Source organism: Azospira sp. APE16 (genome assembly GCF_047901315.1).
Lineage (GTDB): Bacteria > Pseudomonadota > Gammaproteobacteria > Burkholderiales > Rhodocyclaceae > Azospira > Azospira oryzae.
Map to the genome: position 1 here is coordinate 2,446,152 of NZ_CP179682.1, position 911,099 is coordinate 3,357,250.

Annotated in this window: 817 protein-coding genes, 15 tRNA genes, 9 rRNA genes, 2 other RNA genes, 3 pseudogenes and 2 riboswitches (2 of these 848 cut by a window edge); of the genes and pseudogenes, 403 read left to right on the forward strand and 443 right to left on the reverse strand. The window is 64.8% G+C overall.

The features are described from left to right. The 3 genes from ACLSSQ_RS11750 to ACLSSQ_RS11760 all read left to right on the forward strand — a co-directional run. Positions 1 to 22 carry the end of a DUF935 domain-containing protein gene (locus tag ACLSSQ_RS11750; protein ID WP_416242777.1) on the forward strand. 1,538 nt of this gene lie to the left of the window's left edge, so the window shows 22 of its 1,560 coding nt (coding positions 1,539–1,560); the start codon falls outside the window, past its left edge; it ends in the stop codon at positions 20 to 22. Positions 23 to 615: 593 nt separating this feature from the next. Then, complete coding sequence (locus tag ACLSSQ_RS11755; protein ID WP_416242778.1) at positions 616 to 1,896, forward strand: PBECR2 nuclease fold domain-containing protein; 1,281 nt, start codon at positions 616 to 618, stop codon at positions 1,894 to 1,896. A 93-nt stretch (positions 1,897 to 1,989) separates the two neighbouring features. Next, positions 1,990 to 2,592: a phage virion morphogenesis protein gene (locus ACLSSQ_RS11760; protein ID WP_416242779.1), complete on the forward strand. Its 603-nt coding sequence runs from the start codon at positions 1,990 to 1,992 to the stop codon at positions 2,590 to 2,592. Between the two features lie 205 nt (positions 2,593 to 2,797). On the opposite strand, the pseudogene chrA reads toward ACLSSQ_RS11760, so the two are convergent. Beyond that, a pseudogene (gene chrA / locus ACLSSQ_RS11765) lies at positions 2,798 to 3,922 on the reverse strand (chromate efflux transporter); the annotation flags it as partial. Positions 3,923 to 4,102: 180 nt separating this feature from the next. On the opposite strand from chrA, the gene ACLSSQ_RS11770 reads away from it, so the two are divergent. Beyond that, entirely contained in the window at positions 4,103 to 5,782 is a 1,680-nt protein-coding gene (locus ACLSSQ_RS11770; RefSeq protein WP_416242780.1) for a diguanylate cyclase domain-containing protein, read from the forward strand. Positions 5,783 to 5,822: 40 nt separating this feature from the next. On the opposite strand, the gene ACLSSQ_RS11775 is transcribed toward ACLSSQ_RS11770, so the two are convergent. Both ACLSSQ_RS11775 and ACLSSQ_RS11780 read right to left on the reverse strand, forming a co-directional pair. Beyond that, positions 5,823 to 6,140: a DUF2325 domain-containing protein gene (locus tag ACLSSQ_RS11775; RefSeq protein WP_014237112.1), complete on the reverse strand. Its 318-nt coding sequence runs from the start codon at positions 6,138 to 6,140 to the stop codon at positions 5,823 to 5,825. Between the two features lie 150 nt (positions 6,141 to 6,290). Continuing rightward, positions 6,291 to 7,061: a rhodanese-like domain-containing protein gene (locus ACLSSQ_RS11780; protein ID WP_416242781.1), complete on the reverse strand. Its 771-nt coding sequence runs from the start codon at positions 7,059 to 7,061 to the stop codon at positions 6,291 to 6,293. A 262-nt stretch (positions 7,062 to 7,323) separates the two neighbouring features. On the opposite strand from ACLSSQ_RS11780, the gene ACLSSQ_RS11785 reads away from it, so the two are divergent. From ACLSSQ_RS11785 to ACLSSQ_RS11810, 6 genes are all read left to right on the forward strand, one after another. Next, on the forward strand, positions 7,324 to 8,829 hold the full coding sequence (locus tag ACLSSQ_RS11785) for a pyridoxal-phosphate dependent enzyme (RefSeq protein ID WP_416242782.1): 1,506 nt from the start codon (positions 7,324 to 7,326) through the stop codon (positions 8,827 to 8,829). 176 nt (positions 8,830 to 9,005) lie between these two features. Continuing rightward, the gene (locus tag ACLSSQ_RS11790) at positions 9,006 to 10,172 is read left to right on the forward strand and encodes a cystathionine gamma-synthase (protein ID WP_416242783.1); all 1,167 of its coding nucleotides are present in this window, start codon (positions 9,006 to 9,008) and stop codon (positions 10,170 to 10,172) included. 20 nt (positions 10,173 to 10,192) lie between these two features. After that, positions 10,193 to 10,978 (forward strand): enoyl-CoA hydratase, encoded by a 786-nt coding sequence (locus ACLSSQ_RS11795; protein ID WP_416242784.1) that lies wholly within the window; start codon positions 10,193 to 10,195, stop codon positions 10,976 to 10,978. A gap of 60 nt (positions 10,979 to 11,038) precedes the next feature. Next, positions 11,039 to 11,497 carry a CoA-binding protein gene (locus ACLSSQ_RS11800; protein WP_416242785.1) on the forward strand — a complete coding sequence of 153 codons (459 nt, stop codon included), beginning with the start codon at positions 11,039 to 11,041 and terminating at the stop codon, positions 11,495 to 11,497. A 26-nt stretch (positions 11,498 to 11,523) separates the two neighbouring features. After that, positions 11,524 to 12,810, forward strand: coding sequence for an O-acetylhomoserine aminocarboxypropyltransferase/cysteine synthase family protein (locus ACLSSQ_RS11805; RefSeq protein ID WP_416242786.1), 1,287 nt, complete (start codon positions 11,524 to 11,526; stop codon positions 12,808 to 12,810). A gap of 228 nt (positions 12,811 to 13,038) precedes the next feature. Further along, entirely contained in the window at positions 13,039 to 13,272 is a 234-nt protein-coding gene (locus ACLSSQ_RS11810; protein WP_416242787.1) for an FmdB family zinc ribbon protein, read from the forward strand. A 4-nt stretch (positions 13,273 to 13,276) separates the two neighbouring features. Here ACLSSQ_RS11810 and ACLSSQ_RS11815 read toward each other — a convergent pair whose 3' ends face one another. Next, positions 13,277 to 14,218: an alpha/beta fold hydrolase gene (locus ACLSSQ_RS11815; protein ID WP_416242788.1), complete on the reverse strand. Its 942-nt coding sequence runs from the start codon at positions 14,216 to 14,218 to the stop codon at positions 13,277 to 13,279. A 66-nt stretch (positions 14,219 to 14,284) separates the two neighbouring features. Beyond that, complete coding sequence (locus ACLSSQ_RS11820) at positions 14,285 to 14,641, reverse strand: DUF2917 domain-containing protein (RefSeq protein ID WP_416242789.1); 357 nt, start codon at positions 14,639 to 14,641, stop codon at positions 14,285 to 14,287. Between the two features lie 146 nt (positions 14,642 to 14,787). Between ACLSSQ_RS11820 and ACLSSQ_RS11825 the strand changes: the two genes are divergently transcribed. Beyond that, positions 14,788 to 15,750 carry a LysR substrate-binding domain-containing protein gene (locus ACLSSQ_RS11825; RefSeq protein ID WP_287874093.1) on the forward strand — a complete coding sequence of 321 codons (963 nt, stop codon included), beginning with the start codon at positions 14,788 to 14,790 and terminating at the stop codon, positions 15,748 to 15,750. Between the two features lie 27 nt (positions 15,751 to 15,777). On the opposite strand, the gene ACLSSQ_RS11830 is transcribed toward ACLSSQ_RS11825, so the two are convergent. Beyond that, positions 15,778 to 16,644: an AraC family transcriptional regulator gene (locus tag ACLSSQ_RS11830; protein WP_416242790.1), complete on the reverse strand. Its 867-nt coding sequence runs from the start codon at positions 16,642 to 16,644 to the stop codon at positions 15,778 to 15,780. A gap of 112 nt (positions 16,645 to 16,756) precedes the next feature. On the opposite strand from ACLSSQ_RS11830, the gene ACLSSQ_RS11835 reads away from it, so the two are divergent. Continuing rightward, on the forward strand, positions 16,757 to 17,653 hold the full coding sequence (locus tag ACLSSQ_RS11835) for a LysR substrate-binding domain-containing protein (RefSeq protein WP_416242791.1): 897 nt from the start codon (positions 16,757 to 16,759) through the stop codon (positions 17,651 to 17,653). A gap of 84 nt (positions 17,654 to 17,737) precedes the next feature. Here the strand turns inward: ACLSSQ_RS11835 and ACLSSQ_RS11840 are convergent, their stop codons facing one another. Then, a complete protein-coding gene (locus ACLSSQ_RS11840; protein ID WP_416242792.1) occupies positions 17,738 to 20,389 on the reverse strand; it encodes an EAL domain-containing protein in 2,652 nt (883 codons plus the stop codon). Between the two features lie 143 nt (positions 20,390 to 20,532). Between ACLSSQ_RS11840 and ACLSSQ_RS11845 the strand changes: the two genes are divergently transcribed. The 5 genes from ACLSSQ_RS11845 to ACLSSQ_RS11865 all read left to right on the forward strand — a co-directional run bounded on the left by ACLSSQ_RS11845 (position 20,533) and on the right by ACLSSQ_RS11865 (position 25,522). Next, positions 20,533 to 20,958 (forward strand): acyl-CoA thioesterase, encoded by a 426-nt coding sequence (locus ACLSSQ_RS11845; RefSeq protein WP_416242793.1) that lies wholly within the window; start codon positions 20,533 to 20,535, stop codon positions 20,956 to 20,958. A 236-nt stretch (positions 20,959 to 21,194) separates the two neighbouring features. Then, positions 21,195 to 22,694 (forward strand): NYN domain-containing protein, encoded by a 1,500-nt coding sequence (locus ACLSSQ_RS11850; RefSeq protein WP_416242794.1) that lies wholly within the window; start codon positions 21,195 to 21,197, stop codon positions 22,692 to 22,694. A 434-nt stretch (positions 22,695 to 23,128) separates the two neighbouring features. Beyond that, on the forward strand, positions 23,129 to 24,055 hold the full coding sequence (locus tag ACLSSQ_RS11855) for a branched-chain amino acid transaminase (protein WP_416242795.1): 927 nt from the start codon (positions 23,129 to 23,131) through the stop codon (positions 24,053 to 24,055). A 91-nt stretch (positions 24,056 to 24,146) separates the two neighbouring features. After that, on the forward strand, positions 24,147 to 25,067 hold the full coding sequence (locus ACLSSQ_RS11860; protein WP_416242796.1) for an alpha/beta fold hydrolase: 921 nt from the start codon (positions 24,147 to 24,149) through the stop codon (positions 25,065 to 25,067). After that, the gene (locus ACLSSQ_RS11865) at positions 25,064 to 25,522 is read left to right on the forward strand and encodes a GIY-YIG nuclease family protein (RefSeq protein WP_416242797.1); all 459 of its coding nucleotides are present in this window, start codon (positions 25,064 to 25,066) and stop codon (positions 25,520 to 25,522) included. Before ACLSSQ_RS11860 ends, ACLSSQ_RS11865 begins: the two co-directional genes overlap by 4 nt. Positions 25,523 to 25,622: 100 nt before the next feature. On the opposite strand, the gene ACLSSQ_RS11870 is transcribed toward ACLSSQ_RS11865, so the two are convergent. Genes ACLSSQ_RS11870 through ACLSSQ_RS11885 form a run of 4 tightly spaced genes read right to left on the reverse strand, consistent with a single transcriptional unit; the run spans position 25,623 to position 32,452 of the window. After that, a complete protein-coding gene (locus tag ACLSSQ_RS11870; protein WP_416242798.1) occupies positions 25,623 to 27,188 on the reverse strand; it encodes an efflux transporter outer membrane subunit in 1,566 nt (521 codons plus the stop codon). A gap of 17 nt (positions 27,189 to 27,205) precedes the next feature. Beyond that, positions 27,206 to 30,403, reverse strand: a complete 3,198-nt coding sequence (locus ACLSSQ_RS11875; protein WP_416242799.1) for an efflux RND transporter permease subunit — start codon at positions 30,401 to 30,403, stop codon at positions 27,206 to 27,208. A gap of 9 nt (positions 30,404 to 30,412) precedes the next feature. Further along, entirely contained in the window at positions 30,413 to 31,600 is a 1,188-nt protein-coding gene (locus tag ACLSSQ_RS11880) for an efflux RND transporter periplasmic adaptor subunit (protein ID WP_152089489.1), read from the reverse strand. 27 nt (positions 31,601 to 31,627) lie between these two features. Beyond that, positions 31,628 to 32,452 (reverse strand): alpha/beta hydrolase fold domain-containing protein, encoded by an 825-nt coding sequence (locus tag ACLSSQ_RS11885; protein ID WP_416242800.1) that lies wholly within the window; start codon positions 32,450 to 32,452, stop codon positions 31,628 to 31,630. 127 nt (positions 32,453 to 32,579) lie between these two features. Between ACLSSQ_RS11885 and ACLSSQ_RS11890 the strand changes: the two genes are divergently transcribed. Next, positions 32,580 to 33,587, forward strand: coding sequence for a LysR family transcriptional regulator (locus ACLSSQ_RS11890; protein WP_014237090.1), 1,008 nt, complete (start codon positions 32,580 to 32,582; stop codon positions 33,585 to 33,587). 326 nt (positions 33,588 to 33,913) lie between these two features. On the opposite strand, the gene ACLSSQ_RS11895 is transcribed toward ACLSSQ_RS11890, so the two are convergent. The 3 genes from ACLSSQ_RS11895 to ACLSSQ_RS11905 all read right to left on the reverse strand — a co-directional run bounded on the left by ACLSSQ_RS11895 (position 33,914) and on the right by ACLSSQ_RS11905 (position 37,491). After that, positions 33,914 to 34,774 (reverse strand): DNA adenine methylase, encoded by an 861-nt coding sequence (locus tag ACLSSQ_RS11895; protein WP_416242801.1) that lies wholly within the window; start codon positions 34,772 to 34,774, stop codon positions 33,914 to 33,916. A gap of 42 nt (positions 34,775 to 34,816) precedes the next feature. Then, positions 34,817 to 36,136 carry a hypothetical protein gene (locus ACLSSQ_RS11900; protein ID WP_416242802.1) on the reverse strand — a complete coding sequence of 440 codons (1,320 nt, stop codon included), beginning with the start codon at positions 36,134 to 36,136 and terminating at the stop codon, positions 34,817 to 34,819. Between the two features lie 290 nt (positions 36,137 to 36,426). After that, on the reverse strand, positions 36,427 to 37,491 hold the full coding sequence (locus tag ACLSSQ_RS11905) for a hypothetical protein (protein ID WP_416242803.1): 1,065 nt from the start codon (positions 37,489 to 37,491) through the stop codon (positions 36,427 to 36,429). A gap of 835 nt (positions 37,492 to 38,326) precedes the next feature. On the opposite strand from ACLSSQ_RS11905, the gene ACLSSQ_RS11910 reads away from it, so the two are divergent. The 3 genes from ACLSSQ_RS11910 to ACLSSQ_RS11920 are packed head-to-tail and all read left to right on the forward strand — an operon-like array spanning position 38,327 to position 43,463. Beyond that, positions 38,327 to 40,981 carry a transposase gene (locus ACLSSQ_RS11910; RefSeq protein WP_416242804.1) on the forward strand — a complete coding sequence of 885 codons (2,655 nt, stop codon included), beginning with the start codon at positions 38,327 to 38,329 and terminating at the stop codon, positions 40,979 to 40,981. Beyond that, complete coding sequence (locus tag ACLSSQ_RS11915; protein WP_416242805.1) at positions 40,978 to 42,093, forward strand: AAA family ATPase; 1,116 nt, start codon at positions 40,978 to 40,980, stop codon at positions 42,091 to 42,093. Before ACLSSQ_RS11910 ends, ACLSSQ_RS11915 begins: the two co-directional genes overlap by 4 nt. Next, the gene (locus ACLSSQ_RS11920) at positions 42,090 to 43,463 is read left to right on the forward strand and encodes a TniQ family protein (protein WP_416242806.1); all 1,374 of its coding nucleotides are present in this window, start codon (positions 42,090 to 42,092) and stop codon (positions 43,461 to 43,463) included. Before ACLSSQ_RS11915 ends, ACLSSQ_RS11920 begins: the two co-directional genes overlap by 4 nt. Before the next feature lie 221 nt (positions 43,464 to 43,684). On the opposite strand, the gene ACLSSQ_RS11925 is transcribed toward ACLSSQ_RS11920, so the two are convergent. The 6 genes from ACLSSQ_RS11925 to ACLSSQ_RS11950 all read right to left on the reverse strand — a co-directional run bounded on the left by ACLSSQ_RS11925 (position 43,685) and on the right by ACLSSQ_RS11950 (position 49,548). Beyond that, positions 43,685 to 45,208, reverse strand: coding sequence for a hypothetical protein (locus ACLSSQ_RS11925; protein WP_416242807.1), 1,524 nt, complete (start codon positions 45,206 to 45,208; stop codon positions 43,685 to 43,687). A 131-nt stretch (positions 45,209 to 45,339) separates the two neighbouring features. Next, the gene (locus ACLSSQ_RS11930; RefSeq protein ID WP_416242808.1) at positions 45,340 to 46,461 is read right to left on the reverse strand and encodes a protein kinase domain-containing protein; all 1,122 of its coding nucleotides are present in this window, start codon (positions 46,459 to 46,461) and stop codon (positions 45,340 to 45,342) included. Then, a complete protein-coding gene (locus tag ACLSSQ_RS11935) occupies positions 46,458 to 47,441 on the reverse strand; it encodes a protein kinase domain-containing protein (protein WP_416242809.1) in 984 nt (327 codons plus the stop codon). Before ACLSSQ_RS11935 ends, ACLSSQ_RS11930 begins: the two co-directional genes overlap by 4 nt. A 134-nt stretch (positions 47,442 to 47,575) precedes the next feature. Next, a complete protein-coding gene (locus ACLSSQ_RS11940; protein WP_416242810.1) occupies positions 47,576 to 48,700 on the reverse strand; it encodes a PP2C family protein-serine/threonine phosphatase in 1,125 nt (374 codons plus the stop codon). 403 nt (positions 48,701 to 49,103) lie between these two features. Then, positions 49,104 to 49,194 (reverse strand) — tRNA-Ser (locus tag ACLSSQ_RS11945). A gap of 60 nt (positions 49,195 to 49,254) precedes the next feature. Continuing rightward, positions 49,255 to 49,548, reverse strand: a complete 294-nt coding sequence (locus ACLSSQ_RS11950) for a hypothetical protein (RefSeq protein WP_416242811.1) — start codon at positions 49,546 to 49,548, stop codon at positions 49,255 to 49,257. A 92-nt stretch (positions 49,549 to 49,640) separates the two neighbouring features. Between ACLSSQ_RS11950 and ACLSSQ_RS11955 the strand changes: the two genes are divergently transcribed. Further along, positions 49,641 to 50,237, forward strand: coding sequence for a tetratricopeptide repeat protein (locus ACLSSQ_RS11955; RefSeq protein WP_416242812.1), 597 nt, complete (start codon positions 49,641 to 49,643; stop codon positions 50,235 to 50,237). A 21-nt stretch (positions 50,238 to 50,258) separates the two neighbouring features. Here ACLSSQ_RS11955 and ACLSSQ_RS11960 read toward each other — a convergent pair whose 3' ends face one another. From ACLSSQ_RS11960 to acs, 5 genes are all read right to left on the reverse strand, one after another. Continuing rightward, the gene (locus ACLSSQ_RS11960) at positions 50,259 to 50,525 is read right to left on the reverse strand and encodes a DUF4212 domain-containing protein (protein WP_014237077.1); all 267 of its coding nucleotides are present in this window, start codon (positions 50,523 to 50,525) and stop codon (positions 50,259 to 50,261) included. Positions 50,526 to 50,568: 43 nt separating this feature from the next. Next, positions 50,569 to 52,611, reverse strand: a complete 2,043-nt coding sequence (locus tag ACLSSQ_RS11965) for a sodium:solute symporter family protein (RefSeq protein WP_416242813.1) — start codon at positions 52,609 to 52,611, stop codon at positions 50,569 to 50,571. A 13-nt stretch (positions 52,612 to 52,624) separates the two neighbouring features. After that, positions 52,625 to 53,338: a PolC-type DNA polymerase III gene (locus tag ACLSSQ_RS11970; protein WP_014237075.1), complete on the reverse strand. Its 714-nt coding sequence runs from the start codon at positions 53,336 to 53,338 to the stop codon at positions 52,625 to 52,627. Beyond that, positions 53,335 to 55,245, reverse strand: coding sequence for a DUF294 nucleotidyltransferase-like domain-containing protein (locus ACLSSQ_RS11975; RefSeq protein ID WP_416242814.1), 1,911 nt, complete (start codon positions 55,243 to 55,245; stop codon positions 53,335 to 53,337). Before ACLSSQ_RS11975 ends, ACLSSQ_RS11970 begins: the two co-directional genes overlap by 4 nt. A 211-nt stretch (positions 55,246 to 55,456) precedes the next feature. Further along, positions 55,457 to 57,433, reverse strand: a complete 1,977-nt coding sequence (gene acs / locus ACLSSQ_RS11980) for an acetate--CoA ligase (RefSeq protein ID WP_205230941.1) — start codon at positions 57,431 to 57,433, stop codon at positions 55,457 to 55,459. 302 nt (positions 57,434 to 57,735) lie between these two features. Here acs and ACLSSQ_RS11985 point away from each other — a divergent pair, with 302 nt between their 5' ends. From ACLSSQ_RS11985 to ACLSSQ_RS12020, 8 genes are all read left to right on the forward strand, one after another. Then, positions 57,736 to 58,260: a TIGR00645 family protein gene (locus tag ACLSSQ_RS11985; RefSeq protein WP_014237072.1), complete on the forward strand. Its 525-nt coding sequence runs from the start codon at positions 57,736 to 57,738 to the stop codon at positions 58,258 to 58,260. 11 nt (positions 58,261 to 58,271) lie between these two features. After that, positions 58,272 to 59,804 (forward strand): fumarate hydratase, encoded by a 1,533-nt coding sequence (locus ACLSSQ_RS11990; RefSeq protein WP_014237071.1) that lies wholly within the window; start codon positions 58,272 to 58,274, stop codon positions 59,802 to 59,804. 27 nt (positions 59,805 to 59,831) lie between these two features. Beyond that, positions 59,832 to 60,599, forward strand: coding sequence for a hypothetical protein (locus ACLSSQ_RS11995; protein WP_014237070.1), 768 nt, complete (start codon positions 59,832 to 59,834; stop codon positions 60,597 to 60,599). A gap of 25 nt (positions 60,600 to 60,624) precedes the next feature. Beyond that, on the forward strand, positions 60,625 to 60,969 hold the full coding sequence (locus ACLSSQ_RS12000) for a RidA family protein (RefSeq protein WP_416242815.1): 345 nt from the start codon (positions 60,625 to 60,627) through the stop codon (positions 60,967 to 60,969). Between the two features lie 11 nt (positions 60,970 to 60,980). Further along, positions 60,981 to 61,766 carry a glutamate racemase gene (murI, locus tag ACLSSQ_RS12005; RefSeq protein ID WP_416242816.1) on the forward strand — a complete coding sequence of 262 codons (786 nt, stop codon included), beginning with the start codon at positions 60,981 to 60,983 and terminating at the stop codon, positions 61,764 to 61,766. Positions 61,767 to 61,843: 77 nt separating this feature from the next. Further along, on the forward strand, positions 61,844 to 62,317 hold the full coding sequence (locus ACLSSQ_RS12010) for a peroxiredoxin (RefSeq protein ID WP_014237067.1): 474 nt from the start codon (positions 61,844 to 61,846) through the stop codon (positions 62,315 to 62,317). Positions 62,318 to 62,339: 22 nt separating this feature from the next. Further along, positions 62,340 to 63,782 carry a PhoH family protein gene (locus ACLSSQ_RS12015; protein WP_416242817.1) on the forward strand — a complete coding sequence of 481 codons (1,443 nt, stop codon included), beginning with the start codon at positions 62,340 to 62,342 and terminating at the stop codon, positions 63,780 to 63,782. Between the two features lie 67 nt (positions 63,783 to 63,849). Then, positions 63,850 to 65,061: a transglutaminase-like domain-containing protein gene (locus tag ACLSSQ_RS12020; protein ID WP_416242819.1), complete on the forward strand. Its 1,212-nt coding sequence runs from the start codon at positions 63,850 to 63,852 to the stop codon at positions 65,059 to 65,061. Positions 65,062 to 65,243: 182 nt separating this feature from the next. Here the strand turns inward: ACLSSQ_RS12020 and ACLSSQ_RS12025 are convergent, their stop codons facing one another. The 7 genes from ACLSSQ_RS12025 to cysB form a co-directional block, all read right to left on the reverse strand. Next, positions 65,244 to 65,735 carry a flavodoxin family protein gene (locus tag ACLSSQ_RS12025; RefSeq protein ID WP_416242820.1) on the reverse strand — a complete coding sequence of 164 codons (492 nt, stop codon included), beginning with the start codon at positions 65,733 to 65,735 and terminating at the stop codon, positions 65,244 to 65,246. A 19-nt stretch (positions 65,736 to 65,754) separates the two neighbouring features. Beyond that, positions 65,755 to 67,188, reverse strand: coding sequence for a replicative DNA helicase (gene dnaB, locus ACLSSQ_RS12030; protein WP_043799125.1), 1,434 nt, complete (start codon positions 67,186 to 67,188; stop codon positions 65,755 to 65,757). Between the two features lie 143 nt (positions 67,189 to 67,331). Continuing rightward, positions 67,332 to 67,781, reverse strand: a complete 450-nt coding sequence (rplI, locus tag ACLSSQ_RS12035; RefSeq protein ID WP_416242821.1) for a 50S ribosomal protein L9 — start codon at positions 67,779 to 67,781, stop codon at positions 67,332 to 67,334. A 15-nt stretch (positions 67,782 to 67,796) separates the two neighbouring features. Then, the gene (rpsR, locus tag ACLSSQ_RS12040) at positions 67,797 to 68,015 is read right to left on the reverse strand and encodes a 30S ribosomal protein S18 (protein ID WP_232058886.1); all 219 of its coding nucleotides are present in this window, start codon (positions 68,013 to 68,015) and stop codon (positions 67,797 to 67,799) included. 25 nt (positions 68,016 to 68,040) lie between these two features. Next, positions 68,041 to 68,397: a primosomal replication protein N gene (gene priB, locus ACLSSQ_RS12045; RefSeq protein WP_416242822.1), complete on the reverse strand. Its 357-nt coding sequence runs from the start codon at positions 68,395 to 68,397 to the stop codon at positions 68,041 to 68,043. Between the two features lie 7 nt (positions 68,398 to 68,404). Continuing rightward, entirely contained in the window at positions 68,405 to 68,788 is a 384-nt protein-coding gene (gene rpsF / locus ACLSSQ_RS12050; protein ID WP_416242823.1) for a 30S ribosomal protein S6, read from the reverse strand. 135 nt (positions 68,789 to 68,923) lie between these two features. Then, positions 68,924 to 69,898, reverse strand: a complete 975-nt coding sequence (gene cysB, locus ACLSSQ_RS12055) for an HTH-type transcriptional regulator CysB (RefSeq protein WP_416242824.1) — start codon at positions 69,896 to 69,898, stop codon at positions 68,924 to 68,926. A 105-nt stretch (positions 69,899 to 70,003) separates the two neighbouring features. Here cysB and ACLSSQ_RS12060 point away from each other — a divergent pair, with 105 nt between their 5' ends. The 6 genes from ACLSSQ_RS12060 (at position 70,004) to cysN (ending at position 76,114) form a co-directional block, all read left to right on the forward strand. Then, positions 70,004 to 70,777, forward strand: coding sequence for a sulfite exporter TauE/SafE family protein (locus tag ACLSSQ_RS12060; protein ID WP_416242825.1), 774 nt, complete (start codon positions 70,004 to 70,006; stop codon positions 70,775 to 70,777). Positions 70,778 to 70,801: 24 nt separating this feature from the next. Next, the gene (locus ACLSSQ_RS12065; protein WP_416242826.1) at positions 70,802 to 72,478 is read left to right on the forward strand and encodes a nitrite/sulfite reductase; all 1,677 of its coding nucleotides are present in this window, start codon (positions 70,802 to 70,804) and stop codon (positions 72,476 to 72,478) included. Positions 72,479 to 72,506: 28 nt separating this feature from the next. Further along, positions 72,507 to 73,025, forward strand: coding sequence for a DUF934 domain-containing protein (locus ACLSSQ_RS12070; RefSeq protein WP_014237055.1), 519 nt, complete (start codon positions 72,507 to 72,509; stop codon positions 73,023 to 73,025). Next, positions 73,022 to 73,744: a phosphoadenylyl-sulfate reductase gene (locus tag ACLSSQ_RS12075; protein WP_416242827.1), complete on the forward strand. Its 723-nt coding sequence runs from the start codon at positions 73,022 to 73,024 to the stop codon at positions 73,742 to 73,744. The genes ACLSSQ_RS12070 and ACLSSQ_RS12075 overlap by 4 nt, the downstream gene beginning before the upstream one ends. 160 nt (positions 73,745 to 73,904) lie before the next feature. Then, a complete protein-coding gene (gene cysD / locus ACLSSQ_RS12080; RefSeq protein WP_416242828.1) occupies positions 73,905 to 74,840 on the forward strand; it encodes a sulfate adenylyltransferase subunit CysD in 936 nt (311 codons plus the stop codon). After that, a complete protein-coding gene (gene cysN, locus ACLSSQ_RS12085) occupies positions 74,840 to 76,114 on the forward strand; it encodes a sulfate adenylyltransferase subunit CysN (protein WP_416242829.1) in 1,275 nt (424 codons plus the stop codon). Before cysD ends, cysN begins: the two co-directional genes overlap by 1 nt. Before the next feature lie 170 nt (positions 76,115 to 76,284). On the opposite strand, the gene rlmD is transcribed toward cysN, so the two are convergent. Then, the gene (gene rlmD, locus ACLSSQ_RS12090; protein ID WP_416242830.1) at positions 76,285 to 77,580 is read right to left on the reverse strand and encodes a 23S rRNA (uracil(1939)-C(5))-methyltransferase RlmD; all 1,296 of its coding nucleotides are present in this window, start codon (positions 77,578 to 77,580) and stop codon (positions 76,285 to 76,287) included. Between the two features lie 123 nt (positions 77,581 to 77,703). Here rlmD and ACLSSQ_RS12095 point away from each other — a divergent pair, with 123 nt between their 5' ends. Together ACLSSQ_RS12095 and ACLSSQ_RS12100 are read left to right on the forward strand one after the other, a co-directional pair. Further along, on the forward strand, positions 77,704 to 78,177 hold the full coding sequence (locus ACLSSQ_RS12095) for a hypothetical protein (protein WP_416242831.1): 474 nt from the start codon (positions 77,704 to 77,706) through the stop codon (positions 78,175 to 78,177). A 148-nt stretch (positions 78,178 to 78,325) separates the two neighbouring features. Then, positions 78,326 to 78,574 carry a hypothetical protein gene (locus tag ACLSSQ_RS12100; protein WP_083833950.1) on the forward strand — a complete coding sequence of 83 codons (249 nt, stop codon included), beginning with the start codon at positions 78,326 to 78,328 and terminating at the stop codon, positions 78,572 to 78,574. Between the two features lie 93 nt (positions 78,575 to 78,667). Here the strand turns inward: ACLSSQ_RS12100 and ACLSSQ_RS12105 are convergent, their stop codons facing one another. The 4 genes from ACLSSQ_RS12105 to ACLSSQ_RS12120 all read right to left on the reverse strand — a co-directional run bounded on the left by ACLSSQ_RS12105 (position 78,668) and on the right by ACLSSQ_RS12120 (position 82,509). Then, positions 78,668 to 79,435, reverse strand: a complete 768-nt coding sequence (locus tag ACLSSQ_RS12105) for an MBL fold metallo-hydrolase (protein WP_416242832.1) — start codon at positions 79,433 to 79,435, stop codon at positions 78,668 to 78,670. Positions 79,436 to 79,447: 12 nt separating this feature from the next. Next, positions 79,448 to 80,581, reverse strand: coding sequence for an outer membrane protein assembly factor BamC (bamC, locus tag ACLSSQ_RS12110; RefSeq protein ID WP_014237048.1), 1,134 nt, complete (start codon positions 80,579 to 80,581; stop codon positions 79,448 to 79,450). A 13-nt stretch (positions 80,582 to 80,594) separates the two neighbouring features. Beyond that, entirely contained in the window at positions 80,595 to 81,473 is an 879-nt protein-coding gene (gene dapA / locus ACLSSQ_RS12115) for a 4-hydroxy-tetrahydrodipicolinate synthase (RefSeq protein WP_014237047.1), read from the reverse strand. 109 nt (positions 81,474 to 81,582) lie between these two features. Beyond that, on the reverse strand, positions 81,583 to 82,509 hold the full coding sequence (locus ACLSSQ_RS12120; RefSeq protein ID WP_014237046.1) for a histone deacetylase family protein: 927 nt from the start codon (positions 82,507 to 82,509) through the stop codon (positions 81,583 to 81,585). A 152-nt stretch (positions 82,510 to 82,661) separates the two neighbouring features. On the opposite strand from ACLSSQ_RS12120, the gene ACLSSQ_RS12125 reads away from it, so the two are divergent. From ACLSSQ_RS12125 to mltB, 4 genes are read left to right on the forward strand one after another with little or no spacing between them, the layout of a single operon-like run. Beyond that, entirely contained in the window at positions 82,662 to 83,603 is a 942-nt protein-coding gene (locus ACLSSQ_RS12125; RefSeq protein WP_152089511.1) for an AAA family ATPase, read from the forward strand. Between the two features lie 17 nt (positions 83,604 to 83,620). Next, a complete protein-coding gene (locus ACLSSQ_RS12130) occupies positions 83,621 to 84,595 on the forward strand; it encodes a DUF58 domain-containing protein (RefSeq protein WP_416242833.1) in 975 nt (324 codons plus the stop codon). After that, positions 84,592 to 86,598: a transglutaminase TgpA family protein gene (locus ACLSSQ_RS12135; RefSeq protein ID WP_416242834.1), complete on the forward strand. Its 2,007-nt coding sequence runs from the start codon at positions 84,592 to 84,594 to the stop codon at positions 86,596 to 86,598. The genes ACLSSQ_RS12130 and ACLSSQ_RS12135 overlap by 4 nt, the downstream gene beginning before the upstream one ends. Continuing rightward, the gene (mltB, locus tag ACLSSQ_RS12140) at positions 86,595 to 87,626 is read left to right on the forward strand and encodes a lytic murein transglycosylase B (protein ID WP_416242835.1); all 1,032 of its coding nucleotides are present in this window, start codon (positions 86,595 to 86,597) and stop codon (positions 87,624 to 87,626) included. The genes ACLSSQ_RS12135 and mltB overlap by 4 nt, the downstream gene beginning before the upstream one ends. A 52-nt stretch (positions 87,627 to 87,678) precedes the next feature. On the opposite strand, the gene rpoS is transcribed toward mltB, so the two are convergent. From rpoS to gyrA, 34 genes are all read right to left on the reverse strand, one after another. Then, a complete protein-coding gene (gene rpoS, locus ACLSSQ_RS12145; RefSeq protein WP_014237041.1) occupies positions 87,679 to 88,665 on the reverse strand; it encodes an RNA polymerase sigma factor RpoS in 987 nt (328 codons plus the stop codon). Positions 88,666 to 88,675: 10 nt separating this feature from the next. Beyond that, a complete protein-coding gene (locus ACLSSQ_RS12150; protein ID WP_416242836.1) occupies positions 88,676 to 89,584 on the reverse strand; it encodes a peptidoglycan DD-metalloendopeptidase family protein in 909 nt (302 codons plus the stop codon). After that, positions 89,581 to 90,255 carry a protein-L-isoaspartate(D-aspartate) O-methyltransferase gene (locus ACLSSQ_RS12155; RefSeq protein ID WP_014237039.1) on the reverse strand — a complete coding sequence of 225 codons (675 nt, stop codon included), beginning with the start codon at positions 90,253 to 90,255 and terminating at the stop codon, positions 89,581 to 89,583. Before ACLSSQ_RS12155 ends, ACLSSQ_RS12150 begins: the two co-directional genes overlap by 4 nt. Next, on the reverse strand, positions 90,255 to 90,995 hold the full coding sequence (gene surE, locus ACLSSQ_RS12160; RefSeq protein WP_130458162.1) for a 5'/3'-nucleotidase SurE: 741 nt from the start codon (positions 90,993 to 90,995) through the stop codon (positions 90,255 to 90,257). Before surE ends, ACLSSQ_RS12155 begins: the two co-directional genes overlap by 1 nt. 56 nt (positions 90,996 to 91,051) lie before the next feature. Then, positions 91,052 to 91,369, reverse strand: a complete 318-nt coding sequence (locus tag ACLSSQ_RS12165) for an H-NS family nucleoid-associated regulatory protein (protein ID WP_014237037.1) — start codon at positions 91,367 to 91,369, stop codon at positions 91,052 to 91,054. A 211-nt stretch (positions 91,370 to 91,580) separates the two neighbouring features. Then, positions 91,581 to 91,657, reverse strand: a tRNA-Pro gene (locus ACLSSQ_RS12170). 49 nt (positions 91,658 to 91,706) lie between these two features. Continuing rightward, a complete protein-coding gene (locus ACLSSQ_RS12175) occupies positions 91,707 to 92,075 on the reverse strand; it encodes a MerR family transcriptional regulator (protein WP_130458161.1) in 369 nt (122 codons plus the stop codon). Beyond that, entirely contained in the window at positions 92,059 to 92,361 is a 303-nt protein-coding gene (locus tag ACLSSQ_RS12180; RefSeq protein ID WP_014237035.1) for an integration host factor subunit alpha, read from the reverse strand. Before ACLSSQ_RS12180 ends, ACLSSQ_RS12175 begins: the two co-directional genes overlap by 17 nt. 12 nt (positions 92,362 to 92,373) lie before the next feature. Continuing rightward, positions 92,374 to 94,746, reverse strand: coding sequence for a phenylalanine--tRNA ligase subunit beta (pheT, locus tag ACLSSQ_RS12185; RefSeq protein ID WP_416242837.1), 2,373 nt, complete (start codon positions 94,744 to 94,746; stop codon positions 92,374 to 92,376). Positions 94,747 to 94,755: 9 nt separating this feature from the next. Then, positions 94,756 to 95,802 carry a phenylalanine--tRNA ligase subunit alpha gene (gene pheS / locus ACLSSQ_RS12190; RefSeq protein WP_014237033.1) on the reverse strand — a complete coding sequence of 349 codons (1,047 nt, stop codon included), beginning with the start codon at positions 95,800 to 95,802 and terminating at the stop codon, positions 94,756 to 94,758. Positions 95,803 to 95,937: 135 nt separating this feature from the next. After that, positions 95,938 to 96,297: a 50S ribosomal protein L20 gene (rplT, locus tag ACLSSQ_RS12195; RefSeq protein ID WP_014237032.1), complete on the reverse strand. Its 360-nt coding sequence runs from the start codon at positions 96,295 to 96,297 to the stop codon at positions 95,938 to 95,940. 15 nt (positions 96,298 to 96,312) lie between these two features. After that, on the reverse strand, positions 96,313 to 96,510 hold the full coding sequence (rpmI, locus tag ACLSSQ_RS12200) for a 50S ribosomal protein L35 (protein WP_014237031.1): 198 nt from the start codon (positions 96,508 to 96,510) through the stop codon (positions 96,313 to 96,315). Positions 96,511 to 96,619: 109 nt separating this feature from the next. Further along, positions 96,620 to 97,144 carry a translation initiation factor IF-3 gene (gene infC / locus ACLSSQ_RS12205; protein ID WP_083833949.1) on the reverse strand — a complete coding sequence of 175 codons (525 nt, stop codon included), beginning with the start codon at positions 97,142 to 97,144 and terminating at the stop codon, positions 96,620 to 96,622. Positions 97,145 to 97,193: 49 nt separating this feature from the next. Then, positions 97,194 to 99,110, reverse strand: coding sequence for a threonine--tRNA ligase (thrS, locus tag ACLSSQ_RS12210; protein ID WP_416242838.1), 1,917 nt, complete (start codon positions 99,108 to 99,110; stop codon positions 97,194 to 97,196). A 152-nt stretch (positions 99,111 to 99,262) separates the two neighbouring features. Further along, a tRNA-Val gene (locus tag ACLSSQ_RS12215) sits at positions 99,263 to 99,339 on the reverse strand. A gap of 83 nt (positions 99,340 to 99,422) precedes the next feature. After that, on the reverse strand, positions 99,423 to 99,866 hold the full coding sequence (locus ACLSSQ_RS12220; protein WP_416242839.1) for a rhodanese-like domain-containing protein: 444 nt from the start codon (positions 99,864 to 99,866) through the stop codon (positions 99,423 to 99,425). After that, positions 99,863 to 100,660, reverse strand: a complete 798-nt coding sequence (locus ACLSSQ_RS12225) for a 3'-5' exonuclease (RefSeq protein WP_014237027.1) — start codon at positions 100,658 to 100,660, stop codon at positions 99,863 to 99,865. Before ACLSSQ_RS12225 ends, ACLSSQ_RS12220 begins: the two co-directional genes overlap by 4 nt. A 5-nt stretch (positions 100,661 to 100,665) precedes the next feature. After that, positions 100,666 to 101,565, reverse strand: a complete 900-nt coding sequence (gene cysM, locus ACLSSQ_RS12230) for a cysteine synthase CysM (protein WP_130458157.1) — start codon at positions 101,563 to 101,565, stop codon at positions 100,666 to 100,668. A 3-nt stretch (positions 101,566 to 101,568) separates the two neighbouring features. Further along, entirely contained in the window at positions 101,569 to 102,561 is a 993-nt protein-coding gene (rfaD, locus tag ACLSSQ_RS12235; protein WP_014237025.1) for an ADP-glyceromanno-heptose 6-epimerase, read from the reverse strand. Positions 102,562 to 102,570: 9 nt separating this feature from the next. Next, the gene (rfaE1, locus tag ACLSSQ_RS12240) at positions 102,571 to 103,518 is read right to left on the reverse strand and encodes a D-glycero-beta-D-manno-heptose-7-phosphate kinase (protein ID WP_014237024.1); all 948 of its coding nucleotides are present in this window, start codon (positions 103,516 to 103,518) and stop codon (positions 102,571 to 102,573) included. Positions 103,519 to 103,531: 13 nt separating this feature from the next. Beyond that, positions 103,532 to 104,080, reverse strand: a complete 549-nt coding sequence (gene rfbC, locus ACLSSQ_RS12245; protein ID WP_014237023.1) for a dTDP-4-dehydrorhamnose 3,5-epimerase — start codon at positions 104,078 to 104,080, stop codon at positions 103,532 to 103,534. Then, entirely contained in the window at positions 104,077 to 104,967 is an 891-nt protein-coding gene (gene rfbA, locus ACLSSQ_RS12250) for a glucose-1-phosphate thymidylyltransferase RfbA (protein WP_014237022.1), read from the reverse strand. Before rfbA ends, rfbC begins: the two co-directional genes overlap by 4 nt. Continuing rightward, complete coding sequence (gene rfbD, locus ACLSSQ_RS12255; RefSeq protein ID WP_416242840.1) at positions 104,957 to 105,886, reverse strand: dTDP-4-dehydrorhamnose reductase; 930 nt, start codon at positions 105,884 to 105,886, stop codon at positions 104,957 to 104,959. The genes rfbA and rfbD overlap by 11 nt, the downstream gene beginning before the upstream one ends. Then, complete coding sequence (gene rfbB, locus ACLSSQ_RS12260) at positions 105,873 to 106,934, reverse strand: dTDP-glucose 4,6-dehydratase (RefSeq protein WP_416242841.1); 1,062 nt, start codon at positions 106,932 to 106,934, stop codon at positions 105,873 to 105,875. The genes rfbD and rfbB overlap by 14 nt, the downstream gene beginning before the upstream one ends. Before the next feature lie 10 nt (positions 106,935 to 106,944). Then, positions 106,945 to 108,270, reverse strand: coding sequence for a UDP-glucose dehydrogenase family protein (locus ACLSSQ_RS12265; RefSeq protein ID WP_205230920.1), 1,326 nt, complete (start codon positions 108,268 to 108,270; stop codon positions 106,945 to 106,947). A 52-nt stretch (positions 108,271 to 108,322) separates the two neighbouring features. Then, a complete protein-coding gene (gene lapB / locus ACLSSQ_RS12270) occupies positions 108,323 to 109,489 on the reverse strand; it encodes a lipopolysaccharide assembly protein LapB (protein WP_043799116.1) in 1,167 nt (388 codons plus the stop codon). Beyond that, positions 109,489 to 109,815, reverse strand: a complete 327-nt coding sequence (locus ACLSSQ_RS12275) for a LapA family protein (protein WP_152089526.1) — start codon at positions 109,813 to 109,815, stop codon at positions 109,489 to 109,491. Before ACLSSQ_RS12275 ends, lapB begins: the two co-directional genes overlap by 1 nt. Before the next feature lie 84 nt (positions 109,816 to 109,899). Further along, a complete protein-coding gene (locus ACLSSQ_RS12280; protein ID WP_014237016.1) occupies positions 109,900 to 110,202 on the reverse strand; it encodes an integration host factor subunit beta in 303 nt (100 codons plus the stop codon). Positions 110,203 to 110,316: 114 nt separating this feature from the next. Beyond that, a complete protein-coding gene (gene rpsA / locus ACLSSQ_RS12285; protein ID WP_014237015.1) occupies positions 110,317 to 112,023 on the reverse strand; it encodes a 30S ribosomal protein S1 in 1,707 nt (568 codons plus the stop codon). 199 nt (positions 112,024 to 112,222) lie between these two features. Further along, entirely contained in the window at positions 112,223 to 114,157 is a 1,935-nt protein-coding gene (locus tag ACLSSQ_RS12290) for a bifunctional 3-phosphoshikimate 1-carboxyvinyltransferase/cytidylate kinase (RefSeq protein WP_416242842.1), read from the reverse strand. A gap of 48 nt (positions 114,158 to 114,205) precedes the next feature. Next, on the reverse strand, positions 114,206 to 115,078 hold the full coding sequence (locus ACLSSQ_RS12295) for a prephenate dehydrogenase (protein ID WP_014237013.1): 873 nt from the start codon (positions 115,076 to 115,078) through the stop codon (positions 114,206 to 114,208). 57 nt (positions 115,079 to 115,135) lie between these two features. Then, positions 115,136 to 116,260 (reverse strand): prephenate dehydratase, encoded by a 1,125-nt coding sequence (pheA, locus tag ACLSSQ_RS12300; RefSeq protein ID WP_416242843.1) that lies wholly within the window; start codon positions 116,258 to 116,260, stop codon positions 115,136 to 115,138. A 3-nt stretch (positions 116,261 to 116,263) separates the two neighbouring features. After that, positions 116,264 to 117,394: a 3-phosphoserine/phosphohydroxythreonine transaminase gene (serC, locus tag ACLSSQ_RS12305; protein ID WP_416242844.1), complete on the reverse strand. Its 1,131-nt coding sequence runs from the start codon at positions 117,392 to 117,394 to the stop codon at positions 116,264 to 116,266. Next, complete coding sequence (gene gyrA / locus ACLSSQ_RS12310) at positions 117,394 to 120,015, reverse strand: DNA gyrase subunit A (RefSeq protein WP_416242845.1); 2,622 nt, start codon at positions 120,013 to 120,015, stop codon at positions 117,394 to 117,396. The genes serC and gyrA overlap by 1 nt, the downstream gene beginning before the upstream one ends. Positions 120,016 to 120,281: 266 nt before the next feature. On the opposite strand from gyrA, the gene ACLSSQ_RS12315 reads away from it, so the two are divergent. The 6 genes from ACLSSQ_RS12315 to ssrA all read left to right on the forward strand — a co-directional run bounded on the left by ACLSSQ_RS12315 (position 120,282) and on the right by ssrA (position 124,845). Then, complete coding sequence (locus ACLSSQ_RS12315; protein ID WP_416242846.1) at positions 120,282 to 120,923, forward strand: OmpA family protein; 642 nt, start codon at positions 120,282 to 120,284, stop codon at positions 120,921 to 120,923. Between the two features lie 70 nt (positions 120,924 to 120,993). Continuing rightward, the gene (locus tag ACLSSQ_RS12320; RefSeq protein ID WP_416242847.1) at positions 120,994 to 122,328 is read left to right on the forward strand and encodes a TRZ/ATZ family hydrolase; all 1,335 of its coding nucleotides are present in this window, start codon (positions 120,994 to 120,996) and stop codon (positions 122,326 to 122,328) included. 82 nt (positions 122,329 to 122,410) lie between these two features. Beyond that, positions 122,411 to 123,049, forward strand: a complete 639-nt coding sequence (ompA, locus tag ACLSSQ_RS12325) for an outer membrane protein OmpA (RefSeq protein ID WP_287874076.1) — start codon at positions 122,411 to 122,413, stop codon at positions 123,047 to 123,049. Between the two features lie 79 nt (positions 123,050 to 123,128). Then, positions 123,129 to 123,827 carry a bifunctional 2-polyprenyl-6-hydroxyphenol methylase/3-demethylubiquinol 3-O-methyltransferase UbiG gene (ubiG, locus tag ACLSSQ_RS12330; RefSeq protein WP_416242848.1) on the forward strand — a complete coding sequence of 233 codons (699 nt, stop codon included), beginning with the start codon at positions 123,129 to 123,131 and terminating at the stop codon, positions 123,825 to 123,827. After that, positions 123,820 to 124,479 (forward strand): HAD family hydrolase, encoded by a 660-nt coding sequence (locus tag ACLSSQ_RS12335; RefSeq protein ID WP_014237005.1) that lies wholly within the window; start codon positions 123,820 to 123,822, stop codon positions 124,477 to 124,479. Before ubiG ends, ACLSSQ_RS12335 begins: the two co-directional genes overlap by 8 nt. Before the next feature lie 39 nt (positions 124,480 to 124,518). Continuing rightward, positions 124,519 to 124,845: a transfer-messenger RNA gene (gene ssrA, locus ACLSSQ_RS12340) on the forward strand. Positions 124,846 to 124,966: 121 nt separating this feature from the next. On the opposite strand, the gene ACLSSQ_RS12345 is transcribed toward ssrA, so the two are convergent. The 5 genes from ACLSSQ_RS12345 to ACLSSQ_RS12365 all read right to left on the reverse strand — a co-directional run bounded on the left by ACLSSQ_RS12345 (position 124,967) and on the right by ACLSSQ_RS12365 (position 128,751). Then, the gene (locus ACLSSQ_RS12345; RefSeq protein WP_014237004.1) at positions 124,967 to 125,470 is read right to left on the reverse strand and encodes an AsnC family transcriptional regulator; all 504 of its coding nucleotides are present in this window, start codon (positions 125,468 to 125,470) and stop codon (positions 124,967 to 124,969) included. 166 nt (positions 125,471 to 125,636) lie between these two features. Beyond that, on the reverse strand, positions 125,637 to 126,143 hold the full coding sequence (locus ACLSSQ_RS12350; protein ID WP_014237003.1) for an Lrp/AsnC family transcriptional regulator: 507 nt from the start codon (positions 126,141 to 126,143) through the stop codon (positions 125,637 to 125,639). Further along, positions 126,136 to 127,164 (reverse strand): Lrp/AsnC family transcriptional regulator, encoded by a 1,029-nt coding sequence (locus ACLSSQ_RS12355; RefSeq protein ID WP_014237002.1) that lies wholly within the window; start codon positions 127,162 to 127,164, stop codon positions 126,136 to 126,138. Before ACLSSQ_RS12355 ends, ACLSSQ_RS12350 begins: the two co-directional genes overlap by 8 nt. 14 nt (positions 127,165 to 127,178) lie before the next feature. After that, positions 127,179 to 128,372, reverse strand: coding sequence for a cytochrome D1 domain-containing protein (locus ACLSSQ_RS12360; protein ID WP_014237001.1), 1,194 nt, complete (start codon positions 128,370 to 128,372; stop codon positions 127,179 to 127,181). Between the two features lie 25 nt (positions 128,373 to 128,397). Further along, positions 128,398 to 128,751: a c-type cytochrome gene (locus ACLSSQ_RS12365; protein WP_416242849.1), complete on the reverse strand. Its 354-nt coding sequence runs from the start codon at positions 128,749 to 128,751 to the stop codon at positions 128,398 to 128,400. Positions 128,752 to 128,998: 247 nt separating this feature from the next. On the opposite strand from ACLSSQ_RS12365, the gene ACLSSQ_RS12370 reads away from it, so the two are divergent. Beyond that, the gene (locus tag ACLSSQ_RS12370; protein ID WP_416242850.1) at positions 128,999 to 129,673 is read left to right on the forward strand and encodes a hypothetical protein; all 675 of its coding nucleotides are present in this window, start codon (positions 128,999 to 129,001) and stop codon (positions 129,671 to 129,673) included. 176 nt (positions 129,674 to 129,849) lie between these two features. Here the strand turns inward: ACLSSQ_RS12370 and ilvN are convergent, their stop codons facing one another. Next, a complete protein-coding gene (gene ilvN / locus ACLSSQ_RS12375) occupies positions 129,850 to 130,167 on the reverse strand; it encodes an acetolactate synthase small subunit (protein WP_416242851.1) in 318 nt (105 codons plus the stop codon). 1 nt (position 130,168) lies between these two features. Beyond that, positions 130,169 to 131,887 carry an acetolactate synthase large subunit gene (gene ilvB / locus ACLSSQ_RS12380; protein WP_416242852.1) on the reverse strand — a complete coding sequence of 573 codons (1,719 nt, stop codon included), beginning with the start codon at positions 131,885 to 131,887 and terminating at the stop codon, positions 130,169 to 130,171. A 105-nt stretch (positions 131,888 to 131,992) separates the two neighbouring features. Between ilvB and ACLSSQ_RS12385 the strand changes: the two genes are divergently transcribed. The 8 genes from ACLSSQ_RS12385 to ACLSSQ_RS12420 all read left to right on the forward strand — a co-directional run bounded on the left by ACLSSQ_RS12385 (position 131,993) and on the right by ACLSSQ_RS12420 (position 147,118). Further along, a complete protein-coding gene (locus tag ACLSSQ_RS12385) occupies positions 131,993 to 132,295 on the forward strand; it encodes a hypothetical protein (protein WP_157870610.1) in 303 nt (100 codons plus the stop codon). A gap of 196 nt (positions 132,296 to 132,491) precedes the next feature. After that, positions 132,492 to 132,743: riboswitch (cobalamin riboswitch) on the forward strand. A 128-nt stretch (positions 132,744 to 132,871) separates the two neighbouring features. After that, positions 132,872 to 135,718, forward strand: coding sequence for a ribonucleoside-diphosphate reductase subunit alpha (locus tag ACLSSQ_RS12390; RefSeq protein WP_416242853.1), 2,847 nt, complete (start codon positions 132,872 to 132,874; stop codon positions 135,716 to 135,718). Further along, positions 135,715 to 136,899, forward strand: a complete 1,185-nt coding sequence (locus ACLSSQ_RS12395; RefSeq protein WP_416242854.1) for a ribonucleotide-diphosphate reductase subunit beta — start codon at positions 135,715 to 135,717, stop codon at positions 136,897 to 136,899. The genes ACLSSQ_RS12390 and ACLSSQ_RS12395 overlap by 4 nt, the downstream gene beginning before the upstream one ends. A gap of 151 nt (positions 136,900 to 137,050) precedes the next feature. Beyond that, positions 137,051 to 137,305: riboswitch (cobalamin riboswitch) on the forward strand. A 203-nt stretch (positions 137,306 to 137,508) separates the two neighbouring features. Continuing rightward, on the forward strand, positions 137,509 to 139,788 hold the full coding sequence (locus tag ACLSSQ_RS12400; protein ID WP_416242855.1) for a TonB-dependent receptor domain-containing protein: 2,280 nt from the start codon (positions 137,509 to 137,511) through the stop codon (positions 139,786 to 139,788). Between the two features lie 14 nt (positions 139,789 to 139,802). Continuing rightward, a complete protein-coding gene (locus ACLSSQ_RS12405) occupies positions 139,803 to 140,411 on the forward strand; it encodes a MotA/TolQ/ExbB proton channel family protein (RefSeq protein ID WP_152089541.1) in 609 nt (202 codons plus the stop codon). Continuing rightward, on the forward strand, positions 140,389 to 140,730 hold the full coding sequence (locus ACLSSQ_RS12410) for a DUF2149 domain-containing protein (RefSeq protein WP_014236992.1): 342 nt from the start codon (positions 140,389 to 140,391) through the stop codon (positions 140,728 to 140,730). Before ACLSSQ_RS12405 ends, ACLSSQ_RS12410 begins: the two co-directional genes overlap by 23 nt. Continuing rightward, positions 140,714 to 144,694 (forward strand): cobaltochelatase subunit CobN, encoded by a 3,981-nt coding sequence (locus tag ACLSSQ_RS12415; protein ID WP_416242856.1) that lies wholly within the window; start codon positions 140,714 to 140,716, stop codon positions 144,692 to 144,694. Before ACLSSQ_RS12410 ends, ACLSSQ_RS12415 begins: the two co-directional genes overlap by 17 nt. A 210-nt stretch (positions 144,695 to 144,904) precedes the next feature. Next, positions 144,905 to 147,118 (forward strand): OsmC domain/YcaO domain-containing protein, encoded by a 2,214-nt coding sequence (locus ACLSSQ_RS12420; RefSeq protein ID WP_416242857.1) that lies wholly within the window; start codon positions 144,905 to 144,907, stop codon positions 147,116 to 147,118. 98 nt (positions 147,119 to 147,216) lie between these two features. Here ACLSSQ_RS12420 and cydX read toward each other — a convergent pair whose 3' ends face one another. From cydX to cydP, 4 genes are read right to left on the reverse strand one after another with little or no spacing between them, the layout of a single operon-like run. Further along, positions 147,217 to 147,312 (reverse strand): cytochrome bd-I oxidase subunit CydX, encoded by a 96-nt coding sequence (gene cydX, locus ACLSSQ_RS12425; RefSeq protein WP_014236989.1) that lies wholly within the window; start codon positions 147,310 to 147,312, stop codon positions 147,217 to 147,219. A gap of 21 nt (positions 147,313 to 147,333) precedes the next feature. Next, positions 147,334 to 148,473: a cytochrome d ubiquinol oxidase subunit II gene (gene cydB, locus ACLSSQ_RS12430; RefSeq protein WP_416242858.1), complete on the reverse strand. Its 1,140-nt coding sequence runs from the start codon at positions 148,471 to 148,473 to the stop codon at positions 147,334 to 147,336. A gap of 13 nt (positions 148,474 to 148,486) precedes the next feature. Continuing rightward, positions 148,487 to 150,034 carry a cytochrome ubiquinol oxidase subunit I gene (locus ACLSSQ_RS12435; RefSeq protein WP_130458127.1) on the reverse strand — a complete coding sequence of 516 codons (1,548 nt, stop codon included), beginning with the start codon at positions 150,032 to 150,034 and terminating at the stop codon, positions 148,487 to 148,489. Then, entirely contained in the window at positions 150,012 to 150,260 is a 249-nt protein-coding gene (cydP, locus tag ACLSSQ_RS12440; protein WP_130458126.1) for a cytochrome oxidase putative small subunit CydP, read from the reverse strand. Before cydP ends, ACLSSQ_RS12435 begins: the two co-directional genes overlap by 23 nt. 218 nt (positions 150,261 to 150,478) lie before the next feature. Between cydP and ACLSSQ_RS12445 the strand changes: the two genes are divergently transcribed. From ACLSSQ_RS12445 to ACLSSQ_RS12460, 4 genes are all read left to right on the forward strand, one after another. Then, positions 150,479 to 151,741: a sensor histidine kinase gene (locus tag ACLSSQ_RS12445; RefSeq protein WP_152089546.1), complete on the forward strand. Its 1,263-nt coding sequence runs from the start codon at positions 150,479 to 150,481 to the stop codon at positions 151,739 to 151,741. A 1-nt stretch (position 151,742) separates the two neighbouring features. Then, positions 151,743 to 152,306: a response regulator transcription factor gene (locus ACLSSQ_RS12450; RefSeq protein WP_014236984.1), complete on the forward strand. Its 564-nt coding sequence runs from the start codon at positions 151,743 to 151,745 to the stop codon at positions 152,304 to 152,306. A 159-nt stretch (positions 152,307 to 152,465) separates the two neighbouring features. Next, positions 152,466 to 153,404 (forward strand): ParB/RepB/Spo0J family partition protein, encoded by a 939-nt coding sequence (locus tag ACLSSQ_RS12455; RefSeq protein ID WP_416242859.1) that lies wholly within the window; start codon positions 152,466 to 152,468, stop codon positions 153,402 to 153,404. Positions 153,405 to 153,538: 134 nt separating this feature from the next. After that, a complete protein-coding gene (locus ACLSSQ_RS12460; protein ID WP_416242860.1) occupies positions 153,539 to 153,904 on the forward strand; it encodes a hypothetical protein in 366 nt (121 codons plus the stop codon). Positions 153,905 to 153,991: 87 nt separating this feature from the next. Here the strand turns inward: ACLSSQ_RS12460 and ACLSSQ_RS12465 are convergent, their stop codons facing one another. The 3 genes from ACLSSQ_RS12465 to ACLSSQ_RS12475 all read right to left on the reverse strand — a co-directional run bounded on the left by ACLSSQ_RS12465 (position 153,992) and on the right by ACLSSQ_RS12475 (position 156,561). Further along, the gene (locus ACLSSQ_RS12465) at positions 153,992 to 154,453 is read right to left on the reverse strand and encodes a hypothetical protein (protein WP_416242861.1); all 462 of its coding nucleotides are present in this window, start codon (positions 154,451 to 154,453) and stop codon (positions 153,992 to 153,994) included. Positions 154,454 to 154,491: 38 nt separating this feature from the next. After that, complete coding sequence (locus ACLSSQ_RS12470; protein WP_416242862.1) at positions 154,492 to 155,592, reverse strand: RNA methyltransferase; 1,101 nt, start codon at positions 155,590 to 155,592, stop codon at positions 154,492 to 154,494. Positions 155,593 to 155,667: 75 nt separating this feature from the next. Further along, positions 155,668 to 156,561 carry a LysR family transcriptional regulator gene (locus ACLSSQ_RS12475; RefSeq protein ID WP_416242863.1) on the reverse strand — a complete coding sequence of 298 codons (894 nt, stop codon included), beginning with the start codon at positions 156,559 to 156,561 and terminating at the stop codon, positions 155,668 to 155,670. Positions 156,562 to 156,714: 153 nt separating this feature from the next. Between ACLSSQ_RS12475 and ACLSSQ_RS12480 the strand changes: the two genes are divergently transcribed. The 3 genes from ACLSSQ_RS12480 (at position 156,715) to ACLSSQ_RS12490 (ending at position 161,568) form a co-directional block, all read left to right on the forward strand. Further along, on the forward strand, positions 156,715 to 157,431 hold the full coding sequence (locus ACLSSQ_RS12480) for a DUF554 domain-containing protein (RefSeq protein ID WP_014236979.1): 717 nt from the start codon (positions 156,715 to 156,717) through the stop codon (positions 157,429 to 157,431). A gap of 262 nt (positions 157,432 to 157,693) precedes the next feature. Continuing rightward, a complete protein-coding gene (locus ACLSSQ_RS12485; protein ID WP_416242864.1) occupies positions 157,694 to 160,213 on the forward strand; it encodes a response regulator in 2,520 nt (839 codons plus the stop codon). 158 nt (positions 160,214 to 160,371) lie between these two features. After that, positions 160,372 to 161,568, forward strand: a complete 1,197-nt coding sequence (locus ACLSSQ_RS12490; RefSeq protein WP_416242865.1) for an aromatic amino acid transaminase — start codon at positions 160,372 to 160,374, stop codon at positions 161,566 to 161,568. Between the two features lie 346 nt (positions 161,569 to 161,914). On the opposite strand, the gene ACLSSQ_RS12495 is transcribed toward ACLSSQ_RS12490, so the two are convergent. From ACLSSQ_RS12495 to rlmB, 8 genes are all read right to left on the reverse strand, one after another. After that, on the reverse strand, positions 161,915 to 162,541 hold the full coding sequence (locus ACLSSQ_RS12495; protein WP_416242866.1) for a hypothetical protein: 627 nt from the start codon (positions 162,539 to 162,541) through the stop codon (positions 161,915 to 161,917). A gap of 537 nt (positions 162,542 to 163,078) precedes the next feature. Continuing rightward, positions 163,079 to 163,519 carry a hypothetical protein gene (locus tag ACLSSQ_RS12500; RefSeq protein ID WP_416242867.1) on the reverse strand — a complete coding sequence of 147 codons (441 nt, stop codon included), beginning with the start codon at positions 163,517 to 163,519 and terminating at the stop codon, positions 163,079 to 163,081. A gap of 141 nt (positions 163,520 to 163,660) precedes the next feature. Next, positions 163,661 to 164,713: a hypothetical protein gene (locus ACLSSQ_RS12505; protein WP_416242868.1), complete on the reverse strand. Its 1,053-nt coding sequence runs from the start codon at positions 164,711 to 164,713 to the stop codon at positions 163,661 to 163,663. Between the two features lie 172 nt (positions 164,714 to 164,885). Beyond that, positions 164,886 to 165,134 (reverse strand): hypothetical protein, encoded by a 249-nt coding sequence (locus ACLSSQ_RS12510; protein WP_416242869.1) that lies wholly within the window; start codon positions 165,132 to 165,134, stop codon positions 164,886 to 164,888. A 619-nt stretch (positions 165,135 to 165,753) separates the two neighbouring features. Beyond that, the gene (gene ahpF, locus ACLSSQ_RS12515; protein WP_416242870.1) at positions 165,754 to 167,316 is read right to left on the reverse strand and encodes an alkyl hydroperoxide reductase subunit F; all 1,563 of its coding nucleotides are present in this window, start codon (positions 167,314 to 167,316) and stop codon (positions 165,754 to 165,756) included. A 184-nt stretch (positions 167,317 to 167,500) separates the two neighbouring features. After that, positions 167,501 to 168,070 (reverse strand): alkyl hydroperoxide reductase subunit C, encoded by a 570-nt coding sequence (ahpC, locus tag ACLSSQ_RS12520; protein WP_014236974.1) that lies wholly within the window; start codon positions 168,068 to 168,070, stop codon positions 167,501 to 167,503. Positions 168,071 to 168,444: 374 nt separating this feature from the next. After that, positions 168,445 to 169,011 carry a hypothetical protein gene (locus tag ACLSSQ_RS12525; protein ID WP_014236973.1) on the reverse strand — a complete coding sequence of 189 codons (567 nt, stop codon included), beginning with the start codon at positions 169,009 to 169,011 and terminating at the stop codon, positions 168,445 to 168,447. A gap of 77 nt (positions 169,012 to 169,088) precedes the next feature. Beyond that, a complete protein-coding gene (rlmB, locus tag ACLSSQ_RS12530; protein ID WP_416242871.1) occupies positions 169,089 to 169,850 on the reverse strand; it encodes a 23S rRNA (guanosine(2251)-2'-O)-methyltransferase RlmB in 762 nt (253 codons plus the stop codon). 192 nt (positions 169,851 to 170,042) lie between these two features. Here rlmB and ACLSSQ_RS12535 point away from each other — a divergent pair, with 192 nt between their 5' ends. Continuing rightward, entirely contained in the window at positions 170,043 to 170,951 is a 909-nt protein-coding gene (locus ACLSSQ_RS12535) for an HDOD domain-containing protein (protein ID WP_416242872.1), read from the forward strand. On the opposite strand, the gene ACLSSQ_RS12540 is transcribed toward ACLSSQ_RS12535, so the two are convergent. Both ACLSSQ_RS12540 and ACLSSQ_RS12545 read right to left on the reverse strand, forming a co-directional pair. After that, positions 170,939 to 171,073, reverse strand: a complete 135-nt coding sequence (locus ACLSSQ_RS12540; protein WP_416242873.1) for a hypothetical protein — start codon at positions 171,071 to 171,073, stop codon at positions 170,939 to 170,941. The genes ACLSSQ_RS12535 and ACLSSQ_RS12540 overlap by 13 nt on opposite strands. Before the next feature lies 1 nt (position 171,074). Then, positions 171,075 to 172,295, reverse strand: coding sequence for an MFS transporter (locus ACLSSQ_RS12545; protein WP_232058865.1), 1,221 nt, complete (start codon positions 172,293 to 172,295; stop codon positions 171,075 to 171,077). Between the two features lie 105 nt (positions 172,296 to 172,400). Between ACLSSQ_RS12545 and ACLSSQ_RS12550 the strand changes: the two genes are divergently transcribed. Genes ACLSSQ_RS12550 through ACLSSQ_RS12560 form a run of 3 tightly spaced genes read left to right on the forward strand, consistent with a single transcriptional unit; the run spans position 172,401 to position 174,283 of the window. After that, on the forward strand, positions 172,401 to 172,973 hold the full coding sequence (locus ACLSSQ_RS12550) for a LemA family protein (protein WP_014236968.1): 573 nt from the start codon (positions 172,401 to 172,403) through the stop codon (positions 172,971 to 172,973). Then, positions 172,970 to 173,875, forward strand: coding sequence for a GIDE domain-containing protein (locus tag ACLSSQ_RS12555; RefSeq protein ID WP_416242874.1), 906 nt, complete (start codon positions 172,970 to 172,972; stop codon positions 173,873 to 173,875). The genes ACLSSQ_RS12550 and ACLSSQ_RS12555 overlap by 4 nt, the downstream gene beginning before the upstream one ends. Before the next feature lie 36 nt (positions 173,876 to 173,911). Beyond that, positions 173,912 to 174,283 (forward strand): DUF1304 domain-containing protein, encoded by a 372-nt coding sequence (locus ACLSSQ_RS12560; RefSeq protein ID WP_416242875.1) that lies wholly within the window; start codon positions 173,912 to 173,914, stop codon positions 174,281 to 174,283. A gap of 45 nt (positions 174,284 to 174,328) precedes the next feature. On the opposite strand, the gene ACLSSQ_RS12565 is transcribed toward ACLSSQ_RS12560, so the two are convergent. Next, complete coding sequence (locus ACLSSQ_RS12565) at positions 174,329 to 175,216, reverse strand: LysR family transcriptional regulator (protein ID WP_416242876.1); 888 nt, start codon at positions 175,214 to 175,216, stop codon at positions 174,329 to 174,331. A gap of 137 nt (positions 175,217 to 175,353) precedes the next feature. Between ACLSSQ_RS12565 and ACLSSQ_RS12570 the strand changes: the two genes are divergently transcribed. The 8 genes from ACLSSQ_RS12570 to ACLSSQ_RS12605 all read left to right on the forward strand — a co-directional run bounded on the left by ACLSSQ_RS12570 (position 175,354) and on the right by ACLSSQ_RS12605 (position 185,609). Continuing rightward, positions 175,354 to 176,523 carry a mandelate racemase/muconate lactonizing enzyme family protein gene (locus ACLSSQ_RS12570; RefSeq protein WP_416242877.1) on the forward strand — a complete coding sequence of 390 codons (1,170 nt, stop codon included), beginning with the start codon at positions 175,354 to 175,356 and terminating at the stop codon, positions 176,521 to 176,523. A gap of 144 nt (positions 176,524 to 176,667) precedes the next feature. Beyond that, a complete protein-coding gene (locus tag ACLSSQ_RS12575) occupies positions 176,668 to 179,208 on the forward strand; it encodes an EAL domain-containing protein (protein ID WP_416242878.1) in 2,541 nt (846 codons plus the stop codon). Continuing rightward, positions 179,205 to 179,528, forward strand: a complete 324-nt coding sequence (locus ACLSSQ_RS12580; RefSeq protein WP_172974713.1) for a hypothetical protein — start codon at positions 179,205 to 179,207, stop codon at positions 179,526 to 179,528. The genes ACLSSQ_RS12575 and ACLSSQ_RS12580 overlap by 4 nt, the downstream gene beginning before the upstream one ends. A gap of 1 nt (position 179,529) precedes the next feature. Then, positions 179,530 to 180,393: an HDOD domain-containing protein gene (locus ACLSSQ_RS12585; protein WP_416242879.1), complete on the forward strand. Its 864-nt coding sequence runs from the start codon at positions 179,530 to 179,532 to the stop codon at positions 180,391 to 180,393. Next, positions 180,377 to 182,587: a PAS domain S-box protein gene (locus ACLSSQ_RS12590; protein WP_416242880.1), complete on the forward strand. Its 2,211-nt coding sequence runs from the start codon at positions 180,377 to 180,379 to the stop codon at positions 182,585 to 182,587. The genes ACLSSQ_RS12585 and ACLSSQ_RS12590 overlap by 17 nt, the downstream gene beginning before the upstream one ends. Next, positions 182,584 to 183,897 carry an HD domain-containing phosphohydrolase gene (locus tag ACLSSQ_RS12595; protein WP_130458105.1) on the forward strand — a complete coding sequence of 438 codons (1,314 nt, stop codon included), beginning with the start codon at positions 182,584 to 182,586 and terminating at the stop codon, positions 183,895 to 183,897. The genes ACLSSQ_RS12590 and ACLSSQ_RS12595 overlap by 4 nt, the downstream gene beginning before the upstream one ends. Next, a complete protein-coding gene (locus tag ACLSSQ_RS12600; RefSeq protein WP_130458104.1) occupies positions 183,890 to 184,432 on the forward strand; it encodes a response regulator in 543 nt (180 codons plus the stop codon). The genes ACLSSQ_RS12595 and ACLSSQ_RS12600 overlap by 8 nt, the downstream gene beginning before the upstream one ends. 13 nt (positions 184,433 to 184,445) lie before the next feature. After that, positions 184,446 to 185,609 (forward strand): ATP-binding protein, encoded by a 1,164-nt coding sequence (locus ACLSSQ_RS12605; protein WP_416242881.1) that lies wholly within the window; start codon positions 184,446 to 184,448, stop codon positions 185,607 to 185,609. Here ACLSSQ_RS12605 and ACLSSQ_RS12610 read toward each other — a convergent pair whose 3' ends face one another. Continuing rightward, entirely contained in the window at positions 185,610 to 187,532 is a 1,923-nt protein-coding gene (locus ACLSSQ_RS12610) for an ATP-binding cassette domain-containing protein (protein WP_416242882.1), read from the reverse strand. A gap of 104 nt (positions 187,533 to 187,636) precedes the next feature. Between ACLSSQ_RS12610 and ACLSSQ_RS12615 the strand changes: the two genes are divergently transcribed. Further along, positions 187,637 to 188,134, forward strand: coding sequence for a YbaK/EbsC family protein (locus tag ACLSSQ_RS12615; RefSeq protein WP_416242883.1), 498 nt, complete (start codon positions 187,637 to 187,639; stop codon positions 188,132 to 188,134). A 61-nt stretch (positions 188,135 to 188,195) separates the two neighbouring features. On the opposite strand, the gene ACLSSQ_RS12620 is transcribed toward ACLSSQ_RS12615, so the two are convergent. Then, complete coding sequence (locus ACLSSQ_RS12620) at positions 188,196 to 190,232, reverse strand: methyl-accepting chemotaxis protein (RefSeq protein ID WP_416242884.1); 2,037 nt, start codon at positions 190,230 to 190,232, stop codon at positions 188,196 to 188,198. 236 nt (positions 190,233 to 190,468) lie between these two features. Here ACLSSQ_RS12620 and ACLSSQ_RS12625 point away from each other — a divergent pair. After that, positions 190,469 to 190,543, forward strand: a tRNA-Arg gene (locus tag ACLSSQ_RS12625). 196 nt (positions 190,544 to 190,739) lie between these two features. Here the strand turns inward: ACLSSQ_RS12625 and ACLSSQ_RS12630 are convergent. The 4 genes from ACLSSQ_RS12630 to ACLSSQ_RS12645 all read right to left on the reverse strand — a co-directional run bounded on the left by ACLSSQ_RS12630 (position 190,740) and on the right by ACLSSQ_RS12645 (position 194,501). Continuing rightward, positions 190,740 to 191,741, reverse strand: coding sequence for an LLM class flavin-dependent oxidoreductase (locus ACLSSQ_RS12630; protein WP_416242885.1), 1,002 nt, complete (start codon positions 191,739 to 191,741; stop codon positions 190,740 to 190,742). Further along, the gene (locus ACLSSQ_RS12635) at positions 191,738 to 192,667 is read right to left on the reverse strand and encodes a DMT family transporter (RefSeq protein WP_205230329.1); all 930 of its coding nucleotides are present in this window, start codon (positions 192,665 to 192,667) and stop codon (positions 191,738 to 191,740) included. Before ACLSSQ_RS12635 ends, ACLSSQ_RS12630 begins: the two co-directional genes overlap by 4 nt. Before the next feature lie 69 nt (positions 192,668 to 192,736). Then, positions 192,737 to 193,819: an alkene reductase gene (locus ACLSSQ_RS12640; RefSeq protein ID WP_416242886.1), complete on the reverse strand. Its 1,083-nt coding sequence runs from the start codon at positions 193,817 to 193,819 to the stop codon at positions 192,737 to 192,739. A 97-nt stretch (positions 193,820 to 193,916) separates the two neighbouring features. Then, a complete protein-coding gene (locus ACLSSQ_RS12645; RefSeq protein ID WP_130458096.1) occupies positions 193,917 to 194,501 on the reverse strand; it encodes a TetR/AcrR family transcriptional regulator in 585 nt (194 codons plus the stop codon). A gap of 147 nt (positions 194,502 to 194,648) precedes the next feature. Between ACLSSQ_RS12645 and ACLSSQ_RS12650 the strand changes: the two genes are divergently transcribed. Next, positions 194,649 to 194,822 (forward strand): hypothetical protein, encoded by a 174-nt coding sequence (locus ACLSSQ_RS12650; protein ID WP_165397423.1) that lies wholly within the window; start codon positions 194,649 to 194,651, stop codon positions 194,820 to 194,822. A 66-nt stretch (positions 194,823 to 194,888) separates the two neighbouring features. On the opposite strand, the gene ACLSSQ_RS12655 is transcribed toward ACLSSQ_RS12650, so the two are convergent. Together ACLSSQ_RS12655 and ACLSSQ_RS12660 are read right to left on the reverse strand one after the other, a co-directional pair. Continuing rightward, positions 194,889 to 195,221, reverse strand: a complete 333-nt coding sequence (locus ACLSSQ_RS12655) for a YnfA family protein (protein WP_416242887.1) — start codon at positions 195,219 to 195,221, stop codon at positions 194,889 to 194,891. Next, positions 195,221 to 195,835, reverse strand: coding sequence for a TetR family transcriptional regulator (locus ACLSSQ_RS12660; RefSeq protein WP_416242888.1), 615 nt, complete (start codon positions 195,833 to 195,835; stop codon positions 195,221 to 195,223). Before ACLSSQ_RS12660 ends, ACLSSQ_RS12655 begins: the two co-directional genes overlap by 1 nt. A gap of 170 nt (positions 195,836 to 196,005) precedes the next feature. Here ACLSSQ_RS12660 and ACLSSQ_RS12665 point away from each other — a divergent pair, with 170 nt between their 5' ends. From ACLSSQ_RS12665 to ACLSSQ_RS12675, 3 genes are read left to right on the forward strand one after another with little or no spacing between them, the layout of a single operon-like run. Then, on the forward strand, positions 196,006 to 197,265 hold the full coding sequence (locus ACLSSQ_RS12665) for an efflux RND transporter periplasmic adaptor subunit (RefSeq protein WP_416242889.1): 1,260 nt from the start codon (positions 196,006 to 196,008) through the stop codon (positions 197,263 to 197,265). Positions 197,266 to 197,294: 29 nt separating this feature from the next. Further along, positions 197,295 to 200,429, forward strand: coding sequence for an efflux RND transporter permease subunit (locus ACLSSQ_RS12670; RefSeq protein ID WP_416242890.1), 3,135 nt, complete (start codon positions 197,295 to 197,297; stop codon positions 200,427 to 200,429). Beyond that, complete coding sequence (locus ACLSSQ_RS12675) at positions 200,426 to 201,928, forward strand: efflux transporter outer membrane subunit (RefSeq protein ID WP_416242891.1); 1,503 nt, start codon at positions 200,426 to 200,428, stop codon at positions 201,926 to 201,928. Before ACLSSQ_RS12670 ends, ACLSSQ_RS12675 begins: the two co-directional genes overlap by 4 nt. A 130-nt stretch (positions 201,929 to 202,058) precedes the next feature. Here ACLSSQ_RS12675 and ACLSSQ_RS12680 read toward each other — a convergent pair whose 3' ends face one another. Further along, complete coding sequence (locus ACLSSQ_RS12680) at positions 202,059 to 202,337, reverse strand: type II toxin-antitoxin system HicA family toxin (protein ID WP_130458093.1); 279 nt, start codon at positions 202,335 to 202,337, stop codon at positions 202,059 to 202,061. 323 nt (positions 202,338 to 202,660) lie between these two features. After that, positions 202,661 to 203,905, reverse strand: coding sequence for an HD-GYP domain-containing protein (locus ACLSSQ_RS12685; protein WP_014236942.1), 1,245 nt, complete (start codon positions 203,903 to 203,905; stop codon positions 202,661 to 202,663). Positions 203,906 to 204,080: 175 nt separating this feature from the next. On the opposite strand from ACLSSQ_RS12685, the gene ACLSSQ_RS12690 reads away from it, so the two are divergent. Next, complete coding sequence (locus ACLSSQ_RS12690) at positions 204,081 to 205,772, forward strand: ATP-binding protein (RefSeq protein WP_416242892.1); 1,692 nt, start codon at positions 204,081 to 204,083, stop codon at positions 205,770 to 205,772. Further along, complete coding sequence (locus ACLSSQ_RS12695) at positions 205,769 to 206,131, forward strand: response regulator (RefSeq protein ID WP_043798013.1); 363 nt, start codon at positions 205,769 to 205,771, stop codon at positions 206,129 to 206,131. The genes ACLSSQ_RS12690 and ACLSSQ_RS12695 overlap by 4 nt, the downstream gene beginning before the upstream one ends. A gap of 39 nt (positions 206,132 to 206,170) precedes the next feature. On the opposite strand, the gene ACLSSQ_RS12700 is transcribed toward ACLSSQ_RS12695, so the two are convergent. From ACLSSQ_RS12700 to ACLSSQ_RS12710, 3 genes are read right to left on the reverse strand one after another with little or no spacing between them, the layout of a single operon-like run. Further along, positions 206,171 to 209,251, reverse strand: coding sequence for a PAS domain S-box protein (locus tag ACLSSQ_RS12700; protein WP_416242893.1), 3,081 nt, complete (start codon positions 209,249 to 209,251; stop codon positions 206,171 to 206,173). Positions 209,252 to 209,256: 5 nt separating this feature from the next. Then, positions 209,257 to 210,420, reverse strand: a complete 1,164-nt coding sequence (locus ACLSSQ_RS12705; protein ID WP_416242894.1) for an FIST signal transduction protein — start codon at positions 210,418 to 210,420, stop codon at positions 209,257 to 209,259. A 41-nt stretch (positions 210,421 to 210,461) separates the two neighbouring features. Further along, entirely contained in the window at positions 210,462 to 211,502 is a 1,041-nt protein-coding gene (locus ACLSSQ_RS12710; RefSeq protein WP_416242895.1) for an HD domain-containing phosphohydrolase, read from the reverse strand. Between the two features lie 191 nt (positions 211,503 to 211,693). Here ACLSSQ_RS12710 and ACLSSQ_RS12715 point away from each other — a divergent pair, with 191 nt between their 5' ends. Further along, the gene (locus tag ACLSSQ_RS12715; protein ID WP_014236936.1) at positions 211,694 to 212,347 is read left to right on the forward strand and encodes a response regulator; all 654 of its coding nucleotides are present in this window, start codon (positions 211,694 to 211,696) and stop codon (positions 212,345 to 212,347) included. Positions 212,348 to 212,362: 15 nt separating this feature from the next. Here the strand turns inward: ACLSSQ_RS12715 and ACLSSQ_RS12720 are convergent, their stop codons facing one another. After that, the gene (locus tag ACLSSQ_RS12720; RefSeq protein WP_416242896.1) at positions 212,363 to 212,761 is read right to left on the reverse strand and encodes an Hpt domain-containing protein; all 399 of its coding nucleotides are present in this window, start codon (positions 212,759 to 212,761) and stop codon (positions 212,363 to 212,365) included. Positions 212,762 to 213,092: 331 nt separating this feature from the next. Between ACLSSQ_RS12720 and ACLSSQ_RS12725 the strand changes: the two genes are divergently transcribed. Further along, on the forward strand, positions 213,093 to 214,742 hold the full coding sequence (locus ACLSSQ_RS12725; RefSeq protein WP_130458087.1) for a methyl-accepting chemotaxis protein: 1,650 nt from the start codon (positions 213,093 to 213,095) through the stop codon (positions 214,740 to 214,742). A 13-nt stretch (positions 214,743 to 214,755) separates the two neighbouring features. Here ACLSSQ_RS12725 and ACLSSQ_RS12730 read toward each other — a convergent pair whose 3' ends face one another. Both ACLSSQ_RS12730 and ACLSSQ_RS12735 read right to left on the reverse strand, forming a co-directional pair. Then, a complete protein-coding gene (locus tag ACLSSQ_RS12730; protein WP_130458086.1) occupies positions 214,756 to 215,109 on the reverse strand; it encodes a hypothetical protein in 354 nt (117 codons plus the stop codon). A gap of 18 nt (positions 215,110 to 215,127) precedes the next feature. Continuing rightward, entirely contained in the window at positions 215,128 to 216,012 is an 885-nt protein-coding gene (locus tag ACLSSQ_RS12735) for a LysR family transcriptional regulator (RefSeq protein ID WP_416242897.1), read from the reverse strand. A 154-nt stretch (positions 216,013 to 216,166) separates the two neighbouring features. On the opposite strand from ACLSSQ_RS12735, the gene ACLSSQ_RS12740 reads away from it, so the two are divergent. Then, a complete protein-coding gene (locus ACLSSQ_RS12740; protein WP_130458084.1) occupies positions 216,167 to 217,066 on the forward strand; it encodes a DMT family transporter in 900 nt (299 codons plus the stop codon). Further along, the gene (locus ACLSSQ_RS12745; protein WP_014236930.1) at positions 217,054 to 217,263 is read left to right on the forward strand and encodes a 2-hydroxymuconate tautomerase family protein; all 210 of its coding nucleotides are present in this window, start codon (positions 217,054 to 217,056) and stop codon (positions 217,261 to 217,263) included. The genes ACLSSQ_RS12740 and ACLSSQ_RS12745 overlap by 13 nt, the downstream gene beginning before the upstream one ends. 102 nt (positions 217,264 to 217,365) lie before the next feature. On the opposite strand, the gene ACLSSQ_RS12750 is transcribed toward ACLSSQ_RS12745, so the two are convergent. From ACLSSQ_RS12750 to ACLSSQ_RS12760, 3 genes are all read right to left on the reverse strand, one after another. Then, positions 217,366 to 218,304 carry an EF-hand domain-containing protein gene (locus ACLSSQ_RS12750; RefSeq protein WP_416242898.1) on the reverse strand — a complete coding sequence of 313 codons (939 nt, stop codon included), beginning with the start codon at positions 218,302 to 218,304 and terminating at the stop codon, positions 217,366 to 217,368. A gap of 384 nt (positions 218,305 to 218,688) precedes the next feature. Beyond that, positions 218,689 to 219,966 (reverse strand): alpha/beta hydrolase family protein, encoded by a 1,278-nt coding sequence (locus ACLSSQ_RS12755; RefSeq protein WP_416242899.1) that lies wholly within the window; start codon positions 219,964 to 219,966, stop codon positions 218,689 to 218,691. Between the two features lies 1 nt (position 219,967). Then, positions 219,968 to 220,534, reverse strand: coding sequence for a Spy/CpxP family protein refolding chaperone (locus tag ACLSSQ_RS12760; protein ID WP_416242900.1), 567 nt, complete (start codon positions 220,532 to 220,534; stop codon positions 219,968 to 219,970). A gap of 215 nt (positions 220,535 to 220,749) precedes the next feature. Here ACLSSQ_RS12760 and ACLSSQ_RS12765 point away from each other — a divergent pair, with 215 nt between their 5' ends. Together ACLSSQ_RS12765 and ACLSSQ_RS12770 are read left to right on the forward strand one after the other, a co-directional pair. Next, positions 220,750 to 221,439, forward strand: coding sequence for a response regulator (locus ACLSSQ_RS12765; RefSeq protein ID WP_416242901.1), 690 nt, complete (start codon positions 220,750 to 220,752; stop codon positions 221,437 to 221,439). Between the two features lie 3 nt (positions 221,440 to 221,442). Continuing rightward, positions 221,443 to 222,867: an ATP-binding protein gene (locus ACLSSQ_RS12770; protein ID WP_416242902.1), complete on the forward strand. Its 1,425-nt coding sequence runs from the start codon at positions 221,443 to 221,445 to the stop codon at positions 222,865 to 222,867. Between the two features lie 139 nt (positions 222,868 to 223,006). Here the strand turns inward: ACLSSQ_RS12770 and ACLSSQ_RS12775 are convergent, their stop codons facing one another. Then, the gene (locus ACLSSQ_RS12775; RefSeq protein WP_416242903.1) at positions 223,007 to 223,162 is read right to left on the reverse strand and encodes a hypothetical protein; all 156 of its coding nucleotides are present in this window, start codon (positions 223,160 to 223,162) and stop codon (positions 223,007 to 223,009) included. Between the two features lie 34 nt (positions 223,163 to 223,196). Here ACLSSQ_RS12775 and ACLSSQ_RS12780 point away from each other — a divergent pair, with 34 nt between their 5' ends. From ACLSSQ_RS12780 to ACLSSQ_RS12805, 6 genes are all read left to right on the forward strand, one after another. Next, entirely contained in the window at positions 223,197 to 223,580 is a 384-nt protein-coding gene (locus ACLSSQ_RS12780) for an ArsR/SmtB family transcription factor (protein WP_416242904.1), read from the forward strand. A 3-nt stretch (positions 223,581 to 223,583) separates the two neighbouring features. Further along, positions 223,584 to 224,063 (forward strand): arsenate reductase ArsC, encoded by a 480-nt coding sequence (locus ACLSSQ_RS12785; RefSeq protein ID WP_130458077.1) that lies wholly within the window; start codon positions 223,584 to 223,586, stop codon positions 224,061 to 224,063. 51 nt (positions 224,064 to 224,114) lie between these two features. Next, positions 224,115 to 225,170: an ACR3 family arsenite efflux transporter gene (gene arsB, locus ACLSSQ_RS12790; RefSeq protein WP_416242905.1), complete on the forward strand. Its 1,056-nt coding sequence runs from the start codon at positions 224,115 to 224,117 to the stop codon at positions 225,168 to 225,170. A 98-nt stretch (positions 225,171 to 225,268) separates the two neighbouring features. Then, positions 225,269 to 226,429 (forward strand): phospholipase A, encoded by a 1,161-nt coding sequence (locus ACLSSQ_RS12795; RefSeq protein WP_152088807.1) that lies wholly within the window; start codon positions 225,269 to 225,271, stop codon positions 226,427 to 226,429. 101 nt (positions 226,430 to 226,530) lie between these two features. After that, the gene (locus ACLSSQ_RS12800) at positions 226,531 to 227,574 is read left to right on the forward strand and encodes an inorganic phosphate transporter (protein ID WP_416242906.1); all 1,044 of its coding nucleotides are present in this window, start codon (positions 226,531 to 226,533) and stop codon (positions 227,572 to 227,574) included. Positions 227,575 to 227,585: 11 nt separating this feature from the next. Further along, on the forward strand, positions 227,586 to 228,239 hold the full coding sequence (locus ACLSSQ_RS12805; RefSeq protein WP_014236918.1) for a DUF47 domain-containing protein: 654 nt from the start codon (positions 227,586 to 227,588) through the stop codon (positions 228,237 to 228,239). A gap of 61 nt (positions 228,240 to 228,300) precedes the next feature. Here ACLSSQ_RS12805 and ACLSSQ_RS12810 read toward each other — a convergent pair whose 3' ends face one another. Next, positions 228,301 to 228,621, reverse strand: a complete 321-nt coding sequence (locus ACLSSQ_RS12810; RefSeq protein ID WP_043798011.1) for a hypothetical protein — start codon at positions 228,619 to 228,621, stop codon at positions 228,301 to 228,303. A gap of 868 nt (positions 228,622 to 229,489) precedes the next feature. On the opposite strand from ACLSSQ_RS12810, the gene ACLSSQ_RS12815 reads away from it, so the two are divergent. The 5 genes from ACLSSQ_RS12815 (at position 229,490) to ACLSSQ_RS12835 (ending at position 231,754) form a co-directional block, all read left to right on the forward strand. Next, positions 229,490 to 229,912 carry a hypothetical protein gene (locus tag ACLSSQ_RS12815; protein ID WP_416242907.1) on the forward strand — a complete coding sequence of 141 codons (423 nt, stop codon included), beginning with the start codon at positions 229,490 to 229,492 and terminating at the stop codon, positions 229,910 to 229,912. 66 nt (positions 229,913 to 229,978) lie between these two features. After that, entirely contained in the window at positions 229,979 to 230,173 is a 195-nt protein-coding gene (locus tag ACLSSQ_RS12820) for a hypothetical protein (protein ID WP_130458072.1), read from the forward strand. Between the two features lie 11 nt (positions 230,174 to 230,184). Continuing rightward, a complete protein-coding gene (locus tag ACLSSQ_RS12825; RefSeq protein ID WP_416242908.1) occupies positions 230,185 to 230,580 on the forward strand; it encodes a hypothetical protein in 396 nt (131 codons plus the stop codon). A gap of 81 nt (positions 230,581 to 230,661) precedes the next feature. Further along, positions 230,662 to 231,426 carry a fused MFS/spermidine synthase gene (locus ACLSSQ_RS12830; RefSeq protein WP_416242909.1) on the forward strand — a complete coding sequence of 255 codons (765 nt, stop codon included), beginning with the start codon at positions 230,662 to 230,664 and terminating at the stop codon, positions 231,424 to 231,426. Position 231,427: 1 nt separating this feature from the next. Beyond that, the gene (locus ACLSSQ_RS12835) at positions 231,428 to 231,754 is read left to right on the forward strand and encodes a DMT family transporter (RefSeq protein WP_014236911.1); all 327 of its coding nucleotides are present in this window, start codon (positions 231,428 to 231,430) and stop codon (positions 231,752 to 231,754) included. Between the two features lie 11 nt (positions 231,755 to 231,765). On the opposite strand, the gene ACLSSQ_RS12840 is transcribed toward ACLSSQ_RS12835, so the two are convergent. After that, positions 231,766 to 232,911: an HD domain-containing phosphohydrolase gene (locus ACLSSQ_RS12840; protein ID WP_232058825.1), complete on the reverse strand. Its 1,146-nt coding sequence runs from the start codon at positions 232,909 to 232,911 to the stop codon at positions 231,766 to 231,768. A gap of 242 nt (positions 232,912 to 233,153) precedes the next feature. Here ACLSSQ_RS12840 and ACLSSQ_RS12845 point away from each other — a divergent pair, with 242 nt between their 5' ends. Both ACLSSQ_RS12845 and ACLSSQ_RS12850 read left to right on the forward strand, forming a co-directional pair. Next, positions 233,154 to 234,350, forward strand: a complete 1,197-nt coding sequence (locus tag ACLSSQ_RS12845; RefSeq protein WP_416242910.1) for a glycosyltransferase — start codon at positions 233,154 to 233,156, stop codon at positions 234,348 to 234,350. 140 nt (positions 234,351 to 234,490) lie between these two features. Then, positions 234,491 to 234,760, forward strand: a complete 270-nt coding sequence (locus ACLSSQ_RS12850; protein ID WP_014236908.1) for a hypothetical protein — start codon at positions 234,491 to 234,493, stop codon at positions 234,758 to 234,760. Positions 234,761 to 234,947: 187 nt separating this feature from the next. Here the strand turns inward: ACLSSQ_RS12850 and ACLSSQ_RS12855 are convergent, their stop codons facing one another. The 3 genes from ACLSSQ_RS12855 to ACLSSQ_RS12865 all read right to left on the reverse strand — a co-directional run bounded on the left by ACLSSQ_RS12855 (position 234,948) and on the right by ACLSSQ_RS12865 (position 238,067). Then, complete coding sequence (locus ACLSSQ_RS12855) at positions 234,948 to 235,748, reverse strand: ABC transporter ATP-binding protein (protein WP_014236907.1); 801 nt, start codon at positions 235,746 to 235,748, stop codon at positions 234,948 to 234,950. 2 nt (positions 235,749 to 235,750) lie between these two features. Next, entirely contained in the window at positions 235,751 to 236,641 is an 891-nt protein-coding gene (ntrB, locus tag ACLSSQ_RS12860; RefSeq protein WP_416244292.1) for a nitrate ABC transporter permease, read from the reverse strand. Positions 236,642 to 236,789: 148 nt separating this feature from the next. Next, on the reverse strand, positions 236,790 to 238,067 hold the full coding sequence (locus tag ACLSSQ_RS12865) for a CmpA/NrtA family ABC transporter substrate-binding protein (protein ID WP_416242911.1): 1,278 nt from the start codon (positions 238,065 to 238,067) through the stop codon (positions 236,790 to 236,792). A 520-nt stretch (positions 238,068 to 238,587) separates the two neighbouring features. Between ACLSSQ_RS12865 and ACLSSQ_RS12870 the strand changes: the two genes are divergently transcribed. Continuing rightward, positions 238,588 to 239,187, forward strand: coding sequence for a Yip1 family protein (locus tag ACLSSQ_RS12870; protein ID WP_416242912.1), 600 nt, complete (start codon positions 238,588 to 238,590; stop codon positions 239,185 to 239,187). Positions 239,188 to 239,232: 45 nt separating this feature from the next. Here the strand turns inward: ACLSSQ_RS12870 and ACLSSQ_RS12875 are convergent, their stop codons facing one another. The 5 genes from ACLSSQ_RS12875 to nirB form a co-directional block, all read right to left on the reverse strand. Continuing rightward, the gene (locus tag ACLSSQ_RS12875) at positions 239,233 to 239,628 is read right to left on the reverse strand and encodes a hemerythrin domain-containing protein (protein WP_416242913.1); all 396 of its coding nucleotides are present in this window, start codon (positions 239,626 to 239,628) and stop codon (positions 239,233 to 239,235) included. A gap of 122 nt (positions 239,629 to 239,750) precedes the next feature. After that, positions 239,751 to 240,326, reverse strand: coding sequence for an ANTAR domain-containing response regulator (locus ACLSSQ_RS12880; RefSeq protein ID WP_014236902.1), 576 nt, complete (start codon positions 240,324 to 240,326; stop codon positions 239,751 to 239,753). Between the two features lie 24 nt (positions 240,327 to 240,350). Beyond that, on the reverse strand, positions 240,351 to 240,719 hold the full coding sequence (locus ACLSSQ_RS12885) for a sirohydrochlorin chelatase (protein WP_130458066.1): 369 nt from the start codon (positions 240,717 to 240,719) through the stop codon (positions 240,351 to 240,353). 211 nt (positions 240,720 to 240,930) lie between these two features. Further along, entirely contained in the window at positions 240,931 to 241,239 is a 309-nt protein-coding gene (gene nirD / locus ACLSSQ_RS12890; RefSeq protein WP_014236900.1) for a nitrite reductase small subunit NirD, read from the reverse strand. Positions 241,240 to 241,311: 72 nt separating this feature from the next. Next, a complete protein-coding gene (nirB, locus tag ACLSSQ_RS12895) occupies positions 241,312 to 243,750 on the reverse strand; it encodes a nitrite reductase large subunit NirB (RefSeq protein WP_205230298.1) in 2,439 nt (812 codons plus the stop codon). Between the two features lie 455 nt (positions 243,751 to 244,205). Between nirB and ACLSSQ_RS12900 the strand changes: the two genes are divergently transcribed. After that, on the forward strand, positions 244,206 to 246,137 hold the full coding sequence (locus tag ACLSSQ_RS12900) for a diguanylate cyclase domain-containing protein (RefSeq protein WP_416242915.1): 1,932 nt from the start codon (positions 244,206 to 244,208) through the stop codon (positions 246,135 to 246,137). Between the two features lie 118 nt (positions 246,138 to 246,255). Here ACLSSQ_RS12900 and blaOXA read toward each other — a convergent pair whose 3' ends face one another. Both blaOXA and ACLSSQ_RS12910 read right to left on the reverse strand, forming a co-directional pair. Continuing rightward, complete coding sequence (blaOXA, locus tag ACLSSQ_RS12905) at positions 246,256 to 247,161, reverse strand: class D beta-lactamase (protein WP_416242916.1); 906 nt, start codon at positions 247,159 to 247,161, stop codon at positions 246,256 to 246,258. A gap of 15 nt (positions 247,162 to 247,176) precedes the next feature. Further along, on the reverse strand, positions 247,177 to 247,512 hold the full coding sequence (locus ACLSSQ_RS12910; protein ID WP_416242917.1) for a DUF1294 domain-containing protein: 336 nt from the start codon (positions 247,510 to 247,512) through the stop codon (positions 247,177 to 247,179). A 130-nt stretch (positions 247,513 to 247,642) separates the two neighbouring features. On the opposite strand from ACLSSQ_RS12910, the gene ACLSSQ_RS12915 reads away from it, so the two are divergent. After that, the gene (locus ACLSSQ_RS12915; protein ID WP_416242918.1) at positions 247,643 to 248,560 is read left to right on the forward strand and encodes an alpha/beta hydrolase; all 918 of its coding nucleotides are present in this window, start codon (positions 247,643 to 247,645) and stop codon (positions 248,558 to 248,560) included. Positions 248,561 to 248,653: 93 nt separating this feature from the next. Here ACLSSQ_RS12915 and ACLSSQ_RS12920 read toward each other — a convergent pair whose 3' ends face one another. Next, positions 248,654 to 249,787: an ABC transporter substrate-binding protein gene (locus ACLSSQ_RS12920; protein ID WP_416242919.1), complete on the reverse strand. Its 1,134-nt coding sequence runs from the start codon at positions 249,785 to 249,787 to the stop codon at positions 248,654 to 248,656. A 268-nt stretch (positions 249,788 to 250,055) separates the two neighbouring features. On the opposite strand from ACLSSQ_RS12920, the gene ACLSSQ_RS12925 reads away from it, so the two are divergent. After that, entirely contained in the window at positions 250,056 to 250,256 is a 201-nt protein-coding gene (locus ACLSSQ_RS12925; protein WP_014236893.1) for a tautomerase family protein, read from the forward strand. Positions 250,257 to 250,356: 100 nt separating this feature from the next. Here ACLSSQ_RS12925 and ybiB read toward each other — a convergent pair whose 3' ends face one another. From ybiB to ACLSSQ_RS13015, 18 genes are all read right to left on the reverse strand, one after another. After that, positions 250,357 to 251,340, reverse strand: a complete 984-nt coding sequence (gene ybiB / locus ACLSSQ_RS12930; RefSeq protein ID WP_014236892.1) for a DNA-binding protein YbiB — start codon at positions 251,338 to 251,340, stop codon at positions 250,357 to 250,359. Between the two features lie 31 nt (positions 251,341 to 251,371). Next, positions 251,372 to 254,137 (reverse strand): molybdopterin-dependent oxidoreductase, encoded by a 2,766-nt coding sequence (locus ACLSSQ_RS12935; RefSeq protein WP_416242920.1) that lies wholly within the window; start codon positions 254,135 to 254,137, stop codon positions 251,372 to 251,374. Positions 254,138 to 254,359: 222 nt separating this feature from the next. Continuing rightward, positions 254,360 to 254,779, reverse strand: coding sequence for a ClpXP protease specificity-enhancing factor (locus ACLSSQ_RS12940; protein WP_014236890.1), 420 nt, complete (start codon positions 254,777 to 254,779; stop codon positions 254,360 to 254,362). Positions 254,780 to 254,887: 108 nt separating this feature from the next. After that, on the reverse strand, positions 254,888 to 255,484 hold the full coding sequence (locus tag ACLSSQ_RS12945; RefSeq protein WP_014236889.1) for a glutathione S-transferase N-terminal domain-containing protein: 597 nt from the start codon (positions 255,482 to 255,484) through the stop codon (positions 254,888 to 254,890). Between the two features lie 82 nt (positions 255,485 to 255,566). After that, positions 255,567 to 256,280, reverse strand: coding sequence for a cytochrome c1 (locus ACLSSQ_RS12950; RefSeq protein ID WP_014236888.1), 714 nt, complete (start codon positions 256,278 to 256,280; stop codon positions 255,567 to 255,569). Between the two features lie 13 nt (positions 256,281 to 256,293). Next, positions 256,294 to 257,598 (reverse strand): cytochrome b, encoded by a 1,305-nt coding sequence (locus tag ACLSSQ_RS12955; protein ID WP_014236887.1) that lies wholly within the window; start codon positions 257,596 to 257,598, stop codon positions 256,294 to 256,296. A 3-nt stretch (positions 257,599 to 257,601) separates the two neighbouring features. Next, positions 257,602 to 258,198 carry a ubiquinol-cytochrome c reductase iron-sulfur subunit gene (petA, locus tag ACLSSQ_RS12960; protein WP_014236886.1) on the reverse strand — a complete coding sequence of 199 codons (597 nt, stop codon included), beginning with the start codon at positions 258,196 to 258,198 and terminating at the stop codon, positions 257,602 to 257,604. A 209-nt stretch (positions 258,199 to 258,407) separates the two neighbouring features. Beyond that, complete coding sequence (gene recR, locus ACLSSQ_RS12965; RefSeq protein WP_205230289.1) at positions 258,408 to 259,010, reverse strand: recombination mediator RecR; 603 nt, start codon at positions 259,008 to 259,010, stop codon at positions 258,408 to 258,410. After that, entirely contained in the window at positions 259,010 to 259,330 is a 321-nt protein-coding gene (locus ACLSSQ_RS12970) for a YbaB/EbfC family nucleoid-associated protein (RefSeq protein ID WP_202946006.1), read from the reverse strand. Before ACLSSQ_RS12970 ends, recR begins: the two co-directional genes overlap by 1 nt. An 18-nt stretch (positions 259,331 to 259,348) precedes the next feature. Further along, positions 259,349 to 260,995: a DNA polymerase III subunit gamma/tau gene (gene dnaX, locus ACLSSQ_RS12975; protein ID WP_416242921.1), complete on the reverse strand. Its 1,647-nt coding sequence runs from the start codon at positions 260,993 to 260,995 to the stop codon at positions 259,349 to 259,351. Between the two features lie 59 nt (positions 260,996 to 261,054). Further along, an RNA gene (gene ffs / locus ACLSSQ_RS12980) (signal recognition particle sRNA small type) lies at positions 261,055 to 261,153 on the reverse strand. Between the two features lie 228 nt (positions 261,154 to 261,381). Then, a 5S ribosomal RNA gene (rrf, locus tag ACLSSQ_RS12985) occupies positions 261,382 to 261,495 on the reverse strand. A gap of 100 nt (positions 261,496 to 261,595) precedes the next feature. Then, positions 261,596 to 264,481 (reverse strand): 23S ribosomal RNA (locus tag ACLSSQ_RS12990). Between the two features lie 225 nt (positions 264,482 to 264,706). Next, positions 264,707 to 264,782 (reverse strand) — tRNA-Ala (locus ACLSSQ_RS12995). Positions 264,783 to 264,796: 14 nt separating this feature from the next. Further along, a tRNA-Ile gene (locus tag ACLSSQ_RS13000) sits at positions 264,797 to 264,873 on the reverse strand. Between the two features lie 137 nt (positions 264,874 to 265,010). Then, positions 265,011 to 266,550: ribosomal RNA gene (locus ACLSSQ_RS13005) — 16S ribosomal RNA — on the reverse strand. The 16S, 23S and 5S rRNA genes sit together here with 3 tRNA genes alongside, the layout of an rRNA operon. A 145-nt stretch (positions 266,551 to 266,695) precedes the next feature. Beyond that, positions 266,696 to 266,772 (reverse strand) — tRNA-Met (locus ACLSSQ_RS13010). Positions 266,773 to 266,893: 121 nt separating this feature from the next. Then, positions 266,894 to 267,511 (reverse strand): ParA family protein, encoded by a 618-nt coding sequence (locus tag ACLSSQ_RS13015; RefSeq protein WP_130460200.1) that lies wholly within the window; start codon positions 267,509 to 267,511, stop codon positions 266,894 to 266,896. Between the two features lie 151 nt (positions 267,512 to 267,662). On the opposite strand from ACLSSQ_RS13015, the gene ACLSSQ_RS13020 reads away from it, so the two are divergent. After that, entirely contained in the window at positions 267,663 to 268,466 is an 804-nt protein-coding gene (locus ACLSSQ_RS13020) for an IclR family transcriptional regulator (RefSeq protein WP_130460201.1), read from the forward strand. Between the two features lie 582 nt (positions 268,467 to 269,048). Here ACLSSQ_RS13020 and ACLSSQ_RS13025 read toward each other — a convergent pair. From ACLSSQ_RS13025 to ACLSSQ_RS13035, 3 genes are read right to left on the reverse strand one after another with little or no spacing between them, the layout of a single operon-like run. Beyond that, positions 269,049 to 270,593: a hypothetical protein gene (locus ACLSSQ_RS13025; protein WP_416242922.1), complete on the reverse strand. Its 1,545-nt coding sequence runs from the start codon at positions 270,591 to 270,593 to the stop codon at positions 269,049 to 269,051. A 20-nt stretch (positions 270,594 to 270,613) separates the two neighbouring features. Beyond that, complete coding sequence (locus ACLSSQ_RS13030; RefSeq protein WP_416242923.1) at positions 270,614 to 271,483, reverse strand: hypothetical protein; 870 nt, start codon at positions 271,481 to 271,483, stop codon at positions 270,614 to 270,616. Position 271,484: 1 nt separating this feature from the next. Further along, positions 271,485 to 272,597, reverse strand: coding sequence for a hypothetical protein (locus tag ACLSSQ_RS13035; protein ID WP_416242924.1), 1,113 nt, complete (start codon positions 272,595 to 272,597; stop codon positions 271,485 to 271,487). A gap of 165 nt (positions 272,598 to 272,762) precedes the next feature. Between ACLSSQ_RS13035 and ACLSSQ_RS13040 the strand changes: the two genes are divergently transcribed. The 7 genes from ACLSSQ_RS13040 (at position 272,763) to ACLSSQ_RS13070 (ending at position 283,919) form a co-directional block, all read left to right on the forward strand. Next, positions 272,763 to 272,951, forward strand: a complete 189-nt coding sequence (locus tag ACLSSQ_RS13040; RefSeq protein ID WP_416242925.1) for a hypothetical protein — start codon at positions 272,763 to 272,765, stop codon at positions 272,949 to 272,951. A gap of 498 nt (positions 272,952 to 273,449) precedes the next feature. Then, the gene (locus ACLSSQ_RS13045; RefSeq protein ID WP_416242926.1) at positions 273,450 to 273,650 is read left to right on the forward strand and encodes a hypothetical protein; all 201 of its coding nucleotides are present in this window, start codon (positions 273,450 to 273,452) and stop codon (positions 273,648 to 273,650) included. Continuing rightward, positions 273,637 to 276,909, forward strand: coding sequence for a helicase-related protein (locus tag ACLSSQ_RS13050; RefSeq protein WP_416242927.1), 3,273 nt, complete (start codon positions 273,637 to 273,639; stop codon positions 276,907 to 276,909). Before ACLSSQ_RS13045 ends, ACLSSQ_RS13050 begins: the two co-directional genes overlap by 14 nt. Continuing rightward, a complete protein-coding gene (locus ACLSSQ_RS13055) occupies positions 276,906 to 277,589 on the forward strand; it encodes a DUF4391 domain-containing protein (protein ID WP_416242928.1) in 684 nt (227 codons plus the stop codon). Before ACLSSQ_RS13050 ends, ACLSSQ_RS13055 begins: the two co-directional genes overlap by 4 nt. A gap of 24 nt (positions 277,590 to 277,613) precedes the next feature. Further along, a complete protein-coding gene (locus tag ACLSSQ_RS13060) occupies positions 277,614 to 279,479 on the forward strand; it encodes a site-specific DNA-methyltransferase (RefSeq protein WP_416242929.1) in 1,866 nt (621 codons plus the stop codon). A gap of 10 nt (positions 279,480 to 279,489) precedes the next feature. Further along, positions 279,490 to 282,558, forward strand: a complete 3,069-nt coding sequence (locus ACLSSQ_RS13065) for a type III restriction-modification system endonuclease (protein ID WP_416242930.1) — start codon at positions 279,490 to 279,492, stop codon at positions 282,556 to 282,558. Positions 282,559 to 282,656: 98 nt separating this feature from the next. Further along, positions 282,657 to 283,919 (forward strand): hypothetical protein, encoded by a 1,263-nt coding sequence (locus tag ACLSSQ_RS13070; RefSeq protein ID WP_416242931.1) that lies wholly within the window; start codon positions 282,657 to 282,659, stop codon positions 283,917 to 283,919. Between the two features lie 264 nt (positions 283,920 to 284,183). Here ACLSSQ_RS13070 and ACLSSQ_RS13075 read toward each other — a convergent pair whose 3' ends face one another. The 3 genes from ACLSSQ_RS13075 to ACLSSQ_RS13085 all read right to left on the reverse strand — a co-directional run bounded on the left by ACLSSQ_RS13075 (position 284,184) and on the right by ACLSSQ_RS13085 (position 287,235). Next, a complete protein-coding gene (locus ACLSSQ_RS13075) occupies positions 284,184 to 285,098 on the reverse strand; it encodes a hydrolase or metal-binding protein (RefSeq protein WP_416242932.1) in 915 nt (304 codons plus the stop codon). 86 nt (positions 285,099 to 285,184) lie between these two features. Beyond that, a complete protein-coding gene (locus ACLSSQ_RS13080) occupies positions 285,185 to 286,189 on the reverse strand; it encodes a YqaJ viral recombinase family protein (RefSeq protein WP_416242934.1) in 1,005 nt (334 codons plus the stop codon). 77 nt (positions 286,190 to 286,266) lie between these two features. After that, entirely contained in the window at positions 286,267 to 287,235 is a 969-nt protein-coding gene (locus tag ACLSSQ_RS13085; protein ID WP_416242935.1) for a DUF932 domain-containing protein, read from the reverse strand. 1,159 nt (positions 287,236 to 288,394) lie between these two features. Between ACLSSQ_RS13085 and ACLSSQ_RS13090 the strand changes: the two genes are divergently transcribed. The 3 genes from ACLSSQ_RS13090 (at position 288,395) to ACLSSQ_RS13100 (ending at position 291,183) form a co-directional block, all read left to right on the forward strand. Beyond that, the gene (locus ACLSSQ_RS13090) at positions 288,395 to 288,658 is read left to right on the forward strand and encodes a helix-turn-helix transcriptional regulator (protein ID WP_416242936.1); all 264 of its coding nucleotides are present in this window, start codon (positions 288,395 to 288,397) and stop codon (positions 288,656 to 288,658) included. Positions 288,659 to 288,920: 262 nt separating this feature from the next. Further along, positions 288,921 to 290,009: a hypothetical protein gene (locus tag ACLSSQ_RS13095; protein WP_416242937.1), complete on the forward strand. Its 1,089-nt coding sequence runs from the start codon at positions 288,921 to 288,923 to the stop codon at positions 290,007 to 290,009. A gap of 160 nt (positions 290,010 to 290,169) precedes the next feature. Continuing rightward, entirely contained in the window at positions 290,170 to 291,183 is a 1,014-nt protein-coding gene (locus ACLSSQ_RS13100) for a hypothetical protein (protein WP_416242938.1), read from the forward strand. Between the two features lie 56 nt (positions 291,184 to 291,239). Here the strand turns inward: ACLSSQ_RS13100 and ACLSSQ_RS13105 are convergent, their stop codons facing one another. Together ACLSSQ_RS13105 and ACLSSQ_RS13110 are read right to left on the reverse strand one after the other, a co-directional pair. Beyond that, a complete protein-coding gene (locus tag ACLSSQ_RS13105; protein WP_014236874.1) occupies positions 291,240 to 292,448 on the reverse strand; it encodes a tyrosine-type recombinase/integrase in 1,209 nt (402 codons plus the stop codon). 164 nt (positions 292,449 to 292,612) lie between these two features. Next, a tRNA-Thr gene (locus ACLSSQ_RS13110) sits at positions 292,613 to 292,688 on the reverse strand. Between the two features lie 86 nt (positions 292,689 to 292,774). Between ACLSSQ_RS13110 and ACLSSQ_RS13115 the strand changes: the two genes are divergently transcribed. The 16 genes from ACLSSQ_RS13115 to ACLSSQ_RS13190 all read left to right on the forward strand — a co-directional run bounded on the left by ACLSSQ_RS13115 (position 292,775) and on the right by ACLSSQ_RS13190 (position 312,701). Next, complete coding sequence (locus ACLSSQ_RS13115) at positions 292,775 to 294,553, forward strand: GGDEF domain-containing protein (protein ID WP_416242939.1); 1,779 nt, start codon at positions 292,775 to 292,777, stop codon at positions 294,551 to 294,553. Then, complete coding sequence (locus tag ACLSSQ_RS13120; protein WP_416242940.1) at positions 294,554 to 295,651, forward strand: hypothetical protein; 1,098 nt, start codon at positions 294,554 to 294,556, stop codon at positions 295,649 to 295,651. A gap of 61 nt (positions 295,652 to 295,712) precedes the next feature. Continuing rightward, entirely contained in the window at positions 295,713 to 296,570 is an 858-nt protein-coding gene (locus ACLSSQ_RS13125) for a DUF1698 domain-containing protein (protein ID WP_416242941.1), read from the forward strand. A 10-nt stretch (positions 296,571 to 296,580) separates the two neighbouring features. Next, positions 296,581 to 297,786 carry a DegT/DnrJ/EryC1/StrS family aminotransferase gene (locus ACLSSQ_RS13130; RefSeq protein WP_416242942.1) on the forward strand — a complete coding sequence of 402 codons (1,206 nt, stop codon included), beginning with the start codon at positions 296,581 to 296,583 and terminating at the stop codon, positions 297,784 to 297,786. 2 nt (positions 297,787 to 297,788) lie between these two features. Further along, complete coding sequence (locus tag ACLSSQ_RS13135; RefSeq protein ID WP_416242943.1) at positions 297,789 to 302,099, forward strand: glycosyltransferase; 4,311 nt, start codon at positions 297,789 to 297,791, stop codon at positions 302,097 to 302,099. A gap of 51 nt (positions 302,100 to 302,150) precedes the next feature. Next, a complete protein-coding gene (locus tag ACLSSQ_RS13140) occupies positions 302,151 to 303,851 on the forward strand; it encodes a tetratricopeptide repeat protein (RefSeq protein WP_416242944.1) in 1,701 nt (566 codons plus the stop codon). Continuing rightward, a complete protein-coding gene (locus ACLSSQ_RS13145) occupies positions 303,848 to 305,512 on the forward strand; it encodes a tetratricopeptide repeat protein (RefSeq protein ID WP_416242945.1) in 1,665 nt (554 codons plus the stop codon). The genes ACLSSQ_RS13140 and ACLSSQ_RS13145 overlap by 4 nt, the downstream gene beginning before the upstream one ends. Positions 305,513 to 305,669: 157 nt before the next feature. Continuing rightward, positions 305,670 to 306,527: a flagellin gene (locus ACLSSQ_RS13150; protein WP_416242946.1), complete on the forward strand. Its 858-nt coding sequence runs from the start codon at positions 305,670 to 305,672 to the stop codon at positions 306,525 to 306,527. Between the two features lie 241 nt (positions 306,528 to 306,768). Continuing rightward, positions 306,769 to 307,617 (forward strand): flagellin, encoded by an 849-nt coding sequence (locus tag ACLSSQ_RS13155; protein WP_416242947.1) that lies wholly within the window; start codon positions 306,769 to 306,771, stop codon positions 307,615 to 307,617. 159 nt (positions 307,618 to 307,776) lie between these two features. Next, positions 307,777 to 308,100 carry a flagellar protein FlaG gene (locus tag ACLSSQ_RS13160; RefSeq protein WP_416242948.1) on the forward strand — a complete coding sequence of 108 codons (324 nt, stop codon included), beginning with the start codon at positions 307,777 to 307,779 and terminating at the stop codon, positions 308,098 to 308,100. A 37-nt stretch (positions 308,101 to 308,137) separates the two neighbouring features. After that, positions 308,138 to 309,454: a flagellar filament capping protein FliD gene (fliD, locus tag ACLSSQ_RS13165; protein WP_416242949.1), complete on the forward strand. Its 1,317-nt coding sequence runs from the start codon at positions 308,138 to 308,140 to the stop codon at positions 309,452 to 309,454. 52 nt (positions 309,455 to 309,506) lie between these two features. Then, the gene (gene fliS, locus ACLSSQ_RS13170) at positions 309,507 to 309,956 is read left to right on the forward strand and encodes a flagellar export chaperone FliS (protein WP_416242950.1); all 450 of its coding nucleotides are present in this window, start codon (positions 309,507 to 309,509) and stop codon (positions 309,954 to 309,956) included. Next, positions 309,957 to 310,292: a flagellar protein FliT gene (locus ACLSSQ_RS13175; protein ID WP_416242951.1), complete on the forward strand. Its 336-nt coding sequence runs from the start codon at positions 309,957 to 309,959 to the stop codon at positions 310,290 to 310,292. Between the two features lie 47 nt (positions 310,293 to 310,339). Beyond that, positions 310,340 to 311,524, forward strand: coding sequence for a flagellar hook-length control protein FliK (locus ACLSSQ_RS13180; RefSeq protein ID WP_416242952.1), 1,185 nt, complete (start codon positions 310,340 to 310,342; stop codon positions 311,522 to 311,524). Beyond that, on the forward strand, positions 311,502 to 311,822 hold the full coding sequence (locus tag ACLSSQ_RS13185) for an EscU/YscU/HrcU family type III secretion system export apparatus switch protein (protein WP_014236861.1): 321 nt from the start codon (positions 311,502 to 311,504) through the stop codon (positions 311,820 to 311,822). The genes ACLSSQ_RS13180 and ACLSSQ_RS13185 overlap by 23 nt, the downstream gene beginning before the upstream one ends. A gap of 66 nt (positions 311,823 to 311,888) precedes the next feature. Continuing rightward, positions 311,889 to 312,701, forward strand: coding sequence for a flagellar brake protein (locus ACLSSQ_RS13190; protein ID WP_014236860.1), 813 nt, complete (start codon positions 311,889 to 311,891; stop codon positions 312,699 to 312,701). 60 nt (positions 312,702 to 312,761) lie between these two features. Here ACLSSQ_RS13190 and ACLSSQ_RS13195 read toward each other — a convergent pair whose 3' ends face one another. The 20 genes and pseudogenes from ACLSSQ_RS13195 to ACLSSQ_RS13290 all read right to left on the reverse strand — a co-directional run bounded on the left by ACLSSQ_RS13195 (position 312,762) and on the right by ACLSSQ_RS13290 (position 340,847). Continuing rightward, positions 312,762 to 314,171, reverse strand: coding sequence for an HlyD family type I secretion periplasmic adaptor subunit (locus ACLSSQ_RS13195; protein ID WP_416242953.1), 1,410 nt, complete (start codon positions 314,169 to 314,171; stop codon positions 312,762 to 312,764). A 75-nt stretch (positions 314,172 to 314,246) separates the two neighbouring features. Next, positions 314,247 to 322,289, reverse strand: coding sequence for a hypothetical protein (locus tag ACLSSQ_RS13200; RefSeq protein ID WP_416244293.1), 8,043 nt, complete (start codon positions 322,287 to 322,289; stop codon positions 314,247 to 314,249). Positions 322,290 to 322,307: 18 nt separating this feature from the next. Further along, positions 322,308 to 323,195 (reverse strand): annotated as a pseudogene (locus ACLSSQ_RS13205) (heme utilization protein); the annotation flags it as partial. Between the two features lie 324 nt (positions 323,196 to 323,519). Further along, positions 323,520 to 325,193: a type I secretion system permease/ATPase gene (locus ACLSSQ_RS13210; protein WP_130459945.1), complete on the reverse strand. Its 1,674-nt coding sequence runs from the start codon at positions 325,191 to 325,193 to the stop codon at positions 323,520 to 323,522. Continuing rightward, the gene (locus ACLSSQ_RS13215) at positions 325,190 to 326,929 is read right to left on the reverse strand and encodes a type I secretion system permease/ATPase (RefSeq protein ID WP_416242954.1); all 1,740 of its coding nucleotides are present in this window, start codon (positions 326,927 to 326,929) and stop codon (positions 325,190 to 325,192) included. The genes ACLSSQ_RS13210 and ACLSSQ_RS13215 overlap by 4 nt, the downstream gene beginning before the upstream one ends. After that, entirely contained in the window at positions 326,926 to 327,696 is a 771-nt protein-coding gene (locus tag ACLSSQ_RS13220) for a DUF5672 family protein (protein WP_416242955.1), read from the reverse strand. The genes ACLSSQ_RS13215 and ACLSSQ_RS13220 overlap by 4 nt, the downstream gene beginning before the upstream one ends. Before the next feature lie 20 nt (positions 327,697 to 327,716). Next, on the reverse strand, positions 327,717 to 328,814 hold the full coding sequence (locus ACLSSQ_RS13225) for a hypothetical protein (protein WP_416242956.1): 1,098 nt from the start codon (positions 328,812 to 328,814) through the stop codon (positions 327,717 to 327,719). Positions 328,815 to 328,837: 23 nt separating this feature from the next. Next, positions 328,838 to 329,968 (reverse strand): DegT/DnrJ/EryC1/StrS family aminotransferase, encoded by a 1,131-nt coding sequence (locus ACLSSQ_RS13230; protein WP_014236853.1) that lies wholly within the window; start codon positions 329,966 to 329,968, stop codon positions 328,838 to 328,840. Continuing rightward, positions 329,965 to 330,381, reverse strand: a complete 417-nt coding sequence (locus ACLSSQ_RS13235; RefSeq protein ID WP_416242957.1) for a sugar 3,4-ketoisomerase — start codon at positions 330,379 to 330,381, stop codon at positions 329,965 to 329,967. Before ACLSSQ_RS13235 ends, ACLSSQ_RS13230 begins: the two co-directional genes overlap by 4 nt. A 9-nt stretch (positions 330,382 to 330,390) precedes the next feature. Continuing rightward, the gene (locus ACLSSQ_RS13240) at positions 330,391 to 331,110 is read right to left on the reverse strand and encodes a class I SAM-dependent methyltransferase (protein WP_043797979.1); all 720 of its coding nucleotides are present in this window, start codon (positions 331,108 to 331,110) and stop codon (positions 330,391 to 330,393) included. A 28-nt stretch (positions 331,111 to 331,138) separates the two neighbouring features. Beyond that, positions 331,139 to 331,567, reverse strand: coding sequence for a VOC family protein (locus ACLSSQ_RS13245; RefSeq protein WP_416242958.1), 429 nt, complete (start codon positions 331,565 to 331,567; stop codon positions 331,139 to 331,141). Next, on the reverse strand, positions 331,560 to 332,144 hold the full coding sequence (locus ACLSSQ_RS13250; protein WP_014236849.1) for a GNAT family N-acetyltransferase: 585 nt from the start codon (positions 332,142 to 332,144) through the stop codon (positions 331,560 to 331,562). The genes ACLSSQ_RS13245 and ACLSSQ_RS13250 overlap by 8 nt, the downstream gene beginning before the upstream one ends. Continuing rightward, positions 332,134 to 332,370 carry an acyl carrier protein gene (locus ACLSSQ_RS13255; RefSeq protein ID WP_043797977.1) on the reverse strand — a complete coding sequence of 79 codons (237 nt, stop codon included), beginning with the start codon at positions 332,368 to 332,370 and terminating at the stop codon, positions 332,134 to 332,136. The genes ACLSSQ_RS13250 and ACLSSQ_RS13255 overlap by 11 nt, the downstream gene beginning before the upstream one ends. A 10-nt stretch (positions 332,371 to 332,380) precedes the next feature. Continuing rightward, positions 332,381 to 334,081 (reverse strand): HAD-IIIC family phosphatase, encoded by a 1,701-nt coding sequence (locus ACLSSQ_RS13260; protein WP_416242959.1) that lies wholly within the window; start codon positions 334,079 to 334,081, stop codon positions 332,381 to 332,383. Positions 334,082 to 334,154: 73 nt separating this feature from the next. Next, positions 334,155 to 334,688 (reverse strand): class I SAM-dependent methyltransferase, encoded by a 534-nt coding sequence (locus ACLSSQ_RS13265; protein ID WP_130459952.1) that lies wholly within the window; start codon positions 334,686 to 334,688, stop codon positions 334,155 to 334,157. A gap of 3 nt (positions 334,689 to 334,691) precedes the next feature. After that, positions 334,692 to 335,738 carry a class I SAM-dependent methyltransferase gene (locus ACLSSQ_RS13270; RefSeq protein WP_130459953.1) on the reverse strand — a complete coding sequence of 349 codons (1,047 nt, stop codon included), beginning with the start codon at positions 335,736 to 335,738 and terminating at the stop codon, positions 334,692 to 334,694. Positions 335,739 to 335,776: 38 nt separating this feature from the next. After that, on the reverse strand, positions 335,777 to 337,654 hold the full coding sequence (locus ACLSSQ_RS13275; RefSeq protein ID WP_416242960.1) for a tetratricopeptide repeat protein: 1,878 nt from the start codon (positions 337,652 to 337,654) through the stop codon (positions 335,777 to 335,779). Between the two features lie 178 nt (positions 337,655 to 337,832). Next, positions 337,833 to 338,156, reverse strand: coding sequence for a flagellar hook-basal body complex protein FliE (gene fliE, locus ACLSSQ_RS13280; protein WP_014236843.1), 324 nt, complete (start codon positions 338,154 to 338,156; stop codon positions 337,833 to 337,835). A gap of 53 nt (positions 338,157 to 338,209) precedes the next feature. Next, complete coding sequence (locus tag ACLSSQ_RS13285) at positions 338,210 to 339,634, reverse strand: sigma-54-dependent transcriptional regulator (RefSeq protein WP_416242961.1); 1,425 nt, start codon at positions 339,632 to 339,634, stop codon at positions 338,210 to 338,212. A gap of 7 nt (positions 339,635 to 339,641) precedes the next feature. Then, positions 339,642 to 340,847, reverse strand: coding sequence for a sensor histidine kinase (locus ACLSSQ_RS13290; protein WP_014236841.1), 1,206 nt, complete (start codon positions 340,845 to 340,847; stop codon positions 339,642 to 339,644). 137 nt (positions 340,848 to 340,984) lie between these two features. Between ACLSSQ_RS13290 and fliF the strand changes: the two genes are divergently transcribed. The 13 genes and pseudogenes from fliF to fliR all read left to right on the forward strand — a co-directional run bounded on the left by fliF (position 340,985) and on the right by fliR (position 351,959). Beyond that, positions 340,985 to 342,736: a flagellar basal-body MS-ring/collar protein FliF gene (gene fliF, locus ACLSSQ_RS13295; protein WP_014236840.1), complete on the forward strand. Its 1,752-nt coding sequence runs from the start codon at positions 340,985 to 340,987 to the stop codon at positions 342,734 to 342,736. After that, positions 342,726 to 343,726 (forward strand): annotated as a pseudogene (gene fliG, locus ACLSSQ_RS13300) (flagellar motor switch protein FliG). The gene fliF and the pseudogene fliG overlap by 11 nt, the downstream one beginning before the upstream one ends. Positions 343,727 to 343,750: 24 nt before the next feature. Next, entirely contained in the window at positions 343,751 to 344,434 is a 684-nt protein-coding gene (locus tag ACLSSQ_RS13305; RefSeq protein WP_014236838.1) for a flagellar assembly protein FliH, read from the forward strand. A gap of 102 nt (positions 344,435 to 344,536) precedes the next feature. Next, the gene (gene fliI, locus ACLSSQ_RS13310; protein ID WP_416244294.1) at positions 344,537 to 345,865 is read left to right on the forward strand and encodes a flagellar protein export ATPase FliI; all 1,329 of its coding nucleotides are present in this window, start codon (positions 344,537 to 344,539) and stop codon (positions 345,863 to 345,865) included. Between the two features lie 47 nt (positions 345,866 to 345,912). Continuing rightward, on the forward strand, positions 345,913 to 346,365 hold the full coding sequence (gene fliJ / locus ACLSSQ_RS13315) for a flagellar export protein FliJ (RefSeq protein WP_416242962.1): 453 nt from the start codon (positions 345,913 to 345,915) through the stop codon (positions 346,363 to 346,365). A gap of 67 nt (positions 346,366 to 346,432) precedes the next feature. After that, the gene (locus tag ACLSSQ_RS13320; protein ID WP_416242963.1) at positions 346,433 to 347,518 is read left to right on the forward strand and encodes a flagellar hook-length control protein FliK; all 1,086 of its coding nucleotides are present in this window, start codon (positions 346,433 to 346,435) and stop codon (positions 347,516 to 347,518) included. A 64-nt stretch (positions 347,519 to 347,582) separates the two neighbouring features. Continuing rightward, a complete protein-coding gene (gene fliL, locus ACLSSQ_RS13325; protein WP_014236834.1) occupies positions 347,583 to 348,113 on the forward strand; it encodes a flagellar basal body-associated protein FliL in 531 nt (176 codons plus the stop codon). Positions 348,114 to 348,126: 13 nt separating this feature from the next. Beyond that, entirely contained in the window at positions 348,127 to 349,131 is a 1,005-nt protein-coding gene (gene fliM, locus ACLSSQ_RS13330; protein WP_014236833.1) for a flagellar motor switch protein FliM, read from the forward strand. Next, positions 349,124 to 349,561, forward strand: a complete 438-nt coding sequence (gene fliN / locus ACLSSQ_RS13335; RefSeq protein ID WP_014236832.1) for a flagellar motor switch protein FliN — start codon at positions 349,124 to 349,126, stop codon at positions 349,559 to 349,561. The genes fliM and fliN overlap by 8 nt, the downstream gene beginning before the upstream one ends. Before the next feature lie 154 nt (positions 349,562 to 349,715). Further along, positions 349,716 to 350,162: a flagellar biosynthetic protein FliO gene (gene fliO, locus ACLSSQ_RS13340; RefSeq protein WP_416242964.1), complete on the forward strand. Its 447-nt coding sequence runs from the start codon at positions 349,716 to 349,718 to the stop codon at positions 350,160 to 350,162. Next, positions 350,159 to 350,911: a flagellar type III secretion system pore protein FliP gene (fliP, locus tag ACLSSQ_RS13345; protein ID WP_416242965.1), complete on the forward strand. Its 753-nt coding sequence runs from the start codon at positions 350,159 to 350,161 to the stop codon at positions 350,909 to 350,911. Before fliO ends, fliP begins: the two co-directional genes overlap by 4 nt. Then, positions 350,908 to 351,177 carry a flagellar biosynthesis protein FliQ gene (gene fliQ / locus ACLSSQ_RS13350; protein WP_416242966.1) on the forward strand — a complete coding sequence of 90 codons (270 nt, stop codon included), beginning with the start codon at positions 350,908 to 350,910 and terminating at the stop codon, positions 351,175 to 351,177. The genes fliP and fliQ overlap by 4 nt, the downstream gene beginning before the upstream one ends. After that, positions 351,174 to 351,959 carry a flagellar biosynthetic protein FliR gene (gene fliR, locus ACLSSQ_RS13355; protein WP_416242967.1) on the forward strand — a complete coding sequence of 262 codons (786 nt, stop codon included), beginning with the start codon at positions 351,174 to 351,176 and terminating at the stop codon, positions 351,957 to 351,959. Before fliQ ends, fliR begins: the two co-directional genes overlap by 4 nt. Positions 351,960 to 351,972: 13 nt before the next feature. On the opposite strand, the gene ACLSSQ_RS13360 is transcribed toward fliR, so the two are convergent. From ACLSSQ_RS13360 to flgB, 12 genes are all read right to left on the reverse strand, one after another. Beyond that, on the reverse strand, positions 351,973 to 352,431 hold the full coding sequence (locus tag ACLSSQ_RS13360) for a hypothetical protein (RefSeq protein ID WP_416242968.1): 459 nt from the start codon (positions 352,429 to 352,431) through the stop codon (positions 351,973 to 351,975). Next, positions 352,431 to 353,399 carry a flagellar hook-associated protein FlgL gene (gene flgL, locus ACLSSQ_RS13365; RefSeq protein ID WP_416242969.1) on the reverse strand — a complete coding sequence of 323 codons (969 nt, stop codon included), beginning with the start codon at positions 353,397 to 353,399 and terminating at the stop codon, positions 352,431 to 352,433. Before flgL ends, ACLSSQ_RS13360 begins: the two co-directional genes overlap by 1 nt. A 56-nt stretch (positions 353,400 to 353,455) precedes the next feature. Then, entirely contained in the window at positions 353,456 to 355,618 is a 2,163-nt protein-coding gene (gene flgK / locus ACLSSQ_RS13370) for a flagellar hook-associated protein FlgK (protein ID WP_416242970.1), read from the reverse strand. Between the two features lie 64 nt (positions 355,619 to 355,682). Next, positions 355,683 to 356,714 (reverse strand): flagellar assembly peptidoglycan hydrolase FlgJ, encoded by a 1,032-nt coding sequence (gene flgJ, locus ACLSSQ_RS13375; RefSeq protein WP_416242971.1) that lies wholly within the window; start codon positions 356,712 to 356,714, stop codon positions 355,683 to 355,685. Positions 356,715 to 356,758: 44 nt separating this feature from the next. Next, a complete protein-coding gene (locus tag ACLSSQ_RS13380; protein WP_416242972.1) occupies positions 356,759 to 357,892 on the reverse strand; it encodes a flagellar basal body P-ring protein FlgI in 1,134 nt (377 codons plus the stop codon). Positions 357,893 to 357,914: 22 nt separating this feature from the next. Beyond that, complete coding sequence (locus tag ACLSSQ_RS13385; protein ID WP_416242973.1) at positions 357,915 to 358,583, reverse strand: flagellar basal body L-ring protein FlgH; 669 nt, start codon at positions 358,581 to 358,583, stop codon at positions 357,915 to 357,917. 20 nt (positions 358,584 to 358,603) lie between these two features. Continuing rightward, positions 358,604 to 359,386 (reverse strand): flagellar basal-body rod protein FlgG, encoded by a 783-nt coding sequence (gene flgG, locus ACLSSQ_RS13390; protein WP_416242974.1) that lies wholly within the window; start codon positions 359,384 to 359,386, stop codon positions 358,604 to 358,606. An 18-nt stretch (positions 359,387 to 359,404) separates the two neighbouring features. Further along, entirely contained in the window at positions 359,405 to 360,145 is a 741-nt protein-coding gene (gene flgF, locus ACLSSQ_RS13395; protein ID WP_416242975.1) for a flagellar basal-body rod protein FlgF, read from the reverse strand. A gap of 37 nt (positions 360,146 to 360,182) precedes the next feature. Then, positions 360,183 to 361,532 (reverse strand): flagellar hook protein FlgE, encoded by a 1,350-nt coding sequence (gene flgE, locus ACLSSQ_RS13400; protein WP_416242976.1) that lies wholly within the window; start codon positions 361,530 to 361,532, stop codon positions 360,183 to 360,185. A gap of 15 nt (positions 361,533 to 361,547) precedes the next feature. After that, a complete protein-coding gene (locus tag ACLSSQ_RS13405; protein WP_416242977.1) occupies positions 361,548 to 362,237 on the reverse strand; it encodes a flagellar hook assembly protein FlgD in 690 nt (229 codons plus the stop codon). Positions 362,238 to 362,256: 19 nt separating this feature from the next. Beyond that, a complete protein-coding gene (gene flgC, locus ACLSSQ_RS13410; RefSeq protein ID WP_416242978.1) occupies positions 362,257 to 362,661 on the reverse strand; it encodes a flagellar basal body rod protein FlgC in 405 nt (134 codons plus the stop codon). 10 nt (positions 362,662 to 362,671) lie between these two features. Further along, the gene (gene flgB, locus ACLSSQ_RS13415) at positions 362,672 to 363,085 is read right to left on the reverse strand and encodes a flagellar basal body rod protein FlgB (protein WP_416242979.1); all 414 of its coding nucleotides are present in this window, start codon (positions 363,083 to 363,085) and stop codon (positions 362,672 to 362,674) included. Between the two features lie 153 nt (positions 363,086 to 363,238). Between flgB and flgA the strand changes: the two genes are divergently transcribed. From flgA to ACLSSQ_RS13430, 3 genes are all read left to right on the forward strand, one after another. Then, on the forward strand, positions 363,239 to 363,961 hold the full coding sequence (gene flgA, locus ACLSSQ_RS13420) for a flagellar basal body P-ring formation chaperone FlgA (protein ID WP_416242980.1): 723 nt from the start codon (positions 363,239 to 363,241) through the stop codon (positions 363,959 to 363,961). Positions 363,962 to 364,073: 112 nt separating this feature from the next. Next, positions 364,074 to 364,367: a flagellar biosynthesis anti-sigma factor FlgM gene (gene flgM / locus ACLSSQ_RS13425; RefSeq protein WP_416242981.1), complete on the forward strand. Its 294-nt coding sequence runs from the start codon at positions 364,074 to 364,076 to the stop codon at positions 364,365 to 364,367. A gap of 15 nt (positions 364,368 to 364,382) precedes the next feature. Beyond that, the gene (locus ACLSSQ_RS13430; RefSeq protein ID WP_416242982.1) at positions 364,383 to 364,865 is read left to right on the forward strand and encodes a flagella synthesis protein FlgN; all 483 of its coding nucleotides are present in this window, start codon (positions 364,383 to 364,385) and stop codon (positions 364,863 to 364,865) included. Between the two features lie 65 nt (positions 364,866 to 364,930). On the opposite strand, the gene motD is transcribed toward ACLSSQ_RS13430, so the two are convergent. From motD to motA, 25 genes are all read right to left on the reverse strand, one after another. Beyond that, a complete protein-coding gene (motD, locus tag ACLSSQ_RS13435) occupies positions 364,931 to 365,791 on the reverse strand; it encodes a flagellar motor protein MotD (RefSeq protein ID WP_416242983.1) in 861 nt (286 codons plus the stop codon). Positions 365,792 to 365,795: 4 nt separating this feature from the next. Next, positions 365,796 to 366,536, reverse strand: coding sequence for a flagellar motor protein (locus ACLSSQ_RS13440; RefSeq protein ID WP_014236811.1), 741 nt, complete (start codon positions 366,534 to 366,536; stop codon positions 365,796 to 365,798). Further along, complete coding sequence (locus ACLSSQ_RS13445; RefSeq protein ID WP_014236810.1) at positions 366,529 to 367,269, reverse strand: RNA polymerase sigma factor FliA; 741 nt, start codon at positions 367,267 to 367,269, stop codon at positions 366,529 to 366,531. The genes ACLSSQ_RS13440 and ACLSSQ_RS13445 overlap by 8 nt, the downstream gene beginning before the upstream one ends. A gap of 12 nt (positions 367,270 to 367,281) precedes the next feature. After that, a complete protein-coding gene (locus ACLSSQ_RS13450; protein ID WP_416242984.1) occupies positions 367,282 to 368,172 on the reverse strand; it encodes a MinD/ParA family ATP-binding protein in 891 nt (296 codons plus the stop codon). Beyond that, the gene (gene flhF / locus ACLSSQ_RS13455; protein ID WP_205230979.1) at positions 368,165 to 369,544 is read right to left on the reverse strand and encodes a flagellar biosynthesis protein FlhF; all 1,380 of its coding nucleotides are present in this window, start codon (positions 369,542 to 369,544) and stop codon (positions 368,165 to 368,167) included. The genes ACLSSQ_RS13450 and flhF overlap by 8 nt, the downstream gene beginning before the upstream one ends. Beyond that, positions 369,541 to 371,622, reverse strand: a complete 2,082-nt coding sequence (flhA, locus tag ACLSSQ_RS13460; protein WP_014236807.1) for a flagellar biosynthesis protein FlhA — start codon at positions 371,620 to 371,622, stop codon at positions 369,541 to 369,543. Before flhA ends, flhF begins: the two co-directional genes overlap by 4 nt. Further along, positions 371,615 to 372,754 (reverse strand): flagellar biosynthesis protein FlhB, encoded by a 1,140-nt coding sequence (gene flhB, locus ACLSSQ_RS13465; protein WP_014236806.1) that lies wholly within the window; start codon positions 372,752 to 372,754, stop codon positions 371,615 to 371,617. Before flhB ends, flhA begins: the two co-directional genes overlap by 8 nt. A gap of 178 nt (positions 372,755 to 372,932) precedes the next feature. After that, the gene (locus ACLSSQ_RS13470) at positions 372,933 to 374,822 is read right to left on the reverse strand and encodes a chemotaxis protein CheA (protein WP_416242985.1); all 1,890 of its coding nucleotides are present in this window, start codon (positions 374,820 to 374,822) and stop codon (positions 372,933 to 372,935) included. A 12-nt stretch (positions 374,823 to 374,834) separates the two neighbouring features. Beyond that, positions 374,835 to 375,701: a protein phosphatase CheZ gene (gene cheZ / locus ACLSSQ_RS13475; RefSeq protein ID WP_416242986.1), complete on the reverse strand. Its 867-nt coding sequence runs from the start codon at positions 375,699 to 375,701 to the stop codon at positions 374,835 to 374,837. 3 nt (positions 375,702 to 375,704) lie between these two features. Continuing rightward, positions 375,705 to 376,097 (reverse strand): chemotaxis response regulator CheY, encoded by a 393-nt coding sequence (cheY, locus tag ACLSSQ_RS13480; protein ID WP_014236803.1) that lies wholly within the window; start codon positions 376,095 to 376,097, stop codon positions 375,705 to 375,707. Between the two features lie 18 nt (positions 376,098 to 376,115). Continuing rightward, entirely contained in the window at positions 376,116 to 377,054 is a 939-nt protein-coding gene (locus ACLSSQ_RS13485; protein WP_014236802.1) for a chemotaxis protein, read from the reverse strand. A 21-nt stretch (positions 377,055 to 377,075) separates the two neighbouring features. Then, positions 377,076 to 378,044 carry a chemotaxis protein gene (locus ACLSSQ_RS13490; protein WP_014236801.1) on the reverse strand — a complete coding sequence of 323 codons (969 nt, stop codon included), beginning with the start codon at positions 378,042 to 378,044 and terminating at the stop codon, positions 377,076 to 377,078. 179 nt (positions 378,045 to 378,223) lie between these two features. Next, on the reverse strand, positions 378,224 to 379,804 hold the full coding sequence (locus tag ACLSSQ_RS13495) for a methyl-accepting chemotaxis protein (protein WP_416242987.1): 1,581 nt from the start codon (positions 379,802 to 379,804) through the stop codon (positions 378,224 to 378,226). 161 nt (positions 379,805 to 379,965) lie between these two features. Then, a complete protein-coding gene (locus tag ACLSSQ_RS13500; RefSeq protein WP_165397535.1) occupies positions 379,966 to 381,720 on the reverse strand; it encodes an ATP-binding SpoIIE family protein phosphatase in 1,755 nt (584 codons plus the stop codon). 14 nt (positions 381,721 to 381,734) lie between these two features. Beyond that, positions 381,735 to 382,040: an STAS domain-containing protein gene (locus ACLSSQ_RS13505; RefSeq protein WP_416242988.1), complete on the reverse strand. Its 306-nt coding sequence runs from the start codon at positions 382,038 to 382,040 to the stop codon at positions 381,735 to 381,737. A gap of 68 nt (positions 382,041 to 382,108) precedes the next feature. Then, positions 382,109 to 383,134 carry a protein-glutamate methylesterase/protein-glutamine glutaminase gene (locus ACLSSQ_RS13510; protein WP_152090727.1) on the reverse strand — a complete coding sequence of 342 codons (1,026 nt, stop codon included), beginning with the start codon at positions 383,132 to 383,134 and terminating at the stop codon, positions 382,109 to 382,111. 6 nt (positions 383,135 to 383,140) lie between these two features. Next, positions 383,141 to 383,788, reverse strand: a complete 648-nt coding sequence (gene cheD / locus ACLSSQ_RS13515; protein ID WP_130459974.1) for a chemoreceptor glutamine deamidase CheD — start codon at positions 383,786 to 383,788, stop codon at positions 383,141 to 383,143. Further along, complete coding sequence (locus ACLSSQ_RS13520) at positions 383,763 to 384,641, reverse strand: CheR family methyltransferase (protein WP_014236795.1); 879 nt, start codon at positions 384,639 to 384,641, stop codon at positions 383,763 to 383,765. The genes cheD and ACLSSQ_RS13520 overlap by 26 nt, the downstream gene beginning before the upstream one ends. Positions 384,642 to 384,713: 72 nt before the next feature. Beyond that, positions 384,714 to 387,581: a methyl-accepting chemotaxis protein gene (locus ACLSSQ_RS13525; RefSeq protein ID WP_014236794.1), complete on the reverse strand. Its 2,868-nt coding sequence runs from the start codon at positions 387,579 to 387,581 to the stop codon at positions 384,714 to 384,716. Positions 387,582 to 387,651: 70 nt separating this feature from the next. Beyond that, positions 387,652 to 388,155, reverse strand: a complete 504-nt coding sequence (locus ACLSSQ_RS13530; RefSeq protein ID WP_130459976.1) for a chemotaxis protein CheW — start codon at positions 388,153 to 388,155, stop codon at positions 387,652 to 387,654. Positions 388,156 to 388,171: 16 nt separating this feature from the next. Continuing rightward, on the reverse strand, positions 388,172 to 390,631 hold the full coding sequence (locus tag ACLSSQ_RS13535) for a chemotaxis protein CheW (RefSeq protein WP_416242989.1): 2,460 nt from the start codon (positions 390,629 to 390,631) through the stop codon (positions 388,172 to 388,174). Between the two features lie 49 nt (positions 390,632 to 390,680). Continuing rightward, the gene (locus tag ACLSSQ_RS13540) at positions 390,681 to 391,046 is read right to left on the reverse strand and encodes a response regulator (RefSeq protein WP_416242990.1); all 366 of its coding nucleotides are present in this window, start codon (positions 391,044 to 391,046) and stop codon (positions 390,681 to 390,683) included. Positions 391,047 to 391,061: 15 nt separating this feature from the next. Further along, positions 391,062 to 392,222, reverse strand: a complete 1,161-nt coding sequence (locus tag ACLSSQ_RS13545; protein ID WP_416242991.1) for a methyl-accepting chemotaxis protein — start codon at positions 392,220 to 392,222, stop codon at positions 391,062 to 391,064. 113 nt (positions 392,223 to 392,335) lie between these two features. Then, on the reverse strand, positions 392,336 to 393,283 hold the full coding sequence (gene motB, locus ACLSSQ_RS13550) for a flagellar motor protein MotB (RefSeq protein WP_014236789.1): 948 nt from the start codon (positions 393,281 to 393,283) through the stop codon (positions 392,336 to 392,338). Between the two features lie 30 nt (positions 393,284 to 393,313). Then, entirely contained in the window at positions 393,314 to 394,171 is an 858-nt protein-coding gene (gene motA, locus ACLSSQ_RS13555; protein WP_014236788.1) for a flagellar motor stator protein MotA, read from the reverse strand. Between the two features lie 275 nt (positions 394,172 to 394,446). On the opposite strand from motA, the gene ACLSSQ_RS13560 reads away from it, so the two are divergent. Then, positions 394,447 to 394,995 carry an NUDIX hydrolase gene (locus ACLSSQ_RS13560; RefSeq protein ID WP_416242992.1) on the forward strand — a complete coding sequence of 183 codons (549 nt, stop codon included), beginning with the start codon at positions 394,447 to 394,449 and terminating at the stop codon, positions 394,993 to 394,995. Between the two features lie 14 nt (positions 394,996 to 395,009). On the opposite strand, the gene ACLSSQ_RS13565 is transcribed toward ACLSSQ_RS13560, so the two are convergent. Next, positions 395,010 to 395,735, reverse strand: coding sequence for an energy transducer TonB (locus tag ACLSSQ_RS13565; protein WP_416242993.1), 726 nt, complete (start codon positions 395,733 to 395,735; stop codon positions 395,010 to 395,012). 213 nt (positions 395,736 to 395,948) lie between these two features. On the opposite strand from ACLSSQ_RS13565, the gene ACLSSQ_RS13570 reads away from it, so the two are divergent. The 5 genes from ACLSSQ_RS13570 to ACLSSQ_RS13590 all read left to right on the forward strand — a co-directional run bounded on the left by ACLSSQ_RS13570 (position 395,949) and on the right by ACLSSQ_RS13590 (position 402,133). Continuing rightward, positions 395,949 to 396,596: an HNH endonuclease gene (locus ACLSSQ_RS13570; protein ID WP_416242994.1), complete on the forward strand. Its 648-nt coding sequence runs from the start codon at positions 395,949 to 395,951 to the stop codon at positions 396,594 to 396,596. Between the two features lie 348 nt (positions 396,597 to 396,944). Further along, positions 396,945 to 398,090, forward strand: a complete 1,146-nt coding sequence (locus ACLSSQ_RS13575; RefSeq protein WP_416242995.1) for a tyrosine-type recombinase/integrase — start codon at positions 396,945 to 396,947, stop codon at positions 398,088 to 398,090. 433 nt (positions 398,091 to 398,523) lie between these two features. Next, on the forward strand, positions 398,524 to 399,723 hold the full coding sequence (locus tag ACLSSQ_RS13580; protein WP_416242996.1) for a tyrosine-type recombinase/integrase: 1,200 nt from the start codon (positions 398,524 to 398,526) through the stop codon (positions 399,721 to 399,723). Next, positions 399,720 to 401,642 carry an integrase gene (locus tag ACLSSQ_RS13585; RefSeq protein WP_416242997.1) on the forward strand — a complete coding sequence of 641 codons (1,923 nt, stop codon included), beginning with the start codon at positions 399,720 to 399,722 and terminating at the stop codon, positions 401,640 to 401,642. The genes ACLSSQ_RS13580 and ACLSSQ_RS13585 overlap by 4 nt, the downstream gene beginning before the upstream one ends. Then, positions 401,639 to 402,133 carry a hypothetical protein gene (locus tag ACLSSQ_RS13590; RefSeq protein ID WP_416242998.1) on the forward strand — a complete coding sequence of 165 codons (495 nt, stop codon included), beginning with the start codon at positions 401,639 to 401,641 and terminating at the stop codon, positions 402,131 to 402,133. Before ACLSSQ_RS13585 ends, ACLSSQ_RS13590 begins: the two co-directional genes overlap by 4 nt. 118 nt (positions 402,134 to 402,251) lie before the next feature. Here ACLSSQ_RS13590 and ACLSSQ_RS13595 read toward each other — a convergent pair whose 3' ends face one another. Together ACLSSQ_RS13595 and ACLSSQ_RS13600 are read right to left on the reverse strand one after the other, a co-directional pair. Then, complete coding sequence (locus tag ACLSSQ_RS13595; RefSeq protein ID WP_416242999.1) at positions 402,252 to 402,947, reverse strand: HEPN domain-containing protein; 696 nt, start codon at positions 402,945 to 402,947, stop codon at positions 402,252 to 402,254. 67 nt (positions 402,948 to 403,014) lie between these two features. Then, on the reverse strand, positions 403,015 to 405,351 hold the full coding sequence (locus ACLSSQ_RS13600; protein WP_416243000.1) for an AAA family ATPase: 2,337 nt from the start codon (positions 405,349 to 405,351) through the stop codon (positions 403,015 to 403,017). A 115-nt stretch (positions 405,352 to 405,466) separates the two neighbouring features. On the opposite strand from ACLSSQ_RS13600, the gene ACLSSQ_RS13605 reads away from it, so the two are divergent. Continuing rightward, positions 405,467 to 405,631: a helix-turn-helix domain-containing protein gene (locus ACLSSQ_RS13605; protein ID WP_416244295.1), complete on the forward strand. Its 165-nt coding sequence runs from the start codon at positions 405,467 to 405,469 to the stop codon at positions 405,629 to 405,631. A 382-nt stretch (positions 405,632 to 406,013) separates the two neighbouring features. Beyond that, positions 406,014 to 406,724 (forward strand): DUF599 domain-containing protein, encoded by a 711-nt coding sequence (locus ACLSSQ_RS13610; RefSeq protein ID WP_014236784.1) that lies wholly within the window; start codon positions 406,014 to 406,016, stop codon positions 406,722 to 406,724. 12 nt (positions 406,725 to 406,736) lie between these two features. Here ACLSSQ_RS13610 and ACLSSQ_RS13615 read toward each other — a convergent pair whose 3' ends face one another. Further along, positions 406,737 to 407,093, reverse strand: coding sequence for a DMT family transporter (locus ACLSSQ_RS13615; protein WP_416243001.1), 357 nt, complete (start codon positions 407,091 to 407,093; stop codon positions 406,737 to 406,739). Positions 407,094 to 407,194: 101 nt separating this feature from the next. Then, positions 407,195 to 407,287: transfer RNA gene (locus ACLSSQ_RS13620), tRNA-Ser, on the reverse strand. 120 nt (positions 407,288 to 407,407) lie between these two features. Between ACLSSQ_RS13620 and mltF the strand changes: the two genes are divergently transcribed. After that, positions 407,408 to 408,844 (forward strand): membrane-bound lytic murein transglycosylase MltF, encoded by a 1,437-nt coding sequence (mltF, locus tag ACLSSQ_RS13625; protein ID WP_416243002.1) that lies wholly within the window; start codon positions 407,408 to 407,410, stop codon positions 408,842 to 408,844. Positions 408,845 to 409,018: 174 nt separating this feature from the next. Here mltF and serS read toward each other — a convergent pair whose 3' ends face one another. Genes serS through ACLSSQ_RS13640 form a run of 3 tightly spaced genes read right to left on the reverse strand, consistent with a single transcriptional unit; the run spans position 409,019 to position 412,068 of the window. Then, complete coding sequence (serS, locus tag ACLSSQ_RS13630; RefSeq protein WP_287874225.1) at positions 409,019 to 410,302, reverse strand: serine--tRNA ligase; 1,284 nt, start codon at positions 410,300 to 410,302, stop codon at positions 409,019 to 409,021. Between the two features lie 36 nt (positions 410,303 to 410,338). Next, a complete protein-coding gene (locus tag ACLSSQ_RS13635; RefSeq protein WP_416243003.1) occupies positions 410,339 to 410,704 on the reverse strand; it encodes a GxxExxY protein in 366 nt (121 codons plus the stop codon). A 38-nt stretch (positions 410,705 to 410,742) separates the two neighbouring features. Then, positions 410,743 to 412,068, reverse strand: a complete 1,326-nt coding sequence (locus ACLSSQ_RS13640) for a replication-associated recombination protein A (protein ID WP_172974788.1) — start codon at positions 412,066 to 412,068, stop codon at positions 410,743 to 410,745. Positions 412,069 to 412,428: 360 nt separating this feature from the next. Here ACLSSQ_RS13640 and ACLSSQ_RS13645 point away from each other — a divergent pair, with 360 nt between their 5' ends. Continuing rightward, positions 412,429 to 413,430, forward strand: a complete 1,002-nt coding sequence (locus ACLSSQ_RS13645) for an IS1595-like element ISCsp2 family transposase (protein ID WP_416243004.1) — start codon at positions 412,429 to 412,431, stop codon at positions 413,428 to 413,430. 62 nt (positions 413,431 to 413,492) lie between these two features. After that, on the forward strand, positions 413,493 to 415,052 hold the full coding sequence (locus tag ACLSSQ_RS13650; protein WP_416243005.1) for an IS91 family transposase: 1,560 nt from the start codon (positions 413,493 to 413,495) through the stop codon (positions 415,050 to 415,052). Between the two features lie 132 nt (positions 415,053 to 415,184). Here ACLSSQ_RS13650 and ACLSSQ_RS13655 read toward each other — a convergent pair whose 3' ends face one another. Then, complete coding sequence (locus ACLSSQ_RS13655) at positions 415,185 to 415,766, reverse strand: TetR/AcrR family transcriptional regulator (RefSeq protein WP_416243006.1); 582 nt, start codon at positions 415,764 to 415,766, stop codon at positions 415,185 to 415,187. A 209-nt stretch (positions 415,767 to 415,975) separates the two neighbouring features. On the opposite strand from ACLSSQ_RS13655, the gene ACLSSQ_RS13660 reads away from it, so the two are divergent. The 4 genes from ACLSSQ_RS13660 (at position 415,976) to ACLSSQ_RS13675 (ending at position 420,079) form a co-directional block, all read left to right on the forward strand. Further along, entirely contained in the window at positions 415,976 to 417,406 is a 1,431-nt protein-coding gene (locus ACLSSQ_RS13660; RefSeq protein WP_096825384.1) for a coniferyl aldehyde dehydrogenase, read from the forward strand. A gap of 30 nt (positions 417,407 to 417,436) precedes the next feature. Further along, positions 417,437 to 417,994 (forward strand): hypothetical protein, encoded by a 558-nt coding sequence (locus ACLSSQ_RS13665; protein WP_416243007.1) that lies wholly within the window; start codon positions 417,437 to 417,439, stop codon positions 417,992 to 417,994. A 91-nt stretch (positions 417,995 to 418,085) separates the two neighbouring features. Further along, the gene (locus ACLSSQ_RS13670) at positions 418,086 to 419,684 is read left to right on the forward strand and encodes a GMC family oxidoreductase (protein ID WP_074855360.1); all 1,599 of its coding nucleotides are present in this window, start codon (positions 418,086 to 418,088) and stop codon (positions 419,682 to 419,684) included. A gap of 104 nt (positions 419,685 to 419,788) precedes the next feature. After that, positions 419,789 to 420,079, forward strand: a complete 291-nt coding sequence (locus tag ACLSSQ_RS13675; protein ID WP_416243008.1) for a pantetheine-phosphate adenylyltransferase — start codon at positions 419,789 to 419,791, stop codon at positions 420,077 to 420,079. Here ACLSSQ_RS13675 and ACLSSQ_RS13680 read toward each other — a convergent pair. Continuing rightward, entirely contained in the window at positions 420,003 to 421,004 is a 1,002-nt protein-coding gene (locus ACLSSQ_RS13680) for an IS1595-like element ISCsp2 family transposase (RefSeq protein WP_416243004.1), read from the reverse strand. The genes ACLSSQ_RS13675 and ACLSSQ_RS13680 overlap by 77 nt on opposite strands. A 166-nt stretch (positions 421,005 to 421,170) precedes the next feature. On the opposite strand from ACLSSQ_RS13680, the gene ACLSSQ_RS13685 reads away from it, so the two are divergent. The 5 genes from ACLSSQ_RS13685 (at position 421,171) to ACLSSQ_RS13705 (ending at position 423,767) form a co-directional block, all read left to right on the forward strand. Next, positions 421,171 to 421,581, forward strand: coding sequence for a hypothetical protein (locus ACLSSQ_RS13685; protein ID WP_416243009.1), 411 nt, complete (start codon positions 421,171 to 421,173; stop codon positions 421,579 to 421,581). Positions 421,582 to 421,665: 84 nt separating this feature from the next. Next, positions 421,666 to 422,325, forward strand: a complete 660-nt coding sequence (locus ACLSSQ_RS13690) for a hypothetical protein (protein ID WP_416243010.1) — start codon at positions 421,666 to 421,668, stop codon at positions 422,323 to 422,325. Between the two features lie 72 nt (positions 422,326 to 422,397). Continuing rightward, positions 422,398 to 423,069, forward strand: a complete 672-nt coding sequence (locus ACLSSQ_RS13695) for an AbiV family abortive infection protein (protein WP_416243011.1) — start codon at positions 422,398 to 422,400, stop codon at positions 423,067 to 423,069. Between the two features lie 132 nt (positions 423,070 to 423,201). Then, on the forward strand, positions 423,202 to 423,465 hold the full coding sequence (locus ACLSSQ_RS13700) for a hypothetical protein (RefSeq protein WP_416243012.1): 264 nt from the start codon (positions 423,202 to 423,204) through the stop codon (positions 423,463 to 423,465). Beyond that, a complete protein-coding gene (locus ACLSSQ_RS13705) occupies positions 423,465 to 423,767 on the forward strand; it encodes a hypothetical protein (RefSeq protein WP_416243013.1) in 303 nt (100 codons plus the stop codon). The genes ACLSSQ_RS13700 and ACLSSQ_RS13705 overlap by 1 nt, the downstream gene beginning before the upstream one ends. Before the next feature lie 27 nt (positions 423,768 to 423,794). Here ACLSSQ_RS13705 and lolA read toward each other — a convergent pair whose 3' ends face one another. The 3 genes from lolA to ACLSSQ_RS13720 are packed head-to-tail and all read right to left on the reverse strand — an operon-like array spanning position 423,795 to position 427,451. Continuing rightward, positions 423,795 to 424,427 carry an outer membrane lipoprotein chaperone LolA gene (gene lolA / locus ACLSSQ_RS13710; RefSeq protein WP_416244296.1) on the reverse strand — a complete coding sequence of 211 codons (633 nt, stop codon included), beginning with the start codon at positions 424,425 to 424,427 and terminating at the stop codon, positions 423,795 to 423,797. Further along, the gene (locus tag ACLSSQ_RS13715; RefSeq protein ID WP_130459998.1) at positions 424,427 to 426,742 is read right to left on the reverse strand and encodes a DNA translocase FtsK; all 2,316 of its coding nucleotides are present in this window, start codon (positions 426,740 to 426,742) and stop codon (positions 424,427 to 424,429) included. Before ACLSSQ_RS13715 ends, lolA begins: the two co-directional genes overlap by 1 nt. Positions 426,743 to 426,791: 49 nt before the next feature. Then, on the reverse strand, positions 426,792 to 427,451 hold the full coding sequence (locus ACLSSQ_RS13720) for a Crp/Fnr family transcriptional regulator (protein WP_014236776.1): 660 nt from the start codon (positions 427,449 to 427,451) through the stop codon (positions 426,792 to 426,794). A gap of 155 nt (positions 427,452 to 427,606) precedes the next feature. Between ACLSSQ_RS13720 and trxB the strand changes: the two genes are divergently transcribed. Continuing rightward, positions 427,607 to 428,566, forward strand: coding sequence for a thioredoxin-disulfide reductase (trxB, locus tag ACLSSQ_RS13725; RefSeq protein WP_014236775.1), 960 nt, complete (start codon positions 427,607 to 427,609; stop codon positions 428,564 to 428,566). A gap of 18 nt (positions 428,567 to 428,584) precedes the next feature. Next, entirely contained in the window at positions 428,585 to 429,631 is a 1,047-nt protein-coding gene (locus tag ACLSSQ_RS13730; protein WP_416243014.1) for a Smr/MutS family protein, read from the forward strand. Positions 429,632 to 429,822: 191 nt separating this feature from the next. On the opposite strand, the gene glnK is transcribed toward ACLSSQ_RS13730, so the two are convergent. From glnK to ppa, 3 genes are all read right to left on the reverse strand, one after another. Further along, positions 429,823 to 430,161 (reverse strand): P-II family nitrogen regulator, encoded by a 339-nt coding sequence (glnK, locus tag ACLSSQ_RS13735; RefSeq protein WP_014236773.1) that lies wholly within the window; start codon positions 430,159 to 430,161, stop codon positions 429,823 to 429,825. Between the two features lie 74 nt (positions 430,162 to 430,235). Then, positions 430,236 to 431,861, reverse strand: a complete 1,626-nt coding sequence (locus tag ACLSSQ_RS13740) for an NAD+ synthase (RefSeq protein ID WP_416243015.1) — start codon at positions 431,859 to 431,861, stop codon at positions 430,236 to 430,238. Between the two features lie 118 nt (positions 431,862 to 431,979). Further along, on the reverse strand, positions 431,980 to 432,528 hold the full coding sequence (ppa, locus tag ACLSSQ_RS13745) for an inorganic diphosphatase (RefSeq protein WP_014236771.1): 549 nt from the start codon (positions 432,526 to 432,528) through the stop codon (positions 431,980 to 431,982). Between the two features lie 195 nt (positions 432,529 to 432,723). Here ppa and ACLSSQ_RS13750 point away from each other — a divergent pair, with 195 nt between their 5' ends. The 23 genes from ACLSSQ_RS13750 (at position 432,724) to ACLSSQ_RS13860 (ending at position 459,039) form a co-directional block, all read left to right on the forward strand. After that, complete coding sequence (locus tag ACLSSQ_RS13750) at positions 432,724 to 433,383, forward strand: energy transducer TonB (protein ID WP_130460000.1); 660 nt, start codon at positions 432,724 to 432,726, stop codon at positions 433,381 to 433,383. Positions 433,384 to 433,389: 6 nt separating this feature from the next. After that, entirely contained in the window at positions 433,390 to 434,133 is a 744-nt protein-coding gene (locus ACLSSQ_RS13755; RefSeq protein ID WP_014236769.1) for a MotA/TolQ/ExbB proton channel family protein, read from the forward strand. Beyond that, positions 434,134 to 434,565 carry an ExbD/TolR family protein gene (locus ACLSSQ_RS13760; protein ID WP_130460001.1) on the forward strand — a complete coding sequence of 144 codons (432 nt, stop codon included), beginning with the start codon at positions 434,134 to 434,136 and terminating at the stop codon, positions 434,563 to 434,565. Beyond that, positions 434,549 to 434,737, forward strand: coding sequence for a hemin uptake protein HemP (hemP, locus tag ACLSSQ_RS13765; protein WP_014236767.1), 189 nt, complete (start codon positions 434,549 to 434,551; stop codon positions 434,735 to 434,737). The genes ACLSSQ_RS13760 and hemP overlap by 17 nt, the downstream gene beginning before the upstream one ends. A 250-nt stretch (positions 434,738 to 434,987) precedes the next feature. Next, positions 434,988 to 437,300: a TonB-dependent hemoglobin/transferrin/lactoferrin family receptor gene (locus ACLSSQ_RS13770; RefSeq protein WP_416243016.1), complete on the forward strand. Its 2,313-nt coding sequence runs from the start codon at positions 434,988 to 434,990 to the stop codon at positions 437,298 to 437,300. A 1-nt stretch (position 437,301) separates the two neighbouring features. Further along, positions 437,302 to 441,390, forward strand: a complete 4,089-nt coding sequence (cobN, locus tag ACLSSQ_RS13775) for a cobaltochelatase subunit CobN (RefSeq protein ID WP_416243017.1) — start codon at positions 437,302 to 437,304, stop codon at positions 441,388 to 441,390. A 1-nt stretch (position 441,391) separates the two neighbouring features. After that, positions 441,392 to 441,664, forward strand: coding sequence for a hypothetical protein (locus ACLSSQ_RS13780; RefSeq protein ID WP_416243018.1), 273 nt, complete (start codon positions 441,392 to 441,394; stop codon positions 441,662 to 441,664). 24 nt (positions 441,665 to 441,688) lie between these two features. After that, a complete protein-coding gene (gene rpsD, locus ACLSSQ_RS13785) occupies positions 441,689 to 442,306 on the forward strand; it encodes a 30S ribosomal protein S4 (RefSeq protein WP_416243019.1) in 618 nt (205 codons plus the stop codon). 49 nt (positions 442,307 to 442,355) lie between these two features. Next, a complete protein-coding gene (locus ACLSSQ_RS13790; protein ID WP_287874233.1) occupies positions 442,356 to 442,847 on the forward strand; it encodes a MotA/TolQ/ExbB proton channel family protein in 492 nt (163 codons plus the stop codon). A gap of 79 nt (positions 442,848 to 442,926) precedes the next feature. Next, entirely contained in the window at positions 442,927 to 443,253 is a 327-nt protein-coding gene (locus ACLSSQ_RS13795; RefSeq protein WP_014236761.1) for a DUF2149 domain-containing protein, read from the forward strand. A gap of 4 nt (positions 443,254 to 443,257) precedes the next feature. Next, positions 443,258 to 443,977 carry an EAL domain-containing protein gene (locus ACLSSQ_RS13800; protein ID WP_416243020.1) on the forward strand — a complete coding sequence of 240 codons (720 nt, stop codon included), beginning with the start codon at positions 443,258 to 443,260 and terminating at the stop codon, positions 443,975 to 443,977. Position 443,978: 1 nt separating this feature from the next. Next, positions 443,979 to 444,485: an RNA polymerase sigma factor gene (locus ACLSSQ_RS13805; protein ID WP_416243021.1), complete on the forward strand. Its 507-nt coding sequence runs from the start codon at positions 443,979 to 443,981 to the stop codon at positions 444,483 to 444,485. Next, entirely contained in the window at positions 444,485 to 445,417 is a 933-nt protein-coding gene (locus ACLSSQ_RS13810; RefSeq protein WP_416243022.1) for a FecR family protein, read from the forward strand. Before ACLSSQ_RS13805 ends, ACLSSQ_RS13810 begins: the two co-directional genes overlap by 1 nt. A gap of 78 nt (positions 445,418 to 445,495) precedes the next feature. Next, the gene (locus ACLSSQ_RS13815; protein ID WP_416243023.1) at positions 445,496 to 448,327 is read left to right on the forward strand and encodes a secretin and TonB N-terminal domain-containing protein; all 2,832 of its coding nucleotides are present in this window, start codon (positions 445,496 to 445,498) and stop codon (positions 448,325 to 448,327) included. Positions 448,328 to 448,335: 8 nt separating this feature from the next. Beyond that, positions 448,336 to 449,445: a cytochrome-c peroxidase gene (locus tag ACLSSQ_RS13820; RefSeq protein WP_416243024.1), complete on the forward strand. Its 1,110-nt coding sequence runs from the start codon at positions 448,336 to 448,338 to the stop codon at positions 449,443 to 449,445. 28 nt (positions 449,446 to 449,473) lie between these two features. Continuing rightward, positions 449,474 to 450,892 (forward strand): trypsin-like peptidase domain-containing protein, encoded by a 1,419-nt coding sequence (locus ACLSSQ_RS13825; protein ID WP_416243025.1) that lies wholly within the window; start codon positions 449,474 to 449,476, stop codon positions 450,890 to 450,892. A gap of 102 nt (positions 450,893 to 450,994) precedes the next feature. Further along, a complete protein-coding gene (locus tag ACLSSQ_RS13830; RefSeq protein ID WP_416243026.1) occupies positions 450,995 to 452,119 on the forward strand; it encodes an alpha-hydroxy acid oxidase in 1,125 nt (374 codons plus the stop codon). 249 nt (positions 452,120 to 452,368) lie between these two features. Further along, positions 452,369 to 454,672, forward strand: a complete 2,304-nt coding sequence (locus tag ACLSSQ_RS13835) for a TonB-dependent receptor (RefSeq protein ID WP_287874236.1) — start codon at positions 452,369 to 452,371, stop codon at positions 454,670 to 454,672. Positions 454,673 to 454,751: 79 nt separating this feature from the next. Next, positions 454,752 to 455,432: a Fe2+-dependent dioxygenase gene (locus tag ACLSSQ_RS13840; RefSeq protein WP_014236752.1), complete on the forward strand. Its 681-nt coding sequence runs from the start codon at positions 454,752 to 454,754 to the stop codon at positions 455,430 to 455,432. A gap of 8 nt (positions 455,433 to 455,440) precedes the next feature. Further along, entirely contained in the window at positions 455,441 to 456,076 is a 636-nt protein-coding gene (locus ACLSSQ_RS13845; RefSeq protein WP_416243027.1) for a PepSY-associated TM helix domain-containing protein, read from the forward strand. Positions 456,077 to 456,109: 33 nt separating this feature from the next. Beyond that, on the forward strand, positions 456,110 to 456,634 hold the full coding sequence (locus ACLSSQ_RS13850; protein ID WP_416243028.1) for a DUF2271 domain-containing protein: 525 nt from the start codon (positions 456,110 to 456,112) through the stop codon (positions 456,632 to 456,634). A gap of 102 nt (positions 456,635 to 456,736) precedes the next feature. After that, a complete protein-coding gene (locus ACLSSQ_RS13855) occupies positions 456,737 to 457,540 on the forward strand; it encodes a DUF4198 domain-containing protein (protein ID WP_287874238.1) in 804 nt (267 codons plus the stop codon). A 146-nt stretch (positions 457,541 to 457,686) separates the two neighbouring features. Continuing rightward, positions 457,687 to 459,039 (forward strand): sulfite reductase subunit alpha, encoded by a 1,353-nt coding sequence (locus tag ACLSSQ_RS13860; protein WP_287874239.1) that lies wholly within the window; start codon positions 457,687 to 457,689, stop codon positions 459,037 to 459,039. Between the two features lie 119 nt (positions 459,040 to 459,158). Here the strand turns inward: ACLSSQ_RS13860 and ACLSSQ_RS13865 are convergent, their stop codons facing one another. The 3 genes from ACLSSQ_RS13865 to ACLSSQ_RS13875 form a co-directional block, all read right to left on the reverse strand. Further along, the gene (locus ACLSSQ_RS13865) at positions 459,159 to 459,635 is read right to left on the reverse strand and encodes a hypothetical protein (protein ID WP_287874240.1); all 477 of its coding nucleotides are present in this window, start codon (positions 459,633 to 459,635) and stop codon (positions 459,159 to 459,161) included. After that, positions 459,635 to 461,713: a TonB-dependent receptor gene (locus tag ACLSSQ_RS13870; RefSeq protein ID WP_416243029.1), complete on the reverse strand. Its 2,079-nt coding sequence runs from the start codon at positions 461,711 to 461,713 to the stop codon at positions 459,635 to 459,637. Before ACLSSQ_RS13870 ends, ACLSSQ_RS13865 begins: the two co-directional genes overlap by 1 nt. A 160-nt stretch (positions 461,714 to 461,873) precedes the next feature. Further along, positions 461,874 to 463,193 carry a DUF2325 domain-containing protein gene (locus ACLSSQ_RS13875; RefSeq protein ID WP_130460019.1) on the reverse strand — a complete coding sequence of 440 codons (1,320 nt, stop codon included), beginning with the start codon at positions 463,191 to 463,193 and terminating at the stop codon, positions 461,874 to 461,876. A 350-nt stretch (positions 463,194 to 463,543) separates the two neighbouring features. Between ACLSSQ_RS13875 and ACLSSQ_RS13880 the strand changes: the two genes are divergently transcribed. From ACLSSQ_RS13880 to ACLSSQ_RS13910, 7 genes are all read left to right on the forward strand, one after another. Beyond that, positions 463,544 to 464,095, forward strand: a complete 552-nt coding sequence (locus tag ACLSSQ_RS13880) for an iron transporter (RefSeq protein ID WP_014236744.1) — start codon at positions 463,544 to 463,546, stop codon at positions 464,093 to 464,095. Positions 464,096 to 464,098: 3 nt separating this feature from the next. After that, positions 464,099 to 465,649, forward strand: coding sequence for a carbohydrate porin (locus ACLSSQ_RS13885; RefSeq protein ID WP_014236743.1), 1,551 nt, complete (start codon positions 464,099 to 464,101; stop codon positions 465,647 to 465,649). Between the two features lie 9 nt (positions 465,650 to 465,658). Then, on the forward strand, positions 465,659 to 466,006 hold the full coding sequence (locus tag ACLSSQ_RS13890; protein ID WP_014236742.1) for a cupredoxin domain-containing protein: 348 nt from the start codon (positions 465,659 to 465,661) through the stop codon (positions 466,004 to 466,006). A 10-nt stretch (positions 466,007 to 466,016) separates the two neighbouring features. Next, positions 466,017 to 466,874, forward strand: a complete 858-nt coding sequence (locus ACLSSQ_RS13895; protein WP_014236741.1) for an FTR1 family iron permease — start codon at positions 466,017 to 466,019, stop codon at positions 466,872 to 466,874. Further along, positions 466,850 to 468,277 carry a 4Fe-4S binding protein gene (locus tag ACLSSQ_RS13900; protein ID WP_416243030.1) on the forward strand — a complete coding sequence of 476 codons (1,428 nt, stop codon included), beginning with the start codon at positions 466,850 to 466,852 and terminating at the stop codon, positions 468,275 to 468,277. Before ACLSSQ_RS13895 ends, ACLSSQ_RS13900 begins: the two co-directional genes overlap by 25 nt. Before the next feature lie 348 nt (positions 468,278 to 468,625). Beyond that, on the forward strand, positions 468,626 to 470,626 hold the full coding sequence (gene feoB, locus ACLSSQ_RS13905; protein ID WP_014236739.1) for a ferrous iron transport protein B: 2,001 nt from the start codon (positions 468,626 to 468,628) through the stop codon (positions 470,624 to 470,626). Beyond that, entirely contained in the window at positions 470,623 to 470,874 is a 252-nt protein-coding gene (locus tag ACLSSQ_RS13910; protein WP_014236738.1) for a ferrous iron transport protein A, read from the forward strand. The genes feoB and ACLSSQ_RS13910 overlap by 4 nt, the downstream gene beginning before the upstream one ends. Positions 470,875 to 470,951: 77 nt before the next feature. Here ACLSSQ_RS13910 and ACLSSQ_RS13915 read toward each other — a convergent pair whose 3' ends face one another. The 5 genes from ACLSSQ_RS13915 to hemN form a co-directional block, all read right to left on the reverse strand. Then, positions 470,952 to 471,158 (reverse strand): heavy-metal-associated domain-containing protein, encoded by a 207-nt coding sequence (locus ACLSSQ_RS13915; protein WP_416243031.1) that lies wholly within the window; start codon positions 471,156 to 471,158, stop codon positions 470,952 to 470,954. A 153-nt stretch (positions 471,159 to 471,311) separates the two neighbouring features. Further along, positions 471,312 to 473,747: a heavy metal translocating P-type ATPase gene (locus ACLSSQ_RS13920; RefSeq protein ID WP_416243032.1), complete on the reverse strand. Its 2,436-nt coding sequence runs from the start codon at positions 473,745 to 473,747 to the stop codon at positions 471,312 to 471,314. A 183-nt stretch (positions 473,748 to 473,930) separates the two neighbouring features. Continuing rightward, positions 473,931 to 474,359, reverse strand: coding sequence for a universal stress protein (locus ACLSSQ_RS13925; protein ID WP_014236735.1), 429 nt, complete (start codon positions 474,357 to 474,359; stop codon positions 473,931 to 473,933). 19 nt (positions 474,360 to 474,378) lie between these two features. Then, positions 474,379 to 475,065, reverse strand: a complete 687-nt coding sequence (locus ACLSSQ_RS13930) for a sulfite exporter TauE/SafE family protein (RefSeq protein ID WP_416243033.1) — start codon at positions 475,063 to 475,065, stop codon at positions 474,379 to 474,381. A gap of 129 nt (positions 475,066 to 475,194) precedes the next feature. Beyond that, the gene (gene hemN / locus ACLSSQ_RS13935; protein WP_014236733.1) at positions 475,195 to 476,592 is read right to left on the reverse strand and encodes an oxygen-independent coproporphyrinogen III oxidase; all 1,398 of its coding nucleotides are present in this window, start codon (positions 476,590 to 476,592) and stop codon (positions 475,195 to 475,197) included. Between the two features lie 151 nt (positions 476,593 to 476,743). On the opposite strand from hemN, the gene fnr reads away from it, so the two are divergent. Further along, a complete protein-coding gene (fnr, locus tag ACLSSQ_RS13940) occupies positions 476,744 to 477,490 on the forward strand; it encodes a fumarate/nitrate reduction transcriptional regulator Fnr (protein WP_014236732.1) in 747 nt (248 codons plus the stop codon). A gap of 96 nt (positions 477,491 to 477,586) precedes the next feature. On the opposite strand, the gene ACLSSQ_RS13945 is transcribed toward fnr, so the two are convergent. From ACLSSQ_RS13945 to ACLSSQ_RS13995, 11 genes are all read right to left on the reverse strand, one after another. Continuing rightward, complete coding sequence (locus ACLSSQ_RS13945) at positions 477,587 to 478,165, reverse strand: hemerythrin domain-containing protein (RefSeq protein WP_014236731.1); 579 nt, start codon at positions 478,163 to 478,165, stop codon at positions 477,587 to 477,589. Between the two features lie 10 nt (positions 478,166 to 478,175). Further along, on the reverse strand, positions 478,176 to 478,562 hold the full coding sequence (locus ACLSSQ_RS13950; RefSeq protein WP_014236730.1) for a SirB2 family protein: 387 nt from the start codon (positions 478,560 to 478,562) through the stop codon (positions 478,176 to 478,178). A 19-nt stretch (positions 478,563 to 478,581) separates the two neighbouring features. After that, positions 478,582 to 479,799 carry an NnrS family protein gene (locus tag ACLSSQ_RS13955; protein ID WP_416243034.1) on the reverse strand — a complete coding sequence of 406 codons (1,218 nt, stop codon included), beginning with the start codon at positions 479,797 to 479,799 and terminating at the stop codon, positions 478,582 to 478,584. A 15-nt stretch (positions 479,800 to 479,814) separates the two neighbouring features. Further along, positions 479,815 to 481,113 (reverse strand): hypothetical protein, encoded by a 1,299-nt coding sequence (locus ACLSSQ_RS13960; protein ID WP_416243035.1) that lies wholly within the window; start codon positions 481,111 to 481,113, stop codon positions 479,815 to 479,817. Between the two features lie 58 nt (positions 481,114 to 481,171). Then, the gene (locus ACLSSQ_RS13965) at positions 481,172 to 481,411 is read right to left on the reverse strand and encodes a DUF2249 domain-containing protein (protein ID WP_152090671.1); all 240 of its coding nucleotides are present in this window, start codon (positions 481,409 to 481,411) and stop codon (positions 481,172 to 481,174) included. Next, the gene (locus ACLSSQ_RS13970) at positions 481,408 to 481,860 is read right to left on the reverse strand and encodes a hemerythrin domain-containing protein (RefSeq protein WP_152090670.1); all 453 of its coding nucleotides are present in this window, start codon (positions 481,858 to 481,860) and stop codon (positions 481,408 to 481,410) included. Before ACLSSQ_RS13970 ends, ACLSSQ_RS13965 begins: the two co-directional genes overlap by 4 nt. 122 nt (positions 481,861 to 481,982) lie before the next feature. Further along, positions 481,983 to 482,723, reverse strand: coding sequence for an MBL fold metallo-hydrolase (locus tag ACLSSQ_RS13975; protein WP_014236725.1), 741 nt, complete (start codon positions 482,721 to 482,723; stop codon positions 481,983 to 481,985). Beyond that, complete coding sequence (locus ACLSSQ_RS13980) at positions 482,723 to 483,388, reverse strand: chemotaxis protein (RefSeq protein WP_287874243.1); 666 nt, start codon at positions 483,386 to 483,388, stop codon at positions 482,723 to 482,725. The genes ACLSSQ_RS13975 and ACLSSQ_RS13980 overlap by 1 nt, the downstream gene beginning before the upstream one ends. Continuing rightward, positions 483,385 to 484,548: an NAD(P)H-dependent flavin oxidoreductase gene (locus ACLSSQ_RS13985; RefSeq protein WP_014236723.1), complete on the reverse strand. Its 1,164-nt coding sequence runs from the start codon at positions 484,546 to 484,548 to the stop codon at positions 483,385 to 483,387. The genes ACLSSQ_RS13980 and ACLSSQ_RS13985 overlap by 4 nt, the downstream gene beginning before the upstream one ends. A gap of 120 nt (positions 484,549 to 484,668) precedes the next feature. Next, positions 484,669 to 486,426, reverse strand: a complete 1,758-nt coding sequence (locus tag ACLSSQ_RS13990) for a PHA/PHB synthase family protein (protein WP_014236722.1) — start codon at positions 486,424 to 486,426, stop codon at positions 484,669 to 484,671. 45 nt (positions 486,427 to 486,471) lie between these two features. Continuing rightward, entirely contained in the window at positions 486,472 to 487,896 is a 1,425-nt protein-coding gene (locus tag ACLSSQ_RS13995; protein ID WP_416243036.1) for an MBL fold metallo-hydrolase RNA specificity domain-containing protein, read from the reverse strand. Positions 487,897 to 488,013: 117 nt separating this feature from the next. Here ACLSSQ_RS13995 and ACLSSQ_RS14000 point away from each other — a divergent pair, with 117 nt between their 5' ends. After that, entirely contained in the window at positions 488,014 to 488,457 is a 444-nt protein-coding gene (locus ACLSSQ_RS14000) for a universal stress protein (RefSeq protein WP_014236720.1), read from the forward strand. 69 nt (positions 488,458 to 488,526) lie between these two features. Here the strand turns inward: ACLSSQ_RS14000 and ACLSSQ_RS14005 are convergent, their stop codons facing one another. The 11 genes from ACLSSQ_RS14005 to ACLSSQ_RS14055 form a co-directional block, all read right to left on the reverse strand. Next, the gene (locus ACLSSQ_RS14005; RefSeq protein WP_014236719.1) at positions 488,527 to 488,661 is read right to left on the reverse strand and encodes a DUF3149 domain-containing protein; all 135 of its coding nucleotides are present in this window, start codon (positions 488,659 to 488,661) and stop codon (positions 488,527 to 488,529) included. 17 nt (positions 488,662 to 488,678) lie between these two features. Beyond that, entirely contained in the window at positions 488,679 to 489,203 is a 525-nt protein-coding gene (locus tag ACLSSQ_RS14010) for a FixH family protein (protein WP_130460034.1), read from the reverse strand. An 18-nt stretch (positions 489,204 to 489,221) separates the two neighbouring features. After that, positions 489,222 to 490,634, reverse strand: a complete 1,413-nt coding sequence (ccoG, locus tag ACLSSQ_RS14015) for a cytochrome c oxidase accessory protein CcoG (protein ID WP_416243037.1) — start codon at positions 490,632 to 490,634, stop codon at positions 489,222 to 489,224. 139 nt (positions 490,635 to 490,773) lie between these two features. Then, entirely contained in the window at positions 490,774 to 491,673 is a 900-nt protein-coding gene (gene ccoP, locus ACLSSQ_RS14020; protein ID WP_014236716.1) for a cytochrome-c oxidase, cbb3-type subunit III, read from the reverse strand. Then, on the reverse strand, positions 491,670 to 491,858 hold the full coding sequence (locus ACLSSQ_RS14025) for a CcoQ/FixQ family Cbb3-type cytochrome c oxidase assembly chaperone (RefSeq protein ID WP_014236715.1): 189 nt from the start codon (positions 491,856 to 491,858) through the stop codon (positions 491,670 to 491,672). The genes ccoP and ACLSSQ_RS14025 overlap by 4 nt, the downstream gene beginning before the upstream one ends. A gap of 3 nt (positions 491,859 to 491,861) precedes the next feature. Then, the gene (gene ccoO, locus ACLSSQ_RS14030) at positions 491,862 to 492,482 is read right to left on the reverse strand and encodes a cytochrome-c oxidase, cbb3-type subunit II (RefSeq protein WP_014236714.1); all 621 of its coding nucleotides are present in this window, start codon (positions 492,480 to 492,482) and stop codon (positions 491,862 to 491,864) included. Positions 492,483 to 492,500: 18 nt separating this feature from the next. Then, positions 492,501 to 493,928 (reverse strand): cytochrome-c oxidase, cbb3-type subunit I, encoded by a 1,428-nt coding sequence (ccoN, locus tag ACLSSQ_RS14035; protein WP_416243038.1) that lies wholly within the window; start codon positions 493,926 to 493,928, stop codon positions 492,501 to 492,503. A 311-nt stretch (positions 493,929 to 494,239) separates the two neighbouring features. Then, on the reverse strand, positions 494,240 to 494,443 hold the full coding sequence (ccoS, locus tag ACLSSQ_RS14040; protein ID WP_014236712.1) for a cbb3-type cytochrome oxidase assembly protein CcoS: 204 nt from the start codon (positions 494,441 to 494,443) through the stop codon (positions 494,240 to 494,242). Between the two features lie 13 nt (positions 494,444 to 494,456). Beyond that, a complete protein-coding gene (locus ACLSSQ_RS14045; RefSeq protein WP_152090668.1) occupies positions 494,457 to 496,898 on the reverse strand; it encodes a heavy metal translocating P-type ATPase in 2,442 nt (813 codons plus the stop codon). A gap of 70 nt (positions 496,899 to 496,968) precedes the next feature. After that, a complete protein-coding gene (locus ACLSSQ_RS14050; protein ID WP_014236710.1) occupies positions 496,969 to 497,736 on the reverse strand; it encodes a 3-hydroxyacyl-CoA dehydrogenase in 768 nt (255 codons plus the stop codon). A 152-nt stretch (positions 497,737 to 497,888) separates the two neighbouring features. After that, positions 497,889 to 497,964, reverse strand: a tRNA-Thr gene (locus ACLSSQ_RS14055). Between the two features lie 222 nt (positions 497,965 to 498,186). On the opposite strand from ACLSSQ_RS14055, the gene uvrA reads away from it, so the two are divergent. Continuing rightward, positions 498,187 to 501,006 (forward strand): excinuclease ABC subunit UvrA, encoded by a 2,820-nt coding sequence (gene uvrA / locus ACLSSQ_RS14060; RefSeq protein WP_416243039.1) that lies wholly within the window; start codon positions 498,187 to 498,189, stop codon positions 501,004 to 501,006. 64 nt (positions 501,007 to 501,070) lie between these two features. Next, complete coding sequence (locus ACLSSQ_RS14065) at positions 501,071 to 501,388, forward strand: diacylglycerol kinase (protein ID WP_050804357.1); 318 nt, start codon at positions 501,071 to 501,073, stop codon at positions 501,386 to 501,388. A gap of 146 nt (positions 501,389 to 501,534) precedes the next feature. Here ACLSSQ_RS14065 and ACLSSQ_RS14070 read toward each other — a convergent pair whose 3' ends face one another. From ACLSSQ_RS14070 to ACLSSQ_RS14085, 4 genes are all read right to left on the reverse strand, one after another. Continuing rightward, positions 501,535 to 502,302, reverse strand: a complete 768-nt coding sequence (locus ACLSSQ_RS14070; RefSeq protein WP_416243040.1) for a phosphatase PAP2 family protein — start codon at positions 502,300 to 502,302, stop codon at positions 501,535 to 501,537. Between the two features lie 2 nt (positions 502,303 to 502,304). Continuing rightward, positions 502,305 to 504,056: a phosphoethanolamine transferase gene (locus ACLSSQ_RS14075; RefSeq protein ID WP_416243041.1), complete on the reverse strand. Its 1,752-nt coding sequence runs from the start codon at positions 504,054 to 504,056 to the stop codon at positions 502,305 to 502,307. 176 nt (positions 504,057 to 504,232) lie between these two features. Continuing rightward, positions 504,233 to 505,558, reverse strand: a complete 1,326-nt coding sequence (locus ACLSSQ_RS14080; RefSeq protein WP_416243042.1) for a sensor histidine kinase — start codon at positions 505,556 to 505,558, stop codon at positions 504,233 to 504,235. After that, positions 505,545 to 506,213: a response regulator transcription factor gene (locus tag ACLSSQ_RS14085; RefSeq protein ID WP_416243043.1), complete on the reverse strand. Its 669-nt coding sequence runs from the start codon at positions 506,211 to 506,213 to the stop codon at positions 505,545 to 505,547. The genes ACLSSQ_RS14080 and ACLSSQ_RS14085 overlap by 14 nt, the downstream gene beginning before the upstream one ends. Positions 506,214 to 506,415: 202 nt before the next feature. On the opposite strand from ACLSSQ_RS14085, the gene ACLSSQ_RS14090 reads away from it, so the two are divergent. The 5 genes from ACLSSQ_RS14090 (at position 506,416) to ACLSSQ_RS14110 (ending at position 509,508) form a co-directional block, all read left to right on the forward strand. Further along, positions 506,416 to 507,006, forward strand: coding sequence for a malonic semialdehyde reductase (locus ACLSSQ_RS14090; protein WP_416243044.1), 591 nt, complete (start codon positions 506,416 to 506,418; stop codon positions 507,004 to 507,006). Between the two features lie 58 nt (positions 507,007 to 507,064). After that, positions 507,065 to 507,247: a hypothetical protein gene (locus ACLSSQ_RS14095; RefSeq protein WP_130460040.1), complete on the forward strand. Its 183-nt coding sequence runs from the start codon at positions 507,065 to 507,067 to the stop codon at positions 507,245 to 507,247. Between the two features lie 41 nt (positions 507,248 to 507,288). Then, positions 507,289 to 507,453, forward strand: a complete 165-nt coding sequence (locus ACLSSQ_RS14100; RefSeq protein ID WP_014236701.1) for a hypothetical protein — start codon at positions 507,289 to 507,291, stop codon at positions 507,451 to 507,453. Between the two features lie 112 nt (positions 507,454 to 507,565). Beyond that, complete coding sequence (locus ACLSSQ_RS14105) at positions 507,566 to 508,252, forward strand: c-type cytochrome (RefSeq protein WP_416243045.1); 687 nt, start codon at positions 507,566 to 507,568, stop codon at positions 508,250 to 508,252. A gap of 233 nt (positions 508,253 to 508,485) precedes the next feature. Next, positions 508,486 to 509,508 carry a hypothetical protein gene (locus ACLSSQ_RS14110; RefSeq protein ID WP_416243046.1) on the forward strand — a complete coding sequence of 341 codons (1,023 nt, stop codon included), beginning with the start codon at positions 508,486 to 508,488 and terminating at the stop codon, positions 509,506 to 509,508. Between the two features lie 189 nt (positions 509,509 to 509,697). Here ACLSSQ_RS14110 and ACLSSQ_RS14115 read toward each other — a convergent pair whose 3' ends face one another. From ACLSSQ_RS14115 to ppc, 9 genes are all read right to left on the reverse strand, one after another. Next, positions 509,698 to 510,336, reverse strand: coding sequence for a hypothetical protein (locus ACLSSQ_RS14115; RefSeq protein WP_416243047.1), 639 nt, complete (start codon positions 510,334 to 510,336; stop codon positions 509,698 to 509,700). 539 nt (positions 510,337 to 510,875) lie between these two features. Next, a complete protein-coding gene (locus ACLSSQ_RS14120) occupies positions 510,876 to 511,106 on the reverse strand; it encodes a DUF3079 domain-containing protein (protein ID WP_152090662.1) in 231 nt (76 codons plus the stop codon). Positions 511,107 to 511,236: 130 nt separating this feature from the next. Further along, on the reverse strand, positions 511,237 to 511,854 hold the full coding sequence (locus tag ACLSSQ_RS14125; protein ID WP_416243048.1) for a methyltransferase domain-containing protein: 618 nt from the start codon (positions 511,852 to 511,854) through the stop codon (positions 511,237 to 511,239). 49 nt (positions 511,855 to 511,903) lie between these two features. Next, on the reverse strand, positions 511,904 to 512,212 hold the full coding sequence (locus ACLSSQ_RS14130) for a hypothetical protein (RefSeq protein ID WP_014236696.1): 309 nt from the start codon (positions 512,210 to 512,212) through the stop codon (positions 511,904 to 511,906). A gap of 63 nt (positions 512,213 to 512,275) precedes the next feature. Beyond that, positions 512,276 to 513,253: a VTT domain-containing protein gene (locus tag ACLSSQ_RS14135; RefSeq protein ID WP_416243049.1), complete on the reverse strand. Its 978-nt coding sequence runs from the start codon at positions 513,251 to 513,253 to the stop codon at positions 512,276 to 512,278. Between the two features lie 102 nt (positions 513,254 to 513,355). Then, entirely contained in the window at positions 513,356 to 514,849 is a 1,494-nt protein-coding gene (locus tag ACLSSQ_RS14140) for a DegQ family serine endoprotease (protein ID WP_416243050.1), read from the reverse strand. Between the two features lie 254 nt (positions 514,850 to 515,103). Next, complete coding sequence (locus ACLSSQ_RS14145; RefSeq protein ID WP_416243051.1) at positions 515,104 to 516,693, reverse strand: class I adenylate-forming enzyme family protein; 1,590 nt, start codon at positions 516,691 to 516,693, stop codon at positions 515,104 to 515,106. A 188-nt stretch (positions 516,694 to 516,881) separates the two neighbouring features. After that, a complete protein-coding gene (locus ACLSSQ_RS14150; RefSeq protein WP_416243052.1) occupies positions 516,882 to 517,514 on the reverse strand; it encodes an acetate uptake transporter in 633 nt (210 codons plus the stop codon). A gap of 275 nt (positions 517,515 to 517,789) precedes the next feature. Next, positions 517,790 to 520,597, reverse strand: a complete 2,808-nt coding sequence (gene ppc, locus ACLSSQ_RS14155; RefSeq protein ID WP_416243053.1) for a phosphoenolpyruvate carboxylase — start codon at positions 520,595 to 520,597, stop codon at positions 517,790 to 517,792. A 197-nt stretch (positions 520,598 to 520,794) separates the two neighbouring features. On the opposite strand from ppc, the gene hemC reads away from it, so the two are divergent. The 5 genes from hemC (at position 520,795) to ACLSSQ_RS14180 (ending at position 525,322) form a co-directional block, all read left to right on the forward strand. After that, positions 520,795 to 521,754 carry a hydroxymethylbilane synthase gene (gene hemC / locus ACLSSQ_RS14160; protein ID WP_130460048.1) on the forward strand — a complete coding sequence of 320 codons (960 nt, stop codon included), beginning with the start codon at positions 520,795 to 520,797 and terminating at the stop codon, positions 521,752 to 521,754. Positions 521,755 to 521,892: 138 nt separating this feature from the next. Beyond that, positions 521,893 to 522,660 (forward strand): uroporphyrinogen-III synthase, encoded by a 768-nt coding sequence (locus ACLSSQ_RS14165; protein ID WP_416243054.1) that lies wholly within the window; start codon positions 521,893 to 521,895, stop codon positions 522,658 to 522,660. Positions 522,661 to 522,687: 27 nt separating this feature from the next. Next, entirely contained in the window at positions 522,688 to 523,773 is a 1,086-nt protein-coding gene (locus ACLSSQ_RS14170; protein WP_130460050.1) for a uroporphyrinogen-III C-methyltransferase, read from the forward strand. Next, complete coding sequence (locus ACLSSQ_RS14175; RefSeq protein WP_416243055.1) at positions 523,770 to 524,972, forward strand: heme biosynthesis HemY N-terminal domain-containing protein; 1,203 nt, start codon at positions 523,770 to 523,772, stop codon at positions 524,970 to 524,972. Before ACLSSQ_RS14170 ends, ACLSSQ_RS14175 begins: the two co-directional genes overlap by 4 nt. Positions 524,973 to 525,082: 110 nt before the next feature. Then, the gene (locus ACLSSQ_RS14180) at positions 525,083 to 525,322 is read left to right on the forward strand and encodes a hypothetical protein (RefSeq protein ID WP_416243056.1); all 240 of its coding nucleotides are present in this window, start codon (positions 525,083 to 525,085) and stop codon (positions 525,320 to 525,322) included. Between the two features lie 175 nt (positions 525,323 to 525,497). On the opposite strand, the gene hemF is transcribed toward ACLSSQ_RS14180, so the two are convergent. The 7 genes from hemF to pepP form a co-directional block, all read right to left on the reverse strand. After that, positions 525,498 to 526,406 (reverse strand): oxygen-dependent coproporphyrinogen oxidase, encoded by a 909-nt coding sequence (hemF, locus tag ACLSSQ_RS14185; RefSeq protein WP_416243057.1) that lies wholly within the window; start codon positions 526,404 to 526,406, stop codon positions 525,498 to 525,500. Positions 526,407 to 526,483: 77 nt separating this feature from the next. Beyond that, positions 526,484 to 527,767, reverse strand: a complete 1,284-nt coding sequence (gene purD / locus ACLSSQ_RS14190) for a phosphoribosylamine--glycine ligase (RefSeq protein WP_014236684.1) — start codon at positions 527,765 to 527,767, stop codon at positions 526,484 to 526,486. 85 nt (positions 527,768 to 527,852) lie between these two features. Further along, the gene (gene purH / locus ACLSSQ_RS14195) at positions 527,853 to 529,418 is read right to left on the reverse strand and encodes a bifunctional phosphoribosylaminoimidazolecarboxamide formyltransferase/IMP cyclohydrolase (protein ID WP_014236683.1); all 1,566 of its coding nucleotides are present in this window, start codon (positions 529,416 to 529,418) and stop codon (positions 527,853 to 527,855) included. Positions 529,419 to 529,483: 65 nt separating this feature from the next. Beyond that, positions 529,484 to 529,723 carry a helix-turn-helix domain-containing protein gene (locus ACLSSQ_RS14200; RefSeq protein ID WP_014236682.1) on the reverse strand — a complete coding sequence of 80 codons (240 nt, stop codon included), beginning with the start codon at positions 529,721 to 529,723 and terminating at the stop codon, positions 529,484 to 529,486. A gap of 84 nt (positions 529,724 to 529,807) precedes the next feature. Beyond that, on the reverse strand, positions 529,808 to 530,839 hold the full coding sequence (dusB, locus tag ACLSSQ_RS14205) for a tRNA dihydrouridine synthase DusB (RefSeq protein ID WP_416243058.1): 1,032 nt from the start codon (positions 530,837 to 530,839) through the stop codon (positions 529,808 to 529,810). Between the two features lie 334 nt (positions 530,840 to 531,173). Next, the gene (locus tag ACLSSQ_RS14210) at positions 531,174 to 532,328 is read right to left on the reverse strand and encodes an FAD-dependent monooxygenase (protein WP_416243059.1); all 1,155 of its coding nucleotides are present in this window, start codon (positions 532,326 to 532,328) and stop codon (positions 531,174 to 531,176) included. Next, a complete protein-coding gene (gene pepP, locus ACLSSQ_RS14215) occupies positions 532,325 to 533,626 on the reverse strand; it encodes a Xaa-Pro aminopeptidase (protein ID WP_416243060.1) in 1,302 nt (433 codons plus the stop codon). Before pepP ends, ACLSSQ_RS14210 begins: the two co-directional genes overlap by 4 nt. Before the next feature lie 111 nt (positions 533,627 to 533,737). On the opposite strand from pepP, the gene ACLSSQ_RS14220 reads away from it, so the two are divergent. Next, on the forward strand, positions 533,738 to 534,010 hold the full coding sequence (locus ACLSSQ_RS14220; RefSeq protein ID WP_014236678.1) for a hypothetical protein: 273 nt from the start codon (positions 533,738 to 533,740) through the stop codon (positions 534,008 to 534,010). A 13-nt stretch (positions 534,011 to 534,023) separates the two neighbouring features. On the opposite strand, the gene murU is transcribed toward ACLSSQ_RS14220, so the two are convergent. Beyond that, entirely contained in the window at positions 534,024 to 534,707 is a 684-nt protein-coding gene (gene murU, locus ACLSSQ_RS14225) for an N-acetylmuramate alpha-1-phosphate uridylyltransferase MurU (protein WP_416243061.1), read from the reverse strand. Further along, entirely contained in the window at positions 534,707 to 535,708 is a 1,002-nt protein-coding gene (locus tag ACLSSQ_RS14230; RefSeq protein ID WP_205230826.1) for an aminoglycoside phosphotransferase family protein, read from the reverse strand. Before ACLSSQ_RS14230 ends, murU begins: the two co-directional genes overlap by 1 nt. Before the next feature lie 208 nt (positions 535,709 to 535,916). Here ACLSSQ_RS14230 and ACLSSQ_RS14235 point away from each other — a divergent pair, with 208 nt between their 5' ends. The 3 genes from ACLSSQ_RS14235 (at position 535,917) to pdxA (ending at position 541,518) form a co-directional block, all read left to right on the forward strand. After that, positions 535,917 to 539,117 (forward strand): LPS-assembly protein LptD, encoded by a 3,201-nt coding sequence (locus ACLSSQ_RS14235; RefSeq protein ID WP_416243062.1) that lies wholly within the window; start codon positions 535,917 to 535,919, stop codon positions 539,115 to 539,117. After that, positions 539,117 to 540,430 (forward strand): peptidylprolyl isomerase, encoded by a 1,314-nt coding sequence (locus ACLSSQ_RS14240; protein ID WP_014236674.1) that lies wholly within the window; start codon positions 539,117 to 539,119, stop codon positions 540,428 to 540,430. The genes ACLSSQ_RS14235 and ACLSSQ_RS14240 overlap by 1 nt, the downstream gene beginning before the upstream one ends. Positions 540,431 to 540,495: 65 nt before the next feature. Beyond that, positions 540,496 to 541,518: a 4-hydroxythreonine-4-phosphate dehydrogenase PdxA gene (pdxA, locus tag ACLSSQ_RS14245; protein WP_416243063.1), complete on the forward strand. Its 1,023-nt coding sequence runs from the start codon at positions 540,496 to 540,498 to the stop codon at positions 541,516 to 541,518. A 121-nt stretch (positions 541,519 to 541,639) separates the two neighbouring features. Here pdxA and ACLSSQ_RS14250 read toward each other — a convergent pair whose 3' ends face one another. The 5 genes from ACLSSQ_RS14250 to ACLSSQ_RS14270 form a co-directional block, all read right to left on the reverse strand. Further along, entirely contained in the window at positions 541,640 to 542,293 is a 654-nt protein-coding gene (locus tag ACLSSQ_RS14250) for a LutC/YkgG family protein (RefSeq protein WP_416243064.1), read from the reverse strand. A 14-nt stretch (positions 542,294 to 542,307) separates the two neighbouring features. Further along, positions 542,308 to 543,720, reverse strand: a complete 1,413-nt coding sequence (locus ACLSSQ_RS14255) for a LutB/LldF family L-lactate oxidation iron-sulfur protein (protein ID WP_416243065.1) — start codon at positions 543,718 to 543,720, stop codon at positions 542,308 to 542,310. A 65-nt stretch (positions 543,721 to 543,785) separates the two neighbouring features. After that, positions 543,786 to 544,514 (reverse strand): (Fe-S)-binding protein, encoded by a 729-nt coding sequence (locus tag ACLSSQ_RS14260; RefSeq protein ID WP_014236670.1) that lies wholly within the window; start codon positions 544,512 to 544,514, stop codon positions 543,786 to 543,788. A 186-nt stretch (positions 544,515 to 544,700) separates the two neighbouring features. Beyond that, entirely contained in the window at positions 544,701 to 545,351 is a 651-nt protein-coding gene (locus tag ACLSSQ_RS14265) for a response regulator transcription factor (protein ID WP_014236669.1), read from the reverse strand. Between the two features lie 4 nt (positions 545,352 to 545,355). Next, positions 545,356 to 548,061: a PAS domain S-box protein gene (locus tag ACLSSQ_RS14270; protein ID WP_416243066.1), complete on the reverse strand. Its 2,706-nt coding sequence runs from the start codon at positions 548,059 to 548,061 to the stop codon at positions 545,356 to 545,358. A 186-nt stretch (positions 548,062 to 548,247) separates the two neighbouring features. On the opposite strand from ACLSSQ_RS14270, the gene ACLSSQ_RS14275 reads away from it, so the two are divergent. From ACLSSQ_RS14275 to ACLSSQ_RS14310, 8 genes are all read left to right on the forward strand, one after another. After that, positions 548,248 to 549,456 (forward strand): ABC transporter substrate-binding protein, encoded by a 1,209-nt coding sequence (locus tag ACLSSQ_RS14275; protein WP_416243067.1) that lies wholly within the window; start codon positions 548,248 to 548,250, stop codon positions 549,454 to 549,456. Between the two features lie 214 nt (positions 549,457 to 549,670). Next, on the forward strand, positions 549,671 to 552,343 hold the full coding sequence (gene aceE / locus ACLSSQ_RS14280) for a pyruvate dehydrogenase (acetyl-transferring), homodimeric type (protein ID WP_130460062.1): 2,673 nt from the start codon (positions 549,671 to 549,673) through the stop codon (positions 552,341 to 552,343). Between the two features lie 20 nt (positions 552,344 to 552,363). Then, complete coding sequence (gene aceF / locus ACLSSQ_RS14285) at positions 552,364 to 554,031, forward strand: dihydrolipoyllysine-residue acetyltransferase (protein ID WP_416243068.1); 1,668 nt, start codon at positions 552,364 to 552,366, stop codon at positions 554,029 to 554,031. A gap of 12 nt (positions 554,032 to 554,043) precedes the next feature. Next, positions 554,044 to 555,789: a dihydrolipoyl dehydrogenase gene (gene lpdA / locus ACLSSQ_RS14290; protein ID WP_416243069.1), complete on the forward strand. Its 1,746-nt coding sequence runs from the start codon at positions 554,044 to 554,046 to the stop codon at positions 555,787 to 555,789. Positions 555,790 to 555,949: 160 nt separating this feature from the next. Continuing rightward, entirely contained in the window at positions 555,950 to 557,638 is a 1,689-nt protein-coding gene (locus ACLSSQ_RS14295; RefSeq protein ID WP_416243070.1) for a hypothetical protein, read from the forward strand. Between the two features lie 64 nt (positions 557,639 to 557,702). Next, complete coding sequence (gene rpiA, locus ACLSSQ_RS14300; RefSeq protein WP_205230835.1) at positions 557,703 to 558,374, forward strand: ribose-5-phosphate isomerase RpiA; 672 nt, start codon at positions 557,703 to 557,705, stop codon at positions 558,372 to 558,374. An 82-nt stretch (positions 558,375 to 558,456) separates the two neighbouring features. After that, on the forward strand, positions 558,457 to 559,167 hold the full coding sequence (gene phoU / locus ACLSSQ_RS14305; RefSeq protein ID WP_014236661.1) for a phosphate signaling complex protein PhoU: 711 nt from the start codon (positions 558,457 to 558,459) through the stop codon (positions 559,165 to 559,167). A gap of 117 nt (positions 559,168 to 559,284) precedes the next feature. After that, entirely contained in the window at positions 559,285 to 559,716 is a 432-nt protein-coding gene (locus tag ACLSSQ_RS14310) for a hypothetical protein (protein ID WP_416243071.1), read from the forward strand. An 84-nt stretch (positions 559,717 to 559,800) separates the two neighbouring features. On the opposite strand, the gene ACLSSQ_RS14315 is transcribed toward ACLSSQ_RS14310, so the two are convergent. From ACLSSQ_RS14315 to ACLSSQ_RS14330, 4 genes are all read right to left on the reverse strand, one after another. After that, positions 559,801 to 560,073: an oxidative damage protection protein gene (locus tag ACLSSQ_RS14315; protein ID WP_014236659.1), complete on the reverse strand. Its 273-nt coding sequence runs from the start codon at positions 560,071 to 560,073 to the stop codon at positions 559,801 to 559,803. A gap of 99 nt (positions 560,074 to 560,172) precedes the next feature. Then, on the reverse strand, positions 560,173 to 561,519 hold the full coding sequence (gene argA / locus ACLSSQ_RS14320; protein WP_014236658.1) for an amino-acid N-acetyltransferase: 1,347 nt from the start codon (positions 561,517 to 561,519) through the stop codon (positions 560,173 to 560,175). Positions 561,520 to 561,576: 57 nt separating this feature from the next. Then, positions 561,577 to 563,085, reverse strand: a complete 1,509-nt coding sequence (gene pap, locus ACLSSQ_RS14325) for a polyphosphate:AMP phosphotransferase (protein ID WP_014236657.1) — start codon at positions 563,083 to 563,085, stop codon at positions 561,577 to 561,579. A 3-nt stretch (positions 563,086 to 563,088) separates the two neighbouring features. Then, complete coding sequence (locus ACLSSQ_RS14330) at positions 563,089 to 563,838, reverse strand: 16S rRNA (uracil(1498)-N(3))-methyltransferase (RefSeq protein WP_130460069.1); 750 nt, start codon at positions 563,836 to 563,838, stop codon at positions 563,089 to 563,091. Between the two features lie 121 nt (positions 563,839 to 563,959). Between ACLSSQ_RS14330 and ACLSSQ_RS14335 the strand changes: the two genes are divergently transcribed. Continuing rightward, positions 563,960 to 564,520 carry a thioredoxin family protein gene (locus ACLSSQ_RS14335; RefSeq protein ID WP_130460070.1) on the forward strand — a complete coding sequence of 187 codons (561 nt, stop codon included), beginning with the start codon at positions 563,960 to 563,962 and terminating at the stop codon, positions 564,518 to 564,520. 14 nt (positions 564,521 to 564,534) lie between these two features. Continuing rightward, the gene (locus ACLSSQ_RS14340) at positions 564,535 to 565,347 is read left to right on the forward strand and encodes an inositol monophosphatase family protein (RefSeq protein ID WP_014236654.1); all 813 of its coding nucleotides are present in this window, start codon (positions 564,535 to 564,537) and stop codon (positions 565,345 to 565,347) included. Positions 565,348 to 565,367: 20 nt separating this feature from the next. On the opposite strand, the gene ACLSSQ_RS14345 is transcribed toward ACLSSQ_RS14340, so the two are convergent. Continuing rightward, the gene (locus ACLSSQ_RS14345; protein WP_014236653.1) at positions 565,368 to 567,911 is read right to left on the reverse strand and encodes a putative bifunctional diguanylate cyclase/phosphodiesterase; all 2,544 of its coding nucleotides are present in this window, start codon (positions 567,909 to 567,911) and stop codon (positions 565,368 to 565,370) included. A 180-nt stretch (positions 567,912 to 568,091) separates the two neighbouring features. Here ACLSSQ_RS14345 and ACLSSQ_RS14350 point away from each other — a divergent pair, with 180 nt between their 5' ends. The 5 genes from ACLSSQ_RS14350 (at position 568,092) to gap (ending at position 577,162) form a co-directional block, all read left to right on the forward strand. Then, complete coding sequence (locus ACLSSQ_RS14350) at positions 568,092 to 571,937, forward strand: EAL domain-containing protein (protein WP_014236652.1); 3,846 nt, start codon at positions 568,092 to 568,094, stop codon at positions 571,935 to 571,937. A gap of 69 nt (positions 571,938 to 572,006) precedes the next feature. Next, a complete protein-coding gene (locus ACLSSQ_RS14355; protein WP_014236651.1) occupies positions 572,007 to 573,005 on the forward strand; it encodes a class 1 fructose-bisphosphatase in 999 nt (332 codons plus the stop codon). A gap of 20 nt (positions 573,006 to 573,025) precedes the next feature. Next, entirely contained in the window at positions 573,026 to 573,901 is an 876-nt protein-coding gene (locus tag ACLSSQ_RS14360) for a phosphoribulokinase (RefSeq protein WP_014236650.1), read from the forward strand. Between the two features lie 185 nt (positions 573,902 to 574,086). Beyond that, a complete protein-coding gene (gene tkt / locus ACLSSQ_RS14365; protein ID WP_416243073.1) occupies positions 574,087 to 576,072 on the forward strand; it encodes a transketolase in 1,986 nt (661 codons plus the stop codon). A gap of 61 nt (positions 576,073 to 576,133) precedes the next feature. After that, the gene (gene gap, locus ACLSSQ_RS14370; protein ID WP_205230841.1) at positions 576,134 to 577,162 is read left to right on the forward strand and encodes a type I glyceraldehyde-3-phosphate dehydrogenase; all 1,029 of its coding nucleotides are present in this window, start codon (positions 576,134 to 576,136) and stop codon (positions 577,160 to 577,162) included. 151 nt (positions 577,163 to 577,313) lie between these two features. Here the strand turns inward: gap and ACLSSQ_RS14375 are convergent, their stop codons facing one another. Continuing rightward, on the reverse strand, positions 577,314 to 577,883 hold the full coding sequence (locus tag ACLSSQ_RS14375) for a hypothetical protein (RefSeq protein WP_416243074.1): 570 nt from the start codon (positions 577,881 to 577,883) through the stop codon (positions 577,314 to 577,316). A gap of 246 nt (positions 577,884 to 578,129) precedes the next feature. On the opposite strand from ACLSSQ_RS14375, the gene ACLSSQ_RS14380 reads away from it, so the two are divergent. From ACLSSQ_RS14380 to ACLSSQ_RS14400, 5 genes are all read left to right on the forward strand, one after another. Then, entirely contained in the window at positions 578,130 to 579,176 is a 1,047-nt protein-coding gene (locus ACLSSQ_RS14380; protein WP_130460074.1) for a type I glyceraldehyde-3-phosphate dehydrogenase, read from the forward strand. A gap of 55 nt (positions 579,177 to 579,231) precedes the next feature. After that, on the forward strand, positions 579,232 to 580,416 hold the full coding sequence (locus ACLSSQ_RS14385) for a phosphoglycerate kinase (protein WP_416243075.1): 1,185 nt from the start codon (positions 579,232 to 579,234) through the stop codon (positions 580,414 to 580,416). A gap of 190 nt (positions 580,417 to 580,606) precedes the next feature. Beyond that, the gene (locus tag ACLSSQ_RS14390) at positions 580,607 to 581,803 is read left to right on the forward strand and encodes an efflux RND transporter periplasmic adaptor subunit (protein WP_416243076.1); all 1,197 of its coding nucleotides are present in this window, start codon (positions 580,607 to 580,609) and stop codon (positions 581,801 to 581,803) included. 6 nt (positions 581,804 to 581,809) lie between these two features. Next, positions 581,810 to 584,881 carry an efflux RND transporter permease subunit gene (locus ACLSSQ_RS14395; protein ID WP_416243077.1) on the forward strand — a complete coding sequence of 1,024 codons (3,072 nt, stop codon included), beginning with the start codon at positions 581,810 to 581,812 and terminating at the stop codon, positions 584,879 to 584,881. A gap of 196 nt (positions 584,882 to 585,077) precedes the next feature. Beyond that, entirely contained in the window at positions 585,078 to 587,900 is a 2,823-nt protein-coding gene (locus ACLSSQ_RS14400; protein ID WP_416243078.1) for a PAS domain S-box protein, read from the forward strand. 60 nt (positions 587,901 to 587,960) lie between these two features. Here ACLSSQ_RS14400 and ACLSSQ_RS14405 read toward each other — a convergent pair whose 3' ends face one another. The 3 genes from ACLSSQ_RS14405 to mutL form a co-directional block, all read right to left on the reverse strand. Next, on the reverse strand, positions 587,961 to 588,335 hold the full coding sequence (locus ACLSSQ_RS14405; RefSeq protein WP_014236641.1) for a TfoX/Sxy family protein: 375 nt from the start codon (positions 588,333 to 588,335) through the stop codon (positions 587,961 to 587,963). Between the two features lies 1 nt (position 588,336). Beyond that, positions 588,337 to 589,284, reverse strand: a complete 948-nt coding sequence (miaA, locus tag ACLSSQ_RS14410) for a tRNA (adenosine(37)-N6)-dimethylallyltransferase MiaA (RefSeq protein ID WP_416243079.1) — start codon at positions 589,282 to 589,284, stop codon at positions 588,337 to 588,339. Positions 589,285 to 589,351: 67 nt separating this feature from the next. Then, a complete protein-coding gene (gene mutL / locus ACLSSQ_RS14415; RefSeq protein ID WP_416243080.1) occupies positions 589,352 to 591,205 on the reverse strand; it encodes a DNA mismatch repair endonuclease MutL in 1,854 nt (617 codons plus the stop codon). A gap of 156 nt (positions 591,206 to 591,361) precedes the next feature. Between mutL and ACLSSQ_RS14420 the strand changes: the two genes are divergently transcribed. The 11 genes from ACLSSQ_RS14420 (at position 591,362) to ACLSSQ_RS14470 (ending at position 604,197) form a co-directional block, all read left to right on the forward strand. Next, positions 591,362 to 593,080, forward strand: a complete 1,719-nt coding sequence (locus ACLSSQ_RS14420) for a putative bifunctional diguanylate cyclase/phosphodiesterase (protein ID WP_416243081.1) — start codon at positions 591,362 to 591,364, stop codon at positions 593,078 to 593,080. A gap of 7 nt (positions 593,081 to 593,087) precedes the next feature. After that, positions 593,088 to 596,087, forward strand: a complete 3,000-nt coding sequence (locus ACLSSQ_RS14425) for a PAS domain S-box protein (protein ID WP_416243082.1) — start codon at positions 593,088 to 593,090, stop codon at positions 596,085 to 596,087. Between the two features lie 25 nt (positions 596,088 to 596,112). Next, entirely contained in the window at positions 596,113 to 596,559 is a 447-nt protein-coding gene (locus ACLSSQ_RS14430; protein WP_014236636.1) for a response regulator, read from the forward strand. A 67-nt stretch (positions 596,560 to 596,626) separates the two neighbouring features. Continuing rightward, on the forward strand, positions 596,627 to 597,289 hold the full coding sequence (locus tag ACLSSQ_RS14435) for a DedA family protein (protein WP_416243083.1): 663 nt from the start codon (positions 596,627 to 596,629) through the stop codon (positions 597,287 to 597,289). 35 nt (positions 597,290 to 597,324) lie between these two features. Beyond that, positions 597,325 to 598,077 (forward strand): hypothetical protein, encoded by a 753-nt coding sequence (locus ACLSSQ_RS14440; RefSeq protein ID WP_416243084.1) that lies wholly within the window; start codon positions 597,325 to 597,327, stop codon positions 598,075 to 598,077. A 36-nt stretch (positions 598,078 to 598,113) separates the two neighbouring features. Beyond that, complete coding sequence (purN, locus tag ACLSSQ_RS14445) at positions 598,114 to 598,770, forward strand: phosphoribosylglycinamide formyltransferase (protein WP_014236633.1); 657 nt, start codon at positions 598,114 to 598,116, stop codon at positions 598,768 to 598,770. A 249-nt stretch (positions 598,771 to 599,019) separates the two neighbouring features. Then, positions 599,020 to 599,757, forward strand: coding sequence for a DUF3108 domain-containing protein (locus ACLSSQ_RS14450; RefSeq protein WP_416243085.1), 738 nt, complete (start codon positions 599,020 to 599,022; stop codon positions 599,755 to 599,757). A gap of 73 nt (positions 599,758 to 599,830) precedes the next feature. Continuing rightward, positions 599,831 to 601,159, forward strand: a complete 1,329-nt coding sequence (locus tag ACLSSQ_RS14455) for an RsmB/NOP family class I SAM-dependent RNA methyltransferase (RefSeq protein ID WP_416243086.1) — start codon at positions 599,831 to 599,833, stop codon at positions 601,157 to 601,159. Positions 601,160 to 601,168: 9 nt separating this feature from the next. Beyond that, positions 601,169 to 602,464 (forward strand): mechanosensitive ion channel family protein, encoded by a 1,296-nt coding sequence (locus ACLSSQ_RS14460; RefSeq protein WP_416243087.1) that lies wholly within the window; start codon positions 601,169 to 601,171, stop codon positions 602,462 to 602,464. Between the two features lie 102 nt (positions 602,465 to 602,566). Further along, entirely contained in the window at positions 602,567 to 602,902 is a 336-nt protein-coding gene (locus tag ACLSSQ_RS14465; protein ID WP_416243088.1) for a c-type cytochrome, read from the forward strand. Next, positions 602,902 to 604,197 carry an FCSD flavin-binding domain-containing protein gene (locus ACLSSQ_RS14470; protein ID WP_416243089.1) on the forward strand — a complete coding sequence of 432 codons (1,296 nt, stop codon included), beginning with the start codon at positions 602,902 to 602,904 and terminating at the stop codon, positions 604,195 to 604,197. The genes ACLSSQ_RS14465 and ACLSSQ_RS14470 overlap by 1 nt, the downstream gene beginning before the upstream one ends. 177 nt (positions 604,198 to 604,374) lie before the next feature. On the opposite strand, the gene dut is transcribed toward ACLSSQ_RS14470, so the two are convergent. Both dut and coaBC read right to left on the reverse strand, forming a co-directional pair. Beyond that, positions 604,375 to 604,824, reverse strand: coding sequence for a dUTP diphosphatase (gene dut, locus ACLSSQ_RS14475; RefSeq protein ID WP_130460089.1), 450 nt, complete (start codon positions 604,822 to 604,824; stop codon positions 604,375 to 604,377). A gap of 18 nt (positions 604,825 to 604,842) precedes the next feature. Continuing rightward, complete coding sequence (coaBC, locus tag ACLSSQ_RS14480) at positions 604,843 to 606,027, reverse strand: bifunctional phosphopantothenoylcysteine decarboxylase/phosphopantothenate--cysteine ligase CoaBC (RefSeq protein WP_416243090.1); 1,185 nt, start codon at positions 606,025 to 606,027, stop codon at positions 604,843 to 604,845. 47 nt (positions 606,028 to 606,074) lie between these two features. Between coaBC and radC the strand changes: the two genes are divergently transcribed. From radC to rpmG, 4 genes are all read left to right on the forward strand, one after another. Then, a complete protein-coding gene (radC, locus tag ACLSSQ_RS14485) occupies positions 606,075 to 606,752 on the forward strand; it encodes a RadC family protein (RefSeq protein WP_416243091.1) in 678 nt (225 codons plus the stop codon). A 120-nt stretch (positions 606,753 to 606,872) separates the two neighbouring features. Beyond that, positions 606,873 to 607,199, forward strand: coding sequence for a PilZ domain-containing protein (locus ACLSSQ_RS14490; RefSeq protein ID WP_014236624.1), 327 nt, complete (start codon positions 606,873 to 606,875; stop codon positions 607,197 to 607,199). 116 nt (positions 607,200 to 607,315) lie between these two features. Continuing rightward, positions 607,316 to 607,549, forward strand: coding sequence for a 50S ribosomal protein L28 (gene rpmB, locus ACLSSQ_RS14495; RefSeq protein ID WP_014236623.1), 234 nt, complete (start codon positions 607,316 to 607,318; stop codon positions 607,547 to 607,549). A 30-nt stretch (positions 607,550 to 607,579) separates the two neighbouring features. After that, positions 607,580 to 607,735 (forward strand): 50S ribosomal protein L33, encoded by a 156-nt coding sequence (gene rpmG / locus ACLSSQ_RS14500; RefSeq protein ID WP_014236622.1) that lies wholly within the window; start codon positions 607,580 to 607,582, stop codon positions 607,733 to 607,735. A gap of 252 nt (positions 607,736 to 607,987) precedes the next feature. Here rpmG and ACLSSQ_RS14505 read toward each other — a convergent pair whose 3' ends face one another. After that, positions 607,988 to 608,479: a disulfide bond formation protein B gene (locus tag ACLSSQ_RS14505; protein ID WP_416243092.1), complete on the reverse strand. Its 492-nt coding sequence runs from the start codon at positions 608,477 to 608,479 to the stop codon at positions 607,988 to 607,990. Positions 608,480 to 608,555: 76 nt separating this feature from the next. After that, positions 608,556 to 609,770 (reverse strand): fatty acid desaturase, encoded by a 1,215-nt coding sequence (locus tag ACLSSQ_RS14510; RefSeq protein ID WP_416243093.1) that lies wholly within the window; start codon positions 609,768 to 609,770, stop codon positions 608,556 to 608,558. 146 nt (positions 609,771 to 609,916) lie between these two features. Here ACLSSQ_RS14510 and ACLSSQ_RS14515 point away from each other — a divergent pair, with 146 nt between their 5' ends. From ACLSSQ_RS14515 to ACLSSQ_RS14540, 6 genes are all read left to right on the forward strand, one after another. Beyond that, positions 609,917 to 612,130, forward strand: a complete 2,214-nt coding sequence (locus ACLSSQ_RS14515; RefSeq protein ID WP_416243094.1) for a putative bifunctional diguanylate cyclase/phosphodiesterase — start codon at positions 609,917 to 609,919, stop codon at positions 612,128 to 612,130. Continuing rightward, entirely contained in the window at positions 612,127 to 612,414 is a 288-nt protein-coding gene (locus ACLSSQ_RS14520) for a hypothetical protein (protein ID WP_152090613.1), read from the forward strand. The genes ACLSSQ_RS14515 and ACLSSQ_RS14520 overlap by 4 nt, the downstream gene beginning before the upstream one ends. 31 nt (positions 612,415 to 612,445) lie before the next feature. Beyond that, positions 612,446 to 613,156 carry a winged helix-turn-helix domain-containing protein gene (locus ACLSSQ_RS14525; RefSeq protein WP_014236617.1) on the forward strand — a complete coding sequence of 237 codons (711 nt, stop codon included), beginning with the start codon at positions 612,446 to 612,448 and terminating at the stop codon, positions 613,154 to 613,156. Beyond that, complete coding sequence (locus tag ACLSSQ_RS14530; RefSeq protein WP_416243095.1) at positions 613,143 to 614,582, forward strand: ATP-binding protein; 1,440 nt, start codon at positions 613,143 to 613,145, stop codon at positions 614,580 to 614,582. Before ACLSSQ_RS14525 ends, ACLSSQ_RS14530 begins: the two co-directional genes overlap by 14 nt. A gap of 165 nt (positions 614,583 to 614,747) precedes the next feature. Next, positions 614,748 to 614,957 carry a hypothetical protein gene (locus tag ACLSSQ_RS14535; protein ID WP_416243096.1) on the forward strand — a complete coding sequence of 70 codons (210 nt, stop codon included), beginning with the start codon at positions 614,748 to 614,750 and terminating at the stop codon, positions 614,955 to 614,957. 636 nt (positions 614,958 to 615,593) lie between these two features. Further along, positions 615,594 to 615,791, forward strand: coding sequence for a hypothetical protein (locus ACLSSQ_RS14540; protein WP_416243097.1), 198 nt, complete (start codon positions 615,594 to 615,596; stop codon positions 615,789 to 615,791). A gap of 73 nt (positions 615,792 to 615,864) precedes the next feature. On the opposite strand, the gene ACLSSQ_RS14545 is transcribed toward ACLSSQ_RS14540, so the two are convergent. Next, positions 615,865 to 616,872, reverse strand: a complete 1,008-nt coding sequence (locus ACLSSQ_RS14545) for a sulfate ABC transporter substrate-binding protein (protein WP_416243098.1) — start codon at positions 616,870 to 616,872, stop codon at positions 615,865 to 615,867. 87 nt (positions 616,873 to 616,959) lie between these two features. Then, positions 616,960 to 617,463: a MarR family winged helix-turn-helix transcriptional regulator gene (locus ACLSSQ_RS14550; RefSeq protein WP_416243099.1), complete on the reverse strand. Its 504-nt coding sequence runs from the start codon at positions 617,461 to 617,463 to the stop codon at positions 616,960 to 616,962. A gap of 64 nt (positions 617,464 to 617,527) precedes the next feature. Here ACLSSQ_RS14550 and ACLSSQ_RS14555 point away from each other — a divergent pair, with 64 nt between their 5' ends. From ACLSSQ_RS14555 to ACLSSQ_RS14565, 3 genes are all read left to right on the forward strand, one after another. Continuing rightward, a complete protein-coding gene (locus ACLSSQ_RS14555; RefSeq protein ID WP_416243100.1) occupies positions 617,528 to 618,979 on the forward strand; it encodes a DHA2 family efflux MFS transporter permease subunit in 1,452 nt (483 codons plus the stop codon). A 131-nt stretch (positions 618,980 to 619,110) separates the two neighbouring features. After that, the gene (locus ACLSSQ_RS14560; protein WP_205231429.1) at positions 619,111 to 620,445 is read left to right on the forward strand and encodes a serine/threonine-protein kinase; all 1,335 of its coding nucleotides are present in this window, start codon (positions 619,111 to 619,113) and stop codon (positions 620,443 to 620,445) included. After that, complete coding sequence (locus ACLSSQ_RS14565; protein ID WP_130460098.1) at positions 620,442 to 620,915, forward strand: TssQ family T6SS-associated lipoprotein; 474 nt, start codon at positions 620,442 to 620,444, stop codon at positions 620,913 to 620,915. The genes ACLSSQ_RS14560 and ACLSSQ_RS14565 overlap by 4 nt, the downstream gene beginning before the upstream one ends. 72 nt (positions 620,916 to 620,987) lie before the next feature. Here ACLSSQ_RS14565 and ACLSSQ_RS14570 read toward each other — a convergent pair whose 3' ends face one another. Together ACLSSQ_RS14570 and purM are read right to left on the reverse strand one after the other, a co-directional pair. Next, on the reverse strand, positions 620,988 to 621,305 hold the full coding sequence (locus tag ACLSSQ_RS14570; RefSeq protein WP_014236608.1) for a c-type cytochrome: 318 nt from the start codon (positions 621,303 to 621,305) through the stop codon (positions 620,988 to 620,990). Positions 621,306 to 621,391: 86 nt separating this feature from the next. Further along, positions 621,392 to 622,441 carry a phosphoribosylformylglycinamidine cyclo-ligase gene (gene purM, locus ACLSSQ_RS14575; RefSeq protein WP_014236607.1) on the reverse strand — a complete coding sequence of 350 codons (1,050 nt, stop codon included), beginning with the start codon at positions 622,439 to 622,441 and terminating at the stop codon, positions 621,392 to 621,394. 75 nt (positions 622,442 to 622,516) lie between these two features. Between purM and ACLSSQ_RS14580 the strand changes: the two genes are divergently transcribed. The 11 genes from ACLSSQ_RS14580 to panD all read left to right on the forward strand — a co-directional run bounded on the left by ACLSSQ_RS14580 (position 622,517) and on the right by panD (position 631,447). Further along, on the forward strand, positions 622,517 to 623,596 hold the full coding sequence (locus tag ACLSSQ_RS14580; RefSeq protein ID WP_043797916.1) for an AI-2E family transporter: 1,080 nt from the start codon (positions 622,517 to 622,519) through the stop codon (positions 623,594 to 623,596). 16 nt (positions 623,597 to 623,612) lie between these two features. Continuing rightward, a complete protein-coding gene (hda, locus tag ACLSSQ_RS14585; protein WP_043798932.1) occupies positions 623,613 to 624,284 on the forward strand; it encodes a DnaA regulatory inactivator Hda in 672 nt (223 codons plus the stop codon). Between the two features lie 19 nt (positions 624,285 to 624,303). Next, positions 624,304 to 624,966, forward strand: coding sequence for an HAD family hydrolase (locus ACLSSQ_RS14590; protein ID WP_130460101.1), 663 nt, complete (start codon positions 624,304 to 624,306; stop codon positions 624,964 to 624,966). Positions 624,967 to 625,036: 70 nt separating this feature from the next. Next, positions 625,037 to 626,422 carry a polynucleotide adenylyltransferase PcnB gene (gene pcnB / locus ACLSSQ_RS14595; protein ID WP_416243101.1) on the forward strand — a complete coding sequence of 462 codons (1,386 nt, stop codon included), beginning with the start codon at positions 625,037 to 625,039 and terminating at the stop codon, positions 626,420 to 626,422. 15 nt (positions 626,423 to 626,437) lie between these two features. Beyond that, positions 626,438 to 626,911 carry a 2-amino-4-hydroxy-6-hydroxymethyldihydropteridine diphosphokinase gene (gene folK, locus ACLSSQ_RS14600; protein ID WP_152090606.1) on the forward strand — a complete coding sequence of 158 codons (474 nt, stop codon included), beginning with the start codon at positions 626,438 to 626,440 and terminating at the stop codon, positions 626,909 to 626,911. After that, the gene (locus ACLSSQ_RS14605; protein WP_130460104.1) at positions 626,908 to 627,267 is read left to right on the forward strand and encodes a DMT family protein; all 360 of its coding nucleotides are present in this window, start codon (positions 626,908 to 626,910) and stop codon (positions 627,265 to 627,267) included. The genes folK and ACLSSQ_RS14605 overlap by 4 nt, the downstream gene beginning before the upstream one ends. 99 nt (positions 627,268 to 627,366) lie before the next feature. Beyond that, positions 627,367 to 628,497 carry a methyl-accepting chemotaxis protein gene (locus ACLSSQ_RS14610; protein WP_416243102.1) on the forward strand — a complete coding sequence of 377 codons (1,131 nt, stop codon included), beginning with the start codon at positions 627,367 to 627,369 and terminating at the stop codon, positions 628,495 to 628,497. A 118-nt stretch (positions 628,498 to 628,615) separates the two neighbouring features. Continuing rightward, entirely contained in the window at positions 628,616 to 629,290 is a 675-nt protein-coding gene (locus ACLSSQ_RS14615; RefSeq protein ID WP_416243103.1) for a deoxynucleoside kinase, read from the forward strand. 4 nt (positions 629,291 to 629,294) lie between these two features. Next, a complete protein-coding gene (gene panB / locus ACLSSQ_RS14620) occupies positions 629,295 to 630,107 on the forward strand; it encodes a 3-methyl-2-oxobutanoate hydroxymethyltransferase (RefSeq protein ID WP_130460105.1) in 813 nt (270 codons plus the stop codon). A 56-nt stretch (positions 630,108 to 630,163) separates the two neighbouring features. Beyond that, on the forward strand, positions 630,164 to 630,988 hold the full coding sequence (gene panC / locus ACLSSQ_RS14625; protein ID WP_416243104.1) for a pantoate--beta-alanine ligase: 825 nt from the start codon (positions 630,164 to 630,166) through the stop codon (positions 630,986 to 630,988). Positions 630,989 to 631,066: 78 nt separating this feature from the next. Next, complete coding sequence (gene panD, locus ACLSSQ_RS14630) at positions 631,067 to 631,447, forward strand: aspartate 1-decarboxylase (protein ID WP_014236565.1); 381 nt, start codon at positions 631,067 to 631,069, stop codon at positions 631,445 to 631,447. A gap of 212 nt (positions 631,448 to 631,659) precedes the next feature. Here the strand turns inward: panD and ACLSSQ_RS14635 are convergent, their stop codons facing one another. Genes ACLSSQ_RS14635 through ACLSSQ_RS14645 form a run of 3 tightly spaced genes read right to left on the reverse strand, consistent with a single transcriptional unit; the run spans position 631,660 to position 635,429 of the window. Continuing rightward, entirely contained in the window at positions 631,660 to 633,039 is a 1,380-nt protein-coding gene (locus ACLSSQ_RS14635; RefSeq protein WP_416243105.1) for an NYN domain-containing protein, read from the reverse strand. A 48-nt stretch (positions 633,040 to 633,087) separates the two neighbouring features. Continuing rightward, complete coding sequence (locus ACLSSQ_RS14640) at positions 633,088 to 634,266, reverse strand: ABC transporter permease (RefSeq protein WP_014236563.1); 1,179 nt, start codon at positions 634,264 to 634,266, stop codon at positions 633,088 to 633,090. Between the two features lie 2 nt (positions 634,267 to 634,268). After that, positions 634,269 to 635,429 carry an ABC transporter permease gene (locus ACLSSQ_RS14645; protein WP_416243106.1) on the reverse strand — a complete coding sequence of 387 codons (1,161 nt, stop codon included), beginning with the start codon at positions 635,427 to 635,429 and terminating at the stop codon, positions 634,269 to 634,271. 215 nt (positions 635,430 to 635,644) lie between these two features. Between ACLSSQ_RS14645 and ACLSSQ_RS14650 the strand changes: the two genes are divergently transcribed. After that, positions 635,645 to 636,517, forward strand: a complete 873-nt coding sequence (locus tag ACLSSQ_RS14650; RefSeq protein ID WP_416243107.1) for a DUF2971 domain-containing protein — start codon at positions 635,645 to 635,647, stop codon at positions 636,515 to 636,517. 48 nt (positions 636,518 to 636,565) lie between these two features. Here ACLSSQ_RS14650 and ACLSSQ_RS14655 read toward each other — a convergent pair whose 3' ends face one another. Both ACLSSQ_RS14655 and adh read right to left on the reverse strand, forming a co-directional pair. Next, entirely contained in the window at positions 636,566 to 638,077 is a 1,512-nt protein-coding gene (locus ACLSSQ_RS14655) for a protein adenylyltransferase SelO (RefSeq protein ID WP_416243108.1), read from the reverse strand. A 103-nt stretch (positions 638,078 to 638,180) separates the two neighbouring features. Then, on the reverse strand, positions 638,181 to 639,701 hold the full coding sequence (gene adh, locus ACLSSQ_RS14660) for an aldehyde dehydrogenase (RefSeq protein ID WP_014236560.1): 1,521 nt from the start codon (positions 639,699 to 639,701) through the stop codon (positions 638,181 to 638,183). Positions 639,702 to 640,001: 300 nt separating this feature from the next. Between adh and ACLSSQ_RS14665 the strand changes: the two genes are divergently transcribed. After that, the gene (locus ACLSSQ_RS14665) at positions 640,002 to 641,942 is read left to right on the forward strand and encodes a sigma-54-dependent Fis family transcriptional regulator (protein ID WP_416243109.1); all 1,941 of its coding nucleotides are present in this window, start codon (positions 640,002 to 640,004) and stop codon (positions 641,940 to 641,942) included. 107 nt (positions 641,943 to 642,049) lie between these two features. Here ACLSSQ_RS14665 and ACLSSQ_RS14670 read toward each other — a convergent pair whose 3' ends face one another. After that, positions 642,050 to 642,814: an ABC transporter ATP-binding protein gene (locus tag ACLSSQ_RS14670; protein WP_287874349.1), complete on the reverse strand. Its 765-nt coding sequence runs from the start codon at positions 642,812 to 642,814 to the stop codon at positions 642,050 to 642,052. 35 nt (positions 642,815 to 642,849) lie between these two features. Then, the gene (locus tag ACLSSQ_RS14675) at positions 642,850 to 644,019 is read right to left on the reverse strand and encodes an efflux RND transporter periplasmic adaptor subunit (protein WP_416243110.1); all 1,170 of its coding nucleotides are present in this window, start codon (positions 644,017 to 644,019) and stop codon (positions 642,850 to 642,852) included. A 218-nt stretch (positions 644,020 to 644,237) separates the two neighbouring features. Here ACLSSQ_RS14675 and ACLSSQ_RS14680 point away from each other — a divergent pair, with 218 nt between their 5' ends. From ACLSSQ_RS14680 to sixA, 3 genes are all read left to right on the forward strand, one after another. Continuing rightward, positions 644,238 to 644,930 (forward strand): Crp/Fnr family transcriptional regulator, encoded by a 693-nt coding sequence (locus ACLSSQ_RS14680; RefSeq protein ID WP_416243111.1) that lies wholly within the window; start codon positions 644,238 to 644,240, stop codon positions 644,928 to 644,930. 140 nt (positions 644,931 to 645,070) lie between these two features. Next, on the forward strand, positions 645,071 to 646,594 hold the full coding sequence (locus ACLSSQ_RS14685) for a CHAD domain-containing protein (protein ID WP_416243112.1): 1,524 nt from the start codon (positions 645,071 to 645,073) through the stop codon (positions 646,592 to 646,594). A 28-nt stretch (positions 646,595 to 646,622) separates the two neighbouring features. Next, on the forward strand, positions 646,623 to 647,087 hold the full coding sequence (sixA, locus tag ACLSSQ_RS14690; protein ID WP_043797885.1) for a phosphohistidine phosphatase SixA: 465 nt from the start codon (positions 646,623 to 646,625) through the stop codon (positions 647,085 to 647,087). Between the two features lie 101 nt (positions 647,088 to 647,188). Here sixA and ACLSSQ_RS14695 read toward each other — a convergent pair whose 3' ends face one another. The 14 genes from ACLSSQ_RS14695 to ACLSSQ_RS14760 form a co-directional block, all read right to left on the reverse strand. Then, positions 647,189 to 647,584 carry a pilin gene (locus ACLSSQ_RS14695; RefSeq protein WP_014236553.1) on the reverse strand — a complete coding sequence of 132 codons (396 nt, stop codon included), beginning with the start codon at positions 647,582 to 647,584 and terminating at the stop codon, positions 647,189 to 647,191. Between the two features lie 170 nt (positions 647,585 to 647,754). Then, a complete protein-coding gene (locus tag ACLSSQ_RS14700; protein WP_152090581.1) occupies positions 647,755 to 649,344 on the reverse strand; it encodes an HD family phosphohydrolase in 1,590 nt (529 codons plus the stop codon). 10 nt (positions 649,345 to 649,354) lie between these two features. Next, positions 649,355 to 651,721, reverse strand: a complete 2,367-nt coding sequence (locus ACLSSQ_RS14705; protein WP_416243113.1) for a GspE/PulE family protein — start codon at positions 651,719 to 651,721, stop codon at positions 649,355 to 649,357. Next, a complete protein-coding gene (locus tag ACLSSQ_RS14710) occupies positions 651,721 to 652,803 on the reverse strand; it encodes a cyclic nucleotide-binding domain-containing protein (protein ID WP_416243114.1) in 1,083 nt (360 codons plus the stop codon). The genes ACLSSQ_RS14705 and ACLSSQ_RS14710 overlap by 1 nt, the downstream gene beginning before the upstream one ends. 7 nt (positions 652,804 to 652,810) lie before the next feature. Beyond that, complete coding sequence (locus ACLSSQ_RS14715) at positions 652,811 to 653,584, reverse strand: MBL fold metallo-hydrolase (RefSeq protein WP_014236549.1); 774 nt, start codon at positions 653,582 to 653,584, stop codon at positions 652,811 to 652,813. A 13-nt stretch (positions 653,585 to 653,597) separates the two neighbouring features. After that, on the reverse strand, positions 653,598 to 655,811 hold the full coding sequence (locus tag ACLSSQ_RS14720) for a CHASE2 domain-containing protein (RefSeq protein WP_416243115.1): 2,214 nt from the start codon (positions 655,809 to 655,811) through the stop codon (positions 653,598 to 653,600). 43 nt (positions 655,812 to 655,854) lie between these two features. Next, on the reverse strand, positions 655,855 to 656,583 hold the full coding sequence (locus ACLSSQ_RS14725) for an FHA domain-containing protein (RefSeq protein ID WP_416243116.1): 729 nt from the start codon (positions 656,581 to 656,583) through the stop codon (positions 655,855 to 655,857). A 22-nt stretch (positions 656,584 to 656,605) separates the two neighbouring features. Continuing rightward, entirely contained in the window at positions 656,606 to 657,433 is an 828-nt protein-coding gene (locus ACLSSQ_RS14730; RefSeq protein ID WP_014236546.1) for a Stp1/IreP family PP2C-type Ser/Thr phosphatase, read from the reverse strand. A gap of 16 nt (positions 657,434 to 657,449) precedes the next feature. Then, positions 657,450 to 659,966, reverse strand: a complete 2,517-nt coding sequence (locus ACLSSQ_RS14735; protein WP_130460123.1) for a CHASE2 domain-containing serine/threonine-protein kinase — start codon at positions 659,964 to 659,966, stop codon at positions 657,450 to 657,452. Positions 659,967 to 660,199: 233 nt separating this feature from the next. Further along, positions 660,200 to 661,171 (reverse strand): ornithine cyclodeaminase family protein, encoded by a 972-nt coding sequence (locus ACLSSQ_RS14740; RefSeq protein WP_416243117.1) that lies wholly within the window; start codon positions 661,169 to 661,171, stop codon positions 660,200 to 660,202. Positions 661,172 to 661,173: 2 nt separating this feature from the next. Next, a complete protein-coding gene (locus tag ACLSSQ_RS14745) occupies positions 661,174 to 661,875 on the reverse strand; it encodes a TerC family protein (protein WP_014236543.1) in 702 nt (233 codons plus the stop codon). A 211-nt stretch (positions 661,876 to 662,086) separates the two neighbouring features. Next, positions 662,087 to 662,983: a succinate--CoA ligase subunit alpha gene (sucD, locus tag ACLSSQ_RS14750; protein WP_014236542.1), complete on the reverse strand. Its 897-nt coding sequence runs from the start codon at positions 662,981 to 662,983 to the stop codon at positions 662,087 to 662,089. Positions 662,984 to 662,994: 11 nt separating this feature from the next. Then, entirely contained in the window at positions 662,995 to 664,155 is a 1,161-nt protein-coding gene (gene sucC / locus ACLSSQ_RS14755; protein ID WP_014236541.1) for an ADP-forming succinate--CoA ligase subunit beta, read from the reverse strand. 51 nt (positions 664,156 to 664,206) lie between these two features. After that, entirely contained in the window at positions 664,207 to 664,758 is a 552-nt protein-coding gene (locus tag ACLSSQ_RS14760; RefSeq protein WP_014236540.1) for a DUF2889 domain-containing protein, read from the reverse strand. A gap of 233 nt (positions 664,759 to 664,991) precedes the next feature. On the opposite strand from ACLSSQ_RS14760, the gene paaK (ACLSSQ_RS14765) reads away from it, so the two are divergent. After that, positions 664,992 to 666,308, forward strand: a complete 1,317-nt coding sequence (gene paaK / locus ACLSSQ_RS14765) for a phenylacetate--CoA ligase PaaK (protein WP_130460126.1) — start codon at positions 664,992 to 664,994, stop codon at positions 666,306 to 666,308. A 98-nt stretch (positions 666,309 to 666,406) separates the two neighbouring features. Here the strand turns inward: paaK (ACLSSQ_RS14765) and ACLSSQ_RS14770 are convergent, their stop codons facing one another. Further along, entirely contained in the window at positions 666,407 to 667,771 is a 1,365-nt protein-coding gene (locus ACLSSQ_RS14770) for an MATE family efflux transporter (protein ID WP_416243118.1), read from the reverse strand. A gap of 154 nt (positions 667,772 to 667,925) precedes the next feature. Between ACLSSQ_RS14770 and paaK (ACLSSQ_RS14775) the strand changes: the two genes are divergently transcribed. The 12 genes from paaK (ACLSSQ_RS14775) (at position 667,926) to ACLSSQ_RS14830 (ending at position 679,894) form a co-directional block, all read left to right on the forward strand. Then, positions 667,926 to 669,230 carry a phenylacetate--CoA ligase PaaK gene (gene paaK, locus ACLSSQ_RS14775; protein WP_416243119.1) on the forward strand — a complete coding sequence of 435 codons (1,305 nt, stop codon included), beginning with the start codon at positions 667,926 to 667,928 and terminating at the stop codon, positions 669,228 to 669,230. Between the two features lie 157 nt (positions 669,231 to 669,387). Beyond that, entirely contained in the window at positions 669,388 to 669,753 is a 366-nt protein-coding gene (locus tag ACLSSQ_RS14780; protein WP_014236536.1) for a response regulator, read from the forward strand. Between the two features lie 4 nt (positions 669,754 to 669,757). After that, complete coding sequence (locus ACLSSQ_RS14785) at positions 669,758 to 671,029, forward strand: methyl-accepting chemotaxis protein (protein WP_014236535.1); 1,272 nt, start codon at positions 669,758 to 669,760, stop codon at positions 671,027 to 671,029. Between the two features lie 9 nt (positions 671,030 to 671,038). Then, positions 671,039 to 671,347: an STAS domain-containing protein gene (locus ACLSSQ_RS14790; RefSeq protein WP_014236534.1), complete on the forward strand. Its 309-nt coding sequence runs from the start codon at positions 671,039 to 671,041 to the stop codon at positions 671,345 to 671,347. 9 nt (positions 671,348 to 671,356) lie between these two features. Next, positions 671,357 to 673,591: a chemotaxis protein CheA gene (locus ACLSSQ_RS14795; RefSeq protein ID WP_416243120.1), complete on the forward strand. Its 2,235-nt coding sequence runs from the start codon at positions 671,357 to 671,359 to the stop codon at positions 673,589 to 673,591. Positions 673,592 to 673,609: 18 nt separating this feature from the next. Next, on the forward strand, positions 673,610 to 675,232 hold the full coding sequence (locus tag ACLSSQ_RS14800) for a methyl-accepting chemotaxis protein (protein WP_130460130.1): 1,623 nt from the start codon (positions 673,610 to 673,612) through the stop codon (positions 675,230 to 675,232). 12 nt (positions 675,233 to 675,244) lie between these two features. Beyond that, entirely contained in the window at positions 675,245 to 675,802 is a 558-nt protein-coding gene (locus ACLSSQ_RS14805) for a chemotaxis protein CheW (protein WP_014236531.1), read from the forward strand. Further along, positions 675,802 to 676,614, forward strand: a complete 813-nt coding sequence (locus ACLSSQ_RS14810; protein WP_014236530.1) for a CheR family methyltransferase — start codon at positions 675,802 to 675,804, stop codon at positions 676,612 to 676,614. Before ACLSSQ_RS14805 ends, ACLSSQ_RS14810 begins: the two co-directional genes overlap by 1 nt. Continuing rightward, a complete protein-coding gene (locus tag ACLSSQ_RS14815; RefSeq protein ID WP_014236529.1) occupies positions 676,614 to 677,111 on the forward strand; it encodes a chemotaxis protein CheD in 498 nt (165 codons plus the stop codon). The genes ACLSSQ_RS14810 and ACLSSQ_RS14815 overlap by 1 nt, the downstream gene beginning before the upstream one ends. 8 nt (positions 677,112 to 677,119) lie before the next feature. Beyond that, a complete protein-coding gene (locus ACLSSQ_RS14820) occupies positions 677,120 to 678,247 on the forward strand; it encodes a protein-glutamate methylesterase/protein-glutamine glutaminase (RefSeq protein WP_014236528.1) in 1,128 nt (375 codons plus the stop codon). Between the two features lie 43 nt (positions 678,248 to 678,290). Further along, positions 678,291 to 678,908 carry a chemotaxis protein CheC gene (locus ACLSSQ_RS14825; RefSeq protein WP_014236527.1) on the forward strand — a complete coding sequence of 206 codons (618 nt, stop codon included), beginning with the start codon at positions 678,291 to 678,293 and terminating at the stop codon, positions 678,906 to 678,908. After that, positions 678,908 to 679,894 (forward strand): GGDEF domain-containing protein, encoded by a 987-nt coding sequence (locus ACLSSQ_RS14830; protein WP_130460132.1) that lies wholly within the window; start codon positions 678,908 to 678,910, stop codon positions 679,892 to 679,894. The genes ACLSSQ_RS14825 and ACLSSQ_RS14830 overlap by 1 nt, the downstream gene beginning before the upstream one ends. 6 nt (positions 679,895 to 679,900) lie before the next feature. Here ACLSSQ_RS14830 and ACLSSQ_RS14835 read toward each other — a convergent pair whose 3' ends face one another. From ACLSSQ_RS14835 to ACLSSQ_RS14845, 3 genes are all read right to left on the reverse strand, one after another. Next, the gene (locus ACLSSQ_RS14835) at positions 679,901 to 683,377 is read right to left on the reverse strand and encodes an EAL domain-containing protein (RefSeq protein ID WP_416243121.1); all 3,477 of its coding nucleotides are present in this window, start codon (positions 683,375 to 683,377) and stop codon (positions 679,901 to 679,903) included. 154 nt (positions 683,378 to 683,531) lie between these two features. Next, a complete protein-coding gene (locus ACLSSQ_RS14840; RefSeq protein ID WP_014236524.1) occupies positions 683,532 to 684,248 on the reverse strand; it encodes a fumarylacetoacetate hydrolase family protein in 717 nt (238 codons plus the stop codon). A 19-nt stretch (positions 684,249 to 684,267) separates the two neighbouring features. Further along, positions 684,268 to 685,014 carry a Nif3-like dinuclear metal center hexameric protein gene (locus ACLSSQ_RS14845; RefSeq protein WP_416243122.1) on the reverse strand — a complete coding sequence of 249 codons (747 nt, stop codon included), beginning with the start codon at positions 685,012 to 685,014 and terminating at the stop codon, positions 684,268 to 684,270. Positions 685,015 to 685,034: 20 nt separating this feature from the next. On the opposite strand from ACLSSQ_RS14845, the gene ACLSSQ_RS14850 reads away from it, so the two are divergent. After that, complete coding sequence (locus tag ACLSSQ_RS14850; RefSeq protein ID WP_416243123.1) at positions 685,035 to 686,189, forward strand: Do family serine endopeptidase; 1,155 nt, start codon at positions 685,035 to 685,037, stop codon at positions 686,187 to 686,189. Between the two features lie 23 nt (positions 686,190 to 686,212). Beyond that, the gene (locus ACLSSQ_RS14855; RefSeq protein WP_416243124.1) at positions 686,213 to 687,037 is read left to right on the forward strand and encodes a class II glutamine amidotransferase; all 825 of its coding nucleotides are present in this window, start codon (positions 686,213 to 686,215) and stop codon (positions 687,035 to 687,037) included. 69 nt (positions 687,038 to 687,106) lie between these two features. Here the strand turns inward: ACLSSQ_RS14855 and tatC are convergent, their stop codons facing one another. The 10 genes from tatC to hisB form a co-directional block, all read right to left on the reverse strand. After that, complete coding sequence (gene tatC / locus ACLSSQ_RS14860) at positions 687,107 to 687,982, reverse strand: twin-arginine translocase subunit TatC (protein ID WP_130460138.1); 876 nt, start codon at positions 687,980 to 687,982, stop codon at positions 687,107 to 687,109. Between the two features lie 7 nt (positions 687,983 to 687,989). After that, positions 687,990 to 688,373: a Sec-independent protein translocase protein TatB gene (gene tatB, locus ACLSSQ_RS14865; protein ID WP_014236519.1), complete on the reverse strand. Its 384-nt coding sequence runs from the start codon at positions 688,371 to 688,373 to the stop codon at positions 687,990 to 687,992. Positions 688,374 to 688,451: 78 nt separating this feature from the next. Continuing rightward, complete coding sequence (gene tatA, locus ACLSSQ_RS14870) at positions 688,452 to 688,676, reverse strand: Sec-independent protein translocase subunit TatA (protein WP_014236518.1); 225 nt, start codon at positions 688,674 to 688,676, stop codon at positions 688,452 to 688,454. Between the two features lies 1 nt (position 688,677). Beyond that, positions 688,678 to 689,037, reverse strand: a complete 360-nt coding sequence (locus tag ACLSSQ_RS14875) for a histidine triad nucleotide-binding protein (protein ID WP_014236517.1) — start codon at positions 689,035 to 689,037, stop codon at positions 688,678 to 688,680. A gap of 39 nt (positions 689,038 to 689,076) precedes the next feature. Further along, positions 689,077 to 689,400, reverse strand: a complete 324-nt coding sequence (locus ACLSSQ_RS14880; RefSeq protein ID WP_014236516.1) for a phosphoribosyl-ATP diphosphatase — start codon at positions 689,398 to 689,400, stop codon at positions 689,077 to 689,079. Continuing rightward, complete coding sequence (hisI, locus tag ACLSSQ_RS14885) at positions 689,397 to 689,804, reverse strand: phosphoribosyl-AMP cyclohydrolase (protein ID WP_014236515.1); 408 nt, start codon at positions 689,802 to 689,804, stop codon at positions 689,397 to 689,399. Before hisI ends, ACLSSQ_RS14880 begins: the two co-directional genes overlap by 4 nt. Positions 689,805 to 689,811: 7 nt before the next feature. Beyond that, a complete protein-coding gene (gene hisF, locus ACLSSQ_RS14890; RefSeq protein ID WP_130460139.1) occupies positions 689,812 to 690,573 on the reverse strand; it encodes an imidazole glycerol phosphate synthase subunit HisF in 762 nt (253 codons plus the stop codon). Next, positions 690,573 to 691,313 (reverse strand): 1-(5-phosphoribosyl)-5-[(5-phosphoribosylamino)methylideneamino]imidazole-4-carboxamide isomerase, encoded by a 741-nt coding sequence (gene hisA, locus ACLSSQ_RS14895; protein ID WP_416243125.1) that lies wholly within the window; start codon positions 691,311 to 691,313, stop codon positions 690,573 to 690,575. Before hisA ends, hisF begins: the two co-directional genes overlap by 1 nt. Positions 691,314 to 691,361: 48 nt before the next feature. Continuing rightward, positions 691,362 to 692,000, reverse strand: a complete 639-nt coding sequence (hisH, locus tag ACLSSQ_RS14900) for an imidazole glycerol phosphate synthase subunit HisH (RefSeq protein WP_014236512.1) — start codon at positions 691,998 to 692,000, stop codon at positions 691,362 to 691,364. After that, the gene (gene hisB / locus ACLSSQ_RS14905) at positions 692,000 to 692,587 is read right to left on the reverse strand and encodes an imidazoleglycerol-phosphate dehydratase HisB (protein ID WP_416243126.1); all 588 of its coding nucleotides are present in this window, start codon (positions 692,585 to 692,587) and stop codon (positions 692,000 to 692,002) included. Before hisB ends, hisH begins: the two co-directional genes overlap by 1 nt. Before the next feature lie 125 nt (positions 692,588 to 692,712). Here hisB and hisC point away from each other — a divergent pair, with 125 nt between their 5' ends. Then, the gene (gene hisC, locus ACLSSQ_RS14910; protein WP_205231125.1) at positions 692,713 to 693,801 is read left to right on the forward strand and encodes a histidinol-phosphate transaminase; all 1,089 of its coding nucleotides are present in this window, start codon (positions 692,713 to 692,715) and stop codon (positions 693,799 to 693,801) included. A gap of 152 nt (positions 693,802 to 693,953) precedes the next feature. On the opposite strand, the gene ACLSSQ_RS14915 is transcribed toward hisC, so the two are convergent. From ACLSSQ_RS14915 to hisG, 4 genes are read right to left on the reverse strand one after another with little or no spacing between them, the layout of a single operon-like run. Further along, positions 693,954 to 694,475, reverse strand: coding sequence for a chromate transporter (locus tag ACLSSQ_RS14915; protein WP_014236509.1), 522 nt, complete (start codon positions 694,473 to 694,475; stop codon positions 693,954 to 693,956). Next, on the reverse strand, positions 694,472 to 695,071 hold the full coding sequence (locus tag ACLSSQ_RS14920) for a chromate transporter (RefSeq protein WP_416243127.1): 600 nt from the start codon (positions 695,069 to 695,071) through the stop codon (positions 694,472 to 694,474). Before ACLSSQ_RS14920 ends, ACLSSQ_RS14915 begins: the two co-directional genes overlap by 4 nt. After that, positions 695,064 to 696,371: a histidinol dehydrogenase gene (hisD, locus tag ACLSSQ_RS14925; protein WP_416243128.1), complete on the reverse strand. Its 1,308-nt coding sequence runs from the start codon at positions 696,369 to 696,371 to the stop codon at positions 695,064 to 695,066. Before hisD ends, ACLSSQ_RS14920 begins: the two co-directional genes overlap by 8 nt. Continuing rightward, positions 696,368 to 697,018, reverse strand: coding sequence for an ATP phosphoribosyltransferase (hisG, locus tag ACLSSQ_RS14930; RefSeq protein WP_416243129.1), 651 nt, complete (start codon positions 697,016 to 697,018; stop codon positions 696,368 to 696,370). The genes hisD and hisG overlap by 4 nt, the downstream gene beginning before the upstream one ends. Before the next feature lie 122 nt (positions 697,019 to 697,140). Here hisG and ACLSSQ_RS14935 point away from each other — a divergent pair, with 122 nt between their 5' ends. Further along, entirely contained in the window at positions 697,141 to 698,028 is an 888-nt protein-coding gene (locus tag ACLSSQ_RS14935; RefSeq protein WP_416243130.1) for a cation diffusion facilitator family transporter, read from the forward strand. Positions 698,029 to 698,052: 24 nt separating this feature from the next. Here ACLSSQ_RS14935 and ACLSSQ_RS14940 read toward each other — a convergent pair whose 3' ends face one another. From ACLSSQ_RS14940 to ACLSSQ_RS14990, 11 genes are all read right to left on the reverse strand, one after another. Continuing rightward, a complete protein-coding gene (locus ACLSSQ_RS14940; protein ID WP_014236504.1) occupies positions 698,053 to 698,322 on the reverse strand; it encodes a nitrogen fixation protein NifZ in 270 nt (89 codons plus the stop codon). Between the two features lie 134 nt (positions 698,323 to 698,456). Continuing rightward, positions 698,457 to 699,710: a UDP-N-acetylglucosamine 1-carboxyvinyltransferase gene (gene murA, locus ACLSSQ_RS14945; RefSeq protein WP_014236503.1), complete on the reverse strand. Its 1,254-nt coding sequence runs from the start codon at positions 699,708 to 699,710 to the stop codon at positions 698,457 to 698,459. Continuing rightward, entirely contained in the window at positions 699,703 to 699,948 is a 246-nt protein-coding gene (locus ACLSSQ_RS14950) for a BolA family protein (protein ID WP_014236502.1), read from the reverse strand. The genes murA and ACLSSQ_RS14950 overlap by 8 nt, the downstream gene beginning before the upstream one ends. Before the next feature lie 3 nt (positions 699,949 to 699,951). Then, positions 699,952 to 700,707, reverse strand: a complete 756-nt coding sequence (locus ACLSSQ_RS14955) for an ABC transporter permease (RefSeq protein ID WP_416243131.1) — start codon at positions 700,705 to 700,707, stop codon at positions 699,952 to 699,954. Beyond that, positions 700,704 to 701,627, reverse strand: a complete 924-nt coding sequence (locus ACLSSQ_RS14960) for an ABC transporter ATP-binding protein (protein ID WP_416243132.1) — start codon at positions 701,625 to 701,627, stop codon at positions 700,704 to 700,706. The genes ACLSSQ_RS14955 and ACLSSQ_RS14960 overlap by 4 nt, the downstream gene beginning before the upstream one ends. Before the next feature lie 19 nt (positions 701,628 to 701,646). After that, positions 701,647 to 701,934, reverse strand: coding sequence for an STAS domain-containing protein (locus tag ACLSSQ_RS14965; protein ID WP_014236499.1), 288 nt, complete (start codon positions 701,932 to 701,934; stop codon positions 701,647 to 701,649). Beyond that, on the reverse strand, positions 701,934 to 702,563 hold the full coding sequence (locus tag ACLSSQ_RS14970; RefSeq protein ID WP_014236498.1) for an MlaC/ttg2D family ABC transporter substrate-binding protein: 630 nt from the start codon (positions 702,561 to 702,563) through the stop codon (positions 701,934 to 701,936). The genes ACLSSQ_RS14965 and ACLSSQ_RS14970 overlap by 1 nt, the downstream gene beginning before the upstream one ends. A gap of 97 nt (positions 702,564 to 702,660) precedes the next feature. Continuing rightward, positions 702,661 to 703,350 carry a VacJ family lipoprotein gene (locus tag ACLSSQ_RS14975; protein ID WP_416243133.1) on the reverse strand — a complete coding sequence of 230 codons (690 nt, stop codon included), beginning with the start codon at positions 703,348 to 703,350 and terminating at the stop codon, positions 702,661 to 702,663. A 113-nt stretch (positions 703,351 to 703,463) separates the two neighbouring features. After that, positions 703,464 to 703,934: an outer membrane lipid asymmetry maintenance protein MlaD gene (gene mlaD, locus ACLSSQ_RS14980; RefSeq protein ID WP_014236496.1), complete on the reverse strand. Its 471-nt coding sequence runs from the start codon at positions 703,932 to 703,934 to the stop codon at positions 703,464 to 703,466. Next, a complete protein-coding gene (gene mlaE / locus ACLSSQ_RS14985; RefSeq protein ID WP_014236495.1) occupies positions 703,934 to 704,716 on the reverse strand; it encodes a lipid asymmetry maintenance ABC transporter permease subunit MlaE in 783 nt (260 codons plus the stop codon). The genes mlaD and mlaE overlap by 1 nt, the downstream gene beginning before the upstream one ends. Continuing rightward, positions 704,709 to 705,530 carry an ABC transporter ATP-binding protein gene (locus ACLSSQ_RS14990; RefSeq protein ID WP_014236494.1) on the reverse strand — a complete coding sequence of 274 codons (822 nt, stop codon included), beginning with the start codon at positions 705,528 to 705,530 and terminating at the stop codon, positions 704,709 to 704,711. Before ACLSSQ_RS14990 ends, mlaE begins: the two co-directional genes overlap by 8 nt. Before the next feature lie 157 nt (positions 705,531 to 705,687). On the opposite strand from ACLSSQ_RS14990, the gene ACLSSQ_RS14995 reads away from it, so the two are divergent. From ACLSSQ_RS14995 to ACLSSQ_RS15050, 12 genes are all read left to right on the forward strand, one after another. After that, positions 705,688 to 707,151, forward strand: coding sequence for a sigma-54-dependent transcriptional regulator (locus ACLSSQ_RS14995; protein ID WP_152090551.1), 1,464 nt, complete (start codon positions 705,688 to 705,690; stop codon positions 707,149 to 707,151). Continuing rightward, on the forward strand, positions 707,141 to 708,586 hold the full coding sequence (locus tag ACLSSQ_RS15000) for an AAA family ATPase (RefSeq protein ID WP_416243134.1): 1,446 nt from the start codon (positions 707,141 to 707,143) through the stop codon (positions 708,584 to 708,586). The genes ACLSSQ_RS14995 and ACLSSQ_RS15000 overlap by 11 nt, the downstream gene beginning before the upstream one ends. A gap of 154 nt (positions 708,587 to 708,740) precedes the next feature. After that, a complete protein-coding gene (gene mshL, locus ACLSSQ_RS15005) occupies positions 708,741 to 710,645 on the forward strand; it encodes a pilus (MSHA type) biogenesis protein MshL (protein ID WP_416243135.1) in 1,905 nt (634 codons plus the stop codon). Then, positions 710,642 to 711,907: a tetratricopeptide repeat protein gene (locus ACLSSQ_RS15010; RefSeq protein ID WP_416243136.1), complete on the forward strand. Its 1,266-nt coding sequence runs from the start codon at positions 710,642 to 710,644 to the stop codon at positions 711,905 to 711,907. The genes mshL (ACLSSQ_RS15005) and ACLSSQ_RS15010 overlap by 4 nt, the downstream gene beginning before the upstream one ends. After that, on the forward strand, positions 711,904 to 713,610 hold the full coding sequence (locus tag ACLSSQ_RS15015) for a GspE/PulE family protein (protein ID WP_014236489.1): 1,707 nt from the start codon (positions 711,904 to 711,906) through the stop codon (positions 713,608 to 713,610). The genes ACLSSQ_RS15010 and ACLSSQ_RS15015 overlap by 4 nt, the downstream gene beginning before the upstream one ends. A 9-nt stretch (positions 713,611 to 713,619) precedes the next feature. Continuing rightward, positions 713,620 to 714,819: a type II secretion system F family protein gene (locus ACLSSQ_RS15020; protein WP_416243137.1), complete on the forward strand. Its 1,200-nt coding sequence runs from the start codon at positions 713,620 to 713,622 to the stop codon at positions 714,817 to 714,819. A gap of 3 nt (positions 714,820 to 714,822) precedes the next feature. Further along, the gene (locus tag ACLSSQ_RS15025) at positions 714,823 to 716,367 is read left to right on the forward strand and encodes a hypothetical protein (protein WP_416243138.1); all 1,545 of its coding nucleotides are present in this window, start codon (positions 714,823 to 714,825) and stop codon (positions 716,365 to 716,367) included. After that, complete coding sequence (locus tag ACLSSQ_RS15030; RefSeq protein WP_416243139.1) at positions 716,364 to 716,963, forward strand: hypothetical protein; 600 nt, start codon at positions 716,364 to 716,366, stop codon at positions 716,961 to 716,963. The genes ACLSSQ_RS15025 and ACLSSQ_RS15030 overlap by 4 nt, the downstream gene beginning before the upstream one ends. 18 nt (positions 716,964 to 716,981) lie before the next feature. Next, the gene (locus ACLSSQ_RS15035) at positions 716,982 to 717,485 is read left to right on the forward strand and encodes a hypothetical protein (RefSeq protein ID WP_152090543.1); all 504 of its coding nucleotides are present in this window, start codon (positions 716,982 to 716,984) and stop codon (positions 717,483 to 717,485) included. A gap of 3 nt (positions 717,486 to 717,488) precedes the next feature. Then, on the forward strand, positions 717,489 to 719,645 hold the full coding sequence (locus tag ACLSSQ_RS15040) for a hypothetical protein (protein WP_416243140.1): 2,157 nt from the start codon (positions 717,489 to 717,491) through the stop codon (positions 719,643 to 719,645). Continuing rightward, entirely contained in the window at positions 719,642 to 720,358 is a 717-nt protein-coding gene (locus ACLSSQ_RS15045) for a type II secretion system protein (protein WP_416243141.1), read from the forward strand. Before ACLSSQ_RS15040 ends, ACLSSQ_RS15045 begins: the two co-directional genes overlap by 4 nt. Before the next feature lie 88 nt (positions 720,359 to 720,446). Continuing rightward, the gene (locus tag ACLSSQ_RS15050; RefSeq protein WP_014236482.1) at positions 720,447 to 721,763 is read left to right on the forward strand and encodes an adenylate/guanylate cyclase domain-containing protein; all 1,317 of its coding nucleotides are present in this window, start codon (positions 720,447 to 720,449) and stop codon (positions 721,761 to 721,763) included. Here ACLSSQ_RS15050 and ACLSSQ_RS15055 read toward each other — a convergent pair. Continuing rightward, positions 721,753 to 723,456 (reverse strand): ATP-binding protein, encoded by a 1,704-nt coding sequence (locus tag ACLSSQ_RS15055; RefSeq protein WP_416243142.1) that lies wholly within the window; start codon positions 723,454 to 723,456, stop codon positions 721,753 to 721,755. The two genes, ACLSSQ_RS15050 and ACLSSQ_RS15055, sit on opposite strands and share 11 nt — an antisense overlap. 168 nt (positions 723,457 to 723,624) lie before the next feature. Here ACLSSQ_RS15055 and ACLSSQ_RS15060 point away from each other — a divergent pair, with 168 nt between their 5' ends. Further along, positions 723,625 to 724,302, forward strand: coding sequence for a prepilin-type N-terminal cleavage/methylation domain-containing protein (locus ACLSSQ_RS15060; RefSeq protein ID WP_014236480.1), 678 nt, complete (start codon positions 723,625 to 723,627; stop codon positions 724,300 to 724,302). Between the two features lie 45 nt (positions 724,303 to 724,347). Here ACLSSQ_RS15060 and ACLSSQ_RS15065 read toward each other — a convergent pair whose 3' ends face one another. Continuing rightward, the gene (locus ACLSSQ_RS15065; RefSeq protein WP_014236479.1) at positions 724,348 to 726,315 is read right to left on the reverse strand and encodes a monovalent cation:proton antiporter family protein; all 1,968 of its coding nucleotides are present in this window, start codon (positions 726,313 to 726,315) and stop codon (positions 724,348 to 724,350) included. Between the two features lie 103 nt (positions 726,316 to 726,418). Between ACLSSQ_RS15065 and ACLSSQ_RS15070 the strand changes: the two genes are divergently transcribed. The 7 genes from ACLSSQ_RS15070 to ACLSSQ_RS15100 all read left to right on the forward strand — a co-directional run bounded on the left by ACLSSQ_RS15070 (position 726,419) and on the right by ACLSSQ_RS15100 (position 731,533). Then, positions 726,419 to 727,408: a KpsF/GutQ family sugar-phosphate isomerase gene (locus ACLSSQ_RS15070; protein WP_014236478.1), complete on the forward strand. Its 990-nt coding sequence runs from the start codon at positions 726,419 to 726,421 to the stop codon at positions 727,406 to 727,408. After that, positions 727,408 to 727,920: a KdsC family phosphatase gene (locus ACLSSQ_RS15075; RefSeq protein ID WP_416243143.1), complete on the forward strand. Its 513-nt coding sequence runs from the start codon at positions 727,408 to 727,410 to the stop codon at positions 727,918 to 727,920. The genes ACLSSQ_RS15070 and ACLSSQ_RS15075 overlap by 1 nt, the downstream gene beginning before the upstream one ends. Beyond that, entirely contained in the window at positions 727,917 to 728,507 is a 591-nt protein-coding gene (gene lptC / locus ACLSSQ_RS15080; RefSeq protein ID WP_152090536.1) for an LPS export ABC transporter periplasmic protein LptC, read from the forward strand. The genes ACLSSQ_RS15075 and lptC overlap by 4 nt, the downstream gene beginning before the upstream one ends. A gap of 1 nt (position 728,508) precedes the next feature. Then, positions 728,509 to 729,117, forward strand: coding sequence for a lipopolysaccharide transport periplasmic protein LptA (gene lptA, locus ACLSSQ_RS15085; protein ID WP_152090535.1), 609 nt, complete (start codon positions 728,509 to 728,511; stop codon positions 729,115 to 729,117). 6 nt (positions 729,118 to 729,123) lie between these two features. Further along, the gene (locus ACLSSQ_RS15090; RefSeq protein WP_014236474.1) at positions 729,124 to 729,900 is read left to right on the forward strand and encodes an enoyl-CoA hydratase; all 777 of its coding nucleotides are present in this window, start codon (positions 729,124 to 729,126) and stop codon (positions 729,898 to 729,900) included. 281 nt (positions 729,901 to 730,181) lie between these two features. Beyond that, on the forward strand, positions 730,182 to 730,757 hold the full coding sequence (locus ACLSSQ_RS15095; RefSeq protein WP_014236473.1) for a phasin family protein: 576 nt from the start codon (positions 730,182 to 730,184) through the stop codon (positions 730,755 to 730,757). Between the two features lie 218 nt (positions 730,758 to 730,975). Next, entirely contained in the window at positions 730,976 to 731,533 is a 558-nt protein-coding gene (locus tag ACLSSQ_RS15100) for a phasin family protein (protein WP_014236472.1), read from the forward strand. A 131-nt stretch (positions 731,534 to 731,664) separates the two neighbouring features. On the opposite strand, the gene ACLSSQ_RS15105 is transcribed toward ACLSSQ_RS15100, so the two are convergent. From ACLSSQ_RS15105 to hrpA, 3 genes are all read right to left on the reverse strand, one after another. Further along, the gene (locus ACLSSQ_RS15105; protein WP_416243144.1) at positions 731,665 to 732,453 is read right to left on the reverse strand and encodes a competence/damage-inducible protein A; all 789 of its coding nucleotides are present in this window, start codon (positions 732,451 to 732,453) and stop codon (positions 731,665 to 731,667) included. Between the two features lie 36 nt (positions 732,454 to 732,489). Beyond that, positions 732,490 to 733,257: an EI24 domain-containing protein gene (locus tag ACLSSQ_RS15110; protein ID WP_416243145.1), complete on the reverse strand. Its 768-nt coding sequence runs from the start codon at positions 733,255 to 733,257 to the stop codon at positions 732,490 to 732,492. Positions 733,258 to 733,474: 217 nt separating this feature from the next. Further along, a complete protein-coding gene (hrpA, locus tag ACLSSQ_RS15115; protein ID WP_416244297.1) occupies positions 733,475 to 737,410 on the reverse strand; it encodes an ATP-dependent RNA helicase HrpA in 3,936 nt (1,311 codons plus the stop codon). 105 nt (positions 737,411 to 737,515) lie between these two features. Between hrpA and ACLSSQ_RS15120 the strand changes: the two genes are divergently transcribed. Beyond that, positions 737,516 to 739,210: a methyl-accepting chemotaxis protein gene (locus ACLSSQ_RS15120; RefSeq protein WP_416243146.1), complete on the forward strand. Its 1,695-nt coding sequence runs from the start codon at positions 737,516 to 737,518 to the stop codon at positions 739,208 to 739,210. Between the two features lie 9 nt (positions 739,211 to 739,219). Here the strand turns inward: ACLSSQ_RS15120 and ACLSSQ_RS15125 are convergent, their stop codons facing one another. Beyond that, positions 739,220 to 739,438 (reverse strand): hypothetical protein, encoded by a 219-nt coding sequence (locus tag ACLSSQ_RS15125; RefSeq protein WP_416243147.1) that lies wholly within the window; start codon positions 739,436 to 739,438, stop codon positions 739,220 to 739,222. Between ACLSSQ_RS15125 and ACLSSQ_RS15130 the strand changes: the two genes are divergently transcribed. From ACLSSQ_RS15130 to ACLSSQ_RS15140, 3 genes are all read left to right on the forward strand, one after another. After that, complete coding sequence (locus tag ACLSSQ_RS15130) at positions 739,425 to 739,886, forward strand: DMT family transporter (RefSeq protein ID WP_416243148.1); 462 nt, start codon at positions 739,425 to 739,427, stop codon at positions 739,884 to 739,886. The two genes, ACLSSQ_RS15125 and ACLSSQ_RS15130, sit on opposite strands and share 14 nt — an antisense overlap. 141 nt (positions 739,887 to 740,027) lie before the next feature. Beyond that, positions 740,028 to 740,318 (forward strand): hypothetical protein, encoded by a 291-nt coding sequence (locus ACLSSQ_RS15135; RefSeq protein WP_416243149.1) that lies wholly within the window; start codon positions 740,028 to 740,030, stop codon positions 740,316 to 740,318. A 68-nt stretch (positions 740,319 to 740,386) separates the two neighbouring features. Then, positions 740,387 to 741,205, forward strand: coding sequence for a hypothetical protein (locus ACLSSQ_RS15140; protein WP_416243150.1), 819 nt, complete (start codon positions 740,387 to 740,389; stop codon positions 741,203 to 741,205). 8 nt (positions 741,206 to 741,213) lie between these two features. Here the strand turns inward: ACLSSQ_RS15140 and crcB are convergent, their stop codons facing one another. Further along, the gene (crcB, locus tag ACLSSQ_RS15145) at positions 741,214 to 741,603 is read right to left on the reverse strand and encodes a fluoride efflux transporter CrcB (protein ID WP_416243151.1); all 390 of its coding nucleotides are present in this window, start codon (positions 741,601 to 741,603) and stop codon (positions 741,214 to 741,216) included. A gap of 120 nt (positions 741,604 to 741,723) precedes the next feature. Here crcB and ACLSSQ_RS15150 point away from each other — a divergent pair, with 120 nt between their 5' ends. The 9 genes from ACLSSQ_RS15150 (at position 741,724) to ACLSSQ_RS15190 (ending at position 750,927) form a co-directional block, all read left to right on the forward strand. Next, complete coding sequence (locus tag ACLSSQ_RS15150; RefSeq protein ID WP_416243152.1) at positions 741,724 to 743,505, forward strand: glutamine--tRNA ligase/YqeY domain fusion protein; 1,782 nt, start codon at positions 741,724 to 741,726, stop codon at positions 743,503 to 743,505. A gap of 36 nt (positions 743,506 to 743,541) precedes the next feature. Then, positions 743,542 to 743,757: a hypothetical protein gene (locus ACLSSQ_RS15155; RefSeq protein WP_014236461.1), complete on the forward strand. Its 216-nt coding sequence runs from the start codon at positions 743,542 to 743,544 to the stop codon at positions 743,755 to 743,757. A 15-nt stretch (positions 743,758 to 743,772) separates the two neighbouring features. Continuing rightward, on the forward strand, positions 743,773 to 745,794 hold the full coding sequence (gene siaA / locus ACLSSQ_RS15160) for a biofilm regulation protein phosphatase SiaA (RefSeq protein ID WP_416243153.1): 2,022 nt from the start codon (positions 743,773 to 743,775) through the stop codon (positions 745,792 to 745,794). Positions 745,795 to 745,817: 23 nt separating this feature from the next. Further along, positions 745,818 to 746,366: a biofilm regulation protein kinase SiaB gene (gene siaB / locus ACLSSQ_RS15165; RefSeq protein ID WP_014236459.1), complete on the forward strand. Its 549-nt coding sequence runs from the start codon at positions 745,818 to 745,820 to the stop codon at positions 746,364 to 746,366. 12 nt (positions 746,367 to 746,378) lie between these two features. Further along, positions 746,379 to 746,756, forward strand: coding sequence for a biofilm regulation phosphoprotein SiaC (gene siaC / locus ACLSSQ_RS15170; protein WP_014236458.1), 378 nt, complete (start codon positions 746,379 to 746,381; stop codon positions 746,754 to 746,756). 1 nt (position 746,757) lies between these two features. Beyond that, positions 746,758 to 747,534: a biofilm regulation diguanylate cyclase SiaD gene (siaD, locus tag ACLSSQ_RS15175; protein WP_014236457.1), complete on the forward strand. Its 777-nt coding sequence runs from the start codon at positions 746,758 to 746,760 to the stop codon at positions 747,532 to 747,534. A gap of 184 nt (positions 747,535 to 747,718) precedes the next feature. After that, positions 747,719 to 748,993, forward strand: a complete 1,275-nt coding sequence (locus ACLSSQ_RS15180; RefSeq protein ID WP_416243154.1) for a M48 family metallopeptidase — start codon at positions 747,719 to 747,721, stop codon at positions 748,991 to 748,993. 112 nt (positions 748,994 to 749,105) lie between these two features. After that, the gene (gene pyrF / locus ACLSSQ_RS15185) at positions 749,106 to 749,927 is read left to right on the forward strand and encodes an orotidine-5'-phosphate decarboxylase (RefSeq protein WP_416243155.1); all 822 of its coding nucleotides are present in this window, start codon (positions 749,106 to 749,108) and stop codon (positions 749,925 to 749,927) included. A gap of 184 nt (positions 749,928 to 750,111) precedes the next feature. Continuing rightward, positions 750,112 to 750,927, forward strand: a complete 816-nt coding sequence (locus tag ACLSSQ_RS15190) for a peptidoglycan DD-metalloendopeptidase family protein (protein WP_416243156.1) — start codon at positions 750,112 to 750,114, stop codon at positions 750,925 to 750,927. Between the two features lie 41 nt (positions 750,928 to 750,968). Here ACLSSQ_RS15190 and ACLSSQ_RS15195 read toward each other — a convergent pair whose 3' ends face one another. Next, a complete protein-coding gene (locus ACLSSQ_RS15195) occupies positions 750,969 to 751,100 on the reverse strand; it encodes a hypothetical protein (RefSeq protein ID WP_014236453.1) in 132 nt (43 codons plus the stop codon). Between the two features lie 78 nt (positions 751,101 to 751,178). On the opposite strand from ACLSSQ_RS15195, the gene ACLSSQ_RS15200 reads away from it, so the two are divergent. After that, the gene (locus tag ACLSSQ_RS15200) at positions 751,179 to 751,496 is read left to right on the forward strand and encodes a hypothetical protein (RefSeq protein WP_165397545.1); all 318 of its coding nucleotides are present in this window, start codon (positions 751,179 to 751,181) and stop codon (positions 751,494 to 751,496) included. Here ACLSSQ_RS15200 and ACLSSQ_RS15205 read toward each other — a convergent pair. After that, a complete protein-coding gene (locus tag ACLSSQ_RS15205; protein WP_416243157.1) occupies positions 751,388 to 751,828 on the reverse strand; it encodes a hypothetical protein in 441 nt (146 codons plus the stop codon). The two genes, ACLSSQ_RS15200 and ACLSSQ_RS15205, sit on opposite strands and share 109 nt — an antisense overlap. Before the next feature lie 177 nt (positions 751,829 to 752,005). Here ACLSSQ_RS15205 and ACLSSQ_RS15210 point away from each other — a divergent pair, with 177 nt between their 5' ends. Further along, positions 752,006 to 753,445, forward strand: a complete 1,440-nt coding sequence (locus tag ACLSSQ_RS15210) for a PLP-dependent aminotransferase family protein (protein ID WP_416243158.1) — start codon at positions 752,006 to 752,008, stop codon at positions 753,443 to 753,445. On the opposite strand, the gene fliD (ACLSSQ_RS15215) is transcribed toward ACLSSQ_RS15210, so the two are convergent. Next, positions 753,442 to 754,332: a flagellar filament capping protein FliD gene (fliD, locus tag ACLSSQ_RS15215; RefSeq protein WP_416243159.1), complete on the reverse strand. Its 891-nt coding sequence runs from the start codon at positions 754,330 to 754,332 to the stop codon at positions 753,442 to 753,444. The genes ACLSSQ_RS15210 and fliD (ACLSSQ_RS15215) overlap by 4 nt on opposite strands. Before the next feature lie 324 nt (positions 754,333 to 754,656). On the opposite strand from fliD (ACLSSQ_RS15215), the gene ACLSSQ_RS15220 reads away from it, so the two are divergent. After that, positions 754,657 to 755,088, forward strand: a complete 432-nt coding sequence (locus ACLSSQ_RS15220) for a MaoC family dehydratase (RefSeq protein ID WP_014236448.1) — start codon at positions 754,657 to 754,659, stop codon at positions 755,086 to 755,088. Positions 755,089 to 755,171: 83 nt separating this feature from the next. Here ACLSSQ_RS15220 and ACLSSQ_RS15225 read toward each other — a convergent pair whose 3' ends face one another. Together ACLSSQ_RS15225 and ACLSSQ_RS15230 are read right to left on the reverse strand one after the other, a co-directional pair. After that, entirely contained in the window at positions 755,172 to 757,097 is a 1,926-nt protein-coding gene (locus ACLSSQ_RS15225; RefSeq protein WP_130460175.1) for a DEAD/DEAH box helicase, read from the reverse strand. A gap of 184 nt (positions 757,098 to 757,281) precedes the next feature. Next, the gene (locus tag ACLSSQ_RS15230) at positions 757,282 to 757,491 is read right to left on the reverse strand and encodes a hypothetical protein (RefSeq protein ID WP_014236446.1); all 210 of its coding nucleotides are present in this window, start codon (positions 757,489 to 757,491) and stop codon (positions 757,282 to 757,284) included. 135 nt (positions 757,492 to 757,626) lie between these two features. On the opposite strand from ACLSSQ_RS15230, the gene ACLSSQ_RS15235 reads away from it, so the two are divergent. Continuing rightward, a complete protein-coding gene (locus ACLSSQ_RS15235) occupies positions 757,627 to 757,836 on the forward strand; it encodes a hypothetical protein (protein WP_014236445.1) in 210 nt (69 codons plus the stop codon). A 52-nt stretch (positions 757,837 to 757,888) separates the two neighbouring features. Here ACLSSQ_RS15235 and ACLSSQ_RS15240 read toward each other — a convergent pair whose 3' ends face one another. Next, entirely contained in the window at positions 757,889 to 758,299 is a 411-nt protein-coding gene (locus tag ACLSSQ_RS15240) for a hemerythrin domain-containing protein (RefSeq protein ID WP_014236444.1), read from the reverse strand. A gap of 162 nt (positions 758,300 to 758,461) precedes the next feature. Here ACLSSQ_RS15240 and ACLSSQ_RS15245 point away from each other — a divergent pair, with 162 nt between their 5' ends. Next, entirely contained in the window at positions 758,462 to 759,568 is a 1,107-nt protein-coding gene (locus tag ACLSSQ_RS15245; RefSeq protein WP_416243160.1) for an HD-GYP domain-containing protein, read from the forward strand. Here ACLSSQ_RS15245 and tcdA read toward each other — a convergent pair. Further along, positions 759,565 to 760,353 carry a tRNA cyclic N6-threonylcarbamoyladenosine(37) synthase TcdA gene (gene tcdA, locus ACLSSQ_RS15250; protein WP_416243161.1) on the reverse strand — a complete coding sequence of 263 codons (789 nt, stop codon included), beginning with the start codon at positions 760,351 to 760,353 and terminating at the stop codon, positions 759,565 to 759,567. The two genes, ACLSSQ_RS15245 and tcdA, sit on opposite strands and share 4 nt — an antisense overlap. Before the next feature lie 70 nt (positions 760,354 to 760,423). Between tcdA and corA the strand changes: the two genes are divergently transcribed. Next, positions 760,424 to 761,497 (forward strand): magnesium/cobalt transporter CorA, encoded by a 1,074-nt coding sequence (corA, locus tag ACLSSQ_RS15255; RefSeq protein WP_014236441.1) that lies wholly within the window; start codon positions 760,424 to 760,426, stop codon positions 761,495 to 761,497. 11 nt (positions 761,498 to 761,508) lie between these two features. Here the strand turns inward: corA and ACLSSQ_RS15260 are convergent, their stop codons facing one another. Next, positions 761,509 to 762,474 (reverse strand): MBL fold metallo-hydrolase, encoded by a 966-nt coding sequence (locus ACLSSQ_RS15260; protein ID WP_416243162.1) that lies wholly within the window; start codon positions 762,472 to 762,474, stop codon positions 761,509 to 761,511. Between ACLSSQ_RS15260 and ACLSSQ_RS15265 the strand changes: the two genes are divergently transcribed. Beyond that, a complete protein-coding gene (locus ACLSSQ_RS15265) occupies positions 762,473 to 763,435 on the forward strand; it encodes an alpha/beta fold hydrolase (protein WP_416243163.1) in 963 nt (320 codons plus the stop codon). The genes ACLSSQ_RS15260 and ACLSSQ_RS15265 overlap by 2 nt on opposite strands. 6 nt (positions 763,436 to 763,441) lie before the next feature. On the opposite strand, the gene ACLSSQ_RS15270 is transcribed toward ACLSSQ_RS15265, so the two are convergent. From ACLSSQ_RS15270 to ACLSSQ_RS15325, 12 genes are all read right to left on the reverse strand, one after another. Then, positions 763,442 to 763,786, reverse strand: a complete 345-nt coding sequence (locus ACLSSQ_RS15270; RefSeq protein ID WP_014236438.1) for an FKBP-type peptidyl-prolyl cis-trans isomerase — start codon at positions 763,784 to 763,786, stop codon at positions 763,442 to 763,444. 44 nt (positions 763,787 to 763,830) lie between these two features. Further along, entirely contained in the window at positions 763,831 to 764,391 is a 561-nt protein-coding gene (gene msrA / locus ACLSSQ_RS15275) for a peptide-methionine (S)-S-oxide reductase MsrA (RefSeq protein ID WP_416243164.1), read from the reverse strand. Between the two features lie 163 nt (positions 764,392 to 764,554). Continuing rightward, positions 764,555 to 764,668 (reverse strand): 5S ribosomal RNA (gene rrf, locus ACLSSQ_RS15280). A 100-nt stretch (positions 764,669 to 764,768) separates the two neighbouring features. Continuing rightward, positions 764,769 to 767,654 (reverse strand): 23S ribosomal RNA (locus ACLSSQ_RS15285). Between the two features lie 225 nt (positions 767,655 to 767,879). Next, positions 767,880 to 767,955 (reverse strand) — tRNA-Ala (locus ACLSSQ_RS15290). A gap of 14 nt (positions 767,956 to 767,969) precedes the next feature. Then, positions 767,970 to 768,046: transfer RNA gene (locus tag ACLSSQ_RS15295), tRNA-Ile, on the reverse strand. Between the two features lie 137 nt (positions 768,047 to 768,183). Beyond that, positions 768,184 to 769,723: ribosomal RNA gene (locus ACLSSQ_RS15300) — 16S ribosomal RNA — on the reverse strand. 345 nt (positions 769,724 to 770,068) lie between these two features. Further along, positions 770,069 to 770,182, reverse strand: a 5S ribosomal RNA gene (gene rrf / locus ACLSSQ_RS15305). Between the two features lie 100 nt (positions 770,183 to 770,282). After that, a 23S ribosomal RNA gene (locus ACLSSQ_RS15310) occupies positions 770,283 to 773,168 on the reverse strand. Between the two features lie 225 nt (positions 773,169 to 773,393). Then, a tRNA-Ala gene (locus tag ACLSSQ_RS15315) sits at positions 773,394 to 773,469 on the reverse strand. A gap of 14 nt (positions 773,470 to 773,483) precedes the next feature. Continuing rightward, a tRNA-Ile gene (locus tag ACLSSQ_RS15320) sits at positions 773,484 to 773,560 on the reverse strand. Positions 773,561 to 773,697: 137 nt separating this feature from the next. Further along, positions 773,698 to 775,237 (reverse strand): 16S ribosomal RNA (locus ACLSSQ_RS15325). A 568-nt stretch (positions 775,238 to 775,805) separates the two neighbouring features. On the opposite strand from ACLSSQ_RS15325, the gene ACLSSQ_RS15330 reads away from it, so the two are divergent. Then, the gene (locus ACLSSQ_RS15330; RefSeq protein ID WP_416243165.1) at positions 775,806 to 777,158 is read left to right on the forward strand and encodes a peptidoglycan DD-metalloendopeptidase family protein; all 1,353 of its coding nucleotides are present in this window, start codon (positions 775,806 to 775,808) and stop codon (positions 777,156 to 777,158) included. Positions 777,159 to 777,228: 70 nt separating this feature from the next. Here ACLSSQ_RS15330 and erpA read toward each other — a convergent pair whose 3' ends face one another. From erpA to rplM, 5 genes are all read right to left on the reverse strand, one after another. Further along, entirely contained in the window at positions 777,229 to 777,576 is a 348-nt protein-coding gene (gene erpA, locus ACLSSQ_RS15335; RefSeq protein ID WP_014236435.1) for an iron-sulfur cluster insertion protein ErpA, read from the reverse strand. A 44-nt stretch (positions 777,577 to 777,620) separates the two neighbouring features. Further along, the gene (locus tag ACLSSQ_RS15340) at positions 777,621 to 778,031 is read right to left on the reverse strand and encodes a bactofilin family protein (protein WP_014236434.1); all 411 of its coding nucleotides are present in this window, start codon (positions 778,029 to 778,031) and stop codon (positions 777,621 to 777,623) included. A gap of 20 nt (positions 778,032 to 778,051) precedes the next feature. After that, positions 778,052 to 778,552, reverse strand: a complete 501-nt coding sequence (locus tag ACLSSQ_RS15345; protein ID WP_416244298.1) for a DUF6776 family protein — start codon at positions 778,550 to 778,552, stop codon at positions 778,052 to 778,054. 443 nt (positions 778,553 to 778,995) lie between these two features. Further along, complete coding sequence (gene rpsI, locus ACLSSQ_RS15350) at positions 778,996 to 779,388, reverse strand: 30S ribosomal protein S9 (protein ID WP_014236432.1); 393 nt, start codon at positions 779,386 to 779,388, stop codon at positions 778,996 to 778,998. A gap of 9 nt (positions 779,389 to 779,397) precedes the next feature. Further along, positions 779,398 to 779,826 (reverse strand): 50S ribosomal protein L13, encoded by a 429-nt coding sequence (gene rplM, locus ACLSSQ_RS15355; RefSeq protein WP_014236431.1) that lies wholly within the window; start codon positions 779,824 to 779,826, stop codon positions 779,398 to 779,400. 500 nt (positions 779,827 to 780,326) lie between these two features. On the opposite strand from rplM, the gene ACLSSQ_RS15360 reads away from it, so the two are divergent. After that, positions 780,327 to 780,743 (forward strand): OsmC family protein, encoded by a 417-nt coding sequence (locus ACLSSQ_RS15360; RefSeq protein WP_130459322.1) that lies wholly within the window; start codon positions 780,327 to 780,329, stop codon positions 780,741 to 780,743. Positions 780,744 to 780,780: 37 nt separating this feature from the next. Here ACLSSQ_RS15360 and coq7 read toward each other — a convergent pair whose 3' ends face one another. Genes coq7 through ACLSSQ_RS15380 form a run of 4 tightly spaced genes read right to left on the reverse strand, consistent with a single transcriptional unit; the run spans position 780,781 to position 783,233 of the window. Then, positions 780,781 to 781,404 (reverse strand): 2-polyprenyl-3-methyl-6-methoxy-1,4-benzoquinone monooxygenase, encoded by a 624-nt coding sequence (gene coq7, locus ACLSSQ_RS15365; RefSeq protein WP_152090511.1) that lies wholly within the window; start codon positions 781,402 to 781,404, stop codon positions 780,781 to 780,783. A 21-nt stretch (positions 781,405 to 781,425) separates the two neighbouring features. Continuing rightward, the gene (locus tag ACLSSQ_RS15370; RefSeq protein WP_232058806.1) at positions 781,426 to 781,986 is read right to left on the reverse strand and encodes a CNP1-like family protein; all 561 of its coding nucleotides are present in this window, start codon (positions 781,984 to 781,986) and stop codon (positions 781,426 to 781,428) included. A 56-nt stretch (positions 781,987 to 782,042) separates the two neighbouring features. After that, positions 782,043 to 782,654 carry a CBS domain-containing protein gene (locus ACLSSQ_RS15375; protein ID WP_014236427.1) on the reverse strand — a complete coding sequence of 204 codons (612 nt, stop codon included), beginning with the start codon at positions 782,652 to 782,654 and terminating at the stop codon, positions 782,043 to 782,045. Positions 782,655 to 782,708: 54 nt separating this feature from the next. Beyond that, positions 782,709 to 783,233 (reverse strand): RNA pyrophosphohydrolase, encoded by a 525-nt coding sequence (locus tag ACLSSQ_RS15380; protein ID WP_014236426.1) that lies wholly within the window; start codon positions 783,231 to 783,233, stop codon positions 782,709 to 782,711. A 159-nt stretch (positions 783,234 to 783,392) separates the two neighbouring features. On the opposite strand from ACLSSQ_RS15380, the gene ACLSSQ_RS15385 reads away from it, so the two are divergent. Both ACLSSQ_RS15385 and ACLSSQ_RS15390 read left to right on the forward strand, forming a co-directional pair. Continuing rightward, entirely contained in the window at positions 783,393 to 785,105 is a 1,713-nt protein-coding gene (locus tag ACLSSQ_RS15385) for a proline--tRNA ligase (protein WP_416243166.1), read from the forward strand. Further along, positions 785,093 to 785,701 carry a lytic transglycosylase domain-containing protein gene (locus tag ACLSSQ_RS15390; RefSeq protein ID WP_130459324.1) on the forward strand — a complete coding sequence of 203 codons (609 nt, stop codon included), beginning with the start codon at positions 785,093 to 785,095 and terminating at the stop codon, positions 785,699 to 785,701. Before ACLSSQ_RS15385 ends, ACLSSQ_RS15390 begins: the two co-directional genes overlap by 13 nt. A 317-nt stretch (positions 785,702 to 786,018) precedes the next feature. Here the strand turns inward: ACLSSQ_RS15390 and ffh are convergent, their stop codons facing one another. Continuing rightward, positions 786,019 to 787,374, reverse strand: a complete 1,356-nt coding sequence (gene ffh, locus ACLSSQ_RS15395) for a signal recognition particle protein (RefSeq protein WP_130459325.1) — start codon at positions 787,372 to 787,374, stop codon at positions 786,019 to 786,021. Positions 787,375 to 787,419: 45 nt separating this feature from the next. Between ffh and ACLSSQ_RS15400 the strand changes: the two genes are divergently transcribed. The 15 genes from ACLSSQ_RS15400 to slmA all read left to right on the forward strand — a co-directional run bounded on the left by ACLSSQ_RS15400 (position 787,420) and on the right by slmA (position 799,837). After that, positions 787,420 to 788,259, forward strand: coding sequence for a cytochrome C assembly family protein (locus ACLSSQ_RS15400; RefSeq protein ID WP_416243167.1), 840 nt, complete (start codon positions 787,420 to 787,422; stop codon positions 788,257 to 788,259). Positions 788,260 to 788,534: 275 nt separating this feature from the next. Further along, positions 788,535 to 790,253 carry a type IV-A pilus assembly ATPase PilB gene (gene pilB, locus ACLSSQ_RS15405; RefSeq protein ID WP_014236421.1) on the forward strand — a complete coding sequence of 573 codons (1,719 nt, stop codon included), beginning with the start codon at positions 788,535 to 788,537 and terminating at the stop codon, positions 790,251 to 790,253. 24 nt (positions 790,254 to 790,277) lie between these two features. Then, complete coding sequence (locus ACLSSQ_RS15410) at positions 790,278 to 791,522, forward strand: type II secretion system F family protein (protein WP_014236420.1); 1,245 nt, start codon at positions 790,278 to 790,280, stop codon at positions 791,520 to 791,522. A 2-nt stretch (positions 791,523 to 791,524) separates the two neighbouring features. Beyond that, positions 791,525 to 792,379, forward strand: coding sequence for a prepilin peptidase (locus ACLSSQ_RS15415; protein ID WP_130459326.1), 855 nt, complete (start codon positions 791,525 to 791,527; stop codon positions 792,377 to 792,379). Positions 792,380 to 792,477: 98 nt separating this feature from the next. Continuing rightward, positions 792,478 to 792,750, forward strand: a complete 273-nt coding sequence (locus ACLSSQ_RS15420) for an FmdB family zinc ribbon protein (protein ID WP_130459327.1) — start codon at positions 792,478 to 792,480, stop codon at positions 792,748 to 792,750. Beyond that, on the forward strand, positions 792,729 to 793,370 hold the full coding sequence (locus ACLSSQ_RS15425) for a DUF502 domain-containing protein (RefSeq protein ID WP_014236417.1): 642 nt from the start codon (positions 792,729 to 792,731) through the stop codon (positions 793,368 to 793,370). Before ACLSSQ_RS15420 ends, ACLSSQ_RS15425 begins: the two co-directional genes overlap by 22 nt. 30 nt (positions 793,371 to 793,400) lie before the next feature. Then, positions 793,401 to 795,200, forward strand: a complete 1,800-nt coding sequence (gene aspS / locus ACLSSQ_RS15430; RefSeq protein WP_416243168.1) for an aspartate--tRNA ligase — start codon at positions 793,401 to 793,403, stop codon at positions 795,198 to 795,200. Between the two features lie 15 nt (positions 795,201 to 795,215). Further along, complete coding sequence (locus tag ACLSSQ_RS15435; protein ID WP_287875580.1) at positions 795,216 to 795,608, forward strand: ribonuclease domain-containing protein; 393 nt, start codon at positions 795,216 to 795,218, stop codon at positions 795,606 to 795,608. Between the two features lie 3 nt (positions 795,609 to 795,611). Continuing rightward, complete coding sequence (locus tag ACLSSQ_RS15440) at positions 795,612 to 796,058, forward strand: barstar family protein (protein ID WP_416243169.1); 447 nt, start codon at positions 795,612 to 795,614, stop codon at positions 796,056 to 796,058. Beyond that, positions 796,055 to 796,522, forward strand: coding sequence for a dihydroneopterin triphosphate diphosphatase (gene nudB, locus ACLSSQ_RS15445; RefSeq protein ID WP_205230101.1), 468 nt, complete (start codon positions 796,055 to 796,057; stop codon positions 796,520 to 796,522). Before ACLSSQ_RS15440 ends, nudB begins: the two co-directional genes overlap by 4 nt. Positions 796,523 to 796,690: 168 nt before the next feature. Beyond that, on the forward strand, positions 796,691 to 797,035 hold the full coding sequence (locus tag ACLSSQ_RS15450) for a hypothetical protein (RefSeq protein ID WP_416243170.1): 345 nt from the start codon (positions 796,691 to 796,693) through the stop codon (positions 797,033 to 797,035). Between the two features lie 85 nt (positions 797,036 to 797,120). Then, the gene (locus ACLSSQ_RS15455; RefSeq protein ID WP_416243171.1) at positions 797,121 to 797,552 is read left to right on the forward strand and encodes an Hsp20/alpha crystallin family protein; all 432 of its coding nucleotides are present in this window, start codon (positions 797,121 to 797,123) and stop codon (positions 797,550 to 797,552) included. A gap of 97 nt (positions 797,553 to 797,649) precedes the next feature. After that, the gene (gene argB / locus ACLSSQ_RS15460; RefSeq protein ID WP_416243172.1) at positions 797,650 to 798,531 is read left to right on the forward strand and encodes an acetylglutamate kinase; all 882 of its coding nucleotides are present in this window, start codon (positions 797,650 to 797,652) and stop codon (positions 798,529 to 798,531) included. Next, complete coding sequence (locus tag ACLSSQ_RS15465; protein WP_205230103.1) at positions 798,531 to 799,208, forward strand: pyrimidine 5'-nucleotidase; 678 nt, start codon at positions 798,531 to 798,533, stop codon at positions 799,206 to 799,208. Before argB ends, ACLSSQ_RS15465 begins: the two co-directional genes overlap by 1 nt. Before the next feature lie 32 nt (positions 799,209 to 799,240). After that, positions 799,241 to 799,837 carry a nucleoid occlusion factor SlmA gene (slmA, locus tag ACLSSQ_RS15470; protein WP_205230104.1) on the forward strand — a complete coding sequence of 199 codons (597 nt, stop codon included), beginning with the start codon at positions 799,241 to 799,243 and terminating at the stop codon, positions 799,835 to 799,837. 67 nt (positions 799,838 to 799,904) lie between these two features. Here the strand turns inward: slmA and hemB are convergent, their stop codons facing one another. Together hemB and yihA are read right to left on the reverse strand one after the other, a co-directional pair. Then, positions 799,905 to 800,915, reverse strand: coding sequence for a porphobilinogen synthase (gene hemB, locus ACLSSQ_RS15475; RefSeq protein WP_416243173.1), 1,011 nt, complete (start codon positions 800,913 to 800,915; stop codon positions 799,905 to 799,907). 189 nt (positions 800,916 to 801,104) lie between these two features. Continuing rightward, positions 801,105 to 801,863: a ribosome biogenesis GTP-binding protein YihA/YsxC gene (yihA, locus tag ACLSSQ_RS15480; protein WP_416243174.1), complete on the reverse strand. Its 759-nt coding sequence runs from the start codon at positions 801,861 to 801,863 to the stop codon at positions 801,105 to 801,107. Positions 801,864 to 802,089: 226 nt separating this feature from the next. Between yihA and ACLSSQ_RS15485 the strand changes: the two genes are divergently transcribed. From ACLSSQ_RS15485 to ACLSSQ_RS15510, 6 genes are all read left to right on the forward strand, one after another. Beyond that, the gene (locus ACLSSQ_RS15485) at positions 802,090 to 802,731 is read left to right on the forward strand and encodes a c-type cytochrome (protein ID WP_014236405.1); all 642 of its coding nucleotides are present in this window, start codon (positions 802,090 to 802,092) and stop codon (positions 802,729 to 802,731) included. Between the two features lie 178 nt (positions 802,732 to 802,909). Further along, positions 802,910 to 803,290: a hypothetical protein gene (locus ACLSSQ_RS15490; protein WP_416243175.1), complete on the forward strand. Its 381-nt coding sequence runs from the start codon at positions 802,910 to 802,912 to the stop codon at positions 803,288 to 803,290. A gap of 3 nt (positions 803,291 to 803,293) precedes the next feature. Next, complete coding sequence (locus tag ACLSSQ_RS15495) at positions 803,294 to 803,794, forward strand: RNA polymerase sigma factor (RefSeq protein ID WP_130459337.1); 501 nt, start codon at positions 803,294 to 803,296, stop codon at positions 803,792 to 803,794. Next, entirely contained in the window at positions 803,791 to 804,567 is a 777-nt protein-coding gene (locus tag ACLSSQ_RS15500; protein ID WP_416243176.1) for an anti-sigma factor family protein, read from the forward strand. Before ACLSSQ_RS15495 ends, ACLSSQ_RS15500 begins: the two co-directional genes overlap by 4 nt. 46 nt (positions 804,568 to 804,613) lie before the next feature. After that, positions 804,614 to 805,552: a protein-methionine-sulfoxide reductase catalytic subunit MsrP gene (msrP, locus tag ACLSSQ_RS15505; protein WP_416243177.1), complete on the forward strand. Its 939-nt coding sequence runs from the start codon at positions 804,614 to 804,616 to the stop codon at positions 805,550 to 805,552. Positions 805,553 to 805,564: 12 nt separating this feature from the next. Further along, positions 805,565 to 806,266: a sulfite oxidase heme-binding subunit YedZ gene (locus ACLSSQ_RS15510; RefSeq protein ID WP_416243178.1), complete on the forward strand. Its 702-nt coding sequence runs from the start codon at positions 805,565 to 805,567 to the stop codon at positions 806,264 to 806,266. 69 nt (positions 806,267 to 806,335) lie between these two features. Here ACLSSQ_RS15510 and ACLSSQ_RS15515 read toward each other — a convergent pair whose 3' ends face one another. Together ACLSSQ_RS15515 and bioB are read right to left on the reverse strand one after the other, a co-directional pair. Then, a complete protein-coding gene (locus ACLSSQ_RS15515) occupies positions 806,336 to 807,238 on the reverse strand; it encodes a methyltransferase domain-containing protein (protein WP_014236399.1) in 903 nt (300 codons plus the stop codon). 5 nt (positions 807,239 to 807,243) lie between these two features. Continuing rightward, a complete protein-coding gene (gene bioB, locus ACLSSQ_RS15520; protein ID WP_416243179.1) occupies positions 807,244 to 808,251 on the reverse strand; it encodes a biotin synthase BioB in 1,008 nt (335 codons plus the stop codon). A gap of 148 nt (positions 808,252 to 808,399) precedes the next feature. Between bioB and ACLSSQ_RS15525 the strand changes: the two genes are divergently transcribed. Further along, a complete protein-coding gene (locus ACLSSQ_RS15525) occupies positions 808,400 to 809,062 on the forward strand; it encodes a ComF family protein (RefSeq protein WP_416244299.1) in 663 nt (220 codons plus the stop codon). 21 nt (positions 809,063 to 809,083) lie between these two features. Next, positions 809,084 to 810,898 (forward strand): Wzy polymerase domain-containing protein, encoded by a 1,815-nt coding sequence (locus tag ACLSSQ_RS15530; RefSeq protein ID WP_416243180.1) that lies wholly within the window; start codon positions 809,084 to 809,086, stop codon positions 810,896 to 810,898. Here ACLSSQ_RS15530 and ACLSSQ_RS15535 read toward each other — a convergent pair. The 17 genes from ACLSSQ_RS15535 to ACLSSQ_RS15615 all read right to left on the reverse strand — a co-directional run bounded on the left by ACLSSQ_RS15535 (position 810,843) and on the right by ACLSSQ_RS15615 (position 828,837). Then, positions 810,843 to 811,331 carry a tetratricopeptide repeat protein gene (locus ACLSSQ_RS15535; protein ID WP_416243181.1) on the reverse strand — a complete coding sequence of 163 codons (489 nt, stop codon included), beginning with the start codon at positions 811,329 to 811,331 and terminating at the stop codon, positions 810,843 to 810,845. The genes ACLSSQ_RS15530 and ACLSSQ_RS15535 overlap by 56 nt on opposite strands. 646 nt (positions 811,332 to 811,977) lie before the next feature. Continuing rightward, positions 811,978 to 812,784, reverse strand: a complete 807-nt coding sequence (locus ACLSSQ_RS15540; protein ID WP_235832442.1) for an ExeA family protein — start codon at positions 812,782 to 812,784, stop codon at positions 811,978 to 811,980. Positions 812,785 to 812,833: 49 nt separating this feature from the next. After that, positions 812,834 to 814,528 (reverse strand): pilus (MSHA type) biogenesis protein MshL, encoded by a 1,695-nt coding sequence (mshL, locus tag ACLSSQ_RS15545; RefSeq protein WP_416243182.1) that lies wholly within the window; start codon positions 814,526 to 814,528, stop codon positions 812,834 to 812,836. A gap of 8 nt (positions 814,529 to 814,536) precedes the next feature. Then, positions 814,537 to 814,926, reverse strand: a complete 390-nt coding sequence (locus tag ACLSSQ_RS15550) for a hypothetical protein (protein ID WP_416243183.1) — start codon at positions 814,924 to 814,926, stop codon at positions 814,537 to 814,539. Beyond that, positions 814,923 to 815,576, reverse strand: coding sequence for a hypothetical protein (locus ACLSSQ_RS15555; protein WP_416243184.1), 654 nt, complete (start codon positions 815,574 to 815,576; stop codon positions 814,923 to 814,925). Before ACLSSQ_RS15555 ends, ACLSSQ_RS15550 begins: the two co-directional genes overlap by 4 nt. Next, positions 815,573 to 816,271, reverse strand: a complete 699-nt coding sequence (locus ACLSSQ_RS15560; protein ID WP_416243185.1) for a hypothetical protein — start codon at positions 816,269 to 816,271, stop codon at positions 815,573 to 815,575. Before ACLSSQ_RS15560 ends, ACLSSQ_RS15555 begins: the two co-directional genes overlap by 4 nt. Positions 816,272 to 816,280: 9 nt before the next feature. Then, the gene (locus ACLSSQ_RS15565) at positions 816,281 to 817,228 is read right to left on the reverse strand and encodes a hypothetical protein (protein ID WP_014236389.1); all 948 of its coding nucleotides are present in this window, start codon (positions 817,226 to 817,228) and stop codon (positions 816,281 to 816,283) included. Between the two features lie 67 nt (positions 817,229 to 817,295). After that, positions 817,296 to 821,927, reverse strand: a complete 4,632-nt coding sequence (locus tag ACLSSQ_RS15570; RefSeq protein WP_416243186.1) for a DUF6701 domain-containing protein — start codon at positions 821,925 to 821,927, stop codon at positions 817,296 to 817,298. A gap of 24 nt (positions 821,928 to 821,951) precedes the next feature. Continuing rightward, positions 821,952 to 822,431: a hypothetical protein gene (locus ACLSSQ_RS15575; protein ID WP_416243187.1), complete on the reverse strand. Its 480-nt coding sequence runs from the start codon at positions 822,429 to 822,431 to the stop codon at positions 821,952 to 821,954. Continuing rightward, positions 822,428 to 823,252, reverse strand: coding sequence for a type II secretion system protein (locus ACLSSQ_RS15580; RefSeq protein WP_014236386.1), 825 nt, complete (start codon positions 823,250 to 823,252; stop codon positions 822,428 to 822,430). Before ACLSSQ_RS15580 ends, ACLSSQ_RS15575 begins: the two co-directional genes overlap by 4 nt. Beyond that, positions 823,249 to 823,851 (reverse strand): type IV pilus modification PilV family protein, encoded by a 603-nt coding sequence (locus tag ACLSSQ_RS15585; protein ID WP_416243188.1) that lies wholly within the window; start codon positions 823,849 to 823,851, stop codon positions 823,249 to 823,251. The genes ACLSSQ_RS15580 and ACLSSQ_RS15585 overlap by 4 nt, the downstream gene beginning before the upstream one ends. Beyond that, positions 823,838 to 824,278 carry a GspH/FimT family pseudopilin gene (locus ACLSSQ_RS15590; RefSeq protein ID WP_416243189.1) on the reverse strand — a complete coding sequence of 147 codons (441 nt, stop codon included), beginning with the start codon at positions 824,276 to 824,278 and terminating at the stop codon, positions 823,838 to 823,840. Before ACLSSQ_RS15590 ends, ACLSSQ_RS15585 begins: the two co-directional genes overlap by 14 nt. A 113-nt stretch (positions 824,279 to 824,391) precedes the next feature. After that, positions 824,392 to 824,838 (reverse strand): type II secretion system protein, encoded by a 447-nt coding sequence (locus ACLSSQ_RS15595; RefSeq protein ID WP_416243190.1) that lies wholly within the window; start codon positions 824,836 to 824,838, stop codon positions 824,392 to 824,394. A 24-nt stretch (positions 824,839 to 824,862) separates the two neighbouring features. Further along, on the reverse strand, positions 824,863 to 825,393 hold the full coding sequence (locus ACLSSQ_RS15600; RefSeq protein WP_416243191.1) for a prepilin-type N-terminal cleavage/methylation domain-containing protein: 531 nt from the start codon (positions 825,391 to 825,393) through the stop codon (positions 824,863 to 824,865). Beyond that, entirely contained in the window at positions 825,390 to 825,878 is a 489-nt protein-coding gene (locus ACLSSQ_RS15605) for a hypothetical protein (RefSeq protein ID WP_416243192.1), read from the reverse strand. The genes ACLSSQ_RS15600 and ACLSSQ_RS15605 overlap by 4 nt, the downstream gene beginning before the upstream one ends. 53 nt (positions 825,879 to 825,931) lie before the next feature. Further along, positions 825,932 to 827,164 carry a type II secretion system F family protein gene (locus ACLSSQ_RS15610; RefSeq protein WP_416243193.1) on the reverse strand — a complete coding sequence of 411 codons (1,233 nt, stop codon included), beginning with the start codon at positions 827,162 to 827,164 and terminating at the stop codon, positions 825,932 to 825,934. Positions 827,165 to 827,166: 2 nt separating this feature from the next. Continuing rightward, positions 827,167 to 828,837: a GspE/PulE family protein gene (locus tag ACLSSQ_RS15615; protein WP_232058805.1), complete on the reverse strand. Its 1,671-nt coding sequence runs from the start codon at positions 828,835 to 828,837 to the stop codon at positions 827,167 to 827,169. Positions 828,838 to 828,961: 124 nt separating this feature from the next. Here ACLSSQ_RS15615 and trmL point away from each other — a divergent pair, with 124 nt between their 5' ends. After that, positions 828,962 to 829,426: a tRNA (uridine(34)/cytosine(34)/5-carboxymethylaminomethyluridine(34)-2'-O)-methyltransferase TrmL gene (trmL, locus tag ACLSSQ_RS15620; RefSeq protein ID WP_416243194.1), complete on the forward strand. Its 465-nt coding sequence runs from the start codon at positions 828,962 to 828,964 to the stop codon at positions 829,424 to 829,426. Between the two features lie 12 nt (positions 829,427 to 829,438). On the opposite strand, the gene ACLSSQ_RS15625 is transcribed toward trmL, so the two are convergent. The 6 genes from ACLSSQ_RS15625 to ACLSSQ_RS15650 all read right to left on the reverse strand — a co-directional run bounded on the left by ACLSSQ_RS15625 (position 829,439) and on the right by ACLSSQ_RS15650 (position 832,523). After that, positions 829,439 to 830,434, reverse strand: coding sequence for an NAD(P)H-dependent glycerol-3-phosphate dehydrogenase (locus tag ACLSSQ_RS15625; RefSeq protein WP_416243195.1), 996 nt, complete (start codon positions 830,432 to 830,434; stop codon positions 829,439 to 829,441). 14 nt (positions 830,435 to 830,448) lie between these two features. Further along, positions 830,449 to 830,898, reverse strand: coding sequence for an SH3 domain-containing protein (locus ACLSSQ_RS15630; RefSeq protein WP_232058906.1), 450 nt, complete (start codon positions 830,896 to 830,898; stop codon positions 830,449 to 830,451). A gap of 49 nt (positions 830,899 to 830,947) precedes the next feature. Further along, complete coding sequence (gene secB / locus ACLSSQ_RS15635) at positions 830,948 to 831,412, reverse strand: protein-export chaperone SecB (protein ID WP_014236376.1); 465 nt, start codon at positions 831,410 to 831,412, stop codon at positions 830,948 to 830,950. Positions 831,413 to 831,448: 36 nt separating this feature from the next. Beyond that, positions 831,449 to 831,715, reverse strand: a complete 267-nt coding sequence (gene grxC, locus ACLSSQ_RS15640) for a glutaredoxin 3 (protein ID WP_014236375.1) — start codon at positions 831,713 to 831,715, stop codon at positions 831,449 to 831,451. A gap of 10 nt (positions 831,716 to 831,725) precedes the next feature. Beyond that, the gene (locus ACLSSQ_RS15645; RefSeq protein ID WP_014236374.1) at positions 831,726 to 832,139 is read right to left on the reverse strand and encodes a rhodanese-like domain-containing protein; all 414 of its coding nucleotides are present in this window, start codon (positions 832,137 to 832,139) and stop codon (positions 831,726 to 831,728) included. A gap of 75 nt (positions 832,140 to 832,214) precedes the next feature. Further along, positions 832,215 to 832,523: an ArsR/SmtB family transcription factor gene (locus ACLSSQ_RS15650; protein WP_172974818.1), complete on the reverse strand. Its 309-nt coding sequence runs from the start codon at positions 832,521 to 832,523 to the stop codon at positions 832,215 to 832,217. Positions 832,524 to 832,897: 374 nt separating this feature from the next. Here ACLSSQ_RS15650 and ACLSSQ_RS15655 point away from each other — a divergent pair, with 374 nt between their 5' ends. The 4 genes from ACLSSQ_RS15655 (at position 832,898) to ACLSSQ_RS15670 (ending at position 837,103) form a co-directional block, all read left to right on the forward strand. Continuing rightward, positions 832,898 to 834,358, forward strand: coding sequence for a peptidoglycan DD-metalloendopeptidase family protein (locus ACLSSQ_RS15655; protein ID WP_152090904.1), 1,461 nt, complete (start codon positions 832,898 to 832,900; stop codon positions 834,356 to 834,358). Positions 834,359 to 834,374: 16 nt separating this feature from the next. Further along, positions 834,375 to 835,772: a S41 family peptidase gene (locus ACLSSQ_RS15660; RefSeq protein WP_043798861.1), complete on the forward strand. Its 1,398-nt coding sequence runs from the start codon at positions 834,375 to 834,377 to the stop codon at positions 835,770 to 835,772. Positions 835,773 to 835,805: 33 nt separating this feature from the next. Next, positions 835,806 to 836,228, forward strand: a complete 423-nt coding sequence (locus tag ACLSSQ_RS15665; RefSeq protein WP_014236370.1) for a hypothetical protein — start codon at positions 835,806 to 835,808, stop codon at positions 836,226 to 836,228. Between the two features lie 125 nt (positions 836,229 to 836,353). Further along, positions 836,354 to 837,103, forward strand: a complete 750-nt coding sequence (locus ACLSSQ_RS15670) for a HesA/MoeB/ThiF family protein (protein ID WP_130459358.1) — start codon at positions 836,354 to 836,356, stop codon at positions 837,101 to 837,103. Positions 837,104 to 837,227: 124 nt separating this feature from the next. On the opposite strand, the gene ribD is transcribed toward ACLSSQ_RS15670, so the two are convergent. The 4 genes from ribD to ACLSSQ_RS15690 all read right to left on the reverse strand — a co-directional run bounded on the left by ribD (position 837,228) and on the right by ACLSSQ_RS15690 (position 840,854). Beyond that, positions 837,228 to 838,325 carry a bifunctional diaminohydroxyphosphoribosylaminopyrimidine deaminase/5-amino-6-(5-phosphoribosylamino)uracil reductase RibD gene (ribD, locus tag ACLSSQ_RS15675; RefSeq protein WP_416243196.1) on the reverse strand — a complete coding sequence of 366 codons (1,098 nt, stop codon included), beginning with the start codon at positions 838,323 to 838,325 and terminating at the stop codon, positions 837,228 to 837,230. A 15-nt stretch (positions 838,326 to 838,340) separates the two neighbouring features. Beyond that, positions 838,341 to 838,820 (reverse strand): transcriptional regulator NrdR, encoded by a 480-nt coding sequence (gene nrdR, locus ACLSSQ_RS15680; RefSeq protein ID WP_043797837.1) that lies wholly within the window; start codon positions 838,818 to 838,820, stop codon positions 838,341 to 838,343. A 21-nt stretch (positions 838,821 to 838,841) separates the two neighbouring features. Continuing rightward, positions 838,842 to 840,092, reverse strand: a complete 1,251-nt coding sequence (glyA, locus tag ACLSSQ_RS15685; RefSeq protein WP_014236366.1) for a serine hydroxymethyltransferase — start codon at positions 840,090 to 840,092, stop codon at positions 838,842 to 838,844. A gap of 111 nt (positions 840,093 to 840,203) precedes the next feature. Next, on the reverse strand, positions 840,204 to 840,854 hold the full coding sequence (locus ACLSSQ_RS15690) for a histidine phosphatase family protein (protein ID WP_152090478.1): 651 nt from the start codon (positions 840,852 to 840,854) through the stop codon (positions 840,204 to 840,206). Between the two features lie 320 nt (positions 840,855 to 841,174). Here ACLSSQ_RS15690 and ACLSSQ_RS15695 point away from each other — a divergent pair, with 320 nt between their 5' ends. Next, entirely contained in the window at positions 841,175 to 841,762 is a 588-nt protein-coding gene (locus ACLSSQ_RS15695) for a TRAP transporter small permease subunit (protein WP_014236364.1), read from the forward strand. Between the two features lie 2 nt (positions 841,763 to 841,764). Continuing rightward, positions 841,765 to 843,231 (forward strand): TRAP transporter large permease, encoded by a 1,467-nt coding sequence (locus tag ACLSSQ_RS15700; protein WP_416243197.1) that lies wholly within the window; start codon positions 841,765 to 841,767, stop codon positions 843,229 to 843,231. A 140-nt stretch (positions 843,232 to 843,371) separates the two neighbouring features. Here ACLSSQ_RS15700 and ACLSSQ_RS15705 read toward each other — a convergent pair whose 3' ends face one another. The 3 genes from ACLSSQ_RS15705 to ACLSSQ_RS15715 form a co-directional block, all read right to left on the reverse strand. Further along, positions 843,372 to 844,172, reverse strand: coding sequence for a response regulator (locus tag ACLSSQ_RS15705; RefSeq protein WP_416243198.1), 801 nt, complete (start codon positions 844,170 to 844,172; stop codon positions 843,372 to 843,374). Between the two features lie 82 nt (positions 844,173 to 844,254). Further along, complete coding sequence (locus ACLSSQ_RS15710; protein WP_130459362.1) at positions 844,255 to 844,830, reverse strand: flavodoxin family protein; 576 nt, start codon at positions 844,828 to 844,830, stop codon at positions 844,255 to 844,257. A gap of 71 nt (positions 844,831 to 844,901) precedes the next feature. Beyond that, positions 844,902 to 845,612: a pirin family protein gene (locus ACLSSQ_RS15715; RefSeq protein ID WP_152090477.1), complete on the reverse strand. Its 711-nt coding sequence runs from the start codon at positions 845,610 to 845,612 to the stop codon at positions 844,902 to 844,904. 120 nt (positions 845,613 to 845,732) lie between these two features. Between ACLSSQ_RS15715 and ACLSSQ_RS15720 the strand changes: the two genes are divergently transcribed. The 4 genes from ACLSSQ_RS15720 to ACLSSQ_RS15735 are packed head-to-tail and all read left to right on the forward strand — an operon-like array spanning position 845,733 to position 850,931. After that, positions 845,733 to 846,644, forward strand: coding sequence for a LysR family transcriptional regulator (locus tag ACLSSQ_RS15720; protein WP_130459364.1), 912 nt, complete (start codon positions 845,733 to 845,735; stop codon positions 846,642 to 846,644). A gap of 38 nt (positions 846,645 to 846,682) precedes the next feature. After that, the gene (gene dnaE, locus ACLSSQ_RS15725; protein ID WP_416243199.1) at positions 846,683 to 850,138 is read left to right on the forward strand and encodes a DNA polymerase III subunit alpha; all 3,456 of its coding nucleotides are present in this window, start codon (positions 846,683 to 846,685) and stop codon (positions 850,136 to 850,138) included. A 48-nt stretch (positions 850,139 to 850,186) separates the two neighbouring features. Next, a complete protein-coding gene (locus tag ACLSSQ_RS15730) occupies positions 850,187 to 850,441 on the forward strand; it encodes a hypothetical protein (protein WP_416243200.1) in 255 nt (84 codons plus the stop codon). A gap of 4 nt (positions 850,442 to 850,445) precedes the next feature. Further along, on the forward strand, positions 850,446 to 850,931 hold the full coding sequence (locus tag ACLSSQ_RS15735) for a WbuC family cupin fold metalloprotein (protein WP_416243201.1): 486 nt from the start codon (positions 850,446 to 850,448) through the stop codon (positions 850,929 to 850,931). A gap of 53 nt (positions 850,932 to 850,984) precedes the next feature. Here the strand turns inward: ACLSSQ_RS15735 and ACLSSQ_RS15740 are convergent, their stop codons facing one another. From ACLSSQ_RS15740 to metG, 7 genes are all read right to left on the reverse strand, one after another. Next, positions 850,985 to 853,003: a TonB-dependent copper receptor gene (locus tag ACLSSQ_RS15740; protein WP_416243202.1), complete on the reverse strand. Its 2,019-nt coding sequence runs from the start codon at positions 853,001 to 853,003 to the stop codon at positions 850,985 to 850,987. 186 nt (positions 853,004 to 853,189) lie between these two features. Further along, positions 853,190 to 853,789 carry a peroxiredoxin gene (locus tag ACLSSQ_RS15745; protein ID WP_014236354.1) on the reverse strand — a complete coding sequence of 200 codons (600 nt, stop codon included), beginning with the start codon at positions 853,787 to 853,789 and terminating at the stop codon, positions 853,190 to 853,192. A gap of 120 nt (positions 853,790 to 853,909) precedes the next feature. Then, on the reverse strand, positions 853,910 to 854,503 hold the full coding sequence (locus ACLSSQ_RS15750; protein ID WP_014236353.1) for a hypothetical protein: 594 nt from the start codon (positions 854,501 to 854,503) through the stop codon (positions 853,910 to 853,912). A 12-nt stretch (positions 854,504 to 854,515) separates the two neighbouring features. Continuing rightward, entirely contained in the window at positions 854,516 to 854,803 is a 288-nt protein-coding gene (locus ACLSSQ_RS15755) for an acylphosphatase (protein ID WP_416243203.1), read from the reverse strand. Beyond that, positions 854,796 to 856,463, reverse strand: a complete 1,668-nt coding sequence (locus tag ACLSSQ_RS15760; RefSeq protein WP_416243204.1) for a SulP family inorganic anion transporter — start codon at positions 856,461 to 856,463, stop codon at positions 854,796 to 854,798. The genes ACLSSQ_RS15755 and ACLSSQ_RS15760 overlap by 8 nt, the downstream gene beginning before the upstream one ends. After that, on the reverse strand, positions 856,460 to 856,732 hold the full coding sequence (locus ACLSSQ_RS15765; RefSeq protein WP_109040418.1) for a hypothetical protein: 273 nt from the start codon (positions 856,730 to 856,732) through the stop codon (positions 856,460 to 856,462). Before ACLSSQ_RS15765 ends, ACLSSQ_RS15760 begins: the two co-directional genes overlap by 4 nt. Before the next feature lie 71 nt (positions 856,733 to 856,803). Then, positions 856,804 to 858,933, reverse strand: coding sequence for a methionine--tRNA ligase (gene metG / locus ACLSSQ_RS15770; protein WP_416243205.1), 2,130 nt, complete (start codon positions 858,931 to 858,933; stop codon positions 856,804 to 856,806). Between the two features lie 190 nt (positions 858,934 to 859,123). On the opposite strand from metG, the gene apbC reads away from it, so the two are divergent. From apbC to ACLSSQ_RS15805, 7 genes are all read left to right on the forward strand, one after another. Continuing rightward, complete coding sequence (gene apbC / locus ACLSSQ_RS15775) at positions 859,124 to 860,218, forward strand: iron-sulfur cluster carrier protein ApbC (RefSeq protein WP_416243206.1); 1,095 nt, start codon at positions 859,124 to 859,126, stop codon at positions 860,216 to 860,218. Between the two features lie 189 nt (positions 860,219 to 860,407). Next, positions 860,408 to 860,974 (forward strand): dCTP deaminase, encoded by a 567-nt coding sequence (gene dcd / locus ACLSSQ_RS15780; protein WP_014236347.1) that lies wholly within the window; start codon positions 860,408 to 860,410, stop codon positions 860,972 to 860,974. A gap of 71 nt (positions 860,975 to 861,045) precedes the next feature. Then, on the forward strand, positions 861,046 to 863,286 hold the full coding sequence (locus ACLSSQ_RS15785; RefSeq protein ID WP_014236346.1) for an arginine/lysine/ornithine decarboxylase: 2,241 nt from the start codon (positions 861,046 to 861,048) through the stop codon (positions 863,284 to 863,286). A 167-nt stretch (positions 863,287 to 863,453) separates the two neighbouring features. Beyond that, the gene (locus tag ACLSSQ_RS15790; RefSeq protein WP_416243207.1) at positions 863,454 to 864,776 is read left to right on the forward strand and encodes a surface lipoprotein assembly modifier; all 1,323 of its coding nucleotides are present in this window, start codon (positions 863,454 to 863,456) and stop codon (positions 864,774 to 864,776) included. A gap of 13 nt (positions 864,777 to 864,789) precedes the next feature. Continuing rightward, entirely contained in the window at positions 864,790 to 866,139 is a 1,350-nt protein-coding gene (locus tag ACLSSQ_RS15795; protein WP_416243208.1) for a FecR family protein, read from the forward strand. A gap of 28 nt (positions 866,140 to 866,167) precedes the next feature. Beyond that, positions 866,168 to 868,342: a hypothetical protein gene (locus tag ACLSSQ_RS15800; RefSeq protein WP_416243209.1), complete on the forward strand. Its 2,175-nt coding sequence runs from the start codon at positions 866,168 to 866,170 to the stop codon at positions 868,340 to 868,342. Further along, a complete protein-coding gene (locus ACLSSQ_RS15805; protein WP_416243210.1) occupies positions 868,339 to 869,076 on the forward strand; it encodes a FecR family protein in 738 nt (245 codons plus the stop codon). The genes ACLSSQ_RS15800 and ACLSSQ_RS15805 overlap by 4 nt, the downstream gene beginning before the upstream one ends. Positions 869,077 to 869,089: 13 nt before the next feature. Here the strand turns inward: ACLSSQ_RS15805 and ACLSSQ_RS15810 are convergent, their stop codons facing one another. From ACLSSQ_RS15810 to ACLSSQ_RS15820, 3 genes are read right to left on the reverse strand one after another with little or no spacing between them, the layout of a single operon-like run. Beyond that, positions 869,090 to 869,623 carry a dihydrofolate reductase gene (locus tag ACLSSQ_RS15810; RefSeq protein WP_014236341.1) on the reverse strand — a complete coding sequence of 178 codons (534 nt, stop codon included), beginning with the start codon at positions 869,621 to 869,623 and terminating at the stop codon, positions 869,090 to 869,092. Continuing rightward, entirely contained in the window at positions 869,610 to 871,265 is a 1,656-nt protein-coding gene (pgi, locus tag ACLSSQ_RS15815; RefSeq protein ID WP_014236340.1) for a glucose-6-phosphate isomerase, read from the reverse strand. The genes ACLSSQ_RS15810 and pgi overlap by 14 nt, the downstream gene beginning before the upstream one ends. Before the next feature lie 15 nt (positions 871,266 to 871,280). Continuing rightward, on the reverse strand, positions 871,281 to 872,075 hold the full coding sequence (locus tag ACLSSQ_RS15820; RefSeq protein WP_014236339.1) for a thymidylate synthase: 795 nt from the start codon (positions 872,073 to 872,075) through the stop codon (positions 871,281 to 871,283). Positions 872,076 to 872,317: 242 nt separating this feature from the next. Here ACLSSQ_RS15820 and ACLSSQ_RS15825 point away from each other — a divergent pair, with 242 nt between their 5' ends. Then, the gene (locus ACLSSQ_RS15825) at positions 872,318 to 873,835 is read left to right on the forward strand and encodes a hypothetical protein (RefSeq protein ID WP_014236338.1); all 1,518 of its coding nucleotides are present in this window, start codon (positions 872,318 to 872,320) and stop codon (positions 873,833 to 873,835) included. An 8-nt stretch (positions 873,836 to 873,843) separates the two neighbouring features. On the opposite strand, the gene mog is transcribed toward ACLSSQ_RS15825, so the two are convergent. Together mog and yjgA are read right to left on the reverse strand one after the other, a co-directional pair. Next, complete coding sequence (gene mog, locus ACLSSQ_RS15830) at positions 873,844 to 874,437, reverse strand: molybdopterin adenylyltransferase (RefSeq protein ID WP_416243211.1); 594 nt, start codon at positions 874,435 to 874,437, stop codon at positions 873,844 to 873,846. Continuing rightward, complete coding sequence (gene yjgA, locus ACLSSQ_RS15835; protein ID WP_416243212.1) at positions 874,434 to 874,991, reverse strand: ribosome biogenesis factor YjgA; 558 nt, start codon at positions 874,989 to 874,991, stop codon at positions 874,434 to 874,436. Before yjgA ends, mog begins: the two co-directional genes overlap by 4 nt. Before the next feature lie 77 nt (positions 874,992 to 875,068). Between yjgA and pmbA the strand changes: the two genes are divergently transcribed. The 3 genes from pmbA (at position 875,069) to ACLSSQ_RS15850 (ending at position 878,938) form a co-directional block, all read left to right on the forward strand. Further along, entirely contained in the window at positions 875,069 to 876,463 is a 1,395-nt protein-coding gene (gene pmbA / locus ACLSSQ_RS15840) for a metalloprotease PmbA (protein ID WP_014236335.1), read from the forward strand. 134 nt (positions 876,464 to 876,597) lie between these two features. After that, complete coding sequence (locus tag ACLSSQ_RS15845) at positions 876,598 to 877,689, forward strand: TRAP transporter substrate-binding protein (RefSeq protein ID WP_130459380.1); 1,092 nt, start codon at positions 876,598 to 876,600, stop codon at positions 877,687 to 877,689. Between the two features lie 160 nt (positions 877,690 to 877,849). Next, positions 877,850 to 878,938: a TRAP transporter substrate-binding protein gene (locus ACLSSQ_RS15850; protein WP_014236333.1), complete on the forward strand. Its 1,089-nt coding sequence runs from the start codon at positions 877,850 to 877,852 to the stop codon at positions 878,936 to 878,938. A 75-nt stretch (positions 878,939 to 879,013) separates the two neighbouring features. Here ACLSSQ_RS15850 and ACLSSQ_RS15855 read toward each other — a convergent pair whose 3' ends face one another. Genes ACLSSQ_RS15855 through ACLSSQ_RS15865 form a run of 3 tightly spaced genes read right to left on the reverse strand, consistent with a single transcriptional unit; the run spans position 879,014 to position 881,983 of the window. Beyond that, positions 879,014 to 879,637: a ParA family protein gene (locus ACLSSQ_RS15855; protein WP_014236332.1), complete on the reverse strand. Its 624-nt coding sequence runs from the start codon at positions 879,635 to 879,637 to the stop codon at positions 879,014 to 879,016. Further along, entirely contained in the window at positions 879,638 to 880,993 is a 1,356-nt protein-coding gene (locus ACLSSQ_RS15860) for a TAXI family TRAP transporter solute-binding subunit (RefSeq protein WP_416243213.1), read from the reverse strand. Positions 880,994 to 881,008: 15 nt separating this feature from the next. Beyond that, on the reverse strand, positions 881,009 to 881,983 hold the full coding sequence (locus ACLSSQ_RS15865) for a quinone oxidoreductase family protein (RefSeq protein ID WP_205230149.1): 975 nt from the start codon (positions 881,981 to 881,983) through the stop codon (positions 881,009 to 881,011). A 64-nt stretch (positions 881,984 to 882,047) separates the two neighbouring features. Here ACLSSQ_RS15865 and ACLSSQ_RS15870 point away from each other — a divergent pair, with 64 nt between their 5' ends. Continuing rightward, positions 882,048 to 883,349, forward strand: a complete 1,302-nt coding sequence (locus ACLSSQ_RS15870) for an HD-GYP domain-containing protein (RefSeq protein WP_416243214.1) — start codon at positions 882,048 to 882,050, stop codon at positions 883,347 to 883,349. Positions 883,350 to 883,498: 149 nt separating this feature from the next. On the opposite strand, the gene ACLSSQ_RS15875 is transcribed toward ACLSSQ_RS15870, so the two are convergent. Then, positions 883,499 to 885,706 (reverse strand): UvrD-helicase domain-containing protein, encoded by a 2,208-nt coding sequence (locus ACLSSQ_RS15875; protein ID WP_416243215.1) that lies wholly within the window; start codon positions 885,704 to 885,706, stop codon positions 883,499 to 883,501. Positions 885,707 to 885,956: 250 nt separating this feature from the next. On the opposite strand from ACLSSQ_RS15875, the gene ACLSSQ_RS15880 reads away from it, so the two are divergent. Beyond that, positions 885,957 to 886,316 (forward strand): hypothetical protein, encoded by a 360-nt coding sequence (locus tag ACLSSQ_RS15880; RefSeq protein ID WP_014236327.1) that lies wholly within the window; start codon positions 885,957 to 885,959, stop codon positions 886,314 to 886,316. A 103-nt stretch (positions 886,317 to 886,419) separates the two neighbouring features. On the opposite strand, the gene ACLSSQ_RS15885 is transcribed toward ACLSSQ_RS15880, so the two are convergent. Further along, positions 886,420 to 887,313 (reverse strand): SPOR domain-containing protein, encoded by an 894-nt coding sequence (locus tag ACLSSQ_RS15885; RefSeq protein ID WP_416243216.1) that lies wholly within the window; start codon positions 887,311 to 887,313, stop codon positions 886,420 to 886,422. Positions 887,314 to 887,456: 143 nt separating this feature from the next. On the opposite strand from ACLSSQ_RS15885, the gene leuS reads away from it, so the two are divergent. From leuS to holA, 3 genes are read left to right on the forward strand one after another with little or no spacing between them, the layout of a single operon-like run. Beyond that, positions 887,457 to 890,066 (forward strand): leucine--tRNA ligase, encoded by a 2,610-nt coding sequence (gene leuS, locus ACLSSQ_RS15890; protein ID WP_416243217.1) that lies wholly within the window; start codon positions 887,457 to 887,459, stop codon positions 890,064 to 890,066. Positions 890,067 to 890,076: 10 nt separating this feature from the next. Beyond that, a complete protein-coding gene (gene lptE / locus ACLSSQ_RS15895) occupies positions 890,077 to 890,583 on the forward strand; it encodes an LPS assembly lipoprotein LptE (protein WP_014236324.1) in 507 nt (168 codons plus the stop codon). Positions 890,584 to 890,587: 4 nt separating this feature from the next. Beyond that, complete coding sequence (gene holA / locus ACLSSQ_RS15900; protein WP_416243218.1) at positions 890,588 to 891,589, forward strand: DNA polymerase III subunit delta; 1,002 nt, start codon at positions 890,588 to 890,590, stop codon at positions 891,587 to 891,589. 47 nt (positions 891,590 to 891,636) lie between these two features. On the opposite strand, the gene ACLSSQ_RS15905 is transcribed toward holA, so the two are convergent. Beyond that, positions 891,637 to 891,909, reverse strand: coding sequence for a hypothetical protein (locus ACLSSQ_RS15905; protein ID WP_014236322.1), 273 nt, complete (start codon positions 891,907 to 891,909; stop codon positions 891,637 to 891,639). Between the two features lie 163 nt (positions 891,910 to 892,072). Here ACLSSQ_RS15905 and ACLSSQ_RS15910 point away from each other — a divergent pair, with 163 nt between their 5' ends. From ACLSSQ_RS15910 to ybaK, 5 genes are all read left to right on the forward strand, one after another. Further along, entirely contained in the window at positions 892,073 to 893,329 is a 1,257-nt protein-coding gene (locus tag ACLSSQ_RS15910; RefSeq protein WP_416243219.1) for a glutamate-5-semialdehyde dehydrogenase, read from the forward strand. Between the two features lie 136 nt (positions 893,330 to 893,465). Continuing rightward, the gene (locus ACLSSQ_RS15915; protein WP_130459389.1) at positions 893,466 to 894,047 is read left to right on the forward strand and encodes a chalcone isomerase family protein; all 582 of its coding nucleotides are present in this window, start codon (positions 893,466 to 893,468) and stop codon (positions 894,045 to 894,047) included. 56 nt (positions 894,048 to 894,103) lie between these two features. After that, positions 894,104 to 894,592 (forward strand): methylated-DNA--[protein]-cysteine S-methyltransferase, encoded by a 489-nt coding sequence (locus ACLSSQ_RS15920; RefSeq protein ID WP_130459390.1) that lies wholly within the window; start codon positions 894,104 to 894,106, stop codon positions 894,590 to 894,592. Between the two features lie 11 nt (positions 894,593 to 894,603). Next, on the forward strand, positions 894,604 to 895,527 hold the full coding sequence (xerD, locus tag ACLSSQ_RS15925) for a site-specific tyrosine recombinase XerD (protein WP_416243220.1): 924 nt from the start codon (positions 894,604 to 894,606) through the stop codon (positions 895,525 to 895,527). A 64-nt stretch (positions 895,528 to 895,591) separates the two neighbouring features. Beyond that, positions 895,592 to 896,098, forward strand: coding sequence for a Cys-tRNA(Pro) deacylase (ybaK, locus tag ACLSSQ_RS15930; protein ID WP_416243221.1), 507 nt, complete (start codon positions 895,592 to 895,594; stop codon positions 896,096 to 896,098). Between the two features lie 15 nt (positions 896,099 to 896,113). Here ybaK and ACLSSQ_RS15935 read toward each other — a convergent pair whose 3' ends face one another. Then, complete coding sequence (locus ACLSSQ_RS15935; protein WP_014236316.1) at positions 896,114 to 896,467, reverse strand: dihydroneopterin aldolase; 354 nt, start codon at positions 896,465 to 896,467, stop codon at positions 896,114 to 896,116. A gap of 84 nt (positions 896,468 to 896,551) precedes the next feature. Between ACLSSQ_RS15935 and plsY the strand changes: the two genes are divergently transcribed. Then, a complete protein-coding gene (plsY, locus tag ACLSSQ_RS15940) occupies positions 896,552 to 897,181 on the forward strand; it encodes a glycerol-3-phosphate 1-O-acyltransferase PlsY (protein WP_014236315.1) in 630 nt (209 codons plus the stop codon). Positions 897,182 to 897,221: 40 nt separating this feature from the next. Here plsY and tsaD read toward each other — a convergent pair whose 3' ends face one another. Further along, positions 897,222 to 898,250, reverse strand: coding sequence for a tRNA (adenosine(37)-N6)-threonylcarbamoyltransferase complex transferase subunit TsaD (gene tsaD, locus ACLSSQ_RS15945; RefSeq protein WP_416244300.1), 1,029 nt, complete (start codon positions 898,248 to 898,250; stop codon positions 897,222 to 897,224). Between the two features lie 113 nt (positions 898,251 to 898,363). Here tsaD and rpsU point away from each other — a divergent pair, with 113 nt between their 5' ends. The 6 genes from rpsU to ACLSSQ_RS15975 all read left to right on the forward strand — a co-directional run. Beyond that, positions 898,364 to 898,576, forward strand: a complete 213-nt coding sequence (rpsU, locus tag ACLSSQ_RS15950) for a 30S ribosomal protein S21 (protein ID WP_014236313.1) — start codon at positions 898,364 to 898,366, stop codon at positions 898,574 to 898,576. A 93-nt stretch (positions 898,577 to 898,669) separates the two neighbouring features. Further along, the gene (locus ACLSSQ_RS15955) at positions 898,670 to 899,116 is read left to right on the forward strand and encodes a GatB/YqeY domain-containing protein (RefSeq protein WP_416243222.1); all 447 of its coding nucleotides are present in this window, start codon (positions 898,670 to 898,672) and stop codon (positions 899,114 to 899,116) included. A 40-nt stretch (positions 899,117 to 899,156) separates the two neighbouring features. Beyond that, positions 899,157 to 900,911, forward strand: a complete 1,755-nt coding sequence (gene dnaG / locus ACLSSQ_RS15960; RefSeq protein ID WP_416243223.1) for a DNA primase — start codon at positions 899,157 to 899,159, stop codon at positions 900,909 to 900,911. 80 nt (positions 900,912 to 900,991) lie between these two features. Beyond that, on the forward strand, positions 900,992 to 902,962 hold the full coding sequence (rpoD, locus tag ACLSSQ_RS15965) for an RNA polymerase sigma factor RpoD (RefSeq protein ID WP_014236310.1): 1,971 nt from the start codon (positions 900,992 to 900,994) through the stop codon (positions 902,960 to 902,962). Between the two features lie 17 nt (positions 902,963 to 902,979). Beyond that, positions 902,980 to 903,056, forward strand: a tRNA-Ile gene (locus ACLSSQ_RS15970). Between the two features lie 365 nt (positions 903,057 to 903,421). Continuing rightward, positions 903,422 to 911,099, forward strand: the 5' portion of a protein-coding gene (locus ACLSSQ_RS15975) for a M10 family metallopeptidase C-terminal domain-containing protein (protein WP_416243224.1). It continues 2,669 nt past the right edge of the window; only the first 7,678 of its 10,347 coding nucleotides appear in the window; the start codon lies at positions 903,422 to 903,424; the stop codon falls past the right edge of the window.

A 911,099-nucleotide genomic window follows, 5' to 3' on the forward strand; every position in this document is an offset into this window, starting at 1 on the left:
CGGGCGGGCGGATATCACCTGAAAATGTCGGGATTTATGATGCAGACAGTCGCCGTCCTATTTGCTCGCTCGGATAGCCACTACAAGGAGCTGCCGGGCTGCGATGTGTACGACATGGAGCGCGACGCCCGCACCTACGACGGGCCGTGGTCGGTTGTTGCGCACCCGCCATGCCGCGCATGGGGCAGGCTACGAGCCTTTGCGAACCCGCGACCAGATGAACGAAACCTTGGGCGCTTGGCTGTGGCCCTGGTGCGTGAGTTTGGCGGGGTGTTGGAACACCCGGCAGGCAGCACGCTATGGGCGGCACAGCACCTGCCCGCACCCGGTAGCCGCGATTCCTTTGGAGGCTGGACCCTGGCAGCGCCTCAGAAGTGGTGGGGTCACAAGGCCGAGAAAGACACGTGGTTTTATGTGGTGGGCTGCGAGCCTGGGGACATTCCAGACCTGCCCTACGTTATGGGCGAAGCTGCCTACGTAGTACAGAGCCGGAAAAGGACCGACTACCGGCCACACATAACGAAAGCAGAACGGGAGCACCCCCCCCCACCGCTGGCCGTTTGGCTTGTCGAGTTGGCAAGGCGCTGTAAGGCGCACAAGAGAGGATAGCTGACCATGCCAGCATCACCTGAACAGCTTCCGTTTTCCGAAGCCATCGACTTCTTCAAGCAGAAAATCCGCCTGCCGTCTTCCGGCTGGACGGATATCTGGCAGGAGCAGCACAGCCACGGCTTTGTGGTGGCCGGTGCGGCCCATGACTCCCTGGTGGAAGACTTCTACAACGCCATTCGGCAGGCCAAGGAATCGGGCACCGGCTACCCGGCCTTCCGTAAGCAGTTCGATGAGATCGTGGCCAAGCACGGCTGGGCCTACAACGGCACTCCAGGCTGGCGCAGCAAGGTCATCTACGACACCAACGTCACCCAGGCGTACAACGCTGGCCGCTACCAGCAGATGATGGCCGTCAAGCATCTGCGGCCCTACTGGCGCTACCGGCACACCAGCTTTGAACATCCACGCCTTGAGCACAAGGCATGGAACGGCCTGATCCTTCCTGCCGATGACCCGTGGTGGAACACCCACATGCCGCAGAACGGGTGGGGATGCAAATGTAAGGTCGATTCGCTCTCCCGCCTGGAGGCCAGCCGCGAATGGGAGAAGAACGGCAAGAGCGGACCCGACGAAGCACCGCCTATCGAATGGGAAGAGCGTGTGGTGGGAAAGAACGGCAGCGCCCCGCGCACCGTGCGCACCCCAACGGGCATTGACCCCGGTTTCGCTTACAACCCCGGCAAGGTATGGCTGGAGCCGCAAACGGTGCCGCCCCTGCAAGGCTACGACGCGGTGCTGAAAGAGCGTGGGACGCCCTGGCCGACGGGCTTCACCCCGCCGCCGATGCCTAAGCCGACCGTGGTTCCGAAAGGAGCCCTACTGCCAGCCAACACGGCCCCCGAAGTGGCCGTGGCAGACTTCCTGGATGTCTTCGGGGCCACAATGGACGAAGGTGCAGCCTTCACCGATGCGGCAGGCAGCACGCTGGCCATCACCAAGGCGCTGTTCCAGGACGGAGCGGGGGAGTTCAAGTGGCTATCGAAGCCCGGCAAGGCCGCCCGCCTGGAGTACATCAACCTGCTGGCCATGACGGTCATTGAGCCAGACGAAATCTGGTGGGTCTGGGTGAAAGACCACGGCGACAAGGGCCGGTGGCGTCTCAAGCGCCGCTACCTGCGGGCCTTTGAGGTGGAAGGGACTGACGAATTCGGCGTGGCGGTCTTCGAGTGGGGAAAAACCGGTTGGACCGGCTCCACTACCTTCATGGGAACCCAGAAAACCGAGGCCGCCCGCGAGGCGTACTTTGATAAACAGAGGGCTGGAAGGCTGGTATTCAGCAAATAAAAAACGCGGCCTTTTCAGGGGCCGCGTTAGTTGTGGATCGGATACTGTGCAGTAGCGCCGAAGCGCAGTCTGACCTAACCACGGACACAGCATATGCAATTCACCATCGAATTTCAAGCCGACCACCTGGCCAGGGCCATGGAAGCCGTCCGCCTAGAAATCGCCACGCCCCAGCAGATGCTGGGCAGCCTGGGCGAATCGCTGCTGCGGGTGAATCAGGAGCGGCATGACCAGGGGCTGGCCCCCGACGGCACGAAATGGAAAGAAGCGTCGCCGATGACCATCGGCTCGGCGGTCTGGAAGTCCCAGGACGATTCGTTCCGCAAGAATGGCCAGATGAGCCTAGCCACGGCCAAGAAGGTGCAGGAGAAGAAGCGCCGAATCCTCTACGACCACGGCGACATGCTGGGGAGCTTCAATTACCAGGTGCAAGGAACCGAGTTGAAACTCGGGTTCAGCGATCAGAAGGCCGTGTGGCATCACTTCGGCACCGGCACCTACGGCCCCAAGGGGGCCGCCTACACAATCACTCCGAAGAAAGCCAAAGCGCTGGCCTTCGGTGGGCTGTTCAGAAATCGGGTGACCCATCCCGGCATCCCGGCCCGCCAGCTGGTCGGTTTCCCTTCTTCTGACCAGCGCCTGGTGGCAGACGTTATTGAGGATCACCTGACGGCTGTATTAAATCGGGTTCGGTGACCAATTAAACAGCCTTCGAACTAGGGTAATTTCCGTGTCGGCTTACTCAATTTCCCGCAGTTTCCACCTTGGGTTCCCGTACTTTCTCCCCAGAACTGTCCGGAAATCAGAGTTTCACACCCCATCCCGGATTCCTTGTAACCGTGGGGCCTCCCGGGCTATTTTCCCCTTCCCACGGTGTCCGGTTTCTCCCCCCTCCCTACTCGTGGGTGGATTCCACCAAGGGCCCGCCCAGCTGGATGAAGACGAAAGACGGCAGGAAGGTGAAGAAGGTCACCGCCAGGGCCGCCGCCGCCCCGGCCAGGAAGAGATGGTCAGCGCCGAACAGGGCCTGGCTCCAGCCGCCGACGAAGCCGACGAAGGTCACCACCATGATCAGGGGCCCCGGCGTGGTTTCCCCCAGGGCCAGGGCGTCGATCATCTGGGCCGGCGACAGCCACTGGTAATGCTCCACCGCCCCCTGGAAGACATAGGGCAGCACCGCATAGGCGCCGCCGAAGGTGAGCAGGGCCGCCTTGGTGAAGAACCAGCCCATCTGGCTCAGGGCACCATCCCAGCCGAACAGCCCCACCAGCCCAGCCATGGCCCCGGCCCACAGGCCCAGGCCCAGCAGCAGCACCCGGGCAAAGCGGCCCCAGGTGAAACGGGCATGGGCCGGCGGCGGCGTCTCGTCGTCGATGAGGGCCGGGCCGAAATGCTGCTTCGCCACTCCGTGGCCGCCCCCGGCCTGGAACCAGGCCGGCCGCCAACGCCCGCCCAGAGCCCCGAGCAGACCGGCCCCCAGGACGATGGCGGGGAACGGCAGCCCCAGGGCGAAGATGGCGAGGAAGGCGGCGGCGGCGATGGCCACCAGGGCCCGGTTACGCAGCACCCGGGAACCGATGCGCCAGGCGGCCAGGGCGACGATGGCCGTCACCGCCGGCTTGATGCCGTAGAGCACCCCGGCCACCGCCGGCACCTGGCCGAAGGCCAGGTACACCCAGGCCAGGCCGATCAGCAGCAACAGGGAAGGCAACACGAACAGGCCGCCGGCCATGAGGCCGCCCAGGGTGCGATGCATCATCCAGCCGATGTAAGTGGCCAGCTGCTGGGCCTCGGGCCCGGGCAGCACCATGCAGTAGTTGAGGGCATGGAGAAAGCGCCGCTCGGAAATCCAGCGCTTCTTCTCCACCAGGTCGCTATGCATGATGGCGATCTGCCCCGCCGGCCCGCCGAAGCTGATGCAGCCCAGCTTCAGCCAGTAGCGGAAGGCCTGGCCCAGGGAAACGGCAGGAGGAGCGGCAGCTCCCCCGGGTTCGGAGGAGAGGCTGACTTCGGGTGGGGCGGACATGGGTTCGGTCATGGGCAAGGAACGTGGGTCAAGGTTACGGCGCTGCCGTGACGATACTATTTAATCCGCTGCCGCGTGCCGGCCCAGGAGCCGCAGCCCATGGGGGAAGCCACGCCAGCATGGGCCGCCGGGAGGCTGGCGACGTACAATCCATTGGCATCCCTTCGGAGCCCTGTCAGTATGACCCTCGCCCCTCCCCCCGGATTCCGCACCCTGCTGCTGGTGGACGACGAACCGGCCCTGCTCAACGCCCTCAAGCGGGAATTCCGCAGCGCCCCCTATGAGGTGCTGACCGCCACCAGCGGCGAGGAGGCCCTGGCGGTACTGGCCGACCGCGACGTCCAGGTCATCCTCTCCGACTACCGCATGCCCGGCATGAGCGGCGTCGAATTCCTGGCCCAGGCCCGGGCCCTGCGTCCCGACGCCGTGCGCATGGTCCTTTCCGGCTATGCCGACATCGGTGCCGTCATCGCCGCCATCAACCAGGGCAACATCTACAAGTTCCTCAACAAGCCCTGGGACGGGGAGGAACTGCGGGCGGTCACCGCCCAGGCCTTCGCCCATCACGCCCTGGTGCGCCGCGGCGCCCAGTTTTCCCAGATTTTCGAGAACACCAGCGAAGGCATTTTCATCCTCGACCGGGAGGGACGCTTCGAAACGGTCAATGGCGCCTTCTGCGCCATCACCGGCTACAGCGAGGCCGACATCGTCGGCCAGGACCACCACTGCCTGCTGCTGCCCCAGCCGGGACGGCCGACGCCGGAATTCATGCAGGAACTGGCCGATGGCGGCCACTGGCGCGGCGAACTGTGGCTGCAGCGCCGGGACGGTCAGGTCTTCCCTGCCGCCCTGACCCTGTCGCCGGTGTGCGACGGCAACCGGCGGCTGGTCCAGGTGGTGGGCCTGTGCGCCGACATCACCGAACGCAAGGGAAGGGAAATCGCCCTCCTCGAAAGCGAAAAGCGCTTTCGGGATTTCATGGAATTCGCCCCGGTGGGCATGGCCATCGTCAATCTGGACGGCCGCCTGGGCAAGGTGAACCAGGCCCTCTGCCAGATTCTCGGCTACTCCCGGGAAGCCCTGGAGCGCCTCAGTTTCGAGGACCTGACCCCGGACGAGGACCTGGCCGCCGACCTGGCCATGTGGCGCCGCCTGCGCCAGGGCGAAATGCCGGTGTGGCAGGCGGAGAAGCGCTACCTGCGCAGCGACGGCAGCCCGGTGTGGGTGGAGCTGACGGCCGCCGTGCTGCGCAGCACCCAGGGCGTGGCCCAGTGCTTCGACGTCCAGGTGGAGGACATCAGCGAGCGCCGCCGGGACCAGGAGAAGATCCGCCAGCTGGCCTATTTCGACGCCCTCACCGGCCTGCCCAACCGGCGCCTGCTGCAGGACCGGCTGGAACAGGCCCTGCTGCGGGCCCGGCGCCATCAGCAGCAGGTGGGCGTACTGTTCCTCGACCTGGACCATTTCAAGCAGGTCAATGACGTGCATGGCCACGAAGTGGGCGACGAACTGCTCAGCGCCGCCGCCCGGCGCCTCACCCGCTGCGTGCGCCAGGGCGACACCGTGGCGCGCCAGGGGGGCGACGAATTCATCGTGGTGCTGGCCGAGGTGGGAGCTCCGGCAGGGGTAATCCGGGCGGCCGAAACCATCATCGCCAGCCTGGCGGCGCCCTATGAGCTGGGCCAGGCCCGCATCCGGGTGGACGTCATCACCGCCAGCGTCGGCATCGCCCTCTTCCCCGCCCACGGCAGCGACAGCCAGACCCTGATGAAACATGCGGACCTGGCCATGTACGCCGCCAAGCAGGCCGGTCGCAACGGCTACCGTATCTACGACGATGGTCTGGCGCCGGGAGTCTGAAAGCCCCGGGGCAGGCGACAGCTGCAAGGAGACGACCGGCTCACTGCCACGCCGCAGCCGGCTGGCGACCGATGAACTCGGCCAGCTTCTCCCGCATCTCCAGGGCCGAATGGCGGCAGTAGATCAGGGGCACGTCGCTCTTCTCCGCCTGGCGGCGCACGTGGCGCAGCAGTTCGTGGTTCACCCGGGCGCAGACCACCACCACCAGCCGGGTACGGGAGGGAATGACCCGGCGTGAATCGCCGGCCTTGCGCCCGCTCCAGTGCTCGGTGGGGGCATCGAGCAGGGCCGGCGCCAGGCGGGCCACTTCGTTTTCGATGGTGCGCACGTTGTCGGCGCCGACGATGAGCAGTGACATTGGGATCTCCTATCCTGATCCGCCAACCCCGGGACCACGGGCTCCAGGGAGTAAAGAATCGGTTGCGGCAGAGAAAGATTGCCCCGCCACAGATAGAGCATCCAATACTTATTACTGATGTTTTTATTCTTCAGAAGAATAAAAACATCACTATTGCCAAGGCAGGCCCCGCTGCCGCCAGCCGTTGAGGGTGCGCCGCCCCTGGGCGTCCTTCGCCCCTTCGAAGCCTTCCAGCACGTTGTACACCTGCCGGTAGCCCGCCTGCCGCAGCAATTCCGCCGCCCGGTGGGAACGCTGGCCGGAACGGCAGATGAGCAGCACCAGCGCCTGCGTCGCCACCTCCCGGCGCACCTGGGCGACGAAGTCCGGGTTCTCCTCCCAGTCCGGATAGCGCATGAATTCCACCTCCCGGGCCCCGGGAATGGCGCCCACCAGTTCCCGCTCGGCCTCGCTGCGCACGTCCAGTAGGCAGGCATCGGAACGCAGCTTGAGCAGCAGCCAGGCCTCTTCCGGCGTCAGGGCGCCGGCGTAGGCCAGCCGTTCCGCCACTCCCCGGGCATGGGCCCGGGCCAGGATCAGTTCATCTTCCATGGTGCTTTCCTCTCCATTTTTCCCTCCCTGCATCGATACCGTGTTCGCCGCCCCGACGGGCGGCCCCGGCAAGACCTGGGCACCGGGCCCGCTTCCCGGGCCGGACGGCAGTTCATGCACGCCGTAGCTGGCCAGACTTCCCAGGGCCAGCACGGCCCGGGCGTCGATGCCGTCCTGGGCCTCGATCAGCGCCTCCAGCCTGGGGACGGCCATGTCGGCCCGGAGATCGAGCAGGGCGCCGGGCCGGCCCCGGTGGATGCGGGCCAGCCGCTCGCCCAGGTCGGCGCAACGCGCAGCGGCGGGATGGCCTTGGACCAGATACAGGGGCATGACAACCTCATGGCGTGGGAATGGCTGCACTCTAGCCAGGGCTCTTCATGCACTGAAGTTCCATTTTTTTATTCCCTTATTCCCGAAAGGTCGAAAACCCAGTCAATGCTGGCCCTGGCGCCATCCCCGGGAGAGCCGGAAAAGGGGCCGATGATGCCGCCAGGGGCAAAATAGCTATAACCAACAGATATCAAATCATTCGCTTTTATTCTTTTTGTAAAAATCGGCTTGGAATTACAGTGGGCGACATCCCAGGAGCGCCATGACTGCCGCAACCGGCCACGGCGCCCCTTCCCGGGCCGGCCCCCATCTCCACCTGTCCCCGCCGGCCCCCTTCGTCTTCCAGCCGAACCGAGATTCCATGACCGATACCGCCGCCACCCTCGCTCCTTCCGCCACCCTGCCCCGCTCCAGCCTGGACCTGATCGGGGCCACCCCCCTGGTGGAAGTGACCCACTTCGACACCGGCCCCTGCCGTCTCTTCCTCAAGCTGGAAAGCCAGAATCCGGGCGGCTCCATCAAGGACCGGGTGGCCCGTTCCATGATCGACGCCGCCGAGAAGGAAGGCCTGATCAAGCCCGGCTCCACCCTGGTGGAGGCCACCGCCGGCAACACCGGCCTGGCCCTCACCCTGGTGGGTGCCCAGCGCGGCTACAAGGTGGTGCTGGTGGTGCCGGACAAGATGAGCCAGGAAAAGATCTTCGCCCTGAAGGCCCTGGGGGCCCGGGTGGTGATGACCCGCTCCGACGTGGGCGTCGGCCATCCCGAGTACTACCAGGAAATGGCCCAGCGCCTGGCCAGCGAGATTCCCGGCGCCTGGTATGTGAACCAGTTCGGCAACCCCAACAATCCCAAGGCCCACGAGACCGGCACCGGGCCGGAACTGTGGTCCCAACTGAAGGGCCGCATCGACGCCGTGGTCTGCGGCGTCGGCAGCGGCGGCACCCTCACCGGCCTGACCCGCTTTTTCCGCCAGAAATCGCCCCGGGTGAAGATGGTGCTGGCCGATCCGGCCGGCTCCGTGCTGGCCGACTACGTGGCCCACGGCTACATCAAGGAGGCCGGCTCCTGGCTGGTGGAAGGCATCGGCGAGGATTTCATCCCCCCCATCTGCGACCTCACCGGGGTGCGCGAGGCCTACACCGTGCCCGACGCCGAGAGCTTCGCCGCCGCCCGGGAACTGCTGCGCAAGGAAGGCATCATGGGCGGCTCCTCCACCGGCACCCTGCTGGCCGCGGCCCTGCGCTACTGCCGCACCCGCACCAAGCCGGAACACGTGGTCACCTTCGTCTGCGACCACGGCAACCGCTACCTCTCCAAGATGTACAACGACTTCTGGATGGCGGACCAGGGCTTCCTGCCCAAGGACGTGCGGGGTGACCTGCGGGACATCATCGGCCGCCGCGCCGACGAGGGCGCCGTGGTCACCGTGGCGCCGACGGATACGGTGCTCACCGCCTACGGCCGCTTCAAGCTCTACGACGTCTCCCAGCTGCCGGTGACCAACGACGAAGGCCGGATCGTCGGCCTCATCGACGAATCCGATCTGCTGCTGGCCATCACCAAGGACGAGGCCAACTTCCGCCAGCCGGTGAAGAAATTCATGACCAGCCGCCTCACCACCCTGCCCCCCACGGCCCCCATCAGCGACCTGCTGCCCCTCTTCGACCAGGGCCTGGTGCCCATCGTGGTGGACGGCGACCGCTTCCTCGGCCTGGTGACCCGCATCGACCTGCTCAACCACCTGCGGCGCAAGCTGAAGAGCTAAGAGCTGAATCTTTTTGCCACAGAGGGCACAGAGAACACAGAGATAAAACCCAAAGGACCGTTAGCTTGCCGGGGCGCAGAAAAAGCGCCCCCGGCATTTCTGGCGCCGATGGTTTTCCCCTCTGTGCTCTCTGTGTCCTCTGTGGCTCCGTTTTTAGATTTTTTCGAGCCTCCCCCATGACCCACAAACAAGGTTTTGCCACCCGCGCCATCCATGCCGGCCAGGAGCCGGACCCCACCACCGGTGCCGTTTCCATCCCCATCTACGCCACCTCCACCTACGTCCAGCCGGCCCTCAACGAGCCGAAGCAGTACGCCGGGGCCACTTTCGACTACGCCCGCAGCGCCAACCCCACCCGCCTGGCCCTGGAACGCTGCATCGCCGACCTGGAAGGGGCCAGCCACGGCTTTGCCTTCGCCTCGGGCCTGGCCGCCAGCGCCACGGTGCTGGAACTGCTGCCCGCCGGCAGCCATGTGGTGGCCTCCGACGACCTCTACGGCGGTTCCGTGCGCCTCTTCAACCGGGTACGCAGCAATTCCGCCGACCTCAAGGTGACCTACGCCGACTTCTCCAGCCGGGAGAGCATCGAGGCCGCCATTACCCCGGAAACCAGGCTGCTGTGGGTGGAAACCCCGAGCAATCCGCTTTTGAAGCTGGTGGATCTGGACCTGGTGGCCGCCATCGGCAAGAACCGGGGCCTCCTCACCGTGGCCGACAACACCTTCGCCAGCCCCTGGATCCAGCGCCCCCTGGAACACGGCTTCGACATCGTGGTGCATTCGGCCACCAAGTACTTGAACGGCCATTCCGACGTGATCGCCGGCGTGGCCGTCACCGCCAATCCGGAACTGGCGGAGCGCCTGGCCTTCCTGCAGAACGCCGCCGGCGCCGTGCTGGGGCCCTTCGATGCTTTCCTCGCCCTGCGCGGTTTGAAGACCCTGGCCCTGCGCATGGAGCGCCACTGCGCCAACGCCGAGGCCATCGCCCGCTGGCTGGCCAACCACCCGGCCATCGAGAAGGTCCATTACCCGGGCCTGGCAAGCCACCCCCAGCATGAACTGGCCAAGCGCCAGATGCGCGGCTTCGGCGGCATGGTCTCCGCCGTGGTCAAGGGCGGCCTGCCGGCGGCGAAGAAGCTGCTGGAACACACCAAAATCTTCGTCCTGGCCGAAAGCCTGGGCGGGGTGGAAAGCCTGATCGAACTGCCGGCCCTGATGACCCACGCCTCAGTCCCCGCTGAGCAGCGCCGCCGCATCGGCATCGACGACGGCCTGGTACGCCTTTCCGTCGGCGTCGAAGACGTGAAAGACCTGCTGGCCGATCTGGAACAGGCCCTCAAGTAACAACAAAAGGAGAACAGCACATGAGCGAAGAAGCCCTGGTACTGCGCCACGACAAGGACGGCATCGCCCGCCTCACCCTCAACCGCCCCGCCGCCCGCAACGCCCTCTCCCGGCCCATGATCGCCGCCCTGCAGGCCGAGTTCGACCGAATCGCCGCCGACCCGAGCATCGGCGTGGTGATCCTGGCCGGCAACGGCCCGGCCTTCTGCGCCGGCCACGACCTGAAGGAAATGCGCGGCGCCGACTACGGCGAACGCTATGCCGAAGACCTTTTCGAGGCCTGCGCCCGGCTCATGCAGCGCATCGTCAGCCTGCCCCAGCCGGTGATCGCCCGGGTGCATGGCATCGCCACCGCCGCCGGGGCCCAGCTGGTGGCCAGCGCCGACCTGGCCATCGCCACGGACGACGCCCGCTTCGCCACGCCCGGCGTCAATATCGGCCTCTTCTGCTCCACCCCCATGGTGGCTTTGTCCCGCAACGTCTCCCACAAGCACGCCCTGCAGATGCTGCTCACCGGCGACCTCATCGATGCCCCCACGGCCCTGCGTTTCGGCCTCATCAACGAGCACGTGTCCGGGGAACAACTGGATGTCGCGGTGGATGCATTGGCGGTTAAAATCGCCAGCAAGTCGCGCCACACCCTGGCCGTGGGCAAAGCCGCCTACTACCGCCAGGCCGAACTGCCCCTGGATGAGGCCTACGCCTACGCCAAGGGCGTCATGGTGCACAATCTCCAGGCCAGGGACGCCCGGGAAGGCATCGATGCCTTCATCGACAAGCGCCACCCCACCTGGTGCCACGGCTAACGCGGCAGACCCGAGGGGAACCCGGGGCCGCCCGCCCCACCCCTCACACGGAACACTTGCATGAGCGAACTTGCCACCCTGCGCCAGGTCTTGAAGGACAACCGCACCATCGCCGTGGTCGGCCTCTCCGCCGACTGGAACCGCCCCAGCTACTTCGCCGCCAAGTACATGCAGGAACGGGGCTACCGCATCATCCCGGTGAATCCCAAGTACCCGGAGATCCTGGGGGAGAAGTGCTACCCGGACCTCAAATCCATTCCCGAGAAGGTGGATATCGTAGACGTCTTCCGCAAACCGGAAGACTGCGTGCCCATCGCCCGGGAGGCGGTGGCCATCGGCGCCAAGGTCTTCTGGATGCAGTTGGGCGTAATCAATGAGGAAGCCCGCCACATCGCCGAAGCCGCCGGCCTCACGGTGGTCGAGGACCGCTGCGTCAAGATCGAATACGCCCGCCTCTTCGGCGGCCTCAATTTCATGGGCGTGAATACGGGCATCGTCTCTTCCCGTCGCCCCACCTGATCCGTCCGATTTCCCGAAAGCACACCATGGCCGACCACCAGTTCGGGTTCGACACCCTTTCCCTCCATGCCGGGCAGGTGCCCGACGCCGCCACCGGCAGCCGGGCCACGCCCATCTACCAGACTGCCGCCTACGTCTTCGATTCGCCGGAGCACGCCGCCAGCCTGTTCAACCTGCAGACCTTCGGCAACGTCTATTCCCGCCTGGCCAACCCCACGGTGGCGGTGCTGGAAGAACGCATCGCCGCCCTGGAAGGGGGCAAGGCCGCCGTCGCCACCGCCTCCGGCATGGCCGCCCAGATGGTGGCCCTGCTCAACCTGTGCGAGGCCGGGGACGAGATCGTCGCCGCCCGCACCCTCTACGGCGGCACCCACACCCAGTTGGACGTGAATTTCCGCAAGCTGGGCATCAACACCATTTTTGTGGACAGCGACGATCCGGAGAATTTCGCCAAAGCCATCACCCCCAAGACCAAGGTGATCTACGCCGAGACCATGGGCAACCCGGGCCTCAACGTGCTGGACATCGAGGCCGTGGCGAAAATCGCCAATGCCGCCGGCCTGCCCCTGTTCGTGGACAACACCTTCGCCAGCCCCTACCTGTGCCGGCCCTTCGAATGGGGCGCCGCCATCGTGGTGCACTCGGCCACCAAGTTCATCGGCGGCCATGGCACCACCCTGGGAGGCATCATCGTCGAATCGGGCAAGTTCCCCTGGGACAACGGCAAGTTCGCCACCATGACCGAGCCCAGCCCGGGCTACCACGGGGTGAAGTTCTACGAGACCTTCGGCAACTTCGGCTTCACCGCCAAGTGCCGCATGGAAGGCCTGCGCACCTTCGGCCCGGCCCTCTCACCCTTCAATGCCTTCCTGCTGCTGCAAGGGGTGGAAACCCTCTCCCTGCGCATGGATCGCCATTGCAGCAACGCCCTGGCCATCGCCCGGCATCTGGAAGCCCATCCCCAGGTGGAATGGGTCAATTACCCGGGCCTGCCCTCCAGCAAGTACCACAATCTGGCGAAGAAATACCTGCCCAAGGGCGCCGGCGCCGTGCTCACTTTTGGCATCAAGGGCGGGGCGGCCGCCGGGCAGAAGTTCATCGACAGCGTGGAATTCCTTTCCCACCTGGCCAACATCGGCGACGCCAAGACCCTGGTGATCCACCCGGCCTCCACCACCCACCGCCAGATGACCCCGGAACAGCAGACCGCCGCCGGCGTGCCGCCGGACCTGATCCGCCTCTCCGTGGGCCTGGAGACCCTGGACGACATCCTCTGGGATATCGACCAGGCGTTGGCCAAGGCGACGACCTGAAAAACTGCATAGCCACAGAGGACACAGAGGGCACAGAGTTGTGAACCCCGGGGGTGCAACGTCCCCGGGGAAGAAGTTGCTTGTATCGCTGACCGAAGGCCATTGACTGGGGGGACGTCCTCCCTCTGTGATCTCTGTGCCCTCTGTGGCCATTGCTTTTCCCCGGCACCCTTCTTGCATTTCTCGGGCATTCCCCTTCGATTGTCGTCATTGCGACAGGAGTGCCCCATGCCCCTCTACGACTACCAGTGCCAGGCCTGCCAGCACACTTTTGAACTGCTGGTGCGGGCCAGCACCGTGCCGGCCTGCCCGAAATGCGGCAGCGAGCAGCTGGAAAAGCTGGTCTCCCTCCCCGCCCCCCAGGGCAAGACAGCCGGCCTGGTGGCGGCGGGTCGGGCCCAGGCGGCCAAGGAGGGCCACTTCAGCAACTACTCGGCCAAGGAACGCCCCAAGATCGGCTGATTCCCTAAGCCCCGGCACCAGTTTCGGGCGCCAGGGTCTCCCGGGGCGCGCGGGTCAGGCTGCCGTCCTGCAACCAGGCCAGGGAGTCCTGCCACAGGGTGGGGCGGAAACGCTCGTGGAACCAGGCGAAGTGGCCGATGGCGTCCACTCCGGCCGCTGCCGGCGCAAGGTGCAGGTGATGGCGCCGGGCGCCCCGGTAATAGCCCAGCAGGCGGCGGATGGCCGCCGGGGTGCCGAAAGGGTCGTCCGTCAGGCTCACCGCCAGCATCTCGCCGCGGAAGCCGTCAAAATGGGCCAGGGGATCGGCCCCGCCCCGCACATGGCGTCGATAGGACTTCTCCAGGGAGGCCGGGCGGAAGGCCCATTCGTAGGCGGCTCCGGCGGGCAGGTCCTCATGCCAGCCCAGGCGCCGGGCCGGGAAGTAGCCGAGCACGGCGGTCAGCAGCGGCATCAGCACATGCCAGCGCAGCCACATGAGGGGCTTGCCCGGGCCGTAGTCGGGCCAGTAGGCGTACTGGCTGCCCACTGTGAAGGCCCGCTGCACCGCCGCCCCGGAAGGGGCCAGACCCAGCAGCAGGCCGCCGATGCTATGGGCCACCAGATGCAGGGGCAGGTCCGGATAGGCCTGCCGCACCCAGGCCAGGGCCGCTTCGCAGTCGTAACGGCCCCAGTCCAGCTTGGAGACGTGGCGCCAGCGGCGCAGGCTGCCCTGGCGGGAATCGCCGATACCCCGGTAATCGTAGGTCAGTACGGCAAAACCGTTTTCCGCCAGGAAGCGGGCGTAGCGGTGATAGTAGGCCGCCTTCACTGCGGTGGCCGGGTTGATCACCACCACCGCCCGGGGAGCCCCCTGGGGCTGCCAGTGGTGGGCGGCCAGGAGATAGCCGTCAGCGGCGGTGAGGCTCAAGGGGATGACGGTCGGGGCCGGCGGGATAAAGCGATCCATGGGAAGACTCGGCGGCAAGGTCTGGTTGCAGAATGGGACCGGCGGCAGGGCCTATGATTCCCGGCCTCAGGCCGGGCCGCAACCGCCCAGGCCGGACAGCTCGTGGGGCAGCAGGCTGGCGAGAAAGCCCCGCACCGGCTGCAGGGAAACCGTGGCCGGATCGTGCCCCCCACCGCCGAGGACAAAGCGGGCATCCTGGCAGGCCGAAACCACCAGACAGCCGTTGCCGGCCACCACATGGGCTTCGCCGGGCCGGAGAATCCGGTCGCCCCCGCCATCCTCCGTCAGCCACAACTCGCCCGTGCGGCACTCCAGGGTCTGGCCCCGGGCATCGGCCAGCACCAGCATTTCCCGCCGTTCCAGTTCCAGATGCAGCCACTGCGTTGTCTGGCCCGCTGCCTGGCCTTGCCGGATCGCTTCCATTTTCCTATCCTCCATTCATGCGCTTTTGATATGGCCATATCAGTACAGCCACGCCATGAATGAAGTATGGAAAGGCTATGCACAACATACAAACGGGAAATCCGCATTCAATTGATGCAATAAACGCATAAATACTCAACCCCGCCATGAGCCTGCCCCTGCACCGCCTGCCGCCCCTGGACCCCCTCAAGGGCTTCGTCGCCGCCGCCCGCCACCTCTCCTTCACCAAGGCGGGGGAAGAGCTGCACCTGAGCCAGTCGGCCATCAGCCGCCAGGTCCAGACCCTGGAGGAACAACTGGGCGTGGCCCTGTTCCAGCGCAGCACCCGGGCCCTGCACCTGACGCCGGAGGGCGAACGCCTGTTCCGCACCGCCAGCGAAGTGCTGGCCCGCCTGGGCAGCACGGTGGAGGACATCACCGCCAGCCGGAGCCTTCCCCGAGTCACCATCTCCGCCTCCATCGGCGTCGCCGCCCTGTGGCTGGTGCCCCGGCTTTCAGGCTTCCAGGCCCGCCATCCTGATATCGGCATCCGGGTCTCCGCCGACAACCGGGCGGTGGATCTGGAAGCGGAGGAAGTGGACGTGGCCCTGCGCTACGGCACCCCGGAAGCAGCCCCCGCCGGCAGTCTCAAACTCTTCGACGAAACCCTGGCCCCCGTCGTGGCACCGCCCCTGGCTGCGAGCCTGCCGGACGGCCCCCGGCTTTCCGCCGCCAACCTGCCCCATCTCACCCTGCTCTCCTTCGAGGACGGCCGGGACTATCCCTGGCTGCGCTGGGAAGGCTGGCTCAGCCAACTGGCCCCGACCCCGCCCGCCGCCAAGGCCCTGCTGCAGTTCAACCACTACGACCAGTGCATCTACGCCGCCCTGGCCGGCCAGGGCGCAGCCCTGGGCCGCCTGCCCCTGATCCGGGACCACCTGGAAGCCGGCCGCCTGATCCCCCTGGCCCCGCCCCAACCCACCCCGGGCCGACGCGCCTACTACCTGCTGCGCAGCCCCTCGTCCAAGCGCCCGGAGGTGGATGCCTTTGCCGAGTGGCTGATTGAACTCGTTAACAGCGACGGAAATGCCAGTACGGAAACGGGCAGTCAGTCGCCTTCCGGCAACTGACTGCCCGTTCCTGTCAGAGCGGACGACTTACTTCAGCGGCAGATAGATATCCGTCACCAGTTCATTCTCCGGCGTATCCGGCAGCAGGTTGAGGTAGTGGAAGAACAGGGGGAAGTCCCGCAGTTCCTCGCCGCTGCCCGGCAGCCAGTTGCGGTAGAGGGGATAGATGCTCTCGCCGATGCGCATGTGGGAGCCCAGGTGGCGCACCCGGGCGCAGCGGCCGCCGGGGATTTCCTTGGTGACGACGCCCTGGGCATTGGGCGGCACCCGGGCCTGGACTTCGCCGGCGATGTCGAAGCGGAAGCGGGACGGCTCGGTGGTGTCCGGGTTGTCGTAGGCGATGCCGAAGGTGCGGCTGCTGTCCTTGGGCGAGAGGCCGGTGGACTTGCGCCAGTCGATGAAGCGGGCAACCGAGTCGTTGACCTTCTCGGCGGGGCCCAGGTGTTCCAGGGCGGCAATCAGGGTGCTTTCAATTTCTACAATTTCAACCTGCACGGTGGCATTCCTTTCGGGTAGCCGGAACCGGTAGCGCTCGCTCCAGCCTTGCCAGTCGGGCTGCCGCCGGAACTGGCTGGGCGACTGGCCGAAGATGTGGCGGAAGGAGCGGGAAAAGGATTCCGGGTTTTCAAAGCCGGCCTCCAGGGCGATGTCGATGATCCGGATCCGGGGCTGGAAGGCGAGCTTGAAGGAAGCCCGTCGCAACCGCAGCAGCAGGAGATAGCGGGTCGCACTGGTGCCGAGAAAATCGGCGAATTGCCGATCGAAGTGGAAACGGGAGAAATGGGCGACCCGGCTCAGGCGCTCCGCCGTCAACGGCTCGTCCAGGTGGGCCTCGATATAGGCCAGCATCTTGTCAAAGCGCGCCGCGTAGCGGCTGATTCGGTCGTCGTTCATCATTTCCTCCTGTTCGCAGCACGCACTATGGGCGAAGGGGCGCAACAAATCCTGACCGTAATTGCTCAATGTATCCCGGCAAGCTGGCTTCACCGCCGGCTGCCGGGTCACAATGCAGGCTGGATTCCGACCCGCCGCCGCCATGCACGACCTGCCGCCCCTGCACACCCTGCCCGCCTTCGAGGCTGCCGCCCGCCTGGGCAGTTTTCTCGCCGCCGCCGAAGCCCTGCACCTGACGCCCTCGGCAGTGAGCCACCGCATCCGCCTGCTGGAAGAACACCTGGGCCAGAGTCTGTTCGAGCGGCGGCACCGGGCCATCGCCCTCACCGCCGCCGGCCGCCGCTACCTGGCCGTGGTGCGGGACACCCTGCTGCGCCTGGACGAGGCCAGCGCCGAACTGCGGGCGCCGGAGAAAACCCGCCTGCGCATTTCCGCCGCCCCGGCCCTGGGCAGCAAGTGGCTGGTAAGCCGGGTGGCGGCCTGGCAGCAGCAGCACCCGGAAACGGAATTCAGCCTGGGCACCGCCACCAGCCTGGCTCCCCTGCTGGCCGGCGAGGCCGACATCGGCCTGCGCTATGGCGAGGAGGAATGGCCCGGGCTGCTGGCCTGGAAGCTGTTCGAGGAGCGGGTCTTCCCCGTCTGCAGCCCGGCCCTGGCGGCCCAACTGCACACTCCAGCCGATCTGGACAAGGTACGCCTGCTACGCCACCCCCTGCTCTCCTGGCAGCGCTGGTTTGCCGCCGCCGGGGTCAAGCATGCCGAGCCCAAGGAGGGCCCACTCTACGAGGATGCCCTGCTGATGCTGGAAGCGGCGGTGGCGGGCCACGGCGTGGCCCTCATGGCGGAGACCCTGGCGGCTCCCTACCTGGCCGAGGGCCGCCTCAGCCGGCCCTTCGCGGCAGACTGCCCGGACCGCAGCTTCTACGTGGTGGCGCCGCCGGCAGTGCAGGAGAAGCGGGGCGCCATGGACTTCATCCGCTGGCTGGTGCGCTCGGCCAAGGCCGCCTAGGGCATGTCGCCGGAGGGCAGCGGGCGGCCGTCCGCCGTGCCCCAACAGTGAGGCCGACTCGCCAGCGGCGAACTCCCGCCCGTCTCAGTAGGCCATGCGCCCCGGCAGCAGCCCCGGCCAGCTGGCCAGGAAGCGCTCGAACTCATCCACCGGCAGGGGCCGGGCGAAGTAGTAGCCCTGGGCCTCGTCGCAGGCGAAGCGGCGGAGGCTCTGCAGCACCTCCACCGTTTCCACCCCTTCGGCCACGGTGCGCAGGTTGAGGCGGTGGGCCATTTCGATGATGGCGCGAACGATGGCCGCATCCTCCGCATCGCCGTCCAGGTTGCGCACGAAGGACTGGTCGATCTTCAGCTTGTTCACCGCCAGGCGTTTCAGATAGGCCAGGCTGGAATAGCCGGTGCCGAAATCGTCGATGGACAGGCGTACCCCCTGGTCCCGCAGGGTGCGCAGGGTGGACAGCACGGATTCGGTCTGGTTGAGCAGGGTGCTCTCGGTCAGCTCCAGCTCCAGCAGATGGGGCGGCAGGCCGCTCTCGGCCAGGGCCTCGGCCACGGTGCGCTCCAGGTCGCCGCGCTTGAACTGGATGGCGGAGATGTTCACGGCGATGGTCACCTCCCGTCCCAGCTCCCGCTGCCAGCGGGCCGCCAGACGACAGGATTCCCGCAGCACCCACTGGCCCAGGGGCACGATGAAGCCGCTGCTCTCGGCCACCGGGATGAAATGGGCCGGGGCAATCAGCCGGCTGCCGTCCTGCCAGCGCACCAGGGCCTCGGCCCCCACCACCTGGCCGCTGGCCAGGTCCACCTGGGGTTGCAGGTGCAGCACGAATTCATCGCCGTCCAGGCCGCGCTGGAAGTTGTTGCGCAGGCGCAGGGTCTCCTGGGCGTGCAGGTTCATGGCCTCGTCGAAGAGGCGGTAGGTGTTCCGGCCCGCGTCCTTGGCGTGGTACATGGCCGTGTCGGCCTTCTGCATCAGGGTGGTGAAGTCCCGTCCGTCGTGGGGGAAGACGGCGACGCCGATGGAAACGGAAGTGGACAGCTGGTAGTGCTCCAGGGCCAGGGGTTGTTCCAGACAGGCCAGCAGCTTGCCGATCACCGGGTAGATCACTTCCACCTGCTGCAGCCCGGGCATGATCACCAGGAACTCGTCGCCGCCGAAGCGGCTCACCGTGTCGCTCTCCCGCAGGTGGCTGCGCAGGCGGTCGGCCACGGCCCGCAGCACCTTGTCCCCCACCTCGTGGCCGAGGGAGTCGTTGATGGTCTTGAAGCCGTCCAGGTCGAGGAAGAGCAGGGCCACCTGTTCGCCGCGGCGGCTGGCGGCAGCGAGGGCCTGGTTGAAGCGGTCCTCGGCCAGGAGCCGGTTGGGCAGGCCGGTGAGGGCGTCGTGGTGGGCCAGGTATTCGATCTGGTCGGCGTGGCGCTTGCGCTCGGCGATGTCGGCAAAGAGCAGCACCGCGCCCTGGGCCACGCCCGCTTCCTGGGCCAGGGGATAGAGGTCGTACTGCACCGGGAAACGGCTGCCGTCGGCCCGGGCGAACAGCGCGTCGTCGCTGTGCACCGAGCGGTCCTCCTCCAGGCAGGTGCGCAGGGCGGCACCCGCATCGTCGGCGTGCACCTGCTGCAGGAAATCGCCCCGGGGCAGTTCCTCCCCGTAGCCCAGCAGGCGCCGGGCCGCCGGGTTGGCGAAGGTCAGCCGGCCTTGCCGGTCCAGGCCGCAGATGCCCTCGCCGGCGGAATCGAGCAGTTGCTGGAAACGCCGCTCGCTGCTGGCCAGCGCCTGGCTGGCCGCGGCCCGGCGCCGCTCCGCCCGGTCCAGGCGCCACAGCAGCAGCCCCAGGCCGGCGAGGAAAATCAGCTCGACGCCACTGGTAATGCCCAGGGTCAGGTACCAGGGCGCCAGGAAATCCTTGGCGGCGATGCCCACCGCCACGTAGAAGGGAAAGTCGCCGATGCGCTTGAAGGCGTATACCCGCTCCATCTGGTCGAGGGCCGCCCGGTAGCTGATGACGCCCTCCCGCTCGCCGGCCTCCACCCGCAGGTGCATGGGATTGTTGCTCAGGGTCTGGTTCACCGTGCCCGGCCGCTCGGGCCGGCGCAGCACCAGGCGGCCGTCGTCGGAGCGGCGGAAGGTAATGCCCCCCCGGGGCCCCAGGTCGATGGCGTCGAAGAGTTGCTGAAAATAGCGCATTTCCAGGGGCGCCATCGCCACCCCGGCGAAGCTGCCGTCGGCCCGGCGGATGGGCATGGCGACCACCAGCTGGGTACGGCCGGAAATGCGCCCCACCGCCACTTCGGAGAAAAACAGGCGGGTCTGGGGCTCCCGGCGCAGGGCCTGGAAGTAGCTGCGGTCCGCCACATTCACCCGGGGCCGGGTGACATCCGAGGCATAGAGCACATTGCCTTCCGCATCGATGATGCGCAGGCCGACGATCTCCGGAAAATGGCTGGCCCGCATGGCCAACTGCCGCTGCATGGCTTCGCCGTAGCGGGAAAAGGCCTTGGGATGCAGGGCCTGGCGCGGCAGGTCGGCCACCAGTTCCCCCAGGTTGGACTCGATGCGGCGCAGGGTGGCCTCGAGACGGGCCTCCAGCACGCCGGAGACATTGCGCGCATCCTGGGCGGCCTGGCGGTGTTCGCTGTAATAGGCCGAGCCGAGCAGGAAGGCGGCTGGCACCACCGTGCCGAGGACGGCCAGGATGAAGAAGACGAGGTAAAGCTTGGGCCGTTTGGCTGACATGCGTACGCCATGCAGATGATCACGTACGGGATGGTAGCAAACAAATGGCGCGGGCTTGGCAGCCATCCGGACCTGCGGCGATTTGTCCCGCCGCCGCCTTGGGTTAGCATCCGGCAGTCAGCCACTCACTCCCGACCCAGACCATGGCCCGCATCCAGATCGAACTGCCCGAACACTTTGCCTTTGCCACCGAGATTCCCCTCTACATCGGCCACATCAATTACGGCGGCCACCTGGACAACGCCCTGCTGCTGACCCTGGTGTCGGAAGCCCGGGTGCGCTTCTTCAAGTCCCTCGGCTACACCGAGCTGGACGTGGAAGGCGTGGGCATCGTGGTGGTGGACGCGGCCCTGCAGTACAAGGCCGAAGCCTTCCACGGCGAGACCATGGTGGTGGAAATGGCGCCGGCGGATTTCAACAAGTACGGCTGCGACCTGCTGTGGCGCATGAGCGACAAGGAAGGCGGCCGGGAAGTGGCCCGGGGAAAGACCGGCATCGTCTTCTTCGACTACGGCCCGCGCAAGGTGACCCGGGTGCCCGACGGTTTTCTAGCCAAGGTGCAGGCCTGAAGCCAGCCAGACCAGCACGATGATAAACTCAATGTCATAAAACAAGCGGCGCATCACTTGTTTGATGGTAACGACTCACTGGACTACCCCAGTCATTTGTAGCCTGTTCGGCATTTCGGGAGGTTGAGCATCTTCTGTTTCCCCCCGGTCACCGACGAGCCCTGACGATCATAACTTCGTGCCGATTTGGTTGAGAAACTGGAAGGCCACCGAAAGCTTGAGGCAAACACCCCATCATGAAAAGTGCACTCTTTGTCGACTTCGACAACGTCTATTCCGGCTTACGCCGTCTCGACCAGGAAACGGCCGACCAATTCGCTCGCAACCCAACAGTCTGGATGAACTGGCTCATCAAATCGCTGGAAATGCCAGAGCCGGTCTCCCCTGGCGCCAAACGACGGGTGCTGGTACGTCGCTGCTACCTGAATCCGCAGGCTTATCAGCGATTTCGGCCGTCATTCAACTTGGCCGGTTTCGAGATCATTGACTGCCCGGCCTTAACCAGCGAAGGCAAGACCAGCACAGACATCAACATGGTGCTGGACATCGTAGACCTGCTACAGCATGAAACCCGCTACGACGAATTTATCGTTTTCTCGGCCGATGCCGACTTTACTCCGGTGCTGCGCAAGCTGCGCCGCTGGGATCGGCGTACCACCGTACTGGCCATCGGTTTTCCTTCGGCGGCCTATCGTGCCTCGGCCGATTTGCTGATCGATCAGGACGAATTTGTCCGCAACGCTTTGATCTTCGAGGAATCACCGGTCCTTCCGCCCACTGAGGCCCTGCCTAGCGGACCTTCGGCCAGTGAATGCAAGCAGCTGGCACTACAACTGATCCAGCAGGCTGTTCAGGAAGCAACAACGCCAGTATCTCTGGCAAGAATTGCTTCCCTGCTGTTGAACCGGATTGAGGGATTAGATGCCTCCTCCTGGGCGGGGCTAGGCAGTTTCCGGGCACTAATTGATTCGCTGCGGCTCGATCCACTGGTCGTCTGCTGGGAATCCGGCGGAACCATTCGCGATCCACAGAGGCACGCATTGCCGGCCCCGCCAAATCATAGGCCTGCAAACGGAAAGCAGGCCAAGCTGGTGGATACCGCGATCGAGACCATCAGAAGTGAGGTCACCAAAGCCTCCCAACCTGTTTCTTGTGGCCGGCTCGCCACAATGTTGATCAGCCTTGATGGAAACTTGGCAACCGATTGGGCAGGCAAAGGCACTTTCCGCAGATTTGTAGAGTCACTCGACGTCAAACCCATTGAGTTCAATTGGAACGGCTCGGGCGGGGTTGCTTACGACCCCTCCAGGCCCCCTGATAGAATTAACCAAGCCTCCCAGACCGGTGCAGCCGAATGGACGGACAAAAATCTCTACAACATCGCCAAGCAGATTCACGAAGTAACCGATGTTCCATTGCTGACACCGGAGAAGTATCGCAATCTGATTACCCTGATCTCCAAGGATGTCGGAAAGACGCCATTTCATCTCATGGAAACCGGCAAGCGCGTACGCGATTCGTGCAAGGAAACAGGACTTCCTGTCAGTCGTGCCGATGTGACTCATGTGCTGCGGGGGTTAAGCATGCGTGGCCACTCATTCGACGATGGACCAAACGACGAGACCACACTGGCCAAGAAACTGGCTGATAACGTTCGTTCACTGTGTTTACGTGAGCAGTTCGTGCTGGATGAGCAGACAGACCAAGCTATTCACGACTGGGTCAGCAGCCAATAGGCGGAGAGTCATCAAATCGAGACAGAGAAACAGGACGAAATTCACTGTTTCGCGTTTGGCTGCCATCACGACGCTTACGCTACATCTAGGGATCCCAATTTTCTCGGGAGTCGCCATTTTTGCAAAAGGTGTCCACAAGACGGGTCGGAGTACGGAATCAGATCCTTCTTGAGCGCTAATCGAGTGAACTAATTTCATCTGACGCTAATTTAATTTGTTTGAATGGTGCCTCTCGGCGCCCCATCCTTGCCCTACCGCTGCATCCGCTGTGCCACCGCCGCCCCACCGGGCAGCGGCGGGCCGGCGCCCCGCCGTTCCATCCACGTCCGGAAACCCGCGCCGCCCCCACCCCCGGGCGGGCTTGGCCGCCCCTGCCGCCGGCAGGGGCTGTTTTTGCCCACGCTCTGCCCACACGACGTATTGGAGGAACTCCCATGTCCATGGAAAACCGCGACGGTTTCATCTGGCTCGACGGCCACTGGCTGCCCTGGCGCGACGCCAAAGTGCACGTCCTCAGCCACACCCTGCACTACGGTTACGGCTGCTTCGAAGGCATCCGGGCCTATGCCACGCCCCGGGGGCCGGCCATCTTCCGCCTGGAAGAACACCTGCGCCGCCTCGCCGATTCGGCCCACATCCTGGCCATCGACCTGCCCTGGCCCCGGGCAGAGCTGGCCCGGGTCTGCCGCGAGGCGGTCAGCCGCAACGGCCTCGACAGCGCCTACATCCGTCCCCTGGTCTTCCTCGGACCGGAGAAGGTGGGGGTGGACCCGGCCGGGGCCCAAACCCACGTCATGGTGGCGGCCTGGCCCTGGGGGGCCTACCTGGGCGGCGACGCCCTGGAGCAGGGCATCCGGGTGCGCATCTCCTCCTACGCCCGGCACCATCCCAATGTGCAGATGTGCCGGGCCAAGGCCATCTCCACCTACAGCAACTCCATCCTGGCGGTGCGGGAAGCCCGCCGCGACGGCTACGACGAGGCCCTGCTGCTGGACACGGAAGGCTACGTGGCCGAAGGCTCGGGGGAAAACCTGTTTCTGGTGCGGGATGGGGAACTGCTGGAGCCGGAAACCACCTCGGCCCTGGACGGCATCACCCGCCGCAGCATCCACGTCCTGGCCCGGGAGGCGGGCCTCACCCTGCGGGCCAAGCGCATCACCCGGGACGAGGTCTATTGCGCCGACGAGGTCTTCCTCACCGGCACCGCCGCCGAGGTGACACCGGTGGTGGAGGTGGACCGCCGCACCATCGGCACAGGCCAGCCCGGCCCGGTGACGCGCCTGCTGCAGCAGCGCTACTTCGCCTGCGTCCGGGGCGAAGACAGGGCCCACGCCGACTGGCTGACGCCGGCCGCCGCCTGACCCGGCGCGGCGTGCTCGCCGAGAAACACGCCGGCAGGCACGCCAGAAGCCGCACCTGGAGCGGACCGCGGCGGGGCATATCTGCTAAGGTATGCCCCGTCCCGATCCCCAGCCCCTGCCCGCCATGCCCCGTCTCGCCGTCAATGGAATCGAACTGGAAGTGCTGCTCGAAGGCCCGGCCGAGGCGCCGCCCCTGCTGCTCATCATGGGCCTGGGCGTGCCCCTCACCCGCTGGCCCCGGGCCCTGTGCGAGGCCCTGCTGCAACGGGGCTTCCGCCTGATCCGCTTCGACAACCGGGATGCGGGGCTGTCCACCCACCTGGACCATGCCCCGGTGCCCAATCTGGGCGCGGCGCTCCGGGGCATGCCCCTGGAACCCGCGTATACGCTGGACGACATGGCAGCCGACTGCGTCGGCCTGCTCGACGCCCTGGCCATTCGCCGGGCCCACATCGCCGGCGCCTCCATGGGCGGCGCCATCGCCCAGATCGTCGCCGCCCGCTACCCGCAGCGGGTGCTCTCCCTCACCAGCATCATGTCCAGCAGCGGCCACCCTTCCCTGCCGCCGCCCACGCCCGCCGCGGCCGCCGCCCTGTTCGCCCCCCTGCCCCGGGAACGGCAGCGGGACACCATCGTCGCCGACGCCCTGCAGCGCTACCAGGCCATCGCCAGCCCGGCCTACCCGGAAGACCCGCAACAACTGCAGGCCATGTTCGCCGCCGAATACGAGCGCAGCTTCGACCCCAGGGGCGTGGCCCGGCAGATGGCCGCCATCCTCGCCCACGGCGACCGGCGCCCCCTGCTGGCCGGCATCCGGGCGCCCACGGTGGTGCTGCACGGCGCCGCCGACCCCCTCATTCCGCCGGCCTGCGGCGAAGACGTGGCGGCCCACATTCCCGGCGCCGAACTGCGCCTGGTGCCGGGCATGGGCCACGACTTCCCCGCCGCCCTGGCCCCCGTCATCGCCGACGCCATCGCCGCCGCCGCGGCCCGGGCGACGCTTCAGCCGTGAACGCCGCTCGAAAAATCGTGGTGGAAATGGTCAAGGCAGCGGCGGCAGCAGCAGTGAAAAAGCCGCGTAAAAAGGCGGCGCAGGCAGCGGGCAAGGAAAGGGCGGAACGCCCCCCGGCAGCGTTGCCGGATACGTTGCCTGATTCCTTGCCTGATGCGTTGCCGGAAGAACCCGCAGAGGCACCGGCCGCCGGCCGGCCCTGGTTCCTCTATCTCATCGAATGCGCCGACGGCAGCATCTACACCGGCATCACCACCGACGTGGCGGCCCGTTACGCCGCCCACGCCGAGGGCAAAGGCGCCCGCTACACCCGGGCCCATCCACCGGCCCGGCTGCTGGGCTGGGAAGCCCACCCGGACCGCTCCGCGGCCTCCAAGGCCGAATACCGCATCAAGCGCCTGACGGCGGCGGCCAAACGGGCCTACGCCGCCGCCCTGCCCGCCACGCGGGACTGAGCGGGCATTACCGCGGCCCCTCTGCCAGGAGCCGCACCCCATCTTCCTCATAGGCATGGATGCCCGGAGACCCGCCACCGGCGCGCCTCCCGGCCATGCCTCAATGCGCCGGCTGTGCCCCATCCAGGCGGGCCAGGGGCGCCTCCGCCGGCGCCGGGAGTGCCGGGGCCGGCGTGGCCTCGCCCCCTTTTCCGGCATCCTCTACGCCGTCTTTCCCGCCCTCGCCCCAGCTGCCGCCGATGGCCCGGATCAGGGCCACCGTGGCCCGGGCCCGGTCGCCGTCCAGTTGCACCGCCGCCCGCCGCTGCTGCAGCACGCTGCGGTCCGCATCGAGAACACCGAGGTAGCTCAGGGCCCCCTCCCGGTATTGCAGCTGGGACAGCCGGGCGGCCCGGGCGGCGGATTGCACCGCCTGGTCCTGGGAGGCGGATTGCCGGTCCAGCAGGCGCAGGTGGGCCAGGTTGTCCTCCACCTCCTTGAAGGCCTGCAGCACGCTCTGGCGGTACTTGGCCGCCTCCTCGTCGAACACCGCCGTGGCCTGGTCCACCCCGGCCTGGCGGGCGCCGCCGTCGAAAATGGGCAGGGACAGCATGGTGCCCACCAGGGGGCCGAGGACGAAGGCGCGGCTGGACCACTTGAAGAGGTCCCCCAGCTCCGACGATTCGTAGCCCAGGGCGCCGGTCAGGCTGAGGCGCGGGAAGAAGGCGGCCCGGGCGCTGCCGATGCGGGCGTTGGCGGCCACCATGGCCTGCTCGGCGGCGGCGATGTCGGGCCGCCGTTCCAGCAGGGCCGACGGCAGGCCGGCGGGCACCCGCACCGTGATGCGGCCCAGGGGCGCCGGCGGCAGGCTGAAGGCGGCCGGGGCCTGGCCCAGCAGTACCGCCAGGGCGTGTTCGGCCACGGCCCGCTGGCGTTCCACACCCACCGCTTCGGCCTCGGCCCCGGCCAGCTCGGTGCGGGCCCGGGCCAGTTCCAGCTCGCCCACGTCGCCGGCATCGAAGCGGCGCTGGAACAGTTGCAGGGTCTGCTGGCGCAGGGCCACGGTGTCGGCGTAGAGGGCCGCCAGGGCGTCCAGCTCCCGCAGGGAGAAATAGGCCTGGGCCACGTCGGCCTGGATGGCCAGCTGCAGGGAATGGAACAGGGCCTGGCGCTGGGCCGCATCGGCGCCGGCCGCCGCCACCCCGCTGCTGACCCGGCCGAACAGGTCGGCCTCGTAGGAGACGCTGGCCTGGGCCCGCCACAGGGTGGCCGGGCTGGTCTCGGCCTCCGCCGGCAGGCCCTGGGAAGCCGGCGAGGGACGCTGGCGGGTGGGGCCGAAGCCGACCCCGACCTGGGGAAAGAGGGCCGAGCGGGCGTTCTGCTGCAGGGCCCGGGCCTGGGCCAGGCGGGCCAGGCCGGCCTTGAGGTCCTGGTTGGCGACGGCGGCCTGGGCTTCCAGGGTGTCCAGCACCGGATCGGCGAAGACCTTCCACCACTCGCCCCGGGGCTGGGCCTCCGCCGGCTCGGCGGTTTTCCACTGGCCCTCCGCCGGGGCTTCCTTGAAGGCGGCGGGCGTTTCCACCGCCGGGCGCTGATAGGGAGGCGTCACGGCGCAGCCGGCCAGGGCCAGCAGCAGGAGCGGCAACGCCGGCTTGAAGCTGGGGATTCGCATTGTGCTTGGGATCATGGTTCTCTCCTGCCGTCTCAACGGGGCTGTTCCAGGGACGGCACGGCGGTGATGGGGGCCTCGTGGTGGGCCGCGGAATGGAGCTTGTGGCGCTTGTCCAGGGTGCGCAGCAGGACGTAGAAGGCCGGCGTCAGGAAGAGGCCGAAGAAGGTGACGCCGAGCATGCCGAAGAACACGGCGATGCCCATGGCGTGGCGCATCTCGGAACCGGCGCCGCTGGACAGCACCAGGGGCACCACGCCCATGACGAAGGCGATGGAGGTCATGAGGATGGGCCGCAGCCGCAGCCGGCTGGCGTCGATGGCCGCCTGCATCGGCGTGCTGCCCTGCATTTCCAATTCCCGGGCGAACTCGACGATGAGGATGGCGTTCTTGCAGGCCAGCCCCACCAGCACCATCAGGCCGATCTGGGTGAAGATGTTGTTGTCGCCGCCGGTAAGCCAGACGCCGGTGAGGGCCGCCAGGATGCTCATGGGCACGATCAGGATCACCGCCAGGGGCAGGGTCAGGCTTTCGTACTGGGCCGCCAGTACCAGGAACACCAGCAGGAGGCTGATGGGAAAGACCCAGATGCCGGCGTTGCCCGCCAGGATCTTCTGGTAGGTGAGGTCGGTCCATTCGAACTTGACGCCCCGGGGCAGGGTCTCGGCGGCCACCCGCTCCACCGCCGCCTCGGCCTGGGCCGAGGAGAAGCCGGGGGCCGGGCCGCCGTTGATGTCGGCCGCGGTGTAGCCGTTGTAGCGCACCACCATTTCCGGACCGAAGCCGGTGCTGACCTTGACCAGGGAGGAAAGGGGCACCATCTCGCCCTGGTTGTTGCGCGTCTTCAGTTGCAGGATGTCCTCCGGCCGGGAGCGGAACGGCGCGTCGGCCTGGGCCCGCACCTGATACACGCGGCCGAAGCGGTTGAAGTCGTTCACGTAGAGGGAGCCCAGGTAGATCTGCATGGTGTCGAAGACTTCGGTGACGGAGACACCCTGCTGCTTGGCCTTGGTGCGGTCCAGGTCCACGTCCAGCTGGGGCACGTTGATCTGGTAGCTGGAGAACATGGGGCCCAGCTCCGGCGCCTTGGACGCGGCCGCCATGAAGGCCTTGGCCGCCCGGTCCAGCTCGGCATAGCCGAGGGCGCCCCGGTCCTCGATCTGCAGCTTGAAGCCGCCCAGGGTGCCCAGGCCCATCACCGGCGGCGGCGGGAAGACGGCGATGAAGGCTTCCTGGATGGCGGCGTACTTCTGGTTGAGTGCGCCGGCGATGGCTTCCGCCGACAGCTCCTTGCCGCGCCGCTCGTCGAAGGGCTTCAGGGTGGCGAAGACGATGCCGGCGCTGGAGCTGTTGGTGAAGCCGTTGATGGAAAGACCGGGGAAGGCGATGGCGCTCTGCACCCCGGGCTGGGCCAGGGCGATCTCCCCCATCTGGCGGATCACCGCCTCGGTGCGGTCGAGGGAGGCACCGTTGGGCAGCTGGGCGAAGCCGATCAGGTACTGCTTGTCCTGGGCCGGCACGAAGCCCCCGGGCACCAGATAGGAGAGGCCCACGGTGAGGCCCAGCAGCACCGCATAGACGCCCATGGCCGAGGCCTTGCGCGCCAGCACGCCGGTGACGCCGCGGCCGTAGTTGTCCGAGGCGCGGCGGAAGAAGCGGTTGAAGCCGGCGAAGAAGCCCCCCAGGTAGCGGTTCATCTGCCGCGTCAGCCAGTCCGGTTCGCTGCCGTGGCCCTTGAGCAGCATGGCCGCCAGGGCCGGGGACAGGGTCAGGGAGTTGAAGGCCGAGATCACCGTGGAGATGGCGATGGTCATGGCGAACTGCTTGTAGAACTGGCCGGTGAGACCGGTCATGAAGGCCAGGGGCACGAACACCGCCACCAGGGTCAGGGCGATGGCGATGATGGGGCCGCTGACCTCGCGCATGGCCCGGTAGGTGGCCTCCCGCGGCGTCAGCCCGGCCTCGATGTTGCGCTCCACGTTCTCCACCACGACGATGGCGTCGTCCACCACGATGCCGATGGCCAGCACCATGCCGAACAGGGACAGGGCGTTGATGGAATAGCCGAAGCCCAGCATCAGGGAGAAGGTGCCGACGATGGACACCGGCACCGCCAGCAAGGGGATGATGGAGGCGCGCCAGGTCTGCAGGAAGACGATGACCACCAGCACCACCAGGGCGATGGCCTCCAGCAGGGTATGCACCACGGCCTTGATGCTGGCGCGGACGAACTGGGTGGGGTCGTATTCGATGCGGTACTCCACCGAGGCGGGGAAATCCTTGGCCAGTTCGGCCATGGCCTCGCGTACCTGGGAGGAGACTTCCAGGGCGTTGGCGCCGGGGGACTGCATGATGCCCATGCCGATGGCCGGCTTGTTGTCGAGCAGGGAGCGCAGACCGTATTCGGCCGCGTCCAGCTCAACCCGGGCCACGTCGCCGAGGCGGGTGACGCCGCCCTCGCCGCTGCTCTTGAGCACGATGTCGCGGAATTCCTCCTCCGTCTGCAGGCGGCCCTGGGCGTTCACGGAAAACTGCAGGGGCACGTTCCCCGCATTGGGCGAGGCGCCGATGACGCCGGCCGCCACCTGCACGTTCTGCTCGCGGATGGCGCGCACCACGTCGCCGGCGGTGAGGCCGCGCTGGGCCACCTTCTGGGGATCGAGCCAGACCCGCATGGCGTAGTTGCCGGCGCCCCAGATGGAAACCTCGCCGACGCCGTTGAGCCGGGCCAGCCGGTCCTTGACGTTGAGCACGGCGTAGTTGCGCAGGTAGGTGGCGTCGTAGCGGTCGTCCGGGGAGAGCAGGTGCACCACCAGGGTCAGGGTCGGCGAACTCTTCACCGTGGTCACGCCCAGGCGCTGCACGTCCTCCGGCAGCCGCGGCAGGGCCTGGGAGACCCGGTTCTGCACCAGCTGCTGAGCCTTGTCCGGATCGATGCCGAGCTTGAAATACACCGTCACCGCCAGGTTGCCGTCGCTATTGGCCTGGGACTGCATGTACAGCATGTTCTCGACGCCGTTGATGGATTCCTCCAGGGGCGCAGCCACCGTCTCGGCGATCACCTTGGGGTTGGCCCCCGGATACTGGGCCCGCACCACCACCGAGGGCGGCACCACTTCCGGGTATTCGGAAATGGGCAGCTGGAAGACGGACAGCACCCCGGCCAGGAGGATGAGGATGGACAGCACCCCGGCGAAGATGGGGCGGTCGATGAAAAACTTGGAAATGTTCATGGCGCCGCCTCAACCCTTGTCCGCCGGGCTCGCCGCCCGGGCCACGCCGGCCGTCTCGCGACCGCCCATGGAGACCATCTGGGGCGCCACTTCGTCCCCCGGACGGACCCGCTGCAAGCCATTCACCACGATGCGCTCGCCGGCCTTGAGGCCGCTCTCCACCACCCGCAGGCCTTCCTGCACCGCCCCCAGGCGCACCTCCCGATAGGCGGTGCGGTTCTTGCCGTCCACCACCAGCACGAAGCGCTTGTCCTGGTCGGTGCCGACGGCCTTCTCGTCCACCAGCACCGCTTCCCGCGGCGCCTCGCTGCCCAGGCGCACCCGGGCGTAGAGGCCGGGCACCAGCCGCCCGTCCGGATTGTCGAAGACGGCCCGCAGGCGGATGGTGCCGGAGGTGCTGTCGAGGCGGTTGTCCACGGAACTCAGGCGCCCTTCCCGGCCGTGGCCGCTCTCGTCGGCCAGGCCCATGCGGATGGGCAGGCCCTTGCCCTGGCTGCCGCTGACGTATTTCAGATAGCTCTGCTCGTCCACGTCGAAGGCGGCGTAGATGCTGTCGGCGGAGACCAGGGTGGTGAGGGGCGCCGCATTGCCCGGCGCCACCAGGTTGCCCACCGTCACCTCGGCCCGGGACATGCGGCCGCTGATGGGGGCGGTGATGCGGGTGTATTCCAGGTTCAGCTCGGCCACCTTGAGGGCCGCCTGGGCCGCCTTGAGGGCCGCTGCGGCTTCCCGGGCGGCATTCTGCTTTTCCTCGAAATCGCGGCGGGAGACGGCGTTCTCGGCCAGGAGGCGTTCGCCCCGGGCAAGGTCGGCGGCGGTGTAGGCGGCCCGCGCCTCGGCACCGGCCAGCTGGGCCTGGGCCCGGGCCACCTCGGCGGCGAAGGGCCGGGGGTCGATGCTGAAGAGCAGGTCGCCCTTCTTCACCAGGCTGCCGTCCTTGAAATGCACCGCCGTCAGCACGCCGGACACCTGGGGCCGCAGTTCCACCCTTTCCACCGCCTCCAGGCGGCCCGAATAGGACTGCCAGTCGGTGACGGGGCGGCTGGCCACCTCCGCCACCTCGACGCTGGCGGCGGCCGGGGCCGCCATGGCCGGGGTACCGCCGGCATGGGCATAGAAGACGGCGGCAGTGCCGCCGAGGCCCGCCAGCCCGGCCAGGGCGGCGGCGATGATGAGACGCTTCTTGAGTTGGGGCATGACAGTTCCTCTCGAAAAGGGATGGTTTTATTGGTTGGGGGCGGCCGCCATCCCGGCACCAAGGCGGTGGCCGAGGAAGTGGGCGATCTCGGCCAGGGCCGGCGGATGGCGGGCCAGGGCGGCATGGGTGACGCCGGGGAAACGGGCCACCTGGGTAGGCACGCCGGCCTCGATCAGGGCGGCGGCGTACTGCTCCGCCTCCTGGTGCAGCACGTCGCACTCGGCGGTAAGCACCAGGGCCGGCGGCAGGCCGGCCTGGCGCACCGAGGCCAGGGGCGAGGCATAGGGATGGAGCCGCTGACGCGGCTGGGGCAGGTACTGGCGGTAGCAGGCGGCGCAGTCGGCGGCGCTGAGGTCGGAATTGAGGCGCTGGCCATCCCCCAGGCGGGTCATGCTCGGGTCCAGCATGGGCCCCACCAGCACCTGGGCGGCAATGGCCGGAGCGTTGCGGTCCCGGGCCATGAGGGTGAGGCAGGCAGCCAGATTGCCCCCCGCATCGTCCCCCGCCACCGCCAGGCGCGAGGCATCGCCGCCCAGGGCCGCGGCCTGCTGCGCCAGCCACAGGGCCGCGGCATGGGCATCTTCCGGCGCCGCCGGGAAAGGCCGGGCGGGCGCCAGGGCATAACCGACCGCCAGCACCAGGGCCGGCACCCGGGCGGCGAGGAAGCGGGCCGGCACGTCCGCATCGTCCAGGCAGCCGCCGACAAAGCCGCCGCCGTGGAAATAGAGCACGACGGGCAGGGGCCGGCCGCCTGTCCGGGGGCGGTACAGGCGCGCGGGAATGGCCCCTTGGGGGCCGGGAATGGTGAAGTCTTCGGCGAGGGTCGCCGGAGCGCCGGGTATCGCATCCATGGCACGGGGGCAGCCAAGGCTGCCGGAATTGGCAATGGGGCGATTCTCTGTGTTATCTACAACCGGATAAACATGTATATTTCGACAATACTATTCATCATCGGCAAACAATCGAGGAGTCGGCACCATGGACCGCTTTCAAGCCATGCAGGTCTTCACCCGGGTGGTGGACGCCAACAGCTTCACCCGGGCGGCGGAAACCCTGGGCCTGCCCCGGGCCACCGTCACCACCATCATCCAGAACCTGGAGGCCCTGCTGCAGGTGCGCCTGCTCAACCGCACCACCCGCCGCATCAGCCTGACCCCGGACGGGGCCGCCTACTACGAGCATTGCGCCCGCATCCTGGCGGAGGTGGAGGAGACCGAGGCCTCCTTCCGCGACGCCGCCCGGGGCCCCAAGGGGCGCCTGCGCATCGACGTGCCGCCACCCATCGGCCGCCTCATCCTCATTCCCCACCTGTGCGACTTCAGCAGCCGCTATCCGGACGTGGAGCTGGTGATCGGCATGGGGGACCGGGCCGTGGACCTGGTGCGGGAAGCGGTGGACTGCGTCATCCGGGTCGGCGAACTGCAGGATTCGAGCCTGGTGGCGCGGCGCATCGGCACCTTCCAGTCCATCACCTGCGGCGCCCCCGACTACCTGGAACGCTACGGCACGCCCCACAGCATCGACGACCTGCAGCAGCACCAGGCGGTACATTACTTCTCCACCCGCACCGGCCGCACCATCGACTGGGACTTCATCGTGGACGGGGTCTTCACCCCGGTGAAAATGGCCGGCAAGGTCTCGGTCAATGACGCCGAAGCCTACCTGGACTGCGCCCTGCAGGGCTTCGGCCTGATCCAGCTACCCCTGCTGATGGCCCTGCCCCACCTGGAATCCGGCGCCCTCAAGGAAGTGCTGCCCCACCTCACCCCCAGCCCCATGCCCATCTCGGTGGCCTACCTGCAGAACCGCCATCTGTCGCCCAAGGTCCGCGCCTTCGTGGACTGGGTCGCCGACCTCTTCGGCACCTGCCCCCTCCTCGGCGGCCAACGGGAAAGCAGCCCCCAATGCAGCTTCCCCACCCACCCCGACACCCTGACCCTGCGCGACATGCTGGAACAGCAGAACCGGGCCGAATGCACGCTCTGAGGACGGGACAAAAAGGGGAAGGTGAAAAAGAAAAAGGCCCTCGATCAACGAGTGTCGCGGAAATCAAAACCCTGCCAAGGGTCAGTACCATATCCTAGCCATTTTATGCCGCACTACCCCCTTGGGGGAGATAAGGAGATGGTCGTATTTGACCCATAACTCTGCCCCAGCCTTCAATCGGAAGGATAATACTGCCAGGCAACAAAAGGGCTTGTAATGGAATGGCGAAAACTAAACCAATTACAATCGATGTAAGTCGGCGCTGTGAGTATTGAATCAACGTGACTTGAAGATCAAGTTCGCCAGATATGCAAATCCACAACCCATCAGGCGGCGATAGGAGCCGTTTTTGCCAACCCCTCAGGGGCTTGCAGCCGCGGAGAAAGCACCATTAGCTCATTAGCCCGTCGCTTGACCTGAGCATAGTAAACGAGACTTTTTCTATAGATTGGGAGTCCGGCGTACAGCTCTTCAATCTGCGGTACATCGTCGTAAGTTAACATCCACGGACACTGCAACTGACGAATAGCATTCGCGAGACTGGCATGGTCTTCTGGAGAGTAGAAGTTGATATACAACTCCTGACCTTTGACGAAATATGGTGGGTCAATATTCATCAGGGACCTAGGAGGAAGCTCCCTCGACCATTGCGCGATGCACTCTGCGGCATCGAGCTGAGTCAACCGAACCACATCGCGGTGACGAGCAATCCGCTGAATTTTCCGGACTAACTCATTCCGATTAAACCGGCAATTTAGCTTGTACGTTCCTTCTTGAGACTTCCCACCAATCATCCCACCAAGCAGAATGCCCGAGCGATTAGTTCTGTTCATGAAAAGCGTAGCAAAAGCACGATCCAGCGCAGGAGCATGGCCATCCAAGAGTATGCCACGCTGGTAATGCCACTCGTCTATCGTAATCGGAGTTTCGACTATCCGTTCACACAGTTGTTCTGTTTGGTTAAGTACTGCATCCCAAAGAGCATATATGCACGGATCAATATCGTTAAGCCATACCTCTCCAACATGACCAGATAATAGCAATCGCCAAGCAAGTCCGGCGCCGCCGGCAAAAGGCTCAGCGTACACCCCCTTCTTAAGATTGTTTACATGCAGCAAATCACAAACAAACGGCGAGAGCTGTGTCTTGCCACCAGGATATCTCAATGGGGATTCAGTTGTAGGCATGACGGTAAGATAACGAAAACCGTCATGTTTGGCCAGCGCTTTCTAGATCCGTCCAAGCATTAATTTGAGCGAATCTTCCCAATTATCCCATGCAGCAATAAGACTCTTTCGAGTAGGTACATGGCCCGTATGAACGGCTGCTCCAAGGGTATGCAGGCTATATGCGGCATGTTCATTAGACATTGCAACGCGCATCGACTTTAAGCTGCTAGCAGGCACTCCCTCTTTACCAAGTTCTTCGACACAAACTTGCATCAGTTTCTGGTCTGACATTTGGGGCTGATGAACCTTGCGTTGTTTGGCATATAGCACCATGACTCGCTCTACAAAGGCACGCAACAAATAGTTCACCGCAAACTCGTGGTCATCAATAGGTGTACAACGGAACTCCTGCCTCAGACGAATGAGAGACTTATCCCCATGATTGAAGACAAAGTCTGTCGGCACAAGATATTTACGGTTGTCAGGATGCTGCTTTCCACGCGGTTTTTTTGCCTGAGGAGTTTTACTAGGCTTTGGAGGTTTAGTTGGCGATGGCAACAGTGTACGTGGCGCAACCCCCCGAACACTCAGTTCTCTAGCATAGCTTTCTCTATCTAACTTATTGGAACGAGAATGGACCAGCGGTGTGCTGCCATCAGCAAGAGGGAACGCGTCTTCTAGAAACTGGCGCAGTGCTGCATCTACTTCGGATGCGTCATGTGTGTATTGCAACTCCCGATTATTGCCGAGTCCTAGGGCCGCACGTACGAGAGGATTAGATAGATATCTGGTAAGTGTCGTGATTGCCAGCTGTTGCCGCTGTCCAGCATCTATCCAGCCTGATTCCTCTGCTCGATCTAGCACAGCCAGTGCTAACTGATTAGGAGACTCCACCTCAGCATAACGAGATTTCTGAGGAGAATCCCATGAACGCGTTCCTGCGCCATCTTGGGCACCAAGATGGCGTAGTCCAATCCAAGGACGAGCCGCATGACGATCTGAAAACAAAACAACGGAGAGCGTAGCAGGCACCTCGAAACGCTTTGCCAATGCTTCAAATGCCGTACGAGCCTCAACATTCGGTGCCTTATGAGGATCGTGCAACAATTTCAGCGCACATGCTCGGCGGTTGCCCTCCACCACAATGTAGTGTCCAGGATTGCCATTCATCTCAATGACCCCCGTACGGTCAAGCGGACTCAACGAACCTTTGGTAACGATATCTTTGGCGAGGTTATAGACTTGCTCATCCTTGTAAAGCTGCGCAATGATCTCATCCTCATCCTCAAGTGGATCATGCCTGGGATTTTGCGAATCAAGGTGCAGCCTGTTTAGAGAAACGCCGTCCAAGTTCCTAAATGTTGTGTGCGAATTCGCCATACTGAACCCCAGTAATTACTCAAACATCATCTTTTCATTCTATCTCACCTGATATCCAAAAACAGCTACTCGATTGATGGAGTCTCAGATTTCTGGGTCTTATTGATATCCGAGACCTATCCCCATACAACTCAAACGTCGCCTATTGGCCGGAAGCCGAGGAAGCCCTACCTCAGATAGCTTCGGAGGAATAAGGTGGCAGCCTAGTGCGCCACTAGGTGGCAACTTTGCGATGTCACTGGGTAGCCGTTTTGATGAGAATACTCAATATCATTAGAAATCCAGATTTATCACCGCTGGAAAAAAGTGTTCGGGGGCGGCCTTCTACCAAAGAGAAATCCAACATCCGATATGCCGAGAGATATCGCTTCTTTTGCCCGCTCGACTATACGTTTACGTCGCTCGTATTCTTGCAACAGTTTTTTCGGTATGTCTTGACTATCTGGATTAGGGCCATACTCAATATCCAAGCCAAACATCACTGCCCAGTTTCCTCTGGTAGAAGAAAGACGTCGCATACAGCGGACACGTGTTTCCCACGAAAGAGACTTACCCTTGTGAGCTGGATGATAGAACGGCGATAGATTCAAGAAGCAAGAGGCCCCTACATAGTCTGTTCTCTCAGGAAAGAAGCATTGCTCATCCCATGCAAGCATCGGAAAGATGCGGTCACAGTAGAGCTTGATGAGTTCCTTCCCAACTCCGTTTCGCTGAAATTCAATCCCCAAGAAAAGCAGCATCCAGTGAATTTCTCGACCCAAGAGAAATGCATCGTGGAAGCGCTCTAGCTCTACCGCCTCACGAAATAGAATTGTTAGGCAGGCTAGAGCATCCATGCTGGCCCGATCCGAGAGCTTACCGAGTAGACGTAGTCCTATCTTCTCCCGTTTATAGATTACGTCGAATTCCCTGTGCTCGATGTGGAACACGACCATTTGTATGTCGGGATTAAGCTCTCTGAGCCAAACTTCAACATGTGGACAAACAGGTTGCTCTAGTCTCAATGCCTCCCACAGCACATGGTTTAGTTTTCTAGCAGAGCCTTTGCATTCCTTTTCAACGTTGACGACCAGAGATGGGATTGGGACACGCTCTCCATGTGAGTATTTCTGCCATCTATGGGGATAGATCAATTTCCCATCTGCATTGCGTTTGAACGAGCCCTTCTCATCAAACCTTTTCTCTAAGGCATAGCTGGATTTTTCGCCCAGTTGGTGCCGAACTGTGTGGTACCAAAACACAGCACGCAACCCGTCCGCCACATCCTTTCTGGAACGTTTTTTGAACGGCTTCAGGTTTAGCGGGGTCCTGCTAAAGTCGTCTGCAATTTTTTGAATTTCTTTTAAATCAGTCACTTGGCCATACCTCCCACACCAACATAGAGTACAAAATTTAATAGTACTGTCTGGGATGGCTGAAATATAGGTGCATTTGTAGAGTATCGAATATGACTGGTTGTGACGGGAGCTGTGATGGCAGAGCTAGAAGATGCGAATTCCCTGGCTAGAGAGTTGGAAGATGACTTGACCGCTCGCTATGGGCCTGTGGTTTCCAACGAAACGCTACGGATTGCGCTTGGGTATCCATCTATGGAGGCACTTCGACAGGCCTTAGTTAGGAAGACCGTGCCAATCCCAATCTTCACGATGCCAAATCGAAGAGGGAAATATGCGCTAGTGAAGGATCTAGCTGCGTGGCTTGCAGCCAGTAGAGACGCCGCTGTTCGGGCAGGGGAAGGAAAAAGAGAAACCTAGGACTACTAGGGCAGGTAGCCGGCACTGTTCTCCATGACTTGCATGGGTATGCCTCTTCTACTCTGCAGGAAAAACCAGAAGGAGGTGTATTGATGATCAGCCAATAACCAAGTAGATGGTGAGGCCTTAAAAGCGCAAAAGGCTTGGGGCGGCAACCCCAAGCCTTTCACAGAACCCATCAGACTTTGAGACCTGATGGGCAAATTCTCCGCGCCACCTGGGCAGTTGTCAAGGTATTGACGACCGCCAGGCCTCCTTACGTCGTTCAGGCAGCTAGCACCCCAAAAATGCTTGATGGGGAAGTGCTTTCTCCTTGGGTGGCATCACCTCTTGTACAGCTTCCCGCTGATGAAGAGTGTGACTCCTTCCTAAGTGACGTCCGGAATCTAAAGATCTATCGGATAAGCACCCCCGAGATTGATTCAGGAGATTTGTCATGTTGTCAGAGGAACAGTTGCAGGAGCGCTTTATCCTGCAAAACATCCCATTGAATGGTCGAAAGATTGTTCAAGCAATCCGGCGCGGTGATCCTTCTCGCCGTGTTGGAGGCGGTAAGTTCAACGTCGCCTGTCGCTATTCCAGCCAGAAAATGGGTTGCGTCATCCAGGCGGAGAGTCATAAAAATGAACTCCCCTATCTCTATATCTGGGACCACGATGTAGAGACGGAGGAATTCTACGACCAGCCATCCCAGATCAAATTGCGGTACAAGGGTGCGGGTGGAAGACACTGCAGCCACCTAAGTACCCCGGACTATTTTCTGATCCAAAAGGGATGGATGGGATGGGTTGAATGTAAAACAGAAGAAGAGCTCCTAAAGCGCGAGGCGTCGGGTAGTGAGCTATTTCTCCGGAGCCCCGATGGCAAATGGCGTTGCCCTGCTGGAGAAAACTTCGCCAACCAGTATGGGCTTGGATTCCAGGTACTCTCATCCAAGGAAATCGACTGGATTCTCGTCCGCAATATTGGCTTCCTGTCTGACTATCTTGATACGGCCTGCCCAGCACCTGATCCACTTCAAGTTACATTGATCAAAAATCGGCTCAGGGGTGTCCATTGGATTCTGTTGGAGGCTCTCCTGAGCCAGGCTGACATTGGGGCAGACACCGTTTATAAAATGGTGGCGGATGGAATTCTCCATGTCGATCTAACGCAAGAGCTCTTGACTGAGCCCCAATACACGACAGTTTGTACCGATGTCATGAGTTTGGCTGCTTACCAAGGCCAGAGGAGGCTACAGACAGCGATAACCATGCCGGACATTGGAGCCATCGAATTGAAAGCTGGTGAAAGCTTTCTGTGGGATGGACAGCCTTGGAAAATCCTGAATGTTGGCGTTACTGAGATTTTTGTCGTCGACGAGCAGAAGACATGCTCCACTTTGTCACGAGAAGTCTTCGACGGCTTGGTCACCCAAGGAATCATCACCGGCATAGAGCGATCCATCGCCGATTGTCACCAGCGTGCAGCAGAACAGGTCCGCCATGCGGCGCCTATCGATCTGGAGGAAGCCAATCGTCGATATCAAGTTCTTGAGCATCCCGAATCATCCGTAATCCCAGCTCGGACCCTTCGGTCATGGCGTGCCAAGCAACGCGAAGGAGAGTTGGTCTACGGGAACGGGTATGTCGGACTACTTCCACGCATTAGCGCCCGAGGCAACCGAAATCGGAAAATTCCGGCATTGGTTATTGAGCTGATGCACGAAGTTATCAATGAGCTGGTGTTGAGCTCGGAGAGGATTTCAATCTCCATCGCTTACGGCGAACTCGTCAATCGTTGCGAGGACAAGGGTGTCCAGGCGCCTTCAGAAAAGACCTTTTCTCGCGAGATCAAGCGGCTCTCGGAAGAAGTAGTCAAGCGAGCCCGTGAAGGTGACAAGGCTGCGTACTCCATTTCAGAGTTCCACTGGGTAATTGACCAATCGACCCCACGACATGGTGAGCGACCTTTTGAGATCGGCCACATCGACCATACCGAACTGGACGAGCAACTGGTTGATAGTAGGACCGGGGAAAACCTGGGTAAGGCTTGGCTTACGATTCTAATCGATGCATATACTCGGATGATTCTTGGGTTTTTCCTAACCTTTGATCCTCCCAGCTATCGTAGTTGCATGGCCGTAATCCGGCATGCCCTGAAACAACATGGCCGTATTCCCAAGACCATTGTGGTGGATCAGGGAAAGGACTTCGAATCTGCCTATTTTGAATCCCTCTTAGCCCGTCTCGAGTGTCACAAGAAGTCCCGGCCAGCCTCGAAATCCCGCTTCGGCTCTGTCATTGAGCGCTTCTTCGGAGTGGCAAATCAGCGATTGATCCATAACCTAGTTGGCAACAACCAAGCGCTGCAGAAACCACGAAGCATGTCCCCGAGTCACGATCCGCGGAAACTGGCGGTCTGGACACTCCCTGAATTTACGAACCTATTTGAGCGATTCATTGACGACGCTTACGCCAATCTTATTCATCCCACGCTCGGAATTTCTCCGCGGGAAATGATGGCTCGTGGTCTCGCCCTATATGGCAATCGTCCTCACCTATTGATTCCTTACACCCCAGATCTCATTCTTCAGTGCCTGCCGTCGACACGGAGTGGCAACGCCATGGTTCGCCAGGGACGGGGTATCAAGATTCGCGGGATTCTCTATTGGCACGCGGCCTTACGCGATTCAGAAATTACCGGCACTCAGGTTCCAGTCCGCTACGACCCCTTCGACATTTCCAGGGCATACGCCTATGTCAAAGGTGAGTGGCATCTCTGCCGCTCGGAACACGCGTCTGTATTTGAGCGTCGGACCGAAGCTGAAATACAGGTCATTACTCAGGAAATACGAGCCCATCACGCTAACTATGGCATTCGTCGCCAAATCAACGGTGCGGACATGGCTGCTTTCGTGATCAAAGAGAAGAAAAACGAGGCCCTCTTGCGGCAGCAGCGCCGCGATGCAGAGCGCCGTGAGGAGGAATCTGATGTAGCACCTCCCCTTCCCGAACTGCTGGCACCATCAGACCCCCACTCACCACTTACGTTTGAGGACCAGTGGGCCAGCGTGGAGTTCTCCTTTGAAAACTTCGGAGAACTCAAATGAACATGAACGACCTGCAGCAAGATCCGATTACTTCTGCTATCGCCGGGTTCAGCGGACATATCTTTGCTCATCCCCATGCAGCAGCGACCTTCCGGGATTTGATGGATGCCATTTCCGCAGACTCTCTGCCCCAAATCGTCATCATTACCGGCCCTACCGGAGTTGGGAAAACCACGCTGATCCAGGCACTTGTCGACAAGATGGTAGAACGCTACCTACCCCGGATTGCCGCTGAGACAGACTTTGTACCGATCGTTTCGGTAGATGCCATCCCACCGTGCGCTACCAACTTCAGCTGGAAAGACTTCTATATCCGCCTTTTGACCGGGCAGAACGAGCCATTAGTCAATCGCAAGCTCCTAATCAGTCGGCAACTCACGCTCTTTCCAGAGCATCCTGCTGCCAACCCTCTGGAACAGTCAGTCACGGATGCCCTACGCCGGTCAGCTGAGGAATACCTCAAACGTCGTCGTACCAAGCTACTTATCATTGACGAGGCCCATCACCTCTTGTTGGTCACGAATCGTCAGCGCTTAGAGAACCAATTTGAGTCTCTGAAGATTTTGGCCATGAAGACCGGAACTACCATCGTTCTGGTCGGCACCTATCGACTCCTAGATATCCTTGACCAGAGCGGCCAACTCTCTCGTCGTAGCCAGATCATAAACTTTCCGCGTTACGACACGCGAAAGAAGTCGGATCAGGGAGAGTTCAGGAAAGCGCTCGCCTTCTTCGAATTGCTACTCTCAAAGCATATTCCTACGTCCCTCAATCAGGAGGCGGCCTACTTCTACATGAAGTCGGCAGGTTGCATCGGAATCCTGAAGGACTGGCTGACTCGCTGTCTTGAGCATGCATTGCGCGAGGAGGCTCAGAGGATTGATGCTGCGTTCGCTGAGCGGTATGCCCTCAAGAACCGGGCGCTGGTCACTATCGTCGAGGAGGCTTGCTGGGGTGAACAGAAGCTCTCGGATGTCGACGACCTTAAGCTCAGGGACCTCCTGGAAAATGGAGTGCTATTAAGCTCCAAAGAACCTTTCGGCCAGGGAACGCCTCGTCGAATTGGTAAACGCAAGCCGGTTCGCGACCCAGTGGGAGGAATTCGGCCATGACTCTGAATACGTTCGACAATGAACTGGTGACCGGCTACCGTTCTGATCGCCCTATTCCTGAACGTAGCCGGCTGTTTTCCCTAGCTCCGGTAGAGTTTCCGGTAGAGCAGCGGGAAAGCCTAATTTCTCTGCTAGTCAGAACTTGTGCTGCCCATTCGCTCAATCCTCGCCGAGTAGTCGCCGAAGTACTAGGGAAAGCAAAACCTGAATTAGAGCCCCTTGCCTACCCGAAATTCTTCAATCGGATGGCAGGCACTATAAACGGCCATGGCAAGTACGCTTCCTTATTTGTATCAGTCCTTGAAGCATCAACCGGACAACGGGGTTTATCCCGGCTGACGTTACTTCCCTGGCAGGACTTCTTTCCCCACAAGGGACAAGGAATGCTGTCTCCGACCCCTCGATGGTGTTCGGCCTGTCTCTTGGAGCAGCGTCGAAGTCGAGACGATGTTTACTTTCCGCTGCTGTGGTCACTGCAAGCCTACCGGGAATGCACAGTACATAACCGCCCATTGCAGGATCACTGCCCCCATTGTGGGAAGCTACAACCCTTCTTATCTCGGTATCCGGACCAGGCCATTTGCCACCATTGTTTGCGTTCGCTAATCCACCCCGACTACGCGATTTGCAATGAAGAACCTACTGCAACTCAGTTTGAGATTTGGGTCGCAAAGGCATTAGGTGACATGGTTGTAAGGCAAAGTACCTCTGATTTTGAGCCGTCGGTAGAAAAATTCCACGAAGTCATGAAGTCCATCGTCGAAACCACGAGCGATGGGAATCGAGCAGCGTTCTGCCAGGCCATCGGCTTCAACCGATATGCACTTAAGAATTGGCTGACCAAGGGAGAACGACCGTCCCTGCCCCAATTCTTGGCTTTCGGATATGCAGTTCAGGCATTGCCCATTGATCTAGCACGGGGGAATAGCGGCTTCCAGCCCTCACTTTCGGCACCAATGGTGCCCGGAAAATTGAAGGTCAGAGAACGTGGCCAGGATACTGATGAAACTAACCGAGCTGAACTCAGAAGACGGATTCAGAAGGATATACAGACCGAGCCACCACAGCCGGTATCGGCGATCGGAAAGCGCTACGGAGTTACTGCATCGTATCTTCGATACTGGTTTCCAGACATCTGCCTGAATATCAGTACCCGTTACAAAGAATTCCTCAGACTGCGTGGAAAAAAACGCTTGAACGACCAAATCCAACGTGTCCAAGACATCGTTCAGGCATTCCATGACCAGAAAAGCTATCCGTCACGACGCAAAGTAGATTTGATTCTTCGGAAGGAGAAGGCTTCGCTTAGGGAACGCGCGGTCCGTGATGCCTATCGGGCAGTACTAGTCGTTAGAATCGACCCAGCTTAAAAAAATACCGCTTTTCGACCTAACCGGCAGGTGCCCAATGTGGAAGTGCATCCGCAAGGTGCCAGTTACTTTCCGTTCAACCGCCATGCAACGGTGAACAACAGTTTCTCCATCCTGCGAACTGTAACTCCCGCCCCCAATTAGCCTTTGCGCTAATTTCCCTCCTGAAGACGTCGGCCCCCCTTCCGTGAGCGCCTTAAGCAGACCCACAATAGGGGCGCTCAGATTCCCTGCGGCAGCGTCGCGTCGACGAAAAGTACGAGATTCTCGCCAGCAAGATCCTTCAGTTCCTGCTTGTATATGAATATCTCTTGCTCAGAGCGACAGCCTACATACACCTTCCGGCCCTCCTCAACGAGCGGGCGCAAAGCTGCTGCAAGCTCGAAATGGCGGGAGGTCATCCGTATCCTAGTGCCATCGAGGTAAACGGTCCTACACCGAGAGTCGAAGGAAAACACCTCCGGCCGGCCATACAGCATCCCAATGCTCGATTCCCTTACACGCAGCAAGCACTTTTCGCGGGCTTCTCGCAGAGCGCTGGACGCCTTCACGAGATTGAAGGTGTACTTGTTTCCCTTGAGCCGCTTGCTCTTTCCTACAGTTAGCTCCATCGCCCCGGTTTCTTCCCCCAGTTTGAGTAGGGCCTGCACAGCCATGGCCCCTCCGCGCCCATCGGTCAAGCACCTGATGTCATAGAGTTGTCCGTCGTCCTCAATCACGACTTTGGTCGCGTAGAAGCTCACGAACGACCTGTTCGCCTTTCCGTGTCGCACTGCATTCTGGACGACCTCCAGGATCGCGGCAAGAAGGTGCCGCACAAAGTCGGCGCTGCATTCCCGGTCGGACACATACTGGCGAAGCTTGTACTCGGCGCGCAGGCCGATGCCGAATTCGAGATGATCCGTAAGGGCTTCCTTGCCAATCTCGCGGACGTCGAACTCGATCGTGTCGCCCGATAGTAGATCGTACAGGTGTGCTGTCTCGATCGAGGCACGCGGATGGTCGACGACCTCATGCCTCTGCAGGGTAACCAAGAGCGGCTCGATGACCACTGACGCCCTCCGCGCCGCCTCACCCTGCTTCTCGCGCGAAAAGTCATCCCCGCCGGCATCAGACACCGCCTTGACGACGAGCCAACGGGAGCCACTCTCGAGGAACCCAAAGGCTTCCATTTCCCCTCCTAGCAGCTCGGGGTACCGCTCAACTAGCCGCTCGCGCAAGCGGTCGCTCTTGTAGAGGGTCTCCAGGCTGGCCAGGGAACCAATCCGCACCCTTAGGTGGTCCTCAAGTTCTCGGACAACTGGCTCCTCGAGGGTCACAATGCTCACCAGCCTCTGGGCTTGGGGTACTTCTGCATCTCCCTCTGCATGTCGGATATTTAAGGCGACGACCTCTGTGGCGACAATACAGACCTCGGCACCGACATTCTTAGGATTGCCCCAGCAGAAGCCTGCTAGAACAGTCAGGACTGGCTTGGGGAAGTTGTTGTTTTTAAGCAGCGCGCTTGCTATGCGAGCAACAGACAGAGCCTTAGACACCCCACTCTCACCTGTCACGTGGAGCACAAATCGCCCACCCAGAGTACCCAACGAACACCCTGTGGTCTCGATCCCAATATCAGCCGTGCGCCGATCTCGCAGGACTGCGTTTATGGCTCTTTTTTCCTCGCTGTTGGAAGTGAGGAGGAGGACGTAGTTCTCATCAAGTGCTGGTGTCTGATGAGCAATTTTAATGACGTTGTCCATTTCTCGATGGCTTGTCATAGAAGTGAATCGCCCCTCATGATCGCCCTGCTGCCATAACCACTCGCTCGACTGAACTGATTTTTCCCCGTCGTCAAGCTCAGAGCACCGACACACTGGCCACTAGCGAGGTGCTATGGACTCTGCAAAAGTAGTACGGGAGAACAACGCTCCCTCGGCTTCCCAGCTGCTGTACCAAAGCTGACGCGCTGTCCGACCTGCGGTTTGACTCCAATGCTGAAGAATTCGCTGAGATGAAAGAAGACGGGGTCGCCACCATCAACAGATATGAAACCGGCATTTGCCTTCCGGCCGCTTGTATACGTGTGGGGGTAGGTCGTTATCACCCCCACCTTTCTGGGTGTTGCCGAATAGCAGAGAGCCTCACATCGTTGTACGACCTCATCTGCTGTTGGACGAAGCTTGGGATCAATCTGCAAACAACCGTGTACGAGAGCCCACAATTCCTGCTCAAGTTTCGCGGTTTCCAGATGCTGTCCAAACCATTCAGGGGGAGGCAACTCGACCTTTCCAGCCACTTCCGCCTGCGCCATTTTCATGATGGCGCCTTTGCCCACACCAAATGGCGGCTTTCCGAGTAACAAATGGCATGTAATTGCCCCGAAAGCCCAAATATCGGCTGGTTGCTCGGCACTAGCCCAGTCGTTCCAGCATTCCGGTGCCAAATATGGGACCGCCCCTAGAAGGGTACTCGATGAAGTTAAGGTGTTCTCATCTAGCTCAAATTTCTCAATCTCGGCTTCCAATTCCTTCTCGGCGAGCTTAGCAATTCCAAAATCAGTCAATTTAACGACGTCCATACGACCATCGGCAGACGTCATTATGTTGCTAGGCTTGAGATCGCGGTGACAGATACCAACCCTGTGCGCTGCCTGAAGCCCCTTCGCGATGTTATGAACCACCCAAGCGGTGAGTGACGGATCAAGAAAGATGAAGTCGCTCGCGAGTCGTCTTCCCAGGTCCACCCCTTCAATGAACTCCTCCACCAAACAACGGTTGGAACCTTCCTCGACGTAGTCAAGCGTGGCTGCTACATTCGGATGAACTACGCGGGCACCCATCTGTGCGCCCCTGCTAAAGCGCTTGTCGACAATTCCTTCACGTGGTGTTTTAAGTGCCACTACTCGCCCTAGAGCAAGATCGAAGCATCGATAGACCTCTTGCATACCGCCTTCAAGGTGGAAAGATTCAATTCTGTATCGCCCTGCGACAACGTTGTCAGCCTTAAACTTCATAGGACAACCTCCGGGTGCGATGAGAAGAATGTCACCCACTCTCTAGCCGGTCCAAGGTCGGGCGCACCAAATCCAATGACACACGCCTCGTGGAGGACGTGGCCCGGTTCGGTTGGTATGTTATTAATGCTGACCGAACCCTCTACCTCAGTGATCAAGAATCGAAGACCGTCGTAGTTCACTCTCAATCGGCCCAATGCGCCGATCTTCAACGTAACCGTTGGCTCTTTCACGGACAGCTCAAAAACTTCTTCAACGCCTTGCACAAAAAGACCGCGGTGCTTGTTTCGGCTGAGGTGCTTAGCTAGTACGGAACTGACCTCGTCCGCCGAGGGCCGGTTCTTTGGACACGGGTCAATACACGCATCGAGAATGTCGACAACTTCCTTGTGAAGACCGTCCGGCTGTTTGTCGGCAGTTGGCATCACGGTACCAACGGATGGGGCTCGCGCAGATTTTTGCGGGGGCTTTTCCATTAACTCTGGAGGAAAAATGGGATAGGCAAGTGCCCACGCACATATTCCTAAAGCGTATATATCCATCTCAGGGGTAATCGTAGCCCCTGCTACATACAGCTCTGGTGCGGCGTAAGTTAGAGTGCCCTTGTTCTGCTTTGTCTGGTACCCACCATCCGGTGACGATATGCCGAAGTCGAACAGTTTGATGACTCCAGCAGCAGATTCTTTAAAGTTATCGAGTTTAAGGTCGCGGTGAATAATTCCCACAGCATGAAGATCGCGAAGAGCGCATGCGAGCTGATAGAGTATCTTGAGATAACCCAGCGGATTGATCGCTGCCTCTTTATGAAACGCTGAAAAGTCCCGCCCACGGAGACGCTCTATAATAACGCCCGCAATTTCACCCTTTTCATTTGTAATGACGTCATATACCTCGACGACATGGCGAGACCGCGCTTTGCAAAGGCCTTTAATTTCGTTCTGAAGCTGAACGTTGTTTGCGGTGTCCTGCATAACCTTCATCAGAACGACTCGTCGGAGAAACGTATCCTCAAGTGGGATAACGGTTCCGAATCCCCCAGCCAGTACGCTCTTCGTCAGAGTCTTGTATCGCTGCGGCAGCGCCACCCCTTGGTCCCCTTCCTCTATTTCTTGGCTTACTCGCTTTTATTACGATCTTCGCTGGTCGTCACTTCGATTTTTGGCCTCCCCATTTTTGGATCGGCCGGCTCCAATCTTAGCTGTAATTCGTCTTGAGTCTTCCGGGATTCCTTCTTTACTACTTTCCTTTTTGGCTTTTCTGCCTTCCCACGCGCCTCAAGCGGCTTGGCTTCGCCTATCCAGGCGCTCGTCAAGAGCTTGATCTTGGCTAACGACGACCACAAGGTAATTTCCGGTTGTTGTCTACCGGTTGACGCCTGTATCGGTCCGCCATACAGCCTCTCTATATTGCCAATCGCAATCAGCGAAGCGTTGTCTACGCCACCTACCCAATTTGCAAGAGCAATGGCCCGCCGAATAGCATCGTTCGGAGTGGCAGAATTCGCGACTGTAGCCTCGAAGTCCCTTGCTGCACGCCACAAGCCATCTGAGCCCAGCACGGCACCGAGACGGAAGCGCTCACTGGTATATGTTTGGACGCGCAAGTCGTCGGCCGTTCTTCCGCCCTCGCCAATTGCTTGTGAAAGTCGGCCTTGCAGTCCGCGCGCCCGGATTAGAGCTGCAGGGTTGCCCGGTAAATCCTTCAGCTCATTCTCGATCGTGTCGTCGACCGTAACCTGATCAAGCTTGCTCGAATTCGTATCCCAGCTGTACGCGCGGCTATCGCCTACGTTGGCGCAGATGAGCTGCCCGCTGGTAGTGGCGAGGAGCATTACGAGAGTAGTCGCTCCCCGACCCTGAAGCTCTTTTCGGACTAGATCGTCGGCTCGCCTAACAAGAGCAACGGCAAGTTCCTTCAAGGAAGGGCGCACCCGCTGCTGGGCAAGGTCCGCAATGATGCTGGAAATGGTAAGAGCCGCTGCTTGGTCACCGGACTCAGAGCCACCGACGCCATCGCAAACCAAAGCAACTGTGTACGTTTCTGCGCAGGGGGTCGTGATTCTTGCGACTGCGATACGGTCTTCATTCCGGTCTCGCCTTAAACCGGGGTGTGTCGCCATTGCGATACCCAGTTCCTCTATGACCAATTGCGCGGCATGCGACCCGGCGATCTCATCCAGGATCGCGGTGTGGAGTGACGAAGCTCCGGCTGGGCATTTGTTCGAGGCTTGGATCATCATGCCCATATGTTACCTTGAATAGTTGGCTCCACATAAGGCCTTCGGGTAGCCGATGCTACGGGCAGGTCAATTGCGGTCGGAGACGTTACTCCAATGTGTGCCTATACCAATCAAGCGGTGTTCAAAGCAGTCGGAGAAGAGTTCACAGCAAGCAGATAGCTGTTGTTTGGCCGCGTTGTATCAAACGATTGCATTGGCCGATAAGAATACAAAAAGGCCACTCACAAGGAGTGGCCTTTTCATTTCTTTGGGCCCAAATGAAAAAAGCCAGACCATTTCTGATCTGGCTTCAATTCCCCTTTGCCAGGAAGCATATCTTTGCCACCAGGTTTCTGAAGCATAACCCTGCCTTCCGGCAAACTTATGGGCCAAGCGACAACGAGGGCCTTTTTGCAGTAATCCGTGGCGGAGAGGGGGGGATTCGAACCCCCGTCAGGGTATTACCCTGAACACGCTTTCCAGGCGTGCGACTTAAACCACTCATCCACCTCTCCGCGGAAGCCGCGCATTATAGCGAAGCTTTTGAATAACGCAAAACATTTTCGCCGGATCGCTCAATTTGCTTCCAGGGCGATGAGCTGGCGCAAATAGGCGAGGATGATCCACAGCCAGAAGAGGACGAAAAAAGTCAGCAGGGGCAGGTGCCGGTCCAGGATCACCCGGGGTGCCAGACGGCGCAGCAGCAGCAGGGCGGGACGGGTAACGATGCGGAACATCTGGTAGATGGGATTGCCCTCCCGGCGACTGCCGGCGAGGAGCGCCAGCACGCCCTGGCCGAGCAGACACAGCCCGGCCACTTCGATCAGGGCGCGCAGAACGCTGACAAGCAGGAGAGCGGCGGATACCATGGGTCCTCACACTGAAGGGGCCACGGCGCCATGCCGTGGGCTGACGGAATTTTATGCCAGGCGCGCCCGCAGCGCTGCACCGGGTACGGGAGATGAAAACGATGCTGCTTGGCCCCTGGTCCTATCGCCTGCACGGCTGGCTGCTGCACTTCCTCGGCCGGGATGGGGCGGCCTACGCCGCCTACCAGGAGGCTTTCCGCCATACCCCCGGGGCTGCCACGGCGGCCTGCCTGGGGTATCTTGCCGCCCGTCTGGAACGCCTTGAGGACGCCGAGGCCTGGTACGCCAGCGCCGCCTCCCTGGCGCCGGAGCGTGGTGAGCACCACTTCAACCTGGGTTACGTGCGGGACCGGCTGGGCCGGCCCCGGCAGGCCATCGCCGCCTTCGATACAGCCCTGCACCTAAATCCTCAACTGGACCGGGCCTGGTACGGCAAGGGGCTGGCCCATGCCACCCTGGGCGAACACGAAGCAGCGGCGACGGCCCTGGAAAAGGCGGTGGAGCTGCAGCCCATGAACGGCATCGCCTACTACCACCTGGGCATGGCCTACCACCATGCCGGCCGGCACCAGGAGAGCGAACGCATCGCCCGGCGCCTGGCAGCCTTCGAGCCCCGACTGGCGCGGCAGCTGATGCGGGATGGGGAGCATCCGCAGCTGCTCTCCCTGGTGGCCCACCTGGAGGCCTGAAACGCCCCGCCCGGGCGGACGCTAGTCGCGCCCCCCTTCATGGACGCCGTACTGGTGGTCCAGCCGGTTCATGTAGCGGGCGTAGAACCAGATGATCAGCACATAGACCACCAGGGAGCCCTGGGCCCCCATGTAGAAGCCCAGGGGAAAGCCCAGCACGGTGAACTCGTTGAGTTCCCGGGCGAAGTAGCTGACCACGTAGGTGACCAGGAACCAGATGGCCAGCAGCAGCGCCGTCATGCGCAGGTTCTTGCGCCAGTATTCCCGATGCCGATCTGTAAGTTGCATGGCTGTCCCCTGTGGCGGCGGCGCCCCGGAATGACCCGGGGCCTTAGCGCAGTTGCGGATAGTGCACCTGCTCGACGAAGTCCTGCACCTCCCGGGAGGGCGGCCTGGTCAGCAGACTGACGACGACGATGGTGAGGAAGCCCGCCGGCACGCCCCAGACGCCGGCCGAGGTGGACTGGATGCCGAACCAGGGCTCCATGCCGATGCCGCGCAGGCCGAGCCAGGGCACGGAATCGAACTGCACCCTCACCATGTAATAGACGGTGATGAGCAGGCCCACCACCATGCCGGAGACGGCGCCGGCCCGGTTGGCCCGCTTCCAGAAGATGCCGATGACCAGGGCCGGGAAAAAAGCGGCGGCGGCGATGGAGAAGGCCCAGGCCACCATGTAGAGGATGGTGGCGGGCCGCTGGGCCGCCACCGTGGCCGCCAGCACCGCCGTCACCAGCAGCAGGGACTTGGAAATGACCAGGCGCCACTGGGTCGAGGCCCGGGGCTGGATGATCTTGTAATAGACGTCGTGGGAGAGGGAACCGGCGATGGTCAGCAGCAGGCCGTCGGCGGTGGACAGGGCCGCCGCCAGGCCGCCGGCCGCCACCAGGCCGGAGATGACGTAGGGCAGGCCGGCGATTTCCGGCGTCGCCAGGACGATCACGTCCGGGTTGAGGGACAGTTCCGCCAGTTGCAGCAGGCCGTCGTGGTTGATGTCCTCGATGGCCACCAGCCCCACCTTGCCCCAGGCCGCCACCCAGGACGGCAGGTGGGCGATGGGGGTGTTGATCAGGGTCGAATAGACCTCGTACTTGGCGAACACGGCGTAGGCCGGGGCGGTGAAGTACAGCAGCAGGATGAAGAAGAGGGACCAGGTCACCGACTCCCGCGCCTCCTTCACCGTAGGCGTGGTGTAGTAGCGCATCAGGACGTGGGGCAAGGCGGCGGTGCCCACCATGAGGCAGAACATGAGGGTGAGGAAGTTGAGCCGTGCGGCCGAGGATTCGGCCTCGCTGCGCCCGGGGAAGGCCTCGGCATGGCGGATGGGCATGGCGCCCCGGTCGGCGGCGGCGTGCATGGCCGCATCCCAGCGCTCCCGTGCTTCCTCCGCGTTGGCCGGCAGGTCCCGCCGCAGCCGCTCCAGGGCCACCACCTCGCGCATGGGGGCGTTCTCTTCCTTGAGGGCGTTGATGCGCATGGTCAGGCGCTGCCGCTCTTCCGCCAGGGAAACGGGCAGGCGCATGATCTTCTCGTAGTAGGCGTCGGCCCGCTCCCGGTACAGGCCCCGCACCTCCTGCTCGGCCGGGGTCTCGAACAGCTTTTCCTCCAGCTTGCCCACTCCCTGCAGCACTTCCCCGTACACCAGCTGGGGCACCGGCACGCTGGTGATCTGGAAGGACAGCAGGGCCACCGGCGTCACGTAGGCGATGATGAGGATCACGTACTGGGCCACCTGGGTCCAGGTCACGGCCCGCATGCCACCGAGGAAGGAGCACACCAGGATGCCGGCGAGGCCGACGAAGACGCCGATCTCGAACTGCAGGCTGACGAAGCGGCTGGTGATCAGCCCGACGCCGTAGATCTGGGCCACCACATAGACGAAGGAGGCGATGATGGCCGCCGCCACGCCCACCAGGCGGGGCGCGTTGCCGCCGTAGCGCACGGCGAGGAAGTCGGGGATGGTGTATTGCCCGAACTTGCGCAGGTAGGGCGCCAGGAACAGGGCCACCAGCACGTAGCCGCCGGTCCAGCCCATGATGTAGGCCAGGCCCTGGTAGCCCGTCAGGTAGAGGGTGCCGGCCATGCCGATGAAAGAGGCGGCGGACATCCAGTCGGCCCCGGTGGCCATGCCGTTGAACAGGGCCGGCACCCGCCGCCCCGCCACGTAATACTCGGAGACATCGGCGGTGCGGCTCATGACGCCGATGGTGGCGTAGATGAGGATGGTGAACAGGAGGAAGGCGTAGCCGATCCAGCGGGGCGGCAGCCCCAGGTGCTCGAGGAAGGCGAGGACCGCGACGAAGGCCAGGAAGCCGACCGTATAAAGCAGGTAGTAGCGCTTCAGCTGCTGACGGAACCCCTTGGCGGTCGGCATGGCGCCTGCCTCCTCAGTTGCTGCGCCGCAGCCAGCGGCGGACCCGCTCGATTTCCATCATCCGCTCCGGGCATTCGGCGCCCCGCTCCGCCGCCCGGGCCATGGCCACCTGCAGCAGCTTGGCGGTGGCGTAGCAGTCGGAGACGGCGTTGTGGCGCTGGATGTTCTCGATGCCGAAGAGGTTGAGCCAGGCATCCAGGGCCACATTGGTGTCGATGCGGTCCTGGAACAGCTCGGGCATGATCCAGGCCAGGTCCAGCCACTGCTGCTCGAACTCGATGCCCAGGTACTTCTCCATGGCCCGGGCGATCATGGAGTGGTCGAACATGGCGTGGTAGGCCACCAGGGGGCACTTGCCGATGTATTCGAGGAACAGCAGCAGGGCATCCGCCGGCTCCATGCCCTCCCGCTGGGCCGAACCGCCGATGCCGTGCAGCAGGATGTTGGCGGTGTCGCTCACCACCTCCTGCTTGAGGATCACCTCGAAGGCGTCCTGGGTGTCGATGAGGCCATTGACCACGGCCACGGCGCCAATGGAAATGAGCCGGTCCTTGACCATGTTGAGGCCGGAGGATTCCACGTCCACCACCACGTAGCGTGTCTGGAAATGGGAGTGGTTGAGGTCCGGGTCCGGCAGCTGCTGCCAGCGTTCCAGGCGCTCCCGCTGCTCGGGCGAGAGCACCACTTCCGGCTTCTTGCTGCGGAAGAAACGGGCCAGCCAGCTCATACCTGGTAGTCCATCTTGATGCGGCTCTGCAGCTTGCGCACCTGGCGGAAGGATTCCTTGAGGATGCGCCGGTCCAGCTCATTGAGCTTGTCCGGATGGATGCGGTTGTCCCCGGCCTGGCCCGCCTCCGTCTCCAGGTGCTGATGCCGCAGGCGCAGCAGCTGGATGAAGTTGAAGGAGTCGATGATGGCGGCCATTTCCTCGCCGCTGATGCCCAGACGCTTGGCGCTGTGGCGCAGGCGCTGCACCGTGTTGCTGTTGTGGATGCCGGCGGCCAGGGCGTAGATGCGGGCGATGTCCACGAACAGGCGGGCGCCGTACTTCTTCAGGTCGATGGTGCCCGGATGCTCCGGGTCCAGATCGGTGACGAAGTCCCGGATCTTGCCCAGGGGCGGCTCCACGTCCAGGGCGTTGTGGGCCATCATCTTGAGGAAGCCCGGGTTGCTCGTGGTCAGGCTCAGCATCCACTTGCGCAGCCGCTCCCCCAGGCTGGGGTTGCCGTAGAGGGTGCGGAAATCGAAGAAGATGGTGGCGTTGAGCAGGGCCGCCGGATGGGGATGGCGCACCCAGTTGGTGAACTTTTCTTCCCACTCCTCCAGGGTCAGGCACAGGTCCGGGTTGCCGGCCATGATGTTGCCGGAGCAGAGGGGGAAGCCGCACTTGTCCAGGTCGTCGTTCACGTCCCGGGCGAAGTCCAGCAGCCGCATCTTCAGCTGCTCCTTGTCCATGAAGTCCGGGCACAGGTAGATGATGCCGTTGTCCTGGTCGGTACTGAAGGTCTGCTCCTCCCGGCCTTCCGAGCCGAAGGAGAGCCAGGCCCAGTCCACGCCGTAGAGGTCATGCTTGTCCAGGTTCAGCTCCAGCACCCGGCGGGTGATGGTGTCGTTGAGGGCGGAGATGAACTGGGTCACCTGCTCCGCGCCGACGCCCTGGGCCAGCATGTTGAGGGCCAGCTGACGCACGTCGTGGCTGGTCTGCAGCAGGGTTTCCAGGTCCGGCGCCGTCTCCACCGACTGGCGGATCTGGCGCAGGCCGACCCGCTGCAGGGTGAACAGGTCCCGCTCGGAAATGACGCCCTTGAGCCGCCCTTCCCCATCCACCACCAGCACGTGGCGGATGCCGTGCATGGCCATGGCCAGGGCCGCATCGTAGGCATAGACCGTATCCTGCAGGGTATGGGGGTCCTTCGACATGACCTTGCCGATGGGCTCCTCCAGGGCCACGCCGGCCAGCACCACCCGGTGCAGCACGTCGCTCTGGGTGAAGATGCCCACCGGCTTGCCTTCCGCATCGGTGACGATCATGGAGCCCAGGCGCTGCTGGCCCATGGCCTCCAGCACCTGGCGCAGGGGCGTTTCCGGCTGCACCGAGACGGGTTCCCGCTTGGCCAGCAGGGACAGGGGCGTGTTGAGGGACTGCTGCTCCGCCGCCCGCTGGGCGAACTGGACCTGCAGCTGCTGCCGGGACTGGTTGAGCAGGCTGGCGATGTACTGGGTGCAGAACAGGTTGAACACCGAGCTCATGCGCATCAGCTCGAAGAAATCGTCCGCCCCCAGCTGGTAGCAGAAGACATCCTCGATGGCGGTATAGCCGTTGGTGGAGGCCCGCTGGGCGGTGACGGCGCCGATGGGGAAGCATTCCCCCGGGCCCAGGGTCATGGCGTTGTATTCGGTGACATTGACCTCGCCGGCCTGGCGTGCCACTACCTTGCCCCGCTGGATGATGTAGAAGGTGCGGGCCGCCCCCATGTCCGGGGTCAGGATGGCCGCATCCTTGTGGTAATAGGCGAGTTTGAGGCGCTCGGCGAGGAAACGCAGGGCATCCCCTTCCATGCGGTCGAAGGGCGAATGGCGCCGCAGGAACTCCATGGTGGCGGACACCAGCATCTGGGTTGCGTTTGTGGACATTTTTTATTCTCTCCCTGCGCAACGTAGCAAATGAAGAGGCCGGCGCGAACAATATCGCGCCGGCCCGAAAGCGGTCTTTATAGTCTGCCGCTTGGTACAGAGTGTCGATGGCCGGTGGATCATGCCGGCTTCACGACTGGGTGGTCTCCTCCACGCCCCTCTGTATTTCAGTTGTTTTACCGCCGGGTCGCCCCGGCGGTTGGTTGCAGGCTCAGGCGCCGGCTTGTTTCAGTTGCTCCAGGATGGCCGGGTTTTCCAGGGTGGAAACGTCCTGGGTGACTTCCTCGCCCTTGGCCAGGGAACGTAGCAGACGACGCATGATCTTGCCGGAGCGGGTCTTGGGCAGGTTCTCACCGAAGCGGATGTCCTTGGGCTTGGCGATGGGGCCGATTTCCTTGCCCACCCAGTCCTGCAGCTCCTTGATGACGCGCTTGGCATCCTCGCCGGAGGGACGGGAGCCCTTCAGCACCACGAAGGCGCAGATGGCTTCGCCGGTCAGGTCGTCGGGACGGCCCACCACGGCAGCCTCGGCCACCAGGGGGTTGGCCACCAGGGCGGATTCGATTTCCATGGTGCCCATGCGGTGACCGGAGACGTTCAGCACGTCGTCGATACGGCCGGTGATGGTGAAGTTGCCGGTCTTGGCGTTACGCACGGCACCGTCGCCGGCCAGGTACAGGCGGCCGCCCAGGTCTTCGGGGTAGTAGGACTTCTTGAAACGCTCCGGATCGCCCCAGATGGTGCGGATCATGGAGGGCCAGGGCTTTTTCACCACCAGGAAGCCGCCCTTGCCCCACTCCAGCTCGTGGCCGGTCTCATCGACGATGGCGGCCTGGATGCCGGGGAACGGCAGGGTGCAGGAACCGGGCACCAGGGGGGTGACGCCGGGCAGCGGGGTGATCATGTGGCCGCCGGTTTCGGTCTGCCAGAAGGTATCGACGATGGGGCAGCGGCCGCCGCCGATCTCGTTGTAGTACCACATCCAGGCTTCGGGGTTGATGGGCTCGCCGACGGAACCCAGCAGGCGCAGGGAAGTCAGGTCGTACTTCTTCGGCAGGTCGGCGCCGGCCTTGATCAGGGAGCGGATGGCGGTGGGCGCGGTGTAGAAGATGGAGACCTTGTGGTCCTGGATCATCTTCCAGAAACGGCCGGCGTCCGGGAAGGTGGGCACGCCTTCGAAGACGATCTCGGTGGCGCCGCAGGCCAGGGGGCCGTAGGTGATGTAGGTGTGGCCGGTGACCCAACCGATGTCGGCGGTGCACCAGAAGACATCGTCAGGCTTGATGTCGAAGGTCCACTTCATGGTCAGGGCGGCGTGCAGCAGGTAGCCGCCGGAAGAGTGCTGGACGCCCTTGGGCTTGCCGGTGGAACCGGAGGTGTAGAGCAGGAACAGGGGATGCTCGGCCTCGACCCACTCGGGTTCGCAGACGTCGGACTGGCCGGCTTCGGCATCGGTCCACCACACGTCGCGGCCGGCCACCATGTTGCAGGCGCCGCCGGTGCGCTTGGCCACGATCACGGTCTTCACCGGGGAGTTGGCGCCGACCAGGGTAAGGGCTTCATCGACGGCGGGCTTCAGGGGGATGTTCTTGCCGCCGCGGGTCTGCTCGTCGGCGGTGATGACGGCCACGGCGCCGGCATCAAGGATGCGCTCTTCCAGGGACTTGGCGGAGAAGCCGCCGAAGACCACGGAGTGGATGGCGCCGATACGGGCGCAGGCCTGCATGGCGACGATGCCCTCGATGGACATGGGCAGGTAGATGATGACGCGGTCGCCCTTCTTGATGCCCTTGGCCTTCAGCGCATTGGCGAACTTGGCGACGCGGGACAGCAGTTCCTTGTAGGTGACCTTGGAGACGGCACCGCCGTCGGCTTCGAAGATGATGGCGACCTTGTCGCCCAGGCCGGCTTCGACGTTCTTGTCCAGGCAGTTGTAGGAAACGTTCAGCTTGCCGTCGGCGAACCACTTGTAGAAGGGAGCGTTGGATTCATCCAGCACGCTGGTGAAAGGCTGCTTCCAGACCACGTGTTCCTTGGCCAGACGGCCCCAGTAACCGGTGTAGTCGGTTTCCGCTTCCTTGCACAGGGCCTCGTAAGCGGCCATGCCGGAAATCGTCGCCCGCTTCACCACTTCTTCGGAAGGGGGGAAGACACGGTTTTCAACGAGAACGGATTCGATCTGGGACATACTCATCTCCTCTGCATTGTCTGCAATAGCAAAAATTGCTGCGTCGAGAGCTAAACGCCCTCCCTTTCGGGGGCGTGAGTCGCATTTTGTTTCTGGATTTTGCGACCCGCTGGTTTTCCGTGACCTGGAGCAAATCAACTGCCCGCAAAGCCCCGTGAATGGCCGCGATTAAACCCCCCCTTTCTTACAGTGCCCTTACACCTCCTCGCTGCGCCGCAGCATAAAAGAGCACCAAAATCAGCCACCTAGGCATGCTAAAATCCGCGCTCCCAACGGTTCCAACAACCTTGCAACGCACAAAGATGAATTCCAAATTCCAAAACAATATGGAGCGCCTGATCTTCTCCAGCCGCTGGCTGCAGGCCCCCCTCTACCTCGGACTCATCGTCGCCCAGGGCATCTACGTGGTTCAGTTCATGATGGAACTGTCCCACCTGGTGGCCGACATCGCCCACCTGGACGAAGCCAAGACCATGCTCATCGTCCTCGGCCTGATCGACGTGGTGATGATCGCCAACCTGCTCATCATGGTCATCATCGGCGGCTACGAGACTTTCGTCTCCAAGCTGGACATCGAGGGCCACCCGGATCAGCCGGAATGGCTGTCCCACGTCAATGCCGGCGTCCTCAAGGTAAAGCTGGCCACGGCCCTCATCGGCATTTCCTCCATTCACCTGCTGAAGAGCTTCATCAATGCCGCCCAGCTGGACGACCGGGTCCTCGGCTGGCAGGTGGGCATCCACGCTGTATTCGTCGTTTCCGCGTTCATGATGGCCGTTACGGACAAAGTCATGAATCAGACCCTCAACCTCCAATCCAAGCACTGAGGAAACCCAGCATGAGTTCCATTCGCCAGGAAGACCTGATCCAGTCCATCGCGGACGCTTTCCAGTACATCAGCTACTACCACCCCCTGGACTACATCAAGGCCCTGGGCGAAGCCTACGAGCGTGAGGAATCCCCCGCCGCCAAGGACGCCATTGCCCAGATCCTGACCAACTCCCGCATGGCCGCCGAAGGCCACCGCCCCATCTGCCAGGACACCGGTATCGGCATGGTCTTCCTCAAGGTCGGCATGAACGTCCGCTGGGACGACGCCACCATGAGCCTGCAGGAAATGGTCAATGAAGGCGTGCGTCGCGCCTACGCCAACCCGGACAACCCCCTGCGCGCCTCCGTGCTGGCCGACCCGGCCGGCGCCCGCAAGAACACCAAGGACAACACCCCGGCCGTGGTGCACTTCGAGATCGTTCCCGGCGACCACGTGGAAGTGATCTGCGCCGCCAAGGGCGGCGGCTCCGAAGCCAAGTCCAAGTTCGCCATGCTCAACCCCTCCGACGACCTGGTGGACTGGGTCCTCAAGAAGATCCCCGAGATGGGCGCCGGCTGGTGTCCTCCCGGCATCATCGGCATCGGCATCGGCGGCACTCCCGAGAAGGCCATGCTGCTGGCCAAGGAATCCATCATGGCCCCGGTGGACATCCATGACCTGCAGGACAAGGCCAAGAGCGGCGCCAAGCTGACCCGGGCCGAAGAACTGCGCCTGGAGCTGTACGAGAAGGTAAACGCCCTGGGCGTCGGCGCCCAAGGCCTGGGCGGCCTCACCACCGTGCTCGACGTCAAGGTGCTGGACTACCCCTGCCACGCCGCCAACCTGCCCGTGGCCCTGGTGCCCAACTGCGCCGCCACCCGCCACTGCCACTTCCACCTGGATGGTTCCGGCCCCGCCAAGATCGAGCCGCCCAAGCTGGAAGACTGGCCTGCCGTGACCTGGACCCCGGACCTGAAGGCCGCCACCCAGGTCAATCTGGATACCCTGACCAAGGAAGAAGTGGCCTCCTGGAAGCCGGGCCAGAAGCTGCTGCTCAACGGCAAGATGCTGACCGGCCGCGATGCCGCCCACAAGCGCATCGCCGACATGCTGGCCAAGGGCGAGAAGCTGCCGGTGGACTTCACCAACCGGGTCATCTACTACGTGGGCCCCGTGGACCCGGTGCGCGATGAAGTGGTCGGCCCCGCCGGCCCCACCACCGCCACCCGCATGGACAAGTTCACCCGCATGATGCTGGAGAAGACCGGCCTCATCTCCATGATCGGCAAGTCCGAGCGCGGCCCCGTCGCCATCGAGGCCATCAAGGACAACAAGTCCGCCTACCTGATGGCCGTGGGCGGTGCCGCCTACCTGGTGGCCAAGGCCATCAAGAGCGCCAAGGTGGTGGGCTTTGCCGACCTGGGCATGGAAGCCATCTACGAGTTCGAGGTGCAGAACATGCCCGTCACCGTGGCCGTGGATTCCTCCGGCACCAGCGTGCATGAGACCGGCCCCAAGGAATGGCAGGTCAAAATCGGCAAGATCCCGGTCAAAGCCTAAGCTCTCCGCTCAAGACCACCGACCGCCATGTGGCGTCGTCTACGCATCGCCGTACTGCTGCTGGTACTGGCGTCGGTGGCCTTTTCCGCCTGGCATGCCAAGGCCAACGCCACGGCATGGAAAGGCACTCTGCGTGTCGCCGTCTATCCCCTGGCGGCCGACGACAGTGCCGCCACCCGGCGCTATCTCCAGCGCCTCGGTGAGGACAGTTTCCAGCCCATCAGCGATTACCTGAACAGCGAAGCGGCGCGCCACGGCGTCACCACCCTGCGCCCGGTGGACATCACCCTGGGCGGGGAAATCCGCCAGCTGCCGCCACCCCGCCCCCAGGGGGGCAGCGTGCTCGACAGCATCCTGTGGAGCCTGCAGCTGCGCTACTGGGCCTGGAAACAGTCGCCGCCCACCAGCCCCAAGCCCCAGGTGCGCCTCTACCTGCTCTATCACGATCCGGCCCTGAACCCCCGGGTGCCCCATTCCAGCGGCCTGGAGAAGGGCATGCTGGGCGTCGTGCATCTCTTCGCCGACCCGCGCCAGACGGCGCAGAACCACGTCGTCGCTGCCCATGAGCTGCTACATACCCTGGGTGCCAGCGACAAGTACGACATGGCCACCGGCCTGCCCCTGCATCCCGACGGCTATGCCGCGCCGTTCCAGGAGCCGCGCTATCCCCAGAGCGAAGCCGAACTGATGGCCGGCCGCCTCCCCCTCGGCCCCGACCGGGCCCGCATTCCCGACTCCCTGGATGAAACCCTGGTGGGCCCCGCCAGTGCCCGGGAAATCGGCTGGCGCCGATAGTCCTCACCTTTTTCGGAAACATCCCATGCCCATCGAACGCTTCGGTAGCACGCCCCGCTACTCCGACGTGGTGATCCACAACGACACCATCTACCTGGTGGAAGTGGCCCAGACCCTGGAGGCTGATGCCGCCACCCAGACCCGGGAAATCCTGGCCAGCATCGAGCAGTTGCTGGCCAGGACCGGCAGCGACAAGAGCCGCCTGCTGCAGGTCACCATCTATCTGGCCGACATGGCCGACTACGATGCCATGAACGAGGTCTGGGATGCCTGGCTGCCCGCCGGCAGCGCCCCTTCCCGGGCCTGCGTCCAGACCCGCCTGGCCAAGCCCGGCTATAAAGTGGAACTGGTGGTGGTCGCGGCGCGGTAAAATCCCCCGCCATGATCGGCATCTTCGACAGCGGCATCGGCGGCCTCTCGGTCCTGGCCGCCATCGCCCGCAGCCTGCCCACGGCAGACCTCACCTACCTGGCGGATACTGCCCACGTGCCCTACGGGCCGCGCAGCGACGCCTTCATCCAGGGCCGGGTGCTGGCCATCGGCCACCATCTGGCGGGACAGGACTGCGGCCTCATCGTCGTCGCCTGCAACACCGCCACCGCCGCTGCCGTGCAGATGCTGCGCGCCGCCCTGCCCCACATCCCGGTGGTCGGCGTCGAGCCCGGGGTCAAGCCGGCGGCCAAGGCCAGCCGCAGCCGCCGCATCGCCGTCCTCGCCACCGAATCCACCGCCCGCAGCGAACGCCTGGCCCGCCTCATCCGGGACCATGCCGACGGCGTCGACGTGCTGGTGGAGCCCTGCCCCGGCTGGGCCACCCGGGTCGAGAGCCGGGACCTGCAGACCCCCGAATTCGTCGCCGAAGTCCGCCTCAAGATGCAGCGGCTGCTGGATGCCGGCGCCGATCAGCTGGTCCTGGGCTGTACCCACTATTCCTTCCTCACCCCCCTGCTGGCGCCCCTGGTGGCCGGCCGCGCCCAGCTGGTGGACGTGGCCGAGGCGGTGGCCCGCCAGGCTCAGCGCCTGGCCGGCGCTTCGGCCCAGGGCCAGGGCCGGCTGCTGTTGCAGGCCACGGCCCGGCCGGAACAGCTGCACGCCAGTCTGGCCGGACTGGGCCTGGGCTGGCTGGCCGAACGCTGCCGCGGCGAGGAACTGCTGGCCCGGGTCTGAGCCCCGTCGGCCCCTGGCGGCCTTGACCCGCTCCCGGGTTTGCTCCAACAATGGACAAAAAACCACGGAGCTCCAATATGGCCGATACCCCCCTCTCCCCCGACAGCAGCGTTCCCGACTTCTCCCTGCCGGCCACCGGCACCAGCCCCTTCACCCTCTCCGCCCACGCCGGCAAGACCGTCGTCCTCTACTTCTACCCCAAGGACAGCACCCCCGGCTGTACCACCGAAGCCCAGCAGTTCCGCGACCTGCACCCGCAATTCGTCGCCGCCGGCGCCCTGGTCCTCGGGGTATCCCGGGATTCCCTCAAGTCCCACGAAAATTTCCGTACCAAGCAGAACCTGCCCTTCGACCTGATCTCCGATCCGGACGAAACCCTGTGTTCCCTGTTCGGTGTCATGAAATTGAAAAACATGTATGGGAAACAGGTAAGGGGCATCGAGCGCAGCACCTTCGTCATCGACGGCAAAGGCAAGCTGCGCAAGGAATGGCGCGGGGTGAAGGTGCCCGGCCACGCCCAGGAAGTACTCGATTTCGTCACATCCCTCTGACCCTCGACCGACAGGACGCCCCATGGCCCGCAAACCCGCCGCGAGCAGCAAAACGGTAGCCTCCTCTTCCTCCACCGCCTCTTCCCGCTGCAAGATTTTCGTCCTCGACACCAACGTGCTGATGCACGATCCAACCAGCCTCTTCCGCTTCGAGGAACACGACGTGTTCCTGCCGATGATGGTGCTGGAGGAACTGGACAACAACAAGAAAGGCATGTCGGAAATCTCCCGCAATGCCCGCCAGGCCAGCCGTACCCTGGACGACATCCTGGCCCACGCCGGCGACGAGATCGAGGGCGGCATTTCCCTGGAAACCCCGTCCAGCAAGCTGGCCACCGGCCACCTGTTCCTGCAGACCGAGGCCATCAGTTCCGAACTGCCCCAGGCCCTGCCCACCTCCAAGTACGACAACCAGATCCTGGCCGTCGTCTTCCACCTGCAGCGCCGTTACCCAAAGCGCTCCGTGATCCTGGTGTCGAAAGACATCAACATGCGCATCAAGGCCCGCACCCTGGGCCTGGCCGCCGAGGACTACTTCAACGACAAGGTCCTGGAAGACACTGACCTGCTGTACACCGGCGTGCGGGAACTGCCGGCGGACTTCTGGGACAAGCACGGCCAGGGCATGGAGTCGGGCAAGCGGGAAGGCCGCACCTACTACCGCATCAAGGGGCCCCTCTGCTCCCACCTGCTGGTCAACGAATTCGTCTACCAGGAAGGTCCCCAGCCCCTCTACGCCCTGGTGCGCAACGTTGCAGGCAAGAGCGCCGAGCTGGAAACCCTGATCGACTTCACCCACCCCAAGAACAACGTCTGGGGCATCACCGCCCGCAACCGGGAACAGAATTTCGCCCTCAACCTGCTGATGGACCCGGAGGTGGATTTCATCACCCTGCTGGGCCAGGCCGGCACCGGCAAGACCCTGCTGACCCTGGCCGCGGGCCTGACCCAGGTGCTGGAGACCAAGCAGTACTCGGAGATCATCATGACCCGGGTGACGGTGCCGGTAGGCGAAGACATCGGCTTCCTGCCCGGCACCGAGGAGGAGAAGATGGCCCCCTGGATGGGTGCCCTGGAGGACAACCTGGACGTGCTCAACAAGACCGACGACGAGGCCGGCGACTGGGGCCGGGCCGCCACCCGGGACCTGATCCGCAGCCGCATCAAGGTCAAGTCCCTCAACTTCATGCGGGGCCGCACCTTCATCAACAAGTACCTGATCATCGACGAGGCCCAGAACCTGACGCCGAAGCAGATGAAGACCCTCATCACCCGGGCCGGCCCGGGCACCAAGGTGGTCTGCCTGGGCAACATCGCCCAGATCGACACGCCCTACCTGACCGAGGGTTCCTCCGGTCTCACCTACGTGGTGGACCGCTTCAAGGGCTGGACCCACTCCGGCCACATCACCCTGCAACGGGGCGAGCGTTCCCGCTTGGCTGACCACGCGGCCGAAGTGCTATAATTTTTCCACGTTTTCATCCCCCTAAAGCCGCACCTGGTGCGGCTTTAGTTTTTCCGGAGGACTGAGCATGAAGCGCCGTGCCTTTCTCGCGCTTGCCGGCGGCCTTGCCGTCGCTCCCGGTAGCGTCCTCGCTGCCAAGAAAACCAATACCAATACAAGTTCCAAGCCCGCCGCCAAGGCGACGGCCAAGAAGCCGGCCGGCAAGGCCGGCGCCAAGGCGGCTCCGGCCAAAAGCAACGCCCGGGGCAATACCGCCAACCTGCGTCCCTCCGCCCCCAACCAGCCGCCCGCCGGCCACGTCACCGGCATGCGCCCGGCCCCCCTGCCCCGCCCGCGCCAGCAGTCCTGGCGCCATTACGACCTGGTGGTCAAGGTCGCCGCGCCGGACAGCGGCCAGCCCCTGCGGGCCTGGATTCCCGTACCTTCGGAAAACGACTGGCAGCGGGTGGAAGACCTGGACTGGCAGGGCAACTACGGCAAGGCCGGCCTGCGCCGGGACGGGGACAGCGGCCTGCTGACCTTCTTCGCCGAATGGCCCGCCGGCACCCGGGCTCCGACCCTGGAACTGAAGCTGCGCCTGGGCACCCGCCAGCGCCTGTTCGACATCACCCGCCGCGGCGCTACGCCGGAGACGGAGGAAGTGCTCAACCAGAACCTGCAGAGCCTGGGCCCCTGGCCCCAGGACGTGCTGGCCGAGCTGGCCGAACGCATTACCGGCCGCATCCGGGAACCCATGCCCCAGGCCCTGGCCATCTACGACTGGGTGGTGGATCACGGCATCAGCTGCAGCGGCGCCCCCGAGTCCATCCAGGCCGCCCTCTGCGCCCGCAACGACGGCGGTGCCGGCCTGGCCGGCATCTTCGTCGCCCTGTGCCGGGCCTGCGGCATTCCCGCCCGCCGGGTCAGCGGCCAGCGTCTCGGCCCTTCCCGCCAGTCCCCCAGCCTGGGCGCCAGCGGCGACGTTTCCACCGCCCAGCACTGGCGCGCCGAATTCCACGCCCCCTTCTACGGCTGGGTGCCGGTGGACCCGGCCGATGCGGCCCTGGCCCAGCGCCAGGACGGGGACAGCGGCGCCCTGCGCAAGCGTCTCTTCGGCTTCTGGGAAATGAACTGGGCCGCCTACAGCAGTGCCGACGGGGTGCATCTGCCCCAGGGCCCCGGCGAATCCCTGCCGGTGGTGGACCGGCCCCTGCTGGCCCAGGTGGAGCGGGACGGCAGCGTGCGCCTGCTGGGCCGCCAGGGCGGCATCAGCCTGGAAGCCCGTCCCAGCGAGGGCTAGTCCCGGCAGACGCTTCCCTCCCACCAGGGGAAGCCATGGAAGGCAATAAGGACGCCATTCTCCAGGCACATGCGGCGGAGAATGGCGTCTTTTCTATATCTACGGGAATATGGCCGGAACAGCGCCGCCCCCATTGCCCCCCGGGGATGCAGCGGAGCGGGCCCGCCGCTCCGGTACGGCCTTCAGTAGATGCCGAGGGCCAGGCCTGCCGCCAGGGCGGCGCCCACTTCGGCGCAGCGATCCAGATCATCCGCCACCAGAATCTTGGGAGCCAGGATGGCCTCCGGCGTCTGGGCCCGGGTGCACACGATGAGGGGCTCGGCCACCGCCTTGAGGCGCCAGCCGGTGGCGATGCGCATCACCTGCCGGGCCGCCCCCTGGCCGTCGCTGCCGGCGCACACCAGGACGGCGCAGGGACGGCCGTTGAGGCGATCCAGGACGGGGTAGTAGCTGCGGTCGAAGAAATCCTTGAGACGGCCGGCCATGGCCCCCAGGTATTCCGGCGTGACGAAGAGATAGGCATCGGCCGCCAGCAGGTCCGCCGGGCCGACGCTGTCGGCATGGCACAGGCGCACCGTCACCAGCGGCTCGTCGCCGGCGCCCCGGGCGGCGGCTTCGGCCATGGCGGCAGCGCCGCCGGTCTGGGAGTGGAAGACGACGAGCAGGGTCTTCACGCCGAGAGCCCCGCCAGGATCAGTACTCGGGACCCCGGCTGCCCTGGAAGGCGCAGTTCTCGAAGCGGGTGTATTCGCCGAGGAAGGTGAGGTGCACCGTGCCGGTGGGGCCGTTACGCTGCTTGCCGATGATGACTTCGGCCTGGCCCGGATACTGGCTCTTTTCCTTGTTGTAGTAGTCGTCCCGGTACATCATCATGATCACGTCCGCATCCTGTTCGATGGCGCCGGATTCGCGCAAGTCGGACATCATGGGGCGCTTGTCGGTCCGCTCTTCCACCTTCCGCGACAGCTGGGACAAGGCGATCACCGGCACCGACAGTTCCTTGGCCAGGGACTTCAGGGCCCGGGAGATTTCCGACACTTCCGTGGCCCGGTTCTCGCCGCCGCCGGCCTTGGCGGAGACCATCAGCTGCAGGTAGTCGATCACGATCAGGCCCAGCTTGCCGCCGTACTGGCGCGCCAGGCGCCGGGCCCGGGCCCGCAGGTCCAAGGGGTTGAGGCCGCCGGTCTCGTCGATGTAGAGGGGCTTCTCGTGCATCTTGCCGAGGGCCATGGAGAGGCGGGACCACTCCTCGTCGTTGAGGCGGCCGGTACGCAGGCGGTGGGAATCGAGGCGCCCGAGGGACGCCACCATCCGCATGGCCAGCTGGGCGCCGCCCATTTCCATGGAGAACACGCCCACCGGCAGGCCCTGCTCCACCGCCACGTATTCGGCGATGTTGAGGGCGAAGGCGGTCTTGCCCATGGAGGGGCGGCCAGCGACGATGATGAGGTCGCCGGGCTGCAGGCCGGAGGTCTTGGAATCCAGGTCGATGAAGCCGGTGGGCACGCCGGTGACGTCGGAAGGATTGTCCCGGTCATGCAGTTCCTCGATCTTCTGCACCACCTCGTTGAGCAGGGGATTGATGTGCACGAACCCCTGCTGGGAATGGGCGCCCTTTTCCGCGATTTCGAAAACCCGGGTTTCGGCCTCGTCGAGCAGGGTCTTGGCATCCCGGCCCAGGGGGTTGAGGGCGCTGGAAGCGATCTCGTCGCCGGCCGTCACCAGCTGGCGCAGGATGGCCCGCTCCCGCACGATTTCGGCGTAGCGGCGGATGTTGGAGGCCGACGGCGTATTGGCCGCCAGCTCGCCCAGATAGGCCAGGCCGCCGGTATGTTCGGTCTCGCCAGCCGCATCCAGAGCCTCGGACACCGTCACCACGTCCGCCGGCTTGCCCAGGGAAAGCAGGCGCTGGATCTGGCGGAAAATGCGCCGGTGTTCGTCCCGGTAGAAGTCGCCCTCGGCGACCATGTCGCCCACCTTGTCCCAGGCCTGGTTGTCCAGCAGCAGGCCGCCCAGCAGGGACTGTTCGGCCTCCAGGGAATTGGGCGGCACCCGCAACTGGGCCAGGGCCGGATCGATGGGGGAATCGGAAGGGTCGGAGCGGGAGAAACGACGGGGCTTGTTCATGGCGAGGTCAATGTCGAGGAAGGGCAATTCTACTCTGCCGCCGCAGATTGCGGCCCTCTGCCGATGCCGGCAGAAAAGAAAAAGGCCTTACAGGATCAACCTGCAAGGCCTTTGCGCAAGACGCCCCGCAGGGCGCTTGAGGCTTAGTGCTCGCCGAGGACGGAGACGGTGATCTGGGCGATCACGTCGGTGTGCAGGGCGATATCGATGGGGTAGTCACCGATGGCCTTCAGGTGGCCGTTGGGCATGCGGATGGCAGCCTTCTCGACCTTCTGACCCTGGGCTTCCAGGGCTTCGGCGACGTCGAAGTTGGAGACGGAACCGAACAGACGGCCGTCCATACCGGCCTTGCGGCTGATCTGGACCATCAGGCCGTTCAGTTGACCGGCTTGGGCTTCGGCGGCGGCCAGCTTGTCGGCCTGGGCCTTTTCCAGCTCGGCGCGCTTGACTTCGAATTCAGCCAGGGCGGCGGGGGTGGCACGCTTGGCCTTGCGCTGGGGGATCAGGAAGTTACGGGCGTAGCCGTCCTTGACCTTGACCACGTCGCCCAGGTTACCCAGGTTGACAACCTTTTCCAGAAGAATGATTTGCATGTTTCTCTCTCCCGATTAAACGTGGTTGTCGGTGTAGGGCAGCAGGGCCAGGTAGCGAGCGCGCTTGACGGCGACGCCCAGCTGGCGCTGGTAGTGGGCCTTGGTGCCGGTCAGGCGGGCCGGCATGATCTTGGCGTTTTCAGCGATGAAGTCCTTCAGCAGGTCCACGTCCTTGTAGTCGATCTCGACGATCTTCTCGGCAGTGAAGCGGCAGAACTTGCGGCGCTTGAACATGCCGCCACCGCGGCGCTTTTTCTTGTCATCGTCCTTCTTCTTGAAAAACGGTCGAGCCATTTTCATTTCCTTCCAAAAATTCGATTCGTTCTACGTGCAACATGGGCTGCCGGCTGTTCTTGCTCTTCAGGGCGAGAAACCCTTCGAGTCTTACCGCCTTGCCGGGCCCGGCATTCTGCAGCCATTTGGCTGTGGTTCCCAGGGCAACGACGTTGACTTCACATTCGACCTTGCGGGGGTGGCCGGCTTCGATCATTTCTGATTCGTGGCGCAGGCGCCCTTCACTCACCGGCACGCCGGCGGGGGTGTAACGCAAGGGTTTGTGTTCGATCAGCGTCCCGGTGATGACTACGCGGTTTTCAGTCAGCTTCGCAGCAGCCAACGATTAATTAGGCAGCCGGGGCCGCTTCGGCAGCGGGGGCTTCAGCCTTGCCTTCGAGCAGGGACTTGGACTTCTCTTCCTTCATCATGGGGGAAGGAGTAGTCGTCGCAGCCTTGGTCTTGACGGTGAGGTGACGCAGCACGGCGTCGTTGAACTTGAAGGAATGCTCCAGTTCGTTCAGGGTCTCGCCGTCGCACTCGATGTTCATCAGCACGTAGTGGGCCTTGTGAACCTTCTGGATCGGGTAGGCCAGCTGACGACGGCCCCAGTCTTCCAGACGATGGATCACGCCGCTGCGGGTGGTCACGATCGAACGGTAACGTTCGACCATGGCCGGAACCTGCTCGCTCTGGTCCGGATGGACGATAAATACGATTTCGTAATGGCGCATGTATTCTCCTTTTGGCTAACAGCCCTCCGCCATGCGTTCGCAGGTAGGGCAAGGTTGGAAAGCCGGCGAGTATAACGTGGTTTTCCAAGGAAAATCAAGGAAAACAACGAACCCGGGAGAATCGGCAGCGACAGGTCAGAGCTGGTACTCGTCCTCGCCCCGGCTGGCGCCGCCGGAAAGGGCGCCTTCCATGGACTTTTCCACCGCCTTGCGCGTCAGGTGCGGCGCAAACAACTCAATGAAATCATATTCATAGCGGCGCAGGTAAGTCCCCCGGCGCAGGGCCAGGCGGGTGGTGTTGGACTCGAACAGATGGCCCGCATCCAGGGCCACCAGGCCGTTCTGCCGGCCGTCCCGCTCCGGGTCGAAGGCGATGCGGGCGATGATGCCCAGACCCAGACCCAGGGTGACGTAGGTCTTGATCACGTCCGCGTCGATGGCGGAGAGGACCACGTTGGGCGTCAGGCCGTGGCGTTCGAAGGCGCTGCTGATGCGGCCGCCGCCGGTGAAGGCCGGATCGTAGGTAATCAGGGGAAAACGGGCCAGTACCGAGAGGGAGAGGGGCCCCTGCTCCAGAATGGGGTGGCCGGCCGGGGCGATGACGCAGTGGGGCCACTGGTAGCAGGGCATGGTCACCAGGTTGGGCACGTGGTCCAGGGCCTCGGTGGCGATGGCGATGTCGGCCTCGCCGTTGGCCGCCCACTCGGCGATCTGGGTCGGGCTGCCCTGGTGCAGGTTGAGGCGCACCCGGGGATAGCGTTCGGTGAAGCGCTTTACCACTTGCGGCAGGGCGTAGCGAGCCTGGGTGTGGGTGGTGGCGATGACCAGGCTGCCGGAATCGCCGCCGGCGTATTCCTCGCCCACCCGCTTGAGGTTTTCCGCCTCCCGCAGGATGCGGTTGGATATTTCCAGCACCGCCTTGCCCGGCTCGGTGATGCCGGTGAGGCGCTTGCCGCTGCGCTCGAAGACGATGATGCCCAGTTCGTCCTCCAGCATCTTGATCTGTTTGGAGACTCCGGGCTGGGAGGTGTAGAGTGCTTCCGCCGCCTCGGAAACATTCAGTCCGCGGCGGGAAACCTCGACCAGATAACGCAGTTGCTGCAGCTTCATGACATAGCCTGCTAATAACTTTAGGTTATATCAATGTAGCACGATATTCTTTTGAGGCAAATAAACGGCTGTTACGATGCGCCCCACTTCACGACAAGGCGCACCATGGACTGGCTGTATACCCTCTCTGGATTCGTAGTCGGCGCCATCGTCGGTTTGACGGGCGTCGGCGGCGGTTCCCTCATGACCCCCCTGCTGGTGCTCCTGTTCGGCATCCACCCGGCCACCGCCGTCGGCACCGACCTGCTCTACGCTGCCGTGACCAAGGCCGGCGGCACCGTGGTGCATTCGCGCAAGGGGCATGTGGAATGGCGCATCGTCGGCCTGCTGGCCGCCGGCAGCATGCCCGCCACCGCCGTCACCCTCTACATCCTGGCCCACCTGCCCAAGCAGGGGCCGGAAACCACCGGCCTGATCTCCCTCTGCCTGGGCATCGCCCTGCTGCTCACCGCCTGTGCCATCATTTTCCGCAAGAAGCTGCAGTCCTACGCCCTGAGCCACGAAACTTCCTTCGTGCAACGGCATCAGACGCCTATCACCATCACGGTGGGCGCCACCCTGGGGGTGCTGGTGTCCATTTCCTCCGTCGGCGCCGGCGCCCTGGGCGTGGCCGCCCTGTTCTTCCTCTACCCCAAGCTGCCCGCCGTGCGTATCGTCGGCAGCGACGTGGCCCACGCCGTGCCCCTGACCCTGGTGGCAGGCACCGGCCACTGGCTCATGGGCAGCGTGGACTGGCAGCTGCTGACGGCCCTGCTGATCGGCTCCCTGCCCGGCATCTGGGTCGGCAGCCACATTTCGGCCAAAGTACCGGATAAAATCCTGCGCCCCATCCTGGCCACCATGCTGGTGCTGATCGGCGCCAAACTCATTGCCCACTAAGACTCTTTCGCCCGAGGCCCTACGATGTACCGTTACGACAATTATGACCACGCCCTCGTCCAGGAACGGGTAGCCCAATTCCGGGACCAGGTGCGCCGCTGGAAGGCCGGTGAACTCTCGGACGAGGAGTTCCGCCCCCTGCGCCTGCAGAACGGCCTCTACATCCAGCGCCATGCGCCCATGTTCCGCGTCGCCGTGCCCTACGGCATGCTGTCGAGCGCCCAGCTGCGCCGCCTGGCCAAGATCGCCCGGGACTACGACAAGGGCTACGGCCACTTCACCACCCGCCACAACCTGCAGTTCAACTGGATTCCCCTGGAGCGGGTGCCCGACGCCCTAGCGGAACTGGCGGAGGTGGAAATGCACGCCATCCAGACCTCCGGCAACTGCATCCGCAACGTCACCACGGACCAGTTCGCCGGCGTCGCCGCCGATGAAATCCTGGACCCCCGGCCCCTGTGCGAACTGCTGCGCCAGTGGAGCACCTTCCACCCGGAATTTGCCTTCCTGCCGCGCAAGTTCAAGATCGCCGTGAATGGTGCCCTGGAAGACCGGGCCCTGACCTGGTTCCACGACATCGGCCTGCACATCCGCAAGAACGAGGCGGGCGAAGTGGGCTTCCGCGTCATCGTCGGCGGCGGCCTGGGGCGCACCCCCATCCGCGGCCAGGTGGTGCGCGAGTTCCTGCCCTGGCAGGACATCCTCACCTATAACGAAGCCATCCTGCGGGTCTACAACCGCTACGGCCGCCGCGACAACGCCTACAAGGCCCGCATCAAGATCCTGGTGCAGGCCCTGGGCGTGGAAAAATTCGCCGAGCAGGTGGAAGCCGAATGGACCCACCTCAAGGGCGGCCCGGCCACCATCACCCAGGCCGAATACGACCGGGTGGCGGCCTTCTTCAATCCCCCCGCCTACGCGCAGCTGCCGGCCATCGACGAAAGCTTTGTCCAGGCCCAGGCCGAGCAGCCCGCCTTCGCCCGCTGGGTGGAGCGCAATGTGCGGCCCCACCGGGTGCCGGGCTACGCCGCCGTCACCCTTTCCCTGAAGAAGCCGGGCACCGCCCCGGGCGACGTCAGCGATGTGCAGATGGACCGGGTGGCCGACCTGGCCGACCGCTACAGCTTCAGCGAGGTGCGCGTCACCCACGAGCAGAACCTGGTGCTAGCCGACGTGCGCCAGGACGAGCTGCAGGCCCTGTGGCAGGACGCCAAGGCCGCCGCCCTGGCCACGCCCAACATCGGCCTCATCACGGACATGATCTGCTGCCCCGGCGGCGATTTCTGCGACCTGGCCAACGCCAAGTCCATCCCCATCGCCAACGCCATCCAGGCCAAGTTCGAAGACCTGGACTACCTCTACGACATCGGCGACATCGAGCTCAACATCTCCGGCTGCATGAACTCCTGCGGCCACCACCACGTAGGCCACATCGGCGTGCTGGGCGTGGATAAGGGCAACGAGGAGTGGTACCAGATCACCCTGGGCGGCCGTCAGGGCAACAACGCCCACCTGGGCAAGGTCATCGGCCCCTCCTTCCCCGCCGACGAAGTGGCCGGCGTGGTGGAAAAGCTGATCCGGGTCTACCTGGACAACCGCCACGAGGACGAGCTGTTCATAGACACCCTGGACCGCCTGGGCGTGGAGCCCTTCAAGGACAAGGTGTACGGCGACCGCCTCAAGGGCAAGAAAGCCGCCTGACCCATCGACACGGAATAAAGGAACGACCATGACCCGCATCATCAAGAACCGCGCCGTCGTCGAAGACAGCTGGAGCGTGCTGCGCCTGGCCGAAGGCGAGACGGCCGACACCATTGACCTGCCCCAGGGCCCGGTACTGGTGCCCCTCTCCGTCTGGCATGCCCGGAAATCCGCGCTGCTGGCCGCTTCCAGCCCTGCCGCCCCGGTGGGCGTGTGGCTGGCCGCCGGCGAAGGTCCCGAAAGCCTGGCCGACGACCTGGCCCAGCTGTCCGTGATCGCCGTGGATTTCCCCAAATTCACCGACGGCCGCGGCTACTCCGCCGCCCGCCTGCTGCGGGAGCGCTACGGCTACCAGGGCGAAATCCGCGCCATCGGCGACGTGCTGCCGGACCAGCTGTTCCTCATGGCCCGCTGCGGCATCGACGCCTTCGCCCTGCGCGCCGACAAGGACGCGGACAAGGCCCTGGCCCTCTTCGACACCTTCAAGACCCCCTACCAGGCCGCGGTGGACCAGCCCCAGCCCCTCTTCCGCCGGAGGGCCGCATGAGCGTCATTCCCGCCCAGTTCCGCGTCTCCGACGAGCTGCGGGCCGCCACTGCGGCCAAGGCGGAAGCCGCCAAGACCCTGCTGGCCCAGATCGCCCGGGACTTCTCCCCGGCCACCTTCGCCAACAGCCTGGGGGCCGAGGACATGGTGCTGACCGACCTCATCGTCAAGGCGGGCCTGCCCATCGAAATCTTCTCCCTGGATACGGGCCGCCTGCCCCTGGAAACCTACGACCTGATGGCCGCCGTGCAACAGCACTACGGCCTCAAGCTCAAGGTTTTCTACCCCCGCCACGACCTCACCGAGGAATACGTGCGGGCCAACGGCATCAACGCCTTTTACGAATCCATCGAACTGCGCAAGGGCTGTTGCTACGTGCGCAAGGTGGAGCCCCTGCAGCGGGCCCTGGCCGGCAAGCAGGCCTGGATCACCGGCATGCGCGCCCAGCAGGCCGCCACCCGGGACGGCCTGGCGGTGCGCCTGTTCGACGAAACCAACGGCCTGGAGAAGTTCAACCCCCTGGCCGACTGGAGCGAGAAGGAAGTGTGGGCCTATCTGCTGGATAATGGCGTGCCCTACAACAAGCTGCACGACCAGTTCTACCCCAGCATCGGCTGCGCCCCCTGTACCCGCTCCGTCACCCCCGGCGAGGACATCCGCTCCGGCCGCTGGTGGTGGGAAAATCCTGAAACGAAGGAGTGTGGCTTGCACAAGAAGTAAGTTGAAGGATTTCGTCGTAGGCTAACTTTGCAAAAGTTAAGGTGCGCTAGCACCGGCCGAAGACACAATCCCGAGACCAAGGAATGCGGCCTGCACAAGAAGTAGGCCTCGCCTGCAAGCTCCGCCGATCTTAGAAAACGTTGCGACCCGGTACTGAAAAATGACCACTCTGACCAAGCAAACCCTCTCCCACCTCGACTGGCTCGAGGCGGAGGCCATTCACATCATGCGTGAAGTGGCCGGCCAGTGCGCCAACCCGGTGCTGCTCTTCTCCGGCGGCAAGGACTCCATCTGCATGCTGCGTATCGCCGAAAAGGCCTTCCGCCCCGGCCGTTTCCCCTTCCCCCTGATGCACATCGACACCGGCCACAACTACCGCGAGGTGGTGGAATTCCGCGACAAGCGGGCCGCCGAGCTGGGCGAGCGCCTCATCGTGCGCTCCGTGGAAGACTCCATGAAGCGCGGCACCGTGGTGCTCAAGCATGAGGGCGAATCCCGCAACAAGCACCAGTCCGTGACCCTGCTCGAAGCCATCGAGGAATTCGGTTTCGACTGCTGCATCGGCGGCGCCCGCCGGGACGAGGAAAAGGCCCGGGCCAAGGAGCGCATCATGAGCTTCCGCGACGAGTTCGGCCAATGGGACCCGAAGAACCAGCGCCCCGAGCTGTGGAACCTCTACAACGCCCGGGCCCACAAGGGGGAGAACATCCGCGCCTTCCCCATTTCCAACTGGACGGAAATGGACGTCTGGCAGTACATCGAACGGGAAGGCCTGGAGTTGCCCTCCATCTACTTCGCCCACACCCGCCCGGTGGTGATGCGCCAGGGCGCCATCGTCCCGGTCAATGTGCCCCTGGTTTCCGGCGAGCTGACCAACCTGCCCAAGGCCGGCGAGGAAATCATCGACCTGCAGGTGCGCTTCCGCACCGTGGGCGACATCTCCTGCACCGCTCCGGTGGAATCCGACGCCGACACGGTGGAGAAGATCGTTCTCGAAACCGCCACCACCACCATCACCGAACGGGGCGCCACCCGTCTGGACGACCAGACCAGCGAGGCCTCCATGGAACAGCGTAAGAAGGAAGGGTATTTCTGATGTCCGCCCCCGAAAAAATTGAAGATCACGGCCTGCTGCGCTTCCTCACCTGCGGCAGCGTGGACGACGGCAAGAGCACCCTGATCGGGCGCCTGCTGTTCGACACCAAGACCATCCTGGCCGACACCCTCTCCGCCATCGAGCGCACCTCCCAGAAGCGCGGCATGGAAGCGGTGGACCTCTCCCTGCTCACCGACGGCCTGCAGGCCGAGCGGGAACAGGGCATCACCATCGACGTGGCCTACCGCTACTTCAGCACCGGCACCCGCAAGTACATCATCGCCGACGCCCCGGGCCACGAGCAGTACACCCGCAACATGGTGACCGCCGCCTCCACCGCCAATCTGGCCATCATCCTGGTGGATGCGCGCAAGGGCGTGCTGACCCAGACCCGGCGCCATTCCTACCTGGCCCACCTGGTGAACATCCCCCACCTGCTGGTGGCGGTGAACAAGATGGATCTGGTCAATTACGACCAGGCCGTGTTCGAGAAGATCAAGGCCGACTACCTGGCCTTCGCCGCCCAGCTGGGCATCAGGGACGTACGCTTCATCCCCCTCTCCGCCCTCAACGGCGACATGGTGGTGGACCGGGGCGAAGCCCTTTCCTGGTACAAGGGCCCGACCCTGCTGGAAATTCTCGAAGCCGCTCCCGGCGCCCACAGCGAGCAGGCCGAAGCCTTCCGCTTCCCGGTGCAGTTCGTCTGCCGCCCCCAGGACTCCGCCAATCCGGAACTGCACGACTACCGGGGCTTCATGGGCCGGGTCGAATCCGGCGAGCTGGCTGTCGGTGAAGCGGTCACCGTGCTGCCTTCCGGTCGGGAAACCAGGGTCAAGGACATCCAGATCGGCGGCCAGAGCATTCCCGCGGCCGTCTCCGAGCAATCCGTGACCCTGCTGCTGGAAGACGAGATCGACATCTCCCGGGGCGACATGATCGTGCGCAGCGCGGCCCAGCCCCAGGTGGTGAAGCAAATCGACACCACCGTCTGCTGGCTGGCGGAAACGCCCCTGGACCGGGCCCGCACCTACCTGATCCGCCACACCACCCGGGAAGTGAAGGCCAAGGTGGCCAGCATCGATTACCGGGTGGACGTGAACACCCTGGAACAGCAGGCCACGGACAAGCTGCAGATGAACGACATCGCCCGCGTCAGCTTCAAGCTGGCCCAGCCCCTGTTCATCGACCCCTACAGCCAGAACCGAGCCACCGGCGCCTTCATCGTCATCGATGAAAGCACCAACAACACCATCGGCGCGGGGATGATCGGCTGAGGTGGGTTAAGGGCTTTTTAGCCACAGAGGACACAGAGGACACCGAGATTGAGGCGTCCATGGGTCTGAAGTAGTAGGCACCCTGAAAGACAAGAGGGACGCCATTCTCCAGAGCATCAAGCTGGAGAATGGCGTCCCTTCTGCTTTCCGGGGAACCTGCTTTTTGGCGGCTATGCCTTCTCGAACAGAGCGATGGATTCCACGTGGGAAGTGTGGGGGAACATGTTCACGATGCCAGCGCCACTGAAGCGGTAGCCCTTCTGATGCACCAGGATGGCCGCGTCCCGGGCCAGGGTGGAGGGGTTGCAGGAGACATAGACGATGCGGCCGGGACTACCCTCCCCCAGGGCCTTGACCACTTCCACCGCCCCTTCCCGGGGCGGGTCGATCAGCATCTTGTCGAAATGGCCCAAGGCCCCGAGGGACTTGGGCGTGCATTCAAAGAGATTGGCGACGCCGAAGGAAACGTTGGCCGCCAGGCCGTTGGCCGCCGCATTCTCCTCGGCCCGCCGGGTCAGTTCCTTGAGGCCTTCCACCCCCACCACCCGGGCGCCACTGCGGGCGATGGGCAGGGTGAAGTTGCCCAGGCCGCAGAACAGGTCGGCGATGCGCTCCCCGGGCTGGGGGTCCAGCAGGCGCATGGCGCGGCGGATGAGCATCTGGTTGATGCCCGGATTGACCTGGGTGAATTCGGTGGGGGAAAAACGCATTTCCAGCCCGAACTCCGGCAGCAGGTAGGAGAGGTCAGGACCATCCACGGGATGGAAGCGGTAGGCCGAAGCTGGCCCCTTGGGCTGCAGGAAGAAAACGATGCCGTGCTCGTCGGCAAAGGCCCGCAGCAGCTTCTCGTCGGCCCCGCTGAGGGGCTCCAGGATGCGCAGCACCATCACCGTGCACTTCTCGCCCACGGCGATTTCCACCTGGGGCAGCCGGTCCCGGATCGAGAGGCGCACGAAGAGCTGGCGCAGGGGCACCAGCAGGTCGGAAACGTGGGCCGACAGGATGGGACAGGTATGCAGGTCGGCCACATAGCTGCTGCGCTTCTCGTGGAAGCCCACCAGCATCCCCTTGGATTCCACCATGCGCACGGTCAGCCGGGCCCGGTGGCGATAGCCCCAGGTGGGGCCGTAGATGGGGTTGTAGACCTGATCCGGCTTGAGCCGGGCCAGATGCCACAGATTGTTTTCCAGCAGGCGCTGCTTGGCCGCCACCTGGGCGGTGGGCTCCAGGTGCTGCATGCTGCAGCCGCCGCAGATGCCGAAATGGGGACAGCGGGGAGGAACCCGGGCGCAGGAGGGGCGCAGCACGGCGCTGACCTCCCCCACGGCGTAATTGGGTTTCTCCCGGAACAGGGCGTACTCCACCGTTTCCCCGGGGAGGGCGCCTTCCACGAACACGGTCTTGCCCTCCAGGCGCGTCACGCCCCGAGCGTCGTGGTCCAAGGATTCGATCTTGCCGACAGGCATGGGCCCATCCCCCGAAAAAAGGCGCCATTCTACCAGCGCGCCGGCAAAGGCAAAGCCAGCCGGCGGCGGCGGTTGCGCCGCCCCATGGCGGTTGCTATGGTAGGCACTCCACCGGAGCCCGCCATGCCTGAACGCCTTCTCACCAGCCGCACCGAACTGGATGCGGCCCTGCTCCAGCTGCTGCCCCTGGCGCAGCAGTCCATCCGCATCTTCGACGGCGACCTGTCCAGTTTTCCGCTGGAAAGCCCGGAGCGGATCGCCCTGCTGCAGGAGTTCCTGCGCCGCCCCAATACCCGCCTGACCCTGGTGCTGCAGCACCCCGGCCCCAGCCAGACCGGCTGCCCCCGGCTGGTACAGCTGGCGCGCCAGCACGGCCACGCCTTCACCTGGCTGCAGGCCCCGGAAAGCCTGGCCAACCTGCAGGACGCCATGGTCCTGATCGATGCCGAGCACGCCCTGCTGCGCTTCCACCGGGAACAGCCCCGGGGCAAATGCATCGAGGCCGATGCCCGGGCCTGCCACCCCTACGCCAAGCGTTTCGAGTCCATCCTGGCCGAAGGGTGCAGCGCGGTCGCCCATACCCCCCTGGGTCTGTGACAATCTGTTACATGCCAGGCGTATAGAAAAGGGCCTTGCAGGCTATACCCGGCTGAATTTACTGCTATAATGCCGCCCTGATTAGCCCCCCCTGGCTGATCAGCCTCAGGATTGTTTGGATCACACACTAATTGATAGGGAATAAACAATGAAGCACTCTCTCCTCGTTGCTGCTCTGGTTGCCCTGGCCGTTTCCGCTTGCGGCAAGAAAGAAGAACCCGTCGTCGCCGCTCCGGCCCCCGCTGCTGAAGCTCCCGCTGCTCCGGCCGCTCCCGCTGCTGCCCCCGCTGAAGCTGCCGCTCCCGCTGCTGACGCTGCCAAGCCCGCCGAAGGCGCTGCTGCTCCCGCCGCTGCTGCCCCCGCTGAAGCTGCTGCCGCTCCCGCCGAGAAGAAGTAATCTCGCTGTTGCGCAGTAGAAAAAAGCCGACCTCCGGGTCGGCTTTTTTATTGCCTGTTTTCCCCGGGCGAGAAGCAACTCCCCCAGGCCCCATCAGCAGAAGCTGCGCCACCCCACCCCGTTTTCCTGATCCGCCACCCCGATCCACTCCGCTGCACAGCCCAGGGCCCCGCTCAAGGCGGCCACGGCCAGTTCGGGCCGGTTGCACTTCTCGCTCAGATGGGCGGCCACCACATGCTGCAGGGCGGAAGTATCCAAACGGGTCAGCAATTCCGCCGCCACGTCGTTGGCCAGGTGGCCATGGCTGCCGCCGATACGGCGCTTGAGGAAGGGCGGGTAGACGGAAGCGGCCAGCAGATCCGGATCGTGGTTGCATTCGAGGAACAGGCCGTCGCAGGCCTGCAATACCTCCAGCACGTGGGAGGTCAGGCTGCCGCAATCGGTGAGCACGCCCAGGCGCCGGTTGCCGTCGCCAAAGACATACTGGACGGGCTCCCGAGCGTCGTGGGGTACGGTGAAAGGCAGGATTTCCAGATCGCCGACAGCCAGGGACTGCTGGCTGTCGATACGCCGTAGCTGCCCGTAGGCGGACTCGGACTCCGACAGCATGGTCGCGGTACCCGGAGTCAGCCACACCGGCAGGTTGAACCTGGCAGCCAGGCGCACCACACCGGCCAGATGGTCGGAATGCTCATGGGTGACCAGCACGCCGGCCAGGGTTTCCGGCTCCACCCCCAGGCGCTGCAACCGGTAAGTGACTTCCCGCAGGGAGAAGCCGCAGTCCAGCAGCACGCGCGTGCCACCGGACTCGACCAACAGACCGTTGCCCCGGCTGCCGCTTCCCAGGGAGGCGAAGCGCATGGCGGCGGTCGCTTACTTCAACTGCTCGTACAGCAGGCCCAGAATCTTCTTGGCGGTATCGGAACGGTCCACACCGCCTTCGCGGGAAAGCACCTGGACGGTACAACTGCTGCCCTGATCCTTGACCAGGATGCGGTACTGGATCTTGGAATCGGACTTGTCGTCACCCTTCCAGAAGGCCAGCTTGGACATGAAGCTCTTGTCGGCCTTCTTGTCGTCCACTTCCGGGTCCACATAACGGACGAAGAACAGACCCTTGGAGCGATCCCGGTCTTCCACGGTGAAGCCGACCCGATCCAGGGACAGGCCGACGCGGCGCCAGGCCCGGTCGAAGCGTTCCTGCAGTTCCAGGGCGCCCTGGCCGTCATCGGCCCGGGTCAGTTTGGCCCGCTCGACCTGACGGTCCTTGGCCGCAGCCACCATGGCCTCGGCCTTCTTCTCTTCCGTGCCGAACCGGACCATCAGGCGGCGCAGCATCTCCGCCTCCAGTTCCGGATCCGCTTCCCGGGGCTGCCAGCGGGTCTGGTCCTTGCCCTCGGAGATATACACCTCATACATGCCGCGATGGCTGATGAAAATATCCACGGTGCCCGGCTCGGCACCCGGTTCGATACGGGTGCGGAACTTGTCGCGCTCAGCGGTGGAATAGAGGGAGTCGAACATCTTGCCCAGGGTGCTGCGGATGATGTCCTCGCCGATCTTGGCGCGGTTTTCAGCCCAGTCGGTTTCCATCACGCCGGCCTCGGGCACTTCCACGTTGACCAGGAAGCCGGTCTCCTGCCAGAAGTCCTTGATCATGGGCCAGACCTGGTCAGGGGTGCCGGCCACCACCAGCCACCGCTGGGTACCGGAACGCTCGATGCGGGTCTTGTCCACCTGGGGCAGCACTTCGCTGCTCTTGGCGGAGCCCCGGGCCTGGGGATCCCGCTCGGCCGCATAGGCGGAGAAGGTGGCACTGCCGCGGCCGCCCGTATCCGGCACCGCATAGCGGTCATCCCGGGTGGGAGAGGTCAGGTCCGGAGGAATCTCCAGGGTCGGGGCCTTGATGGCCGACTTGTAATCAATCTTCTTCGATTCCGGCAGGATGCCGCTGCACCCTGCCAGCAGGAGGGACGCCACCAGGGGCGTGCAAACGATACGCTTCATGGGATTCCGTAACTTAGGCAAGCACGCCGGCCTGGCGCATGGCAGAGCGCACCCGCTCGTGGCATTCGGGCGAGAGGGTGGTCAGGGGCAGGCGGATGCCGCCGGGGATGAGGCCCAGTTGCTGCACGGCCCACTTCACCGGGATGGGATTGGCTTCGCAGAACAGATGGCGGTGCAGTCCCAGCAGCTTGAAGTGGATTTCCCGGGCCTTGGCCACGTCGCCGGCCAGGGCGGCGGCGCACATCTCGTGCATCAGGCGCGGCGCCACGTTGGCGGTGACGGAAATGTCGCCCTTGCCGCCCAGCAGGATCAGGGCCACGGCGGAGGCGTCGTCACCGCTATAGACGGCGAAGTCGGCCGGGGCGCGGGCGATCAGGTCGGCGCCCCGCTCCAGGTTGCCGGTGGCGTCCTTGATGCCCACCACGTTGTCGATCTGGGCCAGGCGCAGGGCGGTGTCGTTGGACATGTCCGCCACGGTGCGGCCGGGCACGTTGTAGAGGATCACCGGGATATCCACCGCTTCGGCGATGGAACGGAAATGCTGGTACAGGCCTTCCTGGGTCGGCTTGTTGTAGTAGGGCACCACGGAGAGGGCCGCATCGGCGCCGACGCTCTTGGCGAAGCGGGTCAGCTCGATGGCCTCGGAAGTGGAATTGGCGCCGGTGCCGGCGATCACCGGAATCCGGCCGGCCGCATGCTTGACCGTGGTACGGATCAGCTCGGCATGCTCGTCCACATTGACGGTGGGGGACTCGCCGCTGGTGCCGACGATGACGATGCCGTCCGTCCCTTCCTGTACGTGGAAATCGATGAGCTTCTTCAGGCTGTCGTAATCGAGACGGCCATCGTCGGACATGGGGGTGACGATGGCAACAATGGAACCGGTAATCATGGAGGTCACGAATTCGGGAAAAATGATCGCAGGATTCTACCCCGAAGATCAGGGCAGAAGTGTAAAGGAATGTGACCCGGGCCTGAGGCGCCCGGGTCCCGGGCAAGGCTCAGAGATCGGCCAGGGCCCGCAGGTGGGCGCAAACGCTGCGCGCCAGGGAGGAGAGGACGTAACCGCCTTCCAGCATGGAAACGATGCGCCCCTGGCAGTGGCGCTGGGCCACCGTTTTCAGTTGCTGGGTGACCCAGGCGAAGTCGGACTCCACCAGCTTCATGCTGCCCATGTCGTCTTCGTAGTGGGCGTCGAAGCCGGCGGAAATGAACAGCAGCTCGGGCCGGAACTCGTGCAGGCGGGGCAGCCAGATGTCGGAAACGACCATGCGGAAGTCCTCGCCGCCGGTACCGGCCGGCAGGGGCACGTTGCACATGTTGTCGGCAGTCCCGTCGGCCCCGCTGTAGGGGAAGAAGGGGTGCTGGAACATGCTGACCATGAGCACCCGCGGATCGTCCTTGAAGATGTCTTCGGTGCCGTTGCCGTGGTGCACGTCGAAATCGACGATGGCCACCCGCTTCAGGCCATGGACTTCCAGGGCATGGCGGGCCGCCACGGCGATGTTGTTGACGAAGCAGAAGCCCATGCAGTTTTCCCGCTCGGCGTGGTGGCCGGGGGGGCGGATGGCACAGAAGGCATCGGTGGCCTCGCCCTTCAGCACCAGATCCACGGCCATGACGCCGGCGCCGGCGGAGCGTTGGGCCGCCGTCCAGGTGTGGGGATTCATGGCCGTATCCGGGTCCAGGTGGGCGATGCCGTTTTCCGGGGCCGTGCGCTTGAGCCGCTCCAGGTAGGCCGGCGAGTGGGCGCGCAGCATCTGCTCCAGGGTGGCCAGGGGCGCATCGTAGTAGGAAAAATAGGGATCCAGCCCCTGGGCGATCATCTGGTCGCTGATGGCCGTGAGACGGGCGGGACATTCCGGGTGGTAGGACCCCATGTCATGCAACTGGCAGTCCCGATGGGTAATGAAGGCGGTGGTGGTCACGTAGGTCGTCCGAGCGTTGAGCGGCCCTGGGTGCGCTGTCTCCTGTACGGAGACGTCTCCTCCCGGTCCGGATTTTGGTTATGGATATAATCGTTCGTGCTGCTACCGTTCTCATCTGTGATTATTATCCCAACATCGGGAAGCCACAAGCCATGCCCCTTCCAGCCTCCCAGACCTCTCCGGGCGACGGCATCGCCGCCGTCCTCGATGCCGCCAACCGCGTCATCCTCGGCAAGGACACCCAGGTCCGGCTGGCCCTGGCCTGCCTGCTGGCCCGGGGCCACCTGCTCATCGAGGACCTGCCCGGCGTCGGCAAGACCACCCTGGCCCACACCCTGGCCCGGCTGCTGGGCCTGGACTTCCAGCGCATCCAGTTCACCAGCGACATGCTGCCGGCGGACATCCTGGGCGTCTCCATCTTCGACCGGGAACACGCCGACTTCCGTTTCCTCCCCGGCCCCATCTTCACCCAGGTGGTGCTGGCCGACGAAATCAACCGGGCCACGCCGAAGACCCAGAGCGCCCTGCTCGAAGCCATGGAAGAACACCAGGTGACCGCCGAAGGCATCACCCGGCCCCTGCCGGAACCCTTTTTCGTCATCGCCACCCAGAACCCGGCCCACCAGGTCGGCACCTTTCCCCTGCCCGAGTCCCAGCTGGACCGTTTCCTCCTGCGCCTGGAACTGGGCTACCCGGACAGCCGGGCCGAACGGGCCCTGCTCGAATCCGGCGGCCGCCGCAGCCAGGTGGCTGCGCTGGCGCCCTGCCTGACGCCCCCGGCCCTGGCCGGATTGCAGGACGAGGTGGCGCGGGTCCATGCGGCGCCGCCCCTGCTCGACTATGTGCAGGCCCTGGTGGAAGCCAGCCGGCGCGCCCCCGCCTTCCGCCACGGTCTCAGCCCCCGGGCCGCCCTGGCCCTGCTGGCGGTGTCCCGGGCCTGGGCCTACCTGGCCGGACGCCGCCAGGTGCTGCCGGAAGACGTCCAGGCCGTCTGGCCCGCCCTCGCCTGCCACCGCCTGCCCCTGGCCCAGGGCAGCGGCCATGCCAGTCCCGAGGAAGCCCTGGCCCTGCTGCGCGGCGTGGCCCTGCCCTGAACCGGCAGCCTGCCCCCATGGACCTGCGCGCCCTCACCCAGCGCTGGCAACGCTGGCTATTCCGTCTCCAGCCCGAGGGCGGCGCAGTCCGCCTGGAGCGGCGGCGCATCTACATCCTGCCTACCCGCAGCGGCCTCCTCTACGCCCTGGCCCTGGTGGTGATGCTGCTGGGGGCCATCAATTACGACCTGGCCCTGGGCCACGCCCTGGTGTTCCTGCTGGCGGGCCTGGGACTGGTGGCCATGGTGCATACCTTCCGCAACCTGCTCGGCCTGGGGCTCCAGGCCGGCACCGTGGCCCCGGTCTTCGCCGGCGAGCAGGCCCGCCTGACCCTGCACCTGGACCGCCCCGACACCCGGCCGCGACGGGCCCTGGCCCTGGACGCCGGCGCCGGCCCCATCCTGGCGGAACTGGACCTCCCGGACAGCAGCAGCGTCAGCCTGCCCCTGCCGCCCCAGCCCCGGGGCTACCGCCCCCTGCCGCGGCTGACCGTCGCCAGCGTCTATCCCCTGGGCCTCTTCCGCGCCTGGGCCTACTTTCTGCCCGCGGCCCGGCACCTGGTCTATCCCGCGCCCCAGTCCAGCCCCCTGCCCCGGGCCCGCAGCGTGCCCCAGGCCGGCGACAGCCGGGGCGGCAACGGCCAGGAGGACTTCGCCGGGCTGCGTCCGCGCCAGCCGGCCGACCCCCTGCGCCACATCGCCTGGAAGGCGGCAGCCCGGGAGCCGGCGGAACGGCCCCTGCCGGTGAAGCACTTTGCCGGCGGCGGCGCCGAGGAAATCCGCCTCGACTGGCAGGACCTGCCCCCCGGCTGCGACGTGGAACGGGGCCTCTCCCTCCTCACCGGCTGGGTCCTGGCGGCGGAAGCCGAGGGCCTGAGCTACGGCCTGCAGCTGCCCGGAGTGGACACCCCCCGGGGCAACGGCCCGGCCCACCGCCAGCGCTGCCTGGAAACCCTGGCCCTGTGGTCGCCCCCCGGAGCCAGGCAGCCATGATGTGGCGCCTGCCCTGGCGCCGGCAGCGCCGTCCGCTGCCGGCGCCCCTGCCCCACAGCGTGCTGCCCTGGCTGCTGCTGTGCGCCCTCGCCACGGCCGGGCCCCACACCCTGCACCAGCCCCTCTGGCTCACTGCCATTGCCGGCCTGGTCCTGGCCTGGCGCGCCTGGCTGTGGCTGCGCCAGCTACCCCTGCCGCCCCGCTGGCGGCTGTCCCTGGTGTCCCTCGGCAGCCTGGCCGCCATCGTCGTCGAATACCGCACCCTGCTCGGCCGGGATGCGGGTGTCAGCCTGCTGGTGCTGTTCCTGGCCCTCAAGCTGATGGAACTGAGGCAACGCCGGGACGGGGTGGTGGTGCTGATGCTGGGTTACTTCCTCCTGCTCACCCACTACTTCCACTCCCAGAGTATTCCCACCGGCCTGTGGATGCTCCTGGCCCTGGTGCTGCTCACGGCAACCCTGCTGCGCCTGCACGGCGACGACCGGGCCCGGCCCCTGGCCAGCCTGCGCTACGCCGGTGTGCTGACCCTGCAGGCCCTGCCCTTCATGCTGGTGCTGTACCTGCTCTTTCCGCGCATCTCCGGCCCCCTCTGGGGCCTGCCCCGGGACGCCCATGCCGGGCTCAGCGGCCTCTCGGAGACCATGGCCCCGGGCAGCCTGGCCAATCTCATCCAGAACGGCAGCATCGCCTTCCGCGTCCAGTTCCAGGGCGAGACGCCGCCCCGGGCCCAGCTCTACTGGCGCGGCCCGGTGCTGGACCATTTCGCCGACGGCGTCTGGCGCGCCCGCTTCCTGCCCCACCGCAAGCCCCAGGTGGAAGCCCGGGGACCGGAAGTGGCCTACGTCACCACCCTGGAACCCCACAACCAGCGCTGGCTGCTGGCCCTGGACAGCCCCACTGCCGTCCCCGCCGAGGCCAGCATCGGCTACGACCTGCAGGTGCTGGCGCCGGCGCCCCTGACCAGCCGCAGCCGGCAGGCCTTCCGCTCGGTGCTGGACTACCGCCACAACCGCCAGGAGCAGCCCCTGGTGTTGCAGCGGGCCCTGCAGTTGCCGGCAGAACGCAATCCGCGCACCCGGGAACTGGCGGAACAGTGGCGTCGCGCCGATCCCCGCCCGGCCAGCCTGGTGCAGCGGGCCCTGGCCCACTTCCGCCAGGAACCCTTCTTCTACACCCTGCGCGCGCCCCTGCTGGGACGGGACGGGGTGGACGAGTTCCTGTTCGCCACCCGCCGCGGTTTCTGCGAACACTACGCCTCGGCCTTCGTCGTCCTGATGCGGGCCGCCGGCGTGCCGGCCCGGGTGGTGACCGGCTACCAGGGCGGCGACATCAACCCGGTGGACGGCTACCTGACGGTGCGCCAGTCCGACGCCCACGCCTGGGCCGAAGTCTGGCTGGAAGACCAGGGCTGGCGGCGGGTGGACCCCACCGCCGCCATTTCCCCGGCGCGCATCGAGGCCGGCATCGCCGCCGCCCTGCCCGACGACGAAGCCCTGCCCCTGCTGGCCCGGGTGGACCTGGATTGGCTGGTGCGCCTGCGCCACCGCTGGGAAGCAGCCAACAACGCCTGGAACCAGTGGGTCCTCGGCTACACCCCGGAACGCCAGCGCCAGCTGCTCTCCCGCCTCGGCCTGCAGCAGCCGGACTGGCGCAATATGAGCGCCGCCCTGGCCGCCGGCTGCGGCCTGCTCTTGCTTCTGCTGACCCTGTGGAGCCTGGGCCGGCGCCCCCGCCTGGCCCCGGAAGAGCGCCTGTGGCAGCGCTTCTGCCGCCGCAGCGCCCGCCTCGCCCCGGACCTGGCGCGGGCCCCGTGGGAAGGCCCTCTGGCCTACGGCCGCCGGCTGGGACAGCGCCTGCCCACCCTGGCGCCCCAGGCCGAAGCCATTGCGGGGCTTTACGCCACCCTGCGCTATGGGCCACCATTGGCGCCCCGTGACCGACAACAACTGCTAGAACGGCTAGCCGCCTGCATCCGCGAGCTACCATCCCGGAGACCCTCTTGAAACATGCCTTGCGGCGCAGTGCCGCCCGAATCGCCCTATTCATCCCGCTCCTGGCCGCCCCCGCTTTCGCCGCCGGCGCCCGCCCCCAGGAAACCTTCGCCAACGACGAACAGGCCGCCGCCTTCGCCGCCGACATGGCCCAGCGCCACGGCTTCAGCGAGGCGGAACTGAAATCCCTGTTCGCCGCCACCGGCCCCAACGCCTCCGTGCTCAGCGCCATCCAGCCCGCCGCCAGCGCCGAACGCCGCTCCTGGCAGCGCTACCGGGAACGTTTCGTGAACGACCGCCGCAGCCAGCAGGGCCTGCTTTTCTGGCAGCGCCACGCCGCCACCATCGCCAAGGCCAGCGCCGTCTATGGCGTGCCGGAGGAAATCATCGTCGCCATCATCGGCGTCGAAACCGAATACGGACGCAATACCGGCCGCTATTCCGTGCTGCAGGCCCTGGCCACCCTGGCCTTCCGCTACCCACCCCGGGCCGAGTTCTTCCGCGGCGAGCTGGAAAACTTCCTGCTGCTGGCCCGGGAGAACCGCCAGTCGCCCCTCGAGATCAAGGGCTCCTACGCCGGCGCCATCGGCATTCCCCAGTTCATGCCCAGCAGCCAGCGCCGCTTCGCCGTGGACTTCGACGGCGACGGCCAGATTGATCTGCGCAACAGCCCGGAGGACGCCATCGGCAGCGTCGCCAGCTTCCTCGCCCAGCACGGCTGGCAGACCGGCGCCCCGGTGGCCCATCCCCTGCCCCTGGGCACGGAGCCCCCGGCGGAACTGACTCAGACCGACCTCACCCTGCGGCAAAGCGCCAGCGCCCTGCGCCAGGCCGGCCTGGCCGCCCCGGGCCCGGACGGGGCCCGCTATGCCATGGTGGACCTGGTGACGCCGGATGCGCCGACGGAATACTGGCTGGGGGAACAGAATTTCTGGGTGATCAGCCGCTACAACCGCTCCAGCTTCTACGCCATGGCGGTGTTCCAGCTGGGAGAGAAACTGCGGGAAGAAAAACAGGCCCTGCTGGCGGCCGGCCAGTAGGCAGGCCCGGGGCCACTGAGGGTCGGGCTGGGAGGCAGGAGGGGCGGGCCTGCTAGAGGATGCTGTCCCGGTCCACGCCGCCGCGCTTGATGATGCGTCGCAGCTGGCTCAGGGCCTCGCCCTGGATCTGCCGCACCCGTTCCCGGGTCAGGCCCAGGTCGGCGGCGATGGCTTCCAGGGTGGCGATCTCCGCCCCCTTCAGGCCGTAACGGCGCTCCACCACCTGGCGCTGCTTTTCCGGCAGCTGTTCCACCCACTGCAGCACCAGGTCGTTGAGTTCGTTTTCCTGCAGCACCCCCACCGGGTCGGCCCCGGCGGAATCGTCGGCCACCGAGTCCCCCACCGTGTGGTTGGGGTCGATGTCCAGGGGCGTATCGAGGGAGGCTACGTGCTCGTTGAGATGGAGGATGTGGCGGATGTCATCCACCGGCTTGCCCAGCAGGTGGGCCACTTCCTCCACCCGGGTCTCCCGGGACGGCGTCAGGCCGCGGGCCCCGTCCAGATGGCGCATGGCCCGCAGCACCACGTTGATTTCCTTGACCACGTGCACCGGCAGACGGATGGTGCGGGACTGGTTCATGATGGCCCGCTCGATGCTCTGGCGGATCCACCAGGTGGCGTAGGTGGAAAAGCGGAAGCCCCGCTCCGGATCGAATTTCTCCAGGGCATGGATGAGCCCCAGGTTGCCCTCTTCCACCAGATCGAGCAGCGGAATGCCCCGGTTCAGGTAGTGCTTGGCGATATTCACCACCAGGCGCAGGTTGTGCTCGATCATCTTCTGCCGGGCGGCGAATTCCCCGGCCTTGGCCCGGCGGGACCATTCCAGTTCCTCCGCCGGCGTCAGCAGGGGCTTGGCACCGATCTCGTTGAGATAGAGCTGGGTGACGTCGTTGAGCAGTTCATAGGCCGGCGGCGCCCCGTCGTCGCCCTCTGCCGCCGTTGCAGCGGCGGCCAGGGACTCGTCCTGGGCCTCGTCCGCGGCGAATGCCTCCTCCGCATCCCCGTCGGGAAAGTCAGCGGCGTCGGCGTCGTCGCGCACGGCAGACCTGTCAGCGCTTGGGCAGGTACTGGGTGGGATCCACCGGCTTGCCCTGCCGACGGATTTCGAAGTGCAGCTTTACCTGGTCCGTGTCCGAATTGCCCATCTCGGCGATCTTCTGCCCCCGGGTGACGGACTGGCCTTCCTTGACCAGGATGTTGTTGTTGTGGGCGTAGGCGGAGAGGAAGGTGGCGTCATGCTTGATGATCACCAGCTTGCCGTAGCCCCGCAGGCCGCTGCCGCTGTACACCACCTTGCCGTCGGCCGCCGCCAGCACCGGTTCGCCCAGCTTGCCGGCGATGTCCACGCCCTTGTTGGTGGCCTCGTTGAAGCCGGCAATGGACTTGCCGCCGGCGGGCCAGGCCCAGGTCACATCGGCAGCAGCGGGGGCCGCAGCAGCAGCCGGCGCCTCGCTGCGGACGGGTTCTGCCGGCTTGGCGGCAGCGCCCTGGGCATTGTTCTGGTTCTGGGCCTTGGCCCAGGCCTGGTCGGAATAGGCTTCCTTGCCGGCCTTGGGCTCCCGCTTGAGCGTGTCGCTGGCCGCAGCCGGCGCCGGGCCGCCGTCCAGGGAACGGCTTTCCACCACGCCGCCACCGATGGGCTTGGCCACCGCCGTGCCGGCAGCACCACCGTCGGGCGGCGTCACGCGCAGCTGCTGCCCCACCAGGATGCGATTGGGATTTTCCAGGTTGTTCCAGGCGGCCACGTCCTTGTAGTCCTGGCCGTTATCCAGGGCGATGCTGTAGAGGGTGTCGCCCTTCTTGACCGTGTAGAAGTCCTTGGAGGCGGCAGCCGGCTTGCTCGGCACCCCGCGCTCGACCACCGGCGCCGGCGCATGGCTGGCACAACCGGCCAGGAACAGCAGGGCCGCAATGCCGCTTAGGGTGGCGGCACGGAAGATAAAACCTGGCGTTTTCATTCGACTCCTGACAGCAGCGGCACGAAACGCACCGCGTCAAGCTTGGTCTCAAGGAACCCCTGGGGCGTGCGTTCGATCAGGTGCAGGGCTTGCTCGCCGGCCCCCACGGGCAGGACCATTCTGCCACCAACCGCCAGCTGCTGCAAAAGCGCGGGCGGCACCCGGTTGGCCGCGGCGGCGACGATGATGGTGTGATAGGGGGCCGCTTCCGGCAGCCCCAGCTGACCGTCGGCATACTTGAGGCGCACGTTGAACTGCTGCATCTGCCGCAGGTTCTGCTTGGCCCGTTCGATCAGGGGCTCGATCCGTTCCACGGCATAGACGTCGGGCGCCAGCTGGGCCAGCACCGCTGCCTGGTAGCCGCAACCGGCGCCGATCTCCAGGGTCTTGCCGAGACCGCCGGGCAGGCTCTGTTCACGCCCGGCCCGCAACAGCTCGATCATGCGGGCCACGATATAGGGCTGGGAAATGGTCTGGGAATGCCCCAGAGGCAGGGCCGTGTCCTCATAGGCCCGGTGGGCCATGGCCTCTTCGACGAAGATGTGGCGGGGCACGGCAGCCATGGCGGCGAGCACCGTCTCGTCCACGATGCCCTTGTCCCGCAGACGCTCCACCATGCGCATGCGGGTGCGCAGGGAGGTCATGCCGATACCGGAAACGCCCGTTGCCATCAGCGCAACCAGTTCCGCAGCTCGGGCAGCTGCTGATTGTGGGTCAGGTCGATCTGCAACGGCGTGACAGAGGCCCAGCCCTGGGCCACGGCATGGAAATCGGTGCCTTCGCCGGCATCCTGGGCGGCACCCGCAGCACCAACCCAGTAAACCGTTTCATTGCGCGGCGTGCGCGCCTTGACCACCGGCTCGGCCTTGTGGCGCTTGCCCAGCCGGGTCACGGCCACGCCCTTCAGTTCGGCGTAGGGCACATCCGGCACATTGACGTTGAGCAGGGCCGGCTGGCCAAGGGGGGCCTGCTGGAAACGCAGCACCAGATCCCGGGCCACCCGGGCCGCCGTCTCGAACTGGCTCGCTTCCTTGCCCACCAGGGAAACGGCAATGGCCGGCACGCCCAGCAGATGGCCCTCCGTCGCCGCCGCCACGGTGCCGGAATAGACGGTGTCGTCCCCCATGTTGGCCCCATGGTTGATGCCCGAGACCACCATGTCCGGCAGTTCGTCCAGCATGCCGGTGACGGCGAGATGGACGCAATCCGTCGGCGTGCCATTGACGAAATAAAAGCCGTTGGGGGCTCGCCGCAGGGACAGGGGCCGGTCCAGGGTCAGGGAATTGCTCGCCCCGCTCCGGTCCCTTTCGGGGGCGACCACGGTGATGTCGGCGATATCGGCCAGGGTACGGGCCAGCACTTCAATGCCGGTGGCGAAATAACCGTCGTCGTTACTGAGGAGAATGCGCATGGAACGGAACAGGGCTTTTTATTGTTGGCAGAAAGAAACTACCGGACCGGAGCTGATCAGACAGCCAGTTCCTCGATCTTGCGCCCGCCGTTCAGCCATTCCTGCACCCACTGGGGCTTGCGGCCGCGACCGGTCCAGGCCAGGTCGGCATTCTGGGGATGGCGGTATTTCACCTGGACGCTGCGGCCGGACTTGGCCTTGCCCTTTTCGCCGCCCTTGAGCAGCTGATCCAGGGAAAAGCCCCGGGATTCGGCAATCAGTTTCAATTCATTCAGGACTTTTTCCTTTTCCTGAACCTCGCGCTTTTTGATTTCCAGGGGAATTTGCTGTTGCAGAAGCTTCAGTTCGGCCAGGGACAGGGAAGAAATATCCATGTTTATTTCCTTTACGGAATAAGGGAATCGATTCGATGGCGACAATGCGGGCAGCTCATTGTCGGGCAACCGATTTTATATGGATTATTTTCCCTGCCGCAATCGACAACAGGAATAATTCTCCGCTGAAATCGGAAAAATGGAGAAACAAGGAGAAAAAGGAAAGCTGGAAATGAAAAAACCGGCCTGGGGCCGGTTTTTTCGGAACTACTGGTCGGGGCGGCGGGATTCGAACTCGCGACCCCTTGCACCCCATGCAAGTGCGCTACCAGGCTGCGCTACGCCCCGACTCGAGAAACGAAACTATACAGAAACGAATTAAATTTGTAAATAGCTTTCAAACACGAAGTAATTCAATAATCCCCAAAAGCTCCTGGCGCAAGGCCTGGGCAGCGGGAACGGTACTCTCCACGGATTCCGTGGCGCCATGCCCCTCTTCCAGGCGATTACGCGCACCGCTAATGGTAAAGCCCTGATTATAAAGAAGTTCGCGGATACGACGCACCAGCAGCACTTCGTGATGCTGGTAATAGCGGCGGTTGCCCCGGCGTTTCACCGGCCGCAGCTGGGTGAACTCCTGCTCCCAGTAACGCAGCACGTGGGGTTTGACGCCGCAAAGCTCGCTTACTTCACCGATGGTGAAGTAACGCTTGGCGGGGATGGGCGGCAACTCTTCCTTGCCGCTTTCCTTAGGACTGCTTTCCATCGTAGGACTGCTCCACCTCGGCCTTCAGCTTCTGGCTGGCATGGAAGGTAACGACGCGGCGGGCGGTGATCGGAATCTCCTCGCCGGTCTTGGGGTTGCGCCCGGGACGCTGGGGCTTGTCGCGCAACTGAAAATTACCGAAGCCGGAAAGCTTGACGCCTTCGCCCCGTTCCAGTGCATTGCGGATTTCCTCAAAAAAGGCTTCCACCATGTCCTTGGCTTCGCGCTTGTTGAGTCCGACCTTTTCGAAAAGCAGGTCGGCAAGTTCTGCTTTGGTGAGAGTCATTGTTTTCCCTGATCAGACACGGAGTTTGGCGGCAAATTGATGCTCCAGGAGGGCCACCAGCTGCTGCAGGGCAACATCCACTTCCGCATCTTGCAAAGTTTTTTGAGTATCTTGCATAACTATGCGGAATGCAAGGCTTTTCTTCCCTTCATCGACCCCCTTGCCGGTGTAGACATCGAACAGCTGAATGTCCTGAACCAGGGGCGGCCGTTGGGCTTTCAGGCCGTCCAGCAGGGACTGCAGGGCCATGCCCTTGTCCACCACCACCGCCAGGTCCCGCACCACGGCGGGGAAGCGGGAAAGCTCGGCATACTGGGGCAGACGTCCGGCCAGCAGGGGCTCCAGATCCAGTTCGAAGACCACCGGCGGCGACGGCAGGTCGTACTTCTGCACCCACTCGGGATGCAGTTCGCCAACCACCCCGATTTCCTTGCCATCCAGGAGCAGGCGGGCAGCACGGCCGGGATGCAGGGCCGGATGGGCAGCCTTCTCGAAACGTGCGGCAAAGGGCTGCAGCAGCGCCTCCAGGTCACCCTTGACGTCGAAGAAGTCCACCTTGCGGGCGGCGCTGCCCCATTGTTCGGGCAGGGCTTCGCCGGCGGCCAGGCCGGCCAGCTTCCAGGGCTGACGGTAGCCGGCCACGGGCTGGGCGGCGGCATCCTTGTGGAAGCTGCGACCGGTTTCGAAAATCCGTACCCGGCTCTGCTTGCGCTTCAGGTTGTTGGCCAGGGTGGCCACCAGACCACCGATCAGGGTGGAACGCATGACCCCCATCTGGCTGGCAATGGGATTGGCCAGGCGGATGGGATCGGCGTTGCCGCCGAAATCCTTTTCCCAACCTTCTTCGACGAAAGCGAAATTGACCACTTCCTGGTAACCGGCATCAGCCAGGACCTGGCGCAGGCGCTGGATCTGCCGCTTGCCTTCCGGCATGGGCAGCATGGCGGCCCGGGCCACCGGCGGCGGCGCCGGAATCTCGTCGTAGCCGTGAACCCGTACCACTTCCTCGATCAGGTCTTCCTCGATCTCGATGTCGAAACGGAAACTGGGAGGCGTCACCACGAAGTCGCCACCTTCCTGGACGAAGGGCAGACCCAGACGACCCAGCAGGGAGGCAATGGCCTCGGCACTGAAAGGCACACCCAGCACCTTGTTCACCCGGGCCGTGCGCAGACGCACCGGCTGACGCTGGGGCAGTGCGGCCACCGCTTCCGTCACGGGACCGGCCTGGCCATCACAAATATCGAGGATCAGGCGGGTAGCCCGCTCCAGGGCACGGACGGCACCGGCGAAATCGACGCCCCGCTCGAAGCGGTGGGAGGCATCGCTGGAGAAGCCGTAACGGCGGGCCTTGCCGGCAATGGCAAAGGGCGTGAAAAAGGCCGACTCCAGGAACAGGTCGGTGGTTTCCAGGGTGACGCCGCTATCTTCGCCACCCATGATGCCGGCCAGAGCCAGGGGCTTGGCATCGTCGGCAATCACCAGCACGTCGGCGTCGATATCGATGGTCTGCTCGTTGAGCAGCAACAGCTTTTCCCCGGCCTTGGGCAGGCGGGCGTGGATGGCCCCCTGGAGCTTGGCGTCGTCGAAGGCATGGAGGGGCTGCCCCAGTTCCAGCATGACGTAGTTGGTGACATCCACCACGGCGGAGATGGAACGGATGCCGCTGCGCTCCAGGCGCTTCTGCATCCACTCAGGCGTGGGCGCCTTGGCATTGATGCCGCGCACCACCCGGCCGGCGTAACGGGGGCAAGCCTCCGGAGCGTCCAGCACCACTTCCCGGCGGGCATCGCAAGCAGGCGCCACGGGTTCCACTACCGGATAGACAGCCGCCACGCCGGTCAGGGCCGACACTTCGCGGGCCACACCGGTGAGGGAGAGGCAATCGGCCCGGTTGGGCGTGAGCTTCAGGGTGAACAGGGTGTCGTCCAGGTCCAGGTAGCGGCGGATGCTTTCCCCAACGGGGGCATCGGCCGGCAGCACCAGGAGACCGGAAGCATCTTCGGCGATGCCCAGTTCCCGGGCGGAACACAACATGCCGGAAGACTCGACGCCGCGCACCTTGGCCACCTTGATCTTGAAGTCGCCGGGCAGCACGGCACCGGGCAGGGCACAGGGCACCTTGAGCCCGGCTGCCACATTGGGGGCGCCGCAGACGATCTGCACCGGACCGTTACCGGCATCCACCTGGCAGACGTTGAGGCGGTCGGCATCCGGGTGCTTCACCACTTCCAGGACATGGGCCACCACCACCTGGGTGAAGGCGGGCGCAACGGGGTCCTGCTCTTCCACTTCCAGGCCCGCCATGGTCAGCAGATGGGCCAGAGCGTCGGTGGACAGATCAGGATTGACGAAGGTACGGAGCCAGGATTCGGAGAATTTCACGATCAATCCTTAGACAAATTGCTTCAGGAAGCGCAGGTCGCCGTCGAAGAACAGGCGCAGGTCATTGACCCCGTAGCGCAGCATGGTAAGACGGTCCGGACCGAAGCCGAAGGCAAAGCCGGTGTACTTTTCCGGATCGATGCCGGCATGGCGCAGCACATTGGGGTGCACCATGCCGCAGCCGGCGATCTCCAGCCAGCGCCCTTCCAGGGCGCCGCTCATGAAGGCCACGTCGATCTCGGCAGAAGGCTCGGTAAAGGGGAAAAAGGAAGGACGGAAGCGCACCTTCAGGTCGTCGCTCTCGAAGAAGCGGCGCAGAAAATCGGCGACCACGCCCTTGAGGTCGGCGAAGGAAACATTCTCGCCGATCCACAGGCCTTCGACCTGGTGGAACATGGGGGAGTGGGTAGCATCGGAGTCGACGCGATAGACCCGACCCGGCGCAATGATGCGAATCTCGGGCATGGTCTCGAGGTGACCGTACTTGGCCACGTGGGCCTGCATGTAGCGGGCCTGGATGGGACTGGTGTGGGTGCGCAGCAGCACCCCCTCGGCAACGCCGCCCTGCTCGTCCTGCAGATAGAACGTATCGTGCATGGAGCGGGCCGGATGGTTTTCCGGCGTGTTGAGGGCGGTGAAGTTGTGGAAGTCGGTTTCGATCTCGGGACCGTCGGCCACTTCAAAGCCGATGGAGCGGAACAGGGCCTCGATGCGCTCCAGGGTACGGGTGACGGGATGCAGGCCACCCCGGGTTTCACCCCGGCCGGGCAGGGTCACATCCAGGGATTCCTCGGCCAGACGGGCCTCCAGGGCCGCGCGGCGGATGGCTTCGCGGCGGGCGTTGAGGGCACCCTCAACCTGTTCCTTGGCCTGGTTGATGGTGGCACCGGCCGCCTTGCGCTCTTCCGGAGCCAGTTTGCCCAGCCCCTTCAGCAATTCGGTGATCTGACCACTCTTGCCCAGATAACGGGCCTTGATCTGTTCCAGGGCATCCGGGTCCTGGGTGGCAGCAAAAGCCGCAAGGGCTTCGCTGACGATCTGTTCGAGATTCTGCATGGGCTCGCGTCGTTCGAATTCTGTTATCGCCCCGGATTTAGGGTGCCCGGGCGAAAAAGACACCAGAGATGCCGATACTGCCGGCACCAAGAAAAAAAGGAGGCAGAAGCCTCCTTTTTTCCGCTTGCTTAACGCTTAGGCGCCGAGGCTCGCCTTGGCCTGGTTTGCCAGAGCGGCAAACGCAGCCTTGTCGAACACGGCCAGGTCGGCGAGAACCTTGCGGTCCACTTCGATCTGGGCCTTCTTCAGGCCATTCATGAAGGTGCTGTACTTCAGGCCGACTTCACGGGCTGCCGCGTTGATACGGGCAATCCACAGGGCACGGAACTGACGCTTGCGCTGACGACGGTCGCGGTAGGCGTACTGACCAGCCTTCATCACCGCCTGCTTGGCGATGCGATATACGTTCTTGCGACGGCCGCGGTAACCCTTGGCCTGAACCAGAATCTTCTTGTGACGGGCGCGAGCCGTTACACCACGCTTAACTCGGGGCATCTTTAATCTCCTTGATTAGGCGTAGGGCAACATGGCACGGATGGAGGCCTTGTCACTGTCGTGAATGGCTTCGGTACCGCGCAGTTGGCGCTTGTTCTTGGTGGTCTTGGAGGTCAGGATGTGACGCTTGAACGCCTGACCGCGCTTGATACTGCCGCCAGCGCGGATTTTGAACCGCTTGGCGGCACCGCTCTTGCTCTTCATCTTGGGCATTGAATGCTCCTTGGTTTTAACATGATCCCAGGTGGCTTCCGACGGAAACGCTTGACTACCCGGCACCACTTATATCGCCCCCGAACGAGTCCGGAGGCGGGTACTGCAATTACACCTTCTTCTTCGGCGCCAGCATCATCACCATCTGGCGGCCTTCCATCTTCGGCATCTGCTCGACCTGTGCCAGCTCGAGCAAATCGGCCTTGATGCGTTCCAGCTGACGCATACCGATTTCCTGGTGGGCCATTTCACGGCCACGGAAGCGCAGGGTCACCTTGACCTTGTCTTCGTCTTCCAAGAAGCGGGTCATGTTCCGCAGCTTGATCTGGTAGTCGTTTTCGTCGGTACCGGGACGGAGCTTGATCTCCTTCACCTGTACCTGCTTCTGTTTCAGCTTGGCCTCGTGCTGCTTCTTGGCCTCGTGGTACTTGAACTTGCCGTAATCCATCACCCGGCATACCGGCGGCTTGGCCAGGGGAGCGATCTCCACCAGATCCACACCGGCCTCTTCGGCCATTTGCAGCGCCGCACGGATGGTTACGACACCAATCTGCTCGCCTTCTTCCCCGATAAGCCGGACTTCCGGCACCGTGATTTCTTCGTTGACGCGATGCGCCTTTTGCAGTGCGGCGATGGTTCAATCTCCACGAAAACAGGCCGCCCCATTCGGGGACGGACAAAAACTAAGCCGTGCTCTTACGCGCGGCGACTTCTTCCAGAAGCCGCTCGATCAGGCTTGCCATGGGCATTTGCCCCAGGTCCTGACCACCGCGGGTACGCACGGCCACCAAGCCGGCTTCCTTTTCCTTGTCGCCGATGACGAGCTGATAAGGCAACCGGTTCAAGCTATGTTCGCGTATTTTATAGGTAATTTTTTCATTGCGCAAATCCGCTTCGGCACGCAAACCTGCCTGACGCAGGGTTTTCACCACTTCGGCGGAAAAATCGGCCTGTTTTTCCGAAATATTCAGCACCACGGCCTGCACCGGCGCCAGCCACAGGGGCAAGGCACCCGCATAGTTTTCCACCAGGATGCCGATGAAACGCTCCAGGGAACCGAGGATGGCCCGATGCAGCATCACCGGTACATGGCGGGCATTGTCCTCGCCCACATACTCGGCACCCAGGCGACCCGGCATGGAGAAATCCACCTGCATGGTGCCGCACTGCCAGGAGCGCCCGATGGCATCCTTGATGTGGAACTCGATCTTGGGGCCATAGAAGGCACCCTCGCCGGGCAACTCATCCCATTCCAGGCCGGAAGCCTTGAGGCCGGCCCGCAGGGCATTCTCCGCCTTGTCCCAGATGTCGTCGGAACCGACACGGCTTTCGGGGCGCAGGGCCAGCTTCACCGCCACCTGATCGAAACCGAAGTCGGCATAGACCTTCTTCACCAAGGCGTTGAAAGCCCTCACTTCCGCTTCGATCTGGTCTTCGGTACAGAAGATGTGACCGTCGTCCTGGACGAAGCCGCGCACGCGCATCAGGCCGTGCAGGGCGCCGGAGGCCTCGTTGCGGTGACAGGAGCCGAACTCGCCATAGCGCAGGGGCAGATCGCGGTAGGAACGCAGATCGGAATTGAACACCTGCACGTGCCCCGGGCAATTCATCGGCTTGATGGCGTAATCCCGCTTCTCCGACTCCGTGGTGAACATGTTGTTCTTGTAGTGCTCCCAGTGGCCGGACTTCTCCCACATGCTGCGGTCGAGAATCTGGGGGCAGCGGATTTCCTGGTAGCCGTTGTCGCGATAGACCTGGCGCATGTACTGCTCGATTTCCTGCCAGATGGCCCAGCCCTTGGGGTGCCAGAAAACCATGCCCGGCGCCTCGTCCTGCATGTGGAACAGATCCAGATGCTTGCCGATGCGGCGGTGATCCCGCTTCTCGGCCTCTTCCAGCATGTGCAGGTAGGCTTCCTGGTCTTCCTTCTTGGCCCAGGCGGTGCCGTAGATGCGCTGCAGCATCTCGTTCTTGGAATCGCCGCGCCAGTAGGCACCGGCCACCTTCATCAGCTTGAAAACCTTGAGCTTGCCGGTGGAGGGGACGTGGGGGCCGCGACAGAGGTCCACAAATTCGCCTTCCCGGTACAGGGAAACATCCTGGTCGGCCGGGATGGCGGCAATCAGCTCGGCCTTGTACTTCTCGCCCTGCTCCAGGAAGAACTTGACCGCATCGTCCCGGGCCCAGACTTCGCGGCTCACCGGAATGTCGCGCTTAGCCAGCTCGGCCATTTTCTTCTCGATGGCCAGCAGGTCTTCAGGGGTAAAGGGGCGCTTGTAGGCGAAGTCGTAGTAGAAGCCGTTGTCGATAACCGGACCAATGGTCACCTGGGCTTCGGGAAACAGCTCCTTCACCGCATAGGCCAGCAGGTGAGCCGTGGAGTGGCGGATGATCTCCAGACCGTCCGCATCCTTGTCGGTAACGATGGCCAGCTGGGTATCACGCTCCATCAGGTGGGAAGTATCCACCAGCTTGCCGTCCACCTTGCCGGCCAGGGCGGCGCGGGCGAGGCCGGCACCGATAGAGGCGGCAACCTCGGCAACGGTCACCGGAGCATCGAAGGAGCGGATGGAACCGTCGGGCAGCGTGATATTGGGCATGATTTCTCCAGCCACATTAAATTCTGGACAAAAAAAAAGTGCGGACGGATCCGCACTTTTTTTCGACATAGGAACGAAGGCGAACCGCTTAGGCTTTCTGAACCAGGATAGTGCAAGTTCGGAAATTCACGGTACAGCTCCGTTCAAGGTGTTGGTAGGCGCGATTGGATTCGAACCAACGACCCCCACCATGTCAAGGTGGTGCTCTAACCAACTGAGCTACGCGCCTGCAAAGAAGGCCGAATTATAACGATCCCAGAGAATCGCGCAAGGGGCTGAGGAGACTTTTTTCGCTTCGCCCCACAAAAAAAATCAGCACAACCGTCCGGGCGAACATTTGGCCAGGGCCGGCGCCACTGCGGTGACGGGGCGCGACTCCTGGATCCAGGCGCGGATGCCCTGGCGCACGTTGTAGATCTTGCTGTAGCCGGCCTGCTGTTCGAGGAAGTCGCTGACGGCCCGGGTGCGGTTGCCGCTGCGGCAGATGAGGATCACCGGCTGCTCCGGACCTGCCACCGTCTTCAGCTGCTCCAGCCAGGCCGCCGGATTGGCGCGGCCGTTGGCATCGAAGAAGGTGAGCAGGCGGCTGCCGGGAATGACGCCGGTTTCCCGCCATTCGGGCTCGGTACGGATATCCACCAGGACCACGCCACTGGCCACCAGCCGGGCCACTTCGGCGCTGTCCACATTCACCACCTCGGCCCTGGCCGCGAACGCCGCCAGCAGAGCCAGGAGGAAGAGGAAGGCGTGCTTCACGCCGCTACCTCCGGCCAGGCGGCCAGGAATTCCTGCCAGTGGGGCTTGTCCAGCTTGGCCAGTTCGGCCTTGATGAAGGCCAGTTCGGCCAGATGCTCCTCCCGGCTGACCTCGCCCCGCATCAGGCGGAAGCGGGTGGACACCAGGTAGGTATTGACCACATCGGTCTCGCAGTAATCGCGGATCTCGTCGGCCTTGCCCTCCTGCCAGGCCTGCCACACCTTGCCGCCGTCCATGCCCAGCTTGCCGGGGAAGCCCATGAGCTTGGCCAGGTCGTCCAGGGGAGCGCTGGCCCGGGGCTGGTACATGGCCAGCAGGTCCATCAGGTCCAGGTGGCGGGTGTGGTAACGGCTGATGTAGTTGTTCCACTTGAAGTCCCGGGAATCGGCATAGTCGCCGTCGCCCAGGTCCCAGTAGCGGGGAGCCACGACGCCGTGGATCAGGCCCCGGTAGTGCAGCACCGGCAGGTCGAAGCCGCCGCCGTTCCAGGAAACGATCTGGGGCGTGAATTTCTCGATGCCGTCGAAGAAGCGCTGGATGATCTCCCCTTCGCCAATCTCGGGCGCCGCCAGGGACCACACCTTGAAGGCATCCCGGGCCCGCAGGGCGCAGGAGATGGTCACCACCCGCTGCAGGTGCAGGGGCAGGAAGTCGCTGCCGTTCTGGGCCCGGCGCTGCTGGAAGGCCAGTTCGGCCACCTCGTCGTCGGAGAGGTCGGCGGGAAGATCGTGCAGGCGGCGCAGCCCGGGCACATCCGGGATGGTTTCAATATCGAAGACGAGGACGGGAACCATGGGACTCAGGCGGGGAAAACGCCGGTGGACAGGTAACGGTCGCCCCGGTCGCAAACGATGGTGACGATGGTGGCGTTCTCCAGCTCCCGGGCCAGGCGCAGGGCCACGGCCAGGGCGCCGCCGGAGGAGATGCCGGCGAACAGCCCCTCTTCCCGGGCCAGGCGCCGGGTCATGTCCTCGGCCTCGGCCTGGGACACGTATTCAAGGCGGTCCACCCGGCTACGTTCGTAGATTTTCGGCAGATAGGCTTCGGGCCATTTGCGGATGCCGGGAATCTGGCTGCCCTCTTCCGGCTGGCAGCCGACGATCTGGATGCGCGGATTCTTTTTCTTGAGAAACTGGGAAGTACCGATGATGGTGCCGGTAGTGCCCATGCTGGAAACGAAATGGGTCACCTGACCCTTGGTGTCGCGCCAGATTTCCGGCCCGGTGCCTTCAAAGTGGGCCAGGGGATTATCCGGATTGGCGAACTGGTCGAGGATGATGCCCTTGCCTTCGTCGCGCATTTTCTCGGCCACGTCCCGGGCCAGTTCCATGCCGCCGTCCCGGGGCGTCAGGATCAGTTCGGCGCCGTAGGCACGCATGGTCTGGCGCCGCTCCAGGCTCTGGTTTTCCGGCATCACCAGGATCATACGGTAGCCGCGCATGGCGGCGGCCATGGCCAGGGCGATGCCGGTGTTGCCGGAGGTGGCTTCGATCAGGGTGTCGCCGGGCCGGATCTCGCCCCGCTGCTCGGCGTGGGAAATCATGGAGAGGGCCGGGCGATCCTTCACCGAGCCGGCCGGATTGTTGCCTTCCAGCTTGGCCAGGATGACGTTGCCGCGCTGGGCAATGGCCTCGCCGGGCAGGCGCTTCAGCTGCACCAGGGGCGTGTTGCCGACGAAATCTTCCAGGGTCTTGTACATGGCTCAGCGTCCGTTGAGGAATTGCACGTAGTCGGCGACGCCTTCAGCGACGGTGGCGAACTCGTCACCATAGCCGGCGCTGCGCAGCTTGCTGAGGTCGGCCTGGGTGAAGCTCTGGTACTTGCCTTTGAGGGCTTCGGGGAAGGCCACGTACTCCACCAGCCCCTGCTGCACCATCGCCTCCAGGGACAGGGCCGGCTTGCCCTCGGCGGCCCGGCAGCTGTTCACCGTGGCCACGGCCACGTCGTTGAAGCTCTGGGCCCGGCCGGTGCCCAGGTTGAAGATGCCCGACTTTTCCGGATGGTCGAGGAAGTACAGATTGACCTTGGCCACGTCCTTCACATAAACGAAGTCGCGCTGCTGCTCGCCGTTGGCATAACCGTCGCAGCCCTCGAACAGCTTGACCTTGCCTTCGGCCCGGTACTGGTTGAAATGGTGGAAGGCGACGGAGGCCATGCGCCCCTTGTGGCTCTCCCGGGGGCCGTAGACATTGAAGTAACGGAAGCCCACCACCTGGGAACCGGCTTCGGGCAGACGCTGGCGCACGATCTGGTCGAACAGGAACTTGGAGTAGCCGTACACGTTGAGGGGTGCCTCGTACTGCCGCTCTTCCTTGAAGACGCTGCTGCCGCCATAGGTGGCGGCGGAGGAGGCGTAGAGCAGCTGCACTTCCTGCTCCAGGCACCAGTCCAGCAGGGACAGGGAGTAGCGGTAGTTGTTCTCCATCATGTAGCGGCCGTCGGTCTCCATGGTGTCGGAGCAGGCGCCTTCGTGGAAGATGGCCTCCACGTCGCCGTCGAAGTGGCCGCAGAGCAGGCGCTCGAGGAACTCGCCCTTGTCCAGGTAATCGGCGATTTCGCAGTCCACCAGATTCTTGAACTTGTCCGCCTTGGTCAGGTTGTCCACGGCGATGATGCGGGTGATGCCCCGCTCATTGAGGGCCTTGACCAGGTTGGCGCCGACGAAGCCGGCGGCGCCGGTGACGATGTAGTACATGTGAATTCCTTAATTGGCGTCGGCCGCCAGGGCGGCCGACAGTTCCTCGCGACTGACGGTAGCGGTACCGAGCTTGCCCACCACCACGCCGCCGGCCAGGTTGGCCAGGTGGATGGCGTCGCCCCAGGGGGCGCCCAGGGCCATCATGGCGGCCAGGGTGGCAATGACCGTGTCGCCGGCACCGGAGACGTCGAACACTTCCTGGGCCCGGGCCGGCTGATGCAGCGCCTCGCCGTCGCGATAGAGGCTCATGCCCTCTTCACTACGAGTCACCAGCAGGGCTTCCAGTTCCAGTTCGCTGCGCAATTGCTGCGCCTTGGCCGCCAGCTGGGCCTCGTCGCTCCAGCGCCCCACCACCTGGCGCAGCTCGGAGCGGTTGGGGGTGATGACGGTGGCGCCGCGGTACTTGGAATAATCCTCGCCCTTGGGATCCACCAGCACCTTTTTCCCGGCCGCCCGGGCCAGGCGGATCATGTCGCCGATATGGGCCAGGCCGCCCTTGCCGTAGTCGGAAAGGATCACCACATCCACCCCGGCCAGGCGCTGCTCGAACTCGGCCAGCTTGGCCTGCAGCACCTCGTGGGACGGGGTGGTCTCGAAATCGATGCGCAGCAGCTGCTGCTGGCGGCCGATGACCCGCAGCTTGACCGTGGTGTCGATGGCTCCGTCGGGCAGCAGGGAGGCGGCAATGCCGCCCTCTTCCATCTGCCGCTGCAGGATGCGGCCGGCCTCGTCGTTGCCGACCACGGACAGCAGGCCGACCCGCGCCCCCAGGGAAGCGCAGTTGCGGGCCACGTTGGCGGCGCCGCCGGGACGCTCTTCGGAGCGCTCCACCTTGACCACCGGCACCGGTGCTTCGGGGGAAATGCGGGAGACATCGCCGAACCAGTAGCGGTCCAGCATGACATCGCCGACCACGAGAATGCGGGCGGCGGAAAAATCGGGAAGTTGGTGCATGTCGCTTGGCATATCAATCAAAAAGTTCGGCATCCGCCATGCTGGCGCCCTGGGCATCCTTGGCCGACAGGCGGGGCTCCAGCCCGTCCAGGGGCCAGTCCACGGCCAGCCCGGGGTCGTTCCAGGCAATGCAGCGCTCGAATTCGGGCGCGTAGTAGTCGGTGGTCTTGTAGAGGAATTCGGCGGTCTCGCTGAGCACCAGGAAACCATGGGCAAAGCCGGCCGGCACCCACATCTGGCGCTGGTTTTCCGCCGACAGCACTTCGCCCACCCACTGGCCGCAGGTGGGGGAACTGCGGCGGATGTCCACCGCCACGTCGAACACGGCACCGCTCACCACCCGCACCAGTTTTCCCTGGGGCTGGCGGATCTGGTAATGCAGGCCGCGCAGCACGCCCCGGGCGGAGCGGGAATGGTTGTCCTGAACGAAATCCGGATCACAACCGGTTAGCTCGGCGAAGGTGCGCCGGTTATAGCTTTCCATGAAGAAGCCCCGGGCATCGCCGAAAATCCTGGGTTCCAGGACTATCACCTCGGGAATGGCCGTCCTGATTGCCTTCACAGCCCCTGCTCCTTGAGCAGGGCCAGCAGGTATTGGCCGTAGCCGTTCTTGGCCAGGACCCGGGCCTGGGCATCCAGGGTGGCGTCGTCGATCCAGCGCTGGCGCCAGGCCACCTCTTCGGGGCAGGCCACCTTGAGGCCCTGGCGCTTCTCGATGGTCTCGATGAACTGGCCCGCCTCCAGCAGGGATTCGTGGGTGCCGGTATCGAGCCAGGCATAGCCCCGGCCCATGATTTCCACGTTGAGCTTGCCCGCTTCCAGGTAATGACGGTTCACGTCGGTGATTTCCAGTTCCCCCCGGGGCGACGGCTTGATGCCCTTGGCCACGGCGACGATATCGGTGTCGTAGAAGTAGAGGCCGGTGACGGCGTAGTGGGACTTGGGCTGCAGCGGCTTTTCCTCGATGGAGAGGGCCCGCTGCTGGGCGTCGAACTCGACCACGCCATAGCGCTCCGGATCGTTCACCCGGTAGGCGAAGACCGAGGCGCCGCTGTCCCGGCCGTTGGCCCGCTGCACCAGGGTGGCCAGGTCGTGGCCGTGAAAGATGTTGTCCCCCAGCACCAGGGCCGCCGGGGCGCCGTCGAGGAAGTCCTCGCCGATGAGAAAGGCCTGGGCCAGGCCGTCCGGCGAGGGCTGCACCGCGTATTGCAGGTTGATGCCCCACTGGGAGCCGTCTCCCAGCAACTGCTCGAAGCGGGGCGTGTCCTGGGGCGTGGAGATGATGAGGATGTCCCGCAGACCGGCCAGCATCAGGGTGGTCAGGGGGTAGTAGATCATCGGCTTGTCGTAGATCGGCAGCAGCTGCTTGGACACCGCCAGGGTGGCCGGATAGAGCCGGGTGCCGGAACCGCCGGCGAGAATGATGCCTTTACGGGGTTTAGTAGCCATTCTGGGCCTTCAGGGCGAGAAGCTGCATCATGCGGGAAAGATAGGGCTGCCAGTCGGGCATGGTCAGACCGAAACGGTCCTCCAGCTTGCGGCAGTCGAGACGGGAATTGAGGGGGCGCGGCGCCGGCAGCGGATATTCGCTGCTGGGAATGGGTGCGATGGCCTCGGCCCCCAGCTTGAGGGCGAAGCCGGGCGTCTGTTCGGCGGTGGCGACGATGGCCCGGGCAAAACCGTTCCAGCTCACCGGATTGGCCGCCGCCAGGTGGTACAGCTCGCAGCCCTGCTGGGCGCGCCCGCCGTCGAGCTGGGCCAGGACCATGCCGGTGACGGTGGCGATCATGGCTGCCGGCGTCGGGCTGCCGACCTGGTCGGCCACCACCTTGAGGCTGTCCCGCTCGCTCGCCAGGCGCAGGATGGTCTTGACGAAATTCTTGCCCCGGGCGCCGAAGACCCAGCTGGTGCGGAAGATGAGGCCGCGGCCACCCACGGCCAGCATGGCTTCCTCCCCTTCCCGCTTGGTCCGGCCATAGATGCCGAGGGGCGCCGTGGCATCGGACTCCACATAGGGTGCCGCCTTGCTGCCGTCGAAGACGTAGTCGGTGGAGTAATGCACCAGCAGGGCATCCAGGGCCTTGGCCTCCTCGGCCAGCAGGCCCACGGCCTCGGCATTGATGCGCCGGGCCAGTTCAGGCTCCTTTTCCGCCTGATCCACCGCCGTATAGGCGGCGGCATTGACGATCAGGCGGGGGCGCTGTTCCCGCACCACGGCCCGCAGCCGGTCCAGGTCGGCCAGGTCGCAAGTACGCCGGTCCAGGGCCAGCACCGGCCCCAGGGGCGCCAGGTCCCGCTGCAGTTGCCAGCCCAGCTGGCCCTGGCTGCCCAGGAGCAGGATGGGAGCCGACACCTCAGGCTTCCCCATACTGGCGGCCCACCCACTCCCGGTAGGCGCCGGAGGTGACGTTGTGCACCCACAGGGGATTGTCCAGGTACCAGCGTACGGTCTTGCGGATGCCGGTTTCGAAGGTCTCCGCCGGCTTCCAGCCCAGCTCCCGTTCCAGCTTGCTGGCGTCGATGGCATAGCGCCGGTCGTGGCCGGGCCGGTCGGCAACGAAAGTGATCTGGCTGGCGTAGGAGGCGCCGTCGGCCCGGGGCGACAGTTCGTCGAGCATGGCGCACAGGGTATGCACCACCTCCAGGTTGGGCTTTTCGTTCCAGCCGCCCACGTTGTAGGTCTCACCCAGGCGGCCGGCTTCCAGGACGCGGCGGATGGCGCTGCAATGGTCCTTCACATAGAGCCAGTCGCGGATCTGCTGGCCGTCGCCGTAGATGGGCAGGGGCTTGCCGGCCAGGGCGTTGTGGATGATGAGGGGAATGAGCTTTTCCGGGAAATGGTAGGGCCCGTAATTGTTGGAGCAGTTGGTGGTCAGCACCGGCAGGCCGTAGGTGTGGTGATAGGCCCGCACCAGATGGTCGGAGGCCGCCTTGCTGGCCGAATAGGGACTGTTGGGCTCGTAGCGGTGCTGCTCGGTGAAGGCCGGGGCCTCCTTTTCCAGGGAACCGTACACTTCGTCCGTGGACACGTGGAGAAAGCGGAAGGCCGCCTTGTCGTCGGCAGGCAGGCCGTTCCAGTAGGCCCGCACGGCCTCCAGCAGGCGGAAGGTGCCGACGATGTTGGTCTGGATGAAGTCCTCCGGCCCGTGGATGGAACGGTCCACATGGCTCTCGGCGGCGAAGTTCACCACCGCCCGCACCCGGTTCTGCTGCAGCAGTTCCAGAATCAGGTCGTAGTCGGCGATGTCGCCGCGCACGAAACGGTGCCGCGGGTCGCCGGCCAGTCCCTGGAGGTTCTCCAGATTGCCGGCGTAGGTCAGCTTGTCCAGGTTGATGACGGGTTCGTCCCCCGCCGCCAGCCAGTCGATGACGAAATTGCTGCCGATGAAGCCTGCACCGCCGGTCACCAGGATCATGGCGGACTCCTTATTGACGGCCGATGGCCTGGTAGTCGATGCCGAACTGGCGCACCTGCTTGGGTTCGTACAGGTTGCGGCCGTCGAAGATCACCGGCTGCTTCAGCTTGGCCTTGATGGCCTCGAAATCGGGACTGCGGAATTCCTTCCACTCGGTGACGATGAGCAGGGCATCCGCCCCTTCCAGGGCGGCCATGGGGCTCTCCGCATAGCTCAGGCGCGGCTCGTCGCCGAAAATGCGCCGGGCTTCATGCATGGCCACCGGATCGTAGGCCACCACGGTGGCGCCGGCGGCGAAGAGATCGGCCAGCAGGTAACGGCTGGGGGCCTCACGCATGTCGTCCGTATTGGGCTTGAATGCCAGGCCCCAGACGGCGAACTTGCGGCCGCTGAGGTCGTTGCCGAAACGCTTCACGGTCTTGGCGGTGAGCACGTGCTTCTGGGCATCGTTGGCGTCTTCCACCGCATTGAGGACCTTCATCTCCATGCCGGCGTCGAGGCGGGCGGTACGCTGCAGGGCCTGCACATCCTTGGGGAAGCAGGAACCGCCGTAGCCGCAGCCCGGATAGAGGAAGTGGTAGCCGATGCGCGGGTCGGAACCGATGCCCTGGCGCACCTGCTCGATGTCGGCACCCAGCTTCTCGGCCAGATTGGCCAGTTCGTTCATGAAGCTGATGCGGGTGGCCAGCATGGCGTTGGCGGCGTACTTGGTCAGTTCGGCGGAACGCACATCCATGACGATGAGGCGTTCATGGTTGCGCTGGAAGGGCGCATAGAGGGCGCGCATCAACTCGATGGCGCGCTCGTCCTCGGCGCCGACGACGATGCGGTCCGGCCGCATGAAATCCTCCACGGCGGCGCCTTCCTTGAGGAATTCCGGATTGGAGACGACGCTGTAGGCGATATCCGCTCCCCGGGCCTTGAGTTCGTCGGCGATGGCGGCGCGCACCTTGTCGCCGGTGCCCACGGGCACGGTGGACTTGTCCACCACCACCTTGTAGTCGCCCATGTGGCGGCCGATGTTGCGGGCGGCGGCGAGCACGTACTGCAGATCGGCGGAGCCATCCTCGTCCGGCGGCGTGCCGACGGCAATGAACTGGATGGTGCCGTGGGCCACGGCCTGTTCCACATCGGTGGTGAAACGCAGGCGGCCGGCGGCCACGTTGCGCTTCACCATGTCCAGCAGGCCCGGTTCGAAAATGGGAATGCCGCCTTCGTTGAGAATCCGGATCTTTTCCGGATCCACATCCAGGCACAGCACATCGTTGCCCACCTCGGCCAGGCAGGTACCGCTCACCAGGCCCACATAGCCCGTACCGACAACCGTAACTTTCAAATTATTCTCCCTGAAGGGTCATTGATCCGCCCAAACCGACGCATTCATGGGCTCAGGGGATCAGATCGAATTCTTCCGTGCGCCGGGGCGGATAGGTTTCCCAGCCGCCGCAGGCAGGACAGCGCCAGTAGAAGTGGCGCGCCTTGAAGCCACAATTATCGCACCGATAGCGGGCCAGCCGGCGGGTGTGGTTGTGTACCAGATTACGCACCAGCTCCAGGTCCGCCCGCTTCTCCGGCGGCACGCCAAGCAACTGGGCTTCCAGCAGGCGATCCAGGCCCAGCAGGGTCGGATTGCGCCGCAGTTCGTCCCGCACCAGGCGATAGGCTGCCTCCGGCCCCTCCGCATCCATCACCAGCTGGAATACGGTTTCCAGCAGATCGAGGGAGGGATAGCTGGCCAGATAGCCGCGCAGCAGCTGCAGCCCCTCTTCGCGCTGCCCCTGGGCCAGGTAGGCATCCTGCAGCTTGCGGGCGACGATGGCCAGATAGGCCGGATTCTGGCTCTCGATGCGCTTCCAGGCCTCGATGGCCGCCGCCAGATCGCCCCCCTGCTGCAACAGGTCGCCCTGCAGGACGCTGGCGCGCACGCAGTTGCGGTGCAGGGAAAGGGCCGAGTCCAGGTACTGGCGGGCGGAATCGGGCCGGGAATTGATCATCTCCCCGGCCGCCAGCTCGCAGTAATAGTTGGCGATTTCCTTCTGGGTGGCGTAGTCAGGCATTTCCTTGGCGATGGCGATGGCCTTCTGCCAGTCCTTCTCCTGCTGGTAGATTTCCAGCAGGTTGCGCTTGGCCTCCTCGTCCCGGGAGGTGCCGCGCAAACGGGAAAACACCTCTTCGGCCCGGTCCAGCAGGCCGGCCTTGAGGAAGTCTTGGCCAAGCTCGGAAAGGGCCTGCAGCTTCAGCTCCGGCGACAGGTCCACCCGCTCGATGAGGTTCTGGTGCATGCGGATGGCCCGCTCGGTCTCGCCGCGACGGCGGAACAGGTTGCCCAGGGCGAAGTGCAGTTCCACCGTCTGGGGATCCACCTTCACCACTTCGATGAAGGCTTCGATGGCCTTGTCCGGCTGCTCGTTGAGCAGGAAATTCAAGCCCTGGAAGTAGGACCGGGGCAGGGCCCGGGATTCCCGCACCAGATGCTTGATGTCGATGCGGGCGGCGGCCCAGCCAAGGACGAAAAACAGGGGAAAGAGCAGTAACTGCCAGTACTCGAATTCGATCATTGGGCCACGGCCTCGCCGGCAGGAGGCGGTTGCACGGCAGCGTCGCTGGCGACCGGCTTGAGCACGGCCTGGCGCTCCCGCTCCCGCGCCAGTTCACGGCGGGTGCGCGATAGTTCGCGGCGCAACTGGAACAGGGTGCCGAGCAGGGACAGGGCACCTAGGGCCGTCCCGGCGGCGAAGAAACCGAGCAGGATGATCACCAGGGGCGCCTGCCACTGGGTATCGAAGAAGAAGCGCAGACTCACCGGATCGCTGTTCATTGCCGCAAAACCCAGCAAGAAGAAGAAGATGATGAGCCGGATGATCAAGATCAGGGCGCGCATAGCCTTATCCGCAAGCAATAAAAAAGGCGGCAACCCTAGGGTTGCCGCCCGCAATCTACCACAGGACAGGGGGTAAGGTCAGCGTCAGGCGGAGAGAGAGGCCAGCAGCCCCAGGTCCACCCGTTCGCGCAGTTCCTTGCCTGCCTTGAAATGGGGTACGTATTTTTCCGGAACGCTGACTTTATCCCCGGACTTGGGGTTACGCCCCATTCGCGGCGGCCGGTAGTTCAGCGCGAAGCTGCCGAACCCCCGAATCTCGATACGGTCACCGTGGGCCAGAGCCTCGGTCATGGCATCGAGAATTTCCTTGACCGCGAAATCAGCGTCTTTCGCCACCAGTTGCGGAAACCGCATGGCCAGGCGGGCGATCAGCTCGGATTTGGTCATGCTTGAGCCTTAAAAAGCCATTGAGGGAAAGAAGCCCTCCAGCCCCACCCATCCCCGGTACCGATCCTGTCGGCGCAGCACCGGGAAGCCGGGAGGGGCATGGAAGGGGATTTCTTAGCCCTGGTTGGAGCCGTTCAGCTTGGCCTTCAGCAGCGCACCCAGGTTGGTGGTGCCGGAAGCGGCGGAGCTTTCGGAAGCGAACTTCTGCATGGCTTCGTGTTGCTCGGCCTGATCCTTGGCCTTGATGGACAGATTCACGTTGCGGGACTTGCGATCCACGTTGATGATCATGGCTTCGAGTTCGTCGCCGACCTTGACCAGCTGGGACAGATCTTCCACGCGGTCACGGGAGTACTCGGAAGCACGCAGGTAGCCTTCAACGTCGCCTTCCAGCTGCAGCACGGCACCCTTGGCATCAACGCTCTTCACCACGGCGCGCACGATGGTGTTCTTCTCGTGGGTGGCGATGTAGTTGGTGTAGGGGTCGCCTTCGAGCTGCTTGATACCCAGGGAGATGCGCTCCTTGTCAGTATCGATGGCCAGCACCACGGCCTGCACTTCGTCGCCCTTCTTGAAGTTGCGGATAGCTTCTTCGCCGGTGGTGCTCCAAGACAGGTCGGACAGGTGCACCAGGCCGTCGATGTTGCCGGGCAGGCCGATGAACACGCCGAAGTCGGTGATGGACTTGATCTGGCCGGAGACCTTGTCGCCCTTCTTGTGGTTCTGGGCGAACTCTTCCCACGGATTGGCCAGGCACTGCTTCATGCCCAGGGAGATACGACGACGGTCTTCGTCGATTTCCAGGATCATGACTTCCACTTCGTCGCCCAGCTGGACAACCTTGGTGGGGTGCACGTTCTTGTTGGTCCAGTCCATTTCGGAGACGTGAACCAGACCTTCGATACCCTGTTCGATTTCAACGAAGGCGCCGTAGTCGGTCAGGTTGGTAACCTTGCCGAACAGGCGGGTACCGGAGGGGTAACGACGGGAGATGCCCACCCACGGGTCTTCGCCCAGCTGCTTCAGGCCCAGGGACACGCGGTTCTTTTCGGTGTCGAACTTCAGCACCTTGGCGGTGACTTCGTCGCCCACGGCCAGCACTTCGCTGGGGTGACGCACACGGCGCCAGGCCAGGTCGGTGATGTGCAGCAGGCCGTCGATGCCGCCCAGGTCCACGAAGGCGCCGTAGTCGGTGATGTTCTTGACGATACCCTTGACGGTAGCGCCTTCCTGCAGGGTGGACAGCAGCTTCTCGCGCTCTTCGCCCATGGTTTCTTCCAGGACGGCACGGCGGGAAACGACCACGTTGTTACGCTTGCGATCCAGCTTGATGACCTTGAATTCCATGGTCTTGCCTTCGTAAGGAGTGGTGTCCTTAACGGGGCGGATGTCGACCAGGGAGCCGGGCAGGAAGGAGCGGACGCTGTTGGTCATGACGGTCAGACCGCCCTTGACCTTGCCGGTGATGACGCCGGTAACCAGGGTACCTTCGTTCAGGGCCTTTTCCAGATCGTTCCAGGCGGCGATGCGCTTGGCCTTGTCGCGGGAGAGGCGGGTTTCACCGAAGCCGTCTTCCAGCTGTTCGATGGCGACCTGCACGAAGTCGCCGATCTTGGCTTCGACTTCGCCGGCGTCGCTCAGGAATTCTTCGACCGGGATATAGGATTCGGACTTCAGGCCGGCGTTGACGACGACAAAGTTCTGGTCGACGCGAACGACTTCGGCGGTAATCACTTCACCGGAGCGCATCTCCTGGCGGGCCAGGCTCTCTTCGAATAGCGCAGCGAAGGATTCTTGGGAAATGGGGGAAGCAGTAGTCATGGAAAAGGTACCCTAACCGCCTGTACAAGCTGGCGGGAAAAGGTTGAACACCGCCACCGTTCCCCCTTCCTTCCGGCACCCTGCCCGACAGCGGGCGAAAAAATGCGGGAAAAAGGTTCCCGCTTCTTCCAGGAAGTCCGAACGCGAAAGGAATTTCCGATCAGGCTGACGAGGCAGAGGCGTGGAACGGTGACACCAGTCAGGATGCCGAACCGTACCAGTCGAGGACCTGGTCGACCGCCTGGTCGATGGTAAGCCCCGAGGTGTCCAGCAGGACGGCATCCTCATTCTGCTGCAAGGGCGCCACGCTCCGCTCACTATCGCGGCGGTCGCGCTCACGCAAATCCAGCAAAATGGCCTGCATGTTAGCAGGGAACCCTTTGCCGATCAACTGCTTATAACGCCTTTCCGCCCGTACCTCGGCAGAGGCGGTGAGAAAGACCTTGAGCCGGGAGTCGGGGAAGACCACGGAACCGATATCCCGACCGTCCCCCACCAGGCCGGCACCGCAGCGGAAGACCCGCTGGCGGAACAGCAGGGCGGCCCGCACCGCAGGCAGGGCGGCCACTTTGGAGGCACCCTGGGAAATTTCCTCGGTGCGGATGGCTCCTTCCACCTCTTCACCGGCGAGAAGAATGGAGCCTTCGCCGAAGACCACTTCCAGGCCGGCGGCCACTGCCGCCACCCCGGCTTCGTCATCCCAGTCCACCCCGGCCCGCTGGGCGGCCAGGGCCGTGAGGCGGTAGAGGGCGCCCGAATCCAGATAGCCGAAGCCCAGGGCCGCCGCCACCCGGGCCGCCACCGTACCCTTGCCGGAGGCGGAGGGACCGTCGATGGCGATCACCGGCACGCTGCGGGTGACCGTGGCCAGACGCTCGAAATAATCGGGGAAGGTCTTGGCCACACACTTGGGATCGTTGATGCGCAGGGGCGTGGCAAAGGCGGCCAGGGAGAAGCACATGGCCATACGATGGTCGTCGTAGGTGTCGATGGCAGCCGGTTTCAGGGCCGGCACCGGCGTCACCTTGAGGTAGTCCGGCCCCTCTTCGACGATGGCCCCCAGCTTCTGCAGTTCGGCGGCCATGGCGGCGATGCGGTCGGTCTCCTTGACCCGCCAGCTGGCGATGTTGCGCAGCACGGTGGTGCCTTCGGCAAAGAGGGCGGCGGTGGCCAGGGTCATGGCCGCATCGGGAATATGGTTGCAGTCCAGGTCGATGGCCTGGAGCTTGCCGCTGGCAGGAGCCCGGGCTTCGATCCAGTTGGGCCCCATCTCGATGCGGGCGCCCATGAGGGCCAGGGCTTCGGCGAAACGCACGTCGCCCTGGATGGAGTCCCTGCCCACGCCTTCGACCCGCAGGGGGCCGCCGCCGATGGCGCCGGCTGCCAGGAAATAGGAGGCGGAAGAGGCATCCCCTTCCACATAGACCGTGCCGGGAGAGACGTAGCTCACCCCGGCCGGCACGACAAAGGCCTGCCAGCCTTCACGTTGGACCTCCACACCGAAGCGGGCCATGGTAGCCAGGGTGATTTCGATATAGGGCTTGGAAATGAGCTCGCCCACCACCTCCACCCGGGTTTCGACGCCGGTCAGGGGCAGCGCCATGAGCAGGGCAGTCAAAAACTGGCTGGATACGTCGCCGCGGACCTGGAGCACACCGCCGGCGCGGATGCTTGCCGGGAAAATTTCCAGGGGCGGGAAGCCGTCATTGCCCAGGTAACGCACCTCGGCCCCCAGCTGGCGCAGACCGTCCACCAGGTCACCAATGGGCCGCTCATGCATGCGGGCCACGCCCTTCAGCACATAGTGGCCACCGGCCAAGGCCAGGGCGGCGGTGAGGGGACGGAAGGCGGTGCCCGCATTGCCAAGGAACAGCTCGGCCTCCTTCGCCGGGAAGGGACCGCCGACGCCGCTGATCCGGTAGGCCTCGCCGCCCAGGGACTCCACGCCCACACCCAGCTGCTGCAGCGCCTCCAGCATGCGTTCCGTATCGTCGGAATGGAGCAGGTCCCGCACCTCGGTAACGCCTTCGGCCAGGGCGGCCAGCAGCAGCACCCGGTTGGAAATGCTCTTGGAGCCGGGCAGACGGACGGCGCCGCCGGCGGAAACGAAGGGAGCGAGGTCGAGGAATTCCATGGTCACAACAGCCTTGAGGGGCCGGCGGAGAAGCCCGCCAGCCGGGGGTTAGCGCTTGCCTTCGGCCCAGTCGCGACGGGCCGTGCGGGCGGTATCGAAAATTTCTTCCAGACGGCGGCCGTCGCCGGCAGCCAGGGCTTGGTGCAACTCGTCGAGCTGGGCCCGGTAGCTGTCCAGTTCCAGCAGCAGGGCGTCCTTGTTGGCCAGGCAGATGTCCCGCCACATTTCCGGGTGGCTGGCGGCGATGCGGGTGAAATCGCGGAAGCCGCTGGCGGCAAAGGTGAAGAACAGTTCCTTGTTTTCCCGTACCGCCAGATCATGCACCAGGGCGAAGGAGAGCAGATGGGGCAGATGGGAAACGGCGGCGAAGACCCGGTCGTGCTCGGCCGGCGTCAGTTCGTAGATCTGGGCGCCGCACCACTCCCAGGCGGAACGGACCTTGGCCACGTTGAGCACGGAATTCTCCGGCAGGGGCGTCAGCACCACCTTGCGTTCCCGGTAAAGATCGGCCCGGGCAGCCGCGGCACCGGAATTTTCGGCCCCGGCGATGGGATGGGCCGGCACGAACTGGCCGATGCGCTCGCCAAAGGCGGCCCGGGCCGCAGCCACCACGTCGCCCTTGGTGGAGCCGCCGTCGGTGACCACCGTCTCCGGCCCCAGATAGGGCACGATGCGGGCCATGATCTCGGGCATCTGGCCCACCGGCGTGGCCAACAGCACCAGGTCGGCGTCGGACAGTTCATGGGCCGGGTTGATGCCGGCCCGGTCGATCACGCCCAGGTCCAGGGCCTGCTGCAGGGACTTGGGGCTGCGCCCAAAGCCCACCACCTCCTCCACCGCGCCGGCCGCCCGCAGGCCCAGGGCGAAGGAACCGCCAATGAGGCCCACACCGAAAATGACTACCTTGTTGAACTCGGCCATGACGCGCGCCTAGAGAGCTTGCACAAAAGAATCCACGGAACGCCGGGGAGGAAGGAATCAATAGACGGCGACCGGGTAGGACCCGAGCACCTTCAGGTAGGCCGCACGCCGGGCCAGTTCGTCCAGGGCCGCCTTGACCCGGGGTTCGTCCCGGTGGCCGTCCACATCGACGAAGAACACGTATTCCCACAGGGTGTGGCGCGCCGGCCGGGATTCCAGGCGGGTCAGGGAGACACCCGCGTCGGCGAAGGGCACCAGCAGGGTATGCAGGGCCCCCGTATTGTTGGGAATGGACATGATCAGGGAGGTCTTGTCCTTGCCCGCCGTGGAGGGGCCGGCGTCGTGGCGGCCCAGCACCACGAAGCGGGTGGTGTTGTTGGGCTCGTCCTCGATGCTCTCGGCCAGCCGGGGCAGGTCGTAGCGATCCGCCGCCGCCTCGCCGGCGATGGCCGCGGTGCCCTCTTCCTGGGCCGCCATCTGGGCCGCCTGGGCATTGCTGCCGACGGAGATGCGGGGCACGTTGGGCAGGTGGCGGTTCAGCCACTCATGGCACTGGGCCAGGGACTGGGCGTGGGAGTAAACCTTGGTCACCCGGTCCAGGGACGGGGCCTTGGTCAGCAGGTGCTGGTGAATACGCAGCACCACCTCGCCGCAGATTTTCAGGGAAGTGCCGAGCAGCAGGTCCAGGGTGCGGCCGACGGCGCCTTCGGTGGAATTTTCCACCGGCGCCACGCCGTAGTTGGCATGGCCGGCTTCCACTTCGCGGAAAACGTCGTCGATGGAGGCCTGGGGCAGGAGCCGGGCGGCATGGCCGAAATGCTTGGTGGATGCGCTTTCCGAGAAGGTGCCCAGGGGCCCGAGGAAGGCGATGCCGAGGGGCTGCTCCAGGGACAGGCAGGCCGACATGACCTCGCGGAAGAACCAGGTGACGCTTTCGCTGGAAAGGGGCCCCTGGTTCATGTCCTGGATGCGGCGCAGCACCTGGGCCTCCCGCTCCGGGCGGTAGATGAAGCCGGCGTCGCCGTGACGGGCCTTGATCTCGCCCACCTGCTGGGCGCAGCGGGCACGGCGGTTGAGCAGGTCGAGCAGCTGGGCGTCGATGGCGTCGATGTCCGTGCGCACCACGGACAGCTCGGCCAGCAGGGAGTCCTTGCCGTTGTCGCTATTCTGGCGGTCGCTCATGGTTCAGGCCCGGGACTTGGCGAAAGCATCCATGTACGCCACCAGGGCGCGAACCCCGTCCAGCGGCATGGCGTTGTAGATGGAGGCGCGCATGCCGCCAACGGACTTGTGCCCCTTCAGGGCCAGCAGGCCAGCTTCCTTGGCGCCTGCAAGGAACTCCGCATCGAGGGCGGCATCCCGCAGGGTGAAGGGCACGTTCATCTGGGAACGGCAGGCCGGGTCCACCGGATTGCGGTAGAAGCCGTCGCTGCCGTCGATGGCGGCGTAAAGCAGGCGGGCTTTCTCGGCGTTGATGCGGGCCATCTCGTTGATGCCGCCGATGCGCTTCAGCCACTGGAACACCAGCCCGGCCACGTAGATGGCGAAGGTGGGCGGGGTGTTGAGCATGGAGGCGTTCTCGGCCATGACCGCGTAGTCCAGGACCGTCGGCAGACTGGCCGGGGCCTTGCCCAGCAGGTCCTCGCGCACGATCACCAGGGTCAGGCCGGAAGGGCCGATGTTCTTCTGGGCACCGGCATAGATGAGGCCGTAGCGGGAAACGTCCATGGGCCGGGAGAGGATGTGGGAGGACATGTCCGCCACCACCGGCACCCCGGTGGGAACGCCGGCCAGGAAGGCAGCCTCGTCCAGCAACTCGACGCCGTGGATGGTTTCGTTGGTGCACAGGTGCAGGTAGGCCGCATCAGCGTTGACCTGCAATTCGGCAGAGGCCGGCAGACGGGTGAAACCGTCGGCCACGGCAGCCTTGTCTTCCGTGCTGGCGATGCAGCGGGCGGCGGTTTCACCGCAGACCCGCTGGGTTTCCTTGAAGGCCTTCTTGGACCAGGAGCCGGTAACGATGTAGTCGGCCGGCTGCTTGTCCTGGACGCCGGCCAGCAGGTTGAGGGGAACCTGGGCGAACTGCTGGGTGGCGCCGCCCTGCAGGAACAGCACCTTGTAGTTGGCCGGGATGCCCATCAGCTCCCGCAGATCGGCTTCGGCCCGCTGGGCGATGGACGTGAATTCTTTGCCCCGGTGGCTCATTTCCATGACGCCGCAACCAGCGCCCTGCCAGTCCAGCATTTCGTCCTGAACCTGCTCCAGCACCTCGGCGGGCAAAGCCGCCGGGCCGGCACTGAAATTCCACAAACGCATTACGCTTCCTCGCTGGCAGCGCTGTCCTCGCCGCCTTCAAGCATTTCGCCGTCCGCCAGTTCGTCGCCGGCCTCGGCATCGGTATCGCCTTCGCTTTCCGCCACCTTTTCCAGGCCGGACAACTTCTCGCCCGCATCCAGGGAAATCAGGGTGACGCCCTGGGTGGCACGACCCAGTTCGCGGATCTCGGCCACCCGGGTGCGAATCAGCACGCCGCCGGTGGTGATGAGCATGACCTCGTCCGCATCGGTCACCAGCTTGGCAGCGACGATCTTGCCGTTACGCTCGCTGGCGGCAATGGCCATGACGCCCTGGGTGCCGCGGCTGGAACGACGGAAGTCGCCCAGGCGGGTGCGCTTGCCGTAGCCGTTCTCGGTGGCCACCAGCACGGTTTCCTCTTCGCTTTCGGCCACCAGCAGGGAAATGACGCTCTGACCTTCCTGCAGCATCATGCCGCGCACGCCGCGGGACTGGCGGCCCATGGGGCGCACCTGGTCCTCGCCGAACCAGACAGCCTTGCCGCCATCGGAGACCAGCACGATGTCGCTCTGGCCGGTAGTCAGGTCGGCACCGATCAGGTAGTCGCCCTCGTCCAGATCGACGGCGATGATGCCGGCCTTGCGGGGATTGGAGAAGTTGGCCAGGGAAGTCTTCTTCACGGTGCCCTGGACGGTGCACATGAAGACGTACTTGTCGTCGGAGAATTCCTTCACCGGCAGGATGGCGTTGATCTGCTCGCCCTCTTCCATGGGGAACATGTTGATGATGGGCTTGCCCCGGCTGATGCGGCTGCCCTGGGGCACTTCATAGACCTTGAGCCAGTAGCAGCGGCCCCGGTTGGAGAAGCAGAGGATGTAGTCGTGGGTGTTGGCGACGAAGAGGTGATCGACGAAGTCGTCATCCTTCATGGCCGCCGCCTGCTTGCCGCGGCCGCCGCGGCGCTGGGCCCGGTAGTCGGCCAGGGGCTGGGACTTGATGTAGCCGGTGTGGGACAGGGTCACCACCATGTCCTGGGGCGTGATCAGGTCTTCGATGCCCAGGTCCTGGGCGTAGGCCACGATCTCGGAGCGACGGTCGTCGCCGAACTGGTCGCGGATGGCGGCCAGTTCCTCGCCGATGATCTCGGTGACGCGCTCGGGGCGGGCCAGGATGTCCATCAGGTCGGCGATCTTTTCCAGCAGTTCCTTGTAGTCGGCGACGATCTTGTCCCGTTCCAGGCCGGTCAGGCGCTGCAGACGCAGTTCCAGGATGGCCTGGGCCTGGACTTCGGTGAGGCGGTAGCCCTGGGCGGAGAGGCCGTACTCGAGCGCAATGCCTTCGGGACGGGTGGCATCCAGGCTGGCCCGGGCCAGCATTTCGGTAACGGTGGCGGAAACCCACATGCGGGCCATCAGCTCGCGGCGGGCATCGGCCGGAGTGGGCGCGGCCTTGATCAGGGCGATGATTTCGTCCACGTTGTCCAGGGCCACGGCTAGGCCTTCCTGGGTGTGGGCCTTTTCCCGGGCCTTGCGCAGTTCGAAGACGGTGCGTCGGTTGAGCACTTCGCGGCGGTGGGCGAGGAAGCACTCCAGCATCTGCTTCAGGTTGAGCAGGCGCGGCTGGCCATCCACCAGGGCCACCATGTTCATGCCGAAGGTGTCCTGCAGCTGGGTCATCTTGAACAGGTTGTTCAGGACCACTTCGGGCATCTCGCCCCGCTTCAGTTCGATCACCACCCGCATGCCGGACTTGTCGGACTCGTCCCGCAGGTCGGAGATGCCTTCGATGCGCTTTTCGTTGACCAGCTCGCCGATCTTTTCCAGCAGGGTGCGCTTGTTAACCTGGTAGGGCAGCTCGTCGATGATCAGTGCCTGGCGGTTGCCCTTGTCCAGGTCTTCCACGTGGGTCTTGGCCCGCATCACCACCCGCCCACGGCCGGTACGGTAGCCCTCGCGCACCCCGGCAACGCCGTAGATGATGCCGGCGGTGGGGAAGTCGGGGGCCGGAATGATGTCGATCAGCTCGTCGATGGTCAGGTTCGGGTTCTGCAGCAGGGCCAGACAGGCGGCCACCACCTCGCCCAGGTTGTGGGGCGGGATGTTGGTGGCCATACCCACGGCGATGCCGGAGGAGCCGTTGATCAGCAGGTTGGGGATGCGGGCCGGCAGGATCAGGGGCTCCTGCTCGGAGCCGTCGTAGTTGGGGCCGAAGTCGACGGTTTCCTTGTCGATGTCTTCCAGCAGCTGATGCCCGATGCGGGCCATGCGCACTTCCGTGTATCGCATGGCAGCAGCGTTGTCGCCGTCCACCGAACCGAAGTTGCCCTGGCCGTCCACCAGCATGTAGCGCAGGGAAAAGTCCTGGGCCATGCGCACGATGGTGTCGTACACCGCCGTATCGCCGTGGGGGTGGTACTTACCAATGACGTCGCCGACGATACGGGCGGACTTCTTGTAGGCCTTGTTCCAGTCGTTGCCCAGTTCATGCATGGCAAACAGGACCCGGCGATGCACGGGCTTGAGGCCGTCCCGCACATCCGGCAGCGCCCGGCCGACGATCACGCTCATGGCGTAATCCAGGTAGGAACGGCGCATTTCCTCTTCGAGGCTGATTGGCAGGGTTTCTTTGGCGAATTGATCCATAGGTCTCGGGCGGCCGCCGGAGCGGCTCTGGGAGGATTTCCGGTGGAAATGAAGGGGGAGATTCTAGCACGCCGACCTCCCCGCCGTCAGAACTCCCCCACGGCCGGGGATATCCCGGCGGAATCCCTTCCCGCTCCGCCGGAATCGGTTGTATCCCCCGAAAATCTTTGGTTAAATCGCCCATACATTGCCGTATGTGCAATGGTAGGCAAAGAAAGGCCCCCTAAGGCCACACCTGAGACACCACCCACGAGGAGGGACAAATCTTGAAAAAGCAGAACCTGACCACCATCATCGCCGCCCTGGGCGCCTTCGCCTGTGCCGCCCCGGCCCTGGCCCAGACGCCAACCGCCGCCTATCTCACCGACACCCGCAATGTGGTGGCCAAGAGCGGCTTCGGCCTGTGCTGGCGGACCAGCGCCTGGACCCCGGCGGCTGCCCTGGCCGAATGCGATCCAGACCTGACCAAGGCAGCCCCCGCCGCCGCCGCACCGGCCGCCGCCGCAGCCGCCAAGAAGTGCGACTTCACCGTCACCCTGCAGAGCGACGAGCTCTTCACCTTCAACAAGGCCGCCCTTACCGGCGCCGCCCAGAAACGCCTGGACAGCGACGTGCTGGGCAAGCTGGGCTCCTGCGCTTCCGTCTCCATGATCATGATCACCGGCCACACGGACCGCCTGGGCTCCCAGGCATACAACCAGAAGCTGTCCGAAAAGCGCGCCGATGCAGTTAAGGCCTATCTGCTGAAGAAGGGCGTGCCGGCCGACACGGTGGACACCATGGGTGCCGGCAAGACCCAGCCGGCCCAGGGCGTCAAATGTGATGACTCCCTGCCCCGGCAGAAGCTGATCGCCTGCCTGGCCCCCAGCCGCCGCGTGGTGGTCGAGGTCAAGGGCAGCGCCAAGTAACAGCAGTTGCAGACAGACGCCCCGCCCCATACGGCGGGGCTTTTTTTGTTCACTCACCACCCCACACCCGATGACCTCCTCCCCCACTCCCGCCGACAACATCGACCTCCTGATCGAGGCGCGCTGGATCATTCCGGTCAGGCCCTTCGGCGTCACCCTGGAAAACCATGCCGTCGCCGTCAGCGGAGGCAACATCGTCGCCGTGCTGCCCCAGGCGGAGGCCCGGGAACGCTTCACTTCGCGCAAGACGGTACATCTGGGCGAACAGCTGCTGATTCCCGGCCTGGTCAATCTGCACACCCACGCAGCCATGAGCCTGCTGCGCGGCCTGGCCGACGACCTGCCCCTGATGACCTGGCTACAGGAGCACATCTGGCCGGCAGAGGGACGTTTCGTCTCCCGGGAGTTCGTCCGCGACGGCACTCTGCTGGCGGCAGCCGAAATGCTGCGGGGCGGCATCACCTGTTTCAACGACATGTACTTTTTCCCCCGGGAAGCGGCCGCCGCCGCCCAGCAGATGGGGATGCGGGCTGCCCTGGGCCTGGTGGTGCTGGACTTTCCCAACGCCTACGCCAGCGGCGCCGAGGACTACCTGGAAAAAGGCCTGGCCGCCCGGGACGACCTGCGCAACGAACCCCTCCTCTCCTTCTGCCTGGCCCCCCATGCGCCGTATACGGTCTCCGACCAGACTTTCGAGCGCATCCTGCCCCTGGCAGAACAGCTGGACATTCCGATCCACCTGCACCTGCACGAAACCACGACTGAAATCGAGGAAAGCCTGAAGCAATACGGCGTACGTCCCCTGGAACGCCTGCGCCGCCTGGGCCTGGTGGGCCCCGGCCTGATTGCCGTTCACGCCGTCCACCTGCAAGCGGCAGAAATTGCCCTGCTGGCCACCCACGGCTGCTCCGTTGCCCACTGCCCGGCCTCCAACCTCAAGCTGGCCAGCGGCATCACCCCTGTTGCCGAACTGCTGCAAGCCGGCGTCAATGTCGGCATCGGCACCGACGGCGCCGCCAGCAACAACCGCCTCGACCTCCTGGCCGAAATGCGCCTGGCCGCCCTGCTGGCCAAGGGCGCCAGCAGCAACGCACAGGCCCTGGGCGCCCACCAAGCCCTGCAGGCTGCCACCCTTGCCGGTGCCCGGGCGCTGGGCATGGAAGACAAAATAGGTACAATTGAGTCTGGCAAAGCTGCCGACCTCTGCGCCATCGACCTTTCATCCCCCGAACTTTCCCCCTGCTACGACCCCGCATCCCACGCCGTATATGCGGCCGGGAGGGAGCATGTCTCCCACGTCTGGGTTGCAGGGCAATTAAGGGTGGAGAACGGCTCCCTGTGCGGAATCGGGAAAAATGATTTGATCAGCCTTGCCAAAGTATGGCAGAATAAAATCCGAGATTAGTCTCGGGCCGAACCCACGCAAAAATAAGGGGTTGCGCCGTTGCTGATTCAGCTGCCTTTCACGAACACGAGGTAAAAGAGAGATGACCAACAAATTCGCCAAAAAGTCCCTGCTGGTTCTGCTTGCCGCCGGCCTGAGCCTGGGCGCCACCATGGCCCAAGCCCAAACCACCGACAAGGGTGCCTACCTGACCGATACCCGTAACGAAGTTGCCCGCAGCGGTTTCGGCCTCTGCTGGCGCACCGGCTACTGGACCCCCGCCGCTGCCATCGCCGAGTGTGATGGCGATCTGGTGAAGGCCGGTGCCGCTGCCAAGGACGCCGGTGGCGTCAAGCCCGTCGGCGCCAAGATCACCCTGTCCGCCGACGCCCTGTTCGACTTCGACAAGGCCGTGCTGCGCGCCGAAGGCAAGTCCAAGCTGGACGAGCTGGTGACCAAGGCCAAGGAAATCAACCTGGAAGTGATCATCGCCGTGGGTCACGCTGACCGCATCGGCAAGGATGCTTACAACCAGAAGCTGTCCGAGCGTCGCGCTGCCGCCGTCAAGGAATACCTGGTGAGCAAGGGCATCGAAGCCAACCGCGTCTACACCGAAGGCAAGGGCGAAAAGCAGCCCGTGACCGCCGGCAAGTGCGGCAAGAGCGAAAAGAAGACCAAGGCCCTGATCGAGTGCCTGCAGCCTGACCGTCGCGTTGAAATCGAAGTGATCGGCACCAAGTAATCCTGCGCCGTTCCTGTAAAAAGCCCTGCATTCGCAGGGCTTTTTTCTTTCCTAGCCTCTCCCTTGCCATATTTCAGCCATGATTAACGCCGATCCCAACGAACTGCAGAAATTCAGTGACCTGGCCCACCGCTGGTGGGACCCCAAGAGCGAGTTCAAGCCGCTCCACGACATCAACCCCCTGCGTCTCGACTGGATCGACGCCAATGCGGGGCTGGCCGGCAAGAAAGTGCTGGACGTGGGGTGCGGCGGCGGTCTGCTCAGCGAAGGCATGGCCGAAAGGGGTGCCCAGGTGACCGGCATCGACCTTTCGGAAAAGGCCCTCGGCGTCGCCCGCCTGCACCTGCTGGAAAGCGGCCACAGCGTGGACTACCGTCACATTTCCGCCGAGTCCCTGGCAGCCGAAATGCCGGGCAGTTTCGACATGGTCACCTGCCTGGAAATGCTGGAGCACGTGCCGGACCCCGCCAGCACGGTGGCGGCCTGCGCCAAGCTGGTCAAGCCGGGCGGCCAGGTCTTCCTGTCCACCCTCAATCGCAATCCCAAGTCCTACCTGCTCGCTGTCATTGGCGCCGAGTATCTCCTGCAGATGCTGCCCAAGGGCACCCACGACTACGCCAAATTCATCAAGCCATCCGAACTGGCACGTCATTGCAAGGCAGCAGACCTGGAAGTGGCCGAAATCATCGGCATGACCTACAACCCCTTCACCCAGCGCTACAGCCTGGGGCAGGACACTTCGGTGAACTACCTGCTGCGCACCGTGCGCAATGCCTGAAGCGGTACTGTTCGACCTGGACGGCACCCTGGCGGACACGGCTCCCGACCTGGGAGCCGCGCTCAACCGGGTACGCCAGGACTACAACCTACCGCCCCTTCCCCTGGACACCCTGCGCCCCCACACCTCCCAGGGAGGCAGGGGCCTGCTGCGGGTCGGCATGGGCGTTACCCCCCAGGATGACAGCTACGCCGAACTTTACCGCCGCTTCATCCAGCACTATGAAGAGCGGCTCTGCCACCATACGACACTGTTCCCGGGCATGGCCGAGCTGCTCGCACAGCTGGAACAACGCCGCATTCCCTGGGGCGTGGTCACCAACAAGAGTGAGCGCCTGACCCATCCGCTGCTGCAACAGATGGATCTGGCTCACCGCTGCGCCTGCATTGTCTGCGGCGACTCGACCCCCAACCCAAAGCCGGCACCTGATCCCTTGCTGCTGGCAGCCCAATTGCTGGGTCTGCCCACCCAGGACTGCTGCTACCTGGGCGACGACCTGCGGGACATTCAGGCCGGCAACGCCTGCGCCATGATGACCATCGGCGTCCGCTGGGGCTATCTGGGCACGGAACACCCGCCGGAGACCTGGGGCGCCGACCACCTGATCGACCACCCCGACGAAGTATCGCCCCTGCTCGGCCCGGCCCGCTGAAAGCCAGTCGCCTCGCCGCGCCAGGATTACGGCAGATATCAGACCACCGCCCCTTGAAGTTCCGGGGGGCAGCCCCCATAATGCTGGTCATGGTTGTAATTCCGGCAATCTGGAGGCGTTCTGGACGCGGGTTCGATTCCCGCCACCTCCACCTAAGAGTTTCGGAGAGTTCTTAGGTGGGGGTGTACTGGCTTCGACAGGGCGGGCAAAGGTGCGCAGGCAACTCGTCAGGCGATCGACGTTAATGAAGCAAATCTCCAAACGCCAACGATGAGCGTTTCGCAATCGCCGCTTAAGGCTTTTGCCGAGGCTGCTTGAGCCTTGTTACCAAAGAAAAGCCGGTGGGGACTTCGGTCCCCATCGTTATTTCCAATTCCCAAAATGTAGCTTCCTCGCCTCAGGCAACGCCTGTTGTCTCTTTCCGAGAGCGTTGGTACAGCAGCTACTGAAACTCCCCCGTAAAGCAGCACCCGCAAGACCCAGGCAATCACTCGCCCAACCGCAAGCCGGTTTTTTTCAGGATGCGGGTGGAAAAGAGGATGTCCCGGGCACCCAGGGCGCCGGGGAACTCGGCCTGGATCAGGGTGGCGATGCGCCCGACTTCGGCTTCGACTTCCGCCCGGCTCTTGCCGTGGACCATGGCGAAGAGGTTGTAGGGCCAGGCCGGCGGATGGTCCGGTCGGCGATAGCAGTGGGTGACCGATTGCAGCCCGCCGACCCGCTTGCCGACGGCGTCGATCACCGCCGGGTCGATCTGCCAAACGCTCATGCCGTTGGCGGTGTAGCCGATGGCGTAGTGGTTGGGCACGGCGCCGATGCGGCGGATGGCGCCCGCTGCCAGCAGGCGGGCCAGTCGCTGCCGTATCTCGGTTTCGGCCACGCCCAGCTGCTCCGCCAGGACCAGGTAGGGACGCGGCACCAGGGGCAGGCCGGCCTGGGTGGCAAGCACGATGCGGCGATCCAGGTCATCCATGGGGAAAGTGGCGTCCATCAACGGTTTCCTGGCAGACAGCTTGCAGACGCCATACCCGTCCCCGACGGAACGGCATACCGGCATTGCCCCCGGACAGCACGGGCCGCCCGGGCGGAATGGGCCTGCAGCGTGAGCCAAAGCGCCACGACGGGTTGGGAAATGCTGAGATCGACGGTTGCGGCGTTCATGCCTGCAGCTTCATTTCGACGAAGTATTCCTTCTCTTTCGGGAAGGGATAGACCGGGTAGCCGGTGGCGGCCTCGATGGCCTGCACGGCGGCGTCGATGCCCTCAGGCGTTTCCGTCGCCAGCACGAACCACATGTTGAAGGCGTGCTCCCGGGCGTAGTTGTGGGCCACCTGGGGCAAGGCATTGACCTGTTCCGCCACCCGCTCGAATTCGGCGTCGGGCACAGCCATGGCGGCCAGGCAGAAGGCGCCGCCCAGGCGCTCGATCTGGAACATGGGGCCGAAGCGGGTGAGGATGCGGTCGTCCAGCAGGGACTGCAGCCGGGCCAGCAGCTCGGCCTCGCTGATGCCCAGCTTGGTTGCAGCCTCGGCATAGGGCTCCGGGCTCAGGGGGAAGTCGCCCTGGAGGGCGTTGATGATGCGCCGATCCAGTTCATCCGGCTCCCGGGCCGGCGCCAGGGCGGCGCGGCGGGAGGGTTTCGTCTTCTCCGCTGTATCAGCCATGGGCGGCCTGCCTATGGGTATCGGCATCAGCCCGGGGTGCCTGGGGTGCATAGCGGGCGCCGGTCTGCTTGTAGCGCCGGGTGGAAAAGAGCAGCTCGTTGGGGAAGGCGTCCAGCCCCAGGCGTTCGCCCAGGCCGCGGCGCAGTTCCACCACTTCCTCCCGGGCCTTGCCGTGGATCATGCAGAACAGGTTGTAGGGCCAGTGGGGCGCCATGGGGCGGCGGCGGTAGCAGAGGGTGACGCCGGGCTCGGCGGCGAGGCTCTCGCCCAGGGCACTCACCTCCCCTTCCGGCACGGCCCAGACGCACATGGCGTTGGCGGTGTAGCCCAGCTCATGGTGCCGCACCACCACGCCGAAGCGCTTGAGGATGCCCCGCTCCAGCCACTGGCCGAGCAGTTCCAGCAGACGCCCTTCCTCCAGGCCGGCCCGGTAGGCCAGGGCGCGGAAAGGCTGGGGCTCCAGGGGCAGGCCCTCCTGCAGCACCGGCATCAGCCCCTGCTCTTCCCGGGTCAGTTCGATGGGCTGCTCCAGGGAGGGCACCGCCGCCACCGGCTGGCGCCGGGCGCCGCCGCCGGCCAGGTCGAAACCCAGGTCGATGTGGAACTCTTCCACCAGGGGCAGGGAAATGACGGGGCAGCCGGTCTCGGCCTCGATGGCCGCCAGCACCGCATGCAGACGCAGGGCGTCCGGCGCGGTGGCGACGAACCACAGGTTGTAGGCGTGCTCCCGGGCGTAGTTGTGATTAACCTCGGGATGGGCGCTGACCCGGCCGGCCACCCATTCCAGCCGCTCCGGCGGCGCCTGCAGGGCGGCCAGGGTGCTGGCGCCGACCCGGCGCGGGGCGAAGACGGCACCGATGCGGTTCACCATGCCCTGCTGCTGCCAGTGACGGTATTGCTCCAGCACCTCCGCCTCGCTCAGCCCTTGGGCCGCACCGATGGCGGCAAAGGGCCGGGAGACCAAGGGGAAGTCCCGCTGGTAGTCGTTGAGCAGGGGGAAGCGGGCGGCGTTCATGGGCATGGACGGGCGAGGCGTCAGAAGCCGGTGCGGGCAGCGCGGCTGGTGAAGAAGATGCCGCTCGGGCTCTCCGCCTTCAGCTCGGCCACTGGCGCCTTGGTGCGGGTGTCGAAAACGGTGACCTTGTTATCGTCCCGGGCCGAGAGCCAGACGGCCTCGCCGCGGGGCGCGAATTCCATGTGCAGGATGGCCTTGCCCGGTTGCAGGGTGTGGGTCACCTTGCCTTCCAGGGTGTCGATGACCTGGACCCAGCCGTTGTCGGGGAAGGCGAAATTGACCCAGATCTCCCGCCCGTCGGGCCGGGCCATGACGAACACCGGCTGGCTCTTCACCGGGATGCGGGCCGTCTCCTTCCAGGTCTTGGTATCCACCACCAGTACCTCGTGGCGGCCGATGGCGGGCAGGTAGGCCTTGCCGCCGGCCACGGACCAGCCCCGCAGGTGAGGCATCTTGTACACCGGCAGGGGCTGCTCGCCCTTGCCGTAGCCGGCGAGAATCTTCTGCACGCCCTGCTCCGGCTGCCAGGTGTCGAGCATGGCCAGGCCGTCCTCGCCGAAGAGGCCGGCGATGTAGTAGCGGCCGTCCGGCGTCACCAGGGCGTCGTAGGGCTGCTTGCCGGCGGAGTATTTCTGCACCTTGGGCGCCTTCACATTGGAGAGGTCGGCCACCCAGATTTCCCCGGCTTCGAAGAGGGAAAAGGCGAAGCGGTTGCCCGACAGGTCGGCCAGGCCCACCACCTTGGAGCGCACCCCGTTCATGTCCACGGACGGAATGTCCGCCACCAGTTCCAGGGTCTCGGCGTCGAAGGCCTTGATGCCGCCCGGCTCGTAATTCTGGGCCACCACCAGCTTGCCGTCCTGGGAAATGGCACCGCCGATGGCGTTGCCGGCCTGGACGATGCGCTTGGCGATGGAGGCGTTGAGGATATCCACCTTGGTCAGACCGCCGTCACGACCGAAGACGTAGGCGTAGCGCTGGTCCCGGCTGAAGACCACGGAAGCGTGGGACAGGTCACCCAGCCCGGGCACCTTGGCCAGGGCCGTTTTCGAGGTGGTATTGACCACCTGCACCTGGCCGATGGAACGCTCGATCACCACCCCCAGGTCGCCGCTGCCCCGGGGTGCCGGGGCGCTGGCGCAACCGGTCAGGAGGGAGAGCAGGAGAACAGGCAGAAGAAAGCGGCGGGAAACGACAGGCGTGGCAGGCGTCATGGCGGTCTTTCGCGGGGAATTCAAATTATTCGTTGGGGAAGCCGACCTGGAGCTGCTGCACGATCCACTGGGCCTCGGCCTCGTTGATGATGCCCTTGAAGGGCGGCATGGGCGTGCCCGGCCGGCCATGCAGGATGGTGGCCACCATGCTCTCGGCAGGCCGCTGGCGGAAGGTCTCGGCAGTGAGGGCCGGCCCCAGGCCGCCCTTGAGGGTCAGGCCGTGGCAGGAACCGCAATCCTGACGAACCATATGCACCAATTCTTGGGCGCGGGGAGCGGGAACTGCCACTTCCGTGGCACTAACGGCAAGGGGCAGCAAGGCCGCGGTCAGGCCAAGGCCGCTCAGGCAAATGCAGGGGAAAGAAATGGCGGGCTTCATGGGCACCCATCTTGCCGCCCGGCCCACCGGGACACTTTGATAAGCATCAGCTTTCGATGCAGAAAGACCGTGGGGGTTGTAGGGGGAAATACAGACAAACTACAAACAAAGTCATTTGGGGAAAAAGCCGCCCCTCGCTGTTCAACCGCAAGGCAAAACCTTACACTGACAAAATGCAATACGCATACAGCTTTACAAGCTTACCTACCTGTACCCTTTTCCTGTTTAGCACTCTAACGAGGTAATGATGCGATTCAGATTTATACGATGTTCTTCAGCATTACTACTTTGCACCGCTCTGTCAGCCTGCTCAGTAATCGATATAAAAGACAATGTTGTTGGTAACCCGGAAGCTGCATCAGATACTTACGCCAAGAATAAAAATTCGCACGGTGTAGTGCTCCTTGATGTGAATTGGGGAAGGGTATGGGGTTGCGCGAAATATGAAAATGCGCAACTCGTCACCTTCGCCTTCGATCGAATGCCACTGAAGAGGAGCAACGCTGAACCGGCCGAATTTATCGTCACAACACCTGGACGCTTATCTGCCAAGCAAGCTTTTGAAAGCTATGCCTACCAAGTTCCGCCAGGTGAATATGCGTTGAGCCATTTCAAGATCAAAGTAGCGCAATCGGCTTCCAATGTAGGTTACTTTGTTGCAGGCCAAAATGATCTTCTCAAGGATGGGAAACCTTATGCGGGAAGCTTCCGCGTAGGCGCTGGCGAAACGGTCTATATCGGGAATTTCTCTCTCGACTGTTATAAGCAACCGACACTTTGGCGCTATTACACCGAAGGCAAAAGCAACTTCAAATCGCATATAGCGCAGTACGCAAACAAATACCCATTCCTCGATTTGGGTAACGTCACCTACAGGCTGTTTGACACCCAAGTCATTGGTCGTACTTACGAACTTAAATGAGAAGGTAATACATCCTAGCGTTGAAGGCTCCATTCCAAAGTCATCCGCCAGTGGGAGCCTCTACCTCAACGTTTATGAATTTCCACTCCTTTGAGTTCCTCGACTCGAACATCGAGTCTATAGAAAAGCTCCAGCACCAGCGCCCGCCGCTTCCTGAAGCGGGCGCTTAGTTCCCTTCAGCGGAAAAACTCCTCCAGCCGTTCAAAAACTGCATGATCCGCCCCATGGCGACGGACCGTGCGCACGTCTTCCAGCTTCTCCACCTGCTTCACCATCTGCTCGAGGCGCCGGTCTTCCAGGACCAGGAGCCAGATGCGGCTGATGCTGCCGTCGCCCACGGGCAGGCAGAGGATGCCTTCCACGTTGTAGGCGCGGCGGGAGAAGAGGCCCACCACGTGGGACATGACTCCGGCGTGGTTGTTCACTTCCAGTTCCAGCACGGTGCGCTGGGGGCGGGCCAGGGTGGCGTTTTCGTTTTTGCTGACGGCGTTCATCTCAGCCTCCAATCATGTCGGTGTTGGCGGCGCCGGGGGGCACCATGGGGTAGACCTTCTCGTTCATGTCGATGAAGGCGTGGATGAGGCAGGGGCCGGGCCGTTGCAGGGCCTGGCGCAGGGCGGCCCGGGGGTCGGCGGCGGTGTCCAGGTCCAGGGTGTCGATGCCGAAGCCTTCGGCGATCTTGAGGAAGTCGGGCTGGCCGGCGAATTTGGAGGCGAAGTAGCGCTTGCCGTAGAACAGCTCCTGCTGCTGGTACACCAGGCCCAGGGCGTCGTTGTTCATGAGCACGATCTTCAGGTTGGCGCCGGCTTCGGCAATGGTGGCCAGTTCCTGGATGTTCATCAGGATGCTGCCGTCGCCGGTGAAGCAGACCACGGTGCGCTCGGGCTCGGCCAGGGCGGCACCGAGGGCGGCGGGAACGCCGAAGCCCATGGTTCCCAGGCCGCCGGAGGTGAGCCACTGGCGCGGCCGGCGCAGGGGATAGGCCTGAGCCACCCACATCTGGTGCTGGCCCACGTCGGTGGCGATGGCGGCGGAATCGTCCAGGCAGTCGGCCACGGCCTGGATCAGGCCGTAGTGGCTGCGCGGGTCTTCCAGGTTGGGCCGCTGCAGGCGGAAGCGGGAGCGCAGGTCGCCCATGTGGGTGAGCCAGCGCTTGCGCAGGTGGGCCTCCACCAGGGGCGAGAGTTCTTCCAGCACCTCGCCCACGTCGCCGGCGATGCCCACGTGGGCGTTCTTGATCTTGTCCAGTTCGGAGGGATCGATGTCGATGTGGATGATCTGGGCCTTGGGGCAGAAGGCGGCCACCTTGCCGGTGGCCCGGTCGTCGAAGCGGGCGCCGACGGCGATGAGCAGATCGCACTCTTCCAGCAGCAGGTTGGTGTAACGGGCGCCGTGCATGCCCAGCATGTGGATGGAGAGGGGATGGTCCACCGGCATGGCGCCCAGAGCCATGAGGGTCATGGTGGTGGGCAGAGAGGCCTTCTCCGCCAGGGCCACGGCGGCCTCGGCGGCGCCGGAATGGACGACGCCGCCGCCCAGATAAAGGATGGGCCGCTCGGCGGCGTTGATCATGGCGGCGGCCTTCTCGATGGCCGCCATGTCCGGTGCCGGCTGGGCCTGGCGGCCGCCGGGGGCGGGCCACTGGCCGACCTCGATGGCCTGGGCCTGGACGTCCTTGGGAATATCCACCAGCACCGGGCCGGGGCGGCCGGAGGCGGCCAGGGTGAAGGCCCGGGGAATCACCTCCAGCAACTCCTCGGCGGAGTTCACCAGGAAGTTGTGCTTGGTGATGGGGATGGTAAGGCCATAGGTGTCCACCTCCTGGAAGGCGTCGGTGCCGATCATGCTGCGGGGCACCTGGCCGGTGATGGCCACCAGGGGAATGGAATCCAGCTTGGCGTCGGCGATTGCGGTCAGCAGATTGGTGGCACCGGGGCCGGAGGAAGCAAGGCAGACGGCGGGCTGGCCGCTGGCCCGGGCCATGCCCTGGGCGATGAAGCCGGCGCCCTGCTCATGGCGGGCCAGCACGTGGCGGATTTTCTCCGAGGCCGAAAGGGCGTCGTAGAAGGGCAGGATGGCGCCGCCGGGAATGCCGGAGACGGTGGTGACGCCCTGGCGTTCCAGCAGGCGGACGACGATCTGGGCGCCGGTAAGGGTTTCCGACGCCGGGGCGGCATCCGTCTGGCGGGCGGCTTGGGGGGCTGGGGCATTCATGGCTGGGCTTCTCCTTGCGTGATCCGGTTTGGCTTGCCGGTCGGAGGGCCCAAAAACAAAACCCCCGCCGGGCTGTCGCGCCGGCGGGGGTTTTGTGGAATTCGGTTGGTTTCTTTACCGGACTTCGCTCATCCCAGCGGCGCACGCGCGTACTACTACGACTACGCGTACTACAGCGCCTACTACGCCAATGACGGACGCGCCCGCGCCGGCCCGGGAGGGCAGCGTGTTGCAGCGGTCGAAGTCGGCGAAGTTGTACATGGAGCTGATAAAGGATTCGCGGTTGAAGGCGGAAAAAAATTTGCCGGTAAAAAAAGTTTTTGCCACTGCTCCGGCAAAAACGATCCGACGATTATGCAGAAATTCCGGCGGGGCATGCAACAGGAAATTCACAGTTTCTGTGGATAAGTCTGTGGGCCGTTCCGGGACAGTCGGTGAAAAGCCACAGTATTACTGGGGATTAAACACTCTGCCCGTTTTCTGGGCAAAATGCTCCCGGCTGTGGAAAAGACCCTGTCGCCAAATACACTATATGTAGTTGTCTATTACTCTCGTACTACTACCTGTAGTGTCCAACCCCTTGCCCTCCGCTTGAGGGCTGGGGTAAAGTCTCCTCCGCGACGGTTCCCCGATTTCGGGACAAATGGGAATCCGGTGCGGCGATCAAGGAAGTCGGGATCAGACGGATTCCCCGCGAATCCGCAGCGAACTTTCCGCCCATGCCGGAGCTGCCCCCGCAACTGTAAACGGCGAGTTCGATGTCCACGCGTGCCACTGGGAGGCAGTTCCACCGGGAAGGCGGGCATCGGGCCAGGACCCGTGAGCCAGGAAACCTGCCGTCGCCAATTTTTCAGTCTGACCAGGGGCGGGGTGCCCCCCGGTGGATCGGGATTGTCCGCTGTCGGCCGCCATGGGCGTGCCCGCCGGCGCCTCGGCAGTCCCGCCGCCCTGGGCCCCCGTTCCGTTGATAACGGGAGTTGCACGATGCAAGCCGGCCTCTTCGCCACCCACCAAGCGTCATCCCACCTGCCCTCCGACAATCTGGACGACAGCCTGCCCAACGCCGCCGATCTGGCTGGCCGGGCCCAGTCCTTCGAGGTCATCCGCCGCAACGGTTCGGTGGTGCCCTTCAATGCGGAAAAAATCTCCGTCGCCATGAACAAGGCCTTCCTGGCCGTGCACGGCAGCCAGGGCGCCGCCTCGGCCCGCCTGCGGGACCTGGTCTCCCGCCTCACCGCCATCGTCGTCCAGGCCCTCACCCGGCGCCTGCCCGGCGGCGGCACGGTGCATATCGAAGACATCCAGGACCAGGTGGAACTGGCCCTGATGCGCTCCGGCGAGCACGACGTGGCCCGGGCCTACGTGCTGTACCGTGAAAAGCGGGCTGCCGAACGGGCCGCCCAGGCGGCGGCCGCCCCCGCTGCCGCCGGCCCCCTGCTGCACGTGGTGGACGGCGACCACCGCTTCCCCCTGGACCGGGCCGCCCTGCTGCAGCAATGCCGGGAAGCCTGCCAGGGCCTGGCCGACGTGGCTGCCGAAACGGTGCTGGAGCAAGCCCTGCACAACCTCTACGACGGTGTGCCCCTGGCCGCCGTGCGCCAGTCCCTGGTACTGGCCGCCCGCACCCTGATCGAGCGGGAGCCGGGCTACAGCAAGGTGGCTGCCCGCCTGCTGCTGAGCAGCGTGCGCGTCGAAGTGCTGGGCGAGGAAGCCAGCCAGGAGGCCATGGCCGCCCGCTACGCCGAAGCCTTCCCCGGCCTCATCCGCACCGGCGTGGACGCCGAGCTGCTGGATGCCCGCCTCAAGGACTACGACCTGGAACGCCTGGCCGCCGCCCTCAAGGCCGAGCGGGACCTGCAGTTCGACTACCTGGGCCTGCAGACCCTCTACGACCGCTACTTCCTGCACGTGGACGAGCGCCGCATCGAGCTGCCCCAGACCTTCTTCATGCGCGTGGCCATGGGCCTGGCCCTCAACGAGATCGACCGGGAAGCCCGGGCCATCGAGTTCTACAACCTGCTCTCCTCCTTCGACTTCATGAGCAGCACGCCGACCCTGTTCAACAGCGGCACCCGGCACTCCCAGCTCTCATCCTGCTACCTCACCACCGTCTCCGACGACCTGGAAGGCATTTACCAGTCCATCAAGGAAAACGCCCTGCTGCAGAAGTACGCCGGCGGCCTGGGCAACGACTGGACCCCGGTGCGTTCCCTGGGGGCCCGCATCAAGGGCACCAACGGCAAGAGCCAGGGCGTCATCCCCTTCCTCAAGGTGGTGAATGACACCGCCGTGGCCGTGAACCAGGGCGGCAAGCGCAAGGGCGCCGTCTGCGCCTATCTGGAATCCTGGCATCTGGACATCGAGGAATTCCTCGAGCTGCGCAAGAACACCGGCGACGAGCGCCGCCGCACCCACGACATGAACACCGCCAACTGGATTCCCGACCTGTTCATGCAGCGGGTCATCAACGGCGGCGAGTGGACCCTCTTCTCCCCCAGCGACGTGCCCGACCTGCACGACAAGTTCGGCAAGGAATTCGAAGTCGCCTACAACGCCTACGAGGCCAAGGCCGACCGGGGCGAAATCCGTCTGTTCAAGCGCATTCCCGCCGTGCAGCTGTGGCGCAAGATGCTGACCATGCTGTTCGAGACCGGCCACCCCTGGATCACCTTCAAGGATGCCTGCAACCTGCGCTCGCCCCAGCAGCACGTGGGCGTGGTGCATAGCTCCAACCTGTGCACCGAGATCACCCTCAACACCTCCGATTCCGAGACCGCCGTGTGCAACCTGGGTTCGGTGAACCTGCCGGCCCACCTGATCCTGGTGGACGGCCAGCTGGTGCTGGACCAGGCCAAGCTGCAACGCACCATCCGCACCGCCATGCGCCTCTTGGACAACGTGGTGGACATCAACTTCTACGCCACCCCCAAGGCGCGCAACGCCAACGTGCGGCACCGCCCCGTGGGCCTGGGCATCATGGGCTTCTCCGACTGCCTGCACCGCCTGGGTCTGCCCTATGCCTCCGAGGCCGCCGTGGAATTCGCCGACCGCTCCATGGAAGCCGTCTGCTACCACGCCTACTGGGCCTCCACCGACCTGGCCGAGGAACGGGGCCGCTACTCCAGCTTCAAGGGCAGCCTGTGGGACAAGGGCATCCTGCCCATCGACTCCCTGCAGCTGCTGGAAGATGCCCGGGGCGGCTATGTGGAAGTGGACCGCAGCACCACCCTGGACTGGGACGCCCTGCGCGAGCGCATCGCCCAGGTCGGCATGCGCAACTCCAACTGCGTCGCCATTGCGCCCACGGCCACCATCTCCAACATCATCGGCGTCTCCGCCGCCATCGAGCCGGAGTACCAGAACCTCTACGTCAAATCCAACCTCTCCGGCGAATTCACGGTGGTGAACGAATCCCTGGTGCGGGACCTGAAGGCCCTCAACCTGTGGGACGAGGTGATGATCTCCGACCTCAAGTATTTCGACGGCTCCCTCGGCCCCATCGACCGCATCCCGGACGAGCTGAAGGCCCGCTACGCCACCGCCTTCGAGATCGACCCCACCTGGCTGATCCGGGCCGCCGCCCGCCGTCAGAAGTGGATCGACCAGGCCCAGTCCCTCAACCTCTACGTGGCTGCCCCCTCCGGCAAGAAGCTGGACGAGATCTACAAGCTGGCCTGGACCCAGGGCCTGAAGACCACCTACTACCTGCGCACCCTGGGCGCCACCGCCATGGAAAAGACCAGTTCCCCGGTGGACCGGGCCGCCGCCCCCGCCGCGCCCGAGCCCAAGTTCTGCTCCATCGACAACCCGGATTGCGAGGCCTGCCAATGAGCCAACTGCGTTTCGACGACTGGGACGACGCACCCACCGCCGCCCAGCCTACCCCGGCTGCAACGCCCGCCCGGCAAGCATCCCCAGCCCCCCTGCCCGCCCAGGCAGGAACGGCGTCGCCCCTGGCCGGCACCACCCCGGCAGCGGCGCCCCGCCTGCCTGCCGGCGGCATCTCCCTGGCCCCCATCAACCCGGAAGACAAGCGGGTGGTGAACGGCAAGGCCGACATCAACCAGCTGGCGCCCTTCAAGTACCCCTGGGCCTGGGAGTTCTTCCTCAACGCCAACCGCAACCACTGGACGCCCCTGGAAATCTCCATGGCCCAGGACGTGCACGACTACAACCACAAGCTGACGCCGGCCGAGCGCCACGTCTTCGAGAACGTGCTGTCCTACCTCACCACCTCCGACATCCTGGCCATGCGCAACATCGGCCTGGCGGTGATGGAGAAGATGAGCGCGCCGGAGCTGCAGATCTACCAGGCCCGCCAGGTCTATGAAGAGGCCCTGCACACCTGGACCTACCAGCACTGCATCGAAAGCCTGGGCCTGGACCAGAAGGAAATCTACAACCGCTACCGGGTGGTGCCGGAAATCCACGGCAAGATCGCCCTGGCCAACCGCCGCCTGGAGCGGGTGATGCGTTCCGACTTCGACCTGACGGACCGGGACAACCTGCACGAATTCGCCCTCTCCTACCTCTTCTTCGCCGGCATTTTCGAAGGCTGCTGGTTCTACAACGGCTTCACCCCCATCTTCGCCCTGCAGCGCCGGGGCCTGATGAAGGGCACCGCCGAGCAGCTGCAGTACATCATGCGCGACGAGGTGCTGCACTGCGCCTTCGGCATCCGGGTGGTGCGCCAGCTCCTGCAGGAAGAAAACCTGACCCTGGACCCGGTCCAGGTCAAGGCCCTGTGGGAAGAGGCGGAAGCCGCCGAGTCGGCCTACGCCGGTTACATCCTGCGGGAGCCCATCCTGGGCTACAACGCCGACCTGCACCGGGACCAGTTCCGCTTCATCGCCAACCGCCGCGCCCGCCAGCTGGGCCTGGCCGAGCCCTTCCCCGGCGCCGAGAACGTGCTGCCCTGGCTCGACGAACAGGCCAATATGCGCAAGGAAAAGAACTTCTTCGAAACCCGCGTCACCGAGTACCAGACCGGCGGCGCCCTGGCCTGGGACTGAGCCGGGCGGCAACCAGCGGCGTCGTGCCCTGGACGCTGCCCCGGCCTCTGGCGGGGATGGGGCAGCCCAGGACGCAGACTTTTGTCATAGAGGGGATTGGGGGTATGATCGCGCTCCTGATCGCCTGCAGTTGCGATCCCGGCTCCCCAGGGAGCCATTAGCAGTCAAAGGTGTCCGGCGGCAGCAGCCGCCGGGTGAAACGGGAACGAAGTAACGGCCATCACGGCCCCAAGCTTCGGCTGCCCCCGCAACGGTAAGCCAGTGCGGATGTTCCACGGCCCTCCTCCCCGGAGCGCCAGCCACTGAGCCAGCCCGTCGCCCCCTCACCGGGGCCGGCGACTGGCTTGGGAAGGCGGAACATCAAGACTGGCGAGCCCGGAGACCGGCCTTTGATTTTTGCGTGCCCGCCGTCCATGGAGGACGGTGCCGGCACGAACCTGCCACCGACCGCGGGGTTGCGGACGGAGCGGAGCATGAATCGAAGCGCCGGCCTTTCCCTCTGAGCCGAGTTTCTGCCGCCTGCCCTCGGGCCGGCGGTCGCGCCTCATCCTTTGTGCCCCCGTTTCCCGAAGCCCGGTTGGTAGCCATCGACTGGAGTCAGACAGCAACATGGGGAGCATCAACAACCAACAACCGCGGCGCCTCCTGGCCGCCGCCATCGCCGCCCTCTTTTCCCAGGCCGCCCTGGCCGCCGGAGAGCAGGGCGAGACGGAACTGGGCAGCGTGGTGGTGACCGCCTCGCGCATCGAGCAGACCACCCTGGAGGCCCCGGCCGCCGTCACCGTGGTGACGACCGACAAGCTGGACGCCTCGGGCGCCATGCGCATCGGCGACGCCCTTACCGCCAAGGTGCCCAGCTTCTACATGCGTAACGGCCTGGGCACCAGCACCCGCATCAACACCGCCCCCATCGTCTCCTTCCGCGGCCTCTCCGACGGCCGGGTGAAGATGATGGTGGACGGCATGAGTCTCTCCGACGGCAACGCCGGCGGCCTGGCCAGCCTGATGGGCATTCCCATGGGAGAGGTGGAACAGATCGAGGTGGTGCCCGGCTCCGCCTCGGCTCTCTACGGCAGCGACGCCATGGGCGGCGTGGTCAATGTCATCACCAAGGTGCCCACCAAGCAGGAAACCCGGGTCAAGGTCAGCCGGGGCTTCGGCGACGGCGAGCGCAATGCGGTGGAAGCCAGCTACCGCAACAAGTGGGACAACGGCGTGGCCGCCACCCTGGGCTTCGGCTACGAGGACATGGCCGGTTTCGCCGGCAGCGACCTGGTGGTGCTGCCGGTGGGCACCACCGGCAGCGGCGCCAACGCGGTCCAGGGCGGCCGGGCCACCACCACGGTGGATGGCAAGAAGGCCTATGTGGTGGGGGACCAGGGCGCCATTTCCTCCCACGCCAACAACCTGCATGCCAAGGTCTATTACAGCCTGGATGCCCAGTCCCGCTTTTTCGCCGGCTTCAACCGCAGCGAAAGCAGCATCGGCTTCGAGCGCTTCAACAACTACCTGAGCAAGAACGGCGCTCCCCTCGCCCTGCCCGCCAGCAACGTCTCCATCAACGGCGACAAGCTGGGCAGCATCAAGGAATCGAGCTTCTGGAATTCCAGCAATCCCAACTACCGCCAGGAGACCCGCTATTTCGCCGGTTTCGACGGCAAGCTGGGCAACGGCTACGACCTCAAGGCCAATGTGGGCTACTTCGACCGGGAGGCTTTCTATGTCGGTTCCGGTGGCGGTGCCACCTTCGATGGCGGCCCGGGCACCCGTACCAGCACTCCCAACACCACCCTGGATGCATCGGCCCAACTGGGTTTTGCCGTGGGTAGCAACCAATACTTGATCATCGGTATCGCCTCCAACCGGGCCAAGCTGCACCGCAAGGTATACCAACTATCGAACTGGCGCACCCCGGACAGCACCACCGGCGCCATCAATGAGCAATCCGATGGGAGTAGCAGTACCAACTCACTGTTCCTGCAAGATCAGATTTTCCTTGGTGACGACCTCACACTTTATCTGGGCGGACGCCATGACCGCTGGAGCACCCAAGGGGAGATGCAGCGATATGTTGGAACACTGACAGGCAGCTTGGACATGCAGGAACGTACCAAATCCGCCTTCTCTCCCAAAATGGCGGCAGTCTATCGATTAACCCCGGGCACCAGCCTGCGCAGTTCCTTGGGCAAGGCTTTCCGCGCCCCCTCCAACTATGAGATGTATGCCACGCCCAGCATCAGCAGCCGCCGCCTGCTGGTGGCCGATCCCGATCTAAAGCCGGAAACCTCCACCTCCTGGGACCTGGGCGTCGAGACAGCCCTGGCCGGCCAGGGCTCGGCCAAAGCCACCTATTACCGCACCCGGCTGCAGGACATGATCTACCGCAAACTCAGCCCTTACAGCGGCAGCCTGGCCGACGTGGACTTCTTCGCCGTGGCCACAAATGCCGGCGAAGCCAAGGTAGAAGGGATAGAACTGGCGGCGGAAATGCCCCTCGCCTCCTGGCTGCGGGCCTCCGCCAGCTACACCTGGACCGACAGCCAGATCACCCGGGACGAAAGCGGCACCGGCCTGCAGGGCAAGCGCCTGCGCTACGTGCCGAAGAACACCGCCTACTTCGCCCTGGACGCCCAGTGGCAACAGTGGCGCGCCTACCTCTCCGCCGCCTACACCGGCGAGCAGTTCAGCAAGGAAGACAACAGCGACGTCATCAAGAACGTCTACGGCGGCGTCAGCAAGTACTGGCTGGCCAACCTCAAGCTGAGCTACCAGTTCGACAGGAATTTCAAGGTCAGCGCCGGCATCAACAACCTCTTCGACAAGACCTACTACGAGTACTACCAGATGCCCGGCCGCAATGCCTTCATCGAGCTGAGCGCCTCGTTCTGACCCTGGGAGCCATCATGGAAATCGTCACCCTCATCGAGCAACTGCTCTACCAAGTCTCCACCGCCCTCTACCTGCCGGTGATCGGCGGCTGCGCCCTGCTGGTGGCCTACGTGCCCCTGCAACTGGGCATCACCCTGTTCGACGCCTGGCAGCGGCGCCGCGGCCATCTGCCGGAGGTGGAAAGCTTCAAGCTGCGCCTGGGCCAGCTGCGGCACCGCCTGAAGGGCTATCCGCGCCGCCTGGAGATCGAAGTGGAACGGCTACTGCAGGCCGAGGAACTGGAACTGTCGCGGCGCCTGGACCGCATCCGCTTCGTCATCAAGGTGGGGCCGGCCCTGGGCCTCATGGGCACCCTCATCCCCATGGGCATTTCCCTGGCCGCTCTGGCCGAAGGCAACATCCCCAAGATGGCCGGCAGCATGGTCACCGCCTTCACCGCCACCGTGGCCGGCCTGGGCGCCGGGGTCCTCGCCTATCTGCTGGCCCTCTCCCGGGAACGCTGGGTGCGGGCCGACGTGCGGGAAATGGCCCACGCCGCCGAACTGACCCTGGCGGAAAGCGGCCAGGCCCTCCCCCACCACCTGCAGACGGAGGCCGACGATGCGGTTGCTGCAGCGGCGTAGGCGCTTCTCCCTGGACGGAGAGGCCCTGGAAGACCCCATCGCCGGGGTCGCCAACCTCTTCGACGCCAGCATCGTCTTCATCGTCTCCATGATGATCGCCCTGTTCATGGCCTACAACATGATGGACCTGCTGGACCCCAGCTCCGAAGTGACCATGGTGAAGAAAAACGCCAACGGCGAGATGGAGATCATCACCAAGAAGGGCAACGAGATCAAAGCCGCCAAGGTCACCGACCAGAAGCTCTCGGGCCGGGGCGAGCGCCTCGGCACCGCCTACAAGCTGCCCGACGGGAGGATCGTCTATGTACCGGCCGACTGAGGGAAGGCGCCCGATCCTGTTCCACCTCCGGCACCTCTTCCTGGGCCTGGCCCTGCTGCTCCTGGGCCTGGCCGCCCAGGCCCGGCCCCTGTCATTGGTGCTGTTCCCCGGCGACCCGGCCACCCTGACGGCGGTCAATGCGGTGCAACAGCTACAGCAGGAGCCGGCCTTGAAGCAGGTGCGCTTCCACATCGCCTCCTCCTCCCAGCCCAGCCCGGCGGACCTGGAAGCCCTGGCCAAAGCCGACCTGGCCCTGATCTACAACATGGGCCGGGACCTGGCGAAGCAAATTGCCCCCGCCGTGGCCGAAATCAACCGGCGCGGCGCCAAGGCCTACGCCGTCGGCTCGCCCTTCGAGGAAGGGGAACGGGATGCGGGCCTGACCCGCAACGAGGAACTGCGGGCCTACGCCCAGGCCGGCGGCGTGGACAACTACGCCGCCATGCTGCGCCTGGCCCTGGCCCGGGAATTCGGCCTGCCCCTGGCGGCTCCGCCGCCCCGCCCCTTCCCCGCCGTGGCCCTGTGGAATCCCCGCAGCGGCCAGCTCTTTAGCCGCTTCGAAGACTACGCGGCGGACTACCTGCGGCAGCGCCCCGGCGCCGCCGAGCGGGTCTGGGTGGGCATCGTCTTCAACCGGGTCACGGCCCAGGCCGGCCGCTCGGCCCTGCTCGAAGCCATGGTGGAAAGCCTGGAGCGGCGGGGCTTCAACGTCGCCCCGGCCTTCGGCTTTCCTTCCGAAAATGCCGTCAAACAGTACTTCATCGACCCCAGGGGCAAGGCCCGGGTGGCGGCCCTGGTGGGCCTGGCCCTGAAGATGGGCAACGTGCCGGAGAAGACCGTCCCGCTCATGCAGGCCCTGGACGTACCCGTGGTCAATGCCCTCTCCCTCTTCAACCAGAGCCGCCAGGAATGGGAGGATTCGCCCATGGGCCTGAGCCTCAACGAGCGGGCCTGGCAGATCGCCGGAGCCGAATTCGCCGGCGCCGTGGCCCCCACCGTGGTGGCCTCCAAGGAGCGGCTGAGCGATCCTCGCACCGGCCTGGAGTACGTGGTGGAGGCCCCCATCCCCGAGCGCATCGAGCGCCTGGCGGACCGGGTGAAGAAATGGGTGGAGCTGCGCTACGAGCTCAACACCAACAAGCGGGTAGCGGTGATCTACTACAACTATCCGCCGGGCAAGGAGAACATCGGCGCCTCCTATCTCAACGTTTTGCCCCGCTCCCTGTGGCAGATCCTCTCCCGCCTGGAGCAGGCCGGCTACAACGCCCAGGGCCGCCCGGCCACGGAAGAAGCCCTGTTCGACGCCCTGCGGGAACACGGTACCAATATCGGCAACTGGGCCCCCGGCGCCCTGGAAAAAATGGTGCGCAGCGGCCACGCCATGCTGCTGCCGGTGAGCGACTACCGCAAATGGTTCGACCGCCAGCCGGAAAAGCTGCGCCGCGCCATGGTCCAGGCCTGGGGCGAGCCGGAAAACTCCAGGGTGATGTTGTGGAAGGACGGCAAGGGCAAGCCCCACTTCGTCTTCCCCGCCCAGCGCTACGGCAATCTGGTCTTCGCGCCCCAGCCTTCCCGGGGCTGGGAGGGCGATATCAAGAAGATGTACCACGACGTGGCCCTGCCGCCCCACCACCAGTATCTGGCCTTCTACCTGTGGCTGCAGAAGGGCTACCAGGCCCATGCCATGGTGCATGTGGGCACCCACGCCACCCATGAATGGCTTTCCGGCAAGGAGGTGGGCTTCACCGCCGCCGATCCGGGGGAGGCCATGGTGGGCGACGTGCCCCAGCTCTACCCCTACATCGTGGACGACATCGGCGAGGCCCTGCAGGCCAAGCGGCGCGGCATGGCCACCATCATCTCCCACATGACGCCCCCCTTCGACAGGGCCAGCCTCAACCTGGAGCTGGTCAAGCTGCGGGGCCTCATCGACGACTACGTGGTGGCGGCCCAGAAGAGCGAATCCGCCGCCGCGGCCGCCCTCGGCGAGATCAACGCCCAGGCCCGCAAGCTGGGCGTGCTCAAGGATATCGGCAAGGACACCCTAGCCAACGGCGAGGAGGTGGAGGAACTAGAGCACTACCTGAAGGAAGTGAGCGAACACCAGGCCCCCTATGGCCTGCACACCTTCGGCATCGCTCCGCCCAGGGAGATGCAGCGCAGCACCGCCGAGGCCATCCTGGCCCTGGCCGGCAAGCTGGCCCCGGCCGAATACCAGCGCCGCCTGGAAGCCCTGATGGCCAATATGGAAGCCAGCGGCAAGGCCGAGCTGGACGCCCTGGAGGCGGGGCTGGCCGGGCGCTACGTGGCCGCCGGCCGGGGCAACGACCCGATCCGCAATCCGGACTCCCTGCCCACGGGACGCAACCTCTACGGCTTCGACCCCTCCCGCCTGCCCACTCCGGGCACCTGGGAACAGGGCCGCAGCCTGGCCGAGAAGTTCGTCGCCGACTACCGGCAGCGCCACGGCCAGTACCCGGACCGGGTGGTGTTCAACCTGTGGAGCACCGAGGCCATGCGCCACGAGGGCGTCACCGAGGCGGAAATCCTCGCCCTGCTGGGAGTGAAGCCCCAATGGGACGAACGGGGCCGGGTCAGCGGCCTGGAGATCATTCCCCGCCGCGACCTGGGCCGGCCCCGGGTGGACGTCACCGTGGTGCCCTCGGGCCTCTACCGGGACGCCCTGCCGACCCTGATGCTGCTGGTGGACGAGGCCGTTTCCAAAGTGAAGGACCTGGAGGAGGACGACAACCCCATCCGTGCCAATGTGGGCAAGACCCGCCAGGCCCTGGAGCAGCGGGGCATAGCCCCGGCCGAGGCGGCACGCCTGGCGGCGGTGCGGGTGTTCACCGAACCTTCCGGCGCCTACGGCACCGGGGTGGACAACGTGGTCCAGGCCGCCAACACCTGGGATAAGGAAAGCCAGGTGGCCGACGTGTACTTCAACCGGGTCGGCCATCTCTTCGGCCAGGGCTACTGGGGCGACCGCCCCGGCGGCGCGGCCCTGGCGGTGGACATCTTCAAGATGGCCCTGAAGGACGCCAAGGCGGCCATCCATTCCCGCTCCTCCAACCTCTACGGCACCCTGGACAACGACGACGTGTTCCAGTACCTGGGCGCCACGGCCATGGCCATCCGTCAGGTGAACGGCAAGTCGCCGGAAACCCTGGTGCTCAACCTGGCCGACGGCAAGGGCGGCAAGCACGAGACCCTGGACAAGTTCATGGGCCGGGAAATGCGGACCCGCTACACCAACCCGGAATGGGTCAAGGCCATGCTCAAGGAAGGCTATGCCGGCGCCCGCTTCGTCATGAAGGTGACCGAGCACCTGTGGGGCTGGCAGGTCACCGTGCCGGAGGCGGTGGACGGCGCCAAGTGGCAGGAGATGTACGAGACCTACGTGGCCGACCGCAACCGGCTGGGCGTCAGGGACAAGTTCCGGGAAGCGAAGAACCTGCGGGCCTACCAGGCGGTGGTGGACAAGATGCTGGTGGCCATCAACAAGGGCTACTGGCAGGCCGAACCCCGGGTGAAGGCCCATCTGGAGCAGGTGAACCGGGAAGTCATCGCCGAAGCTGGCGTCGCCTGCAATGCCAACAGCTGCAGCAGCGCCGAGGTCACCGCCCTGGCCCAGGCCCAGGACGCCCGGGACATGGCCGAGGCCCGCAGCCTGCCCGCCCCGGGCAGCGGCGCCCGCGCCCCCGGCCGCAGCAGCGCCCTGCCGGCCGCCGCAAGCAAAGCCGCCCAGGCCGCACCGCCCCCCGGCGCCAAGGCAGCCGCCCAGCCGGCCCAGGCCAAGGCGGCGCCGCCCGCCCAGGCCGGCGAGCCGGTGCAAGGCTACGCGGTGCAGGAAAGCAAATCCGCCAACAGTCCCCTGCCGCCGGCCGTCACCCACTGGGCCCTGGCCGGCCTGGGGGCCCTGGTGCTGCTCGGCTTCGCCTGGCGCGCCCGGCGCCGGCCATGAGCACGGCCTAGGCCGGACCGTCCCCCTCCGGGGTGATCCTGCTGTCACCCCGGCGTTTGCGCGCAGCCTTCGGGCTGCGTTTTTTTTGCCGGGCTTTTGCCGAGCCTCCGCCGGGCCAGGGGGCCGGCCGAGGAATAGGGCTTTCCCCGGGAAACCCGGATAATGGCGGCCGCTTCGCTTTATTCGTCTGCACACATTTTTGGATTCGCCATGGAAATCAAGGTCAATTTTCTCGACAAGCTGCGCCTGGAGGCCAAATTCGACGACTTCACGGTCATCGCCGACCAGCCCATCCGCTACAAGGGCGACGGCTCGGCGCCGGGGCCCTTCGACTATTTCCTGGCCTCCTCGGCCCTCTGTGCGGCCTACTTCGTCAAGCTGTACTGCGAGACCCGCGGCATTCCCACGGAGAACATCCGCCTCTCCCAGAACAACATCGTCGATCCGGAAAACCGCTACCAGCAGACCTTCAAGATCCAGGTCGAGCTGCCGGCGGACATTTCCGAGAAGGACCGCCTGGGCATCCTGCGCTCCATCGAACGCTGCACGGTGAAGAAGGTGGTGCAGACCGGCCCCGAGTTCATCATCGAGGAGGTGGAAAACCTGGATGCCGACGCCCAGGCCCTGCTCACCGTCAAACCCGATGCCGGCCACCAGACTTACATCCCGGGCAAGGACCTGCCCCTGGAGCAGACCATCGCCAACATGTCCGCCTTCCTGGCGGGCCTGGGCATCAAGATCGAGATCGCCTCCTGGCGCAATCTGGTGCCCAATGTGTGGTCCCTGCACATCCGCGACGCCCATTCCTCCATGTGCTTCACCAACGGCAAGGGCGCCAGCAAGGAAAGCGCCCTGGCTTCGGCCCTGGGCGAGTACATCGAGCGTCTGAGCTGCAACCACTTCTACACCCACCAGTACTGGGGCGAAGAGATCGCCAACGCTCCCTTCGTGCACTACCCCAACGAGCGCTGGTTCAAGCCCGGCAAGAAGGACGCCCTGCCCAAGGAAATCCTCGACGAGTACTGCCTGGAGATTTACAACCCGGACGGCGAACTGCGGGGCTCCCACCTCATCGACACCAACTCCGGCAACGTGGCCCGGGGCATCTGCTGCCTGCCCTTCGTACGCCAGTCCAACGGCGAGGTGGTGTACTTCCCCTCCAACCTCATCGACAACCTCTACCTCAGCAACGGCATGAGTGCCGGCAACACCCTGGCCGAAGCCCAGGTGCAGTGCCTGTCGGAGATTTTCGAGCGGGCGGTGAAGCGGGAAATCCTCGAAGGCGAAATCGCCCTACCCGACGTGCCGCAAGAGGTGCTGGCCAAGTACCCGGGCATCGTCGCCGGCATCCGGGGCCTGGAAGAACAGGGCTTCCCCGTGCTGGTGAAGGACGCTTCCCTCGGCGGCCGGTTCCCGGTGATGTGCGTCACCCTGATGAACCCCCGCACCGGCGGCGTCTTCGCCTCCTTCGGCGCCCATCCCAGCATGGAAGTGGCCCTGGAGCGCAGCCTCACCGAGCTGCTGCAGGGCCGCAGCTTCGAGGGCCTCAACGACCTGCCCCGGCCCACCTTCGAAAGCCAGGCGGTGACCGAGCCCAACAACTTCGTGGACCACTTCATCGACTCCAGCGGCGTGGTCTCCTGGCGCTTCTTCAGCGCCAAGGCCGACTACGACTTCGTCGAATGGGACTTCTCCGGCCACGGCGAAGAATCCAATGCCCATGAAGCGGCCACCCTGTTCGGCATTCTCGAAGAGATGGGCAAGGAGGCCTACCTGGCGGTGTACGACCAGTTAGGTGTCACCGCTTGCCGCATCCTGGTGCCCGGCTACTCGGAAATCTACGGGGTGGAAGACCTGATCTGGGACAACACCAACAAGGCCCTGGCCTTCCGCGAGGACATCCTCAACCTGCACCGCTTGAGCGACAAGCAGCTGGCCGCCCTGCTGCAACGGCTGGAAGAGAGCGAGCTGGACGACTACACCGACATCATCGGCCTCATCGGCGTCGAGTTCGACGAGAACACGGTGTGGGGCCAGCTGACCATCCTGGAACTGAAGCTGCTGATCCATCTGGCTCTGGGGCAGCTGGCGGAGGCCCACGACCTGGTGGGCGCCTTCCTGCAGTTCAACGAGAACACCGTGGATCGGGGCCTCTTCTACCAGGCCATGAACGTGGTGCTGGAAGTGGTGCTGGACAAGGATGAAGGCGGGGACCTGGACCTGGCCGACTATGAAGCCAACTTCCGCCGCATGTTCGGCAACGAGCGCATGGACGCGGTGATCGGCTCGGTGCAGGGCACCCTGCGCTTCCACGGCCTGACCCCGACCAGCATGAAGCTGGAAGGGCTGGACCGGCACCAGCGGCTGATCGACAGCTACAAGAAGGTGCATGCCGCCCGGGCCAAGGTGGCGGCCGGCGGCTGACCCGGAACGGCGGCCCCGCATCGGCCGCCGCCCCACTCCCATAAAAAAAGGCCGGGCCCGAGGGCCCGGTGAAATTCGTTCCAGGGAGGGAACGAGCGCTATTCCTGCGTGTGCTTCGCTTCCAGCCACAGGGCGTTGACCACCGCCAGCAGCACGGCGAAACCCAGGCCGAGAATCCAGGTGAAATACCACATGGCATGTACTCCTTTGCTTGATTAGTAGAGGGCCTTGTCGTTGGCGACGATGTAGTCCCGGGGCACCTTGCCGGCCATCACCCGGTAGGCCCAGCCGGTGTAGGCGATGACGATGGGGGTGAAGATCAGGGCCACGTAGAGCATGACGTTGAGGGTCACGTAGCTGGAGGTGGCATCCCAGGCGGTGAGGCTGGCCTTGGGCAGGGTGGAGGACGGCAGCACGAAGGGGAACAGGGCGACGCCGGCGGTGAGGATCACCGCCAGGCAGGCCACGGAGGAGCCGACGAAGGCCACCAGGGTCTTGCCGGCCCGCAGGCAGGCCAGGGCCAGCAGCCCCCCCGCGTAGGCCAGGGCAGGCACGGCCCACAGCAGGGGATACTTCTGGTAGTTGGCGAACCAGGCCCCGGGCTGGCGCACCACTTCCTTCATCAGGGGATTGAGGGCACCGCCCACGTCGGCGATGGACTGGATGACGAAGCCGTCGAGACGGCCCACCCATACCCCGGCGGCGGAGAAGGCGGCCAGCAGCAGCACCGCCAGCACCGTACCGGCGCCCCTGGCGCGGGCCTGCAGCTCCCCTTCGGTGCGGTGGGCGAGGAAGGTGGCGCCCTGCAGGGCCAGCAGGGACAGGCTCACCACGCCGCAGAGCAGGGCGAAGGGATTGAGCAGGGCCCAGAAGCTGCCGGTGTAGAAGGAGCGCATGGTTTCGTCCAGGTGGAAGGGCACCCCCTGGAAGAAATTGCCGAAGGCCACGCCGAACACCAGGGCCGGCACCGCGCTGCCGGCGAACAGGCCCCAGTCCCAGGCGCTGCGCCAGGCCGGATTGGGCAGCTTGGAGCGGTACTCGAAGCCTACCGGACGGAAGAACAGGGCGAACAGCACCAGCAGCAGGGCCCAGTACATGCCGGAGAAGGCGGTGGCATAGACGAAGGGCCAGGCGGCGAAGATGGCGCCGCCGGCGGTGATGAACCACACCTGGTTGCCGTCCCAGTGGGGCGCCACGGTGTTGATCATGACGCGCCGGTCGGTGTCGTCCCGGCCGAGGATGGGCAGCAGGGTGCCGACGCCCATGTCGTGGCCGTCCATGATGGCGAAGCCGATGAGCAGCACGCCCACCAGCAGCCACCAGATGAGTTTCAGGGTCAGATAATCGAACAGCATCTCAGTCGTCTCCTCAGGCGTTGGCGGGCGCGGCGGCGGGCTGCAGGGCGGCGGGGCCGAGGCGGGCGTACTTGAACATCAGGTACATCTCGGCGACCAGCAGCAGGGTGTAGAAGCCGACGAAGCCGGCGATGGAGCCCCACAGGCTGGCGGCGGAAAGGCTGGAGGCCGACAGATGGGTGGGCAGCATGCCGAACACCGTCCACGGCTGGCGGCCGTACTCGGCGACGAACCAGCCGGACTGGATGGCGATCCAGGGCATGGGGATGAACCACAGGGCCCAGCGCAGCAGCCAGGTCTTCTGCTGGAAGCTGTTCTTGACGCTGTACCAGAAGGCCAGCCCCACCAGCAGCAGCATGGCAAAACCCAGCAGCACCATCAGGCGGAAGGTCCAGAACAACGGCGCCACCCTGGGCACGGAATCGTGGGCCGCCTGGTCCAGCATGGCCGGGGTGGCCTGGGCCAGGTCCGGGCTGTAGCGCTTGACCAGCATGCCGTAGCCCATGTCCTGCTGGTGCTTGGCGAAGGAGGCCTTGGCCGCTGCGTCGGCCGGATTCTGGCGCAGGGCCTCCAGGGCCAGTACCGCCTGCACGCCGCTTTCGATGCGCTGCCGGTTGGCGGCGCGGATTTCCTTGATGCCGGGCAGGGTCTCGGACACGGAGCGGGTGGCGATCAGGCCCAGCACGTAGGGAATGCGGATTTCCCAGTCGTTGGCCTGGCGTTCCTCATTGGGCCAGGCCAGCAGGTTGAAGCCCGCCGGCGCCGCTTCCGTCTCCCACATGGCCTCGATGGCGGCCAGCTTGGACTTCTGGGATTCGGACACGGCATAGCCGGACTCGTCCCCCAGCACGATCACCGACAGGCATCCGGCCAGGCCGAAGGCGGCGGCGATGCGGAAGGAGCGGCGGGCGAACTCCACGTGCAGGCCCTTCAGCAGATACCAGGAGGAAATGCCGAGCACGAACAGGGAGCCGGTGACATAGCCGGCGGCCACCGTATGCACGAACTTGGACTGGGCCACCGGGTTGAACACCAGGGCGGCGAAATCCACCAGCTCCATGCGCATGGTCACCGGGTTGAAGGTGGAGCCCACCGGGTCCTGCATCCAGCCGTTGGCGATGAGGATGAGCACGGCGGAAAGGTTGGTGCCGAGGGCCATGAGCACGGTCACCGCCAGGTGGCCGGCCTTGGACAGGCGCTGCCAGCCGAAGAAGAACAGGCCCACCATGGTGGATTCGAGGAAGAAGGCCATCAGCCCCTCGATGGCCAGGGGGGCGCCGAAGATATCGCCCACGTAATGGGAGTAGTAGGCCCAGTTGGTGCCGAACTGGAACTCCATGGTGATGCCGGTGGTGACGCCCAGGGCGAAATTGATGCCGTAGAGCTTGCCCCAGAACTTGGTCATGTCCCGGTAGATTTCCTTGCCGCTCATGACGTAAGCGGTCTCCATCACCACCAGCAGCCAGGACAGGCCCAGGGTCAGCGGGACGAAGAGGAAGTGGTACATCGCCGTGGCGGCGAACTGCAGCCGCGACAGGTCAACGACCGTCGAATCGATCATGGTGAACCTCCCTTATGGGTTGTTTTGTGGAACCGGTGAGCTGCTGGGCCATGCGCTGTTCATCCACGGCGACCCGGTAGGGGGCCACGTAGTTGAGCCACAGCACGCGCAGGAGAATGATCTTGAGCAGGAGCACCACGGCCAGGTGACAGGCCAGGCGGTGGCGGGCGAGGAAAGCGGAGAGGCCGCGGCGGGGCCGGGCGGACGAGACATCCTGAGCGGACAAGGGACACTCCCTTCCAGGCGGGGCGGCGAAGGCCCCGGGGAAAAAGGACGCCCCATTGCTGGGGCGTCAATCCTAGTCGTTAGTCCAGGCTTGGAAAGCTTAGACGGGGCGGATTCTGACCGCCGGCGGCGGCCTCGGGAAGTGACTAAATGTCACGCGACAAGCGGTCACGCCCTTGTCCATAATGCCGCCGTCGCCACCCCTTCGGAGCCGCCTGCATGCCCTCGCCAGCGCCCTTCCCGCCGCCCCGTCCCCTGCGCCGCCTGCGCCTCGACGCGGACCTCCTGATCGCCCTGCGCTGGGGCTCGGTGCTGGCCATGGCCGCCATCACCCTGGGCTTTCCCCGCCTGCTCGGCATCACCATCGCCCCCCTGCCCCTGCTGGCCACGGCCACCTTCCTGGCGCTGGTGAACGGCGCCGCCATGTTGCTGCGCCACTGGGACCGGGAGCCCATTCCCGCCATGACCCAGCTGATGGTGGACCTGCTCTCCTGGAGCATCGTCATCTACTTTTCCGGCGGCGCCACCAATCCCCTCATCTCCCTGCTGCTGCCCGTGGTGGCCATCGGCGCCGCCATGCTGCCGACCCTGCAGGCCTGGCTGCTGGGGGCCTTTTCCATCCTCACCTATTCCTTCCTGTGGAACTTCTACCAGCCCCTGGAAGTGAAGGACGCCACCATCGCCGTGCAGCTGCACCTGCTCGGCATGTGGCTGACCTTCCTCGCCTCCGTGCTCATCTCGGTGTGGTTCATCACCCGCATGACGGCCGCCATCCGCATCCGCGACCAGGCCCTGGCCCGGGCCCGGGAAAACGAGATCCGCAACGGCTGGGTGGTCTCCCTCGGCACCCTGGCCGCCGGCGCCGCCCATGAACTGAGCACGCCCCTGGCCACCATGAAGCTGGTGGTGGACGATCTGGTCGAGGATGCCGAACTGCCGCCCCGGACGCGCCAGGAACTGGCGGGCCTGAAACTGCAGATCGACAAATGCAAGAGCGCCCTCACCCGCCTCACGGCGGAGGCCGGCCGCCCCCGGGCCGAGGAGCGCCGCCAGCGGCGGGTACAGGACTGGCTGGAGGAATGCGCCCACGGCTGGCGGGCCCTGCATCCGGCCGCCAGCATCGCCCTGCGCATCGATGCAGAAGCCGCCGGGCGCCTGGTGGCCGCCGACGTTGCCCTGGAACAGGCCCTGCACAACCTGGTGGACAACGGCGTGCGCTTCAGCCCCGAGTGGCTCGAAGTCAGCGCCGCCGTGCATGGCCCCTGGCTCCACCTGGTCATTGCCGACCAGGGGCCGGGCATTCCCGAAGATGTCCTGGCCGCCGCCGGCCAGCCCCTGCCGGTGCATTCGGACTCGGGCCTGGGCATCGGCCTGCTGCTGGCCCGCAGCGCCATCCAGCGCTGCGGCGGCCAGCTCCATCTGGCGCCCCGGCAGCCCCGGGGCACCGACGTCACCCTCAAACTTCCCCTCAAGGATTGCTGACATGAATCCCGTCACCGACGCTGCCGATGGCAACGAATCCCCCCTGCTGCTGATCGTGGACGACGACCAGGCCTACTGCAGTGCCCTGGCCAAGGCCATGGGCCGACGCGGCTTCCAGACCATCGCCGGACACGACCCGGAGAGCGCCCTGGCCCTGGCGGCCCGGCACGAACCGGAGTACGTCGTGCTCGACCTCAACCTGGAAGGCAAGTCGGGCCTCAACCTGATCGAACCCCTGCTCGAATGCAGCCCCGGCGCCCGCATCGTGGTCCTCACCGGCTACGCCAGCATTCCCACCGCTGTCGGCGCCATCAAGCTGGGGGCCCTGGAATACCTGATCAAGCCGGTGGAGGCCGGCGACATCGTCAAGGCCCTCACCGCCGACCACTGGGAAATCCCCCCCATCGCCACGGACGAGCGCATGACGGTGCAGCGGGTCGAGTGGGAATACATCCAGCGCATCCTGCGGGAAAACGGCGGCAACATCACCGCCACCGCCCGCTCCCTGAAAATGCACCGGCGCACCCTGCAGCGCAAACTGGCCAAGCACGCCCCCGCCGCCTGAAGCCCATGGCGGCACCAGACCTGCACCGCGGCTACGATCCGCGGCCATCCGTCAAGCCTTGAAAAAGGCGGGAAAACCGAGGAACATCCGCCCCCTTCGTCGATCCGCGCCGGCCTGCCGCCGCGGATCGCGCCACTACCAACCGACGGCGGAGGGGCCATGGCCTTCAAAGACAATCCCGCGGAATTCCGCATCATCGACATCGCCCTGATCGAGCCCGGCCCGGACCACGTGCGCCAGCACTTCGACGAGGCCAGCCTCAAGGGCCTGGCCAACTCCATCGGCCGCAAGGGCCTGATCCATCCCCTGGTGGTGCAGCCGGCGGACGGCGCCGGGCGCCACGCCCTGGTGGTGGGCGAACGCCGCCGCCGCGCCGCCCTGCTGGCGGGCGAGACCGCCGTGCCGGTGCTGGTGCGGGCCTGCAGCCCGGAGGAAGTGCTGGAAGTGCAGGTCTTCGAGAACCTGGGTCTGGGCGTGCGCGCCGCCCTGGACCCGCGGGACATGGCCAACGCCATCCAGACCATTGCCGAGCGCTTCGAGAGCAAGGATGCGGCCGCCGAACACTTCGGCCGCACCGCCACCTGGCTGGCCCAGGCCACCGCCGCCGCCAACCTATCGCCCCAGGTCAGCGCCCTGCTCGAATCGGGCAAGATTTCCAGCACCAGCACCGCCATCCAGCTGGAGAAGCTGGCCCAGAAGAACGAGGCCAAGGCGGAAACCCTGATCGGCCAGATCGCCCAGCTGCCCGAAGGGGAGAAGCTGCCCAAGCAGGTGGTGGAAAAGGTCCTGGTGGAAGAAGGCCTGCGCCGCGGCAAGAAGCCGGACACCCCGCCGCAAGCCGCGCCGGATATGGTTCCCAGCCCGGCTGCAGCCCAGGCGGCAAGCCCCTCCCCGGCCACGGCCGAAGTGCCGCCCTGGGAAGAGGCCCCCGTCGCTCCCGCGGCGCCCGCCATGCCGGCGGCACCGGCGACGGAACGGCGCCGGGTCAATCCGGGCAAGGTGAAGATGGTGGCCGAAATCCTGGGCCTGGAAGCGGAAGACGAAGAGGCCGTGCTGGCCCGCCTGATCGACGAATTCCTGGCCCTCAAGGGCGCCTGAGGCGTTCCCGGCCGGGTGCCTGACTCGCCCGGCCGCAGCGGTAGCGCCACTGCGTGTAAAGGCAGGTCAAATCAGGTAAAAAGCCTTGCCGGGGCTGCGGGAGTGCCTAGACTTGGCGGTATCCGGAGGCCCCCATGAGTTCCATCACCGCCCTGTCATCCCTTTCCAGCCTGAGCAGCTACAGCAGCACCTACATCACCCAGGCCAGCAGCAGCGTGGCCGTGGCCCGGCTGGCGCAACAGGCTGTCAGCCTGTCCACCGCCTCCGGCGTCATCGCCGGCCTCTCCGGCAGCACGTCGGAAACCACGGTGGACAGTCTTTACAACTCCCTGGTGGCTGCTGCCAACCAGAACGTGGACGACGACAGTTCTTCCTCCAGCAGCACAACCAGCGCCAGCAGCACTAGCAGCACCTCCGGCATCTACAGCGCCGACGGCACCCTGAGCGCCGAGGATTCCCTGCTCTCGGCCCTGGTCGGCAATCTTTCCACCTACGCCTGAAGACCGGCCGGCAAGCGCTCCCGACCGCCATGCGGCGGGCCGCCTCCCCAGCCGGAAACCGTCCCCGTCGTTGCCTCGCGTCGAGTCTTACTTCACGTCAAACTCGAAGCGAGCGGCCACCTGGCCTTCCACCAGCACCTGCAGGCGGCGGTGGCCCGCCGGCTCGTTGGGGCCCACCGACCACTCGGCGTAGATGTGCCCATCCATGGGGGCCAGCAGGCGTTCGCTGACCTGGGTCCGCTTGTCGTTGGAGAGGCCCAGGTTGCGTGCCACTTCCTTCTCTTCCGCCGTGCCCTTGTTGGGCCGGGGCTGCACGTATTCCTCGCTGACCTTGAGGGTGCGCTTGCTGGTCTTGACCTCGATCACCCAACCGTAGCGCTGGCCCAGCACGTGGGGCACCACGTCGGTGGGAGTGAACACCAGGTCGCCCTTCTTCTCTTCAAAGATGCCGAACTCGGCGGCCACCACTTCCACCGGGGCTTCCGCCGGCGGCGCGCCGTGGGCCAGGCTGCAGACGAGGAGGAAGGAGAACAGGAATGGGCGCAGCATGGATGGCTCCAGTGGGTGTGGGGGAGGCGCCGCCGGCTTCAGGGGCGCGGCTGCCGGCGCCGGAGCGCCGGGCCGGAAATGGCCTGGGGCGCAGGGGCCTGGGGACTGCTCGGGTCCTCCGCCAGACTGCGGGCCCGCAGCTGGCCGCAGCCGCCGTCGATGTCCTGGCCGGCGGAATTGCGCAGTTTGGTCAGGATACGCCGCTGGTGCAGGTAGCGGGCCAGATGCCGGGCCCGTTCCCAGGCCGGGCGGCGGAAGGCGCCCTCGCCGGCCTCATCCTCCCCGCCGACGGCGTTGAAGGGGATCAGGTTCATGATGGCGTATTTGCCGCTGAGGAGGCGGACGATGCCGTCCATTTCCGCCTCGCTGTCATTGACCCCGTCGAGCAGGGTCCATTGGTACTGGATGGGGTAGCCGGTGCTGCGGGCATATTCCTCGCCCAGTTCCACCAGTTCCTCCGGCGTCAGGCGCGGGGCCTTGGGTAGCAGCTGGGCCCGCAGCTCGGCCCGGCTGGTGTGCAGGGAGAGGGCCAGGGCCGGCTTCACCGCCTGCTGGGGCAGGCGCTCGAAGACGCGACGGTCGCCGACGGTGGAAAAGACCAGGTTCTTGTGGCCGATGCCGCCGGCGCTGCCGAGCAGGTCGATGGCGGCCAGCACGTTGTCCAGGTTGTGGGCCGGTTCGCCCATGCCCATGAAGACCACCTTCTTCACCGGCCGCCGGGCCCGGGCCAGCACCACCTGGGCCACGATCTCGCCGCTGGAGAGCTGGCGCAGCAGGCCGTCCCGGCCGGTCATGCAGAAGGTGCAGCCGACGGCGCAGCCCACCTGGGTGGAGACGCAGACCCCGTCCCGGGGCAGCAGCACGCTTTCCACCGCCTGGCCGTCGCCCAGGCGCACCAGCAGGCGCGCCGAGCCGTCGGCCCCCGGGTGTTCGGAATGGACCCGGGCCAGGGCCTCCAGGTCGGCGGCCAGGGCCGGCAGTTCCTCGCGGATGGCCTTGGGCAGGTAGTCCTGGGCCTGGCGGCGGCGGGCGCCGGCATCCAGGGGCTGGGCCTGGAGCCAGGCGCGCAGCACCCGGTCCTCGTGGCAGGTCTTGGCGCCGAGGGCGGCCAGGCGTTGGCGGATATGTTCGAGTTGCATGGGGGCGGAATGCTAGCACCGCCGGCAGCGCCGGCATAGGCGCCGCGCCGCTTGCGGCTCCTGGCGGCGGTGCCCCTAGGCCCCGGGCTCGGCCCAGAGTTCCAGCAGGGCGCGCACCAGATCCGCGTCGTCGCCGCTGCGGGGGCAGACCAGGGACAGCTGGTAGTCCGGCAGGGGCACGGCCAGGTCATAGACGCGGAAGGCCGGATCGGCGCCCGCCGCCAGGCGCTCCACCTCCGAGGCCGGCAGCACCGCCAGGCCGCGGAAGCCCTGCAGCAGCAGGTCCCGCAGCATGCCGGCGTCGGAACTGTAGAGGGCCACCCGGGGCAGCAGGCCGGCTTCGTGGAACTGCTGCTGCAGGCGCTCGTAGGTGCCGATGCCGACGGAGCGGCGCAGCAGCAGCAGGGGATGGGCGGCCAGCTCGGCCAGGCCCAGGCGCAGCCCGGGGGCGAAGAGGTCGGCGGGGCCCAGGGCCACCGAGGGCGAGGCCCGCAGGCGGTGCACGTTGAAGCTGTCGGGCTGCAGGGGCGGCTGCATGAAGGCCAGGTCCAGCTGGCCGGTGCGCAGCAGGTGTTCCAGGTAGCTGGAATCCCCCACCACCAGGCCGATCTCCCGGGCCGGGAAGCGGGCCATGAGGGCCTCGCAGCGGGCCAGCCAGGGGGCGCGGCAGGTGGGCGAGAGGCCGATGCGCAGGGCCGGACCGCTCTGGGAGGCGAGGCGCAGCACCTCGTCCCGGGAGGATTCCACCGCCCGCAGGATGTCCCGGGCGCGGCGGTAGAACAGGCGCCCGGCCTCGGTCAGCTCCAGCTGCCGGCCCTTGCGCAGGAACAGGGGGGTGCCCAGTTCCTCCTCCAGCTCCTTCAGGCGCTGGCTGAGGGGAGGCTGGGCCATGTGCAGTTCCCGGGCGGCCCGGCTGATCTGGCCCTGCTCGACGATGGTGCAGAAGTAGTGCATGCGCTTCAGGTCCATGGGCCACCCATATCAATTCGATATTCCAGACAACGAAAACGGTATTTTATTCGCCACGCCGGAATCCTTAACATACCGGATTGCTTAATCAAGCCGCCACGTCATGCAGAGCCCCCCGCGGGCCGCCGGCGGCCTCCCCCGGAGAAACACCCCATGCTGGGACCCCTGGCCAACAGCGCCGCCCTGATCCTGGGCGGCCTCGGCGGCGCCGTGCTCGGCCGCCGCCTGCCCCGCCGCGTGCGGGAAACCCTGCCCCTGACCTTCGGCATCATCGCCGCCGCCATCGGCACCACCCTGATGAACAAGGTGCACGCCCTGCCGGCGGTGGCCCTGGCCCTGATCCTGGGCTCCCTGGCGGGGGAGCTGGCCCATCTGGAACGGGGCCTGGAGAAGGCCATCGGCTGGGCCCAGCGCCAGGCGGAAAGGCTCATGCCGGGGGAGAAGGGCAATCCCCGGGTGGAAGGCTTCGTCGGCAAGTTCGTCACTTTGCTGGTGCTGTTCTGCGCCAGCGGCATGGGCATTTTCGGCGCCACCCAGGAGGGCATGACCGGGGATGCCCACATCCTCCTGGCCAAGTCCATCCTGGACCTGTTCACCGCCCTCATCTTCGCCGCCGAACTGGGCCCGGCGGTGGCCCTCATCTGCCTGCCCCAGCTCCTGGTGCAGGGCGCCCTCTTCCTCGGCGCCGGCCTGCTGGTGCCCCTGGCGACACCGGAGATGCTGGCCGACTTCTCCGCCTGCGGCGGCGTCATCATGATGGCCACGGGCCTGCGCATCTGCGGCATCAAGTTCTTCCCCATCGTGAACATGCTGCCGGCCCTGTTCCTGGCCATGCCCTGCTCCCTGCTGTGGGCCCGCTGCTTCGGCTGAGCCCGGGGCCGCGCTGCGGCTGACAGCCGGCTGCCCGTTTCTCCCGCCGCCCGTTTCTCCCGCCACCCGCCTCTCCCGCCGAACGCATCGGCCCCGGCGCTGTCCGACCACTTTGGCCAGCACGCCGCTCCCGGCTTCCCTCCTGCCGTTTCATGACTTTTGCCCGCCGGAGCCGGGGCCGGCCTATGCCATACTGCTAGGCGAACGGGATGGAGCGCCATCCCCGCCGACCATTCTCGCCCTCCCCTTTCCAGGTGGCCCGATGACGCAGTTCCCCGCCGTCCCCGCAATCACCCGCCTGCTCGGCGCCCTGCTCCTGGCGTGCTGTGCGGCCCTGTCCGCCGGGCCCGCCGGTGCCGACGAGCCGCCCCTGCGGGTCACCAGCGACGACAACTATCCGCCCTACATCTTCCGCGACCCGAGCGGCCAGCCCGTGGGCTATCTGGTGGACCTGTGGTCCCTGTGGGAGCAGAAGACCGGCCGCCGGGTGCAGCTGATCGCCACCGACTGGGGCCGGGCCCAGCGCCTCATGGCGGAGAACGAGGCGGACGTGATCGACATGATCTTCCACACTGCCGCCCGGGATGCCCTCTACGAATTCTCCCAGCCCTACGCCAACCTGCCGGTGGGCATCTACAGCCACAGTTCCATCAGCGGCATCAGCAACACGGACAACCTCAAGGGCTTCCTCATCGGCGTCCAGGTCGGCGACGCCTGCATCGAGGAACTGCAGGGCAAGGGCGTCACCAACCTGCGCCAGTTCAAGAACTACGCGGAAATGATCGCCGCTGCCGTGGCCGAGGAGATCAAGCTTTTCTGCCTGGACCAGCTCCCGGCCAACTACTACCTCTACCGCCTGGATCTGCAGCGCCAGTTCCGCAAGTCCTTCGACCTCTACCAGGGGCGCTTCCACCGGGCCACGCGCAAGGGCGACACGGCCACCCTGGCGGTGGTGGAACGGGGCATGGCCCTCATCAGCAACGAGGAACGGGCGGCCCTGGAAAAGAAGTGGATGGGCTCGGCCATCGACTACGTGCCCTACATGCCCTACGCCCGGTACTTCGGCCTGGGCCTGGCCCTGCTGCTGGTCGCCGGCGCCGGCCTGGCCCTCTGGGTGCGGGTGCTGCAGGCGGCCGTGAAGCGCCGCACCGCCGAACTGGAGCGGCAGCGCAGCCACCTGCACACCCTGCTGCGGGGCATTCCCGATCCCCTCTGGCTGAAGGACGAGGCCGGCGTCTTCATCGCCTGCAACCCGGCCTTCGAACGCATGATGGGCCGCCCGGAGCAGGAGATCATCGGCTGCAGCGACTACGACTTCGTCAGCAAGGAACAGGCCGATTTCTTCCGCGACAAGGACCGCCAGGTGCTGGCCGCCGGCACGCCCCAGAGCAACGAGGAATGGATCACCCAGGCGGACGGCTCCGGCCAGCGCCTGTTCGAGACGGTCAAGACGCCCATCGTCGAGCCCCAGGGCAAGGTGCTGGGCGTCCTCGGGGTGGCCCGGGACATCACCGAGCGCAAGCGCCTGGAGGCCGAGGTCAGCAATTACAGCCACCACCTGGAAGAGCTGGTGGCCGAGCGCACCGAGGAACTGGCCCGGGCCCGGGATGCGGCCAATGCCGCCAACGTGGCCAAGAGCGCCTTCCTCGCCAACATGAGCCACGAGATCCGCACGCCGATGAACGCCATCATCGGCCTCACCCACATCCTCAAGAAGGGCGAGCCCTCGCCCCAGCAGCAGGACCGCCTGGACAAGATCGACGATGCGGCCAGCCACCTGCTGTCCATCATCAACGACATCCTGGACCTCTCCAAGATCGAGGCCGAGCGCCTAGTGCTGGAGGAACAGCCAGTGGAGCTGGGGCGCATCGTCAGCCACATCTTCTCCATGCTGGCCGAGGGAGCGCGCAAGAAGGGCATCATCCTCAAGTCGGAAGTCGATCCCCTGCCGCCCTACCTGCTGGGGGACCCGACCCGCCTGACCCAGGCCATCCTCAACTACGCCAGCAATGCGGTGAAATTTACCGAATGGGGCAGCGTCACCCTGCGGATCAAGGTGCTGGAGCTGACGCCGGCGGACGTCTTCCTGCGCTTCGAGGTGGAGGACACGGGCATCGGCATCGCCCCGGAAGTCCAGCCCCTGCTGTTCGCCCCCTTCCAGCAGGCCGACGGCAGCACCAGCCGCCGTTTCGGCGGCACCGGCCTGGGCCTGGTCATCACCCGGCGCCTGGCCCAGATAATGGGTGGCGATGCCGGCGTGGACAGCCGCCTGGGCTTCGGCAGCACCTTCTGGTTCTCCGCCCGGCTCAAGCTGGGCGAGGCCCGGGCCGCCCTGCCCGAGGACGGCCCCCGCCCCGATTCGGCCGAAGGCGAACTGCTGCAGCACTACCGGGGCACCCCCATCCTCCTGGCCGAAGACGACTCCATCAACCAGGAGGTGGCCCGTGAACTGCTCGAATACGCCGGGCTGCGGGTGGATATCGCCGCCGACGGCAACGAGGCCGTGGCCTGCCTGGAACGGGGGACCACGCCCTACGCCCTGGTGCTGATGGACATGCAGATGCCCGGCATGGACGGCCTGGAGGCCACCCGCCACATCCGCCGCCTGCCCGGCATGGAAAGCCTGCCCATCATCTCCATGACCGCCAACGCCTTCGGCGAGGACCGGGAACGCTGCCTGGAGGCCGGCATGAATGACTTCGTGCCCAAGCCGGTGAATCCGGAAGTGCTCTACGCCATGCTGCTGAAGTGGCTGCCCCGGCCCCAGACGCCCAACGCCTGAGCCATTTTTGCCGCCCGCCCCACGCTTTTGCTGGCCGTGGTGGCCCGGGCGGCTACAATAAGCCCCTGCCGCCACGGCCCCCTGCCCCGCTTCCGGGGCAATCCGGCCCGCCCGGCGCGGCCTCTTTCTGACCACTTCACCAACGGAACCAGCGCACCATGTTCGAACACGTCGACGCCTACGCGGGCGACCCCATCCTCACCCTGGTCGAAACCTTCCACAAGGACCCCCGGGCCACCAAGGTCAATCTGGGCATCGGCCTCTATTACGACGAACAGGGCCGCATTCCCCTGCTCGGCTCCGTGCGCCAGGCCGAGGCCGCCATCGCCGCCGCCCCCGCGCCCCGCTCCTACCTGCCCATGGAAGGCGCCGCCGACTACCGGGCCGTGGTGCAAAAGCTGCTCTTCGGCGCCGACAGCGCCGCCCTCAAGGCCGGCCGCATCGCCACCATCCAGACCCTGGGCGGCTCCGGGGCGCTGAAGATGGGCGCCGACCTGCTCAAGCGCTACTTCCCCAAGAGCGAAGCCTGGGTCAGCAACCCCACCTGGGACAACCACCGCTCCATCTTCGAAGGCGCCGGCATCGTCGTGCACGACTATCCCTACTACGACGCCAACACCGGCGGCGTGGACTTCGCCGGCATGGTCGCCTGTCTCAAGGGCCTGCCCGAGCAGAGCATCGTCCTGCTGCACCCCTGCTGCCACAACCCCACCGGCGTGGACCTCTCCCGGGAACAATGGCAACAGGTGATCTCCATCGTCGCCGAGCGCAAGCTGATCCCCTTCCTCGACATCGCCTACCAGGGCTTCGGCGACGGCCTCGATGAAGACGCCTACGCCATCCGCGCCCTGGCCGATTCCGGCCTGCCTTTCCTGGTCAGCAACTCCTTCTCCAAGAACCTCTCCTTCTACGGCGAGCGGGTCGGCGGCCTCTCCGTGGTGTGCAAGGATGCGGAAGAAGCCGGCCGGGTCCTGGGCCAGCTCAAGTTCACCGTGCGCCGCAACTACTCCAGTCCCCCTATCCACGGCGAACTGGTGACCACCATCGTCATGAACGATGCCGCCCTCCACGCCGAATGGGTCAAGGAAGTGACCGAGATGCGCACCCGCATCCAGGCCATGCGCCAGAAGCTGTATGAAGTGCTGACCGCCCGGGTGCCGGGCAAGGACTTCTCCTACTTCACCAAGCAGCGCGGCATGTTCAGCTACACCGGCCTCTCCCCCGCCCAGGTGGACCGCCTGCGGGAAGAGTTCGGCGTGTACCTGGTGCGCTCCGGCCGCATGTGCGTGGCCGGCCTCAACACCGGCAACGTGGCCTACGTGGCCGAAGCCATGGCAGCGGTGCTGCAAGGCTGACGGGATTTCCCCGGCGATCTGCCGGGAGAAGCAAAAGGGACGGCCCTCCCGGCGATGCCATTGCCGGGAGGGCCGTCTTTATTGGGGTATGGCGGGGTGGTTGGTTGGGGTTTCACGGCCTAATTATCGAGGCGCGGCCAGGTTTAATTCCTCAGGCGCGGGGGTTCTCTGAGTCTTCCGCAGTGATGGGTTTAGTGACCGCTGGGTTCCGCGCCTGACGCGCGGGCGTCCGTTCTTTTATCTCGCCAAAAGAACGGAGCCAACGGTGTCGGTACATGATGGCTAATGACGAAGGTCAGCGGCAGGTCGACAGCACAACTGGGCGACTGTCCGCTGGACCAGATTGCTAGGAAGAGGCATCAAGGACAAGGGTTTTCTCTCCCTGAAAGTAGTGAGATGGTATCTCGAGAGGAGCGAGCCATGGATTGCGATTACGGCCTGCTATGTCATAGACAAACATTGAGTTAAGCGGATCGTCGATAGGGCGACCATACCAGCGGGAACAATACAAAACTCCGTGAAACGTTACTCCTTGTTTTAGAGCGTGGCGGTTAGCGTCATAAGCCAATTCGTCGCAAAGGGAATACTGGCTGATTTCTCGAAGACGAAGATTCTCTCGATAGCGCTCAGCAGCGACAACCAAGTAGTCCTTTCTTAGAGAACGAAAGCGATTTACCACTTTGGAATTTGATCTTTCACCAGCCACTAAGCCTTGAGCTGGAGGGGGATCATGGTGTTCTAACCATTCGATCTGCTCGGGAGTCCTACGTACAACTAGTATTTCTTGACCTTCCCAATCAAAACGTAGGACTTCGCCAGGACGCAACGCTGACAAATCGACTTCGAACTTGTGCGAGGAAATGATCGCTTCAGTTGGCTTTAGTGAAAAAAACAGAATTCCAAAGAAACCGAATCCCCCTAGCAAGACGCCGATTGATACAGCGAAAGCGAGAAGGTATCGGCGCGTAACCATAGAGACCTAACGATGAAAGCAACCGGATGCCGTCGTGCAAGGCGGCCTACCCAAGCGACTTCGGTTGCCGACGTTCCGGATGACTGGATTGTTAGGCGAAGTGCACCAGTGCTTTTGTTGCACTTCAGCCGTGAAATCATGCCTTTGACCCAGGCTAACTCCGCCGAAACGCATGTGAGAGCCACCATAGCAAGGGAGAGCCACAGATGAAGACGAATATGGCACTTGCAATGACGCTATGGTTGAAGCCATAGGAATCAGTGCCACCAGGGATTTCGCCACCTGCCGGCCAAAAAGCAACAGTTACGGCTGGCGCGACAAGGGACTGAAGTCCAAGTAGGCTTAAACAGGCCATGATGAAGAATAGGACATGCCTAGAGATGCGCCGCGACAGAAGACTAGTACCAATGGCTGCGGTTATCAGCGGCATGAACATAAGGGCGGTGAGTAGGTACTCGTTCATAGACCTAACGTCGAAGGCAAGGGGCGCTACGCGGTTTTATCAGGCAGCATGCCCTGCACCGCAGGGTTGGGGGGCTATAGGCTAACGCCGAGCGCATTGAGTACCACCGCGACAAGCAGAACTATGACGATGGCGCCGGCCACCATGAGACTGAACTGAAACAAGATTGCGCCAGCACCGAGAGCCGACGCCACAGCCGAAAATCGCCACGGCTCGCGAGAGACAAAGGAAATGGCACCAAGAATCAAGGCAACCACTCCAAGCGTCACGGCTGCAGCGGCGAGAATTTGGTATGCATCCGCACGGTGTTGCGGCGCCTTGTACTCAACACCTTTCGCCTTCGCAACCACGCGGTCTTTTATCTTTTGTGCGGTATCGACGACCACCTTGTCGACCGGCTCGGGCGGCACGACAAGCGGAAGCACCCAGATCGGCAGCACAGCCGCAATTACAGCTAAACAGCCAAATAACGTTCCCACAATTCCAAGCCAGTGCATTCTCTGAGCGGTGGACATGCTCACCCCCCCCCAACGTGGAGGTAACTGGCACTGCGCGGCCTTATCGCGCAGCATCCGTTTTGACCGCCGGGTTACGCGGTATTTGCGAGGATAGAAGTCGCATAAGGTTGGTACTGCAGTACGCATCAGGATACGGGATCATCGGTTAATAGCGTCAAAGATGAATGCGGATGGGCTAATGACACTATCCACATTTACTCCGCACGCCCGATGATTTAGTTGATCCACAACATAAGTTTGCACACCGAGGACCGCACCAGAACGCCGGTCAGTTAGCGTGATCTGGTAGCGGATAGCGCTCTGGCTTATCGGCGCCTTGCGATACTCATCCGGCTTATCCACATCGAGGAATGCCAATACATCGGCACCCAGTTCGTCGACCCCGTAGTACGGCTGCCGGCCAGCGGGAAAACGATAGTAGGGGGCAGATGGGTTTATCGTTGCAGCGCCAGCGCCGTCGCCCGCTCGGCGTTCTGTAAATTCAAAACTAGCTTTCTTTGTTGCTTCTATGGAGTTGAGTTTGCTGAATCCGCCCAAACCCAGAATCCGCCCGTCTCCATCTACCTCAACTCTCCAGTAATGCAACCAACTCGAAATACGCTTAGGATCAAAATCATAGGCAATCGACCGGACAGGAGCCACCGGTTTTTCAAGTAACTTGACCCCGACCTCTCTGCATAATGCTGCGAATTCGCTCGTCTCATGGCTAAGCAGTTTGATCGGATCGTTTGGGGCGTATTTGAAGGAATCAACCCTGCGGAATGCGAAGAATGGAGGCATATAGTACTGTTCCCGAAGGTAAGATGCTTCATTCCTGTCCTTCAAGACATTTATCCTCGGATCGCGTTCATCGATGCCGTTTTGTGAGTACACGAACCGTGCGAATCCGGATTCGGCGGCACATAGTGCAAATATCTCTCCGCTGGCAAGCAAAGGCATTGAGAGATCTTTCTTTGAGTCACATCGCGTTGCCAAATAATCAAGTTTGAACTCTCCTTTGGAGAATTCAGTAACGACATACTTATCGCCTTTAGGAGCGATGTATAGTTCGGCGGCGTTGGCCTCAAGAGGTGGAAACTTCGAGGGCAACGACGCGAATTTTCCAACAAAAATGTCGTCGGCAATCGCATGATTTGCGAACGCCGCGAAAACGACGCCAATCAACACTGTGTAAAAGCGACGGTCGTGCATATAACTCGCTAGCATGGGGCTAACCTCCAAGATTCGTCTGCCTCAGGCCCTCTACGGGCGCTGCATGTTCTTGCCGCATAAGGTGGAAGCTCAGCCGAAGGGAGAAAAGCGCAGCATTTTGATGGTCGGCTGGAGCGGAAAGTTAGAGATGCTTGAGGAATAGAGCGTTTAGTTAGCGAAGTTTGGCAAAGAAATTGAATGCTGGAAGAAGCACAGTGCTGAGAATGGCAGCACGCCAAAGGTACTTGATGGCTTTTCCTTTCCAGCCCGGCAGAAACTGTTCGTATTTGCCTGCCTGCTGCCACATGTTTCCAGACCTAAGTTCCATTGGAAGCGGGTATTTCCATGCAACAAAGATAAGACTAAAGGCCACGCAGGCTATTAGTATGATTTCGCCAAAGCTATCGAAGAACAACTGCATGGTTCTCTAACTAGTAGTAGACGAAAAAAACGTTCAATAAAAATGAGACTGTCCAATATCCTGGAACACCGGACAGCCGAATCGATTGTGCCGCAACGAATTCAGTAAACCTTCCGTTTACTGGCCCTACTAAAAGTCCGTGAAACCGGGCAGCCTCAAAGTTACCGCCAGCACACTCACACCGCAACCAAAAGTTGCAAATCGCATATCCCAAGCAACTGAATCACCCAGCCCCAACCGGTGCGATCACCATCGCCACGCCACCGGTTTCCCATCCCCTTCCACCCCCGCCGAGCAGCGCAAGGCGGGCGGGGGGCTTTCGGCGAGGACTGTCTGAGGCCCGAAGGGCCGAGTTCCGCAGCCGCCCCGACCGACTGAGCAGCGCAGGGAAGCCCGCAGGGCCGGGGGTGAGGGTCGCCTTCTTGTTGGTTACTTGTTCTTGGCGAGACAAGAATAAGTAACCCGCGCGTCAGGCGCGGAACACAGCCGCAAAATCAACAAACCACGCCCGAAGACTCCCCCCCACGACAAACCAGCAAAACCCCATAACAAAAAACCCGCCCCGGAACCTCCGGGACGGGCTTCTTGCTGGCTTGCTACAGGAGAAACAGGAAATAACTCAGGCCGGGGCCGAGCTGCGGATCAGGTGGTCGAAGGCCGAGAGGCTGGCCTTGGCGCCCTCGCCCATGGCGATGATGATCTGCTTGTAGGGCACGGTGGTGCAGTCACCGGCGGCGAAGACGCCTTCGGCGGATGTCTCGCCCTTGGCGTTGATGACGATCTCGCCCCGGTCGGAGAGTTCGACGGCGCCCTTGAGCCAATCGGTGTTGGGCAGCAGACCGATCTGCACGAAGATGCCTTCCAGGGCGACGGTCTTTTCCTCGCCGCTGACCCGGTCCTTGTACTTGAGGCCGTTCACCTTCTGGCCGTCACCGGTCACTTCCGTGGTCTGGGCTTCGGTAATCACCGTGACGTTGGGCAGGCTGAGCAGCTTCTTCTGCAGCACGGCGTCGGCCCGCATTTCCTTGCCGAATTCCAGCAGGGTGACGTGGGCGACGATGCCGGCCAGGTCGATGGCGGCCTCGACGCCGGAGTTGCCGCCGCCGATCACGGCGACGCGCTTGCCCTTGAACAGGGGGCCGTCGCAGTGGGGGCAGTAGGCCACGCCCTTGGTGCGGTACTCGGCTTCGCCGGGCACGTTCATTTCACGCCAGCGGGCGCCGGTGGAGAGGATCACGGTCTTGCTCTTCAACACGGCGCCGTTGGCCAGGGTCACTTCGGCGGGCTGGCCGTTGGCGGCGGGCTTGAGGGCGGCGGCGCGCTGCAGGTTCATGATGTCCACCTCGTATTCGCGCACGTGCTGCTCCAGGGCCATGGCCAGCTTGGGGCCTTCGGTTTCCTTGACGGAAATGAAGTTCTCGATGCCCAGGGTGTCCAGCACCTGGCCGCCGAAGCGCTCGGCCACCACGCCGGTGCGGATGCCCTTGCGGGCGGCGTAGATGGCGGCGGCGGCGCCGGCCGGGCCACCGCCCACCACCAGCACGTCGAACACTTCCTTGTCGGAGAGCTTGGCTGCGTTCCGGGCAGCGGCGCCCGTATCCACCTTGGCCAGGATCTCGCCCAGTTCCATGCGGCCGGAGCCGAAGGCCTGGCCGTTGAGGTAGATGGCGGGCACGCCCATGATCTGGCGCTCTTCCACTTCCTGCTGGAAGACGCCGCCGTCGATCATCACCGCTTCCACATTGGGGTTGAGCACGGCCATGGTGTTGAGGGCCTGCACCACGTCCGGGCAGTTGTGGCAGGAGAGGGAAATGAAGGTCTCGAAGCTGAACTTGCCGTCCAGGCCCTTGATCTGCTCGACCACCTCGGCCTCCACCTTGGGCGGGTGACCGCCGCTCTGTAGCAGGGCCAGCACCAGGGAGGTGAATTCGTGGCCCATGGGGATGCCGGCGAAGTGGATGCGGGGGTTCTGGCCGGCCCGGGCGATGCCGAAGGAGGGACGGCGGGCGGCCTGGCCGTCTTCGCGCAAGCTCACCTTGTCGGACAGTTCGGCGATATCGGCCAGCAGGCTGCGCATTTCCTGGGCGGTGGCGGAATCGTCCAGGGAGGCCACCAGTTCGATGGGCTGGACGAGTTTTTCAAGGTAAGCCTTGAGCTGGGTCTTGATGCTGCTGTCGAGCATGGTCTTATCTCCCTAAGTCGAAGCGATGCTGTACGGAAACGGATGAAATACGGTGCGGCATGCAATGGAAAGGCGCCCGCATGGGGATGGATGTGCGGGAGCACACCCGGCGGGCGCCTTTGCGCTGCAATCCGCCGCGGCGGGCCCGGCTGGCCGGGCACCGCGCTGCGGAAGGAAGAAGGTCTTAGATCTTGCCGACCAGGTCGATGGAGGGAGCCAGGGTCTTGGCGCCTTCCTTCCACTTGGCGGGGCACACCTGGCCGGGGTTGGCGGCGGTGTATTGGGCGGCCTTCAGCTTGCGCAGGGTTTCGGAAACGTCGCGAGCGATTTCGTTGGAGTGGATTTCCAGGGTCTTGATCACGCCGTCCGGGTTGATGATGAAGGTACCGCGCAGGGCCAGGCCTTCTTCGGGGATATGCACGCCGAAGGCGTTGGTCAGCTGGTGGGTGGGATCACCGATCAGGGGGAACTTGGCCTTGCCCACGGCGGGGGAGGTTTCGTGCCACACCTTGTGGGAGAAGTGGGTGTCGGTGGTGACGATGTACACCTCGGCACCGGCCTTCTGGAATTCGGCGTAGTTGTCGGCGGCGTCTTCGATTTCAGTGGGGCAGTTGAAGGTGAAGGCGGCGGGCATGAAAATCAGGACGGACCACTTGCCCTTCAGGTCGGTGTCGGAAACGGTGATGAACTTGCCGTTGTGGAAGGCATTGACGTTGAAGGGCTGGATGACGGTGTTGATCAAGGAAGTGCTCATCGTTTTATCTCCTGAGTTGATGAAACAAAGTTGGGGTTGGGTGAGGCGATGGGTGAATAGTAAAGACCCCGGCGAAATTACTCTAATTGATTGTCTTCATATTTAAGATAGTCAATGACTATCACTGAATGAAACAGCTTCCGGCACGGTGCCCCGACCGTCGGCAGACGCCGACATGGGAGCGGATGAAGCCTGGGCTTAAGGGAGAAGGGACAGCGAAAGGCCGGCAGATGTTCCGCGGCAGCGGGGAAAGTCATCCACATTTCCTGTGGATAACCCTGTGGGAGAGCTGGGGGCAGTAGCCGCCAGGGCCCGCCGTTACTGGGATTGCCTTACCCTGCCACGAAAAGCGGCAGGGGCGGCGGAGGGCACATTCAGGCAGAGGCGCGCAAGACCCCGGGGAAAAAATATTCCGGGCCGTGGGGAGTGAGAACGAGATGGAAACGGAGGTTGCCGCTGCGGGCCGCCTCCTGGCTGACCAGGGCTTTCTGGGCCTTGGCGTCGCCGGCCAGGGCCTGGTACTGGTCCACGAAGGCCTGCTGATCGTCGGCAGCCTGCACGGTCTCGGCCGTGGCGGCGATGGCGGTGAAGCGCTGGGTCAGTTCGGCATTGGCGGCAAACAGGCGCTCGATCTGCTGACGGTCCGGAGTGTTGTTGACCACTGTCACATGCCCATCGGAAGCGACGGCCAGCATGGGTTCCGGCGAGGTGCGAAGCCCCTCTTCGCGGAATTTCTTGCCGACCTCGGCGGCAAAATCCGCCACCTCGGCGGACAGCCACTGCCGCGCGGCATCGACCTGCTGGCCGTCCACCGCTTCGGTCAGACTGGCCGCAACGGCTGGAAGCACCTGTTTTGGCGCGGCTTCCGGGGCGCTGCCGGCCCGTGCCTGGGCCTGATAGGCTGCCTGGGGAAAGGCGAGCGACGTGGCGCTCACGAACATGAAAAAGCCTCCGCATATGGTTTTGCGAAGGCTTATTGCAAGACGGATGCCAGCCGGGGCGGCGGGCCCCGGGGCGCTTAGGGCTGCAGGCGGCGGCGGGCTTCGTAGAGGCAGACGCCGGAAGCGACGGAGACGTTGAGGCTCTCGACGCTGCCGAACATGGGGATGCGCACCAGCTGGTCGCAGGTCTCCCGGGTCAGGCGGCGCATGCCCTCGCCCTCGGCCCCCAGGACCCAGGCGGTGCCCTTGGGCCACTCGGCGGTGTACAGGTCGCCGTCGGCCTGGTCGGCGGTGCCGATGATCCAGATGTCCCGCTCCTTCAGTTCGCGCAGGGTGCGGGCCAGGTTGGTGACGGTGATGTAGGGCACGGTCTCGGCGGCGCCGCTGGCCACTTTCAACACGGTGTTGGTGAGGCCCACGGAACGGTCCTTGGGAGCGATCACCGCATGGGCGCCCACTGCATCGGCCACCCGCAGGCAGGCACCCAGGTTGTGGGGATCGGTGACTCCGTCCAGGATCAGCAGCAGGGGCGGCTCCTCCAGGGTGTCGAGCACGTCGTCCAGGGTCACCTGGCGCTCGTTGGCGTCCACCTTGGCCACCACGCCCTGGTGCCGCTGGCCCGGGGCCAGGCCGTCGATACGCTTGGCGTCGGCTGGAATGACGCGGATGCCCTGGGCTTCGGCATGGCGCAGCAGGTCCTTGGCCCGGGCGTCCTTGCGGCTCTGGTCCAGGTACACCTCCTTCACCGCATCCGGATTGTGGCGCAGCTTGGCGATGACGGCATGGAAACCGTGGATGAGGCGGGTGGGGTGGTTCTTTTCGGGAGCGGCCTGGGACATGGGGAGGCAATCGGAAACGGTTCGGGCCGCCATTGTAGACCAAGGCCCGGGCCGGCCCCAGCCCGGCGCCGGCAAGAGAAATGCCTTGCCCGCCCCATAGGCCCCGGCTAGTATTCAAGTCGGCGGAACTGATGCCGTTAAATCAGTCAGTTGAAGGCTTTTATTACAGCGATTTTTTAACTACGGCCCATCATGCTCGATCACGCCCTTCCCAGCCTGGATTCCTGGGTCCTGTTCTTCTCCGAACAGGAACTGCCCGTCTTGCGGCACACCGTGCGGCGCCTGGAAGAGGCGCGGGAACGCATGGACAGCATCAGCGGCCGGGAGATCGCCAGCATCATCCTGCAGGACCCCATGATGACCGTGCGCATGCTGGCCTACATCCAGCCCCTGCGCGGCTCCCGCCTGCGCAACGACGTCACCACCATCGACCAGGCCGTGGTCCTTTTGGGTATCGAACCCTTCTTCAAGAAGTTCGAAAACCTGCCCATGGTGGAAGACACCCTGAAGGAGCAGCCCCAGGCCCTGCTCGGCCTCATCAACGTGGTCCGGCGCGCCCAGCGGGCCGCCCAGTACGCCTACGACTGGGCCCTGTGGCGGCACGACCTGAACATGGAAGAAATCGTGGTGGCCACCCTGCTCCACGAACTGCCCGAACTGCTGCTGTGGTGCTGCGCCCCCAAGCTGGCCCTGCAGATCAAGGCACTGCAGAAGTCGGACCGCGCCCTGCGCTCCGTCACCGCCCAGGAAACCGTACTCGGCGCCCACTTCGCTGAAATGCAGCAGGCCCTGTGCCGGGCCTGGAACCTGCCCGAGCTGATGCTCAAGCTCACCGACGAGGAACAGGCCAGCGCCCCCCGGGTGCGCAATGTCCTGCTGGCCGTCAATCTGGCCCGCCATTCCGCCAACGGCTGGGACGACGCGGCCCTGCCCGACGACTACCGGGACATCGCCGAATTCCTGCACGTCCATGTGTATACGGTGATGAAGAAAGCCGGCGCCCCCATCCCGCCGGAAATGGAAGCGGCGGAACTGGGCCTCAGCAACGAGGCCGAGGCCGGGACCGCCGACCCAACCGAGCCCCCGGCTCAGCCGCAGTAGCGCAGGTTGGCCAGGTCCAGCAGCAGTTCCGGCGCCTGGTAACCGAGAAAGATCAGCGCCAGCAGGGCGGCCGCCAGGGCCGCCCCCACTCCCCAGAAAAACCAGCGCCAGTGGCGGGCCATCTCAGGCCCCCGCCGGCTTCGGCTCGGCCCGCTGCACGGGCCGCTCGTCGATGGGCCAGCACAAGATGGCGGCGATCACCGAAAGACCGATGGAGAGCAGCCAGGCCAGGTCGTAGGAGCCGGTCTTGTCGAAGATCATGCCGCCCAGCCAGGCGCCGAGGAAGCTGCCCAGCTGGTGGCCGAGGAAGACGATGCCGGCCAGCATGGACATGAAGCGCAGGCCGAAGACCTGGGCGATGAGCCCGTTGGTGAGGGGCACCGTGGCCAGCCACAGCAGGCCCATGCAGGCGGAGAAGATCCAGATGCTGGCCACCGACAGGGGGGCCAGCATGAAGGCGCCGATGACCACCACCCGGGCGCCGTAGATCAGCATCAGCAGGTTCTTCTTGCTGCCCTTGCCGCCGGCCCAGCCGAAGAGGAAGGAGCCGAAGATGTTGAAGAGGCCGATGAGGGCGATGCCGGTCATGCCGACATTGGCGGAGAAGCCCGAATCCACGGCGAAGGACGGCAGGTGCAGCATGATGAAGGCGGTCTGGAAGCCGCACACGAAGTAGCTCCAGAACAGGTAGTGGAAACTCCGCTGCCCGCCCGCCTCCACCAGGGCGGCCCCGGCGGACTGGCCGGCGCCGCTTGCATGCTTGTGGCCGTCGGCCATGGCATAGGCCAGGGGCGCGATGAGGCCGACGCCGCAGGCCAGGAGGAACAGGGCGGCCTGCCAGCCGAAGCTGCTGATCAGGGCCTGGCCTATGGGCAGCACGGCGAACTGGCCGAAGGAGCCGCCGGCGCTGGCGATGCCCAAGGCCAGGCTGCGCTTTTCCGGCGTCGTGTGGCGGCCGATGACACCCATGATGACGGCGAAGGTGGTGCCCGACAGCCCCAGGCCCACCAGCACTCCGGCGGACAGATCGAGAGCCAGGCCGGTGCTGGAAACGGCCATCAGGGCCAGGCCCACGACATAGAGCAGGGCCGAGGCGGCGATCACCCGGCCGGCCCCGTAGCGGTCGGCGAAGGCGCCGGCGAAAGGCGAGCCCAGGCCCCACACCAGGTTCTGGATGGCGAAGGCGAAGGAGAAGACTTCCCGGTTCCAGCCCAGGGCGCCGGTCATGGGCTGCAGGAAGAGGCCGCCGGTATGGCGGATGCCCATGGAGAGGGTGAGGATGATGCAGCCGCAGACCAGGATCAGGGTCGGCGTGCGCCAGGCGGACGGGCTCGATGGGGACATGTTGTTTGTTCTCTGCAGCATGGGGTCCGCCATTATAGGCAGGCCGGGGACGGCACAGTTCAAAGCCGGTATTATTCCCACGTTAATCAACAGGGAGCGCTGACAATGAGCGTAGGCGGCATGATTTTCCTCGGTCTGGTGGTGGTGGCCCTGATCTACGGCATCACCCTCTACAACGGACTGGTGGGCCTCAAGCACGGCGTCGCCAAGGCCTGGGCCAATATCGACGTGCTGCTCAAGCAGCGCCACGACGAACTGCCCAAGCTGGTGGAGGTGTGCAAGCAGTACAAGGAATTCGAACAGAGCACCCTGCAACGGGTGATCGAGGCCCGCAGCCAGGTGCAGAGCGCCCGTCAGGCCCAGGATGTGGGCGCCCTGGGCGAGGCGGAAGGCGCGCTACGCCTGGGTCTTGGCCGGCTCTTCGCCGTCGCCGAGGCCTATCCCGAACTCAAGGCCAACGAGCACTTCATGCAGCTGCAGCAGCGCATCACCGCCCTGGAAAATTCCATCGCCGACCGCCGCGAGCTGTACAACGAGGCGGTGAACATCAACAACGTGCGGGTGGACCAGTTCCCCGACGCCATCATCGCCCGCCTCTTCCGCTTCGATCCCCAGCCCCTGCTGGAATTTGCCGCCGCCGAAAAGGCGGACGTGGACATCAAGCAGCTCTTCAGTTGATCCCCCGCCACTTCAAGCTCCACTGGCAGACGGGCCAGTGGATCACCTCGGGCGCCCAGCTGGCCCTGCTGGTGATCGGGGCCCAGACCGAATCGCCCCTGGGCTGGAGCGTCTGCCTCGGGCTGATGGCCCTGCTCAGCCTGTGGGCCTGGAGCGGCGCCCTCAAGCGGCGCCGGGCCATCGCCGACACCCCCACCTCCCGCATCGCTTCCGCCGCCCAGGGCTACGTCGAACTGCAGGGCAACGGCCGCCCCATGGCCGGTCTGCCCCTGGTCTCGCCCCTCAGCGGCGGCCGCTGCCTGTGGTATCGCAACACCACGGAGCAGAAGGATTCGGAAAACCAGTGGAAGGTCATCAACCGGGACGAAAGCGAGGCCTCCTTCGTCCTCGACGACGGCAGCGGCCTCTGCGCCGTGGACCCGGCCGGTGCCGAAATCCACACCCGGCACAAGCAGCAGTGGAGCGAGGGCGACTACCGCCATACCGAATGGACCCTGCGGGACGGCGACGACATCTATGTCCTGGGCGGCTTCCACACCCGGGGCGGCGGCGACGCCCTGCTGGACCCGGCGGAGGACCTGAAGCAGGTGCTGGCCGAGTGGAAGCGCAACCCGGAGGAACTGCACCGGCGCTTCGACCTCAACGGCGACGGCGAGCTGGACATGGAGGAATGGCGCCTGGCCCGCCAGGCCGCCCGGCGCGAGGTGGTACAGCTGCACCGCCAGGCCCGGGCCGTTCCCGACATCCACCTCATGGGCCGCCCCGATGGCGGCCGGCTCTACCTCATCGCCAACCTGGCGCCGGAAAAGCTGGCCCGGCGCTACGGCCTGTGGGCCCTCTTCCACCTGGCCGTCTTTTTCGCCGCCCTGGGCGCCCTGCCCTGGGTCTGGCAACAACTATAAAAAAACCGGGCACCGCCCATCCCCCAAGGAGACAACATGACCGTCCTCACCACCGCTGCCACTGTCGCCACCCTGCTGGTGGCCCTGCTCCACGCCTACATCCTGGTGCTGGAAATGTTCTGCTGGAACACCCCGAAGGGCCGCAAGGCCTTCGGCCTGACACCGGAGTTCGCCGCCGCCACCCGGGTCCTGGCCGCCAACCAGGGCCTCTACAACGGCTTCCTGGCCGCCGGCCTGCTGTTGGGGCTGCTGCCGGGCGAGGCTAGTTTCTCCATCCGCTGCTTCTTCCTCGGCTGCGTGGTGGTGGCCGGCATCTTCGGCGCCGCCACCGCCAGCCGCCGCATCCTCTTCGTCCAGGCCCTGCCCGGGGCCCTGGCCCTGGGGCTCAATCTGCTGGCGGCGCTGTAAGCCGCCCGCGCCCGGCCAGGGCCGGCGCACCAGGCCGGGTGGCCATCAGGGATTGAAGCGGGCCGCAAGGAAATCCAGGAAGGCCCGCAGCCGGGCCGAGAGATTGAGGCGGGGCGGGTAGATGGCGTAAAGGTCCGCCGGCGGCAGGGACCACTCGGCCAGCACCGCCCGCAGACGGCCGCTCTCCAGGTACTTGGCCGCATCCCATTCGGAGCGCACCACCAGGCCCTGGCCTTCCAGGGCCCACTGCTGCACCACGTCGCCGTCGTTGCTCGACAGGCCGCCCCGCACCTTCACCGCCACGCTCTCCCTGCCCTTGGCGAAGCGCCACAGGTGGTAATCCTCGTCGTTCTGACGGTGGATGATGCAGGCGTGGCGGACCAGTTCTTCCGGCGTCAAGGGCTCGCCGTGGGCCTCCAGGTAGAGGGGCGAGGCGCAGACGAAGCGGCGGTTGGACATGATCTTGCGCGCCGCCAGGCGGGCATCCGGCGGCTCGCCGAAGCGCAGGCCCAGGTCGAAGCCCTGCTCCGCCAGGTTGAGGGGCCGGTCGGTAAGTTGCAGCTGCACTTCCACCGCCGGGTGCTGGCGCACGAATTCGCTCACCAGGGGGGCGATGTGGCTGCGCCCGAAGCCCAGGGTGGCGTTGATGCGCAGCCGCCCCCGGGGCGCCGCCTTGCTGCCGGCCACCTCGTTCTCCAGTTCCCTTATGTCTTCCAGGATGGTCCGGGCCCGGGCCAGGAAGACATCCCCTTCGGCGGTCAGGCTCATGCGCCGGGTGGTGCGCTGCACCAGCCGCACCCCCAGCCGTGATTCCAGCTGGGCCAGGCGCTTGCTCAGGGCCGGGGCGGTGAGGTGGAGTTCCCGGGCGGCGGCGGCCAGGCTGCCCTGGCGGGCCAGGAGAACGAAGAATTCCAGTTCGGAAGCGGTGTTCATGGGGCGCCTCTCATTGATAACTTTTGTTCATCAATGTTGTGAATATGGATCAACTATAAACCACGGAAGAGGGACTAACCTTCGTCTCGTTCGCCGCCCGACCGGCCCCTGCCAACCGCTCCGAGAAGGAAAGCCCCATGCGCATCGTCGATATCCGGGAAGTGACCCGGCCCATCTCCTCCCCCATCCGCAACGCCTATATCGACTTCTCCAAGATGACCCTGTCCCTGGTGGCGGTGGTCACCGACGTCATCCGCGACGGCAAGCCGGTGGTGGGCTACGGCTTCAACTCCAACGGCCGCTACGGCCAGGGCAGCCTGATCCGGGAACGCTTCCGTCCCCGCATCCTGGAAGCTGCCCCCGATTCCCTGCTCGACGAATCCGGCAACAACCTGGACCCCCACAAGGTGTGGGCCTGCATGATGAACAACGAGAAGCCCGGCGGCCATGGCGAGCGCTCCGTCGCCGTGGGCACGGTGGACATGGCCGTCTGGGACGCGGTGGCCAAGATCGAAGGCAAGCCCCTCTACCAGCTGCTGGCCGAACGCTATGGCAACGGCACCCCGAAGCGGGAGGTGTTCGTCTACGCCGCCGGCGGCTACTACTGGCCGGGCCAGGACCTGCAGGCCCTGAAGAACGAGATGCAGGGCTACCTGGACCGGGGCTACAAGGTGGTGAAGAAGAAAATCGGCGGCGGCACCCTGGCCGACGACCTGAAGCGCATCGAGGCCGTGCTCTCCATCCTGCCTGCCGGCTGCAAGCTGGCGGTGGATGCCAACGGCCGCTTCGACCTGCCCACCGCCATCGACTACGCCAAGGCCCTCTCCCAGTACGACCTGTTCTGGTACGAGGAGGCCGGCGACCCCCTGGACTACGCCCTGCAGGCCGAACTGGCCGAGCATTACGAAGGCCCCATGGCCACCGGCGAGAACCTCTTCTCCATGCAGGACGCCCGCAACCTCATTCGCTACGGCGGCATGCGGGCCGACCGGGACTGGCTGCAGTTCGACTGCGCCCTCTCCTACGGTCTGGTGGAATACCTGCGCACTTTGGAGATGCTCAAGGAGCACGGCTGGAGCCCCTCCCGCTGCATTCCCCACGGCGGCCATCAGATGTCCCTGGCCATCGCCGCGGGCCTGGGGCTGGGCGGCAACGAATCCTACCCGGACCTGTTCCAGCCCTTCGGCGGTTTCCCCGATGGCGTGCAGGTGAAGGACAGCATCGTCACCCTGCCTGAACTACCGGGCATCGGCTTCGAAGGCAAGGCCGACCTCTACGCCGAGATGAAGGCCCTGGGCAAAGCCTGAGCAGGGACCGCCGCTTGCGGGCAGCCGGCCCGGCCTACCAGCGGCGGCCTGCCCCCGGGGGCACAGCGACTGGGGTTTGACCTAGGTGTATGCCAGCAGGGATATTTGCTACAAATACACCAGAAAATCCTCCCAGGCTGCCCCATGCCCCCTTTCACCCACGTCCCCTGCACCGGCCCCAGCGACGCCGTGGCAGAGCGCATCGCCCAGATGGCAGAGTTCCTGCCGGAAAGTCTGTGGCTAGTGGACGTGGCCTCGCGCCGGGTGATCTACGCCAACCCGGCCTACGAGAAGGTGTGGGGCGCCAGCCGGGAAAGCCTCTACCAGGACCGCCACGACTGGCTTCACCAGGTCCATCCGGAGGAGCAGCAGCGCCTGCGGGACGCCATCCGGCGCCGTCCCCACGGCGGCCTGGACATCCGCTTCCGCATTCTCACCGAGCGGGAGGAGGTGCGCTGGCTGCACATGAAGAGCTTTGCCATCGGCGACGGCCCCCGGCCCCACACCATCGGCGGCATCGCCTTCGATGTTTCCGACGTCCTGGCGGCCGAGGCCCGGGCCCACCACCTGACCCATTTCGACGGCCTCACCGGCCTGCCCAACCGCAACCAGTTCCGCGAACAACTGGTGGAAGCCCTGCGCCACGCCGAGCGCCGGCAGAGCCAGGCCGCCCTGCTCTGTCTGGGCCTGGACGGTTTCCAGAACGTCAATGAAAACCTGGGCTACCGCATCGGCGACGCCGCCCTGGCCCAACTGGCCCAGCGCCTGCGCCGGGACCTGCGCGGCGGCGACCTGCTGGGCCGCCTGGGAGGCGACCTGTTCGGCCTGCTGCTGACAGATGAGGGCGGCCTCGACATCTCCCAGGCCGCCCGCCGCCTGATCGACCTCACCGCCACCTCCCTCGAGGTTGAGGGCAGCGACGTCTATCTGGGTGCCAGCCTGGGCATCGCCCTCTATCCCTCCGACGGCACTTCCGCCGACCAGCTGCTGTACCGCGCCGAGACCGCCCTGCACGACGCCAAGCAGCACGGCGGCGGCACTTTCCGCTTCTTCGAGGCTGCCGCCAACGAGCGCCTGCGCAGCCGCCAGCAGACGGAACAGGCCCTGCGCCTGGCGGTGCAGGAAAACCAGTTCGTCCTGCATTACCAGCCCAAGGTCAGCTGCAACAACGGCACCATCATCGGCGCCGAAGCCCTGATCCGCTGGCAGCATCCCCAGCACGGCCTCATTTCCCCCGCCGAATTCATCCAGGCTATGGAGGAAAGCGGCCAGGTGGTGGCCGTGGGCCGCTGGGTCATGCACCAGGCCTGCCTCCAGGCCAGTCGCTGGCATGCCCGGGGCCTGGGCCCGTTCTCCGTGGCTGTCAATCTCTCGGCCCGACAGCTGCGGGAGGGCAACCTGGTGCAGCAGGTGCGCCAGGTCCTGGAGGAAACCGGGCTGGCCGCCCGCTGGCTGGAACTGGAACTGACCGAATCCATGCTGATGGAGGACGTGGAGGAGACCATCGCCACCCTGGGCGAATTGCGGGCCCTGGGCGTGCGCCTGTCGGTAGACGACTTCGGCACCGGCTATTCCAGCCTCTCCTACCTGAAGCGCTTCCCCCTGGATGCAGTGAAGGTGGACCGCTCCTTCGTCCAGGACATCGTCGCCGACCCCAACGACGTCTCCATCACCCGGGCCGTCATCACCATGGCTCATGCCCTGCAGATGAAGGTCATCGCCGAGGGGGTGGAAACGGAGGCCCAGCTCGCCCTGCTCATCGCCAACCGCTGCGACGAAATCCAGGGGTATTATTTCAGCCGGCCGGTTCCGGCGGAGGAGATGGAAATCATGCTGGAAAACGGCAAGACCATCCCCGAGGATCTGATCCATCCCCGGGAAAGAAAGCGCACCCTGCTCCTGGTGGACGACGAGGAAAACATCCTCTCCGCCATGAAGCGCCTGCTGCGCAAGGAAGGCTACGACATCCGGATCGCCAGCGGCGGCGAGGAAGGCCTCAAGCTCCTGGCCGAACACCCGGTGGACGTCATCATTTCCGACCAGCGCATGCCCGGCATGACCGGGGTGGAATTCCTGCGCCGGGCCAAGGTGCTGCATCCGGAAAGCATCCGCATCGTCCTCTCCGGCTATACCGAGCTGCAATCCGTCACCAGCGCCATCAACGAGGGCGCCATCTACAAGTTCCTGACCAAGCCCTGGGACGACGAGCAACTCAAGGAGCACATCGCCGAGGCCTTCCACCAGAAGGAACTGGCGGACGAGAACCGGCGCCTCTCCAGCGCCGTGCAGCTGGCCAACCGGGAACTCGAAAGCGCCAACGGCCGCCTGCAGCAGCTGCTGGAAGAGCGGGAGCAGCGCATCAACCGCAACGAGACGGCCCTGGACGTGCTGCACGAAGTGCTGGAAATCCTGCCCTGGCCCCTGCTCGGGGTGGACGACGAAGGCATCATCGTCACCATGAACGGGCAGGCCGAAAATCTCCTCGGTTCCCAGGGCGGGCTGCTGGGCGAGCCCCTGGACTCCATCCTGCCCCCGGCCACCTGCGACCTGTTGCTGCGCCAGGGGGTCAAGGAAACGCCCCTGCAGCTGCGCGAGCGCACCTTCCTGGCCCGCAGCCATTCCCTCGGCCTCGCCTCCGCCGGCCGGGGCCTGGCCATCACCCTGATGCCGACGAGTCCGTCATGAACCAGGAACCGCTCTGGCTACCCCTGGCCGAGGTGATCCCCGGCACCCCCCTGGCCGCCGACCTGGCGGACGGGGAAGGCCAGTTGTTGCTCACCGCCGGCTCCCGGCTCGATGCCCACCGCCTGCAGCAGCTGGCCCGCCAGGGCATCGCCACGGTACCGGTGCCGCCGCCCCCGCCGCCGCCCACCCCGGAGGAAATGGCCCGCCGCGAAGGGGAGGCCCGCCTGCGCATGGAGCGGCGTTTTGCCCACGCCGGACACGGTCAGGCCAGCCGGGCCCTGTTCCAGGTCCTGTTGCAGCGGCAACTGGAGATGCCCTGAGATGTCGCCCCAGGCCTGCCCTCCGCCGCCGGACCGGGACACCGTCGCCGCCCGCATCGCCGCCCTGCCCAGCCTGCCCAGCGTGGCGGCGGAGCTGCTCAGCGGCGACGCCATCGAGGAGCTGGACGTGGCGCCCCTGGCCCGGCGCATCGCCGCCGACCAGGTCCTGGCGGCCCGGGCCCTGCGGGTGGCCAACTCGCCCTTCTACGGCATGCCGGGCATGGTCGGCTCGATCCAGGAGGCCATCGTCGTGCTCGGCTTTCGCGCCGTGCGTTCCCTGGTCATTTCCGCCGCCGCCGTGCAGGCCCTCGCCAGCCTCAAACCAGGCCGCAATTTCTCGCCCCGCACCTTCTGGCGCCATAGCGTCGGCACCGCCGTGGCGGCCCGGCACCTGGCCATGCTCAGCGGCCGCAACGCCGAGGCCGCCTTCACCGCCGGCCTGCTGCACGACATCGGCCAGCTGGTGCTGTGCGTCGTCTTCCCCCGCCACTACGCCGCCGTCCTGACCCGCAGCCAGGGCCATGAACTGCCCCTGGTGGCCGCCGAACTGGAATACCTGGGCCTCACCCATGCCGAGGCCGGCGCCATGCTGGCCACCCGCTGGGGCCTGCCCCAGAGCATGAGGGAAGCCATCGCCCTGCATCATCAGCCCGACGAGGCCCGGGCCGACTCCCTGGTGGACCTGACCCATGTCGCCAACGTCCTGGCCCACGGCCTGGAATTCTCCACCCCCCTGGAAGAACCGGTGCCGCCCCTTTCCGACACGGCCTGGAACCGGCTCAACATCGACTGGGCCCGGCTGGCGCCGACCCTGGACCAGATCGCCAACGAGTTCGAGGATACCCTGCATGCCCTCCTTGCCTGATCCCGGTCCGATCCCCCCCGGCCTGCCCGAGCTGCTGCACGGGGAAGTGCTGCTGCGCCACCTGCAGGTGAGCGTGGCCGACGACCAGGGCGCCATCCTCTACGTGAACGAGCGCATGTGCGAAGCCTGCGGCTACCGGCCGGATGAGCTGCTGCAGCACAACTACAGCGTGCTGGCCACCGGCCGCCATCCGCCCGAGTTCTTCGCCGAGCTGTGGCAGACGGTGCGGGCCGGCTTCGAATGGCGCGGCGAAATGTCCAACCGGCGCAAGGACGGCTCCGAATACTGGATCGAGCTGACCGTGGTGCCCCTGCCGGCAGAAGGCAACCTGCCCCGCCGCTACGTCGGCCTGGGTTCGGACATCACCCGCATCGTCGAGGCCGAGCAGCAGCTGCGCAGCAGCGAGGCCCGCTTCCGCGGGCTCACCGAAACCATCAGCGCCGCCGTGATCCTCTACAAGGGCGGCCCCATGCTCTACGTGAACCGGGCCATGGAGCGCCTGACCGGCTACAGCCGGGCCGAGCTGCTGCAGATGAGCTTCTTCGACCTGGCCCATCCCTCGGTGCGCGACCTCCTGCAGGAACGGGCCGCCGCCCGGCTGCGCGGCGAGGCCATGCCGGCCACCTACGAGGCCCCTTTCGTCACCAAGGCGGGCAAGACCATCTGGATGGAGATCACCGCCGCCCGCATCGAATACGAGGGCGGCTACGCCGGTCTAGGCACGGCCATCGACATCACCGAACGCAAGCGGGCCGAGGCGGCCCAGCGCAGCACCCAGCAGATGCTGCAGCAGATCATCGACGGCGACCCGGTGCCCACCTTCGTCATCGACGCGGAGCACCGGGTGACCCACTGGAACGCGGCCTGCGCCCTGGTCACCGGCATGCCCGGGGAGAAGATCATCGGCAGCACCCGGGCCTGGTCCGGCTTCTATGCCGAAGAGCGGCCGGTGCTGGCCGAATTGGTGGTGGACGGCACCGCCGACAGCCGCATCACCGGCCTCTACGGCGACACCTTCCGCCGCTCCCCCATCATTCCCGGGGCCTACGAGGTGGAATCCTTCTTCCCCAATTTCGGCGACCGGGGCCGCTGGCTGTTCTTCACCGCCGCCCCCCTCAAGGATGCCCAGGGCCGCATCATCGGCGCCATCGAGACCCTGGTGGACGTGACCGAGCGCAAGGAAGCCGAGGAGGCCCTGCGCAATGCCCACGCCAAGCTGGAGATCCTGGTGGAGCGGCGCACCGCCCAGCTCTCCCTGGCCAAGCAGGCCCTGGAGGAGGATGTGCGGCGGCGGGAAGCTTCGGAGAATGAGCTGCGCCAGCGCAACGCCGAACTGCTGGAGGTGAACAAGCGCCTGCAGGAAGCCCAGGAGCAGCTGGTGCAGTCGGAGAAGATGGCCTCCATCGGCCAGCTGGCCGCCGGCGTCGCCCACGAGATCAACAATCCCATCGGCTACGTGCAATCCAACCTGTCCACCCTGGGCCGGTACCTGGAGGACATGCAGACGGTGCTCGACTCCCTGGCGACGGCGGTGGCCCAGCTGCCGTCCGAGCACCCGGCGGCCCAGGCCGTGGCCCGGGTCAAGCAGGACCTGGACTTCGACTTCCTGCTGGAGGATCTGCCCAGCCTGGTGACCCAGTCCCGGGACGGCATCGACCGGGTGCGCAAGATCGTCGCCGACCTGAAGGACTTCTCCCGTCTCGACGCCTCCCAGGACTGGCAGTGGGCCGACCTGCACCAGGGCCTGGATTCCACCCTCAACATCGTCAACAACGAGATCAAGTACCGGGCCGAGGTGGTCCGGGAATACGGCCAACTGCCGGAGGTGGAATGCCTGCCCTCCCAGCTCAACCAGGTCTTCCTCAACCTGCTGGTGAACTCGGCCCACGCCATGCCCGAGGGCCAGATGGGCCGCATCACCCTGCGCAGCGGCCACGACGAGCCGGCGCATCAGGTATGGCTGGAAGTGGAGGACAACGGCAGCGGCATCTCCCCCGAAAACATGCACCGCCTGTTCGATCCCTTCTTCACCACCAAGCCCGTGGGCAAAGGCACCGGGCTTGGCTTATCCTTGTCCTACGGCATCGTGCAGAAGCACCACGGCCAGATCACCGTCAGCAGCGAGCTGGGTAAGGGCACCACCTTCTGCATCGTCCTGCCGGTCAGCCAGCCAAAAGAGGGAGCAACCCCATGAGCGACGGCAACCTGCCCGTCCCCCCCGCCACCATCCTGTGCGTGGACGACGAGGCCAACATCCTCGCCGCCCTGCGCCGCCTGTTCCGCCCCGCCGGCTACAAGGTCCTGCTCGGCAACAGCGGCGCCGAGGGCCTGCAACTGCTGGAAGCGGAAAACGGCGAGGTGGACGTGGTCATCTCCGACATGCGCATGCCGGAGATGGACGGCGCCCGCTTCCTCGCCCAGGTCAGGGCCCGCTGGCCCAAGGCGGCGCGCATCCTGCTCACCGGCTACGCCGACATCGAATCCACCGTGGCCGCCATCAACCAGGGCGAGATCTACCGCTACATCGCCAAGCCCTGGAACGACAGCGAAGTCATGCTGACGGTGAAGGACGTGCTGGAGCGCAAGGCCCTGGAGCGGGAAAAGGCCCGCCTGGAAGAACTGACCCGGCGACAGAACGAGGAGCTGAAAAGCCTCAACGCCAGCCTGGAGGAGAAGGTCCAGGCCCGCACCCAGGAACTGGCCCTGGCCAACGAGAAGCTGAAGACCAGTTTCATGACCTCGATCCGGGTCTTCGCCAACCTCATCGAACTGCGGGAAGGCCGCATGGCCGGCCACTCCCGCCGGGTGGCGGACCTCTCGCGCAAGACCGCCAAGCAGATGAACCTGTCGCCCCGGGACAGCCAGGACGTGTTCCTCGCCGGCCTGCTGCACGACATCGGCAAGATCGGCCTGCCCGACCACCTGCTGGCCAAGAACGAACTGCAGATGACCCCGGAGGAGCGGGGCCTGTGGCGCAAGCATCCGCTCAAGGGCGAACAGGCCCTGATGGCCCTGGAGGACCTGCGGGGCGCCGCCCGCCTGATCCGCAGCCACCACGAACGGGTGGACGGCCAGGGCTACCCCGCCGGCGAAATGGAAGGGGCCATTCCCCTGGGGGCCCGCATCCTGGCGGTGGCCAACGACTACGACGGCCTCATCCAGGGCACCCTCAACGGCAAGAAGCTGAACGAGCAGGCCGCCCTGGAGTTCATCGACAAAAGCCGGGGCCGGCGTTACGACCCGGCGGTGGTGGATGCCTTCCTGGTGGTCTGCGGCGGCATCAAGGAGCCGCCGCCGGTGGGCCTGCCCCTGCTGCCCGCCGAACTGGAGCCGGGCATGGTCCTGGCCCGGGATTTCCTCAGCCGCGACGGCATCCTGCTGCTGGCCGCCGACTATGTCCTGGATGAAAACCTGATCCGGCAGATTCGCGAATACGAGAAGAGCGAATTCGGCGGCCGCATCACCCTCCACATCCATCCACCGAAGATCGTCGATCATGAATAACCGCCCACCCCGCATCCTGCTCGTGGACGACGAGCCCGCCGTCCTGTCGGCCCTGGCCCGTCTGCTGCACCGCCAACTGCCGGCCGGCCCCGAAGTGGAAACCTTTACCTCCCCCCGGGCCGCCCTGGCGCGGGCCTGGGAAGTGCCCTTCGCCCTGGTGGTGAGCGACTACCGCATGGCCGAGATGGACGGCATCGCTTTCCTCAAGGAATTCGCCGAAATCCAGCCCCATGCCCTGCGCCTCATGCTCTCCGGCGCCGCCGACTTCGACGTGCTGGTAAGCGCGGTGAATGCCGTGGGCCTGCACCGCTACCTGATCAAGCCCTGGGACGACGAGGAGGTATGCAGCGTGCTGCAGGGCGCCTATGCGGAATTCGGCCGCCAGGAGGCGGACCGCCAGCTGGCCCTGGAACGGCAGCGGCAGCTGGGCCAGCTGAGCCCGGAGGAAATCGAACGGCGCCGCCTGGAGGCGGAGGAACCGGGCATCACCCGGGTCAACTGGGGCCCCGACGGGGCCATCCATCTCGACGATTGAAGGGGCCGCCGCCATGCACCCCCTGCTCGAACGCCAGATTCGCCGCCACCTTGGCGAACACCCGGAAACGGTCCTGCCGCCCCCGGGCGATGCGGCCTGGGAGCACCTGTTCAACGCCATCGGCGAATCCTACGAGCAGCTGGACCGGGACCTGCTGCTGCGGGAACAGGCCCTCAACCTCACTTCGGAAGAACTCAACCGGCGCAACGACGACCTGCGCCGGGAACTGGCCGAGCGCACCGAGACGGAAGAGGCCCTGCAACGGGAAAAAGGCGAGCAGGCGGCCCTCATCACCCGGCTCGAGGATGCCAAGCGGCAGCTCCTGTATTCGGAAAAGATGGCCTCCATCGGCCAGCTGGCGGCGGGAGTGGCCCACGAGATCAACAACCCGGTGGGCTTCGTGCAGTCCAACATCAACACCCTGGCCGGCTACGTGGAGGACCTCTTCGCCCTCACCGACCTGCTGGAGGAAGTGGCCGCCGGCCTGCCCGACGACTCGCCCCTGGGGCGCAAGATCCGGGAAAGCTGCGAGCGCTACGACCTGGAATTCCTGCGGGAGGACGTGCCCAAGCTGCTCAGCGAATCCCGGGACGGGGTCAGCCGGGTGCGCAAGATCGTGCAGGACCTGCGGGACTTCTCCCACCCGGACGAAGGCAAGTTCGCCTGGATCGACCTCAACCCGGGCATCGTCTCCACCCTCAACATCGTCAACAACGAGCTGAAGTACAAGGCCGAGGTCATCACCGAGCTGGGGGAACTGCCCTTGATCGAGGCCAACCAGAACCAGCTCAACCAGGTCTTCCTCAACCTGCTGGTGAATGCGGCCCACGCCATCAAGGACAAGGGCGTCATCAACGTGGCCACGCGCCACCTGCCGGAAAGCGGGGAGGTCTGCATCAGCATCGCCGACACCGGCGCCGGCATCCCGCCGGAAAACCTGAAGCGCATCTTCGACCCCTTCTTCACCACCAAGCCGGTGGGCAAGGGCACGGGTCTGGGCCTCTCCCTCTCCTACGGCATCGTGCAGAAGCACCACGGCCGCATCGAGGTGGACAGCCAGGAGCGGGCAGGCACCCTGTTCCAGGTCTTCCTGCCCATCCACCAGCCGGCAGCCAGCGCCGCCGGGGAGGAGGCCGCTCCGGCGGCAGAGGCCACCGCCGCCGGGCAGCAGGCCTGATCAGCCCTTGCTCTTGGCTTCCAGCTCTTCCCAGCGTTCCAGCAGGAGCAGCAGTTCCTCGTCGATCTCCCCCAGTCTGGCGGAGCAGCGCTGGGCTTCCTGGGGGTCCCGCTGGTACAGGCCCGGGTCTTCCAGGCGCTGGCTGAGGCCGGCCTGCTCCGCCTCCAGGGCGGCAATGCGGTCGGGCAGGGCTTCCAGCTCCTTGTTTTCCTTGTAGCTGAGCTTCACCGGCTTGGCTTTGGCGGCCTTGTCCTCCTTCGGCGCCGCCGCCTTCTCTTCCCTGGCCTGGGCCTTGGCCGCCTGGCTTTCCTCCGCCTGGCGCCTCTGCTGGTAGGCAAACCAGTCGCTGTAGCCGCCGGCATATTCATGCCACACCCCGTCGCCTTCGGCGGCGATGGTCTGGGTCACCACGTTGTCGAGGAAGGCCCGGTCGTGGCTGACCAGGAACAGGGTGCCCGGGTAGTCCTGCAGCAGCTGCTCCAGCAGCTCCAGGGTTTCGATGTCCAGGTCGTTGGTGGGCTCGTCCAGCACCAGCACGTTGGCGGGGCGGGCGAAGAGGCGGGCCAGCAGCAGGCGGTTGCGCTCGCCGCCGGAGAGGGACTTCACCGGCGAGCGGGCCCGCTGGGGCGCGAAAAGGAAATCGCCCAGATAGCTGATGACGTGCTTTTTCTCGTTGCCGATTTCCACGTAGTCGGAGCCCGGGGAGATGACGTCGGCCAGGGCCGCCTCCTCATCCAGCTGGCTGCGAAACTGGTCGAAATAGGCCACCTCCACCTTGGTGCCCTGGCGCACGCTGCCCTCGTCGGGCTGCAGCTCGCCCAGGATGAGGCGCAGCAGGGTGGTCTTGCCGGCGCCGTTGGGGCCGATGAGGCCGATCTTGTCGCCGCGCATGAGGCGGGTGGAGAAGTCGCGGACGATGGTGCGCTCGCCGTAGCGCTTGGTCACATGGGTGAGTTCGGCCACCAGCTTGCCGCTCTTCTCCCCTGAGTCCAGGGCCAGTTCCACCTTGCCCTGGCGCTCGCGCCGGGCCGCCCGCTCGCGCCGCAGCTGCTCCAGGCGCAGCACCCGGCCTTCGTTGCGGGTGCGCCGGGCCTCCACGCCCTTGCGGATCCACACTTCTTCCTGGGCCAGGAACTTGTCGAACTTGGCATTGACCACCGCCTCGTCGGCCAGCATGCGTTCCTTGCGCTCCTGGTAGGCGGCGAAATTGCCGGGAAAGCTCACCAGCTGCCCCCGGTCCAGCTCCACGATGCGGGTGGCCAGGCGGTTGAGGAAGGCCCGGTCGTGGGTGATGAAGAGCAGGGTGACGTTGGCTTCGAGAAGCAGGTTTTCCAGCCAGGCGATGGCGCCCACGTCCAGGTGGTTGGTGGGTTCGTCCAGCAGCAGCACTTCCGGCGCCACGGCCAGGGCCTGGGCCAGGGCCAGGCGCTTCTTCTGGCCGCCGGAAAGGCCGCCCACCCGGGCCTCCGGGTCCAGGGAAAAACGCTGGATGGCAGCTTCGGCCTGGGCATTGACGGCCCAGGCGCCGCGGGCCTCCAGGTCGGTCTGCAACTGGTGCAGGCGGGCCAGCAGGACCTCATGGTCGGCCCCCTCTTCCGCCAGGCGGTGGGACACCTCATGGTATTCGGCCAGCAGGGCCGAGGTGTCGCCCATGCCGCCGACCACGGCCTGGAACACGCTCTGTTCCGGATCGAAGGGCGGCTCCTGGGGCACGTAGCCGATGCGGGCGCCGGGCTGGCGCCACACCTCGCCGTCGTCCAGGCCGCCCTGGCCGGCCAGGGCCTTGAGCAGGGAGGACTTGCCGCAACCGTTGCGGCCGATCAGGGCCACCCGTTCCCCCGGGTCCAGCTGGAAGTCGGCGTGGTCAAGCAGGGGCACGTGGCCAAAGGCAAGGCAGGCGGATTTGAGTTGCAGGTAGGGCACGGGAGGCAGCCGGTGGAAGCAAAGGCCGCTATTGTAGCCTTCCCCGATGCGGGCCACTCCCCGGGCTTGCCCGGCGGGGCGCCGCCGCCTTAAGCTTTGGCCCCATGAAACCTGCCAGCCACCCCACCGCCCTGCGCCTGCAGGCCCTGCTCCAGGCCGCCGGCCACGACGCCGCCGTGGTCGAGTTCGACCAGCCCACCCGCACCAGCGCCGAAGCCGCCCAGGCCATCGGCTGCAGCGTGGCGGAAATCGCCAAGTCCGTGGTCTTCCGCCGCCGCAGCGACGGCCGCGCCGTGGTGGTGGTGACCTGTGGCGACCAGCGGGTCAGCGAGAAGAAGGTCAAGGCCCTGGTGGGCGGCCCCATCGAGCGGGCCGAGGCGGAATTCGTGCGCCAGGCCACCGGCTACGCCATCGGCGGCGTCTCGCCCCTGGGCCAGCCCGGAGAGGTGATCCTGCTGCTGGATGCCCTCTTGCAGCGCTTTGCCACCGTCTGGGCCGCCGCCGGCACGCCCTTCTCCGTCTTCCCCCTGGCCCCGGCCGACCTGCAGCGCCTCACCGGCGCGCCCTGGGCCGACGTGCACCAGGAAGCGCCGGCCGCCTGAGCCGCCATAAAAAAGCCCGGCTGGTTTCCCCGCCGGGCCGCCATGGACGGGCTGAGCCGCCTTAGACCTTGAAGCGCTGCAGGGCCGTCTGCAGCTCCTGGGCCAGGGTCTGCAGGTTGCGGGCGTACTCGGTGTTCTGGGTGGAGGTGGCGCTGCCCTCTTCCGCCATCTGGGCGATCTGCTCCACCAGACGGGCGATTTCCTGGCTGACCACGCTCTGCTCCCGGGTGCTGTCGGCGATGTCGCGCACCGTGCTGACCGACTTCTCGGTATTGGCATCGATGACCTGCAGGGCCTCGCCGGCCTCCCGGGCCATTTCCACACCGGCTTCCACCTGACGGCTGACCACCTGCATGCCGGCCACGGCGCTCTGGGTCTCGCCGGTGATGGCGGCGATGGTGTCGGCAATTTCCTGGGTGGAGGAACTGGTGCGCTCGGCCAGCTTGCGCACTTCGTCGGCCACCACGGCGAAGCCCCGGCCCTGTTCCCCGGCCCGGGCCGCCTCGATGGCGGCGTTCAAGGCCAGCAGGTTGGTCTGGTCGGCGATTTCCTTGATCACGCCGACGATGCCGGAAATCTGCTGGGAGCGCTCGCCCAGGCTGTGGATGACCTCGGCGGAGCGGCCGATTTCGCCGGCGATGCGTTCCATTTCCTCCACCGTCTTCTGCACGATGCTGCGGCCCCGATGGGTGGATTCGGCGGCTTCCTCGCCCACCTGGGCGGCGTCGCCGGCGCTGGCGGCCACGTGGGAAATGCTGACGGACATCTGCTCCACCGAGGCGGCCATGCCGGAGGCGGACTGGGACTGCTGCTCCGCCGCTTCCATGGCCTGGTGGGAGGCATTTTCCACTTCGGAGGCGGCTGCGTTGACGCGACCGGCGGCGGCGGAAATCTCGCCCACCAGGCTGCGCACATTGGCTGCGGTCACGTTAAGGGAGTGCCCCAGGCGCTGCACCTCGTTGCCGCTGTTGCCATCCGCATCGCGCACGCTGATGGTCAGGTCCCCGGCGCCGAGGCGGTCCATCTGCACCATGAACTCGGACAGGGGCTTCAGGCGCACATTGACCAAGAAGAAGATCACGGCACAGGAAAGCAGGGCCGCGACGATGCTGGAAATGACCAGGAAATTGCGCAGCTTCATGCTCTCGGCGAGGAACTCGTCCTCCCAGGAGGCGCCCACCAAGCGCCAGCCCCAGCGGGAGGAGGTGCCGGCCACGCCCAGCTTCTTGCGCATCTTGCCGTTGGCGTCCTTCATCTCGTAGGTGAGCAGGCCGTCGGGGCCGGCCACGGCCTTGGCGATGCTGTCCCGGGTCTCCCCGTCCATGCCTTCCAGGGTCTTGCCGGCCAGGGTGGGGTGGGCCACGAATTCCACCAGGGTCTTGTCGTCCTTGGTCTGGCGGGCGATGTAGACGTAACCGGTATCGGCCACCTTGACCTTGCCGAAGAGGGCCCGGACATCCCGCAGTTCGCTGTCCAGCTTGATGCGCACGGAAATACCGCCGTAGACCTTGCCCTCCGCCGTCTTCAGGGCCTTCACCGTGCTGAAGTAGTAGGTGCCGTTGCGGATGGCCAGGCCACCGTAGTCCTTGCCCTGCAGGATGGCGTCGGCCACCGGGTCGCCGGCCTTGATTTCGGTGCCGTCCTGATAGACACCGTCCTTCTTCAGCAGGGTGGCGGCCCGGTACAGCTTGCCTTCATGCACGGCCAGAACGGCCGCATCCTCGCCGGTCAGTTCCTGGAAGGCCAGCAGCATCTTGCGGTTGGCGTTGAGCACTTCGCCGCCGGCCCGGATCACCGGCAGGTCCACATTGCCGGTGCGGACCATGCCCGAGCCCAGGTTGAAATCGCCGGGCAGCTGGCGACGGAAGAAATTCATTTGCCGCTCGCCCCGGGCCAGAACGCTGTCGAAGACGCTGTCCAGGGTGTCCTGCAGGATGCTCATCTGTTCCTTCAGGTCGGATTCGGCCAGGGCCACCGCCGAACGGGAAGCCATGGAGGTGGCCATGACGGTCATGGCAGTAAAGATGAGGAGTAGAAGGGAAGCCGCGACAATGATGATCTGTCGGGCGATGGGCAGTCTGCGGTATAGGTCGAGCATTTTTGAACCCCCTATTTATTATTGGTTGGCTACCCGCCAGGCGGGATGGCTGTGTGCCGGGGCCAGCTCACCGCCGCTGCATGTTTCAATATTATTAATCCCTGCTTTACTAAAGTAATACAACTATTTCACGCTATGACCTATGGCGAACCCCGGACCTGGCCCCAGGGAAAACCCTGGCCTGTGGCGCGGCTGGCGGCAGCCGGAGGCTGCGCGTACAATACGCGCCCGCGGCTGTCTCCGTAGTTAAATGGATATAACTTTCCCCTCCTAAGGGAAGATTAGTGGTTCGATTCCACTCGGGGACGCCAGTCCCGCCGCCCCACTCTGTAACACTCCGTAGCACTCCCCACCCAGCCCGTCCCGCCTCGTTCTGAGGCAATCCTGGGCCAGACTCCCTGCTAGCGCTTGCCCCCAGGCCACCCCGGCCTGAAACCCAGTATTGGCGAGCCCGCCGGCCTTGCACCGGCGGGAATGTCCGTCCTGCCTGCCCCGGCGGGCAGGCCTTCAGCCGGCCCAGGCCCGGGCTGCGATCTCCAGGGAGCGCAGGCGCAGGGCCGGCTCGAACACGTCGCACACCAGCATCAGCTCGTCGGCCCCGGTGCGGGCCTGCAGGGCGGCCAGGCCCCGGGCCACGGTATCCGGCCCGCCCACCACGGCGACGCCGAGGAAGCCGTTGATGGCGTCCCGCTCGTGGGCATGGAGGCTCTCCATGAAACCCTCCCGGGGCGGCGGCAGGCCGGCCCGGTCGCCGCGCAGGATGCCCAGCACCCGCTGCCGGCTGCTGCTGGCGAGGAAATCGGCGGCAGCATCGTTCTCCGCCGCCACCAGGGGCACGCCCACCATGACGTGGGGCCGGCGCAGGGTGGCGGAGGGCTGGAATTCGTGGCGGTAGAGGGCCACCGCCTGGTCCAGCATGGCCGGGGCGAAGTGGGAGGCGAAGGCATAGGGCAGACCCCGGGCCGCCGCCAGGCGGGCGGCGAAGAGGCTGGAGCCGAGCAGCCAGATGGGCACCTGGGTGCCGGCCCCGGGCACCGCCACCACGGCCTGGCCCGGCTGCAGGGGACCCAGCAGGCGCTGCAGTTCGGCCACCTCCCGGGGGAAGTCGGCCTCCGTCTCCACCCGGTCCCGGCGCAGGGCGCGCATGGTGGTCACGTCCGTGCCGGGAGCCCGGCCCAGACCCAGGTCGATGCGGCCCGGATAGAGTTCGGCCAGGGTGCCGAAGGCCTCGGCCACCACCAGGGGCGCGTGGTTGGGCAGCATGATGCCGCCGGCCCCGACCCGGATGCGGGAGGTGGCGCCGGCGATGTGCCCCACCAGCACGGCGGTGGCGGAGCTGGCGATGCCCGGCATGTTGTGGTGCTCGGCCAGCCAGTAGCGGGTGAAGCCGAGGGCTTCCACATGACGGGCGGTGTCCCGGGCGATGGCCAGGGCCTGGGCGATGCTGCCCCCTTCCCGCACCGTCACCAGGTCGAGCAGGGAGAGGGAGGCCTTGCCGGTGGTGGTCATGGATTTTTTCCTTCCGGCCCCGCCGCCGGGACCACGATGGGATTGCGTTTGCTGGCCAGCCAGCCGAAGAAGGAGAGCAGGGCCAGGCCGCCGCCGATGAGCAGGATGCCCGCCACCTCGCTGGCCTGGAACGCCTCGCCGAAGGTCAGGCGGGAGGAAAGGATGGCCACCACCGGGGTGCCCAGCACCGAGAGGCTGGCCTCCCAGGCCGGCACCCGGTCCAGGATGTAGATCCACAGCCACCAGCAGAGGGCCGTGCTGGCCACGGACATGAACATGAGGATGCCGACGTAGGACAGGTTCCAGTCCGTCGGATGTTCAGGAACGACCAGGGCCAGCAGGGTCAGGGGTACGGCGCCGATGATCATCTGCCAGGTGGTGAGCACCAGCAGGTCCACCGGCTGGGCACCGCGCAGGCGCTTGATGAGGATGGTGCCGACGGCCCAGCAGAGGGCGGCCATGAGGCCGAGGAACTTGCTGAAGAGGCTGGAGTGCATGTCCCAGGGCGCGATGATGAGCAGAAGGCCGGCCAGGGTGCTGCCGGCGGCCAGCCACTGCTTGCCCCGCACCCGCTCGCCCAGGATGGGCCAGGCCAGCAGCAGGGTCCAGATGGGCATGGTGAAGATGAGCACGGCGGTCTTGCCCGGCCCCCCTTCCACCAGGGCCCAGGTCTGGAAGACCATGAAGCCGGCCACCTGGGTCAGGCCGATGGCCAGGGTCTGGCCCGGGGCCACCAGCCTGAGGGGCTTGCCCAGCAGGCGCAGCACCACCACCAGGGCCAGGGCGGCGCCGATACATCGCTCCGCGGCGAAGGCGAAGGGGGCGGCATGGGCCAGGCCCTGCTTGGCCAGGACCCAGGTGTAGCCCCAGGTGAGGGAAAGGACGACCAGGGCCAGGAGCGGCAGCCAGCGGCGATAGGCGTTCATGGAAATTCCGTCAAAAGGATGAAGGCGCCGCGACGGCCGAAGCCGCCGCGGCGTGGGCTGGGCTGTCGCTCAGGCCAAGGCCGGGTAGTCGGTGTAGCCCTCGGCGCCGCCGCCGTACAGCTTGTCGGCCCGCAGTTCGTTGAGGGGGGCGCCGCTCTTGAGGCGGCGCGGCAGGTCCGGGTTGCTGATGAAGGGCCGGCCGAAAGCCACCAGGTCGGCATGACCACTGGCCACCGCCGCTTCGGCGCTGGCGCCGCTATAGCCGTTGTTCACCATCCAGGTGCCGCCGAAGGCCCGGCGCAGGGCCTCGTAGTCGAAGGCGGGAGCGCCTTCGGGCTGGCGCGGGCCGCCGGTCTCGCCTTCGATGACGTGCAGGTAGGCTAGACCCAGGGGCGCCACCTGCTCCACCACATGGCCGTAGAGGGCCTGGGGATTGCTGTCCAGGGGCGCAGCAAAGGTGGTGAGGGGGCTCAGGCGCAGGCCGGTGCGGCCGGCGCCGATTTCCCCGGCCACGGCCCGCACCACTTCCAGCAGCAGCCGGGCCCGGTTGGCGATGGAGCCACCATAGGGGCCGCTGCGGTCATTGACGCTGTCGCGCAGGAACTGTTCCAGCAGGTAGGTGTTGGCACCATGCACTTCCACCCCGTCGAAGCCGGCGGCGATGGCGTTGCGGGCAGCCTGGCGGTAGTCCTCCACCAGGGCCGGCAGTTCCTCGTCGGCCAGGGCACGGGGCACGGACACGTCCACGAAGCCTTCCTTGGTAAAGGTCTTGGTGGGGGCCGGACGGGCGGTGGAGGAGACCGGAGCGGCGCCGCCGGGCAGCAGGGAGGAGTGGGAGATGCGGCCCACGTGCCACAGCTGCAGGACGATGCGGCCGCCGGCGCCATGGACGGCGTCGGTCACCTGGCGCCAGGCCGCCACCTGCTCCTCGCTGTAGATGCCCGGGGTGTCCAGGTAGCCCTGGGCCATGGGGCTGATGGGGCTGGCCTCGGCGATGATGAGGCCAGCACTGGCGCGCTGGCGGTAGTACTCCACCGTCAGGGGGCCGGGCTTGTTGCCGGCGATGGCCCGGTTGCGGGTCAGGGGGGCCATGACGATGCGGTTGGCCAGGGAAATGTCGCCGACGGTGACGGGATCGAACAGGGAAGGCATGGATTGGCTCCTCGAAAAGGATGTTGCTGATTAGACCGGTCGTCTATGACTGCGAAACAATAAAAGGGCCGCCACCAGGGCGGCCCCGGGGGAAAACTCAGGGGGTCAGCATCTTGCGGGTGAAGGCCATGGCGTTCTCCAGGGCGGCCCGGTTACGGTGCAGCTTGCCCAGCAGGCTGGCGCCCAGCCACAGCTGGTACAGGGTCTGGGCCGTCTCCCGGGGTTCCAGGGGCGGCAGGGAGGCATCGGCCACGCCGGCTTCCACCAGGGCCGCCAGGCGTGCCACGATCTGCTCGGTACCGTCCCGCAGGGTGATGCGCATGGCGTCGGAGAGATCGGCCACTTCGGCACTGAGCTTCACCACCAGGCACTTCTGGGCATTGCAGGCGTCGCTCTGGGCATCCATCCAGCGCTGCCAGTAGCGTTCCAGCCGTTCCCGGCCGCTGGCGGCGGGGTCCCGGCTCAGTTCGTCGATGCGCTCCAGGTAGCCGGCGAAGTGGTCTTGCAGCAGGGCCTGACCGAACTGCTCCTTGGACTCGAAGTAGTGGTAGAAGGAGCCCTTGGGCACCCCGGCGGTCTTGAGGATTTCATTGAGGCCGACGGAAGAAAAGCCCTTGCCGGCGATGAGCCCCTTGCCGCTGTCCAGGATGTGCTGACGGGTATTGTCGTAGCGAGTGTTCATGGCCGCCACGATACCAACAATTAGACCAGTCGTCTAGCTGATGAATCGAGGCCGAAGGGAAGCCGCCATCGGCGTGACTTATCTCATACCCCGACGCCGGGAACGAGGCGATATACTTCGGTGATGAACCATCCAGCCGCGCCGACCATGGCCCCTCCTCCCACCTGCATCGACTGCAAGCACGCCCTGGAAGTGGCCGAAGAACCGGGCATGGTGGCCTGCACGGCCCACCTGGAGTACTTCCCCGCCGACCACCCGGCCACCTGCGCCGACTTCATCTACCACCCCCATCACCACTGTCTTTGTCGGCAGGAACACTGAAAAGGACCATCCGGTCGCAAAAAAGCCCGCAGCAGCGGGCTTTTTTCATGGCCGGGGCCACAAGGCTCAGGCGGAGCGGGGGGCGAACATGATGATGGCCATGCCGGCCAGGGCCACCGTGGCGCCGAGCCCGTCCCACAGGGTGGGGCGAATGCCGTCCACCAGCCACAGCCAGAGCAGGGCCACGCCGATGTAGACGCCGCCGTAGGCTGCGTAGGTGCGGCCGGCGGCCTGGGGATGGAGGGTCAGCAGCCAGGCGAACAGGCCCAGGCTGAAGGCCGCCGGCAGCAGCAGCCAGCCCGAGCCCCCTTTCTTCAGCCATAGCCAGGGCAGGTAGCAGCCGACGATTTCCGCCACGGCGGTGGCGACGAACAGCAGCAGGGTCTGCAGGGCGGGCATCAGGGACGCCGCAGCAGCAGGTGCTGGCGGATCATGTCCGGCACCTTGAGGCGCAGCAGGTCGCCGGGCTGGCTGGAGAGCCAGTTGTTGAAAAGGCCGGCGGTGAAGGACAGGGTGTCGTAGGCGGCCCCCTCCGGGTCCAGGCCGGGGCGCAGGTAGCCCTTGTCGGCAGCACGCTGGTAGGAGCGGATGAGCTTGGCGAGGAAGTCCATGCAGGGTTTGTTGACTTCCTGCAGCACCTGCGCAAATTCATCCACATACTCGCAGCGCAGGGTCATAATCTCGAAAACCTGACGGACTTCCGAACGTCCGTCGATGATGCGGAAAAACGCCAGCAGGCTCTGCTCGATGCCGTCGAGGGGATTCGGAAGATCCGGCGAATCCAGGTAGGCATCCACCTCGTTCAGCACCGCCAGGGAATCTTCCCGCATGGCGAAGAACAGTTCCGCCTTGTTCTCGAAATGCCAATAGACGGCGCCCCGGGTTACTCCGGCCACCCGGGCGATCTTTTCCAGGGACGTACGGCTGACGCCGCATTCGTGGAATACGCAGCGGGCCGCATCGATGATTTCGCGCCGGGTCTGTTCCGCCTCGGCCTTGGTTTTCCTGACCATGCTTCCTTCCTCTGGAACGGCGCCTGGCGCCGCTCCGCGAACCATTGGCCCCGCCTGCACACCAAGTGTTTGCCGGGCCGTTTGATACACAACGTTACAAATAGGTCGATTTACATACAACCTTGATTGTATATAATCATCAGCATAATTCAAAGTCCGGAGCTCCACTCATGTCGTCCACCCAACAATTCCCCGCCCCCCTCCTCCGCCTGCGGCCGGCTGCCGCCGCCCTGGTGCTGGCCCTCGGCCTGGCTGCCTGTTCCGGTGAAAACGCAGCCCCCCAGGGTGGCGCCCCCCAGGCCCTGCCGGTGACCGTGCTGGAAATGCAGCCCCAGAACCTGCCGGCCTCCCTGGAACTGATGGCCCAGACCGAAGGTGCCAAGGAAACGGAAGTGCGCGCCCGGGTGGGCGGCATCCTGATGAAGCGCCTGTACCAGGAAGGTGCCCTGGTGAAGGCCGGCCAGCCCCTGTTCCAGATCGACCGGGCGCCCTACGAGATCGCCCTGGCCGAAGCCAAGGCCAAGGCCGAGCAGACGGCCCGGGAAGAAGGCCGCCTGAAGGGCCTGCTGACCCGCCAGGCCGTCAGCCAGAAGGAATACGACGATGCGGCCTCCAACAACGCCATCGCCCAGGCCGCCCTGCGCCAGGCCCAGCTGAACCTGTCCTGGACCACCGTCACCGCCCCCGTTTCCGGCACCTCCGGCCGGGCCGTGAAGTCCGAAGGCAACCTCATCAACACCTCCGACGCCAGCCTGCTCACCTCCGTGTACCAGGCCAATCCGATGTGGGTGCGCTTCGGCCTCTCCGAGTCCGACACCGCCAACCTGCCCGGCGGCCAGCTAAAGGCCGAGATGGTCAGCGGCGTCGAACTGATCCTTCCCGACGGCAGCGTCTATGACAAGCCGGGCAAGATCAACTTCCTCGCCTCCACCATCGACACCACCCTGGGCACCCAGCAGCTGCGCGCCGAATTCGATAACAGCGACGGCAAGCTGCTGCCCGGCCAGTTCGTGCGCGTGCGCCTGCTCACCGGCAACCGGGAAGGCGTCTTCCTGGTGCCCCAGGCTGCCGTCATGCAGACCGAACAGGCCCGCCTGGTGATGGTGGTGGACGCCGAAAGCAAGGTCGCCCCGCGCCCGGTGCAGACCGCCGAATGGCGCGGCAAGGACTGGGTCATCACCGGCGGCCTCAAGGCCGGCGACAAGGTGATCGTGGACAACCTGATGAAGGCCCGCCCCGGTGCGCCCGTGGCGCCCCACGGTCCCCAGGCTGCACCCGGCGCCCCTGGCGCCGCTCCGGGCACCCCGGCCCAGGGCCAGCCTGCCGCCGCCAAGCCGGCCGATGCCGCCCCCGCCGCCGCGCCTGCCAAGGGCGCCGAGGGTGATGCCGCCAAGACGCCCGCCCAGCCTGCTGCCCAAGGCAAGCAATAAGCTGAGCCAGAAAGGGATTCGAACCCAACATGTCACGCTTTTTCATCAATCGACCGATCTTCGCATCGGTCATCTCCATCGTCATCGTCATCGCCGGGATCATGGCATCCCGGGTGCTGCCCATTTCCCAGTACCCGGAAATCGCGCCGCCGACGGTGATCATTTCCGCCTCCTACCCCGGCGCCTCCGCCGAAACCCTGGCCAAGACCGTCGCCGCCCCCATCGAGGAGCAGCTCTCCGGCGTTGAAAACCTGATGTATTTCAACTCCACGGCCTCCGCCAACGGCTCCCTCTCCATCACCGCCACCTTCGAGGTCGGCACCGATGTGGACATGGCCACGGTGAACGTGAACAACCGGGTCAAGATCGCCGAGCCGCGCCTGCCGGACGTAGTGCGCCAGTACGGCGTGACCGTGCAGAAGCGTTCCAACGACATCCTGATGGTGGCTGCCATCACCTCGCCGGAAGGCACCCGCACGCCCCTGTACCTGTCCAACTACGCCCTGGTCAATATCCTGGACGACCTGAAGCGCATCCCCGGCGTCGGCGACGCCCAGATCTTCGGCGCCCTGGACTACTCCATGCGGCTGTGGCTGCGGCCCGACCGCATGGCCCAGCTGGGGGTGACGACGACGGAAATCTCCAACGCCATCGCCGCCCAGAACAAGCAGAACGCCGCCGGCAAGATCGGCCAGGAGCCGGCCCCCAACGGCCAGCAGCTGGTCTACACGGTTACTGCCAAGGGCCGCCTGACGACGCCGGAGCAGTTCGGCAACATCGTCATCCGCGCCGACGGCCCCAAGGGCGCCCTGTATCTGAAGGACGTGGCCCGGGTCGAGCTGGGTGCCCAGAACTACGACGCCTCCACCGCCCTGCTGGGCAAGCCCGTGGTCGGCGTCGGCATCTTCCTGCAGTCCGGCGCCAACGCTCTGGACGTGGCCAAGAAGGTGAAGCTGCGCATGGACGAACTGAAGCAGAAGTTCCCCAGCGACGTGGATTACGTGGTCCCCGTCGACACCACCAAGTTCGTCCAGGCCTCCATCACCGAAGTGGTGCACACCCTGGTGGAAGCCCTGGTCCTGGTGGCCATCGTCGTCTTCGTCTTCCTGCAGAACTGGCGCGCCACGGTGATTCCCCTGGTGGCCGTGCCCGTCTCCCTGATCGGCACCTTCGCCGGCCTGTGGCTGTTCGGCTTCTCCATCAACACCCTGACCCTGTTCGCCATGGTGCTGGCCATCGGTATCGTGGTGGACGATGCCATCGTGGTGCTGGAGAACGTGGAACGCCTGATGTGGGAAGAGAAGATGGCGCCCAAGGAAGCGGCCATCGAAGCCATGCGCGAAGTTTCCAGCGCCGTGGTGGCCATCGTCCTGGTGCTGTGCGCGGTGTTCATCCCCGTCGCCTTCCTGGGCGGCATCGCCGGCATGCTGTACAAGCAGTTCGCCGTCACCGTGGCCATCTCCGTCACCCTCTCCGGCATCGTCGCCCTGACCCTGACGCCGGCCCTGTGCGCCCTGCTGCTGCAGCCCAAGCATGAAGAGCCGGCTATCTTCCGTCCCTTCAACCGCCTCTTCGAGCGCTTCACCAAGTCCTACACCGACACGGTGAACAAGACCCTGCATCACCGCATCATCGGCACCGTGGCCTGCGTCGTCATCCTCGGCGGCAGCTTCTTCATGTTCCGCGCCGTGCCCGGCGGCTTCGTGCCGGCGGAAGACCAGGGCTACCTGATCAGCGCCCTGATGCTGCCCGACGGCGCCAGCCTGCAGCGCACCCGCGCCACCGGCGACCAGTTCCAGTCCATGATCAAGCAGGACGAGGCAGTGGACCGGGTCTTCGTCATCGCCGGTAACGACATCATCGGCGGCGGCATGAAGCCCAATGCCGGCACCGTCTTCATCCCGCTGAAGGACTGGGACGAACGCAAGGCCGGCGCCGACGACCTGGCGAAGAAGTTCATGGGCATGGGCATGATGCTGCCGGACGGCCTCGGCCTGGTGTTCAACCCGCCCGCCATCCGCGGCCTGGGCAACGCCGGCGGTTTCGAAGCCTACATCCAGGCCCGCGGCGATGCCGATCCCCAGAAGCTTTCCGGTGTCGTGCAGCAGTTCATGGAAGGCCTGAAGAAGCGCCAGGAACTGGTGGGCATCAACACCTTCTTCCGCCCCACCTCGCCCCAGCTGAGCGTCGAGGTCAATGAAGCCAAGGCCATCTCCATGGGCATCGCCGTCAGCGACGTGTACCAGACGCTGCAGGCCACCATGGGCACCCTCTACGTCAATGACTTCAACCTCAACGGCCGCACCTACCGGGTGCAGCTCCAGGCCGACGGCCAGTTCCGCTCCAAGCCGGAAGACCTGGGCCGGGTGTACGTGAAGAGCAGCAGCGGTTCCATGGTGCCCGTCTCGGCCCTGATCAAGGTCAAGTCCGTGGTCGGCCCGGAACAGCTGGAGCGCTTCAACGGTTTCCTCTCCGCCAAGGTCATGGGCAGCTCCGTGCCCAAGGTCAGTACCGGCGACGCCATCAAGATCGTCGAGGAAGTGGCCAAGGAAACCCTGCCCGCCGGCTACGAGCTGGAATGGACCGGCCAGGCCTTTCAGGAAAAGCGCACCGGCACCACTTCCGCCGTTGCCTTCGGCTTCGGCATCATCATGGTGTTCCTGATCCTGGCGGCCCAGTACGAGAAGTGGTCCCTGCCCCTGGCGGTGATCCTGGCCGTGCCCTTCGCCCTCTTCGGCGCCCTGGCGGCAGTGATGATCCGCGGCATGCCCAACGACATCTACTTCCAGATCGGCCTGGTGGTGCTGATCGGCCTGGCGGCGAAGAACGCCATCCTGATCGTCGAGTTCGCCGCCCAGAAGCGGGCGGAAGGCCTCGGCGTGCTGGAGGCGGCCCTGGAAGGTGCCCGCCTGCGCTTCCGCCCCATCGTCATGACCTCCCTGGCCTTCATCCTCGGCGTCTTCCCCCTGGTCAAGGCCACCGGGGCCGGCGCCGCGGCGCGCAAGTCCATGGGAACGGGCGTGTTCGGGGGCATGCTGGCCGCCACCTTCATCGCCACCATCTTCATTCCCATGTTCTTCACCTGGCTGTCGGGCCGCCGTGCCAACCTGCCGGAAGGCTCCTACCACCACGTTGCGCACGATAACAAGGAGGAAGGCCAATGAGCCGCCCTGCATCCCACGCCCCCTTCGCCCTGAGCCAGGGCCTGGTCGCCACCCTGACCCTGCTGGCCCTCGCCGGCTGCGCCGTGGGCCCTGACTACAAGCGCCCCGAAGCCACCCTGCCGGAAGCCTACGTGGCCACCACCGAAGCCGCCCCGGCGGCCCAGGCGCCGGTGGAAAAGGAATGGTGGAAGCTGTTCCAGGACGCCACCCTGAACGACCTGGTGCGCCAGGCCCAGGAACACAACCACGACCTGCTGCTGGCCGTGGCCCAGGTGGAAGAGGCCGAAGGAGTGGCCCGGGAAGCGGGCGCCGCCTTCTTCCCCCAGATCGACGCCAACGCCAGCGGCGGCCGCAACGAGATCAGCATGAAGACTGATCCCCTGCCGGCGGCCAATACTCAGCGTCTGCGGGACAGCCGCAAGGCCAGCCTCAGCACCTCCTTCGAGATCGACGTGTGGGGCAAGCTGCGCCGCGCCAACGAGGCCGCCCGGGCCCAGCTGCTCTCCAGCCGCTACGCCCGGGACACGGTGGAATTGTCCGTCGCCTCCCTGGTGACCAATGCCTACCTCACCCTGCGCGCCGCCGACGCCGACCTGGCCCTGACCCGGGACACCGTGGCCACCCGGGAAAAGGCCCTGGACATCGTCAAGAGCAAGCAGGAAGCCGGCAGTGCCTCGCCCCTGGACCTGCACCAGGCCGAAAGCACCCTAGCCACCGCCCAGGCCCAGGCCGCCAGCCTGCGCCGGCAGCGGGCCGTGGCCGAGACCCAGCTGGCCCTGCTCACCGGCAAGCCCGACCTGAAGATCGCCGCCGGCGACCTGCGCCAGCTGCCCCTGCCGCCGGTGCCCCCGGCAGGCCTGCCCTCCTCCCTGCTGGAAGCCCGCCCGGACATCCGCCAGGCCGAGGAAACCCTGGTGGCGGCCAATGCCAAGATCGGCGTCGCCAAGGCCGCCCTCTACCCCAGCCTGTCCCTCACCGGCAGCCTGGGCAGCGAGAGCGCCGCCCTCACCAATCTGTTCACCTCGGCCGCCGGCGCCTGGTCCCTGGGCCTGGCCGCCACCATGCCCATCTTCGACTTCGGCCGCAATGCGGCCCGGATCGACCAGGCCACGGCCAAGCAGAAACAGGCTCTGATCAGCTACCAGAAGACGGTGCAGACCGCCTTCAAGGAAGTGAACGACGCCCTGGTGGGACTGCGGGAAAACGGCGAAGGGGAACGGGCCCAGGAGAAGCGGGTGCAGGCCACCCAGAAGACCCTGGAACTGGCCCAGCTACGCTACGAGGCCGGCTATTCCGCCTTTCTCGAAGTGCTTGACGCCCAGCGCAGCGCCAACGACGCCCTGCTGGACTACGTCAGCACCCGCCAGGCCCGCCTGACCTCCGCCGTGGACCTGTTCAAGGCCCTGGGCGGCGGCTGGAAGGACGACTTCAAGGCCGAATCCCTGAAGAACTCCGGCAACGACCAGGCCGCCGCGCCGGTGGCCAAGGCCGGCCAGTAAGGCTCAAACCCCCGAGGCCGGCACCCCCGCCGGCTTCTTCAGCCCCTCCCGCATGCGCCGGAGGGGCTTTTTTTTAATGGGTAGGGAACAGCGTCCCGTGGTGCCGCACGACGCGGCTAGGCCCTGCGCCTCAGTCCGGCCCCTTTTCGTAGGCGGAAAGAGAAACGCCGGCATGCCCCAGGAATTCCCGCAGCTGCTTGATGTCGGTCTTGGAGCAGGTGGAACTGTTGTGGGGATGGTGGAAGAAGCCTTCCACCTTGTTCAGCACCACCCGGTAGCGGGCGCCGTGGGTCGGCTCGACGGCGGCCCCCAGATGGTGCAGCAGGGATTCGACCTCGCGCCAGTGGATGTTGGCGCTCAAGGGGTCCTGGAAAATACTGCGCAACAGGTTGGCGTGCTTGTGGCTCATGGCAGTACTCCGCAAGGGAAGATCACCGCCCCATTCTACGCGCCGCGCCGGGCCAAGCTAGCCGTCTTTGCGAGCGCCAAAGAAAAAGCCCATGCAAAAATCGCATGGGCTTTCCGTTGCTGCCTCCCTGGCCCTTCAGGCTCGGGAATCCGGCTTTTCGCCGTCGTTGGTGCTACCCGGTAATCTCAAAAGACAAGCCTATCTGCAACGGTCATAGGGTCTCCTTGAAACACGGCGACTGCCAACTGCCATCGTGGGTGCCGCCAGCCACGACACAGTTCCAGACTAGCACAGCCGCCACGGAAAGCCTACGGGGAAAATCCTTACGGCGCTCCTTCGACGTAGTAGTCGATGCGGCCCCGGGGCGCCAGATACTCCACCACTTCCAGGGGCATGTTGGCCGGATTGAGGGTGCTCTCCACGTTCAGCTCGGCTTCCTTGAGGTCGAGCATGAGGGCCTCATGGCGGGGAATATCGGCGTCGTAGAGCATCACCAGGGGCTGCAGCAGGCGGTTGGGGTTGCTTTCCACCACTAGGCCCACGGCGCCGTTGGAGAGGGTGACGAAGGTGCCGGGCGGATAGACCCCCAGCACCTTGACGAAACGTTGCAGCAGATCCGGATCGAAGGCCCCGCTTTCCTTCTTGAAGAGATGGCCCAGGGCCTCCGCCGGGGTCTTGGCGCTCTGGATGTCGAAGGGGTTGCACAGGTTGTCGTAGCGATTGGCCAGGGCAGCGATGCGGGCCAGACGGGGAATCTTGTCTCCGGCCAGGCGGTTGGGGAAACCGTTGCCGTCCCAGCGCTCATGGTGGCAGGCAATGATGTTGCGGGCCGGCACGGCCATGCCCTTGGCCCCGGCCACGGCCTTGATGCCGTAGCCCACGTGGGCCCGGTAGTACTCCTCTTCCGGCGGGGTGCGGGTGGTGGCGCGCAGGATGCGGGGAGGAATCTCGGTCTTGCCGGCGTCGTGCAGCAGGGCGCCCACCCCCAGGTATTTCATCTCCTCTGCCGACAGCTCCGCCGCCTTGCCCAGCAGCAGGGACAGCACCATGACGTTGATGGAGTGGAAGGCCAGGCCGGCCTCCCGCACCTTCTGGCTCATCAGCTGGATGACCACGCTCTCCGAGCCCATCAGGCCATCGACGATGCGGCTGGCCAGCTTCTGGGCTTCGGCGTGGGCCTCCGCCGGCTGGGGGCCGAGGGTCTTGAGGATTTCCGAGGCGGCGCTGATTTCCTGATCGTATTCCCGCTCGCGCCGGGCCAGGCGTTCCCGCTGGCGCCGCACCCGCTCCATGCGCAGCTTCTTCTCGTCGAGCATGCCGGCCAGGGCCGCCGCACCGAAATCCACCTCTTCCGGCGCGGCGCTGCGGGCTACTTCGGGCAGGGGCACGGTGGTGCTGCGCTGGGGATCCCAGGGCACGTCCTCCAGGCCCATTTCCTTCAGGACCTGGATCTGCTTCTCGCTGGAGATGCGGAACTCGTTGAGCAAAAAGGGATGGCGCACCCAGCCCACATGGGACAGGGAGATGAAGAGGCCGGGCTGGAGCCGGTTGATGCTGACACGCTGCATGGCTATCGGTGAGTGAGGGCTGGCGGCATTGTAGACCACGTAAGGGCTGGCGGCACGAGGAGAAATGCCCTTTTTCAGGGAGATTTCCCGGGGTCCGACCTAGGGTTTCACCCGGGACCGTATTTTGTCCGTTTCAATATACTGGAATCCGTTATCCGGATACCCACGTCATCCCTTGAAGCTGACTCCGATGCCCGACCTGTCCCGCCCACCCGCCAGCAATCCCCACTCCGCCTCGGCCCAGGGGCGGCGCCTGGTGTGGACCTTCGCCCTGGCCCTGCTGGTGCTCAACTGGTGCGCCATCACCTTCAAGATCCACAACGAGGAAAGCCTGGAAATCGCCTCCATCAACCAGGACAACCTGAACCTGGCCCGGGCCCTGGAAGAGCACACCCTGCGCACCCTGAAGAGCGTGGATCAGGCGGTGATGTTCCTCAAGTACCAGTACGAGCGGCATCCGGAGAAGGTGGACATCGCCGCCTACGTGCGGGACGGGATGATCTTCTCCAACCTCTTCAACCAGCTGGGCATCATCGACGAGCACGGCCAGTACATCCTCTCCAACCTGCCCAACCACAAGGTGCTGGACCTCTCGGACCGGGAGCACTTCCGCGTGCACATCGCCCGCGACACGGGCCAGCTCTTCGTCAGCAAGCCAGTGCTGGGGCGGGCCTCGGGCAAATGGTCACTGCAGCTGACCCGCCGCATCAACAAGCCGGACGGCAGTTTCGGCGGCGTCGTGGTGGTCTCCCTGGACCCCCTCTACTTCACCCAGCTCTATGCCGACGTTAACCTGGGTCCCCACAGCGTCATCACCCTGCTGGGGCTGGACGGCATCGTCCGCGCCCGCAAGTCGGGCAAGGATGAACAGGTGGGCCAGAGCCTGGCCAACAGCCCCATCCTGACGGCAGCCAGCAAGGAGGCCAGCGGCACCCTGGAACTCACCAGCAGCATCGACAAGATCGACCGCTTCTTCGCCTACCGGGTCCTTTTCGACTATCCCCTGATGGTGATCGTCGGCAGCGACCGCAACGAGGCCCTGGCCGAAACCCGGCACCGGGCCTGGAGCTACCTGGCCTTCGGCGGCCTCGTCACCCTCACCGTGCTGGCCTTCTCCTGGGGCATCGGCCTGCTGCTGGCGCGCCTGGAACAGAGCCGGGCCAAGGCGGAAGAGGCCAACCGGCTCAAGTCCGAGTTCCTCGCCTCCATGTCCCACGAACTGCGCACGCCCCTCAACGGCATCATCGGCTATGCCGAACTGCTGCAGGAAAGCACCGACGACCAGGACCTGCGGGAATACGCCGGCACCATCCACAGCAGCGGCAGCCACCTGCTGGAACTGGTCAACTCCATCCTCGACCTGGCCAAGATCGAAGCGGGGCGCTTCGAACTGGCGCCGACCCTGGAGCCGCTCCAGCCCCTGTTGCAGCGGGTGGTGCAGGCCCACCAGCCCCAGGCCGACGGCAAGGGCCTGGCCCTGAACCTGGAAATCGACCGGGACGTGCCCCGGCAGCTGCTGTGCGACCACCTGCGCCTGACCCAGGTGCTCAACAATCTGGTGCACAATGGGGTGAAATTCACCGATCGGGGTACAGTGGACGTGAGCGTGCGCAGGGATGGCAAGCGCATCCGCTTTGCCGTGCGCGACAGCGGCCCCGGCATCGCCCCGGCGGATCAGGAGACGATCTTCGACAAGTTCCGCCAGGGCGAAAGCTTCGCCACCCGGCGCCAGGGCGGCAGCGGCCTGGGCCTGGCCCTGTCGCGCCAGCTGGTGGAACTGATGGGCGGACGCCTGACGCTACAATCCGAACCGGGCCGGGGCAGCGAGTTCTACTTCACGCTGCCCATCGGCGAGAAGGAGGAATGATGAAAGTGCTGGTGGTAGACGACCACAAGGTCAATCGCATGTTGCCCCGCGCCATCCTCAGCAAGCTGGGGATCGAGGTGCTGGAAGCGGACTCCGGCGAGGCGGCCCTGGAATGCCTGGCCCGGACGCCGGAGGTGGATCATGTGCTGCTCGACGTGAGCATGCCCGGCATGACCGGCATCGAGGTCTGCCAGCGCCTGCGGGAAGAGGAAAGGACCCGGGGCCTGCACATCATCGCCTACACCGCCCACGCCTTTGCCAGCGAGAAGAACCAGATCATGGAAGCGGGTTTCGACGACCTGCTGATCAAGCCCATCAACCGGGAAGGCCTGTTGCAGGCCCTGGGCATGGCCCAGTAGGGTTCCGCCGCGCCGCCTCCCGCGGCGACAGCGCCGCCCCTAGCGGTCGAACTGCTGCAAGCCCTGCAGCAACGCCTCCAGCGCCAGCCGCAGTTCCGCCAGATGGGCCGGCTGCACCGCTTGATGGGGCGCCAGGCGCTCCACCTCGGCCGCCTGCTGCACCAGCGGCGAAGGGCCGAAATTGGCCGCCGCACCGCGCAGGGAATGGGCCACCCGCCCCAGGCGCTCCCAGTCAGCCGCGGCCAGGGCCTCCTCCATCGCCGCCATTTCCAGCCGTGCCAATCCGGGAAAGACGTCGCCGATGATCTGAAGCACGTCCCTGTCGGCCCCTTCCAGCATCCTGCCGTAGTCGAAGCCCCCCTCTTCCTGCCCGGGCCGGGCCAGACCCGCCAGCACTTCCTGCAGGTCCTTCTGCTGCAGGGGCTTCAGCAGGTAGCCGTCCATGCCGGCCGCCAGCCCCCGTTGCCGGTCCTCCCGCCGCGCCGCCGCCGACAGGGCGTAGATGCGCAGAGGCGCCAGGCCCCTGGCCTGTTCGTCGGCCCGGATCAGGCGGGTCGCCTGCTCGCCCCCCATCTCCGGCATCTGCATGTCCATCAGCACCAGGTCGAAGCGCCGGCGGGCCGCTGCCGCCACCGCCTCCCCGCCGTGGCGAGCCAGGGTCACCCGGTGGCCCATGCGTTCCAGCATGTTGCGCATGAGCTGCTGGTTGACCGGGTGGTCTTCCGCCAGCAACACCTCCAGGCCTGCCGGCGGCGTGCCGGCAGCCTCCGCCACCGTGGCGGGGACCCCGGCCACGGCGGGCTCCAGCAATGCCTGCAGGCTGCGCCACAGCTCGTCGGCCAGGGCCGGCTTGCCGAGGTAATGTCCCACGCCCAAAGCCTTGCAACGGGCGATCTCCTGGCGCATGCGGCTGGGGCTGAGCAGCATCAGCAGCGGCACCCGGCCGGGACTCCGGGCCAGGTGCTCGAGCAGGTCCCCAGCGTCGCCGTCGACCGGACGGGAATCGGCCACCACGCCGTCCCACTGCCCCTGTTCCAGCAAGGCCAGCCCTTCGGCACCGCTGGCCGCAGCCACCACCGTCGCCCCCCAGGACGCCAGCAGCCCCTGCAGGCGACAACGCTGGCGGGCATTGGCCACCACCAGCAGTAGGGCCGGCTTGCCGGACAGGCGGCGTTCCGGTTCTGGCGCGGCCGCCCCGTCCGTCGGTAGCTGCAGGGTGAAATGGAAGGCGCTGCCCTGGCCGGGCACGCTGTCCACCCAGATGCGCCCCCCCATCAGTTCGCACAGGCGGCTGCAGATGGTCAGTCCCAGGCCGGTGCCGCCGAAGCGCCGGGTGGTGGAACTGTCTTCCTGGGCGAAGGCCTCGAAGATGTGCTCCTGCTTTTCCGGGGCAATGCCGATGCCCGTGTCGCTGACGCAAAAGTGCAGCACCTGCCCCGCCGCCCCGGGTTCAGCCAGTTCCACCGCCACCTCGATCTCGCCCCGCTCGGTGAACTTGATGGCGTTGCCCAGCAGATTGAGCAGGATCTGGCGCAGGCGCCCCGGATCGCCGAGCAATCGCCGCGGCACCCCGGGACCGCGCCGGGCCAGCAGTTCCAGGCCCTTCTGGTCGGCCCGCACCGCCACCGTGCGCAGGGCATCGGCGCAGACCTTCTCCAGGTCGAAGGGAATCAGTTCCACATCCAGCCGCCCGGCCTCGATCTTGGAGAAGTCCAGGATGTCGTCGATGATCGACAGCAGGGCGTTGGCGGACATCTGCACCGCTTCCAGATAGTCCCGCTGTTCCTCGGTCAGCTCCGTATCCAGGGCCAGCTCGGTCATGCCGATGACCCCGTTCATGGGGGTGCGGATTTCGTGGCTCATGTTGGCCAGGAAGTCGCTCTTGGCCCGGTTGGCATTCTCGGCCGCCTCCTTCGCCCGCAGGATTTCCGCCTCCCAGCGCTTGCGCTCGGAGATATCCATGATGGTGCCCACCAGACCGCGCACGCTGCCATCCGGCCGGGTCAGGGCCGCCTTGTTGTAGAGGGTGTCGTAGCGGGCGCCGGCAGGGGTGATGAGCTCGATTTCGTAGCTCTGCCGCCCGCCCCGGGCAAACACCTCCTCATCCCGGGCCACGTGCTGCTCGGCCAGTTCCGGCGGCAGCAGGTCCCGCACGTGGCGGCCGATCCAGAGGCTCGGCTCGATGCCGAAGAAATCGGCGAAGGCCTTGTTGAAGCCCTGGTAACGGCCCTGGGTGTCCTTGAAATAGAGGGGAACCGGCAGGGTGTCGAGCACCTGGCGGGAAAAGTGCAGTTGCTCGTCCAGACGCGCCTCGGCCAGTTTGCGCGCCGTGATGTCGGTGCGGATGGCGATGTACTGGTAGGGCACGCCCAGGTCGTCGAAGAAGGGCACCACGGTGGCGCTGACCCAATACAGGCGGCCGTCCTTGCTGCGGTTGCAGACCTCGCCCTGCCACACCCGGCCATGGACGATGGTGTCCCACATCTCCTGGTAGAAGGCGGGGGGATGGATACCGGACTTGACCACCCGGTGGTTGCGCCCCACCAGTTCCTCCCGGGAATAGCCGCTGATTTCGCAGAAGCGGTCATTGGCCTCGATGATGAAGCCTTCCACGTCGGTGACGCTGACGATGGCGTGCTGGTCCAGGGCGAACTTCTGCTGCTCCAGGCTGGAATGGGCCTGGTGCAGGCGGATGCGGCTCGACTCCCGCTCCCGCACCAGGGTGTCCATCAGCTGGGAGAGGGATTCCAGGCTGGCATCCTCCGGGCTCAGGGCCGGCAGGCCCATCTGGCCGAGGAGGCGGTTGGCGGTTTCCCGCAGGGAAGCGATGGACTGCTCCCGGGCCACCAGCTCCTGCTCCTGGCGGGCATAGGCCCGGTTCAGATCCTCCGACGACAGTTCCAGGCTGCGGGTGCGCAGGGCCTGGTCCCGCTCCGCCTGGGCATAGGCCTCCCCCACCCGGCGCAGGAAGGCGGGCAGGCCCGCCAGGGCCACCGCCACATCCGGCGCGATGTCCTCCCGGGCCGCCAGGTGCAGCAGCTTGTCGCACAGGGGTTGCAGCTCCGCCTCGCCCGCCACCCCGAGGGAGCCTTTCAACTGGCGCAGCAGCAGGCGGTGCATGGCCCTCAGACCTCGGTCAGCAGGGTGATGGTCATGGTCTGGTTGTGCAGGCGGCAGGAATCGGGGCCAACGGCGCCTGGGGCCGCATTGAAGGGGCTGATCTCGCCGTAGGAATAGAAGCCGGTGAGGGTGCAGTTGCGGCCGAAAACGTCGGCCACCGCTTCCACCTCCTCGTCCACCCGGCCGCCCAGCACCAGTTTGCGTCCGACGCAGCTGACCAGGATCGCCAGGGCCTCCCCGGGCACCATGGCCCGGGCCATTTCCGCCGCCCGCTGGGCCCCGTCCACCAGGGCATTGGGATTGGCGTGCATGAGCTTGAGGTAGCCGTCCGGATCGATTTCGCCGGCCAGGATGAGGCTGCCGGAGGCTTCATCCACCCCCAGGATGGTGCGGATCAGGCCGACGCTGGAGCGGTCCTTGTCGGCCATGGAAAAGGGGAAGAGCAGGCCCGAGGCGGGCAGGTCCCGGGCGTATTCGCCCAGGTAGCGCTTGTAGATGTCGAGGGCCGGCTCCCCGTCCAGTTCGTAGAGCACGTTGTTCTCGCAGCGGGTGACCTTGCGCGCCGGGCCGAAGGGCTCCCAGCCGCCGAAGGAGCCGTGGCCCACCCGCAGGGCCTGGCCGTAGAGCCCCACCGCCACCACCCGGTGCTCGGCCGCGCCCTGGGAGGACAGCACCCAGGTGCGGGAAAAGGCGCCGCCATCGCCGGCCAGGCCGCCGCTGACGGCCACGCCGGGCGGCAGTTGGCGGCTCATGCCGGCCACCAGGGCGCTGCCGTTGATGGCCACGCCCTGGGCAAAGACCAGCACCGCCCGCAGCCCCTCTCCCGGCAACTGGGCCGCCAGGCGCTCGCCGGCGGCACCGGAATCGGCCATGCAGGCCAGCTCCGTGGTCACCTCCCGCACCGCGGTGGCGTCGAAATGGACGGCGGTGACGACGATGCTGCCTTCGCACACTTCCTCGCCGACGATCTCGCCGGCAGTGCTGCAACCGATGCGCAGGGCACCGGGAAAGACCTCGGCCAGGAGAGCGGTGAAAGCGCCATCGGCCAGACGTTCGGCGGCAAAGAACACCAGCAGCAACTGGGGCTCGATGGCCTGCAGGGGCGCCAGGGCGGCCCGGATGTGGGCCGGCTCCCGGGCCACGGGAAGGTGGATCTGAAGAACGCGCATGACTGATTCCTCCTCTGCTCTTTTCTTGTCTTCTCTCGATGCTACTGGTCCTGGAAGCGCTCCCGGATTGCCAGCACTTCGTCCCACGCTGCCAGGAAGGCTTCGACGCAGCGGGGGTCGAAATGGCTGCCGGCATTCTGCTCCAGGTATTCCCGGGCCTGGGCCAGGGGCCAGGCCTGCTTGTAGGGACGGGGCGAAGTCAGGGCGTCGAAGACGTCCGCCACCGCCACGATGCGCCCCAGGAGCGGAATGGCCTCGCCCTTGAGTCCCTGGGGATAGCCGCTGCCGTCCCACTTCTCGTGATGGGCCCGGGCGATCACCGCCGCCATCGCCAGGACCGGGGAACGGGCCTGGCGCAGTATTTCGTAACCCTGCTCGGCATGCTGCTGCATGATCATAAACTCGGCCGGGGTCAGGCGCCCGGGCTTGAGCAGGATCAGGTCCGGCGTCCCCACCTTGCCCACGTCGTGCATGGGCGCCGCTTCCAGCAGCATCTCCAGCTCCGCCGGCGCCAGCCCCAGCTGGCGGCCGATGAGCACCGAATAGTGGGCCATGCGCAGGATGTGGGCGCCCGTCTCCGGGTCCCGGTATTCGGCGGCCTTGGCCAGGCAGACGATGGTCTCCCGCTCCCGCTCCAGGAGGCCGGCGGTGGCCTTGGCCACCTCCTCCGCCAGCCAGGCCGCCCGGTCCGCCAGCTGCCGCTGGCTGCGGCGCAGGGCGCACATGTTGCGCACCCGGGCGAGGAACTCGTCCTTGTCCACCGGCTTGTTGAGAAAATCGGAGGCCCCTTGCTCCAGGGCCCGACAGCGCACGTCCCGCAGGTTGTTGGCGGTGACCATGATCAGCGGCACCTCGGCCATGCCCGGCAGCTGGCGGAAGTGGCGAATGAATTCCAGGCCGTCCGGCGCCGGCATCATGTAATCGACCACCACCACGTCCGCCTGCCCCTGTTCGCACCAGGCCAGGGCCTCGCTGGAGGAAAGGAAGCCACGGACCCGCACCCCCTCGATCCGTTCGGCGAGGACGCGGAACAGGGTCAGGTTGATTTCGGAATCGTCGATGACGACCAGATTCAGCTCCACGGTGTGACCTTCCCGGCGACGTTGGCGATGGCAGATGCGCCCATTATGGAACCGGCCCCCCGGGCCGATTGTGCATAACTTCCTGCCGGGCTGCCGCGGCCTGTGGGAACATGCCGGGCACCTGACAGGATGCTACACTTGGCCATCAGGTTCCCATCCCTCCAACGGCCCCCATCCGATTGCCAGCCCCTATGACGGACACAACGCCTGCCATCCGCCTGCTGCTCGCCGACGACCAACTGCTGGTGCGTGCCGGCATCCGCTCCCTGATCCAGACCCTGCCCGAATACGTGGTGGTGGCCGAATGCGCCGACGGCCTGGAAGCCCTGGAACGGACCCAGGCCCTGAAACCCGACGTGGCGGTACTGGACATCGACATGCCTAACCTGTCGGGCATCGAGGCCATGCGCCAGATCCGCACGGTATCGCCGGAAACCAAGCTGATGGTGCTCTCCGGCATCGACCGCCGCGAGGTGGTGGAGGCGGCCCTGGAAGCGGGGTGCCACGGCTACCTGCTCAAGGATTTCGTCCTCGCCGAGCTGCAGCTGGCCCTGGACAAGGTGATGGACGGCAGCTGCTACCTGTCGCCGAAGATCCAGCAGCAACTGCTGGACGCCATGCGCACGGACCGCCGCGAAATGCTGCCGCCGCCCCAGCTGACGCCGCGCCAGGAGCAGATCCTGCGGCTGGTGGCCCTGGGCCGCACCACCAAGGAAATCGCCCGGGAACTGAGCATCAGCCCCAAGACCGTGGAATTCCACCGGGCCCAATTGATGGAGCGCCTCGGCGTGCGGGATGTGGCGGGCATGACCCGCTATGCGATGCAGCACGGCATGGTCTCCTGAAAACGCGGCCGCCCCTCAGTCGTCCACGGCTGCCAGGGAACGGTTGAAGGCGGTCATTTCCGCCGCCACCTGCTGCAGTTCCTCCCGCCACAGGGCACTTTCATCCACCCCGGCCGGCACCGCCCCGGCCAGCAGCAGGGCCTCGATCTCCCGCGCCCGCGCCACGATGCGCCCGGTGGCGAAAATGGCGCAAACCCCCTTGATGCGATGCACCGTACGGCGCAACGGCTCCGGCATGCCGGACTCAGCCGACTCGGCCAGGGCCTGGTCCAGCTCGCCCAACAGCTGGGGGAAGTTGTCGAGGAAGGTCTGCACCAGATCCCGCACGCTGTCCCGGTCGCCGTTGAGCATGCGCAACAGCCCTTCCGGATCGCAGGCCGGCGAGGAAGGCGGGGGGGCAACGGAATCGGTCATGGCATGGGCTCCAGCAAGCGGGGTGCGCTCGGAATTTTACGGCAACGGCATCAGGGCGACGGCAGGCCGTAGCGGCCATGCCGCAAACCGGCGTCTCCGGCCCGGCCGGGGACGGGGACAACGGTCCGTCCTTCCATTCGCGACGCTCCTGCGACAAGTTCGTGCAGTTTTGCCAAAGATGAAAAGCAGGGGAACTGGGGTATCACCTAGGGCCTAACCGGGGCGTTACCCGAGCTGGCACGCGCCTTTTCCGCTGGCATCCTCCACCGCATCGACAAGATCCCCGCCACGGGGACGCCGTCCTGCAGTCCCACCGGAGGAGACTACCATCGTGTTTGCCAATCTGCGCCTGAAAAGCCGGATGTTCATCCTGATCGCCCTGGCGGTATTCGGCATGGGCACCATCACCATCCTTGGAGCCCTGGGCGTCAGCCGGGACCTCCACGAGGGCCACCAACAGACCGTCAGGGCCGCCGTGGAAGCGGCCTACAACATCATCGCCGGCTACCAGGCCCTGGAGAAGGCCGGCAAGATGAGCCGCAGCGAGGCCCAGAAGGCCGCCGCCGAAAGCGTGCGCATGGCCCGCTACGGCGGCGCCGACGGGCGCTCCGAGTATTTCCACATCTGGACCCCGGAAGGGGTGACGGTGATGCACCCGATCCGCCCCGAATGGGAAGGCAAGGACGTCACCGGCGAGGTCCGGGACGTCAAGGGCCGGCCGACCCTGCGCAACATCATCGACGGCGCCATCAAGCAGCCGGACGGCGCCTTTGTCGAGACCCTCTTCCCCCACCCCGGCCAGCCGGCGGAGAAGGCGGTGGACAAGCTGCAGTACGTGAAGCTGTTCGCCCCCTGGGGCTGGGTGGTCGGCAGCGGCATCTACCTGGACGACGTGCAGGCCGAAGTGCGCCAGCGGACCCTCGAGGATTCCCTGATGGCGCTGGTGCTGCTCGCCCTGGTCGCCGCCGGCACCTACCTGGTGGGCCGCAGCGTGCTGCAGCAGGTGGGGGGCGAACCGGGTGTGGCCATCGACCTCATGCGTCAGGCGGCCGACGGCGACCTGACGGTCCGGGTCGAGACGGCGCCGGCCGGGTCCATGCTGGCTTCCTTCAGCCACATGGTGGCCTCCCTGCGCCAGGTGGTGAAGGAGATCGGCAGCAATTCGAGCCAGCTGACCCACAACGCCGAGCGCATCAGCACCGCCGCCCGGGAAGTATCCCTGGCCGGGGAACAGCAGTCCGACGCCACGTCCGCCATGGCCGCCGCCATCGAGGAGCTGACCGTGAGCATCAATCACATCTCCGACAACAGCCGGGATACGGAACGCAATTCCAGCGAATCGGCCCAGCTGGCGGCCGAGGGGGAAACCCGGGTGGCCAATGCGAGCGGCGCCATCAAGGCCATCGCCGGCACCGTCAGCGACGCCTCGGGCCGCATCCGGGACCTGGAAACCCAGACCCGGGAAGTCTCCGGCATCGCCTCGGTGATCAGCGCCATCGCCGCCCAGACCAACCTGCTGGCCTTGAACGCCGCCATCGAGGCGGCCCGGGCCGGGGAACAGGGCCGGGGCTTCGCCGTGGTGGCAGACGAAGTGCGGCAGCTGGCGGAACGGACGGCCAAGGCCACGGTGGAGATCGAACAGATGATCAGCCATATCCAGACCGACACGGACATGGTGGTGCAGGCCATGGGGGCGGCCCTGCCCCAGGTGGAGAGCGGCGTCGCCCTGGCCGAGGAGGCGGCCCAGTCCCTGCGCCAGATCCGCGAAGGGTCGGAACTGACCCTGCACCGGGTGCGGGACGTGGCCGAGGCCACCATGGAACAGAGCAGCGCCAGCACCAGCATTGCCCAGCGGGTGGAGCAAGTCGCCCAGATGGTGGAGGAAACCAGCGCCGCCATGAAGAACACGGCGGAAACGGCGGAGGCGGTGGAGCAGATCGCCAGCCGCCTCGACGCCCTGGTGCAGCGCTTCCGCACCTAGGGCGGCAACTGCCTCAGGCCGGCGGCTGGCCGCCCGCCCGGTTACCCTGGCCCGACTCGGCCCAGAGGGCCCGGGCGAAGGCCTTCCAGGCCGGCCCGCCGTGGGTCAGCACGCCCTCTTCGGCGCTTTCCTGCATGGTGCGCAGCATCAGGGCGGCAAAGGCGAACAGCTCGGCCTTGGCCTGTTCCTGGTGATTGCAGCAGGCGGCTGCCGCCCGGCTGGCATCCCGGGCATGGTCCAGGGCCTCCCGGGCCAGCAGGCGCACCTGGGTCTCGTTGTTCCAGTCGATGCCGAGGACGATGCCGCGGCGGACGATTTCCGTCTCCAGCTCGTTGGCATCGCTCTGAAAGTTTTCAAAACCGCTCATTTCCGACTCCCGGCCGCCTCAGGCGGCCTGTTCCAGACTTTGATCGACGCTGCCGGCCAGCTGCTCCACCAGGGCGCCGACGGCGGGGATGGCGGCGCCGCGCCGCCACAGGGCCACCGTATTCACCAGGCCGCTGCGCCCGGGCAGGGGATGGGCCGCCAGCAGGTCGGCGCCGGAATAGTTCTCCAGCACCGCCCGGGGCAGCAGGGCCACCCCCATGCCGGCCACCAGGCAGCCGAGGATGGCGTGATAGGAGGAGACCTCCACCACCCGTTCCGCCAGGATGCCGTCCCGGGCCAACCAGTCTTCCAGGCGCTTGCGGTAGGCGCAGCCGGGGGCAAAGGTGATGATGGTGCTGGCCGCCAGGTCCCGGGCCGAATGCACCGGGCCGTGGCCGGCCTCGGTGACGATCACCAGTTCTTCCTCGAACAGGGCCCGCTTCTCCAGCCGGGGGTCGTCCACCGGCTCGGCCACCAGGCAGGCATCCAGCTCGCCGGCCAGGACCTCGGCCACCAGGCGGCGGGTGTCGCCGGTGCTCAGTTCCAGACGCACTTCCGGATAGGCCCGGTGAAAACCGGCCAGGGGCCCGGGCAGGCGCACCGCCGCCGTGCTCTCCATGGAGCCCAGGCGCAGGCGGCCCCGGGGCGTGGCGTCCTGCACCGCATGGCGGGCCTCCTCGGCCAGGTCCAGCAGGCGCTCCGCATAGGCCAGCAACTGGCGGCCGGCGGCGGAGAGGTTGAGGCGCCGCCCCTCGCGCACGAACAGTTCCACTCCCAGGTCCGCCTCCAGCTGGCGCACCCGGGTGGTGACGTTGGACTGCACCCGGTTGAGGCGCACCGCCGCCCGGGTGATGCCGCCCTCCGCCACCACGGTGCGGAAGATGTGCAGATCTGCCAGTTCCATGAACGCCGCTCCTTGCCCCCTTGCCCGGGGGCCTCGATTCAAATCTCAAACGAAGAATATAAAAATCTTAATAATTCATTTTTCAAGAACATGATGCGCCGCTACAGTGCTCCTGGCAAGACCATAAAAACACCCCAACCCCAGGAGACAACCCATGGACAACCAGCATCTCCGGCGCGGCTATTTCTACGCCGCCCTGACCGTCGCCGTCTGGTCCGGCTTCATCCTCGTCTCGCGCCTGGGCGGCAAGAGCCCCCTCACCGCCTGGGACGTGACCGCCCTGCGCTTCGGCACCGCCGCCCTGATCCTCCTGCCCGTGTGGCTGTGGCGGCGGCCCCGGCTGAACTTCAGCTGGCGCATGGTGATCCTGGCCGTCACCGGCGGCTGCGGCTACGGCGTCCTGGTCTATGCCGGCTTCAAGCTCACCTCCGCCGCCCACGGCGCCGTGCTGCTGCCCGGCATGCTGCCCTTCCTGGTGGCCCTGATGGCCTGGCTGGTGCTGGGGGAACGTCCCTCGCCCCAGCGCTGGCTCGGCCTGGTGGGCATCGCCGCCGGCATCGCCTGCCTGGCCACGGACAGCTTCGGCAGCAGCGTCGGCGACTGGCGCGGCGACCTGCTGATCCTGGCCTCCAGCCTCTCCTGGGCCATCTACACGGTGCTGGTGCGGCGCTGGCAGGTGGCCCCCTGGGATGCCACCCTGGGCGTCGGCCTGGTCTCGGCCGCCCTCTACCTGCCGGTCTACGTGCTGTGGCTGCCCCACAACCTGGCCGCCGCCAGCCTCTCCACCATTGCCCTGCAGGCCGCCTACCAGGGCGTCCTGGCGGTCATCGTGGCCATGATGTTCTTCATGCGCGCCGTGGCCATCCTGGGCCCCACCAAGGTCGGCACCCTGATGGCCCTCATTCCCGCCATCGCCGGCACCGCCGCTGCCCCGCTCCTGGGCGAGCCCCTGTCCCCCTGGCTGATGGCCGGCCTGGTGCTGGTCAGCCTGGGCGCCTGGGTCGGCAGCCAGACCCGTTTTTTTGTCAGAAGGAACGCCGTATGCCCTACGTAAATATCAAGATCACCCGGGAGGGTGCCACCGCCGAACAGAAGGCCACCCTGATCCGGGGCGTCACCCTGCTGCTGCGGGACATTCTGGGCAAGAACCCGGAAACCACCGTGGTCACCATCGACGAGGTGGACACGGACAACTGGGGCATCGGCGGCGACAGCGTCACCGTGCGCCGGGCCCGGGAAAGGCAGGGCTGAGGCGGGCCCGTCCCATGGAGACAGAATTGCTCGCCGGGGATGGAACACTCCATGAAAAAAGGGCGCCCGCCAGGGCGCCCTTTTTTTGCGGCAGCAGGCCGCTCAGGCAGAGGTGGAAATGGAACTCAGCAGCTGGGAGAAATTGCTGCCACTGCCGCTGCCGTAGGACTGCACCAGGTCCATGATCCGCTTCAGTACGGCGGCTTCGTTGGAGGCCGAAGTGCTGCCGGAATCGCTGGAGGAGGAGCTGTCGCTGGAGGTCTGGGTGGACTCCTGATAGGCCATCGCCTCCTGCTGGGTCACCTTGCCGTCGCCATTGGCATCGGCCGCATCGAAGTTGCTGGAGATGGTGTTGAGCAGTTCCGACAGCTTGCTGTCGGAGGTGTCACTGGCCATGGATTTCACCTGATCCAGAGTCAGGCCTTCGTCGCCACCGCGACCACCGGGAGGCGGGGGCGGCATGCCGTTGGCCGCAGCCGTGGCGCTACCGGAACCGGCTGCATCGGCGGACTCCTGGTAGGCCATGGCTTCCTGCTGGGTCACCTTGCCGTCGCCGTTGGCATCGGCAGCATCGAAGTTGGCGGCCAGGCTGTTCATCAGTTCCGACAGGTTGCTGTCGTCGGTGGAGCTGGCGATGGCGCTCAGTTCGTCCTGGGTGTAGCCCTCGTCTTCTTCGCCTTCTGCAGGCGGAGGCGGCGGCGGGCGCATGCCGCCGCCCTGGGCGGCACTCATGCGGCTGGCGTTGAACTGGCTGTCCAGTTCGTCGGCCAGTTTCTGCAGGGTGGAGGACATCTCATCCTTGGTGACCTTGCCGTCCCCGTCCCCGTCCAGGGTGCTGAAGACGTCGTCCACGCTGGCCGAAGAGTCAGAACCGAGACCGCTGAGGGCGGACTCCAGATCGCTCTTCTCCAGGTAACCCTGCCCCTTGGTATCGAGTTTGGAAAAAATATCCTCGACCATCTTCGACGGATCGGGACGCCGATGGCTGCTGACGCCGGCGTATTGCGCCGCGCTGCTGCCTACGCTGGAAATGCTGGACATGACAGTTCCTTTCAGGGAATGACTCAAGCGGATTCATGCAATGGACGGCCTCGCCGTCATGGGCAAAGAACAACTGCCACCGGGAGTTCCGTCGCTACAGTTCCTACGCAAGGATTCGGCCTGAAAAGGCCTGAATTTAGGCCTAAAAAGGTAAATGATGGTTAAGAATGGTTAAGAGAAATCCGATCGTCGAAAAACCGTGAGTACTTGAAAAACTCAAGCGCCGGAAAAGGCTTCTTCCTAACCACTCAGATACGACTAACAAAAAAAACTATTCTTTATAAATCAATATATTGGAATGCTTAACAAAACTTAACAATCGACAAAATCCGTCTATCGCGCACAAACGGCAATACTTGCCGAATGGCTGGAGAATATTGCCGCTCACCGCCGTTGCAGCCGGGCGGCTTCGTCGAGCCAGGCGGGGGCATTGCGTTCCAGCCATTCCCGGGCGATGGGGTCCTGCCGCACCTGCTCGTCCAGCCAGGCGGTGCTGACGTGCTGAACGTAGAGGCGCTGGCGTTTGCCGTTGTTGCCGCCGCCCATGCCCGGACCGCCGCGATCGCCACCATCCATGCCGCCCCCCGGCCCCCCCATGCCGCCGGAAGGACCGCCACCCATACCGCCACCCATACCGCCACCGGGACCGCCCATGCCGCCCCCCATGCCGCCTCCGGGGCCACCCATGCCGCCGCCCCGTCCGCCGCCCATGCCACCACCGGCACCGCCGGATGCGCCATCGGGAGCCCCCTTGCCAGCCGTTGCCCCAGCGTCATCCGCACCACCGGCAAAGAGGCGGTGGTTGGCGCCGTAGAGCAGCAGCAGGGTGGCCCGGCCTTCCGGCAAATAGCGGAAGGGCGCCTGCCGTGCCGCCGGATTGGTCATCAGGCCATAGCTGTCGCTGTCGTCGGAGCCGGTCACCAGCAGCACCGGCGCGGTTACCGCCCCGTAGCGCTGGGCGAAGCCGCCGGCCAGGCCGTCCACATGGGGGCTCAGGGCCAGCACCGCCGCCACCCGCTCCAGGGGCGGCACCAGGGCGGTGCCGTTGCGCCCCCGTTCCCCGGCCAAAGCCAGGGCCGTCTGGGCGCCCAGGTCGTAACCGGCCAGCACCGGGCTGCCCGTATCGAGGCGGGTCCAGGGCCCCTGACCGGCGCCCTGGCGCCGGCGGACTTCGGCCAGCACCCGCGTCACCAGGCGCGCCCGGCGTTGCAGGGCAGGCTGGGCAAAGGCTTCCCGGGCCAGGTTCTGGAAATCCGCATTGCGCGCCCGTTCGCTGCGCAGGGCCGCCGGCCCCTGCTCTTCACCCTGCAGGGAGAGCACGCCATAGCCCGCCTCCGCCCACTGCTGGCGCCAGGCCAGGCCGGCATCGGCACTCTCCCCCAGGCCCGGCATGTAGAGCAGCAGGGGGAAGGGGCCGCTTTCCCTGGGCATGAGCAGGGCCACATCGACGCTGTCCTCCTCCAGGAACCAGGTCTGGCGCAGGCTTTCGCTGCCGAAATGCCGTTCCGGGCGATAACCCCGCTCGGCCAGGCGCCGTTCCGCGCTGTCGTCGGGCCGGGGCCGGGAATTGCCGCAGGCGGCGAGCATGCTCAGCAGCAGGGCACCGCCACCAAGGGAGAGGAAGCGCCGGCGCGGCACGAAGGGAGGATTGCGCAAGGCCATGTCAGCTCCGGCGGGGTTCGGGCCGGGATTCGGGACGACCGTCGCGCGGAGAGACAGGCTCGCCGCCCCGACCGGATTCCCATTGCCGCTCCCGCTTCTGCCGCAGTTCCTCGACCTGGCGCCGCTGTTCCGGCGTCAGCACCTCCAGGGCCTGGCGTTCGCCGCGCAGGCGCAGCAGGGTCACTTCCGCCCAGGCCTTGGCCCGGGCATCCACCAGGCTGCGCAGGCGGCCTTCGTCGCCCCCGGCGGCGGCGCGCAGGTCCGCTTCGGCCTTCTGCAGGGCCTTGCCCTTGTCGCGCATGACCCGGGCCTGGTTGAGGAAGAGGTCGAACAGCTTGTCCTTCTGGGCCTCACTCAGCTGGATCTCCCGGGGGAAGGGCATGGCCGGGCCGAAATCGGCGCCGGGAAAGCCCCCCGGGCCCATGCCGTCGCCGTGGCGGTGTTCGCCCTCGGGCGGCTGCATGGGGCAATGCCCCGGCCCGTCCATGGGGCCGTCGGCGCGGGCGGAGAAGGAAGCGGCCAGGCTGAGCGCCAGCAGGACCGAGACAACGGTGGATCGCAGATTCATGATCGGACTCCTCAGGGGAAAACGGTGGAAAGGTCGGGAAGCTGGCTGCTCCGTGACGGAGGTGGCGGTCTCGACGTGGAGCCATGGTCGTACCGGCGGCGGTAAAGGGCGGTTCGCCCACTGTAAAGGCTGGTAAAACTTGTAACTGCAAGGCCGGAGAGGCACTTGCGGCGGCTATCATGGCGTCCGTAATCCCCTGTTAATTCGAGACAAGCATGACCAAGCTGCTACTGGTAGACGACGACACCGAACTGGCCAACATGCTCCGGGAATATCTGGAGCGGGAGGACTTTTCCGTCACCCTGGCCCACGACGGCGAAGCGGGGGCCGCCGCCGCCCTTTCCGGCGATTACGCCCTGGCGGTGCTGGATGTGATGATGCCCAAGGCCAGCGGCATGGACGCCCTCTCCCGCATCCGCGCCGCCAGCAACATGCCGGTGATCATGCTGACCGCCAAGGGCGACGACATCGACCGCATCATCGGCCTGGAGATGGGCGCCGACGACTACGTGCAGAAGCCGTGCACGCCGCGGGAACTGGTGGCCCGCATCCGGGCGGTGCTACGCCGCTTCCAGACCAGGGAGAGCGCGGACGACATTCCCGCCCAGATCCGGGTCGGCCCCCTGACCCTGTGGCCCGCCCGCCGCGCCGCCCAGTGGGGCGAGGCGCCCCTGACCCTGACCAGCACCGAATTCAACCTGCTCCAGGTCCTGGCCCGCAACGCCGGCAAGGCCGTAAGCAAGCCGGACCTCTCGGAGCAGGCCATGGGCCGGCCCTTGAGCCGCTTCGACCGCAGCATCGACGTGCACATGAGCAGCATCCGCCACAAGCTGGGCCTGCGGGAAGACGGCCGCACCTGGATCCAGACGGTGCGCGGCATCGGCTACCAGCTCACCCGGGAGTAGGGTTTGAGCCGCCTCTTCTGGAAGTTCTTCGTCACCTTCTGGCTGACCCTGCTCACCGCCAACATCATCGTCGGCGGTCTCATCTGGCTGCACCGTTCCGCCGAATTCGAGCAGCAGCAGGGCAACCGGCCCGGCCAGCCGCCGACCTTCATGCTCGGCGTCGCCGCCAGCCTGCTGCAGCACGACGGGGAGGAATCCCTCAAGCAGCTGCTGCGGGACTGGCAGCAAAGCCATCCGGAGCCCATCTATGCCGTAGACGCCCAGGGGACGGACCTCCTCGGCCGGCCTGTCCCGGAAGGCGCGCTGGACAAGGCCCGCCAGGGCATCCGTGACGGACAGCCCGGCCCCTGGCGCCTGGCGCAGCGCTCCATGAGTTCCCCCATTCTCCTCTTCATGCCCGGCGGCCCCTTCCGCCCGGAGGACCTTTTCGGCCCCGGCGGCGGCCCGCCGGAAGCGCACCTGCTGGGGGAACCCGGCGGCCCGCCGCCGCCCCACCGGAACATGGGTCCCAAGCCCCCCCTGCCCTGGCTGCTCATCGCCACCGGCCTGGTAGCCAGCCTGGCCTTCAGCGCCCTCCTGGCGTGGACCATCGTCGGCCCCATCCGCCGCCTGCGCCAGGGTTTCCGCGCCGTCGCCGCCGGCCGCCTGGAAACCCGCCTGGGACAGGAGTTCGCCAAGCGCAAGGACGAGATCGGCGAACTGGGCCAGGAATTCGACGCCATGGCCCAGCAGCTGGAAGCCCTGATGGCCACCCAGCGCCGCCTCTTCCACGACGTCTCCCACGAGCTGCGCTCGCCCCTGGCCCGCCTGCAGGCGGCGGTGGGCCTGGTGCACCAGGACCCGAGCCGCATCGCCGGCGCCCTGGAGCGCATCGAGCGGGAAACCCAGCGCCTGGACGAGATGGTGGATGAACTGCTGACCCTGGCCCGCCTCGACTCCGGCACCTCCGGCCCCCTGGCCGATGAAATCGATCTGCCGGCCCTGCTGCACAGCATCGTGGACGACGCCGCCTTCGAGGCCGAAGCCCAGGGCCGCCACGTGGACTTCCAGGACCGCTGCGGCGAGGCCCCGGCCTACATCCGCGGCCGCCCGGAACTGCTCGGCCGGGCCCTGGAAAACGTCATCCGCAACGGCATCAAATACACCGCCCCCGGCACCCGGGTCACGGTGGAGGCCGAACGGGACGGGGACAGCCTCCGGGTCCGCGTCGCCGATGCCGGCCCGGGCGTGCCCGAAGCGGAACTGGACGCCATTTTCGTCCCCTTCTTCCGCGGCGCCGACCGGGAGCAGCAGCGGGGCTACGGCCTGGGCCTGGCCATCGCCCGCCGCGCCATCCAGGCCCACGGCGGCAGCATCCGGGCCAGCAACCGCCCCGATGGCGGACTCCAGGTGGAAATCCGCCTGCCCCTGCAGCCCATCCCGGCCTGAGCCCCTCGCCCCGACGGCCCCTGCGCCGTCGGAGCATCCGCAGCAGGGCCCCTGGCGTGGCCGGTGACCCGTCACCGATTTCCGCACTTTTTTCCCCAGACGCCTACTGCTCCAGCCCTGCCCCAGCCCAACCAGCAGATCACTTGCCGGCCCATTGCTCGCCCCGCTTGCGGGGCCGGCTGCCGAGCCAGTTGCCGGCCATCTTTCCTCCTGCGCCGCCCGCCGGCACGGGCCATTCACCGTCGGCCCCTGCCGCCGTCCCCACCTTCATCACCGCCTTCATCGCCACCGTCACACATATATTTCAATAGTTCTTGTACAATTGCAGAATGAACCAGGACATCGCCACCACCGTTTTCGAATCCCTGGCCTCCGGCATCCGCCTGGAGGCCTTCCGCCTGCTGGTGAAGCAGGGCACCGCCGGCATGGTGGCGGGAGAAATTGCCGCCACCCTGGGGCTGCCGCCCAACAACCTGTCCTTCCATCTCAAGGGCCTGGCCCAGGCCGGGCTGGTCAGCGTCACCCAGGAAGGGCGCTTTCAGCGCTACCGGGCCAACCTGCCCCTGATGCTGGAACTGATCGCCTACCTCACCGCCGAGTGCTGCGGCGGCCATCCGGAACAGTGCGCCGCCCTGGGCCAGGCGGCCGGCTGTTCCCCCGCCCTGCTGCCAGCCCTGCAGGGGCAGTCGCCCAACGACCAGGAGCAAGTCTGAGCCATGAACGTCCTTTTCCTTTGCACCGGCAATTCCTGTCGCTCCATCCTGGCGGAGGCCACCTTCAACCATCTGGCCCCGGCCGGCTGGCGGGCCATGAGCGCTGGCAGCCAGCCCACCGGCCAGGTCCATCCCCGCTCCCTGGCCCTGCTGGCCCGGGAAGGCATCCCAACCGCCGCCTGCCACAGCAAGTCCTGGGAGCAGCTGCCCGAAGTGCCGGACCTGGTCATCACCGTCTGCGCCAGTGCCGCCGGCGAGACCTGCCCGGCCTACCTGGGGCCGGCGCTGCGCTGTCATTGGGGGGTGGAGGATCCGGCCCATGCCAGCGGCAGCGAGGCGGAAATCGAGGCCGCCTTCGCCACGGCCTATCGCATCCTGCGCCACCGCATCGAAGCCTTTTTCGCCCTGCCCCTACAGCAACTGGCGACCGATCCGGAACGCTTCAAGGCCGAACTGCAACGCATCGGCCAGCTCCTCCCCTGACCGGCCTGCCGCCCTGACCGCCAGCCCCGCCCCATCAACGAAAGCCCCGCCATGAACCAGCCCTGCCCGGCCCCCCGGCCAGCCATGAACCTGTTCGAACGCTACCTGACCCTGTGGGTGGGCCTGTGCATCGTCACCGGCATTCTCCTCGGCCAGGCCCTGCCCCAGTTCTTCCAGGCCGTTGGCCGGCTGGAGGTGGCCCGGGTGAACCTGCCGGTGGGCCTCCTGATCTGGGTCATGATCATCCCCATGCTGGTCAAGGTGGATTTCTCCGCCCTCGGCGAAGTGCGCCAGCACGTGCGGGGCATCGGCGTCACCCTGCTGGTGAACTGGCTGGTCAAGCCATTCTCCATGGCCTTTCTCGGCTGGCTGTTCATCCGCCAGCTGTTCGCCCCCCTGCTGCCGGCCGAACAGATCGACAGCTACATCGCCGGCCTCATCCTCCTGGCGGCGGCCCCCTGCACCGCCATGGTCTTCGTCTGGAGCCGCCTGACCAACGGCGACCCCTTGTTCACCCTGTCCCAGGTGGCGGTGAACGACAGCATCATGGTGCTGGCCTTCGCCCCCCTGGTGGCCTTTCTCCTCGGCCTCTCCGCCATCACCGTCCCCTGGGCCACCCTCATCACCTCGGTCGTGCTCTACATCGTCATCCCGGTGCTGCTGGCCCAGGCCTGGCGCCGCTCCCTGCTGGCCCGGGGCCCGGCGGCCTTCGACGCGGCCATGGCGCGCATCGGCCCCTGGTCCATGGCCGCCCTGCTGGCTACCCTGGTGCTGCTCTTCGCCTTCCAGGGCGAGGCCATCCTGGCCCAGCCCCTGGTCATCGCCCTGCTCGCCGTGCCCATCCTGATCCAGGTGCTGTTCAACGCCGCCCTGGCCTACGGCCTCAACCGGGCACTGGGAGAAAAGCACAACATCGCCTGTCCCTCGGCCCTCATCGGCGCCTCCAACTTTTTCGAACTGGCGGTGGCGGCGGCCATCAGCCTGTTCGGCTTTGCCTCCGGCGCCGCCCTGGCCACGGTGGTGGGCGTGCTCATCGAAGTGCCAGTGATGCTGCTGGTGGTACGCATCGCCAACGGCAGCAAGGACTGGTACGAGCGCCGCAGCTGATTTGCGCCCTGAAGGCGGCCTCCCGCCGCCCGCCTGATTACCTGCTTTTACAGCCGCAGGGGCTTTGCCCGCGAACCATCCTCTGCCATCATCCGACCATGACTTCCCGCCGCCCCAAGAAGATGAGTGCCGCTCCCCGCCTGTTCCTGCTGGCCGCCCTGGCGGCCGCCGGCCCGCTGCAGGCGGCGCCCGCCTGGCTCATCGCCAGCGACGATGAAAACGCCACCGCCGGCCGGGCACTGCGTCTGGAAATCGCCAAACCGGCAGCCGCGGCAGGCTGGCCCGGGGCCATGAGCCTGCGCCTGGTGGTTGGCGAACGCATCCTCAACCTGCCCCTGCGGCCGGCCGGCGCCGTCTCGCCCGACGGCGCCCGGCGCCCCTACCTGGCCCAACTGCCGGAGGACATCGCCGGCCTGGTACGGGTCGAACTGGCGGACCGGGATTCCAACCGCCTGGCCCTGCTGGCGGCGGCGCCGGCCCCCGGCACGCCGGCACCGGCGGCGGAACCCCAGCCTGAAGGCGTCGCCGCCAACGACTATCCGGACGAGCCGGTGATTTCCGCCAACGAGCCCATGTACCTGGTGCTGGGCAGCCGCGGCGGCGTCAATGCCCGTTTCCAGCTGAGCTTCAAGTACCGCCTGGTGGAACCGGACGGCGCCATCGGCCAGGCCCTGCCCTGGCTGCGCAACCTGCACTTCGGCTACACCCAGACTTCCATCTGGGACCTGGCGGAGGAATCCAAGCCCTTCCGCGACACCAGCTACCGCCCCAGCCTGTTCTGGCAGTGGAACCTGGGGGAAGGCAATTCGGGCCTGCGCCCTACCCGCCTGCGGGCCGGCTACGAGCACGAATCCAACGGCAAGGACGGCAGCAGTTCCCGCTCCATCGACATGCTTTTCGCCCAGCCCACCTGGCGCTGGGATTTCAACGGCGGCACCAGCCTCAGCTTCTCGCCCAAGTTCTACGGCTACCTGGACAAGGAAGACAACCCGGACATCGCCCGCTACCGGGGCCACGCCGACTGGATCGCCCGCTACGGCAAGGACGACGGCTGGATGCTGGCGGCCCAGGTGCGGCGCGGCACGGCGGGCAAGGGCAACGCCCAGCTGGACCTCTCCTACCCGCTGCGGGAAAGCATCTTCGCCCGGGCCGGCGGCTTCCTCCACTTCCAGCTCTTCTCCGGCTACGGCGAGAGCCTGCTGGACTACAACCGGGAACGGGAGACCCAGGTCCGCGTAGGTTTCTCCATCGTGCGCTGAAGATCGGCTTCTGGTGCGGCGCAGCACCGGGTCGGGGGATTTGCAGGACGGCCATCCTGGGGTAATGTCCGTCATACCACCGACACAATGAGAACAACAACGTGGACCTCCTCTTCTGGCTCGCCGTCGCCACCGTCGTGGTGGTGCTCTGCTTCGACTACACCAACGGCTTCCACGACGCCGCCAACATCGTCGCCACCGTCATCGCCTCCCGGGCCATGACCCCGGCCCAGGCGGTGATCATCGTCGGCATCTTCGAATTCCTCGGCCCCCTCCTGGGCGGCACCGCGGTGGCCAACACCATCGGCTCCTTCGTCCGCCTCGACGGCATCGATCCGGCCAGCGCCCTGACCATCCTGCTGTGCGGCCTGCTCGGCGCCATCGTCTGGAACCTGCTGACCTGGTGGCGCGGCATTCCCTCCTCCTCCTCCCACGCCCTGGTGGGCGGGCTGGTGGGCGTGGTGGTGGTGTCCGCCGGCGCCGACCAGGTGGTGTGGGGCTTTCGCGCACTGTTCCATGATGGCCACGTCAGCGGCGTGATGAAGGTCCTGCTGGCCCTGCTGCTCTCCCCGTTGATCGGCTTCTGGTGCGGCTACGCCGTGCAACGCCTGATGCACGCCCTGCTGCTGGCGGCCAAGCCTGCCGCCAACCGGGGTCTGAAGGGCGCCCAGTTCCTCACCGCCGCCGGCCTGGCCTTTTCCCACGGCGCCAACGACGCCCAGAAGAGCATGGGCATCCTCACCCTGGTGCTGCTGCTGGGCGGCTTCATCCCCACTTTCACGGTGCCCTTCTGGGTCATCCTGGCCTGCGCCTCGGCCATCACCCTGGGCATCCTTTCCGGCGGCTGGCGCATCGTGCGCACCCTGGGCTTCGCCATCTACCGGGTGCGCCCCCTGCACGCCCTCAATTCCCAGCTGACCTCGGCCGCCGTCATCTTCGCCGCCTCCCTGGCCGGCGCCCCGGTCTCCACCACCCACGTGGTGGCCACCTCCATCATGGGCATCGGCGCCTCGGAGCGGCCCCGGGCGGTGCGCTGGAACAAGGCCAAGGAAATCGCCACCACCTGGGTCATCACCATCCCCGGCGCCGCGCTGGCCGCCATCCTGATCTACGCCGTGCTGCGCCTGTTCCTCGGGCCGGCTTAAGGAGAACCACCATGGACAGCAACGACGACGACCGCCAGAAGCCCATCTTCCGCCGCCTCTTCGACCGGGTCTTTCCCAAGGTGCCGGATTTCTTCCGCCTGCTGGCAGAACAGGCGATCCAGGTGAACCACACGGCCAACCTGCTGGTGGAATACATGGAGACCGGCGATGCGGCCATCGGCCAGCAGATCCGCCAGGACGAGCACGAGGCGGACCGGCTGAAGATCCGCAACCTGCACACCCTGAACGAGGCCTTTTCCACCCCCATCGACCGGGAGGACATCTACCGGGCGATCCTGGACATGGACGAGGTGGTGAACTACTGCAAGACCACGGTCAGTGAAATGAGCGTGCTGGAAGTGACGCCGGACAAGTTCGACCTGGAAATGGCCCTGCACCTGAAGGAAGGGGTGGATGCCCTGGTCGCCGGCTTCACCAAGCTGGCCACCCAGCCCGGCGCCGCCGCCCTCGATGCGGACATGGCGCGCAAGGCCGAGCGCAAGGCGGAGAAGTCCTACCGCCGCGCCATCGCCGCCCTCTTCCAGGGCGACGACTACATCACCATGTTCAAGCGGCGGGAAATCTACCGCCACCTCTCCAACGCTGCCGATCGCATGGCCAACTGCGCCAACACCCTGCACGACATCGTGGTGAAGATCACCTGACAGCGCCCCGGGCCGGCCCCCAGCCGGCCCCTGTCGGCAGCCCAGCCTGCCGGCTGTCCCCTCACACGGCCAGCTCGACCAGGCTGTTGACCCGCTCCGGCTTCAATTCCCCATCCTCCCCCAGCAGGTCGTAGACCAGCAGGATCAGATGCACCCGCTTCTGCAGCGGGATGGTGGCCCCCAGGACCGCCAGCCGCTCCTCCACGGACTGTATGGCCCGGGCCAGGCGCAGGGATTCGGGCGGTACCGACTGGTCGTTCAGATGCATCGAGCCCTGGCCCGTAAGCAGCCAGTTGGCATTGATCCCGGCGCGGATCAGGCCGGCGATGGCTTCGGCGCCGGGCAGAGCCAGTTCGATCTCGTATTTGCGGTAGGTGCTCAAAGGAATACCAGATATGGAACATATCTCGACCTGTTTCAGGCCTAAGACTGCCCGCACTTCCTTCAACCTTTGCCCAAGCAATATTCCAGGAGCCATTATTATCTTTTTATAAATCAGATTGTTAACAATTAATGAAGGCCCCGGGCGCCAACCCGTATGCATCCAAATATGGCATTGACAACATTCCACATTTGGCATTAAATACTATCGTGGTCATAGTTATCCTTTGTTATCAGGAAAATCGGCCCATGCCGACTTTTCGCACAAGGGTTACCTGGGCACCGGGAGAGCAAGACAGCAAGAATCAGCAACACCGATTCCCAGACTGTTCAAGGGAGCACAGACAGGAAGGCCGGCCAGCCTAGTTTGCCGGCCTCCGGCGCTGCGCCTTCGCAGGCAGTTCAATGTATCGCCTTTTTCCCCCGCCCAACAACTCGGGTAAACCTTAGGTAATCCCGAAGAAACACGGGCTTTTCCCCTGAATCACGCTGTTGCGACAGTTTCCAGCGATGGGAGACAGGGCACTGCTTCCCCAATTTCTTCGGCATATAACACGGAAAAAGATGACCGGAAGCGGCAGATGAATATTCGCAATCGATTATAGCAACAGGCCACCAGCCACTACCGAACGCAGATCAGGATCAAAAGAACATTTCGACAGGTGAGGTCCCCGCGATGAACGCCAGGCAGAACAGCAGTCCGCCCTCCGCGACAAAGCCGCAGCAGCTTCCCCATCCCCCTCTGGACCCGGAGGCGGTGGAGCTCATGGTGCGGCAGTGCATCCGCCACACCTGGTACATGATCGCGGGCTTTCTCGCCTCTTTTGGACTGATGTCCCTGCTTTTTGTTCTCCGCTAGGAGCCGGCCGATGCCAGTCACAAGCGCAAGACTGACGGGGCTGGACGACCAGGGTTCCCCCCTGGTGATCAAGATCGACCAGGTGCTGGCCTACCGGGACCGCATCCACCACGCGCGCTGCCGGGTGGCCGCCAACCAGACCCTGGACGCCCTCAAGGATATTGGCGTTTCCGCCCGGGTTTTCGGAAAACTGACCCAGCCCGGCAAAAAACTGCCTTATCCCTCCCCCATCGAACTTTGCATCGTGGAGCCGGCGGCGGCGGACGGGGAACTGGCCTCCACCGTTGGCCAGACCATCCGCGACGTGGCCGGCCCCCTGGGCGTGCGCGTCCTGTGGCTGGAGCAGCTGACGCCGAAGATGCGCCTGCACATCCTCGAGCACGGCCGCAGCAGCCTGGGCGCAGGCAATGACAGCCCCTGCAGCTCACCTTAAAACGACACTTCTGGCAGTTCGAGTACCCAGTTATGGATTCATCCGCCACAGATACGGGAGGGAGTCATGGCCAAACACCGGAGCCGCCACCGGCAAGGCAGAAAAGGGAATGAAACGGTCGCCACCGGCAAGGACGGGCACCTGTTCGACTTTGCCGAAATCGACGCGCTGCTGAACAAGAGCTATCGCCGCACCTGGCTGGTCCTACTGGCCCTGGGGGGAGCCTTTTTCACCCTCTCGGCCATGGCCATGCTCAACTAGGCGATACCACCATGACCTCTCCGGCACCATTGATTCAGGAAGCCCTGCCCGGCGGCGACTTTGGCCCGGGCGACAAGCGGCAGCAGTACCGCAACCGGCTCTGCCGCGCGCGCAGTGCCGCCGCGGCCAACCGGGCGGTGGCCCTGCTGGCGGAAATGGGCATCAAGTCCCGTATCTTCGGCCCCCTGACCAGGAACCGGGAGGATTTTTCCCCGGGCAGCGGCATCGACCTGTGCGTCTTCGACGAGAACCCTCTCAACGGCCCCGAAGGCCCCCGTTACCGGGACATCATGCTGGCCGTCAGCACGGCGGGTGAAGGCCTGCTGATCCAGGTCCACTTCCTCTCCCAGCTCTCGCCGCCCCTGGCCCGCACCGTGCAAAGCACCGGCCTGCCCCGGATCAACTGAGGCGGAACGGCTCCACGCCGGGACTAGCCAAAAGCGGCCATCCGGGCCAAGATGTGGCCCCTTTGACCAGCGACCACTCCCATGAGCCATCCGCGTCATGACATCGACGTCAGCGAAGAAGCCGGCGTCCGCTATCTGCATTTCGGTTCCGACTGGGTCCAGGGGGCCATGCGCATCGCCCGGCCCTGGAACCTGGAACTGGCCTACACCCGGGAAATGATGGCCGGCCTGCTGCTGCGGCAGGAAACGCCCTGGCCCCGCCACGCCCTGCTGGTCGGACTGGGCGCCGGCTCCCTGACCAAGTACATCTACCGCCACCTGCCCCAGACCCGCATCACCGTGGTGGAGATCAATCCCGAGGTGGAGCTGGTGGCCCGTTTCCACTTCAAGCTGCCCCAGGACCCGGCACGCCTGACCATCCACATCGATGACGGCGCCGCCTTCATGGCCGCCAGCCAGGAACAGTACGACCTGATCCTAGTGGACGGCTTCGACCCCGACGCCCGGGCCGGCGGCCTGGATACCGCCCCCTTCTACCAGCACTGCCGGGAACGGCTGACAGCCGACGGCCTGCTCAGTATCAACCTGCTGGGACGCAACCGGGGCTTTGCCGCCAGCGCCGAACGCCTGCGCCAGGCCTTCGACGGCCGCGCCCTGGTCTTCCCCTCCTGCGACAGCGGCAACGCCATCGCCTTCGCCGCATCCGGCAATCCGGTCACCGTCGGTCTGGACGAACTGCGGACCCGGGCCGAAACGCTGAAGCGGGAAACCGGGCTCAACCTGCTGCCCACCGTGACCCGCCTGCAGATGGCCGGCAGCCTGGCCGGCGGACGCCTGAGTCTGTGACATGCACTGGCTGCACCTGGCCATCGCCATCGTCGCCGAAGTCATCGCCACCTCGGCCCTGAAAGCCGCCGCCGGCTTTACCCGGCCCCTGCCCTCCCTGGTGGTGGTGGCCGGCTACGGCCTCGCCTTCTACTTTCTCTCCCTGACCCTCCGGGTCATTCCCATGGGCGTCGCCTATGCCGTGTGGTCGGCCGTTGGCATCGCCCTGGTCTCCCTCATCGGCTGGCTGGTGTACGACCAGCGCCTGGACGCTCCTGCCTTGCTGGGGATGGGCCTGATCGTCGCCGGCGTCGCCGTGATCCAGCTCTTCTCCCGCACCGCCCACTAGGGGGCGGCCCCTCAGCCGAGGAAGTCCTCGGCGAACTGGCCCTGGATGCGGTCGATCTCGCTGCGGTTGCGCAGCAGGGCATCGACGCAGTCGTGATCGAACTTGCGCCCGGCCATTTCGGCCAGCATGGAAAAGGCCTGGTCGTTGCTCCAGGCCTCCTTGTAGGGACGCTCGCTGGTGAGGGCATCGAAAACGTCGGCCACGGCGACGATGCGGGCCTCCACCGGGATGTCGTCGCCCCGCAGGCCATGGGGATAGCCGCTGCCGTCCAGGGACTCATGGTGGTGCAGGACGATGTTGCGCAGCATTTCCGAACGCTGCATGCCCTGGATGCCGAAATTTTCCAGCATGGAATCGACGATCTGCCGCCCCTTCACCGTGTGCTGCTGGATCTGCACAAACTCCTCGGGTTCCAGTCGACCCGGCTTGAGCAGCAGGGAATCTGGCACCGCCACCTTGCCGATGTCGTGCAGGGGCGCGAAAAGGTACAGGTACTCGACGAAGGCATCGTCCAGCTTGAAGCGGGGCGCCACTTCCTGGGCAATGATGCGGGAGTAGTGGGCCATGCGCTCCAGGTGGGCCCCCGTCTCGAAATCCCGGATCTGGGCGATCTGGGTCACGGTGCGCACCGAGGCCATCAGGGTGCGCAGGCAGGCCAGTTCGTTGACCACCACCAGGGACAGCTGGTGCCCCACCATATTCAGGTGGTGCAGGGCCTGGGCGTCGAACACCCACTTCTGCCGGGAATTGAAGAAGAGAAAGCCGTAGAGAGCGCCGTTATGGGCCACCGGCATGGTGTAGCTGGCGCCGTAGCCGCTGCTGCGCACCCGCCGGGAATGCTCCCGCACCAGATCCTGGGACAGCACGTCCATGTCGTTGATGACCCGGGGGCGCCGGGAGGTGGCGATTTCCGTCAGGGACGAGGAGGCCGACAGCTTGCTCTCGTAGAAGGAAAGGGGCGCTTCCCCGTCGCTGGAATGGAGGAAGGTTTTCAGGTTGTCCGTCAGGGGCTCGTAGGAGGCGACGGCAATACGGTCGATGAATGGCAGGGACTGGCGCAGGTGGTCGTGAATCCGCTCCAGCTTCTCTTGCAGGGGCAGGGACTGGTGCAACAGGTCCAGCCCGTCTTCATGGGAGAAGACAGGCAGGTCCGGCAACAGCGCTGGAGGCTGGACAAGGGAAGAAACCACGGTCACGGTCGGATACCACCACACAGAGCGAAAGGCATTATACGAATCATAATCATCAAGCCGCAATATGACGGGTTGCTGACAAGCTGGATTATCCGGCGCAAGCAGACAGGCGCTGGGAAAAAAATGCAGCAAAAAACCTGCCACAAAACGGAAACGGCAGCGTAACCCCCGCATCGTATGGTCGGATTTTTCCCTGGGAAGACGCCATGCACGTACTGATGCTTTCCGATGTGTATTTCCCGCGCATCAACGGGGTTTCCACCTCCATCGAGACTTTCCGCCGGGAATTCGAGGCCGCCGGGGACCGGGTCACCCTCATGGTGCCCGACTACCCGGGCGCCCAGGCCGAGCCCGGCATCATCCGCATCGCCTCCCATCGCCTGCCCCTGGACCCGGAAGACCGGCGCATGGAATTGCGCACCATCCTGGCCCACGAGGAACAACTTCGGGGCATGGACATCGACCTGATCCACATCCAGACCCCCTTCATCGCCCACTACGCCGGCACCGCCCTGGCCAAGCGGCTGGGGGTTCCCTGCGTCGAGACCTACCACACCCTGTTCGAGGAATATTTCCACCACTACATCCCCTTCCTGCCCAAGGGCATGCTGCGGGGGCTGACCCGGCGCTTTTCCCGGCGCCAGTGCAATGCCCTGGACGGGGTCATCGTCCCCTCCACCGCCATGGCCGAGCGCCTGCAAAGCTACGGCGTCACCACGCCTCTGCGGGTGGTACCCACCGGCATTCCCCTGCAACAGTTCGGCCAGGGCGACGGCGCCGCCTTCCGCCAGCGCCTCGGCCTGGCGCCAGAAACGCCGGTGGCCCTGTTCGTCGGCCGGGTGGCGGGGGAAAAGAACATCGACTTCCTCCTTCAGGCCCACCGCCTGGCCCTGCTGCGCCTGCCGGAACTGCATCTGGTGGTGGCCGGCGAGGGCCCGGCCCTGGCGGGTCTGCGGCGGCTGGCGGAGGCCCTGGGCACCAGCGACAAGGTCCGTTTCGTCGGCTACCTGCACCGCCGGGACGAGCTGCCGGCCTGCTATGCGGCGGCCGACGCCTTCGTCTTCGCCTCCCGCACCGAGACCCAGGGCCTGGTGCTGCTGGAGGCCATGGCCGAGGGGGTGCCGGTGGTGGCCCTCTCCATCATGGGCACCCGGGACATCCTCATGCCGGCGCGGGGCGCCGTCTCGCCGCCCGACGATCCGGCGGAGTTCGCCGAGGCCCTGGCCAACCTGCTGCAGAACCCGGAACAACGCCAGCGGCTGGCCCGGGAAGCTCGGGAATACGTGCAGGAATGGTCGGCCCCTGCCTGTGCCGGGCGCCTGCGCCAGGCCCTGGCGGAATTGCTGCAGAGCCGCATGAATACAGGGCCCCTGACCCCTTGCACATCTTCGCCAGTGGACTAACATGAGGGTGTTCTCCCACCCATTACACCCGCACAAAGGGGGGACGGTCCTACAACAACAAAATGCTTTCCTGGCCGCCCGACCGGCAACACCGGGGCCGAGCCCGACAGACCGTCTTAGCAACACAGGAGGAGAATCCCATGCTGTCCTTAAAAGACTGCCTCGACTTCTGCGACATGGAGCAGGAAGAAATTTCTGCCATCGCCCAACACGAGCACATTCCCGTCATCGTCGCCGCCGAGCTGTGCGACACCCTGCTGCATACGGAAGAAGGGGTGCGCGATCTGCACTCCATGCTCCTGGACAACATCGCCACCGCCCTGGAACACGGGGAAGTGGAACGGGCCAACGAGCTATCCCGCACCTACCAGCACTTCCAGACCAGCCACCCTTTGGCGCCCAGAGCCTGAGGCGCTATTGACCGGCCCCAAGCCGGCCGGGATTCGGCGCCTTCTACTCTCCCCGGCGACCGAATCCCACCTTCTTCCTGCACCCTGCGGCAGTCCTTACGCCGCTTCCACCCACCTGCGCCGGCAGCGGCGATCCGGCCCGTGAGCCCCGGATCGCCGCCCGGCGGCAGAGACCCGGGACCACGCCTCAGGCCGCCAGCACTTCCTTGTGGGCCTGCTTCTCGTAGAGGAACTCCAGCACCGCCGCCCGGGCGGCGATGTATTTCGGGTCGTTGGCCAGGGCCAGGCGATTGCGCGGCCGCGGCAGGTCCACGCTGAGGATTTCGCCGATGGTGGCGGCCGGGCCGTTGGTCATCATGACGATGCGGTCCGACAGCAGCACCGCCTCATCCACATCGTGGGTGACCATGACCACGGTGGCCTGGGTGGCATCGCAGATCTTCATCAGCTCGTCCTGCAGCTTGGCTCGGGTCAGGGCATCCAGGGCGCCGAAGGGCTCATCCATGAGCAGCACCTTGGGCTGCATGGAAAGGGCCCGGGCAATGCCCACCCGCTGCTTCATGCCCCCGGAAATCTCGTGGGGGAACTTGGTCTCGGCGTGGGTCAGGCCCACCAGGGCCAGGGCGTCGTGGGTGCGCTGCTTCAGCTTGGCCTTGCCCTCCTTGGCAGCGAAAACCCGCTCCACCGCCAGGTAGACGTTGTCGAAGCAGGTCAGCCAGGGCAGCAGGGAATGGTTCTGGAACACCACCCCCCGCTCCGGCCCGGGGCCGGCGATCTCCCGGCCGTCGCAGATGAGAGCACCATCCGTAGGCCGGGTGAGGCCGGCGATGAGGTTGAGCAGCGTGGACTTGCCGCAGCCGGAGTGGCCGATGAGGGCGATGAACTCCCCCTGGCGGATGGACAGATCCACGTCGCGCAGGGCGACGAACTTGCCTTTCTTGGTATCGAAGGTCTGGCCGACGGCTTCGATCTGGACGAATTTTTCCATGCTTACTTCTCCTCGTAGCTGAAGCGGTTGGCCAGCAGCACCAGGGCCTGCTCCAGCAGGAGCCCCACCAGGCCGACGACAAAGATGGCGATGATGATGTGTTCGACGTTGAGGTTGTTCCACTCGTCCCACACCCAGAAGCCCAGGCCGACGCCACCGGTGAGCATTTCCGCAGCGACGATCACCAGCCAGGCGACGCCGATGGAAAGGCGCACCCCGGTGAGCATGTAGGGCAGCACGGCGGGAAAGAGGATCTTGGTAAACACCTTCCACTCCGGCAGGTCCAGCACCCGGGCCACGTTCAGGTAGTCCTTGGGAATGCGCTGCACGCCCACGGCGGTGTTGATGATCATGGGCCAGATGGAGGAGATGAAGATGACCCAGATGGCCGCCGGGTTGGCCGCCTTGAACACCAGCAGGCCGATGGGCAGCCAGGCCAGGGGTGAGACGGGCCGCAGCAGGCTGATGATGGGCGACATCATGCGGTTGAGGAAATCGAAGCGCCCCAGCAGGAAACCGGCGGGAATGCCGATGAGGGCGGCCATGCCGAAGCCGATGCCGACCCGTTGCAGGGAGTTGAGGATGTTCCAGCCGATACCCATGTCGTTGGGCCCGTTCTGGTAGAAGGGATCGGCAAAGAGCTGCACCGCCGAGGCCCAGGTCTTGGCCGGGCCGGGCAGCTGGGGGCTGGTCATGGAGACCAGGTACCAGAGGCCGACGAAGACGGCCAGGCCGATCAGGGGCGGCAGCACCACCTTGAGCACACCCACCAGGGCCTCGTTGCTGCGCCGGCCGGCGGCAGCCCGGGCCGGCTCCTGCGCCGATGGCGGCACCGGGGCCGCCGTCACGGAGGCGGCCGAGCCGCTCCCCACACTGCTGTCATTCATGGCCATGGCGGCTGCTCCCTGGTCTGTTGCATCGTTCGTCGGGCTGGCCGCCAGCGCGGTGTTGCCCTGAATCAAAGTCATCGTCGTCATGATCATTCCCCCATGCACGGATGGAGGCGGCCCCCGGCCCCGCCGGGACGGCCGCCGGTTGCTCTTAGGCGCGCACCTTGAAACTGGCGGCGTATTTCCTCGGGTCCTTGCCGTCCCACACCACGCCGTCGATCAGCTTGGAGGAACGCAGGTCGCTCTTGGGCACGGCCACCCCGGCCTTCTCCGCCGCCTGGCGGTACAGGCCCACCTGGTTGATGGCCTTGGCCACGCCCAGGTAGTCCGGATCGTCCTTGAGCAGGCCCCAGCGGCGGTGCTGGGTGAGGAACCACATGCCGTCGGAGAGGTAGGGGAAATTCACCTGGCCGTCGTTGAAGAACTTCATGTGGTTCTTGTCGTCCCAGGTCTTGCCGATGCCGTTGCTGTAGCGGCCCAGCATGCGGTCCAGGATCACGTCCACATCCGTATTGACGTAGGCCTTGGCGGCAATGGTCTCGGCCGTCTCCCGGCGGTTGGCCAGGGAAGCGTCGATCCAGCGGGATGCCTCCAGGATGGCGGCGGTGACGGCCACGGCGGTCTTCGGGTGCTTGGCCGCCCAGTCGGCGGTGGTGCCCAGCACCTTTTCCGGATGGTCGGTCCAGATGTCCTGGGTGGTGGCGGCGGTGAAGCCCACCTTGTCGATGATGGCCCGGGCGTTCCAGGGCTCGCCGACACAGTAGCCGTCCATATTGCCCACCCGCATGTTGGCCACCATCTGGGGGGGCGGCACGGTGATGGTCTTGACGTCCTTCATGGGGTTGATGTCGTGGGCCGCCAGCCAGTAGTAGAGCCACATGGCGTGGGTGCCCGTGGGGAAGGTCTGGGCAAAGGTGAATTCCCGCTTCTCGCTGCTGATCAGCTTCTTCAGGGCGGCGCCGTCGGTGACGCCCTTGTCCTTCAGCTGGCTGGAGAGGGTGATGCCCTGGCCGTTGTTGTTGAGGGTCATGAGGCTGGCCATGTCCTTCTTCGGCCCGCCGATGCCCAGGTGCACGCCGTAGATGAGGCCGTACAGCACGTGGGCCGCATCCAGTTCCCCATTCACCAGCTTGTCGCGCACGGCGGCCCAGGAGGCCTCCTTGGTGGGCACGATCTTGATGCCGTACTTCTTGTCGAAGCCCTTGGCCGCGGCCATGACCACGGAGGCGCAGTCGGTCAGGGGAATGAAGCCGATCTTCACCTCGGTCTTTTCCGGTGCGTCGGAACCGGCGGCAAAGGCGGCGGCACGCAGACCGGGAGTCAGGCCCATGAGCGCTGCTCCCAGGCCCAGGAGGCCGGCGGATTTGACGAACTCGCGGCGTTCCGCCGCCACGGCATCGGGTGCCTCGAATTGCTTTTGCTTGGACATTCCATGCTCCTTGACCTCAGAAAAAAGAAAAGGCGTCACACCCGCGTGAGAGGAGAGAGAACACGCGGATGGACGCCTTTGTCCGTTTGCCGGTCAGGGCTTCACTGCGCTGCCCGGCGTTGCTCGAACCGCCATTGGTCCGACTTACGACCTAGTTCAGCAACCACCGTGCCAGGCAACGAAAATATCGAAAATACAGTTTCAATTCATAACGATAGATAGATTTTCACCGCCCCGGAAAAATCCATCCGCGGCACCGGAGCGCACTGCTGCGGTGCGCCATGGCGTGACCGCCGCACAAGAAGGGGGAACCCGGGCCGGCGAAGGCCGTGACCACGGCGGGAGGATAACGGAATGGGGAGCGACCGCGGGGGAGGAAAGGGGAACGGCGAAAGCGCCGCCCCCATCTATGACCAAACGCCTAAAGACACTGGCATCCGATGTTCTTATGATTATCGGGTTGTTGATGGCATGCAACACAAAACAATGCTCCCGCACGTATCGGGAGCGGGAGGGAAACATGGATATCCAGCAACAGCCCATGGAAGCCCCGCGTTTACTGTCGGGCTGGATGATGGGCAGTGCAGGCACGCAGGAAAACCACGACATCCTTTGGGACGACGTGGAGCATCTGCCCTCCGCCGCCGTCAGTTTTCTCCTCATCGCCCTGCCCCTCTCCCTGCTGCTGCCGGTGATGGCCAACTTCGCCGGCAACGCCTACGGCAACCGCATCATCGCCGGCTTCATTGCCCCCAGCTGGGAACGCCTGCTGCTCATCCTGGCCTGGGAACTGCTGATGGTGCCCCTGCTGGCGGGCGTCGCCCACCTGGCCGGGCGCTTCTTCCAGGTGCCGGTGAACCGGCGCCAAGCCTTCCTGGTGGTGACCCTCAGTACCATTCCCCTATGGCTAGCCTCCCTGGCCCTGGCCGTGCCCAGCCTGATTTTCCTCCTCATCACCGGCATGGTCGCCCTGGCCCTTTCCAGCTACGCCATGTACCGCTGCATCCGCCGCCTGCTGGCGGTCGAGGACGACTGCCTGGCCACCCTCTTCTGCGGCGTCATCATGGTCTGCGCCCTGCCGGCGTGGACCGTCATCCTGGCCCTGGTCCTGATCCACTAGACCAGGGCGCCATCGCCCCCGCCGGGGCCGCGTCCCGGCACGACCTCAGCCGACGGCGAAGGCCGGGTACTCCTGGGCCTTCTCGAACAACTCCCGTTCCTCGAAACGCACGTGGTCGCTCAGGGCTGTGGCGAAGGCTTCCAGGGCACCCCGGTCGCCCCGGCCGATGCGCTCGGCCAGGCCCCGCAGCTGGGCGTGCTCGGCCAGGGTACGGGCCACCAGCTGGTGCTCGCCGGCGGCTTCCAGCCAGGGCAGCAATTCCTCTTCCTCGCGCTGGAAGTGGGGTTCCAGCTCGGCGGCGAAGAGGCTCGACATCTGGCTTGCCAGGGCGCTCATGGCCGCCTGGTCGGCCGCCAGCACGGCCTTGCGGCAATCCAGGGACAGCTTGAGGGCGGTGTGGTGTTCGCGGGACAACTGCAACAGGGCGGGATGGCGTTTCATGGCGGACTCCCGGAAAGGGTGATGGGAGACAGTATGGCGCCGGACGGGGAACCAGGGCCAGGATGCAAATCAAACCCGGCATCACCCGGGTCAAAGCCAGGGGTGGGCCGGCAGCCCGGCCTTCAGAGCAGGACCTTGGCCATCTCGATGACGTCCCGGGAGACCCGGGAGATGCTCTGGCCCCGGTCCATGGCCAGGCGGCGCAGGGCGTGGTAGGCCTCTTCCTCTTCCATCTTGCGGGTCTTCATGAGCAGGCCCTTGGCCCGTTCGATGATCTTGCGGTCGGACAGCTTCTGCGTGGTTTCCGCCAGTTCCCGGCGCAGGGCCAGGGTTTCCTCGAAGCGGGCCCGGGCCACCTCGACGATGGGCTTGATGCGGGCCGGGTCCAGGCCATCCACCACGTAGGAGGAGACGCCGGCCTTCATGGCCTCCCGGATCAGGCCCGAATCGTCGTCGTTGGCGAAGATGATCACCGGCCGGGGCATGTCCCGGTTCATGGCGGAAAGGTGTTCCAGGGTGTCCCGGCTGGGGCTGTCGGTTTCGATGAGGATGACGTCGGGCTTCAGTTCCTCCACCCTTCCCGCCAGGTCCAGGGACGAGGCCAGCACGGCCGCCACCTGGTGGCCGGCCTTGACCAGGCCGGCGCAGATGTCGGCGGCCCGGCTCTGGGATTCATCGATGACGAGAACGCGCAGCATGGGTCGGTGGATTCCTGAAAAGACCTAGTCGAGGGCGAGGATGTGCTCGGCCATGGCGTCGATCACGCCCGGGGCTTCGCCGATGGCGCCGGCGATGTGGATGCTGAGCTGGGGATGCTGGCGTGCCGCGGCTTCCACCTGCAGGGGCAGGTCCCGCTTCAGGTGGCCGCTCTGGGCCATGAACATGGGCGCCAGGCGGATGCTGGTGACGCCCTCGTCGGCCAGTTGGGCGACGCACTGTTCCAGGGTCGGCTCCATGAATTCGAGGAAGGCCAGGGCGACGCGGCGCTGGGGCTCCCGCGCCTGGATGGCGCGCTGCACGCGCTGCATGGGCTCGGCCCACTGGGGGTCCCGGGCGCCGTGGCCGAAAAGGATGAGGGCAGTTTGGGTCATGTCTGGATTATGGGTGAAGGCAAGGGGCGAGGGAATTGATCGATATCGCCTTTTGTCGCAGCCGGCAAAGGCCGCTACGCCCCCTGCTTCGGCCGCCGGAAGGGCCATTGGTTCCATGCCATTGCCAGGAGGCAGCAGGGACGGAGTTCTCCACCATGGCATGGCCGTCAGGCCCGTCCCTTCTGCCTCTCCGGGCATGGCCGTTTCCCCGTCAGGCCTGGAGCCAGACCCGGCCGTCTTCCACCTTCACCTGGAAGCGGGCGGTACAGCCCTGGTCCGGCGCCACCGCCTCGCCGCTGGCCAGCTCGATGTTCCAGCTGTGCAGGGGGCAGGTCACCCGCTGGCCGTGCACGATGCCCTGGGAGAGGGGCCCGCCCTTGTGGGGGCACTTGTCGTGGAGGGCGAAGACGGCATCGCCGTCGGTGCGGAACACGGCAATATCGCCGCCCGGGTGCTGCACCACCCGGGAACCCAGCAGGGGGATGTCTTCCAGGGCGCAGAGGTTTTTCCATTGGCTCATTTTTCGTTCCTTAAAACCGTTTTGCCACAGAGGGCACAGAGAACACCGAGAAAATCGTGCCGGCCTGCCGGCTCAGAAGGTCAGGGGCTCGAATTCGCGGCGTGCCGGCGTTTCCTGATGTTCGGCCCAGGGATCGGCAGCGTCCTTCAGGGAATCGAGCAGACGGGCGTGCAGGGCCTTGCGGTTGTCCTCGTCCTCCACCACCAGGCGCTTGACGTGGTCCAGGCCCACCCGCTGCACGTAATGCACGGTGCGCTCCAGGTAGAAGCCCTCTTCCCGGTAGAGCTGGAGGAAGGCGCCGGAGTATTCCTTGACCTCTTCGGCGGTGGCCACCTTGCACAGGAACTGGGCCGCCTCGGTCTTGATGCCGCCGTTGCCGGCCACGTGGATTTCCCAGCCCGAATCGACGGCGATGATGCCCACGTCCTTGATGCCGGATTCGGCGCAGTTGCGCGGACAGCCGGAGACGGCCAGCTTCACCTTGTGGGGGCTCCACATGTCGAACAGCATCTTCTCCAGCTCGATGCCCATGCCGGTGGAGTCCTGGGTGCCGAAGCGGCAGAACTGGCTGCCGACGCAGGTCTTCACGGTGCGGATGGACTTGCCGTAGGCGTGGCCGGAGACCATGCCGGCCTGGGCCAGGTCGGCCCACATGTGGGGCAGGTCCTCCTTCTTCACCCCCAGGAGGTCGATGCGCTGGCCGCCGGTGACCTTGACCATGGGCACCTGGTACTTGTCCGCCACGTCGGCAATGGCCCGCAGTTCGTTGGGCGTGGTGACGCCGCCCCACATGCGCGGCACCACTGAATAGGTGCCATCCTTCTGGATGTTGGCGTGGGCCCGCTCGTTGATGAAGCGGCTTTGCGGATCGTCCCTGGCCTCGTGGGGGAAGGTGGAGATGAGGTAGTAGTTGAGGGCCGGGCGGCACTTCTCGCAACCGTTGGGATTCTTCCAGGCCAGGGCTTCGATCACCGCCGGAATGGAGGTCAGGTGCCGCTCCCGGATAGCCTGGCGCACGGCCCCGTGGCTGTGCTCGGTGCAGCCGCACATGGGCTTCTCGGCGCTGCTGGCGGCCTGGTAGGCGCCGCCCACGGTGGAAGCCAGGATCTGCTCCACCAGGCCGGTGCAGGAACCGCAGGAGGCGGAAGCCTTGGTGTGCTTGCGCACCTCGTCCAGGGTGAACAGCCCCTTCTCCTTGATGGCCTTGACGATGACGCCCTTGGTGACGCCGTTGCAGCCGCACACCTCGGCGCTGTCGGCCATGGCCGCCGCTTTGTTGTGGCCCTGGTGGCCCGTGTCCCCCAGGTTGCTCTGGCCGAACATGAGGTGGTCGCGGATCTGGCTGACGTCCTTGCCCTCCCGCAGCAGCTGGAAGTACCAGGAACCGTCCGCCGTGTCGCCGTAGAGCACGCCGCCCACCAGCTTGTTGTCCTTCAGCACCAGGCGCTTGTACACGCCGCCGGCCGGGTCGTGCAGGACGATGTCCTCGGTATCGCTGCCGCCCATGAAGTCGCCGGCGGAAAAGAGGTCGATGCCGGTGACCTTCAGCTTGGTGGAGGTCACCGAGCCCTGGTAGCGGCCGATGCCGTAGCCCGCCAGGTGGTTGGCGCAGACCTTGGCCTGCTCGAACAGCGGCGCCACCAGGCCATAGGCGATGCCGCGGTGGCTGACGCATTCGCCCACGGCGTAGATTTTGGGATCGTAGGTCTGCAGGGTGTCGGAGACGACGATGCCTCGGTTGCAGTGGATGCCGGAAGACTCGGCCAGGGCCGTGTTGGGGCGGATGCCCACCGCCATCACCACCAGGTCGGCGGGAATCTGCATGCCGTCCTTGAAGCGGATGGCTGCCACCCGGCCGCTCTCGCCGGCGATTAGGGCTTCCGTGTTTTTCTGCAGCAGGAATTTCAGGCCCCGCTCCTCCAGGGACTGCTGCAGCATGCGCCCGGCCACCTCGTCCAGCTGACGTTCCAGCAGCCAGGGGCCGACGTGCACCACGGTCACGTCCATGCCCCGCAGCTTGAGGCCGTTGGCCGCTTCCAGGCCCAGGAGGCCGCCGCCGATGACCACCGCGTGACGATGGGTCCTGGCCGCCTCGATCATGGCGTCGGTGTCGGCGATGTCCCGATAGGCGATCACCCCCGGCAGGTCGTTGCCGGGGATGGGCAGCATGAAGGGGTTGGAGCCGGTGGCCAGCAGCAGGCGGTCGTAGGACTCCACCGTGCCGTCCTCGGCGACGACCTGGCGCCTGACCCGGTCCACCTTGGTCACCTTCTTGTTGAGGTGCAGCTTGATGCCGTTGTCGGCGTACCACTGCAGATCGTTGAGGACGATCTCGGGCACCGTCATCTCGCCGGCCAGGACCGGGGAGAGCAGGATGCGGTTGTAGTTGGGATGGGGCTCGGCGCCGAAGACGGTGATGTCGTAGTGGTCCGGGGCGATCTTCAGCAGCTCTTCCAGGGTGCGCACGCCGGCCATGCCGTTGCCCACCAGCACCAGTTTGGGTTTGTTCATGAAGCACTCCTTCGGTCGCCGGCTTCCGGGGTGCGGGACGGGCCTCGGACTGCGCCCGCGCCATTGCGGTACGCCGTCGTGCCCTCCCGCAGCGCCATCAGGCAGCGAGAGAAAACATTGAAGGGCAGTGCTTCACGTTGACCCCGAGGGCCACACCACCGGCAGTCCCGCCGCCCAGGCGACAGGAGTACGCCGGAGATTTAGCAATCGCCATGCCATTTCGTAAGCACATGATTTAAATTGGATAACACCAAACCCACTGCCCGCGCCACCGCACACAACTGGTGCATCGCCGCCCCGCCCTGCCCCGCCAGCGGGCGCCCGGCACCGTCCCTCGGCTGCCGCCCGCCGCCGGTCCCCTGCTGGCCCAAAGGCCTATTTGAGGAAGTCCGGGCCCATGCCAGAATGGGCCGACAGACGAGTGCTTCGTGCGCCCCATCCCAATGGAGAACGCCATGGCTCCCGAAAACAGTACCGCCCCCCCCAGCCGCCCGCCCCTGGTGCGTCCCGGACGCAGCCTGCTGATCGGCTGGCTGCTCCTGGTGGCCATCATCATCGGCCTGGTCTTCCGGGAAATCGGCGAAACCCGGGAACGCCTCTACAACGCCGCCTGGGACAACCTCAGCACCCTCAACCTGGCCCTGCTGGAACAGATGGAGCGGGCCATCACCGCCACCGACCAGGCCCTGCTCAACGCCCGCCAGGAAGTGGCCGCCATGCCGCCCCTGGTGGCGGAGAAAAACCCGGCCCGGCGCGAGGAGCAGGCCCGGCACCTGCACCAGCTGTTGCGCAGCCAGGTCACCGCCACCCCCTTCGTCACCAACCTGGTGCTGGTGGACGCCCAGGGCAATGTGCTGGCCCACTCGGCCCGCCACCCGGTACCCGCCATGAACGTGCGGGAGCGGGAATACTTCCGCCGCCTGCGCGACACGGCCGAAGCCGAGCCCCTCATCTCGCCCCCCACCCGCACCCTGCTCGACGGCTCCCAGCGGCTCATCTTCTCCCGCCGTCTGGTGGGGCCCCGGGGCCATTTCGCCGGCGTCATCCTGGCCAGCGTCAGCCTGGCCGATGTGGTCTCCTTCTACCGCTCCGTGCTGCACCTGCCCGGCGGCGCCGTGGCCCTTTACCACAGCAACGCCACCCTGCTCGCCCGCTACCCGGAAATGCCCGACAGCCTGGGCCATGCCTACCCGGAACAGGACCTGTTCCTGCGCACTCCCGGCCGCGGCACCAGCGGCACCCTGCTGGAAACCAGCTCCATGGACGGGCGCCAGCGCCTGAAAAGCTTCCGCGAGGCCAAGCGCTATCCCATCCTGGTCTCCGTCTCCCAGGAGGAAAGCGAACTGCTGCGCCCCTGGCGCGCCACCACCCTGCACATCATCCTCATGGGCCTGGGCAGCATCGTCCTCTGCTCCCTCTTCATCGGCCTCATCTGGCGCCAGCTGCAACGCCTGGAGGAACAGGCCCGGGCCCTGCGGGAAAGCGAAGGGCGCTTCCGCAACCTGGTGGAACGGGCCGGCGACGCCCTTTTCCTGCACGACCCCGGCGGCCGCATCGAGGACGTGAACCAGCAGGCCTGCGACAGCCTGGGCCTGCCCCGGGAGGAGCTGATCGGCAGCAACATGGACGCCTTCGAGGTCGGCATTCCCGCCGCCGAACTGCACCAGCTGTGGCACAACCTAGACACCAACGCCCCGGTGACCCAGGAAGGCCGCCACCGCCACCGCCTGGGCCACGAATTCCCGGTGGAGATGCGCATCGGCGCCTTCGCCTCCGGCGGCCGCCGCCTGATCCTGACCCTGGCCCGGGACGTCACCGAGCGCCAGGCCTACCAGGAAAAGCTGCGCCAGCAGGCCCTGCACGACGGCCTCACCGGCCTGCCCAACCGGGTCCTCTTCAACGACCTCCTGGGCCAGCTGCTGGCCCAGTCGGAACGGCAGGAGCGGGCTTTCGCCCTGCTCTTCGTGGACCTGGACCATTTCAAGGAAGTGAACGACACCCTGGGCCACGCCGCCGGCGACCGGCTGCTGCAGGAAGCGGCGGCCCGCCTGCGGGGCTGCCTGCGCAAGGCCGATACGGTGGCCCGCCTGGGGGGCGACGAATTCGCCGTGCTCCTGGCGGAGGTGGCGGGGGCCGAGGATGCGGAACAGGTGGCGGAAAAGATCGTCGCCGCCATGAACCGGCCCTTCCCCCTGCCGAACGGCGAGGGCCACGTTTCCGCCAGCATCGGCATCGCCCTCTACCCGGAAGCCGGCAAGGACGCGGAAACCCTTCTGCGCCACGCCGACTGGGCCATGTACCAGGCCAAGTCCGGCGGCCGCAACGGCTACCGGCGCTACCGGCACGTGGTGGGGGAAACGACTCTGGGCCAGGGCCTGGGGCTGTAAGCCGTCGGCTCGGGCAGCACCCGGCTGGGAACCAGGTGGGACGGACCTGACGGCGGCGGCATCGCCGGGAGCCCTATCCCGCGGGCCTCACCGTCATGGCAGGCCCCTTAGGCAGGTCCTATTTGCCTGGCAGGGCGGTGCCGGGCGTGGCGGGAGACACGGCCCCGGTCATCGCACCCGAGGCATTCGCCCCACTCGCCCCACTCGGCAAAGCCGGCGCCGCCGGCAGGGCGCCGATGGCCGTCAGGATGGCCCGGGCCACCCCTTCCCGCTTCGGCAGATCCGCCATCCGCCCCGGCGTATCCAGGTTGAGGGCGAAGAACACCGGCCCCTGGGGCCACTCCACCCAGCCCACCCACCAGCCGATGCGGCCGTCCCAGCCGGTCTTGGCCCGCAGGATCCAGTCGCGGCCGGCCTCCACGATCATCACGTCCTTCACCAGCCGCTGGTGGGCCAGGGCCAGCGGCAGCTGGTTGCGGTAGAGGCGCTCGAGAAAGGCCACCTGCTCCTCGGCGGAAATGCGTAACTTGCCGTCCAGCCAGTAGCCGTCCTCGCCGCCGGACGGCTCGGCGTTGCCGTAGTCCATGGCCTCCAGCAGGCGCCGGGCCCGGGCCTCGCCGATCTGCCGGGCAAAGCCCTGGTACACCCAGACCACGGATGCGCGCATGGAGGAACGCAGGTCCTGGTCCCGGTTCCAGGCCGGGATGGCGCGCTGTACCCCGTCCCAGGGCAGGACCTGGAATTCGTCCCGCAGCACGCCGCTCTCCAGGGCCATCAGGGCATGGGCGATCTTGAAGGTGGAGGCGGGCACATAGCGCCGCGCCGCCCGCTCCGCATCGTAGCGCCACAGGCGGTGGCCGCCGCCGCGCCGGTCCGCCACCACCATGGTGCCGCGGGCCTCGGCGGCGGCGAAGAAGGCGCCCCACTCGTGCCGCTCGTCCGCGGTTTCCGCCCGGGCGGCAACGCCGCCCCCCAGCAGGAGCAGACAGAAAACCAGGGACCGGATTACATGGAATTTCATCATGGGCGCCTCACGACCTCAGCCCGGCACGGGGATGGCCGGCATGGAAAAGGGAAAACCGCCGCCCGGCCCCAGCCGCCACAGCAGCAGGGCCAAAACCGCCAGATTGACCGCCACCGTCAGCCAGAACCAGGTACGGAAGGGCTGCTTGCGGCTCTTGTGACGCAGCCAGGCCTGGGCCAGCCAGGCTCCCGGCCAGCCGCCGAGCAGGGCCAGGCCGTGCAGGGTGGCCTCGCTGATGCGCCAGGCACGGCGCCGGGCCGCCGACTTGTCCCAGGCGTACACCAGCAGGGTGAGCAGGCTGAGGGCGGCGTAATGGAGCGGCAGCAGGAAGAGGATGGGGGTGGATGACAAGGCAGGCTCGCGGCAAGGGTGCGGCATGGGGCGCATGACGCCGGGAAAACTGGCGGATAATGCGCCTTCCCGCCCCTCCCGCACAACCGGGAGGCCACCGCCGCACTTTGCCCTGCCCACCGGATCCGCCATGCCCAGCCTCAAAGCCCGCGCCGTCATCTTCCTGCTCAAGCACCGCCACTGGTTCCGCCTCAAGGCCCGGCGCGAGACCATCACCTTCGACACCTCCATCCCGGCCCTGCGGGCCCAGGTGGAAAAATCCGGGGTGATCTTCGGCAAGCTGCCCCCCGACATCGTGGTGGACAGCTTCAACCTGGGCAGCATGAGCCTGGAGTGGATCCGCCCGCGGGACGACGCCGGCGGCAGCGCCATGCTCTATTTCCACGGCGGCGGCTACGTCATGGGCTCCCACCGCTCCCATCGGGCGGCGGTGGCCAAGTTTGTCGCCGGCAGCGGCGTGCCGGCCCTGGTCTTCGATTACCGGCTGGCCCCGGAGCACCCCTTCCCGGCCGCCCTGGACGACGCCCTGGCGGCCTGGGAGTGGCTGCTGGCCCGGGGCCAGGACCCGGCCAGGGCCGTCTTTGCCGGCGATTCGGCCGGCGGCGGCCTGCTGCTGGCGGCCCTGCTGGCCCTGCGCGACAAGGGCCGGCCCCTGCCGGCGGCGGCGGTGGCCCTGTCGCCGTGGACCGACCTCACCAGCAGCGGCCCCTCCTACCAGGAATCGGACCCCCTGGCGCCGGACGGCTGCTGGGAGGTTTTCAGCCGCTACTACGCCGGCGAGCGGGACCGGCGCGAGCCCCTCATCTCGCCCCTCTTCGGCGACCTGCAGGGCCTGCCGCCCCTGCTGCTGCATGCCGGCGGCGCCGAGATCATGCGCGACGACGCCATCAGCTTCGCCGCCAAGGCCCGGGCGGCGGGCGTGGAGGTGCGGCTGGAATTGGGAGAAGGCATGTTCCACTGCTACCCGGCGGTGGCCCCCCTGTTCCCCGAAGCCACGGCGGCCCTGGCCGACTGCTGCGCCTTCATCCGCCAACACGCCAGGGGCTGAGGGGCACCGGCCTGGAAAGCAGAAGGGGCGGCCTTTGCAGCCGCCCCTTGTCGTTCAAGCCCGTCCCTGCTGGCTGCCAGGGCAGGCCCTGTTTCAGCGCAGCAGCCGGCCGCTGTTGCCGACGATGGTCACTTCGGAGAAGCGGGAGCCCAGGTGCTTGCCGGAGAAATCCAGGAGGAAGCCCCCCGCATCCCAGGGCGCCATGGATTCCAGGGCGCTCACCAGCTTTTCCCGGGTCGGCTGGGGCCCGGCCCGGCGCAGGCCTTCCACCATGGCCTTGGCGGCGATGAAGCCTTCCAGGTTGGTGTAGGTGATGCCGCCCTTGGGCTTGAGCGCCGGCGGCAGGGCGTCGAACTCGCGCACCACGCCGCTGGAGGCGCTCCAGGGGTAGGGCGTCACCTGGGAGATGGCGATGCCCGCCGCCTCCGCCCCCATCTCCGCCTGCAGGGCCTTGTAGCCCACCACGGAAAGGGCGAAGAACTGGGGCTGCTTGCCGGTGGCCCGCATCTGTTTGACGAACAGGGCGGTGGGCTTGTAGGTGCTGATCATGACCACGGCCTGGGTGTCGGCGGCGGCGATGGTCTTGACCGCCTCGGTCACGTCGTTCTTCACCTTGTCGAAGCTGCCGCTGGCGATGACCTTCAGGTTGCGCTTCTTCAGGGCCACTTCCACACCCTTGAGGCCGGCCTTGCCGAAGGCGTCGTTCTGGTAGAAGACGGCGATGTGGTTGATGCCCAGGGTGGTCAGCTGGTCCACGATCTTTTCCGTCTCGTCGCCGTAGCTGGCCCGCAGCCAGAAGGTCTGGGGCGAGGCCTGCTCCCGCAGCTCGTCGGCCCCGGTGTAAGGCGCCACCGAGGGCACGCCCCGCTCGTTCACCAGGGGCATCAGGGCCGTGTAGTTGGCGCTGCCGAACATGCCGAGAAAGGCGAAGACGCCCTCCTTGTCCAGCAGCTGCTTGGCGTTCTCCACGCTCTTTTCCACCACGTAGCCGTCGTCCAGGGTCACCAGCTCGATACGGCGGCCGTGGATGCCGCCCTTGCTGTTGATCCACTTGAGATAGGCCTGGGCCCCGTCCCGGTACTCGCTGCCCAGTTCGGCCAGGGGCCCGCTGAGGGGCAGGGACTGGCCCAGCTTGATGACATTGCCCTGCTGGGCATGAAGCGACGTCGCCAGCAGGGCCCCACAAACGAAATAGAGCCCCGTGAGGGCTCGCCGTAGCGCCTTCATCCACAATCTCCTTTGGTGTCTCGATGCCGCCTGGTAGGGGACCGGTATGCTCCGGTTCGGGCCTCGTTCGCTGACGGGCTGACCACAGTCTAGGAAGGGACGCAGCGGGAGATTGTCATCTGCACGACAATTGGCCCCAGGCCCCGCCAGGCCTGCATCGGCGGCGGGCGGCGGGAGGCCGGCAAGGCCCGGCAGCGATGACCGGAGCATCCGCCGGCGCCTTTTCCATGGCACCATGGCCGGCCCCCAACCGACCCGAGGAGATCCCATGCCCTACGTCAATATCCAGATCACCGCCGGCGCCAGCCGGGAACAGAAGGCCCGCCTGGTGGCGGAAGTCACCGACAGCCTGGTGCGGGTGCTGGGCAAAAAGCCGGAACACACCCACATCGTGATCCAGGAAATCGCCGAGGAAAACTGGGGCTTTGCCGGCCTGCTCACTGACGACTGGAAGCGGCGCCAGGGCTGAGCCCGAAAAACAAAACCCGCCTGGCGGCGGGTTCGGGCGGGGCGCGGCCCCACGGCGGCGGCCGGTGGCGCAATTGCGCCACGGCCAGGGCCGGGACGCTCTAGACCGTGGTCAGGCCGTTGCCTTCCACCGCCACGATGGCCTTGGCCTGGTTGAAGTCTTCCGCATAACCGCTGGCGTAGAGGCAGCAGGCCAGCTGGTTGGCCAGGGGCAGGGGCAGGCTGGCCTGGCCGTCCAGCACCTTGCGGATCCACTGGGCGGTGACCTTGGCGTCGCACTCCTCCGGCAGGTTGGGCAGGGCCTTGAGGCTTTCGTGCTCGGCCTCGAACAGCACCTCGCACTGCTCCTCGTGCAGGTACTCGATGCGCGGGCGGCGCTTGGGGTTGGCGAAGGGCTCCCCTTCCGAAGCCCGCAGCAGCAGGGCCCGGCCGCCGCCATAGGAGAGGATGTCGCGCATCAGGTCCATGTAGGCCGGATGGGTGGCGGCCCCCAGCAGGACGCCGCCGCCCTTGAAGGGGTCGAGCATCTTCACCAGGCTGTGGGCGCTGTTGCGCAGGCCCAGGCGGCTGCGCAGGGAGAGCAGGTTGTGCAGCCCCGGGCTGAGCACGTTGAGGGGCACGAAGGCCACGCCGTAGCCGTCCATGGCCTGCTGCACGGCGCTATGGCTGGCGCAGGGCATCAGGCCCAGTTCGCGGAAGACGTGGGCTGAGGTAACCCGGCCATAGCCTTCGAGCAGGCCGTGCACCAGCACCGGCACGCCGAAGCGCTGCAGCAGCAGGGCCAGCAGGGGCGTCAGGTTGGCCCCCTTGCGGGCGCCGTTGTAGCTGGGAATGACCACCGGCCGGATGCGCCCGGGTGGCGGCCGCAGGGCATGCACCCGCTCGCTGGCGGCGGCCAGGAAGCCGATCATTTCCTCGGCGCTCTCGCCCTTGACCCGCAGGGCGATGGTGATGGCCCCCAGTTCCAGTTCGGGCACACCGCCGTCGAGCATGGCGCCGTAGAGCAGCTGGGCCTCCTCCTGGGTCAGGTCCTTGGCGCCCTCGGCGCCGCGGCCGAGTTCTTTGATGAAGTGGGCGTAATTCATGGGCGTCTCCCCGGTTTTCCTTGTCTTTCCCTCAGGCAGCCTGGGGGGATGTCTTGGCAACGATGATTTTCTTCACTTCGGGCAGGCAGCCGCCGCAGAAGGTTCCGCATTTTAGCTCGTTCTGCAGGCCGTCCAGGTCCAGGCCCCTGGCGATGCCGGCCTCGATCTGGGCCTGGGTGATGTCGGCGCACTTGCACACCACCGGGCTGGCGCGCAGCAGCTTGGCCGGCGGCGTGCTGATGGGGGCCACCGCCCAGCGCAGCAGGTCCGGGTCCAGCACGTCGTCGGAGATGGCGTTCTTGAGCCAGGCCAGGGCCTGGGTCTCGCCAGCCAGGCGCACCCCGAGCAGGTGGCCGTCCCGGGCCAGGGCCCGCTTGCCGATGTGGCGGCGGCGGTCGGCGTAGACGATGGCGCCCTCCTCCCGCTCCAGGTCGAAGAGGGCATCGATCTCCCGGATCTGGGCCTCGTCCAGGGGCGCCTCTGCCGCGGCGCGGAACACCACCAGGGGCTGGCCGCGGCCATAGAGGCCGACGCTGGCGTAGGGGAAGTGGGGCAACAGGCGGCGCGCCCTTTGCAGCAGGGCCAGGCTGGAGGCCAGGGCGTCGGGCCCCTCTCCGGCCCGCACCACGGCCAGGGGCCAGGGCAGGTCGGCCTTTTCCACCTGCACCGGGGCGTGTTTCAGCTCGGGCTGCAGGGAAATGGGATCGCAGGCCGGGCCGGTGAAGGCGTTGGCGCCGGCGCCGTGCATGAAGCGGCTGCCCCAGTGCATGGGCAGCCAGGCCCGGCCCTTCTTCAGGCCGGCCACGGCGGCCACCCGCAGCACCAGGCTGTCGCGGCCGTTGCTGACCCGGGCCAGGTCGCCGTCCTCCAGGCCCCGGTGGCGCAGGTCGCAGGGATGCATGGCCAGCACCGCCTCCTCGGCGCCGTGGAACAGGCGCGGCACGGTGCCGGTGCGGCTCATGCCGTGCCACTGGTCCCTCAGGCGGCCGGAAAGAAGGCTGATGGGCTGGTCCACATCGGTGGACTCGGCCACCTCCTGGTGCTGCACCGGAACGAAGCGGGCGCGGCCACTGGGCGTGGGGAAGCGGCCGTCGGCGTAAAGCCGGGGCAGGCCAGCCTCGGCCCCTGCGGGGAAAGGCCACAGCTGGGGCCCGCGCTGCTCCAGGAGGCCGTAGGAGAGGCCGGTGATGTCCAGGTCCCGGCCCCGGGTACTGTCCCGGTGCTCGTTGAAGATGGCTTCGGGGCGACGGTAGGGGAACAGGCGGCGGGCCTCTTCGCCCCGGCCCAGTTCATCCCCCAGGCGGTGGGCGAAATCGACGGCGATGGCCCAGTCGGCCCGGGCCTCGCCGGCCGGCGCCACGGCGGCCCGCACCCGGGAGATGCGGCGCTCCGAATTGGTCACCGTACCCTCCTTCTCGCCCCAGCTGGCGGCGGGCAGCAGCAGGTCGGCGTAGGCGGCGGTGTCGGTATCGCCGTAGGCTTCCTGCAGCACCACGAATTCCGCCGTCTCCAGGGCGGCCCGCACCCGGGCCTGGTCCGGCAGGGAATGGGCCGGGTTGGTGCAGGCGATCCACAGGGCCTTGACCTCGCCCCGGCCCACGGCCTCGAACAGCTGCACGGCGGTGAGGCCGGGCTTGGCCGGCACTTCGGGCACGCCCCAGAAGCGGGCCACTTCGGCCCGGTGCTCGGCGTTGCCCAGATCCCGGTGGGCAGAGAGCAGGTTGGCCATGCCCCCCACTTCCCGGCCGCCCATGGCGTTGGGCTGGCCGGTGAGGGAGAAGGGGCCGGCGCCGGGCCGGCCGATGTGGCCGGTGGCCAGGTGCAGGTGGATCAGGGCGGCGTTGTTGTGGCTGCCGTGGCGGGACTGGTTGAGGCCCTGGCACCAGAGGGACAGGCTGGCCTTGGAGAGGCCGAACCAGCGCGCCGCCTGGACGATGTCTTCGGCCGGGATGCCGCAGATCTGGGCCGCCACGGCGGGGCTGTAGTCCGCCGCAATCGCTTCCAGGGCGACAAAGCCTTCGGTGTGGGCGGCGATGTAGTCCCGGTCCACCAGGTTCTCGGCCAGCAGCACGTGCAGCATGGCGTTGTAGAGGGCGATGTCGGTGCCGGGCTTCAGGGCCAGGTGCAGGTCGGCGATGGCGGCCGTCTCGCTGCGACGGGGGTCGGCGACGATGATCTTGAGTTCGGGATTGGCCTCCCGGGCATCCTCGATGCGGCGGAAGACGATGGGATGGGCGGCGGCCGGATTGGCGCCGGTGATGAACAGGCACTGGGCCAGGCCGATGTCCTCGTAGCAGTTGGGCGGCGCATCCACGCCCAGGGTCAGCTTGTAGCCGGAGGCGGCGGAGGACATGCAGAGGCGGGAGTTTGTATCGATGTTGTTGCTGCCGATGAAGCCCTTCACCAGCTTGTTGAAGACGTAGTAGTCCTCGGTCAGCAGCTGGCCGGAGACGTAGAAGGCCACCGCCTCCGGTCCGTGCTCGGCGATGATGGCGGCGAAACGGCGGGCCGCCACGGCCATGGCCTGCTCCCAGCTCACCCGCTGGCGCGGCTGGTCGCGGCGGGTGCGCACTTCCGGATAGAGGGCCCGGTTGGCCTGAAGGGTGCCGGGGGCGGCGGTGAGGTGCAGGGTCGCCCCCTTGGCGCAGAGGCGCCCCTGGTTGGCCGGGTGCTCCGGGTCGCCGCGCACGTCGGTGATGCGGCCGTCGCGGCTGTCGATGAGGACGCCGCAGCCGGTGCCGCAGTAGCAGCAGGTGGAAGGGGTGACACTGGGGGGGAAGTGGCTTTCATTTGGCATGGTCTGGGCTCCTGCCCCAACACAGCAACAGCCATGCCACCATTAATAATCAATGGGTTACTAATAAACAACAGCGAATCCGCCAGGCGAACGGCTGGATTTCGGCCCCAGCTTGGCGCATCCCGCGCCAGCTTGGTGCGCCAAAGAAAAACCGCCTCGGCTTGGGGCGCGAGGCGGTTTCCGGTGGAGCGGCGGGGAGTACCTAAGAAGGAAAACCCCCGCTCACTTCACCCGCTGCAGGTGGGGACGACCGCTGGGCGGTGCGGCCGGCGGCTCCGGCGGGGTCTCGTCGCCGGCATCCGCCACCACTTCGCCCTCGCCTTCACCTTCTTCATCCACCTCGAAGGCCATGCCGGCCCCGTTTTCACGGGCGTAGATGGCCACCACATTGCCCACCGGCACCGACAGATCCCGGGCCACACCGCCGAAACGGGCGGCAAAGCTGATCAGTTCGTTGCTCATGTTGAGGTGGGAAGTGGCGTCGCCGCTGATGTTGAGGACGATCTGGCCGTCCCGCACGTACTCGCGGGGCACCAGGGTCCGGTCATCCACGGCCACTGCGATGTAGGGGGTAAAGCCGTTGTCCACGCACCATTCGTAAATGGCGCGGATCAGGTAGGGCTTGGTGGAGGGCAGTTGCATGACAGTCTTCCGCTGAATGGCGCCGACCGGTCCGGCCGACGCACCGGCACCGCAGGCGCCGGCCTGGAGAAAAGACGGGGACACCGTGGCGGCGCCCCCGTCAGTTCGTTACTTGCGCATCACCTTTTCGGAAGGCGTCAGGGCATCGATGAAGCCCTGGCGGCTGAAGATGCGCTCGGCGTACTTCATCAGCGGCGCGGCGGTCTTCGGCAGGTCGATGCCGTAGTGGTCCAGGCGCCACAGCAGGGGGGCGATGGCCACGTCGAGCATGGAGAACTCGTCGCCCAGCATGAACTTTTGCTTGGCGAACATGGGAGCCAGCTCGGTCAGGCGGTTGCGGATTTCGGTCCGCGCCTTGTCGGCGGTCTTGGCGTTCTTTTCCAGGGGCTCGATGTAGGCAAAGATTTCCCGTTCCATGGTGGACAGCAGCTGGCGCGCCCGGGCCCGCATGATGGGGTCGGCCGGCATGAGCTGGGGATGGGGGAAACGCTCATCGATGTATTCGTTGATGATGTTGGGTTCGTACAGGATCAACTCGCGCTCGACCAGCACCGGCACCCGGTTGTACGGGTTGATGACGGCGATGTCTTCGGGCTTGTTGAAGAGGTCCACATCGATCACCTGGAAGTCCATGCCCTTTTCGAACAGGACGATGCGGCAGCGGTGGCTGAAGGGATCGGTGGTGCCGGAGTAGAGGTTCATCATGACTCGTTACCTCAAAAAGGAATCGGCACCGCCGCCGGGAAAAGCCCCGATCGGCGATGCCGTAGCCTGAATGTCAGGCGGGTTAGTGCACGTCTTTCCAGTACTCGCGCTTGAGAGCGTAAGCAACGACGAAGAGCACGCCGAGGAACAGCAGGACGGCAATGCCCAGCTGCTTGCGCAGACCGGAAACGGGTTCACCGATGTACACCAGGAAACCGACCAGGTCAGCGATTTGCTTGTCGTACTCGGCGGCGGACAGCTTGCCGGGCACGGCCAGTTCCAGCTTGTGGGTCTCGTGGTTCAGCACTTGCTGACCCTGCAGTTCCCACAGGATGTGCGGCATGCCGACGTTCTCGAACACCACGTTGTTCCAGCCGGTGGGACGCTTGTCGTCACGGTAGAAGGAACGCAGGTAGGTGTAGAGCCAGTCGGCGCCGGGACCGGCTTCGGAAGCGCGGGCACGGGCGATCAGGGTCAGGTCGGGCGGGGTGGCGCCGAACCATTGCTTGGCTTCGTCCGGACGGATGGCGACGCGCATGGGTTCGCCCACCTTGTCGGCGGTGAACAGCAGGCTGTCCTTGATCTGCTGCTCGGTCAGACCGATGCCGGTCAGCCGGTTGTAGCGCATGAAGGAGGCGCCGTGGCAGTTCAAGCAGTAGTTCACGAACAGCTTGGCGCCGTTTTGCAGGGCCGCGTTGTCGCCGGAAACGTCCGGAGCCTTGTCCAGATGCACGGCGGCGCCGCTGGCCAGCGCCATCAGGGGCGCGAAGAGCAATGCAGTAAGCAGTTTTTTCATGTCGCTCTCGTCCTTATTTCATGGTCACACGCTCGGGTTCCGGCGTGTACTTGTCCACCTTGGAATACCACGGCATCAGCAGGAAGAAGCCGAAGTAGATCAGGGAGCAAACCTGGGAGACCTTCTCGCCCCAGTAGGAGGGCGGCTGGGTACCGAGGTAGCCCAAGATCACGAAGCAGATCACGAACAGGGTCAGGAAGGTCTTGTAGATCGGACCGCGGTAGCGGATGGACTTGACCGGGCTGCGATCCAGCCAGGGCAGGAAGGCGAAGATCACCACGGAAGCGCCCATGGCCACCACACCCCAGAACTTGGCATCCAGGCCCAGGATCGGCCACACCATGGCGCGCAGGATGGAGTAGAAGGGGGTGAAATACCACACCGGAGCGATGTGGGGCGGGGTCTTCAGGGGATCGGCCGGAATGAAGTTGTTGTATTCCAGGAAGTAGCCGCCGCCTTCGGGTGCGAAGAACACCACGCAGGAGAAGACCATCAGGAAGACCACGACGCCGACGATGTCCTTGACGGTGTAGTAGGGATGGAAGGGAATGCCGTCCAGGGGATGGCCGTTCTCGTCCTTCAGCTTCTTGATCTCGACGCCGTCGGGGTTGTTGGAACCGACTTCGTGCAGGGCCAGGATGTGGGCGGCGACGAGGCCGATCAGCACCAGGGGCATGGCGATCACGTGGAAGGAGAAGAAACGGTTCAGGGTTGCATCGCCCACCACGAAGTCACCGCGCAGCCAGACGGACAGGTCCGGTCCGATCAGGGGAATGGCGGAGAACAGGTTCACGATCACCTGGGCGCCCCAGAAGGACATCTGGCCCCAGGGCAGCAGGTAGCCGAAGAAGGCTTCGCCCATCAGGCACAGGAAGATGCCGACGCCGAACAGCCAGATCAACTCGCGGGGCTTGCGGTAGGAACCGTAGAGCATGCCGCGGAACATGTGCAGGAAGACGACGATGAAGAAGGCGGAAGCACCGGTGGAGTGCATGTAGCGGATCAGCCAGCCCCAGGGCACGTCGCGCATGATGTACTCGACGGAGGCGAAGGCCACGGGCACGCCGGCGGCGTTCAGGGAAGCATCCGGCTTGAAGTGCATCACCAGGAAGATACCGGTGACGATCTGCAGCACCAGGACCAGCAGGGCCAGGGAGCCGAAGAAGTACCAGAAGTTGAAGTTCTTCGGTGCGTAGTACTCGGACAGGTGGCCCTTCCACATGGAAGTGGCGGGGAAGCGGGCATCAACCCACTCCAGCACGTTGCCGCCGATGGAACCGTCGGACTTGTACTTTTCGAAATTGGTATTGGCAGCCATTCCTTACGCCCCCTTCTTGTCTTCGCCGATCAGGATGCGGGTATCGGACAGATACATGTGCGGCGGAACTTCCAGGTTGGTCGGAGCCGGCTTGGCCTTGTAAACGCGGCCGGCAAAGTCGAAGGTGGAACCGTGGCAGGGGCACAGGAAGCCGCCCAGCCAGTCACCGGACATGCCCTCTTCGGCGCCGTGCTTGAACTTGGCGGAAGGAGAACAGCCCAGGTGGGTACAGATACCCACGGCCACCAGCACTTCGGGCTTGATGGAGCGGGTTTCGTTCTGGCAGTAGGCGGGCTGCTGCTCTTTTTCGGACTTGGGATCGGCGACGGCATCGGCCAGCTTGGGCAGGGTGTCCAGCATGTCCTTGGTGCGGTTGATGATCCACACCGGCTTGCCACGCCATTCCACGGTCATCATCTGACCCGGTTCCAGCTTGGAAATATCCACTTCCACCGGAGCGCCGGCTGCCTTGGCGCGTTCGGACGGCAGCATGCTGGCGACGAACGGCACGAGTGCCGCCACCGCCCCGGCCCCGCCCACGGCCGCGGTAGCGACGATCAGACGCCGCCTGCCGCAGTCCACTTTGTTCTCTTTGCTCATAGCGCAGATCCCTAGAACGTTGAAATTAAAATTCAGAACAGCAATTCGGTAACGCCTTCGGCGAGGCAAAAATGATCCTGGCCGAACAAAACCGGAAGATTATACTCGAATCCACCTACGGACTGGAACCGGGCCGGGAACTCAATGTCGTCAAATGCGTCGAAAGCCGCTCCAAACCTGAGCCCGGTCAAGAATCGGACCCGCCAGGGCTAGGCTTCCACGTTTTTCCGCTCCCGCATGGCCTGGGCCAGGGTGCCGGCATCCACGTATTCCAGCTCCCCACCCACCGGCACCCCCCGGGCGATCCGGGTCACCTTGATGCCCCTGCTGCGCAGCAGTTCGCTGACGTAGTGAGCGGTCGCTTCGCCTTCGTTGGTGTAATTGGTGGCCAAGATGACCTCCTGGACCTCGCCATCGCAGGCCCGGGCCAGCAGACGGTCCAGCTGCAGCTCCCGGGGACCGACACCGTCCAGCGGCGACAAGCGCCCCATGATGACGTAGTAGAGCCCGTTGTAGGCCTGGGTCTGCTCCATCATGTTCATGTCCACCGGCGTTTCGACGACGCACAGCAGGCTGGCATCCCGCTTGGGGGAGGCGCAGCGCTCGCAGATATCGGACTCGGTGAAGGTGTTGCAGCGGCTGCAATGGCGAATGGCCTCCAGCGCATGGGACATGCCGTCTGCCAGGCGGCGGGCGCCCTTGCGGTCCCGCTGCAGCAGATGGTAGGCCATGCGCTGGGCCGATTTCGGCCCGATCCCCGGCAAACAGCGGAGGGCCTCGATCAGTTCTTCGAGGCTGGATGGGGTGCTCATCAGAAGGGCAGCTTGAATCCGGGGGGCAGGTTGAGGCCGGCGGTGAAGCCGGACATGCGTTCCTTGCTCAGCTCCTCGCCACGGCGCACAGCGTCATTGACGGCGGCAGCGATCAGGTCTTCCAGCATTTCCTTGTCGTCCATGACCGAGGGGTCGATCGTGACGCGGCGCACGTCGTGGGAACAGGTCATCAGCACCTTGACCATGCCGGCACCGGCCTGGCCTTCCACCTCGACGCGACCCAGCTCTTCCTGGGCCTTCTTCATGTTTTCCTGCATTTGCTGGGCCTGCTTCATCAGGCCGGCGATGCCGCCTTTCATCATTTTCGTGGTCCTCAACTAGATGGGTTTGATGGATGATTCAATCAGCGTGGCGTCGAAGATGTCGATCATCTCACGCACAAAGGGGTCCTGCTCGATGGCGGCGACAGCCCGGTCCTGGCGCTCCTCCCGCTCCTGCTGGAGAATCGCCGCCGGCGTCAGCGTGCTCACCTCGGCCACTTCGATCTGCAACTGCAGCGGGCGGCCACAGTATTCGCCCAGGGCCTGCTGCAGCCGATCCTGGGCCGCCTTCATGATCAGGTGGCGATGGGCCGGTGGCAAACGCAATTGCACCACGTCCCCGCCCAGCTTCAGCAACTCGCAATGCTGGGCCAGGGCCCGTGCCATACCGGACAACTGTAAGCTGTCAAGAATCGACTGCCAGTCACCTGGAGCCTCGCTATCAGCGGCGACAGCCTGTGCCGCCGGCATCGTCTCCGCAGGAGTGGCTAGCGGCTGTACGACGGGGGCTTCTGCAGCTCGGGCCGGGACGGAAATTCGGGAAGGAGCCGCCTTAACCGCGGGAGCCTGCGCCCGCGGGGCGGCCAACGCTTTTCCCGGGGATGGGCCCTCCCCAGGCTGGCGCGGCGCAAAGGCATGCAGACGCAACAGGGTCATGACGAAACCGGCATGGGGGTCGGGGGCCATGGGTAGTTCATGGCGACCATGCACGCTGATCTGGTAGGCCAACTGCACCGTCTGAGCGTCGATGGCACCTGCCAGTGCGAGTAAGCGGCTGCGGTCCGGCGTATCCTCGGCAATGGCAGCCGGGGCCAGCTGAGCCACCTGCAGACGGGTCAGCATGGCAGCCAGATCCTGCAGGGCACTGTCGAAGGATAGGCTGCGCTCCGTCATCAGATCGGCCACACTCAGCATGGCACTGACATCGCCCTGGGCCATGGCTTCCAAGAGGGTGAACAGGTAATCCTGATCCACAGTGCCGAGCATGTCGCGCACCAGGGACTCCTCCACCTTGCCGGTGCCATGGGCAATCGCCTGGTCGAGCAGCGACAGGGCGTCACGCATACTGCCGTTGGCAGAGCGGGCCAGCAAAGCCAACGCCGGCGCCTCGAAGGGGACGGATTCAGCCTCAAGGATGTGGGAAAGATGGCCGGTGATGGCCTGGGGCGGCATCTGCTTCAGATTGAACTGCAGACAGCGGGAAAGAACCGTCACCGGAATTTTCTGGGGATCGGTGGTCGCCAGGATGAATTTGACGTGCTCGGGTGGCTCTTCCAGGGTCTTCAACATGGCGTTGAAGGCCGAATTGGAAAGCATGTGCACTTCGTCGATCACGTAGACCTTGAAGCGGCCCCGGGTAGGCGCATAGACCGCGTTCTCGAGCAGCTGGCGCATCTCATCGACCCGGGTATTGGTGGCCGCATCGACCTCGAGAAGATCTACAAAACGCCCCGCATCGATTTCCTGGCAGGCAGAACATTGCCCGCAAGGAGTCGCCGAGATACCGGATTCACAATTGAGGGATTTGGCCAGGATGCGGGCCAAGGTGGTCTTGCCGACACCACGGGTGCCGGTGAAGAGATACGCGTGGTGGAGCCGCTGCTCGGTGAGGGCATGGGTCAACGCACGGACCACATGCTCCTGGCCGACCAGGGTGGAAAAGCTTCGAGGGCGCCATTTGCGCGCCAGAACCTGATAGCTCATGCCGAATAGTCTCGCACGACAGCGGCACCCGACCGCCCATGGCGGCTGCCGGAAATGAAAGTGGCGAGCCTTACCCCCGGCACTTGCAGTAAGTAGCTGTGGCTGCTTCCTTCCGGACCTGACCAGGTTCACCACCCTGCAATGCGGGGAGACCCGCCGGTGCGAATTCTAACATAGCTGATCGGCGTTTCTCGCCCACCAGCGCTTTTTTTCCGTCACTCGAACGAGTAACCAGTCATCCGCGAAATTTCGATATCACAAGCCGATATCTGGACTCGGCAAGAGCCGACGGCAGAGCATCTAAGCCGTTTTTGAGTGGAGGGGAATTTAGTGAGGTACAAATAGAAACACCCCAGCCACATAGTAGCTGGGGTGTTGTAAGGGGAGCCTGGCGGTGACCTACTTTCGCACATGAAGTATGCACTATCATCGGCGCAACTCTGTTTCACGGTCCTGTTCGGGATGGGAAGGGGTGGGTCCAGAGCGCTATGGCCGCCAAGCGTAACTTGTTCGCTCGCCGTCGAGTGACGTCGAGCGCAAAATGGGAGAAGGTTAAATGTGATTGCGTTTCAAACTGAAGCGCTTTGATCTCAGAGTTATAGGATCAAGCCGCACGGGCAATTAGTATCGGTTAGCTTAACGCATTACTGCGCTTCCACACCCGACCTATCAACGTGGTGGTCTTCCACGACCCTTTAGGGGGCTCGAAGCCCCGGGGAAGTCTAATCTTGAGGCGAGTTTCCCGCTTAGATGCTTTCAGCGGTTATCTCTTCCGTACTTAGCTACCCGGCGATGCGACTGGCGTCACAACCGGTACACCAGGGGTACGTCCACTCCGGTCCTCTCGTACTAGGAGCAGCCCCCCTCAAACTTCCAGCGCCCACGGCAGATAGGGACCAAACTGTCTCACGACGTTTTAAACCCAGCTCACGTACCTCTTTAAATGGCGAACAGCCATACCCTTGGGACCGGCTACAGCCCCAGGATGAGATGAGCCGACATCGAGGTGCCAAACACCGCCGTCGATATGAACTCTTGGGCGGTATCAGCCTGTTATCCCCAGAGTACCTTTTATCCGTTGAGCGATGGCCCTTCCATACAGAACCACCGGATCACTATGACCTGCTTTCGCACCTGCTCGACTTGTGGGTCTCGCAGTCAAGCACGCTTATGCCATTGCACTATTAGCACGATGTCCGACCGTACCTAGCGTACCTTCGTACTCCTCCGTTACCTTTTGGGAGGAGACCGCCCCAGTCAAACTGCCTACCATGCACGGTCCCAGACCTGGATTCACAGGCCATGGTTAGAACCTCAAACAAACCAGGGTGGTATTTCAAGGACGACTCCACCAGAACTAGCGTCCTGGTCTCACAGTCTCCCACCTATCCTACACAGATCGGTTCAAAGTCCAATGCAAAGCTACAGTAAAGGTTCATGGGGTCTTTCCGTCTAGCCGCGGGGAGATTGCATCTTCACAAACATTTCAATTTCGCTGAGTCTCAGGAGGAGACAGTGTGGCCATCGTTACGCCATTCGTGCAGGTCGGAACTTACCCGACAAGGAATTTCGCTACCTTAGGACCGTTATAGTTACGGCCGCCGTTTACCGGGGCTTCGATCAAGAGCTTGCACCCCATCACTTAACCTTCCGGCACCGGGCAGGCGTCACACCCTATACGTCCACTTTCGTGTTTGCAGAGTGCTGTGTTTTTATTAAACAGTCGCAGCCACCATTTCACTGCAACCCCATCGAGCTTCGAGAGCAAGTCTCTACACCCTACCGGGGCGCACCTTATCCCGAAGTTACGGTGCCAATTTGCCGAGTTCCTTCTCCTGAGTTCTCTCAAGCGCCTTAGAATTCTCATCCTGCCCACCTGTGTCGGTTTGCGGTACGGTCCCAATGTAACTGAAGCTTAGAGGCTTTTCTTGGAAGCTTGGTATCAATCACTTCGCGCTCAAAGAGCGCTCGTCGTCACGCCTCAGCTTAGCCCCCCGGATTTGCCTAAGGGGCACGCCTACACGCTTAAACCGGGACGTCCAACACCCGGCTGACCTAACCTTCTCCGTCCCCCCATCGCATTACATTGAGGTACAGGAATATTAACCTGTTTCCCATCGACTACGCTTTTCAGCCTCGCCTTAGGGGCCGACTCACCCTGCGCCGATGAACGTTGCGCAGGAAACCTTGGGCTTTCGGCGAGGGAGCTTTTCACTCCCTTTATCGCTACTCATGTCAGCATTCGCACTTCTGATACCTCCAGCATCCCTCACGAGACACCTTCAACGGCCTACAGAACGCTCTCCTACCATATCCAAAGGATATCCGCGATTTCGGTGCATAGTTTGAGCCCCGTTACATCTTCCGCGCAGGACGACTCGACCAGTGAGCTATTACGCTTTCTTTAAAGGATGGCTGCTTCTAAGCCAACCTCCTGGCTGTCTGAGCCTTCCCACCTCGTTTCCCACTTAACTATGTCTTTGGGACCTTAATCGGCGGTCTGGGTTGTTTCCCTCTTGACACCGGACGTTAGCACCCGATGTCTGTCTCCCAAGCTCGCACTCTACGGTATTCAGAGTTTGCTATGGCGAAGTAAGTCGCGATGACCCCTTCAACCATTACAGTGCTTTACCCCCGTAGGTGATACTTGAGGCACTACCTAAATAGTTTTCGGAGAGAACCAGCTATTTCCGGATTTGTTTAGCCTTTCACCCCTATCCACAGCTCATCCCCTAACTTTTCAACGTTAGTGGGTTCGGACCTCCAGTGCGTGTTACCGCACCTTCATCCTGGCCATGGATAGATCATCCGGTTTCGGGTCTACGCCATGCTACTTAACGCCCTTATCAGACTCGGTTTCCCTACGCCTTCCCTACTCGGTTAAGCTCGCAACATAACGTAAGTCGCTGACCCATTATACAAAAGGTACGCAGTCACCCCACGAAGGGGCTCCCACTGTTTGTATGCATGCGGTTTCAGGATCTATTTCACTCCCCTCCCGGGGTTCTTTTCGCCTTTCCCTCACGGTACTGGTTCACTATCGGTCGATTACGAGTATTTAGCCTTGGAGGATGGTCCCCCCATATTCAGACAGGGTTTCACGTGCCCCGCCCTACTTGTCGCAAACTTAGTACCACGATCCTGTTTTCGCGTACGGGGCTATCACCCACTACGGCGACACTTTCCAGAGTCTTCCGCTAACAGATTCGCTATCACTTGCAGGCTGTTCCCATTTCGCTCGCCACTACTTTGGGAATCTCGGTTGATTTCTTTTCCTCCGGCTACTTAGATGTTTCAGTTCACCGGGTTCGCCTCCACTGACCTATGTATTCAGTCAGGGATACTCCTTGCGGAGTGGGTTTCCCCATTCGGACATCTCTGGATCAAAGCTTCGTTGCCAGCTCCCCAGAGCTTTTCGCAGGCTTGCACGTCCTTCATCGCCTGTAATCGCCAAGGCATCCACCACATGCACTTAGTCGCTTGATCCTATAACTTTGAGGCCTCTTCCGAGGCAGTTATAAGCAACTCAGTTTGTGTTTGTATCGCGCTAGCTGTAACGCGATACGATGCAATCACAATGTATATCTGGCTTGGTTTCGGCTCCAGATATACAACCTTCTCCATTTTGTTAAAGAGCAAACAGCATTGACCAAGAGGTCAGACCTAAGCATCCGTGCTTACGTATGAGCTCTTGCAGACAACCGAAGGGGTTGGTGGAGGCAGACGGGATCGAACCGACGACATCCAGCTTGCAAAGCTGGCGCTCTCCCAACTGAGCTATGCCCCCGCCTGATGAAGCGTTGGTGGGTCAGGTAGGAATCGAACCTACGACCCCCGCCTTATCAAGACGGTGCTCTAACCGACTGAGCTACTGACCCAAACTTCTCTTATCGAAGGGTCAGTAGAGGACCCGGAGTCAGTACGCCTGCGCGCTACTCCTGCTCCTGGCCTTTCCCTCATGCTGTTACTTGAACAACCGATAGGTTGTAGATGCTTGGAGGATGCTTTTCTCTAGAAAGGAGGTGATCCAGCCGCACCTTCCGATACGGCTACCTTGTTACGACTTCACCCCAGTCATGAATCCTACCGTGGTAATCGCCCTCCTTGCGGTTAGGCTAACTACTTCTGGTAGAACCCACTCCCATGGTGTGACGGGCGGTGTGTACAAGACCCGGGAACGTATTCACCGCGACATGCTGATCCGCGATTACTAGCGATTCCGACTTCACGCAGTCGAGTTGCAGACTGCGATCCGGACTACGATCGGCTTTCTGGGATTGGCTCCACCTCGCGGCTTGGCAACCCTCTGTACCGACCATTGTATGACGTGTGAAGCCCTACCCATAAGGGCCATGAGGACTTGACGTCATCCCCACCTTCCTCCGGTTTGTCACCGGCAGTCTCATTAAAGTGCCCAACTAAATGATGGCAATTAATGACAAGGGTTGCGCTCGTTGCGGGACTTAACCCAACATCTCACGACACGAGCTGACGACAGCCATGCAGCACCTGTGTCCAGGCTCCCTTTCGGGCACCAATCCATCTCTGGAAAGTTCCTGGCATGTCAAGGGTAGGTAAGGTTTTTCGCGTTGCATCGAATTAATCCACATCATCCACCGCTTGTGCGGGTCCCCGTCAATTCCTTTGAGTTTTAACCTTGCGGCCGTACTCCCCAGGCGGTCAACTTCACGCGTTAGCTGCGGTACTAAAAGGTTTAACCCTTCCAACACCTAGTTGACATCGTTTAGGGCGTGGACTACCAGGGTATCTAATCCTGTTTGCTCCCCACGCTTTCGTGCATGAGCGTCAGTACTAACCCAGGGGGCTGCCTTCGCCATCGGTATTCCTCCACATCTCTACGCATTTCACTGCTACACGTGGAATTCTACCCCCCTCTGCCGTACTCTAGCCTCGCAGTCACAAACGCAGTTCCCAGGTTGAGCCCGGGGATTTCACGTCTGTCTTACGAAACCGCCTGCGCACGCTTTACGCCCAGTAATTCCGATTAACGCTCGCACCCTACGTATTACCGCGGCTGCTGGCACGTAGTTAGCCGGTGCTTCTTATGCGGGTACCGTCATCAACAACGGATATTAGCCGTTGCCATTTCTTCCCCGCCGAAAGAGCTTTACAACCCGAAGGCCTTCTTCACTCACGCGGCATGGCTGGATCAGGGTTGCCCCCATTGTCCAAAATTCCCCACTGCTGCCTCCCGTAGGAGTCTGGGCCGTGTCTCAGTCCCAGTGTGGCAGATCATCCTCTCAGACCTGCTACGGATCGTCGCCTTGGTGAGCTTTTACCTCACCAACTAGCTAATCCGACATCGGCCGCTCCAAGAGCGCGAGGTCTTGCGATCCCCCGCTTTCCTGCTCACAGAATATGCGGTATTAGCGTAACTTTCGCTACGTTATCCCCCACTCCTGGGTACGTTCCGATGTATTACTCACCCGTTCGCCACTCGCCACCAGGAGCAAGCTCCCGTGCTGCCGTTCGACTTGCATGTGTAAGGCATGCCGCCAGCGTTCAATCTGAGCCAGGATCAAACTCTTCAGTTTAATCTCTGCTTAAAACTCGCTTGACGGATATATTCAAGTTTCCTTGACTACATCTTTGTGCAAGCGCTTGATTCATTTGTCCGACCTAAGCCGGAACACCCAACCAAGCACCTACACCTATCGGTTGTCCTATTTTTTAAAGAGCTGGTTGCGGGGGCAGGATTTGAACCTACGACCTTCGGGTTATGAGCCCGACGAGCTGCCAGACTGCTCCACCCCGCGTCCGTCAGAGAAGCGAGATATTATCGCTTTCTCTACACCTCGTCAACCCCTGCCGGTTTGTTTCTTGCTTTGCTTTCGCTTGGCTGCACCGGCCGGTGCGTCGAGGGAGGCGAACTATAGCCTAGTCGGAGAGCCACTGCAAGAGGGAATCCCACTGTTCGTGATCTCGCTTGAACTTGGCGCGGGGAGGGTCAAAGACGGAAAGCCCTGCGGCAGCTACGTTTACGTAGTTCTGGGTGTTGCGCAGATAACTAACAATGGGAATATCGAAATGACGCAAAAACTCTTCCAGCATCACTGCCGCACGGGTTCTGGGATCCACCCGCATGGCAACAATACCCAGCATCTGCCGCCGACCGCGGGTTTCCTGGCGCAATGAATTGAGAAAATCCTCCGTTGCCGCCATATCAAATATGGAAGGCACCACCGGAACGATAACCTTATCGACACGACGCAGGTAGTCGGAAAGCTTATAGCCCTGCAGGCCGGCCGGGGCGTCCAGCACCACCTGATCCACATCCTGGGGCGGATTGAACATCACCTGATTACCCGCGAAGTATCCGGTCACCGGTGCCATCTCCGGATCGCGGAAGGCCATCCAGCGCAGGGAGGATTGCTGGCGATCCAAATCGCACAAGGTAACCTTGTTGCCCTGGTTGGCGAAATAGCCGGCCAGATTTGTCGCCAAGGTTGTCTTGCCACACCCCCCCTTCGGATTGGCCACCAGAATTGCTTGCATACCCACCCCTTTCTCACTCGATAAAAGCCGAACTGGCATTTGGGCCACGACGGTCTCGGATGATTATATGCGAAGGTACTGACAGCGGCGGCTCCCCGATTGGGCGCACACGGATGTAATATGGCGACCGGGTTTGCTACTTAAGTCATATATGGAAAAGCCAAAAACCAAGGACCGCCAGGGAATTCAATCCATCGAAGTGGGGGGCAAGTTATTGCAGGCGCTGGCTGCCAATGGCCGCGCCATGATGCTGCGGGACCTGGCCAAGGCTGCCGGCATGCCCGCCGCCAAGGCCCACCGCTACCTGGTCAGCCTCATTCGCATGGGCCTGGTCGAGCAGGACCAGACCAGCGGCCGCTATGACCTGGGCAGTTTCTCCCTGGAACTGGGCTTGGCCGCCATGGGCCGGCTGGATCCGGTTCGCCTCGCCACCCCGATATTGGAGGACCTCTGCGAGCGCCTGGGTGAAACCGTTGCCCTGGCCGTATGGGGGAATCATGGTGCCACGGTGGTCCGCCTGCTGGAGGCCGGCGGACCGATCACCGTTGCGTTGCGCGCCGGTACCGTCCTGCCGCTGGCCAGTTCGGCCACGGGTCGGGCGTTTGCCGCCTTTTTCCGTTCCCCCTACCTGCGCCAGCTGCTGGAAGTCGAAATCAAGGCGAACGCGGAAGCGAACGGCACCACCCTGGCAGCTGCGCGCCGGGAAATGGACGGCCTGCTGTCGGAAATCCGCAACCAGGGCATTGCCCGAGCCAGCGGCAGCTACTCTCCGGGTATCAACGGTTTCAGTGCGCCGGTATTCAATCAGACGGGCACCATGGTGGCGGCGATCACTTCCCTGGGCCCGATCGGCAACTTTGCCAGCGACTGGGACAGCAACATTGCCGCCGCCATCCGGCAAGCCGCCCAGGATTTATCGCACCGGCTGGGTTATCACGAACCGGGCCCGGCCTGAGCAGGCAAACAGGGAAAAGAGAGAGGGATGGTGGGTACCGGGATAAAACACGAATACGTAGTAATTTGTTTAATATAATTTTTGACACTTAACACATACTACTGATACCCCCAAACATACCCCCACCCGCCTGCTGCTTTTTGATTGAACAGCAGTTCACTCCGATGCCAACTTACAGGCTCCATCCACATTCTTACACCAATACATACTGCCCGAATCGTCAAGCGGTTGGCTGATACGTTGCCACCATCAATCGGCTACAGGCCAGAGGCAAAAGCAAATTGCCACCGTATCTGGTGATCGGCCAGCACACGATCCGGAATGACGTGGCTGTCGTTGAGGACCGGCTGACACTTCGACAGCATGGCGGGAGATAGTGCCATGGCCCCCACCAAATACTGCACCTATGGCTGGCAAAACGCTTTTGCGAAAGCACTTAATCTGCACACCGGCTACAACCAAGGATTGATTAGGCTACTGCTCCAGAATCCCGCTTTCCCCCGTTGGGGAAAGCGGGATTCTTCTCGACTATCGATGTGAGCGGCTGAATATCAGGATTAGTTAGCGAATCCGCATGGCTGATCACAACTGCAACGTTTGTCTGGATCGCAGATGCGTCTTCAGATCGCCGGTTGTTTCGAAGCGCAACTCTACGCCCATTGCGGCGGCAATCTGCTGCAGACCGTTGTGTATGCTTTCCCCACGCAACAAGGCAGTGGATAGCGCGTCAAAACCTGTCTGTAGTGCCACTTCCTTTTCGGAAAAAAACTTGCTGAACGTCGCTTGAAGCTTGGCTTGGTACGCATGATGGTCAGCAAGGAGCCGGTCACACATTTTCTTGGTTTCGCACCGAAGTTGGTCTGATGCCTCTAACGACCTGACAGACTCTTGAAGGGCGTTATAGAGCGAGCCACTAAGCATCGAAGCAACCATACCTCCGATCATGCCCCCAACTAGGATGCCGAGACCGGGACCGGCTAAGGCCAGACCAGTAACCGCCATGCCGCCGAGCATCCCTCCGAGCGCAGATCCTGCCATCGACATTCCGAGCATGCAGCCTTCGCGAGTGATTTGAACGACAAATTGCTCTGCGGTCATTTCCCCCTTGGCAACCATCAAGGCATTCTTGGCCAAAATTACTCCAGTCTGGATCATAGTGACTGGCAGATTGGACTTACCTATATTTTGCAGCACCTGCTTACTGGAGGCCTGCATGACGCCGCTGACCATCGTAGTCGCATAGGTAATGCCGTAGGAGGTCGCTGCAGCCTTCCCTGTGTCGAGCATAACTTCAACAATGGCTTCGTCTATTTCCTTGTCGGATAGTAGGATTTGGCTGACGTTACTCAGCGCGCTCGCGCCACCACCCCATAATGCGCCCACCTTTGCACCTTCAATTCCGCTAAGGTGGGCGACTCTGGCGGAGTCTTTCAGCACAGTCTTGGTTGGATGCAGCCGAGCGTCCATTGCTTCTTCGGTAGATATCTTGGCACTTCGTAAGCGGCGTTTGGCACTTTTCAGTCGGTCGATTTTCTCTTGAAGATGCCGTGCCCTTTCCTCATCTCCCGCAGCCCTTCGGTTTTTCAGTTGCTTTTCCAGCTTTGCGAGATTGTCCGACCAGCTCCTTACAATGTCGTCGAATTGGTCCGATGGAACAACTAACTCCATGGCGGCATACTTTTCAAAAATGTCCGGACTACCGTGAAGATAGGAATATTTCTCAACTGTCGAGTGCATCTTCATCTGACCGGCGCCGACGAAACTGCCGTCAGCATCCAGCACAACGTGATGAGTACGTGTGTTGATTCGCGCAACATCCGCTTGCGTGTGATTCACATGGCCCATGTCATCCAACCGTGCGAGCCGTGAAGAGTTGCCATTGATGACATTTTCGGAATTGCTACGAGCTACGTGAACCGCTTCGGCCGAAAAGCCTCGCTGTTGCATTAGATTTTGTTCCAAATATTCAGCATTCAGCTTGCTCGAACTGATCTTCTGCAGGTAATCATGAATCTTGAAGCATTCCGAAGTCGCTTCTCCGAAACGACGCAGATCCCGTTGCAACGACTGCTCCATCGCCAGCCTGAATGCTTTTTGGTCCAATTGCTCCTCTGCGTCGAACGCCATATTCAGCCCCCTTACGCCTCTTAGGCAACAGCCACATCGATGCCGCGTTCCGAATCTTCGATACCCAAAAAGTTCTGCATCATTGTCGCTGTCGCCACGTCCTCTTCCAGTTGACGCATGACATCCGTGAGCAAAGCGCCTTCGCCATCGATCAGGGGCTTGCCGATGAGTTTGTTTAGCAACATTGCAGCATTGACTGCATCGCGTACAGTTTCGGTTAATGATTCGACTTGCTTGGTTAGCCCGAGCGCCTTACGCTGCAAAGCCTCCATTGCCAGTGGAAAGTCCTTTGCCAATTGCTCAACCTTCGAGCTGAATCGAACGGAACCCTCCTCAAAATCACGCACCTTTCCAAAGTAGGTTATTGCGGCCGTAAGGTTTTTCTGCGCCCGGCGATAACAAAATATCATCGCAGAAAGCAGACCGAGTAAGGCCCCTCCAATGGCTATGAGGGCGTTTAACTGCTGAGAACTAATTGGCCCAAGAATTTGCAGAAGAATAAACGCCCAGACACCGCCGAGTATCACAACTAGCCCGACCTTTTTCAAAGCAGGAAAGGGGGTACAAAACTGCGTAGTAACGGAAAACGTGGGAAATGTTGCGATGAAGCGCTCGGCCTGCGCGGTGTTTGGGGGGATGTCTTTCAGGCCATTTATTGAAGGATCGTAAAGGTCAAAGAAATCCTTCAAGGAATCTCGGTATAAGGTCGTTCGCAGGTCATCGAGCTTTTCCAGCATCCCTTTGGCTTTGCCTTTGGAGGACTCCAACGCAGCGGTTGTTCTCTGAAGTGTTTGGTCCGCCTCCGCCATGACTTTCATTGCCTTGACGTCAACATCTTGTCCGAAAAAAAAGAGGCTAGATAACTGAAAATCACGTTTTGCTTGACTCATTTCAGGCCTCAATGTTCGCAAGGGTTGGGGAATGATTGGCACTAACACGGATATGTCCTGCGCCGTCATCCTCTGACGACGATGTGTTCGGCACTGGGTCAGCATTGATGATCGCCTGATAGGCAGAGCGACTTTCGGGTCTGTACTGACCGCGGGCATCAACAAATTCCAAATACAGACAATCTTGAAGCTCGCGGGCTTGCTCAACTGTTCTCTGAATGGCATAACGCATTTTGCTGTTCTGCATCCTCACCACGGCTTCCATGCTGAGAACGGCACGATGAAGGAGCTTTGCAGCCTGCTCAATTTGGTCGAGTTGAAGAATGAAGGTGTTGCTCTGAGCAACAAATACATCAACTTGGTCGCTGTAGTTCAGAGCTTCGTTAAGCTGCTTTTTTGCGGCATTCTGGCCGAAGTACATTGCTACGATCGCCGCCGGTATGAGGGCAATCCCACCCAACACCGCTGCTCCCCCTATTGTGCCCAGCCCTCCAGCCGCTGCCGCTCCACCGCCCAGCCATGCAAGAGTTGCGTTGGTCGCTGCCACACCTCCCAGCGAACTGATAGCCGTGCCGGTGGATGCTGTGCCAACAATCCCTGCCAGACCATAAGCCCCATATGCCGCTGCTGCGCCACCAAGTGCCCCCATGGTGCCACCGAGCATCATCTCTTTCACGTACCCAGGCGCGGGAAGCATTTTGGTGATGTTGGACTTAATTTCGTGATCGACGAACTGATCCGGCGTTGCGAATTCCTGCTTGGTGATCGCGGCAATAGTTTCGTAAAGATTAACGAAATCCGTTATCGCTCCTTCATGGGCTGACCTCCGCAGCTCCCCCAGAGATTCAAGCGCTCCATTGGTGCTTTTGCGCTTTTCTTCTAGTCGGCACTTGGCGTCGAATTCATCCTCTTTTGCATTCTTAACAATTCGTTCGCTTCGCCGACGCTCTTGCCCCCCACCCGTTATGAAATTGCCAACGGCTGCAGCTCCACTTTTTATCCCTTCCCACCATCCCATGGTTACTCCCCTTGTTGTATCGAAGCTGGGCAATTCAGAAATTGACGATTGAGCGTTTGAAAACTTTTGATCTAAATAAGCCAGCAAGATCGCCACGTTGGATACTTTTTTCTATCTTACACAAGTAAAAAAATGGCATGTGCATCCGACAATTATTACAGAATTGCTCATCCGATCTTGTTCAACCACCCGACAACCAATTGATTGGTAGTGGTTTAGTAGAGTCGATCCCCGGTCTAATCCAGCACCTAAGGGTCGCGAATGATCAACATTGTCGTCACCCCCGATGCGGGCCCGCCCGGCAATCTCCTTCTTGCCCTTACCGGACTTATTACCCTTCTTGTCGCTTCCCTTGCTGCTGGCTGGTTCAGGCTTCGCCAGCATTTCCGTATCTGGGCTGATAAATACCTCAACGGATTGTGTCTCCAGCATCTTGGCTTTCCAGGTTGACGCGCTGCGGGGGTGATTCCGGCGCCGGCCTGAGCAGCGATTGATGACGAAGACAGGCACAAACAAATCAGCCAATATTCACAGAGCTCAATGACCTAAAGGCCTTCAGGAAGTACTTGGCTGGGATGGTCTGCTTGAGGTCGGCACCGTTCAGGCAAGCCTCCATATTGGCGAACAGAATGATCTCATGGCCGAAGTAGCCCCCACCCTTCCCTGGTTCTGCCTGTATTTGATTCGCCATGACGTGGCTGTCGTTGAAGCCTGGCTAGCTGCGCGGCAAGGACGACCCCTTGAGCGCGTTGAGAATCCCCGCTCCTGGCCTGCCAAAAACTCCGCAAAAAAGCTATTTGGTAAGCGGGTGCTGCCCGCCACTCCGGCCAGATGATGATTTTGCCGCTTACCGCCAGGGGTAAGCGGCTTCTTCATTTCTCACATCAGCGCTATGCAACCAACGCAAAACGCAGTACATTCGCAGGACACCAAACCTAGGACTACGTCATGAGGCGTCCCAAGGACAAAACCCTGTCCATCCGCACGTCGGCGGACATTAAGCAACTGCTGGGCATGGCTGCTGAAAAAGAGCACCGATCCATCGCATCGATGATGGAAGTGCTTATCCTGAACTACGCGCAAGAGCATGGTTTAAAGGCGGACGTACAGTCCACCGAAAATAAGAAGGGATGCGATGGAGCTCATTGACAACATCAGTCGCCTCCTTGGCGACGACCTGAAGCAAACCCTCAAGCCAGGGGCGAAATTAAAGATCGCCGCATCCTGCTTTTCTATGTACGCCTTCGAAGCCCTCAAGGCGGAACTGGAGAAGATCGAAGAGCTCAATTTCATTTTCACGTCACCAACCTTCGTTGCCAATGAAGCCACCGACAAAATCCGTAAGGAGCGTCGGGAGTACCACATTCCCAAAGTGGACCGTGAGCGCAGCCTGTACGGCAGTGAATTTGAAATCCAGTTGCGCAACAAACTGACCCAGCGTGCGATTGCCAAGGAGTGCGCTGACTGGATGCGGCGCAAGGCCCGCTTCAAGAGCAACCGGACCAAGGCCCCGATGCAGCAATTTGCCTGCGTGCAGACTCAGGGGGAAGACACCGCCTACATGCCGCTGCATGGTTTCACGGCAGTTGACCTGGGCTACCAGCAAGGCAATGCCGTATCGAATCTCGTCAACAAGATGAATGAGCCGACTTTTGCGGCCACCTATCTCAGCTTGTTTGACCAAATCTGGAACGCCCCCGAGAAGCTGGAAGATGTGACGCAGCAAATCTGTGACCACATCGCCTCTGTCTATCAGGAGAACTCGCCCGAGAGCATCTACTTCCTGATGCTCTTTAACATCTTCAGCGAGTTCCTGGATGACATCGACGAAGACGTACTGCCCAATGACCGCACCGGCTACCAGGACACACTGATCTGGCAGAAGCTTTTCAACTACCAGAAGGATGCAGCCACCGGAATCATCAACAAGCTGGAAACCTACAGCGGCTGCATCCTGGCCGACAGCGTAGGCTTGGGCAAAACTTTTACTGCGCTGGCCGTGATCAAGTATTACGAACTACGTAACCGTTCAGTGCTGGTCCTTTGCCCGAAGAAGCTAGCGGACAACTGGCTCAACTACAACCGCAACCTGAAGACCAATATCTTCGCCAAGGATCGGTTCAATTACGACGTGCTGTGCCATACCGACCTCAGCCGCACCAACGGTGAGTCGTTTGGTACACCGTTGAACCGCATCAACTGGGGAAACTACGACCTCGTGGTCATCGATGAATCGCACAATTTCCGCAACAACGATGCCTACAAGGATAAGGAGACGCGCTACCAAAAGCTGATGAACAAGGTCATCAGAGAGGGCGTGAAGACCAAAGTGCTGATGCTCTCGGCCACCCCGGTCAACAACCGCTTTGCCGACCTGCGCAATCAATTGGCATTGGCCTACGAGGGCGACTCGGAAAACCTCAGCAATAAGCTCAAGACCAGCAAGAGCGTGGAAGAGATTTTCCGGAGCGCACAGGCCGCGTTCACAGTTTGGTCGACGCTTCCTCCAGAAGAGCGCACAGCTCGCGCCATTCTGGATTCGCTGGACTTTGATTTCTTCGAATTGCTGGACAGCGTGACTATCGCTCGCTCCCGCAAGCACATCCAGACCTTCTACGACACAAAGGACATCGGCCAATTCCCCGAACGCCGCAAGCCGCTTTCTTTCCATTGCGCACTGACCCAGCGCACGGACGTGATGGGCTTCAACGAGATTTTCGAACAGCTTTCACTGCTGAAGCTGTGTGTCTACACGCCAGCGGCCTACATCCTTCAAAGCCGGGTCAAAAAATACATCGACCTCTACAACACCCAATCGGGCGACAAGAAGGAAAACCTCAGCTTGTATGGTCGCGAGAAGGGCCTACAGGCCCTAATGACCACGAACCTGCTCAAACGCCTGGAAAGCTCCATCGAATCCTTCCGGCTGACCTTGCGCTCGCTGCGTGGCAATCACGCCAACACGCTGGCGACTATCCGCCGCTTCAACGAAGGTGGCGGTGCCGCCGATATCGCTGACCTCTCGGAAGTCCTAGAAAACCTGGATGCCGAAGACGACGATCTGTCGATGCTGAACGGAGGCGAGATTGGCGGTAGGGTCAAGATCAGCTTGGACGACATGGACTTGCCCTCTTGGGAGCATGACCTGAGCGTTGATCTGGAGATCATCGATGCCCTGCTGGCCTCGATGAACAAGATCACACCCGAGGACGACGCCAAGCTGCAGCATCTAAAAGCGCAAGTACTGGGCAAGATCACCAACCCGATTAACCCTGGCAACAAGAAGATCATCATCTTTACGGCTTTCGCCGATACCGCTGATTACCTCTACGCCAACCTTGCGCCGGAGTTGCTGGCACAGCAGCAACTCCATAGCGCCAAGGTGACGGGTACTGGCTCGCCCAAGTCCACACTCAAGAAGAGCTACGACTTCCAGGAACTGCTGACCCTGTTCTCGCCCCGCTCTAAATCGAAGGCACAAGTGCTGCCGCAAGAGCCCGCTGAGATCGACTTGCTGATCGGTACGGACTGCATATCCGAAGGCCAGAACCTTCAAGACTGCGATTACCTGATCAACTACGACATCCACTGGAACCCGGTCCGCATCATTCAGCGTTTCGGGCGTGTCGATCGTATCGGCTCGCCTAACGCCAGCATCCAGTTGGTGAATTACTGGCCAGACATCTCGCTCGACGAATACATCAACCTGAAAGAGCGGGTTGAAAGCCGGATGATGATTGCCGATGTGACGGCGACCGGGGACGACAACGTGCTCTCCGCACAGGCCAACGATGTCACCTACCGCAAAGAACAACTGCGCCGCCTTCAGGAGGAGGTGATCGAGCTGGAAGACCTGAAAACTGGCGTGTCCATCACTGACCTGGGGCTCAACGACTTCCGAATGGACTTGCTCAACTACGTGAAGGCACATGGCGAACCCAGCCATGTGCCTAACGGTATGCACGCCGTCGTGCCCGCGAATCCTGTCTTGGGTCTGGAGCCGGGGGTGATCTTTACCTTGCGCAACCGCAACCCCGAGGTCAACGTCAACCAGCACAACCGGCTGCACCCGTACTACCTCGTCTACATCGGGTGCGACGGCAAGGTCATCAACGATCACACCGAAGTGAAGCGCCTGCTGGACCTCGTGCGCAGCGGCTGTAAGGGGCATGCTGACCCCATCCCCATAGCCTGCCAATCCTTCAATAAGGAAACAAGCGACGGCAGGAACATGCAAAGCTACTCTGAGCTGCTGAGCAAGGCCATTAGCTCCATGATCGAAGTGAAGGAAGAAAAGGATCTAGACAGCCTCTTCAGCGGCGGCAAGACCACGGCGCTTACCAATACCATCAGCGGCCTGGATGACTTCGAACTCATCACTTTCGTTGTGATTCAGGAGGCTGGATGAGCGTCTCTCCAGTTCTGCACCTGGCGCTGATCAACTACCCGAAGCAGGCTACATTCGGGCGCGTACTTCCCAAGAACAAGATTTACGAGCACAGCGGGGCAAACACCCGCCTGAAAGACCTGTTCGTGGAACAGGTCGAGCAGATCGTGTGGCAGTACAAACTTGCGCCAGAAACCATCAACCTACCCGCTAAGCCGGGCGTACCGGAAGTGCAGGTTTTCCGCATAGCGCTGAAGACGGCGGAACTGTCCGCCGATGTACTGAAGTGCATCGACGGTGCCGTGCAGTTCCCCATCGTCTTCGAGTTGGAGCACGAGGGAAAGATCAAGGTCATTGCCGCGCACAAGCGGCCGAGCGAGGTGGACGCCAGCAAATGGGTGGTCAGCGATTACTTTTCGACGGGGTGGATACCGGCCAACAGCGAGCGCAGCGACATGCCGCTGGTACTGGACTTGGCAGGGCTCTACGAGGCCTTACTACAAAGGCTGATTCCGCTAGCCCCTCGCGACCAAGAAAGCTTTTCTGCCTTGATCGAGCGTCTGGAGGGCGTGAGGGCTAAGCAGCGTGAAATCGAGAAAGTCCGCGCCAAGCTGGCAAAAGAAAAGCAATTCAATCGCAAAGTGGAGATCAACGCCACTTTGCGTCAACTGAACAACGAACTTGAGGAACTGAGCCACTAAAGCCGATGGCCAGAGGAAAAGAATATGGACAAACTGAAAATGCATTCACCCGATCTGACACAAGACAACATCGCCCGCATTCGTGAGCTGTTCCCCGGATGTGTGACCGAGGCGAAGGGTGAAGACGGCAGCGTGAAGCTGACCGTAGACTTTGACCAACTGCGTCAAGAGCTTTCTGGCTCAATCGTTGAAGGGCCACAGGAACGCTATCACCTGAATTGGCCGGGCAAGCGGGAGGCGCTTTTGACGGCGAATGCGCCGATTGCCAAGACGCTGCGCCCCTGTCGCCATGAAAGTGTGGACTTTGATACAACGAGGAACCTGTTCATCGAGGGTGACAATCTCGATGCGCTGAAGCTGCTGCAGGAAACATACCTTGGCAAGGTCAAAATGATTTATATAGACCCGCCATACAACACTGGGAGCGACTTCATTTACTCGGACAACTTTGTGGTCGATCCTGAGACACACAAACTCCGCTCTGGCGAGAAAGATGAAGCAGCACAAAGGTTAATTGCAAATACAGATGCAAACGGCAGATTTCACTCAGATTGGCTATCCATGATGATGCCGAGACTCAAGTTGGCGCGAAATCTCTTGCGAGACGATGGGGTTTTATTTGTCTCAATACACGATGTTGAACTTGCAAGCCTAAAGAAATTATGTGAGGAGATCTTTGGGGCCGAGAACTTTGTTGGACAGGTTACATGGAAAGCGCGGGTTAAGCCTGTAAATATTGGCGAAGCGAAATACCGCCCTCAAAAAGAAGTCGAGTATGTCCTGATGTACCAGAAGAGTTATGTTCCTAGAACGTTCTTCCCGCTGTTCACAGGTGGTGAACGCTCTTATCCACATGAAATTGATGGTAGAAAATATCGTTTAACCACAATCCTAAAATCGAATCGCGGCGCCAATTTTCGATCAACCATGTCTTTTTCTTTGGGAGATTACTCTCCCCCGGAGGGCCAGCGCTGGCAAGCTGGTGAGGACGTCATTCATCAGCTTAATAACGACGGATATATCGAGTTTCGTGAAGGGACTCCTTTTAGACGCTATTTTGAAGATGAAGAGGGAGCCGAGCATGATCCGTTTTATTGCTTCATGGAGGTTGATTGGTCGTCCACCTCTGAAGCGGGAAAAAGCCAACTAAACGAAATTCTGGGGAATCAACATGGCTTTGATACTGTAAAACCTGTCCGACTGATAAAAACCCTTATTCAAGCCTGCACCTCGCGACAGGATAATCACTTAGTGATGGATTTCTTTGGGGGCTCTGGCACAACTGCGCATGCTGTGATGCAGCTAAATTCAGAGGACGGCGGAAATCGGGAGTTCATGGTGGTTCAAGTATCTGAACCCTCAATAACCAAGTCTGGCATCGCAAAATACGAAACGATTGCCGAACTATGCAAAGAGCGCATTCGTAGATCGGGGGCTGCTGTTCTAGCTAGCGACACGCATGATGGGTGGAACAGAGACATCGGTTTCCGTGTTCTCAAAATAGCCTCATCCAACATGGCAGACATTTACTATGCGCCGGACTCCTTGGACAAGGCTAACCTCGATCTCTTCGTGGATAACATCAAGCCCGACCGAATGGCCGAAGACCTTCTTTTCCAAGTAATGCTGGACTGGGGTGTCGATCTAGCATTGCCCATCGCCAAACAAGCCATCCAAGGGAAAGAAGTCTTCTGCGTCGATGGCAACGCTCTGATTGCCTGCTTCGATGCCCATGGCGGCATCGATGAAGGCTTCGTCAAGGAGCTGACGAAATATCAACCGCTGCGCGTGATTTTCCGAGATGCGGGCTTCAGGGACAGTGCCGTCAAGATCAACGTCGAACAGATTTTCAAATCGCTCTCGCCTTCCACCGAAGTGAAATGCATCTAAGGGGTTGGTGATGAAAATTAAATTCAAGACGCAGCCCTACCAAACCGCTGCCGTGCAGGCGGTGGTGAATTGTTTCAAGGGACAAACACCGCAGCATGGCGGGGTTCGCTATCGCCTGGACCCCGGCGTGAAGAAGGCAGCATCGGTGAGCCACCAATCTGCTCTTGACCTCGAAGCAGAACCGGTAGCCGACCAGGAGGCCGCTTTCCGCAATCCGGATGTAACCTTGTCCGAATCTGCCCTGCTGGACAACATCCAGCAAGTGCAGCGCTTGCAGAACTTGCCGGTATCTGCTGAGTTGGCTAAGACCAAGGTCAGCAAGCTCAATCTCGATATCGAGATGGAAACCGGCACGGGCAAGACCTACTGCTACATCAAGACCATCTTCGAGCTGAACAAGCAGTACGGCTGGAGCAAGTTCATCATTGTGGTTCCCAGCATTGCCATTCGTGAAGGGGTGGCAAAGTCGCTGGAAATCACGGCAGACCACTTCCTGGAGACGTACCAGAAGAAGGCCCGCTTCTTCATCTACAACTCCAAGGCGCTGCACCATCTGGAGAGCTTTTCGTCCGATGCGGGCATCAACGTGATGGTGATCAACGTGCAGGCCTTCAATGCGACGGGCAAGGACGCCCGCCGCATCTACGAAGAGCTGGACGACTTCCAGTCACGTAAGCCGATCGACGTGATCAGCGCGAATCGCCCCATCCTCATCCTGGACGAACCCCAGAAGATGGAAGGCGGTAAGACACTGGATTCGCTGATCAATTTCAAGCCATTGATGGTGCTGCGCTACTCGGCCACCCACAAGACCACGCACAACAAAATCCACCGGCTGGACGCACTGGATGCCTACAACCAGAAGCTGGTGAAGAAGATCGCCGTGCGTGGCATCTCGGTCAAAGGCTTGGCGGGCACCAATGCCTATCTATACCTGCAAGGCATCGACGTTTCCACCAAGAAGCCACCCGAGGCGCGTGTCGAGTTCGAGCGGAAGTTCGAGAGTGGGATCATCAAGCCCGTAGTGAAGAAGCTATCCAAGGGCGACAACCTCTTTGTGTTGTCGAACGAGCTGGACCAGTACCGTGGCTATGTGGTGTCCGACATCAACGCTATTACCGACACCTTGAGCTTCACCAACGGTGTCGAGTTGCAGGTAGGCGAAGCAGACGGCGACGTGAACGAAGCCGCGCTGCGCCGCATCCAGATTCGAGAGGCGATCAAGGCGCACTTCGACAAGGAACAAGCCTTGTTCCAGCAGGGCATCAAAGTGCTGACCCTGTTCTTCATCGACGAAGTAGCAAAGTACCGTGACTACAGCGCTGCCGATGAAAAGGGCGAATACGCCCGCGTATTCGAAGAGGAATACCAGCTCTACCTGAATGAGGTGCTGGACCTGGACGAAACACCTTACATCAAGCACCTCAAGGGAATTTCCGTCGAGAAGACTCACAACGGCTATTTCTCGATCGACAAGAAAACCAAGAAGCTGGTGGACCCGGAGATGGGCAAGAAGGCTACCGAGGCCGACGATGTAGACGCCTATGACCTGATCCTGAAGGACAAAGAGCGCCTGCTCTCCCTGAACGAGCCGGTACGGTTCATCTTCTCGCATTCGGCGCTACGTGAAGGCTGGGACAACCCGAACGTGTTTGTCATCTGTGCCCTCAAGCACAGTGACAACACGATTTCTCGCCGTCAGGAAGTGGGGCGTGGTTTGCGCTTGTCGGTGAACCAGCATGGTGACCGGATCGACCACCCCTCCATCGTCCACGATGTGAACGTGCTGACCGTTGTGGCGAGCGAAAGCTACAAGGACTTCGTGGCCGCATTGCAACGAGACATCAGCGAATCGCTGTCTGCGCGTCCGCGTGTCGCCGATAAGGCTTACTTCACCGGCAAGGTACTCAACACCACGGAAGGTCCGATTACGGTTTCAGATGATCAAGCCACTGACATCGAGTTCTACCTGATCCAGAACGGCTATGTCGATAAGAAGCGCAACATCACCGAGAAATACCATCAAGCCAAGAAGGACGGCACGCTTGAAGCGTTGCCGGACGAACTGCTGCCGCATGCTGAGCAGGTTTTCCAGCTGATCGACAGTGTGTTCAGCGAAGGCAAGATCATGCAGCCAGAAGATGGGCGCAAGGCTAAAAAGCTGGAGCCCAACGCCAACTTCGAAAAGCAGGAATTTAAGGAGCTTTGGGCCAGGATCAACCGCAAGGCCGCCTACAGCGTGCAGTTTGATTCCGAGGAGCTTGTTACCAAGGCGGTCAAAACGCTGGATGAACATCTGCGCGTGACGCCGTTGCAGTACACCATTCAGCGCGGGGAGCAGTCTGCGCAGGTTACATACGACGGCATGAAAAACGGTGACGCCTTCGTGCTGAAAGCGACGGAGACGGAGCAAAACACCCACTCCATCCATTCAGCCGTGAAGTACGACCTCATCGGCAAACTGGCTGAAGGTACGCAGCTCACGCGGCGTACCGTGGCGGACATCCTGCGCGGTATCAACGTGGCTGTGTTTGCTCAGTTCAAGACCAACCCCGAGAACTTCATCGCCGAAGCGGTGAGGCTGATCAACGAGCAGAAGGCGACGGTGATCATTGAGCACCTCGCCTACGACCCGGTGGCCGATCAGTTCGATTTAGACATCTTCACGGCGGGGCAGACCAAGCAGGACTTCAGCAAAGCCGGGGACAAGCTCCAGCGCCACATCTACGACTACGTGCTGACCGACTCCAACATCGAACGCGAGTTCGTCAAAGAGCTGGACACCTGCACCGATGTGGTTGTTTACGCCAAGCTGCCGCGTGGCTTCCTGATTCCTACCCCCGTTGGTGACTACAACCCGGACTGGGCCATTTCCTTCAAGGAAGGGGCCGTCAAACACGTGTACTTCGTGGCGGAGACCAAGGGCTCCATGTCGTCGATGGTTCTCAACGAGATAGAGAAAACCAAGATTCGTTGCGCCCGCAAGTTCTTCGATGAGATCAACAAGAAGTACGCGCCTGAAAACGTGAAGTACGACGTGGTGAATAGCTTCAGCAAGCTGATGGAACTCGTGAAGTAACCTTAGCTGAATTGAACGATGAAAGGGAGCGGAAATTGAGTAAACGGCTACTGATCTTGGGGGCTGGCGTAGATCGCACATCAGGTATTGATTTTCCCTTGGCGAACACCCTGCTTGCCGACGTAACGCGTTACCTCGACGGTCCTGGAAAAGACGTCGATGTAGCATTGAGAGAGATGCTCCCTGGCTTGCGATTTAGCTTTAACAGCATGATCGCTCGCGCCGTGGACAAGATTGCGACCCGAGAACCTCATGAGCAGAAAGCCATGGTTCAACGTGTTCAAGACGCAATTGCTCACCTTGGGGCAGAGCAACAGGCGGTCCGCAAACACGGAGAGCTGATCATTCGTCTGTTCAACAAGCTGGCCATGATTGCAGAGGAAAGCCAGCTGGATGAGGAAACTGAAGCACTTATCAGGGAGGTCTTCCCGAAAGATGCGGATGAGCTGATAGACAGCGACTCCATCTTGGATATCCACAAGCTCTCACTATCGGACACCTTTAAGACTGTACTCAAACGCACCTTGAAATTGGGTCTCAGCACGGAACGGCACGAAGTTGCCGCAGCGCTGGGGGCCGATATGCTCAACATCGAGACACTCCTGATCGAGAAGTTTCTCGGCTTCTACAACGACAAGCCTGCCGACATCAAGAACTACATCTACATCGCCTGGGCACTTTGGGCTTATCTGGTGGCAAAGCAAAAGGAGGTCCTGGATGCGCATGGAGACAAGGCTCTGCCTTTCTACGGAGGGATTCCCGGTGACGTTCGTGCTATTACGTTGAACTACACCGCTTTCCTGGAACAAAGCCTCGGTGACTCCAAGACCATCTACTTCCACGGTGGCCTGGGAAACTACGTTCGGATGGATACCCGAGACTTGCTACCAGTAGATGACATCCTTAAGTGCGATCCCGCCCAATTCATTCGCGAGGTTGTTGTACCGAACGTTGACGTCAATCACGAAGACTTGAGACTTCAGCGACACGTCATCCCAGCACTTGTGCCTCCACTGCGTCTCAAGCCAATCCTTTCCCATCAATATATTGAGCTTTGGAGCCGAGCATCGGATTGGGTTAAGGAAGCCGAGCATGTGGTTGTCGTTGGATACTCATTCAACAACGCCGATGAGCACTTCAACGATATATTGCGTTGCCATCCTGATCGACGCATCGATATCGTGGTGCCTGAAGCCACATCCCCGGCATTCGTCGCCAGGATGGAAAAGGTGTTTGGTACCGCAGCCAATCAATACAACACAATAAAAGTAAACGGTTTCAGTGCGTTAAAAGCCAAGAAGGTTCGGCTGATTTCAGCCAAGGCAGGTGACGTAAATTTGGCCGATTTGTTTGAGGAGTAGAGAGCCGAAAAAAAAGCAAAGGAAATTAGGACGGAGGCAGGAGGGGGAAATCCCCCTCCCATCACAGTCAAGCCGCAACTGGGCCTCAACTCTTTGCCTCTACCCACCGCTCCTTTGATGCCATCCAATGGCCATAGACAGTCACTAGGCAAACCGATTTAGAACCGGCAGCAAAAGCGAAGGCGTATGAAGTCAGCCTTTCAAGGGGTGATTGATTCCACATGAGAAACTCCTCCATCGATCAGTTACGCTGTTAAATTAACGTTACTGGCTCAAAGCTAGGGCCTTAACTTCCAACTTTTGGCCTAAGTTTGTCGCGGAAGCTGTCGGGTTACCTTCGCGGGAGGATTGGACACTTTCAGGGCTATTTTCTCCCGGCGATTCCGGATAGAACTCTTCAACCACTGCCTCAGTCTCTTCCTCGCTGTCTTCAAAGACCCCGTTGGCCAAACCAGTACGTACTGCCGCCTCCAAGGCCACCTGGTCAAAGCCAGAGGCTTGGCGCTCTGCATCAATCCGCTTAGCCTCTAGCAGGGCATCCGCAACAGTCACGCCACTGCGTAGCGTGATATCCACGTAGTAGATCGGCGCCCCCAGGCTCTGCCGGGTGGATTTTCCCCGCAACCTCAGCTCCAGGGGCAGGCAGGACAGCTGGTTACCTGAAATCGCCTGGAAATACTGCAACCGAGCGATCAGAGTGCGGATGCTGTTAAAACCCGTGGTCCGGAAAACAAAGCATCCCAAAGGATCATCATCACTGATCAAGACATTAAGTCGACCGTAGGGCTTGCAGGCACCACCGGCTCCGAATGGGCACCCTTCCGGAGCCGGACAAGGATGATTCTCGATGCTCATCTTTCCCAGTCGCTTGCAGGTTTCCCCGTCACCAACGCAGACCGGCCGGCCGCTCTTCCGGTCGAACAGGGTATATTCGGCACGGAAATTTAGATCAGGGGCGTTGAACAGAAAACGGATAGGGATGCTACGAATCTTGCCGCCCTGAGCCTTGCGCAGTCCTTCATCGTAAGGATGGGGAAGCCAGCCTTCTCTACCTTGGACCTGGCTGGTCAGGGTGAATTGGTCGTCCTTCTCGGGAAGCCGTTTGCCATTCTTCTCGATGACCTTGCCAATCGAGATACGGCCAATGATGGGAGGCGTAATCGCCAATCCTTTGAGCATTGGATTTCTCCTCGTTGAAAAAAATACCGCAGGGCCCGTTTAGGGCGCCGCGGTAGGAAATGGATGAAGGGTTGGGAGGTACGGAGCTAGCCGATCAGGAAACGTCGGCTACCAGGTTTGGTAGTGGCGTACTGCTGTTTGAACTCTGGATGCTCCTGGAGCAACCGGGTGACATCGAGGGTTACGCTGTCCTTGGCCTTCTTCCAGCTCACTGAACCGGTTTCGAAGATGGCCCGACTGGCATCGCCCATGGCCTGCTGCAGCGCTTGCTTGAGTTGGGCTTCCACCTTCTCCTGCTCGGCGATGCTTTGCCGGATACTCACCAGGTCCGCGAAAGCGGCTGACAGATTGCGTTCTTGCCTGAAATCCAACTCCTGACCGCTGTCTTCCGGATAGAGACAGCGCAAGGCCAATTCCGCCGACTCAGAACCATCTGCCGGCGGCGGGATATCATCCTCCACGTAGTGCCAGAAGCGCCGTTCCAGCTGAATCAGGCGCTCGATCAACGCCTCGTTGCGTTCGATACAATGGACTTCGAGATGCTGACCACCGAGCAACACCGCCACATCCGCCGCCCGCTTACCGGTGACGGCCAGCTGGTGATGGACCTGCAACTGGACATACTCAGGAACTCCGCCTTTCCATAGACGAGCTCCGTTGATACCCGCTGTCTTGCATTCGAGGATCTGTACCTCTTCCGTACCGATAACTTCCCGGTCGATATTGGCGAGCATCCAGGCCTTATCAGGGTCGGGATGTTGAAGGATGGCATTGATGCGCCGCACCCGATGACCAGTACGCTTGGTGTAATGGGCCGCGACGATGGGTTCAAGGAGGGTTCCCCAGTAAGTTGGGCTCTCCTCGTCATTCGGGTCGATCTTGGGGAGATTGCCATCACGACCAGTCTTCTCCATCCAAAGCTCCAACTGGGACTTGTAAGGATTTAGCCCGCAGGCACTCGCGGCATCCGACCCCCCAATACCTCGCGTCCGGACAGTCAACCAGTCTTCCCGGGGTAGTTCCTTGGTTTTGATCAGGCGCAAGGCCGGCCGTCCTTGGGTTGAAACAGCGTTAACTGCTTGTACTTGCATGAAATCACCTCATGGAAACAACGATGCCCAGCCCGCCAAAAGCGGTACTGGGCATCATAGGTAGGGAAGAAACTGACTTAGGCGACGAGCTGCAGAGCGGCATCCAGTGCACGTTGCTTGATGGCCGCCCCCTGGCCAAACCAGGCGGAATCCATCCGGTACTCGTCGCTGCGCGCCCGGCGCTCGTGGTCCACGTATTCCGTCACGGCGTTGAGCAAGCCCCAGGCGGTTTGCTTGGCCGCCTCCAACTCCGATCCCCGCCCTTGGCCTTCATAGAGAGCCTGAACCCGTTTCAAAGCTCGCTCGTTGGCGAGTTTTAAGGGTTCAGTAGCGCTAGCAGGGGCTTCACAGATCACCTTGAGGAAGTAGTTCATAGCCTCATGGCTCTTGACCTTGCGTTCAGCCAAGGTCCGCATGCGGTACATGAAGCCATCCCAATGGGAAACTGCGATCCCGAGTTGCTGCTTGATGGCTTGGGGATCGAATCGAGTATTGTGGGGCACCTTGATTGCCTGGGTAGCCCCATTCACGGCAATGGTTAGGGTGTTGTTGCAGACGACCCGTATCGTGGTGGGCGTTGCTGTAGTGGCGAGGGTACCGTCGCAGCTCGTAGCCAAGAGAAGATAACCAGTGACCTGGTCGCTCCCCTTCAAAACGCTGGACTGGCCAGTTTTGGCCAGGGCCCAGAACTTCTTGCCCCCCTTGAGTACCCCGGCTGTCTCCAGCTCATAACCGGATACCTCAGTGAGATCCCGGTAGAACTCCAGGACTTCACGAGGTTGAACCACCTGGTAGCGCTGAGAGACAACAGAAAGTGCGTCTTTGGTATCCGAGCGATAGAGCACCTTCTGTTCGGGGAAGGAATGGATCGAGCCCAGATTGCCTGCCGTATCAGCCATAAAGCGAACTGGGGTCTCCATGATCTGCCAGTCCATACCGGCTTCACGCTGCCAGACTTCGATGGGCTGTTTGGCGGGAAGATGATTGCCAAGGCCATGCCAGGGCTCAGCGCCGACATACGCCATTTGTTGAACGAGATGGGCCATGGAAGGCTCCTTTCTATAGAGAAAAGACGTGATCGGTCCTCCGCAAAGGACGGATGGACCGATATGTGTCAGGAACAAAAACGGACGGGAAGCCAGCCAACTACTGGCTAGGGATAGGTAGGAAACCTAATGGGAGATGGGCAACTACAGATCAGCGGTGGGAATGCTGAAGATGTAACCACAAGCAAGGCAATGGTGATTATCGAGCACTCGCTCATCAACCATTTCTCCCAGCTTGGCGCCAGCGATACCTCCAGTAGTCCCTCCGATAAGGGCCCCGGTGAGGGCACCAAGAATTCCCCCTACGACCATACCGGGAGGACCGGCAATGGCTCCAACGGTCGCACCGACCTCGGCACCAGACCAGCAACCGACAGCTACGCTTAGAGCGCCACCACAGGTGCCGATCAGGCCACCTGCTTTGCGGCCTCGGTTAAGGCTGACGATACGTGAGGACATGCAGTTTGGACAGTGATTGGACATAAATTCCCCTTGATGAATGGATAAGGAACAGGGGAAGAAACGGCATATAACTAACCCTAGAGCAGGGTTAATCAGTGACGGTTAGGGCAATACCGTCCCCTGTTCATAGGGGTGATATGTGACTGAAGTTTTTTTGAATCCCGCTGGCCGTACAACATCAATATTCATATACTGACTTACCCTCAGATCCGCTGACCAGAAGGCTTTCCAGATAGCAACAGAGTTGCTCTACCTGCTTACCCACTGACATCTTGCGACTGCGCTAACAGTGACATGAAAAACAACAGATGCCCAAAAGAGCACTTGCATAGTTTGCGAATTTTCGATAAAAATACGGCCAACTGGCATTGCATGTCAGTTGCACAGTTCTCCCGAGCGATACAGTGGGGAGAGCATCTCAACCGCAACGGTTGATCTCTAGGAGGCGCCCCCGCTCAGGGCGCTTCACTGTCTCAGGCGACCCCAGTCGCGCTGTGTTAACCAACGCCGTTCCCGGCCTTCTTGGCCCATGTCGGCACCCCGTATTCCCCATTTGGTTTTGCGCTTGCCCCTTACGGCAGGGTCTCTCTTGGTCTATTCCTGGAGTGCCTGGCCTCTGGTGGCGCCGCGAATTTAACAATTGCGATCTCTCTCCACCGGCATGCATGCCGCAGACAGAGAGACTACGAGGTTAGCTATGGCACGCAGCGCACTGTATTTATTACGCCTTTCTGAAGTCATCAAACGAGTTGGACTTGGTCGGTCAAGCGTCTACGCCAGGCTGGATTGCGATTCAAAGTACTACGACCCTACGTTTCCACGCCCTGTTTCCCTATCCCCCGTTGGACGCGGAACGGTAGCCTGGGTCGAGGATGAAATCGACACCTGGATTAGGCAACAGATCAGCAAGAGCCGCAATGGCGACACCCAAGACCAGTCGTCAAGAATTCACAGCGACTAGGGGAGGTCGCACCGTTAAGTCTGTATATCCCCGCGCATGAGAGCAATGCCCGTACTACGGGCAGATTCCCATCTGAGCCCCTTTTGCCGAAGAGGAATTCAGCTTCTTCAATTCCGCATGTATATAGGATTGAATATAGATTAAATATTAAATATCAATACGATACAAAGAACACAACACTTTAAATAGGGCACATATGCAGAAGTCCCAATGGTCTGGTCATTGATGCTTCTGAACGTGGAAAAGTACAGGATGCACGACCATGAAACCATATGAGAAACAACTTGCTCACGATGTACTGCTGCAATCGATCATCACTGACTTTCACTACCCACGAACTGCCCCACAGGGGGGCCTTTACTGGGATCGTAGCTGGGCACTGAGCGAGCTCCTCTTTAATCAACTTCACATTGAGGGAATGTTGTGCGATGCACTGAAGCGGTCAGAAGGGAACGTCTTTGTGCTGGACAAAACCTTGGAGAGTACAGTCCTCCAGAAAACGTACCGAGCAGGGGAACTGTTCTATGCATGGGTAAGTCAGGAAATCCCCTTGCTACCACCTAATTATGAACTTCCTGAACAGTCAACTTTACTGAGCGCTACTGCACGTCGTCTTGGTTTCGGAATGTGTCTATTTTCAAAGGCCGATCCACTAATCATCTTGAACAACGACGGTCTGCGGCAAGGGGAACTAATCAATTCCTTTGGACGACGGGTATATGAACAAATGACCAAAGCAGGCACCAAGAACAGTGAAAGCGTCCGGAAGCGAAGCATTTCCACTGCCTTGAAAAAGACCGAACGGTACTTTGATCGCTTATCCCATAACCATGGGGAAGCAGTAGGCTGCTTACGACTGGAACTCCACCATTCCCCAGAACTGCGTCTGGAAGCAAGCACACGCCAACTAAATGCCTTTATCACAACACTACAGCCCCACTACGGCCCAGAAGAGCTTTTCGGGTACTGGTGGAAGAGACGGTATATGCCTGAATGTGGCTATGGCTACCACTTCATCCTGTGCTTTAACCCCCGTAAAGTCGATTGGGAAAGGCTCTTTACCGCCATTGCTCAGAAGTGGAACCAAGCCACCGAAGGACATGGCCTAAGTGTTTACTGGTCACACTCACCGGAGAACCACCGAAGCTGGGGATCATTGAGCTTTTCCCGACTTTCTCATGCCCACCCCTTGGAACCTGTAATGGATAGCCTTCGGATGATGTTGATGAGTGAGCGCTATCTGCGCTTAACGCCCCACCATAAATACGATCACTACGGCATGGGCGACCTTCCCACTGCATTAACACTTGATGAGTGTTGGTGCGCCAATTCCAAGCTAGTTGCGGCCTAGCGAGAAAGGGGTCGGAATGAACTTAGGGCATCGCTACAAAACTTCCGATGTCATTACCCGAGACCTTTGTCGCAAAGTCTATGGTGATTTCTCAGACGCTCTCTTCGTTACTGACAAAGAGAGCTCATCTCGTCTCACCCGAAAGTTCTACGCAACCGTGATGACTGACTTAGTCTCCTTTGTGGAAGATGCCACCCAAAGTAAGGAGATTCCATTTTTGCCACATATGGCGGGATCCGGCAGGTCTGGATACGACTTTACTCCACTTGCTGAGCGCTATTTCCATAGGCTTCCTGTCTTTATCACAACAATTGGCATGCTTTCGAGTAAATATCGTTACAGCGAGCATATCGAAGCATTCAATGACGCTTGGATTAGCTTACACCTTCATGACCTAGGAATGATCTGGCGAGATATTTGGTCCACCTCCATGGCCAGGCACCCCAGTGGAAGATCATTTGGGGAAATATTCAATGCAATCGTTGAGAAGCTCCGCCATACGTGGACTCAAAACGGTTACAGGGAGCGTTTCCGACGACGGGTCTATGAGTCGAACAGGCGTACTCAACAATACAAGAACTACATCAACGCCTGGTTCGAAAAACAGGCAACGATCAATTTCTGTCGCATCGACCTGTACTACAGGAAAGAGCTCTGGAATGACATAACCTTCGAGAAGCTCAGCACTGACCTTGATCACCTTTGTGCAAATTTTAGGTGCAACACCATATTTCGAGGTCTGAGAGGGTACATCGCCAAGATTGAATACGGCTTAGGGAAAGGCCCCCATATCCACATGATTTTTCTATTCGACACCGAGGTAAAACAAGGTCGTTGTCACATCTTCCACACCCAAAAAATCGGTGAATATTGGGTCAAAACCATCACTAAAAAAAGTGGCGAGTACTGGAACTGCAATGCAAAGGCCAGCCAATATGAGCGGTTAGGAAAACTAGGGATCGGGCCAATTCATGTCAGCGACAAGAAACGACGTCACAATTTATCTGAAATCGTGATCCCTTATCTATGCAAAACAGACCAGTTTGTACGTCCAGAATTTGCCCCCCGAAATCGCCTCATGCGTCGAGGCAAATGGCCGCGCGCAGAGCCTAAAAAATTGGGTGCTCCCAGAAAAGCTCGAAACACTGACGACAGTCACTTCTCCCCCCTATAGTCATAGAGGGGGGAGCAAGTCACCTTCCACCATCTACATATCCGAAAAACTGGCAGTTACGCCACTCCAAGATTGGGAGAAATCACATTTTCTTTTAGATTATCAAGGTAATTAGCCCATTCCTGCATCATTACCCTGCGCTCTTTTAAAAATTTGGTTCGGTTGTATGCCGTTCCCAAGTTATCCGGTACGCGATGAGCCAGTTGGTGCTCAATTACCTCGGGTTTAACATGTAATTCTTCAGCCAAAATAGTACGTGCCATGGCGCGAAAACCGTGACCAGTGATATCCGTTTGAGTGTTATAGCCCATCCGGCGCAATGCGGCATTAATGGTTGCGCCACTCATCGGATTGGCCCGGTCCCGCCCAGGGAAAACAAAATCGCCACGACCCGTCAGCGCATAAAGTTCACGAAGAATCCCTATTGCTTGGGTTGCCAGTGGTACAAGATGCTGGGTTTGGGTCTTGGTAACAAGATAACGCCACTCACCTCGCTCTAGATCAAAGTCTCTCCACCGCGCATGGCGCAACTCCCCTGGGCGAACAAAAAATAGTGGAGCCAACTTCAAAGCACAGAGGACAACAAAGGTTCCTGAGAAGGCATCAATAGCCCTCAACAACTCGCCGACTTTTTCTGGTTCAGTAATTGCAGCGAAATGAGAAACCTTAACCGGAGGGAGTGCGCCACGGAGATCACCAACTGGAGACCGTTCAGCCCTTCCCGTAACTACCGCATAGCGAAATGCCTGCCCTGACACGCGTAAAGCAAGATGGGCCGTCTCTATCACACCTCTTGCTTCGATCCGGCGGACCACAGCCAACATCTCTGGAGCAGTGATATCCGCTATTGGCCGCGCACCGACCCATGGAAAAACATCCCTTTCAAAGAGTCGGATAACCTTATTGGAATAGCTGGCCGACCAACCTACCGACTTCTTTGCCCACCATTCACGGGCCACGGCCTCGAAGGAATTAGCCGCATTGGCAACCATGGCCATCTTCGTTGCCTGCTTGTGAAATCCGGGGTCGACTCCGTTTGCCAAAAGACGACGAGCATCATCCCGACGCTCTCGTGCCTGCTTCAAGCTCACCTCTGGATATACCCCCAACGCAAGTAGCTTTTCTTTTCCCAAAAAGCGATACTTCACGCGCCAGTACTTGGATCCATTGGGGTTTACGAGAAGGAACAAACCCCGCTCGTCCGAGACTTTATAAGGTTTATCAGCGGGCTTGGAGGCCTTGATTGCAAGTTCGGTCAGCGCCATTTGGGGGTACATCACTCAGAGAGGCAACAAGATACCCCACCTTATACCCCCAAACCCCTCTGGATTTCAATGGGCGCCATTGAACACATCGGACAAAAAAAAGGCCGAAACCCGCATAAATACTTGGAAATTCGGCCTTAGTTGGACAGCTTTGGGATGGTTACTGGTGCCGGGTACCGGAATCGAACTGGTGACCTTCGCATTACAAGTGCGCTGCTCTACCTACTGAGCTAACCCGGCGGGGCCGCCATTATAACCGAGGCATGCCCCCTGACGTGCTGTCGCATATAGAATAGGCTGCAATCTTCGAGCAAGACTCAAATTCCATGGCTGCCCTCTCCAATCCCTCCGAAATTGCTCGTGAAGTCCTCCGGCAACTGGCCGTCCGGCGCATACCGCCGACTCCGGACAATTACTTCACTCTCTACAACGAAATTGCCGAACACCCGCCGGGGGATGAGCCGTTCCCGGAAAAGCAGTGCAAAAGCCTGGCGGCCGCCCTCGACCGCAGCCGACCGGCCCAGCAGCGCCTTGCCAGGTCTTTCGACGAGGCGATCCGGGACAAGAGTTGGGAACGCTTCCAGAACACCTGGAAGGCCTTCTGTACCGAAGCCAGCAGCGAACCGCCGCCCTGGAGCGACCTCATTGCCGAACTGATCCGGCAATGGGAAACCCATCATGCCGGCCTGACGCCCGGCAAGAAACGGGACTCCCTGGAACACGTGCTATCCAGTGCCGGCAAGGATCCGGACCTGCTCTTCACCCGCCTGAAAGGGCTCCTCACTTCCTGGAACCAGAATGCGGACGCCGGCGGCACACCCCTGGCCGACGCCCCCGAGATGGCAGCGGAGGACAACGGTGCCGATGCTGTCGCCGCGACCACAGCACCGGCCAGCGCCGACAACGCCCTGGTCGGCGAACTGCGGGAGCTGTTTGCCTTCACCCTGGAAACGGCCGTCGCCACCCAGCTGGTGGAGTCGCCCCAGTTGGTGGAAGAAGCCCGGACCCTGGCCAGCGCCGTGCGCCGAGCCCAGGACACAAAGGCCCTGAAAAAGCTGCTGGACAAGCTCAAACAGTTCGCCTTCCGCCTCGAACTGCTGGCGGATGACCAGCGGGAGCTGCGCACCGGCCTGCTGCATCTGCTGCAACTGCTGATCGAGAACGTCAGCGAACTGGTGGAAGACGACCAGTGGCTGCATAGTCAGATCGAAATGGTGCGGGACATCGTCACCAGCCCCCTCTCCCTGCGCACCATTGACGACGCCGAGCAGCGCATCAAGGAAGTCATCTTCAAGCAGAGCCAGCTCAAACACAGCCTGAGCGAAGCCCAGGAGGCCCTGAAGCACATGCTGGCGGGCTTCGTGGACCATCTGGCCGATTTCGCCGACTCCACCTCCGACTACCATGACAAGGTGGAGGCCTGTGCCCAGCGCATTGCCACGGCCAACAACATTGCCGACCTGCGGGCCGTCATCGACGAAGTGATGCACGAAACCCGCATCATCCAGCTCAATGCCCAGCGCTCCCGCGACGAACTGCGGGCCACCCAGCAACGGGTACGGGAATCGGAACAGCGGGTGGCCGAACTGCAGGGCGAACTGGACAAGGCCAGCACCCTGGTGCGCCACGACCAGCTCACCGGCGCCCTCAACCGCCACGGCCTGGAAGAAGCCTTCGCCAAGGAAACGGCCCGCACCCAGCGGCGGCGCACCTCCCTCTGCCTGGCCATCCTGGACATCGACAACTTCAAGAAGCTCAACGACAGCCTGGGCCACGATGCCGGCGACGCCGCCCTAATCCACCTCATCACGGTCATCAAGAACACCATGCGCCCCACCGACCTGGTGGCCCGCTTCGGCGGCGAGGAGTTTGTCATCCTGCTGCCGGACACCGGCCTGGAAGACTCGACCCACGCCCTGCAACGGCTGCAGCGGGAGCTGACCAAGCACTACTTCATGCACGACAACCAGAAGCTGCTGATCACCTTCAGCGCCGGCGTCACTGCCTACCAGCCCGGCGAAGACCAGGCCGCGGCCATCAAGCGGGCAGATACGGCCATGTACGAAGCCAAGCGCACGGGCAAGAACCGGGTGGTGACGGCCTAAATGCACTTCCTCATCCTCTCCGGCGCTAACGAACGGGCCATCGTGGCGGCGGCACGGGACCTGCAAAGCCAGGGAGTCGGCTTCTCCATCATTGCCAGGCCAAGCAAGGATCCCATCGCCGGAACTTTCCTGGCGCCCCACATCGTCGCCACCCGCAGCATTGACCGCCTGGACATCGACGATCTGGTCCAGACCCTCGGGCGGATCAGACATCAGTTGCCTGATCGGCTCATCTATCTCCCCGCCTCCGAAGCCCTTAACCGGCTGGTGCTGCAACACCGGCAGCGACTGGAACAGGAATGCAGCCTGGAAATTCCCCTGCCGGACCTGGAAACCTACGCCACCCTCTCCGACAAGGCCCGCTTCAATACCCTGGCTCAGGACTTTGGCCTGGAGCTACCCCCGAGCGAACTGGAGCCCCGCACAGCCCCCCTGCCGCTGGTGGCCAAACCCCACAGCGAATTCTCTCCCCACACGGGCGCCAAGCTGTACCCGGTCCTGATGTTCGACGAGGTCCAGCGTCAGGCCTTCTTCGCCGAGGAGGAGGAAGAGGACTACTTCTATCAGCGCTATGTGGACGGACAGAGCCACTACTACCTCTTTTTCTTCAACCACCAGGGACACGCCTACAGCCTGTTCCAGGAAAACATCGCGCAACAGCCCAACGGCAAATCCATCGTTGCCGCCCAGACCTGCCCCTGCCCTTCCGGGGATTTCCTGGAGAAAATCACCGCCTGCATCCGCTCCACCAGCTTCTTCGGCTTCTGTATGGTTGAAGCCATCACCCTGAACGGCAAAAGCTACCTCATCGAGCTTAACCCCCGCCTATGGGGTCCTCTGTCCCTGGCCATCCATGCGGGTTTCCACATGCACTGGCTGGGGAAGCCCGAAAGCGCTGCCCAGCCAACCCCTCTTACCTCCCCGGCCCGCTACACCTGGTTCTCCGGCATGTTGCGCACTCGCCTCAGTGGTGGTCAGCTGCGCTGGTATCCTGGGAAAAAACGCCTCTTCTTCAGCCACCTGCCGAGCTTTCTACGCGGCGATATCTATTTACAAAAATTCAATACGTTAGGAATGGCGGCAAGGGAATTGCTTTAACTTTCTCCATTCCTCCATCAGCCGGCAAGAATTGCCGGGGAAGCCAGAAAGCGAAACCGCCATGACCGACGCCCACGCCCGCTCCCTCAGCCAGGACAGCCTGCTCGCCCTTTGGCATTCCGCCGGCAAGCACGGGGTTTATCAACAACTTCCCCAGTTTCTCAGCGACGACTTCGGCGGCATTCAGGCTCCCATTGACGAGCGCTGGCGCGGCGACCGTTCCCGTCTCGCCTACCTGCGCACCTGCGTCGACTTCAACGGCCTGCGCATCGTGGACATCGGCGCCAATACCGGTTTCTTCAGCCTGACTCTGGCCCACGACGATGGCGCCAGCGTCACAGCCGTGGAGCCGGACCCGGCCAATCGCGACTTTCTCAAGGCCGTGGGCCAGCACTACGGACTGCAGCATCTGAGTGTCAGCGACGCCCCGGTGACGCTGGATACCGTCGGCAATCTGCCCCAGTCCGATCTGGTCCTGTTGCTCAACGTCCTGCATCATGCCGGCGACGACTTCGACCGGGCCTACGTCCCCGAAGCTGCTGCCCTGCAGGGCTATATGACTGACTACCTGGGCCGTCTGGCCAAGACCACCCGGGCCATGATCTTCCAGCTCGGCTACAACTGGTGCGGCAATAAGGCCACGCCGATTCTCCCGGTACGCCACCCCTTCGACATGCTGGACTATCTGCGCCCCATCTTCGACCAGGCCGGCTGGCACATGGACCGGGTGGCAGTGCGTTTCGACACCGACGACCGGCGCATGGTGGAGCTGGAGCCCTACGCCGGGCAGCCGACCCTGGCGCCCGGCTCCGCCGCCTTGGCAGAAGTGCCAGGCGTACGCGCCCTGCTGGAAACCCGGCACCTGCCGGAAATCAGCGAGTTCTACGCCCGCCCCCTCATCATCTGCAGCGTCCGCTGAGGCGCCAGCCATGGACCAAACCTCCGCCCCTCCCCAACTGGCTGCACTCGGCGCACCGCCGGCCTTTGCCACCCCTCTCTATGTGGGCACTCCCAACGTGGGCGACAAGGCCCGGGTGCTGGCCCGCATCGAGGAAGCACTGGACCACCGCCGGCTGACCAACTTCGGCCCCCTCACCCGGGAATTCGAGGCACGCATCGCCGACTACTGCGGCGCCAAACACTGCATCACGGTCTGCAACGCCACCATCGGCCTGGAACTGATGATCCGGGCCCTGGACCTGAAGGGCGAGGTCATCGTCCCGGCCATGACCTTCGTCGCCACGGCCCATGCCCTGCAATGGCAGGAAATCACCCCGGTGTTCTGCGACATTGATCCGGTCACCTGCAACATCGACGCCGCCGCCGCGGAACGTATGATCACCCCCCGCACCAGCGGCATCATCGGCGTCCATCTGTGGGGGCGGGCCTGCAACGTGGATGCCTTGCAGACGCTGGCGGACCGGCACGGCCTGGCCCTCGGCTTCGACGCAGCCCATGCCTTCGGATGCACCTACAAGGGCCGCCGCGTGGGCACCTTCGGCCGGGCGGAGGTCTTCAGCTTCCACGCCACCAAGTTCATGAACAGCTTCGAGGGCGGCGCCATCGTCACCAACGACGACGGCCTGGCGGAACGACTGCGCCTGATGGAGAACTTCGGCTTTTCCGGCGTGGACCAGGTCACCTACATCGGCACCAACGGCAAGATGACCGAGGCCTGCGCCGCCATGGGCCTGACTTCCCTGGAATGCATCGACCAGTTCGTCAGCGCCAACCGGCGCCACTTCGAGACCTACCAGGATGAGCTGGCCGGGCTGCCCGGCGTACAGGTGATGGACTTCCCCGGCGATGAAGTCACCAATTTCCAGTACGTCATCCTTCGCCTGGATGCCGAAAAGACCGGCATTTCCCGGGACCACGTCTGCACTGCCTTGCACCGGGAAAACATCATCGCCCGGCGCTACTTCTACCCAGGCGTCCATCGCATGGAGCCCTACCGCTCCTACCAGCCCCACGCCCATCTGATGTTGCCCCAGACCGAGCGCATCGTGCATGAAGTTCTGGCCCTGCCGACGGGCACCTCCATTTCCACCGCCGACGTGCAGCTCATTTGCCGCCTGCTCAAAACCATCCTGGCCCATCCGGCCGAAGTCACCGCAGCCCTCCAGAGAACTTGACCATGGATAAACACCAAGACACGACTCCCCTTCGTCTGCACATCGGCTGCGGTGACCGGATACTGCCCGGCTTCGTCAATATCGACATCATCCCCGGCGCCGAGCTGCAACTGGATGCGCGCAATGGCCTGCCGTTCCCGGATGAAAGTTGCGACTACATTTTCAGCGAGCATTTCATCGAGCACCTGAGCCAGAGCGAAGGCACTCGCCTGATGCGAGAGATGCGCCGGGTGCTCAAACCCGGTGGCGTCGTTCGCTTGGCCACACCGGACCTGCAGGGCATGGCCGACGATTACCAGCAACAGCGGATCCATGAAGACTGGCTTCGTTTCGGCTACAGTTGGACGCGAACCGGAGCCGAGCGTTTCAACCTAGGTATGCGCGAATGGGGGCACAAGTGGGTGTACGACCAGGAAGAACTGCAGCGGGTCGCCGCCCTGGCCGGCCTGGAATGCCAGGAGCGCTGCAGCTACGGTGAAAGCCGGCACGAAATCCTGCGCAACCTGGAACACCGCATCGGCTCCCGCCTGATCCTGGAATTCACCAAGCAGGACCGGCGCCTGGCGGCCGACGCCACACCCATGGTGAGCATTCCCATCCCGGCCTATCGCGCCACCTACTTCGAGGCGGCCCTCACCAGCGCCCTCACCCAGACCTGGAAAAACCTGGAAATCATCGTCTGCGACGACTGCCCGGATGACAGTGTGGCCGCCATCGTGCACAAGTACGAGAGCGATTCCCGCCTGCGCTACATCCGCAACCCCCAGAACCTGGGGGGCTACCAGAACCTGATCCAATGCCTGGAGGTGAGCCAGGGCGAGTTTGTCAAATTCCTCAACGACGACGATCTGCTGGCACCGGACTGCATTGAACGCTTTCTGGAAGCCTTCCGCACCTATCCGGACGTGACCCTGGCCTTTTCCAAGCGCCACCTGATCGACGCCCAAGGCATCATTCTGCCGGACGAGGCCTTCAATGCCCGCCTCTCCAACGAAGACTGCCTGATGGACGGGCAAGGTCTGGCCGCTTCTGCCGTTGCCCTGGCCGCCAACATCATCGGCGAGCCCAGTACCGTCATGTGCCGGCGCTCCGACCTGGCGAAGATCAAACCCCACTTCATGACTTTCGGCGGCTACGAGCAGATCCGCGTGGTCAACGATCTGGCCGCCTGGTTCAATCTGCTGTCCATCGGCAACGCCGCCTATTTCGCCGCCCCTTTAAGCTCTTTCCGCCGCCACGCGGAACAGCGGCAGATGGCCGCCGACATTCCAGAGTTGGCTGGCCGCGGCTGGCAACAACTGTCCGATGCCGCCTGCCGCCTGGGCCTGGCCAGCTTTGAAAAACTGGAGCCCTTGAAGAGCCGCAAGGCAGATCAGCAGGAATGGGCAGCAGACATCGCCCAGCCGATCAACCGTGCCATGTCCGCCATCTGGACCACCCCCACGCCCAATGCCAAGGAAGACCAGGAAGAGAGCGTCTCCAAGCCGGCCATGGTGTGGAACAACAAAACCATCCTCAATGCCTGGAGCGTGTTGACCCAGCCCGAGATTCTCGAAACCGGCCCCCAGCCTGTCTCCATGGAAAGCAACTACAGCCTATGGCTGCAGAAGCACAGCCTGGAGGAAATCCATGCCGAAGTGCACGCCGAGCGGATGGTCACCAAATGGCCCCACCGCCCGCGCTTTCTCATGCTCATGCCTATTCGCCAGGGCGAGCAGGAACGGGTGGCCAAGACCATCGGCTCCCTGGAAAAGCAGCTCTACAACCAGTGGCAGATCATTTTCATCGCCGACTTTGATGCCCCCTCGCCCATCTTCAGCGAATCCGACGTGCTCGGCTGGCTGCGCCTGGACACCATGGAGGATGAAGAACTGCTGGCCAATGCGGTCAACGCCCTGATCGCGGAGGTTCCCTGCGAGTGGCTGACGCTGCTACCGGCCGGTGCCGAATTCGAACCGAACCTGCTGCTGGCTCTGGGCGACTATGCTTTCCTGCATCGCCGCTGGCACGCCATCTACACCGACCACGACCAGATCGCAGCCAATGGCCACCGCTATGCCCCCAAGTTCAAGCCGGACTTCAATCTGGATTACCTGCGCTCCATGGATTACATCGGTCCCAGCTGCTGGTTCCGCCGGGAATCCCTGCTGGAGGTAGGCGGCCTCACCCCCTACCCGGGTGCCTGGCACTACGACGCCATCTGGCGCCTGCATGATCAGGTAGGGCCGGATGCCATCGGTCACATTGCCGAACCCCTGCTACACCTGCCCAACGGTGCCGGCGATCACCCCCTGGCCCAGGCCTCGCGCCAGGTATCCGTGGAAAACCACCTGGCCCGCCTCGGCATCCCGGCCACGGTGCAGCCGGGCGCCATCGACCAGACCGTCCGCATCGAATATGCCTACGACCAGTCGCCCCTGGTTTCCATCATCATCCCCAACCGGGACGCGGTGTGGTATCTGAAGCCCTGTCTGGAAGGGCTATTCGAGAAGACCGACTACGCCAACTTCGAAGTCATCATCGTCGACAACCAGACGGACGACCCGGATACCCTGGACTACTACGACGAACTGACCCGCCGCTACGGCGAGCAGGTACGCGTCGTCGCCTACGATCACCCCTTCAACTTCTCCGCCCAGTGCAACCTAGGAGCCCAAGCTTCCCGCGGCGAATACCTGCTGCTGCTCAACAACGACACGGAAATCGTGCAGAGCAACTGGCTCAGCCGCTTGGTTTCCTACGCCCTGCGCCCGGAAGTCGGTGCCGTCGGGGCCCGCCTGGTGCTGCCGGAAAATGCCAAGATCCAGCACGCCGGCGTCATCGTCGGCATGGACCGACTGGCCTCCCACGGCTTCATGCTGCAGGACATGAACGAAGCCGGCTACATGAACCGCCTGCAGGTGGACCAGAACTACAGTGCCGTCACCGCCGCCTGCATGCTGATCCGCCGCAGCATCTATGAAGACGTGGGAGGTATGGATGCGGAACACGCACCGGTGCTCTTCAACGATGTGGACCTTTCCCTGAAGATCCGCGAAGCCGACTACCTGATCGTGTGGACGCCCTCGGTGACCCTGGTGCACCACGAGAGCAAGTCCCTGGCGACCGAAGCCCAGACCATCCAGCGGCGGGCCAACGCCTACAAGCGGGACGCGGCGACGGCCGACGTCATGCACCAGCGCTGGAAGAAGTGGATCGGCAACGACCCGGCCTATAACCGCCACCTGTGCCTCAACGCCAGCCACTCCTTCACCGTGGATCCGGTACTGGTGGCAGACTGGGACCGCAACTTCCACGACCGCAAGCGGGTCCTCTCCTTCCCCCTTGCCGGCGGCGTCGGCGAATACCGCTTCATCGCCCCGCTCAAGAGTCTGTCCCGGGAAGGACGTCTCCAACCGACCCTGATCCAGACGAAGAAGTACCACGAGCTGCGCTATCCGACCATGCCCGAGCTGACCCGGTTGGACCCGGACATCCTCATGCAGCAGGTGGACTATTCGGCTGCCTTCCTGGAGTGGCAGGAGTTCTACCGCAAGCACCGTCCCGACATGCTGTCGATCATGATGATCGACGACCTCATCACCCACATGCCGGAAGACAATCCCAACTACCGCATCATCCCGCGGGATGGCCGCAGTCGCCTGCGCAAGCTATTCAAGCACTGCGACCGGGTCATCGTCAGCACCCAGCCCCTGTTCGACTTCGTCAAGGAACTAACCGACGAAGTGCGCCTGGTGCCCAACACGTTGCGGGACGACCTGTGGGGCCATCTCACTTCCCAACGACGGGTCGGCAAAAAGCCCCGGGTCGGCTGGGCCGGCGCCCAGCAGCACAAGGGCGACCTAGCCATCATCACCGAAGCGGTGAAGCAAACCGCGGACGAGGTGGAATGGGTGTTCTTCGGCATGTGCCCGGACGAAATCCGCCCCTACGTCGCCGAGTACCACCAGTTCGAAGTGGGAGTCGAAGCCTATCCGGCCAAGCTAGCCGCCCTCAACCTGGACCTGGCGGTGGCCCCCCTGGAACTGCATCCCTTCAACGAGGCCAAGAGCAACCTGCGCCTGCTGGAGTACGGTGTGCTCGGCCTGCCGGTGGTGTGTACCGACATCTATCCCTATCGTACGGACGATGCCCCGGTAACCCGGGTCGCCAACGAAACCGACGCCTGGGTCAACGCCATCCGGGAACGGGTGCATGATCTGGATGCAGCGGCCCGGGAAGGCGATACCTTGCGCCAGTGGGTACGTCAGAACTACATGCTGAGCGGCCAGCTGGACAACTGGTTCCGGGCCCTGACCGACCCGCGCCGCTGATTCCCCCCAGGGGGCGGCCCCGGTGCCGCCCCCTACCCGTCAAGAGAACCGATGCCACCTTCCCCCACCACTCCGGAAGCCCTCTCCGCCTGCTTCACCCGGGCCGTCCAGGCGCAGCAGCGGGGCGACCGCGCCACGGCTGAAACGAACTATCGCGCCATTCTCGCCGCCGTCCCCAACCATCTGGATACGGCCCACAATCTGGCCATCCTGCTCGGCGACCAGCAGCGCCATGCCGATGCCCTGGCCCTGTGGCAGGGCGTACTGGAGGCCCTGCCGGACAGTATCGACGCCCGTATCGAGGCAGCCATGACTCGCATCCGCATGGGCGATGCGGCTGGCGCCAAAGCCGACCTGACCCAGGCAGCAGCGCTGCAGCCGGCAGATGACGACACCTGGCGCCGCATCGCCAGTGGTTTTGTCCTGCTGCGCAACTTTGCCGAAGCGGTGGATGCCTATACGGCGGCTCTCAATTGCAATCCGCAGGAGCCGCGCAATTACACGGCCTTCGCCTCCCTCTGCTCCCACCTGGGGGAATACGCGGTGGCTCGGGAACTGGCGGAAAGCGCCACCCGCATTGCCCCCGACCTGCTGTGGGCCTGGGTGGAGCTGGGCAACGCCCAGATGAAACAAGGCCAGGCAGCCGCTGCCGCCGCCAGTTTCAGCCAGGCCATCCGCATCGCTCCCCAGGACCCGGTGGGCTACTGCAACCTGGCCATCACCCAGATGGAATCCATGGACCTGGCCGCCGCCCGCCTCACCCTGGACCAGGCCCTGGCCCTGGACCCGGAACACCCCCTGGCCCGCTGGAACCGGGCCCTGGTGCTGCTCACCCTGGGCCAGCTGCGGGAAGGCTGGCCCGATTACGAATACCGGCGCCAGTCCAATATCCAGGGCGTCATCTACCGTCCCACCACGCCCCAGTGGCGCGGCGAGCCCATCGCCGGGCAGCGCATCCTGCTGCTCTGCGAACAGGGCCTGGGCGATTCCCTCCAGTTCATCCGCTATGCCGCCCTGCTGAAGCAGCGTGGCGCCTGGATTGCGGTGCGCATCCAGCCCCCCCTCAAACCCCTGTTTGCGGAACTGGACTGCATCGATGCCCTGATAGACGAGAGCGAAGCGGTGCCCGACACCGACTGGCACTGTCACCTGCTCTCCCTGCCCCTGGCCTTCAACACCGGGCTGGACGACATCCCCGCCAGGACGCCCTATCTGCGCGCCCCCCAGGTCAGCGCCGAGCGTTGGCAGCTGCGCCTCGCCGAGGTGCCCCGACCCCGGGTCGGCCTGGTCTGGGCCGGCGGCCGCCGCCAGCATATGGCCGATGCCGTGCTCCTCGATGCCCGGCGCAGTCTTCACCTGAGCCAACTGCTGCCCCTGGCCCAGGTGCCCGGCATCAGTTTCGTCAGCCTGCAAAAGGATGAAGCCGCCGCCCAGATTGCTGAGGTGGCCGGGCAGTGGCCCATCCTTGATTACAGCGGCGAACTTTCCGACTTCGCCGAAACAGCGGCCCTGGTGGAACAGCTGGATCTGGTCATCAGCGTCGATACGGCAGTGGCCCACCTGGCTGGTGCCCTGAACAAGCCCGTCTGGCTGCTCAACCGCTGGGATACGGACTGGCGCTGGCTGCTGCAGCGGGACGATTGCCCCTGGTATCCCAGCCTGCACCAGTTCCGCCAGCCCGGCCCCGGCGACTGGGAGAGCGCCATCGCCCAGCTGACAGCGGCGCTGAAGCAGTGGCACCAAGCCAGATGAGCACCGCCGAGAGCTACCTGCAGCGCGGCGCCGATCTCTTTGCCCGGGGCGAACTATCCGCTGCGGCCGCCGCCTTTGCCGCAGCCGCCGAACTGGCTCCCGCCGTCTGGCAAACCCATTACAACCTGGGCATGTGCCACGACCGCCTAGGTCAATGGGAAGCGGCCCTGACGGCATACCAGGAGGCCCATCGCCTGGCACCGACGGAAATCGCCTGCATCACCAACCTGGCCGCCTGCGCCTTCAATCTCGGCCAGTACGAACAGGCGCTGCAACTGGCCCTGCGCCATGTACAACTGGAACCGCTCAATCCCCTGGCCTACGACAACCTGGGCCAGATCTTCCAGCGCCTGGGCCAGTATGACAGCGCAGCCCAATCCTTCCGCAACGCCCTGATGTTGGCACCGGAGCATCCGGCCATCCACAACAATCTGGGACTGCTGCTGCAATCCCAGGACCAGACGGAAGAGGCCCGCCAGTCCTTCCTCAAGGCCCTGGAGCTGGCGCCGGGTCATGTAGACGCCATCACCAACCTGGGCGCCCTGCATTTGGCCCAAGGAGAAGTCGAGGCAGCACTGGAGCGCTATCGCCAGGCCCTGGTACTCACCCCGGACTCCGCTGCCGCCTGGACCAACCTGGGCAATGCCCAGAAAGCGGCTGGCCGCTACGCCGAAGCCCTCGCAGCCCACCAGAAGGCCGTGGCCCTGGCGCCCCAGTATGCCCTGGCCCACTGGAATCTTGCCCTCACCCTGCTGGCGGCGGGCCAGCTGCAGGCAGGCTGGTCCGAATATGAATGGGGTCCGGCCGTCGGTACCCGCACCCGCTTTGCCAATCGGCTGCCTCGCTGGCAGGGCGAAGCACTGGGCAAGCGGCACCTGTTGCTGCGAGCGGAACAGGGACTGGGCGACACCTTGCAGTTCTGCCGCTTCATCCCACAGCTACAGAAGCTAGCCCCCCACATCACCCTGGAATGCCCTGCCAGCCTGGTCCCCTTGCTGCGGCAACTGCCCGGACTGGCAACAGTGGTACCGCAAGGCCCGGATCTGCCGGAAGACGCCTGGGGTTGCGACTGCTATCTGCCCCTGATGAGCCTGCCCCATGTCCTGCATGCGGGACTGGAGGACCTGCCGGGAACCATGCCGTATTTGAAGGCACCAGCAGAGAGGCTGCCATGGTGGCAACAACAGCTGGGACGTCGCCGCGGACTACGCGTCGGGCTAGCGTGGGCCGGCAATCCGGCTCATCCGAACGACCGCTGGCGCTCCTGCCCGCCCGCGGATATGGCTGTCCTAGGCGAAATTCGCGGCGTTGAGTTCATCAGCCTGCAACTACCCCCCTCTGCCCCCCCCTTGCCGCTCCGGAATCTGGCAGCAGATATCGGGGACTTTGCCGATACGGCCGCCATTGTGGCCGAACTGGACCTGGTAATCTCCGTAGATACGGCAATCATCCACCTCGCCGGCGCCCTGGGCCGCCCGGCCTGGCTGCTTCTGGCTGCCGATGCCGACTGGCGGTGGCTACGGGAACGGCAAGACAGTCCCTGGTATCCGAGCCTGCGGTTATACCGGCAAAAAATGCCGGGGCAATGGTTGCCGGTTCTGGAAGCGGTGGCAAAAGACCTGTCAAATCTTGCCGGCGGCGTGATAACGCCCCGTGCATGAGCGTAAAGATGCCCTATCCACGGCCATTTCGAGGGCACACACAAAACACTGCCGGATAGCTGAAATATCGATGGCACGCCAGTTGCTTTAAGAGAGCCAGAACGGCATTTCCTATGGGAAATCAGCCGTATCAAATCTCTCTGGTAAGGAGCTAACAATGGCACTCATCGTCAACACCAATATTGCGTCGCTCAATGCGCAACGCAACCTGAGCACTTCCAATTCCGCTCTGGCCACCTCTCTGCAACGCCTGTCCTCCGGCCTGCGGGTGAATAGCGCCAAGGACGACGCCGCCGGCATGGCCGTCGCCGAAAGCATCACCAGCGGCATCCGCGGTAACAACCAGGCCATCCGCAACGCCAACGACGGCATCTCCGTCGGCCAGACGGCCGAAGGCGCCCTGGGCCAGATCGCCAACAACCTGCAGCGGATTCGCGAAATCTCCGTACAGGCTGCCAACGGTTCGATCAGCAACAGCAACCGCAGCCAGCTGCAAAAGGAAGTGGACCAGCTGACCCAAGAAATCAGCCGTATCGTTCAGACCACCGAGTTCAACGGTACCAAGCTGCTCTCCGGCGCTGCCACCATCACCTTCCAGATCGGCTCTAGCGGCACCACTGACAACCAGGTTTCGATCTCCACCACCAACCTGGCCCAGGCCGGTAGCGCCGGTCTCAACAGCTTCAGCGGCGGCCTGACGGCGACCGGCACCATCAACGTCACCACCTCCGCCGGCGCCTCTGCTGCCCTGTCGAAGCTGGACTACGACATTGCCCAGATTGCCAACCTGCGCTCCACCTACGGTGCCGTGCAGAACCGCTTCGAGGCCGTGATCGCCAACCTGCAGAACTACGTGGAAAACCTGACCGCCTCCAAGAGCCGCATCATGGATACGGACTTCGCTGCGGAATCCGCCCAGCTGACCCGTAACCAGATCCTGCAACAGGCCGGCACCTCGATCCTGGCCCAGGCCAACACCATTCCCCAGTCGGCACTGACGCTGCTGCAAGGATAAATATAGGCCGATAACGGCCACACAATTACCAGAGAGCATTCCAGGCACCGCCTGACTTCCCCGCCCGGGCCAAGCCCGGACAGGAAGGCAGCGGTGCCTTTTCTTTTTTTAACAAAAAATTTCCGAAGTTCAGGGCTAAAGTTCTACAGAGAGGGTCCGATAACAGTTTCAAAGGCGGCGGGCTTAGCCACCGATCCTTCGCTAGAAATAGCAAACTTTTAACGGAATCAAGGAGATAGTCATGGCAATCGTCGTCAATACCAATATTTCGTCCCTGAACGCACAGCGCAACCTGTCCACCACCAACAACGCCCTGGCCACCTCCCTGCAGCGCCTGTCTTCCGGTCTGCGTGTGAACAGCGCCAAGGACGATGCGGCCGGTTCCGCTATCGCCGAAGGTCTGACCAGCGCCATCCGGGGCGGCAACCAGGCTATCCGCAACGCCAACGACGGTATCTCCGTCGGTCAGACGGCTGAAGGCGCCCTGAGCCAGATCGCCAACAACCTGCAGCGGATTCGCGAAATCACCGTGCAGGCCTCCAACGGCTCCGTCAGCGACACCAACCGCAGCCAACTGCAGAAGGAAGTGGACCAGCTGACCCAGGAAATCAGCCGTATCGTTCAGACCACCGAGTTCAACGGTACCAAGCTGCTCTCCGGCGCTTCCACCATCACCTTCCAGGTGGGTTATAGCGGTTCCTCTGACAACCAAGTGAGCGTGGATACCACCGACTTGGCTGGCGCCGGCACCCTGAACACCTACAGCGGCGGCCTGACCGCTACCGGCACCGTCAATGTGACCACCTCCGCTGGCGCCTCTGCCGCCATCGCGAGCCTGGACTCCGACATTGCCCAGATCGCCAACATCCGCGCCACCTTCGGTTCCGTGCAGAACCGTTTCGAGGCTGTGGTGTCCAATCTGCAGAACTATGTGGAGAACCTGAGCGCCTCCAAGAGCCGTATCGTCGATGCCGACTTCGCCTCTGAAACTGCTACCCTGACCCGGAATCAGATTCTGCAGCAGGCGGGCACCTCCATCCTGGCTCAGGCAAACACTGTCCCGCAGAGCGCGCTGACCCTCCTGGGTTAATCCGCAAGCGGCAGTAGAAGTAAATAGCCGGGGTGGTAGCGGGCCTTGCTCGATACCCCCCGGCTTTGCATGAAGGAGACGAAAATGGACCTAAGCCCCATTAGTTCTGGCGTCCAAGCTAGCTACACACCCCCCAAGACGACCAACACGAAGTCGCCTGTGGAAGCTGGCACTGCCACCGCAACACCCTCTGCAGACACGAATCCCCAGGCCTTGAAGAAGAAAGAGGAAGTCGCACCGCCCTCTTCCAAGGACGACCGGAAAAACGAGTTGCAACAAGCCACCGAGCAAGCCAATCAGGCAATCAGCGGTTTGGGTAGCGACCTGAAGTTTTCCGTGGATGAAGATACCGGGATTGATGTCGTGAAGTTTATCGACACCGAAACCAAGGAAGTGATCCGACAAATTCCGGCACAAGAAATGCTTGTAATCGCAAAACGTCTCGACGAATTGCGGGGTCTGCTGATCAAGGACCAGGCCTGATTCGTTCGCTCACTCAGGACTTGTAACGGAGGAAAAAATGGGTATTTCTAGCGCAGGTGTTGGCTCCGGACTGGATGTCGAAAGTCTGATTACCCAGCAGGTCCAGGCTGAACGGACCAATCTGACGGCCATGGAGACGAAGAAGGAAACCTTCAACTCCCAGATCAGTGCTTACGGACAAATCAAGAGTTCTCTCGAAGCCTTCAAGACTGCGGTCGGCAACCTGAAGGAGAGTTCCGATTTTTCCGTTTCCAAGGCCACCTCCTCCAATACAGACCTGCTTACCGCAACGGCCGATTCCACGGCTGCCGCGGGCACCTACGACATCAAGGTGACCCAGCTGGCCCAGGCCGGTGTTCAGGCGTCGGCCAGCCAGGCCAGTGCCAAGACGGCCATGGGCGCCTCAGGCACTTTCACCCTGACCGCGGGTGACAAGAGCTTCGACATCACCCTGGAGAGCACCGACACCCTGGAAAACATCCGGGACAAGATCAATTCGGCCGTTCTCACTGGCGATGACGAAACCCAGGAAGTGGCCACGGCCACCATCGTCAACACCGGTAACGGATACAAGCTGGTTGTCGCCTCTTCCGAAAGAGGCACCGAAAACGCCGTCTCCATCGACAGCAACCTGAGCACTGCTCTCGGCGGCTTTACCGCCACCCAGACTGCCCAGAACTCCAAGTTCACGGTTAACGGCCTGGAAATCGAACGTGCCACCAATAGCGTGGATGACGTCATCGACGGCGTCACTCTCAATCTGGTGAAGGCCGACACCACCACCTCCCTGACCCTGACCGTGGGCAAGGACACTGACGCCATCACGACCAAGGTCAATGCGTTCATTTCCGCCTACAACAGCCTGGCCAGCACCATATCCGACCTGCACAAGAAGGGCGGAACCCTGGAAGCCGACAATACGGCAACCTCCGTGCTGTACCAATTGCAAAGCGTATTCAATGTACCGGCAAATATCGCCGGCAGCGATGTCAATTACCTGGCCCAGGTAGGCATCAGCTTCAAGAAAGACGGCACCCTGGCCCTGGACAGCACTGCCTTCACCAAGGCGCTGAAGAACAATGGCGACGCCGTGACCGCCCTGTTCACGGATACGGAAAAGGGCTTTGCACAGCGCCTTTACGACAGCGCATCGGACCTGCTGGGAACCAATGGTCTGGTAGCATCGCGGGTTAGCGGTCTGAATTCCCGGATCAGCATTCTGGACACCAACATCGACCGGGAAACCGTGCGTCTGGACAATTATGAAACCCGGTTGCGCAAACAGTATTCGGCGCTGGATTCCCTTATGGGAACGCTGAAGAACACCAGTAGCTACCTTTATTCTGCACTGTAAGGGGCTCACAGTAGGCCAATGCGGCAACCCTTAGGAAAATGTAAAGGATTCCATGTTTAATCAAGGGGTTCGAGCTTACGCCAAGATCAAGGTCGAGACTGCGGTAACCACCGCATCTCCCGTCCAGATCGTCGTCCTGTTGTACGAAGGCGCCATATCCGCCATCGCCACGGCCAAGGGCGAGATGGAGCGGCGCAATGTGGCGCAAAAGGCCAAGCTGATCAACAAGGCTATCGACATCATCGAAGGGCTGCGCAATGCCCTGGATTTTCAGCAAGGCGGGGACATTGCCCCGTCCCTCAATGATCTCTATCTGTACATGGTGCAGCGGCTCAGCATTGCCAATCTGAAGAACGACCCCTCCATCCTCGACGAGGTCAGCCGGCTTCTTACCGAACTGCTGGGGGCGTGGGAGATTTTGGCCAATGGCACGAATGCGCCAGCTGCAGACGTGGACGCGCCGCCTCCGGCCGCCGCAGGCAACATGCGGGGACAAGCCTAAATGTCTGCATCCCCGGATGTTCTTCAGTTGTTCAGCCTGATTCTGGACTCCTCGACCAAGATGCTCGAATTGGCCCAACAGGAGTCCTGGGACGCCCTAGTGGAACACGAGCAGCACCGGCGTCAGATTGTCGACGCACTGCGGAAATCCCTGGAAACCCAGGGAAAACCCAAGGATCCGGCAACACGCGCCAAGGCCGAAGAGTTGAACCAGCGCATTCTGGCTGCAGACGCCAAGACCCGCGAACTGGTACAGCAGGGAATGGCGGAAATCGACCAGCGACTCAACAGCGTCAGCACCTCGAAGAAGCTGCTGAACACTTACCTCGCTCCTTAACGGCAGGCAAGGGAACCTCCGGCCTCCCACCCTCTCTGGACTAGGCCATGATCCCCTCATCCGACCTCGTCAACCTTACCCGGCTGCGTCCCGCCACCGACGCGGGGACTCCTCAGGTCACACCGGCCCAAGGGGTGTCCGATTTACTCTCGGAGCTGGTGCCCGGGCAAAGGATAATGGCCGAAATTCAGGCCGTTTTACCCAATGGCACATACCGGGCCCTGATTGCTCAGCGCGAAGTCACTCTGGCCTTGCCCTTCTCGGCCAAGAGCGGCGACTCGCTGGAAATGGAAGTGGTGGAAAACAACGGCCGCACCGCTCTCGCGGTCGTGGCCAGAAGCGTACCGCAGGAAGGTGCGACGGAAAGCTCTGCAGCCACTTCACTCAGCCGAACCGGACAGCTGATCGCCACCCTCCTTACCGATGCTCCGGACAGCCCCAAGGATAGGGCAACACCGCTTAACGGCAACCATCCCCTGGCAACTTCGGAAAAATTGACTGGCGAGCAATTAGCTCCTCTACTCAAGCAGGCTGTCAGAAGCAGCGGCCTGTTCTACGAAGCCCATCAAGCCCGCTGGGCCAGCGGCCAGTTCAATCTAGCCGAACTGATGAAGGAGCCACAGGCCCAGGCCAGCCCGGCTCTCCTCCAGGGAGGCGCCCCCGCTCCCCAAGGGGCCACGGCAACCGTTCCACAGCCCCTCCCCACCTCCTCCGCCCAGACGCCCCAAGCCGGCAGTCCGGCCCCGACGGTAGCCAAGGTCATGGATGAGGCAACTGTTACCCAGGCGGCACCCCATCCATCAAGCCCACCCCAGTCCCAGAACCTGAGTGTCAGCACTTCTCTGTCGCCGGACCTAGCCCCCCTGATTCGTCAGCAACTCGAATCCCTGGCCAGCAATACTTATGTCTGGCATGGGCAGGTATGGCCCGGGCAAGAAATGCAGTGGGAACTAGTTGAAGAGGATGGCCGGCAAAACAGAAACACCGATGATGGCGAACCTGCCAGCACCTGGAACACCCAACTACGACTTAACCTGCCCCATCTGGGTCAAATCGTCGCCCGTTTGGGCCTGGCGGACCAGCAGGTAACCTTGCATCTGGCCGCAGCATCCCCACAGACCCGGGAACAGTTGATGGGCAACGGGCAGCAGTTGGCCAGCCAGTTTGAAGCAGCCGGACTCACCTTAGGCGGCTTCATGGTTGATAAGAATGAACCAGACACCACCCCCTGAGGACCGCCGTAGCGCCGTCGCTCTGGCCTATCTGGAGACCGATGCTGCCCCCAGGGTGGTCGCCAAAGGCCGGGGAGCGGTGGCCCAGGCCATCATCAACCGGGCCAAGGAACATGGGGTCTATGTGCATGAATCGCCCGAGCTGGTGGCCTTGCTCATGCAGGTGGATCTGGACGAGCGCATCCCCCCTCAGCTCTACCGGGCCATCGCCGAACTGCTGGCCTGGCTCTATCGACTGGAGCACGGCGACAACTCGCCACCACCGTTATTCCAAGCCCCAAGGGAGCAAACTGAGTAATAATGCAATTCTCTAGTCTGCTGCTTTTGTTTACACTTCAGCCTTGCCGAGAAAACCGAATAAACCATGACTGACAAGGCAAGCGAGCCCTTAGAGCCGGAAGCCCATCCTGTGCCACACCACCTAGACGTCGAAGACGACGACAATTACAGTCGCTACCTGCTTTACTCCAAGGCAGAAATTCTTTTCGTACTCAAGGCGCTGGTGCAAAAAGGGGTGATGATCACCGTTTATTTTGACGGTGGTAACTCCTTCCTGCTCACCTCGTTGAACCACATCGGTGCCGACGGGAATTCCCTGATATTCGACTACGGCAGCGACGACGAAATGAATCGCCGCGCCCTGCAGGCCGACAAGCTGGTATTCACCACGACCCTGGACAAGGTCAAGATTCAGTTCAGCCTGAAAGGCCTTACGCAGACGACCTTCGAGGGGCGTACCGCCTTTGGCGGCAAGCTGCCCGAGACCCTGCTGCGCCTGCAGCGCCGCGAGTATTACCGCCTTACCACCCCCATAGCCAATCCCATCAAGGTGTCGGTGGACGTCATTCTGGCGGACGGCACCAAGACCACTATCGAAGCCAACATGCTGGACATCAGCGGTGGTGGTATCGGTCTCATGCTGCCATTGTCCATGGGTGAAACCTTTGCCATCGGTAATGTTTTCCGCGATTGCAAGTTCACCCTGCCCGAGGAAGGACAGCTGGTCACAGCCCTTTCCGTACGCAACTCGTTCCCGGTCACCACCAAGACCGGCAGTCAGTACCTGCGCATCGGTTGCGAGTACGTTGATCTTCCGGGAACCCGGCTGACCATGATTCAGCGCTACATCACCCGGATCGAACGGGAGCGCAAAGCCCGGATCAGCGGACTGGAATAAGCAATCTGCCATTAGTAAAAAAGGCACCCGAGGGTGCCTTTTTTATTGCCTACGGCAGACTCACTCCTCCTTCATCGAGGCGGCGATACGCTTGGTCAGGGGATGCAGAAGGTAGGTAAGTACCGAACGCTCACCGGTCTTGATGACCACCTCTGCCGCCATGCCGGGCTGCAGATTGCGGTTGCCCAGCTTTTTCATGCCTTCGGGAGAAATGGAAATGCGCACCAGGTAATAGGAAGTCGGCTGGCCGGAACTGGGCTGATTTTCTGTAATCAGATCTGCCGAAATCGACTGGATGGTCCCTTCCACCAGCAACTGGGGAGAATGGGCAAAGGTGGTGAAACGGACATCAGTCGGCAGGCCCACCTTGATACGGTCAATCAGGTGGGGGGGTACCTTGGCCTCCAGCAACAGGGGTTCGTCAACCGGCACGATATCCATCAGCCGCTGGGCGGCCTGGACGACACCGCCAACAGTCTGGGTCACCAGACCAACCACCTGCCCGGCAACCGGAGAACGGATCTCCGTGTGCTCCAGTTCCTCGGTCACCGCCCGCAACTTGTCCTCGTCGACCTGAACATCGCGCTGCACGTCCGCCAGCAGGGTATCCACCTCCTTGCGGTATTCCTGCTGGCGCTGGATCAGGCGCATCTTCACTTCGGCGATGCCCTGACGCGACTTGATCAGGTTGCCATTCAGGTCCGCCAGGATGCTGCTGACCTCTGCGGCATTACGCTCCAGCTCCAGTTGCCTGGTCCTGGCCATGAAGCCCTGCTTCACCAGGTCGCTGATGCTCTTCAGCTCCTTTTCCAGCAAGCGCAGCTGGTTCCGGCGGCTCTCGATCATGCCCCCGTAGCCCGTGACCTGGGCCTCCTGGCCACGGATGGCCTCCCGCATTGCCTGCTGTTCGGCCTCGTAGGCCAATCTGCGGGACTGCAGCAACTGCTCCTGGGTAGCCATCTGCTGCCGGACCAGGGGGTCGTCCGCATATTTCAGGATATCTTCGTGAAAACCGATCTTGGTCGCCCCTGACTGCTCCGCCAGCAGCCTGCCCTCCACCGAACGCAAACTCAGATAGTGCTGACGAACCGCCTCGTAGTTGGCCCGGGCATTGGCATCCTCGAGCTTCAGCAGCAACTCGTTAGCCTGCACGTATTGGCCTTCCTTGACGTAGACCTCCCTGATGCGGCCACCAAGCAGGTGCTGGATCGTCTTGCGCTTGGTATCAATCGACACCACCCCCTGGGTCGGCACCCCTTCATCCAGTGGCGCCAGGGTAGCCCAGAGAAGCAGACCGCCAAAGCCTATTGCCAGCCCCCAGATGCCGATCCTTAGCGGCCTTTCCGTATCGGTTGGCAATGCGTCGTCAGCCAGGGGAGGAGGTGGTAGAAGAGAAGTTACGGTTGTCTTCAGACGCAACAGCAGGGATCCAAGCGACATAAATACCTTAAGCCGTAGCAGGGTGTTCATTCTAATCGGGTGGCAATGATTGCCCACCAAAAAAAACACCGGCCCGAGAGCCGGTGTTTTCAATGCCAGAGGCAATTAGCCGGTGACTTGGTGAAGATTGGCACCAATCAGCAACTGGGCATCTCCCTGGGTATAGATGTGATAGGTGACACCATCAATCACGGTCACGCCACCATCCGCCCATTGGCCCTGGGAGTTGTTGAGCTGCACAGTGTCATTGGCATCGCCCTTGACCACGATCTGCACATGGCCCTCGCCGGTCTGGGCGTTTTGCACCAGGTCGGTTACACCAAACTTCAGCACATCCTGGGCATTCACGATCAGCAGATCGCCATTTCCACCGTTACCGGCAAGGTTGATCTGGCCCAAGTTGCCTTGTTCAACCACAGCCTGATCCAGGGCGGAGAGGTCGATGACCCGATTCTGCCCTGCGCCAATCTGCAGCCAGACATCGGACAGCTCATGGGTTTGACCATCTGCCGTGGTGTAGCTGGAAACCAGACCAATCACGTTGCCGTTGTCACCGTCGACCGTCCGGGTCGCCCCAAGATTCAGGCTGGTAATCCCCAGATCGGCCAGCGTGTGCAGCTCGGAGGACTGGGATACGCCGTCTTGGTTGGCATCCACCCAAACTCGCAGATCGGCGAATCCGGCATCCTTGGCATCCACGACACCATCCTTGTTGCTATCCATGGTTTGCAGTGCCTGGAAGCCATCCACCGCGTTGCTGCCATCCGCCAGCTTGGTGCTGCTACCGAACAACTCGCTGCCATCGTTGATGGCGCCGTCGTGGTTGCGATCGATCGCCAGGAAGCCGTCCTTGGAGGAAATCCAGCCCACGCTCGACTGCTCACCCACGGCCCGCAGGTCGAAAGTGACACCGGCACTGATGTTCAGGGTATGGATGCCATCTCCATCCAGATCCAGCACCAACGGCGTCAGCGAGGCCAGATGAGGCATCTGCTCGGTCGTCAGGGCTCCCACCTGGGTGGAAGTCAGCGCGCAGGACTGAGTCGTGGTCAAGGCTTCAATCTGGGACGTCGTCAGCGCAACGATCTGGTCCGTGGTCAGACTCTGAATCTGCACAGTGCTGAGGGCCATCAGGTCCGTGGTTTCCAGGGCGGTGACCTGATCCGTGGAAAGCGAGGTCAGCTGGCTCGTCGAAAGAGCTCCAACCTGGGCCGATGTCAGCGCAGCAATCTGGGCAGTATCCAGCACGGACACCTGCTCCGTGGTCAGAACCACCAGATCACGCGTTTCCAGGGCCGCAATCTGCAGCGTACTCATCACGGTCAGCTGCTCGGTCGTCAGTGCCAGCACCTGGGCCGTCGAAAGCGCAGCAACCTGGGCAGTAGTCAGTGCCTGCAGATCGCTGGTCTCAATGGCGGCAACCGCTGCCGTACTCAATGCTCCGATTTCTGCCGTGGTCAGCGCCCCTACTTGCGCGGAGGTCAGAGCCACCACCTGCTCGGTGGTCAGTACCGCCACATCGCGGGTTTCCAGCGCCCGGATCTGTGTCGTCGTCAGCACGGCGATCTGATCGGTCGTCAGAGCCGTCACCTGATCCGTACCCAAAGCAGCCACGGAATTGACGGACAGGGCCGAAATATCGGTGGTTTCGATCGCCACAATCTGTGCGGTGGTCAGAACACTGACCTGTGTGGTGCTCAGGGCTTCCACCTGGGCAGAGCTGAGAGCCACCACCTGATCCGTGGTCAGCACCACCACATCGCGGGTTTCCAGCGCCCGCACCTGGGCCGTCGTCAGCACACCCAGTTGCTCCGTCGTAAGGGCAGCCACCGCGGCCGTCGTAAGGGCAGCCACCGCGGCCGTATTCAGCGCCGTCAGGTCACCCGTTTCGATCGCCACTACCTGGGCCGTCGTCAGGGCCCCTACCTGGCTGGTCTTCAACGCGCCGATCTGGCTCGAGGTCAGCGCCACCACCTGTTCCGTAGTCAGCACGCCCACCTGGGTCGTCGTCAGCGCGGCAACCGCCGCCGTGGAGATGGCACCGATGTCGGACGTTTCAATCGCCACGACCTGAGCGGTCGTCAGCGCTGCAATCTGGGCCGTGGTCAGGGCGCCCAGCTGACTAGAACTCAGGGCCACCACCTGCTCGGTGGTCAGCACTGCCACGTCACGGGTTTCCAGCGCACGCACCTGGGCCGTCGTCAGCACGCCCAACTGTTCGGTCGTCAGTGCTGCTACCTGGTCAGTCGTCAGCGCTGCAACACCCGCTGTGGATAGCGCCCCCACATCGGAAGTTTCGATCGCCACGACCTGAGCCGTGGTCAGGGCACCGATCTGGGCCGTGGTCAGGGCGGCAATCTGGCTCGAAGTCAGCGCCACCACCTGATCCGTGGTCAGCACCGCCACATCACGGGTTTCCAAGGCCGTAATCTGGCTCGTCTTGAGGACGCCGATCTGTTCCGTCGTCAGGGCAGCCACCGCAGCCGTCGTCAGGGCAGCCACCGCGGCCGTGTTCAGCGCCGTGAGGTCACCCGTTTCGATCGCCACTACCTGGGCCGTCGTCAGGGCCCCTACCTGGCTGGTCTTCAACGCACCGATCTGGCTCGAGGTCAGCGCCACCACTTGTTCCGTGGTCAGCACGCCCACCTGGGTCGTCGTCAGGGCGGCAACCGCTGCCGTGCTCAGGCCGGAGATGTCCGTCGTCTCGATCGCCACAATGGCCGCCGTGTTCAGCGCGCCAATCTGGGCCGTGGTCAGAGCACCCAGCTGGGTCGAGGTCAGCGCCACCACCTGTTCGGTGGTCAGCACCGCCACGTCACGGGTTTCCAGCGCACGCACCTGGGCCGTCGTCAGCACACCCAACTGTTCGGTCGTCAGCACCGCGATCTGGGCGGTGTTCAGCGCCGCCACTGCTGCCGTGTTCAGGCCGGAGATGTCCGTCGTCTCGATCGCCACAAGTTGAGCCGTGGTCAGAGCACCGATCTGAGCCGTGGTCAGGGCGGCAATCTGGCTCGAAGTCAGCGCCACCACCTGCTCGGTGGTCAGTACCGCCACGTCGCGGGTTTCCAGGGCAGCAATCTGGCTCGTCTTGAGGACGCCGATCTGCTCCGTCGTCAGGGCAGCCACCGCAGCCGTCGTCAGGGCAGCCACCGCGGCCGTGTTCAGCGCCGTCAGGTCACCCGTTTCGATCGCCACTACCTGGGCCGTCGTCAGGGCCCCTACCTGGCTGGTCTTCAACGCACCGATCTGGCTCGAGGTCAGCGCCACCACCTGTTCGGTGGTCAGCACGCCCACCTGGGTCGTCGTCAGGGCGGCAACCGCTGCCGTGCTCAGGCCGGAGATGTCCGTCGTCTCGATCGCCACAATGGCCGCCGTGTTCAGCGCGCCAATCTGGGCCGTGGTCAGGGCACCCAGCTGGGTCGAGGTCAGCGCCACCACCTGCTCGGTGGTCAGCACCGCCACGTCGCGGGTTTCCAGCGCACGCACCTGGGCCGTCGTCAGCACACCCAGTTGTTCGGTCGTCAGCACCGCGATCTGGGCGGTGTTCAGCGCCGCCACTGCCGCCGTGCTCAGGCCGGAGATGTCCGTCGTCTCGATCGCCACGATGGCCGCCGTGTTCAGCGCGCCTACCTGGGCCGTCGTCAGGGCACCCAGCTGGCTCGAGGTCAGCGCCACCACCTGCTCGGTGGTCAGCACCGCCACGTCGCGGGTTTCCAGCGCACGCACCTGGGCCGTCGTCAGCACGCCCAGCTGTTCAGTCGTCAGCACGCCCACTTGGGCGGTGTTGAGCGCCGCCACCGCGGCCGTGTTCAGGCCGGAGATATCCGTCGTCTCGATGGCAACGATCGCTGCGGTGGACAAGGCGCCAATCTGGCTGGTCTTCAACGCGCCGATCTGGCTCGAGGTCAGCGCCACCACCTGTTCCGTGGTCAGCACGCCCACCTGGGTCGTCGTCAGGGCGGCAACCGCTGCCGTGCTCAGGCCGGAGATGTCCGTCGTCTCGATCGCCACAATGGCCGCCGTGTTCAGCGCGCCAATCTGGGCCGTGGTCAGGGCACCCAGCTGGGTCGAGGTCAGCGCCACCACCTGCTCGGTGGTCAGCACCGCCACGTCGCGGGTTTCCAGCGCACGCACCTGGGCCGTCGTCAGCACACCCAGTTGTTCGGTCGTCAGCACCGCGATCTGGGCGGTGTTCAGCGCCGCCACTGCCGCCGTGCTCAGGCCGGAGATGTCCGTCGTCTCGATCGCCACGATGGCCGCCGTGTTCAGCGCGCCTACCTGGGCCGTCGTCAGGGCACCCAGCTGGGTCGAGGTCAGCGCCACCACCTGCTCGGTAGTCAGCACTGCCACGTCACGGGTTTCCAGCGCACGCACCTGGGCCGTCGTCAGCACGCCCAGCTGTTCGGTCGTCAGCACGCCTACCTGGGCCGTGTTCAGCGCCGCCACCGCGGCCGTGTTCAGGCCGGAGATGTCCGTCGTCTCGATGGCAACGATCGCTGCGGTGGACAAGGCGCCAATCTGGCTGGTCTTCAACGCACCGATCTGGCTCGAGGTCAGCGCCACCACCTGTTCCGTGGTCAGCACGCCCACCTGGGTCGTCGTCAGGGCGGCAACCGCTGCCGTGCTCAGGCCGGAGATGTCCGTCGTCTCGATCGCCACGATGGCCGCCGTGTTCAGCGCGCCAATCTGGGCCGTGGTCAGGGCACCCAGCTGGGTCGAGGTCAGGGCCACCACCTGCTCGGTGGTCAGCACCGCCACGTCACGGGTTTCCAGCGCACGCACCTGGGCCGTCGTCAGCACGCCCAGCTGTTCGGTCGTCAGCACCGCGATCTGGGCGGTGTTCAGCGCCGCCACTGCCGCCGTGCTCAGGCCGGAGATGTCCGTCGTCTCGATCGCCACAATGGCTGCGGTGGACAAGGCACCGATCTGGGCCGTCGTCAGGGCACTCAGCTGGGTCGAAGTCAAGGCTTCTACTTGGGCCGTCGTCAGCACCGCCACGTCACGGGTTTCCAGCGCACGCACCTGGGCCGTCGTCAGCACGCCCAGCTGTTCGGTCGTCAGCACGCCTACCTGGGCCGTGTTCAGTGCCGCCACTGCCGCCGTGTTCAGGCCGGAGATGTCCGTCGTCTCGATGGCAACGATCGCTGCGGTGGACAAGGCACCGATCTGGGCCGTCGTCAGGGCTCCCAGTTGGCTGGAAGTCAGGGCAGTGACCTGGTCAGTGGTCAGCACCGCCACATCACGGGTTTCCAGGGCGGCAATCTGGCTCGTCTTGAGGACGCCGATCTGCTCCGTCGTCAGGGCAGCCACCGCAGCCGTCGTCAGGGCAGCCACCGCGGCCGTGTTCAGCGCCGTCAGGTCACCCGTTTCGATCGCCACTACCTGGGCCGTCGTCAGGGCCCCTACCTGGCTGGTCTTCAACGCACCGATCTGGCTCGAGGTCAGCGCCACCACCTGTTCCGTGGTCAGCACGCCCACCTGGGTCGTCGTCAGGGCGGCAACCGCTGCCGTGCTCAGGCCGGAGATGTCCGTCGTCTCGATCGCCACAATGGCCGCCGTGTTCAGCGCGCCAATCTGGGCCGTCGTCAGAGCACCCAGCTGGGTCGAGGTCAGGGCCACCACCTGCTCGGTGGTCAGCACCGCCACGTCACGGGTTTCCAGCGCACGCACCTGGGCCGTCGTCAACACACCCAGCTGTTCGGTCGTCAGCACCGCGATCTGGGCGGTGTTCAGCGCCGCCACTGCCGCCGTGTTCAGGCCGGAGATGTCGGAGGTCTCGATGGCAACGATCGCTGCGGTGGACAAGGCGCCGATCTGGGCCGTCGTCAGGGCGCCCAGTTGAGCCGAACTCAAAGCAGCCACCTGCTCGGTATTCAGCACCGCCACGTCACGGGTTTCCAGGGCGGCAATCTGGCTCGTCTTGAGGACACCGATCTGTTCCGTCGTCAGGGCAGCCACCTGTGCCGTCGTCAAGGAGGCAATTTGGGCTGCGGACAGGGAAGTCGTAAGTGCAGTGATATCAGTGGTTTCGATGGCCACGATCTGGGCCGTGGTCAGAGCACCGATCTGAGCCGTGGTCAGGGCGGCAATCTGGCTCGAAGTCAGGGCCACCACCTGCTCGGTGGTCAGCACCGCCACATCACGGGTTTCCAGGGCGGCAATCTGGCTCGTCTTGAGGACGCCGATCTGCTCCGTCGTCAGGGCAGCCACCGCAGCCGTCGTCAGGGCAGCCACCGCGGCCGTGTTCAGCGCCGTCAGGTCACCCGTTTCGATCGCCACTACCTGGGCCGTCGTCAGGGCCCCTACCTGGCTGGTCTTCAACGCACCGATCTGGCTCGAGGTCAGGGCCACCACCTGTTCCGTGGTCAGCACGCCCACCTGGGTCGTCGTCAGGGCGGCAACCGCTGCCGTGCTCAGGCCGGAGATGTCCGTCGTCTCGATCGCCACAATGGCCGCCGTGTTCAGCGCGCCAATCTGGGCCGTCGTCAGAGCACCCAGCTGGGTCGAGGTCAGGGCCACCACCTGCTCGGTGGTCAGCACCGCCACGTCACGGGTTTCCAGCGCACGCACCTGGGCCGTCGTCAGCACACCCAGCTGTTCGGTCGTCAGCACCGCGATCTGGGCGGTGTTCAGCGCCGCCACTGCTGCCGTGTTCAGGCCGGAGATGTCGGAGGTCTCGATGGCAACGATCGCTGCGGTGGACAAGGCGCCGATCTGGGCCGTCGTCAGGGCTCCCAGTTGGCTGGAAGTCAGGGCAGTGACCTGGTCGGTGGTCAGCACCGCCACATCACGGGTTTCCAGGGCGGCAATCTGGCTCGTCTTGAGGACGCCGATCTGCTCCGTCGTCAGGGCAGCCACCGCAGCCGTCGTCAGGGCAGCCACCGCGGCCGTGTTCAGCGCCGTCAGGTCGCCCGTTTCGATCGCCACTACCTGGGCCGTCGTCAGGGCCCCTACCTGGCTGGTCTTCAACGCGCCGATCTGGCTCGAGGTCAGCGCCACCACCTGTTCCGTGGTCAGCACGCCCACCTGGGTCGTCGTCAGGGCGGCAACCGCTGCCGTGCTCAGGCCGGAGATGTCCGTCGTCTCGATCGCCACGATGGCCGCCGTGTTCAGCGCGCCAATCTGGGCCGTGGTCAGGGCGCCCAGCTGGGTCGAAGTCAAGGCTTCCACCTGGGCCGTCGTCAGTACCGCAATGTCACGGGTTTCCAGGGCACGCACTTGGGCCGTCGTCAGCACGCCCAGCTGTTCGGTCGTCAGCACCGCAATCTGGGCGGTGTTGAGCGCCGCCACTGCCGCTGTAGACAGGCCGGCAATATCAGAGGTCTCGATGGAAACGATGGCCGCCGTGGACAAGGCACCGATCTGGGCCGTCGTCAGGGCGCCAAACTGGCTCGAGGTCAGGGCTGCCACCTGCTCGGTGGTCAGCACCGCTACATCACGGGTTTCCAGCGCACGCACCTGGGCCGTCGTCAGCACACCCAACTGCTCAGTCGTCAGCACGCCCACTTGGGCGGTGTTCAGTGCCGCCACCGCGGCCGTGTTCAAGCCGGAAATGTCGGAGGTCTCGATGGCGACGATGGCCGCCGTGGACAAGACACCGATCTGGGCCGTCGTCAGGGCGCCCAGTTGAGCCGAACTCAAAGCAGCCACCTGCTCGGTGGTCAGCACCGCCACGTCGCGGGTTTCCAGCGCACGCACCTGGGCCGTCGTCAGCACGCCCAGCTGTTCGGTCGTCAGGGCAGCCACCGCAGCCGTCGTCAGAGCAGCCACAACAGCCGTATTCAGCGCCGTCAGGTCGCCCGTTTCGATCGCCACTACCTGGGCCGTCGTCAGAGCCCCTACCTGGCTGGTCTTCAACGCGCCGATCTGGCTCGAGGTCAGCGCCACCACCTGTTCCGTGGTCAGCACGCCCACCTGGGTCGTCGTCAGGGCGGCAACCGCTGCCGTGCTCAGGCCGGAGATGTCCGTCGTCTCGATCGCCACAATGGCCGCCGTGTTCAGCGCGCCAATCTGGGCCGTGGTCAGAGCACCCAGCTGGGTCGAGGTCAGGGCCACCACCTGCTCGGTGGTCAGCACCGCCACGTCACGGGTTTCCAGCGCACGCACCTGGGCCGTCGTCAGCACACCCAGCTGTTCGGTCGTCAGCACCGCGATCTGGGCGGTGTTCAGCGCCGCAATACCGGCTACCGACAGAGCTGAAATATCCGAAGTTTCAATGGCAACGATGGCCGCCGTAGACAAGCCCCCCACCTGAGCCGTGGTCAGAGCAGCAATCTGGGAGGACGAAAGCGATTCAACTTGACTGGTGGTCAGCACAGCCACATCGCGGGTTTCCAGGGCAGCAATCTGCCGGGTGCTGAATACATTCAACTGCGCCGTCGTCAGCGCCGCCACCTGATCGGTACCCAAAGCCGCAACAGCGGCAACGGAAAGGGCAGAAACATCAGACGTTTCGATTGCCACCACCTGCTCGGTCGTCAGGGCGGCAATCTGGGTCGTGCGCAAGGCGGCAATCTGGGCAGAGCTCAGCGCGGCGATCTGATCAGTGGTGAGAACAGCCACATCGCGAGTTTCCAGCGCGGCAATCTGGCTGGTTTTGAGAACTGCAATCTGCTCGGTGGTAAGGGCAGCCACCTGAGCCGTATTCAGCGCTGCGGTCGCAGCAGTAGACAGACCAACAATATCCGTCGTTTCAATCGCGGCAATCTGGGAGGTCGTCAGGGCGCCAACCTGGGTGGTCTTCAAAGCGCCGATCTGGGCAGAGGTCAACGAAACAATCTGGGAGGTCGTCAGGGCAGCGACCTGGGAGGTTGTTAGTGAGCCAACCTGATTCAAAACCTTGAGCACCGCGATGTCAGCCGTTTCCATCACGACCAACTGCGCCGTATTCAAGGCTGCAATCTGGGTAGAGGTGAGCGCCATTACCTGAGTTGTAGTCAGGACCGGCACTTGCACCGTAGTCAGGGCCGCTATGTCAGCCGTAGTAAGGGCAGCGATCTGCGAAGTAGAGAGGGCCGCGATCTGAGCCGTGTTCAATGCGGAAATTACACTCATTTTTTTGCCCTTTTTTTGGAAGACAGCGCTCTGACTAATAACGTAAAGACACGTAAAGCGCACGATACACCATTGCGCCGATTCATTACATGAAATCGGCGTCAAGCATAAAGTGTGCCCACAACCCCATTCGAGACCGAAGGGAATCCTTACGTCACCTTACGGCTGGTAGCTCTAATACTTTAGGCCAGGGAAGAAAAAAAAATTGAAAGACTTTCCATCCCCAAACGGGACGACGGAAAAGGTTCAGCCCATTCACTAGGTGCCAGAGGACTTATGCACCAGAAACGTCACAGGGATGTGACAAGAATTGGCAGTTCGTGCTCAGGAAGCCACCGCGAGTTCCTGGCGCCGGAACTCCGCCACCAGCAAGCCGCCCTCCAGTTTGAGAATCCTGTCAGCAGCGGCTGTTGCATTATTGCGGTGGCTGATCATGACAACCAGTCGGCCTTCTGCCTTGAGCTCCCGAACCGCCCGCAACAAACACCCTTCGCCCGCGTCATCCAGATGGGCATTGGGTTCATCCAGGACGATCAGCAAAGGATCGCCGTACATGGCCCGGGCCAAGCCGATACGCTGGCGCTGGCCGGCGGAAAGCAGATGCCCCGACTCGCCAATCTGGGTGTCATAGCCTTTCGGATGCCGCAACACCATTTCGTGAATGCCGGCCCGTTTGGCCGCCCGGACCACCTGCTCCGGATCCACTTCACCAAACCGGGCGATATTCTCGGCGATGGACCCCTCGAACAACTCGATTTCCTGCGGCAGATACCCGATCCGGGGACCGAGAAGATGACGATCCCAAGCCTCCACATCCCGCCCATCGAGCAGAACCTCACCTTGCCGCTCCGGCCAGATACCGACCAGACAACGGGCAAAGGTGGACTTGCCGGAACCGGAAGGCCCCACCACCACCACCACCTCCCCCGGAGAAAAGCTGGCATTCAGGTGTTTGAGAATGGGCTTGGCCCGTTGGCTGGCGGTAGCTGTTAGCCCCCGGACCAGCAGTTCAGCCCGCTCCGGTACTGCATCATCCAATGAAGAAGGACGCCCCCCTCTCTCCAGCAGCTTCTCCAACCGCAGGAAGGAAACCCGGGCAGTAATGAAATTGCGCCAAGTGTTAACCATCATGTCGATGGGCGCCAAGGTACGGGACATCAGCAGATTGGCTGCCACCATGGCCCCCGGCGTCAGCCGGCCATCGATGACCAGCAGGGATGAAATGGCAATGATCAGGGACTGCTGGCTGTAGCGCACCAGCTTCGAGATTTCCTGCAGCCGGTGCGACCATTCCTGGGCCTGGTGATTCAGCCCCAGGGCCCGTTGCTGCTTCTCCCGCCAACGGCGCCGCAGGTTCTCTACCATTCCCAGGGACTCGACCACTTCACAGTGGCGGCTCTTCGCCTGCACATAGCCCAGGGCCTGGCCGCTGGACTCCAGAGCTGCCTCCAGGGGTTCGTGGGTGTAGTAATGGGTGGCCCAGGTAACACCTGCCAGGAGCAGACAAAACACAATGGCACTAAAGCCCAGCAGGGGATGCAGGATAAACAGCACCCCGATGTAAACGATGGTCCACGGCGCATCGAAAAAGGCAAAGATGGCCGGTCCGGTCAGGAACTGGCGAATGCCGGTGAGATCACCGAAACTCTGCACATGGGTTCCAGTACGATTCAGCACCGACTCGAAAGTCGCCTGAAAAACCCCGGTGCTCAAATATTCGTCCAACCGCACGCTCAGGCGCACCAGCAGCCAGGAACGTACCCACTCGGCAAAACCCATGATGCCCAGCAGGACGAAGGCAATGATGGTGAGGGAAATCAGGGTCAGTTCGCTCTGACTGATCATGACCCGGTCGAAGACCTGCAGCATGTACAGTGTGGGCACCACCATCAGCAGGTTCGAGACGAAACTGAACAACCCCACCACCATGAACTCACGGCGGAAGCCCCATAGAGCATTGGCCAGGACGCTGCGGGAAAAGAACTCCGGCTTTTTCATGCCCCGCTCCCTCCCGAAGCCGGGGCAGGCACCGCTTTCCCCTTGATGGACTGGGGATAGAGCACGGCCAGCACCTCATCGCGCTTGCCATAGAGCTTCACGGCCCCCTCCTGGATCACCAGCAGGGAATCCACCACCCGCAAAACGCTGGTCAGGTGGGAAATAACCACCACCGCAACACCGCGGGCCTTCAGCATTTCCAGCGCCTGGGCCAGGGCTAGGTCACCAGCCTCATCCAGGCTGGCATTGGGCTCATCCAGCACCACCAGCTTGGGATTGCCATAGATGGCCCGGGCCAGGGCCACCCGCTGGCGCTGCCCGCCGGAGAGGAAGCAGCCGTCGCTGCCGACCTGACTGCCGTAGCCCTCGGGCAGGTCGGCAATGTTCTCGTGCAACCCGACGACACGCGCCGCCGCCTCCACCTGCTCCATGTCGACGTCACCGAAGCGGGCAATGTTCTCGGCCAGGGTCCCTTCAAACAGTTCCACATCCTGGGGCAGATAGCCCAGGTGCGGCCCCAGTTCCGTCTTGTTCCATTGGTAGATGTCGACGCCGTCCAGACGCACCTTGCCCACTGCGGCAGGCCAAACCCCCATCAGTACCCGGGCCAAGGAGGTTTTGCCGGCAGCGGAAGGGCCGATGATGGCCAGAATCTCTCCGGGAGAAACCTTGAAATTCAGTCCTTTCAGGATCGGCGCCCCGCCACCGGGAGCCGCCGCCACCACGCCCTCCACCGTCAGATGCCCCAGGGGGGCCGGCAGCCTCATGCTGGCCGGCTTCGCCGGCAGGTCATGCAGGACCTTTTCCAGCCGATCAAAGGCGTCACGGGCGCCCACCACGATCTTCCACATCGAAGTCAATTGCACCAGCGGCTGGACCACCCGACCACCCAGAATGGTCGCAACAATCATGGCGCTGCCGCCACCACTCATCAGTCCTTTCAGCGTCAGCCAGCATCCGAGACCCAGCAGCAACGAGCCCTGGCCGATCTGGACGACCTTGGCCAGGGTCATCCCTTTCCCCGCATGATCGGAAGCAATCGCCTGCAACCGTAGGAAACGGCGTTGCCGCACCATCCAGCGCTCATGCAGATGGGACAGCATGCCCATCGCCTGAATCACCTGGGCATTGCGCAGAACACCGTGGGCGTAGCCCTGGGCTTCCATCATGGCACTTCCCGCCTGCTTCAGAGGGGGATCGGTACGGCGCTCCTGAACGTAGGTCAGCACGAACTGGATCAGCGCGCCGATCACCGAAAAGTGACCCAGCACCGGGTTGATGCTGTAGATGAGCAGCAGGAACAGCAGGGAAACCGGCACATCCAGCGCCGCCATGAGGGCAGGACTGACAAGGAAGTCGCGCAACGTGCGCAAGTCCGAGAGGGAATGCACTGCGCCGCCCGGCAGGCGTCGCAAACTGGCATCGAACACCAGGTTGAACAGGCGATCCCCCAGCAGGGCTTCAAGCTTGAGACCAGCTTGGAGCATGATCTCGGCCCGGACGTAATCCAGCACCACCGTCAGCACATAAAGCCCGAGCACCAAGCCCGTCAACATCACCAGGGTGGTGAAGTTGCGGCTGTAGATGACCCGGTCGTACACCTGCATCATGTAGGCGACCGGCGCCAGGGCAAGGATATTGATGAAGCAGCTGAAAAAGAACGCCTGACGGAAACTGCCACCCAACTGGCCAAAAATCCGCCACAGCTCTGAAGTGCGTTTGCCGGCAGCGTTCATGTCGACCTCTCTGGCAAGCACTGCACCACGGCTTCCGGCATTTCCGGCAGCAACTGCCGCCAGAACTCGGGCTCGTACTTCCACCAGGCATGCCCGCCCATCGGCGCCTGTCCACCGTTGACGGCGAAATAGAAGGAAGGCTTGAGTTCCATGGCAAAACGGGAGGCCATCACTTCATTGGGCAGAATGAAATCGGTGGATAGCCCGCCCATGATGGAGAAGAAAAGATCTTCGCTGGAGCCGGTGCGGTCGAAGATATCCACCGCAGCGCCGAACTCCTGGAGCAGGGACAGGCATTTGCGCACCCGCCGCAGCGAGAGTCCTCCATTGCCGACATGGGCCCGGGTCCGCTTGCCCCGCGGCCCCTCGAAAACCCCGGCATTGACCAGAATCTCCACACCATCGGGCCAGGGCGCCCCCACATAATCGAAAGGCTGGGCAGCCCAATAATCCAGTTCGTCCTGCAGTAAGATGGCGTCGGTCTGCAGGATGAGCAGATACTCATAGCTGAGGAAACGGGTGTAGAACCCGGGACTCAGCAGCAAGCGGTTGTAACCGGGAATGGAGGCGAAGTTCTCGGCGGGAAAGGCCAAGTACTGCATTCCAGGGTAACGAGCCTGGTATGCCGAAAAATCCAGGCCTTCAGGACCGATAAAGAGCAATGGGTGCCGGCCGCCGAGCACGGTCAGGGAATGATCCAGAGAGTACTGTTCCAGGGGGTCGAGGCGGTCCTTGTAGATGGGAACCAGGATGATGGTTTTACGCATGGCCGCCGCTCCGGGAATCATCACTGGTCCAGGCCCAGATAGCCGCCCTGGTAGCTGCGATCACCGCTGGCAATGGCCGCGATGAACTGCTCCACGGCAAGAAAGACCTGCTCGCAACGATTGTCGATATGGTGCTTATCCAGAGCCTCCGCAACGCGTTGAATCAGGCCGCTTTGCCCGGCTGCATCGAAACGGGCGACGGCCTGGTCATTGATGGCCCGGGGATCGATCAGATCGGCCACTTCGTAATAGAGGGGAATATCGCCGAGCAAGGCCACTTCAGGCAGATTGCGATAGAAGGAGGGCACGATGGGAATCCCACCCACCATCAGGGCGTTGTAGACCCGAATCGGCACGCCGCCCAGAACCGGAGCGATCCAGTGGGTCTTGTGGGCCGCCCACTCGCGAAAGTTGTCCAGATCCGACTTGTGCTTGTAGTCGTTGCTGGCAAACCCGACCGTGGGGAAGGTCTTGGTCACGGTGGCCAGAGCCCGGTTGCGACGCTGATAATTGCCGTAGAAGGCATGAGGCCCTAACGGTTCGTTGCTGCGGGCTTCCAGCAGCACACTGAAATGGTCGGCCACGAACTTCCGGGTCCATTGATGCACGCCGATAAAAACAGGGCCAATGACGCAGGGATTGAAGTGGGACAGCAGGAAGGCGTTTTCGGAAGTCCCCGAGATATAGAAATCGCAGTTCATCGCCAACATGGCGCTCATCTGGATCCAGTGCTGGGAATCCCAGTCCCAGATGACAAACAGAACCTCTGGGTTCCGATTGTAGAACTCCATGTAGACCGGCAGATTCCTGCCCACATCGTTGTTGGTCAGGAACAGCAGGCTGCCGGGTGGAAAATGCAGATCGGGGTCGGTGAGGAAATCCGGTGGCAGAGGGATGAACTCCCGGCCCGCCGCCAGAGGCTGGCACTTCTTCAGATGCTCGCCGAGATAAACCTTGCCCACCTTGCCAAAGAGTCCGCTGGCGGCCTTCTTCTCGATCTGGCTGCGCTTGAGCATGGCCAGGGAATCGAAATAGGCATCCTGCAGAATTTCGTGGATGCCCTTGTTCAGGTCAGCCAGGGCATTGATCAACTCGACGGGATTCTTGGCGGTGGTCATTGGCAGCAATCGAAATGCAATAGTCAGGCAAGAGGGCCGGCTGGCGCCGGCTGCATACGGGCGGATACTGCCTTTACAGCATCAATCACCGCCGTTACCTGGGAATCATCAAGGGTCGGCCCCATGGGCAGACTGAGGACTTCACGGTGCAGAATCTCCGTGATGGGGAAAGCGCCTTCCCTGTACCCCAACCCGGCATAAGCCGGTTGCAGATGGGGAGGTACCGGATAGTGAATCGCCGTCTGCACACCGGCTTCATGCAGCGCCACCTGCAGCGCATCCCGCTGGGGACTGCGCACCACGTACAGGTGCCGGGCTGACACATGGCCCGGGGCCTCCTGCATCAATTGCAGCCCGGCCGCCCCCAGTTCGGCATCGTAGCGTGCCGCGATCTGGCGGCGACGCTGGTTCCAGCCATCCAGCAAGGGCAGCTTGGCCCGCAGGAAGGCCGCCTGAATCTCGTCCAGACGGCAATTGAAACCGGCCTCTTCATTCCGGTACTTGCTGCGGGAACCGTAATTGCGGAGCAACCGCAGTCGCTCTGCCAGTTGCGGATCGGAAGTCGTGATTGCGCCGCCATCGCCCAGGGCACCAAGGTTCTTGCCCGGGTAAAAGCTGAAACCGGCGGCATGCCCCAGGCTGCCGGCCCGTCGCCCGTGGCAGGTTGCGCCATGGGCTTGGGCGGCGTCCTCGATCACCTTCAAGCCATGACGCTCCGCCAGGTCCATCAGAGGCGCCATCTCGGCAGTCTGGCCATAAAGATGAACCGGCATGATGGCCTTGGTACGTGGCGTGATGGCCGCCGCAACGGCCTGCGGATCCATGTTGCCGGTATTGAGCAAAGGCTCGACCGGGACCAGACGGGCTCCGGCATAGGTAACGGCCAGCCAGGTGGCGATGAAGGTATTGGCGGGAACGATCACCTCGTCCCCGGCGCCAATGTCGTAGGCCCGGAGAATCAGGTGCAGGGCCTCCAGGCCATTGGCCACGCCTATGCAGTAGTCGGTCTGGCAATAGGCTGCAAATTCGGCTTCGAACGCCTCCACCTCCTGGCCCAGGACAAGCCAGCCGGAATCCAGCACCCGTGTCAGGGCTGTATGGAGTTCCGGGGCCAGGGAACGGTTGAGTTCCTTGAGATCAAGAAAGGGAATCACGCCTGACGCTCCCGAACCGCGGACATGAACTGATCGTAATCCCGGATGTAATCGGCTTCGTCATATTTCGAGGAAGCCAGCACCATGCACACGGCACCGGAGGAAAAGTTATCCAGATACCGCCACATCATGGGGCAGACATAAAGGCCAAAATAGGAGGGGTTGAGATGGAAGCGGCGCTGCTCCTGCCCGTCATCCAGCACCACGTCGAAACTGCCGGACATGGCCACGATGAACTGGTGCAGGTTGCGGTGGGCATGGGCGCCCCGGTCGGCGCCGCCAGGCACATCGTAAAGATAGTAGACGCGCTGGATGTCGAAGGGCACGTGATTCCCCCCTTCGATAAAGGTCAGGTTACCCCGGGGATCGTGAATCTTTGGCAAATCCAGGATGCGACAGTCGGCCAACGGCATGGCGATCTCCTAGACCGGAGGAAGGGAGGCGACGACGTAAATCTCGCCGGCAATATCGGGATAGCGTTCGCCCATCTGCATAAAGGCCTCGATCATGGCGGGAGTCCAGTGGCTTTCGATCTGCCCGTTGGAAACCGGCTTGAGCCAGTAGCCGCCGAAAACGTCCACCCGCAATCCGGCCTGGCTGAATGCCGCCCGAAAGGACTCCGGATTAAAGACCCGGCGATGGCCGTGGTGCCGGTCCATCTCGTTGAGGGCATCCTCCTGGGGCAGCAGGCCCATGATGGTGGCGGCCTGCCGGTGCACGGAACGGGCATTGGGCACGGCGGCAAAGATCCGGCCACCGGGCTTCAGCCACTGCCGCGTCCGGGCCAGGATATCCACCGGGTCCTGCACATGCTCCAGCACATGGCCAAGGATGATGGTATCGAACCGCTGGGTCGGCTGGAATTCCTCGAACAGCGCATGCACCACGGTGGCCGCAGGAAAGCGCTGGCGCAGGCTGTCGCAAAACAGGGCCGAGCCCTCGACGATGGTCATGGCCTTGCCGGTGGTGGCCAGTAGTTCAGTCATCACGCCTTCTGCCGGCCCCATTTCCAGCAGGCTGTCCCCCTGGAGATGGCGCTGCAGGATGCGGAAACAATAGCTGATGGCCGCCGGCATGACCCCTGCGGAATACAGGGATGCCTGGGATATCTGCTGCAGTTTGCTTTTTTCTTCTGTACTCACGCACTTCCCCCGGGGCGGTGGGCCGCCCTTATCTTTCAATGAATTCAAGCATCAGGCCGTTACGGAACATGACAAAACTGATGCGCCGCCCGCCAAACGCAACTGCCGCCACCGGAGCCACGGTTACCCGGGCCCGCTGGCTGCGGGCCCACTCCAGGGCGCCTTCGATATCCGCCACCAGATAGGCGAAGTGGTACATCTTGATACCGGCATTAAGCCAGGGGGTCAAAGTCTCGGCCCCGGGCAGGTTCTCCAACAGTTCGATACGGGGCCCCGGACCGACGAGAAAGCAGCCCGCCACGCCCTGCACCGGATCGGCAAAATCCTCACCTTGCTGACGATAACCAAGAAAGGCAAAGAATGGGCGCTCTTTCTCCAGGGAAGCTGTGGCATAGCCCACATGGTGGAACTCGTACCCTTCGGGCAGCTCCGCCAGGGCCTGGGGCAACTCAAGCACGATACAGCCTCCGCGCGGTCAATTGGGCCAGCTTTTCCAAGCGGGGCGCCAGATCATGCCACGCGGCACGGTTCACCCGGTGCTCCACCGCATCCACACGCCGTCCATCCAGATCGAAATGCCCCGGCAGACGGGTACGCTGGGCGATGCCGCAGGAGTCATGGAAAGACACCACGGACTCGTTATCGGCCACGGTCCTGCAATACACTTCGTCCAGCCCCAGCTGCTCGAAGGCACAACGGTAGATCAGCCAGGCACTTTCCACCGCGGCCAGGGAGCCGGGCCTGAGAATCCAGCGTCCCCATTCCCCGGCATGACCGGCGGCATCGATGTCATAGAGCGAGATCACCCCTTCGGGCAGACCATCTTGCTGCCGCTCCACCACAAAATAGTAGTCACCCGGGCGCTCATAGTACTGGGCCAGCCATGCCAACTGAGCCGCCAGACTGGAGGAAGTGGCATGCAGGAAGCGGTTGAGCTGCGGATTGTTGCGCAATTCCAATACCAAAGCGGCATCCCCGTCGCCGATGGGCCGCAGACGGAAAGCAGGCCCCGCCACAGTCAGGTCATGCCGCATGGAGGGCCAGAGCTCCATCCACAATCTGGCTGACGCTATTCAGCTCGGCCAGCGCTTCCTCCGAGAATTGCAGGCCCAATTCATCCTCGATGGCAAAAATGACCTCGATGTGCTTCAAGGAGTCCCACTGGGGCGTGTTCTTGCGCGAGCTGTCTGGATTCACTTCGCATTTGAGAACAGTGGCAAGAACGGCCAGCACCAAGGCTTCAATTCTCTGACGATCCATAATCGACTTATTACTCCTGGTTCAGGGTTACGCCGGCAGCCGGGGTGAAATCCCGCACCAACTGGGCTGGCACATTATGCAGTCCAGCCTCTGGATGGACATCGCAGCCCAACAGGCGGGCCAGCCAGTCCAGTGCCGGCTGATTGCGCGGACCGTGGGCAACCCGGAATGCCAGCTCCTGGCAACCGGCAAAGATCGGCATCCGGCGCAGGGCTTCCAGGATGATGGTGTCTTCCAGCTGGCGCCCCATGGCCCGGCAGCTGACGCACAACTCTTCCACCAACAGGCGTTCGCCCTGGCGCTCTGCCACGATCACCGCGATCACGCCGCTATCCGACAAACGATCGCTCAGTTGCACGCTGGCAATGCAGGCATCCCGACGCTCCAGCCGCTCGGCCACCTCGGCCTGGTTGAAACGGCGCATGGCCAGATTGAACTGGTTGGTCTTGTTGCAAAGGTCCGCCAGCCGGGTCAGTTGAGCCACCGGGTCGATGCGATACACCAGGCTCACCTGCAGGCTGCGGAAATATTCGGCCGGATCGGTTGCATGTTCGGCCAGGGCATCCCGCTCCGCATTGGCCTTGAGATCCTGGATGCGCTTGGCATCGTCACTTTCCACCTTCCAGCGCCATAGCCCCGGGTAATAGTGGATCGCGCGGCAGGTCAGGGTAGCGTCCGGGTGGGCATAGACGGCATGGACCGATGGCAGTTGCATGGTCACGCTGGCCAGTTCCCCCGGATTGTCATCGACGAACAGCACGGCATCGGCAGCAATGCGCAAGGCCTTGGCAATGCGCTCCACCGCAGCGGCCTTGTCGCCCCAGGAGACCTCGGTGGCCGAAAAGTCTTCCCAGCGCAGGGGATAATCCTGGCGCTGGGCAAACAGGGCCTCCACGTCGGCGCGCTCGTTGCGCGAGACCAGGGCGACGAAGACGCCCCGCTGCTGCAGGCCTTTGACGTAGTTTTGCAGGGCCTCGTGACCGGGCGACAACTGCACGCCCTGAATGCCCTCTTCACCGAGTACGCCGGCATGCAGGGTATGGTCCAAGTCCAATGCCACCGCTTTTACCGGCGGCAGCAGGGCCCCAGGCAACCAGTGGCAGGCCAGCTCCCGGGCCAACTGGACCTGGGCGGCATTGGCCACGGGAGTCCCGGCCAGCGCCGCAGAGCGCGAATCCTTCAGGGGCACGCCGGCTTCGCTGCAGACGCTGCCGAGATCGGCGAAGTAAACGGCCGGCAAAGCATCCACCAGCGACTGCAACCGGGCCCGCTGCGGCGCCTCATCGAGCCAGGTGGCAATGATGACGGGGGCCTTGGACATGCTGCGCAAGGCGTGCAGACGCCCTTCCAGCCAGGGCAACCATTCATCGAAAGCCATGCGGGCGAGAAAACGGTCGCTATCCAGCCACAACAGTTCCGCATCTGCCTCCTGCCGGTCCGCAAACATCAGGGAGTCGTCATAGCCGCCCAGACGGAAGTCGGCCTGCCAGCCGCAGAAGGCGAAATAGGGAGTCGTTAGGGGCACCAGAGGCTCGAAGGCATGGTTGCGCCACACATTGACGCTTGCCGACTGGCGGGAAGGCGCAGGAAGTTCGAGTCCCTGCAACGCCAGGCGGTTCGGGCGGGGCGCAAACAGGACAGCCTGGGCCTCGAACAGGGACATGGCCCCTTCGATGGTCTTTTCGGTCGGCAATTTTGCAGTAGCAGTCATTTCAAACGTTCCGTCGCTCAGTTGCGGCAAGCCCGATTCTATCCAACGCCCCGCCAGTCGGGCGACGGGAGTATCAGCTTTCCAGGGGGACTTTCTGCATCACCGTCAGAAGATGAGGGCCCCGCCACTCCTGAATGCGCATGCTGAAAGCGCCCTTGAAGCCGTAGGTGGCGGCCCAGCGATTCACATTGTCGAAATACAGAGGGAAGGTCTCCTCGGTAATGATATTGACGTGGGTCGGGTCCCGAAATGCCACCCCATTGGGATAGGCCGGGGTGAGGGAAAGGAACATGCCGCCCACCTTCAATACCCGGTAGACCTCGTTCATCAGTTCGATAAAGGAATTGCGCCGGTCCGGCGCATAGACCAGGCGCGGCACATGCTCAATGAAATCGTGGGCCGTCACGTAGTCAAAGAAATTGTCCTCGAAGGGAATGGGCTCCACCACCAGATCGGCACAACGGATATTGGCTTCGAGGTTTTCCAGCACATCGATGCCGTACAGTTCGTCCGCATTAAACGGGTTTTTGGGTTGGGGGCCGCAGCCCAGATCCAGCGTCTTGCTCATTGCATGCTCCCAGCCGTTGCGGCGATCCGCAGCGGCCATTGGTCATTTCTTGGAAATATAGGGGTTGCCGGGGAAGGACGTGATGGACCAGAGCCCGGAAAACTGCCGCACATCGATATCCGGCCGTTCCTTATAGACGATGGCCAGCAGATAGTTGTATTTCTGCTGGTGCCGGGCGCACAGCGTCTCGGCAGCCTCGACCTTCTGGCGGTAATCAACGAACTCGGGATTGTCTTCCCGCGCCACAATCTCGCTGGCGCCTTCGTACCACAGGTCATACAGCCCCCGGGTGGCCACTGCGGGCAAGTCCAGCCCCAGGGCAACCTTGTGCAATTCGCGGCGGGACAGGGTATAGACGTAATTGCCGGAGGCTTCGTACCCCGCCGGCCAATCCCCGACATAAGCCGGATGGTCGATCAGGGGGTCCTGGGGTTCGATCAGCACCACCGCCTTGCGCGCCACGCGCAGCATCTCGTAGAGCGCCACCATGGGACGGGGAAAATGGTGGAAGGCCTCCTTGCACAGCACGTAATCCACCGAGTCATCCTTGAAACTCAGGGCTTCGGCATTTTCGACCCGGTAATCCCGGATCAGGCCACGCTGCTTGGACTGGCGCAACAGGTGCTCGCCAATGCTGGTGGGCAGGACCGACTTGAAACCTTCCCGGGTCATGTGGAAGGCATCGGCGCCGAACGGGTCACCCACCGTAATCCAGCTATTTTCCTTGGTATGGGACAGGCACTTGAAAACCGGCTCGAAAAACCGGCGGGCACGCCACCAGCCGACAATATCCATTTTCTGGAAAAGCTCGAACTCGGTGTCGTTCTGGGTATTGACCACGTCGAAATCGACATGGGAAGAATAAAGCCGCTCCACCGCCGACGGTGCCAGCCCAGTGCCTTCCAGCAAGCCTTCACGCCGCAGGAGGTCCGACAGCCGCCCTGCCAGGCCATCGCCGGCGCCCGCCGACGCGACCAACCGGGCAATGTCCCCCAGCGTCCGCTCACGGCGCGCCAGACGAGCCTCCAGCGGTGCTACATGCAGCTCGGAAAACTCTCCAAGCAAAGTGCTCACAGTCTTGTCCTGCAATTGGCAACTCCCCCAGTTAAGTTTTTTTAGCGACCTACTCAGGTACCGCACAGGGCATCTTCCGCCCCCCCGAGTTGACTGCGCCGCCACATAGCAATGTAGGCAGCCTCCAGATTACGGCAGAAAGCATCGGTATCGAACAGGGGCTGGGTCGCCAGATTGGCCTGCAGGCGGGCTTTCAGCGCCGCCAGTCGCGCCGGGTCCGTCGCCAGAGCCAGGGCCAGGGCTTCGTATTCCGCCAGGGATTTGGTGGCCAGTTCCGGCAGACCCACGGCATGCACCAGGCTGCCGGCAACCCGGGCCGGGAAGGCATTGCCCATGTAGGTGACGACAGGCAGGCCGGCCATCAGGGCATCGGCTGCCGTGGTGTGGGCATTGTAGGGATGGGTGTCGAGGAAAATGTCGGCCTGGCGGTAGCGGGCCAGATGGTCCTCAACCAGGGGAACGCGGCCGGCAAAGACCAGGCGGGACGGATCCACGCCACGGGCCTGGGCCTCCTTGCGCAGATTGCCCTGGGACACTTCATTGCGCGACACCAGCCACAGCACACTACCGGGCACCTGGCGCAGCAGGTTCATCCAGATGTCGAAGACGGGCGGCGACACCTTGTAGTCGTGGCTGAAAGAACAGAACACCACGCCCTGCTCGGGCAGCCCGCATTCGCTGCGACTGGGCGTGCGCTCGGAAATCTTCACCCCCGAGTCGGTCGGCAGGTAGGCATCCGGCAGATAGACGACCTTCTCGTCGTAGAAGCGCTGGTGTTCCGGGGGAATGACGAAACGGTCGGCCAGGATGTAGTCCATGTAATCCAGGCCCAGGGTGCCGGGGTAACCCAGGTAATTGACCTGCACCGGCGCCGGCCGGTAGGCGAAGACGTCGGTACGGGAATCGGCGGTGAAACCGGCCAGGTCCACCGCAATGTCGATCTCCATCTCCCGCATCAGTTCGGCGATTTTGCGGGTACCCATCTGCTTGGCATCGATGAAATGATCGAAGGCCTTTTCCATGCGCCCGCGCAGGCGGCTCTGGTCATTGATGCCCAGGGAAATGGCAACCGTCTCGAAGCGGGACTTGTCGTGGCGCTCCAGAACCCCGGCAATCAGATGGCCCACCGGGTGTTCCCGCAGATCAGGGGAAACATAGGCGACCCGGATACGCTCATGCCGGTACCGTTCCCCGCGCCACAGGGGCTCGGCCTTGGGATAGTGGTGCTGGGAAAAGGTCCGGGCGCAGCGCTGATGGTCTTCCGCCGAATCGGACAGGGCCATGAAGGCCAGGGACTTGCAAGCCCGCCGCCCGGCCCGCACGCCGGCGACAATGGCTTCCTGCAGGGCAGCGAAGTCGGTCCAGTCGCAGGCATGGAGGCGCTCATAGCTGAGCAGGCCGTAGCCATAATCGTAGTTGGGATTGATCGCCAGCAAACGCTGGAACATGCCCACGGCCTCGGTACTGCGCTTGAATTCGGTGAGCAGGATGCCGCAGTTGCCCAGGGCCAGCTGATGGTTGGGATCGTAGGTCAACACCCGGTTGAAACGCTCCAGGGCTTCCTGGTGCCGCATCAATTCCCGCAGGAGGGCGCCGCTGTTGATCAGCACCTCGGTATAGTCCGGGCGCACTTCCAGGGCCTTGTCGTAGGCCTGCAAAGCCTCTTCCTTCTGCCCCAGGGCCTGCCGCACGGCCCCCAGCACGAACCACAGGGGAGCGAACTGGGGCGCCACCGCCACCCCGTGCTCCAGCAGGGGGATGGCCTGGGCTGCCTTGCCCTGCTTGAGCAGGATGACTCCCACCGAATACAGGGCCGCCGCATCGTTCGGATTGTTTTGCAGGCAGATGTTGAAAAGGGCCAGGGCTTCGTCGAGCCGACCCTGGTTTTGCAATTCAATGGCCTGGATCAGCAGGGTATTGGGGGCGTTCATGAATGAGCGGCGATTTCGTTCAAAGTAAGGCTGAATCTGGCTAATAACGGCACGGGCGCCCAATTATCAAGCCCATCCGGCCCTTTTGCGCAGTTCCCACGAAAAAAACTCAAAAAAAACGCACTCCGTGGAGTGCGTTTTCTGGAATGCGGAAAAATCTGGATCGGAGCAATCCCCATCACACCTGGATATTCATCACATCCTGGTAGGCAGAAACCAGCTTGTTGCGCACCTGGACCATCTCCTGGAAGGAAACGTTGGCCTTCTGCAGGGCGATCATCACTTCATGCAGGTTGGTATTGGAATCCCCAGCGGAGAAATCCTGAGCCATGGACTGGGCCTGTTGCTGGGCCGAGTTGACCTGATCGATGGAATTCTTCAGCACCTGGGCGAAATCGGCCCCACCAGCCGACGCGGCAGCGTTATCCACCGACTTGGCGGCAGCGGTCCCTGCGGTGCTCCGCAGCTGACTCAACAAATTATCAATACCTTTGGTGTCCATGTGCTTCTCCAACAGTCACCAGCGTTATAGCAAAAGACAGGCCAACCTGAAAGCTATTCGTTCAAATAACCGGCCAAACGGTACTGCCTGAGCTTATGACGCAAAGTCCGCTCGGAAATTCCCAGTTTTTCAACCGCCAGTTTGCGGGAGCCGCCCACCGAGGCCAATGTCTCGAGAATGAGTTCCCGCTCCCAGTCCTTAATACTATCGGCTTTTTTCCCGCCGGACTGAAGGGTTCCGTCTTCCTCGAGCGAAATGGCCTGGGGCACGGGCGGCGCCAACTGGGGCACCTCCATCATGACCGGAGGCGGCGGCACATAGGCAGGCGCGGCCGCGGCCGGAGCACCGGGACGGGCCACCAGATGCAGATGTGCCGCATCCACCTGGTCCCCGGGCGCCAGGATCAGGGCCCGCTGCATCACATTGACCAGTTCCCGCACATTACCCGGCCAGGAATGGACGCGCAGGGCCTGTTCGGCCGCCGGCGTCAGCAAGAGGCCGGGGCGGCCAGATTTGCCGCCCTGATCGGCAAGAAAATGCCGGGCCAGGGGCACCACATCGTCCGGCCTTTGCCGCAAGGCGGGAATCAGCAAGGGAAAGACATTGAGCCGGTAATACAAATCCTCGCGGAAGATGCCCTTGGCCACCGCCTCGGCCATATCCCGGTTGGAGGTGGCCACCACCCGGATGTCCAGGCGCACCGGCTGCTTGCCGCCGACCCGCTCCACTTCCCGCTCCTGCAGCACCCGCAGCAACTTGGCCTGCAGCGCCAGGGGCATTTCCGTCACTTCATCCAGCAGCAGGGTGCCGTTCTGGGCCTGCTCGAACTTGCCGGCCTGGGCCTGATTGGCACCGGTGAAGGCGCCTTTTTCATAACCGAAGAGGGTCGCTTCCAGCAGGCTTTCGGGAATGGCTGCGCAGTTGATGGCGACAAAGGGGCCTTTGCGCCGGGCGGAATGGTTGTGGATGTAGCGGGCCACCACCTCCTTGCCCACCCCGGACTCCCCGGTGAGCAGGACGGTGGCGTCGGTCTGGGCCACCCGGGCAGCCAGGGAAAATAGGTTGCGGGAAGCGGCATCCACCGCCACCACGTCGGAATCCTCTCCCATGGCCGGCAGGCGGTAACGGGCCACATGCTCGAGCAGGGCCTTGGGCTCGAAAGGCTTGAGGAGGAAGTCGCAGGCCCCCGCCCGCATGGCCTCAACCGCACGGTCCACATCGGCAAAGGCCGTCATCAGCACCACCGGCAGGTGCGGATACTGGCCACGGATTTCCTTCAACAGGGTGATGCCGTCCATGGGCTCCATGCGCACGTCGCTGACGACAATGGCCACCGGCCGCTCAGCCAGGACCTTCAGCGCTTCCGGGCCGGAGGCTGCCGAGAGGACAGCCTCACCGGCCAGTTCCAGGGTATCCACCACTGCTTCCCGCAGGTTGGGATCGTCCTCGACGACCAGGATGGGCAGGTTGTTCGCCATCTGCTTTCTAGCTTTCCACGACAAATTGGCTTGCCGGCCCCGCCGGCAACTCCAGGGTAAATTCCGAACCTTCTCCGGGCTGGGAGCGGACACTGATGGTTCCGCCATGGGCCCGGGCAACACCGAGAGCAATTGCCAGGCCAAGTCCGGTTCCCTGGCCCCGGGTTGTGAAAAATGGCTCGAAAATCCGCGCCTGGGCTTCGGGGGCAATGCCAGGCCCGGTATCGCTGACGGCGATGTAACAGCGCCCTTCGCTTACCCGGGCCTGCAGCAGCACCCGGGGCGGGCGCTCGGTCCGCCCTTCCACCACCTGCAGGGCATTTTCCAGCAGGTTGGTCAGGGCGCCGGCAATGGCCTTGCGCGCTCCCATCATTATAAAGTCGCCGACCTCGGCCTCCACCCGGAAATCCACGCCATGGCGCTTCATCAACGGCTCCACGGCCTGCACTGCCTCGGTCACCAGCGCCGCCACCGGAATGGCTTCCCGGCCGATGCTTTCACCCCGGGCAAAGAGCAGCACGTCCTGGATCAGGCGCTCCAGGCGCTTCAACTGCTCCGTCGCCTTGTCGGCAAAGCGGGTCCGGGCCTCGGGCGCCAGTTCCGGCTTGCCCAGATTGCTGCTGTACAACAGGGCCGTGGCCAGGGGCGTGCGCAGCTGATGGGCCAGGGAGGCGGCCATCTCGCCCATGGCCGCTAGGCGCTGATTGCGCTCCAGGTTGGCCTTCATTTCATGGGCATGAGTGATGTCGTGCACCAGGAGAATCTGGCCGCCGGCGGAATCCAGAGGGCTTTTGGCAATGCTCACCCGCCGACTGCCGACCTGCCATTCATCCGGCGCCCCGGTGGGTACCAAGGCCTGGCCGGAGACCCGGGACCAGCCCTCACCCACCAGATCCTGGCCGAACATGGCCTTGGCTGCCGGATTGGCCTCGGTCACCAGAAAAGCGCTATCCAGCACCACCACCCCTGCCGGCAGAGCATTGAGCAACAAGGACAGACGCTCGGACAAAGCCTCCTTTTCCTTGTACTGACGCCGCAACTCGCCGTTGGCCACCGCCAGTTCGGCCGTCAGGGAGGCCACCCGGCCCTGCAGGGCATCGTAGGCCTGGGTCAGTTCCTGGGAAACCTGATTGAAAACGTCGAAGGCTTTTTGGAGTTCCTGGGCCTTGGCGTCCGGGCGCTCCTGCACGGGTTCCGGCAACGATGGGGACATGGGAAAGAAGGCGAGAGTTGATTGCAATAAGCGGATACAATATAGAATATTTCTTAGAAATTTTCGCTTTTTGCTTGATTAGTATCTGACTTCCCGGCCCAGCGCCCCTCCTCAGTCTCTGCAAACACATACTATCGATGGCGGCAACCCAGGACACTGTAGATACCACGGCCTCCCAGCCAGGCAACAAGATCAGCGAAAAGCTTCGCGAAGCCCTGGGCCGGCTGACCAACCAGCAAAAGATCGCCCTCATGGTGGCGGTCGCCGCCATCGCCGCCCTCATCATGGGCACCATCCTGTGGAGCCGCCAGCCCGACTACAAGGTGCTGTTCAGCAACCTGTCGGAAAAGGATGGCGGCACCATCATCACCGCCCTCGAACAGCTCAACGTTCCCTACAAGTTCACCGAGGGCGGCGGCGCCATCCTGGTGCCCGGTGAAAAAGTCCATGAAGTCCGTCTGCGCCTGGCCTCTCAGGGGCTGCCCAAAGGCGGTGCCGTCGGCTTCGAGCTGATGGAAAACCAGAAGTTCGGCATCAGCCAGTTCGCCGAACAGGTCAATTTCCAGCGCGCCCTGGAAGGGGAACTGGGCCGCACCATCCAGTCCGTGGCCGCCGTCGAGTCCGCCCGGGTGCACCTGGCCATCCCCAAGCCTTCCGTATTCGTCCGGGAAGAACAGAAACCCACCGCCTCGGTCATGGTGCACCTCCACCCCGGCCGCACCCTGGAGCCCGCCCAGGTGGCGGGCATCGTGCATCTGGTGTCCTCCAGCGTGCCCCAGCTGCCCATGTCCAACGTGACGGTGATCGACCAGAACGGCAACCTGATTTCCCAGCTGAAGAGCAAGCTGATCGAGGCCGGCCTGGACCCCACCCAGATCAAGTACGTCCAGGAAGTCGAGGCCAGCGTCATCAAGCGTATCGACGACATCCTGGCACCGGTGGTCGGACCGGGCAACGCCCGGGTCCAGGTGGCAGCGGACATCGACTTTTCCCAGACCGAACAGACGGCCGAGAGCTACCGCCCCAACACCACCCCGCCGGACATCAGCATCCGCAGCCAGCAGACCTCCGAAACGGCCAACGTCAATCCGCCGGCCCAGGGCGTGCCTGGCGCCCTGACCAACCAGCCGCCGGTGCCGGCTACCGCCCCCATCACCTCGCCGCCCGTGGCCGGCCAGGCGACGGCCCAGACCGGCGCCACCAACGGCCAGCCGCCCCCGCCGGGACAGATCAACGCCGCCGGCGTGCAGGCCCCCATCTATTCGGCAGGCCAGCCCATCAACACCCGCAAGGACTCCACCATCAACTACGAGGTGGACAAGACCATCAAGTACGTCAAGCAGTCGGTGGGGGTGATCAAGCGGCTGTCGGTGGCGGTGGTGGTGAACAACAAGAAGGACACCACCAAGGACGGCAAACCCACCACCCGCCCCCTGACCGAAGCAGAACTGAAGCAGATCAACGATCTGGCCCGGGAAGCCATGGGCTACGCCAAGGAGCGCGGCGACACCCTCTCCGTGGCCAATGCCGCCTTCACCGCCGTGGAGAAGGAAGACAACGAGCCGCCCCTGTGGAAGCAGCTGGCAACGCCGGAAATGGGCAAGGACCTCTTGAAATATCTGCTCATCGGCGCCATCGTTGCCTATATCCTGCTGGCTGTGGTGCGCCCCATTCTGCGCACCATGTTCCCGCCCCCGTCGCCGGAGGTCGAGGAGGAGGAAGGGGAAGAAGGCGAGGAGGACGTCGAGGTGGATCTCACCGCCATGGGCGGCGATCTCATCCTGGCCACCTACGAAGGCAAGATGCAGAAGGCGCGGGAAATCGCCCACGCCGATCCCAAGGCTGTGGCCAACATCATCAAGGATTGGATGGGCGTAAATGCCGGCTAGCGAAGATGGCCTGGAAAAGGCCGCCATACTCCTGATCGCCCTGGGCGAGGAAAACGCCGCCGCGGTGCTGCAGCAGCTCGGCCCCCGGGAAGTGCAGAAGCTCGGCCACGCCATGGCCACCCTGCGTACCGTGCCCCGGGCCCGGGTGGAATCGGTGCTGGAAGAATTCCACACCATCCACCACGAACATGCCGCGGTGCACGTGGATACGGATGCCTACATCCGCAATGTGCTGACCAAGGCCCTGGGCGACGACAAGGCCTCCAACCTCATCTCCCGCATCCTCCAGGGCGGCGAGACCTCGGGCATCGAAGGCCTGAAGTGGATGGATGCCAGCACGGTGGCCGACCTGATCCGCAACGAGCACCCCCAGATCATCGCCACCATCCTGGTGCACCTGGAGCACGACCACTCCAGCGAAATCCTCAGCCTGTTCCCGGAACGGCTGCGCAACGCGTCATCCTGCGCGTCGCCACCCTGGAGGGGGTGCAGCCGGCGGCCCTGAAAGAGCTCAACGACGTCATGCTGCGTCTGCTCTCCGGCTCCGCCAACATCAAGAAGTCCGCCATGGGCGGTGTCCGCACCGTGGCCGAAATCCTCAATTTCATGGGCTCGGCCAACGAAACTTCGGTAATCGACTCGGTGCGGGAATACGACCCGGACCTGGCCCAGAAGATCCTCGACGAAATGTTCGTCTTCGAGAACCTGCTGGACCTGGACGACCGCAGCATCCAGCTGCTGCTGCGCGAAATCCAGTCCGACTCCCTCATCCTGGCCATGAAGGGTGCTTCCGAGAACCTGCGCGAGAAGATTTTCAAGAACATGTCCCAGCGGGCTGCCGAAATGCTGCGGGAAGACCTGGAGGCCAAGGGCCCCGTGCGCATTTCCGAAGTCGAAACCGAGCAGAAGGAAATCCTCAAGATCGTTCGTCGCCTGGCCGACGAGGGCCAGATAGTCCTCGGCGGCAAGGGCGGCGAAGAGATGATCTAGCCGTAGAGGGACCCCCGAACTGCCATGACTGCCGGCTACATCCCGAAAGAAAAGCTGACCGCCTACGAGCGCTGGGAGCTGGCCGCCTTCGACGAGCCGGAGACGCCACCGGCCCCCGAACCGGAGCCGGAACCGCCGCCCCCGGCCGAAGAGCCGCCACCCCCGGCAGCAGAGCCGGAAGAGACCATTCCCTTCCCCACGGCGGAAGAGATCGAGCGCATCCACACCGAGGCCCACGAGGCCGGCTACAACGCCGGCTACGAGGAAGGCGCCGCCCGCGCCAAGGCGGAGGCCGAGCGCCTGGACAACCTCATTCATAGCCTGGCCCAGTCGCTGCAGGTGCTGGACCAGGACATCGCCGACCAGTTGCTGGGACTGGGCCTGGAAATCGCACGCCAGGTCACCCGCAGCGCCCTCAAGGTCAAACCGGAGCTGCTGCTGCCGGTGGTCAGGGAAGCCCTGGCCGCCCTGCCGGTCAGCCATGCCCATCCGACCCTGACCCTGCATCCGACGGATGCCGCCCTGTTGCGCGAGCACCTGGGGGAACAGATTAGCCACGGCGGCTGGCGACTGCTGGAAGACCCGGACATGGAAGCCGGCGGCTGCCGGGTCCAGGCCGGCGCCAGTGACATTGACGCCACCCTGGCCACCCGCTGGAAACGGGTCCTGGAAGCCATCGGCACCGAGCAGGACTGGTTCCAGGGTTAAGCCCGGAGCACCCCCTTGAGCACTCCGCCCCCCTCCTCCCTGGCCGTGTGGCAACAGTTCCTGGCGAACTGCACCGAAGCGGCCGGCAATACCCATCCCCTGATGCCCGCGGGTCATCTGACCCGCATCAACGGACTGGTGATGGAGGCGGCCGGCCTCAAGCTGCCCCTGGGCAGTTCCTGCCGCGTCCTGCCGCCGGGCGGTTCGCCGGTGGAGGCGGAGGTGGTCGGTTTCAACGGCGAGAAGCTCTTCCTCATGCCGTCGGACGACGTCTATGGGCTGTCCCCGGGTGCCGCCGTGGTGGCCCTGGAAACCCCCTCGCCGCCGCCCCTGGTCGGCAAGCCCCCCCCCTTCCGCCGCCGTTCAGTGGACAAGGCCAAGCTGGTTCCGGTCGGCATGGGCCTTCTGGGAAGGGTGGTCGATGGCGCCGGCCGTCCCCTGGACGGTCTCGGCCCCCTCCATGCGGAAGCCCTGCGCCCCCTGCACAGCCGGCCGGTGAACCCCATGTCCCGGGCTCCCATCAGCCGCACCCTGGATGTGGGCGTGCGCGCCATCAACGGCCTGCTCACCGTCGGCCAGGGCCAGCGGATGGGCCTCTTCGCCGGGTCCGGCGTCGGCAAGTCGGTACTGCTGGGCATGATGGCCCGCTATACCGAGGCGGAGATCATCGTCGTCGGCCTGATCGGCGAACGGGGCCGGGAAGTGAAGGAGTTCATCGAGCAGATCCTCGGGGAAGAAGGCCGGCGCCGTTCCGCCGTCATTGCCGCCCCCGCCGACACCAGCCCCCTGATGCGCCTCCAGGGCGCCGCCTACGCCACCTCCGTGGCCGAATATTTCCGCGACCAGGGCAAGCAGGTGCTGCTGATCATGGATTCCCTCACCCGCTATGCCATGGCCCAGCGGGAAATCGCCCTGGCCATTGGCGAGCCCCCGGTAACCCGGGGCTATCCGCCCTCCGTCTTCGCCCGCCTGCCCCAGCTGGTGGAGCGGGCCGGCAACGGCCCGGACGGCGGCGGTTCCATCACCGCCTTCTACACCGTCCTGGCAGAAGGGGACGATCAGCAGGACCCCATCGCCGACTCGGCCCGAGCCATCCTCGATGGCCACATCGTGCTCAATCGCCAGCTGGCCGACGCCGGCCACTATCCGGCCATCGACATCGAGCAATCCATCAGCCGGGCCATGGTGAACCTGATCACCCCGGCCCAATTCGACCTGGTACGGCGTTTCAAGCAGCTCTATTCCCGCTACCAACGCTCCCGGGACCTGATCGCCGTCGGCGCCTATGTCGCCGGCTCGGACCCCATGGTGGACCAGGCCATCCAGCTGATGCCCCTGCTGGAAAAATTCCTGCAACAGGACCTCTCCGACCGCTCCAACATTGAGCAGACGCTGGCCATGATGCGTCAGATTTTCCCCGGCATGGGCTGATATCCGCCCCCATGTTCTAGAATGGGCCACATGGACCGGGACCACCAATGACCAAGCCCTTTACCCTGCAACCCCTGCTGGAGCTGATGCAGAACCGGGCCGACGAAGCCAGCAAGGAACTCGGCCGACGTATTGCAGCCGAGCAGGACACCAAGGCAAAGCTGAACATGCTGGTCCAGTACCGGGACGAATACGCCGAACGTTTCCGCCAGGCCTCGGCCCAGGGCCTGACACCGGCGGGCTGGCGCAACTTCCAGGAATTCATCGGCCGCATCGATGAGGCCATCGCCCAGCAGCGGGTCGTGGTACTGACCTCGGAACAGCACACGGCCGCAGGCCAGGCCGAATGGCTGGCCCATCACCACAAGCTGAAAGCCATCGACACTCTGGCCCAACGCCATCTGGCCGCCGAACTGCAACGGGAAATGAAGCAGGACCAGAAACAGCAGGACGAATTTTCAGCCCGCAAAGCCCGTTCGGACCAGAGCGACCCACCCTGAGCACCATGATTGCTGGCACGCCACTTGCTCAGAAGGCAGCAGTCACAAACAGCGGATGAGAGAATTCATGCCCAGCACCGCCATTGCAGCGCCTTCCAGCATGCCCAACGTCATGGCTACCATTGCCGGGACCCAGTCGGGGACAGCCACTACCGACGCCACGGCAGGCCTTGAGGGCAGTGGCGCCATCAGCGCCGATTTTGCCTCCCTGCTGTTGGCCCAACTGGGCGGCAACCCGGAAATTCCCATCGACGGCGAACTGATCGTGGATAAGGGAACTGCCGAACTGGCCGAGGATGATGAAACGGCGACCGACGGCACTGACCTGTCGGCATTGTTTGCCGCCCTCTCACTAGCCCAGCCGACAGCCACCAGCACCCCGCCCCAGACCGCCCCCATCGTTAGTGACGGCACTGCCACGTCCCTGGAAGGCATTGACCTGCAAGCCCAGGCCCCTGGCACAGGTATCGGCGCGGAAGGCGATGCCACTCTCACCCCGTTGAACAGCGCCGGACAAGGCAAGCAACAAGGAGCTACCGGCCAGCAGGATAACAACCCGGCAAGTTTTGCCGCTTTCGAAGAAACCATGAAACAGGTTGAGGCCCAGGCCGATCTATCGGCCCCGACACTGCCGGATGCGCCACCGGCCGTGCATGCCGCCCATCAGGCCCACGGCAGCGCCAATACGACTTCCTCCGTGACCCAGGCCCGGGTCGACACGCCGGTGCGGGACCCGGCCTTTGGCCAGGAATTCAGCCAGAAAATCGTCTGGCTTGCCGGCCAGGACAAGCAGTCCGCCCAGCTGACCCTGAATCCGCCCCAGTTGGGACCGGTGGAAGTCAGCCTGAAGATCAGTGGCGACCAGGCCACCGCCGTCTTCTCCTCACCCCACGCCGAGGTGCGTGAAGCCATTGAAGCCGCCCTGCCCCGTCTCCGCGAAATGATGGGCTCGGCCGGTCTGGAGCTGGGACAGGCCAACGTCAGCAGCCAGTCTTTCCAGCAGCAGCAACAGGAACAGGCCGCCCAGAACCAGGCCGGCGCCTCCCGGGGCGGCAGCACAGGCGGTATACTTGCGGAAGGTGGCAATGAACCGGCTGCAACTACAGGCACCGTGATTCGCCAGAGCAACGGCCTGGTGGACACCTTTGCCTGAGACAGACGGTCCTGCCGATAAAAACACGACCGCCAAAGCGGCATGACAAATAGAGGAGTCCACTATGGCGAAAGCCGAGGCCAAACCGGCCGCTGAAGGTGAACAGGCGCCAAAGAAAAAGGGCAAGCTGCTCATCATCATCATCGCTGCTGTCGTCCTGCTCGGCGCCCTGGGCGCCGGGGCCTTCTTCATGCTCGGTTCCTCCAACCATGATGAGGACGAAGAGGTTGCCGCCGATGCCCCCAAGGCCAAGAAGAAGAGCGGCAAGGAATCCCCGCCCGTCTATGTGGCCCTGGAGAACTTTACGGTCAATCTGGTGCCCGACCAGGGAGAGCAGTATCTCCAGGTGGCGGTATCCATCGAACTGGGTGATGCTGCGGCCGGTGAGCAGATCAAGCTGCACATGCCCAAGCTGCGCAACAAGGTGATGCTGCTGCTGTCGAGCAAGAAAGGCTCCGACCTGGTTTCCAAGGAAGGCAAGGAAACCCTGGCCGAGGAAATGAAACAGGAAATGAACGGCGTTCTCGACCCTGCAGGCAAGGGCAAGGACGGCCCCATCAAGGAAGTGCTTTTCACCTCCTTCATCATTCAGTAGAAACCGGAACCCAATGTCCCAGGATTTCCTGTCCCAGGAAGAGGTCGACGCCCTGCTCAAGGGCGTGACCGGCGAAAGCGACGAACCGGAGCAATCCGGCGACGCCGAGGCCGGCGTTCGCGCCTACAACCTGGGCACGCAGGAACGCATCGTGCGTGGGCGCATGCCCACCATGGAGTTGATCAACGAGCGCTTCGCCCGTTATCTGCGCATTGGCCTGTTCAACTACATGCACCGCAACGCCGAAATTTCGGTGGGACCCATCAAGGTGCAGAAGTACAGCGAGTTCATCCGCAATCTGGTGGTGCCGACCAACCTCAACCTGGTGTCGGTCAAACCCCTGCGCGGCACGGCCCTGGTGATCTTCGATCCCAACCTGGTGTTCCTGGTGGTGGACAACATGTTCGGCGGCGACGGTCGCTTCCATACCCGGGTCGAAGGGCGGGACTTCACCGCCACCGAGCAGCGCATCATCCAGGGCATGCTCAACGTGGTTTTCGGCGAATACGAGCGGTCCTGGAAGCCGGTGCACGAACTGAAGTTCGAGTACATCCGCTCGGAAATGAATTCCCAGTTCGCCAACATCGCCACCCCTTCCGAAATCGTCGTTTCCACCTCCTTCACCCTGGAATTCGGCGGCGCCACTGCCGACATGCACATATGCATGCCCTATTCCATGGTGGAACCGATCCGGGACCTGCTCTACAGCACCATGCAGAGCGACCAGCTGTCCACCGACAAGCGCTGGGTGGGCACCCTGCGCCGGCAGTTGCAGACGGCGGAAGTGGAACTGGTGGCAAATCTGGCCCATGCCACGGTTTCGCTGCGGCAGGTACTGAAGATGAAACCGGGCGACGTCATCCCGGTAGTCATTCCCGAGGTCCTGAACGTGGAGGTCGATGGTGTCGCCATCATGGAATGCAAATACGGCCAGCAGAGCAACCAGTACGCTCTCAAGGTAGAACGATTCATCGCGGCGGATAACCCCGACGCCCCGCAGGGAGAAGCCAATGGCTGACGAAAACACCGAGAACCCCCAGGACGCGGCCGACGCCATCGGCGAAGACGATTGGGCCGCCGCCATGGCCGAGCAGGCCATCGCGGAAAGCACCCCGGAAACCCCGGCAGCCCAGCCGGCCGACATCTTCCAGTCCTTCGGCGGTGCCGATGCCCAGAGCGGCATGATGCGCGAGCTGGACATGATCCTGGACATCCCGGTGCAACTCACCGTGGAGCTGGGCCGGACCAAGATCACCATCAAGAACCTGCTGCAACTGGCCCACGGCTCCGTGGTGGAACTGGATGCCCTGGCCGGCGAACCCATGGATGTGCTGGTCAACGGCACCCTCATCGCCCAGGGGGAAGTGGTGGTGGTGAACGACAAGTTCGGTATCCGCCTGACGGACATCATCACACCCTCCGAACGCATGCGCAAACTGGGCCGCTGACCCCTCCTGCCACCGCTTCGGCGCCGAACCGCCCTCATCCATAGGTGAGCGGCGGTTTTTTATTTCTGGTGCATGGATTAACATAGCGGCCATCCTTACCGGGAATCCGGCCCTTCATGCCGCCGCCCTGCGGCTTCAACCCATATCGACGCCCGTGCCCCAACACCCCCGCATTCCTTCGACCACGGCAGGCCTCCTGACCTTGCTGGCGCCGACGCTGGCCCTGGCCCAGAGCGCCCCGGCAGCAGCTCCCGGCGTCTCCGGCAGCAGCGTCGTGCAGGCCTTTGTCGGTCTGCTCATCATCGTTGGCCTGCTGATGCTCGCCGCCTTTTTCATGCGCCGGATCTATGGCGGCCGCCCCTTTGGTCAGGGCCCCATGAAGTTGCTGGGCGGCATCGCCGTCGGCAACCGGGAGCGCATCCTCCTGGTGGAAGTCCAGGACACCTGGCTCGTCATCGGTCTCGCCCCCGGCCAGATCCGCACCCTGCACACCCTGCCCAAGGGCGAACTGCCCCAGGGGGCAACCGGTCTGCCCGGTACTCAACCCTTTGCCCACTGGCTGAACCAGGTGATGGCACGTAAAACCGATAGTACTCAATGAATCTCGCAAAACTCCGGCCCCTGCTGCTGCTCGGCATCCTGCTGGCCCCCACGGTCGCCCTGGCCCAGGCCGGCGGCCTACCGGCCTTCAGCAGCACCCCCGCCCCCGGCGGCGGACAGAATTACACCCTGTCCATCCAGACCCTGCTGACCCTTACGGCCCTTACCTTCATTCCGGCCGTACTGCTGATGATGACCGCCTTCACCCGCATCATCATCGTCCTTTCCATGCTGCGCCATGCCATGGGCCTGCAGACCACGCCGCCCAACCAGGTGCTGCTGGGACTGGCCCTCTTCCTCACCTTTTTCGTCATGTCCCCGGTGGCCGACCGGGTCTATACCGAAGCCTACGTGCCCCTGGCGGAAAACAAGATCACTTTCCTGCAGGCCCTGGAAAAGGCCGAGCAACCGGTGCGGGGCTTCATGCTGAAGCAGACCCGGGAAGCCGACATCGCCCTCTTCGCCGGATTTGCCGGCATCAAGAACATCGAGAGCCCGGACAAGGTGCCCCTGCGCATTCTGGTCCCGGCCTTTGTCACTTCGGAACTGAAAACGGCCTTCCAGATCGGCTTCATCATCTTCATCCCCTTCCTCATCATCGACATGGTGGTGGGCAGCGTCCTGATGTCCATGGGCATGATGATGATGTCCCCGGTCATGGTGGCCATGCCCTTCAAGATGATGCTGTTCGTCCTGGTGGACGGCTGGCATCTGGTGCTCGGCTCCCTCGTCCAGAGCTTCGCCACATGACTCCCGAAACCGTCATGAACATCGGCCGCCAGGCGGTGGAGGTGACCATCCTGGTTTCCGCCCCGGTTCTGCTGGTAGCGCTGGTGGTGGGCCTATTGATCAGTATCTTCCAGGCAGCCACCTCCCTCAACGAAACCACCCTGTCGTTCGTACCCAAGATCATTGCCATGTTCCTGACACTGATCTTCGCCGGCCCCTGGATGCTGCAGGTCATGACCGATTACATCCAGCGCCTCTATTCCAGCATTCCGAGCCTGATTGGATGATCAGCTTCACCTCCGCGGAGCTGAACGCCTGGATCGCGGCTTTCGTTTTCCCTCTGGCCCGTATTCTGGCCTTTGTCGCCGCTGCCCCCGTATTCAATAACGCTGCGGTGCCCCGCCGGGTACGCCTGATGATCGGCCTGGCCCTGTGCGCCGCCATCGTCCCCGGCATCCCGCCCTTACCGCCCATTGAACCGGCCTCCGGCATGGGCCTGATGATCCTGGTTCAGCAGATGCTGATCGGCATTGCCATGGCCACGGTCATGCGTCTGATATTTGCGGGGGTAGGCTTGGCGGGTGAATTGATGAGTTTCCAGATGGGGCTGGGATTTGCCACCATGTATGACCCCCAGAACACGGCCCAGACTGGTGTGGTGGCCGAGGTGGTGACGCTCTGTGCCACCTTGATGTTCCTTGCCCTGAACGGCCATCTGCTGATGATCGCCGGCCTGGCGGAAAGCTTCCACAGCCTGCCCATCGCCACCACATCGGTTTCTGCAGGCCTCTGGTTGAACATGGCAGAAACCGGGGCAAAGGTATTCAGTATCGGCCTGCTTTTATCCCTGCCGGTGCTGATTGCCCTGTTGATTACCAACCTGGCGCTGTCCATTCTTTCCCGGGCAGCCCCCCAACTCAATCTGATGGCAGTAGGTTTCCCCATCACACTCACGGTAGGCCTCGGCATTCTGGCCCTTACGCTGCCCTACATGGTACAGCCCCTGACCCGTATCTACGACGAGGGCTTCCGCATGATGCTGGAAGTTTTTGCCCCCATGGTACGTTAGGGCAGTCCGCGACTCAGGGAGCCGCGCGCGACATCTGGATCAGACCCTGGGCATAGCGCTGGGCGATGGGAGTGGAAGACTCGATACCCTCGCTGTAATCCACCATCCGGTAGGAAGAAAAGCCATTTTCCCGTCGCAACTGTTCGGCCCGTCGTTTGATGATCATCATCGCTTCCCCCGCCCCCCCAGTGTGAAAACGTTTCATCTTCAGGTCGAGGACGTAGACGTTGTCTGCCACCTTGGCTTCCACCACTTCCCAGTTGGGAGCCAGCGGGTCGTAGATGTTGTAGAGAACCCAGGCCCCGGCACCGGTAAGCAGCAATTTCTCCAGGGAGTAGGAAATATTTTCCGAGAGCTGGATGGTGGCCGCCGGTATGGCCGGCCCCTTGTGGGGATAGGTCCCTCCCACGCTGCTCCAGTTGCTGCAGCCCGACAACAGGGTCAGCGCAACGAAAAGAAAGAAGGAGCGCATCAGATCATGTTGAACAGAGACAGTCCGGAGACCATGGTAAAGGCCTTCTGGGAGGCTTCCAGCTGGGTCTGCTGCAACGACAGGTCGGTATAAGCCGAGGCATAGTCCAGATCACGCAGATTGGAGATGGACTCTTCGTACTGCAAGTCGATGGAAGAGCCTGCCGAAGCCAGGGAATCCAGCTCCGACAACTTAGCCCCCACGGAAGTACGCACATTGACCACCGTACTCTTGGCCGCGGTTAGATTAGCCAGAGCATCGCTGATAGCACCAGGCAGCGCCGCCGCCGCAGTCGCATCATTGGCCACCGGTGTGTTCAGGGTATCGATGAGGTTGCGCAGGGAATCGAACATCCCTTCGCCGGTCACATTGCCGGCACTATCCCGAACTTTTACGAAGATATCGACGCCGGACTCGCTGACCTCCATCTGGCGTGAGGCATCCACCTGCAACTGACGCTGCCCCTGATCCCCATTGAAGATGACGGCCGGGTTACTGGCGTCATAGGGGCCGGCTGCCGTGCTGACAGTAAATGGCTTGACGTTAGCCTGGTAGCCAGAAAAGAGGTAGTGGCCATTTGCATCCTGGGTGTTGGCCAGGGCAACGAGCTCGTCCATGCGCACCTGCAATTCGGTAGCGATGGATGCCCGATTGTCGTCGTTCAGGGTGGTGTTGCCAGCCTGGATGGTGAGATCGAGAACGGACTGCAGGGCGTCGCTGACGCTGCCCAGCTGGGATTCCACCAGTTTCAGGCTCTCCGTGGCCAGGGACTGGTTCTCCATGTACTGGGTATTGACGGCCTGGGCCTGCTGCTTGATCAATACCTGGGAGGCGGCCACCGGATCATCGGCGGGCGTCAGGATACGACGGCCGCTAGCGATCTGGTTGTAGGTCTTCAGCTGGGAGGCCTGGTTGCTCAGAATCCCGGAGGTTCCCGAGTTGTAGATCAAGTTGGTGCTGACTCGCATGATGGCGACTCCTCAAGCGCTTATCTTTAGCTATATCGGCCGATTACGGCAAAAGTTCAGTAGCCGATGGAGAGAACCGTGTCGAACAGTTCCGAAGCAATGGTCATCATCTTGGCCGACGCCTGGTAGGCCTGCTGGTACTTCAGCAGATTGGCAGCCTCTTCATCCAGATTCACGCCGGAAACGGATTCCCGTGCCGAATTGGCCTGGTCCAGAAGCGACTGCTGGGCCTCCAGGTTAACCTCCGCCTCCCGGGTCTTGTTACCAACCTTGCTCACCAGCTGGGCATAGCTGTCCTGGAAAGTGGCTGTGCCGCCGGCCATGCCGCCCTGGGTCTGAAGTTTGGCCAGCAGGTTGGCGTTACGGGCATCGGACGTACCGCCGGCATTTGCCGACAGGGTGAAGGTATCGTTGTCCTTCGGTACTCCACTCAGGGAAAATGTGAAGCCGCCTACGGTATAGGTGGAGGAAGGACTGGTGTAGGGCACCGAGGCCGGCATGGTGTAGGTGGTGGTACCGCTGCTGTTCGTTACCGTCACCATGGCACCAGCAGCAAGATTGGTGAAATCCAGATTGCCACTGTTGTAGGTAATGCCGATATCCGTGGTCGGCACGGTATAGCCAGGCGAGACACTGCCGGCGGAAATGACACCGGAACCGCTGTTGGCACTACCGGCAGATGTCCGCACCGCCTGCCCGGCGGCAATTAAACGGGAGTCGGCGGCAATCGAGGCATTGACACCAAAATTCCGGCCGATGTCCCGCGTTGGCTGGATGGTGAAAGAATCGCCGTTAGCCATGGCACCGGTAACATCAAAAGAGAAGCCTTCGCTATCGGCAATGGTGCTGGAGAGGGCGATGGGGTCGGCATCTGTCCACTTCTTGTTGTCGGACAGCCGAGTCACGGTGTAATTGGTGCCGTCGAAACTCACCCTATAGTCGCTGCCGGTGAGGTTGGTGGTGTAGTTGGCGGAAGCCAGGTCCAGCGTGTCACCAGTAGCGTTATAAACCTGCTGCATGACATCGTTAAGGGCCTCGGTGCCCGTAGCAGTCCACTCGGTTCCATCCGACTTTCGGGTCACGGTATAGGTGCTGGTTGCAGAATCGTAGGCCATGGCATAGGTATTGCCGTTAAGGCTCATGGGCGGAGGATTCACAAGACTCGCAGCAACAGTGGCAGTCCCCTGGTTGAGGGAATTGGCCCAGACCAGAGGATCGGAAATGGTGAAGAAATCAGAAACAAAATCCGTATCCCCTGCCGAATTCCCCAGGAGATCTTGCCCTAGGGATAGTTGGGCATTCACAGTCAGCGCCAGGGAGGCGGCCACTTGCCCGAGGGAATTGGCGGCAGAATCCAGGGACTGACTGCGGAAGGAAAGCAGGCCACCCAACGCACCGCCGGTAATCATGCTATCCGGCAGTTCCTGGACCCCGCCTGCATTGACCAGGCCCACAGCCATGCGGGTAGGATCAGCGGAAGATGCCTGCACTGCCAGCTGGTTGGTCCGCAGGCCGACAACCAGTTGCTGACCGTTACCGATAAAGACACTGAGGCTGCCGTTGGACTCTTCCACCGTGGAGACTCCCACCAGGGTATTCAACTCGGTGACCAAGGTATCCCGCTGGTCCAGCAGATCGTTAGGCGGCTGGTTAGTTGCTGCCTGGGCTTCCATGATGCGCTTGTTTAGCGAAGCGATCTGAGTGGCGTAGGAATTGATGGAAGTGACCGTGCTGTCCAGCTGGGTGTTGACCGAGCTGTACAGGGCTTTGAGCTGGCCATACAGACTGTTCACCCGGCTGGACAGGGCCTTGGCATCGGAAACCAGGGTATCGCGGCTGGAAATCAGGGTCGTGTCCGAAGCAACCGTCTGCAGGCCACTGAAAAACTCCAGCATGGTGGAGGACAAGCCCGCGCTCTCGTCAGCCAGCATGTTGTCGATCTGGGAGACGTTGTCGTAATAGGTGGTCAGTTGGCTGACTTGAGCCTGGGACTGGTTGATCTGACTGGTCAGGACGCTGTTATAGACCCGCGTGATGGTGGACACATTGGTCCCCATACCGATATAACCAGCCCCTGTGCCAATAGACAGATTGGTCGACTGACTAATGCGCTGGCGACTATAACCGTCCGTGTTGACGTTGGAAATGTTGTTCCCAGTCGTCATCAGGCCGAGTTGAGCGGCATTGACACCAGTTACACCGATACTTAATAGAGACATAGCGCACCTCGTTCCTACCCTGAATAACGACAAAATTCAGGAATGATTGAGGCAGGTCGGTCCTTCAGCCCTGAAGAGCCTGGCGCAAAGTAGGTCCGTTGATGATGCGACCTAGCTTTTCTGCGTACATGGGGTCCGTTGCATACCCTGCCTGTTGCAAGGATCGAGCAAACTCCATGCCATCTTGTTGGCCAAGGGCCCCGGCGAAGCGGGGCCGCTGCAACAGTTCGGCGTAATCGCGGAAAGCCTGGCCATAGGAAGAATAGGCCCGGAAACGCTCCCGAGAGGATTGGGCCACTCCACCGACGTATTCCGTGGTGGACGCCTCAACTACGGGTCCCTGCCAGCTACGCCCAGCCTTGATGCCAAACAGGTTGTAGCTGGAAGAGCCGTCACCGCGACGGATTTCGGATCTTCCCCAGCCCGTTTCCAGGGCGGCATGGGCCACCAGGAATTGGGCAGGAATTCCGGTCGCCCGGGATGCCTCGACCGCATGGGGCCAGAGGCGATTGACGAACTCCCGGTGGTTTGCCGGCGTGCCCTGGGGTGCAGCCACCGCGTCCATGTCTGGCGACACGGCAAAATCGTCGGTATCGACGGCATTAATTGCCGAACCTTCAACCGCTTGCCGCCGCGCTGCCCGTTCCCGCACCAGTTGCATGGCCTGGCGCAGGGTTTCGGATGAATAGGCAGCTCCCTGCAGCGGCACCTCAAGGGCCTGGGGCTGTCCGCCGACGGGAACGCCCGGCAGTTTTCCGCCCCTCTCACCCGCCGTTCCTTCTTCCGGCGGCAGATAACGTCCCAACTGTTGCTCAATCAGCTTGGCAAAACCAAGCTGACCGGAAGAAGAAAGCTTCTGGGCCAGCTGCTGGTCCAGCAGTGATGTGTAGAGCCGGGTCTGGTCAGTATTGAAAAGCCCATCCTGGGGCAGCGTATCCCGCATGCTCTTCAACATCATGTTGATGAACAGGGATTCGAATTCCTTGGCGACCTGCTTCAAGCCCTCCCGTGGGCTTTGCTTGATTTTAAGGCGCAGGCTCTCGGTCTGCCGTACATCGGCAGCCAACCGGCTGGAGGAAGGATCAGCGCTCTTCATGATAGGCGTGATTCTAGGCGCTCGGGCGCTTCAGGTCATCTGCCTCAGATGACTTCTAGGTCCGCACGCAGGGCGCCGGCCGCCTTCATCGCCTGCAGGATAGCCAGCAAATCTTGTGGATTGGCACCCAGGGCATTCAGGGCCTTCACCACATCAGCCAGGTTGGCACTGGCCTTAACCGTCTGCAAAGCGCCAGCTTCCTGCTTGATCTGGATATCTGCCTGATTGGTGACGGTCGTCTGCCCGCCGGACAGGGCGTTGGGCTGACTAACGTTGGACTGGTTCCCCACCACCACATTGAGATTGCCGTGGGCCACGGCGCAGGTATCCACCGTCACCGACTGATTCATGACGACGGAGCCGGTGCGGGCATTGACGATCACCTTCGCCGCCAGTTTCTGGGGCTGTACGTCCAGATTCTCGACCCGCCCCATGAAGGCAACTCGGGCACTAGGATCTTCCGGTGCCCGGACCTGGATGACCCGCCCGTCGAGGGCCTGGGCCACCGCACCGAAATCCCGGCCCATCTCCCGGTTGATTGCATCGACGATGCGCTGGGCCGTACCGAAGTCGGTCGTATTGAGTTCATAATGCACGAAGGGCCCCTGCCCCACCTGGGTGGGAACAGCCCGCTCGACGGTGGCCCCGCCGGCAATGCGTCCAGCAGAAAGGTGGTTGATCTGGGCCGAGGAACCGCCAGCGGAAGCACCGGCACCACCAACCACCACATTGCCCTGGGCCATGGCGTAGACGTTGCCATCGGCACCCTTGAGCGGCGTCATCACCAGAGTGCCGCCGCGCAGACTCTTGGCATTGCCCATGGACGAGACCGTCACATCGATCTGCTGGCCAGGCTTGGCAAAGGCCGGCAGGGTCGAGGTAACCATCACCGCCGCCACGTTGCGCAATTGCAGAGACTGGTTGGCCGGCAGGGTCACCCCCAGTTGGGAAAGCATGTTGATGATGCTCTGCACGGTAAAGGGCGTCTGGGTAGTCTGGTCGCCACTGCCATCGAGGCCAACCACCAGACCGTACCCGACCAACTGGTTGTTACGGACGCCCTGAACGCTGGCCAGATCCTTGATCCTCTCAGCCTGGGCGGGGGCAGGCACTAGCGGCAAAAGGGAGGCGGCAATAATTGCCACCTCCCGCAAAGTTATTCCAATTTTTGTTGCCATGGTCCTTCTCCCGCGGTTTCTCCTAGAACGGGATAAAGGTAAGGAAGAATCGTGCCAACCAACCCATGACCTGGGCCTCATTGATGATCCCCGAGGACTTGTACTCGATTCTGGCATCTGCCATCTGGCTCGAGTTGACCACGTTTGCCGCGGTAATCTGGTACGGATTCACCACCCCCGAAACCCGGATGAACTCCTGCCCCTGGCCGATGGCCACCTGTTTCTCCCCGGATACCAGCAGGTTACCGTTGGGCAAAACCTCGATCACCGTCGCCGTCATGGTTCCGGTAAAGACGTTGCTACCCGCAGATTCACCCTTGCCGTCGAAGGTATTGGAACTGCTGGTCTGGGCATTCAGGCCTTGGAAACTCTTGCCGGGCAGGCCGGAAAGAGCCGTCACCGATGCATTGATGGCGCCCGTTTTTTCGGCGCTGGTATTACCCTTGGTCGAGGCCTGGGTGTTCTCGACGATGTTGATCACCAAGGTATCGCCGACAAAGCGGGCTCGCCGATCCTCGAACAGGGGACGGCTCGCGGTCTGCTGATAGATGCCACCGTTATTGCCGGCTAGGTCGTTGCGCTGTTGGGGCCTGGCGGTCATGGGCTGGTGCACGTTGGTCGGCGGCACGGAAGCGCAGCCCGCAAGCAGCGCCAGCAGGATCGCACCAGCCAAGGTCAGTATGGATTTCATCTTCAGACTCCCGCCGTTACTTACATCTGGGTCAGACGCGACAACATCTGGTCCGAAGTGGTCACCACCTTGGAATTGAGTTCGTAGGCACGCTGGGTCTGGATCATGGAGACCAGTTCCTCGGCCACGTTCACATTGGAGGTTTCCACATAATTCTGGTTAAGCACTCCCAAACCGTTGGTACCCGGGGTATTGGGGGTGGGGGTTCCGCTAGCGGAGGTTTCCAGATACAGGTTTTCACCGATGCTCTGCAGGCCGGCATTGTTGATGAAGCTGACCAGCTGGATGGAGCCGATCTGGGTGGCCGCCGTAGTGCCCTGCTGGGTAATGCTCACCGTCCCGTCCTTGGCGATGGTGACGGAGGTAGCGTTCTGGGGAATGGTGATGCTCGGCTGCAGCGGATAGCCGCTAGCCGTCACCAGTTGCCCCTGATTGTCCTGGTGGAAGGAACCATCCCGGGTATAGGCCGTGGAACCGTCCGGCATCAGAATCTGGAAAAAACCCGTGCCATTGATGGCCACATCCAGGGAATTGCCGGTCTGCTGTAGGTTGCCCTGGGTAAAAATGCGCTCTGTGGACACGGGCTTGGCGCCGGTACCGATCTGCAGACCTGCCGGAATCTGGGTTTGCTGGGAGGACTGGGCCCCGGCCTGGCGCACCGTCTGGTACAGCAGATCCTCGAAGATCGCCCGGGATTTCTTGAAACCGTTGGTGGAAGTGTTTGCCAGATTGTTGGCAATAACGTCCATCTGGGTCTGCTGGGCATCCAGGCCGGTACGGGCAATCCAGAGAGAACGAATCATGGCTTTATCCTTATACGGTTACGACACAGTCAGCAACTGGGCCGCGGCCTTGGCATTGCTATCTGCGGTTTGCAACATCTTCATCTGCATTTCGAACTGACGGGCAACGGAAATCATGTCCACCATGGCATCCACCACATTGACGTTGCTGCCTTCCAGGGTTTCCGTCGCCAGACGGACATTGGCATCCAGGTTGGCCGGCTGCCCGCTCTGCTGCCGGAAAAGGCCGTCACCACCACGCACTAGCTGGTTCTCGGCCGGATTGACCAGCTTCATGCGCCCCACCACGTTGGTGGTGTTGGGCACGCCGAAGGTCGGAATGACCGAGATGGTCCCATCCGGAGCAATGGTGATGCCATTGTCGGGCGGAATGGTGATGGGGCCGGCTTCGCCCAGCACATTCTGGCCTTCCTGGGTCTGCAGCAGGCCGTTGGCATTGACCGTCAGGCTGCCGGCCCGGGTATAGGCTTCCTGCCCATCGGCGCCCTGGACGGCAATCCAGCCCTTGCCCTGAACAGCCACATCCAGGGAACGGCCGGTGTACATCATGGGCCCCTGATCCATCACATCCTTGACCGAGGCATCCACCGTGAAAGCCCGGGTGGGGAAGCCCTCACCCTGCAGCTGCACGGCCCGGAACTGGTGCTCCTGGGAGCGATACCCCGTCGTGGACGCATTCGCCAGATTGTGAGCCACGCCTGCCTGTCGCAGGAAAGCGTGCTTGGCACCGGTCATGGCTGTGTATATCAGGCGGTCCATGGAAGTCTCGAATGGGTCAGGTCAGGGAGAATCTGGATCAGCGCAGATTGACGATGGTCTGCATGATCTGGTCCTGGGTCTTGATGGTCTGGGAGTTAGCCTGGTAATTCCGTTGCTGGGTGATCATGTTCACCAACTCGGAGGTAAGATCCACGTTGGAATCTTCCAGGGCATTGGACTGCACCAAGCCCAAACGGCCGGATCCGGGAGCATCCACCGTCGGCTGACCGGATGTGGCAGTTTCCACCCATTGGTTGCCACCGATGGACTGCAGGCCGTTGGGGTTGTCGAAGTTGGCGAGCACCATCTGGCCGATATTGCGGGTTTCCCCGTTACTGTAGTTGCCCTTGATGACGCCGTCGGTGCCGATACTCAGACCGGACAGGCTGCCGGAACTATAGCCATCCTGCAGCAGGCGGTTGGTAGCGTTCTTGTCACCGTACTGGGTCGTGCCGGTCAGGTTGAGGTTGAAGCTGAGCGTGGAACTTGCACCGTTATCAGGCACAGTGGGATCCACGGATTGAAGGTCGGCCACCACGCCGTCCATATCGAAAGTCACCGCCATTTCGAAGGGAGTCGCAGTATCGCCGTTGAAGCTGCTCACTTGGCCATTAGTATCGAACTGGATGGGGATCCCGGTCGTCATGTTCAGCGTGTTGCCGGCATTAAGCATGGCGGTACCATCCACGTTGCCGTACATGGACCAGGAGCCGGTGGCCGTTTCCTTGACGAAGTACAGGGTCAGGGTATGGGCGGCACCGAGAGAGTCATAAATGCTCAGGGCAGTGGAATAGTTGTAGGTATCCGGGCTGATGCTGGGAACACCCGCCGCGGCGGGGGGGCTCCAGACAGTGGTCTCGGAGTTAGCCTTCAGGTTCACGCTCGCCTGCACCCCGGCATACTCACTACCCACGCTAGCCCCGGTAGCCACCGGATCCAACTTGAGCAAATCGGGGGTCAGCTGCAGCTCGGTGGGGGTCTGGGGACGGATGACGCCGTCCACGCCGGCAGGATAGCCCGTCAGCCTCGACCCCTGGTCATTGACGATGTAACCGCTGTTATCCAGGTGGAACTGGCCGTTACGGCTATAGCTGATGGTGCCGTTGCTGCTCATGCGGAAGAAGCCGTTGCCGTTGATGGCTACATCCAGGGTGTTGTTGGTGGTGGTGATGTTGCCCTGGGTAAATTGCTGCACGATGGCCGCCAGGTTGGTACCAATACCCACCTGGCTAGCGCCGCCAACCCCGAGGGAAGCAGCATAGACGTCGGCAAAGTGGGCGTTCGCCTGCTTGAAACCCACGGTGCTGGAGTTCGCCACGTTGTTGCCGATCACATCCAGCGCCTTGGAAGCCGTGTTCAGACCGCTCAAACCTTGTTGGAAAGCCATTTTCCTCTCCCCTAATTACAGAACCTGACGCACATCGTCGTAATCGACGAGGGTGCCAGTACCGACATCCAGTTGATAGCCGTCGCTGGTGCGAACCACAGCAGATACCTGCCCCAGCTGAAGGGCGGTGGACGTGACGCTGGAACCGCCCTGGGTTGCCGTCACAGTCACGGTGTAGGTACCGTCGGCCACCTTGGCGCCGGAGGCATCGGTGCCATCCCAGGCAAAGAGGTGGCTGCCGGCCTTGGCAGCGCCAAAATCGACGGTATTGACCACGTTGCCGTTGGAGTCCTTGATGGTCAGAACCACGCTGTCCGCTGCGCTGGCCACCTCGAACCCCCCTACCGCCTGGCTTTCAGAGAGGGTCAGGCCGCTGCCGGGTACCAGCACGTTGGAGCCGAGCAGGGCTGCTGCCTGCATCGACTGGGTGGAGTCGTAGCTGGTCAGCAGGGTTTCCAGGGTGCTGTTAACTTTTTCCAGGCCACTCACCGTGCTGATCTGAGCCAACTGGCTGGTCATGGCGGAGCTGTCCATCGGGCTCAGGGGGTCCTGGTTCTGCAACTGGGTCACCAGCATGGTCATGAACTGACTCTGGATGTCATCAGAACTGGTGGTGGAAGAAGACTTGCTACTGCTGCTGGAGGTCCCGTTGAGGGCCGCGTAGATGCTCGCAGAGGAAGTGCTGCTGGTTGCACTGGTACTCATGATCTTCTCCTAAGAACTTTTACTGGCCCATGGCCAAGGTTCGGGTAAGCAAGGTCTTTGCCGTATTCATCACATCCGCATTGCTTTGGTAGGACCGGGAAGCAGAAATCATGTTGACCATCTCCTCCACCGCATCCACGTTGGGCATGGACACATAGCCATCGGCATTGGCTGCAGGATTCTTCGGGTCGTAGATTACCCGGGGGGGGGCAGCACTCTCCACCACCTGCTTGACGCGGACGCCTTGGGCGGATTCGTTGCCCATGGGTACCGCCTCGAACACCACCTGTTTGGCACGGTAGGGCGTGCCGTCGGCGCTGGTGATACTGTCGGCGTTGGCCATGTTCGAGGCAACCGCATTGAGACGCACCGACTGGGCCGTCAAGGCGCTGCCTGCCACATGGAACATGTTGAAAATGCTCATGCTCTACCCCTTAAGCGCCGGTCTGACCCTGGATCGCGGTCAGCATAGTTTTGAACTGCCCTCCGATGAACTGCAGGCTCGCTTCATACTGCAGGGCGTTTTCGGCAAACTTGGCGCGCTCCACATCCATGTCCACCGTGTTGCCATCGGCACTCGGCTGGAATGCCGTGCGATATTGCAGGGAAGCAGGGCCGCTGGAACTGGAGCCGACAATATGGCGGCTCGAAGTCGTGTTCATTTGCAGATCGGACTGGCCTTTTCCTGCCAAGGCATCCTGCAAGGCGGAGCTGAAATCAATATCGCGGGCCTTGAAATTCGGCGTGTCGGAATTGGCGATATTGGCCGCCAGCACTTGCTGCCGGTAGGCCCTCAAACCCAATGCCTGACGATGAAAATTGATGCTCTGATCCAGCTTGCTGACCATGGCGGCCACCCCTAAAAATTTGCAAGGACTTCAATGCAGATTTCGTGCCAAGCCTTTAAGCCACTTGAACGGCAGGATTCCGGCAGAATTCACTTCCACGGTTCGGCAACTTTTGCCGCCCGGTGAAGCCATATACCGCCGGGAGTTGGACTGATGCACAATAGCGCCATGACTGAAATTCGACTTTGCAGAACCATGCGCGCCGTCCTCCTGCTGTTCGTACTGGCCTTTTGGGGGGGTAGCTTTGCCTCGACACAGAACGGCGACGTAGTCACCAATGCCATCGACCAGTTCCTCCGAGCCCAAACCCGGGGCTTGCCTGGCCGGGTGCAGTACACCATCAGCCCCCTGGACACCCGCACCCAGTTGGCCCCTTGTCCAGCGCTCGAGGCATTCCTGCCCCCCGGTTCCAAGATGTGGGGACGAGTTTCCGTCGGAGTGCGCTGCCTGGGAGAAACCGGCTGGACCATTTACGTTCCTGTCCAGATCAGCGTCACCACCAACTATCTGGTCGCCGCCCGGGCCCTGACTCCCGGACAGCCCATCACCATCTCAGAGGTGGTGACCCAAAGCGGCGACCTGGCCAATCTGCCCAACGGCACCCTGACCGACATTCAGCAGGCCCTCGGCAAAACCGTCCGCAATGGTATCGGTGCAGGACAACCCCTACGAGCCGATATGCTGATGGCCCCCTGGGTGGTCCAGCAGGGCCAGACCGTGAAAGTCATATCCAAAGGACCTGGATTCTCCGTCGGCAGTGAAGGCAGAGCCATGAACAACGCCTCCGAGGGCCAGATTGCCCAAGCTCGGCTCAACAACGGACAAACGGTCAGCGGTGTTGCCCGCTCCGGCGGCATTATTGAAATTGGCTATTGAAAACAGGCAAATGAGACCCTGAATTGGTACAATATTTCTGCGGATTCGACCCTCAAGTTTGACGGGCTACCGCCGTTATCTTCAGTAAGATGAAGACCTGAAAGGGTTCGCCGTGAAAATCGATTCTTCCCTGCTCCCGGTTGGCAATGCCGGCCTGGACAACACAAAGCGGACAGCAAAGGCGCAGAACAGCCCCGCATCTTCCAGCACGGAAGAAGTACAGTTGAGCCTGAGCGGTCGTCTGCAGTCCATGGAAAGTCAGGAAGGCAGCCCGGTGGACAGCGCCCGGGTCGCCGCCATCAAGGATGCCATTGCCCAGGGGCGCTTCAGCATCAATGCGGAAGCTATAGCAGACCGGCTGATCAGCTCGGCACAGGAATTGCTTGGAAAGCAGCCCCAATCCTGATGTCGTCCATCGCTGATGAATGCCTCCACACTCTCGCTAGATGCACTGCTGAAAAATGAAAATACCCTGATGGCAGGGTTTGTCACCTTTCTCCTGGAAGAGCAAAATGCTCTGAAAGTTGGTGACACTGCCGCCGTTGAGGCATTGAGCAAGACCAAGATCGGGCTGATTGGCGAGTTGAATGTCGCCGGGGAAAAGCGCAACCGGTTCCTGAGCCACAACGGACTGGGCCCGGACAAGATAGGTGTGGAAGCCTGGATAGCCCTCCACCCCGGGGATCAGGCAGTTCAGCAACAGTGGGGAATTCTGAAGAAGACCGTTGGCGAGGCCAAGGAACTCAATCTTCTTAACGGCCAATTGATCGCCATGCGCATGCAGCACAACCAGCAAGCCTTGAGCGCCCTGCTATCCACATCTGTCACCACCCAGAACAATCTCTACGGTCCTGATGGCCAGCCAACCCAACTTAGCGGCCGGCGTATCATTGACGCTGCCTGATTTTCCGCTTCCGGGCGCCCCTAGCGGCCCCGGACCATCCATATCCTTTTTTTCCTGAACCGCGCCTATCTGGCAGGTACAGCCACACCCGTTGCCGCGGAGGGAACAGCGCCAACGGGCGTGGCCGGCGGCGCCATGGGCGCCTGAGGAGTCGGAGCGACTACGGCAGGTTTTTCCGGCAGCATGGAATCAATCAGGATGCTGACCCGCCGGTTCCGGGCCCGCCCTTCCACCGTCTCATTCATCTCGACCGGCCGGGTTTCGCCGTAACCGATGGCTGTCAGATGGGTAGGAGCGACTCCGGCATCGACAAACAACCGCAGCACCGTGGTGGCCCGCACCGCTGACAACTCCCAGTTAGACGGGAATTGGGCGGTGCGGATGGGGATGTTGTCGGTATGTCCTTCGATGGTGATGGGGAAATCGGTCGGCGCCAGTACCTCACCGACCGCCCGCATGGCCCGGATGGAGGTCTGTTCCAGCTGGGCCTGACCTGGGGCGAAGAGAATGCTGTCGTTGATTTCGATAGTGACGCCACGGGCCGTTTCCAGCACCCTGACCTTGCCCTGCTGCACCAGGGGCGCCAGGACGGCAAAAATGTCCTTGGCCACATTGCGCATCTTGTCCCGTTGCTGCTGTTTGGCCTCGACGACCTTGGGATCCTCCTTCACCACGATCTGCTTGACCACACTGTCCGGCGTCCGCTTGGGCACGACCGTGATGGCGCCTCCATCGACGATGGAGGGATTCTTGAAGGCAGTGATCAGGGAATCCGATAGCACCCGGTACTTGCCCTCGTTCACCGACGAAATGGCGTACATCACCACGAAGAAGGCAAACAGCAGGGTAATGAAGTCGGCGTAGGAAACGAGCCAGCGCTCCAGATTCTCATGCTCGTCCGCGTGCTTTTTATTGCGGCGCCCCATGGGATCAGCTCACGTAACCCTGGAGGCGGCTCTCGATGATGCGCGGGTTGTCGCCGTTGGCGATGCCGACCAGGCCATCCACCAGCATTTCCCGCAGGGTCACCAGGCGGGCGATATGAGCCTTCAGTTTGGTGGACATGGGAATCAGCACCAGGTTGGCCATGCCGACGCCGTAAATGGTGGCCACGAAGGCGACGGCGATACCGGCCCCCAACTTGGAGGGATCGGACAGATTCTCCATCACGTGGATCAGACCCATCACCGCGCCGATAATGCCGATGGTCGGAGAGAAGCCGCCGGCGGATTCCCAGAACTTGGCACCGGCCTTCAGCTCCTCTTCATAGGTGCCGATTTCCACCTCCAGCACCTCCCGCAGACGTTCCGGCTCCGCACCATCCACCAGCAGTTGCAGCCCTTTCTGGATAAACGGGTCGCGCAACTGGGCGATGAACCCCTCCAGGGCCAGCAGGCCCTCGCGGCGGGAGACATGGCTCCAGTCGGAAATGCTGTTGATCATCCAGGCGTGATTGACCGCCGGCGGCACCCACACCCACTTGAGCATCTTGAAAGCCCGGACCACGGTGGATACGGGACTCTGCAGCAGGACGGCACCGAAGGTCCCCCCCAGCACGATCATGGCGGCGGTGGGCTGCAGCAGGGAGCCGAGGTGCCCCCCTTCGAGAATCTGACCCCCGATGATGGCGCCAAGCCCCAGGAGCAAACCGATAATGCTTATGCTATCCATGGCGTTTTTTCTTCTTTCCTGAAGTCTCACCCAGAACCTTGGCCCGCAAGCGGGCGATGGCCTGACTATGCAGCTGACAGACGCGGGACTCGGTCACTCCCATGACTTCGCCGATTTCCCGCAGATTGAGGTCCTGCTCATAGTAGAGGGCCATCATCAATTTTTCCCGTTCCGGCAGCTCGCCGATGGAAGCCACCAGGGTCTGACGCAGGCTCTGCTCCTCGAGCAGGCGCAGGGGATCGGCATCGTGATCCGTCAGGTGGCGCTCCAGGAAGCCTTCCTCGCCCTCTTCGGTGAAGTCTTCGAAGTAGAGCAGTTGATGGCCCCGGGCTTCGCCCAGCATTTTCTGGTAATCGGCCAGGGACATGTCCATGGCTTCGGCCAACTCTTTTTCCGTCGGCACGCGACCGTGCTCCTGTTCGAGTTGGGTGATGGCTTGTTCGATGCGGCGCAGGTCCCGGCGCAATCCCCGGGGCAGCCAGTCGTTTTCCCGCAGGCCATCCAGCATGGCCCCCCGGATGCGCTGCGCCGCGTAGGTCTCGAACTGGGCGCCGTGCCCGGTCTCGAACCGGTTCATGGCATCCAGCAGACCGATCATCCCGTTCTGCACCAAATCCTCCACCTGCACACTGGACGGCAGGCGTGCCATCAGGTGGTAAGCGATGCGCTTGACGAGAGGAGCGAAGCGCTGGACGAGCTGTTCCTTGTCGAGCTGACCAGCGGCGTTATACATATGTCGGTTGGGCTATCCGGCGTGGATAGGGCTCGGCGTAATGCGTTGGCTCAAGTGTAGCAGTTGTTGCACGAATTGTTCGAGTCCGCCCCCTTCCCTACCCGACTGGGGCCAGTGCAGCATGTCGGCCGCCAGGCCGCGCAGGCTGCGGGCCGCCGGGCTATCCGGGAACGCCGTGACCACGGGCTGGGCGAGTCGGGACGACTGGCGCAGGGCATCGTCCAGGGGGATGCAGCCGCTGTAGTCCAGGCTGACGTGCAGGCGCTGACTGGCAACCTGGGCAATGTTGTCGAAAATCGCTTCCGCATCGGCGGCGGCCTTTACCTTGTTCACCAGGATGCGGAAGTCGCGCCGGGCGTAGCCGGTGCTCATTTTCTTGATCAGGGCATAGGCCTCGGTGATGGCGGAGCCGGTGGCAGAGAGCACGATCACCGTTTCCTGGGCTGCCAGGCCAAGGGGCGAGAAACCCAGGGGATGATCCACCGCCGTATCCACCAGGATGACGTCGGCCGGATGCTCCATCTCCGCCAGGCCTTCCACCAGGGCCTGCTTCTGGGCCAGGGAAAAACGGGAAAGTTTCTTCACCGCCCGGGCCGCCGGCAGCAGGCGCACGCCGGCACCAGCGGCGAGCAGCACCTCTTCCAGGGGCTTTTCCCGGTTCACCACGTGCACCAGGTCATAACGGGCCGGCACGCCGAACAGGGCGGCCTGGTTATCGGCGCCGGTATTCTCGTCCAGGATCAGGACTTCCTTGCCCTGGCGCGCCAGAGCGGTCGCCAGATTGGCCACGGCCACGCTTTTGCCGACGCCTTCGCAGCCGGCGGCAAAACTCACCACCCGCAGTTGCTCGCGCCCGAACAGGCGGCGCAAGCCGGCCGCCTGGTCACCCCGGAATTCAGCCACGACGGCCTCCATAGGTGCCGGTCAGGCCCGCATTGGCCATCATCAGGGCCGGCTCGACGCCGGCATAGCGATGGGGAGAGGTTTCCGGCAGATCCTTGAAGGCCCGGTGCAGCAGATAGGCCCGGTTAGGCAGGTGCAGATCTTCAGGCACGCGCTGGCCGTTGGAGACGTAGTGCAGCTTGAGGCCGTGGCGCATGATGGCATCCAGGGGCGTCGCCAGGCTGGCAGCTTCGTCCACCTTGGTCAGGATGCAGCCGGCCAGGTCTTCGCCCTGGTAGGCGGAAATCACATCATCCAAAGTATCGCCGCGGCTGGTGGCCGACAGGCAGAGCAGGCGGCGCACGTCGCCGTTGGCGCCCATCAGCATGGAAATCTGCTCGGCCACCAGGCGGTCCTTCTGGCTCATGCCCATGGTGTCGATCAGCACCATGTGCTTGTGGGACAGTTCTTCCAGGGTATTGCGCAGATCGCCCACGTCCCGCACCAGATGCACGGAAACGCCGAGGATGCGGCCATAGATACGCAACTGCTCGTGAGCGCCGATCCGGTAGCCGTCGGTGGTGACCAGAGCCAGCTTGTCGGCACCGTGGCGCACCACGCAACGGGCGGCCAGCTTGGCGGTGGTGGTGGTCTTGCCGACCCCGGTGGGACCCACCAGGGCGTACACGCCGCCCCGGTCGATGATGTCGTTGTCGTTGCCGATGGTCAGCAGGGAACGGTCGGCGGCACCCTTGATCCAGGCCTGGGCCTGGGATGCATCCAGTTCGGAAGGCAGTTCGGCCAGCAGTTCGCGGGAAAACTGGGGGGAGAAACCGGCATCCAGCATCTGGCGCAGCATGTCCGTCTTCACCGGCTCCATGCGGGCAGTCTCGCCCCAGGCGAAACCGGCCATGTGCTGCTCGACGATTTTGCGCAGGGCGCGGATCTCTTCCATCATGACCGCAGCCGGGATTTCCTCTTCCTCGCGCACCGTGCGGGTAGCGCCGGAGCGGGCGGCCATCTCGGGACGGGGCGCCGGACGCTGAGCCGGGCGGGCGACGGCCGGGATGGGGCCACTGGCGGGGTTCGCAGCGGCACCACGCTGGGAAGGCTGCATTTCTGCGGCTCGGGGAGCAGGGGCAGGCCGGGCCGGTGCCGCAGCTGGTGCAGGGCGGGAGGCGCTGGAGAGGCTGACCTTGTAGTCCTCCACCGCCACCTCGTCCCGGGAGGGACCGGGCACGATCATGGCCATGTCGCGGGAAGCGACCGCCATGATTTCCACGCCGCCGGGAACGCCCCGGTTGGAGAGGATGATGGCGTCGGGACCCAAGGTCTCTTTGACCTTACGCAGGGCTTCCCGGGCATTTACGGCGATGAATTTTTTGACGTTCATGATCTACCCCCGATGAGCGAGGTGACTTTGATGATTTTGGATTCGGGAACTTCACTGTGGGCGATCACCTTGAGCTGGCTCACGGTGCGCCGCAGGAAGCGGGAAAGAAGGGTACGGATGCTGGCCGGCACCAGCAGCACCGCGGGCAGGCCCAGTTCTTCCTGACGCTGGGCGGCGGCGGCGGTCTCGCGCATCAGGGTATCGGCCAGGCCGGGCTCCAGGCTGCCTTCGCCGGAACCGGCAACGGCCTGGACCAGGATGCGTTCCAGTTGGGGGTCCAGGGACATCACCTGCATGTCGGCGGTGCCGGGATAGAGTTGCTGGATGATGCTGCGGCCCAGGGCAACGCGCACGGTGGAGGTCAGGGCCTCCGGATCGGCATTGCGGGGCGCGTGGTCGGCCAGGGTTTCGATGATGGTGCGCATGTCGCGGATATGCACGCCCTCTTCCAGCAAATTCTGCAGCACCTTTTGCAGCGTTCCCAGGGGAATGACCTTGGGCACCAGATCCTCGGCCAGCTTGGGCATTTCCTTGGCCAGATGGTCCAGCAGCTGCTGGGTTTCCTGGCGCCCCAGGAGTTCGGCGGCATGGGACAGGATCAGGTGGTTGAGGTGAGTGGCGACCACGGTGGAGGCATCCACCACGGTGTAGCCGTAGGACTGGGCCTGTTCCCGCAGGCTGGCGTCGATCCAGACAGCCGGCAGACCGAAGGCCGGATCCTTGGTCGGGGTTCCGGACACGGTACCGGCCACGCGGCCGGGATTGATGGCCAGGAACTGGCCGGGGAAGGCTTCGCCGCCGCCGACCTCGACCCCCTTCAGCTGGATGCGATAGGCGTTGGGACGCAGTTCCAGGTTGTCCCGGATGTGCACCGGCGGCACCAGGAAGCCCACTTCCTGGGCAAATTTCTTGCGGATGCCACGAATGCGCCGCAGCAGTTCCCCATCCTGGGACTTGTCCACCACCGGGATCAGACGGTAGCCCACTTCCAGGCCCAGCACGTCCAGCGGCGCCACGTCGTTCCAGCTGGCTTCCATGTTCTCGGGCGCCGGCGGCGCCTGCACCGGCACCGGCGCAGTCTTGACCAGCTCGGCCCGCTTGGAAAGCAGGTAACCCAAGCCACCCAACATGGCGGCAAGGAGGATGAAAACAAAGTTGGGCATACCCGGAATCAGGCCCATGATTCCGAGAATGGCGGCGGTAATCCACATCACCCGGGGATTGGCGAACATCTGGCCAAGGAACTGGCTGCTGATGTCCTGGTCATCCCCCACCCGGGTCACCACCATACCGGCAGCGATGGAAATGATCAGCGCCGGAATCTGGGCCACCAGGCCGTCGCCGATGGTCAGCAGGGTGTAGTTCTTGGCCGCTACCCCCACGTCCATGTTGTGCTGCAGGACGCCGACGATGAGGCCGCCGATGACGTTGATCAGCATGATGATGATGCCGGCCATGGCATCGCCGCGCACGAACTTGGAGGCACCGTCCATGGAACCGTAGAAATCGGCTTCGCTGGCCACCTCAGCCCGGCGGCGGCGCGCCTCGTCCTCGGCGATGAGACCGGCGTTGAGGTCGGCGTCGATGGCCATCTGCTTGCCGGGCATGGCGTCCAGGGTGAAGCGGGCTGCCACTTCGGCTACCCGGCCAGCACCCTTGGTGATGACCATGAAGTTGATGATCACCAGAATCAGGAAAACGACGATACCCACCGCCGTATTGCCGCCCACCAGGAAGTGGCCGAAGGCTTCAATCACCTTGCCGGCGGCGTCCGGCCCCGTATGGCCCTGCAGCAGAACCACCCGGGTGGAGGCCACGTTGAGGGACAGACGCAACAGGGTGGTCACCAGCAGGATGGTGGGGAAGACGGAGAAGTCCAGGGGCTTGAGCGTGTAGATTGCCACCAGCAGGACGATGATGGAAAGGGCGATGTTGAAGGTGAAGAAGAGGTCCAGGGCAAAGGCCGGGAGGGGCAGGACCATCATCGCCAGGATCATCAGGATCAGGACGGGTGCCGCCAGCTGGCGCGGATTGAGGCGCCCGAACAGGCCTTGCAGGGACATGGCGTTACTAGCCATTGGCAGCCTCCACCATCATGTCCTGGGGAATGGGAAGATCCCGGGGCGGCACCGGATAGCTGCCGCCGACTTCCCGATAACGGTTCAATTGATAGACGTAGGCCAGCACTTCGGCGACCGCGTTGTACAGGGCGCCGGGAATCTCATCCTCAAGCTCGGCGAAGCGGTACAGCGTACGAGCCAGGGGCGGCGCTTCCAGGAGGGGCACGCCATGCTCTGCACCGATCTCCCGGATGCGCAAGGCCACGGCATCCACGCCCTTGGCCACCACTTTGGGCGCCCGCATGCCTGCGGTGTAAGCCAAAGCAACAGCAAAGTGGGTCGGGTTGGTGACGATGACGTCGGCCTTGGGCACCGCGCTCATCATGCGACGCTGGGCAGCCTCGCGCTGCAGGCGGCGGATGCGTCCCTTGACCTCGGGACTACCTTCCATTTCCTTGTGTTCCTGCTTGACCTCTTCCTTGGTCATCTTCAGCTTGTCGTAGTACTGCCACAGCTGGAAGGGCACGTCGGCGGCAACGATGAGGAACATGGCCGCCACAATCAGGAGAAAACTCCAGGAAATCATGTCGCCAGCCATAGCCAGACCGGCATCCAGGGGCAGGGAGAGCAACTGGAAGAGCTGGTCCTGCTCACGCCAGATAACCCATACCGCCACGCCGCCGATGAGACCGGCCTTGGCCACGGCCTTGACCATCTCGACCAGCCCGTTCCACGAGAAAACGCGCTTGATGCCGTTCAGCGGATTGAGACGGGTCAGATCGGGGGTAAAAGCTTTGGGGGCGAAATTCCAGGCATTCAGGAGAAAGGGGGATGCCAGCGCTGCCAGCACCAATGCCAGGATCAGGGGCCAAAAAGCAACCACGGCGTCCCAGGACAAGGCTGAAAAACGGGTCAGGGCATATTCGGGATCATCCACGGCTCGCCTGTCCCACACCAGCCCTTTGCGGAACACCAGGGAAAGACGCTGCACGAACCAGCCGCCGAGGAACCATACCGTGCCGGCGGAAACGATCAGGACGAGAAAAGAGCCCAGCTCCCGGGAATGGGGAACCTGACCCTGCTCCCGGGCCTGCTCTATGCGCCTGCCTGTTGGCGCTTCTGTTTTCTCGAGATCGCTATCTTCCGCCATGACCGGCATCCATATGGATTACGGCCATTATAGGAAAAAATCAAAAAAATTAAAGAGGTAAGCGATTTATTTTGTGAACAGTCTCAAAATTTTGCCGCTCCTCGGCAACTTTTGCCGCCCTGTAAACGACACCGGGGAGGCCAAGCCTCCCCGGTAGTACGTTGACTGCTAAGGGTTTTCAGGCGAATTCCAGCGCCCGCGCGCCGCCGCCCGGCCCCAGATCCAGATGCTGACCCAGATCCGAGAGCAGCTCCTTCATATCCAGGATCAAAACGATCTGGCCATTGGACAGGGTGGTAACACCGGCCACGCCACGGGGACGGAAGTCGTCGAGGGACTTGATCACGGCATCGTCCCGGCCGGCGAAGCTGTCCACCGACAGGATGAAGCTGCGCTCCGCCGTCTGCATCAGCACCCCATACTCGGGATCTCGATCCTGGGGCCAGCCCAGCAGGCGGGCCAGGGAAATGACCGGCAGGATTTCGCCGCGCACCACCAGGGTCTCCTTGCCGCCAACTTCCTGCAGCTTGTCCTTCTCGATGGGCAGGATTTCCCGGACCATGGACAGGGGCAGTGCAAAAGGCTGATCGCCGAGCAGCACCAGCAGCACCGGCAGAATGGCCAAGGTCAGGGGTAGGGAAATGATGAAAACGGAGCCCTTGCCCGGCTCGGAACGGATCTCGATGGCACCGTTGAGCTTCTGGATGTTGGTCTTGACCACGTCCATGCCCACACCGCGGCCGGACACGTCGGAAATCTGGGATTTGGTGGAGAAGCCGGGCAGGAAGATCAGGTTCAGGCTCTGGCGTTCGTCCAGGGTATTGGCTTCCTCTTCGGAAATCAGCCCCTTCTCGATGGCCTTGGCCCGGATGCGCTCGGCGCTCATGCCGCGGCCGTCGTCGGCCACGATCAGGACGATGTGGTCACCTTCCTGGCGCGCTTCCAGGCGCACCACGGATTTCACCGGCTTGCCGGCCGCCGAACGTTCGTTGGACGGCTCCACGCCGTGGTCCACCGCATTGCGGATCAAGTGGATCAGGGGATCTGCCAGATCCTCGATCATGGTCTTGTCCACTTCGGTTTCTTCACCGGCCAGCACCAGCTCCACATCCTTGCCCAGCTGCCGCGCCAGATCGCGGGCAATCCGGGGATATTTCTGGAACAGGCGGCCGATCGGCTGCATGCGGGTCTTCATGACCGAGTTCTGCAGGTCGGACACCAGCAGATCCAGCTGGCTGACGGCCTGATCCAGGGCATGCAGGGTTTCGGCGTCGGTCTTGCCGGCCAGGATATCGGCCCGCAGGCTGGTCAGCCGGTTCTTGGTCAGACCGATCTCGCCGGACAGGTTGAGCACCTGGTCGAGACGGGCCGTATCGACACGAATGGTGTTTTCCCGTACCGCGGCACGCTCTTCGACGCGGCGCCCCACCGGCGCGCCGCCGGCCCCCGGCTTGTCGTTGACGCGACGGCCGGAAGGCGGGAAATGGGGTTGCACCGGGGCTTCCGCCACCACCACTTCGGCAGCAGCAGGAACCACGGCCGCAGGTGCGGCAGGCGCCACACCGGTCACTGCCGCATGCAAGGCCTGCCAGTCGGGCTCACCGGACTGGGCCGCCGGGGCAGCAGCAGGCACCGCCACCGGCTCGGCAGCGACGGCTGCCGGAGCGTGGGCTTCCCCACCTTCCAGCACATGCCGCAGGGCATCCAGCATATCGTCTGGAGCAGGACGGGGCTGCACGCCGCCGGAAAGCTCGCCGAACATGTCGCGCACCCCCTTGGTGGCGGCCATGATGATATCCATGAGCTCAGGCGAGAGCTGCATTTCCCCATTGCGCAGGCGGTCGAACAGGTTCTCCGTCAGGTGGCACAGAGTCACCAGCTCGGTTGCATTGAGGAAGCCGGCACCACCCTTGATGGTGTGGAAGCCGCGGAAAATGTCGTTCAACAAGCCCCGGTCGTCTGGCGCCTTCTCCAGATCCACCAGTTTATTGTCCACATCGGACAGAAGGTCGTTGGCCTCCTGCAGGAAATCCTGCAGCAGGTCTTCCATTCCGGCGAAGTCGCTCATGGCGCTACTCCCTTAGAAGCCGAGGCTATCCAGCAGGTCGTCGACCTGCTGCTGGTTCACCACCACATCGGTACGGCCTTCACTGCTGATGACAGGACCGTTGAGGAGGCTGTTTACGTTTTCGTTGCGACGTGCGTCGGGAATCACATCCACCAGCACCTGCACCAGTTGGTTTTCCAGGTCCTGGGCCAGCACCACCACCTTCTTGATGACCTGGCCGGTCAGATCCTGGAAGTCCTGGGCCATCATGATTTCCAGCAACTGGTCGTTGGTGGCGGCCGCCTTCTGGGGTGCCGTGTCCCGGAGGAAGGCACGGGTTTCCGCCGCCAGCTGCTTGAATTCTTCCACCGACAGCTGGTTGGCGTACAGCTTGTCCCAGCGAGCCCCCAGGGCGCGGGAGGAAATTTCAAGCTCATCCTGCAGCGGCTTGGCAATATCGGTTGCGTTGAGCACCCGGCACGCCGCCTGTTCGGTCAGGTTGGCAACGTAGGCCAGGCGATCGGTGGCATCGGGAATGGCATGGACCGTCTTTTCCAGGAGCTTGTCGTAGCCCAGCTCATGCAAGGTGTCGTGCAGCTGCCGGGCCATGTGGCCGATCCGTTTGAAGACCCGGTCCCGTTCGTCGCCCGTCGCCTCGCCCTCACCATCCTCGGCGGCAGGAATGACTTCAACGGCAGGCTCGGCGACCGGTGCCACGGTGGCGGCAACGCTGTCAAACAGCGCCTGCAGGTCGTCGCTGTCATTGGTAGCAGCGGGGGCCGCCGCAGCGGCAGGGGCTGCCGGGGCAGGAGCGGCAGCCGGCTCGGGACGAGCCGAGGCAATGCTGTCGAAGAGGGCTTCCAGATCGGCGCTATCGCCGCTGAGATTGGCATCGCTCATGACTCAAGCCCCCATTTTTTCGAAAATCTTTTGCAGCTTTTCAGCCAGCACCGCAGCAGTGAAGGGCTTGACGATATAGCCGCTGGCGCCGGCCTGGGCCGCGGCGATGATGTTTTCCTTCTTGGCTTCCGCCGTGATCATCAGCACCGGCAGATGCTTGAGATTGGGCGTCGCGCGAATGGTCTGCAACAGGGTCAGGCCATCCATGTTCGGCATGTTCCAGTCGGAAACCACGAAGTCGAAGCCCCCCCCTTGCAGCTTCTGCAGTGCGATGGCCCCATCCTCGGCCTCATCGACGTTGGTGAATCCCAGTTCCTTGAGCAGGTTGCGGACGATGCGCCGCATGGTGGAAAAATCATCCACCACCAGGAATTTCATCTTTGGATCAGCAGACATGCTTCACTCCGTTAATTCTTATCGTTCGAGCAGGGGACGCAAGGTATCGGCCAGCACTTCGGCGTCGAACTTGGCCACATAGGAGTCCACCCCTACGGCCTTGCCCATCGCCCGGTTGGCTTCTGAAGACAAAGAGGAATGCATGACCACAGGCACGCCTTCGAAACGTGCATCCCCCTTGATGTTTTTGGTCAGGACATAGCCGTCCATTTCCGGCATTTCCGCATCCACCAGGATCAGGCGGATTTCGTCGCGCAGGCTCTTGCCCATCTGCTGGGCATGGGCGGCAATGGCCTGCAGTCGGGTCCAGGCCTCCATGCCATTGGTGGCATGCTTGTGCTTGACGCCAAGTTTGTCGAGCACTTCGGAAATCTTCTTGCGGGCCACGATGGAGTCATCCACGAAGAAGATGCTCACCTCTTCTTCGACGCGGGCCGGAGCGATGTCGATGATGATGGCCTCGCCGAAGGCATTGGCCAGAATCTGCTCCACGTCGAGGATGGACACCAGATGCCCGCCCTCCAGCTCGATGACGGCGGTGATCAGCCCCTGGTTGGCGGCCAGCACGGTTTCAGGTGCCTTCACCCGCTCCCAGTCCACACGGATGATGCGATCCACCTCATGCACCAGGAAACCCAGGGTGCGCTTGGAATACTCGGCCACCATCATGGTCTTGCCCAGACCGGCGGGCGGGTTGTCCAGCTCCAGGAAGGAGGCCAGGGACAGCACCGGGATCACGTTGCCGCGCAGGGAAATCAGGCCTTCCACCCCCCGGGGCATGTTCGGGGTCTTGGTGATATGGGGCGTGCGACCGACTTCCCGCACCTTGAACACGTTGATGCCGAAAGTCTCCCGGGTTCCCAGGGAGAACAGCAGGATTTCCATCTTGTTGGAACCCGCCAGACGGGTGCGCGCATCCACGCTTTCCAGGAGGTTCTTCTTTTCCGACATATCCATGATGGTCAGCTCCGGGCAGTATCAGGCTTCAACGGTGGCGGGAAGGGTAGCCCCCAGGCGCCGCGCCAGGGTCTCGGAAAGCTTCTGGGGCTCGAACTTGGGCACATATTCATCCACCCCGACCGATTGGCCCAGCTTCTGGTTGGACATGCCGGACAGAGAGGAATGCATGATCACGGGCACACCGGCAAAGCGCGGATCGCTCTTCACCTTCTTGGTCAGGATGTAGCCATCCATTTCCGGCATTTCGATGTCGGTCAGCACCAGGCTCACCATTTCATTGACCGGACGCCCCAGGGAAACGGCATAGGCGGCCATTTTCTCCAGTTCTTCCCAGGCCTGGCGGCCGTTGATGGCAGCCACGTACTTGACGTTCATGGCCTGCAGGGTACGTTCGATCTGCTTGCGCGCCACCACCGAGTCGTCGGCAAAAAACACCGTACATTCGGGCTTGTCGATGGGGACGATGCTGCGGTACATGAACTCGTCGTCGTACTTGGTGGTTTCGGACAGGACCTTTTCCACGTCCATCATCATCACCAGACGGCCATCGGCCAGTTCCGTCACGGCGGTCACCAGGCCGCCCATCTGGGCCACCAGCATCTCCGGCGGCACCCGCATCATGCCCCAGTCGAGGCGCAGGATGGTATCCACCGCCTCCACCAGGAATCCCTGGGTGTGGCCGTTGTACTCGGTGACGATCATGATGTCCCGCGGCGTGTCGGTCTGGACCCCGGCGTATTTGGCCAGATCCACCACCGGCACCAGAGCGCCGCGCAGGCTGACCATGCCTTCGACTGCGGCCGGCATGTCCGGCGCCGCCGTGATGGGCGGCGTGCGCATCACCTCGCGGACCTTGAAAACGTTGATACCGAAGGTTTCCCGCCGGCCATTGCGCGAATCGGTGCCCAAGGTAAACAGCAGGATTTCCAGCTTATTGGTGCCGGCAAGTTTAGTGCGGGCGTCGATACTTTTGAGCAGTTCAGACATGACCACTACCCCTCGAATGCGGGAACGATTGTTCTTAGAGATTCTAATTGCAATGGGCCAACAATCTACCTAGGTCGTTTCCCAGGGAAACCCATCACTTTTAACGACAATATACCTATAACCTTAAGAATACATGCAAAACCATGGGAGCGGAAAGGTAGAAAGCCACAGGAAGCCCATCAGGACTCCGTCCGGTAGCCAATCCGGACACCTCCCCAATGCTTGCCCTTGATGTAAACGGGGGCGGAAATGTCGTGCATGATTTCCCCCGTGTCGCGCCGGTAGGTCTGCAGCAGGAAAGGCTGTTCATGGGAACCGCAGCGCCGCCCGACCGGGTCGTCAAACACCCGCTTGGTGCGGTTGTTGATGAAATCCACTTTTTCATCACCGGTCAGGGGCTTGGAAAAGCGCTTGTTATGGGTCGGCACGTAACCCTTGCGATTGGTGGAAATGGCATAAACCACATGGGGATGCCGTTCCAGCAGCGGCTCCTGCAACTTTGGCAGCAACTGGTCGCACAGGGCGTCGAAGCGGGTGGAAAACTTCTGGGGCCGGGTTCCGGCGATGGGGGAGTAGTTTTCGTCGAACAGGTCCGCCAGGGAAATCTTGCCGGAATCGATGGCCTGCTCCAGCAGCTGGCCGACGCTGCCGGCCAGTTCCTGCACCATGGACGGCATGCTGGCGTGGACCGCCACGGACTCCTCGCCGGCGCTGCCCAGGCGAAAGACGTTGCCGATTTCCTTCAGATTCGTCGCCAGGTATTCCAGCTGACGGGCTTCCTGCAAGGTGAGCTCGGCGGCGGTACTGTTCGACTGGGCCATTTCCATGATCTGGGCCACATGGGAGGCGATGTCCTGACCGGCCTGGCTCTGTTGTTCGATGGCCCCGGCGATGGCATCCACCTTTTCCATGGTCTCCTGGGCGCCGCCATTGATGCGGGTGAGGGAGTCTGCCGCCTGGCGGGCAAGATCGGCGCCGCTCTGGGCCTGACCGGTACCGGCCTCGATGCTGGTGATGGCGGTGGCGGTTTCCTCCTGGATGGAACCGATGACGCTGCTGATCTCGCCCGTCGCCAGGGAAGTCCGCTCGGCCAGCTTGCGCACTTCGTCGGCCACCACGGCAAAACCGCGCCCCGCCTCGCCGGCCCGGGCCGCCTCGATGGCCGCATTGAGGGCCAGGAGGTTGGTCTGGTCGGCGATTTCCCGGATGGTCTGGACGATCCCGGAAATCGCCTTGGAGCGGTCACCCAGGGCTCGCACCACCTCGGCGGAATGGGTCACCGACTCGGCGATCTTCTCCATTTCCCGGGAGGCATCATTGACGATGCCCACCCCCTCGCCGGACAACTCGCTGGCAAACTGGGCAATGGACGAGGTCTCGTGGGCCCGCTGGCTGACCTCGTGCATATTGCTCGACAGCACATCCACGGCTGCTGCGGTGGCCTGGGCGGCGTCATGCTGCTGGGTGGAGCCGGCAGCGACCCGGTTGGCCTCCTCCAGAACCTGGCGGGAGGCCTTGGCCACCTCGACGGCATTGAAGATCACCTTGCCGATGATGGTATGGATGCTGGCCACCAGGCGATTGAAGGAGGCGGAAGTCTCGGCCACGTCGCCCTTGCCGGCCACCGGCACCCGTTTGGTCAGGTCGCCGTCGGCATACATGGTTTCGATCCCCTGACGCAGCACCCGCATGGGGCGCAGGAACAGGGCATCCATCACCGCCCCCAGCGCCAGGGACGTTCCCAGGGCCAGCAGCAGCATGGTCCCCGCCGCCGCCCAACCACCGCCGAGAGCCCCCCAACTCCACGCCCCCGATCCGAGAGCTGCCAGCATCACCACCAGGGCGATCGCCCGCCATGTCCAAACGGCACTCATCTTGTCTCCATCCCCTGGTTTTCCCAGTGTCTATAAGTATCTTCGGCTTACTGTCGGTCCCCGGCGTAGCCAAAGTCGGTCATATCATAATACGCGATGACCTCGTTACCCGGTGCGCAATAGTGCAGGGCGCTGCACAGGGAATGGACCAGGCGGATGCCCCGGCCATGGGGAACCTTGCCGCTACATTCGCTTTCCAGACTGGCCATGAAGGCGGCGTGATCGAAGCCGGGGCCGGAATCCCGCACCCGCATCACCAGCTCCGTGCGGCCACCGCGATGCTGCTGGGTCACTTCGAGGTCCACCGTGCCGTCGCGCAAGGCGGCCAGACGACGCCCCCGCTCCTCCAGGTAGCGCTCAAATCCCTGGCTCTGGGCCTTGAGGCCAGAATCCAGGCCGAGCACCCCATGATCCAGGGCGTTGTTGTACAGCTCGGAGAGGATGAGGAAGATGTGGCTGCCATGGTCCTTGTCCCGATTGAACTGGCTCAACACCCCCATCAGGGTCGGCACCGGGTCCAGGTTGCGGATATCGTCGGCGGAGAGGGACATGGTGACCTGCCAGGAACCGGAGTGGCGCAGCACCCGAGGAGTTCCGCCACCGATGCGGGGGCTGCGGGCCGTCTGGTGGTAGCAATGCACCAGCATCAGGGACAGGTCGTCCTGGGCGCCGCGACCGGCCAGATGGGCATCCAGGGCGCCCACCACGCCGGCCAGGCGTTCTTCCCGTTCCTGGCTGAGCAGGGCATTGAGCAGGCGCTCCCGGCCGAAGGGCGTACCGCTGCCGTTTTCCGCCTCCACCACACCGTCCGAGTAGATCACCAGCTGCTTCGGCTCCTCGATGAAATGCACCTCGGTGGAGGCATCGAAGTCCTCGTCGGCGAGGATGCCCAGGGGCAGATGGGCCTTGGCAAAAGTGATGCTGGACAGCAACCCCTGGCTGTTCACCAGGAACGGCGGAGGATTGCCCCCATTCCACACCTGGATGGAACCGCTGGCCGAATCCACGGCGGCCAGGGTGGCGGCGACGAAACGCCCCACGGGCAGCAGTTCGGCCACCTTGCGGTTCATCTCCCGGGCGATGGCATCGATGCCGAAACCCTTTTCGGTCATGCGGTAGAAGGGCTGGGTCACCGGCATCACCGCCAGGGAAGCGGCCAGACCGTGGCCGGTGGCATCGGCCAGAAGAACATGCAGGATGCCTCCAGGGGTACGGGCGGCGGCGATGAGATCGCCGCTGTAGGTTTCCGCCGGCCGCATCCAGTGGCTGACGGCCAGATCCCCCAGCAATTCGGCATTGACCAGGCGATGCATCAGGTGCAGGGCGACGCTCTTCTCCTCCTCCACCTGGTCCCGATAGCGCTGCAGCAGCCGCTCCCGGGCCTGGGCCTCACGCTGCAGGTGCAGGCGCTGCTGGAAGACGCCCAGCTTGGCTTGCAGCACCGGGCGGCTGATGGGCTTGTGGATGAAGTCGTCGGCACCGGCCTGGTAGGCCTCCACCAGGGAGCTTTCGCTCTGGGTGCCGCTCATGAAGAGTACCGGCAGCCAGTGGGGGTGCTCCCGGGACTTGAGCTGGCGTGTCAGTTCGCAACCGCACATGCCCGGCAGGGAAATGTCCGTCACCACCAGATCGGGACGGAAGCTGGCGTACAGGGCCAGGGCCTCCTCGCCGCTGCGGGCGACGCTGACCCGGTGGCCGAAACGTTCCAGCTCGAGCTGGGTCAGTTCGGCATCGAGGGGATCATCCTCCACCAGGAGGATGGCGAGCGCAGGAACAGCAATGGGGCCGGCTACCGCTTTCATGGCCCCGAACGGCATCAGGAGATTTTGAACAACTTGCCGAAGTTGGCGATATCCAGCACCTGCCGCACGTTGCCCTGACAGTTGGCCAGGGAGACGACCTTGTTTTCCAGGGCCACCTTGTCGCGCAGCAGGAGCAGCATGCCCAGGGCCGAACTATCCAGATAATCGACGCCGCCCAGATCGACCACGAATTCCTTCAGGTCGCCACGGCCGAGAAGGTTCTCGTAGGCAGCGCGGAATTCCCGGTGGGAATTGAAATCGAAGCGGCCGGAAAGCTTTACCACGGCCCGGCCATTGTCCTGCTCAACACTGGTATGCATACCACTCCCTTATCAATTATTCGTGTCTTGGCACTGCGGCCTATTATCTATGGAGCCGCAAGCGGCGGCTAGCGCCCCAGGCCGGCCAGCACCCGGCGCGACATTTCGTCGAGGCTGACCACCTCGTCCACCGCACCGATCTGGGCGGCTTCCCGGGGCATGCCGTAGACCACGCAGCTGGCCTCGTCCTGGCCGTAGGTGCGGGCTCCGGCCTGATGCATGGCCAGCAGGCCCTGGGCGCCATCCTTGCCCATGCCGGTGAGGATCACCCCGAGGGCGTTGCGCCCCACCAGCTGGGCGGCAGAGTGGAACAGCACATCGACCGCCGGCCGGTGCCGGTTCACGGGCGGGGTCTGCAGCAGTTCGGTCACCAGACCAGAGGCGGTCTTGCGCACCTGCAGGTGGGAATGGCCGGGGGCGATATAGACGGTTCCGGCCTCCACCTTTTCATTGCCCTTGGATTCAATGACCCGGGGGGCGCACAGGCTGTCGAGGCGCTTGGCGAAGGAGGCGGTGAAGGTCTCGGGCATATGCTGCACCACCAGGATGGGCGGGCAATCGGCCGGCATGCCCAGCAGGAAATGCTTGAGGGCCTCGGTGCCGCCGGTGGAGGCGCCGACGAAAATGATCTTGTTGGTGGCCACGCCCCGGGGCACGGAGGGTACGGGCTGGGCTGCGGCCGGCGGCTTGCGCAGGCGCGCCCCCTTGGCCGCCCGGATCTTCTCCGCCAGTTCCTGGGCGTAGTCGTCCAGGGAATGGCCGGGCTCCACCCGGGGCTTGCCGATGAATTCGACGGCGCCCAGTTCCAGGGCCTTGAGGGTGGTATCGGAACCGGCCTCGGTATAGGAGGAGACCATCACCACCGGCATGGGCCGCAGGCGCATCAGGCGCTCGAGGAACTCCAGGCCGTCCATTTTCGGCATGGCCACGTCCAGCGTCAGCACGTCCGGATTGACGGTCTTGATCATCTCCCGGGCCGTCGGCGCGTCGGGAGCGGCTCCCACGACCTCCAGGTCGGGCTGGGAATTGATGAATTCGGTGAGCAGCTTGCGCATCACCGCCGAATCGTCGATTACGAGTACACGGATAGGCATGGCGGGTCAGGTAAAGAGTTCGATGTCCCCTTCCACCTTCGCTTGGCCCAGACGGGACTGGTATTCCTTTTCGCGGGTGAACAGGGTGTCGTTGTGGACCCGGTGCAGTTTCTTCACCAGGACCTTGCCGGTCTGGGGAAAGTAATAGACCTTCCGGGGATAGGAATCGAGCAGGTCCTTGGCAACCACGGGTATTTTTTCGGTCTTCAGGAAATTCAGCACGAACTCCGCATTGCGGGCGCCGACCTGGGTGGACGCCAGGCTGGAAAGGACCGCCCCGCCACCGAAGACCTTGGCCTCGAGGCGGCCGCGACGGGCGCCCAGCTTGAGCAGATGGTTGATCAGCACTTCCATGGCGTAGGTGCCGTAGCGGGCCGAGGTGCTGACCATGCCCTCGCCGCCCGCTTCGGGCAGCATGAAATGGTTCATGCCGCCGATCCCGGAATCGCCGTCGCGGATACAGGCGGCGACGCAGGAGCCGAGCACGGTCACCAGCAGCATGTCGTCCCGGGCCACGAAATATTCGCCGGGCAGGATCTTGGCCGCCGGCCGCTCGAAGCTCCGGTCGAAATAGCGATTGGTCGCCAGGTGCTCCACATACTCGGCACCGCCGGCGGCCGCAGCCAGGTCATCCCGGCTTTCGCGCCAGCTCATAGACCGTCTTTCCGAGGGAACGGAACAAGTCCGCAGCATGCAGGAAGCTCTCGGAATGGCCGGCGAACATCAGGCCCTCCGGGTTCAGCATGGGCGCAAAACGGGAAAGAATCTTGTACTGGGTCGGCTTGTCGAAATAGATCATGACGTTGCGACAGAAGATCACATCCAGGGGGCCGCGCACGGACCAGCTGGGGTCCAGCAGGTTGAGGCGCTGGAAGGTGATCATACGGCGCAGTTCCGGCCGCACGCAGACGTAGCCCTCCTGGTTGCCGGTGCCCTTGAGGAAGAAGCGCTTGACCTGCTCCGGGGACATTTTCTCCACCCGGTCGGCAGCATAGACGCCCTTGTCGGCCGTGGCCAGGACGTTGGTATCCAGATCGGAGGCGATGATGGAAACATTGCTCGCCGCGTTGCCCAGGGCCTCCTGCACGGTCATGGCGATGGAATAGGGTTCCTCGCCGGTGGAGGCGGCACAGCACCAGATCTTCAGGGGCCGCTTGCCGGCGTGCTTCTTCAGGTAATCGGCCAGGATGGGGAAATGGTGGGGTTCCCGGAAGAAGGAGGTGAGATTGGTCGTCAGGGAATTGACGAACTTCTCCCACTCCTGGGAATCGCTGTTCTTTTCCAGCCGGTCCAGATAGTCGCTGAAGGACTTGATGCCGGTGGCACGCAGGCGGCGGGCCAGGCGGGAATAAACCATGTCCTGCTTGACCGGCGACAGGGAGATGCCCGCATGCTTGTAGATGAGCTTGCGGACCCGCTCGAAATCGGCGCTGGTGAAGACGAATTCCCGGGTGGCCGGGGCTGCCGCCGGCGGCAGGTTGAACAGGGGGCGCTTGGCATCGGTCATGGCTGACACTTCCTTGCTCGGAGAAGCTCCCGGCAACAAGGGCCGGGAGCGGGCTGGGCGGATGGAAAGGGCTTAGAACTCTTCCCACTCGTCATCGAGGGAGGCCGGCAGATTGACGGGCTTGCCGCCGAACTTGGGCGACGGCACCCGCACTTCCTGCTGCAGATGGGGAATGGCGGCCTGCGCCTGCCCCATGGCCGGGCTCGGGCCGGCGTGGCGGCCTGCCGGCGCCTCGTGGCCGAGGCGGAACACGGAAACCGCCTCCATCAGGCCGTGGGCCTGCTCCTCCAGGCTTTCGGCGGCAGCAGCAGCCTCTTCCACCAGGGCGGCGTTCTGCTGGGTGACTTCGTCCATCTGGCTCACCGCCAGGCCCACCTGCTCGATGCCGGCGCTCTGCTCCCGGCTGGCCTCGGCGATATCGGCCATGATCTTGGCGACGCGCTTGATGGAGGTCACCACCTCTTCCATGGTGCGGCCGGCGGAATCCACCAGGCGCGAGCCGTTCTCCACCTTCTCCACGGAATCGGAGATGAGGGCCTTGATTTCCTTGGCGGCGGCGGCGCTGCGCTGGGCCAGGTTGCGCACCTCGGTGGCCACCACGGCAAAGCCGCGGCCCTGCTCGCCGGCCCGGGCCGCTTCGACGGCCGCGTTGAGGGCCAGGATGTTGGTCTGGAAGGCGATGCCGTCGATGACGCCGATGATGTCGGCGATCTTGCTGGAGGAGTGGTGGATGGCGCCCATGGTCTGCACCACCTGTTCCACCACCTCGCCGCCCTTCACTGCCACCTGCTGGGCGCCGCTGGCCAGCTCGTTGGCGGTACGGGCATTGTCCGCATTCTGCTTCACCGTGCTGGTCAGCTGCTCCATGGAGGAGGCGGTCTCTTCCAGGCTGGAGGCCTGCTCCTCGGTGCGGGAGGAGAGGTCGGTGTTGCCGGAGGCGATTTCCTGGGCCGCCGTGTTGATGGCCTCGGTGGCGCCCTTGATGCGCTCGACGATTTCCTTGAGCTGCTCGACGGTGCTGTTGGCGTCGTTCTTCAGCTGGCCGAAGGTGCCGGCATAGTCGGCCTCGATGCGGCTGGTAAGGTCGCCCTGGGACATGGCGTTGAGCATGCGGGCCACGTCGTCCAGGCCCTTCTGGCTGGTTTCCAGAAGACGGTTGATACCCTCGGAAAGCTGGCGGAAGAAGCCGTCCTTGCCCTCCAGCACCAGGCGCCGGGTGAAGTCGCCGTTGGCGGCACCGTTCACGATGTCGGCCACCTCGGCCTCCACCGCCACTTCGGCGGTCCGGTCCAGCCATTCCACGGCGGAGCCGAGGCGGATGCCGCGCTCGTTCACCACCGGGGTCACGGTCAGGGAGAAGGTGCGGCCGCCCAGGTGCACGGTGGCGCGGTGGGAGCCGCTGAGGCGCGACAGCAGCCCGCGCTGGTGGGCCGGGTTCTTGTGGAAGACGTCGATGTTGGAACCGAGCAGGGTGGCGGCGCGGAAGTCGGGCAGGTCGCGGCGGATGTCGTCCTCCACTCGGCGGAACATGTCTTCCACCGCCTTGTTCATGTAGATGATGTTGTGCTGGTCGTCCGCCACCATGACGTTGGTGGCCACGTTGTCCAGGCCGATCTTGATGCGCAGGTTCTCGTTGGCGATGCGCTGGGCCTCGGCCACATCGAAGCCCAGCTTGATCTGCATGGCCTGAATGCCCTGCAGCAAGCGACCCATCTCGTCGTTGCGGGTGATGTCCACCTGGTGGTTGTAGCGGCCCTGGCTGACGGCGCCGAAGGCGGCCTGGGCATCGGCCAGGGAGCGCAGGATGCCGCCGGAAAGGCGCCAGGCGATGAAGGTCAGCAGCACGATGACCAGCACGATGGCGCCGACGATGGTGCCGGTGGTGGTGGCCTTCAGGTCATCGGCAGCCTGGGCGTCCTTGCGCGCCTGGTCGGCGTGGTACTGGTAGAGGGCGTCGGTCTTGGCGGAAACCTCGTCGTAGAGCGGATTGATCTTCTCCGAGAGGATGCGCTGGGCTTCGGCGAAATGGCCTTCATTGAGGGCGTCCCGGGCCGGGTTGATGCCCTCGTCCACATAACGCTTGCGGGCGATGAAGTAGGCTTCGGCCAGGGCCTTGTGCTCGTCGCTGCGGATGCTCTGCTGGTAGCGCTGCCAGATGGCCGTCAGCTCTTCCCGGTTCTTGGCGATGATGTCGGTGTGGGCCGTCACCGGATGCTCGTGGCTGGCCGCATTGCTGGTGCCCGGCTCATGTTGCAGGCCGAGCAGCACCTGGGCCCGGTTGTCCGCCACCAGCTTGCCGATGCGGGCCAGGCCCTGGACCGGCTGCAGGCGGTCGGTGAAGGCCCGCTCCAGGCTCTCGTTGGTGTTGTTCAGGGCATACAGGCCCAGCACGCCGACCACCACGGCAAACAGGACTGCCAGGCCGAAACCCAGGCCCAGACGGGTGGCCAGGGACAGGCTGGCAAAACGGTCGCCCAGGCTGGGACCGCCGCGCACCACCTTGCCGCAGAGGATGCGCAGGGAGCCGGCCCGGTTCTCGCGGAACAGGCGGTAGGCATTTTCCGCCGCTTCCACCTGATCCCGGGAGGGCTTGCGGCGCACCGACATGTAGCCGACCACCTGGTCGTTTTCCCGGATCGGCGTGGCATTGGCCTCGACCCAGTAGTGGTCCCCGTTCTTGCAGCGGTTCTTCACCAGGCCGGTCCACGGCCGTCCCGCCTTGAGGTGGGTCCACATGTCCGCATAGGCTTCGGACGGCATATCCGGGTGGCGCACGATGTTGTGGGGCTCGCCGATCAGCTCGGCCTCGGTGAAGCCGCTGATCTCGATGAAATCCCGGTTGATGTAGGTGATCTGACCCTTGAGATCGGTCTTGGAGACGATCAGGGTGTCATCCCGCAGGGGCACTTCCACATTGGTGACCGGCAGATTGGTGCGCATGTTGGTCTCTCCGTCTGTTCCGGCCACCGCTTCCGGCGGCCAAGCAATTTTCTCTGTCTGGGTGCCTGTCTCAGGCCAGGGCGGCCACGTCGTCCATCAGTTCCATGTCCCGGGTGCTCATCAGCTGCTCGATGTCGGTGACGATCAGCATGCGTCCTTCCACCGAGGCCAGGCCCAGGATGAAGCGGGTATCGAAACTGGCGGAAAAATCCGGGGCGGGGCGAATCTGGGGCGGGGTCAGGGCGATGACGTCGGAAACGCTGTCCACCACGATGCCCACCACCCGGCTCATCACGTTGAGGATGATGACCACGGTGAAGGGGGTGTATTCGATCTTGGGCTGCTTGAACTTGATGCGCAGATCGACGATGGGCACGATCAGGCCCCGCAGGTTGATGACGCCCTTGATGAATTCGGGCGCATTGGCGATCCGCGTCACCATGTCGTAGCCGCGGATTTCCTGGACCTTGAGGATATCGATGGCGTATTCCTCCTGGCCCAGGGTGAAGGTCAGGAATTCGCTGGCCACCTGGTCTTCGTCGGTGGCGCCATTGCCGGCATTGTAGTTTTCCACTGTCTCGCTCCTTCGCTCAGGCTGCCCCGTCCGTCGCCTGGCCCTTGGCCATGGCCACCAGGGCCGAGGTATCCAGGATCAGGGCCACCCGGCCGTCCCCCATGATGGTGGCGCCGGACACGCCCTGCACCTTGCGGTAGTTCTGTTCCAGACTCTTGATCACCACCTGGTGCTGGCCCACCAGTCCGTCCACGAACAGGGCGGCCTTGGCCCCGTCCGCATTGAGCACCACCATGATCCCTTGGTGGAACTCCCGCACCTTGGGCTCGGCGGCGAAGACCTCGTGCAGCACCACCACGGGCAGGTATTCGCCCCGCACCTGGATCACCCGGCCCTGGTTGGAAACCGTCTTGATATCGCTGGGCTTCGGCTGCAGGGACTCGACCACATAGGACAGGGGAATAATATAGATCTCTTCCCCGACGGCCACGCTCATGCCGTCCAGGATGGCCAGGGTCAGGGGCAGGCGCACCGTCATGCGGGTGCCGATGCCGGTCATGGATTCGATCTCGATGCGACCGCCCAGGGCCTGGATATTCCGCCGCACCACGTCCATGCCCACGCCCCGGCCGGAAACGTCGGTCACCTGGTCGGCGGTGGAAAAGCCGGGCTCGAAGATGAGGGCCCACACGTCCTGGTCGCTCATCTGGTCGGAGGCCGCCAGGCCCTTCTCCCGGGCCTTGGCGAGAATTTTCTGGCGGTTCAGGCCGGCGCCGTCGTCCCCCACCTCGATGACGATGTTGCCGCCCTGGTGGGCCGCCTTGAGGGTGATGGTGCCGCCCGGCGGCTTGCCGGCGGCGACGCGCTTCTCCGGCGATTCGATGCCGTGGTCCAGGCTGTTGCGGATCAGGTGGGTCAGGGGGTCGGTGATCTTTTCGATGAGGCCCTTGTCCAGCTCCGTGGTCTCGCCGCTCATCTTCAGTTCGACCTGCTTGCCCAGCTTGCCGGAAAGATCCCGTACCACCCGGGGGAAACGGGAAAAGACGAAGGAAATGGGCAGCATGCGGATGGACATCACCGCTTCCTGCAGATCCCGGCTGTTGCGTTCCAGCTGGGTCAGGCCGTTGAGCAGACGCTCGGGCGCCGCCTCCTGCATTTCCTGGGCCGTGGCCAGGAGCATGGCCTGGGTGATGACCAGTTCCCCCACCAGGTTGATGAGCTGGTCCACCTTTTCCACCCCGACCCGGATGGAACTGTCGCCCGCGGCCACCGGCGGCGCCTTCGGACGGCTTTCGACGCGGGCTTCGGCTGCCGGCGCCAGTGGCGCCGGCGCCGCGGCGGCAACGCTTGTCGGAGCCACCGCAGGAGCGGCCGGAGGCGACGCCAGCGGAGCGGGCGCAGGCTCGCTCACCGCCGGCATGGTGCCGGCCTGGGGGAGCGGCACAAAGAAACCGTAGCCCTCCCCTTCCTCCAGCACAGGAGGCTCGGCCACCCCGGCAGCCGCACCGGCATTGGCCGGCAGAGGCTCGAAGAAGCCGTAACCATCCCCTTCTTCAGCCACCGCTGCCGGAGCGGCAGCAGGATCGGGCAGGGGGGCGAAAAAGCCGTAGCCCTCACCTTCCTCAGCCACGGCCGGGATGGGGGCCAGGGCATCCTCTGCCGCCACCGGCTCGGGCAAGGGATCGAAGAAACCGTAGCCATCCCCCTCTTCCGCCATCGCGGCAGGCGCGGCGGGGGCCAGGCCGGGGGCGTCGTCGAAGAAGCCGTAGGCGGTCTCGTCCTGGGGCGCTCCGGGGGCATCGTCGAAGAGGCCGAAAGCCTCGTCGGCCGCTGCCGCCGGGGCTGCCAGGGGCGACAGGCGCCAGGCATCGGTCTCGGCGACGAAATCGAGGGAATCGGCCAGGGATTCCCGCGCCACCTGGCCGTAAAGGCGCAGCTGCCACAGGGAGGGAACGGGGCCGCTGGAACGGCTGAGCACTTCCAGGCGCCCCTGGCGCCCCAGGTCCTCGAGGAAATTTTCCAGGGTTTCCGGCACCGCCAGGGAAGCGGGCGTCGGCACGAACTCGATTTCCCAGCCGCCATCAACGCTGCTTTCCGCCGGGGCCACAACGGTTTCCGGCACAACGGCAGCAACCGCCCCGGCCCCTTCGTCCCGGGACAGCTGGCGCAGCTTTTCGCAGATGGCCTCCTGGGCCTCGGCGCTGACCGCCTCGCCGCCCTGGTGGGCGGCCAGCAGCAGCTTGAGCAGATCGCCGGCCTCGAGGAAGGCATCCACCATTTCCGGGCGCAGGCCGATCTCGTGCTTGCGCAGTCGGTCGAGCAGGGTTTCCAGGACGTGGGTGACGGCGGTCAGGTCGGTGAAGCCGAAGGTGCCGGAGGAACCCTTGATGGAGTGGGCCGCCCGGAAAATGGCGTTGAGGTCCTCATCCTCCGGGGCGCCGACGTCCAGCCCGAGCAGCAGGGATTCCATTTCCGCCAGGTGCTCCGCCGACTCCTCGAAGAACACCTGGTAGAACTGGCTCATGTCGATGGCCATGTTCGCCTCTCTGACCGACGCAGGGACTGAAGGGGACCGGGGCCGCGGCTCAGCCGATCACCTTCTTCACCACTTCCACCAGTTTCTGGGGATCGAAGGGCTTGACCAGCCAGCCGGTGGCGCCGGCAGCGCGCCCCTGGGTCTTCATGGCGTCGGAGGACTCGGTGGTCAGCATCAGGATGGGCGTGGCCTTGTACCGGGGCAGGCCGCGCAGGGTGCGGATCAGGGTCAGGCCGTCCATGCGCGGCATGTTCTGGTCGGTCAGCACCAGGTTGATGGCGCGGGCCTTGGCCTTTTCCAGGCCGTCCATGCCGTCCACGGCCTCGACCACGTCATAACCGGCACTCTTCAGGGTAAAGCTCACCATCTGGCGGATGGAGGCGGAATCATCGACGGCAAGAATGGTTTTGGGCATGGGAGACTCCGATTTTCAGAAGAGTTCGATTTCGCCGGTGTTGAAGCCTTCCTGGCTCACCGGATTATTGGAGGTGCGCTGGCGCAGGCCGTCCACCTGGGTGCGGGCCTGGAGCAGCGACTGCCGCAGGCTGTCGGCCTGGGCCGCGGACATCTCGCCCTGGCCGCACTGGGCCGCAGCCGCCAGGGCCCGGACCTCGCCCAGCACCGCCTGGACCGATTCGAGCCGACCATTCACGTGGGACAGCAGCTGGGTCACCATGTCCTGGAACTGCAGGGAAACCACCGCCTGATTGACGCTCTGCTCCATGCTCTCGGAGATGTGGTTTAGCTCGTCGATGGTCTCGCCGGTACGGTGGTTGAGGGCCTCGATGTTCTGCATGGCCACCTCCACCCCCTGCTTGGACTTGAGGGCGAAGGTCATGTCCTGGGCCGCCATCTTGTTGATGGCCTGCTCGGTCATTTCGATGGATTGCTGCATGGTCACCAGCTGGCCGCGGATCTGCTGGCTGAAGTGGCTGGTGCGGCCGGAGAGGTCGCGCACCTCGTCCGCCACCACGGCGAAGCCCCGGCCCGCCTCGCCGGCCCGGGCCGCCTCGATGGCGGCATTGAGGGCCAGCAGGTTGGTCTGCTTGGAGATGCCTTCGATCTCGCCCAGCATGCCGGTGATGCGCTTCATCTGTTCCGACATCTTGTCGGTCATTTCCACCAGCTCCATGGCCAGCTTGGAGTTGGCCACCACGCTGTCCACGAAGGCGTGCAGGGTTTCCGAGGTGTGCTGGGCGAAGCCGGCAAAATCGGCGGCGCCGTCCTCGCCGCGCTGGCTGCTGATGATGCCCGTGCCCAGCTCCTGCTGACGCCGGGCCTGCTGGCTCATTGCGGTGAAACTCTGGATCAGGGTGCCGATGGCTTCCGAGAAAATCTGCTGGGTCCGCGTCACGTCGGCCCGGGCTTCCTCGAACTGGCTGTGGAATTCGTCGCTGGCCCGCTGCATCACCTCGCCGGTCTCGGCCAGCAGGCGCACGCCTTCGCCAGCGGCCACGTCACCGCCGGACGACTCCTTGCCGTCGGCGGAGGAATCGCGCAGCAACAGGGAAAATAGCAGCCAGCCGACGACGATGGCGCCGATGCCGACGGAAAAGGGGGCGCCACGCAGGGCAGGATCGATCGCCGCCATGGTCGCCGCCACGAGCAACGCCCATACCAGTCCGAAGCCAGACAATTTGGCCCATCCGTTCATCGTACCCAGTCTCCCCTTATTAGTTTGCTTGTGCTGGCTGACCGGACATTCTACAGGGGCGGGCGCCCGGATGGCACCTTGGTGCCGGGGGTCAGCGTTTCGGACGCAGGGATGGCGTCATTGCTCACTTCCACATCAGGCGCGGCGTCCCGCAGGAACGCCTCTTCCGTCTCCTTGTTGAGGACGACGATGCTGATGCGGCGATTGACCGGATTGAGGGGGTCGTTGCGGTCGAACAGCACGGTGGAGGACATGCCCACCACCCGCAGGACCTTGTGGTCGTCCATGCCGCCGCTGACCAGTTCGCGCCGGGAGGAATTGGCCCGGTTGGCGGACAGCTCCCAGTTGGAGAAGCCCCGGGCGCCGGCGGCGAACTGGGCCGCGTCGGTATGGCCGGAGAGGGTGATGCGGTTGGGCACCGCATTCAGCACCTTGCCGATTTCCTTGAGGATTTCCCGGGTATAGGGCTTCAGCTGGTCGCCGGCCAGGTCGAACATGGGCCGGTTCTGCTCATCCACGATCTGGATGCGCAGGCCCTCGCTGGTGATGTCCAGCAGCAGCTGGTTCTTGAACTGCTGGATGGCCGGATTGCTCTGGATGGCATCCTCGATGCGCTTCTTCAGCTCCTTGAGCATGGCCCGTTCGCGCTGCTTGGCTTCTTCGGAGGACTTGGAAACGCTGTGCTTGGCCGCGTCCTCGCCTTTGCGCACCTGGCCGTTCTGCCGGGTCAGGTCCAGGCCACCGCCCTGGATCACCGCCGTGGCATCGCCGGAACCGGAGCCGCCCTGCATGGAAACCTTGAGGGGATTCTGGAAATACTCGGCGATGCCTTCCAGATCGCCCTTGGCGGTGGAGCCGAGCAGCCACATCAGCAGGAAGAAGGCCATCATGGCCGTGACGAAGTCGGCGTAGGCCAGCTTCCAGGCCCCGCCGTGGTGGCCGCCGCCACCCTTCTTGATGCGTTTGATGACTATGGGGCGAGAGGAATCGTCGCTCATCGGCGCTTACCGGGCAAAAGGGTTCAGGACTTACTTGCCCTTGCGAGCCTTGAGTTCTTCTTCAAGTTCGCGGAAGGACGGGCGGACGTCGGAGAAGAGAACCTTGCGCCCGAACTCGATGGCCACCTGGGGAGCGTAGCCGGACATGGCGGCCAGCAGCACCACCTTGATGCACTGGTAAATCTTCGAGCCTTCGTGGGCCTTCTGCTCCAGCAGGCTGGAGATGGGCGAGACGAAGCCGTAGGAAAGCAGAATACCGAGGAAGGTGCCCACCAGGGCGCCGCCGATCATCTTGCCAAGCACGGCGGGCGGCTGGCCCACAGAGCCCATCACGTTCACCACCCCCATCACCGCCACCACGATACCGAAGGCGGGAGCGCCGTCGGCCACCTTGGCCATGGCATGGCCCGGCACCTCTTCCTCGTGATGGTGGGTCTCGATTTCCATATCCATCAGGGCTTCGATTTCCAGGGTATTGAGGTTGCCGCCCACCATCATGCGCAGATAGTCGGTGATGAAATCGAGGACGTGGTGGTCGCCGGCAATGTCCGGGTACTTGCTGAAGATGGGGCTGGATTCGGGGTTTTCCACGTCGGCTTCGATGGCCATCAGGCCTTCCTTGCGCACCTTGGCGAGGATTTCGAAGAGCATGGCCAGCAGGTCGATGTAGAGGGCCTTGGTGTACTTGGAGCCCTTGAAGATGGAAGGCAGGGCGCCAACCGTCTTCTTGATGACCTTCATGCTGTTGCTGGCGACGAAGGCGCCCACCACCAGACCGACGATGGCGGCATATTCGGCGGGCACCCACAGGGCAGCCAGGCTGCCGTGGATGGCGTAGGTGCCAACCGAGGCCAGCAGGATGACTACATAACCAATGATGAGAAACATGCTTCCCCCCACTGCCCTTCCGGCAGCGCCTGCTGTATTAATTCGGTGTATGCCATTCTAGCAACAACCCTTACGGCTGAGCAAAATAGCATCGGGCCGGACAAAAGCCCCAGAAAAACTCCGCCAGCCGGCGGATTCTGGCCCCCGGAGGCGATCCATTTTGCCATTCATTATGGTGTCCCAAGGGCCCGGAGGCGAGGACAAATGTCTCTTATTTGGGCCCGGAAACTGTTTTAAACTGGCAAACATGCGCCACGCACACTCCTCCTCCCGCGATGAACTACTGTAGCCACTGCGGCGCTCCGGTGCACCTGCGCATCCCGCCGGGAGACAGCCTGCCCCGCCACGTCTGTGACGCCTGCGGCACCATCCATTACCTCAATCCCAAGCTGGTGATCGGCTGTATTGCCGAATGGGAGGAGCGCATCCTCCTCTGCCGCCGCGCCATCGAACCGCGCCACGGCTACTGGACCCTGCCGGCCGGCTTCATGGAAAACGAGGAGACCACCGGCCAGGCCGCGGCCCGGGAAACCCTGGAGGAAGCCTGCGCCCGGGTGGAAATCGGCAGCCTCTTCGCCGTGGTGAACGTGCCCCACATCAACCAGGTCCATCTTTTCTATATGGGCAAGCTGGTGGACGGCCGCCACAGCCCGGGGGAGGAAAGCCTGGAAACGGCCCTGCTGCAGGAAAGCGACATCCCCTGGCACGACCTGGCCTTCCGCAGCGTGCGCTTCGCCCTGGAGCGCTATTACGCCGACAAGCGGGAAGGCCACTTCCGCCTGCACAGCCTGGACCTGCCCCCGCCGCCGGCGGACTACCTCTAGGGCCGGCCCACCCCCTACTCCTCCAGCTTGAATTCGATCGGCAGCACCAGCCGCAGCTCCCGGCCGCGCAGGGCTTCCGGCAGCGGCGTCGCGGCCAGGGCCCGGTTGAGCATTTCCAGCCCCTGGTCGTCGAGCAGTCCATAGCCGCTGGAGCGCTGCAACTGCACCGTGCCGGCCAGGCCGGCGGGACCGCCCACCAGCACCACCACTTCCACCGTCCCCTCCCAGCCCCGCTCCCGGGCCAGCCGCGGATAACGCTTGAAGCGCCGCGCCTCCAGGGCCAGGGCCAGGCGGTACTGGCGCAGGGCATCGCCGCTGGCGCCTTCCCGGGCCGGCGCTGCCGCGCCCCGCTCGCCGCCACCGGCCGCCGGACTGGCCGCCGCGCCGGCATGGCCCTCCCCCTCCCCCCGCCGCTCCGGCGCAGCCTCGGCCGGTGCCGGCGGACGGGCGGCAGCGGCCGGCACCTGGGCGGTGGCGCCGGGAACGGCCAAGATGGGGGCCGGCCGCTCAGGCAGGCGGGACGGCACTTTCGGCGATACCTGCCGGGAAAGCGGCGCCAACTGGGCTTCCCGGGGCAGGGCCTCGGCAGCTGGCCGGCCGCCGCGCAGATCCACCCGCATGCCGCCAGCCGCCGCGCTGGGCGTGGGCGTCAGGCTCCAGCGCCCCCAGGCCAGGAGCACGGCATGGGCCAGCAGGGAAACCACCAGGGCGGCTTTGAGGGTGGAAGATGGGGCAGCCATGGAACGATCGGGCAGACAAATGGATGGAAGACAGGGCCGCAGCCGCGGCAGTGGCGGCAGCGGGGGAAAATCGGAGCCGCCGCTGCCATACAGGCGCAAGGATACCCGAAAGCCTCCCCTTCCCCAGCCGCCACCTGGCAGCCAGTCCATGCCCTAGGAAAAGCCGGCGGCCTTTGTTACTCTGGCGCAAACCGATGATTTTTATGGACTCCCATGAACGATCCGGTATGCCTGCCGCCCCCGCACTGCCTCCCGGCCCCCCACCTGCTGGCCGAGTACGCCTGTGCGCCCCTGATCCTGGCCCTGGACCAGAACGGAGTGCCCCAGCGCTGGATCTCCTGGCAGGAGGCCTGCTTCTACTACGCCCGGGAAATGGTGGCCTGGGATGCGGGCGACAACGCCTTCACCCTGCGCGGCGGCATTTCCCGCCTCACCGGCCAGCGCTCCGCCATCACCGCCAACAGCATCATCGCCCTGCGCGGCCACAGCCACGGCCAAGGCTACAACCGCCACGTGCCGCCCCTCTCCAACCGGGAACTGTTCCACCGGGACCGCCACCTGTGCGCCTACTGCGGCCGGGAATTTTCCAGCCAGCGCCTGACCCGGGACCACGTCATCCCCATTTCCAAGGGCGGCAGCGACACCTGGACCAACGTGGTGGCCGCCTGCATGCCCTGCAACCAGAAGAAGGGCGCCCGCCTGCTGGAAAAGGCCGGCATGGAACTGCTCTACCTGCCCTACGTGCCCAACCGGGCCGAATTCCTGATTCTCTCCAACCGCCAGATCCTGGCCGACCAGATGTTATTTCTCTCTCAACATGTTGCTAGACATAGCCGAATAGTTACAATACTCAACTCGTAGTCGAGTAGCAGGCTTTTTATAAAAGCCGAGTAGCTATAGGTTGGGGGATATGCCAAGGGTTAGTGAAAGCGAGCTTGAGCGTTGGCGCCGCATGGACGCTGCAGGGGTACTGGTTGCCCTTGCAGCCCACGCCAAGCGCGACCCAACGTTCGAACCAATCAAGGACAGAACGACTACACGCTGGCACGCTTCCGTCCAAGGGCGTGACTTTGAATTACTCTTGACGGAAGCAACGTTCTTCGACACCAGAAGCAACAGCGGCGGCGGCGGGGCTATTGACCTCGCCATACATCTGCTTCGTGCCGATTTCCGAAGCGCTACGTCCGCTCTGCGATTAGCTGGTCTCTGATGAAGCTGTTCTTTACGGACTCAGACTTCCAATGCCAAGGGGTTTCTCGGCCAGACATCCCGTTTTTGTGTGATGCCGAGATGGAGCTGGTTCAAGCACCAAATGAATTCCTTAGACATATTGCCATCGTCAAAGGACGTACTCGCGCCCCAAACACATGGCGAACTTACGGAAACGACCTTTACGAGTATTTCGCATTCCTTGAGGCCAATGAGTATGCATGGGACTCCGTGAACCAACAGCATCTCGCCGCATGGCGTGATGCCATGCTTGAACGTGGATGCTCGCGAAGTACGGTTAACCAGCGCCTTCGATGCATCCATCGCTTCTACGAGTGGGCGGCACAACACGGAAGGACGCACGCCCTGCCGTTTGACTTTGAAGATATTTCGGTACCGAAACCGGCTGGATTACTTGCCCATGTCGATGCTTCCGGTGGACGGTTCTCTGCGAACGAATTGACGGTACCCACGCATAAGCCCGTACCCCCATTTCTTCATATGGGGCAGGCCATTCGCTTCTTGGATGCAATGACCCCCCACTCCCTGAAACTCATGGGGTACTTGGCATTGCTTACAGGGATGCGCCGACAAGAGATTGTAGGTTTGGATTACCGCGTTGTCCCTAATCCGGCGGGGCGCGATACTGGCAAGCAAATACCAATGGTTCTCGACCCTGCACTAACCCCCACCAAGGGTTCAAAACGACGTTTTGTCATGGTGCCGTACGACCTTGCCGTAGCACTCTGGGAATATTTCAATACGATATGGCCGAAGCTGAACGCGATATACGAGAGCAAGCACGGCGTCGAAAGCACTCGGCTCTTCCTTTCGGCCTACGGCGAAGAACTTTCTGTCCGCTATCTGAACAACCAATTTTCTCGCGTCAGCACGAAGACAAAAATAAAGTGCCATCCGCATATGCTGCGACACACCTACGGGACATATGAACTGCTGCGCATAAGCGAAAAGGAGGGTAGGAGCAAAGCCTTGCTGTGGGTGCGCGACAGGATGGGCCACAGTTCCATCTCTAACACAGAGATATACGTCCATACCGCTGACCTGGTGCAAAACGACGATATAGACGGCTACCAACTCGAAATTCTACATGCCCTCAAGAATGGCGCTCAGCAGACACAAGGTTGACCGAAAGGCCAGGCTTCAGTCCAGTGCAAGCGTCGTAGATATGCCGCCGGGCTGGCAATTCGTAATCGATTGCCCCCACCATGGAAAGATTGAGTTCGACTTTGAGCCTTATCGGACCAATGGCCGAGATGACTTGGCTGGTCATTTTCGTGACGCATTCTGGAGCTTACGGCATGAAAACGTGGGCGTAACGCTCAAGGGTCGGGAAACTCCCTGTAGGGTCTTCTTCCGATTTCTCGATGCACTCCAGGCCACTGGAGAACAAATAGCTCGACTTGACCAGATAGACCGTGAGTTGCTAGACCGTTACATAACCTGGCTAGCGTTGCAGACGGTATCTACGGGGAAGCAGAAGGGGAAACCTTTAGGGGAAGGCGTTCGCAGAAAGCTCTTCGACGGACTGAAAGCAGTGCTTGTTAATCGGCAAGGGCGTGTGCCCAATTCCGTCAGTCGGAACCTTAGCTTTCCCTTCAACCCATTTCCAAATGCGAATCGCCTCTCCGGCAAACGAGAGCCGTATTCGGATAGCGAGCAACAAAGAATTATTGAAGCGCTCAACGCAGACTTGCGGTGTATCCACGAAAACAAAGTTGATGAACTAGCACCTTTGCAAGTCCTGATTGTTCATCTGATAGTTCTTGCTCTCACGACTGCGCGGAATTTGCAGTCGTTGCTTGACCTTAACCGCCATGCGCTGCGCGAGCATCCACTACAAGACCGGGAACTGTTAGTTAGCACGAAACGTCGAGGCTGGTCGACCCATGCCTCATCAGTAAGGAAGGCCGCCTTGGCGCCGAAAAACTCCCCACTGATAGAACCAATTCCATCGAGTATCGGAGACCATTTCCGCTTTCTTTGCGCCTACACGGCCCCTTTGGTCGATGAGGCAGAGCAACGTGATAAGTCTGCTGCATTCTTATGGCAGATTACTGCAGGTGAGCGAAAGGGTCGCGTTGCGCGACTGGACTTCAGGAATGCGAACAACGGTGCGGCGCGATTCTCTCAGAGACATAACCTGATTGATGACCGCGGCCAACCGCTCAAGGTTAACGTCTCCAGGTTTCGTCCCACGTTTGCTAATGCCTTATATCGGCGTACCGGAGATATTCGTCGCGTACAGCAGGCACTGGGGCATGCCAACATTCAAACAACGGCTCGCCACTACCTCTCGGCGCCCCTAGAAGCCGAACGGAACCACGCCATCGTCCTCGACAGCATGGTAGGGCAGTTCTCTCGGATAGAGGTCGGGGGCAAAGTGCTGATTGCTGCCGATGGAAAGATTCCAGTGCAAGACATCGAGAACCTGCTTGCCGGCGGCTACAACACCGGGGTTGCACGCTGCAAAAACCCTTTTAGAGAGAACGACTCTGTTTGCCAGAAGTTCTTTGCTTGCTTTAAGTGCCCGTCCATGTGCGTCTTCGAGGACGACCTTTGGCGGCTCTTCAGTTTTTATTACCGCCTGCTGTCTGAGCGGCGGAAGCTTAATCCCATTCATTGGGAAAAAACCTATGGCCCTATCATCCGGCGAATCGATACAGACATCGCTTCACAGTTCCCTCAGGACAAAGTGGCGAATGCCCGACATGAAGCCCAGGTAAATCCGCATCCGGCGTGGAAGGGGTCCATGTTTTGATTGCCCATCAGCTCGACCTCAGGCCAATCGCTTCATTCGCACCAGCCGAAAAGGCTAAGCTGCCAGTCTCCGTTGCTCGAGAGCCGAGCGGTTTACATGTCGTCAGCCGCTATGAAGACTACGCTTGGGACTTCTACCCGTATATACAGACACCAAACCTAACGCCAGGGAAAATGCAGATTGACTGGCGAGTACCACTGCCTGATGGACGGCTTCTTACTGACCCAGAGCATGCGCGGCTACTAGAGTCATCGAAGGACTTTATTTGGTCGCTCTACGCCAGCCCAATCGAAGGTCGTAAACGGCCATCGATGCAAACCTTGGTGCGGAAGGCAACCGACCTGATGCACCTTGTGCGCTGGATGACATCTATCAGCCTACGTCGCTTTGCTGAGCTTGAGGGCAGGACGTCCGGCTATATCGACCATTCGAGGCGCAGGAAGAATGGAGAGGCAGCTTCCGGCGAGACGGTTGCACATCGACTGCTGGTTGTTGAAGACCTCTACCGCCAAAAAGACAACCTCGCAGACGCTCTTAGCGTTCATCCATGGCCCGGAGAGACGACGACCTCCCTGTCTGGAAGGTCGATGGACCTTAAACCTAGAACGGATGTAATTCCTGATGCAATCGCAAGTGCCCTAGGAGAGCTTGCAATTGACTATGTTCAGCGTCGTAGTAGCAACATTATTGCTGCGTTCCTTGCCGCAGACGAAGTCGGACGAGAGAAGCAAGATGCGGGTTTAAAAACTACCGCTCAATCAGTTGCGAAAACTTCTGTTGCCTGTGAGTTTGGCTTTGGAAGCTGGGGGGACTTGGTGGCCAATATGGTGCGGCTTCGCACAGCCTGCTACATCGTCATTGACCTTTTTTCGGGCATCCGCGATTCTGAAATGAAGTCGCTCCAGGTGGACTGCGTCGCGCCGGGTAAGACTCGAGACGGCTCAACAGACGTTCTCTGGCTCCACGGGACGATATACAAGACTGGAATGCGTCCGAAGCGTTGGATGGTGCCGCCAATTGTGAGTGAAGCTGTCAATGTCCTTACCCTGCTCACTGCTCCTCTACGTGTGGCCATCGAGCAGGAGGAACGTGCGCTTGCGGCCCGTGTAGCTCACTCAAACGCCAAGGGGCGGGATAAGTTAGTCAAACGCCTGGATGCCCTGCGCAAGATGAAATCCTCCTTGTTCCTGATGCGGCCGCTGAAGCAGCTACAGCGTGGAATTACCGTACTCCCTGGTGTCACGATAAACCATGACTTGAAGAAGTTCTGTGCCGACCTCGGTATCCGCGACAGCGCTGGCAAGGCGTACCGACTTCACGCACACCAGTTCCGCCGGACCTATGCCCGCTTTATGGCTAGCTCAGAGCTTGGGGACCTGATTACGCTCCGCGACCATTTCGGCCACTGGACCATAGACATGACGGTCCTCTACGCTGATGGTGGTGCTGATGAGTACGAAGTAGATACCGAACTGCTTGAGATGGTCACTTCAGAAAAGCAGTCGCGCCAATCGGAAATCATGAATGGCTACCTTGATTCAGACGCCCCGCTCGCCAACGGCGGCCACTGGCTTCGGGACTGGCGGGCATCCGTGCGTACGGCGCCAAACAAGGAGGCCTTGATTAAGGAGTACGCCAGCACGATTACGCTCAACGGCACAGGGCACTCTTGGTGCGTCGGAAACGCAAAGGGGGCCGGGTGTGGTGGTCTCTGTGTCTTTGAGGCGCAGATGTGCGTCGATTGCAAGTTCGGCATCATCGGCCAAGAGCACAGGCCAGTTTGGGAAGGCATCCGAGACCAACAGTTGGAGGTCTTGACGCTCGAGGATATCGGGCCAGGGGGACAAGCCAGGGCACGTCATATTCTGGCGCAAGCGGAACGTGTATTGAAATCTCTTGATGGCCGGGAGGCACCATGAGCATGCATGAGGCAGCGCGAGGCGCACTTGCGGCGCAGAAACAGAAGTCGCTCAAAGAAACACGAGAACGACTTGAATTGGCTGTCCGCCGAATCGTTAACGGCAACCCTCAAGTCGTCAAAAAGGGCTCAAAGCTCACTGCCGCTTCCGTGGCAAAAGAGGCCGGAGTAGACCGCGTCACTCTTTACCGATTCCATGAGCCAGTGCTTTCAGAGTTACGCCGAATTAACGACACAACGCCACGCGCCTTGTTGAAAGAAACCCGGGCGGAGCGAGCGCGAGCGGAGACCAAGCAGAAAGAATATCTGCGGCTCGCCGAGGAGGCTCAAGAAGAGGTGAAGGCATTAGCTAGAATTAACTACCGGCTAGATGCACGCATCAAGGAACTTGAAGAGTTGCTTCGAATCCGGGACGATGTAATCAAAGACCTTCAGCAGCATCGACAACAAGGGTCTAGCGTGGAGCCCCTCACGCGGAGGCCAAATCTGTAGTCTTTGGAGTCACCTACTCGCGCCGAACAGCCCCGCAACTCGCTCGGGAACGCGCCCCTCCGGTCGTTTAGTAAAAACGTGCGGCCCCAAAACGGCACAAGTCACCCCGCATGGCGGGCTAGAAGGTTGCACCTACGTCATCGAGAATATTCATGATGATGGCAAACCGTGTTCGATTGTGCCCAACGGGAATTGACTTTAGCCAGGCCCCGACATTATGAAAGCGATTTTCAAGACGCTTAATACCCGTAGGGAAAAGTGAGCCCTGAGCCAAAGTGTCATTCATTGCATCAAGGGAGCGTTGGCTCCGGTGCGCAATGTGATTTCTCAGGGCGATGAGAGAATTGATAATTGCTTTCTGCTGCACAGTAAGCGCTGTGAATTTCGCAGCGTGAGCTGCAACCAGCCACGAACAGGCTTTCTCTTCAAGTTGCCCAAAGTTTGGGAAGGTAATGTTATTCCCCATACTGTTAGCCAGAGCCAGTACATCTGCCTTGTTCAGATGAGTTGGAAACCTGAGACTCCCGAATGCTTCGAACACACGCTTTGGAGTGGAGGAGGCGTCTATATAGACATTAAAAGAGTTCGCAAGATGTTGCTTAAACCTCGAGGCATCGCGGTTGATATAGGCGATGAACATATCGCTAACGAAGCCCTCCCAGGTCACCGCAGCAGCTAGCAGACTGTGTTCAGTCAACGTGGACTGGTCGGTCTCACTTGCGAAGGCTATACAGCCAGCCGTATGAAATCTGTTCAGGTCGGCCAGCTGTTGCCGAAAGTCGTCTCTGACATCGTCAGGAGAAATTTTTCTCATGTCTGTTTAATCCGCTGAGTTTTGTCTTTGACACACAAATGATGTGCCGTCATGTCTTGACCTAAGGTTATGCTGGAGGAGAAATAGTGAGTTGCATTCTTTCAAAATGCCGTTCGTCACACTCTCTAATCAGCGAAAGAACATCTCGCAATACCTCCGGCGCCTCTCCCAGGGCTGATGCATCGTCATGGCCTTCACCTATCTGCTCGGCGTGAGAGTGTGTGTCCAGGAATCTCTGGATACGAGTTTTCTTAGGACCATCAAAGTCGACAGCTTCGAGTCGGGCGTGAAGAGTCTTCTGGTCGGGCACCTTGAAAACCAAGAACGCCTCCAACAAACGCCGAGCGAGATTAGGAAGTTCGTAGTAAGACTGTAATGCCCCCCCACCGGGGAGCGCACTCGCCTCAACCACCCGTTTGAATAAGAAATGGTATTCGGATTCGTAGTCACGGAGGAACGGGTCCAGTGACTCTAGGACAGAGCTACGTTGTCCATCCCTATAAGACGCCCGAAGCATGAAATATCTGGCTGGTTTGGGGCCCCGTACTCTGTTTAGATGGCCATACCAATTCTTAACCTGCCGTAGGAAGGTGTAGTTGTGGGTCAGGACAAAAAGCTGCCCAGCGTCACACAATCTTCGCTTCATGAAGCCGAATGCGCTGTAAATGGCGTTTGTGTCGAGGCTCGAGATAGGGTCATCGACGACAACGATGCCTTGCTGAAGGTCGAACGAACGGTCTTGCAACGACTTCAGGAAGTACAGGAAAGCGATGGCAGTTCGCTCTCCTTCACTAAGGTTTGTAGCTGCGCCATCGCGCCTGACGAGCCGGTATCCGGTGTCCTCCACTGTAACTTGGATTTCGTCGTGTCCAAGATAAGACACCAATTCGCGGTTTAACTCATCAGCAGGTTGACGATGATTGCGGATGTCCTTCTCGAGTGCCAGCACATCTCGTCGAGCGTTGCCCCACGACTCCTTGGCTGCCGAATGAGCTTTGGTTGCATCTTCAAATTGCGTCAGCTTCTCCGACCACTCGGGTAATGCGACAGACAACTCATGGAAATGCAGGCGCTCACGTGCGGACTTCACCTCCTCAGCAAACGACGCAGTCTTGGAGTTGTGCTTTGTAAGAAAAGCATTAACGCGCTCGAGTGCGAGTCTTCCCATGAACTCACCCAAAGATGACAATCCTGCGGAAAGTGCCTCCATGAGCCTTGCCAATATGGACATGTCGTCATCTGGAAGGCCACTCCCACCGCTTAGGAGACTCCTGAGTTCAAGACTTTCAAACGCTCGCTCTTGCTTAACCCTTACTGCTCTTGCAAGAGCTAGCAATCCAGAACGAACATTATTGAGATGAAGTCTTAATTCTCCGCACGCTTTGTCATATTCCTGTCGAAGCTCCGGGTAGAGGTCCTTACTCTCAGGCAGAGTAAGAACTCCAATGGAATTGGCTGCATTTTCGATGCGGCCGACCAGTACTGCTAAATTTTGGTTGAATTGACGAAATTGGTCGTTAAAGTGAGCCTCTAGTTGGCGCAATCGCGCGGCGGGTAGCGGTTGATTGCAGAATTTGCAGGCTGCTGCATCTCCACCCTGAGTATGCAGCGACAAACCGCTTTGGACCCAGGTAGCAACCGTTGGGTTAGCCGTCAGCTCGTCAATAACGGCGGATACCACGCTTGTTCTAAGAGCCGCTTGCACTTCCTGCTGGAGCTTTGGCAGGTCAGGAAAGGCAACTGCTGCTAGTTGCACTAATGGCAAAGCCTGGGCGTCCTTCATGTCGAGCAGTGCTTGGCGCACCTCCGGGGATAGTTGAGGCGGCAGAGAAGCGTTGAGCCGCGACATGTTCGTCCTGAAGTCAGCAGCGTTGTAGTTATTGAAGCTGCCTCCTGGCGCAACCAAGAGATTCTTGATGGAACGAGCAGCAGCTGTTGCGTAGTCGTCAAGCTCCTTTTTTGTTTTGGTTTCTTGGGCCGCCGCCGCCCGGACTGCCTCCGTGAAGGTGGGAAGATTTGTTTTTAGGGCATCAAGCTGCCGCTGTTTTTCTGCGCTTTCCTCACCAAAAACATACACAGGGGGTAACTGACCAAGCGCTCCTTCACTGCTCTCAAAAACGCTACGTGCGACCGCATCTCGATTAAAGACGCGAACTTGCGGCAATCCGACTTGAGAGAGGTCTTTACCTGTAACAGTGCTGCCATCCAGAACAAAATCGACATCGCCTTCAAGGACTGGTGTCCCTGTTTGAAGGGACTTCAGCAACCCTGACACAGTTGTCTTGCCCGTGCCATTCCACCCATAAATGAGGTTAAAACGGCCAAAATCTTCCAGGGTCGCCGGCCAGTTGAAATTCTTGAAAATTCTGTGGCCACGAATCTTTCCAAAGCGCTCTAGCTTCACAAGCCCTCCCATATTTATGTCAGCATCTTAGTTCATAACTTTAATAAACTCATTGGGAAGCCCGTACTCACGCCCCTGATGGGCATATCCCGGCAAAACTGGAACCCAAGAACAACTGGCTCAAAGACTTGGCGAAACGCAGAGCTTTGTCAGTAAATGTGAGCGCGGGGAGCGCCGGTTGGACGTTATTGAGTTCCGCGCTTGGAGCCGAGCGCTCGGCTTCTCATTACAAGAAATAACGGAAAGGCTTGAACAAGCCTACTCAGAAATGCCATCTTGAGCCCCCGCGCGATGAGTTTCGCCTCTTGCCGTAGTGGTCCGAAATGACAACCAAGAAGGATTTTTCCGATGGCCACTTCCCCAAAGTACGAATTACAGGAAGTCCACGTCTCAGCCAAAGCGAAGGACTAGCCAAATTGTTGAGGATGCTCCGCCTAACAATGAGCAACACCTAAAAGCGTTGCGCACTTGCTGTATCCATCTACAGTCAGGCCTTTTCAATACGCCACACATATATACGATTACATAACGCATGGATTTCCTGGCCCGCCACGTGCCGGCCAAGAGCCGGGTCATCTGAAGCCGCCCCGCGGCGCCGGGAACGGCCCGGCTCCGGCTGTGGCAAAATCGGCCCATCGGCTTTCATTGACGCGGAATTCCCCATGCCCCAAGGCCCCCTGGCCCATCTGACCCTGCTCGACTGGAGCGCCCTGAGTTGGTTCCTCTTCTGCTGGATCGGCTACGTCTTCTTCGCCGAACGGGGGCCTCACGCCCGGGAAAACCTGGTGGGCCAGGGCCACGCCTACCGCCTGCAATGGGCGCGGCGCCTGCTGGAGCGGGAAGTGCGCATCACCGACGCCTCCCTTATCGGCAACCTGATGAACAGCGTCTCCTTCTACGCCAACACCACCATCTACATCATCGCCGGCCTCTTCGCCGTGCTCGGCACCCTGGACAAGGTGGTCTCCGTCACCGCCGACTTCCCCTTCGCCCGGGAAGTCACCCGGGACCTGCTGGAACTGAAGCTGCTGCTGCTCTTCGGCGTCTTCGTCGTTGCCTATTTCAAATTCACCTGGTCCCTGCGCCAGTTCAACCTGCTCTCCATCCTGGTGGGCGCCGCCCCCACCGGCAGCTGCGACACCGATCCGGAACTGGAAGCCAGCGCCCGGCGCATGGCGGCGGTGAACAGCTACGCCGGGGACGACTTCAACCGGGGCATCCGGGCCTACTACTTCGGCCTCGCCGCCCTCACCTGGCTGGTGGGTCCGGGCCTGTTCCTGGTGGTCACCAGCATCATCGTGGTGGTGCTCTACCGCCGCGACTACCATTCCGAGACCCTGCTGGCGATGCGCCCGCCCGGCGGCGGCGCCTGAGAAACAAAGGGCTCAGGCGCTCAGCTTGAGCCCGGCCACCCCGGCCAGGATCAGGCCGATGCTGCACAGACGCAGGGGACTGGCCGATTCCCCCAGCAGGAAAATCCCCACCAGGGCGGTGCCGGCGATGCCGATGGCCGTCCACACCGCATAGGCCAGGCCCAGGGGCAGCTGTTTCAGGGCCAGGGCCAGCAGGCCCATGCTCGCCGCCATGGCCGCCAGGGTGGCGGACCACATCAGCGCCGGACGGGAGGAAGCGGTCGCCGACTTGAGGCCCAGGGCCCAGCCGATCTCCAGCAGACCGGCGAGCAGCAGCACAGCCCAGGCCAGCAGGGGCGAGAGGAAAAAGACAGTAGTGGGGGAAAACATGGGCGACCTCCGTGGCAACGGGGCCGTCCCCAAGGCACGGACGCTGGCGGGGTCGTCCCCGCAGCGGGCGGCAGGCGCCGCCGGAAGAAGCAGAAAAGGAGTGGCGGTGAGGGTGGGATTCGAACCCACGTGCCAGGTTTCCCTGACCATCTGATTTCGAGTCAGCGCCGTTATGGCCACTTCGGTACCTCACCGGGGAGGCGGATTTTAGCACGATTCGCCGCCCCGGGCGCTGACCTGGGCCCCTTTGTCGGGCTGGGCGTCCATGGCACAATCCGGGAACTTTTTTCCCGGACAACCCCGGAAAGGCGAGGATGCGTCCACAGGTATTCCGCTGGCTGCTGGTTGCCCTGCTTACCCTGGTCCTGGTCTACGCCTGTGCCGACAGGAAGGTGGCCTCCTGGCGGGAAAGCAACGAGCTGGTGGTTCTCACCAGCCCCGGCCCCCTGACCTACACCCCCGGCGCCCAGGACAACGGCGGCGAAGCCGGGGCCGGCTTCGAGTACGACCTGGTCAGCCTCTTCGCCGAGGAGGCCGGGCTCAAGCTGAAGCTGGTTTCCGTCGGCAATTACCGGGAAGTGGCCCAGGCCCTGAAGCGGGGCGCCGGCCACATGGCCGCCGCCTGGCTGGTCTGGCACCCGGGCGTGGCCAACAGCGAATTCCAGGCCACCACTCCCTTCTTCCAGAGCAGCCACCTGCTGGTGCAGCACGAGGCCTCCCTGCCCATCACCAGCACCGAACAGCTGGCCGGACGCACCGTACACGTGGTGGCCCGCAGCCGCCACGCCGACCTGCTGGCCGGGCTGCCGGCCCTCAATCCGCCGGTGACGGTGCAGGAACATCCGGAATGGAGCGACCTGGACCTGCTGCAGGCGGTGGCCGAGCAGCGCATCGAGCTGGCCCTCACCGACGGCCCCATCCTCGACATCGCCCAGAACTACTATCCCCAGCTCAGCGCCACCCTGCAGATCGGCGAGCCCCAGCCCATCGCCTGGCTCTTCCCCGGGGACGCGGACCCGGAGCTGGTGGCCAAGGCCGAAGCCTTCCTCGGCCGGGTGCACAAGGACGGCACCCTGGTGCGCCTGAAGGACCGCTATTTCGGCCACGTGCGCCGCCTGAAGCAGTTCGACGTGGTGCAGTTCCTCGAGCGCACCCGCAGCCTCCTGCCCGATTTCCGCACCCAGTTCGAATCGGCCCAGGCCCGCACCGGCATCGACTGGCGCCTCATCGCCGCCCTCGCCTACCAGGAATCCCAGTGGGACCCCATGGCCACCAGCCCCACCGGGGTGCGGGGCATGATGATGCTGACCGAGGAAACGGCGGACCGGCTCGGCGTTTCCAACCGACTCGACCCGAAACAGAGCATCAGCGCCGGCGCCCGCTACCTGGCGGACATCCGGGACCAGCTGCCGGAAACGGTGAAGGAGCCGGACCGCACCTGGATGGCCCTGGCCGCCTACAACCTGGGCCTGGGCCACATGAAGGGCGGCCTGGCCATCGCCCCCAGCACCGAGGCGGACCCGGATTCCTGGTTCGAGATGAAGCGGGTGCTGCCCCTGCTCTCCCGCCCCGAGTATTACCGGCGCTTAAAGAGCGGCCGCGCCCGGGGTGGCGAGGCGGTGATCATGGTGGAGAACATCCGCATCTTCTACGACATCCTCACCCGCCACGAGCCGCCCTACATTCCGCCCAAGCCGGTGGTAGAAAGGAAGGAGAAAAAGGGCGACAAGAAGAGCAAGAAGCGACACTGAGGCACCGCCGGGCAGGCAAGGCGCCAGGGTCGAACGGGGCATGGCGCAGAGGCAGGCAGCAAGCCATTCTCCAGGCAGGCCATGCCGGAAGGTCCGTCCCGTCTGCCTTGCAGCCGGGGCAAAGAAAAAGGCCGGGATATTCCCGGCCTTTGCTTTGGCGAAGAGCGACGCGACTTAGGCGGCGACGATCTTCTCCAGGCCGCCCATGTAGGGACGCAGCACGGCCGGCACGGTGACGGAGCCGTCGGCGTTCTGGAAGTTTTCCAGGATGGCCACCAGGGTGCGGCCCACGGCCAGGCCGGAACCGTTGAGGGTGTGCACCAGCTCCGGCTTGTTCTTCTCGTTGCGGAAACGGGCCTGCAGGCGGCGGGCCTGGAAGGACTCAAAATTGGAGCAGGAGGAGATTTCCCGGTAGGTGTTCTGGGCCGGCAACCACACTTCCAGGTCGTAGGTCTTGGCGGCGGAGAAGCCCATGTCGCCGGTGCACAGGGTGACGCGGCGGTAGGGCAGCTCCAGCTTTTCCAGGATCGTTTCGGCGTGGCGGGTCAGCTCTTCATGGGCCTCGGCGGACTTCTCGGGGGCCACGATCTGCACCAGCTCCACCTTGTCGAACTGGTGCTGGCGGATCATGCCCCGGGTGTCGCGGCCGTAGGAGCCGGCTTCGGAACGGAAGCAGGGGGTGTGGCAGACCAGCTTCAGGGGCAGGGCCTCGGCGGCGAGGATTTCGTCGCGCACGATGTTGGTCACCGGCACTTCGGCGGTGGGGATCAGGTACAGGGGCTCGGCATCGGCCCGGGCGATCTTGAACAGGTCTTCCTCGAACTTGGGCAGCTGGCCGGTGCCGAAGAGGCTGGCGGCATTCACCAGGTAGGGGGTGTAGACCTCGGTGTAGCCGTGCTCGCCGGTGTGGGTGTCGAGCATGAACTGGGCGAGGGCCCGGTGCAGGCGGGCCAGTTGGCCCTTCATGACGGAGAAGCGGGCGCCGGAAATCTTGGCGGCCACAGCGAAATCCAGCTGGCCGAGGGATTCGCCCACGTCGGTGTGGTCCTTGACCTCGAAGTCGAAAGTGCGGGGCGTGCCCCAGCGCTTCACTTCCACGTTGTCGGTTTCGTCCTTGCCCACCGGCACGGTTTCATTGGGCAGATTGGGAATGGCGGCGACGATGGCGTTGAACTCGCCCAGCAGCTCGGTGAGGCGGGCTTCGGCCTGCTCCAGCTCGGTCTTCATGGCTGCCACCTGGGCCATCACCTCGGAAGCATCCTCGCCCTTGCCCTTCAACATGCCGATCTGCTTGGAGAGGGAATTGCGGCTGGCCTGCAGCTCCTGGGTGCGGGTCTGCAGGGTCTTGCGCTCGGCCTCCAGGGCGGAGAACTGGGTGAAGTCGATAGCCTTGCCGCGGGTCGCCAGGCGGGCAGCCACGGCGTCGAGGTCGTTGCGGAGCAGTTGAATGTCGAGCATGGAATCAAAACCTTTTTGCCACAGAGGGCACAGAGATCACAGAGAAAATCGTTTCACGCCGTCGGCAAGCCTGGGCTCGCCAAAGTTGATAAGTAAACCACGTTTCAAGCCAGTTGCCTTCAGGTAGGACAAGACCTGGGCCGATACCGCTTCGGGCAACGCCCGTTGGGACTTCGGCTCCACCACCACGGCATCGGCCACCACCAGATCAAGGCGCTGGCCGGCAATCACCCGGCCCTTGTACACCACCTCCACCGCCACCTGCCGGGCAAAGGGAATATCCCGTAGGGACATTTCATGGCAGAGGGCCTCCTCATAGACACTCTCCAGCAGCCCCGGCCCCAGCAGACGATGCACCTCGATGGCGGCGCCGATAATCTGCTGGGTCAGTTGGTCTGCCATGACACTCGGTGTCTCTGTGCCCTCTGTGCCCTCTGTGGCTAGCCTTTTTTGCCTTTGCGGGCGGCCTGGGCATCCAGGTCCCGCAGGTGGGCGAGCTTTTCGCCGATCTTGATTTCCAGGCCCCGCTCCACCGGCTGATACCAGGTGGCGGGCGCCATGCCGTCGGGAAAGTAGTTCTCACCGGCGGCGTAGCCTTCGGCTTCGTCGTGGGCGTAGCGGTAATCCTTGCCGTAGCCCAGATCCTTCATCAGCTTGGTGGGGGCGTTGCGCAGGTGCTCGGGCACCGGGCGGGAGCCGTCCTTGGCGACGAAGGCGCGTGCCGCATTATACGCGTTGTAGGCGGCATTCGATTTGGCGGCGCAGGCCAGGTAGATCACCGCCTGGGCCAGGGCCAGCTCCCCTTCCGGCGAGCCCAAGCGCTCGTAGGTCTGGGCCGCGTTCATGGCGATCTCGCTGCCCCGGGGGTCGGCCAGGCCGATGTCTTCCCAGGCCATGCGCACGATGCGCCGGGCCAGGTAACGGGGGTCGGCGCCGCCATCCAGCATGCGGCAGAACCAGTAGAGGGCACCATCCGGGTTGGAGCCCCGCACAGACTTGTGCAGGGCCGAAATCTGGTCGTAGAAGGCATCGCCGCCCTTGTCGAAGCGCCGCAGGCTCTGGGCCATGGTGGCTTCGATGAAAGCCCCGTCTACCTTGGCCAGCTTGGCGGTGCGGGCCGCCGTACGCACCTGCTCCAGCAGGTTGAGAAAGCGCCGGGCATCGCCGTCGGCCAGGCCGATCAGGCGGGTGCGGGCCTCGTCGTCAAAATCCAGGTCCGCCAGGGCTTTTTCCCGGGCCCGGTCGAACAACTGGCCCATCTCGGCCTCGTCCAGGGACTTCAGGACATAGACCGAGGCCCGGGAGAGCAGGGCCGAATTGACCTCGAAGGAAGGATTCTCGGTAGTGGCGCCGATGAAGGTGAACAGGCCGCTTTCGACAAAGGGCAAAAAGCCGTCCTGCTGGGCCTTGTTGAAGCGGTGGATTTCATCGACGAAGAGAATGGTGCGCTTGCCCTGGGCCTTCCACATCTCGGCCTGGGCCACCGCCTCCCGCACCTCCTTGATGCCGGAGAAGACGGCGGAAAGGGCGATGAACTCGCAGTGGAACTGGGTCGCCATCATGCGCGCCAGGGTGGTCTTGCCCACCCCGGGCGGCCCCCACAGGATCATGGAATGGGGCTGGCCCGACTCGAACGCCAGACGCAGGGGCTTGCCCGGCCCCAGCAGATGCTGCTGGCCGATCACCTCATCGGGCGAGCGGGGCCGCAACTGCTCCGCCAGGGGAGCCCCGGCATCCACCGTTCCTTGGGAAAAAAGATCGCTCACTCAGAATCCATTGGCAGCAGGACTGCCCGTGCAAAAGCCGCAGTTTACCTCAAGGGCCCGATTGCCCTTCATACCCTGTCCGGAAGAGAAGCTCCCTCCCCCAAAGCCGCCCCACCTCAACCCGACAACTCACCGACGGATGGCGCAGGTCACTGCAGCGGACATAGCGGGCTACCCAATGGACATAGGTCTTTTCGGCCCGTATGCTTCAATGACGTGTGCGTACCGCAGCCCGCACCTGATCGACCAAACGGGGGCCCGGTACAACCACCTTGTCAGGAATGTCCGGTTTCATGGCAACAAAATACTGTATGGATAAAAGGGGTATCTATTTAGCTCCAGTGACGTGAGAATAGCTGGATGGAAACCCAGATGCTAACGCCAACTCCTGGACGGGACTACCCCCGCACCTGGAACGAATTTCTTGACTGGTTTGCCACCGAAGAGGCTTGCCAGGCGTTCCTGGAGAAGCTTCGGTGGCCCCAAGGCTTCGTCTGCCCGCGTTGCGGCAACGCTGGCGATGTGTACCGCGCCAGCCGCACCCGCCTGATGTGCCGCTCATGCCAGTACCAAGGCACAGTGACATCTGGAACCATCTTTGACAAGACGCGCACACCGCTGCGTGTCTGGCTGGCTGCAGCTTGGTACCTGACCAATCAGAAACAAGGCGTGAGCGCCCTGGGGCTGCAGCGCGTATTGGGTTTGGGGAGCTACCAGACCGCCTGGACCATGCTGCACCGGTTTCGACGTGCCATGGTCCGCCCGGGCCGGGACAAGCTCAAGGGGCTTGTGGAGGTGGATGAAACGTACCTGTCCATCACGGATCGCAAGAATCCCGCCACCCCTGCAGGGCGCAAGAGCAGCACCACCAAAGTGTTGATGGTCATGGCGGTGGAGATCGTGGAGCCCAAGGGGTTTGGGCGCATCCTGTTACGCCGCATTGACCGAGACGCCGCCACCCACGTAATCCCCTTTGTGCAGGAGGTGGTCGAGCCTGGAGCCCAGGTACGCACGGATGGTTCGGCGGCATACCGCGCTCTGGGAGAACTGGGTTACACCCACCAGCGCACCGTCATGCTCGGCTCAGGCGTACCTGCCCATGTCTCCATGGCGGGAGTGCACCGGGTCGCCTCACTGGTACAGCGCTGGGTGCTGGGAACACATCATGGCTCTGTACAGCCAGACCACCTGGACGCCTATCTCGATGAATTCGTGTTCCGTTTCAACCGGCGCACATCCAGCTCACGCGGGATGCTGTTTTACCGCTTGCTGCAGCAAGCGGTGGTTACGCCGCCAGTGACGTATGGGGATGTCGTGAGCAAGAACACCGGGGAGAGCCAATCGGATACCATTGCTGGATGAAATCACAGTATCAATGGGGCTGCTGGAGCTAAATAGATACCCCTTGCATTTGTACAGTATTCATGTCAGCCACTTCCAAGCCCAAGCTCTACAACCCACGCCACCCCGAACGCACGCTGCTCTACCAAACGGTAGCCGAGCACTACGAGACCTGGCTAGAGTTGGCCAGCGCGGGTCAGTTCGACGGCCAGGGCGACCACCACACCCCCAAGCCCTTCGTGCGCAAAGCGTTTGCCAAGTATCTTGAGTGCGGCATCTTTGCCCATGGCTTTGCCCGCGCTCGCTGCGGCGACTGTGGGCACGACTACTTTGTAGCCTTCTCCTGCAAAGGCCGGGGAGTCTGCCCCTCGTGCACCACCCGGCGGATGGTGGAGACGGCGGCACACCTGAGCGACCACGTTTTCCCCCGCCTGCCGGTGCGCCAGTGGGTGCTCTCCGTGCCCAAGAGGTTGCGGTACTTCATGCAACGCGACGGAGCGGTGCTGAGCATGGTGCTGCGCATCTTTCTGCGGGTGATTGCACAAACTCTGCAGACCCACAGCCCCGGTGCGGCCCATATGGACAAGGCAGGCCTGCACATCGGTGCCATCGCCTTCATTCACCGATTCGGCTCCAGCCTCAATGAACACGTCCACTTCCACGTTTGTGTGGTGGACGGGGTGTTTGAGGAAGTGGAGGGCGAGGGCGATGCTGATGCGACCCCTCGAATCTCATCGCCGGGTGTCATCTTTCACGCGGCCACCGGCATCGATGCGGCTACCGTGGCCCCAGTGCAGACCACACTGCAAAAACGCATCCTGCGCGCCTTCGTTGCTCGGGGCTTGCTGGAGAACTGTGACGCCAAAGACATGCTGGGCTACAAACACAGCGGCTTCTCGGTGGACGCCGGTGTCTGCATCGAAGCCCACGACCGCGCTGCGCTGGAGCGGCTGCTGCGCTATTGCGCGCGTCCACCGTTTTCCATGGAGCGCCTACGCAAAGAGGGAAGCAAACTGGTGTACCGCTGTGCCAAACAGCGCAGCGAACCCACCAGCGACAAGCGCGGTGCCAAGGTTGATGAGCTGCACCTCACACCGCTGGAGCTGATCGACCGCATTGCCGCGCTGGTTCCCCCGCCACGCACCCACCGGCACCGCTATTTTGGCGTGTTGGCACCCAACTCGCCGCTCAGGGCTGCGGTGACGGCGCTGGCGACACCGGCGCAAGCCGCTCCCGTGCTGGGCGCGTCGATCAGCACGGGGGAGTGCGCGCCTGGTGTGGTACCGATGAGCAGCGCGCTGCCATCCCAGAGCGAGCCGGTGCTGCCCAAGCGTGCAGCGCACTACCTGTGGGCGGTGCTGATCGCCCGCATCTACGAGGTGTTCCCCCTCTTGTGTCCGCTGTGTGGCGGGCATATGCGCATCATCGCGTTCATTACGCACAGCACTGACATCCGGCACATCCTGGACCACATCGGGGCAGATTCAGAGCCACCCCGCATCTCCCCGGCGCGCGGGCCACCGCTGTGGGATGACTGTAGTGATGCGCAGATGGATGACGGGGCGCAAACCGAGCCAGCAGACTGGGACCTAGCGGCGCAACCGGCACCGGACTTTGAGGTCGATCAGCGCATCAGTTGGTGAATGAACAAAGCGGCGATTTTGACTTGCCGCGAACTGGCTCTGCGCCCGGTACACGCCGAGCGCCGCAAATCACTCTCCTGAACGCCAAACCCTGGTGGTGAACCTGACACCTGGGCGGGAAAATCGAGTGTCTCAGCCGGCTTGATGGCGCTTCCGCGGTGCGATACTTGGCCTCATGCGGTTAAAACGCCTATCCGTCGGGCTGGCGCCCGCCGTGCAGAGAAAGCGCACCCAGGAGGTCATGATGATCCAGGCGTTCAGCGTCAGCGCCTCGATCTGCGCCGGGGTCATCAACAGGATGCCGGCCTCGACGAAGCCCTGGTAGATCGACTGCGCCCCCACCAGGCAGCGCTGGGCGAAGGCGCGGTAACGCTCGGCCAGCTCGGCGTCGGATTCCAGCAGGTGCTCCAGGTCGCGGTGCAGGAAGCGGTAATGCCACATCGCCGCCAGCAGCGCCTCCAGATAGAAGGTCTTGTCCTCCACCGTCAGCGCGCGGCCTTCGGGCAGGCGCAGAAAGCTGTCGACCTGCGCTTCGTACTGGGCGAACAGCTCGGCGATGATCATCTGCTTGTTGCGGAAGTGGTAGTACAGATTGCCCGGCGAAATGCCCAGGTGCGCGGCGATGTGGTTGGTGGTGACGTTGCGCTCGCCCTGGCCGTTGAACAGGGCCAGGCTCTCGGCAACGATGCGGTCGCGGGTCTTGGGTGGCGCCATGACGCAGCTCGATCTCGACTTCAGAAGTGGCAAAGGTACAGGCGAAACAGCCGAAGTGTTACCCCCCGATGCATCCGCCATGCCCTGGCAGGCCTTTGGTTAGGGTGCAGCGAGGACGGCGTCGCGGCATCCTATTTGACACATTAGAGTAATTGCTCTAAAAATCCAGCTTAGCCCATGCAGCCCGCTGGAACGTCGAGGAGAAACCCATGGTCGCCGACATCGCCTACCTGCAGCAGAACCAACAGCAGATCAACCAGCTGGACGCCACCTTCGCCCTGCAGCGCGCGGCCTTCGCCGCCAACCCGATGCCCTCGGCCGAGCAGCGCATCCAGTGGCTGAAATCCCTCAGCGAGCTGCTGACCGAGCAGCAGGATGCGCTGATCGCAGCGATTTCCCGGGACTTCAGCAATCGCTCGGCCGACGAGACCCTGCTCGCCGAGCTGATGCCCAGCCTGCATGGCATCCATTACGCGTCCAGGCGCATCAGGAAGTGGATGAAGCCCTCGCGGCGCAGCGTCGGCCTGCAGTTCATGCCCGCCGCGGCCAAGGTCGTCTACCAGCCGCTGGGCGTGGTCGGCATCATCGTGCCGTGGAACTACCCGCTGTTTCTCGCCATCGGCCCGCTGACCGGCGCGCTGGCCGCTGGCAACCGGGTGATGATCAAGATGAGCGAGTCCACCCCGGCCACCTCGCAGCTGGTCAAGGACCTGCTGGCGCGCGTCTTCCCCGAGGACCTGGTCAGCGTCGCCCTGGGCGAGGCGGAAGTCGGCATGGCCTTCTCCAAGCTGCCGTTCGACCACCTGCTGTTCACCGGCGCCACCAGCATCGGCCGGCACGTGATGCGCGCCGCCGCCGAGAACCTGACCCCGGTGACCCTGGAGCTGGGCGGCAAATCGCCGGCCATCGTTTCCGCCGACGTGCCGCTGGAGCACGCCGCCGAGCGCATCGCCTTCGGCAAGACCCTCAACGCCGGGCAGACCTGCGTGGCGCCTGACTATGTACTGGTGCCGCGCGATCGCGTCGACGGTTTCGTCAGCGCCTACCGCGACGTCGTGCAGCGCTTCTACCCGCAGCTCAAGGACAACCCCGACTACACCGCGATCATCAACGAGCGCCAGCTGGCCCGCCTCAACGGCTACCTGCAGGACGCCCAGGCCAAGGGCGCGCGCATCGTCCCGATCTACCCAGAGGCCCAGGGCCGGCGCCTGCCGCAGAGCCTGGTGCTGGACGTCAACGACGACATGAAGTTGATGCAGGACGAGATCTTCGGCCCGCTGCTGCCGGTGGTGCCCTATGAGCGCCTGGACGACGCCTTCGCCTACGTCAACGCGCGCCCCCGGCCGCTGGCGCTGTACTACTTCGGCTACGACAAGCGCGAGCAGCAGCGCGTGCTGCACGAGACCCATTCCGGCGGCGTGTGCCTGAACGACACCCTGCTGCACGTGGCCCAGGACGACATGCCGTTCGGCGGCATCGGCCCCTCCGGCATGGGCCATTACCACGGTCACGAAGGTTTCCTGACCTTCAGCAAGGCCAAGGGCGTGTTCATCAAGCAGCGCTTCAACGCCGCGCGGCTGATCTACCCGCCCTATGGCAAGGCGATCCAGAAGCTGGTCTACAAGCTGTTCGTACGCTGAACAACGCGGGCAGCGCCCGTTTTACGCCTGGTGACAACAACAATGAACGACACCACCCTCAACGCGCCGCAACTGTCGCGGCGCAACCTGCTCAAGGTCGGCCTGCTGGGCACGGCGCTGCTCGGCACTGCCGGGCTGACCGCCACCCTCAGCGGCTGCTCGGCCAGCACGCCAGCCAATGGCTACCTGATCCTGCGCAGCAGCGACCTGCCCTTTCTCCGCGCACTGATCCCGGTGATGCTCGACGGCGCCGTCAGCGCCGAGCAGATGCCGCAGGCCATCGATGGGACGCTGAAGAGCCTCGACACCAGCCTGGCGCACCTGTCGCCGGAGATGCTCAAACTCACCGTGCAGCTGTTCGACGTGCTCGCCCTGCCCATCACCCGCGGCCCGCTGACCGGGGTCTGGGGCAGCTGGGACAACGCCAGCGCCGATGACGTGCGCAACTTCCTCGTGCGCTGGCAGAACAGCAGCCTGAGCCTGCTGCGCATGGGCCACGCCTCGCTGCTGCAACTGGTGATGATGGCCTGGTACAGCCGCCAGGAGGCCTGGGCGCATTGCGGCTATCCAGGGCCACCTACGGTCTAGTTGTAGGAGCCGGCTTGCCGGCGATTGCTGGATCGCCGGCAAGCCGGCTCCTACCAGGGCTGCGCTGTCCATAACAACAAGAGAATTCGAAATGCCCGTACCCGATTTATTCAAGCAAGGCCTGGCCCGCGGCTGGAAGACCCATGACGGTTCGCGTCTGGAAAACGACCTGACCCTGGAAGTCGATGTCGCCATCGTCGGCAGCGGCGCCGGTGGTGGCACCACCGCGGAAATCCTCAGCGCGGCGGGTTACAAGGTGCTGCTGATCGAGGAAGGCCCACTCAAGACCAGCGACGACTTCAAGATGCAGGAAGCCGACGCCTACCCGACCCTCTATCAGGAAGGCATCGGCCGCATGAGCAAGGACGGCGCGATCACCATCCTCCAGGGCCGCGCGGTCGGTGGCACCACCCTGATCAACTGGACCAGCAGCTTCCGCACGCCGCCACAGACCCTGGCGCATTGGGCCGAGGTCCACGGCGTGAAGGGCCATGACGTCGAGTCCATGGCGCCCTGGTTCGAGCAGATGGAACAGCGCCTGGGCGTGGCGCCCTGGGCGGTGCCACCGAATGCCAACAACGAGGTGCTGCGCAGCGGCTGCGACACGCTCGGCTATCACTGGGCGCCGATCCCGCGCAACGTGCGCGGCTGCTGGAACCTCGGTTATTGCGGCATGGGCTGCCCGACCAACGCCAAGCAGTCGATGCTGGTCACCACCATCCCCGCCACCCTCGACGCCGGCGGCGAGCTGCTCTACCTGGCACGCGCCGACAAGCTGCTGATCGAAGGCGACCAGGTGGTCGGCATCGACTGCCTGGGCATGGACGAACGCTGCGTAGCGCCCAACGGCAAGCGCATCCGGGTCAAGGCGCGGCATTACGTGCTGGCCGGCGGCGGCATCAACACGCCCGGTATCCTGCTGCGTTCCAATGTGCCCGACCCACACCAGCGCGTCGGCCGGCGCACCTACCTGCACCTGGCGAACTTCTCCGCGGCGCAGTTCGAGCAGGTCATCAACCCCTTTTACGGTGCGCCGCAGTCGGTCTACTCGGATCATTTTCAGTGGGACGACGGCACCGGTGGGCGCCTCTCCTACAAACTTGAAGTGCCGCCGCTGCAACCGGCGCTGACCGCCACTCTGCTCGGCGACTTTGGTCGCGAGAATGCCCTGCGCATGGCGCAACTGCCGCACACCAACGTGATGCTCGCCCTGCTGCGCGACGGTTTCCACGAAGACAGCGCCGAAGGGCGCGTCGAGCTGCGGGGCGATGGCAGCCCGGTGCTCGACTACCAGATGACCGACTACACCTGGGATGGCGTGCGCCGCGCCTACCTGACCATGGCGGAAATCCAGTTCGCCGCCGGTGCCAAGGCGGTGATGCCGACCCATGCCGATGCGCGTTACGTCGGCAGTTGGAAGGAGGCCCGGGACATGATCGAGAACCTCGACCTGGCGCTGTACCGCACCCGCCTGGGCAGTGCTCACGTGATGGGCGGCTGCGCCATGGGCGAGGATGCACAGCAGGCAGTGGTCGACAGCCTGGGCCGGCACCATCACCTGGCCAACCTGTCGATCCACGACGGTTCGCTATTTCCCACCAGCATCGGCGCCAACCCCCAACTGTCGATCTACGGCCTGACCGCCAAGCTTGCGACGCTGCTGGCCGAGCGGCTGAAAAGCCCGAGCTAGACGCTACTGCCCTGGCATGGGAGAACGCAACGCAGGCCGTGGCTTGGCCGCTGGCATGCGCTGCGCTACCATCCGACTCCTTTTCGACCCGCCAGGACGTCCCGATGAATCGAGTGTTATACCCCGGCACCTTCGACCCCATCACCAAGGGCCACGGTGATCTGGTCGAACGCGCCGCGCGCCTGTTCGATCACGTTATCATCGCCGTCGCCGCCAGCCCCAAGAAGAACCCTCTGTTTTCCCTGGAGCAACGCGTCGAGCTGGCCCGCGAGGTGACCAAGCACCTGCCCAACGTCGAAGTGATGGGTTTTTCGTCGCTCATCCAGCAATGGTATCCGATTGGCTCTCCCCGGTGTTCTTGCTCACGACATCCCCATACGTCACTGGCGGCGTAACCACCGCTTGCTGCAGCAAGCGGTAAAACAGCATCCCGCGTGAGCTGGATGTGCGCCGGTTGAAACGGAACACGAATTCATCGAGATAGGCGTCCAGGTGGTCTGGCTGTACAGAGCCATGATGTGTTCCCAGCACCCAGCGCTGTACCAGTGAGGCGACCCGGTGCACTCCCGCCATGGAGACATGGGCAGGTACGCCTGAGCCGAGCATGACGGTGCGCTGGTGGGTGTAACCCAGTTCTCCCAGAGCGCGGTATGCCGCCGAACCATCCGTGCGTACCTGGGCTCCAGGCTCGACCACCTCCTGCACAAAGGGGATTACGTGGGTGGCGGCGTCTCGGTCAATGCGGCGTAACAGGATGCGCCCAAACCCCTTGGGCTCCACGATCTCCACCGCCATGACCATCAACACTTTGGTGGTGCTGCTCTTGCGCCCTGCAGGGGTGGCGGGATTCTTGCGATCCGTGATGGACAGGTACGTTTCATCCACCTCCACAAGCCCCTTGAGCTTGTCCCGGCCCGGGCGGACCATGGCACGTCGAAACCGGTGCAGCATGGTCCAGGCGGTCTGGTAGCTCCCCAAACCCAATACGCGCTGCAGCCCCAGGGCGCTCACGCCTTGTTTCTGATTGGTCAGGTACCAAGCTGCAGCCAGCCAGACACGCAGCGGTGTGCGCGTCTTGTCAAAGATGGTTCCAGATGTCACTGTGCCTTGGTACTGGCATGAGCGGCACATCAGGCGGGTGCGGCTGGCGCGGTACACATCGCCAGCGTTGCCGCAACGCGGGCAGACGAAGCCTTGGGGCCACCGAAGCTTCTCCAGGAACGCCTGGCAAGCCTCTTCGGTGGCAAACCAGTCAAGAAATTCGTTCCAGGTGCGGGGGTAGTCCCGTCCAGGAGTTGGCGTTAGCATCTGGGTTTCCATCCAGCTATTCTCACGTCACTGGAGCTAAATAGATACCCCTTATGGATAAACAGTTACATACCCGAATCCATTGCCACACAAGGAAAACCGCTGTCCGGTTTCCCAGCTTATTGGACACGTCCCCGTTTTATTGGACGTTTTTGTCGTCTACTACTAGTTAGAAACCATGAACAAATCACTCTCTCAACGCTTTGGCTGGCTTCAATATCCGATTGGTGGCTTTGGCTTTCTGCTGTGGATGGCATCATTTCAATTCACCACATGGCTCCGCGAGCATGGATACCAAAGTCTCTCCGACATTGGAGCTGGCTATGTCTTGGGTTTCGCAACCGCCTTTGCAGGTTGGGTGCTTGTTCACCTGTGGAAAGGTCGCTGGTCGAAGTTCGTTGATAGTCATCCAATCTGGAAGTGGTTCTCCATCCTCAACTTGGCTGGCATCTTTCTGTTTGGCTTCGCTGGCGCACTAATTGATTTGTTCGCTGACACAAGTGGTTACTTCAATGTTGGTTTCTGGGTCTCAGCATTTGTGATGGGCTCTTGTTTTGGCCCCATGATCAATGAAATCGAGGGTTTCTAACATGGCGCTCAACCTCGCTCCCTTCGGTCGCTGGACGCTGCGCGATAAAGCCGTGCAGCGCCGGTTAGCTCTACGTTAGAGGCCATGAGCGAAATCCTTCCGCCCTGGAGCAGTTGCAAAGCGGTGAGAAACCACTTTGTCGAGTGCGCGCCACCATTTGTCATGCTCGGGTTGATCATCGGCGTCCTTCATCACTTCTTCGCCACAACGCAATTGCCCGCGTTTCTTTCGTTCTTCACTGACGGGCCGTTCCCGATCCGAAATGACCTTCTCGACGTTCTCTCCGAGCACGCCGCGCCTAAGACATTGACCTACGGTATGTTCGCGGTTATCGCACTCGTGTTTCTGGGCCGAGTACTGTTTGGGTCAAGCTCTCCATATACCGAGCGCTTCTCCGACCGTTTTGTCTTGCCGCTGTATAGATTCAATCTCACTCTCTCCGCAGCAATGGCTTCGCTCATTGTGGGCCTTGCTGCCTCGGCGCTGCTGGTTGGGTACGTTGTCGTTGCTGCTGCGTTCCTTGCCTACGCGCTGTTTCCCGTTTTGTATGCGGCGGTTCTCTCTGCGTGTGTTCGGCTTGCATTTCCTCTGTCCCGTGGAGCGCCCAACTTCGACGACGATCCAATCGTTTCTAGGCTTATCGGCGTTCTTGCACTCTTCATGTTCGTGGCGCTGGTGGCAGTTTGGCCATTCATAGAGCGGTTCTTGTCCTGGGCGTCGAAGGTCATTAAACATGGCCTCTAACCCTGCGTTCGAGGCGACCTGCGCGAAAAGCCGCGCAGGCGCCTCAACTCCACGTTAGGAGTCTCAAACGCAATGCGCACAACCCTCTCCGCCCGAAAGTACAAAAAGCTTGCACTCGAGTCACTGCGAAACTCGCTACGTCTATTGAAAGACGCGATATCGCTGTATCAAATTGGCTCATACCCAAGTGCTTTTCAGCTTGCCGTTCTCTCTATGGAGGAATATGCAAAGGCACGATGGGTTGACCATATCTACTATCAATCGGTGACCAATACCGGGTTGCCCTGTGAAGAGCTTGAACAGGAATTGTTGAAGTTGATGTACTTGCACACTGAGAAACACGGGGCATTTCTTTGGGAGTACTTCGAGTTCTCCCCCAACCTCCTTCGTGCGGCGCGAGAGGGAAAGCTTGAGCAGAAGAAGCAAGCTGCCACTTATGTCGGCCTTCCTAAGACCCGCAAACGAGTCGATGTCAACGCACGCATCTCGCTTCCTGACTCCATCAAACAGGCGGATGCCAAACGAATTATTTCCTTGGTCGCCAAAGAGATCAAAGATGTGTACAGGCTTCTAGAGGTGAACGATCAGTACTTCGGGATCGAGTCGCTTGACGAAGTGGTCATGTCACATGAGGCAATGTTTGTTTTCGCTTGGCGTCACAGGTCGGGCCTCAAATCACCAAAGTTTCGGTCATCACATGGCCTCAAGCCACTCGGGGTGAAATGTGCTTCCAAAGCCGCCTAACATCACAATCCACCGGACCTCCGGCAAGCTACGCTTGCCTGCGTCCGGTGATTTACAACGTTAGCCCTTAATCCAGTGAAACCACACAAGCCCTTTGACCGGGATGGCAACACCATTAGAGTCGGAGATATCGTGCGTATCGTCGGTGTGCCAGATCTTTCGGGAATGCCAAAAGATGGGATCGCCGAGTCGCTTCCGGTATTCCAATACCTTGTGGGCAAATATAAGCGAATTCGTGACTTCGACGAGTACGGTTGTGCTGAATTCAGCTTCATCATGCATCACACCAATGGCGATCGCGGCTGGCATTCAGTTTGTGTTGAGCCCTTCCTTCTCCACGTTCCGAAGCGTCGGTCTAACCCTGAGGCCCACTGGACCTCCACCTTGAGCATTTGATGACCCCCGATGAACTGAAGCGCGACTTCATTCAGCAGGTAGTGGAGAGCGGCTGGCTACGGTTATCAGTTCGTCTGATTATGTGGAGTGGGCAAGAACCCCAATCTCGCTGGCAGTTGGCCGGGGTATTTCCAACGGGAATAGACACCGAGGAAGTGCATGAAGCGATCAACGCAATCCTGCACGATCCCCGGTACTTTGGCGTGTGCACCGAGTGCAACGAGCGCCAGCCCTCGGGCTGGATGATCAGCGACGACCTGTGCCAATCCTGCGCGTCACAACATCATCAGGTTCTATTCTGATCGGGAAAATTGCCAGGGGAGCGCCCCTTACTCCCCCGCCACATCCGCTCCGGGCGGCGGGGTGAAGCGGAAGAGGCCGGGGGCCAGGGACGGGTTGCGTTCGACCCGGTTGAAGATGAGGGCGGTGGTCTGGCCGAAGCTGTCGTGCAGTTCCATGGCCCGCAGGTTGTCGCCGGCAAAGCCGAGGCGGACTTTTTCGAAGCCGGAGTCGGCGCTCCTGGGGGTGGCTTCGGCCCATTCCAGGCCGTCCTTCTCGCCGCCTTCGGCCAGGGTGAAGTTCTTTTCCAGGGAGGCGGAGCCTTCGCCGGCCAGCAGGGCGGCCGGGGTGGCGCCCAGGGTCTTGCCCATTTTCTTTACCGTCACCTGCTTCAGTTCCGGGTCGTAGATCCAGAATTTTTCGCCGTCGCCCACCATCAGCTGGGGATAGGGCTTTTCCACCTGCCAGCGGAACTTGCCGGGGCGCTGGAACATCATCAGCCCGGCGGAGTTCTGGGGCTTGCGGCCGCTCTTGGCCACCACGGACTGGACGAACTCGGCCCGCAGGCTGCGGGTGTTGTCGAGGAAGGACTTGAGCTTGGCGACGCCGGAGGCCTGGGCGGCGCCGGGCAGCAGGGCGGCGGCCAGGAGGGCCGCCAGCAGGAACTTGGGGAGAGTTTTCATCATTCTTCCGTCTTGCGGCCCAGCACTTCGCGCCCGCCGCGGCCATCCATGGCGGAGACCAGGCCGGCCCGCTCCATGGCTTCGATGAGGCGGGAGGCCCGGTTGTAGCCGATGCGCAGGTTGCGCTGGACCAGGGAAATGGAGGCCCGGCGGGTCTTGAGGACGATCTCAACGGCCTGGTCGTACATGGGGTCGTTTTCGGGGTCGTCACCGCCCTCGCCGTCGCCGCCGCCATCTTCGTCACCGCCGGCACCGCTGAGCACATCCTCGATGTAATCGGGGGCGCCGGTCTTCTTCAGGTATTCGACCACGTGGTGCACTTCGTCGTCGGCGACGAAGGCGCCGTGCACCCGGGTGGGATAGCCGCTGCCCGGCGTCAGGTAGAGCATGTCACCCTGGCCCAGCAGGGCTTCGGCGCCCATCTGGTCGAGGATGGTGCGGGAGTCGATCTTGCTGGAGACCTGGAAGGAGATGCGGGTGGGAATGTTGGCCTTGATCAGGCCGGTGATCACATCCACGCTGGGCCGCTGGGTCGCCAGGATGAGGTGGATGCCGGCGGCCCGGGCCTTCTGGGCCAGGCGGGCGATCAGCTCTTCCACCTTCTTGCCCACCACCATCATCAGGTCCGCCAGCTCGTCGATGACCACCACGATGTAGGGCAGCTCGGTCAGGGGCTCGGGGGATTCGGGGGTGATGGAGAGCGGGTTGGGAATCTTCTGCTCGTTCTTCTCCGCCTCGCGGATCTTGGCGTTGAAGCCGGCCAGGTTGCGCACGCCCATGGCGCTCATCAGCTTGTAGCGCTTTTCCATCTCGCCGACGCACCAGTTGAGCGCGTTGGCGGCCTGGCGCATGTCGGTCACCACCGGCGCCAGCAGGTGGGGAATGCCTTCGTAGATGGAGAGTTCCAGCATCTTCGGGTCCACCAGGATGAGGCGCACATCCTTGGCGGTGGACTTGTAGAGCAGGGACAGAATCATGGCGTTGATGCCCACCGACTTGCCGGAACCGGTGGTGCCGGCCACCAGCAGATGGGGCATCTTGGCCAGGTCGGCCACGGTGGCCTGGCCGCCGATGTCCTTGCCCAGGGCCACGGTGAGGGGCGAGGCCATGTCGTAATAGGCCTTGCTGGAAAGGATTTCCGAGAGGCGCACGGCCTGGCGCTTGGGATTGGGCAGCTCCAGAGCCATGCAGGACTTGCCCGGCACCGTCTCCACCACCCGCACCGAGATAAGGGCCAGGGCCCGGGCCAGGTCCCGCGCCAGATTGACGATCTGGGCGCCCTTGACGCCCACCGCCGGCTCGATTTCGTAGCGGGTGATGACCGGGCCCGGGTAGGCGGCCAGCACCTTCACCTGGACGCCGAAGTCGGCCAGCTTGCGTTCGATGAGGCGGGAGGTGAATTCCAGGGTGTCCGCCGCCGGCAGATCGGTCTGGGGCGGCGCCGGGTCCAGCAGGTGCAGGGGCGGCAGCTGGCCGCCCTCCACCGCCTCGGGGAAAAGGGGCGTCTGGCGCTCCCGCTCGATGCGCTTTTCCACCTTGGTGGAGACTTCGATCTCGGGCTCGACGATTTCGATGCGGATCGGCTCGTGGTCTTCCACCCGGGCCCGCTCCACTTCCACCACCGCTTCCCGCTCCCGGGCCACTTCGCGGCCGATGCGCTGGTCCTGCCAGCGCTCGATGAGGCCGCGGATGCCGAAATAGGTGCCTTCCACCAGGGTGCCTAGGCGCTCGAAGGTGGACAGCCAGCTCATGCCGGAAAAGAGGCTCCAGCCCAGCACCACGCCGGTGAGCAGGACCAGGGTGGCGCCGGTGTAGCCGAGGGCGGCGACGGCGGCATTGCCCAGCTCCAGGCCCAGCATGCCGCCGGGCACCAGGGGCAGGGGCGTGCGCAGGGTGTAGAAACGGATGGCTTCGAGGCCGCAGCTGGCCACCAGCAGGATGAGGAAGCCGATGGCGGCGACGATCAGGGGGCGGCGGTCGCCGTTGCCGCGCAGGCCGTCGAGGCGGCGGTAGCCCCACCACACCAGGGCCAGCATGAGGGTGACCCACCACCAGGCGGAAGCGCCGAAGAGATAGAGCAGAAGGTCGGAGAGCCAGGCGCCGAAACGGCCGGCAGGGTTGTGCAGGGCGTCCACCTGGGCCGCATGGGACCAGCCCGGGTCGGCCCGGTCGTAGCCCCACAGGGCCAGGGAGAGGAAGCCGGCGAACACCACCAGCGCCAGCCAGCGGGATTCCTGCAGGATGACGGCAATCTTTTCCGGCAGGGGGCTGGGGGACTTATCGGAGTTGCGACGGGCGGATTGGGGGACGGCCATTGGCGGCGAACAGTTGGTAGGTTCGCCCGATTATAACGGCAAGCGCCCCTTAGATTTCGTGCAGGACAATGCGGCCGTCCTGAACTTCGATGTAACCGCTGGTTTCCAGGTCCTTCATCACCCGGCTGACCATTTCCCGGGAGGCGCCGATCATCTTGGCGATATCCTGCTTGGTCAGCTTGCGGGTGACGATGCGCCGGCCTTCCTGCATCTCGGAAAACTCCAGCAGCAGCTTGGCGACCCGGCCAAAAACATCCATCAGGGCCAGGCTTTCGATCTTGCGGTCGGCTTCCCGCAGGCGCTGCACCAGGCTGCGCAGCAGGTAGAAGGTCAGATCCACGTGCTCGGTGAGGAGGCGGCGGAACTCGGCCTTGGCGATGATCAGCACCTCGCACACTTCCAGGGCCACCACGTTGGCGGAGCGGGGCTCGCCATCGAGCAGGCCCATTTCGCCGAAGAACTCGCCGGTGCCGAGGATGGCCAGGATCACTTCCCGCCCTTCCTCATCGCTGTTGAGCACCTTGATGCTGCCCGAGATGAGGATGTAGAGGGAGTCCGTGACGTCGCCGGCCCGCACAATGGTCGTACCCCGGGTCACCTTGCGATAGGTGGATACCCGGGCCAGATGTTCCAGTTCGCTGTCCGGCACACGCTCAAACATGGGCAAGCCCCGGAGCGTGGCGAGGCTTAGTCCTCTCCCAACCTGCATACTCAGCCTTATTTTTGCTTGTGGTGTGGATAAATCAGCGCCGATTATATGCCAAATCCGTCACGCGCCACCCCCGCCGGCGAGTTCGGTTACAGCCCCCCCGCTTTCGCTATAATTTCCCCCCGACCCGAAAATCCGACCGCGAGAGAAACGCCATGACCACCCAACGCCACAGCCGCCTGCTCATCCTCGGTTCCGGCCCCGCCGGCTACACCGCCGCCGTCTATGCCGCCCGCGCCAACCTGAAACCCGTGCTGATCACCGGCCTGGCCCAGGGCGGCCAGCTGATGACCACCACCGAAGTGGACAACTGGCCCGCCGATGCGGCCGGCGTCCAGGGCCCGGAGCTGATGCAGCGTTTCGAGGAGCATGCCCGCCGCTTCGAGACCGAGATCATCTTCGACCACATCCACACCGCCAAGCTGCAGGAAAAGCCCTTCCGCCTCATCGGCGATGCCGGCGAATACACCTGCGACGCCCTCATCATCGCCACCGGCGCCTCCGCCCAGTACCTGGGCCTGCCCTCCGAAGAGAAGTTCGCCGGCCGCGGCGTCTCCGCCTGCGCCACCTGTGACGGCTTCTTCTACCGCAACCAGGCCGTGGCCGTGGTGGGCGGCGGCAACACCGCCGTGGAAGAGGCCCTGTACCTGGCCAACATCGCCAGCCACGTCACCGTGATCCACCGCCGCAACAAGTTCAAGTCCGAAAAGATCCTCCAGGACAAGCTGATGAAGAAGGTGGAAGAAGGCAAGGTCACCGTGCTGTGGGATTCCACCCTGGAAGAAGTGCTGGGCGACGATTCCGGCGTCACCGGCCTCAAGGTGAAGAACGTCAATACCGGTGCCACCCAGGAAGTGCCGGTCATGGGCGTCTTCATCGCCATCGGCCACAAGCCCAACACCGAGCTGTTCGAGGGCCAACTGGAGCTGGAAAACGGCTACATCGTGACCCAGTCCGGCCGCGCCGGTAACGCTACCCAGACCAGCATCACCGGCGTCTTCGCTGCCGGCGACGTGCAGGACCACATCTACCGCCAGGCCTGCACCTCCGCCGGCACCGGCTGCATGGCCGCCCTGGACGCCGAACGCTACCTGGACGGCCTGGAGCAGGCGTAAGCCCTGGAACACCGCTCCATGAAGCCTGCCAAGCCGGCCGCCGCCGGCTCCCCCTTTCAGGTCCTGCGGGACCTGAAAGGCCATCTGGAGCCCGCCAAACAGGCCAAAGCCGCCCCCCCTGCCGCACCAGGGCCATCTGCCACGCCCGCGCCGCCGCCTGTATCCACGGCCGGGGACGAGGATGCCGCCCTGCTGGCCCAGGCCTTCGCCGGCGCCAAGCCCCTGGCCCGTGACAACCACGCCCGTCTGGACAAGCCCAAACCGGCCCCCAAGCCCCGTCCCCGGCTGCAGGATGAGACGGATAGCGCCCCGGCGCCCCGGCCCCAGCGGATCGACCCCAACGACCCCCTGGCCCTGTTCCGCGCCAGCGTCGGCGAAGTCACCCCGGTCAAGGACACCGGCCGGGCCGAGGTGGGGCCGCGCCTGTCGCGGCAGAAGCGCCAGGCCCAGGCCGCCGCGCCGGTCGCCGAGGCGACGCCGGAACTGTATATCCCGGACCTGCCGGACGACGACCCGGCCGCCCTCTTCCGCCGCGCCGCCGGCCCGGTGACACCCCTGGCGGACAAGAACCAGGCGGCCCTCAACAAGCCCCTGCCGGCGGCCCGCCCCCGGCCCCGGGAGGAAGCCGAGCCGCCGGCAGCCACGCCGGCGCCGGCCCATCCGCCTCTATCCGACCGGGCCGACACCGCCGCCGAAGGCGAGCACCTGCGTCCCGGCGCCCCCGGCCGCCTGCTGGCGGACCTGCGCCGGGGCCGCATTCCGGTGGAAACGGAAATCGACCTGCACGGCTATACCCGGGACGAAGCCCGGGACTTCCTCAGCGCCGCCCTGGCCCGCTGCGGCCGCCGCGGCCAGCGCTGCCTGCGGGTGATCCACGGCAAGGGCCTGAGTTCCCCCGGCGGCGAATCCCTCTTGAAAAACCTGACCCGCAACTGGCTGGCCCAGCATCCGGAAGTGCTGGCCTTCTGCGAAGCCAAGCCGGCGGACGGCGGCAGCGGCGCCCTGCTGGTGCTGCTGCGCAATCCCCGCCGGGAGGGCGCCACGGCGGACGATTCCCGGGGCTGAAAGCAGCCTGCCCCGGGAGGCAACAGGGACGGGCATGGGCGCCTGCCCATGCCGGAGAATGGCTTCCCGCCTGCCTCTGCGGCCATGCCTCGGCAACACGCCTTCCCCATCCCCAAAAAGCAAAGGGCCGCCCCGTGGGACGGCCCTTTTGCCGCACCGGTCCCTGGGGGCCGGCGCCGGCGTGTCTTGCCTCAGATGGCGGCTTCGTCGGTCTCGCCGGTGCGGATGCGCACCACCTGCTCCACGGGCATAACGAAAATCTTGCCGTCGCCGATCTTGCCGGTGTGGGCGGCCTTGACGATGGCGTCGATGGCGGGCTCCACCTTGTCGTCGGAGATGATCAGTTCCACCTTGATCTTGGGCAGGAAGTCGACCACGTACTCGGCGCCGCGGTACAGCTCGGTGTGGCCCTTCTGGCGGCCGAAACCCTTGACCTCGGTGACGGTGAGGCCGGTGACGCCGATTTCGGACAGGGCTTCGCGCACTTCGTCGAGCTTGAAGGGCTTGATGATGGCTTCGATCTTTTTCATGAACTCTCCTTATTTAAATTCTTGGGCGGGGCAGCGGGGCATTCCCAACCGAATGCCGTCATCTTCGCGTCGGCTCACCATTCGTCAGCATAACGGTTTGTGATCGGATAGCGCCAGTCCTTGCCGAAGCCCCGCTGGGTAACGCGGATGCCCACCGGGGCCTGGCGCCGCTTGTACTCGCTGATCTTGAGCAGGCGCACCACCCGCCGCACGTCAGCCTCGGCGTAACCCTGGGCGACGATCTCCCGGGGCGACAGGTCCTGCTCCATATAGGCTTCCATGATGGCATCCAGCACCTCGTAGGGCGGCAGGCTGTCCTGGTCCTTCTGGTCCGGCTTGAGCTCGGCGGAAGGGGGGCGGACGATGATGTTGTCCGGGATGATCTCCCGTTCCCGGTTGATCCAGCGGCACAGGCGATAGACGAAGGTCTTGGCCAGATCCTTGATGACGGCGAAGCCGCCGGCCATGTCGCCGTAGAGGGTGCAGTAGCCCACCGCCATCTCGGACTTGTTGCCGGTGGTCAGCACCAGGCTGCCGCTCTTGTTGGAGATGGCCATCAGGATGTTGCCGCGAATGCGGGCCTGGAGGTTTTCCTCCGTGGTGTCGGCAGCGGTGCCGGCGAATTCCTGGGCCAGCATCTGGCCATAGACGCCCATGGCCGGGGCAATGGCGATCTCGTCGTAGCGCACGCCCAGGGTTTCCACCAGCTGGCGGGAATCGTCCAGGCTCATCTGGGCGGTGTAGGGCGAAGGCATCATGATGGCCCGCACCTTGTCGGCCCCCAGGGCCTCGGCCGCCACCACCAGGGTCAGGGCCGAGTCGATGCCGCCGGAAAGGCCGATGACGGCGCCCTTGAAGCCGTTCTTGCCAATGTAGTCGCGCACCCCCAGCACCAGGGCCCGATACACCTGTTCCTCCAGGGCCGGCTCCGGCAGGAGCACGCCGCTGACGCGGCCGTCGGGAGTCAGCTGCAGCAGCTCCAGGGCTTCCTCGAAACGGGGCAGGCTGGCGCCGACGCTGCCGTCGGCGCACAGGGCCAGGGAGGCGCCGTCGAACACCAGCTCGTCCTGGCCGCCCACCAGATTGTTGTAGATGAGGGGAATCCGGGTCGCCGCCACCCGCTCCCGCAGTACGGCAAGGCGGTCCCCTTCCTTGTTCATGTGATAGGGCGAGGCATTGAGCACCAGCAGGGCCTGGGCCCCGGCCTGGGCCGCCTGCTCCGCCGCCCCGACCTCCCACACGTCGGCACAGATGTTGAGGCCCAGGGTCCAGCCCTTGACCTCGATCAGGCAGGGCTCGCTGCCGGCGTCGAAGTAGCGCTCCTCGTCGAAGACCTCGTAGTTGGGCAGGCGGTGCTTGCGGTAGGTGGCCTGGATGCGGCCGTCCTTCAGGTAGGAGGCGGCGTTGTAGCGCTGGCCGGCCACCTCCAGGGGATGGCCGACGACGATGCCGATCTCCGGCACTTCAGCCGCCAACAGTTCCAGCTCCCGGGCGCAGGCCCGGTAGAAATCCGGGCGCAGCAGCAGGTCTTCCGGCGGATAGCCGCACAGGCCCAGTTCCGGGCTCAGCATCAGGTCGGCCCCGCGGGCCTGGGCCTGGCGAGCCAGGTCGGCCAGGCGGGAACGGTTGCCGGCCAGGTCGCCGAGGACGGCATTGAACTGGGCGACGGCGACGGCAAGGGCGGAAGTGGGAGCAGCCATGGGCGGACGATCCGGGGAGAAAGGCGTCGGGCGAGGAAGGACGGGAGGCGGACTACGGTAAAACCGGGTACGGCAGGAAAGCGGCCGGAGGACAAGCTCCCCCGGCGCCTCGGACAGCTTAGAAGTGGGGCTTTTCGCCGGAAGCGTCGTAACGGGCCACGCCGTCCACGATTTCCTTCTTGGCGGCTTCCAGGTCGCCCCAGCCGGTGACCTTGACCCACTTGTTGGGTTCCAGATCCTTATAGTGCTCGAAGAAGTGCTCGATCATCTTCGGCAGCAGGTCGGGCAGGTCGGAGACGGCCTTGACGTTGTCGTAGATGGAGGTCAGCTTGGACACGGGCACTGCCAGGACCTTGGCGTCCAGACCGGCTTCGTCTTCCATGTGCAGGATGCCAATGGGGCGGCAGCGCACCACCACGCCAGGATGCAGGGGATAGGGAGTCACCACCAGCACGTCCACGGGGTCACCGTCGTCGGACAGGGTGTGGGGCACAAAGCCGTAGTTGCAGGGGTAGTGCATGGGGGTGGACATGAAACGGTCCACCAGCACGGCGCCGGAATCCTTGTCCAGTTCGTACTTGATGCCGGGCGCCCGGGCGGGAATCTCGATGACCACGTTGAAGTCGTTGGGGACGTCCTTGCCGATGGACAGTGCGTCGATGTTCATGAATCAGTCTCCTTATAAAAGTCCCTAATTATACGTCAGGCGCTCCCTCGACGCGGCACCAAATGCCGGGAAATCCCGGAAAAACAAGGCTCCGCCCCCTATTGCGCAGCAACAAAAGCAGTTGACACAAATTCTCACAATCTGCAGAATGAGAATTGTTGTCATTTAATAACCATTCCCAGGAAACCGCTCGCCATGCTGGTACCAGCCATGCCGTATTCCTGCCCGACCGACTCCGGCTGGCTTTCCCGGAGTCCCTGGGTCGGCGCCGCCGTGCTGCTGCACGGTGCCGCCCTGGCCTGGGCGTTGGGCACGGCACAGCCAAGCCCCATTGAAGCCCCCCAGGTGATGAGCATCGCGCTCGTCACCCCGGCTCCGGAGCCCGCCGCCAAACCCACGCCGACGCCTCCGCCGCCCAAGCCACAACCGGTGGTCAAGCAACAGGCACCGGCCCCCAAGGCGGTGAAGAGCGAACCGGCCCCGGCGCCGACGCCCGCCTCCATCACCTCCTCCGCGCCGCCGCCCCCGGCGCCCGCCGCCGCGCCCCCCGGACCGGCCGCCCCGGCTCCCGTGGTGGAGGCCAAGTTCGACGCCGACTACCTGCAGAACCCCAAGCCCACCTATCCGCCGGCCTCCAAGCGCCTGGGCGAACAGGGCAAGGTCTGGCTGCGGGCCCACGTGCTGCCCAACGGCACCACGGACAACGTCGAACTCAAGCAGACCTCCGGCAGCCCCCGCCTGGACGCCGCCGCCCTCGAGGCGGTGAAGCGCTGGCGCTTCGTGCCCGCCCGCCAGGGCAGCGAAGCCGTGGCCTCCTGGGTCGTCATCCCCGTTTCTTTCAGTTTGGAAAGCTAAGCCATCATGCAAGCCAATTTCGATTTCTCCCATTTCTGGGCCCAGGGCGACGCCGTCTCCCATTTCATCGCCATCGTCCTGCTGGTCCTCTCCGTCGCCAGCTGGGCCGTGATCCTGGGCAAGGGCTGGAAACTGTGGCGCCTGCGCCACGCCGCCCCGGTGGCCATCGACAGCTTCTGGCACGCCTCCACCCTGCAGGAAGGCCTGGACCGCCTGGAACCCGCCGCCCCCTTCGCCGACCTGGCCCGCCGCGGCAGCCAGGCCGTCAGCCACTTTGAGAGCCATTCCGGCAGCGCCCCCCACCTGGATTCCCACCTCTCCGCCAGCGAACTGGTGACCCGGGCCCTGCGCCAGGGCATCGCCCGCACCACCAGCCACCTGGAAGGCGGCCAGACCCTGCTCGCCTCCATCGGCTCCACCGCTCCCTTCATCGGCCTGTTCGGCACCGTCTGGGGCATCTACCACGCCCTGGCCACCATCGGCATGACCGGCCAGTCCAGCCTGGACAAGGTGGCCGGCCCCGTCGGCGAGGCCCTGATCATGACTGCTGCCGGCCTCTTCGTCGCCATTCCCGCGGTGCTGGCCTACAACACCTTCAACCGCAACCTGCGCGTCATCGGCGGCGACCTGGACGCCTTCGCCCACGACCTGCACACCTTCCTCACCACCGGCCACCACATGGCCGAATCCCCCGTGGTTCCCCACGGCCGCGGCAACGCCGGCGCCCGCAAGCTGGCCGAGGTGGCTTAAATGGCTTTCGGCGGATTCGAATCGGGCCCCTCCCAGCCCATGGCCGACATCAACACCACGCCCCTGGTGGATGTGATGCTGGTGCTGCTGATCATTTTCATCGTCTGCGCCCCCCTGATGACCCAGGCCATCAAGGTGGACCTGCCCCAGGCCAGCGCCGCCCCGGCGGACCCCAAGCCGGACACCGTGCAGGTGGCCCTGGATGCGGCAGGCAAGCTGTACTGGAACAAGACGGAAATCAACGCTGAGGAGATGGTGGCCCGCTTCTCCGGCGCCGCCGCCCAGAATCCCCAGCCGGAAGTCCATCTCTCCGCCGACAAGGAAACGCGCTACCAGCGCGTGGCCGAAGTGATGGCGGCAGCGAAGGAGGCCGGCATCGTCAAACTCGGTTTCGTCACCCAACCTGGAGGCACCCATGAACCACGCCGATGAGCTCAAGCCCACCCTGGCCGTCGTCACGGTGGACAACCCGCCCGCCGGGCAAGCCCCGGTGGTGGCCAGCCGGCAGCTGTTCCGCGGCAACAACACGGTCCGCATCGAACACGGCGGCCAGTGCTACCTGCTCCGCCTGACCCGTGAGAACAAGCTGATTCTGACCAAGTAAAGAGCAACGTTTCACCCTCGACGCATCACCCTCTTGCCGCCAGCCAGCCCCCGGGCGAGCCAGCCTTCTTTTTTTGAGGTCCCGGTACCGGCCCCGCGCTGGCGCCTCCCTTTTCCTCGAAGCGAAGAGCCCCCGGCGGCAGCGGCGGATGCCCGACCCGTTTTTCCGTACCACCCACGACAACACGTAGCCAGCCACCGGTAGGCTTTCATGCCGGGCAGCAAGCCACGCATCAAGATCAGGAGAGATCATGCGCCTTGCTTCCCGCCCCGCCGGGGGACGTCCCGCGTCCGCCCATTCAGTACCCCTGCGCCCCCTGGCGGCCCTCGTCGCCGCCATCGCCCCCGCCGTCCTCGCCCTTGGCGCCAGCCAGGCCCAGGCACAAGCCCAGACGTCCGAACTGAAGGAAGTGGTGGTCACCGCCACCCGCCAGGAGGCGGACCCGGACCTCATCCCCGCTACCATCACCAGCATCGACCGCAAGACCCTGGACCGGCGCATGCCCCACGACGAGGCGGCGCTGATGGAAAACGAGGCCGACGTGGTCATCTCCCGGGACCTGCGCCGCTACGGCAGCGCCGCGGTGAACATCCGCGGCATCGAAGGCATCCGGGTGCTGCAGCAGGTGGACGGCGTGCGCCTGCCCGACTACTACTACGGCGGCGGCCCCTCCAACATCACCGCCTCCATGCCGGACGGCCCGGAGATGGACTTCCTCAAGCGGGCCGAGATCCTGCGCGGCCCCGCCTCCAGCCTCTACGGCTCCGACGCCCTCGGCGGCGTCGTCGGCTACCTCACCCTGGACCCCCAGGACCTGCTGCAGGGCCGCAGCAGCGCCATGCGCTACAAGGGCACCTGGCGCCAGGCCGACCACAGCTTCCAGAACACCGTCTATGCCGCCGGCGGCAACGACCTGGTGGAAGGCCTGCTGGCCTACAGCCAACGCAACGGCAAGGAGCTGGACAACAAGGGCAATGTGGGTGGCACCGGCTACAACCGGGAGCAGCCCAATCCCCAGGACACCAAGTCCGATTCCGTCCTGGCCAAGATCATCCTCAAGCCCGCCACCGGCCACCGCATCGGCCTCACCTACGAGAACCGGGAGCAGGACAACCACGTGGATTCCCTGCGCCTCTCCAGCGGCGTGCCCAAGGTGACCCAGACCTACGGCGACGAGAACACCAAGCGGGAACGCTACGGCATCGACTGGGAATGGAAGCCCACGGACCGCTGGTTCGACCGCCTGGCCCTCAAGTTCTACCACCAGGAGGCGGATTCCAAGACCTACACCATGCAGCGACGCAGCAACACCAGCGCCAGCTGCTCCGCCTCCTCCGGCGCCGGCAACAACTGCCTGGTGGACATGAACTTCATGTTCAACCAGAAGACCGACGGCCTCAACCTGCAGCTGGACAGCTACTTCCAGACCGGCGCCGTCAGCCACTCCCTGGCCTACGGCGCCGACTGGCGCCAGACCCGCACCGAGGAACTGCGGGACTACACGGTGCACAACCTGACCACCGGCACCACCGGCAAGACCCTGGCCGGCGACACCTATCCCCTGAAGGACTTCGCCCCCGGCGAATCCACCAACCTGGGCCTCTTCGTCCAGGACGAGCTGTCCTTCATGGACGGCAAGTTCCTGCTCACCCCCGGGGTGCGCTACGACGAGGTCAAGCTGCGGCCCGACGGCATGAGCAAGGTAGCAGGCAGCGGCGGCAGCGCCGTCACCCTCAACTCCGCCAGCCAAAACCACTCCGCCGTCTCCCCCAAGATCGGCGCCCTGTGGCAGGCAAGCCCGGCGGTGGCTCTCTACGGCCAGCTGGTGCGTGGCTTCCGGGCCCCCAACTACGAGGAGGTGAACGGCCTTTTCTACAACTCGGCCCAGGGCTACACCACCCTGCCCAACGGCAACCTCAAGGCGGAAAAGAGCACCGGCCTGGAACTGGGTACCCGCCTCAAGGCCCTGGGCGGCGACATCAAGGTGGCGGTGTACGACAACCGCTACGACGACTTCATCGAACAGGTGCGGGTGTGTAACGACACCGCCGCCCCCTTCACCTGCCCCGGCGGCACCCGCAGCGCCTACCAGAAGCTGAACCTGTCCAAGGTCCGCATCCAGGGCGCCGAAGTGCGGGGCAGCTGGCTCTTCGCCGGCGGCTACGCCTTCCAGGGCAGCATCGCCACGGCCCGGGGCGACGACGAGCAGAACAACCGCCCGCTCAACAGCATCGAGCCCCTGCGCGCCGTCCTCTCCTTCCTCTGGGACAAGGGCCAGTGGGGCGGCGAGACCCGCCTGCGCCTGGCCGCCGCCAAGGAGCGCATCAACGACGCCGACACCGACTACTACAAGCCCGCCGGCTACGGCGTCATGGATGTGTCCACCTGGTGGCAGGTGGACAAGCGCTTCCGCCTCACCGCCGCGGTGAACAACGTCTTCGACAAGCAATACACCCTGTGGAGCGACGTGCGCCATGCGGGGCTGCTGAGCACCGATCCGGGCCCCAGCTTCTTCACCCAGCCCGGCCGCAACGTCAGCCTCTCCCTGCAGGCGGACTTCTAAGATGACGTACCTGCTCCGCGCCCTGCTGCTCCTGCCGGCCCTACTCCACGCTGCCGCCGGGCAGGCGGCCCCGGCTGCCGGGAACACCGCCCAGGGCGCGGCGCAGGCTCCTGCCATCCTCTTCGTCAGCACCGCCCCCATCCAGCCCGGCAAGTTCCGCCTGCTGGCCGACCTGGCCGCCAGGCAGGGCCTGCGGCTGGAATCCCGCTTTGCCGAGAAGCTGCCCACGGACGTGGATGCCCGCCTGTTCCAGGGCTACCGCGCCGTCTTTTTCGATGCCCCGCGGGACCACCTGCGGGACTTCGTCCAGGCCCGCCTGGCCACCGCCCTGCCCGGTCTCAAGGCGCCCCATCTGTGGCTGCACGAAGGCAAGCCCGCCTGGGCCGGCCTGCCCGAGCCCCTGGCCCGCAGCCTGCACGCCTACTACGTGAACGGCAGCCGGCCCAATTTCGAGAATTTCTTCCGCACCCTGGCCGCCCATCTGGGGGGCCGTTCCCTCCAGGGCATCCCGGAACCCATCGTCTTCCCCAAGAGCGCCGTCTATCACCCCAAGGCCCCCGGCCTGGTGTTCGCCGACGCCGCCGCCTACCTGGCCTGGAAGGGCGTCGATACGGCCGGTGCGAAGCGCCCGCCGGTGGTGGCCATCGCCCTGCACCAGCAGTACATCGCCGCCGAGCAGACCGCCTTCATCGACGACCTTATCGAACGCATCGAGGCCGCCGGCGCCGTGGCCCTGCCCTTCTACAGCCCGGTCATGGACCCCATGGCGGTGCGCCGCCTGGTGCGGGTGGGGGAGCGCAACGTGGCCGACGCCCTCATCAACACCCAGATCATGCTCAACCCGGAAGGGCGGCGCAGCGAGTTTGCCGACCTGGGCATCCCGGTGGTCCAGGCCATGCCCTACCGCAAGGGCGACGCCGCCGACTGGGCCGCCGATCCCCAGGGCATCGCCCTCATGGACGTGCCCTTCTACCTGGCCCAGGCCGAATACGCCGGCGTCACCGACATCCAGATCGCCGCCGCCACCCGCAAGCACGACGACCAGGTGGTGAGCATTCCCGCCCAGGCATCGGCAGTGGTGAACAAGGCCCTGAAGCTGGTGGCCCTGCAGCGCAAGGCCAACGCCGAGAAGAAGGTCGGCGTGCTGTTCTGGAACTACCCGCCGGGGGAAAAGAACCTCTCCGCCTCCTACCTCAACCTGCCCCGCAGCCTGGAAGCCACCCTGCAGGCCCTCAAGGCCGCCGGCTACCGCACCGAGGAAGTGGCGGAGAAGCCCCTCACCACCCTGCTGCAGCGCCTGCTGGCCCCCTATTACCGGGACGGCGAACTGCCGGGCCTGCTGCGGGACGACCTGGCCGAACGCCTGCCGGTGGCCGTCTACAAGCGCTGGCTGGCGACCCAGCCGGAAGCGGTGCGGCGCAGCCTGCAGGAACGCTGGGGCGAGCCGGAAAAATCCGCCATGGTGCTGCGCCAGGACGGCCAGGCCTGGTTCATCGTGCCCCGCCTCAAGCTGGGCAATGTGGTGTTCATGCCCCAGCCGCCCCGGGGCGAAAAGTGGGAAGAGAAGGAAAAGGCCCTCTACCACTCCACCAAGGCCCTGCCCTCCCACTTCTACCTGGCCGCCTACCTGTGGCTGCGGGAACGCCAGGGAGAGGGTGAAAAAAGCGGCGCCAAGAGCGGCGCCACCGGCAGCGGCTTCGGCGCCGACGCCCTCATCCACTACGGCACCCACGGCACCCAGGAATGGCTGCCGGGCAAGGAGCGGGGCCTGGCGGTGAGCGACGCCCCCATGCTGGCGGTGGGCGACACCCCCGTGCTCTACCCCTACATCGTGGACAACATCGGCGAATCCCTCCAGGCCAAGCGCCGGGGCCGGGCCACCATCATCAGCCACCAGACCCCGCCCTTCGTCCCCGCCGGCCTGCACGAGGCCCTCACCCGCCTGCACGACACCCTGCACACCTGGCTGGCCCAGGACGAGGGGGCGGTGAAGGAAAAGCTCAAGGCCGACCTGCTGGCCCAGGCCAGGAAAGAGCGTATCGACAAGGACCTGGCTTGGGACGAAGCGCGCCTGCAGCAGGAATTCCCCGCCTTCGTCGAACAGCTGCACGACCACCTGCACGAACTGGCCCGCACTGCCCAGCCCCTGGGCCTGCACACCTTCGGCCGGGCGCCGGCGGAAGTGCATCGCCTGGGCACGGTGCTGCTGATGCTGGGCAAGCCCTTCTGGGAAGCCCACGCCGCCCCCGGCGAGGAGGCGGACGAGACCCTGGTGGGCGACTACCGCAAGCTCACCGAAGCAGCGCCCTATCGCCTGCTCAAGCGTTACCTGGTGGAGCAGCCCCAGGCGGCGCCCCCCGCCGCCCTGGCCGAAACCGTGGCCCAGGCCCGCCGCTGGTACGCCGACCTGGGTGCAGGCAACGAGCAGGCGGCCCTGCTGCAGGGCCTGGCCGGGCGCTACATTCCCACCTCCTACGGCGGCGACCCGATGAAGAATCCGGAGGCCCTGCCCACCGGGCGCAACCTCTACGGCTTCGACCCGTCCCGCATCCCCACGCCCCAGGCCTGGGCCGCCGGCAAGGAAGCCCTGGAGGCCCTGCTGGCCGAGCACCGCAAACAGACCGGCAAGCAGCCCGCCAAGCTCACCTTCTCCCTCTGGTCGGTGGAAACCATGCGCCACCAGGGCATCCTGGAAGCCCAGGCCCTGTGGGCCCTGGGGGTGGAGCCGGTGTGGGATTCCGGCGGCCGGGTCGGCGGCGTCAGGCTGGTCTCCCGGGAAGCCCTGGGCCGGCCCCGGGTGGATGTGGTGCTCTCCGCCACCGGCCTCTACCGGGATCATTTCCCCAACGCCATGAAGCAGTTGGTGGAAGCGGTGCGCCTGGCGGCCGAGGCCGAGGAGGCGGACAACCCGGTGGCCGCCAACGCCCGCCGCATCGCCGCCGATCTCGTCAAGCGCGGCGTGCCGGCGGAAGCCGCCAAGCGGGCCGGCCAAACCCGCCTCTTCTCCTCCGAGTCGGGCAAGTACGGCACCGGCCTGGACGACGCCGTGCTGGCCACGGACACCTGGAAAGGCAAGGCCGAGGGCGACCGCAAGCTGGCCCAGCTCTATCTTTCCCGCATGCAGTTCGGCTACGGCCCGGACGAGGCGGAATGGGGACAGGCCGGGGCCAAGGACGGCAAGGGCAAGGCCCTGGCCGGCCTCAACCTCTACGCCGAGCAGTTGAAAGGCACCGAGGGCGCCGTGCTTTCCCGCTCTTCCAACCTCTACGGCATGCTCACCACGGACGATCCCTTCCAGTACCTGGGGGGCATCGCCCTGGCGGTGCGCCACCTGGACGGCAAGGCGCCCCAGCTCTACATCTCCAACCTGCGCAGCACTGGTCCCGGCGGCGGCAAGGTGGAGGGCGCCGCCCAGTTCCTGGCCAAGGAACTGGCCACCCGCAATTTCCACCCGGGCTACATCCAGGGCCTGATGCAGGAAGGCTATGCCGGCACCCTGCAGGTGCTGGACAGCGTGAACAACTTCTGGGGCTGGAACGCCACCGCCCGGGAAGTGGTGCGGGACGACCAGTGGCAGGAGTTCGTGGACGTCTACGTGCGCGACAAGCACCGCCTGGGAGTGAAGGACTGGTTCGAGAAGGAAAACCCCCACGCCCTGGCCCAGACCATCGAACGCATGCTGGAAGCGGCCCGCCAGGGCTACTGGCAGGCCGATGCCGCCACCGTGGACGAACTGAAGCAGCGCTACCGGGAGCTGGCCGCCAAGCACGACGTGCGCACGGACAACGCCGCCTTCGCGAAGTTTGCCGGCTACGGTCTGCAGACCCCGGCCGCGGCCCCCGCACCGACCCGGCCGCAAAGCGCATCGCAGCTGGCCGAGACGCCTCCCCCGCCGGAGACGCCCGCCCCGCCCGTGATTCAGGGCATGCAGCTGGAGAAGATAGAAAACAAGCCCCTGCCCGCCACCCCGCCCCTGCTGGCCGCATCCCTGCTGCTTCTGCTGGCCGCCCTCGGCGGCGGCGCCTGGCAGGCCCGCCGCGAGCAGGGCCGCCGTCCCCTTTCCACTTCCACCCCTTCCAGGAGCCTCTGACATGTCCATGGATATTCCGGAAATGCCCGTCGACCTGCGGCTCGCCGCCGTGGTGCACCTGCTCTCCTCCTCCGCCCTGCGCGGCGCCACTCCCAACAAGACCGAGGCCCTGCGGGCCCATCTGCGGGGCCTGGCGGCCCAGGCCGACCTCAACCCCTACCTCAAGAGCGCCCTGCAGGAAGTGCTGCAGGGCTGGGAGGCGGTGGATTGCCACCCGGCCTCCATCCCCGTCGATTTCTACCCCCTGGTCGCCCCCGGCGCCGTCACCCACTAACCCCAAAGCAACAGGAGTTCTCCCATGTCCCGTCACACCGGCCCCCGTCTCAAGATCATGCGCGCCCTGGGCACCGAGCTGCCCGGCCTCTCCCGCAAGACCCGCGGCGAGCGCGAGCAGCCGCCGGGCCAGCACGGCGCCCGCAAGGTCGCCGGGCGCAAGTCCGAATTCGGCCTGCAGCTCATGGAAAAGCAGAAGCTGCGCTTCAACTACGGCGTCTCCGAAACCCAGCTGCGGCGCATCGTCAAGGATGCCCGCCGGGACCAGGGCGCCACCGGCAACAAGATTGTCGAACTGCTGGAGCGTCGCCTGGACAACCTGGTCTTCCGCGCCGGCCTGGCCCCCACCATTCCCGCCGCCCGCCAGCTGGTGAGCCACGGCCACATCGCCCTCAACGGCCGCCGCGCCACCATTCCCTCGATCCGGGTCAAGGCCGGCGACGCCTTCGGGCCGGTGGAAAAGAGCCGCAACCTGCTGGCCATCAAGGCCTCCCTGGCGGAACCGGCCCTGGAGCGGCCCGAGTGGATCGCCTTCGAGGAAGCCAGCCTGACGGCCCGCCTCAGCCACCTGCCGGACGGCGACGCTGCCCCCTTCCCCCTGGACCTGCAACGGGTGGTCGAGTACTACGCCACCCGCCTGTAACCCCATGCCAAGCGCCGCCCCGGCGACCGGGGCGGCCCAGGAGTTCTCCATGCAACAGCTCGTCGAAATGTCCATGTACCAGTTGGGGCAGATCTTTCTCTTCCCCACCCTGGCCCTGGTCTCCCTGCTTTTCCTCTACGCCTTCTGGCTGCTCGGCCATTTCGCCCTGCAGGCCTGGCAGCGCCGCAACGGCGGCGGCCGGCCCCTGCTGGCCCGCTTCCGCGAGGCGCCCAACCTCAACGGCGACGAGCTGGACGTGTACGCCCACACCCTGCTCGAGGCGCCGCGCATCGCCAGCCGGGTGACGCCCATGCTGGGCCTGGTGGCCACCATGATCCCCATGGGCCCGGCCTTGAAATCCCTCTCCGACGGCAACCTGGCCCAGGTCTCGGAAAACCTCATGGTGGCCTTCTCCGCCGTGATCCTGGCCCTCATCGCCGCCTCCATCACCTACTGGATCGTCAATGTGCGGCGCCGCTGGCTGGCGGAGGAGCTGCTGGAAGTGGAAGCCCTGCGGCAGCGGGCGGGGGGCGTGGCATGAGCGCGAACGCACGGCCGACCTCAGGGAGCGCGCTCCCTCCCCCGGGGAGGATGTCGCTCCGCGACAGGAGGGCCCATCAATGAGCCTCAAGCTGCTGCACGAACCGGAGACCGAGGATCCCATCCTCTCGGTGGTGAACCTGATCGACATTTTCCTCGTCATCATCGCCGCCCTGCTCGTCACCGTGGCCCAGAACCCGGTGCTCAACCCCTTCTCCAAGCAGGACGTGACGGTCATCACCGATCCGGGCAAGCCCACCATGGAGATGGTGATCAAGAAGGGCGAGAAGATCGAACGCTACAAGGCCAGCGGCAACATCGGCCAGGGCGAGGGGGCCAAGGCCGGCGTCGCCTACCGCATGAAGGACGGCTCCATGGTGTACGTCCCCGAAGGGGAAGGCCAGTAGTCCGATGCACCCTCACACCCTGCTGGAATGCCTGCTCGCCCGCCGTTTTGCCGTCGAATACCAACCCCTGGTCTGTCCCGCCAGCGGCGACAGCCTGGGCTGGGAGGCCCTGGCCCGCTTCAGCGCCGCCGACGGCACGCCCCTGCTGCCGGACCTGGTTTTCCAGGCCCTGCACCACGATCCCCTGCTGCTCTTCCACACCGAACTGGAGACCAAGCGCCTGCAGCTTTCCCTGGCGCCGCCGGAGGGCCTACTGTTCGTCAACCTGGACCCCGACAGCTTCGCCGCCGGCCACGGCCCGAACGGGCGCAACGCCTTCACCGATCTCTTCCTGCCGCACCGAGAACGGCTGGTAGTGGAAGTCATCGAGAACCTGGACATGGGCGACGTGGCCCTCTCCCATCAACTGGTGGAAGAGCTGAAGGCCGACGGCGTCCTGCTGGCCATGGATGACCTGGCCGCCTCCCGGGGCCTCATTTCCTTCGCCGCCCTCAACGATTCCGCCTACCTCAAGTTTGACCGCTCCTGGCTGGCCGACTCGCCGGAACGGGAGCGGCGCACCGCCATCCTCTCCTGGACCCTGCCCGCCGCCCGCAGCCTGGGCGTGCGCACCGTGCTCGAGGGGGTGGAGACCGCCAACGACCTGAAGCTGGCCCGGCGCCTGGGTTTCGACCTGGTGCAGGGCTTCCTTTTCCGCGACCGTTTCCTTCGGGCCGAGGCCTGACATGCCCCCCAGCGATTCCCTGCTCTCCCGCATCTACCTGGAAAACTACCGGGAGATCGTGGATTTCCTCTCCCTGCGCACCGGCTGCCGCCACGCCGCCCAGGACTGCGCCCAGGATTGCTGGTTCAAGCTGTGCAAGGCCCGCCCGGCGGAAGCGGTGGACAACGGCCGCAGCTACGTCTTCCGCGTCGCCGCCAACATCGCTGTGGACTGGCACCGCAGCAACGGCCGGGAACTGCGCCTGCAGGCCGACTACGCCGCCAGCGGCGACCCCATGGCCGCCAGCCCCGACACCCTGGAGACGGTGCAGCAGCGGCGCAACCTGGAGCGCCTGGAAGCCATCATCCGGGCCCTGCCCCCGCGCACCGTGGAGGTCTTCGTGCTCAACCGGCTGGAAGGCCTCACCTACACGGAAACGGCAAAGCGCCTGGGTATTTCCGCTTCCGCCGTGGAAAAGCACATCGCCCGGGTGCTGCTGCAATGCCTGCCCATCCTGGAGGAAATCTGATGCCAAGCGTACCGCCCTCCCGCGCCCTGGAACAGGCCTCCCGCTGGATCGCCCGCCAGGGGGCCGACGACTACGATGCCGCGGCGGAGGCGGATTTCGCTGCCTGGTACGGTGCTGCGGCGGAGAACGCCCGGGCCTACGAGCAGATCCGCCGCCTCTGGGGCACCCTCGGCCAGGTGCAGCGGCAACGCCTGCAGCCGCCCCGGGGGCGCCGCCACGCGGCGGCCGGCGCCGTCAGCCTGGCCCTGCTCCTGGGCAGCCTGCCCTGGCTGCCGGAATGGTGGCTCGCCGCCCGGGCCGACCACCTGGCGGAGCTGGGCGGCAACCGCCGCATCGAGCTGGCCGACGGCTCCCGGGTGGTCCTGGAATCGGGCAGCGCCCTGCGCGTGCGCCTGGGCCAGGCAGGGCGGGAGGTGGAGCTGCTGCGGGGCCGGGCCCTCTTCGAAGTGGCGCGCCAGCCCCAGGGCGAAGGCTTCGCCCCCTTCTCCGTCGCCGTCGGCGAAACCCGGGCCACCGCCCTGGGCACCCGCTATCAGGTGGAAAAGCTGGAAGGCGAAACCGTGGTGACGGTGCTCGAAAGCCGGGTCGCCGTGCATTGCGGCGATTGCCAGGAAGGCCCGCGGGAGGCGGTGCTGGGGCCGGGGGACATGGTCCGGGTGGGCCCCGGCGGCCTGGAAACGGCCCGGGCTCCGGCCGGCGCCGATGCCTGGAGCGACGGCATGCTGGCCTTCGACCGCCAGCCCTTCGCCGTGGCCGCCGGCCAGCTGCAGCGCTACCTGCCGCAGAAGGTAGTGCTGCTGAGCCAGGAAGCAAGGCAGCAGCTGGTCTCGGGCACGGTGGACCCGGCCCGGCCCGAGGCCGCCCTCGGCCTGCTGGCCAGGGGTGCCGGCCTGCAGGTGACCCGCCTGCCGGGGCTGTTGCTGGTGCGATGAAAAAAATTCCGGCCCGGGGGTGGGGTGTACCGGGCCGGCAGACGTCCTACGGAAAAGAACCATTTTTCCGGAGTCATCATGCGCCCCCAGAATCCCCTCTCCTCCCCCGTGCCTCTGCCCCGCCTGCGGCCCCTGGCCCTGGCCGTGGCCCTGCTCTCGCCCCTGGCGGCCCTGCCGCTGCAGGCGGCGGAGGCGCCGGCCGCCGGCATTGCCGTGCGCCTCGACATTCCGGCCCAGGCTCTGGGGCCGGCCCTGATCGAGCTGGGCCGCCAGACCCGCCTGCAGATCAGCTTCCCGCCGGCCCTGGTGGAAGGCCGCCGCTCCGCCGCCGTCAGCGGCAGCCTGCCGCCCCTGCAGGCCCTGGAACGCCTGCTGGCCGGCACCCGCATCGGCTACCGCAGCACCGGCAGCAACACGGTGCTGCTGGAGGCCCTGCCGGCACTGGCGCGGCCGGCGACGCCCATCCTCCCCGCCGCCCCTGCGGACCGTCATTTGCCTGAAGTGAAGGTGGTGGACCAGCGGGACCCCTTTCTCGGCGGCCGCACCATTGACGAGGAACTGATCCGCAGTTTCCCCGCCGGCAACGGCGACGCCACCAGCCTGCTGAAGATGCACCCGGGGGTGCAGTTCAGCGAGACCCGCATGCAGAGCAAGCGCCAGGGGGAAATCGCGCCCCAGGACATCTCCATCAACGGCGCCAAGTACTACCAGAACCTGTTCCAGGTGGACGGGGCCCGCATCAACAACGACATCGACCCCACCTCCAACAACCCCAACCACTACGCCAACCCGCCCAGCGCCGCCCAGGGCATCGCCCTGGACACCAGCCTCATCTGCAAGCTGCAGATCGCCGACAGCAACGTCTCTGCCCGCTACGGCGGCTTCAACGGCGGCGTCGTCAATGTGGATACCTGCGACCCCACCGCCGAACTGAGCGGGGCCATGAGCGTGCAGTACACCAGCAGCAACTGGACCAAGCTGATCGTGGACGAGCAGGACTACCAGTCCTTCCAGGAATCCAGCGATTACACGGCCCAACCCAAGTTCCGCAAGATCTTCTACAAGGGCAACGTCAGCGGCCACCTCACGGAAAACTGGGGCGTCACCGCCGCCTTCAGCCGCCGTACCTCCGACATTCCCCTGCATGCCTACAGCAGCAACGGCAACACCACGGACGCCTCGGCCAAGACCCAGACCCGGCAGATCGACAACCTGTGGCTGAAAAACGTCATCAACATCTCGCCGGACACCCGGCTGCGGGTGACGGTGGTGGACGCCCCGGGGGAGGACCACTACTTCATCAAGAACCAGAAGGATTCCGGCTTCACCCTGACCTCCGGCGGCCAGCAACTGCAGGCGGCCCTGGAGCACCGCATGACGACCGGCAAGTGGTTCGTCCAGGCCGGCTACACCACGGCCGACAGCTCCCGCCGCAGCGAGACCAACTACCAGAAGTCCTGGCGCCCCTCCACCGACAAGAACTGGAATCCCTCCCCCACCGCCACCACCGAAGTGGAAGGCTCCTGGGGCAATGTGGACCAGACCTCCGAGGCCGCCTCCCTGCAGGCCCGCTTCGAATCCATCGCCCTGGCCCTGGGGCCCACGGCCCACCGCTTCATGGCCGGTGCCGAATTCGAGGCGGAGGAGGCCCGCTATGCCCGCCTCAACGACCACTATGTCTACCTGCCGGCCAATGCCAAGGCCACCACCACCTGCGCCCTGGCCAGCGGCGGCAGCGACAGCGACGCCTGCTCCCTGGGGGCGGTGAGCTACACCGGCTTTTCCGGCAAGGGCCAGTACTTCAACAAGCGGGACGTGTACCGGACCGGCGAGATCGCCCTGTCCACCAACAAGTTCGGCTACTTCCTGGAGGACGACGTCAGCTGGAAGCGCCTGCGTACCCGCTTCGGTCTGCGCGGCGACTGGGACGACTACATGGACAAGGCCACCCTGGCGCCCCGCTTCTCCCTCAACCTGGACGTGCTGGGGGACAACCGCACCAACGTCATCCTGGGCCAGAACCGCTACTACGGGCGCTCCTTCTTCGGCTACCGCCTGCGGGAAGGCCGGGAGGCCCTGAAGATCACCGAGTCCCGCACCATCACCGCCGGCAAGATCACCGACTGGGTGTACAGCGCGCCCAGCAGTGCCATCGTCAACCGCTTCAACGAAATCGACATTCCCTTCGACGACGAGAAAATGCTGGGCCTTTCCCAGCGCTTCGACGGCTGGCTGGCGGAGCTGAAGTTCATCAACCGGGAAGGCAAGGACCAGGTCACCCTGCGCACCCTGAAGAACAGCAGCACCAACAAGAACTACTACGCCTACACCAACGACGGCCACAACGAGACCAACATCACCACCCTGCTGCTGCGCTCAACGACGCCGTGGAAGCTGGCGGGCACCACCCATCAGTGGGAATTCGGCCTCGACATCACGGAGATCAAGAAGTCCCACACCGACATCGACACCTCCATCAGCCTCACCGACATGGACAAGTACATCCTCTACAACGGCCAGCTGGTGCGCTATGTGGACCGTCCCGCCGACAACTACAACCGGCCCAAGACCCTGCGCCTGACCACCCTGTCCAGCCTGCCGGCGTGGAACCTGACCATCACCAACTTCTTCCGCCTCAAGAGCGGCTACAAGGCGGTGGTGAATACGGGCACCACCCAGACCATCAACGGCGAGAGCTATGCGGTGTGGCAGTCCCGCCAGTACCCGGGCACCCTCAGCTGGGACATGAACATCGGCTGGAGCAGGAAGGTCACCGGCACCCAGAGCATCTTCGCCAACCTGCGCATCGACAACGTGCTCAACCGCTCCATGCAGCTGGAGCCGGTCAACAACATCCCCCAGTACGAAACCGGCCGCCAGTTCTGGCTGGAACTGGGTTACCGCTTCTGAGGCCCGCCATGAACGTCACACCGTTTTCCAAGCCCCTCCTCCTCTCCCTGCTGCTGGCGGCCGGCCCGGCCCTGGCCGCCGCCCCCGACATCGCCTGCCGCAGCAACGGCGCCTGGGACAACGCCTGCCTGCGCCGCCTCTACCAGGGCGCCCCCGGTAGCTGGCCCAAGCCCCAGGTGGATGCGAGCGTGACCTGGCAGGAAATGGCGCCGGTGCCCGCCGTGGCGCCCGCCGCAAGCCCCCGCCAGGCCGCCCGGGTAGCCCTGGGCCGGGCCCTTTTCTTCGATCCCCGCCTCTCCGCCAAGGGCCAGGTTTCCTGCGCCTCCTGCCACCAGCCGGAAAAATCCTTCACCGACGGCAAGCCCCTGGCCGTGGGCGAGGACCAGCTCATGGGCCGCCGCCGCACCCCGCCCCTCTTCGCCGCCCCCTTCGCCACCAAGCTGTTCTGGGACGGCCGGGTGGACAGCCTGGAAGCCCAGGTGCTCGGCCCCATCGCCAACCCGGTGGAGATGAACCACCCCATCGCCGCCGCCGTGGCCAGGGTCAACGGCCTGGAGGAGCACCGCAGCCTGATCCAGGCCGCCTTCGCCGCCCCCGCCCTGGATGAGGCCCAGCTGGCCTGGGCCCTGGCCGACTTCGTGCGCAGCCTGCGCCCGCCGGCCACGGCCTTCGACCGTTTCCTGGCCGGGCGCAGGGACGCCCTTTCCGACAAGGAGCTGCAGGGCCTGCACCTGTTCCGCACCCAGGCCCGCTGCATGAACTGCCACAACGGTCCCCTGCTCACCGACCACGGTTTCCACCACATCGGCCTCTCCTACTACGGCCGCCGCAACCAGGACCTGGGCCGTTTCGAGGTAACCCGGGAGAAGGCCGACCTGGGTGCCTTCCGCACCCCCAGCCTGCGGGGCGTGGCCCAGGCCGGGCCGTGGATGCACAACGGCGTCTTCCCCGACCTGAAGGGTCTGCTGCGCATGTACGGCAACGCCATGGGCAACCCCACGGCCAAGGCCGTGGCCGCCGGCGACCCCTACGCCCCGCCCCTGTCGCCCCTGATCCGCAAGCTGGAACTGAACGAGGCCGACGTGGAGGCCCTGGCCGCCTTCCTGCAGACCCTTTAAGCTGCCCTACCCCGCCAGGAACACCGTCATGACCCACACCGCCCCCCTCCGCCACGCCCTCTGGCTGGCCTTCTTCGCCATGGCATCCGCCGCCGCCAACGGGGACGCCGTCCTTACGCCAGGCCAGCCCCAGAGCGCCGCCCCGAGCCCATCCCCGGGCACGGCCGGCCAGAGTGGCCTGGCCATGCGGGTTGCCGAGCGGCTGCCCTCCGTGGTGCAGATCCGCGTCCGCCGCAGCGAGGGCGTTGCCGCCGTCGCCGCCGCCAACACCGCGCCGGGCCTGCCGGTGCCGGACGGCACCGGCTCCGGTTTCGTCTTCGATTCCCAGGGCCATCTCCTGACCAACGCCCATGTGGTGCGCCGCGCCCGGCAGATCCTGGTGATCGCCCCCAACGGCCAGGAGGTGGAGGCCAAGGTGGTGGGCAGCGACGACACCACCGACATCGCCGTGCTGAAGACCGCCGCCCCCCTGGCGCCGCCGGTGCCCCTGGGCAGCAGCAAGGAACTGCGCCCCGGCGACCCGGTCTTCGCCGTCGGCTCGCCCTTCGGCCTGGCCCACAGCGTCAGCGCCGGCATCGTCAGCGCCAGCGGGCGCTTCCTGCCGAGCAATCCCCACGTGGCCTTCCTGCAAACGGATGCGGCCATCAACCCGGGCAATTCGGGCGGCCCCCTGTTCGATGCCGAGGGCCGGCTGGTGGGCATCAATTCCATGTCCTTCTCCCGATCCGGCGGCTATACCAACATCGGCTTCGCCATCCCGGTGGAAGAGGCCCGGCGGGTGGCCGCCATCCTCATCCGGGACGGCCAGGTGAAGCGGGGCTGGCTCGGCGCCGAACTGCAGGCGACGGAAACGGCGGCCCGGGCCCTGGGCCGGCAGCGGGGCGTGCTGGTGACCCGGGTCCATGCCGACACCCCGGCGGAAAAGGCCGGGCTGCAGGCCGGCGACCTGGTGATCGGCATCGCCGGCCGGCCCCTGGCCGACGGCGGCGACCTGCACCGCTTCCTCGCCGCGGCGGCCCCCGGCGACCGGCTGGAACTGGAACTGTGGCGCCAGCAGCAGTCCCGCAGCGTGCGGGTGGTCCTGGGGGAAAAGCGGGAAGTGCCGCGCCCCGCCACCAACCTGGCCGCCTACGACCCGGCCCGCAGCCTGGGTCTGGTGCTGCAGGAACTGCCGGCCAAGGGCGGCCTGCGCATCCTCGCCGTCCAGGGCATCGCCGAGCAGAACGGGCTGGACCCGGGAGACGAGATCGACAGCCTGGACGGCCAGCCGGTGAAGGAAATCCACGATCTCAACCTGGCTCTGGGCCGCATCCCCAACCGGGAGATGGGCCTCCTCGGCATCCGCCGCCAGGGCCGGGCCCTGGTGCTGCCCCTGGGGCCCCGGCCCCAGGTGGGCACCACCAGCACGACCGCCCCCGGCCAGCCCCGCAGCACCACCGACGACTGAGCCTGCACCACCGCTGCCTCCGCCCCGACCCGGGCGCGGTGGCAGCGGCAGCGCCGATTTGCCGGTAAAGTTTGCCCTATCGCCTCTCGCCCCCATTCCGCCATGGCCTTCAACGCCCCCCTGCTGGAACGCATCCCCCGGGAAATCGCCGCCGTCGGCGATTACGAGCCCTATGCCCGCCGCCGCCTCGACGACAACGCCTGGACCTACCTGCACAGCGGTTCCGCCGACGAGCTGACCTTCCGCTGGAACAAGGAGGCCTTCGACCGCCTGCGCCTCAACGGCCGGGTCCTGGCCGACGTGCGGGGCGGCCACACCCGGCTGGAACTGTTCGGCCAGCGTTACGAGCATCCCCTCTTCCTCGCTCCGGTGGCACACCAGAAGCTGTTCCATCCCGAAGGGGAACTGGCCACCGTGCTCGGCGCCGGCGCCCTGCAGGCGGGCATGGTGGTGTCCACCCTGGCCAGCACGCCCCTGGAGGACATTGCCGCCCAGGCCGAGGCGCCCCTGTGGTTCCAGCTCTACTTCCAGCCGGACCGGGACTTCACCCGCCAGCTGGTGCAGCGGGCCGAGGCCGCCGGCTACCAGGCCCTGGTGGTGACGGTGGACGTGCCCATCTTCGGCCTGCGCAACCGGGAGCAGCGCATCGGCTTCCACCTGCCCGCCGGCATCGACCCGGCCAACCTGCGGGGCATGGCGGCGCCGGCCCAGCCCGCCCTGCATCCGGGCCAGAGCATCGTCTTCGACGGCATCATGGCCGCGGCCCCCACCTGGGAGGACATCGCCTGGGTCCGCTCCCTGACCCGCCTGCCGCTGATCCTCAAAGGCATCACCCACCCGGGAGACGCCCGCCAGGCGGCCGACCTGGGGGTGAATGGCCTGATCGTCTCCAACCACGGGGGCCGCAGCCTGGACACCCTGCCGGCCAGCATCGAGGCTTTGCCGGCGGTAGTGCAGGCCGTCGAAGGCCGCCTGCCGGTGCTCCTGGACGGGGGCATCCGCCGCGGCAGCGACGTGGTCAAGGCCCTGGCCCTGGGCGCCGCGGCCGTGCTCCTGGGCCGGCCCTGGGTCTACGGCCTGGCGGCGGCCGGCCCCCTGGGCGTGGCCCACACCCTGAAGCTGCTGCGGGAGGAGCTGGAGGTGACCATGGCCATGGCCGGCTGCGCCACCCTGGCCGACATCAACGCCGACCTGTTGTTTTCACACCACACCTGGATGCAACCTTGATCCAGGTTGAAATCCATTGAAAATCAAGGCATCGCCGCCTGCTATCCGCGCGAAACCCCTGATCTGGCAAGCCTTTCCGGCCTGCCTACGGTTTGACCATTACAAATGAAAACAATTATCATTGGCTTCATTACGAGATTTAACGATCCCGGATAGCCAGCCACCTGCAGACGCCGCCCGCCGGCACGTCATCGGTCAGGAAGCCAGCCTCAACGACTTCCCACAAAAATCCCCACGGAGATTTGACCGATGGCCTACATCCAGAGCCACAAGCACGCCCCCGACCAGCAGCCCCGTTTCAAGCGCAGCGCCGCCTTCACCGCCCTGGCCCTCGCCGTTCCCGGCGTCGCCCTGGCCCAGCAGGAACAGACCCTGTCCACGGTCAGCGTCACCGCCGAGACGGAAACCTTCAAGGCGGATACGGCCGCGTCCACCAAATACACGGCTCCCCTGGTGGATACGCCCAAGACCCTGACGGTCATCACCAAGGAAGTGTTGCAGCAGACCAACGCCACCACCCTGCAGGATGCCCTGCGCACCACCCCCGGCATCACTTTCGGCATGGGCGAAGGCGGCACACCGGCCGGCGACATCCCCATCATCCGCGGCTTCAAGTCCGAAGCCAATTTCTTCATCGACGGCCTGCGCGACCCCAGCTCCCAGTCCCGGGACATGTTCGCCGTGGAGCAGGTGGACGTCACCAAGGGCCCCGATTCCGCCTACAGCGGCGGCGGCGCCGTCGGCGGCAGCATCAACCTGAGCACCAAGAATGCCCGCCTGGGCAACTTCGGCGATGCCAGCATCGGCGTCGGCACCGCCAACTACAAGCGGGCTACCGCCGACATCAACCGGCAGATCGGCGACCACATGGCCGCCCGCCTCTCCCTGATGAAGGAAGACAGCGATGTGGCCGGCCGCGAAGCCGTGTGGAACAAGAAGGACGGCGTCGCCGCCTCCCTCGCCGCCGGCCTGGGCACCCCCACCCGCGCCAGCCTCAGCGTCTACCACTACCAGACCGAAGGCCTGCCGGATTACGGCATCCCCTACAACAATCCCATCGCCAAGTACGCCACCGTGGCCCAGGGCACCGGCGGCTCCACCGCCACCACCCCGCCCACCGTGGCCCCGACCCTGAACCCCACGGCCGTGGCCAAGAACGGCGACGGCGGTCCCCTCGGTGTAAACCGAAACAACTTCTACGGCCTGGTGAATCGGGACTTCAGCCGCACCGAGGTCAACAGCCAGACCCTGAAGCTGGAACACGACATCAACGACAAGTGGACGGTGCGCAACTCCACCCGCTTCACCCAGACCAAGAATGACTACGTGGTGACCAACCCGGGGGATTCCAACGCCTCCATCGTCACCGGCACCACCCTGCCGCGCAGCTCCAAGAACCGCAACTCCACCAGCGACAGCGTCATCAACGCCACCGAGCTGGTGGGCGAGTTCTTCACCGGCGACATCAAGCACAACATCGCCACCGGCATCGAGTTCATGCACAACGAGGTGGACAGCCGCGGCTACACCGTGACCGGCGCATCCAACGCCAACATCCAGAATCCAAACCCCAACGATCCCTGGACCGGCACCGTCACCCGCAATACCGCCGGCACCTACACCCGCACCGCCTCCCGCGGCATCTACGTCTTCGACACCCTGACCCTGAACAAGCAGTGGCTGCTCAACCTGGGCCTGCGCGACGACGAGTTCCGCACCTCCCTGGACGGCTACACCACCAACGGCACCAAATCCACCACCGTGCCGCTGCAGAGCCGCTCCAGCTTCACCAGCTACCAGGCCGGCGTGGTCTTCAAGCCGAAGGACAACGGCAGCATCTACGCCAACTACGCCACCGCCGCCAACCCCTCCGGCATCACCGCCAGCGACGGTTCGGACAACCTGTCCCTGACCAACAAGGACCTGGAGCCGGAAGAGGTGCGCAGCCTCGAGCTGGGCACCAAGTGGAACCTGTTCAACAACAAGCTGGCTCTCACCGGCGCCGTCTTCAACATCGAGAAGACCAACGCCAAGATCAGCCTGGACGCCAACACCATGGCCACCGTCGGCAAGCAGCGCATCAACGGCTACGAGCTGGGCTTTGCCGGCAACCTCACCGACAAGTGGCAGGTCACCGGCGGCTACACCTACATGGATTCCGAACTGGTGGAACCGGGCCCCTCCTACTGGAGCAAGAGCGGCACCAACTGGCGCTACAACGCCAACGCCGAGAACAAGGGCAACAAGGTGCCCAACACGCCCGAGCACAGCTTCAGCGTGTGGACCAGCTACCGCATCCTGCCCCAGCTGACCATCGGCGGCGGCGCCTACTACGTCTCCAAGGTGTACGGCGATGCCGCCAACACCAAGTGGGTCCCCTCCTACTGGCGTGCCGATGCCATGGCCACCTACCAGGTGGACAAGAACCTGTCCCTGCGCCTCAACGTGCAGAACCTGTTCGACGAGGTGTACTACGACAAGGCCTACGCCAGCCACATGGTCAGCGTCGCCCCGGGTCGCCAGGCCATCCTGACGGCCAACTACAAGTTCTAAGCGTTGCCTCCCCGCCCGGTCCGCCGGGCGGGTTTTTCGTTTCACCCGGGCCTAGCCCATCGCCAAGGAGCCCTGCATCATGATGCTGCATATTCCGGAATTGCTGACCCGGGACCAGGTGGCCGAGTGCCGCCACATTCTCGCCAACGCCCAATGGCAGGACGGCCTCGCCACCGCCGGCATCCAAGCAGCCCAGCGCAAGCAGAACCTGCAACTGCCCGAAGGCACGCCGGCCATCGCCCGCCTGCGGGAGATCGTCACCGGCGCCCTGCTCAATAATCCCCTTTTCTTCTCCGCCGCCCTGCCCCAGCGCATCCTGCCGCCCTTCTTCAACCACTACGAAGGCGGCGGCTTCTACGGCAACCACGTGGACAACGCCATCCGCTATCCCCACGGCAGCCAAGCTGGCATCCGCACCGACGTCTCCACCACCATCTTCTTCACCGACCCGGACGAATACGAGGGCGGCGACCTGTTCGTGGACGACACCTACGGCAGCCACCAGGCCAAGCTGCCGGCCGGCGACGCCATCGTCTACCCCTCCACCAGCCTGCACCGGGTCGAGCCTGTGACCAAGGGCGCCCGCATCTGCTCCTTCCTGTGGACCCAGAGCATGATCCGGGACGACTGGAAGCGCACCATGATGTTCGACCTGGACTGCACCATCCAGAAGCTGCGCCAGCAGGTGGGCGACAGCGAGGAGGTGGTGGCCCTCACCGCCCACTATCACAACCTGTTGCGCCAATGGGCGGAGATGTAAGCCGTCCCATGAACACCGCAGCAAGCATCGCCCCCGCCCGCCGCCCCGGCTGGCTGAAAACCCTGCACCAGTGGCACTGGATCAGCTCCGCCATCTGCCTGCTGGGCATGGTCCTCTTTGCCGTCACCGGCATCACCCTCAACCACGCCGCCGACATCGGCAGCAAACCGACGGTGCTGCGCCAGCAGCTGCAACTGCCCGAAGCCCTGCAAGCCCAGCTGGCACCGGCTGCCGCCGAAGCCCGGCAGGCGCCCCTGCCGCCGGCCCTGGCGGCCTGGGCCGCCGCGACTCTGGACATCGAGGCGGTCGGCCAGGAGGCCGAATGGTCGCCGGAGGAAATCTACCTGGCCCTGCCCCGGCCCGGCGGCGACGCCTGGCTGCGCATCGACCGGGAAAGCGGCGAGGCGGAATACGAAGTGACCGACCGGGGCTGGATCTCCTACCTCAACGACCTGCACAAGGGCCGCCACACCGGCGGCGCCTGGCGCTGGTTCATCGACATTTTCTCCGCCGCCTGCCTGGTGTTTTCCCTGTCGGGCCTGCTCATCCTCAAGTACCACGCCGGCAACCGGCCCGGCACCTGGCCCCTGGTGGGCCTGGGCGCCCTGGTGCCCCTGCTGCTGGCCCTGCTGCTGATGCACTGACCCTCCCCCAACTATTACCGAAAGCCTCCGACCATGACGTTCGCCAAGAAACGCCTGCTTTCCCTGCTCCTCGGCTGCGGCCTCGCCCTGCCGACCCTGGCCGCCGACCTGGCGGTGGAAGTGGAAATCCCCCGCCTCAACGTGGCCGAATACCACCGCCCCTATGTGGCCGTGTGGGTGGAACGGGCCGACAACAGCATCGCCGCACACCTGGCGGTGCTCTACGACGCCAAGATGAAAAACGGCGAAGGCACCAAGTGGCTGAAGGACCTGCGCCAGTGGTGGCGCCGCGGCGGCCGGGACCTGGCCATGCCGGTGGACGGCATCACCGGCGCCACCCCCACCGTGGGCAAGCAGAAGCTGCGCTTCGCCCAGGGCAAGGCCCCCCTCGGCGACCTGCCCCCCGGCGACTACAAGCTGGGCATCGAAGCCGCCCGGGAAGTGGGCGGCCGCGAGCTGCTCTACATCCCCTTCCAGTGGCCCCCCAAGCAGGCCCAGCAGGCCACCGCCCAGGGCCAGAGCGAACTGGGTCACATCACCCTGGAGCTGAAGCCCTGAACGGCACGGGCGGTTCATTCCGCCCCGCCCCCTCGGTGATCTCTGTGCCCTCTGTGGCTAGCTTTTAGAACTCTTCCCCATTCCCACCGCAAAGGATTCCCCATGAAACTGCTGCGCCCCCTGACTATCGCCGCCCTCCTGGCCACCGCCCTGGTGCCTGCCGCCCAGGCCCACAATGCCTGGCTGCTGCCCTCCTCCACCGTGCTCTCCAAGGCCCAGTGGATCACCGTGGATGCGGCCGTGGCCAACGACCTCTTCTTCTTCAACCACAACGCCCTCAACCTGGACAACCTGAGCGTCACCGCCCCCGACGGCAGCAAGGTGGCGCCGGAAAACCTGGCAAAGGGCAAGCTGCGCAGCGTCTTCGACCTCAACCTGACCCAGGCCGGTACCTACCGCGTCGCCGTGGTCAACGCCGGCATCATGGCCAGCTTCAAGCTGAAGGGCGAACCCAAGCGCTGGCGCGGCAGCGCCGAAGCCTTCGCCCGGGAAATCCCGGCCGAGGCGGAAGAGCTGAACGTCAATGAAATGGCCGGCCGCAACGAGACCTTCGTCACCGTCGGCAAGCCCTCCGCCCTGACCCCCATCGGCAAGGGCCTGGAACTGGTGCCGGTGACCCATCCCAACGACCTGGTGAACGGCGAGGCCGCCACCTTCCAGATGCTGCTGGACGGCAAGCCCGCCGCCGGCCTGGAAGTCACTGTCACCAAGGGCGCCACCCGCTACCGCAACCAGCTGGGCGAAATGAAGCTGAAGACCGGCGCCGACGGCAAGTTCAGCGTCACCTTCCCCGAAGCCGGCATGTACTGGCTCGACGCCGAACTGAAGGACAGCAAGACCAGCGTCAAGGCCGCCAAGGAACGCCGCGTCACCTACGCCGCCACGCTGGAAGTGCTGCCCCAGTAAAGGGCAAGGCAAAACCTTAGCCACAGAGGGCACAGAGATCACCGAGGTTTCTGTGCCCCGGGCTTCCCGGGTCGGGTAGCCAGCCTCCTGTGCGCTTCCGTCACCGTTCCCGCCAGCAACCCTCCTCCCCGTTTCGGTTCCATTTCATGCCCGACACCGTGCGACTCCTCACCGCCTGGGGCGCCACCCTGGCCTACGGCGGCCTTTGCGCTGCCGTCTATCTGCGCCACCGGCGGCGGCAGCGCATCGCCGTGGCGCCCCTCGGCGACGGCGGGCGCCCCGTGCTGGTGGCCTATGCCAGCCAGAGCGGCAGCGCCGAGGCCCTGGCGCAACACACCGCCCGCAGCCTGGGGGCTGCCGGCCTCAACACCACCCTGGTGCCCCTCAACCGGGTCACCCCGGCCCTGCTGGCCGCCCACGAACAGGCCCTGTTCCTCGTCAGCACCTGCGGCGAGGGGGACGCGCCGGACAACGGCGCCCTCTTCGAGCGCCACTGCATGGCCGACGCGGGTCCGGACCTATCCCGCCTGCACGTCGGCGTGCTGGCCCTGGGGGACCGGGAATACGCCCACTTCTGCGCCTTCGGCCGGCGCCTGGCCGCCTGGCTGGAGGCCCGGGGCGCCGTGCCGCTGTTTGCCCCCCTGGAGATGGACAACCAGGATGCCAACGCCCTGGCGGCCTGGCAGCAGCAGGTGGCCCACATCGCCGGCAGCGGCGAGACGCCGGACTGGCGCGCCCCGGCCTTCACCCCCTGGCGCCTGCTGGAGCGGCGCCACCTCAATCCGGGCAGCAGCGGCGCCCCCGTGTTCCACCTGGCCCTGGCGCCGGAACACGCCCCCCTGCCCGAGTGGCAGGCCGGCGACCTGGTGCAGGTGCAGCCACCAGAGGCCGGGGAACATCCCCGGGACTATTCCATCGCCTCCCTGCCCGCCGACGGCGCCCTGCACCTGCTGGTGCGCCTGCAGGCCCGCCCCGACGGCACCCCCGGCCTGGCTTCCGGCCACCTCTGCAAGGACCTGGAGGTGGGCCGCAGCGTGGCCCTGCGCCTCAAGCCTCACGCCAATTTCCGCCTCGGCGACAACGCCGGCCGGCCCCTCATCCTGATCGGCAACGGCACCGGCATCGCCGGCCTGCGGGCCCTGCTCAAGGCCCGGGAAGCCCGGGGAGATAAGCGCAACTGGCTGATCTTCGGCGAACGCCACGCCGGCCCGGACCGGCACTACCGGGAAGACCTGGCCCGCTGGCGCAACAATGGCCTGCTGCCCCGGCTGGATCTGGTCTTTTCCCGGGAACAGGCGGCCAAGGATTACGTGCAGCATCGCCTGGCCCAGCGCGGCGACGTGCTGCAGGACTGGCTCGACGAGGGCGCCGCCCTCTACGTCTGCGGCAGCGCCGCCACCATGGGCGCCGCGGTAGATGAGACCCTGGCCCAGCTGCTGGGCCGGGAAGCCCTGGACCGGCTGCTGGCGGAAGGCCGCTACCGGCGGGACGTTTACTAAGGCCCGGGCACTCCCGGCCACGGATTCCCCAGACCACCACGCCAGAAACAAGAAGGGACGCTCCTCTCAGCCATGGCACGGCTGAGAGTGGCGTCCCTTCTGCCTTCCAGGGCAGGCGTCTAGTGGGCTTCTTCCACCCGGTAGGCGCTGTGGCAGGCGATGCAGTTGTTGAGGTTGTCGGCCAGGGTGTTGAGCACCACGTCCCGGTCCTTCAGTTCCGTGGCCAGTTCGGCGATGCGGTCGAAGTTGATGTGGGTCTCCCGGCCCAGGGGGAAAAAGGCCTGGGGCGCCTTCTTGCGGATGCCGTGCACCAGGCTGCCCGGGTTGGCGAAGTCCTTCTGGTGCGCCTTGAGACCGCCCACCCGGGCGGCCTCGGCCACCGCCGCCATGTCGTTGGCGGTGGCGGCGCTGATGATCTTCTGGGTGATGGCAACGAAGCCCCGCATTTCCGAGAGCAGGAAATGTTTTTCCGCCGGCGTCAGCCGGATCACCTGGCGCTGGTCGCTGCCGCTGCCAGCGTCGTGGTCGTGGGCCGCGGCCGGGCCGCCGGCCAGGGCGGCCAGCAGCAGGACCAGGGCGGAGGGGCGTAATTGCATCAGAAGTCTCCTTTCCAGGTGAGAACGAGGGAACGGCCGGGGGCCAGGATTTCGTTGCCGCTGACGCCTTCGGCCAGGTGTTCGTGGTAGCGCTTGTCGGCCAGGTTCTTCAGGGCGACGCGGAAGCTCTGCCGGGACCAGCGGTAGGTGGCGCCCAGGTCGGCGGTGGCGAAGCCGGCGGTGGCGTTTTCGCTGCCGCGGCTGAAGAGGGTGGCGATGCGGTCCTGGCGGGCCACCAGGCGCAGGGTAGCGTCGGCGCGCCAGCCCTGGGCGACGGCGCCGTCCCAGCCGAGGGAGAGTTCGTCCGCCGGCATCTGGAAGAGGGGCTCGTCCAGGTCCTTGTTCTCGCCCCGCAGGCGGGAATAACCGGCATTCAGCCATTGCCCCGGCCGCACCTGCCAGCGGGCGGAGGCCTCGACCCCGGCGATGACGGCCCGGCCCAGGTTCACCGTGGCCTTCACCGGCAGGCCGCTGATGAAGGTGCCGGTGGGCTGGCCGGTGATGTAGTTGTCGATGCTGTTGCGGTAGGCCGCCAGGTGGTAGTTGAAGTCGGCGCTGGCACCCTTCAGGCCCAGCTCGAACTGGGTGGCCTCTTCCGGCTTGATCTGGGGATTGCCGACGTAATAGTAGCCGTCGCCCCGGGGCGAGGACTCGTAGCGTTCCCGCATTTCGCCGGCGCGGAAGGCGCGGGAGAGGTTGGCATAGGGCCGCAGCAGGGGCGCCGCTTCATAGACCGCGCCGAGGCTGCCGGAGGTGGCGCTGTCGCTGCGGGAAAGGCCGTTCTTGATCGCCCCGTTGTTCATGGAGGCGGCGCTGCCCTTGACCGTGTCGTGGCGCAGGCCGGCCAGCACGTTGAGCTTGCCGAAGCGCATGTCGTCCTGCAGGTAGGCCCCCAGGGATTCGATACGGCCATCGGCGAAGGGGTTGTTGGCCACCATGTTGCCGGCCTGGTACAGGCGCCGGTTGGGGGAGGCCTCCATCTCCCAGGCGTTGAGGCCGAAGGAAAGCAGGTGCTGGGGATGGACCAGCCAGTCGGCCTTGGCATCCCAGCCCTCGGTGACGAAGGAGACCTTGGTTTCGGCATTGTTGCGCTGGATGCCGCTGGCCCAGGAATAGATCTGCCGCTCCATCTCCTGACGGTAGACACGGAAGTCCAGGTTCAGCGGCGCCTCGCCCGAGCCCTGGCGGGAATAGCCCGCTTCCATGAGGCGGCGGCTCTGCTTGGGCGAATAGATGGTGGTGGACTTGATGGGGTTGGCGGCCGCCTTGGTGGAGCCGGGGTACCACACGTCCTCGTCCGTATGCTCCTGGAAGGAGAGGCGCAGCTGCTGGGCGCCGTCGATGCGGAAGCGGTACTGGCCGATGAGGCTGTCGGAATCGTAGCCGGTCTTGGCCACCTTGCCGTCGGGGGAACGGTAGTCGCCGATGCGGGCGTTGGAGGTGCCGAGCATCAGGGCATGGTCGCCGGCGGAGAAGTTAACCACGCCGGTGGCCCGCAGGCCGTTGCTGGCGCTGTCCCAGGAGGCCATGGCCGAACCGCTGGTACCGGCCTTGAACTGGGCCTGGGGCAGGCGCACATTGACCACGCCACCCAGGGCGCCGCTGCCGTAAAGCACGGAGGAGGGGCCCTTCACCACCTCCACCCGCTCCGCCAGGCCGAGGGACATGAAGGAGGCGATGGCCCCCTGGGGCTGGGCCGAGTTGAGGCGGATGCCGTCCACCAGCAGCACCACGCTTTCCTTCTTCAGGCCGCGCAGCACCGGGTTCTGGCCCTGGGCGCCGTCGCTGGCCACGGCGATGCCGGGCTCGCCGCGCAGCAGTTCCCCCGGATTGTTGGCGCCGCGGCGGATGATTTCCTCCCGATCGAGAGAGACGGTGCTGAGGGGCGTTTCCAGCTCGTCGGCGGCATAACCCTTGGCGGTAACGCTGACGGTGGACAGGGCGGATTCGGATAAAGGGGGGTTATCGGCGCCCCAGGCAAAGCCAGAAGCCAGGCTCAGGGCCAGCAGATGCAGGGCGAAAGGTGGGCGCTGACGCGACGGGGAAGAAACAGCGACAAGGGATGACAGCGTTGACATGGACGGGCTCCGGAAGGAATCCCCGCGCCTGGCTGGCATCGCTGTCGCTGGCTGGATCGCGGCGGGTTGATCGAAGTCCGCACTGTACTTTGTTGAGAATTGATCTCAATATGATGCAGGTCAAAAAACGTAAATCCCTGCCGCTCAGGCAGCAGGGGAACTACTCCACTGCTCCTTCCGCCACCTCGGAAATACCGCGCACGAAGCTGGAAACGCCGGCCCCCTTGAGATAGACGCAGGGCTTGCCGGTGCGCTTGCAGTGGTCCTTCAGCTTCCAGTAGGCGCCATGGCTGATGCAGCCGGCCTGGCAGATGACCGCATCGGCGGCGGACAGCACCCCGTCGAGGAAGCGGGGATTGTCCTCCAGGCCGCCGTCGTGGTGGGCGAAGCGGCCGCCCAGCCGCTCCACCAGCCGACGGTAGGTTTCCACCAGGCCGGGCCGGCCGCCGACGCAAAGCACGCTGCGCCCTTCCAGGCGCGGCATGGCAGCCTCGGCACCATCCTTGCCGCTGGCGCATTCCCGGCCGCAGGCGGCGGAGAGGGCGCAGGCATCGCCTTCCGGCGCGCCGTCCAGCAGCAGCCAGGATTCCATGGCCTGCTCGGCCGCCACCAGATCGCGGCGGGATTCCTCCAGCTGGCGGGTCAGGTCCCGCACCCGGGCCTCGGCGGCATTGGTGCGATCCTCCGCCGACACCAGGCGCAGGGCCAGGGCGTCGGCCCGGGCCTTCTGGCCGCCGTCGGCCCCTTCCAGCTCGCGGCAGCGGGCCTCCAGTTCCACCACCCGCACCGCCAGGGCCTCCCGCTCGCAGGCAAAGACTTCCATCTCCGCCAGCTGGCGCTTCAGTAGCTCTGCCTCCTGGATCTTCTCCGCCAGACGCTGGCCGCCCTTCTCCCGCTGGGCTTGCAGTTCGGCTTTGAGGGCGGCGTTTTCCGCCTCCAGCTGCTTCAGCCGGTTCACATCCGCCTGGTGGGCGGCGCCGGCCTGGTGGGACAGCATGTGGATGTCGCCGTAGATGCGCTGGGCCGTCTCCGTATCGCAACGGGGATGGGTCCAGGCAGCCCACAGGGCGTCCGCCACCTGGCCCGAGGCCACCGCCTCCCGCCACAGGCGGTAGATGGCATCGCCATCCCGGGCCGGGCGGAAGCGCTGGATGGTGAGGTTGTAGCGCCGCTCCAGTTCCTGCTGCATCAGCTCGGCAAAGGGATTGCGCTGCTCGGCAAAGCCCACGGCCTGGGTATGCAGGGAGAAGTCGGACATGTTGGGGCCGAGTATCTTGGCCCGGGCTGCCAGGCGCCGCAGCAGATCCAGTGGCAGGCAGGTACCGATCACCGGGCAGTGGTGCTGGTGCTTCAGTTCCCACAGGCGCTTGCGACGGGAGCCGGCGCTGGGGACGGGAGCCGCCGCAGCCGGTTCCGGCAGGGCGGCCTCGCCCAGTTCCGGCAAATTGACGGGTTCATGTTTCTGCTTGAAGGGAATCATGGTGGCACCTCCTCGCCCCTCGGAAGAATGGAGCGGAATGACGGGATTCAGGACAGGCCGGAGTCGTTTTCGCCCTCACGGCCTGAACGGCATATCGCAAATAATAACAACTCTCATTTGCATTGCAATAGCACCAAAGAACTAGTCGCATCCCCGGGGCATCTCCCGGCATGGCCTGATCCGACGCCGGAGCCCGCCAGTTCTTGCATTGCAGCATCCGTCAGAAACCTGTCGCAAAACTGACGTACGCGAATAATTGACACGAGAATCATTCTTACTTAGATTGTTATTAAGCCGCGCCAAAGCGGTATCCCAAAAACATCCGCCTATTACCGCTCAGGAGCCTAGTCATGCCTTCCATCCGCCTTTCCTTCGCCCGTACCCTGGTAGCCCTCGCTGCTGCCTGGTCCTTCTCCGCCAATGCCGTGGAATACCCCATCGGCACGCCCCAGCAGCGCTACGGCATGGAGATTTCCGCCGTCTATCTGCAGGCGGTGAACATGGAGCCGGACGGCATGATGCGCAAGGCCGAGGAATCCGACATCCACATCGAGGCCGACATCCGGGCCCTGGCCAACAACCCCAACGGCTTCGAGGAAGGCCACTGGATTCCCTACCTGGTGGTGAAGTACGAAGTCTCCAAGATCGGCTCCGACCAGAAGACCTCCGGCGAATTCATGGCCATGGTGGCCAACGACGGCCCCCACTACGGCGACAACATCAAGCTCTTCGGCCCGGGCAAGTACAAGGTGAAGTACACCATCCTGCCGCCCACCGAAAACAAGCACGCCCATTTCGGCCGCCACACCGACCGTCTCACCGGCGTGCGCCCCTGGTTCAAGCCCTTCGAAGTGGAAAATGAATTCACCTTCGTCGGCATCGGCAAAAAAGGCGGGTACTAAGCCATGGCTGCCACCACCAACCTCCTTCGGCCGCGCCCCCTGGCGCTGCTGACGGCGGCCCTGATCGCCGGCAGCGCGCCGGCCTTCGCCGCCCCCCAGGCCGCCGGCAACCAGGCTGAACTGCTGAAGCTGCTGGAAAAGATGAACGAGCGCCTGGAGAAGCTGGAAAAGCGCAACGCGGAACTGGAAAAGCAGGCCCAGGCCGCCCCGGCGACGAAAGCCTCCCCGGCCCTGGAACAGCGCATCAAGACCCTGGAAGAGCAGAACGCCCGCATCACCAAGGGTCTGGACAGCGACGACATCAGCCAGTACGAGCCGGAAATCACCGCCCGCCTGAAGGCCGTGGAATTCCAGTCCCTCGACATGCTCAAGGCCGCCCGCACGGTGGAATCCCTGGACGGCATCACCGCCGGCATCAGCCTCACCACCGTGGCCCAGCGGCCGTCCGGCGTGCCCAGCGGCGACAGCAACGGCAACAGCCAGCTCAACTACCGGGGCGACGTCTTCGTCACCCTGCCTCTGGCCAATATCGGCGATACCGAGAGTCACATCTTTGCCCAGTTCCGCCTCGGCCAGGGCCAGGGCCTCAACGGCATGAGTTCCTACGCCAAGCCCAACGCCAGCGCCTTCCGCGTGCAAAGCGGCAATCCGGATGACTCCGTGGCCGTGTTGGGCCAGGCCTGGTACCAGGCCACCATTCCCCTGCCCTTCGGCGGCTACAAGCCCCGCTCCCGGGAAAAGCTGGAGATCAACTTCGGCAAGATGGACCCCTTCGTCTTCTTCGACCAGAACGCGGCCGCCAACGACGAAACCCGCCAGTTCCTCAACACCGTCTTCGTGCATAACCCGCTGCTGGATGCGGGCGGCGACATCGGGGTGGACGCCAACGGCTTCTCCCCCGGCTTCCGCGTCTCCTACTACAACGAGACCCAGAAGCCCGAGACCTGGCGCTTCTCCCTCGGCGTCTTCGGTGCCGGCGCCAACGGCTCCACCTACACCCGCTCCTTCAGCTCGCCCATGGTCATCGCCCAGATGGAGACCCAGCGCAAGTTCTTCGGCGGCCTCACCGGCAACTACCGGGCCTACTACTGGCGCAACGGTCAGGCAGTGTCCTTCGCCGGCATCCAGGAATCCCATTCCGGCCTGGGCGTTTCCGCCGACCAGCGCATCGGCGATGCGGTCACGGTGTTCGGCCGCTACGGCCAGCAGATCTCCGGCAACGTGCGTTTCGACAAGGCCCTCACCCTGGGCGCCGAACTGGGCGGTTCCTACTGGGATCGGGGCGGCGACTCCCTCGGCCTGGCCTTCGGCCTGCTGCGCACCAGCAAGGAGTTTTCCGGCGAATCGTCCTTCGTCGATGCGGACGGCGACGGCATTCCGGACTACAACTTCAACGCCAGCGGCGCCGAGCGCGTGGCCGAAGTCTATTACCGCTACCGCATCAACAAGCAGTTCGAGCTGTCTCCCGACCTGCAGTACCTGGGACGGCCCGGCGGCGACGCCACGGCCAAGGCCATCAAGGTGCTCGGCATGCGTGCCCAGCTGACCTTCTAAGGAGCCGCCATGCGCCTGTCTTCCCTCGTGGTACCCGCCCTGCTGCTGTGCGCCGCCCTGTTCGTCGGGCCGGCGCCGGCCGCGGCGGCGGAGCTGCCTTCCTTCCAGATCGTGGCCAAGGATGGAAAGCTCATCCCGAACCGCCTGGAAGTGCCGGCCGGGACCAAGTTCAAGATCATCTTCCGCAACGAGGGCCCCGGCCCGGAGGAGTTCGAGAGCACCCAGCCCCGCATGGAGAAGGTGCTGGCCCCCGGGGCCAGTTCCTTCGTCGTGGTGCAGCCGCTGCAACCGGGCACCTACCGCATCTTCGGCGAGTTCCATCCGGATACCGCCGAATGCCTGCTGATCGCCAAGTAAGAGGACAACCATGCTCAATGCCCTGATTGTCGTCTGGCGCGAAAGCCTGGAAGCAATGCTGGTGGTCGGCGTGCTGCTGGCCTGGATCGCCCGCCAGGAGGACGCCTCCCGCCTGCGCCGCACCCTGTGGAGCGGCGTCGGCGGCGGCACCCTGCTGGCCCTGGCCCTGGCCTTTCTCGCCTACGGCGCCCAGACCTGGCTCGACGGCGAGTCCCTGGAACTGTTCCAGATCGGCATGCTGCTGCTGGCCTGCGTGCTGATGACCCAGATGGTGATGTGGATGCGCCGCCACGGCGCCTCCATGAAACGGGAGCTGGAAGCCGGCGCCAGCCGCGCCGCGGAAACCGGCGGCCGCCTCGGCGTGGCCCTGGTGGCGGCCCTGGCCATCGGCCGGGAGGGCATGGAGACCGTGGTCTTCCTCTACGGCATGGCGGCGGAGCGCCAGGGCAGCGAGCTGCTCGGCCTCTACGGCATGGCCGCCCTGGGCTTTGTCATCGCCGGCCTCACCGCCTGGGCCGTGGCCCGGGGCGCCCGCTTCTTCTCCTATCGCACCGTCTTCCGCGTCAGCGAGGTGGTGCTGCTGGTGACGGCCGGCTCCCTCCTCGGCGCCGCCGTGGATCGCCTGATCGGCATGGACTGGCTGCCCACCCTGATGGACCTGGTGTGGGACACCTCCGCCGTCCTCGACGACGGCAGCGGCCTCGGCCAGGTGCTGTCCACCTTCGCCGGCTACCGGGCCCAGCCCACCGCCATGCTGCTGCTGGCCTATGCCCTGTACTGGGGCTACGTCGCCCTGCGGCTGCGCTCCTTCACTCCCAACCCATCATCCGTGCGAGCCGATTCATGCCAGCCCACAGCAGCACCTTGAAGCGTCCCCTGCCCGCCGCTGCCGCAACGCAGCGGCGGGGTCCCATCGCCGGCCTGCTGCAGGCCTGCGGCCGGGGCATGCAGAAACATGGAGCCACCATCCGCGCCATCCAGTGGGCGGTGGTGGTTTTCTATTTCGGCCTGGTCATCACCCCCGCCTTCCTGCCCCTGCCACCGGAAGGCTCCAGCATCCTGGACAACCTCACCCTCTTCGCCCAGTTCCTCTTCTGGGGCATCTGGTGGCCCTTCGTCATGGTCTCCATGCTGTTCATGGGCCGCCTCTGGTGCGGCGTCTTCTGCCCCGAGGGCACCCTCACCGAATGGGTCAGCTGGCGCGGCCTCAACCTGCCCATCCCGCGCTGGCTCAAGTGGGGCGGCTGGCCCTTCGTCGCCTTCGTGTGCACCACCGTCTTCGGCCAGCTGGTGAGCGTCTATGAATACCCCAAGGCCGCCCTGCTGGTGCTGGGCGGCTCTTCCGTCGCCGCCGTGGCGGTGGGCCTGCTCTACGGCAAGGGCAAGCGGGTGTGGTGCCGCCACCTGTGCCCCGCCTCCGGCGTCTTCTCCCTCCTGGCCAAGGTCGCCCCGGTACACTTCCGCGTGGACCGGGCCGCCTGGGACACGGCCGCGGCGCCGGCCCAGCCCGTCAATTGCGCCCCTCTGGTGGATATCCGGCGCATGACCGGAGCCTCCGATTGCCATGCCTGCGGCCGCTGCGCCGGCCACCGGGAAGCGGTGCAGCTATCGCCCCGCCGCCCCGATGCGGAAATCCTCTCCAGCAAGGCGGAACAGATCCACACCGGCGAGGCCATGACCCTGCTCTTCGGCGTCCTCGGCATCGCCACCGCCGCCTTCCAGTGGACCGTCAGCCCCTGGTTCGTGGCCCTGAAGACCGCCGCCGCCAACTGGCTCATCGACCACGACTCCTTCCTCCTGCTGCAGGACAACGCCCCCTGGTGGCTGCTCACCCACTACCCGGAGGTGGGCGACGTCTTCACCTGGCTCGACGGCCTGTGCATCCTGGCCTACATCCTGGGCGGCGGCTGCGCCATTGCCCTGGCCCTGCTCGGCGTCGTCGCCCTGGCCAGCCGCATCGTCGCCAGCCCCCAGCTACCCTGGCGGCGCCTGGCCCTGGGCCTGGTGCCCCTGGCCGGCGCCAACGTCTTCCTCGGTCTTTCCATGCTCACCCTGAGCCAGCTCAAGGGCGAGCGGGTGATCCTGCCCTGGGTGCCGGATGCCCGCATCGCCATCCTCGCCCTGGGCATCGGCTTCGCCCTGTGGCTGGGGCTGCGCCTGGTGCTGCAGACCACCCCGGCCTGGAGCCGGCGCGCGGCGGCCTTCTCCATCTATACCCTGGCCCCGGCCTTGATCGGCGCGGTCTGGTACGTGGTCTTCTTCGTCTGGTAGGCGCCCCGGACCCGGCCGCCCTGACCGCCTGAAAAGGCGCGCCCTTACTGGTTCCCAGCCCTCCTCCCGGACGGCTGGGATTTCGTGCTGGCGGCCTCGCCTGCAATCTCAACTGTCAAACTCAAATGAGATAAGTTATCATTAGCGCCATTGCCGCTCCGCTTCCACACATTCCGGCGGCCACCTTTCGGGGTCTTCCATGCTGCGTTCCGTCCTTGCCGCCTCCCTGGTACTCCTTCTCGGGCTGACCCTGGGGCCCCTGGAGCGCAGCCCTGCCCAGACCGCCGCAGCGCACCCCGCTCCCCAGCACTGAAGCCCCGCCTCCCAGCCACCCACCCCAGGCAGCCGATGGAAACCTCCGCAGAAAGCACCCGTCCTTCCCCCCTGGCCGACAACGAAGCAGCGGCCGCCGCCCCCGCCGGCCTGGTGGTGGCCCTGGTAGGCCACCCCAACGTCGGCAAGTCCGTCCTCTTCCACCGCCTCACCGGCACCTACGTCAATGTGTCCAACTATCCGGGCACCACGGTGGAAGTCTCCCGGGCCACCCTGAAAATCCACAAGGAACAGCAGGTGCTGGACACCCCGGGGGTACTCTCCCTGCCCTCCCGCAGCGACGACGAGCGGGCCACCCTGCGGGCCCTGCTGCAGGAGAACCTGAACTGCCTGGTACAGGTGGGCGACGCCAAGAACCTGCGCCGCACCCTGACGCTCACCGCCCTGCTGGCGGACCTGGGGGTGCCCATGGTGCTGATGCTGAACATGGCTGACGAGGCCGAACAGCGGGGCATCGGCGTCGATGACAAGCTGCTGGCCGAAGCCCTGGGCATTCCCGTCATCAGCGGCGTCGCCACCCGCAACGAAGGCGTCGGCGCCCTGGAGGCCGCCCTCGCCAAGGCGGCCCGGCCCGAGCCCCTGCTCTGCTACGACGACGCCGTGGAAAGCGCCATCGGCCGCCTCGCCGCCCAGTTCGCCAGCGACGTCCCCCATGCCCACCTCTCTGCCCGGGGCCTGGCCATCCTCTACCTGGGCCACGACCCGGAACTGGAAGCCTGGCTCGACCAGCACTTCCCCAAGACCGCCGCCCTGCTCGCCGCCCTGCGCCTGAACCTGGAAGGGGAATTCACCGGCCAGCCCCTGGCCGCCCTCCTTTCCGGCGAACGGGGCCGGGCCGCCGAGGCCCTCACCCGCACCGTGGCCCGGGAAGGAAAGAAGCCGGCCAGCGGCAAACCCCTCACCGCCGGCCAGCTGGCGGTGCATCCGGTGTGGGGCTGGCCCATCCTGCTGGGCGTGCTGTTCCTGCTCTATGAGTTCGTCGGCGTCTTCGGTGCCAGTACCCTGGTGGGCCTGTTCGAGGAGGACTTCTTCGGCGGCGTCCTCAATCCGGCCTTCACCGAGCTGGTGCAGAACCACGTCTCCATCCCCTGGATCGTCGAGCTGCTGGTGGGCGAGTACGGCCTGTGGACCATGGGCATGACCTACGCCCTGGCCCTCATCCTGCCCATCGTCACCACCTTCTTCTTCGCCTTCGGCATCCTCGAGGATTCGGGCTACCTGCCGCGCCTGACGGTCATCGCCAACCGCACCTTCGCCGCCATCGGCCTCAACGGCAAGGCCGTGCTGCCCATGGTGCTGGGCCTGGGCTGCGTCACCATGGCCACCCTCACCACCCGCATCCTGGCCACGCCGCGGGAGCGTCTCATCACCACCTTCCTGCTGGCCCTGGCCATCCCCTGTTCGGCCCAGCTGGGCGTGGTGCTGGGTCTCCTCGGCGGCGTTTCCTTCGGCGCCCTGCTGACCTGGGCCGTGTGCATCCTGGTGGTGCTGCTCAGTTCCGGCTGGCTCGCCTCCCGCCTCATCCCGGGCAAGCGCATTCCCCTCATGACCGAGCTGCCGCCCCTGCGCTGGCCGGTGCTGGGCAATGTGCTGAAGAAGACCGGCGGCCGCCTGAAGTGGTATCTGGTGGAGGTGATTCCCCTCTTCCTCATCGGCACCTTCCTCATGTTCGCCCTGGACAAGATCGGCGCCCTGCCGGCCATCATCGAGGCCGGCGAGCCCCTGGTCTCCGGCTGGCTGGGCCTGCCCAAGGAGGCCAGCGCCGCCTTCGTCATGGGCTTCCTGCGGCGGGACTTCGGCGCCACCGGCCTGTTCGCCATGACCGAGCACCTCTCGGCCATCCAGGCCGTGGTCGGCATGGTCACCATCACCCTGTTCGTGCCCTGCATCGCCAGCGTCATGATGATCGTCAAGGAACAGGGCCTGAAGGTGGCCGTGGTGCTGCTGGCCCTGATCATTCCCACCGCCTTCCTCATCGGCGGCATCCTCAACCACCTGCTGAGACTGTTCGCATGAGCCCCGCCACCCACGAAGCCCTGCGCCTCACCGGTATCCCCGAAGGCACCCGGGCCAACCTGGCCCACTTCGATGCGGACATCCCCGCAGTGCTGGCCGAACAGCTCCACGCCTACGGCCTGGTGCCGCCCCACGCCATCCAGGTGCTGCGCCAGCAGCCCCTCACCGTGGTCCTTTGCGAACAGGTGGAACTGGCCCTGGAACACGAGATCGCCCATCGCATCTGGGTGGAGGCGACGCCGGCCTGAGCGCTCGGCCGCCCCACAAAACAAAAGCCGCCGCCCGGCAACGGGCAGGCGGCTTTTTCATGCCGGGAGCGGGAGACTTACAGGGCGTCGAAGCCCGCGTCCTCCACCGCTTCCCGCAGGCGGGCCTCGCCCACCTGGGCCGGATCAAAGGTGACGGTGGCCTGGCCCGGCTCCAGCACCACTTCGGCCTTTTCCACCCCGGGCAGCTTGGACAGCACGCCGGTAAGGGAGGCCACACATTTCTGGCAGCTCATGCCGCCGACGGGGATGGTTGTTGTTGCCATGGAATCCTCACTTAAAAAACTTGGCCACAGAGGGCACAGAGAACACAGAGTTTAAAACCATCGGCGCCTTCCAGGCCGGTGGTCGACGCAGAACCCACATCAGCAACGACAAAGAACCCTCGGTGAACTCTGTGTCCTCTGTGGCTAACGCCCTTATTTCGGCAACCAGCGCCGCAGCAGCAGGGAATTGCTCACCACCGAGACCGAACTCAAGGCCATGGCGGCGCCGGCCACCACCGGGTTGAGCAGGCCGAAGGCGGCCAGGGGAATGCCCAGCACGTTGTAGATGAAGGCGAAGAAAAGGTTCTGCCGGATCTTCGACAGGGTGGCCCGGGAAAGCGCAATGGCGTGGGCCACACCCATGAGGTCGCTTTTCACCAGGGTCAGGTCGGCGGCCTCCACCGCGGCGTCGGAACCGGCGCCCATGGCGAAGCTGACGTCGGCTGCCGCCAGGGCCGGGGCGTCGTTGATGCCGTCGCCGGCCATGGCCACCAGACGGCCGCCCTGTTTCAGTTTTTGCACTGCGGCCGCCTTGTCGCCGGGCAGCACTTCGGCCTCGAAACGGGCGATACCGGCCTGGGCGGCAATGGCCGCCGCCGTGGCCCGGTTGTCGCCGGTGAGCATCACCACTTCCACACCCAGGGCCTGCAAGCGCGCCACCGCGGCCTTGGAACTCTCCCGCAGGGGATCGGCGATGGCGATCAGGCCCAGGGCCACGCTGCCACCGGCCTGCTGTTCGGCCAGCACCACCACCGTCTTGCCCTGTCCCTGCAAGGCAGCAAGGACGCCATTCTCCACCGATGCACCCCGCTCCGCCGCCCAGGACGGGCTGCCCAGCAGCAGGGCCCGGGAGGACACCGCCCCTTCGACCCCGTGGCCGGCCACGGCGGCAAAGCCGCTCACCGCCTGCATCGCCAGGCCCCGGGCTTTCTGTTCGGCCAGCACGGCCCGGGCCAGGGGATGTTCCGAGCCCTGCTCCAGGGCCGCCGCCAGGGCCAGCACCTCGTCTTCGCTGGCGCCCAGGGCGACGATGTCGGTCACCGCCGGTTCGCCCCGGGTCAGGGTGCCGGTCTTGTCCACCGCCAGCACTTTCAGTTTTTCCGCCCGCTCCAGGGCTTCCGCATTCTTCACCAGGATGCCGGCGGCGGCGCCCCGGCCGGTGCCCACCATGATGGCGGTGGGCGTGGCCAGGCCCAGGGCGCAGGGGCAGGCGATGACCAGCACCGCCACCGCATTGACCAGGGCGGTGGTGAAATCACCCCCCAGCCACCACCACAGGCCGAAGGTGACCAGGGCGATGGCGCAGACCACCGGCACGAAAATGGCAGAGATTTTGTCGGCCAGCCGCTGCACCGGGGCCTTGGAGCCCTGGGCCTCGGCCACCAGGCGGATGATGCCGGCCAGCAGGGTGTGTTCGCCGACCCCGGTGGCACGGCAGCGCAGCATACCCTGGCCGTTGCTGGTGGCGGCGAAGACACCGTCGCCCGCCTGCTTGCCCACAGGCATGGACTCGCCGGTGAGCATGGCTTCATTGACGCTGGAAGCGCCCTCGATCACCTCCCCATCCACCGGCACCGCTTCGCCGGGGCGGACGATGAAGACGTCGCCGGGAATGAGCAGGGCCACGTCCAGCTCCACCAGTTCACCATTGCGTTCGACCCGGGCGGTCTTGGGCTGCAGGCGCACCAGTGCTTCCAGGGCGGCAGTGGTCTTGGCCTTGGCCCGGGCCTCCAGCAGCTTGCCCAGCAGCACCAGGGTGATGACGGCGGCGGAAGCCTCGAAATAGACGTGCTGGTGCTCCAGGCCGGCCAGGGTCACCACCAGGGAAAAGACGTAGGCCATGGTGGTGCCCAGGGCCACCAGCACGTCCATGTTGGCGCCACCGCCGCGCAGGGCTTTGTAGGCGCCGTCGTAGAAGCGCCAGCCGATCCAGAACTGCACCGGGGTGGCCAGCAGCAGTTGCAGCCAGCGGGGCAGCAGATCGCTGTGGCCATGTTCCGGCGCCGGGCCGAACATGGTGACCATCTGGGCCACCAGGGGCAGGGTGAGCAGGGCAGAGATGAAGAAGCGCCGCTTCTCGGCAGCATAATGGGCGGCCTTGCGGGCCTTTTCCTCTTCCCGGGTGGTGTCGCTGGCGACCCGGGCGCCGAAGCCGGCCTTTTCCACGGCGCTGATCAGCCGGGCCGTCTCCACCAGACCCGGCACGTAGCGGATGCGGGCCCGCTCGGCGGCCAGGTTCACCGCCCCTTCGACGCCGGGCAGGCGGTTCAGCACCTTCTCGATGCGGGCCGCGCAGGCGGCGCAGGTCATGCCCGTGAGTTCCAGTTCCACCGTGGCCGGCGGCACGGAAAAGCCGGCCTTCTCGATGGCTTCCACCACCCGCTGGGGCGTGGTTTCCCCGCCGCTCAAGGCGACGCTGGCCCGCTCCGCCGCCAGATTGACGCTGGCCTCCACGCCAGGCAGGCGGTTGAGCACTTTCTCGATGCGGGCCGAACAGGCGGCGCAGGTCATGCCGGCAATGGGCAGGTCGAGGCGGGAGGATGAAGGAGCGGCAGGGGACTGGGACACGGGCAACTCGGCAAGAAACATTAGCAATGGCTAATTATGGGCGCAGGCGCCCTTAGCCGCCAGTAACAGAGGGGCTCAAACCCCATGGTTACAGACCGCCGGCACGGCCAGGGGTTTCTTCGTTGCGCGGGGATGGACGCAGCCCTCCTCCCCGCCCGCTCATGCCGGGGATCAGGCCGGCTGCGCTGGCAGACGGCCTGCCGCCTATTTCACCAGCAGGACGGGCACCGTGGTTTCATGCACCACCCGGGTGGCCACCGAGCCCATGACGGCCCCGGCGATGGCGCTCCAGCCGTGGCTGCCGAGCAGCACCAGGTCGGCCCCCAGTTCAGCGGCCTGATGGGCGATGACGGCCCCCGGCTGGCCCACGTGGATGTGCCGCTGGTAGGCCACCCCGGCGGCCTTGAGCTTGGCCTCGGCCGCCTCCAGGCGTTCCACGCTGTCCTCCCGGTAGTAGCGCTCCAGGGTTTCGTGGCCCAGGTGGCGCTGCACCCGGCCGTCGGGAATGGGCGGATGCACGTAGAGCAGGTGCACCGTCGGCACTTCCCGGTACCAGGAGAGGCGGGAAATCAGGTGATCCACGGCCCGCAGGGAACAAGCGGAACCATCGACCGCCAGCAGGAAATTCAGCATCGTCTGCTCCTCAGCATTTCTAGATGTTATGGGCCAGGCGCCAGGCACCCAGCAGGCCCCACAGGCCGAAGCCGAGCACGCTCAGCCCGGCGATGCCGCGCACCCAGGGGCGCCGCACGAAATCCTTCAGCCGCGCCGCCAGGAGGCCGGCCAGCAGCAGATTGGGCAGGGTGCCCAAGCCGAAGGCCAGCATTACCGCGCCGCCCCGGGCGGCGCTGCCGCTCACCAGGGCGGTGGTCAGCACACTGTATACCAGACCGCAGGGCAGCCAGCCCCACAGCAAGCCCAGGGGAAAGGCCTGGGTCGGGCTGCGGGCGGGCAGAAAACGTTTGGAAAAGGGCTGCAGACGGCGCCACAGGCCCTGGCCTGCCCGCTCGGTCCACGCCAGGGCCTGGGTGGCACCGAGCAGATAGAGGCCCAGGGCTACCAGCATCAGGTTGGCCAGCACGTAGAGCACCAGGCGCAGGGACCATTGCTCTCCCAGGTGGGCGCCGGCCGCGCCGACGGCCCCCGCCAGGAGGCCGGCCAGGCCATAGCTGGCGATACGCCCCAGGTTGTAGGCCAGATGCAGGGACCAGCGGCTGCCTCCGACCTGCCCCAGGGACAGGGCGCCGACGATGCCGCCGCACATGCCGATGCAGTGGGTGCCGCCGAGAAAGCCGACGAGGAGGACGGAAAGCAGGGTGGGCAGGAAGGAGTCAGCCACGTGGGAGCGCCGTGCGGAAAGTGAAAAAGGCCATGGCCAAAATTATACCGGGCACTGGGGTTTCCCCCAGCGCCCGGCTTTTCCCCCCTGAGGCTTGCCTCAAGTTAAACGCGGTATCCCGTAGCCCGGTCAGATGACCTTGCTGTAACGGGTGCGCTGCCGATCGGCGCGCAGATATTTGTCGAACACCATGGAGATGGCCCGCACCAGGAGACGTCCCGGGGGCAGCACGGTGATCCATTTGTCGTCCACCTTCACCAGCCCGCCCCGCTCCAGTTCCTTCAGGTCCTCCAGTTCGGCGGCGAAGTACTTCTTGAAGTCGATCAGGTGGGCGATTTCGATGGACTCGGTGGAGATTTCGAAATGGCACATCAGGGCCTGGATGATGGAACGGCGCAGCAGGTCGTCGGCGGTCAGCTCGATGCCCCGCAGCACCGGCAGCACGCCGGCGTCCAGGCGGTCGTAGTACTCGTCCAGGGTGCGGTAGTTCTGGCTGTAGGTGGGCCCCACCTTGGCGATGGAGGAAATGCCGAAGGACAGCATGTCGCAGTCCGCATGGGTGGAGTAGCCCTGGAAATTGCGGTGCAGCCGGCCCTGGCGCTGGGCCACGGCCAGCTCGTCGTCCGGCTTGGCGAAGTGGTCCATGCCGATGAAGACGTAGCCGGCATCGGTCAGCTTCTTGATGGCCAGGGAGAGCAGCTGCAGGCGCGTGTCGGCGTTGGGCAGGTCGCTCTCGTTGATGCGCCGCTGGGGCTTGAAGAGGCCCGGCAGGTGGGCATAGTTGTAGATGGAGAGACGCTCCGGGTCCATAGCCAGGACCCGCTCCAGGGTGCGGTTGAAGCCCATCACCGTCTGGTGGGGCAGGCCGTAGATGAGGTCCACGCTGATGGACTTGAAGCCGCTCTTGCGCGCCTGGTCCATCACCGTGAAGGTTTCTTCCTCGGTCTGGATGCGATTGATGGCCTGCTGCACCCGCTCGTCGAAATCCTGGACGCCCAGGCTCATGCGGTTGAAGCCCAGCTCGCCGAGCAGGGCCACGGTGGGCCGGTCCACCTTGCGCGGATCCACTTCGATGGAAATCTCGGCCCCATCCACCAGCTTGAAATGGCGGTGGGTGAGGTCCATCAGCTGGTGCATTTCCTCATGGGAGAGGAAGGTGGGCGTGCCGCCGCCCCAGTGCAGCTGGGAGACTTCCCGATCCCCGTCCAGCAGGTACTCGGCCTGCAGGGCCATCTCCTTGCCCAGGTACTTGATGTACTTGGCGCTGCGGCCGTGATCCTTGGTGATGATCTTGTTACAGGCGCAGTAGTAGCAGATGGTGTTACAGAAGGGGATGTGGAAGTATAATGACAGCGGTCGGCTGATACCGCCGATGTTGCGTTTGCCCAACCACAGCTTCAGGGCCTCGGCATCGAAGGCTTCGACAAAACGGTCAGCCGTCGGATAGGACGTGTAGCGCGGTCCATTGACGTCGAAGCGGCGGATGATCTGGGGATCGAAAACCAGGTTGTTGGCGGTAAATGTCATTGAAAAACAGTCGTTGCAGAACCACACATTAGGTGCGGCTTATTATCGTGGTGCAGGAACTGGGGCACGTTGACCTGGATCAAAGGCTTCCAAAGGGCCTTCCGGCGCAGGTTACCACCATCCGAACGCCCTTGGCCCAGCGAGGAACAGCATGCCGTTGAAGAAGACCAGCGCCCAAGAAATTACCCTGTCGGTCATCAAGACCGCCTGCTCGAACTGTAACCTGCAAGAACTGTGTCTTCCCTACGGTCTCAACGAGACCGAGATGTCCAAGCTGGACGAACTGGTCAGCACCCGCCGCAAGATCAAGCGCGGTGACCACCTGTACCGGGCCGGGGAGGCCTTCGAATCCATCTACGCCATCCGCGCCGGTTTCTTCAAGACCGACGTGCTGCTGGAAGACGGCCGCGACCAGGTCACCGGCTTCCAGATGGCCGGCGAGCTGCTGGGCCTGGACGGCATCAGCACCGAACACCATTCCTGTAACGCGGTGGCCCTGGAAGACAGTGAAGTCTGCATCATCCCCTTCCCCCGCCTGGAAGGCCTGTCCCGGGAGATCGTGGCCCTGCAGCACCACTTCCACAAGGTGATGAGCCGGGAGATCGTGCGCGACCATGGGGTCATGATGCTGCTCGGCACCATGCGGGCAGAAGAACGGCTGGCCGCCTTCCTCCTCAATCTCTCCCAGCGCTTCACCGCCCGCGGCTATTCCCACGCCGAGTTCTACCTGCGCATGACCCGGGAAGAAATCGGCAGCTACCTGGGCCTCAAGCTGGAAACCGTTTCCCGCGCCTTCTCCCGCTTCCAGGAAGAAGGTCTGATCGCCGTGCAGCAGAAGCACATCCGCATCCTGGACATCCCGGGCCTGAAAAAGCTGATGACCCACCAGTCGGCCTGATCCCGGACAAGCGTCAAACAAAAAAGCGGCTCCGCGGAGCCGCTTTTTTTATTGCCCGGATTATTGCCCGGGCTTAGTCCAGGAGTGCCGGCAGTCCTACTGCTCCCCTTCCGGAAACACCGCCCCCCGCCGCGCCGCCATGCTGCGGCCGACGGCGGCCGCCTGCTCGGGGGACAGCAGGCGCCGCCCCAGGGGCAGCAGCTCCCGGGTTTCCAGATCGATGTGTCCCAGATAAAGCTCGGCCAGCCCTTCCACCATGGCCGCCGGCAGGGCCTCGCTGCATTCCCCCGGCTGGGCCGCGACGATGGCCTGCAGGCGGGCCAGCACCTCATCCCGCGCCCGGTCCATGCGCCGGTGATCGGCCAGGATGCGCTCGATGAGGGCCTCCACCTGGGCCGCCACCGCCGCTTCCCGGGCCACCGCCTGGCTCGCCCGCAGGGCGGGAAAGAGGTCATCCTCCTCGTCCGCATGGTGATGGGGAGCGGCCACGGAGAAATAGCGCAGCACGCCCTGGGCCGCCTCCCGGGCAGCCTGGTCAGCGCCGTGCCGGGGCAGGTGCTGCACCAGGCGACGCAGGGTCTCGATCTGGGCCTGGATGCGACCGTGGCAGGCATCCAGCATTTCCAGGGGTTCGTCGAAACTGGGGGCGGCGGCGCCCAACAGGCTGTGGCTCATGCAATTCCTTTCACAGACCGGCGAAGAAGCCGGCGGGATGACGCGTCAGGGCAACGGAAACGATATAGGCGAAACACGACAGGGCCATGACGAAAAAGATGCCCCGCACCGCCTTGCTGCGCCCCCGCTTGAGGGCCACGCTGCCGCAGCCGATGTAGGCCAGCAGGGCCAGCACCTTGGCCGTCAGCCAGCCCTGGACGAAGGGATACTGGCCGGAGAGAAAGGCCAGGGCCAGGGCGCTGCCGAGCAGCAGGGTATCCACCACATGGGGCGCCACCCGCGGCAGGCGCCCCTGCAGTCGAGGCGACTCCTGCAGCATCCAGAATCCGCGCAGGAGGAATCCGAGGCCGGAGAGGACGACGCAGGTGATGTGCAGATGCTTGAGGGCCAGGTACATGGGATGGCTCCGCGATCCGTCAGCCGGGCTGGCCGTCGGGCCGGGGCCGCAGGTACATGGCGCCGTGGCGCCGCACCCACAGGGCGAACACCAGCAGCCAGGCCAGGCTGGCCAGCCACTGCAGGTTGAAGGGGCCGGACAGGGGCAGGAACTCGCCGGCGATGCGCAGCAGGGGCACGCTCTGGAACAGCCAGAACAGGGGCCAGGTGGTCTGATCCCCGGCGTTGATGGGCCGGCCCGAATGCCCCAGGGTGACCCGGGTGACCATGCCCAGCAGCATGGAAACGAAATAGCCGATACTGATGGCGTGCAGGGGCGCCAGGCCGCCGAAGCTGCCGCCCAGCGCCAGGGCCAGTCCCTGGCAGGCATAGAGCACCAGCCCCAGGCCCAGCCAGACGGTGGCGCCATGGATCATGGCCAGCATGGGCACCGCCAGGCTGCGCCGAAGCTGCCACTTCCAGGAGAAATGAATGACCACAGCGGCGGCAACGGCGTCCGGCAGCCACAGGGCTCCGTGCCAGCCGACCAGGGCCAGCAGGGCGTGGCCGAGGAAACAGGCCAGCACCAGCCACAGCAGGGGCATGGGCCGGTAGATGGTGTAGTTCTTCAGCACCGCTGCAGTGAAGAAGGGCAGCATGCGATGGCTGACGATGAAGAACACCGGCAGTAGGCAGCCCCACAGCCCCAGCTCGATGCCGGCCCGCACCCCGTCGCCGGCCATGACCGCCAGGCCCCAGGCATAGGCCCAGAGGGCGACCAGGCCCAGCCCCAGGGCGGCCAGCAACGCGTAGGCGTGGGAACGGTCCGGTGCGAAGCCCCGGGGCTGGGGCCAGGTCACGGCCCGGGCCAGGGCGACCAAGCCCCACAGCCAGCCGAGGGACGCCACCACCAGGCCGGACACGGCCAGGGGCGCCGCCAGCAGGCCGCCCCAGAAGAGCAGCCAGCCGCCGGCCAGCAGAGCGAAGGCCGGCAGGTACTGGCCCCGCGTCAGGGCCGGGGCGCTCACCCACTTGGGCAGGGCCGTCATGAGAAAACCGAAGATGAAGGGCGGGAACAAGCCGAACAGCATCAGGGCCCCATGCAGCCAGATGCCGGGCAGGGCCCAGGCCGGAGCCCCATAGAGGCCGGCATAGCGGCCGCCCAGGTCCACCGCCCAGAACAGCACCGCCAGCAGGCTCTGCAGGGCGCCGAGGGCGAACATGACCCGGTGGGGGGCGCTGAAAAAGGCCTTGAACATGGAATCTCCGAAAAATCAGGCAGCCGTGGCGAGCTGCTCGCCGATATGCCGTAGATGCCGCCGATAGACCTGCAGGCAGCGCCAGAGGTTCACCAGCAGCCACAGGTTGGACAGCAGCAGGGCCAGTCCGGCCGGCCAGGCGAACCAGGCGGGGCGGACCACGGCGGCCAGCAGCAGGACCAGGGAAGCGGCATGGGCCGCCATCTGCCGCGCCATGGCGCTCTCGGCCAGGATGCGCTTCATGTTCGGCGCCAGCACCCGGCCCTGGCCCGCGTTCTGCAGATGCAGCCAGATGAGAAAGGGCACGATTTTGTACAGCATGCCGGTGATCACCGACATGAACCCGCCCACCAGCAGGAGCATGCCCAGCAGCAGGGGCAGCCCGGGCCACAGGCCCAGGGCCGGCCACAGCTGCCCCACCGCCCACAGGGCCGCCCCGCCGACGGCGCAGGCCAGCCCCAGCCGCCAGTAGCGCTGGGTGGCATCGAGCCGGGCCCGCTTGCTGCGCACCAGCAACCACAGGGTCGCCAGGGCAAAGGTGCCGCAACCGGCCGCCACCAGGGCCGCCAGGAGGGGGGCACCGCCCCAGCCGGCCGCCTCGGCGCCGCTCCACAGGGCCAGCAGCAGGAACAGCAGGGGCGCCAGGAGCCGGGTCAGCCAGCCGGGAAAAGCCGGCGTCAGGAGGAACATGGGCACCACCACGTAGGCGACGCCGGACAGCAGCAGCACGCCCCAGCCCACCAGGCCCCAGGCCAGGTGGATGCCGGTGATTTCCAGCAGGGGCCAGGACAGCCCCCAGGCCAGGTTGACCAGCATGGACAGGCCCAGCAGCACCGTCACGCCGAGGCCGGCCACGGCCAGCTTGAGGGCCCACTGGATGGTGCTGCCCATGGGAATCTGGGCCAGGGCCCGGCCGACGGCAACGAGGAAGATGAGGACGCCGCCGCCGAGACACAACAGGGCGCCCTGGAACAGTTCGCTGCGGTAGGTGAGGAAGCCCCCCACCAGGAACAGCAGCCCCAGGGTAAGCAGGCCGTGCACCGCCCGGGCCACGCCCAGGGGCCGGGCCACGCCGGCGCCGGTGGCCACCGGCAGGATCTGCAGCAGGGCGCCGACCATGGTCTGCAACATGAAGCCGGCCGTCAGCAGATGGGTGAAGGCCAGGGCCCCGGCGGTCCAGCGGGAGGCCAGCAGCTCCGGCCCGAGGATCAGCAGGAGCAGGCCGGCGGCCGCCGCGAACAGGGGGGCGCTGAGAAAGAAGCGCAGGGGCGCCGCCAGGGGCGGGGCCTGGTCGAAGGACAGCATGGCTTGCATGGGAAGCGTCCTGGGCGGCGGCGTGACGATCAGCGGCGACGGGCCGGCGCCAGGGACCTCAGGCCGCCACCTTCCAGATGAGAATCTCCACCGTGCCGTCTTCTGCGGTCTGGGAACGGTAGGTATAGCCGTTGTTCACCAGGGTGCGGTACAGGGGATGGGGCTCCCGGTAGAGCAGGAGCAGCATCTTTTCCCCGTCCTTCAGCTCATCCAGGCCCTCCATGGTGCGCACGAAGGGTTCGGGCGGCTCCATCATGCGGGCATCCACCACCAGGGCGGCTTCGTCGCGGGCGCTCATGACTGGGCACTCCCGGTGGTCTTCTGCAGCAGGGGCAGCAGCTCGCCGGCATGCCCGGCCAGATGTTCGTCGCACATGGGATACAAGACGTTTTCTTCCTTCAGGTTGTGCTGCTGCATGAGGATCAGCAGGGTCTCGGCCGCCCCCAGGTAGTCGTCCTGGTCGCCGGCGGCCAGGGCCTGGCGCGCCTCGTCCATGAGACTGCGCATCTGCACATGTTCCAGCCGCATCATCTGGGTGGGCCCCATGCGGATGCCGGTGGCCTGCTCGAAGGCGGGAAAGAGGGTTTCCTCCTCCGCCTGGAAATGGGCCAGGGTGGCCTGGCAGAAATCGGCGAAGAGCCGGGCCGGCAGGGCCGGGTCGGGTTGGGAGAGGGACTGCTCCACGGCCGCGAACAGGTCGTCGCAGCGGCGGTGGTCGCCACTCATGTAGTCTCGGATGGGGGTCATGCCTGCTTCCTCTCTGGGGTTCAGGCGGATTCTGCCCAGCCCGGCAGGAGGACTCCTTGACTGGAATCAAAAGCGCCGGACAGGTGTCCGGCGCCGGGCGAAACAGGAGGGCGGGAGGCCGTTCAGCCGCGCAGGATGCCGACCTGCAGCTCGTCGAACCAGTTGATGAAGCGCTGCACGTCGGCTCCCTGGTAGATGGCGCCGTGCTGGGGGCAGAGCATGTCGATTTCCATCTGGGCCACCCGTTCGCACCAGCGGCGCTTGGCTTCGTTGGAGCCCATCCAGCGGCGGTGGAAGCCTTCGGCGTGCTTGATGTGGCGGTCGAAATCCTCGACGAACAGGCCTGCCTCCTCGGGCGGCAGCAGGGCTGCGCCGACGTCGCCGGAGAAGTACATGCGGGCCTGGCGGTCGTAGAGGTGGAAATTGCCGGAGGAATGCAGGTAGTGGGCCGGCACCGCCGTCAGGGTGAGGCCGTTGAGGCCGATCTCCATACCCTCGTCGGGAATGGGCACGAAGGTGTCGCTGGTGCCGCCGAAATGGGGAATGAAGCTCTCCCAGAGCCAGCTGGTGTAGCAGTGCATCTTGGGATTGAATTCCAGCCACATGGCCAGGGAGGAGATGATGTCCGGGTCCTGGTGGGAAGCGAACAGGCCGACCACTGCGGACGGATCGAACTCGGCCGCCAGGGCGGAGAACACCGCCGGGAAAATCTCGGCGCCGCCCGGGTCCAGGATCAGCCCCTGGACGCCGTTGGCCACCAGGTACTCATTGGTGTCGATGAGGGAGTCGGGACGTTCCGGATCGCGCACGATGGCCACCCACTTGTGGGTGCCGTCCTGAAAGATGGTCTGGGTCTTTTTCATTATCTCCCCCCGAAGAAGCTGGATTTTTTCAGGGTCTCCAGGGAACCGCGGATCTCTTCGACAATGCCGTCGAACTCGCCGGAAACCTGGGCCAGGGCCCCGGCAAAGCTTTGCCCGTAGGCGGCTTCGATCTTGGCCGACTTGGCCAGCACGCCGCCCAGCTCCACCAGCTGGAAAGCATCTTCCAGGGCCAGCTTCAGCTCGCGCCGCAGGCGGGAAAGGGTCTCGCGCCGCACCTGGGCCTCCCGGTCGCGCCGCCGCAGCACCTCTTCCAGGCGGGCGTTGCCGCCGGAAAGCTGGACACCGGCCGCCAGCAGGCGGGAATAGCGGGAATGCTGCAGCAGGCGGGACACTTCCACCACGGAGGCGTGGATCAGCTGGCGCAGGGACTCCATCTGGGTCCGCAGGTCCCGGGAGAAGACTCGCAATTCGTTGGAGAGAACGCCGAAGCCGAGGGCGGCACTGCCGGCCCGCTTGGCCAGGAAGATGGCGTTCAGGGCCATGATGTTGATCTTGAAGGCGACGGCCACCACCGCCTTGATCTGTTCGTTGATGCGCACGATGCGCAGCAGGTCCAGGGACGCCCCGGCAGTTCCTTCCGCGGCACGAATGCCGGAATGGGATGCCGGGTAGGTGTCGGAAACCTGCAGCGCCGTGGAGGTCATGTGAAGACGGGTTTTTCGCCAGTCAGCAGATAATGCATCAATTCTCGCACGGGGCGAATGGCGGAACCAAACGGCAGGCTGGAGGCGCCGCGGAAGAAAAGGCCCTTCTGCACGTCGCCGGTGACGGCGGCAGCCAACTGGTTGTCGATGCAGAACTGGCCATGCTTGGGGTTGCTGTCCCGCAGGCCGCACTGCAGCAGGCAGTCCCAGGCCAGGGTGCATTTGTGCTCCTTGCCGGCGGCGGCAGCCATGAGCTTTTCTTCCCGGTTCAGGTACTTTTCCAGCCAGGGGGTCTTCACTGCCCGGGCCGGCAGGCCGGCACAGCTCATGAAGTCCACCACGTCCTTGTCCTTGGCGCCGGCCAGGACCTTCTTGAATTCGATGTCGGCGTCGCCCTCTTCGGCCACGGCGAAGGCACTGCCCAGCTGCACGGCGGCAGCGCCCATGTCGATCAGCTCCCGCACCCGTTCGTGGCTGTTGATGCCGCCAGCCGGAATCAGGGGAATCTTCTCGGAAGCAATGCCCATTTCCTCGAAGGCTTCCAGCACGCCGGGGATGACCACCTCGAAGTTGAAGCGGGGATCGTTCACATCCTCCTTCTTGGCGGCACCCAGGTGGCCGCCGGCGTAGCGGGGATGTTCGATGACGATGGCGTCGGGGAGGCGGTTCTTGCGCATCCATTTCTTCAGCAGCAGCACGATGCCGCGCACGTCGGAAAGAATGGGCACCAGGGCCACGTCCGGGTAGCCCTCGGTCAATTCGGGCAGATCCAGGGGCAGGCCGGCACCCATGACGATGGCCTCGGCGCCGGACTGACAGGACTGACGCACGTAATCCTGGTACTGGGTCACCGCCCGCATGACGTTCACGGCGATGACGCCGCGGCCCTGGGCGATGTCCTGGGCCATCTTGATTTCCCGGTCGAGGGCGATCAGGTTGGCCTTTTCGATGGCTTCCCGGTTGCGGGAACGGCCGGTCTCGGCCATCAGGTCCGGGTGGTGGCGGCGCAGATCGACGCTGGCGATGGTCCCCACCCCGTTGAGGGAGGCGACGGTACCAGCCAGGCGGTGGGCGGAAATACCGACCCCCATTCCCCCCTGGACGATGGGCACCAGGGTCTTACCTTTGATTTTGAGAGGGGGGAAAGCGGTGGAGCTCATCGAGTCTGGGGCCTAAAAACAAAGCCGCCCACGATATCACAATCCGGGATGCTTGGCTTGATCTGGATTAAGCCTTTTGTCGTAGCTCCCCCGCCGGGCTTTCCCCTTCCCATGCCTGCCTCAGGGTTCCAGCACGTAGGTGCCCGGCGCCGGCGCCAGGGCCGGAAAATCCTTGTGGGGCTTGGGCGGGGCCACCAGGGCGCCACTCTTGGGCACCAGCCACTGCACCCAGTCCTCCCACCAGCTGCCAGGACGCTTCTCGGCCGCCGCTTCCCAACGCTCGATATTCTCGCCCCGCTCCGGCTCGCCCACCCAGTAGCTGCGCTTGGGCGGATTCACCGGCGGATTGACGATACCGAGGATGTGGCCGGAAGTGGACAGCACGAACCGGGTCGGCGCACTGACGTACTTGCGGATGCGATAGCACTGGCGCCAGGGGGCGATATGGTCGTCCTCCGCCGTCACTGCATAGAGAGGCTGGGTGATGCGTTCCAGGTCGATGGCCTCACCGCCGATGGTAAGGGCATCCTTCTTCACCAGATTATTGTTGAGGTACATCTCCCGCAGGTAGTAGGAATGCATGGCGTAAGGCATGCGGGTGCTGTCCACGTTCCAGAACAGCACGTCGAAAGGCGCCAGGGGCTCGCCGTAGAGGTAGCTGTGCACGTAGTAGTGCCAGATCAGGCTGTTGGAACGCAGCATGCGGAAGGAGGACATCATTTCCTTGCCGTCGAGGTAGCCCTTCTTGGCCATGGAATCCTCGATCCACTTGACGCTGGCCGGATCCACGAAGACCTCGATGTCGCCGGGACGGGAGAAATCCGTCAGGGTGGTGAACAGGGTCCAGGAGGACACCGGCACCTTGTCGGCACTGCCGAACTTGCGGTTGGCCCAGGCCATGTAAGCCGTCAGGGTGGTGCCGCCGATGCAGTAGCCCACCGCATTGACCTGAGGCACCTTGCAGATGGTGCGGGCGGCTTCCATGACCTCATGCACGCCCTCAGTCACATAGTCTTCGTAGGTGACCTGGGACATGTCCTCGGTCGGATTTTTCCAGCTGGTGATGAAAACCGTGAAGCCCTTCTCCACCAGATAGCGCACCAGGCTCTTCTTGGCGGTCAGGTCCAGAATGTAGAACTTGTTGATCCAGGGCGTGACGATGACGATGGGCTGTTTGTAGACCTGGGCCGTGGTCGGGGTGTACTGGATCAGTTCCACCAGGCGGTTGCGGAACACCACCTGGCCGGGCGTGGTCGCCAGATCGACGCCGACCTTGAAGGCATCCTCGTCCACCATGCGCACGGTGCCGGACTGGCTGTCCTTGAGATAGTTCTCCATGCCCCGGGCCAGGGACTCTCCCTTGCTCTCGACGAACTTGCGCAGGGCCACCGGGTTGGTCCAGAAGAAATTGGTGGGCGCCACGGCATTGAGCCACTTGCGCAGCCAGAAGGCGGCGCGGCGGCGCTCCTTGTCCGACAGTCCGGGGGTCTCGAAGTACATGTCCTCCAGCCGGTGGGTCATGGCCAGATACCACTCCTTCATGATGTCCCAGGTCGGGGACTGCTCCCATACCGGATCTGAAAAACGGCTGTCATCCTCGTGGGGGCGCACCACATCCTCGGAAGGCAGGCCCAGGGCCCGGCGCATGACGTGGGCCTGGAGGGCCAGCAGGTCGCCGGAAAGACCCGTCATGACGCGGCTCAGCTCCTGGGGATGCATCAGCCAGGCGGCCTGGGCATTGAGCATGGAGGTGGTGATGCCAAAAGGATCGACCTGCTTCTCCAGTTTCTCCCCCATGTCTTCCAGGGGACTGGCTCCCGAGAGGTTGATGCTCTTGTGGTGCTTGGAGGAGGAAGCTGAATTGGGGTTGGCCGCCATGGTTTTCTGCCTTTTTAGGACTGACGCTGGAAGAGGAATTTTATATCAAACTATGACAGGGTCGTTGCAACGGGCTACGGCCACATTGGCCCAGCCGTAGCGCTGTTCGATGGCATCGCGCAGGGCCTGGGCGGCCTCCGGCTCGCCATGGACGACCCGCACCAGGCCCGGCGCCCGGGAAAAGTGCCCGACCCAGTCCAGCAGCGCCTGCTGGTCCGCATGGGCGGAGAGGCCGCCGATGGTATGCACGTCCGCCCGCACCGGCACGATCTGGCCGAACAGGCGCACGGTCCGGGCCCCATCCACCAATCGACGCCCCAGGGTGCCAGCCGCCTGGAAGCCGGTAATCAGCACCGTGCTCTCGGGACGGGGCAGGTTGTAGGCCAGGTGGTGCTTGATGCGTCCCGCATCGCACATGCCGCTGGCGGAGATGATCACGGCGCCTTCCCGGATGTCGTTGAGGGCCATGGACTCTTCCACGTCGGCGGTGAAATGCACCCGCACCGCCTGGGGATTGGCTTCCTGCCAGGCCATCAGGTCCCGGGTTTCGTCGTCCCACAGATGGCGGTACTTGAGGGTGATGCGGGTGGCCGCATCGGCCATGGGGGAATCCACGTAAATCTTCAGGTGGGGCAGCCGCCCCTGCCGCACCAGACCGCCAAGGACATAGAGGATTTCCTGGGTCCGCCCCACGGCGAAGGCGGGGATGATGATGTTGCCGCGCTTCTCGCCGAACGTGTGCTCAAAGGCCCGGATCAACTCCGCCTCGGTATCCTCCAGGGGCCGGTGCACCCGGTTGCCGTAGGTCGATTCGATGCAGAGCAGGTCGGCCTCGGCGATGAACTCGGGGTCCCGCAGCACGGGGCGCCCCGGCTGCCCCAGGTCGCCCGAGAACACCAGCTTGCGCGGACCGTCGGCCGTGTCGATCTGCACCTCCAGAATGGCCGACCCCAAAATGTGACCCGCATCCCGGAAACGCACGCTGACACCGGATGCCGGATGCAGGGGGGTGTCGTAATCGACGGCACGCAGCAGCTTCAGGCACTCCTGGGCCTGGGTCACCGTATAGAGCGGCGGCTGCAGACCGCGCCCGCCGCGGCCGGAGCGGTGGCTGCGACGCAACTGCCACTCCGACTCCTTCTCCTGGATATGGGCCGAATCGAGCAGCAGCACCTGCAGCAGGTCGGTCGTGGCGGCGGTGGCGTAGATGGGGCCGCGATAGCCCAGCATGGCCAGGCGCGGCAGCAGTCCGGAATGGTCGATATGGGCGTGGGTCAGCAGGACGAAGTCCAGATGGCGCACGTCAAAAGCCAGCGCGCGCTGGTTCTTGCCGTAGGCATCGCCGCCCCCCTGGAACATGCCGCAATCCACCAGGAAGCGCAGCCCTTCCATTTCCACCAGGGTGCACGACCCGGTGACCTCACCGGCCGCACCATGCATGCTGACCTGAATCTTGCCCTGCAGCGACATCGATACACTCCTTGCGTTTATGCCATTCTCGCCCCAAGAGTGGCTAGGGTTTTGACTTCCGTCAAAACTGACTTAGGATGGGGCCTAGAGATTTTTTCCCATAGAGGAGCCCCTCACATGTTCAAGCACATCCTACTCCCTACCGACGGTTCCGAACTCTCCCGCGAGACGGCCAAGAAGGCGGTCTCCTTCGCCAAGGAATGCGGCGCCCGCATTACCGCCTTCTACGCCAAGCCCGAGTATCCCGTCACCTACTACGGTGAAGGTGCTCTGATCGATCCGACCACGCCGGAGAAATTTGCCGAACTGGCCGACAACCAGGCCAACGAATTCCTGGGTCAGGTGGAGCAACTCTGCCAGGCCAATGCCGTACCCTGCACCACGGTCGCCGTCACCAGCGACATTCCCTATGAGGCCATCATCGAGACGGCCGAAAAGTCCGCCTGCGACCTCATCTTCATGGCTTCCCATGGCCGCAAGGGCATCACCGGCCTGTTACTGGGCAGCGAGACCAACAAGGTCCTGACCCACTCCAAGGTGCCGGTGCTGGTGTATCGCTGATCCCGGATCAGTTGCCGCAAATGAAAAAGGCCTGGAAATTCCAGGCCTTTTGCTTTGACGGAGACCGGATTACTTCTGACCGGGCTTCTCGTTCATTTTCTTGCTGAAATAGACGCCGAAGTAGGCGCCCATCACCACCACAAAGCCGATGGTGAAGAGACTCAGCAGACCGATATCAGTGGAAAACAATTCCTTCCAAGCCATGGTGTTACCTCCCGTTATTAACGATTAGAAGAAGAAACCGGTGCGGTCACTTTCATAGACAGCGACTCTTGCTTTTCCATTGCCCACTCGGCGGACAGACGCCAGTTGCCGGATTCGTCCTCAAGACGCACCAGCCAGCGATTGCCGACGATGGGATTATTTAATTTGCCACTATAGGCGCCCTGACCATCGGATGCCAGGGTAATTTCCTGATCGAATCCGGCCTTGGCCGGGTGAGCCAGTTTCAGGCGCACTTTCTCCGGCAGGGCCGCACCCTGGGTGCTCGTGAGCAGGACGCGGAAGCTGCCGTTGTTACCGGCGAAGACTTCCGCCTGGAGCCCCAATTCCTCGGCCCTGCGATCCCGCTGAATGACCTGGTTCACCTCCAGGCCCTGCTTGTAGTAATCGTCCGCCACCAGGCCATCGTTGCTCTTGATGGCAAGCCAGACGGTGACGATGCCTGCCAGGATGACAGCAACAGGGCCGGCAGCCAGGATCCAGGGCCAGGGCTCGCGGTACCAGGGTTGTGCAGCAGTTCTCATAGGGGCTCGCTTGAAAAATCAGGGAAGCATGAAACTGGCCTTTTCACTGACGCGCACCTTGTCGTGATTCTGGGCCTGGATTTCAAAGAAAATATGGTTGGCACCCTTGGTACCGGACTCGGGCGGCACACGCACGGACACCAGGACCGACTCGGTGGTGGCGGCAGGCACCTCGACGATGCGCTCACCGATGATCTCGGCCCCCGGCAGCCCGCTGACGCTGAGGGCATAGCGCCGCGGCGCTTCTTCGGTGTTCATGATGCGCAGAGTGTAGATGTTCTCGATGCGCCCGTCATCGGCTTCGCGGGCCAGGGTCGCGCGGTCGCGGATGACGTCCACCTTGAGCGGAATGCGGGTACCGAGCCCCCAGGCTGTCGCCAGGATGATCATGCCGAGAATGGCGGAATAGAGCAGCACCCGGGGCCGCATCACATGGGCCACCATTTCCTTGGGCGTATAGTGCTTGGCCAGGGCATTCTCCGTGGAGTAACGGATCAGGCCCCGCGGATAGGACATCTTGTCCATCACCTCGTCGCAGGCGTCAATACAGGCGGAACAGCCGATGCACTCGTACTGCAGTCCGTTACGGATATCGATACCGGTCGGACAGACCTGAACGCAGATGCCACAATCGACGCAGTCGCCCTTGCCCTCGCTACGGGGGTCAATCCCTTTCTTGCGCGCGCCCCGCGGCTCACCCCGTTCCGGGTCATAGGTGATGATCAGGGTATCCGGATCGAACATGACCCCCTGGAAACGGGCATAGGGGCACATGTACTTGCACACCTGCTCCCGCAGGAAGCCGGCCTGCATGTAGGTGAAACCGGCGTAGAACAGGATCCAGAAGATTTCCCAGGGGCCGAAGCCGAAGGAAGGAATGGAGGCCACCAGTTCCTTGACGGGGGTGAAATAGCCCACCAGGGTAAAACCGGTCCACAGCGAAAGGATCAGCCACAGGGCATGCTTGGTGGTTTTCAGGCGCAGTTTGCGCCCGTCCAGCGGCCCCTTGTCCAGCTTTATGCGGGCGGGCCGGTCACCTTCGACCTTGGCTTCTATCCAGAGAAATAGTTCGGTGTAGACGGTCTGGGGGCAGGCATAGCCGCAAAAGAGCCGCCCGGCCACCGCAGTAAACAGGAACAGGGCATAGGCGGAAATGATCAGCAGCAGCGCCAGGTAAAAGACATCCTGGGGCCAGAACACCATGCCGAAAATATAGAACTTGCGCTCGACCAGATGGAACAGGACTGCCTGGCGGCCATTCCAGTCGACCCAGCAGAGCCCGTAGAACAGGGCCTGGGTGAGGAACACCATCCCCCAACGCCAATTGTTGAAAAGGCCGGAGGCGGCCCGCACGTAGATCTTCTTGTGCTTTTCGTAGAGAGACCCGTTCGCTTCCGGTACAGCTGAATTGCCGTTCTCGATCTGGCTCATTGCTTGCTCTTAACGTTTATCAGAATCGCAGTACCGGGTCATGCCCGCACTGCGATTTTGATACAGGTCACAGCTCATGCACGGTGAAAAAAAAGCGCGGCACAGAATCTCTGCACCGCGCTTCCTTTTGACTACAGCATTACTTCTTCTCGGCGCCGGACAGGCTCAGCACGTAGGCAGCCAGGATGTGCACCTTGCCTTCACCCAGGAAGTCCTTCCAAGCCGGCATGCGGTTGTTGCGGCCGTTCTTGATGGTCTCGGTGATGGTGGCCTCGGAGGAGCCGTACAGCCAGACCTTGTCGGTCAGATTGGGGGCGCCCAGAGCCGGGGTGCCGGTAGCTTCCGGACCGTGGCAGCCGGTGCAACCGACGGTACCGAAGGCTTCCTTGCCCTTGGCGGCCAGCACGGCATCGTGCGGCAGACCGGACAGGGAGCGGACGAAGTTGGCCAGGTTCTTGATGGTCTCGTCGCCCAGTTGAGCGTGAGGAGGCATCACACCGTTACGACCTTCCAGGATGGTGGTCTTGACGGTATCGGCCTCACCGCCCCACTGCCAGTCGGCATCGGCCAGGTTCGGGAAGCCCTTGGAACCGCGGGCATCAGAACCATGACACTGGGAGCAGTAGGTCAGGAACAGGCGCTTGCCCATTTCGTTGGCTTCCTTGTCGGCAGCAACAGCCTTCAGATCCATCTTCAGGTACTTGTCGTAGATGGGACCGTAGGTGTCGTCAGCCTTCTTCACTTCAGCCTTGTACTGGCCAACGGAAGACCAACCCAGCACGCCCTGGAACTTGCCCAGGCCGGGATACAGGGCTAGATACACCAGAGCGAAGACGATGGTGATGTAGAACATCCACTTCCACCAGGCAGGCAGAGGGTTGTTGTACTCAGCCAGAGTCTCGTCCCACACGTGCCCGGTGGTATCCGTGGAGCCCTTGTGGACGCTCTGAAATTTCAAGAAAATGCCGCAGCCGATGATAGACACCAGCGAGATTACGACGACGTACAAGTTCCAAAACTCGCTAACGAAATCGCTCATGATGTTTTCCTCTCTTCTTTGCGGGAGAGATCGGTGATCACTTCCGCATCGTCATCTGCGAAGGGCAAGTTGGCCGCTTCGTCAAAGCCCTTGCGGGCCCCCTTGCCATAAGCCCACCAGACGATGCCGACGAACGACATAAATGCCAGCACCGTCACGATGGAACGCAGATCGTTGATGTCCATACCTTACTTGGTGTTCTTCAGGGCAGTGCCCATGCCTTGGAGGTAGGCGATCAGAACGTCGAGCTCGGTCTTGTCGCCAATCTCGGCCTTGGCACCGGCAATCTCCGCGTCGGTGTAAGGAACACCAACCTTGCGCAGAGCCCGCATCTTGGCCTCGATGTCGGCACCCACGCTGTCCTTGGCCTTGCTCTTGGCCAGGAAGGGGTAAGCCGGCATGTTGGACTCAGGAACGACATCGCGAGGATTGTTCAGGTGAGCAACGTGCCACTCGTTGGAGTAACGCTCGCCAACACGGGCCAGATCGGGACCGGTACGCTTGGAACCCCACTGGAACGGGTGGTCATAAACGAACTCACCAGCAACAGAGTAGTGACCATAGCGCTCGGTCTCGGCCCGGAACGGACGGACCATCTGGGAGTGGCAGTTGTAGCAGCCTTCCCGGATATACACATCGCGGCCAGCCAGGCGGACGGGATCGTAAGGCTTGACGCCTTCAACCGCCTGGGTCGTGGACTTCTGGAAGAAGAGCGGAACGATTTCCAGAGCGCCACCGAAACTGATCACGATGACGGTCAGAACGATCAGCCAACCAGCGTTCTTTTCGATTTGTTCATGCGTAAGCATTTGTAGCGTTCTCCCTGATTAAGCGTGATGAGCGGCAGGGGCCATGATGCGCTCGTCGGCGCCTTGGCTCTGACCGATGGTCTTCAGCACGTTGTAGAACATGATCAGCATACCGCCCAGGAACAGAACACCACCAACCAGACGGATGGTCCAGAACGGGTAGGAGCCCTTCACCGCTTCGACGAAGCTGTAGGTCAGGGTGCCATCAGGGTTGAAGGCGCGCCACATCAGGCCTTGCATCACACCGGCGATCCACATGGAGGCGATGTACAGCACGACGCCGATGGTAGCGATCCAGAAGTGCACGGTGACCAGCTTGACGCTGTACATCTGCTTGGCGCCGAACAGGCGGGGGATCAGGTAGTACAGGGAGCCAACGGAAACCATCGCCACCCAGCCCAGAGCACCAGCATGCACGTGACCAACGGTCCAGTCAGTGTAGTGGGACAGGGCATTCACGGACTTCACGGACATCATCGGACCTTCGAAGGTCGACATACCGTAGAAAGACAGGGAAGTGATCAGGAACTTCAGGATGGGATCGTCACGCAGCTTATGCCAGGCGCCGGACAGGGTCATGATGCCGTTGATCATACCGCCCCAGGAGGGAGCCAGCAGAATCAGGGAGAACAGCATGCCGATGGACTGGGTCCAGTCGGGCAGGGCAGTGTAGTGCAGATGGTGAGGACCTGCCCACATGTAGGTGAAGATCAGGGCCCAGAAGTGCACCACGGACAGGCGATAGGAGTAAACCGGACGCTCAGCCTGCTTCGGCACGAAGTAGTACATCATGCCCAGGAAGCCGGCGGTCAGGAAGAAACCCACCGCATTGTGGCCGTACCACCACTGCACCATGGCATCCTGCACGCCGGCGTAGGCGGAGTAGGACTTCAGCATGGAGACCGGGATTTCGGCGCTGTTCACCAGGTGCAGCAGAGCCACAGCCAGGATCATGCCGCCGTAGAACCAGTTGGCAACGTAGATGTGGCTAACCTTACGCTTGATCAGGGTACCGAAGAACACCAGGGCGTAGGCAACCCACACCAGGGTGATCAGGATATCGATCGGCCATTCCAGTTCGGCATATTCCTTGCCGGTGGTGATACCCAGGGGCAGGCTAACAGCAGCCAGCAGGATGACGATCTGCCAGCCCCAGAACGTAAAGGCGGCCAGTCCGTCGGAGAACAGACGAGTGTGGCAGGTACGCTGCGCCACCCAGTAGGAGGTTGCAAACAGCGCACAACCGCCAAAAGCGAAAATCACTGCATTGGTATGCAGCGGACGAAGACGACCATAGGTCAACCAGGGCCCCAAATTGAGCTCCGGCCAGACCAGCTGGGCGGCAATGATGACACCGACAAGCATGCCAACAATGCCCCAGACTACGGTCATGATGGCAAATTGCCGTACTACCTTATAGTTGTATGTGGATTGCGTTTCCGACATGGACCCACCTCTCGACTAGGAAAAGATAATCTTCATGCCACCTCCCTATGAACCCTTGGGCAGCATCGCAGGGATGCTATTGTAGCGGAGCCCCGCGCCTTTTGACATAGATCAAGCCGTCTCGCACAAAGTCAAAAAGGCGGCGGACCACATCAAAAAAATGGGCAAAAAAAAGGGTGCGTTACAAACGCACCCCAACCCCAACAGAGAAACAAACTTGGCGAAGCCCCCAACAAAATGAGGGACTTCCAAAACGAGAAGGATTCTCTCTGATGCCCCGTTTGGGATTGTTGACCCAGATCAAACCAGGGTTATTTCTCCCCTGCGCCCTCCTCCGCCCCCTTGGCAGTCGCCGCCCCGTCCCGCTTCCCGGGCAGTTCGTCGTCCATCAGGATGCGGTAGGCAGGGCCCTCCAGATCGTCGAACTGGCCGTTGCGCACCGACCACCAGAAGGCGACGCCAATGGCGAAGACCAGAACGACCGAGAGAGGAATCAGCAGATACAGGCTTTCCATGGACGAAACTCCGCTAAAGGGGGCGTTGCAGCCGCAGGGAATTGAGCACCACCAGCAGGGAACTGCCGGACATGCCGATGCCGGCCATCCAGGGCGTGATGAAACCGAACATGGCCAGGGGCAGGGCGATGAAATTATAGGCAAAGGACCATACCAGGTTCTGCCGGATGATGCGTAGCGCCTTGCCGGAAAGGGCAATGCCGCGCCGCAGATGATCCAGGTTCTCCGACAGCAGGATCAGGTCGGCCTGGGTCCGCGCCAGCTGGGCGCCGCCGCCCATGGCCACGGACACCTGGGCCTGGGCCAGGACCGGGGCGTCGTTAACCCCATCCCCCACCATGGCCACCACGGCGCCGGTCTCCTGCAGGCGGGAGACAAAATCGTGCTTGCCTTGGGGCGAGACACCACCATGGACGTCCTGGATGCCGAGCAGGGCGGCCACCCGGGCCGCCGCCTCCGGGGCATCGCCGGAAAGCAGCACCACCTGGCGCCCCGAGGCCAGCAGATCGGCCACCAGGGCCGGCGCCTCGGCCCGGATCTCGTCCCCCAGGGCGAACAGGGCAATCCAGCCGCTCGCCGCCCCCAGGGCAATCACCGTATCGCCCCGGGCGGCAAAGCCCCGGGCAGAGTCAGGCAGGGCAGCCCCCACCAGCTCGGCGACGAAGTCGGGACGGCCGATACGGTATTCGACACCACCCAGCACCCCGGAAATGCCGCTCCCCGGAATACTGGTGACGACTTCGGTACCATGGGGCCAGGCGGCCAGCTGCGCCGCCTCGCTGCGGAATACCTGGGCGATGGGATGCTCGGAAGCCCCTTCCAGCGCCCCCGCCAGCCGCAAACCGTCCTCGGCGCCGACAGTCCCGAGCGGCAGGACCTCCAGCAGGCGCATGCGGCCCGAGGTCAGGGTACCGGTCTTGTCGAAGACGACATGGGTGGAGCGGGCCAGGGTTTCGATGGCGTGACCCCGGGTCACCAGCAGCCCTTCCCGGGCCAGCACACCGCTGGCCACCGTTAGGGCGATCGGGGTGGCCAGGGACAGGGCGCAGGGGCAGGTCACCACCAGCACGGAAACGGTGATCCACAGGGCCCGGGCCGGATCGATGAACCACCAGGCCAGGGCGACGGCCGCCGCCACCAGCAGCAGGGCGGCGACAAAACGGCTGGCGATGCGATCAGCCATCTCGACGATCCGCGGTTTTTCCATGGCCGCCCGTTCCATGAGGCGCACGATGGCGGAGAGCCGGGTGCCCTCCCCTACCTGTTCGACCCGTACCACCAGGGGGCTTTCCACATTGATGGCGCCGCCGGTGACTGTATCTCCGACCCGCTTGGACACCGGCAGGCTCTCGCCGGTGAGGAGCGATTCATTGACCGAACTCGTCCCTTCCAGCACCCGCCCGTCGGAGGGAATGGTGCCGCCGGGACGCACCAGGACGACATCCCCCGCCTGCAGGTCGGCCACCACCACCTTGCCCGGCGTGCGGTCCTGGGGATAGGCGACGAGGCGCTCGGCAAAAGCCGGCAGCAGCTTGGCCAGGGCTTCGGTGACGCCGACGGCACGCTGGCGCGCATTCATTTCCAGGAAGCGCCCGCCCAGCAGGAAAAACACGAACATGGTCACCGAGTCGAAATAGACCTCGCCGTCGGCAACGAAAGTGGCCCAGATGCTGGCGGCGAAGGCCGAACCGACGCCCAGGGCCACCGGCACGTCCATGCCGACCCGGCGGAACTTGAGGTCGCGCCAGGCATTGCGGAAGAAGGGGGCTGCCGAATAGAAGACCACCGGCAGGGTCAGCAGCAGGCTGGCCCAGCGCATCAGGGATTCGATGTCCGCCGTCATGTCCCCTTCCGCCATATAGACGGGGATGGCGTACATCATCACCTGCATCATGCCGAAACCGGCCACCCAGACGCGCCACAGGGCGTCCCGGCGTTCCTTGCGGGCCAACTCCTCGGTCCGGGCCGGATCATAGGGGTAGGCCCGGTAGCCGATGGCCGAGATGGCCGCCAGGATGTCGGAAAGCTTGATCTTGCTCTCGTCCCAGCGCACCCGGGCGCGGCGCGTGGTGTAGTTGATATCCACCCCGGCAACCCCGGGCAGATGGGAGATGTGCTGTTCGTTGAGCCAGATGCAGGCGGCGCAGGTAATGCCTTCCAGGATCAGGGAGGCTTCCCGCTCGTTCTCGCCCAGGGCGCGCACGAAACTTTTCTGGAAATCGGCGTGGTCAAAGAGGCGCAGGTTGTCCAGCACCTCGGGCAGGGCTTCCCGCTTCGATTCGGGCAGGGCATCCCGGTTGCGGTAGTAGTCGTCCAGGCCGTTGTCCACGATGGCCTGGGCCACCGCCTGGCAACCGATACAACACATGGCACGGGGAGATTCGGAGACCCGGACCGTCAGATCGACGTCATCCGGAACGGGCTGACCACAGTGGTAACAGGCGCCTTTGCTCATGGCTCGCAAATAAGAAAGGCGCGAGCATTGCCCGCGCCTTTGGGTGGGACTGACAGGCCCGCAGTATAAGTTATTTCGCCGCCATGCGAATGGCGCCGTCCAGACGGATCACTTCGCCATTGAGGTAGGAGTTCTCCACGATGTGGCGCACCAGGGCAGCGTATTCGGCCGGTTTGCCCATGCGGGAGGGGAACGGCACCATCTTGCCCAGGGAGTCCTGCACTTCCTGGGGCATGCCCATGAGCATGGGGGTTTCCATGATGCCCGGGGCGATGGTCATGACGCGGATGCCGCTGCGGGCCAGTTCCCGGGCGATGGGCAGGGTCATGGCCACGACGCCGCCCTTGGAGGCGGCATAGGCAGCCTGGCCCAGCTGGCCGTCGAAGGCGGCCACGGAGGCGGTACTGACGATGACGCCGCGCTCGCCCTGAGCATTGGGTTCGCCCTTGGCCATGACTTCGGTGGCCAGGCGGATCATGTTGAAGGAGCCCACCAGGTTGATGTTGATGACCTTGGCAAAGCTCTCCAGGCGATGGGGACCTTCCTTGCCCAGCACCTTCTCCGCCGGCGCCACGCCGGCGCAGTTCACCAGGCCATTGAGCTTGCCGAAGGTGGAGACGGCCAGTTCGACGGCCGCCTTGGCGCTGGCTTCATTGGTCACGTCGGTTTCGGCGAAGCGGGCATTGGCGCCCAGTTCCGCCGCCAGGGCCTCGCCGGCTGCCTTGTTCACGTCGGCCAGGACCACCTTGCCGCCGCCGGCCACGATCATGCGGGCCGTCGCGGCACCCAGGCCGGAACCACCGCCGGTAACAACGAATACGCTCTCTTTGAGTTCCATATTGTGTTCTCCTCGTCCTCAAAATAATGACCGACGGATTCTATAGCATTTCCAGACGGTAGCGTATGGAAATGCCGACCCGCCCCGAGTCGCCAGGGCAGACGGAAACAAAAAAAAGGGCAGCTCCGGAGAGCTGCCCTTTTTCCTGGAATTGGTGCCGGAGATAGGAGTCGAACCTACGACCTTCGCATTACGAATGCGCTGCTCTACCAACTGAGCTACACCGGCAAAAAACCATCCGGATTGCACATCCGGGGCCGCGAAGTTTATCCGAGACCGCAGGGCAATACAACACCAGCCAGCTGGCCCCGCCAGGCAAAGCGACGCCCTGCCCCGGTTCTCCGCCGCCGCGGCGGCCGCCACAGCAATTCCTGCTGCAACTCCCTTTCCCCTGGCCGCCTGACACCGGGTATAGTTACCGGTTGGCCCCAACCGAGCTCAGAACACCCCATGGACGAAATAAAAATCCGCGGCGCACGGACCCATAACCTGAAAAACATCAGTCTGGACCTGCCCCGCGACAAGCTGATCGTGATCACCGGACTTTCCGGCTCAGGCAAGTCCTCCCTCGCCTTCGACACCCTCTACGCCGAGGGCCAGCGCCGCTATGTGGAATCCCTCTCGGCCTACGCCCGCCAGTTCCTGCAGCTGATGGAAAAGCCGGATGTGGACCTGATCGAGGGCCTGTCCCCGGCCATTTCCATCGAGCAGAAGGCCACCAGCCACAACCCCCGTTCCACCGTGGGCACGGTCACCGAAATCCACGATTACCTGCGTCTGCTCTACGCCCGCGCCGGCACCCCCTATTGCCCGGAACACGGTGAGCCCCTGGAGGCCCAGACCGTGTCCCAGATGGTGGACCACGTGCTGGCCCTGCCGGAAGAGACCAAGCTGATGATCCTGGCGCCGGTGGTGGCCAACCGCAAGGGCGAGCAGCTGGATCTGTTCACCGAGCTGCGGGCCCAGGGCTTCGTCCGCCTGCGGGTGGACGGCACCATCTACGAGATCGACAACCTGCCCAAGCTGGCCAAGAGCCAGAAGCACAACATCGACGTGGTGGTGGACCGCCTCAAGGTGCGGGAAGACATGCGCCAGCGCCTGGCCGAGTCCTTCGAGACCGCCCTGCGCCACGCCGATGGCCGGGCCATCGCCCTGGAGATGGAGAGCAACCAGGAGCACCTCTTCTCCGCCAAGTTCGCCTGCCCCATCTGCTCCTATGCCCTGCAGGAGCTGGAGCCGCGCCTGTTCTCCTTCAACAACCCCATGGGTGCCTGCCCCAAGTGCGACGGCCTGGGGGTGATCCAGTTCTTCGACCCGAAGCGGGTGGTGGCCCATCCGGACCTGTCCCTGGCGGCCGGTGCCATCCGGGGCTGGGACAAGCGCAACCAGTTCTATTTCCAGATGGTCGGCTCCCTCGCCGAGTACTACGGCTTCAGCGTGGACACACCCTTCAGCGAGCTGACCGACGAAGTGAAGCAGGTGCTGCTCTACGGCAGCGACAAGGACCTGGTGCCCTTCCAGTACATGAACGAGCGGGGCAAGCTGGTGCTCAAGGAACATGCCTTCGAGGGCATCATTCCCAACCTGGAGCGGCGCTACAAGGAGACCGATTCCCTGGCGGTGCGCGAGGAACTGGCCAAGTACATCAGCAACACCACCTGCCCCACCTGCGAAGGCACCCGCCTGCGCCAGGAGGCGCGCCACGTCAAGGTCGGCAGCAAGACCCTGCACGAGATCAGCCATCTGCCCCTGGCCGAGGCCCGGGACTACTTCGAGACCATCCAGCTCACCGGCCACAAGGCCCAGGTGGCGGAGAAGATCCTCAAGGAAATCACCTCCCGCCTGCAGTTCCTCATCAACGTGGGCCTGGACTACCTTTCCCTGGACCGCTCCGCCGAGACCCTTTCCGGCGGCGAAGCCCAGCGCATCCGCCTGGCCAGCCAGATCGGCTCCGGCCTCACCGGCGTCATGTATGTGCTGGACGAGCCTTCCATCGGCCTGCACCAGCGCGACAACGACCGTCTGCTGCAGACCCTGCGCCAGCTGCGGGACATCGGCAACACGGTGATCGTGGTGGAGCACGACGAGGACGCCATCCGCACTGCCGACTACGTGGTGGACATCGGCCCCGGCGCCGGGGTACACGGCGGCGCCATCGTCGCCGAGGGCACGCCCCAGCAGGTCACCGACAACCCGGCCTCCATGACCGGCGACTACCTCTCCGGGCGCAAGAAAATCGAGGTGCCGAAGAAGCGCCGCCAGGCCGACCCGGAGAAGAAGCTCCAGGTCCTCGGCGCCAAGGGCAACAACCTGAAGGACGTTTCCCTGGAACTGCCAGTGGGCCTGATGACCTGCATCACCGGCGTTTCCGGCTCGGGCAAGTCCACCCTCATCAACGACACCCTGTACACCGCCGCCGCCAAGCACCTCTACGGCTCCACGGCGGAACCGGCGGAACACGAGGAAATCATCGGCCTGGATCACTTCGACAAGGTGATCAACGTGGACCAGAGCCCCATCGGCCGTACCCCCCGTTCCAACCCGGCCACCTACACGGGCCTGCTCACCCCCATCCGGGAGCTGTTCGCCGGGGTGCCGGAAGCCCGCTCCCGGGGCTACGGCCCGGGCCGCTTCTCCTTCAACGTCAAGGGCGGCCGCTGCGAGGCCTGCCAGGGCGACGGCGTGATCAAGGTGGAAATGCACTTCCTGCCGGACATCTACGTGCCCTGCGATGTCTGCCACGGCAAGCGCTACAACCGGGAAACCCTGGAAGTGCACTACAAGGGCAAGTCCATCTACGACGTGCTGCAGATGACCGTGGAGCAGGCCCGGGAATTCTTCGACCCGGTGCCGGTGGTGGCCCGCAAGCTGCAGACCCTGGTGGATGTGGGCCTCTCCTACATCACCCTGGGCCAGAGCGCCACCACCCTCTCCGGCGGCGAGGCCCAGCGGGTCAAGCTGGCCCTGGAACTGTCCAAGCGGGACACCGGCCGCACCCTCTACATCCTGGACGAGCCCACCACGGGCCTGCACTTCGCCGACATCGAGATGCTGCTCAAGGTGCTGCATCGCCTGGCCGACCACGGCAACACCGTGGTGGTCATCGAGCACAACCTGGACGTGATCAAGACCGCCGACTGGCTGGTGGACCTGGGTCCCGAGGGCGGCGGCGGCGGCGGCCGCATCATCGCCGCCGGGGCGCCGGAAGCCGTGGTCAAGGTGGGCGAGAGCCACACCGGCCGCTTCCTCAAGCCCCTCCTGAGCCGCTGAGGAGAAGGCCGTGAGCACCTCTCCTTTCAAGGGCAAGACCGGCCTGGAGCGGCTGTGGAACGCCATGGGCTATTCCCGGGACGGCTTCAAGGCGGCCTGGCAGCACGAGGCGGCCTTCCGCGAGGAAGTGCTGCTGGCCCTGGTGGCCATTCCCCTGGGCCTGTGGCTGGGCAAGAGCGGCCTGGAAAAGGCGGCCCTGGTGGCCAGCATCCTCATGGTGCTGCTGGTGGAACTGATCAACTCCGCCGTGGAAGCGGTGGTGGACCGGGTCTCGCCGGAACGCCACGACCTTTCCAAACGGGCCAAGGACCTGGGCAGCGCCGCCGTCCTTATCGCCCTGGCCACCGCCGCCGCCGTCTGGGCCCTGGTGCTGTGGCCGTGAGGCCCTGACCAGCGCCGGCGGCTGCCGCCACAACGACAAAGGGCCGTTTCCGGCCCTTTGTGTTTTTCATGGGACCATGGCCGGGAAGGCGCATGGACATTGCCGCCTGGCGATGCCAGGCCCGAAACCGGCGTCCTTGCTGCCCCTCAGGCCACCCGCTCATGGCCACCCCGGCCCGGACGCAGCCTCAGGTCGGCTCCCAGCAGGGCGGCCAGGGCCAGGCTGAGGGCCCAGGCGAACCAGGCCGACCACAGCACGTGGGAAAGGAAGTGGGCGCCCTGGAACAGGCGCACCACGCCGAGGCCGGCGCCAAAGACCAGCCCCAGGGCCAGGGCCAGGCGGGACCAGGTGCGGCCTGCCGGACGCAGGGCCACGCCCCACACCAGCCAGAGAAAGCCGGCCGCCGCGTGGCCGGCGGGGAAACAGGCGCCGGCCTTGATGTCCGTCGGCCCCGGCACCAGCAGGCCCAGGTAGGGCGCGTAACCGCCGAATTCCAGCACGTCCCAGGGACAGTGGCGGTTGGTCAGGCTCTTCAGCAGGGAAACGCCGATGGGGATCAACACCATGCCCAGGGCCGCCAGCAGCGCATTGCGCCGGGGCAGCCAGTCCAGCTCGCCCTTCCAGCCGAGCCAGCAGGGCACCAGGGCGATGCACACCAGGGCGTAGGAGGCGTACTTCATGCCGTGGTGCAGCACCCGCTCGAACAGCCAGTGATGGTGCATGGGAAAATCCCCCAGGGCCGGGTCGAACAGGGCCTGGCTCAGGGCCAGGTCCAGGCCCGTGTTCTCGAATACCGCCAACAGCAGCACCGCCAGCAGGGCCAGCAGCAGGGCCTGGGCCAATAACCAGCGGCGTCCGGCGTGGCGTTCCAGGACGCCGGCCAGGGGCAGGGGCAAGGAGGTGGCGTTGTCCATGGTCAGCTCCGGCAGCCGGCGGCCAGGTCCAGCTTGGCGTCGTAAATGCTGGTGCTGACGTCGAGCAGGCCGAGCACGGAATGGAAGATGTTGTCGTGGCTGGCCGGCTGGGCCGCCCGGGCCTTGAGGCAGGAGACATTGACCTTGAAGTCCTGGGCGAAGTTACGGGACAGCCACATCACCATGGGCACCCGGGTCTGTTCCTGGGGCGCGATGCTGTAGGGCATGCCGTGCAGGAACAGATTGTTCTCGCCCAGGGACTCGCCGTGGTCGGAGAAGTACATCAGGCCCGTGTCGTAATCCTTGTCCTGGGACTTGAGGAAGTCGATGGTCTTGGCCAGCACGTGGTCCGTATACAGCAGGGCGTTGTCGTAGGAATTGACGATCTGTTCCCGGCTGCACTGGCGCAGGTCGCTGGAATCGCAGGTCGGCGCGTAGCGGCGATAAGCCTCCGGATAGCGCTTGTGATAGGCCGGACCATGGTTGCCCAGCTGGTGCAGCACCAGCACCCGGTTGCCCTTGTCGTCGGCCAGCACCTTGTCCAGGTTGTGCAGCAGCACTTCATCGAGGCAGCGCTCGCCGTCGCACAGGCCGGGGATGGCGGCATTGGTCAGGCTGTCGTTGGGCAGGCCTTCGCAGACGCCCTTGCAGCCGGACTGGTTATCCCGCCACAGCACCTTGAAGCCGGCCCGGTCCAGCACGTGCAGCAGGGATTCGCTGCCGCGGATCTTCTCCTCGTCGTAATCCCGGCGCCCCACGGGGGCGAAGATGCAGGGCACGGAGACTTCGGTGTTGGTGCCGCAGCTGCTGACCTGGGGGAAATTGATGACGTCGAGCCGGGCCAGTTCCGGCGTGGTCTGCCGCTCGTAGCCGTTGAGCCCCCAGTTGGCGGCGCGGGCCGTCTCGCCGACGACGATGACGAACAGGGCCGGCTTGCTACGGCCCTTCCAGGCTGCCGCCAGGGCGGCATCGGTGCCGATGGGCTGGCGCGGCCCCTGGGCCGCCTCGGCCTTGGCCACCCGGGACAGGGAATAGACCAGGTTGGCCGGGGTGATGAGGTAGCGGATTTCCTTGTGGTTGCGCATCAGGGAGGCGAAGTCCTGGAACACCAGGAACACCGCCCCGCCGCCCAGGACCAGGGCCAGCAGCAGGGAACCGGCGCGGATAGCCAGGGTACGGCCGAGACCGGCCTCCGGCAGGCGCACCCGGGACAGCAGCAACAGGGGCAGGCCCACCACCAGGGCCAGGTGAGGCACCAGGGACCAGGTAAACAACTCCCCCGCTTCCTTGACGTCGGTCTTGAGCACGTTGCGCAGCATGGAGGGATCGAGGTAGATGCCGTACTTCTCCATGTAGAAGCTGGCGCAGCCCACCACCAGCAGCAGCAGGGCCAGCACCGGCTTGGCGGTACGGCGGCCCATCAGGGGCGCCAGCAGGAGGAAATGGATGGCGCTGAGGAAAACGAAGAGGGCGGCGGCAAAGCCCCAGGTGGACCACTGGCCGCCGTCCCGGCCGGCCATGGCCGCTTCCCAGAAGAGGCGGTTGCCCGCCAGGCTCAAATAGACGCTGCCGAGCAGGGCCAGGGTGGTGCCGCCCACCGCCGGCTGCCAGTGCCGCCAGCGGCTCAGGCCCTGGCGCGAGCCCTGGTAGAGCCAGAAGGCGAAGGCCAGGAGCAGGTTGACCAGGGTCAGTCCGGCCAGGATCAGTCCGGAAGGATTGGCCACCAGAGCGGGGGCGGGAGCGAATACGGCCATGGAGCGGCAACCTGATGAGGGAAATTGGCCGCAACTTTAGGCGCCGCCCCGTGAGGGACTGGTGAGGGAAGTGTGAGGAATGTGTGAGGAAAGGTCCGGCACGGCCTCCGGCCGGAGGCGCCGGGGCGCCGCTGCCCGCCGGGAGCGGCAGCGCGGCCCCCGGGCGGCAGGAGGACTCAGGCAGCGGCAGCCGGTGACGGCCCCTGCAGGGACGCCCCCAGATCCACGCTGAGGACGGCGCCGCCGTCGAGGCCGTTGGCGGCGGCCGGCACCCAGCCGCAGGCGCGGCAGACGTGGGCCACCAGGGCCAGGCCGAGGCCGTGGCCGGCGCCGGGGCCGCGGCGGTAGAAACGGTCGAAGACCCGGGGCAGGTCGTCCGGGGCAAAGCCCGGCCCCTGGTCCGCCACTTCCAGCACGCTGCCCCGCAGGCGGCAGGTGATGGTGCCCGACTCGGTGTGGCGCAGGGCATTTTCCAGCAGATTGCGCAGCACCAGCTGCAGCAGGGCCGGGTCGGCCCGCACCAGGGCCGGTTCCGGCACCTCCAGGGCCAGCTGCACCGGCTTGGCGTACTGGTTGCCCAGAGACTCCCACAGGGACTGGATTTCCAGGGACAGGCGCAGGTCGTCCTGCAGCTGGGGCCGGGTCTCCCGGGCCAGCATGAGCAGGCTCTCGGCCAGACGGGTGATGCGGTCCGCGCTGTCCACGATGCGCCGGGAGCGGCGGTAGGCCGCCTCCGGCAGGCCGCCGGCGGCGCTGAGCATTTCCGCATCGGTGCGGATGGCGGTGAGGGGAGTGCGCAGCTCGTGGGAAAGGTTGGCGGTGAATTCCCGCTCCCGCTGCAGCAGTTCCGCCTGGCGGGCCTCCAGGGCGTCCAGGGCCTGGGCTACGGCCAGCACTTCCCGCTCCATGCCGGCCTGGGCGTAGCTGCCCGCCTCCGGCACCTCGCCCCGGACCCGCCGGGCCAGCCACTCCAGGCGCCGGGTGAAGCGGCCGGAGAGGGCATAGACCATGGCCAGCACCACGCCGCCGATGATCAGGGCGCCGGTGACGATCACCGCCGTCACCGCATCGAGCCGCTCCTCGTGTTCCTCCACGTCGTAGCTGAGGATGAAGCGGGCGCCGCCGTCCTCCCGCACCGCCACGTGGAACTCCTTGTCGCCCTCGAACATCTCGTGATTGCCGATGGGCAGCCGGGCCAGGTTGTCCGGCACGCTGCCCGGCGGCGAGTGGGGCTCGAGCCGGTACAGGGTCATGGACGGGGTGTTGGGGAAGGCCGTCTCGGGCGAGGTGTGCCACAGCTCGATGCTGTGTTCCACCTGGGTGGTGAGGAGGTTGTCGATGAACTCCTCCTCCATCTCGTCGAACATCAGGAGCAGGGCCACCGACTGGGCCAGGATGATGACCAGGGCCAGGGCCGCCACCCACAGGGCGATGCGCAGGCGCATGCTGGGCGCCTGGCGGTCGGCGGCCAGCTCCTCGGCGGAATGATTAGCGAGCGACAAGTTTGTACCCCAGTCCGTGAATGTTCACCACTTCGACCCCGGCCCCCTCCCCCAGGGCCCGGCGCAGGGTGTGCAGGACGCTGCGCAGGTTGTCGCTGGCCTCCTGCTCGTGGCCCCAGATGGCAATCTCCAGCTCCCGCCGGGAAAAGACCCGGTTCGGCTGCTGCAGCAGCAGGGCCGCCAGGCGCAGGGCCTTGGGCGGCAGGCGCAGGGCTTGGCCGGCCAGGCGCAGTTCCTGGGAGGTGGCGTCGTATTCCAGGAGCCCCTGGCGCCACACGCCCGCATCCTTGCGCGGCGCCGCCCGGCGCACCAGGGCCGTCAGGCGCACTTCCACCTCCTGCAGGGCGAAGGGCTTGACCAGATAGTCGTCGGCCCCGGCGTCGAAGCCGGCCAGCTTGTCCTCCAGGGTGTCCCGGGCCGTCAGCATCAGCACCGGCAGGCTGCTGCCCTCGGCGCGCAGGCGCCGGGCCAGGCTGAGGGCGTCGCCGTCGGGCAGGCTGCGGTCGAAGACGGCGCAGTCGAAGCTGCCGCCGGCCAGGAGGAGCCCCGCCGCCGCCAGGGAATCGGCGTAGTCGCACTGGTGCCCCCGGGATTCCAGGAACTCGTAGAGGTTCTCGGCGATGGACCGGTCGTCTTCGACGATGAGGATGTGCATGGCGCTGTCCGTGGCGGAAGGGCCCCATTATAGGGCGCCCGGACCGCCGTACGGCTGACGTGGCGAATCGTTCAATTTAATTGAACGGTTCCGCCAATTCTTATCGCTTTTCAGCCCTGGCCCGGGGCCCTAGGATGGTCGGCATTCAGGCTGGGCCCTGGCCGGCCCTCCTGCCGCGATAAAACATGAAAGGAAATCAACGATGAAATCTCCCGCCGCCCCCGAAATCCTGGCCCAGGCCTTCCTCGACGCCCGCAGCTTCAACCGCTTTGCCGACCGTCCGGTGAGCCCGGAAACCCTGCAGCAGCTCTACGACCTGGCCAAGTGGGGGCCCACCGCCATGAATTCCCAGCCGGCCCGCTTCGTCTTCGTCACCAGCCCCGAGGCCAAGGCCCGCCTGGCCCGGTCCCTCTCCCCGGGCAATGTGGAAAAGACCCTGGCGGCGCCGGTGACCGTCATCGTCGCCCAGGACACGGCCTTCTACGAGCACCTGCCGACCCAGTTCCCGGCCTACGACGCCAAGCCCATGTTCGAGGCCAACCCGGCCATGGCCGCCAGCACCGCCTTCCGCAATTCCAGCCTGCAGGGCGCCTTCCTCATCGTCGCCGCCCGCCTGCTGGGCCTGGACGCGGGCCCCATGTCCGGCTTCGACGCCGCCAAGCTGGACGCCGAGTTCTTCCCCGACGGCCGCTGGCAGAGCAATTTCATCATCAACCTGGGCTACGGCGACGCCGCCGGCAACCACCCCCGGGGACCGCGCCTGCCCTTTGCCGAAGCAGCCCGTATTCTTTAGTCATTTTTTCGATCTAGATCAAACCCGGACGCCGCCGGCGCGCGTAGGGTAGCTCCCCATGGAGACCAAGCCCCACACGTCCGGCCACGCCCACTCATGCGGCACCTGTGGCCAGGCCATTCCCCTCAAGGACTGGCCCGGCACCATCGTCTGTGCGGCCTGTCTCGACCTGCGCCCCGCCGACAGCCCGGCCCACTGCCAGCACTTTTGCGGCGGCGAGGAACGGGAAGCGGGCGTCTGATCCCCGGTTTTCAGGCAACCTTCCACCAAGAGGTCCGCACCATGGAATACCAAGTTCAACTCCGCCATTCCGCCGCCCCCGCCCTGGACAAGGCCAACCAGCTCCTGCTGCAGGCCCGGGAATACCTCTGTGCCGGCTGCAAGCGCGACTGCGAGCGCCGCCTGACCCAGTTCGGCCAGGTGCCCCAGTCCTGTCGCCGCTCCTGAGCCGGACCTCCCCCGCCCGCGCCGGCCCTGCTGCGGCCGGCTTTTGACCCGCATCATTTTCAGCCCCGGAGACGGCGCCTAGAATGGCTCTGCTCATTTCTCCGGGTGCCCCATGATCGCCAAGCTTCTCCCTTCCCTGCGCACTTCCCTCCTCCTCGCCGCCGGCCTTGGCGCCCTGCTTTCGCCCCTGGCCGGCCACGCCGACGAACGGGGCAAGGAAATCTACGGCCCCTGCGCCGCCTGCCACGGCGAATTCGGCCAGGGCGGCAAGAAAGGCGAGTACCCCCGCATCGCCGGCCAGCAGGCCAAGTACATGGAATCCCAGCTGAAGGCCTTCCAGAAGCGCATCCGGGTGAACATCCCCATGGTGCCCTACACCGAAGAGCGGGAACTGTCCCACGAGGACATGAAGATCGTCTCCGAATACGTTGCCGGCATCGAACTGCCCACCGCCATCCCCACCTTCAAGGACACGGACGACGCCCTGACCCGCCTGCAGGCCATGGAAAAGGTCATGATCGTGCCCCGGGAACCGGGCGACGTGGAGGCCGGCAAGGTTATCTACCAGAAGCAGTGCGCCGCCTGCCACGGCAAGACCGCCAAGGGCCGGGGCATGTTCCCCCGCCTGGTGGGCCAGTATTCCCAATACCTGAAGCGCCAGGTGGACCTCTACCTGAAGGGCGACCGCCCCCACGACGAGGAAACCACCCAGGGCGTGCTCAACACCCTCAAGCCCGAGGAAATCCAGAACATCATGGCCTATGTGACGGCGCTGCAGGAAGAGGTGAACAAGCAGTAGGAACGACCCATTGCCTCCGGCACCATGCCGGAGAGGCAGCAAGGACGGCTCTTTCGGCCATGGGGTGGCTGGGAGGGCCGTTTTTGTTGGGGTGTGGCCGAGGTGGGTTTGAGGCCTTGTCGGCGCCTCAAGCGTGGCGGGGTGTTTGGCCGCTGTGTTCCGCGCCTGACGCGCGGGTTACTGATTCCTGGCGCAAGTAGCCCAAGCGGTACACCGCCGGTTAAGATCAGCCAATGGACAAAAATATGGTCGATTTCAGGGATATTCCTCAGGGCCTCAAGCCCCGTTGGGTATCGCGCAAGGTATGGATCGAAAGGACAAGACGGAACGATCCAAGGCCGCCAATGGCAGATGTACTGGCCTATAACAATTACGCTCCGCGTAATGAGCATCAGAGCAAGCTGAAATCTATTGTTTTCCTGGACTACTACTTCGTCGCCCTCTATGACGAATGCCAAGCGTTGGTCTCTGCAATGGAGATACAGCCAGACTGGCAATCGCAGATGGCGACCATGCTTCGTTATTACCTGTTTTACGACACACTAGATTACTTCTGGCATACCAAGATGACAGCGACGCAAGATGGCCAAGGCTTGCAGATGCAGAATATCGAACGCATGACGAATAACATGGCCTATAGCTTCATGCTCGGCTGGACTGACCAGTCCATCTATCAAGGCTATCTGACCCATGCAGCGCTAAACCAGGGGCATCAACTGTGCAAATATGGTGTTTCTCGCAAACATGCCCACACCTTCATGCTGCGCCTCTTTGCCGACTGGCGGGGTGATGTCAGCCACCCCTTTCTCGAATGGGCGTATGAGTTGCCACTCTATGAAGGATTGCTGGAGCGCTGGCGAGAGCCCGATCCCGAGGCGCTAAAGCCCTGGCTGCAGGCCGCCTGCGAACACCACGCCCATGAGGCCAAGAAGGACACCTCCCGTACTTTCTTCGATTTCGGTGATTTCCGCATCATGCGTACGCCGCTGGAGATTCATCTGCTAATGCGGCTACGCGAACTGGAAGGACTGTCAAATCCGAAGCTCGACCATGAACTGATGGCCCCGCCCTTCGATACTCTGATGCCGCCGCAGCCCGTACTCCCGCCAGATGAAATGATGTCAGGAACACTAAAGCGCGTTCGGAAGGAGTGGCCCGATTTCGACCAGGTGACAGCCCTGGAAACACTCAAAACCATTCCAGCCAAACCTTGGCGATACACAACCCAACAAGCACGAAAAATGCTGGGGCTTTGATGCGCGAATGCCCCTAGCGGGGGCTGCGCAACTCGGGCCTGACGGCCCTCAGACAGCGCTCGCCCTTGTTCCGCCGCAAGCTCCGTTGCTCGGCGCCGCACAGGGCAGCGTGCGGACATCTCTGACCTTTGAAGTACCAGGCCTGTCACAGCTTTATTCGGTATGTCCAGCTGACTTCAGAATTGGGCGTCATGCACGGACACGCCCCGCCAAAAAGGCTATACCAACAGCAGCACCAGTTAGAAGCACTGCGACGATAGCACCGCCTAAAGCAAGTGGATCAGCCAGACCGTGGCGCGCAACACTTTCACCCGCTGCTTGCGCAATGTAGACGGCAGGCCAATAGGTAAATACAAGCGAGACCAATAACATTACTGATCCGCTAAGAACCCTACCTACCAGCCCCCCTTCAGTCTTTAGGTAAAAGAGACCGAGAATGTAATCTGAAGGTAGACGCAGTTCATGGAGGCCAGTTTTGGCAAGCGGTCGGTAGCGGGAGATCACTAGGTAGTCATATACCTCTCGCTGACACCGTCTTAGGAACCCGATGCTCGACATTGCGCACATCAGTGCCGCAGGAACAACCAGAAAGACCTTTTGAAGGGATGCACTGTTTGATAGAGACAAACCTTCAAATGACTGGGAGGGCGCGCCTTCGTACACAACGAGGTGATACGTGACTAAGGAAATCAGCATTGCAAGGCCGAAGCTCAAGAACTGCTTATTGCTTGATGCCAAGCTCTCTTTGACATCCGCAAGGTACTTGTCGAGTTGTACCTCGTTCGGTTCGGCTTCGAGGACTTGCCGAATCTTGGGAAGTAGATCCATGGCCAATAGCTCATGAGGTAAAACTAGTAGTAAACGAAAAGGCCCAATATCGTGGGATAGCAAAAATCTAGATGGATCATCCTGTGGTGGATTCGGCCCCCAAAAATTTGCTGATTCGGCCAGAAATTAGCGAACCTAGACATACAAAAACTTACCGTTAGCACACCCAAACCGCAACCAAAAATCGCTAACAGCATATCCGACTAAACTGAATCGGCCACTCCCAACCGATGCGACCGCACTCGCCACGCCACCGGATTTTCACCCCCCCACCCCCGCCGAGCAGCGCAAGGCGGGCGGGGGGCTTTCGGCGAGGACTGTCTGAGGCCCGCAGGGCCGAGTTCCGCAGCCGCCCCGTCCGACTGAGCAGCGCAGGGAAGCCCGCAGGGCCGGGGGTGAGGGTCCGCCTTCTTTTGGCTACTTTTCTTAGCGGTTAAGAAAAGTACGCCCGCCGGGCAACGGCGGAACCCAGCCGTAAATCAACAAACCACGCCCAACCAATCCCCAATCCCCAATCCCCAATCCCCAATCCCCAAACCTCAAACCGCCGAACCAGAACCCGATCCCGAAGTGGAAGGATCATCCTCCCCCTTGTCCACCTCAATCCCCCAATCCCCATGCTCATACCAATCCTCCCCCAACAATTCCATCGGGTGCTGGGTGCGGCTGGAGCCGTTGCCGCATTGCAGGTTGTCCGTGGAGCAATACTTGTCGCACCCCCAGCAGATGCGCTCGGGGTGCTTGGGATGGAGGGGGAATTTCTTGGCCATGGGGATTCACCGGAAACGACGGGACCGGCCCGTTCATAACCAAGCAGATTACTCGGGTATACGGCGCCCGCCCTGATCCTGGTCAAAAAAGGGGCGCCGGCGATCCGGCGGCAGGGAGTAGCAGCGACGACTAGCGGCGGCGCCACACCTGCCAGCGCTCGCCGCCGGCGAAGACCGGGATGGGGGCCTGGGCGGGCGCGTCGACCATGCGCTCGAACCAGGGGGACAGCAGTGCTTCCTGCTCCGCCACACCGATGCCGAAGGGCGGGCCCTTGGGCTCGTCGCTGAAAAAGAAGAAGCCGGCCAGATAGCCGCCGGGGCGCACCAGTTCGGCCGCCCGGGGGCCGTAGCCGGGCCACAGCTTGCGCGGCAGGGCGCAGAGGAAGGCCCGTTCGTACACCACGTCGTAGGCTGCTTCCACGGGGAAATCGAAAAAGTCGGCGCAGCGCAGTTCGCCGCCCCACTCGCCGAGGACTTCCCGGGCGGCGGCGATGGCGGCGGGGGCGAAGTCCAGGGCCGTCACCGCCCAGCCGCGCTGGTCGAGCCAGGCGGCCTCCCGGGCGTGGCCGCAGCCGGGCACCAGGATGCGCGGCGGCGTGGCGCTGCCGGGGGGCGGCAGCAGGGCCTCCAGTTCCGCCGGGGCGCGGCCGTGGTCCCAGGGCGTGGCGCCGGCGGAAAAGCGCTTGTCCCAGAAGTCGGGCAGTTCCGGGCGCTGGTGGTCGGGCTTGGCGGACGGGGCTTGGGTCATGGGCGTCTCCTGATTATTGTGTGCGCCATTCTACCGGCCCCGCCCCCTCTCAATGGCAGTGGCCGCCCACCTGGAAGGGATCGAGCAGGTTGCTGCAGATCCAGCGGGCCAGACGGCCGCGCCAGCTTTGGTCGGGCTTGTAGCGTTCCAGGCGCTGGGTGAAGGTCCATTCCCGGGGCAGGTCGAGGAAGAGGATGGTGGCGATGAAGATGTTGAAGAAGACGTCGAGGAACAGGGCCACCAGGGCGGCGGGGGCGATCAGCACCCGGGGCACCGTGGTCAGTTTGGGCCAGGCGGCCTTGCCGGCCATGGTGACGATGAAGAGCAACCAGAAAACGTAGATGTAGACGAGCAGCATGATGTTCTCCCTGAATCGTTATGGACGGCCGCGACGCCAACCCGACGTCATGGCCGGCAACGATTATGGGCGGGAGAGGCCGCCGCTGGAAGCCTCGTCGGCGACGGCCGCCATGGCGCCACCTCCGGCCTGCAGGGCCAGCCAGGCCTCGTAGCCGCCCCGCACCGGGCGCACGTTGCGGTAGCCCAGGGCCATCAGGCGGCGGGCGGCCTGCACGGCGCTGGCATCGGCGGGGCAGTTGCACAGGGTCGCCACCAGGGCCTCCCGGGGCCAGTGGGCGGCCCGCTCCGCCAGGTCGTCCAGGGTGGCGGCGGTGGCGCCGGGGAGAAGGCCCGTCTCCCGGATCATGGCCTCGCCGCGCAGGTCGAGGAACAGGGGCGGGGCGGCGGACTGCAGGGCTTCGGCCAGTTCCGCCGGGGTGAGGTGGGGAATGGCGGACAGCTTCTCGAAACGGTATTTCTGCCAGAACTTCCAGCCCAGCCACAGGCCCATCAGGGCCAAGAGCAGCGTCACGGCCAGGTTCCCGTTGCCCTGCAGGCGGGCCAGCACCTGCTGCAGTTCGCCCCGCAGCCACCAGCCGGCCAGGATGGCGCCGCCGGCCCACAGGGCCGCGCCCAGGGCGGCGGCGGCGAGGAAGGACGGCAGGGCCAGGCGCAGGGAGCCGGCGATGGGCGGGGCCACGGTGGAGAAGCCGGGGATGAACTTGGCCAGCACCAGGGACCAGGCGCCCCAGCGGGTGAAGCGGGCTTCCGTGGCGCTGACGCAGGAGCCCGGGTTGATGGAGAGGCGGCAGAGGCCGGCCAGGACCCGGTAGCCGAAGCTGCGTCCGGCCAGGTACCACACCCAGTCCGCCAGGACCGAGGCCAGCACGGCGGCGGCCAGCAATTGCAAACCGTGCAGGGGCGAGGCGGCCAGGCTGCCGGCCAGCAGCAGGGTCGGCACCGCCGGCACCGGCAGCCCCAGTTGCTGCAGCAGCACGTTGAGGAAGACCACCCAGGCGGCGTCCCGTTGCAGGGCATCGGTCAGCTGGGCAAGGTCCATGGGCGGCTCCGGAGGCAGCGGGGAATTAGGGTTGGGGCCAAGAAAAAGGGCCCGGGCTTGTCACTATAGCCCGGGCCCCGCGGGGAGTAGAAGCCGGCGGCCTCAGTCGGTGCGCACCGGCACGTAGAGGCGGGCGTCCTCCCGCTGGATAAGCAGGGCGAAGCGCTTGCCGGCCTGGTCCAGCAGTTCCTTGAGCTGGGCCGGGGAGGAGACCCGGGTGTTGTTCACCGCCAGGACCACGTCCCCTTCCTGCAGGCCGGCCCGGGCGGCGGGGCCGTTCACCCCCACCACCACCACGCCGCTGCTACCCAGGGCCGCCGCCTCTTCCCGGGAGAGGGAACGCACGGCGAGACCGACGCGGCCGCCGCCGGCGCTCTCGCCCCGGGCCTGGGGCGCCGTCTCGCTGGGCATGGCGGCCAGCACGGCCTGCTTCTCCAGGCGCTTGCCGTCCCGCAGCACGGTGAGGCCGAGCTTGGTGCCGGGGGCGCTGTCGCCCACCTTGCGTGGCAGGTCGGTGGCCTCCTCGATGGGCACGCCGTCCAGGGCGATGATGACGTCGCCGGGCTGCAGGCCGGCCTTGTCCGCCGGGCTGCTGCGGTCCACTCCGGTCACCAGGGCGCCCACGGGCTTGGCCAGGCCGAAGGATTCGGCCAGCTCCTTGGTCACCGGCTGCATGGTGACGCCGAGGCGGCCGCGCTGCACCTTGCCGGTCTTCTGCAGCTGCTCCTTGACCTTCATGGCGACGTCGATGGGAATGGCGAAGGAGATGCCCTGGTAGCCGCCGGAACGGCTGTAGATCTGGGAGTTGATGCCCACCACCTCGCCCTTGAGGTTGAACAGGGGGCCGCCGGAATTGCCCGGGTTGATGGCCACGTCGGTCTGGATGAAGGGCACGTAGGTCTCGTCCGGCAGGGCCCGGGACTTGGCGCTGACGATGCCGGCGGTGACGGAGTTCTCGAAGCCGAAGGGGGCGCCGATGGCGGCCACCCACTCGCCCACCTTGAGGCGGTCCGGGCTGCCGATGCGCACCGTGGGCAGGTTGCTGGCGGCGATCTTGATCAGGGCCACGTCGCTGCGGCGGTCGATGCCCACCACCTTGGCCTTGAATTCCCGCTTGTCGGTGAGCTTCACCGCCACCTCGTCGGCATCGGCCACCACGTGGGCGTTGGTCAGCACGTAGCCGTCGGCGCTGACGATGAAGCCGGAGCCGATGCCGCGGCTTTCCTGGGGTTGCTGGGAGCCCATGCCGGGGGCGATGCCGAAGCGGCGCAGGAAGTCGTAGAAGGGGTCGTTGGGATTGATGCCGCTGACGTTGCTGTTCTTGGCCAGGGTCACGGTGGAGATGTTCACCACCGCCGAACCCACCTGCTCCACCAGGGCGGAAAAGTCCGGCAAAGCGGCCAGGGGCGCGCCGGCGGCGGGCCCTGGGACGGCCGCGGCGGAGGCGGCGGCAACCGTGGCGGGGGCGGCGTTGGAGCGGGAGATCAGGGACAGGTCGGCCTGGGCGGCGACGAAGGCCAGCAGGCCGCCGGCGGCAAAGGCGGCGACGCTGCGGGAGAAACGGAACGGCAGGGGACGGAAGGGGATTTTGGTCATGGTCTTATATCCTCCAAAAGTTGGGGCACGGCAGAAGACTACCGAAAATCCGCCGCCATGCGCCTGACCTTACAAGGTGTTACAACGACGACACAGAACGTCATCAAGCAATGCCGGAGGAAATGGGGGCGCCGGCCGCCGAACACAAGCCCTGCCAAGAGGCAGAAGGGACGGTCATCTCCGGCATGGCATGGCGGAGATGGCCGTCCCTTCTAGGTTTGCAGCCACGCACCCTGGTGGCTCCGCGCCTGTCCCTAGATCTGCCGCTCCCGCCCGGCCCACCAGGGGTCCCGCAGGGTGCGCTTCAAGGTCTTGCCGGCGGCGTTGCGCGGAAAATCGGGGACGATCTCCACCGAATGCAGGCGCTGGTACTTGGCCGCCACCCGCTCGTTCACCCAGTCCCGCAGTTCCGTTGGGCTCGCCGCCGCCGGCTGCCGCAGGACGATGGCGGCATGGGGCGTCTCGCCCCATTTGTCGTGGGGAATGCCGAACACCGCCACCTCCCGCACCGCCGGGTGGCGGGCGGCCACCTCCTCAATGTCCTTGGGGTACACCTTGACCCCGCCGGAATCGATCATGTCCTTCTTGCGGTCCACCAGGTGCAGGTAGCCCTCCTCGTCCCGGTAGCCCAGGTCGCCGGTATGCAGCCAGCCATCCTTCAGGGCCTGGGCCGTCAGCTCGGGCCGGTTGTAGTAGCCACTCATGAGGATGGGTCCCTTGCCCACCACCTCCCCCACTTCACCGGGGGGCAGGTCGCGGCCGTCCTCGCCGACGATGCGCAGCTCGTAGAACTGGGGCGGGGTACCCACCGAGAGGGGCTTGCGCAGGGACTGGCTGCGGTCGAGCACGGTGATGAAGCCTTCGGTGAGGCCGTACAGCTCGTAGAAGCGGTTGGGCAGGAGCCGGTTCAAAGCCTGCTTGCGCTCCTGCAGCAGGGGGGCCCCGACGGAGAGGAAGGTCTCGATGCTGGCCAGCTTCTCCGCGGCGAAATCCGGGTGGTCCAGGATGGCGACGATCTGGGAGGGCACCACCACCGTGTGCGTCACCTTTTCCTGCGCAATCAGGTCGATGGCCAGGGCCGCATCGAAGGCCCCGGCCAGGACATAGGTGGCCCCCAGGTAGAAGGCGGGGAACATGGTCAGCAGGGCGCCGTTGAAGACGATGCCGCCGCTGTGCAGCACCACCGACTCCGGCGTCATGCGCCAGGTGGAGGCCAGCAGGGTGCAATAGGCGGCGCGGCAGGCGTGGGACTGCAGGATGCCCTTGGGCTGGCCCGTGGTGCCGCTGGAATACATGATGGCGAAGATGTCGTCGCCGGCGGGGTGGGGCACGGCCGGCTCGTCCTCGGAAGCCGCTGCGGTGAGGGCAGCATAGGCGGGATGGTCACCCGGGAAAGTCCCGGAATCCAAGGGCGTGGCAGATGAGGGATCGCCCTCCCCCACCACCACGATGCGCTCCCGGGCCAGGGCGGGCAGGGCCTGGCCCAGGCCATCCACTTCCGCCGCCGCAGCGGGGTGGATGAAGAGCGCCGCCGCTCCCGCATCCGCCAGCAGGCTGCCGAGGCCGGCGGCGTTGAGCAGGGGCGAGAGAGGTACCAGCACGGCGCCGATGCGCGGCACCGCCCAGTAGATTTCCAGCAGCTCCAGGCTGTTGGGCAGCACCGTCGCCACCCGGTCCCCTTTCTTGATGCCCAGGGCCAGCAGGGCATTGGCCAGGCGATTGACCCGGCGGTGGAACTGGCGCCAGGTGAGGCGCCGGGTCTGCCGGCCGTCGGCGAAGACCACGGCCGCGTGTTCGGGCCGGTAGCGGGCGTGGTGGGCGATGAGGGTGGTGGGTTGCTGCATGGGGCCTCCGGAGACGGGAGGCGGCAAAGGGCCGCCGGACAGCAGCCAGTCTAGGAAGGCGCCGGGGCCGGACCCAACGATTGTTTTGGAATATTTTTATGGCAAAAGAACGGGGCCGGGGAGGTTGCCCTCGCCGGCCCCGCTGGCAGGCGCTCCCGCCGCCTGGGCGGGAGCTGCCATGGTGGCGCTTACTTGGCCGGGCCCTTGCGGATCAGGCCCAGGGGCTTGCCCAGGGGCAGCAGGGTGCGGCCGAAGTAGCTGTTGAGGAAGATGGCGCCGGCGGCATAGAAGCCCAGCAGGCCGATGGTCAGCTCGGACCAGGCGGCGGCGCCGCTGAAGAAGGCGGGGGCCACGCCCAGCATGGTGAGGGCCAGGGAAGGCAGCAGCACGTTGATCAGCACCAGGATGGCGGCGAACACCTTGTTGGCCTCGAAGGCCGCCACCATGATGAAGATGGAGAAGATGAAGTAGGCGATACAGGCGAAGGCAAACTGGCGCGGATCGGCCTTGGCCGGATCGATCGCGCCGAACCAGCCCAGGCTGATGGCCCAGTGCATGGCCACGGCAATCCAGAACAGACCGTAGGCGCCGAGGACGATGGCGCCGAAGTAGTTGTTCTTCTTGAAGTCGATGGTGGAGGCCCAGATCTGGGCGATGGAACCCAGGAACAGGGCCCAGGGAATCAGGAAGGTGACGCCGCTGGTCCAGCCCAGTTTGGCGGAGGCGGCGACGAAAGTGACGGTGGCCAGGCCGAACACCCCCAGGGCGGTGGGGTCGGACATGACAATCTTGGTCTCCATGACCTGTGCTTGCTGCTGCATAAAAACTCCCTCGCGTTGTGTTTGATTGGATCGAGGTCGGTTTTTGCTGCCCTGGCCATGGCACAGAAAAGGGGGTAAGGCCTGGCGGCCCGCCCCCCTATTTCCAGCGACTGTCACCTGGCACCACCGCCAGGCGCAACAAATTACGAATTATGAAATCGTATTTACCGTATCTCGCCCGACACTATAGAGAGCCTTTATTTGCAGTCAATCCGCAGTGCACAATAGATTACGATTAGTAAAAACAATTACTTATAAAACATCCTGACGGGATATCAGCCGCTGTTGCGCAGACCGGCGGCCACCCCGTTGATGGTGAGGTGGATGCCGCGGCGGATGCGCTCGTCCGTCTCCCCGGCCCGGTGGCGGTGCAGCAGTTCCACCTGCAGGTGATTCAGCGGGTCCATGTAGGGGAAGCGGTTGCGGATGGAGCGCTTCAGGAGCGGGTTGTCCGCCAGCAGTTCGGCCTGCTCCTCGATGGCCAGCAGCAGTTCCCGGGTGCGCTCCCACTCGACCTTGATGCGGCCGAAGATGGAGGCCCGCAGCTCGGCATCGGTCACCAGTTCGGCGTAGCGGGAAGCGATGGCGATGTCGCTCTTGGCCAGCACCATGTCCATGTTGGAGAGCAGGGTGCGGAAGAAGGGCCAGTTGCGGTACATCTTGCGCAGGGTGGCCAGACCCGCCTCCCGCCCTTCCGGGTGCTCGCCCAGCCAGGCCTCGACGGCGCTGCCGAAGCCGTACCAGCCGGGCAGCATGAGGCGGCACTGGGCCCAACTGAAGACCCAGGGAATGGCCCGCAGGTCCTCGATGGCCTCCGACTTCTTGCGCGAGGCCGGGCGGCTGCCGATGTTGAGGTTGGCGATCTCGGAAACCGGCGTCGATTCGCGGAAATAGGTGGTAAAGCCCGGGGTCTCGTACACCAGGCCCCGGTAGGCGGCAAAGGCCAGCTGGGAAAGGCGGTCGAGCACGGCGTGGTAGGGCCGGGCCGGCTCCACCCGATTTTCGTGGTCGGTGAGGGTGGCTTCCAGGGTGGCGGCGGCGAGAATCTCCAGGTTGCGCCGGCCCACTTCCGGGTTGGCGTACTTGGAGGCGATCACCTCGCCCTGCTCGGTGATGCGGATCTGGCCGGAGACGGCGCCGGCGGGCTGGGCCAGGATGGCCTGGTAGCTGGGGCCGCCGCCCCGGCCAACGGAACCGCCGCGGCCGTGGAAGAGGCGCAGGCGCACGCCCGCTGCGGCAAAAACCCGGGTCAGGTCGATCTCGGCCTTGTACAGCTCCCAGCCGGAAGTGAGGAAGCCGCCGTCCTTGTTGCTGTCCGAATAGCCCAGCATCACCTCCTGCTCCTCGCCCCGGGCGGCCACCAGGGCCCGGTAGGCCGGCAGGGCAAAGAGGCTGGCCATGACCGGGGCGGAGCGGCGCAGGTCGTCGATGGTCTCGAACAGGGGAATGATGTTCACCGCCAGCTTCGGTTGGGCACCCGGAATCAGCAGCCCGGCCTCCTTGGCCAGCAGGGCCACTTCCAGCAGATCAGAGGCGCCGTCGGTCTTGGAGATGATGCAGTTGGGCAGGGCGGCGTCGCCGTAGCGGGCCTTCAGTTCCCGGGCGGCGAAGAAGATGGCCAGTTCGCCGGCCGTCTCTTCCGAATACGCCAGGTAGGGCGAGTAAAGGGGCCGGGGGCTGGCGATTTCCTCCGCCAGCAGGGCGATGCGGGCGGCTTCGTCGAGGGCGGAATAGGCTTCGACGGAAGGCAGGCGGCCGGCCAAGGCCAGCAGTTCGGCAACGCTGCGTTCGTGCACGTCCGAGTTCTGGCGCAGGTCGATGGGGGCCAGGTGGAAGCCGAACACCTGCACCGCCCGGATCAGGCGGCGCAGGCGGCCCCGTGCCAGCAGGCCGGCGCCGTGGGCGGCGAGGGAGGCGGCCAGCACCTGGAGATCGGCCACCAGGGCGGCGGACGAGTCATAGGGCGCGCTCTCGGCCACGGCGTGGCGCAGCGGCGGGTGCCGGTCCAGGGATTCGGAGGTGGCGGCCAGGCGGGCATAGATGCCGGTGAGGGCGCGCCGGTAGGCTTCGTCCGCCCGGTGGGGGGAACGGTCCGGGGAGCGGTCGGCCAGGGCCGCCAGCTCCGCCGACACGGGCAGCAGCATCTGGGACAGGGGCAGGTCGGCGCCGAGGGCGTGGATTTCGTCGAGATAGAAATCCAGGGCGGCGGACGACTGCAGGCGCAGGGCTTCCTTGAGGATGTCGGCGGTGACGAAGGGGTTGCCGTCCCGGTCGCCGCCGATCCAGCTGCCGATGCGGAAGAAATTGGGCAGGTCCCAGGACTGCTCCGGGAAGCGGGATTTCAGCTGATCCTCGAACTGGCAGTAGAGCCGGGGCAGTTCGGCGAAGAAGGTGTCGTCGTAGTAGCTGATGCCGTTCTTCACCTCGTCCACCACCGCCAGCCGGTTGGGCCGCAGCATGCGGGTACGCCACAGGGTGAGCACGGCGGCGCGCAGGGCGGCGTCGTTGTCGGCCGCCTCTTCCGGGGTCATGGCCACCCGGTCCCGGGTATCCAGCAGGCGGGCCACCTCCCGCTGGCAGTGCAGGATGCTCTTGCGGCTTACCTCGGTGGGGTGGGCCGTCAGCACCGGCGAGACCAGGGCATGACCCAGAGCCTCGGCCAGGGCCTCGCCGCCGACGCCGGCTTCGGCCAGGCGCTCCAGGGCGTAGGCCAGACTGCCTTCCCGCGCCTCGGAGCCGGCGATTTCATGGGTGCGGCGGCGGCGGATGTGGTGCTGGTCCTCGGCGATGTTGGCGAAGTGCAGGAAATAGGTGAAGGCCCGCACCACGGAGAGCATGGTGTCCCGGGGCAGGCCGTTGAGGATGGCGGCCAGCTCGTCCCGGGCCGCCGGCTCCTGGTCCCGGGCGAAGCGCACGGCGATCTGGCGGATGGTCTCGACGGCGGTGAAGGCCTCGCCGCCCTCCTGTTCGCGCACGGTGTCGCCGAGGAGGCGGCCGAGGAGGCGGATGTCCTCCCGCAGGGGCTGGTCCTTGTCGGCGGCGGCAGAGAGGTCGGCAGAAGGGGCGGGAGCGTGCAGGGACACGGTTTTTCCTTGGATGCGAATCATGACCCGGCCAGATTACTGCGCTGCAACAGAGGCGCCTATGGGGGTTTTCACCGATGCCGCGCCGGGGACGGCGCTTTTGTGCCGCATCAAAGTGGCGCCCCGCCCCCATGCTAGAATGGGCGCCACTTTTTCCACCCGCCGCACGGCATTTTCACGCTTTTCCGGGGACCGCTTTGACCACTACGCCCGCTACTGTCACCACTCCTTCCCGCATCGTCATCGCCTCCCGGGAATCCCGCCTGGCCATGTGGCAGGCCGAGCACGTGCGCGACCGCCTGGCCGAGATCCACGCCGGCGCCGAAGTCTCCATCCTGGGCATGACCACCCAGGGCGACCAGATCCTCGACCGCCCCCTGTCCACCATCGGCGGCAAGGGCCTGTTCATCAAGGAACTGGAAGTGGCCATGGAAGAAGGCCGGGCCGATCTGGCGGTGCACTCCCTGAAGGACGTGCCCATGGACATGCCCGAGGGCTTCGCCCTGGTGGCCATCTCCGCCCGGGAGAATCCCCGGGATGCCTTCGTCTCCAACAAATTCCGCGGCCTGGAAGACCTGCCGGAAGGCGCCGTGGTCGGCACCTCCAGCCTGCGCCGGGAAGCCATCCTGCGGGCCAAGTACCCCAAGCTGCAGATCCGCAGCCTGCGCGGCAACCTGGACACCCGCCTGCGCAAGCTCGACGAGGGCCAGTACGACGCCATCATCCTGGCTGCCGCCGGCCTCATCCGCCTGGGCCTCTCAGACCGCATCCGCTCCGTACTCACCCCCGAGCAGTCCCTGCCGGCCCCCGGCCAGGGCGCCCTGGGCATCGAGGTGCGGGCCGACCGCCTGGATGCCGCCGCCTGGGTGGCGCCCCTCAACGACGCCACCACCGCCGCCTGCGTCATCGCCGAGCGGGCCTTCTCCCGGGCCCTGGGCGGCAGCTGCCAGATTCCCCTGGGCGGTTACGCCGAAATGAAAAACGGCCAGGTCTGGCTGCGCGGCTTCGTCGCCAGCGTGGACGGCCAGCAGATGGTGGAAGGCGAAGCCTGGGGCACCCCGGTGGAAGCCGCCGCCCTGGGCCGCCAGCTGGCCGAGGACCTGAAGGCCAAGGGCGCCGGCGAAATCCTCGCCGCCCTGGCTTGTGCCAAGCACTAAAACCTTTTAGCCACAGAGGGCACAGAGAACACAGAGAAAAGCGAGGGCAAAGCAAAGGCAAAGAGTTGCCGCTGACGTGGATTCCCTCCTCTCGGTTTTCCCCTCTGTGTTCTCTGTGCCCTCTGTGGCAAAAATGACATGCCCCTGACCGGCCGCACCATCGTCGTCACCCGGCCCCGGGCCCAGGCGGACAGCCTGGCCCAGGCCATTGCCGCTGCCGGCGGCACTCCCCTGCTCTACCCCCTGCTGGAAATCGAGGCCGCCGACCCGGCGCCGCTGCAGGCCGTGGCCCCCCGTCTGGCGGACTACGCCATCGTCTTCTGCGTCAGTCCCAATGCGGTGGAACACGCCCTGCCCACCCTCCTGGCGGCCGGCCCCTGGCCGGCAGGCACCCGCCCGGCCGGCGTCGGCACCGGCACGGAAAAGGCCTGGGCCCGCTTCGGCCTGGACCGGGTCATCGCCCCCAGGGAACGTTTCGACTCCGAGGCATTGCTGGAACTGCCGGAATTCCGGGCCGAGGCCGTGGCCGGCAAGAAGGTGCTGATCCTGCGCGGCGATGGCGGCCGGGAGCTGCTGCGGGAAACCCTGGAAGCCCGGGGCGCCACGGTGGACGTGCTCACCTGCTACCACCGCCGCCCGCCGAGCCAGGGCACGGCAGCCCTGGAACAGGCCTGGACCGCCGGCCGCCTTGATGCCATCATCATCTCCTCCAGCGAAGCCCTGCGCCACCTGTGGCAGTTGCTGGACGAAGACGGCCGCCGCCGCCTGGCCCAAACGCCCCTGTTCGTCCCCCACGAGCGCATCGCCCAGGGGGCCAAGGACCTGGGACTGCAACGGGTCATCCTCACGCCCCCTGCCGACCAGGGCCTATTGGCCGGCTTATGCGCCTATAATTGGGCTCAATAATTCGCTTCAGACAACACGGCCCCAGCCATGAACGACTCCCTGCCCCCCAACGAGAGCCCTGCCCCTGCCGAGACGACGCCTGCGGCGTCCCCCACCCCGCCCCTGGCCAAGCCGCGCCAGGAAGCCTGGCGTAATCCCTGGATCGGCGTCGCCGTGGTGGCCCTGGGCCTGGCCGGCTGGCAGTGGGTGGAAACCCGCATCAAGCTCTCCGACACCCAGCAGGAACTGGCCAAGCGCCTGGCCGACGCGGACAGCCTGTCCAAGGAAACCCGGGGCGTGGCCAAGCAGTCCCAGGAGGAAGTGGGCCGTCTGCAGGCCAAGCTGGGGGCCCTGGAAGCCAAGCTGGCCGAATCCCAGAACCAGCAGGCCGCCCTGGAAAACCTCTACCAGGACCTGGCCCGCAACCGGGACGAAGCGGCCCTGGCCGAAATCGAGCAGAGCGTCACCCTGGCCGCCCAGCAGCTGCAGCTGGCCGGCAACGTGCAGGGCGCCATCCTGGCCCTGCAGGCCGCCGACGCCCGCCTCTCCCGCAGCGAACGGCCCCAGTTCACCGCCCTGCGCAAGACCATCAACCGGGACCTGGAAAAGCTGCGCGCCGCGCCCTATGTGGATGTTTCCGGCATGAACCTGCGCCTGGAAAACATCATCGTCGCCACCGACACCCTGGCCCTGGCCTTCGACGAGCGTCCCAAGCCCGAGAAGGAGGCCAAGGAAGCCGCCGCTGACGGTACGCCCGCTAGCGGCTTCTGGCAGCGCCTGGGCCTGGACCTGTGGAGCGAGGTGAAGGGTCTGGTGCGCATCCAGCGCTTCGACCGCCCCGAACCGGCCCTGCTCTCCCCCTCCCAGAGCTTCTTCCTGCGGGAGAACCTCAAGCTGCGCCTGCTCAATGCCCGCCTGGCCCTGCTTTCCCGGGACCAGTGGACCTTCCGCAGCGAGCTGAAGATGTCCCAGGCCTGGCTGGAGCGCTACTTCAACACCAACGACAAGTCGGTGCAGACCGCCATCGCCAGCGTCAAGCAGCTGGCCGGCACCGAAATCGTCATCGAGCTGCCCCTGCTCAACGACAGCCTCAACGCCCTGAAGACCCTGAAGCTGGCCAAGGAGCGCAAATGAGAGGCCTGTTCTGGATTCTCGCCCTCTTCGCCGCCGCCGTCGGCCTGGCCCTGGCGGCCCGGGTCAATGACGGCTACGTGCTGGTGGTGTTCCCGCCCTGGCGTCTGGAAGTCTCCCTCAACCTGCTGATCATCGGCCTCATCGCCGCCTTCGCCGTGCTGCACGGCCTGCTGCGCCTGGTCTCCCTGACCCTGGGCCTGCCCGCCCGGGTCAGCGAGTTCCGCGAACGGCGCAGCAAGGACAAGGCCGCCACCGCCCTGCAGGACGCCCTGCGCCACTTCTTCGAAGGCCGCTACGGCCAGTCCATGAAGCGGGCCGAGGAATCCTTCAGCGCCGGTTACGTGCCCGGCCTCTCCGCCCTGGTGGCGGCCCGGGCCGCCCACGCCCTGCGCGAAAACGCCAAGGAAGGCCAGTGGCTGAAGGATGCGGAAGGGGACAACAACCTGAAGGTGGCCCGCCTCATGCTGACCGCCGAGATGCGCCTGGACTCCCGGGACTTCAGCGGTGCCCTCGATGCCCTGCGCCAGCTGCAGGAAACAGCCGGCCGCCACATCGCTGCCATGCGCCTGGAGCTGAAGGCCCAGCAGGGCCGCAAGGACTGGGAACAGGTATTGCGCCTGGCCCGCCAGCTGCAGAAGCGGGACGCCATGGCGCCGGAACAGGCCCGGGAAATCATCCTCAAGGCCCACCGGGAAAACATCCGCCAGCGCCAGGAAGACGCCCCTTCCCTGCTCGCCTACCTGCGCACCATCCCCAGCCGGGAAGGCTCGCCCCGCCTGGCCGCCACCGTGGCCCGGGCCCTGCTCAGCCTGGACGCCAAGGCCGAGGCCCTGAAGGTGGTGGAAAGCACCCTGGAAAAGTGCGACGAGGACGACTGGAATTCGGACCTGGTGGAAATCTACGGCCAGGTGGCCGTGGCCGACACCGATGCCGGCGAACTCACCACCCGCATCGCCCGGGCCGAGGGCTGGCTCAAGCAGCGCCCCCGGGACGCCGGCCTGCTCCTGGCCCTGGGCCGGCTGTGCCTGCAGCAGAAGCTGTGGGGCAAAGCCCAGAACTACCTGGAGGCCTCCCTCTCGGTGGAAGAAAGCCGCGACGCCCACCTGGAACTGGCCCGGCTGCTGGACCAGCTGGAGCGCCCCGGCGAAGCCGACCGCCACTACCGCCAGGGCTCGCGCCCGGACCTCTACCGCAACTGACGGCCCGACGGGCCCCTACGGGGGCCTGTTGCGACGACGGAGAAGCGCGCTAGAATGGTTGTCCCAACGAGGGAAAAACAGACAACACAGAGGGTATACGGGGACTAGTCATGCTCAACATCGACCTGCGCAAAATCTACAATTTCTACCCAGTGGAGCCGGCACCCGATGCCGCCAACCTGCCCACCGGCGGCGACATCTACTACGAGTGCCTGGACTGCACCACCGTCATCAACTCGGTGCCCCACATCAAGAGCGCCTGCCCCTGCGGCAACCTGGCCGGCGGTGGCGGCAACCTGACGGTGAAGCACCCGGACCGGGTGAAAGTGGTCAAGGGCAAGCTGAAGTAAGCCAGCCCGCGACGACAAAAAAGGGAGCCCATGGCTCCCTTTTTTATTGGCCGTTGCCGGCGCCGGCGAAGGGCTGCGGGCTGTTGCACGACCTGGGCCAGCAGCCAGTATCCACGCCATTCTCGGCAGGCACGCCCTGAAGAACGGCGTCCCGCCTTCCTCCCGGGCGGGTGCCTTAGGCCCAGTCCCGCGGCGGCAGGAAGTCGGTGTACAGGGCGGCTTCGGCACTGCCCGCTTCCGGCTGCCAGTCGTAGCGCCACTTGACCACGGGCGGCATGGACATGAGGATGGATTCGCTGCGGCCGCCGGACTGCAGGCCGAACAGGGTGCCCCGGTCCCACACCAGGTTGAATTCCACATAGCGGCCCCGGCGGTAGGCCTGGAAGTCCCGTTCCCGCTCGCCGTAGGCCAGGTGGCGGCGCTGCTCCAGGATGGGCAGGTAGGCCGGCACGAAGGCGTCGCCGACGCTGCGGGTGAGGTCGAAGCAGCGCTCGAAGCCGCCCTCGTTGAGGTCGTCGTAGAAGACGCCACCGACGCCCCGGGGCTCGTTGCGGTGCTTGAGGAAGAAGTAATCGTCGCACCACTTCTTGTAGCGCGGGTGCACCGCCTCGCCAAAGGGCGCCAGGGCGTCCTTGCAGGTCTGGTGGAAGTGGCGCGCATCCTCGGCGAAACCGTAGTAGGGAGTCAGGTCCATGCCGCCGCCGAACCACCACACCGGCTCCTGGCCCTCTGCCGTGGCGATGAAGAAGCGCACGTTCATATGGGCCGTGGGGCAGTAGGGATTGCGCGGATGCAGCACCAGGGAGACGCCCATGGCCTCGAAACTGCGGCCGGCCAGTTCGGGCCGGTTGGCGGTGGCCGACGGCGGCAGGTTGCCGCCGGTGACATGGGAGAAATTGACGCCGCCCCGTTCGAACAGGTGGCTCTCCTCGATCACCCGGGATTCGCCGCTGCCGCCCTGGGGCCGCTGCCAGGCATCGCGGCGGAAGGTGCCGCCGTCCAGGGCCTCGAGGGCGGCGATGATGCGGTTCTGCAGGTCGGTGAGGTAGGCGCGGACGGGGGCGCTGCTGGGAAGCTGGCTCATGGGGAATTCTCGCAGGGGAAAAGAAACGGGGCGGTCATGGCCGCCCCGCTGTTTAGTGTGGTGTTGCGCGCAAAGGTTCAGCGGCTGACGGCCCGGTAGCCGATGTCCTTGCGGTACTGGACGCCGTCGAAGCGCACCTGGGCGGCCACCTCGTAGGCCCGCTTCTGGGCCAGCTTGACGTTGTCGCCCAAGGCGGTGACGCACAGCACACGGCCGCCGGAGGTCAGCACTTCGCCGTTGGGCCCGCTGCTGGTGCCGGCGTGGAAGACCTGGGCGTCGTCGCCGAAGGCGTTGCCGTGGGCCGGCAGGCCGGTGATGACGTCGCCCTTCTTCGGCGTGTCGGGATAGTTGGCGGCGGCCAGCACCACGCCGAGGGCGACGCGACGGTCCCACTCGGCTTCCACCTGGTCCAGGGTGCCGGCGATGGCGTGCTCCAGGACCTTGGTCAGGTCGGACTTGAGCCGCATCATGATGGGCTGGGTTTCCGGGTCGCCCATGCGGCAGTTGAATTCCAGGGTCTTCACGGAGCCGTCCTTGCCGATCATCAGACCGGCGTAGAGGAAGCCGGTGAAGGGGATGCCGTCGGCTTCCATGCCGCGCACCGTGGGCATGATGATTTCGCGCATGACCTTGGCGTGCACTTCCGGGGTCACCACGGGCGCCGGGGAATAGGCCCCCATGCCGCCGGTGTTGGGGCCGGTGTCGCCGTCGCCGATGCGCTTGTGGTCCTGGCTGGAGGCCAGGGGCAGCACGTTCTTGCCGTCCACCATGACGATGAAGCTGGCTTCCTCGCCGTCGAGGAAGTCCTCGATCACCACCCGGGCGCCGGCGTCGCCCAGGGCGTTGCCGGAGAGCATGTGGTCGATGGCGGCGTGGGCTTCCGCCAGATCCATGGCCACCACCACGCCCTTGCCGGCAGCCAGGCCGTCGGCCTTGATGACGATGGGGGCGCCCTGGCGGTCCACGTAGGCGTGGGCCGCGGCGGCGTCGGAGAAGGTCTCGAAGCCGGCGGTGGGAATCTTGTGGCGGGCCATGAAGCGCTTGGCGAAATCCTTGGAGGATTCCAGTTGGGCCGCTTCCTTGGTGGGGCCGAAAATCTTCAGGCCCCGGGCGCGGAAGATATTGACCACGCCGGCCGCCAGGGGCGCCTCGGGACCCACCAGAGTGAGGTGGATCTTTTCCTTCTCGGCGAAGTCGGCCAGGGCCACCGGATCGGTGATGTTGAGGTTTTCCAGTTCCGCTTCCCGGGCGGTGCCGGCGTTGCCGGGCGCCACGTAGACCTTCTGCAGGCCGGGGGACTGGGACAGCTTCCAGGCCAGGGCGTGCTCGCGGCCGCCGGAACCGATGACGAGGAGTTTCATTGTTTGTCCTTTGCGCTTCTCAGATATTGCACTGGGTACTGTACCAATGCGCTCGGCGGGGCAGCCCGGCTGCCCCGTCACGCAATCAATGGCGGAAGTGGCGGGCGCCGGTGACCACCATGGCCAGACCGTGCTCGTCGGCAGCGGCGATCACTTCGGCGTCACGCATGGAGCCGCCGGGCTGGATCACGGCCTTGGCGCCGGCCTGGGCCAGCACGTCCACGCCGTCGCGGAAGGGGAAGAAGGCGTCGGATGCCACACAGGAACCGTCCAGGGAGAGGCCGGCGGCCTGGGCCTTGATGGCGGCGATCTTGGTGGAATCGACGCGGCTCATCTGGCCGGCACCCACGCCCAGGGTCATGCCGCCGCCGCAGAAGACGATGGCGTTGGACTTGACGAACTTGGCGACGCGGTAGGCAAAGAGCAGGTCTTCCAGCTGGGCGTCGGTGGGGGCCTTCTTGGTCACCACTTTCAGGTCGGAGGGCTGGACGTTGAACATGTCCGGACTCTGGATCAGCAGACCACCGCCCACGCGCTTGTATTCGAAGGCGTGGTAGGCGCGCTGCAGGGGCACTTCCAGCACCCGCAGGTTGGTCTTGCCGGCCAGCAGTTCCTTGGCGGCGGGGGTGAAGGCCGGGGCGATCAGCACTTCGACGAAGTGCTTGCGCTCGTTCATGGCGTTCACCACATCCACGTCCACGGTGCCGTTGAAGGCGATGATGCCGCCGAAGGCGGAGGTGGAGTCGGTCTTGAAGGCCTTTTCATAGGCTTCCAGCAGCTTGCCGCCGATGGCCACGCCACAGGGGTTGGCGTGCTTGATGATGACGCAGGCCGGGGTGTCGAAGACCTTGACGCATTCCCAGGCGGCATCGGCGTCGGCGATGTTGTTGTAGGACAGTTCCTTGCCCTGCAGCTGGGTGTAGTTGGCGATGGCGCCGGGGGTGTGCACCGGGTCCTTGTAGAAGGCGGCCTGCTGGTGGGGGTTCTCGCCGTAGCGCAGCACTTCGACGCGGTCGAAGGCGGCGTGGTAGGCGGCGGGGAACTGCTGGGGCTGGTTCTGCTCGTCCAGGCTGGTGAGCCAGTTGGCGATGGCGGAATCGTAGCGGGCGGTGTGGGTGAAGGCCTTCTTGGCCAGACCGAAGCGGGTGTTGAGGGACAGCTCGCCGCCGTGGCCCTGCATTTCGTCCAGCAGGGGCTGATAGTCGGCCGGATCGGTGACGATGGCGACACCGGCGTAGTTCTTGGCGGAGGAACGGACCATGGCGGGGCCGCCGATGTCGATGTTCTCGATGGCATCTTCCAGGGTGACGTTGGGCTTGGCCACGGTCTCGCGGAAGGGATAGAGGTTCACGCACACCAGGTCGATGGTGGGGATGCCGTGCTGCTCGATGGTGGCCAGGTGCTCGGGCAGGTCGCGGCGGGCCAGGATGCCGCCATGCACCTTGGGATGCAGGGTCTTGACGCGGCCGTCGAGCATTTCCGGGAAGCCGGTGTAGTCGCCGATTTCGGTGACCGCCAGGCCGGCGTCGCGCAGCATCTTGGCGGTGCCGCCGGTGGACAGGAGCTTGACGCCTTGGGCGGCCAGGCCTTGGGCGAATTCGAGAACGCCGCGCTTATCGGAAACGGAAATGAGGGCTTGACGGATTTTCATGGTGGATGCGGTGAAAGATTGAAAACGGTGAATGGCGATGAAACGGGAAGGGGGCCGGGTGGGGCTCAGATGAGCTTGTAGTCCACCAGTTTCTTGCGCAGGGTATTGCGGTTGATGCCCAGCATCTCGGCGGCCAGGGTCTGGTTGCCGCCGGCCTGCTGCAGGACGATCTGCAGCATGGGTTTTTCCACATTACGCATGACCATGTCGTAGATGGCTGCCGGACGCTCCCCGTCCAGGTCCCGGAAATACTGCTCCAGTGCCCCGAACACGCAGGCGGAAATATCATTGTTATTGCGGCTCATGGCCGAGGTACCTCTCCAAAAGTGTGTTGCTGACGCCCTCTGTGAGGCGGCGTCCGGCCTGCCCGGGAAGCGCACGGCTCCCGCTCAGGCGGCCAGATCGTGATCCTGCTCTTGTTGTGGTGCTTCGTACTTCAGGTGTTCGCCGGCCTGGGCCAGGCTGGCGAAGAATTCGTTGACGGCGGCCTGCTGGGCATCCAGTTCCATGAGCTGGTTCATGGTCTTGCGGAAGGCGGCGGAACCCACCAGGCCTTTGGTGTACCAGGAGATGTGCTTGCGGGCGATCTTCACCCCGGTCTCGATGCCGTAGAAGGCATAGAGGTCCTGCAGGTGTTCCTGCAGGATGCGGTGGATTTCCTCCACCCGGGGCGGGGGCAGGTGCTCGCCGGTCTTCAGGAAGTGTTCGATCTCGCGGAAAATCCAGGGCCGGCCCTGGGCGGCGCGACCGATCATGACGCCGTCGGCGCCGGTCACTTCCAGCACATGCCTGGCCTTTTCCGGGGTGGTGATGTCGCCGTTGGCGATCACCGGAATGCCGATCTGGCTTTTCACCAGGGCAATGGTTTCGTATTCGGCCCCGCCGGTGTACTGGTCGGCCCGGGTGCGGCCATGGATGGCCACGGCGCGGATGCCGGATTCTTCGGCGATGCGGGCAATGGTGGGGGCGTTCTTGTTGAGGCGGTTCCAGCCGGTGCGGAACTTGAGGGTCACCGGGGTGCCGGGCACGGCGCCGACCACGGCCTCCAGGATGCGGCCCACCAGCACCTCGTCCTGCATCAGGGCCGAGCCGGCCATGACGTTGCACACCTTCTTGGCCGGGCAGCCCATGTTGATGTCGATGATCTGGGCGCCGTTGTCCACGTTGTACTTGGCCGCCTCGGCCATCATGGCCGGATCGGCGCCGGCGATCTGCACGGAAATGGGCGCCACTTCCCCTTCGTGGTTGGCGCGGCGCTGGGTTTTCTTGCTGCCGTAGAGCAGGGAATTGGAGGTGACCATCTCGGACACCGCCAGGCCCGCGCCCAGGGTCTTGCACAATTGCCGGAACGGCCGGTCCGTGACCCCCGCCATGGGAGCGACGAACAGATTGTTGCGCAAGGTAAAACCGCAAAATTCCATAGGTATTGCCGGGCAAGAAAGGGGTGAGGAAGGGGGCGGATTCTACCCCAAGCGCTGCCTAAAAAATAGTCACCAGACGGGGCGCGGCTTTGCGGGGCACAGGCGGAACCCCAAAAACCAATTTGTGAAATAAGTCACAGACAGCAAAGACTACCCCAGCTTCGGCAAGCCGCTGTCTTTTTCGCCGTCGGAAGTCGCCCGGGCCAGACAAAAACACGCCTCCATTCCACGGAAAGGGGCAGTGGCACCGTCAGGGCAAAGCGCCTCCGGCGCGCCGTGGGCTCAATGCCCACAAGCACCGGCGCAACGCCGCCATGGCGGTGCCCAGCGTTCGTTAAGGCCAGGCGCGGGCGCCCCAGATCATGCGCTTGGCAACGAAGTGGCGGGCCGGCGGGAACAGGTCCAGGGCCAGCAGGCCCAGGCCCCGGGCCAGGCGCAGGGGGGCAATGTCGTTGGAGAAGAGACGCACGATGCCGTCGGTGAACAGGGCGCTGCCCTGCCGGTCCGTCCGTCGCCCCCGGGCGTAGGCCTGGAGCGTTGCCGCAGCCCCGGGGTCCGGGCTGGGAGCCAGGAGGGACGCCAGTTCCCAGGCATCGCGCAGGCCCAGGTTGAAGCCCTGGCCGGAGACCGGATGCAGGGTCTGGGCGGTGTTGCCGACCCACACTTCCCGCTGGGCCACGGTCTCCTGGCGCAGGCGCAGGGCCAGGGGGAAGCGGGCCCGGGGGCCGGCGCCGGTGAAGGTGAGGCGGTTGCCGAACTGGGCCTGCAGGGCGGCGACGAAGGCCTCGTCGTCCAGCCCCATGAGCCAGTCGGCCTTGGCCGGCGGCACGGTGAAGACGATGGCGTAGCCGTCCTCCAGGGGCAGCAGGGCCAGGGGACCGTCGGCGGTGAAACGCTCCCAGGCCTGGCGACCGTGGGGTTCCCGGGTGCGCACTTCGGCCAGCACCGCATGCTGGCGGTAATCCCGCACCGACACGGCCGGGTCGTCGTAGGGCGTGCCTTCGGCATGGACCAGCAGACGGGCGCCCAGGCGCAACACCTCGCCCTGCTGCTGCAGGGTGACGCCGACGCCGGCCCCATCGGCACGCCAATCCACGGCCCTGCTCTGGCGCAGGACGCTGATGGCCGGCGTCCGGGCCACCCGTTCGGCCAGGGCCACGGCCAGGTCGCCGTAGCGCATGACGTAGCCGAGGGAGGGCAGCTGGTAGTCGGCCGCGGTCATGACGGCGCGGCCGAAGCCGTCCCGCTGGGAGATATGGATGTGGTCGATGGCGGTGGCGGCCCGGGCGTTCCAGGCCTCCAGGGTTTCCAGCAGCTGGCGGGCGCCGTGGGACAGGGCCAGGGCCCGGGGATCGCCGGCTGCGGTGTCGGCCGGGGCGGCATCCACCAGGGTCACCCGGTGCCGGCTGGCGGCCAGGGCCAGCGCCAGGGTCATGCCCACCGGGCCGGCGCCCAGGACCAGGATGTCGGTATCGGGGGCGGCGCTCACGACAGATGCTCCATGACCGCCTCGATCTCCGCCACGGTGCGGGGCGCCGTGGTGTAGACGCGGCAGCCGTCGGCGGTGACCACCACGTCGTCCTCGATGCGGATGCCGATGCCGTGCAGGTGGGCCGGCACGTCGTCGCCGGGGCGGATGTAGAGGCCGGGTTCGACGGTGAGGGTCATGCCCGGCTGCAGGGTCACCCAGTTGTCCCCTTCCTTGTATTCGCCGGCATCGTGCACGTCCAGCCCCAGCCAGTGGCCGGTGCGGTGCATGTAGAAACGGGTGTAGGCCTTGCCTTCGACGAGGGTATCCACGTCGCCCTTGAGCAGGCCCAGGTCCACCATGCCCCGGGTCAGGACCCGCACCGCCGCATCGTGGGGGGCCATGAAGGCGACACCGGGACGGGTGGCGTCGATGGCCGCCGCCTGGGCCGCCAGGACGATTTCATAGACATCCCGCTGGGCCGCGGAAAAGCGGCCATTGACGGGGAAGGTGCGGGTGATGTCGGAGGCGTAGCCCTCCACCTCGCAGCCGGCGTCGATCAGCACCAGGGCGCCGTCGGCCAGCAGCTTGTCGTTTTCCACATAGTGCAGGACGCAGGCGTTGGCACCGCCGGCGACGATGGGCGGATAGGCGTGGGAGGAGGCGCCGCGGCGGCGGAATTCATAGGTCAGCTCGGCCTCCAGCTCGTACTCGGCGAGGCCGGGACGGCAGCGGGCCATGGCCCGGGCATGGCCGGCGGCAGCGATGTCGGCGGCGCGCTGCATGCAGTCCAGCTCGTGGGCGTCCTTCACCAGGCGCTGCCGGTCCAGGGCGGCGCGCAGGTCGCGGATTTCCGCCGGGACCCGCTTGCCGGCCCGGCTCTGGGCCCGCACCGCATTGAGGGCGCCGGCGATGCGGGCATCCCAGTCGCTGTCATGGCCGAGGGAATGCCAAAGGGAGTCCCGGTCCGCCAGCAGTTCGGCCAGGCGGCCGTCCAGTTCGCCGATGGGATAGGCGGCGTCGACACCGAAGGCTTCCCGGGCGGCCTCGGGACCATAGCGGAAGCCGTCCCAGATTTCCCGCTCCTCGTTTTTCTCGCGGCAGAAGAGCAGGGACTGGGGCTCGGCCCCGCCCACCAGCACCAGCACCGCATCGGGCTCGGGAAAACCGGTGAGATACCAGAAGTAGGAATCGAAGCGGTAGGGATGGTGGGTATCCCGGTTGCGCACCCGCTCGGGCGCGGTGGGGACGACGGCGACGCCGTTGCCGAGGGCCTGCAGCAGGCGTTGGCGACGGGAGCGGAAAGGATCTTGGGTCATGGCGGAGAGCCTCGTATTACCTTGTTTCTAGGACGTTCGACGTAATGCTTTTGCGGACGGGTTTGGCTATAGTGCGCACGTCTTTGTCATGCCCCGCCGTCGGATATCAACATGATCAACACCTTGAAGCAGCTCGAAAGCCATCGGGAGCAGATCATCGCTCGCCTGCCCAGTTATTGCCAGAGCCGCATCAACGACCGCTTCGGCCGTTACCAGAACGAGTGCCAGGAATGCCGCCGCCTGCTGCGCAATTTCGCCAGCGACCACAACGAACACCCGGACCAGGCGGCGGGCCGCCTGCGTCAGCACATCATCAACTGCGACTGCCTCGGCGGCGCCCATCTGCGGCGCAGCGCCGACCGGCAGCCGGCCACGGCGCGCTGAGGCCGCCGCCGGGCTAGACCCGGGCGGCACCGCCCAGTTCCGCATCCAGGGCCTGCAGGCGGGCCGGCGTGCCCACATCCTCCCAGCGCCCCCGGTACAACTCGCCCCCCACCTGGCCCCGGGCCATGGCCTGGCGCAGCAGGGGCGCCAGCTTGGCCGGCTGGCCGGCCACGAGTCCGGCAAAGAGGGCGGGGCGATAGAGGCCGATGCCGGCGAAGGTATGGCGCGGTGTGCCGGCATCCGTCACCCGCCCATCCGCCAGCGCAAAATCCCCTTCCGGGTGCTGGGGCGGATTGGGCACCAGCACCAGATGGGCCTGATCCTCGCCCAGGGCCAATGCCGGCGCCCGGCCCACATTCCAGTCGCAATAAACGTCGCCGTTGATCACCAGGAAAGGCTCCTCTCCCAGCAGGGACAGGGCCTGGACGATGCCGCCGGCGGTTTCCAGGGCCCCCGGCGGCTCGGGCGAATAGGCGAGGTGCAGGCCCCAGGCGGAACCATTGCCGAGGGCGGCCTCGATCTGCGCCCCCAGGTGGGCGTGGTTGATCACCACCTCGCGGAAGCCCGCGGCGGCCAGGCGCTCCAGGTGCCAGACGATGAGGGGCTTGCCGCCCACCGGCAGCAAGGGCTTGGGGCAGGTGTCGGTAAGGGGGCGCATGCGTTCGCCGCGCCCCGCCGCCAGGATCATGGCCCGCATCAGAAGGTGTAGCCCACCTGGACTTCGCCCTGGGGCTCCAGCTCGTCCAGGAGCCGGGCCAGGGCCCGCAGGTCGCCGTAGCGCTCACAGGTGCGGCGCAGGTAGGACATGACCCGGGGCATGTCCTTCAGGTAGCCGTCCTTGCCGTCCCGATGGCAGAGGCGGGCAAAGATGCCCAGGACCTTGAGCTGGCGCTGGGCCCCCATCCACTCATAGTCCTTGTAGAAATCATCGAAATTGGCATGGACCGGCAGGCCGGCCTTGCGCGCCTTTTCCCAGTAGCGGATGACCCAGTCCAGTTCCTGATCCTCTTCCCACTGGATGTAGGCATCGCGGAAGAGGGACACCAGGTCGTAGGTGATGGGGCCGTACACCGCGTCCTGGAAATCGATGATGCCCGGGTTGGGAATGGTCACCATGAGGTTGCGGGAGTGGTAATCCCGGTGCACATACACCGAGGGCTGAGCCAGGTTGTTGGCCAGCAGCTTGGCGAAGACGTCGTCCAGCACATGCTGCTGCTTGTCGCTGAGGGTCTTGCCCAGGTGCTTGCCCACATACCATTCGGGGAACAGATCCAGCTCCCGCTGCAGCAGGGCCGCATCGTAGGGAGGCAGTTCCCCGGGCCGGCTAGCCTGCTGGATGCGCACCAGGGCATCCACCGCCTCGCCGTAAAGGGCCCCGGCGTTTTCCCCGTCCAGCACCGACAGGTAGGTGGTGCTGCCCAGGTCGGAAAGAAGCAGGAAACCCTGGGCCAGGTCGGCAGCGAAAACCTCCGGCACATGCACCCCGGCGCCCCGCAGCAGCTGCTCCACATGCAGCCAGGGGGCGCAGTCTTCGTGGCTCGGCGGCGCATCCATGACGATGCGGGAAGGGCTGCCGTCGGCAAAGCTGACGCGGAAATAGCGCCGGAAGCTGGCATCGGCGGAAGCCGGGGTCAGGCTGAAGGTTGCACCGGAAAACTGACTCTCTAGCCAGGCCTGAAGCTGGGCGGTACGCGGCATGCCGCTTCTCCTCGTTCGAAGATGCTAAAATGCGGCGATTTTAGCATCCACGCTGCACGCCTCACGGGGCTTCGCCGCGGCATGCCCACCGATTTCCCTGAATTCCCTGTCCATGCCATTTGCCCGTCGCCCTCTGGCGCTCCTTCTCTGCTGCGGCTTTGCCGGTGCCGTTCTCGGCTCCCTACCCGAGGAAGCGCTCGCCCAGGGAATGACGCCGCTGAGTGTGGATCCGACCCTGCTCGGCCTGCCGCCGGCCCAACCCAAACCCAAGCCTGCCCCCCGTCCCGCCGAAGCGGAAAGCGCCCCCCGGGCCACGGCCACCCCGGTGACCGCTCCGGAGCCGATCCCGAGCAAGGAACTGAACAACGACGGCCCCGCGCCGGCAGCCGCCAAGCCGGCACCGGCCACCAAAGCCGTGGCGACTCCCGCGCCCCAGCCCGCGCCGGCACCGACCGCCCCCGCCCGCAAGGCGGCGGCACCTGCCGCACCGATCGTCGCCGCCCCACCCGTGACCCAGCCGGCCCCGGTGGTGCCCGTGACGACTCCGGCGGCGGAATCCTCCCGCCCGGCCACCGTCGCCCCGGCGGCCGTGACCTATCCCACCCCTGCCCGTCCGGCTCCCCAGGCCGCCCAGGCCAGCGGCGGTCTGGCACCGCTGCGGGTGGACCCGGCCCTGCTCGGCCTGCCACCGGCTCCGGCAACCACCCAGGTGGCCCGTCCCGCGGCGCCTGCAGCCACGCCCACCACCAGCATTGGTGCGGCTCCGGCGGCAGCCCCGGCAACAACGACTGCCGCGACCGCCACCAGCCCGGCTGGCGCCACGACAACCAGTGCCATCGCTCCTGGGCGGCGCGCTGTCCGGGCACCCCTGGTGGCCCCGGCGGAAGTCCTGGCCCGGGAGCCGGCAGCGACGCCCGCTCCGGCCCGCACCGTGGCAGTGGCAGCAGCGCCCGCCCCCATCGCCCACAAGGGTGAGGCGGCGGGTGGCACGGCCCTCGGTCCCCTCAAGGTGGACCCGACCCTGCTGGGTCTGCCCCCCCTGCCGGCGCCGGCGGCACCGCCCCAGATCGTGAACGCAGTCTCCGACCCCCAGGCCGAAGCTGAAGCCATGGCCCCGGCCCTGCCGCCCCGCCGCCGTCGCGGCGAGGAGACCGAGAACGCCGCCCCCCTGCCCTACGCCGAGCGGGATCCGGGACCGGCCCTGGCACTGCGTCGTTCGCGCAACATGACACCGCTGCCGAAGAACGACGACGCCCGCCCCACCTTCCTCACCGCCCGCCGCCTGTACGGCGTCGCCGACCGGGAAGCCGTGCTGGAAGGCGATGCCGAAATGCGCCGCTCCGACACCGTCCTCACCTCGGACCGGCTGGTCTACTGGCAGAACGAAGACGAAGTGGAGGCCACCGGCAACGTGGTCTATGAACAGGAAGGCACCAAGGTATCCGGCCCCAGCCTGTTGATGCGTCTTTCCGACAGCACCGGCGTCTTCGACCAGGCTGCCTACTCCATCCGCCAGGAGCGCAAGGTGCCGGTGTGGGGCGTGCGGGAAAACAGCCAGGCCATGGGCACCACCCTGACCACCGGCCGCGGCCAGTCGGAAAAGATGGAATTCCTCGGCGAAAACCATATTCGCCTGGCCAATGCCACCTACACCACCTGCGCCCCGGGCAACAACGACTGGTATACCAAGGCCGAATCCCTCGACCTCAACTATGACAGTGAGGAAGGGCAAGCCAAAGACGGCACCCTGTATTTCAAGGATGTGCCGATTTTCTATGCTCCCAGCCTCAGCTTCGCCCTCAACAATAGGCGCAGATCCGGCTTCCTCGCTCCGACCTTCGGCACCAACAGCCTCAGCGGCGCCACGCTGACCACACCCTACTACTGGAACATCGCGCCCAACATGGACGCCACCATCGCGCCCCGGGTGATGTCCAAGCGGGGATTGCAGATCGGTGGCGAGCTGCGCTACCTGGACTATCGCTATAGCGGCTACATTCGGGGCGAATATGTACCGACCGACAACGTCCGCAACCTGGACAACCGCTATGCCGTCAACATTTGGCACGTTCAGAGCTTTGGCAACGGATTCAGTGGCCTGTTGAACCTGAACAAGGTATCAGATGATAACTTTTATACGGACTTATCTAGCCGTATCGGCGTTAGCGCCCAAACGCTTTTACAGCGGCAGGGCCGTTTAACCTACAAGTCGACTTGGTGGAGTGCGATTGCCAACGTCAATCGTTACCAGACCCTGCAGCCGGATGCTGCCAACCCGATCACGGCGCCGTACGACACGCTCCCCCAGCTGACCCTGAACGCCCGCCGTCCGGATTTCCACGGATTTGACGTGGCCATGCTGGGCCAGTTCACCTCCTTCAGTCATCGCACCAAAGTCGAAGGCGACCGTACTGTGGTTTATCCACAGGTGTCGCTACCACTGATATTCCCTTCGTTCTATGTAACGCCGAAGGTTGGCATGCACGTCACCAGCTACAGCCTGTCCCGCCAGGCAACTGGAACACCGGATAGCATCAGCCGCAGCCTGCCCATTTTCAGCGTGGACAGCGGTGTCACCTTCGAACGCGACACCACCCTGCTGGGCACGGCCTTCACCCAGACTCTGGAACCCCGGCTGTACTACGTCTATGTACCGAACAAGGAACAGGGCAACATCCCGGTCTTCGATTCCGGCCTGGCCGACTTCAACTTCGGTCAGATCTTCTCGGAAAACCGCTACGTCGGCCAGGACCGCATCGGGGATGCCAATCAGCTCACCGCTGCAGTCACCACCCGTTTCATCGGCCCCAATACTGGAAAAGAGTATTTCCGCGCCCTGGTGGGCCAGCGTTACTACTTTGACGACCAGCATGTCACCATTGACGGCGAGAAGCCCCGCCAGCACAAGAACACCAACTGGCTGGCCGCCGTTTCCGGCCAGATCATGCCCAAGACCTATCTCGACGGCGCCGTCGAATACAACCCCTTCGATGCCCGTACCGACCGTCTGACGGTGGCCGGCCGCTACCAGCCGGAACTGGGCAAGGTGCTCAACGCCGGTTACCGTTACACCCGGGACGTGCTGGGCAACCTGGACGTTTCCGGCCAGTGGCCCCTGGGCCGCGGCTGGTATGGCGTGGGCCGCTACAACTACTCCCTGAAGGAAAAGCGGGTGGTGGAAAACATTGCCGGCCTGGAATACAACGGCGGCTGCTGGGTCGTGCGCGGGGTCATCCAGCGCTACGCCCTGACGGCCAATACGTCGTCCACCGCCTTCTTCGTGCAGCTCGAACTCAACGACTTCTCCCGCATCGGTTCCAATCCGCTGGACCTGCTGCGCCGGACCATCCCCGGTTACGGCCGCATCAACCAGCCCATGGCCGACCCGGTGTTCGGAGGTGAGGAATAATGCAGACCATGATGAAATACTGGCTCTCCCTGCTGCTCTGCCTGGCGGCCTGCCAGGCCAACGCCCAGACCTACCGCGGCCAGCGTACCGACCCGGTGGAGGCGGACCGCATCATCGCCGTGGTCAACAGCGAGGTCATCACCCTCAACGAACTGCGCCAGCGCCTCGACTCCGTGGTCAGCCAGCTGCGCCGCCAGGGCACGCCCCTGCCCCCGGCCGACGTGCTGGAGAAGCAGATGCTGGAGCGCATGGTGGTGGACAAGGTGCAGGTCCAGTTCGCCAAGGAGAACGGTATCCGCATCGAGGATGCCCAGCTGGACATGGCCCTCAACCGCATCGCCGCCAACAACAAGATGACCCTGGCCCAGTTCCGCCAGGCCCTGGAAAAGGACGGCATCGCCTTCGCCAAGTTCCGCGAGGAAATCCGCCAGGAAATCACCGTGTCCCGCCTGCGGGAGCGGGAAGTGGATGCCAAGCTGCTCGTCTCCGAAGGCGAAATCGACAACTACCTGGCCGGCGCCAGTGCCGGCGGCAGTGCCGAGGAATACCAGGTGGCCCACATCCTGGTGCGCTCCCCCGAGTCTGCCAGCCCCGAGCAGTTGCAGAAGCTCAAGGCCAAGGCCGAGCAGATTCTCGACCGCCTCAAGCGGGGCGAGGATTTCGCCCAGGTGGCCGCCGCCTACTCCGACGCCCCCGACGCCCTGCAGGGCGGCAACCTGGGTTTCCGCCCCCTGGACCGCATGCCCAACATCTTCGCCGAAACCGTGCAGAAGATGCAGCCCAGCCAGCTGTCCCCCGTGATCCGCAGCCCCAACGGCTTCCACATCGTCAAGCTGGTGGCCAAGAAGGGCGGCGCCTCCATTCCCGCCGTGCAGCAGACCCACGCCCGCCACATCCTGATCAAGGTGAACGAGGTGGTGTCCGAGGCCGAAGCCAAGCGCAAGCTGCAGGCCGTGAAGGAACGCCTGGACCACGGCGGCGACTTTGCCGAGCTGGCCCGCCTCTACTCCCAGGACGGCTCCGCCCCCAAGGGTGGCGACCTGGACTGGCTCTATCCCGGTGACACCGTGCCCGAATTCGAGCGGGCCATGGATGCCCTGAAGGTGGGCGAAGTCAGTCAGCCGGTGCAGTCCATGTTCGGCTGGCACCTGATCCAGGTGCTGGAGCGCCGCGTCCAGGACGTTTCCCAGGACCGGCAGCGGGCCATCGCCCGCAACGCCCTGCGCGAACGCAAGTCCGACGAGGCCTACCAGGACTGGCTGCGCCAGTTGCGCGACCGGGCCTACGTGGAGTATCGCTGGGAAGAGCAGTAAGCACCCGGCAATCACCAGGGGGCCTGCGGGCCCCTTTTGCATTTCAGTCCAGCGGAGTCTGCCCCATGCGCCCCACCCTAGCCGTCACTTCCGGCGAACCGGCCGGCATCGGTCCCGAACTGTGCCTGGCCCTGGCCCGCTACCCGGCAGAAGCCCGTCTGGTGGTGCTGGCGGACAAGGAACTGCTGCGCCAGCGCGCCGCCCAGCTGGGAATGGACATCCCCCTGCACGACTACGCCCCGGACCGCCCCGCCCCGGCCGGCAGCCTGGAAGTGCTGCACCTGCCCCTGGCCGCTCCCTCCGCCCCCGGCCGCCTGGATGCCGCCAACGGCCCCTACGTCCTCCAACTGCTGGACCGGGCCCTGGCCGGCTGCCTCCAGGGTGAGTTCGCCGCCATGGTCACCGCCCCCCTGCACAAGGGCGTCATCAACGACGCCGGCATCCGCGGCTTCACCGGCCACACCGAGTACCTGGCGGAAAAGACCGGCACCCCCCTGGTGGTGATGATGCTGGCCGGCACCTCGCCCATTGGCGGCCACGGCCCCCTGGGCCAGCCCGGCCCCCTGAGGGTGGCCCTGGCCACCACCCACCTGCCCCTGAAGGAGGTGCCGGCAGCCATCACCCCGACGGTGCTGGAGGACGTTCTGCGCATCCTGCACGCCGACATGGCGCGCAAGTACGGCATCTCCCGGCCCCGCATCCTGGTGGCCGGCCTCAACCCCCATGCCGGCGAAGGGGGCTACCTGGGCCGGGAAGAGATCGAGGTCATCACCCCGGCGCTGGAAAAATTGCGGCACGAAGGCATGGAACTGCTCGGCCCCCTGCCCGCCGACACCCTGTTCACCCCGCCCCAACTGGCCCGGGGCGACTGCGTCCTGGCCATGTACCACGACCAGGGCCTGGCGCCCCTGAAGTTCGTCACCTTCGGCCAGGGCATCAACGTCACCCTGGGCCTGCCCATCATCCGCACCTCGGTGGATCACGGCACCGCCCTGGATCTGGCCGGCACCGGCCAGGCCGATCCGGGCAGCCTGTTCACCGCCGTGGAGCAGGCCGTCGAGATGGCCCGGCGCTCCCGGCCGGCTTGAGCGGCGACCGATCGGAGGCCCGTATCTGCCAACATGGGCCAACATCGGCCGACGCAAAAAAGCCCGGCGCCGAAAAGGCGGCCGGGCTTTTTTTATCCCCAGGATGACGGGAGTGGCGAACTCAGCCCACCAGGATCAGATGCACCCGGTAAGGCCCGTGGGCGCCGAGGGTCACGGTCTGCTCGATGTCGGCGGTGCGGGAGGGGCCGGAGACGAAATTGACGGCCCGGGGCGCCTCGCCCTTTTCCGCCCGCAGCAGGGCGAAACCGTCTTCCATGAGGGGCACCACCCGTTCCACCGGCACCACAGCGATGTGGGTTTCCGGCAGCAGGCTGGTGGCCGCATGGGTGTCGGCGCCGGAGAGCAGCATCAGGGTGCCGGTGTCGGCCACGGCGCAGAAGGTGGAAGTGATGCCCACCAGGTCGTCGCCCCGGGAGGGACGGGGCTCCACCTGCAGGCCGGCGCCAGCCCAGGCCTGGTCAGCCAGGGAGGGCCAGCACACGGCCCGGGTCGGCAGCTCCCGGGCAATAAGATAGGCAGCGGCCGCCGCCGGCACTTCGGCCCAGGACGGCACCCGTTCCACCGTGGAGGCGAGGGCCGTGGCCCGTTCAGCGAAGCGCTGCAGCAGGCCTTCCCGGCTGTCGCGCCAGGCGCCGCCGGGGGCGGGGCCCCGGGTGCGGGCCGCCAGATGGGGCGCCAGCACGGCACCGTCTGCCGGGGCGCCGCGGCCGATGGAGGCGCGGATGCGGGAGAGGATCAGGTCGCGGGAACTCATCGGTGCGGCTCCTATCAGTGCAGGTTTTTGCGGGCGCGGTAGAGCTCGCGGAAGGTCTTGCCCGCCGGCGCCGGGAAGTCCCGGCCGTCGGTCCAGCCGCCGCCCAGGGGCAGGCGGTGGATCAGCTTGTCGGCGCCGCCCAGGCGCTTGAGGAAGCGGGCGGCGATGGCCGTGCCGATGCCGTAGAGCCAGGACTGGCTGGCGCTCCAGCCCCACAGCTTGAGGGAGAGGCGCTCCTGCCAGGGCCGCAGGCCGGCCTCCACCTGCATTTCCCGCTCCTTGCGCATCAGCTCGGGCAAGGGGATGCGCACCGGGCAGACGGCGCTGCACTGGCCGCAGCCGGTGGCGGTGTGGGGCAGCTCATGGGCGTGCTCCATGCCGGCGTAGGAGGGGGTCAGCACCGAGCCCATGGGGCCGGGATAGACCCAGCCGTAGGCATGGCCGCCGACGGCCTGGTACACCGGGCAGTGGTTCATGCAGGCGCCGCAGCGGATGCAGCGCAGCATCTCCTTCAGCTCGGAGCCCAGGACCCGGGAGCGGCCGTTGTCGAGCAGGACGATGTGGAACTGCTCCGGGCCGTCGCTATCGCCGCTGCCGGCGACGCCGGTATTCATGGAAACGTAGTTGGTGATGGGCTGGCCGGTGGCGGAACGGGGCAGCAGGCGCAGCAGTACCGACAGGTCCTCCAGGGTCGGCACCACTTTTTCGATGCCGGTGAGGGCCACGTGGATGCGGGGCACGGTGGTGCACAGGCGGCCGTTGCCCTCGTTGGTGACGATCACCGTGGAGCCGGTTTCGGCCACCAGGAAGTTGGCGCCGGAAATGCCCATGTCGGCGGAAAGGAAGTGGGGCCGCAGGATTTCCCGGGCCTCCCGGCACAGGGCGCCGATGTCCTCGGTACGGGGCTTGCCGTGCTTGGCGTGGAACAGGTCGGAGACCTCGTCCCGGGTCTTGTGGATCACCGGGGCGACGATGTGGGAGGGCGGCTCGTGGTCGTTGATCTGCAGGATGTACTCGCCCAGGTCGGTCTCGACGGGCGTCACGCCGGCCGCCTCCAGGGCGTCGTTGAGGCCGCACTCCTCGCTCACCATGGACTTGGACTTGACCACCTTCTTTACGCCATTGGCCTGGGCAATGCCGACGATGATGGCATTGGCCTCGGCCGCGTCCCTGGCCCAGTGCACCTGGGCGCCGCGGCGGGTGGCCTCCTGCTCGAAGCGTTCCAGCCACAGGTCCAGATTCTCCAGGGCCCGGTTGCGGATATCGCGGCCGGCATCGCGCAGGGTCTCGAAGTCGCCGAACTCGGCGGCAGCAGCGGCCCGGCCGGGGACGAACTTCACCTGCACCAGCTTGAGGGCCTTCTGCAGGTTGGGATTGGCCAGGGCCTCCCGGGCCCGGGCCTTGAAGTCGTTGGAATGGATTTCCATGGCGGATCCTGATGAAGGCGGAAGAAGGGCGCCCGGCGGCAGCCGGGGCCAGGGTGAAACGGAATCTAGTCGAGCTTGCCGGCCAGCACTTCGGCCACGTGCAGCACCTGGGTCTTGCGGTCGCCCTTGCGACGCAGGCGACCTTCGATGTTGAGCAGGCAGCCCAGGTCGCCGCCGACGATGGCATCGGCCCCGGTGGCGCAGGCGTTCTCGCACTTGTTGTCGGCCAGCTTGGTGGAGATGTCGCCGAACTTGAGGGAGAAGGTGCCGCCGAAACCGCAGCAGGTCTCGGCCTCGCTCATTTCCTTGATTTCCACCTGGCCCATCTTGCCGAGGAGCTGGCGGGGCTGCTGCTTGATGCCCAGTTCCCGCAGGCCGGAACAGGAGTCGTGGTAGGTGATGCTGCCGGCGAAATCGCCGGGCACACTTTCCAGCTTGGCCACGTTCACCAGGAAGTCGGTCAGTTCATAGGTGCAGGCCGCCAGCTTCTTGGCCCGGGCCAGCAGGGCCGGATCGTCCTTGCACAGTTCTTCGTAGTGGGCGCGGATCATGCCGGCGCAGGAACCGGAGGGCAGCACCACGTATTCGTAGCCTTCGAATTCGTCGATGACCTTGCGTGCCAGGGTCAGGGCGGTGGCCCGGTCGCCGGAGTTGTAGGCGGGCTGGCCGCAGCAGGTCTGGGTCTCGGGGACTTCGACAGTGCAGCCGGCGAGTTTGAGCAGTTTCAGGGCGGCAAAAGCCACATTGGGCCGCATCAGGTCGGCCAGACAGGTGACGAAGAGGGCAACGCGCATGACGGTTCTTTCCCGGGCAGTGTTGGCGCCACGATAGCGCGCCGGCCCGCAAGATGAAATTGGGGAAATCCCCGTTTCCGGGGCAGGGGGCGATTGGACTCCCAAGCCAGGGCCCAGTCAACACGGCCCTGTCGGAGCAGGCACCGCCGGCAGGTCCGTCCCGCCTGCCTCCCCGGCCATGCCCCGTCAGCGTTCGGCCTGGCTCGACTCCAGGGCGCACTGCACCAGTTCGGCCAGGGAGCGCACTCCCATCTTTTCCATGACCCGGGCCCGGTGGGCCTCCACGGTCTTCATGCTGATGCTGAGCTCGTCGGCGATCTGCTTGTTGAGCTTGCCTTCCACCACCCGGTCCATCACCTCCCGCTCCCGGGCGGTGAGCTGGGCCAGGCGGCTGGCCACGGAATTTTCCCGGGCCCGGCGGGCGCGGCGTTCCGTATCCAGGTCCATGCACTGACGGATCAGGCGCAGCATGTCCGTATCGTTGAAGGGCTTCTCGATGAAGTCGGCGGCCCCCTTCTTCAGGGCCGCCACGGCCATGGGCACGTCGCCGTGGCCGGTGATGAAGATCACCGGCAGGGTGGAACGCTGGGCCGCCAGCCGCTCGTACAGCTCCAGGCCGCTCATGCCGGGCATACGCACGTCCAGCACCAGGCAGCCGGCCAGGCCGTCGGTGTAGGCGGCGAGAAAATCCTCGGCACTGGGAAAGGCGCGTACCGGATAGCCTTCGGACTCGATCAGCCAGACCATGGAGTCGCGCATGGCCTCGTCGTCGTCCACCACGTAGACACACTGGGTTGAGGCGACGGCAGCGCTCTCCTGGCTGTTGTGTTGCGTCATGGCCTCATTCCTCCAAAGGCAGGGTGAATCGGAAAACGGTGCCGCCGCCCGGATTGGCGTCGGCCCACAGGCGGCCCTTGTGGTACTCGATGATGGACCGGCAGATGGGCAGGCCCATGCCCATGCCCTCGGGCTTGGTGGTGTAGAAGGGGGCGAACAGTTCCTCGGCGGTGGTGCTGCCGAGGCCGTGGCCCCGGTCGGCCACCGCCACCTCCAGGCTGTGATTGTCCGGGAGGGTCGCGGACACCGTCAATCGGCGTTCCGCCGGCAGGGTGTCGCGCATGGCCTCGATGCCGTTCTTCACCAGATTGAGCAGCACCTGCTCGATCATGATGCGGTCGGCAAACAGGGGCGGCAGTTCCGGCGGCAGGTCTACGCAGATGTTCACCCCCAGCTTGCGCGCCTCGATCTCGGCGAAGCCCAGGGCTTCCTCGACGATGTCGCCGAGCAGCACCTGGCCCCGGTTGGGCTCGCTCTTTTTCACGAACTCCCGCATGCGGCGGATGATCTTGCCCGCCCGCTCCGCCTGGAAACTGGCCTTTTCCATGGCCCCCAGCAATTCCTCCGGCTTGGCGGCACCACCCTTCATGCGCTTGACGCAGCCCATGCAGTAGTTGGCGATGGCGGCCAGGGGCTGGTTCAGCTCGTGAGCCAGGGAGGAGGCCATTTCGCCCATGGTGATGAGGCGCGAGGTCTGTTCCAGGCGCTTCTGCTGCTGCAGGTTCACTTCCTCGATCTGCTTGCGCTCGGTGATGTCGGTGCCGATCTGCACCCGCACCACCCGGCCGTCCACCCAGCGGATGGCCCGGTCGTGCAGGTGGTACCAGCGGCCGGAGAGGCTGTTCTGCACCTCGCCGTCGAACAGCTGGCGCGGCAGCACTTCCGGCGAGAGCAGGCGCAGGTCGCAGTCGAAGGCGCCCACCGGCGGCCGGCAGGCTTCGGTCACCTCCCAGCAGTTGCGGCCGACGGCGTCGAAACCGAAGATGCTCTTGAAGGCCCGGTTGCCGAAGAGAATTTCGTCGCTCTTGGCGTCGGCCACGTACACCGCCGAATCCAGGCCGTCCAGCACCGCCATGAAGCGCTCCTGGGAGCGTTCCAGCTCGCCCCGCACCCGCTTCGGCTCGGTGATGTCGGTCATGGCCCCCATCCAGCCCGTCTGCTTGCCGTTGGCGTCGATCAGGGGGGAAATGTAGAAGCGCACGTCCATGCGCTCGCCGTTCTTGCGCATCACCCGCTGCTCGAAGCCCTTGGCGGGAGCCTGGCCGGCCAGGGTCAGCTCGATGTTGGTGGCCAGCTGGCGGGCGTGTTCCGGCGGCCAGTAGGGGAAGGGGGGCTTGAGACCCAGCAGTTCCGCCTCGCTCCAGCCCAGCATGCGGCAGAAGGCCGGGTTCACGTAGATGATGCGGCCTTCCATGTCGATGGCCCGCAGACCGGTGGACACGGATTCCTCCATGGCTTTGCGGAAGGCGTATTCGTCGGTGAGGGCCTGCTCGGCGGTCTTGCGGTCGGTGATGTCGTGGGCCACGGCGTAGAGCAGCTTCTCCTCCGGCACCGGGTTGATGCTCCACAGCAGCCACTTGTCCTGGCCGTTGGCGCTGTGGAAGCGGCACTCGAATTCCTGGGCCGCCCCTTCCGCCAGATGGCGCAGCATGTCCACCACCAGGGCCATGTCGTCCGGGTGCACGAAGTCCAGCAGGGACCTGTCCCGCAGCTCCCCCAGGGGATAGCCCAGGACCCGCTCGAAAGCCGGATTGACCCGGCGCAGCTTGCCTTCCAGGGTGGCGATGCACTGCAGGCCGAGGGACAGGGAGAATAGCCGGTCCCGCTCCTTCTCCGCCTGCAGGCGGCGCTGCACGTCGCGCCGCAGCAGGGCCAGGCTCCAGATCAGGGCCAGGGTCAGGGCGCCGATCACCAGGGGCGGCAGGGTGCGGGACCAGGCGTCGTCGGTGGCGTAGGCAATGGCCCGCAGGGAAAGGCCGTTGGCCGGCGGCTCCAGGGTCAGGCGGTAGGCCAGTTCCTTGCTGGTGGGGCGCACCGCCGTATTGGCCGCCACTTCCTTGCCCTCCCCGTCTTCCAGGGTGAGGCGGTATTTTTCGGTGAACCAGGTGGGCACCGGATGGCGCAGCAGGCCGTCGGTGCTGTAGATGCCGACGATGGCGCCCATGTCCTCGCGCCAGCGCTGCACCGGGATGGTCAGATCGAAGTAGGCGGCGCCCTGGCGATTGCGGTAGGTGCTGCCGTAGAGGGGCCGGCCGCCCCGCAGGGCTTCGGCCAGGCGGTCCTGCTGGGTCGGGTCCAGGCTTTCCCCGGCCACCCATTCGGTGGCCTCGAAGGGCGCCACCCACTGCACCTTGCCCTTGGGGTCCACCCACAGCACCACCGACAGTTCCGGATTGTTGGCCAGGTGCTGGGCGGCGCGGATCTGGAAATCCTCGTAGTCGAGCACGCCGTCGGCCAGGTTGCGGCCCAATTGGACGAGGAAATCCTGGTTGGCGGTGAGGTGCAGGCGCAGGGTCTGGTCGGCCCACTGCATGTCCCGCTCCACCATGGCGCGGCGCTCGTCCGCATCCCGCTTGTCGATGTAGCCCACCAGGGCAAACATGGTGAGGGCGAAAAAAACGATGGCCAGATAGGGGACGAGCCAGTACCACCCGCCCTGGGCAACGGCGGCTTTATACGGCAGGGAGGCAGGTTCGGCGCGGTCCGGCATGGCGCTGGGAGGCAATTCGGGTCTCAATCTTCGCTGCCCGTACAAGCGCCGGGCCATTGGTGTTTACCCTGAGTATCGCATGGGCAGTGGCTCGGCGGCCCGGCGAGGGGTGCGGCGATGGGATAATGGCGGCTTGCGGGATAACCCGAATTGGCGCCCTCCCGACCCATCCCGTAGGCTCGACCCATGCTGCCCGCCCTCCCTTCTCGACTGTCGCTCTTCCTCGCCGCGGTCATCGCGCTGCTGGCCCCTGCCTGGGCCCAGGCCGCCCCCCAGGCGCCCCTGCCGATCCGCATCGGCGTGTACGGCCCCTTCACCGGCGGCTCCAGCCCCATGGGCCTGTCCATGCGCGACGGCATCCGCCTGGCGACGGCGGAGATCAACGCCGGCGGCGGCCTCCTGGGGCGCCCCCTGCAACTGGTGGAGCGGGACGACGAGGCCAACAACCAGCGGGGCAGCCGCATCGCCCAGGAACTGGTACAGATGAAGGTGACCGCCGCCGTGGGCATCGTCAATACCGGGGTGGCCCTGGCCAGCCAGCATTACTTCCAGGATGCCCGCATTCCGGTACTCACCGCCGTGGCCACCGGCTCCATCATCACCAAGCAGTTCCTGCAGCCCCACTACGCCGAGAACTATGTCTTCCGCGTCTCCAACAGCGACGCCATCCAGGCGGCCATGATCGTCGAGGAGGCGGTGGAGCGGCGCCGCTTCAAGCGCCTGGCCATCATCCACGACACCACCAACTACGGCCAGCTGGGCCGGGAGGACCTGGAGAAGGCCCTTACCGCCAAGGGCCTGAAGCCGGTCAGCATCGAGCATTTCAACCTGGGCGAGATCGACCTGACCCGCCAGCTGCAGCGGGCCCGGGACGCAGGCGCCGAAGCCATCCTGGCCTACGGCATCGGTCCGGAACTGGCGGCCCTGGCCAACGGCCGCGCCAAGCTGCACTGGGAGGCGCCCCTCATCGGCGGCTGGACCCTTTCCATGTCCTCCTTCATCGACAACGCCGGCCCCAATGCGGAAGGGGCACGCATGCCCCTCACCTTCATCGATGAGGGCACCTCCCTGAAGCGACGCCAGTTCCTCGACGCCTACCTGAAGGCCAGCGGCGCCCCCCGCATCCCGGTGCCTTCGGCCGCGGCCCAGGGCTACGACGCCATGCTGCTGCTGGCTGCCGCCATCCGCCAGGCCGGCAGCACCGACGGCCCACGCCTAAAGGCAGCCCTGGAGAACCTGCGGGACAAGGTGGAAGGGGTGGTGCAGATCTACGAGCGCCCCTTCAGCCCCAACGACCACGAAGCCATCGACCGGCTCGACACCCCGGTCATGGGCGAGGTCCGCGGCGGCCGGGTGGTCCATGCCTACGGCGTACGCCTGCGCCACGTGCCCTGAGCCGCCCTCACCGGGGCCACCGGCCCGCCGAGGAGACTGCCAGGCACCCCAGGCCCAGTCCTGCTCTATGTTGCAGTGCAATGTTGCACAATACGAACTGTGTTTTTACAATGTGGAAATTCGCTAGGCGAAGCTATCGTTTCGGTCTAAGCTAGGTGTTGCCGCCCCACCCGGTGCGCAACAAAAAAACGTCCTTCCAAATAGGAGACAAACCATGGCAGCACTGCCCGAAGTTCCCCAATCGGTTGATGCCGATCCCCAGGAAACCAAGGAATGGGTCGACGCCCTCGAAGGCGTGATCGAGAAGGAAGGCCCGGACCGGGCCCACTACCTGATCGAGAAGCTCATCGGACAGGCCCGTGAGGAAGGCGTGGACATTCCCTACAGCGCCACCACCGAATACATCAACACCATCCCCGCCGAGAAACAGCCCAACTACCCGGGCAACCCGGACCTGGAAGAGCGCATCCGCTCCTACATCCGCTGGAACGCCATGGCCATGGTGGTACGGGCCAACAAGCACACCAACGTGGGCGGCCACATCGCCTCCTTCGCTTCCTCCGCCGTGCTCTACGACGTGGGCTTCAACTGGTTCTGGAACGCTGCCTCCGACAACCACGGCGGCGACCTGATCTTCTTCCAGGGCCACTCTGTGCCCGGCGTCTACGCCCGCGCCTTCATGCTCGGCCGCCTGACCGAGGACCAGATGGACAACTTCCGCCAGGAAGTGGACGGCAAGGGCATCTCCTCCTACCCCCACCCCTGGCTGATGCCGGATTTCTGGCAGTTCCCCACCGTCTCCATGGGCCTGGGCCCCCTGCAGGCCATCTACCAGGCCCGCTTCATGAAGTACCTGCAGTGCCGCAACCTGGTGCAGACCGAAGGCCGCAAGGTGTGGGCCTTCCTCGGCGACGGCGAGGTGGACGAGGTGGAATCCCTCGGCGCCATCGGCATGGCCGCCCGGGAAAAGCTGGACAACCTGATTTTCGTCATCAACTGCAACCTGCAGCGCCTGGACGGCCCGGTGCGCGGCAACGGCAAGATCATCCAGGAACTGGAAGGCGACTTCCGCGGCGCCGGCTGGAACGTCATCAAGCTGATCTGGGGCACCCACTGGGACGCCCTCTTCGCCCGCGACAAGAAGGGCATCCTGAAGAAGCGCATGATGGAATGCGTGGATGGCGAGTACCAGACCTTCAAGGCCAAGGACGGCGCCTACGTGCGCGAGTACTTCTTCAACACGCCGGAACTGAAGGAACTGGTGGCCGACTGGACCGACGACGAAGTATGGGCCCTGAACCGCGGCGGCCACGACATGTTCAAGATCTTCACCGCCTTCAAGGCCGCCACTGAACACAAGGGCAAGCCCACCCTGATCCTGGCCAAGACCATCAAGGGCTTCGGCATGGGCGAGGCCGGCGAGGCCCAGAACACAACCCACCAGACCAAGAAGATGGGCCACGAAGCCCTGCGTCGCATGCGCGACCGCTTCAACCTGCCGGTGCCGGACGACAAGATCGACGAGGTGCCCTACCTGAAGTTCGAGGAAGGCTCTCCCGAACTGACCTACATGCGGGAACGCCGCCTGGCCCTGGGCGGCTACCTGCCCCAGCGCCGCGAAAAGGCTGCCCCCCTGGCGGTGCCCGAGCTGGCCGCCTTCGAGGGCCTGCTCAAGGCCACCGGCGAAGGTCGGGAAATCTCCACCACCATGGCCATCGTGCGGGTCCTGTCCACCCTGCTCAAGGACAAGAACATCGGCCGCCACATCGTGCCCATCGTGCCGGACGAATCCCGCACCTTCGGCATGGAAGGCATGTTCCGCCAGGTCGGCATCTGGAACCAGGAAGGCCAGAAGTACGTGCCCCAGGACCACGACCAGCTGATGTTCTACAAGGAATCCCAGGACGGCCAGATCCTGCAGGAAGGCATCAACGAGGCCGGCGCCATGGCCGACTGGATCGCCGCCGCCACCGCCTACAGCACCCACGGCGTGCAGATGGTGCCCTTCTACATCTGTTATTCCATGTTCGGCCTGCAGCGCACCATGGATCTCTGCTGGGCTGCCGGCGACCAGCGCGCCCGGGGCTTCCTGGTGGGCGGCACCGCCGGCCGCACCACCCTGAACGGCGAAGGCCTGCAGCACGAGGACGGACATTCCCTGATCCTCTCCGGCCTGATCCCCAACTGCGTCTCCTACGACCCCACCTTCGCCTACGAAGTGGCCGTGATCATGCAGGATGGCCTGCGCCGCATGTTCAAGGAGCAGGAGGACGTCTATTACTACCTGACGGTGATGAACGAGAACTACGAGCACCCCGAAATGCCGGCCGGTGCCGAAGCCAACATCGTCAAGGGCATGTACCAGTTCAAGAAGGGCGCCGCTTCCGACGCTCCCCGCGTGCAGCTGCTGGGCTCCGGCACCATCTTCCGCGAAGTGATGGCCGCCGCCGAACTGCTGAAGAACGACTGGGGCGTGGAAGCCGACCTGTGGTCCTGCCCCAGCTTCAACGAACTGGCCCGCAACGGCCAGGACACGGCCCGCTGGAACCTGCTGCACCCCCTGGAAAAGCCGAAGAAGAGCCACGTGGAAGAATGCCTGGACGACACCCGCGGTCCGGTCATCGCCTCCACCGACTATGTGCGCCTTTACTCCGAGCAGATCCGTCCCTTCATCAACCGCCGCTACGTCACCCTGGGCACCGACGGCTTCGGCCGCTCCGACACCCGGGAGAAGCTGCGCCACTTCTTCGAGGTGGATCGCCACTGGGTCGTCCTGGCCTCCCTCAAGGCCCTGGCCGACGATGGCCAGATCGAGCGCGAGAAGGTGGCTGCGGCCCTGGTCAAGTACGGCCTGGACCCCGAAAAGCTGAATCCCCAGACCTGCTAATCGCCTGACGGAGAAGAACAATGAGCCAAACCATTGAAGTGAAGGTCCCGGACATCGGCGATTTCAAGGATGTGCCGGTCATCGAAATTTTCGTCAAGCCGGGCGACACCGTGAAGGTGGAAGACCCCCTGTGTTCCCTGGAGTCCGACAAGGCCACCATGGACGTGCCCTCTTCCGCCGCCGGCGTAGTCAAGGAAGTGAAGATCAAGGTCGGCGACAAGGTTGCCGAAGGCAGCGTGGTGGTGATCCTGGAAAGTGCCGCAAGCGGCGCCGCTGCGGCGGCCCCCGCGCCCCAGGCCGCTGCGCCGGCTCCGGTGGCAGCAGCCCCCGCGACCCCTGCGCCAGTTGCCGCCGCCCCGGCCCCGGCCGCCTCCGGCCCGGTGGAAGTGAAGGTGCCGGACATCGGCGACTTCAAGGACGTGCCGGTCATCGAAGTGTTCGTCAAGGTCGGCGACACGGTGAAACAGGAGGATGCCCTGTGCTCCCTGGAGTCCGACAAGGCCACCATGGACGTGCCCTCTTCCGCCGCCGGCGTGGTCAAGGAAGTGCGCATCAAGGTCGGCGACAAGGTTTCCGAAGGCAGTGTGGTGGTGGTGCTGGAAGGCGCCACCGGTGCCGTGGCCGCCGTGGCTGCAGCCCCTGCGGCTGCCGCACCGGCACCGGCCGCCCCCGCGGTCATCCCGCCGGAACTGGACGGCCCCGCGCCCACCAAGCCCTTCACCCCGGCCCCCGCTGCCGCGCCCTACGGCCTGGCCCTGGGCGGCAAGGTGCACGCCTCTCCCTCGGTGCGTGCCTTTGCCCGGGAACTGGGCGTGGATCTCTCCAAGGTCACCGCCACCGGCCCCAAGAGCCGCATCCAGGCCGAAGACGTGAAGGCCTACATCAAGGGCGTCATGTCCGGCCAGACCGTAGCCCCCACCCAGGTGGGCGGCGGCGGCATCACCGGCGGCGGCTCCCTGGACCTGCTGCCCTGGCCCAAGGTGGACTTCGCCAAGTTCGGCCCCATCGAAGCCAAGCCCCTCTCCCGCATCAAGAAGATTTCCGGCGCCAACCTGGCGCGCAACTGGGTGATGATCCCCGCCGTGACCTACCACGAGGACGCGGACATCACCGACCTGGAAGCCTTCCGGGTGCAGTTGAACAAGGAAAACGAAAAGAGCGGCCAGAAGCTGACCATGCTGGCGTTCATCATCAAGGCCTGCGTCAAGGTGCTGCAGCAGTTCCCCGAACTGAACACCTCCCTGGATGGCGACAACCTGGTGTACAAGAAGTACTACCACATCGGTTTCGCCGCCGACACGCCCAACGGCCTGGTGGTGCCGGTACTGAAGGACGCCGACAAGAAGGGCGTGCTGGAGATCGCCAAGGAAACCGGCGAACTGGCCAAGCTGGCCCGGGACGGCAAGCTGAAGCCCGCCGACATGCAGGGCGCCACCTTCACCATTTCTTCCGTCGGCGGCATCGGCGGCACGGCTTTCAGCCCCATCGTCAATGCGCCGGAAGTGGCCATCCTGGGCGTTTCCAAGTCCAGCATGAAGCCAGTGTGGAACGGCAAGGAATTCGTGCCGCGCCTGATCGTACCCCTGTCCCTCTCCGCCGACCACCGCGTCATCGACGGCGCCCTGGCGACCCGCTTCAACGCCGAACTGGCCAAGCTGCTGGCGGATTTCCGCCGGGTCATGCTGTAAGGGAGAGAGAACATGAGCCAACTGGTTGAAGTGAAAGTCCCGGATATCGGCGACTTCAAGGACGTGCCCGTCATTGAAGTGTTCGTGAAGGTCGGCGACACGGTGAAGGTGGAAGACCCCCTGGTCTCCCTGGAATCGGACAAGGCCACCATGGACGTGCCCTCGTCGGCCGCCGGCGTGGTCAAGGAAATCAAGGTCAAGCTGGGCGACAAGGTGGCCGAAGGCACGGTGATCGTGGTGGTGGAAGCCGGCGCGGCTGCCGCTGCCCCGGCGCCCCAGCCCGCCGCCCCGGCGGCAGCGCCCGCTCCTGCAGCGGCTCCGGCTCCCGTGGCTGGAAGCCACAGCGGCGGCGCCGACGTCGAATGCGACATGCTGGTGCTGGGCGCCGGCCCCGGCGGCTATTCCGCCGCCTTCCGCTCTGCCGACCTGGGTCTCAAGACCGTGCTGGTGGAACGCTACCCGACCCTGGGTGGCGTCTGCCTCAACGTCGGCTGCATTCCCTCCAAAGCCCTGCTGCATGTAGCCGCGGTACTGGAAGAAGCCCAGCACCTGGCCGACTGCGGCGTCACCTTCGCCGCCCCCCAGGTGGATGTGGACAAGCTGCGGGCCCACAAGGAAAAGGTCGTCGGCAAGCTCACCGGCGGTCTCGCCGGCATGGCGAAGGGCCGCAAGGTGCAGCATGTGCAGGGCGTCGGGGCTTTCATCGACCCGCACCACATTGAAGTCACCGCGGCCGACGGCAAGAAGCAGGTGGTGAAGTTCAAGAACGCCATCATCGCCGCCGGCTCCCAGCCCGTGGCCCTGCCCTTCATGCCCAAGGACGATCCCCGGGTCATCGACTCCACCGGCGCCCTGGAACTGCGCTCGGTGCCGAAGAAGATGCTGGTCATCGGCGGCGGCATCATCGGCCTGGAAATGGCCACGGTGTACAGCGCCCTGGGCGCCCGTATCACCGTGGTGGAACTGGGCCCGGGCCTGATGCCCGGCGCCGACCGGGATCTGGTCAAGGTCTGGGAGAAGAAGAACGCCCAGCGCTTCGACCGCATCCTGCTGGCCACCGGCGTCACCGCCGCCGAGGCCAAGGCCGAAGGTATCGAGGTCACCTACTCCACCGGCGAGAAGGAAGCCTTCGACCTGGTGCTGGTGGCGGTCGGCCGCACTCCCAACGGCAAGAAGATCGCCGCCGACAAGGCCGGCGTCGCCGTCACCGACCGGGGCTTCATCAATGTGGATGCCCAGATGCGCACCAACGTGCCCCACATCTTCGCCATCGGCGACATCGTCGGCCAGCCCATGCTGGCCCACAAGGCAGTGCATGAAGCCCACGTCGCCGCCGAGGTCGCCGCCGGCGAGAAGGCTGCCTTCGACGTCCTACAGATTCCCAGCGTGGCCTACACCCATCCGGAAATCGCCTGGGCCGGCAAGACCGAAGACCAGCTTAAGAACGATGGCATAAAGTTTGAAAAAGCCGTGTTCCCCTGGGCGGCCAGCGGCCGGGCCATCGCCAACGGCGCCGAGGAAGGCTTCACCAAGCTCTTGTTCGACGCCGAAAGCCATCGCCTGCTGGGCGGCGGCATCGTCGGCATGAACGCCGGCGACCTCATCGGCGAAGTCTGCCTGGCCGTGGAAATGGGCTGCGATGCGGTGGATATCGGCAAGACCATCCACCCCCATCCGACCCTCTGCGAATCCATCGGCATGGCGGCGGAAGTGGCCCACGGCAGCTGCACCGACCTGCCGCCGATGAAAAAGAAATAAGCCGGCCGCCACCTGCCGGCAAGCACCACCCCGCAAGGCCGCCCACCCCGGGCGGCCTTTTACTTTTTGCGCAAAACCGGGGGGAACCCCGAGACTCCTTAATTTTCAAAGAAAAAAGGAATAGACTCCTCCCCTTATTGCACCTGCGTGACAGACCATCATGCTTAACTGGATCACTTCCCGCCTGAAGAATTCTGGCAGCGATCACCCCCTGGGCAGCGACAAGGGGATTGACGCCTATCTGGCCCAGATTCCGCGGGTCAATCCGCAAACCACCCTGCAGGATGTGGATCAGTGGCTGGAACACCCGGAACAGCTTTCCGCCGACATGCCGCCGGAAAGTGTCGCCCGGGCAGTGGAACGCCTGGACGAGAACATCCAGCCGGCCCTGGCTGAAGCCTGGATCAATTATTTCAACGACAACCGCCAGGACTACCTGGCCGATCGTCTGCTGAAAACCCTGGAGCACCACTACCGGAGCGCCTACCAGGCCTATCGCCACGTGCTCGAAGCTCTGGCCCAGCAGGCAATCCAGTCGGGCAAGGAGCCCGATCGCACCCGCCTCACCAAGTTGGCGGTACGCACCATGCAGGCCCTGGTGTGGGGCAAGAAGATCGCCCAGTTCAACTATGTGGGACCGGATGCTCTGTGGTGGAGGACCTGCCACGAAGTCCTGTTTCTGGCCCGTAACCTGGGACTGTTGCACGGCAAGGTCAGTGCCTACCCGGACCTGCCGGAAACCACCAGCGTCTGGCGTGAATACCTGGTCGGGGTCCTGTTCGAGTCCGTGCCCCTGTCCAACCTGACACCGCCCCAGATGGAAGCGCTGGACCGCACCATCCGCAAGGTGGAATCCCACTGCCTGTTCATCGACAGCTTTACCTCCCAGACGCCTTTCCGCATCAATCTGGAAGCCACCGACGGCCCCAGCCGTTGCTCCCCCGGCCAGGAAATGGGTCCTTCCTGGCGCTATTTCGGCCCCGGCCCGGCCCAGGCACAACTCATCAAGCTGCGCGCCACGCTGCAAACCAGCGGCAAGCTGCCGGATTGGCTGGACAACTGCCAGTGCGACACCCGCACGGCCATGGATCTCCTCCATCTGCTGATCCAGCATTGGTCCCTCACCCCACCGACGCGTCAGCAGGAACGTACGCCCCTGGCGGCCAATCTGCTGGTGGTGGCCGGCCTCTCCATGGCCCGGCGCGCCATCGCCGCCGCCGAATTCGCCCGCTCCGGCCGCACCCTGGACTACAAGGGCCACGTCCGCATCCTCGATTTGCATCGGGTCGAGGGTGGCGCCCGTCCCGAGGAGGAAAAGCAGGCGCCGCCCAAGACACCCCTGGAAGTGCTCCAGGCCCTGGAAAGCACGGGCATCCAGCAGATCACCGACACCTGGGAAGGCCTGGACCTGAGCGCCGCCGGCCTGGGCGCGCGCCTGCCCTTCCGCCGCCCCTGGCACAGCATCGGCACCCTGGTGGGGTATCGCCTCGAACATGAGATCGACTGGCGGGTCGGCATCATTCGCCGCCTCGGCCGCAGCCACGGCAAGCCCAATGCCGGCCTGACCGTCTTCCCCGGCATCCCGGCCTGCGCCCAGGTGCAGCTGGCGGACAAGAATGCCGATTGCCCCTGGAACGAGCAGATTCCCGAAGCCATGGGCCTGGGCCTGCTCGATGCCATCCTCATCTCTCGGGAGGAACGCCTGCTGGCCGTACCGCCGGACACCTACACCCCGGACCGCCGGGCCGACCTCATCATCGGCGGCAAGCGCCAGCCCATCCGCCTGGCCGGCATCCAGGAGAGCGGCCCCGACTACCAGCTCATCCTCTACCGGGAAAATGAGGCCTGAGTCCGCCGGCGGCCAATCCCTCCGGTAAAATAGGGCTTTTCCAGCCCCCCCACCGGATTCCCCCATGACCCAGGACGAACTCAAGCAGGCAGTGGCCCGTGCCGCTGCCGATTACGTGGCCAGCCGCGTCGCCGAAGATGCCATCATCGGCGTCGGCACCGGCTCCACCGCCAACTGTTTCATCGACGCCCTGGCCGCCATGAAGGGCCGCTTCCGCGGCGCCGTGGCCAGCTCCGAAGCCACGGCCGCCCGCCTCAAGGGCCACGGCATCCCGGTGCTGGACCTCAACGACGTCAGTACCATGCCCGTGTATGTGGATGGTGCCGACGAGGTGACGCCCAAGCTGCACATGATCAAGGGCGGCGGCGGCGCCCTGACCCGGGAGAAGATCGTGGCCGCCGTGGCCGAGACCTTCATCTGCATCGCCGACGGCTCCAAGCTGGTCCAGGCCCTGGGCAAGTTCCCTCTGCCGGTGGAAGTGATCCCCATGGCCCGGGCCCAGGTGGCGCGGGAGCTGGCCAAGCTGGGAGGCACGCCGAAGCTGCGCGAGGGCTTCCTTACCGACAACGGCAACATCATTCTCGATGTACACGGCCTCTCCATCGCCGATCCGGTGGATCTGGAAAGCCGCATCAACCAGATCGTCGGCGTTGTGACCAACGGCCTCTTCGCCCGCCGCGGTGCCGACATCCTGCTGCTGGGCACCCCGGAAGGGGTCAAGACACTTAGCGCTTGACCGAAAAGGCGGGGGTGCTGAAACTTCCCTGTCACATTAGCCTGCTAACGTTGCCGGTTCTGACCCCAACAGGACCGCGACCATGGAAGCCATGAGCGAACATACCTACAAGCAATTCGATATCGAGCTGGAAAGCCTGCGCACCCGTGTGCTGCAGATGGGCGGACTGGTCGAGCAACAGGTGAAGAAGGCCATGCAGGGCCTCTACGCTGCCGATACCAGCCTGCTCGAAGCGGTGGTCCGGGAGGATGCCCGGGTGAACCAGCTGGAAATCGAACTGGACGAAGCCTGCAACCAGGTCATTGCCAAGCGCCAGCCCACCGCCATCGACCTGCGCATGATCACCACCGTGATCAAGGCCATTTCCGATCTGGAGCGCATCGGCGACAAGGCCCACAAGATCGGCCGCCTGGGCCTGGCCCTCAACGCCCAGCACACCTCCTTCACCCCGGACGTGGAACTGCGGCACATGGCCGACCTGTCCCTGGAGATGCTGCACACGGCCCTGGACGCTTTTGCCCGCCTCAACGTCACGGCTGCCGCCGAAGTGGTGCACCAGGACGAGGCGGTGAACGTGGAATACAGCTCCGTGGTACGCCAGCTCATCACCTACATGATGGAAGACCCCCGCACCATCTCCCGCTCCCTGGACATCATGTCCATCGCCAAGGCCATCGAGCGGGTCGGCGACCACGCCAAGAACATCGCCGAATACGTGATCTACATGGTCAAGGGCCTCAACGTGCGCCACGCCACCCTGGAAGAAATCGACCGGGAAATCGCCAACAGCTGAACCGCCCCCCTGCTGGATTCAGTCTCCAGCTAACTGGCACAAGCCGCCTGCGGGCGGCTTTTTCTTTGCCGAACCAAACTGGGTTATGCTCTTGTAATAAACAAACAGGGAGCGACGATGAAGCGGAAAGGACGATGGGCGACGGGACTGATACTGGCGGCTGTGCAACTGGCGGCCCAGGCAGGCGGCATGTACCGCTGCGGCAATACCTTCAGCGACAAGCCCTGCCCGGATGGGCGGGAACTGAAACACTACGCCAGCGGCACCATCCATCAGGATGGCGGCGGCCCCAAGGAACTGGGCGCCCAGCTTTGCCGCGACCGCTTCGTCGAACACTTCCGCATTGAAAACCCGGAAAGTGTACGCATCCACCAAGTCAGCGGCGGCCAGTCCGACATCATCGCCTACGGGGCAAGCCGGCAGACCACAGCCCGTACCTTCCAGGTGGAGGTGATGGTGCGCAATGCCTATGGCGTCTTCTTGGGCCCTGAAATCTACCGCTGCCATACCACTGACGATGGGCGGCGCCTGCTGCGCTACGCCCGCTAAAGCTCGGCCTCGGCAGATCGCAAACAGATCAGAGACAAAAAAAACCGCGGGGATTCCGCGGTTTTTTTCCTGCAGCGCTTGGTTTCAGGACTGGGGCGGCACAAAACCCTGCACCTGTTCGGCGCCTTCGCCGAAGAAGTGCTTTTCCAGCTGCTCGGCCAGGTATTGGCGATGGCGCTGGTCGGCCAGGTTGAGACGGTTCTCGTTGATGATCATGGTCTGCAGGCGAATCCACTGCTGCCAGGCTTCCTTGGAGACGTTCTCGAAAATGCGCTTGCCCAGTTCGCCCGGGTAGGGGGCGAAATCCAGGCCTTCGGCCTCCCGGCCCAGCTTGATGCAGTTGACGGTTCTTGCCATGGTGCTTCCTCCAGAAATTGGTTGGGGATGATTATATCGCGAGGCCGCCGCCGTACCGCCAAAGCCCCCAGTCACTGTGGGGCCATGGGGCGCGAAGCCCTACTTGCCCAGACTCTTCATCAGCACCTTGGAGCGGCGCTGCAGGTTGTACATGTGGCGCTTTTCTTCCGGCAGCTCGTCCACCGAGGCCAGGGCAAAGCCCCGTTCGATGAACCAGTGGGTGGTGCGGGTGGTGAGCACGAACAGCCGCTTGACCCCGGCCGCCTTGGCCTTGCCCTCGATGTGCTGCATCAGGCGTTCGCCGTAGCCCCAGCGGCGATGCTCCGGCGAGACCGCCAGGCAGGCCAGCTCCGCCGTCTTGGCCTTCTGCCCGTCTTCCGCATAGGGGTAGAGGGCGGCGCAGCCGACGATGACGCCATCGTGCTCCACCACCGAGAAGCGGCCGATTTCCCGCTCCAGCAATTCCCGGGGCCGGTGCACCAGGGTGCCGTCCTCTTCCAGGGGAGCGATCAGGCCCACCAGGCCGCCGATGTCGTCGGGCTTGGCGTCCCGCAGGGTATCCAGGGGGTCCCGGGTGACCACGGTACCGACGCCGTCGTGGGTGAACAACTCGTGCAGGACGGCGCCGTCCAGTTCATAGCCGATGATATGCACCCGGCCCACGCCCCGCCGGCTGGCGCGCACGGCACAGGGCAGATAGCGCTTCAGGTCCGGCGACAGCCATTCGCCGACCCGGGCCAGCTGTTCCGCCGCGTCGGCGGTCAGCTCGTCCAGCAGGTTGCCCTCCGCATCGGTGGCGCCCTGGCTGTCGGTGAGGAAAATCAGCTTGTCCGCCCCCAGGGCCTTGGCCGCCTCCTCCGCCACTTCCTCCATGGAAAGGTTGAAGATTTCGCCGGTGGGACTGGCTCCCAGGTTGGAGAGCAGGACGATGTTGCCCAGGCCCAGCTGGGCCTTCAGCCCTTCCGCGTCGATCTTGCGCACGGCGCCGGTGTATTGCAGGTCCACCCCGTCCAGCACCCCCATGGGGCGGGCGGTGATGAAGTTGCCGCCCACCACCCGGATGGTGTTGCCGGCCATGGGCGTGTTGGGTAGTCCCTGGGAAAGGAGGGCCTCCACTTCCAGGTACACGCTGCCGACGGCATCGATGACGCAGTCCAGGGTATCCGCATCGGTGATGCGCTGGCCGGCGTGGAAGCGGCTTTCCAGGCCCTTCTCCTGCAGCTCTTCCTCGATCTGGGGGCGGGAGCCATGCACCAGCACCAGGCGCACCCCCAGGTTGGCCAGCAGGCTGACGTCGTAGGCGAAGGTGCGGGCCAGGGGGCCGGAAATGGACTTGCCGCCGAAGGCGACGACGAAGGTCTTGCCGCGAAAGGCATTGACGTAGGGTGCGACGGAACGGAACCAGGCGACGAACTGGGCGGCGTTGGGCAGGGCGTTATCGGTCATGGGCGGGCTGTTCTGAGGGCAAGCGCACGATGGGCAAGGGGAGACTTTACGACAGTCTCATTTCTTTTTCCCGCTCTTGGCGGGGTCTTTTTTCAACGACCTTTCCAGATGCTCGCACAGCGTGCGCAAGACATGGATGCGGGCGTAGTTCTTGTCGTTGGCCGGCACCAGGGTCCAGGGGGCGATTTCGGTGCTGGTGCGGTCCACCATGTCGCACACCGCCTGCTCGTAGTCGTCCCACTTTTCCCGGTTGCGCCAGTCTTCGTCGGTGATCTTGAAGCGCTTGAAGCGGGTGTCCTCCCGCTCCTTGAAGCGGCGGTACTGCTCGTCCTTGCTGATGGCCAGCCAGAACTTGGCGACCACGGCGCCGTCCCGCACCAGCTGGTCCTCGAAGTCGTTGATCTCGGCGTAGGCCCGCATCCAGTCGGCCTCGCCGCAAAAGCCCTCGACCCGCTCCACCAGCACCCGGCCGTACCAGGAACGGTCGAAGATGGTGACCCGGCCGTGGCGCGGCACCTGACGCCAGAAGCGCCACAGGTAGGGCTGGGCCCGCTCTTCCTCGGTGGGAGCGGCGATGGGCACGATGCGGTACTGGCGGGCATCCAGGGCGCTGGTGATGCGGCGGATGGTGCCGCCCTTGCCGGCGGCGTCGTTGCCCTCGAAGACGGCGATGAGGGAACGGCCCTGGAAGCGCTCGTCCCGGCACAGGGCGTTGAGCCGGCCCTGCCACTCGGCCAGCTCGCTTTCGTACTTCTTCTTGGCCAGGGCCTTGGACATGTCCAGGGCGGTGAGCAGGTTCTCCCCGGGCACCGGCCGCTGGAAGGGGGCGGCGGCGATGCGCAGGTTGCTGTCCGGCCGGGCCAGGCGGCGGCGCATGGCATCCAGCACGATGCGGCCCACGGCCAGGGAACGGTAGCGCTCGTCGAAGCCGTCCACCACCACCCAGGGAGCATTGCCGGTGCTGCTGTGACGCAGGGCGTGTTCGGAGACTTCCCGGTATTCGTCGTAATGCTCGTAGCGCCACCAGTCCTGCTCGCTCACCCGCCAGCTCTGCTTGGGGTCCTTGGAGAGGGCCTTGAGACGCTTTTTCTGGTCGTTCTTGGAAAGGTGGAACCAGAACTTGATGAGCAGGGCGCCTTCGTCGGTGAGCATCTTCTCGAAGCGGACGATCTCCTCCAGGCGCTGGTCCAGCTCGGAAGCCTTGAAGGTGCCGTTCACCCGGCCCTGGATGGGGTCGGTGTACCAGTTGCCGAACATGATGCCGACCCGGCCCTTGGGCGGCAGGGAACGCCAGAAGCGCCACATGGGCGGCCGCTCCCGCTCCTCGTCGGAGGGAGGCGGGAAAGCGTGTGTGTCGATGTGGCGCGGGTCCATCCAGGAGTTGAGCAGATTCACCGTCTCGCCCTTGCCGGCCCCGTCCACGCCGTTCACCAGGATGATCACCGGGAAGCGCTTGGCCTGCAGCACGTCGTACTGGGCATCCAGCAGGTCTGCCCGCAGCTGGGGCACCTGGGCATCGAAATCCTTCTTGTCGACCCGGTGTTCCAGTTCCGCCGATTCAAACATGACTCACCCTCCCCTGAAATCGCCCCACAGGGCCTGAATCGCTGCCAGGGCCGCCAGGCCCGCCGTTTCGGTGCGCAACACCCGGGGGCCCAGGCTCACCGGGGTGAAGCCGGCGGCCACCGCCGCCTCCGCCTCCTCCGGCGCCAGGCCGCCTTCGGCCCCCACCAGCAGGGACACCGGACCATCCGGCGGCGCCATGGCCGCCAGGGACACGGCAGCACCGGGCAGCAGCACCAAGCGCCGGGAAGCGCTCTCCGCCTGGCCCAGGGCCCGCTCCAAAGGCAATAGGGGCGCCACTTCCGGCAGCCGGTTGCGGCCGCACTGTTCACAGGCGGAAACAGCGACGCCACGCCAGTGCTCCAGGCGCTTGGCCGCCCGCTCGCCGTCCAGGCGCACCACGCTGCGCCGGCTGGAGACCGGCTGGAAGCGGCTGACGCCCAGCTCCACCGCCTTCTGCAGGGTGAAGTCCATCTTGTCCCCGCCCTGCAGGGCCTGGATCAGGGTCAGGGCCAGGGGCGACTCGCATTCCCGGGGCTGGTGCTCGCCCAGGCGCACCCGCACCCGGTCCTTGGCCACGGCCTCGATGCAGGCGCCGTACTCGCCGCCCCGGCCGTCGAAGAGGATGAGGCCGTCGCCGGCCTGCAGGCGCAATACCCGGGCGGCATGACGGGCCGGACCTTCGGGCAGGTCCACGGAGGTCCCGGGACTCAGGCTGAGGGCCTCGGGGGAGCAGAAAAAGCGGGGATCGGTCATCGTGCTATTATAGGCGCGCGCGCCCTTACGTCGCCCATTCCCGTGCATCCACGGGGCTTGCGGGCCAGTTCCAGAGAATCGGGGCCGCTCTGCCATACCCTGACAGAAAGCGAGTTTCCCCATGGTCAGCCTCACCACGCCGCTCTGCGACTTCGGTTGGCAAGCGCCGGACTTCCTCCTCCCCGGCACCGACGGCCGCCAGCACGGCCCGGCCAGCGCCCGGGGTCCCCGGGGCCTGCTGGTGATTTTCATCTGCAACCACTGCCCCTACGTCAAAGCCATTCTCGAGCGCCTGGTGCGGGACTGCCGGGAACTGCGCGACCACCACGGCATCGGCAGCATTGCCGTCATGAGCAACGACACGGCGGCCTACCCGGAAGACGGCTTTGCCCAGATGCAGGCCCTGGCCAGCCAGTGGGACCTGCCCTTCCCCTATGTGCTGGACGACAGTCAGGCCGTGGCCCGGGCCTACGGCGCCGTGTGCACCCCGGATTTCTTCGGCTTCAACGCCGACCTGCAACTGCAGTACCGGGGCCGCCTGGACGACACGGGCCGCAATGCCCCCCGCCCCGATGCCCGCCGGGAGCTGTTCGAGGCCATGACCCTGGTGGCCGCCGGCGGCCGCGGCCCGGCGGAGCAGACGCCGAGCATCGGCTGTTCCCTGAAATGGCGTGACACCTGAGCCGGAGCCGTTCCATGCGCTACGCCGACAACGCCAACCGGCACACGGTTGAAACGGTCATCGCAGCCGTGCACCAGGTGGCCCGGGAAGCCATCGTGCCCCGTTTCATGAAGGCCATCCACCACCGCAAGGATGACGGCACCCTGCTCTCGGAAGCGGACCTGGCGTGCCAGAGCTTTCTCCTGCAGCGCCTGCCGGAAATCGTGCCCTGCCCGGTGATCGGCGAGGAAATGAGCCGGGCCGAACAGGAAGCCGCCCTGGAGGCGGGCAACGGGGACGTGTGGTGCATCGATCCCATCGACGGCACCACCAACTTCGTCAATGGCCTGCCCGTCTTTGCCGTCTCCATCGCCCTGCTGCGGGAACGCAAGCCCCGCCTGGGCATCACCTACAACCCCATCACCAACGAACTGTTCTATGCCTGGGAGGGCGGCGGCGCCTACGTGAACGGCAAGCGCCTGCCCCTGCGCCGGGTGGCCGGCAGCCTGGACCAGGCGGTGGCCAATGTGGACCTGAAACGCCTGCCCCGGGAACTGGCCGTCCGCATCGCCACGGCACCGCCCTTCTTCTCCCAGCGTAATTTCGGCAGCAGCGCCCTGGAGTGGTGCCAGGTGGCCGCGGGCCGCATCGACGTGGCGGTGCACGGCGGCCAGATGCTGTGGGATTACGCCGCCGGCTGTCTGATCCTGAAGGAAGCGGGCGGCCACATGTGCACCCTGGAGCAGGACGACTTCCACGCCGACGACCTGTGGCGCCGGCGCATCGTCGCCGCCCTGGACCCCGGCGTCTTCGCCGCCTGGCGGGACTGGCTGCGGGCGGGCCTCTAGGCCGCCGGCCCGCCCCGTGCTCAGGCGGGCTTGCGGATTTCCCGGTCGGGACGGCCGATGTAATAGCCCTGGGCCATGTCCATGCCCATGCGCTTCAACTCGTCCAGCACCTCGCCGGTCTCGACGAATTCGGCAATGACCTGGATGCCCAGTTCGTGGGCCAGGGACTGCATGCTCTGGACGAAGGCCCGATCCTTGGTGCTGTGCAGGATATTGACCACGAAGTCCCCCTCCACCTTGAGGAAATCCACCGGGAAGCGGCGCAGGTAGTGGAAGGAGGAAAAGCCTGAACCGAAGTCGTCGATGGCCAGCTTGAAGCCGTCGAACTTCAGGTCGTTGAGGAAGCGCTCCATCAGGGCCAGGTTCTTCACCGTATCCCGCTCGGTGATCTCGAAGACGATGCGCTCCGGCGGAATACCGGAATCGGCCACGATCTGGCGCAGGGAGCGGGCGAACTCGTTGAGCACCATGGCCCGGGGCGAGAGGTTGAGGAAGATGTAGCCCTCGTGCCCTTCGGCCGCCAGCTTCTGCAGGGCCAGTTCGATCACCAGGCAGTCGAGGCGGTGGATGACACCGATTTTCTCGGCGATCTCGACGAACTCGTCGGCCCGCATGATTTCCCCGTCCACCTCGATGCGGGACAACACCTCGTAGCCCACCACCACGCCGGCCTGGACATCCAGGATGGGCTGGAAGAAGGGGATCAGCCGCCGTTCGTCGATGGCCTTGAGGATGGTGACGCTCTTCTGGGAGATGTCGCGGAACACTTCCATGACGTCGTCCGCCGTGGGAATGGCGACCCGCTCCTTACCCTCCGCCTTGGCCTTGTACATCATGTTGTCGGCGAAGAGGAAGAGGTCCTTGGGCTCGGTGGCGTGGTCCGGATACACGGCCAGGCCGATGGAAGCAGTGCCGTGCACCACATCGCCGTTGAAGGCGGTGACGCTGCTCTGCCGGGAGGCCTCGAGAATGCGCTGGGCGATGACGGAGGTCTGCTCCAGGTCGGCCTCGGGCAGGATCACCACGAACTCGTCGCCGCCGTAGCGGGCGAAGATGTCGCCGCTGCGCAGCACCTGCCGCACCTCCCGGGCGAAGGCCTGGAGGAATTTGTCGCCCACCGCATGGCCGTAGTTGTCGTTGACCAGCTTGAAGTTGTCCAGATCGATCAGCAGCAGGCCGAAATGCTCGTCGTGGCGCGAGGAACGGTCGATCTCGTAGCCGATCATTTCCCAGAACACCCGCTGGTTGAAGAGGTCCGTCAGGGGGTCCCGGGTGGCGTAGTACTCCAGGTCCTTGGTGTACTTGTAGATGGCCTTCACCGACCCCACCACATTGAGCAGGGTGGACAGCACGGAATCGAGCACCAGGTGGCGGGTATCGTCCTCCAGTTCGTCAGCCTGGACGCCGATACCGACGATGCCGCCGATCTTCGGCGTATCGACGAAGAAGGACTTGACCCGCAGCTGCACCTCCTCCTCCGCCAGCTCCACCTTCTCGCCACCGGGCTTGGCCACGTGGTGGTTGATGGTGAAGGAGGTGATGACGGAGAAGCGGGGATTCTGCTTCAGCACTTCCCGGATGTGGCTCTCCACCCGCTGCTTGGTGGCGGCGGAGGGCTCCCGGTACCAGAAAATCTCCAGGTCGAAGAGCTCGTCGTCGATCTGGAAGATGGAGAAAAGCACGTGGGCGTTCATCACCTTGTTGATGTCCACCACCAGGTGATTCACGTATTCGGTCCAGTCACGGATGATGTCCGAGGTGATGACGAACTTCTCCAGCAGGCCGATCTCGAACTTGAGCATGTCCTTGTCCACCGCCACGGCCCGCAGCTTGGCCACCAGCTCCTCGACGGCGCAGACGATACGGGTCAGCTCGGCGAAGCCGGGGCGGCTGCCGCGCAGTTCCAGCTTGCGCAGGTCCGATACCGCATTGACGCCGGCCACGCCCTCCTCCACATGGCGCAGGGCGCCTTCCAGCCGGTGGTTCACCCACCACACGGCCAGCAGCGCCAGCAGCAGGCCCAGGGGCATGAGAATGGCCAGGGACCAGGAGAATTCGGCCCGGGCCTGGTCTACCAGGCCGCCCACGTTCTGCCGCACTTCGATCAGGCCCAGCACGTCGCCCACGGCGGCGTTGTCGTGACAGCGCAGGCAGCGGTTTTCCGCCTGCAGGGGATAGATGAAGCGGATGAAGGAGCCCTGCATGGACTCCTGGGGCTTGCCGGCGGAAAAACCCTGGCGCAGCAGTTCATCCAGGGGCGGCTGCTCGATGGCGCCGAAGAGGGCCTCGACCTTGGGGCCCCGATAGATTTCCACGGTGGCGTTGGAACCCCGGGTGGCGTCGCGCATGCCCTGGAGGAATTTTTCCACCTGGTCCCGGCGCCAGCCAGTGCTCATCAACTCGTACATGGAGACGAAAGCCATGCGCGCCATGGTGTTGGCGCCTTCCCGGGCATGATCCCGTACGGTGCTGTCGAAGGAGCGGCTGACGGCCCAATAGCTGCCGCCAAAAAAGAGCAACCCAACCAGGATGGAGGTCGCCAGGACGAACGTTCGGATTTTCATGGGGTTCCCTGAGCCAAGCTTTATATTTGTATGACATCGAAGGAGGCACCCCCGTACCTCCCTATGCTGTCGGCAAATTACTATACCCCCCCGCCAGGAGCAAGCCGGAAAGCGCAAATCCGGCCCATGGAATCTGGGATAATGGCGCCTGTCCCCCCTGCCAGCACCCCGGCCCCAGCCATGTCCCTGCGCCGCGAAACCCACCTTCAGGCGACCGTTGTCGTCGTCTTCTTTTCCCTGGCCGTCAGCCTGGGGCTGGCCAACATCTATCTATCCCACAGCGAGGAGGCGGCGGTACGCGTCCGCACCTTCCAGGAACTGCGGGCCGTGGCCGACCTCAAGGCCCAGCAGGTGGCCGCCTGGCGCAGCGAACGGCAGGCCCAGGCAAAATCGTGGCAGGACAGCCTGCACCTGGAGCGCCTGCTCGAGGCCCCGGGCAAGGCAGCCGAGCTCCAGGCCAACCTGCAGAAGAGCTTGGGCCCCCTGGCCGAATTGCCGGAGAACCGGGCCTACCTGCTGCTCGACGACGACGGACGGGTGCGCTTCAGCACCGCCGCCCCACCCCAGGACAGCAGCGTCAGCGAAGCCACTCGGGACCTGCTCAAGGTCGCCGAATACAGCGACCAGCCCCAGCTAAGCGACCTGCAGTTGGACCCCCAGGGCCATGCCTTCATCGACCTGGCCGCCGTCATCCGCAGCCCCCGCAGCGGCCAGCGTCTGGCTTTCCTGGTGCAGCGGATCGACCCCGGCGCCGTCCTCTTTCCCCTCATCCAGGCCCGTCCGGTGCCCAGCGCCACCGCCGAGACCCTTCTGCTGCGCCAGGACGAAAGCGACTTCCTGGTGCTCAACGAACTGCGCCACCGCCAGGACACGGCCCTCAAGCTGCACCTGCGGCGGGAGGAAAGCATGCTCGGCGCCCCGGCCACGGCCGCGCCCCAGCAGGAAGGTGTCGACTACCGCCGCCAGCTGACCCTGGCCACCAGCCAGCAGGTGGCGGACACCCCCTGGATCCTGGTGACCAAGGTGGATGCGGAGGAAATCCTCTCCCCGGTGCGCCAGCGCAATTTCCTCACCTACGGCGTCTCCCTGTTGTTGCTGGCCGGGGGTGGTGCCTTCACCCTGTACCTGCTGCGCCAGCAGCGCAAGTTCTTCGCCGAGCGCCACGAACGGGAACAACTGGCGGCGGAGGAACTGCAGCGCACCCAGGACCGCCTGCTGGAAGCCCAGCGCATCGGCCACATCGGCAGCTGGGAGCGGGACCTGCGCAGCGGCCGCCTCTGGTGTTCCGAGGAAGCCTACCGCCTGGTGGGCCTGGACCCGAGCGAGCCCCTGACCTACGCCCACTTCCTGGAGCTGGTGCACCCGGAGGACCGGGACAAGGTGCAACAGGCCACCGACCACAACGCGGCCAAGGAAGAAACCTTCGCCGTCGAATACCGGGTGCTGCTGCAGGACGGTCGCCTGCGCCACTTCATCAACCGGGGCCGACTTTTCTGGGACGCCCGGGGCCAGCCCCTGCGGGCCAGCGGCACCACCCAGGACATCACCGAACGCAAGCTGGCGGAAGAAGAATACCGGCGCCAGTCCACCCAGCTGCGGGCGGTGCTGCAGAACATGCCCCAGGGCATCAGCGTCTTCGACGAGCATCTGCGCCTGCAATTGTGGAACGAAGGCATGCGGGAAGTCCTGGGCCTGCCCGCCGAAGCCCTCTACCGCGGGGTGCCCTTCGAGGACCTGGTGCGCTATCCGGCCCAGCGGGGCGAGTACGGCCCCGGCGATCCGGAACAGCACGTGCAGGAACGTAAGGCCCTGGCCATGCAGTTCAAGCCCCACCGCTTCGAGCGCACCCGCCTGGATGGGCGCACCACCCTGGTCCAGGGCGAACCCCTCTTCGACGACGGCCAGCTCACCGGCTTCATCACCACCTACACCGACATCAGCGAAAGCAAGCGCAACGAACAGGCCCTGCGCAACCAGAACGCCATCCTGCAGAACATCCTGGAGAACCTGCCGGACGGCGTCAGCCTGTACGACCCGGAGCAGCGCATGATCGCCTGCAACGAGCGCTTCCGCACCCTGCTGGACCTGCCCGACACCCTCTTCGCCCAGGGCTACCCGACCCTGGAGGACATGGTCCGCTTCAACGCCCGCCGCGGCGAATACGGCCCGGGGGACGAGGAACGGCGCACCCGGGGCGTGCTGCGGGCCCTGCAGCGGCCCAACAATACCGCCGTCCTGCGGGAGCGGCCCGACGGCACGGTGCTGGAGATCCGCCAGGTCAACCTGGGGGACGGCAGCACCATCATCATCTACACCGACATCACCGCCCGCCACCGGGCCGAAGCCGAGCTAAAACTGGCGGAAAAGGTCTTCGCCAACAGCCCGGAGGCCATCATGATCTGCGACCAGGGCAACCGCATCATCTCGGTGAACCGGGCCTTCTGCGACATCACCGGCTACGCCCAGGAGGAAGTGCTGGGCCAGGATCCGCGCATGCTGGCCTCGGGCCGCCACGACAAGGACTTCTACCGGCAGATGTGGGAAATCCTGCGGGACACCGGCGCCTGGGCCGGGGAAATCTGGGACCGGCGCAAGAACGGCGAGATCTACCCCAAGTGGATGACCATCAACGCCGTGCACGACACCCAGAGCGGCGCCCTCACCCACTACATCACCCTCTTCTCCGACATCACCGAGCGCAAGGAGACCGAGGCCCGCATCCACCACCTGGCCCACCACGACCCCCTCACCGGCCTGCCCAACCGCTTCACCCTGGAAGCCCGTCTGGAGCAGTCCCTGGCCGATGCCCGGCGCCATGGCCACAAGGTGGCGGTGATGTTCATGGACCTGGACCGTTTCAAGACCATCAACGACTCCCTCGGCCACGCCGTGGGCGACTCCCTGCTCATGGAAATCGCCCACCGCCTGCGCTCCGCCGTGCGGGAATCGGACACGGTGGCCCGCCTCGGCGGCGACGAGTTCGTGGTGGTGCTGCCCGACGTGGAAGGGGCCAACGATGCGGCCCACGTGGCCGGCAAGATCATCGAGGACGTGGCCCGCAGCCTGCGGGTTGGCGCCCACGAGCTGCACACCTCCGCCTCCATCGGCATCAGCCTCTATCCGGACGACGGCGAAACGGTGCCGACGGTGATGCAGAACGCCGACACCGCCATGTACCACGCCAAGGCCATCGGCCGGAACAACTTCCAGTTCTTCGCCTCGGCCATGAACCGGGCCGCCACCGAGCGCCTGGAGCTGGAACGCAAGCTGCGCCAGGCCATGGTCAATGACGAGCTGGAACTGCACTTCCAGCCCCAGTTCGCCCTCGCCGCCGACCGGGTCACCGGGGTGGAGGCCCTACTGCGCTGGCGCCATCCGGAGGACGGCCTGATCCCGCCGGACCGCTTCATCCCCATCGCCGAGGAAACCGGCCTCATCGTCGGCATCGGCGACTGGGTGCTGCAGGCCGCCTGCCGCCAGCTCAAGGCCTGGCTCGACCAGGGCCTGCCGCCCCTGCGCATGGCGGTGAACCTGTCCACCCGGCAACTGAAGGAAAAGGAGTTCCCCAGCCGGGTGGCCGCCATCCTCCAGGAAACGGGCCTGCCCGCCGTGCTGCTGGAGCTGGAGATCACCGAGAGCGGCGTCATGGAACGGCCAGAGGAGGCCATCACCACCCTGCAGGCCCTCAACGACATGGGCGTCACCCTGGCCATCGACGACTTCGGCACCGGCTACTCGTCCCTTTCCTACCTCAAGCTGTTCCCCATCGACCGGCTGAAGATCGACCGCTCCTTCGTGCGCGACATCGAGCGGGACCCGGATGACGCCGCCATCGCCCGCGGCACCATCGCCCTGGCCCACAGCCTGGGCCTGGAAGTGGTGGCCGAAGGGGTGGAAACATCGGCCCAGCTCGACATGCTGGCGGCCGACGGCTGCGACGAGGTGCAGGGCTACTTCTTCAGCCGCCCCCTGCCGTTGGCGGCCGCCACCGCCTTCCTCGCCCAGCAGGCCGGTAGGGCGGGGTAGAATACCCCTCCGTATCGTCCCCGCCGGGGACCTCAACCATTTTCGCTGCAACCCGCTCCAAGGAATTCCATGTCCCGTACCACCCTTTCCCGCTACCTGATCGAAGCCCAGCGCGACAACCATATCAACGCCGACCTGCGCTTCCTCATCGAAGTCGTCGCCCGGGCCTGCAAGGCCATTTCCATCTCCATCGGCAAGGGCGCCCTCTCCGGCGTGCTGGGGGAGGCCGGCAGCGACAACGTGCAGGGCGAGGCCCAGAAGAAGCTGGACGTCATCTCCAATGAAATCCTGCTGGAAGCCAACGAATGGGGCGGCCACCTGGCGGCCATGGCCTCCGAGGAAATGGACCATCCCCATCCCATTCCCCACCGCTACCCCAAGGGCGAATACCTGCTGATGTTCGACCCCCTGGACGGCTCCTCCAACATCGACATCAACGTCTCCGTCGGCACCATCTTCTCCGTGCTGCGCTGCCCCGAAGGCATGGAGCCCACCGAACAGGCCTTCCTCCAGCCCGGCACCCAGCAGCTGGCCGCCGGCTACGCCCTCTACGGCCCCAACACCCTCCTGGTGCTGACCATCGGCCAGGGCGTGCATTGCTTCACCCTGGACCGGGAAGTGGGCTCCTTCGTCCTGACCCAGGAAAACCTCCGCATCCCCGAGGACACCAAGGAATTCGCCATCAACATGTCCAACCAGCGCTTCTGGGAAGCCCCGGTACAGCGCTACGTGGGCGAACTGCTGCAGGGCAAGGAAGGCGTGCGCGGCAAGGACTTCAACATGCGCTGGGTCGCCTCCATGGTGGCCGACGTGCACCGCATCCTCACCCGCGGCGGCCTCTTCATGTACCCCCTGGACAGCAAGACCGCGGAAAAGGGCGGCAAGCTGCGCCTGCTCTACGAAGCCAATCCCATGAGCCTCATCGTCGAACAGGCCGGCGGCGCCGCCACCACCGGCCGCCAGCGCATCCTGGACCTGCAGCCCACCCAGCTGCACCAACGGGTGCCGGTGGTCCTGGGTTCGAAGAACGAGGTGGAACGGGTCACCGCCTACCACCTGGAATCCTGAGATATCAGGAGAGGAGGAGCATGTCGGCCAAACACCCCATCATCGCCGTCACCGGCTCCTCCGGCGCCGGCACCACCACGGTCCGGAAAACCTTCGAATCCATTTTCCGCCGGGAAAAGATCAACGGCGCCATTGTCGAAGGCGACGCCTTCCACCGCTACACCCGGACGGAAATGGGCCAGAACATCGAGGCCGCCGAGCGTGAGGGACGCAAGCCGCCCTCCCACTTCGGCCCCGAGGCCAATCTGCTGGCCGAGCTGGAAACCCTCTTCCGCGAATACGGAGAACACGGCACCGGCAAGATCCGCCAGTACATCCACGGCGCTGCCGAGGCCCGCCGCTGGGGCCTGCCCGAGGGCTATTTCACCCCCTGGGAAGCCATCGCCCCGGGCACCGACCTGCTCTTCTACGAAGGCCTGCACGGTGCCTACCAGGACAAGCAGATCGACGTGGGCCGCCATGCGGACCTGCTCATCGGCGTGGTGCCCATCATCAACCTGGAATGGATCCAGAAAATCCACCGGGACACCCGCAGCCGGGGCTATTCCCTGGAGGCGGTGACCCACACCATCCTGCGGCGCATGCCCGATTACGTGCATCACATCACGCCCCAGTTCTCCCGCACCCACATCAACTTCCAGCGGGTGCCGGTGGTGGACACCTCCAACCCCTTCATCGCCCGGGACATCCCGAGCAACGACGAATCCTTCGTCGTCATCCGCTTCCGCGACCCCCGGGGCGTGGATTTCCCCTACCTGCTCAACATGATCGGCGACGCCTTCATGTCCCGCCCCAACACCATCGTGGTCCCCGGCGGCAAGCAGGACCTGGCCATGCAGCTGATCCTGACGCCCCTCATCTGGCAACTGGTGGAAGACCGCAGCCGGGGCGCCTGAGCCCGGCAGCTTTCCAGTGAAAAAGGCCGCCGCAACCCCGGACGGGCCGGGACCGGCTGCCGCCATTGCCCTATCCCAGCGGAATTACCCCACCGCGGCAGCCCTTGTGCTGCGGTGAATCTGGAAAAACCCCAGCATTTGGCGGATAATTCCGCCTCTTTCCCGCCTCCCCCCTTCCGGTGACCATGCAATTCAATCCCCTCACCAGCGCCATCCGTGCCCTCGCCATGGATGCGGTCCAGAAAGCCAATTCCGGTCACCCCGGCATGCCCATGGGCATGGCCGAAATCGCCGAAGTCCTGTGGCGGCGCCACATGAAGCACAATCCGGCCAACCCCAGGTGGGCCGACCGGGATCGCTTCGTGCTCTCCAACGGCCACGGTTCCATGCTGCTCTACAGCCTGCTGCACCTGACCGGCTACGACGTCTCCATCGACGATCTGAAGAACTTCCGCCAGCTGCACAGCAAGACCCCGGGCCACCCGGAAGTGGGCTACACCCCCGGCATCGAGACCACCACCGGCCCCCTGGGCCAGGGCATCACCAACGCCGTGGGCCTGGCCCTGGCGGAAAAGATCCTGGCGGCTGAATTCAACCAGCCCGGCCACGACATCGTGGACCACCACACCTACGTCTTCCTCGGCGACGGCTGTCTCATGGAAGGCGTCTCCCATGAAGCCTGTTCCCTGGCCGGCACCCTGGGCCTGGGCAAGCTGATCGCCTTCTACGACGACAACGGCATCTCCATCGACGGCCACGTCGAAGGCTGGTTCACCGACGACACCCCGAAGCGCTTCGAAGCCTACGGCTGGCAGGTCATCCCCAATGTGGACGGCCACAACGCCACCGCCATCGAGGCCGCCCTGCTGCAGGCCAAGGCCGAAGGCAACAAGCCCACCCTGATCTGCTGCAAGACCAAGATCGGCATGGGCTCCCCCAACAAGGCCGACAGTCACGACGTGCACGGCGCCCCCCTGGGCGATGCGGAAATCGCCGCCACCCGGGCTGCCATCGGCTGGAACCACGCCCCCTTCGAAATCCCCGCCGACGTGTACGCCGCCTGGGACGGCAAGGCCAAGGGCCAGACCGCCGAAGGCCAGTGGAACGAACGCTTCGCCGCCTACGCTGCCGCTTTCCCGGCCCAGGCCGCCGAATTCCAGCGCCGCATGGCCGGCAAGCTGCCCGCCAACTGGCAGCAGGTGGTGGATGCCTACATCGCCGACACCGCAGCCAAGGCCGAGAACATCGCCACCCGCAAGGCCAGCCAGAACGCCATCGCCGCCCTGGTGCCGAACCTGCCGGAAGTGGTGGGCGGCTCCGCCGACCTGGCCGGCTCCAACCTGACCCTGTGGAAGGCCGCCAAGGGCGTCACCCGCAAGGACGGTGGCAACTACGTCTATTACGGCGTGCGCGAATTCGGCATGACCGCCATCGCCAACGGCCTGGCCCTGCACGGTGGCCTGATCCCCTACACCGCCACCTTCCTGGTGTTCTCCGACTACGCCCGCAACGCCATCCGCATGGCGGCGCTGATGAAGCAGCGCCAGATCATGGTCTACACCCATGACTCCATCGGCCTGGGCGAGGACGGCCCGACCCACCAGCCGGTGGAACACGTGCCTTCCCTGCGCCTGATCCCCAACCTGGACGTGTGGCGTCCCGCCGACTCCACCGAGACCGCCGTGGCCTGGGCCAATGCTGTGGAACGCCATGACGGTCCTTCCGTCCTGGCCCTGTCCCGCCAGAACCTGCCCAATGTCACCGCCGGCATCAGCGCCGAGACCATCCGCCGCGGCGGCTACGTGCTGTCCGAGGCCAAGGGCGAAGCCCAGGTGGTGCTGATCGCCACCGGCTCCGAGATCAAGCTGGCCCTGGATGCCCAGAAGGCCCTGGGCGACGAGGGCATCGCCGCCCGTGTCGTCTCCATGCCCTGCGTCGAAGCCTTCGAACGCCAGGACGCCGCCTACCGGGAACAGGTGCTGGGCACCTGCCGCAAGCGCGTCGCCATCGAAGCCGCCCACTCCGGCCTGTGGCACAAGTACGTGGGCCGTCACGGCGCCGTGGTCAGCATCGACCGCTTCGGCGAGTCCGCCCCCGCCGGCAAGCTGTTCGAGATGTTCGGCTTCACCGTGGCCAACGTGGTGAAGACCGTCAAGGAAGTGCTGGAATAAAAGGAAGGGGTGCCCCGGCCACGGGGCGCGTCAGGTTTTTTAGATAGAGGAGAGAAGTGCCATGGCTATCAAGGTTGCCATCAACGGTTTCGGTCGTATCGGTCGCTGCACCCTGCGGGCGATCTACGAGCAGGGTCTGCAGAATGAGTTCGACGTGGTTGCCATCAACGCCTCCGGCGACCTGGCCACCAACGCCCACCTGCTGAAGTACGACACCACCCACGGCCGCTTCGGCACCTCCGTGGAGACCGAGGGCGAGAACTGCATCATCATCGATGGCAAGAAGATCCCCTTCTACTCCACCAAAAACCCCAAGGACATCGACTGGTCCAAGCACGGCGTGGAAGTGCTGCTGGAATGCACCGGCGCCTACACCACCAAGGAAAAGGCCCAGGCCCTGCTGCAGCAGGGCGCCAAGCGGGTGCTGATCTCCGCCCCCGGCGGCGACGATGTGGACACCACCATCGTCATGGGCGTTAACGAAGGCGTGCTCAAGGCCGACATGACCGTGGTCTCCAACGCCTCCTGCACCACCAACTGCCTGGCCCCCGTGGCCAAGGTGCTGGCCGAGAGCGTCGGCATCAAGCAGGCCCTGATGACCACCGTGCACGCCTACACCAACGACCAGGTGACCGTGGACGTGCGCCACAAGGACCTGCGCCGCGCCCGTGCCGCCGCCGCCAACATCATCCCCACCAAGACCGGCGCCGCCAAGGCCGTCGGCCTGGTGCTGCCCCAGCTGGCCGGCAAGTTCGACGGCTTCTCCCTGCGCGTGCCCACCATCAACGTCTCCCTGGTGGACCTGACCTTCACCGCCGAGCGCGCCACCACCAAGGAAGAGATCAACGAGCTGATGACCGCCGCTGCCAATGGCCCCCTGAAGGGCATCATGGCGGTGAACAACGAGCCCCTGGTTTCCTCCGACTTCAACCACACCACCGTCTCCTCCACCTTCGATGCCACCCAGACCCGGGTCATCAAGGGTGCCGACGGCTCCGTGCTGGTGAAGGTGCTGGCCTGGTACGACAACGAGTGGGGCTACTCCTGCCGCATGCTGGACGCCGCCCGCGCCTGGATGGCCGCCAAGTAAGCAACACCGCCGACGGCAAAAAGCCGCCTGGGAGCAGATGCTCCCAGGCGGCTTTTTGATTGCTGCAGCAACTATCGGGGCCAGGGGGCAAAAGGCTGCGCGGCAGGCCCAACCATGGGTGGCCCGACGGCACCGCCCTCGCCGCCCAGGCTCAGGAAGGACTGCCCGACTTGCCGTTCACGGCCGCCTGCAGCAAGGCGTAGGCGGCAATGCCGGCAGGAGACTGGCCATTGCCCAGACCATCGCCCTGGCCGCCGGCGGCCGCACCGCCCTGGCTCTGGCTGAGCCTGGCCATGGTGGCATCCTGCAGGGTGGTGGCATCGGGATGGGCCTCATCCTTGGCCAGCAGGCGCTCCCGCATCTTGCGGGCGATATCCGACTCGATCGCCTCCCGCTTTTCCGGCGGCAGAGCGGCCAGGTCTTCCTCGCTCATGCCCATTTCCTTGAGGATGGCGTCGCGCATGTGCTCGGCCGGACTCTTGTCCAGGTATTCCTGCAACTGGGCCCGCAATTCCTCGCGGCGGGCCTGGGCAGCGGCATCGGCCTTGTCCTCGGCCGTTTCCACCCGGCGGGAAGTGTTGGCGCCGGCTGACGGATTGGCACCTTCCGTCAGGCCGGCTTGAGGCGATGCCTGCAATGCGGCCGCCTCGGCCTCCTGGCCGCGCTTTTTCGCCGTCAGGCTCTGCAGGCTGAGTTGGTTATAGAGGGAATCGATACGCATGGTCATACGCTCCATAGGTGCTATGGCCACCCTTAATGCAAACGGCGTACCAGAATGTAAATTCCCTTTGAGAACAAAGGACTTTGCCGACCTGGTGAATATTTGCAGCCTGCCCGGGGCAAAAAAATGACGGCAAGGTTGGCCGCCAGCGGCCATCCTTGCCGGGCAAAACCCTGTCCGCCTCTCGGATTTAGGGCCGCAACCCTGTAAAATCACGGCCTTCATCCATTTCCTCCCTGGCCCCCCGTGTCCGGCTCCCTCCCCCCTCTTCGTCTCGCCATCAACGGCTACGGCCGCATTGGTCGCTGCTTTCTGCGGGCCCTGCATGAACGGGGACTGGCAGAGCGTTTCCAGGTGGTGGCCATCAACGAGCCGGCCAACAGCGAGAGCATCGCCTACCTGACCCGCTTCGACTCCACCCACGGCCGCTTCCCCGCCCCCGTGGAACTGCAGGACGGCACCCTGGTCATCGACGGCCGCAGCATCCAGCTGACCCACGCCGACACCCCCGAGGGAGTGGACTGGCGCAGCCTGAAGGTGGATCTGCTGGTGGAATGCTCCGGCCAGTACAGCAACCGGGCCGGCCTGCGCCGCTTCCTCGAGGCCGGCTGCCCCCGGGTGCTGCTCTCCCACCCGGCCAACAGCGCCGCCGACGTGGATGCGACGGTGGTCTACGGCCTCAACCACGGCCGCCTCAACGGCGACGAGCGCATCGTCTCCAACGCCTCCTGCACCACCAACGCGGTGGTGCCGGTGCTGGAGCTGCTGGACCGGGAACTGGGCCTGGAACAGGTGCTGCTGACCACCCTGCATTCGGTGATGAACGACCAGCCCCTGGTGGATGGCTACCACCACAGCGACCTGCGCCGCACCCGCTCCGCCATGCAGTCCATGATCCCCGTCTCCACCGGCCTAGCCCGGGGCGTGGAGCGGCTGCTGCCGGGCCTCAAGGGCAAGGTGCTGGCCAAGGCCATCCGGGTGCCCACCCTCAACGTCTCGGCCATCGACCTCACCGTGACCCTGGCCCAGGATGCAGACGTGGCAGGCCTCAACGCCCTGCTGCAGATCGCTTCCAACGGCCCCTGGAAGGGCGTGCTGACCACCTCCGCCGCCCCCCACGCCTCCATCGACTTCAACCACGACCCCCATTCCGCCATCGTGGACCTGAGCCAGACCCGGGCCGGCGGCGCCCGCCTGTTCAACCTCTTCATCTGGTTCGACAACGAATGGGGCTTCGTCAATCGCATGGTGGACGTGGCCCAGCGCTGGCATGCCGGCTGGTCCCAATCCTGAACACCCCATTCACCGCACCGCGCCTCATCACCAAATTCAACGCAAGGAGACTTCCATGAACGTTCTCAAACTCGCCGACCTGGATGTGAAGGGCAAGCGCGTCTTCATCCGCGCCGACCTCAACGTGCCCCAGGACGAGACCGGCCGCATCACCGACGACACCCGCATCCGCGCCTCCGTGCCGGCCATCCAGATGGCCCTGGAAAAGGGCGCCGCAGTCATGGTCACCTCCCACCTGGGCCGTCCCACCGAAGGCGAGATGAAGCCCGAGGACAGCCTGGCCCCCATCGCCCACCGCCTGGCCGAGCTGCTGGGCCGCAAGGTGCCGGTGATCGACAACTGGGTGGACGGCGGCTTCGAGGTGAAGCCCGGCGACGTGGTGCTGCTGGAAAACTGCCGCGTGAACAAGGGCGAGAAGAAGAACAGCGACGAACTGGCGCAAAAGCTGGCCAAGCTGTGCGACGTCTATGTGAACGACGCATTCGGCACCGCCCACCGGGCCGAAGCCACCACCCACGGCATCGCCAAGTACGCCCCCGTGGCCTGTGCCGGCCCCCTCCTAGGCGCCGAGCTGGACGCCCTGGGCCGCGCCCTGGAAAACCCCAAGCGCCCCCTGGTGGCCATCGTCGCCGGTTCCAAGGTCTCCACCAAGCTGACCATCCTCAAGTCCCTGGCCGGCAAGGTGGACCAACTCATCGTCGGCGGCGGCATCGCCAACACCTTCATGGTGGCCGACGACCTGCCCATCGGCGAATCCCTGGCCGAGCTGGACCTGGTGGAAGAAGCCCGCAACATCATGGACATGATGGACGAGCGGGGCGCCTCCGTACCCGTGCCCGAAGACGTGGTGGTGGCCAACGAACTGTCCGTCCATGCCCGCGCCAACCGGGTGGACGCCAACGACGTGCAGCCCGACGACATGATCCTGGACATCGGCCCCAAGACCTCCGCCAAGCTGGCCGGCATCATCGCCCACGCCGGCACCATCGTCTGGAACGGCCCGGTCGGCGTCTTCGAATTCGACCAGTTCGGCGGCGGCACCAAGATGCTGGCGGCCGCCATCGCCCACTCCCCGGCCTTCTCCATCGCCGGCGGCGGCGACACCCTGGCGGCCATCGCCAAGTATGGCATCGAGAAGCAGATCGACTACATCTCCACCGGCGGCGGCGCCTTCCTGGAATTCCTCGAAGGCAAGAAGCTGCCCGCCGTGGAAGTGCTGGAGCAGCGCGCCAAGGGCTGATCCAGCCGCCTGGCATGCGCCATGGAAAGGCGGCCTGCGGGCCGCCTTTTTACATTTACATTTTGCAACGTTTTCCCCGGCCGGGGCCGGGGGTGGCGATGGAGTAGAATTGCCCGCTGCCCAATTGCCGCCACCCTTTCGCCCGCCGCCGCACCACGCCGGCGACAGGCCGGTACCACGAGACTCCGCCATGCCCCACCGCAAACACCGCTACGCCGTCATCGCCCTTGCCGCCGCCGGAATCGTCGGCCTGGGCTGGGTCGCCTACAACGCCAACCGGGCCCCCGGCGGCCCCCAGGCCCCGGCTGCAGTCGGGGCCCAGGCCGGCGGCGCCGGCGCTCCGGCAGCGCCTCTGCCGGTGGAAGCGGCGCTGGCGGCGCCCCAGCGCATTACCGACGAGGCGGCGGCGGTGGGCACCCTGCGCTCCAACGAATCCGTGGTGCTGCGGCCGGAAACGGCGGGACGCATCGCCAGCATCGGCTTCAAGGATGGCGTGCCGGTGACCAGGGGCACGGTGCTGGTGGCCCTGGACGCAGCCACCCAGGAGGCGGAGCTGCAACAGGCCAAGGCCAACCACGCCCTGGCCGTGACCAATTTCAAGCGCACCGAGGAACTGCTGGCGAAGAAGTTCATCAGCCAGCAATCCCTGGACACCACCGCCGCCAACCTCAAGGTGCAGGAGGCCACCGTCGCCCTGGCCGAGGCCAAGCTGGCCAAGACCCGCATCCGGGCGCCCTTTGCCGGCGTCGTCGGGATCCGCGAGGTGAGCGTCGGCGACTACGTCAAGGAAGGGGCGGACCTCATCAACCTGGAGGACATCCGCACCCTGAAGCTGGATTTCCGCCTGCCCGAGCTGTACCTGAGCCGCCTGCAAAAGGGCCAGACCGTGGAAGTGAGCGTGGACGCCCTGCCCAACCAGGCCTTCAAGGCGGTGCTGGACGCGGTGGACCCCCTGGTGGATGCCAACGGCCGCGCCATTTCCCTGCGCGCCCGCCTGGACAACCCGGACCTCAAGCTGCGTCCCGGCATGTTCGCCCGGGTGCGCCTGCTCTTCGGCAACCGGGACGGGGTGCTGATGATCCCCGAGCAGGCCATCGTCTCCGGCGGCGGCAAGCAGACCGTGTTCCGCATCGAGGAGGGCAAGGCGAAGAAGGTGGAAGTGAAGACCGGCCTGCGCCGCAACGCCCAGGTGGAAATCCTCTCCGGCCTGGCGGCGGGGGACCGCATCATCACCGCCGGCCAGCTCAAGGTGCAGGACGGCAGCCCGGTGAAGGCCGTCGATACTGCCCCCCAGCCGGCCCAGGAGGCAGAAGGGACGGGCATCTCCAAGCCCCCTGCCGCCACCGCCGCGCCCCAGGCCGCCCCCGGGCCGGCCAAGCAGGGATAAGCCGCCATGCTGCTTTCCGACATCTGCATCCGCCGCCCGGTGTTCGCCACCGTGCTCTCCCTGGCGGTGATGCTCATCGGCCTGGTCTCCTACCAGCGCCTCTCGGTGCGCGAATACCCGAAGATCGACGAACCGGTGATGACCGTCACCACCACCTACCGGGGCGCCTCGGCGGAAATCGTCGAATCCCAGATATCCAAGCCCCTGGAGGATTCCCTGGCCGGCATCGAGGGGGTGGATGTACTGACCTCCATCTCGCGCCAGGAAAGCAGCCAGATTTCCGTGCGCTTCCGCCTGGAGCGCAATCCGGATTCCGCCGCTTCGGACGTGCGCGACCGGGTCTCCCGGGTGCGCAACCGACTCCCCGACGACATCGACGAGCCGGTCATCGCCAAGGTGGAGGCCGACGCCAGCCCGGTCATCTGGCTCGCCTTCTCCTCCGAGAAGCATTCGCCCCTGGTGGTCACCGACATCGCCAACCGGGTGGTCAAGCCGCGCCTGCAGACCCTGCCCGGGGCCGCCGACGTGCGGGTCTTCGGCGAGCGCAAGTTCGCCATGCGCATCTGGCTCGACAAGGACCGCCTGGCGGCCCACCAGATCACCGCCCAGGAGGTTGAGGACGCCCTGCGTACCCAGAACGTGGAAGTGCCCGCCGGCCGCATCGAGAGCCGCCAGCGGGAATTCGCCGTGCTGGCCCAAACCGACCTGAAGGAACCGGAACAGTTCGCCGCCATCGTGGTGAAGACGGTGAACGGCTACCCGGTGCGCATCCGGGACCTGGGCCGGGTGGAGATCGGCGCCGCCGCCGAGCGCACCAACGTCCGCTTCGGCGGCAAGCCGGCGGTGAGCCTGGGCCTGATCAAGCAGTCCACCGCCAATCCCCTGGACCTGTCCCGGGCCCTGCGGGCCGAGCTGCCGAAGATCGCCGCCGAGCTGCCCGACGGGCTGAAGGTGGAAATCGCCTACGACTCCTCGGTCTTCATCGACCGCTCCATCGAATCGGTGTTCTCCACCATCGGCGAAGCGGTGATCCTGGTGCTGCTGATCATTTTCTTCTTCCTGCGCAACCTGCGCGCCACCCTCATTCCCCTGGTCACCATCCCGGTGTCCCTGATCGGCGCCTTCGCCCTCATGTTCGTCCTCGGCTTCACCATCAACACCCTGACCCTGCTGGCCCTGGTGCTGGCCATCGGCCTGGTGGTGGACGACGCCATCGTGGTCCTGGAAAACATCTACCGCCACATCGAGGAAGGCATGCCGCCAATCCAGGCCTCCCTCCAGGGGGCCAAGGAAATCGGCTTCGCCGTGGTGGCCATGACCATCACCCTGGCCGCCGTCTATGCCCCGGTGGCCTTCATGACCGGCCGCATCGGCAAGCTCTTCATCGAATTCGCCCTGACCCTGGCCGGCGCCGTGCTGGTCTCCGGCTTCGTCGCCCTGACCCTGTCGCCCATGATGTGCTCGGTGCTGCTGCGGCACGAGGAAAAGCACGGCAAGGCCTTCGTCGCCATCGAGAACTTCCTCAACTGGCTCAACGCCGGCTACCGCCGCATCCTCGGCGCCGCCCTCGACCGGCGCTGGATCGTCCTGGTGGGATTCGCCGCAGTGGCCCTGGCCTGCGTCGGCATGCTCAAGCTGCTCAAGTCCGAGCTTTCCCCCATCGAGGACCGGGGCGTCATCTTCGGCATCTTCAACGGCCCCGAGGGCGCCACCCTGGAATACACGGACAAGTACGCCCGCCAGATCGAGAAGATCTACGCCGGCATTCCCGACGCCGCCAACTACTTCGTCGTCTCCGGCAATCCCATCGTCTCCCAGGGCTCCGCCATCCTGCGCCTGAAGGACTGGAAGGAGCGCCAGCACAGCTCGCCGGAAATCGCCAAGCAGCTGCTGCCCCGCTTCCGGGACATCCCCGGCGTCATGGCCTTCCCGGTGACGCCGCCCTCCCTCGGCCAGAGCGCCCGGGAGCGGCCGATCAACTTCGTCATCGTCAGTTCCGCCTCCTACCAGGAGCTGCAGGCCACCACCACCAGGTTCCTGGCGGCAATGGCCAAGAGCCCCCTGTTCCTCAATGTGGACACGGACCTCAAGCTCAACCTGCCCCAGCTCTCCGTGGCGGTGAACCGGGACAAGGCGGCGGACCTGGGGGTGCCCGTGGAAACCGTTGGCCGCACCCTGGAGACCATGCTCGGCGGCCGCCAGGTGACCCGCTTCAAGCGGGACGGCGAGCAGTACGACGTGATCGTCCAGGTCAGCGACGCCGACCGCGCCAATCCCCGGGACATCAGCGACATCTACGTGCGCGGCAAGAGCGGCGAGATGATCCCCCTGGCCAACCTGGTGCAGGTGGACGAGACCATCAGCCCCCGGGAGCTGAACCACTTCGGCCAGCGCCGCGCCGTCACCATCACCGCCAACCTGGCCCCCGGCTCCACCCTGGGCGAGGGCCTGGCGGCCATGGAAGGAATCGCCGGAGAGGTGCTGCCGGCCGGCCACGCCGTCGATTACAACGGCCAGTCGCGGGAGTTCAAGACCTCCACCGCCTCCCTGGCCCTCACCTTCATCCTCGCCCTGGCCTTCATCTACCTGGTGCTGGCGGCCCAGTTCGAAAGCTTCCGCGATCCCTTCATCATCATGCTGACGGTGCCCCTGTCCATGGCCGGCGCCCTGCTGGCCCTGCTCCTCAGCGGCGGTACCCTCAACGTGTACAGCCAGATCGGCCTGGTCACCCTGGTGGGCCTGATCACCAAGCACGGCATCCTCATCGTCGAATTCGCCAACCAGCTGCAGGAGCAGGGGCGCAACGTCAGGGAGGCGGTGATCGAGGCGGCGGAACTGCGCCTGCGCCCCATCCTCATGACCACCGGCGCCATGGTGCTGGGCGCCATCCCCCTGGCCCTGGCCCGGGGCGCCGGCGCCGAATCCCGCTCCCAGATCGGCTGGGTCATCGTCGGCGGCCTGCTCCTGGGCACCTTCTTCACCCTCTTCGTGGTGCCCACGGTCTATACCCTGATGGCCCGGCGCAAGGGCATGGACCGGGTGGCGGCGGAACAGGCCCGCCACGGCCTGCCCACCTGAGCCGCCCCCGGCCCCGGACGGCCCCGGGCCGTCACCCTGAAAAAGCCGCTGCCCAGCGGCTTTTTTTTCGCCTCAGGAATGCCGACTGGATCAAGAATGGCGACAAAATCCCTGGGGACGGACATGCCATTGAGTTAGCATAAATCCCGCTTTGCCAATGACTTGGCGCCACCTGCCTTCGCCACCGGACCCGCCCATGAGCCTCAAGCACAAAATCTGGCTGCTCACATCCGCCATCATCCTGGGCATCATGGCGGCCGACTTCGCCGTCGGCTACCGCAGCATCGAGGCCGGCATCCGGGACGAGCTGACCCGGGACGCCCAGAACATCCGCGGCATGCTGATGGCCACGCGCCGGGTGTACCACCAGCAGTTCATGGCCAGCGGCCTGCCCATCAACGCCGACACCGTGGGCTTCCTGCCGGCCCACGCCCTCTCCCGCATCTCCGCCGACTTCAAGGAATGGAGCGACAGCGGCCTCTTTTTCAACAACGTCTCCGACCGGCCGCGCAATCCGCAGAACCAGGCCGACGCCGACGAGATGGCGGCCATTGCCTGGTTCCGCGCCAACCCCAAGGCCCCCGACCGGCTGGTGGAAATCCGGGGCCAGGACAACCGCAGCTTCTACCACTACACCGCCCCCATCTGGGTCGAGGCCTACTGCCTGGCCTGCCACGGCGAGCGCAGCCAGGCCCCCGGCTCCATCGGCAACGACTACGACCAGGCCTACGGCTACCAGGTGGGCGACCTGCGCGGCGTCATGAGCATCAAGCTGCCGACGGAGCAGCTGCGCCAGCGGGAATACGGCGCCTGGCTGCACAACTTCCTCATCCGCCTGGGCGGCTACCTGATCCTGCTGCTGACCCTGGGCAGCTACCTCAACCGGGCCTTCGTCGGTCGCCTGGCCCGGCTGCAGCGCAGCGTCGGCGACATGGCCGCCGGCAACTACGACACCCGCAGCGACGATGCCGGCGGGGACGAAATCGGCGCCCTGGCCCAGGACTTCAACCGCATGGGCGAGGAAATCCGCCTCCGCACCGAAGCCCTGCAGCAGAGCGAGGCCCGCTTCCGCCGCCTGTTCCAGGAAGCCCCGGTGGGCCTGGCCTACGTGGACCAGGCCGGCACCATCGTGGACCGCAACCGGCGCTGCTTGCAGATGTTCGGCTACTCCGTCGAGGAAATGCCGAGCCTGGAACAGTGGTGGCTGCGGGCCTACCCGGACCCGGACTACCGGGCCCAGGTCATGGCTGACTGGCAGCAGGCGTTGGCCGCTGCCGCCAACCACGACGGCGACATTGCGCCCATCGAGTGCAACATCACGGTGCGCAGCGGCGAGGAGCGCATCGTCCTCGTTTCCGGCATTTCCCTGGGCGACGACTTCCTCGCCTGCTTCTACGACGTCACCGAGAGCCGCCAGGCCGAACGCATCGCCCGGCAGTACGAAGCCATCGTCCGTTCCTCGGACGACGCCATCCTCAGCAAGACCCTGGACGGCATCGTCACCAGCTGGAACCGGGGGGCCGAGGAGCTGTTCGGCTACAGCGCCGCCGAAATGGTGGGCCGCTCCGCCCTGCACCTGTTCCCGCCGGAGTGCCTGGCGGAGGAACGGGACATCCTGGAACGCCTGCGCCGCGGCGAGACGGTGAAGCACTTCGACACCCGCCGCATCCGCAAGGACGGCCGCATCGTCGACGTCTCGGTCACCATCTCCCCCCTCCTGGACGGCGAGGGCCGGGTTCTGGGCATCTCCAAGATCGCCCGGGACATCACCGCGCGCAAGGCCGCCGAGGCCGAGCTGCAGCGGCACCGCCAGCGCCTGGAGGAGCTGGTGCAGGAGCGCACCCGCCAGCTGGAGGAGCTGAAGGATGCGGCGGAATCGGCCAACGTGGCCAAGAGCGCCTTCCTGGCCAATATGAGCCACGAGATCCGCACCCCCCTCAACGCCATGACCGGCCTCACCCACCTGATCCGCCGGGCCGGCCTCAAGCCCCAGCAGGCCGAGCACATGGACAAGCTGGAGGCGGCCGCCCAGCACCTGCTGGGGGTGATCAACGCCATCCTCGACCTGTCCAAGATCGAAGCCGGCAAGTTCGCCCTGGAGGAGGCGCCCGTCCGCGTCGAAAGCCTGCTCGGCAACGTCGCCTCCTTCCTGCAGGAGCGGGTCCAGGCCAAGGGCCTGGTGCTGCGCACCGAAGCCCAGCCCCTGCCGCCCCACCTGCTGGGGGACCCCACCCGGCTGCAGCAGGCCCTGCTCAACTATGCCGGCAATGCCCTCAAATTCACCGAACAGGGCAGCATCACCCTGCGGGTGCACACCCTGGAAGAAGGCGAGACGGACGCCCTGCTGCGCTTCGAGGTGCAGGACACGGGCATCGGCATCCCGCCCGAGGCCATGCACAAGCTCTTCTCCGCCTTCGAGCAGGCCGACAACAGCACCACCCGCCGCTACGGCGGCACCGGCCTGGGCCTGGCCATCACCCGCAAGCTGGCCCAGCTCATGGGCGGTGAGGCCGGTGCCAGCAGCGAGCCGGGCCGGGGCAGCATCTTCTGGTTCACCGCCCGCCTGAAAAAGGGCAAGGAGCGCTACGGCAACGGCGCCCCCCTGGCCGGCGGCAACGCCGAACAGCGGCTGCGCCAGGAGTTCGCCGGCCGCACGGTGCTGCTGGCCGAGGACGAGCCGATCAATCAGGAAATCACCAAGTTCATGCTGGAGGACGTGGGCCTGCGGGTGGAACTGGCGCCGGACGGCAAGGTGGCGGTGGAACGGGCCCGCGGCAACGACTACGCCCTGATCCTGATGGACATGCAGATGCCCCTCATGGACGGCCTCGACGCCACCCGGGAAATCCGCCAGCTGCAACGCCACCGCCAGACCCCGATCCTGGCCATGACCGCCAATGCCTTCGCCGAGGACAAGGCCCGCTGCCTGGGAGCCGGCATGAACGACTTCATCGCCAAGCCGGTGAACCCGGACGTGCTCTACGCCACCCTGCTGCAATGGCTGCTGCAGGACCGCTAGGCGCGGCGCCGGGGCAAACAAAAAGCCGCCTTCCGGCGGCTTTTTCATGGCGCTGCCGGACTAGGCCGGCGGCTTACGACGCGGCGGGCGCCTGCGGCCTGCAAGGTCACGCCCCCGCAGGGCTGCGGCAAAGGCGCTGCGGGCCCAGGGCAGGAGGGCATGGGGCGCATCCAGGGCCTCGTCCGGGGCCCGGTAGTAGCTCAAGGCAGTAAGCTTGCCCTGGCGCGGATAGGTGAAGGGCGGCAGGTCGAGGGCGGTGAATTCGCCCCGGTTGAGGTCGTCCGCCTTCAGCCACAGCTGGTCGTCGATGACGATGGCGAACATGAGGCCGTCGAGAAAGAGGCCGACGCCGCTGAACATGCGCTTGCCCACCACCGGCCCCAGGGGCGCCAGGCTTTCCAGGAGGTAATCCACGTACTCCCGGCTGGCGGCCATCTCAGACCTTCTGCTGTTCCAGGAAGCGGGCCACCCGGGCTTCCACCCGGGCAATCAGGTCCGGCGCCAGGCAGTCGAACACTTCCGCCGTGGGGTCGGAGCGCAGCCAGGTGATCTGGCGCTTGGCCAGCTGGCGGGTGGCGAAGATGCCCCGGTCCAGCAGCTCGGCGGCGGGGGCCTCGCCCTCCAGCACCTCCCAGGCCTGGCGGTAGCCGACGCAGCGCATGGAAGGCAGGCCGGCGTTGAGGCGGTACTTGGCGCGCAGGGCCTGCATCTCATCCATGAAACCCTGGGCCAGCATCTGGGCGAAACGCTCGGCGATGCGCTGGTGCAGCACCGCCCGGTCGGAGGGGGCCAGGGCCAGGGGCAGCAGGTTCCAGGGCAGGGGTTCCCGCTGCTGTTCGGCCAGCAGCTCGGACATGGGCCGGCCCGTGAGCTGGCAGATTTCCAGGGCGCGGGAGACCCGCTGGGAATCGGTGGGGTGCAGGCGGGCAGCGGTGACCGGGTCCAGCTGCGCCAGTTCGGCGTGCAGGGCCGGCCAGCCGTAGACCGCCGCCTTCGCTTCCAGTTCGGCACGCAGGGCCGGGTCGGCTTGCGGCAGGTCGGAGAGTCCCTCCCGCAGGGCCTTGTAATAGAGCATGGTGCCGCCCACCAGCAGGGGCACCTTGCCTCGGGCGGTGGCCTCGGCCATGGCGGCCAGGGCTTCGTCGCGGAAGCGGGCGGCGGAGTAGGCCTCCTCCGGCGAGATCACATCCACCAGCCGGTGCGGGTAGCGGGCCAGGGTGGCCCGGTCCGGCTTGGCGGTGCCGATGTCCATGTCGCGGAAGACCAGGGCCGAATCGACGCTGATGAGTTCCACCGGGAAGCGGTCGAACAGGTGCAGGGCCGCCGCGGTCTTGCCGCTGGCGGTGGGGCCCATGAGCAGGATAGCGGGGGGATGGGCGCTCATGCCGCCATCCCGACGATTCCTGCCCGGTGCCCGGGACGGGACCTGAAGCCGTAAGCCGAGGGAGCCATCACTGCCCCCGCAGGAAGAGCTTGTCCAGGTCCGCCAGGGACAGCTCGGTCCAGGTGGGGCGGCCGTGGTTGCACTGGTCGGCCCGTTCGGTCTCTTCCATCTGGCGCAAGAGGGCGTTCATTTCCGGCACGGTGAGCAGGCGCCGGGCGCGCACGGCACCGTGGCAGGCCAGGGTAGCCAGAAGTTCGTTGCGCCGGGCGGTGGAGACCTGGGAAGCCCCATGCTCCATCAGCTCGGCCAGCAGGCTGCGGGCCAGGTTCACCGGATCGCCACCTGCCAACAGCTGGGGCACGGAGCGCAGGGCCAGTTCGTTGGGGCCCAGGGGCGCCAGTTCGAAGCCCAGTTCGGCCATGGTGGCGCCGTGCTCCTCCACCGCCGCCACCTCGTGGGCGCTGGCGGAGAACACCGCCGGAATGAGCAGGGCCTGGGTCGGCACCGCCTTGCTGTCGTAGGCGGTCTTCAGCTTTTCGTAGAGGATGCGCTCGTGGGCGGCGTGCATGTCCACCAGGATCAGGCCGCGGGCATTCTGGGCCAGCACGTAGATGCCGTGCAGCTGGGCCAGGGCGTAGCCCAGGGGCGGCGCCTCCTGGCCGGGAGCATCGGCGGCCGGCGCCGGGGCGAAACTGGCGCCACCGGGGAAGGCGCTGGCAGGGCCCGACCCCTGCCGGGCCGCTGCCGCGAAAGCCAGGTAGGACGAGGCAGACGGCTCGGCCACCCCCAAGGTGCCCTGGCGGGGCGGGTTCCAGGCCGGCACCGCCGGGGAGCGCTGCCCATAGCCGCTGTCGGCATGGACAGGGCCGGACGCCGCGCCGGCATTGCCCCCCAGGGAGGCCAGTCCGGGGGAAGCGGTCTGCACTTCCCGGCTCGGATCGCTGATGACCTGGGACAGGGCTTTATGCACGGCGTGATAGACGAACTGGTGCACCGCCCGACCGTCGCGGAAGCGCACTTCGGTCTTGGCCGGGTGCACATTCACATCCACCGCCGCCGGGTCGATCTCGATGAACAGGGCGTAGCCCGGGTGGCGGCTGCCGTGCAGCATGTCCTGGTAGGCCTCGCGCAGGGCGTGGGCCAGCAGCTTGTCGCGCACGAAGCGGCCGTTCACGAAGACGTACTGGGCATCCCGCCCGGGGCGGGACCAGGCGGGCTGGGCGGCGTAGCCGACAATCGACAGCCCGTTGATGGCAGCCTCGACGCGACGGCATTCGGCGAGGAAATCCTGGCCCAGGATGGCGCCGACCCGGCCGGCCAGATCAGCTTTCGGCAAAGACAGGCTGACCCGGCCGTTATGGGCCAGGGAGAAGGCCACGTCCGCATGGGCCAGGGCCACCCGCTTCACCGCATCGGCGCAGTGGGCGAATTCGGTGCCTTCGGACTTGAGGAATTTGCGGCGGGCCGGGGTGTTGTAATAGAGGTCCCGCATTTCCACCACGGTGCCGGCGGCCAGGGCGGCCGGTTCCGCCTCGCCGCTGCCGTGGGCCGCCAGCTTCCAGGCATGGCCGGCGCCGGCGGCGCGGCTGGTGAGGGTGAGGCGGGCCACCGCCGCCACCGAGGCCAGGGCCTCGCCGCGGAAGCCCAGAGTGGCCACCCGTTCCAGGTCTTCCAGGCTGGCGATCTTGCTGGTGGCGTGGCGGGTCAGGGCCAGGGGCAGCTCTTCCTGGGGAATGCCGCAGCCGTCGTCGCTGACCCGGATCAGCTTCACCCCGCCCTCTTCCAGCTGGATCTGGATGGCCTGGCTGCCCGCGTCCAGGGCGTTTTCCAGCACTTCCTTGAGGACCGAGGCGGGCCGTTCCACCACCTCGCCGGCGGCGATCTGGCTGATGAGAAGGTCGGGCAGGAGGCGGATGGGCATGGCGGCAACAGGGTCGGGGACAAACGGCGAGGGGGCATTATAGCCCCTGCCGAAGTCGGCTCCGGGCGCGGCGTTGCGGCCGCCATGCGGGGCTACCGCCGGTAGCGGAAGTCGCTATAATCGACCCACACCTGTCATACAACGGCGCCATACCCCATGCCCGTATCGCCTGAGTCTGCACTGCCCCTGCGCGTCCTCTTCGTCGACGACTCCGAACTGGATGTGGAGCTGGCCGCCCGTGCCCTGCGCCAGAGCGGCCACCGCATCGAGTGGACACGGGTGGAGACCGGCGCCGCCATGGAGGAGCAACTGGCCCAGGGCGGCTGGGACGTGGTCATCTGCGACCACAACATGCCCGAGTTCGACTCGGTCTCGGCCCTGGCCCTGCTGCAGTCCCGGGGGGGCGACCTGCCCTTCGTCATCGTCTCCGGCATGATCCCCGACGACATCGCCATCGAGGCCATGCGCCGCGGCGCCCGGGACTTCGTCAGCAAGGACAACCTGAGCCGCCTGGCTCCGGTGGTGGAGCGGGAGATCCGGGAGGCCGGCAACCGGGCCGCCCTGCGCCAGGCCCAGGCCAGCCTGGAACACCTGCTGCGCTTCGACCCCCTGACCGGCATCGCCAACGTGGATTTCCTGCTGGAACACCTGGAACACCGCAGCGCCCCCGAACAGGCCCCCTTCCTCCTGCTGCTGGTGGACATCAACCGCTTCCGCAAGATCATGCACGGCATGGGCATGGTCCTGGCCAACCGGGTGCTGCGGGCCGTGGCCCGGCGTCTCTCGGCCCTCATCGGCGAGGACGACTTCGTCGCCCGGGCCTCCTCCGACCGCTTCGCCCTGGTGCTCTCCGGCATCGCCGACCCGGCCGGGGCCGAGGCCTGGTTCGAGCGCCTGCGGGAAGCCTTCGCCGCCGGCTTTTCCATCCAGGGCCAGGACCTGTACCTGACCTGCAGCATCGGCGCCGCCCTCCACCCCCGCTCCGCCGACAAGGAGAACGAAGGCCTGGACCTCATGCAGCACGCCGAAGCGGCCCTGGAAACGGCCAAGCGGGCCGGCCCCGGCCAGGCCCGCCTCTTCCACGAGCGCATGGCCCAGCCGGAAAAGGGCCGCCTGGTGCTGGAAGCGGCCCTCTACCACGCCCTGGTCAATCACGAATTCGTGCTGCACTACCAGCCCCAGGTGGATCTGGCCACGGGCCGCATCACCGGGGTCGAGGCCCTGCTGCGCTGGCAGAGCCCGGAACGGGGCCTGGTCTCGCCCCTGGAATTCATTCCCCTGCTGGAGGAAACGGGCCTCATCGTCCCCGTCGGCGAATGGGTGCTGGGGGAAGCCTGCCGCCAGAGCGTCAAATGGGCCCAGGCCGGCCACCACAACCTGCGGGTGGCGGTGAACCTCTCAGCCCTGCAGTTCCAGCAGCCGCGCCTGGCCGAATCGGTGGCCATGGTGATCCAGCGCTCCGGCGCCGATCCGCGCAACATCGAGCTGGAGATCACCGAAAACATCGCCATGAACCAGGAGGAGGAAGTCCTGGACACCCTGCAGCAGCTGCGGGACATCGGCGTCTCCCTGGCCATCGACGACTTCGGCACCGGCTACTCCTCCCTTTCCTATCTGCAGCAGTTCCCGGTGAACCGGCTGAAGATCGACCAGTCCTTCGTCCGCGGCCCGGCCGCCGGCAGCGACCTCTCCATTGCCCGGGCCATCGTCGCCATGGGCACCAGCCTGGGCCTGGAGGTCATCGCCGAGGGCGTGGAAACCGCCGACCAGCGCAGCCGCCTGCAAGAGTGCGGCTGCAGCGAGGGCCAGGGCTACCACTTCGCCCGCCCGGCCCTGCCCGAAGACCTGGCGCCGGCCCTGGCCCAGTGGCGCTGAAGCGGTCATGGCGCTGCCTTCGCTTCTTGCACTCCCCGGCCGGCTGCGGCGCCTCCTTTCCCTTTTTCCCTTCCGCTTCTCCTTCCTGCTGCTGATCCTGGGCCTGCTGTCGAGCCCCCTGGCCCGGGCCCAGAATTATTCCCCCGAGCAGCGCCAGTGGCTGGCCCAGCACCCGGAAATTCGGGTCGGCGCCACGGAAATGCCCAACCTGCTGATGCGGGACTTCCGCAGCGGCAGCTACTCGGGCCTCTCGGTGGACATGCTGAAGCTCTACGAGCAGCGCCTCGGCGTGCGCTTCCAGATGGTCTATTACGGCAGCCTGGAAGACATGCACGACGGCATCCGCAACCGGGAGGTGGACCTGCTCTTCGCCGCCGTGCACACCCCGGGCCGGGAAACCTACCTGAGCTTCCCCAAGCCCTACGCCGAGCTGGAAACCAAGATCATCGTGCGCCAGGAGACCCTGGGCACCGGCCCCCTCACCCTGGACCAGCTGGAAGGACGCAAGGTGGCGGTGCTGGCCGGCAGCGCCCTGGAGGACCGCCTGCGGCGGGAGTATCCCGGGCTGCACCTGGCCCCCAGCCGGGACGAGCTGTCGGCCCTGACCAAGCTGGCCTTCAGCGAGGTGGATGCGGCGGTCACCGACCTGGGCCGGGTCACCTACTACGTGCAGAAGGAAGGCCTGGTCAATCTGGCCGTAGGCGGCAACACCGGCATCAACTACGCCTTCACCTTCGGCGTGCGCGGCGACTGGCCCGAGCTGACCGCCCTCATGGACCAGACCGCCGCCGCCATTCCGGCCCAGGAAAAAGAACAGGTGCTGCAGCGCTGGCTGCGGGTGGGCAACACCGGCCCCTGGAACAACCCCAATTTCTGGTGGGTGGCGGGCGGCCTGCTGGCCCTCGTCGCCGCGGCCCTGGGGGTGATCCTCTTCTGGAACCGGACCCTGCGCCAGGAAGTGGCGACCCGCACCGCCCAGCTGGACGCCCAGATGGCCGAACTGCTGGAGGTGGACCGGGACCTGCGGGAGAGCGAGGCCCGCTTCCGCGACCTGGCCGAGCTGTCCTATGACTGGTACTGGGAGCAGGACGAGAACTGCCGCTTCACCATGATGTCCGGCGGCGCCTTCCAGAAGGGCCGCCTGCCCCTGGAGCAGTACCTGGGCAAGACCCGCTGGGAACTGCCCCTGCTCGGCGTCACCCCGGAGCAGATGACCGCCCACCGGGCCCAGCAGGAAGCCCACCTGCCGTTCCGGGACTTCACCTACCAGATCATCGCCGGCGACGGCGAAATCCACTGGTACGTCAGCAACGGCCGCCCGGTCTTCGACGAGCGGGGCCAGTTCCGCGGCTACCGCGGCACCGGCCAGGACATCACCGCCCGCATGCGCACCCAGCAGGCCCTCATCGACAGCGAACAGCGCATCCGGGGCCTGCTCGACAGCACCTTCTCCTTCGTCGGCCTGATGGACCCCCAGGGCACCCTGCTGGAGGCCAACCGCACCTCCCTGGAATTCGCCGGCGCCGCCAAGGAAGAGGTGGTGGGCCGCCCCTTCTGGGACACCCCCTGGTGGGACCGGGACAGCGACAGCCGGGAAACCCTGCGCCAGGCCGTGGCCCGGGCGCGCCAGGGCGAGACGGTGCGCTTCGCCGCCAGCCACCGCACCGCCCAGGGCATCCTGCACTGGATCGACGTCAGCATCACCCCGGTGCGGGACGAGCACGGCCGCGTCATCTACCTCATTCCCGAAGGCCGGGACGTGACCGAGATGCGCCGCACCCAGGAAGCCCTGCGGGCCCTGGTGGAAAACACCGCCACGGTCTACGGCGAAGCCTTCCTCGATTCCCTGGTGCAGCACGTGGCCACCCTCTTCGACGTGGCCTACGCCTTCGTCGGCGAAGTGGACCCGGACGGCTGCCACATCCGCACCCTCTCCAGCTGGACCCACGGCGCCCCCTCCACCAATTTCGCCTACGCCCTGGATGGCACACCCTGCCAGGTCATGCTCGGCTCCGGCCCGACCCTCTTCCCCCGGGGCATCACCGAGCTGTTCCCGGACAACCGGGCCCTGAAGGAAATGAAGGCGGAAAGCTACATGGGCGCCCCCATCACCGGCAACGGCGGCAAGATCCTGGGCCTGCTGGTGGTGATCGACGACAAGCCCCTGCCCGAGGCCAGCGGCTACCTGCCCATCATCAGCCTGTTCGCCCTGCGGGCCGGCATGGAAATGGAGCGCATGGCCCAGGAGCGGGCCATGCGCAGCCTCAACCAGGAACTGGAACGGCGGGTGGCCGAACGCACCGACCAGCTGGCGGTGGCCAACAAGGAGCTGGAAGCCTTCTCCTACTCCGTCTCCCACGACCTGCGGGCGCCCCTGCGCCACGTCTCCGGCTTCGTCAGCCTGCTCGAGGCCGATGCGGACAACCGGCTGTCGGAAGCCAGCCGCCGCTATCTCAACATCATCACCGAGGCCGCCAACCGCATGGGCGACCTCATCGACGGCCTGCTGGCCTTCTCCCGCATCGGCCGGGCCGAAGTGCACAAGACCCCGGTGGACCTCAACAAGCTGCTCCAGGAAGTGATCGACGACCTGGCCCAGGAGCCCCGCGCCCCGGCGATGGATTGGGCCATCGGCAGCCTGCCCCAGGTGCTGGCGGACCGCACCCTGATCCGCCAGGTGCTGGCCAATCTGGTGGGCAATGCCCTCAAGTACTCGCGCAAGCGGGAGCGGGCCCAGATCCACATCGCCGCCGAGAGCGGGGAGCACGAGGGGCGGCCCGAGTGGGTGATCCGCATCGCCGACAACGGCGTCGGCTTCAACATGAAATACGTGGGCAAGCTGTTCGGCGTCTTCCAGCGCCTGCACGGCGCCGCCGATTTCGAGGGCACCGGCATCGGCCTGGCCAACGTGCGCCGGGTGGTGGAGCGCCACGGCGGCCGCACCTGGGCCGAGGCCGAGCCCGACCGGGGCGCCACCTTCTACTTCAGCCTGCCCCGGGACGAATGATGCATAAAGACAATAAGGAGATTCCATGGAACTGAAGCGCATCCTCCTGGCGGAAGACGATCCCCGGGACGTGGAACTGGCCCTGGAAGGCCTGGGTGCCAGCCACCTGGCCAACGAGGTGGAGGTGGTGAACGACGGCGAGCAGGCCCTGGACTACCTCTACCGCCGCGGCCCCTTCGCCGACCGGCCGGCGGGCAATCCGGCCCTGATCCTGCTGGACCTGAAGATGCCCCTGGTGAGCGGCCTGGAAGTGCTGCGGGAGATCAAGCAGGACGAGGAGCTGCGCCACGTGCCGGTGGTCATGCTGACCTCCTCCCGGGAGGAGCGGGACCTGGACGAGGCCTACGACCTGGGCTGCAACGCCTACGTGGTGAAGCCGGTGAATTTCCGCGACTTCATCGACGCGGTGAAATCCCTGGGCCTGTTCTGGGCCGTGCTCAACGAGCCGCCGCCGGGCTGCGTGCACAAGTAGGCTAGAATCCGGGCCTGGCGGCCCCGCCCGGAGCCGCCCCATCTGCCCCCATACTCCCTGCCGCCCCATGGAATTTTTCGACGCAATCACCGGCCTCTTCCTGCAGTTCATCGACCTGGTCCTGCACCTGGACAAGCACCTGGCCGTCCTGGTCCAGCAATACGGCCCCTGGATCTACGCCATCCTCTTTTTCATCGTCTTCGCCGAAACCGGCTTCGTCGTCGTGCCCTTCCTTCCCGGCGACTCCCTGCTCTTCGTCGCCGGCGCCCTGGCCGCCATCGGCGACATGGTCCTGCTGCCCCTGATGCTCAGCCTGTCCCTCGCCGCCGTGCTCGGCAACAGCCTCAACTACGTCATCGGCCGCTGGTTCGGCCACCGCATCCTGGCCTGGAATTCCCGCCTGCTGAACCGGGCAGCCCTGGAAAAGACCCACGCCTTCTTCGAGGTGCACGGCGGCAAGACCCTGGTCATCTCCCGCTTCCTGCCCCTGCTGCGCACCTTCGCCCCCTTCGTCGCCGGCATGGGCGAGATGGGCTACGGCCGCTTCACCTTCTTCAACGTGGTCGGCGGCGTCTCCTGGGTGGTGTCCCTCAGCCTGGCCGGCTACTGGTTCGGCAACCTGCCCCTGATCAAGAACAACCTGTCGCTGGTGATCGTGCTCATCATCGCCGTGTCCCTGCTGCCGGCCATCATCGGCTACTGCAAGGCGCGCAAGGCCAGCACCGGCTGAACGGCACAACCACAGACAAAAACCAAGGGGGAGTCATGGGGAAGCAGGAACAAGACGGAGCGCGGGCCGGCCCCGCCCTGGCCGCAGCGGCGGCCCTGCTGCTGGCCCTGGCCCTGCCGGGCTGCACCACCCGCTCCAGCCACGACGGGCGCAGCGAATCCCGCTTCGACCCCCGGGCCATCGCCAAGACCGACATCGACCGGGTCATCGACGCCAGCCAGCGGGAAGTCAGCGCCGGCCTCAAACGCCTCACCGAAAAGCTGTACCGGCGCAATCCCCGGGAATGGAAGAAGGTCGGCCAGCCCTCCCTGGAAGCGGCCGTGGCCCGCATCTTCGACAACAACCAGTGGCCCGAGCTGGAAGGGCGCCGGGAGGCCCAGGCCATGCTGCTCGCCTTCCGCGAGGATTACCACGGCGACCGGGTGCTGGCCCTCATGGCCGGGGTCAACGGCATGGTCCAGGCGGCCTACGAGCACAAGACCGATTTTTACGTTCTTGACGGCCTCGACGCGCAAAAGCTCTACAATTGCGCCCGCAACCTGGAAATCGTCGCCTGGCGCCTGAACAACAACCGCAATGTGGAAGGCGAGCTGTACATCCTCTCCAACGAGCCGGACGCCGCCGTGCGCAACCTCTCCTTCGAGCGGGAAATCGGCCGCCTGGTCGGCCTCCTGGATTTCCTCTCGGTGGTGGTGGCCGACAAGAACGGCCGTACCGTCAACCGGGTCATGCAGAACCTGGCCACCGCAGTCTTCCTGCCGGTGGCCGCCCTCACACCGATCAAGTAGGACCGTCCCGGCAGCCCCTGCCGGGCCCCAGCAGACATGAAAAAAAGACTCGTCATCCTCATCTCCGGCCGCGGCAGCAATATGGAGGCCATCCTCCGAGCCGCCGCCGACCCTGCCTATCCGGGCCAGGTGGTGGCCGTGATCGCCAACCGGCCCGACGCCAAGGGCCTGGAAACCGCCAAGGCGGCCGGCATCGCCACCGCCGCCCTGGACCACAAGGCCTACCCCAGCCGGGAGGCCTTCGACGCAGCCCTGGCCGAGGCCATCGACGCCCATGCCCCGGACCTGGTGATCCTGGCCGGCTTCATGCGCATCCTCTCCGAAGGCTTCGTGCGCCATTACGAAGGCCGCCTGATCAACATCCATCCCTCCCTGCTGCCCGCCTTCCCCGGCCTCCACACCCACCAGCGGGCCTTGGAGGAAGGCTGCCGGGTGCACGGCTGCACCGTGCATTTCGTCACCCCGGCCCTGGACCACGGCCCCGCCATCGCCCAGGCAGTGGTGCCGGTGCTGGAAGGGGACGACGAGCACAGTCTGGCGGCCCGGGTCCTGGTGCAGGAACACCAGGTCTATCCCGCCGCCGTGGCCTGGTTCTGCCAGGGCCGCCTGCGCCTGGAACAGGGCCGGGTGCTGCTGGCCGACAACCCCATGGCCGCCGCCAGCGCCCTCATTTCCCCCCCGGCCCGGAGCTGATCCCTGAAGCGTTCCATCCCCGTCGCCCTGGCGCTGGCCCTGGCGACCTCCCTCTTCCTCCATCTCGGCGCCCTGGTGCTGCCGGAAGTCGAGCTGCCCGGGCTGGGCGAGGAACCACCCTCGCCGCCCCTGGAAGCCACCCTGACGCCCCAGCGGCGCCCCGAACCGCCCCCAGCCCCGAAACCCGCGCCGAAAGCCGTACCCAAGGCCCCCAGGTCCAGCAGGGCCGTCCCGCCTGGTCCTGCGACAGTGCCAGCCCCCCAGGCCCAGCCGGAGCCGGCGGCCGCCGCCCCGGTGCCGGAAGCCGCGCCAGTCGCCGCTCCCGAGCCAGCCCCGCCGGCGGCAGTGGAGCCCCGGCTGCCGCCCCGGGGCCGCATCCGCTTCGTCGTCATCAAGGGCGAGCAGAATTTCGAGGTGGGCCAGACCATCCACGAATGGCGCATCGCCGACGGCCGCTACCGGCTCACCGGCGTCACCGAAACCACCGGCCTAGCGGCCCTCTTCAAGTCGGTCCAGGTGGCCTACGAGAGCCGGGGTAAAATAGGCCCGGCCGGACTGCAGCCGGAAACCTTTGTCGCCCGCAAGAACGGCAGCGAGACCGGCGACCGGGCCGACTTCGACTGGGATGCCGGCAGCGTCGTCCAGGGCAAGGAGCAGCGACGCCAGACCCTGCCCCCCGGCGCCCAGGATTTCATCAGCTTCTACTACGCCTTCGGCTACCTGCCCCAGGTGGGCGCCACGGTGGATCTGCCGGTGAGCACCGGGCGCAAGCTGGACACGATCCGCTTCACCCGGGTCGGCGAGGAAGTGCTGGAACTGGCCTTCGGCAGCGTGCCGACCGTGCACCTGCGGGCCAGCGGCGACACCACCACCGAAGTGTGGCTGGCCACAGACCGCCTGCTGCTGCCGGTGAAGATCCGCCACATCGACAAGAAGGGCGAACGTTTCGACCAGATCGCCACCGAACTCCAGGCCGGCAGCGAATAGACGCCGCCCGCCGGGGCTCCGGCCCCACCGATTTTCCGCGCCCTCCGGGGCCAACGTTTTTTTGAAGACCGCCATGACCCACGCACCCGCTCCCGCCCTGTTCCAGCACGCCATCGCCGCCCTCACCGAGGTGCTGCGCCTGAACCACCCGGCGGACGCGGCCCTCTCCCGCTACTTCCGCGAGCACAAGCAGCTGGGCCACCGGGACCGGGGCTTCGTGGCCGAGGCCGTGTTCGCCATCCTGCGCCACAAGCGCAGCCTGGAAGCCCTGGTGCTGCCCCAGGTGAACGCCCGCCGCCTGCTGCTGGCCCACCTGGCCTGCCACCAGGGCCTGGACGCCAAGGCCCTGGAAGCCCTGCTGCGCCACGGCGAAGCCGAGCTGGTGGAACACCTGCAACAGCGCTGGGCCGCCATCGGCCGCGGCGAAGACCATTTCGACCCCAGCGGCCCCCTGGGCCTGAGCGCCCCGGCCATCGCCCTGGACCTGCCGGACTGGCTCTACCAGCGCCTGCTGGCCCAGTACGGCGCCGCGGAGACCCAGGCCCTGGTGGCCGCCCTCAACCGGCCGGCGCCCCTGGACCTGCGGGTCAACAGTCTGAAGGGCGAACGCAACGCCGTCGCCGCCCAGCTGGCCAAGGACGGCATCGCCGCCAGCCCCACCCCCTATTCGCCCCTGGGCCTGCGCCTGGCCGGCAAGCCCGCCCTTTCCCGCCATCCCCTGTTCATGGACGGTGCGGTGGAAGTGCAGGACGAGGGCAGCCAGCTGCTGGGCCTGCTGCTGGCGCCCAAGCGGGGCGAGATGGTGGCCGACTTCTGCGCCGGCGCCGGCGGCAAGACCCTGCTGCTGGGCGCCCTGATGCGCTCCACCGGCCGCCTCTACGCCTTCGACGTGTCGGAGAAGCGCCTCAACAACCTGAAGCCGCGCCTGGCCCGTTCCGGCCTGTCCAACGTGCACCCGGTGCGCATCGAGAGTGAGAACGACGCCCGCATCAAGCGCCTGGCCGGCAAGCTGGACCGGGTCCTGGTGGATGCGCCCTGCTCGGGCCTGGGCACCCTGCGCCGCAATCCGGACCTGAAGTGGCGCCAGGACGAAAAGTCCGTCGCCGAGCTGAACGCCAAGCAGACCGCCATCCTCAATTCCGCCGCCCGCCTGGTGAAGGCCGGCGGCCGCCTGGTGTACGCCACCTGCAGCCTGCTGCAGGAAGAGAACGGCGCCGTCGCCGACGCCTTCCTCGCCGCCCACCCGGACTTCGTCGCCGTGCCGGTGGCCGACATCCTGGCCGCCCAGGGCATTGAGCTGCCGGGGCTGGAGGCCATGCCCGCCGGCCGTCTGGCCCTGCTGCCCCACCGCCACGACAGCGACGCCTTCTTCGCCGCCGTCTTCGAACGTCAAGCCAAGTAAGCCTGCGCCATGGAAACCCTGCCCCAGCTATTCACCGACCTGTGGGACGACCTACAGAATCCCCGCATTTTCTGGCAGATGGCCGTGCTCCTCGGCTGCATCGGCATCGCCTTCTTCGCCTCGCGTCAGGTGCGCAACCGCATCCAGACGACGCCGGAGCGCTGGCACGCGGGCCGCAGCGGGGTCAAGCGCCTGCTCTTCCCCCTGCTGGCGGCGGGCCTGGTGGTGCTGGCCCGGGCCCTGCTCAAGCCCCACATGCACGTCAATCTGCTGTCCCTGGCCGTACCCCTGATGCTGTCCCTGGCCGGCATCCGGCTGATGGTCTACATCCTGCGCCAGGCCTTCGCCCCCTCGGGCTGGCTGGCGGCTTCCGAGCGGGTCATCGCCACCCTGGTGTGGCTGGCCGCAGCCCTGCACATCACCGGCCTGGACCTGCCGGTGATCGATGCCATGGAGCAGGTGCAGTTCGCCGTGGGCAAACAGCGCCTCGACCTGTGGATGATCCTGCACGGCCTGGTCACCACTTTCGTCACCGTGCTGGGCGCCCTGTGGCTGGCCGGCCTGGCGGAAGCCCGGCTGATGGGAGCGCAGAAGCTGGATTCCAACGTGCGGGCGGTGCTGGCCCGCATCATCAAGGCCCTGCTGACCCTGGTGGCGGTGCTCATCAGCCTGTCCCTGGTGGGCATCGACATCACCACCCTCTCGGTCTTCGGCGGCGCCCTCGGCGTCGGCCTCGGTTTCGGCCTGCAGAAGATCGCCAGCAACTACATCTCCGGCTTCATCATCCTGCTCGACCGCTCCATCCGCCTGGGCGACTTCATCGCCATCGACGCCGCCACCAGCGGCGTGGTGACCCAGATCACCACCCGCTACACGGTGCTGCGGGGCCTGGCCGGCACCGAATACCTGATCCCCAACGAGCAGTTCGTCGCCAACGTGGTGCAGAACCAGTCCTACACGGACACCCAGGTATTCCTCAAGACCGCCGTCCAGGTCGGCTACAACAGCGATGTGGAGCGGGCCATGGCGGTGCTGGTGGAGGCGGCCGCAGCCCATCCCCGGGTGCTGCAGGAGCGGCCGCCCCGGGCCTACCTGACCGGCTTTGCCGACAGCGGCATCAACCTGGAGGTGGGCTTCTGGATCGAAGACCCGGAGGAAGGTTCCGGCGCCCTGCGCTCGGATATCAACCTGGAGATCTGGAAGCGCTTCAAGGCCGAAGGCATCGAAATCCCCTTCCCCCAGCGGGAGGTGCGCATGCTCGGCGAGGCCCCTACGGCAGCGGCCGAGAGTGCCACCAGGTTATAAGAAAAGACCGAAATATTCCGTTTTGGCGGGGGAAACTCCGCCGCTGCGGTTGTTATACTCCGGGCCAAATCTGGACTGCCTTCGTCTAGCCAAGGAGATGCCATGCCCTTTGCGCGCCACCCGATGTCACGCCTTTCCCTGCTCGCCGTCCTGGCCGCCGGCCTGGGCAGCACCGCGGCCTTTGCCGCCGACCCCAACCTGGCCCGCAATCTGGCCGCCACCTGCGCCAACTGCCACGGCACCGACGGCCATGCCCAGCCCGGCGCCATGGACGTGCTGGCCGGCCAGGACAAGGGCGTGCTGCTGCAGAAGCTGAACGGCTTCCGCGACGGCAGCCGGCCGGCCACCATCATGCACCAGATCGCCAAGGGCTATACCCCGGAGCAGCTGGACCTGATCACCACCTATCTGGCAGCCCAGAAACGGGAGGGCAAGTAATGACCATGCAACGCCGGGATTTCCTCAAGGCCGCGGGCATCGTCTCCGCCGCTTCCGTCACTGCCTCCCTGACCGGCTGCGCCAGCACCCCGGTTCCCCGCAAGCAGGCTGCCGGCCACGTGGTGGTGGTGGGCGGCGGCTACGGCGGCGCCACGGTGGCCAAGTACCTGCGCAAGTGGAGCGAGGGCGGCGTCCGCGTCACCCTGGTGGAGCGTAACCCCACTTTCATCTCCTGCCCCATTTCCAACCTCATCCTCTCCGGCGACAAGACCCTGGACGACATCACCGTCTCCTACGACGGCCTGAAGAACCGCTGGGGCGTCAAGGTGATCCAGGACGAAGCCGTGGCGGTGGACCCGGTCAAGCGCACCCTGCGCCTGGCCCAGGGCGGCAGCCTCAGCTACGACCGCCTGGTGCTCTCCCCCGGCGTCGATTTCCTGTGGTCCCTGGTGCCGGCCCTGGACGCCAAGGAATCCCAGGAGAAAATCCTCCACGCCTGGAAGGCCGGCCCCCAGACCGTGGCCCTGCGCAAGCAGCTGGAATCCATGAAGGACGGCGGCGTCTTCGCCATCACCATTCCCAAGGCGCCCTACCGCTGCCCGCCCGGCCCCTATGAGCGGGCTTCGGTGGTGGCCAGCTACTTCAAGGCCCACAAGCCCAAGTCCAAGGTGCTGATCCTGGACGCCAACGAGGACGTGATCTCCAAGAAGGGCCTGTTCACCAAGGCCTGGAGCGAGCTGTACCCGAATATCGTCGAATACCGGCCCAACCACGAGCTGATCGACGTGGACGTGACCAACACCACCGCCCTTTTCGAATTCGACAAGGTGCGGGCCGACGTGCTCAACGTGGTGCCGCCCCAGCGGGCCGGCGCCATCGCCAGCGCCGCCGGGCTGAAGCTGGTGAACAACCGCTGGGTCGATGTGGACTGGCTGAGCCTGGAATCCACCAACACCCCGGGCATCCACGTCCTGGGCGACGCCATTTTCCCGGCGCCGACCATGCCCAAGTCCGGCCACATGGCCAACCAGCATGCCAAGGTCGCTGCCGCCGCCATCCTCAACCTGCTGGCCGGCGAGGCGCCCAACCCCAATCCGGTGGTGATGAACACCTGCTACAGCTTCCTCAGCTCCACGGAAGCCTGCCACGTGGCCTCCATCCACCAGTACGACGCCGAGAAAAAGACGGTGCTGCCGGTGCCCGGCTCCGGCGGCGTCTCCGCCGTGCGCAGCGTCGCCGAAGCCCAGTTCGCCCTGGGCTGGGCCAAGAACATCTGGGCCGACGCCCTGGCCTAGAACGAAAAAGCAGCACTGCCAGGAGGCAGGCAGGACGGCCATCTCCGCCATGGCATGGCCAACAGGCCCGTCCTGCCTGCCTCCCGGGCCTACCCCCTGCAGCCGAATAAAAAGGCCGCGCCTCCTTGCGGAAGCGCGGCCTTTTCTCATTGCACAGGGCGCCGAGCGCCGCCGGGATCAGCCCTTGCCGGTGCTGCCGAAACCGCCGGCACCCCGGTCGCTGGCGGCAAACTCGTCCACCAGGTTGAACTGCACCTGCAGCACCGGCACCACCACCAGCTGGGCGATGCGGTCCAGGGGATTGATGACGAAGGCTTCCTTGCCCCGGTTCCAGGTGGAGACCATGATTTCGCCCTGGTAGTCGGAGTCGATCAGGCCCACCAGGTTGCCGAGGACGATGCCGTGCTTGTGGCCCAGGCCGGAGCGGGGCAGGATCATGGCGGCCATGCCCGGGTCGTTGAGGTGGATGGCGATGCCGGTGGGAATCAGCTGGGTTTCGCCCGGATGCAGCTTCACCGGGGCCTCGATGCAGGCCCGCAGGTCCAGCCCGGCGGAACCGGGGGTGGCGTACTGGGGCGGGGTTTCGTGCAGGCGGGGGTCCAGCAGTTTGACGTCGACGGGATGCATTGTTTCTCCAGATAAAAATCAGTGGGGCAGACGCTCGGCAATGGCGGCGACGATGCTGCGGGCCACCTCGGTCTTGCTGGCGGTGGCCAGGGGATGGGCGCCGGCAGCATCGAACAGGACCACGGTGTTGTCCTCGCCGCCGAAGCCGTCGCTGATCAGGTTGCCCACCACCAGGGGCAGTTTCTTGTTGACGCGCTTGCCCTCGGCATAGGTGGCCAGGTCGTGGCTCTCGGCGGCAAAACCGACGCAGAAGGGCGGCAGCGGCAGGGCCGCCACTTCGGCCAGGATGTCCGGGTTCTTCACCAGCTCCACCGTCATCGCGGCGGCGTTCTTCTTGATCTTCTGGGCGGACGGGGTGGCCGGCCGGTAGTCAGCCACGGCGGCGACGCCGATGAAGACGTCGCTCTCCCCGGCCCGGGCCAGCACTTCCCGCTGCATCTCCAGGGCGGCGCTCACCTCAACCCGTAGCACGCCCCGGGGGCAGGCCAGCCCGGTGGGGCCGGAAACCAGGGTGACGGCGGCACCGGCCTGGGCACAGGCCCGGGCCAGGGCGTAGCCCATCTTGCCGGTCGAAAGATTGGTGATACCCCGCACCGGGTCCAGGGCCTCGAAGGTGGGGCCGGCGGTGAGCAGCACCCGCTTGCCGACCAGGGGTTTGGCCTGGAAGAAGGCGATCAGGTCCTCGACGATTTCCGCCGGCTCCAGCATGCGCCCGGCGCCGACCTCGCCGCAGGCCTGGTCGCCGCAGGCGGGGCCCAGCAGGGTGATGCCGTCCGCCGCCAGGGTGGCGGCGTTGCGTTGGGTGGCCGGGTTTTCCCACATCTGCCGGTTCATGGCCGGGGCCACCAGCAGGGGGCAATCCCGGGCCAGCACCAGGGTGGTGAGTAGGTCATCGGCCTGGCCGTGGGCCACCTTGGCCAGGAAATCGGCGGAGGCCGGCGCCACCAGCACCAGGTCGGCCTCCCGGGAGAGGTCGATGTGGGCCATGTTGTTGGCCATGCGCGCATCCCACTGGTCGGTGAACACCGGCTGGCCGGACAAGGCCTGGAAGGTCACCGCACCGACGAAATGGGTGGCCGCCTCGGTCATGGCCACCTGCACCGTGGCCCCCTGCTTCTGCAGCAGGCGGGTCAGCTCGGCCGCCTTGTAGGCGGCGATGCCGCCGGTGACGCCGAGGAGTATTTTCTTGCCCAACAATTCCATTGTCGTAATCGCTAGAATGGCTGATCCGCCCGATTCTACTTGAGATCATGGCAATCACCGACTGGCCCGAAGACGAACGCCCCCGGGAGCGGCTGCTGAAGCAGGGCGCCACCGCCCTCTCCGATGCGGAACTGCTGGCCGTCTTCCTGCGGGTCGGGGTGCGGGGCCAGAGCGCGGTGGACATGGCGCGCAGCCTGCTGCAGCGTTTCGGCAGCCTGACCCGGCTGTTTGCCGCCACGGCGGAGGAGATCGGCGCCGTGCCCGGCATGGGCAGCGCCAAGTACGCCCAGATCCAGGCCGTGCTGGAGATGTCCCGGCGCGCCCTGCGGGAGGAAATGGAGCGGCCCCATGCCTTCAATTCCCCGGGTGCGGTGCGCGACTACCTGCGGGCCCGGCTGGGCGGCGAGCCCCGGGAGGTGTTCCTGGCCCTGTGGCTGGACGCCCAGAACCGCCTCATCGCCGCCGAAGAACTGTTCCGCGGCACCCTGACCCAGACCGCCGTCTATCCCCGGGAAGTGGTGAAGACGGCCCTGGCCCGCAATGCGGCGGCCGTCATCTTCGCCCACAACCACCCCTCCGGCGTCGCCGAACCCTCCCGGGCCGACGAACAGCTCACCACCGCCCTCAGGCAGAGCCTGGCCCTGGTGGAGGTGCGGGTGCTGGACCATTTCGTCGTCGCCGGCAACGCCCAGCCCCTTTCTTTTTCCGAGCGGGGCTTGCTCTGATCTATATCAATAGTAAGAGGGGGTCTGTGGTTATACTGCGCGCTGACCAGATAACAACAATTCCCAATTGCAATGAAAGAACAGCGCCAATATGACCGGTACCCAGCCCGGTGGTCGTGCATGATCGTCCTCGACAGCGAGCCGGACCGGGTCTATCACGGCCGTACCCACGACGTTTCCCAGGCCGGCGCTGCCGTACTGACGGACCACAACCTGCACACCTCCAGCCAGTTCACCATGCGGCTGTCCGTGCCCCCCACCCACTCCCACGAACGCCCGCTGGTGCTGGAATTCCGCTGCCGCATGGCCTATTCGGTGCACTCCGACCGCCACTGCTGCTTCCGGCATGGGGTACAATTCGTCGGCTTCACGGGCGCAGCCAAGGTTCAGCTGCAACGTGTACTCGCCCAGCATTTTTTACCCGGGACGGAAAGGTACGCCGGATAAGGCTTTCCGGCCTTTTTGCCGCCCCGGGCAAAAGGAAAACGCAAAAGAGGCTTGATATTATTCAGGCAGTTGCGTTACAATCGCGGGCTTTCCTTCCAAGTTTTCTGGAGCAAATCATGGCGCGTGTCTGCCAAGTGACGGGCAAGGCCCCGATGGTCGGGAACAACGTTTCCCATGCCAACAACAAAACCAAGCGCCGCTTCCTGCCGAATCTGCAGTATCGTCGCTTCTGGGTTGAGAGCGAAAACCGCTTCATCCGGCTGCGTGTTTCCAACGCCGGTCTGCGGTTAATCGACAAGAAGGGTATCGACGAGGTCCTGGTGGATCTGCGTGCCCGCGGCGAAGTGTAATAAGCGTTTCACGGTCTAAGGAGCTGCGACATGCGTGAAAAGATCAAGCTGGAGTCCACTGCTGGGACCGGCCATTTCTACACCACCACCAAGAACAAGCGTACCAAGCCGGAAAAGATCGAGATCAAGAAGTACGATCCCAAGGTACGCAAGCACGTGATCTACAAAGAAACCAAGCTGAAGTAAGCCCCCCAAAGGCTTGGCTACCGGAAAACCCGCCCTTGTGGCGGGTTTTTCTTTGGGCCTTCGCCCCGGAGCGCCGCCGCAGATGAGCACCCGTTCTTTGCCCCCCGCTTTGCAGCCGGATTCAGGGCGGAAACGGCACCTTGCCCCCAATGACGGAGGCCTCCCCGCCGGAAACAGCCGCCGCAAGCGAAAGCCGCAAACAAAAAGCCCGCCGAAGCGGGCTTTTTGTTTGCGGCAGGAAACGGCCGGCGATCAGCGACGGCGGCCGATGACCAGCAGACTGACCAGCACCCCGGCAAAGCAGAGCACGGACCAGTTGGCCATGGAAAGCTGCAGGAAGGTCCAGTCCCGGGCCGAACAGAAGCCGGTGGCCATGAACAGGGGCGGGTACTGCATGCCCAGCCAGTCCACCAGGCGCTCGATCAGGCTGGGATCGCCGTAGGCGCACTCCAGGGCCGGGTCGGCCACCCATTGCAGCCAGGTCTGGTACAGGGCCGTGGCCATGCCGCCGACGGCGGTGACGCCGATCAGACCGAGCCACAGCCAGCGCAGCCGGGGCAACAATGCCCCACCCAGGGCCAGGGCAGCCACCAGCAGGTAGAGCACACGCTGGAAAATGCACAGGGGACAGGGCTGCAGGCGGTCAAACTCCTGGATTACCAGGCCGGCGGAGACCAGGGCGATGCAGCCCACAGCGAGAAGCAGATAGCCGGGACGTCCGGCCAGACGGTTGAGCAGGGACATAGGGGATCGGACTTTCCTGAAGAAATGGGCACCCCGCAGGGCGCCCCGTCATTGTGCCAGCGTTAGCCGCTCCGGCTCAAATGGCGTAGCGGCGCAGACGCAGGGACATTTCCTCCAGCTGGCGGATACCGCTGCTTTCGGCCCGGCGACACCAGTCCTGCAGGTGGGCCAGCAACTGCTCCCGGCTGGCGTTGCTGCGCTCCCACACCGCGCTCAGTTCCTCCCGCATGGCCACCAGGGTCTGCAACGGGCCGCTGCCCTGAACCAGGGCATCGAAGCGCTGACGCAGTTCCGCCGGCATCCGTCCCAGGTCGCCGGCCAGCCAGCGCCGCGCGTCCCGGGCCCGCTTGAACTCCACCGCATCGAGACGCCCACGGAGGGCCCGCAACTCGTCCTCGTAGGCCTGGCGCAGGGATTTGGCGTAACGGGTCATGAGATCGTAACGGTGGGTAATGAGGGCCTGCAGGGTATGGTCGTCCACCTGGGGCCGCAGGGAACGCAGCCGGGGCCGGGGCGCAACCTTCTTCACCCGGGCCAGGCCCAGGGCGCTCATCAGGCGGATGTAGCCCCAGCCAATGTCCACCTCGTACCACTTGGCGGAGAAGCGGGCGGAAGTGGCGAAGGCATGGTGGTTGTTGTGCAGTTCCTCGCCGCCGATGACCAGCCCCAGGGGCCAGAGATTGGTGGAGGCGTCGGCGCAGGCAAAGTTGCGGTAGCCCCAGAAGTGGGCCAGGCCATTGACCACCCCCGCCGCCCAGAAGGGAATCCAGGCCATCTGCACCGCCCACACGGTGATGCCGGCGGCGCCGAAGAGCAGCACGTCCAGCACCAGCATGAGGGCCACGCCGAGCACCGGATGCCGGGCATAGACGCGGCGCTCCAGCCAGTCGTCCGGCGTGCCGTGACCGTAGCGGGCCAGGGTTTCGGCATTGGCGGCCTCGGCCCGGTACAGTTCGGCGCCTTCGGAAAGGACCTTCCACAGCCCCTTCACCTGGGGACTATGGGGATCCTCGGCGGTTTCGCACTTGGCGTGGTGCTTGCGGTGGATGGCAGTCCATTCCTTGGTCACCATGCCGGTGGTCAGCCACAGCCAGAAGCGGAAGAAATGGGAAGGCAGGGGCCCCAGATCCAGGGCCCGGTGGGCCTGGTGGCGGTGCAGGAATACGGTGACGGCGACGATGGTCACATGGGTCATGCCCAAGGCGGCCAGCAGCACGCCCCACCAGGGCAGGTCGAGGGCGCCGGAACGGAGAAAGGCTAGGAGGGACGACAGGATATCGGCAAAGGCCATGGTTGGAACTACCCCTTGAAAAGGATGAATGACGCCAAGCGCCTGATTCGCAGCCATTTCCATGGCGCAGCGCAACAACCAGGCGACTGGGCATTTGTTACACTGCCCCGACAAAAACAAGCAGTACACAATGAGGAGGAGACCTCTTGTCCCCGCAACACCCAAATGAGGACGTCAGCGGTGAAGACCAGCTGCGGCGTCTGCTTGCCCTGCTGGCCCATTGCCATGCCGCCGCCGGTGCAGCCGGCAGCGAAGCGGACCTGGCGGCCCGCATCTGCGACAGCCTGACCGGCTGCGGCGGCTACAGCCTGGCCTGCGTCGGTCTGCTGGAAAACGGCAGCCACCGGCTGGTGGCAGCCCGCCTCGGCGCCGATGCGGCAGCCGGCGCCATGCTCCCGTCAGACTGGCAGGACCTGGATCGGTTCCCCCAGTTTTCCGCCTTTGCCGGCTCCCTGTCCCTGCCCCTGGAAGCCGGAGGCAAGGCCTTGGGCCGGCTGCGCATCTATGCCGCCGCCCGCGCCCTGTTTTCGCCGGAGGAACACCAGCTGCTGCGGGACATCGCCACCCTGCTGGCCCTGGCCCTGGCGGTACGCCGCTGCACCAGCGAGGCCGAAGCCGCCGCCCGCCAGGACGCCGGCGAGGCCCTGCGGCTGCGGGACCGGGCCGTGGAGTCCTCCAGCAACGGCATCATGATCACTTCCGCCACCCAGCTGGACCACCCCATCACCTATGTGAACCCGGCCTTCGAGCGCATCACCGGCTACAGCGCTGCCGAAGTGCAGGGGCGCAACGGCCGCTTCCTGGTGCGGGACGACCTGCAGCAGAAAGGCCTCAACGAAATCCGCGCTGCCCTGCGGGACCGGCGCGAGGGCCACGCCATCCTGCGCAACTACCGCAAGGACGGCAGCCTGTTCTGGAACGAGCTGCACCTGGCACCGGTGCTGGACGAGTCGGGCCAGAGCACCACCCATTTCGTCTCCGTCATCAACGACGTCTCCGACCGCATCCATTACCAGGAACAGCTGGAGTACCAGGCCACCCACGACGTTCTCACCGGCCTGGCCAACCGCAGCCTGCTGGCCGACCGCATCAGCCAGGCCATCGCCCTGGCGCGCCGGGACAGGCGCCTGGTGGGCGTCATGCTGCTCGACCTGGACCGCTTCAAGGTGATCAACGACGGCCTCGGCCACGCCCCGGCCGACAAGCTGCTGAAGACCGTGGCCGAGCGGCTGCAGGCGGCCGTGCGCGACACCGACACGGTGGCCCGCCTGGGGGGCGACGAGTTCGTCATCGTCGTCGGCGACATCCTGGACGCGGACGACGTGGCCGTGGTGGCCGGCAAGATTCAGCGGGCCCTGGCCCAGCCCTTGTTCGTCGAGGGCAAGGAGCTGTTCGTCACCGCCTCCATCGGCGTCAGCCTGTTCCCCCGGGACGGGGAAACAGGGGACATCCTGCTGCGCAACGCCGACGTGGCCATGTACCGGGTCAAGGAATACGGCCGCAACAACTACCGCTTCTACCTGCCGGAAATGAGCAGCATGGCCCTGGACCGGCTGGACATGGAGGGCAACCTGCGCCGGGCCCTGGAGACCGACGAATTCCAGGTCTACTACCAGCCCAAGGTTTCCCTGCAGCAGGGCACCATCGTCGGTGCCGAGGCCCTGCTGCGCTGGATGCACCCGCGCATCGGCCAGATCAACCCCAACGAGTTCATTCCCCTGGCCGAGGAATCGGGCCTCATCATTCCCCTGGGGGAAAAGGTCATCGAACTGGTGTGCCGGCAGATCCGGGCCTGGCGCGAGGAAGGCCTGCCGCCCCTGAAGGTGGCCATTAACATCTCCGCCCGCCAGTTCCGCCAGGAAAACCTGGGGGAGACGGTGCGCCGGCTGCTGGAGGAATACCAGGTGCCCGGCGAGATGCTGGACATCGAATTGACCGAATCCATGGTCATGCACGACACCGACCACGCCGCCCTGACCCTGCGGGAGCTGAAGGACCTGGGCGTGACCCTGTCCCTGGACGACTTCGGCACCGGCTACTCCAGCCTCTCCTACCTCAAGCGCTTCCCCATCGACTGCCTGAAGATCGACCGCTCCTTCGTGCGCGACATCAACTCCAACGCCGACGATGCAGCCATCGCCAGCGCCGTCATCGCCATGGCCCACAGCCTGGGGCTCAATGTGGTGGCCGAAGGCGTGGAAACGGCCGAACAGCTGGCCCTGCTGCGCCAGCACGGCTGTGACGAGTTCCAGGGCTACTTCTTCAGCCGGGCCGTGCCCGCCGGCGACTACGCCCTGCTGCTGCGCCAGGGCAAGACCCTGGCCGACGCGGAAGCGGCGCCGGACGGGGACCTGGCATGAGCGGCAAGACCCTGCACTGGGCCCTGGTGGACCGGGAGGCCCTGGCCGAACACCTGCACCCGCGGCAGATCAAGGATTCCCTGGCCACCCCCGCCCTCAGCCTCTATCACTGCAAGGAGAGCGGTCCCGGTGGCCGGGACAGCATCGCCGTCTCCCTGCCCGACGGCCAGTGCCTGCTCATCACCCTGCCCGAGCCCGCTGCCGGCCATCCGGAGCGGCGCAAACGGAGCGCCGCCGCGGGGGCCGCCAACGGCAAGGACACCCAGCCGCCAAAGTCGGGGTAAACTCGCGTTTTCCCCTTCCGCCTGGAGCGTCATGGCCGCCCCCCGCATTCTTCTGGTCGAGGACGACGAGCGCCTCGCCGAGCTGACCGCCGAATACCTGAGCAAGAACGACTTCGAAGTCGCCATCGAACCCCGGGGCGACACGGCCTGCACCCGCATTCCCGCCGACAATCCGGACGTGGTGGTGCTGGACGTGATGCTGCCCGGCAAGGACGGTTTCGAGGTCTGCCGCACCGTGCGCCCCCATTACCAGGGCGTGATCCTCATGCTCACCGCCCGGGACGAGGACATGGACCAGATCCTCGGCCTCGAGCTGGGCGCCGACGACTTCATCTCCAAGCCGGTGCAGCCCCGGGTGCTGCTGGCCCGGGTGCGGGCCCTGTTGCGCCGGGCCGGCCCCAGCGAGGGCAGCGAAGGCGGCGGGGCCGGCGACGAGCTGGTGTTCGGCCGTTTCCGCATCAACCAGGCCACCCGCAGCGCCGAACTGGGCGATGCGGCCATCGACCTGACCACCGCCGAATTCGACCTGCTCTGGCTGCTGGCCTGCCACGCCGGCACCGTGCTGTCCCGGGACGACCTGCTGCAGCGCCTGCGGGGCATCGGCTTCGACGGCCTGGACCGCTCCATCGACGCCCGCATCTCCCGCCTGCGCAAGAAGCTGGGGGACGACCCGGACAATCCGGCCCGCATCAAGACCGTGCGCGGCAAGGGCTACCTGTTCTCCCGGCATGACTGGAATTGACCCCCGCCGCCTGCCGGAACAGGAGGTAGAAGCAGCGCCGGAGGACAACAGCCCGGGCAAGGAACGGCGGGAGTCGGAACAGCGCTTCGCCCGCCTCTCCCGCGCCCGTTACAGCCTGTCCCGGCTGTTCTTCAACTTCTACCTGCTGGCCATGGGCTCCTTCGTCGGCATCGCCATGATCGCCGACTTCGCCATTTCCACGGCCCTGCAGGGCATCACCGACGACTACGCCAAGCGCTTCATGCGCGGCACCATCGTCCTCATCGAGGACGAGCTGCAGCGCTATCCCCGGCACCAGTGGGAAAAGCAGATCAAGGCCCTGGACGAGAAATTCGCCTACCGCCTGGTGCTGGAAGACCTGGACCAGGTGCTCCTGCCGCCCAAGCAAAGGGAAAAGCTGGAACTGGGCGACATCGCCATCGACTCCCACCGGGACATCATGTTCCACCGCATCCGCGGCGGCGACAAAGTGCTGGTGGTGGGCCCCCTTTCCCCCGACCTGAACCCGGAGTACCAGCGCGCCATCCCCCTGGAACTGCGCATCCGGCTGATGACCTGGACCGCCATCGGCCTCGGCTTCGCCGTCCTGGTATGGATCTGGATCCGGCCCATCTGGCGCGACCTGGAATCCCTGCGCCAGACCGCCCGGGCCCTGGGCGAGGGCCGTTTCGAGACCCGCGCCCCGGCGGCCCGCAGCAACCTGTTCGCGCTTCTGGCCGACACCCTCAACGGCATGGCGGAGCGGGTGCAAAAACTCATCGCCGCCCAGCGGGAGCTTTCCAGCGCCATCTCCCATGAACTGCGCACCCCCATCGCCCGCCTCCGCTTCGCCCTGGAAATGGCGGCCGACACGGACTGCCGCGACGAACGCCAGCGCCACTGGAAAACCATGGAAGAGGACCTGGAGGAGCTGGACAACCTGATCGACTCCAGCCTCACCCACGCCCGCTTCGAGCGGGAGCGCCCCACCCTCAACCTCACCTCCATCGCCCTGGTGCCCTGGCTGGAGGAAGAGGTGGACGACCTGCGCATACTGGCCGGTCAACTGGCGGTGGAGGTGGACCTGGGCCATCTGCCGCCCAACCTGATGGCCCGCCTGGACCGCAAGTCCATGCCCTACGCCGTGCGCAACCTGCTGCGCAACGCCTTCAAGTACGCCAAGACCCGGGTCCGGGTCAGCGCCGAAGTGCAGGAAGGCCTGGTGCAGATCCACGTCGAGGACGACGGCATCGGCGTACCGGCGGACGAACGGGAACGCATCTTCGACGCCTTCACCCGCCTCGACCGCTCCCGGGACCGCACCAGCGGCGGCTACGGACTCGGCCTGGCCATCGTGCGCCAGGTCATGGAGGCCCACGGCGGCCATGCCAGCGCCGGCGAGTCCAGTCTCGGCGGCGCCCGCTTCACCCTCTCCTGGCCGGGCTGAAAGCCCGTGCCCAGGCGGCCCGGGGCCGCTGGCGTTACATTGCGTTACAAACGCTCACGCTAGCGGCCATGACGCCAGGCCGCGTCCTGCCTAGAATGCAGCCCATACCGTGCCGGATGGCTCCACGGCCGTCCGCGGTATGCCCGCTCCACTAGCCCATCTTCAATGCCCCTCCCATCCGTCCCCGACTGCCTGCTGCGCTGCAAACGCCGTTTCAAGGCCACCTTTCCGGCGGCGGAGAGCCTGGGCGTCCTGCTCGGCATTCTGGGTTTCGACCTGGTCACCGAAGGCCGCACCAACCTGCCCAAAGCCCTGCTGGCCACCGCCCTCTTCGCCATCGCCGTCATGGCCTGGCGCTTCTGGCGGCGGCGCTGAGCGCCCCCCTCCCCGCGCCACTGCCGAACGGCCCCGCCCCCTCGCCTGCCAAGGCTGCGCATGGGGCATTACAAACCGTCAAAGTCCCTCACCCCCGGTTACACAACCCTCCTGCAATCGCCACAGACGGCAGCCGGGGGGCTCCCTAGAATGGATTCTGCGTTGACAGCGCATGACTCCCCCAAAGTCCCATCCACCTCCCCCCTTCGGATGGGCACCCTCTCCACCCCACCTCCCCCGGTGGGGTTTTTTTTTGCCCGGATTTTCCGCTCCGGGTCTGTCTCCCGCCATACCCCGGGGGCTGTTACAAATGGAGAGGAGGACCGCCACAGACCGTTACACAAGGGCCAAGGAATCGCCACAGACGGCACCGCCGGGCCTGCCTAGAATGCATCCATGCGTTGACAGCGCATGACTCCCCCAAGACCCATCCCCTCCCTCCCTGGATGGGCCTCCTCTCCAACCCCGCCGCTCTCGGCGGGGTCTTTTTTTGTCACGCTGTCACACGCGGTCATCAAAGCGCATGGGCCGTTACCGGTCGCTACAGGGAGGCGACAGACGCAACCCGGGGTCCTGCCTAGAATGACCCCATCGACAACTACAAGGGCCCAGGCCCTCGCCTCCGGGAGAATCCACATGCAAGACAAGACCATGACCGCCAATGCCCGCAAGATCCTGCTGCTTACCGCCAGCGCCTTTTGCCTGTCGTCCGCGGGGGCCTATCTGGCTGCGGAAACCTTCAAGAGCTGCAACGATCGCCGCACCACGGAGCGCACCCAGCAGCGCGGCGACAACGACAGCCGTGCCAGCACCAACCTGGCCCTCGGCCGCTAAGCCCCGATCATTCAAAAAGAAGCCCCGGCCTTCCAGTGGAAGGCCGGGGCTTCTTGTTTGTAGTACCGAAGAATCAGCGCTTGGTCTGGATCTGGTCGTAGATGGCGCCGTCGGCAAAGTGGGCCTTGGTGGCATTGGTCCAGCCGCCGAACAGCTGGTCGATGGTGAAGAGATTCACCTTGCCGAACTGCTTGGCGTACTTGGCCGCCACCTTGGGATCGATGGGCCGGTAGTAGTTCTGGGCAGCGATTTCCTGGCCGGCCGGGGTGTAGAGGTACTCCAGGTAGGCCTGGGCCTGCTTGCGGGTGCCGTGCTTGTCCACATTCTTGTCCACCACGGCCACCGGGGGCTCGGCCAGGATGGAGAGGGAAGGCGTGACGATGTCGAACTTGTCCGGGCCCAGTTCCTTCACCGCCAGATAGGCCTCGTTTTCCCAGGCAATCAGCACATCGCCCTGGCCTCGCTCGACGAAGGTGGTGGTGGAGCCCCGGGCGCCCGTATCCAGCACCAGCACGTTCTTGTACAGCCGGGCGACGAAGTCCTTGGCGCTGGCGTCGTTGCCGCCCGGCTGCTTGAGGGCGAAGCCCCAGGCGGCCAGGTAGTTCCAACGGGCGCCGCCGGAGGTCTTGGGATTGGGGGTGATGACGCCGATGCCCGGCTTCACCAGGTCGTTCCAGTCCTTGATGCCCTTGGGATTGCCCTTGCGCACCAGGAAGACGATGGTTGAGGTGTAGGGGGAGGCATTGTGGGGCAGCTTCTTCTGGTAGTCGGCGGCGAGCAGGCCGCGCTCGGCCAGGGGATCGATGTCGCCGGCCAGGGCCAGGGTCACCACATCGGCCTCCAGGCCGTCGATGATGGAGCGGGCCTGCTTGCCGGAACCGCCGTGGGACTGCTTGATGGTCAGGGTCTCGCCGGTCTTTTCCTTCCAGTGCTTGATGAAGGCGGCGTTGAAGTCCTGGTACAGCTCCCGGGTAGGGTCGTAGGAGACGTTGAGCAGGGTGGCGTCGGCCAGGGCTTGGCCGGCGAAGGCCAGGGACAGGGATGCTGCCAGGGTGGCGATGAGCTTGCGGGGGTGAGCCATGATTTCTCCCAGGAGGTGATATGCGATGGGAGAAGTCTAGGGCGCCCTTTTTATAAGAAGAAATACTGTTTCGTAAATTGTTTATATTTATAAAGGAATATGTGATCCACTCTCCGGATCGACAGCTCCTTTGGCCAGCAGGCCTTCGGCCCGCTCCCGGACCGTTTCCAGGATGTCGATCATGGCCTCCAGCTGGGCCGGTTCCAGCCCCGCCAGCAGTTCGGCCCGCAACTCCTCCACCGTGGCATCCATGCTCTCCGCCAGCTCCAGACTGGCGGCAGTGAGCACCACCCGCTTGCTGCGCCGGTCCCGGGGATCGGACTGGCGCTGCAGCCAGCCCTGCTTTTCCATGCGGTCCAGGAGGCGCACCAGGGTGGGCGCCTCGATCCCCAGGCGCTCCGCCAGGACGGCCTGATTGCAACCTTCCGGCTGGCGCCGCAGGGCAATCAGGGCGCGCCAGCTGGCCTGGGAAAAGCCCAGGGGCCGCAGGCGCCGGTCCAGGGCTGTGCGCCACAGGGCCGCCGTCTGGTGCAGCAGGACGGAGAATCGCTGTTGGGGCGGGAACGTCGCTTCAGGCTGGTGGTCTGACATATAGTTAGCATGCTAATTATTTACTGATACAATCATTTTACTCAGCCCCCGCTCCGGAGTCACCGTGTCATTTTCAAGCTCTCCCCGCAGCCTGGAAGCCCTGCAGGCCCGCCATGGCGGACGTTACCCTTGGCTGGTCCTGGCGGCCATGGCCTGCGGCATGGTCACGGCCGTGCTTTCCGCCACCATTTTCAACGTGGCCATTCCCGCCCTCATGGCGGACTTTCACCTGGGCCAGGACCGGGTGCAGTGGGCCGTCACCGGTTACATGGCCGCCATGACCGTGGCCATGCTGCCTACCGCCTGGCTCATCGAGCGTTACAGCTTCCGCCGGGTCTTCCTCGGTGCCGTGCTGCTGATCGGCATCGGCAGCCTGGGTGGCGCCCTGGCCTGGAACTTCCCCTCGGTGGTGGCCATGCGCATCGTCCAGGGCCTGGCCGCCGGCCTGCTGCAGCCCATGAGCACCCTGCTGGTGCTGCGCCTCTTTCCCCTGGAACGCCAGGGCCGGGCCATGGGCATCCTGGGTTTCGGCATCATCCTGGCGCCGGCGGTGGCACCCATTGCCGGCGGCTTCCTGGTGGACCATTTCGGCTGGCGGGCCATTTTCCTCATCACCGTGCCCGGCAGCCTCGCCGCCCTGGCGGCGGGCCACCTGCTGCTGCCCCACAAGCCGCCAGCCCGGGCCGAGCACCCCTTCGACTGGACCGGTCTGTCCCTGCTCACCCTGGCCATCCTCAGCCTGCTGCAGACCGTCGGCAGCCTCCACGCCCACGGCCTGCTGTCGCCCCAGAGCGGCATCGGCGCCCTAGTGGCGACCGCCGGCATCGCCCTCTTCCTGCGCCACGCCCGCCGGGTGCCCGGGCCGATCCTGGCCCTGGGCCTGTTCAGCGAACGGGCCTTCGCCATGGGCACCCTGGTGTCCTTCATCTTCGGCGTCGGCCTCTATGGTTCCACCTATCTGGTGCCGGTGTTCCTGCAGAGCATCCTCGGCTACAACGCCGCCACGGCGGGCCTGGCCCTGCTCCCCGGCGGCATCGCCCTGGCCCTCATGACCCCGGGAGCCGGCTACCTGGCGGACCGCATCCGGCCCCATCGGCAGACGGCCCTGGGGCTGCTGCTGTTCGCCATCTCCTTCGTGCTGCTGGCGCTGCTGGCCGGCATTTCCCTCGGCCTGCCCCTGCTTCCCACCCTGATGGGCACGGTGGTCATCGGCCGCATCGGCCTGGCCCTGATCCTGCCGGCCCTCAACCTGGGCGCCCTGCGCCCCCTGGCCCAGCGCCTGGTGGGCCAGGGCTCGGCCCTGCTCAATTGCACCCGGCAGCTGGGAGGCACCCTGGGCATCAGCCTGGGTGCCGTCTATGTGGAATGGCGCAGCAACCACCTGGGCCAGCCGGCCGGCAGCGCCCAGGCCTTCGCCGAGGTCTTCGCCCTGGTGGCCCTGGCCTTCTTCCTGGCCCTGGGCGGGGCCCTGGCCATGGGCAAACCGGCCACGGCGGCCACGGCCGCGGGACGCTAAGCCGGCCCGGCGCTGGGGATGGTCAGGGGGCGGACAGGTTCTGTTAAACTTGCCCGTCAGAGTTCGGACCCCGGGGTGGAGGGAGCTGTTGCCGTCCCGGATTGACCGACCCCAATTTCCGTAAGAAGCGCATGACCATTCAACAACTGGGCCGCTACCGTATCGACGGAGTACTCGGCGAGGGAGCCATGGGCGTGGTGTACCGCGCCTTCGATCCCCTGCTGGAACGGGTCGTGGCCATCAAGACCATCAAGTTCGACGCCAGCCTGTCCGAGAAGGAGAGCTTCGAGCGCCGCTTCTTCCGCGAGGCCAAGTCGGTCGCCCGCCTCAGCCACCCGGCCATCGTCACCCTGTACGACGCCGGCAAGGCGGATGACGTGGCCTACATGGCCATGGAATTCCTCGAAGGCCGGGAGCTGCGCCGCTTCATCAGCGAAGCCGGCCCCCTGCCCTATACCCGCATCGCCGACATGATGGCCGCCGTTGCCGACGGCCTGGACTACGCCCACCGCCAGGGCGTGGTGCACCGGGACATCAAGCCGGCCAACCTCATGGTGCTGGCCGACGGCGCCGTGAAAATCACCGATTTCGGCATCGCCCAGCTGCAGACCGGCAGCAAGACCATGACCGGCCACATGCTGGGCACGCCCAAGTACATGGCGCCGGAGCAGATCATGGGCCATCCGGTGGACGGCCGGGCCGACATCTTCTCCCTCGGCGTGGTGCTCTACCAGTGGCTCACCGGCGTCGCCCCCTTCGACGGCGAAACGGTCACCACCATCATGTACCGGGTCATCAACGAAGGCCCGGTGCTGCCCACCCGGCTCATGCCGGAACTGCCGCCGGGCTTCGAGGCCATCCTGGCCAAGGCCCTGGCCAAGTCGCCGGAGGAACGCTACCAGACCGCCGGCGAACTGGCCGCCGACCTGCGCCGCTACGCCGAGCTCGGCTCCCCCGGCCCGGTCCTCGGCCTGGCCGCCCAGGCCCAGCCCCAGCCGCGCATTCCGCCCAGCCCGTCGGAAGATCCGACCATGCTGCTGGCCCACCCGTTCACGGACACCAACCCCCTCAGCCTCTCCCCTGCGCCCCAGGAAGCACCGGCCTCGCCGCCGGCACGCCGCGGCAAGGCGCTGTGGTTGGGCATCGCCGCGGTGGCCATCGCCGGCGGCGCATTCGCCCTGCTGCCCACGGAACGCAGTGCCGGCAACGGCGCCACGCCTGCCCCTGCGGCCAGTACCGCGGCCCCCGAACCCCAGCCCGCCGCCCGGGTGGACCTGGCCATCGCCCCCTGGGGCGAAGTGGTGGTGGACGGCGAACCCAAGGGCATCTCGCCGCCCCTGGAAAGCATCGAGCTGCTGCCGGGCCACCACGAGGTGGAAATCCGCAACGGCCAGTCCGAACCCCATCGCCTGACCCTGGAACTGGGCGCCGGCGACACCTACAAGATCAAGCACAAATTCAAATGAGCACACCTACCGCCATGCGATCCCTCTCCTCCCTGCTGCTTGCCTCCTTGCTGGCCCTGGCCGGTTGCGCCAGCCAGAACACCCCGCCCCCGGCCGCCGAACCGGCGCCCCCGCCCGAAGCGGCCAAGCCGGCCGAACCGGTGAAGACGCCGACCGCGCGCAAGGCCGAGAGCGAACTGGCCCGGGGCATCAGCGCCTACGAAAACGGCGACTACAAGAGCGCCGGCCAGACCCTGCAACAGGCCCTGGACCTGGGCCTGCCCAACCGCATCGACCAGGCCCGGGCCTACAAGCACCTGGCCTTCATCGCCTGCGCCTCCCGCCAGGTGGACAGCTGCAAGGCCAACTTCCGCAAGGGCCTGGCCGCCTACCCCAAGCTCAGCCTGACCAAGGCCGAATCCGGCCACCCCATCTGGGGCCCGGCCTTCCTCGAGGTGAAGGCGGAAAGCACCAGGAAAAAGGCCAAGTAGGCTTTTCCTGCAGACGCAAAAAAGCCGGCGATTGCCGGCTTTTTTGTTGGCATTGTCGGGATCAGCCCAACTTCACTTCAGGCTGAGAATCCATTTGGCCAGGGTGGTGGCGTCGGCCTCGGAAATGGCCGGGTTGGGCGGCATTTCGGCACCGCCCCAGACGCCCTTGCTGCCGCCGCGAATCTTCTTCGCCAGATCGGCTTCGGCGGTTTTCACGCCGGCGTACTTCTGGGCCACGTCCTTGTAGGCAGGGCCCAGGACCTTGGCGGAGACCTGGTGGCAGCCGACGCACAGCTTGGCCTTGGCCAGTTCTTCGGAAGCCTGGGCCAGATTGGCGGACAGGCCGGCGGCCAGGATCAGGCCGGTAACGATGACAGCGGATTTGCTCACTTCTTACCTCCAAGCGGTTTTTTTTATGGGGAAACCATAGCTTGCCCGGACACCGCAGCCCGGGCAAGTCCTGTATGCGGTGAGGCTCAGTTCACCTGGGTCTGGGCCTCGTCGCCCTGGCGGGCGCGGATGTCGCCGATCTGCCACACCTTCTCGCCGGCGGCCTGCAGCAGCTGGATGGCCTGGCGGGCGTGTTCCTGGGCCACCACCACCACCATGCCGATGCCGCAGTTGAAGACCCGGTGCATTTCGTCGTCGCTGACGTTGCCTTCGGCCTGCAGCCAGTCGAACAGCTTGGGACGCTGCCAGGAGGACTTGTCCAGGATGGCCACGGTATTTTCCGGCAGCACCCGGGGCACGTTCTCGGTCAGGCCGCCGCCGGTGATGTGGGCCATGCCCTTGACCGGCAGGGTCTGCAGCAGGGCCAGCAGAGGCTTGACGTAGATGCGGGTGGGGGCCATCACGGCATCGGCCAGGGTGGCCTCGCCGTCGAACTTGGCATTGAAGTCGGCGCCGGAACGCTCGATGATCTTGCGCACCAGGGAGTAGCCGTTGGAGTGGGCGCCGTGGGAGCCCAGGCCCAGCACCACGTCGCCGGGGACGATGGACTTGCCGTCGATGAGCTTGCTCTTTTCGGCGGCGCCGACGGCGAAACCGGCCAGGTCGTATTCACCATCCGGGTACATGCCGGGCATCTCGGCCGTCTCGCCGCCGATGAGGGCGCAGCCGGCCTGTTCGCAGCCGGTGGCGATGCCCTTGATGACGTCGGCCGCCGCATCCACGGAGAGCTTGCCGCAGGCGAAGTAGTCGAGGAAGAAGAGGGGCTCGGCACCCTGCACCAGGATGTCATTGACGCTCATGGCCACCAGGTCGATGCCCACGGTGTCGTGGCGGTTGAGCTGGAAAGCCAGCTTCAGCTTGGTGCCGACGCCGTCGGTACCGGACACCAGCACCGGCTCCTTGTACTTCTTCGGCACTTCGAAAAGGGCGCCGAAGCCGCCGATGCCGGCCAGCACGCCTTCCCGCATGGTCTTCTTGGCGAAAGGCTTGATGCGCTCGACGAGGGCATCGCCGGCGTCGATATCCACGCCGGCGTCACGATAGGAAAGGGAGGTCTTGCTGGTATCTTGGGTCATGGTCGGGAAGGGCCTGGCATCCGGAGTGATAGAATGGGCGCCGGAAAGCTATTGAAAACCCGCATTTTAGCCCAAATGACCGAAGATCGGCCCGACAACCGCACCCAAAGACTGCAGGCCCTGCTCTGGCTCGGCTTTGCCGCGGCCTGCGTCTGGCTGCTGCTCGCCCTTTCCCCCATCCTCACCCCCTTCCTGCTGGCCGCCATCCTGGCCTACATCGGCAATCCGGCCACCGGCTGGCTGGCCCGCCACCGGGTGCCCCGCCCCCTGGCCGCCCTGCTGGTGATCCTGGGCCTGATCGGCGCCCTCACCCTGCTGGCCCTGACCCTGGTACCCCTGCTGCAGAAGGAAGTGGGCCTCATCGCCGAGCGCCTGCCGGCCACCCTGACCCTGCTGCAGACCAAGCTGGACCCCTGGCTGCAGAAGCGCCTGGGCATCGACCTGCCCCTGGACCCGGCCAGTTTCAACGCCCTGGTGCGCAAGAACCAGGATGCGGCCCAGCAGATCCTCGGCCACGTGCTGACCACCCTCGGCAGCAGCGGCCTGGCCCTGGTGGCCTTCGTCGCCAACCTGCTGCTCCTGCCGGTGGTCATGTTCTACCTGCTGAAGGACTGGGACAGCCTCCTGCACCGTATCGAGGACCTCATTCCGCGCCGTTTCCACAACCTGGCCCTGCGTCTGGCCCGGGAAGTGGATGCGGTGCTGGCCGAGTTCCTGCGCGGCCAGCTGGCGGTGATGCTGCTGCTGGCCCTCTACTACAGCCTGGGCCTGTGGCTGGCGGGGCTGGAATTCGCCCTGCCGGTGGGCCTGCTCACCGGCCTGCTCATTTTCATTCCCTACGTCGGTTTCGCCACCGGCCTGCTCCTGGCCCTGGTGGCGGCCCTGCTGCAGTTCCAGGGCCTCGGCCTGGTGCTGGCGGTGGCCATCGTCTATGGCGGCGGCCAGATTCTCGAAAGCGTGGTGCTGACCCCCTGGCTGGTGGGTGAGCGCATCGGCCTGCATCCGGTGGCGGTGATCTTCGCCCTGATGGCCTTCGGCCAGCTGTTCGGCTTCTTCGGCATCCTCATCGCCCTGCCCGCCTCCGCCGCCCTGCTGGTGGGCCTGCGGGAACTGCAGCGGCATTACAAGGCCAGCCCCTTCTACCTCAACTCCTGACCCCATGCTGCCCCCCATGCGTCAATTGCTGCTGGACCTGATGCCCGAGTCTCCGCCCTCCCTGGCCAACTTCGTCGGCGACGGCAACGAGGAGGCCCTGGCGGCCCTGGCCGACTGGTTCTCCGGCCCCCAGCCCCTGTTCCTGCTGTGGGGCGAGGCGGGCAGCGGCAAGAGCCACCTGCTGCAGGCCTCCGGGCTGCATTATGTGGACGGCGCCCAAGACCCGCTCCTGGCCGGCGCCCCGGCCGAGGCCGAGGGCCTGGCGGTGGATAACGTGCAGGCCCTGGCTGAGGCCGGCCAGATCGCCCTCTTCAACCATTTCAACCGCCTGCGCCTGGCCGTGGAAAACGGCCGGCCGGGCAAGCTGCTGGTGGCCAGCGACCAGCCGCCGGCGGCCCTGCAACTGCGGGAAGACCTGCGCACCCGCCTCGGCTCGGCCCTCATCTTCCGCCTGCGCCCCCTCTCCGACGAGGAGAAGCTGGCTGCCCTGGCGGCCCAGGCCGCCGACCGGGGCCTCAAGCTCTCCCGGGAAGCCCTCACCTACCTGATGAACCGCAGTTCCCGGGACATGCGCACCCTGGCCGCCCTGCTGGCGGCCCTGGACCGCTACTCCCTGGAACACAAACGGCCCATCACCCTGCCCCTGCTGCGGGAAGTGCTGCAGCATGCCGGCGACTCCACCGTCTAACCCTTCCGAAACAGGCACGATGAATCTCGCACTCTTTGATCTCGACAACACCCTTCTGGCCGGCGACAGCGACTTCGAGTGGGCCCAGTTCCTCATCGGCCAGGGCGCCCTCGACGGCGAAATACACGCCGCCCAGAACGAGAAGTTCTACGAGCAGTACAAGGCCGGCACCCTGGACATCTACGAGTTCCTCGACTTCCAGCTGAAGCCCCTGGCCCGCCACTCCCGCGCCCAGCTGGACGCCTGGCACCAGGAATTCATGGCCCGCAACATCCGCCCGATCATGACCGACCAGGCCCGGGCCAAGGTGCAGGAGCACCTGCAGCGGGGCGACCTGGTGCTCCTGGTGACCGCCACCAACGCCTTCGTCACCGGCCCCATCGCCCGGGAATTCGGCATCCACCATCTCATCGCCACCATCCCGGAACAGCGGGACGGCCAGTTCACCGGCGGCGTGCGCGGCACCCCGTCCTTCCAGGACGGCAAGATCACCCGGGTGGAGGACTGGCTCGAAGCCCAGGGCCTCAACTGGGGCAGCTTTGCCGACAGCTGGTTCTACAGCGACTCGCGCAACGACCTGCCCCTGCTGGAAAAGGTCAGCCGCCCGGTGGCGGTGGACCCGGACCCAATCCTCAAGGCGGAGGCGGAACGGCGCGGCTGGCCGGTAATCAGCCTGCGCTAACCGCCCCGTACGGATATAATGCCTTGTTTTTTCAGGCGGACGAACCGCCAGATTGCATAAAAAAACCTACATGATCCGCAAACTAATTTCCCGGGTGTTTGGCGGCAAGAACAACGCCGGCAAGAGCGAAACCCGGAACGCCCGTAGCGGCGGCCACGGCGACAGCGCCGCCATCATCCCCGTCAAGAACCATGGCATCCGCCGCGAGCAGCTCAGCTCCGGCGCCCGCCGCACCGTCGAAGGGCTGCAGAAGGCCGGCTACAAGGCCTACGTGGTGGGCGGCGCCGTGCGCGACCTGCTGGCCGGCATCCCGCCCAAGGATTTCGACGTGGCCACCAACGCCACGCCGGAACAGGTGCGGGCCTGTTTCCGCCGCTCCCGCATCATCGGCCGCCGCTTCCAGATCGTGCACGTGATGATGGGGGCGGAGACCCTGGAGGTCACCACCTTCCGCGCCATCCACGCCAGCAACGCACCCACCGACGAACACGGCCGGGTGCTGCGCGACAACGTCTTCGGCACCATGGCGGAAGATGCGGCCCGCCGCGACTTCACCGTCAATGCCCTGTACTACGACCCGGCCGACGAGACCATCCACGACTACCACCACGGCGTCGCCGACCTCAAACAGAAGACCCTGCGCATGATCGGCGATCCCAAGGTGCGCTACCGGGAAGACCCGGTGCGCATGCTGCGGGCGGTGCGCCTGGGGGCCAAGCTGAACCTGGCCATCGACCCGGCCGCCCGGCGTCCCATCCGGGAGATGTCCGAGCTGATCGAAAACGTGCCGCCGGCCCGCCTCTTCGACGAAATGCTCAAGCTGCTCACCTCCGGCTACGCCGTGCGCTGCGTCAAGCAACTGCGGGAAGAGGGCCTGCACCACGGCCTGCTGCCCCTGCTCGACGTCATCCTGGAGCAGCCCCTGGGCGAACGCTTCGTCATGCTGGCCCTGGCCAACACCGACGAGCGGGTCCAGGCCGGCAAACCCACCTCCCCCGGCTTCCTCTTCGCCACCCTGCTGTGGCACGAAGTGCTGGGCCAGTGGGAAAAGAACAAGGCCAACGGCGAGCGCCCCATTCCCGCCCTCTTCGCCGCCATGGACGAGGTGCTGGACGTGCAGGCGGAAAAGCTGGCCATCACCCGCCGCATCGCCGGCGACATCAAGGACATCTGGGCCCTGCAGCCCCGCTTCGAGGCCCGCTCCGGCAAGAAGCCCTACGCCGTGCTGGAACAGCCCCGCTTCAAGGCCGGCTACGATTTCCTGCTGCTGCGCGCCGAGTCGGGCGAGGTGGACAGGGAGCTGGGCGAATGGTGGCGCCGCTTCCTCAACGCCGAAGGCGAAGAGCGCCAGGCCATGCTGCTGCCCGAGGCCAAGGGCGACAAGAAGCGCCGGCGTCGGCGCAAGAAGCCCGCCGGCGGTGGTACCGGCGCGGGCGAAGGCGGCAGCGGCGACTAGGCCGCGGCGATTTCCATGCATCGCGCCTTCATCGCCCTGGGCGCCAATCTGGAAGATCCGGCAGCCCAGGTCCGCGCCGCCCTGGCGGACCTCACCGGCAGCGGCGACATCGCCCTGGTCGCCGCCTCCTCCCTCTACCGCACGGCCCCCATCGGTGCCGACGGCCCCGACTACATCAACGCCGTGGCGGCGGTGGACACCCCCCTGCCGCCGGCCGGGCTGCTGTCCCGGCTGTTCGCCGTGGAAGCCCATTTCGGCCGTACCCGCAGCTACCGCAACGCCCCCCGCACCCTGGACCTGGACCTGCTGCTCTACGACGACCAGGTGCTGGACGGCCCCGAACTGACCCTGCCCCACCCGCGCCTGCATCTGCGCGCCTTCGTCCTGGTGCCCCTGGCGGAGATCGCTCCGGACCTGGCCCTGCCCGGCCGCGGCAGCGTCGCCGCCTGGCTGCCGGCGGTGGCCAACCAACGGATCGAGAAACTATGAGCCTGTGGACCGAACTGCCGGTGCTGTGGAAGACGGTGTTGCTGCTCTCCGCTTCCAACGTCTTCATGACCTTCGCCTGGTATGCCCACCTGAAGAACCTGGCGGACAAGCCCTGGTGGATCGCCGCCCTGATCTCCTGGGGTATCGCCCTCTTCGAATACCTGCTGCAGGTGCCGGCCAACCGCATCGGCCATACCGATCTCACCCTGGCCCAGCTGAAAATCCTGCAGGAAGCCATCACCCTCACCGTCTTCGTGCCCTTCGTCGTCTTCTACATGGGCCAGCCCCTCAAGCTCGATTATCTGTGGGCCGGCCTGTGCCTGCTGGGGGCCGTTTACTTCATATTCCGCAGCTGATCCGGTCAGGAAATGTCAGCTTGCGGCTTATTTCATAACCACACTCTTATAAAGGCTATTAATATCTCCCTTTGCTAATAGTCAAAATAACTTAGGGAGATGTCTGTGGCATTGTTCGGCAACAACCAGCGGCAACGAGAACTAGAAGCGGCCCTTGCCGCCCTGCAGAACGAGAACGCCAGCCTGCGCTCCCAGGTGGCCAATCTGGAAAACGAGCAGCAGACCCTGGAGCAGAAGTGCCACGCCGCCGAAACCGTGGCCCGGGGCTGGGAAAAGCTGCTGCACAACCTGGACCGCTTCGGTTCCAGCCTGGCCAAGTCCCAGGGCACCATGGCCGCCATGGCCCACAGCCTGAAGACGGAAAAGGAAGAGGCCGTCACCGCCGGCCGCATCACCACCGACAGCCAGGCCCAGATGCATGGCATCAGCGCCAACCTGAGCCAGCTGGCCCAGCAGTCCCAGACCACCATGGGCCAGGTCGAAGGCCTCAATGCCAGCACCGAGAAAATCGGCAGCATCCTCAACCTGATCAAGGAAATCGCCGACCAGACCAACCTGCTGGCCCTGAATGCCGCCATCGAGGCGGCCCGGGCCGGCGAGGCGGGCCGCGGCTTTGCCGTGGTGGCCGATGAGGTGCGCAAGCTGGCCGAACGCACCGCCACCGCCACCAACGAGATTTCCGGCCTGGTCAGCGCCATCCGCCACGACACCGTCTCGGCCCACGCCAGCATCTCCTCCCTGGCCAAGGAGGCGGACCACTCCAGCCACGAGGGCAAGCAGGCGACGGAGAACCTGGACAACATCATCGGCCTCTCCCGCCACATCGAGACCGCCGTGGCCGTAGCCGCCCTGCGCAGCTTCACCGAACTGGCCAAGATGGACCACCTGGTGTTCAAGTTCGAGGTGTACAAGGTCTTCATGGGCGCCTCCCAGAAACGTCCGGAGGATTTCGCCGTGCATACCTCCTGCCGCCTGGGCAAGTGGTACTACGAGGGCGAGGGCCGGGAGTGCTTCTCCCTGCTGGACGGCTACCGGGCCCTGGAAGCGCCCCACATCAACGTGCACAAGAGCGGCAAGGAAGCCCTGGAACGCCTGCGCCTGGGCGATTTCGACGGCGGCGTGGCCCTCCTGGAGCACATGGAGGCGGCCTCCGAGGAGGTCTTGGACTGCCTGGAGCGCATGGCCCAGGCCGGGGAGCAATCCCCCGACGTACTCTGCCTGGAACACTGAGGCCGGACGGTCCGGGCCGCCCCTCTGGCCTCCCGGACCTGCCTGCCGTACCATAGAGCCGCCGGGCTGGACCCGGCGCTTTTTTTCCCGTCCCGACCCACACCCCATCCCGCCGCCCATGCCCGGTACCCCAGCCCGCAACCTGCTCGAGCACGCCCGCAACATCGTGGTGGAAGGCCCCATCGGCGTCGGCAAGACCAGCCTGGCCCGGCGCCTGGCCGAGCATCTAGGCCAGAGCAAGGAATGCCAGCTGCTGCTGGAGCAGCCGGAACTCAACCCCTTCCTCACTCGCTTCTACCAGGAGCGCAGCCGCTACGCCCTGCAGACCCAGCTGTTCTTCCTCTTCCAGCGCCAGGACCAGCTGCGGGACCTGGCCCAGCCGGACATCTTCCGCCAGACCGTGGTCTCCGACTTCCTCTTCGAGAAGGACCCGATCTTCGCCCGCCTCACCCTGGCCGAGGACGAATACAAGCTCTACCGCCAGATCTACGACACCCTGGCACCCCAGGTAGTATCGCCGGACCTGGTGATCTACCTGCAGGCCAGCCCGGAAAACCTCATCGCCCGGGTGAAGAAGCGGGGCCTGGACATGGAGCGGCGCATCGGCGACGTGTACCTGACCCAGCTGGCGGAAAGCTACAGCCGCTTTTTTTACGGCTACAATGCCGCGCCGGTGATGATCGTCAATTCCGACCGACTCAACTTCGTCAATCAGGACCGCGACTTCCAACTCCTCCTGGAACGGCTCGCCGCCATGCGCGGCCACCGGGAATACTTCAACCGGGGAGAATGAACCCATGTCCAGCCAATCCACGACCCGCCGCCTGACCATCACCGACATGGCCAAGCTCAAGGCCGCCGGCGAAAAAATCGCCATGCTGACCTGCTACGACGCCAGCTTTGCCCGCCTCTGCGACAACGCCGGGGTCGATACCGTGCTGGTGGGCGATTCCCTCGGCATGGTGGTGCAGGGCCACGATTCCACCCTGCCGGTGACCCTGGCCGACATGGTCTACCACACCGCCATGGTGGCCCGGGGCTGCGACCGCCCCCTGATCATCACCGACATGCCCTTCGGCACCTACCAGGAAACCCCGGAACTGGCCTTCCGCAACGCCGTGCAGCTGATGGCCGCCGGCGCCCAGATGGTCAAGATCGAGGGCGGCGAGGACATGGCCGAGACGGTGCGCTTCCTCACCCACCGCGGCATCCCGGTATGCGGCCACATCGGCCTGACGCCCCAGTCGGTACACCAGCTGGGCGGCTACCGGGTTCAGGGCAAGGACGAGGCCGGCGCAGCCCAGCTCAAGGCCGACGCCCTGGCCATCCAGGCCGCCGGCGCCAGCATGGTGGTCCTGGAGGCCATTCCCCAGGCCCTGGCGGCCGAGGTCACCGCCCTCCTGCAGATCCCCACCATCGGCATCGGCGCCAGCGTGGAGTGCTCCGGCCAGGTGCTGGTGCTGCAGGACATGCTGGACATCGCCCCCGGCCGCAAGGCCCGCTTCGTGCGCAACTTCATGACCGGCCAGCCCTCCGTGGCTGCCGCCATCGCCGCCTACGTGGCGGCGGTGAAGGACTGTACCTTCCCCGCCGCCGAACACTGTTACTGAATCACCCCACCGGCAACGGGCCGCCAAGTACGGCCCGGCCATCAGGAGAAACAGCCATGCAGATCTTTTCCCGGGTCGACGACCTGCGCGCCGCCCTTGCCGGCAAACCCGAGGTGGTGTTCGTGCCCACCATGGGCAACCTGCACGAGGGCCACATTTCCCTCATGACCCAGGCCCGCCAGCACGGCCGCACCGTGGTCGCCAGCATTTTCGTCAATCGCCTGCAGTTCGGCCCCGGCGAGGACTTCGACAAGTACCCGCGCACCTTCGAGGCCGATTGCGCCAAGCTGCAAGCAGCCGGCGTGGACGTGCTGTTCGCCCCCACGGAAGCCGACCTCTACCCGGAGCCCCAGACCTACCAGGTGGAACCGCCGGAAATCCAGAACTGGCTCGAGGGCGAATTCCGCCCCGGCCACTTCCGCGGCGTTGCCACCGTGGTACTGAAGCTGTTCAACATCGTCCAGCCCCAGACCGCCCTCTTCGGCAAGAAGGACTACCAGCAGCTGATGGTCCTGCGCAACATGGGGCGCCAGCTGGCCCTGCCCATCCGCATCCTGGGCGGCGAGACGGTGCGGGCCGAGGACGGCCTGGCCCTGTCCTCCCGCAACGGCTACCTGACCCCCGCCGAACGGGCCGAGGCACCGCGCCTGGCGCGGGAGCTGAACAGGCTGAGGGACGCCATCCGCGCCGGCAACCGGGACTACCCGGCCCTGGAGCGGGCCGCCATGGCCGCCCTTGACGCTGCCGGCTGGAAGGCGGACTATGTTGCGGTGCGGCAGCAAGCCGACCTCCAACTTCCCGGCAGTCCCGATGCACCCCTGGTGGTGCTGGCCGCCGCGCGCCTCGGCGTTACGCGACTCATTGATAATCTTGAGATTTAATTCAAAAACTGGGCGTTGACAGACGGCGGTGAGCCGTTAAAATGCCGTTCCCCTTACCTTTTGCCTACGGGTGAAGCCATGCAGAGAACCATGCTCAAGTCCAAGCTCCACCGGGTAACCACCACCCACTCGGAGCTGCATTACGAAGGCTCCTGTGCCATCGACCAGGACCTGCTGGACGCGGCCAATATCAAGGAATACGAACAGATCGACATCTGGAACGTGAACAATGGCGAGCGCTTCACCACCTACGCCATCCTGGCTGAACGCGGCTCCGGCGTCATTTCCGTCAACGGCTCCGCCGCCCGCAAGGCTGCGCCCGGCGACATCCTGATCATCGCCACCTTCGCCACCTACACCGAAGTGGAACTGGCCAAGCACGAACCCCAGCTGATCTACGTCGATTCCCAGAATCGCATTGCCCGCATCGGCAACAAGATTCCGGCCCAGGCCGCCTGAGACACCGGATTTTTACCCGGCCTTTCGGGTAAAAGAAGGTAAAAAAAGCCGCGAGCAATCGCGGCTTTTTCTTTTGGGGCTGGTCCTGACCCGCACCGGCCAAGACACGGAGGAAGCGGGCGGCTCAACCCCAGAAGGGACGGGCCTCTTCAGGCAGGCCTGCCCGACAGGCCCATGGCGCCTGCCTGTGCGGGCATCCCCTTGATAGGGCCCTACTCGGCGGCGGCCTTCTTCGCCGGCCGCTTGGCCGGAGCGCGCCGGGTCTTGGGCTTGGCGGCGGCTTCGGCGGCAGCAGCAGGCGCTGCCTCCGCCTGGGGCGCAGCCTTGGCGGCGGCCTTGGGTTCGGACTTGGCCTTGGCCGGCGTCTTCTTGGCGGCTTCGATCTCCTGGGCGGCAGCCGTCTTGCGGGCCCGGGTACGGGCGCCGCTGCGGGCCCCGGAAGACTCGCCGCGGCCGGAAGGCTTCCTGGCCGCGGCCGGGCTGGCGGCGACCGCTTCGACTGCCGCCGGGGCGGCCGCAGCGGGCGCTGCCACGGCTTCCACCACTACCGGAGCGGGGGCCGCTGCCGGGGCGGGTGCCTCGACTGCCGCTTCCTGGACCCGGGGACCATCCTTCACGCCGTTTTCCTTGGCGCCGTCGCGGCCGCGGCCGCGCCGACGGTTGCCGCCGCGCCCTTCCCGGGCCGGCGCTTCCGCCGTCTCGGCGGCCGGCGCCTGCGCCTCGGCAGGGCTTTCTTCCGGCTGCGTCACTTCCCGCGCCGACACATTGCCCGGACGGGCTACGTAGGCGCCGGACTTCTCGTCCCGGCCGAAGGCCAGCAGGCCCCGGTTCTGGGCCTCTTCCAGCAGATTGCCGAAGGCGCGGAAGCCGTAGTAGGACTCGTTGAAGCCCGGATTGCGGCGCTTGATCGCCTCCTTCAGCACCGAGGCCCACAGCTTCTCGGTGTCGCTGCGCTCGGCCATGAGGTCCTCGAAGGTGGCCATAGCCAACTCGATGCCCTTGGTGCGGCGGGCGTCCTGATCGTCCTTGCGCTTCTTCTCGTCTTCCGGCGAACGGCGGGGCGCCGCCTCCTTGGCCGGGTCCTTGCGGTTGGCGGCGGCCCGCTTGGCTTCCCGGTCCCGCACCAGATCGTCGTAGAAAATGAATTCATCGCAGTTGGCGATGAGCAGGTCCGAGGTGGACTGCTTCACACCGACGCCGATGACGTGCTTGGCGTTTTCCCGCAGCTTGGAGACCAGGGGCGAGAAGTCGGAATCGCCGGAGATGATGACGAAGGTGTCCACGTGGGACTTGGTGTAGCAGAGGTCCAGGGCGTCCACCACCAGGCGGATGTCGGCGGAGTTCTTGCCGGACTGGCGCACGTGGGGGATTTCGATCAGTTCGAAATTGGCCTCGTGCATGGTGGCCTTGAAGGTCTTGTAGCGCTCCCAGTCGCAGTAGGCTTTCTTGACCACGATGGAACCTTTGACCAGCAGGCGCTCCAGCACCGGCTTGATGTCGAATTTTTCGTATTGGGCGTCACGCACGCCCAGGGCGATGTTCTCGAAGTCGCAGAACAGGGCCATGCTGACGGTATCGGCAGGAGCTGCCATGGGTGTTTCTCCGTAAGGAATTGGATCAAGTATAAGGCCGGGGACCGCTCAGGCGGCGCGCAGGGCCTCGACGATATTCATGCGGGCGGCCCGGAAGGCCGGCAGAAAGCCGCCCAGCAGGCCCATGAGCAGGGCAAAGAGCAGGCTCTTGACGACGATGCCCGCATCGAGGGAAAAGGTGAAGGCCAGTTCGGCGAAGGACTGCCAGTTCATGGTGGAAATGGTGAACAGCTGCATGGTGGAAGCCAACAGCAGCCCCACCAGCCCGCCCAGCAGCGCCAGGCCCAGGGATTCGGCGAGGAAGGCCAGCAGGATGGCCCGGCGGTTGAAGCCCAGGGCCCGCAGGGTGCCGATCTCGCCGGTGCGGTTGGCTACCGCAGCATACATGGTGATCATGGCACCGATGATGGCGCCGATGGAAAAAATCACCGACAGGGTGATGCCCAGGATGCTGATGAACTTGGACAGGGCCTCCGACTGGTCGGCGTAGAACTGGGCTTCCCGCTTGGCTTCCAGGGTCAGGCGCGGGTCGTCCTCGATGGCCGCCTTGACCGCGGCAAAGGCGCCCGGGTCGTTGAGGCGGAAGATCAGGGAAGAGAACACCGGCCGGCGGAAGGCCTGCATCAGCTGCTCCGCATCGCCCCACACCTCCGAATCGAAGCCGCTGCCGCCCGCATCGAAGACCCCCACCACCACCCAGTCCCGGGCGCCGAAGCGCATGGTTTCGCCCAGGCCGGCGCCGTTGAAGCGGCTGGCGATGGCCTGGCCGGTGACGATCTCGTTGGAGCCGGGGCGGAACGGCCGCCCCGCCACCAGCCGCACCTGGGGACGCAGCTGCAGGCCCACCGGCGACAGGCCGCGGATGATGACGTTGGAAGGCTTGGCCGCCGCCCCCTCGGCCACCCGCTTGTTGAGGGAGATCAGCACCACCGTCTCCTTCGACAGCATGCGCAGGCCACCGGCCCCCAGGGCCACCTGGGGCAGGCTCTCGACGATGGCCGCCGGCCCCCGCTCGATGCCGCTCTGCACCTCGGTGCCGGAGGCCCGGCGGGTCACCACCACGTTGTCCGGGCTGCCCGTATCCACCAGGGTCTTCTTCAGCCCCGCATCCAGCATCAACACCGTGGCGAAGACGAACACCACCAGGGCCATACCGCCGGCGGTGAGGGCCGTGGTCAGCTTGCGTGCCGCCAGGTTGCGCAGGGAATAGGAAAGGGGAATGGCCATGATCAAGCGACGCTGCGCAGCCCTTCGACGATCGGGATGCGGGCCGCCCGCCGGCTGGGGAACCAGGCGGCGATGAGGCCCACCCCCAAGGCGCAGGCAGCCTGCAGCAGCACCGTGGTGGCGGAGACGAAGAAAATGGGGAACAGGGTGCCCATGGCCTGGGCGAAGGCCGCCGCCGCGGGAAAGGTCAGGGCGATGCCGAGGCCGCCGCCGATGGCGGCGATGGCCACCGACTCGCCGAAGATCAGCCCCCGCACGAAGCCGGGGCCGAAGCCCAGGGCTTTCAGGGTCGCATATTCACTGGTGCGCTCCCGCACCGTCATGGCCATGGTGTTGGCCATCACCGCCAGGATGATGGCGATGACCACGTAGGAAACGATGCGGATGGCGACGACGATGGCCTCGGTCATGGAGACGAAGGAAAGCTGGAAGGCCTTCTCCGTCTCCGTCAGGGTTTCCGCCGCGCTGTTGCGGAATTCGGCATCGATGAGGCGCGACAGCTCCGCCGCCCGTCCCGGGTCGTCGATGGTCACCACATAGACCCCCACCTGGTTCTGCCGCCGCGGATAGCGCACCTTGGCCACCTCGTTCAGGTAGTCCCAGTGGAACAGCATCTGGGCCACGTCCGTCTTGGCGTCCCGCCCGGTGTAGATGCCGCGGATGACGAACTCCCAGGTGCCGGGAAAGATGGTGCCCTTCAACTGCACCACATCCCCCACCTTGAAGCCGTACTGGGCCGCCAGCTTGCGCCCGACGATGGCCCCCTTGCGGTCCCGGGCGAAGGCGGTGCGCTCGTCGTCGCTGAGCAGGTACTCCGGGTACAGTTCCAGATAGTTGGGGTCCACCGCGAACTGGGGAAAGAAATTCTTCGGCTCCTTGTAGATGCCGCCGAACCAGTTGGCCGTGGTGATGGCCTTGACCCCGTCGATCTGGCGGATCTTCTGCTTGTAGGTCAAAGGCAGAGGAAAGACCAGGGAAATGGAATTGCGCGTCACCAGCCGGGCATTGGACGCCCCTTCCGCCCCGGCGTACCAGGCATCCACCACCGTGGACAACAGCCCAAAAGACAACACCGCCACCATCAACCCCACCAGGGTCAACAAGGTGCGCAGCTTATGCCGGAAGGCGTTGCGGAGGACGAGATTGAGGAGGATGAAGAGCACAGGGGACTCCGGGTGAGGGAGTCATTATAGGCGGGGTGGGCGGATACAACTGCTGCCAAGAACTAACAAACCTGAACTTAGGAATAAGCTTCGTAGGCAGAATAACGCAGCGTTCACCATATGAGACAAAACCATATGGTTTATCTACACCGACTCAGATGTAAATCTGATTTGCGCCACTCAATCTCTACCGCAATTCTACAAAAGCAAAACTCATGAAACCTACCGTCTTGTATAAGTATGCGACTCCAAACACGGCTGAAATTATTCTCGAAAATGGCCGACTGCGATGGTCAAACCCATCCGTATTCAATGACTTAAACGAACTCCAACGTATTCCATGCTTTGAACCCACAGTTTGCGAGTCATACCAAAACCTCCTCAAGACACTACTCGATGCTGCATGTGGAAGATTGGCGCTCGACGCAAACCGTTTAACGCCGAGGACTAGAAAAATCCTTGACCAGGTCATACAAGGACTTCAGGTAGGAAAATCTGAATCCGAGTTACTAGGCGTTCTCTGTGACTTTAAGCCCTCTGATGCGGATCAAATTATTGACAAAGGGCTTCGTGAATATTTTGCACTGTTAGCCAAGAAGGGACCACGCATATTGTGTTTGACATCCACGTATAACAACGAAGTCATGTGGGGTACATATGCTGAAAACCATCATGGCGTTGTACTTGGTTTTACAGCAGCTTTGCCTGACAGCCCCTTTCACGAAGTTAAGCAGGTGACTTATTCCGACAGGCCGATTGCCGGATCTGGATTGGACTTCTTACTATATGGTGACACACCGGAGCTTCGAAAAAGAACCATTGAGGCGGTTTGCTATTCGAAGAAATTAGCATGGTCATATGAGCAAGAGTGGCGACTTATTACATGGCGCTCTCAAGAGTCGCATTCTGATCACGGAGATTACATCTTCTATCCAGCAGAACTGGAATCTGTAACTTTTGGGGTAAGAGCAAAACCAGAAGTCGTCAAGACCATGTGTAAAACCATTCATAAGAAATACCCTTCCACAACCATTTTTCAGATGCTGCACCAGCAAGGCAGTTTGAACCGAGTACCGCTGGAGACCTGAAGCAAGTCAGGCAAACCTCAAAGGCTGATAATTTTGACCTAACCTATCTCACGTCCCGCAAAACGTCTGAAACGTCCGCATGAATTCCCGGGGAGCCGGTTCGGCCAGGTCGGCGTAGCGGGGCTGTTCACGGTAGGGCTCGGCCAGGGCGCCGAGCAAATGGTGGAAGGGGGCGAGATCGCCCTGCTCGGCGGCATCGAGGGCTGCTTCCACCTGGTGGTTGCGGGGAATGAGCCAGGGGTTGTGCCGGGCCATGGCGGCGGCCCGGGCGGCCCCGGCCACGCCGGCGTTGCTCCCCTCCCCGTCGGCGGCGGCGCACTGCCGGCGCCAGCGTTGCAGCCAGGCGGCGAGAGCGGCGCCATCGGCGAACAGCGTTCTTAGCCGCTCCTCCCGGCCTGCGGCCGCTTCCCCCAGATAGCGCCAGGCCAGGGTGAAATCCACGGACTGGGCCTGCAGCAGGGCCAGCCAGTCGCCGCCCAGGGCCTCGGCCTCAGCCCCGCCATCGGGCAGGCCCAGCTTGGCTTTCAGGGCAGTCTGCCAATGCTCCTGGTAGCGGGCAGGGAAGGCTTCGATGATGGCCGTGGCCCGCGCCACGGCCCGTTCCATGTCGGCATCGATGAGGGGCAGTAGGGTTTCGGCAAAGCGGGCCAGGTTCCAGGCGGCAATGTCCGCTTGCTGGTCGTAGGCGTAGCGGCCCTGGCGGTCGATGGAGCTGAACACCGCCCCCGGATCGTAGGCTTCCATGAAGGCGCAGGGGCCGTAGTCGATGGTTTCGCCGGCGAGACTCATGTTGTCCGTGTTCATGACGCCGTGGATGAAGCCCACCGCCATCCACTGGGCCACCAGGGCGGCCTGGCGCTCGGCCACGGCCCGCAGCAATTCCAGATACCCATTCTCCGCCCCGGCCAGTTCCGGGTAGTGGCGGGCGATGGTGTAGTCGGCCAGTTGCCGCACCTGGGCCGGGCCGGCGTGGGCGGCAAAGAACTGGAAGGTACCGACCCGCAGATGGCTGTCCGCCACCCGGGTGAGGACGGCGCCGGGCAGGGGCCGCTGCCGCCGCACCGGCTCGCCGGTGACCACCACGGCCAAGGCCCGGGTGCTGGGAATGCCCAGGGCGTGCATGGCTTCGCCGACCAGCACCTCCCGCAGCATGGGGCCCACGGCGGCCTTGCCGTCGCCGCTGCGGGAGAAGGGGGTTCGACCCGAACCCTTGAAGGCGATGTCGCGGCGCCGGCCCTGGCCGTCGATCACCTCCCCCAGCAGCAGGGCCCGGCCGTCGCCCAGCTGGGGCGAGAATTGGCCGAACTGGTGGCCGGCATAGGCCTGGGCGATGGGGCTGGCGCCCTCCGGCAGGGCGTTGCCGGAAAACAGGGCGGCCAGCTGATCCGGCGTGGCATCCGTCAGGGGCAGGCCCAGTTCCCGGGCCAGGCCGGGGTTGAAGTGCAGCAGCCGGGGGGCCGGAACGGTGGCAGGCTGCCAGGGCACGGCGAAGCCGGGCAGGTCCCGGGCGTAGCTGTTGTCGAAGGGGAAAGTGAAGGCGGGGGCGGTAGGAGCGGACATGCCTGAGTAGAGCGGCGCCCGGCGGGAAAGTTCGCCCAGCCGCTCCATAAAAAAAAGGGGCGCAGCCCGCACCGGCCGCGCCCCTGCCAAGGGAGGAGACGTTTTAGAAGAAGCCCAACGCCTTGGGGCTGTAGCTCACCAGCAGGTTCTTGGTCTGCTGGTAGTGGTCCAGCATCATCTTGTGGGTCTCGCGACCGATGCCCGATTCCTTGTAGCCGCCGAAGGTGGCGTGGGCCGGGTAGGCGTGGTAGCAGTTGGTCCACACCCGGCCGGCCTTGATGCCGCGGCCCATGCGGTAGGCGGTGTTGCCGTCCCGGCTCCACACCCCGGCGCCAAGGCCGTAGGGGGTGTCGTTGGCGATTTCCAGGGCTTCGGCTTCGGTCTTGAAGGTGGTCACGGCCAGCACCGGGCCGAAGATTTCCTCCTGGAAGATGCGCATCTTGTTGTGGCCCTTGAACAGCGTCGGCTGGATGTAATAGCCCTCGGCCAGCTCGCCACCGAGGCGGGCCCGGTCGCCGCCCACCAGGCATTGGGCGCCCTCTTCCTTGCCGATGGCCAGGTAGGACATGATCTTGTCCATCTGCATCTGGGAGGCCTGGGCGCCCATCATGGAGTCGGTGTCGAGGGGGCTGCCCTGCTTGATGGCCTTGACCCGGGCCAGTACCCGTTCCATGAAGTGGTCGTAGATGGATTCGTGGATCAGGGCCCGGCTGGGGCAGGTGCACACTTCGCCCTGGTTGAAGGCGAACAGCACCAGGCCTTCGATGGCCTTGTCGAAGAAGTCGTCGTCGGCGGCGGCCACGTCGGCGAAGAAGATGTTGGGGGACTTGCCGCCCAGTTCCAGGGTGGCGGGAATGAGGCTGTTGGCGGCAGCCTGGGCGATGACCCGGCCGGTGGCGGTGGAGCCGGTGAAGGCGATCTTGGCGATGCGCTTGCTGGAAGCCAGGGCCATGCCGGCGTCGCGGCCGTAGCCGTTGACGATGTTGAGCACGCCCGGGGGCAGCAGGTCGGCGATCAGCTCGGCCAGCACCAGGATGCTGATGGGGGTGGATTCGGCGGGCTTCAAGACCACGCAGTTGCCGGCGCCCAGGGCCGGGGCCAGCTTCCAGGCGGCCATCAGGATGGGGAAGTTCCACGGGATGATCTGGCCCACCACGCCGAGGGGTTCGTGGAAGTGGTAGGCGATGGTGTTTTCATCGATCTCGCTGATGGAGCCTTCCTGGGAGCGCAGACAGCCGGCGAAGTAGCGGAAGTGGTCGGCAGCCAGGGGAATGTCGGCGTTGAGGGTTTCGCGGATGGCCTTGCCGTTATCCACCGTCTCCACGTAGGCCAGCATTTCCAGGTTGGCCTCGATGCGGTCGGCGATCTTCAGCAGGATGTTGGAGCGTTCGGTGGCGGAGGTCTTGCCCCACTTGTCGGCGGCGGCGTGGGCGGCATCCAAGGCCAGCTCGATGTCCTCGGCGCCGGACTGGGCGGCCTGGGTGTAGGGCTTGCCGGTGATGGGGGTGATGACGTCGAAGTACTGGCCCTTGACCGGGGCCACCCACTTGCCGCCGATGAAGTTGTCGTAGCGGGCCTTGTACTGGTGTTTGGCGCCGGCGCTGCCGGGGGTCGCGTAAAGCATGGTGTCTCCTTCCGTTTTTATGGGGATCGAACAAGGCTCCAAAAAGGGAACCCGGCTTCTCCTTATCAAGGGCCGTGCCAGCACCGCCCCCCAAGCCCAAGCCATTGATTCCTATGGCACCACTCCCTGCCGCCAGCGGCGGCCGCCGCCCCGTGGCACGTCCCGTCCCGGCACAGCTGTACCAAAATGACACACCCGGCCGGACACTTCCGGGGAAAGCATTGCACCGGGGAAACAGAGGGCTATACTCGCCGGACCACACCATCCGACCCGTCAGAGGCCGGAGCGAAGGAGACATTGATGAACCATCCGCACCCGCGGGCTGGCGCTCCCTTGCTGCGCCAGGCCCGACGCCTGTTTCTCGAGCAGGGCGAGCTTCCCCCCGGCCTGGTGGACGAGCGCCTGCTGCGCTCCTGGCACCGCAGCCGCGGCGCCGGCCTGGAGCCGGTGGGGCGCAACCCGGAAACGCCGCGCCTCTCCGAACAGCACCTGCGCCAGGCCCTGGAGCGCCACCAGGAATTCGTCGCCCACGCCGAGCCGGTCATGGAATACCTCTACGCCCAGGTCCAGGCCTCCCACAGCATGGTGGTGCTGGCCGACAACCGGGGCCTGCTGGTGCATGCCCTGGGGGACCCGGACTTCCTCGGCAAGGCCGAGCGGGTGGCCCTGGCCCCCGGCGCCTCCTGGCACGAGCAGCACCGGGGCACCAACGCCATCGGCACCGCCCTGGCCGAAGGCGCCGCGGTGGAAATCCACGGCGCCGAGCACTTCCTCGAACGCAACACCTTCCTCACCTGCGCCGCCGCCCCCATCCTCGATCCGTCCGGCAAGCTCCTCGGCGCCCTGGACATCTCCGGCGACCACCGCAGCCACCATCCCCATACCCAGGGCCTGGTGCGCACCGCCGCCCAGATGATCGAAAACCGGCTGCTGCTCTCCCGCCACCGCCGCCACATCCGCCTGCACCTGCATCCCCGGGCCGAAGGCATCGGCACCGTGGCCGAAGGGGTGCTGGCCCTCTCGGAAGACGGCTGGATCGTCGGCGCCAACCGGGCCGCCCTGGCCATGCTCGGCCTGCAGCCGGCGGACCTGGGGGCGACGCCCCTGGAGCGGGTGCTGGACAGCCGCAGCGAGGACCTGCTCGACTGGGGCCGGCGCCAGGGCCAGCAGGCCCTGCTGGTGAGCACCCGGCGCGGCGGCAGGCTGTTCCTGCAGATCCACGCCGGCAAGGCGCCCATCCCCGTCGGCGTTGCCGCGGCTAGCACCCCGCCCCAGGACGCCCTGGCCGCGCTGGATACGGGCGATGCCCGGCTGAAAGCGGCCCTGGACAAGGCCCGCAAGGTGGCAGGCAAACCCATTCCCCTCCTGCTCCACGGCGAATCCGGAGTCGGCAAGGAGCTGCTGGCCCAGGCCATCCACCGCAGCAGCCCCCGCCGGGAAGGCCCCTTCGTCGCGGTGAACTGCGCCGCCCTGCCGGAAAACCTGATCGAGGCCGAACTCTTCGGCTACGCCCCCGGCGCCTTCAGCGGCGCCCGCAAGGAAGGCAGCCCCGGCCGCCTGCGCGAAGCCCACGGCGGCACCCTGTTCCTGGACGAGATCGGCGACATGCCCCTCAACCTGCAGAGCCGCCTGCTGCGGGTGCTGCAGGAACGCCAGGTGACGCCCCTGGGCAGCGGCAAGCCGGTGGCGGTGGATTTCGCCCTGGTCTGCGCCACCCACCGGCCCCTGCGCCAGGAGGTGGAAGCGGGCCGCTTCCGCGCCGACCTGTATTACCGCCTCAACGGTCTCACCCTGACCCTGCCGGCCCTGCGCGAGCGCAGCGACTTTTCCGCCCTGGTGGCGCGGCTGCTGGCGGAAATGGCCCCCGGGCGGAGCCTGGCCCTGGCCCCGGCGGTGGCCCGGGCCTTCGCCGACTACGCCTGGCCGGGCAACCTGCGCCAGCTGGCCAACGCCCTGCGCACCGCCACCGCCCTGCTCGAGGCGGACGAGGAATGCATCGACTGGCCCCACCTGCCGGACGACCTGGCGGAGGAACTGCAGCAGCGCCCCCTTGCCGCCGACGCCGCCGCGACGATGGCGGAGCCGGCGCCGGACCGGCTGCAGGAAGTCTCCCGCCTGGCCATCCAGCGGGCCGTGGCCGCGGCCCGGGGCAATCTGTCGGAAGCGGCCCGGCGCCTGGGCATCAGCCGCAATACCCTGTACCGCAAGCTGAAGGCCGGCGCCACGGGGGAAGTTTCGTAGACGCCCAGGACGGCCGGCCTGACACCCAATAAGGACGGGCCTGTGCGGCATGGCATGCCGGACAGGCCCGTTTTCATTGGCTCCCGGAGCAGGCCCCGGTGCGGGGATCAGCGCGGACGGATTTCCTGGCGGGCGGAGAGTTCGCCCTTTTCCAGATGCATGATGGCGTGGGCCGATTCCGCCGCCCGCTGGTCGTGGGTGACCATGACGATGGTTTTGCCCAGCTCGTCGTTGAGGCGCTGCAGGAGGTGCAGGATGTCGCCGGCCGACTCCCGGTCCAGGTCGCCGGTGGGTTCGTCGGCCACGATCAGGGTGGGGTCGGTGATGAGGGCCCGGGCGATGGCCACCCGCTGCTGCTGGCCGCCGGAAAGCTCGTTGGGCGTGTGGTCCATGCGGTCCGCCAGGCCCACCATGGAAAGGGCCAGTTCGGCCCGCTCCCGCCGCTCGGCCTTGCCGAGGTTTTTCAGCAGCAGGGGCAGTTCCACGTTTTCCAGGGCGGTCAGCACCGGCATCAGGTTGTAGAACTGGAAGATGAAGCCCACGTTTTCCGCCCGCCAGGCCGCCAGCTCGGCCTCTTCCAGGGCGGCGATGTCCTGGCCGGCGACACTGAGGGTGCCGGAGTCGGGCCGGTCGATGCCGGCGATGAGGTTGAGCAGGGTGCTCTTGCCGGAACCGGACGGCCCCATCAGGGCCAGGAACTCGCCGGCGGCGATGCCGAAGCTGATGCGCTCCAGCACCGGCACCACCTGCTGGCCCCGGCGGTAGCTCTTGGAAAGGTTGTCGAGGACGATCAGGGGCGCCGCGGGGGTGCCGCTGCCGGTGTCACCTGTCCCGGCACCCAGTCCGGCTTGATGGCCGACAGCGTTCAGCACGCTGCCCGCGGCGGCGCTTCCGTCCACCGCGCCGCTCACTTGCTCACCACCTTGACCCGGTCCCCGTCCGCCAGGCGCTCGCCGGGACGGGCCACCACCTTGGCTCCCGGCTGCAACGCCGGGTTAGCGCTCACTTCCAGCAGATCGTTGATCTGGCGGCCAACCGTCACCGCCACCCGCTTCGCCTTGCCGTCCTCGACAAGGAACAGGGACTTGCCGTCGGCCGCCAGGGCATCCTTGTGCACCGCCACCAGGGGCTGGCGCTCGCCGTCGCCCATGGGCTTTTCCAGGAAGGCCACCTTGGCGCTCATTTCCGGCAGGATGCGCTCGTCCCGGTCCACGAAACGCACCTTGGTCATGACCGTGGCCTTGGAGCGATCCACCGTCGGCACCAGGCGGCTCACCTCGCCGCGGAAGCGCAACTCGGGAAAGGCGTCGAGCTGGATTTCGCAGGGCTGGCCCACCTTGATCCTGGCCAGGTTGGATTCGGCCACGTCGGCTTCCACCTCCAGGCTGTCCATGTCGGCCATGGTCACCACCGCGCCCTTGCTTTCCAGGGCCGAGGAGAAGGGGGTGATGACGTCGCCGATGTTGGCGGTCTTGGTCAGCACCACGCCGTCGAAGGGGGCGCGGATGAGGGTCTGCTCCACCCCCACCTGGGCCGCCCGCAGATTGGCCTGGGCCACCGCCACGGCGGCGGCGGCCTTGTCGAAGCGGGCCTGGGCCGTATCCAGGGAGGAACCGGAGACGAACTTCTTCTGGGCCAGGTCCTTCGCCCGCTCCAGGGCGGCCCGGGCGTCCTTCAGTTCGGCCTGGGCCGACAGCACGCCGGCGCCGGCCTGGTCGGCCTGGGCCTGCACATCCTTGTTCTCCAGCCGGGCCAGCACCTCGCCGGCCTTGACCCGGCTGCCTTCCAGCACCCCCAGCCATTCCAGGCGGCCGGTGGCCTTGGAGGCGACGGAGGCCTTGCGGCTGGCCACCACGTAGCCGGCCGCATTGAGCAGGGTAACGCCCTGGTAGGGATAGGCGGTGGTGACGGAGACCGTCTCCACCTCGGTCTCGCGCCGGGAGAGGGAGGCCAGCAGCAGGCCGCCCAGCACGAGGACAGCGGCACCGATGAGCCAGGTGCGGCGGCGGGAGCGGGGCGCGGCCGGGGCGGCAGGCCCCCGTTTGAGGCTGAGGCGGGAGAGATCGGGCTTGGACATGGCAGTGGGGGGAGTCGGGATTCCGGGCTGTCGGCGGGGCGCAATGATGGGCCGATTATAGCCGTCCCCGGCCCGTCCCCTGCCGGGAATGGGGACCGCCGCCGTATCGGGCGCCGGCAGCGGCTAATCCCCATAAATGACGGGGACTTCCCGGGCTTGTCAGCGTGGGCCTCTAATGCGACCATGGAGCCCATTTTTCCATTCGAGGAGTGCCGTTCGTGACCACCAGCAATCTGAACATCGACGCCTTGCTGTCCTATGTGCCCATGTTCAATGGCCTGGCCCCGGACGAAATTGCACGCATTGCCCGCGGTACCCGGGAAATCCACGCGGCCCGCGGCGACATCCTGTTCCACAAGGGCGATCCCTGCCAGGGCCTGCACCTGGTGGTCTACGGCCAGGTCAAGCTGGCCTTCACCTCTGCCCAGGGCGGCGAGAAGGTGGTGGAAATCCTCGGCCAGGGCCAGACCTTCGGCGAAGCCCTGATGTTCATGGACAAGCCCTACATCGTCTACGCCCAGGCCCTCACCGACTCCCAGCTGCTGCACATCTCCAAGGCCGTGCTGTTCGAGGAACTGGAACGGGACCCCAAGCTGGGCCGCAAGATGATCGCCGGCCTCTCCATGCGCCTGCACCAGATCATCACCGACGTGGAATCCTATTCCCTGCACTCCGGCCGCCAGCGCATCATCGGCTACCTGCTGCGGGACCTGCCGGACGAGGAACACCTGCCCAGGGAAACCACGGTGAACCTGCCCACCAACAAGGGCATCATCGCCTCCCGCCTCAACCTGACCCAGGAACACTTCTCCCGCATCCTGCACGAACTGTCCGAGCGGGGCCTGATCAAGGTGGAAGGCCGCAAGATCCACATCCCCGACGTGGAAAAGCTGCGCACCTTCGACCTCTAGGCATTCCGGGGCCGCCGGCGCGGCGCCTGCAGTCCGCGAAAAAGCCCCTCTGCCGGGGCTTTTTTGTTTTCTGCGGCAGGCCCGGCGGCGAAGGGGCCGCTGTCATATTGGGATAAATCGCCGGGTGTAGAATCCCCGCCATGGCCCTCGAAACCGAACTCAAGCTGCGCCTGCCCCCCGGCGGCGCCGCCCGCCTCCTGCGGCATCCGCTCCTGGCCGGCAGCGCCCCCCAGCGCCAGCGGCTGCTCAACACCTATTACGACACCCCCGACCTGGAACTGCTCGGCCAGCGCATGGCCCTGCGCCACCGGCGCAAGGGCTGGGACTGGCTGCTGACGGTGAAGACCGCCAACCCGGCCAGCGGCGGCCTGGCCCGGCGCAACGAGTGGGAAGCCAAGGTGGCACCCGGCCAGTTCGATTTTTCCCACGTGGACGATGGGGACCTGCGGCGCTGGCTGGAAAAGCGCACGCCCCGCCTGGAAGCCGCCTTCACCACCGACTTCACCCGCCTCGCCTGGATCGTCGAACCGGCCCCCGGCACCCGCATCGAGATCGCCCTGGACCGGGGCACCATCCAGAGCAAGGGGCAACGGGAAGCCCTGGGAGAACTGGAACTGGAGCTCCTGGCCGGTCCCGAGACCGCCCTCTTCGCCGTGGCCCGGGAACTGTCCACCGCCCTTGGCGAACGCCAGGCCCTGCACCCGGTGGCGGCGAGCAAGGCGGAGCGGGGCTACGCCCTGTTCACCGGCCGCCGCAGCCCACCCCAGAAAGCCCGCCCGGCGCCCCTGGAGACGGACCTGACGCCCCTGGCCGCCTGCCGCAGCGCCGCCCTGGACTGCCTGCAGCACCTGCAGGCCAACGAGGCCGGCGCCCAGCGCGGCGACAGCCCGGAATACGTGCACCAGGTGCGGGTCGCCATCCGCCGCCTGCGTTCCCTGCTCAAACTGTTCGCCCCGGTGCTGCCGGAAGCCTTCCGGCAACGCTGGACCGGCCCCTGGCGCGACCTGGGCCGGGGCCTGGGAGAAGCCCGCAACTGGGACGTGTTCCTCAGCGAAACCCTGCCTCCCCTGAACGCCGCATTCCCCGGCGTTGCCGAGCTGACCCGCCTGGAACGGCACGCCAATAGCCGCTCCCAGGCCGCCCACCTCGCCGTGCGCCGCCTGCTGGGCTCGCCGGCCTACTCCCGCCTGCTGCTGGAATTCAGTGCCGACCTCTTCGCCCTCGGGGAAGAGCCGGCCGGCCAGCGCCCCCTGGCTGATTTCGCCGCCCGGCGCCTCGACCGCCGCGCCCGCCAGGCCAGCCGTCTGGCCCGCAACCTGGCGGAGCTGGACCACGCCGGCCGCCACCGCCTGCGCATCGCCTTCAAGAAGCTGCGTTACGCCATCGAATTCCTCGCTCCCGCCGGCGGCAACGGCGCCCCCTACGCCCAATCCCTGGCCCGCCTGCAGGAACACCTGGGGCGCCTCAACGACCTGGCCACCGCCCGGGAGCTGCTGGCTCCCACCCTGCCGGCCCGGCCCGGTCTGGTCATGGGCTGGCTCGGCGGCCGCAGCGACCTGCTGCTGGAAGAACTGCCGGCTTTCCTCGAGGATTTCCTGGCCCAGACGGCGCCCTGGGAAAAATCCCCCGGCAAGCGCAACAAGACTGCAAAGCGGAGCGGCTAGGATGGCGCCTTTGTCCCCGGAGACCGCCATGGACCTGATCCTCTGGCGCCACGCCGAAGCCGAGGTCGGCAGCGACGACCTGGCCCGCCGCCTCACCGTCCGCGGCGCCAAGCAGGCCCGGCAGATGGCTGCCTGGCTCAAGCCCCGCCTGCCCAAGCACACCCGCATCCTGGTCAGCCCGGCGGTGCGCACCCAGCAAACCGCCGACGCCCTGGAACTGCCCTACGAAACCAGCCGCAAGCTGGCGCCCGATGCCAGCGTCTACGACCTGCTCTCAGCCGCCGGCTGGCCCGACAGCCGGCAGACCATCCTCATCGTCGGCCACCAGCCCACCCTGGGCCAGCTGGCCGCCCTGCTCCTCTCCGGCCAGGAAGCGCCGTGGACGGTCAAAAAGGGCGCCGTATGGTGGTTCTCCAACCGGGTCCGGGCCGGGGAGACCCAAACGTTGTTGCGCTGCTGCCTGGGCCCCGACATTTTGGCTAGCGGCAGTTGAAATTCGCTTAGTTAGGCAAGAAGCGACAGCGTGCTCTGATACACGCCGCCACCCATAAAAAAAGCCCGCCGAAGCGGGCTTTTTCATCACAAAACCTGGGATTAGCTGCAACCCTTCGGCTTCATGTCAGTGGGCAGGGCGCTGGCGTCGCAGGACCAGGCACCACCGGCAGCCCGGGCCAGCTTGATAGCCAGACCATTGACCTTGGTCGGGGCATTCTTCAGGGCGCAGGAGATGCCGGTGTTGTCCACGGTGTAGGTACAGTGGCCGCTCTTGGAAGTGTCAAGCCCGATGGTAGCTTCGGTCGGGGTGCCGCCATCGTTGGCGATCATTTCATAGGCGGTACGGACGGCAGAAATTTCTGCCAGACCGGCGGCGATCTTACCCTTGGCCTGGTAGTCGGAGTAAGCCGGCAGAGCAACTGCGGCCAGGATACCGATGATAGCAACCACCACCATCAGTTCGATCAGGGTGAAACCTTGCTGAACCTTGTTCATGACAATCTCCTATTGGAAGAAGGATATATGGGAGTCTCTGAATATCCGGAACTCCTCAATTAAGTATGAGCAAGTAGGATGCCAGCTTGCTTTTCCTTGATTTCACCGGGGCTACGCCGCAAAAACTGACGTTTTTTGTCACAACACATCCCTATCGCGGCACTTTCTGACTAGGCGACGTCAAGCTGGCTCTTGTCCATAAAACGCTCGGCATAGCGCAGAAACACCCGCTGCTTCAGGAAAACGTCGAGCAAATCCCCGTCCACATGTCCGTTGTCGCGGAATTTCCGCATGATGGCGAGGGCCTGGGACAGCTTCATGCCTTCCTTGTACGGCCGGTCCCGGGCAGTGAGGGCTTCGAAGATGTCGGCGATGCCCATGATCCGGGCCTGGACGCTCATCTGTTCCCGGGTCAGGCCCCGGGGATAGCCCTTGCCGTCCATGCGCTCATGGTGGCCGCCGGCGTATTCCGGCACGTTCTTCAGGTGCTTGGGCCAGGGCAGGGATTCCAGCATGCGGATGGTGGCGACGATGTGGTGGTTGATGATCTCCCGCTCGGCCTCGGTCAGGGTACCGGCCCGGATGGTCAGGTTTTCCACTTCGTCCGCGCTGAGGAAATCGTTTTCCTTGCCCTGCGCATCCTGCCAGCGGTAGCGGCGGGCGATCTGCCGCACTCGCTCCTGGTCTTCCGGCTGCATGGCTTCGCCGCCCACATTGCAGCGCTGCAGGAAGCGCTGGTCTTCCTCCATCTGGGCCAGACTCGCCTCCAGTTCCTGGCGCGCCTGGCTTTCCCCTCGGCCGCCGGCAATGGCCTGCCACATGCGGATCTGGGCATCGCGGCGGATCACCTCGAAACGGGTATCCAGCAGATGGATGCGATCGAAGATGGTCTGCAGCTTGGTCGCCTTGTCCACCACGTGCACCGGCGTCGTCACCTTGCCGCAATCGTGCAGCAGACCGGCCATTTTCAGCTCGTAGCGGTCCTTGTCGGACATGCTGAAGTCGGCCAGGGGGCCTTCCGTGGTGGCATTCACCGCCTCGGCCAGCATCATGGTCAGCTCCGGCACCCGCTGGCAGTGGCCGCCGGTGTAGGGGGATTTTTCGTCGATGGCGGTGTTGATGAGCTGGATGAAGGACTCGAACAGTTCTTCCAGCTGGGAAATGAGCTGCCGGTTGGTCAGGGCGATGGCCGCCTGGGAGGCCAGGGATTCGGCCAGGCGCTGGTCCGCATAGGAGAAGGCCCGCACTTCACCGCTGACGGGATCCTGGGCGTTGATCAGCTGCAAGACGCCGATCACCTCGTTCTCATGGTTCTTCATGGGCACCGTGAGAAAGGACTGGGAGCGGTAGCCGGTGCGGGCGTCGAAGGCCCGGGTGCCGGAGAAGTCGAAGCCCTCCGCCGTGTAGGCGTCGGCGATGTTGACCGTCTGCAGGTTGAGGGCGCTGTAGGCGGCCACCATGGAATTGTTGGGCTCGCCGCTTTCGGTGTGCAGCGGCAGGTCGGGGAACTTGGAGGAGAGGGGCTGGCCGCTGCTGCCGCCAAAGGCAATGGCCAGGGAGTCGGTGCGGACAATCTCGAAGCGCAGATGGCGCCCGTCCTCGGTCATGCGGTAGAGGGTGCCGCCATCCGCGTGGGTGATCTGCTTGGCCGCCAGCAGGATGCGCTCCAGCAGGCGGTCCAGGTTGCGCTCGTGGGAGAGGGCGGCCCCGATCTCGTTGAGTTGCTCCAGGCGCCGAAAAAGATCGTCCAGGGTATCCATGCCCTACCTCCTATTTGATGCAGACCGCGTGTACCTGCTTCATGTCGGTAATGCCCTGCAGCACCTTGTCGATGCCGTCCATCTTCAGGGTGCGCATGCCGTCGTTGAGGGCGCAGGCCACCAGCTCGGCCACCCGGGCATGTTCCTGGATCAGTTTCTTGACGCCGTCGGTCCCGGCCATCAGCTCGTGCAGACCGACCCGGCCCTTGTAGCCGGTGTCGTTGCAGGCGGGGCAGCCCTTGGGGCGATACAGGGTGAACTGGCCGTCCTTGGCGTAGCGGTTGTTCCAGTCCCGGTAGACGGCTTCGTAGGAGCCCTTGGGGTCCTTCTTCCAGCTGTCGGTGTTGGTCAGCTCCTCGCAGTACTCGGTCAGCAGCCGCTTCATGTCCTCCGGCGAGGGCTGGTAGGCCTCCTTGCACTCCTTGCACAGGCGCTTGGCCAGGCGCTGGGCCAGGATGCCGAGCAGGGCGTCGGCGAAATTGAAGGGGTCCATGCCCATGTCCAGCAGGCGGATCACCGATTCGGGGGCGCTGTTGGTATGCAGGGTGGCGAACACCAGGTGGCCGGTGAGGGAGGCCTCGATGCCGATGCCGGTGGTTTCCGCATCCCGCATTTCGCCCACCATGATCACATCCGGATCGGCCCGCAGGAAGGAGCGCATGACCGTGGCGAAATCCAGGCCGGCCTTCTTGTTGATCTGCACCTGGCGCAGGCCCTTCTGGGTGATTTCCACCGGGTCTTCCGCGGTCCAGATCTTGGTGTCCGGCGTGTTGATGTGGCCCAGGATGGAATGCAGGGTGGTGGTCTTGCCCGAGCCCGTGGGGCCGCAGACGAAGAAGAGGCCGTAGGGCTTGCTGATGATGCTCTTCAGGGTTTCGTGGTTGTGGGGCGTCAGGCCCAGGCTGTCCAGGGGAATGGGCTCGCCGGCGGCCAGGATGCGCATCACCACGTCTTCCATGCCGCCGGCGGTGGGGATGGTGGCCACCCGCAGCTCGATGTCCAGGGGGCCGTATTTCTTGAACTTGATCTTGCCGTCCTGGGGCTTGCGCTTCTCCGAGATATCCAGATCGCACATGATTTTCAGGCGGGCGATGAGGGCATTGCGGTAGGAGGCGGGAATCTCGATGTAGGGCACCAGGGAGCCGTCCTTGCGGAAGCGGATCAGGGTCTTTTCCTTGCCCGGCCGGGGTTCGATGTGGATGTCGGAAGCCCCTTGCTGGTAAGCCTCGATGATGATCTTGTTCACCAGCTTGACCAGCTCGTTCTCGGCAGCGGCAGAAACGTCGTCGCCAACAACGTCGCCTGCTTCGTCGTCACCGTCCCCCAGGTCGGAGAGCAGGTCGCCCACGGAAGCCACGTCCGCCAGGGCACCGAAGAAATGGTCCAGCACCTGGAGGAATTCCCGGTTAGTGGTGACCCGGTAGACCACCTTGCTCTTGGGGAAGATGTTGTTCACCACCCGGGAGTTGCGCACCCGCTCCGGGTCCGTCGCCACCACCACCACGCCTTCCCGGGTTTCCTCCACCGGCACCCATTGCTGGGACTCGAGATAGTCGCGCTTGAGGTTGCGCAGCAGGTCGATGGGCTTGACCCGCTCGCTGCGGTAGGGCTCGTAGGGATCGCCGAAGTACTTGGCCAGGGCCTGGCCGATGGCCGCCGGCTTGACCTGGAATTCCTTGACCAGGACCTCCTCCAGATCGAGCCCCTTGCGCCGGGCCGAGCGCTGGGCCAGGTCCAGTTCGGCGGCGGAGATGACGGCATCGCTGACCAGGCCGTCGTACTTGGAGCGCACCCCCGGCACCGCCTTCTGCCGCTGGGTGAAGGCGATGGCCAGGGTCTGGGCCAGACCCTGGACGCCCTCCTCCGCCACGGCGGCAAAGGGCACATCGTCCCGGTTGTTGATGATCTGCACCACCCCCAGCAAAGCCCCCTCCCCGTCGCTGATGGGCGCCACCAGCATCTGCTTGGTGCGATAGCCGGTGCGCTTGTCCACCTCCTGCAGGAAGTTCATCTTGGGGGAATAGGCCTTCAGCTCCACGTCGTCGTAGACGTCCCGGATATTGGCCATTTTCTGGGTCATGGCCACGTAGCCGGCCACGCTCTGCTCGGTGATGGGCAGCTTCAGGTCCTTGAAGGAATTGAGGCCGGTCTTCACCTTGGAGACGATGCTGCTACGGTCTTCGCTGACGGTGTAGATGGTCAGCCGGTCTGCATTGAAGAGATTGCAGATGTCCTGGGACAGCTCCAGCATGATCTCGTCAATATTGCTGGTGGCGTGGATCTTGTTGGTGACCGCCTGCAGGTTCTTGAAAAAGAGCAGGCGGCTATTGACGTCGCCCTGGGCGCTGCTGTCGGGGGTGGGGTGTGCTGCGTTCATTATTGTTCCTTCGTTTCGGCCAGGGGGCCCCAGAGCCCGCCTTCCAGCCACCAGGCCTGATAGCCCTGCTGCGTCAGGAGAAAGGCGACGGCCGAGCTGCGGCGTCCGCTTTGACAATAGACCACGTATTCCCGGTTCGGATCGAGGCTGCCGAAGGCGCCGCGCACCTCGTTCACCGGCAGGTTGATGGCTCCGGGCAAGCCGTCGAAACGGAACTCCGCCGGATAGCGCACATCCACCCAGACGGCCCCCCGGGCCACCCGATCCTGGGCCTCGTCGCGGGACAGGCCCTTGAGCAGGGGCGCCCGCAACAGGGCATCGAAATCCTCCTTGCCCAGCTTCAGCAGGACGCCCTTGCTCCTCATGGTGACGCTGGCGTTGCGCCGGGCATTGGCCACCAGGGCCTCCTCGCCGAAAGCCTGGCCGGCTGCCAATTGGGCCAGGACGACCTCCTTGTTGCCGAGGCGGCGGGTCACCTCGCAGCTGCCGGACTCGATCAGGTAGTAGGCATCGCCCACGTCCCCTTCCCGGATCAGTACTTCACCGGCCGGAACCCGCAGGCGGCGGAAGCGTTGCAGCAGGACATCGATGTGGGCCGGCGGCAGCTGGCCCAGGGCGCTGGCGGTGAGCACCTGGACATTGAAGGCGCCGGACATCTGCCGCCAGTCGGTGGTCTCCTCCGGGGCGGCAGGGGCGACGGCCGGGGCTTTCTGCACGCCCGCATTGGCCGCCAGCTGTTCCCAGGTAAGCAGGATGTCCAGCAACTGCCCATCAACGCCCAGCAGTTCAACGCTCCCCACCGCCACCAGCGCCTGGGGCCGGGGCTCCTGCAGGCCCAGGGGCCAGGCAGCTGCCTCGCTGCCGGCCTGCAGCACGGCGCTGCTGCCGTCGGCAAACGACAGCAGCAGTTCGCCCTGCAGCAGGTAGAGGGAAAGCCCGGCCTCCAGGCGCTGGCGCGGCAGCGCCTGGCCCGGGGCCAGGCTTTCCAGGCGGCAGTAGGCGGCCAGTTCAGCCAGCCGCTCTCCCGACAGATTGCCCAGGGGCGAAAGGCGCGCCAGGGCTTCCACGCTCACCTTGGCCATGACGCGCTCACAGTTCGAAGACCTGGTTGTTCTGCAGCATGCGGGGCTTGAAGCCGGCCACGCCTTCCTCGATCTCCTGCATGGTCTGCTCGATCTGGCCGGGCTTCAGGTGGGTGATGAAAACCTCGGCCGGTCGCGCCAGCTTGGCCAGTTCCTCCGCCAGCAGGCTTGGACAGAGGTGCTTGGAGGCGATGGCCAGGGCCCGCTCCTTGTTGGAGAAGGCGGTCTCGATGATGAGGTAGCGCAGGTTGGCAACCTCGTTCACCCGGGGCCAGAAGCTGTCGTTGCTGGTGGTGTCGCCGCTGAAGGCCAGGCTGTTGCTGCCCGAATCCAGCAGATAGCCCACTGCCGGCACCGTGTGTTCCGCCGGCAGGGCGGTGATGCTGCGGCCGCAGCCCAGGTCTACCCGCTGCCCCAGCTCCATGGCCTGGAACTGCAGGCAGGGGGCTTCCCGGCTCGGGATTTCGCTGAAGTCGGGCCATACCAGCCAGTTGAAGACATGCTGGCGCAGGATGGCAAGGGTGGCCTCGCTGGCGTGCACCGTCACCGGCCGGCCGATGCGCATGTCCATGACGGTGTCGATCAGCAGGGGCAGGGAGGCGATGTGGTCGAGATGGGAATGGGTGAGGAAGATGTGGTCGATCGCCCCCAGTTCCGCCAGGGAGAGGTCCGCCACGCCGGTTCCCGCATCCACCAGCACATCGTGATCCACCAGCATGGAGGTGGTCCGCAAATGCCGGCCGCCGATGCCGCCGCTACAACCGAGAATCCTGATTTTCATGATTTTCCGGCCGCTACTTGGTTTCGAAAGTGGTGACGCCGTCCCAGCCGTCGCTCGGAGCTTGCTGCCGCAGATGGGCAACGCGCTCGCCGTAAAGCTGATAGAGCCGGCAGTCACCGTTGAGGCGCACCAGGTTCATCAGCTGCAGCTCGGCCTGGTCCCATTCCTGGGCACGATAACAGCGCAGGGCCTGCTGCCACAGTTTCAGTTCATCCAGCACGGCCTGGGGCACGCTGCCCGCCAGGCCCAGGGGCTCGTAAATGGCCACCGGCTCATCCTTGCCCTTCACCCGGACCCGGTCAAGCTCGCGGAAGACGCCGTCCCGCACCGCCGCCCGGGTGGCCTCGCCGACAATGATGCCGACGCCGTACTGCTTGGTCAGGCCCTCCAGGCGGGAGCCCAGGTTCACTGCATCGCCCATCACCGTGTATGCCTGGCGCAGGGGCGAGCCCATGTCGCCGACGGTCATGAGGCCGGTATTGATGCCGATGCCGATCTGCAGGGCCGGCCAGCCCCGGGCGGCGAAGGGGGCGTCGAGACGGCGCAGCTCCACCTGCATCTCCAGAGCCGCCAGCAGGGCGTGACGGGCATGGTCGGGGTCGGCCACCGGCGCCCCCCAGAAGGCCATGATGGCATCGCCGATGTATTTGTCCAGGGTGCCCCGGTGGTGCCGGATCACCGTGGTCATGGCGCCCAGGTATTCGTTGATCAGATGGGCCAGGTCCTTGGGGTCCAGGCCTTCCGAGATGCTGGTGAAGCCGCGGATGTCGGAGAACAGCACGGTCAGCTCGGCGTTGCGGCCTTCCATGCTGTAGCGCTCCGGGTCCCGGGCCATTTCGTCCACCAGCTCCGGCGGCACGTACTGCCCGAAGAGTTGGGTCAGCTGGCGCTTGCTGTGGGATTCGACGAAGTAGCCCCAGGACATGTTCATGGCGTAGAGGGCCAGGATCAGGAGCAGCACGCCGGCCACCGGCAGGGCCAGGCCGGACTGCCACAAAGCGAGGTTGAGGCCCACCACCCCGGCCAGCACCGCCCCGGTGAGCAGGGTGGCCCGGGATGGCGACAGGGACGGCAGCAGCAGGGACAGCAGCAGGCCCACCAGCAGCACCTGGACCACGTCGAAACCCAGGGCGTAGGGCGGCTTGTGCTTGAGGCTGCCGTCGAGCATGCCGGCAATCAGGTTGGCGTGGATTTCCACCCCCGGATAGGCCTCGCCCACCGGGGTCGCCCGCAAATCCATGAGGCCGGGCGCGGTGGTGCCCACCAGCACCACCTTCCCCTGCAGGCTGGCCGGCGCCACCCGCCCCTGCAGCACGTCCGCCGCCGACAGGTAGACGAAGCTGCCCTGGCCGCCCCGGTAGGGCACCAGAGTGGCCACGTTCTCGTCCACGGGAATGCGCAGCGCCCCCCGGGGGGTCGGCAGGTCCAGCCATTCCAGGCCGGCATAGCCGGAACCGCTGCCCCCTTCGGCGTAGCCCGGCCGCACCGGCACATTGCCCAGCAGCAAGCGCACCATGGCCAGGGAGAGGGATTCGTAGTACTGGCCGCCGTGCTCCACCAGCATGGGCACCCGGCGGGAAATGCCGTCGAAATCCACCAGGGGATTGAAGTGGCCGCCGGCCGGGGCTGCCGCCTGAAAGGCCGGCAGGTTGCCGCCGTAGCCGCGCCAGGAGGTGAACAGGATGTTCCGCCCCTGGAAGGTGCCGGCCGGCAGCACCGCCGGCGGCAACGCCCCCTGGGGAATGCCGTTGGACATGTAGAAGCCCAGCACCACCGGCCGCCCCTTGAGGGTGGCGGCGAACTGGCCGTCGTAATCCAGGCTGCCGCGCAGGGAGGAGAGGGAGGCAAGGAAAGCTGCGTCGCCCTTCAGGCTGGTGGCGCCCATGCGCTCCAGGACCCGCAGGCCGGAGCTTTCATCGGGTTCGGCAAAGACCACGTCGAAGCCGACCAGCTGCACGCCGTAGTGGTCCGTCAGCTGCCGCACCAGCCGGCTCACCTTGTCCCGGCTCCAGGGCCAGCGCCCCACTTCGGCCAGGCTCTTCTCGTCGATATCGACCACCACCACCCGGCTGTCCTGGCCGCCGGGCTGGGTCAGGCGCAGGCGGGCGTCGTAGGTGATGGCATCCAGGTGGGACAGCAGGGGATGCTGGTAGAGGCGGATGGAATGCCCCAGGGTGAGCAGCACCAGCGCCAGGCCGAGGGCGATTCTGACAAGGTTCTTTTTCAATTTGCCCCCGGCTGGCCGTGCGGCGCCGCTGCGTCCGCGCCCCTCAGTTCTTCAGGAAGAATTCCATCTTCACCCCGGCGATTTCGACCACATCGTGGTCCGCCAGGGGATGGGCCTGGGCGTCCAGGGTCTTGCCGTTGACCACCGGGAACTGGCCGCCTTCCACATGGGTGATGAAATAACCATGGGGCCGCCGGGTGATGACGGCCACCTGCACGCCGGGCTTGCCCAGGGTGGTGAGGGTCTTCACCAGTTCCAGTTCCTTGCCCGCATTGGCGCCGTTGAGTATCTGCACCACCCCCAGCAGGGGCGCCGCGGCGGCGGCAGGGGCAGCCGGCGGCGGCGACGGGATGCGCACGTCGCCGAAATTGGCGTGGGTGGCCTCGCCCACGGCGGAGGCGGCGGGCGCTTCCTGGGGCTGGATGCTGCCGGGGCGCAGCACCATGGTCTTCTCGAAGTCGGGCTCCCCCTCACGGGCGGCGGGCAGGTCGCTGATGAACTTGAGTTTGTACTTGCCCAGTTCCACCACGTCGCCGTTCTGCAGGAAGTGCTTCTTGATGGGCTGGCCGTTCACCAGGGTGCCGTTGGTGCTGTTCAGGTCCTCGAGAAAGGAATCGTTGAGGATGGTCACCAGGGCCGCGTGTTCCCCGCTGATGGCCAGATTGTCGATCTGGATATCGTTGTGGGGCTTGCGGCCGATGGTCATCCGCTCCTTGGTGAGCGGGATTTCCTTCAGGACCAGTCCGTCCATGGAGAGAATCAGCTTTGCCATAGTGCAATTCCTTAGCGAAAAATCATTTCAACCAGGCCAGGAAGCGGGACCACCAGCCGCGGGGGGCGGCGAAGTCGCGCAGGACCTTGACCAGGATCACGGACACGTTGTCGCGGCCGCCGTTGTCGTTGGCCATCTGGATCAGCTGGGTGGCGGCCAGCTCCAGGTTGGCGGAAAGGGTCTGCAGGGTGAGGCCGATTTCCTCGTCCTCCACCATGTCGTTGAGACCGTCGGAACAGAGCAGGAAGATGTCGCCCGGCAGCACCGGGTAGGAGCGGATCTCCGGCTCCACCTCCGGGTCCACGCCGAGGGCCCGGGTCACCAGGTTCTTGTTCATGGACAGCCGGGCCTGTTCCGGCGTCAGCATGCCGCTGTCGAGCTGCTCCTGCAGCAGGGAATGGTCCCGGGTGACCCGCACGAATTCCTCGCCGCGCAGGCGGTAGAGGCGGGAGTCGCCGATGTGGGCGACGGTCACCACGTTGTCGGCGAACAGGGCCAGCACCAGGGTCGTGCCCATGCCCGCGTACTGGGGCTGGCTCTGGGCGGCGTGGTAGATGGCCGAATTGGCGGTGGCGATACGCTCCCGCAGCAGGGCGTTGGCGTAGGGCTCGCCGTCGGGCTCCACCTCCCAGGCGCCTTTCAGGATCAGGCCTTCCTCGATCTCGCCCGAGAGCAGGGTGGTGGCCATGCCGCTGGCCACCTCGCCGGCGTTGTAGCCGCCCATGCCGTCGGCCAGGATGGCCAGGCCCAGATGGGGATTGGCGAAGACCGCATCCTCGTTGTGGCCCCGAACCATTCCCGGATCGGTCTTGACGGCGATTTCCAGGGCCTCGCTCAGACTCTTATGCACGCAGTTTTCCTCCCCCTCAGAGCGTCACGTCCACGCCGCCGGCGCCGGGGGCGCAGGCTGCACGCAGGTCGCGCGCCATTTCCGCCCCGGTCTGGTAACGCTGCTCCGCGTCCTTGACCAGGGCCTTGTTGATGATTTCCGCCAGGGCCGCGGGCACGGCCGGATTGGCCAGGCGCACGTCGGGGCTGGCCTCGTTGGCGATCTTGAACATCAGCTGGGCCATGGATTCGCCATGGAACGGCAGCTGGCCGCAGCACAACTGGTACAGGGTCACGCCCAGGGAGAACAGGTCGGAGCGGCCGTCGATCTTCTTCCCCGCCAACTGCTCCGGCGACATGTAGGACGGGGTGCCGAGAACCATGCCGGTACGGGTGCGGGACGAATCGGTGATGCGGGCAATGCCGAAGTCGGTCACCTTGACCTGGTCCGACTCGGGCTCGTACATGATGTTGGCCGGCTTGATGTCCCGGTGCACCACGTTGTTGCGGTGGGCGTAGTCCAGGGCCTCGGCCACCCGGGCGACGATGTCGGCCACCCGCTCGGGCGGCAGCAGGTGGTCGGCCTTGGTGAAGGGCACCAGGTCCTTGCCCTTGAGGAACTCCATGGCGATATAGGCCAGGTCGTGCTCTTCGCCGGCATCGAAAATGGTGACGATGTTGGGATGGTTGAGGCGGCCGGCGGTTTCCGCCTCGCGGAAGAAGCGCTCCTTGACGTCGGCCAGCTCGTCTTCCTCGAACTCCTGGGCCAGGGCCATGGTCTTGATGGCCACCACCCGGTTGATCTTGGGGTCGCGCCCCTGGTAGACCACGCCCATGGCGCCCTTGCCCAGCTCCTTTTCCACCTGGTAGCGGCCCAGCATGGGCTTTTCCACCTCGCCGCCGGTGAGTATCTGGGTGCCCCCGCTGCTGCGGGCGCCGGCGCCGCCGAGCATGATGGTTTCCGACATGGCCTTGGCCCGGGACAGGCGCATTTCCAGGTCCCGGAACTTGGGGTTGTAGCCGGACATGTAGCGGAACACGGCCTCGGCCTTGTTGAACTGGCGCTTGCGTTCGAAGTCCAGGGCCAGGTTGTAGAGGTTCTCCATCAACTGGTCGTCCAGGGGGCACTTGCGCAGCTTGTCGAAGGCCATGTCGAGCTGGCCCTGGCCCTGGAAGGCCAGGCCCAGCATGCGGTTGGACTCGGCCGACTCCTGGTCGGATTTCTCCTTGCCCCGCTCCGTCACCAGGAAGCGCTTGGTGGTGAGCAGGAGATGGCCCAGCAGCAGCAGGGTGGCGGCGCCCATCAGTTGCAGCCACAGGCCGGCCCCCAGCATCAGGCCGAAATGCAGGCCGAGCAGGGCCGCCAGCAGCAGGGCGGTGAGGCCGGCGCCGACGCCGGCGGAAAGCCGGGGCAGCAAGAGGATCAGGTACAGGGCCACCAGCAGGTAGGCGGCCAGCTCGGCCCCCAGGCCCCAGGCCGGGATGACGAAGAAGTGTTCCTGCAGGATGCTGGAGACGGAGTGGGCCAGGGTCAGCACTGGTGCCATGGCCGGGGATACGGGCGTCACCTGGCTGGCGCCGACCCCGGCGGCGGTGGCGCCGATGAGGACGATCTTGTCCTGGTACTTGGCGGCGGGAATCTTGCCGGACAGCACGTCGTAGAAGGAATCCACCGCAAAGGCGGGCTTGCCCTCCCGGTCCTTGTAGAAGAAGGTCAGCATGCGGCTGGCCGGGTCTGTCGGGATGCGCAGCTTGCCCAGGCGCACCGACTCCCCCAGGGTCGCCTGGATGTCGGCGGGGCCGAGGTTGAGGCTGCGGGCGGCGATCAGCAGGGACAGGGAGGGATAGAACTGGTCGTAGTAGCTGAGCACCAGGGGTTCGCTGCGGATGCCGCCGTCCACGTCCACGGAGGCGTTGAGATGGCCGATGGCGGCGGCCTTCTCGCCGATGCCCGGCACCGGCAGCTGCACCGCGTTGGTGGGCAGGGCAAAGCCGCTGCCGGCATTGACCCGGGTCAGCTGGTTGCGGCTGACGAACTCCGGCAGGGGCTGGTCCGGCCGCCCCAGGGGATCGCCCAGCTGGAACAGCATGGGCAGCAGCACCGTGTCGGTGGCGCCGTAGCTCTGGGCCAGGCGGCGGTCCGTGTTGAGGGCTGCCTCGGCTTCCTGCAGGATGCCGGCGGCCTCCGCCGGCATGGCGCCCTGGCGGGAGAGTTCCAGCAGCCGGGTGATGTAGGCGTAGCCCGGATCGATCTGGGGCTCGGAGAACAGCACCGTGTTGCCGATGACCTTGGCCTTGGCCCCCACCAGGAGGTCGGTGAGGCGGGCATGGACGTCCCGGGACCAGGGCCAGCGGCCGATGTTGGCGATGCTCTGGTCGTCGATGGCGATCACCGCCACCCGCTCGGACGGGGTCCGGCTGGAGGCGGCCACGCCCATGTCGTAGGCCTTGCGCTCCAGGCTCTGGATCAACTCCCCATTGGCGGCGGCCAGCATGGCCAGGGACAGGGCCAGGCCGAGGAACCAGTCGGTCTTCCAGAATCCGGCTTTGCGCATGGCGCAGGGCCTCCAATGCCAAATTGATTAGTTGTCTTCTTCTATGGCCTGCCGGAACGGCCCAATGCTGGCTCCCTCCGACTCCCTCGTGCCGCAACCCTATTATTCAGCGGCGTATTCTGCATTCTTACAGTGCCGCCTTAACTCAGTCAAATGGGATTCTCGCCGAGAAAGCCGGCGCCGGGCGCGCCATAATTCACGCTCCCCGGCGGGCGAGAAACAAACGGGCGTTTTCAGCCGCCGAACGGCAGTTCCTGGCCCAGTCCCCGGGCCCGGGCCTGGGCCAGCACCAGGGAGGCCAGCACCAGATCCTGCACCGCCAATCCCTGGGATTCGAACAGGGTGATCTGCTCGGACGAACTGCGCCCGGCACGGCGGCCGACGATGACATCCCCCAGTTCCACCAGCTGACGGGCGGAAAGGCGGCCCTTCTCCAGCAGGGGCACCAGGTCGCCGGCCTCCTTCAGGGCCGTGTCCACCGTATCCACCGCCACCAGGTCGCAACGGCGCACGGCGGCTTCGGACAGTTCCTGGCGGATCAGGGCATTGGAACCGGCGGCATTGATGTGCACGCCCGGCACCAGCCAGTCGGCGTCGAACAGGGGGGCGGCGGCTGTGGTGATGGTGCCGATCACATCGGCGCCGCGCACCGTCGCTTCCGCATCGGCGGCGGGGACGATCTCGACCCCGGGCAGGCGCTGGCCCATCTCGGCACAGAAGGCCTCCAGCTTGTCCCGCTTGCGGCCGTAAACCTTGACCCGGCGCAGCGGCAGGGCGGTGCAGATGGCTTCAACATGGCCCCGGGCCTGCCAGCCGCTGCCGAAGACGCCGGCCACTTCGGAATCGGGCCGCGCCAGCCATTTGGCGGCGATGCCCGAGGCGGCGCCGGTGCGCATCATGCCCAGGTAATCGGCGGCCACCACGGCCTGCAGCACACCGCTGGCGGCGTCAAAGAGAAAGACGTTGAAGCGGTTGCCGCTGCGGTTGCTGGTATAGGCCTTGTAGCCCAGGATGCCCAGCCCGGGCAGGCCGCCGTGCAGCAGGTGCAGGGCCGTCTGGGGCAGGCGGGTGCGGGCCCGGGGCGTATCCTGGGCGGCCAGGGCGCCCTCCCGGGACAGTTCGCGGTGGGCGGTTTCCACGGCCTCCAGGGCCATGGGCATGGTCAGCACCGACTGGACGTCGGCTTCGCTCAGATACAGGGCCATTCTTACTCCACGGTAATATCGACGGGGGCCGGGCGCCGGGCCTGCAGCACCTTGCCGGCCAGCACCACCAGCACGGCGGCGAGGAGGCCGACGGCCTTGGGCAGCCAGGCCGGCGTGCCGGTCAGCCAGGGGGCCAGGCCGGGATCGGCGGCGATCATTTCGCCGGCGACGAAGCCGAGCAGGGCGGCGCCCAGGGTCACCACCACCGGCCAGCGCTCCATCAGCTTGAGGATCAGCTGGCTGGACCAGACGATCAGGGGAATGCTCACGGCCAGGCCGAAGAGCAGCAGGAACAGGCTGCCGTGGGAGGCGCCGGCAACGCCGATGACGTTGTCCAGGCTCATGACGAAGTCGGCGACGATGATGGTCTTCACCGCGCCCCACAGGTGATCGGCGGCATTGATGTCGTGGCCGTCGTCGTCCTCCGGCAGCAGCAGCTTGATGCCGATCCACAGCAGCAGCAGGCCGCCCACCAGCTTGAGCCAGGGCAGGTTCATCACCAGGGCGGCGAAGGTGGTCAGCACCACGCGCAGGCTGACGGCGCCGGCGACGCCCCAGAAGATGCCTTTCTTGCGCTGCTCGGGGGAAAGGTTGCGACAGGCCAGGGCGATGACCACGGCGTTGTCGCCGGAGAGCACCACGTCGATGGCGATGATCTGGGCCACCGCCAGCCAGAAAACGGGAGAAGTGAGGTCGAGTTCCATGGGGCCGGATTGTACCGTGGCCGGGCCCTGGCCCGGCATTTCCCGGACAGGCGGGGTCTGTGATGACAGAGCATGGGGCCGCTCAGGCAGGAAGGACGGCCCTTTCCGGCATGGCATCGCCAACAGCGGCGCCCCGCCTGCCTCCCAGGGCACGCCCAAAAGAAAAAGGCGGGCCAGAAGGCCCGCCTTGGCGTTGCGCCGGGAACGCTGCTTACTTCAGCAGGCCCTTGAGCAGACGGCCCATTTCGGAGGGGTTGCGGGTCACGGTGAAGCCGCACTCTTCCATGATGGCGAGCTTGGCGTCAGCGGTGTCGGCACCACCGGAAATCAGGGCGCCAGCATGGCCCATGCGCTTGCCCGCGGGGGCAGTCACACCGGCGATGAAGCCGACGATGGGCTTCTTCATGTTGGCCTTGCACCACATGGCGGCTTCGGCTTCATCGGGACCGCCGATTTCGCCGATCATGATGACGGCGTCGGTATCCGGATCGTCATTGAACATCTTCATGACGTCGATGTGCTTCAGACCGTTGATGGGGTCGCCACCGATACCCACGGCGGAAGACTGGCCCAGACCGATTTCGGTCAGCTGGGCAACGGCTTCGTAGGTCAGGGTGCCGGAGCGGGAAACCACGCCGATGCGCCCCTTCTTGTGGATGTGACCGGGCATGATGCCGATCTTGATTTCATCGGGGGTGATCAGGCCGGGGCAGTTGGGGCCCAGCAGCAGGGTCTTCTTGCCGCCCTTGGCTTCCTTTTCCTTCATCTTGTTGCGCACTTCCAGCATGTCCCGCACGGGGATGCCTTCGGTGATGCAGATGGCCAGGTCCAGGTCGGCTTCAACAGCTTCCCAGATGGCGGCAGCAGCGCCGGCGGGCGGCACGTAGATGACGGAAACGGTGGCGCCGGTGTCCTTGGCAGCTTCCTTGACGGTGGCGTAGATGGGGATGTCGAAAATCTTCTCGCCAGCCTTCTTGGGATTCACGCCGGCAACGAAGCAGTTCTTGCCGTTGGCGTATTCCTGGCACTTTTCCGTATGGAACTGGCCGGTCTTACCGGTGATGCCCTGGGTGATGACCTTGGTGTCTTTGTTGATCAGGATGGACATTCAATAACTCCTTACTTGACCGCGTCGACGATCTTCTGGGCCGCTTCGGCCATGGTATCGGCGGAAATGATCGGCAGACCGGAATCCTTCAGGATCTGCTTGCCCAGGTCCTCGTTGGTGCCCTTCATGCGGACCACCAGCGGCACGGACAGGTTCACTTCCTTGGCCGCGGTCACCACGCCGGTGGCGATGGTGTCGCACTTCATGATGCCGCCGAAGATGTTGACCAGGATGCCCTTGACCTTGGGGTTCTTGAGCATGATCTTGAAGGCTTCGGTGACCTTCTCGGTGGTGGCACCGCCGCCCACGTCCAGGAAGTTGGCCGGCTCGGCGCCGAACAGCTTGATGGTGTCCATGGTGGCCATGGCCAGACCGGCACCGTTCACCAGACAGCCGATGTTGCCGTCCAGGGAGATGTAGGCCAGGTCGAACTTGGAGGCTTCGATTTCGTCGGCGTCTTCTTCATCCAAATCGCGGTATTCAACGATTTCGGGATGACGGAAGAGGGCGTTGGAGTCGAAGTTGAACTTGGCGTCCAGAGCCTTGATGTTGCCGTTGCCTTCCAGGATCAGCGGGTTGATTTCCGCCAGGGAGGCATCGGTTTCCATGTAGCACTGGTACAGCTTCTTGATCTCGGCCTGGGCCTTGGCCACGGAGTCGGCGGGAACGCCGATGCCCTGGGCCAGGTTCAGGGTCTGCTGGTCGGTGATGCCGACCAGGGGATCAACGAATTCCTTGAGGATCTTCTCGGGGGTGGCGTGGGCCACTTCCTCGATGTCCATGCCGCCTTCGGAGGAGGCCATGACGGCGACCTTCTGGGTAGCGCGGTCGGTCAGGACAGCCAGGTAGTATTCCTTCTTGATGTCGGCGCCTTCTTCAATCAGCAGGCGGCGGACCTTCTGGCCTTCCGGGCCGGTCTGGTGGGTCACCAGTTGCATGCCCAGAATCTGGGTGGCGTATTGGCGCACTTCATCCAGGGACTTGGCAACCTTCACGCCACCGCCCTTGCCGCGGCCACCAGCGTGAATCTGGGCCTTCACGACCCACACCTTGCCGCCCAGTTCCTCGGCGACCTTGACAGCTTCGTCGACGGAGAAGGCAGGCTTGCCGCGCGGCGTCGTCACGCCGAACTTTCTCAGGATCTCCTTACCCTGATATTCATGAATTTTCATGCGCTTTCCTTGCTTGGTTGAAGTTGCGAGCAAAAGGCAGGAGTGTCTCCCCTACCCCATTTTCTGGTCACGGTACCAGCGCGGGTAATAGCGCTGGACCGCTTCCGAAGTGGATTCGAGGGCATGGCAGCGGTCAAGCTGATAAGGCTTGTGACCATGGTCCTCGTTGTCTTTCATTTCACTGGCAAAGGTCTGGATCGCCGCCGTCGGCAGCACCATGACCAGCTCGGTCAGATGGGAGCAGCCTTTGACATCGCCAAAACGCTCCTTGACCGCCCTGCGGAAGCCGTGAAACAGATTCAAGCCTACCAGCCTGTTGTAATCCGCGTTGATACGGTCGCATTGTCCCACATAGGGCATGCCGTCCGTCCGGGTCTCCGCCGCGAGAATGTTGAATTCCCGATCAATGGTGACCCGTACCCACATATCGTGCACCGGTTCTCCTGCTGGCCGCAGCCCGGAGGAAAGGGGGTAATCATGATCCTTGACGTCGGTCAGACGCGCCTCCACGTCCCACAGACCATCCTCGCGCTTGAAGCCATACAACTGGATGCTGCGGACGTGCAGGCGCTGGCGGGCAACAGGGGCAGGGGAAAGTGGCATGGGGAGGCCGGATTCTTTATGCAACGGATTACAGCAGCGGAGCGCTATCTTATTGTTAGTCCGCCAATATTAACACAAGAAAAAAGGCGCCCCGCTGTTTTGCATTCATAATTATGGATACAAATCCCGGGCCTGCAGCGCCTCCATTTGATCCAGATTAAGCGCCCCCCGCCCCGCCGCCCCCAGAATCCCGGACAGCATTATTACAACGACAAAAAGTCGGGGAGAAAACCATGCACCGGGAGTCCGCCGCCGCCCTGGAAGGGGAACGCATCGCCCGCGCCAGCCGGGACGAAATCGCCGCCCTGCAGCTCAAGCGCCTGCAACAGACCCTGCGCCACGCCTACGAGAAGGTGCCCCATACCCGGGCCAAGTTCGACGCCCACGGCGTCCATCCGGACGACCTGAAGACCCTGGCGGACCTGGCCAGGTTCCCCTTCACCGGCAAACAGGACCTGCGGGATAACTACCCCTACGGCCTTTTCGCCGTGCCCATGCGCGACATCGTGCGGGTGCACGCCTCCAGCGGCACCACCGGCAAGCCCACCGTGGTCGGCTACACCGCCGGCGACATCGACCGCTGGGCCGACATCATGGCCCGGGCCCTGCGCGCCGCCGGCGCCGGACCGGAGGACATCGTCCATGTGGCCCACGGCTACGGCCTGTTCACCGGCGGCCTCGGCGTCCATTACGGCGTCGAGCGCCTGGGCGCCACGGCGGTGCCCGTTTCCGGCGGTCAGACCGAGCGCCAGGTGCAGCTCATCGCCGACTTCAAGCCCACGGTGCTGGTGGTGACGCCCTCCTACGCCCTCAACCTGGCCGACGAATGCGAGCACCAGGGCTTCGACCTGGCCGGCTCCAGCCTGCGCATCGGCCTCTTCGGCGCCGAGCCCTGGGGCGAAAGCATGCGGGCGGAAATCGAGCGCCGCTTTGGCATCGCCGCCATGGACCTCTACGGCCTGTCGGAAGTGATGGGCCCCGGCGTCGCCAGCGAATGCATCGAATCCCGGGACGGCCCCACCATCTGGGAAGACCACTTCTACCCGGAGATCATCGACCCCAATACCGGCGAAGTCCTGCCCGACGGCGCCCACGGCGAACTGGTGTTCACCTCCCTGACCAAGGAAGGCATGCCGGTGGTGCGCTACCGCACCCGGGACCTGACCACCCTGCTGCCGCCCACGGCCCGCAGCTTCCGCCGCATCGGCAAGATCACCGGCCGTTCCGACGACATGCTGATCATCCGCGGCGTCAACGTCTTCCCCAGCCAGATCGAGGAATTCGTCCTCAAGCAGGCCGAGCTGTCGCCCCACTACCAGCTGGAGGTGTGGCGCGAAGGCCACCTGGACAAGCTGGACATCCGGGTGGAACTGAAGCCCGAGTTCGCCAATGCGGGCACCCACGTCTCCGAGCAGGCGGCGCGGGAGCTGCAGCATCACATCAAGTCCTACATCGGCATTTCCACCCGGGTGCGGGTGGAGGCGGTGGGCAGCATCGAACGGGCCGTCGGCGGCAAGGCCCGGCGGGTGGTGGACAAGCGGCCGCAATAGCGGCATCGCCTGGAAGGCAGGCAGGACGCCGCTGCCAGCCGTGCCTTGCCTGACAACGAGACGGGACGCGCCTTTTCAGGCAGGAGCGGCGAAGCGCCCTATTCCCGGGTTGCCGCCAGCACCCGCCACAGCAGGCCGCCCAGCAGCACCGCCGCCAGCACCAGGCTGGCGGCGGATGCGGCCCAGTAGCCGGCCACGCCCATGGCCGGGCTGCCGTAGGCCAGCCACCAGCCGCCCCCCAGGCCGACACCCCAGAAGCAGAGGGTATGGATCAGCATGGGCAGGAAGGTGATCTTGCAGCCCCGCAAGGAAAAACCCGCCACCGTCTGGATCGCGTCGAACAGCTGGTAGGCCGCCAGATAACCCACCAGGCCGACGGCTACCGCGGCCACCCGGCCATCCCCCGTGGCGGCTCCCACCAGGGGCCCGGCACCCCACCACAGCAAGCCCCCAAACAGCAGCGACAGACCGGTGGCCAGGACCATGCCGGCGCCGACCGCCCGCTCCATGCCGGCCTGATCCCGGGCCCCGGCCGCCCGCCCGACCCGGGCCAGGGTGGCGATGGCCACCGCCAGGGGCAGCATGTAGAGCAGGGCCGCCAGGTTGGCGACGATGCGGTGCCCCGCCACCACGGTGGCACCTTCCCGGGCGATGAAGAGGGCGATCAGGGTGAAGGCGCTGATTTCCACCAGGTTGGAAAAGCCCATGGGCAGGCCCAGGCGCAGCAGCTCCCGCAAGCGCGCCCACTGGGGCCGGTGCCAGCGCCCCAGCAGGGCCAGGGGCGCCAGGGCGGCCGAGCGCCGCAGATAAGCGAAACCGCAGAGAAAACCGACCCCGACGATGATCAGGGTGGACCAGCCGGTGCCCTCCACCCCCAGGGGCGGGCCGCCCCAGCGCCCCTGGATCAGGCACCAGGAGAGGGGCAGGTGCAGGGCGGTGGTCGCCAGGCTGATCAGCATGAAGGGCCGGGAATGGCCGAGGGCATTGGCGAAGGCGAACAGGGTGCGGTACAGCAGCACCAGGGGCAGGCCCCAGGCCAGCAGGTCGAGGTAGGCCCGGGTCTTGGCCTCCACCGCCGGCTCCATGGTGGCCATGGCCAGCAGCGGGTCGGGGAAGCGCATCAGCAGGCAGGCCGGCACGGCCAGCACCAGGGCCACCCAGAAGGCCTGCTGCAGGGCGGCGGCGATTTCCCCGTGGCGCCCGGCGCCGTGCAGGTGGGCCACCACCGGCGCCACCGCCTGCAGCACGCCGGCGCAGGCCATGATGACGGCAATGTAGATGCCGCCGCCGATGGCCACCGCCGCCAGGTCGGCGGCGCCGTAGTGGCCGAGCAGGGCCGTGTCGATCAGCATCAGGCCCATGGAGGCCAGCTGGGCCACCAGGATCGGCCAGGCGTGCCGGGCAATGTGGCGGATTTCCTCCCCCAGGCGGGGAGCGGTGGAAGCAGGAACGGAAGCGGTCATGGCGCCCGCAGTATATAAGGGAAGGCAGGCCGCCGACGGGGCGCCCCCTCCTCCTTCGTGGCAAATGCATTGAGCGGGGGGGAAAAATCCCGGAAAATGCGTGACTTGCCCCAGCCGTTAGGGAGGAGGGGGCCATGACAAGGACTATATAAAAATGACGGCAGCAAAGATCGGCCTCGACGCCATCGAAAATGCCAGCCGCGACGAAATCACCGCACTGCAGGTGGAACGTCTGCGCTGGACCCTGAAGCACGCCTACGACAACGTGCCCCACTACCGGGCCAAGTTCGACGCCCAGGGCGTGCATCCGGACGACTTCCACAGCCTGGACGACCTGCGCAAATTCCCCTTCACCACCAAGCAGGACCTGCGGGACAACTACCCCTTCAAGATGTTCGCCACGCCCCGGGAAGAGGTGGTGCGGGTGCACGCCTCCAGCGGCACCACCGGCAAGCCCACCGTGGTCGGCTACACCCAGAAGGACATCGACACCTGGGCCCACCTCATGGCCCGCTCCATCTACGCCGCCGGCGGCCGCCGCGGCGACATCATCCACGTCGCCTACGGCTACGGCCTGTTCACCGGCGGCCTGGGCGCCCACTACGGGGCCGAGGCCCTGGGCTGCACGGTCATCCCCATGTCCGGCGGGCAGACGGAAAAGCAGGTGCAGCTGATCGCCGACTTCGCGCCGCGCATCATCATGTGCACGCCCTCCTACATGCTCAACATCGCCGACGAGTTCAAGCGCCAGGGCATGGATCCCCGGGGCACCTCCCTGCGCATCGGCATCCACGGCGCCGAGCCGTGGACCGACGGCATGCGCCAGGAGATCGAGAACCTGCTGGGCATCGACGCGGTGGACATCTACGGCCTTTCCGAAGTCATGGGCCCCGGCGTCGCCAACGAGTGCATCGAGTCCAAGGACGGCCCGGTGATCTGGGAAGACCACTTCTACCCGGAAATCATCGACCCCAACACCGGCGAAGTCCTGCCCGAGGGCAGCCAGGGCGAGCTGGTATTCACCTCCCTCTCCAAGGAGGCCCTGCCGGTGGTGCGCTACCGCACCCGGGACCTGACCCGCCTGCTGGCGCCCACCTCCCGCAGTTTCCGCCGCATCGGCAAGATCACCGGCCGCTCCGATGACATGCTGATTATTCGTGGCGTTAATGTGTTCCCCAGCCAGATCGAGGAATTGATCCTCAAACAGGCCAAGCTGTCCGGCCATTACCTGCTGGAAGTGGCGCGGGACGGCCATCTGGACAGCATCACCGTGAACGTGGAAATGAAGCCGGAGTTCGGCATCGCCACCGCCGCCGAGAAGGAATACGTGGCCCACGAGCTGCAGCACCACATCAAGTCCTACATCGGCATTTCCACCCAGGTGCGCATCGTCGAGGTCGGCGGCATCGAACGTTCCGTCGGCAAGGCCAAGCGGGTCATCGACAAACGCCCCCGCTGAGCCCCGCCCGGCGCCCCCCGGATCGCCCGCCAGGGCGCATCCGCAAGCCCTGGGCGGCAGATGGGCCTTGTCTCTGATATAAATCAGAAATAATTGACCGCTGCCGCCCCTATCCCCCATTATTCGAAGCTAAAAACGCCTTGAGGGAAGCTGCTCCATGAAAACCATTTTCCTTGTCGACGATTCGGCAACCATTCTGCTATCCATCTCCAACATCCTCGCCAAGGCAGGCTATGCTGTTGAAAAGGCTGGAAATGCGGAAGAGGGAATGAAGAAGTTCCAGGCCGGGGTGAAGGTGGACCTGCTCATCACCGACCTCAACATGCCCGGCATGAACGGCATCCAGTTCATCCGCGAAGTGCGCAAGCTGCCCAATTACAAGTTCATGCCCATCCTGTTCCTGACCACCGAGTCGCAGCAGGAAAAGCGGGCTGAAGCCAAGGCGGCAGGGGCCTCCGGCTGGATCGTCAAGCCGGCCACCGCCGACCAGCTCCTCAACACCATCAAACTGGTACTGCGCTAAGCCCATGGACTTCGGACTGTTGCTACGGCGGGCCTCCCTGGTATTCGCCATCGTCGCCATCGGAGCAGGCCTCATGGTCTACTTCCTGCACGACTGGTTCCATAGCGACTTCCTGAATTCCTTCGACGTTGCCCAGCCCCTGGGCGACGCCATCGGCACGGTGATCATCGTCGTCGTCGCCTACCTGGCCCAACGCCTGGTTTCCATCGCCTTCTACCGGGACATGATGTTCGGCCTGGCGCGCAACCAGGAGGTCTTCGCCAGCACCAACACCAACTACCAGGCCGTGGCCGAAGAGGTGGCGGAAGAACTGGCGGCCGTGCCGGCCTTCAACGAGGTGCTGCAGGGCCAGCTGCACAGCGTCATCCAGGCCACCGAAGAGGCGGCCTACCAGATCACGGAGCGACTGCAGGCGGTGGACGGGGTGGTGACCCACCTCAACGAGTTCGTCAGCACCAGTTCCACCGAGTCGAGCCAGATGGTCAACGAGTCGGAAAGCCGCATCGCCGACAACCAGAAGCTCATCGTCGAGATGGGCCTCTACATCGAAAACCGCATCCAGGAAGCCCAGACCGACCAGCAACGGGTGGCCCAGGTGGTGGCCGAGGCCCGTTCCCTGGAATCCCTGACCAAGCTGATCAAGGGCATCGCCAGCCAGACCAACCTGCTGGCCCTCAACGCCGCCATCGAGGCGGCCCGGGCCGGCGAGGCGGGCCGCGGCTTTGCCGTGGTGGCCGACGAGGTGCGCAAGCTCTCCAGCGAAACCGAGGCGGCGGTGACCCAGATCAACCAGGGCATCGTCGGCGTCGCCAGCACCATCGAACAGCAATTCCAGGACAAGCTCTCCCACTCCAACCTGGACCGGGAGCGGGCCGCCCTGCAGCAGTTCGCCACCCAGCTCACCACCCTGGGCCATAGCTACGAGCAGGTCATGCAGCACCAGAGCACGGTGATCGCCACCGTCCAGAGCAGCAGCCAGGAACTGGCGGCCATGTTCATGGATGCGGTGGCCAGCGTGCAGTTCCAGGACGTCACCCGGCAGCAGATCGAAACCACCATCGAAGCCCTGTCCCGACTGCAGCAGCACGCCGCCACCCTGTCCGAACGCCTGCGCCAGGCAGAAAACCCCAATTTCCAGTACCAGCCTTTGTCCGAGCACCTGGACCAGCTGTACAGCCGCTATGTGATGAAACAGCAACGCACCACCCACAAGCAGGCCCTGCACCAGTCCGCCCCCGGCGGCGAGCCGGACCTGCCCCAGGTGGAGCTCTTCTAAGGGGGACTCGTGAGCACCGGCACCCATCGCGTCACCATCCTGGATGACCTGACCATCTACAACGCCCTGACCCAGAAGGCCGCCTTCATGGAAGCCCTGGGCCAGTGCCGCGACCTGGAAATCGACCTGTCCCACGTCGGCGAGGTCGATACCGCAGGCTTCCAGCTGCTCCTGCTGACCAAGCGGGAAGCCGCGCTGCAGAACAAGACCGCCCGCATCGTCGCCCATAGCCCCGCCGTGCGGGAATTGCTGGACTTCTTCAACATGGCCGCCTTCTTCGGCGACCCCCTGGTCATCCCGGCCCGGGAACAGGGCTGAGGAGGAATCATGGACGAACTGACCACCGTATTCGTCACCGAGAGCCGGGAACAGCTGGCCGCCATGGAGGAGGCCCTGCTGCAGCTGGAGGCCAATCCGGAAGACAGCGACCTGATCAACGCCGTGTTCCGCCCGGCCCACACCATCAAGGGCGGCGCCGGCGTCATCGAGTGCAACTTCATCGTCGCCTTCACCCACGTGGCGGAAAACGCCCTGGACAAGCTGCGCAACGGCGACATCAAGGTCAGCAGCGACCTGGTGGCCGTGCTCCTGGGCTGCTGCGACCACATCGGCAACCTGCTCTCCGTGCTGGAGGCCGGCGCCGCCGAACCCGACGAGGACCTGCGGGCCGAGGGCGATTCCCTGCTCTCCCGCCTGCAGCGCGACTGGCTCGATGCCAAGGAAGAGGCCCCGGCGGCCAGCGTGCAGCCCAACCGCCCCCCGGTGGAGAAGGTGGACGACGTCCAGGCTTCCGGCGGCGGCCTGGTGGAAACGGATTTCTGGCACATCTCCCTGCGCTTCGGCGCCGGCGTCCTGCGCAACGGCATGGACCCCATTTCCTTCCTGCGCTACCTCTCCACCCTGGGCCAGATCGTGCACATCGAGACCATTCCCGATGCCATGCCCAGCGCCGAGGAGATGGACCCGGAAGCCTGCTACCTGGGTTTCGAGATCAAGTTCAAGAGCGACGCGGACAAGGCCGCCATCGAGGCCGTCTTCGACTTCGTGCGCGACGAATGCACCCTGCACATCCTGCCGCCCAACAGCAAGCTGGCGGACTACATCGCCCTGCTGCAGGCCCTGCCGGAAAACACCATGCGCCTGGGCGAGATCCTGGTGAAGATCGGCGCCCTGACCCAGGCCGAGCTGGACGACGGCCTCAAGCAGCAGCATGCGGTGCCGCCGGAGGAAGGCGGCGAGGAGGCCTCGCCGCCCCCGCCCCTGGGTGAAATCCTCATCGAACAGAAGGTGGTGCAGCCCGAGCTGGTGGAAGCCGCCGTCATCAAGCAGAAACAGGTGTCGGAGAAGAAGGCCGCCGAAGCGCGCCTGATCCGCATCCAGGCTGACAAGCTGGACCGCCTCATCGACCTGGTGGGCGAACTGGTGATTGCAGGGGCCAGCACCAACCTGCTGGCCAGCCGCGCCGGCCTGTCTGACCTCAACGAAGCCACCTCCCTGCTCAACCGGCTGGTGGAACAGATCCGCGATTCCGCCCTGCAGCTGCGCATGGTGCAGATCGGCGAAACCTTCAACCGCTTCCAGCGGGTGGTGCGTGACGTTTCCAAGGAACTGGGCAAGGACATCGAGCTGACCATTGCCGGCGGCGAGACCGAACTGGACAAGTCGGTGGTCGAAAAAATCGGCGACCCCCTGATGCACCTGGTGCGCAACGCCATGGACCACGGCATCGAGTCCGCCGAGGTACGCCAGGCCAAGGGCAAGTCGCCCCGGGGCCGGCTCTCCCTCAACGCCTACCACGATTCGGGCAGCATCGTCATCGACGTAGCCGACGACGGCGGCGGCCTCAACCGGGACAAGATTCTCAAGAAGGCCGTGGAAAAGGGCCTGGTCCAGGCCGGCGTCCATCTTTCCGACCAGGAAATCGCCAACCTCATCTTCGAACCCGGCTTCTCCACGGTGGACAAGGTCTCCAACCTCTCCGGCCGCGGCGTCGGCATGGACGTGGTCAAGCGCAACATCCAGGGCCTGCGGGGCCGGGTCGAGGTGCATTCCGAGGAAGGCCATGGCACCCGCTTCTCCATCCGCCTGCCCCTGACCCTGGCCATCATCGACGGCTTCCTGGTGGGGGCCGACCGGGCCTCCTACGTCATCCCCCTGGACATGGTGGTGGAATGCCTGGAGCTCCAGGCCCACGCCACCAGCAGCGGCGAGCGCAACTATCTCAACCTGCGGGGCGAGGTGCTGCCCTTCATCCGCCTGCGGGATCTCTTCGAACTTCCCGGCGAGCCGCCCAAGCGCGAGAACGTGGTGGTGGTCAAGGCAGCCGGCCAGAAGGCGGGGATCGTGGTCGATACCCTGCTGGGCGAATTCCAGACCGTCATCAAGCCCCTCGGCCAGCTGTTCCGCCACCTGCGCGGCATCGGCGGCTCCACCATCCTGGGCAGCGGCGACGTGGCCCTGATCCTGGACGTCCAGGCCCTGGCCCAGATCGCCATCGGCAGGGAAGAGCGCAGCCTGGCCGCCCCGTCGTCCGTCAATACACCCCGCATCAGCCAAGTTTAATAATTTCAGGAGAATCAGATGATCGCCAACTTGCGTATCGGCACCCGTCTCGGTATTGCCTTTGCCATCCTCGTCCTGCTCCTCACCGGGGTGGCCGTGCTCTCCGTCACCAAGGCCAACGCCATCAACGACGAGCTCAACGTCATCGTCAAGGACCGCTTCCCCAAGGTGGTCAAGGCCAACGTGATCATCGACATCCTCAATGCCAATGCCCGCGTGGTGCGCAACATGCTGTTGCTGACCAAGGCCGATGACATCAAGCGCGAGGCCGACCGCCTGCCCGACATGAGCAAGCGCATGAGCGAAGAGCTCGACGCCATCTCCAAGATGCCCATGAATGACGAGGAAAAGGCCGTCCTGGCAGAAATCAACGCCGCCCGCGGCCCCTACCGGGACCACCTGGTCAAGGTCATCAAGCTGGCCAATGACGGCGCCCGGGAAGAAGGCACCGCCCTCCTGCTGGGCGACATGCGCAAGTCCTTCAACGACTACATCAAGACCCTGGAAAAGCTGATCGAGCTGGAAACCAAGTCCATGGAGGCTACCGGCAAGTCCGCCGACGAACTGGTGGTGGCCACCCGCAACCAGATCATCACCGTGGGCATCATTGCCGGCCTGCTGGCCATCGTCCTCGGCGTCTTCATCACCCGCAGCATCACCACCCCGCTGAACCAGGCCGTGGGCGTCGCCAACAAGCTCTCCGAAGGCGACCTGACCGTGCGCATCGACGCCTCCAGCAAGGATGAAACCGGCCAGCTGCTCGCCGCCATGCAGGCCATGGTGGCCAAGCTGGCCCAGATCATCGGCGAAGTGCGCGGCGCTGCCGACAACCTCTCCTCCGCTTCCGAGCAGGTGTCCGCCACGGCCCAGTCCCTCTCCCAGTCCTCCAGCGAGCAGGCCGCTTCCGTGGAAGAAATCACCTCCACCCTGGAAGAATCTACCGCCTCCATCAACCAGAACACTGAGAACGCCAAGGTCACCGACAACATGGCCGCCAAGGCCGCCAATGAAGCCAACGAAGGCGGCACGGCGGTGAAGGACACGGTGGTGGCCATGAAGCAGATCGCCGGCAAGATCGGCATCATCGACGACATCGCCTACCAGACCAACCTGCTGGCCCTCAACGCTGCCATCGAGGCCGCCCGGGCCGGCGAGCACGGCAAGGGCTTCGCCGTGGTGGCCGCAGAAGTGCGCAAGCTGGCCGAACGCTCCCAGGTGGCGGCCCAGGAGATCGGCGAACTGGCCGACTCCTCCGTCAAGCTGGCGGAAAAGGCCGGCGGCCTGCTGGACAACATGGTGCCCACCATCCGCAAGACCTCCGACCTGGTGCAGGAAATCGCCTCCGCCTCCGCAGAGCAGTCCGGCGGCATCGCCCAGATCAACCAGGCCATGAACCAGCTGAACCAGGCCACCCAGCAGAACGCCTCCGCCTCCGAAGAGCTGGCGGCGACCGCCGAGGAAATGGGCGGCCAGGCCGAACAGCTGCAGGGCCTGATGCAGTTCTTCCGGGTCGAGGAAGGCCGCACCGCGGTGGCCTACAGCGCCCGTCCGGCCCAGACCGCCCGCAGCGCGGTGAAGAGCCAGCCGGTCCGCCCCGTGGCCACGGCCGCCCCTGACGAACACGATTTCGAGCGCTTCTGAGGAGGCATAGCCATGGGCAACCTCGTTCCCCAGGCCGGATCGACCCCGGCCAAGACCGGCGATGAGTCCCGCCAGTACCTGACCTTCACCCTGGGCGGGGAAATCTTCGCCCTGGGCATCCTCAACATCAAGGAAATCATCGAGTACGGCAGCCTCACCGAGATTCCCATGATGCCGGGCTTCATCCGCGGGGTGATCAACCTGCGCGGCGCCGTGGTGCCGGTAATCGACCTGGTGGCCCGCTTCGGCGGCACCCCGGCGGCCATCGGCCGCCGCACCTGCATCGTCATCGTGGAGATGGTGCAGATGTCCGAAGGCAGCGAAACCCGCCAGGACATCGGCGTGGTGGTGGACTGCGTGAACGAGGTGCTGGAAATCCCGGCCACCGATATCGAACCGCCGCCCGCCTTCGGCGCCAAGATCCGGGCCGACTTCATCCTCGGCATGGGCAAGGTGGCCGGCAAGTTCGTCATCATCCTCAATGTGGACCGGGTCCTGTCCCTGGAGGAAATGACCTTCCTGGCGGACCTGGGCGGCAGCACTCCCGCAGCCGAACCCAGCGCAGCCTGATGGACGGCCCTTCGGGCATCTCCGATCAGGAGTTCGGCCGCTTCCGGGACCTGATCTACCAGATCGCCGGCATTCAGCTTTCCGACGCGAAAAAGGTGCTCCTGGTGGGGCGCCTTTCCCGCCGGCTCAAGCACTACGGCCTCAGCACCTTCGCCCAGTATTACCAGCTGGTCACTTCGCCCCAGGAAAGCCGGGAGTTGCAGACCATGGTGGACCTGCTGACCACCAACGAGACCTACTTCTTCCGCGAACCCAAGCACTTCGACTACCTGGCCCAGGAAATCCTGCCGCACAAGGCCAAGCCCGGCGTGCCCTTCAACATCTGGAGCGCCGCCTGCTCCAGCGGTGAAGAGCCCTACACCCTGGCCATGGTCCTGGCCGAGCACCTGGGCAACCGGCCCTGGCAGGTGGTCGGCTCGGACATCTCCACCGTGGTCCTGGCCAAGGCCCAGGCCGGCCATTACCCGCTGGAACGGACCGAGGGCATCCCGCCCCAGTACCTGAAGAAATACTGCCTGAAGGGCGTCCGCTCCCAGGAGGGAACCCTGCTGGTGGCCAAGGAGCTGCGGGAGCGGGTGCGCTTCCTCCAGGTCAACCTGACCAAGCCGGCGCCAGACCTGGGGCCCTTCGACGTTATTTTCCTGCGTAACGTCATGATCTATTTCGACATGGAAACCAAGCGCAAGGTGGTGGAGAACCTCATCACCCGCCTCAAGCCGGGCGGCACCTTCATCGTCGGTCACTCGGAAAGCCTCAACGGCATCACCGACCGGCTGAAGTGTCTGCGGCCCACCATCTACGAAAAACCCTGATGCCTGCCGACTCCGTCCAGGAGGTGTTCCTCAATCCGGGGGATTTCCACTTCGCCGGCGGCCACACCCGCATCCGGACCCTGCTCGGTTCCTGCGTTTCCATTGCCCTGTGGCATCCGGAAAGGAAGCTCGGCGGCATGTGCCACTTCATCCTGCCGGAACGGGGCCAGCCCGCGGCCGGCCAGGAGCTGGACGGCCGCTACGCCACGGAGGCCATGGGCCTGTTCGACCGGGCCATCGGCCGGGCCGGCACCCGCCCCCAGGACTACCGGGCCAAGATATTCGGGGGAGGCAATATGTTCCCCGGCCGGGAAAACCATGCCGGCATACAAATAGGTCAGCGTAATATAGAGGTTGCGCACCGGCTTCTGGCGGAACGAAAAATCGCCGTCGTTGCCGAACACCTCGGAGGCGCCGGCCATCGCAAGCTGGTCTTCGACATCTGGAGTGGAGACGCCTGGCTGGTATTTCGCGAAGCCGGGACCAATAAGAACTAGGGAAGCCTATGAGCCTCATCAAAGTCATGATCGTGGACGATTCCGCCGTGGTGCGGCAGGTCGTCAAGCAAACGCTGGAAACCGACCCGAGCATCAAGGTGCTGGGCGCCGCCTCCGACCCCCTCTTCGCCATGGAGCACATGAAGCGGGAATGGCCGGACGTGATCGTCCTGGACATCGAGATGCCTCGCATGGACGGCCTCACCTTCCTCAAGAAGATCATGGCCGAGCGGCCGACGCCGGTGGTGATCTGCTCCTCCCTGGCGGAGAAGGGGGCCGAAGCCTCCATGAACGCCCTGGCGGCGGGAGCGGTGGGCATCATCACCAAGCCCAAGATGGGCCTCAAGCAGTTCCTCGAAGACGCATCGTCCGACCTGCTCGGCGCCGTCAAGGCCGCCTCCCGCGCCAATGTGCGCAAGATCATCACCTCCACGGCCAGCGGCACCTCCTCCCACGCCGAGCGCATCGCCAATGTGGCCAAGGGCCTCAACATCGCCCCCAAGTTGTCCGCCGACGCGGTCATCTCCGCCGGCGGCCTGGGCAGCGGAGCCTCCATGGTCAAGACCACCGACAAGATCATCGCCATCGGCACTTCCACCGGCGGAACCCAGGCCCTGGAAGCCGTGCTGACCAAGCTGCCGGCCGTCTGCCCGGGCATCGTCATCGTCCAGCACATGCCGGAGAAATTCACCGCCATGTTCGCCGAGCGCCTCAACGGCCTGTGCCAGATCGAGGTGCGGGAAGCCAAGCACGGCGACCGGGTGATCCCGGGCCGGGCCCTCATCGCCCCCGGCGGCAAGCACATGATGCTGACCCGCAGCGGCGCCCAGTACACCGTGGAAGTGGTGGACGGCCCCCTGGTGAACCGCCACCGCCCCTCGGTAGACGTGCTGTTCCGCTCCTGCGCCAAGTTTGCCGGACGCAACGCCCTGGGCATCATCATGACCGGCATGGGCGACGACGGCGCCCGGGGCCTCAAGGAAATGGTGGATGCAGGGGCCGACACGGTGGCGGAGGACGAATCCACCTGTGTCGTCTTCGGCATGCCCAAGGAAGCCATCAAGCTGGGGGCGGCGCGCACCGTGCTGCCCCTCAACCGCATCCCGGAAGCCATTGTCGCGGCTGGCCGCGGCTGACCATTTATAATGGTTCCTTCCCTGCCCTAGCGAAACCCGAGACATGGAACTGAACGAGCTGCAGCGCGACGCCCTGGTGGAAGCCTTCAATATCGGCGTCGGCCAGGCCGCAGCCAGCCTGGCCAGCATGGTCAATGAGGAGGTCAAGCTGTCGGTGCTGACCCTGCAGCTGATCCCGCGGCACGAGGCCATGCAGCAGTTCAGTTTCCGCCACAGCGACAAGATCTGCGCCGTGGCCCAGCGATTCTCCGGCGCCTTCGACGCCCAGGGCTTCCTCATCTTCCCCGAGGAAAAGGGCCTGGAAATCGTCCGCCGCATGGTGGGCGACAGCCTCTCCCTGAAGGAGCTGACCGAGCTGGAACAGGAGGCCATGAGCGAGATCGGCAACATCCTGCTCAACGCCTGCGTCGGCACCCTGGCCAACCTCTTCCGCCGCCCCCTCAACAGCACCCTGCCCACCTATCACCTGGGCAGCCCGGACGAGGTGCTGGGCGGCCAGATCCAGGGCAACGACGAAGCGGTGCTCCTGCTGCACATCGACCTGACCCTGGAACAGCACGAGATCCAGGGCTATGTGGCCTTCCTCCTCAGCGTCGATTCCATCGCCAACCTGGTGGCCGAGGTGGACAGCTACATCGCCCAGGCCATGGGGGGACGCTGATGGGACATCCGCATCTGGCGGCACCGCTCCTGCTGGAGCTGGCCCACACGGTCAATGAAGGCCTGATCCTGATCGACGCCGAGGGCAAGGTGCAATTGTGGAACCGCTGGCTGGCGGAGCGTTCCGGCGTCAGCGCCCAGGAAATCCAGGGGCGCCGCCTGGAAGAAGTATTCCCCCACCTGGCCAACAGCCGCCTCGCCCACGCCGTGCAGACCGCCCTGCAGCAGCAGTTGCCGGCCATCCTGTCCCAGACCCTGAACCGGCGGCCCTTTCCCCTGCAGGATCATCTGCACAACGACGCCCACCCCATCGAGCAGGCCATCACCATCGCCCCCCTGGCCCGGGAATCCGGCCATATCCACTGCCTGATCCAGATCCAGGACGTCACCGCGGCGGTAAGGCGGGAACAGCAGTTGCGGGAACAGGCCCAGCAGCTGCAGGCCCTCTCCAACATCGACGGCCTCACCGGCGTTGCCAACCGGCGCAGCTTCGATGCCCGCTTCCAGGAGGAATTCCAGCGGGCCCAGCGCCACGGCAGCGACATTTCGGTGCTCATGCTGGATATCGATTACTTCAAGGAATACAACGACTGCTACGGCCACCAGGCCGGCGACACCTGCCTCACCGTGGTCGCCAACACCCTGCGCCGCTGCCTGCAGCGGGGCGGTGACTTCGTCGCCCGCTACGGCGGCGAGGAGTTTGCGGTGGTGCTGCCGGGCGCCAGCCACGGCGCCGCCTGCAAGCTGGCCAGCAGCCTGCAGCAGGAAATCAGCCGGCTGGGCATTCCCCACGCCAACTCCCACGCCGCCAGCCATCTCAGCATCAGCGTCGGCGTCGCCACCCACACGCCCCAGCGCAATGACCGGGCCCAGGACCTGCTGCGCGGCGCCGACATCGCCCTCTACCAGGCCAAACGCCAGGGCCGCAACCGGGTGGTCAGTGCCGACGCCCTGGACCTCACGGTCCAGCCCGAAAAGCTGATGTAGGACCGGCTAGCGCCGGCCGTCCCAGAAGGCCCGGATATCCGCCGCCGGCATGGGCCGGGCAAAGTAGAAGCCCTGGGCCGAAGCGCAATCGTGGGCCTGCAGAAACTCCAGCTGGGCTTCCGTCTCCACCCCTTCGGCGATCACCGACAGCCCCAGGTTGTGGGCCATCTGGATGATGGTGGCCGTGATCGCCGCCCCCCCGGCGTCGCTGGCGATATCCCGCACGAAAGCCTGGTCGATCTTCAGCTTGTCCAGGGGCAGGCGCTTCAGATAGGCCAGGGAGGAATAGCCGGTGCCGAAATCGTCGATGGAGAGGCGCACCCCCCGGGCCTTGAGCCGGTCCAGCAGGTCCGTGGCGCCCTGGCCCTGGTGCAGCATCATGCTCTCCGTCAACTCCAGCTCCAGCCAGGCCGGCTCCAGGCCGCTTTCCGCCAGGGCCCGCTCCACCGAGGCCTCGAACTGGGGCTGGCGGAACTGCAGGGCGGAAATGTTCACCGCCACCGGCACCGCCGGCATGCCCTGCTCCTGCCAGGCCCGGTTCTGCCGGCAGGCCTCCCCCAGCACCCATTCGCCGATGGGCACGATGAGGCCCGAATCCTCGGCCACGGGAATGAAGCGGGCCGGGGAAACCAGGCCCATCTGGGGATGCTGCCAGCGGATCAGGGCCTCGAAGCCGATCACCCGGCCGCTGGGCATGTCCACCTGGGGCTGGTAGTAGAGCAGGAATTCCTGCCGCTCCAGGGCGCGGCGCAGGCTGTTCTCCAGGGACAGGCGCTCGAAGACCCGGGCATTCATGTCCGGGGTGAAGAAGTGGAAGCTGTCCCGGCCCGCCTCCTTGCTGTAGTACATGGCGGCATCGGCATTCTTCACCAGGGTCTGGAAATCCCGGCCGTCCTCGGGGAAGACGGCGATGCCGATGCTGGCGGTAATCACCAGTTCGTGCCCGCCCAGCTGGTAGGGGCGGTTGAGGGACTCCAGCAGCTTTTCCGCCACCCGGGCCGCATCCTGGGGCGTCTCGATGGACGGCAGGAGGATGATGAACTCGTCGCCGCCGGGCCGGCTGACCGTGTCGGCGCTGCGTACGCAGGCCTGGATGCGCCGCCCCACCTCCTGCAGCAGCTGGTCACCGACCTGGTGGCCGAGGGAATCGTTGATGTTCTTGAAGCGGTCCAGGTCGATGAACATCAGGGCCAGGGACTCACTATTGCGCTCGGCCAGGGCAATGGCCTGCTGCAGGCGGTCGTGCAGCAGGGAGCGGTTGGGCAGGCCGGTGAGGTAGTCGTGCTCGGCGAGGAAGCGGATGTGTTCCTCGTTGCGCTTGCGTTCCGAAACATCGGCGAACACGGCCACGTAGTTGCTCACCTCCCCCGCCTCGTCGCGCACGGTTGTGATGGAAAGCCACTCCGGATACACCTCGCCGCCCTTGCGCCGGTTCCAGATTTCGCCCTGCCAGGTGCCCGCCGTCTTCAGGTGGTGCCACAGGTTGGCGAAGAAGGCGGCGTCGTGGCGACCCGAATTGAGCACCCGCGGGTCCCGCCCCTGGACCTCGGCCTCGGCGTAGCCGGTGATTTCGACGAAGGCCCGGTTCACCGACATGATGCGGTTGTTGCGGTCGCAGATGACGATGCCCTCGCTGGCCCCCTCGAAGACCTTGGCGGAGAGGCGCAGCTGCTCCTCGGCCCGGCGGCGGGCGGTGATGTCGTGGATGATGGAATAGAGCAGGCGGCGCCCCCGCAGCAGCACCGGGCCGCTGTGCACCTCCACCTCCCGCACCTCGCCGCTGGCCAGGCGATGGCGGAAGTTGAAATAGCGGCGCTGCTGCTGGTCCGCCAGGGCCATTTCCGCCCGCACCTCCTCCACCGAGAGCTGGTTGAGCTGGGCGATGTTCATGCGGCGCAGGGTGTCCAGGGGATAGCCGTAGAAGTCGGCCGCCGCCGGATTGGCATCGACGATGGCGCCGTCGCCGGCATCGATCAGCAATTTGATCGAGGTGTTGTTCTCGAACATCTGGCGGTAGCGCTCTTCGCTTTCCCGCAGCACCTCTTCCTGGTGCCGGGCCTGGTCCACATCCTCGATGACGATGATGATGCCCCGCTGGGGCTGCTGGGCGTCGATCTGGCGGGCGTAGAAGTTGGCCCAGAAGAGGGTGCCGTCGGCCCGCCGGAAGCGGCGCAGGAAGTGGGCGACGCGGCCGTCGGCCACGGCCGGATAGAGCTGCTGGCCGAAGTCGGCGAATTCCTCCGGTGTCGGGTAGTAGCCCACCACGGTCTGTCCCAGGGCCGTCTCCAGGGAGACGCCGAAAAGCCGCTCGAAAGCCCGGTTGGCCTGGATCAGGCAGCGGTCCCGCACCACCCCGATGACCACCGGACTGGCGTCGAAGATGGATTCCATCTCGGCGATGCGGCTGCCCAGGTCGTCCCGGGCCTGGCCCAATTCGTCCAGCAGCAGGTAGAACTCCCGCGCCAGGCCGCCGATTTCGTCCTGGCCCAGGACCGGGTCGGCCAGCTTGCGCGCATGGTCCTGGCGCACCTCCACCACGTGCTGGCGCAGGCGGGAAAGGGGTGCCAGCACCCGGCGCATGGCCAGCCAGGCCAGGACCGCCACCGCCAGGGCCGTCAGCAGCAGGTAATAGACCGTGCCCCAGCGGCCCGTCTCGATGGGAGCGTAGGCCTCCTCCACCGGCAGCAGGGCGCCCAGCACCCAGTCCGTGGACGGCACGGACTTGAAGCTCATCAGCACCCGCTGGCCGTAGCTGGTGGCGCCCTCGTCGCTGCCCTCGAAACCGGCGATGGCCCGGTCGAAAACCGGGTTCTGCCCCGGCGCCGCGTTGGGCTGCAGCACCCGCTCGGGGAAGCGGCTGACCAGGGTGGTGCGGTCCCGGGTGACCAGGACGAAGTGGCCGCTGCGCCCCACCTTGCGCCCGGCCAGGCCGCCGAGGAACTGGGGCTTGAGAATCTGCAGGGTGCCGGAGAGGGAGGCGATGACCCGCCCTTCCCCGTCCAGCACCGGCGCCGTCATGGCCAGGGTGGGCAGGCGGGTGACGCGGCCCAAGAAGGGCCGGGAAACCACCGCCCGCCCCTCCTCCAGGGCCTCCCGGACGTGGGGAAAGGCGGAGACGTCGGTGCCCCGGCGCTCGGGCATGACCGGAGAATCGGCGATGACGCGGCCGTCCCGGCCGACCACGATGAGGTCGTCGAAGAGCAGCAGCAGGGAATACTTGTCGTTGAGGAAGGCCTGCAGCTTTTCCGGCTGGCCCAGCATGGCCGGGGTGATGGCGGCGGCGGTGCGGGCCAGGGAGGCCTGGTTGAGCTGGATGCGCTGATCGATTTCCTCGGCCACCCGGGACACCAGGGAAAACTGCTGGTCGGCGACGGTCTGCTTCAACTGGGCCTGGGCCAAATGCAATTGCACCGCACTGCCCAGCGCCACCAGGAGCACCACCAGTGCCGTGATGGCCAGGGCCATTTTGGTTTTCAGGCTCATCGTTTCTGTCGCCGGCTTCCGTAGAGGGTTACGGGTAGGGATACCCATTACGGAAGCCATATTACCATCGGCGTAGGGGGCGCCAAACCCCTTTAGGGACGCGGCTTCCAGCCCGGCGCCCAGGCTGGAGGGAAGCCCTTGCCGGAGGCCTGCCTCAGGCCAGGGTCACGGCCAGCCGGCCGATGCCCTCCACGCCCCCCACCAGGGTATCGCCCCGCACCACGGTGGAGACGCCGGCCGGGGTGCCGGTGAAGATCAGGTCGCCGGGGGCCAGACGCAGGAAGGTGGAAAGATTGGCCACCACCTCCGCCACGTTCCAGCTCATCTGGGCCAGATCGCCCGATTGGCGCCGCTCGCCATTGACCTCCAGCCAGATGGCGCCACTGGCGGGGTGTCCGGCCTGGGCGGCCGGGACAATGGCGCCGATGGGGCCGGACTGGTCGAAGCCCTTGCCCATGTCCCACGGGTGGGCCTTTTCCTTGGCCTTCTGCTGCTGGTCGCGGCGGGTCAGGTCGAAGCCCACGGCATAGCCGAAGACGCCCTCCAGGGCCGCCGCCACCGGGACGTTGAGTCCCCGCTGACCCAGCTCGGCGATGCGGGGGCCGAGGGCCACCACCAGTTCCACCTCGTGCTGCAGGTTGTTGGTGGCGGGCGGATAGGCCACCGTGGCGGCGGAGCCGTCCGCCACCGGCACCAGGGCATCGGCCGGCTTGCTGAAGAAGAACGGCGGCTCCCGGGTATCGGCGCCCATTTCCCGGGCGTGGTCGGCGTAGTTGCGGCCGACGCAATAGACCCGGCGCACCGGGAAGCGGGCCTGGCTGCCGGCAATGGCCAGGGCAACGACAGGCGGCGGAGTGAACAGGTAATCCATGGCAGCAGGCTTTCTCCGGTCAGACCGGGTTGTCGATATCGATGAACTGGCAGTGCAGGCCGAAACGCTCGGCCAGGTGGGCCGCCAGGGCCCGGGCGCCGCCCCGCTCGGTGGCGTGGTGGCCGCAGGCCAGGTAGGGGACGCCGCATTCCCGGGCCAGATGGGTGTTCTGCTCGGAAATCTCGCCGGAAATGTAGGCATCCAGCCCCAGGGCCACGGCCTGCTCGAAATAGCCCTGGGCGCCGCCGGAGCACCAGCCGAGACGACTCACCAGCTTGTCTTGCGGGCCCACCAGCTGCACCGGGCGCCCCAGCAGGGTGCCGGTTCGGGCCGCCAGTTCCCCGGCGCTGAGCGGCTCGGGCAGGCGGCCGTACCAGGCGATGTCCTGCTCGCCGAAGCGGCCTTCCGGCTGCCAGCCACAGAGCCGGGCCAGCTGGGCGTTGTTGCCCAGTTCCGGATGGGCGTCCAGGGGCAGGTGGTAAGCGATGAGGTTGAGGTCGTGCTGCATGAGGGTGGCCATGCGCCGCTTGCGAAAGCCGGTGAGGCACCCGTCCTCGTTCTTCCAGAACCAGCCGTGGTGCACCAGCACGGCATCGGCGCCCTGGGCCACGGCCGCATCGAGCAGGGCCTGGCTGGCGGTGACGCCAGCCACCAGACGGCCGATCTCGGCCTTGCCTTCCACTTGCAAACCGTTTGGGCAATAATCCCGAAACCGGCCCGCTTCCAGCAGTTCATCGAGATAGCGCGTCAATTCTTCACGTTTCATGGGTGCGACCTTTTTCCTTCATGCGTAAGACCTGGTTGATTTTTGCACAAACGGTAACGGTGAGTCTCGCCGTGCTGTTCGTCATCAGCACCCTCAAACCCGAATGGCTGGGCCATCGGGCCAGCGTGGTGGCCCTGCAGGAGGCCGCGCCGGCTGCCGGCGACGGCGGTGCCGGCCTCGGCGGTTTCCGCGAGGCGGTGCGCCGCTCCCTGCCCTCGGTGGTCTATATCTTCACCAGCAAGGAAGTGAAGAGCAGCCGCCACCCCCTCTTCGACGACCCGGTGTTCCGGCACTTCTTCGGCGACCGCTTCGACAACGAGCCCCAGCGCTCCTCCGGTCTGGGCTCCGGCGTCATCGTCAGCCCCGAAGGCTACATCCTCACCAACTACCACGTGGTGGAGGCCGCCGACGACATCGAGGTGGCGATCAACGACGGGCGCAAGCTCAAGGCCAAGGTCATCGGCAGCGACCCCGAGACCGACCTGGCGGTGCTCAAGGTCAATGCGGACAAGCTGCCGGCCATCGTCTTCGGCCAGATGGACGGCATCCGGGTCGGCGACGTGGTGCTGGCCATCGGCAACCCCTTCGGCGTCGGCCAGACCGTGACCATGGGCATCGTCTCCGCCCTGGGCCGCTCCCACCTGGGCATCAACACCTTCGAGAATTTCATCCAGACCGACGCCGCCATCAACCCGGGCAACTCCGGCGGCGCCCTGGTGGACGCCCAGGGCAACCTGATCGGCATCAACACCGCCATCTACTCCCGCTCCGGCGGCTCCCTCGGCATCGGCTTTGCCATCCCCGTCTCCACCGCCAAGAGCATCATGGAGCAGATCATCCAGACCGGCACCGTGACCCGGGGCTGGATCGGCGTCGAGGCCCAGGAAATCACCGCCGAGCTGGCCGAGTCCTTCGGCCTGCCCGACGCCAGCGGCGCCCTCATCGCCGGCGTTCTGCGCGGCAGCCCGGCCGACGGCGCCGGTATCAAGCCCGGCGACATCCTGCTGGCGGTGGGCGGCAAGGAAGTGAAGGATCCCCAGGTGATGCTGGACCTCATCGCCGAACTCAAGCCCGGCGCCAGCGTGCCCTTCAAGCTGCGCCGCAACCAGAGCCTGCTGGAGCCCCAGGTCAGGATCGGCAAGCGCCCGCCCATGCGGCGCGACCCCGACCAGTAAGCCCCGCCTCCCGGAGACGTCCCATGTGCCAGTTGCTCGGCATGAACTGCAATGTCCCCACGGACATCTGCTTTTCCTTCACCGGATTCCAGGCCCGGGGAGGCCTCACCGACGTCCACGCGGACGGCTGGGGCATCGCCTTCTTCGAGGGCAAGGGCACCCGGGTCTTCCTCGACCCGGAACCCTCGGCCCACTCGCCGGTGGCGGCCCTGGTGCGCCAATATCCGATCCGCTCGCGCAACGTCATCGCCCACATCCGCAAGGCCACCCAGGGCGTGGTAGCCCTGGAAAACACCCATCCCTTCATGCGCGAACTGTGGGGCCGTTACTGGATCTTCGCCCACAACGGCAACCTGCTGGACTTCGCCCCGCCCCTGGACGGCAGCGTCATGCCCGTGGGCAACACGGACAGCGAGCGGGCCTTCTGCTGGCTACTGACCGCCCTGCGCCGACGCTTCGGCGACCAGGCGCCGCCCACCGCCGAACTCTTCGCCGCCCTCACCGAACTGAGCGTGGACCTGGGCAGCCGCGGCGAATGCAATTTCCTGCTCTCCAACGGCGACTGGCTGTTTGCCCACTGCTCCACCCAGCTTACCTACATCGTGCGCCGGGCCCCCTTCGCCAAGGCCCACCTGACGGACCAGGACGTGACCGTGGACTTCAGCGAGGTGACCACGCCCAACGACCGGGTGGCGGTGATCGCCACCCAGCCCCTGACCGACGACGAGGTATGGACGCCCCTGCCCCCGGGCAGCCTGTGGTGGTTCGAGGAGGGGGAAGTGCGGGCCTCGGCCCCCACCGTGGCCGGCCCGGCGGAGAAATGCCGCTACCACTGCGGCAGCGGCTGACCGGGCGGAGCGCAAAAGCAAAGGGCCCCGCGGGGCCCTTTTTCATTGCTGCCGGCACTAACTGCCGGTTCAGTCCTGCTTCCGTTCCGGCGCCTGGCTGTGGCCCAGGGCCTGGTCCATTTCGCCGGCGCTCATGGGCTGCCAGTCGGCGGCAGGAGCGGCCGCGGGGGCCGGATCGCTGGGCGCCGGCGCCGCCACCTCGGGCTGGGGCCGGCGGCCGATGAAGCTGGCCAGGATGATGCCCAGTTCGTAGAGCAGCCACAGGGGCACCGCCAGCATGATCTGGGAAAGCACGTCGGGCGGGGTGAACACGGCGCCGATGATGAAGGCGCCGACGATGACGTAGGGCCTCCATTCCTTCAGCTTGGCGATATCCACCAGGCCGATGCGCACCAGGACGATGACGATCACCGGCACCTCGAAGGTGACGCCGAAGGCGACGAAGGTGGACAGGACGAAGGACAGGTACTTGTCGATGTCCGTCATCCAGGCCACCCCTTCCGGCGCCACCTTGGCCATGAAGCCGAATACCGTGGGGAACACCAGGAAATAGGCGAAGGCCATGCCGCTGAAGAAGAGCAGCACGGAGGCGAAGACCAGGGGCAGCACCAGCCGCTTCTCGTGGGAATAGAGGCCGGGAGCGACGAAGGCCCAGGCCTGGAACAACACATAGGGCAGGGCGATGAGGAAGGCCACCATCAGGGTGATCTTCATCGGCACCAGGAACACGCCCACCACGTCGGTGGCGATCATCTGGCCGCCAGCCGGCAGGGAGGCCAGCAGGGGGTTGGCCAGCAGGGTGTAGAGTTCCCGGGACCAGGGGAAGAGGCAGACGAAGACCACCAGCACGGCCAGCAGGGCCCGGATCAGGCGGTCCCGCAGCTCCACCAGGTGGGAGAGGAAGGATTCTTCGGCGGCGCCGCTCTCTTGGCTGTCGAGACTCATGGGGCAATCAGGCTTTCGGCGCCTCAGCCGGGGCGGCTGCGGCAGCTTCCGCGGCAGGCGCAGCGGCGGCGGGCGGTGGTACTTCCGCGGCCGCCACCGTTTCGGCCGGCGGCTGGATGGCGTTGTTGAGGGACTGCTCCGTGCTGGAGAGCCCCTGCTGAATGGAATTTTCGAAACTGCGGGCCGAATCCTGCACCTGGGTCTGCAGCTTCTTCAGTTCTTCCAGCTGCATTTCCCGGTTGATGTCGGACTTCACGTCATTCACGTAACGCTGCAGACGCCCAAGCAGATGGCCGGCCGTGCGCGCCACCTTGGGCAGGCGCTCGGGGCCGATGACGATCAGCGCCACCACGGCGATGACGATTAGCTCGGAAAAACCGATATCAAACATAGGTCAGGCAACCAGGAAAAAGGAAACCGGGGCCGGGGAGACAGACGATCTCCGCCAATCCCCGGCCGGAGGGACGGTTCAGGACTTGGTCTTTTCCTTGACCTCGCCCTCGATGGTCTGGCCGCCGGCGACCTGCTGGGGCGGCGTGGTGCCGCCTTCGGCGGTGCCTTCCTTGATGCCGTCCTTGAAGCCCTTCACCGCACCGCCCAGGTCCTGGCCGATGTTGCGCAGTTTCTTGGTGCCGAAAACCAGCATGACGATCACCAGAACGATGAGCCAGTGCCAAATGCTAAAGCTACCCATATCAGTCTCCTTGAATTCGTTTCAGCATCGGCCCCACGGGAGCGTCGCCCCCGACGATGTGGGCGTGCAGGTGCGGTACTTCCTGCTGGCCGATGCGGCCGGTGTTGATGATGACGCGGAAGCCCTCGGGGCTGCCTTGATCGACCGCAATTTTGTTGGCCACCGCCAGCAGGCGCCCCAGCACCGGCGCATCGGCTTCGCTGGCATGGGCCAGGGATTCGATGTGGCGCTTGGGAATCACCAGCACATGGACCGGCCGCAAGGGATTGATGTCGTGGAAGGCGAACACGTGCTCGTCCTCGTACACCTTGCGCGAGGGAATCTCGCCGCGCACGATCTTGCAGAAAATGCAGTTGTCCATATCAGGTCCGGATGGCTTGAAAAATCGCGGGGAGCCGCATCATTTCGTGCGGGAAGCCTTTTCGTCAATCCCGGAAATACCCTCACGACGGCGCATTTCCTGGGACACGTCCTCGATGGACAGGCCGTAGAAGGCCAGCAGCACCAGGATGTGGTAGATGACGTCGGTGGATTCCCAGACGATGTTGAGGCGCTTGCCTTCCTTGCCGGCCATGATCAGCTCGGCGCATTCCTCGCCGATCTTCTTCAGGATGGAGTCCGGGCCCTTGGAAAAGAGCTGGGCGGTGTAGGAAGTCTCCGGGTCCGCGTTGCGGCGGGAAGCCAGGGTGTCGGAGAGGCGATGCAGGATGTCGTGAGTGCTCATTTTGCGTAAATTTCCTTCGGGTCTTTGAGAACCGGGTCGGCCGGAATCCAGCGATCGCCTTCCCGCCGGTAGAAGAAACAGCTTTCGCGGCCGGTGTGGCAGGCGATGCCGCCTTCCTGCTCGACGCTGAGCAGGACCACATCGCCGTCGCAGTCGGCGCGCATTTCCTTGACGTGCTGGAAGTGGCCCGATTCCTCGCCCTTGCGCCAGACCTTGTTGCGGGAACGGCTCCAGTAGGTGGCGCGGCCGGTACGGGCGGTTTCTGCCAGGGTTTCCCGGTTGGCGTAGGCGAACATGATGACGCGGCCGCTGGCGGCGTCCTGGGCGATCACCGGAATGGTGCCGTCGGCGCCGAACTTGAGGGCGTCCAGCCAGGACAGGGAGGGATCGAGATCGTGGCTCATGGTTTGCCTAGAGGCGCACCTCGATGCCCCGGTCGCGCATGTATTCCTTGGCCTGGCGCACCGTGTATTCGCCGAAGTGGAAGATGGAGGCGGCCAGCACCGCATCGGCACCGCCCTGGGTGACGCCGTCGGCCAGGTGCTGCAGGTTGCCGACGCCGCCGGAGGCGATCACGGGAATGGCCACCGCATCGGAGACCGCCCGGGTCAGGGCCAGGTCGAAGCCGTTCTTGGTGCCGTCCCGGTCCATGGAGGTGAGCAGGATCTCGCCGGCGCCCCGGGCCGCCACATCCTTGGCCCAGGTCACCACGTCGATGCCGGTGTTGTTGCGGCCGCCGTGGGTGAACACGCACCACTGGCCCGGCGCCGTCTGCTTGGCGTCGATGGCGACGACGATGCACTGGGAGCCCACCTTGGCCGAGGCGTCGGACACCAGGTCCGGATTCTGCACGGCGGCGGTGTTCATGGAGACCTTGTCGGCGCCGGCGTTGAGCAGGCGGCGCACGTCCTCCACCTTGCGCACGCCACCGCCCACCGTCAGGGGGATGAACACCTGGGAGGCGCAGGCCTCGATGATGTGCAGGATGATGTCGCGCTGGTCGGAGCTGGCGGTGATGTCGAGGAAGGTGACCTCGTCGGCGCCCTGCTCGTCGTAGCGGCGGGCGATTTCCACCGGGTCACCGGCATCCCGCAGTTCGACGAAATTGGTGCCTTTGACGACGCGACCGGCGGTCACGTCCAGGCAGGGGATGATGCGTTTGGCCAGCGCCATTACTTGCCGGCCTTGTCTGCTGCTTCCTGGGCCACCTTGAAGTCCAGGGAGCCGTCGTAGATGGCCCGGCCGGCGATGGTGCCGACCACGCCTTCGCCTTCCACTTCGCACAGCTTGCGGATGTCGTCCAGGTTGGAGAGGCCGCCGGAGGCGATGACGGGGATCTTCAGGGCCTGGGCCAGCTTCACCGTGGCTTCGATATTGATGCCGGAGAGCATGCCGTCGCGGCCGATGTCGGTGTAGATGATGGATTCGACACCGTAGTCCTCGTACTTCTTGGCCAGGTCGATGACGTCGTGGCCGGTCAGCTTGGACCAGCCGTCCACCGCCACCTTGCCGTCCTTGGCGTCCAGGCCGACGATGATGTGGCCGGGGAAGGCGACGCAGGCGTCATGCAGGAAACCAGGATTCTTCACCGCGGCGGTGCCGATGATGACGTAGGTGAGGCCCGCATCGAGGCAGCGCTCGATGGTGTCCAGGTCGCGAATGCCGCCGCCCAGTTGCACCGGGATCTCGTCGCCCACTTCCTTGAGGATGGCCTTGATGGCCCCCTGGTTCTTCGGCTGGCCGGCAAAGGCGCCGTTGAGGTCCACCAGGTGCAGGCGGCGGGCGCCCTGGTCCAGCCAGTGGCGGGCCTGCTCGGCGGGGGACTCGGAAAAGACGGTCGCCTCTTCCATCAGGCCTTGCTTGAGACGGACGCACTGGCCGTCCTTCAGGTCAATCGCGGGAATGATCAGCATGATCGCGAATACGTAGAGAGAGTAAGTCGGAGGGGATGCCGGCGGCCGTCAGGGCTGCCAGCGGATGAAGTTGCGCAGCAGGGCGAGGCCGTCGCGGGCGCTCTTTTCCGGGTGGGACTGGATCGCAAAAATATTATCCCGGGCCACCGCACAGGTAAAGGGGATGCCGTAGTCGGCCGTGCCCGCCACCACGGCCGGGTCTTCCGGGGTCACGTAGTAGCTGTGTACAAAGTAGAAGCGGGCGCCGTCCTCGATGCCTTCCCACAGGGCATGGGGCCGGGTGTGGCGCACCTGGTTCCAGCCCATGTGGGGCACCTTGAGGCGGCTGCCGTCGGCGGCCACCATCTTGTCGGCGGGGAAACGGCGCACCTGGCCGGCGAAAACGCCCAGGCCGGGCACGTCGCCCTCTTCACTGTGCTCGAAGAGCATCTGCAGGCCGATGCAAATGCCGAGGAAGGGCTTGTCCTTGGCGGCCTGCAGCACGGCGGGGCGCAGGCCCCGGGCGTCCAGCTCGGCCATGCAGTCGGGCATGGCGCCCTGGCCGGGGAAGACCACCCGCTCGGCGGCGGCGACCACCGCCGGATCGGCGGTGACCACCACTTCCCTGCCTTCGGCCACGTGCTCCAGGGCCTGCCAGACGGAGCGCAGGTTGCCCATGCCGTAGTCGATGACGGCGATCTTGCCCATTACAGCGCTCCCTTGGTGGAGGGAATGACGCCGGCAGTGCGCGGGTCCGGGCTCACCGCCATGCGCAGGGCGCGGGCGAAGGCCTTGAACACGGTCTCGCACTGGTGGTGGGCGTTCTCGCCGCGCAGGTTGTCCACGTGCAGGGTGATGAAGGCATGGTTCACCAGGCCCTGGAAGAATTCGTGCACCAGTTCCGCATCCAGGGTGCCGAGCATGGCCCGCTTGAAGTCCACATGGAACTCCAGGCCGGGGCGGCCGGAAAGGTCCACCACGACGCGGGACAGGGCTTCGTCCAGGGGCACATAGGCGTGGCCGTAGCGGGTCAGGCCCTTCTTGTCGCCCAGGGCCTGGGTCAGGGCCTGGCCGATGGCGATGCCGATATCTTCCACCGTGTGGTGACCGTCGATGTGCAGGTCGCCCTTGGCCTCCACCTCCAGATCGATCAGGCCGTGGCGGGCAATCTGGTCCAGCATGTGGTCGAGGAAGGGAATGCCGGAATTGAGCTTGGCACAGCCGGTGCCGTCCAGATTGAGACGGACCGTGATCTGGGTTTCGAGGGTATTTCGGGAAACTTCGGCTTGCCGCATGGGAGCACCGTTGAATGGGTAAGTCGGAAACAGCGGCCATGATACCATTTCAGCCCTGCACCAGCCGTGGCGGCGTGCCCTTTCGCGCCGCCCGCCCCATCCACTTTTCCCTGATCCGTCCGGCCATGAGCAAATTCTGGAGCCCCCTGGTAAATCGCCTCACCCCCTACGTTCCCGGGGAGCAGCCCAAGCTGCCCAATCTGGTGAAGCTGAACACCAACGAAAATCCCTACCCGCCCTCCCCCAAGGCCGTGGCCGCCATGCAGGCGGAGATCGGCCATGACGGCGCCAGCCTGCGCCTCTACCCGGACCCCAGCGCCGACCGGCTGAAGGAGGCGGTGGCCGCCTTCTACGGCGAATTCGGCATCGGCGCCCGGCAGGTCTTTGTCGGCAACGGCTCCGACGAGGTACTGGCCCACGTTTTCATGGCCCTGCTGCAACATGACGCCCCCCTGCTCTACCCGGACATCAGCTACAGCTTCTATCCGGTCTATGCCGGCCTCTACGGCATTAGCGCCGAAACCGTGGCCCTGGACGGGGATTACGGCATCGACCTTTCCGCCTACCGCCGCGCCAACGGCGGCATCATCTTCCCCAATCCCAACGCCCCCACCGGCCGCCTGCTGCCCCTGGGAGAGATCGAGGCCCTGCTGACGGCCAACACAGAATCGGTGGTGGTGGTGGATGAGGCCTACGTGGACTTCGGCGGCCAGGACACAATCCCGACGGCGATTGCCCTGGTGAACCGTTTCCCCAACCTGCTGGTGGTGCACACCCTGTCCAAGTCCCGCTCCCTGGCGGGCCTGCGGGTGGGCTACGCGGTGGGCCACCCGGACCTGATCGAGGCCCTGGAACGGGTCAAGAACAGTTTCAATTCCTACCCCCTGGACCGCATCGCCATCGCCGGCGCCGTGGCCGCCCTGGAGGACCGGGCCTGGTTCGACCGCACCCGCAATGCGGTGATCGCCAGCCGGGAACAGCTGGTGAGCGATCTCACCCTGCTCGGCTTCCAGGTCCTGCCCTCCGCCGCCAACTTCGTCTTCGCCCGCCACCCGGGCCGGGACGGCGCCGAGCTGGCCCAGGCCCTGCGCCAGCGCAGCATCATCGTGCGCCACTTCAAGGCCCCGCGCATCGACCAGTTCCTGCGCATCACCATCGGCACCGACGAGCAGTGCGGCGCCCTGGTGGCAGCCCTCAAGGAAATCCTCGGCTAAGTTGCCGGCGCCCCCAAGACAAAGGCCCGTCCAGCTGGACGGGCCTTTTGTTTTCCCCCTGCCCTACGAGGCAGCAGGGACGCCACTCTCCGCCACGGCATGGCCGGAAGGCGCGCATATATTGCCTCTCCAGCCACCGCTCCCGGACCGCCTCACACCCAGCCCAGCAAGCCCGCCACACCGCCCAGGCCGATCAGCCACAAGGGGTGCCACTTGGTCTTGAGCAGGGCGGCGGCCGTCAAACCGGCCAGCAGCACCCCGCCCCAGCCGAGGCCGGCCGCCTGGCCGATGAGGAAGGCGGCGGCGAAGACCAGGCCCACCGCCAGGGGTGCCACCCCCAGCTGCACCGACTGCTGCCAGCGGGCACCGGCGAAGCGGTGCCAGTGCTGCATCAGCAGGTAGATCATGATGCCCGTGGGCAGCACCATGCCCAGGGAGGCGGCCAGGGCGCCGGGCACGCCCGCCACCTCCCAGCCGATCAGGCTCACCACCAGGCCGTTGGGGCCGGGGGCGGCCTGGGCGATGGCGTAGAGATGGGTGAAGGTGGCATCGTCCAGCCAGTGCTTTTCCAGCACCACCACCCGGTGCATTTCCGGCAGCAGGGCCGAGGCGCCGCCGAAGGCGACGCAGAAGAGCAGGGCGAACTGGAAGAAGAGGTCGGCCAGCAGGCTCACGGCGCCCCCTTGCGTTTCAGGTGGGCGTAGGCGACGCCGGCGGCAAGCGCCAGCAAGGCCACCATGACGATGGGCATGGGCCAGCGCAGCAGGGCCACGGCGACGAACACCGCCAGGGTGAAAGGCAGGAACAGGCGCTTCACCTGCAAGGCCAGGCCCATGCGCAGGGCGGTGCCGAAGAGCAGGCCGCAGCCCACCGCCGTCACGCCCCGCAACAGGCCCTGGACCTGGGGCAGCTGGCCGTAGCGGTCATAGAGCAGGCCCAGCAGCAGCACGATCAGCAGGGGGCCGCCGAAGAGGCCGCTCACCGCGGCGATGGCGCCGCGGATGCCCTGGTAGCGGGAGCCCACGGCGATGGAGAGGTTGGCCACGTTGGGCCCGGGCAGGAACTGGCACAGGCCCAGCAGGGAATTGAACTCTTCCGCCGTCAGCCAGCGCCGTTCCTCCACCAGCATGCGCCGGGCAAAGGGCAGGACGCCGCCGAAGCCGGAAATGCCGACGGAGGAAAAGCCGAGAAACAGCTGCCTGCACGTGACAGGGGCGGGAGAGTTGCCTCCCCCGCCCCCGGGCTGTTCCTGTGCGCCGGCCTCAGGCATCGAGACGGTAGCGGGCCGACTGGGCGTGGGCCGGCAGGCCCTCCCCGTCCGCCAGGGTGGCGGCGATGCGGCCCAGGGTCTGGGCTCCGGCCCGGGACACCCGGATCAGGCTGGTGCGCTTCTGGAAGTCGTAAACCCCCAGGGGCGAGGAGAAGCGGGCGCTGCCGGAGGTGGGCAGCACGTGGTTGGGGCCGGCGCAGTAGTCGCCCAGGGACTCGGAGGTGTAGGGGCCGATGAAGATGGCGCCGGCGTGGTGAATTTTTTCCACCCAGGCATCGGGCTCGGCCAGGGACAGCTCCAGGTGCTCGGGGGCCACCCGGTTGGCCATGGCCACGGCTTCTTCCAGATCCCGCACCAGGATCAGGGCACCCCGGTTTTCCAGGGAGGTGCGGATCACGTCGCGGCGCGGCATGGTGGGCAGCAGCTTGTCGATGCTGGCCTGCACCTTCTCGATGTAGGCAGCGTCGGGGCAGATCAGGATGGACTGGGCCAGCTCGTCGTGTTCGGCCTGGGAGAAAAGGTCCATGGCCACCCAGTCCGGGTCCGTGGAGCCGTCGGCCAGCACCAGGATCTCGGAGGGGCCGGCCACCATGTCGATACCGACGATGCCGAAGACCCGGCGCTTGGCGCAGGCCACGTAGGCATTGCCCGGACCGACGATCTTGTCCACCTGGGGCACGCTCTCGGTGCCGTAGGCCAGGGCGGCCACGGCCTGGGCGCCGCCGATGGTGAAGACGCGATCCACACCGGCCAGGCAGGCGGCTGCCAGCACCAGGGCGTTGTGTTCGCCGCCGGGGGTGGGCACCACCATGATCAGTTCCTTGACCCCTGCCACCTTGGCCGGCAGGGCGTTCATCAGCACCGAAGAGGGATAGGCGGCCTTGCCACCGGGCACGTAGAGGCCGACCCGGTCCAGGGGCGTCACCATCTGGCCGAGCATGGTGCCGTCGGCTTCGGTATAGGTGAAGCCGGCACCCAGCTGGCGCTCGTGGTAGGTACGGATGCGCTGGGCAGCCGCTTCCAGAGCGGCCCGGCGCTCGGTGGGGAGGCCGTCCAGGGCGGCCTGCAGCTCGGCCTGGGGCAGTTCCAGGGCGGCCATGCCGGCAACGGAGAGACGGTCGAAGCGGTTGGTGTATTCCACCACCGCGGCGTCGCCCCGGGCCTTGACGTCGGCCAGGATGCCGACCACGGTCTTTTCGATGTTCTCGTCCTGGGCGCCCTCGAAGGCCAGCAGTTCATCGAGGCGCTGCTGGAAATCGGCGTCGGCGCTGTTCAGGCGCTTGATGTTCACGCTGCTCATGCATTCTTCTCCACGGCCTGGGTAAAGGCGTCCAGGATGGGACCGAGGGTTTCCCGCTTAAGTTTCAGGGAAGCCTGGTTGACGATGAGACGGGAGGAGATGTCCATGATGTGTTCCACCTCCACCAGGTTGTTGGCCTTCAGGGTGCCGCCGGTGGACACCAGGTCCACGATGGCGTCCGACAGGCCGGCCAGGGGCGCCAGTTCCATGGAGCCATAGAGCTTGATGAGGTCCACGTGCACGCCCTTGCTGGCAAAGTGCTCCCGGGCAATCTTGGTGTACTTGGTGGCGATCTTCAGGCGGGCGCCCTGGCGCACGGCATGCTCGTAGTCGAAGCCGGCGGGCACGGCAACGCTCATGCGGCACTTGGCGATCTTCAGGTCCAGGGGCTGGTACAGGCCGGCACCGCCGTGCTCGATCAGCACGTCCTTGCCGACCACGCCGAGGTCGGCGGCACCATGCTGGACGTAGGTCGGCGCATCGGTGGCGCGGACGATCACCACCCGCACGTCGGGGCGGTTGGTGCCGATGATCAGCTTGCGGGAGGTTTCGGGATTTTCGGCGGGCACGATGCCGGCCGCCGCCAGCAGGGGCAGGGTTTCTTCGAAGATGCGGCCCTTGGAGAGGGCGATGGTAATGCCGTTCACGGCGTTTTCCCGGGGCAAAAGAAGGCATTTTACCGTATCGCCGCCCCGCCTTGGACCATGCTTCTTGGGCCGCGGCCGGGCTTATGGTAAAAGCATGACCTTCCCCCGCCTCCGGACAGCCCATGAGCGCCATCATCTACGCCCTTTCCGCCAACGCCGGCATCGCCGCCTCCAAGGCCGTGGCAGCCGCCTACACCGGCTCCTCCGCCATGCTGGCCGAAGCCGTGCACTCCGCCGCCGACTGCGCCAACCAGCTGCTGTTGCTGCTGGGCATCAGGCAGGCCAGGCGGCAGCCGACGCCGGACCACCCTTTGGGCTTCGGCAAAGCCACCTACTTCTGGTCCTTCATGGTGGCCATCATGCTCTTCTCCCTGGGCGGCGCCTTTTCCATCTACGAGGGCGTGCACAAGCTGTCCCACCCGGAGCCCCTGGCAAATCCCTGGGTCGCCATCATCGTCCTGGGCGTCGGCGTGCTGCTGGAAGCCTGGTCCCTGCGCGGCTGCATCCACGAAATCCGCGAGAAGGCGGGCGACATGCCGCTTTGGCGCTATTTCCGCGACAGCCGGGAGTCGGAGCTGATCGTGGTCATGGGCGAGGACATCGCCGCCCTGGCCGGCCTGACCCTGGCCCTGAGCGCCATCCTGCTTTCCCTCGCCACCGGCAATCCGGCTTTCGACGCCTGGGGCAGCATCGCCGTCGGCGCCCTGCTGGTGGTGGTGGCCATCGGCGTCGGCCTGGAGGTGAAGGCCCTGCTCATCGGCCAGAGCGCCGAGCCCGCCGCCCATGCGGCCATGGAGCTGTGGCTGCGGCAGCGCCCGGAGGTGGAAACCCTCTACAACCTGATTTCCTTCCAGATGGGCAGCTACCTCTTCGTCGCGGTGAAGGCCCGCATGGCCGAACAGCAGAGTGCCAGCGGCCTCATCGACCAGATCAATGCGGTGCAGGACGCCCTCAAGGCATCCTTCCCGGACGTGCGCTGGGTCTTCTTCGAACCGGACGACAAGGGCTAGGGCCGCGCCCCGCCCTCCGCCGGCTCAGGCCAGGGCCGCAGCTTCGGCCTCGTCCTGGGTCAGTTCCTCGGGCAGGCAGCCGACGGGCGGACCGAGCACCCCGTCCGTGCCTTCGAAGCGCACCAGGATGATTTCCTGGCGCATGTCGGCCGCGGCGGCGCCGATCTGCACCACCACGCCGCGGCTTCCCGGCCGGGCGAAGACCGCATCTTCCGGCTGCTCGGGCACGCCGCCGTCGTTCTGGATGGTTTCCCGGGCGAAAATCACGTCGCCGATATTGAGGTAGTTGGGCATGGGCTTTCTCCATTGAGGACAGCCCCATCCAGCAATCTTGATGCCTGAACGAAATCCCTTGTTTTTCATGCAGTTAAAAAAAGCCCCGTTGTCGCATGCACGACAACGGGGCTTTTTTGTCGGGGAACGGCGGTTCAGCGCACCCGGCGCACGCTGGCTCCCAGCTTGGAAAGCTTCTCCTCGATGCGCTCGTAGCCCCGGTCCAGGTGGTAGATGCGCTCGATCAGGGTCTCGCCCTTGGCCACCAGGGCGGCGATGACCAGGGAGGCGGAGGCTCGCAGGTCGGTGGCCATCACCGTGGCCCCTTCCAGCTGGGGCACGCCCTTGACCACCGCGGTGTTGCCGTTGATGTCGATGGCGGCGCCCAGGCGGGCCAGTTCCACCGCATGCATGAAGCGGTTCTCGAAAATGGTCTCGCGGATGGTGGCGGCGCCGTCGGCCACGGTGTTGAGGGCCATGAACTGGGCCTGCATGTCCGTGGGGAAGGCGGGATAGGGGGCGGTGCGGATGCTGACGGCCTTGAGGCGGGCCGGGGCCTTGAGGCTGATGGCGTCGCGCTCGGTCTGGATGTCGCAGCCGGCATCCATGAGCTTGTCGATGACCGCATCCAGATAGGCGGAGGAGGTGCGGGTCAGGCGCACCTCGCCGCCGGTGGCGGCGGCGGCACAGAGGTAGGTGCCGGTCTCGATGCGGTCCGGCATGATGCGGTGGGTGGCACCGTGGAGCTTGTCCACGCCCTGGATGCGGATGACGTCGCTGCCGGCGCCGGAGATGCGGGCGCCCATGGAGATGAGGCAGTTGGCCAGATCCACCACTTCCGGTTCCCGGGCGGCGTTCTCGATCACGGTCTCGCCCTCGGCCAGCACGGCGGCCATCATCAGGTTCTCGGTGCCGGTGACGGTGACCATGTCGGTGCAGATGCGGGCGCCCTTGAGGCGGCTGGCCTTGGCATGGATGTAGCCGTGCTCCACCTTGACCTCGGCCCCCATGGCCTGCAGGCCCTTGATGTGCTGGTCCACCGGCCGGGCACCGATGGCACAGCCGCCGGGCAGGGACACCTTGGCTTCGCCGCAGCGGGCCACCAGAGGGCCCAACACCAGCACGGAGGCGCGCATGGTCTTGACCAGGTCGTAGGGAGCCACCGGGTTGTTGAGGCCCTTGGCGTCCAGGACCACGCCGTCGGCGCCGTCCAGAGTCACTTCCAGGCCCATCTGGCCGAGCAGGCCGAGCATGGTGGAGACGTCGTTGAGGTGGGGCAGGCTGGACAGGCGCAGGGGCTCGGCCGACAGCAGGGAGGCGCAGAGGATGGGCAGGGCCGCATTCTTGGCGCCGGAAATGGCCACCTCGCCGCGCAGGGGCGTGCCGCCCTGGATGAGGAGCTTATCCACGCTGGGCCTCCCATTCTTCCGGGGTGAAGGTCTTGAAGGAGAGGGCGTGGATTTCGCCGCTGTCCAGCCGGTCCTTGATGGTCTGGTAAACCCGTTGCTGGCGCTGCACCCGGCTCTTGCCGGCGAACTCGGCGCTGACGATCACCGCTTCAAAGTGATGGCCGTCCCCGTCGATCCGGATGTGGTCGCAGGGCAATCCCTCCTGGATGTAGGTTTGGATGTCTTCGGGTCTTACCATGGGTCAGGCTCTCAATTTGTAGCCCCGCTTGAGCAGGGCCAGGGTCAGCGCGGTGAGCGCGGCAAAGCAGACGGACACCACCAGCAGGCTTTGTTGCGGAGCGGCGTCGGAAACGCCGAAGAAGCCGTAGCGGAAACCGTCGATCATATAGAACACGGGGTTGAAATGGGACACCTGCTGCCAGAAGGGCGGCAGGCTGTGAATGGAGTAGAAGACGCCGGAGAGCATGGTCAGCGGCATGATCAGGAAGTTCTGGAAGGCCGCCAGCTGGTCGAACTTGTCGGCCCAGATGCCGGCGATCACGCCCAGGGCCCCCAGCATGGCGCCGCCGAGTACGGCAAAGGCCAGGGCCCACAGGGGATGGGCCAGTTGCAGGGGGGCGAAGGCCAGCGTCATCAGCAGCACCCCCAGCCCCACCACCACGCCCCGGGCTAGGGCCGCCAGGACGTAGGCGAGGAAAAACTCGCCGTAGGCGATGGGCGGCAGCAGCACGAATACCACGCTGCCGGTGACCTTGGATTGGATCAGGGACGAGGAGGAATTGGCGAAGGCGTTCTGCAGCACCGACATCATCACCAGCCCGGGCACCAGGAAAGCGGTGTAGGTGACGCCGTGGATACGGGTGTTTTCATCCAGCACGTGGGCGAAGATGAGCAGGTACAACAGGGCCGTCAGCACCGGTGCCGCCACGGTCTGGAAACCGACCTTCCAGAAACGCAGCACTTCCTTGTAGAACAGGGTACGAAAGCCCAGCATCATGGCTGCACCGCCTCCCGGCTGACTTCGCCGCGCATCAGGCGAACGAAGACTTCTTCGAGGTCCGGCTCGTCCAGCTTCAGGTCGGCGACGCCGCAACCTGCCTGGCGCAGGTCGGCCAGCACCTGTTCCAGTTCGGCAAAGCCCGCCAGACGCAGGCGGCAGACGGCCCCCTCCCGGGACAGCAGGCGCGGCACCAGGGCTGCGGGCAGGTCACCCTGGCCCAGGCGCAGGGTCAGGGTGTGGCCGGAAAACTGGCGCAACAGGCTGGCCGTCTCATCCAGAGCCACCAGCTGCCCCTGCTTGAGCATGCCGATGCGGCCGCACAGGGTTTCCGCCTCTTCCAGGTAATGGGTGGTGAGGATGATGGTGTGGCCTTCGCCGTTGAGGCGGCGGATGAATTCCCACAGCCCCTGGCGCAGTTCCACATCGACGCCGGCCGTGGGTTCGTCAAGGACGATCACCGGCGGCCGGTGCACCAGGGCCTGGGCCACCAGCACGCGCCGCTTCATGCCGCCGGAGAGACGGCGCATGTTGGTATCGGCCTTGGCGGTGAGGTCCAGGTTTTCCAGAATCTCGTCGATCCAGGCATCGTTGTTGCGGATGCCGAAATAGCCGGACTGGATGCGCAGGGTTTCGCGCACGGAAAAGAAGGGGTCGAAGACCAGCTCCTGGGGCACCACGCCCAGCAGGCGCCGGGCCTCCCGATAGTCGGCCACCACGTCGCGGCCGAGCACCCGGACGCCGCCGGCATCAGGCCGGGCCAGGCCGGCAAGGCAGGAAATCAGCGTGGTCTTGCCGGCGCCGTTGGGCCCCAGAAGGCCGAAGAACTCGCCCTCGGCGATTTCCAGGGAGACTCCGGCCAGGGCCTGCAGGGAGCCGAAGCGCTTGGCGACACGATCGAAGAGGACAGCAGTGCCCATGGGATTCCGGGCGACAGGCTCAGGCCAGGGGCAGGAGGTCGGAAATACCGTACAGCTCCGCCAGGCTCAACAGGCCGGCGGGAGGCGCAACGATATCCAGCTGACGCCCCTGGGTCTGGGCACGGCGCAGCCAGGCGAAGAGCAGGGTCAGGGCCGAGGAATCGGCCTCGGTCACGGCGGACAGATCGACCCGGGTTAGCCCGGGCGTGGCGGCCAGGGCATCCTGGCCCTGGGCCAGGAGTTCCCGTGCATTGGCAATCACCATGGGGGCAGTCACCCTCAGGGTGGAACCTTCAATGGAGATCATCACTTCTTACCGGCGGCAGCGGCTTCCAGGCCCTTGTTCTTGGCAGCCAGGGTGCTGATCAGGCCATCGACGCCATTGGCGCGGATTTCCTGGGTGAAGGATTCGCGGTAGTTGGTCACCAGGGAAACGCCGGCCACCACCACGTCATAGACCTTCCAGCCGTCGGCCTGCTTGTCCAGGGCGTAGTCCAGGCCGATATGCTTGCCGTTGGTCTGGTGCACCAGGGTACGCACGGTCACGTCGGTTTCGCCGGCCTGCATCTTGAAGGGCTTGTACTCGACGGTCTGATCCTTGTAGGCGGTCAGGGCGTTGGAATAGGTACGCACCAGCAGGATGCGGAATTCGTTGGTCAGCCGGGTCTTCTGCTCGGCGCTGGTCTTGGACCACTCGCGGCCCAGGGCCAGGGCGGTCATGCGAGTAAAGTTGAAGTGAGGCAGCACCTTGGTTTCCACCAGGTCGATGGCCTTCTTGGTGTTGCCGTTCTGCAGGTCCTTGTCGGCGCGGACCACGGCCAGCACCTCATCGGTCACTTTCTTGACCAGCACATCGGGGGCCATGTCGTCGGCGAAGACGGGAGCAGACAGGAGACCGAAGCTGAGAATGGTGAAAAGGACACGAATGGCTTTCATGGCGCAATCTCTCTAATTGGGAAGCGGATTTTAACTTAGGGGGGAGCACAAAGACATACCCCGCCTGGCGGCGGGGTATGGTCAGGAGGGGGAAGACTCAGTCCTCAAGCTTTTCCCGGGGCGGGTTGCCGTCGTAAACCAGGCTCTTGCGGCGCTGCAGGTAGGCATCGCGCATATAGGTGTACTTGTCCAGGGCGGCATCGTCGATGACCTTCTCCGCAGGCAGCAGGGAAGCGCGGGTATCCACCAGGCGCAGCACGGCCAGGCTGTTGCGGGTCGGCACGTGATCCACGTTCCGTACCGGATCAACAGCCACATCCACCACGTAACCGGCGGTATCACGCACGGTGCGGGAGCCGATGAACGGCCACACCACGTAGGCGCCTTCGCCCACACCCCAGCGGCCGAAGGTCTGACCGAAGTCCTCGTCGTGCTTTTCCAGACCGGCGGGCGTGGCCACATCGAACACGCCCAGGACGCCGATGGTGGTATTCAGCAGGAAGCGGCCGGCATCGGAGGCGGCGTCGGCGGGCTTGCCCTGCAGCAGGTTGTTCACGGCGATGAAGACGTCGGCGATGTTGCCGAAGAAGTTGCCGACCCCGGTCTGCACCGGCTGGGGCAGGACGTAGTCGTAGCCCTGGGCCACCGGCTTGATGATGGCCTTGTCCAGGCCGTCATTGAAGGAGAACATGGCCCGATTGAAACCTTCCAGGGGATCCTTGGGGTTGTTGGCGGTGCTGGCACAGCCGGAGAGTCCGGCCAGCAAAGCCGTGGCTAACGCGAACATACCGAAACGCTTGGCTACCTTTTTATCCACTTTTGTCCCTCGAAATATCGATAGTTAGTTATTTGTGCGTCGCGCCAAGCATGCCAGAGGAATGAAGCCATGGCAAAACCGGCTTACTTCTTGTCCTGTCCTTCGGATGCCTTGTTGAACAGGAACTGGCTGATCAGTTTCTCCAGCACCACCGCCGACTGGGTCTTGGAGATGGAGTCGCCGGGGGAGAGCATTTTCTCGTCCCCGCCTACATCCAGCCCGATGTACTGCTCACCAAGCAGGCCGGAAGTCAGGATCGAAGCGAAAGTATCCTTCGGAAACTTAAAACGGGTATCCACCGTCATGGTCACCACGGCTTCGTAGGTCTGGGGATCGAAATGGATTTCCGACACCCGACCCACCACCACACCGGCACTTTTCACCGGACCGCGGACCTTCAGGCCCCCGATATTATCAAACTTGGCCTGCAGGACGTAGGTCTCGGCAAAGTTGGAACCGGACAGATTCCCCACTTTTAGTGCCAAAAACAACAGTGACAGGAAACCAATAGCGACAAAAACACCGACCCACAGGTCGAGCACCTTACGATTCATCAAGCCCCCCGGAACATAAACGAGGTGAGAACAACATCCAGCGCCAGGATAACCAGGGCCGACGTCACCACAGTGCGCGTGATCGCGCGAGAAACCCCCTCGGCGGTCGGCGCCGAGTCATAGCCTTCAAATACGGAAATCCACGACACGGCGGCACCGAACACCACGCTCTTGATGACGCCGTTGAGGATGTCCTCGCGGAAATCGACGGAAGCCTGCATCTGGGACCAGAAGGCGCCATCATCGACGCCGATCAGCACCACGCCGACCAGCCAACCGCCGAACACCCCCATGGCCGAGAACAGGGCCGCCAGGAAAGGCATGGAAATGACGCCACCCCAGAAACGGGGCGCCACCACCCGGGCCAGGGGATTGACGGCCATCATGTCCATGGCCTTCAACTGCTCGGTGGCCTTCATCAGGCCGATTTCCGCCGTGATGGAGGAACCGGCCCGGGAGGCGAACAGCAGGGCCGCCACCACGGGGCCCAGCTCCCGCACCAGGGACAGGGCCACCAGGATGCCCAGAGCTTCGGAGGAACCGAAGCGCTGCAGGGTTTCATAGCCCTGCAGCCCCAGCACCATGCCGACGAAGAGGCCGGAAACGGTGATGATGAGCAGAGACAGCACGCCACTGAAATAGACTTCCCGGACCGTCAGGTTGGGCCGGGTCAGGCACTGGCCGGAATAACGCAGGACGGCCCAGAAGAAGCGGCTGGCAAAACCCAGCTGCCAGATACGATCCACCAGGCTGGCGCCCAGCCGACGCAACAAATCAGCCACGCACACCTCCCAGCAGGGAATCGGCCACGGACACCGCCGGGTAATGGAAAGGCACCGGGCCGTCGGCCTCGGCATGAACGAACTGATGCACGAAGGGGTCCCGGGAGGCCCGGATCTCGTCCGGCGTGCCCTGGGCCACGACCCGTCCGGCAGACATGAAATAGATGTAGTCGACGATCTGCAGGGACTCCTGGATATCGTGGGTGACCATGATGGAGGTCGCTCCCAGAGCATCGTTGAGCTTGCGGATCAGCTGACCGATGACGCCCAGGGAAATGGGGTCGAGGCCGGTGAAGGGCTCGTCGTACATGATCAGCATGGGGTCCAGGGCCACCGCCCGGGCCAGGGCCACCCGGCGGGCCATGCCGCCGGAAAGCTCGTTCGGCATCAGCCCGGCGGCGCCGCGCAGGCCGACGGCCTGCAGTTTCAGCAGCACCATGTCGCGGATCAGCTCTTCCGGCAGATCGGTATGTTCCCGCATCTGGAAGGCCACGTTGTCGAACACGGACATGTCGGTGAACAGGGCGCCGAACTGGAACAGCATGCCCATGCGGCGGCGCAGGGCATAGAGTTCCCGGGTATTCATGCGGTGCACCGCATGGCCGGCCACCTTGACCTCGCCCGCACTGGGACGCAGCTGGCCACCGATCAGGCGCAACAGGGTGGTTTTACCGCAGCCACTGCCGCCCATGATGGCCACCACCTTGCCCTTGTGGAAGCTCATGTCGATGCCTTCCAGCACCTTGCGGGGGCCGGAATCGGTATCGTAGGCGAAGTTGAGGCCGCGTATTTCGACCAGACTCTCGGTCGGCACGGAAAATCCTTGCTGAAAAAACCAAAGGGGGCGATTTTAGCAGATAGGCCCTGGGGCTCCGTGAAAAATTCCAGCGAAACTCCCGGGGAAGTGGCGTATTTTGGCCACATAAAGCGCTGCAAGCCCCCTTGCTGCCACCAATTTCGAGCGAACGAAAATGCCCGATAAAAGCGCCTTCCCCGCGGCATCGTCACGCCCCCTGCTGCTGATCGTGGACGACGACCCCCTGATCAGCGACACGCTGGCCTATTCCCTGGCGTCCTCGTTCGAAGTCCTCACCAGCCCCTCCCGCAGCCACTGCGCCAGCCTGCTGCGCCAACTGCGCCAGCCACCCGATCTAGCCCTGGTGGATTTGGGACTGCCTCCCCTGCCCCACCAGCCGGATGAAGGCTTTGCCCTCATCGGCGAACTGCTGGCCCTGTCGCCGGCCATGCGCATCCTGGTGCTTTCCGGCCAGGACGGGGAAGCCCACGGCCGCCACGCCCGCACCCTGGGAGCGGTGGACTTCATCGCCAAACCGGCCGACCCCGCCCTCCTGCGTCAGGCCCTGCTGAACAGCCTCACTTTCCGCGAGGCGGCCCCGGCCGATTCGCCCCTCCTGGGCCACAGCGAACCCATGGAGAAGCTGCGGGCCCAGATCCACCACTACGCCGACTCCCCGTTTCCGGTGCTGATCGAAGGCGAATCGGGCAGCGGCAAGGAAATCGTCGCCCATCAGCTGCACCTGGCCACCGGCCGCCGCGACAAGCCCTACCTGGCCCTCAACTGTGCCGCCATCTCGCCCACCCTGCTGGAGCCCACCCTGTTCGGCCACGCCAAGGGGGCCTTCACCGGGGCCGCCGGCGCCCGCAGCGGCTATTTCGAGGACGCGGCGGACGGCACCCTATTTCTCGACGAAATCGGCGAATTGCCCCTGGAGCTGCAGCCCAAGCTGCTGCGGGTCCTGGAAAACGGCGAGTTCCAGCGGGTCGGCGAAACCCAGAGCCGCCGCAGCAACGCCCGCATCGTCGCCGCCACCAACCGGGACCTGAAAAGGGAGGTGCGCGAGGGACGCTTCCGGGCCGACCTCTACCACCGCCTCTCCGTATTCAGCATCCTGGTCCCGCCCCTGCGGGAAATGGGCCGGGACCGGCAGGAACTCCTGGAGCACTTCCGCCAGCGCTATGCCCAGCAGAGCCACCTCCCGCCCTTCCGGCTGGACGAGCCGGCCCGGGCCCTGTGGGATGGCTATGCCTTCCCCGGCAACGTGCGGGAGCTGCGCAACATCGTCATCCGCCTCACCGCCAAATATCCGGGCCAAACGGTGACGACTGAACAGCTGGCCGGCGAACTGGACCTGCCCCAGCCCGATACTGGTCCCCGCCACGACCAGCCCGTGACACCCGACATCCGGGCCGCCCGGGAGCACCTGCAGCAGGCCCCGGCCAGTTTCGACCTGGACCAGCACCTGGCCCGCTGGGAAAAAGCCTATGTGGAGGCCGCCCTGCAGATCACCCAGGGCAACCTGAGCCAGGCAGCCCGCCTGCTCGGCATCAACCGCACCACCCTGCACGCCCGCCGGGACAGCCTGGAGCGCCTGCCCAGCCAGGACCAAGGAAACGAGGACCGCCATGTACCTTGAACACTACGGCCTGCGGGAGGCTCCGTTCCGCATCACCCCGCACACCGACTTCTTCTTTGCCGGGGGCAACCGGGGCGCCACCCTGGAAGCCCTGATCTACGCCATCAGCAACGACGAGGGCATCGTCAAGGTGACGGGCGAGGTGGGCAGCGGCAAGACCATGCTGTGCCGCATGCTGCTGGAAAAGCTGCCGGCCACGGTGGAAACGGTCTACCTGGCCAACCCTTCCTATTCCCGGGACGAGATTCTCCATGCCCTGGCCGCCGAGCTGCAGCTGGAGCTGCCCGAAGGACGCCCCTCCCTGCTGCTCAAGGCCCTGCAGGAACGCCTGCTGCAAAGCTATGCCGCCGGACGCCGGGTGGTGGTGCTGATCGACGAGGCCCATGCCATGCCGGGGGAAACCCTGGAGGAAATCCGCCTCCTCTCCAACCTGGAATCCTCCCGCCACAAGCTCCTGCAGATCGTCCTCTTCGGCCAGCCGGAGCTGGACGAGCGCCTGGCCCAGCCGGACCTGCGCCAGCTGAAGGAACGCATCACCCACAACTTCGGCCTGGAGCCCCTGCGCCGCACCGACATCGGCCCCTACCTGATGTTCCGCCTGCGGGCAGCGGGCTACCACGGGCCCGACATCTTCAGCCCGCGGGCCTTGCAGGACATCGATGCGGCTTCGGAAGGACTCACCCGGCGCATCAACATCCTGGCCGACAAGGCCATGCTGGCCGCCTTCGCCGCCAACACCCACCTGGTGGACCAGCCCCAGGTCCAGGCCGCGGTGAAGGACGCCCAGTTCGCCCCCCTGCCGGCCGCCAACAAGGCAAGTCCCCTGCGCCCCATGCTGCTGGCCCTGCCCCTGGGCCTCGCCCTCACCCTCGGTGCCTACTGGGCTGGAAGGCAAAGCGTCGCCGCCGACGCGGCGCCGCCCGCGGCTGCCGCCGCACCCACGGCCCAGACACCCGCCACCACGCCATCAGCGGCCGCCCCGGAAGCTGTCACAGCCCCCGAGGCAACGCCGGCGCCCCAGGAGACAGCGGCAACCCCGGGGGCCGAATCCGCACCGGCGGAAACACCGGCGGCAACCTCCGCCGCCCCGCTCCCCGCCGACCTGCCGCCAAACACCGGCCGCCTCACCCGACAAGCCCTGGCGGCGCACCAGGCCTGGCTGCCCCAGGCCGACGACCGCCACTATGTGCTGCAACTGCTGGCGGTGAGGGAGTCCGCCACCCGGGAAGTGGAAGCCTTTCTGGCCCAGGCCGCCCGCGACCTGCCCCCCGGGACGCTGCGCGCCTACTACCGGACTGCGGCGGAGGGACCGCGCTGGGGCGTGACCTACGGCGACTTTCCGGACCGCAACAGCGCCGTGACGGCCCTGGCCGCCCTTCCCGAAGCCATCCGCAACACCCGCCCTTACCCGCGGCAGGTGCAGCGGCTACGTTAAAAAAAGGGAAAACAGGCGAAAAAGTGTGAGGAAAGCCCAATTTCCACCAAAAAAAACATGCTAGAGTGAATCGAAGCTTCAAAAATAATCAACGTTAAAACATAGCGTTACATAAGAACGGCCCCATAACGAGACAACCGATAAGGCCCGCCCCATGAAGCCTGCCCATTACGGCCCCCGCCCCGACGGCCTCCCGTCGTTGCCCAAGCATTTCCCCGTGCGCGCCCTGCTGGCAGCGCTATCCCTGGGGCTGCTCGGCGCCTGCGCCTCTCCCGTTGCCAAGGACCCCAGCAAGGCCCACCTGCAGGCGGACTCGGCGCCCGTGGTCAGCGGCGCCATTCCGGCACCGGTGATGCAGACGGCGGCCTTGCCCAAACCCCGGATTACCCCCCGCACCGAGACCTATTCGGTGGTGGTGAACAACGTCAAGGTGCAGGAGTTGCTGTTCGCCCTGGCCCGGGACGCCAAGCTCAACGTGGATATCCACCCGGGCATCAGCGGCACGGTGACCCTCAACGCCATCGACCAGACCCTGCCCCAGATCCTCAGCCGCCTGGCCAAGCAGGTGGACATGCGCTTCGAACTGGACGGCCCCAATCTGGCGGTGATGCCGGACACGCCCTACCTGCGCAATTACAAGATCGACTACGTGAACATGACCCGGGACACCGCCGGCACCGTCTCGGTCACCACCCAGATCGCCACCGCCGGCGCCGGCGCCAGCACCACCGGCACCACCACGGTCCCGGGCACCGCCGGCAGCGGCAACAGTTCCGTCACCCGCATCGAGAACAAGGCCCAGCACCATTTCTGGGACAACCTGATCCAGAACATCAAGGACATCCTGCGGGAAACCGACAAGGTCATGCCCGAAGGCTCCTCGGAAACGGTCACCGAAGTAGCCGCCACCCAGACCACCACCGGCACCGGCACGCCGCCGGCGGCCGGCAGCCGCACCTCGGCCCCCACCACCAGCCTGGCGGGCAGCGCCAATCCGGCCACCCTGCAGAACAGCGGCGCCATGGTGGTGCGGCGCACCACCTTCCGGGAGGCCGCCTCGGTCATGGCCCATCCGGAAACGGGCATCGTCACGGTGCGCGCCACCTCCCGGCAGCACGAGAAAATCCAGGAATACGTGGACCAGGTGATGGGCAGCGCCCGGCGCCAGGTTCTGATCGAGGCCACCATCGCCGAAGTGCGGCTGGACCAGAACTACCAGCAGGGCATCAACTGGAGCCGCATCACCGGCGGCGCCGCCGGCTTCACCTTGACCCAGACCCTGGGCGGTGCCGTGGCCGGCATCATCGCCAGCGGCAGCAATTTCGAGATCGGCTACAAGAACTCCACCTCCGGTGGCGGCTTCACCAGCGCCCTGCGCCTGCTGGAAACCTTCGGCACGGTGAAGGTGCTGTCCAGCCCCAAGATCAGCGTCCTCAACAACCAGACGGCGGTAATCAAGGTGGTGGACAACCACGTCTATTTCACCATCAAGGCCGACACCAGCCAGAACCAGGTGAACACCGTCACCACCTACACCACCACCCTCAACTCGGTGCCGGTGGGCTTCGTCATGAACGTCACCGCCCAGATCAGCGGCGACGACACGGTGCTGCTCAACATCCGCCCCAGCATCTCCCGGGTGGTGGATGAAATCCCCGACCCCAATCCGGCCTTGAAGAAGGGCATCAACGGCCTGGCCGACAGCATCGAGAGCAAGGTCCCGGTGATCCGCACCCGGGAGATGGAATCGGTGCTGCGGGTGGAAAACGGCAACATCGCCGTCATGGGCGGTCTCATGGAGGAGATGCTGCAGAACCGGGCCGACAGCGTTCCCGGACTCTCCCGCCTGCCCGTGGCCGGCGGCCTCTTCTCGGCCAAGGACGACTCCCTGCAGAAGACCGAACTGGTCATCTTCCTGCGCCCGGTCATCATCCGCGAAGCCAGCATCGGCGGCGACTACGCCAACCTGAGGGACGCCCTGCCGACCAAGGACTTCTTCGCCAACAACCCGGGGCCCCAGCAGCAGATGGCGCCCTCCGGCATGGAGCCGCGGCCGTGAGCCTGCTCATGGATGCCCTGAAGAAGGCGGAGGAGGCCAAGCGCAACGCGGCCCCCGCCACCGGGGCGCCCGGCGAACTGAGCCTGGAGCCGGTGAGCCCCCAGCCCGGCAGCCAGGGGCAGTCGCCCCTGCCCAATCTGGACGACCACCTGGCAACGGTGGATGCCGACCTGGCGGCGGTGGCCGCCAGCCCGGCGCCCAGCCCCGCCGCCCCGCCGCCCCAATCCTCCCACCAGCCCGCCCCGCCGCCCACGCCAAGTGTCGCCCCTGCCGCCGCAGCCGATATGGAAGCGGAGCGCCAGGCGGCCCGCAATCTCTTCAACGCCAAGCTGGCCGCCGGCAACGGCACACCGCCCAACCGCAACAAGCTGTGGCTTGCCCTGGGCGCCCTGGCGGTGGGCCTGCTCGGCATCGGCATCTATTTCTGGTTCCAGTTGCAGGGCCTCAGCCAGAACCCCATGATCGCCCGCCCGGCGCCGACACCGGTGCAGCCCCAACCCCTGCCGCCGGCACCAATGGCGACGCCCATCGTCGCGCCCCCCATGCCAGTCGCGGCTGTGGAAGCGCCTCCCAGCCAGCCCATGCCGGAAATGCCCGCCCCCCTTACCCGGGAGCGCCCCATGCCCCAGGAACGCCAGCCGGCGCTGCCGCCGGAGGAGCCCAGCCCCATCCGCCTCAGCCGCGGCAAGCCGGCCACCAACCCGCTGCTGGAACGGGCCTACGGCGCCCTGCAGCGGGAGGATTTCGCCGCCGCGGTGCAGGACTACGACAAGGTGCTGCAGGCCGACCCGCGCAACACCGACGCCCTGCTCGGCATGGCCAGCATTGCCGGCCGCGAGGGCCAGACGGCCAAGGCCGAAGCCCTCTACCTGAAGGCCCTGGAGGCGGACCCGAAAAACCCGGTGGCCCTGGCCGGCCTGGTATCCCTCCTCGGCAACGGCGATCCGGCGGCGGCGGAAAGCCGCCTGAAGAATCTGCTGGCGACCCAGCCCGAGGCCGGCCACGCCCACTTCGCCCTGGGCAATGTGTACGCCCGCCAGGGCCGCTGGAGCGAAGCCCAGCAGGCCTATTTCAAGTCCCTGGCCAGCGACGGCGACAACCCGGACTATCTCTTCAATCTGGCGGTGAGCCTGGACCACCTGCGCCAGGTCAAGCCGGCCCAGCAGTACTACCAGGCGGCCCTCGGCGCCGCCGCCGGCCGCTCCGCCATGTTCGACAAGGAAGGCGCCCGGCGCCGGCTGCAGGAGTTGGCCGCGCCATGAACGCCCCCAGCCCCCAGCGCCGCCCCCTGGGCCAGATTCTCATCGCCCAGGGGATCATCTCCGAAGACCAGCTGCGCATCGCCCTGCTGGAGCAGATGAAGTCCAACCAGCCGGTGGGCAAGCTGCTGGTATCCCTCGGCTTCGTCTCGGAAACGACCCTGCGGGAAGCCCTTTCGGAAAGCCTGGGCAAGCGCTCCATCGACCTCTCCCGGGCCGTCATCGACCCCTCCGCCCTCAAACTGGTGCCGCGGGAACTGGCCAAGCGCCACCACATCCTGCCCCTGGACTTCGATGCGGAAAGCCACCGCCTGACCCTGGCCCTGGCGGACATCAACGACATCGTCGCCCTGGACAAGGTGCGCAGCCAGCTCAACGCCGAACTGGAGATCGAGACCCTGCTGGCCGGCGAATCGGAAATCGACCGGGCCATCGATCAGTACTACGGCTACGAGCTGTCCATCGACGGCATCCTGCACGAGATCGAGACCGGCGAGATCGACTGGAAGAGCCTGCAGTCCTCCTCCGACGAATACAGCCAGCCGGTGGTGCGGCTGATCGACGCCATCCTGGCCGACGCGGTGAAGCGGGACGCCTCCGACGTGCACTTCGAGCCGGAGGCCAACTTCCTGCGCATCCGCTACCGCATCGACGGCATGCTGCGGCAGATCCGGGCCCTGCATAAGTCTTACTGGCCGGCCATGGCGGTGCGCATCAAGGTCATGAGCGGCATGAACATCGCCGAGACCCGGGCGCCCCAGGACGGCCGCATCAACCTGGTGCTGAGCGGCCGCCAGGTGGACTTCCGGGTCGCGGCCCAGCCCACCATCCACGGCGAAAACGTGGTGCTGCGCATCCTGGACCGGCAGAAGGGCATCGTGCCCCTGGAGGGTCTGGGACTGGCGGAGGACCATCTGGACCTGCTCAAGCTGATGATCGCCCGGCCCGAGGGCATCATCCTGGTCACCGGCCCCACCGGCAGCGGCAAGACCACCACCCTCTATTCGGTGCTCAACCACATCAATTCCGAGGGCGTGAACATCATGACCCTGGAAGACCCGGTGGAATACCCCATGGCCCTGGTGCGCCAGACCTCGGTGGCGGAATCGGCCAAGCTGGACTTCGCCAACGGCATCCGCTCCATGATGCGCCAGGACCCGGACGTGATCCTGGTGGGCGAAATCCGCGACACGGACACTGCCGAGATGGCCTTTCGCGCCGCCATGACCGGCCACCAGGTGTATTCCACCCTGCACACCAACTCGGCCATCGGCGCCATTCCCCGCCTGCTGGACATCGGCATCCTGCCGGACCTGATGGCCGGCAACATCATCGGCATCGTCGCCCAGCGCCTGGTGCGCCGTCTCTGCCCCGGCTGCAAGACGCCCTACCAGGCCGAGGCCCACGAATCCCGCCTGCTCGGCATCCCGGCGGAAGGGCCGCGGCCGGTGATCTACCACCCCTGCGGCTGCGAGCGCTGCGACTTCCAGGGCTACCGGGGCCGCATCGCCATCATGGAACTGCTGCGCATGACGCCGGCCATGGACGAGCTGGTGGCGCGCCGCGCCACGGCCCGGGACATCCGCAACGAGGCCACCCGCCAGGGCTTCCGCCCCCTGGCCGACGACGGCCTGCGCCGCGTGCTGGACGGTTCCACCTCCCTGGAGGAGCTATCCCGGGTGGTGGACCTCACCGACCGGATGTAGGGTCCGGCCATGGGACTCTTCAACTACAAGGCCGTCGATGCGGATGGCCGCATGGTCCAGGGGCGCCTCGACGCCATCAATCTGGTGGACCTGGAGATGCGCCTCAAGCGCATGGAAATGGACCTGGTGAACGGCACCCCGGTCAGCAGCTGGGACATGTTCGGCGGCTCGGTGCCGCGCCGGGAGCTGATCAACTTCTGCTTCCACCTGGAACAGCTGAACCGGGCCGGCGTGCCCATCCTCGAAGGTCTCTCCGACCTGCGGGACTCCTTGGAACATCCGCGCTTCCGCGAAGTCATTGCCAGCCTGGTGGAATCCATCGAGGGCGGCCAGACCCTGTCCCAGGCCATGGCCCTGCATCCCCGGGTGTTCACCAAGGTCTTCGTCAGCCTGGTGCGGGCCGGGGAACTGACCGGCCAGCTCTCCGAAGTGCTGCAGAACCTCACCGAATCCCTCAAGTGGGAGGACGAGATCGCCTCCCAGACCAAGAAGCTGCTGATGTACCCGGCCTTCGTCGGCACCATCGTCCTGGGCGCCACCTTCTTCCTCATGGTGTACATGGTGCCCCAGCTGAAGCAGTTCGTGCGCAATATGGGCCAGGAACTGCCGGCCCAGACCCGGGCCCTCTTCTTCGTCTCCGACCTGCTGGTCAATTACTGGTACCTGGTCCTGCTCCTGCCCATCCTCGGCATCGCCCTGCTCAGCTACCTGTTGCACACCAATCCGGCGGTGCGGCACGGCTTCGACGCCTTCAAGCTGAAGCTGCCGGTGTTCGGGCCGATCCTGAAGAAGATCGTGCTCTCCCGCTTCGCCAACACCTTCGCCCTGCTCTATTCCTCGGGCATTCCCATCCTGGAGTCGATCCGCACCACGGAAGAGGTGGTGGGCAACCGGGTCATCCGCCAGGGCCTGGAAAAGGTGGAACAGCTGATCGGCGAAGGCCAGAACGTCACCACCGCCTTTCACACCATCGGCCTCTTTCCGCCCCTGGTGATCCGCATGCTGCGGGTGGGGGAAAGCACCGGCTCCCTCGACACCGCCCTGCGCAATGTCAGCTACTTCTTCAACCGGGACGTGAAGGAGTCGGTGGAAAAGATCCAGTCCCTGATCGAGCCGGCCCTGACCCTGATCCTCGGCTCGGTCCTGGGCTGGATCATGCTGGCCGTCCTGGGGCCGGTGTACGACGTCATCAGCAAGATCAAGACCTGAGCCATGCCCCAGCGCCATCTCCTCTACCTCTCCGCCCACCAGCTCTCGGCCCATGCCTGGAAGGGTGGCCGCCTGGACGCCCAGGCCAGCTTCCCCCATTCGGAGGAGGGCCTGGTGGCCTTCCGCCAGTACCTGGAAAAGCGTCGCCACGACCTTTTCTACCTCCTCATCAACGTGGCCGACGAAGGCTTCCAGCTGGACACCATCCCCTTCCTCCAGGGCAAGGACCGGGAAGCCGTGATCCAGCGCAAGCTGGGCCAGTATTTCTACAGCACCAACCTGAACATGGCCCAGCGCCTGGGCTTCGAGAAGAACCGGCGCAAGGACGAACGCCTGCTGCTGGCCGGCTTCACCAACCCGGCCCAGATCATGCCGTGGACGGCCCTGGTCCAGTCCCTGGGCGTGCCCCTGGTGGGCATCTACTCCCTGCCCCTGCTCGGCCCCCAACTGCTGAAAAAGCTGCAGCCCGGCCCGGCCCCCTGCCTGATGCTGACGGTGCAGGATCACAGCCTGCGCCAGAGCTTCTTCGACAAGGGCGAACTGCACTTCTCGCGCCTGGTGCCCCTGCACGACTCCAGCATCCACGGCATCGGCCACGCCATGGCGGCGGAGGCGGCCAAGATGCACCAGTACCTGACCAGCCAGCGCCTGCTGGCCCGGGGCCAGTCCCTGCAGGCCCTGGCCCTGGTCCATCCCCAGGCGGTGCGGGCGGTGCAGGAAGCCTGCAGCGACAGCCCGGCCGTCACCTTCCGCATCGTCGGCAACGACGAGGCCGCCCGCCTCATCGGCCTGGCCGATGCCCCGGAGGACAGCCGCAGCGAGGCCCTGTTCCTGCACCTGCTGGCGGCCCAGACGCCGGCCCAGCAGTTCGCGCCGCCGCCCCTGCGCCACGACTACCGGGTGTGGCAGCTCAAGGCCCTGCTCTCTTCCGGCGGGCTGCTGGTCTTCCTCGCCTGCCTGCTTTTCGCCGGCAAGCAGCTGTACGACGCCAGCCGCCTCGGCAGCGAGCGGGCCGCCATCCAGGCCCAGGCCGACAGCGCGGCCCAGCGCTATGCGGAACTGGCCCGGACCTTCCCGCCCATGCCGGTGGACAACGACACCCTGCGCCAGGTCATCAACCGCTACCAGGCCATGGAACGGCAGCCCACCACCCCGCGAGACTTTTACCTGCTGCTCAGCCGGGCCCTGGAAGCAACGCCCCAGGTGGAGCTGGACACCATCGCCTGGCAGAGGGGCGGCACCAGCGCCGGAGGCAATGGCAACGCCACTGCCGCGGCGGCAGCGCCGGGCGAGGGGGACGAGAGCGCCCTGGTGCGGGGCAGCATTCCCACCGGCCCCCAGGCCAATCCGCGCCAGGTGCTGGCCATTTTCGAGCGTTTCCTGGCGGCCCTGCGGCAGCAGCCCGGCCTGCAGGTGAATGTGCAGCAGCAACCGTTCGACGTGGAATCGGGCAAGTCCCTCAAGGGCGGCAGCAGTAGCGACGATGCCCCGGCCAGCGCCGAGCCCCGTCATTTCGTCGTGCAGATCGTGCATCGGGTGACGCCATGAAACTGACCGCAGCCGACTGGCGCAAGCTGCGCCTCAGCCTGGTGATCTTCGTCCTCTTCTGCCTCGGCGGCGCCGTCCTGGTGCTCTTTTCCCTGGAGCAGCAGCAACAGGCCCGCCGCCTGCTGGCAACGGCCCAGGCCCACAACGCCCAGGCCCAGGCCAAGCTGAAGCAGGTACGGGAAGAGGAAAGCGAGATCAAGCTCAAGGCCGCCCTCTTCAGCAACCTGGCCGCCCGCGGCGTCATCGGCGAGGAACAGCGCCTGGACTGGGTCGAGCTGCTGCGGGACATCCGCAACAACCGGCGCCTGCTGGACATCCAGTACGAGTTCTCGCCCCAGCAGCCCCTGGGCAACGGCCAGGGGCCGTGGAGCTTCCAGGTCAGTTCCATGCGCCTGCAACTGCAGCTGCTGCATGAGGAGGACCTGCTCAACGTCCTCGCCGACCTGCGCAACACGGCCAAGGCCCAGGTCCTGGTGCGCAGTTGCGAAGTCAGCCGTCAGCCCCGCCCTCCGGGCGACAGCCCCGGCCTGCACGCCAACCTCAAGGCCCAGTGCCTGCTGGACTGGATCACCCTGCGAGGCCCCCAAACCCGCTGAGACGGGGAGGAACCTGCCATGAACGCCCATTCCCTGCGCCCTCCCCAAGCCGCCCGCCCCGGCGCCCGCCTGGCCAGGCTCGCCGGCCTGCTCCTGGCCCTGGGCGCTGCCGCCTCGCCGCTCCTGGCCGACGAAGCCCTGGGCCGCCTCTTCTTCACGCCGGAACGGCGCCAGGCCCTGGAGCGCCAGCGGCTGTACAACATCCAGGACACCAGCCATGCCACGGAAGAACCGGTGGTGACCCTCAACGGCATCGTGCGCCGCTCCAGCGGCAAGGGTTCGGCCTGGATCAACGGCATGGTCCAGCACGACCGGGAGGACATCAGCGGCCTGCAGGTCCGGCCCGATGGCCGCCACCCGGGCCGCGCCACCCTGAAGGACCTGGGCAACGACAGCAGCACCAGCCTCGGCGTCGGCGACTCCCATCGCCGCGGCAGCAACGAATCCGCCGGCCTGCTGCCCGACGGCAGCGTGCTGCGGGTCCATCCCGCCCCCGCCGGCAGGCGCCCTGCGGCGCCCTGAGCCGTGGCCCGCCACCCTGCTCCCGCCTGCCGTCAGCGCGGCGCCGCCCTGCTGGCGTTCTTCCTCATCGTCTTCGTGCTCGGGGCCTACGGCCTTTACCGGCACCTGACCGCCGTCTCCAGTAATCCCCAGGTCCGGGCGGAAGCCTCCATGGCGGCCCTGGCCCAGGCCCGGGAAGCCCTGCTCGGCTTCGCCGCCACCTACGACCAGCGCAACAGCGGCCAGGTCTTCGGCCAGCTGCCGTGCCCCGACACCAACAACGACGGCGAGGCCGAAGCCAGTTGCGGCACCGCCGGCACCACCGTGGTCGGCCTCCTGCCGTGGAAAACCCTGGGCCTGCCGATGCTGCAGGATGAAGGCGGGGAATGCCTGTGGTACGCCGTCGGCCGCTTCAAGAACAGCCCCAAGAGCACGCCCCTCAACTGGGACAGCCAGGGCCAGTTCGCCGTGCGCAGCAGCGACGGCAGCCAGATCCTGACCGAGCCGGAGAACGCCGAGGGCGGCGCCGTCGCCGTCCTCTTCGCCCCCGGCATCGCCCTGGGCGGCCAGCACCGCAGCGGCGGCAGCGGCGCCTGCCCCGGCGGCGACAGCCCCAATGCGGCCAACTATCTGGACGGCAACTACAGTTTCGGCGGCGGCGCCAGTCTCAGCCTGAGCCAGGGCACCCCGGGCAGCACCTCCAACAACGATCTGCTGCTGTGGCTCAGCCCCCGGGACATTTTCCAGCGCATCAAGCAGCGCAGCGATTTTCCGAGCCGCATCGACACCCTGATGGCAGGCCTGAAGTCCGCGCTGGATGCGGCTCCCAGCCTGCCGGCCGGGGACGCCTCGAGCGACGGACTGCAGCGCCTGCCGGCCGCCTTCGATTTCAGCACCAGCCTCGGCAGTGGCGACGAGGAGTTCCGCCGCCACTGGGACAACCAGCTGCGCTACCTCAACTGCGGCAGCGACGGCTGCCTCACGGTGCGGGGCAAGCCCTGCCGGGGCGCCCTCATTTTCACCGGGGAACGGGCCGCCACGGGGCCCCGCACCGCCGCGGAAAGCACTTCTGCCGCCAGTTTCCTGGCCGCCGCCAACATCGCCGCCGCCACGGCCACCAACGCGGCCGCCCGCCAGTTCCCCCTGCCTCAGGCCCTGGCCGCCTACGACAAGAACCAGGCGGCCGGCGACGTGGTGCTGTGCCTGAAGGAAAGCGTCACCCTCAATTTCAGCAACGACCTGGGCGCCGCCACCGCCATCCGCAACGAGCTTGCCAGCGGCAACCCCACCCTTGCCGTGGACAGCGGCGCCGGCACCGCCACCCTGGGCACCAGCGACGTGCCCATCGGCAGCCCCCCCAACCTGCGTTACGGCTGCCTCTGGTTCAACCAGGTGGTGCGCTTCGGCAGCGGCCTGCGGGCCTTTTTCGAATACCGGGTGCAGGACCGGGGTGACGGTTTTACCTTCACCATCGCCGATGCCGAGCGCAACCCGGACGCTTCCATGTGCGGCGCACCGGACCAGCACCTGGGCTACTCCGGCGAGCCGACGCCGCCCGCCGGCGTCACCCTGCGCCCCATCGCCCCGCCCAAGCTCGGCCTGGAATTCGATTTCGTGCAGAACCTGGGATACAACGAGAGCAACAGCAACCACGCCTACGGCCGTCAGGACCCCCTGACCATCCGGCACCTGGCCTTCACCTACTGGGGCTACCGGGAGAACAACTGGTGGGCCGGCGTCGCCGCCCCCCTGTGGGACGACAACGTGCACGGTTTCGGCAGCGGCAGCGGCGATTCCCCCCGCAACCCGGCCGCCCTCACCAGCGGCTTGGCCACGCCCGGCGGCCTGGCCACCCTCGGGCAGCTGGTGCGCATCCGCCTGGAAATCAGCCGCAACTACGACAGCGGCGCCGGAGCCGGCACCTACGACCTGAAGGCCTGGGCCTTCCCCGCCAGCAATTCCCTCTGTTTCGTCGAGGACGTGGCCATGGCGGATCTCAGCACCACCTTCGCCCCCAATACCGCCGCCTGTTCGCCGCCCACCATCAGGGATACCATATCCATCAGCGATTTTTCGGACAGCGAGTCCCTGCGCAACGTCCGGCTGGGTTTCACCACCGGCTTCGGCAGCGGCGGCCAGCTGATCCTGTTGCAAAACTTCAAGGCCCAGTTCATCCCATGAACCCCCACCTGCGCCGCCCCCACGGCTTCACCCTGGTTGAACTGGCCATCGTCCTGGTCATCGTGGCCCTGCTCACCGGGGGCATGCTCTTTTCCCTGTCGGCCCAGACCGAAGTGCGGGACAACGGCGACACCAGGAAGCAGTTGCAGGACATCGGCGACGCCCTCATCGGCTATGCGGCCAGCCACTATTCGAGCAGCGGCCAGCACCCCTTCCTGCCCTGCCCGGACACGGATTACGACGGGGTGGAAGAGGCCCGCGACGGCAGCGGCAACTGCCCCAGCGCCGAGGGCGTGCTGCCGTGGACCAGCCTGGGCCTGGGCCAGTACGACAGCTGGCGCAATCACTACCGCTACCGGGTGCACACCCGTTTCAGCAACAACAAGGACGGCTTCGGGCTTGCCACCAGCGCCGGCGACATCACGGTCTGCAGCGTCGCCTCGGCCAGCAGCGGCTGCTCCGTGGCCAATTCCACCCTGGCCTCCGGCCTGCCGGCCCTGGTGCTCTCCCACGGCAAGAACGGCCTGGGCGCCATCAACGCCCAGGGCGCCGCCAACGGCGCCAGCAGCGATGCCGACGAGGTGGAAAATCACGATGGCGACAACGTCTTCGTCAGCCGGGCCGTCACCCAGCAGGGCTTCGACGACCAGGTGCTGTGGCTGTCGCCCAATCTCCTGTTCAACCGCCTGATCGCCGCCGGCCGTTCCCTGTGAGGAAATGACAGCTTCAAGCATTGACCGGCCCCGGCCCCAACTGCCACACTCAGACCATCCGCCCACGCCTTCGCATCGACCCCGGCCCATGTCCTCCGACTCCTTCTTCCATTCCTTCCGCGACGTCGGCCTCTCGGCCAACGACAGCGAGGAGATGCGCCTCAACAAGTCCCTGCTGATTTTCGCCACGGGCCTCATCAGCGCCGCCTCCATGCTCTGGCTGCTGCTCTACTGGCAACTGGGGCCGCGCTTCTCCTCCACCATCCCCTTCATCTTCCAGCTGCTGCTCACCGGCAACCTGTTGCTCTACTTCAAGACCCGCAATTTCACCCTGTTCCGCACCACCCAGCTGGGGCTGTTCCTGTTCATGCCCTTCGTTGCCCAGTGGAGCATGGGCAACTTCATCACCGCCTCGGGCATCAGCCTGTGGGGCCTGCTGGCGCCCATCGGCGCCATCCTGTTTTTCGGCGTGCGGGAATCCCTGGCCTGGTTCATCGCCTACCTGTTCCTCACCGCACTCTCCGGCTTCTTCGACTTCTACCTGGCCGACATGGCGGCCATGGAAGCCAGCCACGTGCCCCTGCGCACCAGCATCTTCTTCTTCGCCCTCAACTTTGCCGCCGTTTCCAGCATCGTCTATCTGCTGCTGCGTTTTGCCACCCTGGAGAAGCAGAAGCTGCAGGAACGCATGGTGGAGGCCCACGCCCTGCTCCAGGCGGAACAGGAGCGCTCGGAACGGCTGCTGCTGAACATCCTGCCGGGGGCCGTGGCGGAACGGCTGAAACACAGCAACCAGACCATCGCCGACGGCTTTGCCGATGTCACGGTGATGTTCGCCGACATCGTCAATTTCACCAAGGTGGCGGAGGGCCTGTCGCCCCAGCAGGTCTTCTCCATGCTCAACCGCATCTTCTCCTCCTTCGACGAACTGGCCGAAGCCTACGGCCTGGAGAAGATCAAGACCATCGGCGACGCCTACATGGTGGCCGGCGGCCTCAGTCAGGAGCGGGAGGAGTATTCCGACGCCATCGCCGACCTGGCCCTGGCCGTGCGCGATCTGCTGCACCGGGATTTCGAGGTGAACCGCATGCACCTGGAAGTGCGCATCGGCATCGGCACCGGGCCGGTGGTGGCCGGCGTGGTGGGCAAGAAAAAGTTCATCTACGATCTGTGGGGCGACACGGTCAATATCGCCAGCCGCATCACCACGGAAGGCGTGCCCGGCATGATCCAGGTGGATGAAACCACCTACCGTCGCCTGCGGGACCGCTACGATTTCTACGAGCCCCAGACCCTCTATCTCAAGGGCAAGGGCAACATGACGGTGTACCGGCTGGCCGGCAAGCGCAGCGACGGCGGCACCGGCAGCAGCCTCGGCGCCGTGCCGACCGAGGTCACCGGCTGAGGGGACGCAGGCTGAAGCACACCCGGCCCGGCTCGTTGGCGGCCAGGCACAGTTCGTAACCGCTCTCGGCCGCCAGGCGCCCGGCCTGGTAAAGGCCGATGCCCAGCCCGTGGGCCGAGCTCACCGGTGCCCGCCCCAGTTCCGCCGCCAGCTCCGGCGGCACCGGACTGCCCGAGTCCTCCACCTGCAGCTCCATACCTGCCCCGTCCGCCCCGGGCAGCAGGCGCGCCTCGATGCGCAGGTCCATTTCCCTGGCGGCCTTGCTCAGGGCGTTCTGCAGCAGGTTCTCCGCCACCATGTCGAACAGCCCGGCAGGCAGGGGCTGCTCGCCCCCGCGCCAAGCAGTAAAGGTCACCGCCTCGCCGCTGTAGCGCTGGCCCAGGGCCGTCCACCAGCTGCCGGCAGCGGGCTCCTCGCCATCGGCGGCGGGCCGTTGCTCCAGCTTGTCCAGGGCCTGGCGCAGGCGCTGGGTGATCAGGGGCAGCTGGCGCTGCATCAGGGCCTGGAAAGCCTCGGCATCGTCCGCTTCCGCCTGTTCGGCCGCATGGCAGAGATTGGTCAGGGACTGCAGCAGGTTTTTCACGTCGTGGGTGAGACGGGCGCCCGTCTCGTGCACGGCCTGGATGTAGCTCATCTGCTGCAGGGCCCGGCCCCGCAGCTTGGCCAGGTAGAACTCGGCCAGCAGCCGCAGCAGCAGATGAAAATGCAGCATCAGGGCCGGCGACAGCTTGTGCCGGGTGAACAGGGTCACGTTCAGGGGCGGACATTCGAAGCGCTGGGAGAAGGCGCCGTCGGCCAGCCCGAAGGCGCCGTGCCGGTGTTCCGCCGCCCAGGTGCCGCCCAGGACCCAGGGTAGGGCCAGCATCTCCTCCAGGGTCTGGCCGAGGAAACGTTCCGGATCGACCTCGAACTCGGCATGGTAGGTGAGGCGCCGCATCCACTGCTCGAAGGGCAGGGCCACGCTCAGGACGTAACGGGAAAAAAGCACGCCGAAGCCGGAAAAGCCGCCCCGGGGGTCCCAAGCCCAGGCCAGCAGGAACAGCAGGCCGGCCATGATGAACACGGTGGAGGCCACTGCCACGCCATAGCCGCTGCGGTCGAGCAGCATAAAGGCCAGGGTGCCCAGCACCAGCACGGCCAGCAGGAGAAAGACGAACAGGCTGTAGACGAAGTCCACCATTTCGGCCCGGCGCGGTGGCGCTTCCTCCCGGGAGCGGGGCCACACCAGCATGGACAGCAGCAGCAGAGGCAGGGCGTAGATGAACACGGGGCTGAGGGCCGGATCCACGGCCATTTCCCGGGGTACCACCTGGGGCACCTGCCAGGCCAGCAGGGCACCCAGCAGATAGCCGAAGGCCAGGAGCAGGAAAATGCGCTGGCGCCGGCGGCGGACAAAGAGGACCCGGCCGCCCACCAGGGCCGAGAGGATGGCGGTCCAGAAGATCAGCAGCCAGTCGTTGAGGCCCAGGGTCAGCAGCAGGATGCCGGCTCCCATCAGGGCCAGTTCGGCCACACTGAGTCGACGGCCGGTTTCGACGAAAGGCTGCCAGAGGATCAGCAGGCCGATGTGGGCCAGCCACAGGCCCCGCCCCCAGGGCTGCTCCGGCCCCACCGCGAGGGCCACATGGTAGAGGCCGAGGAGTGCCACCAGCAGGCTCTCGGGGCCCAGGGCAAGACGGGTTCTGGCTAGCACGGACACTCCCGCGACAGGAACGGGTGACGATTCTCCGACGGGAGCGTCAAGAATTTGACACTTTTCGGCGCTTTCCCGTCAGAATTGCACCCATAATGCCTTCCAGGCCCATGGCATATGATGTGCTTGGAAAAAGCAGACACATTTTCAAATTGGAAGGAGACCGCCATGTCCGCACGCCAAAAAGGCTTCACCCTGGTTGAGATTGCCATTGTACTCGTCATCATCGGCCTGCTTCTGGGCGGGGTGCTGAAGGGTCAGGAACTGATCAACAGCGCCAAGGTGAAAAATTTCATCAACGACTTCAAGACCGTCCCCCTCTTCATCTACGGCTACCAGGACAAGTACCGGGCGCTGCCGGGCGACGACCGGGACGTGGCCACCCACCTGGGTTCCGCCGCCACCAACGCCAGCGTCACCCTGCTCACCGTCACCTCCACCACCCAGGGTAACGGCCGCATCGAAGGCAACTACAACTCCACCACGGCCACCGACGAGAGCGTCGCCTTCTGGCAACAGGTGCGCCTGGCCAACCTGGCGGCCGGCAATGCCAACTTCACCGATCCGGCTGCCGCCATGCCCACCAACGCCGACGGCGGCCGCCTGGGCATCCAGAGCACCAGCCCCATCACCGGCATGACCGGCTCCTACTTTGTTTGTTCCGAAGGCATCCAGGGCAAGTTCGCCAAGCAGATCGACATCACCCTGGACGACGGCAACACCGCCACCGGCTCCGTGCGCGTGGCTTCCGGCACCTATGCCGGCACCGCCCTGACCGCCGTGCCCACCACCGGCACCGGCGGCATCGAGGACAACAACACCTATATCGTGTGCACCGCCTTCTAAGGCAGCTTCAGCAAGAAAAAAGGCGCCTGCGGGCGCCTTTTTTTGTCAGCCCTTGAGCAGGCGCAGTTCCGCCGCTTCCAGGCTGGCTACCGAGCCCAGCAGCACCACCACGTCCCCTTCCCGGAAACGGGTTTCCGGCAGGGGTTCCAGGGCCCGGATGTCGCGCCGGCGCACGGCGCTGATCTCGACGCCGAAATAGGCCAGATTCAGTTCCTCCAGGCTGCGTCCCACGGCATAGGCACCGGCCCCCAGGGCCACCGAATGCAGGCGGAACTGCTGGGTTTCGCTGAGGTCGCTGTCCCGGTCGGACAGACCGTGGAAGAAGCCCCGCAGCAGGCGATAACGCTGGCCCCGGATGTCCCGGATCATCTTCAGCACCCGGTTCATCGGCACCCCGAGCAGCACCAGGGCATGGGAAGCCAGCATGATGCTGGCCTCCAGGGATTCGGGTACCACTTCCGCCGCCCCCGCCCGGCTCAGGGTGTCCATGTCGGACTCATCGATGGTCCGCACCACCACCGGCAGGTCCGGCTTCAGCTCCTGCACATGGTGCAGCACTTTTTCTGCAGCAATGGTGTTGGCGAAGCTGACGATGACCACGCTGGCCCGGGACACCCCGGCCGCCACCAGGGTCTCGCGCCGGGCAGCATCGCCATAGACTACCGTCTCGCCGGCTGCCGCCGCTTCCCGCACCCGCTCCGGATCCAGGTCCAGGGCCACATAGGAAATGTTCTCCCGGGACAGGAAGCGGGCCAGGTACTGGCCGCTGCGGCCGAAGCCGCAGATGATGGCGTGCTTCTCCGTACTCATGGTCTGGGCCGCGATCTTGGTCAGCTCCATGGAACGCATCAGCCACTCGCTGGCGGCGAAGCGCAGCACCAGCTTGTCGCTGTAGAGCACGATCAGGGGCGCCAGCAGCAGGGACAGCACCAGGGCCGTCAGCACCACCTGCAGCACGGCCTCCGGCACCAGGCTGGAGGCGCTGATTTCGGTCAGCAGCACAAAGCCGAATTCACCGCCGGCGCACAGCCACAGGCCGACCCGCATGGCGTTGCCCGGCGTCGCCCCGAAGCTGCGGGAGAGGGCGGCGATCAGGCCGAACTTGCCCAGCAGCAGGATGGCCAGGGCCAGCAACACCCAGGGCAGGTAGTCGAGCACGGCCCCCACGTCCAGGAGCATGCCCACGGTGACGAAGAAGAGCCCCATCAGCACGTCGCGGAAGGGCTTGATGTCCTCCTCCACCTGGTAGCGGTACTCGGTTTCCGAAATCAGCATGCCGGCGACGAAGGCCCCCAGGGCCAGGGAGAGGCCGGCCATTTCGGTGATGTGGGCCAGCCCCAGGGTGATGAGCAGCACATTGAGCATGAACAGCTCGGCGGACTTGCCCCGGGCAACGATGTAGAACCAGCGCCGCATCAGCTTCTGCCCGAGGAACAGCACCAGGCTCAGCACCACCGCCGCCTTGCCCATGGCCCAGGCGATCTCCAGGGCCATTTCCCCCGGCGGCCGGGAAAAGGCGGGAATCAGGATCAGCAGGGGCACCACCGCCAGATCCTGGAACAGCAGCACGCCGATGACGTCGCGACCGTGGGGCGATTCCAGCTCCAGGCGTTCGGCCAGCAGCTTGGACAGCACGGCGGTGGAGGACATGGCGAAGACGCCGCCCAGGGCCACCCCGGCCTGCCAGCCCAGGCCGGTGCCGACGCTGAGGCCAACGGCGAGGACGATGGTCAGCAGCACCTGCATCAGCCCTAGGCCAAACACCACCCGTTTCATGGCGTAGAGCTTGGGCAGGGAGAATTCCAGGCCGATGGAGAACATCAGGAACACCACGCCGAATTCGGCCAGGTGCTCGGCGCCGCTCACATCCTTGATGAAGTTCAGGGCATGGGGGCCGATGAGCACGCCCACCAGGAGATAGCCCAGGATCGGCGGCAGCCCGAGGCGACGGAACAGGGTCACCACCAGGACGGCAGCGGCAAGCAGCAGCAGGACCAGTTGCAGGGAATTCATGGGCCGATAGGGGGAAGGCGGGCGGATGGGCGGAAAACCGCGCCCCGCCGGGCTTCACTGGCAGGGGTGGTATACTTCGCACAATCATAACCGCTGCCATCCCATGAACCAAACTTCCGCCCTCAACCCGGCCGCCGTGCTCGAACTGGCCCGCCAGGTCCTGCGCATCGAGGCCGATGCCGTCGCCGCCCTGAGCGAGCGGCTGGACGACGGCTTCCTGGACGCGGTCAGCCTCATCCTCAATTGCTCCGGTCGGGTCATCGTCAGCGGCATCGGCAAGTCTGGCCACGTGGGCCGCAAGATCGCCTCCACCCTGGCCAGCACCGGCACGCCGGCCTACTTCGTGCACCCGGCGGAAGCCAGCCACGGCGACCTGGGCATGATCCTGCGCCAGGACGTGCTGATCGCCCTCTCCAACTCCGGCGAAAGCGCCGAACTGCTGGCCATCGTCCCCATCATCAAGCGCCAGGGCGCCAAGCTCATCGCCATGACGGGCAATGCCCAGTCCTCCCTGGCCAAGGAGGCCGACGCCCATCTGGACGCAGCGGTGGCCCAGGAGGCCTGCCCCCTCAACCTGGCACCGACGGCCAGCACCACCGCGGCCCTGGCCCTGGGCGACGCCCTGGCGGTGGCCCTGCTCGACGCCCGCGGCTTCGGCCCGGAAGACTTCGCCCGCTCCCATCCCGGCGGTTCCCTGGGCCGGCGCCTGCTGACCCATGTACGGGATGTCATGCGCGCCGGCGCGGCAGTGCCCCAGGTCTCCCCCCAGGCCAGCCTGGCCGAAGCCGTGCTGGCCATCTCCAAGGGCGGCCTCGGCATGACTGCGGTGGTGGATGCCCAGCAGCGCATCCAGGGCATCTTCACCGATGGCGACCTGCGCCGCGCCTTCGAACGGGACGTGGACCTCAAGTCGGTGCCCGTCACTGCCGTCATGACCGCCAATCCGCGCTGTATCGGGGTGGACAAGCTGGCGGTGGAAGCCGTGGAAATGATGGAGCGGCACAAGATCAACCAGCTCCTGGTGGCCGACAGCGAAGGCCGCCTGCAGGGCGCCCTCAACATGCACGACCTGTTCCAGGCCAAGGTGATCTGATGAGCGCCGCCACCAATCTCAAGCTGATGGCCTTCGATGTGGACGGCGTCCTCACCGACGGCGGCCTCTACTACACGGAAGACGGCAAGGAACTCAAGGTCTTCAACACCCTGGACGGCCACGGCCTGAAGATGCTGCAGAAATCCGGCGTGCGCCTGGCCATCATCACCGGGCGCAAGTCCGGCTGCGTCGCCGCCCGCGCCGCCAACCTGGGCATCGACCTGCTGTTCCAGGGCGTGGAGGACAAGCGCCAGGTCATGACCGAGCTGCTGCAGCGGGAAGGCCTGACCTTCGCCGAAGCCGGCTACATGGGCGACGATGTGGTGGACCTGCCCATCATGCGCGCCTGCGCCTTCTCCGCCGCCCCGGGCAATGCCCACGACTTCGTCAAGCGCCATGCCGGCTACGTCTGCCGCCAGCAGGGCGGCCATGGCGCCGTGCGCGAAGCCTGCGAACATCTCCTGCAGGAACGGGGCCAGCTGCAGGCCCTGCTCGACGCCTACCTGCAATGAAACGTCTGGAACGCTTCGCCAGCGCCCTCTTCCCCATCGTCCTGCTGGGCAGCCTGACTGCTGCCACCTTCTGGCTGGCCAAGGCCACCCAGCTGCCGGAGCCGGATCACAGCGGCAAGTTCCGCCATGACGTGGACTACTTCATCGACGACTTCACCATGAGCCGGATCGACAAGCAGGGCCAGCTGCGCCATGTGATGACGGCCAAGCGCCTGGACCATTATCCGGACACGGACGAGTCCGATGTGGTCAAACCGGTGGCCAAGTTCATCAAGCCCGGACGCCCCGTGGTCACCATGAGCAGCGACACCGGCCACATCAACAGCGACGCCAGCGAAGTGCTGCTGAAAGACAATGTCCGCGTTGTCCGCGACCCATTCAAGGACCGGGAAGCCATGATCGCCACCGGTCCCGACCTGACCATATTCCCCGACTCTGAAACTGCGCAGACCAAGAGTCCGGTGGAAATGGTCCAGGGCAAATCCTGGCTCAAGGGGACCGGCCTGCAGGTGGATAACGCTACCATGAACTCCATTCTTGAATCCCGGGTCACCGGCCAATTCGCCAGCAAACATGAAAAGCGCTGACATGATCAATCGCCGCCTCGCCGCCCTCCTGGGCGCCCTCAGCCTTGCCGCCGCCATGCCGGCCCACGCCGAAAAGGCGGACCGGGAAAAACCGGTGAACCTGGAAGCCGACCGGGTCACGGTGGACGACGCCAAGAAGGTGCACGTCTTTGACGGCAACGTCACCCTGACCCAGGGCACCCTGGTCATCCGCGGCGACCGCATCGTCGTCACCCAGGACGATGCCGGCTTCCAGAAGGGCGTGGCCACCGGCAATCCGGCCAAGTTCAAGCAGAAGCGCGAAGGCCGGGACGACTACGTGGAAGGCATCGCCCTGCGCATCGAGCACAACGCCAAGACGGAAAAGACCGAGCTTTACGACAAGGCCTGGGTCAAGAGCGGCCAGGACGAGGTCAAGGGCCATTACATCCAGTACGACTCCCTCACCGAGCAGTACCTGGTCACCGCCTCCAAGATGCCCGGCGAGGCCAGCCCCGGCGTGCCGCCGGGCCGGGTGCGGGCCATCATCCAGCCGAAGAACAAGGACACCGAATCACAACAAGGAGCTACGGGGAGCCGGGAATCGCTCACCCTGAAGCCCGCCATTTCCCTACCATCGCGCAAGGAGTAAAGCCTCGTGACTTACGAGTACATCATCGCTGAAGCCAAGGGCCGCGTCGGCCTCATCACCCTCAACCGCCCCAAGGCCCTCAACGCCCTGTGCGATCCCCTGGTGGATGAACTGGGCGACGCCCTCACCGAATTCGAAGCCGACGAGAACATCGGCTGCATCGTCATCACCGGCTCCGACAAAGCCTTCGCCGCCGGCGCCGACATCAGCATGATGAAAGACTTCTCCTATATGGACGCCTACAAGGGCGACTACATCACCCGCAACTGGGAGAAGGTGAAGACCTGCCGCAAGCCCGTCATCGCCGCCGTTGCCGGCTACGCCCTGGGCGGCGGCTGCGAACTGGCCATGAGCTGCGACTTCATCATCGCCGCCGACAGCGCCCAGTTCGGCCAGCCCGAAGTGAAGCTGGGCATCCTGCCCGGCGCCGGCGGCACCCAGCGTCTGCCCCGTGCCGTGGGCAAGGCCAAGGCCATGGACCTGTGCCTGTCCGCCCGCATGATGGATGCCACCGAAGCCGAGCGTGCCGGCCTGGTCTCCCGCATCGTGCCCGCCGACAAGCTGCTGGAGGAAGCCCTCGGCGCCGCCGAGAAGATTGCCTCCTACTCCCTGCCGGTGGTGATGATGATCAAGGAAAACGTGAACCGGGCCTTCGAAAGCAGCCTCAATGAAGGCCTGCTCTTCGAGCGGCGCCAGTTCCATGCCGCCTTCGCCCTGGAAGACCAGAAGGAAGGCATGGCTGCCTTCGTCGAGAAGCGCAAGCCCGCCTTCAAGCATCGCTGATCCCACCTCCCGGGGCGCGCCGCCGCCCCGGAGCGCCCCCTCCGCGGCAGGCTCCCGCCCCGCCGCAAAGCCTGCATCCCCAGGCTCTCCCAACGACTGTTAAGCCACTGTTTTCAAAGCGAAGAAAATTTTTTGTGCGACGCACAAAAAATGCTTGACAGAAATCTGTCGCTCCCTATAATTGGTCCTACATGTTGCAGCGCAACAACCGGCCGCAGTCAGAAAAGCCAGTCCCGCCTTGCTCTGCGAGTGTTCCCACACTGACTTTCTAGGAGATGACCATGACCACTTTCGCTACCCCCGAGCAGTTCGCCGCCGCCAACAAGGCCACCGTTGATTCCCTGCTGGCCCTGGCCAACACCGCTTTCGCCAGCGCCGAGCGCATCGCCGCCCTGAACCTGCACACCGCCCGCGCCGTCATCGAAGACAGCGTCGCCAACACCAAGGCCCTGCTGGGTGCCAAGGATGCCCAGGAAGCCATCTCCCTGCAGGCCTCCATCGCCCAACCCAACGTCGAGAAGGCCGTGGCCTACTCCCGCAGCGTCTACGAAATCGCCGCCCAGACCCAGGAAGAACTGACCAAGGTCGTGGAAGCCCAGTTCAACGAATTCAACAAGAACGTGGCCGGCCTGCTGGACAAGGTTTCCAAGACCGCCCCCGCCGGTTCCGATGTGGCCGTGGCCGCCGTCAAATCCGCCATCGCCGCTGCCAACTCCGCCTACGACAGCATGAACAAAGCTGCCAAGCAGGTTGCCGAGATCGCTGAAGCCAACGTGGCTGCCGCCACCAACGCTACCGTGAAGGCCGTCGGCGCCACTTCCGCCGCCGCCTCCGCTGCCAAGAAAAAGACCGCCTAAGGCGAACAGCACCGAAACCCCGGCCTTGCGCCGGGGTTTTTTTTCGTTGTCGCCGGCGACATGTGATGGTCATATAGTATTTGCTATACTGGCTTCATCCGGCGCCGCTGCCGAGGCAGTGGAATTCGACCCAAGGCCGTACTAACAACAATACCGGGCCGATATTCAACCAGCAGGATTATTCCCTTATATCTCAACGCTAAGCGGAGGATTTCCCAATGACCAACCCGAATATCGAACAGCTTACCGCCGCCCAGAAAGCCAACGCTGAAGTGATGGTGGCCCTGGTGCACACCGCCTTCAACGGCGTGGAAAAAATCGCCGAGCTGAATCTGGCTGCTGCCCGTGACTTCCTCAACTCTTCCGTCAACGGCACCCAGACCCTGCTGGGCGCCAAGGACGTGCAGGAAGCCGCCAAGCTGCAGAGCACCCTGGCCCAGCCCAATCTGGAAAAGGTCACGGCCTACTACCGCAACCTGTACGAACTGATCACCGCGACCCAGAAGGAAGTGACCGACCTGATGGAACAGCACTACAACCAGCTGTCCCAGAAGGCCACCTCCGCCATCGAGAAGACCTCCGCCTCCGCTCCCGTGGGCGGCGACGTGGTGGCAGCGGCCATGAAGTCCATGCTGTCCGCCTCCACCCAGGCCTTCGACCACTTCACCAAGATGGCCAAGCAGATGGCCGACATCGCCGACGCCAACGTGGCTGTGGCTTCCAACGCCACCGCCAAGGCCGTGGGCGCTGCCAGCAAGGCGGCTGCCAAGAAGTAAGGTCTGCCGCGGGCGTTCCCCGCTTGGCGAGCACAACCCCGGCCATGGCCGGGGTTTTTTATTGCCGCAAGCGGAGCGGAAACCGGGGGCCGGAATCCCCCGCAAAGCCGCGCAACCCGCTCAGTCCGGCCTCAGTCGCGCCACACCCAGGTGATGCCGCGGCGCTCCACCTCGCCTTGGATTTCCGCCATGGCCCGCTCCACCTGTTCCGGTTGTCCTTCCACTCCCAGTTCCAGGTGGCGGCGCACACCGTCCTGGGTCAGGGACGGCAGGGAGAACAGGCGCAGTTCCGGGTACTCGGCGACGATGCGCTCCATCAGGTCCAGCAGGGCGCTTTCGTAGGCCCTGTCGCCGGTGAGGAGGAAGGCCTTCTCCACCTTGGGCGCCCGGTTGAAGAGATGGGCATAGAAGGTGTCCAGCACCCACTCCACCATGGGATGGGCCATCTGGGGAAAGCCCGGCACGAAGTAATGCTCCTTCACCATGAAGCCGGGAATGCGGTTGAAGGGATTGGGAATGATGCGGCTGCTGGCCGGGAAGGTGCCCAGCAGCAGGCGCTGGGGCGTGATGTCGTCGCCGAAGCGGACACGGATCTCCGCCTCCGCCTCCGGGCTCAGCACCAGCGCCTCCCCCAGGGCCGCGGCGGCGGCCTGGCGGGTGTGGTCGTCCGGCGTGTTGCCGATGCCGCCGAAGGAGAACACCGCCTCGCCGCTGGCGAAGCTGCGCTTCAGGGTTTCCGTCAGGCGGGCCCGGTCGTCCCCCAGGTACTGCACCCAGGACAACTGCAGACCCCGGGCGCCGAGCAGTTCGGCCACCTTGGCGAAGTGTTTGTCCTGGCGTTTGCCGGAGAGGATTTCGTCGCCGATGATGAGGGCGCCGAAGCGCGTGGCTTGGGCAGTCTGGGAAACGGAAGCAGTCATGGGTCCTCGCGTCGTTGAGGTCGTAAAGGGTGAAAATCAGCGCAGGAAGCGGTCGGTGGGCACGGGCTCTTCCACCACCACCGCATCGACGGTCACCACGGCCCCGCCGCGCAGCTGGCGCAGGCTTTCCAGGCCGAAGTGGATGTACAGCAGGGCGCCCAGGGCCGGGGTCAGCAGGCCCAGTACCGGCACATGGGCCAGCAGGGCCAGGAGAATGCCCAGGCCCAGCAGGGGCGTGGCCCGGCGCTCCCGGATCAGGCGCCACTCGTCGTCGGTGGCGTGCATGGCCAGGGCGTCGTAAGAAAAGGTCTTGCGGTTGAGCCAGGCCATCCAGAACAGGGGCAGCACCAGGCCCAGGCCGGGCACCAGCCACAGGGGCAGGGTCAGCAGCCAGCCGGCAATGAACAGCAGGGCGGCCCAGACGCTGTTCCAGGCACCGGCGAAGAAGCTGTCCTTGCCCATGGCCGCCACCTCCGGGTAATCCCGGGCGGCCACCACCTGCAGCAGGATGGGCATGATGAACACCGCCGCCAGCACCATGGCGGTTAGATAGGAGAGGGCCAGGATCACCAGCCAGCCCCCGGCGGCGGCCAGCAGCTTGGCCAGCCACACGGCGCCCCAGCCGGAGAGCCAGCTCATGGGGGGCTGCTCGAGGAACCAGGCGGAGAGCTGGTCCAGCACCAGGAAGGTCAGCGTCAGCCATACCGCCAGGGCGGCCACGGCGGGGGACAGCACCAGCCACCAGACGCGGCGGCGGGACAGGGTGCCGAGGCTGCGGACCAGGGCGAGGATCATTTCGGGCATTCGGGCATCCTATTTTTTTGCCACAGAGGGCACAGAGATCACCGAGGGGTCGCACTCCGCCTTAGCTGCCGGAGCGGTTGCAAACCGCACCTACCCTGCAAGCCAATACTGAAGCCAATCTCCAGAATGCATGACGGAAGAGTGGCGCCCCTATTACCTCCCAGGGCAGAGGCATTTTCTCTCTGTGTTCTCTGTGCCCTCTGTGGCTAATCGTCTTTCAACCGTACTGTATTCCTTCCCACAGCTTCTGCAGACGCTTCACCGACACGGGCACCGGCGTCTTCAGCTCCTGGGCGAAGAGATTGACCCGCAGTTCCTCCAGCAGCCAGCGGAACTGCTCCAGTTGGGGATCGCTGACGCCCTGTTTGGCCAACTGCAGGGCGCGGCGTTCGTACTGGGTCCACAGGGTGCTGTAGTCCGCCAGCAGTTGAACGTCCCGGGCCGGGTTGGCCTTGAGCTTGTCCAGGCGCATGGCCGCCGCCTTGAGGTAGCGGGGGAAGTGCTGCAGGCGCTCGAAGGGCGTTTCCAGCACGAAGCGTTTGTGGATGAGGCGGCCGATCTGCTTCTCGATGTCCTGCACCGCGCCGGGAAAGGCCTTGAAGGCCGGCAGCTTTTTCACCAGGGCCTGCCACTCGGTCAGCACCAGGCCCACCAGGCGGCAGATTTCCTGGGCCAGCAGGCCCAGGCGGTTCTTGCCTTCGGCGCAGCGGGCCTTGAATGATTCCGCATCCTCCGGCCACGGTTCCACCAGGCAGGCCCGCTCAAAAATGACCGACACCAACTGCTGGCGCAGGTCGTCGGAAGAGCCCAGGCTCATGAACTGCATGGCCATCTGGGTCAGGCCCGGCAGGTTCTTCTCGAAGTACTTCACCTGCTCCTTCAGCTGCAACTGGAAGAGGCGGGAGAGGCCCAGGCGGTGGGCCGCCAGGGCTTCCTCCTGGGAGTCGTACACGCGCAGGGAAACGGTCTCACCGTCTTCGGTCAGGCCCGGGTAGCCGATCACCATCTGGCCGCCCACAGCCACTTCCATCAGCTCCGGCAGCTTGCCGAAGGTCCAGTCAGTGAGGCCGGTGAATTCGCTAGGGGTCTCGTGCAGCTCCTGGAATTCCTGGCGCGCCTCCCGGCCCCATTCGCCGCGGAGCTGGGCCAGGCTGCGGCTCATGTCCAGCTGGCGGCCATGCTCATCCACCAGCTTGAAGTTCATGGAGAAGTGGGCCGGCAGTTCGCCGGGGCGGAAGGCATCGGGCGTCACCGCCCAGCCCCGGGCATTGAGGCCCCGGGATTCGAAGATGAAGTCGATGAGGGGGGCGATGATGCCCGGCGCCATGCGCTTCTCGTCGTTGCCCACCCAGGCGATGAACTCCTCAGCGAACTCGGGCACCGGCACCAGCTTGGCGCGGATGCGCTGGGGCAGGGTCTTCACCAGCTGCACCACCTTCTCTTTCAAGAGGCCGGGCACCAGCCACTCGCAGCGGTTGGCGGGCACCTGATTGAGCTGGGCCAGGGGCAGCACCAGGGTGACGCCGTCCCGGGGGCTGCCGGGCTCGAAGTGGTAGGTGAGGGCGTAGTCCACGCCGGAAAGGCGCATCTGGGGAGGGAAGGCGTCGGTGGTGACCCCGGCCGCCTCGTGGCGCATCAGGTCTTCCTTCTGCAGGAAGAGCAGTTTCTGGTTCTCCCGCTCCGCCTCCTTGCGCCACTTGTCGAAGTCGGCGCCGTTGTAGATGCCCGAGGGAATCAGGTGGTCGTAGAAGGCGAAGATCAGTTCGTCATCCACCAGCACGTCCTGGCGGCGCTGCTTGTGCTCCAGGTTCTCGATGTCGCGGATGGCCTTCTGGTTGTGCTGATAGAAGGGCCAGCGGCGCACGAAGTCCTCGTTGATCTCGCCGCCCACCAGGCCCTGGCGGATGAAGAGCAGGCGCGCCTCTTCCGGGTTCATGGGGCCGAAGTTCACCCGCTTCTTCGGATTGACGACGATGCCGTGCAGGGTGGAACGCTCATAGGCCACGGCCTGCATGGCCTTCTTCTCCCAGTGGGGATCGAAGTAGCTCTTGCGGATCAGGTGGGCGCCCACCTCCTCCAGCCATTCCGGCTCGATGCGGGCAAGGCAGCGGGCGTAGAGCTTGGTGGTTTCCGTTAGCTCGGCGCAGACCACCCACTTGCCCGCCTTCTTCTGCAGGGGCGAGCCCGGGTGGATTAGGAAGCGGATGCCCCGGGCCCCGAGATAATGACTGCTGTCGTCGGACTTGCAGCCGATGTTGCCCAGGAGGCCCGTCAGCAGGGCCTTGTGGATGGGCTCGTAGGTGGCGGGAATCTCGTTCTCGCGCCAGCCCAGCTCGGTGACCATGGCGTGGATCTGGTTGTACACCTCCCGCCATTCGCGCATGCGCAGATAGGAGAGGAAGCGCTCCTTGCAGGCCTCGGCCAGCTTGCGCCCGGAGAGGTGTCGGCCCTGTTCCTCGAACCAGTTCCACAGCTTCAACCAGGAGAGGAATTCGGACTTCTCGTCGGCGAACTGGCGGTGCTTTTCATCCGCCGCCTGCAGCCGCTCCTGGGGCCGCTCCTTGGGGTCCTGCACCGAGAGGGCGGCGGCGATGACCAGCACTTCCTTGAGGCAGCCCCGATCCCGGGCGGCCACGATCATGCGGGCGATGCGCGGGTCCAGGGGCAGCTTGGCCAGGCCCCGGCCCACGTCGGTGAGGCGGTTGTCCTCGTCCAGCCCGCCCAGTTCCTGCAGCAGGGAATAGCCGTCGTTGATGGCCTTGGGCGGCGGCGCCTCGATGAAGGGGAAGCTCTCCACGTCGGTGAGCTTGAGGGCCTTCATGCGCAGGATCACCCCGGCCAGGGAGGAACGCAGGATTTCCGGATCGGTGAATTCGCCCCGGGCGTTGAAGTCGGCCTCGTCGTAGAGGCGGATGCAGACCCCCGCCGCCACCCGGCCGCAACGGCCCGCCCGCTGCCGCGCCGCGGCCTGGGAGACCCGCTCCACCTGGAGCATTTCCACCTTGTTGCGGTAGGAGTAGCGCTTCACCCGGGCCAGGCCCGTATCCACCACGTAGCGGATGCCCGGCACGGTGAGGGAGGTTTCCGCCACGTTGGTGGCCAGCACCACCCGGCGGCCGCCACCGGTCTTGAAGACCCGGTCCTGCTCCGCCGCCGAGAGGCGGGAAAAGAGGGGCAGAATTTCCGGCTGGGGGCCGGGGAAGTGGTGCTTGCGCAGGGCTTCCGCCGCCTCCCGGATTTCCCGCTCGCCGGGGAGGAACACCAGTACGTCTCCCGGGCCTTCCCGGCCCAGTTCGTGGACCGCGTCCACGATGGCGTCGTAGAGGTCCCGCTCCTCCTGGTCTTCCTCCAGGGGCGTCACCGGGCGGTAGCGCACCTCCACCGGGTAGAGCCGGCCGGAGACTTCGATCACCGGCGCCGGCTTGCCGTGCTGGGCGAAGTGGTTGGCGAAGCGTTCCGCGTCGATGGTGGCGGAGGTGATGATGACCTTGAGGTCCTTGCGCTTGGCCAGCAGTTGCTTCAGGTAGCCCAGCAGGAAGTCGATGTTGAGGCTGCGCTCGTGGGCCTCGTCGATGATGATGGTGTCGTAGGCGTTGAGATAGGGATCGGTCTGGGTCTCCGCCAGCAGAATGCCGTCGGTCATCAGCTTCAAATAGGACTGGGGCCCGCTACGATCCTGGAAGCGGATTTTTACCCCCACGCCGGCGCCGATCTGGGTATGCAGCTCCTGGGCCACCCGGGCTGCCACGGAGCGGGCCGCCAGGCGCCGGGGCTGGGTATGGCCGATCAGTCCCGCCGCCCCCCGGCCCAGTTCCAGGCAGATCTTGGGCAGCTGGGTGGTCTTGCCGGAGCCGGTCTCGCCACAGACGATGACCACCTGGTTGTTCTCGATGAGGGCCTTGATCTCCTCCCGCCGCCCGTTGACCGGCAGGTCCTCCGGATATTCCGGCTTGGGCAGGCGCCCTGCCCGCTCGGCACAGGCGGCGCGGGAGCGGGCCAGCAGGGCCTCGTAGTCGGCCTTGGCCTTCTCGGCATGGGGACCGGGCTGGCCGGCGCTGCGGGAAAGGGCGCGCAGACGGGGACGATCCTGGGTCAGGCAGTCGGCGAAAGCAGGCGGGGCGGAACGGGGAAGGGACACAATCGGCGGGCGGATAAATTTCAAGGCGGTATTTTGGCACAAGGGCCCCACAAGGGCCTGTTTCCCTCGGCAAAGTCTCGCGGAATTCCACACTTGATTTGCCCCGGCAAAAGTGGAATCTTGTCGGCAGCAACAAAGCTGCATGCCAATAACAACCCGCCGGCCACGCTCGGCGGAATCACCACCGGGGAAAAACATGTTCAAGACCATGAGTCTCAAGGGGCGGCGACCGTCTCCCTGCTTGTCACGCTGATCGGCCTCATCGTTCTCGGCACCTTCCAGGCCCTGCACCTCAAACAGCAGTTGCTGGCCGACCGCAAGGCCACCCTGGAAACGGCCATCGACATTGCCATGACTGCCATCGTGGATATCCAGGCCCAGGAAGCCAAGGGAGCCATGGGCCGGGAAGAGGCCCAGACCCTGGCCAAGGCGGTGATCCGCAGCATGCGCTACCAGGGCAAGGAATATTTCTACATCTACGACAGCAAGGGCATGGGGGTGATGCACCCGGTCCGTCCCGAATATGAAGGCAAGAGCCACTGGGACCGGCAGGACAAGTCCGGCGCCTACACGGTGCGCAACCTGATCAAGGTGGCCATGGACAAGAGCGGCTACACCGAAACCATGACCGCCAAGCCGGGCAGCGAGGTGCAGGTGCCCAAGCTGCAGTACCTGCAGCATTTCCCCGCCTGGGACTGGGTGGTGGGGACCGGCCTCTACATCGACGACCTGGACACCCTCTTCTACCAGCAGCTGCGCCTGGTAGCCCTGATCATCGTGCTGGTGGTGCTGGCCGTGGGCGCCCTCTCCTGGGCCCTGGCCCGGGCCACCCTGGGTCAGATCGGCGGCGAGCCGGCCGAGGCGGTCACCGCCATCCGGGCCGTGGCCGGCGGCGACCTCACCGTTTCCCTCGGCAACGCCCGGGACGACAGCATGCTGGGCGAACTGAACCGCCTGGTGCAGGTGCTGCGCCAGATGATCGGCGAAATCGCCCAGGGCGCCGGCCAGGTGGCCAGTTCCGCCCAGGAGATCAACAGCACCGCCACCCGGGTGGCGGACTCGGCGGCAACCGAGACGGAAGCGACCCAGAACATGGCCGCCGCCATGGAGGAACTGACGGTTTCCATCACCCACGTATCCGACAACGCCCGGGACACGGAACAGCACGCCAGCAACGCGGCTGAACTGGCAGGCGTCGGCGAGAAGAGCGTGGACACCACCGCCGCCAATATCGCCACCATGGCGGACACCATGGGCAAGGCGGCGGAACAGGTGCGGGCCCTCACCGACAACGCCCAGGAAGTGGCCCGGGTGGCCCAGGTGATCAAGGAGATCGCCGGCCAGACCAACCTGCTGGCCCTCAACGCCGCCATCGAGGCGGCCCGGGCCGGCGAACAGGGCCGTGGCTTCGCCGTGGTGGCCGACGAGGTGCGGGTGCTGGCGGAGCGGACGGAAAAGGCCACGGTGGAAATCTCCTCCATCGTCAGCCGCATCCAGGACGAAACCCTGACCGCTGCCCAGGTCATGGACGCGGCCCTGCCGGAAGCGGAAAAGGCCAAGGAAGCCGCCGCCGAAACCTCGGAGCTGCTGCACCGCATCGCCGCCGGTTCCGAATCCGCCCGCTCCCTGGTGCGGGAAGTGGCCGACTCCACCCGGGAACAGAGCGAGGCCAGCACCGCCCTGGCCCAGCAGGTGGAGCGCATCGCCCACCAGGTGGAAGAAACCAGCGAGAGCATGCAGCACACCGCCGCCGCCAGCGCCCTGGAAGCGACGGCCCAGGCCCTCAATCAGGCCACGGCCCGCTTCCGCATCTAACCCGCCATTTCAGGCCGCCACCCGGGGCAGCCCGCCGCCCGGCCAGGGCAGGGGCTGCCACAGGCGCGCCTCGAACATGGCGATGAGGCGCTGCACCGCGGGCCATTCACCGCTGGCGCCGGTCAGCGCCACCCACTCCACCTCCGGCAGGGGCGGCAGCCCCTCGGTGTGACGTTGCAGGCCGTCGCCGAGCAGGCTCAGGGGCAGGGGCGGCGTGCTGTGGATCACCCGCCACCGGCTGACGGTGGAACAGCTGGAGCCCCTGTATCTAGCGGCCATCGGCGCCGGCACGCTGGCCCTGGCCCTGGGCACGGTATTGAGCAAGAAGGTGGCGGCGGGGCAGGACCTGATCGCGGCCGTCACCCTGCAGTTCATGGCCAGCGGCCTGGTGCTGCTGCCCCTGGCCTGGGGCCTGGAAGGTTTCCGCCTGGAGGCCCACCCGGCCCTGTGGGGCAGTCTGGCCTACAGCGTCGCCGTCTCCCTGGCCAGCACCCTGCTCATGCTGTGGCTGCTGCGCCACGGCCAGGCCAGTTCGGCCAGCAGCTTCCACTTCCTCAATCCCTTCTTCGGCACCCTGTTCGCCGTCACCCTGCTGGGAGAAACCATGTACGCCGACGACCTGCTGGGGGTGCTGCCCATTGCACTGGGCATTGCCCTGGTGGCGTGGAAGCGCTGACATCGGCTCGGAAGGACCCGGCCCTCCGCCCCCGGCTTGCCATATCGGGAGCCGGGCATTAAATTCCAAAAACATACCCACAAGGGATAAAAAAGCCTCTCCGGCACCCTCATCCCTTCGCTCTCATGGAACACTGGACCTATGACCCCCATCGATTTCAAGGAACTCACCCCCCTCAGCCAAGCCGGGATTGTCTGGGGCTTTTTCTGGCGCTGCATCGCCACCGCCCTGGGCTCCGCCCTGTGCGGCGCACTCCTCGGTGGTATCGTCGGCTTCGTCCTTGGCATTAGCGGCATCGCTCGCTCCGCCATTCCAATGATAGGCGGCCTGCTGGGCCTGCTGACGGGCCTGTTCTTTTTCTACCTTTATGTCCGCTGGTTGCTGGCCAGCCGCCTGGGAGCCTTCCGCTTGGTACTGGTCCTCGCCGACTAGCCCTGCCCCTTCTGAGACCAGGGGCCCGTTCCTGCGATAACGCCGCTCCCATGAGCCGACTTCCCCCCTTGTCTCACCAACACCATCTCCAACGCCTGCGCGGACACCTGGAGCGGGACAGCTTTCCCCGCCTGCAGATGATGCTGCTGGTACTGCTCACCGCCGGTTCTGGGCTGCTGGCATCCTTTGCATTGCTCCACGCCGGCCTGACCCACATGGGTTGGCGCTACGGAGCGGCCTTTCTCCTCGCCTACGGGGTGTTCCTCGGTCTGCTCTGGCTGTGGCTGCGCACCCGGGCGGAGGACTACACCGACATTCCTGACCTGATGGACTTGGGCAACCTGGTGCCGTCGGGACCATCGGCCGACAGCTGTTCGCCCACGGCTGAAGATCTGGGGGGAAATTTCGGGGGCGGTGGCGCCAGCAGTCATTTCGATGCCCCGCCAGTAGCCGGAGTCCCGAGCGAACCGGCAGTAGCCGCCGAAACCCTACCGGACGGCAGCAAAGCCATCGGCCAAGCCTTGGGCGCTGCAGCGGAGGGAGAGGAGCTGGCCATTCCCCTGATTGTCCTGGTGCTGGCTGCGGCCTTGTTACTGTCGTCCGCCTTCATTGTGTATTCGGCGCCGAGCCTGTTTGCTGAACTACTGCTGGACGGCACTCTGGCAGCCACCCTGTACCGGCGCCTGCACCGGCTGGAAAGGCGTCACTGGCTACAAACCGCCCTGCACCAGACCTTCTTGCCCTTCCTCCTGACCGGCCTGCTGGTGACCGGTTGCGGCGCTACCCTGCATCACTTTTCCCCAGGAGCCCACACCCTGGGCGAAGCCTGGCAACAGGCAAGAATGTCCCTGAACGCCGCCACTGGCCCGACCGACAAGGTGCGCTAAGCGGCTCCTCAGGGCCAGACCCGGTGCACGCCGACGCTCCACAGGCCGAGGAAGGTCATGGCCAGGGAGCCGAGCAGGTGCAGGGCGATGGCGCCGAAGGCCCAGGCGTATTGCTGGGCCAGCAGGCGCTCCATGACTTCGCCGGAGAAGCTGGAGAAGGTGGTGAGGCCGCCGAGGAAGCCGGTGATGAGGAACAGCTTGAGCAGCGGGGACAGGTGGGCGTAGCTGTGGAACACGCCCAGGGCCACGCCGATGAGGTAGCCGCCGAGCAGGTTGGCCACCAGGGTGCCCAGGGGAATGGCCAGGAACAGGGGATTGAGCAGCAGTCCCAGGCCCCAGCGGGCCCAGGCGCCGAGGGCGGCACCGACGCCGATGGCAAGAAAGGCATTCCAGTTCACGGCCGGACCTCGCACCCCAAGGGAGAAAGGGTGAATTTTAGCGGCTTTTAACCCGGGTCTTTTCGGTTTTGCCCCTGGCCCCGGTTAAAATGGCGGACAAAGACCTTCAAGGACCCCGCTGTGAGCAACCCCAACAAGAACGCCGCGCCGATCGCCCCCGCCGCCAATTTCATCCGCAACATCGTCGAGGCCGACCTGGCCGCCGGCAAGCACGCCCAGCGCCGCTGGGCCGGCCAGCCCGGCCTGGCCAGCGACCACGCCGCCGGCGCCCTGGACCCGGCCAAGATCCGCACCCGCTTTCCGCCGGAGCCCAACGGCTACCTGCACTTCGGCCACGCCAAGTCCATCTGCCTCAATTTCGGTCTGGCCCGGGACTACGGCGGCCGCTGCCACCTGCGCTTCGACGACACCAATCCGGAGAAGGAAGACCAGGAATACGTTGATTCCATCGTGGACGCGGTGAAGTGGCTGGGCTTCAACTGGGAGGATGCCCAGGAGAACAACCTCTACTACGCCTCCAACTATTTCCCCTGGATGATCCAGGCTGCCGAGTACCTGATCGCCACCGGCAACGCCTACGTGGACAGCCAGAGCGCCGAAGAAATGCGCGCCAACCGGGGCACCCTGACCGAGGCAGGCAAGGACAGCCCCTTCCGCAACCGCAGCGTGGCCGAGAACCAGGACCTGTTCAAGCGCATGCAGGCCGGCGAATTCCCGGACGGCGCCCACATCCTGCGGGCCAAGATCGACATGGCCGCCCCCAACATCAACCTGCGGGACCCGGCCATCTACCGCATCCGCCATGCGACCCACCACAACACGGGCGACAAGTACTGCGTGTACCCCATGTACACCTTCGCCCACCCCATCGAGGATGCCCTGGAGAACATCACCCACTCCATCTGCACCCTGGAATTCGAGGACCAGCGCCCCTTCTACGACTGGCTCCTGGAGCGCCTGGCCGAGGGCGGCCTGCTGCAGCGCCCCCTGCCCCATCAGTACGAGTTCTCCCGCCTCAACCTGACCTACGTCGTGCTCTCCAAGCGCAAGCTGATCCAGCTGGTGGAAGAGAAGCACGTGGACGGCTGGGACGACCCGCGCATGCCCACCCTGGTGGGCGCCCGCCGCCGCGGCTACACCGCCGAAGGCTTCCGCCTGCTGATGGAGCGGGTCGGTGTCTCCAAGCACGACTCCCTCATCGACTACAGCCTGCTCGAAGACTGCATGCGGGAAACCATGAACGAGCTGGACGAGCGCCGCATCGCCGTGCTCGACCCGCTCAAGCTCGTCATCACCAACTACCCGGAAGGCCAGAGCGAGGAATGCTTCGCCCCCAACCACCCGCTCAAGCCCGAACTGGGCAAGCGCGTGGTGCCCTTCTCCCGGGAGCTGTGGATCGAGCGGGAGGACTTCATGGAGGAGCCCAGCAAGGGCTACCACCGGCTCTACCCGGGCAATATGGCCCGCCTGCGCTACGGCTTCGTGGTCAAGTGCACCGGCTGCGAGAAGGATGCCGCCGGCAACGTCACCGCCGTGCTGTGCGAGTACATGGAAGACTCCAAGTCCGGCACCCCCGGCGCCGACAACTACAAGGTCAAGGGCAACCTGCACTGGGTCTCCGTGGCCCACGCCTACACCGCCGAAGTGCGCCTCTACGACCGCCTGTTCCAGGCCGCCGCCCCCGGCGCCGGCGACCGGGATTTCCTCGACGACCTCAATCCTGCGTCCAAGGTGGCCATCACCGTGCAACTGGAACCGGCCCTGAAGGATGCCCTGCCGGAACAGCGCTTCCAGTTCGAGCGCCACGGCTACTTCGTCGCCGACCGGGTGGATTCCCAACCCGGCGCCCCGGTCTTCAACCGGGCCGTCACCCTCAAGGACTCCTGGGGCAAGGCGGGCTGAGGCTCCGGGCGAAAAACCAGGAACCAGGAGCGGACCATGGCAGGCGGCGGCTGGGGTTGCCCCCACGAATCCAACGATCGCTGCGGCAAGGTGAATGACCTGCCCTGCGATCCGGGCATGAAGGGCTGCGTCCTCGCCGGCCGCTACCGCTTCGCCAACGACGACAAGAACGAGCGCCTGCGCCAGAAGGCCGAGCAGCGGCGGGAAGTGACACCACCCGCCGCGGATGCGTCCCCGGACGAGCAACAGTAAGCCAGGAAAGGCGCCATGCCCCCACTTCCCGCACCCGTGCCGCCGCCCCAGGCGGGCCGCGCCGGCTGGAGCCTGCGCAGCAAGACCGTGGGCCTGCTGCTGGCGGCCACCGCCGTCATCCTGCTGGCGGCCCTGCTCATCGGCATCCGGGTGGCGGAAGACATCCGCGAAAACCTGGGCACCGCCCTGGCCCGCAACCACGCCCAGCTGACCAAGCAGCGCATTCTCTCCGCCGTCGGGAGGGAAATGGCCCTGGCCCAGCGCTTCGCCGAATCCACCGTGCTCCGGGAATGGATGACCGGCGAGCAGGACGCAGCCAAGACCGAGCGTTTCTTCCGCGAAGGCGAAGGTTTCCGCCGCGCCTTCGCCGACCAGGCCTATTTCGCCGCCCTGGCCAGCAGCCGCCATTTCTACTTCGCCGATCCGCAGGCCGCTCCCCGGGCCGCCATGCGCTACACGGCCGACCCGGCCAACCCGGATGACGCCTGGTTCTTCGCCACCCTGAAGAGCAGCCAGGGCTACAGCCTCAATGTGGATTACGACAAGAAGCTGCAGGTCACCAACGTCTGGATCAACATCGTGGTACGGGACGAAGGGGAGCGCCCCATCGGCATCGCCGGCACCGGCCTCAACCTCAGCCGCTTCCTCAGCAACGTCCTGGCCAACCGGGAAACCGGCGTGGTCACCATGGTGCTGGACCAGAACGGCGCCATCATCGCCCACCCGGACCCGCGCCAGATCGCCTACGCCACCGCCGGCAACCAGAACATCGAAAAGACCATCTACCGCCTGCTGGAGCGGCCGGCGGACAAGGAGGCCCTGCGCCGCACCCTGGTGGCGGCCGCCTCCGACGAAGGGGAAGGCACGCCGACCCTGCGCCTGAAGCTGGAAGGCGCCCCCAGCCTGGCTGCCGCCACCTACATTCCCTCCCTGCGCTGGACCGTGCTGACGGCGGTGGACCTCAACACCAGCCGGGTTTTCGACGCGCCCCTGATCACCGCCCTGGCCCTGGGTTCGCTCCTGCTGCTGGCCCTCCTGGTGGGCTTGTATACCGCCGGCCTCAACCGCCTGGTGCTGGCCCCCCTGGCCGCCCTCACCGCCGCCGTGCAGCGCATCGGCGCCGGCCATTACGGGGAACGCCTGCGCTCGAACCGGGGCGACGAGATCGGCGAACTGACCCGGGCCTTCGACACCATGGCCCAGCAGGTGCGGGCCCACTCGGAGAACCTGGAGCGGCTGGTGGACGAACGCACCCGGGAACTGGCCGAAGCCCATCGCAAGGTCACCGACAGCATCCGCTACGCCAGCCTGATCCAGCACGCCATCCTGCCGGACAAGGCCCTCAAGGCCGATCTGCAGGGCCAGTACTTCGTCCTGTGGCGCCCCCGGGACGTGGTGGGCGGCGACTTCTACCTGTACCGCGGCGCCACCGGGCAGTGCCTGTTCGGCGTGGTGGACTGCGCCGGCCACGGCGTTCCCGGCGCCTGCATGACCATGATCGCCCACGCCGCCCTGGAGGTGGCCCTGGGTGACACGACCTGGCAGGACCCGGCGGCCCTGCTGCAGCGTACCGACCAGGTGGCGCGGGGCATGCTGCCCGGGGATGACCGCAGCCGCCAGATCGCCACCAGCATGGACATGGGCCTGTGCCACGTGGACCTGGAGCGGCGCCTGGTGACCTTCGCCGGCGCCCGCCTGGGCCTGTTCTGGAGCGATGGCGACAACTGCGAGGAAATCCCGGGCCACCGCCGCGGCGTCAATGACCGTCGCAGCGGCAGCTACGACAACGCCCAGGTGCCCCTGGCAGCGGGCCGCACCTTCTACCTGGTCAGCGACGGTCTGCTGGACCAGGCCGGCGGCGACCAGGGCTACGGCTTCGGCGCCCGCCGCCTGGCAGCCTGGATCCGGACCCATGCCCACCTGCCCCTGGCCGAGCAGAAGAGCGCCCTGCTGGAGGAAATCCAGGCCTACCAGGGCCCCCTGGCCCAGCGGGACGACATCACCCTCCTGGCTTTCCGTTTCGACGATCAGCGGTAAGATAGGCCACCCAAGGAGATTCCATGACCCAGACGGCACCTTCCCTCGACATCTTCGCCCTGCGGGAAACCTTCAACCGCGAGCGCATCATGCTCTGCTTCAACGGCCCCATCACCGCCACCCTCATCGAGGAAATCGGCACGGCCCTGCGCAAGCACATGGAAGGCCTGCAGGAATCCCCCTCCGCCGTTTCCGACGTCTTCTCGGTGTATATCGAGATGACCCAGAACATCCGCCGCTACACCCAGTCGCGCCCCGCCCTGGCCATGGAGACGGCCAGCGTCTTCGTCTCCCGGGACGAAGATGGCCGCTACGTGGTGAGCGCCGGCAACGTGCTCGAGGCGGCCGACGGCGAAGCCCTGTTGCAGCGGGTCGAACCCCTGGCCCGGCTCGACAAGGACGGCCTCAAGGCCGCCTTCAAGACCCAGCTGCGCCAGCCTCGGGAAGCCCTGGACGGCAGCGCCGGCCTGGGCCTGATCGACATGGCCCGCAAGGCCTCGGCCCCCCTGCAATGCAGCCTGCGCCCCCTGGACGGCGGGCGCGCCTTCTTCAGCCTGCGGGTCGTGCTCTAGGAAAAAAACAACATGGACAATCTCGACATCCCCCAGACCAACGCCAGCCCGGCCATCCGGGCCGATTGGGAAGCCGGCCTGATCGCCATGCAGGGCGACTCCTACCCGGAAAACTCCTTCGAACTGTTCCAGCCCCTGATCGACTGGGTCGAAGCCTACCTGGCCCAGCCCGAGCGCCCCCTGCGCCTGGAACTGGAACTGCTGTACCTCAACACCAGCAGCATCCGCGCCCTCATGGACATCCTGGACCTGCTCGAAGAAGCCCACCGCAAGGGCCGCCAGGTCAGCGTGCGCTGGTCCTACGACGGCGCCAACGAACGGGTGGGCGAACTGGCCGCCGAGTTCAAGGAAGACTGCACCTTCCCCTTCGACATCGCGGCCAAGGTCTGACATGTCCGAGATCCCGGACCTGGAAGCCCGCATCGAAGCCCTCCTGCGCGACAACGCCGCCGATCCGGCCGTGCTGGCGCTGCTGCAGGAGCTGTACGACCGCTACCGCACCCAGGAACGGCTGCTGGACCGGCTGACCCACATCTCCGACCGCTTCCAGCGGGCCGAGCGGGACCGAGGCCAGTCCTACGCCGAGAACTACCAGCGCAAGGTGCGCCAGATCGAAAAGATCGTGCGCATCAGCGACCAGTACCAGTCCATGCTGCGGGACCTGAACGACCGTCTGCACACCATCTCCACCCAGGACGAACTCACCGGCCTGCCCAACCGCCGCTTCATGCAGGCCCGGCTGACCCAGGAAATCGCCCAGGCCGAGCGCAACGGCAGCGACTTCTGCATCGCCCTGGCCGACATCGACCGTTTCAAGGCCATCAACGACAGCTGCGGCCACGCCGCCGGCGACACCGCCCTGGCCCAGGTAGCCGAGGCCCTGGCCGGCAACCTGCGGGAATACGACGTCTGCGCCCGCTGGGGTGGCGAGGAATTCCTCATGCTCTTTCCCGGCTGCGGCGGCGAGGCCGCCCTGGTGCTGGGCGAGCGCATCCGCAATGCCATCGAGGCCGACGCCAGCCGCCGGCCAGACCTGCCCCCCATCACCGTCAGCATGGGCCTGACCCAATTCCGCCCCGGCGAGAACCTGGACGCCACCCTGAAACGGGCCGACGACGCTCTCTACGCCGCCAAGGCAGCCGGACGCAACCGGGCCGTCCTGGCCTGAGCCAGCGCCGGCAGCATATCGGCCGGCCCCATTCCGGCGCCACCGGCTTTTGGTGCTATGCCAAAAGCCATGAAAGCAGACCTTCCGCATATCCCGAAAGCCTTAACTGGCGCGGTTCTCCGGCTTACAGACGGCTCCCGGCCGACTATCATGCAGGCATTCCGATTCGCCCCGTCGAGCCGCCATGTCCGTCATCCGCTCCCAGCGCCCGCTCCAGCCGCCGGCCAGGCTCTTCCGGCGGGAGGAATACCTCTTTGCCGCCCTGGCCCTGCCCGCCTCCGTCGCCTGGTTTTTCGCCACCTACTGGAGCGACGGCTGGATATGGGCCGCCCTGCCGCCTGCCGCACTATTGCTCCACTGCCTGCGCCAGGCCCTGACCTCCCACCTGGAAGGCAACGGCGTCCGCATCACCACCCGCCAGTACCCGGACCTGCACGTGCGCCTCGAGCGCTGCTGCCGCAAGCTGGGCCTGGCCCGGGTGCCCCGGACCTACCTGATCCACGGCTGGAGCCGGTTGCACAGCCTCGCCTGGCGCCTGCTGCGGCACCGCCTGGTGATGTTGCGAGCCGAACTGGTGGACGCCCTGGACAGCGATGTGGACGCGGTGGACTTCTATCTGGGGCGGGAACTGAGCCACCTGGCCCGGCCCCATGCCGGCTACGGCTGGTGGATCCTGCCCGCCCTGCCCCTGCCCCTGCTCGGCAGCGCCTACCGGCGGGCCAAGGAATATACGGCGGACCGCTGCGGCACCCTGTGCTGCCGCAGCCTGCACTCGTCCATCCGGGCCCTGGCCCTGCTGGCGGCGGGCCCCCGCCGCTGGCAGAACCTGGATGCCCACGCCTTCGTGGACCAGGCCGCCCACAGCGGCGGTTTCTGGATGTCCCTGCAGGAACTGACCGCCACCGCCCCCTGGCTGTGCAAACGCATGGCCCGCCTGCCGTCCCCGCCCATGGCGGTGCCGCGCCGTCACCTGCTGGCCTGGCCCGTGGCGGCGGTGCTGCCGGCGGTGGGCGGCGGCGGCTTCCTCGCCAACCTGGCCACCCTCGGCGTGCTCGGGCTGAGCCTCATGCTGGTGGCCCTGCCGGCCTACGAGGACTACCGCCACAGCACGGTGTACCACCCCCTCTTCTCCTATGCCCACAACCTGGCCCAGGCCGCCAAGATCCGCTACGAGGCGGAGCACACCCTGACCGCCACCCCTGCCGAGCTGGGCTTCGGCCGCCTGCCCCTGGGCATCGCCCGAGTGCACATGGACGAGGAAAACGGCCGCATCACCCTGGGCCTGACGGAAGGCAGCAACATCGTCTATTACCCCTACCTGGACACGGCCGCCCGCATCGTCTGGCGCTGCACCACCACCCTGCCGCGCCAGCACATCCCCTGGAACAGCCGCTGCAACAGCAGTTCCGAGGATGGTTCCGCCCCCATCGCCTGGCTGCGGCAACTGGCCCGGCTGTAGGCCCTTCGGCGCCGGCCGCCGCGGCCTTTTCCTTGGGGCGAGGTGCCGCCGGCGGTACAATGGCGGCCTTCACCGCCCTGGGCGGCCGCCCGCACCGATCGAGCCGATGACCATGAACTTCCGCCAATCCCTCGCTGCCGCCTGGCAGAAAAACAACTCCCTCCTCTGCGTCGGCCTGGACCCGGACCCGGCCAAGTTCCCCGCCCACCTGCAGGGCCGCGACGACGCCATCTTCGAGTTCTGCAAGAGCATCGTGGACGCCACCGCCGACCTGGTGTGCAGCTTCAAGCCCCAGATCGCCTACTTTGCCGCCCGCCGCGCCGAAGACCAGCTGGAAGCCCTGATCGCCCACATCCATGAAAAGCACCCGGGCATCCCGGTGGTCCTGGATTCCAAGCGGGGCGACATCGGCAGCACCGCCGAGCAGTACGCGGTGGAGGCCTTCGAGCGCTTCGGCGCCGACGCCGTCACCATCAACCCCTACATGGGCAAGGATTCCGTGGAGCCCTACCTGGCCTACCCGGACAAGGGCGTGATCCTGCTCTGCCGCACTTCCAACCCCGGCGGCAGCGACCTGCAGTTCCTCGAAATTGGCAACAGCGGCGGCGAAAAGCTGTTCGAGCGCGTCGCCCGCCTGGTGGCCACGGAATGGAACACCACCGGCCAGTGCGCCCTGGTGGTGGGCGCCACCTTCCCCGCCGAAATCGCCCGGGTGCGGCAACTGACCGGCGACCTGCCCCTGCTGGTGCCCGGCATCGGCGCCCAGGGCGGCGACATCGAAGCCACCGTCAAGGCCGGCAAAACCGCCGATGGCACCGGCCTGATGATCAATTCCTCCCGTGCCATTCTCTACGCCGGCAAGGGCGAGGACTTCGCCGCTGCCGCCCGCCGGGTGGCCCTGGAAACCCGGGACGCCATCAACCGCTATCGCTGAGAAGCAGGCGGGACGGCCATGCCGGCAATGGCATGGCCGTCAGGCAGGAAACACGGCCTTTCCCGGACACCATTGCCGGAGACCGCCGTCCTTATTGCCTTTCCAGCCACAACCCTTGCAATCCTCCACCGTCCCCTCGCCACCGCACCACTCCCGGCCTTTTTCCTCTCCTTCCGGATCGCCCATGAAACGCCTCCTGCTGCCCCTCCTGGCCCTCGCCGCCTGGCCCGCCCTGGCGGCGCCGCGCCATCTGCCGGTTCCCGGCGGGGTGGCGGTGGTGCCGCTGCAGGCGCCTGCCGGCAAAACGCCCAGGGCCTTCTTCGGTGACACGCCCCTGGCCGTGGTGCGGGAAGAGGGCCGCTGGCTGGCCCTGCTCGGCATTCCCCTGGAGACGCCACCGGGGCGCCTCAGCCTGCGTCTGGAAGGCAGCGACGCAGCCACGGCCGAGGTGGAGGTGCGGGCCAAAGACTATCCGGTGCAGCGCCTGACCGTGCGCAACCCGCGCCACGTCAATCCGACACCGGAAGACGAGCTGCGCATCGCCCGGGAGCAGGAAATCCAGGACCGCCTCAAGCGCCACTTCGCCGCCACGGCGCCGGTCACCGCCTTCCGCCTGCCCGCCGACGGGCGCCTCTCCTCCCGCTTCGGCCTGCGCCGCTTTTTCAACGGCGAGCCGCGCCGGCCCCATGCCGGCCTCGACGTGGCCGCAGGCAGCGGCGCCCCGGTGCGGGCCGCCGCCCCCGGCACCGTGGTCAACACGGATAACTTCTTCTTCAACGGCAACACCGTGTTCGTGGACCACGGCCAGGGCCTGATCAGCGCCCACATGCACCTCTCCCGCGTGGATGTGAAGGAAGGCCAGCGGGTGGCCCAGGGCGAACAGCTGGGCGCCGTCGGCGCCACCGGCCGGGTCACCGGCCCCCACCTGCACTGGGCCGTGTTTCTCAACGGCACGGCGGTGGATCCGGAACTGTTCCTGCCCCCCGCCAAGGGCCGATAAAAAAGGCGCCCGCGGGCGCCTTCTCCTGGCTGGGCCGGACCTCAGCCCTTGGGCTTGGCCGGCGTGCTCATCTGCTTGCCCTCATCCTTGGCCTTGTCGCCAGGACAGGCCAGGGCCGATACACTGACAGCCGCCAGCAGCACGGCCAACACACTCGCGCACCACTTTTGCATGGACTACTCCTTCCCACGTTGAGGAAGCCGTTGGACGCCGCCCGCTGCAGGCAGTTCCTCCAGCAAGCCGCCCCGACCATGGACACCCAGACCATCCACCTGCACCTCAAGGCACCGCCCAAGCCCGATGCTGGCCAGCCCTGCAACGGTTGCGGCGTCTGCTGCGCGGCCGAGACCTGCCCCCTGGCCAGGCTGCGCTTCCGCCGGCGGCAGGGCCCCTGCCCGGCCCTGGAATGGCTGGCGGAGGAAGCCTGCTACCGCTGCGGCCTGCTGCGCCGCCCCTGCCATTACTGGCCGGGGCTGCCGGCCTGGGCCGAAGGCATGGCACGGCGCCTGACCCGGCGCTGGATCGCCGCCGGCAGCGCCTGCGACAGCCAGGCGCAGATCGCCCCGTAGGCGCGCCGCCAGCACTGGGATAGGGAGTAGGTCTCGGGCTGCCACCACAGCAGCGTGGCGCCGCCATCCTCGCCCCGCAGTTCGAGGACGCCGTGTTCCGACCAGTCGCACCATTCTTCCGCCTCCAGGCGCCGCTGCGGCCACCACACCCGGGCCCCCAGCCAGCGGGGCGGCCCCTGCACCGTCACCCGCCCGGCCGCCACCCAGAGGCGGCAGCCGGGCTGCACCGCCAGTTGCATCACCATGCCGGCGGCCAGGTCGATGGACTGGGCCTGCTCCTGCCCTTGCGGCCCCCGTTGCACCTGTTGCCGGCTTACCTGTCTCGATTCCATGACCGTTCTCCGCGAGTTGATGGGACGGCCTCCATGCTAGAGAGAGCCCCATCGGCGCGGCAGGCACAGGCGCCGCCCGGGAGAACCGCTACAGACACCGGCTTTCGCCATCTGTTATGGTGCAAATCCCGGCCATCTATATCTGGCCGGCGCCCCCGCCACAGGAGAACATGGGCCATGGACACCGCCCTCCCCCTCTACCAGCGTCTCGCCGCCCACTACCGGGAGGCCATCGCCCACGGCTCCCTGCTGGTGGGCGACCGCTTTCCCTCGGTGCGCGCCCTCATGGGCCGCCACGGCGTCAGCCTGAGCACGGCGGTGCAGGTGTGCCGCCAGCTGGAACAGGAAGGCTGGCTGGAGGCGCGGCCCCGTTCCGGCAATTTCGTCCGCCGCCCCGCCCGCCCCGCCGGGCCTCTGCCGAGCGAGCCCCGGGCCGGCCAGTTGCCGGACCCGGCCCAGTTCGTCGGCATCCACGGCCGGGTCTCGGAAATCATCGCCCGGGGCCGCCAGCAGCCGGTCAGCGTGAATTTTTCCAGCGCCCGCAGCGCCCCAGAACTGTATCCGGGCGAGGCCCTGCGCCTGGCGGCGGCCCGGGCCCTGCGGCGCCATCCCGACCTGCTGGTCAGCGCCCCGCCGCCCAACGGCTGTCCCGACTTCCTGCAGGTGCTGGCCCGGCGCGCCCTGGACGCGGGCATGAACCTGGGGGCGGAGGAGATCGTCGTCACCCAGGGCTGCATGGAGGCCCTCAACCTGGCCCTGCGGGCCGTGACCCAGCCCGGCGACACGGTGGCGGTGGAATCGCCCACCTTCTACGGGCTGCTGCAGGTGCTGGAAACCCTGGGCCTGAAGGCTCTGGAAATTCCCACCAGCCCCCAGACCGGGCTGTCCCTGGAAGCCCTGGAACTGGCCTGCGACCACTACGGCCCCATCGCCGCCCTGGTGGTGGTGCCCCACCTGCAGAACCCCCTCGGCTGCACCATGCCCGAGGCCCACAAGGCGCGGCTGGTGGGCCTCTGCGCCGAGCGGGGCATTGCCCTGATCGAGGACGACACCTACAGCCCCCTGGGGGAGGACGATACGGTGCTGCCGGCCCTCAAGCACTGGGACCGGCAGGGCGGCGTCATCCACTGCGCCTCACTGCACAAGGTGCTGGCGCCGGGGCTGCGCCTGGGCTGGATCAGCGCCGGCCGCTGGCAGGCCCGGGTGGAAATGCTGAAGTACGCCCAGAGCCGCCAGAACGAGGCCCTGGGGCAGCTGGTGGCCGCCGACTTCATGGGCTCCAGCGCCTACGACCGCCACCTGCGGCGCCTGCGGGCAGCCCTCGGCAGCCAGCGCCGGCGCACCACGGAGGCGGTGCTCGAGTATTTCCCCGCCGGCACCCTGGCCGCCCGGCCCCAGGGCGGGCTGGCCCTGTGGGTGCAGCTGCCGCCGGGCGTCTCGTCCCGGGAGGTTTTTGAGCGGGCCCTGGGCGAAGGCATTTTCATTGCGCCGGGGCTGATGTTCTCCAACTCCAACCGCTTCGACGGCTATCTCCGCCTCAACTGCGGCGCCCCCTATACCCCGGCCATCGACGCCGCCCTCCGCCGCCTCGGTGCCATCGTCGGCGAGCTGGCCTAGGCCAGCATCCGCTCGTAGGCCGCCAGGGCCGCCGCCAGCTTGCCCTTCGGCTGATAGGTATCGCCCAGGCCGAATTCCTGCTGCAGGGAGGACTGGTTGTCGGCGATATAGGTGATGGCCCGGCTCAGGTTATCCAGCTGGCGATCGAAGAAGTTGTTGGAGGAGGTCAGCAGCTCGGCCGATTTGACGAAGTTGCCGCTGAACTGCTGCACCGTCGCCACCACCCCTTCCCGGTTCTGCTGCAGGGCACGGCTCAGGGCGGCCTCATCCAGCACTGCCTGCTTGGTCACCGGATCGATGCTCAAGCCCAGATCAGGCATCCCCCGCAGTCCCAGGTCGGCGCCATTGAAGGGATTCTCCACGCTCTGCTCCAGCTCGTAGCCGGCCACCTGGGCCGCCTGGGTGTCGGCCAGGATGCCACCCTGCTGCATGTCCTCGTCGAAACCGGTGCGCCAGGCGTTGTAGTCGCTGACGAACTGCGCCAGCTTCTGGCGGATGGCTTCGTCGCTGCTGCCGGCATCGACGCTTCCCAGGGCAGTGCCCGCAGCAGCCATCGTCTCCAGGGATGTCTGCATCTGGCTCAGCTCGGCGAACTGGCCCTTGTAGAGCACGTTCCGGTAGTTGATCTCGCTCATCATGCGATAGGCCGACTCCGGGTCGAACAGGGCCTCGTTGCGTCCGGTGGGCGAGAGCCCCTGGACGCCGCTGCTGCCGGCGGCAGACTCGACCGCGGCAGCGCCGCCCTTGAGGCTGGCAAGCAGGGCGCCGAAGCCCTCGCTGCTGCCGGTCTTGCCGCCGCCGGTCAGTTCGGCCAGGGTCTGGGCCTTGAAAGTGGCGATGCGCAGGGCCAGGTCCCGGCCCGCATCCGATGTTCCGTCGATCGACATATGACCTCCTTCGGGGAAAAGCCCCCCGTTGATCCTGTGCCCAGTATTGCAAAAAGCAGGCCTGTTTTCCGGCCGATTCCCGGCATTGCCCGGAGAGCCAATAGGGACGCCATCTCCGGCACGGTGCCGGGGAAGCCCGGTATTTCCTGGGCACCAGCGTGCGGCAAGAAGTGCCGCCGCCCGGCAAGGTAGCCGAAGGGGCCGCCCTCCATGCTGCACAGCAAAACTTTTTGTCACATGCCAGCGTTATCATGGCTGCATGGGCTCGGGAGGCACCATCGGGCGAGCCCCGCGAATCACCATGACAATAACCGGAGAAACTGGATGAATGCACTGAACGGCTACAACATCGAAGACCTGCAACCCGGCATGAGCGCCAGCACCGCCAAGACCGTGACCGAAGCGGACATCGTCCTCTTCGCCGGCATCACCATGGACACCAATGCGGTGCACATGAACGAGGAATTCGCCAAGACCACCATGTTCGGCGGGCGCATTGCCCACGGCATGCTGTCCGTCGGTTTCATCTCCGCCGTGCTCGGCACCCGCCTGCCCGGCCCCGGCAGCATCTACCTGGGCCAGACCCTGAAGTTCAAGGCGCCGGTGCGCCCCGGCGACACCGTCACCGCCACGGTCACGGTCAAGGAAGTCCTGGTGGAGAAGAAGCGGGTGGTGCTGGACACCGTCTGCACCGTCGGCGGCAAGCCGGTGATCGAGGGCGAAGCCACCCTGATGTGCACTTCCAGCAAGGGCTGACGGCAGTTTTTCTGCCATGAAAAAAGGGGCGCCGCGGCGCCCCTTCTGTTTTGCTCCCGGCTGGGCCGGGTACGGTTCAGGCCTCAGCCTTCCCGCGGCGCGCGGCGCTTGGCCGGCGGCTTGTTGCCGCCGAAACCGCCAGCGCCGCCGGGCTTCTTGTTGCCGAAACCGGGCTTGCTAAAGCCACCCTTGCCGCCGGGAGCCGCACCGCGGGGAGCGCGGTTGCCGTCCACGTCACCGCCCCACTTGCGACGGGGCGGAGCGATCACCTCGGATTCGCCGTCGAGACGGTGGATCAGCAGGGGACACTGCTTGATCTCCACTTCCTTGAGCAGCATCAGGGCATCCTTGGGCAGACTGTCCGGCAGTTCCACGGTGGAGTACTCGTCGAACAGGGCAATGTGGCCGATGTAGCGGCTCTGGATGTCGGCTTCGTTGGCGATGCAGCCGACGATGTCCTTGGGCGTGGCACCCTGGTTGCGGCCCACCTCGATGCGGTAGCGCACCATGTTGCCGACGTTGCCCAGATCCCGGCCCTTGCCCTTCTTGGCGTCGGTCCGCTCGGGGCGCTCACCCCGCTCCGGACGCTCTTTGCGTTCGAAACGCTCGCCCCGTTCGGGACGCTCGAAACGTTCCTTGCGCTCGGGGCGGCCCTCGGCCGAATCGGCCTCGAAGCTGCGCACTTCCTTTTCCGGCATCAGCAGGGGGCGGGACTTCTGCACCAGGAAAGCCAGGGCGGCGGCCACTTCGTGGGCGCCCACATTGGCCTCTTCCTCGATCTGGGTCACCACCTCTTCAAAGAAGGACAGCTCGCCGGCCTCCAGGGTCTTGATGACCTGCTGCTTGAACTGGGCGACGCGGCGGTCGGCCACGTCCTGCTTGGTCGGCAGACGCAGGGGGGAGATGTTCTGGCGCGTCACCTTTTCGATGGTGCGCAGCATGCGCATTTCCCGGGGGGAAACGAAGAGGATGGCGGTGCCGGTACGGCCGGCGCGGCCGGTACGACCGATGCGGTGCACATAGGCTTCGACGTCGTAGGGAATGTCGTAGTTGATGACGTGGCTGACACGGGGCACGTCGATGCCGCGGGCGGCCACGTCGGTGGCGATGACGATGTCCAGGCCGCCGCTCTTCAGCTGCTCGATGACACGCTCGCGGCTGGCCTGGTTCATGTCGCCGTTGAGGGCGGCAGCGGCGTAGCCCCGGGCTTCCAGCTTCTGGGCCAGCTCTTCGGTGGCGGTCTTGGTGCGCACGAAGATGATGGCGGCGTCCAGACTGTCTTCCACTTCCATGATGCGGGTCAGGGCATCCAGCTTGTGCAGGCCGGAAACCTGCCAGTAGCGCTGCTGGATGGCGGAGACGGTGCTGGTGGCGGACTTGATCTTCACTTCCTGGGGATCGCGCAGGTACTTCTGGGCGACACGGCGGATCTGCTCCGGCATGGTGGCGGAGAACAGGGCGGTCTGGCGCTCGGCGGGAATGTGCTCGAGGATCCACTCGACGTCGTCGATGAAGCCCATGCGCAGCATTTCGTCGGCCTCGTCCAGCACCAGGGTCTTCAGGCGGGACAGGTCCAGGCTCTTGCGCTCCAGGTGGTCCATGACCCGGCCCGGGGTGCCGATGATGACGTGAGCGCCGCGCTGCAGCTGCTTCAGCTGGATGCCCAGGCTCTGGCCGCCGTAAATGGGCAGCACGTGGAAGCCGGGCAGGTGCTTGGCGTATTTCTGACAGGCCTCGGCCACTTGAATGGCCAGCTCGCGGGTGGGGGCCAGGACCAGGGCCTGGGGGAAACGCTGGGTCACGTCCAGCTTCTGCAGCAGGGGCAGGGCGAAGGCGGCGGTCTTGCCGGTACCGGTCTGGGCCATGCCCAGCAGGTCCTTGCCTTCCATCAGCAGGGGAATGCATTCGGCCTGGATGGAGGACGGGGTTTCATAACCCACATCGGTCAGTGCCTGCAGAATGGGTTCGGAGAGGCCCAATTGGGCAAAGGTGTCGACAGAGGATGTCATGGAGCTTCCAGTAATGAGGTGGAGCCGCTCGAGGCAGCTCAGGTCAAGCGCAGGGAATCGCCAGCCAATTTGGGGTCATCATTGACCCGACCAAGCCCCGGAAAAGCCGAGGCGCCCACTTCCGCCGAACCCCGAAGACGGATGTCTCCGGCCCGACGGCCACAACCGCGAGGATCAAAGCGCCTTAACGCGCTTCCCGCTCTGCGGCATCAACCCGTTCCTGCCCCTGCCGACCCGCCTGTTCCAGCTGTCCCTGCAGCTTTTCCTGGGTCTCTTTGGCCTGCTGAACTTCCTGAGCCTTGGCGGCTCCGCCTGCTGCAGCCGTGGTGGCGGTGTCGGCCAGGCCACAGGCAGTCAGGGAAAGAAGAAGCGCGATGCAGACGATACGCAACATGGGGGCTTCCAACGGGAAGGGCGTACTGTACTCCTAAATATCGGAGATTACGAGCTTTTTCCCGGCAAACGCGGTGCCGGATGCCTATACTCGAAGTAGGGGTTTTCCCCCGGCATGAACGCTAAGGAGAACGTCATGAGCTTCTTCGATGGCTCCATCGGCCGCTGCGAAGCGGTCCACGAAATGGTACTGACCGATCAGACTCAACGGCAATGCGCCTTGGAGCACGGCTGCCCGCCGGGGAGGGAGTGTCCGCTGGATGGCTGCTTTGCCCAGGTTTCCGGTCTGGCAGAAAGTGACATGCCCGTGACCGGCGAAAAAACGGCCAAACGCTTTCGCCACTGATGCTGACCAGTAGCCTCGTCCGCGGGGCTAGGTACGGGAGAGTTATGTTGGCTCAGGCCGCCAGCGGAACGGGAGCGTAACCGACGTTGCGCATATGCACGGCCAGGGCCGTATCCATGGTGGCGGCATGGGTGGTGAACCAGTCCACCAGTTCCGCCACGGCCTTGCGCCCGATGGAAATGTCGCCCCGGCTGACGAAGCGGCGGATGCTCTGCAGGGTCTGCAGGACTCGCCGATGCTCATCCATATGGCAGTGGATGGGAAGAAAGTTGGAGGCCTCCATCCAGCGGTCTTCCTGCTCGAAATGATCCACGGTGTGGGCCAGGAACTGGTCGAAACCGTCCAGGAACTGGTCATCGGCAATTTCGGCCAAGCGGTTGATCCACTCCACGAACTCCTTGTGGGTGTGATCCATGGGAGCGCAGCCCAGGTCGTACTGGGGCAGCCAGGGCATCAGAGGCATCACTTAATCCATATAAAACGTACGGTTATTATCCATTTTGAGGTGCACCGCCATTTTGATGCACATTAAAAATTGCGGATATGCCATAAGCCGCACTTTTCCCTGGTGGGCGCTGCAGCCTGGATTAAACTGATACCAACAAACAAGAGGGGGAGACTACGCATGAGCAACGTCAAGACGCTGAACCCGCTGATCCCGGACCCGGAAATTTTCCAGGACTTCGTGGATGCCCTGGGGGACCACATCCCAGCCATCGAGCGAGACATCGGCCGGTTGAAGAATGCCCCGGAGGACCGGGCCGTACTGGCCGATCTCTTCCGCGCCGTACACACCATCAAGGGCGATGCCGCCCTGTGCAAGCTGGACCTGGCGGTGCGCATCGCCCATCCCATCGAATCCATCCTCTCCCGCCTGCGGGAAGGGCAGCTGCAGTTCTCCGAGCTCATCGGCGAAGCCGTGCTGCTGGCCCTGGACCGCCTGGAGCTGGCCATCGACGCCATTGGCGCCGGCCGCTCGGTGGAAAACCTGCGCCTGGACAAGCTGATCCAAGGCCTCGATGCCCTGGGCGGCTGCCAGCCGGCCGAAGTGGACCAGTACAGTGCCGAACTGATCGAGGCGGTCACCGGCTTCCAGCCCATCGCCAGCATCGGCACTGCGCCGCGGCAGGCCCGGCCGGTTCTGCGCAGCAACGAACATCTGGCCAACGACCTGCGCTTCTTCCGCAGCCTGGCCCAACAGTTCGAGAACCGCTCCCCCCTCTTCAAGGGCCGCAGCGCCAGGCTGCTGAAACTGGCCCTGGACACCAATGCAGAAGCAGGCAAGCCGGTGGACCCGGTTCAGCTGGCAGCCGCGGTCTACATGCACGACCTTGGCATGATGTTCGTCCCCGAGTCGGTCTGGCTCAAGGTGGGGCGCATGACGGACGAGGAAAAGCAGCAACTGCGTCAGCACCCGCTGCAGGGAGCCGGCCTGCTGCAGCGCATGGAAGGCTGGGAGGAAGCGGCCCGCATGGTGGCGGAGCACCACGAAATGCCCGACGGCGCCGGCTACCCCAGGGGCCTGGGGCAAAAGGACATCTGCGACGGGGCCAAGATCCTGGCCATTGTGGATGCCTTCGAGGCGGTCACCCTGAAACATGGCCAAAGGGGCCATACCCGCTCCGTGCTGCGGGCCATTGCCGAGGTCAACGCCTGCGACAAGCAGTTCGCCCCGGAATGGATCGCCCCCTTCAACGCCGTCATCCGGCGCCAGGTGGAAGCGGCCGACTAGACGGAAGCGGCCAGCCGGCGCAGGACGACGGACGCGGCCACCAGGCCGAAGCTGGCGGTCACGGTGACGGCGGAACCGAAGCCGGCGCAATTGAGGCCGGCTGCGCCGCCGCCGGCCGGTGCCGAACAGGCTGTATCGGGATAACGCAGGGGCTCTTCCGAATAGACGGCGTCAATGCCGAATTTCTTTTTCGGGTCCTTGGGAAAGCCGTGGCTCTTGCGCAACTGGCCCCGCACCTTGGCCAGCAGGGGGTCCTGGACGGTACGGGAGAGATCGGCAACCCGGATCATGGTCGGGTCCATCTGTCCGCCGGCCGCCCCGGCCGTCACCACCGGCCAGTCATGGCACCGGCACCAGGCCAGCATGGCGGTTTTCGCCCGCACCCCGTCGATGGCATCCACCAGATAATCCACCGGCGGCAAGGCCCCGAGCAGGGCATCCAGGTTGTCGGGCTCGACGAAGTCGTCCACCAGGGTCAGCCGGCAGTCCGGATTGATCTGCCGCACCCGCCCGGCCATGGCTTCGATCTTCGCCTGGCCCAGGGTGGCCTCCAGGGCATGGATCTGCCGATTCAGATTGGATTCGGCCACATGGTCCAGATCGATCAGGGTCAGGGCCCCCACTCCGCTGCGTGCCAGGGCTTCCACGCTCCAGGAGCCAACGCCGCCGATACCGACCACGCACACATGGGCCGCCCGGAAGCGGGCCAGGGCCTGGGTTCCGTAGAGCCGGGCAACACCACCGAAGCGGCGCTCGTAATCGGGGGAGGAGTCGATTTGGTTCATGGCGGGCGATGATACCCCAGGCCGCAGCTCCCTGGCTGCCCGGGGCCCGGGCTGCTACCATGGTTGCATCATGAGCCATGACAAGAAACTGCGTTCCCAGAAGGCGGGGCTGGAACCCGGCAGCCTGGTCCATCTCGGCGAGGTGAAGACCAGCACGCCCACGCTGATGCTGCTCGAGTACGACAGCAACGGTCTGTACGAGCAGGAGTTGAGCAGCCGGGAGCAGATCGACGGACTGGTCCGGCGCCCTGGCTGCACTCTCTGGCTCAATGTTTATGGCCTGCAGGACCCGGACCTGATGGCCGCCATCGGCAAACGTTTCGGCCTGCACCCCCTGGTGCTGGAAGACATCCTCAACACCGACCAGCGGCCCAAGGTCGACGACTACGAGGACTATCTCTACCTGGTGGCGCGCCTCTTCGATTACGTGCCCCACAGCCGCCAACTGGCCAGCGACCAGGTCAGCATCATCCTGGGCAAGGATTTTGTCCTCACCTTCCAGGAGCGGCCCTCCGGCACCTTTGGCGCCCTGCGGGAGCGGCTGCGGGCCAATCGCAATCAGGTTCGCCGCCTCGGCGCCGACTATCTGGCCTATTCCCTGCTGGACTCCCTGGTGGATCGCTATTTCGCCCTGGTCGAGCAGGTGGGCGACCATGCCGAAATCCTGGAGACCTCCCTCATCAACCGGCGCCCCCGGCCGGGGGTGTTGCAGTCCATCCACCGGCACAAGCGGCAGATCACCACCCTGCGCCGTGCCATCTGGCCCCTGCGGGAGGTGCTCAACGTCCTGCTGCGCAGCCATGACGGTTTCTTCCGGGCGGAAACGGTGCTCTACCTGCGCGACGTCTACGATCACACCGTCCATCTGATCGAGTCCCTGGAGGACCTGCGAGACCTGCTGACCGGCCTGCTGGACGTCTACCTCTCCGCAGTCAGCAACCGGGTGAACATGGAGGTCCGGGCACTGACCGTGGTGGCCACCATTTTCATGCCGGCCACCCTGATTGCCGGCGTCTTCGGCATGAACTTCCATGTCATGCCCTGGCTGGAACACCCCGATGGATTCTGGTTCGCCATGGGACTGATGGGCGCCATCGCCACCATCATGCTGGCGGCCTTCTGGCGACGGCGCCTGATCGGCTGAGCAACCGACTCCTAGCGGTTGTCCAGCCAGAAGGCCAGGCCCTGGGCATTAAGCTCGATATCCAGGGCAAAGATCTCCAGCAGTTGCGCTTCCGGCACGGTCCAGCCGTAGCGCTTCGCCTCTGCCAGCAGCAGGTCGTTGAGACCGGCCACCAGCTTTTCCTGGCGCACCTGACCGCTCCCTTCCACGGCTTCGACCAGCGCCACGTGAGCGTCCAGCAGGCGATGCAGGTCGGCCCCCAGGCGCTTGACGTCATGCACCCGGCTGAAATGGGTGAGGAACATGTAGGGCAGGTCAAAGGAAAGCAGCAGGTCGATGGAGGCATGCATGGCCGCCGGATCGAACTGGACCGGTGTCGTGGTGGGGAAGATGAACTGTTTCAGTTCGTCCCCAACCTGGAGGTCCAGTTCTCGATAGGACAAGCCGAAGGTATCGCCGGTAAAGATGCCGCCTCCCTTGCGATCCACCAGCCCCAAATGATGCTTTGCATGGCCGGGCAAATCCAGGCACAGCAGCTCCCGATTAGCCAACTGCAGGCAGGTTCCGTGGCCGGCCTCGATGATCCGCTCGGCGGGCACCGGAATCAGTTCCCCGTAGAAGTCCCGGGCCCGGGACTCCCCATAGACGGCCACCACGCCGGTCCAAAGCTTGGACGGCTCGGCCATGTGCCGTGCGCCCCGGGGGTGGACCACCAGACGGGCATTGTCGAAGGCCTGCATATACGCCCCGGCACCGCCCGCATGGTCCAGATGGATGTGGGTGAGAACCACGTAGTCCACGCAATCCGCCGTCAGCCCCAATGCCGCCAGGGCCGACTGGACGCGGGGCAGGGAAGCATTGTTGGCCGTATCCACGACTGCCACCCGCCCCTCATCTACGATGAGATGAATGGCCGCCAGATGGGGGCGGCCATAGCCGGATTCCAGGGCATATACACCCTGCTCATAGGGGATCAATCCCAGTTCGGTGTTGTTCATGGTCTCCATCATTCTTGTTGAGTGTGGGGTTATTGTAGCGGAGCACCGTACTGAGGCGTATTGCCACCCGAGCCACTCTGTGGGAGCCTCGCCTTATTCCTTTTTCAACGCTACGCACCGGTCAGCCATGAGCCATTTTTTTGCAGACGACGGCGAGAAGATCCACCTGCACGTTTCCGGCAACGGCACACCGCCGATTGTGATGCTGCACGGGTGGACGTCCAGCCATCAGGAGTGGTTCCCCTTCCTGCAGGACCTCAACACCCACCATCGGGTGTGGCGTTGGGACGCCCGTGGCCATGGCGGCCACGCCCTGAGCCAGCCGACCCCGCCGACCGTACAGCGCATGGCCAGGGATTTGCGTAATCTGCTGGAGACCTACGATTTGGAAGAGGTGGTGACTGTCGGCCACTCCATGGGTGCCCTGACCCTGTGGCAGTACATCCGTGATTACGGCTGCGACCGTCTGGGGAAGATTTGCCTGATCGACCAATCACCTAAGCTAGTTACGGCCGCAGACTGGCCCCACGGCGTTTACGGGGATTTCGACGAGCACCGCTCCAGCGCCTTCATCAACGAACTGGAACAGGACTTTCCTGAAGCCGTGCTACGCCTGGGTGCCCTGGGTCTGAATCGGCGCGCCAGGGAAAAATATGAAGAGAATGCCAAGGGCTGGGCCAAGGCCCGGGAATGGTTAAGTCAGTTGCCCCCCAAACCCTTGATTGCCTGCTGGCAGAGTTTGACGGAAGCGGATTACCGGGATGTGCTGCAGCAGATCCACATTCCGGCTCTGCTGATTTACGGCGGCGAAAGCAACTTCTATCACAGCAGCACCGCACACTATGTCGCAGCCCGCATACCCCGGGCCCTGCTACACATCTACGAAGGCACGGACCACTCCCCCCACCAGTGGCAGAGGGAGCGTTTCGTCCGGGACCTGCTGACGTTTATCGGTGGTTAGCCGAGCTTAACGACAGGCCAGCATCTCCACTTCGAATACCAGGGTTGCATTGGGGGGGATGACGCCGCCGGCACCACGGGCTCCATAGCCCAGTTCCGGCGGAATGGTGAGCTTGCGGCTCCCGCCGATCTTCATTCCCTGCACCCCCTCATCCCAGCCGGCAATGACGTGGCGGGCCCCCAGCATGAACTCGAAAGGATCATTACGATCCTTGGAGGAATCAAACTTCTGGCCATCTGTCAGCCAACCGGTGTAATGCACGGTAACGATGTCGCCGGCCTTGGCTTCGACGCCGTCGCCTAGGACCAGTTCTTCAATGATCAGGCCGGAAGCAGTGGTGGTAGTACTCATGAAGTCTCCTGAAAGTTAGGGGAAAAACGGGCTGCAATTATTGTTCAGACAGCGCTCAGGCGATCCGGAAAATCCCGCTTGAGTTGCTGCAGCTTCGGCGCAATCACCAGCTGGCAATAGGGTTGAGCGGCATTTCGCGCGTAATAGTCGCGATGATACGCTTCCGCCTGATGGAAAGGCCCCAGAGGCAGCAATTCCGTGACGATGGGGCTGGGCCACCGGGCCTGAAGGTCAGCGATGAACTGCTTTGCCAGCGCTTCCTGCAGGGGACTGGCGAAGAATATGACCGAGCGGTACTGGGAGCCTATGTCATGCCCTTGTCGATTGACAGTGGTGGGGTCATGGCTACTGAAAAACACCTGTAGCAGGGCTTGAAAGCCAATTCGCGCTGGATCGAAAGCGATTCGTACAACCTCTGCGTGACCCGTCGTTCCGGTGCATACAGCCTCATAGTCCGGGGCCTCGGTGCGCCCACCGCTATAGCCCGGCTCCACGGACAGCACGCCATCCAGGCGACGGAATACCGCTTCCAGACACCAGAAACAGCCTCCGCCCAGGATCAGATGATCTACCTCAACATTGCCTAATGTCATGTTGGTTTCCATTGCGGGTGGATGGAAATGGACCATCAGGAGGTAAATAAATTCACTGCGAATGCTCCTCTTGCGACAGTTCAAGTCACCAGGAAGGCGTTTTTGGAGGAGGGAATTTAGTGAGGTACAAATAGAAACACCCCAGCCACATAGTAGCTGGGGTGTTGTAAGGGGAGCCTGGCGGTGACCTACTTTCGCACATGAAGTATGCACTATCATCGGCGCAACTCTGTTTCACGGTCCTGTTCGGGATGGGAAGGGGTGGGTCCAGAGCGCTATGGCCGCCAAGCGTAACTTGTTCGCTCGCCGTCGAGTGACGTCGAGCGCAAAATGGGAGAAGGTTAAATGTGATTGCGTTTCAAACTGAAGCGCTTTGATCTCAGAGTTATAGGATCAAGCCGCACGGGCAATTAGTATCGGTTAGCTTAACGCATTACTGCGCTTCCACACCCGACCTATCAACGTGGTGGTCTTCCACGACCCTTTAGGGGGCTCGAAGCCCCGGGGAAGTCTAATCTTGAGGCGAGTTTCCCGCTTAGATGCTTTCAGCGGTTATCTCTTCCGTACTTAGCTACCCGGCGATGCGACTGGCGTCACAACCGGTACACCAGGGGTACGTCCACTCCGGTCCTCTCGTACTAGGAGCAGCCCCCCTCAAACTTCCAGCGCCCACGGCAGATAGGGACCAAACTGTCTCACGACGTTTTAAACCCAGCTCACGTACCTCTTTAAATGGCGAACAGCCATACCCTTGGGACCGGCTACAGCCCCAGGATGAGATGAGCCGACATCGAGGTGCCAAACACCGCCGTCGATATGAACTCTTGGGCGGTATCAGCCTGTTATCCCCAGAGTACCTTTTATCCGTTGAGCGATGGCCCTTCCATACAGAACCACCGGATCACTATGACCTGCTTTCGCACCTGCTCGACTTGTGGGTCTCGCAGTCAAGCACGCTTATGCCATTGCACTATTAGCACGATGTCCGACCGTACCTAGCGTACCTTCGTACTCCTCCGTTACCTTTTGGGAGGAGACCGCCCCAGTCAAACTGCCTACCATGCACGGTCCCAGACCTGGATTCACAGGCCATGGTTAGAACCTCAAACAAACCAGGGTGGTATTTCAAGGACGACTCCACCAGAACTAGCGTCCTGGTCTCACAGTCTCCCACCTATCCTACACAGATCGGTTCAAAGTCCAATGCAAAGCTACAGTAAAGGTTCATGGGGTCTTTCCGTCTAGCCGCGGGGAGATTGCATCTTCACAAACATTTCAATTTCGCTGAGTCTCAGGAGGAGACAGTGTGGCCATCGTTACGCCATTCGTGCAGGTCGGAACTTACCCGACAAGGAATTTCGCTACCTTAGGACCGTTATAGTTACGGCCGCCGTTTACCGGGGCTTCGATCAAGAGCTTGCACCCCATCACTTAACCTTCCGGCACCGGGCAGGCGTCACACCCTATACGTCCACTTTCGTGTTTGCAGAGTGCTGTGTTTTTATTAAACAGTCGCAGCCACCATTTCACTGCAACCCCATCGAGCTTCGAGAGCAAGTCTCTACACCCTACCGGGGCGCACCTTATCCCGAAGTTACGGTGCCAATTTGCCGAGTTCCTTCTCCTGAGTTCTCTCAAGCGCCTTAGAATTCTCATCCTGCCCACCTGTGTCGGTTTGCGGTACGGTCCCAATGTAACTGAAGCTTAGAGGCTTTTCTTGGAAGCTTGGTATCAATCACTTCGCGCTCAAAGAGCGCTCGTCGTCACGCCTCAGCTTAGCCCCCCGGATTTGCCTAAGGGGCACGCCTACACGCTTAAACCGGGACGTCCAACACCCGGCTGACCTAACCTTCTCCGTCCCCCCATCGCATTACATTGAGGTACAGGAATATTAACCTGTTTCCCATCGACTACGCTTTTCAGCCTCGCCTTAGGGGCCGACTCACCCTGCGCCGATGAACGTTGCGCAGGAAACCTTGGGCTTTCGGCGAGGGAGCTTTTCACTCCCTTTATCGCTACTCATGTCAGCATTCGCACTTCTGATACCTCCAGCATCCCTCACGAGACACCTTCAACGGCCTACAGAACGCTCTCCTACCATATCCAAAGGATATCCGCGATTTCGGTGCATAGTTTGAGCCCCGTTACATCTTCCGCGCAGGACGACTCGACCAGTGAGCTATTACGCTTTCTTTAAAGGATGGCTGCTTCTAAGCCAACCTCCTGGCTGTCTGAGCCTTCCCACCTCGTTTCCCACTTAACTATGTCTTTGGGACCTTAATCGGCGGTCTGGGTTGTTTCCCTCTTGACACCGGACGTTAGCACCCGATGTCTGTCTCCCAAGCTCGCACTCTACGGTATTCAGAGTTTGCTATGGCGAAGTAAGTCGCGATGACCCCTTCAACCATTACAGTGCTTTACCCCCGTAGGTGATACTTGAGGCACTACCTAAATAGTTTTCGGAGAGAACCAGCTATTTCCGGATTTGTTTAGCCTTTCACCCCTATCCACAGCTCATCCCCTAACTTTTCAACGTTAGTGGGTTCGGACCTCCAGTGCGTGTTACCGCACCTTCATCCTGGCCATGGATAGATCATCCGGTTTCGGGTCTACGCCATGCTACTTAACGCCCTTATCAGACTCGGTTTCCCTACGCCTTCCCTACTCGGTTAAGCTCGCAACATAACGTAAGTCGCTGACCCATTATACAAAAGGTACGCAGTCACCCCACGAAGGGGCTCCCACTGTTTGTATGCATGCGGTTTCAGGATCTATTTCACTCCCCTCCCGGGGTTCTTTTCGCCTTTCCCTCACGGTACTGGTTCACTATCGGTCGATTACGAGTATTTAGCCTTGGAGGATGGTCCCCCCATATTCAGACAGGGTTTCACGTGCCCCGCCCTACTTGTCGCAAACTTAGTACCACGATCCTGTTTTCGCGTACGGGGCTATCACCCACTACGGCGACACTTTCCAGAGTCTTCCGCTAACAGATTCGCTATCACTTGCAGGCTGTTCCCATTTCGCTCGCCACTACTTTGGGAATCTCGGTTGATTTCTTTTCCTCCGGCTACTTAGATGTTTCAGTTCACCGGGTTCGCCTCCACTGACCTATGTATTCAGTCAGGGATACTCCTTGCGGAGTGGGTTTCCCCATTCGGACATCTCTGGATCAAAGCTTCGTTGCCAGCTCCCCAGAGCTTTTCGCAGGCTTGCACGTCCTTCATCGCCTGTAATCGCCAAGGCATCCACCACATGCACTTAGTCGCTTGATCCTATAACTTTGAGGCCTCTTCCGAGGCAGTTATAAGCAACTCAGTTTGTGTTTGTATCGCGCTAGCTGTAACGCGATACGATGCAATCACAATGTATATCTGGCTTGGTTTCGGCTCCAGATATACAACCTTCTCCATTTTGTTAAAGAGCAAACAGCATTGACCAAGAGGTCAGACCTAAGCATCCGTGCTTACGTATGAGCTCTTGCAGACAACCGAAGGGGTTGGTGGAGGCAGACGGGATCGAACCGACGACATCCAGCTTGCAAAGCTGGCGCTCTCCCAACTGAGCTATGCCCCCGCCTGATGAAGCGTTGGTGGGTCAGGTAGGAATCGAACCTACGACCCCCGCCTTATCAAGACGGTGCTCTAACCGACTGAGCTACTGACCCAAACTTCTCTTATCGAAGGGTCAGTAGAGGACCCGGAGTCAGTACGCCTGCGCGCTACTCCTGCTCCTGGCCTTTCCCTCATGCTGTTACTTGAACAACCGATAGGTTGTAGATGCTTGGAGGATGCTTTTCTCTAGAAAGGAGGTGATCCAGCCGCACCTTCCGATACGGCTACCTTGTTACGACTTCACCCCAGTCATGAATCCTACCGTGGTAATCGCCCTCCTTGCGGTTAGGCTAACTACTTCTGGTAGAACCCACTCCCATGGTGTGACGGGCGGTGTGTACAAGACCCGGGAACGTATTCACCGCGACATGCTGATCCGCGATTACTAGCGATTCCGACTTCACGCAGTCGAGTTGCAGACTGCGATCCGGACTACGATCGGCTTTCTGGGATTGGCTCCACCTCGCGGCTTGGCAACCCTCTGTACCGACCATTGTATGACGTGTGAAGCCCTACCCATAAGGGCCATGAGGACTTGACGTCATCCCCACCTTCCTCCGGTTTGTCACCGGCAGTCTCATTAAAGTGCCCAACTAAATGATGGCAATTAATGACAAGGGTTGCGCTCGTTGCGGGACTTAACCCAACATCTCACGACACGAGCTGACGACAGCCATGCAGCACCTGTGTCCAGGCTCCCTTTCGGGCACCAATCCATCTCTGGAAAGTTCCTGGCATGTCAAGGGTAGGTAAGGTTTTTCGCGTTGCATCGAATTAATCCACATCATCCACCGCTTGTGCGGGTCCCCGTCAATTCCTTTGAGTTTTAACCTTGCGGCCGTACTCCCCAGGCGGTCAACTTCACGCGTTAGCTGCGGTACTAAAAGGTTTAACCCTTCCAACACCTAGTTGACATCGTTTAGGGCGTGGACTACCAGGGTATCTAATCCTGTTTGCTCCCCACGCTTTCGTGCATGAGCGTCAGTACTAACCCAGGGGGCTGCCTTCGCCATCGGTATTCCTCCACATCTCTACGCATTTCACTGCTACACGTGGAATTCTACCCCCCTCTGCCGTACTCTAGCCTCGCAGTCACAAACGCAGTTCCCAGGTTGAGCCCGGGGATTTCACGTCTGTCTTACGAAACCGCCTGCGCACGCTTTACGCCCAGTAATTCCGATTAACGCTCGCACCCTACGTATTACCGCGGCTGCTGGCACGTAGTTAGCCGGTGCTTCTTATGCGGGTACCGTCATCAACAACGGATATTAGCCGTTGCCATTTCTTCCCCGCCGAAAGAGCTTTACAACCCGAAGGCCTTCTTCACTCACGCGGCATGGCTGGATCAGGGTTGCCCCCATTGTCCAAAATTCCCCACTGCTGCCTCCCGTAGGAGTCTGGGCCGTGTCTCAGTCCCAGTGTGGCAGATCATCCTCTCAGACCTGCTACGGATCGTCGCCTTGGTGAGCTTTTACCTCACCAACTAGCTAATCCGACATCGGCCGCTCCAAGAGCGCGAGGTCTTGCGATCCCCCGCTTTCCTGCTCACAGAATATGCGGTATTAGCGTAACTTTCGCTACGTTATCCCCCACTCCTGGGTACGTTCCGATGTATTACTCACCCGTTCGCCACTCGCCACCAGGAGCAAGCTCCCGTGCTGCCGTTCGACTTGCATGTGTAAGGCATGCCGCCAGCGTTCAATCTGAGCCAGGATCAAACTCTTCAGTTTAATCTCTGCTTAAAACTCGCTTGACGGATATATTCAAGTTTCCTTGACTACATCTTTGTGCAAGCGCTTGATTCATTTGTCCGACCTAAGCCGGAACACCCAACCAAGCACCTACACCTATCGGTTGTCCTATTTTTTAAAGAGCTTGCAAATCAAGATCTTATCTCAATCCGCCGCGCCGCCGTAGCAACGAAAGACGCGCATTCTACATACTTCTTTTACTGCTGCCAAGCACTATTTGCACTTGGCTGAAATCTTTTTAACTTTTTGCTTAATTACGCATGCGGCTCACCCTTGGAGAAGCAAACACCCCAGCCACATAGTAGCTGGGGTGTTGTAAGGGGAGCCTGGCGGTGACCTACTTTCGCACATGAAGTATGCACTATCATCGGCGCAACTCTGTTTCACGGTCCTGTTCGGGATGGGAAGGGGTGGGTCCAGAGCGCTATGGCCGCCAAGCGTAACTTGTTCGCTCGCCGTCGAGTGACGTCGAGCGCAAAATGGGAGAAGGTTAAATGTGATTGCGTTTCAAACTGAAGCGCTTTGATCTCAGAGTTATAGGATCAAGCCGCACGGGCAATTAGTATCGGTTAGCTTAACGCATTACTGCGCTTCCACACCCGACCTATCAACGTGGTGGTCTTCCACGACCCTTTAGGGGGCTCGAAGCCCCGGGGAAGTCTAATCTTGAGGCGAGTTTCCCGCTTAGATGCTTTCAGCGGTTATCTCTTCCGTACTTAGCTACCCGGCGATGCGACTGGCGTCACAACCGGTACACCAGGGGTACGTCCACTCCGGTCCTCTCGTACTAGGAGCAGCCCCCCTCAAACTTCCAGCGCCCACGGCAGATAGGGACCAAACTGTCTCACGACGTTTTAAACCCAGCTCACGTACCTCTTTAAATGGCGAACAGCCATACCCTTGGGACCGGCTACAGCCCCAGGATGAGATGAGCCGACATCGAGGTGCCAAACACCGCCGTCGATATGAACTCTTGGGCGGTATCAGCCTGTTATCCCCAGAGTACCTTTTATCCGTTGAGCGATGGCCCTTCCATACAGAACCACCGGATCACTATGACCTGCTTTCGCACCTGCTCGACTTGTGGGTCTCGCAGTCAAGCACGCTTATGCCATTGCACTATTAGCACGATGTCCGACCGTACCTAGCGTACCTTCGTACTCCTCCGTTACCTTTTGGGAGGAGACCGCCCCAGTCAAACTGCCTACCATGCACGGTCCCAGACCTGGATTCACAGGCCATGGTTAGAACCTCAAACAAACCAGGGTGGTATTTCAAGGACGACTCCACCAGAACTAGCGTCCTGGTCTCACAGTCTCCCACCTATCCTACACAGATCGGTTCAAAGTCCAATGCAAAGCTACAGTAAAGGTTCATGGGGTCTTTCCGTCTAGCCGCGGGGAGATTGCATCTTCACAAACATTTCAATTTCGCTGAGTCTCAGGAGGAGACAGTGTGGCCATCGTTACGCCATTCGTGCAGGTCGGAACTTACCCGACAAGGAATTTCGCTACCTTAGGACCGTTATAGTTACGGCCGCCGTTTACCGGGGCTTCGATCAAGAGCTTGCACCCCATCACTTAACCTTCCGGCACCGGGCAGGCGTCACACCCTATACGTCCACTTTCGTGTTTGCAGAGTGCTGTGTTTTTATTAAACAGTCGCAGCCACCATTTCACTGCAACCCCATCGAGCTTCGAGAGCAAGTCTCTACACCCTACCGGGGCGCACCTTATCCCGAAGTTACGGTGCCAATTTGCCGAGTTCCTTCTCCTGAGTTCTCTCAAGCGCCTTAGAATTCTCATCCTGCCCACCTGTGTCGGTTTGCGGTACGGTCCCAATGTAACTGAAGCTTAGAGGCTTTTCTTGGAAGCTTGGTATCAATCACTTCGCGCTCAAAGAGCGCTCGTCGTCACGCCTCAGCTTAGCCCCCCGGATTTGCCTAAGGGGCACGCCTACACGCTTAAACCGGGACGTCCAACACCCGGCTGACCTAACCTTCTCCGTCCCCCCATCGCATTACATTGAGGTACAGGAATATTAACCTGTTTCCCATCGACTACGCTTTTCAGCCTCGCCTTAGGGGCCGACTCACCCTGCGCCGATGAACGTTGCGCAGGAAACCTTGGGCTTTCGGCGAGGGAGCTTTTCACTCCCTTTATCGCTACTCATGTCAGCATTCGCACTTCTGATACCTCCAGCATCCCTCACGAGACACCTTCAACGGCCTACAGAACGCTCTCCTACCATATCCAAAGGATATCCGCGATTTCGGTGCATAGTTTGAGCCCCGTTACATCTTCCGCGCAGGACGACTCGACCAGTGAGCTATTACGCTTTCTTTAAAGGATGGCTGCTTCTAAGCCAACCTCCTGGCTGTCTGAGCCTTCCCACCTCGTTTCCCACTTAACTATGTCTTTGGGACCTTAATCGGCGGTCTGGGTTGTTTCCCTCTTGACACCGGACGTTAGCACCCGATGTCTGTCTCCCAAGCTCGCACTCTACGGTATTCAGAGTTTGCTATGGCGAAGTAAGTCGCGATGACCCCTTCAACCATTACAGTGCTTTACCCCCGTAGGTGATACTTGAGGCACTACCTAAATAGTTTTCGGAGAGAACCAGCTATTTCCGGATTTGTTTAGCCTTTCACCCCTATCCACAGCTCATCCCCTAACTTTTCAACGTTAGTGGGTTCGGACCTCCAGTGCGTGTTACCGCACCTTCATCCTGGCCATGGATAGATCATCCGGTTTCGGGTCTACGCCATGCTACTTAACGCCCTTATCAGACTCGGTTTCCCTACGCCTTCCCTACTCGGTTAAGCTCGCAACATAACGTAAGTCGCTGACCCATTATACAAAAGGTACGCAGTCACCCCACGAAGGGGCTCCCACTGTTTGTATGCATGCGGTTTCAGGATCTATTTCACTCCCCTCCCGGGGTTCTTTTCGCCTTTCCCTCACGGTACTGGTTCACTATCGGTCGATTACGAGTATTTAGCCTTGGAGGATGGTCCCCCCATATTCAGACAGGGTTTCACGTGCCCCGCCCTACTTGTCGCAAACTTAGTACCACGATCCTGTTTTCGCGTACGGGGCTATCACCCACTACGGCGACACTTTCCAGAGTCTTCCGCTAACAGATTCGCTATCACTTGCAGGCTGTTCCCATTTCGCTCGCCACTACTTTGGGAATCTCGGTTGATTTCTTTTCCTCCGGCTACTTAGATGTTTCAGTTCACCGGGTTCGCCTCCACTGACCTATGTATTCAGTCAGGGATACTCCTTGCGGAGTGGGTTTCCCCATTCGGACATCTCTGGATCAAAGCTTCGTTGCCAGCTCCCCAGAGCTTTTCGCAGGCTTGCACGTCCTTCATCGCCTGTAATCGCCAAGGCATCCACCACATGCACTTAGTCGCTTGATCCTATAACTTTGAGGCCTCTTCCGAGGCAGTTATAAGCAACTCAGTTTGTGTTTGTATCGCGCTAGCTGTAACGCGATACGATGCAATCACAATGTATATCTGGCTTGGTTTCGGCTCCAGATATACAACCTTCTCCATTTTGTTAAAGAGCAAACAGCATTGACCAAGAGGTCAGACCTAAGCATCCGTGCTTACGTATGAGCTCTTGCAGACAACCGAAGGGGTTGGTGGAGGCAGACGGGATCGAACCGACGACATCCAGCTTGCAAAGCTGGCGCTCTCCCAACTGAGCTATGCCCCCGCCTGATGAAGCGTTGGTGGGTCAGGTAGGAATCGAACCTACGACCCCCGCCTTATCAAGACGGTGCTCTAACCGACTGAGCTACTGACCCAAACTTCTCTTATCGAAGGGTCAGTAGAGGACCCGGAGTCAGTACGCCTGCGCGCTACTCCTGCTCCTGGCCTTTCCCTCATGCTGTTACTTGAACAACCGATAGGTTGTAGATGCTTGGAGGATGCTTTTCTCTAGAAAGGAGGTGATCCAGCCGCACCTTCCGATACGGCTACCTTGTTACGACTTCACCCCAGTCATGAATCCTACCGTGGTAATCGCCCTCCTTGCGGTTAGGCTAACTACTTCTGGTAGAACCCACTCCCATGGTGTGACGGGCGGTGTGTACAAGACCCGGGAACGTATTCACCGCGACATGCTGATCCGCGATTACTAGCGATTCCGACTTCACGCAGTCGAGTTGCAGACTGCGATCCGGACTACGATCGGCTTTCTGGGATTGGCTCCACCTCGCGGCTTGGCAACCCTCTGTACCGACCATTGTATGACGTGTGAAGCCCTACCCATAAGGGCCATGAGGACTTGACGTCATCCCCACCTTCCTCCGGTTTGTCACCGGCAGTCTCATTAAAGTGCCCAACTAAATGATGGCAATTAATGACAAGGGTTGCGCTCGTTGCGGGACTTAACCCAACATCTCACGACACGAGCTGACGACAGCCATGCAGCACCTGTGTCCAGGCTCCCTTTCGGGCACCAATCCATCTCTGGAAAGTTCCTGGCATGTCAAGGGTAGGTAAGGTTTTTCGCGTTGCATCGAATTAATCCACATCATCCACCGCTTGTGCGGGTCCCCGTCAATTCCTTTGAGTTTTAACCTTGCGGCCGTACTCCCCAGGCGGTCAACTTCACGCGTTAGCTGCGGTACTAAAAGGTTTAACCCTTCCAACACCTAGTTGACATCGTTTAGGGCGTGGACTACCAGGGTATCTAATCCTGTTTGCTCCCCACGCTTTCGTGCATGAGCGTCAGTACTAACCCAGGGGGCTGCCTTCGCCATCGGTATTCCTCCACATCTCTACGCATTTCACTGCTACACGTGGAATTCTACCCCCCTCTGCCGTACTCTAGCCTCGCAGTCACAAACGCAGTTCCCAGGTTGAGCCCGGGGATTTCACGTCTGTCTTACGAAACCGCCTGCGCACGCTTTACGCCCAGTAATTCCGATTAACGCTCGCACCCTACGTATTACCGCGGCTGCTGGCACGTAGTTAGCCGGTGCTTCTTATGCGGGTACCGTCATCAACAACGGATATTAGCCGTTGCCATTTCTTCCCCGCCGAAAGAGCTTTACAACCCGAAGGCCTTCTTCACTCACGCGGCATGGCTGGATCAGGGTTGCCCCCATTGTCCAAAATTCCCCACTGCTGCCTCCCGTAGGAGTCTGGGCCGTGTCTCAGTCCCAGTGTGGCAGATCATCCTCTCAGACCTGCTACGGATCGTCGCCTTGGTGAGCTTTTACCTCACCAACTAGCTAATCCGACATCGGCCGCTCCAAGAGCGCGAGGTCTTGCGATCCCCCGCTTTCCTGCTCACAGAATATGCGGTATTAGCGTAACTTTCGCTACGTTATCCCCCACTCCTGGGTACGTTCCGATGTATTACTCACCCGTTCGCCACTCGCCACCAGGAGCAAGCTCCCGTGCTGCCGTTCGACTTGCATGTGTAAGGCATGCCGCCAGCGTTCAATCTGAGCCAGGATCAAACTCTTCAGTTTAATCTCTGCTTAAAACTCGCTTGACGGATATATTCAAGTTTCCTTGACTACATCTTTGTGCAAGCGCTTGATTCATTTGTCCGACCTAAGCCGGAACACCCAACCAAGCACCTACACCTATCGGTTGTCCTATTTTTTAAAGAGCTTGCAAATCAAGATCTTATCTCAATCCGCCGCGCCGCCGTAGCAACGAAAGACGCGCATTCTACACAGAGAAAAACAAGCCGTCAAACAATTTTCAAAAACAATTAACCTTGAAAACGAAGCCTTGCTTACTCCGAAGTCGATAATAACCTATTGTTTTTTATCGACTTTCCCCTGCCACAAAGCAGCGAGAGAGGCGAATTATACAGGCCAAGAAACGCCAGTCAATACAAAAATAGAAACTTTTACCCAGAATTATTCACAAAACCAAAATTTCCCTAATAAATCCATGTGTTGGAAAAAACAGGTCGATACACGCCGCCGCTCCAGCAAACCCCTTATTACGCAACGACCCAGCCCCTGGGATAGCAATGCGCACCATGCTAGACTGCCGCAGTTAAAATAGCAGGGCAGGACACGCATCATGCACCAGCACCCCGGCAGCCAACACACCTCATCCTTATTGCCTCGCCACAGCCCGCTCTACCACCTAAAAAAGCATCCGGGAGCCGCCGCCGTATTTGGAGCCTTGGCCCTATTCAGCATGGTGGCTGCATTTGGCCTACAACCCCCCTCGCTAAGCAGCACCGAGCTTATCCCCCGCCCAGTTGTAGAAGACCTTGCGCTTGCACTCGCCCACCCTTTGGATTTGGGCAACCAAGCCTATCTAAGAGAAGAAAAGGTACAAAAGGGCGACAGCCTAGCCAACCTGCTCAACAGACTTGGCGTCAACGATGCATCAGCCCTGGATTACATCAAGCGAACCCCTGCCGCACACCCCACCTTTCGCCAACTAGCCCCCGGCAAGTTAGTCACGGCCAGCACCAGTGACACCGGAGAATTGCTACTCCTCAGTTTCCCACTGAACAATCGCGCAGAGAACTTGCTGATCGAAAGACACGGCAATACCTTCAGAACAAGAGAAGCGCCCCTGGCACTTCAATCCCAACTGGAAATGAAATCAGGCGAAATTCGTAGCTCGCTGTATGGAGCGACGGATGATGCAGGGATTCCTGACGCCGTAGCCAACCAGTTGGCGGAGATTTTTGGTGCAGACATCGACTTCCACAGAGACTTGCGCAAGGGAGACCGTTTCACCCTGATCTACGAAATGTACCGCCACCAAGGTCAAAGCATTCGTAGCGGACGAATTCTTGCTGCAGAACTTGTAAATGCAGGAAAAGTCTTCCGTGCCGTTTATTTTGAAGACCCGAAGAGCAGCATCAAGGGAAGCTACTACACACCAGAAGGCAAGAGTTTACGCAAGGCCTTCCTCCGCTCCCCACTTGAGTTCTCACGGATCACGTCTGGATTCACCAATGCCAGACTCCACCCAATTCTCCAACAATGGCGAGCGCACAAGGGTGTCGACTACGGCGCGCCAACGGGAACCAAAGTACGCGCCACCGGGGAGGGTACCGTGGAGTTTATCGGACGCCAAGGCGGATATGGGAATCTGATCATCCTCCGCCATCAAGGTCGCTACTCCACCGCATATGGACACCTGAGCAGCTTCACCCCCCAATTGCGTAAAGGCTCTCGGGTCAGCCAGGGCGAGCATATCGGCAACGTCGGCGCCACCGGATGGGCAACCGGCCCCCACCTACACTATGAATTTCGCATTGGCGGCGAACAAGTCAATCCCTTAGCAGTCCAGTTGCCCGGAGCACCGTCACTTGAAACCGCGCAACTGTTGCAGTTTCATCGGAAGACCCAGGATCTTCTGGCCCAGCTGGAAATGCTGAAACAAAGCGACATGGTTGCCTTTCAGGAGTAAGACCCCTCACAACCCCAACAAAAAAGCCCCGCAGATGCGAGGCTTTTTTGAGAGCACAGACTGAAGCGCACTATACGGAAAACGAGGAACCGCAGCCGCAGGTAGAGGAGGCGTTCGGATTCTTGATCACAAACTGGGAACCTTCCAGCCCCTCAGAGTAGTCGATCTCGGCACCAACCAGATACTGAAAGCTCATCGGGTCGATCAGAAGGGTCACACCATTCTTGTCCAGCACGGTATCGTCCTCGTTTGCCACTTCGTCAAACGTGAAGCCGTACTGGAAACCAGAGCAGCCACCACCGGTCACAAAAACCCGCAGCTTGAGCTCAGCATTACCCTCCTCTTCAATCAACTCCCGAACTTTGCTGGCAGCACTATCAGTAAAAACCAAGGGCAGACCATCAGCAACTGCATTCATAACGCACTCCTAAACTAAAAACTTGAATCCTATTAGTACCGCCGTCAGTTACTTGAAGCTGCCAATTTAAGCTCGACAGTCTTCGCATTAGACTGATGAATCAGCCTTCCCTGAACCACAGCACCTTGCTGCATCTCCAGGCTGTTGTACTCCACGTCACCTGTGACCTTGGCACACGGCTGAAGTTCAAGGGTTTCGGTTGCATGCACCGGACCAATCACTGTCCCATTGATCACCACGTGCGCAACATTTATCACCCCTTCAATACGCGCATGCTCACTAACAACTAGGGTCGACGGCTGATCTTGCGCGGCCTCGACATTTCCCTTTATTTCACCATCAATGCGCAGGCCACCACTGAACTGAACATTACCTTCCAAGCGAGTACCAGCACCAATAAGACTATCAATACGGTTCTGGGGCTTGCTAGCACCATTCTTCTTGCCACCAAACATGGAGCCTCCTCACTTAGGTATCAAAGCGACAGGGACTGCTTGGCACGCACGGACCCGTCCTGCACCAGACGCGCCTCTACCCCCTTAAGAACAGTACCTTTGGGGATAGAAAAATAACCTTCAGTCCGAAGGAACCGCTTGATTTCCAAACGGAACTTCCCCGCCGCCGAGTCCCCCTCGGCGGGAAGAACCATCATAACATCTTTGCCCGCCTGCTGCACTTTGAGGTGAAACTGGAGAAGCCCTCGGAACTCCTTGGAACGAGCCCCCGACTCCATCGCAATCAATAGCCGGTATCGATAGCGCCCCTCTTCGCCTTCTGGCTCCACCCTCAACCGGCTAATCTTCAAACCATCCTCTGACGCCCCAACCCCTGGCACAATGCTTTCAAAGAAAGCCAAATCCTCTTTCAGACTGGCATTTTCCTGCTCAAGCTGAGCAACCTGGCGCAGAAGGCGCTCTTTCGCGGAACGCTCAATCTGAACACTGCTTTCCCCCGCCGCCGAGGACTGACGCAGCACAGCCAACTCAGTCTCCAGAGCCTCAGTTCGAGTCCGCAGAGACGATATCTCCCGATCGGACTCCCGGCTATGAAATCCTGCGAAGCGCCGCCCCACGTCATACACCCAGGCCGCAGCAGCCAAAGACAAGGATAGCACCGCCACAACCAACAAAAGCCGCCAGTACCAGGAAACATGAGTACGAACAGCCACTTTGGGCGCACTTATCCCAAACCGCTGCCGCAGACGCTTACGAATCAATGATGTCGCCAACACGGCCATGGGTTCCCAACCAACGGATTATCACCGCGCACCGCGGTGGATGAAGACAAATCCAGCGACAATCCTTTGAACCAACACGCTGGACAGCGTCGCGCCATCTTAAACGCCCCAATCTTTACCAACAAGTCCGGATCAAGCAAAAAAAAAGCCGCCCAAGAGGCGGCTCCTTTTCACAGCGTTGATTAACGCTTGGAGAACTGCTTGCGGCGACGAGCCTTGTGGAAACCGACTTTCTTACGCTCAACTTCGCGGGCATCACGAGTCACGAACCCAGCCTTAGACAGAGCAGATTTCAGAGCAGCATCATAAGCAATCAACGCACGGGTGATGCCATGACGAACAGCGCCGGCCTGACCAGATTCACCACCGCCAGTAACATTGACCTTGATATCGAAGCCAGCGACCTGCTCAACCAACTCCAGGGGCTGACGCACGATCATGCGGCCGGTTTCACGGGAAAAGAATTGGTCAACCGGCTTGCCATTAACAACGATGTTGCCGGAACCGCGCTTCATGAAGACGCGAGCAACAGCGCTCTTGCGGCGACCGGTGCCATAAAAATAGTTTTCAGCCATGACAGTACCTTAGATATCCAGGGTTTTGGGCTGCTGAGCGCTATGGGGGTGTTCAGCACCAGCGTAGCACTTCATCTTCTTCAGCATGGCGTAGCCGAGCGGGCCCTTGGGCAGCATGCCCTTAACAGCCTTTTCCAGTACACGAGCAGGGAAACGCTGCTGCAGCTTGGTGAAGTTAGTTTCATAGATACCACCGGGGTAACCGCTATGCCGGTAATACTTCTTGTCCTCGGCCTTATTACCGGTGACACGAAGCTTCTCAACATTGGTCACGACGATGAAGTCGCCGGTATCAACGTGAGGGGTATAAATTGCCTTGTGCTTACCACGCAGCCGGCGAGCGATTTCAGTGGCGAGGCGGCCGAGCACCTTGTCTGTGGCGTCCACCACATACCACTCGCGCTTCACCTCATGGGGTTTAGCGGAAAAAGTTTTCATCTGGGCCGTCCTTAGCCTAATCACAGAAAGCCGCGGATTATATGGGGGCAGAACACCCCGTGTCAATGCCTTCTTGGCAGACAACACAATCCAGCGCCAACAAAAAAAGCGCGACTCCGAGGAGTCGCGCTAAATCCACACCAAAGGAGGAGGGTGGAGGAGACAAACTGCAAGCATGAGCCGCACCAAAACCTACGCACAACTCACACTTAAGTTGAGCTAATTATCACTAAAGGCAAGGTCGAAATCAAGTAATTTTTTGTGCGATGCACCAGTATTTTTTTAATTTGTCGATAATGTTTATGTATAAAACACAACCACATGTTTTAAATGAATAAACAACAATTACTGGAAATTGATTCACCAATTCGTAATTTCACAACCACCCCAGAAGCAGCCCAACACCCCTTGCATTTGTGCGACGCAGCAATGTGCACTACTCCCAGCCATCTGATAGAGCCCTTAGAATGCGCCCTTCCAATAAATGGAGGGGTCTCATCGTGGAATGCAAAGTTAAATGGGTTGATGGAATGGCTTTTCTGGCCGAAACAGGCAGCAACCATACTGTGATGATGGACGGCGCCCCGGAAGCTGGAGGTCGCAACCTGGCCCCCCGCCCGATGGAGCTATTGCTGGCAGGCACAGGAGGATGTACTGCCTTTGATGTTGTCCTGATCCTGAAAAAAGGACGTCATGAAGTTAGTGACTGCGAAGTAACGCTCCATGCCGAGCGCGCCGCCACAGACCCCAAAGTCTTCACGAAAATTCATTTCGCCTTCAAGGTCACCGGGAAAAATCTCAAGCAAGCCGCAGTGGAACGGGCTATCGAACTATCCAAGGAGAAGTACTGCTCAGCCTCAATCATGCTGGGCAAAACAGCCACCATCACGCACGAACTTGAAGTGGTCGAAGCATAGAATGCTTGCCCCAGGCCTACCGGGCCTGGGGCATACCTCATAGATAGTAGGCAACCCCCGTCATCACTTTTGACGACAACTTCATCGCGAGCCTGACCGGACCAGGCAAGTCCACTCCTCCGAGACTAACAGCCGTCTGAGCATGGCTCATCTCATCAAATTTCATCTGGCTCACAATGCTCCTTGAACGCTGATCAGCCAGGGGCAAGCGCCGTAAATGGCTATCGAGATGGCGTTCGACCTGGCGTTCTGTCTCAGCCAGAAATCCAAGATTCCACGAATCACCGGCCTTTCCCGCCACGACCCCCAGCGCCAGCGACCCCGCATACCACAGCGGATTCAAAAGACTTTTACGTCCGCCCAACTCCTGAATTCGTCTTTCGGTCCACGCAAGGTGCTCCGTTTCTTCCCAGGCCGCATGCTCCAGCGCCCGCTTGATCACCACATCCTTCGATGTCAGTGCCTGCCCCTGATACAAGGCCTGGGCGCATATCTCACCACAGTGATTGACCCGCATCAGCGCCGCGGCGTGACGCTTCTCCTCCGGAGACAATTCAGGCATCGGCACATCAGATCCTGGAACAGAGCGGCGAGTCGGCGCAGGGGCGAATACGGCTCGAAGCGCCTTATCAAACTCGACAATCAAACGATCAACACACATTCAGCAGTCCTCAGCCCCAAACTAGCGGGGCGCATCCGGATGCCCACCAGCCTTCAATGCTGCCACCCCCTCCTGGGCCGTTCGGATCGCCACACCCCCAGGACAAAAATACTCCCGGGAAAGCGCGGCATGGTGCCGGTTCACCATCTTGTTCTCCACAAGCCCCCATTGGTTGGAGCGAGCCTTTGACCAACTCCCATCCGGGCGGCCAAAAGCGTAGAGACGACGCTCCCGGGTATCACATCTCAAACCTTCATAACTGACGTTCCGAGCCCCCCCTTGGGCCACGACAACGAGAACATAGCGCACCACCCCATCAGACCCCACTGAAATGGTGGCTCCATCAACGCTGAACACTCCCTGGGCAGTGGGACTGACATAAAAGGGAATCAGAGTCTCTTCCCGGGGCGCGGGCGGCAACTGAGTCTCGACCTCCTGCCAAGGCTTCTTGTCGAACTCGTCATCAAAGTCATAGACCGTCCCCTGAGGAGGGAAAAGAATGGCCGGCAAATCCGCCAAGACCTGCTGACTGAGACACAGCCCGAGGGCAGCCAGCAAACTGCACAGTTTGGAATATTTCACGAACACTGCCTGTCACGTTAACAAGGACGGGGAACCGTCACTTAACCAGAAAGCCGCTATACCTCCGGCTGGGAAATCACAGCCTCGATTTCCGCAAAGGTACGCGCCACTTCGGTGGTATGCAAAGGAATGCCCAACTGGCGCGCGACTTGGGAGGCTGAGAACACCCCCCGAACCATCTGCCGCCCGCCCAGTGGATCGAAATCCACCACCAGCGCATGCTGACGCCCTGAGTATTTGAGCGTTTCGACGACATTCCCAACATCTGCGCGCAGGACGTCCCCGATATGCAGCACCTCGATTTCATCCCGAGGCGTCATGATATCTGCCACTCGGACATCCTCATGCCGCACGCCCCGATTGCGCACGACCTGGAGCGGTCGCTCCCCCAGGATATCCCGGGCGGTCACCAGGCCGACGACATCCCCTCGGGCGTCGACAACCAGCAAGGAACGAACCCCCCGCACAATCATGGCCTGGTTGGCCACATCAATGTGGGTGGATGCCTCAATAGTGGCTGCAGCCACCAGCTTGAGATCAGTCATGACTTCAAGCGCCGGGGAATCGACCCGGACCGGCTGGGGGGAAAAATAGGTGGGTTGATGATAACCGGCCCCATCGGCCAGACGGGTTATTGGAAGCGGCTTGTACTCGGTTTTCGCGACCATTGCTATCTCCTTGACTAGAGGACGACGGACCACACCTGCGAAACCAAAGAAAACCTAATTCCCAATCTCCAGCGGGCGCCGAATGCGGCCGGGAGCCCGCCCACGATCGGCGTCAATATAACGGACCAGTTCGTTCAGCGCCTGCTGATAAACGCCACGCTTGAACTCGATCACCGCATCCAACGGAATCCAGTAATCGTTCCAGCGCCACGCATCAAATTCAGGGTGACTGGTTGCCCGGAGGCACACATCGCTGTCGCGGCCCACAAGGCGCAACAGAAACCAGATCTGTTTCTGCCCCTTGTAGCTGCCACGCCATTCGCGCTTGATCCATTGCGTCGGCACGTCATAACGCAGCCAATCCTTGGTTCGACCGAGGATGCGCACGTGTTCGGGCTTTAACCCGACCTCCTCGTGCAACTCCCTGAACATGGCCTGCTCCGGCGTTTCGCCGCGCTTGATGCCACCTTGGGGGAACTGCCAGGAATGCTCACGAATACGCTTGCCCCAGAAAACCTCGTTTTTTGCGTTACAAAGAATGATGCCGACGTTCGGGCGATAGCCTTCACGGTCGAGCATGGAAAACCTGCATCAAATATTGGGTTGAAAGCATTCTTTCACAATTCCACATACTTGGAAAGGAAGGCCATCGGCCGGAAACAAGCCAATACCCGGCATCCCATGACGGTCCGTCGTCTTGTAGAATTAGATTTTTAGCCCGTCAAAAGATTCAATCCCATGCGTACCTCCCAATTTTTCATTTCCACCCTCAAGGAAGCCCCCTCCGACGCGGAAGTGATCAGCCACAAGCTGATGCTTCGTGCCGGCCTCATCAAGCGCCTGGCAGGCGGCATTTATACCTGGATGCCCCTGGGCCTGAAGGTACTGCGCAAGGTGGAAAAGGTGGTGCGTGAAGAAATGGATCGCGCCGGCGCCATTGAACTGCTGATGCCGGCCGTGGTGCCCGCCGAACTGTGGCAGGAAACCGGCCGCTGGGAAAAGTACGGACCGGAACTGCTGCGCTTCAAGGACCGTCACCAGCGGGACTTCGTCATCGGCCCCACCCACGAGGAAGTGATCACCGACGTGGTGCGCAAGGAAATCAAGAGCTACCGCCAGCTGCCCGTCCATTTCTATCAGGTGCAGAGCAAGTTCCGCGACGAGATCCGCCCCCGTTTCGGCGTCATGCGCGGCCGCGAATTCCTGATGAAGGACGGCTACTCCTTCCACACCTCCTTCGCCGATCTGGAGCGGGAATACAAGCACATGTACGACACCTACTGTCGTATCTTCACCCGCCTGGGCCTGCAGTTCCGCGCCGTGGCCGCGGACACCGGCTCCATCGGCGGCACCGGCTCCCATGAATTCCATGTGCTGGCCGACTCCGGCGAAGACGCCATCGCCTTCTGCCCGGACTCCGACTACGCCGCCAACGTGGAACTGGCCGAAGCCCTGGCCCCTGCCGCTGCCCGTGCTGCGGCCAGCCAGGCCATGACCAAGGTCGCCACCCCGGGCAAGACCCAGTGCGCCGATGTGGCCGCCTTCCTCGGCACCAGCGCCGCCCAGATGGTCAAGGCCGTGGCAGTGATGCGCACCGAAGGTGGCTTTGCCCTGCTGCTGCTGCGCGGCGACCATGAATTGAACGAGATCAAGGCCGAAAAGATCATCGGCGAATTCCGCTTCGCCAAGGACGACGAAATCGTCGCCGCCCTCGGCTGCAAGCCCGGCTACATCGGCCCGGTGGGCATCAAGGCGGACATCCCCGTGATTGCTGACCGCACGGTGGCGGCCATGGCGGATTTCATCTGCGGCGCCAACGAGGCCGAGCATCACCTCACCGGCGTCAATTTCGGCCGCGACCTGCCCGAACCGGGCCAGGTGGCGGACATTCGCAACGTCGTCGAAGGCGACCCCTCCCCGGATGGCAAGGGCCAGCTGGGCCTGTGCCGCGGCATCGAAGTGGGCCACATCTTCCAGTTGCGCACCCGTTACTCCGAAGCCCTCAACTGCAAGTACCTGGACGAAAACGGCAAGGAACAGATCATGGAGATGGGCTGCTACGGCATCGGCGTCTCCCGCATCGTCGGCGCCGCCATCGAGCAGGGCAACGACGACAAGGGCATCGTCTTCCCCGCCGCCATCGCCCCCTTCGAAGTGGCCATCGTGCCCATGGGCTACCACAAGAGCGAGGCCGTCAAGGCGGCTGCCGACCAGCTCCTGGCCGACCTCAAGGCCGCCGGCATCGACGTGCTGCTGGACGACCGCAACGAGCGCCCCGGCTCCATGTTTGCCGACATGGAACTGATCGGCATCCCCCACCGCATCGTCGTGGGCGAACGGGGCCTGGCCGAAGGCAAGCTGGAGTACAAGGGCCGCCGCGATGCGGAAGCCCAGATGGTGGACGCCGCCGGCATCGTTGCCCTGCTGCAAGGGAAGCTGTGCGCCGCCTAAAGGCACTGCTGCTGTCCGGCTGCCTGTGCCTGCCCCTGGCGGCGCAGGCAGGGGCTCAGAAGTATGAGCCCCTGTCGGCCAGCGTCCAGGCTGCCTTGTCCAAGTCGGTCGCCGACCAGAAGCCGCCCCAGAGTTCGTTCAAGGACCCGATTGCGGCGGCCAACTGGCTGACGGAAATGTCCCACCGGCTGGAAAAGCGCATCCCCAATCAGGAAAGCCGCCTCGAGCTCCTGCGCTCGGTGCACTACGAAGCCACCCGGGCCGGGCTCGACCCCCAGTTGGTGCTGGGCCTGATCCAGGTGGAGAGCGGCTTCAAGAAATATGCCGTCTCTTCAGCCGGCGCCCGGGGGCTGATGCAGGTGATGCCCTTCTGGGTCAAGCTGATCGGCGATCCCAGCCACAACCTCTTCAACCTCCGCACCAATCTTCGTTATGGCTGCACCATCCTGCGCCATTACCTGGACATCGAGCGGGGCGACCTGTACCGGGCCCTGGGCCGCTACAACGGCAGCCTGGGCCAGCCCGAGTACCCCAACCTGGTGAAGGGCGCCTGGCATGGGCGCTGGCTCTACAACGAGCAGGTGGCCCTGCATTAGGGCGCACCAACGGCAATCGAGAAGAGAACCACGTATCTGATTTGCCGTCTCCGAGAGAGCGAACCGCCTCTCCGAAGGGAATGGGTTCGCGCCGCTGGCGGCCATAAATAGCATTAGCCCAGGAGGCAGCAGGGACGGGCATGCCAGCTGTTCCATGCCGGAGAAGGCCGTCCTTACTGCCTCTCAGCCATGGTAACTTTCACCCCGCAACAGGAATGGATTGGCGGCAAACACTCAGGGCCGGTCAAGCAGGCAATTCCGATAAAAAAAGCCCCGGCACACGGGGCTTTTTTTATCGCCGCAAGGGATGCGAAAGATCAGCGCATGCCCGGCATCATGCCCTTCATGCCCCGCATCAGCTTGGACAGGCCGCCCTTGGCGAAGGACTTCATCATCTTCTGGGTCTGCTCGAACTGATTGAGGAGGCGATTGACTTCCTGCACCTGCACCCCGGCACCGGTCGCGATGCGGCGCTTGCGGCTGGCCTTGATCAGCTCCGGCTTGGCCCGCTCCGCCGGCGTCATGGAATTGATGATGCCCTCAATGCGGCGCACCGCCTTGTCTTCCGCACCGCCCTGCAGCTGGCCGGCGGCCTGGGCGAACTGGGCCGGCAGCTTGTCCATCAGGGCCGCCATGCCCCCCATGTTGCGCATCTGGGCGATCTGGTCCTTGAAATCGTTGAGATCGAAGCCCTTGCCCGACTTGAGCTTCTTGGCCATGGCCAGGGCCTTTTCCTCATCGACCCCCTTGCGCGCCTCTTCCACCAGGGAAAGGATGTCGCCCATGCCCAGCACCCGGGACGCCATGCGCTCGGGGTGGAAGGCCTCCAGGCCGCTCAGCTTCTCGCCGACACCGACGAACTTGACCGGTTTGCCGGTCACATGGCGCACAGAGAGGGCGGCACCGCCCCGGGCGTCACCGTCCAGCTTGGTCAGCACCACACCGGTCAGGGGCAGGGCCTCATTGAAGGAGCGGGCGGTATTGACCGCATCCTGGCCCAGCATGGCGTCGACCACGAACAGGGTTTCCACCGGCTTGATCGCCGCATGCAGCTGCTTGATCTCGGCCATCATGGCTTCGTCGATGGCCAAGCGGCCGGCCGTATCGACCAGCAACACGTCGTGGTAATGCTTGCGGGCCCAGTCGATGGCGGCCAGAGCGATGGCTTCCGGCTTTTCCTCGGTGCTGGAGGGGAAGAAATCGACGCCGGCCTGGGCCGCCACCGTTTTCAACTGCTCGATGGCGGCAGGGCGGTAGACGTCGCAGGAAACCACCAGCACCTTTTTCTTCTGGGTTTCCTTGAGCAGTTTGGCCAGCTTGCCCACCGTCGTGGTCTTGCCGGCACCTTGCAGGCCGGCCATGAGGATGACGGCGGGCGGCTGGGTCGCCAGATTGAGGGCGGAATTGGCACCGCCCATCAACTGGGTCATTTCCTTGTGCACCACACCGATCAGGGCCTGGCCCGGGGTCAGGGAGCCAATGACTTCCTCGCCAAGGGCCTTCTCCTTCACGGCGGCAATGAAGTCCTTGATCACCGGCAGCGCCACGTCCGCCTCCAGCAAGGCGAGGCGGACCTCGCGCAGGGCGTCGGAAATATTGGATTCCGTCAGACGGGCTTCACCCCGGAGGGTCTTCATGACACCGGCGAGGCGTTGAGTCAGATTATCGAGCATGGGCAGGAGGTGAGCTTAAGAGGTTGCTTGGTGTAAACTGCGGGAATGCCGTCCATTTTACTGCACTTCCTGCCCCACTACCTGGCCAGCGCCCTTTATGCCCTGCTGGGTTTCCATTTCTGGCGCACCCGCTGGGCGGAAACTGACAAGCCCATGGTCACGGCGCCGATGCAACCCTGGGAGCGCTGGGCCATTCTCGGCGCCATGCTGATCCAGGGCATCGGCCTTTACGACGGCCTCTTCGGCACGGGAGAAATGCGCTTCTCCTTCAGCTTCGCCCTCTCCCTGATGTTGTGGCTGGCCGTCTTCATCTACTGGATGGAAAGCTTCAAGGCCCGCATGGAAGGCCTGCAGCCCATGGTGTTGCCGCTGGCAGCCGCCTGCGCCATCCTGCCGCCCCTCTTCCCCTCGGCCCACGTCCTGCCCCATGCCGATTCGGTCGGCTTCAAGCTGCATTTCATGGCAGCCATGCTGGCTTACAGCCTGTTCACCCTGTCGGCCCTGCACGCAGTCTTCATGGGGTTCGCCGAACGCAAGCTGCATCAGCGCTCCCTCACCAAGAGCCTGACCAGCCTGCCGCCTTTGATGACCATGGAAGCCCTGCTGTTCCGCATGATCATCGTCGGCTTCATCCTGCTGACTGCCGCCCTCGGTTCCGGCGTACTGTTCTCCGAAGCCCTCTTCGGCAAGGCCATGGCGCTGGACCACAAGACGGTCTTCGCCTTCATCTCCTGGGGCATATTCGCCGCCCTCCTTGCCGGCCGCCATGCCTACGGCTGGCGCGGCCGCACTGCCCTGCGCTGGACCATGGCCGGCTTCCTGGTGCTCCTGATGGCCTATGTCGGCAGCCGCTTCGTGGTGGAAGTGCTGCTGAACCGCCTCTGACGCAGTTGCAATGGCTGGGCACTGCCTCGGCCGGCGAAGCATCGCACCCTCCTCAGCTAGGCGCCCCCTTGGGGGTACTGGCAGGCGATGGGCGCATACCGGCAACCAAGCAATTGCGTTGCCGAGTGTAAAAGTGTGAAAACACTTCGACTTTGCCACCCAAGCAACTGATCCGTCACAACTTTACAAAAAGACCCGCGGCGGGCATCATCAGCCCGATAACGACGGCATAGCTACCGCCCCACTTCAGTCCAACCCACGCAGATGCAGGAGTCATGGCAGCTACTTTTCAGGTTCCCCTAAGTGGTCTTGCGCGCGCCATGGTCCAGGCTGGACGCCTCAAAGAGGCCGAAGCCGAAGCCTTCATGGCCCAAGCCAGCGAAAAGGGCACGACATTCATTGAGCAGGTGATCGCCGGCAAGCGGGCCAGCGCCAAGGAAATAGCCGTATTCGCAGGAGAAACGTTCGGCTACCCGGTCCTTGATCTGAGCGCTTTCGATGAAGCCAACATTCCGGCCAGCGCCATTGACCGGAAGCTCATCGCCACCCACCGCGTCATACCGCTGAACAAGCGCGGCAACCGGCTCTCGGTAGCGATAGCTGACCCAACAAATTTGCGGGCCTTGGACGAAATTCGCTTCCAGACAGGCTTGGCAGTGGACTCCGTCGTTGTCGAGGAGCCCAAACTGGCACCGCTGGTCGTCAAATATTCGGAATCGGCAGAAGAAAACCTCAAGAATCTCACCAATGAGGACTTGAACCTCGAATTTGCGGAAGAAGAAGATCAGGCCAAGGCCGATGAAGCCGTATCCCTGGATGTGGATGACGCACCGGTCGTCAAGTTCATTCAGAAAATACTGCTGGATGCGATCAACGATGGCGCTTCCGACATCCACTTCGAGCCGTATGAAAAGTTTTACCGCATTCGCTATCGCATCGACGGCGAGTTGCGAGAGGTTGCCAATCCGCCCCTGGCAATCAAGGAAAAGGTAGCTTCCCGCATCAAGGTCATTTCCCGGATGGACATTTCCGAGAAGCGGGTCCCGCAAGACGGCCGGATGAAGCTGGTCCTTTCCAAAACCAGAGCCATCGACTTCCGGGTCAGCACGCTACCAACGCTGCATGGCGAAAAGATCGTCATGCGTATTCTGGATCCGTCCTCCGCCACGCTGGGCATCGAGGCGCTGGGCTACGAGCCGGAACAGAAGGAAGCCCTGCTCAACGCCATCCACCGTCCTTATGGCATGGTTCTGGTAACCGGCCCGACCGGTTCCGGCAAAACCGTATCCTTGTACACCTGCCTCAACATCCTGAACAAGCCTGGCATCAACATCTCCACCGCGGAAGACCCGGCAGAAATCAACCTGGCCGGCATCAACCAGGTAAACGTCAACGACAAGGCGGGCCTGACCTTTTCTGCCGCCCTCAAGTCCTTCCTGCGGCAGGATCCGGACATCATCATGGTGGGTGAAATCCGCGACCTGGACACTGCCGAAATCGCAATCAAGGCGGCCCAGACCGGCCACATGGTGCTATCCACCCTGCACACCAACGATGCCCCGACGACACTGGAGCGCCTGAAGAACATGGGCGTCCCCACCTTCAACATTGCCTCGTCCGTCATCCTGATCACCGCCCAGCGGCTGGCCCGCCGTCTGTGCAACTGCAAGGTCCCGCTCCACGTACCCACCGAAACCCTTCTGAATGCAGGCTTTACCGAAGCAGAACTGGATGGCAGTTGGACACTCTATGGCCCCAACCCGGAAGGATGCGAGCGCTGCAAGGGAGGCGGTTTCAAGGGCCGGGTAGGCATTTACCAGGTGATGCCGGTTTCCGAGGAAATTCAGCGCATCATCATGGCCAATGGCAACTCCATGGATATTGCTGCCCAGGCCAAAAAGGAAGGGGTCAAGGACTTGCGCCAGTCCGGCCTGTTGAAAGTAAAGCAGGGAGTCACCTCCCTGGACGAAGTGCTGTCTACGACAAACGCCTGATAACCATTCAGAAAGAGGCCCTCCATGGCCACTGCCGGCAAAAACACACAAAACACCAAGCGTGCCGACCCAAGCATCAAGGAGTTCGTCTTTGTTTGGGAAGGCAAGGACAAGACCGGGAAAATCATCCGGGGGGAATTGCGCGCCACCAGCGAAACGGTGGTCCAGGCAACCCTGCGGCGCCAAGGCGTGCTGGTTACCAAGGTATCCAAGCAGCGTTTCAAGAGTGGCGGCAAGATCACCGACAAGGACATCACCCTGTTCACCCGGCAGCTGGCCACCATGATGAAATCTGGGGTGCCGCTACTCCAGGCCTTCGACATCGTTGGCAAAGGCCACTCAAACCCCGCTGTCGGGAAACTGCTGCTGGATATCAAGGCTGATGTCGAAACGGGTAGCGCTCTGAACCAAGCTTTCCGCAAGTACCCACTTTACTTCGACAGCCTATTCTGCAACTTGATCGGCGCCGGCGAGCAGGCCGGCATCCTCGATACACTCCTTGATCGACTCGCCATCTACAAGGAAAAAATCCTCGCCGTCAAAAGCAAGATCAAGTCAGCCCTGTTCTATCCAATTGCCGTCATTGTCGTAGCTTTCTGCATTACGGCTGTGATCATGATTTTTGTAATTCCTGCGTTCAAAGAGGTTTTCAAATCGTTTGGTGCAGACCTTCCTGCCCCGACACTAGTCGTAATAGCGATTTCTGACTTCTTCGTTGCCTATTGGTATTTGATCTTCGGCATATTGGGAGGAGGAATCTATTCCTTCCTGGAGTCGTGGAAGCGCTCCGAGGCCGTTCAGATTGCCATGGACAAGGCATTGCTGAGGATGCCGATTTTCGGCCCTCTCATACGGAAATCGGTTATCGCCAGATGGACGAGAACCCTGGCAACCATGTTTGCCGCCGGCGTTCCTCTGGTTGAGGCATTGGACTCAGTGGGCGGAGCCTCAGGCAACCACGTTTACAAAATGGCAACGCGTCAGATCCAAAGCGAAGTCAGTACCGGCACCAGCCTGACCAACTCAATGCAGAATGTGAACCTGTTCCCCAATATGGTGATCCAGATGGTTGCCATCGGTGAGGAATCTGGGGCCCTCGACTCAATGCTGTCCAAGGTTGCGGACTTTTTTGAAGCCGAAGTGGACGATTCTGTTGCGGCCCTCTCCAGCCTGATGGAGCCAATCATCATGGTCATATTGGGGGTTCTCATCGGCGGCATGGTGGTGGCGATGTACCTGCCGATCTTCAAAATGGGCTCCGTGGTCTAAGTATGGAATTTTTACTACTGGAAAGTCCCGCCCTTGCCTCTGCTGTGGCCGGAATCCTGGGCCTCCTGGTCGGCAGCTTCCTCAACGTCGTCATCCACCGCCTGCCACGGATGATGGAGCGGGACTGGCACCTGCAGTGCGCCGAACTGCGGGGGGAAACGGCACCGGAAAAGGAACGGCTGAGCCTCGCGGCCCCGGCCTCCCGCTGCCCCCATTGCGGCCACGCCATCCGGGCCTGGGAGAACATCCCGGTACTCAGCTTCCTGCTCCTCAAAGGCCGCTGTTCCGGTTGCCAGGCCCCGATTTCCCTGCGCTACCCGTTGGTGGAGGCCTTCACGGGCCTGCTCTCCGCCTTCACGGTATGGCACTTCGGCCCGACCCTGGCAGCGGCTGCCGCCCTGTTGCTGCTGTGGGCCATGGTGGCCCTGACCGGCATCGACTTCGACACCCAGCTGCTGCCGGACTCCATCACCCTGCCCCTGGTCTGGCTCGGCCTGCTGTTCAACATCTCCGGCACCTTCACCGACATCAGTTCCGCCGTCATCGGCGCCATGGTCGGCTACCTGTCCCTGTGGAGCGTCTACTGGCTGTTCAAGCTGGCCACCGGCAAGGAAGGCATGGGCTACGGCGACTTCAAGCTGCTGGCGGCCATCGGCGCCTGGCTCGGCTGGCAGATGCTGCCCCTGACCATCCTGCTCTCCTCCCTGGTCGGTGCCGTCGTCGGCGTGGCCCTGATCGTGCTGGCCCGCCGGGGCCGCAACGTGCCCATTCCCTTCGGTCCCTATCTGGCTGCTGCAGGCCTGCTGGCCCTGTACTGGGGCCAGGAACTGACCCAGTCCTACCTGCGGCTGCTCTAGCCGCTTGAATTCTCCGGGTTTCACCCCCATTTTCCCAGCCGGGGCCTGCATAAGGCCGGCCCCGGTTCGGGTATAATTTCGCTTTTCCGGAGTTCCTCATGCCGATTTACGAATACCGTTGCCCCGCCTGCGGCCATCAGCAGGACCACATGCAGAAGATGAGCGACGCCCCCCTGACCGCCTGTCCCCAGTGCGGCAAGGACGGCTACGCCAAGCAGATTTCTGCCGCCGGCTTCCAGCTCAAGGGTTCCGGCTGGTACGCCACCGACTTCAAGGGCGGTAGCGGCGCCTCCCCGGCCAGCAGCAAGAAGGCCGACAACCCGCCGCCCTGCCAGGGCGGCGACGGAGCATGCGCGTGCGCGGGCAGCTGATCAAACGCTATTTCATCACCGGGCTGCTGATCTGGGTGCCCCTGGCCATCACGGCCTGGGTGCTGAACCTGATCATCGGCACCATGGATCAGTCGCTGCGGCTGCTGCCGGAGGCGATCCATCCGCGCAACCTGTTCGGCTTCGACATTCCGGGGGCCGGCGCCATCCTCACCCTGCTGATCATCCTCGTCACCGGGGTGGCGGCGGCCAACTTCATCGGCGAAAAGCTGGTGCGCTGGTGGGAAAAGCTGCTGGCCCGCATCCCGGTGGTCAATTCGGTCTATAACAGCGTCAAGCAGGTTTCCGACACCCTCTTCTCCCAGAGCGGCCAGGCTTTCCGCAAGGCCCTGCTGGTGCAATACCCGCGCCAGGGCTCCTGGACCATCGCCTTCCTCACCGGCCAGCCCGGCGGCGACGTGGTCAATCACCTGGTGGGCGACTACGTCAGCGTCTATGTGCCGACCACGCCCAACCCCACTTCCGGCTTTTTCCTGATGCTGCCGCGCAGCGACACCATCGAACTGGAAATGAGCGTGGACGAGGCCCTCAAGTACATCATTTCCATGGGCGTCGTCGCACCGCCGGCCCGGCACCTGCCGCCGCCCCAGCCCCATCACTGAACCACAAGAATCAACCCTTCTGGAATCACCATGCGTACTCATTATTGCGGACAACTCAATTCTGGCCTGAACGGCCAGGAAGTCACCCTTTGCGGCTGGGCTCACCGGCGGCGCGACCACGGCGGCGTCATCTTCATCGACCTGCGGGACCGGGAAGGCCTGGCCCAGGTGGTGTGCGATCCGGACCGGGCCGACATGTTCAAGGTGGCCGAGTCCGTGCGCAACGAGTTCGTGCTGAAGATCACCGGCAAGGTCCGCCCCCGCCCCGAAGGCACCGTGAATCCCAACATGGCCAGCGGCGAGATCGAAATCCTCTGCCATGAAATCGAAGTGCTCAACGCCGCGGTGACGCCCCCGTTCCAGCTGGACGACGACAATCTGTCCGAGAACGTGCGCCTGACCAACCGGGTCATCGACCTGCGCCGGCCCCAGATGCAGAAGAACATGATGCTGCGCTACAAGACGGCCATGGCCTTCCGCCGCTTCCTCGACGGCCAGGGCTTCATCGACATCGAAACCCCCATGCTCACCAAGAGCACCCCGGAAGGCGCCCGCGACTACCTGGTGCCCTCCCGCGTGCATCCGGGCCAGTTCTTCGCCCTGCCCCAGTCCCCCCAGCTGTTCAAGCAGATGCTGATGGTGGCCGGCTTCGACCGCTACTACCAGATCACCAAGTGCTTCCGCGACGAGGACCTGCGCGCCGACCGCCAGCCTGAATTCACCCAGGTCGATATCGAGACCTCCTTCCTCACGGAAGACCAGATCACCGCCATCATGGAAGAGATGGTGCGCTACGTCTTCAAGGAAGCCCTGGCCGTCGAGCTGCCCGCCCCCTTCCCGCGCATGACTTACGCCGAAGCCATGAACCGCTTCGGCTCCGACAAGCCGGACCTGCGCGTCACCCTGGAACTGACCGAAGTCACCGACCTGGTGGCCGACGTGGCCTTCAAGGTCTTCTCCGGCCCGGCCACCAGCGGCGGCCGTGTCGCCGCCCTGCGTGTGCCCGGCGGTGCCAGCCTGACCCGCGGCGAGATCGATGAATACACCAAGTTCGTCGGCATCTACGGCGCCAAGGGCCTGGCCTACATCAAGGTCAATGACGCCTCCCAGCCCAACGAGAGCGGCCTGCAGTCCCCCATCGTCAAGAACCTGCACGCAGCCGCCCTCAAGGGCATCCTGGAGCGCACCGGCGCCCAGTCCGGCGACCTGATCTTCTTCGGCGCCGACAAGACCAAGGTGGTGAACGATGCCCTCGGCGCCCTGCGCGTCAAGCTCGGCCACGAGAAGGGCTACCTCAACGGCAAGGCCTGGGAACCCCTGTGGGTGGTGGATTTCCCCATGTTCGAGTACGACGAGGACGACAAGCGCTGGACCGCCTGCCACCATCCCTTCACCAGCCCCAAGGACGGCCACGAGGAATTCCTCTTCACCGATCCGGGCAAGTGCCTGGCCAAGGCCTATGACCTGGCCCTCAACGGCTGGGAAATCGGCGGCGGCTCCGTGCGTATCCACAAGGCCGATGTGCAGGCCAAGGTTTTCGAAGCCCTCAACATCGGTGCGGAAGAGCAGCAGCTCAAGTTCGGCTTCCTGCTCGACGCCCTCAAGTACGGCGCCCCGCCCCACGGCGGCCTGGCCTTCGGTCTGGATCGCATCGTCACCATGATGGCCGGCGCCGAATCCATCCGCGACGTCATCGCTTTCCCCAAGACCCAGCGCGCCCAGTGCCTGCTCACCGACGCTCCCTCCGACGTGGACGAGAAGCAGCTGAAGGAGCTGCACATCCGCCTGCGCCAGAAGGTGGAAGCCCAGGTCGAAGTCAGCAAGGGCTAAAGCAAGCCCGCCGCCATGCGCCGCTCCCGCCTCCTGCCCTCCCTGCTGGCCGGCCTGGCCCTGCTGGGCGGGCTGCTGGCGGGGCCGGCCGCGGCCCGGGAACCCAATCCCGGCCCGGCTTTCGGCGATGCCAGCGTCTCCGTCCAGGAGCTGCCGGCCGAGGCCCGCAGCACCCTCAACCTGATCCATCGCGGCGGCCCCTTCCCCTACCCCAAGGACGGCAGCACCTTCGGCAACTTCGAACGGCGCCTGCCCCTGCAGCCCCGGGGCTACTACCGCGAGTACACGGTGGACACCCCCGGCGCCCGTAACCGGGGCGCCCGCCGCCTCATCGCCGGCGGCCAGCCGCCGGTGGTCTTCTACTACACCGACGACCACTACCGCAGCTTCCGTCGTCTGCGGGACTGAACCATGACCGGCAAACCATCCCGCACCCCCGACTTTCCCGCCCTGCTGGCCAAGGCCGACCTGGCCGGCCCCTACCGCCTGCGCCCGGACCAGGCGCCGACCGCCCTGGCCGCCGCCAGGCAACTGGGCCTGAGCGTGGCCGAGATCGGCCTGGACGGCGACTTCCTCACCGAGCTGGGACGGCAGTTGCAATTCCCCGAACACTACGGCGCCAATTTTGACGCCCTCTATGACTGCCTCACCGACCTGGCGGCCAGCCCGGGCCAGGGCTGTCTGCTGCTGTTCACCGGCGCCCCTGCCGCGGGCGTGGATGAAGATGACGAGGGCAGCCCGGTGGACACCCTCATCGCCGTGCTGCAGGCCGCCGGCGACGAATGGCGGGAGCAGGGCCGCCCCCTGTGGGCCCTGTTCGCCGTCCCCGGCCTGGCCCTGGATTCCCTGCCGGCGTGAGCGCCACCCCGGGCGAAACGCCCAAGCCCTACAAGCGGCCCGTTTCCGTCCTGGTGCTGATCCACACTCCGGAGCGGCAGATTCTCCTGCTCGAGCGCGCCTCCCACCCGGGCTACTGGCAGTCCGTCACCGGCAGCCAGGAGGGCGACGAGCCCCTCGACGCCACGGCCCGGCGCGAGGTGCTGGAGGAGACCGGCATCGACATCGCCAGCGAAGACCTGCCCCTGCGCAACTGGCAGCAGAGCCACGTCTTCGAGATCTTTCTCGAATGGCGCCATCGCTACGCCCCCGGCGTCACCCACAACATCGAGCACGTCTATTCTCTGGAGCTGCCGGCGCCCCGGCCGGTGACCCTGGCACCGGGCGAACACCTGGACTACTGCTGGCTGCCCTGGCAGGAAGCTGCTGACAAGGTCTTCTCCTGGACCAACCGGGACGCCATTCTCCAGCTGGCCCAGCCCTAGAGGCCCAAGGGACGGCCATCCCAGGCCGCTACTGCCGCAGCGCCTCACCACGCCTTGCCCTGCCGGCACCCCGGCTCGTCATGCCCGTCCCTTTTTGATGCCAGCCCTGGCGCTGCTGGTGGCCTTCGTGCTTCCATTGGCCATCGTCATTCCCGTCCCATCTCCGCCATGCGCCGTCCCGCCCTGTTCTGCCTGCTGCTCCTCTGTTCCTCCCTGGTCCTGGCCCACGGCCATCCGGTGGCGGTGGCCGACGACCACCCGGACGCACCCCGCCTGAGGCTGTGCAACCGGGCCGAGGACGTGGCCCTGCAGGCCCTCGGCGACCGGGACAAGGGACGTCCCCTGCGCCCCCTGCCGGCCGAAGAGGCCCATGCCACTTTTCTCCAGTCCCTGGCGCGCCAGGTCTATGAGGAGCCCCAGATCCGCAGCCCCAAGTTCGCCCAGAGCCTGGCCCGGGGCCGCTGCAACGAGTACTGGGAGGCCCGAGGGGAGGGGCAGAACGCTCGCCCTTGAAAAGTTTTTGCCATGCCCTATATAGGAAACAGAAGGTGCCGTATGGATATGGCATCCGCCCTGAGTCCTTGAAGGAGAGATCATCATGAGCAATCACCTGACCCGCCTCAGCCAAGCCGGACTGGACCCGCTCGACGACCTGTTCCGGGGTTTCTTCGTGCGCCCGGTGGAGTTTTCCAACCAGACCCAGGCGCCCAGCATCAAGATGGACGTCAAGGAAGATGAAAAGGCCTACCAGGTGCACGCCGAACTGCCGGGCGTGAAGAAGGAGGACATCCACGTCCATGTGGAAGGCAACACCGTGGCCATCAGCGCCGAGGTCAAGCAGGAGAAGGAAGTGAAGGAAGGCCAGCGCCTGCTGCGCTCCGAACGCTACTTCGGCAAGGTTTCCCGCTCCTTCCAGGTGGCCCAGGACATCGATGACGCCCAGGCTTCCGCCAGGTTCAACGACGGCGTGCTGGAGCTGACCCTGCCCAAACGGGCCGCCGCCAGCAGCAAGCGCCTCACCATCGACTGAGCCTGCGCCACTCCCCAGACAGCCGGCAGCCACTGCCGGCTTTTTCTTTCCGCTCCCCGGCGGGTAGAATTCCCGGGTCTTTCATTCGGGAAACACCATGACCACCCCCACCCCCGCCCAGCAGGCCGCCATCCTGGCCGAAGCCCTGCCCTACATCAAGCGCTTCCACGGCCGCACCATCGTCGTCAAATACGGCGGCAACGCCATGACCGACGAGCACCTCAAGCAATGCTTCGCCCGGGACGTGGTGCTGCTGAAGCTGGTGGGCATGAACGTGGTGGTGGTCCATGGCGGCGGCCCCCAGATCGAGAACATGCTCGGCCGGGTCGGCAAGAAGGGCGAATTCATCCAGGGCATGCGCGTCACCGACGCCGAGACCATGGAAGTGGTGGAAATGGTCCTGGGCGGCCAGGTGAACAAGGACGTGGTCAATCTCATCAACCGCGCCGGCGGCAAGGCCGTGGGCCTCACCGGCAAGGATGGCGGCATGATCCGGGCCAAGAAGCTGCTGCTGCCCAACAAGGAAACCCCCGATGACCTGATCGACGTGGGCCAGGTGGGCGACATCGTGCAGATCGACCCCTCCCTCATCGGCAACCTGGAAGGCGCCGGCTTCATCCCGGTGATCGCCCCCATCGGTGTCGGCAAGGACGGCGAAACCTACAACATCAATGCCGACGTGGTGGCCGGCAAGGTGGCCGAGGTGCTCAAGGCCGAGAAGCTGGTGCTGCTGACCAACACCCCCGGGGTGCTGGACAAGGCCGGCCAGCTCATCACCGGCATCACCCCCAAGCAGATCGACGACATGGTGGAGGACGGCACCCTCTCCGGCGGCATGCTGCCCAAGATCAGCTCCGCCCTGGATGCCGCCCGCAACGGCGTGAAGAGCGTGCACATCATCGACGGCCGGGTGGAACATGCCCTGCTGCTGGAAATCCTCACCGACCACGGCGTCGGCACCATGATCAAGAGCCACTGATGGCCATGCCCCGGGGCTGGCGGCAGGGTGGCCAGCCGGTCTGGATCTTCGATCTGGACAACACCCTGCACAACGCCAGCCCCCACATCTTCCCCCACATCAACCGGGCCATGACCGCCTACATCCAGCGCCACCTGGCCCTGGACGAGGCGGCCGCCCAGGCCCTGCGCCAGGACTACTGGCACCGCTACGGCGCCACCCTGCTGGGCCTGATCCGGCACCACGACATCGACCCCCACCATTTCCTGCGGGAAACCCACGACCTGGAGGTATTGCTGCCCGGCATCGTCTTCCAGCGGGGGGTCAAAGCCATGCTGCAGCGCCTGCCGGGACGCAAGATCGTCTTCTCCAACGGTCCCCAGCACTACACCGAAGCCGTGCTCGAGGCCACCGGCATCGCCGACTGCTTCGCCGCCGCCTATTCGGTGGAGCGGGTGCGTTTCCGGCCCAAGCCCGAGAGCCACGGCTTTCGCCACCTGTTCCGGGCCGAGGGCCTGAATCCGCACCGCTGCATCATGGTGGAGGACAGCCTGCCGAATCTGGCCACGGCCAAACGGCTCGGCCTGAAGACCGTCTGGGTGAGCACTGACTCCGCCGCCAGACTGCGCCAGCCGGCCTATGTGGACGTCACCCTGCGCAACATCCTGGACCTGCCCCGGGCCCTGCGCCAGCTATAATTTCCCCACCAACAACAAGGGGGAGAAGCACCATGGCCAGCAAGCCCGGCGAACGCAAGCTGCAGATCCTGCAAACCCTGGCGGCCATGCTGGAACAGCCCCAGGGCGAGAAAATCACCACGGCCGCCCTGGCCGCCCGCCTCGAATGCTCCGAGGCCGCCCTCTACCGCCACTTCGCCAGCAAGGCCCAGATGTTCGAGGGCCTCATCGAATTCATCGAGACCAGCCTGCTGGGCCTCATCAACCAGATCACGGCGGAAGAGGAAATGGGCCTGAAGCAGGTGGAACTGATCCTGCACCTGCTGCTGGGCTTTGCCCAGCGCAACCGGGGCATGACCCGGGTCCTCACCGGCGATGCCCTGGTGCACGAAAACGAGCGCCTGCAGGCCCGCATCAACCTGCTGCTGGAAAAGCTGGAGGCGGCCCTGCGGCAGTCCCTCAAGGTGGCGGCCACCCAAGAGGGTCTGAGCCCCGCCACCGACTTCGCCGCCCTGGCCAACCTGCTGCTGTGCCACGTCAGCGGCCGCTGGCAGCAATACGCCAAGAGCGGCTTCAGCCGGGAGCCCCTGGCCCAATGGCCCCAGCAATGGCCCATGCTGTACGGGGCCTGCCTCAGCCAGGCAACCTGATTTCCAATCGCCATGGACAATGAAAAAGGGCGCCGCGGCGCCCTTTTTCATTGGAGTAAGCGACCGCTTACTTGCGCAGCCACTCCGCCGCATCCAGGGCGAAGTAGGTGAGGATGCCGTCGGCACCGGCCCGCTTGAAGGACAGCAGGGCCTCCAGGACGCAGGCCTCCTCAGCCAGCCAGCCGTTCTGGATGGCGGCCTTGAGCATGGCGTACTCGCCGCTCACCTGATAGGCGTAGGTGGGCACACCGAACTGCTCCTTGACCCGGCGCACGATGTCCAGATAGGGCATGCCCGGCTTCACCATCACCATGTCGGCCCCCTCTTCCAGGTCCTGGGCCACTTCCCGCAGGGCCTCGTCCGTATTGGCCGGGTCCATCTGGTAGGTGTACTTGTTGCCCTTGCCCAGGTTGGCGGCGGAGCCGACGGCATCCCGGAAGGGGCCATAGAAGGCGGAGGCGTACTTGGCGGAATAGGCCAGGATGCGGGTGTAGATCAGCTTCTCCGCTTCCAGGGCCTGGCGGATGCTGCCGATGCGGCCATCCATCATGTCGGAGGGCGCCACCACGTCGGCGCCGGCCTGGGCGTGGCAGACAGCCTGCTTGATCAGCACTTCCACGGTCACGTCGTTGAGCACGTAGCCGCTGGCGTCGATCAGCCCGTCCTGGCCATGGATGGTGTAGGGGTCCAGGGCCACGTCGGTGATGACGCCCAGCTCCGGGAATTCCTTCTTCAGGGCCTGCACCACGGTGGGCACCAGGCCTTCCGGATTGTAGGCCTCGGCCGCATCCAGGCTCTTGCGGCTGCCATCCACCACCGGGAACAGGGCCAGGGCGGGCACGCCCAGCTTGAGGGCGCGCTCGGCGGTATGCAGCAGCAGGTCCAGGCTCTGGCGGCAGACGCCGGGCATGGAGGCGACGGCTTCGCTGCGCTGGCTGCCTTCGAGGACGAAAACGGGATAGATCAGGTCGTCCGCAGTGAGCACGGACTCACGCATCAGACGACGGGAGAAATCATCGCGGCGCATGCGCCGCATGCGGGTGGCGGAGAACTTTCCGGGGATGGTTTGGCTAGTCATGGCAGGCGGTTCTGAACCCAGTTAAAAATTTTCAAAAAAATTGCACGGTTTGGGAACTTCTCTCCCCCAAGGCCTCTCTTAGAACGCAGATGGCTCACACCGTCTCCCGCTTTACCTCCCTGAGCGGGTGCCTTAATCAAGTTAATTAAGGCATTTCGGCCCCCGGTTACCCCTTTACCGGGGGCTTTTTTATTTCTGTGCCGGAGCCTTGGCCGGCTTCGGTTTGGCCGGTTTGCCCCCCGCCAGCACGGCTTTCTTGTTGCCCGGGGCGTGGGTCCGGTTCTGCTTGGCGCCGGCGGCGCTCTTGGCCGAACGGATCGGCCGGGGCGGCGGCGCCGGGCGCGGCGGCGGCACTTCCATACCCATCCAGCCGGCAATCACCTTCTCCGCTTCCTCGACGCCGGTCTTCTTCAGGCTGGAGAACAGCTGGACGGTGCAACGTTCCCCCAGATCGGCCATGGCGGCCTTGACCTGACGCAAAACCAGGGACTGCTCCTGCCGCGTCAGCTTGTCCGCCTTGGACAGCATGATGTGCAGGGGCTTGCCCGTGGCGGCAAACCAGTCGATCAGGTTCTGGTCCAGCTCCGTCAGGGGATGGCGGCTGTCCATGATCAGCACCAGGCCGGACAACGGCCCGCGGTGCTGCAGGTAGGGGCCGAGCAGGCCCTCCCACTGGGAACGGATTTCCTCCGGCGCCTTGGCATAGCCGTAGCCGGGCAGATCCACCAGGAACTTGCCTTCTTCCAGCTTGAAGAAATTCAGGTGCTGGGTGCGGCCGGGGGTTTTGGAAACGAAAGCCAGCCGGGTGTGGTTGGCCAGGGTATTGATGGCGGACGACTTGCCGGCGTTGGAACGGCCGGCAAAAGCCACCTCCGCCTGGGCGTCCTCGGGCAGATCCCGCAAATGGGCGACGGTGGTTAAAAAAACCGCCTTTTGAAACAGGGCCATGGTGGGCCTTCTCCTTTTTCCGCTCCTCGCTTCGGAGCACCGAAGTGATATAGAATAGCAGGGTTTCGGCTTTTGCTTTCACGGGGTTCAGCCCCCAGGCGAGGCAAACTCCGGCCGCAGCAATGCTCAAAGAATAACCCTGGCCTCCCGGGAGGGGCCGCGCGATCCCGCTCCGGCGGCCTAGCGTCTATACCGAATTTTTTGGATCGATAGAAGGAGTTTGGACATGATTCGCACCACGGCTCTGGCGCTTCTGCTCGCCGCCAGCTTCACCGCCCACGCCAACCCGGAAGCTGCTGCCAAACCGGACCCCGCCAAGGGCAAGCCCATTGCTGAAGCCGTCTGCGGCGCCTGTCACGGCACCGACGGCAACAGCCTGGCTGCCGCCAACCCCAACCTGGCCGGCCAGATCCCCGAATACATCGTCAAACAGCTGTCCAACTTCAAGCCCGGTGCCGACGGCAAGGCGCCCCTGCGCAACAACGCCATCATGGCCGGCATGGCCGCCACCCTGGCCACCGAAGACGACATGAAGAACGTGGCCGCCTACTTCGCCGCCCAGACCCTGAAGCCCCAGGTGGCCAAGGACGAAAAGCTGGTGGCCCAGGGCCAGAAGCTGTGGCGCGCCGGCGACGTGAAGAAGGGCATCCCCGCCTGTGCCGGCTGTCACGGCGCTGCCGGTGCCGGCCTGCCCGCCCAGTTCCCCCGTCTGGCCGGCCAGTGGGCTGAATACACCGAGAACCAGCTGAAGACCTTCCGCTCCGGCGAGCGCGGCAACGATCCGGAAAAGATGATGCGCACCATCGCTGCCAAGATGAGCGACCAGGAAATCAAGGCCGTGGCCGAGTACGCTGCCGGCCTGCGCTAAGCCGCACTCCCAGCAGCACCGAAAAGGGTGGCGTTTGCCACCCTTTTTCTTTTTCTGCGGCATTTTTTCCGGCGCCGGCGGTCCTACCGCCAGCCACGGAAATTATTTGCCGCCGGAGGGAATTGGCAGCCGGGGATTTCCGTATATCCGTATGCAACATCACCCTACGGAGATCACCATGAAAATCCACACCTACATCGCCGGCATCGTTCTCGCCACCGGACTGGCCGCCTGCGCCAGTTACGGCGGCCCCGCTCCAGCCACGGTCGCCCAGGACGCCCTCACCGGCAGCAACGGCATGACCCTCTACGTCTTCGACAAGGACCCGGCGGACGGCAGCAAGAGCGTCTGCAACGGCCCCTGTGCCAGCAACTGGCCGCCCCTGTTCGCCAACGAGATGGACCGGGCCAACGGCCACTTCAGCGTCCTCACCCGGGACGACGGCAAGAAGCAGTGGGCCTACCGGGGCAAGCCCCTCTACTACTGGGTCAAGGACCAGAAGCCGGGAGACCGCAGCGGCGACGGCGTAAACAACGTCTGGCACGTGGCCAAGCCCTGAACCATGGAGGAAGCGCCGCTCCTGGCCGAGATTCCCCGGCTACGCCGCTACGCCCGGGCCCTGGTGGGCGACCGGGCGGCGGCGGACGACCTGGTGCAGGACACCCTGGAACGGGCCTGGAGCCGGCGCCACAGCTGGCAGGATGACCGCCCCCTGCGTCCCTGGCTGTTCTCCATCATGCACAACCTGCGCCTGGATCAGCTGCGCCGCCCCGGCATCGCCCCCCAGTCACTGGACGAGCGAATCCCGGAACCGGGTACCCGGCCCACCCAGAGCGACGCCCTGGAACTGGCCGACCTGGCGGCAGCCCTCTACCGCCTGCCGGAGGAGCAACGGGCGGTGATCCTGCTGGTGGCACTGGAAGACATGAGCTACGACGCCATTGCCCAGACCCTGGCCATCCCCCGGGGCACCGTCATGTCGCGCCTCTTTCGCGGCCGCGAGCATCTGCGCCGCCTCATGGCGCCGGAGTCCGGCGTCACCCATTTGAGGGTCGTACCATGACGCCCCAGCCCATCCACGAAGACGAACTCCAGGCCTGGGCGGACCAGCGCCTGCCCACCGAGCGGCAAACTCAGGTGGAGTCGTACCTGGAACAACATCCCGACACCCACGCCCGACTGGAGGCCTACCAGGCCCAGAACCGGGCCCTGCAGTCCCTCTTCCAGCCGGTGCTGGAGGAGGACATTCCGAAGCACCTGCAGGAACTGCCGCGGCCGACGCCCCTCCTCCGGCAGCGCTTCCTCACCTGGCCCTGGCAGAGCGCCGCCGCGGTACTGCTGGTGCTGTCGGGCGCCCTGGCCGGCTGGCAGGCCCATACCTACCTGCCGTCGCCCAGCCTGGCTTCAGCCCTGCCCCGCCAGGCGGCCATCGCCCACGCGGTGTATACACCGGAGGTGCGCCACCCGGTGGAAGTCGGCGCCGATCAGGAAACCCATCTGGCCGCCTGGCTGTCGAAACGGCTCGGCGCCCCCCTGCACCCGCCCCGCCTCGGCGCCCAGGGCTTCGAACTGGTGGGCGGGCGCCTGCTGCCGGGCGACCAGGGCCCCGTGGCCCTGTTCATGTACCAGGACGGGGGCGGCCAGCGCCTGACCCTCTATGTCAGCGGCGAAGGCACCGGCAGTGGCGACACCTCCTTCCGTTTCAGCCGGGAAGGGGACGTCAGCGTTTTCTACTGGGTGGACGGTGGCTTCGGCTATGCTTTGTCCGGCACGCTGGACAAGGCAAGCCTGGGCACCATCGCCACCCAGGTCTATCAACAACTGGAAGCCCGCTAGGGCGGCCCGCCCCGCGCCTGCCCAATCCTCACCTCCGGAGCCGCCCATGCTGATCCGCCGCCCCCCCGACCTGCTCCCATCCGAGATTACGCCGGAGCCCCTGGCCCGGGGTCGCCGTACCCTGCTCAAAGGCCTCGGCGCCGGCGCTGCCCTGGCCGGCCTGGGGCTGCCCCAGATCAGCCAGGCCGGCAGCCTCGGCAGCCTGCGCCCCAGCCCCTTGAGCAGCGACGAAAAGCTGACGCCCCTCAAGTCGGTCACCGGCTACAACAACTTCTACGAGTTCGGCACGGACAAGGAGGACCCGGCCCGCCACGCGCCCGGCCGCCTCAAGACCCGGCCGTGGACCGTCACCGTGGAAGGGGAGATCAAGCGCCCCCGCACCTTTTCCATCGACGACCTGCTGAAGCTGGCGCCCCTGGAGGAGCGCATCTACCGCATGCGCTGTGTCGAAGGCTGGAGCATGGTGATTCCTTGGGTCGGCTTTCCCCTGGCGGAGCTGATCCGGCAGGTGGAACCCAACGGCCAGGCCCGCTTCGTCGAATTCGTCACCCTGGCGGACCCCCAGCAGATGCCCGGCGTCCGCTCTCCGTTACTGGACTGGCCCTATGTGGAAGGACTGCGCCTGGACGAGGCCCAGCACCCCCTGACCCTGCTCGCCGTCGGCCTCTATGGCGAGGTGCTGCCGGCCCAGAACGGGGCGCCGATCCGTCTAGTGGTGCCGTGGAAGTACGGTTTCAAGAGCGCCAAGTCCATCGTGCGCATCCGCTTCGTCCGCGAACAGCCCCGCAGCACCTGGATGAAGGCCGGCCCCAGCGAATACGGCTTCTACTCCAACGTCAATCCGGCGGTGGACCATCCCCGCTGGAGCCAGGCGACGGAGCGCCGCATCGGCGAATTCATCAAGCGCAAGACCCTTCCCTTCAACGGTTACGCCGACCAGGTGGCCGGCCTCTACAGCGGCATGGACCTGCGCCGCTTCTTCTGACATTTTCCGCCCATGACCTTCCAGCCCACCCCGCGCCAACTCTCCGCCATCAAGGCCGCCCTGTTCCTGCTCACCCTGCTGCCGGCCCTGCACTACGCCCACGGCCTGTGGTCGGACAGCCTGGGGGCCAATCCCATCGAAGCCCTGACCCGGGGCATGGGCATCTGGACCCTCAACTTCCTCTTTCTCACCCTGTGCGTCTCGCCCCTGCGCAAGCTCTCCGGCTGGCACTGGCTACTGCGCCTGCGCCGCATGCTGGGGCTGACGGCCTTCGCCTACGGCTGCCTGCACCTGCTCACCTACTTCTGGCTGGACCAATTCTGGGACGTGGACGCCATCGCCCGGGATATCTGGAAGCGCCCCTTCATCACCGTCGGCGCCACCGCCTTCCTGCTGATGCTGCCCCTGGCCCTGACCTCCAGCCACGCCGCCATCCGCAGCCTCGGCGGCAAGCGCTGGCAGAGCCTGCACCGGGCCGTCTATGCAGTGGCGATCCTGGGGGTGGTGCATTACCTGTGGCTGGTGAAACGGGTAGCCCTGCTGGACCCCATCATCTACGCCCTGGTCCTGGCCATCCTGCTGGGATGGCGCGTGGTGGAACGCATCCGGCTGAACGGCCCCTGGCCGACCCGCAGCACGCCGCCGGCAGTGCAGCCTGTCGTCTTCATGAAGCGGGACGCGGCGGCGGCCCTGGGGGTGCCGAAGAAGCGCTAAAACAAAGGGCCCTGGGCACTCGTGCGCCCAGGGCCCGCCAGTATCGGGAAGATGGGGAAGGCTTGACCGCTAGGGGCGGTTGCGATCGAAGCGCACGATGCTGCGCCCGTCTGCAGTCTTCTTCGGCGCCGTTTTCCAGGCATGGCCGTAGACCACCTCCAACGTCACCGGCACCCGGCCGTCCCTGGCCTTGGCGGCGAAGGCGGCGGCTGCCTGGCGCCACAGACGGGGCGTCATCAGGCCGTGGCGGCGCGCCGTCATGGCGACGGTGTCGCCGGCGGCCTTCAGTTCGGCAGCCAGGGCGTCAAAGTCCGGATAGGTCAGGGTGAGGATTTCCATGTCCATCACCGGATCGGCGAAACCGCAATGGACCAGCAGATCGCCCCAGTCGTGCATGTCGATGAAGCGCTGGGTGTGGGCGTAACCATCACCGAAGGCGGCCCGCAGTTCCTTCAGCGTATCCGGGCCGAAGGTGGAAAACATCAGCAGCCCCCCGACTTCCAGGGTGCGATGCAATTCCTTGAGCACCGGTTCCGGGTCATTCACCCAGTGCAGCATGAGGTTGGACCAGAGCAGGGAGAAACTGCCGCCGGCAAAGGGCAGCCGGGCCGCCTCGCCGCCCGCCAGGGCCGGCCCCCGGGAGCCACCGCCGAGCCAGGCGGGAAGCCGGGAAAGCAACGGGCCGCTGGCCGGATGCTGGCGCCGGGCCTGGTCCAGCATGGCCGGCACGGCGTCCACGCCAACGGTGAGGGCCTGGGGATAGCGGGCCTGGAGAGGCGCCAGGTCGGCACCGGTGGCGCAGCCCAGATCGAGGATGCGCGCCGGTTCCAGGCGCACGTAGTCGAGACGTTCGGCCATGCGGCCGCCCACTTCCCGGGCGACAAAGGCGGCGCCGTCGTAGCCGGCGGCGGCACGCGCAAAGGCGCGCCGCACCTGGCGGTCGTCCACCAGGGGAGCCGCGGCCTGTTCCATGGGGCTTAGACGGGCTTGAGGCCGAGCTTGGCGAACATGGCGTCGTCCTGGTCGGCCTGGGAGTTGCCGGTGGTCAGGAGCGCTTCGCCGTAGAAGATGGAATTGGCACCGGCCAGGAAGCACAGGGTCTGCAGCTCCTCGCTCATCTCGTGACGGCCGGCGGAGAGGCGCACATAGGAGGTGGGCATGGTGATGCGGGCGGCAGCGATGGTGCGCACGAACTCGATGCCGTCCACCGGATTGACGTTCGCCAGGGGCGTGCCGGGAATCGGCACCAGGTTGTTGATGGGCACGGATTCCGGCGCCTTGGGCAGGTTGGCCAGCTGGGCGATGAGGGCCGCCCGGTTCTTGCGGGTTTCGCCCATGCCGATGATGCCGCCGGAACAGACGTTGATGCCGGCATCCCGCACCTGCTCCAGGGTGTCGATGCGGTCTTCCTGGCAATGGCTCTTGATCACCTGGCCGTAGAATTCCTTGTCCGTGTCCAGGTTGTGGTTGTAGTAGTCGAGGCCGGCATCCTTCAGCTTTTCGGCCTGGCCGTCCTTGAGCATGCCCAGGGTGACGCAGGTCTGCAGACCCAGGGCCTTGACGGCGGAAATCATTTCGGTGACCTTGTCCAGGTCCTTGTCCTTCGGACCGCGCCAGGCGGCGCCCATGCAGAAGCGAGATGCGCCCCGGTCCTTGGCGGCCTGGGCGGCCTTGAGCACGTCATCCAGGGGCAGCAGGGCTTCCCGCTCCACGTCGGTGCTGTAGCGGGCGGACTGGGAACAGTAGCCGCAGTCCTCGGAACAGCCGCCGGTCTTCACGGAGAGCAGGGTGGAACGCTGGATTGCATTGGGGTCGAAGTTTTCCCGGTGCACCTGCTGGGCGCGGAAGACTAGGTCCATGAAAGGCAGATCGAACAGGGCCTGTACCTGCTCCAGGCTCCACACCGGCTTGTCGGTGGCAGCATGGGCGGAAGCACTATTGGCGGCGGGAGAAGTGGCGGAAACGGCGGCTGTGACTGCATTCATGGCAAAACCTTTGCGAAAAACCCTACTGGCATCCATACTATTAAGTATGGCTCATAATTATGAATAATCCCGGAGCACGGGTGAAATGTCAATTGTAGCCCAAAGCCGTAAAGTCCTCGGGCGGGCCTGGAAATTCGCTTTGAATTCAGTGCTTCCGGCCAGTTGTCTGCTGTGCCACAACCGCTGTGAGGAAGGCATGCTGTGTGCCGCCTGCCGTGACGAGCTGCCGCTGCTCGGCGCCAATGCCTGTCCCCGCTGCGCCGAACCCGGCACCGGCGGTCTGACCTGTGGCCACTGCCAGAAACAGCCTCCCCACTTCGACCGCGCCTGGGCCCCATGGCGTTACGAGCATCCCGTGGACCGGCTGATCCAGGCCTTCAAATATCAGGGCCAGCTGGGACTGGCACCGCTCTTCGCCGAAGGGCTGGCGCGACAGCTGGCACCCCTGGCCGACCAGTGGGACGCCATCGTGCCCCTGCCCCTGCATGGGGAGCGGATGGGCGAGCGGGGCTTCAACCAGAGTCTGGAACTGGGCAAGCACCTGGGCCGGCTGCTGAACCTGCCGGTCCTGTCCCAGGCCTGCCAACGGACGCGAGCGACAACGGCCCAGGCAGAACTGCCCATCGACAAGCGCCACGCCAACGTCCGCGGCGCCTTTCATTGCACCACCGCCCTCGACGGCCAACGGCTGCTCCTGCTTGACGACGTCCTCACCACCGGCGCCACCCTCTCGGAATGTGCCAGAACCCTGAAACTGCATGGCGCACGGCAGGTGGATGTAGGCGTCATTGCCCGCACCTGTCATCATTAGCCTTTTTTCGCAGCCGCCCCGATGTCCTTTTCCTATCAGCGCCATCTGCAGTGCAGCCTGTTCCTGGTCGGGGCCATGGCCTGCCTGCCCTTCCTCAATCCGCACCACTACAACCCCATTCCCTCCTTTTATGCGGAGTGGTGGGCCGGCCTGCTGGGGCTGCTGGCCAGCAGCCTGTTCCTGCGGGAGCCGGCACGCCAGGATCTGCGCCTGCCCCTGGGCGCACTGATTCCCTTTGCCCTCATTGCCCTGTTCCTGTTTCAGCTGGTTGCCGGCAAGGTCCATTTTCTGCACCAGGGCCTGCTCTTTTGCCTCTACCTCATCTGGGCCTGCCTCATGCTGCTGCTGGGCCGGGTGCTGGTCAGGGAAGCCGGCCTGGAACGCTTGGCGCAGACGCTATCCATCGGCTTTCTCTGCGGCGGCCTGATGAGCCTCCTCATCGTCGGCCTGCAGTTGTATCGTCCCGACTGGCTGGGCCTGGAATTCATTTTCCCCACCCGCAATGGCCAGGTCTTTGCCAACCTGGGGCAACGCAACCAGTTCGCCGACTATCTTTGGCTGGGCGTCCTCTCCGCCATCTATCTCCAGGCCCGGCAGCGCCTGCGCCCGTGGCAGTTCCTGCTGGCCGCCATACCCCTGGCCCTGTGCGCCGTCTTCACGGCCTCCCGCTCCGTCTATCTGTACATCGCAGCCACGGCCATCCTGAGTTTTGCCATGGGCTATCGGCAGTCCGACTTTGCTTCGATTCGCAAAGGTACCGGGTGGGTCATCGCCGCCGCATTGCTCGTGGAGCTTGCCAAGCACTTCGGCAACGTGAGCGACGTTGCCATGGTCACGGCCGGTGAGCGCCTGTACAGCGACCCCGGCGGCATTTCCACCCGTTTTGCCTTGTGGCAGATCGCCTGGAACAGCTTCCTCCAGGCTCCCCTGCTGGGCGTCGGCCTGGGCGGTTTCTCCTGGCAGACCTTCGTCGTGGCCGGCTCCGTCCCACCGGGCAGCCTGCCGGGTGCGGCGGAACACGCACACAACCTTTTCGCCCAGCTGCTGGCCGAATTCGGCATCGCCAGTTTGCTGACCCTGATGCTCGTCGGCGTGGCGCTGTGGCGCGAATTCCGGAAGCAGGCATGGGGGCATGGGCATTGGTGGGGACTGGCCGCCATCACCATCGTCGGACTGCACAGCCAACTGGAATACCCCCTGTGGTACGCCTTCTTCCTCGGCCCCATAGCCATCCTCCTGGGAGCGCTGGCCCCCAGGCCCATTTCCATCGACCTGGGCAAGCTCGGCCCCCGGGCAATGGCGCTGCTGCTGCTGGCCGGCATCTGGGTCATGGGCAACCTGTATCGGGACTATTCCCTGCTGGAGGACACCATGCACTGGCGGGATATCGACACGACCCAGCAGACCTCCTGGCCGGAGGTGCATACCCGCTTGAGCAAACTCTACGGCGAGTCCCTGTTCCCCCACTACGTCCAGCTCTACTACGCGCTGGCCGCCCCCATCAGCCCGGACAATCTGGAGGAAAAACTGGCAATCACCGCCGACAGCCTGTTGTTCTCGCCGGTGGATCGACTGGTCTTCAAGTACCCGGCCCTGCTGGCCTTGGCCGGGCGCCAGGATGAGGCCCAACAGATGCTGCAGCTGGCCATCCTCGCCTATCCCGCCCGGGTGCCAGCGGCACTGCGTCAGGTGCGGGTGCTGGCCGACAACTATCCGGAAATCAGGACGCTGGCAGCTTCCCTGGAAAAGGCCGAGGCGGCCGCCAAGCAGCCCCCCGGATTCAGCGCAGGCGCTGCTCCACAAACGCCGCCATCTCCGGTGTCAGGGAACCGCTAGCCCGGGCCGTCTGGAAGGCCGTACGCGCTTCTGCCCCGTTGCCCTGGGACTCCAGGGCTAGGCCAAGGCCGATCCACCAGCGGCCGTCATTGGGGCTGAGGCGCAAAGCCGCCCGGTAGTGCTCGGCGGCATCCTTGCCATTGCCCAGCCGCTGCAGGACATTGCCGGCCAGCCCCTGGTAATCGGCGTTGTTGGCGCCCGCCCCCATGGAGGCCTGCAGGCTCTGCCAGGCGCCTGCCGCATCCCCCTTTTCGATCAGCAGCCGCGCCAGGGTCATGGCCCACTGATAGCGTCCGGGCTGAAGTTGTACCGCCTCGGACAGCAACTCCCGGGCCTCATCATAGGAACGCTGCTCCAGCAATGCTTTGAGTAGCAGCTGCCGGGCGGCTGCGTGAGTGCCATCGACCTTCAGACAGGAGCGCAGTGCATCCATGCCGGACTTGAGCTGTCCCTGGGCCAGCAGGGCAGCACCCCGCCGGTACTCGGACTCGGCACGCTCCTGGGGAGTGGGCTGCAGGGGCGTTTTTTCGATGTGAACAGGTCCATCCCGCGTTTCACCTTTGCTCGCAACACTGGCAGCAACCCCGCTCGCAGCTTTGGCAGGGGAGGCTTGTGGCACGGTCACAGGAACGGGTGCAACCGCAGGGCTCTCCTTCGCCAGCGGCGCACTCCGGCTTTCCTGGGGAACGGATGATTGCCGCGGCTGGGGCATCGAAAGCACATCCGACAGCCGCAAGGGCATGGGCTCCGCGGTAGCTGGGGCCGGTACCGGAGCCTCTATCGGCGCGCCCCCCCCCGCGGCTGGGGTAGCCGGGGGCTCATCCGTCGGAATTCTAGGGGGAGACACCACGGCCGCGGCCACAGGCGCAGCCCCACTTTGCATTGCCAAAGGCAGGTAAAAATAAATGGCTGCCGTCATCAGGGCGATACTGCCACCGGCGATAACCCAAGGCAGAATGGAAGAACGACGGCTCGGAGGAAGGGAGCGTACCTCGTTGGGCAGGGCCCGCTGCACTTCTCCTGCCTGGCGCTGGTCCAGATCCTGCAGCATCTGATTGATCAGGCTCATGGCAACCTTTCTACCACCAGAGACGGAGCGAGCGGGTGCCTTCCGTATCCCGGGCGGCAGCCTTGATGTGTTTACCCCGCACCTGGAAGTGGCCCTCGCCGAATACGGCCAGCAGGGCCTTGTGGGCCAGGATGTTGATCAGGCGGGGAGTACCGCGGCTGGCGCGGTGCAACCCCTTGATGGCGCCGGAGGAAAACAGCTCCTCGCCCCGATAACCGGCCACCCGCAGGCGGTGGGCCACGTAGGCCGCCACCTCGCGACGCCCCAGTCCGGGCAGGCGGTAATGGAAGGCGATCCGCTGTCGCAGTTGCCGGATTTCCGGCATGCCCAGTTTTTTGTCCAGCTCCGGCTGTCCCAGAATGACCCACTGCAGCAGTTTGCGTTTTTCTGTTTCCAGATTGGAAAGCAGGCGCAGGGCCTCCAGACTCTCCAGCGGCATGGCCTGGGCCTCGTCGATGCAGACCACGGTGGACTTGCCCTCCCGGGCGATATCCAGCAAACGCTTGTTGAGGGACTTGAGCAAGTGGTACTGATCGATATCCGGCGCCACCTTCAACCGCAATTCCTCAGCCAGGGCCAGGTAGAGGGTACGGGGCTCAAGGTTGGGGTTGGGCAGATAGGCGGTAACGAACTTGTCGCCCAGATTCTGCAGGAGACGGCGGCAGAGCAGCGTCTTGCCGGTGCCGACCTCCCCGGTGATCTTGACGAATCCTTCTCCCGCGCGAAGCGCCACCAGAAGGGTATTCAAGGCCTCCTGGTGGCCGGTGGTGGCGTAGACAAAGCTGGTGTCGGGCGTAATCCCGAACGGATACTCCACCAATCCGAAATGCTTCAGATACACAGCGCCCCCCCGGCTCCGGCAGATGTCATTGGGGCAGGGTTCTCCGGGGATCGAAATCGTCGATGCGGGACTGGGTGTTCTGCAGATCGGACTGCCAGTCGGATTCGTTCTGGATGACCGTGGGCTTGAGCAGGATCACCAGCTCCCGCTTGTTCAGGGCCTTGGATTTCTGACCGAACAGGTTGCCGAGAACCGGGACCTGATGGATACCTGGCAGACCGTTACTGGTATCGGACTGGTCCTGGGTCATCAAGCCACCGATGGCCACGATCTCCCCGTCGCGAACCCGCACGATGGTATCGGACTCGTTGATCCGGCTGGTGGCCAGGGGCAGGGTCATGGCCAGATCCGTTCCCAGGCTCAGGCTCTTGTTCTTCTCAGTCACCACGCTGATGGAGGGGTGGATGTGCAAGGTGATCAGGCCACTCTCGTTGATCTGGGGCGTCACATCCAGGGCAATGCCGGAGAAGAACGGCTGCAGCGTCACCGTCGGGGTGGTGGTGGTGGTGGTGGAAGCAATGGTGGTGGAACTGACGTTGGTCACATAGTATTCATCGGTACCGACCTTCAGCACGGCCTTCTGGTTATTCAGGGTGGCAATGCGAGGGCTGGACAGCACCTGGGTATTGCCCTGGGTCTCCAGGAAATTCAGCAGCGCGGCGAAGCTCTTGGTGCGGAATGCCAGGCCGAAGAAGCCGTTAGAGCCTGCAGCCAGAGCGCCCCCTGCACCAGGACTGACCGTGGTACCTGCGGAAGTCAAAGCCCCAGACGGAGACAGCGCCGTAGTACTGGAGGAACCGTTGGCTGCCACGCCAATGGTCGTGTGACCACTGAAGGACGCCCAATTGATGCCCGACTGATAGGCATCGCTCAGGGCCACATCAATGATCTTGGCCTCGAGCATGACCTGGCGTTCGATAATGGCCTGAGTGGCCCGCAGATACTGCTCCACATTGCGCAACTCGCCGGGCATGGCACGCACCAAAATAACCCCCGAGTGGGAATTGATGATGACGCTTCGGCCATCCTCCGTCCCTACGATTGCTCCCAATGCAGTCTTCAATTCATTCCAAAAATCTGCATCCTGCGAAGTATAGATGCGGCTACTGTCTTGAGCCCTCGTTGCACCACTGGCAGCAGTTCCAGACGCACTCATCGCCTGAGACTGCGCCGAGGATGTAGAGCTGCCAGCAGAGCTGGCTCCTGGGGAAACCACACTAATGGAACTGGAGGTTACCCGCACATCACTGGAGCCCTGACGCCGGCCAGCCAGGTAATTAACCTGGAAGACCCTGGTCTGCATCGCATTGGACATGACGGTGATGCGATTGCCCTGCACCCGGAAGTCGTAACCATACAGGTCCCGCAGACTCTCCAGCGCCTCCCGCAGGGTGACATTTTTCAGATTGACCGTGATCGAGCCCGCCACTTCCGGCGGCACCAGCATGCTGTAGCGGGTACCGGAAACCAGCGCCATGAAGACCTGGGACGCAGGAGCATTGGTCACCGCCAGGTCAAAGCGAGGCTCAGCCGGCGGCGCCTTGGGCACATCCAGTTGCAGCGGCGGCAGCAATGCCTGATTCACAGCATCGGCACTGGCGGAGCGATTGGCATCCACCGCACCTTTCATCTCGCTCTGGATACGCTCATAAGTGGCACCCGGTTTCCCTCCCGAGGTAACGCAACCGCCGAGAAACAGGGAGGCCAGAATGCCGATCAAGGCTCGCTTCATAAATTACCCCTTTGGTTCCTGCGCCCGACGGGCTTGGGAACTTCACCTACCGTTTTCTTGTTCACATCGGGAGTCATGCGTAGAACCTCGCTCCCCAACGGCCCTTTCAGGACCACTTCATTTTCTTTGATCTTGACCAGAATGCTATCGCCCACTTTGCCGCCCAGGGGGACCATCGCACCGCTGATGACTGCCACCGGAGTTCCCTGCCGGCGCAGCACGACTGACTGCAGGACGGGGCCGGACACCGCCGCACCACCTTCCGGAGAGACATGAACCCAGGCCTCCGGTGGCCGGGTAGGATCAGGCAGAGCACTATCGTCAGCGATGGCAGGCATCATCGCCAAACAGCCACCCCAAAACACCAGGCATTTGATTCGTGTCATAGGACCAACCACGCCTTATCCAGGCTGAGGGTATAGACCCGCAGGGTCAGAATGGAACGGGGATACACATCAACCTTCAGTTCCGCCCCCTCCCATAGCAGCCGCTCCGGTGCCGACTCCAGATCGGCCAAATAGCCAAGGAGGTCGCCATAGCTGCCGGCCAGGCGTATCTCGATACCGTGGCGGTAAAGATTCAACTCGGGAGTGCTGGCAGCACTCGGACCATCGATGGCCGGCACCGGCGCCACAGTACGCAGACCCAGCATCTGCAGGCTCTTGCGACGCCCCATCAGGCGTTCCAGCAGGGCCGGAGCAGCCTGGGGGGAAACGAGGGTGCCATCAAACGACTTCAGTTGTCCATCCAGGCTGGCAACCCGGCCCTTCAGGGTCTGCAGAACCTGGGCGCGATTCGCCGCACTGTTCGCCAGTTCCGACTGCACATCCTTGAGCTGCAGGGAAAGGCTGGCCACCTCGCTTTCACGCTGCTCCGCCAGGGCAGTCTGAGCCCGGACCCGAATCAGAGGAGATGAAAGCAGCAAGGCATCGCCAACAAACAGCACCAGAACAACAGCAGCCACCGCTCCGATGGTCCTCTCCCGCTTATTGCGAGCATCAAACCATGCCAGCCAGGCCAAAAACTGCCCCTTCATTGCCCACTCCCCTTGCTCTCGGTTGCGTCCCGCTCCCCGGCAGAGGAAGAGCGCAAAGGTTTCAAGACAAAATTCACGTAATTCTGGGAAGGCCTTGCGGCCGGCTCGGACGGTTTGGCGGCACCAGCCTGGGGCACATCGGGCGCATCCGGCAGGCGGACATCCAGTGCGGCAAACTCTCGTCCGACAAAAACCGGCTCCCGGTTGAGGCGACGAATGTATTCGGGCAGCAGGGACTGGTCCGTCATGCGCCCGCGAATTTCCAGCCCTTTACCCCCTGCCCCCAGGGAAAAGCCGGTAAGCCACAGACCAGGCAAGGATTGACGGGCCAAGCCGCGGAAATAATCGGCAAAACCCTGGCCCTCCTTGGGCGAACCCTGCTCCAGCAAGGCCAGCACCTGTTCGCGCTCGGTCACGGCGCGCTGCAGGCGGGATAGTTCGGCATCCTTGTCCACCGGGACCTTGGCGGCCGCCAGTTGCTGGCTGGCCTCCTGCAGTTTTGCCTTCAACTGGGAGACAGATTGCTCAGCAGCCCTGGCCCGTTCAGTGGAAGACACCAGACGGTAATGGGTCGCGCCGGCGGCAACGAGGAAAAATACAAAAAGACCGGTAACAGCGAGGGCCAGATTGCGCCCGGTAATCCACTCTTTCTCGGGAAGCAGGGAAGGATGGAACAAATTGATTTGCTGACTCACACCACCCCCTTAACGCATCGCACAACCGAGCAACTTCAGGCACTGGGCCTGACGCTCGGGATGGCGCAACTCGGGAATACCCGGGAAATGCAGAACGTTCTGCAAGTCCAGGGTTTCGACCGGCACATAAACATTGGGGGCCAGGGTGGCCTTCAGCCCATCACCACCGGGCACCTGGGCCAACCAAAGCTGCCCCATGGGGACGAAACTATACTGGCGATCAAACGTGTCCAGGGTCCGCTGGACCTCAAGCACGATGCGGTCGAATAGCTGCTCACGACGTTCGTCCGCAGCCCCTTCCAACGCCTGGCGACTGACATCGATGCGGCGGCTGACATACAACTCGCCCTGAGCGCTGACCGTCAGCAGGCCGCCATCATCGTCGAAAGTCAGGAGAGCGACGGCCCTGTTGTCCTTTTCCAGCAAGGCGGCGATATTGCGCTGCCCCATATCGGGAACATCAATGGCTTCCAGTTTGAGTCCGGCGCCGACCACTGCCGCAGCCAGCGGCGACAGCACAGCATTGGCCGCAACTACCACCAGCACCTGTTGCGCCCGCCCACTGCCCTGCTGACCGGGAACATCCAGCACATCCAGGGTTGCCGCCTCTACGGGATAGTCCAGCATGTCCTTGATCTGCCAACGCAAGGCTTGCCGCCGCTCGTCGAGAGGCACACTGGGCGCCTCGACCTGCAACACCTGGAAGTCACCGGAATTGAGCATGACCACGCAACGATGGGAATGCAGGCGCTTTTCCTTGCGCAAACGCTGCAAGGCCCCCTGCAAATCGCCTCCCGTGGCGTAGGACTCAAGCAGAACGACCTCGGGCATCTGTCCGGGAGCCTGCTGCACATGGGCCAAATCCACCCGATCCTTCAGGCAATTTATGGCCAGCCAACCATCCGACCGTTTGGCGGATGCGCTAGAGATAGAGGGGGCGGACAGGGAGATGGACATAGACGTCTTGATATTTCACTAAAAGATAACAATATATGGGCCTAATTACTATGAATTTTTACCCACATCAGTAGTTCTCCCGGTAATACAGGTAGGCCCCCCGGTTCAGGCCAAACGCCGCTCTGGCTGACGGATCCCGGTCAAACAGGGCACTGCCATCCCAACGCCCTGTCATATAACTCATGGCAGCAGAGCTAGTTGCCGCACAGTTGGCATCGCCACCCAAATCCACACAGACACGGAAAGTGGAGCGCAAACCGGGAGAGGCAAAGCGCAAGCGCCCCTTGCCCGCGGCAATCTGCGTCACGGTTGGCGCCCCCAGGGTTGCAGAGGTGTCACCAGCCACCCTGGCCGAGGCTACGTTGGTTGGCTGAATCGTGGTGCAGTTGTCCTGGGCATTGAGCACGAAGGCCAGGCCGTTCCAGAACCGGGCTTCCATGCCGACAGACAGGGGCAGCAATTCGGAGCCATAGGCCGTCGTCAGTTGCAGCAAGCCGAAACGGACCGCCGTCGTCGCCAGCTTGGCCCGCTCATTGCTGCCGGACTGGTCGGCATCCAGATTCAGCGCCGTCGCTGCCAGCGAAACACCATCCTGGTCCCGGGGAACTGCGCCAATGGTGAAGCTCGCGTAGGGCCCGTCAGCGGTTGCCGCGCGATTCAATACGAGGTTGCCGGCAATCGTTGCAACCCCGGCACACCACCGATTGGTCGGAGACCCGCTGCAGGCAGTAGAGACTGTGCCGGGCGTAAAACCGAGGCGGGTTCCGCCCCCCCCGGGAAAGACCGTGGCACTCCCGGTGGCAGGATTATCCAAGGCCCAGAGATTGAAGTTGTTGCTATCCAGGGGGGAGGCGCCGGCTGCCGCCAGCCAATTACCCATGGTCAAGCGGGAATAGCCGCGGCCAAAGTCGTAGTTCTCCGTGGTAGAACCGCCAACAGCCTTGGCCGCTATGGAGAAGCCAAGTCCGATGGGTTCCCCCATATAGGTGAAACCATCCAGGTTCCGGTTGCTGCAGGTCGTCAGTTCGCTGCGGTTATCAAGAGCAACGGCCGACAACTCGAAATGATCGGGGATGAAACGCCCCCAACTGGTGGCGGACGGCGTCCCGATGTTGCAGCCGTACTTGCCGTTACTCAGCGTATTGGAGGTGCTATTGACGATGCAGTCATCCCGCCCGTTTTGGTCAACGGTCGTGAAGGCATTATCGATCAGCGCATCCACCGGCAAGGAGAAATAGCCAACTTCCCGATACTGACAGGTACCACTGGCAGTTCCCGAAGAAGTGTCTGCCGCTGAAAACGCGCACGACAGGGGTGCAGGGGAAATGGCACCACTACTGGCCACATCGACGACATTGGCGGTGACGATACTGGGGGTTCCGCTGTAATTGCTACTCGGACTGGCCGTCGCCGAAAGGGAAAAATCTGAGCCGGCCTTCACGGTCATGGCTGCACCGGCCCCATTGCTTGAAGCCACCAGATCCGTGCTGCCAACCTTGGCTGTAACGTTGGTCAGCGAAAGGGGGCGGATGGCAAAGGTATCGGAGGAGCAGGCAGTGGTCGTGCTGTCCTTCATCCGGACCAGGACGTTGCTGTAAGCCGAATTGATCTTGAAAGTCGGCGACAACTTGAAGCCCTTGTCGGTCGAAGTAAACGACATCGTCGTCGAGGCAAAACTGGACTTGGCCGAACAAGTTGCCGCTTGGTTGGCCGTCGTACTGTTGTCGATCAACTCCACGGTGACAGTCTTGTTGGAGGTCAGCGCGTAGTTGGAGTCGATACCGGTCCCAGCACTATTCAAGACGGCGATATTCAATGCGAAATCAACGCCGACAAGCTTGGTATAGATGTGGGCGCCGGCCTGCTGCACATTGATATCCGTTCGGGCCATGGCGCTGTCGATGGCATTGAATCCGCTTGCCGTAGTGCCATTGGGCGGGATGATGCTTTGAGCGCAGACCCGTAGGCCGGATATTTCATGGATATTGGTTGAGGACCCGGTGGAGCCGGTAAAGGATATCTGCCAGTTGTCCGGCACCGGGACCTGGGCGGTGGTCGGGGTAAAACCTGGGGCATAGGCATCAAAGGGGGCCAGAAGATTTACATAACCAGTGGTCGGACAAAAATCGGTACTGCAACTGGTATCCCGATTCACCTGAATCTGGGCCGTCTTGTTGGCTGTCGTGTAGTTTCTGGCGTCAATGACCACTTGATAGTAGTACCCGCGGGACGCCACCGAGGATGTGCGGTTGTCAATGGTATTGCTTCCGCTCTGCACTGCAGAGCGGGCCAGATAGGGGTAGCCCAGGCTGTAGAGATTGGCCGGCGTAGTCGCAGCGTATGAACCGCGCACGGCAACCACTTGGCTGAAGTAGCCCGGTCCATCTATACGCCCCTCAGTGGGATTGGTGTAGTTGCCAAACTCGTCGAAGCCGACGCCGATCCAACCTCCGGCAAAGCCAACGATCCCAGACTTCTGTGCATACCCCAGAGAACCACCAAACGCTCCCGGATTCGGCGCCACACTGTAATCGGACAGAGTGACGGCCAGACCATCCGCACCGCTACCGTTATAGGCAAACTGCCGGAATTCCACGGATATGTAGTTACCGGCCGCAGGGAAAATGGCCCCCAGGGTTGCGGAGGTAGCCTCGTTGGTATTGTTGTCCGTCAGGCGCAAACGGCCACTGACAAATGACGGCGTATAACTGCGCGGCCCCAGCGTACTGACCGTCCACTTTGAATTGAAGATACCGGAGGTCAGATTGGAACCGGTGAAACTGTCGCAATAGCAGGTGACGCCGGACGGGACAAACGGGGGAACAGAGCACTGCCCCGGATTGGGAGAGCCGGGCTGGCCGGTCACGAAACTGCCGAACAGCGTAAGCCCGGACAGGCTGACGCTGTTCGCCGTATAGGAACTCAAGGCCAGCACCGGAGATGTCCACGCACCGCTGGCGTACCTGCTTCCGGCGAAAGTGGACACCTGGGCACCACCCAGAATGTCGGCAGCAACAAACTGGAAAGTTGCATTGTAGGACCCGCCGCTGGGTAGGGAGGTAAGGGTGTCTCCGCTAACGCCAAGAGTCCAGTAGCGATTCACATCCATCAGGGGATTGATACCGGAGGTGTTGATCTGGGGATGCTGCCCCTTGGTCGTGCTCCCGGTCAGGGTGCCCCCGCTGATGCCGGCAAACCAGGGGAAGGCAATGGTCATGGGGGCATAAGCGCTGGTATCGCCAATGGGATAGGTGCAGGTGGCGTTATAGGGCGGGAAGCTCAGGCGCAGATTGCCGATGACGTAGCTGGCGGCGCTGCCGCCGCTGATGCTGGCCGGGCAATAGGTTCCGGTAACTGCCAGCACATAGCTGCCGGCAGTGATGTTTCCCGAAGTCAGGGTCAACGTGCCGGGCACCGTGACATTGCGGCTCAAGGTCACACCGGCGCTGTTGTTCATGGTCATGTTGCCCAGGCTGGAATCCGAGCTGCCGCCAATGGTCTGGGCCGAGGTGCCATTGAAGATCCAGCTGGTATTGGGCAGGGCGATACTGCCGTTATTGGTCAGCGCCCCCTTGACGTTCAACGTCGAGTAGTTGGATGAAGAAACCGTGCTGCCGCTATTGACGGTAAAGTTGGTCACCACATTCTGGCTGTTGTAGAACGTGGCGGCCTGGGTACCCGCTTTCTGGAAAATCAGATTGGTGACGGTCAGCGCATTTGAACTGGTCAGGTCGCCACCGACGTTGAAAGTCGTAGCCGTTAATGGCGCATTGGAAGTGGCAGTCCCGCTCACCGTCATGGTGCCGGCCGTCAGGCCGGCGCTGCCGTTATTGTTTAGGTCGCCGCTGACGGAAAGCGCAGCGCGCACAGTCATCGGACTACTGCTGGTCACATTCCCCGTCACCGTCAGATTGTCGACGGTAAAGGCCGACCCCGTGTTGGAAACGCTGCCGCCGGCAGTAATGTCGAAACTGCCATTGTTACCGTTATCCAGGATAGAGCCGGAATTGGTGATATTGCCATTCACCGTCAGCGTCAAGGCCCCAGTCCCCACCTTCTGGGTCAGGGAACCGGAATTGATGGTCAGGGAGGCAACCGTACTGCTGGTGTTGAAGGCAACCGCGTGGTTATTAATGGTGGCGCTGTCGATACTGGTGGGGGGGCCGTCACCCGAACTTACACAATTCCAGGTGGCGGCGGCACTCCAATCCCCTGCATTGGCTGAAACACAGTTTCGTGGAGCCACAATAATGGCGCCAACTAACGTATAGGTTGGACTCGCACCGCTAGAACAGCCATCATTGTCGTAGGCGATCGCATAGACGTTGTACGTCCCTTGCGATGCAGGGGCAGTGATATTGAACGTCTCGCTGTAACTGCCTGAAGAATTATGATTTGGATTGTCATAACAGGCATATGCGGAGGCGGCAGGCGCCGATGCCGCAATAGCCCAACGTGTACCACGCCAGCGACTACTTCCAGTGGAGTTTGTAGTCACGTTCACAGTCAGAGCAACCGTGGCCCCAGAAGCAACAGTGACACTGGCTGTCGCGTTGACCGATGCCCCCGTGATAGTCCGGTTCGCCCACGCGAGGTCAACAACGAGAAACGAGGCGAGAACGAGCAACAGGCACTTAAACGCCTGCTTCCATTGACCCAAGAAACGAAACTGGGTTCGACTCAAAGCGGTCTGTTTCATAACGACACCTTAGTCATTCTTGCGCTACGGGGGGCACACTGGCGTCACACCATCTACGGCACAGCCGGTTGTCACGCGAACCTGCCGTTCCACGTAGTCATTACCAACTGCTTCAATTCCATCGCAAGAGCCGGAGCTAGGCACGTTGCAAGCCGTGGACGTAATCTCATAGACATTAACAGCCGAACCACTTTCGTCTGTACTGGCCACACGTTCGCAGACCACACTGGCCACAAACCCGGCAAGCTCAGTCCCGGCAAATGTGATATCGGTCCCGCCACCACACTGACCGGCCCGCAACAACTGAAACAGCCCCCACTCAGCGCCGGCCCGGGCCGCCTGGTATGCCCGCGCCCCTTGCACATCCTGGGCGCTGCCCCGGTTCTGGGCCGAGGTCAGCCATAGCATGTAGGTTGCCAGGGCGGCAAAGAGAATCAGCAGAAACACCGCGGCGATGATCGACACCCCGCGTTGCCGCTGACGACCAGGCAGAACGGGCTTCATGGCACGTTGCTCACATGCACCTGATGCAACAGGGTCACTGACTCGCCGGCTTCCTCCAGCGTCAGGGACATGGAAACGACGCCCATACGGGTATTGGCCACATTGGCATCGTAAGTCATGGTGCAGGCATTGGCGCGATTGGCTACCCGATCGGCAAGCAGTACCGGCGCCACGCCGGGAGGGGTGGGCTGGACCGCCCCCACCAGGGCGTAGCCCGAATAACGGCGCAGCAACCCGGCATCCGGATTACATTCATAGGTCACGCGCTGGTTCACGATGAAGAAGCGGGCGCCGGGAGAAGGAACCGGAAAACGGAAGGCTGCAAACTGAACCACACCGGCAGGGGTAATGCCCGTGATGGGCACCATGTTGTTGCCGGTATAGGCATCCGCCCCCGAATCCGTCCCCAGATTGGCAATGGCGACATGGTCCCCCGCCTGAAAAACCGGTGGAGTACCCAGTACGTCGAAGCCGTTGGTGTCCGCTATGCCAAATTCCAACGGATTGCCACCACCGGCTGCCGTCGGATCAGTACGGTAGCGCCCACCAACTCGGGTCTGCAGAAACTCCAGGTAACGCACGTTGCCGACGGCAGTTATGCGGATGCTGTTGGGCAGAGCCAGGCGCAAATCCCGCGCCATGCGGCGCAGGGCGGTGTCCGCAGTGTCCGTCAGACGGGCCCGGCGCTCCGTATCGAAATAGCCTTCGATGGGAATCCGGATGAACATGCCCACCAGCGAGCCGGCAATCCCCAGCAGTACCATGGCGACAATGGCTTCGATCAGGGTGAAGCCCCGCTGACGATGACGCGCCTGACTCATGGCGACACCCGCGGCGCATGACGGGTACGGTAACCATCGAGGCTGATCCGCGTGTTGTTGGGCCCCGTCACCGTGACATTGACCAGCAGAGACTCCGTCGCCGAGATGCCGGCGATACCGAGTTCAGAAATGGTCACCGAGGCCTGATAGCCTGCGGGTGCGGCAATACCGGAAGAAAGATCGGTTGCGGCAATGTTCTTCGGCGTACCAAAGGCATCAACATAATCATTGACGTTGTCGAACGGACGCGCCTCGGTCACTCCGGAGAAAGTATCCGGCCCCACACTCTCGATCAGTGCGGGAGTGCACTGGGCCGTGTTGGTGGCCGAAAGAAAATTGGGATCCTGGGGTTGGCAAAAGGTGAATCCGGCGGAGGTAATTTCTTCCATCAGGGATTCGGCCAGAGCCAGGGCCTGCTTTTGCGGCAGGGGGTCGGCACTGAAGCGAAAGGCAGTACTCATCGCGGACAACAATCCAACCACCCCGACTCCCACCACGAGAATGAACACAATTGTTTCGATGAGAGTGAAGCCCCGCCCCTCAATGGAGGCCTGGGTGATTGTTAGCAGCCCCCTGGGCCGTGCATCAGTAGTGCACATACCCGGTCTCGCCTTCGATGCTCAGGGAAAAATTCCCTTCATCGGCAGTTATATTCAACTGTACTGTCGCCGTCGGCGATAAGCGCCCCAAAGGGTCAAACCGCAGGGTATTCCCGGCGGGAAAACCTCCCAGCGTGACGCCGGAGGGGATAGGCAAAACGTAATTGCCGCTACTAGTTGGATGGGCCAGGTCCTGATCACAAGCGCCACTGGCCGCAAATTTGGATTTGCTGACGGAAATTCCCGTGCCGTTATCTGCGACACACACTGTGCGTCGCTGCGCCACTGCGGTACGCCTCGCTTCCTGTAGCAGTGACAGCAACTGGTCAGAAAACCCCCGGGCAGAAAAACCGTGCCTGCCGTCGAACTTGGGAATGGCAAAGGCAGCCAGAATGCCGAGCACGATCATCGTGGTGACCAACTCCACCAACGTAAACCCTCTAGATGATCTCATGCCTGGGACACCCTTAAGAAAACGGCCCGAGACATGCCCGGGCCGCCCTATTGCCCTAGTTACGGGCACCCACCAGCCTGTACTTGTTAGTTGCAGGCGTTGGTAGCGGAATAGTTGGAAGTATAAGTCGGCACCTGGCCCGCCGTTGCCGGAGCAGTGTAGGCGATGGAGCAGGATGCCGGAGTCGCTGCTTTGTCATGCTGAATCCGAGTGCCAGACACCTTAATTTCGGGGCTCAGATCCATGGCTTTGGCAAGCTCAGTTGCACTGGAAGCATAGCCGTTCAGCGTCTGCACCGTACCGCCGGGAACCGCCACAGTGCTGGAGCCGGAAAGATTACCCGCTGCTGCCGCCTTGCCGTAAATCATGGAATTGGCACCACGCATGGAGCCTTCAACACCGGCCATCACCGCCTTGCGGGCATCGCTGCCCAGGTCGATGAACTTGGGCAGGGCAGTTGCAGCCAGGATACCCAGAATGACGATCACCACGATCAGTTCGATCAGGGTGAAACCTTTTTGTTGGCTTTTCACAGTAAAGACTCCTTTAGAAAAAAACTACAGACATTCAGAATTGTTGATCGCAGTACCAATGACCGGTGCGATGACAGCAGTACCGGAAATTTGTGCCGACTGATAGGTGAACTGGCAATTGGTGCCGGTACCGCCTGGAACTGCAATGGTCAGGGTAGCGGCTGCTCCGGCGCCGCCACCGCTGGTCACGTAATCCACCCCGGCGCCAGCAGCCGCCCCGGCCAGCAAGCCAGCAGCTGCAATGATGCCGTTGGCGTCAGCCGTCGGATATTGGGCTACCCCGGTAATATTGACGCCTTCCATCGGGACGTTAATTACGCTGGCATCGGACGGGCAAGCACCACCGTTTCCTGCACGAGCCAGACAGGTTGCATGAAACAAGGCAGAGGCAGCACGTACAGAAGCCATGGCTCCCTGTAACTTGGCTTGGCGCGCCTGCACCTGCAGATTAACGAAACGAGGCAAAGCCGTAGCCGCCAGAATACCCAGGATAATGATCACCACGATCAATTCGATAAGGGTAAAACCTTTCTGCTTGGCCTTGATCAACTTCACTGCTTTCTCCCTGCGGGTGAAACCGCATAATGTTTTGGCAACCACTCGCACGCACATTGGCCGGTAAGGCGCATTCCTTCAAAAACTCGTCCATGGGGCGGGGACTCTTGGTACACCGCGGCAATTGTGAACTCTACGCTGCCGGACGTCATTTCGCTTGTGAAAAAGTTCTCGGAGAACCTTGGCTGATAAAGGATTTTCTTCCGCTGCACATCAAAATACCAAGCCCCAGCTTGTAAGTTGCGATCATTCCCGGAGATTACACCCGCATAGGAAGAAACCGCCCCATGCAAAGCAGGGAAAGGATTCTCTGTTGCCAAATGCACCAAGGCCCCATCACCCTCCACTCCGATGCGGGCCGCAGCCTCTAACCATACACCGGCTCGTATAGTGTCCAGTACAGAAACCACAGCTGTTCGCTCGACCGCCATCTGCACTTCTCGAAATCGGTACAGCAAAGCCGCCAGCAATACCAAAGCAACCACTAGAACGACCAGCAGCTCAAAACGGGAAGCCCCCCAAGCCCGGTGCCTCATTGTTATCCGCGCTTGAAGGCAACCCTGCCCAGGTCCCAGATCGGCAGGAAGATGCCCAATGCCAGAATCAGCACCAGGATGCCGAGAGCGACGATGAGAATGGGCTCAATCTGTTGGGACAGGTTTTTCAGTTCGTATTCCACCTCCCGCTGATACATGTCCGCCACCTCTTCCATCATGTCGTCCAAAGCACCGGACTCCTCCCCGACAGCCACCATCTGCAGCACGATGGGAGTAAATACCCTGGCACTGATGGCGGTACGCAGGACGGACTCACCCCGCTCCACGCCTTCGCGCATTTTCTCGATCTTGTCCGCGATGAAGACATTGTCCACCGTCTGGGCCACCACGCTCATGGCCTGCACAACAGGCACGCCGCTACGCACCGCCAAAGCGAAGCTGCGGGAAAAGCGAGCCAGGGTGGCCTTTTCCACAATCTTTCCGGCAATGGGGACCCGTAGCTTGGTCCGGTCCCACAGGTAGCGCCCCACAGGTGTCGCCACCCAGGCGCGGAAGGCGAATACGATCCCGATCAATCCCGCCAGCAGGTAGGGCCAATCGGCCACCATGAAATCGGAGAAATTGATGAGCAACTGGGTCATGAAAGGCAACTTGGCATTGAAGCCCTTGAAGACCTGGGCGAAAGCAGGAATCACCCAGATATTCACCACCACAATGGCAATCGCCATGGCCGCCACGACAAAGCTTGGATAACGCAGGGCCGACTTCACCTGGTTGCGCATGAACTGCTCGAAATCCAGGTGGTAGAAGAGACGGAGGAATATCTCCTCCAGCCGACCGGTCATTTCCCCCACCCGCACCATGGAGAGATAGAACGGGGGGAAAACAGTCGAGTGACGCGCCAGAGACGCGGACAACTCACGGCCGGAATCCAGGCTCTCCCGCACTTCCTGCAGCAACCGCTTCATGGCGCCGTTGCTGCTGGATTCCTGCAAGCCGGCCAAGGCGCGCATGATCGGCACGCCGGCCTTGAGCAAGGTATAGATCTGGCGGCTGAAAAGCAGCACGTCCACATGACGGACTTTTTCCGCAAACAGGGTCAGGTTGAACTTGAGGCCGCCCCCGTCCTCCTGCCTGGGAGCCGGCTTGATTTCCAGCGGCGTAATCCCCTGCAACAACAGTTGATCGGCCACGGCCGAGGCAGACATGGCCTCCAGGGAGCCATTGACCAGGCCACCGCCGCTGCTGCGGCCCCGATAGCTGAAATTGGCCACGCTCAGTCTTCCGTCTGGCTGGCCACGCGCATGGCCTCGTCAATGGTGGTACGGCCCTGACGGGCCAGGCGTACCGCATCCCGGCGCAGGGTGTTGCCGCCCATCTGCTTGCGGGCTGCCTGCATGAAGATGGAAGGATCGTCCTGATTGGTGGCTTCCACCACCTCGCTGGTCATTTCCAGCATTTCCCATACACCGGTACGCCCCTGGTAGCCGGTTCCGCCGCAGTGGGGACACCCGGTACCCTTCTTGAAGTGGTGACCGTCGAGTTGCTCGCCCAGTTCATAACGCAGCCACTCGCGCTCGTGGGGCTCCGGCACATGGGGCGCGGCACAGGAATCACAGATCACGCGCACCAGACGCTGGGCCAGGACCAGTTGCAGAGACAGGGCCACCATGTAGCGCGGCACCCCCATGTCGAGCAGGCGGATAGGCGTGGAGATGGCATCGTTGGTGTGCAGGGTGGACAGCACCAGGTGGCCGGTCATGGCGGCCCGCATGCCGATTTCGGCCGTCATCTGGTCGCGCATTTCGCCCACCAGGATGATGTCCGGATCCTGGCGCAAGGCCGTACGCAGCACCCGGTCGAAGGAAAGATCGATTTTTTCGTGCACCTGCACCTGATTGATGCCCGGCAGCCGGTATTCCACCGGGTCTTCCACGGTGATGACCTTCTTTTCCGTGGTATTCAGTTCGGACAGGGCCGCATACAGGGTAGTGGTCTTGCCGGAGCCGGTGGGTCCGGTGACCAGGACGATGCCGCTGGGACGGTGGATGGCATGCCGCAGACGGTCCAGGATATGGGCCGGCATGTGGATGTTGTCGAGGCCGAGGATACCGTTGGACTGGGCCAGGATCCGCATCACCACCGACTCGCCGTACTGGGTGGGCATGGTGGAAATCCGCACGTCCACCGGATTGTTGCGCACCTTGATGTTGAAGCGTCCGTCCTGGGGCAGGCGCTTTTCGGAGATGTCCAGGCCGGACATCAGCTTCAGGCGCAGGGCCACGGCAGTGGCGATTTTCGGGTCGGCCTCGGTCTGGATGTGCAGCACGCCGTCGATGCGGAAGCGGATGCGCAGGCGCGCCTCCTGGGGCTCGATGTGGATGTCCGACGCGCGGGTGCGCAGCGCTTCCTCGAACACGGTCTGCAGCAGCTTCACCACCGGCGCATCTTCGGCGCCCGGGGTCAGCCCCAGCAATTCGCCGAATTCGATGGGCATGTCGCCCAGCTCGGCCTGCAGTTCCTTGGCCAGGCCGGAGATTTCCTCGGTGCGCCGGTACAGGCGGTCGATGGTGACCAGCAGCTGGCTCTCGGTCACCACCGCCAGCTCGATATCCCGCCGGACGAGGCGGACGATTTCGTCGTAGGCCAGCAGGTCGGTGGGATCCACCAGACCCACCAGCAGGGCGCTGCCCCGATCTTCCAGGGGAATGGCGCGGAAGCGGCGAGCCTGGGCCTCGGGCAGCAGCTTGGTGAGGTCCGGCTTGACGTTGAAGGTCTTCAGGTCGAAGAAGGGGATGCGCAACTGGCGGGCCAGCGCCTGGGAAATCTGCTCCTCGCTGACGTACCCCCCATCCACGAAAATGCGGCCCAGCTTGCGGCCAGTCAGCTTTTGCTCTTCCAGGGCCAGCTTGAGCTGTGCTTCGGTCAGCAGCCCTTGCTGAATCAACAGGTCACCGAGTCGGATTTTCTCCGGCCGCGCCATAAAATCTCCAATCTGCTTTAAGATTGACGCTTAATTTTTTGAACTATAGCGCTTTTTTACCAACCAACCCAAGCCGCATTGTGCCTTCGTGACCGCCATCATTCTTTACCAGCCCGAAATCCCGCCCAACACCGGCAACATTATTCGCCTTTGCGCCAATACTGGCTGTGAATTACATCTCATCGAACCTTTGGGATTCGATCTTTCGGACAAACAATTGCGGCGGGCGGGGCTGGACTACCACGAATATGCCAAAGTCACACGCCATGGAGACTGGCAGAGCTGCCTGGTAGCCATGGCGGGACGGCGTCTTTTCGCCCTATCCACCCGCGGCGGACAACGTTACGACACGGTGCGATATCGGCAAGACGATGCCTTCGTTTTTGGTCGGGAAACGGCAGGTTTGCCTGAGGAAATCCTGGGCCAGTTTGCCCCGGAGCAACGACTGCGCCTGCCGATGCTGCCGGACCAGCGCAGTCTCAATCTTTCCAATGCCGCCGCCGTGATGGCGTTTGAAGTTTGGCGGCAACTGGACTTTGCCGGCGGCCGTTAGGTCATCGGCAAATCAGCCCTGCTCGGGCTTGGGGTCCCGGGAAAGCAGCTGGCTCACCGCCTCGGCGGCCGGCAGGTCGTGGTGCAGCACCGCATCCACCGCGGCAGTGATAGGCATGTCGATGCCCAGGCGACGGGCCAGTCCGGCCACCTCGGCGGCCGTGCTGACGCCCTCCGCCACATGCCCCAGATCCACCAGGGTCTGGGCCAGGGTCTTGCCCTGCCCCAGGGCCAGGCCGACCCGGCGGTTGCGGGACAGGTCGCCGGTACAGGTAAGGATCAGGTCCCCCATCCCCGCCAGGCCCATGAAGGTTTCCCGCCGCCCGCCCAGGGCCTCGCCGAGACGGGCGATTTCGGCCAGCCCCCGGGTCACCAGGGCCGCCCGGGCATTGAGCCCCAGGTCCAGGCCGTCGGCGATGCCGGTGGCAATGGCCAGCACATTCTTCACCGCACCGCCCACCTCCACCCCCACCACATCATCGTGGGCGTAGATGCGCAGACGCAGCGTATGCAGCTGCCGCGCCAGGCGGGCCGCCAGTTCCCCATCGGCGGAAGCCAGGGTGATGGCCGTCGGCTGCTGCCGCGCCACTTCATCGGCAAAGCTGGGTCCGGAAAGGGCGCCACAGGGATGATCGGCGCCCAGCTCTTCCGCCACCACCTGGTGCGGCAGCTTGGCGGAACCAGCCTCCAGGCCCTTGCAGGCCCACAGCACGGGTACCGTGCCGGCCAGGCCGGCAGCCTTGAGGCTGCGCAGGGTGGGACGCAGACCGACCAGGGGCGTCGCCACCAGCAACAGGTCCGCATCGGCGGCGGCCCAGGCCAGGTCGGAGCCGACCTCCAGCCCCTCGGGGAACGAAGCGCCGGGCAGGTAACGGCTGTTAGCCCGCTCCCGGGCCATGATCTCGGCCTGGGGCTGCTCCCAGGACCACAGACGGACCCGGTGGGCCGGAGCAAAGGCGATGGCCAGCGCGGTTCCCCAGGCGCCGGCACCTAGAACGGCAATATTCATGGATGGATCAATACTTAAAGGCCCCAGACCTGGTTGGCCCGGAGATAGCCGGTCTGGCCGTCGCGATGCCGGACTTTGGCCCAGCCGGCCGGACCTGCTTCGAGAAGCTCGAGGGCAACCCCCTTTTCCGCCTGGAACGCCAGGGGCGAGGCGGTATCGGCGGCCTGGTGCACCTCGGCCCGGTCCGCCGTCACCTGCAGGGTACGGCGATCGGCCAGGGCCGCCCGCTCAATCCAGGCCAGCCCGCCGGCCGCATCCCGGACCTTGGCCCAGCCTTCCAGATTGACCACCACTTCCACCGGGGTATAGCGGCGGATGATGAACTGGGGCACCCCCTTCTTCGAGGGCGAATCGTAGAGGATGGCGGCAGCCGAGCCTTCGCCCGGCTCCACCGAACGGTAGTCAGCCGCCTGGACGGCCAGGACCGGCAGGCAAAGAAGCAGGGCACGCGACAAAACCGTCATCCAAGAAGATACGCGCTGGCACATGTCCTACCTCCGGCTGCCGGTTGAATTACTGGATGGGAACTTCGTTGGCGCCAGCCTGCTGGGCTTCGGCCTGACGGGCCATGTAGAGGGCCTCGAAATTGACCGGCTGCAGCACCACGGGGGCAAAACCGGCGCGGGCGATGGCGCTGGAAACCACTTCCCGGGCATAGGGGAAGAGCACATTGGGGCAGGCGATGGCCAGCAGGGGCTCCAGGTTTTCTTCCGGCACATTGCGGATCTGGAACACGCCGGCCTGGCCGGCTTCCACCAGGAACACGGTCTTGCCGTCTTCCAGCTTGGCGGTGACGGTGACGGTCAACACCACTTCGAACATGCCGTCGCCCAGACCGGAGCCTTCGCTACGCAGCTGGATGTCCACCTGGGGGGAGGTCTGCTCCAGGAAAATCTGGGGCGCATTCGGCACTTCGACGGACAGATCCTTGACGTACAGCTTTTCGATGGCGAAAACGGGGGATTCGGCTTGGCTCATGGTTTGGATTTCCAGTGATTCGGTTGAAAGGGAGACTCAGGACTCGTCGGCCAGCAGGGGCACCAGCCCCCCGGCACGGTCCAGGGCATAGAGGTCGTCGCAGCCGCCGACGTGGGTGTCGCCGATGAAAATCTGGGGCACGGTACGCTTGCCGCCGGTCTTTTCCATCATTTCCTCGCGGCGGGCCGGCTCCAGGTCCACCCGGACCTTCTCGATTTCGGCCACGCCCTTGCTCTTGAGCAGTTGCTCGGCGCGGATGCAGTAGGGACAGACGGCGGTGGAATACATCAGAACACGTTTCATGACGGACTCCTCAGGCCTTGCCGCGGGACAGGGGCAGGCCGGCCTGGGTCCAGGTGCCGACACCGCCGGAGAGATTCACCACCTTGGCAAAACCGACCTTGCGCATCTGCTCGCAGGCCTTGGCGGAACGGATGCCGGAAGCGCAGCAGACCACGATGGCCCGGTCCTTGTACTGGTCCAGGGAAGCCAGGTGTTCGTCCAGCTTGTTCAGGGGCGTGTTGCGGGCATTGGGCAGGTGGCCGGTGGCGAACTCGGCCGGATCGCGCACGTCGATCACCAGGGCATCTTCCCGGTTGATCAGCAGGGTGGCATCGGTGGCGGAAACGGCCTTGCCGCCATTGCCGCGCAGCAGGGAAACCACCAGGGCCAGGCCACTCGCCAGGACCAGACCGACCAGAAAAGCGTTCTGCTTAATAAAATCCAAACCAGACTCCGTAAGGGGTGATGAGGGGAAAACGACTCGGGGAGATTACCGCAACCACGCCCCCCAGGGGTGATTCTAGTGGCCGCTGCCCTGGGGCACGCCGCAGAAGACCTCGCGCATCATGCCGATCAGTTGCAGGGTACGGGCGTCGCCCACCCGGTAATAGACCCGGTTGGCGTCCTTGCGCGTCAGCAGCACGCCCTTCTCCCGCAGGATGGCTAGGTGCTGGGAAATATTGCTTTGGGAGGTACCGACGGCATCGACGATTTCCTGCACGCAGGCTTCCTGATCGCCGACCACGCAGAGTATCTTCAGGCGCAAGGGATGGGCGATCGCCTTCAGCGCCCGGGCGGCCAGTTCGATATGTTCCTGCTTTTCAATCAAGTTAAAGGAAGCTTCCACCGCGGCACTTCTCCAGTAAAACCCGGGCTGGCGAACGGCTGCGTCGGGCGCGGAAGCTCCGGACAGGCTCGTGGCTGGGGCGAAATCATTATAAAATAATCCATTAATCTAGCCTACCGAGTGCCGGCTCGATTTAATCCACATCAACCGTCTTTGCAGTAGTGCGGTCAAAAAACCTCTCCCCACCCCCAATCTGGCCACAGCCCCATGTACAGGACCGCATCGCCGCAGCGCCCCCTGACCTGCCCCACTCTCCACTTTTCGCGGGTAATGCCAGGGTGAGCGGCACGCGGCATTCCAGCACATCCACCTCGCCACGGCCAAGCGGCCTCGGGCGAACCCTTCTGCTGGCCCTGTTGGGAGGCCTGGCCCTGTACCAGTCCGCCACTCTCGCCGCCACGCCGGCGACCAAACCCGCCACTTCCAGCAAAACGCCCGCCAAGGTGGTGGTACAGAAGGCGCCGCTGAAAAAGTCGGCACTGCCGGCCAAGGCGCCTGCCAAAACCACGACCAAGCCTGCGACCAAGGCCGCGCCGGGCAAAGCCCCGACCAAAGCCGCCAGCACGCCGCGCAAAGCAACGGCGGTTGCCGCCGGCGTGACGGCCGGCGCCGTTGCCAATCCGGAGCATCAGGCGGAAAGCAGCAAGGCCGACCTGAAGGAGCTGCAGGGCCGCATCGACAGCCTGCGCAAGGAGGTGGCCACCGCCGAGGAATCCCGGGCCGACGTGGCCGACCAGCTGAAGGATGCGGAAAAGGGCATCTCCAACCTGTCCCGGGACCTGCGCCAGCTGTCCGGCCAGCGGGGCAACCTGCAGAACACCCTGCAGCAACTGGCCAGCCAGGCCCGGGAACTGGAAGGCACCCTGGCGGGCCAGCGCACCCAGCTGGAGCAGCTCCTGATCCGTCAGTACATGGAAGGGGGCGAGGGTTCCGACTCCCTGCGCCTGCTGCTCAACGGCGACAACCCCAACCAGATGGCGCGGGACCTCTACTACCTGTCGGCCGTGGCCAAGGCGCGCACGGCCCTGCTGCAACAGATCGGCAGCACCCTGAAGCAGAAGAAGGCCCTGGCCGAAGACACCCGCAACCGGGAAACCGAGCTGGCCGAGGTGGAAGCCAAGCAGAAGGAGCAGCACCAGCAGCTGCTGGCCCAGAAGAACCAGCGCCAGGCCACCCTGGCCAAGATTTCCCAGCAGATCGAATCCCGCCGAAAGGAAATCGGCGCCCTGCAGCAGGACGAAAAGCGCCTGACCCGCCTCATCGACGGCCTCTCCCGCATCATCGCCCAGCAGAAGGCCCGGCCGCCCAAGCCCGAAACCAAGCCCCGGGCGCCGGCGGAACGGCCCGCCGGAAGTGGCGGTCAAACACCCGGCATCGACAACGACAAGACCCCCGACGCAGGCCTGGCGCGCTTCTCCGGGGACTTCGCCCGCCTCAAGGGCTCCCTGCGCCTGCCGGTGCGGGGCACCGTCAGCAACCGCTTCGGCACTGCCCGCCAGGAAGGCAGCACCTGGAAGGGCCTCTTCATCCGGGCCGCAGCCGGGGGTGACGTCCATGCCGTGGCCGCCGGCCGGGTGGTCTTCGCCGACTGGATGCGGGGCTTCGGCAACCTGCTGATCCTGGACCACGGCGACGGCTACCTGACCATCTACGGCAACAACGAATCCCTCTACAAACACGTGGGGGAAACGGTGAAGCCGGGCGAGGTTGTCGCCGTCATCGGCAACAGCGGTGGCAACCCGGAATCCGGTTTATACTTTGAACTTCGCCATCAAGGCCAGCCGCTCGACCCGCTCAAATGGGCGAGCTTGAAGTAGGAGACTTTTTGTGAAGATGGGCAAGCCGTTGAAACAGGTGGGACTGATCGGGGTCGGCATGGTGGCCGGCATCCTGCTGTCGGTCCAGATTTCCGCCATCGCCGACAAGGAAACCCGGGCCGGGCTGCCCGTCGAGGAGCTGCGCACCTTCGCCGAAGTCTTCAACGCCATCAAGCAGGGCTATGTGGAGCCGGTGGAAGACAAGAAGCTGATCACCAATGCCATCTCCGGCATGCTCTCCAATCTGGACCCCCACTCCTCCTACCTGGATGCGGATTCCTTCAAGGAACTGCAGGTCGGCACCCAGGGCGAATTCGGCGGCCTCGGCATCGAAGTCGGCATGGAAGACGGCTTCGTCAAGGTGGTTTCCCCCATCGAGGACACCCCCGCCTTCCGCGCCGGGCTCAAGGCCGGCGACCTGATCGTCAAGCTGGACGACACCCCGGTCAAGGGCATGACCCTCTCCGACGCCGTCAAGCGCATGCGCGGCAAGCCCAAGACTCCCATCACCCTGACCATCGTGCGCAAGGGCGAGCAGAAGCCCATCGTCGTCACCCTGAACCGGGAAGTGATCAAGGTGCAGAGCGTCAAGTCCAAGCTGGTGGAACCGGGCTACGGCTACGTGCGCGTCACCCAGTTCCAGGAAAACACCGGCCCCTCCCTGGTCAAGCACCTCTCCGACCTGTACAAGGACGGCGCCCTCAAGGGCCTGGTGCTGGACCTGCGCAACGACCCGGGCGGCCTGCTCAACGGCGCCGTCGGCGTTTCCGCCGCCTTCCTGCCGGCCAAGGCCCTGGTGGTATCCACCGACGGCCGCACCCCGGACGCCAAGCACCAGTACTTCGCCAGCGCCGAGGACTACCTGCGCGGCAGCCGCGACGACTACCTGAAGAACCTGCCCGCCGAAGTGAAGAAGGTGCCCCTGGTAGTGCTGGTGAACGGCGGCTCCGCCTCCGCCTCCGAAATCGTCGCCGGCGCCCTGCAGGACCACAAGCGCGCCGTGGTGCTGGGCACCCAGACCTTCGGCAAGGGCTCGGTGCAGACCGTGCTGCCCCTGCCCGGCAACACCGCCATCAAGCTCACCACCGCCCGCTACTACACGCCCAACGGCCGCTCCATCCAGGCCAAGGGCATCGTGCCGGACATCAACGTGGAAGAGTCCGCCAACGGCGCCTCTCCGGAGCGCCTGCGGGAAGCCGACCTGGAACGCCACCTGATCAACGACAAGGAAAAGGAAGCCGCCGCGGCGCCCAAATCCAAGGATGGCAAGGCCAACGGCAAGAACAAGGGCAAGGAAGAGGATGAGAAGTCCGAACTGCCGGCGCCGGCCGAGTTCGCCTCCAAGAGCGACTACCAGCTGAACCAGGCCCTCAACCTTCTCAAGGGTCTGCAGATCATGCAGAATAAGCCGTAACGAGCCTAACAGCAGAACCTCGGGGAGAGGGCCATGAAACGAGTCGCCGCCAAGTTGTCGCGCCGTCTGGATACTCAAAAGAAGCGGGAAATCCTGTTTTCCCGCTTCCCCCCGGGGCAAGTGCCTGAAGCCGCCGATCTGCTGACCGGCCTGGAAAACCTGGACGCCGTGCCCGAGACGGAAAAGCGGGCCGTGGCCGTCGCCTACGACCTCACCGACTACACCTACCGGGGCCTGGAAGAAGGCCTGGTGGACCAGGGCTTCCACCTTGACAACACCCTCATGAGCAAGCTGATGCGGGCCCTCATCTACTATGTCGAGGAAACCCAGCTGCACAATCTGGAAGCGCCCGAACGGCCCCTCAAGTCCTCCTCCAAGGCCTACGCCCAGGCCTGGGAACGCCACCCCCACGGGGACCACGACGAAACCCCGCCCGAATGGCGGGAATACAAATAGGCCGCACCGGCCACGCCCCAGGGGCCGCGACAGCGGCCCCTTTATTTTGCCTCGCCGCGCACAGCGGCCCCTTTGTTTTGCCCCGCCGCCCCGACGGCCCTTTCGCCCCCGCCCAGCCCCTCGCCATGAACGACCAGCAACTGCTCCGCTACAGCCGCCACATCCTCCTCGACCCCATCGGCATCGAGGGCCAGGAACGCTTTCTCGCCGCCCGGGCCCTGGTCATCGGCGCCGGCGGCCTGGGCTCGCCGGCGGCGCTGTACCTGGCTGCTGCCGGCGTCGGCACCCTGGCCCTGGCCGACGGCGACACGGTGGACCTGACCAATCTGCAGCGCCAGATCCTGCACACGGAAGCCTCCGTCGGCCGGCCCAAGGCCGAATCCGGGCGGGACGCCCTGCAGCGCCTCAATCCGGAAACCCGGGTGGAAGTGATCGCCCGCCGCCTGGAAGGGGCGGACCTGGAGGCCGAAGTGGCCAAGGCCGACGTGGTGCTGGACTGCTGCGACAACTTCGCCACCCGCCACGCGGTGAACCGGGCCTGCGTCAAGCTGGGCAAGCCCCTGGTCTCCGGCGCCGCGGTGCGCTTCGACGGCCAGATCAGCGTCTTCGACACGCGCCAGCCCGGGGCACCCTGCTACCACTGCCTCTTTCCCGAAGGCGAGGACGTGGAGGAGGTGCGCTGCGCCACCATGGGCGTCTTCGCCCCCCTCACCGGCATCATCGGCACCCTGCAGGCGGCCGAGGCCCTTAAGCTGCTGGCCGGCTGCGGCCAGACCCTGGGCGGGCGGCTGCTGCTGCTCGACGCCCTGACCATGGAATGGCGCACGGTGCGCCTGCAGAAGGACCCGGGCTGCCCGGTATGCGGGAGCCGATGAAGGACTGCTGAAAGCACCAGGCCTGAAAGGCAATAGGGACGCCACTTTCCGCCGTGCATAGGCGAAGAATGGCGTCCCTATTGCCTTTCAGTGACGCTGTATTTGGGGAATATCCGCCGCCGGCTCAGGCCAGGCGGGCCAGGATGCGCAGGTCGCCGCCCACCTGGCGCAGGTCGTGCCACCGCAGGCGTTGCTGCTGCTCCAGGGAGGTCAGCTCGGGCAGGCCGAAGAGACCCAGGGCCGGGTTGCCCAGCAGGGTCGGTGCCAGGTAGAGCAGCAGTTCGTCCACCAGCCCGGCGGCCAGCAGGGCGCCGTTGAGGCCGGCACCGCCTTCCACGTGCAGTTCATTGATGCCCCGCCGCCCCAGCTCCAAGAGCAGGGCGGCCAGATCCACCCGGCCGGCGGCGTCGGGCAGCAGCAGCACTTCGGCACCCTGGGCCGCCAGGGCCGCGGCCTTGGCTGGGTCCGGGTTGGCGGTGGCGATGAGGACCGGGCGGCCGTCCAGCAGACGGGCCGTGGGCGGGGTTTGCAGGCGGCTGTCCACCACCACCGGGCGGGGCTGGCGCTCCGTGTCGACGCCGCGCACGTTGAGTTGGGGATCGTCGGCCAGCACGGTGCCGCTGCCGCTGAGGATGGCACAGGCCCGGGCCCGCCAGCGATGGCCGTCCTGGCGCGCCTCGGCCCCGGTGATCCACTGGCTCTGGCCGTTGGCCAGGGCCGTCCTGCCGTCCAGGCTGGAAGCGGCTTTCAGGCGCACCCAGGGGCGCCCTCTGGTCATGCGGGAGACGAAACCGATGTTGAGTTCCCGGGCCTCATTGGCCAGCACGCCGGCACAGACTTCGATACCTGCCTGGCGCAGGATGTCCAGGCCGCGGCCGGCCACCAGGGGATTGGGGTCTTCCATGGCCACCACCACCCGGACAACGCCGGCGGCCACCAGGGCCTCGGCGCAGGGTGGGGTGCGGCCGTGGTGGCTGCAGGGCTCCAAAGTGACGTAGGCGGTGGCGCCCCGGGCGGCTTCGCCGGCGGCGCGCAGGGCATGGACTTCGGCATGGGGTTCGCCGGCCCGCACATGCCAGCCCTCGCCGACGACGACGCCGTCCCTGACCAGGACACAGCCGACCCGGGGATTGGGGGAGGTGGAGAACAGCCCCTGTTCGGCCAGGGCCAGGGCCCGGGCCATGTGGGCGTGGTCGGCAGCGGTGCCGGGGGCGGCGGGCATGAGATGAGGGGAGAATTACTCGTCGCGGGGGCGACGCACAGGCTTGCCCGGGGTCACTTCGCGCACGGCGTGGGAGAACTCGTCCACGTCCTCGAAGTTGCGATAGACCGAGGCAAAGCGGACGTAGGCGATCTTGTCCAGCTTCTTCAGTTCCCGCATCACCATCTCGCCCACCTTTTCGGAGGGGATTTCCCGCTCGCCCAGGGCCAGCAGTTTTTCTTCGATGCGGGTAATGGCGCCGTCCACCGCCTCGGTGGTCACGGGCCGCTTGCGCAGGGCCAGCCACAGGCTGGCGGAGAGCTTGTCCCGGTTGTAGTCCACCCGGGAGCCGTTTTTCTTGACCACCTGGGGCAGGCGGATTTCCGCCCGCTCATAGGTGGTGAAACGCTTGTCGCAGTTGAGGCAGCGGCGGCGGCGGCGCACGATGTCGCCGTCTTCGTTGATGCGGGTGTCCACCACCGTGGTGTCCATCGCTCCGCAGAAGGGGCATTTCATCGCTGCGCCGCCTTGGCCGTCTTACTTGCCGTAGACCGGGAACTTGGCGCAGAGGGCGGCCACCTTGGCGCGCACTTCGGCCAGCTTGGCTTCGTCGTTCGGCGCGTCGAGCACGTCGGCCACCAGGTGGGCGATCTGCTCGGCTTCGATCTCGGTGAAACCGCGGCTGGTCATGGCCGGGGAACCGATACGGATGCCGGAGGTGACGAAGGGCTTTTCCGGGTCGTTGGGAATGCCGTTCTTGTTCACGGTGATGTGAGCCTTGCCCAGGGCGGCTTCGGCTTCCTTACCGGTGATCTTCTTGGCGCGCAGGTCGATCAGGAAGACGTGGGACTCGGTACGGCCGGAAACGATGCGCAGGCCGCGCTCCTCGCCCAGGACCTTGGCCATGACGCGGGCGTTGTTGATCACCTGCTCCTGGTACTTCTTGAACTCGGGGGACGCAGCTTCCTTGAAAGCCACGGCCTTGGCGGCGATGACATGCATCAGGGGGCCGCCCTGGAGGCCGGGGAAGATGGCGGAGTTGAGGGCCTTCTCGTGCTCGGCCTTCATCAGGATGACGCCGCCGCGGGGGCCGCGCAGGGTCTTGTGGGTGGTGGAGGTGACCACGTCGGCGAAGGGCACCGGGTTGGGGTAGTAGCCGGCGGCGATGAGGCCGGCATAGTGGGCCATGTCCACCCAGAAGATGGCGCCGACTTCCTTGGCGATCTTGGCGAAGCGCTCGAAGTCGATGCGCAGGGCGTAGGCGGAGGCGCCGGCGACGATGATCTTCGGCTTGTGCTCGCGGGCCAGGGCTTCCATCTTGTCGTAGTCGATCTCTTCCTTCTCGTTGAGACCGTAGGAGACGACGTTGAACCACTTGCCGGACATGTTCAGGGCCATGCCGTGGGTGAGGTGGCCGCCTTCGGCCAGGCTCATGCCCATGATGGTGTCGCCGGGCTTGGCGAAGGCCATCAGCACGGCCTGGTTGGCCTGGGAACCGGAGTTGGGCTGCACGTTGGCGGCTTCGGCGCCGAACAGCTTCTTCAGGCGCTCGATGGCCAGCTGCTCGGCCACGTCCACGTATTCGCAGCCGCCGTAGTAGCGCTTGCCGGGGTAGCCTTCGGCGTACTTGTTGGTCAGCTGGGAGCCTTGGGCTTCCATGACCGCGTTGGAGACGTAGTTTTCGGAGGCGATCAGTTCGATGTGCTCTTCTTGGCGACGATTTTCATCTTCGATCGCCTTCCAGAGTTCGGGGTCCACTTTCGCCAGGGTGTCGTTTGCGGAGAACATCGGTGCTGCCTCTCAAGCCGTTGAAAAAGGCGGAAATTGTATCATGCCAACCCCCGCCGCCACCCCTCCCGGGGAAAACCCTGCCCCAATTTGGGGCGCCGCCCGGCAGAGTCAGCCCGGCAGCTCGTCCAGGGCGCCGTCTTCCAGGTGCCGGGTGCAGCTCCACTGGACGATGCGCCAGCCGGCCCCGTCCCTTTCCAGCCAGGTGATGCCGGCATTGGGGATGGTGAAATCCCGGGGCGCCGCCAGGGGGCGTCCGCGCACGTGGCGGTTGATGACGTCCAGCACCCCGCCGTGACACACCAGCACCACCGTTTCGCCCCGGTGTTCCGCCGCCAGGGCCTCCAGGCAGCGGCTGACCCGGGCGGAAAAGTCCTCCAGACTCTCCCCCTGGGGAATGGGCAGCTCCGGCTGGCGCGCCTCGAAGGCCGCATAGGCGCCCGGATGCTGCTGCCGCGCCTCGTCGTAGGTGAGCCCTTCAAAAATGCCGTAGCTGCGCTCCCGCAGGGCCGGCCGCAGGCACACGGGGCGCCCCAGATGGGCGGCGATGGCCTCCGCCGTGACCCGGGCCCGGGCCAGGTCGCTGCTGTACACCGCCGTCACCGTGCCGGCCTCGGTCGCCAGACGCCGGGCCGCGGCCCGGGCCTGGCGCAGCCCGGTGGGATTGAGGCCGATGTCGAGATGGCCCTGGATGCGCCGGTCGGCATTCCAGAAAGTCTCGCCGTGGCGAATGACGCAGATGCGGGTGGGGGCTTTGACCATCGACGGCTCCGGCAACACAGGGCAAAAACCAGGGTTTTAGCAGACCCGGCGGCAGAAGGGAAACAGGCCGTCAAAATGCCAGCGTCACCGGCCGGAAAGCCGCTGCCGGCTAGGGTTTCCACCAATGGCCCGCCCCCGGCCCCTGTGCCACAATCGCCGCGCAATTTGTGGGATTGGGCACCCGGCCGCCACCAACGAGGCCAGGACACCTCCCGCAAGACTCGGGCAGACGCGCTGCACGCCTGCCCTGGCCACAAGCCGAAATACAAGCGATGGGCCCAAGAAGCCCGGCATTTTCGACATCTCTGGAGGAACCAACCGTGACCTTTCTGCTCAGCGTCTCCCGCGGGATCGACGCCCTCAACGAGCGCGTCGGCAAAGCCGTGATCTGGCTGGTGCTGCTCATGACCATTCTCAGCGCCGGCAACGCCGTGATGCGCTACACCATCAATTACAGTTCCAACGGTCTGCTGGAAATCCAGTGGTACCTCTTCGCCGTGATCTTCCTCTTCAGCGCCGGCTACACCCTGCTGCGCAACGAGCACGTGCGCATCGACGTCGTGGCGGGCAAGTTCTCCCCCCGCGGCCAGGCCTGGATCGACATCATCGGCACCCTGCTGTTCCTGATGCCCATGGCCGTCCTGATCATGTACCTGTCCTGGCCCATCTTCATGAATGCCTGGGACTCCGGTGAAATGTCCTCCAACCCCGGCGGCCTGATCCGCTGGCCGGCCCGCCTGATGATTCCCGTCGGCTTCCTGCTGCTGGTGCTGCAGGGCCTCTCCGAACTGATCAAGCGCATCGCCTTCCTGCGCGGCCTGATCGCCAACCCCGCTGAAAAGCACAAAGGCCCCTCCGCCGAAGAAGAACTGGCGGCCGCAATCAAGGCCAAGAAAGGCGAGGCATAACCATGGAATTCCTGATCAACAACATGGCGCCGGTAATGTTCGGCGCCCTCGTCCTGTTCCTCCTCTTCGGCTACCCGGTGGCCTTCGCCCTGGCCGCCAACGGCATGGTCTTCGGCTTCATCGGCATGGAACTGGGCCTGCTCCACCCGGCCCTGTTCCAGGCCCTGCCGGAGCGGGTCTTCGGCATCATGGCCAACGACACCCTGCTGGCCATTCCCTTCTTCACCTTCATGGGCCTGGTGCTGGAGCGCTCGGGCATGGCGGAGGATCTGCTCGACACCATCGGCCAGCTCTTCGGCCCCATGCGCGGCGGCCTGGCCTACGCGGTGATCTTCGTCGGCGCCCTGCTGGCGGCCACCACCGGCGTGGTGGCGGCTTCGGTGATCTCCATGGGCCTCATTTCCCTGCCCATCATGCTGCGCTACGGCTACGACAAGCGCCTGGCCTCGGGCGTCATCGCCGCCTCCGGCACCCTGGCCCAGATCATCCCGCCCTCCCTGGTGCTGATCATCATGGCCGACCAGCTGGGCAAGTCTGTGGGCGACATGTACGAAGGCGCCATGGTCCCCGGCCTGATCCTGACCAGCCTGTATGTGGGCTACGTCGCCATCCTCACCATCATCAAGCCCAATGCCGCCCCGGCCCTGCCCCTGGAAGCCCGCTCCCTGCGCGGCGCCAAGCAGCTGATGCGGGTACTGACCTCCCTGGTGCCGCCCCTGGTGCTGATCTTCCTGGTGCTGGGCACCATCTTCATGGGCATCGCCACCCCCACCGAGGGCGGCGCCATGGGTGCCAGCGGCGCCCTGATCCTGGCCCTGATGCGCAAGCGGCTGTCTGTCTCCCTGCTCAAGCAGGCCATGGACACCACCGCCAAGCTGTCCTCCTTCGTGGTCTTCATCCTGGTGGGTTCCACGGTGTTCGGCCTGGTCTTCCGGGCGGTGAACGGCGACCTGTGGGTGGAACACCTGCTGACCTCCCTGCCGGGCGGCCAGCTGGGCTTCCTCATCGTGGTGAACATCCTGGTCTTCGTCCTGGCCTTCTTCCTGGACTTCTTCGAACTGTCCTTCATCATCGTGCCCCTGCTGGGACCGGTGGCGGAAAAGCTGGGCATCGACCTGATCTGGTTCGGCGTGCTGCTGGGGGTGAACATGCAGACCTCCTTCATGCACCCGCCCTTCGGCTTCGCCCTGTTCTACCTGCGTTCCGTGGCCCCGGCCTCGATCAAGACCACCGATATCTACTGGGGCGCCGTGCCGTTCGTGTGCATCCAGATCATCATGGTGGCCCTCATCATCATCTTCCCGGGCATCGTCAGCTACGGCGATCCGGCCCACCGGGCCCCGACCCAGCAGGAATCCGAAGCCATGGACCTCAACTCCCTGATGCAGCAGCAGGAGGGAGAAGGCGGAGGCTCCGGCGAAGAGGGTCAGAACGAACTGCTCAAGCAGCTGCAGCAGAACAGCAACTGAGCCCAGGTTCATCCCTAGCTTGTGCCCGCCGGCAACCCCGGCGGGCTTTTTTTCGCCCGCCTCCGGCCATTCCGCCGAACGAGCGGCAATAAAAAAGGGAGCCGCAGCTCCCTTTTCGCTTCAGGCCGGAGAACCCCGGCTCAGCCCCACATGGCCCGCTCGATCAGACCCTTGACCGTCTTGGGGTCGAAGGGCTTGTCGCAGATGGCGGAAACGCCGGCCTGCTCCACCGCGGCCAGGCGGCTCATATTGGATTCGCTGGTGACCATCAGCACCGGCACGGTGGCCTGCCAGCTCTGCTGGCGGATGTATTCCACCAGGGCCTTGCCGTCCATTTCCGGCATGTTGTAGTCGGTCAGCACCAGATCCACCATGGTTTCGCCGAGCACGGACACCGCCTCCTTGCCATTGCTGGCTTCGAGGAAGTTCTCGATGCCCAGGTTCTCCAGGATGTGGCGCAGGAATTTGCGGGACACCGGGCTGTCATCCACGATCAGCACCTTCAGGCTTTCCAGGTCCACCGGCACTTCCAACTGGCCTTCCGGCTCCAGGTAGTCGATCACCGCGCGCAGGGCGGTGAGCAGCTGCTTTTCGCTGAAGGGCTTGGGCAGGATGCTGCAGGCGCCGGACTGGCGGATGGGGTCCAGCACCTTGGGCCGGGTTTCGCTGGAAATGAGCACGAAGGGCAGCATTTCCAGGTCATCGTCGGCGCGCATGGCGTAGACCAGCTCGGTGCCGGTCATGTCCGGCAGATACATGGCGCTGATGACCACGGAAGGCTTGGACCGGCGCAGCAGGGCCAGGGCATCGGCGCCGCTGGCGGCGATCTGCATGTTGGCGACGCCCAGGTTGCGCAGGAACTGGCCGACGATATGGGCCTGGGTGTGGGACGGTTCCACCAGCACGACCGAGAGGTCGGCGACGGAAGAAATCATGTGCATGGGGCTCCCCTCCTTCTATTGTGCCGGCCACTATAGCAAAAACCCCGGCGCGAAGCCGGGGCCGGAGTGGAGCGGAGGCGGCTTACTGCTTGCCGCGGACGAAACGCAGGGTGGTGGCGGCCACCCGGGCGCCGTAGAGGCGGGCCGTTTCCAGGTCGCCGGCAGGAGGCGCCACGTCGGGGCCGACGTCGGAGTCGGACTGGGCCATGGCGCCGTAGGAAGCGCCCATGCGGTTCACGTCGTTGCGCTGGGCCTTGGAACTGTTGGCCGGCAGCAGCCCCAGGCTGACCCAGATCATGCCGTGCTGCAGGGCCAGGGTGGCGAGGGCGCCCAGGGTGCCCTGCTTGTCGCCGTTGAGGGAGGCGGAGTTGGTGAAGCCGCCGGCCACCTTGTCCTGCCAGGCCCGGGTGAACCAGGCCTTGGAGGAAGCGTCGGCGAATTCCTTGAACTTGGCGGAGGGGCCGCCCATGTAGGTGGGGGCACCGAAGATGATGCCATCGGCCCCATCCAGGTCGGCCCAGGGCACGGCGGCGATGTCGTCCAGGGCCACCAGCTGGGCGCTGGCGCCGGCCACCTCATTGACGCCGGCGGCGACGGCGGCGGCCTGCTTGGCGGTGTGGCCGTAGCCGCTGTGATACACGATGGCGATCTTTGCCATGAAACGCTCCTTCAGTCTGTCGGGGGTTGGGAAGTTGGGAATGGGAAATCAGGATCAACGGCAGGCAACGCTCAGGCCGCAGGCGGCAGATCGAAGAGAAGGAACTCCCCCGGCTCGGCACCGCCCTGGAAGGCCAGTTCGGATTCGTCGGCAATCTTGGCGCCGTCGCCGGCGGCCAGAGCCACGCCGTTGAGGCTGACCTGGCCGCGGATGACATGGACGTAGGCCAGACGGCCGGGCGCCAGGGCGTGGCGCACCGCCTCGGCCGGCCCCAGGTGGGCCGCCAGCAGCAGGGCGTCCTGCTGGATCACGGCGCTGCCGTCGCGGCCGTCCGGCGAAGCCACCAGCACCCACTGGCTGGCATTGTCCGGCGTGAACAGCCGGTGCTGGTCGTAGCTGGCCCTGCCGCCCTTGAGGGCCGGCTCGATCCAGATCTGCAGCAGATGGGTTTCCTCATCGGCAGAAGGGTTGAACTCGCTGTGCAGCACGCCTTTGCCGGCACTCATGCGCTGCACCTCGCCGCGGCGGATGATGCCGCCGTTGCCCAGGCTGTCCTTGTGCTCCAGGGCGCCGGAGAGAATGTAGGTGACGATTTCCATGTCCCGGTGGCCGTGCATGGGAAAGCCGGTGCCCGGCGCCACCCGGTCCTCGTTGATCACCCGCAGCGCGCCCCAGCCCATTTCCCGGGGATCGTAGTAGTCGGCGAAGGAAAAGCTGTGTTTGGCCTGGAGCCAGCCGTGATCGGCCTGGCCCCGGGCGTCGGACGGACGTAGCTGGATCATGTCGGGCTCCTTGGCAAGAAGTATTGTTCATTTGCATTCATGGGTTGAAGCCATACTAAGCAATGGATTAGAGTGATTCCAGCGAAATGAACTCACCGATTCATTCAATTTCCTTCACCTATGCGCATCTCCCTCGACGCCCTGCAGATCCTCGACGCCATCGACACCCAGGGCTCCTACGCTGCCGCCGCCAGCCGCCTGCACCGGGTGCCCTCGGCCCTCTCCCACGCCATGCAGAAGCTGGAGGGGGAGCTGGGGGTGGAACTGTTCGAGAAGAGCGGCCGCCGCGCCATCCTCACCGCCGCCGGCCGCACCCTGCTGGAGGACGGCCGCCATCTGCTGCGCGCCGCCCTGGAGCTGGAGTCCCGGGTGAAGCGGGTGGCCACCGGCTGGGAAACGGAGCTGTCCATCGCGGTGGACTCGGTCATCCCCGGCGAGCGCCTCTATCCCCTGCTGCAGCGCTTCTACGACGAAGGCCACGGCACCCGCCTGCGCCTCTCCTACGAAGTCCTGGGGGGCTGCTGGGACGCCCTGACCACGGGCCGGGCCGACCTGGTGATCGGTGCCCCCGGCGACATGCCGGCCCGGGGCGGCATCGCCACCCGGCCCCTGGGCACCATGGAGCTGGTATTCACCATGGCCCCCGGTCATCCCCTGAGCACGGTGCCCGAGCCCATCCCGGCCCACGAACTGGCCCGGTACCGGGCCGTGGTGCTGGCCGACACTTCCCGGGAACTGGCCGCCCGCACCAGCGGCCTGCTGGAAGGCCAGGACGCCCTGCGGGTGCCGGACATGCAGAGCAAGGCGGCGGCCCAGGCCGCCGGTCTTGGCGTCGGCCACCTGCCGCCCTGGCTGGTGGCGCGGGAAGTGGCGGCAGGCCGCCTGGTCACCAGGACCCTGGCCGAACCCAAGGGCAGCACCCCGCTCCACATTGCCTGGCGCCCCTCCCACGAGGGCCGTGCCCTGGCCTGGTTCCTGGCGGCCCTGGAGGACCGGGAGCTGTGCCAGGCCCTGACCGAGGGTCTGGCGTAAAGGGGGAAGCCGGCCCCCGGCTGGGGTAAAATTCCCGGATGACCGATCCCCGCTTCGTCCATCTCCGCCTCCACAGCGAATACTCCATCACCGACGGCATCGTCCGCCTCGACGACGCCGTGGCCCGCGCCATCGCCGACGGCCAGCCGGCCATGGCCCTCACCGACTTGGCCAACGCCTTCGGCCTGGTGAAGTTCTACAACGCCTGCCGCGGCAAGGGCGTCAAGCCCGTCGCCGGCGCCGACGTGTGGATCGCCAACGAAACCGAGACCGACCGCCCCTTCCGCCTGCTGCTGCTGGTGCGCAGCCACCGGGGCTACCTGCAGCTGTGCGAACTGCTGTCCCGGGCCTACCTGGCCGAAGGCCGGCGGGACCGGGCCGAGATCAAGCGGGCCTGGTTCGACGAAGTGGGCTGCGACGGCCTCATCGCCCTCTCCGGCGCCAAGGACGGCGACGTGGGCGACGCCCTCCTGGCCGGCAACCGGGACCTGGCGGCGGCCCGGGCCAAGGCCTGGAGTGCCCAGTTCCCCCAGGCCTTCTACCTGGAAGTGCAGCGGGCCGGCCATCCCCAGCAGGAGCAGCTGGTGTCGGCCACCGCCGACCTCGGCGCCGACCTGGAACTGCCCCTGGTGGCCACCCACCCGATCCAGTTCCTCGACGCCGACGACTTCAAGGCCCACGAGGCCCGGGTCTGCATCGCCGAGGGCTATGTCCTGGGCGACCGGCGCCGCCCCAAGACCTTCACCGAACAGCAGTATTTCAAGACCCAGGCGGAAATGGCGGAGCTTTTCGCCGACCTGCCCGAGGCCCTGGAAAACACGCTGGAAATCGCCAAGCGCTGCAACCTGACCCTGACCCTGGGCAAGAACTTCCTGCCCCAGTTCCCCACCCCCGACGGCATCTCCCTGGATCAGCACCTCATCAACGAGGCCAAGGCCGGCCTGGAGAAGCGCCTGGAACTGCTGTTCCCGGACCCGGAGGAGCGGCAGCGACGGCGCCCGGAGTACGACGAGCGCCTGGAAATCGAGACCAAGACCATCGTGCAGATGGGCTTCCCCGGCTACTTCCTGATCGTGGCCGACTTCATCAACTGGGGTAAGCACAACGGCGTCCCCGTGGGCCCGGGCCGGGGTTCCGGCGCCGGCTCCCTGGTGGCTTACAGCCTGGGCATCACCGACCTGGACCCGCTGCAGTACGCCCTGCTGTTCGAGCGCTTCCTCAACCCCGAGCGGGTCTCCATGCCCGACTTCGACATCGACTTCTGCCAGGACAACCGCTGGCGCGTGATCGAGTACGTGCGCCACAAGTACGGCGTCGATGCGGTGTCCCAGATCGCCACCTTCGGCACCATGTCCTCCAAGGCGGTGATCCGGGACGTGGGCCGGGTGCTGGACCTGCCCTACAACTTCTGCGACTCCCTCTCCAAACTCATTCCCGTTGAGGCCAACAAGCCCGTCTCCCTGGCCCAGGCCCTGGAAATGGAGCCCCAGCTGAAGGAGAAGATGGAGGAGGAAGAGGAAGTGGCTGAGCTGTTCGAGCTGGCCATGAAGCTGGAGGACTTGACCCGCAACGTGGGCATGCACGCCGGCGGCGTGCTGATCGCCCCGGGCAAGCTCACCGACTTCTGCCCCCTCTACGCCCAGCCCGGCTCCGACTCGGTGGTCAGCCAGTACGACAAGGACGACGTGGAAAAGGTCGGCCTGGTGAAATTCGACTTCCTCGGCCTGCGCAACCTGACCATTATCGAGCTGGCCGTGGAGTACGTGGAACGACTCACCGGCGAAAAGCTGGACCTGCTCTCCCTGCCCTTCACCGACCCCGCTGCCTACCAGATTCTCAAGGACGCCAACACCACGGCGATCTTCCAGGTGGAATCGGAGGGCATGAAGAAGCTGCTGAAGAAGCTGGCCCCCGACCGCTTCGAAGACATCATCGCCGTGCTGGCCCTGTACCGTCCCGGCCCCCTGGGCTCGGGCATGGTGGACGACTTCATCCTGCGCAAAAAGGGCCAGCAGAAGATCGACTATTTCCACCCGGACCTGAAGGGCTGCCTGGACCCCACCTACGGGGTGATCGTGTACCAGGAACAGGTGATGCAAATCTCCCAGATCATCGGCGGCTACACCCTGGGCGGCGCCGACATGCTGCGCCGGGCCATGGGCAAGAAAAAGGCCGAGGAAATGGCCAAGCACCGGGAGACCATTGCCGAAGGGGCGAAGAAGAAGGGCTACGACCCGGCCCTGGCCGAACAGCTGTTCGACCTCATGACCAAGTTCGCGGAGTACGGCTTCAACAAGTCCCACACCGCCGCCTACGCCATGGTCACCTACCACACCGCCTGGCTCAAGGCCCACCACTGCTCGGCCTTCATGGCGGCCACCATGTCCTCGGACATGGACAACACGGACACCGTGAAAATCTTCTACGAAGACACGGTAAAAAACGGCATCAAGGTGCTGCCGCCGGACGTGAACCACTCCGACTACCGCTTCGTGCCGGTGGACGGCAAGACCATCCGCTACGGCCTGGGGGCGGTGAAGGGCACCGGCCAGCAGGCGGTGGAGTGCATCCTCGCCGCCCGCGCCGAAGGCGGCCCCTTCAAGGACCTCTTCGACTTCTGCCTGCGGGTGGACAAGCGCCTGGTGAACCGCCGCACCATCGAAGCCCTGATCCGCGCCGGCGCCTTCGACACCCTGGACCCGAGCCGGGACCGGGCCCAGCTCATCGCCTCCGTCAGCATCGCCATGGAAGCGGCCGACCAGGCCGAGCGCAACGCCCACCAGGGCGGCCTCTTCGAGATGTTCGGCAGCGGCGACGACGCCGTGGCCGAAGCGCCCCAGTACGTCAGCGTCCGCCCCTGGAGCGACAAGCAGCGCCTGCTGGAAGAAAAGACCGCCCTCGGCTTCTTCTATTCCGGCCATCCTTTCGACAGCATCCGCAGCGAAGCCAAGCGCTTCGCCGGCCGCCCCCTGAGCGCCCTGGCTCCGGCACGGGAGCCCCAGACCCTGGCCGGCGTGGTCATGGACCTGCGGGTGAAGATGACCAGCCGGGGCCGCATGGGCATCATCATCCTGGACGACGGCTCCTGCCCGTCGCTGGAGGTGACGGTCTACAGCGAGGTCTTCGATGCCCACCGCAACAAGCTGAAGGTGGACGAACCCCTGATCATCGAAGGCAAGGTGAGCAAGGACGACTTCCGCGACGGCCTGCGCATCGTTGCCGAGAATCTCTACACCCTGCCCGAAGCCCGCACCCGCTTCGCCCGCCAGTTGCGCCTGTCGATGAACGGCCAGGCCGATGCGCGCAAGCTGCAGGAACTGCTCACCCCCTTCCGCATGGAAGGCGGCTGCCCGGTGCGCATCGCCTACCGCAACGGCGAAGCCCAGTGCGAGCTGATCCTGGGCGAAGGCACCCGGGTGCGGCCGGACGACGACCTGCTGCAAACCCTGCAGGACTGGCTCAGCCCCGCCGGCGTCGAACTGCAGTACCACTAACCCATGGCCCGGCCGGGCCATGCTTCCCCCACTCCTGAGGAGCCTGCCATGAACTGCAAACCCCTTCTCGTCGCTGCCCTGACACTGGCCCTGGCCGCCTGTTCCAAGGTCACCCTGGAAAACTACGGCAAGCTGAAAATGGGCCAGAAGTACGAGGAAGTGACGGCCATCATCGGCGAGCCCAGCCACTGCGACGAAACCCTGGGGGTGCGCTCCTGCGCCTGGGGCAGCGAACAGCAGGGCATCACCGTCAATTTCTTCGGCGGCCAGGTGGTCCTGCTCTCCGCCCGCAACCTGAAGTAGGCCCATGTCCGTCCGCCTCATCGACGGCGCCCTGCTGGCGGAGGTGGCGGCTGAAGCCCAGGCCTCGCCGCGGCTGCGCAAGAACCGCAACTTCCATCCCCGGGACGACTACCCGGGCCACCGCCTGCTCAACGCCCTGGAACCGGGCTCCTACGTGCCGCCCCACCGCCATCTCGACCCCAACAAGGACGAAACCATGGTGGTCCTCAGCGGCCGCCTGGGCCTGGTGACCTTCGACGGGCAGGGCACCATCACCGGCACCGCCATGCTGGCCCCGGGCAGCCACACCCTGGGCGTGGATATCCCCCACGGCACCTGGCATTCCGTCCTGGCCCTCTGCCCGGGCACCGTCTTCCTCGAAGCCAAGTCCGGCCCCTACCTGCCCCTCACCGGCGACGAACTGGCCCCCTGGGCCCCGACGGAAGGCCAGATGGACGCGGCTGCCTACCAGGCCACCCTGGCCCGCCTCTTCGCCACCCCGGCGAACTAAAAAAAAGGCCCGCTGGGGAGCGGGCCTGAACTTTCGAGAGGTGGTACAGGAACTCAGTCGAGGGCGATCTGGGCCTTCAGCCAGAAGGTGCGCCCGGGTTCGTTGATACGTAGCGTCGACGCACCAAGGTAGCCGGCAATGTCGGAACCGCCCTTGGACAGATGCTCGGCATAAACCTTGTCGAACAGGTTATCCACGCCGGCACTGAGCAGGGCCTTCTTGTTGGGGCGATAGCCGGCGTTGAGGGAGAAGACGCCGAAGCCGCCGCTGCGTCCCAGATCCTTGCCGTTGGAAACGATGTTGCCGGAACCCACGTCGTAGCGGTCCTGGGCCGAAACGAGCCGGGCCAGGGCACCGACGGAATAGGTCTTGTCGTCATAGGACAGGCCGACCCGCAGCTCCAGGGGCGGCTGCTGGGCCAGGGGCTTGTCGTCCGTATCGTTGCTGCCGCGCACGTAAGCCAGGGTGCCGTAGCCCTTCCAGGCGGAATTGAACTGGTAGGCCAGGTCGGCTTCGCCGCCGTAGATGGTGGCATCCACATTGCGCGTCACCGCCGTGCCGACCCAGCGGATCAGCAGGTAGTCCTGCACCTTGCTGTAGAAGCCGGAGACCGCACCGCTCCAGGGACCGTTGCGATAGTTGGCGCCCACGTCCAGCTGGGTGGTCTTTTCCGGCTTGACGTCGAGGAAGACGCTGGTGGCCGGCGCCAGGGGATTGCCCTTGCCCCGCTCCCAGAAATCGGCGGTCCGGCCAGCATGGCCCAGGCCGGCGTACCAGGTGCCGGCCCCCTTGGCAAAGTCGTTCTCGTAACGCAGGAAACCGCTGCCCAGGGTCTCCTTGTCGGTCTTACCCCGGGTGATGCTGGTGGCGCGCTTGTCCTGCACCTCATGCCAGTCCACACGCAGGCCGCCGATGACACGGCGATCCTCGGCCAGCAGGTGGGTGGCTTCGCTGAACAGGCCATGCTGCTTGAAGATCATGTCCTCGGCCCAGGCCTTGGACTGGTAGCTCGTTTCAGCCGCCGCGGCGCTCATCATGGACATGCCGGAACGGAAGCGGTGGGTGTCTTCCTTCTGGTCCACGCCGATGGTGACCTTGGTGCTATCGCCGGGAGCCAGAGTGACAGAGAAGCGGCTGCCCAGGGTTTTGCGGTCCGGATTGCTGACCATGTAGCTGGATGCCGGCGGCTTGGTGCGCAGACTGTAGTTGTCCATCACGTGGTCCACGTAGTTGTAGTAGGCCAGGGCCTCCACCTTGTCCACCAGGGCGGAAAGCTTGCGCTTCTCGAACTTCAGGGCCACGTTCTCCCGGGCGAACTTGGAGCCGTCCATGGAGCGGTCGGCGTAGGCCGCCTCGCCGTCGCTGCGGGCCAGGGACAGTTCCATGCGGGTGTTGTCGTCCGGCGTCAGGCCAATGGCTGCATTGTTGCTCCAGCGGGTGTAGCGGGAGTGCACGGTGTTGCCGTTGCCATCCTTGTAGTCGTCCGAATCGGCCCGGGTCGCCCCGGCCTGGACGTAGAAGTTGCCGTTGCCGGCCCGGATGTCGGCCATCTGGTCGTTGCGGCCGAAGCTGCCGAAGGTGAGGCTGCCATTGGCCTTCCAGCCGGCTTCGCGGAAGCGCTTGATGTCCTTCCCGAACAGCACCACCCCGGCCGACTGGCCGGCGCCGTAGAGCACGCTCTGCGGGCCCTTGAGCACCGTCACGCGGTCGTAGGATTCGGGATAGACATAGGCCGTCGGCGGATCCATGCGGCCGCCGCAGCCGCCGTAGATTTCCTGGCCGTCCAGGAGGATGCCCAGGCGGGAGCCGGAAAAGCCCCGCAGCACCGGGTCACCGTCGGTGCCGCCCTTGCGGATGACGGAAAAGCCCGGGATGGTCTTGAGGAAGTCGGCACCGTCGTGGGCCGGCAGCGGCTGGCGCGGGGCCTTGGGGTCGGTGACGACCTTGAGCGGCTCCTCCATGCGCGGGGCGGTGACGACCACGGTGTCGAGGGTGGTGCCGTCTTCAGCGACGGCCACCAGTGGAAATGCGAGAAAAATGGCCAGACTGAGCTGGCTAGGCATGAACTGCATGATGCTCCCCTGAGATGTTATTGACTGCTTTTCAGGGGTGGGATTCTGGCGGCAGCGGCGCCGGGTGGGAATGTGACACGGTGTCGCACCGAAGTGGTGCCAGGCCATCTGCACGCCCTGCACCATAAAAAAAGCCACCGTTGCCGGTGGCTTTTCGGGCGACGCCCCGGAGGGCGGACGCAGGACTCAGAGAGCCTCGGCGTTCTCGGCCAGGTACTTGGCGACGCCCTCGGGGCTGGCGGTCATACCCTTCTTGCCCTTGTTCCAGCCGGCGGGACAGACTTCGCCGTGCTCTTCGGTAAATTGCAGGGCGTCCACCATGCGCAGCATCTCGTCGATATTGCGACCCAGGGGCAGGTCGTTCACCACCTGGTGGCGCACCACGCCGGCCTTGTCGATCAGGAAGGAGCCGCGGAAAGCGACGCCGGGCGCAGCTTCCACGTCGTAGGCCTGACAGATTTCATGCTTGATGTCGGCCACCAGGGGATAGCCGACCTGGCCGATGCCGCCCTTCTCGACGGGAGTGTTCTTCCAGGCCAGGTGGGTGAACTGGGAGTCGATGGAGCAGCCCACCACTTCGACGCCGCGCTGCTTGAATTCGGCCAGGCGATGGTCGAAGGCGATCAGTTCGGAGGGGCAGACGAAGGTGAAGTCCAGGGGGTAGAAAAAGAGGACGGCGTACTTGCCCTTGATGTGCTCGGAAAAGGTCACTTCCTTGATTTCGTTGTTGCCGAGGACGGCCAGGGCTTTGAAATCGGGGGCTTGTTTACCGACGAGAACGGCCATTGTTTTTCTCCTGAATGACGGGGATGGGGGAATCGGGATCGGGGTCTGAGCCCCAGGCCGGACGCCATGGTTGGCGCCCGTGCCAGCGCTTTTCGAATCTAACCGAGGGTCAGGACGCTGTCAATTTCGCGCCAGGTAGGGCTCGAAGCCCGGCAACAGACCGATGGCCCGGGCCGGCAGGGGTTCGGGCACCAGGCTGCCCTGGAATACCGCCTCGATCACCGGCGGCTCCCGCCAGGGCTGGTCCATGAAGGTCAGTCCGGCCTCTTCCACCAGGGTGCCCGCCCAGTAGGCCCGGGAAATCTCGCCCAGGGTATCCAGATCCAGGTTGTGGGGCAGATGCAGGTAATCGATCCAGTTGGCGTCGTGGTAGGAGCAGGTATAGGCCCCCCGGGTGGTGACCCGGGTCAGCAACTTGCCGAAGACCCGGCCGGGATGCTTGTTGCGGTAGTTCTCCGCGTCGGTGCGGGTGGCAAAGAGGAACTGGGCGTGCAGGCGGGAGGGATAACGCTCGAAACTGCGCTGGCGGAAAAACTCCAGGTTGTATTCGGCGAAGTAGTTGTGCACCAGCTGGGGATTTATGCCGGAGGGAAAGACGGTGCGCGGCTCGGCATGGGGGCCGCCGCTCTGGAAATCCCATCCCGGCAAGGACTCCTCCGGCTCTAGCCAGACATAGAGTTCGAGGGGGGCGGCGCCGCGCAGGAGATTATCCATGACGGCATTGTGTCAGAGGCTGGGGCGCTGTTCAAAACCTTCTGTCGGATCGGCTTCCGGCGCGGCTTCCAGGATCTCCACCCCGCTCACCCGGGCGGCCGGCGGTCCCTGGGTGGCCCAGGCCAGCAGTCCGGCCACCGCCTCGGCTTCGCCCCAGGCCAGGGCCTCCACCGAACCGTCGCTGCGGTTGCGCACCCAGCCCCTCAGCCCCAGGCCTTGGGCCTCGCTGCAGAGGGACCAGCGAAAGCCGACACCCTGCACCAGGCCGCGCACCCGCAGCCGCACCGCCCGTTCAGGCATGGGACGGGGAGCCTCCTGCCTCATCCCGGGGCAGCAGGATGGCGGCCCGCTGCCAGGCCTCGGCCAGGCTGTCCACCAGGTTGTCCGTCCCCACGTCGTCGGCAAAGCCGGAGCGGGACACTAGGGAACCGGGCTGGGCATTGAGCCCGGCCAGGATCAGGCAGCCACCCCGCTTGGCCAGCATGCGCTGCAGGGCCTCCAGGGTGTCCAGGCCGGTGGTGTCCAGGTTGATCACCTGGTGCAGGTCCAGGATCAGCACCTGGGTGCCCTGGGCATGCTGGTCCAGCAGGGTCTGCAGCTTGCCCACGGCGCCGAAGAAGAGGGAGCCGTAGAGACTGTAGGCCGCCACCGGCTGGCCCGCCGCCCAGTCGGGCAGGCTCAGGGGCGCCACCTTGGTCAGCTCGGACATGCGGTAGATGAAGAAGAGGGAAGCCAGCACCATGCCGATCTCCACCGCCAGGGTCAGGTCGAAGACCACGGTGATGAAGAAGGTGGAAAGGAGGATGGCCCGGTAGTTCATGGAGTAACGGGGCAGTTCCTTGAACTCGTGCCACTCGCCCATGTTCCAGGCCACCACCATGAGGATGGCGGAGAGGGTGGCCAGGGGCACGTCGCTGGCCAGGGGGGCCGCCACCAGCACCACCGCCAGCAGGGTCAGGGCGTGCACCATGCCGGCCACCGGAGTACGGCCGCCGGCCCGCACATTGGTGCTGGTGCGGGCGATGGCGCCGGTGGCGGCAAAACCGCCCACCAGGGGAGCCACCACATTGGCGACGCCCTGGGCCAGCAGTTCCTGGTTGGGATCGTGGCGGTCGTCGATCTGGCTGTCAGCCACCCGGGCCGACAGCAGGGATTCGATGGCTCCCAGCAGGGCAATGGTGATGGCCGGGGAAATGAGGTTGCGCAGGGTGGACAGGGTCAGCTCGGGAAAGGCGAAAGCCGGCAGGGACTGGGGAATGCCGCCGAAGCGGCTGCCGATGGTCTCCACCGGGAATTCGAGCAGGGACTGGGCCACCGTGCCGGCGATGAGCACTGCCAGGGGGCCGGGCAGCTTGCCCAGCAGCGGTACCTTGCCGGCGATGCGCTTGTTCCAGACCACCAGCAACACCAGGGAGGCGGAGGCCAGGGCCAGGGTGGGCAGGTCCGTATGGGGCAGGTTGGCGGCCAGCACCTTCATCTTGGCGAAGAACTCGGCCGGCAGGGCCTCCATGTCCAGGCCCAGGAATTCCTTGATCTGGCTGATGAAGATGAGCACGGCAATGCCGTTGGTGAAGCCGATCACTACCGTGACCGGAATGAAACGGATCAGGGCACCCAGCCGGGCCAGACCCATGCCGATGAGAATCAGCCCCGCCAGCATGGTGGCGATGAGCAGGTTGGCCAGGCCGTACTGGGCGACGATGCCGTAGACGATGACGATGAAGGCGCCGGTGGGGCCGCCGATCTGTACCCGGGAGCCGCCCAGGGCGGAGATGAGGAAACCGGCGACGATGGCCGTCCAGATACCCGCTGCCGGGTCCACGCCGGAAGCGATGGCAAAGGCCATGGCCAAAGGCAGGGCGAGTACGCCCACGGTGAGGCCTGCCGACACGTCGCGCCCGAACTGGGCCCGGTCGTAATCAGGCAGGCAGTCCAGGAGCTTCGGTCGGAAGGCGCTCATTGCTGTTCTGTGCTGTCTTGTGTGGGAACCTGATTCAGGGTCTCGCGCAGAATCCGGGCGGCAGCCCAGAGCATGAGACCCAGACCGGCGATAGTACTGAGGAGTGCTTCCCCGGTAGTCGTGGGGAAGTTGCGGAAAAACAGGGGTTCCTTACCCGCGAGGTAGGCCAGGCCCACCGCGAACGCCACCATCCCGGCCACGTCCAGGAGGGCGTAGCCGAGGATCGGCAGGGTCAGGGAAAAGCGGCGTTTGCCTTGGGGCAGGATCATGGCGCTAGACTAGGGCGTGGGGCTGACACAGAACTTACAGTCACTAATATCGGCGGCTTTAGATCGTCCGGTTATTTTACCCGCATCCCGGGCTGGGCGCCGGAATCGGGCGACAGGATGTAGAGGCCGCCGGTCTTGCCTTCCGGATCGGAGGCAGCCAGTACCATGCCTTCGGACATGCCGAACTTCATCTTGCGCGGTGCCAGGTTGGCCACCATCACCGTCAGGCGGCCCACCAGGGCGGCCGGATCGTAGGCGGACTTGATGCCGGCGAAGACCTGGCGCGGCTTCTCCTCGCCGATATCCAGCTGCAGGCGGATCAGCTTGTCGGCGCCTTCCACATGGCTGGCGTCCACGATCTTGGCGATGCGCAGGTCCACCTTCATGAAGTCGTCGATGGAAATGTGGGGGCCGGTCTCGGCGGCGGCCTGGGCCACCTGGGCTTCCTTCTGCTGCTTTTCGGCGTGGCGCTGCTGGGAATGCTCGGCGCCCTTCTCCGCAGCCTTGGCCGGGGCAGCAGCAACGGCAGGCGCCAGGGATGCCTTGTTGGCCTCAACCAGGGCTTCCACCAGCTTGGGGTCGATGCGGGTCATGAGGTGCTCGTAGGGCTGGATGGCGTGGCCGGCGGCCAGCACGGCATTGACGTCGTCCCAGGCGAAGGGGGCGACGTTGAGGAAGGCGGCCACCTTGTCGGCCAGCACCGGCAGCACCGGCTTCAGCAGCACGGTGAGCAGGCGGAACAGGTTCAGCGCATTGGTGCAGGCGGCGTGCAGGGCCGCGTCCTGGCCTTCCTGCTTGGCCAGTTCCCAGGGCTTCACCGTGTCCACGTACTGGTTAACGCCATCGGCCAGGGCCATGATTTCCCGCAGGGCACGGCCGAATTCCCGGTTCTCGTAGTATTCGGCGATGCGCGGGGCCGCTTCCCGGATGGCGGCGTAGGGGGCCAGGGACTGGTCGGCCACGGCCAGCTGGCCGTTGAAGCGCTTGGCGATGAAGCCGGCGGCGCGGCTGGCGATATTCACGTACTTGCCCACCAGGTCGGAATTCACCCGGGCGGTGAAGTCGGGCAGGGACAGGTCGATGTCTTCCAGGGTATTGGTCAGCTTGGCGGCGAAGTAGTAGCGCAGCCATTCCGGGTTGAGGCCCTGCTTGAGATAGCTTTCGGCGGTGATGAAGGTGCCGCGGGACTTGGACATCTTCTGCCCGTCCACGGTGAGGAAGCCGTGGGCGAAGACCTTGGTCGGGGTGCGGAAGCCGGCCTGCTCCAGCTCGGCGGGCCAGAACAGGGCGTGGAAGTAAAGGATGTCCTTGCCGATGAAGTGGTACAGCTCGGCTTTCGAATCCTTGCTCCAGTATTCGTTGAAATCCAGGCCCTGCTTCTCGCACAGATTGGCGAAGGAGCCCATGTAGCCGATGGGGGCGTCGAGCCAGACGTAGAAGTACTTGCCGGGGGCGCCAGGGATCTCGAAACCAAAATAGGGCGCGTCCCGGGAGATGTCCCAGTCGGTGAGCTTGTTCTCGCCCTCGGCCCCCAGCCACTCCTGCATCTTGTTGGCGGCTTCCGGCTGCAGGCGGCCCTCTTCCCGGGTCCAGCGGCGCAGGAAATCCTGGCAGCGGGGATCGGAAAGCTTGAAGAAATAATGGTCGGACGAACGCATTTCCGGCTTGGCACCGGAGACGGCGGAGTACGGGTCCTTCAGGTCGTTGGGGGTGTAGGCGGCACCGCAGACCTCGCAGTTGTCGCCGTACTGGTCCTTGGCGCCGCACTTGGGGCACTCGCCCTTGATGAAGCGGTCCGGCAGGAACATCTCTTTCACCGGATCGTAGAACTGCTCGATGGAGCGCACCTCGATAAGGCCGGCCGCCTTCAGCTTGCCGTAGATGTCTTCAGCGCAGCGGCGGGTTTCCGGGGTGTTGGTGGAATAGTAGTTGTCGAAACCCACCAGGAAGCCGGCGAAGTCCCGCGTATGCTCGCCGTAGACCCGCTCGATCAGGGCTTCCGGGGTGATGCCTTCGTTTTGGGCCCGCAGCATGATGGGGGTGCCGTGGGTGTCGTCGGCGCAGACGTACCAGCAGTCGTGGCCCCGCATTTTCTGGAAGCGCACCCAGATGTCGGTCTGGATGTACTCCACCAGATGGCCCAGGTGGATGGAGCCGTTGGCGTAGGGCAGTGCGGAGGTGACGAGGATCTTGCGCTTCATGGGGGAGCCTGAAAAAGTCGGAGCAAAGGCGGGAGTTTACCAAACGCGGGGCCCAGGACCCGGCCCGGCCCCGGAAAAGAACGAAAAGAAGCCGGCCTGACGGCCAAGGAGCGCTTTTGGCCGGCCCCTGCCTTGGGGTATACTCGACAAAATCACTCAAGTATCAGGCTTCCCACAGGAGTTCCCTGCCATGACCATCAGCGTCGCCGACGTCCACACTGCCCTGCAGTCCCTGATCGACCCCAATACCCAGAAGGACTACGTTTCCTCCAAGGCCGCCCGCAACATCAAGGTGGACGGCAACGACGTCTCCCTGGACATCGAGCTGGGCTACCCGGCCAAGACCCAGATCGACGCCATCCGCACCCGGGTCATCGCCGCCATCAAGGCCCTGCCCGGCGCCGGCAACGTCTCCGCCAATGTCTATGTGAAAATCGTCTCCCACACCGTGCAGCGGGGCGTGAAGCTGCTGCCGGGCGTCAAGAACATCATCGCCGTGGCCTCCGGCAAGGGCGGCGTCGGCAAAAGCACCACCGCCGTGAACCTGGCCCTGGCCCTGGCCCAGGAAGGCGCCACGGTCGGCCTGCTGGACGCCGACATCTACGGCCCCTCCCAGCCCCAGATGCTGGGACTGGCCGGCAAACAGCCCGAATCCAAGGACGGCCAGAGCCTAGAGCCCCTGGAGGCCCACGGCATCCAGGCCATGTCCATCGGTTTCCTCCTGGAAGACGTGGAAACCCCCATGGTCTGGCGCGGCCCCATGGTCACCCAGGCCCTGGAACAGCTGCTGCGGGACACCAACTGGCGCGACGTGGATTACCTGGTGATCGACATGCCACCGGGCACCGGCGACACCCAGCTGACCCTCTCCCAGAAGGTGCCGGTGACCGGCGCCGTGGTGGTCACCACGCCCCAGGACATAGCCCTCATCGACGCCCGCAAGGGCCTGAAGATGTTCGAGAAGGTGGGCATTCCCATCCTCGGCATCGTCGAGAACATGTCCATCCACATCTGCTCCAACTGCGGCCATGAAGAACATATCTTCGGCCACGGCGGCGGCGAGCAGATGTGCAAGGACTACGACGTGGAATTCCTCGGCGCCCTGCCCCTGGAACTGGCCATCCGGGAAATGGCCGACACCGGCAAGCCCACCGTGGTCGGCGCCCCCGATTCCCGCCCGGCGGAAATCTACCGGGCCATCGCCCGCCGGGTGGCGGTGAAGATCGCCGACAAGGCCAAGGACCTGACCGCCAAGTTCCCCAACATCGTGGTGCAGAACACCTGAGCCGCCGGCGGGGGCAAAGGCCCACCCGAGCCCCCGCCATCCACTTGATCTGCCTGCGTTTTCCCCCCGGCAGCGGCACCGCCGCCCCCCGCCCCGCCCACCACGGGCTTCCCCTCCTGTAAAAACCCTTTTTGTGCACCCCAACACCAAGTAGAATCCGCTTTTTTCCAAGGTGTTGGGGTAGCTGGCATGGCCATCAAATCCGATAAGTGGATCCGCCGCATGGCGGAGCAGCACGGCATGATCGAACCGTTCGAGCCGGGGCTGGTGCGCGAGGTCAATGGGGAGAAGATCGTTTCCTACGGCACCTCCAGCTACGGCTACGACATCCGCTGCGCCCGGGAATTCAAGGTCTTCACCAACATCAACTCCACCATCGTGGACCCGAAGAAGTTCGATCCCCAGTCCTTCGTCGAGATCGAGGCGGATTACTGCATCATCCCGCCCAACTCCTTCGCCCTGGCCCGCACCGTCGAATACTTCCGCATCCCCCGCAGCGTGCTCACCGTCTGCCTGGGCAAGAGCACCTACGCCCGTTGCGGCATCATCGTGAACGTCACCCCCTTCGAACCCGAATGGGAAGGCTACGTCACCCTGGAGTTCTCCAACACCACCCCCCTGCCGGCCAAGATCTACGCCGGCGAGGGCTGCGCTCAGGTGCTCTTCTTCGAGTCCGACGAGGTCTGCGAGACCTCCTACAAGGACCGGGGCGGCAAGTACCAGGGCCAGGTGGGCGTCACCCTGCCCAAGATCTGACGCCTTCGCGCAACATTTTCGACTTATCCTGTGACCCGCTCCGGCGGGTCGCCGTCTTTTGAGGAACAGCCATGCGCTTCCACTTCCCGGTCATCATCATCGACGAAGACTTCCGCTCCGAGAATGCCTCGGGCCTGGGCATCCGGGCCCTGGCGGAAGCCATCCAGGCCGAAGGTCTGGAAGTGCTGGGCGTCACCAGCTACGGCGACCTGACCTCCTTCGCCCAGCAGCAGAGCCGGGCCTCCACCTTCATCCTGTCCATCGACGACGAGGAGTTCTCCTCGCCCGAGGCGTCCGCCAAGGCCATTGCCGGCCTGCGCGCCTTCGTCAGCGAAATCCGCCTGCGCAACAGTGAGATTCCCATCTTCCTGCACGGCGAGACCCGCACCTCCCGCCACATCCCCAACGACGTGCTGCGGGAACTGCACGGCTTCATCCACATGTATGAAGACACGCCGGAATTCATCGCCCGCAACGTGGTGCGGGAAGCCAAGGCCTACCTGGAATCCCTGCCGCCCCCCTTCTTCCGGGCCCTCACCCACTACGCCTCGGACGGCTCCTATTCCTGGCACTGTCCCGGCCACTCCGGCGGCGTCGCCTTCCTGAAGAGCCCGGTGGGCCAGATGTTCCACCAGTTCTTCGGCGAGAACATGCTGCGCGCCGACGTCTGCAACGCCGTGGAGGAACTGGGCCAGCTGCTGGACCACACCGGCCCGGTGGCGGCCTCCGAGCGCAATGCGGCACGCATCTTCAACTGCGACCACCTGTACTTCGTCACCAACGGCACCTCCACCTCCAACAAGATCGTCTGGCACTCCACCGTGGCCCCCGGCGACATCGTGGTGGTGGACCGCAACTGCCACAAGTCCATCCTGCACGCCATCATGATGACCGGCGCCATCCCGGTCTTTCTCATGCCGACCCGCAACAACTTCGGCATCATCGGCCCCATCCCCAAGAGCGAGTTCGCCTGGGAGAACATCCAGAAGAAGATCGCCGCCAACCCCTTCGCCACGGACAAGAACGCCAAGCCCCGGGTGCTGACCATCACCCAGTCCACCTACGACGGCATCCTCTACAACGTGGAAGCCATCAAGGAAGAGCTGGACGGCAAGATCGACACCCTGCACTTCGACGAAGCCTGGCTGCCCCACGCCGCCTTCCACGACTTCTACGGCGATTACCACGCCATCGGCGCCGACCGGCCCCGCTGCAAGGAGTCCATGGTCTTCTCCACCCAGTCCACCCACAAGCTCCTGGCCGGCCTTTCCCAGGCCTCCCAGATCCTGGTGCAGGATGCGGAGAACAGCCACCTGGACCGGGACGTGTTCAATGAGGCCTACCTCATGCACACCTCCACCAGCCCCCAGTACGCCATCATCGCCTCCTGCGACGTGGCCGCGGCCATGATGGAAGAGCCGGGCGGCACCGCCCTGGTGGAGGAATCCATCGCAGAGGCCCTGGACTTCCGCCGCGCCATGCGCAAGGTGGACGAGGAGTGGGGCTCCGGCTGGTGGTTCAAGGTATGGGGCCCGGACGACCTCTCCGAGGAAGGCATCGAGGAGCGGGACGCCTGGATGCTCAAGCCCGGCGACCGCTGGCACGGCTTCGGCAACCTGGCCGACGGCTTCAACATGCTGGACCCGATCAAGGCCACCATCATCACCCCGGGCCTGGACGTGGACGGCGAGTTCGCCGAACGGGGCATTCCCGCCGCCATCGTCACCAAGTACCTGGCCGAACACGGCGTGATCGTGGAGAAGTGCGGCCTCTACTCCTTCTTCATCATGTTCACCATCGGCATCACCAAGGGCCGCTGGAACAGCATGGTGACCGAACTGCAGCAGTTCAAGGACGACTACGACAAGAACCAGCCCCTGTGGAAGGTGCTGCCCGCCTTCGTCGCCAAGCACCCGCGCTACGAGCGGGTCGGCCTGCGCGACCTGTGCCGGGAAATCCACGCCGTCTACCGCTCCAACGACGTGGCCCGCCTGACCACCGAGATGTACCTCTCCGACATGGTGCCGGCCATGAAGCCTGCCGACGCCTTCGCCAAGATGGCCCATCGGGAAATCGACCGGGTGCCCATCGACGAGCTGGAAGGCCGGGTCACCTCGGTGCTGCTCACCCCCTATCCCCCGGGCATTCCCCTGCTCATCCCGGGCGAGCGCTTCAACCGCACCATCATGCAGTACCTGCAGTTCGCCCGGGATTTCAACGAGAAATTCCCCGGCTTCGAGACCGACATCCACGGTCTGGTCAAGGAAGAGCGGGACGGCAAGGTGGGCTACTACGTGGACTGCGTACGCTGACCCGGCGGTGCGGCACAGAAAGCGGCGGGATTTCCCGCCGCTTTTTTTCGCCAGAATTTTCTCAAATATCGCGCCAAGCCCATGAAAAATGGGAATAACTGCATTGACATTGCCATGCTGCTTTGCCACATTAGCCGCGATAAGAAATTGTTGAATTGGGGTCTGGGGTGAAAGTCAAAAAATCCGTATTGAATGTCTGCGCCGTCCTGTCGTTGCTGGGCTGCGGCGCCGCCTGGGGGGCCGATGCCACCCTGGGCCAGGCCGGACGCCTGCTGGAAAGCGGCAGGGGCAGCGAAGCCTATGTCCTGCTGGAAAGCCTGGAGCCCGAACGGGCCGGGGAAATCGAATACGACCTGCTGCTGGGGCTGGCCGCCCTGGAGGCGGGCCAGAACACCCGGGCGGTCTTCGCCCTGGAACGGGTGCTGGCCCAGGAACCGAACAACGCCCGGGCCCGGGCCGAGATTGCCCGGGCCTATCTGGCCCTGGGCGAGACCAAGAATGCCCGCCGCGAGTTCGAGAATGTGCGCAGCATGGGCGTGCCGGCCGAAGTGGGCAGCACCATCGAGCGTTTCCTGGCAGCAGTGGAGCGCCTGGAGGACGAAGCCCGCACCCAGGTGCGCGGCTATCTGGAGCTGGGTCTGGGCATCGACAGCAACGTCAACAGCGGCACCAGCCGCGGCGAGTACGCCATTCCCTTCTTCGGCGGCTGGATGTTCCCGGTCGGCAGCGGCGCCAAGGAAAACGGTGACACCTTCACCAACGTGGCCGGCGGCATCAATTTCCGCACTCCCCTGCAGGCTGGCCTGGCCGTCACCGGCGGTGCCGCCTTCTCCCAGCGCCTCAACAGCAACGATACCGACTTCGACAACGGCAGCTGGGACGCCAATCTGGGCCTGACCAAGGCGGTGGACAAGAACCAGTATTCCCTTGCCCTCCAGGCCAGCACCTTCCGCCTCAACGGCGAGCGCTACCGGGACGCCATGGGCTTCACCGGCCAATGGCAGCACAACTACGACTCCCGCAACCAGGCCAGCCTCTACCTCCAGTACGCCAGCCTCACCTACCCGGGCCAGGCCATCCGCAACACGGACCGTTTCGTCGTCGGCGGAGCCTACGCCCACGCCTTCCGCGAGGGGCAGGTCATCTACGGCGGCGCCTACGTGGGCACCGAGATGGAAAAGAACGAGCTGGCCACCTTCATGGGCCATGACCTGGTGGGCGTGCGCATCGGCGGCCAGATGGACCTGGCCCCGCGCTGGGTGGGCTTTGCCAACGCCAATCTGGAACAGCGCCGCTACCACGGCAGCGACCCCTTCTTCCTCAGCATCCGCCAGGACCTGCAGGCCAACATCAACGTGGGGGCCAATTTCAGTCCCAGCCGGGAATGGCACATCACGCCCCAGTTCAGCTATACCCGCAACGACTCCAACCTGACCCTCAACGATTACCACCGCCAGGTGGTCTCCGTTACCGTCCGCCGCGATTTCTGAAGCAGGTCCCGCCATGCACATCGCCCTCACCTCCCGCCCCTCCCCCCTGCTGCTGGCCCTGGCCGCCGCCTACCCGGGCCTGGCCACGGCCGCAGCCGCCGCCCGAGTCGATTTCGCCGTCGGCAACGTGGTGGCCCTCGGCGCCGCCGGCAGTACCCGCCCCCTGAGCAAGGGCGCCGAAGTCCAGCCCGGGGAAACGGTCAGCACCCGGGATGGCCGCGCCCAGCTGCGCTTCTCCGACGGCTCCCTGGTTTCCCTGCAGCCCCAGAGCGACTTCCGGGTGGACAGCTACCGCTACGCCGGCCAGGCGGACGGCAGCGAGCAGGGCTTCTTCAGCCTGCTCAAGGGCGGCATGCGCACCATCACCGGCCTCATCGGGCGCACCAACAAGGACAACTACCGGGTCACCACCAACGTGGCCACCATCGGCATCCGGGGCACCGAGTACTCCATCACCTACGGCGACGGCATCACCGTCTCCACCGGCGAAGGCCAGGTCATGGTGTGCAACGGCGGCGGCTGCCTGCTGCTGTCCAGCGGCGAATCGGCCCTGGTCACCACCCCCACCTCCCAGCCCAGCCGTACCGAAGCCCGTACCAACCTGCCGCCGGCACCGCCCAGCGTCTCGCCCCAGGTGTTTTTCGCCAGCGGCGAAACACGGACTGCCAATGGTTCGCCTTCGCTACAGGCTCCGGCCATGGTCGGTGGCTCAGGCTACGACCTGTATTGGAGCGGGACCAAGGATGGTTCGCCCTATATGGCCTTTACCTCCAACGGCCAGGCTGCCTTCGGCGCCGACGGCAGCCTCGCCACGCTACAGTCCGGAACCTATACCTATACAGCCCAGGGCAACTCCTTCTATTTCACCGACGGCGTCGTGGGCTGGGGCCGCTGGAGTAACGCCACTCTGGCCAACAGCAGCACCAGCACCACTGCGGCGCTGAGCAACGTCCACTATGTAGTGGGCACCCCGACCCCCCTCTCCGACCCAGCCCTATCTGGAACCACCGTTGCCACTTACGGCCTACTCGGCTTTACGCTACCGACTTCCAGCACAGGGGTTGTCGGAACTCAGGCGGTTACAGGCAAGCTCACAGTCAGCTTTGCCGACTATAGCGTCGGCTTGAACCTGACCGTACCTATCGGTGGAAAGTCATACGCAATCAATGACACACTCAGCCTGATCTACGGCAACCAGATCAGCGGCCCCACCATTTGTGGAGGTTCCTGCACGGCAGGCAGCATCATAGGCTTCCTCGCCGGCAGCGGCGCCTCCCACGCCGGTCTGACCTACCAGTTCCTGGACAACCTGCCCGGTACGGACCTGGGCAAGATCAGCGGCGCCGCCGTCTTCAAGAAGTAGTCGGGCGGACGCCGTCAGGCCCCGGCCCATGAGCGACAGCGCCCTGGCTCCCGCCCGGGACCTGCTGGCCCGGGGGGCGCCCCAGGCGGCCCGGGAGTGGCTGCAGGCCAATCCGCCCCGGCCCGGGGATGCCGCCGAACACGCCTTCCTGCTGGGAGTGTGCCAGCTGCAAGCCGGCCAGCCCCGCCTGGCCGTGGCGCCGCTGGAACACTGCCTGGCCCTGGATCCCGCCCATATCAACGCCGCCAACGCCCTGGCCACGGCCCTCCACCTCCAGGGGAACAATGCCCGGGCCTGCCAGGTCCTGCGCCTGTGCCTCGAGTACCGGCCGGCAGCCGGCGAATGCCTGCTCAACCTGGGGCGCCTGCTGGAAATGGACGGCGACCACGCCGGCGCCATCGCCGCCTATGGGCGGGTTCCGGCGGCAACGCCAGCCCTGTCCTTCCCCGCCGGCCTGCGCCACGCCACCCTGCTCTCCCGCATGGGGCAGACGGAAGACGCCCTGGCGCTCCTGCGAACCCTGACACCCGAGCCGGCGGATGAGCACCGGACCCTGCGGCAACTGCAAGGGGAAATACTGCTGGCAGCCGGCCGAGCCCCGGAGGCCGAGGCCCTGCTGGCCGGCGCCACCGATACCCACCTGCAATTGCTGTGGGGCATGGCCCTGGCCGCCCAGGCCCGCTGGGAGCCGGCCCGGACGGTCCTGGGCGAAGCCTGGGAGCGGGCTCCCGGGGAGCGCCGCCACTGGACCAACCCGCTCACCGGCCAGGTCTTCGGCCCCGGCTCCCTGCCCAGCCCGCTGCAGTGTTTTACCGGTTACCACCGCCAGCAGGCGGGCCAGGGAGAGTGGGCACAACGGCAAACCTTCGCCCAGGAAAGCGCCGCCTATCCCCTGGCGCCCACAGCGACGGACTGGCACAGCGCCTTCGCCCTCTTCGCTGCCCCCCTGGCACCGGCTGTCCGGCGCCGTCTGGCCGACGGCTGGGCCGACGCCCTGCTGGCGGCAATGCCTCCGGCCACCGCCCTGCCCCGGCCCCGGGCCCGCCATGACGGCCCCCTGCGCATCGCCTACCTGTCGCCGGACTTCGGCAACCACCCCATGGGCCATTGCCTGCGCTCCTTCTGCCGGCACCATGACCGCCGTCGCTGCCACATCACCCTCTATGCCGACTCCCGGGACGACGGCAGCGAAGTACGTCGCCAATTGCGCCGGGAGGCTGATGCCTTCACCGAAGTTTATGGGCTCAGCGACGGAGACCTGGAGCAGCGAATGGCCCGGGACGGCATCCAGATCCTGGTGGACCTGGCCGGCTACACCCGGGGCGGCCGCCCCCGCCTGGCGCGGCGCCCCGGCAGCCCACTCAAGGTGCTGTACCAGGGCTACCCGGGCACCCTCGGCAGGGGCCTGGCCGACTACGCCCTGGTGGACCGGCACGTCTGCCCGCCGGGCAGCGAGGCCCACTGGGCCGAGGCCCTGATCCGGCTGCCGGACAGCTTCTTCCTGCTGGACAGCGAGCCACCCGCCGTTCCCTTGCTGGAGGCGGCCGAGCTGGGCGCTCCCGCCGCCCCGGTGGTCTTCGCCTGTTTCAACCAGACCTGGAAGGTGGATGCCCAGGCCATGGCCCTGTGGCAGGCCGTCCTGGCGGCGGTGCCCGAAGCCGTGCTGTGGCTCCACGCCGAGACACCGGCCGTGGCCGCGGCGCTCACCCGGCGGGCCGCCGAGGCCGGCATCGGGGCGACCCGGCTGCACTTTTCCCCGGGCACCACCCGGCCCCGTTATCTGGCCCGCTACCGCCACGTCCATGCCGTGCTCGACACGCCCCTCTACCACGGCCACGGCACCGGCGCCGACGCCCTGGGGATGGGCACGCCCGTGCTGTCCCTGCAGGGGGAAGGCTTCCAGGCCCGGGTGGGCGGCAGCCTGGTACGGGCCCTGGGCCTGCCCCAGCTGGCGGCGGAAAGTGCCGAGGCCTATGTGGCCACCGCCATCCGCCTGGGCCGGGACGAGGCCTGGCGGATGGCCCTGGCCGCCGACATCCGTCGGGGCTGTGCGACGGATGGGCCCCTCGGTACCCGGCGCCGGGTGCGCCAGCTGGAACAGGCCTACGCCAGAATCTGGCAACATCACCGGGCCGGTCTGGCCCCGGCCTCCTGCGCAGTGGAAGGAGGAAACGCAACTGAAGATGAGGAAAAGACAGCATGAGCAGAAACCTGTTTGCCGTCTGGCTGCTGGGCCTGCTGCTGGCGGGCAGTCCGGCGGCGGTGCTGGGGGCAGAAGCCGCCGCCCGGGTCGCCTTTGTCGTCGGCGAGGCCACGGCCAGCCTGCCGGACCAGCCGCCGCGCCAGCTCGTCCGCGGCAGCGAAGTGGGGCCTGGCGACAGCATCCGCACCGGCCCCGGCGGCCGGCTGCAGTTGCGCTTTTCCGATGGCAGCCAGCTCTCCCTCAATCCCGACAGCCTGTTCCGCATCGACGACTACCAGTTTGCCGCCACCACCCCCCAGCCGGCCCGGGGCTTCTTCAGTCTGCTGCAGGGCGGCCTGCGCACCATCACCGGCCTCATCGGCAAGGCCCGGCGGGAGGATTACCGCATGCAGACCACGGTGGCCACCATCGGCATCCGGGGCACCGACTACGGCCTGGAATACGCGACGGATGGGGGCCTAGGGGCCACCACCTACAGCGGCCAGATTGAAGTGTGCAACGAGGGCGGCTGCCTGCTGCTAGACGCGGGGGAAAGCGCCCGGGTCAACGACGGCCACAGCCGGCCCGTCCGCAACGGCACGCCGCCGCCCTTGCCCGGCAGCGGGCCGGCCGGAGGCAGTGGTGACAGCGGTTTTGCCGCCAGCGGCGAACGGCGCGGCAGCGGCATTCCCGGCGGCCAGCAGCCGCCGGTCAACGGCGGTCCGTCCACCGCCCCGACGGGCGGCCGCTACTGAGGTGTAGGCTGGATCAGCGGGGACGGCGTTCCCAGACCACGAAATCGTAGGCCGGAGCGCCGGCAGGGGGGCTGCCGGGACGGCGCGAACGCTCCTCCCAGGCATCCGCTTCCAGGGCGGGAAAGAAGGCGTCGGCCCGGGGTTCATCCCGGACCTCGGTGAGATAGAGGCGCCGGGCCAGGGGCAGGGCCTGGGCATAGAGATCGGCGCCGCCCATGACGAAGACCTCGCCGCCGCCGGCGGCGGCCAGGGCCTCCTCCAGGGAATGGGCAAGGATGGCGCCGGGCGCCAGGTAGTCCCGGTTGCGGCTGACCACCACATTGCGCCGCCCCGGCAGGGGACGGAACTTCTCCGGCAGGGATTCCCAGGTCTTGCGCCCCATGATCACCGGGCGCCCCTGGGTGGTGGCCTTGAAATAGGCCATGTCCTCCGGCAGGCGCCAGAGCAGCTGGTTGTCCAGGCCGATGGCCCGGTTGGCCCCCACCGCCACGATCAGGGCGACGAGCTGGGGAGCCTCGGAGGAAGTGGTCGGTTCAGAGTTGGCCATGGCGACGGCAGTAGGCAATGAGGCCCCGGGTGGAGGCGTCCAGCCCCTCGTCGGGCGTGCCTTCCAGGGCGGGCAGGAGGCGGCCGGCGAGCTTCTTGCCCAGCTCCACCCCCCATTGGTCGAAGGAATTGATGCCCCACACCACCCCCTGGACGAACACCTTGTGCTCGTAGAGGGCGATCAGCAGCCCCAGGTGGTAGGGGTCCAGGCGGGGCAGCATCAGGGTGGTGGACGGCTGGTTGCCGGCAAACACCTTGTAGGGCAGGACCGCGGCGATCTCCGCCTCGGCCCAGCCCTCCAGCTCCAGCTCGGCCCGGGCCTCCTGCTCGCTGCGGCCGAAAGCCAGGGCCGAGCTCTGGGCCAGGCAGTTGGCCAGCAGGGGACCGTTGTGGCCCGGCAGGGGATAGTCGCTGGTGGCGGCGACGATGAAGTCGCTGGGAATGAGCCAGCCGCCCTGGTGCAGCAGCTGGAAGAAGGCATGCTGGCCGTTGATGCCGATCTCGCCCCAGACGATGGGATTGGGATGGCAGGACAGGGGCTTGCCGCTGCGGGTCACCATCTTGCCGTTGCTCTCCATCTCCAGCTGCTGCAGGTAGCCGGGCAGAGTGCGCAGGGACTCGTTGTAGGGCAGGATGGCCAGGGTTTCGGCGCCGAGGAAGTTGGTGTTCCAGATGCCCAGCAGACCCATCAGCACCGGCAGGTTCTGCTCCAAGGGCGCCTTGAGGAAATGCTGGTCCAGGGCCTGGGCGCCGGCCAGGAGCCGCTCGAACTGGGTCATGCCGATGGCCAGGGCCAGGGCCAGGCCCACCGCGGACCACAGGGAATAGCGGCCGCCGACCCAGTCCCACATGGTGAAGATGTTGTCGTGGCCGATGCCGAACAGACCCGCCTCGGCCGGTGCCGCCGTCACCGCCACGAAGTGCCGGGCCAGGGCCGCCGCCTCGTTCTCCGGACCGGCCGCCGCCAGCAGCCAGTCCCGGGCCGTCTCGGCGTTGCGCAGGGTTTCCTGGGTGGTGAAGGTCTTGCTGGCGACGATGAAAAGGGTGGTGCGGGGGTCCAGGGTCTCCAGCAGGGGCGCCAGTTGGGCCCCGTCCAGGTTGGAGACGAAATGCACGTGCAGGGCCGGATGGTCGTAGGCCGACAGGGCCCGGGCCGCCATCTTGGGCCCCAGGTCGGAACCGCCGATACCCAGGTTCACCACATGGCGGATGGCCTCGCCGGAGTAACCGCGCCACAGGCCGCTGCGCACCCGCTCGGAAAACTGCCGCATCTGGGCCCGCACCGCCCGCACCTCGGGCATGACGTCCTTGGCCGCACTGGGGAAGGGGCCGGTGCCGAGGAAACGCAGGGCCGGATGCAGCACCGCCCGCTGTTCGCTGACGTTGATGCGCTCGCCGGCGAACATGCGATCGCGCCAGCCTTCCACATCCGCCGCCCGGGCCAGGTCGGTGAGCAGACCCAGGGTCTCGGGAGTGATGCGCTGCTTGGAAAAATCGGCGAGAAAATCGCCGAGGCGGAAGGATAGCTTCTCGAAGCGGGCCGGTTCCCGGGCGAACAACTCCCGCAGGTGGTGCGAACGAAGCTGCTCCCGGTGGGCCAGGAGGGCCTGCCAGGGCGCGGTGCGGGTGATGTCCATGGGCATGGGCGGTATTCCCGGTCAGACGGCGATGGGCGCGGCGATGGAGGGATGGGGATCGTAGCCTTCCAGGGCGATGTCCTCGAAGCGGAAGGCGAACAGGTCCTTCACCTCGGGATTGAGCACCAGCTTGGGCAGGGGACGGAAATCCCGGGACAGCTGCAGGCGCGCCTGGTCCAGGTGGTTGCTGTAGAGGTGGGCATCGCCCAGGGTGTGCACGAAGTCACCGACCTGGTAGCCGCAGACCTGGGCGATCATGTGGGTGAGCAGGGCGTAGGAGGCAATATTGAAGGGCACGCCGAGGAAGATGTCGGCACTGCGCTGGTACAGCTGGCAGGACAGCTTGCCGTCGGCCACGTAGAACTGGAACAGGCAGTGGCAGGGCGGCAGGGCCATGGAATCCACGTCCCCCGGGTTCCAGGCGGAGACCACATGGCGGCGGGAATCCGGGTTCTTCTTCAGGTTTTCCACCAGCTGGCCCACCTGGTCGATGAGACGCCCGTCCGGCGTCTCCCAGCGGCGCCACTGCTTGCCGTACACCGGCCCCAGGTCGCCGTTGGCGTCGGCCCACTCGTCCCAGATGGAGACGCCGTTGTCCTTGAGGTAGCGGATGTTGGTGTCGCCCTGCAGGAACCACAGCAGTTCGTGGATGATGGAACGCAGGTGCAGCTTCTTGGTGGTCATGACGGGGAAGCCGTCCGCCAGGTTGAAACGCATCTGCCAGCCGAAGACGGAACGGGTGCCCGTGCCGGTGCGGTCGGTCTTGACGTGGCCGTGCTCGAGCACGTGGCGCATGAGGTCGTGGTACTGCTGCATGGAGAGGGGCTCCGCTACTTTTTTATCGCTGGCATTGTAGCCGTTTGCCCCCGTCCCGCCCATGGCGGCGACGGGCGGGACCGTTGACGGAGACCCCGCCTCCGCCAACGCCTGGGGGACAGTTCGCAGCATGGGGAAAATGACGTAAGCTTGGCTCCGGAGCTGCCGGCACAGGCGGACCCGTCCGTGGAGGCGGCGACAGGACCGCCAATATCGCTGGAACGACTTCAACGGGGAACATCGTGATTCTGAGCCTCTTTTCCGCCAAGCCGGAGCACCCCCTGGCCGACGCCAAGGAACTGCGCCGCGCCATCGCCGAACTGCCCCTGGACAATGCCTTCAAGGCGGTGGACGAGGTGCTGGCCTGGTTCGAGTCCCTGCTCAGCGCCGAAGGCTTCAAACCCGAGCAGCTGTTCGACACCGTGCGCCAGCTGGACGAAGCGGCCCAGCCCCACCTGCGCCGCCTGACCCGGGACTACCTGCACTCCCCCCGCCTCTCCAAGACCGAGGAGCGGCGCCTGTGGACCGCCAGCACCGCCTTCTGGGACCTGCTGGCACGGCTCTACGAACAATCCCTGGCGCGCTACCGCGGCAAGGAGAAGGGGGCTGACGCCCTCAAGCCCCACCTGCCCCTGATCCACGCCCGCCTCATCCTGGCCTACGGCAACCAGCTGAAGTGGCGCCAGTACCACTACGGCCCGGTGGAAGGCGACATCTGGCTGCGCCTGGGCCAGGCCTATCTGGCGGCGGAAAGCGAAGGCGTCGCCGGGCGCCTGCTGCTGCTCTATCCGGGGCAGAGCAGTTCCTCCTCCGCCACCCTGGAATACCTGAAGGTGCTCATGTTCCACGCCTCCTCCATGGACAGCCTGCTGCCCGCGGAGATCGAACTGGCGGAAAGGCTGATCGGCCATTGCCTGCCCCTGTTCGTGTTCGGCAGCCGCTCCGGTCCCGAAAGCGTGTACTGGATCGACCCGGCCCAGCCCCTGCCGCCCGTACGCCTCACCCGGGAGCCCCAGGCGGCGCCGACCCTGCGCTTCTTCGCCCCGGGCAACGCACCCCAGACCCTGGCCGAACTGATCCGCAGCGTCGAACTGGGCACCGTGCCGGAAGAGGTGAATCTGGGCGGCCAGTATCCGGCCCGAATGATCCTGCCGGTGCTGCACCATCTGGCCATGCACTGGGCGCCGACCCCGCCCCTGCGGGAACACCGGCGGCACCAGGTGAAATCCCTGCTCACCGTGGTCAACGGTTTCGAGGCGGCCTTCCAGGTCTTTTCCGGCAAGCCGGACGGGGACGGAGCGGCGGAAAGCTGGATCGCCGACAACGTCAGCCTGGGCGGCTTCGGCGCCCTGGTGCCGAACCTGCGCGGCGACTGGCTGCGCATCGGCGCCCTCCTGGCCATGCAGCCGGAAGGCGGCAGCAACTGGCTGCTCGGCGTGGTGCGGCGCTACGGCCGGGAATCGGATACCCAGGCCGCGGTCGGCATCCAGACCCTGGCGCGCCAGGCCCTGGCGGTGGAGCTGCGGCCCCGCAGCACCTCGGCCTACGCCCTGGCGGCGGGCATTCCGGGGATGCTGCTGCGGGATGGCATGGAAGAAGGGGAAGTGCGGGTGGTAATGCCGCCGGCCAGCTTCGACGTGCGGGAAAACCTGGAGTGCGAAGCCGAAGGCCGGCACCTGCTGCTGACCCCCATGGACATCCAGGAAAGCGGCAGCGATTACGAAATCGCCCGCTACCGGGAACTGCGCAGCGACAACTGAAGGCCGACTCAGGTGGCCGGCGGGCGCCGTGCCGACTTGGGACGAAAGGCCGCCACCACGGACTCCCGGGTTTCCACATAGGGCCCGCCGATGAGGTCCAGGCAGTAGGGCACGGCAGCGAAGATGCCGGGCACCAGCACCTTGCCCTCCCCGTCCTTCACCCCTTCCAGGGTTTCCTGGATGGACTTGGGCTGGCCCGGCAGATTGAGGATCAGGGCCTGTTTGCGGATCACCCCCACCTGGCGCGAGAGAATGGCGGTCGGCACGAACTGCAGGCCGATCTGCCGCATCTGCTCGCCGAAGCCGGGCATGACCTTGTCCGCCACCGCCAGGGTGGCTTCCGGCGTCACATCCCGGGGCGCCGGACCGGTGCCGCCGGTGGTCAGCACCAGATGGCAGCCTTCGTCGTCCACCAGTTCCATGAGGGTGGCCTCGATGCCCGGCTGGTCGTCGGCGATAAGGCGCGACTCTTCCTCCCAGGGGGTCAGCAGCACCCCGTCCAGCCACTGGCGCAGGGCCGGCAGGCCCTTGTCCTCATAGACGCCGCTGGATGCCCGGTCGCTGATGGAGACCAGGCCGACGCGCAGGGGCCCTTCGCTCATGCTTCCTCCCCGGTATCATCCCCGGTGGCTGCAGCAGCGCCGCCCTCCTCCAGTTCCTTCAGCACCTGGAAGATGGCACGGTAGCTCTTCGGCGGCTTGTTCTGTTCCTGTTCCTTGAGGGCGCTGCGGCGCAGCTGGCGCAGGTGGGTGAGATCGGCCTGGGGCCAGTGGGCGGCGATGTCGGCCAGGGCCACGGCCTCGTTTTCCAGGAGCAGGGTGCGCAGACGCTCGCGCCGGTGCAGCTTGGCGTTCTCCGCGGCGGAGGCGCCATTGACCACGTCCAGGGCGGCCTGGATCGGCTCCGGGTCCACGTCCCGCATCAGCTTGCCGATGTACTGCAGCTGCCGGCGCTGGGCCTCCCGCTTGGGCAGGCGCTGGTATTCGAGCAGGGCGCCGCTGAGGGTCTCGGACAGTTCGACCTTGCCCAGCAGGCGCTTGAGACGGTCCGGCGGCAGTTCCACCAGGGCGCGTCCCAGGTCCTGCTTGTCCTGCATGGCTTGTTTGCGTTTTGTCTTGCTGACGGGCTCGCCGTCCAGGGGGTCCAGTTCTTCCATGATTCCTTGTACTTCTCGGCAGGGGTGGGCGGTGGGGGCTGCTATGATAGCGATTTTACCCCTCTGTCTCGCTGTTCATGGCCAAGAAAGCTCTCCCCAAGCCCTCCCGTACCACCGCTGCAGCCACTTCCGGCCGCTTCTCCCTGCCCCAGGCCGACCTGCTGCAACTGGCCCGGGACACCGTGGCCCTGGCCACCCGGGGCGGCGCCTCCGCAGCCGAGGTGGATGTCTCCGAGGGCTTCGGCCAGTCGGTCAGCGTCCGCCAGGGCGAGGTGGAAACCATCGAATACAACCGGGACAAGGGCATCGGCGTCACGGTGTACCTGGGCCAGCGCAAGGGCTACGCCTCCACCAGCGACTTTTCCCGCCAGGCCCTGGCCCAGACCGTGGATGCGGCCCTGGCCATCGCCCGCTACACCGCCGAGGACCCCTGCGCCGGCCTGCCGGAAAAGGCCCTGCTGGCCAAACAGTGGCAGGATCCCCAGCTTTACTATCCCTGGCAGCTGAGCGTGGAGGGCGCCATCGACCTGGCCCGCCGCTGCGAGGATGCGGCCTTCGCCGTCAGTCCCCTGGTGAAAAACTCCGAGGGCGCCACCGTCTCCCTGCAGGAAGGCCAGTTCGCCACCGCCAACAGTCTGGGCTTTGCCGGCGGCTACCCCAGCTCCCGCCACTACATTGCCTGCTCCGTCATCGCCGGCAAGAAGGGGCGCAATGCGGAAATGCAGCGGGACGACTGGTATTCCACCCACCGGGACCCGGCGGACTTCCCCGCCCCCGAGAGCATCGGCGACTACGCCGCCCGCCGCGCCCTGTCCCGCCTGGGCGGGCGCAAGGTGAAGACCTGCGAGGTGCCGGTGATCTTCGAGGCCCCCATCGCCAGCGGCCTGCTCGGCAACTTCGTCTATGCCGCCAGCGGCGGCAGCCTCTACCGCAAGGCCAGCTTCCTGGTGGACAGCTTGGGCAAACGCATCTTCGCCCCCGGCATCAACATCAGCGAGCGCCCCGACCTGCCCAAGGGCCTGGCCTCCGGCCCCTTCGACAACGACGGCGTCGCCACCCGCTCGCGCCAGGTGGTGAGCGACGGTGTGCTCAACGGCTATTTCCTCAGCGTCTATACCGCCCGTAAGCTGGGCATGACCACCACCGGCAACGCCGGCGGCTGCCACAACCTGGTGCTGGAGCCGGGCCGGGAAGACCTGGCCGGCCTCATCCGCCAGGTCAAGCGCGGCCTGCTGGTCACCGAGCTGCTGGGCCAGGGGGTGAACTACGTCAACGGGGACTACTCCCGGGGGGCCGCCGGCTACTGGATCGAGAACGGCGAAATCGCCTATCCGGTGGAGGAAATCACCATCGCCGGCAACCTCAAGGAGATGTTCATGAACATCGCCGGGGTCGGCAACGACGTGGTGGTGCGCGGCTCCAAGCAGACGGGTTCCATTCTCATCCAGCGGATGACCGTCGCGGGCGCCTGATCCCGGGCGAAAGCCGCTTCCAGCAAGCTCTTCCAGCCGGTCCGGATTAGGGTAATCCCTATTGCCGGACCGCTTCGGGCCGTCGCTATAATGCGTCGGCTGCAACACACCGAACAATCCCTGGAGGAGACAAAATGGAACGTCGTTCCTTTCTCAAAAAAGCTGGTGTCGGCATTGCTGCCGGCGCTGCTGCCACTACCGTATCTGCCCCTGCCATCGCCCAAGCCCAGCCCACCATCAAGTGGCGTCTGACCTCCAGCTTCCCCAAGAGCCTGGACACCCTCTACGGTGGCGCCGAAGTTCTGGCCAACCGCCTGCGCGCCATGACCAACGGCAAGTTCGACATCCGCGTCTTTGCCGGCGGTGAAATCGTCCCCGGCCTGCAGGCCCTGGACGCCGTGCAGCAGGGCACCGTCGAGTGCTGTCACACCGCCCCCTACTACTACGTGGGCAAGGACAAGACCTTCGCCCTGGGCTGCTCCATCCCCTTCGGCATGAACGCCCGCCAGATGAACGCCTGGGTGTACTACGGCGGCGGCCAGAAGCTGCTGGACGAGTTCTACGCCAACTACAACATCGTCTCCTTCATGGGCGGCAACAGCGGGACCCAGATGGGCGGCTGGTTCCGCAAGGAAATCAAGAACCTGGGCGACATCAAGGGCCTCAAGATGCGCGTCGCCGGCCTCGGCGGCACCGTCTTCGAGCGCCTCGGCGCCGTGCCCCAGCAGATCGCCGGCGGCGACATCTATCCCGCCCTGGAAAAGGGCACCATCGACGCCGCCGAATGGGTCGGCCCCTACGATGACGAGAAGCTGGGCTTCTTCAAGGTCGCCAAGAACTACTACTACCCGGGCTGGTGGGAGCCGGGTCCCGCCTTCTCCTTCTATGTGAACAAGAAGGAATGGGACAAGCTGCCCAAGGAATACCAGGAGGCCTTCCAGGCCGCCGCCTACGAGGCCAACGTCACCATGCTGGCCGAGTACGACCACAAGAACCCGCCGGCCCTCTCCCGCCTGCTGTCCCAGGGCGTGAAGCTGCAGAAGTACTCCGACGAGATCATGAACGCCGCCTACAAGGCCGCCATGGAAATCTACGCCGAAGAATCTGCCAAGAACCCGGCCTTCAAGAAGATCTACACCGAGTACGACAAGTACCGAAAGACCCAGAACGCCTGGTTCAGCGTGGCCGACACCACCATGGACCGGTTCCTGCAGACCCACAAGTAAGGTAAGCTCGACGCAGTAACAGGAGTGCCCCAGCCATCGACACGACGGTTGGGGCATTTGCACATGTATCCCCTTTGCTGTTTTCATCGCTGGCAGCGGTGAGGTTCAGCCGCCCGGCTTTCGCAACATCAGTTAGGCAACAAAAATAAGGAGACAAACCATGGATCGTCGCAAATTCCTGAAAAATGCCGGCGTCGCTGCCGGTGCCGGCGTGGCCACCACCGTCGCGGCTCCCGCCATCGCCCAATCCCAGCCCACCATCAAGTGGCGCCTGACCTCCAGCTTCCCCAAGAGTCTCGACACCATCTACGGCGGCGCCGACGTGCTGGCCAACCGCCTGCGCGCCATGACCGGCGGCAAGTTCGACATCCGCGTCTTCGCCGGCGGCGAGATCGTCCCCGGCCTGCAGGCCCTGGACGCCGTGCAGCAGGGTACCGTCGAGATGTGCCACACCTGTTCCTACTACTACGTGGGCAAGGACAAGACCTTCGGCTTCGGCACCTCCGTGCCCTTCGGCATGAACCCGCGCCAGATGAACGCCTGGATCTACTACGGCGGCGGCCAGAAGCTGCTGGACGAGTTCTACGCCAACTACAACGTGGTGTCCTTCGCCGGCGGCAACACCGGGACCCAGATGGGCGGCTGGTTCCGCAAGGAAATCAAGACCCTGGATGACGTCAAGGGCCTTAAGATGCGCATCGCCGGCCTCGGCGGCGCCGTCTTCGAACGCCTCGGCGCCGTGCCCCAGCAGATCGCCGGCAGCGACATCTATCCCGCCCTGGAAAAGGGCACCATCGACGCCGCCGAATGGGTCGGACCCTACGACGACGAAAAGCTGGGCTTCTTCAAGGTCGCCAAGAACTACTACTACCCGGGCTGGTGGGAACCGGGCCCCACCATCCACTTCTTCGTGAACAAGAAGGAATGGGACAAGCTGCCCAAGGAATACCAGGAGGCCTTCCAGGCCGCCGCCTACGAGGCCAACGTCACCATGCTGGCCGAGTACGACCACAAGAACCCCACCGCCCTCTCCCGCCTGCTGTCCCAGGGCGTTAAGCTGCAGAAGTATCCGGATGCGGTGCTGGAAGCCGCCTACAAGGCCGCCATGGACCTGTACACCGAGGAATCGGCGAAGAACCCGGCCTTCAAGAAGGTGTGGACCGAGTACGACAAATACCGCCGTACCCAGAACGCCTGGTTCAGCGTGGCCGACACCACCATGGACCGCTTCCTGCAGAGCCACAAGTAAGCCCGGGCATCGCCCGCAAAAAAGCCGCCGGTGATCCGGCGGCTTTTTTTATGTTGTAACTGACGGCCGGGAGCCTCAGGCATCCACCCAGTCGATGATGCTGCGCCACTGCTCCAGGTCCTTCTCGGCCCGGGCCGGGGTCAGGTCGAACAGGGTGGCCCCCTGGGCCGCCGCCTGGACGTAGAGCTGGGTGTCCCGCAGATAGGCGAGGATGGGCAGGTCGTAGGCGGCGAAGAAGCGCTCCAGCTCCCCCGCCGCCCGGGTCCGGGCATCCACCCGCATGCCCACCACCGCCACCTGCAGCTCGCCCTTGCGCACGGCTTTTTCGGCCAGCAGGGTGTCGAGGAAATGGCGCGCCGCCAGGATGTCGAAGAGGGAGGGCTGCACCGGCACCAGCACATGGGTGACCTGTTTCAAGGTGCGATCCAGGGCCTTGCCGTGGAAGCCGGCAGGCGTATCCAGTACCGCATGGGTAGTGCCCTTGGGCGGCCGGGCCGGCTCGTCGTGCTTCAGTTCCCAGCTGCGGATGGCGGGCAAAAAGCCGGGGCGCAGGGCCAGCCACTCCCGGGAGGACTGCTGCCGGTCCAGGTCGCCCAGCATCACGGGCTTGCCGGACTGGGCCAGATAGCCGGCCAGGTTGGTGGCCAGGGTGCTCTTGCCGGCGCCACCCTTGGGATTGGCGATCAGGTAAGCCTTCATTTAGGGGGTTTCCTCCACGTTTGCATGTCGCGCCAGCCGCTCCAGGGTGTGGCGCACCAGTTCGATGTGTTCCCGCAGGGTATAGAGCAGGTCCGAATAGGCCAGGGGGATATTACGCCGATAGGCCTCGTCCTCGATACGGTCGAGGCGGTCCAGGTACTCCAGCTTGCGGCCCGGGTCGTAGCTTTCCTTCAGCTCGTTCTCGAGGAACTTGAGGTCGCCATAACAGCGGAAAATCTTGGAGCGGATGCGCCAGCTGTAGATGGAGGGCGCCACCTTGAGCAGGGGCAGCAGCAGGGCGAAGATGGGCAACAGCAGCACCACCAGCCGGTCCACCAGGATCGCCGCCCAGAAGGGCAGATAGCGCTGCAGCAGGGGCGGGCCGGACTTGTAGTAGCGCTCCGCCGTGTCGGCCACCGGCAGGCTCTGGTCCCGTACCGCCGGGAAATCGCCGCGGCGCTGGAAGAAGCCGGCCTTGCCATGCACTTCGCTGGCCGCCTGCAACAGCAGGGACTGGATGGCCGGATGCAGGCTGTCATGCACCACCAGATTGGCGGTGGCCGCCAGCAGGGTGGTGTCGTGGGGCGGGAAGTTGCGCACCAGGTCCACCGCCCCTTCCGGCAGGACGATCTTCGACAGGTAGGGGAAGCGCCGGGTGTAGGCCTCGGCCTGGGCGAAGTTCATCACCTTGATGCCGGGGGAGCGCAGCAGCACCTGCACCACCGGCGCCTCCGGCGCGGCGATGACGAAGGCGGCATCGAGGCGGCCCTGCTGCAGTTCTTCGGCCGCCTTGAGGCCGCCCAGGGACAGCAGATGCTTGCCGTCCACCGGCACCTCGTTGGCCGCCAGCAGTTGCAGGGCTAGGCCCCGGATGCCGCTGCCCTCGGCGCCGACGGCGATGCGCTTGCCGGCCAGCTGGTGCAGGCGCTCCAGTTCCCGCTCGCTGCGGTAGAAGACCCACACCGGCTCGTAGTACATGCTGCCCAGGGAGGACAGGGGCAGGGCCTCGTCCTCCTCCAGGTATTCCGGCCGGGGCGCCTCGACGCCGCCCTGGACCAGGGCGATCTCCACGTCGCTGTCCTTGTCCAGCAGGCGCTGCAGGTTCTCGGCGGAACCATTGGAGGTACGCACCTCCAGGGTGATGCCATTACGCGCCAGGATTTCCGCATACTTCTTGCCGAAGGCGTAGTAGGCGCCGCTGTCGGCCCCGGCGGACATGACCACGTGCCGTGGCGGCGCCGGCTGGATGAACTGGACGGCGACGACGAAACCCAGGGCCACCACCAGCACGATGGGCCAGGCCGTGGCCAGGAGGTCCCGCAGGGAGAGCAGGCTGTTGCGAACTTTGGCGCCCATGGATGACCTTTCCGTTTAAGGCAGCAGCACCGTGGAGCCGGTGGTCTGCCGGCCTTCCAGGGCGATGTGGGCGGCAGCGGCCTGCTGCAGGGGGAAGCGCTGGTGCACCTCGATCTTCACCTGGCCGCTGGTGACCACGCCCAGCAGCTCCGTCGCCAGGGCCTCCAGGTCGGCGCGGCGGGCGGTGTAGTGCATCAGGGTGGGCCGGGTGAAGAAGAGGGAGCCCTTCTGGGACAGCAGCAGGGGATCGATCAGGCCCACCGGGCCGGAGGCGTTGCCGAAACTGACCATGGTGCCCAGGGGCCGCAGGCTGTCCAGGGAGCCGGTGAAGGTGTCCTTGCCGATGCCGTCGTAGACCACCGGCACGCCTTCACCGCCGGTGATGTCCCGCACGCGCCGAGCGAAGTCCTCCCGGGTGTAGAGGATGGGGTGGTCGCAGCCGTGGGCCCGGGCCAGCTCGGCCTTGGCCTCGGTGGAGACGGTGCCGATGACGGTGGCCCCCAGGGCCTTGGCCCACTGGCAGGCGATGAGGCCGACGCCGCCGGCGGCGGCGTGGATCAGCACGGTGTCGCCTTTCTGCACCCGGTAGGTGCGACGCAACAGGTAGGCGGCGGTGAGGCCCTGCAGCATCATGGCGGCGCCGGTCTCGAAGGAGAGGCTGTCCGGCAGGCGGATGAGGCGGTCGGCGGGAATCAGGCGGGCCTCGCTGTAGGCCCCCAGGGGACCGCCGGCATAGGCCACCCGGTCGCCCACCTGCAGGTGGGCGACACCGGGGCCCAGGGCTTCCACCGTGCCGGCGCCTTCGAGGCCGATGCCGGAGGGCAGGGGCACAGGATAGAGGCCGCTGCGATGGTAGGTGTCGATGAAATTGAGACCGACGGCGGCATGGCGCACCCGGACTTCGCCGGGGCCGGGCTCGCCGACGCCGACCTCTTCCCACTGCAGCACTTCGGGGCCGCCGGTGCGGTGAAAGCGGATGGCATGGCTCATTTTTTGTCTCCTTTTGTATTCTGCTGGGGGTGCGTCACTATACCGCCGCTCCCCGGCGGTGCGAATGGCCCCGATTGGCCTTAATATTGGCGCCATGACCAATATCCACCACACCGTTCTCGGCCGCCTGCTGCTCGCCTGGGCCCTGGTTTCCCTGCTCCTGGGCGGCAGCGCCTGGTATGTGGCGACGGAGCGCATCGACGATGCGGTGGTGGCCCTGGCCCAGGCCGAATCGGCCCGCTTCCAGGCGGCCGAGCTGGAGGCGGCGGAAATGTCGGCCCAGCAGCTGGATTTCCTGCGACAACGGGCCCTGGGCTTCGTCCGCGACCATTTCGTGGTGATCGAGCTGTACGACCGGGAACGGCGCAAGGTGGTGGAGGCGGTCAATCCGGCCCACCAGGACATCGAAGCCGGGCTCAAGGGCAGCACCCACGCCTTCCCCATGGACGACAAACACCATTACGAGAAATACACCATCCTCAACAACACGGTGGTGCAGGTGCTGGTGCCGATCCTGGACCGGGAACGCAACATCGCCGGCTACTTCGAAGGCGTCTTCCTGGTCTCGCCGGAGGAGGAGGCCCGCCTGCGCCGGGACCTCAACCTGATCCTGGGCCTGGTGCTGGCCGCCGCCCTCATCACCACGGTGGTGCTGTATCCGGTGATCATTTCCCTCAACCGCAACGTGCTGCGCTTCTCCCGGGAGGTGCTGCGGGGCAACCTGGAAATGGCCTCGGTCCTGGGCGCCGCCATCGCCCAGCGGGATTCGGACACCAGCATCCACAACTACCGGGTGGCGCTCTACGCCTGCCGCCTGGGCGAGGTCACGGGGGTGGAGGGCGACGCCATGCGGGCCCTCATCATCGGCGCCTTCCTGCACGACGTGGGCAAGATCGGCATCAGCGACAACATCCTGCTCAAGCCGGGCAAGCTGGATGCGGAGGAATTCCGCATCATGCAGACCCACGTCTCCCTCGGCGTACACATCATCGCCCCCTCCCCCTGGCTGCAGGCGGCCCGGGAGGTGGTGCAGTTCCATCACGAGAAGTACGACGGCAGCGGCTACCTGCAGGGATTGAAGGGCGAGGAGATTCCCCTCAACGCCCGCATTTTCGCGGTGGTGGACGTCTTCGACGCCCTCACCTCCCGCCGCCCCTACAAGGAACCCATGACCTGCGAAGCGGCCCTGGCCATCCTGCACAAGGATGCGGGCAGCCACTTCGATCCCCGGCTGGTGGCCGCTTTCGCCCCGGTGGCGGCGCCCCTCCATGCCGAACTGTCGCGTCTCGACGAAGGCGCCATCCAGGCCCTGCTGGAAGAGCGCATCAGCCGCTACTTCTTCGCCGCCTTCCTCGCCCGGGAATAAGTCCCACAGCAACCCCTTGCCCGGGAGGCAGGCGGGACCAACCTCCCGGCATGGCCATGCCTGCAACGTCCGTCCCTACTGCCCCTCAGGGGCACATCGCCGCAACAGCGGCGTCCCGCCTGCCCGGCAGGCCGGGCCTCAAACCGATCCTAGAGCGGCGTCAGCTTGGCGAATTCCAGGGCCAGCCACTTCATGCCGGCAGAACCGAAATTGACCTGGACCCGGGCGTCGGCGCCCCGGCCCTCGGTGGCGACGATGACCCCCTGGCCGAACTTGGCGTGGCTGACGTTCTGCCCCACCCGCAGCCCGGCGGGAGCGGCGCTTTCGTAGGCCGTCACCGGTGCCGCCGCCCGGGGGCTGCGGCTGTAGCTGTTGTCGTAGGCCGGGGTGCTGCGGGCATTGACCCGCAGCAGCAGTTCCTGGGGCAACTCATCGAGGAAGGCGGAGGGCACGCAGTAGCGGGTCTGGCCGTGCAGCATGCGGGTCTGGGCATGGGACATGTAGAGCCGCTGGCGGGCCCGGGTGATGGCCACGTACATGAGGCGCCGCTCTTCCTCCTCGCCGGACTTTTCCATGACGGAGTTTTCGTGGGGGAAGAGACCCTGCTCCAGGCCGGAGATGAAGACCACGTCGAACTCCAGGCCCTTGGCCGCATGCACCGTCATCAGCTGCACCGCCTCCTGGCCGTCGCCGGCCTGGTGGTCGCCGGCCTCCAGGCTGGCGTGGGCGAGAAAGGAGGCCAGGGGCGACGGCAGGGGCGCATCGGGGGTGGCCGGATCGGGCACCGGCATGGCCCCCTCTTCGGCGATGAAGCTGGCGGCGGCGTTGATCAGTTCGTCCAGGTTCTCCAGCCGCTCCTGGCCTTCCTTCTCGCCCAGGTAGTGCTGGCGCAGGCCGCTGCGTTCGATGATGTGTTCCACCACTTCGGGCAGGGGCAGGTTTTCCGTCTCCCGCCGCAGCTCCTCAATGAGGCGGATGAAGGCGCCGACGGCGGCCCCGGCCTTGCCGGTGAGGCTGGCGGCGGCGTTGTAGAGGGGCGAGTTGGAACGGTGGGCCGCTTCCTGGAGGTTTTCCAGGCTGCGGGCGCCGATGCCCCGGGTGGGGAAATTCACCACCCGCAGGAAGGCGGTGTCGTCGTCCGGATTGGCCAAGAGACGCAGGTAGGCCAGGGCGTGCTTGATTTCCTGGCGCTCGAAGAAGCGCAGGCCGCCGTACACCTTGTAGGCCACGCCCTTGGTGAACAGCTCGTGCTCCAGCACCCGGGACTGGGCGTTGGAGCGGTAGAGGAAGGCGATCTGGTCCCGGGAGACGCCCTCCCGGATCAGTTCCCGGGCCTCGTCCACGATCCAGCGGGCCTCGTCCAGGTCGGAGAAGCCCTCGAACACCCGGATCGGCTCGCCGGCGCCCTGGTCGGTCCACAGGTTCTTGCCCAGGCGGCCCTGATTGTTCTTGATGAGGGCGTTGGCCGCATCCAGGATGTTGCCGTGGGAACGGTAGTTCTGCTCCAGGCGGATGACGTTCTGCACCCCGAACTCCCGCTCGAAGTCCCGCATATTGCCCACCTCGGCGCCGCGGAAGGCATAGATGGACTGGTCGTCGTCGCCCACGGCGAACACCGCCGCCCCCTGGGGCGCGCCGGCAGTGCCGTCGTGGCCGGCCAGGAGCTTCAACCAGGCGTACTGCAGGCGATTGGTGTCCTGGAACTCGTCCACCAGAATGTGGCGGAAGCGCTCCTGGTAATGGCGGCGCAGGGGCTCGTTGCGCGACAGCAGCTCGTAGGTGCGCAGCAGCAGTTCGGCAAAATCCACCACCCCTTCGCGCTGGCACTGGCCCTCGTACTCGGCCCACAGCTCCACCCGGCGGCGGGTGTAGTCGTCCCACACCTCGGCCTGGGCCGGGCGCAGGCCCTGGTCCTTGTGGGCGTTGATGAAGTGCATCAGCTCCCGGGGCGGGAACTTCTCGTCGTCTACATTGAGGTTCTTCAGGAGACGCTTGATGGCGGAGAGCTGGTCGGCGGAATCGAGGATCTGGAACAGGGAGGGCAGCCCGGCTTCCTTGTGGTGGGCCCGCAGCAGCCGGTTGCACAGGCCGTGGAAGGTGCCGATCCACATGCCCCGGGTGTTGATGGGCAGCATGGCCGAGAGGCGGGCCAGCATCTCCTTGGCCGCCTTGTTGGTGAAGGTCACCGCCAGCACCGCGTGGGGCCCCATCTGGCCGGTGGAAATGAGCCAGGCGATACGGGTGGTGAGCACCCGGGTCTTGCCCGAACCGGCGCCGGCCAGGATCAGGGCATGCTGGGGCGGCAGGGTCACGGCCTGGAGTTGTTCTGGATTGAGATTGGCAAGCAGGTCGGACATGGGGACGGGAAGCCGCGGGCAGGGGCGCGGACGCAGGTTAAGGTCAGGCCGGGATTATAGCCCCGCCGGGGCCGGGGAACTTTTTGGTGCGCCGCACCATCCAATCTTCCGGATCCTACGGGTAAACCACAAATGATCGCCGGAACATCTGAGATATAATCGATATTGCAATGCAACATAAAACAGTCACCAAGCCCACAAGGCCGCGGACGGACTGCATTGGTTACCGCCAAGTTTGAAAGGAAACAGCATGAACAACCCGAAGATTCTGCCCTGGATCGCCCGCAAAGCCGGCATCACCGAAACCATGGCCACCAAGCTGTGGCAACGCGCCGTCGAGGAAGCGAAGACCGCCTGTGGCTGCACCGAGGGTTCCGAGTTTCACCGCCACAGCATCGAGCGCTTTCTCGATCTGGTGGAAGCCCGCGCCGGCGGCACCGTGCGCCAGCCCTACAGCAACAGCACCGCCCAGGTCAGCTGGATCTGGCGCCACCAGGGCCGCATGGCCATGTTCGGCCTGATGGCTGCGGAAAACGCCGCCAAGTTCTGGCAGGACACCTGGAAGAACGTGTTCACCCCCGACCTGCACAAGCGCAAGGTCGGCTGTTGAGCCCAGGCGGCCGCCCAGGCCGCCTGATCGGACCACCCGGGGCCAAGCCGCCCCGGCGGCTCCTTACCCCCTGAATTTCCCCTCGCCTGCTCGATTCCCGCCTTCAGCGGGAGACGGCCCCGGGCGCCACGCCCAGCTCTGTCGCCAGACGTCCGGCCATCTGCCGCGCCTCTTCCCGGCCGGCGAAGCCCCCCACCCGCAGCACATAGACGTAGCCCTCCTCCCCGGCCCCATCGTGACGCGGACGAATCCGCGCCGGATAGCCGGCCTCCCTTAGCTGGTCGTACAACGCCAGGGCCTCGGCCTGGGTCGCCACCGGCGGCAGGTTGACGCCCCAGGCGCCGCCACGGCGCAGTACCCCGGCCCCGGCCTGGATTTCCGTTTCCGCCGCCCACTTCTCCACCTGCTCCGCCTCGACGCTGGCCACCGCCCCGGGCGCCTGGTCGCGCAGGGCGCTGGCGAAGGCCAGAGGCTCGCTCAAGGCCATGGGTTCGCCCAGGGGATGGGTGACCACGATATGGCCTTCGAGCAGGCAGATCAGGTCCTTGTCCTCGGCGGACTTGCCCCACAGGTCGGTGCCGCGGATGCCGGCGGTCAGGGTGGCGGCGCGGACGTTGATGGCCCGCCCCGTCAGGCGCTGGGGAAAGAGGCCGGTGGTGAAGCGGAAGGCGCCCCGCAACACGTCCAGGGCCGCCGTATAGACGCCCCCCGGGCGCTGGCCGATGGCGTTGAGATGGAGCTGGGCGTTTTCCCCCAGCTTGACACCGCTGCCTTCGGGCAGCTGGATCAGCACCCGGGAGCCGCTGCCGGTGACGATCCTGTCCCGGTTGGCGAGGGCCTGGCCCGGCACCAGGGGCCGGCGCTCGCCGCTGCGCTCCAGCCAGGCCGGCGCCTGCACGGCCTCCACCACCGCCTGCCGGGAGGCCGGTCCGGCCACGGCAGGGGCGGCAGCCCACAGCGTCAGGGTTGAAAGCAGCAGGGGGCGCAACAATCCCATGTTCATCTCTCCGCAGTGGCCTGGAGCGGCCCGTTCATGATCAGGAAACCGCCCGGGCGGCGGCAAAGAGCCGATTTTGCCCAATGGAGCAGGAGCGGACCGGTTATAATTTCACGCTTTGCAACGAATTTCTGGCCGCCCAAATGCAGGAAAAATACCAACCCGCGGAAGTCGAACTCGACGCCCAGCAACACTGGGTCAAGACCCAGGCCGCCCGTGCCGTCGAAGACACCACCAAGCCCAAGTACTACTGTCTTTCCATGTTCCCCTATCCGTCGGGGAAGCTGCATATGGGGCACGTGCGCAACTATACCATCGGCGATGTGCTGACCCGTTTCCACAAAATGCAGGGCTACAACGTGCTGCAGCCCATGGGTTGGGACGCCTTCGGCATGCCGGCGGAAAACGCCGCCATCCAGAACAAGGTCCCCCCTGCCAAGTGGACCTACGCCAACATCGACTACATGCGCAGCCAGCTGCAGCGCCTGGGTTTCGCCATCGACTGGGAGCGCGAGTTCGCCACCTGCACTCCCGAGTACTACCGCTGGGAACAGTGGCTGTTCACCCGCCTGTATGAAAAGGGCCTGATCTACAAGAAGTTGGGCACCGTGAACTGGGACCCGGTGGACCACACCGTGCTGGCCAACGAGCAGGTCATCGACGGCCGCGGCTGGCGCTCCGGCGCCCTGGTGGAAAAGCGCGAGATCCCCATGTATTACATGAAGATCACCGCCTACGCCGAGGAACTGCTGGCCGACCTGGACCAGCTGCCGGGCTGGCCCGAGCAGGTGCGCCTGATGCAAAAGAACTGGATCGGCAAGAGCACCGGCGTGCGCTTCGCCTTCCCCCTGGCCGACAACAATGACGAAAAGCTGTGGGTGTTCACCACCCGGGCCGACACCATCATGGGCGTCACCTTCGTCGCCGTGGCCGCCGAACACCCCCTGGCCACCCGCGCCGCCGCGAATAACCCGGCCCTGGCCGCCTTCATCGAGGAATGCAAGAAGGGCGGCGTGGCCGAGGCCGACATCGCCACCATGGAAAAGAAGGGCATGCCCACGGGCATCTTCGTCCAGCACCCCCTCACCGGCGAGCAGGTGGAAGTGTGGGTCGGCAACTACGTGCTGATGGGCTACGGCGAAGGTGCCGTGATGGCTGTGCCCGCCCACGACGAGCGGGACTTTGCCTTTGCCAAGAAGTACAACCTGGCCATCAAGCAGGTCATCGCCGCTGCAGGCGAAACCTTCAGCCTGGACGGCTGGCAGGAATGGTACGGTGACAAGAGCCGCGGCACCTGCGTCAATTCCGGCAAGTACGACGGCCTGGCCTACGAGGCCGCCGTGGACGCCATCGCCGCCGACCTGGCCGCCAAGGGCCTGGGCGAGAAGAAGGTGCAGTTCCGCCTGCGCGACTGGGGCATTTCCCGCCAGCGCTACTGGGGCTGCCCGATTCCCGTGATCCACTGCGAGTCCTGCGGCGACGTGCCGGTGCCTGACGACCAGCTGCCCGTGGTGCTGCCGGAGAACGTGGAAATCACCGGCGCCGGTTCGCCCCTGGCCAAGATGCCCGAGTTCTACGAGTGCACCTGCCCCAAGTGTGGCAAGCCGGCCCGTCGTGAAACCGACACCATGGATACCTTCGTCGAGTCCTCCTGGTACTTCCTGCGCTACGCCTGCCCGGACAATACCCAGGCCATGGTGGACGAGCGCGTGGCCTACTGGTGCAAGGGCGGCATCGACCAGTACATCGGCGGCATCGAGCACGCCATCCTGCACCTGCTCTACTCCCGCTTCTTCACCAAGCTGATGCGCGACGTGGGCCTGTTCGGCGAACAGAAGCTGGACGAGCCCTTCGCCAACCTGCTGACCCAGGGCATGGTGGTGGCCCCCACCTTCTATCGCGACGCCGAAGGCGGCAAGAAGGACTGGATCAACCCGGCTGACGTGGATGTGACCACCGACGAGCGCGGCCGCCCCACCGGCGCCACCCTCAAGGCCGACGGCCAGCCGGTGGTCATCGGCGGCACCGAGAAGATGTCCAAGTCCAAGAACAACGGCGTGGACCCCCAATCCCTGATGGACGAGTACGGTGCCGACACGGCCCGCCTGTTCATGATGTTCGCCGCTCCGCCCGACCAGTCCCTGGAATGGTCCGACGCCGGTGTCGAGGGCGCCTTCCGTTTCTTGAAGCGCCTGTGGAAGCTGACCCACGACCACGTGGCCGCCGGCATCGTCCCCGCCTACAGCGGCGGCGAGCTGGAGGGCAATCTCAAGGACTTCCGCCGCCAGCTGCACCAGACCATCGGCAAGGTCACCGACGACTACGGCCGGCGCAAGCAGTTCAACACCGCCATCGCCGCCGTCATGGAGCTGCTCAACGCCTTCGCCAAGCTGCCGGACAGCCCGGTCGCCCGCAGCGTCAAGCAGGAAGCCCTGGAAGCGGCCGTGCTGATGCTCTTCCCCATCGTGCCCCATGCCTGCCAGGCCCTCTATGCCGAACTCAAGCCCGGTGCCGATGCCGGCCAGGCCGCCTTCCCCAAGGCCGATACCGCCGCCCTGGTGCAGAGCGAAATCGAGCTGATGCTGCAGGTGAACGGCAAGTTGCGCGGCAGCATCAAGGTGCCGGCGGATGCGGCCAAGGATGCCATCGAAGCGGCCGCCCTGGCCTCCGAGACGGTGCAGAAGCACCTGGACGGCCAAGCCCCGAAGAAGGTGGTGGTGGTGCCCGGCCGTCTGGTCAATATCGTGGTTTAAGGAGTCGTCTGTGCGCGCCCGTCTGCTCGTTTCCCTTGTCCTGCTCGTGACGCTGGCCGGCTGCGGCTTCCAGCTGCGGGGCGCCCAGACCATGCCCTTCCCGACCCTGTACGTGTCCATGGCGGAGAATTCGGAAATCACCGCCAACCTGAAACGATACATCCGGGCCAACAAGTCCACCGAACTGGTGGACAACCGGGAAGATGCGGCGGCCACCCTGGTCCAGTTCCCGGAACGCCGGGAGCGGATCGCCCTGTCCTACAACTCCGCCGGCCGGGTGCGGGAACTGCAGCTGCAGTACCGGGCCAACTTCCGCCTGGAAGACGCCAAGGGCAAGGCCCTCTCCGCACCCATGGAAATCTACCTGACCCGGGACATCACCTACGACGATGCCCAGGTGCTGTCCAAGGCCCAGGAAGAGGAACTGCTGTGGCAGGACATGCAGCGGGACCTGGTGCAGCAGCTGATCCGGCGCATGGCCAAGGCCAAGCCGCCGGTGGACGAAAACGAGGACTGACGCCGTGGCCCAGCTCCGGGGAGAACAGCTGGCGGCCCACCTGGAACGCCCCCTGGGGCCGCTCTACGTGGTGTATGGGGACGAGCCCCTGCTGGTGATCGAGGCCGGCGACGCCATCCGCGCCGCCGCCCGGCGCCAGGGCTACGGCGAGCGGGAAGTGCTGGTGGCCGGTCAGGGCTTCAACTGGACCCAGCTGGCCATGGCCGGCGGCAACCTCTCCCTCTTCGGCGACCGCAAGCTGATCGACCTGCGCATCCCCACCGGCAAGCCCGGGCGGGACGGAGGCCAGGCCCTGCAGGAGCACTGCCAGCGCCTTTCCAGCGACGCCATGACTCTGGTCACCCTGCCCGAACTGACCTGGCAGGACGAAAAAGCCTCCTGGTTCCAGACCCTGGCCGAAGCCGGCACCGTGCTCAAGCTGCTGGCCCCCAACCTCAACGAACTGCCCCAGTGGATCGCCGGCCGCCTGCAGCGCCAGGAACAGAGCGCCGAGACAGAAGCCCTGCGCTTCATCGCCGAGCGGGTGGAAGGCAATCTGCTGGCGGCCCACCAGGAAATCCAGAAACTGGGACTGCTGTTCCCCAAAGGCAAGCTGAGCCTGGAACAGGTGCGGGAGGCGGTGCTCAATGTGGCCCGCTACGACATCGACGGCCTGCGGGAAGCCCTGCTGCAGGGCGACCTGGCCCGCCTGACGCGGACCCTGGACGGCCTGCGCCAGGAGGGTGAAGCGCCGCCCCTGGTGTTGTGGGCGGTGACGGAGGAAGTGCGGGCCCTGGCAGCCCTGAAGGAAGGACTCAACGCCGGCCGGCCGGCGGACCAGCTGTTCAAGGAACAGCGCATCTGGGGGCCGCGCCAGGCCCTGGTCAAGCGCGCCCTGGGGCGGCTCGACGCGCCGCGTCTGCGGGCGGCCCTGGCCCAGACGGCCCATATCGACCGCTGCATCAAGGGCCTGGGCGGCGGCGACGTGTGGGATGAATTCCTGCGCCTGGGCCTCAGCCTGCGCTAGGCCGGATGCCCGGACGGGCACTCCGGTCGATCGGGAATGCGACGGCCTTAAGCGGCCTTTTCATCGGAAGGCGGAACGTCCGGCAGGATGGCCGGCACCTCTTCCGGTTCATCGGGCACCAGATGCTCCCACTCGCAATCCGTATCACCGGACTTGTGGCGCAATGCGGGCAGGGACGATTCGCGCACCAGGCACTCGCCCTGGCAACACTCTTCCACCACCACCACACCCACCTCGGCATCTACCTTGCGTTCCCCGTCCCAATAGCTGCAGGTGGCACACACTTGCACTTCGGTGGGAACAATCAGCTTGCGACTCATAGGGTCTCCTGCGACGTCAAACGGCCATGTAACGGTTTGTGACACCGCAACGGCGAGAAAGTTTAGCCCAATCCCTTATTTTCAGTAAGGGAATGGCGTTTCGGGGCATTTGAGGCCGCTATAATGGTCCGATTATCTCCTGCCTGACCTGCTGAAGAACACCATGGATATCAAGGATTACATGCAGAACCTGGGCCGCCGTGCCCGGGCCGCCTCACGCCAGATGGCCAAGGCCGACACCAATGCCAAGAACCGGGCCCTGCTGGCCATCGCCGCCGCCATCCGCCGCGACGAAGCCAAGCTCCTGGCCGCCAACGGCGAAGACCTGGCCGCCGCCCGGGCCGCCGGCCTGGAGCCGGCCATGGTGGATCGCCTGACCCTTTCCCCCAAGACCGTCGCCACCATGGCCGAGGGCCTGGAACAGATCGCCTCCCTGCCGGACCCCATCGGTGAAATGACCGACCTGCGCTTCCGCCCCTCCGGCATCCAGGTGGGCCACATGCGGGTGCCTCTCGGCGTCATCGGCATCATCTACGAAGCCCGTCCCAATGTCACGGTGGATGCGGCCGGCCTGTGCATCAAGTCCGGCAACGCCTCCATCCTGCGCGGCGGTTCCGAGGCCATCCGCTGCAACCAGGCCCTGGCGGCCCTGGTGAAGGAAGGGTTGCAGTCCGCCGGCCTGCCGGCGGATGCGGTGCAGGTGGTGGAAACCACCGACCGGGCCGCCGTGGGCGAACTCATCACCATGCGCGAATTCGTGGACGTCATCGTGCCCCGCGGCGGCAAGGGCCTCATCGCCCGCCTGCTGGCCGAATCCCGGGTGCCCATGATCCAGCACCTGGACGGCAACTGCCATGTGTACCTGGACGACAGCGCCGATGCGGCCAAGGCCATGGCGGTGGTGGAAAATTCCAAGACCCAGCGCTACGGCACCTGCAACACCGCCGAATCCCTGCTGGTGGCCCGCTCCGTCGCCGCCACCCTGCTGCCGCCCATCGCCGCCATGCTCACCGCCAAGGGCGTGGAAATCCGCGGTTGTGCCGAAACCCGGGCTCTGGTGCCCAATGCCAAGGAGGCCACCGAGGCCGACTGGGGCGAGGAGTATCTGGCGCCCATCATCGCCGTGAAGGTGGTGGCCGGGCTGGACGAAGCCATCGAGCACATCAACAAGTACTCCTCCAGCCACACCGAGGCCATCGTCACCGAGAACCACACCCACGCCATGCGCTTCCTGCGGGAAGTGGATTCGGCCTCGGTCATGGTGAACGCCTCCACCCGCTTCGCCGACGGCTTCGAGTACGGCCTCGGCGCCGAGATCGGCATTTCCACGGACAAGATCCACGCCCGGGGCCCGGTGGGCCTGGAAGGCCTGACCAGCCAGAAATGGGTGGTCCTGGGCAATGGCCAGGTGCGCGGCTGAAAGCCGGCCGCACCGCTCCCTGATCCGTCCAAGTTTCACCGCAACACCGCAGCACCCATAAAAGAATTGCCCCGGCGACGTGCGGACGGCGCCGGGGCTTCAATAAAGTCCGCAAAAACCAAAGGAGACAGACAGTATGAAGATCAAGCATTTCATGGCGGCCCTCGCCATCCTCAGCCTCACGGCCGGCAGCGCCCAGGCCATGGAAGTGGCCGGGGTCAAGTTCGAGGAGCGGCTCAAGCTGGAGCAGCAGGACCTCAGCCTCAACGGCGCCGGCCTGCGATCCAAGGTGTTTTTCAAGGTCTACGCCGTGGGCCTCTACCTGCCGGCCAAGGCCGCCGAGGTGGACGGCGTGCTGGCGGCCAAGGGCGCCAAGCGCCTGGCCATCGTGCCCCTCATGGAGCTCTCCGCCCAGCAGTTCGTGGACGCCCTATCCGGCGGCATCGCCAAGAACAGCAGCGAGGCCGAGGCTGCCGCCCTGAAGGAACGGGTGCAGACCTTCGAAGGCAACCTGCTGGCCCTGGGCAAGGCGGCCAAGGGCACCCCCATCACTCTGGACTGGATTCCCGAACAGGGCACCCGCCTCACCGTGGCCGGCCAGCCCCAGGGCAAGGTCATCCCGGGGGAGGATTTCTACCAGGCCCTGCTGCGCATCTGGCTGGGTAACAAGCCGGCCCAGGGCGATCTCAAGGACGCCCTGCTCGGCAAGGCGCAGTAAGCATTTCCACAGGGGGTCGGCTGCAAGCCGCCCCCTTTCTCGTTGTACGGGCAGCCATGACCAAGAATGCCGTCCCTGCTGACTTCCAGGCCATCACCAGTGGCCCGTTCTTTTCCCTGGGCATCCGCTGCAACGGGGACGAGCTGACCGAAATCCTCTACCTGCCCGGCCGCCTGCAGCAGGCGGCCGGCACGCCCCTGGCCGCCGAGGCGGTGCGCCAGATCCAGGCCTACCTGGCCGACCCGGCCTTCGTTTTCAGCCTGCCCCTGCAACCCTCCGGCACCCGCTTCCAGCGCCGGGTGTGGGACGCCATCGCCGCCATTCCCCGGGGCCAGACGCAAAGCTACGGCGAAGTGGCCAAGCTGCTGCACAGCGGCCCCCGGGCCGTGGGCGGCGCCTGCGGCGCCAACCCCTTCCCCCTGGCGGTGCCCTGCCACCGGGTCGTCGCCGCTGCCGGCCTGGGCGGTTTCGGCCGCAACGGCGGCGACTTCCTGCTGGACATCAAGCGCTGGCTGCTGCAACACGAGGGCTGCCTGCCGGCGTAAACTCCGTGCCCATGACGGATGCCGCCCCGCCGACCCTGGCCTTTTCCACCCAGAGCGAGATCGACGCCTTCTGCGACGCCCTGTGGCTGGAAGACGGCCTCTCCCCCAATTCCCTCGCCGCCTACCGCAGCGACCTGCAGCGCTACGCCCTGTGGTTGCAGCAGCAGGGCCGCCCGCCCCTGGCCCAGGCCGGCGCCGCCGACCTGGCGGCCTTCCTGGCCGACGTGGCGGCCCGCATGAAATCCAGTTCCCAGGCCCGCTACCTTTCCTCCCTGCGCCGTTTCTACCGGCGCCTGCTGGCCCAGAACCGCATCAGCGCCGACCCCACCCTGCAGACCGCCATGCCGGTCAAGGCCTCGCGCCTGCCCAAGGTGATGAGCGAAGCCCAGGTGGAAGCCCTGCTGGCGGCACCGGAAATCGAAACGCCCCTGGGCCTGCGGGACCGGGCCATGCTGGAAACCCTCTACGCCACCGGCCTGCGGGTCTCGGAACTGGTCAATCTCAAGCTGCATGAAGTGAGCTTCGACATGGGCGTGGCCCGGGTCTTCGGCAAGGGTTCCAAGGAACGCCTGGTACCCCTCGGCGAGGTGGCCCTGGACTGGCTCAAGAGCTACCTGAACGATGGCCGCAACGCCTTGCTGGACAACCGTCTCAGCGACTTCCTCTTCGTCACCGCCCGGGGCACGGCCATGACCCGGCAGATGTTCTGGACCCTGGTGAAGAAGTACGCCCTGGTGGCCGGTATGGACCCGGCCCGCCTCTCGCCCCACGTGCTGCGCCACGCCTTCGCCACCCATCTGCTCAACCACGGCGCCGACCTGCGGGTGGTGCAGCTGCTGCTGGGCCACGCCGACATTTCCACCACCCAGATCTACACCCACGTGGCGCGGGAACGGCTGAAGGACCTGCACGCCGTGCACCACCCCCGGGGCTAGGCACGGCGCCGGTCGGCGGGCGTAGAATGAAACCATCCGCAACAAGACACCCTCGAGGTGCACCATGAGCCGCAATCACGATCTCGACCCCGGCCACGCGCCAGAAACCCCCGCCACCCGCTTCCTGCGCCAGCACCGCATCGCCCACTCCAACCATCTCTACGAATACGAGGAGCATGGCGGCACCAAGGTGTCGGCCCGGGAACTGAATGTGGACGAGCATGCCGTGATCAAGACCCTGATCATGGAAGACGAGCACGCCAAGCCTCTGATCGTGCTGATGCACGGCGACTGCAAGGTATCAACCAAGGAACTGGCGCGGCAGGTGGGCTGCAAGAAGGTGGAACCGTGCAAGCCGGAAGTGGCCAACCGCCACACCGGCTTCCTGGTGGGCGGCACCAGCCCCTTCGGTACCAAGAAGGCCATGCCCATCTACATGGAGAAGAGCATCCTGGATCTGCCCCTGATCTATCTCAACGGTGGCCGTCGCGGCTACCTGGTGGGGGTCCATCCCCACGACGTGGTCCAGGTGCTGCAGCCCAAGATGGTCGAGGCCGCCCTCAAGGACTGAACCCCGGCTGCCGGGTCAGGTGCTGCGTTCGATGATGACGCCGACCCGGCGCACCCCGGGCATCATGCCCAGCTTGGCCACGGAGACGCGTACCCAGGCGCAGCGGAATTCTTCCAGCACCAGGGTGGAAACGTGTTCGGCCAGCTTTTCCAGCAGGCCGAACTGGGTGCTGCCCAGATCCTCCCGCAGCCGTTCCACCACCTTGGCGTAGTCGATGGTGTCCCGGATGTCGTCGCTGGCGCCGGCGCTGGCGGTGGAGGAAACGCCCATCTGCAGGGACATTTCGACGGTCTGGGACACGGCCTGCTCCCGGGGGTAGATGCCGATGCGGGTCTGGACCCGGAAGTCGTCGATGAAAATGATGTCCATGGGGTTTTTCAGCCGCCAGCGGGGCTTGCAGGTAAAATGCAGGCCCGCATTGTACCTCTATCGTCACTTCACCACCCATCGCCCATGACTGCTGCCCAATCCCTGCCCCTGGCCCTGCTGGCCGCCTATCTGCTGGGCTCCGTGCCCTTCGCCGTCATCGTCAGCCGCGGCTTCGGCCTGAAGGACCCCCGCTCCTACGGCTCCGGCAACCCGGGAGCCACCAACGTCCTGCGCAGCGGCAACAAGCTGGCCGCCCTGCTGACTCTCCTCGGCGACGGAGCCAAGGGCGCCGTGGCGGTGCTCCTGGCCCATCACTTCCTTGCCGGCCAGGCCCTGGAACCGGCGATGGAACGCATCTTCCTCGGCGGCGTGGCCCTGGCCGTATTCTTCGGCCACCTCTTCCCCGTCTTCCTCAAGTTCAAGGGCGGCAAGGGCGTCGCCACCGCCGCCGGCGTCCTGCTGGCCCTGGACCCGCTGCTGGGCCTGTCGGTGCTGGGCGTCTGGCTTGTGGTCGCCGCCCTCTCCCGCTATTCCTCCCTGGCTGCCCTCTGCGCCGCCGCCGCCTCTCCCCTGCTGGCCGGCATGATGTGGGGCTTCAACCTGCTGGTGGCGGCCGTGGCCGTCATGGCCATGGCCCTGGTGGGCAAGCACTGGGTCAATATCCAGCGCCTCCTGGCCGGACAGGAATCAAAAATCGGCAGCAAGAAGAAGTAATGAAAAAGGCACCGCAAGGTGCCTTTTTTTTGGGCGCAGCCTACAGGGTCAGCTCGGAGAGGGGCCAGCGGGGCCGGATGGCGATGGGCCCCGCCGCCTTGGCCTGGGCACCGGCCGCCAAGCGCAGGGCGCCGGCCAGGGCGATCATGGCGCCGTTGTCGGTGCAGAACTCCAGTTCCGGGTAATAGACCTGGATGCGCGCCTTCACCGCCTTGCCATTAAGGCGCTGGCGCAGCTCCCGGTTGGCGCCGACGCCGCCGGCCACCACCAGCTGCTGCATGCCGGTCTTCTTCACCGCCGCCAGGGCCTTGGTCACCAGCACATCCACGATGGCATCCTGAATGCCGCGGCAGACGTCGGCCCGGGCCTGCTCGTCCAGTTCCTTGCCCCGCACATAGGTCAGCACCGCCGTCTTCAGGCCGGAAAAGGAGAAATCCAGGTCGCCCGAATGCAGCATGGGCCGGGGGAAGACCACGGCGCCGGGCTTGCCGCCTTCGGCCAGGCGGGCCAGGGCGGGCCCGCCCGGGTAGCCCAGGCCGAGCAGCTTGGCCGTCTTGTCGAAGGCCTCGCCGGCCGCATCGTCCAGGGTTTCCCCCAGCAGTTCGTACTGGCCGACGCCACTCACCCGCATGATCTGGGTATGGCCGCCGGAAACCAGCAGGGCGACGAAGGGGAAGCGGGGCGGACTGGCGGAGAGCAGGGGCGACAGCAGATGCCCTTCCAGGTGGTGCAGGGGCACGGTGGGCTTGTCCAGGGCCGTGGCCAGACCTTCGGCGAAGGCCGCCCCGACCAGCAGGGCGCCAGCCAGGCCGGGCCCCTGGGTGTAGGCGATGGCATCCACCTGCTCCAGGGTGCGGCCGCAGTCGGCCAGGGCCTGGCGCAGCAGGGGCACGGTGCGCCGGATGTGGTCCCGGGAGGCCAGTTCCGGCACCACGCCGCCGTACTCCCGGTGCATGGCAATCTGGGAATGGAGGGCGTGGCCGAGGAGCGTACCGGTGCCGTCGGAGCCCATTTCATAGAGGGCAACCCCGGTTTCGTCGCAGGAGGATTCGATGCCGAGAACAAGCATGGGCGCCATTCTAACCCATGCCGACGAGAAAATTCTTGTAAACCCCTTGGTAAACCGTTGACGTTTCGTTAGAATTGCCGGCTTTCTCTCACCGTTGTTTGGGACTGAATTCAATGCCTGCTATTCGCGTCAAGGAAAACGAGCCCTTCGAAGTGGCCATCCGCCGCTTCAAGCGCACTGTCGAAAAAACCGGTCTGCTGACCGAACTCCGTGCCCGTGAGTTCTACGAAAAGCCCACCGCCGAGCGCAAGCGCAAGCTGGCCGCCGCGGTCAAGCGTCACCACAAGCGGATCCGCAGCCAGACCCTGCCCCCCAAGATGTTCTAAGCCTCCCAGGCTTTCCTGACGCTGCAAGAGCCGTCCATCAACAGGTGGGCGGCTTTTGGTGTTTATAGGCTGCTGAAAAACAAAAGGACTCCCATGACGCTCAAGGAACGCATTTCCGAGGACATGAAGGCCGCCATGAAGGCCAAGGAAACGGCCCGCCTGGCCGCCATCCGCCTGCTGCTGGCCGCCATCAAGCAGAAGGAAGTGGACGAGCAGGTCGCCCTGGACGATGCCGCCATCGCCGCCGTCATCGACAAGATGCTCAAGCAGCGCAAGGACTCCATCACCCAGTACGAAGCCGCCGGTCGCCAGGACCTGGTGGACGCCGAGAAGGCCGAGGTGGAAGTGCTTTCCGCCTACAAGCCCGCCGGCCTGTCCGAAGCCGAAGTCGCCGCCGCCGTGGCCAAGGCCGTGGCCGACAGCGGCGCTGCCGGCGCCGCCGACATGGGCAAGGTGATGGCCATCCTCAAGCCCCTGCTGGCCGGCAAGGCCGACATGGCCGAGGTCTCCAAGCTGGTCAAGGCCCGGCTCTCCGCCTGAAATCTCCCGGGCCGGCTGTCGCCGGCCCCGTTTGGCGCCCGTGATCCCCGAATCCTTCCTCCAGGAACTGCTGCACCGGGTCGACATCGTCGACCTCATTGACGGCTACGTACCGCTGAAAAAGGCGGGGGCCAACTACGCCGCCTGCTGCCCCTTCCACAACGAAAAGTCGCCTTCGTTCACCGTCAGCCCGACCAAGCAGTTCTATCACTGCTTCGGCTGCGGCGCCCACGGCACGGCCATCCGCTTCCTCATGGAGTATTCCGGCCTGGGCTTCATCGATGCGGTGAAGGAACTGGCCGGGCGCATGGGCATGGTGGTGCCGGAGGAGGCCGGGCGGGTCCGGCACGAAGGCCCCCGCACCGCCGAGCTGACCGAGGTCATGGGCAAGGCCGCCCAATACTATTTCGAGCAGCTCAAGCATTCGGACAAGGCCAAGGAGTACCTGAAGCGGCGCGGCCTCACCGGCGAGATCGCCCTCAAGTTCCGCATCGGCTACGCCCCGGACGGCTGGCACAACCTGCAGGCCAGCTTTCCCAACTACGACGCCCCGGAGTTGAAGACGGCCGGCCTGGTCATCGAGAACGACCAGGGCCGCCGCTACGACCGTTTCCGCGACCGGGTGATGTTTCCCATCATCAACCAGAAGAACGAGGTCATCGCCTTTGGCGGCCGGGTCATCGACCAGGGCGAGCCCAAGTACCTGAACTCTCCCGAGACCCCCCTCTTCGAGAAGGGCCGGGAACTGTTCGGCCTACCCCAGGCCCGCCAGGCCCTGCGGGAGAAGAACACGGTGATCGTGGTGGAAGGCTACATGGACGTGGTGGCCCTGGCCCAGCATGGTGTCGGCAACGCGGTCGCCACCCTGGGCACGGCCACCACCGCCACCCACGTGCAGAAGCTGCTGCGCCAGGTGGACCGCATCGTCTATTGCTTCGACGGCGACGCCGCCGGGCGCAAGGCCGCCTGGCGCGGCCTGGAGAACAGCCTGGAATCCCTGGCCGACAACAAGAGCATCGGCTTTGTTTTCCTCCCCCCCGAGCACGACCCGGACAGCTATGTGCGGGAAGTGGGCAAGGAGGCCTTCGAGCGCATGATCGACCAGGCCATGCCCCTCTCCGACTTTCTGCTGAAGGAGCTGGCCAGCCATTGCGACCTGACCACCTCGGAAGGCAAGTCCAAGCTGGTTTACGAAGCCAAGCCCCTGATCCAGCGCCTGGCCACTCCCCTGCTGCGCCTGCAGCTGGTGAAGCGCCTGGCCGAGGCCAGCGGCTTTTCCCAGCAGGAAGTGGAGCGCCTGTGCGACCTCAAGCCCGTCGCCCGGGCGGCACCGGCACGGGCTCCGCGGCAGGCCCTCTCCCTGCCCCGCACCTTGCTGCGCCTGGTGCTGCACCGGCCGGACTTCGCCGCACGCCTGCCCCTACACTGGCTGCCCGCCGACAGCACCGAAACCCGGGCCCTACGACGCCTGTGCGAACAGATCAAGCGGGATGCGGACCTGCCCAGCAGCGCCATGTTGTTGGAACGTTTGCGCGGCGGCGATGACGAAGCCATCCTGCAGAGCGCCGCCGCCAGCCTGTTGCAGAGCCCCCAGAGCGAAGAGGAAAGCGAACAGGAATTCGCCGGCGCCCTGGCCCGGCTGGAAATGAACTGGGTCGAGCAGGAGTTTCGCCGCTTGCAGCACAAGGCTGCCGGCGGCGGACTCGACAGTGAAGAAAAGCGGGAATTTGTACATTTGCTGCAGGAGCGGGAACGCCTGCGCAAGGCCGGCATTCTGGCCGGGAGCGGTGACTAGAACCCTGGTTCGAGACCAGGGGGAAATGAGCCAAGTTGTGGTAGAATAAGCGGTTTTTCCAGGATTATCGGGACACGGTCATGGCAAAGGAAAAGGCAAAAGAAGTCGCCAAGGAAATTCTCAAGGCTAAATCATCCAAGGCCAAGGAGAAGGCGCTGCTGGAATCCGCCGGGGCAACCCAGGCCGCGACTCCGGTGGACGTGGAGACGCGTAAGACGCGCCTCAAGACACTGATCAAACTCGGCAAGGAACGGGGTTTCCTGACCTATGCCGAAATCAATGACCACCTGCCGGACGACGTCGTAGACGCCGAGCAGATCGAGTCCATCATCACCACCTTCAATGACATGGGCATCCAGGTCTTCGACGAGGCTCCGGCCGCCGAAGATCTGCTCATGTCCGACAACGCCCCGGCTGTCGCCGACGACGAGGAAGTGGAAGAAGAGGCGGAAGCCGCCCTGTCTACCGTGGACTCCGAGTTCGGCCGCACCACGGACCCGGTGCGCATGTACATGCGCGAAATGGGTACCGTGGAACTGCTGACCCGGGAAGGCGAAATCGAAATCGCCAAGCGCATCGAAGACGGTCTCAAGCACATGATCCAGGCCATTTCCGCCTGCCCCACCACCATTGCCGAAATTCTGGCCATGGCGGAAAAGGTGGAAAAGGAAGAGATGCGCATCGATGAAGTCATCGACGGCCTGATCGATCCCAATGCGGCCGAAGAGGAACTGGCCGCCGAGGAAGCCGTGGTTGAAGGCGACGACGAGGTCGAGGACGGCGACGACGAGGAAGAAGGCGGTGAAGGCGCCGCCGTTTCCGCCTCCCTGCTGCAACTCAAGACCGACGCCCTGGAGCGCTTCGCCACCATCAAGACCCTCTACGGCAAGGCCCACAAGGCCCTGGTGTCCAAGGGTTCCCAGGACAAGACCTACCTCAAGCTGCAACAGCAGATTTCCGCCGAGCTGATGAACATCCGCTTCACCTCCAAGGTGATCGAGCGCTTGTGCGACAGCGTGCGCAGCATGGTGGACTCCGTGCGCGAGCGGGAACGCAAGATCCAGGAGCTGTGCGTGCGCAAGGTCGGCATGCCCCGCCCCCACTTCATCAAGTCCTTCCCGGGCAATGAAATCAACCTGGAATGGGTCGAGAAGGAAATCGCCGTGGCCAAGGGCTACGGCCCCATCCTCACCCGCACCGCTCCTAACATCCAGGAAGAACAGCGCAAGCTGCTGGCTCTGCAGGACCACATCGGCATCCCGCTGAAGGACCTGAAGGACATCAACAAGCAGATGTCCACCGGTGAAGCCAAGGCCCGCCGCGCCAAGCGCGAGATGACCGAGGCCAACCTGCGCCTGGTGATCTCCATCGCCAAGAAGTACACCAACCGGGGCCTGCAGTTCCTCGACCTGATCCAGGAAGGCAACATCGGCCTGATGAAGGCGGTGGACAAGTTCGAATACCGCCGCGGCTACAAGTTCTCCACCTATGCCACCTGGTGGATCCGTCAGGCCATCACCCGTTCCATCGCCGACCAGGCCCGCACCATCCGCATTCCGGTGCACATGATCGAGACCATCAACAAGATGAACCGGATTTCCCGCCAGATCCTGCAGGAAACCGGTGCCGAGCCCGATCCCGCCACCCTGGCGATCAAGATGGAAATGCCCGAGGAGAAGATCCGCAAGATCCTGAAGATCTCCAAGGAACCCATCTCCATGGAAACGCCCATCGGTGACGATGACGACTCCCACCTGGGCGACTTCATCGAAGACACCGCCACCACTGCCCCGGTGGATGCGGCGCTCTACTCCGGCCTGCGGGAAGTGACCAAGGAAATTCTGGACACCCTGACCCCCCGGGAAGCCAAGGTGCTGCGCATGCGTTTCGGCATCGAGATGAATACGGACCACACCCTGGAAGAAGTCGGCAAGCAGTTCGACGTCACCCGGGAACGTATCCGCCAGATTGAAGCCAAGGCCCTGCGCAAGCTGCGCCATCCCTCGCGTTCCGACAAGCTGCGCAGCTTCCTGGACAACAACGGCAGCTGAGCCACGACAAGCATCACGGGCCTGTAGCTCAGTTGGTCAGAGCAGAGGACTCATAATCCTTTGGTCCAGGGTTCAAGTCCCTGCGGGCCCACCAATCCACTCCCCAAAGGGCTGCCGACCGGCAGCCCTTTTTTTGTCCCTACCGCCCTGCCCTCCGGGATAAACCCATGTCATAATATTGCTCCAACCGGCCAACACTCCTGAATCGAGCAGGAAGGCGCAATACAAATGGCAACGCTTGAACTGAACTTCCAAAATTCCAGCGCTCTGGATACGGGGCTAAACACCGCCGATGGCATGTCGGTGTCTTTTTCCACCACATTGAACCAGATTGATTCAAGTTTTCAGGAATTTAGCTACGGCACCCCCTATATCTGGAGTGCCAGCAACTCCCGAATTGAGGGTTCAATCGACTATGGTGGAAATTTCATCGTTACCGGGAACAATCTGCTCGGCTCTGTGCTAACCATCAAATATCTGTCCTACACGGACAATTCTCCTGCCGCTACCTTGGAGTTATTCGGCTCAGTCACCAGTACAGGCAGTTCTGTCAGTGGCACGGTAACCAAGATCAACTACAGCACCAGCAATCTCTCCTTCGAACTGATCGGCGCCATCCCCATCAATTCCTATGGCACCGCCAACAGTTTCACTGCCAGCAAGATCAGCTATACGTTCAACAGCGGCGGACACACGGTCACCGAAACCTTCGAAGGCAGCCTCACCTTTAACAACGGCAGCGTTTCCGGCACCGTTAAATCAGCCGAGTTCTCCATCGACGGCCAGTACATCAAGCTATCCGGCTTGAATCAGGGGTTTTCCTTTTTTGATACAGACATCACGGCAGACTCCCTGTATAGCACCCTATTGGCGGGCAACGACACCATCACGGGAACGGTAGCCAACCAATTCTTGTACGGCTATGCCGGTAACGACTCACTAATTTCAGGCGGAGTAGCAACGACTATGAGCGGTGGAACTGGTAACGATACCTATACGGTGGACGACGTTAGCGATGTGATAACGGAAGCGGAAAACGAAGGAATCGATACCGTCCTCTCCTCAATCAGCTACACGCTGGGCGCCAATGTCGAAAACCTGACCCTGACAGGGATGGCCCATCTGGCAGGCACTGGCAACGAACTAAAAAACACCATTATCGGCAACAGCGGTAACAACGCCATCGATGGCGGTGGCGACATTGATATTCTCAAGGGCGGCAAGGGCAACGATACCTATACTGTGGATATCGTCCAAAGCGGCAGTGGCGCCTCTGCAACCGCGGTTCTCCAGGACACCGTCACCGAACTCCTCAACGAAGGCAACGACACCGTCGTCCTCCGCGGCACGGTTTCCGGCCTGACCAACGCGACCACCCTGCTCGTCGGTGCCAATATCGAGAACCTGGACGCCAGTGCCACCGGCTCCACCCTGCTGAACATTACGGGCAATGCCCTCAACAACACCCTCACCGGCAACGATGGCAACAATGTCCTCAACGGTGGCGCCGGGGCCGACACCCTGATTGGTGGTCTCGGCGACGACACCTACGTCATCGACAATGCCGCCGACGCCATCACCGAGCTCTCCGGCGAAGGCACCGACACCGTCCAGGTCGCCATCGCCACCGCCGGCGGCACCTACACCCTCGGCGCCAACCTCGACAACGCCACCCTCACCAACGCCGTCGCCTACAACCTCACCGGCAACGCCCTGGCCAATACCTTGACCGGCAACGCCGCTGCCAACACCCTTACCGGCGTCGGCGGCAACGACACCCTCATCGGCGGCAACGGCAACGACACCTATGTCGTCACCGCCGGCGATACCGTCGTCGAGAACGGCCTGGCCTCCGACATCGATACCGTCAGCGCCGACTTCTCCTATAGCCTCGGCGCCAACCTGGAGAACCTCACCCTCTCCGGCTCCGCCAACATCGACGGCACCGGCAACACCCTCAAGAACACCATCACCGGCAATATCGGCAACAACGCCATCGACGGCGGTGACGGCGTCGATATCCTCAAGGGCGGCAAGGGCGACGACACCTACACCGTAGACATCGTCAAGGTCGGCACCGGCGCCACCGCCACCGCCGCTCTCCAGGACACCGTCACCGAACTGGCCAGCGAAGGCAACGACACCGTCGTCCTGCGCGGCACCATCGCCGACCTCACCAACCCCACCACCCTCATCGTCGGCGCCAATATCGAGAACCTGGACGCCAGCAATACCGGCTCCACCAAGCTCAACCTCTCCGGCTCCGCCGTCGCCAACACCCTCACCGGCAACGATGCCGACAACCTCATCGATGGCGGTGCCGGCAACGACACCCTCGTCGGCGGCAAGGGCAATGACACCTACGTCATCGATTCCCTCGCCGACACCGTCACCGAAGCAGCCAGCGAAGGCACCGATACCGTCCGCGTCGCCGTCACCTCCGTCGCCGGCGGCAACACCTATACCCTCGACGACAACGTCGAGAACGCCACCCTCACCAACGCCATCGCCTTCAACCTCACCGGCAACGACCTCGACAACACCCTCACCGGCAATGCCGCCGCCAACACCCTGAACGGCGGCATCGGCAACGACACCCTCAACGGTGGCGCCGGGGCCGACACCCTGATCGGTGGTCTCGGCGACGACACCTACGTCATCGACAATGCCGCCGACGCCATCACCGAGCTCTCCGGCGAAGGCACCGACACCGTCCAGGTCGCCATCGCCACCGCCGGCGGCACCTATACCCTCGGCGCCAACCTCGACAACGCCACCCTCACCAACGCCGTCGCCTACAACCTCACCGGCAACGCCCTGGCCAATACCTTGACCGGCAACGCCGCTGCCAACACCCTTACCGGCGTCGGCGGCAACGACACCCTCATCGGCGGCAACGGCAACGACACCTATGTCGTCACCGCCGGCGATACCGTCGTCGAGAACGGCCTGGCCTCCGACATCGATACCGTCAGCGCCGACTTCTCCTATAGCCTCGGCGCCAACCTGGAGAACCTCACCCTCTCCGGCTCCGCCAACATCGACGGCACCGGCAACACCCTCAAGAACACCATCACCGGCAACATCGGCAACAACGCCATCGACGGCGGTGACGGCGTCGATATCCTCAAGGGCGGCAAGGGCGACGACACCTACACCGTAGACATCGTCAAGGTCGGCACCGGCGCCACCGCCACCGCCGCTCTCCAGGACACCGTCACCGAACTGGCCAGCGAAGGCAACGACACCGTCGTCCTGCGCGGCACCATCGCCGACCTCACCAACCCCACCACCCTCATCGTCGGCGCCAATATCGAGAACCTGGACGCCAGCAATACCGGCTCCACCAAGCTCAACCTCTCCGGCTCCGCCGTCGCCAACACCCTCACCGGCAACGATGCCGACAACCTCATCGATGGCGGTGCCGGCAACGACACCCTCGTCGGCGGCAAGGGCAATGACACCTACGTCATCGATTCCCTCGCCGACACCGTCACCGAAGCAGCCAGCGAAGGCACCGATACCGTCCGCGTCGCCGTCACCTCCGTCGCCGGCGGCAACACCTATACCCTCGACGACAACGTCGAGAACGCCACCCTCACCAACGCCATCGCCTTCAACCTCACCGGCAACGACCTCGACAACACCCTCACCGGCAATGCCGCCGCCAACACCCTGAACGGCGGCATCGGCAACGACACCCTCAACGGTGGCGCCGGGGCCGACACCCTGATCGGTGGTCTCGGCGACGACACCTACGTCATCGACAATGCCGCCGACGCCATCACCGAGCTCTCCGGCGAAGGCACCGACACCGTCCAGGTCGCCATCGCCACCGCCGGCGGCACCTATACCCTCGGCGCCAACCTCGACAACGCCACCCTCACCAACGCCGTCGCCTACAACCTCACCGGCAACGCCCTGGCCAATACCTTGACCGGCAACGCCGCTGCCAACACCCTTACCGGCGTCGGCGGCAACGACACCCTCATCGGCGGCAACGGCAACGACACCTATGTCGTCACCGCCGGCGATACCGTCGTCGAGAACGGCCTGGCCTCCGACATCGATACCGTCAGCGCCGACTTCTCCTATAGCCTCGGCGCCAACCTGGAGAACCTCACCCTCTCCGGCTCCGCCAACATCGACGGCACCGGCAACACCCTCAAGAACACCATCACCGGCAACATCGGCAACAACGCCATCGATGGCGGTGACGGCGTCGATATCCTCAAGGGCGGCAAGGGCGACGACACCTACACCGTGGACATCGTCAAGGTCGGCACCGGCGCCACCGCCACCGCCGCTCTCCAGGACACCGTCACCGAACTGGCCAGCGAAGGCAACGACACCGTCGTCCTGCGCGGCACCATCGCCGACCTCACCAACCCCACCACCCTCATCGTCGGCGCCAATATCGAGAACCTGGACGCCAGCAATACCGGCTCCACCAAGCTCAACCTCTCCGGCTCCGCCGTCGCCAACACCCTCACCGGCAACGATGCCGACAACCTCATCGATGGCGGTGCCGGCAACGACACCCTCGTCGGCGGCAAGGGCAATGACACCTACGTCATCGATTCCCTCGCCGACACCGTCACCGAAGCAGCCAGCGAAGGCACCGATACCGTCCGCGTCGCCGTCACCTCCGTCGCCGGCGGCAACACCTATACCCTCGACGACAACGTCGAGAACGCCACCCTCACCAACGCCATCGCCTTCAACCTCACCGGCAACGACCTCGACAACACCCTCACCGGCAATGCCGCCGCCAACACCCTGAACGGCGGCATCGGCAACGACACCCTCAACGGTGGCGCCGGGGCCGACACCCTGATTGGTGGTCTCGGCGACGACACCTACGTCATCGACAATGCCGCCGACGCCATCACCGAGCTCTCCGGCGAAGGCACCGACACCGTCCAGGTCGCCATCGCCACCGCCGGCGGCACCTATACCCTCGGCGCCAACCTCGACAACGCCACCCTCACCAACGCCGTCGCCTACAACCTCACCGGCAACGCCCTGGCCAATACCTTGACCGGCAACGCCGCTGCCAACACCCTTACCGGCGTCGGCGGCAACGACACCCTCATCGGCGGCAACGGCAACGACACCTATGTCGTCACCGCCGGCGATACCGTCGTCGAGAACGGCCTGGCCTCCGACATCGATACCGTCAGCGCCGACTTCTCCTATAGCCTCGGCGCCAACCTGGAGAACCTCACCCTCTCCGGCTCCGCCAACATCGACGGCACCGGCAACACCCTCAAGAACACCATCACCGGCAACATCGGCAACAACGCCATCGATGGCGGTGACGGCGTCGATATCCTCAAGGGCGGCAAGGGCGACGACACCTACACCGTGGACATCGTCAAGGTCGGCACCGGCGCCACCGCCACCGCCGCTCTCCAGGACACCGTCACCGAACTGGCCAGCGAAGGCAACGACACCGTCGTCCTGCGCGGCACCATCGCCGACCTCACCAACCCCACCACCCTCATCGTCGGCGCCAATATCGAGAACCTGGACGCCAGCAATACCGGCTCCACCAAGCTCAACCTCTCCGGCTCCGCCGTCGCCAACACCCTCACCGGCAACGATGCCGACAACCTCATCGATGGCGGTGCCGGCAACGACACCCTCGTCGGCGGCAAGGGCAATGACACCTACGTCATCGATTCCCTCGCCGACACCGTCACCGAAGCAGCCAGCGAAGGCACCGATACCGTCCGCGTCGCCGTCACCTCCGTCGCCGGCGGCAACACCTATACCCTCGACGACAACGTCGAGAACGCCACCCTCACCAACGCCATCGCCTTCAACCTCACCGGCAACGACCTCGACAACACCCTCACCGGCAATGCCGCCGCCAACACCCTGAACGGCGGCATCGGCAACGACACCCTCAACGGTGGCGCCGGGGCCGACACCCTGATTGGTGGTCTCGGCGACGACACCTACGTCATCGACAATGCCGCCGACGCCATCACCGAGCTCTCCGGCGAAGGCACCGACACCGTCCAGGTCGTCATCGCCACCGCCGGCGGCACCTACACCCTCGGCGCCAACCTCGACAACGCCACCCTCACCAACGCCGTCGCCTACAACCTCACCGGCAACGCCCTGGCCAATACCTTGACCGGCAACGCCGCTGCCAACACCCTTACCGGCGTCGGCGGCAACGACACCCTCATCGGCGGCAACGGCAACGACACCTATGTCGTCACCGCCGGCGATACCGTCGTCGAGAACGGCCTGGCCTCCGACATCGATACCGTCAGCGCCGACTTCTCCTATAGCCTCGGCGCCAACCTGGAGAACCTCACCCTCTCCGGCTCCGCCAACATCGACGGCACCGGCAACACCCTCAAGAACACCATCACCGGCAATATCGGCAACAACGCCATCGACGGCGGTGACGGCGTCGATATCCTCAAGGGCGGCAAGGGCGACGACACCTACACCGTGGACATCGTCAAGGTCGGCACCGGCGCCACCGCCACCGCCGCTCTCCAGGACACCGTCACCGAACTGGCCAGCGAAGGCAACGACACCGTCGTCCTGCGCGGCACCATCGCCGACCTCACCAACCCCACCACCCTCATCGTCGGCGCCAATATCGAGAACCTGGACGCCAGCAATACCGGCTCCACCAAGCTCAACCTCTCCGGCTCCGCCGTCGCCAACACCCTCACCGGCAACGATGCCGACAACCTCATCGATGGCGGTGCCGGCAACGACACCCTCGTCGGCGGCAAGGGCAATGACACCTACGTCATCGATTCCCTCGCCGACACCGTCACCGAAGCAGCCAGCGAAGGCACCGATACCGTCCGCGTCGCCGTCACCTCCGTCGCCGGCGGCAACACCTATACCCTCGACGACAACGTCGAGAACGCCACCCTCACCAACGCCATCGCCTTCAACCTCACCGGCAACGACCTCGACAACACCCTCACCGGCAATGCCGCCGCCAACACCCTGAACGGCGGCATCGGCAACGACACCCTCAACGGTGGCGCCGGGGCCGACACCCTGATTGGTGGTCTCGGCGACGACACCTACGTCATCGACAATGCCGCCGACGCCATCACCGAGCTCTCCGGCGAAGGCACCGACACCGTCCAGGTCGCCATCGCCACCGCCGGCGGCACCTATACCCTCGGCGCCAACCTCGACAACGCCACCCTCACCAACGCCGTCGCCTACAACCTCACCGGCAACGCCCTGGCCAATACCTTGACCGGCAACGCCGCTGCCAACACCCTTACCGGCGTCGGCGGCAACGACACCCTCATCGGCGGCAACGGCAACGACACCTATGTCGTCACCGCCGGCGATACCGTCGTCGAGAACGGCCTGGCCTCCGACATCGATACCGTCAGCGCCGACTTCTCCTATAGCCTCGGCGCCAACCTGGAGAACCTCACCCTCTCCGGCTCCGCCAACATCGACGGCACCGGCAACACCCTCAAGAACACCATCACCGGCAACATCGGCAACAACGCCATCGATGGCGGTGACGGCGTCGATATCCTCAAGGGCGGCAAGGGCGACGACACCTACACCGTGGACATCGTCAAGGTCGGCACCGGCGCCACCGCCACCGCCGCTCTCCAGGACACCGTCACCGAACTGGCCAGCGAAGGCAACGACACCGTCGTCCTGCGCGGCACCATCGCCGACCTCACCAACCCCACCACCCTCATCGTCGGCGCCAATATCGAGAACCTGGACGCCAGCAATACCGGCTCCACCAAGCTCAACCTCTCCGGCTCCGCCGTCGCCAACACCCTCACCGGCAACGATGCCGACAACCTCATCGATGGCGGTGCCGGCAACGACACCCTCGTCGGCGGCAAGGGCAATGACACCTACGTCATCGATTCCCTCGCCGACACCGTCACCGAAGCAGCCAGCGAAGGCACCGATACCGTCCGCGTCGCCGTCACCTCCGTCGCCGGCGGCAACACCTATACCCTCGACGACAACGTCGAGAACGCCACCCTCACCAACGCCATTGCCTTCAACCTCACCGGCAATGACCTCGACAACACCCTCACCGGTAATGCCGCCGCCAACCGCATCGACGGCGGTGCCGGCAGCGATGCCATGGCCGGCGGTGCCGGCA

Coding starts and splice junctions, on each gene's coding strand:
- ACLSSQ_RS11755 (WP_416242778.1), top strand. CDS start 616: ATGCCAGCATCACCTGAACAGCTTCCGTTTTCCGAAGCCATCGACTTC.
- ACLSSQ_RS11760 (WP_416242779.1), top strand. CDS start 1,990: ATGCAATTCACCATCGAATTTCAAGCCGACCACCTGGCCAGGGCCATG.
- ACLSSQ_RS11770 (WP_416242780.1), top strand. CDS start 4,103: ATGACCCTCGCCCCTCCCCCCGGATTCCGCACCCTGCTGCTGGTGGAC.
- ACLSSQ_RS11775 (WP_014237112.1), bottom strand. CDS start 6,140: ATGTCACTGCTCATCGTCGGCGCCGACAACGTGCGCACCATCGAAAAC.
- ACLSSQ_RS11780 (WP_416242781.1), bottom strand. CDS start 7,061: ATGCCCCTGTATCTGGTCCAAGGCCATCCCGCCGCTGCGCGTTGCGCC.
- ACLSSQ_RS11785 (WP_416242782.1), top strand. CDS start 7,324: ATGACTGCCGCAACCGGCCACGGCGCCCCTTCCCGGGCCGGCCCCCAT.
- ACLSSQ_RS11790 (WP_416242783.1), top strand. CDS start 9,006: ATGACCCACAAACAAGGTTTTGCCACCCGCGCCATCCATGCCGGCCAG.
- ACLSSQ_RS11795 (WP_416242784.1), top strand. CDS start 10,193: ATGAGCGAAGAAGCCCTGGTACTGCGCCACGACAAGGACGGCATCGCC.
- ACLSSQ_RS11800 (WP_416242785.1), top strand. CDS start 11,039: ATGAGCGAACTTGCCACCCTGCGCCAGGTCTTGAAGGACAACCGCACC.
- ACLSSQ_RS11805 (WP_416242786.1), top strand. CDS start 11,524: ATGGCCGACCACCAGTTCGGGTTCGACACCCTTTCCCTCCATGCCGGG.
- ACLSSQ_RS11810 (WP_416242787.1), top strand. CDS start 13,039: ATGCCCCTCTACGACTACCAGTGCCAGGCCTGCCAGCACACTTTTGAA.
- ACLSSQ_RS11815 (WP_416242788.1), bottom strand. CDS start 14,218: ATGGATCGCTTTATCCCGCCGGCCCCGACCGTCATCCCCTTGAGCCTC.
- ACLSSQ_RS11820 (WP_416242789.1), bottom strand. CDS start 14,641: ATGGAAGCGATCCGGCAAGGCCAGGCAGCGGGCCAGACAACGCAGTGG.
- ACLSSQ_RS11825 (WP_287874093.1), top strand. CDS start 14,788: ATGAGCCTGCCCCTGCACCGCCTGCCGCCCCTGGACCCCCTCAAGGGC.
- ACLSSQ_RS11830 (WP_416242790.1), bottom strand. CDS start 16,644: ATGAACGACGACCGAATCAGCCGCTACGCGGCGCGCTTTGACAAGATG.
- ACLSSQ_RS11835 (WP_416242791.1), top strand. CDS start 16,757: ATGCAGGCTGGATTCCGACCCGCCGCCGCCATGCACGACCTGCCGCCC.
- ACLSSQ_RS11840 (WP_416242792.1), bottom strand. CDS start 20,389: ATGTCAGCCAAACGGCCCAAGCTTTACCTCGTCTTCTTCATCCTGGCC.
- ACLSSQ_RS11845 (WP_416242793.1), top strand. CDS start 20,533: ATGGCCCGCATCCAGATCGAACTGCCCGAACACTTTGCCTTTGCCACC.
- ACLSSQ_RS11850 (WP_416242794.1), top strand. CDS start 21,195: ATGAAAAGTGCACTCTTTGTCGACTTCGACAACGTCTATTCCGGCTTA.
- ACLSSQ_RS11855 (WP_416242795.1), top strand. CDS start 23,129: ATGTCCATGGAAAACCGCGACGGTTTCATCTGGCTCGACGGCCACTGG.
- ACLSSQ_RS11860 (WP_416242796.1), top strand. CDS start 24,147: ATGCCCCGTCCCGATCCCCAGCCCCTGCCCGCCATGCCCCGTCTCGCC.
- ACLSSQ_RS11870 (WP_416242798.1), bottom strand. CDS start 27,188: ATGATCCCAAGCACAATGCGAATCCCCAGCTTCAAGCCGGCGTTGCCG.
- ACLSSQ_RS11875 (WP_416242799.1), bottom strand. CDS start 30,403: ATGAACATTTCCAAGTTTTTCATCGACCGCCCCATCTTCGCCGGGGTG.
- ACLSSQ_RS11880 (WP_152089489.1), bottom strand. CDS start 31,600: ATGCCCCAACTCAAGAAGCGTCTCATCATCGCCGCCGCCCTGGCCGGG.
- ACLSSQ_RS11885 (WP_416242800.1), bottom strand. CDS start 32,452: ATGGATGCGATACCCGGCGCTCCGGCGACCCTCGCCGAAGACTTCACC.
- ACLSSQ_RS11890 (WP_014237090.1), top strand. CDS start 32,580: ATGGACCGCTTTCAAGCCATGCAGGTCTTCACCCGGGTGGTGGACGCC.
- ACLSSQ_RS11895 (WP_416242801.1), bottom strand. CDS start 34,774: ATGCCTACAACTGAATCCCCATTGAGATATCCTGGTGGCAAGACACAG.
- ACLSSQ_RS11900 (WP_416242802.1), bottom strand. CDS start 36,136: ATGGCGAATTCGCACACAACATTTAGGAACTTGGACGGCGTTTCTCTA.
- ACLSSQ_RS11910 (WP_416242804.1), top strand. CDS start 38,327: ATGTTGTCAGAGGAACAGTTGCAGGAGCGCTTTATCCTGCAAAACATC.
- ACLSSQ_RS11915 (WP_416242805.1), top strand. CDS start 40,978: ATGAACATGAACGACCTGCAGCAAGATCCGATTACTTCTGCTATCGCC.
- ACLSSQ_RS11920 (WP_416242806.1), top strand. CDS start 42,090: ATGACTCTGAATACGTTCGACAATGAACTGGTGACCGGCTACCGTTCT.
- ACLSSQ_RS11925 (WP_416242807.1), bottom strand. CDS start 45,208: ATGGACAACGTCATTAAAATTGCTCATCAGACACCAGCACTTGATGAG.
- ACLSSQ_RS11930 (WP_416242808.1), bottom strand. CDS start 46,461: ATGAAGTTTAAGGCTGACAACGTTGTCGCAGGGCGATACAGAATTGAA.
- ACLSSQ_RS11935 (WP_416242809.1), bottom strand. CDS start 47,441: ATGAAGGTTATGCAGGACACCGCAAACAACGTTCAGCTTCAGAACGAA.
- ACLSSQ_RS11940 (WP_416242810.1), bottom strand. CDS start 48,700: ATGATGATCCAAGCCTCGAACAAATGCCCAGCCGGAGCTTCGTCACTC.
- ACLSSQ_RS11950 (WP_416242811.1), bottom strand. CDS start 49,548: ATGGTATCCGCCGCTCTCCTGCTTGTCAGCGTTCTGCGCGCCCTGATC.
- ACLSSQ_RS11955 (WP_416242812.1), top strand. CDS start 49,641: ATGAAAACGATGCTGCTTGGCCCCTGGTCCTATCGCCTGCACGGCTGG.
- ACLSSQ_RS11960 (WP_014237077.1), bottom strand. CDS start 50,525: ATGCAACTTACAGATCGGCATCGGGAATACTGGCGCAAGAACCTGCGC.
- ACLSSQ_RS11965 (WP_416242813.1), bottom strand. CDS start 52,611: ATGCCGACCGCCAAGGGGTTCCGTCAGCAGCTGAAGCGCTACTACCTG.
- ACLSSQ_RS11970 (WP_014237075.1), bottom strand. CDS start 53,338: ATGAGCTGGCTGGCCCGTTTCTTCCGCAGCAAGAAGCCGGAAGTGGTG.
- ACLSSQ_RS11975 (WP_416242814.1), bottom strand. CDS start 55,245: ATGTCCACAAACGCAACCCAGATGCTGGTGTCCGCCACCATGGAGTTC.
- acs (WP_205230941.1), bottom strand. CDS start 57,433: ATGTCCCAGATCGAATCCGTTCTCGTTGAAAACCGTGTCTTCCCCCCT.
- ACLSSQ_RS11985 (WP_014237072.1), top strand. CDS start 57,736: ATGAATTCCAAATTCCAAAACAATATGGAGCGCCTGATCTTCTCCAGC.
- ACLSSQ_RS11990 (WP_014237071.1), top strand. CDS start 58,272: ATGAGTTCCATTCGCCAGGAAGACCTGATCCAGTCCATCGCGGACGCT.
- ACLSSQ_RS11995 (WP_014237070.1), top strand. CDS start 59,832: ATGTGGCGTCGTCTACGCATCGCCGTACTGCTGCTGGTACTGGCGTCG.
- ACLSSQ_RS12000 (WP_416242815.1), top strand. CDS start 60,625: ATGCCCATCGAACGCTTCGGTAGCACGCCCCGCTACTCCGACGTGGTG.
- murI (WP_416242816.1), top strand. CDS start 60,981: ATGATCGGCATCTTCGACAGCGGCATCGGCGGCCTCTCGGTCCTGGCC.
- ACLSSQ_RS12010 (WP_014237067.1), top strand. CDS start 61,844: ATGGCCGATACCCCCCTCTCCCCCGACAGCAGCGTTCCCGACTTCTCC.
- ACLSSQ_RS12015 (WP_416242817.1), top strand. CDS start 62,340: ATGGCCCGCAAACCCGCCGCGAGCAGCAAAACGGTAGCCTCCTCTTCC.
- ACLSSQ_RS12020 (WP_416242819.1), top strand. CDS start 63,850: ATGAAGCGCCGTGCCTTTCTCGCGCTTGCCGGCGGCCTTGCCGTCGCT.
- dnaB (WP_043799125.1), bottom strand. CDS start 67,188: ATGAACAAGCCCCGTCGTTTCTCCCGCTCCGACCCTTCCGATTCCCCC.
- rplI (WP_416242821.1), bottom strand. CDS start 67,781: ATGCAAATCATTCTTCTGGAAAAGGTTGTCAACCTGGGTAACCTGGGC.
- rpsR (WP_232058886.1), bottom strand. CDS start 68,015: ATGTTCAAGCGCCGCAAGTTCTGCCGCTTCACTGCCGAGAAGATCGTC.
- rpsF (WP_416242823.1), bottom strand. CDS start 68,788: ATGCGCCATTACGAAATCGTATTTATCGTCCATCCGGACCAGAGCGAG.
- cysB (WP_416242824.1), bottom strand. CDS start 69,898: ATGAAGCTGCAGCAACTGCGTTATCTGGTCGAGGTTTCCCGCCGCGGA.
- ACLSSQ_RS12060 (WP_416242825.1), top strand. CDS start 70,004: ATGGACTGGCTGTATACCCTCTCTGGATTCGTAGTCGGCGCCATCGTC.
- ACLSSQ_RS12065 (WP_416242826.1), top strand. CDS start 70,802: ATGTACCGTTACGACAATTATGACCACGCCCTCGTCCAGGAACGGGTA.
- ACLSSQ_RS12070 (WP_014237055.1), top strand. CDS start 72,507: ATGACCCGCATCATCAAGAACCGCGCCGTCGTCGAAGACAGCTGGAGC.
- ACLSSQ_RS12075 (WP_416242827.1), top strand. CDS start 73,022: ATGAGCGTCATTCCCGCCCAGTTCCGCGTCTCCGACGAGCTGCGGGCC.
- cysD (WP_416242828.1), top strand. CDS start 73,905: ATGACCACTCTGACCAAGCAAACCCTCTCCCACCTCGACTGGCTCGAG.
- cysN (WP_416242829.1), top strand. CDS start 74,840: ATGTCCGCCCCCGAAAAAATTGAAGATCACGGCCTGCTGCGCTTCCTC.
- rlmD (WP_416242830.1), bottom strand. CDS start 77,580: ATGCCTGTCGGCAAGATCGAATCCTTGGACCACGACGCTCGGGGCGTG.
- ACLSSQ_RS12095 (WP_416242831.1), top strand. CDS start 77,704: ATGCCTGAACGCCTTCTCACCAGCCGCACCGAACTGGATGCGGCCCTG.
- ACLSSQ_RS12100 (WP_083833950.1), top strand. CDS start 78,326: ATGAAGCACTCTCTCCTCGTTGCTGCTCTGGTTGCCCTGGCCGTTTCC.
- ACLSSQ_RS12105 (WP_416242832.1), bottom strand. CDS start 79,435: ATGCGCTTCGCCTCCCTGGGAAGCGGCAGCCGGGGCAACGGTCTGTTG.
- bamC (WP_014237048.1), bottom strand. CDS start 80,581: ATGAAGCGTATCGTTTGCACGCCCCTGGTGGCGTCCCTCCTGCTGGCA.
- dapA (WP_014237047.1), bottom strand. CDS start 81,473: ATGATTACCGGTTCCATTGTTGCCATCGTCACCCCCATGTCCGACGAT.
- ACLSSQ_RS12125 (WP_152089511.1), top strand. CDS start 82,662: ATGCCCCTTCCAGCCTCCCAGACCTCTCCGGGCGACGGCATCGCCGCC.
- ACLSSQ_RS12130 (WP_416242833.1), top strand. CDS start 83,621: ATGGACCTGCGCGCCCTCACCCAGCGCTGGCAACGCTGGCTATTCCGT.
- ACLSSQ_RS12135 (WP_416242834.1), top strand. CDS start 84,592: ATGATGTGGCGCCTGCCCTGGCGCCGGCAGCGCCGTCCGCTGCCGGCG.
- ACLSSQ_RS12150 (WP_416242836.1), bottom strand. CDS start 89,584: ATGAAAACGCCAGGTTTTATCTTCCGTGCCGCCACCCTAAGCGGCATT.
- ACLSSQ_RS12155 (WP_014237039.1), bottom strand. CDS start 90,255: ATGGCAACGGGCGTTTCCGGTATCGGCATGACCTCCCTGCGCACCCGC.
- surE (WP_130458162.1), bottom strand. CDS start 90,995: ATGCGCATTCTCCTCAGTAACGACGACGGTTATTTCGCCACCGGCATT.
- ACLSSQ_RS12165 (WP_014237037.1), bottom strand. CDS start 91,369: ATGGATATTTCTTCCCTGTCCCTGGCCGAACTGAAGCTTCTGCAACAG.
- ACLSSQ_RS12175 (WP_130458161.1), bottom strand. CDS start 92,075: ATGGAAAGCAGTCCTAAGGAAAGCGGCAAGGAAGAGTTGCCGCCCATC.
- ACLSSQ_RS12180 (WP_014237035.1), bottom strand. CDS start 92,361: ATGACTCTCACCAAAGCAGAACTTGCCGACCTGCTTTTCGAAAAGGTC.
- pheS (WP_014237033.1), bottom strand. CDS start 95,802: ATGCAGAATCTCGAACAGATCGTCAGCGAAGCCCTTGCGGCTTTTGCT.
- rplT (WP_014237032.1), bottom strand. CDS start 96,297: ATGCCCCGAGTTAAGCGTGGTGTAACGGCTCGCGCCCGTCACAAGAAG.
- rpmI (WP_014237031.1), bottom strand. CDS start 96,510: ATGCCCAAGATGAAGAGCAAGAGCGGTGCCGCCAAGCGGTTCAAAATC.
- thrS (WP_416242838.1), bottom strand. CDS start 99,110: ATGCCCAATATCACGCTGCCCGACGGTTCCATCCGCTCCTTCGATGCT.
- ACLSSQ_RS12225 (WP_014237027.1), bottom strand. CDS start 100,660: ATGGTTCCCGTCCTCGTCTTCGATATTGAAACCATCCCGGATGTGCCC.
- cysM (WP_130458157.1), bottom strand. CDS start 101,565: ATGTACAAGACCCTGGAAGATTTCGTCGGCAACACGCCCCTGGTGCAG.
- rfaD (WP_014237025.1), bottom strand. CDS start 102,561: ATGTACTACATCGTCACCGGCGCCGCCGGCTTCGTCGGCGCCAACCTG.
- rfaE1 (WP_014237024.1), bottom strand. CDS start 103,518: ATGCACCAACTTCCCGATTTTTCCGCCGCCCGCATTCTCGTGGTCGGC.
- rfbA (WP_014237022.1), bottom strand. CDS start 104,967: ATGGCTACTAAACCCCGTAAAGGCATCATTCTCGCCGGCGGTTCCGGC.
- rfbD (WP_416242840.1), bottom strand. CDS start 105,886: ATGGGGAAGCCTGAGGTGTCGGCTCCCATCCTGCTCCTGGGCAGCCAG.
- rfbB (WP_416242841.1), bottom strand. CDS start 106,934: ATGATCCTGGTGACCGGCGGTGCAGGCTTCATCGGCAGCAATTTCGTC.
- ACLSSQ_RS12275 (WP_152089526.1), bottom strand. CDS start 109,815: ATGCGCGCCCTGATCTTGATCATCCGGCTCATCATCTTCTTCTTCTTG.
- ACLSSQ_RS12280 (WP_014237016.1), bottom strand. CDS start 110,202: ATGACCAAATCCGAGCTGATCGCCCGCCTGGCCATGCGGTTTCCGCAA.
- rpsA (WP_014237015.1), bottom strand. CDS start 112,023: ATGACTACTGCTTCCCCCATTTCCCAAGAATCCTTCGCTGCGCTATTC.
- ACLSSQ_RS12290 (WP_416242842.1), bottom strand. CDS start 114,157: ATGGAATTCCTCGACCTCGCTCCCTTCGTTTCCGCCGGCGGCGCCGTC.
- ACLSSQ_RS12295 (WP_014237013.1), bottom strand. CDS start 115,078: ATGGCCGAGTTCAACAAGGTAGTCATTTTCGGTGTGGGCCTCATTGGC.
- pheA (WP_416242843.1), bottom strand. CDS start 116,260: ATGAGCGACCGCCAGAATAGCGACAACGGCAAGGACTCCCTGCTGGCC.
- serC (WP_416242844.1), bottom strand. CDS start 117,394: ATGCGTTTGTGGAATTTCAGTGCCGGCCCGGCGGCTTTGCCCGCCGAG.
- gyrA (WP_416242845.1), bottom strand. CDS start 120,015: ATGGATCAATTCGCCAAAGAAACCCTGCCAATCAGCCTCGAAGAGGAA.
- ACLSSQ_RS12320 (WP_416242847.1), top strand. CDS start 120,994: ATGACCTCCTCCCCCACTCCCGCCGACAACATCGACCTCCTGATCGAG.
- ompA (WP_287874076.1), top strand. CDS start 122,411: ATGACCAACAAATTCGCCAAAAAGTCCCTGCTGGTTCTGCTTGCCGCC.
- ubiG (WP_416242848.1), top strand. CDS start 123,129: ATGATTAACGCCGATCCCAACGAACTGCAGAAATTCAGTGACCTGGCC.
- ACLSSQ_RS12335 (WP_014237005.1), top strand. CDS start 123,820: ATGCCTGAAGCGGTACTGTTCGACCTGGACGGCACCCTGGCGGACACG.
- ACLSSQ_RS12345 (WP_014237004.1), bottom strand. CDS start 125,470: ATGGACGCCACTTTCCCCATGGATGACCTGGATCGCCGCATCGTGCTT.
- ACLSSQ_RS12350 (WP_014237003.1), bottom strand. CDS start 126,143: ATGGCTGATACAGCGGAGAAGACGAAACCCTCCCGCCGCGCCGCCCTG.
- ACLSSQ_RS12355 (WP_014237002.1), bottom strand. CDS start 127,164: ATGCCCATGAACGCCGCCCGCTTCCCCCTGCTCAACGACTACCAGCGG.
- ACLSSQ_RS12360 (WP_014237001.1), bottom strand. CDS start 128,372: ATGACGCCTGCCACGCCTGTCGTTTCCCGCCGCTTTCTTCTGCCTGTT.
- ACLSSQ_RS12365 (WP_416242849.1), bottom strand. CDS start 128,751: ATGAAGCCCGCCATTTCTTTCCCCTGCATTTGCCTGAGCGGCCTTGGC.
- ACLSSQ_RS12370 (WP_416242850.1), top strand. CDS start 128,999: ATGCGATTCAGATTTATACGATGTTCTTCAGCATTACTACTTTGCACC.
- ilvN (WP_416242851.1), bottom strand. CDS start 130,167: ATGAACGCCGTCAGCAAAAACGAAAACGCCACCCTGGCCCGCCCCCAG.
- ilvB (WP_416242852.1), bottom strand. CDS start 131,887: ATGAATGCCCCAGCCCCCCAAGCCGCCCGCCAGACGGATGCCGCCCCG.
- ACLSSQ_RS12390 (WP_416242853.1), top strand. CDS start 132,872: ATGCAAGCCGGCCTCTTCGCCACCCACCAAGCGTCATCCCACCTGCCC.
- ACLSSQ_RS12395 (WP_416242854.1), top strand. CDS start 135,715: ATGAGCCAACTGCGTTTCGACGACTGGGACGACGCACCCACCGCCGCC.
- ACLSSQ_RS12400 (WP_416242855.1), top strand. CDS start 137,509: ATGGGGAGCATCAACAACCAACAACCGCGGCGCCTCCTGGCCGCCGCC.
- ACLSSQ_RS12405 (WP_152089541.1), top strand. CDS start 139,803: ATGGAAATCGTCACCCTCATCGAGCAACTGCTCTACCAAGTCTCCACC.
- ACLSSQ_RS12410 (WP_014236992.1), top strand. CDS start 140,389: ATGCGGTTGCTGCAGCGGCGTAGGCGCTTCTCCCTGGACGGAGAGGCC.
- ACLSSQ_RS12415 (WP_416242856.1), top strand. CDS start 140,714: ATGTACCGGCCGACTGAGGGAAGGCGCCCGATCCTGTTCCACCTCCGG.
- ACLSSQ_RS12420 (WP_416242857.1), top strand. CDS start 144,905: ATGGAAATCAAGGTCAATTTTCTCGACAAGCTGCGCCTGGAGGCCAAA.
- cydX (WP_014236989.1), bottom strand. CDS start 147,312: ATGTGGTATTTCACCTGGATTCTCGGCCTGGGTTTCGCCGTGCTGCTG.
- cydB (WP_416242858.1), bottom strand. CDS start 148,473: ATGCTGTTCGATTATCTGACCCTGAAACTCATCTGGTGGCTGCTGGTG.
- ACLSSQ_RS12435 (WP_130458127.1), bottom strand. CDS start 150,034: ATGATCGATTCGACGGTCGTTGACCTGTCGCGGCTGCAGTTCGCCGCC.
- ACLSSQ_RS12445 (WP_152089546.1), top strand. CDS start 150,479: ATGCCCTCGCCAGCGCCCTTCCCGCCGCCCCGTCCCCTGCGCCGCCTG.
- ACLSSQ_RS12450 (WP_014236984.1), top strand. CDS start 151,743: ATGAATCCCGTCACCGACGCTGCCGATGGCAACGAATCCCCCCTGCTG.
- ACLSSQ_RS12455 (WP_416242859.1), top strand. CDS start 152,466: ATGGCCTTCAAAGACAATCCCGCGGAATTCCGCATCATCGACATCGCC.
- ACLSSQ_RS12460 (WP_416242860.1), top strand. CDS start 153,539: ATGAGTTCCATCACCGCCCTGTCATCCCTTTCCAGCCTGAGCAGCTAC.
- ACLSSQ_RS12465 (WP_416242861.1), bottom strand. CDS start 154,453: ATGCTGCGCCCATTCCTGTTCTCCTTCCTCCTCGTCTGCAGCCTGGCC.
- ACLSSQ_RS12470 (WP_416242862.1), bottom strand. CDS start 155,592: ATGCAACTCGAACATATCCGCCAACGCCTGGCCGCCCTCGGCGCCAAG.
- ACLSSQ_RS12475 (WP_416242863.1), bottom strand. CDS start 156,561: ATGGACCTGAAGCGCATGCACTACTTCTGCACCATCGTCGAGCAGGGC.
- ACLSSQ_RS12480 (WP_014236979.1), top strand. CDS start 156,715: ATGCTGGGACCCCTGGCCAACAGCGCCGCCCTGATCCTGGGCGGCCTC.
- ACLSSQ_RS12485 (WP_416242864.1), top strand. CDS start 157,694: ATGACGCAGTTCCCCGCCGTCCCCGCAATCACCCGCCTGCTCGGCGCC.
- ACLSSQ_RS12490 (WP_416242865.1), top strand. CDS start 160,372: ATGTTCGAACACGTCGACGCCTACGCGGGCGACCCCATCCTCACCCTG.
- ACLSSQ_RS12495 (WP_416242866.1), bottom strand. CDS start 162,541: ATGGTTACGCGCCGATACCTTCTCGCTTTCGCTGTATCAATCGGCGTC.
- ACLSSQ_RS12500 (WP_416242867.1), bottom strand. CDS start 163,519: ATGTCCACCGCTCAGAGAATGCACTGGCTTGGAATTGTGGGAACGTTA.
- ACLSSQ_RS12505 (WP_416242868.1), bottom strand. CDS start 164,713: ATGCACGACCGTCGCTTTTACACAGTGTTGATTGGCGTCGTTTTCGCG.
- ACLSSQ_RS12510 (WP_416242869.1), bottom strand. CDS start 165,134: ATGCAGTTGTTCTTCGATAGCTTTGGCGAAATCATACTAATAGCCTGC.
- ahpF (WP_416242870.1), bottom strand. CDS start 167,316: ATGCTCGACAGCAGCATCAAGACCCAGCTCAAGGCTTACCTTGAAAAA.
- ahpC (WP_014236974.1), bottom strand. CDS start 168,070: ATGAGCACTTCCTTGATCAACACCGTCATCCAGCCCTTCAACGTCAAT.
- ACLSSQ_RS12525 (WP_014236973.1), bottom strand. CDS start 169,011: ATGTTCGTGAGCGCCACGTCGCTCGCCTTTCCCCAGGCAGCCTATCAG.
- rlmB (WP_416242871.1), bottom strand. CDS start 169,850: ATGTCCCAGGCCGCTCCCGAAAAGAACCACCCCACCCGCCTCATCCAC.
- ACLSSQ_RS12535 (WP_416242872.1), top strand. CDS start 170,043: ATGCTCGATCACGCCCTTCCCAGCCTGGATTCCTGGGTCCTGTTCTTC.
- ACLSSQ_RS12540 (WP_416242873.1), bottom strand. CDS start 171,073: ATGGCCCGCCACTGGCGCTGGTTTTTCTGGGGAGTGGGGGCGGCCCTG.
- ACLSSQ_RS12545 (WP_232058865.1), bottom strand. CDS start 172,295: ATGTCCCCATCGAGCCCGTCCGCCTGGCGCACGCCGACCCTGATCCTG.
- ACLSSQ_RS12550 (WP_014236968.1), top strand. CDS start 172,401: ATGAGCGTAGGCGGCATGATTTTCCTCGGTCTGGTGGTGGTGGCCCTG.
- ACLSSQ_RS12560 (WP_416242875.1), top strand. CDS start 173,912: ATGACCGTCCTCACCACCGCTGCCACTGTCGCCACCCTGCTGGTGGCC.
- ACLSSQ_RS12565 (WP_416242876.1), bottom strand. CDS start 175,216: ATGAACACCGCTTCCGAACTGGAATTCTTCGTTCTCCTGGCCCGCCAG.
- ACLSSQ_RS12570 (WP_416242877.1), top strand. CDS start 175,354: ATGCGCATCGTCGATATCCGGGAAGTGACCCGGCCCATCTCCTCCCCC.
- ACLSSQ_RS12575 (WP_416242878.1), top strand. CDS start 176,668: ATGCCCCCTTTCACCCACGTCCCCTGCACCGGCCCCAGCGACGCCGTG.
- ACLSSQ_RS12580 (WP_172974713.1), top strand. CDS start 179,205: ATGAACCAGGAACCGCTCTGGCTACCCCTGGCCGAGGTGATCCCCGGC.
- ACLSSQ_RS12585 (WP_416242879.1), top strand. CDS start 179,530: ATGTCGCCCCAGGCCTGCCCTCCGCCGCCGGACCGGGACACCGTCGCC.
- ACLSSQ_RS12590 (WP_416242880.1), top strand. CDS start 180,377: ATGCCCTCCTTGCCTGATCCCGGTCCGATCCCCCCCGGCCTGCCCGAG.
- ACLSSQ_RS12595 (WP_130458105.1), top strand. CDS start 182,584: ATGAGCGACGGCAACCTGCCCGTCCCCCCCGCCACCATCCTGTGCGTG.
- ACLSSQ_RS12600 (WP_130458104.1), top strand. CDS start 183,890: ATGAATAACCGCCCACCCCGCATCCTGCTCGTGGACGACGAGCCCGCC.
- ACLSSQ_RS12605 (WP_416242881.1), top strand. CDS start 184,446: ATGCACCCCCTGCTCGAACGCCAGATTCGCCGCCACCTTGGCGAACAC.
- ACLSSQ_RS12615 (WP_416242883.1), top strand. CDS start 187,637: ATGAAACCTGCCAGCCACCCCACCGCCCTGCGCCTGCAGGCCCTGCTC.
- ACLSSQ_RS12620 (WP_416242884.1), bottom strand. CDS start 190,232: ATGCTCGACCTATACCGCAGACTGCCCATCGCCCGACAGATCATCATT.
- ACLSSQ_RS12630 (WP_416242885.1), bottom strand. CDS start 191,741: ATGACCACCACCGGCAAGGCCTCCCTCTCCCTGCTCGACCTGGTGACG.
- ACLSSQ_RS12635 (WP_205230329.1), bottom strand. CDS start 192,667: ATGAACGCCTATCGCCGCTGGCTGCCGCTCCTGGCCCTGGTCGTCCTT.
- ACLSSQ_RS12640 (WP_416242886.1), bottom strand. CDS start 193,819: ATGCCTTCCCTGTTCGATCCCGTCACCGTCGGCGACATTTCCCTGGCC.
- ACLSSQ_RS12645 (WP_130458096.1), bottom strand. CDS start 194,501: ATGAACACTCGCTACGACAATACCCGTCAGCACATCCTGGACAGCGGC.
- ACLSSQ_RS12650 (WP_165397423.1), top strand. CDS start 194,649: ATGGCCCCTCCTCCCACCTGCATCGACTGCAAGCACGCCCTGGAAGTG.
- ACLSSQ_RS12655 (WP_416242887.1), bottom strand. CDS start 195,221: ATGCCCGCCCTGCAGACCCTGCTGCTGTTCGTCGCCACCGCCGTGGCG.
- ACLSSQ_RS12660 (WP_416242888.1), bottom strand. CDS start 195,835: ATGGTCAGGAAAACCAAGGCCGAGGCGGAACAGACCCGGCGCGAAATC.
- ACLSSQ_RS12665 (WP_416242889.1), top strand. CDS start 196,006: ATGTCGTCCACCCAACAATTCCCCGCCCCCCTCCTCCGCCTGCGGCCG.
- ACLSSQ_RS12670 (WP_416242890.1), top strand. CDS start 197,295: ATGTCACGCTTTTTCATCAATCGACCGATCTTCGCATCGGTCATCTCC.
- ACLSSQ_RS12675 (WP_416242891.1), top strand. CDS start 200,426: ATGAGCCGCCCTGCATCCCACGCCCCCTTCGCCCTGAGCCAGGGCCTG.
- ACLSSQ_RS12680 (WP_130458093.1), bottom strand. CDS start 202,337: ATGAGCCACAAGCACGCCAACCTGTTGCGCAGTATTTTCCAGGACCCC.
- ACLSSQ_RS12685 (WP_014236942.1), bottom strand. CDS start 203,905: ATGCAGCGTGTCAGCATCAACCGGCTCCAGCCCGGCCTCTTCATCTCC.
- ACLSSQ_RS12695 (WP_043798013.1), top strand. CDS start 205,769: ATGATGAAAGTGCTGGTGGTAGACGACCACAAGGTCAATCGCATGTTG.
- ACLSSQ_RS12700 (WP_416242893.1), bottom strand. CDS start 209,251: ATGCACCGCCTGCTGCTGCGCCAGTTGAAAGGCTCCCTCGGGGTGGCG.
- ACLSSQ_RS12705 (WP_416242894.1), bottom strand. CDS start 210,420: ATGCGCGTTCTTCAGATCCACCTTCCCGTGGCCCGGGAGCCGGCCCAC.
- ACLSSQ_RS12715 (WP_014236936.1), top strand. CDS start 211,694: ATGACGGACACAACGCCTGCCATCCGCCTGCTGCTCGCCGACGACCAA.
- ACLSSQ_RS12720 (WP_416242896.1), bottom strand. CDS start 212,761: ATGACCGATTCCGTTGCCCCCCCGCCTTCCTCGCCGGCCTGCGATCCG.
- ACLSSQ_RS12730 (WP_130458086.1), bottom strand. CDS start 215,109: ATGAGCGGTTTTGAAAACTTTCAGAGCGATGCCAACGAGCTGGAGACG.
- ACLSSQ_RS12735 (WP_416242897.1), bottom strand. CDS start 216,012: ATGGAACTGGCAGATCTGCACATCTTCCGCACCGTGGTGGCGGAGGGC.
- ACLSSQ_RS12740 (WP_130458084.1), top strand. CDS start 216,167: ATGGACAACCAGCATCTCCGGCGCGGCTATTTCTACGCCGCCCTGACC.
- ACLSSQ_RS12745 (WP_014236930.1), top strand. CDS start 217,054: ATGCCCTACGTAAATATCAAGATCACCCGGGAGGGTGCCACCGCCGAA.
- ACLSSQ_RS12750 (WP_416242898.1), bottom strand. CDS start 218,304: ATGTCCAGCATTTCCAGCGTAGGCAGCAGCGCGGCGCAATACGCCGGC.
- ACLSSQ_RS12755 (WP_416242899.1), bottom strand. CDS start 219,966: ATGGCCTTGCGCAATCCTCCCTTCGTGCCGCGCCGGCGCTTCCTCTCC.
- ACLSSQ_RS12760 (WP_416242900.1), bottom strand. CDS start 220,534: ATGAATCTGCGATCCACCGTTGTCTCGGTCCTGCTGGCGCTCAGCCTG.
- ACLSSQ_RS12765 (WP_416242901.1), top strand. CDS start 220,750: ATGACCAAGCTGCTACTGGTAGACGACGACACCGAACTGGCCAACATG.
- ACLSSQ_RS12780 (WP_416242904.1), top strand. CDS start 223,197: ATGAACCAGGACATCGCCACCACCGTTTTCGAATCCCTGGCCTCCGGC.
- ACLSSQ_RS12785 (WP_130458077.1), top strand. CDS start 223,584: ATGAACGTCCTTTTCCTTTGCACCGGCAATTCCTGTCGCTCCATCCTG.
- arsB (WP_416242905.1), top strand. CDS start 224,115: ATGAACCAGCCCTGCCCGGCCCCCCGGCCAGCCATGAACCTGTTCGAA.
- ACLSSQ_RS12795 (WP_152088807.1), top strand. CDS start 225,269: ATGACTTCCCGCCGCCCCAAGAAGATGAGTGCCGCTCCCCGCCTGTTC.
- ACLSSQ_RS12805 (WP_014236918.1), top strand. CDS start 227,586: ATGGACAGCAACGACGACGACCGCCAGAAGCCCATCTTCCGCCGCCTC.
- ACLSSQ_RS12815 (WP_416242907.1), top strand. CDS start 229,490: ATGCCAGTCACAAGCGCAAGACTGACGGGGCTGGACGACCAGGGTTCC.
- ACLSSQ_RS12820 (WP_130458072.1), top strand. CDS start 229,979: ATGGCCAAACACCGGAGCCGCCACCGGCAAGGCAGAAAAGGGAATGAA.
- ACLSSQ_RS12825 (WP_416242908.1), top strand. CDS start 230,185: ATGACCTCTCCGGCACCATTGATTCAGGAAGCCCTGCCCGGCGGCGAC.
- ACLSSQ_RS12830 (WP_416242909.1), top strand. CDS start 230,662: ATGAGCCATCCGCGTCATGACATCGACGTCAGCGAAGAAGCCGGCGTC.
- ACLSSQ_RS12835 (WP_014236911.1), top strand. CDS start 231,428: ATGCACTGGCTGCACCTGGCCATCGCCATCGTCGCCGAAGTCATCGCC.
- ACLSSQ_RS12845 (WP_416242910.1), top strand. CDS start 233,154: ATGCACGTACTGATGCTTTCCGATGTGTATTTCCCGCGCATCAACGGG.
- ACLSSQ_RS12850 (WP_014236908.1), top strand. CDS start 234,491: ATGCTGTCCTTAAAAGACTGCCTCGACTTCTGCGACATGGAGCAGGAA.
- ACLSSQ_RS12855 (WP_014236907.1), bottom strand. CDS start 235,748: ATGGAAAAATTCGTCCAGATCGAAGCCGTCGGCCAGACCTTCGATACC.
- ntrB (WP_416244292.1), bottom strand. CDS start 236,641: ATGGCCATGAATGACAGCAGTGTGGGGAGCGGCTCGGCCGCCTCCGTG.
- ACLSSQ_RS12865 (WP_416242911.1), bottom strand. CDS start 238,067: ATGTCCAAGCAAAAGCAATTCGAGGCACCCGATGCCGTGGCGGCGGAA.
- ACLSSQ_RS12870 (WP_416242912.1), top strand. CDS start 238,588: ATGGATATCCAGCAACAGCCCATGGAAGCCCCGCGTTTACTGTCGGGC.
- ACLSSQ_RS12875 (WP_416242913.1), bottom strand. CDS start 239,628: ATGAAACGCCATCCCGCCCTGTTGCAGTTGTCCCGCGAACACCACACC.
- ACLSSQ_RS12880 (WP_014236902.1), bottom strand. CDS start 240,326: ATGCTGCGCGTTCTCGTCATCGATGAATCCCAGAGCCGGGCCGCCGAC.
- ACLSSQ_RS12885 (WP_130458066.1), bottom strand. CDS start 240,719: ATGACCCAAACTGCCCTCATCCTTTTCGGCCACGGCGCCCGGGACCCC.
- nirD (WP_014236900.1), bottom strand. CDS start 241,239: ATGAGCCAATGGAAAAACCTCTGCGCCCTGGAAGACATCCCCCTGCTG.
- nirB (WP_205230298.1), bottom strand. CDS start 243,750: ATGAACAAACCCAAACTGGTGCTGGTGGGCAACGGCATGGCCGGCGTG.
- ACLSSQ_RS12900 (WP_416242915.1), top strand. CDS start 244,206: ATGGCTCCCGAAAACAGTACCGCCCCCCCCAGCCGCCCGCCCCTGGTG.
- blaOXA (WP_416242916.1), bottom strand. CDS start 247,161: ATGATGAAATTCCATGTAATCCGGTCCCTGGTTTTCTGTCTGCTCCTG.
- ACLSSQ_RS12915 (WP_416242918.1), top strand. CDS start 247,643: ATGCCCAGCCTCAAAGCCCGCGCCGTCATCTTCCTGCTCAAGCACCGC.
- ACLSSQ_RS12920 (WP_416242919.1), bottom strand. CDS start 249,787: ATGAAGGCGCTACGGCGAGCCCTCACGGGGCTCTATTTCGTTTGTGGG.
- ACLSSQ_RS12925 (WP_014236893.1), top strand. CDS start 250,056: ATGCCCTACGTCAATATCCAGATCACCGCCGGCGCCAGCCGGGAACAG.
- ybiB (WP_014236892.1), bottom strand. CDS start 251,340: ATGAATTACGCCCACTTCATCAAAGAACTCGGCCGCGGCGCCGAGGGC.
- ACLSSQ_RS12935 (WP_416242920.1), bottom strand. CDS start 254,137: ATGCCAAATGAAAGCCACTTCCCCCCCAGTGTCACCCCTTCCACCTGC.
- ACLSSQ_RS12940 (WP_014236890.1), bottom strand. CDS start 254,779: ATGCAACTGCCCTCCACCAAGCCCTACCTGATCCGCGCCATTTACGAA.
- ACLSSQ_RS12945 (WP_014236889.1), bottom strand. CDS start 255,484: ATGATGAACCTCTACTCCGGCACCACCGATCCCTTCAGCCACCGCTGC.
- ACLSSQ_RS12950 (WP_014236888.1), bottom strand. CDS start 256,280: ATGAAAAAACTGCTTACTGCATTGCTCTTCGCGCCCCTGATGGCGCTG.
- ACLSSQ_RS12955 (WP_014236887.1), bottom strand. CDS start 257,598: ATGGCTGCCAATACCAATTTCGAAAAGTACAAGTCCGACGGTTCCATC.
- petA (WP_014236886.1), bottom strand. CDS start 258,198: ATGAGCAAAGAGAACAAAGTGGACTGCGGCAGGCGGCGTCTGATCGTC.
- recR (WP_205230289.1), bottom strand. CDS start 259,010: ATGAGCACCCCATCCAGCCTCGAAGAACTGATCGAGGCCCTCCGCTGT.
- ACLSSQ_RS12970 (WP_202946006.1), bottom strand. CDS start 259,330: ATGAAAGGCGGCATCGCCGGCCTGATGAAGCAGGCCCAGCAAATGCAG.
- dnaX (WP_416242921.1), bottom strand. CDS start 260,995: ATGAGCTATCAGGTTCTGGCGCGCAAATGGCGCCCTCGAAGCTTTTCC.
- ACLSSQ_RS13015 (WP_130460200.1), bottom strand. CDS start 267,511: ATGCAAGCAATTCTGGTGGCCAATCCGAAGGGGGGGTGTGGCAAGACA.
- ACLSSQ_RS13020 (WP_130460201.1), top strand. CDS start 267,663: ATGGAAAAGCCAAAAACCAAGGACCGCCAGGGAATTCAATCCATCGAA.
- ACLSSQ_RS13025 (WP_416242922.1), bottom strand. CDS start 270,593: ATGGCGTTCGACGCAGAGGAGCAATTGGACCAAAAAGCATTCAGGCTG.
- ACLSSQ_RS13030 (WP_416242923.1), bottom strand. CDS start 271,483: ATGAGTCAAGCAAAACGTGATTTTCAGTTATCTAGCCTCTTTTTTTTC.
- ACLSSQ_RS13040 (WP_416242925.1), top strand. CDS start 272,763: ATGATCAACATTGTCGTCACCCCCGATGCGGGCCCGCCCGGCAATCTC.
- ACLSSQ_RS13045 (WP_416242926.1), top strand. CDS start 273,450: ATGAGGCGTCCCAAGGACAAAACCCTGTCCATCCGCACGTCGGCGGAC.
- ACLSSQ_RS13050 (WP_416242927.1), top strand. CDS start 273,637: ATGGAGCTCATTGACAACATCAGTCGCCTCCTTGGCGACGACCTGAAG.
- ACLSSQ_RS13055 (WP_416242928.1), top strand. CDS start 276,906: ATGAGCGTCTCTCCAGTTCTGCACCTGGCGCTGATCAACTACCCGAAG.
- ACLSSQ_RS13060 (WP_416242929.1), top strand. CDS start 277,614: ATGGACAAACTGAAAATGCATTCACCCGATCTGACACAAGACAACATC.
- ACLSSQ_RS13065 (WP_416242930.1), top strand. CDS start 279,490: ATGAAAATTAAATTCAAGACGCAGCCCTACCAAACCGCTGCCGTGCAG.
- ACLSSQ_RS13075 (WP_416242932.1), bottom strand. CDS start 285,098: ATGCTCAAAGGATTGGCGATTACGCCTCCCATCATTGGCCGTATCTCG.
- ACLSSQ_RS13080 (WP_416242934.1), bottom strand. CDS start 286,189: ATGCAAGTACAAGCAGTTAACGCTGTTTCAACCCAAGGACGGCCGGCC.
- ACLSSQ_RS13085 (WP_416242935.1), bottom strand. CDS start 287,235: ATGGCCCATCTCGTTCAACAAATGGCGTATGTCGGCGCTGAGCCCTGG.
- ACLSSQ_RS13090 (WP_416242936.1), top strand. CDS start 288,395: ATGGCACGCAGCGCACTGTATTTATTACGCCTTTCTGAAGTCATCAAA.
- ACLSSQ_RS13095 (WP_416242937.1), top strand. CDS start 288,921: ATGAAACCATATGAGAAACAACTTGCTCACGATGTACTGCTGCAATCG.
- ACLSSQ_RS13100 (WP_416242938.1), top strand. CDS start 290,170: ATGACTGACTTAGTCTCCTTTGTGGAAGATGCCACCCAAAGTAAGGAG.
- ACLSSQ_RS13105 (WP_014236874.1), bottom strand. CDS start 292,448: ATGGCGCTGACCGAACTTGCAATCAAGGCCTCCAAGCCCGCTGATAAA.
- ACLSSQ_RS13115 (WP_416242939.1), top strand. CDS start 292,775: ATGGCTGCCCTCTCCAATCCCTCCGAAATTGCTCGTGAAGTCCTCCGG.
- ACLSSQ_RS13120 (WP_416242940.1), top strand. CDS start 294,554: ATGCACTTCCTCATCCTCTCCGGCGCTAACGAACGGGCCATCGTGGCG.
- ACLSSQ_RS13125 (WP_416242941.1), top strand. CDS start 295,713: ATGACCGACGCCCACGCCCGCTCCCTCAGCCAGGACAGCCTGCTCGCC.
- ACLSSQ_RS13130 (WP_416242942.1), top strand. CDS start 296,581: ATGGACCAAACCTCCGCCCCTCCCCAACTGGCTGCACTCGGCGCACCG.
- ACLSSQ_RS13135 (WP_416242943.1), top strand. CDS start 297,789: ATGGATAAACACCAAGACACGACTCCCCTTCGTCTGCACATCGGCTGC.
- ACLSSQ_RS13140 (WP_416242944.1), top strand. CDS start 302,151: ATGCCACCTTCCCCCACCACTCCGGAAGCCCTCTCCGCCTGCTTCACC.
- ACLSSQ_RS13145 (WP_416242945.1), top strand. CDS start 303,848: ATGAGCACCGCCGAGAGCTACCTGCAGCGCGGCGCCGATCTCTTTGCC.
- ACLSSQ_RS13150 (WP_416242946.1), top strand. CDS start 305,670: ATGGCACTCATCGTCAACACCAATATTGCGTCGCTCAATGCGCAACGC.
- ACLSSQ_RS13155 (WP_416242947.1), top strand. CDS start 306,769: ATGGCAATCGTCGTCAATACCAATATTTCGTCCCTGAACGCACAGCGC.
- fliD (WP_416242949.1), top strand. CDS start 308,138: ATGGGTATTTCTAGCGCAGGTGTTGGCTCCGGACTGGATGTCGAAAGT.
- fliS (WP_416242950.1), top strand. CDS start 309,507: ATGTTTAATCAAGGGGTTCGAGCTTACGCCAAGATCAAGGTCGAGACT.
- ACLSSQ_RS13175 (WP_416242951.1), top strand. CDS start 309,957: ATGTCTGCATCCCCGGATGTTCTTCAGTTGTTCAGCCTGATTCTGGAC.
- ACLSSQ_RS13180 (WP_416242952.1), top strand. CDS start 310,340: ATGATCCCCTCATCCGACCTCGTCAACCTTACCCGGCTGCGTCCCGCC.
- ACLSSQ_RS13185 (WP_014236861.1), top strand. CDS start 311,502: ATGAACCAGACACCACCCCCTGAGGACCGCCGTAGCGCCGTCGCTCTG.
- ACLSSQ_RS13190 (WP_014236860.1), top strand. CDS start 311,889: ATGACTGACAAGGCAAGCGAGCCCTTAGAGCCGGAAGCCCATCCTGTG.
- ACLSSQ_RS13195 (WP_416242953.1), bottom strand. CDS start 314,171: ATGAACACCCTGCTACGGCTTAAGGTATTTATGTCGCTTGGATCCCTG.
- ACLSSQ_RS13210 (WP_130459945.1), bottom strand. CDS start 325,193: ATGAAAAAGCCGGAGTTCTTTTCCCGCAGCGTCCTGGCCAATGCTCTA.
- ACLSSQ_RS13215 (WP_416242954.1), bottom strand. CDS start 326,929: ATGAACGCTGCCGGCAAACGCACTTCAGAGCTGTGGCGGATTTTTGGC.
- ACLSSQ_RS13220 (WP_416242955.1), bottom strand. CDS start 327,696: ATGCGTAAAACCATCATCCTGGTTCCCATCTACAAGGACCGCCTCGAC.
- ACLSSQ_RS13225 (WP_416242956.1), bottom strand. CDS start 328,814: ATGACCACCGCCAAGAATCCCGTCGAGTTGATCAATGCCCTGGCTGAC.
- ACLSSQ_RS13235 (WP_416242957.1), bottom strand. CDS start 330,381: ATGCCGTTGGCCGACTGTCGCATCCTGGATTTGCCAAAGATTCACGAT.
- ACLSSQ_RS13250 (WP_014236849.1), bottom strand. CDS start 332,144: ATGCGGCATGACCTGACTGTGGCGGGGCCTGCTTTCCGTCTGCGGCCC.
- ACLSSQ_RS13255 (WP_043797977.1), bottom strand. CDS start 332,370: ATGGATCGTCAGAGAATTGAAGCCTTGGTGCTGGCCGTTCTTGCCACT.
- ACLSSQ_RS13260 (WP_416242959.1), bottom strand. CDS start 334,081: ATGACTGCTACTGCAAAATTGCCGACCGAAAAGACCATCGAAGGGGCC.
- ACLSSQ_RS13265 (WP_130459952.1), bottom strand. CDS start 334,688: ATGGCCGCTGCGGATCGCCGCAACGGCTGGGAGCATGCAATGAGCAAG.
- ACLSSQ_RS13275 (WP_416242960.1), bottom strand. CDS start 337,654: ATGAACGCCCCCAATACCCTGCTGATCCAGGCCATTGAATTGCAAAAC.
- fliE (WP_014236843.1), bottom strand. CDS start 338,156: ATGGACACCAAAGGTATTGATAATTTGTTGAGTCAGCTGCGGAGCACC.
- ACLSSQ_RS13285 (WP_416242961.1), bottom strand. CDS start 339,634: ATGGCGAACAACCTGCCCATCCTGGTCGTCGAGGACGATCCCAACCTG.
- ACLSSQ_RS13290 (WP_014236841.1), bottom strand. CDS start 340,847: ATGTCCCCATCGTTGCCGGAACCCGTGCAGGAGCGCCCGGACGCCAAG.
- fliF (WP_014236840.1), top strand. CDS start 340,985: ATGGCGGCAACCCAGGACACTGTAGATACCACGGCCTCCCAGCCAGGC.
- ACLSSQ_RS13305 (WP_014236838.1), top strand. CDS start 343,751: ATGACTGCCGGCTACATCCCGAAAGAAAAGCTGACCGCCTACGAGCGC.
- fliI (WP_416244294.1), top strand. CDS start 344,537: ATGCCCGCGGGTCATCTGACCCGCATCAACGGACTGGTGATGGAGGCG.
- fliJ (WP_416242962.1), top strand. CDS start 345,913: ATGACCAAGCCCTTTACCCTGCAACCCCTGCTGGAGCTGATGCAGAAC.
- ACLSSQ_RS13320 (WP_416242963.1), top strand. CDS start 346,433: ATGCCCAGCACCGCCATTGCAGCGCCTTCCAGCATGCCCAACGTCATG.
- fliL (WP_014236834.1), top strand. CDS start 347,583: ATGGCGAAAGCCGAGGCCAAACCGGCCGCTGAAGGTGAACAGGCGCCA.
- fliM (WP_014236833.1), top strand. CDS start 348,127: ATGTCCCAGGATTTCCTGTCCCAGGAAGAGGTCGACGCCCTGCTCAAG.
- fliN (WP_014236832.1), top strand. CDS start 349,124: ATGGCTGACGAAAACACCGAGAACCCCCAGGACGCGGCCGACGCCATC.
- fliP (WP_416242965.1), top strand. CDS start 350,159: ATGAATCTCGCAAAACTCCGGCCCCTGCTGCTGCTCGGCATCCTGCTG.
- fliQ (WP_416242966.1), top strand. CDS start 350,908: ATGACTCCCGAAACCGTCATGAACATCGGCCGCCAGGCGGTGGAGGTG.
- fliR (WP_416242967.1), top strand. CDS start 351,174: ATGATCAGCTTCACCTCCGCGGAGCTGAACGCCTGGATCGCGGCTTTC.
- ACLSSQ_RS13360 (WP_416242968.1), bottom strand. CDS start 352,431: ATGCGCTCCTTCTTTCTTTTCGTTGCGCTGACCCTGTTGTCGGGCTGC.
- flgL (WP_416242969.1), bottom strand. CDS start 353,399: ATGCGAGTCAGCACCAACTTGATCTACAACTCGGGAACCTCCGGGATT.
- flgK (WP_416242970.1), bottom strand. CDS start 355,618: ATGTCTCTATTAAGTATCGGTGTAACTGGTGTCAATGCCGCTCAACTC.
- flgJ (WP_416242971.1), bottom strand. CDS start 356,714: ATGAAGAGCGCTGATCCTTCCTCCAGCCGGTTGGCTGCCGATGTACGG.
- ACLSSQ_RS13380 (WP_416242972.1), bottom strand. CDS start 357,892: ATGGCAACAAAAATTGGAATAACTTTGCGGGAGGTGGCAATTATTGCC.
- ACLSSQ_RS13385 (WP_416242973.1), bottom strand. CDS start 358,583: ATGAAATCCATACTGACCTTGGCTGGTGCGATCCTGCTGGCGCTGCTT.
- flgG (WP_416242974.1), bottom strand. CDS start 359,386: ATGATTCGTTCTCTCTGGATTGCCCGTACCGGCCTGGATGCCCAGCAG.
- flgF (WP_416242975.1), bottom strand. CDS start 360,145: ATGGACCGCCTGATATACACAGCCATGACCGGTGCCAAGCACGCTTTC.
- flgE (WP_416242976.1), bottom strand. CDS start 361,532: ATGGCTTTCCAACAAGGTTTGAGCGGTCTGAACACGGCTTCCAAGGCG.
- ACLSSQ_RS13405 (WP_416242977.1), bottom strand. CDS start 362,237: ATGAGTACCAGTGCAACCAGCAGCACTTCCTCTGCGAGCATCTACGCG.
- flgC (WP_416242978.1), bottom strand. CDS start 362,661: ATGAGCATTTTCAACATGTTCCATGTGGCAGGCAGCGCCTTGACGGCC.
- flgB (WP_416242979.1), bottom strand. CDS start 363,085: ATGGTCAGCAAGCTGGATCAGAGCATCAATTTTCATCGTCAGGCATTG.
- flgA (WP_416242980.1), top strand. CDS start 363,239: ATGCACAATAGCGCCATGACTGAAATTCGACTTTGCAGAACCATGCGC.
- ACLSSQ_RS13430 (WP_416242982.1), top strand. CDS start 364,383: ATGAATGCCTCCACACTCTCGCTAGATGCACTGCTGAAAAATGAAAAT.
- motD (WP_416242983.1), bottom strand. CDS start 365,791: ATGGGGCGCCGCAATAAAAAGCACGCGGACGAGCATGAGAATCTGGAG.
- ACLSSQ_RS13440 (WP_014236811.1), bottom strand. CDS start 366,536: ATGGATAGCATAAGCATTATCGGTTTGCTCCTGGGGCTTGGCGCCATC.
- ACLSSQ_RS13445 (WP_014236810.1), bottom strand. CDS start 367,269: ATGTATAACGCCGCTGGTCAGCTCGACAAGGAACAGCTCGTCCAGCGC.
- flhF (WP_205230979.1), bottom strand. CDS start 369,544: ATGAACGTCAAAAAATTCATCGCCGTAAATGCCCGGGAAGCCCTGCGT.
- flhA (WP_014236807.1), bottom strand. CDS start 371,622: ATGGCTAGTAACGCCATGTCCCTGCAAGGCCTGTTCGGGCGCCTCAAT.
- flhB (WP_014236806.1), bottom strand. CDS start 372,754: ATGGCGGAAGATAGCGATCTCGAGAAAACAGAAGCGCCAACAGGCAGG.
- ACLSSQ_RS13470 (WP_416242985.1), bottom strand. CDS start 374,822: ATGAGCGACTTCGCCGGAATGGAAGACCTGCTGCAGGATTTCCTGCAG.
- cheZ (WP_416242986.1), bottom strand. CDS start 375,701: ATGAGCGATGCCAATCTCAGCGGCGATAGCGCCGATCTGGAAGCCCTC.
- cheY (WP_014236803.1), bottom strand. CDS start 376,097: ATGTCTGCTGATCCAAAGATGAAATTCCTGGTGGTGGATGATTTTTCC.
- ACLSSQ_RS13485 (WP_014236802.1), bottom strand. CDS start 377,054: ATGGATATGTCGGAAAAGAAGAACCTCCTGGAAAGCGTGGATGCGCGC.
- ACLSSQ_RS13490 (WP_014236801.1), bottom strand. CDS start 378,044: ATGTCTGAACTGCTCAAAAGTATCGACGCCCGCACTAAACTTGCCGGC.
- ACLSSQ_RS13495 (WP_416242987.1), bottom strand. CDS start 379,804: ATGCTGCTGCTGGCCCTGGGAACGTCCCTGGCGCTGGGGGCGGTGATG.
- ACLSSQ_RS13500 (WP_165397535.1), bottom strand. CDS start 381,720: ATGAAAGCGGTAGCCGGCCCCATTGCTGTTCCTGCGCTCGCCATCCTC.
- ACLSSQ_RS13505 (WP_416242988.1), bottom strand. CDS start 382,040: ATGCATACCAGTGTTGAGCAGGACAATGGCCGGGCCGTGGTAAAGCTT.
- ACLSSQ_RS13510 (WP_152090727.1), bottom strand. CDS start 383,134: ATGCCTATCCGTGTACTCGTAATCGACGATTCGGCGGTGATGCGCAAG.
- cheD (WP_130459974.1), bottom strand. CDS start 383,788: ATGAGCTGGCGCGAAAGCCGGGATGACCTGGCTGCGGCCGCCGGCGGT.
- ACLSSQ_RS13520 (WP_014236795.1), bottom strand. CDS start 384,641: ATGACCGATGCCAAGCGCCCCCTGTTCAACCTGCCGCCGGCGGCAGCC.
- ACLSSQ_RS13525 (WP_014236794.1), bottom strand. CDS start 387,581: ATGCGCACCAATCTGCCGGTCACCAATGTGGAAGTGCCCCTGCGGGAT.
- ACLSSQ_RS13535 (WP_416242989.1), bottom strand. CDS start 390,631: ATGGCCATCGACATGAGCCAGTTCTACCAGGTGTTCTTCGAGGAGTCG.
- ACLSSQ_RS13540 (WP_416242990.1), bottom strand. CDS start 391,046: ATGCCCAAAACCATTCTTGCCGTCGATGATTCCGCCTCCATCCGCCAG.
- ACLSSQ_RS13545 (WP_416242991.1), bottom strand. CDS start 392,222: ATGGCGGCGATCGATCCTGCCCTGCGTGGCGCCCCCTTTTCCGTCGGC.
- motB (WP_014236789.1), bottom strand. CDS start 393,283: ATGAGCGACGATTCCTCTCGCCCCATAGTCATCAAACGCATCAAGAAG.
- motA (WP_014236788.1), bottom strand. CDS start 394,171: ATGTTTCTCATCATTGGTTATGTAGTCATCCTGCTGGCCTCGGTTGGC.
- ACLSSQ_RS13560 (WP_416242992.1), top strand. CDS start 394,447: ATGAACTACTGTAGCCACTGCGGCGCTCCGGTGCACCTGCGCATCCCG.
- ACLSSQ_RS13565 (WP_416242993.1), bottom strand. CDS start 395,735: ATGGCTGCCCCATCTTCCACCCTCAAAGCCGCCCTGGTGGTTTCCCTG.
- ACLSSQ_RS13570 (WP_416242994.1), top strand. CDS start 395,949: ATGAACGATCCGGTATGCCTGCCGCCCCCGCACTGCCTCCCGGCCCCC.
- ACLSSQ_RS13575 (WP_416242995.1), top strand. CDS start 396,945: ATGAAGCTGTTCTTTACGGACTCAGACTTCCAATGCCAAGGGGTTTCT.
- ACLSSQ_RS13590 (WP_416242998.1), top strand. CDS start 401,639: ATGAGCATGCATGAGGCAGCGCGAGGCGCACTTGCGGCGCAGAAACAG.
- ACLSSQ_RS13595 (WP_416242999.1), bottom strand. CDS start 402,947: ATGAGAAAAATTTCTCCTGACGATGTCAGAGACGACTTTCGGCAACAG.
- ACLSSQ_RS13610 (WP_014236784.1), top strand. CDS start 406,014: ATGCCCCAAGGCCCCCTGGCCCATCTGACCCTGCTCGACTGGAGCGCC.
- ACLSSQ_RS13615 (WP_416243001.1), bottom strand. CDS start 407,093: ATGTTTTCCCCCACTACTGTCTTTTTCCTCTCGCCCCTGCTGGCCTGG.
- mltF (WP_416243002.1), top strand. CDS start 407,408: ATGCGTCCACAGGTATTCCGCTGGCTGCTGGTTGCCCTGCTTACCCTG.
- serS (WP_287874225.1), bottom strand. CDS start 410,302: ATGCTCGACATTCAACTGCTCCGCAACGACCTCGACGCCGTGGCTGCC.
- ACLSSQ_RS13635 (WP_416243003.1), bottom strand. CDS start 410,704: ATGGCAGACCAACTGACCCAGCAGATTATCGGCGCCGCCATCGAGGTG.
- ACLSSQ_RS13645 (WP_416243004.1), top strand. CDS start 412,429: ATGGAAACCCAGATGCTAACGCCAACTCCTGGACGGGACTACCCCCGC.
- ACLSSQ_RS13650 (WP_416243005.1), top strand. CDS start 413,493: ATGTCAGCCACTTCCAAGCCCAAGCTCTACAACCCACGCCACCCCGAA.
- ACLSSQ_RS13655 (WP_416243006.1), bottom strand. CDS start 415,766: ATGGCGCCACCCAAGACCCGCGACCGCATCGTTGCCGAGAGCCTGGCC.
- ACLSSQ_RS13660 (WP_096825384.1), top strand. CDS start 415,976: ATGGTCGCCGACATCGCCTACCTGCAGCAGAACCAACAGCAGATCAAC.
- ACLSSQ_RS13670 (WP_074855360.1), top strand. CDS start 418,086: ATGCCCGTACCCGATTTATTCAAGCAAGGCCTGGCCCGCGGCTGGAAG.
- ACLSSQ_RS13675 (WP_416243008.1), top strand. CDS start 419,789: ATGAATCGAGTGTTATACCCCGGCACCTTCGACCCCATCACCAAGGGC.
- ACLSSQ_RS13680 (WP_416243004.1), bottom strand. CDS start 421,004: ATGGAAACCCAGATGCTAACGCCAACTCCTGGACGGGACTACCCCCGC.
- ACLSSQ_RS13685 (WP_416243009.1), top strand. CDS start 421,171: ATGAACAAATCACTCTCTCAACGCTTTGGCTGGCTTCAATATCCGATT.
- ACLSSQ_RS13690 (WP_416243010.1), top strand. CDS start 421,666: ATGAGCGAAATCCTTCCGCCCTGGAGCAGTTGCAAAGCGGTGAGAAAC.
- ACLSSQ_RS13695 (WP_416243011.1), top strand. CDS start 422,398: ATGCGCACAACCCTCTCCGCCCGAAAGTACAAAAAGCTTGCACTCGAG.
- ACLSSQ_RS13705 (WP_416243013.1), top strand. CDS start 423,465: ATGACCCCCGATGAACTGAAGCGCGACTTCATTCAGCAGGTAGTGGAG.
- lolA (WP_416244296.1), bottom strand. CDS start 424,427: ATGAAAACTCTCCCCAAGTTCCTGCTGGCGGCCCTCCTGGCCGCCGCC.
- ACLSSQ_RS13715 (WP_130459998.1), bottom strand. CDS start 426,742: ATGGCCGTCCCCCAATCCGCCCGTCGCAACTCCGATAAGTCCCCCAGC.
- ACLSSQ_RS13720 (WP_014236776.1), bottom strand. CDS start 427,451: ATGCAGGTTGGGAGAGGACTAAGCCTCGCCACGCTCCGGGGCTTGCCC.
- trxB (WP_014236775.1), top strand. CDS start 427,607: ATGACCACCCAACGCCACAGCCGCCTGCTCATCCTCGGTTCCGGCCCC.
- ACLSSQ_RS13730 (WP_416243014.1), top strand. CDS start 428,585: ATGAAGCCTGCCAAGCCGGCCGCCGCCGGCTCCCCCTTTCAGGTCCTG.
- glnK (WP_014236773.1), bottom strand. CDS start 430,161: ATGAAAAAGATCGAAGCCATCATCAAGCCCTTCAAGCTCGACGAAGTG.
- ACLSSQ_RS13740 (WP_416243015.1), bottom strand. CDS start 431,861: ATGGCTGCTCCCACTTCCGCCCTTGCCGTCGCCGTCGCCCAGTTCAAT.
- ppa (WP_014236771.1), bottom strand. CDS start 432,528: ATGAACATCGACGCACTGTCCATCGGCAAGGACGTCCCCAACGACTTC.
- ACLSSQ_RS13750 (WP_130460000.1), top strand. CDS start 432,724: ATGCTGGTACCAGCCATGCCGTATTCCTGCCCGACCGACTCCGGCTGG.
- ACLSSQ_RS13755 (WP_014236769.1), top strand. CDS start 433,390: ATGCAAGCCAATTTCGATTTCTCCCATTTCTGGGCCCAGGGCGACGCC.
- ACLSSQ_RS13760 (WP_130460001.1), top strand. CDS start 434,134: ATGGCTTTCGGCGGATTCGAATCGGGCCCCTCCCAGCCCATGGCCGAC.
- hemP (WP_014236767.1), top strand. CDS start 434,549: ATGAACCACGCCGATGAGCTCAAGCCCACCCTGGCCGTCGTCACGGTG.
- ACLSSQ_RS13770 (WP_416243016.1), top strand. CDS start 434,988: ATGCGCCTTGCTTCCCGCCCCGCCGGGGGACGTCCCGCGTCCGCCCAT.
- cobN (WP_416243017.1), top strand. CDS start 437,302: ATGACGTACCTGCTCCGCGCCCTGCTGCTCCTGCCGGCCCTACTCCAC.
- ACLSSQ_RS13780 (WP_416243018.1), top strand. CDS start 441,392: ATGTCCATGGATATTCCGGAAATGCCCGTCGACCTGCGGCTCGCCGCC.
- rpsD (WP_416243019.1), top strand. CDS start 441,689: ATGTCCCGTCACACCGGCCCCCGTCTCAAGATCATGCGCGCCCTGGGC.
- ACLSSQ_RS13790 (WP_287874233.1), top strand. CDS start 442,356: ATGCAACAGCTCGTCGAAATGTCCATGTACCAGTTGGGGCAGATCTTT.
- ACLSSQ_RS13795 (WP_014236761.1), top strand. CDS start 442,927: ATGAGCCTCAAGCTGCTGCACGAACCGGAGACCGAGGATCCCATCCTC.
- ACLSSQ_RS13800 (WP_416243020.1), top strand. CDS start 443,258: ATGCACCCTCACACCCTGCTGGAATGCCTGCTCGCCCGCCGTTTTGCC.
- ACLSSQ_RS13805 (WP_416243021.1), top strand. CDS start 443,979: ATGCCCCCCAGCGATTCCCTGCTCTCCCGCATCTACCTGGAAAACTAC.
- ACLSSQ_RS13810 (WP_416243022.1), top strand. CDS start 444,485: ATGCCAAGCGTACCGCCCTCCCGCGCCCTGGAACAGGCCTCCCGCTGG.
- ACLSSQ_RS13815 (WP_416243023.1), top strand. CDS start 445,496: ATGCGCCCCCAGAATCCCCTCTCCTCCCCCGTGCCTCTGCCCCGCCTG.
- ACLSSQ_RS13820 (WP_416243024.1), top strand. CDS start 448,336: ATGAACGTCACACCGTTTTCCAAGCCCCTCCTCCTCTCCCTGCTGCTG.
- ACLSSQ_RS13825 (WP_416243025.1), top strand. CDS start 449,474: ATGACCCACACCGCCCCCCTCCGCCACGCCCTCTGGCTGGCCTTCTTC.
- ACLSSQ_RS13830 (WP_416243026.1), top strand. CDS start 450,995: ATGGCCTTCAACGCCCCCCTGCTGGAACGCATCCCCCGGGAAATCGCC.
- ACLSSQ_RS13835 (WP_287874236.1), top strand. CDS start 452,369: ATGGCCTACATCCAGAGCCACAAGCACGCCCCCGACCAGCAGCCCCGT.
- ACLSSQ_RS13840 (WP_014236752.1), top strand. CDS start 454,752: ATGATGCTGCATATTCCGGAATTGCTGACCCGGGACCAGGTGGCCGAG.
- ACLSSQ_RS13845 (WP_416243027.1), top strand. CDS start 455,441: ATGAACACCGCAGCAAGCATCGCCCCCGCCCGCCGCCCCGGCTGGCTG.
- ACLSSQ_RS13850 (WP_416243028.1), top strand. CDS start 456,110: ATGACGTTCGCCAAGAAACGCCTGCTTTCCCTGCTCCTCGGCTGCGGC.
- ACLSSQ_RS13855 (WP_287874238.1), top strand. CDS start 456,737: ATGAAACTGCTGCGCCCCCTGACTATCGCCGCCCTCCTGGCCACCGCC.
- ACLSSQ_RS13860 (WP_287874239.1), top strand. CDS start 457,687: ATGCCCGACACCGTGCGACTCCTCACCGCCTGGGGCGCCACCCTGGCC.
- ACLSSQ_RS13865 (WP_287874240.1), bottom strand. CDS start 459,635: ATGCAATTACGCCCCTCCGCCCTGGTCCTGCTGCTGGCCGCCCTGGCC.
- ACLSSQ_RS13870 (WP_416243029.1), bottom strand. CDS start 461,713: ATGTCAACGCTGTCATCCCTTGTCGCTGTTTCTTCCCCGTCGCGTCAG.
- ACLSSQ_RS13875 (WP_130460019.1), bottom strand. CDS start 463,193: ATGATTCCCTTCAAGCAGAAACATGAACCCGTCAATTTGCCGGAACTG.
- ACLSSQ_RS13880 (WP_014236744.1), top strand. CDS start 463,544: ATGCCTTCCATCCGCCTTTCCTTCGCCCGTACCCTGGTAGCCCTCGCT.
- ACLSSQ_RS13885 (WP_014236743.1), top strand. CDS start 464,099: ATGGCTGCCACCACCAACCTCCTTCGGCCGCGCCCCCTGGCGCTGCTG.
- ACLSSQ_RS13890 (WP_014236742.1), top strand. CDS start 465,659: ATGCGCCTGTCTTCCCTCGTGGTACCCGCCCTGCTGCTGTGCGCCGCC.
- ACLSSQ_RS13895 (WP_014236741.1), top strand. CDS start 466,017: ATGCTCAATGCCCTGATTGTCGTCTGGCGCGAAAGCCTGGAAGCAATG.
- ACLSSQ_RS13900 (WP_416243030.1), top strand. CDS start 466,850: ATGCCAGCCCACAGCAGCACCTTGAAGCGTCCCCTGCCCGCCGCTGCC.
- feoB (WP_014236739.1), top strand. CDS start 468,626: ATGGAAACCTCCGCAGAAAGCACCCGTCCTTCCCCCCTGGCCGACAAC.
- ACLSSQ_RS13910 (WP_014236738.1), top strand. CDS start 470,623: ATGAGCCCCGCCACCCACGAAGCCCTGCGCCTCACCGGTATCCCCGAA.
- ACLSSQ_RS13915 (WP_416243031.1), bottom strand. CDS start 471,158: ATGGCAACAACAACCATCCCCGTCGGCGGCATGAGCTGCCAGAAATGT.
- ACLSSQ_RS13920 (WP_416243032.1), bottom strand. CDS start 473,747: ATGTTTCTTGCCGAGTTGCCCGTGTCCCAGTCCCCTGCCGCTCCTTCA.
- ACLSSQ_RS13925 (WP_014236735.1), bottom strand. CDS start 474,359: ATGCTGAATTTCCTGCTGGCGGTCGATGGTTCCGCTTGTTCCCTGCGG.
- hemN (WP_014236733.1), bottom strand. CDS start 476,592: ATGACATTTACCGCCAACAACCTGGTTTTCGATCCCCAGATCATCCGC.
- fnr (WP_014236732.1), top strand. CDS start 476,744: ATGCCGTTGAAGAAGACCAGCGCCCAAGAAATTACCCTGTCGGTCATC.
- ACLSSQ_RS13945 (WP_014236731.1), bottom strand. CDS start 478,165: ATGAGCCACAGCCTGTTGGGCGCCGCCGCCCCCAGTTTCGACGAACCC.
- ACLSSQ_RS13950 (WP_014236730.1), bottom strand. CDS start 478,562: ATGTACCTGGCCCTCAAGCATCTGCACATCACCTGCGTCGTCCTCTCC.
- ACLSSQ_RS13955 (WP_416243034.1), bottom strand. CDS start 479,799: ATGTTCAAGGCCTTTTTCAGCGCCCCCCACCGGGTCATGTTCGCCCTC.
- ACLSSQ_RS13960 (WP_416243035.1), bottom strand. CDS start 481,113: ATGCAAGCCATGCTGTCCTTCGACCAGGCCCCGCCCCTGGCGGCGCCC.
- ACLSSQ_RS13965 (WP_152090671.1), bottom strand. CDS start 481,411: ATGAGCGCCCGCGACGAAGCCGCCCTGGTGGTGGATGCCCGCATGATG.
- ACLSSQ_RS13970 (WP_152090670.1), bottom strand. CDS start 481,860: ATGACCCCCATCCGAGACTACATGAGTGGCGACCACCGCCGCTGCGAC.
- ACLSSQ_RS13975 (WP_014236725.1), bottom strand. CDS start 482,723: ATGAAAAAGACCCAGACCATCTTTCAGGACGGCACCCACAAGTGGGTG.
- ACLSSQ_RS13980 (WP_287874243.1), bottom strand. CDS start 483,388: ATGACCTCCACGGCGCTGCAGGTTTCCGACACCTACCCGGCATCCCAT.
- ACLSSQ_RS13985 (WP_014236723.1), bottom strand. CDS start 484,548: ATGAGCTCCACCGCTTTCCCCCCTCTCAAAATCAAAGGTAAGACCCTG.
- ACLSSQ_RS13990 (WP_014236722.1), bottom strand. CDS start 486,426: ATGGCGGCCAACCCCAATTCAGCTTCCTCCTCCAAGCACCACAAGAGC.
- ACLSSQ_RS13995 (WP_416243036.1), bottom strand. CDS start 487,896: ATGTCGCTGCAGGGCAAGATTCAGGTCAGCATGCATGGTGCGGCCGGT.
- ACLSSQ_RS14000 (WP_014236720.1), top strand. CDS start 488,014: ATGTTCAAGCACATCCTACTCCCTACCGACGGTTCCGAACTCTCCCGC.
- ACLSSQ_RS14005 (WP_014236719.1), bottom strand. CDS start 488,661: ATGGCTTGGAAGGAATTGTTTTCCACTGATATCGGTCTGCTGAGTCTC.
- ACLSSQ_RS14010 (WP_130460034.1), bottom strand. CDS start 489,203: ATGAGAACTGCTGCACAACCCTGGTACCGCGAGCCCTGGCCCTGGATC.
- ccoG (WP_416243037.1), bottom strand. CDS start 490,634: ATGAGCCAGATCGAGAACGGCAATTCAGCTGTACCGGAAGCGAACGGG.
- ccoP (WP_014236716.1), bottom strand. CDS start 491,673: ATGAGCGATTTCGTTAGCGAGTTTTGGAACTTGTACGTCGTCGTAATC.
- ACLSSQ_RS14025 (WP_014236715.1), bottom strand. CDS start 491,858: ATGGACATCAACGATCTGCGTTCCATCGTGACGGTGCTGGCATTTATG.
- ccoO (WP_014236714.1), bottom strand. CDS start 492,482: ATGCTTACGCATGAACAAATCGAAAAGAACGCTGGTTGGCTGATCGTT.
- ccoN (WP_416243038.1), bottom strand. CDS start 493,928: ATGTCGGAAACGCAATCCACATACAACTATAAGGTAGTACGGCAATTT.
- ccoS (WP_014236712.1), bottom strand. CDS start 494,443: ATGGAAAGCCTGTATCTGCTGATTCCTCTCTCGGTCGTTCTGGTCTTC.
- ACLSSQ_RS14045 (WP_152090668.1), bottom strand. CDS start 496,898: ATGAGCAAAGGCGCCTGTTACCACTGTGGTCAGCCCGTTCCGGATGAC.
- ACLSSQ_RS14050 (WP_014236710.1), bottom strand. CDS start 497,736: ATGGAACTCAAAGAGAGCGTATTCGTTGTTACCGGCGGTGGTTCCGGC.
- uvrA (WP_416243039.1), top strand. CDS start 498,187: ATGGACGAAATAAAAATCCGCGGCGCACGGACCCATAACCTGAAAAAC.
- ACLSSQ_RS14065 (WP_050804357.1), top strand. CDS start 501,071: ATGGGCTATTCCCGGGACGGCTTCAAGGCGGCCTGGCAGCACGAGGCG.
- ACLSSQ_RS14070 (WP_416243040.1), bottom strand. CDS start 502,302: ATGGACAACGCCACCTCCTTGCCCCTGCCCCTGGCCGGCGTCCTGGAA.
- ACLSSQ_RS14075 (WP_416243041.1), bottom strand. CDS start 504,056: ATGGCCGTATTCGCTCCCGCCCCCGCTCTGGTGGCCAATCCTTCCGGA.
- ACLSSQ_RS14085 (WP_416243043.1), bottom strand. CDS start 506,213: ATGCACATCCTCATCGTCGAAGACGACCGGTCCATCGCCGAGAACCTC.
- ACLSSQ_RS14090 (WP_416243044.1), top strand. CDS start 506,416: ATGAAATCTCCCGCCGCCCCCGAAATCCTGGCCCAGGCCTTCCTCGAC.
- ACLSSQ_RS14095 (WP_130460040.1), top strand. CDS start 507,065: ATGGAGACCAAGCCCCACACGTCCGGCCACGCCCACTCATGCGGCACC.
- ACLSSQ_RS14100 (WP_014236701.1), top strand. CDS start 507,289: ATGGAATACCAAGTTCAACTCCGCCATTCCGCCGCCCCCGCCCTGGAC.
- ACLSSQ_RS14105 (WP_416243045.1), top strand. CDS start 507,566: ATGATCGCCAAGCTTCTCCCTTCCCTGCGCACTTCCCTCCTCCTCGCC.
- ACLSSQ_RS14110 (WP_416243046.1), top strand. CDS start 508,486: ATGGACAAAAATATGGTCGATTTCAGGGATATTCCTCAGGGCCTCAAG.
- ACLSSQ_RS14115 (WP_416243047.1), bottom strand. CDS start 510,336: ATGGATCTACTTCCCAAGATTCGGCAAGTCCTCGAAGCCGAACCGAAC.
- ACLSSQ_RS14120 (WP_152090662.1), bottom strand. CDS start 511,106: ATGGCCAAGAAATTCCCCCTCCATCCCAAGCACCCCGAGCGCATCTGC.
- ACLSSQ_RS14125 (WP_416243048.1), bottom strand. CDS start 511,854: ATGACCCAAGCCCCGTCCGCCAAGCCCGACCACCAGCGCCCGGAACTG.
- ACLSSQ_RS14130 (WP_014236696.1), bottom strand. CDS start 512,212: ATGCTGCTCGTCTACATCTACGTTTTCTGGTTGCTCTTCATCGTCACC.
- ACLSSQ_RS14135 (WP_416243049.1), bottom strand. CDS start 513,253: ATGGACCTTGCCCAGCTGACCGATGCCCTGCAACGGGACGCCGCCTGG.
- ACLSSQ_RS14140 (WP_416243050.1), bottom strand. CDS start 514,849: ATGACCAAAATCCCCTTCCGTCCCCTGCCGTTCCGTTTCTCCCGCAGC.
- ACLSSQ_RS14145 (WP_416243051.1), bottom strand. CDS start 516,693: ATGCAGCAACCCACCACCCTCATCGCCCACCACGCCCGCTACCGGCCC.
- ACLSSQ_RS14150 (WP_416243052.1), bottom strand. CDS start 517,514: ATGCAGCAGCAAGCACAGGTCATGGAGACCAAGATTGTCATGTCCGAC.
- ACLSSQ_RS14165 (WP_416243054.1), top strand. CDS start 521,893: ATGCCCCTGACCGGCCGCACCATCGTCGTCACCCGGCCCCGGGCCCAG.
- ACLSSQ_RS14170 (WP_130460050.1), top strand. CDS start 522,688: ATGAACGACTCCCTGCCCCCCAACGAGAGCCCTGCCCCTGCCGAGACG.
- ACLSSQ_RS14175 (WP_416243055.1), top strand. CDS start 523,770: ATGAGAGGCCTGTTCTGGATTCTCGCCCTCTTCGCCGCCGCCGTCGGC.
- ACLSSQ_RS14180 (WP_416243056.1), top strand. CDS start 525,083: ATGCTCAACATCGACCTGCGCAAAATCTACAATTTCTACCCAGTGGAG.
- hemF (WP_416243057.1), bottom strand. CDS start 526,406: ATGAGCCAGCTTCCCAGCAGCGCCCCCGTCCGCGCCTACCTCACCGAC.
- purD (WP_014236684.1), bottom strand. CDS start 527,767: ATGAAACTCCTCGTCATCGGTTCCGGCGGCCGCGAGCACGCCCTGGCC.
- purH (WP_014236683.1), bottom strand. CDS start 529,418: ATGAAAATCCGTCAAGCCCTCATTTCCGTTTCCGATAAGCGCGGCGTT.
- ACLSSQ_RS14200 (WP_014236682.1), bottom strand. CDS start 529,723: ATGAGCCGCAATAACAATGATATTTCCGCCTGCGTGTTCGGGGCACTG.
- dusB (WP_416243058.1), bottom strand. CDS start 530,839: ATGGAATTTTGCGGTTTTACCTTGCGCAACAATCTGTTCGTCGCTCCC.
- pepP (WP_416243060.1), bottom strand. CDS start 533,626: ATGACCCAAGATCCTTTCCGCTCCCGTCGCCAACGCCTGCTGCAGGCC.
- ACLSSQ_RS14220 (WP_014236678.1), top strand. CDS start 533,738: ATGATCAACACCTTGAAGCAGCTCGAAAGCCATCGGGAGCAGATCATC.
- murU (WP_416243061.1), bottom strand. CDS start 534,707: ATGCGGGCCATGATCCTGGCGGCGGGGCGCGGCGAACGCATGCGCCCC.
- ACLSSQ_RS14230 (WP_205230826.1), bottom strand. CDS start 535,708: ATGCCGCGTACCGCCCAGCTTCAGGCCTGGCTAGAGAGTCAGTTTTCC.
- ACLSSQ_RS14235 (WP_416243062.1), top strand. CDS start 535,917: ATGACGCCGCTGAGTGTGGATCCGACCCTGCTCGGCCTGCCGCCGGCC.
- ACLSSQ_RS14240 (WP_014236674.1), top strand. CDS start 539,117: ATGCAGACCATGATGAAATACTGGCTCTCCCTGCTGCTCTGCCTGGCG.
- pdxA (WP_416243063.1), top strand. CDS start 540,496: ATGCGCCCCACCCTAGCCGTCACTTCCGGCGAACCGGCCGGCATCGGT.
- ACLSSQ_RS14250 (WP_416243064.1), bottom strand. CDS start 542,293: ATGAGTTCCCGCGACCTGATCCTCTCCCGCATCCGCGCCTCCATCGGC.
- ACLSSQ_RS14255 (WP_416243065.1), bottom strand. CDS start 543,720: ATGGAAATCCATTCCAACGACTTCAAGGCCCGGGCCCGGGAGGCCCTG.
- ACLSSQ_RS14260 (WP_014236670.1), bottom strand. CDS start 544,514: ATGCGCGTTGCCCTCTTCGTCACCTGTCTGGCCGACCTGATGCGGCCC.
- ACLSSQ_RS14265 (WP_014236669.1), bottom strand. CDS start 545,351: ATGACGCAACACAACAGCCAGGAGAGCGCTGCCGTCGCCTCAACCCAG.
- ACLSSQ_RS14270 (WP_416243066.1), bottom strand. CDS start 548,061: ATGCCGGACCGCGCCGAACCTGCCTCCCTGCCGTATAAAGCCGCCGTT.
- ACLSSQ_RS14275 (WP_416243067.1), top strand. CDS start 548,248: ATGCTGCCCGCCCTCCCTTCTCGACTGTCGCTCTTCCTCGCCGCGGTC.
- aceE (WP_130460062.1), top strand. CDS start 549,671: ATGGCAGCACTGCCCGAAGTTCCCCAATCGGTTGATGCCGATCCCCAG.
- aceF (WP_416243068.1), top strand. CDS start 552,364: ATGAGCCAAACCATTGAAGTGAAGGTCCCGGACATCGGCGATTTCAAG.
- lpdA (WP_416243069.1), top strand. CDS start 554,044: ATGAGCCAACTGGTTGAAGTGAAAGTCCCGGATATCGGCGACTTCAAG.
- ACLSSQ_RS14295 (WP_416243070.1), top strand. CDS start 555,950: ATGCTTAACTGGATCACTTCCCGCCTGAAGAATTCTGGCAGCGATCAC.
- rpiA (WP_205230835.1), top strand. CDS start 557,703: ATGACCCAGGACGAACTCAAGCAGGCAGTGGCCCGTGCCGCTGCCGAT.
- phoU (WP_014236661.1), top strand. CDS start 558,457: ATGGAAGCCATGAGCGAACATACCTACAAGCAATTCGATATCGAGCTG.
- ACLSSQ_RS14310 (WP_416243071.1), top strand. CDS start 559,285: ATGAAGCGGAAAGGACGATGGGCGACGGGACTGATACTGGCGGCTGTG.
- ACLSSQ_RS14315 (WP_014236659.1), bottom strand. CDS start 560,073: ATGGCAAGAACCGTCAACTGCATCAAGCTGGGCCGGGAGGCCGAAGGC.
- argA (WP_014236658.1), bottom strand. CDS start 561,519: ATGACCGATAACGCCCTGCCCAACGCCGCCCAGTTCGTCGCCTGGTTC.
- pap (WP_014236657.1), bottom strand. CDS start 563,085: ATGTTTGAATCGGCGGAACTGGAACACCGGGTCGACAAGAAGGATTTC.
- ACLSSQ_RS14330 (WP_130460069.1), bottom strand. CDS start 563,838: ATGACCGATCCCCGCTTTTTCTGCTCCCCCGAGGCCCTCAGCCTGAGT.
- ACLSSQ_RS14335 (WP_130460070.1), top strand. CDS start 563,960: ATGGTCAGCCTCACCACGCCGCTCTGCGACTTCGGTTGGCAAGCGCCG.
- ACLSSQ_RS14340 (WP_014236654.1), top strand. CDS start 564,535: ATGCGCTACGCCGACAACGCCAACCGGCACACGGTTGAAACGGTCATC.
- ACLSSQ_RS14345 (WP_014236653.1), bottom strand. CDS start 567,911: ATGAAAATCCGAACGTTCGTCCTGGCGACCTCCATCCTGGTTGGGTTG.
- ACLSSQ_RS14350 (WP_014236652.1), top strand. CDS start 568,092: ATGTCCCTGCGCCGCGAAACCCACCTTCAGGCGACCGTTGTCGTCGTC.
- ACLSSQ_RS14355 (WP_014236651.1), top strand. CDS start 572,007: ATGTCCCGTACCACCCTTTCCCGCTACCTGATCGAAGCCCAGCGCGAC.
- ACLSSQ_RS14360 (WP_014236650.1), top strand. CDS start 573,026: ATGTCGGCCAAACACCCCATCATCGCCGTCACCGGCTCCTCCGGCGCC.
- tkt (WP_416243073.1), top strand. CDS start 574,087: ATGCAATTCAATCCCCTCACCAGCGCCATCCGTGCCCTCGCCATGGAT.
- gap (WP_205230841.1), top strand. CDS start 576,134: ATGGCTATCAAGGTTGCCATCAACGGTTTCGGTCGTATCGGTCGCTGC.
- ACLSSQ_RS14375 (WP_416243074.1), bottom strand. CDS start 577,883: ATGCGTATCGATTCCCTCTATAACCAACTCAGCCTGCAGAGCCTGACG.
- ACLSSQ_RS14385 (WP_416243075.1), top strand. CDS start 579,232: ATGAACGTTCTCAAACTCGCCGACCTGGATGTGAAGGGCAAGCGCGTC.
- ACLSSQ_RS14390 (WP_416243076.1), top strand. CDS start 580,607: ATGCCCCACCGCAAACACCGCTACGCCGTCATCGCCCTTGCCGCCGCC.
- ACLSSQ_RS14395 (WP_416243077.1), top strand. CDS start 581,810: ATGCTGCTTTCCGACATCTGCATCCGCCGCCCGGTGTTCGCCACCGTG.
- ACLSSQ_RS14400 (WP_416243078.1), top strand. CDS start 585,078: ATGAGCCTCAAGCACAAAATCTGGCTGCTCACATCCGCCATCATCCTG.
- ACLSSQ_RS14405 (WP_014236641.1), bottom strand. CDS start 588,335: ATGGCCGCCAGCCGGGAGTACGTGGATTACCTCCTGGAAAGCCTGGCG.
- miaA (WP_416243079.1), bottom strand. CDS start 589,284: ATGAGCGCCCATCCCCCCGCTATCCTGCTCATGGGCCCCACCGCCAGC.
- mutL (WP_416243080.1), bottom strand. CDS start 591,205: ATGCCCATCCGCCTCCTGCCCGACCTTCTCATCAGCCAGATCGCCGCC.
- ACLSSQ_RS14420 (WP_416243081.1), top strand. CDS start 591,362: ATGCCCGTATCGCCTGAGTCTGCACTGCCCCTGCGCGTCCTCTTCGTC.
- ACLSSQ_RS14425 (WP_416243082.1), top strand. CDS start 593,088: ATGGCGCTGCCTTCGCTTCTTGCACTCCCCGGCCGGCTGCGGCGCCTC.
- ACLSSQ_RS14430 (WP_014236636.1), top strand. CDS start 596,113: ATGGAACTGAAGCGCATCCTCCTGGCGGAAGACGATCCCCGGGACGTG.
- ACLSSQ_RS14435 (WP_416243083.1), top strand. CDS start 596,627: ATGGAATTTTTCGACGCAATCACCGGCCTCTTCCTGCAGTTCATCGAC.
- ACLSSQ_RS14440 (WP_416243084.1), top strand. CDS start 597,325: ATGGGGAAGCAGGAACAAGACGGAGCGCGGGCCGGCCCCGCCCTGGCC.
- purN (WP_014236633.1), top strand. CDS start 598,114: ATGAAAAAAAGACTCGTCATCCTCATCTCCGGCCGCGGCAGCAATATG.
- ACLSSQ_RS14455 (WP_416243086.1), top strand. CDS start 599,831: ATGACCCACGCACCCGCTCCCGCCCTGTTCCAGCACGCCATCGCCGCC.
- ACLSSQ_RS14460 (WP_416243087.1), top strand. CDS start 601,169: ATGGAAACCCTGCCCCAGCTATTCACCGACCTGTGGGACGACCTACAG.
- ACLSSQ_RS14465 (WP_416243088.1), top strand. CDS start 602,567: ATGCCCTTTGCGCGCCACCCGATGTCACGCCTTTCCCTGCTCGCCGTC.
- ACLSSQ_RS14470 (WP_416243089.1), top strand. CDS start 602,902: ATGACCATGCAACGCCGGGATTTCCTCAAGGCCGCGGGCATCGTCTCC.
- dut (WP_130460089.1), bottom strand. CDS start 604,824: ATGCATCCCGTCGACGTCAAACTGCTGGACCCCCGCCTGCACGAAACC.
- coaBC (WP_416243090.1), bottom strand. CDS start 606,027: ATGGAATTGTTGGGCAAGAAAATACTCCTCGGCGTCACCGGCGGCATC.
- radC (WP_416243091.1), top strand. CDS start 606,075: ATGGCAATCACCGACTGGCCCGAAGACGAACGCCCCCGGGAGCGGCTG.
- ACLSSQ_RS14490 (WP_014236624.1), top strand. CDS start 606,873: ATGATCGTCCTCGACAGCGAGCCGGACCGGGTCTATCACGGCCGTACC.
- rpmB (WP_014236623.1), top strand. CDS start 607,316: ATGGCGCGTGTCTGCCAAGTGACGGGCAAGGCCCCGATGGTCGGGAAC.
- rpmG (WP_014236622.1), top strand. CDS start 607,580: ATGCGTGAAAAGATCAAGCTGGAGTCCACTGCTGGGACCGGCCATTTC.
- ACLSSQ_RS14505 (WP_416243092.1), bottom strand. CDS start 608,479: ATGTCCCTGCTCAACCGTCTGGCCGGACGTCCCGGCTATCTGCTTCTC.
- ACLSSQ_RS14510 (WP_416243093.1), bottom strand. CDS start 609,770: ATGGCCTTTGCCGATATCCTGTCGTCCCTCCTAGCCTTTCTCCGTTCC.
- ACLSSQ_RS14520 (WP_152090613.1), top strand. CDS start 612,127: ATGAGCGGCAAGACCCTGCACTGGGCCCTGGTGGACCGGGAGGCCCTG.
- ACLSSQ_RS14525 (WP_014236617.1), top strand. CDS start 612,446: ATGGCCGCCCCCCGCATTCTTCTGGTCGAGGACGACGAGCGCCTCGCC.
- ACLSSQ_RS14530 (WP_416243095.1), top strand. CDS start 613,143: ATGACTGGAATTGACCCCCGCCGCCTGCCGGAACAGGAGGTAGAAGCA.
- ACLSSQ_RS14535 (WP_416243096.1), top strand. CDS start 614,748: ATGCCCCTCCCATCCGTCCCCGACTGCCTGCTGCGCTGCAAACGCCGT.
- ACLSSQ_RS14540 (WP_416243097.1), top strand. CDS start 615,594: ATGCAAGACAAGACCATGACCGCCAATGCCCGCAAGATCCTGCTGCTT.
- ACLSSQ_RS14545 (WP_416243098.1), bottom strand. CDS start 616,872: ATGGCTCACCCCCGCAAGCTCATCGCCACCCTGGCAGCATCCCTGTCC.
- ACLSSQ_RS14550 (WP_416243099.1), bottom strand. CDS start 617,463: ATGTCAGACCACCAGCCTGAAGCGACGTTCCCGCCCCAACAGCGATTC.
- ACLSSQ_RS14560 (WP_205231429.1), top strand. CDS start 619,111: ATGACCATTCAACAACTGGGCCGCTACCGTATCGACGGAGTACTCGGC.
- ACLSSQ_RS14565 (WP_130460098.1), top strand. CDS start 620,442: ATGAGCACACCTACCGCCATGCGATCCCTCTCCTCCCTGCTGCTTGCC.
- purM (WP_014236607.1), bottom strand. CDS start 622,441: ATGACCCAAGATACCAGCAAGACCTCCCTTTCCTATCGTGACGCCGGC.
- ACLSSQ_RS14580 (WP_043797916.1), top strand. CDS start 622,517: ATGACCGAAGATCGGCCCGACAACCGCACCCAAAGACTGCAGGCCCTG.
- hda (WP_043798932.1), top strand. CDS start 623,613: ATGCGTCAATTGCTGCTGGACCTGATGCCCGAGTCTCCGCCCTCCCTG.
- ACLSSQ_RS14590 (WP_130460101.1), top strand. CDS start 624,304: ATGAATCTCGCACTCTTTGATCTCGACAACACCCTTCTGGCCGGCGAC.
- pcnB (WP_416243101.1), top strand. CDS start 625,037: ATGATCCGCAAACTAATTTCCCGGGTGTTTGGCGGCAAGAACAACGCC.
- folK (WP_152090606.1), top strand. CDS start 626,438: ATGCATCGCGCCTTCATCGCCCTGGGCGCCAATCTGGAAGATCCGGCA.
- ACLSSQ_RS14605 (WP_130460104.1), top strand. CDS start 626,908: ATGAGCCTGTGGACCGAACTGCCGGTGCTGTGGAAGACGGTGTTGCTG.
- ACLSSQ_RS14610 (WP_416243102.1), top strand. CDS start 627,367: ATGTCTGTGGCATTGTTCGGCAACAACCAGCGGCAACGAGAACTAGAA.
- ACLSSQ_RS14615 (WP_416243103.1), top strand. CDS start 628,616: ATGCCCGGTACCCCAGCCCGCAACCTGCTCGAGCACGCCCGCAACATC.
- panB (WP_130460105.1), top strand. CDS start 629,295: ATGTCCAGCCAATCCACGACCCGCCGCCTGACCATCACCGACATGGCC.
- panC (WP_416243104.1), top strand. CDS start 630,164: ATGCAGATCTTTTCCCGGGTCGACGACCTGCGCGCCGCCCTTGCCGGC.
- panD (WP_014236565.1), top strand. CDS start 631,067: ATGCAGAGAACCATGCTCAAGTCCAAGCTCCACCGGGTAACCACCACC.
- ACLSSQ_RS14635 (WP_416243105.1), bottom strand. CDS start 633,039: ATGGCAGCTCCTGCCGATACCGTCAGCATGGCCCTGTTCTGCGACTTC.
- ACLSSQ_RS14640 (WP_014236563.1), bottom strand. CDS start 634,266: ATGGCCATTCCCCTTTCCTATTCCCTGCGCAACCTGGCGGCACGCAAG.
- ACLSSQ_RS14650 (WP_416243107.1), top strand. CDS start 635,645: ATGAAACCTACCGTCTTGTATAAGTATGCGACTCCAAACACGGCTGAA.
- ACLSSQ_RS14655 (WP_416243108.1), bottom strand. CDS start 638,077: ATGTCCGCTCCTACCGCCCCCGCCTTCACTTTCCCCTTCGACAACAGC.
- adh (WP_014236560.1), bottom strand. CDS start 639,701: ATGCTTTACGCGACCCCCGGCAGCGCCGGCGCCAAACACCAGTACAAG.
- ACLSSQ_RS14665 (WP_416243109.1), top strand. CDS start 640,002: ATGAACCATCCGCACCCGCGGGCTGGCGCTCCCTTGCTGCGCCAGGCC.
- ACLSSQ_RS14675 (WP_416243110.1), bottom strand. CDS start 644,019: ATGTCCAAGCCCGATCTCTCCCGCCTCAGCCTCAAACGGGGGCCTGCC.
- ACLSSQ_RS14685 (WP_416243112.1), top strand. CDS start 645,071: ATGGCCCTCGAAACCGAACTCAAGCTGCGCCTGCCCCCCGGCGGCGCC.
- sixA (WP_043797885.1), top strand. CDS start 646,623: ATGGACCTGATCCTCTGGCGCCACGCCGAAGCCGAGGTCGGCAGCGAC.
- ACLSSQ_RS14695 (WP_014236553.1), bottom strand. CDS start 647,584: ATGAACAAGGTTCAGCAAGGTTTCACCCTGATCGAACTGATGGTGGTG.
- ACLSSQ_RS14700 (WP_152090581.1), bottom strand. CDS start 649,344: ATGGATACCCTGGACGATCTTTTTCGGCGCCTGGAGCAACTCAACGAG.
- ACLSSQ_RS14705 (WP_416243113.1), bottom strand. CDS start 651,721: ATGAACGCAGCACACCCCACCCCCGACAGCAGCGCCCAGGGCGACGTC.
- ACLSSQ_RS14710 (WP_416243114.1), bottom strand. CDS start 652,803: ATGGCCAAGGTGAGCGTGGAAGCCCTGGCGCGCCTTTCGCCCCTGGGC.
- ACLSSQ_RS14715 (WP_014236549.1), bottom strand. CDS start 653,584: ATGAAAATCAGGATTCTCGGTTGTAGCGGCGGCATCGGCGGCCGGCAT.
- ACLSSQ_RS14725 (WP_416243116.1), bottom strand. CDS start 656,583: ATGGCAAAGCTGATTCTCTCCATGGACGGACTGGTCCTGAAGGAAATC.
- ACLSSQ_RS14735 (WP_130460123.1), bottom strand. CDS start 659,966: ATGCGCAAAGCCGGATTCTGGAAGACCGACTGGTTCCTCGGCCTGGCC.
- ACLSSQ_RS14740 (WP_416243117.1), bottom strand. CDS start 661,171: ATGGCCCTGTATCTGAGCGAAGCCGACGTCCAGTCGGTGCTGACCATG.
- ACLSSQ_RS14745 (WP_014236543.1), bottom strand. CDS start 661,875: ATGGAACTCGACCTCACTTCTCCCGTTTTCTGGCTGGCGGTGGCCCAG.
- sucD (WP_014236542.1), bottom strand. CDS start 662,983: ATGTCCATCCTGATCAACAAAGACACCAAGGTCATCACCCAGGGCATC.
- sucC (WP_014236541.1), bottom strand. CDS start 664,155: ATGAAAATTCATGAATATCAGGGTAAGGAGATCCTGAGAAAGTTCGGC.
- ACLSSQ_RS14760 (WP_014236540.1), bottom strand. CDS start 664,758: ATGCCACTTTCCCCTGCCCCTGTTGCCCGCCAGCGCCTGCACGTCCGC.
- paaK (WP_130460126.1), top strand. CDS start 664,992: ATGCACCGGGAGTCCGCCGCCGCCCTGGAAGGGGAACGCATCGCCCGC.
- ACLSSQ_RS14770 (WP_416243118.1), bottom strand. CDS start 667,771: ATGACCGCTTCCGTTCCTGCTTCCACCGCTCCCCGCCTGGGGGAGGAA.
- paaK (WP_416243119.1), top strand. CDS start 667,926: ATGACGGCAGCAAAGATCGGCCTCGACGCCATCGAAAATGCCAGCCGC.
- ACLSSQ_RS14780 (WP_014236536.1), top strand. CDS start 669,388: ATGAAAACCATTTTCCTTGTCGACGATTCGGCAACCATTCTGCTATCC.
- ACLSSQ_RS14785 (WP_014236535.1), top strand. CDS start 669,758: ATGGACTTCGGACTGTTGCTACGGCGGGCCTCCCTGGTATTCGCCATC.
- ACLSSQ_RS14795 (WP_416243120.1), top strand. CDS start 671,357: ATGGACGAACTGACCACCGTATTCGTCACCGAGAGCCGGGAACAGCTG.
- ACLSSQ_RS14800 (WP_130460130.1), top strand. CDS start 673,610: ATGATCGCCAACTTGCGTATCGGCACCCGTCTCGGTATTGCCTTTGCC.
- ACLSSQ_RS14805 (WP_014236531.1), top strand. CDS start 675,245: ATGGGCAACCTCGTTCCCCAGGCCGGATCGACCCCGGCCAAGACCGGC.
- ACLSSQ_RS14810 (WP_014236530.1), top strand. CDS start 675,802: ATGGACGGCCCTTCGGGCATCTCCGATCAGGAGTTCGGCCGCTTCCGG.
- ACLSSQ_RS14815 (WP_014236529.1), top strand. CDS start 676,614: ATGCCTGCCGACTCCGTCCAGGAGGTGTTCCTCAATCCGGGGGATTTC.
- ACLSSQ_RS14820 (WP_014236528.1), top strand. CDS start 677,120: ATGAGCCTCATCAAAGTCATGATCGTGGACGATTCCGCCGTGGTGCGG.
- ACLSSQ_RS14825 (WP_014236527.1), top strand. CDS start 678,291: ATGGAACTGAACGAGCTGCAGCGCGACGCCCTGGTGGAAGCCTTCAAT.
- ACLSSQ_RS14830 (WP_130460132.1), top strand. CDS start 678,908: ATGGGACATCCGCATCTGGCGGCACCGCTCCTGCTGGAGCTGGCCCAC.
- ACLSSQ_RS14835 (WP_416243121.1), bottom strand. CDS start 683,377: ATGAGCCTGAAAACCAAAATGGCCCTGGCCATCACGGCACTGGTGGTG.
- ACLSSQ_RS14840 (WP_014236524.1), bottom strand. CDS start 684,248: ATGGATTACCTGTTCACTCCGCCGCCTGTCGTTGCCCTGGCCATTGCC.
- ACLSSQ_RS14845 (WP_416243122.1), bottom strand. CDS start 685,014: ATGAAACGTGAAGAATTGACGCGCTATCTCGATGAACTGCTGGAAGCG.
- ACLSSQ_RS14850 (WP_416243123.1), top strand. CDS start 685,035: ATGCGTAAGACCTGGTTGATTTTTGCACAAACGGTAACGGTGAGTCTC.
- ACLSSQ_RS14855 (WP_416243124.1), top strand. CDS start 686,213: ATGTGCCAGTTGCTCGGCATGAACTGCAATGTCCCCACGGACATCTGC.
- tatC (WP_130460138.1), bottom strand. CDS start 687,982: ATGAGTCTCGACAGCCAAGAGAGCGGCGCCGCCGAAGAATCCTTCCTC.
- tatB (WP_014236519.1), bottom strand. CDS start 688,373: ATGTTTGATATCGGTTTTTCCGAGCTAATCGTCATCGCCGTGGTGGCG.
- tatA (WP_014236518.1), bottom strand. CDS start 688,676: ATGGGTAGCTTTAGCATTTGGCACTGGCTCATCGTTCTGGTGATCGTC.
- ACLSSQ_RS14875 (WP_014236517.1), bottom strand. CDS start 689,037: ATGGACAACTGCATTTTCTGCAAGATCGTGCGCGGCGAGATTCCCTCG.
- ACLSSQ_RS14880 (WP_014236516.1), bottom strand. CDS start 689,400: ATGAGCACTCACGACATCCTGCATCGCCTCTCCGACACCCTGGCTTCC.
- hisI (WP_014236515.1), bottom strand. CDS start 689,804: ATGAGCCACGATCTCGATCCCTCCCTGTCCTGGCTGGACGCCCTCAAG.
- hisF (WP_130460139.1), bottom strand. CDS start 690,573: ATGGCGCTGGCCAAACGCATCATCCCCTGCCTGGACGTGACCGCCGGT.
- hisA (WP_416243125.1), bottom strand. CDS start 691,313: ATGCTGATCATTCCCGCGATTGACCTGAAGGACGGCCAGTGCGTCCGT.
- hisH (WP_014236512.1), bottom strand. CDS start 692,000: ATGGGCAAGATCGCCGTCATCGACTACGGCATGGGCAACCTGCGCTCC.
- hisB (WP_416243126.1), bottom strand. CDS start 692,587: ATGCGGCAAGCCGAAGTTTCCCGAAATACCCTCGAAACCCAGATCACG.
- hisC (WP_205231125.1), top strand. CDS start 692,713: ATGAGCAAATTCTGGAGCCCCCTGGTAAATCGCCTCACCCCCTACGTT.
- ACLSSQ_RS14920 (WP_416243127.1), bottom strand. CDS start 695,071: ATGCCTGAGGCCGGCGCACAGGAACAGCCCGGGGGCGGGGGAGGCAAC.
- hisD (WP_416243128.1), bottom strand. CDS start 696,371: ATGAGCAGCGTGAACATCAAGCGCCTGAACAGCGCCGACGCCGATTTC.
- ACLSSQ_RS14935 (WP_416243130.1), top strand. CDS start 697,141: ATGAGCGCCATCATCTACGCCCTTTCCGCCAACGCCGGCATCGCCGCC.
- ACLSSQ_RS14940 (WP_014236504.1), bottom strand. CDS start 698,322: ATGCCCAACTACCTCAATATCGGCGACGTGATTTTCGCCCGGGAAACC.
- ACLSSQ_RS14950 (WP_014236502.1), bottom strand. CDS start 699,948: ATGGTAAGACCCGAAGACATCCAAACCTACATCCAGGAGGGATTGCCC.
- ACLSSQ_RS14955 (WP_416243131.1), bottom strand. CDS start 700,707: ATGATGCTGGGCTTTCGTACCCTGTTCTACAAGGAAGTGCTGCGTTTC.
- ACLSSQ_RS14960 (WP_416243132.1), bottom strand. CDS start 701,627: ATGGGCACTGCTGTCCTCTTCGATCGTGTCGCCAAGCGCTTCGGCTCC.
- ACLSSQ_RS14965 (WP_014236499.1), bottom strand. CDS start 701,934: ATGATCTCCATTGAAGGTTCCACCCTGAGGGTGACTGCCCCCATGGTG.
- ACLSSQ_RS14970 (WP_014236498.1), bottom strand. CDS start 702,563: ATGAAAGCCATTCGTGTCCTTTTCACCATTCTCAGCTTCGGTCTCCTG.
- ACLSSQ_RS14975 (WP_416243133.1), bottom strand. CDS start 703,350: ATGTTCGCGTTAGCCACGGCTTTGCTGGCCGGACTCTCCGGCTGTGCC.
- mlaD (WP_014236496.1), bottom strand. CDS start 703,934: ATGAATCGTAAGGTGCTCGACCTGTGGGTCGGTGTTTTTGTCGCTATT.
- ACLSSQ_RS14995 (WP_152090551.1), top strand. CDS start 705,688: ATGCCCGATAAAAGCGCCTTCCCCGCGGCATCGTCACGCCCCCTGCTG.
- ACLSSQ_RS15000 (WP_416243134.1), top strand. CDS start 707,141: ATGTACCTTGAACACTACGGCCTGCGGGAGGCTCCGTTCCGCATCACC.
- mshL (WP_416243135.1), top strand. CDS start 708,741: ATGAAGCCTGCCCATTACGGCCCCCGCCCCGACGGCCTCCCGTCGTTG.
- ACLSSQ_RS15015 (WP_014236489.1), top strand. CDS start 711,904: ATGAACGCCCCCAGCCCCCAGCGCCGCCCCCTGGGCCAGATTCTCATC.
- ACLSSQ_RS15020 (WP_416243137.1), top strand. CDS start 713,620: ATGGGACTCTTCAACTACAAGGCCGTCGATGCGGATGGCCGCATGGTC.
- ACLSSQ_RS15025 (WP_416243138.1), top strand. CDS start 714,823: ATGCCCCAGCGCCATCTCCTCTACCTCTCCGCCCACCAGCTCTCGGCC.
- ACLSSQ_RS15030 (WP_416243139.1), top strand. CDS start 716,364: ATGAAACTGACCGCAGCCGACTGGCGCAAGCTGCGCCTCAGCCTGGTG.
- ACLSSQ_RS15035 (WP_152090543.1), top strand. CDS start 716,982: ATGAACGCCCATTCCCTGCGCCCTCCCCAAGCCGCCCGCCCCGGCGCC.
- ACLSSQ_RS15045 (WP_416243141.1), top strand. CDS start 719,642: ATGAACCCCCACCTGCGCCGCCCCCACGGCTTCACCCTGGTTGAACTG.
- ACLSSQ_RS15050 (WP_014236482.1), top strand. CDS start 720,447: ATGTCCTCCGACTCCTTCTTCCATTCCTTCCGCGACGTCGGCCTCTCG.
- ACLSSQ_RS15060 (WP_014236480.1), top strand. CDS start 723,625: ATGTCCGCACGCCAAAAAGGCTTCACCCTGGTTGAGATTGCCATTGTA.
- ACLSSQ_RS15065 (WP_014236479.1), bottom strand. CDS start 726,315: ATGAATTCCCTGCAACTGGTCCTGCTGCTGCTTGCCGCTGCCGTCCTG.
- ACLSSQ_RS15070 (WP_014236478.1), top strand. CDS start 726,419: ATGAACCAAACTTCCGCCCTCAACCCGGCCGCCGTGCTCGAACTGGCC.
- ACLSSQ_RS15075 (WP_416243143.1), top strand. CDS start 727,408: ATGAGCGCCGCCACCAATCTCAAGCTGATGGCCTTCGATGTGGACGGC.
- lptC (WP_152090536.1), top strand. CDS start 727,917: ATGAAACGTCTGGAACGCTTCGCCAGCGCCCTCTTCCCCATCGTCCTG.
- lptA (WP_152090535.1), top strand. CDS start 728,509: ATGATCAATCGCCGCCTCGCCGCCCTCCTGGGCGCCCTCAGCCTTGCC.
- ACLSSQ_RS15095 (WP_014236473.1), top strand. CDS start 730,182: ATGACCACTTTCGCTACCCCCGAGCAGTTCGCCGCCGCCAACAAGGCC.
- ACLSSQ_RS15100 (WP_014236472.1), top strand. CDS start 730,976: ATGACCAACCCGAATATCGAACAGCTTACCGCCGCCCAGAAAGCCAAC.
- ACLSSQ_RS15105 (WP_416243144.1), bottom strand. CDS start 732,453: ATGACTGCTTCCGTTTCCCAGACTGCCCAAGCCACGCGCTTCGGCGCC.
- ACLSSQ_RS15110 (WP_416243145.1), bottom strand. CDS start 733,257: ATGCCCGAAATGATCCTCGCCCTGGTCCGCAGCCTCGGCACCCTGTCC.
- ACLSSQ_RS15135 (WP_416243149.1), top strand. CDS start 740,028: ATGACCCCCATCGATTTCAAGGAACTCACCCCCCTCAGCCAAGCCGGG.
- ACLSSQ_RS15155 (WP_014236461.1), top strand. CDS start 743,542: ATGGCAGGCGGCGGCTGGGGTTGCCCCCACGAATCCAACGATCGCTGC.
- siaA (WP_416243153.1), top strand. CDS start 743,773: ATGCCCCCACTTCCCGCACCCGTGCCGCCGCCCCAGGCGGGCCGCGCC.
- siaB (WP_014236459.1), top strand. CDS start 745,818: ATGACCCAGACGGCACCTTCCCTCGACATCTTCGCCCTGCGGGAAACC.
- siaC (WP_014236458.1), top strand. CDS start 746,379: ATGGACAATCTCGACATCCCCCAGACCAACGCCAGCCCGGCCATCCGG.
- siaD (WP_014236457.1), top strand. CDS start 746,758: ATGTCCGAGATCCCGGACCTGGAAGCCCGCATCGAAGCCCTCCTGCGC.
- ACLSSQ_RS15180 (WP_416243154.1), top strand. CDS start 747,719: ATGTCCGTCATCCGCTCCCAGCGCCCGCTCCAGCCGCCGGCCAGGCTC.
- pyrF (WP_416243155.1), top strand. CDS start 749,106: ATGAACTTCCGCCAATCCCTCGCTGCCGCCTGGCAGAAAAACAACTCC.
- ACLSSQ_RS15190 (WP_416243156.1), top strand. CDS start 750,112: ATGAAACGCCTCCTGCTGCCCCTCCTGGCCCTCGCCGCCTGGCCCGCC.
- ACLSSQ_RS15195 (WP_014236453.1), bottom strand. CDS start 751,100: ATGCAAAAGTGGTGCGCGAGTGTGTTGGCCGTGCTGCTGGCGGCTGTC.
- ACLSSQ_RS15200 (WP_165397545.1), top strand. CDS start 751,179: ATGGACACCCAGACCATCCACCTGCACCTCAAGGCACCGCCCAAGCCC.
- ACLSSQ_RS15205 (WP_416243157.1), bottom strand. CDS start 751,828: ATGGAATCGAGACAGGTAAGCCGGCAACAGGTGCAACGGGGGCCGCAA.
- ACLSSQ_RS15210 (WP_416243158.1), top strand. CDS start 752,006: ATGGACACCGCCCTCCCCCTCTACCAGCGTCTCGCCGCCCACTACCGG.
- fliD (WP_416243159.1), bottom strand. CDS start 754,332: ATGTCGATCGACGGAACATCGGATGCGGGCCGGGACCTGGCCCTGCGC.
- ACLSSQ_RS15220 (WP_014236448.1), top strand. CDS start 754,657: ATGAATGCACTGAACGGCTACAACATCGAAGACCTGCAACCCGGCATG.
- ACLSSQ_RS15225 (WP_130460175.1), bottom strand. CDS start 757,097: ATGACATCCTCTGTCGACACCTTTGCCCAATTGGGCCTCTCCGAACCC.
- ACLSSQ_RS15230 (WP_014236446.1), bottom strand. CDS start 757,491: ATGTTGCGTATCGTCTGCATCGCGCTTCTTCTTTCCCTGACTGCCTGT.
- ACLSSQ_RS15235 (WP_014236445.1), top strand. CDS start 757,627: ATGAGCTTCTTCGATGGCTCCATCGGCCGCTGCGAAGCGGTCCACGAA.
- ACLSSQ_RS15240 (WP_014236444.1), bottom strand. CDS start 758,299: ATGCCTCTGATGCCCTGGCTGCCCCAGTACGACCTGGGCTGCGCTCCC.
- ACLSSQ_RS15245 (WP_416243160.1), top strand. CDS start 758,462: ATGAGCAACGTCAAGACGCTGAACCCGCTGATCCCGGACCCGGAAATT.
- tcdA (WP_416243161.1), bottom strand. CDS start 760,353: ATGAACCAAATCGACTCCTCCCCCGATTACGAGCGCCGCTTCGGTGGT.
- corA (WP_014236441.1), top strand. CDS start 760,424: ATGAGCCATGACAAGAAACTGCGTTCCCAGAAGGCGGGGCTGGAACCC.
- ACLSSQ_RS15265 (WP_416243163.1), top strand. CDS start 762,473: ATGGTCTCCATCATTCTTGTTGAGTGTGGGGTTATTGTAGCGGAGCAC.
- ACLSSQ_RS15260 (WP_416243162.1), bottom strand. CDS start 762,474: ATGAACAACACCGAACTGGGATTGATCCCCTATGAGCAGGGTGTATAT.
- ACLSSQ_RS15270 (WP_014236438.1), bottom strand. CDS start 763,786: ATGAGTACTACCACCACTGCTTCCGGCCTGATCATTGAAGAACTGGTC.
- msrA (WP_416243164.1), bottom strand. CDS start 764,391: ATGGAAACCAACATGACATTAGGCAATGTTGAGGTAGATCATCTGATC.
- ACLSSQ_RS15330 (WP_416243165.1), top strand. CDS start 775,806: ATGCACCAGCACCCCGGCAGCCAACACACCTCATCCTTATTGCCTCGC.
- erpA (WP_014236435.1), bottom strand. CDS start 777,576: ATGAATGCAGTTGCTGATGGTCTGCCCTTGGTTTTTACTGATAGTGCT.
- ACLSSQ_RS15340 (WP_014236434.1), bottom strand. CDS start 778,031: ATGTTTGGTGGCAAGAAGAATGGTGCTAGCAAGCCCCAGAACCGTATT.
- rpsI (WP_014236432.1), bottom strand. CDS start 779,388: ATGGCTGAAAACTATTTTTATGGCACCGGTCGCCGCAAGAGCGCTGTT.
- rplM (WP_014236431.1), bottom strand. CDS start 779,826: ATGAAAACTTTTTCCGCTAAACCCCATGAGGTGAAGCGCGAGTGGTAT.
- coq7 (WP_152090511.1), bottom strand. CDS start 781,404: ATGTGTGTTGATCGTTTGATTGTCGAGTTTGATAAGGCGCTTCGAGCC.
- ACLSSQ_RS15375 (WP_014236427.1), bottom strand. CDS start 782,654: ATGGTCGCGAAAACCGAGTACAAGCCGCTTCCAATAACCCGTCTGGCC.
- ACLSSQ_RS15380 (WP_014236426.1), bottom strand. CDS start 783,233: ATGCTCGACCGTGAAGGCTATCGCCCGAACGTCGGCATCATTCTTTGT.
- ACLSSQ_RS15385 (WP_416243166.1), top strand. CDS start 783,393: ATGCGTACCTCCCAATTTTTCATTTCCACCCTCAAGGAAGCCCCCTCC.
- ffh (WP_130459325.1), bottom strand. CDS start 787,374: ATGCTCGATAATCTGACTCAACGCCTCGCCGGTGTCATGAAGACCCTC.
- ACLSSQ_RS15400 (WP_416243167.1), top strand. CDS start 787,420: ATGCCGTCCATTTTACTGCACTTCCTGCCCCACTACCTGGCCAGCGCC.
- pilB (WP_014236421.1), top strand. CDS start 788,535: ATGGCAGCTACTTTTCAGGTTCCCCTAAGTGGTCTTGCGCGCGCCATG.
- ACLSSQ_RS15410 (WP_014236420.1), top strand. CDS start 790,278: ATGGCCACTGCCGGCAAAAACACACAAAACACCAAGCGTGCCGACCCA.
- ACLSSQ_RS15415 (WP_130459326.1), top strand. CDS start 791,525: ATGGAATTTTTACTACTGGAAAGTCCCGCCCTTGCCTCTGCTGTGGCC.
- ACLSSQ_RS15420 (WP_130459327.1), top strand. CDS start 792,478: ATGCCGATTTACGAATACCGTTGCCCCGCCTGCGGCCATCAGCAGGAC.
- ACLSSQ_RS15425 (WP_014236417.1), top strand. CDS start 792,729: ATGCGCGTGCGCGGGCAGCTGATCAAACGCTATTTCATCACCGGGCTG.
- aspS (WP_416243168.1), top strand. CDS start 793,401: ATGCGTACTCATTATTGCGGACAACTCAATTCTGGCCTGAACGGCCAG.
- ACLSSQ_RS15435 (WP_287875580.1), top strand. CDS start 795,216: ATGCGCCGCTCCCGCCTCCTGCCCTCCCTGCTGGCCGGCCTGGCCCTG.
- ACLSSQ_RS15440 (WP_416243169.1), top strand. CDS start 795,612: ATGACCGGCAAACCATCCCGCACCCCCGACTTTCCCGCCCTGCTGGCC.
- ACLSSQ_RS15450 (WP_416243170.1), top strand. CDS start 796,691: ATGCGCCGTCCCGCCCTGTTCTGCCTGCTGCTCCTCTGTTCCTCCCTG.
- ACLSSQ_RS15455 (WP_416243171.1), top strand. CDS start 797,121: ATGAGCAATCACCTGACCCGCCTCAGCCAAGCCGGACTGGACCCGCTC.
- argB (WP_416243172.1), top strand. CDS start 797,650: ATGACCACCCCCACCCCCGCCCAGCAGGCCGCCATCCTGGCCGAAGCC.
- ACLSSQ_RS15465 (WP_205230103.1), top strand. CDS start 798,531: ATGGCCATGCCCCGGGGCTGGCGGCAGGGTGGCCAGCCGGTCTGGATC.
- slmA (WP_205230104.1), top strand. CDS start 799,241: ATGGCCAGCAAGCCCGGCGAACGCAAGCTGCAGATCCTGCAAACCCTG.
- hemB (WP_416243173.1), bottom strand. CDS start 800,915: ATGACTAGCCAAACCATCCCCGGAAAGTTCTCCGCCACCCGCATGCGG.
- yihA (WP_416243174.1), bottom strand. CDS start 801,863: ATGGCCCTGTTTCAAAAGGCGGTTTTTTTAACCACCGTCGCCCATTTG.
- ACLSSQ_RS15485 (WP_014236405.1), top strand. CDS start 802,090: ATGATTCGCACCACGGCTCTGGCGCTTCTGCTCGCCGCCAGCTTCACC.
- ACLSSQ_RS15490 (WP_416243175.1), top strand. CDS start 802,910: ATGAAAATCCACACCTACATCGCCGGCATCGTTCTCGCCACCGGACTG.
- ACLSSQ_RS15495 (WP_130459337.1), top strand. CDS start 803,294: ATGGAGGAAGCGCCGCTCCTGGCCGAGATTCCCCGGCTACGCCGCTAC.
- ACLSSQ_RS15500 (WP_416243176.1), top strand. CDS start 803,791: ATGACGCCCCAGCCCATCCACGAAGACGAACTCCAGGCCTGGGCGGAC.
- msrP (WP_416243177.1), top strand. CDS start 804,614: ATGCTGATCCGCCGCCCCCCCGACCTGCTCCCATCCGAGATTACGCCG.
- ACLSSQ_RS15510 (WP_416243178.1), top strand. CDS start 805,565: ATGACCTTCCAGCCCACCCCGCGCCAACTCTCCGCCATCAAGGCCGCC.
- ACLSSQ_RS15515 (WP_014236399.1), bottom strand. CDS start 807,238: ATGGAACAGGCCGCGGCTCCCCTGGTGGACGACCGCCAGGTGCGGCGC.
- bioB (WP_416243179.1), bottom strand. CDS start 808,251: ATGAATGCAGTCACAGCCGCCGTTTCCGCCACTTCTCCCGCCGCCAAT.
- ACLSSQ_RS15530 (WP_416243180.1), top strand. CDS start 809,084: ATGTCCTTTTCCTATCAGCGCCATCTGCAGTGCAGCCTGTTCCTGGTC.
- ACLSSQ_RS15535 (WP_416243181.1), bottom strand. CDS start 811,331: ATGGATGCACTGCGCTCCTGTCTGAAGGTCGATGGCACTCACGCAGCC.
- ACLSSQ_RS15550 (WP_416243183.1), bottom strand. CDS start 814,926: ATGACACGAATCAAATGCCTGGTGTTTTGGGGTGGCTGTTTGGCGATG.
- ACLSSQ_RS15555 (WP_416243184.1), bottom strand. CDS start 815,576: ATGAAGGGGCAGTTTTTGGCCTGGCTGGCATGGTTTGATGCTCGCAAT.
- ACLSSQ_RS15565 (WP_014236389.1), bottom strand. CDS start 817,228: ATGTCCATCTCCCTGTCCGCCCCCTCTATCTCTAGCGCATCCGCCAAA.
- ACLSSQ_RS15570 (WP_416243186.1), bottom strand. CDS start 821,927: ATGAAACAGACCGCTTTGAGTCGAACCCAGTTTCGTTTCTTGGGTCAA.
- ACLSSQ_RS15575 (WP_416243187.1), bottom strand. CDS start 822,431: ATGAAGCCCGTTCTGCCTGGTCGTCAGCGGCAACGCGGGGTGTCGATC.
- ACLSSQ_RS15580 (WP_014236386.1), bottom strand. CDS start 823,252: ATGAGTCAGGCGCGTCATCGTCAGCGGGGCTTCACCCTGATCGAAGCC.
- ACLSSQ_RS15585 (WP_416243188.1), bottom strand. CDS start 823,851: ATGTGCACTACTGATGCACGGCCCAGGGGGCTGCTAACAATCACCCAG.
- ACLSSQ_RS15625 (WP_416243195.1), bottom strand. CDS start 830,434: ATGAATATTGCCGTTCTAGGTGCCGGCGCCTGGGGAACCGCGCTGGCC.
- ACLSSQ_RS15630 (WP_232058906.1), bottom strand. CDS start 830,898: ATGACGGTTTTGTCGCGTGCCCTGCTTCTTTGCCTGCCGGTCCTGGCC.
- secB (WP_014236376.1), bottom strand. CDS start 831,412: ATGAGCCAAGCCGAATCCCCCGTTTTCGCCATCGAAAAGCTGTACGTC.
- grxC (WP_014236375.1), bottom strand. CDS start 831,715: ATGAAACGTGTTCTGATGTATTCCACCGCCGTCTGTCCCTACTGCATC.
- ACLSSQ_RS15660 (WP_043798861.1), top strand. CDS start 834,375: ATGGGCAAGCCGTTGAAACAGGTGGGACTGATCGGGGTCGGCATGGTG.
- ACLSSQ_RS15665 (WP_014236370.1), top strand. CDS start 835,806: ATGAAACGAGTCGCCGCCAAGTTGTCGCGCCGTCTGGATACTCAAAAG.
- ACLSSQ_RS15670 (WP_130459358.1), top strand. CDS start 836,354: ATGAACGACCAGCAACTGCTCCGCTACAGCCGCCACATCCTCCTCGAC.
- ribD (WP_416243196.1), bottom strand. CDS start 838,325: ATGCCCGCCGCCCCCGGCACCGCTGCCGACCACGCCCACATGGCCCGG.
- nrdR (WP_043797837.1), bottom strand. CDS start 838,820: ATGAAATGCCCCTTCTGCGGAGCGATGGACACCACGGTGGTGGACACC.
- glyA (WP_014236366.1), bottom strand. CDS start 840,092: ATGTTCTCCGCAAACGACACCCTGGCGAAAGTGGACCCCGAACTCTGG.
- ACLSSQ_RS15690 (WP_152090478.1), bottom strand. CDS start 840,854: ATGGTCAAAGCCCCCACCCGCATCTGCGTCATTCGCCACGGCGAGACT.
- ACLSSQ_RS15700 (WP_416243197.1), top strand. CDS start 841,765: ATGGAATTCCTGATCAACAACATGGCGCCGGTAATGTTCGGCGCCCTC.
- ACLSSQ_RS15705 (WP_416243198.1), bottom strand. CDS start 844,172: ATGCACATGATTTCTTCCGTCGCCGACCTCTCGGTCGTGCTGGTGGAA.
- ACLSSQ_RS15710 (WP_130459362.1), bottom strand. CDS start 844,830: ATGGCAAAGATCGCCATCGTGTATCACAGCGGCTACGGCCACACCGCC.
- ACLSSQ_RS15715 (WP_152090477.1), bottom strand. CDS start 845,612: ATGATCCAGCTACGTCCGTCCGACGCCCGGGGCCAGGCCGATCACGGC.
- ACLSSQ_RS15720 (WP_130459364.1), top strand. CDS start 845,733: ATGCGCATCTCCCTCGACGCCCTGCAGATCCTCGACGCCATCGACACC.
- dnaE (WP_416243199.1), top strand. CDS start 846,683: ATGACCGATCCCCGCTTCGTCCATCTCCGCCTCCACAGCGAATACTCC.
- ACLSSQ_RS15730 (WP_416243200.1), top strand. CDS start 850,187: ATGAACTGCAAACCCCTTCTCGTCGCTGCCCTGACACTGGCCCTGGCC.
- ACLSSQ_RS15735 (WP_416243201.1), top strand. CDS start 850,446: ATGTCCGTCCGCCTCATCGACGGCGCCCTGCTGGCGGAGGTGGCGGCT.
- ACLSSQ_RS15740 (WP_416243202.1), bottom strand. CDS start 853,003: ATGCAGTTCATGCCTAGCCAGCTCAGTCTGGCCATTTTTCTCGCATTT.
- ACLSSQ_RS15745 (WP_014236354.1), bottom strand. CDS start 853,789: ATGGCCGTTCTCGTCGGTAAACAAGCCCCCGATTTCAAAGCCCTGGCC.
- ACLSSQ_RS15750 (WP_014236353.1), bottom strand. CDS start 854,503: ATGGATAATCTCCTGCGCGGCGCCGCCCCCCTCGAACTCTATGTCTGG.
- ACLSSQ_RS15755 (WP_416243203.1), bottom strand. CDS start 854,803: ATGCCTGAACGGGCGGTGCGGCTGCGGGTGCGCGGCCTGGTGCAGGGT.
- ACLSSQ_RS15760 (WP_416243204.1), bottom strand. CDS start 856,463: ATGAGCGCCTTCCGACCGAAGCTCCTGGACTGCCTGCCTGATTACGAC.
- ACLSSQ_RS15765 (WP_109040418.1), bottom strand. CDS start 856,732: ATGATCCTGCCCCAAGGCAAACGCCGCTTTTCCCTGACCCTGCCGATC.
- metG (WP_416243205.1), bottom strand. CDS start 858,933: ATGAAGCGCAAGATCCTCGTCACCTCCGCACTGCCCTACGCCAACGGC.
- apbC (WP_416243206.1), top strand. CDS start 859,124: ATGACCATCAGCGTCGCCGACGTCCACACTGCCCTGCAGTCCCTGATC.
- dcd (WP_014236347.1), top strand. CDS start 860,408: ATGGCCATCAAATCCGATAAGTGGATCCGCCGCATGGCGGAGCAGCAC.
- ACLSSQ_RS15785 (WP_014236346.1), top strand. CDS start 861,046: ATGCGCTTCCACTTCCCGGTCATCATCATCGACGAAGACTTCCGCTCC.
- ACLSSQ_RS15795 (WP_416243208.1), top strand. CDS start 864,790: ATGCACATCGCCCTCACCTCCCGCCCCTCCCCCCTGCTGCTGGCCCTG.
- ACLSSQ_RS15800 (WP_416243209.1), top strand. CDS start 866,168: ATGAGCGACAGCGCCCTGGCTCCCGCCCGGGACCTGCTGGCCCGGGGG.
- ACLSSQ_RS15805 (WP_416243210.1), top strand. CDS start 868,339: ATGAGCAGAAACCTGTTTGCCGTCTGGCTGCTGGGCCTGCTGCTGGCG.
- ACLSSQ_RS15810 (WP_014236341.1), bottom strand. CDS start 869,623: ATGGCCAACTCTGAACCGACCACTTCCTCCGAGGCTCCCCAGCTCGTC.
- pgi (WP_014236340.1), bottom strand. CDS start 871,265: ATGCCCATGGACATCACCCGCACCGCGCCCTGGCAGGCCCTCCTGGCC.
- ACLSSQ_RS15820 (WP_014236339.1), bottom strand. CDS start 872,075: ATGCAGCAGTACCACGACCTCATGCGCCACGTGCTCGAGCACGGCCAC.
- mog (WP_416243211.1), bottom strand. CDS start 874,437: ATGAGCGAAGGGCCCCTGCGCGTCGGCCTGGTCTCCATCAGCGACCGG.
- yjgA (WP_416243212.1), bottom strand. CDS start 874,991: ATGGAAGAACTGGACCCCCTGGACGGCGAGCCCGTCAGCAAGACAAAA.
- pmbA (WP_014236335.1), top strand. CDS start 875,069: ATGGCCAAGAAAGCTCTCCCCAAGCCCTCCCGTACCACCGCTGCAGCC.
- ACLSSQ_RS15845 (WP_130459380.1), top strand. CDS start 876,598: ATGGAACGTCGTTCCTTTCTCAAAAAAGCTGGTGTCGGCATTGCTGCC.
- ACLSSQ_RS15850 (WP_014236333.1), top strand. CDS start 877,850: ATGGATCGTCGCAAATTCCTGAAAAATGCCGGCGTCGCTGCCGGTGCC.
- ACLSSQ_RS15855 (WP_014236332.1), bottom strand. CDS start 879,637: ATGAAGGCTTACCTGATCGCCAATCCCAAGGGTGGCGCCGGCAAGAGC.
- ACLSSQ_RS15860 (WP_416243213.1), bottom strand. CDS start 880,993: ATGGGCGCCAAAGTTCGCAACAGCCTGCTCTCCCTGCGGGACCTCCTG.
- ACLSSQ_RS15865 (WP_205230149.1), bottom strand. CDS start 881,983: ATGAGCCATGCCATCCGCTTTCACCGCACCGGCGGCCCCGAAGTGCTG.
- ACLSSQ_RS15870 (WP_416243214.1), top strand. CDS start 882,048: ATGGCCCCGATTGGCCTTAATATTGGCGCCATGACCAATATCCACCAC.
- ACLSSQ_RS15875 (WP_416243215.1), bottom strand. CDS start 885,706: ATGTCCGACCTGCTTGCCAATCTCAATCCAGAACAACTCCAGGCCGTG.
- ACLSSQ_RS15880 (WP_014236327.1), top strand. CDS start 885,957: ATGAACAACCCGAAGATTCTGCCCTGGATCGCCCGCAAAGCCGGCATC.
- ACLSSQ_RS15885 (WP_416243216.1), bottom strand. CDS start 887,313: ATGGGATTGTTGCGCCCCCTGCTGCTTTCAACCCTGACGCTGTGGGCT.
- leuS (WP_416243217.1), top strand. CDS start 887,457: ATGCAGGAAAAATACCAACCCGCGGAAGTCGAACTCGACGCCCAGCAA.
- ACLSSQ_RS15905 (WP_014236322.1), bottom strand. CDS start 891,909: ATGAGTCGCAAGCTGATTGTTCCCACCGAAGTGCAAGTGTGTGCCACC.
- ACLSSQ_RS15910 (WP_416243219.1), top strand. CDS start 892,073: ATGGATATCAAGGATTACATGCAGAACCTGGGCCGCCGTGCCCGGGCC.
- ACLSSQ_RS15915 (WP_130459389.1), top strand. CDS start 893,466: ATGAAGATCAAGCATTTCATGGCGGCCCTCGCCATCCTCAGCCTCACG.
- ACLSSQ_RS15920 (WP_130459390.1), top strand. CDS start 894,104: ATGACCAAGAATGCCGTCCCTGCTGACTTCCAGGCCATCACCAGTGGC.
- xerD (WP_416243220.1), top strand. CDS start 894,604: ATGACGGATGCCGCCCCGCCGACCCTGGCCTTTTCCACCCAGAGCGAG.
- ybaK (WP_416243221.1), top strand. CDS start 895,592: ATGAGCCGCAATCACGATCTCGACCCCGGCCACGCGCCAGAAACCCCC.
- ACLSSQ_RS15935 (WP_014236316.1), bottom strand. CDS start 896,467: ATGGACATCATTTTCATCGACGACTTCCGGGTCCAGACCCGCATCGGC.
- plsY (WP_014236315.1), top strand. CDS start 896,552: ATGACTGCTGCCCAATCCCTGCCCCTGGCCCTGCTGGCCGCCTATCTG.
- tsaD (WP_416244300.1), bottom strand. CDS start 898,250: ATGCTTGTTCTCGGCATCGAATCCTCCTGCGACGAAACCGGGGTTGCC.
- rpsU (WP_014236313.1), top strand. CDS start 898,364: ATGCCTGCTATTCGCGTCAAGGAAAACGAGCCCTTCGAAGTGGCCATC.
- ACLSSQ_RS15955 (WP_416243222.1), top strand. CDS start 898,670: ATGACGCTCAAGGAACGCATTTCCGAGGACATGAAGGCCGCCATGAAG.
- rpoD (WP_014236310.1), top strand. CDS start 900,992: ATGGCAAAGGAAAAGGCAAAAGAAGTCGCCAAGGAAATTCTCAAGGCT.